This window comes from Labrenzia sp. THAF82, from assembly GCF_009363435.1.
GTDB classification, from domain to species: domain Bacteria; phylum Pseudomonadota; class Alphaproteobacteria; order Rhizobiales; family Stappiaceae; genus Roseibium; species Roseibium porphyridii.
The window spans coordinates 2637992-3560737 of sequence record NZ_CP045354.1 but is presented as its reverse complement, the minus strand read 5'-3'; the positions used below and the strand labels follow the sequence as shown (position 1 = coordinate 3560737).

845 protein-coding genes, 13 tRNA genes, 2 pseudogenes and 2 riboswitches (2 of these 862 only partly in view) are annotated in these 922746 nt (G+C 54.3%); of the genes and pseudogenes, 340 read left to right on the top strand and 520 right to left on the bottom strand.

The genetic code is table 11. The features are described from left to right. A protein-coding gene (locus FIV00_RS16620) for a hypothetical protein (RefSeq protein WP_152501787.1) crosses the window boundary here: on the top strand, nucleotides 1-99 show its 3' portion. The gene continues 87 nt to the left of window position 1, outside the view; only the last 99 of its 186 coding nucleotides appear in the window; its start codon lies beyond the left edge, outside the window; the stop codon is at nucleotides 97-99. A 268-nt stretch (nucleotides 100-367) separates the two neighbouring features. On the opposite strand, the gene FIV00_RS16615 is transcribed toward FIV00_RS16620, so the two are convergent. The 4 genes from FIV00_RS16615 to FIV00_RS16600 all read right to left on the bottom strand — a co-directional run bounded on the left by FIV00_RS16615 (nucleotide 368) and on the right by FIV00_RS16600 (nucleotide 3586). Then, the gene (locus FIV00_RS16615) at nucleotides 368-616 is read right to left on the bottom strand and encodes a hypothetical protein (protein ID WP_152501786.1); all 249 of its coding nucleotides are present in this window, start codon (nucleotides 614-616) and stop codon (nucleotides 368-370) included. A 286-nt stretch (nucleotides 617-902) separates the two neighbouring features. Beyond that, nucleotides 903-1232 carry a hypothetical protein gene (locus tag FIV00_RS16610; protein WP_152501785.1) on the bottom strand — a complete coding sequence of 110 codons (330 nt, stop codon included), beginning with the start codon at nucleotides 1230-1232 and terminating at the stop codon, nucleotides 903-905. Between the two features lie 97 nt (nucleotides 1233-1329). Continuing rightward, nucleotides 1330-2442 carry a hypothetical protein gene (locus FIV00_RS16605; RefSeq protein ID WP_152501784.1) on the bottom strand — a complete coding sequence of 371 codons (1113 nt, stop codon included), beginning with the start codon at nucleotides 2440-2442 and terminating at the stop codon, nucleotides 1330-1332. A 919-nt stretch (nucleotides 2443-3361) separates the two neighbouring features. Beyond that, nucleotides 3362-3586 carry a helix-turn-helix domain-containing protein gene (locus FIV00_RS16600; protein ID WP_152501783.1) on the bottom strand — a complete coding sequence of 75 codons (225 nt, stop codon included), beginning with the start codon at nucleotides 3584-3586 and terminating at the stop codon, nucleotides 3362-3364. Between the two features lie 85 nt (nucleotides 3587-3671). Here FIV00_RS16600 and FIV00_RS16595 point away from each other — a divergent pair, with 85 nt between their 5' ends. Both FIV00_RS16595 and FIV00_RS16590 read left to right on the top strand, forming a co-directional pair. Continuing rightward, entirely contained in the window at nucleotides 3672-4589 is a 918-nt protein-coding gene (locus FIV00_RS16595) for a hypothetical protein (RefSeq protein WP_152501782.1), read from the top strand. Nucleotides 4590-4926: 337 nt separating this feature from the next. Beyond that, nucleotides 4927-6864, top strand: coding sequence for an AAA family ATPase (locus tag FIV00_RS16590; RefSeq protein ID WP_173006020.1), 1938 nt, complete (start codon nucleotides 4927-4929; stop codon nucleotides 6862-6864). A gap of 258 nt (nucleotides 6865-7122) precedes the next feature. Here FIV00_RS16590 and FIV00_RS16585 read toward each other — a convergent pair whose 3' ends face one another. The 4 genes from FIV00_RS16585 to FIV00_RS16570 form a co-directional block, all read right to left on the bottom strand. Further along, a complete protein-coding gene (locus tag FIV00_RS16585) occupies nucleotides 7123-8544 on the bottom strand; it encodes a UvrD-helicase domain-containing protein (protein WP_152501780.1) in 1422 nt (473 codons plus the stop codon). After that, a complete protein-coding gene (locus FIV00_RS16580) occupies nucleotides 8531-10264 on the bottom strand; it encodes an ATP-dependent endonuclease (RefSeq protein WP_152501779.1) in 1734 nt (577 codons plus the stop codon). Before FIV00_RS16580 ends, FIV00_RS16585 begins: the two co-directional genes overlap by 14 nt. A gap of 292 nt (nucleotides 10265-10556) precedes the next feature. After that, on the bottom strand, nucleotides 10557-12650 hold the full coding sequence (locus tag FIV00_RS30115) for a DUF6538 domain-containing protein (RefSeq protein WP_209006584.1): 2094 nt from the start codon (nucleotides 12648-12650) through the stop codon (nucleotides 10557-10559). Between the two features lie 140 nt (nucleotides 12651-12790). Beyond that, nucleotides 12791-12864: transfer RNA gene (locus FIV00_RS16570), tRNA-Gln, on the bottom strand. Nucleotides 12865-13309: 445 nt separating this feature from the next. On the opposite strand from FIV00_RS16570, the gene FIV00_RS30110 reads away from it, so the two are divergent. The 5 genes from FIV00_RS30110 (at nucleotide 13310) to FIV00_RS16545 (ending at nucleotide 19011) form a co-directional block, all read left to right on the top strand. Further along, a complete protein-coding gene (locus FIV00_RS30110; protein ID WP_247649247.1) occupies nucleotides 13310-14878 on the top strand; it encodes a Ppx/GppA phosphatase family protein in 1569 nt (522 codons plus the stop codon). Continuing rightward, nucleotides 14875-15585: an RlmE family RNA methyltransferase gene (locus FIV00_RS16560; RefSeq protein WP_152501778.1), complete on the top strand. Its 711-nt coding sequence runs from the start codon at nucleotides 14875-14877 to the stop codon at nucleotides 15583-15585. The genes FIV00_RS30110 and FIV00_RS16560 overlap by 4 nt, the downstream gene beginning before the upstream one ends. Before the next feature lie 73 nt (nucleotides 15586-15658). Continuing rightward, complete coding sequence (locus FIV00_RS16555; RefSeq protein ID WP_152501777.1) at nucleotides 15659-16033, top strand: hypothetical protein; 375 nt, start codon at nucleotides 15659-15661, stop codon at nucleotides 16031-16033. Between the two features lie 134 nt (nucleotides 16034-16167). After that, on the top strand, nucleotides 16168-17670 hold the full coding sequence (guaB, locus tag FIV00_RS16550) for an IMP dehydrogenase (RefSeq protein ID WP_152501776.1): 1503 nt from the start codon (nucleotides 16168-16170) through the stop codon (nucleotides 17668-17670). Nucleotides 17671-17718: 48 nt separating this feature from the next. Continuing rightward, complete coding sequence (locus tag FIV00_RS16545; protein ID WP_152501775.1) at nucleotides 17719-19011, top strand: RsmB/NOP family class I SAM-dependent RNA methyltransferase; 1293 nt, start codon at nucleotides 17719-17721, stop codon at nucleotides 19009-19011. Between the two features lie 26 nt (nucleotides 19012-19037). Here the strand turns inward: FIV00_RS16545 and FIV00_RS16540 are convergent, their stop codons facing one another. Beyond that, nucleotides 19038-20201, bottom strand: coding sequence for a lipopolysaccharide assembly protein LapB (locus tag FIV00_RS16540; protein ID WP_152501774.1), 1164 nt, complete (start codon nucleotides 20199-20201; stop codon nucleotides 19038-19040). Nucleotides 20202-20461: 260 nt separating this feature from the next. Between FIV00_RS16540 and guaA the strand changes: the two genes are divergently transcribed. Both guaA and FIV00_RS16530 read left to right on the top strand, forming a co-directional pair. Further along, a complete protein-coding gene (gene guaA, locus FIV00_RS16535; protein ID WP_152501773.1) occupies nucleotides 20462-22036 on the top strand; it encodes a glutamine-hydrolyzing GMP synthase in 1575 nt (524 codons plus the stop codon). A 222-nt stretch (nucleotides 22037-22258) separates the two neighbouring features. Then, nucleotides 22259-22624, top strand: coding sequence for a hypothetical protein (locus FIV00_RS16530; protein WP_152501772.1), 366 nt, complete (start codon nucleotides 22259-22261; stop codon nucleotides 22622-22624). Here the strand turns inward: FIV00_RS16530 and FIV00_RS16525 are convergent. Next, entirely contained in the window at nucleotides 22621-22953 is a 333-nt protein-coding gene (locus tag FIV00_RS16525) for a TraR/DksA C4-type zinc finger protein (protein ID WP_209006582.1), read from the bottom strand. The genes FIV00_RS16530 and FIV00_RS16525 overlap by 4 nt on opposite strands. Nucleotides 22954-23015: 62 nt before the next feature. Continuing rightward, the gene (locus tag FIV00_RS16520) at nucleotides 23016-24029 is read right to left on the bottom strand and encodes a zinc-binding alcohol dehydrogenase family protein (RefSeq protein WP_152501770.1); all 1014 of its coding nucleotides are present in this window, start codon (nucleotides 24027-24029) and stop codon (nucleotides 23016-23018) included. Nucleotides 24030-24136: 107 nt separating this feature from the next. On the opposite strand from FIV00_RS16520, the gene FIV00_RS16515 reads away from it, so the two are divergent. Both FIV00_RS16515 and FIV00_RS16510 read left to right on the top strand, forming a co-directional pair. Next, entirely contained in the window at nucleotides 24137-24541 is a 405-nt protein-coding gene (locus FIV00_RS16515; protein ID WP_152501769.1) for a helix-turn-helix domain-containing protein, read from the top strand. A 172-nt stretch (nucleotides 24542-24713) separates the two neighbouring features. Then, a complete protein-coding gene (locus FIV00_RS16510) occupies nucleotides 24714-25091 on the top strand; it encodes a hypothetical protein (protein ID WP_209006581.1) in 378 nt (125 codons plus the stop codon). Nucleotides 25092-25102: 11 nt separating this feature from the next. Here the strand turns inward: FIV00_RS16510 and FIV00_RS16505 are convergent, their stop codons facing one another. Continuing rightward, nucleotides 25103-25738, bottom strand: coding sequence for a MarC family protein (locus FIV00_RS16505; protein WP_152501768.1), 636 nt, complete (start codon nucleotides 25736-25738; stop codon nucleotides 25103-25105). Between the two features lie 302 nt (nucleotides 25739-26040). Here FIV00_RS16505 and gyrA point away from each other — a divergent pair, with 302 nt between their 5' ends. Continuing rightward, on the top strand, nucleotides 26041-28782 hold the full coding sequence (gene gyrA, locus FIV00_RS16500; RefSeq protein ID WP_209007040.1) for a DNA gyrase subunit A: 2742 nt from the start codon (nucleotides 26041-26043) through the stop codon (nucleotides 28780-28782). Between the two features lie 93 nt (nucleotides 28783-28875). Here gyrA and FIV00_RS16495 read toward each other — a convergent pair whose 3' ends face one another. Further along, nucleotides 28876-29292, bottom strand: coding sequence for a phosphopantetheine adenylyltransferase (locus tag FIV00_RS16495; protein WP_152501766.1), 417 nt, complete (start codon nucleotides 29290-29292; stop codon nucleotides 28876-28878). A gap of 165 nt (nucleotides 29293-29457) precedes the next feature. On the opposite strand from FIV00_RS16495, the gene coaD reads away from it, so the two are divergent. The 5 genes from coaD (at nucleotide 29458) to tgt (ending at nucleotide 33488) form a co-directional block, all read left to right on the top strand. After that, a complete protein-coding gene (coaD, locus tag FIV00_RS16490) occupies nucleotides 29458-29964 on the top strand; it encodes a pantetheine-phosphate adenylyltransferase (RefSeq protein ID WP_152501765.1) in 507 nt (168 codons plus the stop codon). Nucleotides 29965-30009: 45 nt separating this feature from the next. Beyond that, on the top strand, nucleotides 30010-30537 hold the full coding sequence (locus FIV00_RS16485) for a peptidylprolyl isomerase (RefSeq protein ID WP_209007039.1): 528 nt from the start codon (nucleotides 30010-30012) through the stop codon (nucleotides 30535-30537). Nucleotides 30538-30580: 43 nt separating this feature from the next. After that, nucleotides 30581-31054, top strand: coding sequence for a peptidylprolyl isomerase (locus FIV00_RS16480; RefSeq protein WP_152501763.1), 474 nt, complete (start codon nucleotides 30581-30583; stop codon nucleotides 31052-31054). A gap of 201 nt (nucleotides 31055-31255) precedes the next feature. After that, nucleotides 31256-32329 (top strand): tRNA preQ1(34) S-adenosylmethionine ribosyltransferase-isomerase QueA, encoded by a 1074-nt coding sequence (queA, locus tag FIV00_RS16475; protein ID WP_152501762.1) that lies wholly within the window; start codon nucleotides 31256-31258, stop codon nucleotides 32327-32329. A gap of 7 nt (nucleotides 32330-32336) precedes the next feature. Further along, nucleotides 32337-33488 carry a tRNA guanosine(34) transglycosylase Tgt gene (gene tgt, locus FIV00_RS16470; RefSeq protein WP_152501761.1) on the top strand — a complete coding sequence of 384 codons (1152 nt, stop codon included), beginning with the start codon at nucleotides 32337-32339 and terminating at the stop codon, nucleotides 33486-33488. Between the two features lie 39 nt (nucleotides 33489-33527). Here tgt and FIV00_RS16465 read toward each other — a convergent pair whose 3' ends face one another. The 3 genes from FIV00_RS16465 to galU all read right to left on the bottom strand — a co-directional run bounded on the left by FIV00_RS16465 (nucleotide 33528) and on the right by galU (nucleotide 36449). After that, nucleotides 33528-33962 (bottom strand): DUF4864 domain-containing protein, encoded by a 435-nt coding sequence (locus tag FIV00_RS16465; RefSeq protein WP_152501760.1) that lies wholly within the window; start codon nucleotides 33960-33962, stop codon nucleotides 33528-33530. A gap of 183 nt (nucleotides 33963-34145) precedes the next feature. Then, nucleotides 34146-35450, bottom strand: coding sequence for a nucleotide sugar dehydrogenase (locus FIV00_RS16460; protein ID WP_152501759.1), 1305 nt, complete (start codon nucleotides 35448-35450; stop codon nucleotides 34146-34148). Between the two features lie 105 nt (nucleotides 35451-35555). Beyond that, a complete protein-coding gene (gene galU, locus FIV00_RS16455; RefSeq protein WP_152501758.1) occupies nucleotides 35556-36449 on the bottom strand; it encodes a UTP--glucose-1-phosphate uridylyltransferase GalU in 894 nt (297 codons plus the stop codon). A gap of 391 nt (nucleotides 36450-36840) precedes the next feature. Between galU and kdsA the strand changes: the two genes are divergently transcribed. Together kdsA and eno are read left to right on the top strand one after the other, a co-directional pair. Continuing rightward, nucleotides 36841-37689 (top strand): 3-deoxy-8-phosphooctulonate synthase, encoded by an 849-nt coding sequence (gene kdsA, locus FIV00_RS16450; RefSeq protein WP_152501757.1) that lies wholly within the window; start codon nucleotides 36841-36843, stop codon nucleotides 37687-37689. Nucleotides 37690-37834: 145 nt separating this feature from the next. Beyond that, on the top strand, nucleotides 37835-39109 hold the full coding sequence (gene eno, locus FIV00_RS16445) for a phosphopyruvate hydratase (RefSeq protein ID WP_152501756.1): 1275 nt from the start codon (nucleotides 37835-37837) through the stop codon (nucleotides 39107-39109). 74 nt (nucleotides 39110-39183) lie between these two features. Here the strand turns inward: eno and FIV00_RS16440 are convergent, their stop codons facing one another. The 4 genes from FIV00_RS16440 to FIV00_RS16425 all read right to left on the bottom strand — a co-directional run bounded on the left by FIV00_RS16440 (nucleotide 39184) and on the right by FIV00_RS16425 (nucleotide 44671). Continuing rightward, nucleotides 39184-39858, bottom strand: a complete 675-nt coding sequence (locus tag FIV00_RS16440) for a DsbA family oxidoreductase (RefSeq protein ID WP_152501755.1) — start codon at nucleotides 39856-39858, stop codon at nucleotides 39184-39186. A 94-nt stretch (nucleotides 39859-39952) separates the two neighbouring features. Continuing rightward, on the bottom strand, nucleotides 39953-41134 hold the full coding sequence (locus tag FIV00_RS16435; protein ID WP_209006580.1) for a hypothetical protein: 1182 nt from the start codon (nucleotides 41132-41134) through the stop codon (nucleotides 39953-39955). Between the two features lie 9 nt (nucleotides 41135-41143). After that, nucleotides 41144-42775, bottom strand: a complete 1632-nt coding sequence (locus tag FIV00_RS16430) for a class I adenylate-forming enzyme family protein (RefSeq protein ID WP_152501754.1) — start codon at nucleotides 42773-42775, stop codon at nucleotides 41144-41146. A 24-nt stretch (nucleotides 42776-42799) separates the two neighbouring features. After that, nucleotides 42800-44671, bottom strand: a complete 1872-nt coding sequence (locus tag FIV00_RS16425; RefSeq protein ID WP_152501753.1) for an extracellular solute-binding protein — start codon at nucleotides 44669-44671, stop codon at nucleotides 42800-42802. Between the two features lie 265 nt (nucleotides 44672-44936). Here FIV00_RS16425 and FIV00_RS16420 point away from each other — a divergent pair, with 265 nt between their 5' ends. Then, a complete protein-coding gene (locus FIV00_RS16420; RefSeq protein WP_152501752.1) occupies nucleotides 44937-45548 on the top strand; it encodes an invasion associated locus B family protein in 612 nt (203 codons plus the stop codon). A gap of 91 nt (nucleotides 45549-45639) precedes the next feature. On the opposite strand, the gene hspQ is transcribed toward FIV00_RS16420, so the two are convergent. The 3 genes from hspQ to FIV00_RS16405 form a co-directional block, all read right to left on the bottom strand. Continuing rightward, a complete protein-coding gene (gene hspQ, locus FIV00_RS16415; RefSeq protein WP_152501751.1) occupies nucleotides 45640-45963 on the bottom strand; it encodes a heat shock protein HspQ in 324 nt (107 codons plus the stop codon). Nucleotides 45964-46065: 102 nt separating this feature from the next. Continuing rightward, a complete protein-coding gene (locus FIV00_RS16410) occupies nucleotides 46066-47109 on the bottom strand; it encodes a CoA ester lyase (protein WP_152501750.1) in 1044 nt (347 codons plus the stop codon). Nucleotides 47110-47201: 92 nt separating this feature from the next. Continuing rightward, nucleotides 47202-48167 (bottom strand): lysophospholipid acyltransferase family protein, encoded by a 966-nt coding sequence (locus tag FIV00_RS16405; RefSeq protein WP_152501749.1) that lies wholly within the window; start codon nucleotides 48165-48167, stop codon nucleotides 47202-47204. A gap of 228 nt (nucleotides 48168-48395) precedes the next feature. On the opposite strand from FIV00_RS16405, the gene FIV00_RS16400 reads away from it, so the two are divergent. Together FIV00_RS16400 and FIV00_RS16395 are read left to right on the top strand one after the other, a co-directional pair. Then, on the top strand, nucleotides 48396-49346 hold the full coding sequence (locus tag FIV00_RS16400) for an AEC family transporter (protein WP_152501748.1): 951 nt from the start codon (nucleotides 48396-48398) through the stop codon (nucleotides 49344-49346). A gap of 18 nt (nucleotides 49347-49364) precedes the next feature. Beyond that, on the top strand, nucleotides 49365-49796 hold the full coding sequence (locus tag FIV00_RS16395; RefSeq protein WP_209006579.1) for a DUF1801 domain-containing protein: 432 nt from the start codon (nucleotides 49365-49367) through the stop codon (nucleotides 49794-49796). Between the two features lie 15 nt (nucleotides 49797-49811). Here FIV00_RS16395 and FIV00_RS16390 read toward each other — a convergent pair whose 3' ends face one another. After that, on the bottom strand, nucleotides 49812-51014 hold the full coding sequence (locus FIV00_RS16390) for a UbiH/UbiF family hydroxylase (protein ID WP_152501747.1): 1203 nt from the start codon (nucleotides 51012-51014) through the stop codon (nucleotides 49812-49814). A gap of 234 nt (nucleotides 51015-51248) precedes the next feature. Here FIV00_RS16390 and FIV00_RS16385 point away from each other — a divergent pair, with 234 nt between their 5' ends. From FIV00_RS16385 to FIV00_RS16325, 13 genes are all read left to right on the top strand, one after another. Next, on the top strand, nucleotides 51249-52169 hold the full coding sequence (locus FIV00_RS16385; protein WP_209006578.1) for a DUF2182 domain-containing protein: 921 nt from the start codon (nucleotides 51249-51251) through the stop codon (nucleotides 52167-52169). Between the two features lie 188 nt (nucleotides 52170-52357). Beyond that, entirely contained in the window at nucleotides 52358-53074 is a 717-nt protein-coding gene (locus FIV00_RS16380; RefSeq protein ID WP_152501746.1) for a phosphatidylcholine/phosphatidylserine synthase, read from the top strand. A 190-nt stretch (nucleotides 53075-53264) separates the two neighbouring features. Next, the gene (locus tag FIV00_RS16375) at nucleotides 53265-54242 is read left to right on the top strand and encodes a quinone oxidoreductase (protein WP_152501745.1); all 978 of its coding nucleotides are present in this window, start codon (nucleotides 53265-53267) and stop codon (nucleotides 54240-54242) included. Between the two features lie 66 nt (nucleotides 54243-54308). After that, nucleotides 54309-55208, top strand: a complete 900-nt coding sequence (locus FIV00_RS16370; protein ID WP_209006577.1) for a LysR family transcriptional regulator — start codon at nucleotides 54309-54311, stop codon at nucleotides 55206-55208. Between the two features lie 103 nt (nucleotides 55209-55311). Beyond that, nucleotides 55312-55662: a hydroxyisourate hydrolase gene (gene uraH / locus FIV00_RS16365; RefSeq protein WP_152501743.1), complete on the top strand. Its 351-nt coding sequence runs from the start codon at nucleotides 55312-55314 to the stop codon at nucleotides 55660-55662. Between the two features lie 3 nt (nucleotides 55663-55665). Next, nucleotides 55666-57150 (top strand): xanthine dehydrogenase small subunit, encoded by a 1485-nt coding sequence (gene xdhA, locus FIV00_RS16360; protein WP_152501742.1) that lies wholly within the window; start codon nucleotides 55666-55668, stop codon nucleotides 57148-57150. Further along, entirely contained in the window at nucleotides 57134-59470 is a 2337-nt protein-coding gene (xdhB, locus tag FIV00_RS16355; RefSeq protein ID WP_152501741.1) for a xanthine dehydrogenase molybdopterin binding subunit, read from the top strand. Before xdhA ends, xdhB begins: the two co-directional genes overlap by 17 nt. Continuing rightward, nucleotides 59470-60477, top strand: coding sequence for a xanthine dehydrogenase accessory protein XdhC (gene xdhC / locus FIV00_RS16350; protein WP_152501740.1), 1008 nt, complete (start codon nucleotides 59470-59472; stop codon nucleotides 60475-60477). Before xdhB ends, xdhC begins: the two co-directional genes overlap by 1 nt. 60 nt (nucleotides 60478-60537) lie before the next feature. Further along, nucleotides 60538-62085 (top strand): ABC transporter ATP-binding protein, encoded by a 1548-nt coding sequence (locus tag FIV00_RS16345; RefSeq protein ID WP_152504298.1) that lies wholly within the window; start codon nucleotides 60538-60540, stop codon nucleotides 62083-62085. Further along, on the top strand, nucleotides 62085-63173 hold the full coding sequence (locus tag FIV00_RS16340; RefSeq protein ID WP_152501739.1) for an ABC transporter permease: 1089 nt from the start codon (nucleotides 62085-62087) through the stop codon (nucleotides 63171-63173). The genes FIV00_RS16345 and FIV00_RS16340 overlap by 1 nt, the downstream gene beginning before the upstream one ends. Beyond that, nucleotides 63166-64080: an ABC transporter permease gene (locus tag FIV00_RS16335; RefSeq protein ID WP_152501738.1), complete on the top strand. Its 915-nt coding sequence runs from the start codon at nucleotides 63166-63168 to the stop codon at nucleotides 64078-64080. The genes FIV00_RS16340 and FIV00_RS16335 overlap by 8 nt, the downstream gene beginning before the upstream one ends. Nucleotides 64081-64177: 97 nt before the next feature. After that, entirely contained in the window at nucleotides 64178-65242 is a 1065-nt protein-coding gene (locus FIV00_RS16330; RefSeq protein WP_152501737.1) for a BMP family ABC transporter substrate-binding protein, read from the top strand. A gap of 142 nt (nucleotides 65243-65384) precedes the next feature. Then, a complete protein-coding gene (locus FIV00_RS16325; protein WP_152501736.1) occupies nucleotides 65385-66326 on the top strand; it encodes a patatin-like phospholipase family protein in 942 nt (313 codons plus the stop codon). A 20-nt stretch (nucleotides 66327-66346) separates the two neighbouring features. Here FIV00_RS16325 and FIV00_RS16320 read toward each other — a convergent pair whose 3' ends face one another. Together FIV00_RS16320 and FIV00_RS30300 are read right to left on the bottom strand one after the other, a co-directional pair. Continuing rightward, nucleotides 66347-67996, bottom strand: coding sequence for an alpha/beta-hydrolase family protein (locus tag FIV00_RS16320; RefSeq protein WP_152501735.1), 1650 nt, complete (start codon nucleotides 67994-67996; stop codon nucleotides 66347-66349). Nucleotides 67997-68720: 724 nt separating this feature from the next. Further along, nucleotides 68721-68867, bottom strand: coding sequence for a hypothetical protein (locus tag FIV00_RS30300; RefSeq protein WP_247649457.1), 147 nt, complete (start codon nucleotides 68865-68867; stop codon nucleotides 68721-68723). Between FIV00_RS30300 and FIV00_RS16315 the strand changes: the two genes are divergently transcribed. Next, complete coding sequence (locus FIV00_RS16315) at nucleotides 68826-69974, top strand: GGDEF domain-containing phosphodiesterase (RefSeq protein ID WP_247649423.1); 1149 nt, start codon at nucleotides 68826-68828, stop codon at nucleotides 69972-69974. The two genes, FIV00_RS30300 and FIV00_RS16315, sit on opposite strands and share 42 nt — an antisense overlap. Nucleotides 69975-70049: 75 nt before the next feature. Here the strand turns inward: FIV00_RS16315 and FIV00_RS16310 are convergent, their stop codons facing one another. The 16 genes from FIV00_RS16310 to FIV00_RS16235 all read right to left on the bottom strand — a co-directional run bounded on the left by FIV00_RS16310 (nucleotide 70050) and on the right by FIV00_RS16235 (nucleotide 85864). Further along, a complete protein-coding gene (locus tag FIV00_RS16310) occupies nucleotides 70050-70259 on the bottom strand; it encodes a hypothetical protein (RefSeq protein WP_152501733.1) in 210 nt (69 codons plus the stop codon). Continuing rightward, the gene (locus tag FIV00_RS16305) at nucleotides 70256-70726 is read right to left on the bottom strand and encodes a hypothetical protein (RefSeq protein ID WP_152501732.1); all 471 of its coding nucleotides are present in this window, start codon (nucleotides 70724-70726) and stop codon (nucleotides 70256-70258) included. The genes FIV00_RS16310 and FIV00_RS16305 overlap by 4 nt, the downstream gene beginning before the upstream one ends. Before the next feature lie 4 nt (nucleotides 70727-70730). After that, entirely contained in the window at nucleotides 70731-71969 is a 1239-nt protein-coding gene (locus FIV00_RS16300; RefSeq protein WP_173006018.1) for an agmatinase family protein, read from the bottom strand. Beyond that, nucleotides 71966-72811, bottom strand: a complete 846-nt coding sequence (locus FIV00_RS16295; protein ID WP_152501731.1) for an ATP-binding cassette domain-containing protein — start codon at nucleotides 72809-72811, stop codon at nucleotides 71966-71968. Before FIV00_RS16295 ends, FIV00_RS16300 begins: the two co-directional genes overlap by 4 nt. Further along, the gene (locus FIV00_RS16290) at nucleotides 72808-73629 is read right to left on the bottom strand and encodes an ABC transporter permease (protein WP_152501730.1); all 822 of its coding nucleotides are present in this window, start codon (nucleotides 73627-73629) and stop codon (nucleotides 72808-72810) included. The genes FIV00_RS16295 and FIV00_RS16290 overlap by 4 nt, the downstream gene beginning before the upstream one ends. Before the next feature lie 71 nt (nucleotides 73630-73700). Continuing rightward, on the bottom strand, nucleotides 73701-74768 hold the full coding sequence (locus FIV00_RS16285; RefSeq protein WP_152501729.1) for a putative urea ABC transporter substrate-binding protein: 1068 nt from the start codon (nucleotides 74766-74768) through the stop codon (nucleotides 73701-73703). 560 nt (nucleotides 74769-75328) lie between these two features. After that, a complete protein-coding gene (locus FIV00_RS16280; protein WP_152501728.1) occupies nucleotides 75329-75514 on the bottom strand; it encodes a hypothetical protein in 186 nt (61 codons plus the stop codon). A 34-nt stretch (nucleotides 75515-75548) separates the two neighbouring features. Next, the gene (locus FIV00_RS16275; protein WP_152501727.1) at nucleotides 75549-76157 is read right to left on the bottom strand and encodes a CoxG family protein; all 609 of its coding nucleotides are present in this window, start codon (nucleotides 76155-76157) and stop codon (nucleotides 75549-75551) included. A gap of 23 nt (nucleotides 76158-76180) precedes the next feature. Beyond that, entirely contained in the window at nucleotides 76181-77053 is an 873-nt protein-coding gene (locus FIV00_RS16270; protein ID WP_209006576.1) for an XdhC family protein, read from the bottom strand. 18 nt (nucleotides 77054-77071) lie between these two features. Next, nucleotides 77072-78271: a VWA domain-containing protein gene (locus FIV00_RS16265; protein ID WP_152501725.1), complete on the bottom strand. Its 1200-nt coding sequence runs from the start codon at nucleotides 78269-78271 to the stop codon at nucleotides 77072-77074. A gap of 3 nt (nucleotides 78272-78274) precedes the next feature. Next, entirely contained in the window at nucleotides 78275-79156 is an 882-nt protein-coding gene (locus FIV00_RS16260; protein WP_152501724.1) for a MoxR family ATPase, read from the bottom strand. A 156-nt stretch (nucleotides 79157-79312) separates the two neighbouring features. Further along, nucleotides 79313-81733: an aerobic carbon-monoxide dehydrogenase large subunit gene (locus FIV00_RS16255; RefSeq protein WP_152501723.1), complete on the bottom strand. Its 2421-nt coding sequence runs from the start codon at nucleotides 81731-81733 to the stop codon at nucleotides 79313-79315. Further along, nucleotides 81730-82239 (bottom strand): (2Fe-2S)-binding protein, encoded by a 510-nt coding sequence (locus FIV00_RS16250; protein ID WP_152501722.1) that lies wholly within the window; start codon nucleotides 82237-82239, stop codon nucleotides 81730-81732. Before FIV00_RS16250 ends, FIV00_RS16255 begins: the two co-directional genes overlap by 4 nt. A gap of 21 nt (nucleotides 82240-82260) precedes the next feature. Continuing rightward, on the bottom strand, nucleotides 82261-83127 hold the full coding sequence (locus FIV00_RS16245) for a xanthine dehydrogenase family protein subunit M (protein WP_152501721.1): 867 nt from the start codon (nucleotides 83125-83127) through the stop codon (nucleotides 82261-82263). Nucleotides 83128-83549: 422 nt separating this feature from the next. Continuing rightward, on the bottom strand, nucleotides 83550-84803 hold the full coding sequence (locus FIV00_RS16240; protein WP_152501720.1) for an MHYT domain-containing protein: 1254 nt from the start codon (nucleotides 84801-84803) through the stop codon (nucleotides 83550-83552). 134 nt (nucleotides 84804-84937) lie between these two features. Next, the gene (locus tag FIV00_RS16235; protein ID WP_152501719.1) at nucleotides 84938-85864 is read right to left on the bottom strand and encodes a LysR family transcriptional regulator; all 927 of its coding nucleotides are present in this window, start codon (nucleotides 85862-85864) and stop codon (nucleotides 84938-84940) included. A gap of 79 nt (nucleotides 85865-85943) precedes the next feature. Between FIV00_RS16235 and tcuA the strand changes: the two genes are divergently transcribed. Both tcuA and tcuB read left to right on the top strand, forming a co-directional pair. Beyond that, entirely contained in the window at nucleotides 85944-87329 is a 1386-nt protein-coding gene (gene tcuA, locus FIV00_RS16230; RefSeq protein WP_152501718.1) for an FAD-dependent tricarballylate dehydrogenase TcuA, read from the top strand. After that, a complete protein-coding gene (tcuB, locus tag FIV00_RS16225; RefSeq protein WP_152501717.1) occupies nucleotides 87319-88386 on the top strand; it encodes a tricarballylate utilization 4Fe-4S protein TcuB in 1068 nt (355 codons plus the stop codon). The genes tcuA and tcuB overlap by 11 nt, the downstream gene beginning before the upstream one ends. A gap of 9 nt (nucleotides 88387-88395) precedes the next feature. Here tcuB and FIV00_RS30105 read toward each other — a convergent pair whose 3' ends face one another. The 3 genes from FIV00_RS30105 to FIV00_RS16215 are packed head-to-tail and all read right to left on the bottom strand — an operon-like array spanning nucleotide 88396 to nucleotide 90442. Next, complete coding sequence (locus tag FIV00_RS30105) at nucleotides 88396-88797, bottom strand: sensor histidine kinase KdpD (protein ID WP_209006575.1); 402 nt, start codon at nucleotides 88795-88797, stop codon at nucleotides 88396-88398. Then, complete coding sequence (locus FIV00_RS16220) at nucleotides 88740-89774, bottom strand: sensor histidine kinase (protein ID WP_209006574.1); 1035 nt, start codon at nucleotides 89772-89774, stop codon at nucleotides 88740-88742. The genes FIV00_RS30105 and FIV00_RS16220 overlap by 58 nt, the downstream gene beginning before the upstream one ends. Next, nucleotides 89771-90442 (bottom strand): response regulator transcription factor, encoded by a 672-nt coding sequence (locus FIV00_RS16215; RefSeq protein WP_152501716.1) that lies wholly within the window; start codon nucleotides 90440-90442, stop codon nucleotides 89771-89773. Before FIV00_RS16215 ends, FIV00_RS16220 begins: the two co-directional genes overlap by 4 nt. Before the next feature lie 127 nt (nucleotides 90443-90569). Between FIV00_RS16215 and FIV00_RS16210 the strand changes: the two genes are divergently transcribed. From FIV00_RS16210 to FIV00_RS16185, 6 genes are all read left to right on the top strand, one after another. After that, nucleotides 90570-91676: a tricarboxylate transporter gene (locus FIV00_RS16210; RefSeq protein ID WP_209006573.1), complete on the top strand. Its 1107-nt coding sequence runs from the start codon at nucleotides 90570-90572 to the stop codon at nucleotides 91674-91676. 76 nt (nucleotides 91677-91752) lie between these two features. Then, nucleotides 91753-93780: a tripartite tricarboxylate transporter permease gene (locus FIV00_RS16205; RefSeq protein WP_152501715.1), complete on the top strand. Its 2028-nt coding sequence runs from the start codon at nucleotides 91753-91755 to the stop codon at nucleotides 93778-93780. Nucleotides 93781-93845: 65 nt separating this feature from the next. Continuing rightward, nucleotides 93846-94937, top strand: coding sequence for a 4-oxalomesaconate tautomerase (locus tag FIV00_RS16200; protein ID WP_152501714.1), 1092 nt, complete (start codon nucleotides 93846-93848; stop codon nucleotides 94935-94937). A 41-nt stretch (nucleotides 94938-94978) separates the two neighbouring features. Further along, the gene (locus FIV00_RS16195; RefSeq protein WP_152501713.1) at nucleotides 94979-95218 is read left to right on the top strand and encodes a hypothetical protein; all 240 of its coding nucleotides are present in this window, start codon (nucleotides 94979-94981) and stop codon (nucleotides 95216-95218) included. Then, a complete protein-coding gene (locus FIV00_RS16190; protein WP_152501712.1) occupies nucleotides 95215-96183 on the top strand; it encodes a D-2-hydroxyacid dehydrogenase family protein in 969 nt (322 codons plus the stop codon). The genes FIV00_RS16195 and FIV00_RS16190 overlap by 4 nt, the downstream gene beginning before the upstream one ends. Nucleotides 96184-96390: 207 nt before the next feature. Then, nucleotides 96391-96930: a GNAT family N-acetyltransferase gene (locus tag FIV00_RS16185; RefSeq protein WP_152501711.1), complete on the top strand. Its 540-nt coding sequence runs from the start codon at nucleotides 96391-96393 to the stop codon at nucleotides 96928-96930. Between the two features lie 139 nt (nucleotides 96931-97069). On the opposite strand, the gene FIV00_RS16180 is transcribed toward FIV00_RS16185, so the two are convergent. Then, entirely contained in the window at nucleotides 97070-98479 is a 1410-nt protein-coding gene (locus tag FIV00_RS16180; RefSeq protein ID WP_152501710.1) for a nucleotide sugar dehydrogenase, read from the bottom strand. Nucleotides 98480-99096: 617 nt separating this feature from the next. Between FIV00_RS16180 and FIV00_RS16175 the strand changes: the two genes are divergently transcribed. Both FIV00_RS16175 and FIV00_RS16170 read left to right on the top strand, forming a co-directional pair. Next, on the top strand, nucleotides 99097-99798 hold the full coding sequence (locus FIV00_RS16175; RefSeq protein WP_152501709.1) for a hypothetical protein: 702 nt from the start codon (nucleotides 99097-99099) through the stop codon (nucleotides 99796-99798). Between the two features lies 1 nt (nucleotide 99799). Then, on the top strand, nucleotides 99800-100372 hold the full coding sequence (locus FIV00_RS16170; protein WP_152501708.1) for an NUDIX hydrolase: 573 nt from the start codon (nucleotides 99800-99802) through the stop codon (nucleotides 100370-100372). A gap of 43 nt (nucleotides 100373-100415) precedes the next feature. Here FIV00_RS16170 and FIV00_RS16165 read toward each other — a convergent pair whose 3' ends face one another. From FIV00_RS16165 to FIV00_RS16115, 11 genes are all read right to left on the bottom strand, one after another. Further along, nucleotides 100416-101906 carry a sigma-54 dependent transcriptional regulator gene (locus tag FIV00_RS16165; RefSeq protein WP_152501707.1) on the bottom strand — a complete coding sequence of 497 codons (1491 nt, stop codon included), beginning with the start codon at nucleotides 101904-101906 and terminating at the stop codon, nucleotides 100416-100418. Nucleotides 101907-101943: 37 nt separating this feature from the next. Next, entirely contained in the window at nucleotides 101944-105441 is a 3498-nt protein-coding gene (locus tag FIV00_RS16160) for a PAS domain S-box protein (RefSeq protein ID WP_152501706.1), read from the bottom strand. A gap of 68 nt (nucleotides 105442-105509) precedes the next feature. Further along, a complete protein-coding gene (locus FIV00_RS16155) occupies nucleotides 105510-107474 on the bottom strand; it encodes a hypothetical protein (RefSeq protein ID WP_152501705.1) in 1965 nt (654 codons plus the stop codon). Between the two features lie 11 nt (nucleotides 107475-107485). Further along, nucleotides 107486-108994, bottom strand: coding sequence for an MBOAT family protein (locus FIV00_RS16150; protein ID WP_152501704.1), 1509 nt, complete (start codon nucleotides 108992-108994; stop codon nucleotides 107486-107488). A 3-nt stretch (nucleotides 108995-108997) separates the two neighbouring features. Continuing rightward, on the bottom strand, nucleotides 108998-110224 hold the full coding sequence (locus tag FIV00_RS16145; RefSeq protein WP_152501703.1) for an SEL1-like repeat protein: 1227 nt from the start codon (nucleotides 110222-110224) through the stop codon (nucleotides 108998-109000). After that, nucleotides 110221-110436: a hypothetical protein gene (locus FIV00_RS16140; RefSeq protein ID WP_152501702.1), complete on the bottom strand. Its 216-nt coding sequence runs from the start codon at nucleotides 110434-110436 to the stop codon at nucleotides 110221-110223. Before FIV00_RS16140 ends, FIV00_RS16145 begins: the two co-directional genes overlap by 4 nt. Further along, nucleotides 110429-111697 (bottom strand): hypothetical protein, encoded by a 1269-nt coding sequence (locus FIV00_RS16135; RefSeq protein WP_152501701.1) that lies wholly within the window; start codon nucleotides 111695-111697, stop codon nucleotides 110429-110431. The genes FIV00_RS16140 and FIV00_RS16135 overlap by 8 nt, the downstream gene beginning before the upstream one ends. A 165-nt stretch (nucleotides 111698-111862) precedes the next feature. Beyond that, nucleotides 111863-113473 carry a glycosyltransferase gene (locus FIV00_RS16130; RefSeq protein ID WP_152501700.1) on the bottom strand — a complete coding sequence of 537 codons (1611 nt, stop codon included), beginning with the start codon at nucleotides 113471-113473 and terminating at the stop codon, nucleotides 111863-111865. After that, nucleotides 113473-115062, bottom strand: coding sequence for an HlyD family efflux transporter periplasmic adaptor subunit (locus FIV00_RS16125; protein ID WP_152501699.1), 1590 nt, complete (start codon nucleotides 115060-115062; stop codon nucleotides 113473-113475). The genes FIV00_RS16130 and FIV00_RS16125 overlap by 1 nt, the downstream gene beginning before the upstream one ends. A gap of 275 nt (nucleotides 115063-115337) precedes the next feature. Next, on the bottom strand, nucleotides 115338-117233 hold the full coding sequence (locus FIV00_RS16120) for a DUF4114 domain-containing protein (RefSeq protein ID WP_209006572.1): 1896 nt from the start codon (nucleotides 117231-117233) through the stop codon (nucleotides 115338-115340). Between the two features lie 281 nt (nucleotides 117234-117514). After that, nucleotides 117515-117604, bottom strand: a tRNA-Ser gene (locus FIV00_RS16115). 756 nt (nucleotides 117605-118360) lie between these two features. On the opposite strand from FIV00_RS16115, the gene FIV00_RS16110 reads away from it, so the two are divergent. From FIV00_RS16110 to FIV00_RS16080, 7 genes are all read left to right on the top strand, one after another. Continuing rightward, nucleotides 118361-119479 (top strand): septal ring lytic transglycosylase RlpA family protein, encoded by a 1119-nt coding sequence (locus FIV00_RS16110; protein WP_209006571.1) that lies wholly within the window; start codon nucleotides 118361-118363, stop codon nucleotides 119477-119479. A 126-nt stretch (nucleotides 119480-119605) separates the two neighbouring features. Next, nucleotides 119606-120760, top strand: coding sequence for a D-alanyl-D-alanine carboxypeptidase family protein (locus tag FIV00_RS16105; protein WP_152501697.1), 1155 nt, complete (start codon nucleotides 119606-119608; stop codon nucleotides 120758-120760). Nucleotides 120761-120853: 93 nt separating this feature from the next. Continuing rightward, nucleotides 120854-121540, top strand: coding sequence for a dTMP kinase (tmk, locus tag FIV00_RS16100; protein ID WP_152501696.1), 687 nt, complete (start codon nucleotides 120854-120856; stop codon nucleotides 121538-121540). Further along, nucleotides 121540-122625, top strand: coding sequence for a DNA polymerase III subunit delta' (locus FIV00_RS16095; RefSeq protein ID WP_152501695.1), 1086 nt, complete (start codon nucleotides 121540-121542; stop codon nucleotides 122623-122625). Before tmk ends, FIV00_RS16095 begins: the two co-directional genes overlap by 1 nt. 132 nt (nucleotides 122626-122757) lie before the next feature. After that, complete coding sequence (locus FIV00_RS16090; protein WP_152501694.1) at nucleotides 122758-123564, top strand: TatD family hydrolase; 807 nt, start codon at nucleotides 122758-122760, stop codon at nucleotides 123562-123564. Further along, on the top strand, nucleotides 123561-124397 hold the full coding sequence (locus FIV00_RS16085; protein ID WP_152501693.1) for an MBL fold metallo-hydrolase: 837 nt from the start codon (nucleotides 123561-123563) through the stop codon (nucleotides 124395-124397). The genes FIV00_RS16090 and FIV00_RS16085 overlap by 4 nt, the downstream gene beginning before the upstream one ends. Beyond that, nucleotides 124387-124935, top strand: a complete 549-nt coding sequence (locus FIV00_RS16080) for a regulatory protein RecX (RefSeq protein WP_152501692.1) — start codon at nucleotides 124387-124389, stop codon at nucleotides 124933-124935. Before FIV00_RS16085 ends, FIV00_RS16080 begins: the two co-directional genes overlap by 11 nt. A gap of 465 nt (nucleotides 124936-125400) precedes the next feature. Here the strand turns inward: FIV00_RS16080 and FIV00_RS30100 are convergent, their stop codons facing one another. Further along, on the bottom strand, nucleotides 125401-125847 hold the full coding sequence (locus tag FIV00_RS30100; RefSeq protein ID WP_152501691.1) for a hypothetical protein: 447 nt from the start codon (nucleotides 125845-125847) through the stop codon (nucleotides 125401-125403). Between the two features lie 391 nt (nucleotides 125848-126238). Next, the gene (locus FIV00_RS16070; protein WP_152501690.1) at nucleotides 126239-126664 is read right to left on the bottom strand and encodes an Lrp/AsnC family transcriptional regulator; all 426 of its coding nucleotides are present in this window, start codon (nucleotides 126662-126664) and stop codon (nucleotides 126239-126241) included. Between the two features lie 127 nt (nucleotides 126665-126791). Here FIV00_RS16070 and ctlX point away from each other — a divergent pair, with 127 nt between their 5' ends. Next, nucleotides 126792-127730, top strand: coding sequence for a citrulline utilization hydrolase CtlX (gene ctlX / locus FIV00_RS16065; RefSeq protein ID WP_152501689.1), 939 nt, complete (start codon nucleotides 126792-126794; stop codon nucleotides 127728-127730). A 42-nt stretch (nucleotides 127731-127772) separates the two neighbouring features. Here ctlX and FIV00_RS16060 read toward each other — a convergent pair whose 3' ends face one another. Together FIV00_RS16060 and FIV00_RS16055 are read right to left on the bottom strand one after the other, a co-directional pair. Further along, entirely contained in the window at nucleotides 127773-128300 is a 528-nt protein-coding gene (locus tag FIV00_RS16060; RefSeq protein WP_152501688.1) for an invasion associated locus B family protein, read from the bottom strand. Nucleotides 128301-128350: 50 nt separating this feature from the next. Further along, nucleotides 128351-132328, bottom strand: a complete 3978-nt coding sequence (locus tag FIV00_RS16055) for an autotransporter domain-containing protein (RefSeq protein ID WP_152501687.1) — start codon at nucleotides 132326-132328, stop codon at nucleotides 128351-128353. A gap of 305 nt (nucleotides 132329-132633) precedes the next feature. Here FIV00_RS16055 and FIV00_RS16050 point away from each other — a divergent pair, with 305 nt between their 5' ends. Further along, complete coding sequence (locus FIV00_RS16050; protein ID WP_209006570.1) at nucleotides 132634-134355, top strand: helix-turn-helix domain-containing protein; 1722 nt, start codon at nucleotides 132634-132636, stop codon at nucleotides 134353-134355. Between the two features lie 114 nt (nucleotides 134356-134469). Here the strand turns inward: FIV00_RS16050 and arfB are convergent, their stop codons facing one another. The 3 genes from arfB to FIV00_RS30445 form a co-directional block, all read right to left on the bottom strand. Further along, nucleotides 134470-134931: an alternative ribosome rescue aminoacyl-tRNA hydrolase ArfB gene (arfB, locus tag FIV00_RS16045; RefSeq protein ID WP_152501685.1), complete on the bottom strand. Its 462-nt coding sequence runs from the start codon at nucleotides 134929-134931 to the stop codon at nucleotides 134470-134472. After that, on the bottom strand, nucleotides 134928-135608 hold the full coding sequence (rutR, locus tag FIV00_RS16040) for an HTH-type transcriptional regulator RutR (protein WP_152501684.1): 681 nt from the start codon (nucleotides 135606-135608) through the stop codon (nucleotides 134928-134930). Before rutR ends, arfB begins: the two co-directional genes overlap by 4 nt. A 203-nt stretch (nucleotides 135609-135811) precedes the next feature. Beyond that, entirely contained in the window at nucleotides 135812-135946 is a 135-nt protein-coding gene (locus tag FIV00_RS30445) for a hypothetical protein (RefSeq protein WP_256366661.1), read from the bottom strand. Between the two features lie 146 nt (nucleotides 135947-136092). On the opposite strand from FIV00_RS30445, the gene FIV00_RS16035 reads away from it, so the two are divergent. From FIV00_RS16035 to FIV00_RS15990, 11 genes are all read left to right on the top strand, one after another. Next, a complete protein-coding gene (locus FIV00_RS16035; protein ID WP_152501683.1) occupies nucleotides 136093-137439 on the top strand; it encodes an aspartate aminotransferase family protein in 1347 nt (448 codons plus the stop codon). A 48-nt stretch (nucleotides 137440-137487) separates the two neighbouring features. Further along, nucleotides 137488-138744 carry a Zn-dependent hydrolase gene (locus tag FIV00_RS16030; RefSeq protein ID WP_152501682.1) on the top strand — a complete coding sequence of 419 codons (1257 nt, stop codon included), beginning with the start codon at nucleotides 137488-137490 and terminating at the stop codon, nucleotides 138742-138744. Continuing rightward, a complete protein-coding gene (locus tag FIV00_RS16025) occupies nucleotides 138744-139523 on the top strand; it encodes an endo alpha-1,4 polygalactosaminidase (protein WP_152501681.1) in 780 nt (259 codons plus the stop codon). Before FIV00_RS16030 ends, FIV00_RS16025 begins: the two co-directional genes overlap by 1 nt. Nucleotides 139524-139579: 56 nt before the next feature. Next, nucleotides 139580-141037 carry a dihydropyrimidinase gene (gene hydA / locus FIV00_RS16020; RefSeq protein WP_152501680.1) on the top strand — a complete coding sequence of 486 codons (1458 nt, stop codon included), beginning with the start codon at nucleotides 139580-139582 and terminating at the stop codon, nucleotides 141035-141037. Between the two features lie 95 nt (nucleotides 141038-141132). Then, complete coding sequence (locus FIV00_RS16015; RefSeq protein WP_152501679.1) at nucleotides 141133-141972, top strand: ABC transporter ATP-binding protein; 840 nt, start codon at nucleotides 141133-141135, stop codon at nucleotides 141970-141972. Then, nucleotides 141962-142441: an N-acetyltransferase gene (locus tag FIV00_RS16010; RefSeq protein ID WP_152501678.1), complete on the top strand. Its 480-nt coding sequence runs from the start codon at nucleotides 141962-141964 to the stop codon at nucleotides 142439-142441. The genes FIV00_RS16015 and FIV00_RS16010 overlap by 11 nt, the downstream gene beginning before the upstream one ends. Then, nucleotides 142438-143361, top strand: coding sequence for an ABC transporter permease (locus tag FIV00_RS16005; protein WP_152501677.1), 924 nt, complete (start codon nucleotides 142438-142440; stop codon nucleotides 143359-143361). Before FIV00_RS16010 ends, FIV00_RS16005 begins: the two co-directional genes overlap by 4 nt. Next, the gene (locus tag FIV00_RS16000) at nucleotides 143358-144503 is read left to right on the top strand and encodes an ABC transporter permease (protein ID WP_152501676.1); all 1146 of its coding nucleotides are present in this window, start codon (nucleotides 143358-143360) and stop codon (nucleotides 144501-144503) included. Before FIV00_RS16005 ends, FIV00_RS16000 begins: the two co-directional genes overlap by 4 nt. Before the next feature lies 1 nt (nucleotide 144504). After that, nucleotides 144505-144741: a hypothetical protein gene (locus tag FIV00_RS29835; RefSeq protein WP_173006016.1), complete on the top strand. Its 237-nt coding sequence runs from the start codon at nucleotides 144505-144507 to the stop codon at nucleotides 144739-144741. Between the two features lie 27 nt (nucleotides 144742-144768). After that, nucleotides 144769-145596, top strand: coding sequence for a nucleoside triphosphate pyrophosphohydrolase (mazG, locus tag FIV00_RS15995; protein ID WP_152501675.1), 828 nt, complete (start codon nucleotides 144769-144771; stop codon nucleotides 145594-145596). A gap of 170 nt (nucleotides 145597-145766) precedes the next feature. Then, nucleotides 145767-146990, top strand: a complete 1224-nt coding sequence (locus tag FIV00_RS15990) for an MFS transporter (RefSeq protein WP_152501674.1) — start codon at nucleotides 145767-145769, stop codon at nucleotides 146988-146990. Nucleotides 146991-147047: 57 nt separating this feature from the next. Here the strand turns inward: FIV00_RS15990 and hflX are convergent, their stop codons facing one another. The 9 genes from hflX to dusB form a co-directional block, all read right to left on the bottom strand. Beyond that, nucleotides 147048-148484, bottom strand: coding sequence for a GTPase HflX (gene hflX, locus FIV00_RS15985; protein ID WP_371419535.1), 1437 nt, complete (start codon nucleotides 148482-148484; stop codon nucleotides 147048-147050). After that, nucleotides 148485-148742 carry an RNA chaperone Hfq gene (hfq, locus tag FIV00_RS15980; protein ID WP_173006241.1) on the bottom strand — a complete coding sequence of 86 codons (258 nt, stop codon included), beginning with the start codon at nucleotides 148740-148742 and terminating at the stop codon, nucleotides 148485-148487. Nucleotides 148743-148929: 187 nt separating this feature from the next. Then, the gene (locus FIV00_RS15975) at nucleotides 148930-149793 is read right to left on the bottom strand and encodes a D-amino-acid transaminase (protein WP_152501673.1); all 864 of its coding nucleotides are present in this window, start codon (nucleotides 149791-149793) and stop codon (nucleotides 148930-148932) included. 102 nt (nucleotides 149794-149895) lie between these two features. Further along, a complete protein-coding gene (gene trkA, locus FIV00_RS15970; protein WP_152501672.1) occupies nucleotides 149896-151272 on the bottom strand; it encodes a Trk system potassium transporter TrkA in 1377 nt (458 codons plus the stop codon). Between the two features lie 50 nt (nucleotides 151273-151322). Further along, nucleotides 151323-152690, bottom strand: a complete 1368-nt coding sequence (locus FIV00_RS15965) for a sigma-54 dependent transcriptional regulator (RefSeq protein ID WP_152501671.1) — start codon at nucleotides 152688-152690, stop codon at nucleotides 151323-151325. Continuing rightward, nucleotides 152680-154944: a PAS domain-containing sensor histidine kinase gene (locus tag FIV00_RS15960; protein ID WP_152501670.1), complete on the bottom strand. Its 2265-nt coding sequence runs from the start codon at nucleotides 154942-154944 to the stop codon at nucleotides 152680-152682. The genes FIV00_RS15965 and FIV00_RS15960 overlap by 11 nt, the downstream gene beginning before the upstream one ends. Before the next feature lie 343 nt (nucleotides 154945-155287). Beyond that, a complete protein-coding gene (gene ntrC / locus FIV00_RS15955) occupies nucleotides 155288-156727 on the bottom strand; it encodes a nitrogen regulation protein NR(I) (RefSeq protein ID WP_152501669.1) in 1440 nt (479 codons plus the stop codon). A 2-nt stretch (nucleotides 156728-156729) separates the two neighbouring features. Next, a complete protein-coding gene (locus FIV00_RS15950; RefSeq protein WP_152504293.1) occupies nucleotides 156730-157824 on the bottom strand; it encodes a nitrogen regulation protein NR(II) in 1095 nt (364 codons plus the stop codon). Between the two features lie 53 nt (nucleotides 157825-157877). Next, complete coding sequence (dusB, locus tag FIV00_RS15945; RefSeq protein ID WP_152501668.1) at nucleotides 157878-158882, bottom strand: tRNA dihydrouridine synthase DusB; 1005 nt, start codon at nucleotides 158880-158882, stop codon at nucleotides 157878-157880. Between the two features lie 172 nt (nucleotides 158883-159054). Here dusB and FIV00_RS15940 point away from each other — a divergent pair, with 172 nt between their 5' ends. The 4 genes from FIV00_RS15940 to FIV00_RS15925 all read left to right on the top strand — a co-directional run bounded on the left by FIV00_RS15940 (nucleotide 159055) and on the right by FIV00_RS15925 (nucleotide 162250). After that, a complete protein-coding gene (locus FIV00_RS15940; protein WP_152501667.1) occupies nucleotides 159055-160308 on the top strand; it encodes a bifunctional 2-C-methyl-D-erythritol 4-phosphate cytidylyltransferase/2-C-methyl-D-erythritol 2,4-cyclodiphosphate synthase in 1254 nt (417 codons plus the stop codon). A gap of 24 nt (nucleotides 160309-160332) precedes the next feature. Beyond that, nucleotides 160333-160842: a CinA family protein gene (locus FIV00_RS15935; protein WP_152501666.1), complete on the top strand. Its 510-nt coding sequence runs from the start codon at nucleotides 160333-160335 to the stop codon at nucleotides 160840-160842. A 396-nt stretch (nucleotides 160843-161238) separates the two neighbouring features. After that, nucleotides 161239-161715 carry a hypothetical protein gene (locus tag FIV00_RS15930; protein WP_152501665.1) on the top strand — a complete coding sequence of 159 codons (477 nt, stop codon included), beginning with the start codon at nucleotides 161239-161241 and terminating at the stop codon, nucleotides 161713-161715. A 100-nt stretch (nucleotides 161716-161815) separates the two neighbouring features. Continuing rightward, nucleotides 161816-162250, top strand: coding sequence for a hypothetical protein (locus FIV00_RS15925; RefSeq protein ID WP_152501664.1), 435 nt, complete (start codon nucleotides 161816-161818; stop codon nucleotides 162248-162250). A 6-nt stretch (nucleotides 162251-162256) separates the two neighbouring features. On the opposite strand, the gene FIV00_RS15920 is transcribed toward FIV00_RS15925, so the two are convergent. The 11 genes from FIV00_RS15920 to FIV00_RS15870 all read right to left on the bottom strand — a co-directional run bounded on the left by FIV00_RS15920 (nucleotide 162257) and on the right by FIV00_RS15870 (nucleotide 171294). Then, nucleotides 162257-162709: a type II toxin-antitoxin system RatA family toxin gene (locus tag FIV00_RS15920; protein WP_152501663.1), complete on the bottom strand. Its 453-nt coding sequence runs from the start codon at nucleotides 162707-162709 to the stop codon at nucleotides 162257-162259. A 30-nt stretch (nucleotides 162710-162739) separates the two neighbouring features. Beyond that, entirely contained in the window at nucleotides 162740-163714 is a 975-nt protein-coding gene (gene lipA, locus FIV00_RS15915; RefSeq protein WP_152501662.1) for a lipoyl synthase, read from the bottom strand. 56 nt (nucleotides 163715-163770) lie between these two features. Next, complete coding sequence (locus FIV00_RS15910; RefSeq protein ID WP_152501661.1) at nucleotides 163771-164193, bottom strand: thioesterase family protein; 423 nt, start codon at nucleotides 164191-164193, stop codon at nucleotides 163771-163773. A 222-nt stretch (nucleotides 164194-164415) separates the two neighbouring features. Next, the gene (locus FIV00_RS15905) at nucleotides 164416-164655 is read right to left on the bottom strand and encodes a GlsB/YeaQ/YmgE family stress response membrane protein (protein ID WP_152501660.1); all 240 of its coding nucleotides are present in this window, start codon (nucleotides 164653-164655) and stop codon (nucleotides 164416-164418) included. A 22-nt stretch (nucleotides 164656-164677) separates the two neighbouring features. Beyond that, entirely contained in the window at nucleotides 164678-164926 is a 249-nt protein-coding gene (locus FIV00_RS15900) for a GlsB/YeaQ/YmgE family stress response membrane protein (RefSeq protein ID WP_152501659.1), read from the bottom strand. A gap of 13 nt (nucleotides 164927-164939) precedes the next feature. Beyond that, complete coding sequence (locus FIV00_RS15895) at nucleotides 164940-165407, bottom strand: hypothetical protein (protein ID WP_152501658.1); 468 nt, start codon at nucleotides 165405-165407, stop codon at nucleotides 164940-164942. Between the two features lie 61 nt (nucleotides 165408-165468). Continuing rightward, nucleotides 165469-166917, bottom strand: a complete 1449-nt coding sequence (gene lpdA / locus FIV00_RS15890) for a dihydrolipoyl dehydrogenase (protein WP_152501657.1) — start codon at nucleotides 166915-166917, stop codon at nucleotides 165469-165471. A 72-nt stretch (nucleotides 166918-166989) separates the two neighbouring features. Continuing rightward, nucleotides 166990-168315, bottom strand: coding sequence for a pyruvate dehydrogenase complex dihydrolipoamide acetyltransferase (locus FIV00_RS15885; protein WP_152501656.1), 1326 nt, complete (start codon nucleotides 168313-168315; stop codon nucleotides 166990-166992). A 16-nt stretch (nucleotides 168316-168331) separates the two neighbouring features. Then, nucleotides 168332-169714: a pyruvate dehydrogenase complex E1 component subunit beta gene (locus FIV00_RS15880; RefSeq protein ID WP_152501655.1), complete on the bottom strand. Its 1383-nt coding sequence runs from the start codon at nucleotides 169712-169714 to the stop codon at nucleotides 168332-168334. Between the two features lie 14 nt (nucleotides 169715-169728). Then, nucleotides 169729-170778: a pyruvate dehydrogenase (acetyl-transferring) E1 component subunit alpha gene (gene pdhA / locus FIV00_RS15875; RefSeq protein ID WP_152501654.1), complete on the bottom strand. Its 1050-nt coding sequence runs from the start codon at nucleotides 170776-170778 to the stop codon at nucleotides 169729-169731. Nucleotides 170779-170952: 174 nt separating this feature from the next. Continuing rightward, nucleotides 170953-171294 carry a septum formation initiator family protein gene (locus FIV00_RS15870; RefSeq protein WP_152501653.1) on the bottom strand — a complete coding sequence of 114 codons (342 nt, stop codon included), beginning with the start codon at nucleotides 171292-171294 and terminating at the stop codon, nucleotides 170953-170955. Nucleotides 171295-171381: 87 nt separating this feature from the next. Between FIV00_RS15870 and FIV00_RS15865 the strand changes: the two genes are divergently transcribed. Further along, nucleotides 171382-172071: a protein-L-isoaspartate(D-aspartate) O-methyltransferase gene (locus FIV00_RS15865; protein ID WP_209006569.1), complete on the top strand. Its 690-nt coding sequence runs from the start codon at nucleotides 171382-171384 to the stop codon at nucleotides 172069-172071. Between the two features lie 4 nt (nucleotides 172072-172075). Here the strand turns inward: FIV00_RS15865 and mfd are convergent, their stop codons facing one another. Then, the gene (gene mfd, locus FIV00_RS15860) at nucleotides 172076-175561 is read right to left on the bottom strand and encodes a transcription-repair coupling factor (protein ID WP_152501652.1); all 3486 of its coding nucleotides are present in this window, start codon (nucleotides 175559-175561) and stop codon (nucleotides 172076-172078) included. A gap of 19 nt (nucleotides 175562-175580) precedes the next feature. After that, a complete protein-coding gene (locus FIV00_RS15855; protein ID WP_152501651.1) occupies nucleotides 175581-175907 on the bottom strand; it encodes a succinate dehydrogenase assembly factor 2 in 327 nt (108 codons plus the stop codon). Nucleotides 175908-176134: 227 nt separating this feature from the next. Here FIV00_RS15855 and recG point away from each other — a divergent pair, with 227 nt between their 5' ends. Next, on the top strand, nucleotides 176135-178237 hold the full coding sequence (gene recG / locus FIV00_RS15850) for an ATP-dependent DNA helicase RecG (protein ID WP_152501650.1): 2103 nt from the start codon (nucleotides 176135-176137) through the stop codon (nucleotides 178235-178237). Here recG and FIV00_RS15845 read toward each other — a convergent pair whose 3' ends face one another. Continuing rightward, a complete protein-coding gene (locus FIV00_RS15845) occupies nucleotides 178238-178975 on the bottom strand; it encodes a DUF502 domain-containing protein (protein WP_152501649.1) in 738 nt (245 codons plus the stop codon). A gap of 143 nt (nucleotides 178976-179118) precedes the next feature. On the opposite strand from FIV00_RS15845, the gene FIV00_RS15840 reads away from it, so the two are divergent. Continuing rightward, nucleotides 179119-179514, top strand: coding sequence for a YbaN family protein (locus FIV00_RS15840; RefSeq protein ID WP_209006566.1), 396 nt, complete (start codon nucleotides 179119-179121; stop codon nucleotides 179512-179514). Nucleotides 179515-179520: 6 nt separating this feature from the next. On the opposite strand, the gene FIV00_RS15835 is transcribed toward FIV00_RS15840, so the two are convergent. The 3 genes from FIV00_RS15835 to glmU form a co-directional block, all read right to left on the bottom strand. Next, on the bottom strand, nucleotides 179521-179958 hold the full coding sequence (locus tag FIV00_RS15835; RefSeq protein ID WP_152501647.1) for a GNAT family acetyltransferase: 438 nt from the start codon (nucleotides 179956-179958) through the stop codon (nucleotides 179521-179523). A 3-nt stretch (nucleotides 179959-179961) separates the two neighbouring features. Continuing rightward, a complete protein-coding gene (gene glmS / locus FIV00_RS15830; RefSeq protein ID WP_152501646.1) occupies nucleotides 179962-181788 on the bottom strand; it encodes a glutamine--fructose-6-phosphate transaminase (isomerizing) in 1827 nt (608 codons plus the stop codon). Nucleotides 181789-181908: 120 nt separating this feature from the next. Beyond that, nucleotides 181909-183264, bottom strand: coding sequence for a bifunctional UDP-N-acetylglucosamine diphosphorylase/glucosamine-1-phosphate N-acetyltransferase GlmU (glmU, locus tag FIV00_RS15825; RefSeq protein ID WP_152501645.1), 1356 nt, complete (start codon nucleotides 183262-183264; stop codon nucleotides 181909-181911). 182 nt (nucleotides 183265-183446) lie between these two features. Between glmU and FIV00_RS15820 the strand changes: the two genes are divergently transcribed. Further along, nucleotides 183447-184673 carry a hypothetical protein gene (locus FIV00_RS15820; protein WP_152501644.1) on the top strand — a complete coding sequence of 409 codons (1227 nt, stop codon included), beginning with the start codon at nucleotides 183447-183449 and terminating at the stop codon, nucleotides 184671-184673. Between the two features lie 101 nt (nucleotides 184674-184774). Here the strand turns inward: FIV00_RS15820 and FIV00_RS15815 are convergent, their stop codons facing one another. From FIV00_RS15815 to FIV00_RS15805, 3 genes are all read right to left on the bottom strand, one after another. Then, nucleotides 184775-185515 carry a cytochrome c biogenesis CcdA family protein gene (locus tag FIV00_RS15815; RefSeq protein ID WP_152501643.1) on the bottom strand — a complete coding sequence of 247 codons (741 nt, stop codon included), beginning with the start codon at nucleotides 185513-185515 and terminating at the stop codon, nucleotides 184775-184777. A gap of 130 nt (nucleotides 185516-185645) precedes the next feature. Then, on the bottom strand, nucleotides 185646-186596 hold the full coding sequence (locus FIV00_RS15810) for a TAXI family TRAP transporter solute-binding subunit (protein ID WP_209006565.1): 951 nt from the start codon (nucleotides 186594-186596) through the stop codon (nucleotides 185646-185648). A 292-nt stretch (nucleotides 186597-186888) separates the two neighbouring features. After that, nucleotides 186889-187182 (bottom strand): hypothetical protein, encoded by a 294-nt coding sequence (locus FIV00_RS15805; RefSeq protein WP_152501642.1) that lies wholly within the window; start codon nucleotides 187180-187182, stop codon nucleotides 186889-186891. A 371-nt stretch (nucleotides 187183-187553) separates the two neighbouring features. Here FIV00_RS15805 and FIV00_RS15800 point away from each other — a divergent pair. Further along, nucleotides 187554-187629, top strand: a tRNA-Lys gene (locus FIV00_RS15800). Between the two features lie 241 nt (nucleotides 187630-187870). Here FIV00_RS15800 and FIV00_RS15795 read toward each other — a convergent pair. The 6 genes from FIV00_RS15795 to tpiA form a co-directional block, all read right to left on the bottom strand. Next, nucleotides 187871-191020: an efflux RND transporter permease subunit gene (locus FIV00_RS15795; RefSeq protein WP_152501641.1), complete on the bottom strand. Its 3150-nt coding sequence runs from the start codon at nucleotides 191018-191020 to the stop codon at nucleotides 187871-187873. Then, nucleotides 191021-192184, bottom strand: coding sequence for an efflux RND transporter periplasmic adaptor subunit (locus tag FIV00_RS15790; RefSeq protein WP_152501640.1), 1164 nt, complete (start codon nucleotides 192182-192184; stop codon nucleotides 191021-191023). It lies immediately after the preceding gene. A gap of 182 nt (nucleotides 192185-192366) precedes the next feature. After that, nucleotides 192367-193200 (bottom strand): VOC family protein, encoded by an 834-nt coding sequence (locus tag FIV00_RS15785; protein ID WP_152501639.1) that lies wholly within the window; start codon nucleotides 193198-193200, stop codon nucleotides 192367-192369. A gap of 27 nt (nucleotides 193201-193227) precedes the next feature. Then, a complete protein-coding gene (locus FIV00_RS15780; protein WP_152501638.1) occupies nucleotides 193228-194856 on the bottom strand; it encodes a CTP synthase in 1629 nt (542 codons plus the stop codon). Nucleotides 194857-194988: 132 nt separating this feature from the next. After that, nucleotides 194989-195372 (bottom strand): preprotein translocase subunit SecG, encoded by a 384-nt coding sequence (secG, locus tag FIV00_RS15775; protein ID WP_152501637.1) that lies wholly within the window; start codon nucleotides 195370-195372, stop codon nucleotides 194989-194991. 110 nt (nucleotides 195373-195482) lie between these two features. Beyond that, nucleotides 195483-196241, bottom strand: a complete 759-nt coding sequence (gene tpiA / locus FIV00_RS15770; RefSeq protein ID WP_152501636.1) for a triose-phosphate isomerase — start codon at nucleotides 196239-196241, stop codon at nucleotides 195483-195485. A 226-nt stretch (nucleotides 196242-196467) separates the two neighbouring features. Here tpiA and FIV00_RS15765 point away from each other — a divergent pair, with 226 nt between their 5' ends. From FIV00_RS15765 to glp, 5 genes are read left to right on the top strand one after another with little or no spacing between them, the layout of a single operon-like run. Continuing rightward, nucleotides 196468-198366 carry a SurA N-terminal domain-containing protein gene (locus FIV00_RS15765; RefSeq protein ID WP_152501635.1) on the top strand — a complete coding sequence of 633 codons (1899 nt, stop codon included), beginning with the start codon at nucleotides 196468-196470 and terminating at the stop codon, nucleotides 198364-198366. A gap of 26 nt (nucleotides 198367-198392) precedes the next feature. After that, nucleotides 198393-199406, top strand: coding sequence for an anthranilate phosphoribosyltransferase (gene trpD / locus FIV00_RS15760; protein ID WP_152501634.1), 1014 nt, complete (start codon nucleotides 198393-198395; stop codon nucleotides 199404-199406). A 3-nt stretch (nucleotides 199407-199409) separates the two neighbouring features. Then, nucleotides 199410-200222, top strand: coding sequence for an indole-3-glycerol phosphate synthase TrpC (gene trpC / locus FIV00_RS15755; protein ID WP_152501633.1), 813 nt, complete (start codon nucleotides 199410-199412; stop codon nucleotides 200220-200222). A 7-nt stretch (nucleotides 200223-200229) separates the two neighbouring features. Then, nucleotides 200230-200742, top strand: a complete 513-nt coding sequence (moaC, locus tag FIV00_RS15750) for a cyclic pyranopterin monophosphate synthase MoaC (RefSeq protein WP_152501632.1) — start codon at nucleotides 200230-200232, stop codon at nucleotides 200740-200742. Next, the gene (gene glp / locus FIV00_RS15745; protein WP_152501631.1) at nucleotides 200742-201947 is read left to right on the top strand and encodes a gephyrin-like molybdotransferase Glp; all 1206 of its coding nucleotides are present in this window, start codon (nucleotides 200742-200744) and stop codon (nucleotides 201945-201947) included. Before moaC ends, glp begins: the two co-directional genes overlap by 1 nt. A 9-nt stretch (nucleotides 201948-201956) precedes the next feature. Here the strand turns inward: glp and FIV00_RS15740 are convergent, their stop codons facing one another. The 8 genes from FIV00_RS15740 to FIV00_RS15705 form a co-directional block, all read right to left on the bottom strand. After that, nucleotides 201957-203291 (bottom strand): HlyD family type I secretion periplasmic adaptor subunit, encoded by a 1335-nt coding sequence (locus tag FIV00_RS15740; protein ID WP_152501630.1) that lies wholly within the window; start codon nucleotides 203289-203291, stop codon nucleotides 201957-201959. A 3-nt stretch (nucleotides 203292-203294) separates the two neighbouring features. Next, the gene (locus FIV00_RS15735; RefSeq protein WP_152501629.1) at nucleotides 203295-205043 is read right to left on the bottom strand and encodes a type I secretion system permease/ATPase; all 1749 of its coding nucleotides are present in this window, start codon (nucleotides 205041-205043) and stop codon (nucleotides 203295-203297) included. Nucleotides 205044-205353: 310 nt separating this feature from the next. Beyond that, nucleotides 205354-206154, bottom strand: coding sequence for a xanthine dehydrogenase family protein subunit M (locus tag FIV00_RS15730; protein WP_152501628.1), 801 nt, complete (start codon nucleotides 206152-206154; stop codon nucleotides 205354-205356). Nucleotides 206155-206237: 83 nt separating this feature from the next. Continuing rightward, on the bottom strand, nucleotides 206238-208598 hold the full coding sequence (locus tag FIV00_RS15725; protein WP_152501627.1) for a xanthine dehydrogenase family protein molybdopterin-binding subunit: 2361 nt from the start codon (nucleotides 208596-208598) through the stop codon (nucleotides 206238-206240). Nucleotides 208599-208817: 219 nt separating this feature from the next. After that, the gene (locus FIV00_RS15720) at nucleotides 208818-209309 is read right to left on the bottom strand and encodes a (2Fe-2S)-binding protein (RefSeq protein ID WP_152501626.1); all 492 of its coding nucleotides are present in this window, start codon (nucleotides 209307-209309) and stop codon (nucleotides 208818-208820) included. Between the two features lie 124 nt (nucleotides 209310-209433). After that, nucleotides 209434-210141 (bottom strand): carbon monoxide dehydrogenase subunit G, encoded by a 708-nt coding sequence (locus FIV00_RS15715; protein ID WP_371419534.1) that lies wholly within the window; start codon nucleotides 210139-210141, stop codon nucleotides 209434-209436. A gap of 277 nt (nucleotides 210142-210418) precedes the next feature. Then, nucleotides 210419-212656, bottom strand: coding sequence for an EAL domain-containing protein (locus FIV00_RS15710; protein ID WP_209006564.1), 2238 nt, complete (start codon nucleotides 212654-212656; stop codon nucleotides 210419-210421). A 7-nt stretch (nucleotides 212657-212663) separates the two neighbouring features. Continuing rightward, nucleotides 212664-214310 carry a sensor histidine kinase gene (locus tag FIV00_RS15705; protein ID WP_209006563.1) on the bottom strand — a complete coding sequence of 549 codons (1647 nt, stop codon included), beginning with the start codon at nucleotides 214308-214310 and terminating at the stop codon, nucleotides 212664-212666. A gap of 738 nt (nucleotides 214311-215048) precedes the next feature. Between FIV00_RS15705 and FIV00_RS15700 the strand changes: the two genes are divergently transcribed. Beyond that, nucleotides 215049-215795 carry a FadR/GntR family transcriptional regulator gene (locus FIV00_RS15700; RefSeq protein ID WP_152501623.1) on the top strand — a complete coding sequence of 249 codons (747 nt, stop codon included), beginning with the start codon at nucleotides 215049-215051 and terminating at the stop codon, nucleotides 215793-215795. Nucleotides 215796-215870: 75 nt separating this feature from the next. On the opposite strand, the gene fumC is transcribed toward FIV00_RS15700, so the two are convergent. Together fumC and FIV00_RS15690 are read right to left on the bottom strand one after the other, a co-directional pair. Then, on the bottom strand, nucleotides 215871-217256 hold the full coding sequence (gene fumC, locus FIV00_RS15695) for a class II fumarate hydratase (protein ID WP_152501622.1): 1386 nt from the start codon (nucleotides 217254-217256) through the stop codon (nucleotides 215871-215873). Nucleotides 217257-217278: 22 nt separating this feature from the next. Continuing rightward, nucleotides 217279-218088, bottom strand: coding sequence for an alpha/beta hydrolase (locus tag FIV00_RS15690; RefSeq protein ID WP_152501621.1), 810 nt, complete (start codon nucleotides 218086-218088; stop codon nucleotides 217279-217281). A gap of 150 nt (nucleotides 218089-218238) precedes the next feature. On the opposite strand from FIV00_RS15690, the gene FIV00_RS15685 reads away from it, so the two are divergent. The 3 genes from FIV00_RS15685 (at nucleotide 218239) to lexA (ending at nucleotide 221561) form a co-directional block, all read left to right on the top strand. After that, nucleotides 218239-219819 (top strand): acyl-CoA synthetase, encoded by a 1581-nt coding sequence (locus FIV00_RS15685; protein WP_152501620.1) that lies wholly within the window; start codon nucleotides 218239-218241, stop codon nucleotides 219817-219819. Next, nucleotides 219816-220685, top strand: coding sequence for a hypothetical protein (locus FIV00_RS15680; protein ID WP_209006562.1), 870 nt, complete (start codon nucleotides 219816-219818; stop codon nucleotides 220683-220685). The genes FIV00_RS15685 and FIV00_RS15680 overlap by 4 nt, the downstream gene beginning before the upstream one ends. Before the next feature lie 156 nt (nucleotides 220686-220841). Continuing rightward, a complete protein-coding gene (lexA, locus tag FIV00_RS15675) occupies nucleotides 220842-221561 on the top strand; it encodes a transcriptional repressor LexA (RefSeq protein WP_152501619.1) in 720 nt (239 codons plus the stop codon). A 24-nt stretch (nucleotides 221562-221585) separates the two neighbouring features. Here the strand turns inward: lexA and FIV00_RS15670 are convergent, their stop codons facing one another. After that, the gene (locus tag FIV00_RS15670; RefSeq protein WP_247649421.1) at nucleotides 221586-223703 is read right to left on the bottom strand and encodes a ComEC/Rec2 family competence protein; all 2118 of its coding nucleotides are present in this window, start codon (nucleotides 223701-223703) and stop codon (nucleotides 221586-221588) included. A gap of 444 nt (nucleotides 223704-224147) precedes the next feature. On the opposite strand from FIV00_RS15670, the gene gltX reads away from it, so the two are divergent. The 3 genes from gltX to FIV00_RS15655 all read left to right on the top strand — a co-directional run bounded on the left by gltX (nucleotide 224148) and on the right by FIV00_RS15655 (nucleotide 229952). Continuing rightward, on the top strand, nucleotides 224148-225572 hold the full coding sequence (gene gltX / locus FIV00_RS15665; RefSeq protein ID WP_152501617.1) for a glutamate--tRNA ligase: 1425 nt from the start codon (nucleotides 224148-224150) through the stop codon (nucleotides 225570-225572). A gap of 236 nt (nucleotides 225573-225808) precedes the next feature. Further along, complete coding sequence (gene gltA / locus FIV00_RS15660; RefSeq protein ID WP_152501616.1) at nucleotides 225809-227101, top strand: citrate synthase; 1293 nt, start codon at nucleotides 225809-225811, stop codon at nucleotides 227099-227101. Between the two features lie 376 nt (nucleotides 227102-227477). Beyond that, nucleotides 227478-229952 (top strand): methyl-accepting chemotaxis protein, encoded by a 2475-nt coding sequence (locus FIV00_RS15655; protein ID WP_152501615.1) that lies wholly within the window; start codon nucleotides 227478-227480, stop codon nucleotides 229950-229952. A gap of 104 nt (nucleotides 229953-230056) precedes the next feature. On the opposite strand, the gene lpxB is transcribed toward FIV00_RS15655, so the two are convergent. The 14 genes from lpxB to rpsB form a co-directional block, all read right to left on the bottom strand. After that, on the bottom strand, nucleotides 230057-231235 hold the full coding sequence (gene lpxB, locus FIV00_RS15650; protein ID WP_152501614.1) for a lipid-A-disaccharide synthase: 1179 nt from the start codon (nucleotides 231233-231235) through the stop codon (nucleotides 230057-230059). Beyond that, nucleotides 231232-232116: an LpxI family protein gene (locus FIV00_RS15645; protein ID WP_152501613.1), complete on the bottom strand. Its 885-nt coding sequence runs from the start codon at nucleotides 232114-232116 to the stop codon at nucleotides 231232-231234. Before FIV00_RS15645 ends, lpxB begins: the two co-directional genes overlap by 4 nt. Before the next feature lie 4 nt (nucleotides 232117-232120). Continuing rightward, a complete protein-coding gene (gene lpxA / locus FIV00_RS15640) occupies nucleotides 232121-232918 on the bottom strand; it encodes an acyl-ACP--UDP-N-acetylglucosamine O-acyltransferase (RefSeq protein WP_152501612.1) in 798 nt (265 codons plus the stop codon). A 6-nt stretch (nucleotides 232919-232924) separates the two neighbouring features. Further along, entirely contained in the window at nucleotides 232925-233389 is a 465-nt protein-coding gene (gene fabZ / locus FIV00_RS15635; protein WP_152501611.1) for a 3-hydroxyacyl-ACP dehydratase FabZ, read from the bottom strand. Nucleotides 233390-233439: 50 nt separating this feature from the next. Then, nucleotides 233440-234477, bottom strand: coding sequence for a UDP-3-O-(3-hydroxymyristoyl)glucosamine N-acyltransferase (lpxD, locus tag FIV00_RS15630; RefSeq protein WP_152501610.1), 1038 nt, complete (start codon nucleotides 234475-234477; stop codon nucleotides 233440-233442). 79 nt (nucleotides 234478-234556) lie between these two features. After that, the gene (bamA, locus tag FIV00_RS15625) at nucleotides 234557-236938 is read right to left on the bottom strand and encodes an outer membrane protein assembly factor BamA (RefSeq protein WP_152501609.1); all 2382 of its coding nucleotides are present in this window, start codon (nucleotides 236936-236938) and stop codon (nucleotides 234557-234559) included. Nucleotides 236939-237100: 162 nt separating this feature from the next. Beyond that, a complete protein-coding gene (rseP, locus tag FIV00_RS15620) occupies nucleotides 237101-238243 on the bottom strand; it encodes an RIP metalloprotease RseP (RefSeq protein WP_152501608.1) in 1143 nt (380 codons plus the stop codon). A gap of 117 nt (nucleotides 238244-238360) precedes the next feature. Beyond that, on the bottom strand, nucleotides 238361-239566 hold the full coding sequence (gene dxr, locus FIV00_RS15615) for a 1-deoxy-D-xylulose-5-phosphate reductoisomerase (protein WP_152501607.1): 1206 nt from the start codon (nucleotides 239564-239566) through the stop codon (nucleotides 238361-238363). A 14-nt stretch (nucleotides 239567-239580) separates the two neighbouring features. Next, nucleotides 239581-240423 carry a phosphatidate cytidylyltransferase gene (locus tag FIV00_RS15610; protein WP_152501606.1) on the bottom strand — a complete coding sequence of 281 codons (843 nt, stop codon included), beginning with the start codon at nucleotides 240421-240423 and terminating at the stop codon, nucleotides 239581-239583. Nucleotides 240424-240438: 15 nt separating this feature from the next. Beyond that, nucleotides 240439-241125 carry an isoprenyl transferase gene (locus FIV00_RS15605; RefSeq protein ID WP_371419587.1) on the bottom strand — a complete coding sequence of 229 codons (687 nt, stop codon included), beginning with the start codon at nucleotides 241123-241125 and terminating at the stop codon, nucleotides 240439-240441. Between the two features lie 113 nt (nucleotides 241126-241238). After that, nucleotides 241239-241802: a ribosome recycling factor gene (gene frr, locus FIV00_RS15600; protein ID WP_152501604.1), complete on the bottom strand. Its 564-nt coding sequence runs from the start codon at nucleotides 241800-241802 to the stop codon at nucleotides 241239-241241. Between the two features lie 110 nt (nucleotides 241803-241912). Continuing rightward, complete coding sequence (pyrH, locus tag FIV00_RS15595; RefSeq protein WP_152501603.1) at nucleotides 241913-242632, bottom strand: UMP kinase; 720 nt, start codon at nucleotides 242630-242632, stop codon at nucleotides 241913-241915. A 70-nt stretch (nucleotides 242633-242702) separates the two neighbouring features. Then, nucleotides 242703-243620: a translation elongation factor Ts gene (tsf, locus tag FIV00_RS15590; RefSeq protein WP_152501602.1), complete on the bottom strand. Its 918-nt coding sequence runs from the start codon at nucleotides 243618-243620 to the stop codon at nucleotides 242703-242705. Between the two features lie 144 nt (nucleotides 243621-243764). Beyond that, nucleotides 243765-244622 carry a 30S ribosomal protein S2 gene (rpsB, locus tag FIV00_RS15585; RefSeq protein WP_152501601.1) on the bottom strand — a complete coding sequence of 286 codons (858 nt, stop codon included), beginning with the start codon at nucleotides 244620-244622 and terminating at the stop codon, nucleotides 243765-243767. A 323-nt stretch (nucleotides 244623-244945) separates the two neighbouring features. On the opposite strand from rpsB, the gene FIV00_RS15580 reads away from it, so the two are divergent. Next, nucleotides 244946-245353, top strand: coding sequence for a VOC family protein (locus tag FIV00_RS15580; protein WP_152501600.1), 408 nt, complete (start codon nucleotides 244946-244948; stop codon nucleotides 245351-245353). A gap of 55 nt (nucleotides 245354-245408) precedes the next feature. Continuing rightward, the gene (locus tag FIV00_RS15575; RefSeq protein ID WP_152501599.1) at nucleotides 245409-247088 is read left to right on the top strand and encodes a pentapeptide repeat-containing protein; all 1680 of its coding nucleotides are present in this window, start codon (nucleotides 245409-245411) and stop codon (nucleotides 247086-247088) included. Nucleotides 247089-247254: 166 nt separating this feature from the next. On the opposite strand, the gene FIV00_RS15570 is transcribed toward FIV00_RS15575, so the two are convergent. Next, on the bottom strand, nucleotides 247255-247935 hold the full coding sequence (locus FIV00_RS15570; RefSeq protein WP_152501598.1) for an isochorismatase family protein: 681 nt from the start codon (nucleotides 247933-247935) through the stop codon (nucleotides 247255-247257). A gap of 149 nt (nucleotides 247936-248084) precedes the next feature. Between FIV00_RS15570 and FIV00_RS15565 the strand changes: the two genes are divergently transcribed. After that, entirely contained in the window at nucleotides 248085-249017 is a 933-nt protein-coding gene (locus FIV00_RS15565) for a LysR family transcriptional regulator (protein ID WP_152501597.1), read from the top strand. A gap of 59 nt (nucleotides 249018-249076) precedes the next feature. Here the strand turns inward: FIV00_RS15565 and dnaE are convergent, their stop codons facing one another. From dnaE to FIV00_RS15385, 36 genes are all read right to left on the bottom strand, one after another. After that, complete coding sequence (dnaE, locus tag FIV00_RS15560; protein ID WP_152501596.1) at nucleotides 249077-252568, bottom strand: DNA polymerase III subunit alpha; 3492 nt, start codon at nucleotides 252566-252568, stop codon at nucleotides 249077-249079. A 502-nt stretch (nucleotides 252569-253070) separates the two neighbouring features. After that, the gene (locus FIV00_RS15555; RefSeq protein ID WP_152501595.1) at nucleotides 253071-253787 is read right to left on the bottom strand and encodes an ABC transporter ATP-binding protein; all 717 of its coding nucleotides are present in this window, start codon (nucleotides 253785-253787) and stop codon (nucleotides 253071-253073) included. 10 nt (nucleotides 253788-253797) lie between these two features. Further along, the gene (locus tag FIV00_RS15550) at nucleotides 253798-255102 is read right to left on the bottom strand and encodes a lipoprotein-releasing ABC transporter permease subunit (RefSeq protein WP_209006559.1); all 1305 of its coding nucleotides are present in this window, start codon (nucleotides 255100-255102) and stop codon (nucleotides 253798-253800) included. A gap of 100 nt (nucleotides 255103-255202) precedes the next feature. Then, a complete protein-coding gene (proS, locus tag FIV00_RS15545; protein ID WP_152501594.1) occupies nucleotides 255203-256531 on the bottom strand; it encodes a proline--tRNA ligase in 1329 nt (442 codons plus the stop codon). Between the two features lie 565 nt (nucleotides 256532-257096). Then, entirely contained in the window at nucleotides 257097-257387 is a 291-nt protein-coding gene (locus tag FIV00_RS15540; RefSeq protein WP_152501593.1) for a DUF1467 family protein, read from the bottom strand. 4 nt (nucleotides 257388-257391) lie between these two features. Continuing rightward, a complete protein-coding gene (mce, locus tag FIV00_RS15535; protein ID WP_152504287.1) occupies nucleotides 257392-257796 on the bottom strand; it encodes a methylmalonyl-CoA epimerase in 405 nt (134 codons plus the stop codon). A gap of 46 nt (nucleotides 257797-257842) precedes the next feature. Continuing rightward, entirely contained in the window at nucleotides 257843-259522 is a 1680-nt protein-coding gene (locus tag FIV00_RS15530) for a ribonuclease J (protein ID WP_152501592.1), read from the bottom strand. A 45-nt stretch (nucleotides 259523-259567) separates the two neighbouring features. Next, entirely contained in the window at nucleotides 259568-260338 is a 771-nt protein-coding gene (locus FIV00_RS15525) for a biotin--[acetyl-CoA-carboxylase] ligase (RefSeq protein WP_152501591.1), read from the bottom strand. 8 nt (nucleotides 260339-260346) lie between these two features. After that, complete coding sequence (nuoN, locus tag FIV00_RS15520) at nucleotides 260347-261786, bottom strand: NADH-quinone oxidoreductase subunit NuoN (protein WP_152501590.1); 1440 nt, start codon at nucleotides 261784-261786, stop codon at nucleotides 260347-260349. Nucleotides 261787-261809: 23 nt separating this feature from the next. Continuing rightward, nucleotides 261810-263339 (bottom strand): NADH-quinone oxidoreductase subunit M, encoded by a 1530-nt coding sequence (locus FIV00_RS15515; protein ID WP_152501589.1) that lies wholly within the window; start codon nucleotides 263337-263339, stop codon nucleotides 261810-261812. Then, nucleotides 263339-265348, bottom strand: coding sequence for an NADH-quinone oxidoreductase subunit L (gene nuoL, locus FIV00_RS15510; RefSeq protein ID WP_152501588.1), 2010 nt, complete (start codon nucleotides 265346-265348; stop codon nucleotides 263339-263341). The genes FIV00_RS15515 and nuoL overlap by 1 nt, the downstream gene beginning before the upstream one ends. Nucleotides 265349-265354: 6 nt before the next feature. After that, nucleotides 265355-265663, bottom strand: coding sequence for an NADH-quinone oxidoreductase subunit NuoK (gene nuoK / locus FIV00_RS15505; RefSeq protein ID WP_094070939.1), 309 nt, complete (start codon nucleotides 265661-265663; stop codon nucleotides 265355-265357). A gap of 96 nt (nucleotides 265664-265759) precedes the next feature. Then, nucleotides 265760-266374: an NADH-quinone oxidoreductase subunit J gene (locus tag FIV00_RS15500; RefSeq protein ID WP_152501587.1), complete on the bottom strand. Its 615-nt coding sequence runs from the start codon at nucleotides 266372-266374 to the stop codon at nucleotides 265760-265762. A 90-nt stretch (nucleotides 266375-266464) separates the two neighbouring features. Next, complete coding sequence (gene nuoI, locus FIV00_RS15495) at nucleotides 266465-266953, bottom strand: NADH-quinone oxidoreductase subunit NuoI (protein ID WP_152501586.1); 489 nt, start codon at nucleotides 266951-266953, stop codon at nucleotides 266465-266467. A 20-nt stretch (nucleotides 266954-266973) separates the two neighbouring features. After that, nucleotides 266974-267210, bottom strand: coding sequence for a hypothetical protein (locus FIV00_RS15490; protein ID WP_152501585.1), 237 nt, complete (start codon nucleotides 267208-267210; stop codon nucleotides 266974-266976). After that, nucleotides 267207-268265: an NADH-quinone oxidoreductase subunit NuoH gene (gene nuoH / locus FIV00_RS15485; RefSeq protein ID WP_152501584.1), complete on the bottom strand. Its 1059-nt coding sequence runs from the start codon at nucleotides 268263-268265 to the stop codon at nucleotides 267207-267209. The genes FIV00_RS15490 and nuoH overlap by 4 nt, the downstream gene beginning before the upstream one ends. A gap of 16 nt (nucleotides 268266-268281) precedes the next feature. Next, complete coding sequence (nuoG, locus tag FIV00_RS15480; RefSeq protein WP_152501583.1) at nucleotides 268282-270345, bottom strand: NADH-quinone oxidoreductase subunit NuoG; 2064 nt, start codon at nucleotides 270343-270345, stop codon at nucleotides 268282-268284. 26 nt (nucleotides 270346-270371) lie between these two features. Continuing rightward, the gene (gene nuoF / locus FIV00_RS15475) at nucleotides 270372-271673 is read right to left on the bottom strand and encodes an NADH-quinone oxidoreductase subunit NuoF (protein ID WP_152501582.1); all 1302 of its coding nucleotides are present in this window, start codon (nucleotides 271671-271673) and stop codon (nucleotides 270372-270374) included. 9 nt (nucleotides 271674-271682) lie between these two features. Beyond that, a complete protein-coding gene (locus tag FIV00_RS15470) occupies nucleotides 271683-272933 on the bottom strand; it encodes an NADH-quinone oxidoreductase subunit E (RefSeq protein ID WP_152501581.1) in 1251 nt (416 codons plus the stop codon). 14 nt (nucleotides 272934-272947) lie between these two features. Next, complete coding sequence (locus FIV00_RS15465; RefSeq protein WP_152501580.1) at nucleotides 272948-273943, bottom strand: FkbM family methyltransferase; 996 nt, start codon at nucleotides 273941-273943, stop codon at nucleotides 272948-272950. A gap of 3 nt (nucleotides 273944-273946) precedes the next feature. Further along, on the bottom strand, nucleotides 273947-275131 hold the full coding sequence (locus FIV00_RS15460) for an NADH-quinone oxidoreductase subunit D (RefSeq protein WP_152501579.1): 1185 nt from the start codon (nucleotides 275129-275131) through the stop codon (nucleotides 273947-273949). Then, nucleotides 275124-275567 (bottom strand): GFA family protein, encoded by a 444-nt coding sequence (locus FIV00_RS15455; protein ID WP_152501578.1) that lies wholly within the window; start codon nucleotides 275565-275567, stop codon nucleotides 275124-275126. Before FIV00_RS15455 ends, FIV00_RS15460 begins: the two co-directional genes overlap by 8 nt. Before the next feature lie 14 nt (nucleotides 275568-275581). After that, complete coding sequence (locus FIV00_RS15450; protein ID WP_152501577.1) at nucleotides 275582-276187, bottom strand: NADH-quinone oxidoreductase subunit C; 606 nt, start codon at nucleotides 276185-276187, stop codon at nucleotides 275582-275584. 92 nt (nucleotides 276188-276279) lie between these two features. Further along, nucleotides 276280-276858, bottom strand: coding sequence for an NADH-quinone oxidoreductase subunit B family protein (locus tag FIV00_RS15445; RefSeq protein WP_152501576.1), 579 nt, complete (start codon nucleotides 276856-276858; stop codon nucleotides 276280-276282). Further along, nucleotides 276849-277214 (bottom strand): NADH-quinone oxidoreductase subunit A, encoded by a 366-nt coding sequence (locus FIV00_RS15440; protein ID WP_152501575.1) that lies wholly within the window; start codon nucleotides 277212-277214, stop codon nucleotides 276849-276851. Before FIV00_RS15440 ends, FIV00_RS15445 begins: the two co-directional genes overlap by 10 nt. A gap of 510 nt (nucleotides 277215-277724) precedes the next feature. Beyond that, nucleotides 277725-277801, bottom strand: a tRNA-Asp gene (locus tag FIV00_RS15435). A gap of 59 nt (nucleotides 277802-277860) precedes the next feature. Continuing rightward, nucleotides 277861-277937 (bottom strand) — tRNA-Asp (locus FIV00_RS15430). Nucleotides 277938-278223: 286 nt separating this feature from the next. Continuing rightward, on the bottom strand, nucleotides 278224-279843 hold the full coding sequence (locus tag FIV00_RS15425) for a Na/Pi cotransporter family protein (RefSeq protein WP_247649246.1): 1620 nt from the start codon (nucleotides 279841-279843) through the stop codon (nucleotides 278224-278226). A gap of 375 nt (nucleotides 279844-280218) precedes the next feature. Continuing rightward, nucleotides 280219-280294: transfer RNA gene (locus FIV00_RS15420), tRNA-Val, on the bottom strand. A gap of 229 nt (nucleotides 280295-280523) precedes the next feature. After that, the gene (locus FIV00_RS15415) at nucleotides 280524-281180 is read right to left on the bottom strand and encodes a hypothetical protein (protein WP_152501573.1); all 657 of its coding nucleotides are present in this window, start codon (nucleotides 281178-281180) and stop codon (nucleotides 280524-280526) included. A 155-nt stretch (nucleotides 281181-281335) separates the two neighbouring features. Beyond that, the gene (locus FIV00_RS15410) at nucleotides 281336-281611 is read right to left on the bottom strand and encodes an HU family DNA-binding protein (protein WP_152501572.1); all 276 of its coding nucleotides are present in this window, start codon (nucleotides 281609-281611) and stop codon (nucleotides 281336-281338) included. Nucleotides 281612-281798: 187 nt separating this feature from the next. Beyond that, nucleotides 281799-284228, bottom strand: a complete 2430-nt coding sequence (gene lon / locus FIV00_RS15405) for an endopeptidase La (protein ID WP_152501571.1) — start codon at nucleotides 284226-284228, stop codon at nucleotides 281799-281801. Nucleotides 284229-284566: 338 nt separating this feature from the next. Beyond that, complete coding sequence (gene clpX / locus FIV00_RS15400; RefSeq protein WP_152501570.1) at nucleotides 284567-285832, bottom strand: ATP-dependent Clp protease ATP-binding subunit ClpX; 1266 nt, start codon at nucleotides 285830-285832, stop codon at nucleotides 284567-284569. A 232-nt stretch (nucleotides 285833-286064) separates the two neighbouring features. Beyond that, on the bottom strand, nucleotides 286065-286700 hold the full coding sequence (locus tag FIV00_RS15395) for an ATP-dependent Clp protease proteolytic subunit (RefSeq protein WP_152501569.1): 636 nt from the start codon (nucleotides 286698-286700) through the stop codon (nucleotides 286065-286067). 201 nt (nucleotides 286701-286901) lie between these two features. Continuing rightward, complete coding sequence (gene tig, locus FIV00_RS15390) at nucleotides 286902-288251, bottom strand: trigger factor (RefSeq protein WP_152501568.1); 1350 nt, start codon at nucleotides 288249-288251, stop codon at nucleotides 286902-286904. 330 nt (nucleotides 288252-288581) lie between these two features. After that, on the bottom strand, nucleotides 288582-289934 hold the full coding sequence (locus tag FIV00_RS15385) for an FAD-dependent oxidoreductase (RefSeq protein ID WP_209006558.1): 1353 nt from the start codon (nucleotides 289932-289934) through the stop codon (nucleotides 288582-288584). 205 nt (nucleotides 289935-290139) lie between these two features. Between FIV00_RS15385 and FIV00_RS15380 the strand changes: the two genes are divergently transcribed. Beyond that, nucleotides 290140-290952 (top strand): murein L,D-transpeptidase family protein, encoded by an 813-nt coding sequence (locus FIV00_RS15380; RefSeq protein WP_209006557.1) that lies wholly within the window; start codon nucleotides 290140-290142, stop codon nucleotides 290950-290952. Nucleotides 290953-291042: 90 nt separating this feature from the next. Here FIV00_RS15380 and FIV00_RS15375 read toward each other — a convergent pair. Next, nucleotides 291043-291127 (bottom strand) — tRNA-Leu (locus tag FIV00_RS15375). An 88-nt stretch (nucleotides 291128-291215) separates the two neighbouring features. After that, complete coding sequence (locus FIV00_RS15370; RefSeq protein ID WP_152501566.1) at nucleotides 291216-292751, bottom strand: NAD(P)H-hydrate dehydratase; 1536 nt, start codon at nucleotides 292749-292751, stop codon at nucleotides 291216-291218. A gap of 371 nt (nucleotides 292752-293122) precedes the next feature. On the opposite strand from FIV00_RS15370, the gene FIV00_RS15365 reads away from it, so the two are divergent. Further along, nucleotides 293123-293461 carry a P-II family nitrogen regulator gene (locus FIV00_RS15365; protein WP_152501565.1) on the top strand — a complete coding sequence of 113 codons (339 nt, stop codon included), beginning with the start codon at nucleotides 293123-293125 and terminating at the stop codon, nucleotides 293459-293461. A gap of 126 nt (nucleotides 293462-293587) precedes the next feature. After that, nucleotides 293588-294997, top strand: coding sequence for a type I glutamate--ammonia ligase (glnA, locus tag FIV00_RS15360; protein WP_152501564.1), 1410 nt, complete (start codon nucleotides 293588-293590; stop codon nucleotides 294995-294997). Between the two features lie 67 nt (nucleotides 294998-295064). On the opposite strand, the gene FIV00_RS15355 is transcribed toward glnA, so the two are convergent. Together FIV00_RS15355 and FIV00_RS15350 are read right to left on the bottom strand one after the other, a co-directional pair. Next, nucleotides 295065-296117: a P1 family peptidase gene (locus tag FIV00_RS15355; protein WP_152501563.1), complete on the bottom strand. Its 1053-nt coding sequence runs from the start codon at nucleotides 296115-296117 to the stop codon at nucleotides 295065-295067. 114 nt (nucleotides 296118-296231) lie between these two features. Continuing rightward, nucleotides 296232-296501: a tyrosyl-tRNA synthetase gene (locus tag FIV00_RS15350; protein WP_152501562.1), complete on the bottom strand. Its 270-nt coding sequence runs from the start codon at nucleotides 296499-296501 to the stop codon at nucleotides 296232-296234. Between the two features lie 521 nt (nucleotides 296502-297022). Here FIV00_RS15350 and tyrS point away from each other — a divergent pair. Continuing rightward, entirely contained in the window at nucleotides 297023-298276 is a 1254-nt protein-coding gene (gene tyrS, locus FIV00_RS15345; RefSeq protein WP_152501561.1) for a tyrosine--tRNA ligase, read from the top strand. 57 nt (nucleotides 298277-298333) lie between these two features. Here the strand turns inward: tyrS and FIV00_RS15340 are convergent, their stop codons facing one another. Beyond that, on the bottom strand, nucleotides 298334-301450 hold the full coding sequence (locus tag FIV00_RS15340; RefSeq protein ID WP_209006556.1) for an AsmA-like C-terminal domain-containing protein: 3117 nt from the start codon (nucleotides 301448-301450) through the stop codon (nucleotides 298334-298336). A 378-nt stretch (nucleotides 301451-301828) separates the two neighbouring features. Here FIV00_RS15340 and bcp point away from each other — a divergent pair, with 378 nt between their 5' ends. The 3 genes from bcp (at nucleotide 301829) to FIV00_RS15325 (ending at nucleotide 304583) form a co-directional block, all read left to right on the top strand. Next, nucleotides 301829-302296 carry a thioredoxin-dependent thiol peroxidase gene (gene bcp, locus FIV00_RS15335; RefSeq protein WP_152501560.1) on the top strand — a complete coding sequence of 156 codons (468 nt, stop codon included), beginning with the start codon at nucleotides 301829-301831 and terminating at the stop codon, nucleotides 302294-302296. 7 nt (nucleotides 302297-302303) lie between these two features. Then, the gene (locus FIV00_RS15330) at nucleotides 302304-303140 is read left to right on the top strand and encodes a ferritin-like domain-containing protein (protein ID WP_173006010.1); all 837 of its coding nucleotides are present in this window, start codon (nucleotides 302304-302306) and stop codon (nucleotides 303138-303140) included. 90 nt (nucleotides 303141-303230) lie between these two features. Beyond that, nucleotides 303231-304583 carry a M23 family metallopeptidase gene (locus tag FIV00_RS15325; protein WP_152501558.1) on the top strand — a complete coding sequence of 451 codons (1353 nt, stop codon included), beginning with the start codon at nucleotides 303231-303233 and terminating at the stop codon, nucleotides 304581-304583. A 47-nt stretch (nucleotides 304584-304630) separates the two neighbouring features. Here FIV00_RS15325 and prfB read toward each other — a convergent pair. The 3 genes from prfB to FIV00_RS15310 all read right to left on the bottom strand — a co-directional run bounded on the left by prfB (nucleotide 304631) and on the right by FIV00_RS15310 (nucleotide 309866). Then, nucleotides 304631-305762 (bottom strand): peptide chain release factor 2 gene (gene prfB, locus FIV00_RS15320; protein WP_152501557.1). Its coding sequence is split into 2 segments (ribosomal slippage): nucleotides 304631-305692 and nucleotides 305694-305762, totalling 1131 coding nucleotides; the frame shifts between segments, so codons are not numbered across the junction. 154 nt (nucleotides 305763-305916) lie between these two features. Further along, complete coding sequence (locus FIV00_RS15315) at nucleotides 305917-308388, bottom strand: penicillin-binding protein 1A (protein ID WP_209007030.1); 2472 nt, start codon at nucleotides 308386-308388, stop codon at nucleotides 305917-305919. A 188-nt stretch (nucleotides 308389-308576) separates the two neighbouring features. Continuing rightward, a complete protein-coding gene (locus tag FIV00_RS15310; RefSeq protein ID WP_247649245.1) occupies nucleotides 308577-309866 on the bottom strand; it encodes an N-acetylmuramoyl-L-alanine amidase in 1290 nt (429 codons plus the stop codon). A 675-nt stretch (nucleotides 309867-310541) separates the two neighbouring features. Here FIV00_RS15310 and FIV00_RS15305 point away from each other — a divergent pair. Further along, the gene (locus FIV00_RS15305) at nucleotides 310542-313433 is read left to right on the top strand and encodes a ribonuclease E/G (protein ID WP_152501555.1); all 2892 of its coding nucleotides are present in this window, start codon (nucleotides 310542-310544) and stop codon (nucleotides 313431-313433) included. Between the two features lie 66 nt (nucleotides 313434-313499). On the opposite strand, the gene FIV00_RS15300 is transcribed toward FIV00_RS15305, so the two are convergent. Next, nucleotides 313500-314663 carry a pyridoxal phosphate-dependent aminotransferase gene (locus tag FIV00_RS15300; RefSeq protein WP_209006555.1) on the bottom strand — a complete coding sequence of 388 codons (1164 nt, stop codon included), beginning with the start codon at nucleotides 314661-314663 and terminating at the stop codon, nucleotides 313500-313502. Between the two features lie 226 nt (nucleotides 314664-314889). On the opposite strand from FIV00_RS15300, the gene FIV00_RS15295 reads away from it, so the two are divergent. From FIV00_RS15295 to FIV00_RS15270, 6 genes are all read left to right on the top strand, one after another. Continuing rightward, nucleotides 314890-316305, top strand: coding sequence for a M48 family metalloprotease (locus FIV00_RS15295; RefSeq protein WP_247649244.1), 1416 nt, complete (start codon nucleotides 314890-314892; stop codon nucleotides 316303-316305). A gap of 62 nt (nucleotides 316306-316367) precedes the next feature. Next, complete coding sequence (locus tag FIV00_RS15290) at nucleotides 316368-317156, top strand: DsbA family protein (RefSeq protein ID WP_152501553.1); 789 nt, start codon at nucleotides 316368-316370, stop codon at nucleotides 317154-317156. 288 nt (nucleotides 317157-317444) lie between these two features. Then, nucleotides 317445-317927, top strand: coding sequence for an acetyl-CoA carboxylase biotin carboxyl carrier protein (accB, locus tag FIV00_RS15285; protein WP_152504283.1), 483 nt, complete (start codon nucleotides 317445-317447; stop codon nucleotides 317925-317927). Between the two features lie 15 nt (nucleotides 317928-317942). Then, a complete protein-coding gene (gene accC, locus FIV00_RS15280) occupies nucleotides 317943-319289 on the top strand; it encodes an acetyl-CoA carboxylase biotin carboxylase subunit (protein WP_152501552.1) in 1347 nt (448 codons plus the stop codon). A gap of 49 nt (nucleotides 319290-319338) precedes the next feature. After that, entirely contained in the window at nucleotides 319339-320007 is a 669-nt protein-coding gene (aat, locus tag FIV00_RS15275) for a leucyl/phenylalanyl-tRNA--protein transferase (protein WP_152501551.1), read from the top strand. Nucleotides 320008-320163: 156 nt separating this feature from the next. Continuing rightward, a complete protein-coding gene (locus tag FIV00_RS15270) occupies nucleotides 320164-321228 on the top strand; it encodes a hypothetical protein (RefSeq protein WP_152501550.1) in 1065 nt (354 codons plus the stop codon). An 80-nt stretch (nucleotides 321229-321308) separates the two neighbouring features. Here the strand turns inward: FIV00_RS15270 and FIV00_RS15265 are convergent, their stop codons facing one another. Both FIV00_RS15265 and FIV00_RS15260 read right to left on the bottom strand, forming a co-directional pair. Next, a complete protein-coding gene (locus FIV00_RS15265) occupies nucleotides 321309-321695 on the bottom strand; it encodes an NADH:ubiquinone oxidoreductase subunit NDUFA12 (protein WP_152501549.1) in 387 nt (128 codons plus the stop codon). A gap of 198 nt (nucleotides 321696-321893) precedes the next feature. Further along, nucleotides 321894-322619 carry a response regulator gene (locus tag FIV00_RS15260; RefSeq protein ID WP_209006554.1) on the bottom strand — a complete coding sequence of 242 codons (726 nt, stop codon included), beginning with the start codon at nucleotides 322617-322619 and terminating at the stop codon, nucleotides 321894-321896. Between the two features lie 637 nt (nucleotides 322620-323256). Between FIV00_RS15260 and FIV00_RS15255 the strand changes: the two genes are divergently transcribed. The 6 genes from FIV00_RS15255 (at nucleotide 323257) to FIV00_RS15230 (ending at nucleotide 333103) form a co-directional block, all read left to right on the top strand. Next, a complete protein-coding gene (locus tag FIV00_RS15255) occupies nucleotides 323257-326940 on the top strand; it encodes a vitamin B12-dependent ribonucleotide reductase (protein ID WP_152501548.1) in 3684 nt (1227 codons plus the stop codon). Between the two features lie 231 nt (nucleotides 326941-327171). Next, nucleotides 327172-328398 (top strand): nucleotidyltransferase, encoded by a 1227-nt coding sequence (locus tag FIV00_RS15250; RefSeq protein ID WP_209006553.1) that lies wholly within the window; start codon nucleotides 327172-327174, stop codon nucleotides 328396-328398. Nucleotides 328399-328484: 86 nt separating this feature from the next. Beyond that, entirely contained in the window at nucleotides 328485-330110 is a 1626-nt protein-coding gene (locus FIV00_RS15245; protein ID WP_247649420.1) for a ThiF family adenylyltransferase, read from the top strand. Nucleotides 330111-330157: 47 nt separating this feature from the next. Further along, a complete protein-coding gene (locus FIV00_RS15240; RefSeq protein ID WP_209006552.1) occupies nucleotides 330158-330574 on the top strand; it encodes a Mov34/MPN/PAD-1 family protein in 417 nt (138 codons plus the stop codon). 421 nt (nucleotides 330575-330995) lie between these two features. Then, the gene (locus FIV00_RS15235) at nucleotides 330996-332156 is read left to right on the top strand and encodes an SAVED domain-containing protein (RefSeq protein WP_152501546.1); all 1161 of its coding nucleotides are present in this window, start codon (nucleotides 330996-330998) and stop codon (nucleotides 332154-332156) included. Between the two features lie 515 nt (nucleotides 332157-332671). Then, complete coding sequence (locus tag FIV00_RS15230) at nucleotides 332672-333103, top strand: hypothetical protein (RefSeq protein WP_152501545.1); 432 nt, start codon at nucleotides 332672-332674, stop codon at nucleotides 333101-333103. Between the two features lie 189 nt (nucleotides 333104-333292). On the opposite strand, the gene FIV00_RS15225 is transcribed toward FIV00_RS15230, so the two are convergent. The 10 genes and pseudogenes from FIV00_RS15225 to FIV00_RS15185 all read right to left on the bottom strand — a co-directional run bounded on the left by FIV00_RS15225 (nucleotide 333293) and on the right by FIV00_RS15185 (nucleotide 349505). Beyond that, a complete protein-coding gene (locus tag FIV00_RS15225) occupies nucleotides 333293-336730 on the bottom strand; it encodes a YhaN family protein (protein WP_152501544.1) in 3438 nt (1145 codons plus the stop codon). Beyond that, the gene (locus FIV00_RS15220; RefSeq protein ID WP_152501543.1) at nucleotides 336727-337965 is read right to left on the bottom strand and encodes a DNA repair exonuclease; all 1239 of its coding nucleotides are present in this window, start codon (nucleotides 337963-337965) and stop codon (nucleotides 336727-336729) included. The genes FIV00_RS15225 and FIV00_RS15220 overlap by 4 nt, the downstream gene beginning before the upstream one ends. A gap of 119 nt (nucleotides 337966-338084) precedes the next feature. Then, on the bottom strand, nucleotides 338085-338966 hold the full coding sequence (locus FIV00_RS15215) for a hypothetical protein (RefSeq protein WP_247649456.1): 882 nt from the start codon (nucleotides 338964-338966) through the stop codon (nucleotides 338085-338087). A 180-nt stretch (nucleotides 338967-339146) separates the two neighbouring features. After that, a pseudogene (locus tag FIV00_RS30295) lies at nucleotides 339147-339254 on the bottom strand (DUF4236 domain-containing protein); the annotation flags it as partial. A gap of 408 nt (nucleotides 339255-339662) precedes the next feature. Next, the gene (locus FIV00_RS15210; RefSeq protein WP_152501541.1) at nucleotides 339663-343160 is read right to left on the bottom strand and encodes an SNF2-related protein; all 3498 of its coding nucleotides are present in this window, start codon (nucleotides 343158-343160) and stop codon (nucleotides 339663-339665) included. Between the two features lie 6 nt (nucleotides 343161-343166). After that, entirely contained in the window at nucleotides 343167-344504 is a 1338-nt protein-coding gene (locus FIV00_RS15205; protein ID WP_152501540.1) for an EH signature domain-containing protein, read from the bottom strand. Further along, complete coding sequence (locus FIV00_RS15200; RefSeq protein WP_152501539.1) at nucleotides 344501-345625, bottom strand: OmpA family protein; 1125 nt, start codon at nucleotides 345623-345625, stop codon at nucleotides 344501-344503. The genes FIV00_RS15205 and FIV00_RS15200 overlap by 4 nt, the downstream gene beginning before the upstream one ends. A gap of 3 nt (nucleotides 345626-345628) precedes the next feature. Beyond that, nucleotides 345629-347554, bottom strand: coding sequence for an anti-phage ZorAB system protein ZorA (zorA, locus tag FIV00_RS15195; protein ID WP_152501538.1), 1926 nt, complete (start codon nucleotides 347552-347554; stop codon nucleotides 345629-345631). A gap of 231 nt (nucleotides 347555-347785) precedes the next feature. Beyond that, a complete protein-coding gene (locus tag FIV00_RS15190; RefSeq protein WP_152501537.1) occupies nucleotides 347786-348583 on the bottom strand; it encodes an ion transporter in 798 nt (265 codons plus the stop codon). Between the two features lie 13 nt (nucleotides 348584-348596). Beyond that, complete coding sequence (locus FIV00_RS15185) at nucleotides 348597-349505, bottom strand: hypothetical protein (RefSeq protein ID WP_152501536.1); 909 nt, start codon at nucleotides 349503-349505, stop codon at nucleotides 348597-348599. A gap of 287 nt (nucleotides 349506-349792) precedes the next feature. Between FIV00_RS15185 and FIV00_RS15180 the strand changes: the two genes are divergently transcribed. Beyond that, a complete protein-coding gene (locus tag FIV00_RS15180; protein ID WP_152501535.1) occupies nucleotides 349793-352039 on the top strand; it encodes a hypothetical protein in 2247 nt (748 codons plus the stop codon). Between the two features lie 1203 nt (nucleotides 352040-353242). Next, nucleotides 353243-355180 carry an AAA family ATPase gene (locus FIV00_RS15175; RefSeq protein WP_209006551.1) on the top strand — a complete coding sequence of 646 codons (1938 nt, stop codon included), beginning with the start codon at nucleotides 353243-353245 and terminating at the stop codon, nucleotides 355178-355180. A 268-nt stretch (nucleotides 355181-355448) separates the two neighbouring features. Here the strand turns inward: FIV00_RS15175 and FIV00_RS15170 are convergent, their stop codons facing one another. Continuing rightward, nucleotides 355449-355757 (bottom strand): hypothetical protein, encoded by a 309-nt coding sequence (locus FIV00_RS15170; protein ID WP_152501533.1) that lies wholly within the window; start codon nucleotides 355755-355757, stop codon nucleotides 355449-355451. Nucleotides 355758-355786: 29 nt separating this feature from the next. Between FIV00_RS15170 and FIV00_RS15165 the strand changes: the two genes are divergently transcribed. From FIV00_RS15165 to FIV00_RS15140, 6 genes are all read left to right on the top strand, one after another. Next, nucleotides 355787-356461, top strand: coding sequence for a hypothetical protein (locus FIV00_RS15165; RefSeq protein WP_152501532.1), 675 nt, complete (start codon nucleotides 355787-355789; stop codon nucleotides 356459-356461). Nucleotides 356462-356479: 18 nt separating this feature from the next. Beyond that, nucleotides 356480-357094 carry a hypothetical protein gene (locus FIV00_RS15160; RefSeq protein ID WP_152501531.1) on the top strand — a complete coding sequence of 205 codons (615 nt, stop codon included), beginning with the start codon at nucleotides 356480-356482 and terminating at the stop codon, nucleotides 357092-357094. A 65-nt stretch (nucleotides 357095-357159) separates the two neighbouring features. After that, a complete protein-coding gene (locus FIV00_RS15155; protein ID WP_152501530.1) occupies nucleotides 357160-359328 on the top strand; it encodes a Mu transposase C-terminal domain-containing protein in 2169 nt (722 codons plus the stop codon). Between the two features lies 1 nt (nucleotide 359329). Then, the gene (locus FIV00_RS15150) at nucleotides 359330-360421 is read left to right on the top strand and encodes an ATP-binding protein (protein ID WP_173006006.1); all 1092 of its coding nucleotides are present in this window, start codon (nucleotides 359330-359332) and stop codon (nucleotides 360419-360421) included. Between the two features lie 2 nt (nucleotides 360422-360423). Beyond that, entirely contained in the window at nucleotides 360424-362292 is a 1869-nt protein-coding gene (locus tag FIV00_RS15145) for a TniQ family protein (RefSeq protein WP_152501528.1), read from the top strand. Then, nucleotides 362282-362530, top strand: coding sequence for a hypothetical protein (locus FIV00_RS15140; protein ID WP_152501527.1), 249 nt, complete (start codon nucleotides 362282-362284; stop codon nucleotides 362528-362530). The genes FIV00_RS15145 and FIV00_RS15140 overlap by 11 nt, the downstream gene beginning before the upstream one ends. Before the next feature lie 736 nt (nucleotides 362531-363266). On the opposite strand, the gene FIV00_RS15135 is transcribed toward FIV00_RS15140, so the two are convergent. Next, nucleotides 363267-364724, bottom strand: coding sequence for a peptide MFS transporter (locus FIV00_RS15135; protein ID WP_152501526.1), 1458 nt, complete (start codon nucleotides 364722-364724; stop codon nucleotides 363267-363269). Nucleotides 364725-365343: 619 nt separating this feature from the next. Continuing rightward, the gene (locus tag FIV00_RS15130) at nucleotides 365344-366234 is read right to left on the bottom strand and encodes an AraC family transcriptional regulator (RefSeq protein ID WP_152501525.1); all 891 of its coding nucleotides are present in this window, start codon (nucleotides 366232-366234) and stop codon (nucleotides 365344-365346) included. 173 nt (nucleotides 366235-366407) lie between these two features. On the opposite strand from FIV00_RS15130, the gene FIV00_RS15125 reads away from it, so the two are divergent. Next, entirely contained in the window at nucleotides 366408-367337 is a 930-nt protein-coding gene (locus tag FIV00_RS15125) for an SDR family oxidoreductase (protein ID WP_152501524.1), read from the top strand. Between the two features lie 70 nt (nucleotides 367338-367407). Here FIV00_RS15125 and FIV00_RS15120 read toward each other — a convergent pair whose 3' ends face one another. Genes FIV00_RS15120 through FIV00_RS15105 form a run of 4 tightly spaced genes read right to left on the bottom strand, consistent with a single transcriptional unit; the run spans nucleotide 367408 to nucleotide 370300 of the window. Further along, entirely contained in the window at nucleotides 367408-367683 is a 276-nt protein-coding gene (locus FIV00_RS15120) for a nitrate reductase (protein WP_152501523.1), read from the bottom strand. Beyond that, complete coding sequence (locus tag FIV00_RS15115) at nucleotides 367680-368669, bottom strand: GTP-binding protein (RefSeq protein ID WP_152501522.1); 990 nt, start codon at nucleotides 368667-368669, stop codon at nucleotides 367680-367682. The genes FIV00_RS15120 and FIV00_RS15115 overlap by 4 nt, the downstream gene beginning before the upstream one ends. After that, complete coding sequence (locus FIV00_RS15110; RefSeq protein WP_152501521.1) at nucleotides 368666-369820, bottom strand: GTP-binding protein; 1155 nt, start codon at nucleotides 369818-369820, stop codon at nucleotides 368666-368668. Before FIV00_RS15110 ends, FIV00_RS15115 begins: the two co-directional genes overlap by 4 nt. A 57-nt stretch (nucleotides 369821-369877) precedes the next feature. Next, entirely contained in the window at nucleotides 369878-370300 is a 423-nt protein-coding gene (locus FIV00_RS15105) for a nuclear transport factor 2 family protein (protein ID WP_173006004.1), read from the bottom strand. Nucleotides 370301-370626: 326 nt separating this feature from the next. Here FIV00_RS15105 and folE (FIV00_RS15100) point away from each other — a divergent pair, with 326 nt between their 5' ends. Continuing rightward, the gene (gene folE / locus FIV00_RS15100; RefSeq protein ID WP_152501519.1) at nucleotides 370627-371265 is read left to right on the top strand and encodes a GTP cyclohydrolase I FolE; all 639 of its coding nucleotides are present in this window, start codon (nucleotides 370627-370629) and stop codon (nucleotides 371263-371265) included. After that, a complete protein-coding gene (gene hisI, locus FIV00_RS15095) occupies nucleotides 371265-371741 on the top strand; it encodes a phosphoribosyl-AMP cyclohydrolase (RefSeq protein WP_152501518.1) in 477 nt (158 codons plus the stop codon). The genes folE (FIV00_RS15100) and hisI (FIV00_RS15095) overlap by 1 nt, the downstream gene beginning before the upstream one ends. A gap of 109 nt (nucleotides 371742-371850) precedes the next feature. On the opposite strand, the gene FIV00_RS15090 is transcribed toward hisI (FIV00_RS15095), so the two are convergent. Further along, complete coding sequence (locus tag FIV00_RS15090) at nucleotides 371851-372945, bottom strand: cyclic nucleotide-binding domain-containing protein (RefSeq protein WP_152501517.1); 1095 nt, start codon at nucleotides 372943-372945, stop codon at nucleotides 371851-371853. A gap of 187 nt (nucleotides 372946-373132) precedes the next feature. Here FIV00_RS15090 and FIV00_RS15085 point away from each other — a divergent pair, with 187 nt between their 5' ends. Further along, entirely contained in the window at nucleotides 373133-374662 is a 1530-nt protein-coding gene (locus tag FIV00_RS15085) for a radical SAM protein (RefSeq protein WP_152501516.1), read from the top strand. A 25-nt stretch (nucleotides 374663-374687) separates the two neighbouring features. Here the strand turns inward: FIV00_RS15085 and FIV00_RS15080 are convergent, their stop codons facing one another. From FIV00_RS15080 to FIV00_RS15060, 5 genes are all read right to left on the bottom strand, one after another. Continuing rightward, complete coding sequence (locus FIV00_RS15080) at nucleotides 374688-375731, bottom strand: glycosyltransferase family 1 protein (RefSeq protein WP_152501515.1); 1044 nt, start codon at nucleotides 375729-375731, stop codon at nucleotides 374688-374690. Beyond that, nucleotides 375728-376603 (bottom strand): UDP-2,3-diacylglucosamine diphosphatase, encoded by an 876-nt coding sequence (locus FIV00_RS15075; RefSeq protein WP_152501514.1) that lies wholly within the window; start codon nucleotides 376601-376603, stop codon nucleotides 375728-375730. The genes FIV00_RS15080 and FIV00_RS15075 overlap by 4 nt, the downstream gene beginning before the upstream one ends. Before the next feature lie 89 nt (nucleotides 376604-376692). Further along, nucleotides 376693-377436, bottom strand: coding sequence for a hypothetical protein (locus tag FIV00_RS15070; protein WP_152501513.1), 744 nt, complete (start codon nucleotides 377434-377436; stop codon nucleotides 376693-376695). Beyond that, the gene (locus tag FIV00_RS15065; protein WP_209006940.1) at nucleotides 377433-377951 is read right to left on the bottom strand and encodes an RNA polymerase sigma factor; all 519 of its coding nucleotides are present in this window, start codon (nucleotides 377949-377951) and stop codon (nucleotides 377433-377435) included. The genes FIV00_RS15070 and FIV00_RS15065 overlap by 4 nt, the downstream gene beginning before the upstream one ends. Nucleotides 377952-378003: 52 nt before the next feature. Beyond that, the gene (locus FIV00_RS15060; RefSeq protein WP_152501511.1) at nucleotides 378004-378447 is read right to left on the bottom strand and encodes a DUF4399 domain-containing protein; all 444 of its coding nucleotides are present in this window, start codon (nucleotides 378445-378447) and stop codon (nucleotides 378004-378006) included. Nucleotides 378448-378788: 341 nt separating this feature from the next. On the opposite strand from FIV00_RS15060, the gene FIV00_RS15055 reads away from it, so the two are divergent. Then, nucleotides 378789-380270: a YdiU family protein gene (locus FIV00_RS15055; RefSeq protein WP_152501510.1), complete on the top strand. Its 1482-nt coding sequence runs from the start codon at nucleotides 378789-378791 to the stop codon at nucleotides 380268-380270. Nucleotides 380271-380290: 20 nt separating this feature from the next. On the opposite strand, the gene FIV00_RS15050 is transcribed toward FIV00_RS15055, so the two are convergent. Next, the gene (locus FIV00_RS15050; RefSeq protein ID WP_152501509.1) at nucleotides 380291-380881 is read right to left on the bottom strand and encodes a TetR/AcrR family transcriptional regulator; all 591 of its coding nucleotides are present in this window, start codon (nucleotides 380879-380881) and stop codon (nucleotides 380291-380293) included. A 107-nt stretch (nucleotides 380882-380988) separates the two neighbouring features. Here FIV00_RS15050 and FIV00_RS29820 point away from each other — a divergent pair, with 107 nt between their 5' ends. From FIV00_RS29820 to FIV00_RS15035, 4 genes are all read left to right on the top strand, one after another. Beyond that, nucleotides 380989-381153 carry a hypothetical protein gene (locus tag FIV00_RS29820; protein WP_209006939.1) on the top strand — a complete coding sequence of 55 codons (165 nt, stop codon included), beginning with the start codon at nucleotides 380989-380991 and terminating at the stop codon, nucleotides 381151-381153. 54 nt (nucleotides 381154-381207) lie between these two features. Continuing rightward, nucleotides 381208-384621 (top strand): acyl-[ACP]--phospholipid O-acyltransferase, encoded by a 3414-nt coding sequence (locus tag FIV00_RS15045; RefSeq protein ID WP_173006002.1) that lies wholly within the window; start codon nucleotides 381208-381210, stop codon nucleotides 384619-384621. A 174-nt stretch (nucleotides 384622-384795) separates the two neighbouring features. After that, nucleotides 384796-385224, top strand: a complete 429-nt coding sequence (locus tag FIV00_RS15040; RefSeq protein ID WP_152501508.1) for an HIT family protein — start codon at nucleotides 384796-384798, stop codon at nucleotides 385222-385224. 167 nt (nucleotides 385225-385391) lie between these two features. Beyond that, a complete protein-coding gene (locus FIV00_RS15035) occupies nucleotides 385392-385757 on the top strand; it encodes a hypothetical protein (protein ID WP_152501507.1) in 366 nt (121 codons plus the stop codon). A gap of 29 nt (nucleotides 385758-385786) precedes the next feature. On the opposite strand, the gene FIV00_RS15030 is transcribed toward FIV00_RS15035, so the two are convergent. From FIV00_RS15030 to FIV00_RS15020, 3 genes are all read right to left on the bottom strand, one after another. Then, complete coding sequence (locus tag FIV00_RS15030; RefSeq protein ID WP_152501506.1) at nucleotides 385787-386437, bottom strand: glutathione S-transferase family protein; 651 nt, start codon at nucleotides 386435-386437, stop codon at nucleotides 385787-385789. Between the two features lie 97 nt (nucleotides 386438-386534). Then, the gene (locus FIV00_RS15025; RefSeq protein ID WP_247649419.1) at nucleotides 386535-386906 is read right to left on the bottom strand and encodes an AzlD domain-containing protein; all 372 of its coding nucleotides are present in this window, start codon (nucleotides 386904-386906) and stop codon (nucleotides 386535-386537) included. Further along, nucleotides 386906-387667, bottom strand: coding sequence for an AzlC family ABC transporter permease (locus FIV00_RS15020; protein ID WP_152501505.1), 762 nt, complete (start codon nucleotides 387665-387667; stop codon nucleotides 386906-386908). Before FIV00_RS15020 ends, FIV00_RS15025 begins: the two co-directional genes overlap by 1 nt. 166 nt (nucleotides 387668-387833) lie before the next feature. Here FIV00_RS15020 and FIV00_RS15015 point away from each other — a divergent pair, with 166 nt between their 5' ends. Then, entirely contained in the window at nucleotides 387834-388766 is a 933-nt protein-coding gene (locus FIV00_RS15015) for a formyltransferase family protein (RefSeq protein ID WP_152501504.1), read from the top strand. Nucleotides 388767-388868: 102 nt separating this feature from the next. Here the strand turns inward: FIV00_RS15015 and clpA are convergent, their stop codons facing one another. The 3 genes from clpA to FIV00_RS15000 form a co-directional block, all read right to left on the bottom strand. Beyond that, nucleotides 388869-391322 (bottom strand): ATP-dependent Clp protease ATP-binding subunit ClpA, encoded by a 2454-nt coding sequence (gene clpA, locus FIV00_RS15010; RefSeq protein ID WP_152501503.1) that lies wholly within the window; start codon nucleotides 391320-391322, stop codon nucleotides 388869-388871. Nucleotides 391323-391334: 12 nt separating this feature from the next. Then, nucleotides 391335-391667, bottom strand: a complete 333-nt coding sequence (gene clpS / locus FIV00_RS15005) for an ATP-dependent Clp protease adapter ClpS (protein WP_148587335.1) — start codon at nucleotides 391665-391667, stop codon at nucleotides 391335-391337. A gap of 406 nt (nucleotides 391668-392073) precedes the next feature. Further along, nucleotides 392074-392406 carry a phasin family protein gene (locus FIV00_RS15000; RefSeq protein WP_152501502.1) on the bottom strand — a complete coding sequence of 111 codons (333 nt, stop codon included), beginning with the start codon at nucleotides 392404-392406 and terminating at the stop codon, nucleotides 392074-392076. 587 nt (nucleotides 392407-392993) lie between these two features. Between FIV00_RS15000 and FIV00_RS14995 the strand changes: the two genes are divergently transcribed. Beyond that, entirely contained in the window at nucleotides 392994-394658 is a 1665-nt protein-coding gene (locus FIV00_RS14995) for a serine hydrolase (protein ID WP_152501501.1), read from the top strand. Between the two features lie 17 nt (nucleotides 394659-394675). Here the strand turns inward: FIV00_RS14995 and FIV00_RS14990 are convergent, their stop codons facing one another. The 3 genes from FIV00_RS14990 to FIV00_RS14980 form a co-directional block, all read right to left on the bottom strand. Next, nucleotides 394676-395383 (bottom strand): DnaJ domain-containing protein, encoded by a 708-nt coding sequence (locus FIV00_RS14990; RefSeq protein WP_152501500.1) that lies wholly within the window; start codon nucleotides 395381-395383, stop codon nucleotides 394676-394678. Nucleotides 395384-395517: 134 nt separating this feature from the next. After that, nucleotides 395518-396255, bottom strand: a complete 738-nt coding sequence (locus tag FIV00_RS14985; protein WP_209006938.1) for a VWA domain-containing protein — start codon at nucleotides 396253-396255, stop codon at nucleotides 395518-395520. Between the two features lie 117 nt (nucleotides 396256-396372). Next, nucleotides 396373-397002, bottom strand: coding sequence for a DUF2306 domain-containing protein (locus FIV00_RS14980; protein WP_209006937.1), 630 nt, complete (start codon nucleotides 397000-397002; stop codon nucleotides 396373-396375). An 81-nt stretch (nucleotides 397003-397083) separates the two neighbouring features. Here FIV00_RS14980 and FIV00_RS14975 point away from each other — a divergent pair, with 81 nt between their 5' ends. Continuing rightward, a complete protein-coding gene (locus tag FIV00_RS14975) occupies nucleotides 397084-397704 on the top strand; it encodes a TetR/AcrR family transcriptional regulator (RefSeq protein ID WP_152501499.1) in 621 nt (206 codons plus the stop codon). Nucleotides 397705-397712: 8 nt separating this feature from the next. Here the strand turns inward: FIV00_RS14975 and FIV00_RS14970 are convergent, their stop codons facing one another. Continuing rightward, nucleotides 397713-398147, bottom strand: a complete 435-nt coding sequence (locus FIV00_RS14970) for a DUF1489 family protein (protein WP_152501498.1) — start codon at nucleotides 398145-398147, stop codon at nucleotides 397713-397715. A 61-nt stretch (nucleotides 398148-398208) separates the two neighbouring features. Between FIV00_RS14970 and FIV00_RS14965 the strand changes: the two genes are divergently transcribed. The 3 genes from FIV00_RS14965 (at nucleotide 398209) to FIV00_RS14955 (ending at nucleotide 400992) form a co-directional block, all read left to right on the top strand. Continuing rightward, on the top strand, nucleotides 398209-399153 hold the full coding sequence (locus FIV00_RS14965; RefSeq protein ID WP_209006936.1) for an SDR family oxidoreductase: 945 nt from the start codon (nucleotides 398209-398211) through the stop codon (nucleotides 399151-399153). Nucleotides 399154-399260: 107 nt separating this feature from the next. Then, entirely contained in the window at nucleotides 399261-399815 is a 555-nt protein-coding gene (locus FIV00_RS14960) for a hypothetical protein (protein WP_152501497.1), read from the top strand. A gap of 454 nt (nucleotides 399816-400269) precedes the next feature. Next, nucleotides 400270-400992: a DUF599 domain-containing protein gene (locus tag FIV00_RS14955; RefSeq protein WP_152501496.1), complete on the top strand. Its 723-nt coding sequence runs from the start codon at nucleotides 400270-400272 to the stop codon at nucleotides 400990-400992. Here FIV00_RS14955 and FIV00_RS14950 read toward each other — a convergent pair. After that, on the bottom strand, nucleotides 400911-402158 hold the full coding sequence (locus FIV00_RS14950) for an adenylate/guanylate cyclase domain-containing protein (RefSeq protein WP_152501495.1): 1248 nt from the start codon (nucleotides 402156-402158) through the stop codon (nucleotides 400911-400913). The genes FIV00_RS14955 and FIV00_RS14950 overlap by 82 nt on opposite strands. 113 nt (nucleotides 402159-402271) lie before the next feature. Beyond that, the gene (locus tag FIV00_RS14945) at nucleotides 402272-403069 is read right to left on the bottom strand and encodes a YdcF family protein (protein WP_152501494.1); all 798 of its coding nucleotides are present in this window, start codon (nucleotides 403067-403069) and stop codon (nucleotides 402272-402274) included. A gap of 499 nt (nucleotides 403070-403568) precedes the next feature. On the opposite strand from FIV00_RS14945, the gene FIV00_RS14940 reads away from it, so the two are divergent. Further along, entirely contained in the window at nucleotides 403569-403973 is a 405-nt protein-coding gene (locus FIV00_RS14940; protein WP_152501493.1) for a Clp protease ClpP, read from the top strand. Between the two features lie 72 nt (nucleotides 403974-404045). Here FIV00_RS14940 and FIV00_RS14935 read toward each other — a convergent pair whose 3' ends face one another. From FIV00_RS14935 to FIV00_RS14875, 13 genes are all read right to left on the bottom strand, one after another. Further along, nucleotides 404046-404660, bottom strand: a complete 615-nt coding sequence (locus tag FIV00_RS14935) for an ATP-dependent Clp protease proteolytic subunit (RefSeq protein ID WP_152501492.1) — start codon at nucleotides 404658-404660, stop codon at nucleotides 404046-404048. 186 nt (nucleotides 404661-404846) lie between these two features. Continuing rightward, complete coding sequence (locus tag FIV00_RS14930; protein ID WP_247649388.1) at nucleotides 404847-405668, bottom strand: adenylate/guanylate cyclase domain-containing protein; 822 nt, start codon at nucleotides 405666-405668, stop codon at nucleotides 404847-404849. Between the two features lie 149 nt (nucleotides 405669-405817). Then, a complete protein-coding gene (locus FIV00_RS14925; protein ID WP_152501491.1) occupies nucleotides 405818-406222 on the bottom strand; it encodes an ACT domain-containing protein in 405 nt (134 codons plus the stop codon). Nucleotides 406223-406234: 12 nt separating this feature from the next. Beyond that, nucleotides 406235-406810: a GNAT family N-acetyltransferase gene (locus tag FIV00_RS14920; protein WP_152501490.1), complete on the bottom strand. Its 576-nt coding sequence runs from the start codon at nucleotides 406808-406810 to the stop codon at nucleotides 406235-406237. 119 nt (nucleotides 406811-406929) lie between these two features. Further along, complete coding sequence (locus tag FIV00_RS14915; protein WP_152501489.1) at nucleotides 406930-407619, bottom strand: SDR family NAD(P)-dependent oxidoreductase; 690 nt, start codon at nucleotides 407617-407619, stop codon at nucleotides 406930-406932. A gap of 92 nt (nucleotides 407620-407711) precedes the next feature. Continuing rightward, a complete protein-coding gene (locus FIV00_RS14910; protein WP_152501488.1) occupies nucleotides 407712-408401 on the bottom strand; it encodes a hypothetical protein in 690 nt (229 codons plus the stop codon). Nucleotides 408402-408839: 438 nt separating this feature from the next. Beyond that, nucleotides 408840-409223 (bottom strand): cupin domain-containing protein, encoded by a 384-nt coding sequence (locus FIV00_RS14905; RefSeq protein ID WP_152501487.1) that lies wholly within the window; start codon nucleotides 409221-409223, stop codon nucleotides 408840-408842. A gap of 22 nt (nucleotides 409224-409245) precedes the next feature. Beyond that, nucleotides 409246-410418, bottom strand: coding sequence for an isovaleryl-CoA dehydrogenase (locus FIV00_RS14900; RefSeq protein WP_152501486.1), 1173 nt, complete (start codon nucleotides 410416-410418; stop codon nucleotides 409246-409248). Between the two features lie 24 nt (nucleotides 410419-410442). After that, nucleotides 410443-410895: an N-acetyltransferase family protein gene (locus FIV00_RS14895; RefSeq protein WP_371419575.1), complete on the bottom strand. Its 453-nt coding sequence runs from the start codon at nucleotides 410893-410895 to the stop codon at nucleotides 410443-410445. 1 nt (nucleotide 410896) lies between these two features. After that, the gene (locus FIV00_RS14890; protein WP_152501485.1) at nucleotides 410897-411340 is read right to left on the bottom strand and encodes a PaaI family thioesterase; all 444 of its coding nucleotides are present in this window, start codon (nucleotides 411338-411340) and stop codon (nucleotides 410897-410899) included. Continuing rightward, nucleotides 411341-411742 carry a MerR family DNA-binding transcriptional regulator gene (locus tag FIV00_RS14885; protein WP_152501484.1) on the bottom strand — a complete coding sequence of 134 codons (402 nt, stop codon included), beginning with the start codon at nucleotides 411740-411742 and terminating at the stop codon, nucleotides 411341-411343. It lies immediately after the preceding gene. A gap of 89 nt (nucleotides 411743-411831) precedes the next feature. After that, the gene (locus tag FIV00_RS14880; RefSeq protein WP_152501483.1) at nucleotides 411832-412542 is read right to left on the bottom strand and encodes a GH25 family lysozyme; all 711 of its coding nucleotides are present in this window, start codon (nucleotides 412540-412542) and stop codon (nucleotides 411832-411834) included. A gap of 57 nt (nucleotides 412543-412599) precedes the next feature. Further along, the gene (locus tag FIV00_RS14875) at nucleotides 412600-413025 is read right to left on the bottom strand and encodes a VOC family protein (protein WP_152501482.1); all 426 of its coding nucleotides are present in this window, start codon (nucleotides 413023-413025) and stop codon (nucleotides 412600-412602) included. Between the two features lie 341 nt (nucleotides 413026-413366). On the opposite strand from FIV00_RS14875, the gene FIV00_RS14870 reads away from it, so the two are divergent. Then, the gene (locus FIV00_RS14870; protein ID WP_152501481.1) at nucleotides 413367-414179 is read left to right on the top strand and encodes a hypothetical protein; all 813 of its coding nucleotides are present in this window, start codon (nucleotides 413367-413369) and stop codon (nucleotides 414177-414179) included. Nucleotides 414180-414221: 42 nt separating this feature from the next. Here FIV00_RS14870 and FIV00_RS14865 read toward each other — a convergent pair whose 3' ends face one another. After that, nucleotides 414222-414647, bottom strand: coding sequence for an organic hydroperoxide resistance protein (locus tag FIV00_RS14865; RefSeq protein WP_152501480.1), 426 nt, complete (start codon nucleotides 414645-414647; stop codon nucleotides 414222-414224). A gap of 143 nt (nucleotides 414648-414790) precedes the next feature. On the opposite strand from FIV00_RS14865, the gene FIV00_RS30290 reads away from it, so the two are divergent. Further along, nucleotides 414791-415519 carry a MarR family winged helix-turn-helix transcriptional regulator gene (locus FIV00_RS30290; RefSeq protein ID WP_152501479.1) on the top strand — a complete coding sequence of 243 codons (729 nt, stop codon included), beginning with the start codon at nucleotides 414791-414793 and terminating at the stop codon, nucleotides 415517-415519. Nucleotides 415520-415548: 29 nt separating this feature from the next. On the opposite strand, the gene FIV00_RS14855 is transcribed toward FIV00_RS30290, so the two are convergent. Continuing rightward, nucleotides 415549-416154: a TetR/AcrR family transcriptional regulator gene (locus FIV00_RS14855; protein ID WP_173006001.1), complete on the bottom strand. Its 606-nt coding sequence runs from the start codon at nucleotides 416152-416154 to the stop codon at nucleotides 415549-415551. Between the two features lie 49 nt (nucleotides 416155-416203). Here FIV00_RS14855 and FIV00_RS14850 point away from each other — a divergent pair, with 49 nt between their 5' ends. Continuing rightward, complete coding sequence (locus tag FIV00_RS14850; RefSeq protein WP_152501477.1) at nucleotides 416204-416644, top strand: DUF1330 domain-containing protein; 441 nt, start codon at nucleotides 416204-416206, stop codon at nucleotides 416642-416644. A 75-nt stretch (nucleotides 416645-416719) separates the two neighbouring features. Here FIV00_RS14850 and mgtE (FIV00_RS14845) read toward each other — a convergent pair whose 3' ends face one another. The 12 genes from mgtE (FIV00_RS14845) to FIV00_RS14790 all read right to left on the bottom strand — a co-directional run bounded on the left by mgtE (FIV00_RS14845) (nucleotide 416720) and on the right by FIV00_RS14790 (nucleotide 427405). After that, a complete protein-coding gene (mgtE, locus tag FIV00_RS14845; RefSeq protein WP_152501476.1) occupies nucleotides 416720-418135 on the bottom strand; it encodes a magnesium transporter in 1416 nt (471 codons plus the stop codon). 180 nt (nucleotides 418136-418315) lie between these two features. Then, entirely contained in the window at nucleotides 418316-418639 is a 324-nt protein-coding gene (locus FIV00_RS14840; protein ID WP_152501475.1) for a hypothetical protein, read from the bottom strand. Nucleotides 418640-418694: 55 nt separating this feature from the next. Further along, the gene (locus tag FIV00_RS14835; protein WP_152501474.1) at nucleotides 418695-419273 is read right to left on the bottom strand and encodes a hypothetical protein; all 579 of its coding nucleotides are present in this window, start codon (nucleotides 419271-419273) and stop codon (nucleotides 418695-418697) included. A gap of 195 nt (nucleotides 419274-419468) precedes the next feature. Further along, complete coding sequence (locus tag FIV00_RS14830) at nucleotides 419469-419882, bottom strand: ankyrin repeat domain-containing protein (RefSeq protein ID WP_209006934.1); 414 nt, start codon at nucleotides 419880-419882, stop codon at nucleotides 419469-419471. 254 nt (nucleotides 419883-420136) lie between these two features. Beyond that, nucleotides 420137-420718, bottom strand: a complete 582-nt coding sequence (locus FIV00_RS14825; RefSeq protein WP_152501473.1) for a cupin domain-containing protein — start codon at nucleotides 420716-420718, stop codon at nucleotides 420137-420139. Beyond that, nucleotides 420718-422607 (bottom strand): TRAP transporter fused permease subunit, encoded by a 1890-nt coding sequence (locus tag FIV00_RS14820; protein WP_209006933.1) that lies wholly within the window; start codon nucleotides 422605-422607, stop codon nucleotides 420718-420720. Before FIV00_RS14820 ends, FIV00_RS14825 begins: the two co-directional genes overlap by 1 nt. A 51-nt stretch (nucleotides 422608-422658) precedes the next feature. Further along, the gene (locus FIV00_RS14815; protein WP_152501472.1) at nucleotides 422659-423591 is read right to left on the bottom strand and encodes a TAXI family TRAP transporter solute-binding subunit; all 933 of its coding nucleotides are present in this window, start codon (nucleotides 423589-423591) and stop codon (nucleotides 422659-422661) included. A gap of 1043 nt (nucleotides 423592-424634) precedes the next feature. Beyond that, nucleotides 424635-425144 carry a hypothetical protein gene (locus FIV00_RS14810; RefSeq protein WP_152501471.1) on the bottom strand — a complete coding sequence of 170 codons (510 nt, stop codon included), beginning with the start codon at nucleotides 425142-425144 and terminating at the stop codon, nucleotides 424635-424637. Continuing rightward, on the bottom strand, nucleotides 425137-425388 hold the full coding sequence (locus FIV00_RS14805; protein ID WP_152501470.1) for a hypothetical protein: 252 nt from the start codon (nucleotides 425386-425388) through the stop codon (nucleotides 425137-425139). The genes FIV00_RS14810 and FIV00_RS14805 overlap by 8 nt, the downstream gene beginning before the upstream one ends. Before the next feature lie 10 nt (nucleotides 425389-425398). Beyond that, on the bottom strand, nucleotides 425399-425674 hold the full coding sequence (locus tag FIV00_RS14800; protein ID WP_152501469.1) for a hypothetical protein: 276 nt from the start codon (nucleotides 425672-425674) through the stop codon (nucleotides 425399-425401). A gap of 842 nt (nucleotides 425675-426516) precedes the next feature. Beyond that, entirely contained in the window at nucleotides 426517-426753 is a 237-nt protein-coding gene (locus FIV00_RS14795; protein WP_152501468.1) for a hypothetical protein, read from the bottom strand. A 13-nt stretch (nucleotides 426754-426766) separates the two neighbouring features. Continuing rightward, nucleotides 426767-427405, bottom strand: a complete 639-nt coding sequence (locus tag FIV00_RS14790; protein ID WP_152501467.1) for a recombinase family protein — start codon at nucleotides 427403-427405, stop codon at nucleotides 426767-426769. 104 nt (nucleotides 427406-427509) lie between these two features. Here FIV00_RS14790 and FIV00_RS29815 point away from each other — a divergent pair, with 104 nt between their 5' ends. Next, entirely contained in the window at nucleotides 427510-427650 is a 141-nt protein-coding gene (locus FIV00_RS29815) for a hypothetical protein (RefSeq protein ID WP_173005998.1), read from the top strand. Nucleotides 427651-428582: 932 nt separating this feature from the next. Further along, complete coding sequence (locus FIV00_RS14785; RefSeq protein ID WP_152501466.1) at nucleotides 428583-428765, top strand: hypothetical protein; 183 nt, start codon at nucleotides 428583-428585, stop codon at nucleotides 428763-428765. Between the two features lie 18 nt (nucleotides 428766-428783). Here the strand turns inward: FIV00_RS14785 and FIV00_RS14780 are convergent, their stop codons facing one another. The 25 genes from FIV00_RS14780 to FIV00_RS14660 form a co-directional block, all read right to left on the bottom strand. After that, complete coding sequence (locus FIV00_RS14780) at nucleotides 428784-429143, bottom strand: hypothetical protein (RefSeq protein ID WP_152501465.1); 360 nt, start codon at nucleotides 429141-429143, stop codon at nucleotides 428784-428786. 126 nt (nucleotides 429144-429269) lie between these two features. After that, complete coding sequence (locus tag FIV00_RS14775; RefSeq protein ID WP_152501464.1) at nucleotides 429270-429515, bottom strand: hypothetical protein; 246 nt, start codon at nucleotides 429513-429515, stop codon at nucleotides 429270-429272. Next, complete coding sequence (locus tag FIV00_RS14770) at nucleotides 429515-430318, bottom strand: glycoside hydrolase family 108 protein (RefSeq protein WP_152501463.1); 804 nt, start codon at nucleotides 430316-430318, stop codon at nucleotides 429515-429517. Before FIV00_RS14770 ends, FIV00_RS14775 begins: the two co-directional genes overlap by 1 nt. A gap of 66 nt (nucleotides 430319-430384) precedes the next feature. Then, nucleotides 430385-432574, bottom strand: coding sequence for a tail fiber domain-containing protein (locus FIV00_RS14765; RefSeq protein ID WP_152501462.1), 2190 nt, complete (start codon nucleotides 432572-432574; stop codon nucleotides 430385-430387). Nucleotides 432575-432638: 64 nt separating this feature from the next. Further along, nucleotides 432639-434504, bottom strand: coding sequence for a hypothetical protein (locus FIV00_RS14760; RefSeq protein ID WP_152501461.1), 1866 nt, complete (start codon nucleotides 434502-434504; stop codon nucleotides 432639-432641). Between the two features lies 1 nt (nucleotide 434505). Next, the gene (locus FIV00_RS14755; RefSeq protein ID WP_152501460.1) at nucleotides 434506-434886 is read right to left on the bottom strand and encodes a hypothetical protein; all 381 of its coding nucleotides are present in this window, start codon (nucleotides 434884-434886) and stop codon (nucleotides 434506-434508) included. Beyond that, nucleotides 434886-435476 (bottom strand): hypothetical protein, encoded by a 591-nt coding sequence (locus tag FIV00_RS14750; protein WP_152501459.1) that lies wholly within the window; start codon nucleotides 435474-435476, stop codon nucleotides 434886-434888. Before FIV00_RS14750 ends, FIV00_RS14755 begins: the two co-directional genes overlap by 1 nt. Nucleotides 435477-435487: 11 nt before the next feature. Then, complete coding sequence (locus FIV00_RS14745) at nucleotides 435488-436180, bottom strand: hypothetical protein (protein ID WP_152501458.1); 693 nt, start codon at nucleotides 436178-436180, stop codon at nucleotides 435488-435490. Further along, nucleotides 436180-438078 (bottom strand): hypothetical protein, encoded by a 1899-nt coding sequence (locus FIV00_RS14740; protein ID WP_152501457.1) that lies wholly within the window; start codon nucleotides 438076-438078, stop codon nucleotides 436180-436182. Before FIV00_RS14740 ends, FIV00_RS14745 begins: the two co-directional genes overlap by 1 nt. Nucleotides 438079-438264: 186 nt before the next feature. Next, the gene (locus FIV00_RS14735) at nucleotides 438265-438594 is read right to left on the bottom strand and encodes a hypothetical protein (protein WP_152501456.1); all 330 of its coding nucleotides are present in this window, start codon (nucleotides 438592-438594) and stop codon (nucleotides 438265-438267) included. After that, on the bottom strand, nucleotides 438591-439016 hold the full coding sequence (locus FIV00_RS14730) for a phage tail tube protein (RefSeq protein ID WP_152501455.1): 426 nt from the start codon (nucleotides 439014-439016) through the stop codon (nucleotides 438591-438593). The genes FIV00_RS14735 and FIV00_RS14730 overlap by 4 nt, the downstream gene beginning before the upstream one ends. Before the next feature lie 3 nt (nucleotides 439017-439019). Further along, complete coding sequence (locus FIV00_RS14725; protein WP_173005997.1) at nucleotides 439020-439427, bottom strand: DUF3168 domain-containing protein; 408 nt, start codon at nucleotides 439425-439427, stop codon at nucleotides 439020-439022. Further along, nucleotides 439424-439858, bottom strand: a complete 435-nt coding sequence (locus tag FIV00_RS14720; protein WP_152501453.1) for an HK97-gp10 family putative phage morphogenesis protein — start codon at nucleotides 439856-439858, stop codon at nucleotides 439424-439426. Before FIV00_RS14720 ends, FIV00_RS14725 begins: the two co-directional genes overlap by 4 nt. Continuing rightward, the gene (locus FIV00_RS14715) at nucleotides 439858-440190 is read right to left on the bottom strand and encodes a phage head closure protein (protein ID WP_152501452.1); all 333 of its coding nucleotides are present in this window, start codon (nucleotides 440188-440190) and stop codon (nucleotides 439858-439860) included. Before FIV00_RS14715 ends, FIV00_RS14720 begins: the two co-directional genes overlap by 1 nt. Continuing rightward, nucleotides 440190-440741 (bottom strand): phage head-tail connector protein, encoded by a 552-nt coding sequence (locus FIV00_RS14710; protein WP_152501451.1) that lies wholly within the window; start codon nucleotides 440739-440741, stop codon nucleotides 440190-440192. The genes FIV00_RS14715 and FIV00_RS14710 overlap by 1 nt, the downstream gene beginning before the upstream one ends. After that, complete coding sequence (locus tag FIV00_RS14705; RefSeq protein WP_152501450.1) at nucleotides 440741-441052, bottom strand: hypothetical protein; 312 nt, start codon at nucleotides 441050-441052, stop codon at nucleotides 440741-440743. The genes FIV00_RS14710 and FIV00_RS14705 overlap by 1 nt, the downstream gene beginning before the upstream one ends. Nucleotides 441053-441120: 68 nt before the next feature. Beyond that, nucleotides 441121-442398 carry a phage major capsid protein gene (locus FIV00_RS14700; protein WP_152501449.1) on the bottom strand — a complete coding sequence of 426 codons (1278 nt, stop codon included), beginning with the start codon at nucleotides 442396-442398 and terminating at the stop codon, nucleotides 441121-441123. Nucleotides 442399-442451: 53 nt separating this feature from the next. Further along, complete coding sequence (locus FIV00_RS14695) at nucleotides 442452-443054, bottom strand: HK97 family phage prohead protease (protein ID WP_152501448.1); 603 nt, start codon at nucleotides 443052-443054, stop codon at nucleotides 442452-442454. Further along, nucleotides 443038-444291 carry a phage portal protein gene (locus FIV00_RS14690; RefSeq protein ID WP_247649387.1) on the bottom strand — a complete coding sequence of 418 codons (1254 nt, stop codon included), beginning with the start codon at nucleotides 444289-444291 and terminating at the stop codon, nucleotides 443038-443040. The genes FIV00_RS14695 and FIV00_RS14690 overlap by 17 nt, the downstream gene beginning before the upstream one ends. After that, nucleotides 444288-445934, bottom strand: a complete 1647-nt coding sequence (locus FIV00_RS14685) for a terminase large subunit (RefSeq protein WP_247649386.1) — start codon at nucleotides 445932-445934, stop codon at nucleotides 444288-444290. Before FIV00_RS14685 ends, FIV00_RS14690 begins: the two co-directional genes overlap by 4 nt. 68 nt (nucleotides 445935-446002) lie before the next feature. Further along, a complete protein-coding gene (locus FIV00_RS14680; protein ID WP_152501446.1) occupies nucleotides 446003-446503 on the bottom strand; it encodes a hypothetical protein in 501 nt (166 codons plus the stop codon). Between the two features lie 82 nt (nucleotides 446504-446585). Then, on the bottom strand, nucleotides 446586-446963 hold the full coding sequence (locus FIV00_RS14675) for an HNH endonuclease signature motif containing protein (RefSeq protein ID WP_152501445.1): 378 nt from the start codon (nucleotides 446961-446963) through the stop codon (nucleotides 446586-446588). A 145-nt stretch (nucleotides 446964-447108) separates the two neighbouring features. Beyond that, nucleotides 447109-447711 carry a transcription termination/antitermination NusG family protein gene (locus FIV00_RS14670; protein WP_152501444.1) on the bottom strand — a complete coding sequence of 201 codons (603 nt, stop codon included), beginning with the start codon at nucleotides 447709-447711 and terminating at the stop codon, nucleotides 447109-447111. Continuing rightward, on the bottom strand, nucleotides 447708-448964 hold the full coding sequence (locus tag FIV00_RS14665; protein WP_152501443.1) for a helix-turn-helix domain-containing protein: 1257 nt from the start codon (nucleotides 448962-448964) through the stop codon (nucleotides 447708-447710). The genes FIV00_RS14670 and FIV00_RS14665 overlap by 4 nt, the downstream gene beginning before the upstream one ends. Then, entirely contained in the window at nucleotides 448961-449230 is a 270-nt protein-coding gene (locus FIV00_RS14660) for a hypothetical protein (RefSeq protein WP_152501442.1), read from the bottom strand. Before FIV00_RS14660 ends, FIV00_RS14665 begins: the two co-directional genes overlap by 4 nt. Before the next feature lie 68 nt (nucleotides 449231-449298). Between FIV00_RS14660 and FIV00_RS14655 the strand changes: the two genes are divergently transcribed. Then, nucleotides 449299-450078, top strand: coding sequence for a hypothetical protein (locus FIV00_RS14655; protein ID WP_152501441.1), 780 nt, complete (start codon nucleotides 449299-449301; stop codon nucleotides 450076-450078). Here FIV00_RS14655 and FIV00_RS14650 read toward each other — a convergent pair. From FIV00_RS14650 to FIV00_RS14600, 11 genes are all read right to left on the bottom strand, one after another. After that, a complete protein-coding gene (locus FIV00_RS14650; protein WP_152501440.1) occupies nucleotides 450051-450374 on the bottom strand; it encodes a DUF4326 domain-containing protein in 324 nt (107 codons plus the stop codon). The two genes, FIV00_RS14655 and FIV00_RS14650, sit on opposite strands and share 28 nt — an antisense overlap. Nucleotides 450375-450522: 148 nt before the next feature. After that, nucleotides 450523-450780, bottom strand: coding sequence for a hypothetical protein (locus FIV00_RS14645; RefSeq protein ID WP_152501439.1), 258 nt, complete (start codon nucleotides 450778-450780; stop codon nucleotides 450523-450525). Then, nucleotides 450777-451928 (bottom strand): DUF5131 family protein, encoded by a 1152-nt coding sequence (locus FIV00_RS14640; RefSeq protein ID WP_152501438.1) that lies wholly within the window; start codon nucleotides 451926-451928, stop codon nucleotides 450777-450779. The genes FIV00_RS14645 and FIV00_RS14640 overlap by 4 nt, the downstream gene beginning before the upstream one ends. Beyond that, nucleotides 451928-452191: a GapR family DNA-binding domain-containing protein gene (locus FIV00_RS14635; protein ID WP_152501437.1), complete on the bottom strand. Its 264-nt coding sequence runs from the start codon at nucleotides 452189-452191 to the stop codon at nucleotides 451928-451930. The genes FIV00_RS14640 and FIV00_RS14635 overlap by 1 nt, the downstream gene beginning before the upstream one ends. Then, nucleotides 452188-452421, bottom strand: a complete 234-nt coding sequence (locus tag FIV00_RS14630; protein WP_152501436.1) for a hypothetical protein — start codon at nucleotides 452419-452421, stop codon at nucleotides 452188-452190. Before FIV00_RS14630 ends, FIV00_RS14635 begins: the two co-directional genes overlap by 4 nt. Further along, on the bottom strand, nucleotides 452421-453086 hold the full coding sequence (locus tag FIV00_RS14625; protein ID WP_209006932.1) for a hypothetical protein: 666 nt from the start codon (nucleotides 453084-453086) through the stop codon (nucleotides 452421-452423). The genes FIV00_RS14630 and FIV00_RS14625 overlap by 1 nt, the downstream gene beginning before the upstream one ends. Next, nucleotides 453079-453351, bottom strand: a complete 273-nt coding sequence (locus FIV00_RS14620; RefSeq protein ID WP_152501435.1) for a helix-turn-helix domain-containing protein — start codon at nucleotides 453349-453351, stop codon at nucleotides 453079-453081. Before FIV00_RS14620 ends, FIV00_RS14625 begins: the two co-directional genes overlap by 8 nt. Further along, nucleotides 453348-453725: a hypothetical protein gene (locus FIV00_RS14615; protein WP_152501434.1), complete on the bottom strand. Its 378-nt coding sequence runs from the start codon at nucleotides 453723-453725 to the stop codon at nucleotides 453348-453350. Before FIV00_RS14615 ends, FIV00_RS14620 begins: the two co-directional genes overlap by 4 nt. Further along, complete coding sequence (locus tag FIV00_RS14610; RefSeq protein WP_152501433.1) at nucleotides 453722-453937, bottom strand: hypothetical protein; 216 nt, start codon at nucleotides 453935-453937, stop codon at nucleotides 453722-453724. Before FIV00_RS14610 ends, FIV00_RS14615 begins: the two co-directional genes overlap by 4 nt. Continuing rightward, nucleotides 453921-454295, bottom strand: coding sequence for a hypothetical protein (locus FIV00_RS14605; RefSeq protein ID WP_152501432.1), 375 nt, complete (start codon nucleotides 454293-454295; stop codon nucleotides 453921-453923). Before FIV00_RS14605 ends, FIV00_RS14610 begins: the two co-directional genes overlap by 17 nt. Continuing rightward, nucleotides 454292-454540 (bottom strand): hypothetical protein, encoded by a 249-nt coding sequence (locus FIV00_RS14600; protein WP_152501431.1) that lies wholly within the window; start codon nucleotides 454538-454540, stop codon nucleotides 454292-454294. The genes FIV00_RS14605 and FIV00_RS14600 overlap by 4 nt, the downstream gene beginning before the upstream one ends. A gap of 71 nt (nucleotides 454541-454611) precedes the next feature. Here FIV00_RS14600 and FIV00_RS14595 point away from each other — a divergent pair, with 71 nt between their 5' ends. After that, complete coding sequence (locus FIV00_RS14595) at nucleotides 454612-455229, top strand: type VI secretion system-associated protein TagO (RefSeq protein WP_152501430.1); 618 nt, start codon at nucleotides 454612-454614, stop codon at nucleotides 455227-455229. A gap of 2 nt (nucleotides 455230-455231) precedes the next feature. On the opposite strand, the gene FIV00_RS14590 is transcribed toward FIV00_RS14595, so the two are convergent. Beyond that, nucleotides 455232-455609 (bottom strand): hypothetical protein, encoded by a 378-nt coding sequence (locus FIV00_RS14590; protein WP_152501429.1) that lies wholly within the window; start codon nucleotides 455607-455609, stop codon nucleotides 455232-455234. 128 nt (nucleotides 455610-455737) lie between these two features. Here FIV00_RS14590 and FIV00_RS14585 point away from each other — a divergent pair, with 128 nt between their 5' ends. Continuing rightward, nucleotides 455738-456613 (top strand): hypothetical protein, encoded by an 876-nt coding sequence (locus FIV00_RS14585; RefSeq protein WP_152501428.1) that lies wholly within the window; start codon nucleotides 455738-455740, stop codon nucleotides 456611-456613. A gap of 171 nt (nucleotides 456614-456784) precedes the next feature. Further along, nucleotides 456785-457057 (top strand): hypothetical protein, encoded by a 273-nt coding sequence (locus FIV00_RS14580; protein WP_152501427.1) that lies wholly within the window; start codon nucleotides 456785-456787, stop codon nucleotides 457055-457057. Between the two features lie 447 nt (nucleotides 457058-457504). On the opposite strand, the gene FIV00_RS14575 is transcribed toward FIV00_RS14580, so the two are convergent. After that, nucleotides 457505-458245, bottom strand: coding sequence for a hypothetical protein (locus FIV00_RS14575; protein WP_152501426.1), 741 nt, complete (start codon nucleotides 458243-458245; stop codon nucleotides 457505-457507). 264 nt (nucleotides 458246-458509) lie between these two features. Here FIV00_RS14575 and FIV00_RS14570 point away from each other — a divergent pair, with 264 nt between their 5' ends. From FIV00_RS14570 to FIV00_RS14555, 4 genes are read left to right on the top strand one after another with little or no spacing between them, the layout of a single operon-like run. Next, nucleotides 458510-458980 carry a hypothetical protein gene (locus FIV00_RS14570; RefSeq protein ID WP_152501425.1) on the top strand — a complete coding sequence of 157 codons (471 nt, stop codon included), beginning with the start codon at nucleotides 458510-458512 and terminating at the stop codon, nucleotides 458978-458980. Next, on the top strand, nucleotides 458964-459269 hold the full coding sequence (locus tag FIV00_RS14565) for a hypothetical protein (RefSeq protein ID WP_152501424.1): 306 nt from the start codon (nucleotides 458964-458966) through the stop codon (nucleotides 459267-459269). Before FIV00_RS14570 ends, FIV00_RS14565 begins: the two co-directional genes overlap by 17 nt. Next, entirely contained in the window at nucleotides 459269-459502 is a 234-nt protein-coding gene (locus FIV00_RS14560; RefSeq protein WP_152501423.1) for a hypothetical protein, read from the top strand. Before FIV00_RS14565 ends, FIV00_RS14560 begins: the two co-directional genes overlap by 1 nt. Before the next feature lies 1 nt (nucleotide 459503). After that, the gene (locus FIV00_RS14555) at nucleotides 459504-459719 is read left to right on the top strand and encodes a hypothetical protein (protein ID WP_152501422.1); all 216 of its coding nucleotides are present in this window, start codon (nucleotides 459504-459506) and stop codon (nucleotides 459717-459719) included. Here the strand turns inward: FIV00_RS14555 and FIV00_RS14550 are convergent. From FIV00_RS14550 to FIV00_RS14540, 3 genes are all read right to left on the bottom strand, one after another. Further along, on the bottom strand, nucleotides 459716-461095 hold the full coding sequence (locus FIV00_RS14550; protein ID WP_152501421.1) for an integrase: 1380 nt from the start codon (nucleotides 461093-461095) through the stop codon (nucleotides 459716-459718). The genes FIV00_RS14555 and FIV00_RS14550 overlap by 4 nt on opposite strands. Before the next feature lie 120 nt (nucleotides 461096-461215). Beyond that, nucleotides 461216-461302, bottom strand: a tRNA-Leu gene (locus tag FIV00_RS14545). A 130-nt stretch (nucleotides 461303-461432) separates the two neighbouring features. Then, complete coding sequence (locus FIV00_RS14540; RefSeq protein WP_152501420.1) at nucleotides 461433-461699, bottom strand: FliM/FliN family flagellar motor switch protein; 267 nt, start codon at nucleotides 461697-461699, stop codon at nucleotides 461433-461435. Nucleotides 461700-461795: 96 nt separating this feature from the next. Between FIV00_RS14540 and lipB the strand changes: the two genes are divergently transcribed. Next, nucleotides 461796-462497 carry a lipoyl(octanoyl) transferase LipB gene (gene lipB, locus FIV00_RS14535; protein ID WP_152501419.1) on the top strand — a complete coding sequence of 234 codons (702 nt, stop codon included), beginning with the start codon at nucleotides 461796-461798 and terminating at the stop codon, nucleotides 462495-462497. Between the two features lie 20 nt (nucleotides 462498-462517). On the opposite strand, the gene FIV00_RS14530 is transcribed toward lipB, so the two are convergent. From FIV00_RS14530 to FIV00_RS14515, 4 genes are all read right to left on the bottom strand, one after another. Continuing rightward, nucleotides 462518-463384 carry an NAD(P)-dependent oxidoreductase gene (locus FIV00_RS14530; protein WP_152501418.1) on the bottom strand — a complete coding sequence of 289 codons (867 nt, stop codon included), beginning with the start codon at nucleotides 463382-463384 and terminating at the stop codon, nucleotides 462518-462520. A gap of 12 nt (nucleotides 463385-463396) precedes the next feature. Further along, the gene (locus tag FIV00_RS14525; RefSeq protein WP_152501417.1) at nucleotides 463397-464251 is read right to left on the bottom strand and encodes a glycosyltransferase; all 855 of its coding nucleotides are present in this window, start codon (nucleotides 464249-464251) and stop codon (nucleotides 463397-463399) included. 8 nt (nucleotides 464252-464259) lie between these two features. Continuing rightward, nucleotides 464260-465480, bottom strand: a complete 1221-nt coding sequence (locus tag FIV00_RS14520) for an NAD-dependent epimerase/dehydratase family protein (RefSeq protein WP_152501416.1) — start codon at nucleotides 465478-465480, stop codon at nucleotides 464260-464262. A gap of 217 nt (nucleotides 465481-465697) precedes the next feature. Next, nucleotides 465698-465985, bottom strand: coding sequence for an acylphosphatase (locus FIV00_RS14515; RefSeq protein WP_152501415.1), 288 nt, complete (start codon nucleotides 465983-465985; stop codon nucleotides 465698-465700). Nucleotides 465986-466400: 415 nt separating this feature from the next. On the opposite strand from FIV00_RS14515, the gene FIV00_RS14510 reads away from it, so the two are divergent. Continuing rightward, nucleotides 466401-467945 carry a bifunctional diguanylate cyclase/phosphodiesterase gene (locus FIV00_RS14510; protein ID WP_173005993.1) on the top strand — a complete coding sequence of 515 codons (1545 nt, stop codon included), beginning with the start codon at nucleotides 466401-466403 and terminating at the stop codon, nucleotides 467943-467945. Between the two features lie 52 nt (nucleotides 467946-467997). Here FIV00_RS14510 and FIV00_RS14505 read toward each other — a convergent pair whose 3' ends face one another. The 3 genes from FIV00_RS14505 to FIV00_RS14495 all read right to left on the bottom strand — a co-directional run bounded on the left by FIV00_RS14505 (nucleotide 467998) and on the right by FIV00_RS14495 (nucleotide 472026). Next, nucleotides 467998-468903 carry a DMT family transporter gene (locus tag FIV00_RS14505; RefSeq protein WP_152501413.1) on the bottom strand — a complete coding sequence of 302 codons (906 nt, stop codon included), beginning with the start codon at nucleotides 468901-468903 and terminating at the stop codon, nucleotides 467998-468000. Nucleotides 468904-468985: 82 nt separating this feature from the next. Continuing rightward, a riboswitch (FMN riboswitch) is annotated at nucleotides 468986-469134 on the bottom strand. A 115-nt stretch (nucleotides 469135-469249) separates the two neighbouring features. After that, nucleotides 469250-469915, bottom strand: a complete 666-nt coding sequence (locus FIV00_RS14500; RefSeq protein ID WP_152501412.1) for an HAD family hydrolase — start codon at nucleotides 469913-469915, stop codon at nucleotides 469250-469252. A gap of 98 nt (nucleotides 469916-470013) precedes the next feature. Beyond that, a complete protein-coding gene (locus FIV00_RS14495; RefSeq protein ID WP_152501411.1) occupies nucleotides 470014-472026 on the bottom strand; it encodes an acetyl/propionyl/methylcrotonyl-CoA carboxylase subunit alpha in 2013 nt (670 codons plus the stop codon). A gap of 250 nt (nucleotides 472027-472276) precedes the next feature. On the opposite strand from FIV00_RS14495, the gene FIV00_RS14490 reads away from it, so the two are divergent. Then, nucleotides 472277-472747, top strand: coding sequence for a hypothetical protein (locus tag FIV00_RS14490; RefSeq protein WP_152501410.1), 471 nt, complete (start codon nucleotides 472277-472279; stop codon nucleotides 472745-472747). Nucleotides 472748-473082: 335 nt separating this feature from the next. Beyond that, nucleotides 473083-473394 (top strand): hypothetical protein, encoded by a 312-nt coding sequence (locus tag FIV00_RS14485; RefSeq protein ID WP_152501409.1) that lies wholly within the window; start codon nucleotides 473083-473085, stop codon nucleotides 473392-473394. 75 nt (nucleotides 473395-473469) lie between these two features. Here the strand turns inward: FIV00_RS14485 and FIV00_RS14480 are convergent, their stop codons facing one another. After that, nucleotides 473470-475002 carry an acyl-CoA carboxylase subunit beta gene (locus FIV00_RS14480; RefSeq protein ID WP_152501408.1) on the bottom strand — a complete coding sequence of 511 codons (1533 nt, stop codon included), beginning with the start codon at nucleotides 475000-475002 and terminating at the stop codon, nucleotides 473470-473472. A 271-nt stretch (nucleotides 475003-475273) separates the two neighbouring features. Between FIV00_RS14480 and FIV00_RS14475 the strand changes: the two genes are divergently transcribed. From FIV00_RS14475 to mgtE (FIV00_RS14450), 6 genes are all read left to right on the top strand, one after another. Continuing rightward, nucleotides 475274-476275 (top strand): hypothetical protein, encoded by a 1002-nt coding sequence (locus FIV00_RS14475; RefSeq protein WP_152501407.1) that lies wholly within the window; start codon nucleotides 475274-475276, stop codon nucleotides 476273-476275. A gap of 110 nt (nucleotides 476276-476385) precedes the next feature. Further along, nucleotides 476386-477810, top strand: coding sequence for a circularly permuted type 2 ATP-grasp protein (locus tag FIV00_RS14470; protein WP_152501406.1), 1425 nt, complete (start codon nucleotides 476386-476388; stop codon nucleotides 477808-477810). Next, nucleotides 477811-478761, top strand: a complete 951-nt coding sequence (locus tag FIV00_RS14465) for an alpha-E domain-containing protein (RefSeq protein ID WP_152501405.1) — start codon at nucleotides 477811-477813, stop codon at nucleotides 478759-478761. A 21-nt stretch (nucleotides 478762-478782) separates the two neighbouring features. Beyond that, entirely contained in the window at nucleotides 478783-479601 is an 819-nt protein-coding gene (locus tag FIV00_RS14460; RefSeq protein WP_152501404.1) for a transglutaminase family protein, read from the top strand. 68 nt (nucleotides 479602-479669) lie between these two features. Next, nucleotides 479670-480401 carry a proteasome-type protease gene (locus FIV00_RS14455; RefSeq protein ID WP_152501403.1) on the top strand — a complete coding sequence of 244 codons (732 nt, stop codon included), beginning with the start codon at nucleotides 479670-479672 and terminating at the stop codon, nucleotides 480399-480401. Nucleotides 480402-480476: 75 nt separating this feature from the next. Beyond that, a complete protein-coding gene (mgtE, locus tag FIV00_RS14450) occupies nucleotides 480477-481901 on the top strand; it encodes a magnesium transporter (protein ID WP_152501402.1) in 1425 nt (474 codons plus the stop codon). A gap of 4 nt (nucleotides 481902-481905) precedes the next feature. On the opposite strand, the gene FIV00_RS14445 is transcribed toward mgtE (FIV00_RS14450), so the two are convergent. Together FIV00_RS14445 and FIV00_RS14440 are read right to left on the bottom strand one after the other, a co-directional pair. Then, nucleotides 481906-482679: an ATP12 family chaperone protein gene (locus FIV00_RS14445; RefSeq protein ID WP_152501401.1), complete on the bottom strand. Its 774-nt coding sequence runs from the start codon at nucleotides 482677-482679 to the stop codon at nucleotides 481906-481908. Beyond that, entirely contained in the window at nucleotides 482679-483359 is a 681-nt protein-coding gene (locus tag FIV00_RS14440; protein WP_152501400.1) for an HAD-IA family hydrolase, read from the bottom strand. The genes FIV00_RS14445 and FIV00_RS14440 overlap by 1 nt, the downstream gene beginning before the upstream one ends. A gap of 417 nt (nucleotides 483360-483776) precedes the next feature. Between FIV00_RS14440 and FIV00_RS14435 the strand changes: the two genes are divergently transcribed. The 3 genes from FIV00_RS14435 to FIV00_RS14430 all read left to right on the top strand — a co-directional run bounded on the left by FIV00_RS14435 (nucleotide 483777) and on the right by FIV00_RS14430 (nucleotide 485802). Next, nucleotides 483777-485012, top strand: coding sequence for a DUF2778 domain-containing protein (locus FIV00_RS14435; protein WP_152501399.1), 1236 nt, complete (start codon nucleotides 483777-483779; stop codon nucleotides 485010-485012). A 73-nt stretch (nucleotides 485013-485085) separates the two neighbouring features. Beyond that, the gene (locus tag FIV00_RS29805) at nucleotides 485086-485256 is read left to right on the top strand and encodes a hypothetical protein (protein ID WP_173005992.1); all 171 of its coding nucleotides are present in this window, start codon (nucleotides 485086-485088) and stop codon (nucleotides 485254-485256) included. 54 nt (nucleotides 485257-485310) lie between these two features. Then, nucleotides 485311-485802: an ATP-binding protein gene (locus FIV00_RS14430; protein WP_152501398.1), complete on the top strand. Its 492-nt coding sequence runs from the start codon at nucleotides 485311-485313 to the stop codon at nucleotides 485800-485802. Between the two features lie 24 nt (nucleotides 485803-485826). Here the strand turns inward: FIV00_RS14430 and FIV00_RS14425 are convergent, their stop codons facing one another. From FIV00_RS14425 to FIV00_RS14400, 6 genes are all read right to left on the bottom strand, one after another. Then, nucleotides 485827-486846, bottom strand: coding sequence for an RluA family pseudouridine synthase (locus FIV00_RS14425; RefSeq protein WP_152501397.1), 1020 nt, complete (start codon nucleotides 486844-486846; stop codon nucleotides 485827-485829). A gap of 118 nt (nucleotides 486847-486964) precedes the next feature. Next, entirely contained in the window at nucleotides 486965-487348 is a 384-nt protein-coding gene (gene crcB / locus FIV00_RS14420) for a fluoride efflux transporter CrcB (protein ID WP_152501396.1), read from the bottom strand. Between the two features lie 143 nt (nucleotides 487349-487491). Beyond that, nucleotides 487492-488280 (bottom strand): sterol desaturase family protein, encoded by a 789-nt coding sequence (locus FIV00_RS14415; RefSeq protein ID WP_152501395.1) that lies wholly within the window; start codon nucleotides 488278-488280, stop codon nucleotides 487492-487494. Between the two features lie 57 nt (nucleotides 488281-488337). Then, entirely contained in the window at nucleotides 488338-489117 is a 780-nt protein-coding gene (locus FIV00_RS14410) for a sterol desaturase family protein (protein WP_152501394.1), read from the bottom strand. After that, nucleotides 489114-489896: a sterol desaturase family protein gene (locus FIV00_RS14405; protein WP_152501393.1), complete on the bottom strand. Its 783-nt coding sequence runs from the start codon at nucleotides 489894-489896 to the stop codon at nucleotides 489114-489116. The genes FIV00_RS14410 and FIV00_RS14405 overlap by 4 nt, the downstream gene beginning before the upstream one ends. 99 nt (nucleotides 489897-489995) lie before the next feature. After that, entirely contained in the window at nucleotides 489996-492386 is a 2391-nt protein-coding gene (locus FIV00_RS14400; RefSeq protein ID WP_152501392.1) for a patatin-like protein, read from the bottom strand. A gap of 480 nt (nucleotides 492387-492866) precedes the next feature. Between FIV00_RS14400 and FIV00_RS14395 the strand changes: the two are divergent. Beyond that, a pseudogene (locus FIV00_RS14395) lies at nucleotides 492867-493718 on the top strand (adenylate/guanylate cyclase domain-containing protein); the annotation flags it as partial. A 26-nt stretch (nucleotides 493719-493744) separates the two neighbouring features. Here the strand turns inward: FIV00_RS14395 and FIV00_RS14390 are convergent. The 47 genes from FIV00_RS14390 to FIV00_RS14160 form a co-directional block, all read right to left on the bottom strand. Further along, nucleotides 493745-495049 (bottom strand): replication-associated recombination protein A, encoded by a 1305-nt coding sequence (locus tag FIV00_RS14390; RefSeq protein WP_152501390.1) that lies wholly within the window; start codon nucleotides 495047-495049, stop codon nucleotides 493745-493747. Between the two features lie 8 nt (nucleotides 495050-495057). Continuing rightward, entirely contained in the window at nucleotides 495058-496518 is a 1461-nt protein-coding gene (locus tag FIV00_RS14385; protein WP_152501389.1) for a Do family serine endopeptidase, read from the bottom strand. 129 nt (nucleotides 496519-496647) lie between these two features. After that, nucleotides 496648-498825 carry a methyl-accepting chemotaxis protein gene (locus FIV00_RS14380; protein WP_209006931.1) on the bottom strand — a complete coding sequence of 726 codons (2178 nt, stop codon included), beginning with the start codon at nucleotides 498823-498825 and terminating at the stop codon, nucleotides 496648-496650. A 185-nt stretch (nucleotides 498826-499010) separates the two neighbouring features. Beyond that, a complete protein-coding gene (rplQ, locus tag FIV00_RS14375) occupies nucleotides 499011-499436 on the bottom strand; it encodes a 50S ribosomal protein L17 (protein ID WP_152501388.1) in 426 nt (141 codons plus the stop codon). 85 nt (nucleotides 499437-499521) lie between these two features. Then, entirely contained in the window at nucleotides 499522-500544 is a 1023-nt protein-coding gene (locus FIV00_RS14370) for a DNA-directed RNA polymerase subunit alpha (protein WP_152501387.1), read from the bottom strand. Between the two features lie 89 nt (nucleotides 500545-500633). Beyond that, entirely contained in the window at nucleotides 500634-501023 is a 390-nt protein-coding gene (gene rpsK / locus FIV00_RS14365; protein WP_006936427.1) for a 30S ribosomal protein S11, read from the bottom strand. 71 nt (nucleotides 501024-501094) lie between these two features. Beyond that, nucleotides 501095-501463, bottom strand: coding sequence for a 30S ribosomal protein S13 (gene rpsM, locus FIV00_RS14360; RefSeq protein ID WP_152501386.1), 369 nt, complete (start codon nucleotides 501461-501463; stop codon nucleotides 501095-501097). Between the two features lie 180 nt (nucleotides 501464-501643). Then, on the bottom strand, nucleotides 501644-502240 hold the full coding sequence (locus FIV00_RS14355; protein ID WP_152501385.1) for an adenylate kinase: 597 nt from the start codon (nucleotides 502238-502240) through the stop codon (nucleotides 501644-501646). Next, nucleotides 502237-503568 carry a preprotein translocase subunit SecY gene (gene secY, locus FIV00_RS14350; RefSeq protein WP_152501384.1) on the bottom strand — a complete coding sequence of 444 codons (1332 nt, stop codon included), beginning with the start codon at nucleotides 503566-503568 and terminating at the stop codon, nucleotides 502237-502239. The genes FIV00_RS14355 and secY overlap by 4 nt, the downstream gene beginning before the upstream one ends. 49 nt (nucleotides 503569-503617) lie before the next feature. Beyond that, nucleotides 503618-504085, bottom strand: coding sequence for a 50S ribosomal protein L15 (gene rplO, locus FIV00_RS14345; RefSeq protein ID WP_152501383.1), 468 nt, complete (start codon nucleotides 504083-504085; stop codon nucleotides 503618-503620). Between the two features lie 22 nt (nucleotides 504086-504107). Continuing rightward, nucleotides 504108-504305: a 50S ribosomal protein L30 gene (rpmD, locus tag FIV00_RS14340; protein WP_006936433.1), complete on the bottom strand. Its 198-nt coding sequence runs from the start codon at nucleotides 504303-504305 to the stop codon at nucleotides 504108-504110. A gap of 41 nt (nucleotides 504306-504346) precedes the next feature. Beyond that, the gene (gene rpsE, locus FIV00_RS14335; protein ID WP_152501382.1) at nucleotides 504347-504913 is read right to left on the bottom strand and encodes a 30S ribosomal protein S5; all 567 of its coding nucleotides are present in this window, start codon (nucleotides 504911-504913) and stop codon (nucleotides 504347-504349) included. A 41-nt stretch (nucleotides 504914-504954) separates the two neighbouring features. Next, nucleotides 504955-505317, bottom strand: a complete 363-nt coding sequence (gene rplR / locus FIV00_RS14330; protein WP_152501381.1) for a 50S ribosomal protein L18 — start codon at nucleotides 505315-505317, stop codon at nucleotides 504955-504957. Nucleotides 505318-505329: 12 nt separating this feature from the next. Continuing rightward, complete coding sequence (gene rplF, locus FIV00_RS14325; protein ID WP_152501380.1) at nucleotides 505330-505863, bottom strand: 50S ribosomal protein L6; 534 nt, start codon at nucleotides 505861-505863, stop codon at nucleotides 505330-505332. Between the two features lie 41 nt (nucleotides 505864-505904). Next, the gene (gene rpsH, locus FIV00_RS14320) at nucleotides 505905-506303 is read right to left on the bottom strand and encodes a 30S ribosomal protein S8 (protein WP_152501379.1); all 399 of its coding nucleotides are present in this window, start codon (nucleotides 506301-506303) and stop codon (nucleotides 505905-505907) included. Nucleotides 506304-506315: 12 nt separating this feature from the next. Beyond that, the gene (rpsN, locus tag FIV00_RS14315) at nucleotides 506316-506621 is read right to left on the bottom strand and encodes a 30S ribosomal protein S14 (protein ID WP_152501378.1); all 306 of its coding nucleotides are present in this window, start codon (nucleotides 506619-506621) and stop codon (nucleotides 506316-506318) included. 21 nt (nucleotides 506622-506642) lie between these two features. Further along, entirely contained in the window at nucleotides 506643-507200 is a 558-nt protein-coding gene (gene rplE, locus FIV00_RS14310; protein WP_152501377.1) for a 50S ribosomal protein L5, read from the bottom strand. Further along, on the bottom strand, nucleotides 507193-507510 hold the full coding sequence (gene rplX, locus FIV00_RS14305) for a 50S ribosomal protein L24 (protein WP_152501376.1): 318 nt from the start codon (nucleotides 507508-507510) through the stop codon (nucleotides 507193-507195). The genes rplE and rplX overlap by 8 nt, the downstream gene beginning before the upstream one ends. Beyond that, nucleotides 507510-507878 (bottom strand): 50S ribosomal protein L14, encoded by a 369-nt coding sequence (gene rplN, locus FIV00_RS14300; protein WP_008191626.1) that lies wholly within the window; start codon nucleotides 507876-507878, stop codon nucleotides 507510-507512. The genes rplX and rplN overlap by 1 nt, the downstream gene beginning before the upstream one ends. Nucleotides 507879-507945: 67 nt before the next feature. Continuing rightward, nucleotides 507946-508176, bottom strand: coding sequence for a 30S ribosomal protein S17 (gene rpsQ / locus FIV00_RS14295; RefSeq protein ID WP_152501375.1), 231 nt, complete (start codon nucleotides 508174-508176; stop codon nucleotides 507946-507948). 10 nt (nucleotides 508177-508186) lie between these two features. Then, nucleotides 508187-508387, bottom strand: coding sequence for a 50S ribosomal protein L29 (gene rpmC / locus FIV00_RS14290; RefSeq protein WP_152501374.1), 201 nt, complete (start codon nucleotides 508385-508387; stop codon nucleotides 508187-508189). A gap of 21 nt (nucleotides 508388-508408) precedes the next feature. Next, entirely contained in the window at nucleotides 508409-508822 is a 414-nt protein-coding gene (gene rplP, locus FIV00_RS14285; protein WP_055115933.1) for a 50S ribosomal protein L16, read from the bottom strand. Between the two features lie 47 nt (nucleotides 508823-508869). Then, nucleotides 508870-509598, bottom strand: coding sequence for a 30S ribosomal protein S3 (rpsC, locus tag FIV00_RS14280; protein ID WP_152501373.1), 729 nt, complete (start codon nucleotides 509596-509598; stop codon nucleotides 508870-508872). Then, nucleotides 509598-509978: a 50S ribosomal protein L22 gene (gene rplV, locus FIV00_RS14275; RefSeq protein WP_152501372.1), complete on the bottom strand. Its 381-nt coding sequence runs from the start codon at nucleotides 509976-509978 to the stop codon at nucleotides 509598-509600. Before rplV ends, rpsC begins: the two co-directional genes overlap by 1 nt. A gap of 2 nt (nucleotides 509979-509980) precedes the next feature. After that, nucleotides 509981-510259 (bottom strand): 30S ribosomal protein S19, encoded by a 279-nt coding sequence (gene rpsS / locus FIV00_RS14270; RefSeq protein ID WP_022998243.1) that lies wholly within the window; start codon nucleotides 510257-510259, stop codon nucleotides 509981-509983. 12 nt (nucleotides 510260-510271) lie between these two features. Continuing rightward, on the bottom strand, nucleotides 510272-511105 hold the full coding sequence (rplB, locus tag FIV00_RS14265) for a 50S ribosomal protein L2 (protein WP_152501371.1): 834 nt from the start codon (nucleotides 511103-511105) through the stop codon (nucleotides 510272-510274). A gap of 18 nt (nucleotides 511106-511123) precedes the next feature. After that, nucleotides 511124-511417: a 50S ribosomal protein L23 gene (locus FIV00_RS14260; protein WP_152501370.1), complete on the bottom strand. Its 294-nt coding sequence runs from the start codon at nucleotides 511415-511417 to the stop codon at nucleotides 511124-511126. Next, nucleotides 511414-512034: a 50S ribosomal protein L4 gene (gene rplD, locus FIV00_RS14255; protein ID WP_152501369.1), complete on the bottom strand. Its 621-nt coding sequence runs from the start codon at nucleotides 512032-512034 to the stop codon at nucleotides 511414-511416. The genes FIV00_RS14260 and rplD overlap by 4 nt, the downstream gene beginning before the upstream one ends. After that, nucleotides 512034-512744, bottom strand: a complete 711-nt coding sequence (rplC, locus tag FIV00_RS14250) for a 50S ribosomal protein L3 (RefSeq protein ID WP_152501368.1) — start codon at nucleotides 512742-512744, stop codon at nucleotides 512034-512036. The genes rplD and rplC overlap by 1 nt, the downstream gene beginning before the upstream one ends. A gap of 23 nt (nucleotides 512745-512767) precedes the next feature. Continuing rightward, the gene (gene rpsJ / locus FIV00_RS14245; RefSeq protein ID WP_006936455.1) at nucleotides 512768-513076 is read right to left on the bottom strand and encodes a 30S ribosomal protein S10; all 309 of its coding nucleotides are present in this window, start codon (nucleotides 513074-513076) and stop codon (nucleotides 512768-512770) included. A 72-nt stretch (nucleotides 513077-513148) separates the two neighbouring features. Then, nucleotides 513149-514339, bottom strand: coding sequence for an elongation factor Tu (gene tuf, locus FIV00_RS14240; RefSeq protein WP_152501357.1), 1191 nt, complete (start codon nucleotides 514337-514339; stop codon nucleotides 513149-513151). A gap of 46 nt (nucleotides 514340-514385) precedes the next feature. Next, the gene (gene fusA, locus FIV00_RS14235) at nucleotides 514386-516461 is read right to left on the bottom strand and encodes an elongation factor G (protein WP_152501367.1); all 2076 of its coding nucleotides are present in this window, start codon (nucleotides 516459-516461) and stop codon (nucleotides 514386-514388) included. Between the two features lie 25 nt (nucleotides 516462-516486). Next, nucleotides 516487-516957: a 30S ribosomal protein S7 gene (rpsG, locus tag FIV00_RS14230; protein ID WP_152501366.1), complete on the bottom strand. Its 471-nt coding sequence runs from the start codon at nucleotides 516955-516957 to the stop codon at nucleotides 516487-516489. A gap of 12 nt (nucleotides 516958-516969) precedes the next feature. Next, nucleotides 516970-517341 carry a 30S ribosomal protein S12 gene (gene rpsL / locus FIV00_RS14225; RefSeq protein WP_006936459.1) on the bottom strand — a complete coding sequence of 124 codons (372 nt, stop codon included), beginning with the start codon at nucleotides 517339-517341 and terminating at the stop codon, nucleotides 516970-516972. Between the two features lie 722 nt (nucleotides 517342-518063). Further along, nucleotides 518064-518357 (bottom strand): regulator, encoded by a 294-nt coding sequence (locus tag FIV00_RS14220; RefSeq protein WP_152501365.1) that lies wholly within the window; start codon nucleotides 518355-518357, stop codon nucleotides 518064-518066. Between the two features lie 76 nt (nucleotides 518358-518433). Then, nucleotides 518434-522633 (bottom strand): DNA-directed RNA polymerase subunit beta', encoded by a 4200-nt coding sequence (rpoC, locus tag FIV00_RS14215; protein ID WP_152501364.1) that lies wholly within the window; start codon nucleotides 522631-522633, stop codon nucleotides 518434-518436. 89 nt (nucleotides 522634-522722) lie between these two features. Then, nucleotides 522723-526862, bottom strand: a complete 4140-nt coding sequence (rpoB, locus tag FIV00_RS14210; protein WP_152501363.1) for a DNA-directed RNA polymerase subunit beta — start codon at nucleotides 526860-526862, stop codon at nucleotides 522723-522725. Between the two features lie 272 nt (nucleotides 526863-527134). Further along, a complete protein-coding gene (gene rplL, locus FIV00_RS14205) occupies nucleotides 527135-527515 on the bottom strand; it encodes a 50S ribosomal protein L7/L12 (protein WP_152501362.1) in 381 nt (126 codons plus the stop codon). A gap of 60 nt (nucleotides 527516-527575) precedes the next feature. After that, nucleotides 527576-528094, bottom strand: a complete 519-nt coding sequence (gene rplJ / locus FIV00_RS14200) for a 50S ribosomal protein L10 (protein WP_152501361.1) — start codon at nucleotides 528092-528094, stop codon at nucleotides 527576-527578. A gap of 324 nt (nucleotides 528095-528418) precedes the next feature. Further along, nucleotides 528419-529117, bottom strand: a complete 699-nt coding sequence (gene rplA / locus FIV00_RS14195) for a 50S ribosomal protein L1 (RefSeq protein ID WP_152501360.1) — start codon at nucleotides 529115-529117, stop codon at nucleotides 528419-528421. Between the two features lie 4 nt (nucleotides 529118-529121). Then, nucleotides 529122-529550: a 50S ribosomal protein L11 gene (gene rplK / locus FIV00_RS14190; protein ID WP_094071112.1), complete on the bottom strand. Its 429-nt coding sequence runs from the start codon at nucleotides 529548-529550 to the stop codon at nucleotides 529122-529124. Between the two features lie 179 nt (nucleotides 529551-529729). Next, nucleotides 529730-530260: a transcription termination/antitermination protein NusG gene (nusG, locus tag FIV00_RS14185; protein ID WP_152501359.1), complete on the bottom strand. Its 531-nt coding sequence runs from the start codon at nucleotides 530258-530260 to the stop codon at nucleotides 529730-529732. A 58-nt stretch (nucleotides 530261-530318) separates the two neighbouring features. Continuing rightward, nucleotides 530319-530516, bottom strand: a complete 198-nt coding sequence (gene secE, locus FIV00_RS14180) for a preprotein translocase subunit SecE (RefSeq protein ID WP_152501358.1) — start codon at nucleotides 530514-530516, stop codon at nucleotides 530319-530321. A 104-nt stretch (nucleotides 530517-530620) separates the two neighbouring features. Beyond that, nucleotides 530621-530696 (bottom strand) — tRNA-Trp (locus FIV00_RS14175). Between the two features lie 109 nt (nucleotides 530697-530805). Then, nucleotides 530806-531996, bottom strand: a complete 1191-nt coding sequence (gene tuf, locus FIV00_RS14170) for an elongation factor Tu (protein ID WP_152501357.1) — start codon at nucleotides 531994-531996, stop codon at nucleotides 530806-530808. 171 nt (nucleotides 531997-532167) lie between these two features. Next, nucleotides 532168-532241: transfer RNA gene (locus tag FIV00_RS14165), tRNA-Gly, on the bottom strand. A 22-nt stretch (nucleotides 532242-532263) separates the two neighbouring features. Then, a tRNA-Tyr gene (locus FIV00_RS14160) sits at nucleotides 532264-532348 on the bottom strand. Between the two features lie 422 nt (nucleotides 532349-532770). On the opposite strand from FIV00_RS14160, the gene FIV00_RS14155 reads away from it, so the two are divergent. From FIV00_RS14155 to FIV00_RS14145, 3 genes are all read left to right on the top strand, one after another. Next, entirely contained in the window at nucleotides 532771-533304 is a 534-nt protein-coding gene (locus FIV00_RS14155; RefSeq protein ID WP_209006930.1) for a MarR family winged helix-turn-helix transcriptional regulator, read from the top strand. Further along, nucleotides 533301-533804 (top strand): PaaI family thioesterase, encoded by a 504-nt coding sequence (locus FIV00_RS14150; RefSeq protein ID WP_152501356.1) that lies wholly within the window; start codon nucleotides 533301-533303, stop codon nucleotides 533802-533804. The genes FIV00_RS14155 and FIV00_RS14150 overlap by 4 nt, the downstream gene beginning before the upstream one ends. Before the next feature lie 75 nt (nucleotides 533805-533879). Further along, entirely contained in the window at nucleotides 533880-534701 is an 822-nt protein-coding gene (locus FIV00_RS14145) for an RNA methyltransferase (RefSeq protein WP_152501355.1), read from the top strand. Between the two features lie 173 nt (nucleotides 534702-534874). Here FIV00_RS14145 and FIV00_RS14140 read toward each other — a convergent pair whose 3' ends face one another. Then, on the bottom strand, nucleotides 534875-536053 hold the full coding sequence (locus FIV00_RS14140; protein ID WP_152501354.1) for an MFS transporter: 1179 nt from the start codon (nucleotides 536051-536053) through the stop codon (nucleotides 534875-534877). A 117-nt stretch (nucleotides 536054-536170) separates the two neighbouring features. Continuing rightward, complete coding sequence (locus FIV00_RS14135; RefSeq protein WP_152501353.1) at nucleotides 536171-537283, bottom strand: YHYH protein; 1113 nt, start codon at nucleotides 537281-537283, stop codon at nucleotides 536171-536173. A gap of 230 nt (nucleotides 537284-537513) precedes the next feature. On the opposite strand from FIV00_RS14135, the gene FIV00_RS14130 reads away from it, so the two are divergent. Further along, nucleotides 537514-537589, top strand: a tRNA-Thr gene (locus FIV00_RS14130). Between the two features lie 290 nt (nucleotides 537590-537879). On the opposite strand, the gene FIV00_RS14125 is transcribed toward FIV00_RS14130, so the two are convergent. From FIV00_RS14125 to FIV00_RS14105, 5 genes are all read right to left on the bottom strand, one after another. Continuing rightward, nucleotides 537880-538590, bottom strand: coding sequence for a hypothetical protein (locus FIV00_RS14125; protein ID WP_152501352.1), 711 nt, complete (start codon nucleotides 538588-538590; stop codon nucleotides 537880-537882). Between the two features lie 129 nt (nucleotides 538591-538719). Next, entirely contained in the window at nucleotides 538720-538923 is a 204-nt protein-coding gene (locus tag FIV00_RS14120) for a hypothetical protein (protein ID WP_152501351.1), read from the bottom strand. Between the two features lie 431 nt (nucleotides 538924-539354). Further along, nucleotides 539355-540617 (bottom strand): ABC transporter permease subunit, encoded by a 1263-nt coding sequence (locus FIV00_RS14115; RefSeq protein WP_152501350.1) that lies wholly within the window; start codon nucleotides 540615-540617, stop codon nucleotides 539355-539357. Continuing rightward, a complete protein-coding gene (locus tag FIV00_RS14110; protein ID WP_152501349.1) occupies nucleotides 540614-541420 on the bottom strand; it encodes a taurine ABC transporter ATP-binding protein in 807 nt (268 codons plus the stop codon). The genes FIV00_RS14115 and FIV00_RS14110 overlap by 4 nt, the downstream gene beginning before the upstream one ends. A gap of 84 nt (nucleotides 541421-541504) precedes the next feature. Then, nucleotides 541505-542506 (bottom strand): ABC transporter substrate-binding protein, encoded by a 1002-nt coding sequence (locus tag FIV00_RS14105; RefSeq protein ID WP_152501348.1) that lies wholly within the window; start codon nucleotides 542504-542506, stop codon nucleotides 541505-541507. A gap of 344 nt (nucleotides 542507-542850) precedes the next feature. Between FIV00_RS14105 and FIV00_RS14100 the strand changes: the two genes are divergently transcribed. The 7 genes from FIV00_RS14100 to FIV00_RS14070 all read left to right on the top strand — a co-directional run bounded on the left by FIV00_RS14100 (nucleotide 542851) and on the right by FIV00_RS14070 (nucleotide 554885). After that, nucleotides 542851-544203, top strand: a complete 1353-nt coding sequence (locus tag FIV00_RS14100; RefSeq protein WP_371419586.1) for an aspartate aminotransferase family protein — start codon at nucleotides 542851-542853, stop codon at nucleotides 544201-544203. 149 nt (nucleotides 544204-544352) lie between these two features. Continuing rightward, nucleotides 544353-545822 carry a PLP-dependent aminotransferase family protein gene (locus FIV00_RS14095; protein WP_152501346.1) on the top strand — a complete coding sequence of 490 codons (1470 nt, stop codon included), beginning with the start codon at nucleotides 544353-544355 and terminating at the stop codon, nucleotides 545820-545822. Nucleotides 545823-546061: 239 nt separating this feature from the next. Next, nucleotides 546062-546616, top strand: a complete 555-nt coding sequence (locus FIV00_RS14090) for a helix-turn-helix domain-containing protein (protein ID WP_152501345.1) — start codon at nucleotides 546062-546064, stop codon at nucleotides 546614-546616. 23 nt (nucleotides 546617-546639) lie between these two features. After that, nucleotides 546640-549081, top strand: coding sequence for an FAD-dependent oxidoreductase (locus FIV00_RS14085; RefSeq protein WP_152501344.1), 2442 nt, complete (start codon nucleotides 546640-546642; stop codon nucleotides 549079-549081). 107 nt (nucleotides 549082-549188) lie between these two features. Next, a complete protein-coding gene (locus FIV00_RS14080; RefSeq protein WP_247649385.1) occupies nucleotides 549189-551630 on the top strand; it encodes an FAD-dependent oxidoreductase in 2442 nt (813 codons plus the stop codon). Nucleotides 551631-551947: 317 nt separating this feature from the next. After that, nucleotides 551948-553726, top strand: a complete 1779-nt coding sequence (xsc, locus tag FIV00_RS14075; RefSeq protein WP_152501342.1) for a sulfoacetaldehyde acetyltransferase — start codon at nucleotides 551948-551950, stop codon at nucleotides 553724-553726. A gap of 19 nt (nucleotides 553727-553745) precedes the next feature. Then, entirely contained in the window at nucleotides 553746-554885 is a 1140-nt protein-coding gene (locus FIV00_RS14070; protein WP_152501341.1) for an acetate/propionate family kinase, read from the top strand. 64 nt (nucleotides 554886-554949) lie between these two features. On the opposite strand, the gene FIV00_RS14065 is transcribed toward FIV00_RS14070, so the two are convergent. The 5 genes from FIV00_RS14065 to cyoA all read right to left on the bottom strand — a co-directional run bounded on the left by FIV00_RS14065 (nucleotide 554950) and on the right by cyoA (nucleotide 561592). Further along, entirely contained in the window at nucleotides 554950-557052 is a 2103-nt protein-coding gene (locus FIV00_RS14065; protein ID WP_152501340.1) for a fused MFS/spermidine synthase, read from the bottom strand. Nucleotides 557053-557696: 644 nt separating this feature from the next. Then, the gene (gene cyoD / locus FIV00_RS14060; protein WP_152501339.1) at nucleotides 557697-558002 is read right to left on the bottom strand and encodes a cytochrome o ubiquinol oxidase subunit IV; all 306 of its coding nucleotides are present in this window, start codon (nucleotides 558000-558002) and stop codon (nucleotides 557697-557699) included. 10 nt (nucleotides 558003-558012) lie between these two features. Then, the gene (cyoC, locus tag FIV00_RS14055; protein ID WP_247649384.1) at nucleotides 558013-558621 is read right to left on the bottom strand and encodes a cytochrome o ubiquinol oxidase subunit III; all 609 of its coding nucleotides are present in this window, start codon (nucleotides 558619-558621) and stop codon (nucleotides 558013-558015) included. After that, nucleotides 558618-560660: a cytochrome o ubiquinol oxidase subunit I gene (gene cyoB, locus FIV00_RS14050; protein ID WP_152501338.1), complete on the bottom strand. Its 2043-nt coding sequence runs from the start codon at nucleotides 560658-560660 to the stop codon at nucleotides 558618-558620. Before cyoB ends, cyoC begins: the two co-directional genes overlap by 4 nt. After that, the gene (cyoA, locus tag FIV00_RS14045) at nucleotides 560660-561592 is read right to left on the bottom strand and encodes a ubiquinol oxidase subunit II (RefSeq protein ID WP_152501337.1); all 933 of its coding nucleotides are present in this window, start codon (nucleotides 561590-561592) and stop codon (nucleotides 560660-560662) included. Before cyoA ends, cyoB begins: the two co-directional genes overlap by 1 nt. A gap of 329 nt (nucleotides 561593-561921) precedes the next feature. Between cyoA and FIV00_RS14040 the strand changes: the two genes are divergently transcribed. From FIV00_RS14040 to FIV00_RS14010, 7 genes are all read left to right on the top strand, one after another. Beyond that, nucleotides 561922-562107, top strand: coding sequence for a DUF4089 domain-containing protein (locus FIV00_RS14040; RefSeq protein ID WP_152501336.1), 186 nt, complete (start codon nucleotides 561922-561924; stop codon nucleotides 562105-562107). Then, nucleotides 562104-563516, top strand: a complete 1413-nt coding sequence (locus FIV00_RS14035; protein ID WP_152501335.1) for an AtzE family amidohydrolase — start codon at nucleotides 562104-562106, stop codon at nucleotides 563514-563516. The genes FIV00_RS14040 and FIV00_RS14035 overlap by 4 nt, the downstream gene beginning before the upstream one ends. A gap of 144 nt (nucleotides 563517-563660) precedes the next feature. After that, nucleotides 563661-564443 carry a phosphonoacetaldehyde hydrolase gene (phnX, locus tag FIV00_RS14030; protein WP_152501334.1) on the top strand — a complete coding sequence of 261 codons (783 nt, stop codon included), beginning with the start codon at nucleotides 563661-563663 and terminating at the stop codon, nucleotides 564441-564443. Nucleotides 564444-564621: 178 nt separating this feature from the next. After that, nucleotides 564622-565440 (top strand): serine protease, encoded by an 819-nt coding sequence (locus tag FIV00_RS14025; RefSeq protein ID WP_152501333.1) that lies wholly within the window; start codon nucleotides 564622-564624, stop codon nucleotides 565438-565440. Nucleotides 565441-565553: 113 nt separating this feature from the next. Further along, nucleotides 565554-566366 (top strand): NAD kinase, encoded by an 813-nt coding sequence (locus FIV00_RS14020; RefSeq protein WP_152501332.1) that lies wholly within the window; start codon nucleotides 565554-565556, stop codon nucleotides 566364-566366. Between the two features lie 106 nt (nucleotides 566367-566472). Then, the gene (locus FIV00_RS14015) at nucleotides 566473-566997 is read left to right on the top strand and encodes an Hpt domain-containing protein (RefSeq protein WP_152501331.1); all 525 of its coding nucleotides are present in this window, start codon (nucleotides 566473-566475) and stop codon (nucleotides 566995-566997) included. Between the two features lie 71 nt (nucleotides 566998-567068). After that, nucleotides 567069-568805: a caspase family protein gene (locus FIV00_RS14010; protein WP_247649383.1), complete on the top strand. Its 1737-nt coding sequence runs from the start codon at nucleotides 567069-567071 to the stop codon at nucleotides 568803-568805. A gap of 15 nt (nucleotides 568806-568820) precedes the next feature. Here FIV00_RS14010 and FIV00_RS14005 read toward each other — a convergent pair whose 3' ends face one another. From FIV00_RS14005 to FIV00_RS13990, 4 genes are all read right to left on the bottom strand, one after another. Further along, the gene (locus FIV00_RS14005) at nucleotides 568821-569975 is read right to left on the bottom strand and encodes a DUF2336 domain-containing protein (RefSeq protein WP_152501329.1); all 1155 of its coding nucleotides are present in this window, start codon (nucleotides 569973-569975) and stop codon (nucleotides 568821-568823) included. A gap of 92 nt (nucleotides 569976-570067) precedes the next feature. Beyond that, nucleotides 570068-571378, bottom strand: a complete 1311-nt coding sequence (locus FIV00_RS14000; RefSeq protein ID WP_152501328.1) for a transglycosylase SLT domain-containing protein — start codon at nucleotides 571376-571378, stop codon at nucleotides 570068-570070. A 319-nt stretch (nucleotides 571379-571697) separates the two neighbouring features. Beyond that, nucleotides 571698-572300 carry a flavin reductase family protein gene (locus tag FIV00_RS13995; RefSeq protein ID WP_152501327.1) on the bottom strand — a complete coding sequence of 201 codons (603 nt, stop codon included), beginning with the start codon at nucleotides 572298-572300 and terminating at the stop codon, nucleotides 571698-571700. Nucleotides 572301-572304: 4 nt separating this feature from the next. Then, nucleotides 572305-572826 (bottom strand): nitroreductase, encoded by a 522-nt coding sequence (locus tag FIV00_RS13990; RefSeq protein WP_371419585.1) that lies wholly within the window; start codon nucleotides 572824-572826, stop codon nucleotides 572305-572307. A gap of 390 nt (nucleotides 572827-573216) precedes the next feature. Here FIV00_RS13990 and FIV00_RS13985 point away from each other — a divergent pair, with 390 nt between their 5' ends. Further along, nucleotides 573217-574308, top strand: coding sequence for a hypothetical protein (locus FIV00_RS13985; RefSeq protein WP_209006929.1), 1092 nt, complete (start codon nucleotides 573217-573219; stop codon nucleotides 574306-574308). Nucleotides 574309-574357: 49 nt separating this feature from the next. Here the strand turns inward: FIV00_RS13985 and FIV00_RS13980 are convergent, their stop codons facing one another. The 3 genes from FIV00_RS13980 to FIV00_RS13970 all read right to left on the bottom strand — a co-directional run bounded on the left by FIV00_RS13980 (nucleotide 574358) and on the right by FIV00_RS13970 (nucleotide 577972). Further along, the gene (locus tag FIV00_RS13980) at nucleotides 574358-575206 is read right to left on the bottom strand and encodes a lysophospholipid acyltransferase family protein (protein ID WP_152501325.1); all 849 of its coding nucleotides are present in this window, start codon (nucleotides 575204-575206) and stop codon (nucleotides 574358-574360) included. Between the two features lie 154 nt (nucleotides 575207-575360). Further along, nucleotides 575361-577331, bottom strand: a complete 1971-nt coding sequence (gene thrS / locus FIV00_RS13975) for a threonine--tRNA ligase (RefSeq protein ID WP_152501324.1) — start codon at nucleotides 577329-577331, stop codon at nucleotides 575361-575363. 185 nt (nucleotides 577332-577516) lie between these two features. Continuing rightward, complete coding sequence (locus FIV00_RS13970) at nucleotides 577517-577972, bottom strand: Lrp/AsnC family transcriptional regulator (RefSeq protein WP_152501323.1); 456 nt, start codon at nucleotides 577970-577972, stop codon at nucleotides 577517-577519. A 128-nt stretch (nucleotides 577973-578100) separates the two neighbouring features. Here FIV00_RS13970 and FIV00_RS13965 point away from each other — a divergent pair, with 128 nt between their 5' ends. Next, entirely contained in the window at nucleotides 578101-579000 is a 900-nt protein-coding gene (locus FIV00_RS13965; protein WP_152501322.1) for a DMT family transporter, read from the top strand. Between the two features lie 43 nt (nucleotides 579001-579043). Here FIV00_RS13965 and yidD read toward each other — a convergent pair whose 3' ends face one another. Together yidD and FIV00_RS13955 are read right to left on the bottom strand one after the other, a co-directional pair. Next, the gene (gene yidD / locus FIV00_RS13960; protein ID WP_152501321.1) at nucleotides 579044-579394 is read right to left on the bottom strand and encodes a membrane protein insertion efficiency factor YidD; all 351 of its coding nucleotides are present in this window, start codon (nucleotides 579392-579394) and stop codon (nucleotides 579044-579046) included. A gap of 20 nt (nucleotides 579395-579414) precedes the next feature. Beyond that, nucleotides 579415-579867 carry an iron-sulfur cluster assembly scaffold protein gene (locus FIV00_RS13955; RefSeq protein WP_152501320.1) on the bottom strand — a complete coding sequence of 151 codons (453 nt, stop codon included), beginning with the start codon at nucleotides 579865-579867 and terminating at the stop codon, nucleotides 579415-579417. A gap of 297 nt (nucleotides 579868-580164) precedes the next feature. Between FIV00_RS13955 and folE (FIV00_RS13950) the strand changes: the two genes are divergently transcribed. Together folE (FIV00_RS13950) and hisI (FIV00_RS13945) are read left to right on the top strand one after the other, a co-directional pair. Then, nucleotides 580165-580800, top strand: coding sequence for a GTP cyclohydrolase I FolE (folE, locus tag FIV00_RS13950; RefSeq protein ID WP_152501319.1), 636 nt, complete (start codon nucleotides 580165-580167; stop codon nucleotides 580798-580800). 43 nt (nucleotides 580801-580843) lie between these two features. Next, complete coding sequence (hisI, locus tag FIV00_RS13945) at nucleotides 580844-581299, top strand: phosphoribosyl-AMP cyclohydrolase (RefSeq protein ID WP_152501318.1); 456 nt, start codon at nucleotides 580844-580846, stop codon at nucleotides 581297-581299. Between the two features lie 50 nt (nucleotides 581300-581349). On the opposite strand, the gene FIV00_RS13940 is transcribed toward hisI (FIV00_RS13945), so the two are convergent. Next, on the bottom strand, nucleotides 581350-582648 hold the full coding sequence (locus FIV00_RS13940; protein WP_173005989.1) for a methyltransferase: 1299 nt from the start codon (nucleotides 582646-582648) through the stop codon (nucleotides 581350-581352). A 341-nt stretch (nucleotides 582649-582989) separates the two neighbouring features. Between FIV00_RS13940 and napF the strand changes: the two genes are divergently transcribed. Then, the gene (gene napF, locus FIV00_RS30565) at nucleotides 582990-583508 is read left to right on the top strand and encodes a ferredoxin-type protein NapF (RefSeq protein WP_152501316.1); all 519 of its coding nucleotides are present in this window, start codon (nucleotides 582990-582992) and stop codon (nucleotides 583506-583508) included. A gap of 125 nt (nucleotides 583509-583633) precedes the next feature. Here the strand turns inward: napF and FIV00_RS13930 are convergent, their stop codons facing one another. Together FIV00_RS13930 and FIV00_RS13925 are read right to left on the bottom strand one after the other, a co-directional pair. Next, the gene (locus tag FIV00_RS13930) at nucleotides 583634-584065 is read right to left on the bottom strand and encodes a CBS domain-containing protein (protein ID WP_152501315.1); all 432 of its coding nucleotides are present in this window, start codon (nucleotides 584063-584065) and stop codon (nucleotides 583634-583636) included. Nucleotides 584066-584164: 99 nt separating this feature from the next. After that, a complete protein-coding gene (locus FIV00_RS13925; protein ID WP_152501314.1) occupies nucleotides 584165-584953 on the bottom strand; it encodes a rhomboid family intramembrane serine protease in 789 nt (262 codons plus the stop codon). A 601-nt stretch (nucleotides 584954-585554) separates the two neighbouring features. On the opposite strand from FIV00_RS13925, the gene FIV00_RS13920 reads away from it, so the two are divergent. The 3 genes from FIV00_RS13920 to FIV00_RS13910 all read left to right on the top strand — a co-directional run bounded on the left by FIV00_RS13920 (nucleotide 585555) and on the right by FIV00_RS13910 (nucleotide 588204). After that, entirely contained in the window at nucleotides 585555-586199 is a 645-nt protein-coding gene (locus FIV00_RS13920; protein ID WP_152501313.1) for a PAS domain-containing protein, read from the top strand. A gap of 349 nt (nucleotides 586200-586548) precedes the next feature. Then, nucleotides 586549-587184 (top strand): PilZ domain-containing protein, encoded by a 636-nt coding sequence (locus FIV00_RS13915; RefSeq protein WP_152501312.1) that lies wholly within the window; start codon nucleotides 586549-586551, stop codon nucleotides 587182-587184. A gap of 405 nt (nucleotides 587185-587589) precedes the next feature. Next, nucleotides 587590-588204 (top strand): transglutaminase-like cysteine peptidase, encoded by a 615-nt coding sequence (locus FIV00_RS13910; RefSeq protein WP_173005988.1) that lies wholly within the window; start codon nucleotides 587590-587592, stop codon nucleotides 588202-588204. 207 nt (nucleotides 588205-588411) lie between these two features. Here the strand turns inward: FIV00_RS13910 and FIV00_RS13905 are convergent, their stop codons facing one another. Together FIV00_RS13905 and FIV00_RS13900 are read right to left on the bottom strand one after the other, a co-directional pair. Beyond that, a complete protein-coding gene (locus FIV00_RS13905) occupies nucleotides 588412-588939 on the bottom strand; it encodes a gamma carbonic anhydrase family protein (protein ID WP_152501311.1) in 528 nt (175 codons plus the stop codon). A 5-nt stretch (nucleotides 588940-588944) separates the two neighbouring features. After that, nucleotides 588945-589268 (bottom strand): hypothetical protein, encoded by a 324-nt coding sequence (locus FIV00_RS13900; protein ID WP_209006928.1) that lies wholly within the window; start codon nucleotides 589266-589268, stop codon nucleotides 588945-588947. A gap of 213 nt (nucleotides 589269-589481) precedes the next feature. On the opposite strand from FIV00_RS13900, the gene FIV00_RS13895 reads away from it, so the two are divergent. After that, nucleotides 589482-590171, top strand: coding sequence for a hypothetical protein (locus FIV00_RS13895; protein WP_152501309.1), 690 nt, complete (start codon nucleotides 589482-589484; stop codon nucleotides 590169-590171). An 87-nt stretch (nucleotides 590172-590258) separates the two neighbouring features. On the opposite strand, the gene FIV00_RS13890 is transcribed toward FIV00_RS13895, so the two are convergent. Then, on the bottom strand, nucleotides 590259-590474 hold the full coding sequence (locus tag FIV00_RS13890) for a DUF3126 family protein (RefSeq protein ID WP_152501308.1): 216 nt from the start codon (nucleotides 590472-590474) through the stop codon (nucleotides 590259-590261). 133 nt (nucleotides 590475-590607) lie between these two features. Further along, nucleotides 590608-591432: a serine O-acetyltransferase gene (gene cysE / locus FIV00_RS13885; RefSeq protein WP_152501307.1), complete on the bottom strand. Its 825-nt coding sequence runs from the start codon at nucleotides 591430-591432 to the stop codon at nucleotides 590608-590610. Nucleotides 591433-591611: 179 nt separating this feature from the next. Here cysE and FIV00_RS13880 point away from each other — a divergent pair, with 179 nt between their 5' ends. Next, complete coding sequence (locus tag FIV00_RS13880; RefSeq protein WP_152501306.1) at nucleotides 591612-592424, top strand: enoyl-CoA hydratase-related protein; 813 nt, start codon at nucleotides 591612-591614, stop codon at nucleotides 592422-592424. Nucleotides 592425-592507: 83 nt separating this feature from the next. Here the strand turns inward: FIV00_RS13880 and FIV00_RS13875 are convergent, their stop codons facing one another. After that, entirely contained in the window at nucleotides 592508-593392 is an 885-nt protein-coding gene (locus FIV00_RS13875; RefSeq protein ID WP_152501305.1) for an alpha/beta fold hydrolase, read from the bottom strand. A gap of 31 nt (nucleotides 593393-593423) precedes the next feature. Continuing rightward, nucleotides 593424-594179 carry an alpha/beta fold hydrolase gene (locus tag FIV00_RS13870; RefSeq protein ID WP_152501304.1) on the bottom strand — a complete coding sequence of 252 codons (756 nt, stop codon included), beginning with the start codon at nucleotides 594177-594179 and terminating at the stop codon, nucleotides 593424-593426. Nucleotides 594180-594395: 216 nt separating this feature from the next. Between FIV00_RS13870 and FIV00_RS13865 the strand changes: the two genes are divergently transcribed. The 5 genes from FIV00_RS13865 (at nucleotide 594396) to FIV00_RS13845 (ending at nucleotide 598163) form a co-directional block, all read left to right on the top strand. Further along, nucleotides 594396-594641, top strand: a complete 246-nt coding sequence (locus FIV00_RS13865) for a zinc-finger domain-containing protein (protein WP_152501303.1) — start codon at nucleotides 594396-594398, stop codon at nucleotides 594639-594641. A gap of 15 nt (nucleotides 594642-594656) precedes the next feature. Continuing rightward, nucleotides 594657-595859, top strand: a complete 1203-nt coding sequence (locus FIV00_RS13860) for an FAD-dependent monooxygenase (protein ID WP_152501302.1) — start codon at nucleotides 594657-594659, stop codon at nucleotides 595857-595859. 75 nt (nucleotides 595860-595934) lie between these two features. Next, on the top strand, nucleotides 595935-596678 hold the full coding sequence (locus FIV00_RS13855; RefSeq protein WP_152501301.1) for a competence/damage-inducible protein A: 744 nt from the start codon (nucleotides 595935-595937) through the stop codon (nucleotides 596676-596678). A gap of 15 nt (nucleotides 596679-596693) precedes the next feature. Then, nucleotides 596694-597203 carry a xanthine phosphoribosyltransferase gene (gene gpt, locus FIV00_RS13850; RefSeq protein WP_152501300.1) on the top strand — a complete coding sequence of 170 codons (510 nt, stop codon included), beginning with the start codon at nucleotides 596694-596696 and terminating at the stop codon, nucleotides 597201-597203. Between the two features lie 276 nt (nucleotides 597204-597479). Beyond that, nucleotides 597480-598163, top strand: a complete 684-nt coding sequence (locus FIV00_RS13845; protein ID WP_152501299.1) for a L,D-transpeptidase — start codon at nucleotides 597480-597482, stop codon at nucleotides 598161-598163. Nucleotides 598164-598184: 21 nt separating this feature from the next. Here the strand turns inward: FIV00_RS13845 and sfsA are convergent, their stop codons facing one another. Both sfsA and FIV00_RS13835 read right to left on the bottom strand, forming a co-directional pair. Then, nucleotides 598185-598889 carry a DNA/RNA nuclease SfsA gene (sfsA, locus tag FIV00_RS13840; protein ID WP_152501298.1) on the bottom strand — a complete coding sequence of 235 codons (705 nt, stop codon included), beginning with the start codon at nucleotides 598887-598889 and terminating at the stop codon, nucleotides 598185-598187. Between the two features lie 45 nt (nucleotides 598890-598934). Then, a complete protein-coding gene (locus FIV00_RS13835; protein WP_152504264.1) occupies nucleotides 598935-600359 on the bottom strand; it encodes a TrkH family potassium uptake protein in 1425 nt (474 codons plus the stop codon). Nucleotides 600360-600787: 428 nt separating this feature from the next. Here FIV00_RS13835 and FIV00_RS13830 point away from each other — a divergent pair, with 428 nt between their 5' ends. The 5 genes from FIV00_RS13830 (at nucleotide 600788) to phnE (FIV00_RS13810) (ending at nucleotide 606938) form a co-directional block, all read left to right on the top strand. Then, nucleotides 600788-602905 carry a bifunctional diguanylate cyclase/phosphodiesterase gene (locus tag FIV00_RS13830; protein ID WP_209006927.1) on the top strand — a complete coding sequence of 706 codons (2118 nt, stop codon included), beginning with the start codon at nucleotides 600788-600790 and terminating at the stop codon, nucleotides 602903-602905. Between the two features lie 369 nt (nucleotides 602906-603274). Continuing rightward, entirely contained in the window at nucleotides 603275-604096 is an 822-nt protein-coding gene (gene phnC, locus FIV00_RS13825; protein ID WP_152501296.1) for a phosphonate ABC transporter ATP-binding protein, read from the top strand. A gap of 92 nt (nucleotides 604097-604188) precedes the next feature. Then, entirely contained in the window at nucleotides 604189-605100 is a 912-nt protein-coding gene (phnD, locus tag FIV00_RS13820) for a phosphonate ABC transporter substrate-binding protein (RefSeq protein WP_152501295.1), read from the top strand. A gap of 60 nt (nucleotides 605101-605160) precedes the next feature. Next, complete coding sequence (gene phnE / locus FIV00_RS13815) at nucleotides 605161-606075, top strand: phosphonate ABC transporter, permease protein PhnE (RefSeq protein WP_152501294.1); 915 nt, start codon at nucleotides 605161-605163, stop codon at nucleotides 606073-606075. A 2-nt stretch (nucleotides 606076-606077) separates the two neighbouring features. Beyond that, nucleotides 606078-606938 (top strand): phosphonate ABC transporter, permease protein PhnE, encoded by an 861-nt coding sequence (phnE, locus tag FIV00_RS13810; RefSeq protein WP_152501293.1) that lies wholly within the window; start codon nucleotides 606078-606080, stop codon nucleotides 606936-606938. Between the two features lie 18 nt (nucleotides 606939-606956). Here phnE (FIV00_RS13810) and FIV00_RS13805 read toward each other — a convergent pair whose 3' ends face one another. From FIV00_RS13805 to FIV00_RS13760, 10 genes are all read right to left on the bottom strand, one after another. After that, complete coding sequence (locus tag FIV00_RS13805) at nucleotides 606957-607787, bottom strand: ABC transporter permease (RefSeq protein WP_152501292.1); 831 nt, start codon at nucleotides 607785-607787, stop codon at nucleotides 606957-606959. Continuing rightward, on the bottom strand, nucleotides 607780-608547 hold the full coding sequence (locus FIV00_RS13800) for an ABC transporter ATP-binding protein (protein ID WP_152501291.1): 768 nt from the start codon (nucleotides 608545-608547) through the stop codon (nucleotides 607780-607782). Before FIV00_RS13800 ends, FIV00_RS13805 begins: the two co-directional genes overlap by 8 nt. Nucleotides 608548-608610: 63 nt before the next feature. Next, a complete protein-coding gene (locus tag FIV00_RS13795; RefSeq protein ID WP_152501290.1) occupies nucleotides 608611-609621 on the bottom strand; it encodes an ABC transporter substrate-binding protein in 1011 nt (336 codons plus the stop codon). Between the two features lie 25 nt (nucleotides 609622-609646). Continuing rightward, on the bottom strand, nucleotides 609647-610315 hold the full coding sequence (locus FIV00_RS13790) for a GntR family transcriptional regulator (protein ID WP_152501289.1): 669 nt from the start codon (nucleotides 610313-610315) through the stop codon (nucleotides 609647-609649). A gap of 127 nt (nucleotides 610316-610442) precedes the next feature. Then, the gene (locus FIV00_RS13785; RefSeq protein ID WP_152501288.1) at nucleotides 610443-611618 is read right to left on the bottom strand and encodes an alpha-D-ribose 1-methylphosphonate 5-triphosphate diphosphatase; all 1176 of its coding nucleotides are present in this window, start codon (nucleotides 611616-611618) and stop codon (nucleotides 610443-610445) included. Between the two features lie 201 nt (nucleotides 611619-611819). Beyond that, entirely contained in the window at nucleotides 611820-612644 is an 825-nt protein-coding gene (locus tag FIV00_RS13780) for a phosphodiesterase (RefSeq protein ID WP_152501287.1), read from the bottom strand. A gap of 69 nt (nucleotides 612645-612713) precedes the next feature. Continuing rightward, entirely contained in the window at nucleotides 612714-613979 is a 1266-nt protein-coding gene (locus tag FIV00_RS13775) for an extracellular solute-binding protein (RefSeq protein WP_152501286.1), read from the bottom strand. Between the two features lie 132 nt (nucleotides 613980-614111). Next, nucleotides 614112-615047 (bottom strand): carbohydrate ABC transporter permease, encoded by a 936-nt coding sequence (locus FIV00_RS13770; protein WP_152501285.1) that lies wholly within the window; start codon nucleotides 615045-615047, stop codon nucleotides 614112-614114. After that, the gene (locus FIV00_RS13765; protein ID WP_152501284.1) at nucleotides 615044-615964 is read right to left on the bottom strand and encodes a carbohydrate ABC transporter permease; all 921 of its coding nucleotides are present in this window, start codon (nucleotides 615962-615964) and stop codon (nucleotides 615044-615046) included. Before FIV00_RS13765 ends, FIV00_RS13770 begins: the two co-directional genes overlap by 4 nt. Continuing rightward, nucleotides 615964-617118, bottom strand: a complete 1155-nt coding sequence (locus FIV00_RS13760; protein ID WP_152501283.1) for an ABC transporter ATP-binding protein — start codon at nucleotides 617116-617118, stop codon at nucleotides 615964-615966. The genes FIV00_RS13765 and FIV00_RS13760 overlap by 1 nt, the downstream gene beginning before the upstream one ends. A 116-nt stretch (nucleotides 617119-617234) precedes the next feature. On the opposite strand from FIV00_RS13760, the gene FIV00_RS13755 reads away from it, so the two are divergent. The 6 genes from FIV00_RS13755 to FIV00_RS13730 all read left to right on the top strand — a co-directional run bounded on the left by FIV00_RS13755 (nucleotide 617235) and on the right by FIV00_RS13730 (nucleotide 625331). Next, a complete protein-coding gene (locus FIV00_RS13755; protein WP_173005987.1) occupies nucleotides 617235-618125 on the top strand; it encodes a LysR family transcriptional regulator in 891 nt (296 codons plus the stop codon). A gap of 336 nt (nucleotides 618126-618461) precedes the next feature. Then, nucleotides 618462-619829, top strand: coding sequence for a TolC family outer membrane protein (locus FIV00_RS13750; RefSeq protein WP_152501281.1), 1368 nt, complete (start codon nucleotides 618462-618464; stop codon nucleotides 619827-619829). Between the two features lie 104 nt (nucleotides 619830-619933). Then, nucleotides 619934-622180 (top strand): type I secretion system permease/ATPase, encoded by a 2247-nt coding sequence (locus FIV00_RS13745; protein WP_209006926.1) that lies wholly within the window; start codon nucleotides 619934-619936, stop codon nucleotides 622178-622180. Then, nucleotides 622180-623493: an HlyD family type I secretion periplasmic adaptor subunit gene (locus tag FIV00_RS13740; RefSeq protein ID WP_152501280.1), complete on the top strand. Its 1314-nt coding sequence runs from the start codon at nucleotides 622180-622182 to the stop codon at nucleotides 623491-623493. The genes FIV00_RS13745 and FIV00_RS13740 overlap by 1 nt, the downstream gene beginning before the upstream one ends. A 30-nt stretch (nucleotides 623494-623523) precedes the next feature. Further along, entirely contained in the window at nucleotides 623524-624489 is a 966-nt protein-coding gene (locus FIV00_RS13735) for a transglutaminase-like cysteine peptidase (protein ID WP_152501279.1), read from the top strand. A gap of 104 nt (nucleotides 624490-624593) precedes the next feature. Then, nucleotides 624594-625331 carry a hypothetical protein gene (locus tag FIV00_RS13730; protein WP_152501278.1) on the top strand — a complete coding sequence of 246 codons (738 nt, stop codon included), beginning with the start codon at nucleotides 624594-624596 and terminating at the stop codon, nucleotides 625329-625331. Nucleotides 625332-625469: 138 nt separating this feature from the next. Here FIV00_RS13730 and FIV00_RS13725 read toward each other — a convergent pair whose 3' ends face one another. Together FIV00_RS13725 and FIV00_RS13720 are read right to left on the bottom strand one after the other, a co-directional pair. Continuing rightward, complete coding sequence (locus tag FIV00_RS13725) at nucleotides 625470-648371, bottom strand: DUF5801 repeats-in-toxin domain-containing protein (protein ID WP_152501277.1); 22902 nt, start codon at nucleotides 648369-648371, stop codon at nucleotides 625470-625472. 1060 nt (nucleotides 648372-649431) lie between these two features. Then, nucleotides 649432-649517 (bottom strand) — tRNA-Leu (locus FIV00_RS13720). Nucleotides 649518-649742: 225 nt separating this feature from the next. Here FIV00_RS13720 and map point away from each other — a divergent pair. The 3 genes from map to FIV00_RS13705 all read left to right on the top strand — a co-directional run bounded on the left by map (nucleotide 649743) and on the right by FIV00_RS13705 (nucleotide 653738). Next, entirely contained in the window at nucleotides 649743-650573 is an 831-nt protein-coding gene (gene map / locus FIV00_RS13715; protein ID WP_152501276.1) for a type I methionyl aminopeptidase, read from the top strand. A gap of 7 nt (nucleotides 650574-650580) precedes the next feature. Next, entirely contained in the window at nucleotides 650581-651279 is a 699-nt protein-coding gene (radC, locus tag FIV00_RS13710; protein WP_152501275.1) for a DNA repair protein RadC, read from the top strand. A gap of 179 nt (nucleotides 651280-651458) precedes the next feature. Next, nucleotides 651459-653738: a bifunctional diguanylate cyclase/phosphodiesterase gene (locus FIV00_RS13705; protein ID WP_152501274.1), complete on the top strand. Its 2280-nt coding sequence runs from the start codon at nucleotides 651459-651461 to the stop codon at nucleotides 653736-653738. Here the strand turns inward: FIV00_RS13705 and meaB (FIV00_RS13700) are convergent. Both meaB (FIV00_RS13700) and ppdK read right to left on the bottom strand, forming a co-directional pair. After that, the gene (gene meaB / locus FIV00_RS13700; RefSeq protein ID WP_152501273.1) at nucleotides 653735-654709 is read right to left on the bottom strand and encodes a methylmalonyl Co-A mutase-associated GTPase MeaB; all 975 of its coding nucleotides are present in this window, start codon (nucleotides 654707-654709) and stop codon (nucleotides 653735-653737) included. The two genes, FIV00_RS13705 and meaB (FIV00_RS13700), sit on opposite strands and share 4 nt — an antisense overlap. Nucleotides 654710-654749: 40 nt before the next feature. Beyond that, nucleotides 654750-657422, bottom strand: a complete 2673-nt coding sequence (gene ppdK / locus FIV00_RS13695; protein ID WP_152501272.1) for a pyruvate, phosphate dikinase — start codon at nucleotides 657420-657422, stop codon at nucleotides 654750-654752. Nucleotides 657423-657694: 272 nt separating this feature from the next. Between ppdK and FIV00_RS13690 the strand changes: the two genes are divergently transcribed. Continuing rightward, nucleotides 657695-659479, top strand: coding sequence for a tetratricopeptide repeat protein (locus FIV00_RS13690; protein ID WP_152501271.1), 1785 nt, complete (start codon nucleotides 657695-657697; stop codon nucleotides 659477-659479). A gap of 12 nt (nucleotides 659480-659491) precedes the next feature. Then, on the top strand, nucleotides 659492-660373 hold the full coding sequence (locus tag FIV00_RS13685) for a 4-(cytidine 5'-diphospho)-2-C-methyl-D-erythritol kinase (protein WP_209006925.1): 882 nt from the start codon (nucleotides 659492-659494) through the stop codon (nucleotides 660371-660373). Nucleotides 660374-660438: 65 nt separating this feature from the next. Here the strand turns inward: FIV00_RS13685 and FIV00_RS13680 are convergent, their stop codons facing one another. Further along, the gene (locus tag FIV00_RS13680; protein WP_371419574.1) at nucleotides 660439-661455 is read right to left on the bottom strand and encodes a polyprenyl synthetase family protein; all 1017 of its coding nucleotides are present in this window, start codon (nucleotides 661453-661455) and stop codon (nucleotides 660439-660441) included. Nucleotides 661456-661631: 176 nt separating this feature from the next. Between FIV00_RS13680 and FIV00_RS13675 the strand changes: the two genes are divergently transcribed. Together FIV00_RS13675 and FIV00_RS13670 are read left to right on the top strand one after the other, a co-directional pair. Further along, complete coding sequence (locus FIV00_RS13675; protein WP_152501269.1) at nucleotides 661632-661868, top strand: DUF2007 domain-containing protein; 237 nt, start codon at nucleotides 661632-661634, stop codon at nucleotides 661866-661868. A 1-nt stretch (nucleotide 661869) separates the two neighbouring features. Next, the gene (locus FIV00_RS13670; protein WP_152501268.1) at nucleotides 661870-662676 is read left to right on the top strand and encodes a tRNA1(Val) (adenine(37)-N6)-methyltransferase; all 807 of its coding nucleotides are present in this window, start codon (nucleotides 661870-661872) and stop codon (nucleotides 662674-662676) included. Between the two features lie 17 nt (nucleotides 662677-662693). Here FIV00_RS13670 and FIV00_RS13665 read toward each other — a convergent pair whose 3' ends face one another. Both FIV00_RS13665 and FIV00_RS13660 read right to left on the bottom strand, forming a co-directional pair. Next, on the bottom strand, nucleotides 662694-662966 hold the full coding sequence (locus tag FIV00_RS13665) for an usg protein (protein WP_152501267.1): 273 nt from the start codon (nucleotides 662964-662966) through the stop codon (nucleotides 662694-662696). Between the two features lie 150 nt (nucleotides 662967-663116). Beyond that, the gene (locus tag FIV00_RS13660; protein WP_152501266.1) at nucleotides 663117-663464 is read right to left on the bottom strand and encodes a cytochrome c; all 348 of its coding nucleotides are present in this window, start codon (nucleotides 663462-663464) and stop codon (nucleotides 663117-663119) included. A 189-nt stretch (nucleotides 663465-663653) separates the two neighbouring features. On the opposite strand from FIV00_RS13660, the gene FIV00_RS13655 reads away from it, so the two are divergent. Continuing rightward, entirely contained in the window at nucleotides 663654-664592 is a 939-nt protein-coding gene (locus tag FIV00_RS13655; RefSeq protein WP_152501265.1) for a MoxR family ATPase, read from the top strand. A 14-nt stretch (nucleotides 664593-664606) separates the two neighbouring features. After that, nucleotides 664607-665818, top strand: coding sequence for a VWA domain-containing protein (locus FIV00_RS13650; RefSeq protein ID WP_152501264.1), 1212 nt, complete (start codon nucleotides 664607-664609; stop codon nucleotides 665816-665818). 363 nt (nucleotides 665819-666181) lie between these two features. Here the strand turns inward: FIV00_RS13650 and FIV00_RS13645 are convergent, their stop codons facing one another. From FIV00_RS13645 to FIV00_RS13635, 3 genes are all read right to left on the bottom strand, one after another. Further along, a complete protein-coding gene (locus tag FIV00_RS13645) occupies nucleotides 666182-666487 on the bottom strand; it encodes a PepSY domain-containing protein (RefSeq protein WP_152501263.1) in 306 nt (101 codons plus the stop codon). A gap of 32 nt (nucleotides 666488-666519) precedes the next feature. Then, nucleotides 666520-667134, bottom strand: coding sequence for a sulfite oxidase heme-binding subunit YedZ (locus tag FIV00_RS13640; protein WP_152501262.1), 615 nt, complete (start codon nucleotides 667132-667134; stop codon nucleotides 666520-666522). Between the two features lie 267 nt (nucleotides 667135-667401). Then, the gene (locus tag FIV00_RS13635) at nucleotides 667402-667920 is read right to left on the bottom strand and encodes a L,D-transpeptidase (protein ID WP_152501261.1); all 519 of its coding nucleotides are present in this window, start codon (nucleotides 667918-667920) and stop codon (nucleotides 667402-667404) included. Between the two features lie 295 nt (nucleotides 667921-668215). On the opposite strand from FIV00_RS13635, the gene FIV00_RS13630 reads away from it, so the two are divergent. Next, nucleotides 668216-668827 (top strand): YceI family protein, encoded by a 612-nt coding sequence (locus FIV00_RS13630; protein ID WP_152501260.1) that lies wholly within the window; start codon nucleotides 668216-668218, stop codon nucleotides 668825-668827. Nucleotides 668828-668909: 82 nt separating this feature from the next. On the opposite strand, the gene FIV00_RS13625 is transcribed toward FIV00_RS13630, so the two are convergent. The 4 genes from FIV00_RS13625 to FIV00_RS13610 all read right to left on the bottom strand — a co-directional run bounded on the left by FIV00_RS13625 (nucleotide 668910) and on the right by FIV00_RS13610 (nucleotide 671667). Further along, nucleotides 668910-669314, bottom strand: coding sequence for a curlin (locus FIV00_RS13625; protein ID WP_152501259.1), 405 nt, complete (start codon nucleotides 669312-669314; stop codon nucleotides 668910-668912). Between the two features lie 27 nt (nucleotides 669315-669341). After that, nucleotides 669342-669734, bottom strand: coding sequence for a curli-like amyloid fiber formation chaperone CsgH (gene csgH / locus FIV00_RS13620; RefSeq protein WP_152501258.1), 393 nt, complete (start codon nucleotides 669732-669734; stop codon nucleotides 669342-669344). A gap of 72 nt (nucleotides 669735-669806) precedes the next feature. Continuing rightward, complete coding sequence (locus FIV00_RS13615; protein WP_152501257.1) at nucleotides 669807-670241, bottom strand: curlin; 435 nt, start codon at nucleotides 670239-670241, stop codon at nucleotides 669807-669809. A gap of 316 nt (nucleotides 670242-670557) precedes the next feature. Beyond that, nucleotides 670558-671667, bottom strand: a complete 1110-nt coding sequence (locus FIV00_RS13610; protein WP_152501256.1) for a branched-chain amino acid ABC transporter substrate-binding protein — start codon at nucleotides 671665-671667, stop codon at nucleotides 670558-670560. 205 nt (nucleotides 671668-671872) lie between these two features. On the opposite strand from FIV00_RS13610, the gene FIV00_RS13605 reads away from it, so the two are divergent. The 4 genes from FIV00_RS13605 to FIV00_RS30475 all read left to right on the top strand — a co-directional run bounded on the left by FIV00_RS13605 (nucleotide 671873) and on the right by FIV00_RS30475 (nucleotide 675645). Then, on the top strand, nucleotides 671873-672421 hold the full coding sequence (locus tag FIV00_RS13605) for a flavin reductase (protein ID WP_173005985.1): 549 nt from the start codon (nucleotides 671873-671875) through the stop codon (nucleotides 672419-672421). Nucleotides 672422-672474: 53 nt separating this feature from the next. Further along, nucleotides 672475-673479: a P1 family peptidase gene (locus FIV00_RS13600; protein ID WP_152501255.1), complete on the top strand. Its 1005-nt coding sequence runs from the start codon at nucleotides 672475-672477 to the stop codon at nucleotides 673477-673479. A gap of 71 nt (nucleotides 673480-673550) precedes the next feature. Then, nucleotides 673551-674069 (top strand): DUF3833 family protein, encoded by a 519-nt coding sequence (locus tag FIV00_RS13595; protein WP_152501254.1) that lies wholly within the window; start codon nucleotides 673551-673553, stop codon nucleotides 674067-674069. An 85-nt stretch (nucleotides 674070-674154) separates the two neighbouring features. Continuing rightward, nucleotides 674155-675645: a transglycosylase SLT domain-containing protein gene (locus tag FIV00_RS30475; protein ID WP_152501253.1), complete on the top strand. Its 1491-nt coding sequence runs from the start codon at nucleotides 674155-674157 to the stop codon at nucleotides 675643-675645. A gap of 30 nt (nucleotides 675646-675675) precedes the next feature. Here FIV00_RS30475 and FIV00_RS13585 read toward each other — a convergent pair whose 3' ends face one another. Next, on the bottom strand, nucleotides 675676-676257 hold the full coding sequence (locus tag FIV00_RS13585; RefSeq protein WP_152501252.1) for an NAD(P)H-dependent oxidoreductase: 582 nt from the start codon (nucleotides 676255-676257) through the stop codon (nucleotides 675676-675678). Nucleotides 676258-676375: 118 nt separating this feature from the next. Here FIV00_RS13585 and FIV00_RS13580 point away from each other — a divergent pair, with 118 nt between their 5' ends. After that, nucleotides 676376-676990 carry a TetR/AcrR family transcriptional regulator gene (locus FIV00_RS13580; RefSeq protein WP_152501251.1) on the top strand — a complete coding sequence of 205 codons (615 nt, stop codon included), beginning with the start codon at nucleotides 676376-676378 and terminating at the stop codon, nucleotides 676988-676990. A gap of 54 nt (nucleotides 676991-677044) precedes the next feature. Here the strand turns inward: FIV00_RS13580 and FIV00_RS13575 are convergent, their stop codons facing one another. Then, on the bottom strand, nucleotides 677045-677518 hold the full coding sequence (locus tag FIV00_RS13575; RefSeq protein ID WP_152501250.1) for a YcgN family cysteine cluster protein: 474 nt from the start codon (nucleotides 677516-677518) through the stop codon (nucleotides 677045-677047). A gap of 224 nt (nucleotides 677519-677742) precedes the next feature. Here FIV00_RS13575 and FIV00_RS13570 point away from each other — a divergent pair, with 224 nt between their 5' ends. Genes FIV00_RS13570 through FIV00_RS13560 form a run of 3 tightly spaced genes read left to right on the top strand, consistent with a single transcriptional unit; the run spans nucleotide 677743 to nucleotide 681214 of the window. Beyond that, nucleotides 677743-679941: a transglycosylase domain-containing protein gene (locus tag FIV00_RS13570; protein WP_371419573.1), complete on the top strand. Its 2199-nt coding sequence runs from the start codon at nucleotides 677743-677745 to the stop codon at nucleotides 679939-679941. Continuing rightward, entirely contained in the window at nucleotides 679938-680657 is a 720-nt protein-coding gene (locus FIV00_RS13565; protein ID WP_152501248.1) for a DUF1214 domain-containing protein, read from the top strand. Before FIV00_RS13570 ends, FIV00_RS13565 begins: the two co-directional genes overlap by 4 nt. Further along, nucleotides 680654-681214 (top strand): hypothetical protein, encoded by a 561-nt coding sequence (locus FIV00_RS13560; RefSeq protein WP_152501247.1) that lies wholly within the window; start codon nucleotides 680654-680656, stop codon nucleotides 681212-681214. The genes FIV00_RS13565 and FIV00_RS13560 overlap by 4 nt, the downstream gene beginning before the upstream one ends. Nucleotides 681215-681331: 117 nt before the next feature. Here FIV00_RS13560 and FIV00_RS13555 read toward each other — a convergent pair whose 3' ends face one another. Further along, on the bottom strand, nucleotides 681332-682192 hold the full coding sequence (locus FIV00_RS13555) for a hypothetical protein (protein WP_152501246.1): 861 nt from the start codon (nucleotides 682190-682192) through the stop codon (nucleotides 681332-681334). 64 nt (nucleotides 682193-682256) lie between these two features. Then, nucleotides 682257-682466, bottom strand: a complete 210-nt coding sequence (locus FIV00_RS30090; protein ID WP_152501245.1) for a hypothetical protein — start codon at nucleotides 682464-682466, stop codon at nucleotides 682257-682259. Nucleotides 682467-682660: 194 nt separating this feature from the next. Between FIV00_RS30090 and FIV00_RS13545 the strand changes: the two genes are divergently transcribed. Then, on the top strand, nucleotides 682661-683812 hold the full coding sequence (locus FIV00_RS13545) for a DUF2336 domain-containing protein (RefSeq protein ID WP_152501244.1): 1152 nt from the start codon (nucleotides 682661-682663) through the stop codon (nucleotides 683810-683812). Here the strand turns inward: FIV00_RS13545 and FIV00_RS13540 are convergent. From FIV00_RS13540 to FIV00_RS13530, 3 genes are read right to left on the bottom strand one after another with little or no spacing between them, the layout of a single operon-like run. After that, nucleotides 683809-684195: a DUF1491 family protein gene (locus FIV00_RS13540; protein ID WP_209006924.1), complete on the bottom strand. Its 387-nt coding sequence runs from the start codon at nucleotides 684193-684195 to the stop codon at nucleotides 683809-683811. The genes FIV00_RS13545 and FIV00_RS13540 overlap by 4 nt on opposite strands. A gap of 59 nt (nucleotides 684196-684254) precedes the next feature. Further along, nucleotides 684255-685019 (bottom strand): peptidoglycan-binding protein, encoded by a 765-nt coding sequence (locus FIV00_RS13535; protein ID WP_152501243.1) that lies wholly within the window; start codon nucleotides 685017-685019, stop codon nucleotides 684255-684257. Nucleotides 685020-685028: 9 nt separating this feature from the next. Next, nucleotides 685029-686720 carry a HAMP domain-containing histidine kinase gene (locus FIV00_RS13530; protein WP_152501242.1) on the bottom strand — a complete coding sequence of 564 codons (1692 nt, stop codon included), beginning with the start codon at nucleotides 686718-686720 and terminating at the stop codon, nucleotides 685029-685031. A gap of 389 nt (nucleotides 686721-687109) precedes the next feature. Between FIV00_RS13530 and FIV00_RS13525 the strand changes: the two genes are divergently transcribed. After that, on the top strand, nucleotides 687110-687550 hold the full coding sequence (locus FIV00_RS13525) for a DUF5330 domain-containing protein (RefSeq protein WP_152501241.1): 441 nt from the start codon (nucleotides 687110-687112) through the stop codon (nucleotides 687548-687550). 324 nt (nucleotides 687551-687874) lie between these two features. Further along, nucleotides 687875-688306 (top strand): SufE family protein, encoded by a 432-nt coding sequence (locus FIV00_RS13520; protein WP_152501240.1) that lies wholly within the window; start codon nucleotides 687875-687877, stop codon nucleotides 688304-688306. A gap of 99 nt (nucleotides 688307-688405) precedes the next feature. Here the strand turns inward: FIV00_RS13520 and FIV00_RS13515 are convergent, their stop codons facing one another. From FIV00_RS13515 to FIV00_RS13480, 8 genes are all read right to left on the bottom strand, one after another. Then, the gene (locus FIV00_RS13515; protein ID WP_152501239.1) at nucleotides 688406-688822 is read right to left on the bottom strand and encodes a MucR family transcriptional regulator; all 417 of its coding nucleotides are present in this window, start codon (nucleotides 688820-688822) and stop codon (nucleotides 688406-688408) included. Nucleotides 688823-689143: 321 nt separating this feature from the next. Continuing rightward, nucleotides 689144-689488, bottom strand: a complete 345-nt coding sequence (gene mnhG, locus FIV00_RS13510) for a monovalent cation/H(+) antiporter subunit G (protein WP_152501238.1) — start codon at nucleotides 689486-689488, stop codon at nucleotides 689144-689146. Continuing rightward, the gene (locus tag FIV00_RS13505) at nucleotides 689485-689841 is read right to left on the bottom strand and encodes a cation:proton antiporter (protein ID WP_152501237.1); all 357 of its coding nucleotides are present in this window, start codon (nucleotides 689839-689841) and stop codon (nucleotides 689485-689487) included. The genes mnhG and FIV00_RS13505 overlap by 4 nt, the downstream gene beginning before the upstream one ends. Further along, on the bottom strand, nucleotides 689838-690314 hold the full coding sequence (locus FIV00_RS13500) for a Na+/H+ antiporter subunit E (RefSeq protein WP_152501236.1): 477 nt from the start codon (nucleotides 690312-690314) through the stop codon (nucleotides 689838-689840). Before FIV00_RS13500 ends, FIV00_RS13505 begins: the two co-directional genes overlap by 4 nt. Continuing rightward, nucleotides 690311-691900, bottom strand: coding sequence for a Na+/H+ antiporter subunit D (locus FIV00_RS13495; protein ID WP_152501235.1), 1590 nt, complete (start codon nucleotides 691898-691900; stop codon nucleotides 690311-690313). Before FIV00_RS13495 ends, FIV00_RS13500 begins: the two co-directional genes overlap by 4 nt. Before the next feature lie 5 nt (nucleotides 691901-691905). Continuing rightward, nucleotides 691906-692283, bottom strand: a complete 378-nt coding sequence (locus FIV00_RS13490; RefSeq protein WP_152501234.1) for a Na+/H+ antiporter subunit C — start codon at nucleotides 692281-692283, stop codon at nucleotides 691906-691908. Then, nucleotides 692283-692702: a Na(+)/H(+) antiporter subunit B gene (locus tag FIV00_RS13485; RefSeq protein ID WP_152501233.1), complete on the bottom strand. Its 420-nt coding sequence runs from the start codon at nucleotides 692700-692702 to the stop codon at nucleotides 692283-692285. The genes FIV00_RS13490 and FIV00_RS13485 overlap by 1 nt, the downstream gene beginning before the upstream one ends. After that, nucleotides 692702-695086, bottom strand: coding sequence for a putative monovalent cation/H+ antiporter subunit A (locus FIV00_RS13480; protein ID WP_152501232.1), 2385 nt, complete (start codon nucleotides 695084-695086; stop codon nucleotides 692702-692704). The genes FIV00_RS13485 and FIV00_RS13480 overlap by 1 nt, the downstream gene beginning before the upstream one ends. Before the next feature lie 402 nt (nucleotides 695087-695488). Between FIV00_RS13480 and FIV00_RS13475 the strand changes: the two genes are divergently transcribed. Both FIV00_RS13475 and msrB read left to right on the top strand, forming a co-directional pair. Continuing rightward, nucleotides 695489-696466 (top strand): diguanylate cyclase domain-containing protein, encoded by a 978-nt coding sequence (locus tag FIV00_RS13475; protein WP_152501231.1) that lies wholly within the window; start codon nucleotides 695489-695491, stop codon nucleotides 696464-696466. 84 nt (nucleotides 696467-696550) lie between these two features. Next, on the top strand, nucleotides 696551-697015 hold the full coding sequence (gene msrB, locus FIV00_RS13470; protein ID WP_152501230.1) for a peptide-methionine (R)-S-oxide reductase MsrB: 465 nt from the start codon (nucleotides 696551-696553) through the stop codon (nucleotides 697013-697015). A 51-nt stretch (nucleotides 697016-697066) separates the two neighbouring features. Here the strand turns inward: msrB and FIV00_RS13465 are convergent, their stop codons facing one another. Beyond that, nucleotides 697067-697450, bottom strand: coding sequence for an MAPEG family protein (locus tag FIV00_RS13465; RefSeq protein ID WP_152501229.1), 384 nt, complete (start codon nucleotides 697448-697450; stop codon nucleotides 697067-697069). 133 nt (nucleotides 697451-697583) lie between these two features. Here FIV00_RS13465 and FIV00_RS13460 point away from each other — a divergent pair, with 133 nt between their 5' ends. Together FIV00_RS13460 and FIV00_RS13455 are read left to right on the top strand one after the other, a co-directional pair. Continuing rightward, nucleotides 697584-698396: a helix-turn-helix domain-containing protein gene (locus tag FIV00_RS13460; protein ID WP_152501228.1), complete on the top strand. Its 813-nt coding sequence runs from the start codon at nucleotides 697584-697586 to the stop codon at nucleotides 698394-698396. Between the two features lie 22 nt (nucleotides 698397-698418). Next, nucleotides 698419-699321 carry a hypothetical protein gene (locus tag FIV00_RS13455; RefSeq protein ID WP_152501227.1) on the top strand — a complete coding sequence of 301 codons (903 nt, stop codon included), beginning with the start codon at nucleotides 698419-698421 and terminating at the stop codon, nucleotides 699319-699321. 36 nt (nucleotides 699322-699357) lie between these two features. Here FIV00_RS13455 and FIV00_RS13450 read toward each other — a convergent pair whose 3' ends face one another. Further along, complete coding sequence (locus FIV00_RS13450) at nucleotides 699358-699774, bottom strand: helix-turn-helix domain-containing protein (protein ID WP_152501226.1); 417 nt, start codon at nucleotides 699772-699774, stop codon at nucleotides 699358-699360. 135 nt (nucleotides 699775-699909) lie between these two features. Between FIV00_RS13450 and FIV00_RS13445 the strand changes: the two genes are divergently transcribed. Then, nucleotides 699910-700776: an SDR family oxidoreductase gene (locus FIV00_RS13445; protein WP_152501225.1), complete on the top strand. Its 867-nt coding sequence runs from the start codon at nucleotides 699910-699912 to the stop codon at nucleotides 700774-700776. Between the two features lie 236 nt (nucleotides 700777-701012). Continuing rightward, nucleotides 701013-702254 carry an MFS transporter gene (locus FIV00_RS13440; protein ID WP_152501224.1) on the top strand — a complete coding sequence of 414 codons (1242 nt, stop codon included), beginning with the start codon at nucleotides 701013-701015 and terminating at the stop codon, nucleotides 702252-702254. On the opposite strand, the gene FIV00_RS13435 is transcribed toward FIV00_RS13440, so the two are convergent. The 4 genes from FIV00_RS13435 to FIV00_RS13420 form a co-directional block, all read right to left on the bottom strand. Continuing rightward, nucleotides 702214-703182, bottom strand: coding sequence for an iron ABC transporter permease (locus FIV00_RS13435; protein WP_152504259.1), 969 nt, complete (start codon nucleotides 703180-703182; stop codon nucleotides 702214-702216). The two genes, FIV00_RS13440 and FIV00_RS13435, sit on opposite strands and share 41 nt — an antisense overlap. 123 nt (nucleotides 703183-703305) lie before the next feature. Next, nucleotides 703306-704241 carry an ABC transporter substrate-binding protein gene (locus FIV00_RS13430; protein WP_152501223.1) on the bottom strand — a complete coding sequence of 312 codons (936 nt, stop codon included), beginning with the start codon at nucleotides 704239-704241 and terminating at the stop codon, nucleotides 703306-703308. A 16-nt stretch (nucleotides 704242-704257) separates the two neighbouring features. Further along, nucleotides 704258-705031 (bottom strand): ABC transporter ATP-binding protein, encoded by a 774-nt coding sequence (locus FIV00_RS13425; RefSeq protein ID WP_152501222.1) that lies wholly within the window; start codon nucleotides 705029-705031, stop codon nucleotides 704258-704260. After that, complete coding sequence (locus FIV00_RS13420; RefSeq protein WP_335343019.1) at nucleotides 705028-705438, bottom strand: DUF1636 domain-containing protein; 411 nt, start codon at nucleotides 705436-705438, stop codon at nucleotides 705028-705030. Before FIV00_RS13420 ends, FIV00_RS13425 begins: the two co-directional genes overlap by 4 nt. A gap of 350 nt (nucleotides 705439-705788) precedes the next feature. Next, a riboswitch (cobalamin riboswitch) is annotated at nucleotides 705789-705999 on the bottom strand. A 385-nt stretch (nucleotides 706000-706384) separates the two neighbouring features. Between FIV00_RS13420 and FIV00_RS13415 the strand changes: the two genes are divergently transcribed. The 4 genes from FIV00_RS13415 to FIV00_RS13400 all read left to right on the top strand — a co-directional run bounded on the left by FIV00_RS13415 (nucleotide 706385) and on the right by FIV00_RS13400 (nucleotide 712975). After that, nucleotides 706385-707758 carry a cytochrome ubiquinol oxidase subunit I gene (locus tag FIV00_RS13415; RefSeq protein ID WP_152501221.1) on the top strand — a complete coding sequence of 458 codons (1374 nt, stop codon included), beginning with the start codon at nucleotides 706385-706387 and terminating at the stop codon, nucleotides 707756-707758. A 5-nt stretch (nucleotides 707759-707763) separates the two neighbouring features. Continuing rightward, entirely contained in the window at nucleotides 707764-708774 is a 1011-nt protein-coding gene (locus FIV00_RS13410) for a cytochrome d ubiquinol oxidase subunit II (protein WP_152501220.1), read from the top strand. Nucleotides 708775-708924: 150 nt separating this feature from the next. Continuing rightward, nucleotides 708925-711009, top strand: a complete 2085-nt coding sequence (locus FIV00_RS13405) for a S9 family peptidase (protein ID WP_152504257.1) — start codon at nucleotides 708925-708927, stop codon at nucleotides 711007-711009. A 373-nt stretch (nucleotides 711010-711382) separates the two neighbouring features. Beyond that, nucleotides 711383-712975, top strand: a complete 1593-nt coding sequence (locus FIV00_RS13400; RefSeq protein ID WP_152501219.1) for an ABC transporter substrate-binding protein — start codon at nucleotides 711383-711385, stop codon at nucleotides 712973-712975. A gap of 1046 nt (nucleotides 712976-714021) precedes the next feature. Here FIV00_RS13400 and FIV00_RS13395 read toward each other — a convergent pair. Continuing rightward, the gene (locus FIV00_RS13395; RefSeq protein ID WP_152501218.1) at nucleotides 714022-714546 is read right to left on the bottom strand and encodes a hypothetical protein; all 525 of its coding nucleotides are present in this window, start codon (nucleotides 714544-714546) and stop codon (nucleotides 714022-714024) included. A gap of 385 nt (nucleotides 714547-714931) precedes the next feature. Here FIV00_RS13395 and FIV00_RS13390 point away from each other — a divergent pair, with 385 nt between their 5' ends. Both FIV00_RS13390 and FIV00_RS13385 read left to right on the top strand, forming a co-directional pair. Next, nucleotides 714932-715981: a hypothetical protein gene (locus tag FIV00_RS13390; RefSeq protein ID WP_152501217.1), complete on the top strand. Its 1050-nt coding sequence runs from the start codon at nucleotides 714932-714934 to the stop codon at nucleotides 715979-715981. A 199-nt stretch (nucleotides 715982-716180) separates the two neighbouring features. Then, a complete protein-coding gene (locus FIV00_RS13385; RefSeq protein WP_152501216.1) occupies nucleotides 716181-716564 on the top strand; it encodes a hypothetical protein in 384 nt (127 codons plus the stop codon). On the opposite strand, the gene FIV00_RS13380 is transcribed toward FIV00_RS13385, so the two are convergent. Further along, a complete protein-coding gene (locus FIV00_RS13380; protein ID WP_152501215.1) occupies nucleotides 716552-717478 on the bottom strand; it encodes a LysR family transcriptional regulator in 927 nt (308 codons plus the stop codon). The genes FIV00_RS13385 and FIV00_RS13380 overlap by 13 nt on opposite strands. Before the next feature lie 103 nt (nucleotides 717479-717581). Here FIV00_RS13380 and FIV00_RS13375 point away from each other — a divergent pair, with 103 nt between their 5' ends. Genes FIV00_RS13375 through FIV00_RS13365 form a run of 3 tightly spaced genes read left to right on the top strand, consistent with a single transcriptional unit; the run spans nucleotide 717582 to nucleotide 718509 of the window. Next, complete coding sequence (locus FIV00_RS13375; RefSeq protein WP_152501214.1) at nucleotides 717582-717893, top strand: putative quinol monooxygenase; 312 nt, start codon at nucleotides 717582-717584, stop codon at nucleotides 717891-717893. Between the two features lie 6 nt (nucleotides 717894-717899). After that, complete coding sequence (locus FIV00_RS13370; RefSeq protein ID WP_152501213.1) at nucleotides 717900-718160, top strand: DUF2798 domain-containing protein; 261 nt, start codon at nucleotides 717900-717902, stop codon at nucleotides 718158-718160. Next, nucleotides 718135-718509 carry a RidA family protein gene (locus FIV00_RS13365; protein WP_152501212.1) on the top strand — a complete coding sequence of 125 codons (375 nt, stop codon included), beginning with the start codon at nucleotides 718135-718137 and terminating at the stop codon, nucleotides 718507-718509. Before FIV00_RS13370 ends, FIV00_RS13365 begins: the two co-directional genes overlap by 26 nt. Before the next feature lie 20 nt (nucleotides 718510-718529). Here FIV00_RS13365 and FIV00_RS13360 read toward each other — a convergent pair whose 3' ends face one another. From FIV00_RS13360 to FIV00_RS13345, 4 genes are all read right to left on the bottom strand, one after another. Continuing rightward, nucleotides 718530-719024: a GNAT family N-acetyltransferase gene (locus FIV00_RS13360; RefSeq protein ID WP_152501211.1), complete on the bottom strand. Its 495-nt coding sequence runs from the start codon at nucleotides 719022-719024 to the stop codon at nucleotides 718530-718532. Between the two features lie 35 nt (nucleotides 719025-719059). Beyond that, the gene (locus tag FIV00_RS13355; RefSeq protein ID WP_152501210.1) at nucleotides 719060-719992 is read right to left on the bottom strand and encodes a cytochrome c; all 933 of its coding nucleotides are present in this window, start codon (nucleotides 719990-719992) and stop codon (nucleotides 719060-719062) included. A 47-nt stretch (nucleotides 719993-720039) separates the two neighbouring features. Continuing rightward, nucleotides 720040-720501 carry a cytochrome c gene (locus tag FIV00_RS13350; protein ID WP_152501209.1) on the bottom strand — a complete coding sequence of 154 codons (462 nt, stop codon included), beginning with the start codon at nucleotides 720499-720501 and terminating at the stop codon, nucleotides 720040-720042. Nucleotides 720502-720696: 195 nt separating this feature from the next. Continuing rightward, complete coding sequence (locus FIV00_RS13345) at nucleotides 720697-721299, bottom strand: superoxide dismutase (protein WP_152501208.1); 603 nt, start codon at nucleotides 721297-721299, stop codon at nucleotides 720697-720699. A 722-nt stretch (nucleotides 721300-722021) separates the two neighbouring features. Between FIV00_RS13345 and FIV00_RS13340 the strand changes: the two genes are divergently transcribed. Together FIV00_RS13340 and FIV00_RS13335 are read left to right on the top strand one after the other, a co-directional pair. Beyond that, nucleotides 722022-722402 (top strand): DUF1761 domain-containing protein, encoded by a 381-nt coding sequence (locus FIV00_RS13340; protein ID WP_209006923.1) that lies wholly within the window; start codon nucleotides 722022-722024, stop codon nucleotides 722400-722402. 242 nt (nucleotides 722403-722644) lie between these two features. Next, nucleotides 722645-723832 (top strand): YbfB/YjiJ family MFS transporter, encoded by a 1188-nt coding sequence (locus FIV00_RS13335; RefSeq protein ID WP_209006922.1) that lies wholly within the window; start codon nucleotides 722645-722647, stop codon nucleotides 723830-723832. Between the two features lie 50 nt (nucleotides 723833-723882). Here FIV00_RS13335 and FIV00_RS13330 read toward each other — a convergent pair whose 3' ends face one another. After that, complete coding sequence (locus tag FIV00_RS13330) at nucleotides 723883-724740, bottom strand: branched-chain amino acid aminotransferase (RefSeq protein ID WP_152501206.1); 858 nt, start codon at nucleotides 724738-724740, stop codon at nucleotides 723883-723885. A 305-nt stretch (nucleotides 724741-725045) separates the two neighbouring features. On the opposite strand from FIV00_RS13330, the gene FIV00_RS13325 reads away from it, so the two are divergent. After that, the gene (locus FIV00_RS13325) at nucleotides 725046-725477 is read left to right on the top strand and encodes a VOC family protein (protein WP_152501205.1); all 432 of its coding nucleotides are present in this window, start codon (nucleotides 725046-725048) and stop codon (nucleotides 725475-725477) included. A 107-nt stretch (nucleotides 725478-725584) separates the two neighbouring features. Beyond that, nucleotides 725585-726247, top strand: a complete 663-nt coding sequence (locus FIV00_RS13320) for a haloacid dehalogenase type II (RefSeq protein ID WP_152501204.1) — start codon at nucleotides 725585-725587, stop codon at nucleotides 726245-726247. A 71-nt stretch (nucleotides 726248-726318) separates the two neighbouring features. Here FIV00_RS13320 and FIV00_RS13315 read toward each other — a convergent pair whose 3' ends face one another. Next, nucleotides 726319-727059, bottom strand: coding sequence for an outer membrane protein (locus tag FIV00_RS13315; protein WP_152501203.1), 741 nt, complete (start codon nucleotides 727057-727059; stop codon nucleotides 726319-726321). 181 nt (nucleotides 727060-727240) lie between these two features. Between FIV00_RS13315 and FIV00_RS13310 the strand changes: the two genes are divergently transcribed. From FIV00_RS13310 to FIV00_RS13300, 3 genes are read left to right on the top strand one after another with little or no spacing between them, the layout of a single operon-like run. Beyond that, nucleotides 727241-727822 carry a DUF2975 domain-containing protein gene (locus FIV00_RS13310; RefSeq protein WP_152501202.1) on the top strand — a complete coding sequence of 194 codons (582 nt, stop codon included), beginning with the start codon at nucleotides 727241-727243 and terminating at the stop codon, nucleotides 727820-727822. A 22-nt stretch (nucleotides 727823-727844) separates the two neighbouring features. Beyond that, on the top strand, nucleotides 727845-728426 hold the full coding sequence (locus FIV00_RS13305; RefSeq protein WP_152501201.1) for a DUF2975 domain-containing protein: 582 nt from the start codon (nucleotides 727845-727847) through the stop codon (nucleotides 728424-728426). 23 nt (nucleotides 728427-728449) lie between these two features. Further along, on the top strand, nucleotides 728450-728671 hold the full coding sequence (locus tag FIV00_RS13300; protein ID WP_152501200.1) for a helix-turn-helix transcriptional regulator: 222 nt from the start codon (nucleotides 728450-728452) through the stop codon (nucleotides 728669-728671). Nucleotides 728672-728754: 83 nt separating this feature from the next. Here the strand turns inward: FIV00_RS13300 and scpA are convergent, their stop codons facing one another. Both scpA and FIV00_RS13290 read right to left on the bottom strand, forming a co-directional pair. Next, nucleotides 728755-730920 carry a methylmalonyl-CoA mutase gene (gene scpA / locus FIV00_RS13295; RefSeq protein ID WP_152501199.1) on the bottom strand — a complete coding sequence of 722 codons (2166 nt, stop codon included), beginning with the start codon at nucleotides 730918-730920 and terminating at the stop codon, nucleotides 728755-728757. Further along, on the bottom strand, nucleotides 730917-732929 hold the full coding sequence (locus tag FIV00_RS13290; RefSeq protein WP_152501198.1) for a methylmalonyl-CoA mutase family protein: 2013 nt from the start codon (nucleotides 732927-732929) through the stop codon (nucleotides 730917-730919). The genes scpA and FIV00_RS13290 overlap by 4 nt, the downstream gene beginning before the upstream one ends. Before the next feature lie 546 nt (nucleotides 732930-733475). On the opposite strand from FIV00_RS13290, the gene FIV00_RS30275 reads away from it, so the two are divergent. Further along, nucleotides 733476-734177, top strand: coding sequence for a helix-turn-helix transcriptional regulator (locus tag FIV00_RS30275; protein ID WP_152501197.1), 702 nt, complete (start codon nucleotides 733476-733478; stop codon nucleotides 734175-734177). 103 nt (nucleotides 734178-734280) lie between these two features. Here the strand turns inward: FIV00_RS30275 and FIV00_RS13280 are convergent, their stop codons facing one another. Next, on the bottom strand, nucleotides 734281-734688 hold the full coding sequence (locus tag FIV00_RS13280) for a DUF4332 domain-containing protein (RefSeq protein WP_152501196.1): 408 nt from the start codon (nucleotides 734686-734688) through the stop codon (nucleotides 734281-734283). A 46-nt stretch (nucleotides 734689-734734) separates the two neighbouring features. After that, nucleotides 734735-735127, bottom strand: a complete 393-nt coding sequence (locus FIV00_RS13275) for a DUF2780 domain-containing protein (protein ID WP_152501195.1) — start codon at nucleotides 735125-735127, stop codon at nucleotides 734735-734737. 221 nt (nucleotides 735128-735348) lie between these two features. Between FIV00_RS13275 and FIV00_RS13270 the strand changes: the two genes are divergently transcribed. From FIV00_RS13270 to FIV00_RS13250, 5 genes are all read left to right on the top strand, one after another. Then, on the top strand, nucleotides 735349-736860 hold the full coding sequence (locus FIV00_RS13270) for a helicase HerA-like domain-containing protein (RefSeq protein ID WP_247649416.1): 1512 nt from the start codon (nucleotides 735349-735351) through the stop codon (nucleotides 736858-736860). A 5-nt stretch (nucleotides 736861-736865) separates the two neighbouring features. After that, nucleotides 736866-737828 (top strand): cation transporter, encoded by a 963-nt coding sequence (locus tag FIV00_RS13265; RefSeq protein WP_152501193.1) that lies wholly within the window; start codon nucleotides 736866-736868, stop codon nucleotides 737826-737828. A 148-nt stretch (nucleotides 737829-737976) separates the two neighbouring features. After that, on the top strand, nucleotides 737977-739365 hold the full coding sequence (locus tag FIV00_RS13260; RefSeq protein ID WP_152501192.1) for a dipeptidase: 1389 nt from the start codon (nucleotides 737977-737979) through the stop codon (nucleotides 739363-739365). A 60-nt stretch (nucleotides 739366-739425) separates the two neighbouring features. Beyond that, on the top strand, nucleotides 739426-740007 hold the full coding sequence (locus FIV00_RS13255) for a TIGR00730 family Rossman fold protein (protein WP_152501191.1): 582 nt from the start codon (nucleotides 739426-739428) through the stop codon (nucleotides 740005-740007). 248 nt (nucleotides 740008-740255) lie between these two features. Then, the gene (locus FIV00_RS13250; RefSeq protein ID WP_209006921.1) at nucleotides 740256-740753 is read left to right on the top strand and encodes a DUF1131 family protein; all 498 of its coding nucleotides are present in this window, start codon (nucleotides 740256-740258) and stop codon (nucleotides 740751-740753) included. Between the two features lie 56 nt (nucleotides 740754-740809). Here FIV00_RS13250 and FIV00_RS13245 read toward each other — a convergent pair whose 3' ends face one another. Beyond that, the gene (locus tag FIV00_RS13245) at nucleotides 740810-741847 is read right to left on the bottom strand and encodes a phytanoyl-CoA dioxygenase family protein (RefSeq protein ID WP_152501189.1); all 1038 of its coding nucleotides are present in this window, start codon (nucleotides 741845-741847) and stop codon (nucleotides 740810-740812) included. A gap of 174 nt (nucleotides 741848-742021) precedes the next feature. Between FIV00_RS13245 and meaB (FIV00_RS13240) the strand changes: the two genes are divergently transcribed. Together meaB (FIV00_RS13240) and FIV00_RS13235 are read left to right on the top strand one after the other, a co-directional pair. Then, nucleotides 742022-743011, top strand: coding sequence for a methylmalonyl Co-A mutase-associated GTPase MeaB (meaB, locus tag FIV00_RS13240; RefSeq protein ID WP_152501188.1), 990 nt, complete (start codon nucleotides 742022-742024; stop codon nucleotides 743009-743011). 6 nt (nucleotides 743012-743017) lie between these two features. Next, on the top strand, nucleotides 743018-743632 hold the full coding sequence (locus tag FIV00_RS13235; protein ID WP_152501187.1) for a pyroglutamyl-peptidase I: 615 nt from the start codon (nucleotides 743018-743020) through the stop codon (nucleotides 743630-743632). A gap of 33 nt (nucleotides 743633-743665) precedes the next feature. On the opposite strand, the gene FIV00_RS13230 is transcribed toward FIV00_RS13235, so the two are convergent. Beyond that, nucleotides 743666-744253 carry a TetR/AcrR family transcriptional regulator gene (locus FIV00_RS13230; RefSeq protein WP_152501186.1) on the bottom strand — a complete coding sequence of 196 codons (588 nt, stop codon included), beginning with the start codon at nucleotides 744251-744253 and terminating at the stop codon, nucleotides 743666-743668. 215 nt (nucleotides 744254-744468) lie between these two features. On the opposite strand from FIV00_RS13230, the gene FIV00_RS13225 reads away from it, so the two are divergent. Both FIV00_RS13225 and FIV00_RS13220 read left to right on the top strand, forming a co-directional pair. Beyond that, nucleotides 744469-744942, top strand: coding sequence for a YHS domain-containing (seleno)protein (locus FIV00_RS13225; RefSeq protein ID WP_152501185.1), 474 nt, complete (start codon nucleotides 744469-744471; stop codon nucleotides 744940-744942). A gap of 174 nt (nucleotides 744943-745116) precedes the next feature. Continuing rightward, entirely contained in the window at nucleotides 745117-746487 is a 1371-nt protein-coding gene (locus tag FIV00_RS13220; protein WP_209006920.1) for a TIGR03808 family TAT-translocated repetitive protein, read from the top strand. Nucleotides 746488-746499: 12 nt separating this feature from the next. On the opposite strand, the gene FIV00_RS13215 is transcribed toward FIV00_RS13220, so the two are convergent. After that, nucleotides 746500-747300, bottom strand: a complete 801-nt coding sequence (locus tag FIV00_RS13215) for a dimethylarginine dimethylaminohydrolase family protein (RefSeq protein WP_152501184.1) — start codon at nucleotides 747298-747300, stop codon at nucleotides 746500-746502. A 12-nt stretch (nucleotides 747301-747312) separates the two neighbouring features. On the opposite strand from FIV00_RS13215, the gene FIV00_RS13210 reads away from it, so the two are divergent. Continuing rightward, a complete protein-coding gene (locus tag FIV00_RS13210) occupies nucleotides 747313-747762 on the top strand; it encodes a GNAT family N-acetyltransferase (RefSeq protein ID WP_209006919.1) in 450 nt (149 codons plus the stop codon). A 15-nt stretch (nucleotides 747763-747777) separates the two neighbouring features. Here FIV00_RS13210 and FIV00_RS13205 read toward each other — a convergent pair whose 3' ends face one another. Both FIV00_RS13205 and FIV00_RS13200 read right to left on the bottom strand, forming a co-directional pair. After that, nucleotides 747778-748806 carry an asparaginase gene (locus FIV00_RS13205; RefSeq protein ID WP_152501183.1) on the bottom strand — a complete coding sequence of 343 codons (1029 nt, stop codon included), beginning with the start codon at nucleotides 748804-748806 and terminating at the stop codon, nucleotides 747778-747780. Nucleotides 748807-748840: 34 nt separating this feature from the next. Then, complete coding sequence (locus FIV00_RS13200) at nucleotides 748841-750019, bottom strand: aminotransferase (protein ID WP_152501182.1); 1179 nt, start codon at nucleotides 750017-750019, stop codon at nucleotides 748841-748843. Nucleotides 750020-750197: 178 nt separating this feature from the next. Here FIV00_RS13200 and FIV00_RS13195 point away from each other — a divergent pair, with 178 nt between their 5' ends. From FIV00_RS13195 to FIV00_RS13180, 4 genes are all read left to right on the top strand, one after another. Then, complete coding sequence (locus FIV00_RS13195) at nucleotides 750198-751988, top strand: SPFH domain-containing protein (RefSeq protein ID WP_152501181.1); 1791 nt, start codon at nucleotides 750198-750200, stop codon at nucleotides 751986-751988. Nucleotides 751989-752135: 147 nt separating this feature from the next. Further along, the gene (locus FIV00_RS13190) at nucleotides 752136-752453 is read left to right on the top strand and encodes a hypothetical protein (protein WP_152501180.1); all 318 of its coding nucleotides are present in this window, start codon (nucleotides 752136-752138) and stop codon (nucleotides 752451-752453) included. A gap of 432 nt (nucleotides 752454-752885) precedes the next feature. Beyond that, the gene (locus FIV00_RS13185) at nucleotides 752886-754475 is read left to right on the top strand and encodes a SulP family inorganic anion transporter (protein WP_173005980.1); all 1590 of its coding nucleotides are present in this window, start codon (nucleotides 752886-752888) and stop codon (nucleotides 754473-754475) included. Nucleotides 754476-754668: 193 nt separating this feature from the next. Next, nucleotides 754669-756483, top strand: coding sequence for an adenylate/guanylate cyclase domain-containing protein (locus tag FIV00_RS13180; protein WP_152501178.1), 1815 nt, complete (start codon nucleotides 754669-754671; stop codon nucleotides 756481-756483). 45 nt (nucleotides 756484-756528) lie between these two features. Here the strand turns inward: FIV00_RS13180 and FIV00_RS13175 are convergent, their stop codons facing one another. The 3 genes from FIV00_RS13175 to FIV00_RS13165 all read right to left on the bottom strand — a co-directional run bounded on the left by FIV00_RS13175 (nucleotide 756529) and on the right by FIV00_RS13165 (nucleotide 761627). Then, complete coding sequence (locus tag FIV00_RS13175; protein WP_209006918.1) at nucleotides 756529-757104, bottom strand: MAPEG family protein; 576 nt, start codon at nucleotides 757102-757104, stop codon at nucleotides 756529-756531. Nucleotides 757105-757297: 193 nt separating this feature from the next. Next, nucleotides 757298-759508, bottom strand: coding sequence for a DNA/RNA non-specific endonuclease (locus tag FIV00_RS13170; RefSeq protein ID WP_152501177.1), 2211 nt, complete (start codon nucleotides 759506-759508; stop codon nucleotides 757298-757300). A gap of 19 nt (nucleotides 759509-759527) precedes the next feature. Further along, on the bottom strand, nucleotides 759528-761627 hold the full coding sequence (locus FIV00_RS13165; RefSeq protein WP_152501176.1) for a C1 family peptidase: 2100 nt from the start codon (nucleotides 761625-761627) through the stop codon (nucleotides 759528-759530). 289 nt (nucleotides 761628-761916) lie between these two features. Between FIV00_RS13165 and FIV00_RS13160 the strand changes: the two genes are divergently transcribed. Then, nucleotides 761917-762306 carry a DM13 domain-containing protein gene (locus FIV00_RS13160; protein ID WP_152501175.1) on the top strand — a complete coding sequence of 130 codons (390 nt, stop codon included), beginning with the start codon at nucleotides 761917-761919 and terminating at the stop codon, nucleotides 762304-762306. Nucleotides 762307-762364: 58 nt separating this feature from the next. Here the strand turns inward: FIV00_RS13160 and FIV00_RS13155 are convergent, their stop codons facing one another. Together FIV00_RS13155 and FIV00_RS13150 are read right to left on the bottom strand one after the other, a co-directional pair. Then, on the bottom strand, nucleotides 762365-762703 hold the full coding sequence (locus FIV00_RS13155; protein ID WP_152501174.1) for a hypothetical protein: 339 nt from the start codon (nucleotides 762701-762703) through the stop codon (nucleotides 762365-762367). A 271-nt stretch (nucleotides 762704-762974) separates the two neighbouring features. Further along, nucleotides 762975-764360, bottom strand: coding sequence for a homospermidine synthase (locus FIV00_RS13150; protein WP_152501173.1), 1386 nt, complete (start codon nucleotides 764358-764360; stop codon nucleotides 762975-762977). Here FIV00_RS13150 and FIV00_RS13145 point away from each other — a divergent pair. Beyond that, nucleotides 764293-764700, top strand: coding sequence for a hypothetical protein (locus FIV00_RS13145; RefSeq protein ID WP_173005816.1), 408 nt, complete (start codon nucleotides 764293-764295; stop codon nucleotides 764698-764700). The two genes, FIV00_RS13150 and FIV00_RS13145, sit on opposite strands and share 68 nt — an antisense overlap. Before the next feature lie 51 nt (nucleotides 764701-764751). Then, a complete protein-coding gene (locus tag FIV00_RS13140; RefSeq protein ID WP_152501171.1) occupies nucleotides 764752-765597 on the top strand; it encodes a hypothetical protein in 846 nt (281 codons plus the stop codon). Between the two features lie 135 nt (nucleotides 765598-765732). On the opposite strand, the gene FIV00_RS13135 is transcribed toward FIV00_RS13140, so the two are convergent. Then, nucleotides 765733-766863 carry a type III PLP-dependent enzyme gene (locus tag FIV00_RS13135; RefSeq protein ID WP_152501170.1) on the bottom strand — a complete coding sequence of 377 codons (1131 nt, stop codon included), beginning with the start codon at nucleotides 766861-766863 and terminating at the stop codon, nucleotides 765733-765735. 512 nt (nucleotides 766864-767375) lie between these two features. Next, the gene (locus tag FIV00_RS13130) at nucleotides 767376-768266 is read right to left on the bottom strand and encodes a LysR family transcriptional regulator (protein ID WP_152501169.1); all 891 of its coding nucleotides are present in this window, start codon (nucleotides 768264-768266) and stop codon (nucleotides 767376-767378) included. Between the two features lie 103 nt (nucleotides 768267-768369). Here FIV00_RS13130 and FIV00_RS13125 point away from each other — a divergent pair, with 103 nt between their 5' ends. The 3 genes from FIV00_RS13125 to FIV00_RS13115 all read left to right on the top strand — a co-directional run bounded on the left by FIV00_RS13125 (nucleotide 768370) and on the right by FIV00_RS13115 (nucleotide 769722). Further along, nucleotides 768370-768660 carry a putative quinol monooxygenase gene (locus tag FIV00_RS13125; RefSeq protein ID WP_152501168.1) on the top strand — a complete coding sequence of 97 codons (291 nt, stop codon included), beginning with the start codon at nucleotides 768370-768372 and terminating at the stop codon, nucleotides 768658-768660. Between the two features lie 122 nt (nucleotides 768661-768782). Further along, a complete protein-coding gene (locus tag FIV00_RS13120) occupies nucleotides 768783-769337 on the top strand; it encodes a thioredoxin family protein (RefSeq protein WP_152501167.1) in 555 nt (184 codons plus the stop codon). Nucleotides 769338-769341: 4 nt separating this feature from the next. Beyond that, nucleotides 769342-769722 carry a VOC family protein gene (locus FIV00_RS13115; protein WP_152501166.1) on the top strand — a complete coding sequence of 127 codons (381 nt, stop codon included), beginning with the start codon at nucleotides 769342-769344 and terminating at the stop codon, nucleotides 769720-769722. Nucleotides 769723-769752: 30 nt separating this feature from the next. Here the strand turns inward: FIV00_RS13115 and FIV00_RS13110 are convergent, their stop codons facing one another. Beyond that, a complete protein-coding gene (locus tag FIV00_RS13110; RefSeq protein ID WP_152501165.1) occupies nucleotides 769753-771405 on the bottom strand; it encodes a pyridoxamine 5'-phosphate oxidase family protein in 1653 nt (550 codons plus the stop codon). Nucleotides 771406-771472: 67 nt separating this feature from the next. Next, on the bottom strand, nucleotides 771473-772093 hold the full coding sequence (locus tag FIV00_RS13105) for a glutathione S-transferase (protein ID WP_152501164.1): 621 nt from the start codon (nucleotides 772091-772093) through the stop codon (nucleotides 771473-771475). A 166-nt stretch (nucleotides 772094-772259) separates the two neighbouring features. Between FIV00_RS13105 and FIV00_RS13100 the strand changes: the two genes are divergently transcribed. After that, a complete protein-coding gene (locus tag FIV00_RS13100; RefSeq protein WP_152501163.1) occupies nucleotides 772260-773156 on the top strand; it encodes a LysR family transcriptional regulator in 897 nt (298 codons plus the stop codon). Here the strand turns inward: FIV00_RS13100 and FIV00_RS13095 are convergent. Beyond that, nucleotides 773134-774837 (bottom strand): HAMP domain-containing sensor histidine kinase, encoded by a 1704-nt coding sequence (locus FIV00_RS13095; protein WP_247649382.1) that lies wholly within the window; start codon nucleotides 774835-774837, stop codon nucleotides 773134-773136. The genes FIV00_RS13100 and FIV00_RS13095 overlap by 23 nt on opposite strands. Further along, nucleotides 774773-775483, bottom strand: coding sequence for a response regulator transcription factor (locus tag FIV00_RS13090; RefSeq protein WP_152501162.1), 711 nt, complete (start codon nucleotides 775481-775483; stop codon nucleotides 774773-774775). Before FIV00_RS13090 ends, FIV00_RS13095 begins: the two co-directional genes overlap by 65 nt. Before the next feature lie 542 nt (nucleotides 775484-776025). Between FIV00_RS13090 and FIV00_RS13085 the strand changes: the two genes are divergently transcribed. Then, complete coding sequence (locus FIV00_RS13085; RefSeq protein ID WP_152501161.1) at nucleotides 776026-776610, top strand: YceI family protein; 585 nt, start codon at nucleotides 776026-776028, stop codon at nucleotides 776608-776610. A 20-nt stretch (nucleotides 776611-776630) separates the two neighbouring features. Here the strand turns inward: FIV00_RS13085 and FIV00_RS13080 are convergent, their stop codons facing one another. Continuing rightward, nucleotides 776631-777632, bottom strand: a complete 1002-nt coding sequence (locus tag FIV00_RS13080) for a hypothetical protein (protein WP_152501160.1) — start codon at nucleotides 777630-777632, stop codon at nucleotides 776631-776633. 173 nt (nucleotides 777633-777805) lie between these two features. Continuing rightward, nucleotides 777806-778774 carry an EF-hand domain-containing protein gene (locus FIV00_RS13075; protein WP_152501159.1) on the bottom strand — a complete coding sequence of 323 codons (969 nt, stop codon included), beginning with the start codon at nucleotides 778772-778774 and terminating at the stop codon, nucleotides 777806-777808. Between the two features lie 228 nt (nucleotides 778775-779002). Between FIV00_RS13075 and FIV00_RS13070 the strand changes: the two genes are divergently transcribed. Further along, complete coding sequence (locus FIV00_RS13070) at nucleotides 779003-779731, top strand: response regulator (RefSeq protein ID WP_152501158.1); 729 nt, start codon at nucleotides 779003-779005, stop codon at nucleotides 779729-779731. Continuing rightward, a complete protein-coding gene (locus tag FIV00_RS13065; protein WP_152501157.1) occupies nucleotides 779728-781176 on the top strand; it encodes an ATP-binding protein in 1449 nt (482 codons plus the stop codon). Before FIV00_RS13070 ends, FIV00_RS13065 begins: the two co-directional genes overlap by 4 nt. A 48-nt stretch (nucleotides 781177-781224) precedes the next feature. On the opposite strand, the gene FIV00_RS13060 is transcribed toward FIV00_RS13065, so the two are convergent. The 4 genes from FIV00_RS13060 to FIV00_RS13045 are packed head-to-tail and all read right to left on the bottom strand — an operon-like array spanning nucleotide 781225 to nucleotide 783252. After that, entirely contained in the window at nucleotides 781225-781647 is a 423-nt protein-coding gene (locus tag FIV00_RS13060; protein WP_152501156.1) for a cupin domain-containing protein, read from the bottom strand. 29 nt (nucleotides 781648-781676) lie between these two features. Continuing rightward, nucleotides 781677-782564, bottom strand: a complete 888-nt coding sequence (locus FIV00_RS13055; RefSeq protein ID WP_152501155.1) for a DMT family transporter — start codon at nucleotides 782562-782564, stop codon at nucleotides 781677-781679. 14 nt (nucleotides 782565-782578) lie between these two features. Next, complete coding sequence (locus FIV00_RS13050; RefSeq protein ID WP_152501154.1) at nucleotides 782579-782923, bottom strand: antibiotic biosynthesis monooxygenase; 345 nt, start codon at nucleotides 782921-782923, stop codon at nucleotides 782579-782581. Beyond that, entirely contained in the window at nucleotides 782920-783252 is a 333-nt protein-coding gene (locus FIV00_RS13045; RefSeq protein WP_152504251.1) for an NIPSNAP family protein, read from the bottom strand. The genes FIV00_RS13050 and FIV00_RS13045 overlap by 4 nt, the downstream gene beginning before the upstream one ends. Before the next feature lie 93 nt (nucleotides 783253-783345). Between FIV00_RS13045 and FIV00_RS13040 the strand changes: the two genes are divergently transcribed. Further along, nucleotides 783346-784035 (top strand): helix-turn-helix transcriptional regulator, encoded by a 690-nt coding sequence (locus FIV00_RS13040; RefSeq protein WP_152501153.1) that lies wholly within the window; start codon nucleotides 783346-783348, stop codon nucleotides 784033-784035. Nucleotides 784036-784199: 164 nt separating this feature from the next. Next, the gene (locus FIV00_RS13035) at nucleotides 784200-784841 is read left to right on the top strand and encodes a LysE family translocator (RefSeq protein WP_152501152.1); all 642 of its coding nucleotides are present in this window, start codon (nucleotides 784200-784202) and stop codon (nucleotides 784839-784841) included. Between the two features lie 114 nt (nucleotides 784842-784955). On the opposite strand, the gene FIV00_RS29790 is transcribed toward FIV00_RS13035, so the two are convergent. The 7 genes from FIV00_RS29790 to FIV00_RS13005 form a co-directional block, all read right to left on the bottom strand. Next, nucleotides 784956-785111 (bottom strand): hypothetical protein, encoded by a 156-nt coding sequence (locus FIV00_RS29790; protein ID WP_173005979.1) that lies wholly within the window; start codon nucleotides 785109-785111, stop codon nucleotides 784956-784958. A 436-nt stretch (nucleotides 785112-785547) separates the two neighbouring features. Further along, nucleotides 785548-789276 (bottom strand): methionine synthase, encoded by a 3729-nt coding sequence (gene metH, locus FIV00_RS13030; RefSeq protein WP_152501151.1) that lies wholly within the window; start codon nucleotides 789274-789276, stop codon nucleotides 785548-785550. A 146-nt stretch (nucleotides 789277-789422) separates the two neighbouring features. Further along, on the bottom strand, nucleotides 789423-790334 hold the full coding sequence (metF, locus tag FIV00_RS13025) for a methylenetetrahydrofolate reductase [NAD(P)H] (RefSeq protein ID WP_152501150.1): 912 nt from the start codon (nucleotides 790332-790334) through the stop codon (nucleotides 789423-789425). A 2-nt stretch (nucleotides 790335-790336) separates the two neighbouring features. Further along, complete coding sequence (locus FIV00_RS13020) at nucleotides 790337-791347, bottom strand: metalloregulator ArsR/SmtB family transcription factor (RefSeq protein WP_152501149.1); 1011 nt, start codon at nucleotides 791345-791347, stop codon at nucleotides 790337-790339. Between the two features lie 205 nt (nucleotides 791348-791552). After that, nucleotides 791553-792062, bottom strand: coding sequence for a fasciclin domain-containing protein (locus FIV00_RS13015; RefSeq protein ID WP_152501148.1), 510 nt, complete (start codon nucleotides 792060-792062; stop codon nucleotides 791553-791555). Nucleotides 792063-792298: 236 nt separating this feature from the next. Continuing rightward, entirely contained in the window at nucleotides 792299-792856 is a 558-nt protein-coding gene (locus FIV00_RS13010; protein ID WP_152501147.1) for a hypothetical protein, read from the bottom strand. Between the two features lie 106 nt (nucleotides 792857-792962). Further along, nucleotides 792963-793727 (bottom strand): sulfite exporter TauE/SafE family protein, encoded by a 765-nt coding sequence (locus FIV00_RS13005; protein WP_152501146.1) that lies wholly within the window; start codon nucleotides 793725-793727, stop codon nucleotides 792963-792965. A gap of 78 nt (nucleotides 793728-793805) precedes the next feature. On the opposite strand from FIV00_RS13005, the gene FIV00_RS13000 reads away from it, so the two are divergent. Continuing rightward, nucleotides 793806-794666: a LysR family transcriptional regulator gene (locus tag FIV00_RS13000; RefSeq protein ID WP_152501145.1), complete on the top strand. Its 861-nt coding sequence runs from the start codon at nucleotides 793806-793808 to the stop codon at nucleotides 794664-794666. 40 nt (nucleotides 794667-794706) lie between these two features. On the opposite strand, the gene FIV00_RS12995 is transcribed toward FIV00_RS13000, so the two are convergent. Continuing rightward, nucleotides 794707-795498, bottom strand: a complete 792-nt coding sequence (locus tag FIV00_RS12995) for a class I SAM-dependent methyltransferase (protein WP_247649381.1) — start codon at nucleotides 795496-795498, stop codon at nucleotides 794707-794709. A gap of 194 nt (nucleotides 795499-795692) precedes the next feature. Here FIV00_RS12995 and FIV00_RS12990 point away from each other — a divergent pair, with 194 nt between their 5' ends. Both FIV00_RS12990 and FIV00_RS12985 read left to right on the top strand, forming a co-directional pair. Beyond that, a complete protein-coding gene (locus tag FIV00_RS12990; RefSeq protein WP_152501144.1) occupies nucleotides 795693-796589 on the top strand; it encodes a DUF5996 family protein in 897 nt (298 codons plus the stop codon). 84 nt (nucleotides 796590-796673) lie between these two features. Then, nucleotides 796674-797336, top strand: coding sequence for an aspartate/glutamate racemase family protein (locus FIV00_RS12985; protein ID WP_152501143.1), 663 nt, complete (start codon nucleotides 796674-796676; stop codon nucleotides 797334-797336). Between the two features lie 29 nt (nucleotides 797337-797365). On the opposite strand, the gene FIV00_RS12980 is transcribed toward FIV00_RS12985, so the two are convergent. The 4 genes from FIV00_RS12980 to FIV00_RS12970 form a co-directional block, all read right to left on the bottom strand. Further along, nucleotides 797366-798115, bottom strand: coding sequence for a hypothetical protein (locus tag FIV00_RS12980; RefSeq protein WP_152501142.1), 750 nt, complete (start codon nucleotides 798113-798115; stop codon nucleotides 797366-797368). Continuing rightward, complete coding sequence (locus FIV00_RS30440) at nucleotides 798099-798227, bottom strand: hypothetical protein (protein ID WP_256366687.1); 129 nt, start codon at nucleotides 798225-798227, stop codon at nucleotides 798099-798101. Before FIV00_RS30440 ends, FIV00_RS12980 begins: the two co-directional genes overlap by 17 nt. A gap of 121 nt (nucleotides 798228-798348) precedes the next feature. Continuing rightward, complete coding sequence (locus FIV00_RS12975) at nucleotides 798349-799092, bottom strand: metallophosphoesterase (RefSeq protein ID WP_152501141.1); 744 nt, start codon at nucleotides 799090-799092, stop codon at nucleotides 798349-798351. Between the two features lie 164 nt (nucleotides 799093-799256). Next, a complete protein-coding gene (locus FIV00_RS12970) occupies nucleotides 799257-800147 on the bottom strand; it encodes an SRPBCC family protein (protein WP_152501140.1) in 891 nt (296 codons plus the stop codon). Between the two features lie 111 nt (nucleotides 800148-800258). Between FIV00_RS12970 and FIV00_RS12965 the strand changes: the two genes are divergently transcribed. Together FIV00_RS12965 and FIV00_RS12960 are read left to right on the top strand one after the other, a co-directional pair. Next, nucleotides 800259-801059, top strand: a complete 801-nt coding sequence (locus FIV00_RS12965) for a helix-turn-helix domain-containing protein (RefSeq protein WP_173005978.1) — start codon at nucleotides 800259-800261, stop codon at nucleotides 801057-801059. Nucleotides 801060-801399: 340 nt separating this feature from the next. After that, nucleotides 801400-801654 carry a phosphopantetheine-binding protein gene (locus FIV00_RS12960; protein ID WP_173005977.1) on the top strand — a complete coding sequence of 85 codons (255 nt, stop codon included), beginning with the start codon at nucleotides 801400-801402 and terminating at the stop codon, nucleotides 801652-801654. Nucleotides 801655-801745: 91 nt separating this feature from the next. Here the strand turns inward: FIV00_RS12960 and FIV00_RS12955 are convergent, their stop codons facing one another. The 11 genes from FIV00_RS12955 to FIV00_RS12905 form a co-directional block, all read right to left on the bottom strand. After that, nucleotides 801746-802423, bottom strand: coding sequence for a bifunctional 2-polyprenyl-6-hydroxyphenol methylase/3-demethylubiquinol 3-O-methyltransferase UbiG (locus tag FIV00_RS12955; protein WP_152501137.1), 678 nt, complete (start codon nucleotides 802421-802423; stop codon nucleotides 801746-801748). 9 nt (nucleotides 802424-802432) lie between these two features. Then, nucleotides 802433-802906, bottom strand: coding sequence for a pseudoazurin (locus FIV00_RS12950; RefSeq protein WP_152501136.1), 474 nt, complete (start codon nucleotides 802904-802906; stop codon nucleotides 802433-802435). Continuing rightward, entirely contained in the window at nucleotides 802890-803663 is a 774-nt protein-coding gene (locus tag FIV00_RS12945; RefSeq protein ID WP_152501135.1) for an ABC transporter ATP-binding protein, read from the bottom strand. The genes FIV00_RS12950 and FIV00_RS12945 overlap by 17 nt, the downstream gene beginning before the upstream one ends. Next, on the bottom strand, nucleotides 803660-804733 hold the full coding sequence (locus tag FIV00_RS12940; RefSeq protein WP_152501134.1) for an iron ABC transporter permease: 1074 nt from the start codon (nucleotides 804731-804733) through the stop codon (nucleotides 803660-803662). Before FIV00_RS12940 ends, FIV00_RS12945 begins: the two co-directional genes overlap by 4 nt. A gap of 64 nt (nucleotides 804734-804797) precedes the next feature. Further along, nucleotides 804798-805949: an ABC transporter substrate-binding protein gene (locus FIV00_RS12935; RefSeq protein ID WP_152501133.1), complete on the bottom strand. Its 1152-nt coding sequence runs from the start codon at nucleotides 805947-805949 to the stop codon at nucleotides 804798-804800. Nucleotides 805950-806219: 270 nt separating this feature from the next. Continuing rightward, on the bottom strand, nucleotides 806220-807095 hold the full coding sequence (locus FIV00_RS12930) for a hypothetical protein (protein WP_152501132.1): 876 nt from the start codon (nucleotides 807093-807095) through the stop codon (nucleotides 806220-806222). A 2-nt stretch (nucleotides 807096-807097) separates the two neighbouring features. Continuing rightward, complete coding sequence (locus FIV00_RS12925) at nucleotides 807098-808147, bottom strand: hypothetical protein (protein WP_152501131.1); 1050 nt, start codon at nucleotides 808145-808147, stop codon at nucleotides 807098-807100. Between the two features lie 113 nt (nucleotides 808148-808260). Beyond that, nucleotides 808261-808887 carry a hypothetical protein gene (locus tag FIV00_RS12920; RefSeq protein ID WP_152501130.1) on the bottom strand — a complete coding sequence of 209 codons (627 nt, stop codon included), beginning with the start codon at nucleotides 808885-808887 and terminating at the stop codon, nucleotides 808261-808263. Between the two features lie 25 nt (nucleotides 808888-808912). Next, entirely contained in the window at nucleotides 808913-811258 is a 2346-nt protein-coding gene (locus FIV00_RS12915) for a mechanosensitive ion channel family protein (protein ID WP_209006917.1), read from the bottom strand. 224 nt (nucleotides 811259-811482) lie between these two features. Beyond that, nucleotides 811483-812568, bottom strand: coding sequence for a DUF2336 domain-containing protein (locus FIV00_RS12910; RefSeq protein ID WP_152501128.1), 1086 nt, complete (start codon nucleotides 812566-812568; stop codon nucleotides 811483-811485). 543 nt (nucleotides 812569-813111) lie between these two features. Next, complete coding sequence (locus tag FIV00_RS12905; RefSeq protein WP_152501127.1) at nucleotides 813112-816633, bottom strand: indolepyruvate ferredoxin oxidoreductase family protein; 3522 nt, start codon at nucleotides 816631-816633, stop codon at nucleotides 813112-813114. A 147-nt stretch (nucleotides 816634-816780) separates the two neighbouring features. Here FIV00_RS12905 and FIV00_RS12900 point away from each other — a divergent pair, with 147 nt between their 5' ends. Together FIV00_RS12900 and FIV00_RS12895 are read left to right on the top strand one after the other, a co-directional pair. After that, nucleotides 816781-817260: an Lrp/AsnC family transcriptional regulator gene (locus tag FIV00_RS12900; RefSeq protein WP_152501126.1), complete on the top strand. Its 480-nt coding sequence runs from the start codon at nucleotides 816781-816783 to the stop codon at nucleotides 817258-817260. 211 nt (nucleotides 817261-817471) lie between these two features. After that, nucleotides 817472-817960 (top strand): GNAT family N-acetyltransferase, encoded by a 489-nt coding sequence (locus FIV00_RS12895; protein ID WP_152501125.1) that lies wholly within the window; start codon nucleotides 817472-817474, stop codon nucleotides 817958-817960. A 257-nt stretch (nucleotides 817961-818217) separates the two neighbouring features. On the opposite strand, the gene FIV00_RS12890 is transcribed toward FIV00_RS12895, so the two are convergent. The 11 genes from FIV00_RS12890 to FIV00_RS12840 form a co-directional block, all read right to left on the bottom strand. After that, nucleotides 818218-820065 (bottom strand): ABC transporter ATP-binding protein, encoded by a 1848-nt coding sequence (locus tag FIV00_RS12890; protein WP_152501124.1) that lies wholly within the window; start codon nucleotides 820063-820065, stop codon nucleotides 818218-818220. Between the two features lie 591 nt (nucleotides 820066-820656). Beyond that, nucleotides 820657-821679: a LacI family DNA-binding transcriptional regulator gene (locus FIV00_RS12885; protein WP_152501123.1), complete on the bottom strand. Its 1023-nt coding sequence runs from the start codon at nucleotides 821677-821679 to the stop codon at nucleotides 820657-820659. Further along, a complete protein-coding gene (locus tag FIV00_RS12880) occupies nucleotides 821672-823174 on the bottom strand; it encodes a glycerophosphodiester phosphodiesterase family protein (RefSeq protein WP_152501122.1) in 1503 nt (500 codons plus the stop codon). The genes FIV00_RS12885 and FIV00_RS12880 overlap by 8 nt, the downstream gene beginning before the upstream one ends. Next, a complete protein-coding gene (locus FIV00_RS12875) occupies nucleotides 823171-824229 on the bottom strand; it encodes an ABC transporter ATP-binding protein (protein ID WP_152501121.1) in 1059 nt (352 codons plus the stop codon). Before FIV00_RS12875 ends, FIV00_RS12880 begins: the two co-directional genes overlap by 4 nt. Beyond that, a complete protein-coding gene (locus FIV00_RS12870; protein WP_152501120.1) occupies nucleotides 824229-825059 on the bottom strand; it encodes a carbohydrate ABC transporter permease in 831 nt (276 codons plus the stop codon). Before FIV00_RS12870 ends, FIV00_RS12875 begins: the two co-directional genes overlap by 1 nt. Before the next feature lie 5 nt (nucleotides 825060-825064). Beyond that, nucleotides 825065-826366, bottom strand: a complete 1302-nt coding sequence (locus FIV00_RS12865) for a carbohydrate ABC transporter permease (protein ID WP_152501119.1) — start codon at nucleotides 826364-826366, stop codon at nucleotides 825065-825067. 68 nt (nucleotides 826367-826434) lie between these two features. Next, the gene (locus tag FIV00_RS12860; RefSeq protein ID WP_152501118.1) at nucleotides 826435-827802 is read right to left on the bottom strand and encodes an ABC transporter substrate-binding protein; all 1368 of its coding nucleotides are present in this window, start codon (nucleotides 827800-827802) and stop codon (nucleotides 826435-826437) included. Nucleotides 827803-828050: 248 nt separating this feature from the next. Next, nucleotides 828051-828329, bottom strand: a complete 279-nt coding sequence (locus FIV00_RS12855; RefSeq protein WP_152501117.1) for a PepSY domain-containing protein — start codon at nucleotides 828327-828329, stop codon at nucleotides 828051-828053. A 126-nt stretch (nucleotides 828330-828455) separates the two neighbouring features. After that, a complete protein-coding gene (locus FIV00_RS12850) occupies nucleotides 828456-828974 on the bottom strand; it encodes a LuxR C-terminal-related transcriptional regulator (protein ID WP_209006916.1) in 519 nt (172 codons plus the stop codon). Between the two features lie 185 nt (nucleotides 828975-829159). Then, on the bottom strand, nucleotides 829160-829462 hold the full coding sequence (locus FIV00_RS12845) for a PepSY domain-containing protein (RefSeq protein ID WP_173005975.1): 303 nt from the start codon (nucleotides 829460-829462) through the stop codon (nucleotides 829160-829162). A 203-nt stretch (nucleotides 829463-829665) separates the two neighbouring features. Further along, on the bottom strand, nucleotides 829666-830934 hold the full coding sequence (locus FIV00_RS12840; protein WP_152501115.1) for an FAD-binding oxidoreductase: 1269 nt from the start codon (nucleotides 830932-830934) through the stop codon (nucleotides 829666-829668). Nucleotides 830935-831042: 108 nt separating this feature from the next. Here FIV00_RS12840 and FIV00_RS12835 point away from each other — a divergent pair, with 108 nt between their 5' ends. The 4 genes from FIV00_RS12835 (at nucleotide 831043) to FIV00_RS12820 (ending at nucleotide 835422) form a co-directional block, all read left to right on the top strand. Beyond that, entirely contained in the window at nucleotides 831043-832017 is a 975-nt protein-coding gene (locus tag FIV00_RS12835) for a sodium:proton symporter (protein WP_173005974.1), read from the top strand. A 61-nt stretch (nucleotides 832018-832078) separates the two neighbouring features. After that, nucleotides 832079-832849, top strand: coding sequence for a DUF2259 domain-containing protein (locus FIV00_RS12830; RefSeq protein WP_152501114.1), 771 nt, complete (start codon nucleotides 832079-832081; stop codon nucleotides 832847-832849). Nucleotides 832850-832967: 118 nt separating this feature from the next. After that, on the top strand, nucleotides 832968-833639 hold the full coding sequence (gene rpe / locus FIV00_RS12825; protein WP_152501113.1) for a ribulose-phosphate 3-epimerase: 672 nt from the start codon (nucleotides 832968-832970) through the stop codon (nucleotides 833637-833639). A gap of 172 nt (nucleotides 833640-833811) precedes the next feature. Beyond that, nucleotides 833812-835422 (top strand): APC family permease, encoded by a 1611-nt coding sequence (locus FIV00_RS12820; RefSeq protein ID WP_152504247.1) that lies wholly within the window; start codon nucleotides 833812-833814, stop codon nucleotides 835420-835422. Between the two features lie 6 nt (nucleotides 835423-835428). Here the strand turns inward: FIV00_RS12820 and FIV00_RS12815 are convergent, their stop codons facing one another. After that, nucleotides 835429-835911, bottom strand: a complete 483-nt coding sequence (locus FIV00_RS12815; RefSeq protein WP_152501112.1) for an NUDIX hydrolase — start codon at nucleotides 835909-835911, stop codon at nucleotides 835429-835431. Nucleotides 835912-836064: 153 nt separating this feature from the next. On the opposite strand from FIV00_RS12815, the gene purB reads away from it, so the two are divergent. The 3 genes from purB (at nucleotide 836065) to FIV00_RS12800 (ending at nucleotide 838911) form a co-directional block, all read left to right on the top strand. Continuing rightward, nucleotides 836065-837393 (top strand): adenylosuccinate lyase, encoded by a 1329-nt coding sequence (purB, locus tag FIV00_RS12810; RefSeq protein WP_152501111.1) that lies wholly within the window; start codon nucleotides 836065-836067, stop codon nucleotides 837391-837393. A 187-nt stretch (nucleotides 837394-837580) separates the two neighbouring features. Next, a complete protein-coding gene (locus tag FIV00_RS12805) occupies nucleotides 837581-838177 on the top strand; it encodes a metallophosphoesterase (RefSeq protein ID WP_209006915.1) in 597 nt (198 codons plus the stop codon). A 179-nt stretch (nucleotides 838178-838356) separates the two neighbouring features. Then, on the top strand, nucleotides 838357-838911 hold the full coding sequence (locus tag FIV00_RS12800; protein WP_152501110.1) for an alpha/beta hydrolase: 555 nt from the start codon (nucleotides 838357-838359) through the stop codon (nucleotides 838909-838911). Nucleotides 838912-838919: 8 nt separating this feature from the next. Here FIV00_RS12800 and FIV00_RS12795 read toward each other — a convergent pair whose 3' ends face one another. Continuing rightward, a complete protein-coding gene (locus FIV00_RS12795; RefSeq protein WP_152501109.1) occupies nucleotides 838920-839723 on the bottom strand; it encodes an HpcH/HpaI aldolase/citrate lyase family protein in 804 nt (267 codons plus the stop codon). Nucleotides 839724-839890: 167 nt separating this feature from the next. Further along, a complete protein-coding gene (locus FIV00_RS12790) occupies nucleotides 839891-840214 on the bottom strand; it encodes a DUF1476 domain-containing protein (protein ID WP_152501108.1) in 324 nt (107 codons plus the stop codon). Nucleotides 840215-840524: 310 nt separating this feature from the next. Between FIV00_RS12790 and purC the strand changes: the two genes are divergently transcribed. From purC to FIV00_RS12765, 5 genes are all read left to right on the top strand, one after another. Next, entirely contained in the window at nucleotides 840525-841289 is a 765-nt protein-coding gene (purC, locus tag FIV00_RS12785) for a phosphoribosylaminoimidazolesuccinocarboxamide synthase (RefSeq protein ID WP_152501107.1), read from the top strand. A 139-nt stretch (nucleotides 841290-841428) separates the two neighbouring features. Continuing rightward, a complete protein-coding gene (gene purS, locus FIV00_RS12780; RefSeq protein WP_152499530.1) occupies nucleotides 841429-841668 on the top strand; it encodes a phosphoribosylformylglycinamidine synthase subunit PurS in 240 nt (79 codons plus the stop codon). 17 nt (nucleotides 841669-841685) lie between these two features. After that, on the top strand, nucleotides 841686-841793 hold the full coding sequence (locus FIV00_RS30270) for a phosphoribosylformylglycinamidine synthase-associated small membrane protein (RefSeq protein ID WP_152499531.1): 108 nt from the start codon (nucleotides 841686-841688) through the stop codon (nucleotides 841791-841793). Between the two features lie 16 nt (nucleotides 841794-841809). Continuing rightward, a complete protein-coding gene (gene purQ / locus FIV00_RS12770) occupies nucleotides 841810-842475 on the top strand; it encodes a phosphoribosylformylglycinamidine synthase subunit PurQ (protein WP_152501106.1) in 666 nt (221 codons plus the stop codon). Nucleotides 842476-842496: 21 nt separating this feature from the next. Beyond that, nucleotides 842497-842751: a DUF2164 domain-containing protein gene (locus tag FIV00_RS12765; protein WP_152501105.1), complete on the top strand. Its 255-nt coding sequence runs from the start codon at nucleotides 842497-842499 to the stop codon at nucleotides 842749-842751. A 6-nt stretch (nucleotides 842752-842757) separates the two neighbouring features. Here the strand turns inward: FIV00_RS12765 and FIV00_RS12760 are convergent, their stop codons facing one another. After that, on the bottom strand, nucleotides 842758-843561 hold the full coding sequence (locus tag FIV00_RS12760) for an AraC family transcriptional regulator (RefSeq protein ID WP_152501104.1): 804 nt from the start codon (nucleotides 843559-843561) through the stop codon (nucleotides 842758-842760). A gap of 110 nt (nucleotides 843562-843671) precedes the next feature. On the opposite strand from FIV00_RS12760, the gene FIV00_RS12755 reads away from it, so the two are divergent. After that, nucleotides 843672-844208: a peroxiredoxin-like family protein gene (locus FIV00_RS12755; protein ID WP_152501103.1), complete on the top strand. Its 537-nt coding sequence runs from the start codon at nucleotides 843672-843674 to the stop codon at nucleotides 844206-844208. A gap of 137 nt (nucleotides 844209-844345) precedes the next feature. Here the strand turns inward: FIV00_RS12755 and FIV00_RS30560 are convergent, their stop codons facing one another. Then, entirely contained in the window at nucleotides 844346-844576 is a 231-nt protein-coding gene (locus tag FIV00_RS30560) for a DUF1127 domain-containing protein (protein ID WP_152501102.1), read from the bottom strand. A gap of 102 nt (nucleotides 844577-844678) precedes the next feature. Between FIV00_RS30560 and FIV00_RS12745 the strand changes: the two genes are divergently transcribed. The 7 genes from FIV00_RS12745 to grxD all read left to right on the top strand — a co-directional run bounded on the left by FIV00_RS12745 (nucleotide 844679) and on the right by grxD (nucleotide 850467). After that, on the top strand, nucleotides 844679-846187 hold the full coding sequence (locus FIV00_RS12745) for a PLP-dependent aminotransferase family protein (protein WP_152501101.1): 1509 nt from the start codon (nucleotides 844679-844681) through the stop codon (nucleotides 846185-846187). Nucleotides 846188-846264: 77 nt separating this feature from the next. After that, a complete protein-coding gene (locus FIV00_RS12740; protein ID WP_152501100.1) occupies nucleotides 846265-846783 on the top strand; it encodes a hypothetical protein in 519 nt (172 codons plus the stop codon). A 7-nt stretch (nucleotides 846784-846790) separates the two neighbouring features. Then, nucleotides 846791-847237, top strand: a complete 447-nt coding sequence (locus FIV00_RS12735; RefSeq protein WP_152501099.1) for a hypothetical protein — start codon at nucleotides 846791-846793, stop codon at nucleotides 847235-847237. A 178-nt stretch (nucleotides 847238-847415) separates the two neighbouring features. Then, nucleotides 847416-849614, top strand: a complete 2199-nt coding sequence (gene purL / locus FIV00_RS12730) for a phosphoribosylformylglycinamidine synthase subunit PurL (protein ID WP_152501098.1) — start codon at nucleotides 847416-847418, stop codon at nucleotides 849612-849614. A 44-nt stretch (nucleotides 849615-849658) separates the two neighbouring features. Next, on the top strand, nucleotides 849659-849892 hold the full coding sequence (locus tag FIV00_RS12725; protein ID WP_152501097.1) for a BolA family protein: 234 nt from the start codon (nucleotides 849659-849661) through the stop codon (nucleotides 849890-849892). A 102-nt stretch (nucleotides 849893-849994) separates the two neighbouring features. Then, entirely contained in the window at nucleotides 849995-850126 is a 132-nt protein-coding gene (locus FIV00_RS30435; RefSeq protein ID WP_256366686.1) for a hypothetical protein, read from the top strand. 5 nt (nucleotides 850127-850131) lie between these two features. Continuing rightward, nucleotides 850132-850467, top strand: a complete 336-nt coding sequence (grxD, locus tag FIV00_RS12720) for a Grx4 family monothiol glutaredoxin (RefSeq protein ID WP_152501096.1) — start codon at nucleotides 850132-850134, stop codon at nucleotides 850465-850467. A gap of 74 nt (nucleotides 850468-850541) precedes the next feature. Here the strand turns inward: grxD and FIV00_RS12715 are convergent, their stop codons facing one another. Further along, nucleotides 850542-850991, bottom strand: coding sequence for a hypothetical protein (locus FIV00_RS12715; protein WP_152501095.1), 450 nt, complete (start codon nucleotides 850989-850991; stop codon nucleotides 850542-850544). A gap of 119 nt (nucleotides 850992-851110) precedes the next feature. Here FIV00_RS12715 and FIV00_RS12710 point away from each other — a divergent pair, with 119 nt between their 5' ends. From FIV00_RS12710 to FIV00_RS12690, 5 genes are all read left to right on the top strand, one after another. After that, nucleotides 851111-851533 (top strand): MarR family winged helix-turn-helix transcriptional regulator, encoded by a 423-nt coding sequence (locus tag FIV00_RS12710; protein WP_152501094.1) that lies wholly within the window; start codon nucleotides 851111-851113, stop codon nucleotides 851531-851533. Nucleotides 851534-851798: 265 nt separating this feature from the next. Then, complete coding sequence (locus tag FIV00_RS12705; RefSeq protein ID WP_152501093.1) at nucleotides 851799-852080, top strand: antitermination protein; 282 nt, start codon at nucleotides 851799-851801, stop codon at nucleotides 852078-852080. 278 nt (nucleotides 852081-852358) lie between these two features. Further along, nucleotides 852359-852604: a hypothetical protein gene (locus tag FIV00_RS12700; protein ID WP_152501092.1), complete on the top strand. Its 246-nt coding sequence runs from the start codon at nucleotides 852359-852361 to the stop codon at nucleotides 852602-852604. Nucleotides 852605-852636: 32 nt separating this feature from the next. After that, nucleotides 852637-853434, top strand: coding sequence for a hypothetical protein (locus tag FIV00_RS12695; RefSeq protein WP_152501091.1), 798 nt, complete (start codon nucleotides 852637-852639; stop codon nucleotides 853432-853434). Nucleotides 853435-853513: 79 nt separating this feature from the next. After that, nucleotides 853514-854665: a hypothetical protein gene (locus FIV00_RS12690; protein ID WP_152501090.1), complete on the top strand. Its 1152-nt coding sequence runs from the start codon at nucleotides 853514-853516 to the stop codon at nucleotides 854663-854665. 7 nt (nucleotides 854666-854672) lie between these two features. Here FIV00_RS12690 and FIV00_RS12685 read toward each other — a convergent pair whose 3' ends face one another. The 3 genes from FIV00_RS12685 to FIV00_RS12675 form a co-directional block, all read right to left on the bottom strand. Continuing rightward, nucleotides 854673-856244 (bottom strand): DUF427 domain-containing protein, encoded by a 1572-nt coding sequence (locus tag FIV00_RS12685; protein ID WP_152501089.1) that lies wholly within the window; start codon nucleotides 856242-856244, stop codon nucleotides 854673-854675. Between the two features lie 196 nt (nucleotides 856245-856440). Continuing rightward, on the bottom strand, nucleotides 856441-857589 hold the full coding sequence (locus tag FIV00_RS12680) for a methyl-accepting chemotaxis protein (RefSeq protein WP_152501088.1): 1149 nt from the start codon (nucleotides 857587-857589) through the stop codon (nucleotides 856441-856443). A gap of 48 nt (nucleotides 857590-857637) precedes the next feature. After that, complete coding sequence (locus FIV00_RS12675) at nucleotides 857638-858162, bottom strand: PAS domain-containing protein (RefSeq protein ID WP_152501087.1); 525 nt, start codon at nucleotides 858160-858162, stop codon at nucleotides 857638-857640. Between the two features lie 778 nt (nucleotides 858163-858940). Between FIV00_RS12675 and FIV00_RS30555 the strand changes: the two genes are divergently transcribed. From FIV00_RS30555 to FIV00_RS12655, 4 genes are all read left to right on the top strand, one after another. Continuing rightward, a complete protein-coding gene (locus tag FIV00_RS30555; protein WP_371419572.1) occupies nucleotides 858941-859288 on the top strand; it encodes an ArsR/SmtB family transcription factor in 348 nt (115 codons plus the stop codon). Then, nucleotides 859285-859701, top strand: a complete 417-nt coding sequence (locus FIV00_RS12665; RefSeq protein ID WP_152501085.1) for an SRPBCC domain-containing protein — start codon at nucleotides 859285-859287, stop codon at nucleotides 859699-859701. Before FIV00_RS30555 ends, FIV00_RS12665 begins: the two co-directional genes overlap by 4 nt. A 15-nt stretch (nucleotides 859702-859716) precedes the next feature. Beyond that, nucleotides 859717-860166 carry an SRPBCC domain-containing protein gene (locus FIV00_RS12660; protein WP_152501084.1) on the top strand — a complete coding sequence of 150 codons (450 nt, stop codon included), beginning with the start codon at nucleotides 859717-859719 and terminating at the stop codon, nucleotides 860164-860166. A gap of 98 nt (nucleotides 860167-860264) precedes the next feature. Then, the gene (locus tag FIV00_RS12655) at nucleotides 860265-860852 is read left to right on the top strand and encodes a hypothetical protein (RefSeq protein ID WP_152501083.1); all 588 of its coding nucleotides are present in this window, start codon (nucleotides 860265-860267) and stop codon (nucleotides 860850-860852) included. Between the two features lie 141 nt (nucleotides 860853-860993). On the opposite strand, the gene FIV00_RS12650 is transcribed toward FIV00_RS12655, so the two are convergent. The 3 genes from FIV00_RS12650 to FIV00_RS12640 form a co-directional block, all read right to left on the bottom strand. Next, complete coding sequence (locus tag FIV00_RS12650; protein ID WP_152501082.1) at nucleotides 860994-861428, bottom strand: RidA family protein; 435 nt, start codon at nucleotides 861426-861428, stop codon at nucleotides 860994-860996. 356 nt (nucleotides 861429-861784) lie between these two features. Beyond that, nucleotides 861785-863260 (bottom strand): aldehyde dehydrogenase family protein, encoded by a 1476-nt coding sequence (locus FIV00_RS12645; RefSeq protein WP_152501081.1) that lies wholly within the window; start codon nucleotides 863258-863260, stop codon nucleotides 861785-861787. After that, nucleotides 863257-864249, bottom strand: coding sequence for an NAD(P)-dependent oxidoreductase (locus FIV00_RS12640; RefSeq protein ID WP_152501080.1), 993 nt, complete (start codon nucleotides 864247-864249; stop codon nucleotides 863257-863259). The genes FIV00_RS12645 and FIV00_RS12640 overlap by 4 nt, the downstream gene beginning before the upstream one ends. A 114-nt stretch (nucleotides 864250-864363) precedes the next feature. On the opposite strand from FIV00_RS12640, the gene FIV00_RS12635 reads away from it, so the two are divergent. Continuing rightward, entirely contained in the window at nucleotides 864364-865236 is an 873-nt protein-coding gene (locus FIV00_RS12635; protein WP_152501079.1) for a LysR substrate-binding domain-containing protein, read from the top strand. Between the two features lie 10 nt (nucleotides 865237-865246). On the opposite strand, the gene ttcA is transcribed toward FIV00_RS12635, so the two are convergent. Together ttcA and FIV00_RS12625 are read right to left on the bottom strand one after the other, a co-directional pair. Continuing rightward, nucleotides 865247-866188, bottom strand: a complete 942-nt coding sequence (gene ttcA, locus FIV00_RS12630; RefSeq protein ID WP_152501078.1) for a tRNA 2-thiocytidine(32) synthetase TtcA — start codon at nucleotides 866186-866188, stop codon at nucleotides 865247-865249. A gap of 134 nt (nucleotides 866189-866322) precedes the next feature. After that, nucleotides 866323-866787: an ester cyclase gene (locus tag FIV00_RS12625; RefSeq protein WP_152501077.1), complete on the bottom strand. Its 465-nt coding sequence runs from the start codon at nucleotides 866785-866787 to the stop codon at nucleotides 866323-866325. 274 nt (nucleotides 866788-867061) lie between these two features. On the opposite strand from FIV00_RS12625, the gene FIV00_RS12620 reads away from it, so the two are divergent. Further along, complete coding sequence (locus tag FIV00_RS12620) at nucleotides 867062-867550, top strand: LysM peptidoglycan-binding domain-containing protein (RefSeq protein ID WP_152501076.1); 489 nt, start codon at nucleotides 867062-867064, stop codon at nucleotides 867548-867550. A 120-nt stretch (nucleotides 867551-867670) separates the two neighbouring features. On the opposite strand, the gene rpsD is transcribed toward FIV00_RS12620, so the two are convergent. Beyond that, nucleotides 867671-868288: a 30S ribosomal protein S4 gene (gene rpsD / locus FIV00_RS12615; RefSeq protein WP_152501075.1), complete on the bottom strand. Its 618-nt coding sequence runs from the start codon at nucleotides 868286-868288 to the stop codon at nucleotides 867671-867673. Nucleotides 868289-868766: 478 nt separating this feature from the next. Between rpsD and FIV00_RS12610 the strand changes: the two genes are divergently transcribed. After that, nucleotides 868767-870563 (top strand): EAL domain-containing protein, encoded by a 1797-nt coding sequence (locus FIV00_RS12610; RefSeq protein WP_152501074.1) that lies wholly within the window; start codon nucleotides 868767-868769, stop codon nucleotides 870561-870563. 71 nt (nucleotides 870564-870634) lie between these two features. Here FIV00_RS12610 and murI read toward each other — a convergent pair whose 3' ends face one another. The 3 genes from murI to FIV00_RS12595 all read right to left on the bottom strand — a co-directional run bounded on the left by murI (nucleotide 870635) and on the right by FIV00_RS12595 (nucleotide 873254). Continuing rightward, nucleotides 870635-871444, bottom strand: a complete 810-nt coding sequence (gene murI / locus FIV00_RS12605; protein ID WP_152501073.1) for a glutamate racemase — start codon at nucleotides 871442-871444, stop codon at nucleotides 870635-870637. Between the two features lie 14 nt (nucleotides 871445-871458). After that, on the bottom strand, nucleotides 871459-872271 hold the full coding sequence (locus FIV00_RS12600; RefSeq protein ID WP_152501072.1) for an RNA methyltransferase: 813 nt from the start codon (nucleotides 872269-872271) through the stop codon (nucleotides 871459-871461). Nucleotides 872272-872339: 68 nt separating this feature from the next. Continuing rightward, the gene (locus tag FIV00_RS12595) at nucleotides 872340-873254 is read right to left on the bottom strand and encodes a LysR family transcriptional regulator (RefSeq protein WP_152501071.1); all 915 of its coding nucleotides are present in this window, start codon (nucleotides 873252-873254) and stop codon (nucleotides 872340-872342) included. A gap of 92 nt (nucleotides 873255-873346) precedes the next feature. Between FIV00_RS12595 and FIV00_RS12590 the strand changes: the two genes are divergently transcribed. Continuing rightward, the gene (locus tag FIV00_RS12590) at nucleotides 873347-874426 is read left to right on the top strand and encodes an L-dopachrome tautomerase-related protein (protein ID WP_152501070.1); all 1080 of its coding nucleotides are present in this window, start codon (nucleotides 873347-873349) and stop codon (nucleotides 874424-874426) included. A 79-nt stretch (nucleotides 874427-874505) separates the two neighbouring features. After that, a complete protein-coding gene (locus FIV00_RS12585; RefSeq protein ID WP_152501069.1) occupies nucleotides 874506-874901 on the top strand; it encodes a VOC family protein in 396 nt (131 codons plus the stop codon). Between the two features lie 21 nt (nucleotides 874902-874922). Here FIV00_RS12585 and FIV00_RS12580 read toward each other — a convergent pair whose 3' ends face one another. Then, the gene (locus FIV00_RS12580; RefSeq protein WP_152501068.1) at nucleotides 874923-876095 is read right to left on the bottom strand and encodes an adenylate/guanylate cyclase domain-containing protein; all 1173 of its coding nucleotides are present in this window, start codon (nucleotides 876093-876095) and stop codon (nucleotides 874923-874925) included. A 134-nt stretch (nucleotides 876096-876229) separates the two neighbouring features. Between FIV00_RS12580 and FIV00_RS12575 the strand changes: the two genes are divergently transcribed. From FIV00_RS12575 to FIV00_RS12560, 4 genes are all read left to right on the top strand, one after another. After that, entirely contained in the window at nucleotides 876230-876652 is a 423-nt protein-coding gene (locus tag FIV00_RS12575) for a DUF2267 domain-containing protein (protein ID WP_152501067.1), read from the top strand. A gap of 122 nt (nucleotides 876653-876774) precedes the next feature. Then, the gene (locus FIV00_RS12570; RefSeq protein ID WP_152501066.1) at nucleotides 876775-877317 is read left to right on the top strand and encodes an STM3941 family protein; all 543 of its coding nucleotides are present in this window, start codon (nucleotides 876775-876777) and stop codon (nucleotides 877315-877317) included. Between the two features lie 186 nt (nucleotides 877318-877503). Further along, complete coding sequence (locus FIV00_RS12565; protein ID WP_371419584.1) at nucleotides 877504-879729, top strand: NADP-dependent isocitrate dehydrogenase; 2226 nt, start codon at nucleotides 877504-877506, stop codon at nucleotides 879727-879729. 81 nt (nucleotides 879730-879810) lie between these two features. Beyond that, nucleotides 879811-880506, top strand: coding sequence for a hypothetical protein (locus tag FIV00_RS12560; protein ID WP_152501064.1), 696 nt, complete (start codon nucleotides 879811-879813; stop codon nucleotides 880504-880506). Nucleotides 880507-880603: 97 nt separating this feature from the next. Here FIV00_RS12560 and FIV00_RS12555 read toward each other — a convergent pair whose 3' ends face one another. Beyond that, nucleotides 880604-881560 (bottom strand): AraC family transcriptional regulator, encoded by a 957-nt coding sequence (locus tag FIV00_RS12555; protein WP_152501063.1) that lies wholly within the window; start codon nucleotides 881558-881560, stop codon nucleotides 880604-880606. 180 nt (nucleotides 881561-881740) lie between these two features. On the opposite strand from FIV00_RS12555, the gene FIV00_RS12550 reads away from it, so the two are divergent. The 8 genes from FIV00_RS12550 to FIV00_RS12520 all read left to right on the top strand — a co-directional run bounded on the left by FIV00_RS12550 (nucleotide 881741) and on the right by FIV00_RS12520 (nucleotide 891509). Then, the gene (locus FIV00_RS12550; RefSeq protein WP_152501062.1) at nucleotides 881741-882112 is read left to right on the top strand and encodes a hypothetical protein; all 372 of its coding nucleotides are present in this window, start codon (nucleotides 881741-881743) and stop codon (nucleotides 882110-882112) included. Nucleotides 882113-882332: 220 nt separating this feature from the next. After that, a complete protein-coding gene (locus FIV00_RS12545; protein WP_152501061.1) occupies nucleotides 882333-882818 on the top strand; it encodes a YHS domain-containing (seleno)protein in 486 nt (161 codons plus the stop codon). 360 nt (nucleotides 882819-883178) lie between these two features. After that, complete coding sequence (locus FIV00_RS12540; protein ID WP_152501060.1) at nucleotides 883179-884375, top strand: RNA ligase RtcB family protein; 1197 nt, start codon at nucleotides 883179-883181, stop codon at nucleotides 884373-884375. Then, the gene (gene prfH, locus FIV00_RS12535; protein ID WP_152501059.1) at nucleotides 884372-885013 is read left to right on the top strand and encodes a peptide chain release factor H; all 642 of its coding nucleotides are present in this window, start codon (nucleotides 884372-884374) and stop codon (nucleotides 885011-885013) included. The genes FIV00_RS12540 and prfH overlap by 4 nt, the downstream gene beginning before the upstream one ends. Before the next feature lie 368 nt (nucleotides 885014-885381). Continuing rightward, on the top strand, nucleotides 885382-885528 hold the full coding sequence (locus FIV00_RS29785; protein WP_173005971.1) for a hypothetical protein: 147 nt from the start codon (nucleotides 885382-885384) through the stop codon (nucleotides 885526-885528). Between the two features lie 467 nt (nucleotides 885529-885995). Then, a complete protein-coding gene (locus FIV00_RS12530; RefSeq protein WP_152501058.1) occupies nucleotides 885996-886790 on the top strand; it encodes an ABC transporter substrate-binding protein in 795 nt (264 codons plus the stop codon). A 481-nt stretch (nucleotides 886791-887271) separates the two neighbouring features. Continuing rightward, nucleotides 887272-890148, top strand: coding sequence for an AAA family ATPase (locus FIV00_RS12525; RefSeq protein WP_152501057.1), 2877 nt, complete (start codon nucleotides 887272-887274; stop codon nucleotides 890146-890148). 131 nt (nucleotides 890149-890279) lie between these two features. Next, nucleotides 890280-891509: a hypothetical protein gene (locus FIV00_RS12520; RefSeq protein WP_152501056.1), complete on the top strand. Its 1230-nt coding sequence runs from the start codon at nucleotides 890280-890282 to the stop codon at nucleotides 891507-891509. Between the two features lie 89 nt (nucleotides 891510-891598). Here FIV00_RS12520 and FIV00_RS12515 read toward each other — a convergent pair whose 3' ends face one another. Continuing rightward, on the bottom strand, nucleotides 891599-893026 hold the full coding sequence (locus FIV00_RS12515) for an MFS transporter (protein ID WP_152501055.1): 1428 nt from the start codon (nucleotides 893024-893026) through the stop codon (nucleotides 891599-891601). Nucleotides 893027-893154: 128 nt separating this feature from the next. Here FIV00_RS12515 and FIV00_RS12510 point away from each other — a divergent pair, with 128 nt between their 5' ends. Further along, nucleotides 893155-893607: an Rrf2 family transcriptional regulator gene (locus FIV00_RS12510; RefSeq protein ID WP_152501054.1), complete on the top strand. Its 453-nt coding sequence runs from the start codon at nucleotides 893155-893157 to the stop codon at nucleotides 893605-893607. 199 nt (nucleotides 893608-893806) lie between these two features. Next, nucleotides 893807-895024, top strand: a complete 1218-nt coding sequence (locus FIV00_RS12505; RefSeq protein ID WP_152501053.1) for an NADP-dependent isocitrate dehydrogenase — start codon at nucleotides 893807-893809, stop codon at nucleotides 895022-895024. A gap of 91 nt (nucleotides 895025-895115) precedes the next feature. Here FIV00_RS12505 and FIV00_RS12500 read toward each other — a convergent pair whose 3' ends face one another. From FIV00_RS12500 to FIV00_RS12485, 4 genes are all read right to left on the bottom strand, one after another. Continuing rightward, nucleotides 895116-895472, bottom strand: a complete 357-nt coding sequence (locus tag FIV00_RS12500; RefSeq protein WP_152501052.1) for a hypothetical protein — start codon at nucleotides 895470-895472, stop codon at nucleotides 895116-895118. Between the two features lie 88 nt (nucleotides 895473-895560). Continuing rightward, complete coding sequence (locus tag FIV00_RS12495) at nucleotides 895561-897108, bottom strand: S8 family serine peptidase (RefSeq protein ID WP_152501051.1); 1548 nt, start codon at nucleotides 897106-897108, stop codon at nucleotides 895561-895563. Between the two features lie 551 nt (nucleotides 897109-897659). Further along, entirely contained in the window at nucleotides 897660-898376 is a 717-nt protein-coding gene (locus FIV00_RS12490; RefSeq protein ID WP_152501050.1) for an aspartate/glutamate racemase family protein, read from the bottom strand. Further along, the gene (locus FIV00_RS12485; protein ID WP_152501049.1) at nucleotides 898373-899065 is read right to left on the bottom strand and encodes a GntR family transcriptional regulator; all 693 of its coding nucleotides are present in this window, start codon (nucleotides 899063-899065) and stop codon (nucleotides 898373-898375) included. Before FIV00_RS12485 ends, FIV00_RS12490 begins: the two co-directional genes overlap by 4 nt. Nucleotides 899066-899217: 152 nt before the next feature. On the opposite strand from FIV00_RS12485, the gene FIV00_RS12480 reads away from it, so the two are divergent. Further along, complete coding sequence (locus FIV00_RS12480) at nucleotides 899218-900906, top strand: thiamine pyrophosphate-binding protein (protein WP_152501048.1); 1689 nt, start codon at nucleotides 899218-899220, stop codon at nucleotides 900904-900906. Here the strand turns inward: FIV00_RS12480 and FIV00_RS12475 are convergent. Further along, nucleotides 900903-901817, bottom strand: coding sequence for a LysR family transcriptional regulator (locus FIV00_RS12475; RefSeq protein WP_152501047.1), 915 nt, complete (start codon nucleotides 901815-901817; stop codon nucleotides 900903-900905). The two genes, FIV00_RS12480 and FIV00_RS12475, sit on opposite strands and share 4 nt — an antisense overlap. Nucleotides 901818-901926: 109 nt before the next feature. Between FIV00_RS12475 and FIV00_RS12470 the strand changes: the two genes are divergently transcribed. From FIV00_RS12470 to FIV00_RS12445, 6 genes are all read left to right on the top strand, one after another. Then, nucleotides 901927-903054, top strand: a complete 1128-nt coding sequence (locus tag FIV00_RS12470) for an enolase C-terminal domain-like protein (RefSeq protein WP_152501046.1) — start codon at nucleotides 901927-901929, stop codon at nucleotides 903052-903054. Next, entirely contained in the window at nucleotides 903051-904295 is a 1245-nt protein-coding gene (locus FIV00_RS12465; protein ID WP_152501045.1) for an FAD-binding oxidoreductase, read from the top strand. Before FIV00_RS12470 ends, FIV00_RS12465 begins: the two co-directional genes overlap by 4 nt. A 50-nt stretch (nucleotides 904296-904345) precedes the next feature. Then, complete coding sequence (locus FIV00_RS12460; RefSeq protein WP_152501044.1) at nucleotides 904346-905326, top strand: TRAP transporter substrate-binding protein; 981 nt, start codon at nucleotides 904346-904348, stop codon at nucleotides 905324-905326. Between the two features lie 139 nt (nucleotides 905327-905465). Then, the gene (locus FIV00_RS12455) at nucleotides 905466-905999 is read left to right on the top strand and encodes a TRAP transporter small permease (RefSeq protein ID WP_152501043.1); all 534 of its coding nucleotides are present in this window, start codon (nucleotides 905466-905468) and stop codon (nucleotides 905997-905999) included. Nucleotides 906000-906003: 4 nt separating this feature from the next. Then, entirely contained in the window at nucleotides 906004-907314 is a 1311-nt protein-coding gene (locus tag FIV00_RS12450) for a TRAP transporter large permease (RefSeq protein WP_152501042.1), read from the top strand. A 282-nt stretch (nucleotides 907315-907596) separates the two neighbouring features. Continuing rightward, complete coding sequence (locus tag FIV00_RS12445) at nucleotides 907597-908595, top strand: aldo/keto reductase (RefSeq protein WP_152501041.1); 999 nt, start codon at nucleotides 907597-907599, stop codon at nucleotides 908593-908595. 202 nt (nucleotides 908596-908797) lie between these two features. Here the strand turns inward: FIV00_RS12445 and FIV00_RS12440 are convergent, their stop codons facing one another. From FIV00_RS12440 to FIV00_RS12415, 6 genes are all read right to left on the bottom strand, one after another. After that, the gene (locus FIV00_RS12440; protein WP_152501040.1) at nucleotides 908798-910270 is read right to left on the bottom strand and encodes a hypothetical protein; all 1473 of its coding nucleotides are present in this window, start codon (nucleotides 910268-910270) and stop codon (nucleotides 908798-908800) included. A gap of 299 nt (nucleotides 910271-910569) precedes the next feature. Then, complete coding sequence (locus tag FIV00_RS12435; protein WP_152501039.1) at nucleotides 910570-911346, bottom strand: ABC transporter ATP-binding protein; 777 nt, start codon at nucleotides 911344-911346, stop codon at nucleotides 910570-910572. Further along, entirely contained in the window at nucleotides 911343-912242 is a 900-nt protein-coding gene (locus FIV00_RS12430; protein WP_152501038.1) for an ABC transporter ATP-binding protein, read from the bottom strand. The genes FIV00_RS12435 and FIV00_RS12430 overlap by 4 nt, the downstream gene beginning before the upstream one ends. Before the next feature lie 2 nt (nucleotides 912243-912244). Further along, on the bottom strand, nucleotides 912245-913171 hold the full coding sequence (locus FIV00_RS12425; RefSeq protein WP_152501037.1) for an ABC transporter permease: 927 nt from the start codon (nucleotides 913169-913171) through the stop codon (nucleotides 912245-912247). Further along, complete coding sequence (locus FIV00_RS12420) at nucleotides 913171-914232, bottom strand: ABC transporter permease (protein WP_152501036.1); 1062 nt, start codon at nucleotides 914230-914232, stop codon at nucleotides 913171-913173. Before FIV00_RS12420 ends, FIV00_RS12425 begins: the two co-directional genes overlap by 1 nt. A gap of 242 nt (nucleotides 914233-914474) precedes the next feature. Next, the gene (locus tag FIV00_RS12415) at nucleotides 914475-916073 is read right to left on the bottom strand and encodes an ABC transporter substrate-binding protein (RefSeq protein WP_173005970.1); all 1599 of its coding nucleotides are present in this window, start codon (nucleotides 916071-916073) and stop codon (nucleotides 914475-914477) included. Nucleotides 916074-916289: 216 nt separating this feature from the next. On the opposite strand from FIV00_RS12415, the gene FIV00_RS12410 reads away from it, so the two are divergent. Continuing rightward, on the top strand, nucleotides 916290-917228 hold the full coding sequence (locus tag FIV00_RS12410) for a LysR family transcriptional regulator (protein ID WP_173005969.1): 939 nt from the start codon (nucleotides 916290-916292) through the stop codon (nucleotides 917226-917228). Between the two features lie 77 nt (nucleotides 917229-917305). On the opposite strand, the gene FIV00_RS12405 is transcribed toward FIV00_RS12410, so the two are convergent. Continuing rightward, entirely contained in the window at nucleotides 917306-918025 is a 720-nt protein-coding gene (locus FIV00_RS12405) for an SDR family NAD(P)-dependent oxidoreductase (protein ID WP_247649380.1), read from the bottom strand. Between the two features lie 165 nt (nucleotides 918026-918190). Here FIV00_RS12405 and FIV00_RS12400 point away from each other — a divergent pair, with 165 nt between their 5' ends. After that, the gene (locus FIV00_RS12400) at nucleotides 918191-918886 is read left to right on the top strand and encodes a GntR family transcriptional regulator (RefSeq protein WP_173005967.1); all 696 of its coding nucleotides are present in this window, start codon (nucleotides 918191-918193) and stop codon (nucleotides 918884-918886) included. A 56-nt stretch (nucleotides 918887-918942) separates the two neighbouring features. On the opposite strand, the gene FIV00_RS12395 is transcribed toward FIV00_RS12400, so the two are convergent. From FIV00_RS12395 to FIV00_RS12385, 3 genes are all read right to left on the bottom strand, one after another. After that, nucleotides 918943-920715, bottom strand: a complete 1773-nt coding sequence (locus FIV00_RS12395; RefSeq protein WP_152501031.1) for a TRAP transporter fused permease subunit — start codon at nucleotides 920713-920715, stop codon at nucleotides 918943-918945. A gap of 55 nt (nucleotides 920716-920770) precedes the next feature. Further along, nucleotides 920771-921727, bottom strand: coding sequence for a TAXI family TRAP transporter solute-binding subunit (locus FIV00_RS12390; RefSeq protein WP_152501030.1), 957 nt, complete (start codon nucleotides 921725-921727; stop codon nucleotides 920771-920773). 476 nt (nucleotides 921728-922203) lie between these two features. Next, nucleotides 922204-922746 carry the 3' portion of a DMT family transporter gene (locus FIV00_RS12385; protein ID WP_209006912.1) on the bottom strand. Its footprint extends 351 nt past the window's final position, so 543 of the gene's 894 nt are visible here — the last part of the coding sequence; its start codon lies beyond the right edge, outside the window; its stop codon occupies nucleotides 922204-922206.

Sequence of the window (922746 nt, the reverse complement as noted above, 5' to 3'; positions counted from 1 at the left end):
GAGGGCGACGGTAAACCTTGGCGGTATGTTCTGGTACCGCACGATGCAGTCACCGAAAGCGCCACATTAAGTGGACTTTTGGCGATTTATTCAACCTGATCGCTGTTTTCGAAAATTTCGATTCAACCGATCACGCCGTTCCAGGGTGTAACGGGGGACGACGTACATGAAAGGGGAACGGCGTTATTCATCGATGACGTCATCTGATGACCGTCGCGACTGGAAATCCGATCCATACATGTGTCGTTCAACCAGGACATCAATTGCCCTCGTGGCCGCCCGCCGGACGATGCCGCACTGAACATGTCAGTCTGAGACCCGGTTTACGATCTCGTTGTTGTGAAGCTTTTCTATTTGCGTCGCCCTTTCACTTTTTCGGCGTCTCAACCGCTTGAACGAGGTTTCCGTTTTCGTCGAGGCCGACGCCGAGTTTGAGTTCGCGACGACGTGCAAAAAACGCTTCTTCATGTTCCCCCGGAAGGACCATTCGCTCGGTGAATTTGTCGAGCCATTGAACCGTTTCTTTGCCGCTCTCTGCCCCGGAGCTTGCCCGTTGCCTGGAGCTCGAAGGGGTAAGATTGACCTTGGGTTTTTCCGGAACTGGTTCATTGCCCATATGAAGAAATCTCCCCAGTTTTGCAGAGCGCCTTGCTCGATTGTGCTCTCGAAAGCTCGAGTTGCCAAGGCATGGGCTCAACACGCCAATGATCTGGCAGCCAAAGGCGACGAAAATGGTTGGGGAGGCGGCGGATAGCCTGCACGATTCAACCATCGAAAGCGCTACCATGAACGAACATAAGCCCTTCGTTCGACCCGAATGCAGATTCAGAAAAATGCGATTCACATGGGTACGGCGTTCCAGGTAGTAACGTGGGGACGAGCTACAAACTGTGGGAACGCCGTTATACTTCGGAATCGTTTTCGAAGTCCGGCTTGCGCTGAAATTCCCAGCCGTTCTCGTACCTCTCAACCAAGTCATCGATTGCCTTTTCCGTTGCCACTTTGTCGAACCCGCGCTCGACCAGTCTGTCGATAACGAGATCCAATATTTTGTTGAAGGTACTCCAGTTTCCGACTCGAGCGGTCTCCTGAACAATCAGATGAAATGTTGTTGTTGCGATATCATCACGCGAAGGGCGTCTGGCGTCCTTCTGCCGTTGGCGATATTCGCGCTGACGCTCGGCCTTCTTTGCCTGACGTTGTTTGAGTGAAGCGCGAGGCGGCATCATCATTCTTCCAAACATGGTGGATACAAGGAGGAGCGGAAGCGCGGAAATTATTTCCGCGGTGCTCCCAGCGAATAATCGATGAGCCAAAGGCTGCCGTGTTCTAGGCCGCATCTTCCTTGTCGGCAGTTGACGTCGCAACCTTCACTGCACCCCGCATCATGAAATCCGGCAACTTGAAATCGTGGCGGGCAATGGGCGCATCGCCGGAATGGTCCTTGCGCGTATCGTTGGAACTTGACGCAGGAGAGTCTGTCTCCTTTGTCGCTGCTCTTGCAGGCTTTTCTTTTTTCACCACCTGCTTCGAATTGTTTTTCTCATCAGCTTTTTTAAAGAGATCCTGGATCTGCGCGTCGCTCAGACCAAGGGCCCATTGGAGTTGCGGAATGGCTTTATCCTTGAGGAATTCCGGGGCGTCGGCCGACGAAACGTTTTCAAAGTACCTCAGTGACCACAATGTCGGCAGGACTTTGCTCCAGCCACCATCGTTCGTTGGCGTTTCAAGATTGAGGTGCCCCATCGCATTTTGCCGTTGTTCATCACGCTGAAAAGAGCCGATGGTGGTCTTAAGAATTTCGTAGGTTTCTTCAGCCTGAAGGCGAACATTCTCCCGTAGGAGCTTTTTCACCAGGGCGCGCCCGCGGAGCTTCGGCTCGTAGGCCTCGATCACAGACGTCAGAATGTGAAGCATGAGCTCCTTCAACCGTTCGGAGCGGTTTTTCACTTCATGAAAGGCGTACTTCTCGAAGCCCTTCATTCCGGGGATGTCCTCGACGGGCCTTTCCATGACGCCATCCGACTCGGCGTCGTTTCCCTTGAGGATCCGGGTGACGTCCTCGACGCGCAGCTTCCGTCCAGCCTCGAATTCGGCCAGGACCGCTTCGACGCAGCTTTTATCCGCATGAGCCATCTTGAAAAGAGCGGTAGGCAGGATGGCTGCGTTTATGCAGCGTTTCTTGAAAGCCTTCAGGCGACGGAGCGATCTGTAGTTTCGGGTGTGCCGGTCGGTATAGCCAAACTGACCTTCGAGCCAGGTTTCGCAGTCTTTGTCGTTTCCGACGACCTCGGCTACCTCATCGAAGCATTCTCCCAATTCGAACGCTCCTTCGGTGTCTCGCTTCTTGTGGTGCTCGATCTTGCTGTTTAAGGCTGTGAGCCTCTTGCGGGTGTCCTCATCCAAAGCATCGATGTCGAATGTTTGCGCCTCGTTCGCCAAATCTGCTCTCCTCATCTGATCATGTCACATGCACGCCAAGGTCGTGCCTCCAGATATTCGCTAGATGAGAAGGATGGTGCCTGCAACGAAATCCGGCTGGCGTCCTTAAGGGTTTGTAACGGGTGTAAATACATAAAAATCAATTTATTAAGAGGTTTCTCCGCCATCGCAGACGCATTATCTGAGGTCTGCGAATCCTTGCGCGCAATAAGGGTGAAAGGATTCGCTCAAGGATTCAATTTTTCCGGTGTCAACGATGAAAACGCCAGAGACGGGCGCGTCGGCAACGCACTGGTGGCAACGCCGCAAGGATTCGCAAGCAATTTATCGGTTTGGCAGCAAGGCACCGCGCGAATCCTTGAGATCATAAATATCAGTATCTGCGCCTACGTTTACGAATTTCAGGCCTTTTGTTTCAGATTGGGATTTCTTCCACCTTGCCGCACTTCAATACCTGCCTAAAATTGTTAGTCGCCAGCGCCCGCCATCTGGCCATGAGAGCCAGCCTTTTGGTGCTCGATGGTGCAGAGTTCCGTCGAAATCGGTGTCCGGATCACGCCGTGTGTTTATGAATTGCGAATCCAGGAAATTGAATCGCCTAACCGTTTCTTGAATCGAAAGAACGCAATTTGAAACGGATCAGGGCAACTTGGCGGTCAATCAAATCCGGTCAGTGACATTCGGCTAGACGTCCTAGCGTCGCCTTGACGTTACCAGCCGTGGCTGGGGGTCCGATTCAGGTTGAAAATTCATGCCACGCCGTTCCCGCATGAATCTCGAAACGAGCAAACTGAATCGCAAAAATGGATAGATGAATCGAAAGAGCGTAACTTGAGACAGGTCGTGTCGAGTTGCCGGTCATGCATCCCGCTTCAAGTCAGGTTTCGGGCAATGCGTCTTAGTCGTCCCCTGAGTTTTCCTAACCTTCTCGCAATCCAATTCCCCTTGCGCCATCCATGAGGAAGGTGATCCCCGCGTCTTCAAGGGATTTTTGGATGTCGCGCAATGTCCTATCGAATGGCACCGACTTTTCTTGTTCGAACGCGGCAATGGTCCGGCGCGCGCACTCAGCCTTGTCTGCCAAGTCATCCTGAGACCAGCCCAGCCAAGCCCGGGCCGCCCGGCATTGCTTCGGATTTATCATCAATTAACCGTAAATCGAATCAATTCTGTTCACTCGGGTCATTTTGTGCATTTTATCAGCATCCGAACAACTCGAAAGGAAGCCTATGCACAAGCAATTCCCAATTCCCACCACCAATCACGACGTTAAGAGTGCTTATGCACCTGAAACCGCACATCTCCCTATTGAACTCCGCGATGCGGTCGATGCCGCGTTGCAGGAGTGCTTCGACAAGAACTACTGCCCAGACGAACTCCTCGGAAACACTTTGACCCAGGTGAGGGGACCGCTCGACAGCCTGCCGAAGCGTCACGGGCTTTTACTCGAGAAAGCTATTGCGCACGCCTTCGCCGAAGCAGGTGACAGGTATGAGGTACAGACCCAGGTCGCGTTGACGGTTTCCAAGGAAGCGATGTCCCTGGTTGAGAGCAATCAACTCGACAAACTTGACAATCTGAACCTGCCAATCGGCGGGTCCCACGGAAAGCGCGTGGTCATCGACATCCTGGTCTTCGATCATCAAACCGGCGACTTGCATGTCATTTCGGTGAAGCGTGGGGGCGGCGCTCAGGGAGGGCGGGATGCACGAGACGCTCGCAAAGACCTGACCGCCGCCGGCTTGATGTTGAAGAACATGACGCTTCGAAAGGGACTTCCGGTGTTGTCCGTGAAAAAAGTCCTCGTCGACTGGTACGGCCGCTCCGGGATCGTTGCCCGGAAAAAGGTGACGCGCCAAACGGTCGATGCATATTTCGGACTACCGATCGCCAGCCGGGTCGAAGCGATGTCCGCGTATCTGGAGTCCAGCATCGCTGCTCGTATGGCTCCGCGCCTGCTGGCAGCGATTGGCAACACTTCCGCACCGGTGGACACCGAAAGGCAGGTGGAGAAAATCACCCCTTGCCCCGAAGGTCGCTTCGAGACATCCACTGAGGTCGCCAGCGCACGGCCTTCACTTGCCGAGTGTTTGTCCGTTCTTCCGCTTCGGCGCCAGGGCCGTCAGATGCAAAGCGTCGGAACCTAGACCGGTCACGTCGGGTCCAGAAACAGCAAATTGGGGCACGACAAGCGCGATTCACGCGAGAACGCAGTGACGCAAAAACGGGCCTGACACCGGACGAAACCGGAAAGGCCAACACCCGATCATCACCATGAATATTCACTCCCGCCTGGAAAACCTTCGGCGGAAACAGGAGAGTTTTGTCTGTGTTCGTCGAAAACCTGGAAGATCCAAAGGCAGCGGAACTGCTGCCGAGGGACATCGGTGCCGAGAGAACGTTGTCTCGCCGTTATCGCCTACGGGAGCACGCTTCCCGTTGACCCCAAAACCATCCGTTGTGGCTTTTCAAGAAAGTACCTGTATGTCCGACGTCCTACGCCACTATTTTCAGCAAAAGAAACCGGGATTCGAGCAGTTCCTTACGCAATGCATCGTCCGCCGTGCACTACGCTCGGTGCCGGAGATGAAGCTTTGGCACCCGCCAGTGATTGGTATTGTCGCCGGTGAAAAACCGCCGGTCGATGAAATTCAGGACGCACTGACTATTCTGCGTCTGCCGGATTTGGGGGTATTGAGAAACCGGCAATCGGACCCGCTACCGGTTTTTCTTGAGTGCAAACCGGCCGGCTCCAGAAAGTCCAGAGAGCTTGAAAAAACCGAACAGGAGTTCCTGTTTGCCTTAAAGGGCACGAAGGCCATCTTTGCGGTCGTGGAAGACGAAGAAGACCTGCCCAATCTATTTAGGAAAATTGCGGACGCGGTCGTTCATCTGGAAAAGCCGACGGCGCGACACATCCGAGCTGCTTTTTCTTACTGTGCCGGTGTCAATATCAGCCTGGAGGAGGCCGAGCAACTGACGGAGTTCAGCTTGTTCGACCTGACTATGGTCGGATCCAGGGGCAAGTCTTGGCGCAAGGTGTTGAACGCGATCGCGAGTGATCCGTGCAAAGCTGACAGCCGTCTGATCAATGAGGGGCTCTCTCTCGACACCCTTGCAGGGCTTGGTAAGGCCGGGGAGTGGGGTACGGAACTTGCCGCGGATCTGGAGGAGTGGCGGACCGGAAAGCTGCCCTGGTCGGATGTCAATCGCGGTGTGCTTCTGGCAGGACCTCCCGGAACCGGCAAAACCACGTACGCGAAGGCATTGGCGAAAAGTTGCGGCGTCGAGCTTGTGGCTTCTTCTCTTGCGCAGTGGCAAGCGGCCGGTCATCTGGGTGATCTCCTGAAGGCCATGCGGAAGACATTCGCGGAGGCTCGAAAGACGGCACCGTGCATCCTGTTTCTTGATGAGTTCGACTCCGTCGGAGATCGCAGGTTCGCCCAAGGCGACAATGCGCTCTATGTCGTCGAGAAGATCAACGGATTGCTCGAGTGTCTCGATGGCGTTGAAGGGCGGGAAGGCATCGTTGTCGTAGCAGCCTGCAATTATCCGGAGCTTGTTGATCCGGCTTTCCTGAGGCCTGGACGTCTGGAACAGACGATCCGTATATCCCTGCCCGATCGTCCGGCCCGTGAACAGATCCTGCGCTGGCATCTGAAAGGCGCAATGGACGGCGAAGACCTTTCAGCCATTGCGGGCCGTCTCGAAGGTCATTCGGGAGCGGACATTGAAAAGTTGGTGCGCGACGCCCGCCGGACGGCACGAAAGGAAAAGCGGGACCTACGACGTGATGATCTTGTGTCCAGACTTCCAGGCCGGATTGCCTTCAGCCAGGAGGATCTCAGACGTATTGCCGTCCATGAGGCAGGACATGCGATCGTCCAGGCCAAAGTCGGTGACGGTGAGATCCTTCGACTGAAGATCGAGCCGGACCTCGCAATGCAAGGAACACAGCGCCAGGTTGGTTATCTGGAAGTCAGAAAATCCGCGATCAAGGGCAGGACACGCCGCGATTATGAGGCCCAACTGATGGTGCATCTGGCGGGTCTCGCCGCGGAGGAACTTGTTTTCGGCGAGATAGCCGACGGGGGCGGTGGCTCCATGGGGTCTGACCTGGCGTTCGCCACGCAGATCGCAACGGAGATGGAAGCTAGCCTCGGTTTTGGCGACAGCCTTGTTCACCTTGTCCCGAGCGGATCGAAGCAGGTCCGCGAAGTCTTGTTTACCGATCAATCTCTGCGCCGACGTGTCGAGGCAACGCTCGACAAGGCCTATGAAGACGCCCGCGCAATCTTGGAGGAGAGCGAACCAGCACATCAAGCGCTCGTCGACGCCCTGATGCATAGGCACAAGCTTGAGGGCAGGGAGGTGCTGGAAACTATTTCCGGGGCTGATGTGAGTGTTCGGAGGGCCTTCTGAGGCGTGTGTCATTCGCCAGGCTCTCCGGCATTGAGGAATGACTGAAATGGGCCGTGAGCGGATAGTCGGGTTTCGCTCCGCAAAGTCACTCAAGCGGTCATTCTAGGTGAGCAAGCCTACGGTAGCTTTTTTGGCCAAAGATAATGAGGTGGAGAATCTTAATGCCGAAAGTGCTGCCTATTCCCGCTGTTGGATCGGATGTGATCCAGCAAGGTTGGAAAGATATAGGTCCCAGGTCGGCAGCAACCCCGTAAAAGTTTAAGACTGCATTTGGCTCGACCTAGAACACAGTACCAACTTGGCCGATCCGCGAGTCATTGCGACATAAAGGTTCTTTGCATTGAGGTCGTGGGCTTCAAGGATTACGCAGACATCGGCTTCCAGGCCTTTGAGCAGCAGAGTGCTGCCGACGGAGCGTTTCGCCAATGGCCGCCCGATAAGGCGGTTTTGTTCGCGAATTCGGACAGCTGCGTCGTAAAAGGTGTTCCCTTCGGTGCCGTCGCATTGCTCCAGCGCTTTCATACAGGCACGAAGAACGGCAGGGCGATGTAGCCTGACACCACCTTCCTTGTTGATCTCAATCAGCAAGTTGGCTGCTGACTTGGGGGTGGGGGCGGCACAGAAGGCGAGGGCCGCTTGTTCGGTGTCTGTCGGCGCTTTGCGTGCGGTGCCCCGTTGTAGTGATCCGACGCGAGTGATTAAGTCGGGTGCGCCGACATTGGTCATGACGTCACCCGCGAAAGCAGCGAGCTTGGAGAAGGCGTCGGCAGCAGTAATGTCGAAGCGCTTTGCGAAGTCGACGAAATCACGAAGATCGACGTTTTCAACAGTCACAGCACCAGGTGTGCGGCTTGCCATATCCCGTTGGCTTTGTGGGCTAGTGCTGCGTCCGATGATTAGGACGCGACCGTCTGCTGTCGGAGGTGCAGTGCGCGCTGCCAGCATTTGCCTCGCCATGTCCTCCGTCCCGTCCAGATGAACCCAGCTGACTTCTTCAGGTGCGGTCGTCAGGTCAATCGCTTCGCCGTTCAGGAGATTTTTGCGCACATCCAAAAGCCAGTGTCCGAAGTCTTCCTTGCCGGCGTTTATCCAACGCCATGGGGTTTCCAGTTCCCCGACAACGGGAAAATACTTGCATACGTTCTTGTCCCAATCGGCAAGTGGGTCACTGCCGAAGCCAAAGATTGCCTGCATGGGGTCGCCCAGAACACAGGTTGGCAGGGTTTGCGCCGCATTGGCGACAACCGCATGCTGGCGAATTGAGCAGTCCTGGTATTCATCGACAATCAGTCGGGCGTAACTGGCAGCGACCACGTCATTGACGTGCTCTGCTTTCAGAAGGTTGACGGCGGCGACACGGATGTTTGGGTAGTCAGTGCCGGCGTTCGCCAGTTTCAGAATATTCGGGTCATAAGCGCCCCGCTGTGGAAACATGGAGATAAGCCTCATTGCCCAACCGTCTAAGGTTGAAAGCCGATAGGCTTGGGATGGAACCCCTGCCTTGTCCAAACGTCCGCGAAGGGCCACAACGCCCGCGTTCGTGTGGGTCAGCACCAGGATCGGCTTCGGGCCGGTATGGCGGGTCAGGGCTTCGGCAATCAGATGAGTTTTTCCGCAGCCTGCCGGAGCGGTAACGGTACCCCGGTCTATCGCCAGCAAATCAATTTCAGGTTCCGGCATTGCCAGCCCACCCAAACACTGCCGCTACGGCGCTTCTGAAATCCGCATCCGCGTTCTGGAGGTCAGGGCCGATAATCTCCCGCGCCGCCTGTTCCATCCAGCCGAGCTGTTTGAACCAGCCCTTTTTGCGGATGCTGGAGGCGCTCGCTAGGACAGCCCGTGTTTGTGGGCTGTAGCCATTAATCAGGGCTTCGGTCTGGATGCCGGTCAGCGTTTCACCGTTTGTCGCTCGTGACTGAATGTGCCCGCCAATCACGTCCTCGCCATGCAGTTCGATGGCAAGATCAATCAGCTTGCCGACCGCATCGTCAGTCAGGCTCCTGAACAGTTCCGCCTCAAGGCAGCGATCATCGCGCCAGGTAAAGACAGCGCCGCCTCCGTCTACGAAGGCCTGATGGGTCTCTGCTTCCGGTTTCTGATCGTCATCTCTCAGAATGGCAATGCGATAGCCCAGTGATCTCACTGGTGTAGCACGACGATAAGCGTCGTTTGGTCCGCCACCTCCGGCATCGACGAGGGCAACACCGTGCGCCGCGATGGAAACCTGTCCCTGACCTTCGAAATACTGATCCAGCCCTCGAAGGAAGCCGACTTCGGTTGCACCCTCACAGACAACAAGAGACGTTGCCAGAAAAGCATCGGGGTACAAGCGAATGGTCCCCTGAACAGCACTGTCAGTGCCGACTTTGAGAATGTCATGATGATCGTCATGGCCGCGCATCACAAAGAGCTGATGGCCACCCAACTCCCGAAGTGCGACCGGGGAATGAGTTGTCAGGAAGGCCTGCAACGGCTCGTCTGCTTCCTTTGCGCCGAGTGAATCCAGTAACCGCATGATGCGGTGCGGTTCAAGACCATGCTCCAATTCATCGATCAAGATGATTGATGATGACTGAGCTGCCATTCGTTGCAGCCCGGCAATCAGCAACCGCGTGGACCCGTTCCCCAAGCCTTTAAGCGGAATGCCCGCTTCATTGTGCAGGGAGATGGTGCCGCCGGTCACCGATACCGAATGCGCGTCCAGCATAGCTTTAACCTCGTCGCCAACGGGGATGCCAAGATATTTGGCCGTGTCCGCCACAATTTTGAGTGCGTCGCCAAGCTGCTCCTTTGCGTCATCGCCGAAAGCGGCTCTTGCTTCCCGTGCCGCTTTGACGATTGCGGCCGAGGCGTCGGCACGCTCCTCGCTCAGACGATTGAGCACAGATCCCCGACGCCAACCGAGATTGAGATCAGCGAAGGCGCCAATACGGGTTGGCGCAAGGCGTGCCCTGTCCGCCCATGACAGGTTACGAGTCAATCCTTGAGCTTCAGCGCGTTCAGAGACCAATGACCAGGATGGCTCCAAATCGCCCTCAACTTTCAGGCGCAGCGTAAGGACTGTCTCAGCGTCCTTTTCAGGTTCGTCTGCAACAACACCAGTCTCATTGGTGAAGCCGCGCAGGAACATGCCGTAGCTGTCCATGCTCTTGAGCGCGTCGTCCAATGCACCCATAGTGAGCGTAATCTGAATGGGTGTATCAACATCAAGGTTGTGAAAGTCGGCGTCGGCCATCTGGAGGTTACGGCGTGCGCCCAGACAGTAGTCAATCGCGTTAAGTACGGTTGATTTTCCACTGTCACCAGGGCCGACAAGGCAGTTAATGCCGTTTGACGGCAGCCAGGAGAGGTTCTGAATGCCTCGGAAGTTCTCAATTTCTACTTTTCTGATCCGAGACATTTATCACTACTCTTCCCATCTTTTAGCGGCCTTATGGCGCGTCGATTCTAGCAACACTCAAAAGTAGTATCATCTTAAAATTGTGGTGGAAAAGCCTTCCCTTGCCCTCAACCGCCTATCGGAGTCTACCGTCACCCTTTCCAGCTGGGTTCCGTCCCGCCATCTACGGGCATTCAGCAGCTCCGCAACGAACGTCAGTTTTCAGGGTGCGCACCTGAGGTTCGAAACGTCCTCTTCGGGGACGCACAACAGTCAAAAAGTTTCCCAAAGATGACCGCCCAAGTTGGGATCGTCATTTTGTACGATTTCCTCGGCGTCCGCGTTTCTCATCGGGATCCTCAAACCAGGGCGCGGGCTCCCGAGCGTTTACGAAGCTGAGCAACCTTATAGGCTGCGGCTCCAGGTGTCCGGTCACCACCGGATATTTTGTGAGGAGATCCTTCAAGAGCGGAAGGCCTGCCGGGTTCGTGTAGCGAATGCCGGTTTCGCTGGCACCGTCACGGCCGTGAATGTCTTCGATCAGCTCCGGGGAGATGCCGTTCTGCTTCAGCGTATCCGCATGCCCGTGCCGAAGCGCATGAATGACACGGATCCAGCTCGGACCACCGTTGGCCGCGTTGCTGACAAAAAGAGGATTGAAATTTTTATAGAACCGATCTCCTGGATCACCTTTTTTCACGTAGGGATTAACGAGCTCGGGAAACAACGGGCGATATCCAAGTGACCGAATTTTTTCGACGTAGTCGCGGAAACGCAATCGCAACATCTCCTGTGGAACAGGAAGCATTCTTGTCGACTGATGGTTCTTTAGACCACGGATTTCATTTGTTTTGATTTCGATAGCCCACCCATCTGGTGTGCTTACGATTTCATCGACGAGCAATCCCGCTGCTTCGGCACGCCGCATTCCCAGATAGACCAGCAACATGGGCAAGAAATAGAGCGAATTATGCAGCGTTAGGGAACCGGTTTCATTTAGCTGGATTTCCGATCTGGCTCCCGAAAAAATTGGCATCGCGAACATTGCTTCTGTTTTGTCGGGTCCAGGTTTCGGAGTGAGCAACGCTATCTCCGACGCGCGAACTTTATTCGGTCGGATGCCATTCATTTCAAAGGAGATGATCTGGTGCCCTCGGCCTGCGAGGAAGTCACGGAATCCGTCGACGCTACCCAAATGTTTGCGGACCGTTTGTGCCTTAAAGCCAACCTTTGCGGCATCGTCATCGTCGGCTTCATCCAGCATCCTTTCGCCAACGGCCTTCAGCTCAATGAAACTCAGTGCTCGTAAACGGGAGCTTTGACCGTAATTTTTAGGGAGAAGGCTCAATAGGTCTCGGAAGGCGGCGAGATGTGCTTGCCTGATTTCACCTGTATGTTCAACGCCATGGAAGACCAGGACGTCCTGAAACAATCGAATCGCAACCCGGACGTCGTTCGCGGTCTCGCTCTTCCATTCCACGGCCTTGTTGCGCCTGTAGACCTTAAAGAGGTCGAGAAATTCCGAGACAGGTAGTCGTGCTTGGCGTCCGTCAGGCAATACTTCGTCTTCTGGCTCTGTCGGCTTGATAGACGGCGCGTTAGCTGACGGAACACTGTTCTCATCGGTCCGCGGATTATCGGAGGTCTCGGCGGATGATACATCTTGCAATGTGTTCAACCCACCGCTTCCTTGAGGGGCAACGTGTAAATCGGCTGCCTGGTCGCCTGTACCTTGCTCGGAGGATGCCACCTGGAGTAGGCGATAGCGTGATCCTGTGTTCAAAAGAACGTCGGCTTTCGCACGAAATACTTCCGAGCGGGAACGTTCCAGATTGAGTCGATTTATCTCAAGTCCGACTTCTGCCATTTCCTGCTTGAGCGGCACCTCGAACATACGCGAGCGAGCGAATTGGCGTTCCTGACGAAATGTTTCGGCGATCATTGGCACGAAGTCGTTTGGGACGTTGTTTTGCAGAAGAAATTGTCGCCCCTGGCATGCCTCATCAAACGACAGATCGATTGCTGTTCCAAACTCTTCCAGCAAACGGAAAGCCCAGCCGGTCATGAGATCGGCTTCCAGATGGGTTGGCTTATGAAGGTTTCCCGTCGCTTTTGCCGCGATGACGAGATCGTCCATCAGCTCGTTCATACGCTCGATTTCAGCCTTGAAAAGTGCGTTAAAAGCGTCCTGCCGTGTCGTCTTCAAATCCGGTCGAAACCTCATTTCCGCGAGCATCGTGTTCAGGCGCCTCGCCATGAATTTTGCCCGGTTGTGATCCGTTTGTCTCAGGCTGAATGACAGCTTCCGGTTAAGGTCTGATTGAGAAAGCGCCACCGGAAGGCGAGGGCGCCAGTACCAGATGTTTCCGCGACGCAGGAGATTTTGAACGTCGTGTCGACGAGCCATTGCCCATTTTCCTTTTGCCGGACGGTGCCTTTGGGCACCAGTTCCGGGGACCAGTTTTGGGCATCAGTTGGTCGAATCGACTGAGAGCACGGCTTTGTAATGCCGATTATCTCAATAATATCAATAACTTGAAAAGCAGTTGGCTGGGGAACCTGGATTCGAACCAGGACTAACGGAGTCAGAGTCCGTGGGTCTACCGTTAACCTATTCCCCATTCCGGCTCATTTTGTGAGCTTGGCGATTGTCCGAAGCAGAGCATTGTGCCACTTCGATCAAGTGAGCCGCATATACATCCATCATATTCTTTTTTGCAAGGCCCGTTTTTGACTTTTTTATGAATTCGTACAGACAGCGGTGCTGACACCGCTCCAGCTGGTTCCGGTCTCGGAAGTTCTTTTCCATCCGCGTTCAACCTGTTACAGTTTTTACAACGATAGATACGGTTGTGAGCTGCGCCCATGGAAACATGTAGGCTGCGGCGGCGGCCTGAAAGGCAAAAAGTGACTCAGTCAGGTCAGGAACCGCCCGATTCCGGGCGTGGTATCCCTGATGAGTCCGGGAACAGCGGAGCTTCTTCTGAGCTCCGGACCACGGGCAGAAGGCGCCGTAAGCGTCGTTCTGGCAGTGGTCCAAAAGGCTCTCCCGTCACACAGAACGGTGTGGCGGCTGCGTCTGTTGAAGGGACGGGTCAAAGCCCGACCCTTGTTGTCTCCGGATCCATCAGCACATCGCACAGCAAGCAGGCACAACCTTCGCCTGATGAAGAAGGTCTGTCGTCGACACAAAAACGGCGCAGAAAGCGCCGACGCGGGCGTGCAAAAAACCAACCAGAACTGGCTACCGGCACGCATCATCAACAGCGCACTCCTGACCTGAATTCTTCCTCGCAACCGCAAACGGGTGGGGAGGGAATCACCAGTCCAAAGGGAAAGAAAGCAGCAAGGCGGCGAGGCCGTAAACGCTGGCAAGCGCGCAACACTCAAGGTGTCGAGCAACGGACTACAGGTGCTGATCAGTCCGGTGACTTAGCTTCGCAAAGGTTCTCAGGTTCGAGCGAAGAAAGCCTGAAGCCACAATCGAAGCAAAGGCCCGAGACAAAATCCGATAATCGGGGCCCCTCTGCAAGTGGTGAGGTTCAAAGACCGAAAAGAACGCAAGGTTTTCGCCAAAAAACGCCTTATGGACAAAACAACAGTCCGCTTTATGCCGCACTGGACCTTGGCACCAACAATTGTCGTCTTCTGATTGCGAGGCCGGAAGAGCGTGGGTTTCGTGTTGTCGATGCCTATTCCAGGATTGTTCGACTGGGCGAAGGCGTCGACTCACAAAAGAGGCTAAGCGATGCGGCGATGGACCGGGCAATAGAAGCGCTCGCAAATTGTCATCGAAAACTCTCTGACCGCGGTGTGGCGCGCTCAAGGCTGATTGCGACGGAAGCGTGTCGGGCAGCTGAAAACGGGTCAGAGTTCATTGACCGGGTGAAAACGGAAACAGGCCTGGCCTTGGAAGTGGTCAACAGGGAAACAGAGGCACGACTGGCAGTTGCCGGATGCGCGTCGCTTGTCGACCACGAAGCAGATGGCGTCATTCTGTTTGATATCGGCGGCGGATCGTCCGAAATAGTCTGGCTGGATCTTCGCAACCGATGCGGCGCCCGCGGCTATGCGCTGACACGTTTCATTAGATCCTGGATTTCGCTACCAGTTGGAGTGGTAAATCTGGCGGAACGGCACGGCGGCGTTCATGTCACACCAGATATCTTCGAAGCGATGGTTGAAGACGCAGCAGACCACCTTGCCGCTTTCAGTCTTGCAAACAACCTTACTGAAGCAATCGCTTCCGGGCGGGTTCATATGCTTGGCACCTCTGGTACGGTGACGACGCTGGCAGGTGTCCATCTCGGGCTTAAGCGCTATGACCGGCGCCGGGTCGACGGAACGTGGCTCGACGACAGCGATGTTTCCAGAATGATTGATGAGCTTCGCGACATGCCTTATGAGGCGCGCATGGAGAACCCTTGCATCGGTGCGGATCGCGCTGATCTCGTGCTGGCAGGCTGTGCAATACTGGAAGCAATTCGGCGGCGTTGGACGTGTCCAAGGCTGAGAGTTGCCGACCGGGGTTTGCGTGAGGGGATCCTGACCGAGTTAATGGCGGCCGATGGAGTTTGGGCGCGTCGTAGATCGAGGTCGCGTTTCGATCGTGGCCGCCAAGGAAACAGAGTATGAGCCGTTCAAAAAAAGGATCTGGAGATCGCGGGCTCCACGTCAAGGTGAAAACCGCAGCTGGACGGCGGGAATCGTCCACGCGCTGGCTGGAGCGTCAATTGAATGATCCCTATGTGCGGCGCGCCAAGATCGACGGCTATAGATCCAGAGCAGCCTATAAGCTGATTGAAATCGACGACAAGCATAAGCTCCTTAAGCCAGGATACCGTGTGGTTGACCTTGGCTGTGCGCCTGGAGGTTGGTGTCAAGTTGCCGTTCAGCGGGTTCAATCAAGCATCGAGGCCCCAAAAGTGGTTGGGATCGATTACCTGGATATGGACCATGTCCGGGGTGCAACCTTCCTGAAGAAAGACTTTCTGGATGATGATGCACCGGACGTGCTGATGGAGGCTCTTGGGGGACAAAAACCCGATGTCGTCCTGTCTGACATGGCGGCTCCAACAACCGGTCATAAGCAAACCGATCACCTTCGGACAACTCATCTATTTGAGATCGCCGTTGATTTTGCACGTCAAAACCTGGTTCCAGGAGGATCATTTCTGGCGAAGGTATTCAGGGGCGGTACGGAAAACGCGCTCCTGCGGGATCTGAAACGGGATTTCAAAACCGTCGCACATCTGAAACCGCCGGCAAGCCGCAAGGAAAGCCCGGAACTATATGTAATTGCAAAAGGCTTTAGAGGTATAGAGCCTGGATCGAAGACCTAATGTGACTGTCAAGGAGATCAAACTTTGAAGCGTTGATTGGACGAACTTGACCATATCTCCGGGACCCTTTGCGATGACAAAGACAGAAGACTTCGAAAGGGCACTTCAAAAGTCATGGAGCCTTGAATCCAGCACTCTTTGGTCAGAGGAAACACCTACAGCTGGTCAATGTGGCGTAACAGCCCTTGTCGCGAATGACATTTTGAATGCTCTGATCGTCAAAACCCGCTTTGGACTGACTTGGCATTTTTACAACTTGATCGACGGGAAACGCTACGACTTTACAAAAGCTCAATTTGAGTATCCGATCGTTTACGATGACATTCCAGCCTCAAGGGAAGAGGCTCTGGCCGACACGAACGACCAGCAATATGGTTATTTGAGCAAAGCAGTCACTGCCGCCCTCGCGGCAGACCTCACTGGGGATAATTCCTCGGAATGCGTATGACCCTTTTCATTCTGTCACCTGCGTGTTATTGACCCGCGCCAACTTCTCCGGCACAGCCGAAGCGACTCAACAGATGCTGGCGTTCAATGAGAACGACCGGTGTTTCAGCTATTTTTCATAAAGGGGAATTGGCCATGGCATCATTCTTTGTCCCGTCTACCGGACAGCAAGCCCTGACATTTGACGATGTTTTGCTGATACCCGGCCACTCTGAAGTCATGCCTGGTGACGTTGACCTGAGAACGAAGGTCACGCGTGATCTGGAATTGAATATTCCGATTCTTTCGTCTGCAATGGACACAGTCACTGAAGGCCGGCTGGCAATCGCCATGGCGCAGGCCGGTGGCATCGGAGTCGTTCACCGCAACTTGTCACTTGATCAGCAGGCTGAAGAAGTCCGTATGGTCAAGAAATTCGAATCTGGAATGGTCGTAAATCCACTTGTGATCGGACCTGACGCGACATTGCAGGAAGCGTTGGATCTTATGAAGCGCTTCGGCATATCAGGTGTTCCGGTTGTCGAAAATGGGGGCTCTGGTGGACAGTCGACTGGCAAACTTGTCGGAATTCTGACCAACAGGGACGTTCGGTTCGCTTCAAATCCGAACCAGAAAATCCACGAACTGATGACGAGCGAAAACCTTGTCACTGTCAGCGACAATGTCAGCCAGGAAGACGCCAAACGCCTGTTGCACCAGAACAGGATTGAAAAACTTCTCGTTGTTGATGACGACCGCAATTGCATTGGGTTGATCACCGTCAAGGATATGGAAAAGGCGCAGCTCAACCCCAATGCGTCGAAGGACGATCAGGGTCGCTTGAGGGTCGCTGCGGCAACAAGTGTCGGGGAAGAAGGCTTCGCGCGTGCAGAACGACTGGTTGACGCAGGCGTTGATATGCTTGTGGTCGACACGGCTCACGGTCATTCCCAGAAGGTTCTGGATATGGTCGGGCAGGTCAAGAAACTGTCCAACTCCGTTCAGGTCCTCGCCGGCAATGTTGCTACATCGGAAGCAACGAGGGCATTGATCGACGCCGGTGCAGACGCTGTAAAAGTCGGGATTGGCCCAGGTTCAATCTGTACGACAAGAATTGTTGCTGGCGTTGGCGTTCCGCAATTGACCGCAATCATGGAATCCGTCGAAGAAGCCAGCAAACAGGGCGTGCCCGTCGTTGCGGATGGCGGCATCAAGTTCTCTGGGGACCTTGCGAAAGCCATCGCCGCCGGTGCAGGCTCTGTCATGGTCGGGTCGCTTCTGGCTGGCACTGAAGAAAGCCCAGGTGAAGTCTACTTGCATCAGGGCAGGTCCTATAAATCATATCGCGGAATGGGATCCGTGGGAGCAATGGCGCGAGGCTCCGCCGACCGTTACTTCCAGGCCGAAGTTCGAGACAGTCTCAAACTGGTACCTGAAGGAATTGAAGGCCAGGTGCCGTATAAGGGCATGCTCGGCAGCGTGTTGCATCAGTTGGCAGGCGGCTTGCGTGCCGCCATGGGTTATGTTGGTGGCAAGGACATTCTTGATTTCCAGGAAAAGGCCAGGTTCGTGCAGATTTCCGGAGCAGGATTACGGGAAAGCCACGCACATGATGTTACGATCACGCGGGAAAGCCCGAATTATCCTTCAAACGTCTGATCGAGTTTGGCAGCTCGATAAGCGCAGCAAGCAGTACAAGGGATTTGCATGAAAGACGGTGGACGCCTGGCGGCTGCAATTGAAGTTTTGCAGGAAGTCGAAACGCGGCATCGCCCCGTTCAAGCTGCACTAAGAGATTGGGGAACGGCCCATAGGTTCGCAGGGTCTGGAGACCGTACCGTAATAGGAAACCTGGTCTTTGATGCGCTGCGCAACAAGGCATCACTCAGCGCCGTCATGCAATCCGGCGACCCGAGAGGGCTTGTCCTGGCAACTTACGCCAGAAATTGGGAAAAAGGGCTCTTCGCTCTCGAAGAAGCACTCGCTCAGGACAGGCACGCTCCCGCGCCTTTGTCTGAACTTGAAAAGAAACAGCTTTCAGAAGACACACAACTAAGTTTATCGCCTGCGGAAGCTGCAGACGTTCCCGATTGGCTATGGTCTCGTTTCGAGACAAGCTTGGGCGAAAATGCCATTGCTGAAGGGAAAGCTTTGGCAAGGCGTGCACCAGTCGATCTTCGCGTCAACACATTGAAATCAAACCGCGACAAAGTTTTGAAGCGTCTGTCTCATACGGGTGCAAAGTCTTCGTCTTTGTCACCGGTTGGCATCCGAATTGAAGCAAAACCCGGTCTTGGTCGCATGCCACATGTCCAGGCTGAAGAGGGATATCAAAAAGGATGGTTTGAGCTTCAGGACGAGGCGAGCCAACTGGCTGCGCAATTGGCGAAGGCAGAACCAGGCGAACAGGTACTCGACTATTGCGCTGGTGGTGGTGGCAAGACGCTCGCCCTGGCTGCAAGCATGCAGAACAAGGGGCAACTCTATGCCTTTGATGCCGATCGACTTCGGCTCGCACCTATTCATGAACGGTTGAAGCGGGCAGGCATACACAATATCCAGGTCCGCGACCCTGCCAGTACGGATTTGAAAGACCTTGAAGCACAAATGGATCTTGTGTTCATCGATGCGCCTTGTACTGGAACAGGCGTTTGGCGCAGGCGACCTGACTCAAAGTGGCGATTGTCGGAAAGAGCGCTCGAAGACCGCATAAAAGATCAGCGGCATGTGCTTGATAACGCGAAGAAATACGTCAAAAACGGCGGTCGCTTGGTCTATGCAACGTGTTCTGTTCTTCGCGAGGAAAACCAATCTCAGTCGGAGTGGTTCCTGGAACAGAACCCCGAATTTCAGGCGTTGTCTGCGCTCGATATCTGGAAAGAGTTGTTGCCGGAAAAAGCCTTGCCGGATCACGTATCAGAAACCGGCTCTGTCATGCTGACACCGCACTCAACAGGTACCGACGGTTTTTTCATTTCGGTATTCAAAAAGCAAACCTAGTTTCGAGACTGGATTGACCTGGGAATTCAAGATCTGTCTTGTCGGTTGAGGCCAAGAACATTCGGTTTGTCTTCTACGTCCGGACGCAAAGGCTCATTGGATAGTAGAACAGTCGATGTCTCTGATTGGTGCTGCGCGGCGTCTAGACAGGTATCAACGCTTTCGTTCTCAAACTTGGTGTGAACTTTGGATCTTTCCGGTACCAGCTCACGATCCCTTTCTTCAGCGATCAATGACTCGATCAACTGTCGAACAGCTGGCTCTAACTCTTTCTGTGATGTTTGACCGGTCAAAACTTTTCTTGCTTCTGTTGCGTATTTCAACGAGGCAAGAACTGATCCCAATGCATTGAAAGGTTCCGCCGCGCTTGTGTCCTTGTCATGCGCAGCCAGTGCATAACGTAGTGCAGAAACGGGATCCCCGAGCTTTCGCGAAAGTATGCTCAGTTGCATCGTAGCCAGGAACGACTGTGGATCCAGTTGCAACGCGGCTTCCGATGCTTCTCTCGCATCTTCAAGCGCACCTTTGCCAGAAAGCGCATCGGAGAGCAGCGACAAAGGATAAGCATCGGTTTTAGACAGTTGGCTGGCGCGAACGGCTAGCTCGATGACTTCGTCATATCGCTTTCTGAGCAGAAGGATCTCCGATAGGCCGATCAGCGCCGGCGTATGCTCCGGATCAATCTTTAAGGCTTTGCGATAGGCTGCGATAGACGCAGGGACCTGATCGGTCTTGCCTTGTGTCTCCGCAAAGAGCGCAAGAACAGCTGGTGTTTCAGGCAACAATTCAACGAGACTTCTTGCAAGTCTCTCTGCCTCTGCCGCCCGGCCTTCTTTTAACAGCACCGTAGCAAGACCAAAAAGCGCATTTCGATTGTCAGGGGCTTGGTCAAGCACATCGCGGAAGTTCTGTTGGGCGTTTTCCAGATCTCCTTGCAAGAGCTGGCAACTTCCAAGGCTTCCACGCGCATTCAGATGTTCCGGTTCAGCAAACACAATTCTGCGCAGTTGCGATTGTGCTTCCTCCAGATATCCAGCCTGCAAAAGCGCTGAAGCCGTTCGATAGGCAATTTCAGTATCCTGTGGCGCAAGTTCCTGAGCCTTGAGATAAGACACAAGCGCCTTGTCCAGGTTTCCAGATTGTTCAAGAGCGACAGCGTCATCAAACGCTTTACGGGCAGCTGCGGTCATATGGGCCTGACATCCTTGTGCACCGTGTCACCGCCCGGCATTGGACAGTTCGGGCACGATCAAAGTCCAGACTAAGTAGCCAAAGGACAGGCGTCAAAACCGAAATTCAGCCGTACACAGCTTGTCGGATGACCTTGAACTCGACCAAAGATGAAAACTTCTGTGCAGTGGGCGACGGAGGCCTAAAAAATATTGTGAGGGAACATTCGCACCGCCAAAAACGGGTTCAATTTGGAGAAAAGACCGGATAGAAGCTGGCCATGACCCATCATCACGACCGCCTACTTATCATCGACTTCGGTTCACAGGTGACGCAACTTATTGCGCGGCGCCTTCGAGAACTCAGCGTATATTGCGAAATTCATCCTTATCAGAATGTAAGCGAGAGCTTTCTTGAGGAATTTCGACCTAAGGCAGTGATCTTCTCCGGCGGCCCGGACTCAGTCGTCAGGGAAGGGGCTCCCCGGCCACCAAGTGCGGTTTATGAGCTGGGTGTCCCGATCCTTGGAATCTGTTACGGCCAACAGGTCATGATGCAGGACCTCGGCGGCAGGGTAGAAGGTGGCAAGATTTCAGGCGGAGGTGGCACAGCTGAATTCGGTCGCGCCTTCGTCACCCCGATGGGCAATCCGCTTCCAATCCTGAAGGACTGGTTTGCCAGCGGCAAAGAACAGGTCTGGATGAGCCATGGAGATCACGTCAGTGAGCTGGCTCCGGGCTTTGAAGTGTTTGGCGTCTCAGCAAATGCGCCATTTGCCATAACGGCTGATCAGAGCCGGAACTTTTTTGCGGTCCAGTTTCATCCGGAGGTGCATCACACACCCAACGGCAAAACACTTTATGAGAACTTTGTTCGGCTTGCAGGATTCACCGGCGACTGGACGATGGGTGCTTACAAAGACGACGCCATAGACAAAATTCGTGAGCAGGTCGGCGACAAGAAGGTCATTTGCGGACTTTCTGGCGGAGTGGACAGTTCAGTGGCCGCGGTCCTCATTCACGAGGCGATCGGGGACCAACTGACATGCGTCTTTGTTGACCACGGCCTATTGCGTCTGAATGAAGCAGACGAAGTCGTTTCCATGTTCCGTGATCACTACAACATACCGCTTATCCACGCAGACGAAACCGAACTGTTCCTGGGAGAATTGGATGGCGTTTCCGATCCGGAAACAAAGCGGAAAATCATTGGCAAGCTGTTCATCGATGTATTCCAAAAACATGCCAATGAGATTGAGGGCGCAGAATATCTTGCCCAGGGCACTCTTTATCCCGATGTCATTGAAAGCGTGAGTTTCTCAGGCGGCCCCTCGGTCACGATCAAGTCCCACCACAATGTCGGTGGTTTGCCGGAAAAGATGGGCCTCAAACTCGTTGAGCCTTTGCGTGAACTTTTCAAGGACGAGGTGAGGGAACTCGGCCGGGAGCTTGGATTGCCAGACAGTTTTATCGGTCGTCATCCGTTCCCGGGACCAGGGCTCGCAATCCGTTGCCCTGGCGAAATTACGCGCGAAAAACTAGAAATCCTGCGGAAAGCCGACGCAGTCTACATTGATCAAATTAGAAAACACGGGCTCTACGACGAAATCTGGCAGGCTTTCGTTGCCATTTTGCCGGTTCGCACAGTCGGTGTTATGGGTGATGGGCGAACCTACGATTATGCCTGCGCGCTTCGGGCTGTAACTTCAGTCGACGGAATGACGGCAGACTATTACCCGTTTGAGCACGAATTCCTTGGTGAAACCGCAACGCGTATCATCAATGAAGTCCAGGGTATAAACCGCGTCACCTATGACATCACGTCAAAACCTCCCGGTACGATTGAGTGGGAGTAACGTGCTTCGGCATGACGGCTCTTTGAAACCCTTGGAAAACCAGAAAGCAATATCCTGGTGTCAAACTGCCAGAACAACGCTGATCAGATTGACCTGAGTCCCGATTGCTCAGCGTGCGCTGCTCTTTGCTGTGTTGTATTTGCGTTCGACCAATCCGAGTCCTTCGGAATAGACAAGGCTGCCGGTGAGGAGTGTCCCAACCTGGACACTCAGAACAGATGCATGATTTTCCAAAAAAGAACACAACTCGGCTTTGCCGGTTGCGTTACATACAACTGCTTTGGGGCAGGTCAGCGTGTCACTCAGGAAGTCTTTAATGGAAAAACCTGGCGGGAAAACGATCACTTGAAACAGCAGATGGGGGCAGCTCTTTCTGTGTTACGTCGCATCCACGAACAGCTCTCGTTGTTGCGCTCTTCAAAGATTCTTCCGCTTAGCAAAGAGGAACGCAGCTCAGTCGAGTTTCTGGAAAACGAGCTTTCTCGGAAAGAAAAATGGACCGAGGCAGACCTTCAACACTTTCCAATTGAGCAAAGAGAAAAAGAAATCCTATCATTCCTGAGCGGGCTTAGACGGCACGTCGTTTAACTGGCACATCTGATGCAAAATGCTGCAGCAGGGTCAACAGCAAGCCGACCGGGCGCAATGTCTTCTCCGCATTCAACGCAGTACCCGTAGTCTTTTGTGTCCAAACGGTGCAGTGCTGCCTCGATGCGTTGTATTTGCGCACGTCGCTGCCGTTCGGAAGCCTGGGCCATTGCTTGACCCTGAAGTGCATCCATACGCGAAAGTCGGCCAACTGATTGCTGATCCAGAGTAACTGGTGCGCGTGCCTCTTCTGAGATTTCGCTAAGTGCTTCCAGTTCCTCTTTCAGCGACAGCAATTTGTTGCGCACAGAGCTTTCATCTATCGGCATCGTCATCCTCCAGGTATGAGGATGACGAATACGAGTGTTTCGCGCAAGGCGCGGGAGCGTTCTCAGAATTCTTCGAGAACGATTTTCCCAACGGTCTTTTGACTTTCGACTTGTTGATGGGCTTGTCGCAAATTCTCGGCATTAATTGGCGAAACAACGTCAGATAAAGTGGTTCGGACACGTCCCTGATCGACAAGACCGGCAACTTCTGTCAGCAACCGTCCTTGTGCATCCATATCCGCCGTCTGAAACATCGACCGGGTAAACATGAATTCCCAATGGATCGAAACAGCCTTTTGCTTGAACGGCATGATGCTGAAATCCTGAGGGTCGTCTATCAGAAGGAACCGGCCTTGGGGCGCGATCGTTTCTGCAAGGTCTTGGAGGTGATGCTCGGTATGCGTCGTTGAAAAAACTAGGCCGGGTGGGTTCAGGCCCGCTTCTTCAAATTGGGGCGCAATTTTTCGGGAATGATCGAAGACATGATGTGCTCCCAGCTCTTTAACCCAGGATTGGCTTTCAGGCCGCGAAGCTGTCGCGATAACGGTCAGGTTAGTCAACTGGCGTGCAAGTTGGATTGCTATTGATCCGACACCGCCAGCACCACCTACAATAAGTAGACTTCCGGCACCATTGCCGACTTTGTCCTGCACTTTCAGGCGATCGAACAAAGCTTCCCATGCAGTAATTGTCGTTAGCGGCAAAGCCGCAGCCTCGGCGAAACTCAGGGATTTAGGCTTTCTTCCAACGATCCGCTCATCAACAAGATGAAACTCTGAATTTGTGCCGGGCCGAGTAATATCGCCCGCGTAATAGACTTCGTCGCCAGGGCGAAAACCCTCAACATCCGTACCGACTTCAACAACCACACCTGCAGCATCGTAGCCCAGCACAACCGGCTGACCGTTTTCAGACTGTCGCCTCATGCGCACTTTGGTGTCGACGGGATTTACTGCGATTGCCCTGACTTCGACCAAAAGATCGCGACCTTGGGCAACTGGTTTTGGCAGGTTGAATTCTTCCAGCGACCTTTGATCACTCGCTGGCAGCGAAGTTGTGTAACCGATAGCACGCATTTCGTAGTTCTCCATGTTTGCGTACCGGTCAAATTGGCCATAATCTTTCACCACGCAAGTATGTACAATTCAAACACATACTGACAAGAATGGTAGATAGACACACAATGGATACTGTAGAGATTCCGAAAAAGGATGAACTTAAGAACAGCTATGATTGTCACCCAGGGTGTGCGGTCGAGGCGGCTCTCAGTCTCATCGACGGAAAGTGGAAGGGCGTGATCCTTTTTCTGTTGCTTGATCGAAATGTCATGCGTTTCAACGCGTTCCAAAAGGCATTGCCGAACATCACGCAAAGAGTACTGACATCCCAACTGCGCAGCATGGAAGCAGATGGTTTGATCGACCGAACTGTCTACCCGGTGGTGCCTCCAAAGGTAGAATATCGCCTAACTGAACTCGGCCTGTCGCTTGAGCCTGTCGTCAAGTCACTCGCAGAGTGGGGCAACGGTCATAAAGAGCTTTGGCCATTGGGGTTCAAACGCGACAGTCATTTGCAAACCGTCAAATAGTCCCTGAAACATGCGGATTTGAAGAGTTTCAAAGGGTTTCTTTACCAAAGAAATTCGGATACACAGACACGACTTCCACTTCAGATTTGCCTATGACGCAATCTTTACTTTGTCTCCTTGAATGGCCGTTGCAAGGATGGCGGTCAAAGGTCTTCATTTGGAGTTCAAGAACATGAAAAACGGTTTGAGACGACTGTCTGGAACAGCACTCATACTCACATCCTTGATGATCGGCACTGCTGTAGCAGGTGAGGTAAAGATCGTCGGAGCTGAAGCCAGAAAGTCGGGCGATAGCTGGACGTTTTCGGTCACGCTGGAACATGGTGACACCGGTTGGGATCACTATGCCGATCTCTGGCAGGTTTTCACACCGGACGGTGACCTGTTGGGAGAACGTGTTCTCCATCATCCTCACGTGAATGAGCAACCCTTCACGAGATCATTGTCAGGTGTCAAAATCCCAGACGGTATCAATGAGGTTGTCATCAAGGCGAGAGACAGCGTCCACGGTGTGGCGGCTCAGGAGTTCAGGATCTCTCTCACTCAATGAACAGCCCGGGCTTATCCTTGAATGAAGGCAAGAATGCCGTCAGCAACGAATTGAACAGACAATGCGGCAAGCAACACTCCGAGCAGCCGGGTGATAACCAACTGTGCGGTATCACCCAACAGGCGTTCAATTTTGTCAGCCAGCAGGAAAGCGCCCATGCAGCTCAACAAGATAATGGCAATCACACCGCCAAGACCCGCATAAGTCAGCGTGTCTGGTGCCTGACTGGACAGCAGTATAATCGCAGATATCGCTGCCGGACCTGCAATAAGTGGAATGGCTAGCGGAAAAATTGCCAACTCGTGGATGGAACCTTGATGGGTCTCTGACTCTATCGCCTTTTCGGCAGTTTCCGATTTACGTTGCTGCCTCTTTCCAAATATCATCTCAATTGCGATCAGGAACAACAAGATGCCGCCCGCAACGCGAAACGCGGAAACAGAAATACCCAGTACATTAAGTACGGTCTGACCGGATGCGTAAAACACCAATAGAATTGCTGCTGCCGTAAGCGTCGCCCTGATGGCGACCCTGCGCCTGTCCGCCTGACTCATGCCGGCTGTAATCGCCAGGAACATCGGGGCCAAACCGACAGGGTCAATCGTGACGAACAACGTTGCAAAAGCGTTGATGTAATAGTCAATCATTTCCCATACCCCGGACAATCAATCTGGCCTGATTTGTGTCTTACTACAGGGGTTTCGACACTGCGACGACCCGCATCTGCAAATTCATTTTTCGACCCTGTGTATACTGTCTGCAAGTTATTGTTTTCATGATATTTTTGCGCAAGCGGAAATCGGCCATTTATTTGGTCCTGATGATTGAATCGGATATAAAAGACACAGCAATAACAATTAAATGAGTGTCTTCCTTGGCCGACCAGGACAACAGCACCCCTTCGGACGGATTTTCGTCCGATATCAAACCGATTTCCATTGTCGACGAAATGAAGAGCAGCTACCTCGATTACGCGATGAGCGTAATCGTATCGCGTGCACTTCCAGACGTCAGAGACGGTCTCAAACCGGTGCATCGGCGCATCCTGTATTCGATGCATGAGAATGGTTATGAGTGGAATAAGCCATACCGCAAGTCAGCGCGCGTGGTCGGTGACGTTATGGGTAAGTATCACCCACATGGCGACAGTGCGATTTACGACGCTCTGGTCCGAATGGCACAGAATTTTTCCCTGCGTCTTCCACTGATTGACGGACAGGGTAACTTCGGATCAATCGACGGCGATCCGGCCGCGGCTATGCGGTATACGGAATGCCGACTGGAAAAAGTCGCCCACAGGCTCCTTGACGATATCGACAAGGAAACCGTCGACTTCCAGGAAAACTATGACAATTCGGAAAGTGAACCGGTTGTTCTTCCGGCAAAATTCCCGAACCTTCTGGTCAACGGTGCCGGCGGTATTGCGGTCGGCATGGCAACGAACATTCCGCCACACAATCTGGGTGAAGTGATCGACGCTGCCATCGCAATCATGGAAAATCCGGCGATGCCGCTGGAAGAGTTGATGCAGATCGTTCCAGGTCCGGATTTTCCGACTGGTGGCATGATTCTTGGTCGGTCGGGTATCCGCAACGCCTACGAAAGTGGGCGCGGCTCTGTTGTCATGCGGGCGAAAGTGGATATCGAAGAGGTTCGCAAGGACCGCAACGCCTTGATCGTCACGGAAATTCCCTATCAGGTCAACAAATCGACCATGATCGAGAAAATTGCCGAACTTGTGCGCGACAAACGCATTGAAGGCATTTCCGATATCCGGGACGAGAGCGACCGCTCAGGTATGCGGGTCGTCATTGAACTCAAGCGAGATGCGGTCCCGGATGTTGTGCTGAACCAGCTCTATCGCTTCAGTCAGCTGCAAACGTCTTTCGGCGCCAATATGGTGGCACTTAATGGCGGCAAGCCGGAACAGATGAACCTGTCCGACATGCTACGTGCCTTCGTCGCTTTCCGCGAAGAAGTCATTCAGCGCAGGACCCGTTACCTGCTCAAAAAAGCACGCGATCGTGCGCATATCTTGGTCGGTCTGGGTATTGCCGTTGAAAACATCGATGAGGTCATCAAACTGATCCGAGCTGCTCCCGATCCCGCAACTGCTCGAGCGCAGTTGATGGAACGGAACTGGCCAGCGCGTGACGTTGAGGCGTTGATCCGCTTGATCGACGACCCGCGCCACATGGTTCAGGAAGATGGCACCTACAAACTGTCCGAAGAACAGGCAAGAGCCATTCTCGATCTCAGACTCCAGCGCCTGACGGCAATGGGCCGTGATGAAATCGAGGAGGAGCTGAACAAGATTGGTGCGGAAATTTCCGATTTTCTCGACATCCTGCGCTCTCGTGCGCGCATTCAGGACATTGTCAGAACGGAAATGCTCGAGATCAAGGAAGAATTCGCGACACCGCGAAGGACAGAGATTGTCGAAGGCGGTGCTGATTTCGACGACGAAGACCTGATCCAACGCGAAGATATGGTCGTGACCGTTTCACACGGCGGTTACATCAAGCGCGTTCCTTTGGCCACTTATCGCGCACAAAGACGCGGTGGCAAAGGCCGCTCCGGCATGGCAACCAAAGAAGAGGATTTCGTCACCCGTCTCTTTGTTGCAAACACCCATACGCCGGTGCTCTTTTTCTCGTCACGCGGCATTTGCTACAAGATGAAAGTCTGGCGTCTGCCTCTTGGCGGCCCGACCTCACGAGGCAAGGCACTCGTCAATATGCTGCCTCTCGAACAGGGCGAACAGATCACGTCGATACTGCCGTTGCCTGAAGACGAAGACAGCTGGGCAAATCTTGATGTCATGTTTGCGACGGTGCGCGGCACCGTCCGGCGCAACAAACTTTCTGACTTCGTCAACATCAATCGAAACGGCAAGATTGCCATGAAGCTGGAGGACGGTGACGGAATTGTCGGTGTGGACACATGTTCAGAACACGACGATGTCATGCTCACCACCAATTACGGCCAGTGTATCCGTTTCCCGGTTACCGACGTGCGCGTCTTTGCCGGCAGAAACTCAGTTGGTGTTCGTGGCATCAGACTTGCCGATGGTGACTGTGTCATTTCAATGCAGATCCTGCACCACATCGATGTCGATGCGGAAGAGCGCGCCGCCTATCTTAAATTGTCGCGTGCAATGCGCGGGGAAGCGGATGAAAATGTCAACGGAGCGGATGAGGACGGTGTTGTAGCCGGCGATCTGCCACAAGAACGATACGCTCAAATGAGCGCAGCCGAACAGATCATTCTGACCATTTCCGAAAACGGCTACGGCAAACGGACCTCGTCATTTGAATACCGGGTAACAGGCCGTGGCGGTAAGGGTATCACGGCGATGGCCGTCAACAACAGAAACGGTGGATTGATCGCATCCTTCCCGGTGGAGGATAGCCACCAGATAATGCTGGTCACCGATGGTGGGCAGTTGATCCGGTGTCCTGTCGACGGCATTCGCATCGCAGGCAGAGCCACGCAAGGTGTCATTGTCTTCAAGACCGCTGACGATGAGAAAGTCGTGGCTGTTGAGGGGATTTCGGAAGTCGATGACGAAGACGTCATCGACGAAGAAGGTGAGGGCGCTGAAAGCGGTGACAACACTGAAGACAGCGCGAACTCCAGTGATGCTGATGACAGTTCCTCAGAGCCGGACGGAACGCCTCCGGAAGGCTGATAGACCCAAACGACGCGCTTAAAACGACAACAGCGGCCAGGGTGGAACCTGAGCCGCTGTTTGCCGTTGGGGAGGGAGGTCTTGTGATAAGACTTAGTTTGCCGTGGGGTAACGTGCCAAAATTGTTTCGTTTACGGACGGGGTCTGTTTCTCAACGGTGACGAAAGAAACGTTGCGAACCTTGCTTGCGCCAGTCAAAGCTGCTGCGCAGTCTTCGGTCCAGGCACCCCATGCCTGTGTTTCACAGCCATTGGCTGTCTGAGAGATTGCTGCACGATCACCTTTGGTAGCCATCATGCCTTGTGTCGCCAGGCTGTTCAGATCCTGCGCCTGCGAGGCATTGCTCGGGTGCATTGTCATTACGCCCGCTGCGATCATTGTCAGCAACGCCAGCGTAAAGATTGCAACCATCTTGAAGTTGGCCACCGGATCAACGGCCTTGGCCTGAATGATAAATGACTTTGCCGCGGTCTGATCTGCGGTCCGGTCGATAGTTTCGTAGCTCCTCATTATCTTGGCTCCTGCTCACGCCATCTGTTTTCGATGACCTCACTTTGCCTCATGGAAGAAAAGACAGATGTGATGACCGTCACAAAATGTCAGTTGCCCGCAAAAATTCAAATGTACTGGGGCTTTGGCTTGTGAGTGGAGTATTGCCGGAGTATTGAAGAGGCCATGACTCGTATTGCGCTCTATCCCGGCTCGTTTGATCCGGTCACCAACGGCCACATGGATATTCTTCGTCAGTCACTCGTCTTGGCCGACAAGGTGGTGGTGGCGATCGGGATTCATCCCGGAAAAACACCGCTATTCTCATTTGAGGAACGCGTTGAACTGCTGCATACCTCTGCGAGAGCTGAATTCAGTCCCGGGGAAGCTGCCCGAGTTGAGGTAATTTCATTCTCAGATCTGGTGATCAACACGGCCAAAACACAAGGTGCCGCCTACCTTGTGCGCGGTCTCAGAGATGGAACGGACCTTGACTATGAAATGCAAATGGCCGGCATGAACGGCACACTTGAACCAGACATCAAGACGGTTTTTTTGCCTGCGTCTCCGAAAGTACGCCACATCACGGCCACGTTGGTACGTCAAATCGCAAAAATGGGCGGAGAAATATCCGCGTTTGTACCGGAGCCGGTTGCCGAGCCTCTCAGACAACGGGCGTTACCCGGTTCATGATTCAATTTCCTCTGACCTGAACCTTAGGAGTCTCCAGTGTCACGATTGTTTACTGTTTTCGCCGTACTGGCGTCATTTCTGATCCTTCCCGTTTTGGGTGCTCACGCAGCGGATCCCGAAAACACCCTTTACCTCGACTTGAAGGATGGACGGGTAACGATAGAACTTCGGCCCGACGTTGCGCCCAACCATGTGGAGCGCATCAAGCTATTGACCCGAGAGGGTTTCTACGACGGCATCGTCTTTCACCGGGTGATTGATGGTTTCATGGCCCAAACCGGTGATCCGACCGGAACCGGCAGAGGTGGATCTAACCTTCCTGACATTGCTGCCGAATTCAGCAATGCGTCCTTCAAACGCGGTACGCTTGGGATGGCTCGCGCAGCAGATCCGAACAGCGCCAACTCACAGTTTTTCATCATGTTCAACGATGGCGACTGGCTGAACGGACAATACACCGTGTTCGGTGAAGTGGTTGATGGCATGGATGTCATTGACAAGATCACCCGCGGCGAACCGCCTGCAAACCCGGACAAGATCATTAAGATGCAGGTTGCCGCAGACGCCGGCTAATCTGCTTAACAACGCCCTGTTTAGGACTCAAGGAGTGAATGAAATGGCAGAAATTGCAGATGCCGAAAACACATTGATCATGGAAACCAGCCAGGGTCAGGTCGTTATCGAATTGAAACCCGACCTTGCGCCGACGCATGTTGCCCGGATCAAGGAACTTGTCCGCGAAGGCTTTTACGACGGCATCGTGTTTCACCGGGTCATCGATGGCTTCATGGCCCAGACCGGTTGTCCGCAAGGAACAGGCACCGGCGGTTCCGGTCAAAAACTGAAGGCCGAGTTCAGCCAGGAAAAACACATCCGCGGCACTTGTTCCATGGCCCGTGCCATGGATCCCAATTCAGGCGATAGCCAGTTTTTCATCTGTTTCACCGATGCACCTTGGCTTGATGGTCAGTACACGGTTTGGGGCGTCGTAATCGACGGCATGGACAATGTCGACAAGATCAAACGCGGCGAACCAGTGGTCGATCCCGACAACATCGTGTCGTTGAAAGTCGCCGCCGACGCGGCTTGATACCAGAATTTGCAGTTTTTTTAGTGAAACGGCGCGGCAGAATATGCCGCGCCGTTTTAACTGGTGCCGGAATTGGGTTCCTTGTGTTGACCGGATCTCGATCGCCCTTTATGAGCCGCTGACCTGATCTTGTCCGGTTCACCTCAAGCGGTGCTGTGCACGTAATTCAGAAACTCAAGACTAGCGAACAATCTGAGCGTCATGCGCGTTGATACCTTTGATTTTGACCTCCCAAACGAGCGGATCGCATTGCGTCCGGCAAGGCCGCGGGATTCGGCACGTATGCTTGTTGTCAAACCCGATGAAAACCTCCCGCTATCCGATAAGGGCGTACGGGATCTGAGCAATATATTGAAGCCCGGCGATGCTCTTGTATTCAACGACACGCGCGTAATTCCTGCGCAACTTGAAGGGACACGATTGCGCGGTGACATCAGCGCTGGAGTGGGCGCAACCCTCCATATGCGGACTGCTTCAAACAGCTGGAAGGCTTTTGTCCGTCCGGCAAAGAAACTTCAAGTTGGCGACACCATCCTATTCGAAGGATTTGGGGCAAGATTGACTGCAGAAGTTGCGGAAAAAGCCGACGGTGGTGAAGTTCTTCTCGTTTTTGACAGAGACGGTCCCGCACTTGACGAGGCCATCGCGGCCGTAGGGCACATTCCTCTGCCACCTTACATCGCCCAAAAACGCGGAGAAGATGAACAGGATCGCAAAGACTACCAGACAATATTTGCCGAAAAGGACGGCGCTGTAGCAGCCCCAACCGCCGGTCTGCATTTTACGCCGGATCTTCTGGAAGCATTAACGCAGCAAGGTGTGGAACAGCACCGCGTGACGCTACATGTCGGTGCCGGAACGTTTCTGCCGGTGAAAGCAGAAGACACCAGCGACCACAAGATGCACGCCGAGTGGGGAGCGATCTCAGAACAAACTGCCAAAGCGCTGAGGGCTGTAAAAGCGCGGGGCAACAGAGTTGTCAGTGTCGGAACGACCTCATTGCGTATTCTGGAAAGCTCTGCCCAGATCACGGGTGAAATAACCGCGTTTGCCGGTGAGACCGCAATCTTCATTACTCCCGGTTATCACTTCCGCGCGATCGATGCTTTGATGACCAATTTCCATCTCCCGCGATCTACGTTGTTCATGCTTGTGTCGGCGTTTTCCGGGCTTGAGACAATGCGCACCGCATACCAACACGCGATTGAACAAAACTATCGCTTCTATAGCTATGGCGACGCCTCTTTGCTGTTTCCGCAGCAAGGCGCGGTTTAGGAACATCATGACCGAGCAGAACAAAAGGTTTGGTTTCAAGTTGATTTCATCCGACGGAATGGCGCGTCGGGGAGAAATTACAACACCACACGGCGTGGTCCGCACTCCTGCCTTTATGCCGGTGGGCACACAGGCGACGGTCAAGGCCATGTATCCCGAACAGGTGCGTGAAACCGGTGCGGATGTTGTCCTTGGAAACACCTACCACCTGATGCTTCGACCAACGGCCGAGCGGGTCGAAAAACTTGGCGGATTGCACAAGTTCATGAATTGGCCGCACACGATCCTAACCGACAGTGGCGGATTTCAGGTGATGTCTCTCGCTCAACTGCGCAAACTGGATGAAGACGGCGTCCGTTTTCAAAGTCATATCGATGGTTCCAAGCATCACTTGACACCGGAACGCTCGGTCGAGATTCAAGGCTTGCTTGGATCGGATATTCAGATGCAGCTTGATGAATGCATCAAACTTCCAAGCCCGAAAGAAGAGGTGCAGCGCGCCATGGAACTGTCGCTTAGGTGGGCAGAACGTTCCCGAAGGCAGTTTGAAGACATGAGCGGTCCCCAAAAAGGGCAAGGACTTTACGGAATCGTGCAAGGTGGCGATCAGCCGGACCTTCGGATCCGATCCGCACAGGAACTCGGGAAAATGCCCTTTGAAGGATACTCAGTCGGAGGGCTTGCCGTAGGAGAACCACAAGAAGTTATGTTGAGTATGCTCGACATCACGACACCCGTCATGCCGACTGACAAGCCTCGGTATCTCATGGGAGTGGGCACTCCTGATGACCTTCTTGAAAGTGTCAAGCGCGGTATTGATCAATTCGATTGCGTTATGCCAACGCGGGCTGGCCGACACGGCTTGGCCTATACCCGTTTCGGCAAGGTCAATCTAAAAAACGCGCGTCACCAGGACGATCCAAGGCCACTCGATGACGAGAGCAGTTGCCCAGCCTCCAGCATCTACAGCAGGGCCTATCTGCATCACCTGGTTCGATCGGGGGAAGGGCTCGCAGGTATGCTGTTGACCTGGAACAACATTGCTTACTACCAGCACCTCATGCAGGGCATGCGTGATGCCATCGAGGCGGGTCACTTTGACGACTTCTATTCAAGAACCAAGGAAGATTGGGCGCGGGGTGATATTCCCGCGCACTAAACCCGCCGTGATGACAACGACAACGCTGATCCTGCCGGATTAAGCAGAAATCCCGTCTGACTTGGTCAGGTAACAGCCTGATATGCGCCAGGAGCCATCGTCCTGTTTTTCGAAACTGTAGAGCGCAAGCCAGTTTTTACCCTTGGGTCCAGTAACGTAAACTTCCTGGGTTGGCCCCAGCTTCGTCATCTTGGATTGCCCAAAGGTAACGCTCTTGGGCCGGAACACCGGTTGGTATCCCTGACGCACCATTTCCATGAAAAACTCAGGCGTCTGGAATTGCTGCTGAAGAGAGTTAGTGGCGAAAGAGAAGGCCGCCTTGGCATTCCCGGAGGCAAAGGCTGTCATCTGGTTTTTGATGATTTTTTGGAAAACGCCACTGTCTGGCGCTTCCTCAGCCTGTGCGGCGCCCAGACATAAGAGAGCGCCAAGACCCGCAGCTGCCGCTGTCTTCCAGAAACGAGTTTGAGCCATGATCGGTGTCTCCTTTTCTGAACCCGATCAGTATACGGCGCAATTGTTTAACCAGATCGCAAAATGAGAGTAATCCCCGACGTCAACAGGCAGTCTTCTTTTGCCGAAAACGAAATAATAATAATAAAGACGTCAATAATTTCCTGTTTTTACTCGGTTGCGATTCTAAAAAAGCTTGAAAAATCAAAGGCGCCACAGCGTTACGTTGTCAGGCACAGTTTCGCGATCAAGAACAGCTGGTATGTCTGCAACAAGGCCCGTGCTGTTTTTCAAAACCGAGGTCGTCATCTGCCAGCCATCATGGCCTTGTAAAAATTGCGTATGCGGAACCGCAAGTACCACAACATGTGATTCTTGTAGCTGATCAAGATCGCTCAGGTCGATGCCATATTCTTCCCTGACCTGATCATGATCGGCGAGTGGATCATGTACGAGAACCTCAGCACCGAACTTCTCAAGCTCGCGTATCAGGTCCACGACCTTCGAATTTCGAGTGTCTGGAACGTCAGCTTTATAGGTAATTCCGAGAACCGCAATTTTCAGCGGCATCGGCTGACCGAGCTTCACGCTTTCCTGGATGACCTTCCCGGCAACAAATCCAGGCATCGCTTCATTGGTACCTCGGCCAGCCAGGATTACTTGCGGCGTCATACCGATTTCATGTGCCTTGTGGGTGAGGTAGTAGGGATCTACCCCGATACAGTGGCCACCGACCAATCCGGGTTGAAACGGTAGAAAATTCCATTTCGTCGCGGACCCGGCCAAAACATCTCGAGTGTCGATCCCTATTTGGTGAAACATCATCGATAGTTCGTTCATCAATGCGATGTTCAGATCGCGTTGAGTGTTTTCAATAACCTTGGACGCTTCCGCCACCTTGATAGAAGGGGCTTTGTGTATGCCGGCACTGACCACACTGCCATAGAGGTCTGCGAGGATTTCTATGGCTGTTTCAGAAGACGCGGAAACAATCTTGGTAATGTCAGAAAATCCGCGTTGGCCATCGCCCGGGTTTATTCGTTCGGGCGAATACCCGACTTCAAATCCATCATGCAAAGTTAGCTGTGACGCGTGTTCAAGCAGGGGCACGGCAACCTCTTCGGTTGCCCCGGGAAAAACCGTCGATTCAAAAACGACAATTGAGCCGCGCTTCATATTGCGACCGACAGTTTCAGCGGCACCTTTGAAAGGTGTCAGGTCCGGTCGTTTTGCGTCATCCACAGGCGTGGGAACCGCAACGATAAAAACATCGCAGTCTTTGAGTAATGCCTCATCTGAGGAAAAAGACAGGCAGTGCTGGTTGAGCTCTGCCGTCGAAACCGAAGCTGTGCTGTCGCTTCCAGCTTTCAACTCATCAAGTCTGCCTTGGCTGATGTCGTAGCCAAGAACATCGTAGCCTTTCCCAGCAAACGCGACAGCCACCGGTAAGCCGACATATCCAAGACCGATAACGGCTATCTTGAGCTGGGAAAGATTACGAGAAATCATGGAGGTTCCTGAAAAATGGAAGAGCCGAACCACCTGTTGGTGATCCGGCTCAGTCCTAATCCGTTCTTTGAAGTCTTTTCAAGCCCGCAGGCAATCTGGCCGCTTTTATTCAGCGGCCAGTGGCTGCCGGATCATTTCCTTCATGAATGGAACCAATTCTTCCGCAAGAGCAGGATCGTCCATTCCGAATGCGATGTTAGCTGACAGAAAGCCCGGTTTACTGCCGCAATCGTAGCTTCGGCCTTCGAACTTGAGCGATGCAAAGGACTGATTTTTCATCATGGAGAGCATACTGTCAGTCAGCTGAATCTCGCCGCCAGCGCCTTTGGTCTGGTTTGACAAAAGTTCAAAAATTTCGGGCTGTAGAATATATCTGCCAGTTATCATCAGGTTTGAAGGTGCGGTGCCCGGTGCAGGTTTTTCAACCATATTCGAAATCTTGCTGGCATTGTCGTTGATCTTTTCGGCAAGCTCGACAATCCCATATTGATGGGTCTGATCTTCCGGAACTTCCTCAACAGCGATCACATTGCCGCCTGTCTGGTCGTACAGATCAACCATCTGTCTGAGGCAACTGACCTGGGATTTGATAATCACATCTGGTAGCAGGATCGCAAATGGTTCATCGCCAATAATATCTCGGGCGCACCATATCGCGTGCCCAAGCCCAAGGGGCGCTTGCTGGCGGGTGAAACTTGTGGAACCAGGCTCAGGCCGGTGTTTCTCCAACAGGTCGAGCGCAGCATCCTTGTTCCTGGATCGGAGGGTGTCCTCAAGCTCGTATGCCATGTCGAAGTGATCCTCGATGACATGCTTGTTGCGCCCGGTCACAAAAACAATGTGCTCAATTCCAGCCGCTCTTGCTTCATCGACAACGTACTGGATGATTGGCCGGTCAACAATTGTGAGCATTTCCTTCGGCACGGCCTTGGTGGCCGGCAGAAATCTTGTCCCGAGACCGGCGACAGGGAGCACGGCCTTGCGAATTGGCTTCTTCATTTTTGCCTTCCAATGCTTTGCGTCAGCTGCTTTTGAAACGATGAGGCCTCTGTGCGGCCCCATTGTTCAAACTACGGATCTAAAATCGCTAACAAAGGGTTATCTTCTGAATGTCGATCTTTGCAGGAAAGAGAATATGACTGTACGAAACATTTGTCGATTTCATTTTTGTGCAACGCAATATTTTTGCCGGTTGTAGATTTGATCTCAAGCTTGGAAAGGGCGGGATCAGCGGGTGCCTATTCCGCCGGATCTTCCAAGACTTGGCTGGTGCGGACCGTGGTTGCAGCCGATGCAAAAGAAGGTTATGCAATGCCGGAATCCTGTCCGCGGCCAAAGTTGTATTAGACATGCGCGATCCGCGCCGTCTTGTGCTGAAAAGTGGTGATTGATGTCCGAGCCTAATCGTGAAGTATCTGTTGGAAACGTAACGTTCAGCAATTCAGCCCCGTTCAGTCTGATTGCCGGGCCGTGCGCTATGGAAAGCCGTGCTCATGCATTGGAATGCGCCGAGGCAATCAAAGACATTGCCGACCGCCTCGGCATCGGGTTGGTCTATAAGAGTTCCTTTGACAAAGCCAACAGGACCTCACTCTCAGGTGGAAGAGGTGTCGGATTGAGCGAAGCTCTCCCAATCTTTGCAGAGGTCAAAGAGAAGTTCGGGCTTCCCGTCATCACTGACGTTCATGCTGCCGAGCAATGCGCTCCCGTCGCCGAAGTGATCGACGTGCTTCAGATCCCGGCGTTCCTCTGCCGGCAAACAGATTTGCTGGTTGCCGCAGCAAAGACAGGTAAGGTCATCAACGTTAAGAAGGGACAATTCCTTGCACCCTGGGACATGAAAAACGTTCTGACCAAGGTCACAGGATCCGGCAATCCGAATGTTCTCTTGACTGAACGGGGCGCCAGTTTCGGATACAACACTCTCGTAACCGACATGAGAGCTCTGCCAATCATGGCGCAGACAGGGGCTCCGGTCGTGTTCGACGCCACTCATTCCGTGCAGCAACCAGGCGGGCAGGGAGCATCCACAGGTGGCGACAGGACAATGGTTCCTGTTCTTGCTCGTGCGGCGGTTGCCGTAGGTGTCGGCGGTTTGTTTATTGAGACACATCCAGATCCAGACAAAGCACCATCAGACGGACCGAATATGGTGCCGCTCAACAAGTTGGAAGCTTTGTTGAAACAGCTGCAGGCACTTGATGCCGTCGTGAAGTCACCGGCTGTTGCAGCCGAATAGTGTTTGGGCCGCGCCGAAAAGTGCGGCCTTTGTCTTTTTGGAGCTTTGCTCCGACCCCTAAGCCTTTCTACAGGCTATCAGCATTGCCGGTTCCAACACCTGACTCGGTATTAATTCAAGTCCATCCCGACGAGGAGCTCTATCCATGACCGCCATTATCGATGTTGTCGGCCGTCAGATCTTTGACAGCCGTGGCAACCCAACCGTAGAAGTTGATGTCTTCCTTGAAGACGGTTCTTTTGGCCGCGCAGCTGTGCCGTCCGGAGCCTCGACAGGCGCTCACGAAGCGGTGGAACTGCGAGACGGCGGAAGCCGTTTCATGGGAAAGGGCGTTCAAAAGGCGGTTGATGCAGTCAACGGTGAGATCTTTGAAACGATCGGTGGCCTGGAAGCAGAAGACCAGCTTCAGATCGATCAGGCCATGATCGACCTTGACGGGACACCGAACAAGGCGCGTCTTGGTGCAAATGCCATCCTCGGAGTGTCATTGGCGACGGCGCGCGCTGCTGCTCAAGCGTCGGGCCTGCCGCTTTATCGATACGTTGGCGGTACGTCTGCTCGCACTTTGCCTGTACCGATGATGAACATCATCAACGGCGGCGCACATGCCGACAATCCAATCGATTTCCAGGAATTCATGATCATGCCGGTCGGCGCTGAAAGTCTCAGCGACGCAGTGCGCATGGGTTCGGAAATTTTCCACACACTGAAAAAAGCCCTTAACGCTGCCGGCCACAACACAAATGTCGGTGACGAAGGAGGCTTTGCTCCAAATCTGGAATCGACAGACGCTGCAATCGGTTTCGTCATGAAGGCAATTGAAACTGCCGGGTACAAGCCAGGCGATGATGTCTATCTCGCCCTAGACGCAGCCTCGACAGAGTTTTTCAAGGATGGAAAATACGTCTTGGAAGGTGAGGGCAAGACACTCGCACCCGAAGAAATGGCCAAATATCTCGATGATCTCGTGTCTCGCTATCCGATCATCTCAATTGAAGACGGTTTGGCTGAAGATGACTGGGAAGGCTGGAAGGCGACGACAGATCTCGCCGGAAACAAGTGCCAGCTCGTGGGCGACGATCTTTTCGTGACCAACTCGGAGCGTTTGCGCAAAGGCATCGACATGGGTGTTGCGAATTCGATCCTGATCAAGGTCAATCAGATCGGAACCTTGTCTGAGACGCTTGATGCGGTCGAGACAGCACACAAGGCGGCTTACACTGCGGTCATGTCACACCGGTCTGGTGAAACAGAAGATTCGACCATCGCAGACTTGGCAGTGGCAACGAATTGCGGCCAGATCAAAACGGGCTCACTGGCTCGTTCTGACCGGTTGGCAAAATACAATCAGCTCATCCGTATCGAAGAAGAACTTGGTCTTCAGGCGCAATATGCAGGTCGTTCGATCCTGCGCGGCTAAAACTGTTCTGAACAGCAAAAATAATAAAGCCCCGCGTCATCGCGGGGCTTTTTTACGTCCAGCCGTAGCGTAGGTCAGTTTACGGATTCAGTTTCCGGAAACGTGCGTGTTTCCTCCGCATGTTTCAACGCTGCTGCAATGGTTTCAGCCTTTTCAGCACCAGCCAATACAAACCGCCCATCAATGATGAAACACGGCACCCCGGTAATCCCAGATTCTTGCGCCTTGCCAATTTGAGCAATGGTCTTGTCCAGATCGGAATCCGTTTCAAAAAGCTGCTCGACCAGGTCAGATTCCATGCCTGCCTCGTCTGAAATCCTGACGAGCGTCTCCGATTTCGTCAGGTCTTCTCCATCAAGGAAATAGGCTTTGAAAAGCCGCTCTACCACCTCGTCCTGAAGGTCATCTGCTCGAGACCACAGAATGAGACGGTGACAGTCCAGCGTGTTCGGCGACAGCTTGATGGCATCAAATGCGAAGTCAATTCCTTCCTCAAGTCCAGCTGCCTTGATCTGGCTGTAAAAGGCATTTGCCTGGTCCAGGCCGCCAAATTTGTCGCTAAGGTATTTTTGCCGGTCTTTTCCTGTCTTGGGAAGCGTGGCGTCGAGTTGAAACGGATGCCAGCGAACCAATACATCCAAATCCGGAACGGATCTGATCGCTGCCTCCAACCGTCTCTTGCCGATATAGCACCAGGGGCACATGACATCGGAGACCACATCGACGGTCAAAGGGGCAACATCGGTCATTCATCCATCCAACATGAGTGTCGTTCAACAAAGGCTAACGCCTGAAACGGATATGCCAACCCCAATTTCGGGGCAATCTTGTGGCAATCAAGGTTCAAAGAACAGTATGACTCAAGATCGAGTTAATGCGTTTTTGAAGCCTTTCAGTCCCTGCCTCGTTTTTCAGGACCGCCACCGGGCCGAAGTCCCTCACCAGACAAACCAAATCCTCGTCCCGGCTCGTGGCGTCAGCAACCGATAGCAGGGTTGCATTGATCTCTTCGAGATTGAAATCACTGGATACGGTCAAACCGAAGTTTTCAGGCTGAAGCCTCATTTCCCATAGATCGAGACCTCGAACGGCCAAAGCGTTGCTGCAGGATTCAAGATAGTTTGTGTAATACTCAACACCGAGGCCGCCGTGATTGACCTGTTGCCGCAACCAGACATGACTTTCAGCAAGCACCCGATCGGCAAGCCGGCGCCGTTTTCCGAACCGGATGGCAGCTTTCAATCTCCGACTCAGCGTTTCCTTTCGGTTTTCTCCGGCGAGCACATCAGAGGCACCGTTCCGAAACAGTAGCACAAAATCCTCTTCACGTTCGCAAACCGCCAAGACAGGCAAACCGGCAAACCGGGCATCTCTTCGAATTTGCTGCATATAGTCAATCGCATCATCAAAGGGAGCGTCTACAACAACCGCGTCAAAGGCGCGTTGAGACATGAATTCTACCGCCATATTGCCGTCAAAGGCTCCGACGACTTCAACCTTGTCGTCACTGGCGTCTTGCCATTCCAGAAAACGGCCGCTGAGACCTACCACCATAAGGCTGCTCGTTCCGCTGTGGTGCGGAGCGGTTCCAAACCCCGGAATACGGCCAAAAACCCTTCTTCGCAGCTGAGCCTCCTCAGACCGCAAGATTGCGCGCTGATGAATGCAGATCAACATAATCAACACGTCATCCGGCACGACCCGATCAATAATTGCAGTTGCCGGCAGATCATCGGGCAATACATCTTCACTGCCGGTCAGGACGTAAAAGGGAACTTCACACGGCAATTTGGAGATCTCGTTTAAAAGCCAGCTGAAAAACGGATCCCGTTCGGCTTCCTCAAGTTCGGAAATGTCGACAACGATGGCGGCCGGAAGTCCTGTCGGCAGGGTATTGCCGCGCGCAAACATGTCATGAAGGGAAACATCCAGATCTTCCGGATCGTCCCCGACATTGGTTCGCCTTGGACGTCGCCCCGCATACCAATAGGGACCACGCCAGGAAAGCGAAGTTTCAACGTCCATTCCCACTCCCTATGCCACAGCAGCCGGCAGCCGCTGCGTCCGCATTGTCAGCCGGTCCCTGCAAAGCGTTCCATCGGCATTTCGAGGCAAAGACTGCAAGATCAGTACACGATGGGGTATTTTGGCAAGGTCGACGCCTTCCGCATCAAGATATGCAAAAAAGGCACCCGCATCGGGCACGTTGCCCGGTTCTGGCACAAGGGCCGCATACATTCTCGCGCCAAGAATTCCGTCCTCAACGACGAAAGCGGCTGCTTCCCTGATGCCTGGATACCTTGAATAGATAACATCGATCGTCTCGAGATTTCCGGTTCCAAGCGCATACTGGCCCGGAATGCCAAAACCTGAGATGCCTCCATCGGTCAATTCGACCTTGATATTGGTATTCAGATAGCCGGTTCCTTCCCAACGCACACGTCGCTGTTCGCTGTTGATCGTGCGCCAACCTATTTCAGGAACCATCGCCCCTTTCACCAAAAGCGTGGGTGTCTGATCTTCCACTTCGTCATTGACCGAGACTTCCAGGAGGGCTGGCCCGCTTTCGCACCCGTTCGGCCCGCTATACTTTCCCAGCGCAGTCGCCTTCATTTTGGCAGAAGGCCCCCGGGCCTTGGCAACAAGTGCAAACTCATCTGCAACATGAAGGTCGACTAGCCTGCGACGCGCCACGAACGTAGTCGGATGCGGTGCGGCTATGTTCCAGGCTGCGAGTACCGACGTGTTGTTGTTTTCAAGCTTCCGGTCCAAAGTTTGCGCAAGTGGACCAGGTGTCATGACAACATCCGCGCCAACGTCATTCGCATGAGCGGCAAGGTTTGCCAGTGATGTCGGGTGATGCAAATGCAGTGTTCCACCGGTCTGCAGCCAGGGAACCAGACCGCCACCAAGTCCCGTCAATCCGCTGAGCGAATAGGGCACTAGGATGTTGCTTTCTTCCTTGATATGGGCTTCGTGGACAACCATCTGGCCTGCGGCCATCCAATGGTTGTGGCATCTGCTCACCGGAACATTTTCCTCGCCGCTACGGCTCCAGCAGATCGTGGCGGTATGGTCGGCCGGATCCGGACGTTCGCTGGACGAAAACTCCAGATCGTCTGCCATATCACGAAGCAACGGCCCGAGTTCAATCAGTCCATCGGGAACGTCTTTGCCAAGCCCGAATACAAAGCGCAGTGAAAAGAGGTCGGCGGCAACATCTCGCGCGGCGACGCCAACATCTCTGGTTTCCACACGGTCAGCCGCAATAAAGCCTTTCGCGCCAATTGAATTCAACGCCTCAAGTACATTCTTTTGGCGCCAATGCAGAGGCAATGGGGAAACGATAAGGTCAGCTCTGAGCGCTGCCAGAAGAGCAATCACCGTATCGACCGTATTAGGTGCCTGAACGCCGATGACATGGTCGGCGGACAGTCCGACTGTGCTGTAGAAAGCTGCCAGCCGGTCTATTTCACGATCGGCCTCCGCATAAGTCAGCGATCTGGGCCCACCGCCTGTCCAGTCTGCCCGATCTGGTGCATCCACAAGGGCAAGTCTGTCAGGGTGTTCTGAGGCAGTCTTTTTCAGGAGTTCGTCAAGCGGCACATCGGACCAGGCTCCGCTTTCATGGTACTCCTTTGCAAGGCTTTCTTGAGTGACTTTCATATTATCCTTCGTCCATAGGTCCGATCATTGAGCGGTGGCTGACCACCAAGTGTCGAATTCGTGTCCGTAAAGAGAGTGTGACTGCGGCGGGATGACTTTTTTCCAATGGGCAACCCAGTCGTCTGAAACGTGATACAGCGGAACGGCATAAGCTCCTGAAATGAGCACACGATCGAAGGCCCGAACGGCGTCGACAAAATGCTCGCGACTGCGTGCCCCGACGATTTCGTCGATCAAGGCATCAATTGCCGGCTCCCGAGCGCCCACGAAATTAAAGGAACCTTCCTGGTCCGCCGCTTTTGAAGACCAGCGTCCATATTGTTCGGCACCTGGTGACAGCGACGCCCTCCAGGTGTTGAAAACCATATCGAACTCACGCTTGGTGCGGCGGTCTTCAAACTGTGCCGGATCAACACTTCGAACAGTTGCTTCAATGCCCAGAAGTTCCAATGTGCGGATATAGGCGAGTGCAAGTTTTTCTTCGTCTTCGTTCTTTGCAAGGATCTCGAATGAAAGCGGCTTTCCGGTTTCCTTGTTCACGAGCTTCCGGTTTTCCAGGCTGTAACCAGCCTCGCCAAACGTTCCGAGCGCTTCACGCAGGACTTTCCTGTCACGACCTGAACCATCGGCATCTGCAGGCCTCCAAGTTCCAGCCATGACTTCCGGATCGACTGCGTCAGGGAAAGGCGCCAGCAATTCTTTTTCCCGGTCACTTGCGGGCCGTCCGATAGAGGAAAGATCGGAATTGTCCCAATACCCGGCGGTGCGCTGATAAAGCCCGTAATAGAGGTTTTCGTTCACCCACTTGAAATCGAAGAGCATGCTGAGCGCCTTGCGAACGTTTTTGTCCTTAAACTGCTCACGCCTGGTGTTAAATGCAATGCCTTGCATCTTGGCCGGGATACCGAATGGAATGGAAAGCTTTTCAACGTCACCGTTTTCGGCCGCAGGAAAGTCAAATCCGGTTGCCCACCGTGCCGGGTCCCGGAATTGAAGCGCATTCACAAGGCCTTTCTTGAAGGCTTCCTGAAGTGTCGTTTCATCCCGGAAGTACTCAACGCGGATTTCATCGAAATTGTCGAAACCGGCCTTAACGGGCAGATCCTTTGCCCAGTAGTCTGGGTTCTTTTCATAGACAACCAATCGACCCGCTTCGATCGTCTTGAAGGTATAGGGGCCGGACCCGATCGGCGGGTTGAGCGAGGACTTGTCAAAATTCTCGGCATCTGTGTGTTTTTTAGAGAAGATTGGCGCCAGAGCAATGAGCAGCGGCAATTCGCGATTGTCTCCATTTTCAAACACGAGCTTCAGCCGGTTAGGCGCAGTGACCTGCTTTTCCTTGATGGCTGCGTACCAGTTGCGATAAGGCGGCCGTCCCTTTTCTTCAATGACCTCGAGGGAAAAGATAATGTCATCAACGGTTAAAGGTGTACCGTCGGAGAACTTGGCATCCGGGTTCAACTCAAACTCGATCCATTCCCGGCTGTCGGGCATGCGAACGCGCTGTGCCACGAGCCCATAGAGTGAAAATGGTTCCGCATAGGAGCGAACGAGAAGGCTCTCCAGGATGTTGTTGCCGAACTGGCGTTCACGCATCCCTCTTGCCGTTGTCCAACCACCTTGAACAATGAACTGATTCATGCTGTCGAAGGTTCCCTGAACGCCAAGCGTTATGGAGCCGCCCTTGGGAGCATCTGGATTGGCGTAGGGAAACGGTTCATCCGGTCCAAGGGCAGGGGATCCGTGCATGGATATGCCATGAACCCACGGCACGTCTTTATCATCGGCAAAAGCTGTTGAGCCCGAAAATGGCACCGCCGAAAGGGAAAGCGCAAGCGCAGCCCCAAGGACACCGTTCTTCAGAAGTGAATGCACAGCACTATCAATAAAACGCATGACAACCGCCCGAGATACCGTTGATTCTCACCCTTTAGCCTAACACAAGGATTGTTGAGACGCGCCCGGCGCAAGAAATAAACACCAAGATATTCAGATTTGAATCCAGGACAGGGCCTACGTTGCAAATCGGCCACCCTCTTGCCCTAATTAAGTGCGTTACCATGTTTTCACGGATCAAATGTTCTATCGGGTCTTGCGGTTACATCCGGAATGGCTCAGAACAACGCGAAAGTTTCGCACACGCACGATTGAGGACGTTTCGATGAAGAGTGTTTTGAAAAGAGGATTGTTTGGATGCGCTGCAGGAGCGTTCCTGGCTGTGTCTTCTTTTGCAGGTGCTCCCGCAATCGCCCAGGAAGAAAATAGCCCTTGGACGAAGGCGTGTAACACCAATCCGAAGACGCAGAAGGAAATCTGCTTCATCTCGATTGAACTGCGCACCAACACAGGCCAATTCCTGAGCAACATTGCTATTCAGGAAACGGAAGGTGAAGCACGCAAGAAGCTGCTTGTCGCAGTTCCGACCGGTGTTCTAATCCAGCCAGGCTTGCGCATTCAAATTGACGACAGCAAGCCGGTGCAAGGCAAATACAGCATCTGTGCACCCAATGCCTGTTATGCTGAACTTGCCATTGATGACACATTCATCAACGCGATGAAGCAGGGCGGCGAAATGCGGGTTGCACCATACAACCAGCAGGCCAAGGAAATCGTCTTCAAGATGACGCTGATCGGCTTCACCAAAGTTTATGACGGTGACCCAATGAACATTGCAGAATTGCAAGAGCGTCAGGAAGAACTTCAAAGCGAATTGCAAAAGCGCGCTGACGAAGCCCGTCAGAAGCTGATCGACGCTCAAAAGGCCAGCGAATAGTCGCAAGTACTAGTTGCTGCACCAATGCAAAAAAGGCCGGAACAATCGTTCCGGCCTTTTTTCTTGTCATTACAAAATGACTTAAATCTGTTTAATGGATCTCGACACTTCGCGGCAAATAGGAACCGTCGGTCTGTTCCTCAAAAATCTCTTCCACCTGCGGATGCCGCACGGGCTCACCAGTCATGTCCGGCTCGAGATTTTGTTCGCTCACATAAGCGACGTATTCAGTTTCTTCGTTTTCTGCAAGCAGGTGATAAAACGGCTGGTCACGTTGCGGTCGCACATCCTCAGGAATGGCGTTCCACCATTCTTCCGTGTTGCTGAACGTTGGGTCGACATCGAAAATTACCCCCCTGAAGGGATAAATCCGGTGTCGAACGACCTGTCCAATTCTGAATTTTGCCGTCCGCATGGTTACTCGTCCGCCTACTGCATGCAATGCCGGGATACCGTGTCAGCAGCCTGCTTGCAAGCGTTGTCACATTAAACCTTAGACATCGAGCCTTGCGAAAGTCTAAAGGCCATAGATTTCAGCAAGCTCACTGTCCTTCGATGACACAAGTTTCGCCAAATCTACAATCACCTTTGCTTGTTTCCATGTGGCATCGTCTTGCATCTTACCATCGATCATGACCGCACCCGTGCCGTCAGGCATGGCGTCTAGAATTTTCTTTGCAAATGCGACCTCGGCCGGATCGGGAGAGAATACCTTCTTGGCAATATCAATCTGGGTCGGGTGAAGTGACCACGCGCCCAGACATCCCATCAGGAATGCATTTCGAAACTGGCTTTCACAAGCTTGAGCATCGGAGAAATCGCCGAAGGGTCCATAAAAGGGTTTCAAGCCATAAGACAGGCAGGCATCGACCATCTTGCCCACGGTGTAGTGCCAGAGGTCTTGCTGATAGGCTGTCCGTGCATTCCCCGTTTCATCAGGATCGGACAGAACCGCATAATCGGGATGCCCTCCGCCGACACGCGTTGTTTTCATGCCGCGTGAAGCCGCCAGATCTGCTGGCCCAAGGCTCATGCCATGCATTCTCGGACTGGCAGCGGCAATTGCCTCCACGTTTTTAACGCCTTCTGCTGTCTCCAGAATGGCGTGGATCATTATTGGCTTGTTAATTCCAGACTTGGCCTCAAGCTGTGCCAGCAGCTGGTCAAGGTAGTGGACGTCCCAGGGACCCTCTACCTTGGGCAGCATGACGACATCGAGCTTGTCGCCCACGGCAGGAACGATTTCCAGGAGGTCATCCAGAAACCAGGGGCTGTTCAGGCAATTGACGCGTGTCCACAATCCCGTTGAACCGAAGTCGTTTTCTTTCGCGAGCTGTATGAAGCCGTTGCGGGCATCGGTTTTTGCGTCTGCCGGGATGGCATCTTCCAGGTTCCCAAGAACGACATCGACCTTCTTGATCAGGTCGGGCACTTTCGCACGCATTTTCTCAATATGGGGCGGGACGAAATGAATCATCCGCTCAAGAGTGACTGGCAATTCCCTGAACGGCGACGGTGCACCAATCGCAAGAGGTTGATAAAATGCGCTCGGGGTCTTCATGTGTCTGCATCCTCCACCAGTATGGCTGATAGCTATAGCGTCAATGCTGCGCTGCAACCATCCCCCGAAAGGCGAAGGGCTCACCAACAAAATCAACCCGTATTGAGCTTGGCAACCGCGGCCTTGCGCGCCTGTTTTTGAGCAGAGGTCTTGCCAGGAGGGGCCCATTTCTTGTGGATCCACATCCATTGATCAGGGTATTCGCGGATCCATTCCTCAAAAACTGCGTGGATCTGTGCCGTCGCTGTCTCGATGTCTGCCTGCCGGTTGTCGGTAATCGGGACATGAATGGCCCTGCCTTCGACACGAAAATGCACGCCACTCTTTCGGATAACTCTTCCAAGTACGATTGGAACATTGCAGGAGCGTGCAAGCGATGCAGGAACAGGGTTGGCATAAGCCAATTGTCCGAAAAACGGCACTTGTATGCCTCTCGTTTCCCGCAGATCCCCCATCATGGCGACCACGCCACCTGACTTGAGCGTTGCAAGTATCTTGCGAGCCGTTTGGTGACTCTTGGAAAGAAGGCCGCCTTTATAGAGATCCTGCCGGAGCGCCTGCAGCGCCTTGTCAGCCTCCGGATTGCGCAATGCCTGATAAATTCCGGTAATCGAAAGCCCATTTTGAACAGCCGGCTGGACACAAAGCTCCCAGTTAGCGCTGTGAAGCGAGACAAACAAACATGCCTTGCCGCCCTTCAGCAGCTCTTGTGTCTCTTCGTCAGCATCTGCTTCAAACCGTTTTTCTTTGCGTAATAGCCGATCGATATGAAATGTTTCCGCCGCAACCCGACCAAGGTTTTCCCACATGCCTCGGACAGTTCTTTCGCGCTCTTCTGGCGCCATTTCAGGAAACGCTTTTTCCAGATGTCGAAGCGCACGCTTGTGCCTTGCATTCAAAGGCGCAAGCCGTCGCCAGAACGCACCCATAACGAAAGAAGCAACATCAACCGGAATGAGCCGAAACACCCAGATCGCGGCATGAAGGGCGATCCCTTCGACCCAATTCTGCATAGCTGTCAGTTTGGGATGATTGCGCTGTCTTTTCTTCCGTGACATTTCGGACAAGTGCTCTCGGTTTTTGCGCCTCTTTCCTTGGAAGAGGGCTTGTCCCAATCCGGTCCGCTTGAATGTGACCTTGCGATGTGGTTTCAGACCTGATTGGAATGCAGGACAACGTGTTGGCCCTTAAGTCACGCGTCCTAGCCAAGCCAGGCGCAAGATGCAAGCGCCTTCCGTTTATTGCCCGGTATGAACCGTCACAGTTTGTCGAAATCTGGAAGTTGAATGCAGGACGTCGTTACACTTGCCTTGCCGTTTTTCGGTCTGATTCTCCTTGGGTTCGGCGCAGGCAAGTTGCGCAACTTGCCCGAAGCAGGTTTGAGCTGGATGAACTTCTTCGTCGTCTATCTCGCCTTGCCGGCTTTGTTCTTTCGTCTTTTGTCAGAAACACCTTTTGAACAACTGGCAAACGTGTCTTTCGTTGCTGCCACAACATTTACAACATACATCGTCTTCGCAATCTCGTTCTGTATCGGCGTCTTGGCAACTCGCGGAAATATCGGCGAATCTACCATTCTCGGTATTGCCGGAGCGTACTCAAATGTCGGCTACATGGGACCGGGCCTGACACTCGCAGTACTTGGTGAGCAGGCAACCGTACCTACTGCCTTGATCCTGGCATTCGACAATGCGCTGATGTTCATCTTGGCGCCGCTCCTGATGGCGCTCGCCGGCACCGAGAACGACAGTTTCCTGGGAACGTTGAAACAAATCGGCACGCGTATTTTCACCCATCCGTTCATTCTGGCGACGATTGCCGGCGTCATGGCCGCAGCGTTTGAATTTCGGCCCCCTCAGGCTGTTGATACATTGTTGAGATACCTCAGCAATGCTGCTGCTCCCTGCGCTTTGTTCGCTATGGGTGTGAGTATTGCGCTTCGGCCGGTCGGCAGAATTCCGCTCGAATTGCCGGTCGTTCTGGCCATAAAACTGGTTTTGCATCCGGTTCTTATTTTCTTGCTTTTGAGTTTTCTTGGCGGCTTCGACCCGAGTTGGGTGGCGACCGCCGTTCTCATGTCGTGTTTGCCGCCTGCAACGAATGTCTTTGTGATTGCTCAACAATACGGAACCTATGTTCAAAGAGCCTCGAGTTTCGTACTGATTGGAACTGCAATTTCCATTGTGACCGTCACCTTCTTCATCTGGGCGATTACGACGGGACTTTTGCCAACCTGAACAGCCTGGAAAACTTCAATGAGCAAAATGCAAGACAACCCGGATGTGCTTTCCGTCATAGATGGTTACTCAGATGAGGTGAGGGCTGCAATTCTCAAACTGAGAACTCTCATTGTAGAAACAGCAAATACCAGCGATGCTGTCGGGACGCTTGAAGAAACGCTCAAATGGGGACAGCCCAGTTACCTGACAATTCGTCCAAAATCCGGAACAACGGTTCGTATCGACCGGGATACATCTGATGCAGGCGATTACGCGCTTTATGTCAACTGTCAGTCTTCACTTGTGTCGGAGTGGCGCGGCCTGTTTCCGGACATGACGTTCGGCGGAGATCGCAGTGTTCATTTTCGTCTGGATACCGCACTGCCGGAGGACGACGTTCGGCAGATGATCCTGATGGCACTCACTTACCATGCCAACAAGAACAAGCGAAAAACAGCTTTGTCGTGATCTGGTCGACTTCTGCTAACGGCCAAACCCGAAAGCAGATCCTGGCGCAAGCCCCTCGCGCATGAGCATTCGCCGAAATGGGCCTACACGTTCGGCCAGGTGCATACTTATGCTGCGTGCAGCCTGAACCGGCAGGAAATCGGTTAAAAGAGATCGGTTGAGCGCGTCAACCGCATTGGTACGCGAACGGATGTCGCTGGCACGCTTTGTATCATATGCCTTGAGTACGGCTTCGCGGCCTATGTCCTGATGTTTCATGCGCGCTGCCAGAAGGACACCGGAAAGGTCCAGGACATCCCGCAGTGACAGGTTTAGGCCCTGTGCACCGATCGGCGGGAAGACGTGCGCGGTTTCTCCGACAAGTGCCAGTCTGTCCTTGACCAAGGTCTGCGCAGTAAGTCCTGAAAGGGGAAAACTCTGTGGTTTCGACGCCAAGGAAAAACGTCCCAGAATGGAGTGCGCGCGACGCTCCAACTCAAACTCCAACTCATGATCTTCAAGTGAAAGCAGGGCTTCTGCACCTTCTGCCGTTTCGACGCACACGAGCGACGATTGTCTGCCGGGCAGTGGGACAAGCGTGAACGGACCTGTTGGCGTGTGAAATTCAGTTGAAATGTGCTGATGCGGCAAACGATGCTCAAGGTTTAGAACCACGGCTACCTGAGGATAGGACCATCGGCGAACGGGGATCCCGGCTGTTTCTCTGAGTACGGAGTTTCGCCCGTCTGCAGCAACGACCAGACGCGCTTCGATGGTTTGCCCGGACTTTGTGGTCAAAAGCGCAGTTTCATCGCCAAATTCGACCTGCGCAGCGCTGTCGTCCAGGTCGGCAACGTTGTTATGCGCGTCGCAGTGTTTCTCAAGTATTTTATTAAGTTCATGATTTAAAATATTGAAACCAAAAACTTCCATACCGAGTTCAGCGCTGTCAAACACGACTTCCGGCGCACGAATGAGCCGACCTGTATCGTCGATCATGCGCATCTTCTTAAGCTCGCAAGCCGTGTTGGCGAGTTCGTCCCAAACACCGATCTCCTGCAACAGCTCGATGGACCTTTGCCAAAGAGCTGTTGTGCGCCCATCCTTTATTGTTGATCTGGGAGCTACGAGAACACAGGAAAAACCGTTTTGCGCCAGTGTCAGCGCTGCAATTCGTCCTGACGGTCCACCTCCGACGATCGCTATGTCATAGATCTGGGACAATTTTGCTTTCGGCATAATCCAGGCTCACTTGATAGGGATTGGCTTAAGATCGATCGCAGAAAGGAGAAATTCAACGAGACGAAGTTACGCAGCCTGTTTGATACCGCGAACCCTGCTTTTAAGCATATGTTGCCATAGTGAGCGAAATCAAATGCTTCGCATCGCTGTCCTGCTAACTAATCTGATCACACAGGTGCCAAATCAGCAGGCTTGTTCAATAGCAGGCTTATCGGATTGAAGGAATTGACATTGCCATTGACCACGGCCAGCAACACTCAGATGGAAAGTGGATTTACGCGCGGCTGGCCAATGGTTTTGCTTTTCATCACGCTTTTGACGCTCTCCGGTTGGGCCTATCTTGTCGCCATGGTCGCCGACATGGTTCCTGTAATGGACATGACTGAAGCTGGTCCCGGCATGGGACTGCTGAACCAATTCAACCTGTTCAAGGGCCTGTCTGCAGACGCAAGAGCTGCACTTGCGGTCCTATGTCTTCCAGCTGGCGCTACATTCGGAATGCCTGGCCCGGCAATGGCAGCTACTGACGTTTTGAAGATCTTCGTGATGTGGGCCATGATGGCATTCGCAATGATGCTGCCGAGCGCAATTCCCATGTTGCGGGCCTATCACCTCAAGTTGGGCCAAGAGACAAACTCAAAGATCAATCCAGCCTCTGCCGTCATCAGTGCATCAATGGGCTATGTGTTTGTCTGGCTGGGCTATGCCGCGGTCGCAACGTCCGCCCAAGTGTTGCTTTTCAAGATAGGCGCGGTCAGCGACATGATGGCACCGGCAACGCTCGCACTGACAACAAGCGTCCTTTTTGCCGCGGGTCTTTACCAATTCACACCTGCCAAAAAAGCATGCCTCGCGCGTTGCTGGTATCCACGCTGGGTATTTGCTGAGACGAATACAGGAAACCGCGTTGCAACCGGCATGAAAGAAGGCGTCGTACAGGGCTGGGCATGTCTTGGCTGTTGCTGGGCGGTGATGACGGTTATGTTCGCGGTCGGACTTATGAACGTCATATGGATCGCATTGCTGGGTGCGGTCATGGCTCTGGAAAAGACATTCCCGAGCCGTATCTTTCCCAATCTTCTGGGTGTCTTCTTCCTGATGTGGGCAGGCTTCCTGACCACACTTATCCTCGTTGATGGCAATGCATTTTGAAACCGAAGCCTTTGATGACATCAAGATTGGCAAGGAAAGTGAGCTGGGGCTGTTTTTTCGGTTCACACTGTCATACGATTGCAATAAAGGTTTCCAACCGCTCCAGCGCAGTGACAGGTAATTCCAAAAATTGATCCAGTCCTACCGCTGTCAGCCTTATTCACCCTGGATTGGAGTGAGGACTTCGCGTGACGGACATTCCGACAGGTAAAGACAGAGCCGAACCGGCCCTGTTTCTGATTCATATCCTGACGGCGTCCGGTGCGCCCATTGCCCTTGTCGCGCTCTTGGCCGGAGCCCAGGGAAATTGGGCAGAAATGTTCGCCTGGCTAGGCTTGGCTTTCTTTATCGACGGAATCGACGGACCGCTCGCTCGCCGATTCAATATCGCTGAAAAGCTGCCCCGCTGGTCTGGCGCTTCCCTTGATTTTGTCATCGATTACGCGACTTACGTTTTTCTGCCCGCATTTGCGCTCTCCTGGAGCTTGATGTTGTCGCAGCCCTGGAACTGGATCTGCGGTGGATTGATCGTTTTCACGGGCGCGCTTTACTTCGCTGACAACGGAATGAAAACGCCGGATGGATCGTTCAAGGGATTCCCTGCTGGCTGGAACATGGTCATATTCGGCTTGATGGTTCTGTCGCCATCGGAAGGCTTCACCATTGGGTTCATCCTGCTTTGCTGTGCTTTGACATTCGCGCCGGTCCGTTTCGTTCATCCGGTGCGGGTGCGGCGCTGGCGTGTGCTGACGCTCCCGGTGACGCTCCTCTGGATGGGTCTGGCAGCGCTTGCCATTTTGGACAACATGACCTTGAACGCTCCCATGGCAATGCTTTTTACTGCTGCAAGCATTTACCTGTTCTTCGTTTCCGCAGTTCAGCAAGTGTTGGACCGGGTCGATTGAGCTATTCAGGATCGCTAATTCTCGATCTCTAATTCTTTGGTCCGATCACACATCTGACTGTCCAGCAAGGCGCTGGTTGGATGCAATGTGCCTAAGGTCTTTTCCGATACCAGCCCTGTCAGTAGAGTTCTTCAAAGACAACCGCCGCAATGCCACGTGAGCAGACCGGCCAGAACGCTGAGGTTCTAAAATGGTTCAAGCGATTTGCATTCATGAAACGGGTGGCCCCGAAGTCATGCGGTGGGAACATGTCGAAGTCGGAGAACCCGGACCTGGCGAAGCACGCATCAGACAAACTGCAATCGGCCTGAACTTTATCGATACCTATTTCCGGTCTGGTCTTTATCCGTCTCCTGATGGAACACCGTTCAGTCCGGGGAATGAAGGTGCAGGGGTCGTTCAAAGCGTTGGCGAAGGCGTAAACCATCTCCGCCCAGGTGATCGTGTGGCCTATGTCGGCCCGATAGGCGCTTATGCGCAAGAAAGAGTGCTGCCCGCAGACAAACTGGTTGTCCTGCCGGAGGGTATCGATGAGAAGACAGCTGCCGGAATGATGCTCAAGGGTATGACGGCCCAGTACCTTCTGCGCCAGACTTTCAAGGTCGACAGCAACACAGTACTTCTTTTTCACGCCGCTGCAGGTGGGGTTGGTCTCATCGCAGGGCAGTGGGCCGCCCACCTTGGCGCAACCGTCATTGGAACCGCAGGGTCAGATGAAAAGATCGCACTGGCCAAAGATCATGGCTATCAGCACATGATCAACTACCGCACCGAGAATTTTGTCGAACGTGTTCAGGAGATCACAAATGGAAAGGGCTGTGATGTTGTCTACGATTCTGTCGGCAAAGACACGTATCCCGGATCTCTTGACTGTTTGAAGTCTCGCGGACTTTGGGTCAGCTTTGGACAGTCTTCCGGCCCGATAACGGATTTCAACCTTGGTTTACTGGCACAAAAGGGCTCGCTTTTCGCAACACGGCCAACGCTCTTCAACTACATTGCAACCCGGGATGCCCTGGAGGCGACGGCAGGTGAGCTTTTCGAGGTCGTTCAAAAAGGCATCGTCAAGATAAACGTCAACCAGGAATACCGGCTCGCCGACGCTGTCCAGGCCCATCAGGATCTGGAAGGCAGGAAAACCACCGGGACCACGGTTCTGGTCCCCTGAGGCGTATCGGCAATCATGCGATCGGTAAGGGCACAAGATCTATCAAGGAACCTATACAGTCCGGCAATGCGCTACTTCCTGGCGGTCGCTGAAGCTGGTTCAATCCGAGCTGCGTCCCGGGAACTCAATGTCGCGTCTTCGGCAGTCAACCGACAAGTGCTCTGGCTTGAAGAAGCGCTAGGATTGCAGTTGTTCGACCGGGTCGGTCGACGATTGAAACTGTCTCAAGCAGGCGAAGTTCTCCTGGCCCACATTCGTCGAACATATTCGGACTTTGAAGGCACAGTTGCCGAACTTGATGCCCTGAAAGGATTGAGACGGGGAACTGTTTCGATCGCCAGCGTTGAAAGCGTCGCTGAAAAACTGCTGCCCGCGCTGATCAGCAGTTTCCGCAAGAGCTATCCAGGAATTCACGTAAACGTATCCGTGTCGTCTTCTCATGAGGCCGCCAGGAAAGTCGAGGCTGCAGAAGCAGACGTCGGGTTCACGTTTGATCCACCGGAAACCTCTGCACTTTCAGTTGCGTTCCAGCACGATCTTGGAATCGGCGCTTTGATGACGCCGGATCATCCACTTGCAAAGTCAAAGTCGCTCAGTTTGCAGGAGTGCCTGAAATATCCCGTTGCATTGCCTGCACAGGGGCTCTCCCTTAGAACGCGTATAGATCTTGTCAGAAACAGGATACCCGGCGCTTCCAGAACTTACGTTGAAGCCAATTCGCTGCGTCTGATGCGTGCTCTTGCGCGAGAGGAGCAGGTAATAGGGTTCCAAACACTGATCGGTTGCGAAGATGATCTATCGTCAGGGGTTCTGGTATTCAAACCATTGTCGGACGCACCGCTTCAGGCCGATCGCCTTTGTGTGATAACCTCTTCCTTGCGTGCGCTTGCCTTGGCGCCCGGTATGTTCTTCGATCACTCTGTGCTCACACTGAAGGATCATTTGCCCACTATTGATGCCAAATAGGCATCATAAAGCTCTCAAATGAGCGCTTTGGTTCGGCAAATTTTTAAGGCACATTTTTCTTGAAGGATTTTGCGGCATTTCACCGCAGACAGGAGAGGTATAGATGGGGCGCCTGACCACGCATGTTCTGGACACAGCTCTGGGCAAGCCAGCAAAAGGTTTGAAAATTGAACTTTGGACAGCGGAAGACACACCCCGCCATATCTCGACGCACGAAACCAACAATGACGGGCGGGTCGACGGCACAATTCTCGATGGCGCAGCCTTCAGGACTGGTTCTTATGAATTGCGGTTTCATGCAGGCGAATATCTGAAAGCTACGACCCAACAGCTTTCCGAACCGCTCTTCCTTGACATTATTCCAATCCGATTTGGTATGGCAGAACCCGATGGCCACTACCATGTGCCGCTTCTTTTGTCGCCGTTCGGCTATTCGACCTACAGAGGAAGCTGAACCATGCGTGACACCATTCGCTTCTTGAAAGGTGGACAAGTCGTCGAACTTTCCAATGTCGGGCCAAGCGAGACACTTTTGGACTATCTACGTCTGCGGCGCATGGAAACCGGCACCAAAGAGGGTTGCGGAGAAGGGGATTGTGGTGCCTGCACCGTGGCTCTCGGTCGGCTGCAGGGCGGACGCATTGTCTACCAACCCGTCAACAGCTGTATTCAGCTGCTGGGAATGATCGACGGTGCGGAGCTAGTTACCGTCGAAGACCTGATCGAAGACAAACGATTGCATCCGGTCCAAAGAGCCATGGTCGACTTGCATGGATCGCAATGCGGCTTCTGTACGCCCGGTTTTATCATGACGCTCTTCACGCTCTACCATGCGGAGGGGGAGCACAAGTCGCGCAAAACTGTTACGGAATGGCTGGCAGGAAATCTATGCCGCTGTACTGGGTATCGACCGATCATCGACGCTGCCCTTGAAGCTTGTTTCGAGGCGGCGGACGACGCGTTTACCTGGCGGTCTAAGCAAACACGCGAAAGTCTCCAGATGCTTGCTGACAGCCGCGATGTTTTCTTGGGCGACAGCAACAAGTTTTTTTCATCGCCTGCAACGCTTGACGGGCTCGCCGCACTGTTCGGCCAGCATCCGGATGCAACGCTTGTGTCCGGTGCGACCGACGTCGGCCTTTGGATAACCAAGCAGCTGCGTGACCTGAAGAAAATGATCTGGCTTGGACGGATTGAAGGTCTCGATCGGGTCGAGGAAAGCCCTTCAGGCGTTCTGATTGGAGCAACAGCCACCTATCAGGCGACTGAAAGTGCGATGAACGCCCTTTCACCAAATCTTGCCGAGCTCTGGAGAAGAATTGGCTCCAAACAAGTGCGCGCCTCCGGCACCGTTGGTGGAAACATTGCAAATGGATCTCCGATCGGCGACACCCCGCCTGCCTTGATAGCGCTCGGAACCACGCTGGAACTTCACTCTGCGGAAGGCTCGCGGGCACTGCCGTTGGAAGATTTCTTCATCGACTACGGCAAGCAGGACCGGCGGCCTGGAGAATTTGTAACAGGTCTCTTCGTACCGCGCCTTTCGGCCAATCAGGCATTCCGTTGCTACAAGATTTCCAAAAGGTTCGATCAGGACATCTCTTCTGTCATGGGAGCATTCAGATTTACGGTTGCTCCGGATGCCACGATCATTGAAGCACGCGTGGCCTATGGCGGGATGGCGGGCACGCCCAAAAGAGCGTTTGAAACTGAAGCCGCTCTTGTGGGAGTTACTCTTGAAGATCCGTCCACCTGGGGTACAGCAATGCAATCGCTATTGTCTGACTTTACGCCCCTGACCGACATGAGGGCCAGCTCTGAATATCGGATGGAGACCGCTAGAGCACTGCTGGCAAAGGCGCTCATGGAAGTCAGCGGCACTGCACCGGAAGACATTCGCGTTCTAGCAAGGCGGGAGGCTGGCCATGACCGCGCCGCTTGACCAGACCACCCATGAGCTGCCGCTGAAACAGGTTCGCAAGGCTTTACCGCATGACAGTGCCGAGAAGCACGTCTCAGGTACAGCCACTTATATCGACGACATGGCAGAACCTGTCGGAACGCTTCATGTCGTTCCGGGATGGGAAAGAAGAGCAACACGGGGCCGTATCCAGTCGATTGACCTGGAAGATGTTCGAAACGCACCCGGTGTTGTTGCCGTTTTGACGGCGGAGGATGTTCCTGGAACAAACGACTGCTCATCCGCATTCGGCGATGATCCCGTTCTCGCATCGGGTGAGGTCTTGTTCTTTGGGCAGGTCATTTTTGCCGTTGTGGCTGAAACACGGGAAGCTGCACGCAGAGCAGCACTTCTGGCCAAGATCGATATCTCGCCGATCACACCAATTCTGACGGTGGAAGATGCCGAAGACGCCGACACCACCGTCTTGCCGGACTATCAGTTTCGAAGAGGGTCCCCGGAAACAGGCATGACGGCGTCAACGTCGCTTCTGGACGGATCCATGCGCATTGGCGGCCAGGAACATTTCTATCTGGAAGGCCAGGTGGCGATGGCACAGCCACAAGAAGACGGTGGCATGCTGGTCTATTCATCCACGCAGCACCCGACCGAAATCCAGCACACGGTGGCCAAGGTTCTTGGCGTGCCGGATGCGCGTATCACCGCAGAGGTGCGCCGCATGGGTGGCGGCTTTGGTGGCAAGGAGTCTCAGGCCAATCAATGGGCGGCGCTCGCGTCAATCGCTGCTCAGAAAACCGGAAAGTCCTGCAAGCTTCGGCTTGACCGGGACGACGACATGATCATGACCGGGAAACGACACGATTTCCGGGTTGATTGGAAAGTCGGGCATGATGGCACCGGTAAGATCCGGGCCGTTGAAATGGAGTTTTTGTCCCGCTGTGGCTATTCGGTCGACCTGTCGCTCGGTATAAACGACCGCACACTGTTTCACGCGGATTCGAGCTACTTCTACCCCGACGCTCAGATCCGGTCACGCCGTCTCCGCACAGACACATGCTCCAATACGGCTTTTCGCGGCTTCGGCGGTCCACAAGGCATGCTGGCAGCGGAGCGCATGATCGATGCCATCGCGATCAGTGTCGGAAAAGATCCCTTGGAAATTCGAAAACTGAATTTCTACGACGGTGAGCACAACTTGACGCCTTTTGGCATGCCGGTTGAAGAATACGAGGTCATGCATGATCTCATTGCGCAGCTGGAAGAAAGCTCCAGTTACTGGGATCGTCGGGAAGCGATTACGGCATTCAATGCAGAAAACGCGGTCCTAAAGAAGGGCCTGGCACTGACGCCCGTCAAATTCGGCATTTCATTTACGCTCAAGCACCTCAACCAAGCCGGAGCCTTAGTGCATCTGTATACCGACGGTTCCATCCATCTGAACCATGGTGGCACGGAAATGGGTCAGGGCCTTCATCAAAAGGTGGCTCAGGTAGTTGCCGAAGAATTTGGTGTCACTCTCGATAAGGTTCATATCACGGCAACCAACACATCCAAGGTTCCCAACACCGGTCCAACGGCAGCGTCATCGGGAACGGATCTCAATGCAATGGCTGCAAAACTGGCGGCCAAAGAAATCAAGAACCGGCTCACCACGTTTCTGTGCGAACAACATCAGTGCGGTGAAGAAGCGATACATTTCGGAGACAACAAGGTTCTGATCGGCGAGCAAAGCTTTACATTGGCAGAGATCGCCAAGCAGGCACATATGGCGCGGATCCAGATGTCTCATGCGGGCTTTTATGCAACGCCCGGGATCACTTGGGACAGAGACAGCGCAACAGGCCGTCCATTCTACTATTTTGCCTTTGGTGGAGCATGTGCCGAAGTCACCATCGACACGATGACTGGTGAAATGACCGTGGACCGGGTCGATATTCTTCACGATGTCGGCCACTCTCTCAACCCGGCCATCGACCTAGGGCAGATTGAAGGTGGTTTCGTGCAGGGCATGGGATGGCTGACCACGGAGGAGCTGATCTGGGATGAGGCTGGTCGCCTTCGAACCCATGCACCATCCACCTACAAGATACCAACGGCTTCAGACATTCCAGAAGACTTTACAGTCAACCTCTATGAAGGGTCGGGCAATCCTCAGGCGACCGTATACCGTTCAAAAGCGGTTGGAGAACCGCCTGTAATGCTGGCAAATGCGGTTTTCTGTGCCATCACGGATGCGGTTGCCAGTCTCAATCCGGGAGAAGTGCCGACGCTCGATGCCCCCGCGACGCCGGAAGCGATCATGAAAGCCGTCCAGGACATGCGCCGGAGAAGGGCAACTTGATGAAAACCTGGGCACACATTGCCAGTTTGCTGAAAGAAGGCGATGCCTGTGCTCTCGTTACAGTGTCCCGTGTTGAAGGTTCCGCACCAAGGGAAGCAGGGGCAAGAATGGTTGTTGCTCCGGATATGAGGTTTTCAGGAACAATTGGTGGGGGCACACTCGAGTTCGAGACAATCCGCAATGCGGCCATGGCAGCTCGGGAAGGACTAGCCGTTTTCCGGCAGCAAAACGTTTCTCTCGGACCTGATCTGGGACAATGCTGCGGTGGCCGCGCACAGATCACGATTGAGGTTCTGACCAAAGAAAGCTTGAACTTGGCAGAAGAGCTTTCTTCACAAGAAGCCGTGCTCGGAACGTTTGCGACCTGCGCAACTCTGCATGACAAGATTGTTGGAGAACGGCGGATATCGAGCTCATCGCCTGAGTTTCCTTTTACCATTGAAACGGTCTCGGATGGCAGCCAGCAGCTTGTAGAGGTCTTTGGGCAGGCTCGACGTCCTGTTGTGCTCTTCGGCGCAGGCCACGTTGGAAAGGCTCTGGTGCTGGCGCTTGCTCCGCTGCCCTTCGACGTTTCATGGATTGACAGCCGTCCGGATCAATTCCCGGGCGCTGTTCCGCCAAATGTCCGCAAAATCTCCATGACTGATCCGGCAATGGCACTGGAAAATGCCAAGGATGGTGCGTTTGTGCTGGCAATGACGCACTCGCACGCGCTTGATGAAGAGATCATGGCACGTGCCTTGCTTCATCAACGTTTCGGTTATTGCGGTGTTATCGGATCCAGAACCAAGAAAATGCGGTTTCAGAAAAGGCTAAAATCCAGAGGGATCGCCCCGACGCTGATTTCGCACATGGTTTGCCCGATAGGCAGCTCGACCATCAGGTCCAAAGCACCCGCTATCATCGCTGCCGGTATCGCCGCAGACCTTTTGGAACGGGATGAGGCACTTCATCAACAGGCCGGTGCAGGCGGGGGGCTTGCACAAAATATACCACATGGTCAATAAAGCGGCATTCGCCTGGGGGACAGCGTGTCAGATAACAGCCTTTCACAGAATGGCAGCAACATGGTTCAGCAACCGAGATCCGGAAAGGACACTTTGCTGGACGCTCGTGGGCTTACCAAACGGTTCGGCGATATCCTTGCCAATGACCGCGTGGACCTTGTCATAAACAAGGGTGAAATCCACGCATTGCTCGGCGAAAACGGAGCCGGCAAATCGACACTCGTCAAGATGTTCTACGGGTCATTGGAACCTGACAGCGGAGACATTCTCTGGCAAGGATCTCCGGTCAACATCGGCAACCCGGCCGCGGCACGCGAACTGGGTATTGGCATGGTGTTCCAACACTTTTCGCTATTTGAAGCCCTGAGTGTCGTTGAAAACATTGCGCTCGCATTGCCGAACCCGGGTCGAATGACCGAACTTGCCAAGCGGATTGAAAGCGTGTCCCGGGATTATGGGCTGCCACTCAATCCGGCCGACATTGTTGCCGACCTTCCGGTCGGAATTCGTCAACGGATTGAGATCGTCCGCTGCCTTCTTCAGGAACCACAGCTCATTATCATGGATGAACCGACATCCGTGTTGACACCTCAAGAGGCTGACCAGCTTTTCTTGACGCTTGATCGTCTGGCAAACGAAGGCTGTGCGGTCCTTTACATCAGCCACCGCCTGGAGGAAGTAAAGCGCATCTGCCATCACGCGACTATTCTGCGCCACGGTCAGGTTGTGCGCGAGTGCGACCCAACAAAAGAAACACCTGCATCCCTTGCAAGCATGATGGTGGGCGCAGACGTTGCGTCGGTCAGCGCTAGCGAGCAGAAGCCACAAGTCGGTGACGTACGCTTGGGACTGAATGACCTATCCGCAAAGGCAGCAACACCTTTTGCCACGGCGCTCAACAGCATCTCTCTTGATTTAAGGGCAGGTGAGGTGGTTGCGATTGCCGGTGTTGCCGGAAACGGTCAGGGAGAACTCTTTGACGCGATTTCAGGTGAAATGCCGGTTGAAGCCTCGATGGTGCAGATCGATGGGCAGGCTTGCGGCAAAAAAAACATCACCTGGCGGCGGCGGCAGAACGCCGCCTTCGTCCCCGAAGAACGGCTGGGCCATGGCGCTGTCCCAGGAATGAAGTTGTCACAGAACATCGTTCTGACAAGGCATTCGACAGGAGACAAATTGGTTGGCAATGGTTTCGTCTCGAATGCCCAAGCCGGAGACATGGAAAAGCGGATCAAACAGCATTTCGATGTCCGTATGTCGCATGACGACCCCGAAGCGCGCTCTCTTTCCGGCGGCAACCTTCAGAAATTTGTAGTGGGTCGCGAGCTTGATCGCAAACCCGGTGTTCTTGTCGTCAATCAGCCTACATGGGGGGTGGACGCCGGAGCAGCCGCACTCATTCGACAGGCGCTTATCGATCTGGCCCGTGAGGGATCCGCTGTCCTCGTCATCAGCCAGGATCTTGATGAAATCTTTGAAATTGCGGATCGGATTGCTGTGATCTCCAGAGGCTTCTTGTCTGAAGCAGAACCGGCTGAGGACATGACCCGTGAGCGGGTCGGACTTCTGATGGCCGGTGGTGCAGAAACCCATGGGGAGGTGGCCTGATGCGTATTGAATTGGTCAAACGCAAAGAGCACAGCCAGATGATGGCAATGCTGTCACCACTCATCGCAGTGGCGTTGACTGCATTGGCCGCTGGAATCATTTTCTCAATTTCCGGCCACAACCCATTGGTTGGTCTCTATAAATTCTTTATTGAACCCTTGACCCAGCAATGGTCATTTGAGGCCACGATCGACAAGGCAACGCCACTTATCCTGATCGCCTGTGGACTTTCAGTCTGCTATCTGTCCAACAATTGGAACATCGGGGCAGAGGGGCAGTTCGTGATTGGAGCTCTGTTCGGCTCTATTCTGCCAGTGCTCTTTCCTTCGTTCGAGAATGCAGCAACCTTGCCGCTTATGCTCATATTCGGTGCTATAGGCGGGGCTCTTTGGGCACTTGTTCCAGCTCTCTTGAAAACGCGCTTCAATACGAACGAAATTCTCACCAGCCTGATGCTCGTTTATGTCGCGAGCCTGGTGCTTGACTATCTGGTGCGCGGACCCTGGCGTGATCCTGACGGGTATAACTTTCCTGAATCCAGGATTTTCTCCGACGCGGCGACGTTGCCAGAAGTCTTCGGTGGCGCCATGAGCCTGTCGGCACCGATCACCATCCTGATTGCCATCATCTTGGCAATTGTCCTGGCAAAAACGCTAAAGGGCTTTGAGATACGCGTCATGGGCGAAAGCCCGCGTGCGGGCAGTTTCGCGGGCTTTTCGGCCAAAGGATTGACACTTTTTTCCTTTGCTCTGGCCGGAGCACTCGCAGGTCTCGCTGGCACGATGGAAGTGTCGGGTGCCTTGAACCAGTTGCTACCGTCCATTTCACCCGGATATGGGTTTACGGCGATCATCGTCGCTTTTCTGGGCCGTTTGAATCCCATCGGGATCATCATTGCCGGATTTGTTTTGGCACTCTCCTATATCGGCGGAGAAGGCGTACAGTCTGCCATGGGAGTGACCAATGAAATAGCAAGCGTTATCCAGGGGTTGCTGTTGTTCTTCGTTCTTGCATGCGACACGCTCATTCTCTATCGGATCCGCTTCGTCTCCCGCCATGGTTCACAAGGGGAGGCGTCCCATGTTTGAAGCCGTTCTTCTGACAGTCATCACCGCCGCAACACCGCTTTTGATTGCTGCACTTGGTGAATTGGTCGTGGAAAGATCTGGTGTCCTCAATCTTGGCGTTGAAGGCATGATGATCATGGGAGCTGTCGTCGGGTTCGCCGTCGCAAACCAGACAGGTTCAGGTTTTCTGGGTGTGGTTGCGGCGGTTGGTGCCGGCATGGCCATGTCCGCGCTATTCGGCTTTCTGGTGCTTGTGCTGGTCACCAATCAGGTTGCGACAGGCCTGGCACTGACCATTCTCGGTATCGGGTTTTCAGGCATGATCGGTGAAGCTTTTATCGGCGTTCCGGGATTGAAAATACCGGAACTCTATATTCCGGTCCTTTCGGACATACCTTTTATCGGACCGGTCTTTTTTCAGCAGGACGCGATTGTCTATCTCAGTTTCGCACTGGTTGCGGCTGTTGCCTACTTCCTGTTTCGGACAAGGCTCGGCTTGGTTCTGCGTGCCGTTGGTGACAACCACGGCTCCGCCCATGCCCTTGGTTACTCCGTCATTCGCATCCGATTTGCCGCCGTGCTTTTCGGCGGTGCATGTGCGGGTCTTGCCGGAGCCTATATGTCGCTTGCCTACACACCGCAATGGGTTGAAAACATGACAGCGGGCAGGGGCTGGATAGCTTTGGCACTGGTTGTTTTCTCATCCTGGCTGCCCCTGCGTGTGGTCGTCGGCGCATATCTATTTGGAGCTGTGAGCGTGCTTAACCTTCACGCGCAGGCTGTTGAGCTGGACATCCCGTCCCAGCTACTTTCCAGCTTGCCTTATCTTGCGACTATTTTGGTGCTTGTGCTCATTTCCGCAAACCGCAGACTGACACTTGTGAACACCCCGGCTTGTCTGGGCAAACCATTCGTTCCAGACCGGTAGCTTCGCCTTCCGGTCTCAGGGATCCAACGCGATCGGAACCCGATTCAATCAACAAGATCGCAAAACAGAGAGATCAAACAAGAGGGGAATGAACCACATGAAGTCTCTATTGAAAGCAACCGTGGCAGCCCTTGCCTTTGCCGCAGCCGGCTCAGCGGCTCAAGCGGCCGACGTCAAGGCGTGCTTCATCTATGTCGGTCCAGTCGGTGATTTTGGCTGGTCCTACCAGCACGATCAGGGCCGGTTGGCCGTGGAAGAACACTTCGGAGACAAGGTCGAAACCGCGTATCTTGAAAGTGTGCCGGAAGGCCCTGATGCAGAACGCGCAATCGAGCGTTTCGCGCGGGAAGGCTGCAACGTCATCTTCACGACCTCCTTCGGCTACATGAACCCAACCATCAAAGTGGCCAAGAAATTCCCGGACGTGAAATTCGAGCACGCGACCGGCTACAAAACCGCCGACAACGTGGCGACCTACAATTCAAAGTTCCACCAGGGCCGCTACATCATTGGACAGATCGCCGCCAAGCAATCCAAGTCGGGTGTTGCAGGCTATATCGCTTCGTTCCCAATCCCTGAAGTCGTGTCTGGCATAAACGCGTTCCTGCTGGGTGCTCAGTCCGTCAATCCGGACTTCAAACTGAAAGTGGTTTGGGTGAACACCTGGTTTGACCCGGGCAAGGAAGCCGATGCGGCAAAAGCACTGATCGACCAGGGTGCCGATATCATCACCCAACACACAGATTCCACAGCTCCACTTCAAGTGGCTCAGGAACGCGGCGTGCACGGTTTCGGTCAGGCGTCCGACATGGTCAACTTCGCCAAGGATGCGCAATACACCGCCATCATCGATGACTGGGCACCTTACTACATTCACCGCGTGCAAGACGTTCTTGACGGCAAGTGGGAAAGCGGCAGCTCCTGGGAAGGTCTGGCGGAAGGGCACGTCGTAATGGCGCCTTACACAAACCTTCCAGCAGATGTCGTCGAAATGGCCAAAGCCACAGAGGCGAAAATCAAGGACGGTTGGGAACCATTTACAGGCCCAATCACCAAGCAGGATGGCAGCGTCGCAGCTGAGGACGGCGTCAGGCTGGACGACGGTGCGATCCTAGGCATGAACTGGTATGTCCAGGGTATCGACGACAAACTGCCTCAGTAAGATAACAGAGATCGGGCCGGAGGAGATCTTCCGGCCCGTTTTCAAAAAACAATTGACCTTCTCCGGTATCTCGGCACGCTGTTGCCGTAAGAATAGCGTCTGCTACGCACGTTCAGACAGCTAATAAGCAACCGGTGACCTCATGATCCAAAGACGAGATTTGATGCTAGCTGCCGTTTCGGCAGGAACCGGCACGCTAACGGGCATCAAGCCGGTCAAAGCGGACAGTTCGTCACAAATGGAAACCGAGACCAATCGAAAGACCGAAGGCTTTGCATTGGCTTTGGGCGGAGGTGCAGCCAAAGCTTTTGCCCATATTCCAATCCTAGAAGCGATGGATGAACTTGGCGTTCAACCCGTCGAGATTGCTGGTACATCCATGGGCGCGATCCTGGGTGGCTTTTATGCCAGCGGAATGAGCGGCAAGGAAGTCAGGGAAATCACAGTCGACCTTTTCACCCGCAAGACCCAGCTGTTTCAGAAACTGTTCTTGAACGACGGACGAACCTGGACTTCTTTGTTCAATGTCGTTCGCCCCGCCATCATTGATCCGATCGTGCTCTTCGAGACTGTGTTTCCTGCAGGACTTGCCTCAACCTTTTCGGATCTCCAATTTCCATTGAAGATCATCGCGACAGATTTCTATACCCAGTCTCAAGTCGTATTGAGCGAAGGCGAGTTGCTTCCGGCAATTGCTGCGTCCTCAGCATTGCCGATGTTGCTAACGCCCGTCGAAATCAATGGGAGAGTTCTGATAGATGGCGGGTTCGTAAACCCGACCCCATTTGATGTGTTGCAAACAGACGGTTATCACACCGTTGCAATAGACGTCACAGGCAGTGAGTTCGATCAAGGCAAGGGATTGCCGAGTGGCCTCGAGACCTGGATCGGGTCCTTTTCGATCACTCTTCACTCATTGGTCGCGGCAAAGTTGGCTTGTTCGAAGCCTGATGTGTTGATCGAGCCGCCGATAGGTCGATTCAAGACCATGGATTTTTTCAAGATCGAAGACTTGTTACAGGCAGCAGAACCAGCCAAAGAGGACTTCAAACGTGGATTGTCTGCGCTGCTCAATGCCCAATAAAAACATACAAGAAACCACCTTTAGAATGGGGCAGGGCGGCGAGAAAAGACTTCCTTGAGTTCTTCTGCCCGGCCTTGTGTCCAACCTTCCGGTTCGAGGACTGCGGCCCATCCGTCGATATAATCCGGGGCGACGTAGTAGTGGCCATATCTTTCGATATCGAGCGCAAACATGGAATCGAGCACCAACTGCAACATGGTGACAATCGGGAACCAGGAAAGCTTGTCTGAAACATCCGGGGCCCTCGGTTCCGCAAGCCAGGCAGGTGCGCGAATAGCGCTGTCAAAAGTGAAATTAACGATCGGATCGCTGCCGTAATTCAAGAACACTGCTCTGACCGGTCCCCAAGGCAGGTAGTCGCCCTCGAGGCCACCATACTGGTTCATGACACGGATCAATGAGCCGTTGCCATAGTTGGGCCGCCAGGCCGGGCTTCCGGGGTTTCGTTGATCTCTCACTTCAGCCCAGTATCTGGAAAAGAAGGGAGACCCTGCCCAGAATGCGCCCTGGATTGGGTCACCGAGCATATCCAGCAGAGGTAAGGTCGCCTGCGAATTGAAGGCTCCCTGACTAAGGCCGTGCACATAGAACTTGGGCCGCTGATCCTTGGGCAATGTTGTCCAGTGATCGTAAATGGCATTGAACAAGGCCCGAGCCTGATCAACGCCGTCATCTGGATGTGCAACAAGCGCCAGCATGCTGGAAAGGTAGGAATATTGAACGGCGACGGTGGCCACATTGCCGGCAAGCATGAAGTCCAAAGTGTCCTGGCCCCCAGGATCCATCCAACCAGTCCCGACCGGCACCATAACCACCAGCACCGCCCGCTCGAACCCTCCGACACGGATCATCTCCTCCAGTGCAAGCTTAGCGCGGTCTTCCGCAGTGTCGGCAGATCTGCGTCCAACATAAACCCGAATGGGATCGATGACGGGCCCTTTCTGAAACTCTGAGATCTCCTGGACCGTGGGTGCAGTAGCGATAAACTGTCGTCCACGTCGCCCGATTTCGTCCCATTTGATCAGCGAAGCAGAACTGCCGGTTTTCAAAGGGTCTTCGGGTTGAACAACATCTGGTTCCATCAAAATGTCGGCAGCAAGAAAAGACGCATCAGCAGCAATGAAGAGATTCCTGACCAAAGCTCCATCGACCAACGCCCACAAAAGCCAACCAACAATCCCGACTGACAACACCACACCTAGACGGCGCGGTACCATTCGTTCCAATTGCAAAGCGACAAAATAGCGAAGCGCGCCGGCCATCCGAAACAGCAGCCACAAGCCGAGGCCGATCATAGAGCCCACAAGAAAAATATAGACAGGTGCCGCACTTTCCAGGGGCATCATACCGACGGCCGCACGCGTCGCATCCTGCCAACTTGCTGCCTTGGCCAGAGAAAATGCGATGATGGCGAGGCTTGAAGCAAGTGCAGCCCAATTCCACCAAGCAGCCAATCTTCCGCCGAATTCCGGCAACTCCAGATAGCGCCACAAAGCGCGAACCAGGAGCACTGTTTCATACCCAAGAACCGCCGCGACACCACAAAGCGCAGCCTGAACCAATGGGTCTCTTGGCATCAGGGAAGGGGTCAGGGCTGCCCCAAAGAAACTGACAGCTAGCACCAGAGCAAAAGCTGACCATCCTGCCTTTGCTATCTCCCAGACTTTCATGCGTGCCGCTCCAAAAAATTATCAAGGAATTTTTCTTCTGATCAGATAACGAACGAAAATCTTATTTCAGTCAGGGCCTTGCAAGACGAGGAGGGAAAATCAGCTCGATTTTCAACCAAAAACTGTTAGGTTTCCAGGCTTGCAATTTAGACGGCTTTAACGGTTCTACTCTCTATTGATGCATCCGTGACGCTTGCGACTATTCTCCAATGCGCAACGCTAAACTTCAACAGCTGCCATCTATGCTGCATCGGGTATCGGGACCCTTCTAATGGTGAAAAGGCAGCAGAAGACAAGAAGCTCACAGACCCGCATTTTTAGATCGGGCTGAGCAAACTTTTGAGACCAACCGGGGGGCGCCGGTTAGTCCAACAATCGACTTTCAACCGGCGATATCAACCGCGCACTTCCGACTGATCGGAAATGCTCAATTGACCATGCGGATGAACCGAGCGGTATGTTTGCTTTTTTGGAACGTTGGGGCACTTGGCTGTGCCTTGTTGTTGCACTGCTATCGTTTTTGGCCAGTTTAGTGGCCACCTCGTCGACTTATCTCGTACTTGTTCTGTGTTTGGTTGTTCTTTGCCTGTTATTGTTCGTCCAAACCAAGAACAATCGTTTCCGCGATATCAGAGGGACGCTGGAGAGACCATCTGATCGCCCAAGCCCGCTCAATACCAGCGACCAGAACTTCGGACTGCTGAACCATCAACAGTTCATACGACTAGTTAAGATGGCCGAGTGTCGGTCGAATGCGGCCGAGACCCTTGCTGTCTTCAGGTTGAGGTTTGAAGCCGCGAACACAGAAATTCTGGTTGCGAAGAGACAGGTGGAAGACGCCATCCTGGCCACCGCTACAGAGCTGCTTCACCACTACGCTCTTGGGGCTGATCTTGAAACCCTTGTTGCGCGCTTGAAGGGAAACGACCTCGTGCTCGGCGTCGATCTTGCCGAAAACCAAGAGCAAGCTGCGATGGAGATCGCAAAGCAAATATCAGATCTTTTCCGCCAACCGCTCTTGACCGGTTCAGGATCTTTCAGAACAAATCTTGCGATTGGAGTGGCAATTGCCGATCCCGTCGATTGGAGGCCTGAACTCATACTCAAGAATGCGGAATTGGCGCTTGAAAATGCTTTTGTGAAAAAACAGTCCCGGGTTTCCCTATTCACACCTGCTATGCAGGCGAAATACCAGCGTCGGGAAAAGATCCATTCGTCTTTATCAAACGCCTTCGAAAACCACGAATTCATTCCTCATTTCCAACCTCAGTTCAATCTAAATACTGGCAAGATCATTGGCGTCGAAGCACTTGCAAGGTGGCAACACAATGAACTGGGCTGGATCAGCCCTTCCGAATTCATTTCAGCGGCTGAAAGCACTGGAGATATCATCAGACTGGGTCGCATTATTCTTGAAAAATCTTGCATGCAACTGCAGAGATTGCCTACTGATTTGACGTTGTCCGTAAACCTCACATTGTCTCAGATCCTGAACGAAGGTCTGCCCGAAATGATGCTTGAGTGCCTCACAGATGCAGGCATTGAGGCGCACCGTTTGAAGATCGAAGTTTCCGAAACGCAACTGCCTACAAAACTGGACAGTGTTTGGCGGTCACTTTCCGAAATTCAAGAATGTGGTATCGCCGTTTCGTTGGACGACTTTGGTTCAAAATTCGCCGCATTACGCCATTTGACTGAATTCGAGTGGGATGAAATCAAGATCGACGCGCGCTATGTGGATCGTGCATTCAACAATGAAAGACATGCTGAAACACTTCTTGCTGCCCTAAGCTTGATCGCCAAAATGAAGAGCAACACGGTAATAGAGGGGATCGAAACAGTAGAACGCCTCGACGCACTTGTCGAACTGGGTTGTGATCATGGCCAAGGCTACCTGTTCAGCGGCCCAATGGATATCGATCATCTGATCACACTGTTTTTTTCACGTGCTCGAGCGAAACAACTCGCGAGCGTTTAACTGCTACTTCCAATCTCATTTTTGACAATGATTAATGCCGCCGGTCACCTAAACGAAGTGTCGGCGGCATATTTTTCAAACCTGAGGTTTGCGAGCGAAGAACAAGTATAGCACGACGGCAAACACCGAAAGAACGGCACCGGCCAGCAATGCCATATGGAAGGGTGAGTCCAGTAAGTGGCGGACAAAACCGCTCATTCCATGGACATCGTTATGCGAACCGGGATGCGCAAACGCGGAAGACGCGAGCAGGCTGTAAATTAGTGCAGTCAATAGGTGCTTCATTCAGCAATATCTCCTTGCTTAAGGCGGTCAGTCAAAACTTCGATTAGGTCGACATCAGAGCGCTCGGTTAGCGATACATACGTGAAAGTCATCGTCTCTCGTGCCTGCACCATGGAACCGGGAAAAGGCATATAGGCCAACTCACGGGATGCGAAGGCAGGTGAGGCCGTCCCGATCTGCCAGTTGCTTTCAATTTTCGCGTCAACGAGGTGCTGCACCAGTCCGTCAGCACCCGGTCTGTGAAACGAAATGCCTGCAAGACGAAGGTAACTTGTCTTGTCTTCCGCAGAGCGGAACCCGTCAATGAAACTTGAGCTAAGCGCCTGCAATTCATCGACTTTGTCCGCGTCGGAAATACCGTGGACATGCGAATGCAGATGATCGTGACCGCCGTGATTGTGTCCATGCATGTGGGCATGCGCATGGTCGTGGTCATGATGATGAGAATGGGCGTGATCTGAACTCATTCGGTTACTCCACTTCCGGGCCAGCGGGGATGGACACGGGTTTGTCTATGATCGACCGGTGAGAGCCCATTTTGCCATGTGAAACCAATGTTCCGAGAACATCGACGATCACGCGTGTTGCGAGCAGTGCGGTGATATCTGAACAGTCGTAAGGCGGTGACACTTCGACGACTTCCAGGCCGCAGATACCTTCTTTGGCGACTAGTGACACAAGTTCAAGCGCTTCACGGGGCAGGAAGCCGCCCGGTTCAGGCCAACCCGTACCAGGCACGAAACCGCAGTCGACACTGTCGATGTCGAAGGAGATGTAAACGGCATCGGCATCTTTCCAGGCCAACTCCAGGGCACGTGCCGCTGTTTCGGCCAGACCAAGTTCTTCAACGTCACGCATCGTGAAAATGTTGGTATTGCGCTCGCGGGCAACCTCCACCCCTTCGCGCGGCACCTGCCAGCCACCAATGCCGATCTGAACGAGATTGACCGCCGGAACATTCACCAGATCCGTCGCATGGAACCACGGCGTTGTGTGCATGCGCTCGTCGAGGTCTTTTTCCTGAATATCTATATGTCGATCGAAATGAACGATGCCGATACGTTTGGAGGTACATTGCGCAATGCCGCGAACACACGGGAAACCGATGGAATGATCACCGCCGATCATGATTGGCAAAGCGCCCGAAGACGCAACATGTGAAACGGCCCGCGTTATCTGGTCGAACGTTTTTTCGATATTTGCAGGTATGGTGAAAATGTCGCCGACATCGCAAAGCGTCATCTGTTCGCGGAGGTCGACACCCATTTCATAGTTGTAGGGCGTGTAGAGTGCCGAAATCCGGCGCACACCTTGAGGCCCGAAACGGGTGCCCGGGCGATAAGTCGTCCCACCATCAAACGGAATACCAATGACGGCAGCATCATACGCGCCAACTTTCGTGACGTCTTCGATATAGGGCGCTTTGAGGAACGTATTGATGCCCGCATAGTGGGGCAATTCACCACGTGCAAAGGTTGGAATGGATTTGTCGGTAAGGCTGTCAGATCCGGTCAGCCCCATTCTGAGAGCCCACGCCTTTTCTTTTTCCCAGGCTGCGCTTGGCAAAGCGCCTTCTTTTTCCGCGGCCTTCCAACCACGCAACTGAAGCTTGTCGAAGTCCGGATGGTGTTGCCTTGTCGTGGGGTCTCGCCGGACCAGACCAGCTGCTCTTTGCAGTGTTGCCGGGACAGATCGATCAAACAGGCTCATGAGCGTTCCTCGTGTATTTTGGGTAGTTGGGCATTGGGAAATGGTTGTTTTTCCGGTCGACGGATCGCACCTGCGATATCTTCCGGCAGTTTTTCCGGCGAAGAATTCGGCGATGACAAAGGCAGGTCGTAAGTGATGGTTGCCCCATAGGCGTCCGGGGCCTGCGGGTCGTGGCGAACCTTGTCGAATACCAGCAGACGAGTGCCAAGTTTGAAGGCTTCATGGATGTCGTGCGTGACCATGAAGATGGTCATGCCAAGGTCTTTCCAAAGACCCAAAAGCAACTCGTGCATGTCGACGCGAATGCCTGGATCCAGCGCGCCGAAGGGTTCATCAAGCAACAAGATGTTGGGCTTCTTGATCAGCGCTTGCGCTATTGCCAACCGTTGCTGCATCCCTCCCGACAACTGCACGGGGTAGCGGTCTGCTGCTGCTTTCAGGCCAATTCGGTCCAGAATTTCATCTATGTCACCGATCGCTTGACGACGGGATTTTCCGAAAAGCCGACCTGACAACGGAGCAGCCGCGAATTCCGCGGCTAGGATAAGGTTCTCCGCAACGGTAAGATGGGAAAACACCGAATACTTTTGGAATACGATACCCCTGTCCGGCGTTGGTTCATCGGGGAGGGGTTCACCATCAAGGAGAATTTGACCGCGTGTCGGCAGCTCCTGCGACAACAGCATGCGCAAGAACGTAGATTTACCGCAGCCTGATGCGCCAACGATCGTGCAGAAAGATCCGTCTTTGACCAGAAGGTCGACCCGTTCCAGCACAGGTGTCCCGTCATATGATTTGGTAAGTCCCTGTACCGACAGCTTGGGCGTGGTGACCGTGCTCATAGCGCATCGCTCCCGAGATGGTTCCAGCGAAAAGCGCGTCGAGACAGCAAAAGAAGCAAGCGGTCGAGCAAAAATGCCAACAGAGTGATCCACACCACATAAGGGAGGATCACATCCATCGCCAGATATCTTCGGACGAGAAAAATCCGGTATCCGAGCCCAGTGGTCGACGCGATCGCCTCAGCCGAAATCAGAAAAATCCAGGCAGGCACCAGCCCCAATCGCAATGCCGTGATGAGTTTTGGCAAGACCTGAGGCAAAACCAACCGTGTCACCATCTGCCAGACGGATGCCCCAAGCGTTTCAGCCTTTATGATCATTTCCCTTGGAATGTCGAGAACGGCCTGCGCGGTCGAGCGCACCATGATCGGTGCCGTACCGATAACGATCAGCGCGATCTTCGAAACCTCTCCAAGCCCGAAGGTGATAAAGAGTATGGGCAGGATCGTAATCGGCGGAATAAGCGAAAATGTTGCGATATAGGGAGCCAGAGCGCTTCGAATGTGCGGTATGAACCCGATTGATATTCCAAGAACGAGCGCCAGCAGTGTTGAGACTGCCATGCCACTGCCCAATCGCCACAGGCTGTCAAACGTATCCACCCACAAGAGCAGGTCACCAGAACGTCTGTCAGGCACAGCTGCCATACGCCAGAACGCCTGACCCATGCTGTCCAGTGACGGCAGCAATTTGTCTGCAGGATTTTCAAGCCTGCGATAGTGGCTCGCGACAGCATAGACGAGTAAAGTCGCGATGAAGGGCACAAGCCCAAGGGCAAGGGCAGGGAGCCGAGAAGGCCGCCGGTTGATAATGCGCATGAAACGCCCCTCGTGATCCTGGAAAAAGGACCGGCACAAACGCACCGGTCCAAAAATGCGAAACCGGGAGCTTAGAGAGCGCCTTCAGCAGCCATGGCCATGAAACTTGGATCAAACCGGAGTTTCACATTGTTCTGGTCGCCATAGACAGAACCATCGGCAAAGGCGACGCCGACGAATTCAGGACTTGGCGCGCCTTCACCAAGAATGCCTTTGTCGAACAGAAACTCAGCGACGAATTTCATCGTGCTCGGGAGCTCCGCTGATTTCGTGAACTCGACTGCGTCAGTTGGCGTATAGAACATCTTGGTGGTGGCAAGCTGAGCATCATATCCGGCTAGATCCGTCCCTGAGGCTTCTGCCATGGCAGTGCGTGCCGCAACACCTTCGTCGCTGTCGGTCGACATGATCCCCATGAGCTCATACCAGGCACCGACAAGAGCCTTGCCGAAGTTGGGATTGTCCGCAAGCGTTTCGGAGTTCACCATCATCACATCAATGATCTCACCTGGAATACCGGAGCTGTCGAAAACCTTTGTGGCATTCGGTTGCGCTTCGATTTCAGACAGAAGTGGATTCCACGTGACCACGGACGTCACTTCAGGCGTTGCATAGGCTGCAATCATATCCGCGTCTGACGTGTTAACGACCGTCAGGTCCCTCTCACTAAGACCGACAGAGTCAAGAGCACGTGCAAGTAGGTAGTGAGAAACAGACAGCTCGACCAGATTGACCGTCTGTCCTTTGATCTCGGCAAGGTCAGTCTTGTCCTTCAGGATGATCCCATCATTCCCGTTGGAATAGTCACCAACAATCAGGGCTGTCGTATCAACACCGCCACCAGCAGGAATAGACAAGGCATCCATGTTGGTCATGGAGCAGCCGTCATATTCTCCGGCTGTGTACTGATTGATCGATTCCACGTAATCATTGATCTGAACAATCTCGACACTGATGTCGTATTTGTCCGCCCATTTTTTCATGATGCCACTGTCTTGAAGGTATCCCCAGGGCATCCAACCGACATAGATGGACCAGCAGACTTTAAAGTCGGTTTTCTCTTCCGCGTGCGCAGAAAAAGAAAGAGGCAGCGATAGTGCGGCTGCTAGGAGTGAAGCTCTAGCGAAGGATTTCAACATCTGTGCGCGTCTCCTTAATTTTCCCCCGACAGGGAAGTCCAATCGGGCGACCATCATTGAGGTTTGCGCACGTCCGGGAGCAGGTTCGCGCGCGCGAAACCTCGTGCAGTTGTCTCCCGGGCTTTTGTCCCGCCGTGTCACCGGATTATGTCGGCTGAAGAGCCAATTCATCCGGCTTGCACCTCTCGGTCCTGCGTCTTGTCAGACCGGATCCCTAGGCGCGCTGCACTAAGCAAAGAATTGCAAGGTTGGTGCCAGTCTCTAAATCAGAGATCATTTCTAATATTTTTCAATGACTTATAAAATGATCCGCTCAAAACGCTAAACGCTGAGGTCTAATGGAATGCGGAAATTGACTAAAAAAACGGCAGGCCTGAACAGTTCGCAGTCACATTCTCACGACCTGGTTTGCAACCAAAGCCGGTTTGATCACCTGGAGACTTGGAGAAGGGCACTGGTATTTACATTGGCTGGAAACCACATCTCAAATCCGAGGCTGCCGAACGAGCGCCGCTAAATGCGAAAGGCGCTCGCCAGCTGTTTTCGAGGTCAGTCCTCAATCAACCTGCAAAGGAACAAATCTGCAGAAGTGGCGCAAGATGCTGATCGACCAAGCCAATACAGCAAGAGTGAGCCACCAGCAGAAAGGCTGTCAGCAGCGATCCCGTCCCAAGTGCCATCAAAAGGGAGGGGTCTCGGGACAACTCCTGAAGACCGGTTTCCTCGCGAAGTTCGGCATTGGTCATCTCATTTCCTCCCGCTTACTGTCTTATCCTAGGCTCATTCGGCCACATCTGCGAGCTTGTCTTCATCGGCCTGCTGTTTCTTTTTGCCGCCAAACAAACCCCCAAGCCAACCCTTCTTTTCTTCACCGGAAGATGCGTCTTGCGAAGCGTCTCCATTGGCTTGATCTTGCTCGCTTGAAGAAACGGTCTCTGTTTCGGGACTTGGAGCTACTTGCTGTGCAAAGGATGCAAAGAATTCTCCGGCAAGTCTCTTTGCCGTTGAGTCGATCAGACGGGCACCGAGCTGAGCGAGCTTGCCACCCACTTTCGCATCGACATCGTAGTGCAGAATTGTTGCATTCGGCCCATCTTCTTCCAATCGAACAGTCGCGCCACCGCGCGCAAAACCCGCAACTCCTCCAGATCCTTCTCCGTCGATCTTGTAGCCGTTTGGCGGATCGAGATCGTTCAGGGTGACCTTTCCGCCAAACGTAGCCTTGACTGGCCCAACCTTGAGCTTGACCTTTGCTTCCAGTTCCGTGTCAGAGTGCTTGATCAGCTCTTCACAGCCTGGGATCGAAGCCTTGAGAACATCCGCGTCGTTGAGCGCTTCCCAGACCTTCTCACGCGGCGCTTCAATCCGCTGGCTATCTGTCATTTGCATGGATTCATCTCCAATTCCGGGTCTTAAACGTGTTGTATTCTGGACAGTCGCTGGTTTTTGCGGCGGACCATTAGCAGTTCGGCAAGGATCGAAAGGGCGATCTCTTCAGGAGTGATGGCGCCAAGGTCCAGGCCTGCCGGCCCCTTGATGCGCTCCAGAGCATCGGAGTTGATGCCCTGGTCTTTGAGTTTTGATTTCAGGGTATCGATTTTCCGGCGGCTTCCAACAAAACCCACATGCCGAGCATTCGTCTTGATGGCAGCATCCAGGGCGGCAAGATCGCCTCGGCCCTGTGTGGAGACAACGATATAGGTGTCTGCGCTGTTGGAAGTATTGACGTTGAAACCGTCATTCCTGCGCATTTCACCTGGAAAGCCTTCAAAATCTTCTAGCGGCCCGCAAATGGTGACATCAAATCCGATTGTGGGCCCTTGAATTGCGAGTGCCAGAGCAACTGGGCTGGCTCCGAAGATGGCAAGTTGTGGGCGAGGCAAAACCGGCTCTATAAAAATATCCATAGTGCCCTGGCTGGGGCACATGTTTTTGGCAAATTGAACACCTTCACGTTCTTCGCCGGGTTCAACACCCAGTTCAGACAAGAGATCGGCTGGTTGAATCGATATCAGCCTGGCCTCACCGTCAGCAAAAGCAGTTCTTGCGGCTTTGATTACAGCCGATTTTGCACAGCCACCACCGATCCATCCGCCGACAATCTCCCCCTCGCTGGAAATGACCGCTTTGGCACCTGCCTTTGCAGCCGTGACTGAAATGGTGCGAACAACGGTTGCCAGCACGAAAGGTTCGTTGCTGGTTTGCATCTGGTGGATCAGATCCACCAGATCACCCGTCAATTCGGCCGCGGCTCTTGAACCTGAAATGGTGCCTGTATGCTTCATCGGTGCATCTCCCATGGATCAAAGCCTGGCCAGGTAAGGTTCAAGCGCAGCAAGACTTTCAAGATTGTGTGCAGGTGCAAAGAGGTCGACATGCGGCAGTGCTGCCTGCATGCCACCCGCCGAGGGCTCGTAACCTTCCCAACCAATCAGTGGATTAAGCCATACAATCCGGCGACAACGGCGCCTGAGACGCGCCATTTCTTCTCCCAATACATCGGGCGCGCCAGTGTCGTATCCATCAGACAAAATCATTACGCAGGTACGCGAATGAATTACGCGCGCTGCGTGCCAGCGATTGAAATCAGCCAGAGCTTCGCCGATTTTGGTGCCACCACCCACGCCTTGCGCCATCAGCCCCAAGCGATCAAGTGCCCGACCGGCGTCCCGTTCTGAAAGCGCAGAAGAGACATGGACGAGACGGGTGTGAAACAGGAATGCTTCGGCTTCGCGAAAGTTGTCCAGAATGCCGTGCACAAAACGCGTAAAAACGCCTGTGTAGTTGTTCATGGAACCGGACGCGTCCAATAGGACCACAAGCCTGAGCTGTTGCTGACGCGGTCCTTTGCGGATCAGTTCGAGCGGCGTTCCGCCGTGGGCGATGGAATGACGGATGGTTCGGCGCAAGTCCAAGCGGCGCGCCTTTCGTTTCTGACGGTCTCTGCGCGTCAGCCGCACCCGCATGGAGCGCGCCAGTTTTTCAGCAAGCTCATGTGCCTGTTTCAACGCCTCGGGATCTTCAATCTTCCTGAAATCGATCTGTCCGAGATTTTCGGCGATGCTTGCGCCCTCCCGGCGACCGGAAGGTGTTTCACCGGTTTCTTCATCTTCTTCGCCTGGTTGACGTTCGACATTTCCAGCGATCGTGTCCTGCCGATTGCCCTGCGCATCAACCAACTCACGGATGGTTTTCATACCTTTGCGCGGGCTGGTTCCGCTGACTTTCACACCGGACTTCACGCCTTTGCCGACCCAATAGGCGTCAAACAGTTCGTCGAACTTTTTCCAGTCAGCCAAACGTCCGCAAAAAAGTGTTCTAAACGATGCCTTCAACCTGTCCTGTCGGTGTACGAGCGGCGTCTGAAGAAGACGCAAAGCATCGCTTGTCTCTGCCATTCCTACCTTGAAACCACTGTCGCGCAATGATCGAACAAAGCCTGCAAGCCGGGCACGCAGCACGGCTCCTATGTCTTCACGGGTTTCAAAATGAAGAGCGCTCATTACTCAAGCCACCTTGCCAAGCAGCCTGTCGGTAACCTCGACTGTCACCCGGGATTTGTCTTCGCGGGTTTTCAAGACACAGGTCAAAGTGTCGAAAACCAGTTCTCTGTTTTCGTGAAGATCTTTTGCCCCCAGTCCCAACAGCGCGGCAGCCCAGTCAATCGTTTCCGCGACCCCGGGAACCTTGACCAGATCCTCCTTGCGCAGTTTGCCCATAAGTTCTGCAATCTGAAGCGCCAAACTTGCATCGAGACCACTAACCCTTGAGAGCAGAATACGCGCTTCACGGTCGGGTGTCGGATAGTCGACATAGTGATAAAGACATCTGCGTCGTAAAGCATCGGACAGTTCGCGCGTTCCATTTGAGGTCAGCACAACACGCGGGATTGTGACGGCCTCAACTGTGCCAAGTTCAGGTATCGAGACCTGATAGTCCGAAAGAATTTCGAGAAGGAATGCTTCGAATTCCTCGTCAGCCCGGTCAATTTCATCAATCAACAGAACAGGCGCTTCAGCTTGCCTTATCGCTGACAGGAGAGGGCGCTCCAAAAGGTACTTTTCAGAAAAGACTGCTTCTTCAACGCTATTGGCGTCGTCGCCCGATCCCTCCCTTGCCTTGATCGCGAGGAGTTGTCGCTGGTAGTTCCATTCGTAAATGGCATCGGACCGGTCAAGACCTTCGTAACACTGCAGACGGATGAGATTTGTTTCCTCAAGACGTGCCAGTGCCTTGGCGACCTCCGTTTTGCCGACACCAGCTTCGCCTTCAAGGAGCAAGGGTCGGTTCAGCATTTCGGTCAGAACAAGAGCGGTCGCCAGTCCCTCATCGGCGACATATCCCGTTTTCGCCAATGCCTCTGCAATTTGGTCTTTGGTCTTGCTCATCCGGTTGCATTTCGTTCGAGTTGAAAAGATGAGGTGCAGCCTTCACCACCGGAAACCTTTCCCGGCAGCTAAATTCAACGGAGGTTCTCCTGGCAGCTTCCACGAGGTGGCCCCATGGGCCGCAATCTTGGAGAGCGGCCCATGGTTTGAACTGTCTCAACCGTGAGCGCCGAGATCCTTGGCAGCCTGCCAAATTCGCCATGCATCGTGCGGCATCTGGATATGAGTGCTCCCAAGGAACTGGAAGGCGTCATTCACGGCGTTCGAGAACGCCGGTACGCCGCCGACATTGGGGCTCTCACCCACGCCTTTTGCGCCAATTGGATGATGCGGGCTGGGCGTTACCGTATGGTCGGTTTCCCAGTGAGGCGTTTCAACAGCCGTTGGAATGAAGAAGTCCATGAAGGACGCCCCCATCACGTTGCCTGTTTCGTCGTAGCGGATCTCCTGACCCATTGCGATCGCGAAGGCTTCCGTCAAACCACCATGCACCTGACCCTCGATGATCATTGGATTGATACGCGTGCCGCAATCATCGAGCGCGTAGAAGCGCCGGGTCTTGGCGACACCTGTATCAACGTCGATGTCCATGACGCAGAAATAGGCACCGAATGGGTAGGTCATATTGGGCGGGTCATAGTAGCTGACCGCTTCAAGACCAGGTTCAATGCCTTGAGGGGGAGCATGATAGGCCGCCCAGGCGATTTCCTTCATGGACTTACGCGCTTGCGGGTTGCCCTTTACCTGAAAACCGTCGACGTCCCACTCCAGATCGTACTCGGACACCTCCAACATATGGGCCGCGATCATCTGAGCCTTGTTGCGGATTTTTCTTGCCGCAAGTGCAATTGCTGCACCGGCCACAGGTGTCGAGCGGGAACCGTAGGTACCAAGGCCATAAGGCGCAGTGTCCGTGTCACCTTCTTCGACCATGATATCATCGGCCGGAATGCCGATTTCAGTCGCGATGATCTGGGCCCAAGTTGTCTCATGCCCTTGACCCTGAGACTTGGTTCCCATCCTTGAAATCACAGAGCCGGTCGGATGGACACGGATTTCTGCGCTGTCGAACATGGCCACTCCGAGAATATCGCAGTTCTTGGAGGGGCCAGCGCCGACAATCTCAGTGAAGAAGGAAACGCCAATCCCCATGATTTCGCGGGTCTCGCCGCGATTGAACGCCTCTTGTTTGGCCTTTTGTTCTGCGCGCAGCTCCCGATAGCCGATTGTATCCATCGCCTTGTGCATGGCGGTGTGATAATCGCCGCTGTCATACTCCCAGCCGAGTGCTGACTGATAAGGAAACTGTTCGGGTTTGACAAAGTTCTTGATCCGCAGGTCTGCGGGATCCATGCCAAGCTTCTGGGCCAGAATATCCATGCCCCGTTCAATACAATAAGCAGCTTCCGTCACGCGGAACGAACACCGGTAGGCGACACCTCCTGGTGCCTTGTTGGTATAGACCCCATCGACCTCAAGATGGGCCGTTGGAAAGTCATAGGAACCTGTGACGATGTTGAAGAAGCCTGCTGGCCATTTGGACGGATCGGCACACGCATCGAACCCACCGTGATCGGCAAGAACATGTACTTTCAGACCGGTTACCGTGCCGTCGTTCTTCGCAGCGATTTCCGTTGTCATATGATAGTCACGGGCAAAGGACGTCGTGGAGAGGTTCTCCATCCGGTCTTCAACCCATTTGACCGGCACGCCGGTCACGATTGAGGCAACAATTGAGCAGATGTAGCCAGGATAAGCGCCAACCTTGTTGCCAAAACCACCGCCAATGTCCGGTGCAATTACGTGGATCTTGTGCTCAGGAATGGTGGACAGTAATGACGCGACCGTTCGAATGACGTGCGGTGCCTGGAACGTCCCCCAAACCGTCAGTTCGCCCTTCACTTTGTCCATGGAGGCAACGCACTGACAGGTTTCGAGCGGCGAGGGGTGAGTGCGGTGATAGGAAATCATTTCCTTCACCGTGACATCAGCCTCCGAGAAGGCACGTGATGTTTCGTCCTTGTCGCCGACTTCCCAGGTAAAGATATGGTTGTGATGTTTGCGGGGGCCGTGTGCGCCTTCCATCTTGCCGTCGAGATCCGGTCTCAGAACCGGCGCGTCTTCGTCCAGTGACTTGAACGGATCTGTCAGAACAGGAAGTTCTTCGTATTCCACTTCAACCAACTGAATGGCGTCATCCGCAATATAACGGTTTTCGGCCACCACAAAGGCGACTTCCTGGTTCTGATAAAGAACCTTGCCGTCCGCCAGCACCATCTGAACGTCACCAGCAAGCGTCGGCATCCAGGCGAGGTTGACGCCTTTGAGATCTTCGGCTGTCAGAACGGCAATGACGCCGGGCAGTTTTAGAGCCTCGGATGCGTCGATCTTGGTGACCTTTGCATGGGCATAGGGAGAGCGAACAAAGTCGCCAAACACCATGCCGGGCAGTTTCAGATCGTCCACATACTGGCCTTTGCCTTGTGTAAACCGGATGTCTTCAACGCGTTTGCGCTTGCAGCCCATGCCTTCCAGGGCCGCTTCACGCTGTTCCCGTGTCGGGGTCATGTCGTTCATTCTGCAGCCTCCTGAATATCAGTGCCGTTCAGCTTGGCCGCGGCGTACTGGATGGCCTTGACGATGTTCTGGTATCCGGTGCAACGGCACAGGTTGCCTGAAATTCCCATGCGGATTTCGTCTTCCGTCGGGTTGGGATTTTCCTTCAGCAGCGTGTGGGCACGCATGATCATACCCGGAGTGCAAAAACCACACTGCAGACCGTGCATCTGTCGGAACCCTTCCTGGAGCGCAGACAGCGTTCCATCCTGGTTGGCCATGCCTTCGATCGTGGTTAGCTCTGCACCATTCGCCTGGACGGCAAAAACGGTACAGGTCTTCACCGACATGCCGTTCATCTCGACAGTGCATGCTCCGCAATGGGATGTTTCACAGCCAATATGCGGCCCGGTCAGGTTCAGTTCTTCACGCAGAAAATGGATCAAAAGTGTGCGTGGCTCTACAAAGCGTTGCACCTTCTTGCCGTTTACGGTCAGGCTGACCGGGACCTGTTCAATCTCACTCATTAGTCTCTCCCGAAATCCTGATCAGCCCTGAGACCGGTCTGCTGCGCGTGCAAGCGCACGTTCCAGCATGACACCGGCCATTTTTGTCCGATATTCAGCAGGTCCACGGCCATCTGAGGCCGGTTCTGTAATGGCTTCTGCGGCAGCGACCGCCCGCTTGATTGTGTCACCGTCAAGCGATGAACCGGTCAGAATTTCGCCGGCCTCTTTCGCAAAAAGCGGTGTATCGGCAACATTGGTGAGCGCAACAGAGCAAGTGCTCACCGTCCCGCCTGACATTGTGAGAACAACCGCTGCGGCAGCTGTCGCATAGTCTCCAACTTTCCGCTTGAGTTTCTCATAGGCGTAGCCATGACCGGATGGGGGCACCGGAATACGGATGGCAGTCAGGATCTCTTCAGGTGCAAGAGCGGTGAAGTAAGCGGCCTCATAAAAATTCCGGGCCGAAACGTGTCTGTCGCCATCAGGACCTGTCAGAACGTAATCGGCATTGAGGCATTGCATCAGAGCCGGCATGTCGTTGCCAGGATCCCCGTTGGCGACATTGCCACCAAGCGTGCCAAGATACCTGATCTGCGGATCGGCAATCAGTTCAGACGTCTCGCGAATGATCGGCAGTTTCGCGGCGAGCAAATCCGAAGCAATCAGCTCGTTCTGTGTGGTCATGGCCCCGATAACGATTGTGTCGCCGTCTTCAGCCACGCCTTTCAGGTCGGCAATCCCGCCCAGATCGACAAGATGCTCAGGAGCGGCCATCCGTAGCTTCATCATGGGAATAAGGCTGTGCCCTCCCGACAACGGCCTTGCTTCATCTCCATGGCTAACCAGGATAGCAACTGCTTCGGCCACTGATGATGGCCGGTGATAGGTGAATTCACCAGGTATCACGTCCGTTTCCTCCCTCAATCGGTTCTGACAGAGAACCGAAGCCGGACACCTCAACGCGTCGCGAAGCGCTTGGTCCGGCCAGATCGTGCATCGCCTCCAGGAGTGGTGGCAGATTGTCACATGCTTGAAGGTTGGGAAAAGGTGCGCTGCACACTCAAGGCAACATGCATTAACAGCACCGGCTTATGCACTAATGGCGCAATCGCTTGCACGAAATGCGGCAATAATTCTTACGCATTTCATGAGTGCAACACCCCGAAGGACCGTGAAAACGAAGTAAAAACAATATACTAAATTAAGAAACAGCCTTCGTGGGAACGGTAGGAGGTTTGAGCCTACTTTCGTGCAAATCTGCACGAACGGCGAAGAATTCGAATGCATTTGCACTGCACAAGCGATATCCGCATCTGAAATATTTGGAGTTATTGCGCTACGGCTGTGTGTTCTGTTGCTGCTTCTGCCATTGCAGATAAGCGCGCCTTGACACGCCCCCACCGAGACCGACTAACGGGTACGGATTGTGCGTCTTCTCCATCCAGAACAAGCACTCCACCATCGCCCGAGCGTTTGTAACTCGCTACACGGCTGATGTTGACAATGTGGCTTCTATGGACCCGGTTGAAGGTCTTGGGATCGAGCTGCTGTTCCGCTTCGCTGATCGACAGGGGACAGAAGAATTCACGAGATCCGTCGTAAAGCCGCGTGTAGTGCGCATCCGCATGAATAGCATAGATTTCCTTGATACCGATCTGGCTCTTCTGGCCGTCTTTCTCAATCGGGATCGTCCGTTTTGCCAATGCGGACTGGGCACGCGCAGCAACTGTTGCAGCTTGCAGTCCTGCGGCGGTCTTTCGAACATGTTGCGAGGTCTGTATCTGAGGTTCTTCCGCAAACTGAGTGCGCGCAAAGGTGGTTTCGTCTGGCAGCTGCGCATCTGACGCTGCATCCACGACATCATTCGAAGGTTCCGAGCCCTGTGCTGGAACCAGGGCAAGCAGGAAGAGTCCAGATACAAGAAATGCAACGCAACACACGACAATCGCCAGAACACCAGGACTAAATGATGGACCTCCAACTCCTGTCGCTGTCTGCTTCAATTCATACGTCAGACCGGTCATCGCGGTGTAATGCATTGCGGAGATGGCAAGTGCGAGTACCGCCGCTGAAAAGACAATAGGTGGCCGGCGCCCGAGGCCGAATAGGAGCCACATCGCAAGGCCCGCTGCGTTAAACGCGACAAGAAAACTGGCAAGCACATAGGCCGGTTCATGAATCATGTTGAGCGACTCATGAAGGGCATACATACCCAGATAATGCATTGTGCAGATGCCGCTTCCCATCACAAAAGCAGCTAGTCCCAATCTGAGAGGTGTGAGCCGTGAATTGCTGGCAGCAAAGACAGCGATTCCAACCACGAGAACACAAACAAGGAACGAAAGCAGGGTTGGCAAAACAAGAAAGTCGACGGCTATCGGCAATCGTGCCGCAAGCATGCCCACAAAGTGCATGGACCAGATGGCCAAGGCGAGCGTAAGTGCCGCTCCGGCCAATAGAAACCGCCGGCGCGGGTCGACGGCGTTCCTGACTTGAACCGCCAGGCTTAGTCCGACAAAACTTCCCTGAAAGGCCATCACAAGGGATAGCGCCACGAGCCAGGGCTCGTGCGTCACCGGCATGTTGCTCCGAACCTCCCATTCCTTCCGGTGTTGAATCGCACCGGTCTCCTCATGGGGCATGATGATAGGCTAAAGCCACGGGTGCGGCAAATGGTCAAGGCCTTAACTTCAACCGCCTGTCACAGCCAAACACTTCAAACTGCAGGCTCATCAGGATTCTTCAACGTCGAGCGCAACAGGTTAATTAGAACCTCGGCAGGCTTGCTGATGGAAACACCGGCCCTGGTCAAAAGGCCGATCGTGCGCCTGACATCCAAATCTACAACCGATCTGAAGGTCAGGTCGCGGCTCATATGAGATTGCGTCGCTGTATTGGGCAACAACCCGATACCAAGACCACTCAAAACCAGTTCCATAGCAGTCGTTGACCGTCCCACCTCAAAGGTCCATTGCGCGGAAAGGCGTCGAACGGCCAAAGCTTCATCAATCAGCACGCGATTTCCCGTGCCGCGAGCTGGAAGGATGAGCCTTTCCTTTACAATGTCCTGCCATTGAATAGCTTCCTGTTCCGACAAATGATGGGTCGCGGGTAGGGCAAGCACAATTGTGTCATCGAGAAGAGGTTCAAAATACGTGTTCGGATCCAAGACACCAATGGAACAGACCCCAAAATCCGCATCACCATGAGAAACCGCTTCGGAAACGTCGTTGGTCGCCGCGTCGAGAAGGCGAATTCTTGGTGAAAAGCCCTGATCTTCAAACCTGCGAATAGCAGGCAGGACGAAACTAGGGATCACCGTCGGTATCGCGGCAACAGTGATCAACATGCTGCGCTGATATTCATAGGTGACACTTTCATCGCGCATGGCACGGGTGGTATCGGCCGCAGTCACCAGCATATCCGCGGCTCTTGCCTGCAGCCTTTTGGCAGCAAGAGTTGGCCGCACCATACGTGTCGTGCGTTCAAAAAGCACAGATCCGAGTGCCTTTTCCAGTTTTTGAACCCGTCGGGTGACAGCAGATTGTGAGAGGTTCAAACGATCAGCCGCGTTGTGGAATGAACCAGTTTCCAAAACCGCCAGAAAAGCTTCAAGATCGCTGAAGTCGAAATTAATGTGCATTATGCAATAGTTCTTTAAAAAGCATCATTGGTCAAATCAATAGAGTGTCTGGTAGAGGGGATCCGAGAGGACCCGGCACATGAGATCTGACATTGATATCGTTGTAATCGGCGGCGGCAACGCAGCTCTATGTGCTGCTATGACTGCAGCGGAATGCGGCGCAAGTGTTTGCATCCTTGAAACAGCACCGAAGCCTTATCGTGGCGGAAATTCCAGACACACGCGAAATTTTCGCTGCATGCACAAGGGCCCCCATGGACCTCTTGTCGACGATTATTCCGAAGACGAGTATTTCAGCGATCTATTGAAAGTCACAGCAGGCAAGACCGATGAAAATCTAGCGCGACTTGCCATCCGAACCTCTGAAGAATGCCTGACCTGGATGCAGGAACATGGTGTGCATTTTCAGCCTTCGCTTTCCGGAACGCTTTCACTCGGCCGGACCAATGCGTTTTTCATGGGTGGAGGCAAATCCCTCGTAAATGCCTACTACCGCAAGGCTGAAAGTTTGGGCGTGACCATTCTCTATGAAGCCCATGTCACACATCTAGAACTGGTTGATGACCGGATCGAACTTGTAAGTTTCGCCCACGAAGGAAAAGAAAAAAGGCTGGTGCCGAAAGCAGTAGTTGTCGCTTCCGGTGGGTTCCAGGCTGATACGGACTGGCTGACACGCGCCTGGGGCCCGCCAGCAAAAAACTTCCTGATCCGCGGAACTCCTTACAACCGGGGCGTCGTCCTTGCAGACCTTCTGGATCAGGGCGTCAGCTCCGTCGGCGACCCGACACAGTGCCATGCGGTCGCCATTGATGGCCGCGCACCCAAATTCGATGGAGGCATCGTGACCCGATTGGACTGTGTGCCGTTCTCTATCGTAGTCAACAAGCACGGGGAGCGGTTCTACGACGAAGGGGAAGACGTCTGGCCCAAACGTTACGCGATCTGGGGCCGGTTGATTGCTCAACAGCCTGATCAGGTCGGGTATGTCGTCATAGATGCCAAATCGCTGGAGCTCTTCATGCCGTCGGTTTTCCCGCCGATCAAAGCCGACAGCCTGGAAGAGCTTGCAGCAAAAATGGATCTGCCACCGAAAAAACTTTCAGACACGGTTGCCGAGTTCAACCTGGCCTGCGGCAACACGTCGAAGTTCCACCCGACCGAACTGGATGGTGTCGCAACCTCCGGCCTGCTGCCTGCCAAAACCAACTGGGCACGCCCGATAGATGAACCACCCTTCTATGGCTACAGCCTCAAGACCGGCGTGACCTTCACCTATCTCGGTTTGAAGGTGGATGAAAATGCACAGTGCAGCACTGGGCAGGGGCCTGTTCGCAATTTGTGGGCAGCTGGAGAAACCATGGCCGGCTCAATTCTCGGACAGGGCTACCTGGCAGGATTTGGCATGACCATTGGAACCGTCTTCGGCAGGATCGCGGGCAGGGAGGCAGCGAAATATGCAAACTGATTTCTTGCAGGAAGCTCGTCGTCAAGCCGAAATTTGCAACGCCTGCCGATATTGCGAAGGATATTGCTCCGTCTTTCCCGCACTTCACAGTGAACGGTTATTCAGTGACGGCGACCTCACCCAATTGGCCAATCTGTGTCACAATTGTCGCGGCTGTTACTACGCCTGTCAGTATACATCCCCGCACGAATTCGATCTAAATCTCCCCAAGGCCCTGGCAGAGGTACGTCAGGAGAGTTGGGAACACTTCGCGTGGCCTGAAGCGTTCGCGAAACGCTTCCAAAGCAGCGGTTTGATGATTGCCATTGCATCTGTTCTTTGCTTCTCCGTCTTCTTTCTGACCATTCGCACGCTCGGATCAGCAGGAGGTGAGGGGTTCTATGCAGTCCTGTCACATACGGCCATGGTCTCGATCTTTCTTCCTGCGTTCGTATTTCCTCTTTTCAGCCTCGCCATCAGCATGCGGCGATACTGGAGCGCAACGAACGGAGAACCTGTGAGGCTTTCGCATATCGTTGAGGCTTTTGGGTCTGCGGCCCGAATGAAAAACCTGGCAGGCGGTCATGGTGATGGATGCAATTTTGAAGACGAAGACAGGTTCAGCCAGTCCCGACGTCTTGCTCACCAGGCAGTCATGTACGGCTTTCTGCTTTGTTTCGCCTCAACTTCTGCCGCGACCATTCTGCACTACGCGTTTGATATGCCCGCACCGTATCCAATTTGGTCGTTACCAAAACTACTTGGATTGCCCGGTGGCATATTGATGGTCGCGGGATCTCTTTGGCTGATGGCATTAAAGTTGAAAGCAGACAAGAACCTGGGAGCGCCGTCCGCCTGGGGTGGAGAAATGGGTTTTGTCGCACTTCTATTGCTGGTCGCGTTGACTGGATTGTTGCTTTACGCACTGGGCAGCACAAGTCTGATGCCTTTGCTCCTTGCAATTCACTTGGGCTCTGTTCTGAGTTTTTTTCTTCTCACTCCGTATACGAAAATGGCGCATGGCTTCTATCGACTTGCCGCGCTGATCAGGGAGGCACAGCGCAAGCGCACAAATTGAAGAATTGAACTAGTGCTTACCGGTAAAGCCAGCCGGCAACGAAATCCGAGCTTTTAGACCCGGTTCGCCTGTTGTGAGTTCCAATGATCCGCCGTGGCGTTCAGCAACCCGAACAACAATTGGCAACCCAAGACCGCTGCCGTCACTATTTGCTGACACTTGCCCGAAACGTTGCAAAGCTGTTTGGATTTCTTCCTGGTTCAAACCTCGTCCGTCGTCCTCGACCGATATGGACACAGCAGCCTCATTGCTCTCGCAAGATACCGATATCCGGGAGAGCTTCGGCCCTCCATGCTTCAATGCGTTGTCAATCAGATTGGCAACGGCCTCACGTACCATCGTCCTGTCAGCTGTTATTTCCAGAACCTCATCACCCAGTGAAGCGTCAATTTCGATGCCACGATGCGGCACTGCTTGAAATTCCAAGACAAGTTCATTGAGCAGATCCCGCAGAGAGAGATTTCCTTCTCCGACGCCGGACTTATGGATTTTGCACGCTCATAGGTCAGAAGTTTTTGCGCAAGCTGGCTTGTCTCTTTTGCGGCCTTTACGAGATCGTCGGCGCGCTCTCGCATAGCAACTTCTGATCTTGCCGAGCGGACGGATTCGGCCAGCGCCAGCACACCGGCCAGGGGATTGCGAAGTTGATGAGCCGCATTTGAAATGAATTCACCTTGCGTTGCCATGGCTTCGGAAACCTGGCCAAGCAACCGGTTTAGCGTTCGCACTATGCCTTTCACTTCCGCTGGAACCGCGCGTTGGATCGCTTTCAAGTCATCGCCGGATCTAAGGTCAATTGCTTGCTGCAGATCGTTCAAGGGCCTCAGCCCGATCCTGACGCCGAACCAAACGATAAGTGCAAGAGACAGGATAATCGACGAAATCACGACGAGGGATCGCAATATCAGCGCGCGAACAAAGGTTGAGCGGATCCTGACATCCTGCCAGACGGTCGTTGTGAAGACCCCGCTAAATCCATCCACTTGCATATGGGTACGCATGCGATAACCACGGACTTCGCGACCCAGATACTCGCCGTTGAAGTATACCGCATTGAGGTCTCCGTCCGTCGCGGTTGGAATGCCTGCTGGTGGCGTCGCATATCCCGCAACAATGACACCGTCGGGTGCATAGACATGATAGTAAACGCGCCCGCCGGAGGTGTCGGCAAGGATCCTGCGCGTTTCGACCCCTAGCGCATCGCCGCTGGAAAGGGCGACGTCATTGGATACAGCAAGTGCGGCTGATTGCAGGCTTCTGTCGAACACGTCTCCAGCAGTTAGTCGTGCATTGTTCAGCTGCCAGAACCCCGCAGCACCGGCAACGAAGAGGAGGGGGATGAGAATGATTAGGGTCAGACGGATGCGAAGAGAGTACGACCTCTTCATGATGTGGCCCTGTTCAAGGAATAGCCGATACCTCTGTGAACGTGGATATTGACGCCGTGTGGGCTCAGCCTTTTGCGCAGGCGAGAGACATAGACTTCAATGACCTTTTCATCGGTTTCGCTGCCAGCTCCATATAGCTGATCGAGCAGGCTGGCCTTGGAGACAGTGCGGCCATTGGCGTTCAAGAGTGCGGCCAGCAGCGCAAGTTCTCTCCTTGGAACTTCCAGGACCTCACCCCCATCGAGAAGCTGCATCGAACCGATATCGAATTTGAGTGCGCCAACATCTTCAAGTTGCCGGGGTGCGGTGGCTTTGCGCCGGCCTAGCGCACGAATGCGTGCAGCGAGTTCTTCCATCTCGAATGGCTTGACGAGATAGTCATCCGCACCTGCGTCAAGTCCAAGAACCCGATCCTGCGTATCTGATCGCGCAGTCAACAGAATGACAGGACGAGGGTCGTCTCGTTCCCGGAGTTCAGCCAGAAGCTCAAGCCCGCTCTTGCCCGGCAAGTTGATATCAAGAATGATCAGGTCTCCATCTTCCTGTTTCAGGAAGAACTCGGCATCTTCTCCGTCATGGAGAATGTCCACAGAGTGCCCGGCATCCCGCAATTGGTAGGCTATGCCTTTGGCGAGGCTCACATTATCTTCGACCAGCGCGATCCGCATGTTTTTTCTTTTCGATGAAAGCTTGCTGCAAGCTTCGCAGGGAAATCTGGATGCATCAAGCCGCTTTTCGGGCGGTCTGAACGCGCAGCAGTTCAAACCAGATTGACTGCGCCATTGGGAGGAGAAAATGGTTCTAAATAAATTAGCGCGCAAGCTCGCGCTGAGTGTCATGTGCGCAGCCGGTACTATGGTTCCAGCGCAAGCGATTGCCGAAGGTCTTGATCTGGCGGGGAAAACCGTGGAATGGGTAATCCCGTTCTCAGAGACAGGTGGTTCGGCAAAATGGGCAAACTTCTATGCGCCCTTGTTGAGCGAAGCGCTGCCCGGTACTCCGACGGTCGTTGTCAAATTCATGCCTGGTGCCGGTTCCACCAAGGGAGCCAACTGGTTTCAGAACCAGAAATTCGGCGACAGCGAAGGCACTGTGATTTTCGGTTCCTCCGGCTCGACCCAGTTCCCGTATCTGCTCGGAGACCCTCGCGTTCGTTATGAGTACAAGGATTGGAACGTTGTTCTGGCGTCTGGAACCGGCGGTGTCGCCTATTTGCCGCCAGACCTTGCCGGAAAAATGAATGGAAACGATGCCAGTGCGCTTCGTGAAACAGACTTCATTTACGGCTCACAAGGAGCAACCCGGCTCGATCTTGTCCCCTTGCTAGCCTGGGAAATGCTCGGTTTGAACGTGGAGCCTGTCTTCGGCATCAAAGGCCGCGGCGATGGTCGTCTGATGTTCGAACGTGGTGAGGCGAATATCGACTACCAGACGTCTTCCTCCTATCTGAAAGGCGTTACACCGTTGGTCGAAGCCGGCACTGCTGTCCCGATGATGAGTTGGGGTGCGTTGGATGCAGAAGGCAACATTGTCCGTGATCCGACCTTCCCGGATATGCCGACATTCAAGGAAGTCTGTGAAGCAACTGAAGGATGTGAAACCTCGGGTGCCAAATGGGATGCCTGGAAAGCCTTCTTCATCGCCGGATTCCCGGCGCAAAAAATGGTGTTTCTTCCAAACGGCGCATCTCAGGAAGCGATCGACACCTATTCAAAAGCCTTTGAAACCGTCAAGGCACGTGGAGACTTTGCCGAAATATCGTCGGGTCGCCTCGGAAAATATCCGCAAATGACCGGTACAGAAGCCGACGGCGCACTGAAGAGTGCAACGGAAGTTCCAGGTAGCGCCAAGGAATTTGTGGTTGGCTGGTTGCAGGAGCGCTACGGCGTTTCGCTGAAATAGGCCGAACGGACTCTCGACCCGCCCGGGTTTGACCGGGCGGGCACTGCAAAACTTCTTTCAAATCAGAGACGATCCAGTGGACATTCTCGGTACCGCTATGCCTGCGCTCGCCCAGGCCTCAGCGATGATCTTTCAGCCAGCAGTTCTCGGATACCTCGTCCTCGGCGTGGTGATGGGATTGTGTATCGGTGTCTTTCCCGGGCTTGGAGGCATTGCAGGCTTGTCGCTACTGCTTCCCTTCATGTTCGGTATGGACCCAGTTCTTGGCCTTGCGTTGATGATTGGCATGGTCGCGGTTGTGCCGACATCCGATACGTTTGCCTCTGTACTCATGGGAATTCCCGGTTCTTCTGCGTCTCAGGCAACGGTCCTTGACGGCTTTCCGCTTGCGAAAAAGGGCGAAGCAGCACGCGCCTTATCTGCAGCCTTTGCATCGTCCCTGTTCGGTGGTCTGGTTGGCGCCGCGTTCCTCACGGTTTTCATTCTGGTTGCCAGACCTATCGTGCTTGAGTTTCGCACACCTGAACTGTTGATGATCACTTTGTTTGGTTTGTCGATGGTCGGAATTCTGGCCGGGCAGGTGGCTATCAAGGGCATCGTCGCCGCCGGCCTGGGCTTGATGGTCGGCACGATCGGCGAGGGCGATAGCGCCGGCGCCCTGCGCATGGCCACATATGACATGCCATATCTCACCGACGGGCTGAAACTCGTCATCGTTGGTCTCGGCATCTTCGCGATCCCCGAAATTGTTGCCCTTCTTCGTCAGGACCGCGCAATTTCCGAGCGCTCAATGCTCGGCGGCGGCTGGCTGCACGGCGTGCGTGACTGGTTTGCCAATATCTGGCTCAGTGTGCGCTGCTCACTTATCGGTGTCACGGTTGGCGTCATCCCGGGGCTCGGCGGTTCGGTGGTTGATTGGATCGCCTATGGCCACACCGTCCAGACGTCGAAAGACAAATCGAAATTCGGCAACGGAGACGTGCGCGGGGTCATCGGGCCGGAAAGCTCCAACAACGCCAAGGAAGGCGGCGGCCTGGTGCCGACCTTGCTCTTCGGTATACCCGGGTCGGGTTCAATGGCGGTTTTCATTGGCGCTGTAGCCCTGCTCGGGTCGGGTCAGATCGAGGTGGGCCCCTCGATGCTGAAGAACAATCTCGACGTCACATACGCGATTGTCTGGCTACTGGCCCTGGCGAACGTGGTCGGTACGGTCATCTGCATACTAGGCTCCGGTGGCATAGCGCGTTTGACCACCATTCCGTTCGCTTTGCTTGCCCCATTCCTGTTCATGATCATTTCATTCGCTGCCTTCCAGTCAGGTCAAAACCTGATGGATCTGGTCGCACTTTTCGCCATAGGTCTTCTCGGCATTCTGATGCGTCGGTTCGACTGGTCACGGCCGGCGTTCCTGATCGGCTTTGTGCTTTCCAATCCGGCGGAAACCTACGCCAACCAGGCAGTGCAGATTGCCAGTTCGCGGTTCCGCAAGGGATTTGCAGAAGGCATGGAATACATCTTCTCGCCAATCGTGATCATTCTCATCTTGGTGACGATCGTTTCTATTGTGGTCGGATTGCGCCAATCCAAGAATATCCGTGCAGAAGGCGATGTTGCGACCGGAACCAAGCGCGCACCGCTGGTCTTCCTTTTGGCCATCCTTGGCTATCTCGTATTTGCCTTTACCGATGCTTCGCTTATCCCGGACTATGCATCGGCCGACAGGGTCTTCCCGCAATTTGTCGGTCTCGTCTCAATTGTTGGCTGCCTCATACTGCTGTTTCAAATGCGTGGTGTGAGTGAAAGACACGCGCTCTTTTGCGACAGTGAGGCGGGCAATTCCGAAGACAACCGGCACGGGCTCTGGAGCACGTTGGCGTGGTTTGCCGGTCTCCTGATCCTGACCTCGCTCATCGGCTTCATTCTTGCGCTTGCCGTTTTCCTGGTTGCTTTCATCCACTATCGCGCAGGACGCAGCTTTGCTTACGCCGCCATCTACGGCGCTAGCGGCATAGCCTTCATGTGCGCCATGGCCTGGCTTTTGAACCGCGATTTCCCGCCAGGCCTATTGCAGTCCTTCGCAAAACTTCCTTGGCCACTGACGTGAAGACGACCAGTCGAAACTCCACCGCTACCGACCAACGTAGTTGACCTGATCAGGGAGACGGCCGAATGCTCCAGACATCCACACCTTTCATTTTCATGCGCGGCGGTTCTTCGCGCGGACCTTACCTCAAACGAAGCGACCTGCCGCAGGATCTGGATGTCCTGTCAAAGGTGCTGACCTCAATTCTTGGGTCCGGTCACCCCTTCAACATTGACGGTATAGGCGGTGGAACGGCTGTCACGACCAAGGTGGCCATGCTGTCGAAATCCGACGACGCGTGGGCAGATGTAGACTATTTCTTTGCACAGGTTGGGGTAGAAGAAGAATTGGTCGACTTCAAGCCTTCTTGCGGAAACATTCTGGTCGGTGTTGGCCCTGCGGCAATCGAAATGGGTCTTGTGATACCGACAGGTGACGTGACCGAGGTAAAGATCAGGGCCGTCAATACCGGAATGCTGGTCTCGGAAATCGTGCAAACGCCCGGTGGTGTCGTTGAGTATGACGGTGATGCCAGGATCGATGGCGTTCCAGGGACCGCAGCTCCGATCCAGCTTCAATTTATGAAAGTGGAAGGAAGCCTGACCGGGGCCTTGTTCCCGACAGGACATTCGATGGAGGTCATCAACGATATCCCGGTGACCTGCATGGACGTTGCCATGCCGATGGTGATTGGTCTCGCGCACGACTTCGGACTGACCGGCGAAGAAAGAGTGGAAGATATCGACAAAAACAGAAGCCTGTATGAGAAGATGGAAGCCATTAGGTTGATTGCTGGCGAGCGCATGGGTCTTGGGGATGTTCGAAAGTCCGTAACGCCGAAATTCGGATTGCTGTCGAAACCAAAACACGGCGGAACGGCATCTGTTCGCTACTTCATGCCCTGGAACTGCCACCCGACATTGGCTGTCACCGGATCCCAGTGTCTGGCATCCTGTTTGTTGGCTCCCGGCACAGTCGGCGAAGGGCTCCTCGAAAAACGTCCAGCCACGCCAGCGACATTGCAGCTTGAGCATCCGATGGGCAAAATGGAAGTGCTGATAGACTACGAAATCCAGCAGGGAAAGTTCACCGTCAAGTCGGCGGGTTTGCTCAGAACCGCCCGCAAACTCGCGACTGGTGAGGTGTTTGTGCCTGCAACTGTCTGGTCACGAAACTGACGGAATTGCCATTCATCGAATTCCACAAACGGGTGCTAAGCGTGAAAACCGAATACGATGCACATATCGAGGCCGCAATCCTTGCACTTCTGATCGCTCGTCAACAGATAGCCGATGAAATCAAGAACTACCCAACGCCTGTCGCCGGCTGCGACGTCCAATACAACGGCCTGTTGTCCAAACGGGCGCAGGTGACAAGGGCACTCGATGCCATGAACTCCGAGGTGTTTGTTCCCACCCCAAGAACGCTTGTTGCAGGAGGCGGCGCAGAAAATCGATGAAAGTACATATTCTGGATGACTGGTTTGACACGCTGCGCAGCTTGGCCTGCTTTGACAAGCTTCAAGGTCATGACGTCACGGTCTGGACCGATCATGTTGAAGACATATCAACCCTTTCTGACCGTCTTCAAGAGGCAGACTGTCTTGTGCTGTTTCGAGAGCGAACAAAAATTACCGCTGAGCTCCTCAACAAGCTGCCAAACTTGAAGCTGATTTCCCAGCGAAGCGTCTACCCACATATTGATGTTGCAGCCTGCACACAAAATAACGTCCTTCTTTGCTCCAACATGCATTCAGGTACACCGTCTTATGCCGCGGCGGAGCTGACACTCGCACTGATACTTTCAAGCTATCGGCAAATTCCGGAACAGGTTGCATCGATACGCGAAGGAAACTGGCAAATGGGTGTCGGTCGAACCCTGCGCGATCGCACGCTTGGTCTTTATGGGTATGGGCGCATAGCAAAAGCAGTTGCCACATATGCGCAAGCCATAGGTATGAACATTCAATGGTGGTCCTCTGAAGCTGGCAGAGAACGGGCAAGGGCAGACGGCGTTCAACTCGCAGAAAGTCGCGAACTCTTTTTTGCAACATCAGATATTGTAAGCCTGCATGTCCGGCTGAAACCCGAAACACGTGGGATCATCACCGAACAAGACCTGGCGGCGATGAAGCCACGTTCGTTGTTGGTCAATACATCCAGATCAGGCTTGATCGCGCCCGGTGAACTGGAGGCTGAGATCGCAAAAGGTCGTATCTTTGCGGCAGTTGACGTCTTCGACACAGAGCCAATGTCCGATGTCAAAAATCCGCTTTTGACCTCTCCAAATGTTTTGGCAACGCCGCATATTGGCTACGTCACCGAAGACGAATTCGATCTTCAGTTTTCTGATATCTTCGATCAGATCGTTGCTTATGCAGATAACAAGCCCATACACATGATCAATCCGGAAGTTATGGTCTGACGCAGAAAGCAAGACCTCACCGGATTCGCGATCCAATTCACAACCATTAACTTGGATCACCTACGGGCGACCTGGCTTAAGATATCCGATCTTGATTGCAGCGCTTAAAGACCTTAGGCACATCTCAATCCTTGTGGTCGCGACGGATATTGAATTTGAAGCAGGTCGACCAAAGCTAATTGTCATGACCCGGGCGGATAGGTTCCCATGGAGTTTTTTGAGAACGCGAGCGGCCGCGAAAGCGACATTTGCAAACTCTTCGGCAACGTTTTTGCAGAAGCAGAAGGTGCTGAAGAAGGAAAATTGATCCGGCAACTGTCGCGTGATCTCCTGCGGGAGACTGCCTCGGGTGATCTTCATACGTTCTATGCTATCGACAAAGAAAACGTCGTCGCAGCCATCATGTTCTCCCGGATGGTCTTCGACCAGGATGATCGCGATGTCTTCGTGCTCGGACCTGTCGCAGTTGCGACAGCACGCCAAGGTGAAGGGATTGGTCAAAGCCTCATAAACTTCGGATTGAAAGCGCTCGCGCAAGCCGGCGTCGAAGTTGCCTTGACCTACGGCGATCCGAAGTTTTATTCACGGGTTGGCTTTAAACCGATCACCGAGGAAGACGTGGCTGCGCCATTCAAGCTGCAATACCCATTCGGATGGCTCGGGCAATCCCTGACAGCGACACCTCTGACCTCCATCAAGGGATCATCCCGGTGTGTTACAGCGATGGGAAAACCTATTTATTGGTGAATTCCGGTCTTTGCACAGCGCCCCAGATCAATCGATCCACTTAGAACTTCAATGCCAGGCACTTGGCCTGGCAAAGAGTATCCGCTCCCTTTCTTAGGTGGGCGATGGGGCGAAAGGGAGCGGATGGGAGTGTGCGGTCCTACCAACCAATTCCAGTGTAATTGGAAGAGGCAGGGAGCGGAGCTGAAATACGGACGAGGTCCACAATCACTGCGTCTTCTTTTTTGGACTCCAACACACTCCGAAGACCTGGGATCTTCTGCGATACGATAATCGCATCAGCGTCTTCGACTGCTTCTGCGGCAGCCTCCTTCAAAAACTCCGGCAGGTCTTCAACGACATCCTTAAGGTGAGGGGCTGCGTATTGCATGTAGTCAAATTGTTGTTTGATGTGCGGTCCCGGCTGTATAGCGGGATCAAAAGCCGTAACTTCGACACCTCTATTCTTGAGTTCTGCAATGACCTCGAGTGTCGGACTTTCCCTTAGGTCGTCAGTGCCGGGCTTGAAGGCGACGCCCAGGATCGCGACCTTTTTCGCACCGCTTCTTTCTACAAGACCCACAGCCTGATCGATCTGTTTCTGGTTGGACGGCATCAATGCATCAATCATCGGCAAATCGACGCCAAGTTTATCGGCCAGGTGACTGACTGCCCGAACCTCCTTGGGCAGGCAGGAACCGCCGAAGGCAAATCCCGGCTTCAGGTAGTAAGGAGAAAGGTTGAGCTTCGTATCCTGAACGAAGATGTCCATGACCGCATGACTGTCGATGCCCATGGGTTTGCAAAGCCGGCCAACTTCGTTTGCAAAACACACTTTTGCAGCATGCCAGACGTTATCGACGTATTTTGCGAGTTCAGCGACTTCAACGGTCGTCACGATTGGGGATTTGTCGACTGGTTCGTAGATCTTCGACAGAACCTCCGCAGTCTTGGTATCCGTTACACCAATCACAGTTTTGGGCGGTTCATGAAAGTCTACGACTGCCGTACCTTCGCGCAAGAACTCCGGATTGAACCCAATTCCAAAATCGACGCCGGCAACCTTGCCCGAATGCCGTTCTATGATCGGCTTCATAATATCGAGCGTCGTACCGGGGGGAACCGAACACCGAAGAACCACAACATGAAACGCGGTTTTGTCTGCGAGTGCCTCACCGATGCCTTTTGCAACAGCCTCAATCGCTCGCGTATCGCAACCACCGTCCTTGCTGGTCGGTGTGCCAACGGAGACGAATGTAACATCCGTTTCGCGAACAGCTCTGTGCAGATTGGTGGTTGCAGAAAGCAGATCTTCGGAAACGCCACGGGTCAAGAGCTCGGACAGGCGGTCCTCATGAATAGGGCTGTTGCCCCAGGCAATTGAGTCAACTTTCTTCTGGTCAATATCGGCACCTACAACGCGGTGCCCGAGAGAGCTGAGACAGGCAAGGGAAACCGCACCGACATAGCCAAGACCAATGACGCTGATCGAAGCCTTCGGCTCTACAATGCTGAAGGGAAGCCTGTCGATTTTCTGGGCTGTATTGAGGTTGCCGATATACATGTTCATCTGTTTTCTCCTGGAAACATCGTTCTGGGATACAGAGAACAAGGACCGTGCCAATACGTATGAAATTGAATTATAATATATTTTACAGACACTTATTTAATTTAACGCTGAGTGGATAAGAGTTTGCAATTCCGAAAATCAAAAAAACGAATTCAAATTTGCGCAAATTGAAAAATCCGCCAGGTAGCTGCATGCAGGAGTTAGGGCTGCCCAAAATTTGGGTCCCGTTCTTGCCGAGCCATATGGGCGTATATTTATAATGAACATGGCAAGCGATCGCAGGCTTGGCAGGTTTTGCAAATTCAGATGTCTCAGTTGTCGTTTCGCAAAAACCAAACTGGCAAAGTCACCATCGTCTCAAAGGCATCATATCGTAAATATCTGTTTTATTTCACATTTTAGATATTTTCCAATTGAGGGAACAACTGGCGAAGTCTTTGCAATTGCTTCAACAAACCCTTTTCAAAGGAGAAGCAGATATGTTTCCGAAGCCAAATTTCGCCCCGGTCGGTCGTGTATCCGGACCCATCTCTCGCACTGTAAGCCAACTGAATAATGTCTTTCTTTTGGACTTGGACGTGTTGGTCCGCAACGATCAAGCGCATTTGGAACATGACTTGGCGAGTTATCTTGAAGACTTCGCAAAACTGCGTCCCTGCTATCTGCTGAGCCGGTCAAGCTACAACGATGTCCTGTTGCGCCTACCTGAAAGGCTCATCAGATCATTGACCGGAGTTTTTGCAAACTCCGGCTCTGAACTCTGGTCTCAGAACGAGATCATGATCAGGCATGAGCACGACTTTTCCGACGATCTTTTCGAATTCGTCGCGAAGGTTGTGCAGCAAAGCTCTTATCCAGCCAAGCGAACGCCAACAATCGAATGTGGTCCAGCATCACTCCGCATTTGCCTTGCCGGCACCAACAGCACCGCAAAACAAATCGAGGACTACAAGAAATGGGAGAATGAACACAATGAGCTCACGGTCATATTGGATGAGTTCAGTGCCCGTTTCCCGAGTTATGAAGTCTATCGGGATACAGACCACAGTCTTCTGATCATGCCGAGTTCCTTCAACAGCTCGATTGTTCGCAACCATATAATCAAACGGCACAAATCAGCGCGCCTGATTTCCTATCTCAAGCCCCGTTCGGTCAGCGGTTTTGCCCGGCCATTGCACAACGCTTTTTCCGAAGTAGACATTTGCACGGTCGTAGGCGGCCCCTGTGACGTCAGTCAGCTGTTGAGCTACGAAAAACGTTGTATGTCCGGACAAGAATACCTCTTTGATCTGCCGGCATCCATGCTCGAGGAGGCCTGAGATGCGTTCCTTACAGCCAAAAACCAGCGACCCGGTTGGATGGTCGGTACTGGACAGCCGAAAGGTCTTTGAAGCTGGTGACCGTCTTCGTGTGCTCCGCCAGACGATCAGTCTGCCGGACAGTCGCATAGTGGACGACTACTATCAGATCGATCTGCCTTCATTTGCCAGTATCTATGCCGTCACGGATCAAGATGAAGTGCTCATTCTTCAGCAATACAAACACGGGGTAGGGCAGACCTGTCTCACTCTTCCAGGTGGGCAAATTGATGCCTGTGAAGACCCCGAATTCTCGGCACGTCGGGAATTGCTTGAGGAAACCGGCTATGGTGGCGGCAAATGGGTCGCAGCCCCTACGATGGTGCTTCACGGCAATCAGAAAATTGCCAAATCGCATGTCTTTATCGCCAGTCACGTGATAAAATTGTGTGAGGCTAATTCGGGAGACCTCGAAACATCGACATTGCTCACTGTTCCACGCAAAGAAGTGAGACGGTCAATGCTGAGCGGAAAAACCCCCATCGCCTCACATGTCGCCGCAATCGGTCTGGCGGAAATGTATCTTGCCGATTAGCAATCAATGAAAACGAGGAAACTGACTGACTGCCAGCGAACAGTCAGTTCTCCATCGCATGGGTGATTGAAGCTTCATCGTCAGTTTCGATCGACTGTGTTTCTTCATCTTCCTGAGCTGCCCATATTTCCTTTTTCCGGTACAGCGTGGACGGACTGACCTCAAGCACACGAGCCGTTTTCGGCAAACTGCCGCCACAGGCATCAATGGTTGCTTCAATAAGTTGTCGTTCCAGAGTGTCGTAAGACTGCCCCAGCGAAAGTGTGATATTTGGCCAATCGCCAGCGACGCCACTTTCAGAAGCAAATGAACGGTTTAGCGATTCTGGTACTTGACGAGGAACGGCAACAGTTTCACGTGCGGTGTTCGGCACACGACCGGCCAAAGTCGACAGCATGTCGGTTTCGACGATCGGTCCTTCGTTCAAAACAACGAGATTTCGTATCGTGTTTTGCATTTCTCGAACATTTCCGGGCCAGGAATGCCCCAAGAGCATTTCTTCCGCTTCGACAGAAAAGCCTTCGAATGCCTTTTGTTCTTCTTTGCCGAACTGCAATAGGAAGTGGCGAGCGAGCTCCAAAATGTCAGCGCCTCTGGCACGCAGCGGAGGAAGACCAATCGGCAATACGTGCAGTCGGTAGTAAAGATCTTCACGAAAACGACCGGCTTCAACCTCTTCCAGTGGATCTCGGTTGGTGGCGCAGACAATGCGCACATCGATCTTCTTCAAGCTGTCACTACCGACTTTCTGCACCGTTCCGCTTTGCAGAAATCGGAGAAGTTTGGCCTGAAGGTTCAATTCAAGTTCACAGATTTCATCCAGAAACAGTGTTCCACCATCTGCTCGTGCAGCAGCACCATCCCTGTCCGAGGTGGCGCCGGTGAACGCCCCTTTGACGTGTCCGAATATCTCCGACTCGATAAGGTCTTTCGGAATTGCAGCGCAATTGAGCGGAACGAAGGGCTTTTTGACACGCGGACTGGATTTGTGAATGGCCTCGGCGCACACCTCTTTACCGGTTCCACTTTCACCCGTGATGAATACAGATGCATTCGAACGGGCGACACTCTCGATCATCTTGTAAACGGCCGTCATGGGAAGGGATGAGCCGACAAACCCGTGATTGGTTTTCTGGGTCGTCGGTTTCCGCACTTCTTCGACGACTTCGGTAAGCGTTTCACGTTCCAGCGCATTGCGCGTCGTTGTCACCAATCGTTCTTCGGCGACGGGTTTGACAAGAAAGTCGTAGGCACCGGCCTGCATGGCCTCGACCGCCGTCTTGATTGAGCCGGAACTCGTCACAACCACCACTGTGACAGGCAATTGTTCCTCACCAATCAAAGTCAGCACATCGTGCCCGCTCATATCCGGCAGTTGCAGATCAAGAAGGACAACGCTGATGCCCCCCTTGCGCAATCTGTCTATGGCATCCTGACCAGTTTCGACATGTAGCGTATCAATACCAGCCCGTGAAAGCTGGTGGCCATAGACAGTGGCCAGCGGGAGTGCATCTTCTACGATCAGAACTTTCAATTCACACTCCTCCGGGCGAACGGCACAAAATTGGCTCTCAAATGGATAAAGCGATGCCCATTTCGTCAGCTAAAGCTTTCACTTCCCCTAACGTTCTGTCACATGTCTCTTCCAGTTCGTCCAGCCTGGACATGGCCGCGATAGATTTGTTGTCTCTTGCAAGAGTGTTGATTGCCGCGGCCACATTTGTGAGTTCTCCCGCCCCAAAGGTGCCGGCAACGCTCTTGAGGGCGTGTGTCGCGCGTTCAAGTTTCTCCAGATCATTATTCTCAACCGCCAGTTTCGCAGCCTCGCGTCTCTTGGTCGTGTCCTCAATGAATTGGGTAAGAAGCTTCTTTTGTAGCTCTTCAGGCATGGTGCTCAGGATGTCCCGGGCTGCCGAAAGAGTGTTCTCTTGATTTCCTTGAAGGTCATCGGTTGACTGAATTTCACGCTGACCGACATTTGAGGCGATGCAGGCGAGCAGGTCTTCTTTCTCGACTGGTTTAGCCAGAAAATCCGTCATCCCGGCTGCAATAAACCGTTCACGATCACCTCTGAGAGAATAAGCGGTCAAGGCGACGATGGGTGTTGTCGCGTTTCGGCGACCGTTCTTGATCAGCTTGCTTGCTTCCAGACCATCCATCTCGGGCATCGAGATATCCATCAAGATGCAGTCATAGTCCCGTTTTTGTGCCGCCTGCACGGCTTCCTTGCCATTGTTGGCAATGTCGATGTCACATCCCGCATTTTCCAGCGTATGGCTAACAACAATCTGATTTGTCGCATTGTCTTCCGCCAGCAGGATGACCAATCCCTCCGGAAAGTCCGTTTCAGGATTTTCATGGGAAGGTTCGTCAACAGCCGTCTGATCATCGGCAAGTTCTATTGGAATGGCAAAGTGGAAAGTGCTGCCCGCTCCAGGCAAGCTTTCAACGGTCAATTCACCGTCCATCAATTGAGTAATCTGATTGCAGATCGCCAACCCCAAACCAGTACCACCCTGTTTTTTGGTGTAGCTGCTGTCGACCGTGACAAATTCTGCAAAGAGGCTTTCGTGTTTGTCTTTTGGAATTCCGATGCCTGTGTCTTTGACGGAAAAACGGAAAGTCGGACGACGCTCATCTTCTGAAGCAATTGCGACCGTTATCTCAACCGAACCTATTTCGGTAAACTTGATCGCATTCGAGACGAGGTTCAATACGACCTGCCGCAGGCGGCCCGCATCACCGACGACATGAACGGGTACGTTGTCCGGATAGTTCAGAAACAGTCCCAATCCCTTGTCCTGAGCAGTCGGCTTGAAAAGATCCATGACGCTCTTGACCAGAGTGTTCAGTCGGAAAGGGGCATGCTCAAGTTCCATGCGTCCGGCTTCCAGCTTGGAAAAGTCCAGAATATCGTTGATGAGCTCCAGCAGTGAGCGGCCGGATTCTCTTGCTGTTTTGACATAGGCCTTCTGCGACGGATCGAGATCGGTATCGCGCAACAAGCTCAGAATCCCGAGCACGCCGTTCATAGGTGTGCGGATCTCATGGCTCATCATGGCCAGGAACTTAGCCTTCGCCTCATTCGCAGCCTCGGCCTTTTCCTTGGCATCCCTCAAAGCGGCATCGGCAGCCTTTCGTTCGGTGATGTCACGAACATAGCCCAGGAACAAAGGACCTTCCGCTCCCTTGGTATGGCGGATGGCAAGTTCCACGATCATCTCGTTGCCTTCTTTGTGAAGCCCTTCAATTTCTATCCTTTTGCCAAGAACCGGTCCTTCGCCTGTCTCCAGGAAACGCTCAAGCCCAGTGTCGTGCATCTGTCGATATTTTTCAGGAATGATGTAATCGGACATTTTCTGGCCGATGATCTCGTTGGCAGACCATCCGAAAACGTCTTCGGCAGCCGGACTGAAATCCAGAACAATGCCTTCACCGTTCATGACAATCACACCATCAAACGAGGCATCTACCACGTTGCGCAAAAGGTCCTGACTGCGCCTCAGTTCTTCTTCGCGCTTTTTGAGCTCTGTGATGTCGACGCGGAATCCAACGAGACCGCCTTCGCTGGTTCGGGATTCAATCACGCGGAGCCAACGACCATCATCCAGGTGCTGTTCCATCGGCGCACCGGGGTTGCGATGGCGTTCCATGCGCAAGGCAACCCATTCTTCAAGGACGTGATCGGACACTTGATATTGGCCGCGTTTGGCGCCACCTCGGATAATGTCTTCGAACTTCTTGCCGATTTCGATCAGATCCGCGCTTCTGTTGTAGAACTCCTTGTATTTGCTGTTGCACAAAACAAGCCGATCGTCGGCATCGTAAAGAACGAAACCATCTGGCAGAGACTCGATTGCGTCGACGAGGCGCGTTTCAGCCTGCTTCAGCTTCTCAGCTGCAGCCTTTTGAGCAGTTAGATCTCTTAGGATCGCCGTATAGATGTCTGTCGAACCGGATCTGGACTTGGTAAGCGACAGCTCAACAGGCGTTTCGTAGCCGTCCATGCGTTTGCCAACCGATTCAAATCGCATTCCGGCGGCCGCAATCTCCAGAGGCCGAGTGCCCTTATTGCAGCATTCAAATGGAAGGTCTGAGTTTTCGGTATCGGGGAGAAGATCACAGATTTTCAGATCGACAAGTTCCGAAGGTGCCTTCGCCCCGAACATATCGCACGCCGCCGGATTCACACTTAGTATCTTTCCATCGGTTCCGATCGAAAGAACACCATCCAGCATGGTCTCCAAAATTGCACTGACCTGTGCTTCGCCGGCCTCTGCACGACGTGTAGCCGCGACTAGTGCTTCATTTTTCTCCCGCTCCGCGGTCGCCATATCAGATAGACGCTTGGTAGCTCGTTGTCGTTGATTGGAGAGCACAAGTGTCAACGCCACAGCTGCAACGAAGGCAACTGCAAGCATAAAGATCAGATTGTTGATTGACGTGAAACCAGTTCCGAAAAGAGCGCTCGCCGGTATGACGACTTCCTGCAAACCACGAATGTCACCAATTTCCCAATCCTGTTTCGGAGATTGAGGATGTGTGTTGTGACAGGCAACGCAGCTTCCTTCCATGCGCACTGCCGTGGCACTCCGGAAGACCGCTCCGTTGTCTCTTTGCTCGAGCCGTTGAAAGGGTTCACCCGGGTTTTCCTGTAACGCCTTGAGCGCCTCTCTTTCGAAATCGTCCAGCTGACGATCATTGCGCCAAGGCCACGGATAATCGGAGAGCATCCTGATTGTACTGTCCGAACCTTGACGGCTGAGTTCTTCCTCCAAGGCCAGTGTCATGGACACTGGGGCAGGTATCGTCAGTTCCTTGTCGTGATATTCATGGCTGACGCTGACATCAGATGAATAGAGTTTGTCGATGACTTCCCTGGAATAAAACGATCGGGTTGCCGTCAGTAGATCAGACTGTGCTTTCGCGGCTGCTGATAGGTCCGCTGTTCGCGTCTTTTGCCCGAAATCAACAGCGAGCACATAGGCCGCGATGGCGGAAGCGGATATGAAGATCAGAACCAGCCAGAATGTTGCATCTTGGCTCATCTGTTTAATCCAGGTGCGCATGGTTTTGGTCCTTCGCTCCGCCGTCTTCGGGCCCGCAACCTTGGAAGGGCCTTGGCTATCATGCCTGCTCATGGTTTATAAAAATTCGATTTCTTGAAAAATTCCTCTGGTGCAATTTCGCTATCGTTTCGCGCCTCAGCCTGTCGAAGTTGAAAGAGTGGATTTTCGGTTAGATAAGACTGCCAGTTCTCATAGGTGAATTGCCTTTCTCGCCGGCAGATGTCGGCACAAACGAATATGTCCATTGTCAGTTGAAACGGCTTATCGGGATCGAAAAGCGCAGCATAGGCGTAGAGAGCGTCGGCGGAACGCCATCCGGGCACTGGGCCACTCAGCGCCGCCTTGAACTTATCGGTCGCGAAATTTGCCCAACCGCCGGATGGAAACCATCGACCAGATCGCGGACCTTTGCCATCAAGGTCGCGTGGAGTGTCTGTACCGAATGACAACAAATAGTCGAGCCGGGCCCCAACGGAGCCAATGTCGGCTATCAGGTCTTGATCCGCAATTCGGCCAAGACTCAGCAAACTTATGCCGGCATGGCCCGTGTCTTCAAACCGCTGTTTTTTCAATTGCACCTCTTTCAGACCGTTCTCCTGATAGTAGGCGTCAGGCCAATAGCGCCATAACGCGCCATCCGAATTGAACTTCCAGGATTTCAGGAACCGCCTTGCAATCTGGCGAGCGTGCCAGCGAAGGGAACCATCGTCGCTACGATACAGAACCTCGGCGAAGGCAATTTGCCAGTTCCAGGGCGCGACGGATCCCGCAAACCGGAAACCGGCATCAGCGTCGATACGGTAAAGCCCGGCCTTCGCGTCAAATTGAGGTTCGAAATGATTGATCAGGCACATCGACATATCGGCTATCCGCTCAGCAACATGTTCAGGGCAGGTGGGCCCAAGGAGGTCACAGCTGGTCGAAAGAGCATTCGAAATCATGGCTTGATTGATCATGAGGCTGAGCCGTTCACCCGGCTTGGTCCCATAAATCGTTGAACTCCAGCCACACGAAGGATTGTCGGGGCCTGCGCGTCCGGCCTCACCATCGTTTGTAGCAAGGCTTAAGCGCATCGACTTGCGAGCCATCCCGGAAAACACGGAAGCGCCGGTCTTGGCATAAAGGGTCGCCAACGCTCTCAGTCGATAACTCTGGTTCCAGCTTTGCATGCCTTCAGCATCAGAGGAACACGCCTTCACTTCACCTGTTTGCGAAAGCAAGAGACCATTCAGCGCAAAATGAAAGTGTTTCGCTGCAGGTGAACCATCTATGACCGCGATGGTTTCACCTTTGCTCAAGTCGAACGTCTTGGGCAGCGTTACAAAGTCTGCATCAGGATTGGACATTTCTGGCAACCCGATTTCGCCCATTTTCAGCGAAATGCGGTAGATACCCTTTTGAGCATCTTCATCACAGTCTAGCCATGCCCAGAGATCGTCGCCCTTGAGACGTAGTCGACCAGGTTTGCAGCTTCCGAAGTCGACAAGCTCTTCCCGGTCGGACGTGGTTTCACCGCTTGAATTTCGACGATATCGGAAAAGTTTTGCCGCCTGATCACCTTGCTCTTCTAGGACAGCCACATCTCCTGTCCGAACCTGTAACAATCGGACAATAAAGCCGCGTTTCCAGGTTAGGACGACCCGACCGTCCTGCAGCAACTCTGTTTGCTTGTCACCGGTTTTCCATTTTCGAAGCGCAAATAGAGAGCCGTCTCTAGAAAGCCTCAGGCTGCCCAGTCTTGCTTCGCCGGTTACGGCTTTGATCCATGTGACGGGGGTCTTGTTCAGCATGACTGACGGTGCATCGTCGCCAGGCATTTTCTGAACAACCAATTGGTGACGACCTGCTTGTGAAACTTGCTCAAGACACTGGCCGGTCACGCCTCTTCTCGATACCTCCCCAGATTTAAGGTCAACACTTATCCCTTGCGCCGGGAGAACCAGTTGGTCGATTGCCTGCCTCTGATGAAGTTCTGCTGCCCAGGAAGGACAACAGAACACCAGGATCATCGGGAGCATTAAAACAATTCGCATGCCATGCTCCGTCAGAAGTTGAAGTAGATGAATTCGGTCATTTCAGCCAGGCGATAGGTCTGGATGAGGGCAACACCGAACAGAATGGAGACTGCGGCAGCCCACCTGGCGTTTGGTTGCCAACGAACCGGAAGAAACCCTTCGCTGCGCCGCTGAGCGGCAAACTTCTTGAGACCGAGAATAGGATTGTACTTTTCCGTGAATTCAATGGAATTCGGGAGCAGAAACACAATCGCTGCGAGACAGATCAAACCGGCCCAAATCGGTGCGGTTCCTGTCACCAGGCCTTCCCATAACTTCGGTTCGTAGACCGTCGACAATCCGGTCATGCCTTGAAGAATATTCGTAGCGCCTGCAAAGCTCTCGGCACGGAAGAATACCCAGGCAACGACGACGGCCAGCAGGGTGAGTGCACGGGACAGAAAGAGGCCTACCGACCGAGGCAGGACATTCGGAACATAGCCCTTTTCCGACAGCGCGGACCAACCATGATTGATCGCCAGGTAGGCACCATGCAGGCCGCCCCAGAAGACGAAAGTCCAACTGGCACCGTGCCACAGTCCGCCAAGCAGCATTGTGATCATCAAATTGCCGTAACGGCGCACCGGTCCTGAGCGGTTTCCGCCCAAGGGGATATAGAGATAGTCCCGCAGGAAATGGGAAAGCGTAATGTGCCACCGACGCCAGAAGTCGGAGATGCTGGTCGCTTTGTAGGGGGAGTTGAAATTCACCGGAAGGCGAATCCCGAACATTCTGGCAAGGCCCAAGGCCATGTCGCAATATCCGGAAAAATCGAAATAGAGCTGGAATGTATAGGCAAGTGCTCCAATCCAGGCCGCTTCGAAGGGTACTCCGCCAGTCGTCTCCGCCAAGTTGAAGACACCATTGGCGTAAGGTGCAATGCCGTCAGCAAGAACAATCTTCTTGAACAGTCCAATTGCGAACAGAGTTCCGCCAACTGCGAGGTTCAACACAAGTTTGTTGCGGAAAACCGGCAGCCTGAACTGCGGGATGGTTTCCTTCTGCATGACGATCGGTCCGGCGATCAACTGCGGAAAGAAGACGACGAACAGCATGTATCGCGGAAAATCGCATTCAGAGATTTCGCCCTTGTAGGTATCAACCAGAAAAGAAATTTGCTGGAAGGTGAAGAACGAAATCGCGAGTGGCAACGCAAGATGCAACAACGGAATGTCAGCACCGGACATCAGGTTCGCATTGCCGATAAAGAAGTCCGCATATTTGAACACTGCAATGAGCGCCAGATTGAAACAAATGCCGGCAACAAGAATGAACTTTTCGCGGATCTGCCTCAGGATGCGGTGAAATCCGAAGTTGATGACAACCGACCCCAAAAGAAGGGGCAGGTATATGGGTGTCCACCACGCGTAAAACACAAGTGAAGCGATGGTTAGCCACCAAATGATGCCGTTTTCCCAACCCCAATGCCGCAGCAAAAGGTAGCCGACAAGAACCGGTGGCATGAACAGATACATGAATTCCAATGAACTGAAGACCATGACTTAGCCCTCCGTCTTGTTCTGGTTTGGTTGGAAAGAACGCTCGATGACCGTAAGATTGGCCTCGTCTGTTTTTTGAAGTTCCTTCAAGAGGCGGGCGCTGCCCTGGTGTCCTCGGTCCGCGCCTTTGCCCGCAAGTTCCATGGCTTTGGTCCGGTCTTGCGGAACCAGTTGCCCAATGGCGTAAAGCCTGCCGAGTTCTTCCATTGCCCCTGGATGGCCGACTTCAACTCCGCGTTGGAAAAAGTCGACAGCTTCCTGTCTGGACAAACCGTGGACTTCCTTCAAATGCAGCCTGCCGAGTGCTGTAAGGGCTCCGCCGTGCTCTGCTTTTGCTGCTAGCCGCAACCATTTGAGAGCGTCCTGAACGTCGTCTGCATCCGCGTCGCCCGTCAGGATCATCAAACCCAAATCGTGCATTGCGCCAGCATCCCCGAGATCGGCTGATCTCAGGAACCAGTCTTTCGCAAGTGAAGGATCTGCAGGCAGAAATTCCCCGTCACGGAAAATGCGACCAAGCGTCTTGGCTGAACTTGCAGATCCGTCCCGGGCCTTCTTTTCCAGACCCTCAATTGCTCTGCTTGCCCAAAAGGCAGCTCTATCCGGGTCCGCAATAGTGCCATACCGACCGGTGAGCAAAATGCGGGCATAGTTGATCGTGGAGGACGGATATCCGTGAATGGCCGCTTTTTCGTAGTGATCAAAAGCTGCAGGCAGGTTCCGCTCTGTGCCAATGCCGCGCTCATAATGCTTGGCAAGTTGTACATGCGCCTTTGGGTAATCCCAGGCCAACGCCTTGTGGAACCACTGCAGTGCGATTTCCGCACAGCGCTCACCAGACGAGCGTTGAAACAGGCGTCCCAGTTCATAAGCGGTTTCGCCCCTGAAGCTGAAGGAATACCGAACTGCTTCCATAAAGATCAGCCGAGCCTGAGCGTGATCGGCTTCAACGCCCCAACCGTTTTTGTAAGCCCGGCCCAAATGATAGAGCGCAACAGGGTGCCCATCATTGGCAAGCTGTGTCAGCAGATCTGCTGCCGCGTTCCAGCGTCCAACCTTCTGCAGTCCACGCGCCTGTTTGATCATTTCTTCAATTGTCGGATCGATGCGTTCAGATCTGACAGTCTCCGGTACGATGTCCCCGGAAAGGGCAATTGCGCCTGAGACACCGAATACTGTACCAAGCAGCATCAATTTCCAGATCGACAGTCTTTTGGTGGTCCTGGTCATTTTTGCATCTCCGGATCAAACAGACGGTCAAAATTTCCGGTGCAGGACTGGCACGAAAGGGCATTCGATCTGTCGAAAAGCCATTCGACTTTTTCCGGCACCAGGTTGTCTTCGTCTTGACCGGTTGCGAGGAATGAAACGGTTGCCGCCCCGATCATGAAGCCGGCAAGACCGACCATCAGATCACTCATCAGGTTGAGCTTCTTACCCATTGGTCCGCCTCCAGATCCGGCAGGAATTGCCTTCCAGTAGCGTCAAGGTTCCTTCGCTGTGACTGTTTTTGACGTCATCGCCGGAAACAGGACACGCCAGGCCCTTGCGGCGAGCGATCGCTTTGGTTTGTTGGTCGTCGTTACTGTCCGTCAGTAGAACCAGTTCACCGACAATCTTGCGCGCGGGATCAGAACCGAAGTGATAAGCGTCGGTGAAATTGTTCAGCTCCCGCGTGAATGGAGCGTCGAAATCAAGGTCGACGACCATGGCCAGCTCAGACAACCGCTCCCGGAATTTATGGTTCGCCGTCGACAGTCCGAAATCGGAAATCCTGCGCTGCATTTCAGAAATGGTCGGAGGGATCAGAAAAATGAGTTCGACGTCATTTTCGTTACTCCAACGCGCGATTTCCTCAACCTTGTCCCAGAGATCGTCCGATTGCTTGAAGCGCCTCCAATCAGCGGCTCCGTTGGTACCAACCTGTTTGGCAAAAAGCTGAGGAAGATCACGATCAATGGTGATCTCCGGCCAGTATCTCGCCCAGTGCCCAAACCCGAGACCACCATGGCGATGGATTGCCGGCAGAACGAGCGTTCCGTTCGGTGTGGTGAGAACGCATTCGTCACAGAGCGCGGGATCCAGCAAAGCTTCAACACTCAGCATGTCACGCCCGGCAAACTCGGCAGCATTCGCACGTTGGACGGGCCAAAGCGAAATGTCGTTCAATGAAGCGAAGACAGAGGGATATCTGTTTTTCAGAAGCGTCCAGCCGGTTTTGGCGACAAACCAGTTCGTGTAGTAGGCGAACGGATCATTCGCTATTGAAATCGCTTCTGGAACACGGTTCATGCCGCCTTTGAAACGCGCATCCATACTGCGCAGCGGTAGGCTGACTATCAGGGTCTCAAGGTCAACGTTTTTACGCAGATAGTCGAAGGTGTCGTAGATTTCGTAGACGGTCGCACCGCCATAGGCAAAATTGTAGACATCGTTGCGTCCCAGCTCTTGCCAATAGCGGTCTTGCAGCGCACGGGCGCGACTGTCGCCGAGGACAACCGTTGAGGCCTTGATGCGCGGATACTCGATCATTTTGTAAAGGGGATAATGCGCCTTGACGCTGATTTCCCGCTTGTCGAGCCCCAGGTCGAACAGTCTGTTGTGATCATAGGCGTCAACAACCGCATTGAACGCAACGGGACCAAGGGCCACGATGCCGGTCAGTGCCAATGCTGCGGTGTAGACAATCGGTCTCAGTTTCATCTGAAGGCCTCCGAATTTTTTTGCTGCCACTACAGAAACAAAACTCGGGCCATTTACGAGTGAAACTAAAGATTATTATTATTCAGTATGTTATGGTCTTGTTTGCATTTTGCAGCCCTGATCCACTTTCGGAATTGAAAAGGGCTATTTGCATTTTGGAAAACTTCAGGACATTGGCCGACTTGATGAAAAGCCAAGCAGGTTTGTGACCATGCCGCTGCTTGGCGGCTCGATGAGCCCGGCCATCAGACAAACACCGACAAACAGCATGGTGACGTAGAGCAACGTCAGATAGCTTGCCATCAGGTTCTGCAGTCTGGCGACCAACCCGTCGCCTTCACCAGCCCGCTGGTCGCCCCGATTGGACCAGCGCTGCTTGGACAGGCGGAATATGCAATAAACCTTCACGGACGCATTGATGAGCTGGTTGAAATAGAGAATGAACGGATAGCTGAGATCCACCTTGCGCGCGTAGCCATAAAGGAAAAGCGACAGGAGCATGCGCGTGATGCAGATGAAGACCACATAGCCGAAAATATAGTAGGGGTCGTACAGAAACGAGGTGCAGATCGCCAGAACGGGACTGACCAGCATGGTCCACATGGATACCCGCTGGTCGAGCAGGCACCACCAAATGAAAAACGGCATCCTGTGCGGACCGAGTGCGAGGGCGCGCGCACCGTTGCGCAGCATGTTTCCCGACCAGCGGCGGAAGTTCTGCACCATCCGGTCCATGCCGGAACCTTCAATGACCTCAACGGTGTATCCCATCGCGTCCGGCACATAGAGCATGCGGCAACCTGACTGCAGCATGTAGTACCAGGTGCTCTTGTCATCGCCGGACAGAAATCTGAATTTGCCCCAGAGCCAATGCTCCAGATGGTCAGCTTCCAAAAGCCGGATGAACTTGAGTTTCAAAAGATGGTTGGCGCGAAAAACCGACATGCGGCCGGTCAAGGTTAAGACGCGGCCGGACAAAGAGTGTGACTGCATGGCCAGACGCCTTTGGGCAAAACGCATGGTCAGCCAATTGGCAATCCACTTCGGCCCGATGCAAAGCACTTCTTCGTCTGTCGTACAGGCTTGCAAATCTGGGTAGAGCTTGAACAGCGGCAGACAGGCGCCAACAGCATTTTTCGCGAGAATGAAATCTCCATCCATAAAGATGATCAGATCATCCTTCTCAACATCCCCGCGGCTCATCGCTCTCAAGACCAGACCGATGGCAAGACGCTTGCCAGGCTGGTTCTGTCTTACGATGTGAAGGGTCACATCAAGATCAGACCACTCCCTCTGCAAGAGCTCGGAGATCAGTTCCTCATCGAACCGATCTCCTGACCCGAGCCAGATGGTACCCGGAACGCCAGCGTCGCGAATTTCCCGGCAAATCGATCTGATGACCTTCTCGGTGATATCGCGATGTTCCTTGTAGGTCGTCATCATGAAATGAAGGTGCCGAGGCCGCCACCCGTCATCCCAGACCTTTCGACCGGCATCCCGCATGGAAGGATAGACAAAACGGCCATAGATCCAGGCCCTGACCGCGTGTGTGAACCACCAACCGTATCGCCAGATGCCGAGCAGGCCGATGACGAAGGTTATTTCCCGGGTTGCCGGACTGAAAAAGACATTTTCAAAGGTGGTCAGACCGATGAAACACAGTCCGAAATACAGCGTGATCTGAAAAATCGCGAAGGGCGTCCACTTCGCCCAGCCTTTGGGGCGATGTGTAATTTCATCGACATCATAAGGTCCCGTGATCTCGCGGCTGTCCATCAGATCGCCTCAAAGATCTGCTGCGCCGTGCGAAACACCAGGTTGTTTCGATACCGTTGAAAATAGACGGTCGCCGGCGTGCCGCTGGCGGGCAGGGCGCCGGAGACCGGGGCCAGGGTCACTTTTGCCGATCGAGCGTCGGGAGCCCGGAAACGATGCGTTTCCGTTACCTCATCAACGAAACCTGCGGTTCTGTCGATCGCAGCGACTTCCACAGAAATCCATCTGTTTTCGGTTGGCAGGAAGAGATTGGCGGGGCTGCCGATGCGAACCTGCGCCGCTTCTTCCTGTGTCAGAAATGCTGTGACGGTTTCCGCACCGGTTTCTTCCAATACCAGCAACGGCTCGCCTTGTTTGAGTATGTTCCCGGACGCAACCAGTGTCTCGACAACACGCCCATTGAAAGGAGCCAAGATTTTTTGATCGGTGTCTTTTCCAGCCAGCTCCGTTTCAAGATGCGCATAATGATCCTGAAGTGCCGTCAATCGCGCGACCTTCGCTTTCAATTCAGCAGTGCGCCCGGCAAAACTGTTTCCGGTAAACAGACGAACACTAGCGCCGCCATCAATCAGCTCCTTGAGTTCCTCAATGTGTATCTTCTTGCGCTCAAGGTCGGAAACGACCGATCTGACTTCCAGTTCCGCTGCCTCGACATCATCTGCGCGCACAAGACCTTTGGCGGCCAATCCCCGGACACGTTCCAACTTGAGCAACGCGTTGTCCCTTGCGAGCGCCAATCCGGAAAGTTGAGATTCCGCCTGGCGTACGTTGTTCCTGGCCACAAGCTCGTATCCCTTTGAGCGGCGCTCTTCTTCTTCGAGCATGACCGTCGTTTCGGCAAGTTCTGCACGGGTCTTGGCGAGATCGGACCTGACCCGCTGTAAATTGGCGTTGTGTCCCGTATCCGCCATTACGGCAATCAGAGCACCGGCAACGGCATGTGTGCCTTGACGATGGTTGAGTTCCAGGAGACGTCCATTGAATGGAGCGGAAATCTCCATACGTTGTGCGCTGATAACAGCCGACTGGATTTCAAGACGGAAAAGGGTAGCAAACGCATACACGCCGACATAACCGAAAACCACGGCGCCGAGCACAAGGTAAAAGCAGGACATGACAATCTGCCTGATCGGCCAGCGTCGAACGGGAATATCAGTTGCCGGATTTGGGTCTGGCTTGACAGGAACAGGTGTTACCGGCGTATCGATCCGTACGATTGTATCGGCAACATCGGTCATCTTGCCGCGAACCAGGTCTTCGACAAAATGCTGCATCAGAGCAGTTTCTCGGTCACCCAGCTCTGTAAATCGAAAGGCCAGCTGATTTGTGTCGTCGTGTCGGCGCACGACTTCTGCTTCGGCTTTCAGAGTTATGTTGAAGCCTTGAAACGGCAACGTACAAAAAAGAGTATGCTGGGAACCTATATCGGGCTGGTCCCCCGAAAGACCGGAGATCCGGCATCCACCAAGACCCCAATCAACAGCATCAACGGTCTGCTCGCCAAGTGTCACGCGCATCGGCGCCGTCACCCGGTAGTGCAGCCGTTGGCTGGGTCTTTCGTGAATAATCTCCAACTGAACAGTTCCCATTGGTTTTCCGATGACCGATAGAACGCAAAGAGGATGCCAAGTGACTGAACAGGAAGAACGAATTAATCTTGTGCATTAGAAAAGAGGCTTAAACTTCTGTTTTTGCGTGATTTTAATGATTTTTCTGAAATTTATGATCTTACTGGCTTTGCAAAACAGAAATATGTTTCGGCCGGAGGATCGGGTTTGGTTTTTCAATTTTGCAAATGAACAGGCCTTCTGAAAGGAAAGGAGACCGGATCGCATTTGCCAAAATGCGATCCGGTTCAATCATTTTAAAAGATGAAGCAATTGCTATCGAACAGTGACGTGACCGACTGATTGTCGATATTGTTCAATGTGCAAATGTCCTGATAGGTCCCGTTGTCCTGCAGATCCACCGAGAGGGTCGTGTCGCCATCCGTGCTGGTGGACTGTAGACGTGCCAGGAAGGTCTGGTCATCATCCTGACCGGCGAGGTGGCTGAAATCCAGAAAGTCGAGACCGATCGCAAAGTCCGTGATCACGTCAACGCCGACAAGGTCATAAGTCCGGAACACGAACGTGTCTGCACCATCACCTCCGGTCAGCGTGTCACTGCCTCTGAGCGATCGGATCTGGTCGTTGCCTGCACCAGCATCAATCGTGTTGACACCAGACGTTCCTTTCAGAATGTCGTTACCGCCACCTGACACAATATTGTCGATGAAGTTCAGGCTGTCGGTTCCGATCTCCTGTCCATGGGCTCGCTTATTGTGCAGCAGGATCGACAGATCGACGTCAAAGTCGGAATAGTCGACTGTATCATTGCCGCGACCACCATGGATGTAGTCATTGCCGGCATCACCGTAAAAGACATCGTCATCATGACCGCCGTAAAGTTTGTCGTCCTGATGCCCGCCTCGCAGTTCATCGTTTCCGGCACCGCCTTTCAGTGTGTCTTCACCATAGCCACCGATGAGCACGTCATCGCCGGATCCGCCAATCAGGCTGTCGTCGCCGGTCCCGCCATCAAGACTGTCATTTCCGGTACCGCCATTCAGATTGTCGTTTCCGGTTTCGCCATAGAGCGTGTCGTCTCCGTTGTTGCCGTTGAGGTCATCGTCATGCTGGCCTCCGTAGAGGACATCATCACCGGAGTTCCCGTAAAGGCTGTCATTGCCGGAACCGCCGTCAAGAGAATCGTTTCCGCTACCTCCGTGCAGGGAATCATGACCGTTGTTGCCATAGAGCTGATCATCGCCAGAGCGGCCATGAAGTTCGTCCGCTCCAGACCCGCCGTGCAGAACGTCATTGTCTGTCCGTTCAATCACGACCGGCTGGTCACCACCATTGCCTTCAGGGTCTGTCCCGCCGGTTTCCTGCTGATAATGCGCGTTGAGCAGCAAGGCGTTGGCCAAACCGATATCTACCGTAAAGACACTGTCATCGAAGTCACGGTCGCCACCATTGAAGAGATCTTCAAAGCCAAGTGTGATCGTGCCTTCGTCAGTCTTTAAAACACCCGTTGTGTGCAGGATGTTGTCCGGATTGAGCCCAACCGTGTCACCATGGGCGGCAGTATGGTAGGGATCATATTTAATAAGGGTCTGAGTGCCGTTTTGGTCAACGTGATAGAGCCGCGGACTGTTGCTGTTCAGCGTTGCCGCCGAGCCATCGGCATTTAGAAAATGCAGTGACCCGTTTTCCAGATCGAGCCCATTGTAGCCATTGTTGCGGCCATATCCGTTTGAAACGATGAAGAAGGCAATCTTATCGCCCGCTTGCACATTCAGAAATTCCCGGGATTGTCCCTGGATCAGGTTGCCGCCGCTGCCCTGCAAGGACGCGTTTGGCCAGACAAACTCGACATCGTAAATGGTTCCGTCGTCGGCCACCTTGTAATAGCCGAATGTGTTCCGGTAGCCGGCGGTTTCGCCTTCGAACACAACTGACACCGGATAATCACCGGTGATTTCCATACTGGTGACCTGAACCAGGTTCGGGCCGCCGGATCCATAGAGGATGTCGTTGCCGTTGTTGCCGTAGAGCGTATCGTCGCCGGTACCGCCCCAAATCTCGTCATTGCCGCCTTGGCCGGTCATGAGATCGTCGCCAAACCGTCCGGACATCACGTCCGAATGCCGTGTTCCATTCAGCACATCGTTTTCATTGGTCCCGATCATGGGACGCGTTGCGGGCAAACTTGCCATTTTTCTCTCCTTTGTCTGACTCGCCGAAGCGATGGTCACCAAAGGAGTTGCAGGCACCGGGCCAACCGGACGGAAACAAGAATTTCTATTTTAACAAGCAAAAACAGATAGATAGAGACCTGTAATTTTAACCTTGTTGACCAGATTCGCGAATTGGAAAATTCAATTTTCAATTTGGAAAAAGACGACGCACAAACCAGACGATCACTCGTCAGCAGTTTGAGTGCGTTTCAAACCCGACCGGAAAGGACAGGTGTTCAATTCGACATTTGTAAGAAGAATGGCGGTGAGGGTGGGATTCGAACCCACGGTACGCTCTCACGCACGGCGGTTTTCAAGACCGCTGCCTTAAACCACTCGGCCACCTCACCATTTGCAACTGCGATCCATACAGGATGTGCGATTGCTAACCCCGTTTCGTCGGAATTGAACGGAAAGTCAAGGCCGTGTTTAAGCTTGTGTTTGCTGAAAGCTGAAATTCGTGTGGAAGGACTGCGAAAGAGATTGGAGATCCTTGGCATGTTCCGGTCCCGTCGCTTTCAGGGGTAGGGGCAGGACGTGCGAGCGGCACCGGAACATAACCAAGATAGGGGCCGCCGGTCCGGTGTCGTGGGCAGGGTTTTGAACCGGCGGCCGAAGCTGGAGGTGGGGTCCAGCATTGCTGTGACAGGGCGGTCATCAGCAATGAGTGCAACCTAGGCGGATTTGACAGGGGTGGATGTGACGCACATCACAAACTGAGTGTTTGACGTTTTTTCCGTCACTGTGTTTATGAAGCAACACACTTAACCATCAGAAAAATCAAGATTTTTCCCATATATTACAATATGTTACAAAAAGACCGAAAAGGCCTTGCAACCCTCCGGACAATTTTGGCGGTGCAAAGGCGGTTTTCATGGCCAAAACTCCCTCGACTGAAGGTTTACTTTGAAGTAACACGTTTGAGGTTTAACAGGGCATTCGTGGGACGTGCAGCGGGGGCAGTGGGTCTTCACGGTGACTGATCGGTGAGATCAATCAAAATGCTTTAAAACCGGCACAGCTGATAAGCGCCGGGCTAAGCGCGTGAGCTGCGGGGCCGCCAGCGCGTCAGTGAGTAGGACGGCAGTATGCAAGGGATAGGCGAAATGACCTGCAAAACCGCGGGATCGTCTTTAGGGGTACCTGAAAAGGATGAACGTCCAGCCAGATCGATCTGGTCTCAGGTGTGCGCCGGGTTGGTAACCCTGGCAGCCGTGTCGGCTTTGGCCGCCTGCAGTTCTGCCCCGACCGAACAAAAAGCAAAATTCAGTCCTAAAAAATATGGCGTAAAAGCCAGCCCGCGTATGGTCGCACAAGGCAAGCCCGTACCGAAGGGCGGTGGACGCTATGTCGTCGGCAAGAAATACAAGATTGCCGGAAAATGGTACTACCCGAAAGAAGACCCTAACTATCGGAAAACCGGACTTGCCTCATGGTATGGCCCGACCTTCCACGGCCGCAAGACGGCCAATGGTGAAATCTTCGACCGGAATGCGCTTACGGCCGCTCACACAACAATGCCGCTTCCATCTTATGCACGCGTGACGAACGTCGCCAACGGGCGATCAATGATTGTTCGTGTCAACGACCGTGGACCTTTCCACGGAAACCGCGTGATTGACCTTTCTGAACGTGTTGCAACCATGCTCGACACCAAAACGTCCGGCGTTGGCAAGGTGAAGGTCGAATATGTTGGCCGCGCACCACTTCACGGTCAGGATGAAGAATACCTGATGGCAAGCTATCAAGGACCAGGTGCTGTACAGCCGGGTGCAACGCGCCCAGGCACATTGCTTGCACTTGCCGAACCTCAGGCGACACCGCCGGTCGTTTTCAACGGACGAGTTCCTGCACCGGGGCCAAGACCTTATCTCGCACCGACATCAGTCACTGCGTCACGCACGCTTTCGGCGCAACGCGTTGCCGTTGCCTTTGATCCTGCGATTGCGTTTGAATCCGGCAATCAGACAATCAAGGTTGCGTCCAACAACAGCTTCAAGCCAGTTGAATCCGCCTATTCACCGTCGGGTGCACCGGCAACAGGTACACTCGGTGTTTTGCGAGTACCCGCACCGGCACAGCCGACTGGCCTGGTCGGCGGCAGCGCAATCTCCTCATTTGCTGCAAACAAGCGGATTTCGGATGCGCACGCAGCACTGACGCATGTGTCAGGTCAAGGCCTGTCCATGCGGCAACTGGCAGCCAATTCCCGAAACGGAAACTAGCACGGACACCCGGCTGGTCCATCGCCAGCTGGTTTCCGCTCGAGACCGTTTTGCACATAAAGAGCAAGCGGACTCATGTGGCTTAGGTTCTGCAAGACCCATTTTCCAAAGTTGATACGCTTGCCCATGCGTGCACTCGTGCTTGCGTCGCTTGGAAGCCTGACTGGTTTTCCGAGTACTGCAAATGCGGCCGAAACCATCGTCACCAAAGCGCCGATGGCATTTTTGTTTGAGCCCGGGTCCGGAACAATCCTTTTTGCAAAAGAGCCGGACAAACCTTTTGCGCCTGGTGCGCTGGTCAAGGTCATGACCGCAGCGACAGTCTTCAAAGCTCTGAAAGACGACGAGCTCAAACTGGATCAATTGTGCAAGGTCAGCGAACATGCATGGCGCAGCGGGGGGGCTCCCTCCGGACGGGGCGCAACCATGTTCGCGGCAATCAAATCGGAAATCTCGGTAGAAGACCTTCTGAAAGGTCTTTTGGTCCACAATGGCAACGATTCGGCGATTATCCTGGCCGAGTGCCTGGATGGTTCCGAAGAGATTTTTGCAAAACGCATGACCGATCTGGCTCAAACGATCGGAATGACAAACAGCAAATTTGCCAATCCCACCGGTTATCCTGAAGTTCCGAGCCAGACCACGGTACGCGATCAAGCCCGGCTGGGAGAATACCTCGTTGAGGAACACGACGATCTTTACCCCATGTTTGCGATACCGGAATTCACATGGAACAAGATCTTTCAACGCAACAAGAACCCACTTCTGGGCGAAATTCGCAATCTCGACGGATTGGGCGGCGGCAACGATCCCAATGACGGCTTTTCCGGTCTTGGATCGGTGGACAGAAACGGCCGACGCGTGATTGCGTCCGTTGCAGGTCTGACTTCTGACAAGCACAGGCTTCAGACATTGAAAGAAGTCCTTGAAGGCGCCTGGGACTATTTCATCGTCAAAACCGTGTTTACCGCTGGTGAAACGATTGCCGACGGCCGTGTCCATGGCGGCGTGGAAAGCACTGTTCCGCTCGTTTCTACCAGAAATATCGATGTGCTTTTGCCAAATGGTGAAACACTCGAATATCGCATTCGTGTCGTCTACGAAGGTCCTTTGCAAGCACCCGTGGAGGAAGGCACCAAAGCAGGCGAAATCAGGGTTATCGGCAAAGACGGTATTGTATATCGCGCTCCTGTCGTGACCGGGCAGTCTGTTGCCGAAGGGACACTTTTCTCGCGTGCAATTGACGGATTGCAGGAGCTGCTGTTCGGCTGGATTGGATAAATTTCCAGGACCAGTCCACACACTTCAGATTAGCTGTTAAAAGACCACCGAAGAACTTTAAAGATCGACACAGTCTGCGGAGCCGGAGCCAAGGTGGCAGGACACTTTATTACATTCGAAGGCGGTGAGGGGGCTGGGAAGTCAACTCAGATTGCCCGCTTGAAGACCTTTCTGGAAAGCTGCGGAATAAAGGTTGTCGTGACCCGTGAACCTGGAGGGTCTCCAGGCGCAGAAAAAATCCGGGCGCTGCTGCTTTCCGGCGAAGCCAGAGAACTCGGCCCAAGGGGCGAAGCCATGCTTTTTGCAGCCGCCCGAGCAGACCACGTCGATACGACCATACGGCCTGCCTTGGAACAGGGAACCTGGGTACTGTGTGACCGGTACGCCGATTCAACGCGAGTCTATCAGGGTGAAGCCGGTGTTGATCCCGACTATCTCAAATTGTTGGAAACCGCCGCTGTTGCAGGCGTTTATCCGGAATTGACGATCCTGATCGATGTTCCTGCTGACGTCGGGCTCAAAAGGGTTGTTCAACGCTCTGAGACAGACGCCAGTGGCGGACCTGACCGGTTCGAGGGCGAAGCCCTCACGGTCCACGAACGCAGACGGCAGCTTTTTCTGGCACTGGCAAAGGAAGAAGACTACCGATTTGCTGTCATTGACGGTCAGCAAGATACTGACCAGGTGGAATCTTCCATCCGAAACGCCGTGCTGAATGCTTTTCAACAAGAACTCGAGCACACAGAAACCTTTGCCGACAAGGCAGAGGCAGCCTCCTGATGGCTCGTAGAAACGAACCGGTCGAGATACCGGAAGTTGATGCGATCTCCGGGTATCCATTGCCCCATGAAAGAGATCGACTCATCGGGCACTCCAGGACTGAAGCAGCGTTGCTTGAGGCCTACAGGTCCGAACGGTTGCACCATGCCTGGATCCTCGGCGGGCCAAAGGGGATCGGCAAGGCCACCCTGGCTTTTCGGTTTGCCCGTTTCGTCATCGCAAACCCGGACCGTTTCGGACCTTCGGTAACAGCTGCAAAAGATCTGTCTGTGTCAGAGGATAATCCTGTTTCCAGACAATTGTCGGCAGGCGGCCACCCGAACATCCTGCATTTGCGCAGGCCCTGGGATGAAAAAGGAAAACGGTTCAAATCCGACCTACCCGTCGATGAGGTCCGGAGAACCGTTTCATTCTTCGGAACCACCGCCTCTGCAAAATCATGGCGCATTTGTATTGTCGACGCCGCCGATGACATGAACATAAGTTCCGCCAACGCACTGCTGAAAATACTGGAAGAGCCACCCGCGCGGTGCCTGTTTCTGGTACTCAGTCATGCGCCGGGGCGTTTGCTGCCAACCATCCGTTCGCGTTGCCGCCGGCTGGATCTTGCAACACTGTCGCCAGAAGAAATCGGAAGCGGTTTGGCAGACCTTGCGCCTGACCTTGTTCCTTCAGGTAATGACCTGGCAGAGCTTGCTGAGGCTGCGGATGGAAGCCTGCGGTCGGCAATAACGCTTTTGTCCGGCGATGGTCTTGCGATTGCCAAGGGTATGAAGAAACTCGCCAACCAGGGTGCACAGGTTGATCTCGCCGCCGTTCACGCTTTGGCTGACGTTGTTGCAGCACGTGGCCAGGCAGATAACTGGGAAAGCTTCCAGCACATGGCCCAGGCCTGGCTTCATGAATGCATGCGCCGGGATGTCAGTTCCAGTGTTCGGAACGCATATGGATTTGTTGAGCTCAGCGAAAAAACAAACCAGGCGATCCGAGATGCAGATGCGCTCAATCTCGACCGAAAACAAGTCGTGCTGGACTTCTTTCTGTCCCTCAAAGCAGCATCCGGCCAAGGCAAGCCCTTTACGTAATGTCTTTTCTGACACCTGTCGTTGTCCGTGACCATTGCCAAATCTGCCTCTTGGGATCTTGTCTGTTTCCCTGTATCAAGGCCTGCTGAATCACTGTGTTGCGACTTTTAATACAACCATCTTGGAACTTTCATGCTTGTTGACAGCCATTGCCATCTCGACTTTCCCGACTTTGACGGCGAACGTTCCGAACTGATCGCACGAGCAAAGGCCGCTGGTGTCGAATTGATGGTCACAATCTGTACCCATGTGCGGAAATTTGATCAGGTGCGCGCCATTGCCGAGGAGTTCGACAATGTCTACTGCTCCGTCGGGACGCATCCGCACAATGCAGGCACAGAGCGCGATATACCGGTTGACGAAATTGTGAGCCTTGCTGCCCACCCTAAGGTGGTCGCGATCGGCGAAGCAGGTCTCGACTACTTCTATGACAAGGCGCCAAGAGAGGCCCAGGCCGAAGGGCTGCGCGTCCATATCGAAGCCTCTCGGCAAACAGGGTTGCCCTTGGTCATTCACGCAAGAGACGCTGATGAAGACATGGCCGCCATCTTGCGTGAAGAGATGGGAAAGGGGCCATTTTCCGCTCTTCTTCACTGCTTTTCGTCCGGGCGCGACCTTGCCCTCACCGGTATTGAACTCGGGCTTTACGTTTCCTTCTCCGGTATTTTGACATTTAAACGCTCAGAAGAGTTGCGCGATATCGCGCGCGACCTGCCTGCAAACCGTTTGCTTGTAGAAACCGACGCGCCTTATTTGGCACCGCAGCCCAGGCGCGGAAAGCGCAACGAGCCGGCCTATACCGCTATGACCGCAGCCGTTTTGGCCGAAACACGGGGTGTTTCCGAAGCTGAAATTGCGCGCCAAACGACTGAAAACTTCTTTCGTTTGTTCAAGAAGGTGCCAAATCCTGCAAAGCTCACCCAGGTAGCCGCCCAATGACGGTAACCGCGACCATTTTGGGATGTGGGTCATCTGGCGGCGTGCCACGCATCGGCAACGACTGGGGCGATTGCGACCCAGGTGAGCCGAGGAATCGACGTCTGCGCTGTGCAATCCTTGTGGAAAAGCGTGTGGACAACAAGTGCACAACCGTGTTGATTGATACTGGACCAGACCTGAGGCACCAGCTCTTGGCAGCTAATGTGCAGAACGTCGATGCGGTCCTATACACCCATGCTCATGCCGATCACGTACACGGAATTGACGATTTGCGCGGCTTCTGGGTCAAGAGCGGCAAGAAAACTAACGTTTACATGGACTTGGAAACCTATGGAAGAGTTCATTCTGCGTTTTCATATTGCTTCGAAACACCCAAGGGCTCTAATTACCCGCCTATCCTTGAGCATCAGCCAATTCAAATCGGGAAGCCTATCGAAGTCTCCGGCGCTGGGGGAACAATAAGCTTCGAACCGATTGAAGTCGTTCATGGTGAAATCAATGCACTGGGGTTCAAAACCTCCGGCCTTGCTTACGTTCCGGACGTTTCCGATATTCCGGAAAAGAGCGAGAAAGCACTGAAAGATCTGAACATTCTGGTTCTCGATTGCTTGCGACGACGACCACACCCTAGCCATTTCTGCCTTCAGGACTCACTTGAATGGACAAAGAGGTTGGCTCCCAAAAAAGCTGTTTTCACCAATCTTCACAATGACTTGGACTACAGAACGTTGTGCGATGAACTGCCGGCTGGCATAGAACCGGCCTATGATGGACTGCAGCTGGTTCTGGACGATGCCCACGACGAGTTTGCCTTGTCGAACTATGCAGGCTAAAGCGCGCTACAAGAAACCGACCGAAGAACGATTGAAGCGTTGGGCGCTTCATTACCTGGAGCGTTATGCATCATCTGCAGCCAATCTTCGCAGGGTTCTGCAACGCAAGGTCTCAAAAGCCTGTCGCAGCCTTGAGTTGGAGCCGCAAGACTACGAGCCAATGATTGACCGCGTTGTCTCATTGTGTGTCGAGACCGGCCTGATCAATGATCTTCATTACGCTGAGACAAAGGCAGCCAGCTTACGTCGGCGTGGAGGATCCAAACGCAAGATTGAAGCGCAACTGATCGCCAAGGGCGTTGACCGCGACATACTTCAGAACGTGCTTGAAAGTGATGATGAAGCCGAGCTTCAGGCAGCGATCGCATTTGCACGCCGGCGACGTCTTGGTCCGTTTCGCAAAGCCGCGGACCGTGATCAGCGCCGGGATAAGGATCTTGCTGCATTGTGCCGAGCCGGATTTGCTTTTGAAGTCGCACGACAGGTCATTGACGCACATCAAGAGATCGAACACGACCAGAGCGGTTTTTCTAACTGAACGCCATGCGGTGTTGAGACTAAGTGGTCGCTGACAACGGTAAGCCTTTGGTTTCAGGGTCATTCCTGCCTAAGTAAAAATGTTCCATAATATTGATTATGCGAATTTGATGTGTGGATGCTCCTCTGCGGTGCACGGGTTTGTCCATTCAAGAATGCGGCACTTCCCGCTTTGACGCTTGAGCTGGTGGATGCGACATCAGATAAGTTTTAATGAGTGAGCGAGACCAAAAAGCAAATTGAAGTTTTGCCTCTGGTCAACGGCGATGATGTCAGCGTTTCGACCGCGCCTATCTCATGAACATGTCAAACGGCATATCTTACACCTTCAAACAAATCCAGATCCAAAGTCACTCCCGGAGTTCGGCGTACCACATGTAGGCGTCACACGTACAATGCCATCACAGTGAGCCAGGACATCGCTTAGGTCGATCTGTAATCTGTCTGAAAATCCTGATGACAGTCTTTAGGTAATCTTGAAATCGACAACTTCTCGACCGCGTATGATGCATTGCGCGCTTCTGGATGAATATGAAGTCCCTGGTTGGTCCAGTTCAAAGCTTACCCGTATCGTTTGTCTGTATCCGCCACTGATGTTATGCACGGTCTGATTTCTGATGACCGGATACGGCATTCTTTTCCTGGCGAACTCGACACAAATTTCGTTGGCCAGACTTGCACTGATAGTGTCGCGTTTCTCCTGTTCCTTTTTGCGCTCCTTCTCCAGGTCTTCTGCAGTCTTGCGAGCGATTTTTGCCGTTGCCAGGCATTGTGAAAACTCAATTGTCCCCGGGACGAAGCCTGAATCGATACAAATCAACTCGTCCTTGCTTGGCCGGGATGAAGCTGAAGTATCGTCTGTTACGCACCCACCGAGTGCAAGAAATGGCAATAAACAAAAGACTTTTTTCATGTCCGCCTCGCAGAGGCTGTAGCAGCCTGAAGTGTTCTGAATTGTGACCAAGATGCCCTGCCAAGACAATGCAACTTCTAGGTGAGGTAAATGGATATCTTATTGGTATTTGTGTCAATGCCTTTCTTGTTCCGTCCAGCGCTTCGACTTAACGTGACGAGAAAAGTGATCATTGTTTTTGGTGGTCACTCACAAATGCGGCACTTCTCAATCCTTTCAAACTGGACAACGTGTGCGTTTAAAGGAGAACTAAACTCGACCCGAGTGAGTGTTTAAGAACCTCTCGACCAAACAAGCAATCTCGACAAATAAGGAGTTTGCTCAGGTCGTACCACCCCCTACTTGCGCCCTTTATGCTTCGCTCAATTTCAAGATAGTCGCCAGACGTACGTCACACGGAACTCAGCAGGATTGAAGTTTCGCTGTTCGTAATCCCGTCAACGCCTCTGACATCCCTGAGCACTCGGTCAAAGTCCGTGAGATTGATGGCGGTCAATTGGGCGACGAGATCCCACTTGCCATTGGTTGAATGAAGTTGTCGCAGTTCCGGAAGACCGCGCAACTTTCGAATGACGCTGGTTGTCGATTTGCCGGAAACTTCGATCATCATGATCGCATGCACGCCATCCGGGCCGTGGTCTTCTCTTGCGCGAATGGTGAAGCCCAGAACGGCACCGCTGTCCAACAGCCGGTCGAGCCGGTTTTGCACGGTCGCCCTGGAGACATTGAGGATCGCGGCAAGCTTGGCAACGGGTGCACGACCATCCTCTCTCAAGATCGCAATCAATTGGCGATCGAGTTCGTCAAAAACATGCATTGCATTTTGCTCGTTGATTGATAGCTATTTGCTCAAAGATACCAGACATAATGTATGGTTTGACTATAACTTTTGCAAATACCAAGGCATATCTTTGTGCCGGCACCCGAAGTCGCCGGAGAGCAAGATGCACAACAAATCGATACAAGCACCACAATCGGTGGTGATGATCAGATCTCATCACTTCACACCGAACACCCAGACAGCCAAAGACAATACGTTTCAAGGACAGGTCGCCAGCCACACAGCAGAACAAATCGCCTCGCGAGCGTATAGTGAAGTCACTCAAGCAGTCAGCGCGTTGTCAGATGCCGGTATCAAGGTCCATCTTTTTGAGGACAAAAGCACTGCGACACCGGATTCAGTCTTTCCGAACAACTGGTTTTCAACGCACTCGGGCGGCCATATTGCAGTCTATCCGATGTACTCACCCAACAGACGCTCAGAACGCCGGCACGACGTGTTGGAGCTGCTGAAACAAAGATTTCGGGTTCAGGACATCAGAGACTATTCCGGACTGGAACAAGACGACCTTTTTCTGGAAGGCACGGGAGCCATGGTCGTCGATCATCTTGAACGTGTCGCCTATGCGGCCCGGTCCAGACGAACCAGCGAAGTCTTGCTGGAGCGCTTTTGCGCGCACTTCGACTACGAGCCCATGGTATTTGACGCATTCGATTTGTCAGGAGCGCCGATCTATCACACCAACGTTCTGATGTGCATTGGAACCGGGTTTGCAATGATAGGCCTTGATTGCATCCCAGATAGAGTACGGCGACAAGAGGTTCTGGACCGTATTCACGCCGGACACCGCGATGTCATTGAACTCTCGCAACAGCAAATCGCCGATTTTGCGGGAAATGCTATTGAATTGTCCGGTTCAGATGGCCCTCTATTGGCGTTGTCTCAGCGAGCCCTGGCCTCGCTGAACTCACGCCAGAAAGCACCTCTTGAAGCTCATGTCTCGCTGTTGCCGCTCAACATTCCAACCATAGAGCTTGCCGGCGGCTCCGTCCGTTGCATGATTGCAGGCATTCATTTGAGTGAAAGACCGCAAGCGATTTGAACACCTGATCTATCGCGGTTCTCTTGTGCCTGATTGCAGCGTTTAACGGTCCATGAGTTCCAGAGACCCGGAGAAACCGGTCAATGAAAGTTCCATTTTTGCGCTTTGGTTCCCTGCACTGACAACCCCGATCCGCATCACCTGCCCCGACTTCATGTCTGCAATCATTTTGGAGGGCAGCGCAACCCGCACGTATGCGCCGTGTTTGTCGGCTGTCTTAAACGGGTATCGAGTTGTCGTGCCGTCATCAATCGAGACTGCTACCCCTGAGGTCAAGTCGAGACCATGAGGCAGCAACAACCCCATGGCCCAAGCCTCGCTATCTTTCACAATTGTAGCGCTGACAAGCCGTTTTCGCGATTGAGTTTCAAGAACAGTCTGAGACATGGTACAAAATTCAGGCGCCTGCCCGCTTTGATTGCCACAATTCACAATCCAGTCTGAACCGTTTTTTCCAGCCACTGCGTTGGCTTTCGATTGTGCCAAAGCAGGTGGCACACAAGCAATTGTCGCAGCAATCAAACTTGATGGCAGGAGAGCCCACGCTGACCGGTGGCTAAGCTGGTTCATGATTGAACTCCTTTTCAGATTGGAAAGACTGGATTGACGGCGAGGCCGCGTTAGAACTTCAGCGATGCTTTGATGAAACCTGCATGCTGGCGCGTACCAGGTGACAAACGACCCTGATAACCAAGTTCGAGTGCTGTGTTGCCGGCCGACAGCAGCATTACGCCGGCTTCCACATCGGCAAGAACGTTGTCCACGTCAGACGTGCTCTCAAAGCCTGGCGCGCCGGCCGGAGCACCTGCAAAATGGGCGGTCAGAGAGTTCTGGTCTTGCGAAGAAAGCGTGACACCGGCCTTGAGGCGCATGCGGGCTGTCCAGCCATTGGACAGTGCATGCTCGCTTCCGATTTCAATCGCGGGCGTGACCGAAAAATTCGTTTCTGCGGAGCTGTCCACACTGAGCGCTGTCGCAGAGTTGCCGGTCTCGGTGAAGCCGTCGCGGTCAAGATAGGCAAGATACAGATCCACCTGCGGCTTGGCGTAAAAACCGCTTTCTTCCAGCAAATAGGCAGCACGCATCTGGGCGCCTGCATAGGAGATGTCGTAGTCGCCTTTGTTGACCGCACGAAGACCGCCGAAGTTGACACTTCTGGTGGTTTCATAAGCGCCGATGCCGCCGGAAACAGCCCCTGCGATCAACAGAGCACCATGCTGGTACTTCAGCGTGCCCCCGAGATGAAAGCGGTCGCTCCGGGCACTGGCACTGGCGTTGCTGTCCAGGGTGCCCTGCTCGTATCCAAGCCCGAACCCGGCGTGCCAGTCTTTCCAGACCTGGTACTGCCCGCCAACGGAAACGCCTCCGACACGTTCCTCAAAGCCGATCCGGTCCGCTGTTTCGTCAACACTCAGAAGACGCCCCTGCGGGCGTAGCCAAAGGCAATCGCCCTCGCGTATGAACGCATGAGCCCCACCTTCAACGGGACACGAGAACAGACTGTTCGTAAAGTTAGCCGCGGAGAACAAAGAGGCCGTCTCGGTGTTGAGCGCGATCTCCGGAGAAAGCTGATTGAGGGCTGTTCTCATTTCCCCGACAGATCCCAAATTGAATAATCCCTGGATCACCGGGCCAGTCTCGCCGGTATCGCCGCTGTTGATCGCGTTGAGCGTGGTCAGTGTGTTTGTCTGGTTCGAGTTGAAAGTGCCGGCCTCGGCATTGAAGCTGAAGTTGAGCGCCACATCGTTCGCGTTCGGGTAGACCAGTTGAACCTCGGTCAGCGGATTGGTGAATGTCTGCATGGTGCCGAGCGCAAGCCCACTGTCGGTGACCCCTCCCCCTGCACTAACGATCGTAAAGAGACCGACAGGATCAGCGCCTGTCAGATTGAGATCGACGGTACCGGCCAGATCTGCCTTGCCGGTGACCGTTAAACGATCATTGGTGCTGCTTGCCCTGTCCACATCGACAACAAGAGATCCGTCGGCCGTCTGCACGAGATTGCCGTTGATGGTGACCGCTGCAATAGCCCCGCTGCCGCCTGTCGAAAAGACACCGCTGTTGGTAACAGCACCGTTGATCGTGCCCTTCGCATTGAGGGTGCCCCTGTTGGTCACCGCCCCATTCAACGTTCCGGTGGTCGTGAGTGTCGCGCCAGTCGCGTTGGTCAAGCCGTGGGTCACGGTCAGCGTCCCCGCATTGGAGAACATCGCGCCTGTGCTGTTGACGATCGTATCGGCCGACAGCAGCCGCCCTGCTCCAACCGAGACACCGGACGTGGCTGTGGAGGTGTTGGTCAGCACGCCGATGCCGGTCATGTCACCGCCTGCGACACCGAGCTGTCCGCTGCCCTGATTGGTGAGGTTGCCGCTCACCAGAACATCACCGTCAACGACATTGATGGTGCCGTCATTGAAGATCGAACCGGTTGTTGTTGAGGCAAATGTTGCTGTGCCGCCGGGGCCATTGAAGTTGATGACGCCATTGGCCAGATTGTTGATCGCTCCGGCATCGCTCACCGTGCCATTCGTGGCAACATCGATGAGAGAACTGTTATTCAGTGTATTGCCGGTGCCCTGAAGTGTCGCATTTTCACGAACTCGGATCGTGCCGCTGGAATTGGTGATGACGGCCGCGGCAAGCGTGTTGCCCGCGCCAATTGTCACCGTCCCCGCATTGGTCAGCGTGTTGATCGTCTCATCGCCCTCCAGCGCAAACGTTCCGCCAGTCACCTGAAGATCGGCTGTCGCCAGGAACGCACCGCCATCTGTGGACAGCGTTCCGCCGTTGACGGTGACGCTGGCAGACGAAAGTGTCCCAGTCCCATTTACATTCAGCTGTCCACCGCTGACAGTCGTGTTGCCGACAAGCGTTCCGCCTGTGATCTGGTTGAACACACCGCCCGAGACGACAAGCGCGCCGCCAATCGCCCCGGTGTTGGTTGTCGTGCCGTCGCTGTTGGAGGCGCCAGCGGTAATCGTTCCTGTGTTGGTGAAAGTGCCGCCGGTGCTGATCAGAGACGCAATCGTACCGGCATTCGATCCGGTGCCGGCACTGGTAACCGCCCCCGTCGTGCCCCCGGCCTGATTGGTGAAGCTTGCGTTATTGACAACAGCCCCGGCTAATGTGCCCTGGTTGACGAGCGTGCCCGACGTCACCGTCGTGCCGCCGGTATAGGTGTTGGTGCCGGTCAGCGTCAGCGTGCCCGCACCCGCCTTGGTCACGGTGCCGGAACCGGAGATGACGTCTGACAGGGTCACTGCATCCGAGCGGTTGAAGATCAGCGCCGCGTTGTTGGTGATGTCTCCGGCCACACTGCCGGTCGTGCCGCCGTTGCCGAGCTGCAAGGTCCCCGCAGTCACCGTCGTGCCGCCGGTGTAGGTGTTGGTGCCGGTCAGCGTCAGCGTGCCATCGCCGATTTTCTCCATCGGTCGCGCCCCGCCCGTTACAGATATCACACCTGATTGTGTTGCTGAGCCTGTCAGCACCTGTAGCTGGGTCGTGTTCGAATTGATGTCTATCGGCGCTGCACTGGTCACGCCGTCGGCGTAGTCGATCACCGAGCCGGTTGTGGTGATGGAAAAACTGCCATCGCCGCCCGCGGCCGTCGTTGCCAGGCTCAAGGTCCCTTCGGAGACGGTGACCGTGCCGTCAAACCCTGTATTGTCGCCGGAAAGCGTGAAAGTGCCCGTACCGCGCTTGTTGAGAATGCCGCCACCGCTGAAAGACCCTCCAAAGGTGGTGCTGGCATTGTTGCCACCAGTGGTCAGCGTATGCAGAGAACCATCAGGGTCCTCAACGTGGACCGTTCCGCCCGTCCCGGCGAGGGACCCGATTGTTTCGGATACGTCAAGGATCAATTCACCTCCATTCACAAGGACGGCATTGCTATCCAGGATCACCCCCTCACCTGGGGGGGGACTATTCAGACCGATGGTCAATGTTCCACCATTGACTGTCGTAGACCCGGTGTATGTATTTTCTGCTGCAAATTGATGGAGGTCGCCGGCATTGATAACAACACCGCCAGTGCCGGACATCACTCCGTAGAAAGTACTTCCAAAGCCGGCGAAAGTCAGCGTATTTGCATTCAGGACAAAGGAACCAACTCCTGAAATCCTGCTTACCGTTTCATCTGTCTGCAAACTGATGGTAGCCCCACTCCTTACCGTGAGACCATCTGTGTCACCGATGGCGTCGCCGTCGTCGTTGTTTAAGATCAAGGTTCCGGCTTGGACGATAACACTTGTACCGGAGAGTTTACCTGTCATTGTCAACGTTCCGGTTCCACCATCACCATTGACTAAAGTGATCCCATTTCCGCCATTCCTTCCTATGTTGCTGTCAATGAAGGCGGACCCGCTTCCCGTGACGTCAATAGTTGTAGGAGTGCCGTTCGCCTGCAGCAGCCCGGTGCCATCTAGTCTTCCATCACCGGCGAAATTGATGTCATCAAACGGCGTCAACGTGTTGATCGTTGTGGTCTGACCGTCGGCAATATCGATCTGCTGAGCCTGCACATCGGTTGCGGCAAAGGTGATAGTGCCCGCGGCGACAAGTGACGCGGACGCCAGAAGGTGTGAATTCAGAAGCCACATGGTTGGCGCACCACACGACCTTGAAACCGGGGTCCGGTTCCCACGAAAACCAAACTTGCGAAGTGTCACATCTATCCGTTTCGTCGTTACAAAATCAGCTAGACCTGCTGGAACGACATGCGCGTCGAAGCGCCGCCCCCCAGAGGTTCGGGAGTTGTTACAGGCGATCGGAAAGATTGGAACGTATCATCCGTATTTTGACGGATATGCGCTTGCATTTGTCCGATATGCGCGCGAATGTGCAAGCTGCCGGTCAGATCGAAGTTCAGAGGTTCATGAAGAGATATAAGCCGCGAACTGCGCTTGTGTTCGCCACACTATTCTTGATCTTCATAGCGACTGCTAAGTCAAAAGCTGAAGATCCCGGAAACACATGCGCGACCGGTTTTATCAATGGACTTGAAAACACTCTTTCGGAAAATCAAAGCGATCAACTGCGCTCACTGAATGCGGAATACTATATTGATCTCTCAAACTCGCTGGAGACCAGTGAGATTAGCCAAAAAGAGTTTTCCAAACTTCCCTGTGCCACGGCGCTACAAGCGCCTTTGCCCGGCCAAACCCTATGGCTCCGCTTTGCTGTAAACAACGACCATGAAACAAGAAAACACTGGCTGGTCGCATTTGCTGAAACCATTTTCGATGACGTAATTATTTATGAACAAACCCGAGACGACTTAGTCTTGATAGCTCGAGATGGCCGGACCGTTCCTCAATTGGAAAGAGCATCCCGTTCCATGAAGCCCGGTCTGCCTCTTGTTGTGGGGCCAGGCGAGAGAAAAGTGTTCTATCTTCGTGTTGCCGGAACCGTGGAACCGACTTTGAAACCGGTCATCATCACGCCGAACCTGTTTGCAGACTGGTCCACCGGCATGATGATATTGAATGCATTGTTTTTGAGCTACGTGTTATCAATCACGATCTTCAGCCTGATCATTTTTCGTCAGATAGAAACCCGTTTTTACAAATATTATTCGCTCTATCTCGTCAGTCAGTTTTTGTTCTCGTTTCTCTATGATGGGTGGCTTCATAAAATTCTGGGCATCACCCTGCCCGTGTCAGTGATCTCGCCGGTCATGTTCTTTTTCACCGGGGTCGCAGCCTTTGCAAATGTCCAATACTGTAGAATTTTGCTCGAGGTTGATGCCGGCCAGAGACGCCTGACGGTTTTGTTTTCCGTCTTGTCTGTGACCACCATTATCTCAACTGTTCTTGCGGTCCTGGATCCATGGACACTGGCAGTGCCATTGCATGTTATTTACTTCTTCTGCCCCTTGGTCCTGTTGATCGTCGCTCTGCGCAAGATCAGAGAAGGATTGCCACAGGCAAAGCCGATTGCTCTTTCGTTATTGTTCTTTACCAGCGGCCTTGTTGTCGCGGTCTACTTTTTCTCCTTCCCACTTGAAATTACCAACGCCACCTACGCCTACGAACTCATCATTCGCTACCCAATTTCCTGGGGCTATTACATTGCGATCATTGGGGAAACGACATTCATGCTAATTGCGATTTCTGTCATGGTCAAAACCATGCAGAGCCAGAAGCATGCTGCGATCATGGAAGCCAACCTATTGCGGAGCGATGTAACGGTGAAGGCTGAGGCACTTAAAGACACCGGTGCACGTATAGACGCATTGGAAACGATTTTGACGGAGGATCCGAACAACAATCTGCTGGCGCCGGCGGAGAAACGATTTCTCGAACAGGCTACTGATTGTGTTCAGGATCATATTAAAGACGAAAATTTCGGCGTCAAAGAACTGGCAGCCGCTCTGGCTACAAGTGAAAAGACACTGGGCAGGCGAATAAAGAAGGTGAACGGGCTGACATCGGCAGCCTTCATTCGATCCGTACGTTTAAATCAAGCTCGAGATCTGATCCTTATGCGTCAACACAACACAATAGCGGAAATCGCCCATGCATCCGGATTTTCGAGCGTCAGTTATTTTTCGAAAATGTATCGTCAGGCCTTCAATGAAACTCCCGGTGACGCGCTGAAAAATGCAACGGCCGATCCTCAAAAATGACCGTCGACCTGTCAGATCTTCTATTCGAGAGAATTGATTGAACAGCGCTTTGCTCCCGGTTGCATTGCGACCAATCGTGAAGAGGTGACGGAAGCGACGTGCAGACTGGCACACTTAGTCATCCTGCCGACCTGCACGCCCACGCATCTTCTTGATATTGCCCCGTTGTTTCTTTGCTTCCAGGCGACGCTTCTTGGAAGCCAGGGTGGGCCTGGTTGCCTTGCGCGGCTTTTGCCTTTCTGTCGACTTTCGCAACAACTCTAGCAGACGCTCCAAAGCGTCTTCTCGATTGCGTTCCCTGGTTCTGTATCTGTCGGCACGCAATACAATTTCGCCGTTCAAGGTCAACCGGCTCCCGGCCAACCTTGCAGCGCGCGATTTGATATCCTGCGGCAGTGTCTCGTTTCCAGCCAGGTTAAAGCGCAGCTGTACGGCGGTAGACACCTTGTTGACATTCTGGCCACCGGGCCCGGAGGCCCTGATGAAATCCTCCGACAGATCTTCTTTCGAAATAAAAAAGCGATCGGTCACGGAGATCCGCGAACTGTCGGGCAGATCTGAAGGCTCATCCGTCATTGGTTTTGATCGGCTGCCTCAGGCAAGGTCAACCCGACACCGTTCAGGATCAGCGTTGTAACTGCTTGAACCGTTTCCATATGAAATCCGGGGTCACTCAGGTCTTTGCCCGTTAGCGCTCTGATCTGGACGGAAAAATCCGCATAGTGTTGTGTGGTCGCCCATATGGTGAAAATCAGGTGAAGCGGATTGACCTGTTGCATCTTTCCGGCCGAAATCCAGTTTTCAATCACCTGGCTCTTTTCTTCCACGAGACGCTTCAGATCCGTTTCCAGTATCGGGAGGATTTGAGGCGCTCCCTGCATCACTTCGTTTGCAAAAAGACGCGACGCTTCTGGAAATCTCGCCGACATTTCAATTTTTTGCCGAATATAGTCTGCGAGCTCCGCAGCTGGTTCACCATCTGGCTTCAACGTCTTCAACGGCGCGAGCCACACTTCCAGAATATGCGCCAAAGTTGCCTTGTAGATCGCTTCCTTTGAAGAGAAATAATAGAGAAGATTGGATTTCGACATGCCCGCTTCCGCGGCAATTCGCTCTACGGTTCCCCCTGAAAATCCCTTTCGGGAAAACTCGGCAAGCGCGGCCTCCAGTATCAGTGTTCTGTTCTTTTCCTGAATGCGGCTCATGCCGCCCGGTTTAAGTGATGCCGTATCCTGACCGCTCAGACCTGTCATCAAATTCGTCCGTTTCAGCCCATGTGGGCGCCAATCTAGATGTCCAAAATGTAAGCTGATTCCCCTCATGGAAGCAGCCCGCCCGGACCTGTTGTTGCGCGTCGCATCGGCAGGTGACCACAAATTGGTCATGTCGATTGGATTTGCATCTTGACCATTTGGTCAAATCCCTCCTAGGGTAAATTGACCAGATGGTCAGAAGGCTAGTCGATCACCAAAGCGCCCGCAATGGGCAACTCTTGATCGTTCGGCAGCATCTGACCATCATGGTCGTGATCCGGCGACAAGCCGTGATTGGCGTGAGCCATCCAGAAAGAAGGATCGTCAGGAAGAGGCAAAAGCCCGCCCGAGGATCATGAGGGACAGTGTAGGGAGAGGATCTGATCGGCGTTGCATTGCCGCCAATGCTCCGTTGCTCATCATCCTTTCTTTTTGAGATCAACAGTCGACCTTGAGCGCAGCAAAAGGGTCGCAAGGAGGACGCATGTCATCACCGGCATCTCCGGCAGCATCGAGCCACGCTGCCACAAACAATCTTGAAGCATTCTGGATGCCGTTCACGGCAAATCGTCAGTTCAAGCAAACACCGCGCATGTTCGTTTCGGCCAAGGATATGCACTACACGACCGCAGAGGGGCGTCAGGTGCTTGACGGAACTGCAGGTCTTTGGTGCTGCAATGCGGGCCACTCGCGCCCAAAGGTCGTTGAGGCCGTGCAGCAACAAATCGCGACACTCGACTATGCGCCCGCCTTTCAGATGGGGCATCCGAAGGCATTTGAACTGGCAGCCAGACTGGCTGCATTGATGCCCTCTCCTCTTGATCATGTCTTTTTTACTAACTCCGGCTCGGAGAGCGTCGACACAGCACTGAAAATCGCGCTGGCCTACCAACGTTCCATTGGTCAGGGGACACGAACACGCCTGATCGGGCGTGAGCGCGGGTATCACGGTGTGGGTTTTGGCGGCATCTCAGTTGGCGGCATCGTCGCGAACCGCAAGACCTTCGGCACCATGCTGGCGGGGGTCGACCATATGCGGCACACGCACGACCCGGACCGCAATGCATTTTCCCGGGGGATGCCGGAAAATGGCGCAGAATATGTGGAAGATCTGATCCGCATCATCCAGCTACACGACCCGTCGACGATTGCGGCAGTGATCGTTGAACCCGTGGCCGGTTCAACAGGAGTTCTGATCCCCCCCAAAGGATATCTGGAACGGCTTCGCGAAATATGTACCCAGCACGGAATTCTGCTGATTTTCGACGAAGTTATCACAGGTTTCGGCAGACTTGGTTCGCCCTTTGCGACAGACTTCTTCGGCGTCACACCAGACTTGGTCACAACGGCCAAAGGACTGACATCAGGTGTTGTGCCCATGGGAGCGGTATTCTGCTCTTCCGATATCTACACCGCTTTCATGACCGGCCCGGAACACATGATCGAATTGTTCCACGGCTATACTTATTCCGCCCACCCAGTCGCTTGCGCAGCGGCTCTTGCGACCCTTGATACTTATGAAGAAGAAGGTCTTCTGACGCGCGCCGCCGAGCTTGCCCAACATTGGGAAGACGGTCTGCATGCCTTGAAAGACTGCCCGCATGTCATCGACATACGCAATCTCGGTCTGATCGGCGCAGTTGAACTGGAACCGATTGCCGGAGAACCGACCAAAAGAGCATTCTCGGCCTTCCTGAAGGCCTATGACGACGGTATCCTGATCCGCACCACGGGCGATATCATTGCCCTGTCACCACCGTTGATCATCTCCAAGGACCAGATAGACGAATTGTTCAGCAAATTGCGCAGTGTTTTGAATGCGATAGATTGAACAAAAGCTTGTCAACGAGACACCGACACCTTTCTAGGAGACACGCAAATGGCCGCTCCAGGCGAAAACTTGAAGATCAATCCGGACAGGCTCTGGGACAGCCTGATGGAAATGGCAAAGATCGGCCCGGGTGTCGCTGGCGGAAACAACCGGCAAACCCTGACTGATGAGGATTCAGAAGGCCGTAAATTGTTTCAAAAATGGTGCGAAGAGGCCGGACTTTCGATGGCCGTTGATACTATGGGCAACATGTTCATGACCCGGCCGGGAACGGATCCCGATGCTCTGCCGGTCTATGTCGGGTCTCATCTCGATACCCAGCCAACAGGCGGTAAATACGATGGGATCCTCGGAGTTCTAGGCGGGTTGGAACTTGTGCGCACGATGAATGACCTTGGTCTGAAGACCAAACATCCGATTGTCGTGACCAACTGGACCAATGAAGAAGGCACGCGTTTTGCCCCAGCCATGCTGGCTTCCGGTGTATTTGCCGGTGTTCACACACAGAACTGGGCTTATGATCGCGAAGACGCCGAAGGCAAGAAGTTTGGTGATGAACTGAAGCGCATCGGCTGGGTGGGCGACGAAGAAGTTGGCGCTCGCAAGGACAAGATGCACGCCATGTTCGAGCTTCACATTGAACAGGGGCCCATCCTGGAAGCTGAAGGCAAGGACATTGGCGTTGTGACACACGGTCAGGGGCTCTCCTGGACGCAAGTGACCGTGACCGGAAAAGACAGCCACACCGGTTCGACGCCGATGCCAATGCGCAAGAATGCAGGGCTTGCCATGGCGCGCATTCTGGAACTGGTTGACGAAATTGCCTGGTCGCACGCCCCTCATGCTGTTGGCGCGGCTGGACACATCGACGTCTACCCGAACTCGCGAAACGTGATCCCCGGCAAAACCGTCTTCACCATAGACTTCCGGTCGCCCGACATTGCCGTTATCAAGGACATGGAAGACCGGCTGAAAATCGGTGGCAAGAAAATCTGCGACGAAATGGGACTTGAAGTCGAATTCGAAAAAGTCGGCGGTTTTGATCCGGTAGAGTTCGACCAGGGCTGCGTCGACGCGGTCAGAAATGCTGCCGAACGGCTTGGCTACTCCCACCAGAATATCATTTCCGGCGCGGGACATGATGCGTGTTGGATCAACAAAGTCGCCCCGACAGCAATGATCATGTGTCCGTGTGTCGACGGCCTGTCGCACAACGAGGCAGAAGAAATCTCCAAAGACTGGGCGAAAGCCGGTGCGGATGTTCTTTTCCATGCCGTGGTGGAAACGGCGGAGATCGTCGAATAATGCGATTTTTTGGAAAAGCGATGGCATTGGCAGGCAGCGTTTTCATGCTGTCCCTGCCCGCCTTCGCTTTTTCCGCCGGCGACAGCTGGGATTGGCAGTTAACGGAACCGGCTGAGCTCAATAGGCCCGTCAAGGTGCTGGATCTGCATCCGTCTATCGTATCGCCCGAAGACTTGGCCGCTCTGAAATCCAAAGGCATCAAGACGATTTGCTATGTCAGTGTGGGTACACTTGAAAGAACATCACCCGACAGGGCAAATTTTCCGTCAGAAATCATCGGCAACACTTATGACGACTGGCCCGATGAACGCTTTCTCGACATTCGCCGCCTCGATGTCCTGTTACCGCTCATGGCAGCCCGTTTCGAAAGTTGCAAGTCGATGGGGTTCGATGCAATTGAGCCAGACAACATGGATGTCCATGACAATGACAGCGGCTTCCCGATCACAGAGCAGCACGCGGTCGCCTATATTCGCTTGCTTGCCGGCACGGCGCGCGGTCTCGGTTTGAAGATCGGACAGAAGAATGTACCGGACCTGACCGAGAAACTGATTGACGTGCTCGACTTTGCCATTGCGGAAAGCTGTTATCAGGACCGAACCTGCAAGGCTTACAGCGCCTATAATGACGCAGGCAAGGCCATCTTTGATGCGGAATACATCGACAAGCCGATACACTTCACCAAAGCGTGCACCATCGCTGAAAAATACGGGATCTCGATGATCCTCAAAGACCGGGACCTGACGGCTCCCGCGCTTTGGTGCCCTGAACCCAATTGAATGATCAACCGGGCAAATCTGCCGGTGAAACTGATGTGAACGAAAGGGAAACGACGATGGCAAGCAAAGTGATCAAAGGTGGCACTGTTGTCACTGCTGACCTGTCCTACGAAGCCGACGTGAAGATCGAAGACGGCCGTATTGTTGAAATCGGCCCGAACCTTTCAGGTGACGAAACCCTGGACGCGACCGGTTGCTACATCATGCCGGGCGGCATTGATCCGCACACGCATCTGGAAATGCCTTTCATGGGCACATTCTCATCTGACAATTTCGACAGCGGGACCCGTGCAGCCCTATCCGGCGGCACGACAATGGTCGTTGACTTTGCCTTGCCTTCACCCGGTCAGTCGCTGCTCGAAGCGCTGCAGATGTGGGACAACAAGTCCACAATGGCGCATTGCGACTATTCCTTCCATATGGCCATCACTTGGTGGGGTGAGCAGGTCTTTAACGACATGCAGGAAGTGGTCCAGAAAAAGGGCATCAACACGTTCAAACACTTCATGGCGTATAAAGGCGCCCTAATGGTGAATGACGATGAGATGTTCGCCTCCTTCCAGCGCTGCGCTGAACTTGGCGCTTTGCCCCTGGTCCACGCTGAGAACGGCGACGTTGTCGCAACGCTTCAACAAAAGCTGCTGGCAGAAGGTCACAATGGCCCCGAAGGCCATGCACACTCTCGCCCACCGGAAGTTGAAGGGGAAGCAACCAACCGCGCTATTATGATCGCCGATATGGCAGGTGTCCCTGTTTACATCGTCCACACCTCGTCCGAACAGGCACATGAAGCAATCCGTCGGGCAAGGCAGAATGGCATTCGCGCTTATGGCGAACCTTTGATCCAGCACCTGACACTCGATGACAGCGAATATTATCATCATGATTGGGACCATTCCGCCCGCCGCGTGATGTCTCCGCCGTTCCGCGACAAGAAGCACCAGGACAGTCTGTGGGCAGGCCTGGCCTCGGGTTCCCTTCAGGTGGTCGCGACGGACCACTGTGCTTTCACAACCGACCAGAAGCGTACTGGCGTGGGGGATTTCACGAAGATCCCCAACGGCACCGGCGGTTTGGAAGACCGCATGCCAATGCTCTGGACTTACGGAGTTGGAACCGGTCGGTTGACGCCAAACGAATTTGTCGCGGTTACTTCAACCAATATTGCAAAGATCCTGAATATCTATCCGAAAAAAGGAGCTGTTTTGGTTGGAGCGGACGCCGACCTTGTGGTCTGGGATCCGCAAAAGGAAAAGACAATCACAGCTACCAACCAGCAGTCAGCCATCGACTACAACGTCTTTGAAGGCAAGGCTGTCAAAGGGCTTCCTCGATACACACTGACACGTGGACGTGTCGCGGTCGAAGACGGCACCGTCAATCACAAACAGGGCCATGGTGAGTTTGTCGCCCGTGAACCGTTCCAGGCTGTGAACAAAGCACTTTCGACGTGGAAAGAACTGACAGCTCCGCGCAAAGTGGAACGCACAGGCATTCCGGCCAGCGGTGTCTGACTGAAGATATTCCCTCCCCGTCTGGGGAGGGAACCGTGCCAAGGGAGGGCCCGTTTGTCGGCCAGTTTTCCAATGGCTCGATAGCGAGGAAATGAATGACTGCTCTTGCCAGCGCAAAGGACACCGAAACGGTGGAACAGACGACCAGCGCCAGCCCGAAACGCGTTATCGACATCGACAATCTGTCGCTGACGTTCGAAACCAATGACGGACCGGTTCACGCCCTTTCCGACATCGACCTCAAGATCGACGAAGGTGATTTCGTTTCGTTTATCGGCCCGTCCGGTTGCGGCAAGACCACGCTGTTGCGCGTGATCGCCGATCTGGAACGGCCAACGGCCGGATCAATAACAGTCAACGGCGTCTCACCGGAGAAGGCCCGCCTGAACCGTGCTTATGGCTATGTATTTCAAGCCGCAGCTCTTTATCCCTGGCGCACGATCGCCAAGAATGTCGCCCTGCCCCTTGAAATCATGGGACTGCCCAAAACCGAGCAGCAGGAGCGGATCGCCCGGAACATGGATCTTGTGAACCTGTCCGGGTTTGAAAAGAAATATCCCTGGCAGCTCTCCGGCGGCATGCAGCAACGCGCCTCCATTGCACGTGCGCTGGCCGTTGAACCGGATCTGCTTCTCATGGACGAGCCATTCGGTGCCCTGGATGAGATCGTTCGCGACCATTTAAATGAACAGCTGCTCCAATTGTGGGCAAAAACCAACAAGACCGTCGTTTTCGTGACCCACTCAATTCCGGAGGCCGTTTTCCTCTCGACCAAAATCGTTGTGCTCTGCCCTCGCCCGGGCCGCATCTATGACGTTATCGACAGCGATTTGCCGCGCGAGAGAAACTTGGACATTCGCGAAACACCGGAATTCCTGAAGATCGCCCACAGGGTACGTGACGGCCTTCGTGCCGGTCATTCTTATGAAGACTGAAGCGACCATGGTAATTGAGATCAAAAGCGCGGTCGAAGAAGACATGATAGCTTGCGGCAACATTTTGAACGATTGGATTGACGAAACGCCATGGATGCCGCGCGTCCACCCACACGATGATGTTGTGCGGCACTATGTTGATTTTGTGTATTCAAACCGCTGTGTGTTGGTTGCAAAAGACAGCGACGGATTTGTTCAGGGCTTCTCAGCAACAAGTAGCGATGGTTTCGTCACAGGGCTGTATGTCGCAAAAAGTGCCCGCAAAGACGGATTGGGCAGCCGGCTACTTGATAACGTGAAACAAGATTTTTCCGATGGTGTCAGCTTGTGGACCTTCGTTGCCAATACTGATGCACAAAAGTTTTATTCAATGCGTGGCTTCCACGAGGTTCGCCGAACTGATGGCGACAACGAAGAGAACCTTCCGGACATACTATTTTCTTGGAAGCCATCCGGGGAGCATCAATGACAGACACTTCTCTCCCCGGAAATCGCAGCACCAACCCTTTTTCTGGCCTGATGTCCGGAACGGTCGGACCCGTTATCGTGGTCGTCTCTGCCATTCTAGCGATCTGGTACATAGCTGCCGTTGCACTCAACACGCCCTTTCAGCAGGAAATCTATGAGCGTGCGAGCCAGACCGATGTTCCTGTCAGCCAGCTGATAACCGACACACTTGCCCAGGAACGCCCAGTTCTGCCGGCACCTCATCAGGTTGTCATAGAGATCTGGAAAACAACGGTTGAGAAGAAGATCACATCAAAACGCTCGCTGATCTATCACAGCGGCATTACGCTTTCTTCGACCTTGATGGGATTTCTTATCGGAACAACGCTCGGCATTCTGCTGGCGATCGGCATTGTTCATTCTCGCGTACTCGACAAATCCCTAATGCCGTGGATCATATCCTCGCAAACCATCCCGATCCTGGCCATCGCGCCGATGATCATCGTCGTTCTGAATGCGGTCGGGATTTCCGGATTGCTGCCGAAGGCCCTTATCTCAACTTATCTCTCCTTCTTTCCGGTTGCCGTCGGCATGGTAAAGGGATTGCGGTCGCCTGAAGTGATCCACATGGATTTGATGCACACCTATTCCGCCACCCGCGTTCAGGCATTCTGGAAGCTCCGCCTTCCCTATGCAGTGCCGTTTCTATTCACCTCCATGAAGATCGGCATGGCCGCTTCACTGGTTGGAGCGATTGTCGGTGAATTGCCAACTGGCGCCGTTGCAGGACTGGGGGCAAGACTTCTAGCAGGCTCCTACTATGGCCAAACTGTTCAGATCTGGTCCGCATTGCTCATGGCAGCCTTCCTTGCCGGGTCTCTTGTCGCGCTGATAGGCGTTTTGGAAAAACACACCCTCAAACGTATGGGCATGGCAAGATGAGTGCACAAGCAGCTGCCAAACGCAGATTAGACATGCCGGCCCTTCTTGCCTGGTTTGTTGTGCTGATGGTGATTGTCGGGCTTTTCAGCCCAATCTTCGGGCCTGACTACGGCATCATGGACGTGCCGAGATTGGCAGCTTGTCTGGTGATCCTAGCCATTGCAGGTGTCCGGTATGAACTTGGTTTCATGCGCAACTGGATCGGGGATCTCATACTCGGGCTTGTTGCTGCCGCGTCGGCCTGGCTGTTGGTTTCAACTGTGTCGCAGCATGTCGGAGAAGCGAAACTGGGTTTCTGGGCACTGGCAATTGCGACCTGGGCAGCCTCCTGGCTCTTTGTCGAGAGACTGGCAATCTGGAAAAGCCGTTCGCAGACTATGGCCCGCATCGTGAATTTGGCGATACCGGCCATATTCGGCATCACGATACTTGTTCTTTGGCAACTGGTGGTGACCGGTGCAGGTGTGCCGAAAGTACTGTTGCCTGCCCCTTCTGAAATCTGGGTGCGGCTCATCAATTCTGTCCCGACGTTATGGGCTGATTTCCAGCAGACTTTCCTTAAAGCGGTTCTGGCAGGCTACATAATTGGCTGCGGTTCGGCATTTCTGATTGCAATCCTTGTTGACCGGGTACCGTTTCTGAGAAGAGGCCTTCTGCCCATCGGCAATCTGGTATCCGCTTTGCCCATCATCGGCGTTGCACCGATCATGGTAATGTGGTTCGGCTTCGATTGGCCATCCAAGGCGGCGGTCGTCATCATCATGACGTTCTTTCCAATGTTGGTGAACACTGTTTCGGGCCTTGCCGCGTCAGATGCCATGCAGCGCGATTTGATGCGTACATATGCCTCCAGCTATTGGCAAACGCTCTTCAAGTTGCGCCTGCCCATGGCCATGCCGTTCATCTTCAATGCGTTGAAAATCAATTCGACCCTGGCTCTGATCGGAGCCATTGTTGCTGAATTCTTTGGCACTCCAATCGTCGGCATGGGGTTCCGGATCTCAACGGAAGTCGGTCGCATGAACGTCGATATGGTGTGGGCGGAAATTGCTGTTGCCGCTCTTGCAGGATCCTTGTTCTACGGCGCTGTGGCGCTGGTGGAGCGGGCCGTCACATTCTGGCACCCGTCCATAAGGAGTTGAATTGCCTGAGTTTTCGTTGCTCGAAGTCATCATAACAGCAATAGTTGTTGCGGTAATTCTTGCGACCTTTCTACTTTCTGACCTGCTGGAACTATATTCAGACCACCGAGAGAGACGTGCGCCTTATGATGGCTTCAAGGGGCACTCCAGACCAATGCGGATTTTCATGATTTTCGTCGGCATACTGGCCTTTGTCGGTGCAGTGTTTATGATTTGTGTGGGAATTTTCTCCACCTAAGACTTTTCACCTAAACTTGGAATGCCAATGACACCCAGCCGCAACATTGCCCGCCTCATCGAAATCATGGCGGCCTTGAGAACGCCCGTAACAGGTTGTCCCTGGGACCTGGAACAAAACTTTTCGACAATTGCTCCCTATACACTCGAAGAAGCTTACGAAGTTGCAGATGCAATCGCAAAAAATGATCTGCTGGAACTGCGAGAAGAGCTTGGCGATCTGTTGCTCCAGGTGGTCTATCACGCGCGCATGGCCGAGGAAGGCGAGCACTTTGATTTCGGCGATGTCGTTGAAGGCATAACCAAAAAACTGATCCGTCGCCATCCTCATGTTTTCGGCGATGAAAACGGTGAAAAGGCGGAACACGTCAAAGGTATCTGGGAGCGGATCAAAGCCGAAGAGCGGGCTGAAAAACGGGCCGAACGCAAAGCTCTCGGACTTTCTGAGCCGAGCAAAGGCTATCTTGACGATGTACCGACCGCCTTCCCTGCTCTTCAGGAAGCCGACAAACTGCAGCGCCGGGCGTCAAAGGTCGGTTTCGACTGGAATGATACCAGGCTCGTACTCGAGAAGATCCGGGAAGAAACACACGAATTAGATGCAGAACTTGCCAAAGGAGACCCGGACAAAGACCGCATGAGTGACGAACTTGGCGACACTCTGTTTGCACTCGCCAACCTCGCCCGCCACCTCGACATTGATCCAGAGGAAGCTTTGCGCCGAACGAACAGAAAATTCCGAACCCGGTTTGCTGCCATTGAAGACGAAGCCAGTCGGACCGACACAACGCTTCAGGACATGACACTCGAAGACATGGAAGCAGCTTGGCAAGCAGCAAAAAAGAGACAGTCATGAATTTCAGAACTCCTGGAGGTCTCCTGCCCAGCTTGGCGAGCCTGGTTCTTGAACTTCAAGTTGCTTTTTTCCGTGCCAACGGCGAGATACCCTTCAATTGTAAGACGTGATTTTCGATCCGGAGCTTGTGACAATTGGCCGTCATTGCATCTTCAGTGGAAAGACGAACTTTGTCTTTGCTGGCCGGGCAAACAAGTCTGGCACAAACAGCCTGGACAATGGCGAGCCCGTCGATTGTAATCACGTTTCTGGCCGTATCAGTCGGAATGCCAGTCTTTTTGGTTGGTGCCCTCGTGTCTGTTCGACAACTTGCCAGCTCGCTGACCGACATCTTTCTTTTTGAGAGAATTGCCAAGGTTAAAAATCGAAAGTTGGCGCTGTCTCTGTGTGACATGATCTTAGCGCTCTGTTTTGGCGCTACGATTGTCTCTGTGCTTTTCGGAACCCAGACCCAGACAAGTATCGTTTTTGTTGTCTGCATTTTCACAATGGGGGTCGCCGACGAATTTCAGCATTTGCTGATGACTGACTTTCTGGCAGACAACTTGCAATCAAAATCGCGCTTGTTGCTTCAATACACGCAGATGGCGATCGGTGGCGGATTTGGCGTTGCCTTGGCTTGGATCGCGCATGAGCTCACACTGGAATTGCCACCCCTTAGTCGGCACTCCATTGTGGTTACGATCGGCATCGCCTGTTTCGCTCTATCAGCGCTTGCAATATTGGCCGTGGAAGACAGTGCTCCAACTAACGCAGCGCGGCCATCGGCAACACGGTCTCCGCTTAGATTGGTCAGAAACTACTATCTCAACGTGCTGGCCATGATGAAACAATCATGGTTTCGCCAGTATGTGGTCATCACGACAGTTTTTTCAGCTGTGATACTCGCCGTTCCGTTCTTCGCCCTTATTGCTGCAGAGACCCACCACACAACGAGCAAGGGGCTGACGGCAATGGTCACCTCCTATGCCTTGGGCTACATCGTGGCAGGCCCGCTTTGGGGTACCTTGAACAACGTTTCGCACCGGTTGGTAATGATAACCTGTTCACTTCTGGTCGGCTTTTGCGGGTCAATCCTGGCGACACTGCATATGTTGAACCTGCAACACGATTTGAGAATACATGCCATCGCAATCTTCGTTGTCACTGTGGCAGTCCGCGGAATAATAGCGGTCTTGCAAGTCTATTTTATGGAAATTGCGCCAAAGGGTCAGCGCGTCAAAGGAATTGCGGTAGCAAGATCGTTTGGCAGACTTACAATGATTTGCCTTTCAGCGCTTTTGGCAGCAGTTGCCCACCTGCAGGAAACCGTTTGGGCAATCTTCTTCATTGCCTTTGTGAGCTTCGCGACGGCCACAATTAGCTACTTCTTCGCCAGGAAATTCGAAAAATAACTTTGACTCGACGCTCAAAATCAAGCGGTCTTCCTCACAAGTACCTTTTTGGAAGCGTCAGTCTTCGGAGCTCTTGTCCAACCGGCCAGCGAGATCGACCAGATACTCTGAAAACAAGTCCCGGAATGGCCCGCGTTGTTTGTCGGAAACACGCACCTCCGCCGTCACGAAGTCTTCCGCATCTGAGCGTTCCAGCACTTCAGACATCTGGTAAAGCTTTGCCAGAAGCGCGCCTTCCGCAACCGGTATCTGAATGGAGAAGATATCGTCGTGCATTGCCATGAACGCGTCGATGCGGTCAGACAAGCCATCGATACCCTCACCTGTCAAAGCCGACAGAGAAACAGGCCCATCATGGCCAGCATCGTCGAGCAATTTTTCCCGAAGCGCAGGATCAAGGCAGTCGATCTTGTTCCATACTTCAACGATCGGTGCGCCGCTTTGGGCGTCAACCCCGAGATCGTTCAAGGTCTTTTTGACATCCTCAGCCTGCGCATCTGTATCCGGGTGCGAAATATCGCGAACATGTAGAATCAGGTCGGCCTCCAGCACCTCTTCCAGTGTCGCCCGGAAAGCAGCAACAAGGTGGGTCGGCAAATCGGAAATGAAGCCAACCGTATCCGACAGGATAACTTCCCTGCCATGTGGCAGCTTTATCTTGCGCAACGTCGGGTCAAGAGTTGCAAACAAGAGATCTTTGGCAAAGACATCTGCCTCGGTCAACCGATTGAAAAGTGTTGACTTTCCGGCGTTGGTGTAACCGACAAGTGCCACAACAGGCTGCGGTATCTTCTTGCGTTTCTTACGATGGAGATCGCGTGTTCGTCGCACGCTTTCCAACTGCTTCTGCAGCGCAATGATGCGCTCTTGTATCTGGCGACGGTCTGCCTCGATCTGCGTTTCACCAGGCCCCCCCATAAAGCCGGCACCGCCCCGTTGCCGCTCGAGGTGGGTCCAGGACCTGACCAATCGGCTCTTCTGCCAGGTGAGATGCGCAAGATCGACCTGCAACTTACCTTCCTTGGTCCGTGCTCGGTCGCCAAAAATCTCAAGAATGAGTCCGGTGCGGTCAATCACCTTTGTCTTAAGGCGTCGTTCCAGATTTCGTTGCTGAACAGGCGTCAATGGATGGTCAATGACGACAAGGTCGAGGTCTTCGCTGGCAACAATACCCGCAAGTTCGGCCACCTTGCCTTCGCCAAAGAGCGTCGCTGGTTTGGGATTGTTGACCCGAACTACGCCTGAGTGAACGATGTCGAGGTTAATGGCAGCGCTTAGGCCAACAGCTTCTTCAAGCCGTGCCTCAGGGCTTCTATTTCCACGCAGTTCGCCGGAACCCTCCCCCCGCAATTGGAGGACAGGCTCTAGGATGATCGCACGAAAAGGCTGAGGCAGGCGATCTACCCCAGTGTCTTTCACGCGAAGTGATTTCTGGCCCGGCTCTTCAGTACCGTTAGACTTTGAAAAATCGTCTGCCCGAGACTTCGGTTTCAATCAGCTTGCCTTTTCAGCGTTTTCCTCTGCCTGATCGAACAACTGAACAGGCCCGTTTGGCATAATTGTGGAAATCGCGTGCTTGTAGACAAGCTGAGAATGCCCGTCGCGACGAAGCAGGACACAGAAATTGTCAAACCAGGTTACGACGCCCTGCAATTTTACACCGTTGATCAGGAAAATTGTCAGAGGAGTTTTTTGCTTGCGAACGTGATTGAGGAAAGTGTCTTGGAGATTTTGTGCGCGCTCAGCCATCAGTCTTTTTATCCTATTTGTCCCGGATGCGGCCGAGCATCCGGCGTTCCACAGCAGCTTACCGTCAAAAGACGTTCAAGTTCAAACGCTAAGGTTTGACAACCGCTCGCTTTTTGCATTGCCCACCAGAAGAGCTGTCTGCCCCAGCTCTATATTGTTTCGAATTCGCCGCCCAACAAGGCCAATCGAATCATACCGCCTGCAAATCAGTAGCAGTATGGAACAATTCGCGCAATCGGGTTGCAACAGATCCAGGATGGCCATTTCCGATAATCCGGCCGTCCAGACGTGTCACTGGCATCACCACAGTAGTCGCCGCGGTGACGAATGCCTCCTTGGCCTCAAATGCCTCTTCAAGACTAAATGGTCTTTCTTCAAAGGTCATCCCGTCCTTTTGAACGAGTTCCAGCACAACGGCGCGAGTAATACCACGCAATATGCCGCTTTCCGCCGGCCGGGTAACCAGAACGCCCTCTTTGGTGACAATCCAGGCATTGGTCGACCCGCCTTCGGTCACATTGCCATCCTTGTCGATATACCAGGCTTCTTTGCCACCGTGTTCCTTGGCATTTTGTTTGGCCAGAACATTAGGAAGCAATGCAACGGTCTTGATGTCCACTCTCGGCCAACGGTTTTCAGGGTAGCTAACGACGCCAATCCCCTCCTCCGCCGCGGCTTGTGCAGCCGCAGGGTCGCTGGAGCGAGCAGTTACCACAATGGACGGCGCCACATCTTCGGATGGGAAAACATGATCACGCCGGGCCACGCCGCGTGTCACCTGAATATAGACAAGACCGTTGCGCACCTTGTTGCGTCTGACGACCTGATGAAGCACAAATTTGACAGCGCTGCGCGCCATTGGCCAATCTATGCGCAATTCGTTTAAGGAACGGTCAAGCCGGTCAAGATGGCGAGGAACGTCGACAATCTTGCCTTGCCAAACTTCGCAGACCTCATATACGCCATCAGCGAACTGGTACCCTCGATCCTCCACATGGACTGCGGCATCCGCATGACGGACATATTGACCGTTGACATAGGCAATTCGGCTCATGCTTCCTCCGTAAGGGGCCAGGATCAAATCAAACCAATCGGTATCGAGGTCATTTTTGACCTTTCGGTCAGGCAAATGCAAGGCTAGAAAATCGGCAAACGATCAGAAGAAGTCGAGACTGACGCGGAACATTTGCTCCACCTGACGAACCCTGTTGGCAACCGCAAAGATCACGATGCGATCCTGTGCCTGAATCTGCAGATCACCATTGGGTGTCAGAACCTTACCCTCGCGGAAAACGGCCCCGACACGAATACCTGACGGCAGATCAATCACCCTCAGAGGCTTGCCGACAAGTGGTGAAGTGTCCAGCGCTTCCGCCTCAACGATCTCGGCAGCACCGTTTTGCAGAGAGTGAACGCCCCTGATCCGGCCTCGGCGAACATGCTGCAGAATGCGCGAGATCGTCACCGCTCTAGGATTGATGAACGCGTCGATACCGAGCGCATTCGCAAAGGCGGGATAGCTCGGGTTGTTCAACAAGGACAAAGAGCGCTTGCAGCCGAGCTTCTTCGCCATCACCGACGACAGAATGTTGACTTCGTCTTCGTTGGTCAGAGCGACCATCGTGTCGGCATCGCCGGCGTCCGCTTCATTGAGGATCGTTTGATCGAGAGCGCTGCCGTGAAGAATGACAGATCTCTTAAGGTCATCCGCCACGGTAATCGCACGTTCACGCGAAGCCTCGATAAGCTTGATTTTCGTTCCGGACTGACGCTGCTCAAGAGCCTTGGCAACATAAAGGCCGATATTGCCGCCTCCGGCGATAATCACCTTGGCCGCTTCCGGCTCTTCATGTCCGAAAATGCTGAGTGTACGCCTGACCTGATCTCTGCGGGCGACCACATAGGCGAGATCACCGGTCAAGATAGAGTCACTGCTCTTTGGTACGAACAGCCGATTGTTTCGGTAAAGGCCGACTACAACGGCTCCCAAATCGGGAAACAGCTCGGTGAGCTGGCGCAGCGGCGTGTCGATTACCGGGCAATCGTCTTCGCACATGATCCCGACAACAACCACCTGATCATCGGCGAACCGAACAGTTTCAACCGCCCCCGGCAATGCCAGGCGGCGCAGCACCATTTCGCCAACTTCAATCTCTGGCGAAATGATCACGTCGATCGGCATGTTGTCGCGCGAAAAGAGATTGCGCCAACGACCCTGCAGATAGGACTGTGCGCGGATCCGGGCCACCTTGGTCGGCACATTGAACAGGGAATGCGCCACCTGGCAGGCCACCATGTTGACCTCGTCATAGAGCGTGACGGCGACAATCATGTCGGCTTCTTCAGCGCCGGCCTGTGCAAGAACATCCGGGTGCGCACCATGACCGACAAAGCCGCGCACATCCAGTTGATCGCCAATCGCATTGATCAGCTCTGGTGCGGAGTCGATCACGGACACATCGTTTTGTTCGGCGGCCAATCGTTCGGCGATGCCGTACCCGACCTGACCTGCGCCGCAAATCACGATTTTCATGGAAAGAACCCTTCCCCACTCTGCTGACTAGTTCCGATGTTCACCGGGTGTCAGGTCATACCCAGGGTCTTCAGTTTCCGGTGAAGCGCAGACCGTTCCATACCGACAAATTCTGCAGTCCGCGAGATGTTCCCGTCAAATCTCTTGATTTGCGCCTGTAGATATTCACGCTCGAAAATCTCGCGCGCTTCGCGCAACGGAACGGACATGAGATGTTCTCCGGTGCCGGAACTCGGCAGGCTCGGCAAGGTTTCTCCGATTTCAGCCGGCAACAAATCCGCCGTGATTGTGCTGTCGGGGTCACCGCGGCTCAGGATCATCAGTCGCTCAACATTGTTGCGTAGCTGACGGACATTGCCCGGCCAGTCATGCGTCTGAAGAACCGCCATTGCATCATCGCCGATCGGCCGGAGCGGAATGCCCGAAGCACCTGATATTTGCTCCATGAAATGATGCACGAGAACCGGGATGTCCTCACGCCGCTCGGCAAGCCCTGGAACCTTGAGAGGAACAACACTCAAACGGTGATAAAGATCCTGTCTGAAAAGCCCTGAAGCTATATGCTCTTCAAGGTTCTTCGACGTTGAAGACAGTATCCGGATATCAACCTGAACTTTCTGAGTTCCGCCGACACGCGAAAAGCTCTGCTCGACAAGCACCCTCAGGATCTTGCCCTGGGTTTCGGCCGGCATGTCTGCAACCTCATCAAGGTACAATGTGCCGCCATGGGCTTCCTCTAGTGCACCGATCTTGCGCAGATTTCCGTTTTCGTCCTCGATACCGAACAGCTCTTCTTCCATTCGAGCTGGCGTAATGGTGGCCGCGTTGAGAACCACAAACGGGCTTTTGACCCGGGGCGACAAATCATGGATCATCCGCGCCGCACGCTCCTTGCCAGCTCCCGAAGGGCCGACGATCAGAATACGGCTATTGGTACCGGCAATTTTCTGGACGGTCTGTCTGAGACCATGAGCGGCAGAAGAGTTTCCAATGATATCACTGGTTTCGCCGCTTCGCTGCTTGAGGTCGCGAATCTCACGCTTGAGACTTGAAGCTTCCAGGGCGCGTTCGACGATGTGAACCAGACGATCAGCTTTGAACGGCTTTTCGATGTAGTCATAAGCGCCGCGCTTGATTGCCGATACAGCCGTTTCGATGTTGCCATGACCCGATATGATGACAACGGGCATGTCCGGGTCGGTTTCCTTGAAAAGATCCAAGAGCGCCAAGCCATCCAGTCGGCTTCCCTGAAGCCAGATGTCCAGAATAACGAGCGACGGTTTACGCTCTTTTACCGCAGCGAGTGCGCTGTCTGAATCATGCGCAGTTCTTGTGCCGTAACCATCATCATCCAGTATACCGGCAATCATCTCTCGAATGTCGGTTTCATCGTCTATAACCAAAATATCATGTGCCATGAGCAGTCACTGCTTCTTGTTGTTGCTCGGGTTCCGGCTCGATCTCGGCCTTGGCGGCCAAAGTCAGGCGAACAAGAGTTCCCGTGTCTGAAGGATCGTTTTTGGGCGCGTCAAGCAATTCAATTCCGCCCCCGTGGTCTTCCAAAATTTTCCGCACGATCGCGAGACCCAAACCAGTCCCTTTCTCACGCGTCGTCATATATGGTTCCAGCAAGCGGCTGCGATTTTCCTCAGGCAAGCCCACGCCATTGTCGATCACATCAATGACGATGCGGCCCGACTGGTCCGGCCCTTCTCCTGAAAGACGAACCTTGACAGTGCCCTTTGGTGCATCCTCACCTTCGCGGGCTGAAACGGCTTCGGTGGCGTTCTTCACAACATTAGTCAATGCCTGGCCGATAAGCCTCGCGTCGAAGACCGCCTTGACCGGCGTGTCCGGAACATCCGCAGTCACGCTGATTTCCGGATTGGCAACAGACTGCATGAATGCAGCATCTCTTACGGCTTCCCGGAGATCTCCCGAAGACTTGTTAGGCTTGCGCATACGGGCAAAGGACGAGAATTCATCAACCATCTGACCGATATCGCCCACCTGCCGGACAATCGTGTCAATGCATTGGTCGAAAACCTGACGATCTTCTTCAATGCGTTTGCCATATCGTCTCCGGATGCGTTCCGCAGACAGCTGAATTGGCGTTAGAGGGTTTTTGATTTCATGCGCAATTCTTCGGGCGACATCCGCCCAGGCTGAATTGCGCTGGGCCGACACAAGATCCGTAATGTCATCCAGGGTAACAACAAATCCGTGTTCGCGTCGGGTTGATTGTTCGGTCGTAATGCGAACGTTAATTGTCCTCAGCCGTCCGCCACGCGCGATTTCGATCTGTCTCTCAGGCAGGCGGTCACCATCATTTTCCAAGAGCTCCCGGATGCACTCATTCAATTCAGGAACAACCTCCATCAAGGGCTTGTTCAGAATCTGGATCTCATCAAGCTGCAGAAGCTCCAATGCTGACCGGTTGATCAACATGATTGACGCTTCATCGTCTATCCCGATCACACCCGTAGAGACCCCTGACAACACCGCCTCATTAAATCTCCGGCGCCGGTCAATCTGTTCATTGGCAGCAAGCAAAGCATCGCGTTGACCGAGCAACTGCCCGGTCATCTTGTTGAATGTCGTTCCAAGATTTGCGAGGTCTCCGCCCGATTTTTCCGTTCGGACCTTCACTGCAAGATTGCCCTTGGCAACTTCGTCGGCCGCCGAAATCAACGTTCTGATTGGCGACACAAGCCGGTTGGCAAAACCAAAGCCTATCCAGATGGCTGACAAGAGAAGAACCAGTGCCACACCGAGATAGACAAGAGCAAAGGCGACTTGCACCCCGAACCTGCTGCTCTCCATCTGTTGGTATTGAGAGGCCCCTGTCTCTGCCAGACGCAAATATTCAACAACACGCGGATCGATGGCGCGCACGGCGTAGAGATAGAAGTTGTCGTATGCAGACAGTTTCATGATGCCGCCGACGATATTGGAACTTCCTGGTGCAATCAGGATCGGATCACCGGACTTTGCCTTGAAAAAACTGTCAGCCGGCGGCAGTGGAACATCGGCATTTGGATCCAGCACAACACGCGTGACAACCTTACCTTCGCTGTCGAGGATAAACGCGGCCAGAATCCCACGCAGAGATACTTGCGTCGCGAAAAACTGATCAAAACGCGTCGGTTCGAAGTCGTAGACAGCTTTGGCACGATCAATGTCGTTGGTCATGGCGATCAGATCGCCGCGCAACACGCGCGCATGTTCCTGCAGATAGGCCTGCGCAACCGTAAGGGCATTGTCGATAATCTGGCGGGTGCGCTCCTCAAACCAGCGATCGAGACCCCGATCCAGCGTAATGGCGGCCAATATTGCCATAAGAATAGCTGGAACCGCTGCAACGACGCTGAAAAGAGCAACGACCCGCACATGAAGACGGGCAGCCGCACGACCGCGCCGTCGCGCCTGCCATAGCTTCAGAATTTCAACGGAAATGACGCCAAGCAGAACTGCAGCTAATGCGCCATTGATCGTCATTGCAGTGACAATGACTTCCCGAGTCGGGTCGATGGTTGTCAGCCCCATCAGAATGGCAAATGTCACGCCAATCGAAATCAGGGCGACAACCATGATCGCGAGGCCTGCGCGGCGCCAGAGTTTACCTGCCGCACTCGACTGCGCTGCCGATCGCTGTTCCGCTTCCAGTATCATTAAGCCTCAGCACAGCGGCCGTGAAATATCGACCGCATTCAATATCGTTTTATGCGGCAAACTTATCACACAATGTTGCGAAATTGCGACAGGGCGGCAGCATCACCGAAAAAATGCGGTGGAAGATTTCTTAAATAGACTTAAGATATTGTTATATTTATATTTTTTCAATATCAAGTCTTTGTCAAACGCTTGATCGAAACCCCTTCTAGCTGCCCGGTACGGCTTCGGAACAGATTCAGGCGTTCACATCTGTTCCCACGCCTGGCTTGTTGGCGCAGGAACTTGGTCTTTCGTCATCAATTTGTCGACTGGTACCTCAGCGACAAACGCTCAGCAACAGTCAACGAACCGAGCGCATAACCTGAATGTCCAGATCGCGGATCTTTTTCCTCAAGGTGTTCCGGTTCACGCCGAGGAGTTCCGCTGCCTTGATCTGATTGCCGCGCGTCGCCGCCAGTGCTGCACTGATGAGTGGATACTCAACTTCCCGCAAGATACGATGATAGAGCCCTGGAGGTGGCAAAGCCTCTCCAAAAGTATCGAAGTAGCCTGCAAGGTAGCGTTCAACCGATCCACCGAGATTGATGTTCTCAGTCGTTTCTTCTTCAACCGAAGCAACCGAAGGCTGGCTAAGCTCCTGTTCAAGCAGATTTTCGCTGATCACATCCTGCGGATAAAGTGCTGCCAGCCGACGGACAAGATTTTCAAGTTCTCGAACGTTCCCCGGCCAACGATACCGGCGCAGAAGGTTGAGTGCCTCTTGGTCAATCTGTTTTGCTGGCAACCCTTCCTTTTCAACCAGTGAGAAGAAGTGCCTGACAAGATCGGGAATGTCTTCGATCCGTTCACGAAGAGGTGGCAACCTGATCGGCACCACGTTGAGGCGGAAATAGAGATCTTCCCGGAAAAGCCCCTGATTGATCAGATGCCTTAGATCCTTGTTCGTTGCAGCTATAATGCGGACGTCCGTCTTGATGGGCGTACGACCACCGACCGTCGTATATTCGCCTTGCTGCAGAACCCTCAACAGGCGGGTCTGGGCCTCCATGGGCATGTCGCCAATTTCATCAAGAAAGAGCGTGCCACCGTCTGCCTGCTCGAACCGGCCGGAGCTGCGATTCTGGGCACCTGTGAACGCCCCCTTTTCGTGACCAAAGAGTTCGGCCTCGATCAAGTCTCTCGGAATGGCGGCCATGTTGATTGCAACAAATGGCCCATTTCGTCTTTTGCCATAGTCATGAAGGGCGCGCGCAACCAGTTCCTTGCCCGTTCCAGATTCGCCGTTGATCATGACCGTCAGATCGGTCTGCATAAGGCGCGCCAGAACGCGGTAGATCTCCTGCATTGCCGGAGAACGACCAACAAGCGGCATTCCCTCACCAGCATCATCCAGGTCCAGGGACGGCCGCTTTTTCGGCTCCTCCATGGCGCGTTGAACAATGCTGGTCAGTTCCTTGAGGTCAAATGGCTTGGGAAGGTATTCATAAGCGCCTTTCTCAGACGCCTTGATTGCTGTCATGAATGTGTTCTGGGCGCTCATGACAAGAACAGGCAACTCGGGACGCATTTTTTTCATGCGCGGAAGCACATCAAAAATATTTTCATCCGGCATCACAACGTCGGTGATAACCAGATCTCCGTCGCCTGAAGAAACCCAACGCCACAAGGTTGAAGCGTTGGAGGTCAGCCTGACAGTGTACCCGGCCCTTGAAAGGGCCTGATTGAGGACTGTGCGAATGGCCGCGTCGTCGTCTGCAACTAGGATCGTGCCGGTCGGCATGGTCAGCTATTCCCTTCGTTCGGCTTTTGGGAGTGGGAGGCTCCTTCGCCGGAAAAAGCGGGCATGAGGATTCGGAAGACTGTTTTGTGGCGCTGGCTGTCGCATTCGATCACACCGCCGTGGTCGCCGATGATCTTGGCAACAAGCGCAAGCCCTAGTCCGGATCCATTGGTTTTGGTCGTAATGAATGGTTCGAAAAGGTGCGGCAGCAGGTCGTCTGGAACACCTGGACCATTGTCCTGAACGCAAAATTCAAGCGGCAGGCTGACCCTTTCATCCGTTCCAGGCACAGACAACCGGACACCGGGTCTGAAAGCCGTTGAAACACGGATTTCTCCGTCGGGGTCATCGCCAATAGCTTCACTGGCGTTCTTGATGAGGTTCAAAAACACCTGAATGAGCTGATCCTTGTTGGCATAAACAGGTGGCAACGACGGGTCGTAGATCTCAACGATACGCTTGTCTCTCGCAAAACCGCTGTCGGACAGACGCTTTACATGGTCCAGAACCACGTGAATGTTGACGGGTTCGCGCTCGATCGGACGTTCATCGGAAAAGACTTCCATCCTGTCGACGAGTTTCACGATCCGGTCTGTTTCGTCCATGATCAGCCTGGCAAGTGCCCGATCCTCACTTGGAACGGATTGTTCCATCAACTGAGCAGCGCCGCGTATGCCGGAAAGTGGGTTCTTTATCTCATGCGCGAGCATGGCTGCGAGACCCGTGACTGTGCGCGCGGCTCCGCGCGACGTCAGCTGGCGGTCGATCTTTTCAGCCATCGTGCGTTCCTGAAACATCAGCACTACAGCACCCGGTCTATCGGAGACCGGAGCGGCATTGATGTCCACGACCTTCGGCGCGCCAATGCGAGGTGAACCAATGTCGACCTTGTACTCATTGACCGGTGCCGCGCGCTCTCGCACCTGGTCGATGAGTGTCAGGAGGGGGCTGCCGAAAGGCACAAAATCACTGATCGGATGTCGGCGCAGTACCGAGACGCTTGATCGCATAAAAATTTCTGCGGCCATGTTTGCCGACTCGATCACCCCGTCCGGGGCCACAAGCAGAACAGGATGCGGCAATGCATCCAGTATCATCGGTCCATCGCTGGCCAGCGCGGCTGTTCGTCCCGTTTCAGACTTGAGATCACTCACGCAGCTGTCCGTTCATTTGCTGAAGAGATCCAGTCATGGGCAATGCGGGTCACTTCTTTGGGATTTTGGGATGTCATCAAGTTTGCTTTGAGCGCAGCAGGCATCGGTATCGCCCCTTGCGTTTCGGATTGTTCCAGGTACCAGCCGACATGTTTTCGGGCGATACGAACACCCTTACGTTCGCCATAGTGGCTCAGAATGCTCTCGTAATGCTCGATCACCAGATCCGCGAGGTCATTCCCCTCCGGCTCGGACAGATGTTCGCCAGTCGCAAGAAAATGCCCGACGAAACCCGGAAGCCATGGTCTTCCATATGCGCCTCGCCCGATCATGACAGCATCCGCCCCAGATGCTTCAAGCATGTTCAGTGCGTCGGTGTTGCTCTTACAGTCACCGTTGGCGACCAATGGAACGGAAATAGCCGCCTTCACCCTCGAAATAATCGACCAGTTTGCAGCACCTTTGTAGAACTGGTTCCGGGTTCGACCATGAACCGTGATGAGTTTCACTCCGGCAGCTTCTGCGCGTCGGGCGAGCTCAGGTGCATTGATTGACTGTTCGTCCCAACCGAGTCGCATTTTCAAGGTCACAGGAACATCAACAGCCGCAACGGTCGCATCAATAAGCGTCAGTGCGTGATCAAGATCGCGCATGAGCGCTGAGCCTGAGTAGCCAGATGTGACCTTCTTGGCCGGACACCCCATGTTTATATCGATTACATCGGCACCAAGATCGGCAATGACCTTGGCCGCCTCACCCATCCAGCGTGCTTCGCGTCCGGCAAGCTGGACAACATGCAAGCCCTGGTCATGGGCCTCGGCACGCATCTGCGTTTCCGCATCCCCCTTAACAAAGGACTCGCTGGCGACCATTTCACTGACCACCATGCCGGCACCAAAGCGCGCCGCGATCCGCCGAAACGGCAGATCGGTTACGCCGGACATTGGCGCGAGCACCGCCCTGTTCGGCACTTCATGCTTGCCAACCTTTAGTGTCTTCATCGCAGGTAACACGCGATTCTCATTTTTTGCTTAATGCCTGTGCACTTTCTTATCTGCCTATATTGTAGACAATTAATGCAATGCAACAAGACATAATTTGCGGTCTAAACAGGTTCTTAGTTAAAGACGGCCTGTCAGTTTGAATTTTTTGGAAAGCCTGGAGAAAGCGATCATGGCAAAATCCGCGGCAGCCCTGATCGTTGCCGCTGGGCGTGGAACGCGCCTGGCAGACGCAACCGACGACCGGCCGAAGCAGTATAAGCTCCTCGCGAACAGTCCTGTTCTGAGCCATACACTGAACGCTTTGGGAAATCATCCACGGATCACACATATTGTGACCGTCATTCATCCTGACGATACAGATCTCTATTCAGAAGCATTTGCCGAGATCGAGCAGCCTATCCAAAAAAAGGTTGGCGCGGCTGTTTTTGGTGGCGCAACCCGACAAACATCGGTTTTCGAGGGATTGAAGGCACTGGAAAGCGTGCCTTGTGACTACGTCCTCATTCACGATGCGGCACGTCCCTTTGTCGACACGGGAACCATTGACCGAGTGCTGGAAAGGCTTGACCAGGGCGCGGAGGGAGCACTGGCTGCGGTACCTGTTGCTGACACGCTCAAAAAAGCAGACCAATCCAGCGGCAACCTGGAAACGATTGACAGAACCGGCTTATGGGCAGCACAGACACCTCAGGGATTTCCGCTGCAAAGTATCCTAGCAGCACACATGCGCGCGAACGAAGCTGAACAAACGGCTTTTACGGACGACACAGGTCTTGCGGAATGGAATGGCATGACCATTTCACTTTCAGATGGCGATCCAGCCAACTTTAAGATCACAACCGGCGCAGACCTCAAGCGCGCTGAAAAACAGGCAACCTATTTTAAGATGAAAGCTGAAACTGCCGCACCCCGACCTCTTAGCGAATTGGCGGACGTGAGAGTCGGTATAGGCTATGACGTCCATGCTTTTGAGGACGGTGAAGCAGTCATCCTTGGCGGCTTTTCCATACCGCATTCCAAGCGCCTGAAAGGACATTCAGACGCCGATGTTGCACTTCATGCCGTTACCGACGCGACGCTCGGCGCAATTGGAGACGGTGACATCGGTCAACACTTTCCACCCAGTGACCCTGAATGGAAAGGCGCATCTTCAGATCAATTCCAGCAACACGCCATCAAGAGACTGGCTGCCCTTGGTGGCCGCATTGCTCATATTGACCTCACGATAGTTTGCGAGGAACCGAAGATCGGCCCCCACCGAGAAGAAGTTCGTGCATCTGTTGCGCGTATTTGCGAGCTCCCGCTTTCGCGTGTCTCGGTTAAGGCGACGACCTCCGAGAAACTGGGGTTTACCGGCCGAAAGGAAGGTATTGCAGCGCTTGCAAGTGTTACAGTTCGCCTCCCTCTGAAAGACGATGAGTAATAGTTCAGCCTGATGATAACTCCAATGAGCAGCCCTGCACCACGCAATCTGGACGATCTCATTCCCCTGGCAACCGAAGTCTTGGACGCAATGAAAGCCAAGGGTTTGATGCTTGCAACAGCGGAATCGTGCACCGGCGGCTTGATCAGCGGTGTTCTGACAGAAATCCCCGGATCTTCGGCCGTCGTTGACCGTTCTTTCGTCACTTATTCGAATGAAGCCAAGTCAGATATGCTGGGTGTTTCACCTGGGCTCATTCAAAGTGTCGGGGCCGTCAGCAAGGATGTTGCAATGGCAATGGCAGAAGGCGCATTGAAGAACTCAAATGCGGATATCACCGTCTCCGTAACAGGTATTGCAGGTCCGGGCGGCGGAAGTGAAGACAAGCCGGTCGGGACAGTTCATGTAGCTGTTGCAGTTAGGGGAAAGACAACACAACACATGCATTGCTGGTTTGCAGACCGCGGCCGTCAGTCGATCAGACTTGAAACCGTACAGACCGCCCTAACCTCTGTTCTCAATGCGGCCACTTAGGTAATGCTTTTAAGGCAGGACTAATTCCAGACAGACAGAACGCAACACAACAGATTTGATTCAGGTTGTTGTGTTCTTCCTCGTATCCAGTTTTACAAAAAGTACAAAAGTTTTCCTGACCAAAGCCAAAGACCAGCTTCAAAGCCGTCTGCTGGCGATGGAAGAAGGTTTCACATGGAAGCGGCCATAAAGCAAAAGCTCCAGTTTTCACCATGAATAGTGAGCCGAACACTTGCCTTCAAATCCAAGAACCCGGTTTTTCTCTGAGGTCCTCGGACCATTAAATTTTTAATCAACTTCAATTACCAGTAGCAACTTGTTTTACAAACACTTCTCATATGGTCACGCTCGGGAAGAACCAAGACGCGATCCATTTCGCGAAACGGGAATGAGTAAATGACTGTCGCACGGATGCTTCTTGCAGCAGGAACACTGCTTGCAGGTGGAGCAATTGCAAAAGCGGAGAGCGAACAACTGGCCGTCGGAGACACCTATATTGTGTCTCGGGACGACTATAGTGCGTTTCGTGGGTCCCACCGCATCTACAGCAGGATGTCGGACGGACTGGTTCAGGTTGAGTATTGCGGTCGCAAGTACTGGGTTCGCTACGCGACCGTGGCGTGGACCGAGCTCGAAGTGGAACAAAACTACACCGTTCGAGTTGAGTACAACTGGGGCAAAGGCTGGCGACCGATTTGTGCGCATCCCGAAGAACAAGTCACGTTGGAAGGGCTTGGAATTTACGACGATCCCAGAGTGATCGTTCAAAACGACGGGTCGACAGTGAAATCGGTGAACAGATTTGCTGCAATCAGAGAGTCTTTCCGCCCGACAACGGTCGAGGACGCTGCAAACACGTTGCGAGGCAATTAATCCAAAAACGAGCCGCCAAAGGTAAGGCTCGGGTAACAACAATACATGTAGACTTAGACATTGCAGGCAATAAGGGGGCCGAGCAAAAAGGACCAACCGCATGAAACGCGCCCTTGCGTTCCTGACGTTATCAACGATATCCGCTGTCTACATGGCGGGCGCTGCGCATGCGCAGGGCGATTTCTATATCCGTTCCAACTATTCGAACGGTGGGTTCAACGGATCTCACGAAATCCTCACTCTACCCAAAAAGGGCTATCACGAAGCTCGCTATTGCGACCGCACATTCTGGGTGTCTTCCGGGACGGTTGTCTGGACGGAAGAAGAAGTTGCAGCGGGCCGAAGTCTGATAGTTGAAGAAAATATTGGCGCTGAAAGACGTGTGGTTTGTTCGGACTATTCCGCGTTTGCAACTCTTGACGATCTTGGTTTGAAGAAGCGAGAAATCGAACAGATCAGGCGCAGAAACGAACCGCTCGACATGAAATCGAGTCGTCTGCGTACAATCAGGGATGCATTCAGCCAGTTCAAATAGGCCTAGTCAGGCGCCGTAGACCTGATCCGCCCGCGCTTCAAACGCGCTGGAAAACTTGCGGAATGCCTTGTCGAACATCACGCCCATGAGCGACCCCAGCGTGCGGCTGCGGAACTCGTATGAGATAAAGAACCCAACCTTGCTCTTGCCCTCACCTGTGTCCTCAAAGGTCCACTTGTTCTCCAGGTGCTTGAACGGTCCATCCAGATACTCCACCAGTATTGTCCGGTCTTCAGGGCGAAGTTCGACACGGCTGGTGAATGTTTCCTTGAACAGTTTGTAGGCAACAGTCATATCGGCGACCAGAACCGTGTTGCCATTTTCAAGTTCCTTGCGGCCGCGCACGTGCAGTCCCTGGCAGAGCGGTACGAACTGCGGGTACTTTTCGACATCTGCTACGAGGCGGAACATATCATCCGCCTTGTGATTGACCGTGTGGTTGGAAGTAAAACTCGGCATGCGGCTCAACAGATCCAGTTCTGGTCCGGCTCAGTGGCCGAGCTTCGCTTTTCGCGTAGCCCTGAGGTCGGCGAAATCCTCGCCCGCATGGTGGGAAGACCGCGTCAAAGGCGTTGCTGACACTTTCAGGAAACCCTTGGCATAGGCAATTCGCTCATAGCCCTTGAATTCCTCCGGCGTGACAAAAGACATCACTGGGTGGTGTTTTTTTGAAGGCTGCAGATATTGTCCGATTGTCAGGAAATCAACATCTGCTGCGCGCAGATCGTCCATAAGCTGGAGGACTTCATTTCTCTCTTCGCCCAGTCCAACCATGATGCCTGATTTCGTGAACATCTCTGCATCTAGTTCTTTCACTTTCTGCAGTAGACGAATGGAGTGGAAGTAGCGCGCGCCCGGCCGCACCTTCAAATACTTGGACGGGACAGTCTCCAGATTGTGATTGAACACATCGGGTTTCGCATCTACCACAATTTCCGCGGCACCCTCTTTTCTCAGAAAGTCCGGCGTCAGAACCTCGACTGTCGTTGTCGGAGAGGTTTTGCGGATTGCGTTGATAACGTCGGCAAAATGCCGAGCTCCACCGTCCTCAAGATCATCACGGTCAACTGACGTGATGACGACATGCTCCAGTCCCATGGTCGCAACCGCATCTGCGACGCCCTGTGGTTCTTTGGGGTCGACCGGACCGGGCATTCCCGTGCGCACGTTACAGAAGGCGCATGCCCGCGTGCACGTATCGCCGAGAATCATGAAACTTGCATGCTTTTTGGACCAGCATTCACCGATATTCGGACAACCGGCCTCTTCGCACACGGTCACCAGATTGTTGTCGCGCACGACATTCTGGGTCTCGCGGTAAACCGGCGAGGTCGGTGCCTTGACGCGAATCCATTTTGGTTTGCGTTGGACCGGATTATCGGGACGATGAGCCTTCTCCGGATGACGCGGTCGCGCATCGGATTTTTCATTCGGGCGATTTAGCGTGTCAACGATCGTAACCATGGGCTTTAAGTGTCGTTTTTCCCTTGAAAGGTCAATACGGAAAGCTGTTGAGCCAGCTATGTGTTTAGCGCAGGACTGCGGAGTTTCTCCAGCTTTTGCCGCGCTTCCTCCGTGAGCGGATGGGATTTTCGCGTCGATTCATTCATCTGAACAATTACCGTGACCGCCTTTGCCACAGGACTGCCATCCTGGAATACCGATTGAAAAAGACGGAACGAGTTGCGCCCGATATCCAGGACAGATGTTCCAATTTCCACTTCGCCTGGCCAATTCACTTCCGAAAGGAAATCAAGCTCAAGGCGAGCAATGACGAATGATGCCCCTGCATCTGTAAGCGCCTGGCCAAAAATGACTTCCACCCTTCCCGTTTCCAGAAACGTGGCAAAGACAGCATTGTTGATGTGACCTTGCCGATCTGTATCCGCGTATCGAAGTTTATCAATCGCGCGAAGGGGAAAATCACTGATCGTTGGGATCATCAATCTGGTATTCCTCGGACTTTACAACATGCTTGCGCACATATGAATGTCTGAGCCCTGCTCCGTCTTTGCTGCAGTATCAGCACATCAGTCTCATTTTATTCATCGGCATACGTTCAACCGATGCCTCATTTTATCATCGCCAGTTGTTACCATTCCCAGGCTCGACGAAACGGGTTCAACATCGAGAACGACACGAACTTTCCGTTCCAACTTGTCAAATCAGCTGCGTATTTTGCGCCACAAAAACAGAAACAGGATCGAGCCGAGAACAGCAATGATCAGCCGGTCGAGAATGCCACCCGTCAAATTGAGGTTTAAAATCGACGCAAGCTCACCACCGATCAACGCACCTATAAGGCCAACGACGAGGCTTCCGAGAAATCCACCACGGCTGTTGAGCACCCGGTGTGCGACGGCACCCGCGATCAGACCGATAATGATAGTGATGATCCATCCCATCGCGGGTCTCCCACTTCCCTGGCTAAGCGATCAGGCGCGCAAGCAACACGACGACGACGGCGCCGATCGCTGCGACAACGATCTCGTTGACCAGTGTGTTTCCCAGATTGATGTTGATGCCGGCTACCTTGAACAGGAATCCGCCGACAAATGCGCCGATCAATCCCGTAATCAGATAGCGGATCAATCCACCGCCACCCACGACGATACTTGCCAGCCAACCGGCAAGAATACCGATAGCAACCCAGATCAAAATTGCTTTCATATCCATTTTGCGAACTCGCCTATTTTTGGTTTCCGTCAGAACCGTGCTCGGCCCGATCAATAACAGCAGTGTATCCAATCGAACTATCATCACAACTTGCCGATATCACATCAACACCCACGTGCCTGAAGAAGCTGCTTGGTTTTGAAAATTCCAATCCGAACACGAGCCCATCATGAAGTACGAGTTTGCCTGAAACCTTCCGGTCTCCCGCTTGTAGTTTCACGTTTATGAAATGGTCGCCAACCGCGTATTTTCCCGTCAAACGGGAAAGGCGATCTTCAGCATAGTAGCGGAAACACGGAATACGGCCGTCAGACTGTCGTTCGACGAAAAACTGCTCATCAAGCTGTTTCTTTGCCAGCGCTGATTGATCATCAGGCAGTATCGCCAGAGCAGCCCATATCGTCTTCTCTTCATGAGGCTTAAGAGACCAGCTTCCCTCACGAAACAAAAACCTCAATCCGTCAGAAAGATAGGCAAGCATATCAGCCTCATCGCCCGCATCAATAAGGCTCCGGCCGTTTGCCCGACCGGAGCGTTCTCGGTCAAGCGTTGAGAACTTTGCCGTATGCGTCGAGCACAGCTTCCTTCATCATTTCCGACAGTGTCGGATGCGGGAAAATCGTGTGCATCAACTCTTCTTCGGTCGTCTCAAGGTTCATTGCAACAATGAAGCCCTGAATAAGCTCCGTCACTTCGGCTCCACACATGTGTGCGCCCAGAAGCTCACCGGTTTTCTTGTCGAAGATGACCTTGATCAAGCCATTGTCTTCGCCAAGGGCGATCGCCTTACCGTTCGCATTGAACATATAACGACCGACGCGGATGTCGCGGCCCTGCTCCTTGGCCTTGGCTTCAGTCAGTCCGACAGAAGCGACCTGCGGGTTGCAGTAAGTACAGCCAGGGATTTTGCGGTGATCCATCGGGTGGACACCTGGGACGCCGGCAATCTTTTCAATGCAGATTACACCTTCATGTTCTGCTTTGTGTGCCAGCATGGGCGGACCGGCAACGTCACCGATGGCATAGATGCCCGGAACACTGGTCCGGCCATATTCATCAATGACAACACAGCCGCGATCGGTTTTTACGCCAAGTGCCTCAAGGCCGATATTCTCGATATTGCCCTGAACCCCGACCGCCGAGATCAGATGATCTGCCGTGATCTGGCTGACTTTTCCGTCCTTGGTTTCAACATGCGCGGTGATGGAGTTCGCTGCTTTGTCGACTTTCGTGACCTTGGCTTCGGTAATGATTTTCAGCCCGCGCTTTTCCAAAGCCTTGCGGGCGAATTTCGAGATTTCCTCGTCCTCAACCGGCATCACGTTGGCCATCAGTTCGACAACCGTCACATCAACGCCCATCGACAGATAGAAAGAGGCGAACTCGATGCCAATCGCGCCAGATCCCATGACAACAAGCGATTTTGGCATCTTGGCTGGCTTCATTGCCTCGAAATAGGTCCAGATCAGTTTTCCATCCGGCTCGATACCAGGCAGTGCCCGCGGGCGGGCGCCGGTCGAAACGATGATATGCTTGGCGGTATAGGTGCCCTCGCCCTTAACGCCCTTGGGCACCGGATGCTGAGGTTCAACGGCGGGCTTGGAAGACTTCCCGACAACAATTTGCCCCGGCTTTGCCAACTTGGCTTCGCCCCAGATTACATCGATCTTGTTTTTCTTCATCAGAAAGCCGACGCCGCCGTTCAAACGCGCCGAAACACCGCGCGAACGTGCAACAACGTCCTTCACGTCTGCTTTCATTGAACCTTCAAGCGTCAAGCCAAAGCTCTTGGCATGATTGGCATGATCGAGAATTTCTGCCGACCGCAGCAAGGCCTTGGTCGGGATGCAACCCCAGTTGAGGCAGATGCCGCCAAGATGTTCCCGTTCAACGATTGCGGTCTTCAATCCCAGTTGGGCGGACCGTATGGCAGTGACGTAACCACCTGGCCCGGAGCCGATGATGATGACGTCGTAGTTGGTATCAGCCATGGTGTTTTCCCCGGCAAATGAAACTTCATTTGAAAAACGGCGCGGCGTTGCCGCCGCGCCGGAGCTGAGGTCTTAAACCAGCATGCTCATTGGATTTTCGATGTAGCCTTTAAATGCGGCCAGCAGCTCCGCACCGAGCGCACCGTCCACGCAACGGTGGTCGGTGGAGAGTGTCACGCTCATCACGGTGGCAACAGCAAGTTCACCGTCCTTGACGACAGGGCGTTTTTCACCGGCGCCAACTGCAAGAATAGTGGCGTGCGGCGGGTTCACGACCGCAGAAAAGTTCTTTACGCCCATCATGCCCATGTTGGACACAGCAGTCGTTCCGCCCTGATATTCTTCAGGCTTCAGCTTGCGTTCCTTCGCCCGCTTGCCGAGATCCTTCATCTGATTGGAGATGACGGAAAGCGATTTCTCTTCTGCACTGCGGATGATCGGCGTAATCAGACCGCCGGGAATGGACACGGCGACGCCCACATCGGCATGCTTGTGCATGACCATGTTGTCATCTGTCCAGGACACATTTGCGTCCGGAACGTCACGAAGAGCCAAGGCAAGCGCTTTGATGGTCATATCGTTGACCGAAAGCTTGTAGGCCGGCTTGCCGTCCTTGTCTTTTGCAGCAGAACCATTGAGCTGCGCGCGCAATGCCAACAGAGCATCCAGTTCCACGTCGACAGACACATAGAAGTGCGGAATCGTCTGTTTGGATTCCGTAAGACGCTTCGCGATTGTCTTGCGCATGCCATCATGCGGCACCAACTCGTAACTGTCTTCATCGAAGAGTTTCAGCACCTGATCGGCGGAAGGTCCGCTTGCCGGAGCTGCAGCAGCAGCCTTGGGAGCTTCTGCGGCAGGAGCAACCTTGCCTGTCCCGGCTTCAAGAGCAGTCTCAATATCGCGTTTTACAATCCGGCCGTGGGGACCGGTTCCCTTCAAAGCGTTGAGATCAAGCGAATTCAGTTTGGCAAGCCGCCTCGCGAGCGGCGAAGCAAACAGGCGCGTTCCGTCAGAAGCCACCGGAGCTGGCCCCGCAGGAGCTGCAACAGCAGGCGCCGCAGTGGCTGGAGCGGTGTCTGCCGCCGGTGCCGGTTCGGCAGCTGAGGCTGCCGGAGCTGCTGCACCAGAGGTATCGATAGAACTTGCGTCTTCGCCCTCTTCCAGCAAAACAGCGATCAGTTCGTTGACCTTGACCCCTTGGGAGCCCTCAGCAACAAGGATTTTGCCGACTGTTCCTTCATCAACGGCTTCCACTTCCATGGTTGCCTTGTCGGTTTCGATTTCTGCGATCACATCGCCCGCCGAAACCTGATCGCCTTCCTTGACCAGCCATTTGGCCAGGTTGCCCTCTTCCATGGTCGGAGAGAGGGCCGGCATGGTGATATTAATTGGCATGTCCGTCTCCCCCGCCTCAGGCTGTGTAGGTCACGGCTTTCACCGCTTCGATAACTTCAGAAACAGTCGGCAATGCGAGTTTTTCCAGGTTTGCGGCATAAGGCATCGGAACGTCCTTGCCAGTCACCCGGGTTATGGGCGCATCGAGATAGTCGAAGGCCTGTTCCTGAACCTGATAAGCAATTTCCGACGACACTGAGCACATCGGGAAAGCTTCCTCGATGGTCACCACACGCCCCGTTTTGCGAACTGACGCAAGAACTGTGTCGATGTCCAGAGGGCGGATTGTACGCAGATTGATGACTTCGGCTGAAATGCCCATTCCGGCCAATTCTTCAGCAGCCTTGAGCGTGTAGGTCATGCCGATGCCCCAGGAAACCAGGGTCACGTCGGTTCCGCCACGTTCCACCTTGGCCTTGCCAATCGGAAGTACAAAGTCGTCAACATCCGGGATTTCAAACGAATGACCATAAAGGATTTCGTTTTCCAGGAAGATGACCGGGTTGGGATCACGGATCGCAGCCTTCAAAAGACCTTTTGCATCCGCAGCCGAATAAGGCTGAATGACTTTCAGCCCGGGAACATGCGCATACCAGGAGGCATAGTCCTGCGAGTGCTGCGCGCCAACACGCGCCGCAGCGCCATTGGGTCCGCGGAAAACAATCGGGGCACCCATTTGGCCACCCGACATGTACAGCGTTTTGGCAGCAGAGTTGATGATCTGATCAATACCCTGCATGGCGAAGTTGAACGTCATGAATTCAACGATGGGCTTCAACCCTGCCATTGCAGCCCCAACGCCGAGACCGGCAAAGCCGTGCTCTGTGATAGGAGTATCGATAACGCGCTTTTCTGAAAACTCATCCAGCAAGCCTTGCGTGATCTTGTAAGCACCCTGGTATTCGGCCACCTCTTCACCCATGACAAAGACGTCCGGATCCCGGCGCATTTCCTCTGCCATGGCATCGCGCAGTGCTTCACGCACCGTTGATGATTTCATCGGCGTTCCCGCAGGAACCTCCGGATCCTCGACGACTTCAGCCACCGGCGCTTGCGGCGCAGCGGCAACAGCCGGTGCACTCGGAGCTTCTGCAGCAGCAGGAGCCGCAGCAGGAGCAGGTGAAGCCGCAGCAGCGTCGATCGCGCTGGCATCCTCACCTTCGCCAAGCAAAACGGCGATTTTCTCGTTGACCTTTACGTTGTCGGTCCCTTCGGCAACAAGGATCTTGCCAAGCGTTCCTTCATCGACGGCTTCCACTTCCATGGTTGCCTTGTCTGTTTCGATTTCCGCGATGACGTCGCCCGCGGACACAGTGTCGCCTTCGGCCTTGAGCCATTTGGCGAGCTTACCCTCTTCCATTGTCGGCGAGAGCGCCGGCATCAAAATGTCGATCGGCATGTTTTCCCCCGGCGTTAAAGCAGAATGTCAGTGTAGAGTTCAGACGCATCCGGTTCCGGATCAGTCTGAGCAAATTCAGCAGCTTCGGCGACCCTTGCCCGGACATCCTTATCGATGCCTTTGAGGTCGTCCTCGCTTGCCCACTTGTTTTCCAGGAGGCGCGCACGAACCTGCTCGATCGGATCGTGTTCAGTCCGCATTTTCTGCACTTCGTCCTTGGAGCGGTATTTCGCCGGATCGGACATCGAGTGACCACGATAGCGATACGTGATCATTTCCAGGATGAAGGGACCCTTGCCTTCGCGGCACCAGGTCAGCGCTTTTTCGGAGGCAGCCTTGACTGCGCGAACATCCATGCCGTCGACCTGTTCGCCCGGGATCCCGAAGGAAGCACCACGCTGGGAAAGGTCGGTCATTGCAGATGCGCGTGCGACGCTCGTGCCCATGCCATATTTGTTGTTTTCGATCACGTAAACAACAGGGAGCTTCCAAAGCTCGGCCATATTGAAGCTTTCATAGACCTGCCCCTGGTTGGAAGCGCCGTCACCGAAGAAAGCCATCGCAACATTGCCGTTGCCCCGGTATTTGTTGGCAAAACCAAGACCTGTTCCAAGCGACACCTGAGCGCCGACAATCCCGTGTCCTCCATAGAAATGCTTTTCCTTGGAGAACATGTGCATGGAACCGCCCTTGCCTTTCGACAAGCCGCCGCGGCGCCCGGTAAGCTCCGCCATCACGCCCTTGGGGTCGAGGTCCATGGCCAGCATGTGCCCGTGGTCGCGGTACCCGGTGATCATCTGATCGCCGTCTTTCTTGGCCATCTGCATACCAACGACGACAGCTTCCTGCCCGATATACAAATGGCAGAACCCGCCGATGAAGCCCATGCCATATAGCTGACCGGCTTTTTCTTCGAATCGGCGAATGAGTAGCATTTCGCGGTAGGCGTGGAGTTCATCGTCTTTGTCGAACTCGGCGATCGCAGGCTTCGCTTTTTTAGCGGAGCTGCGGGTCCGGCTTGTGCTCTTTGAGCTAGCGGAAGTGGTCTTTCTTGCTGCGGCCATAACCCTCTTCTCGGCGTGACGTTTCCCCTAAGACAGGTAGGAGCAACTTATCCGCTCCCTTCTGTCAATCCAATCCATCGTTTTCTGATTCTTGAATTGATTTAAATGTCTGCTTTGGATGGTGAAATTAGCGTTTAACTGAAAATTGATTAACTCTGAACAATAAACTTGTTTTCAGTTCATATCGTATCTATGCCCAGGACGAAGCACAACCAACTCGGTTTCGTGAACCAAATTGAGATTGAGGCGTGCGCGCTCATCAAGCATATCAGGATCAAGGCTCTCGGGCCTCAGCAGACTGACCCTTGCCACAAGTTCCTGCCGCTCTGCGGATAATTCAGCCAACTCAGCCTCAAGTTCAGAAACCTGCCGCTCGATCATTGCTCTGCCAACCACGCCGAGTTCACCGCTCATGGCATGAAAACCAAAATAGCCAAGCGCTGCGATTGCGATCGCAGGCGTAATAAGGCGGCGAATAAAGGATTGCTTACGCTGACGGGTAGCTGCTCGGGGCACTCTTTGGACCTTAACGCTTCAACTCTGGTCTCTTTGTCAGAGTACTATGAGGCGTTAGGTTTAATAGAGTCTTGAGACGCGACAAAAATGCTCGTCTTCGTTGTGAACGACTGGACCACACACATGGACCCCTTTGCCGCAGAACGTCACCAAATGGTTCTCGTCCAATTGGAAAGGCGCGGTCTGAAAGATGCCAGAGTGCTGGAGGCAATGCGGTTTGTCCCCAGACACCTCTTTGTGCCAGATGAGCAGCGATACGACGCTTACTGGGATGGTCCATTGTCAATCGGACACGGCCAAACCATTTCCCAACCTTACATCGTTGCGCTAATGGCAGAAGCCTTGCAGTTGAGAAAGTGTAGCGTTTGCCTGGACGTCGGAACCGGATCCGGTTATGCGGCAGCCGTTTTGTCCAAGCTCTGCGCCCATGTCGTCAGTATCGAGCGCTTTTCCCAACTCGCAGAGACGGCGAGAAACAATCTCGTCACCGCTGGATTTGAAAATGTTGACGTTATCTGTGGTGACGGCAGCCTGGGCTATCGTGCGAAAGCACCTTATGACGCAATTACAGTTGCTGCCGGAGCCCCTTTTGTTCCCCAAGAGCTCAAGGAGCAACTGAAGCCTGGAGGACGTTTGGTGATTCCAGTTGGTTCCTCCCGAAGTCTTCAGGATCTAATCGTTATCCGCCGCGATTCTGTTGGAACCTATGAATCCGAAAACTTCGGCAAGGTCGCATTTGTTCCCTTTGTCGGTGCACAGGCCTGGCCAGAGCACTAAAGGTTTAGGCCGCAGCCAGACGCGCCAATTTCGTTAGCACAGTCGCTGTCCCCTTCAGACGGGTGTCCGTGTTTTCCCATTCCCGCGTGAGTACAATTTTCTGGTCGGGACGTATTTTGGCCAGCACGCCCTGTTCTGCAATGTAAGACACAAGACCTGGCGGATTTGCGAATTCAGAATTGCGGAAACTGACAACTATGCCTTTCGGACCCGCATCGACTTTCTCGACATTGGCCTTACGGCAAAGCCCTTTGATGAACACGATCTTGAGAAGATGTTGAACTTCGTCCGGCAACGGTCCGAACCGATCAATCATTTCAGCGCCAAACGCATCAATTTCTTCCGCCTCAGTCACGTCACCAAGCCTGCGATAGAGCTGCAGACGCAGCTGAAGGTCGGCGACATAGTCCTCGGGAATGAGAACTGGTGTACCAATGTTGATCTGCGGCGACCATTGTTCATCACCGAAGTCAGCACCACCATCTTTCAACTGCGCAACAGCTTCCTCCAACATCTGCTGGTAGAGCTCAAACCCAACTTCCTTGATATGACCAGATTGCTCTTCACCCAACAGGTTCCCTGCTCCGCGAATGTCCAGATCGTGGCTGGCCAATTGGAACCCGGCCCCAAGCGTCTCCAGAGACTGAAGCACCTTGAGCCGCCGCTCCGCAGTCGCGGTCAGTGTCTTGTTTGCCGGCACAGTGAAAAGCGCATAGGCTCGTGTTTTGGATCTGCCAACGCGGCCGCGCAGCTGGTAAAGCTGTGAGAGACCGAACATGTCGGCTCTGTGCACGATCAAGGTATTTGCAGTTGGAATGTCGAGGCCAGATTCCACAATCGTTGTCGACAGAAGCACATTGTATTTGCCCTCATAAAAGGCATTCATGACGTCTTCCAGTTCGCCAGGCGGCATTTGACCGTGGGCGACCGCGACCTTCAACTCCGGCACCTGCTCTTCCATGAAGGCCATGCGCTCAGCAAGGTCAGACAATCGCGGACAGACATAAAAGCTCTGACCGCCCCGATAGTGCTCACGCAACAGGGCTTCGCGAACCACGAGCGGGTCAAAGGGCGAAACGAATGTTCTCACCGCCAGTCGATCAACAGGCGGTGTTGCAATGAGGGATAGTTCCCGAACACCGGTCAAGGCAAGTTGCAATGTCCTCGGAATTGGCGTCGCAGACAACGTCAGAACGTGGACATCCGATTTCAGCTCTTTCAGGCGCTCCTTGTGCTTCACGCCGAAATGCTGCTCTTCGTCGATGACAAGCAAACCGAGATCGCGGAATTGAACGGATTTACCGAGCAGCGCATGCGTTCCGACAACGATATCTATCGAACCATCTGTCAGACCCTTCTTGGTCTGTGTCAGTTGCCGGGTTGGCACGAGTCGTGACGCATGAGCGACATTGATCGGGAGTCCATGAAAGCGATCCGAGAAGGTCTTGAAGTGTTGGCGGGCCAGCAATGTGGTCGGCACCACAACTGCAACCTGTCGCCCTGACATGGCCGCGATGAAGGCTGCTCGCAGCGCGACCTCAGTTTTGCCGAACCCAACATCCCCGCAGACAAGCCGGTCCATCGGACGGCCAGAAGAAAGATCCTCGAACACGGCGTCGATTGCCGTCATCTGGTCATCTGTTTCTTCGTAAGGAAAGCGCGTAGCAAATTCGTCGTAGACACCTTCCGGCGTCTCCACAACAGGTGCAGTCTTCAAGGCACGCTGCGCGGCCGTCTTAATCAATCCATCGGCAATTTCGAGTATGCGTTTCTTGAGTTTAGCCTTACGGGCCTGCCAGGCTCCTCCACCCAATTTGTCCAGTTGTGCTTCCTGGTCCTCCGAGCCGTATCGAGACAACAGTTCGATGTTTTCAACCGGCAAATAGAGTTTGTCTCCTCCCGCATATTTCAGCTCGAGACAATCATGTGGAGCGCCAACGGCTTCTATGGTCTTCAGACCGATAAAACGGCCGATGCCATGCTCAACGTGAACGACCAAGTCCCCTTCCGACAGGCCGGTTGCTTCTGTTATGACGTTGGCGCCCTTGGCTTTGCGACGCGATTTACGCACCAGCCGGTCGCCGAGAATGTCTTGCTCGCCGATAAAGGCGATGTCCTGAAGTTCAAATCCATGTTCGATACCAAGGACGCAAAGCGCTGAAGTCTTTGCCTGCAGGGTTTTCGTCTGTTCGAAGGTATCGACTTCCTGAACCGAGCCCAGTCCATGGTCGGCCAGAATCTGCCCCAGACGGTCACGAGAGCCATCTGACCAGCAGGCAATAACCGTACGTTTTCCCGATGCCTGCAGTTCCCGCACATGAGCTGTGAGGGCATCGAAGATGTTTACATCTCCTGCGGCCCGCTCTGCGGCAAAACTGCGTCCTTGCCTGCCACCAAGCGCAACGACTGTTTTCCCGCTTCCCGGCGGTGGTGTAAATGCATCCAGCGCTGCACTCGCCCTGTCAGCGATGGCAGCAGTCCAGTCTTTTTCTGAAATGTAAAGGCGGTTCGGTTCGATGGGCATATAAGGTACAGTGCCTGCGCCAGCGCCCATCTCGCGAGCCTCCTGGCGCGCCCTGTAATGCTCGTTGATCTGCTCGGCGCGTTCGCGAACCGCATCAGCACTGTTGGTGTCGAGAACGATAGGAGCATCGCCGACATAGTCGAAAATCGTTTCGAGACGGTCGTGGAACAGCGGTAACCAGTGTTCCATCCCAGCATAGCGCCTGCCGTCGCTGATCGACTGGTAGAGGACATCTTCGCGACTGGCTGCGCCAAAGCTTGCCAAATATGACTTTCTGAATCGCGAAATTGCCTCGTCCGACAAAACAACCTCGCTCATAGGCACAAGGTCAAGGCGCTTCAGTTGTCTTGATGTCCGTTGTGTTTCGGCATTGAAAGATCGGATTGACTCAAGCGTGTCCCCGAAGAAATCAAGACGAACAGGCTCTTCCGAACCAGGAGCAAACAAATCGACAATTCCGCCGCGGACAGCATATTCACCCGTTTCCCGCACTGTGGGTGTGCGCGAAAATCCGTTCATTTCCAGCCAATTGGAGATCGCGGACATGTCGACCTGATTGCCCGGCGCCATCGAAAAAGTCTGGTCGGCCATGAACGACCGTTCCGGCACACGCTGGAGAGCGGCATTGAGCGTTGTGAGCAGGATCGTTTTCTGTCCGGCCTGGATACCACGGGCAAGCTGACCCAATGCAAGCAAACGCCGCGCACTGATAGCTGTATTTGGTGAGACCCGATCGTAAGGCAGACAATCCCATGCCGGCAGCTGAACGATATTCGCAGAAGGATCGAAAAATGCGAGCGCTTCACTGACCATCGCCATGCGAGTTGCATCACGCGCAACAAAAACAAGCGAAAGTCCTTCCGCTTCACACTCGGAAAGCAGCTTTGCAAGCGCATAGCTTTCAGCGCCGTCAGGTACACCGGCCAACGTGACATTGGCCTGGTCTTTCAGAAGGCTGTCAAACACAGCAATTGTCCTTAGAAGTCTATTTCGAGAAACCGGCCGGACCGGCTTTTTCATGGTAAGCGATTATCCGACGATAAAGCGGCCCATCCCACTCCTGAGGCAGAGGTTTGCGGCCGGTCATCCACGCATAGAGGTCTTGATCATGTGCCGTGAGCAGATGCTCCAATTCCTGCATTTCTTTTTCGTCGAGACTGTCTATCTCGGCGTCTGCAAAGCCTCCGAGCAACAAGTCCATCTCTTTCATACCACGGTGCCAACAACGGAAGAGAACCTTCTTGCGGCGGGAATCTCTAGCTGCGCCTTTCGGGATGCTCTGAGATCCGGGAGTTCTGGATGCGTCTGTCATGGCTAGCTTTCAAGATAATGATCCGTTCTGCGGACATTGGAGTGTCGCAGATCTATTGGATCGCACCGGGCTGAAAAAATTGGTCGCGGATATATAACCCCGGTAGTGGGACTTGTCAGCGCCCGAGTTCTCAGAATGTTCTATTTGTTGCGAAACTGTCTCTCTTCATGCCAGAACAGTATCAGGTCGCGAAAGGACCGATTGTAAAAAGGTATGTGACCAGCAAGATGCGCCCACCGGTTCTCGACCCATTGTTTGCCCCGGTTTCCACACTGCCCGGCATCGGACCGAAAATCGCAAAACTCTTATCCGGACTGGTCAGATCACAGCCAGACCGCGATGCCACCGTTGCCGATCTCCTGTTTCATATTCCTCACAGCTTGATCGACAGACGTCACAGACCGGGCATCGCCTATTCTGAAAATGGAGATATTGTCACGCTTGACGTGACAATCGGCAGGCACGCAGCACCGCCCCGCCATTCCAAGGCACCCTACAAGATCACTGCGTTTGACGAGACCGGTCAAATCAGTTTCGTTTTCTTTCACCCCCGAAGAGACTGGTTGGAAAAGAACTATCCCGAAGGCGAAAGGCGGGTCGTTTCCGGAAAGGTCGAGTGGTTCCACGACAAGCCACAAATGGTGCACCCCGACTATTCTCTGGCTCCTGAAGAAGCCGAACAGATGCCCCCTATTGAGCCGGTCTACCCGTTAACAGCCGGGGTCGCGGCAAAAACGCTTCAAAAGGCGATGAAGGCTGCGACCGGCAAGGTGCCTCATCTGCCAGAGTGGTTGGACGAAGCTTACTTGCAAAAAAATGGTTGGCCGGGTTTTACCGAGGCGCTCAGGGTACTTCACGCACCTGAAGAGCGGCAGGACCTGGACCCCCACTCAGCCTATATGGAACGCCTTGCCTATGATGAACTTCTGGCGAGCCAGCTCGCGCTCGCCATGGTTCGTAAGCATATGCGCACACTTGGTGGTGTTTCACGCGCACCTGAGGGAAGATTGCAGACCGCGGTCATTGGATCTCTGCCCTTCCGACTGACCGGCAGCCAAGTACAGGCTATCAAAGAAATCAACGATGATCTCGCAGAACCCGTGCGAATGCTTCGTCTCCTCCAAGGCGATGTCGGTTCCGGCAAGACGGTCGTGGCGCTGGCAACGCTTGCTCAGGTTATCGAAACGGGCGCACAAGGCGCTCTTATGGCGCCAACTGAAATATTGGCTCGGCAGCATTTCAGTTCCATGGCTCCCTTGTGTGAAAAGGCCGGTATCCGACTTACACTGATGACGGGCAAGGACAGCCAAAAGGAAAGACGTTTGAGGCAGGAACAGCTGGACCGGGGAGAAATCGATCTTGTAGTCGGCACTCATGCCCTTTTCCAGGGAAACGTCACTTTCAAGGATCTTGGAATGGTGGTGGTTGATGAACAGCACCGCTTTGGAGTTCATCAGCGGCTTGCCCTGTCGGCGAAGGGGCAAGGCGTCGATGTTCTCGTCATGACCGCGACACCTATCCCGCGAACGCTCGTCCTCACAGGTTTCGGAGATATGGATGTCTCGAGGTTGACGGACAAACCTGCAGGTCGAAAACCGATAAAAACCGTGTCTGTTTCTCTGGACCGCCTTGACGAAATCATAGGACGCGTCGGAGCAGCTGTCTCCGAGGGACAAAAAGTCTACTGGGTTTGCCCACTGGTTGAGGAATCGGAGAAAATTGACTTGGCAGCCGTTGAGGACAGACATCGTGTTCTGGAACATTTTCTGAACCAAAGGGTTTCGCTGGTACACGGCCGCATGACTGCGGATGAGAAAGACGCTGCGATGGCCGATTTCAAATCCGGCAAGACCAAAATTCTTGTGGCAACCACCGTCATCGAGGTCGGGGTCGATGTCCCCGACGCCACCATCATTGTTATTGAGCATGCTGAGCGTTTCGGGCTTGCCCAATTGCACCAGCTCAGAGGACGTGTCGGTCGCGGAGACAAGGCTTCTTCATGTGTGCTGCTCTATAAAGGTCCGCTTGGTGAAACTGCAGGGGCACGTCTCAACATCATGCGGGAAACGAACGATGGTTTTCTCATCGCGGAAGAAGATCTGAAGCTGCGCGGAGGCGGAGAAATCCTTGGAACAAGGCAGTCCGGCACACCTGGCTTCCGAATTGCCAGGGCCGATGAGCATGCGGATCTGATGGAAGTCGCCCGAGACGACGCGAGACTTATCCTGGAAATGGATCCTGAGCTTGAAAACACGCGCGGCCAAGCTCTGAGAGCCCTGCTCTATCTGTTCGGACGGGACGCCGCAATCAGGCTGTTGCGTGCCGGATAGTCAAGCGTCCTCTCGTTCCCTAATCTGCTTCAGCTTTTCAGGGTCCGCTATGACGTCTTCCAGAATTTCAGGATAGTCCGGGCTGACAAGACCAGCCGAAATCACCAGTTTGGCGGCCTCTTCGACACTCATGGACAATTCGACAATATCTTCTTTCGGGACGAAAAGCAGAAAACCAGACGTCGGATTCGGCGTTGTTGGCAAAAACACCGACATCGTGTCGGCCTTGCCTTTCAACCGTCTTTCGACTTCTCCCTTGGTTTCCGTGGAAATAAACGCAATCGCCCAAAGCCCCTTACGTGGATATTCAATCAAGGCTGCCTTGGTAAAACTGTTGCCACGCTCATCAAGTACTGTCTCAAAAATCTGCTTTAAGCCACTGTAAATATTACGAACGAGCGGCATTCTTCCAAGTAGGCTCTCGCCAACCGAGATCAAACTGCGTCCGAGAAAATTTGCCGCGAGAAAGCCAACAATCGTCAAAACAAAAATCGCGACGATTAGGCCGAATCCTGGAACAGGGAACGGCAGATACGTCTCAGGATTATAAATCCGGGGCACAAACGGCTTTACCCAGCCGTCGACCCATTTGATAAAGGTCCATGTCAGCCATAGCGTGATGCCAATCGGCCCGGTAATGACCAAGCCTGTCAGAAAGTAGTTTCGCAGGCGAGTTGCCGCACCGGGTCTGTGACCTATCTTGTGCGGATCATCTGAATTATCTTTATGCCTGGTCATGAATAAAAACCGACTGACTTTCCTTTTGTGCTCGTCATTCCGTGTGACGTGACTTAGATAAGCATCATTATCGCAAGGCGGTATGCTTCGCTTGATTTATTTTTCGGCGATATACCCCAAAATTGCCGAATTCGGAGGCAGCGTTGCGGCGAGCCACGTTCAAACTGTTGGGAACCGGCTGTGTTGGGCTCGGAATTGTCGGTGCATTTCTACCGCTCCTTCCAAGCACGATCTTCTTCATTCTGGCAGCAGCCTGTTTCGCACGGTCGTCTCCCGCGCTTGAAACCAGGATCTTAAATCACCCGGTGTTCGGACCACCGGTCGTTGCCTGGCGAGAACACGGCGCCATTGGTCGTAAATCCAAGGCAATTGCGGTAGCAGGCATGACATTCGGCTATGGAATGTTTTTCTATACGGCCCAACCATCTGCCTGGCTGGCTGTCCTGGTCGGCCTCTTCATGATCGGATGCGCAACTTATGTGCTGAGCCGACCTTCGGACCCAAAGCCTCGTCAGGTCAAAGAGCAACCAGAAACTTGAACGGCATCAGTTGTCCGGAATGAGCCGTTTTCCGAGCGGAACTGCCTGATCTTCCGCATATCCAAGTTTTTCATAAAACTGCAGAACCTGCTCGTTTCCACGACGTACAAACAGGTTAATTTTGGGACATCCGAGCTCTTGAAGAAATGTCTCGCAGTGATCCATCAGCAATTTGCCGAGACCGGACGATTGATGGTCAGGGTCCACGCTTAGATAGTAGATTGAACCTCGGTGACCGTCGTAGCTGGCCATAACCGAACCAATGAGCTGATTTCCCAAGAGCAAAACAAAAAATGCCCCGTTCTTGTCAGTCAGCTTTCGATCGATATCTTTGTTTGGATCATTCCAGGCCCTCGTCAAACCGCACTTTTCCCAAAGGCCGATGACATCGTGCCGAAAGCTTTCCTCAAAATGCCTGATGCTTGGTTCCAGAGATGAAGTCATTGGCTATTCCACTGTCACCGATTTGGCGAGGTTTCGAGGCTGATCGACATCCGTACCCATGAAAACCGCAGTGTGGTAGGCAATGAGCTGTACCGGCAAGGCATATATGATCGGCGCAACAATATCCGACATATCCGGCAGAACGACGGTATTTTGCGCTGCATTCCCGCATTCTCGTGCGCCGCGCTGGTCTGTAATGAGCACAATGTTACCACCGCGCGCGGCAACTTCCTGCATATTGGAAACAGTCTTTTCGTAAATTCCATCATATGGAGCAATAACGAAGACAGGCATGTTCTCATCGATTAACGCGATGGGCCCGTGCTTCAACTCACCCGCCGCATAACCTTCCGCGTGGATATAGGAAAGTTCCTTGAGTTTGAGCGCGCCCTCCAAAGCAAGCGGGAAATTTGTTGCCCGTCCGAGATAAAGCGCATTGTTGGCTTTCGAAAGAGGTTGCGAGAGCCTTTCAATATCGGCTTCCAATCCAAGTGCCTTCAGCGCAAGGCTCGGTACTTCCGTCAGCTCTGCAACGAGTGAACGTTCGCTTTCAAGTGAAAGCACCCCGCGTTCCCGGCCAGCCTGAAGCGCAAGCGCAGCAAGAACAGCAAGTTGGCACGTGAAAGCCTTTGTTGACGCCACGCCAATTTCCGGGCCTGCGATTGTTGGAAAGACCATGTCAGCTTCGCGCGCGATCGTGCTTTCTGGAACATTGACGATGGCCCCGATTGCAGCCCCGTGCTCTTTGCAATACCTCAGCGAAGCAAGTGTGTCGGCCGTTTCCCCGGACTGCGAGATGAAAAGCGCTGTATCCCGCTCTCCGACAGGAGTTTCCCGGTACCGAAACTCGCTTGCTATATCGATTTCGACTGGAAGACGCGCGTATTTCTCAAACCAGTATTTGGCAACAAGGCCAGCCAGATATGCGGTTCCGCAAGCTGTCACGATCAACCTGGAAAGGTCTTTGAATTTGAGTGCTTGCGCGCCATCAACTCTCGCTGTCTTTGCAGAATAATCAAAGTACCGAGACAGTGTATGACCAAGCACTTCTGGCTGTTCGTGAATTTCCTTGGCCATAAAATGCTTGTAGTTGCCCTTGTCCATCAGGCTGGACGTCACTGAAGACCTGGATTCAGGGCGAATTACTTTGTTGTTGTCCTGGTCAAAGATCTCGGCACCCGAACGGGTCACAACAGCCCAATCACCCTCTTCCAGATAAGTGATGCGGTCCGTGAAAGGCGAAAGCGCGATCGCGTCAGAGCCTAAAAACATTTCTCCTTCACCATGACCAATGGCCAATGGCGACCCCTTGCGCGCACCAATCAGCAAGTTCTCCTCGCCTTCAAAAAGAAGGGCGAGAGCGAAGGCTCCCTTCAATCTAGGCAGCACGTGGGCTACGGCTTCTTTGGGAGACATCCCTTCAGCCAGTGCAATATTGAGGAGATGGGCGACAACTTCCGTGTCTGTCTCAGTATCCAGAATGGCTCCGGCGGCAACAATTTCGTCCCGTAAATCGAGATAGTTTTCAATAATGCCGTTGTGAACAACCGAGACAGCGCCAGCCTGATGCGGATGGGCATTTGACACCGTGGGCGCTCCATGCGTTGCCCATCGCGTGTGCCCTATCCCGGATGTCCCAGAAAGCGGCGCATTTTCGAGGGAATTTTCCAAATTGCGCAGTTTGCCTTCCGCACGACGGCGCACGATCTTTCCTTCGACCAGCGTTGCCACGCCGGCAGAGTCATAGCCACGATATTCCAGCCTTTTCAGGGAATCTATGATCCGGGGAGCTGCTTCAATATCGCCCAGAATGCCGACAATGCCACACATGAGAAATGCCTTAAAAACCTGATTTGTCTGATTGCATTGCTTTAGACGACTGAGCCTCAGGGACTGAAATCAAACCCTGTTTCAGAACGTGACAAGCAATTGCCTAAAGCCAGAAAACCATCAGGATTTTGCATCCTTGGCTGCCTGCAATTCTTCACGAAGCTTTTTCGCCCGTCCGGGTTTTTCGGTTTGCTTCGACCGGCCAAAGACAAGCGAATCTCTCGAAACATCGTCGGTGATCACGCTTCCAGCTGACACAAAAGCGCCGTTGCCGAGCTTGACAGGAGCAACAAGCGTTGAGTTGGATCCGACAAAACTTCCGGCACCAATCTCTGTTCTGTGCTTGAGGTAACCATCGTAGTTACAAGTTATTGTTCCCGCGCCTATATTGGATTTTGATCCAACACTGGCATCGCCGATGTAACTGAGATGGTTGGCCTTTGCGCCGGAACCGAATGTAGCGTTCTTCACCTCAACAAAATTCCCGACACGCGTATCTGTTCCAAGCACAGCACCTGGACGCAAGCGGGCATAAGGCCCAACGATACTGTCAGCTCCGACAGTGGCCCCTTCTAGATGGCTGAATGCTCGGATTTTTGCCCCTTTCGCCACTTTCACCCCAGTTGCAAAAACGACATTCTGTTCGACAATGACCCCGGTTTCGAGATCAGTGTCGTGCGAAAAGAACACTGTGTGAGGTGCAAGAAGCGTGCAGCCTTTCTCGAGCGCTTCCTTGCGCATTCGTTTCTGGAAATCGGCTTCGCAAGATGCAAGCTGAAGACGCGTGTTGATCCCTTGGGTTTCGGTCTCTGAACCGGTGACCGCCACGACTTTCAAACCGCGCGTATTTGCAAATTCAACCGCATCTGTGAGGTAAAACTCGTTCTTTGCGTTATTATTTCCGATCGCCTGTAGCAGCGACAAGGCATGCTTGCCTGCAAAACCCATTATTCCTGAGTTACAGACTGTGATCTTGCGTTCTTCTTCACTCGCGTCCTTTTCCTCGCGAATGGCGATCAGTTGCCCGTCTTTGATGAGCAAACGGCCATATCCAAACGGATTTGCAGATCTGAACCCCAGAACGGCGACATCAGCACCTAATTGCAAAGCCTGACGAACCTTCATGATTGTCGAAGCGGTCACCAGAGGCGTGTCCCCGAAAACCACGACGACATCATCGGCTTCGATTTCCAATGCAGGTTTAGCCGACAAAACAGCATGCGCCGTTCCAAGCCTTTCATGCTGGACATAACAACGAGCTGTTGATGCTAGTCGATAAACGAGCTCTTCAAGCTGTGGCATATCAGGGCCGGTGACCACTGAAATTCTGTCAGAACCGGCTTGTTGCAACGTTTTTAAGACATGCCCAACCATCGGCAGGCCACCGATTTCATGCATCACCTTTGGCAAATCAGACTTCATGCGTGTGCCAAGGCCGGCGGCAAGGACAATTGAGAGGCAGCTGCGCGTTGTCATGGAAGTCCCATTTTTGAAGGCATGTGACGATCAGGTGGAATCGGTCTTTATATGCCCCGATCCACAGAACATTGAAAGATCTGACTTAAGCACCATTTCCGTTTGCTGTCCGTTAACCATAATTAGCACCTGATACGTTATTCTCAGTGAGATTCGTTATTCGCGATCGGGAAACCGGGTAATTGGCAAAGCCTCAGGAACAAAAAACATTCAAGGATACCATCCGTGAAACCTTCACGCCTTCGCGCGTCGGGCTGCTTTCCTGGGCATTCATTGCGGTTATCATGGGAACAATTGGAGTTGCCTCCTATCAGTTCGGTGGTGACACTCCTAATCGATCCTCAGGATCGCTGGTAACGTCCGGCCTGGTGCTCCCACCCGCAGGCGATATCGAGACAACTGCGTCGATCCCCACATCTGGGCGCATTCCGGTGGAAATCCTCCAGGTGCCGCCAAACAGGCTGGATTTTGATGCGGTTAATCTGAATCAAAGCCAAATTGAAGTTCTTCAACGCGAAATTGTCGGCCTTCGCCGGAGGCTCAGCGCGTTGACCGAACAGAATATGGCGTATTCTCAGCGAATAGCGGCTCTGGAGAAGCAGGTGGCGGTTGCAAAGCTTTCCGACGCTGCCCAATCAAAAGCACAAGGCGACGCAAGCATTGAACCTGTACCGGGTGTCGTCATCACGAGGGCGAAACCTGACCTGCAAAGCACAACGGACTCTCAGGCAGCGGTCCCAGGCAAACCGAGCTTCGCCGTGGGGTCAAAGCCTGAAAAAGAAATACTGACCGGCAACAATCGGGAAAACACGCAGAAAAACGTCCCACCTCGCCGAATTGCAATTCACACACCCCAAGGCACCCCGACCGGCGATCCAGTCGCAAATGTCGAAAACCAGGAGCCTGTTCGGATCGTGCAATTGCCGGAAGTTGAACCCGGTCCAATCGTGACCGGTTCAATACCAACCCAGGCAATAGATACCCTGCCTGAACAAACAACGCCTCCAGCTGCTCCATTTGATGCCAATCCGACACAAACCCGCGCCAAACCCACAATCATATCTCCGTCGAGCGCAGCAGGAAGATTGCGTGGAGGTGGTGAAAACCAGATCAAACGCAGTGATTTCGGTGCGGTGATCGGTCACTACAGCAGCATCGCTGCTGCCGCGAAAGCCTGGGCCGACTTTAAAGAGCAGAACGAAGAACGCATGAGAGATCTACGCCCACTTCTCACGAACAGGCAAGTCGCTGAAGGCGGTGTCGCCCTTCTTGTCGGACCTTTTGGAAATGCCGCCGATGCAGCTGTCGCCTGCCTACATTTGCTGGACGTAACAAGCTTGTGCCACCCTGCCCTTTATGCCGGTGAGCCTTTGATTGCAGCAGCCGAATTCAGGGACACTGCGTTCTAGGAACAAGTCGTTTCTTGAACGGAACGTGGTGAACCGAGATCGGCAGCGCCCAAACTTGGTTTCTCGACCCACCCGTCACAATTCCAAGAGTTGCTTTTGTCTTATCCGATGTACTGAAACGCTGGAAATGTCTCCAGTAGCCAATATGAGAATACGGCCATTTGTCCGGTCAAAAACAGCACCCCGGTTAATACAAGCACACCACCCATGGCTTTTTCCACCGCCCCCATATGCTTGCGGAAGCGTTTCATGAAATTGAGGAACGGGCCTGCGAAAAGGGCTGCGATCAGGAACGGAACGCCCAGTCCGACTGCATAAGCACTCAAAAGAAGCGCTCCCTGACCGACGGTATCCTCAGTGCCCGCCACAAACAGGATAGCGGCAAGGATCGGACCGACGCACGGCGTCCAGCCAAATCCGAAAGCTAGCCCGATGACATAAGCACCTAACGGGCCCGCGGGCTTTCTATCAACGTGCACTCTTGCTTCTCGATACAGAAGACCGATCCGAAACACCCCAAGAAAGTGAAGACCCATGATGATGATTGCGACGCCCGCGATGTATCCGAGGTAGTCAAGATAGGCCCGGATAAACTGACCAAGAAAACTTGCTGTTGCGCCTAACAGTACAAATACGGTCGAAAATCCGAGCACAAAAATCAACGCGCTGAAAAAAACTCGGCGGGTCGCACTATGCTTGTCCTCATCTTCACCTGTGAGCTCTTCAAGCGAAACTCCGGCAAGAAAACCGAGATAGGGAGGCACGAGAGGCAGCACACATGGAGAGACGAATGACAGGACACCTGCCAATGCGGCGCCAACTATTGTCACATCCTGGATCATCTAGGTTTCCGGCTTAGATTGCATTGAGTTCCGACCGCAGCCGGGTTGTTTTATCTTCAAACCTGTTTAACTGGAGAGGCGGTTTGCAAAAAGACAAAAGCCACTCACCTTTTAGCGAGGTGACCGCTTCTCAATCGGCTGATGTCGATTCTGACGGCAATAAGCCCTGTTCCTGGAAGAAGTGCAATGCGCCAGGATGTAGCGGCGCTGCTTCGCCAAAATCGGTCATATCGTTCGCACTCAGTGCCCCAAGCGCCGGGTGAAGATCCTTGAAACCATCAAAGTTCTCGTAGACCGCTTTCACAAGAGTTCTGACGATTTTTTCCGGCATCTTCGCCGATGTCGTAAAAGTCGCAACAACACCGAACGAGTCGATTGCTTTTTCATTGCCATAGGTTTCGGCGGGAATGACGGCCCTTTTGTAATAGGGTGACTGTTGAAGCAGGGCTTCGACTGCAGAACTCTCGATACCGAGCAGCCTGACACCGCAAAGCTGCTGTGTTTCTTCAATCAACGCCGCCGGATGACCAATTAACATGAAATATGCATCAATTGAGCCTGTGCAAAGCGCGTCGGCTAATTGCGATGTCCTCAGATTTGAGAGGTTTCCTTGGTCTTCCTCTGCCCAACCTATCCGACGAACAATTGCGGACCAGGAAGCAGCCGAACCGGAACCGCTGCTACCTATATTAATCCGAGCCCCTTTCAAGTCATCGAACTGCCTATAGTCTGAATTTCGCTTCACAACGATGGTGGCAACTTCGGGATGTAACGAGAAAACGGTCCGAAGATCCTCGAACGGTTCGGAAGAAGCAAAGACGGAAGTCCCGTGATAGGCGTGGTGCGCCCAATCCGACTGTACATAGCCAAAATCAAGGTTCCCTTCCCTCAACTGATCAATGTTGGAGATTGAACCAAGCGTGGTTTCAGCCGAGCACCTAACACCATGATCATGACGACTCAGATTGACGATCCTGCAGGTCGCTCCACCAGAAGGGTAATATACGCCGGTTACTCCGGCGGTGCCGATCGTGACGAAAGATTGTTCAGCGCCCGAAGCCGGGCTATTGGCCGTGGTCAAGGCAGCTGCGATTGTGACAACGGCTAGACAAGAAGATAAAAAACCGCTTCTTGACCCTGGTTTTGTAGAAACAGAATAGATGAACCCAACTCCTCGGCAAGCTCGCACCTTTTGTTTGGCAACGAATACCAAACCAAATGATTTCTGACCAGTTCAGCTTGTCTGGTGAGGTTGGACTAAAGCACTTTACGATATTCAACAAAAAAGGCGCTCAAGCGCCTCATTGTAACCCAGCATTTCCCTTAAGGAACATGCTCCGGCCCCCAACCCAAGGCCGGTCACATTCGTACGTCTAGTTTGCCTTCCCTCCATTAATGACTTCGAACAGCTGCCCTTCCAGAGTCTCCTGATCTGCACCGTCTCTCAAACCCTGGCGCCACTGATCGAGGATCAATCGCAAACCAAGCGTTTCACGGCTATGGGGGAGATCCCCGACGAAAGACGCGAAAAATGCATCCAGCTGTTGTCTGTCTATCAAGCCTTGATCAATCAGTCCGTGAATCAAGGTCATCGTTGCAGCGATGTGCCCTTTCACGAAATCGAACTCCACCGAGCTCGTGTGTGTGTCCATAGTTGTTGATTGCATGTAACCTCTCAAGTGCTCAAAGACGTTACCCCACAAAGCTTTATTGCGCCACCTGACAGTTTTTGCAGGAGAATGATCATTATTTTCTTAAATTTGAATCTACTTGATTAGCATTTAAATTGTATTTGAAATGATTGTATGTATTTGCAATTTTACATCACTATTAGTTTTTGTTTTTATTTAAAAACTCTTTCCCGTTTGAGTTCTCATGAGCGTTTATTCGCCGTTCAAACAGCATTCGCTATGTTTTTTTCGAGGCTGTTGAAAAAATCAAAATTGCCTCTTGCAATGTCCTCTTTGTCGGCCTAAACACACGCCACCAACGCGGCGGCGACGAACGCAGACGCTGTTGTTGCACCGGAAATTGGTGAGAGCCGATAGCTCAGCTGGTAGAGCAACTGACTTTTAATCAGTAGGTCCAGGGTTCGAACCCCTGTCGGCTCACCAATATTTCCAACGACTTAGCAAGCTCCGCCAAAATACAAATGGATTTTTGCCAGCGCGATGCGTCAACGCTGACGCGCTGCTTTTTTGTGTTTCCTGAATACACTTGCAAGTCTGTCGGCCCTTCAATGCTGAGCCGGTTCTGATCTCGCTCAAGCCCCCTTAAGAAACGAACCAATTGCTTGGTTGGTTCCATGTATTGGCGCTTAAGACTTCGATAAGCAAGAAAGCTGAAAATCCGGACCTATCCGACCGGATTTTCCTTCTGAATGTGCGTTTCGCCTCCCAAGAGGCTTTTCACCTTCTCACGGAGCGTCTGCAGGCTCACATAAAGAATTGGGATCAAGAGAACACCAATCGAGGTTGCAAACAGCATTCCGCCAAACACCGCAAACCCGATGGCTTTCTGGCTTGCCGCACCGGCACTTGAAGCCGTCATCAACGGCACAACACCCAGCAGGAACGACAGAGCGGTCATCATGACGGCGCGAAAGCGCAAATGCGCCGCCTCAACAGCCGCATCGCGAATACCTTTACCGCTGTCACGTTGTTCCATTGCGAATTCGACAATCAGAATCGCATTCTTGGCCCCCATCCCCACAAGCATGATCATTCCGATCTGCGTATAGAGGTTGACGTCTCCGCCCGTCACAAAAACCGCAACCAGGGCACCAAGAATTGCAAATGAGACCGACATCAAAATGGCGACCGGCATCGTCCAGCTCTCGTACTGAGCAACCAGGAACAAATAGGTGAAAAGTACCGACAACATGAGAATGAACATCACAATGTTGCCAGACCCTAGCTGCTGGAGTGCGGTGCCCGTCCATTCATAGGTATATCCGGGTGGCAAGGCTTCCTGAGCAGCGGTCTGAACCTCGTTGATGACCACGCCCGTCGATGCACCGGGAGCCGGATCAGCCATCACGGCAGCAGAGCGGAACATATTGTAGCGCGTCAGGATCTGAGGGCCGAGGACGTTCTGCGTTGTCAGGATGCTGCGCATTGGCACCATCGTTCCTTCGTCGGTGCGCACATAAAGCGCGCCGATATCTTCAACACGGTCTCGAAACTGACCCTCAGCCTGGATCATGACCTTGTAAACGCGGCCAAAGATATTGAAGTCGTTGATATAGTAGGATCCAAGATAAGCCTGCAACGTCGTAAAGACATCGGAGACGTTGATACCGAGGGTCTTGGCCTTCTGCCGATCAAGGTCAACGAACACTTGTGGCACGTTCGCCCTGAAGGTTGAATATGCGCGCGCGATGTCCGCACTTTGGTTGGCCGAGTAGACCATAGAACCCACTGCAGACGCGAGATCCTGAGGAGTTCCGTCCGCGGTCTGCTGCAACATCATCTGGACACCGCCGGTCGTACCTAGGCCTGGAATGGGAGGCGGATTGAAGGCGATGATGTTTGCGCCTGGGATCGTCGAAAACTCTGCCCAGAATTTTCCAAGGATTGCATCGATCTTGAGATCCGGCTGTTGCCGGTCTTCCCAGTTGCTCATCGTTGCAATGACGAGCGCTGCATTCGAAGAGGTCGCGCCGTTCAGGATAGAAAACCCGTTCACGATCACGACGTTTTCAACTCCAGGGGTGTTTGATGTCAGCTCAACAACACGCTCAGTAACGCTCTCGGTGCGTTGGAGCGAAGCACCGTCCGGCAGCTGCACATCGACCATGAGGTACCCCTGGTCTTCCGATGGCAGAAAACCTTGAGGCAATGTTCCGCCGAGCGTGACAATAACCGCTATCACACCGGCAACAATCGCAACGCCGACAAATGCAACACGCACAAGCCTGCGTACGATTGCGGTATAACCATCTCTGATCGATGTAATGCCTCGGTCGAACATTCCCATGATGCCGCGCGGCGGACCAGAACGGGCTTTGAGGATAAGGCCGCAAAGCGCAGGAGACAGGGTCAAGGCGTTGATCGACGAGATCACGACAGACACGGAAATCGTAACCGCAAACTGCGAATAGAGCCGACCTGTAATTCCGGGCATGAAGATTGTAGGCACGAAAACAGCTAGCAGAACCAAGGTGGTGGCAATCACCGGACTGGTGATCTGTTCCATGGCCTTTGCTGTTGCTTCCTTGGGCGGCAATCCTTCATCTGCAATGATACGTTCCACGTTCTCCACGACAACGATCGCATCATCAACAACGATACCAATCGCGAGAACCAGAGCGAACAGCGAAATGGTATTGAGTGACATGCCGAGCGCAAGCAGCACCGCAAACGTTCCGATCAGCGAAACCGGGATGGCAACAGTGGGAATGATCGTCGCCCGCCAATTGCCAAGGAACACAAATACGACCGAGACAACCAGCAGGAAGGTCAGAAAGAGTGTCGCGATCACGTCATCCAGGGATGCCTGGACAAAGTCGGTCGTGTTGAACGGCACGCCATAGGCCATGTCGGGAGGAAATGTTTCAGACAGACTATCCAGCCGTTTCAAGACATCTTCGGCCACCTGCAAAGCGTTAGCGCCCGGTGCCTGATAGATTGCAAGAACGGTGGACGGCTGTCCGTTGAATTCACCGGAGGCATTATAGAATTGCGCTCCGAGTTCGACACGAGCGACATCACCAATCGTGACAGTGGCCCCGTCGTCGCCGGTTCGAAGCACAATCTCTTCAAACTCTTCAGGTGTCGACAATCGGCCCTTGGCCTTGATTGTGTACTGAAACTGCTGCCCATCAGGAACCGGTGGCGCTCCGATCTGACCCGCGGCAACCTGAATGTTCTGGTCACGAACCGCGTTGATAAAATCTGTCGGTGTCATGCCAAGGCTTGTCAGCTTGTCTGGATCGAGCCAGATCCGCATACCGTAGGCAAAGTCTGTCATGACATCTGCGCGGCCAACGCCTTGGACGCGCGCAAGCGCATCCTTCAGGTTGATCGAGGCATAGTTTGACAGAAAAACTTCGTCATATGTGCCTTTCGGCGAATACAACGTAACAACCAGCAACATGTTTGTGCTGGCCTTCTGAACCGTCACGCCATTGGCTGTAACTTCGCTCGGCAGCTGGCTGGTCGCCTGGCTCACACGGTTCTGAGTATTGACTGTCGCAATGTCCGGGTCCGTTCCGACATTGAATGTCACGTTCAAGGAATAGTTGCCGCTGTCGTTGCTGGTCGACTGCATGTAAATCATGTCGTCGACGCCATTGACCTGCCCCTCGATCGGCGCAGCTACCGTTTCTTCAAGAACTTCAGCGTTCGCTCCAGTATAAGTCGCCGATACGTTGACGACTGGCGGCGTAATATTCGGAAACTGTTCAACAGGAAGCGCCAGATAACCCAGGATCCCGGCGATCGTAATCACAATTGAAATAACCAGCGCAAATTTTGGCCGGTAGATGAAAAATTTTGAAAACATTTAGCTTTGCTCCGCCGGCTTGGCTGCAAGGTCGGGGGTTACCTCGACACCGGGCCTGACTTTCTGCAAGCCTTCGATGATAACCTCATCACCTTCCGCCAGTCCTTTGGTCACCACAAAATTTGTTTCGATTTGCTGCCCGAGCTCTACATATTTTTGCTCGACCTTCTTGTCGGAGGTAACGGCAAGCGCAAAAGCACCTTGCTGATCGCGCTGAATGGCGGCCTGCGGAACAACTAGCGCGGTTTCCGTTTTGGGAGCTTCAAGCACAACGGTGACATAGGTTCCTGCCAACAGGCGCACGTCCTCGTTCTGGAATTGGCCTCTGAACGATATAGTCCCGGTGGTTGGGTCTACCTGATTGTCGATATAGACAATCTTGCCCTTCTCTCCGTATGTCTCCCCATTAGGGAGAACCAGACTTATGTCTGGCGACTCATCCGGGCTGATGTCTGCCGGTTTGATGCCATGTGTTTTCACCGCGTCCAGATACTGCGCTTCTGACACCGAAAAATTCACATAGACGGGCGCGAGCCGGATGAGCTTTGCGAGCGGCTGCGTTGTCGGACCAACGACTTCGCCGACGCTATATGTCGATTTGCCGATCTGGCCGGGAAACGGCGCGGAAACATTCGTATAGCTCAAATTGAGTTCGGCCTGCTGAAGAGCGGATTGAGCAGCCTCAACTGAAGCTTCGGCTTGCTGCTTTTGCGCAAGTGTTGCCTCATAAGCGGCCTCAGAAACGTGCCCCTTCTCCAACAAGTCCTTGTCACGCTTTTCATCCGCAGCCTTCAGGGCCGAATCGGCTTTGGCGCTCGCCACGTCGGCCTTGGCCTTTGTCAGCTCCGCTTCGTATTGCGCTTTTTCGATTGTGAACAACAGATCGTCCTGTTTCACGACAGAGCCGTCCGGGACTGATTTGTCTTCCAGAAATCCGCTGACACGCGCAATCAGGTCGACCTGATCGACGGCCGCGATTTGTCCAACAAAACGCGCGCTTTCGCGTACATCCTGCGATGTTACCTTTGCAACAGTGACTGCGGGTGGTGGTGCCGCAGGTGCTTCCGTCTGCTGAGAGCTGTCCGAGCAACCTGCCAGAAAAATGGCAGTGACTCCGGCAATAGCAATTGAACGGTGAAAAGAGGAAAAATGAAAAATGGCCATTCATGAAGCTCCGCTGTCAGACCCTTGAGGCCGAGGCGCACGATCGAACTTCACTATAAAAGGACTTGTTGATTCAACAAGAGATTATTCTGGTCGCGCCTGTTCACGCACACGATAAATTGCGTCAGGTTTTCAACTCGGTGAGTTGTCTTTGAAAGCTGCGGACTAGACTTCAGTCGGCACTACTTATGCTCTTTGGCCGGCTTTAGCACAATCGTGAGACCGAAGAGTTCATTGGCGGGAACGATCCTGGTCGCATCAAGGCAGTCACATTCAAACTCCAATGCAACCAAAAGCGGCAGATCACCGACAACGGCATTGGCGGCGGCTTCTCCGACAAGCGATTTGTATCCTGCGGGGCTGATCACAAACACCTTTCCCCGAGGCGTCTCCAACTCCAATCCAAGACTGGTGGCCCGCATCTCGCGTTGCCCAGCAAAAGCGCCCAGAAATTCATGATGATCCGACGGATCTTCGGCAAGCATATAAACAGTTTGCACTGTGCGCGCGCCGTTTGCATGCGTCTGAAAATCTTGTTTCCAGAAGTTCTCGGGGTATTTGTTGAAACACGTAAAATAGCCGATCTGTGGAGAGAGCGGATTGTTCAAGATCGTCAAGTCGAAGGCGACAGATGCTGTGGACCCGTCTTTCAGATGAGCTGTGCGTTCAAAAGAAAACGGTTCATAGAGGTCGAGACCTGACTTCAAGAACGCATCACGGTCTTCCGCAGCACCCTTGCTTTCCAGGACCAGCATGCTGGCCCCTTCTCTTTGCGACAGAAAGTCCCGATTGAAAGCGCCAAATGAAAAGTGTTTTACTGCTGGCTCCTCAATAAGGCTCGCGTCAGCCACACTCAACAACTCGATAAAGAAGCCATCAACCTGAATCAGCCGATTTGCCGTACCCCAAGGGTGTCGGTTCTCGGGCGTCACCGTAAAACCAAGCTCGGCATAAGCACGACCGGCTGCATCAAGATCTTTTACTGCGACGACGATATGATCAAGACCGCGCACCATGGCCATTCCTTCGGGTTGAACGTTCAATCAGACCAGACGACTCTGCTGAACCGCAGCACCGACAAACGAAGCAAAAAGCGGATGAGGTTCGAAGGGTCTAGACTTGAGCTCCGGGTGGTATTGCACACCGATGAACCAAGGATGATCATCAATTTCAACGGTCTCCGGCAACACCCCGTCCGGGGATGTCCCGGCAAAGATCAGACCGCAGTCTTCAAGGCGCTCGCGGTAGCCGATATTGACCTCATAGCGATGACGATGACGCTCTGAAATCACGGTCGTTTCATAAATCTCAGCAATTTTCGATCCCGCCTTCAATGCGGCAGGATAAGCACCAAGTCGCATCGTGCCACCCAGGTCACCATCGGCAACGCGGGTCTCCTTTTCGTTGCCCTTGGTCCATTCCGTCATCAAACCAACGACCGGTTCCTTTGCTGGTCCGAATTCAGTGGAATTGGCGTTCTTAATTCCGGCAAGGTTGCGAGCGGCTTCCAAAACGGCCATCTGCATCCCGAAACAGATACCGAAATAAGGGATGTTTCTAGTCCGGGCGTAGTTGGCGGCCGCAATCTTGCCTTCAGCGCCGCGTTCGCCGAAGCCACCGGGCACCAGAATGCCGTGGACACCTTCCAGATAGGGACTTGGGTCCTCTTTCTCGAAAATCTCCGATTCGATCCATTCAAGTTCCACTTTGACACGATTGGCTATTCCACCGTGAACAAGAGCTTCAATCAGCGATTTGTAAGCGTCTTTCAGAACGGTGTATTTGCCGACGATCGCTATTTTGACCTCGCCCTCAGGGTTTGCGACGGCTTCCGAGATACCTTCCCAACGATCAAGCACTGGAGCCGGAGCACCTTTCAGGCCAAAGGCCGCCAGCACTTCACTGTCGAGCCCCTCTTTATGATACGCGATTGGAACATCGTAGATCGACTTGACGTCATAGGCTGGAATGACCGCGCTTTCCCGCACGTTACAGAACAAGGAGAGTTTTCGCTTCTCTGTCTCGGGAATGGGCCGATCACAGCGAATCATCAAGATGTCCGGCTGAATGCCGATTGAACGCAATTCCTTCACCGAGTGCTGAGTCGGCTTGGTTTTCATTTCGCCGGCACTCGGTATGTAAGGCATCAAAGTCAGGTGAACATAGACAACGTCCCCGCGTGGCAGGTCGTTGCCGAGCTGTCGGATTGCTTCAAAGAACGGCAATCCCTCGATGTCTCCAACGGTGCCGCCAATCTCCACGAGAACGAAGTCGTAGTCTTCGTTGCCGGTCACAACGAAGTTCTTGATGGCATCGGTAACATGCGGGATCACCTGTACCGTGCCGCCCAGATAGTCACCGCGACGTTCCTTGGCAATGATATCCTGATAAATGCGCCCGGTGGTAATGTTATCCTGCTGATTGGCCGGACGCCCGGTAAAGCGTTCATAGTGACCGAGATCGAGATCCGTCTCCGCGCCGTCATCAGTCACGAAGCATTCTCCGTGCTGGTACGGACTCATCGTTCCCGGATCAACGTTGAGATAAGGGTCGAGTTTACGAAGACGTACCTTGTATCCACGGGCCTGAAGCAATGCGCCCAGTGCCGCTGATGCAAGACCTTTTCCAAGCGAGGAAACCACGCCGCCAGTGATGAAGATGTATCGCGCCATGGATCAATACCATATCCTTGCCGAGGGCGCTTTGGCCACTCGGGAGTTGCGTTCTTAACACATAAAAATGCCCTGCGAGATCAGCCGCAGGGCATCTGTTGGATGAAAGGCCGTTGAGCCTTCAGAACCGCCTTATTGCGCGGTCGGCACCTGTGGGCCTGAGGGTGGGCTTAGACCCTGAAGATCATCAAGAATACCGCCTGATCCATTTTGGGTATCCCCATCTTGAACAGCTGGTGCACCATCGATCGCAGCCGGAGCGGCATCCAGGATTGACGCCGGGCTGTCTTCGTTTTTTGCAATCAGGCTAAGCGCCAGGGACGTTGCGAAAAACGCCACCGCCAGGATTGCAGTTGCCCTGGTCAGTATGTTCGCCGTGCCGCGGCTTGACATCAGGCCGCCACCGCCGCCACCGCCGCCAATACCAAGCGCTCCGCCTTCCGAGCGCTGAAGGAGGACAACAAGCACCAGGGCCAGGACGACCATAAGGTGTATTACGATGACTACGGTTTCCATCGAGTGCCATTCTGTATTGAATTCAAGTTTGGCGGCCTTCTACACCAGACCGAGGTGGCTTTCCACCCTTCAATTGCGTCTTGAACACAGAAGCGTCAAGACCTTGCCGATCACGAATAGGCAGCCAGGATACCCAACAAGTCATCGGCCTTAAGGCTGGCTCCCCCTACAAGCGCCCCATTTACATTGTCGACAGACATGAGTTCTCTTGCGTTTGCCGGTTTGACTGAACCGCCATAAAGCAGGCGCATCGCCTGTCCTTCGCTTCCCAGTCGTCCTTCCAAATTGACCCGCATTGCCTTGTGCATTTCTGCCACATCCGCAGCAGTCGGCGTCAATCCGGTACCGATCGCCCAGACCGGTTCATAGGCGACGACAGTGTTTTCAGCTGTCGCACCGTCCGGAATGGATGCATTCAGCTGGCCTTCGACAATCGATACCGCGTTCCCGGCTTTCCGTTCAGCCTCTGTTTCTCCCACGCAAATGATTGCAATCAGACCGGCACGCCAAGCCGCCTGTGCTTTGGCATTTACGATTGCGTCGCTTTCACCATGATCCGTGCGGCGCTCCGAGTGCCCGACAATCACAGCGCTCGCGCCTGCATCGGCCAGCATTTCAGCAGAAATGTCTCCGGTATGGGCGCCAGAAGCAGCGGTGTGGCAATCCTGCCCGCCGATTGCGAGCGGCCCTTTACCGGCTTTCTCGGCCAACAGGGCGGTGAGCGTCGAAGGGGCGCAAATCATCGCGTCAACGGTGTCGGCAACCTCGTCGGAGATACCAACCACCATCTTGTAGAACTCGGCCTGACTGGCCTTCAGGCCATTCATTTTCCAGTTTCCGGCCACCAGCGGCTTGATCGCTGCGCTCATAGTGTTTTTCTCCCAAGGCATGTCAAGAATTTGCCGCCTATAGAGCAGAAGCATCCCAATGTTGCAATCCACACCTGCCCAGCAAAATCAAATCTGCGTTGAAGTTACGCGTCACCGCCTTGCGGCGGCGACATGACCTCATTATGATCCGCCCGCTCCGGCTGAAGCCGGTCCCATAATCAGCCTGCTGTTCGGCTGCTGGAATGACAAGAATACGGGAGACGTCATGCTCGACGCGCTGCGCAAGGGCGCTGGCACATGGATTGCCAAAATATTCATCGCCTTGCTGATCTTTAGCTTCGCCATCTGGGGTGTAACCGACTTCTTGCAGGGCTTCGGCCAAAACACTGCGGCAAGAGTTGGTGACACGGAAGTCTCCCTCCTCGATTTCGATCGCACATACCGTCAGGATCTCAACCGTTTCGGTCAACAGCTTGGCCGTCCGCTGACACCCAGCGAGGGAGCTGCACTTGGCATCCCGCAGCAGTCTCTCGGCAGGTTGGTCGCGGAAGCTGCGATGAACAATGCAGCGAATGAATTGAAGTTGAGCGTATCGGACGAGCGCCTAGCGACAATCATTCAGTCTGATCCGGCGTTCCAAAGCTCAAGCGGACGCTATGATCGCACCCGATTGCAACAAGTGCTTCAAAGCAACGGGTATACAGAAGACGAATATGTCGTCCAGCGCCGTCATATTGCGGAACGCAGCCAACTCGCCGAAGGCATCGCTGGAAGCATGAAGGCACCAGTTGCCTACCTGGAGGCGTTGAACGCTTACCAGAGCGAAAGCCGCAACGCTGAGTATCTTTTGATCACGGCCGACTATATCGGAGAGATTGAGGACCCCGCTGACGGGGATCTCTCAACCTACTTTGAAGACAACAAGGCGAATTTCAAAGCACCGGAATATCGTGAAATCAAGATGCTCGAACTGACCCCCGAGGCTCTTTCCAGACCGGGCGACATTGTCGAAGAAGATGCTCTTGCCGAGTATGAGCGCCGGAAAGAAGACTTTTCGCAGCCCGAACGCCGACGGGTCAGGCAAATGTCGTTCCCTTCTCAGGAAGCAGCTGAGGAAGCAGCAGCTGAACTGCAAGGCGGCAAGACCTTTGACGATCTCATGACTGAGCGCAATCTGACGAACAACGATGTTTCCCTTGGTGAAATGGCCAGAGCTGACTTTCTGGACGAAACGCTCGGCGATACTGCCTTTTCTCTTGCAGAAGGAGAAACGAGTGGCGCAGTCGACGGTCGGTTCTCGACAGTTGTGCTGAACGTTGAAGAAATTCTGCCGGAAGACGTGCAGCCCTTCGAAGAAGTTCGTGACACCATTGTCACAGAGCTGGCATCAGAACAGGCTGAGCGTGAAATTCTGGACCTCCTAGATGAAATCGAAGATGCCCGCGCAGGTGGCGCACTGCTAGACGAAGTCGGAGAGCGTTTCTCGCTTCAGGTGAAGTCTCCTGAAGCCTTCGATGCCAGTGGCCTGTCCATGTCAGGTTCAACAGTGGAGTTGACCGAAACTGACGGCCTCGTGTCCGGTGCATTCGACAGTGACATCGGCATTGAAAACGACGTCATCCAGCTCGGAAACCAGGGTTTCCTTTGGTACGAAGTCACAAAGGTTATTCCTGCGCGCGATAGAACGCTTGATGAAGTCCGAGAAGACGCCATTGCCAGCTGGAAACGGGATGAGATGGCAAAGCGGCTTGGTGAAGCTGCCGATGCGTCTCTCGCGAAGGCTGAAAGCGGAACACCTCTGGCAAACCTTGCCACGGAAATGGGGCTTGAGGTCAAGACAGCAGATGACCTCAGACGAAACAACCCGTTGGGAGATCTGGGGCAGGAAGCAATCACGGCTGTGTTCAATGGACCAGAAGGAAGTGCTGCAACCACAGCTTCGGCGGATGGCAATAGCCGGGTGGTCTTGAAAGTCACGGCAACGTCTCGCCCGGAGCTTGAGGCCGATTCACCGGAAGCTGCAGCACTCGGTTCTCAGCTGTCGCAGCAGATCCAGGAAACGCTGTTAGGTCAGTTCATCTCCGATCAGGAAAGAAAGTCGGGCGTTGAAATCAACAATGTCGGAATTTCCCAGGTGATCGGACTGACGCAGCAGCAGCACTGACTTTCGGCACTGGCGGATTTGACGACATGACCAATTTCAAGGACATCATCGCAAGTGTGGCTGACGGCGAAACACTGAGCCCAAAAGACGCACGCGAGGCCTTTGAAGTCATCCTCTCCGGATCCGCCACACCTTCCCAATTGGGTGGTTTCCTGATGGCACTCCGCGTACGCGGTGAAAGCATTGCCGAAGTTACAGGTGCGGTTGCGACGATGCGCGCCAAGATGCTGCCCGTCAATGCGCCAGACAATGCCATAGATATCGTTGGCACAGGTGGTGACAGTTCCGGAAGTTACAACATCTCAACGTGCACGGCGATTGTTGTGGCCGGTTGCGGCGTGCCGGTTGCCAAGCACGGGAACCGGTCCCTTTCCTCCAAGTCCGGTGCTGCCGAAGCGCTTTCAGAACTCGGCGTGAATATCGACATTGCGCCTGAACAGATCTCAGAGTGCATTCGCAAGGCTGGCATAGGCTTCATGTTCGCGCCGCTTCATCATGCAGCGATGAAACATGTGGGTCCTACCCGCATGGAACTTGGAACAAGAACGATCTTCAACTTGCTTGGTCCTTTGTCGAACCCCGCGGGCGTCAATCGCCAAATGGTCGGTGTATTTGCGCACAAATGGGTTGAACCTGTCGCACAGTCCCTGAACGAACTCGGCTCGGAAAAGGCATGGGTCGTTCACGGCTCGGACGGGATGGACGAGATCACCACCACCGGCAAGACGTTTGTCAGTGAACTCAAGGCGGGAAGTGTCCGGTCTTTTGAGATTTCTCCGGAAGATGCAGGTTTGCCAATCGCAAGAATGGAAGATCTCAAAGGTGGTCTGCCAGCCGAAAATGCCAGGGCTCTACGCGAGGTGCTGGCGGGTGCAAAAAATGCATATCGCGACATAGTTCTTTTTAATGCTGCTGCCTCCCTGATAGTTGCTGACAAGGTCGATGATCTCAAACAGGGTGCCGATATGGCAGCAGAATCCATCGACAGCGGCACAGCGGCCGACACACTTGAAAAGCTGGTTGCTGCTTCAAACGGGTAAATCATGGCCGATATCCTGCAAAAAATTGAAGCCTACAAACGCGAAGAAATCGCAGCAGCCAAGGCCCATGTCTCCCTGGCTGACCTGAAGGCACGCTGCGCTGACATCGAGGCCCCGCGGGGCTTTTTGAAGGCGATCGAAACCAGGCACTCGGCTGGCGACTATGCCCTGATTGCAGAAATAAAGAAGGCCAGTCCCTCCAAGGGTCTCATTCGTGCCGACTTTGATCCGCCAGCACTTGCGAAAGCATATGAAGACGGCGGGGCAGCCTGCCTGTCAGTTCTGACTGACACCCCGTCATTTCAGGGAAAACCGGAATTCTTGACTGCTGCGCGCTCGGCTGTTTCCCTGCCCGCGCTGCGCAAGGACTTTTTGTACGACACCTACCAGGTCCACGAAGCCCGGGCCTGGGGCGGTGATTGTATCCTAGTCATTCTGGCGTCGGTCGATGACGAAACGGCAAAAGCGCTCGAAGACACAGCATTCGAACTTGGCATGGATGTTCTTCTTGAAGTGCACAATGCCGAGGAGTTGGAACGAGCGCTCAAGCTTACTTCTCGTCTGGTCGGTATCAACAACCGAAACCTCAAGACTTTCGAAACAAAACTTGAAACCAGCGAGGCTCTGGCACCACAGGTGCCGGACGACCGGATCGTGGTTGGCGAATCCGGGTTGTTCACTTCTGATGATCTCGCCCGAATGAACAAGGTAGCGATTTCGACTTTCCTGATCGGCGAAAGCCTGATGCGCCAGGATGATGTGACCCAAGCGACAAAAGACCTCCTCCAACGTTCACCCCTGTCAAAAGCGGTTTGATCCGGCCATGAGCAGTCACGACCCGAAACTGACGCACCTGGACGAGGCCGGTGCAGCCAACATGGTGGATGTCTCGACCAAGGAAAGCACCCACAGAATTGCCGTGGCGCGCGGAAGCGTGACCATGCGCGCCGAAACGCTCGCACTCATTCGATCTGGCAATGCCAAAAAAGGTGATGTGATCGGCACAGCGCGTGTCGCCGGGATCATGGCTGCGAAAAAGACTCACGATCTCGTGCCGCTTTGTCATCCCCTGATGTTGTCCAAAGTTGCTGTTGATATCGAAGTCGATGAAGAACTGCCCGGTCTTCTTGTGACAGCGACAACAAAAGTCAGCGGACAAACCGGCGTCGAGATGGAAGCTCTGACCGCTTGCTCGGTTACCTGCCTGACCATTTACGACATGGCCAAGGCAGTCGACCGGGGAATGGTAATTGGAGATATCAGATTGGTGGAAAAGGCCGGTGGCAAGTCGGGTCATTGGACGCTGGAAAAAGACGGCAGCGAAGGTGGCACCTGATGAGCCTCATGCCCGTCTCGGAGGCCCTTGAAAACCTACTCGAAGGTGTCGAACCAAGAGAAACTGTTCAGACTCCACTCGATCAGGCAAACGGTCGTTTTCTTGCCGAGCCTCTTGTCTCCACGCGAAATCAGCCCCCCTTTGCCGCTTCCGCCATGGATGGATACGCCGTCCGTCACAGCGACCTCTCCAGCGACAAGACCGTCCTTGAGGTGATTGGGGAAGCGCCTGCTGGACACGGTTTCACCGGAAATGTGCAGAGCGGCCAGGCCGTGCGGATTTTTACCGGTGCACCGGTTCCTGAAGGAACCGACACCATTCTCATTCAGGAAAATGCGGAAAGAACAGGCAACAGAATTACTGTGCTTGAACTGCCGCAGAAATCGGCCTTCGTTCGGCCAGCAGGCCTCGATTTTTCCAAGGGTGAGGTCTTGTTGTCTCCTCCTTTGTGCCTCACATACCGGCACCTTGCGCTGGCAGCAGCGATGAACCACGAGAAGGTGCCTGTCATCCGCAAACCCGTTGTCGCGATACTGGCAACAGGTGATGAACTGGTGCGCCCGGGTCAGGATCCTGGCCCGGATCAGATCATCGCTTCAAATCACGCTGGCATCGCCGCACTGGTCGAAGATTGCGGCGGCTCACCCCTTGATCTCGGCATTTCACGAGACGACCCGATTGAACTGGCAACACATGTACGCAGGGCACTGGACGCCAAGGCGGACATTCTCGTCACTCTTGGCGGAGCATCGGTCGGTGACCATGATTTGGTTCAGGATGTCCTAGGCCAGGAAGGCATGGATTTGGCCTTCTGGCGCATCGCCATGCGACCAGGAAAACCCTTGATGGCCGGGCGCCTCGGCAAGACAAAAGTCCTCGGGCTCCCTGGCAATCCTGTCTCCAGCCTGGTGTGTGGACTTTTGTTCCTGAAACCGTTGTTGCAGGCCATGCTTGGTCAAAATCCGAACCAAACCAGGCCGCAACAGGCTATACTTGGCGCAGACCTGCCAGAGAATGACCGAAGGCAGGACTATGTCCGCGCAGCTTTGTCTGAAGACGAAAATGGCCGCGCGGTTGCCACACCTTTTTCAAAACAAGACAGTTCCATGTTGAACCTGCTCGCACAATCCGGTGCATTGATTGTCCGGCCACCGCACGCTTTGGGCGAGACAGCCGGCACAATGGTTCCAATCTTGAAACTCTGAAACGTCGGATCAGCGTTCGCGCATCGCGTGGGCGATCTGGTCTGTAATCGGTTTCACCAGATAGCTCAGCACAGTCCGATCCCCTGTTTGCAGGAAAGTTTCAACCGGCATTCCCGGAACCAGCGTCTGGGTACCGAGCTTATCCAGTTCCTTGTCGTCAATCACCATCCTTGCAACGTAGTAGCTGTTGCCTGTGCGCTCATCCTCTGTCAGGTCAGCAGACACTGTCAGAAGCTCCGCATTCAGCTCGGGCGTGGTTCTCTGGTCAAAGCTCGGAAAGCGTACTCTTGCACTTTGTCCCGGTGCCATCTGGTCAATATCAACAGGGCGAACCTGCGCTTCAACCAGCAACTGATCTTCCCTCGGCACGATCTGCATGACGGTCTCGCCCGGCGCGATCACGCCGCCGATTGTATGGACTGACAGCTGATGTACAAAGCCGTTGATAGGCGCCATGATTGCAACGCGGGTGAGTTCGTCCTCAGCGGCGATCTTCTGCTCTTCCAGCTGTGCAATGCGCGAACGTACTTCCTGAAGCTGCTCCAGAACCTCGGCACGATAGGATTCCTCAATTTGCAGGATCTGGATGCGGCGCTCACTGATTGATTCCTTAGTTCGCGCGATCTGCGCGATCAGGTCTCCGTATTCGCCTGCAAGACGGGCCTTTTCCCTTCGAAGCGCTGTAACGCGGCTCTTGGAGACGAGTTGCTTGTTCAAAAGGCCGTCAAGGTCCCCGAGTTCCTCATCAATCAGCTCAATTTCAGAATCCTTGGCCGTGACCTGGGCTTGCAAGCCCTGGGTCTGCTTGTTGAATTGCCGGATCTGCTCCTCAAGCTGGTTTTTCCTGCCTTCCTTTGAATTCTGCCTTGCCTGTAGAAGCAGCTGCTGTCCGCGCTCAATATCGCCGACCTTGTCCTTGCGATCCTCCGGCCAGTCGATTGTGGTTTTGTCGTCTCGCTCAGCCTCAAGGCGAAGCTCCTGCGCCGTCAATTCCGTCAGCTGTTTGGTGATCACCGCCAGATTGGCGCGGGTAACGGTATCGTCCAGCCTGAGAAGAAGTTCTCCAGCCTCGACCATGTCGCCATCCTTGACCGTGATCTGACGAACAATACCACCCTCACGATGCTGGACCTGTTTGGTATTGCTCTCAACCACAATGGTTCCTGAAGAAACAACGGCGCCGGATATCTCGGTAAAAGTAGCCCAGGCTCCGATGCCCCCCACCACGAAGATCGCAACGAACAAGGCAAACAGCAGATGATTGCGAACTGTTTTGCGCAACATGTCATCCGCATTGCCTGACAGGGCGTTTCCGGTCGTTTGATTGATTTTCTGATTAGCCATTGATCACCGTCCCGGAGCCATACCGGTCTGCACGCGCGGAACCGGTTGCACAACTTGTCTAAGTACGTCTTCCTTGGGGCCGAAGCCGACCATCTTGCCTTCCTTGAGGCACAAAATCTTATCGACCGTCGCGATGGCACTCGGTCGATGCGCGATAACAACCACAATCGAGCCCTTGTCACGCATCGCCTTGATGGCATTGGTCAAAGCGCCCTCACCTTCAGCGTCGAGATTGGAATTCGGCTCGTCGAGCACCACAAGGAACGGGTTTCCGTAAAGCGCCCGCGCAAGCGCAATGCGTTGTCTTTGTCCGGCAGAAAGCAACCGTCCGCTGCGCCCGATGACGGTGTTATAGCCTTCTGGCAGGCTCACGATCAGATCATGCACATCTGCCAGTTTGGCTGCTTCGATAATCTTTTCAGACGAAGCCTCGGCACCAAAGCGCGCGATGTTATCTGCGATCGTTCCATCAAAAAGCTGGAGATCCTGTGGCAGATAGCCGATGAAATCGCCTCGTTTCGCACTCGGCCATTGACCAAGTTCTGAACCGTCAAAGCGGATGACGCCTTTGAGGGATGGCGTCGCCCCGACAAGAGCGCGTGCAAATGTCGATTTGCCCGAGCCTGAAGGCCCGATGATTCCAAGTCCGTCACCTGCGGACAGTTCAAGTGAAACATTTTGGACAAACGGCATGGCTTCACCAAACGGGCCGCAGAAGACCTGTTCTGCCGTGAGTTTTTGCGTCGGAATCGGCAAATCCATCTTTTCAGGTTCGTCATCTGCAATCAGCAAGACTTCCCGCAGGCGTTTCAACGCCTGTCTGCTTGCGACAAACCCACGCCATTGAGCAACCGCCTGTTCAATCGGCGACAACGCACGGGACGTCATGATTGAGGCCGCAATCATGACACCTGGGGTGATTTCCTGTTGAATCGCAAGCCAGGCTCCGACACCCAATATCGCAGACTGCAGAACAAACCTAATCGTCTTGATCGCCGTTCCGAAAACACCTGTTCGATCCGCAGCACGGCGCTGTGTCGACAGATATTCGTTGTTCTGATCATCCCATTTCGATGTCAGAGCGCTCTGCATTCCCATCGCTGTGACAACTTCGGAGTTCCGCTGACCGATCTCGACCTCAGCCGACCGCTTTCCAGCCTGACCGGCAGCCTCCTCCGAAGGGCCGCGTGACATAAGCTCGTTCAAGCCAATCAAAATGGTGATGATCAGCGCACCGGCAGCGCCCACGATACCCAGAAGAGGGTGAAACAGAAAAACGATGCCAAGATAAAGTGGCAGCCAGGGAATATCGAAGATAGCAGCCGGACCCGGACCGGACAGAAACTGTCGAACGGTATCCAAATCTTGAACAGGGCGAAGTTTGGCGGCCTTTTTTCCAAGCCTGACAGGCAGTGAATTGGAAACTCTGTAGACAATCCCGCTCAGGCGCGCGTCGACCCTTTGGCCTAGACGAGACAGGATACGGCTCCGAACGCCCTCTAGGAGGCCATAAAAGAGGTAGAGCACAATGGCCAGAACCCCGATGACGACGAGCGTCGGGACGGAACCGCTTGCCAGCACCCGGTCATACACCTGAAGCATGAACACCGGCCCGGTGAGCATCAAGATATTTATGACGAAACTGACGATCGCAACGCCCCAGAAGGCGGATTTGACGGGACGAAATGCCTTTGTTACCGGATTGTTCCGGCCAACCACCGCTTTCGCGTTGTTTTGTTTTACGCCCACCATTTAGCCCTCGGAACCGTTGCTTTTGATCAGGAATTCACATTCAAGCACCGTCATGAACCACCTTGCCGACAAGTCTTGCAAGGCAGGACGTAACCACAACCGGATTGCCAGAATCTAAAGCCCTCTTGAGACGAATTATGTCTCAACAATATTGGCATCCGGATGGCACGAATAAGGTGTTCCATATCACACAATGTTTTTCGGCTCCGCAAATAAAGCGAAGTTAACTTTCTCTAAAAATTTAAATATTTGTAACTAGGCCCGACTGTATTAAAGCCGGGCCCCGTAAAGTAGTCATAAAACTATTCGTTCACTGTGCTTTATTTACGGCTTTTTTGGCCATGACGGTCACGAGGTTTGCTCGGTAGTTTGCGGATCCGTGGAGGTCTGAGAGCATATCTCCTGGTTCGGGTGCAATTCCGGCAACTGCGTCCGATGACCAGTTGCCGGCCAGGGCCGCTTCCATGTCGCTCATCCGGAAGACGCCGTTCTGCCCGGCGCCCGTCACCGCCACCTTTACCGATCCGTCTGCGCCCTTGGCCACAAACACGCCCGCCATGGCATAGCGCGAGGCAGGGTTCGGGTATTTGGCATAAGCCGACTTTGCCGCCAGCGGGAAGGCCACCGACACGACCACCTCATCCTCATCCAGCGCCGTATCGAACATGCCGGTGAAGAACTCCCCAGCCGCAATGGTCCGCTTGCTGGTCGTCACCGCCGCACCAAGCCCGAGCAAGGCCGCCGGATAGTCCGCCGCCGGGTCGTTGTTGGCAATCGAACCGCCAAGCGTTCCCATGTGACGGACCGCCGGATCGCCGATGCCTCCGGCAAGGGCCGCAAGACCGGGCAGCTTCTGCCGCACAAGATCCGATGCAGCCACCTCCGCATGGGTCGTTGCCGCCCCGATCACGATGGTGCCCTCGCCTTCGCAAATGCCCTGCATCTCCGCAATCTTCGTCACGTCAACAAGGTCCGACGGCGCCGCAAGACGCTGCTTCATCGTCGGCAAAAGCGTCTGACCGCCACCCAGGATCTTGCCGTCCTCTGCCGCCGCCATCTTCTCGGCAGCCTCCGACACGGAACCGGCACGGTGATAGGTTGTCTCATACATGTTGGGTCTCCCCCAAATCTCAAGTGTCCAATGACATCAGGTCCAATGCGGGCGGCCACACCGCCCGCGCATCGTCTCAAATCCTATTCGGCTGCCTGCCTCAGGCCAGCCTGGCACAGCGTCCACACCTTCTCCGGAGAGGCCGGCATCGACAGGGCATTGCTGCCAATCGCATCCGTGATCGCATTGATCACCGCAGGCGGAGACCCGATCGCTCCGGCCTCCCCGCAGCCCTTCATGCCGAGCGGATTGCCGGGGCACGCCGTCACATGGGTCGACAGCTGATAGGACGGAACATCATCCGCACGCGGCATCGTGTAGTCCATGTAGGAGGCCGTCAGAAGCTGACCGCTCTCGTCATAGGCCGCATTCTCAAGCAGCGCCTGGCCAATGCCTTGCGTGATGCCGCCATGCACCTGACCTTCCACGATCATCGGATTGATGATGTTGCCGAAGTCGTCCGCAGCCACAAAGCTCACAACCTCCGTCTGGCCCGTCTCCGGATCCACCTCGACCTCGCACACATAGGTCCCGGCCGGGAAGGTGAAGTTGGTCGGGTCGTAGAACGCCCCCTCCTTCAGCCCCGGCTCCATGCCCTCTGGCAGGTTGTGCGCCGTATAGGCCGCAAGCGCCACCTCCGTGAAGCTCAGCTTCTTGTCCGTCCCGGCCACTTTCAGCTCGCCGCCCTCGATCTGGATGTCCCCTTCCGAGGCCTCCATCAGGTGGGCCGCGATCTTCTTCGCCTTCGCCTCGACCTTGTCCAGCGCCTTCACAACAGCCGACATGCCGACCGCGCCCGAGCGGGACCCGTAGGTGCCCATGCCGAACTGGACCTTGTCCGTATCCCCGTGCACGATCGCAACCGCATCGCTGTCCAGACCGAACCGCTCGCTGATCAGCTGCGCGAAGGTCGTCTCATGGCCCTGGCCATGACTGTGAGAACCGGTCAGAACCTCGACCGTCCCCACCGGGTTCACACGAACCTCGGCAGATTCCCAAAGACCGACACCGGCACCAAGAGACCCGACCGCCGCTGACGGCGCAATCCCGCAGGCTTCGATGTAACAGGACAGGCCGATCCCGCGCAGCTTGCCCCGCGCGGCCGCTTCCGCCTTGCGCGCGGCAAACCCGTCATAATCGGCCGCCTTCAGCGCCGCATCCAGCGTCGCATCATAATCGCCCGCGTCGTAGCACATGATCACCGGCGTCTGATGCGGGAACGAGCGAATGAAGTTCTTGCGGCGGAACTCTGCCGGCGACAAGCCAACCTCGCGCGCCGCAGTCTCCATGATCCGCTCAAGCAGATAGGTCGCCTCAGGACGTCCGGCACCGCGATAGGCATCCACCGGCGTCGTGTTGGTATAGACCGTTTTCACATTCGCATGGATCGCAGGGATGTCGTATTGCCCCGACAACAGCGTTGCATAGAGATAGGTCGGGACCGACGACGAGAACAGCGACATGTAGGCGCCCAGATTGGCAACCGTCTTCACCCGAAGCCCGATGATCTTGTTGTCCGCATCCAGCGCAAGCTCGGCTTCCGAGCGGTGATCGCGGCCATGGGCATCCGTCAGGAACGCTTCCGTGCGGTCCGATACCCATTTCACAGGCCGGCCGACGCGCTTCGACGCCCAAAGGCACACCATCTCTTCCGGATAGATATAGATCTTCGAGCCGAAGCCGCCGCCCACATCCGGTGCAATCACCCGCAGCTTGTGTTCCGGCGCAATGTTATAGAACGCCGACAGGACCAGACGCGCAACATGCGGATTCTGGGACGTCGTATAGAGCGTATAATGCTCCTCGGCAGCATCATAGCCGGCAAGCGCGGCCCGCGGCTCCATCGCGTTCGGAACAAGGCGGTTGTTGTGGATCTCCATCCGCGTCACATGCGCAGCACGGCCAAACGCCTCGTCGGTCGCTCCCGCATCCCCGATCTCCCAGTCGTAGATCAGATTGCCTTCCGCTTCCGGATGGATCTGCGGCGCGCCCGCCTCAAGGGCTGCAAGCGGATCGACAACCGCAGGAAGCTCCTCATAATCGACAACCACGGCATCGGCAGCATCCCGCGCCTCGGCCTGCGTGTCCGCAATCACGACCGCAACAGCCTGACCGACATGGCGCACAATCTCAGGCTCAAGCGCCCGCCAGCCGCCCATCTTCATCGGCGTGCCGTCCTTGGAATGGATCATCCACCCGCAGATCAGATTGCCAACACCGTCGCCCACAAGCTGATCGCCCGTCAGAACCGCATCAACACCCGGCATCGAAAGAGCCGCACTGGCATCGATCCCCGTGACCTTCGCATGGGCATGCGGCGAGCGCACAAAGGCCGCATAGCCCATGCCCGGCATCGCCATGTCATCCGTATAACGGCCACGGCCCGTGATGAAGCGCTTGTCCTCCTTGCGCAGAGCCCGGGCGCCAATCCCTTCAACTGCCATCGTCTCTCTCCCAAATACTGCTCCGGATCAAAAAAACTCCGGATGGTCTCCTCCGACCGGTCTGCCCGGCCCGTTTCGTCTCAAAGGTCGGCTTCGAACCGCTGCTGCCGGCTCCCTCCGGCAGATCAACTGCGTCCCACCTGACCCTCATCAGGCCCTTGCGCGAACAACACACGCGCATCAGACCCTTAAATCCGTCATGTCCTTAAAACCGGGCCCTCACTCGGCCGCCTGCGCCATGCCCGCCATCTGGTCGGACGCCGCCTTGATCGCCTTGACGATGTTCTGATAACCGGTGCAACGGCAGATGTTGCCTTCCAGCTCGTGCCGGATCGTTGCCTCATCAAGATTGCCCGCACCGTGACGGTTGATCATGTCAACCGCACTCATGATCATCCCAGGTGTGCAAAATCCGCACTGAAGACCGTGATGCTCCCGGAACGCTGCCTGCACAGGATGAAGCGCATCCGCACTGCCAATCCCCTCAAGCGTCACCACCTCACTGCCATCCGCCTGGGCCGCAAGCATCGTGCAGGACTTCACCGCCTTGCCGTCAACATGCACAACACACGCCCCGCATTGCGACGTGTCACAGCCAACATGCGTTCCCGTCAGCCCCCGAACATCCCGGATCAAAGACACAAGCAACGTCCGGTCCTCGACCTCGGACGAAACGGTCTTCCCGTTCAATACCAAAGATACTTTCGACATAAATCTCTCTCCCTCATGGAACCTCTCGAGCCAAAGCCCAAATAGCCGGTTTAACACCGTGTTCTGTGGGTCCTGACAGCAAACGCCACCAGAACCGGATCATTCCAAATCTGTCGCCAAAGGGTCAACTGGCAAGCGCAAGAACAACAATCAGCGCCCCAAGCAGCAAAAGACCCCACACCATCGGTCCGCCAAACGCATTCCGACCCGCAGCATCCTCCAAATTCTCCTCTGCCTTGTGAAGACCCTCCTCAACCTTGTGCTCCGCCTCGCCAATCGCATGAAGAACCTCGCCCGGCGCCTCTTCAAGCGCGATCCGCTTCGCCTCCTCGGCAACACCTTCATCAAGATCAGCCGCAAGACCCGTATCCGAAGACACCTCGGACACCGCCGCCGCTGAGCCCCCAACCTGCTCGGTAAACCGGGAGAAAAACTCCTCCGCCATCTTGCGCGCCGTGGAATCAATCAAACGGCTGCCAAGCTGAGCCAACTTGCCGCCAACCTGAGCCTTCGCCTCGTAACTCAAAACCGTCGCATCGCCATCTTCAACCAGACGAATGTCCGCAGACCCCTTGGCAAACCCGGCAACTCCTCCCTTGCCCTCGCCAACAATCGTGTAACTCTCAGGCGAAACAACATTCTCAAACGTCACAGAACCTTTGAACTTCGCCTTGACAGGACCAATCTTCGACGTAACTGACGCCGTCAGCTCATCAGCCGAAACCCGCTCAAGAACTTCACAACCAGGTATGCACAAACGCAAAACATCAGCGTCATTCAACGCAGACCAAACAACCAAACGGGAGGCTGGGATCCTATGAGAACCGCTCATATCCATATGATTTCTCCTCAAGTTATGCGTTGTTACTGCGATGAGTGCTTATGGAACGTTGCGCGAAGCGACAACGAAGCAAGCTCTTGCATTGTTGGTATCAGAGCGTGTTTCACCCTGACTTTCAATCGCTTATGTCGAAAATCTTGAACAACAGTCGCTCACATGCCCATACCGTTACGGCTGTGGTTGACGCATTGGCACGGCATCAACTGCTTCAAAACAAAAATCTCGGAGCGGAAATACAAGCTGCGAGCAACCCTGAAATCGAGCCTCACTATTGAAATGTGCCGCCAGAGACAGAAGATTGCCGAATGAACTTCAATAAATCGTCACTGCTTTGAGGCTTTGAATAAAGAAAGCCTTGCAGGTAGTCACAGTCGAGTTCCTGCATGATTTTGCGCTGCCCGGTCGTTTCGACGCCTTCTGCAGTCACTTCCAAGTTCATTGCCTTTGCGACAGCAATGATTGACTTCACCACTGCCAGAGCGTCAGCATCCTGATCCATATTGGAGATAAAACTTCGGTCTATCTTGATGCCGTCGACGGGCAGTTTGCGCAAATAGCTGAACGAGGAATACCCTGTTCCGAAATCATCAATAACGACCTTGGCTCCCTTGTTTCGCAGCCACGTCAAAAGTGACAGGGTAACCTGGTCGTTGCTTAAAAAGAGGCCTTCGGTAACTTCGAAGACCAATCGATGCAACTGCAAATCCGCAGCCGAGGCAGCGTCCTCAATGTCCTTGTAAATTCGGTTTGTTTGAACCTGCTTGGGCGACAAATTGACGTTCAGGCGAATATCATCTCCGGCCACGGACAGTTTCCGGAATTCGGAAAATGCCGACTTGAACATCCAGGCACCGATTTCAGTGATCGAACCACTGGCCTCAGCTGCTTCAATCATCCGAGCGGTGTTCAGGAAATTGCCTGCCGGTGTCTTGAAGCGCATCAACGCTTCGAATGACGCGATGCTGTCATCCCCGGCGCGCATGATTGGCTGATAATGAAGATGGAATTCTGTCTGATTGGCACTGCCTGTCAGCATGGATGCCAGTCGCAAACGCTCAAAGGCAGCTTCCTGCATCAACGGATGAAAAACGGAATGATTGGTCATGCCTTTCTGGCGGACATCGTTGAGTGCAATCGAGGCAAAGCGCACCAATTCTTCGGCACCGTGAGCACTGTCTTCGCTTGAGGCAAACCCAAGACGCATGCGCAGATTGATCTGGTTGTCGTCCAGAGTGATGGGTTCCTGAAACGCATCCTCCACCCGCGTCACAATGCTCTGGATGTCATTGGCCTCACCACCTTTAAGAAGGACAAGGAACTCGTCCTTCTCCTTGCGCGCGATCGTCAGGGCATCGGGGAAAATCTGTGACAGCCGATGGCCGGTCCGTTTCAAAACCCCACCTGCCCTTTCATCGCCGATGCCATCCACAACCACCCGAAAACGCTGGATGTCACAATGAACCACGAGAAGCGGTATTTGATTGGAGGCATGTCGTTGAAAGGTCTCAATGAACCCGGAAAACGTTGAAAGTCCGGTGACGCGGTCGACAAAGGCCAAATTCCGGATATGCTCCAGCAACCCGGTTTTCTCGTAACCGAGTGCGACGTTGGAGACAAAGAGCTGCATAAGCTCTGTCCCGACACTCTCTTCAAGCTCAACATCGCTCATGGCAAGGTAGAGCGCACCGGTCATACCGTTGCGCGTGATGAGGGGCATCGCAAGACCATTCGGTCCTGAGACGGGTTCTCGTGTCTCGATACATGAATTGACTGCTCCGCGGACGGCATCTTCCCCGAGGACTTCTATTGGAAGATCCGTTTTTTCCTGAAGTCCACCTGTCGCAGCGAGAACCCGTATGTTGGATCTGTCAGCGTTTTTTTGGTCCGGCAAAGTATCTTGACCGCAGAGCAGCAAATCGACCGGATGGTCCAGAAGGTCGGTCAACTGGTGCAAGACAGCTGTTGCAAATTCACTCAGCGCGTTTTTCTGAACAATTTCAGCAAAATGACCGTTTAGCTGTTTGAGTTTGCGCCTATTGGTTTCAAGCGACATAACCAGCTTGTAGCCACGCAAGGCCGTGATGATTGCTGTAAGCAATTTTGTCCGAGACAACTCTGCCTTTTCTGCATAGCCATCGATATCGAATTTCATGATCACATCGGTTTGCGGCGCGTAACCGGGCTGGCCCGTCCGAAGGATCAGACGCGTGAAGTGATTTCCAAGTTCAGACCGAATCCAGCTGACCAATCCAAGCCCGGCAGTGTCGCTTTCCATAACGACGTCAACAAGCGCAACAGCGATATCATCGCTGGTTTTGAGTATTTCCTGTGCCTCCTGTGCCGAAAGAGCATGCAGCAACTCAAATGAGCGCCCCTCGAAGACGCACCCTGCGACGGCAATCTTCGTCACCTCGTGTACATCGGGATCATCGTCAACGATGAGAATCTTCCAGGGAGCCTTGGTACTCTTGATGGCTTCAGGTTTCGAAGGAGCAAGAAAATCCATCACCATCTCACTGCGCCTTGCTTCTGGCAGGTTGCTTGGTATCGGCAGGAGCGACGACCGGGAATTCGATCGTAAACTCGGTTCCCGACCCCACCTTGGATACGACCGAGATCGTCCCGTTAAGGGCTTCCGTCACCAGTTGATAGCAAATGGCCATTCCCAACCCGGATCCACCTTTGCCGAACTTGGTTGTAAAGAATGGCTCGAAAACCTTTTTCAGGTTCTTTTCAGGTATCCCGACACCATCGTCTTTGCATTTGAAAACAATCTTCATCTGGCTTGGTTCACCACCGGAAATCGGCGGGACGGTTTCCAAACGCGAAGACAGTCTGACAACCCCTTCTGTACGATCCTCGTATCCATGCTTCAGGGCGTTTTCGACCAGATTGGAAACCAGCTGGCTGACGGCACCAGGGTAACTGTCGATCACGCCATCTGCATTCAGGTCAAGTTGGACCTCAAACGGCGTCTTCTTCAAAGTCGGCTGAAGCGTGGCAAGCGTTTCGCGAATGATGTGATCAAAACTGAAGGCGCGTTTCTTTTCACTTTGCCTGTCAACGGCGACCTGTCGAAAGTTGCCGACCAGGTCGCGCGCTCGCCCGAGCGTCTTATCAATGATGTCCGCCGTATCGGAAATTCGACCAATTTCTTTTTCAAGAGCCTCTTTGCTCAGGCTCTGTTGGTCAAGTTCGGTGGTCAGGAGCCGGGTTGAATCCTTGATTGTCGTGGCCGCCATAAGCGCGTTGCCAAGCGGAGTATTCAATTCATGCGAAACCCCGGCGACAAGCGCCCCGAGTGCTGCCAGATTATCGGCCTGAATCAATTCTTCCTGAACGAGTTTCAGCTGCTCCGTGCGATGGGCCACCAAGTCTTCGAGATTGGTTTGATATTCTTGAATTTTTTGCAAATCCATGTGTCGCCGTTGAACCATCGACTGGAGGCTTGCGGAGAGAATTCCAATCTCGTCTGCCCGGCCCGGCATAAGTTCTGCCTTTGGCGGGTCTTCGATCAATCGCGGTGTCGACAGATAGTTGACGATGTCTGACAAGGGTTGACCGATCAGCCGTTTGAAAACTGTTCGGATCACGATTGCCAGCAGCAAAATATAGACAACGATCGCTGTAACAATGAAACCCACAGTCGAAGCAATTTCGTAGGAAATCGTGTTTCGGTCGATCAGGATAAAGACCTGCCCGATTGCATCCTTGTGCAGAATTGTGCTGGGTGAATTTAGGGTGTAGCTGAGAGCTTCTTCTGCGCGCGGGCCAGTCAACGGCTCACCGAAATTTCCTGTGTCGGGTGTTTCAACCCATACTTTTTCGATGACTTCAAGACTCTCCAGGCCACGTATCAACTGAAGGGTCGCATCTGCATTGACCGTCCAGATTGCGCGCTCAAAGGGACGTTTCGTTGCTTGAAAAAAGGCTTCCGTGACGCGGATCGCGCGTGCGTGCGACGAATCCCAGGTAATCTTTGTCAAGATGCCGATGAACAGCACCCCCAGAAGAGCAAACAATCCAAGCGTATAAAAAATGAAAGTGCGAGACAGACTTGCGCGGCCCATCTCCTTGGGAGTGTATGGCAACGTCGAACTGCCGCTCAAACTCAAAATGCCCACCTCGACTATCGGAACTGGTGTCTGCTCAATCGACAAAGGTCAGCCAACACCTAACGTCGATTATCCTCTTCAAAAGGAGTAAGAAACCCAGCCCGTTTTCCCGTCACATGATGTTTGATCCCGATCGCATCCCGTCCGGCCAGGCCGAAAACGCCACTGAAACGATCGTAAACAGACACAAGCACCGAAATTTCACCCTGGGCAATTTTCCTAAATATTCTATAAAAATCAATTGTAAATAAAAACAGCCCACACTTTGGTACGATGAATTCGAATCAATATTAGTATTTGCAAGAATTCTTTTGGATACCTCAAGTGAACTTCTCGGCTTTTGACTTTCTTAAAGCTTCACATCGCGATTTCTGCTGATCCGCCGAGTTTAAGTTGACGTGATTGCCGCACTTCGAGAGGCAATGAATTTGAGTGCCTTCAGTTCCAAAAAACTTGTTGGATATTGAGCAGCCAAAATCATTTTTCTTTAGTGGGCTTTTGCTGCAACCCACCACAAATCAACATGCAATTATCGACGAAATGGACCAAAATTGTCGATTATCAATGAAAAATCTGTCCTACAATCAGGTTATTTTACAATGCCGCACCGCAAACAACACAGCAATACGTAAGTTATCGGTGAATTTTATTTTTTGAAGCCATATCACTCCTTGATATTTCTAGTTTTTCTCGCAAATCCCCTGTAAAACAGAATTTGAAGACGTCGGTTGCCAAGCATGTTCTACTTCCGGTTCCGGCGCCGCGACCACCTGAGTTGATAAAATGAACAAAGCAACCCATCATTCTTTCGCCTTACCTGACAAGGCTCTGGCTTCCCTGCCGACTGGTGCGGTGAAGGACACGGTGGAACATCTGGGAAAGCGGATTGCGCGTGGTTACTATAAAACCGGTGCTGTCCTGCCCAAGGAAGATGAGCTGGTCGATTCTCTTGGCGTTTCAAGGACCGTCGTGAGAGAAGCCATCAAGGTTCTATGTGGCAAAGGCTTGGTTCGAACGGCACGTCGCTACGGGTCAAGGGTTTGTCCATTCGAGGACTGGAACCTGTTGGATCCCGATGTAATCCGATGGCACGACCCTGAAAGCCCGTTGACCGCGCGCATCTTTGCAGAAGCAACGGAACTGCGACTCATTTTCGAACCTGAAGCGGCAGCCCTGGCAGCTGAGCATGCCAGTCCAGAACAACGGGCAAGGATACTGGCAGCTGCGCAAAGCCTGACGCAAATGAACGATGAAACAAACGTCATCGGTGCAGACTACGCCTTTCACGCGACCATCCTGCAGGCCAGCGGCAACATGATGCTCGCTCAGCTGCAAAATCTGATCTATGCCGTCTTGATTTTTTCCTATTCGGCAGGTCGCAAGGTTGAACGCAAAGAACATGTTTCCGTGCATGACCACGTTGGAGTTGCGGAAGCAATCAAGTCTGGCCAGACAGAGCTTTCGCGGGCACGCATGCGTGACATGCTCATGCAGAACAAATTGACTGCCGAGAGATTTATCTCCGCGTGACGTCTGGCAACAGGACCAGACCGTCAGCTCTTGTCCTTCCGCTAAAACTCATTACGAAAATCTGCTAAAAACCGCCTATAACGAAGGGCCGAGCATCTTCGCCGGGTCGACAACACTGTCGAATTCCTCCTCAAGCACAAAGCCCAGCGCCAAACAGGCTTCCTTCAAAGTGATGTCATTTTCAAAGGCATGGTGAGCCGCGTGGCTTGCCTTGTCATAGCCGATGACAGGGCTCAACGCTGTCACCAGCATCAAGGACTGATCAAGGTATTCACGAATACGCTTTTCATTTGGCTCAAGGCCTTCAACAAGGAAACTTGAGAAGTTGGAACAACCATCCCCCATGATCCGAATTGATTGCAATATGGCGCTGATCATCAGCGGCTTATAGACATTCATTTCCAAATAGCCACTTGCACCACCAATCCCGGTGGCGACGTCATTTGCCATGACTTGGGCCGAAATCATGGCCAGGGCCTCGCACTGTGTCGGATTGACTTTCCCGGGCATTATGGATGAGCCCGGTTCATTGGCCGGAATGATCAACTCGTATAAACCGCAGCGCGGACCGCAAGAAAGCAGTCGAATGTCATTTGCAATTTTGAACAGCGACACTGCCAGCGTGCGAAGAGCACCGCTCAGCATAACCAATGCATCGTGACTGCCTTGAACCGCAAACTTGTTCGGCGCGGTGTAGAAAGGGAGTCCTGTCAATTCGGCAATCTTGGAAGCTGACCCGACAGCGAAGTCTGGATGGGTATTGATCCCCGTCCCGACAGCAGTTCCGCCCAGCGCAAGCCCATAGACGTCCTTGAGTGCAAATTCTATGCGCTCGGTATCCTGCTTTAACAATTCTGCGTAACCTGAAAACTCCTGACCAAGCGTCAAGGGCGTTGCATCCTGCATGTGCGTACGCCCAATTTTAATAATTTCATCCCAAGCCACTGACTTGGCCTTAAGGCTGTCGTAGAGGTGTTTCACGCCCGGCAGCAATCGTTGTTTCACTTGTAAAGCGGCCGCAATGTGCATCGCAGCCGGAAAGGAGTCATTTGATGACTGGGACATGTTGACGTGATCGTTGGGGTGAACCGGGTCCTTTGTCCCCAAAACTCCACCTGCAATGGCAATGGCGCGATTGGAAATGACTTCATTCACGTTCATGTTTGTCTGGGTGCCACTGCCAGTCATCCAGACATGCAAGGGAAAGTGGACATCCAGCTTTCCTTCTGTCACTTCGTCCGCGGCTTGGACGATGAGGTCTGCCAGATCTTCGCGCAGAAGTCCGAGATCCATGTTGGTCAGCGCAGCCGCCTTTTTTAAGTACCCATAGGCGTGCACCAACTCGATTGGCATGAGGTCGGTTCCAATCGAAAAATACTCTATGGAGCGCTGTGTCTGTGCACCCCAATATTTGTCTTCCGGGACATCGATTTCCCCAAGACTGTCGCTTTCTCTGCGCATTCGGTATTCCCCGCTTCCCAAGTCAGTCCTTCAAAAGAGCTGATACCAATCCGCTATCCGGATTAATCAGGTCTTCAATCACGTCGAAATGGTGCCGCCCCGGTTCAACATGGCAAGTTGCTGTTGGCCAGGCCTGAGCCAGTAGCTTAGATTGACGTACAAATTCAGGGCGTTCGTCTTCTCCAACCCACGCGACGACAGGACATTCCCTTAAGGGTCTTACGAGAGCCGGACTTTCTCTTTCTGCGTCACCTTCCGACAAATCGAAAGATGCATTCATCGCGGTCTTCCTCAGCGGGCGAAGGTCATGAAGTCCGCTGATAGAGACCACTTTCTCAATTCTTCCAAGGGTATCTGCAGAAAGCGGAGTGTCTGGACAAAGCATCCGTGTCACCAGATGACCGCCGGCCGAATGACCGACAAGACGTATGGGCCCATCCAAACGGCCGCCGGCAGTCTTGATGGCATCACCAATCTGCAAGGTGATCTCTTCGATCCTCACCAAAGGTGCCAGGTCATATGACGGCAGACAAACGGCCCAGTTCTGGTTCAGGCAACCTTCAGCAAGATGCGACCAGCTGGATTTGTCGAAACGCAGCCAATAGCCACCATGAACCAAAACCACCAAACCGCGCGAGGGGCCATCGGGACTGAAAACATCAAGCCTCTGGCGTTCACTGTCACCATAAGGCACATCGATATCTTGAATGGGCCAGGAATCCCGAAATTGGTTGGCGTCCTTTGCCCAGCGCGGCGGATAGGTGGCTGCATCTTGAATATGCGCAGCATTGGCATACGCATCGTCCCAGTCGAAGGTCTCTTGTTCGTTCATTTCCTGCTCAAGGTATCTTTTTGCGAAACACAGCTCGCATCCTCGCATGGATTTTTGCGTGTGGGGAACGTTTCATTGCTTGCTTGTCAAACTCATGACGCTCAGCCTAGGTTTCGGAACGCTGCGGGTAGGATAAAGGGAACTTAGCCAATGATAGAGCGTTGCTCGAACCGCGTCGCCAATCTGGCGCACTTCTTGAGCAAAAACGCGGCTCGGTGGCCCAATCGCGCTGCAATCATCTGGGAAGACAAAACCTGGACCTGGCAGGAACTCGACAAACGCGTTTCAGCGCTCGCGGCGGCACTAAGCAGCAGATTCGGCATCACCAAGGGAGACAGCCTTCTCGTTCAGGCACAAAACTCCAATCAGATGACCGAAATCATGCTCGCAGCCTTTCGCCTCGGAGCGATCTGGGTACCCTGCAACTTTCGACAAGCCCCTGCAGAGACGGCCTACACGTGCGAAAAGTCCAAAGCCAAGCTGATGCTCTGTGATGCAGAGTTTGAAGAACAAGCACAAACCGTCAAGGCTGCAAATCCGAAGTTACGCGGCATTGTCAGCATCGGCGAAAGCGCTTTTGGCGTTTCCTATGAAACCTTGCTAGCTGACCATATGGGCAGTCAAACTCCGAATGCGCCCGTCGACTACGATGATCCCTGCTGGCTGTTCTTCACATCCGGATCCACCGGCCGGCCGAAAGCAGTGGTCCTGTCTCATGGCCAGATCGGCTTCGTAGCTGTCAACTACATGGCGGACCTCATGCCGGGAACAAGCGAAGAAGATGCATCACTCGTGATAGCGCCACTCTCGCATGGCGCAGGTCTCCAGCAAATTGCACAGCTTTCTGCAGGGGCGACACATGTCCTGATGCCAAGAACGGGGTTTAACCCCGCTGTCGCTTTCGAACTGATCGAAAGGCACAAGGTCAGCAACATGTTCACGGTTCCCACTATTGTGAAGCGACTGGTCGAAGACCCTGCCGTCGATCGATACAATCACTCGAGCCTTCGCCACGTGATTTATGCCGGTGCTCCGATGTACCGAGAAGATCAAAAGCTGGCACTCGAGAAGCTTGGCTCCGTTCTGGTCCAGTACTACGGCCTGGGTGAAGTAACAGGCAACATAACCGTCTTGCGCCCACAAGATCACGTACAAGAAGATGGACCTGGGGCGCGAATTGGCACCTGTGGAACCGAGCGGACCGGAATTGAAGTTTCGATACAGGATGATACTGGCGCCATGTTGCCACCCGGAGAAACTGGCGAAGTCTGCGTCATCGGGGCAGCAGTCTGCGCTGGTTATCTAGAAGACGATGCCGCCAACCACAGCTCGTTTCGGCATGGGTGGTTTCGGACTGGGGATATCGGCCATATGGACAAAGACCGGTATCTCTATCTGACCGGCCGCGCATCGGACATGTATATTTCTGGCGGGTCAAACGTTTACCCGAAGGAAGTTGAAGAAGTGCTGTTGACGCACCCTTCCTTGTCTGAGGTTGCAATTCTTGGCGTACCTGATCCTCAATGGGGAGAAGTCGGACTGGCGGTGTGCGTGGCATCAACGAAAGCTGAACCAGACACGGCCGAATTGAGCGACTTTCTTGCCGGAAAGGTCGCCCGATACAAGATGCCTCATCGATACTTGTTCATTGAATCAATGCCGACCAGTGCCTACGGCAAGATCACAAAAAAACTTGTTCGCGAGTTTTTGAGCGAAAAGGGTTTGACATGAGACGCGACGCGCCCCGGACACTTGATGATATCAAGCACCCTGGACCAAAGGCTTCTCAACGCAGACCATGGCTCCCATGCCATGCCGAACCGGTTGCACTCACCCTGACCAATGGCGGAAGTCTGCTGCAGGAGCTTGGCCAATGGATTGACGCGTCAGGCTATCAATCCGCCGTGCTTGACCTCAGCGGCTTGGCGCTAAACGCATTTGACTATGTAATGCCTGATTGCGCGTTCGATGATCGGCACGCCGCCTGGTATAGCGACACCCGAGTTTCAGAAGGGGCAACACTTGTCGAAGCCGTTGCTGTTCTTGGTCGCAGGGACGGCCAATGGTTTGCGCACATTCACGCCTACTGGCAGGAAAATGGAAACGCTCATCTCGCACACCTCCTCCCGGAAAGCGTATCGCTTGCGGGGAATTCGGACCTGAACGGCTTTGGCTTAAATGGAGCTGGGTTCGAGGCCGAATACGATCCTGAAACAGAGTTTACGCTGTTCCGGGTAAAGCCATCTCAGAGCACCGACACGCCCGCCCCACCAACCAACGCTCTGATCACGACCTTGGCACCTTTTGAGGATCTTCACGACAGTATTTGCGGCCTCGCATCGAAGATTGAGGCCAACACCTTCAAGGTTGTTGGTCTGGGCAGTCTCGCAGGTGCAGAATTCAGATCGTCGCCACCCATGAAAGGCCTCATCTCTGAAATCCTGTTGCGCTCAGGAAGCGGGCGCCAACTCCATGACGGCCAACAGGTTCAGATACGCGGCGTCGACCTCAACGGAAATCTCCATCAAGGTGCCTTGCAACCCGGTAAATGCCCGACCCTCGTAACATGTGAATTGCTGCTAATTTCCGCGGACTGAGTCCAATCCCCAAGATGCAAGCTGCTCCTGCTCTCTTTTGGCCAGGGTCAACGGCAACAGAACAGTAAGAGAACATTTACCCTTGCAGAACACAATAGGAACAGCTAGGGTGTTCTCGATTTGTACCAGCCCGATTCTTGGTCAGGGGTAACCGTTATGTTGACGCGCAAGCAGTACGAACTGCTCATGTTCATTCATGAAAGACTGAAGGAAACTGGCGTCCCACCGTCCTTCGATGAAATGAAGGACGCTCTGGACCTGCGTTCCAAGTCTGGTATCCATCGACTCATTACGGCCCTTGAGGAACGCGGCTTTATTCGTCGCTTGCCAAACAGGGCACGTGCAATGGAAGTCGTCCGCCTTCCCGACTCAATTGCTCCTGGCCTGGGGGCTCCACGACCACGTGGAAGTTTCTCACCCGAAGTCATCGAGGGCTCACTTGGCAAGGATGTAGCTTCCAAGTCTCCCCCATCCTCATCTGTCCCCGATGCTGCCGGCGCAGAAATCCCGGTAATGGGCCGGATCGCAGCTGGTGTTCCGATCGAGGCAATTCAGACCCACAGTCATTCAATTACCGTCCCACAGGAACTCCTCGGCAAGGGAGAACACTACGCGCTGGAAGTGCGCGGTGACTCCATGATTGAAGCCGGCATTCTTGATGGGGACACGGTCCTTATCCGTCGGACAGATTCAGCTGACAGTGGCGACATAGTCGTTGCTCTGGTGGACGATGAGGAAGCAACACTGAAACGGCTTCGCAAAAAAGGTGCGTCCATTGCGCTCGAAGCTGCAAATCCAGCCTATGAAACACGCATTTTCGGACCGGGGCGTGTTCGTGTTCAAGGGCGTCTTGTTGCTTTGTTTCGCCAGTACTAGATCAGCAGGTCGTTCCTAACGGATTCACTTGCTTTTTGATGTCAGAATTGCGCGCGTCATTTCTCCCGGATGGTGCCAGGGTCTCGGCGTCTCTGGTATAGCGAAACGTATTTTAGAGATGACTGTGGTGACGGTTTGAGCGCCAAATTTGCCGAGCTCGTCGTTTTTTTGACGACCAGTTTCAGTGATAAGCTTCTGTCCTCTTGGCACAGTATCGGCGCCCGCGTTTGGCTGCACTGACAGCCAGATGGACACCGCCCCTCGCCTGCTTCTCGTTTCTGCATCAATGACAATCGCTGCAGGGCAATCATCTGGAACGATTAGATCGGTCACGATCAAATCGGCGAATTGACAATCCTGATACAGAGCTTCCGTTTGTCTGGGGAACGCTATTGAAACAGACGTTTCGGCGCGTTGACCGTTTACGAACATAAGAACTGGTGCATGTGCTTTGATCACACATCCAGCCTGATCACAGCTCCGTTGAGACGATTTCATCTTGCGCGATTTAATCGTGGAATTGGATACTCCTTCCTTCTGAAGCCAGAGCTCTGACGCAAAAGAAGATCGGGTACTTGATAAGTTTAGCTGACCGTCGTCGTCGCGAGCTGCAACTCGCGAACCGGAGGATGCGATTTGAACATCAGGGGGTCGTGACTGGAAAATTAAGAGCATTGCAACGACACATGGCACTACCGACAGCAAGCGCAAACGTCCGGGCACCAGAAGAACCAGAAACAGCGCACTCATCAAAAACAAAGTAGGCAACGCAGAGAGGTTACCGATGGTCCCGGTATCACCTCCCAAAGCTGCCGTAAATTCTGAAATGTCCAGCAACCAGGAAATGCCAAGAGACATTATGGCGAGGGGCAACGCGGCCAGTCCGAATGGCATCAAGATGAGTGCCAGAACACCCATTGGCATCACCAGCAACGAAAAAACAGGCATTCCGAGCATGTTGCCGACGACACCATAGGGGGCAATCCGGCCAAAATGATGCGCACCGACAATCCCCGTTGCGAGACCGGCGACGACAGCCGTAACAAGCAAACCGAATGACCACTTTCCCAATGAGCCAAAGACCCTAGGCAACAGTGCAGTATGAGTCTCTTTCTTCCAGCTGCCTTTGTTTCGGCTGCGCCAAAGCTCATATACGGCGACCAGACAAATCACGGCGGAGAAGGACATTTGGAAACCGGGAAAGAACAAACGCTCTGGTGAAACAAGCAGAAGCAGAAACCCGGCAAGGGCAACGCTTCTAAGCGTCAAACCACGCCGGCCGACCAAAACGCCAAGAAAGACCAGTCCAATCATCACAAACGAGCGTTGAGTGGCTACGGCAGCACCAGATATGAGCAAGTAGCCAACTGCAGCGCAAAGCGCTGTAGCCGCCGCCCACTTGTGAATGGGCCATCTGAGTGCAAGCGGCTGAAACAGCGAAAGCAACAACAAAACAGCTCCGAATGCACCACCTGCGAAAAGAGCCATATGCAGACCGGAAATTGCCAGAATGTGAGCCAATCCCGCGGCACGAAGCGCTTCCTCTTGCGCTTCTGTTATGCCGCTTCGATCCCCAACAAGGAGAGCGACGACAAGGGCAGTTTCCGGCCCCTGTCCCAAAACAGTTCTGACCTTGTTCGCAATGCGTTCGCGCAGATTCTGAACCAGCGCCCTTGCTTGAACCATCCGCGGCGTTGTGTCAGCTTCCAGAACCCTGGAGGGCCCATAGCCAAACCCCGTTGCGCCAATCTGGGAAAAGTAAGCTCGATAAGAAAAGTCATAGCCACCAGGCAGCACAGGTCCTGCCGGAGGAAAGAGCCGCCCTCGCAATTCCACGAGTTGCCCTGGTCTGGCAATGTCGTCCACCGGCACCCGCACCCGGACCTTTTTTGGAAATCCCAAGTCCGATCGCGGCCGGTCGTCGACGGTTTCAACTTGCAGCAGCAATCGGGTCCCACGCGCATTGACTTGCCTCTCAAGAACAAACCCCGTCAGCGTGACATTCATCATCTCAGCGAGTTTTGGTGCCTCGACGGCGGCCGTCCTGACGCTGGCAACTGCCAACCCGCAAAGGAGAGCCAGCAGAAGCAGAACAAATCTGCTCAAAGCCCCGCGCCGGGAAACTCGGAAAGCAGCTCCCACCGCAAAAATCGTAAGTGCGGTAAGCAAGATCCAATTGGGTTCAGAAGGCAGTACCCTGTGGACCGCAATTCCCGCCGAAAATGCGAAGCAGCACCATAGCAGCCCCTGATCTTCCCAGATGCGGTTCTGCACGGTGCCAGGTGCTCTTGGCGTGAGCTGCGCCAAAACAGCCCAGGCAGACTGTGACCTGTTTTTCCGCCAGCCTCCGGAACGGAGGTTTTCATTTTCGAGTAAATCGGTTTGGGATACGGAATAGGAAACCGCTGAATCGCGGCTCTGTTTATTCTCGGGCGGTGTTTGCTGCTGCACCACCTGCTGGTCCCTTCATCACTTTAAGAAACGGGCAAGAGCCTATTTTGCCTTGCCAACGCCTGTGCTAAGACCGCGCCACCTTCAAAGGCGCGACCTGCGCCATTATCTTGACAGAGACTTTTAATTAGCACCATGGCACAAGACATCGTCACGCGTTTTGCTCCTTCACCAACCGGCTTTCTACACATCGGCGGCGCTCGCACGGCGTTGTTCAACTGGCTGTTTGCCAAGCATTTTGGCGGAAAGATGCTGCTACGCATCGAGGATACCGACCGAGCCCGTTCCACGGATGAAGCCGTTGATGCCTTGATTGACGGACTTGGATGGTTGGGCCTCGACTGGGATGGAGATCCTATTTCGCAGTTTTCACGGGTTGGCCGTCACGGTGAAGTCGTTGAGCAGATGATCGAGAACGGTACAGCTTATCGCTGCTATTGTTCTCCAGAAGAAGTTGATGCCATGCGGGAAAAAGCGCGGGCTGAAGGTCGTCCACCCCGCTACGATGGCACCTGGCGTGATCGTGATCCGTCAGAAGCGCCTAAGGACATCGCACCTGTCATTCGCCTCAAGGCACCACAGTCAGGCGAGACCGTTGTCGAAGATCAGGTCCAGGGCCGTGTCGTCATTCCCAACAAGGATTTGGACGACTTTGTCATTATGCGTTCTGATGGCACACCAACATATATGCTGGCCGTCGTCGTCGACGATCATGATATGGGCATCACGCATATTATCCGCGGTGTCGATCATCTGACCAATGCCGCCAGGCAGACCCTGATTTTCCAAGCACTCGATTGGGCAGTCCCGGCTATGGCGCATATTCCGCTAATTCATGGACCGGATGGTGCAAAACTATCTAAACGCCATGGAGCAACCGGAGCCGAAGCCTATCGTGCGATGGGTTACCTCCCGCAGGCGATGCGCAACTACCTTGCACGTCTTGGATGGAGCCACGGCGACGAAGAAATCATGTCGCTCGACGACATGATAAAATGGTTTGGCTTGGACGCCGTTGGCCAGTCTGCAGCCCGTTTCGACTTCAAGAAACTTGAAAACCTCAATGGGCACTATATGCGCGCAACGCCGGACCAGGAGTTGCTGGAACACTGGAAAACCTATCTTCAGCATGCTGAAGACGGCGCATCGGTTTTGCAGTGGTTGGCGTCATCCAACAACGAAAGCGTGGCGCTCGCGGCTCTGCCTGGGCTAAAGGAACGCGCCAAAACGCTTGTCGAACTTACGTCGAGCGCCTCCTATCTCTGGCGTCAGCGCCCTCTTGATCTTGACGAAAAGGCGTTAAAGATCCTCAGCGATGAAGCAAAGACCATCTTGAAAGACCTTCATGGTGTTTTGATGGAAGCCGGCGACTGGAGCGCTGAGTCACTGGAGACCTCTGTCAAAGCCTACGCAGAGCGTAAGGAATTGAAGCTTGGTAAAGTTGCACAGCCGCTGCGTGCCGCCCTCACAGGTCGTGGGACTTCTCCGGGAATTTATGATGTCCTGGTCGCACTGGGCCGAGAGGAATCCTTGGCTCGAATTCAGGATCAGGCGGTCTAATTGACGCACTAATACGGATTGGGGCCGCTTAAACGGGTTGAACGGCGGCTCCAGCAATCCCGGCAAATTGGCCTTTGACGAAAGGGTTATGCCGGCCAACTTGCGGCAGTGCAGTAAATGGGCTACGCAGGACGCGAAAATTTCTCCAGTGCCGCTCGGCAGCAGGAACCGATCCCGTCGGTTCGCTTGCCAATCACTAGGGCTGCACATCCGGACAACGCAAAGGGGTTTTCTGTATGGCCGACAACAACGCCAAGCTCAACGTCGGTGGCAATAGCCACGATTTCGGCGTCCTTGACGGATCCATCGGGCCGTCGGTAGTGAACATCGCGTCCTTGTACAAGGACACAGGCATGTTCACCTACGACCCGGGCTTCACTTCAACCGCATCTTGCGAGTCAAAAATCACCTATATCGACGGTGATGAAGGCACGTTGCTCTACCGGGGCTATCCGATCGAGCAGCTCGCTGACCACGGCGACTTTCTGGAGTCCTGCTATCTTCTGCTCTACGGCGAACTGCCGACCAAGGCACAGAAGGATGACTTCGTTCAACGTGTGACCTACCACACGATGATCCATGAACAGATGAACCGCTTTTTCTCAGGTTTCCGCCGAGACGCGCACCCCATGGCAATCATGGTTGGAACCGTCGGTGCATTGTCAGCGTTTTATCACGACTCTACAGACATCACCGATCCGCACCAGCGCATGGTGGCCTCTTTGCGCATGATCGCCAAGATGCCGACAATTGCGGCAATGGCCCACAAATACCACGTGGGACAACCATTTGTTTATCCGCGTAACGATCTCGGATATTCGGCAAACTTCCTGCATATGTGCTTCGCCGTGCCTTGTGAAGAATACAAGGTGAATCCGGTTCTTGCCCGGGCAATGGACCGGATCTTTATCCTTCACGCGGATCATGAGCAGAACGCATCGACTTCAACCGTGCGCCTCGCCGGGTCTTCAGGTGCCAATCCGTTTGCGTGTATTGCTGCAGGTATTGCCTGCCTTTGGGGCCCTGCCCACGGTGGCGCGAATGAAGCCGCGCTCAACATGCTTTCCGAAATCGGATCCGTTGACCGTATTCCCGAATTCGTGGCGCGCGCGAAAGACAAAAATGATCCATTCCGACTGATGGGCTTTGGTCACCGTGTCTACAAGAACTATGATCCACGGGCACGGATCATGCAGAAGACAACCCATGAAGTTCTCGGCGAATTGGGCATCAAGGACGACCCGCTGCTCGATGTAGCCATGGAACTGGAAAAAATCGCGTTGAACGACGAATACTTCGTCGAAAAGAAGCTCTATCCGAATATCGATTTCTATTCCGGAATTACGCTTCGCGCGCTCGGCTTCCCGACAAACATGTTCACGGTGCTCTTTGCGCTTGCGCGCACCGTTGGCTGGATCGCCCAGTGGAAGGAAATGGTGGAAGACCCGTCCCAGCGTATTGGCCGTCCGCGTCAGCTCTATACGGGCGCAACTAAACGCGATTACCTGCCAATCGATCAACGTCGTTAAGGCGATCTAAGAATCACTGTTGTGCCAACGCACAATTCAGGCCTTCAAACAGGGTGTTTCCGGGAACCGGAAACACCCATTTTTTTAAACTTCTCCCAAAGGAAAGAAGCTGCACTCAAGAAATAGATTTTCCCAGGAGAATGTTGTGACAAGTAAAAATTTCAATCGGCAGATTTTCACGGCCGATACTCAAGCGATATTCCTTCTCAATTCAAAATCTGAAAACAGAAGCCAGTTGTTTAAGGGGAATTTTCTTATACTAATTTATTAGTAGAATTGAATACTGTAATACAAATAGTATTAATTTATACTCAAGGTAGTATTTTCGGTTATTTATTCCCATTTACAAATAATAAGGAAACACTGAATAGGTTTCTTGAAAGTAAGTTTGCGCAATTCGCGCTGGGGACTTCAAGGGGTTGAAATGCATTTCCTGAAATTCGCTTCCGATCTTAAATTTGGCATCAAAGTTGGCGGTAGTTTTGCCGCAGTTATTGCACTGACCGGGATTGTGGGCGGTGTGGGCGCATATAGTGTGATGACCCTCTCCGAAAGGATGGAAGTTGCCAAACAATCAACATCCACAATTGCACAACTTCAAAACCTTGCTTCAAAACGCGAGAATTTTCTGTCCACCCAGGATATTCAATCGGCAGAAGCAACGCTTCTTGATATTGGAGCGCTCAGCGAGAATTTGCAGATCCTCGAGGGGCAATTGAAGGGCGATCCGCAGGCCCAGATTCCCGTGGCGGAAGCCGCATCCGCGGTGACAAAGTTTAAGGACGCCTTTGAAAAGGTGGTCGGGCTGACCCAAACCCAGGGTGAAAAGCAGTCCCAACTGGACGGTGCTGTTGAACATCTTGAAAAGACAGCGTCACAGATCCTCGGCAAGGCGCTGATGGCACGTGACGGCGTCAGTATGGACGAAAGCAACGCCCGCAAGACACTGGTTTTGGCGAACAAGGTTGGCCAGGCCGCAGCAGGCTTTCAGGAAGAAGCGCTGACTTTGCAGAACCTGTTCAATGCAGCTGCCAACAACGCCAAACAACTGGCAGAGATTTCAGAGCGGGTCTCTGCAATGGTCCCAACGGCCAAGGAAATGGCAGCCAACAGTTTTGACGGCGTTGACCCTTCCAAGTTTCAGGACCTTGCTGCCAGAACCGAAGAGATCAAGCAAACACTTGGGGAACTCTCCGAAACCAAGGACTACATAAAGATATTTGACCTGACGGATGCCGCCAAAGAGGGTTTTGGACAGCTTGTCGCGAGTGTGAAGGAAATCCGAACCCAAGCAAATGTTGCGATCGACAACGTTTATGCCCAGGCGGACGAAATCAACAAGCGCTTTTATGTGGCCGACAGTGTTGCCGACACCGTCATGCAAATTGAGGCAGATGCCAACGCAGTCAAGGCAGCGGCTTTCTATTTCCTGCTGACGCCAAATGAGACCACTCAAGCATCGGTAACCGATGGAATTGCCGGACTGACCAAGCTCGCCTCGCGTCTTGAAAAAAGCGCCAAGGACTTCCCGTCAATCGCTGACCAGATCCCGGTTGTCAAAACGTCAGTGGAGACCTTCGGGTCAAGCTTCACCGAGTTGGCGATGAACCAGTTTCAACTCGCCGATCAGATCGCGACGTTGAAAGAACACTCGCACACCGTTCAAACGCAGATTTCAACGATTTCAGCGGATCAGAGCGCTGCGGCACAAGCATCCAGCACGAGCGCCTTGGGCGTAATCAGTTTGGCGCTTCTGGCAGCGGTTCTTGCTGGAGTTGGCATGGCAATCGCGTTGAATTTCGCGGTCACAAGGCCACTTCGTCGTACCACCATGACCATGTCCAGACTTGCGGAAGGCGACACGGATGTCGAAATCGACGGCACCACACGTGGCGACGAAATTGGCGATATGACACGTACATTGCAGGTCTTCCGTGACAATGCCGTAGAGCGTGTCCGATTGCAGTCGGAGACAGAACAGGAGCAGCACCTTCGTGCAGAACGGCAAGCTCGGGTTGAAGAGCTTATTTCCGGGTTTCGGGATAAAGCTACGGAAGTGCTCGGATCCGTTGCTGATACCGCACAGACGCTTGACGGCACAGCGCAAGATCTCAGTTCGATTGCAGGCCAAAACTCCAGTCTTGCCGACAGCACCTACGGCGTGACCGATGAAGCAACTCAGAATGTGCAAACGGTTGCCAGCGCCGCTGAAGAACTCGCAGCTTCGATTTCGGAAATCTCCCGCCAGGTCAATCAGACGACCGAGGTCGTCAACCGGGCGACAGAAGGCACCCAGATAACAAATGAAAAGGTTCAGGGACTGTCTACAGCAGCAACCAAGATCGGTGAAGTTGTCAGCCTCATTCAGGCAATCGCTGAGCAGACCAATCTGCTCGCACTCAATGCAACCATTGAAGCTGCACGTGCTGGAGAGGCCGGAAAGGGATTTGCGGTTGTCGCAGCAGAGGTGAAAGAACTCGCAACACAGACCTCAAAGGCGACTGAGGAAATCAGCTCGCAGATTTCCGAAATTCAGAACGCCACTAAAGACGCCGTTACTGCTATCGCTGAAATTACGGAAACCATGGACGAGGTCAATGAATACACGTCCACAATCGCCACCGCAGTCGAACAGCAAGGCGCTGCCACCAACGAGATTTCGGTCAACGTTCAGCGGGCAGCCGAAGGTACGGGTTCAGTGAAGACAAACATGTCCGATCTGTCACAGGCAGTTGCGCAAACGAGTCAGAATGCAAATCTCGTTCTCGGTGCATCGAGTGAGCTGTCCAACAAGACCGATGTCCTGAAGCAGGAAGTCGGACATTTCCTCGACAACGTCGCCAACGCCTGACCCAACGAGGCTCTGCAGCAAGAGCCAGCCTCAACAACAGCCCGGGCTATTTGTCCGGGTCTCTTTTTGTTTGAAAATCAGGCGGGCGGTCGCAAACCAGTCAGTCACGTACTCATTGCACTGACAACGACATCAGCCGCCGCAGCGCTTTGGCTATACCCTTCAGGAAGACGCATTGCATCGTCCAGACGTGCAAGATCGGCGATCTGGGCCTTACGGCCCTCTCCGTCTCGTAAAAGCACACACAAATGCTGTGCCAGGACGCGTGGCTGAACCTCATCATCCAGAAACTCTGGAATGGCCTTTTTCTTTAAAATGATATTTGGCAACACGAAGGAATCAACACTTGAGAATTTGAAAATTCGGTTGAGGTCCTTGAGGCGCCTGAAGAACCAGTCAACTTTGTAGGCAACCACCATAGGTACGCCTGCAAGTGCAAGCTCAAGCGAGACCGTGCCAGAAGCAGCCAGTGCCGCATGTCCTTTTCGGAATGCGGCCTTCTTCGCGTCAAGTCCTGTCACGATCTCAGGTTTGACCGGCCAATCAGCAACGCCTTCCCGGATCCTTTCTTCCAAATGAGAAACTGCCGGAAGAACGATCTTCAGATCGGGGAATTCCTGCTTTACCAGTGCAGCCGTCTTGCCAAAGTCTTGCAGCAACCTGTCTATTTCGCTGCCTCGACTACCTGGAAGCACCAGCAACACCCTGCCCGGCCGATCGAGATCTTCACGCTCACCATCTGAAGGGCGAAGCTCATTGGCATTTTCGCTCAATGGATGGCCAACGTAGTGTGTAGTCGGTCCGCCCAACTTCTCGTGAGCTTCAGGTTCAAACGGCAAGAGCGCGAGGAGTTCATCCACATAAACGCTCATTTTCTTGGCCCGTCCGGGCCGCCAGGCCCACACAGAAGGCGAAACATAACCAACTATCGGGATATGAGGGGCACATTTTCTCACGCGCTTGGCAACACTGTGAGTGAATTCAGGGCTATCGATGATCACCAGAACATCGGGATCTGCTGCAATCACGGCATCGACAGTCTGATAGACCCTTTTCACGATCAACGGCAGACGCGCCAGGACCGCCGTCAACCCCATCACCGACACGTCGCTCATATTGAAAAAGCTGGTCAATCCAAGCGACGTCATGCGTTCACCGCCAACGCCGCAATATCGCACTCCCGTTCCAAGTTTGGCATTCAACGCTTTCATCAGCTCTGAACCGAGCTGATCGCCGGACTCCTCACCAGCAACAAGGCAGACGGTTGGCATGGTGCCTGTCATGGATCGGGAATCTCGCCGCATTGGACACCATCGAACCCAACAAGGAAGACACCTTCGGTATCCGCCTTTTTCAGCGTGTCATCCTTTTCCGCAATCAACGCTCCTTCAGCCTCAACAGCGATGCCGGAAAGGCCAGCAGCGGCGGCCAATTCGATCGTTCTTGGTCCAACTGTTGGCAGATCGACACGAAGATCCTGGCCGGGTTTTGCAGATTTGACCAGAACTCCGGACTGACCACGACCTCTGATCCGACCGTTGCGTTTCAAGTCTGCACAACGCTCAAGCATTGCGTCTGTACCCTCGGCGCCCTCAAGCGCCACAACGCGCCCACCGACAGCGACAGCCGCCTGTCCGACATCCAGTTCACCAAGTTTACGCGTGGCTGTCAGCGCGAGTTCTAGATCACGCCAATCACTATCTGTTGGCTGCCGGTTACCAAGGACACCGCTCGCCGCAAGCAGCTGTGGTGCCACATCTTTGATACCCACGACGCGATACCCCTCAACTTCAAACAGACGGATAACCTTTGTCAAAAGGCTGTCATCACCACCCGCAAGAGCACGAATAATCGTCGGCAAACGCTTCAAGGTTCCGAAATCGCCGAGAATTGACGTGAAGTCCGGCCTCTTGGAAACGCCTCCGATCAACAGAATTTCTCTGCATCCATTGGACTTGAGAAATTTGTATAAACGTCCGATCTCGCCCCAGCCCAGTTCAGCTTGTGCGCGATCACGGGTTTTTTGGTCGGCCTCGCCTTTGATGGCAACAATTCGGAACTCACGTCCTGCCTTTTGAAGCGCATCGGCTATCTGGCAAGGCAGGCTTCCGTTCCCGGCAATCAGAGCCAATCTTGCTGCGTGCTGGTTGGCTCCTCCACTCATTGGATCAGTCATCGCTGCGCGGTGTACAGAACCGGCGATCTTCCTTTTCCAGGATGAAATCTGTGACGACCTTGACCAATGGCTGATCGGGTTGTCCTGCAGCAAGCGCCTCCGCCCGGCTGCGTAGCGTCCCTTCGTCGCTCTCAAACAACTCTCGATAAGCCGCCCTCAGCGCGTGGATCTGTTCGCGCGGAAAACCCTTACGCTTCAGTCCAATGAGGTTCAGTCCCGCAAGTCGGGCACGATCACCGATCACAGAGCCGAATGGAATGACATCAAACTCGACACCCGTCATGCCGCCAACGATGGCGCCGGTCCCGATCCGTGACCATTGCCGAATTGCGCTCAGCCCTCCCAGGATCACGTGATCCGCCAGTTCCACGTGCCCCGCGAGGGTGGCATTATTTGCCAGGATCGCGTAATCGCCGACCAAACAGTCGTGCCCAACGTGTGTTCCCATCATGAAAAGGCAATTGTTTCCGACACGCGTGACACCACCGCCACCTTCCGTACCGGGGCTCATGGTCGCGTGTTCGCGGATCTGGTTGTTGGCACCTATTTCCAGATAGGTAATTTCACCGGAAAATTTCAGATCCTGAGGCTTGTGCCCGATGCTGGCAAACGGGAAGATATGCGAGTTCGGACCAACGCTCGTATGCCCCGTCACAACGACGTGCGACTCGAGTGTCACGCCTTCAGCAAGTTTCACGTTCGGGCCAACCGTTGAATAAGGGCCGATACGAACACCCTCGCCGATTACGGCACCGTCTTCGACGATAGCCGTCGGATGAATTTCAGTCATATATCCTCACGCATCTACCAGCATTGCACTGACTTCTGCTTCTGCCACTTTTTTACCGTCGACCATGGCCACGGCATCGAATTTCCAGATGTTCGAACGCTGCTTGATTTTCTTCACGTGAAAATGGACCTGATCACCAGGCTCGACTGGCTTGCGAAACTTGGCCTTGTCGATCGTCATGAAATAAACCAGCTGCGGCGGCGCATCGTCTCCGCGTGCATGTACACACAGGGCTCCTGCCGTTTGTGCCATCGCTTCGATCAGAAGCACACCGGGAAAGACCGGCCGTTCTGGGAAATGACCAGAGAAATGCGGTTCGTTGATGGTAACGTTCTTGATACCCGTTCCGCTGTTGTCACCGTCCATATCGACGATTTTGTCAATCAGCAGAAAGGGATAACGATGCGGCAGCAGTTTCATGATCCTCATGATGTCTGCGCTGACAAGTGTTTTGTTTTCCGCGTTTTCCATAATAGCCCCTCGGCGCTTCAATGCCGCAAAGTCCTTGATGATTTTACCGTTTACGATCCACTGCCGCGCTCTGCAAGTTTTCTGACAGCAGCCACTTCGCGGAACCATTGTTTGACGGGTTTGGCAGGTGTTCCGCCATACCGCCCACCGGGCGCAAGATCTTCGCTAACGACGCTGACCGCAGCAACCTGAGCTCCCATGCCGATCCTTACATGGCCACGAACACCAGTCTGACCGCCAATTGCGACGAAGTCTTCCAGTGTGCAGCTCCCCGACAGACCAACCTGGGAAACAAGAACGCAGTGGCGCCCGACCACTACGTTGTGTCCAATCTGTACCTGATTGTCGATTTTGGTACCTTCGCCGATCATTGTGTCGCGATTTGCACCGCGATCTATCGTCGTACAGGCACCGACTTCGACATCGTCTTGAATAATGACACGGCCCACCTGAGGAACCTTCAGATGCCCCTGCGGGCCCATGGCATAGCCGAAACCATCCTGACCGCAACACACACCGGGATGCAAATAAACGCGATTTCCCAATACAGAGTGCTGGACAGTCGCATTCGGGCCTATCACACAGTCTCGGCCAATTTTTACGTCGCTGCCAATGACCGCGTTGGCCCTGATCACGGTTCCAGAGCCTATTTCAACACCCTTACCGATAACGGCGCCTGGCTCTATGGTGACCCCATCTTCCAGAGATGCCTCCGGGTCGACAAAGGCGCGATCAGAGATGAAGACCTTGGTTCGGTCGGCCGGAATCATCGCGTCGGGAAAAAGTTTGGCCAGCACCATTGCCCAGGATCGATAGGGATCAGCGCAAACAAGAACAGCAACGCCTTCCGGAACCTTGCCCTTGTGGCGCTTGCCAACAAGACAGGCAGCAGCGCTGGTTGTCTCCAGCTGCTTCAAATAAGCGGTATTGTCGAAAAACACCAAACTTCCGGGCGTGGCATCCTCAAGTGGCGCGACGCCGGTGACTTCGAGTGTTTCACTGCCCACTTCAATTTCGGCCTTTGCCCAGGTCGCGATATCACCCAGCGAAACGGTTTCTGGAGCACTGAAAAACTTTGGCTCGGACATCATCTTATCCTTGTTGCCAGCCAACAAAAACGGCCGCCGATAAGATCGGCGGCCGATATCTAACCTAATTGACCGCGATTTAGAAGCGCGTACCACCACTCAGGCGGAATACCTGGGTTTTATCCGCATCGTCTTTCGCTATTGGATAAGCGAAGTCGGCACGGAGCGGGCCAAATGGTGACTGCCAGCGGATACCCGCACCGACGGATGCGCGAACCGAGAACTCGTTGGAGTCGATCCGGCCACCGTTGTTTTCAACCAAATTCACAAGATCGCTGTCGGCATCCCAAAGCGAACCTGCATCGGCAAAGACGGCACCGGACAGGCCGAACTCTTTCGGAAGCACCGGGAACGGGAACCTGGTTTCGGCTGTCGCTGCGAAGAAGAAGCGACCACCAATGGAGTCTTCTGTCGTCGCATCGCGTGGGCCGATACCCTGGTTCTCAAAGCCGCGAACCAGTGTGCCGCCGAGCATGAACTGTTCGGACACGCGCAGACGCTCACTGCCGATCGCCATGATGTTACCACCACGAATGGAGAGGCTACCAACCAGACCATAGTCAGCCAGGATTTCCTTGTAGGCGCGAGCCTGTGCTTCGGTGCGGATGTAGTAGCTGTCGCCACCAAGACCTGCGAATTCCTGACCAAAGGAAGCATAAACACCATCGGTCGGATCAATAAGGCGGTCCAGGGTGTTGTAACGCAACTCGTAGCCGACCAGCGATGTCAGGTAGGTACCGAGTGAGTCACAGACAGCGAGCGACAAATTAGCCGTGTTACAGTTGTTGATGTTGGTCGACTGGTTGTCCGGGTCCGAGTTCTTCTCCTGGAAGATACTGTAGAACAGCCGAACCGTCAGCTCTTCTTCACGCAGTGGCAGCGTAAAGCCAAAACCACCACCGGTCTTCTTCTGGTCGAAGGAACGGTAGTCGTTGGCATCATCCACTTTTCGGTAAAGATCCAGATCCAGTGCGACACGCCGACCCATGAAGAAAGGTTCGACAAAACGGAACTCATAAGACTGCGTGTCCGTACCACCACCTACGGCGATCTTCACAAACTGACCGCGGCCAAGGAAGTTTTTCTCAGTCAGCGAGATGTCGCCAACCACGCCATCAACTGTAGAGTAACCGACACCGAAGGAGATCTCACCCGTCGGCTTTTCTTCAACACGGACGTTGACGATCACGCGATCGGCTGCACTGCCCTGTTGGGTCGTGATGGACACACGCTCAAAGAAGCCGAGGTTCTTCAACCGGCGCTCCGCCTTGTCGACAAGAGCTCTATTGAAAGCATCACCTTCTGCGATATCGAATTCGCGACGGATGACAAACTCACGCGTCCGGTCGTTGCCGATGATGTTGATACGCTCAACATACGCACGAGGACCTTCTTCGATGTAGTAGATCAGCGAAATCGTGTTGTTGTCGTAATCACGTGCACCACGCGGACGAACGCGAGCAAAGGCATAACCTTCTTCGGAAACACGCAATGTGATGTCTTCAACCGTCTGCTCGACACGCAGTGAATTGAAGGTTTGACCGCTGCGCGTACGAACGAGACGGCGCAGCTCTTCAGGGTCGACATCTGAAATCGTCGAAACGATTTCAACATCGCCGATTTCGTATTTCTCACCCTCATCGACCGTAAAGGTGACATAGAAAATGTTCTGCTCACGGTCCAGATCCGCACTTACCGAAACGATCCGGAAGTCAGCATAACCCTTCTTGTTGTAGTACTGACGCAGCAACTCCTCGTCCGCAGCGAGGCGATCAGGGTCATAGGTGTCAGTGCTGCGCAACCAGCTCAGAAGACCGCTTTCACGGGTCCTGATAACATCACGCAAGCGACCGTCGCTGAAAGACTGGTTTCCGATGAAACTGATCCGTTCAACACCGGTCTTTGCGCCTTCGTTGATTTCAAACACGAGATCAACACGGTTCTGGCCACGATCAATGATCTGAGGATCGACGGAAGCGCCATACCGACCGGAGCGGCGATAGGCTTCCAGAATGTTCTGCACGTCGGCCTGAACCTTGGCGCGAGAAAGCATCGAACGCGGCTGCGAACGAACGGCTGTTGCCAGCGCATCGTCCTTGATTTTCCGGTTACCCTCGAAGGAAACACGATTGATAATCGGGTTTTCCGTGACGGTTACAACAACCAGGCTGCCACGCGGGGTGATCTCAACGGTGGCAAACAAACCAGTCGCGTACAGTGCCTTCAATGACTCATCGACATCGAAAGCGCTGTAGTTGCGCCCGGGAACGATGGTCATGTAACTGATAACGGTTTCATCCTCGACACGGGTGTTACCCCGAACGTCGATGCTCCGGGCAACCGCTGCCTGAGCTTCTGAAACAAACAACTTCAACCCTGTGGATTGCGGCAAAACTGACCCAATCGACAGTACGGCAACCGCAAACAGAACGGCCCGTGTAAGTTTCTGCAATCGCTGCATTATTGCGCTATGCCTTTTTTTAAATACCCCTTTCCGGAATCCACATCACCCCTGTAGATTCTCGGAACCGACGAACGTTTTATAGGTTTTTCCCGATAACGCAACAGCCCTTCCCGCCTGAAAGCGATTTAGTCTGAAGACGTTGCGTCAATGTCACGGCAATCAGGAATTGGTGGTTACAAGCCGCATGATATCCTTCCATGTAACGAAGACCATCAGCATAAGTACCAAGCCTAAACCGATTCTGAATCCCACATCCTGAACCCTTTCGCTCAGCGGCTTTCCGCGCAAGGCTTCCGCGGCGTAAAAGACCAGGTGCCCACCGTCGAGAATTGGCACCGGAGCCAGATTGATGAGCCCAATGCTGACGGAAAGAACCGCGGTAAGTGAGATCAAGGGCAAGATACCAAGATCGGCAACCTGTCCGGAAATCTGAGCCACTCGGATTGGTCCGCCAAGCTGATCGGCAGACTGGCGCTGCGTGATGACGCCCCAGATGTAACTGACTGTACCTTCCATGATCCGGTAGGTTTCACGCGTGCCTTCCGCGATAGCACCCAACGGACTGTACTTGATCCGCACCAAATATTCCGGGTTTGCGGTGCCTCGCAGGCCAATATCGCCCGCCACCTGGCGTTCACCGAAGAAGACTTCTTTCTCCCGTGCATCAGGCGTGACCGTCAACGTGACCGGTTTGCCGTAACGATCGACTTCAAAGACCAGAGGAGTATTGGCGTTCATGAGCACGATCTGGCGCAATTCTCCGAAAGTCTCGATTTTTCGGCCATCGATTTCAGTGATCATATCGCCGGCCTGAAGCCCGGCACGCGCTGCAGCCCGATCCGGAAAAACTTCTTCGATCAAGGGCTGTGTCCCCTGTTTGCCGATCGCCATGAACAGAGCCCCGAAGATAACGATGGCAAGAATGAAATTGGCAATCGGACCGGCAGCAACAATTGCGGCCCGCTGCCACACAGGCTTTGCTATGAACGCCGTTTTTCGCTCTTCCTCACTCAATTGTGCAATCAGTTCACGATTTGGAACGCTTGCGGCATTTTCATCGCCTGCAAACTTCACATAGCCACCCAGAGGGATCATGCAGAGCTTCCATCTGGTACCCTTTTGGTCGGTTCGGCCAAAAATCTCCCGTCCGAAGCCAACAGAAAACGCGTCAACCTTGACGTTGCACCAGCGGGCAACTGCGAAGTGGCCGAGTTCGTGAAAGAACACCACAACAGTCAGCACAAACAAGAAGGGAATGATCGTTCCGACCAAGAGTGAATACGCGGAAAAAAGTAAGTCCATCAAGGGTTCCGATCCTGCACGGCTGCAAATGCGTCAGTGCACTGTACTAAAAGGAAAATTACGGCGTGTTAATGGTCGAAGAAAATTTTCCGCAGCTATGATTGAGCCAGTTTTGGCCTAGTTACTCCGGGCGTCGACCCATTCTCTCGTCCGTTTCCGGGCAGCGTCATCCAACAGAAGCACATCTTGAACGCAAGATGCAGACGTCAGGGCTCCCTCTGCGTTCAACTTTTCAAGAACAGCTTCAATAGCAGCAGGAATATCAAGAAATCCGATTTGCCCCAACATGAATGCTTCCACCGCAACTTCATCGGCCGCATTCAAAGCTGCCGGTGCACCGCCTCCGGCCTTCATTGCTTCAAGCGCCAGGCGCAGGGCAAGAAATCTCTCCAAATCCGGCTCTTCAAAACTCAGTGTTCCAAGAGCAGCAAGGTCGAGCCTTTTTACCGGAACGTCCATCCGTTTTGGATAGGCAAGACAATGGGCGATAGGTGTGCGCATGTCCGGGCTACCAAGCTGAGCAAGAAGCGACCCATCCTTGTACTGAACAAGCCCGTGTACGGCCGACTGCGGGTGTACCAACACACCCAACTGCTCGTACTGAACCGGAAAAAGATGCGAAGCTTCAATAACTTCAAACCCTTTGTTCATCATGGTTGCACTGTCAATTGTAATGCGGGCACCCATTTCCCAATTTGGGTGCTTCAACGCTTGAGCCGGCGTTACGGTTTTCATCTCTTCCATCGAAAAGGTCCTGAATGGACCACCCGATGCCGTCAAAATGACCTTTTCGATCAGATCGACCTGCGCGGTTTCAAAAACCTGAAAGATGGCATTGTGTTCGCTGTCGACAGGGAGCAGCTCAGCGTTGTTTTCCCGAATACGGGCCATGAAGAGATCGCCAGCACAGACAAGGCATTCCTTGTTTGCAAGCGCAATCCTGCGTCCCGGTTTGATTGCCGCCATTGTTGGCTCAAGTCCGGCTGCACCAACGACCGCACCGACCACTAGGTCAGCTGGGCGGTCAACCGCTTCCAAAACTGCCTCAGATCCTGCAGAGGCATCGATGCCACTGCCATGCAACGCCTCGACCAGAGCATCATATTTGCGGCCATCGGCAAGAACCGCAGAGCGCGCATTGAGCCGCTTTGCCAAATCGCTCAACGCGGCCGCGTTGCGGTTGGCCACCAGAGCCACGACCTCAAACTGCGTCGGGTTTCTCTCGATAATATCCGCAAGACTTTGACCGACTGATCCTGTCGCGCCCAGGACAATAATACGGATCGGCGCAGCACTTTTTGCTGCTTCAGTATTGGCCGACATCTAGTTCCTCACGCTCAACCAAATCCAAATCCCGAAATTGGGTCCGCGAGCGTACCTCCGCTAACCAGTCCCGCGATTACGGCAAAGATCGCTGCCGCAACCAATCCATCGATGCGGTCCATGATGCCACCATGCCCAGGGATGAGCCGACTGGAATCTTTCACGTCAAACCGTCTTTTGATCGCAGATTCAAGCAGGTCGCCTGCTTGCGAAACCACGGAAAGCATGGCTGCCAAAAGGCACCAGAGCACAAGGTCACTCTCACCGGCCCAATAGACAACGCCGACCCCAAAAAGGCAGGCGAACACCAGACCGCCAATTGCGCCCGACCATGTTTTCTTAGGTGAAACCCTCTGCCACAACTTGGGTCCACCAAGAGCTCTTCCTGTGAAATAGGCAAAGATATCTGTCGCCCAAACTACGAAAAGCAGGAAAAACGCGAACAGAAGACCAACGGTTCCTTCACGAAGGACGAGAAGCGAAAACAGGGACAGGCCACTATAAAGCACGCCCTCCCCAGCCCACCTGCCATCTTTTGAAAAACCGTTCGCGCCAAAAACAACCAGCGCTGCGATCAAAATCAGCCCCAGCCCTGTGGTCGCCAGATCGAAATACACCAGAACCGACAATCCAGTCAGGCTTGCAAAACCGATCAACGCAGGCACCGAACGATGCTTTGCACCTGTGATCGAAAACCACTCCCACAAAAACAGCGTGGCCGCGAGCAACATCAGGGCAAAAAAGGCGATGCCCCCCAAATAGGTAATGAAGAGAACAAGCGGTCCAAGAACAAGTGCCGATGCCAGTCGAAGCCCAAGATCGGAGAGTTTTTTCCCGGAGGTTTCAGGATTTGCCATGTTGCACGCCAGACGTCACAGCGACGCCTTGGCGTCAAGTCCGCCATAGCGGCGTTGGCGGCTGCCAAAGCAGGCAAGAGCTTTGTCGAAATCGGCTTCCGAGAACTCTGGCCAATTCTTGTCACAAAAATAAAATTCAGAATAGGCGGCCTGCCAAAGCAGAAAATTTGAAAGACGCATTTCGCCGCTGGTTCGAATAATGAGATCGGGATCCGGCAAGCCTGCGGTGTCCATAGCCTCCGTCAGAGCGGTCTCCGAAATGTCACCCGCCTGAAGCTCTCCTTTAGCAACTTTTTCGGCAAGGCTCTGTGCAGCCCTGACGATTTCCGCTCTGGATCCATAGTTGAAGGCAACCACCAGATTGAGACCGGTGTTTTCTTTCGTCAGGTCCTCTGCCTCATTCAAAAGTGCAAGAATGCCTGGCTCGAGATCCGCACGATTGCCAATGATGCGTATGCGAACGTTGGACTTGTGCAACTCGCTCAAATCTCGCTGAACAAATCGGCGTAGCAGTCCCATCAGGAAAGACACTTCCGCCTCGGGCCGACTCCAGTTTTCTGAAGAAAAACTGTAGATCGTCACCACTTCGATGCCGACCCGTCCCGAGTGACGAATAACGCTGCGCAAGGTTTCCAGACCCTGCCTGTGTCCTTCGGTTCGAGGCAGGCTTCTCGCAGTCGCCCATCGCCCGTTGCCGTCCATGATGAACGCAACATGGCGAGGCAGATTTCCGCTGGAACCATCCGCTGAAACAGTGTGCGGAGTATGGTCCGGACTGACGCTCATGGGAGTCCTCACCTCACAGGTCAGGCCAATCAGACCTGAGAGATTTCCTGTTCTTTCTTTTCAAGCATCGCATCCACTTCACCGATCATCGTATCGGTCAGCTTTTGCACTTCATCCGATGCTGCGCGGCTGTCATCTTGAGAGATTTCGCCGTCTTTTTCAGCTTTTTTCGCGTCGTCCATACCGTCCCGGCGCACATGGCGGATCGCCACCTTGGCATTTTCAGCGTATTTGTGTGCGACCTTGATCAGTTCCTGGCGTCGCTCCTGATTGAGCTCGGGAATTGGCAAACGCAGCAACTGGCCGTCGACAACAGGATTGAGCCCAAGGTTCGATTCACGAATTGCCTTTTCAACAGCGGCAACCATGCTCTTGTCCCAGACCTGAACTGCGACCATGCGCGGTTCCGGCACAGAAACGGTTGCGACCTGGTTGAGCGGCATCGCCTGGCCATAGGCGTCAACGGAGATCGGGTCCATCATGGAAGCAGATGCGCGGCCGGTTCTAAGGCCAGCGAATTCGGTCTTCAGCACCGAAAGAGCTCCTTGCATGCGGCGCTTCAAATCATCCAGATCGACACCTTCTACCGACATTTTGTCCTCACTATTGTTTTCATCTTGGCTGAATAGAGTCTCGGCGCGCGTCAACATGGCATAAACGCGCTGAAACACAAGAGCTTGGCTCGGGAAAGAGATTAAATCTTTCAGTCACCCACGACTGTGTAGGTGCCGGTCTCCTGAAGCACGCTGACCAGTGCCCCAGGTGAGTGAATGGAAAATACGATCACTGGAATGGAATTGTCGCGTGCTAGCGCGATCGCAGTCGTATCCATAACCTTCAGATTGCGCGAAATGACCTCTTCGTAGCCAAGCGTTTCATAACGCTCCGCGTCAGGATTGACCTTGGGATCTTCCGAATAGACACCATCAACCTGCGTCCCCTTCAGGAAGGCGTCGCATTTCATTTCCGCAGCTCGCAGTGCGGCGCCACTGTCGGTGGTAAAAAACGGGTTGCCCGTGCCGCCGGCAAACACAATAACATCGCCATCTTCCATGTAGCGATCCGCCACACGCTGGGAAAACGTCTCGCAGATGGATGGAACGGCAACAGCCGACAGAACACGCGCATTCACTTTTAGGCGGCGCAGGGCATCGGCCAGAGTCAGGCTGTTCATGATCGTTGCAAGCATGCCCATGTGGTCACCCGTTACACGGTTTCCACCTTTTGCGGCAACCGCGACACCGCGGAAGATGTTTCCGCCACCGACAACAACACCAACCTGTGCCCCGAGAGCCACCGCATCAGCAATTTCCTTGGCGATCCTTTGCACAATGGCCGGGTCAATTCCAAAAGCCTGGGAGCCCATAAGCGCTTCACCGGAGAGTTTCAGAAGGATCCGTTTCCAACGCAAAGAATTCGTCATGGGTGCCCCCGTCTAGAAAATTGTCTTCCTAAAAAAAAAGCGCCGGTCTTGCCGGCGCTTTTTCTTGAGCTTACTGCCCGGTGGCTGCCGCCACCTCTGCGGCAAAGTCTTGCTCTTCTTTCTCAATCCCTTCGCCGAGTGCGAAGCGGACGAAGCCGGAAAGCTTGACGTCAGTGCCGAGTTCTTTTGCAAGCGCCTCAACAGCCTGCTCAACCGTTTGATCCGGGTTGATGACGAAGGCTTGTTTCACGAGGGTAACTTCCTCGTAGAATTTGCGCAAACGGCCTTCCACCATTTTTTCAATGATGTTTTCAGGCTTGCCCGATTCACGCGCCTGCTCGGAGAAAACCGTTCTTTCGCGCTCGACAACAGCCTGGTCCAGCTCGTCCGTGCTCAAAGCCAGCGGGCTTGTTGCAGCGACATGCATCGCAATCTGGCGGCCAAGTGCATTCAGCTTTGCCTTGTCACCGGAAGATTCCAGCGCAACAAGAACACCGATCTTGCCCAGACCTTCAGCAACCTGGCCATGCACATAAGTGGACACCGTGCCTTCGTTCACGCTCAGAACAGCTGAACGACGCAAAGTCATGTTCTCACCGATCGTCGCGATCGCATCAGTAACGGAATCTGCAACAGATTTACCGTCAAGATCCGCAGCACCAAGTGCTTCGACCGAACCGTCTGTGCCGATTGCAACCTTGGCGACCTTGGAGACTAGCTCCTGGAAGCCTTCGTTGCGGGCGACAAAGTCGGTTTCGGAGTTAAGTTCGATCACTGCTGCCTTGTTGCCGTCAGCAGCAACGCCGACCAGGCCTTCAGCGGCCACACGGCCGGCCTTCTTGGCCGCCTTGGCCAGACCCTTGGTGCGAAGCCAGTCAACAGCCGCTTCCATGTCACCGCCTGATTCAGTCAGAGCGGTCTTGCAGTCCATCATGCCAGCGCCGGATTTCTCACGGAGCTCTTTTACCATCGCAGCGGTAATGCTCATCGATTGCCTCGTGGATGGGGGTTTCAGATAAGATGCGGTTTAGCCGATGGCCTGCCGCGCCTTTATGACGGGACCGCAAAAAATTGCGGACCGTCTTGCGAATTCAACAAGTTTTCGCCGCGATAACCCGCGGCGAAACGCTGTTTAAGCTTCAGCAGCAGCCTTTTCAGTTGCAGCTGCTTCTTCTGCCGGTGCGGTTTCAGCCGGAGCTTCTTCCGCTGGTGCGGCCTCAGCTGGAGCTTCTTCAGCTGCAAGAACTTCCTCAACCGGAGCTTCTTCGGCTTCGCCGATATCCATACCGGAAGCACCCTGTGCACGGGAGATACCGTCGATAGCTGCGCGGGCGATCAGATCGCAATAAAGCGAAATCGCACGACCTGCATCGTCGTTGCCCGGCACCGGATAGGTGATACCATCCGGGCTGGAATTGGAATCGAGGATCGCGGCAACCGGAATACCCAGACGACGGGCTTCCTGGATGGCAATGGACTCGCGGTTGGTATCGATTACGAAAATCAGATCCGGGATACCACCCATATCCTTGATACCGCCAAGGTTCCGCTCAAGCTTCTCGCGCTCGCGGTCCATGAACAAACGTTCTTTCTTAGTCAAAGCGTTTGCGGCGTCGGAAGAAAGTGTTTCTTCCAGCTTGCGCAGGCGCTGAATGGACTGAGAAATCGTTTTCCAGTTGGTCAGCATACCGCCGAGCCAACGTGCATTCACGAAGTACTGTGCGGAATTGCGCGCAGAAGAAGCAACTGCTTCCTGTGCCTGGCGCTTGGTGCCGACAATCAGAACACGGCCGCCGCCAGCAACTGTGTCAGACACAGCTTTCAGAGCCTGGTGGAGAAGCGGAACGGTCTGAGACAGATCCATGATATGAACATCATTGCGCACACCAAAGATGTACTGACCCATGCGCGGGTTCCAACGGTGTTTCTGGTGACCAAAGTGCACACCTGCTTCAAGCAGCTGGCGCATGGTGAAATCGGGCAAAGACATGGCCCTTAAACTCCTGAGTTTTCCGGTTTAACCTCCGCAAGAGGGTTTGGGCCGAAGGAAACTTTCCCTCAACCACCGGATGGACACCGATAAGCTCGGTTTCCGCCCCTTGCGTGTGGAATGGGCGCCTTATAGTTGGGAAGAAATTTTATTTCAAGGCCTAAGCACCGGATTTCTTTGGCTTCAAGGCAATGATTGTGCAATTTCAAACTCGACCTGACCAAGCACTTGGATAGATTACGAACCCAGGTCGCAAACCTTGACCTGCAAAAGAGCTATTTTAACAAGATTTTTGAACCAATCTGACGAGTGGAAGGGTTCTCTTGACAACACAAGGCATAAACCATCTGGGCCTGACGGTTCTGGACCTCACCAACACGACCGAGTTTTTCACGGAAGCACTCGGTTGGTCACTGCTGGCCAAAGACGACAGCTATCCACGCACTACTGTTTCTGACGGCACATGCCGCTTGACACTTTGGCAGGCAGATACTTCCAAACACGTGATTTCATTTGATCGCAAATCCAATATCGGCTTGCATCACGTTGCCTTCGAAGTGCCGACTAGGGAAAGTCTGTTTGACCTTGCTGACAAAATTCGCAATTGGCCCGGCGTCGACGTTGAATTCGAGCCGGAGTTGCTTTCAGGCGGACCGCGCATGCATATGATGTGCCTTGAGCCGGGAGGTATTCGTGTCGAAATCATTTGGCCTGCGAGCCAAGCGCTCTGATGAATAGCAAGCCAAGCGCTTTTCTGTCTCATCTGGACCGTTCCGGAGTACGCCCATGGATGAAAATGAAGACACAGCAGGAATGGCGGCGACCGAAACAGAACGTCTGAACCGAAAGACCCATTCCTTCAGTTTCGGCATCTTGTTTTTTCTGTTCGGAATCGCTGCCGGTTTCTTTCTGGCCTTTTCGGGCTTTGACCTGTTTGAAGTCTATTTCACGCACGTGCTAGCCGGATTCGTTGTTCTCGTGACCCTGATTGTTCTGACGGGTCTTGGCCTTTACGTGTTCCGCGGCAAGTTGATGGCAAGCTTGTTCGGCATTGCGGAATCCCGGCTCGACATGTTTGCCGAACCCTTGTCCCGCGTTACCCAGAAAGCCATTGACAGAGATCCTGAAGGCGCAACTCATGCGGCCCGCGAACTGGTCCAGTTGACACTGGCCAGATATAGCTGGATCACGGCCCGCCGGTGGATCATCGCTTCGCTGACTGGTCTGATTGCTTCGTTGGCAGCCCTCGCCGGCACGGCGCTCCTTTTCAGGCAAAATGAATTGATTGCCAGTCAGAATGTCCGCATTGAGGAACAGACTGCACTGCTGAACCAGCAAGTCGAGCTTGCAGAAGCTGCCCGAAACGCAGCGATTGCCGTTGAAATCACCCGGATTGCCGCTCTGCTTGGCGACGTGATGGACAAGGTTGCGGCACAGCCGGAAAGCGCAAACGCTTCAACGGGTGATGTTGCCGCTGACAAGATACCGATTGTTGATCCGGCCAAAGATCTCAATCAAAGCCTCATCATGCGTATCGTTGCATCTTCGCAAGCCTCCAAGCCATACAGATATCTGGACGCCGGAGACGACTTCGGCAGCGTACAAAGCGCGATAAAGGACGCCATGCAGCGGCGGCGTGAAGAACTCCCGAAATCGTTTGCGCGTATGGCCCGCTTAGGGAACTGGCAAGACGCTCCCGAAGCACGAGCTTTGGTTGCGCGCAGTTACAGCCCCGAACGTGGTCAGCTTCTGGACACGCTTGTGCGCTCTGGTATCAGGTCATTTGAATTCCTGAACTTTTATGGACTTGATCTTTCGCACGCCGCATTACGCGATTTCTTCTTTGGTCCCTTCAGTTTTCAAAATGGCAAGATGGCGTATGCCGATCTCGCAAGGAGCCATTTCACAGAAGTTGATTTTCAGGGAGCAAATCTTGAAAACGCGATCTTGCGCGAAGCACGCATTGAATCCGCGCGGTTTTCTTCGCTGCTGCCGGAACTTGCTCTTCCCCCAGTCGTTTCAACTTCTGAAATTCTGTCTTCCCGCCTGAGCGGTATTGATCTCACCGACGCATTCCTGCAATTCGTCTGGTTCGAAAACGCTCGGCTCACAGCTGCAAACTTCAACCGGGCAACGCTCATGGGAACAGACTTCAGCGGGGCGGATCTGAGCGGGTCGACCTTCAAAGACGCAGTCCTTGGACACGCAGAGTTTAACGGGGCAATCCTTGCCTCGGTCGATTTCGATGGAGCCTATGTTTTTTCCGAAGACTTCCTCGACCAAATTGGCGAAAAAGCTTACCCGGGAAGTTTCAAACGAACCCGTTTTGTTCAAGAAGCCTCGTCAATCGAAGCGGTCATGGAGACCTATTCCACTTTTTCACAGCTGGAGCCTGAAGACTTCAAACAATTGCTCGGATCCGACAACGTTTGGCGTATCAAACGCGTAGAACCGTTTGAGCAATAGACCTTTTTGATCCTTGAGACGAAACTGTGCTGCTGCGCATCAGACCCAACAGTTTCAACAAAAATCTGGACCGTTTGAGATCGGCTGAACCGGAAGGACCGTTTCGAAAAGACTGCCGCCGAGACAATTTTATAAAACTCGTGCCTCGGCGGCGTCAGATCTGGTGTTACAGCGCCATTGGGATCGGTGGATTGCCGGTAAGCCCGACACCTTCGCGGACTTCAGTCGCATTTGCAGCCGTTCCAAGGAAATTGTTCATGGCGGCTTGATATTGACCCATATGCTCGCTGAGCAACCGCCCGATATGCTGCCCGTTCACTTGCGTGTTGGCCGATAGTTCAGCAAGAACGGCGACCCACGTTGTCACAATCGCACCAGCCGCCGCCAGTCGGGTCATCGTGACCTGCTGTATGAAGGGGTTGAAGTCAGCACTTGCGTCCATCACCACGTAAGTCTCATACCCCTCGCGCAAGGCCGCGATTGCTGGGAATGCGGCGCAAACCTCCGTTGCAAGTCCGGAGATGACCAATTTCTTCCTCCCAGTTGCACGGACGGCTTCCCGAGAGGCCTCATCGTTCCAGAAATTGACAAATGGCCGGTCTATCACGTCAACCTCCGGAAACAACGCCTTTAACTCAGGCATGGTCGGGCCATTCGGGCCCTGTGGCCAACTCGTTCCCATTACAACAGGAATGTTCATTGCCTTGGCTGTTTTCGCATGACCAAGAATGTTGTTCTTGAGCAGCATTGGGTCAATCGAGGACAGAAACTGCATGAGCCCGACCTGATGATCGATCATGAGGAAAACGCAATTGTCAGGGGTGAGCTCGGATGTTGGAAGGGTCATTCACTAATTCCTGCGTTTTGAAGTGTGAAAGGCCAGAAAGTTGACCACACTTCGGTTGAGACAGAGCCAGGCAAACAGCGCATTGCGCGTTGAGGCCCGAGCTCAAAACGCGATATAGACAATTGCATCAATGCGACTAGCAGCAACAAATGCATCTCAATAGTGATGAAAATGGAATGATCATCGAAGACCTTATTGACGCGCGGATACTGGTCGAGCTGCATAACCGATTGAGTTTTGCAGAAGCCGCCAAAGCGCTCGGCATACCGCCGGCTACGGTTAGCCGCCGCATTATGCGCATGGAAGACAGGGCCGGTTTGCGTCTTTTTGACCGAACCACACGATCCGTATGCCCAACGGAAGCCGGGTCATTGGCTGTAAATCACGCACAGAGAATGATCTCGGAAGTAGAGGCAGTAGAAACGTCATTGTCGTCTATGCGCGATGCTCCCGTCGGCACTATCAGGATCACAACGCCAACGATCTTCGGACAAGCTCTTCTGAGCCCGATTGTCAGTAAATTCCTTGCCCAATTCCCGGCCTGCGACCTTCATATTGACCTCGCCGACGGTCATATAAACCTGGCGGAAGAAGGCTATGATGCTGCAATACGGGTCGGACCGATTGTTGACGATACGCTTGTTGCTAGAAATCTCGGAACAGTACGTGCAGGACTCTATCGGCGTAGTGGAGCACCGGATCTAGACCTGAAAGATCTCAGCGACTTGCCCGTGGCGCTCCTTCACAGAGGCATGAAACCCGAACCCACACTGCAACTTCGTTCCGCCGATGGCGAAAGCCGATCCTTCGCCGTAAAACCACGCCTCATTTGTATGAACCCGTGGTTGTTACTAGAGGCTGCTTTGGCGAGTGATGTCATCGTCGTTTTGCCTGAATTGATTGCAGCGCCAGCTCTTCGAACCAACCAACTCTCCAGAGTGGCTCCTGATTGGTTTGCGCGCCACGTCCCGGTGCATCTGGTCTATCAGCCCCAGCGGCTGATGCGCCCTGCTGTAAGGGCCTTTGTCGACCTCGCAGCCGACCAAATTCCGAAATTGATCGAAAGTGTGGAAATCGACTAGAGCACAGACTGGTGTTCAACGGTTTCGCCCAGACTGTCCAATTGTTTCAAGCGTCGCGATCACGCCATCTGTACGTCCATTACACCTGGAACAGCCTTGAGCGCGCCTGCGATTTCCGGGGACAATCTGAACCTTCCGGGAAGCTTGACTTCCACTTCACGTGCCCCGTTTTCCAGAAGCACGATGACTGTCACGTCCCCTTCCCCGCGGACCTTCAGTTGATTGGCAAGGCTTCGGATCGGACGTTCGTCACGAACAAAGACACGCATGCTTTTTTGAAGACGTGCGGCCACCTTGTCGATCGGATCAACCTGTTCAACCCGCAACGAAGGTTCATCGTCACGCATGTCTGCGCCAACCAGAACCACAACGGATCTGCCGGATTGAAGGACATCGCGGAATTGTTCCAGCTTTTCCCTGAACAGCAAGGCTTCGTATTGACCTGTCGCATCTGACAAACGCGCGATCCCCATGCGTGTGCCGGTCTTGGTTTTACGCTCCTGCATTGAGACGACCGTCCCTGCAAGTCTTCCCGCCGAGGCGCCTTTCTTGACTGCTTCAGCAAATTGCGTCCAAGGCTGAACCCTCATTTTCTCAAGGATTGGTGCGTATTCGTCGATCGGATGTGCTGAAAGGTAGAACCCAATGGCGGAGTGCTCCCGCTGAAGCTTTTCCTCGTTGGTCCATCCATGCACTTCGTCCAGTTGCAACGGCTCTTCGCTGTCGCTGGCGCCGAACAGTTCATCCTGGCCGAGCGTCTTGTTTTCCTCCGTTCGTTGCGCCAAGCCCATGACTCGATCCAGCCCTTCGAAAACCTTTGCCCGGTTCCGCTCCAACTCATCGAAAGCACCAGCGGCAACCAGGTTTTCTAATGTCCGTTTGTTGAGTGCTCGCGGTGAAATTCGTCTGGCAAAATCGCCGACACTCTTGAACGGCGCGTCGCCACGCGCCTCCACAATGTGTTCAACAGCTTGCTCGCCGACGCCCTTGATCGCGCCCATCGCATAGAGGATTTTGCCATCGGCAACATCGAAAAAGACTTGTGAGCGGTTAATGGACGGCTGCACAATTTCGATACCCATGCGGCGCGCTTCCTGGCGGAAGTCTCCGAGCTTGTCTGTGTTGCCCATGTCAAGTGTCATGGAAGCCGCCATGAACTCGACGGGATGGTTCGCCTTCAACCAGGCTGTATGGTAGGAGACCAGCGCATAGGCCGCAGCGTGGGATTTGTTAAATCCGTAGTTCGCGAACTTCGCCACCAGATCGAATATTGTTCCGGCCTGTGACTTGTTGATGCCACGTTCGACAGCACCATCGACAAAACGCGCACGCTGAACCTCCATTTCGGCAGCAATTTTCTTGCCCATTGCCCGCCGTAGAAGGTCCGCTTCGCCGAGCGAGTACCCGGAAAGCACCTGTGCAATCTGCATCACCTGCTCTTGGTAGACGATGATGCCATTGGTTTCCATCAGGATCGGTTCTAGCAACGGATGCAAGCAGTCCGGGTCTTGCTCGCCGTGTTTCACCGCGTTGTAGACCGGAATGTTCTCCATCGGTCCCGGCCGGTAAAGCGCCACCAGCGCAATAATGTCTTCAAAGCGGTCTGGCTTCATACCGGCGATTGCGCGGCGCATGCCCTGACTTTCCAGCTGGAACACACCGAAGGTTTCGCCTCGGGCGAGCATTTCATAGGTCTTGATGTCGTCGATAGGCAAACCGGCGACATCGACATTGACCCCACGACGCTCAATCAACTCCACCGCAGTGTCGATGACAGTAAGTGTTTTCAGACCCAGGAAATCGAATTTTACGAGACCGGCATCTTCAACCATTTTCATATTGAACTGAGCAACCGGCATATCGGAACGCGGATCACGATAAAGCGGCACCAGCTTTTCAAGGGGTCTGTCGCCAATCACCACACCAGCCGCATGCGTTGAGGCATGGCGGTAAAGCCCTTCAAGCTTCTGCGCCATGCCAAGCAAGCGCTCGACAATCTCCTCTTCCTTTGCTGCTTCGCGAAGGCGCGGTTCATCCTCGATCGCTTGGGCGAGCGTTACCGGGTTGGCCGGGTTGGCAGGCACAAGCTTACATAGCCTGTCTACCTGACCGTATGGCATCTGCAGCACCCTGCCGACGTCCCGCAAGACCGCACGCGCCTGCAGCGAACCAAAGGTGATGATCTGAGCCACTTGCTTGCGGCCATACTTTTCCTGAACGTAGCGGATGACCTCTTCACGGCGCGTCTGGCAAAAGTCGATGTCAAAGTCCGGCATCGAAACACGTTCCGGATTGAGGAACCGTTCAAAGAGCAGCGAAAAGCGCATCGGATCGAGATCGGTGATCGTCAACGACCAGGCAACGAGCGAACCAGCTCCTGACCCACGACCCGGGCCAACGGGAATGTCATTGCCTTTGGCCCATTTGATGAAGTCGGCAACGATAAGGAAATAGCCGGGAAACTTCATACGTTCGATGATACCGGTCTCATAATCGAGCCGGTCCCAATAGTCCTTCTCCTCAAGACCCGGAGCAAGACCGTGAGCATCAAGCCGTGCCTGCAGTCCTTCCCGAGCCTGCTTTTTGAGCTCTTCCGCTTCTGCATGTTCTGCTTCTTCCGGGTCAGCATCCGCACCGGCAAATCGCGGCAGGATCGGGTCCCGTTTCATCGGCCGGAAACTGCAACGACGAGCAATTTCAACAGTCGATGAGAGCGCTTCAGGCAGATCGGCAAACAGTGCGCACATTTCTGCGCGGCTTTTGAAATAGTGTTCAGGTGTCAGGCGTCTGCGGTCATCCTCAATAAGCACGCGCCCTTCGGATATGCAGATCAGCGCATCGTGCGCTTCATAATCTTCGCGCTTCGGGAAAAAAGCTTCGTTTGTTGCGACCAGAGGCAAATCCAGCTCGTAGGCTAGATCCAGAAACGCATCTTCGGTCTTGCGCTCGACATCCATGCCATGCCGCTGCAACTCCACATAACAGCGTCCGGGAAAGCCGTCTGAGATCTGCCGCAAACGCGATTTTGCCAAATCCTTGCGACCCGCGAGAAGCGCGGCTCCAATCGGACCATAAGCACCGCCTGTGAGGGCAATGACATCCTCAGACTTTGAAAGGAGGTACTCTAGCGACACATGCGGTCGCAATCCGGTTTCCGTATCCAGAAAGGCCCGCGACGACAATTCCATGAGATTGCCGTATCCGGTCTCCGTCATTGCAATCAGAACCAGATCCGCAAGGGCTGGCTCTCCGCGGCGACCGCTCTCAAGCCCGTCTTCAAATGCAATTGACAATTGGCAGGCAGTAATCGGCTGAATACCGGCTCCCCATGCCTTCGAGGAGAACTCTTGCGCGCCAAAGAGATTGTTGGTGTCTGCAACAGCCATTGCCGGCTGTTCGTCTGCCTTTGCAAGATCCAAAAGCTTCTTGATGGGCAGAGCCCCTTCAAGAAGGGACAATGCGGAATGAACCCTCAAATGTACAAACCCAGGGCCTGAAGCTGCTCCAACACCCGCTTTGGCGCCACCAGTTGAGGTTTCGGAATTCGTCATTGATGCACTCGCACGCCCGTTCAGAATCAGCACACAAGTGAAACGCTTTGCGAGGGCTCTGTCGAGCCATCAACCCGGTTGTTACCGTTGTTCTTTCTATTGGCGAAAGGCGCAAACCTCAGCCGGACACCACCGTCCGCAATCCTGATATTCTTCGACAAAGCGCACAGCAGCGCTCAGTTACCGGCCTCAACCTGCGGAGAAAAGTACTTCACCCCAAACAGCAAGTGTCGTGCAGAAGCAAACAAGCGAACCAAAAGCTGCAAAGTCACGAGCGATATAGAACATTTCATTCTCCAGACCTGACCTAACGTTGATGAGATCATGTTCTATTTTTGTTCCTTTTGCAAGCCCTTTTTGTTCCTCTTGTCAGTAGGCAAATCAAATTCGATGAAAACCTGAGGTTTTTGCTTTGTTCCAGGCACAGTAAAGCAATGCCGATTGCCTCAATTCGGCATCGTGTCCTGAAAAATCATCTCTAAAGTTGGAAGACTTGACCCGGCTAAAGGTCTTTGACCTGGCCATCCGCAAGTGTGATAGCGCGATCCATGCGACCAGCCAGTTCAAGATTGTGCGTGGCAAAGAGCGTCGCGACACCTGAAGCACGTACCAGTGCGGAAAGCGCTTCGAAAACATAACTGGCTGTTTTGGGATCAAGGTTCCCGGTCGGTTCATCGAGAAGGAGAATGCGCGGAGCATTCGCCACCGCCCGCGCGACTGCAACGCGCTGTTGTTCCCCGCCTGAGAGTTCCGACGGCCGGTGACTGCCTCGGTCGCCCAACCTCATGTATTTGAGCAACTCGTCGGCTCTATTGGCAGCCTCCTTGCGCGGCAAGCCACGGATCATTTGCGGCATCATCACATTTTCAACGGCGGTGAATTCCGGCAACAGATGATGAAACTGGTAGACGAAACCAATGTCATTTCGTCGGATCGTGGTGCGCTCCGCGTCAGAGAGTTCGGAGCAATTGACGGGACCGAGAAATACATCACCCTCATCCGGGCGCTCCAAGAGACCCGCGATATGCAAAAGTGTCGATTTACCGGTTCCTGAAGCCGCGACGAGAGCTACCATTTCTCCGGGCTCAATCCGAAGATTAGCTCCCCGAAGGATGTGCAATTGCCGATCGCCTTCATCAAAGCTGCGCGTAATGCCGGACAGTTCAAGCGCGGCCGGAGCAGTGCCTGGCGTCTGACGCGGATCGACAGCCATGTTCATCTCCCCGCTCCTACTCATACCTGAGCGCTTCAACCGGATCGAGGCGCGCGGCACGCCATGCCGGATAAACCGTTGCCAACAAGGACAGGAGCAACGCCATCAACAGGACGGTGGTCGTCTCTCCACTATCGATTTCAGCAGGTAGTTTCGACAGGAAATAGAGCTCGGGCGAGAACAGTTCGGTGGTTGTCAGCCAAGATACGAATTGGCGGATGCTTTCAATGTTCAGACAGACAACCAGCCCGAGAACAAATCCTGCTAGAGTTCCCACGCAGCCGATACTTGCTCCCGTGATCAGAAAGATACGCATGATGGCGCCACGTGAAGCACCCATTGTGCGCAAGATTGCAATATCCTTGCCCTTGTCTTTCACCAGCATGATCATTCCTGAAATGATGTTCAGTGCAGCGACCAGAACGATCAGTGTCAGGATGATGAACATCACGTTGCGCTCAACTTCCAGGGCAGAGAAGAAGGTTATGTTGCGCTGCCGCCAGTCCGTCACGAAGGTTGGACGGTCTGCGGCCTCTTCGATTGCTGCCTTCATTGTTCCGACCCGGTCCGGATCAAGAACATAAATCTCAATGCCTGTCGCCTTGGTGTCCATGTTGAAATAGGCCTGAGCCTCGTTCAACGGCATGAACAAGAACGTCGCGTCGTATTCACTCATTCCGATTTCAAAGATCGCTGAAACCGGATAGGCCTTGACCCGTGGCGTTACACCCATGGGGGTCACGCTGCCACGAGGCGAGATAATGGTGACATTGTCACCGACTGTAATTCCGAGCTGTTGCGCCATACGCGAGCCGATGGCAACGCCCTCACCCTCGTCAAATCCATCCAGGGTTCCGCTTCGAACCGTGTTTGCGATCAGCGGGACACGTCTCAGATCACTTTCGTAGATACCCCGAACCAGCGCACCGAAATTTCCGGCCGGTCCAGAGACGAGTGCCTGGCCTTCGGTAAAGGGAATGGCACTGACAACTTCAGGCACGCCCTCAAGACGTGAAGCAACTGCATCATAGTCCGTCAACGGAAGGTCGATCGGCTGGACCAGCATATGTCCATTGATACCGAGGATTTTGCCCAGGAGTTCGGTGCGAAATCCGTTCATCACTGCCATGACGATGATCAGCGTCGCCACACCAAGCATGATGCCCGCGAAGGAAAAGCCGGCAATCACGGAAATAAAGGTTTCCCGGCGCCGCGACCGCAAGTAGCGGCCGGCGATCATCCATTCAAATGGGGAAAAGGGGCGCGTTGGGGCGGCTTGTTTTTCGTCACGCTCAATGTCCGCAGTGTCTGCCGCTGTCATTGTCCATCCACTTCAGCAACGCCCCAGAGCAATCAAAATAGCCCGTCTGGCCGCAGCGAACCGCGACCGAATCCCCATCACGGAGGATCACCGGACTTGATCAGTCCGTCAATGCCGCCGTCAGCTTGTTCATGGCCGCTTCAGGGGAAAGCATCTCCTTTTCCCCAGTTGCGCGGTCCTTGACCTCCAAAAGACCGTCTTTCAGGCCACGCGGACCAGCGACCACCTGATACGGCAAACCGATCAAATCCATAGTTGCGAACTTCGCACCAGCGCGTGTGTCCCGATCATCGTAGAGAACTTCAATACCGGCTGCTTCAAGCTTGGCATAGAGATCCTCCGACGTCGTATCCGTCAGTGAATCACCCGGCTTGAGGTTAACCAACCCGACATGAAACGGCGCGACGGACTTCGGCCAGATGATTCCGTTCTCGTCATGATTGGCCTCGATCAAGGCGCCAAGAAGGCGGGAAACACCGACGCCATAGGATCCCATATGCACAGGAACCTCTGTCCCTTCTGCCGTGGCAACCTTGGCCCCCATCGCTTCAGAATACTTGGTGCCAAAATAGAAGATGTGACCGACTTCAATCCCGCGTGCTGACACTTTCGCATCGTCGGGCAACGCATCGAAAGCAGTCGCGTCATGCATTTCATCGGTCGCAGCATAGGGTGTCGTCCAGCCGGTTACCAATGACGTGAGGTCTGAATAGAAGTCCGTATCTTCTGAAGGGATCGGCATTTCAAGCAGTGACTTGTCGCAGAAAACCTCGCTCTCGCCGGTATCTGCCAAAATGATGAACTCGTGGCTCATATCGCCACCGATTGGACCCGTGTCGGCTTTCATAGGGATCGCTTTTAGGCCCATGCGGTCGAAGGTGCGCAAGTAGGCGACGAACATGCGGTTATAGGCGTGCCGGGCTCCTTCCTTGTCCAGATCAAACGAATAGGCATCTTTCATCAAGAATTCGCGGCCGCGCATCACGCCAAATCGCGGACGAACCTCGTCACGGAACTTCCATTGAATATGGTAGAGGTTCAGCGGCAAATCCTTGTAGGAACGAACATAGCCGCGGAAAATATCGGTGATCATTTCCTCATTGGTCGGCCCGAAAAGCATATCCCGCTCGTGCCGGTCGGTGATGCGCAGCATTTCCTTGCCATAAGCATCATACCGCCCGCTTTCGCGCCACAGATCAGCTGACTGGATAGTCGGCATCAACAGTTGAACCGCACCAGCCCGGGCCTGTTCTTCTTCAACAATTCGCTCAATCTTGCGCAAAACCTTGTGCCCGAGCGGCAGCCAGGAATAGATCCCTGCGGATTGCTGTCGAATCATGCCCGCGCGCAACATCAGCCTGTGGGACACGATTTCTGCTTCCTTGGGCGTTTCCTTCAGGATGGGCAGGAAATAACGGGAAAGACGCATGAAGGTTCTCTCAGTTTCTGGCAGTGCCTGTTTGGTGCGCAGTCAAAGCGCATGCGGAAGGCAAAAACAAGCCCTTTACTTAAGCACTGCCGGCTTTCGCATTTTTTCGCCCGAAAATCATCAAAATTGACAGAATACCAGCAGTTTTGCCGGCTTAGTTTTACGCCTTGCAAATCCTGACCAAATGTTCAAATTCAAGGTTCGAAATTAGACAAGCAAAAATTTTCATCTCCGCACGACAAATAGGTGACAAACTGCAAACAATGAGCTACGTTCCGTTCCCATAACAAAAAGATGCCTCGGCAGAAATGCTAAGAAGCTCAAGGACATCGCGGTCTGAGTCTTGGGAGGAAGGACTCTAAGGCGCGCCATTTGGTACGCAGCCGCCCAACCAGGTTGTTATCCCAACCGGTAAGGGAAAAGGGTCAGTTTAGACGCGGAACTTTTTTAAGGCAGAGCTTAGCTCTGCCTTTTTTCTTTTATTCGGGCTGTTTTCAACTTTTCAGCAGCCAAGGTTTTGTCATCAAATTGCCCGCCTTCAATTCTGGTAGAACTAAGGCGACGGTCAGCTGCCCGGCTGACTGTAGTTCGCTCCTGGTGGCTTGAAGAACGGAATATCGTCCAATCCGAAACCCTGCGCCCGCAATGAGACGTACGCCGAAAATACAAGAGTGGTGATAATAGTCGTCAGAACGATCACCTTGAAGAACTTCGGTTTGTCCGGGGCACTCGGCTCAGAACCTGGAATGACTTCCCCTGCTTCTTCCTGCGTACGGTGCAGTCCAAAAGGAAGGATTGCAAACAGAATGATCCACCACAGCATGAAAAACACTGCCATGCCAAATGCCACGGACATCGCCTTACGCCTCTTCCAGCTCAGTTAAAGTTCCGAGGAAGTCCTTTGGATGCAGAAACAACACTGGCTTCCCGTGGGCTCCAATCTTCGGCTCACCATCACCCAATACTCGGGCCCCGTCCGCCAGCAACTTGTCGCGCGCTGCAATGATATCATCCACCTCGTAGCAAACGTGGTGAATTCCGCCAGAAGCGTTCTTTTCCAGAAATTTTGCAATCGGAGAATTGTCGCCGAGCGGTTCAAGCAGTTCGATCTTCGTGTTGGGCAGGTTGATGAAAACCGTGCTGACACCATGATCGGGCTGTTCTTCTTTTGCCGAAACTTCTGCACCCAGCGTGTCCCGATAAACCGCAGTTGCAGCGTCAATATCCGAAACCGCGATGGCGACATGGTTGAGCCGACCAATCATTCGAATTCCTTCCCAAATAGAAACGGCCATGTGCGGCCGTCCGTAATTATAGTTGGGTCACCACCACCTTGCAGAGCGTCTTTTTGCCCCACACATCCAGGATCTGCGCGCGCGCTGCCTTCCGAGCGGCTTCGCCCACCAGGTCCTTGTCTTTGCGCCTTCCCTTCGGAATGCTCGTCACCGCTCCAACAATCGCCTTGGTAACAATGTCCTCCATTGGCTCCCCGTCGTCGTCCGTGTCCGGCAACCCGAGAAGAGTGACATGCGGGTCATCAAGGAGATCGCCGCCTCGGTTCACCACCAACGCAACGACGGCAGCACCAGCGTAAGACAGCTTGCGTCTTTCACGCACACCGGTGACTTCCGGATCATCAAGTATGGCACCATCCTTCACCAGGATGCCGAAGGGTGCTTCGTCGATCACCGCAGCCTTTCCTGCAACAAGGCGAATGATGTCCCCGTTCTTGCCACGCACAACTTCCGGAACGCCTTGTTCCTTCGCAAATGCGGCATGCGCAGCAAGATGCAACGGTTCACCGTGAACGGGAAGCACGACTTTCGGCTTGATCACCTTATAGAGTTGCTCAAGCTCACCACGGCGCGGATGTCCCGAAACATGCACAAGCGCATCTCTGTCTGTGACAATCTCCACGTCCTTGTCGGCAAGATTATTCAATACCTCACCGACAGCCTTCTCGTTTCCAGGTATCGTACGTGAAGAGAAAATCACCATGTCCCCCTTCGACAAGGCAATGTTGCGATGATCGCCTGAGGCAATCCGGGCAAGTGCGGCCCGGCTTTCGCCCTGCGAACCGGTGCAAAGAAGCACGGCCTTTTCGCGTGGCAGATAGCCGTAGGCTTCCTCGTCATGAAAAGGTTTCAGGCCATCCAGATAGCCAAGTTCACCTGCAACATCGATCACCCTGTGCATGGATCGTCCGACAACGACGACATCGCGATCGTTAGCGGCGGCGGCTTCTGCAACCGCTCGAATTCGGGCAACGTTCGACGCGAATGTCGTGACCGCAATTCGCTTATCGGCCTCTGCCATCACTTTCTTCAATTCTTCGGCAACATCGGCTTCGCTCGGGCTGACACCATCCCGGACCGCATTTGTACTGTCACAGACCAGCGCCATGACGCCCTCGCGTCCAAGCTCTGCCAACCGGTTCATGTCGATCGGAAGTCCTACGCCGGGCGTCGGATCTATTTTCCAATCGCCTGTATGCAGAACGAGGCCGGCTGGAGTTCGGATCGCCAGGGCACACGGCTCAGGGATTGAGTGTGCCATGGCAACGAATTCAACGTCGAACGGTCCGATCTTGTGCCGCTCGCCTTGCTTGACGACGGTAACCGGAACATCTTCCTCAAGCGTCTCGCTTTCCGATTTGGCGGCAAGCAGCCCCGCGGTGAAGGCCGTCGCATAGACTGGCACCTTCAAATAAGGCCAAAGGTGCAAGATAGCGCCGTAGTGATCTTCGTGTGCGTGGGTGATCACCATACCGGCAATGTTATCGACCTCGTCCTCCAGGAATTTGATATCTGGAACAACGACGTCAATTCCAGGCAATTCAGGCCCGGCGAAACTGACACCGCAGTCGACTATCAGCCATGTCCGGTCGCCGTCGGGACCGAAGCCGTAAAGGCCGAGATTCATTCCGATTTCGCCGACACCACCAAGTGGTAGAAAGACGATTTCATTTTCATTCAATTTGGCCGAAGCCATTGAGTGCTCCTTCAGAACTTGTTGCCGGCTGATGTGTTTCGGCTCTCAGCCAGGTAAAAACACATCACCCGCAAAGATGGTGCGCTGGCGACCGTCGTCCTGGCGAAGCACCAGATGACCGCGCGCATCCAAATCGGCAAAAATGCCGGTAATTTCTTCCTGGCCAAGCTTGACCGTTATGCGATTGCCCAGATGCGCTGCGCGCTTCAACCACGCCCTGCGAATGGTTTCAAAACCGCCAGGCTGCTGCCACTGCACCAATTGATCCGCCATGGTGCTCGTTAACGCTTCAAACAGTCTTTCAGCGGACACCTGGAACCCGAGACTACGCAAATCCGTCGCCTGATAGAGCGACAGCGGTGGATGGGAAACACAGTTCACACCGAACCCCAGAACGACGGCCTGTCGGCCATCGTTTAGTGTTTCCGCCTCCAGCAGAATGCCGGAAAGTTTTGCCCCCTCGACCAAAAGGTCATTTGGCCATTTCAGTTTTACCAGTTGCAGCGTACCGGCAGCTTTGTCAACGGCTTCCGCAAGGGCAACCGCTGCAGCCAGCGGCAATTCACCTATCCTTGCCGCAGGTTCGGGGTTGACCAGCAGAAGGCTGGCAAAAAGGTTCCCGACCGGTGATGCCCAATCCCGTCCGCGTCGGCCCCTGCCTTCCGTCTGGATATCTGATCTGATCCAAAGATTTCCCGGGTTTCCATCACGAGCCCGTTCAAAACAAAGATTGTTCGTCGACCCGACGCTTTCATGGGCCTCAAAGCGAAAATCCGGCGCACCTGGCGCCGGATGTTCCATTCCCGAAATGCTCATGTGTGTAATCAGAACAGTGACTGTGCGGCAGCACTTGCTGCATTGACGACCTGACCTGGAGCCAGCCAGAAGAAGATCACGAAAATGCTGGAAAGACCGAGCACCACGCGAAGTTCCATCGGCATGGCCTCAAAGCGTTCTACGGGTTCATCGAAGAACATGACCTTGACGATACGAAGGTAATAGTAGGCACCGACAACCGACATAAGGACGCCGATGATTGCCAACGGATAGAGCCCTGCTTCAACAGCGGCCACGAAGACATACCACTTGCCGAAAAATCCGACGAGCGGAGGAATGCCTGCCAGTGAGAACATCAGCAAGGCCAGCAAGATCGCCATTGGAAGATTGGTCTGGGAAAGACCTGAAAGATCGTCGATTTCTTCAACCATGCCGTCCTTGCGCCTCATGGACAAGATGCAGGCAAAAACGCCGAGCGTCATTCCCAGATAGGCAACCATGTAGAAGATCACGCCCTCAACTCCGGTCTGCGTACCGGCTGCCAGACCCACGAGCGCATAGCCCATATGACCTATTGAGGAATATGCCATCAGCCGTTTCAGGTTGCGTTGTCCGATCGCAGCGAATGCCCCAAGCGCCATGGAAGCAATCGACACGAAGACGATCACTTGTTGCCAATCGCTGGTGACCGGATGGAAAGCCTCGATCACGATCCGCACCAACATACCCATGGCGGCAACCTTAGGAGCTGCTGCAAGGAACGCGGTGACAGGGGTCGGAGCACCTTCATAAACGTCCGGCGTCCACATGTGAAACGGAACGGCAGAAATCTTGAAGGCGAGCCCTGCAAGAATAAACGTCAGACCGATGACAAGACCGATGGATGCACCTTCATGGGTCAGAGTTTCCGCTATACCGACAAATGAAACTTGCCCCGTGAAGCCGTAAACCAGAGACATACCGTAAAGCAGCATGCCGGAAGACAAGGCACCAAGAACGAAATACTTAAGACCGGCTTCCGTGGAGCGGACGCTGTCTCGGTTGATCGCGGCCACCACATACAGTGACAAACTCTGGAGCTCGAGACCGAGATAAAGCGCGATCATGTCGTTGGCAGACAGCATCAGCATCATGCCGAGCGTCGCCATGACGATCAGGATCGGATACTCGAAATGGTCGAACGACTGACTTTTGGCATAGGCCCAGGACATCGCGATAGCAAAGAACGAACCCGCCATAACGAGCAGCTTGAGCAGATGCGCGAACTCATCCAGAACGAATGAACCCCCGAAGGTTTCTCCGAAGGAAGGCACCAGCAATAGGACCAGGAAGGCACCGCCCAGCAGGCCCATGGCACCGCCGAATATGGCGTAGCTGACACCTTTGCCACCAAAGGCACCGATCATCAAAAGCACCATTGCTCCGAGGGCCAGGATGATCTCCGGTAGAACCGGCATGAGATCTGGCAGTTGGGTCACGTCTGACATAGCTCTGTCTCGTCCTCGAAACCTTAGTGGGCAACCGCAGCGGCCGCGGCGTGCTGTGTGACGCCGGCAGCGTCAAGTGCAGCGCTATACTGATTGATGAGATTGTCGACCGCTCCCTGGGTAACATCCAGGATTGCCATCGGGTAGAAGCCGAAGAAAATCGTCAGGACAACCATCGGGATCAGGATCGCCTTTTCCCGAAGGTTGAGATCGAGCATCGACTTGAGGCTCTCCTTCTCCAGCGCGCCGAACACAACGCGTCGATAAAGGTAAAGTGCGTAGGCCGCAGACAGGATCACACCCGTTGTGGCAAACAGTGCCACCCAGGTGTTGACCTGGAAGGCCCCCATCAAGGTCAGGATCTCTCCGACAAAGCCCGATGTTCCGGGAAGGCCAACATTGGCCATCGTGAAGATCAGGAAAGCGACCGCATATTTCGGCATCCGATTGACCAGCCCGCCATAGGCCGAGATCTCACGCGTGTGCATACGGTCGTAGATCACGCCAACGCACAGGAAGAGCGCGCCGGAGACGATGCCATGCGATAACATCTGGAAGATGCCGCCTTGAACGCCCTGCTCTGTCATCGTGAAAATACCCATGGTCACGTAGCCCATATGAGCAACCGACGAATAGGCAATCAGCTTCTTGATGTCTTCCTGGGCGAGAGCCACCAGCGATGTATAGATGATCGCGACCACCGAAAGCGTGTAGATCATCGGCGCAAACATGTCCGAAGCTATCGGGAACATGGGCAGCGAAAAGCGCAGGAAGCCGTAACCGCCAAGTTTTAGCAGAATACCCGCCAGGATCACGGATCCGGCTGTCGGAGCCTCCACGTGCGCATCGGGCAACCAGGTGTGCACCGGCCACATCGGCATCTTCACGGCAAAGCTTGCAAAGAATGCCAGCCAGAGCCAAGTCTGCATATGCGCAGGGAACTTGGATGTTGCAAGCAGCTCCTCAATATTTGACGTGCCGGCCGTCCAGTACATCGCCATGATCGCGATCAGCATCAGGACAGAACCGAGCAATGTGTAGAGGAAGAATTTATACGAAGCGTAGACCCTGCGCGCGCCTCCCCAGACACCGATGATCAGGAACATCGGGATAAGACCGGCTTCGAAGAAGACGTAGAATACCACCAGATCCAGCGCACAGAATACGCCGATCATAAGTGTTTCCAGCACCAGAAAAGCGATCATGTATTCCTTGACGCGCTTCTGAATGCTCTCCCAGGAAGCCAGAACACAGAATGGCATCAGGAAGGTGGTCAAGATTACGAACAGCACGGAAATGCCGTCGACGCCCATCCGATAGTTGATGCCACCGCCCAACCAGTCGCGGTGTTCCACGAACTGGAAGCCCGGATTGTCGTAGTCGAAATTCGCCCAGATGAAGAGAGACAGCAGGAAGGTGACACCTGTCGTCACCAGAGCGACCATGCGGATGTTCTTCTTGCTGCCCTCATCGTCGCCAGAAACAAGCAGGATGAAGAGCACGCCAAGCAGCGGCAAGAATGTTGTGAGTGACAGAATTGGCCAGTCAATCATTAGTGTGCACCCCCGCCGGTGCCAGCACCGGTGAACATCGACCAGGTGATCAGTGCAGCCACCCCGATCAGCATCGCAAATGCATAGTGATAGAGATATCCGGTCTGCAGTCTGACGACCCATGCGGTCACGTTCTGGACTCGGGAGGCAACACCGTTCGGGCCAAACCCGTCAATTACAGTGCCATCGCCCTTCTTCCAAAGAACACGGCCAAGCCACATTGCAGGACGGACAAAGAGGAAATCATAAAGCTCGTCGAAGTACCACTTGTTCAGCAGAAACTTGTAGAGACCGGTATGGCGTTCTGCCAGTTGCTTCGGCATCTCCGGCTTGCGGATATAGAACTGGTAGGCAACCAGTAAGCCAAGCACCATCATCACGAATGGAGAGACCCGCACCCAGGCAGGCACTTCATGCATGGCATGCAGGACATGGCTGTCGGCAAAGGCTGGCAGCGAACCATCCCAGAAGGCGTTGTAAGCCTCTTCCGAATAGAAGAACGAGCCGTAGAAGACCATCCCGGCAAGAACGGCGCCAATCGACAGGACGAACAGCGGAACAGTCATTACCAGCGGCGACTCATGCACATGCTTCATCACGTCCACAGGCGCACGCGGCTTGCCATGGAAAGTCATGAATGTCAGGCGCCAGGAATAGAACGATGTGAGCGCCGCAGCGATCACCGTCAGCCAAAAGCCGTATAGCGCCATCGGATTGGCGTGCTCTCCGCCAGATGCTGCAAACGCAGCTTCGATAATCCCGTCTTTGGAGACAAATCCGGCAAATCCCAGATGGGTGAACGGAATTCCGACACCCGTGAGCGCCAGCGTTCCGATCATCATCGTCCAATAGGTAATTGGAATGTGTTTCCGAAGGCCACCCATCTTGCGCATATCCTGCTCGTCGCTGACGGCGTGGATTACCGAACCCGCGCACAGGAACAAAAGCGCCTTGAAGAAGGCGTGCGTGAACAGATGGAAGATCCCGATGGAATAAGCGCCGACCCCAAGCGCAACGAACATGTAACCAAGCTGCGAACAGGTCGAATAGGCAATCACGCGTTTGATATCGTTCTGAACAAGACCAATCGTTGCCGCAAAGAAAGCCGTCGTCGCGCCGAAGAACACAATTACCGTCAACGCTGTGTCGGACAGCTCCATCAGCGGAGACAGACGCGCCACCATGAAGACACCTGCCGTCACCATGGTCGCGGCGTGAATAAGCGCGGAAACCGGTGTCGGGCCTTCCATCGCATCCGGCAACCATGTGTGAAGCAGAAACTGCGCGGACTTGCCCATCGCACCCATGAAGAGCAGCAGGCAGATGACCGTCATCGCTGATTGCGCATCAAGGTGATAACCAAGGAACGGCATCACTTCGCCTTGCTCCTCGATAAAGGACGGCGCGTCATTGAAAATCGTGGTGAAGTCGATGCTCTGGAAAACGTAGAAGACGCCGAAGATGCCAAGCGCAAATCCGAAATCACCGACACGGTTGACGACGAAAGCCTTGATGGCCGCGGCATTGGCCGACGGTTTTTTGTACCAGAACCCGATCAAAAGATAAGACGCAAGACCCACGCCTTCCCAACCGAAGAACATCTGCAGCAGATTGTCCGCGGTCACCAATGACAGCATGGTGAAGGTGAATAGCGACAAGTAGGCGAAAAACCGAGGCCGATGCGGATCGTGATGCATGTAGCCGATGGAATAGACGTGCACCAGCGCCGAGACCGTGGTCACCACCACCAACATCACCGCAGTCAGCGTGTCCACCCTGATGGACCAGGAAACCTTCAAATCGCCGGTATTGATCCAGCGGAAAAGCTCGACGATTTCCAGTTGCGCCCCGCCAAGCCAGAAGCCGAAAAAGACGATCCACGACAGCAATGCCGCGATAATAAGAAAACCGCTCGTAATGTACTCGCTGGCTTTAGCTCCGATTGTGCGGCCAAAGAGGCCGGCAATCAGAAAGCCGAGCAGCGGCAGGAACAGAATTGCGGAATACATCGGTTCCTAACCTTTCATCACGTTGACGTCTTCCACGGCGATGGAGCCGCGGTTCCGGTGGAAGACCACCAGGATCGCCAGACCGATTGCCGCTTCTGCAGCGGCCACGGTGAGAACCAGCATGGTGAAAACCTGTCCCATCATGTCGCCGAGGAACGACGAAAAGGCAACAAAGTTGATGTTCACCGACAGCAACAACAGCTCGATGGACATCAAGATGACAATCACGTTTTTCCTGTTCAGGAAGATCCCGAAAATCCCGATTGTGAACAGGATCGCCGCGACCGACAAATAGTGCGACAGACCGATTTCCATGGGCGCCTCGCCGTGCTCCCCTCGTTTACCCCAACCAGAAACCGCACGGAGGAGCGTGTCGGTCACCGGACATTCTCTTGTGACGCGAACTACGCGTCAGATGCCTTTGCCAGGCTCAACTTTCCGAACCTCAATGGCTGTTTCGCGGTTCCGCGCAACCTGGTCCGGAATGCTCTGGCGTTTGACATTTGGCTTGTGACGCAGTGTCAGAACGATTGCTCCGATCATTGCCACAAGCAGCACCAGGCCCGCGACCTGGAAGAAATAGATGTATTTCGTGTAAAGCACCGAGCCGAGCGCTTCGATGTTGCTCATTTGGCTCAGATCCGGTGTCGGTTCGGATCCCTGCCCCAAAATTTCAGGAGCAATGATCCAGGCGCCCACACCCATCAGAAGCTCAACCATCAGGACAAGACCGACCAGCGCACCAACAGGCAAATACTGCAGAAAACCCTGACGCAACTCGACAAAGTCCACATCGAGCATCATCACGACAAAGAGGAACAGAACTGCGACTGCACCGACATAGACAACCACCAGCAGCAACGCCAGATATTCAGCGCCCAGCAAGATGAACAGACCCGCAGAATTCACAAAGGCCAGGATCAGAAACAGAACCGACGTCACCGGGTTGCGGGACGCGATCACCATGAATGCTGACGCCACCGTGACGCCGGCAAACAGGTAGAAAAAGAGGGCTTTCAGGATCATTTCAAAGACCTGCCTGTGGTGTGGCCTTTCGGCCGGAAGTGCGGGGCCCGGCCGGATTGCCAGGCGAAAATCGTTATGTGCGGTTAGCTCCTAGCGGTAAGGAGCGTCCATTTCAATGTTGCGTGCGATTTCGCGCTCCCAACGATCCCCATTTGCGAGCAGCTTTTCCTTGTCATAGTAGAGCTCTTCGCGGGTTTCCGTTGCGAATTCGAAATTCGGTCCTTCGACGATTGCATCCACCGGACAGGCTTCCTGGCAGAAGCCGCAATAGATGCACTTGACCATGTCGATGTCGTAACGCGTCGTCCGGCGCGTTCCGTCGTTGCGACGCGGGCCCGCTTCGATCGTAATGGCCTGCGCCGGGCAGATCGCCTCACAGAGTTTGCAGGCAATACACCGTTCCTCGCCATTCGGATAACGGCGAAGGGCGTGCTCCCCGCGGAAACGCGGGCTGACGGGCCCTTTCTCGAAAGGGTAATTGATCGTCGGCTTCGGCTTGAAGAAGTAGCGCATCGCCAGAATGAAGGCAGACACGAACTCCTGCAGAAACAGCGATTTGACGGATTGACTGAGTCCCATCGCTTTTTGCCTCTCTTTCCTCAACCTGCCAGCGCGCTGGCGGCCCAATAACCGATGATCGGGAAGCCGATCACCGGAACTCCAAATATCAGAGCGCCCAGAAGCGCCTTGTGCTTTGCGACGGCGCCACCGTCGCCGCCCGCCTGTCTGTTTTTCGTCTCGCTCGCCTGAAGAATACCCTTCAGGATCTTCCAATCGAGCCAGCCGATGTAAAGTCCAACAGCTGCACCGACAAGGCCGGCTATCGAGATACTCACGCTGCGCCCGGCGCCCAGCCCATGACCATCAGAACAGCGGCGACAACCACGACCATCGCCAAAGACAGCGGCAGGAACACTTTCCAGCCCAGGCGCATCAACTGGTCATAGCGGTAACGCGGCACCATTGCCTTCACCATGGCGAACATGAAGAAGCCCAGCAGACACTTCAAAATAAACCAGACGACGCCGGGTACCCATGTGAATGGCGCGAAATCAAACGGCGGAAGCCAGCCCCCCATAAAGAAGATGGTCATCAGTGCGCACATCAGGCAGATCGCGACATACTCACCAAGCATGAACATCATGTACGGGGTCGAGCCATATTCGACCATGAAACCCGCAACAAGTTCTGATTCTGCTTCGGCCAGATCGAATGGAGGCCTGTTGGTTTCAGCAAGGGCTGAGATAAAGAAGACCACGAACATCGGGAACAGCGGCAGCCAATACCAATTCAGGAAAGACAGCCAAGGCACGCCCAGCATGGTCGCCAGGCCAGTCTCCTGTGCGTGGACGATGCCAGAAAGGTTCAGCGTTCCGGCACACAACAGGACAGTAACAATGACGAAGCCGATCGACACTTCATATGAGACCATTTGCGCCGCGGAGCGCAGTGCAGACAGGAACGGATACTTGGAGTTGGAAGCCCAACCGCCGATGATGACGCCATAAACCTCAAGTGAAGATACGGCAAAGACGAAAAGCACTCCGACATTGATGTTGGCGACGACCCAGCCGTCGGCCACCGGTATTACCGACCATGCGGCGAGTGCCAGAAGCACAGAAACAAGCGGAGCCAGCAGAAACAGGATCTTGTTCGATGCCGCCGGAATAACCGGCTCCTTCAGCACAAACTTGAGAAGATCGGCGAAACTCTGAAACAGTCCCCAGGGTCCGACAACATTCGGTCCACGGCGGATCTGCACGGCTGCCCAGATTTTCCGGTCCGCGTAAAGAACATAGGCGACAATCACCAGAAGCACGACCATCAGCAGAACGCTCTGGAATGCCATCCAGAGGAACGGCCAACCATAGGTCGTCATGAACTCAGCCATATCGGTCCCCTGCCCCTTATTCTGCTGCTTCTGCCGCGCGCGTTTTTGCGAGCGACGAACACTCGGCCATCACCTTGGAGGCACGCGCGATCGGGTTAGTCAGATAAAAGTCCCGGACCTGATTGGCAAATCCGGCACCATCCATTTTGGCCTTGGCGTTGGCCAGTTTCTGAAGATCGGTTGCATTGCCTTCTTCAATCGAGTCGATGCTTGCCATATGCGGCACCGCCTCAAACAATTTCGCACGCAACTCGCTCAGTGAATCGAACTCAAGCGTCTGCCCAAGATGCCCGGACAAGGCTCGAAGTATCGCCCAATCCTCACGGGCATCTCCGGGAGGAAATGCCGCTCTGTCGGCGAGTTGAACACGACCCTCGGTATTCACATAGATCGCGGATTTCTCGGTGTAGGCTGCGCCAGGAAGGATCACATCGGCACGATGCGCTCCGCGGTCGCCGTGTGTGCCCTGATAGACCACAAATGCACCTTCAGGAACGTCCACTTCGTCAACACCCAGCAGGAACAAAACATCCAGTGCGCCCTGCTCAAGCATTCCACCAGTGTCTTTGCCGCCTTCTCCTGGCACAAAACCAAGATCAAGAGCGCCAACCTGTGAGGCTTCAGTGTGCAATATGTTGAGGCCGTTCCAGCCATCTTTGATCACGCCGAGCGACTTTGCAGCTGCAACGATGTTGGCAAAGACGGCATCACCGTCCGGCCGATTGAGAGCACCTTGCCCAACTATGAAAATCGGACGTTCGGCATTTGCCGGCGCATGATCGACGAATTGCTTCAGGCTGTCAGGGCCTGCACCAAGGTAGGTTACCGGATAGGTCAGATCAGCGTTTTCTCCGATCAATCCTATATTGACGTTACCCTGGGACCACCGCTTGCGGATACGGGCATTCAGAACCGGTGCTTCCTGACGCGGATTGGTACCGATCAGCATGATTGCATCAGCTTCTTCAATCCCCTTGATCGTGGAATTGAAAATGTAGCTGGCACGTCCGTTCTTCGGATGCAAAGGCGATCCCGGGAAACGGCTGTCGATGTTGGCAACACCGAGCTTTTCCATCAGGCTCTTGAGCGCAAACATGTCTTCAACGCCTGCCAACTGCCCGGCCAGAGATCCAATCCTGTCTGCGGATGTTGCCTTCACTTTTTCCGCAATGATCTGGAAAGCTTCATTCCAGGAAACCGCCTGCAGCTTGCCGTCAACCTTGGCATATGGCCTGTCGAGACGTTGTGTTTTCAGTCCGTCCCAGATGTAGCGCGCCTTGTCGGAGATCCACTCTTCGTTGATCTCTTCATTCAGCCGCGGCATCACTCGCATGACCTCCTTGCCACGGGTGTCGACCCGAATGGCGGAGCCCACAGCATCCATCACGTCGACACTTTCCGTCTTGGTCAGCTCCCACGGACGTGCATGGAACTCGTATGGTTTGTGGGTGAGCGCACCCACCGGACAAAGGTCTGCAACGTTGCCCTGCATCTCCGACGACAGCGCGGCCTCGAGATACGTGGTGATTTCGGCGTCCTCGCCGCGGCCAATAAGCCCCATATCGGTTACGCCGCACACTTCCGTCGTGTAACGAACGCAGCGTGTGCAGTGGATGCACCGGGTCATGATCGTCTTGATCAGCGGCCCGATTTCCTTGTTTTCAACCGCACGTTTGTTTTCATGGAAACGGGAGCCATCGACCCCGTAGGCCATCGCCTGGTCCTGCAGGTCACACTCACCGCCCTGGTCGCAGATCGGGCAATCGAGCGGGTGATTGATGAGGAGAAACTCCATCACCCCTTCGCGGGCCTTCTTGACCATTTCGGATTTGGTGTCGACCACAGGTGGTTCGCCGTTCGGACCGGGGCGCAGATCCTTCACGCCCATGGCACAGGATGCCGTCGGCTTGGGAGGACCACCCTTCACTTCCACAAGGCACATGCGGCAGTTGCCCGCGATCGACAAGCGATCATGGTAACAAAAGCGCGGAACCTCGGCGCCCGCCTCTTCACAGGCCTGAAGCAGCGTATAGTCCGCCGGGACTTCCACTTCTTTGCCGTCGATGATGAGCTTCGTCATCCGTTGCTCTCCAAATCCCGTTCCGCTTACTCAGCCGCCACCATGGTCGAAGAGGACTTCGACTTGGCGACATAGTCATCGATGCGCTGTTCGATGACCGGCCGGAAATTCTTGATCAAACCCTGGATCGGCCAGGCGGCCGCATCTCCGAGGGCGCAAATGGTGTGGCCTTCGACCTGCTTGGTCACCTTGAACAGCATGTCGATTTCCTCATAAGAGGATTCGCCTTTGACCATGCGTTCCATGACGCGCCACATCCAACCCGTTCCTTCTCGGCACGGGGTACACTGTCCGCAGCTCTCGTGCTTGTAGAAGTAGGAAAGCCTTGCGATCGCCTTGATGATGTCAGTGGACTTGTCCATGACAATCACCGCAGCCGTGCCCAGACCCGATCCCATGCCACGCAAGGTGTCGAAATCCATGGGCGCTTCCTTGATCTGTTCGGCCGTGCAGCAGGGTACCGAAGACCCACCCGGAATGACCGCCAACAGATTTTCCCAACCGCCCTGAATGCCACCGCAGTGCTTGTCGATCATTTCGTCAAAAGGAACACCAAGTTCCTCTTCGAATGTCGCAGGTTTGTTGACGTGGCCGGAGACACAGAAAAGCTTCGTGCCGGTGTTGTTCGGACGTCCAAGCGCCGAGAACCAGGCCGCACCGCGACGCAGGATTGTCGGGGCAACTGCGATCGATTCAACGTTGTTTACCGTTGTCGGGCAGCCATAAAGCCCGACATTGGCCGGAAACGGCGGCTTCAGCCTCGGCTGGCCCTTTTTGCCCTCAAGGCTCTCAAGCAGAGCAGTCTCTTCACCGCAAATATAGGCTCCGGCGCCATGGTGAACGTAGATATCGAAATCGTAGCCGTTCTTGTTGTTCTTGCCGATCAGGCCATCGTCATATGCCTGATCGATCGCAGCCTGCAGACGTTCGCGTTCCCGGATGAACTCGCCGCGCACATAAATGTATGCAGCAATGGCCCCCATCGCGAACCCGGCGACAAGGCAGCCCTCAACGAGGGTATGCGGATCATGCCGGAGAATTTCGCGGTCCTTGCAGGTTCCCGGCTCCGATTCGTCTGCATTGACTACAAGGTAAGCTGGACGTCCGTCGGTCTCCTTTGGCATGAAGGACCACTTCAAGCCCGTCGGAAAACCCGCACCGCCGCGGCCGCGAAGGCCCGAATCCTTCATTTCCTGAACGATCCAGTCACGGCCCTTGTCCAGCAGTGCTTTGGTGTTATCCCATTGGCCACGCTTTTTCGCGCCTTGCAGACCCCAGTCATGCAGACCGTAGATATTGGTGAAGATCCGATCCTGATCTTTCAGCATCTCGACCCCCTAGTCTTCGCTCTTGGAGGAGGCCACATCACCGGCTTCCACGCGCTTGGAAAATTCTGTGTCTTCGCCGGACGCCAGGACCTTGGCCTGCTCAATCCAGCCGTCGCGTTCGATGCGACCTTTGAACTTCAACCTGCTATCCACCCACGCGACTTCCGCAGGGCCCCAGTTCGCGACCTGGTCAAAATGGAAGAAACCGAGTTCATGAAGCGTTGCTTCCAGTTTCGGTCCAACACCCTTCAATTTCTTCAAATCATCGGGTTTTCCACCACGCGCTTCGGCCAGTGTTTCCGGCGCCTTTTCCTCAACTGAGGCCGCAGCTTTTTCCGCCTTTGGTTTGACGGCAGACTCTGGTGCAGCCGCCTTCTTGGCTGGCTTGTCTGCCTTGTTGGCGTCTTTGGTATCGGCTTTCTGTGCAGCGGGAGCCTCTGATTTCTTAGCCTCAGCTGCTGGCGCCGGTGCATCTGCCTTTTTCTCCGCTTTCGCCGCGAATGCTGCCCTCACCTTGGCAACAGCATCCTCTGCCGGAGTCGGCACGCCATCATAGTCGTTTCCACCGACATTGATGGAAGCTCCGGCAAAGTCATGCGATGCCTTTTCAGCCCCGTCAACGACATGAGCAACGGGCAACGCGCCCTGGCTGGTGTCGTCGATCTCGGTAAGGGACGTCTGGCCACCTTCGGCCATTGCGAAGCGTCGCCCGTTCTGGGGACCCGGTGTGACTTCATTGCCTTCGGAGATATCATCGAGCAACTTGTTGAAACTGTCGGGCGTCAGGTCCTCATAGGTGTCCTTGAAGATCTGTACCATTGGGGCGTTGACGCAGGCACCGAGACACTCGACTTCTTCCCACGAGAACATGCCGTCTTCTGAGATCTCGTGCATATGTTTGGCAATGCGCGACTTGCAGATCTTGACAAGGTCTTCCGAACCGCGCAGCTGGCAAGGTGTTGTGCCGCAAACCTGAATATGGGCTTTCTTTCCGACCGGCTGCAGCTGGAACATCGTGTAGAATGTCGCAACTTCCAGGACACGGATCTTGGGCATGTCCAGCAACTCGGCAATATAGCGGATTGCCGGCTCACTCACCCAACCGTCGTTTTGTTCCTGCGCGCGCCACAAGACCGGAATGACCGCGGAGGCCTGACGTCCGGCCGGATAGCGGTCGATCAGCTTATGGGCCCACGCGAGATTTTTCTCAGTGAACACGAAGCTTTCTGGTTGTTCCGCGGCAAGTCGGCGAACTGCCATGGTGTTATCCCCGTTTACTGCGCGACTGCCACACCGCCATCTCTGGTCTGCGTCTGACCGGCCACAAGGCCGGCAAGACGATCCACCCAGAATCGGCTTTGTGTCGCGAAAAAATCATAACCTTTGCGGCGGTCGGGTTTCAGGCCGTCAAGCTCCAAAACCGCGCCCAGTTCGAAGTAACGATCAGCATTGTAGCCAAACAGCCGCATGCCACATTCTTCGGAAAGGTACTTCGAAACCGAATGACTCCTATCGGCGCCATGGTCTTCATAGATGATCAGAACATCTTTTTGCAGAAGATTGCTTGCTCCCTTCAGAGCTTCAATCTCGCTTCCTTCAACGTCGAGTTTCAAGATTATGTTCGAGTGATCCTCAAGCCCGGCTTCTTCGATAATCTTGTCCAGAGTTATCGTCTCGACATCACCGAGCGCGCGCCCTGAAACCTGCTGATCGACCAGCGATCTAGCCTCATGTTTGCGGCCGAAGAAGTTCAGGACTTCTCCATCCTTGTCGAACACCGCCCGGTTGATGCAAATGAACCGGTTGTCGTTCAGAACCGCGTTCTCGCGCAGCCTTTTGAAATTCACCGGGTCGAGTTCCACCGCGGCAGTCTGGCGTTTGCCGAACCGTCTGCTGGTTACCTTTGCCGACCAATAACCGTAGTTCGCACCGCAATCGATGAAGGCGTAGTCAAGATCAACAAAAGTCAGCAGAAGCGCCTCGATTTCCTCCTCATAGAGGCTCAAGGGCTGCAACAAGCGGCTCCAATAAGCATCTCCATAGGGGAATGAGAATTCTAGGTCCTCGTCCATCACGAGGCAGATGTCTTTTTGACTGGGCAGAGCTTTGCTGATCAGTTTGGCCACATAGGAAATTCCACGACTGTTTACTGGCGCAAGCGCTCTAGCCGCAATGCTCATGGCAGTGAGGCCGGCGCGCTCAACAGGCGATGCGTTTGAAATCGCACCGGTGCGCCAATCAACAACAATGGGGTTTCCAACCGAGGTCATGATCTAGCGGTCGACCTCGCCAAAAACGATGTCCATGGAACCGAGAACCGCAGAAACGTCGGCAAGCATATGACCCTTGCAAAGGAAATCCATCGCTTGCAGATGCGCATAACCTGGCGCCTTGATCTTGCAGCGATAAGGTTTGTTTGTGCCGTCAGAGACCAGATAAACGCCAAATTCGCCTTTGGGTGCTTCCACCGCTGCATAAACCTCACCGGCGGGAACGTGGTAACCCTCGGTGTAGAGCTTGAAGTGGTGTATGAGCGCTTCCATCGACCGCTTCATTTCACCCCGTTTCGGAGGAACGATCTTGCCATCGATTGATGACGCGGGCCCTGTCTCAACAGTCAGCTTCTCAAGACACTGCTTCATGATGCGAACCGACTGCCGCATTTCTTCCATCCGGATCAAATAGCGGTCATAACAATCGCCGTTCTTTCCAATGGGAATGTCGAAGTCGAGTTCGGAATAGCACTCATATGGCTGAGATTTGCGAAGGTCCCAAGGAGCGCCCGATCCCCGGACCATGACACCGGAAAAGCCCCAGGCCCACGCATCATCCAGATCGACAACACCGATGTCGACGTTCCGTTGCTTGAAAATACGGTTGTCCGTCAACAGTCCTTCAATGTCATCACAGGTTTGCAAAAACGGATCGCAAAAGTCCCAGATATCATCCAGAAGATCCCTTGGCAGGTCCTGGTGAACTCCCCCCGGACGCACATAGGCTGCGTGCATGCGGGCACCACAGGCGCGCTCATAGAACACCATCAATTCTTCGCGCGGCTCAAACCCCCAAAGCGGCGGTGTCAGAGCACCGACATCGAGAGCCTGCGTCGTGATATTCAAAAGGTGAGACAATAACCGTCCGATTTCCGAATAAAGCACCCGGATAAGCTGGCCGCGCTTTGGAACCTCGATGCCAAGCAACTTCTCGACGCCCAAAGCAAAGGCGTGCTCCTGGTTCATCGGCGCCACGTAGTCGAGACGGTCGAAATAAGGAACGGCCTGCAGATAGGTCTTTTGCTCGATCAGCTTTTCGGTACCCCGGTGAAGAAGACCGATATGCGGATCAACGCGTGTCACCACCTCACCGTCCAGCTCCAGGACCAGACGCAAAACGCCGTGGGCCGCCGGGTGCTGGGGCCCGAAATTGATGTTGAAGTTACGGACCTGAGCCTCAGCCATTTTGAGGTTCCTGCATTTGCTGCGTGTAATACGCAAAAACTTCAGGGCCGGTCATTTTGCGCGTCTCGTTTGCAAACGCGTAGTTGGCCGGCTGTTCGTCCACGAAAATCTCCGTGGTGAATTTGAATTGCGACGGATCGTCAAAGGCCTGAGCGGAAAGGCTGGCGTGAGAGCCGTCAGCCATGCGCCAAATCAATGTCGAGCCGCATTTCGAGCAAAAAACCCGCTCGCCGTAGTCTGAAGCTTTATAGACGCTGAGAGCGTCCTCACCTTCAATTTGAATGCTGCTCATGGGGCCGCAGCCAACAGCCATGAATGTCCCGCCTGTCCAGCGCCGGCACATGCCGCAATGACACACACCCATTTCGCCGTTGTCAGGCTGCGCACTGAACCGTACTGCGCCGCAAAGACATCCACCAGAAAGCCGCTCGCTCATCCCTGCCCTGCCGATCAGTTGGTTGTCGCCTTCTCATCGCCAGGCAGTACGTAGTCCGTACCCTCCCAAGGCGAGAGAAAGTCGAAGGAACGCATTTCCTGGTTCAGTCGAACAGGCTCGTAGACGACACGTTTCTTCTGGTCGTCATAGCGAACTTCCACAAAACCGGTTACCGGGAAATCCTTGCGCAGCGGATGTCCGTCAAAGCCGTAGTCAGTGAGGATGCGCCGCAGGTCCGGATGACCTGAAAACAGGATCCCGTACATATCGTAAGCTTCGCGCTCGAACCACTCCGCGCCCGGAAAGAGCGGCGTCAGTGAGGCGACAGCTGTCGTCTCATCGGTCGCGATTTTCACGCGGATACGCTGGTTCTGAACAGGTGACAGGAAGTGATATACAACATCGAAGCGTTTTTCACGCTCCGGATAATCAACGCCGCAAATGTCGGTCAAATTGACGAATTTGCAAGACGCATTGTCACGCAGAAAGCGCACCACATCCAGAATGTCGGTCGCGTTCACGCTCAGCGTTAATTCACCGAATTCTGCTTTCCAGGACACGAGAGACTCGCCAAGGCCAAGCTCGACGTGCTCAGCGAGTTCCTTCAAAGTCTCGTCCATGGTGTTTGACCTCACTCCCTCGGAGCCTTCCATTTAACGCGCCGGCAAGCGCCTATCCTTTGAATTCGCCGCAAACTCAGGCGTTAAAACCCTTATCTTTCGATGGTTCCCGTACGACGAATTTTCTTTTGCAGCAGCATCACGCCGTATAGCAGCGCTTCCGCCGTCGGCGGGCACCCGGGAACGTAGATGTCTACCGGCACGACCCGGTCACATCCTCGAACCACCGAATAGGAATAGTGATAGTAGCCACCGCCGTTTGCGCATGATCCCATCGAAATCACATAACGTGGCTCAGGCATCTGATCGTAGACCTTGCGAAGCGCAGGAGCCATCTTGTTGGTCAGCGTTCCGGCCACGATCATAACGTCTGACTGACGCGGGGAAGCTCGCGGGGCAAATCCGAAACGCTCCGCATCATAGCGCGGCATGGACATCTGCATCATTTCAACAGCACAGCACGCGAGACCAAAGGTCATCCACATCAAAGAGCCCGTGCGGGCCCATTGAATTAGGTTGTCCGTCGAAGTCACAAGAAAGCCTTTGTCGGCCAGCTCGTTGTTGACCTCAAGGAAAAACGCGTCGTCCTCTCCGATAGGCTTACCGGTGTTCGGATCAATGATGCCTTTGGATTTGGGAGCGACGATCGGATCGGTAGTGCTCAATCCCATTCCAGCGCTCCTTTTTTCCATTCGTAGATAAAGCCAACAGTCAGGACGCCAAGAAAGACCATCATGGACCAAAACCCGTACCAGCCGAGGTCGCCGAATACGACCGCCCATGGAAACAGGAAGGCAACTTCAAGATCGAAGATGATGAAGAGAATCGAGACCAGATAGAAACGCACGTCGAATTTCATACGTGCATCGTCGAATGCGTTGAAACCGCACTCGTAGGCCGACAGCTTTTCCGGATCCGGGTTTTTATAGGCCAATAAAAACGGTGAAATCAGCAAGGCAAGGCCGATCACCAGTGCAATGCCGATGAACACGACGATCGGGACATATTCCCGCAAGAGTTCTTCCATGTCTTTCGCGTCCTTGCATATGGAGGCGGATCGAGAGGCGATCCGGAGCCGGGGCTGCACCTCTTAGCCTCATAGAGCCGGCTGGTCGCGCAGAACCCGTCGGCTTTATGAAACCAACATGCGAGCGCACGCTTAACTTACGGCTTGGTGCAACGCAAGACCCCTACCGGGTCAAACTCTTGCCACATATGAGCCAATTTCCAAACGACCCCTGCCAACTCCTTTATTTTAGCCAGTTTGTGCAATCGCAAAATCTTTACACAGGCTGCGCGGGATTATGACGCACCCGAGCCGGAATTCCACCCCTTGAGTAGAATCGCCATTCAAAAACAAGGGAAGACCCAAAACAGTAACAAATTGAAGAGGCTGACGCTGTCGAATACTTTTACGCGAACCTACGCGCACCATTCAGACCCAAGCGACAAGAATCTGGTCGTGCCTGGTTGGCCGCATGTGCGGTCACACCATTCGGCATTTGAGATTTAAGGGAACAAGTTCGGGAACCGTGAGTGGCGCGAGTGACGGGGCTCGAACCCGCGACCTCCGGCGTGACAGGCCGGCACTCTAACCAACTGAGCTACACCCGCACAATCACGGTATATTTGCGCCGCTTCTTTCAAGATACAATTTGCATCTTAGTGAGAAGTGGCGCGAGTGACGGGGCTCGAACCCGCGACCTCCGGCGTGACAGGCCGGCACTCTAACCAACTGAGCTACACCCGCTTCGCGCGGCAACGCAGTGTTGCCGTGAAGTGGCGCTGATGTACGGCGGCTGGAAAGCGAAGTCAAGCGCACTGACGCATCCAAATTGCCTTTTTTGACAAAGCCGCAGACAACTCGGTTTTTCCGCTTCTAAGTTGCCGCTCTTCAATGTGGATAACTCACCCCCGACCAACAAGTCTGCAATGCAAAAAAGCGAAACCGGCAAACTGATTTTGTGACACGGTGCCTTCAGTGTTTTGAACAAACCCATTGTGCGAATTGGCGCAGTCTTTTCAATAAGGTGGCATTATTGTGCTGGCACAAGGCGGCTGTCCATCAATTGCCCTTCCAGTGCCAGTATCGGTACCGCCACGGTGGCGTAGAGCGAATTGATTTCCTTGAGACTGCGTACGACTTCCATATGCACGTTGCTTGAATCAATGCTTTCCGGTGTTCTCGATTTCAACCGGTCCAGATGCCGGTCATGACATTCCCGTTCCAATTGCCGCATCCTGTCTTTCTCGGCGATCAGTTCTCGTGCTGAAGCAACATCACCGGAGACAAGTACATTGAGCGCCAACTGCATGTTGGCCAACACACGATCATGCATGTTTTCAAGTTCGACTTGCCCATCTCTGGAAAAACTGATCCCCCTTTCCTGGAGCTCAACCGCACGCTCCAGAAGGTTTTTTGACACCAGATCGCCAGCCCTCTCCAGATTGATCGCAAAACTTGCCAGCTCCATGCTCCGTTCGGCCTCTTCAGACGTCAACTCACCGCGGTTTACCTCGGCAATATAGAGCTTGATGTCGGAGTGGATCCTGTTGACGTTCTCATCTATTGCCTGAAGGCGATTGATTTCCTTTTGATCGCCGTTTTCAAGCATCGCCATCACCGGACGGGTCATAAGCTCAACCAGTTCCCCCATTCGCAGGAGCTCCCGGGTCGCACTTGCAAGTGCCAGTCTGGGGACATGTACGACCCGTTGATCCAGAGCACTTTTGACTAGGGTGTCGCTGGTGTCGGATCCCCGCTCTCTTGCGGGCATCAACCGCGCGGCTAGTCTCGCGACGGGTCCGGTCAAAGGTAGACAGGTCAATACCAGCAGCAGATTGAACAAGATATGCACCGCCACGACTTGTTGCGCAGGAACGCTGCTTAACGTCTCCAATGGAAGAGGAATGGATGTGACCAACGTCAACGCAATCAAAGCGCCACCTGCCCTGAAGATCAAATTCCCGAGTGGTAGCTGCCGGGCCTTTTGATCCATGCCCCGTGTCAGCCAGAGCGCAACAAACCCTGCCCCGATATTCGCGCCTAAAACCATCGGCACAGCAGCCTCCAATGGCAGGCCTGCATTTTGCACGAAGGCTGCAATCATCAATACGGCTGCCACACTGGAATGAATTAGAAAAGCGAGCACCGCTCCAAGCACCAGTGCTGTTGACGCATCGCCAGCCAGATAACCGGCAATATGCGGCATGAACTGAGCTTCTTTCAAAGGTGCCGTCGATTCCCCGATCATCTGAAGCGAGATCAGCACGAGTGCAATGCCGATCAGGATCCGTCCTGCCTGTTTCGTCGTTCGCGACTCAAGTTTCAGGAACAACCACCCTCCTGCTGCCAGCAACAGCGGCACCAGCCAGCTAAGGTCGAACACAAGGATCTGTACGAGGAGAGACGAGCCGAGATCGGCGCCAAGCAGGACTGCAAGCCCTGCAGCCGTTGAAAGGATGCCAGAGGTTGCAAAGCTCGCAGCCAGCACGGCTACCGCCGTAGCACTTTGCAGCAGAACCGCCACCGCCATGCCGGACATTGCGCCGGTCACCCGTCCGGAGGCGGCTTTGTTGATGGTGCGTTTGAGCGCGGGACCTGACACCCGTTCAAAACCGGTCCTCACCATGCGAACTGCATAGAGGAGGAGCATAACTGATCCCAATATCTTGATAAAAAGGACAATCGCCATCTCATTAAACTTCTAATTCTTCGATGCTTTTTTTATTAGCCGGTGAAATTTATAAGAACCAAACACGGCGAAAAACAAGCAAAAAAGTGCACTCAGTGCTCATTTAATAGTGAAGTTAGTCCATGGATTGCAGCCAAGTCCTTGAAGCTGCACCAAGAAATTCAAACGAACTCCATCCATCTTTTTGCAATTACTGTTTCATAGGATCAGACCTGTTCGCGAAAGAACAGACGATGCCGTGCCGACCGGAAAAAACTCACTGAACAGAAACGAAGGAAGACCGGGACGCATAGCGTCCCCAGCAAAAGCCAAAGTCTTTGAATTTAGGAAAGAAAATGGTGGGCGATGAGAGACTCGAACTCCCGACATCTTCGGTGTAAACGAAGCGCTCTACCAACTGAGCTAATCGCCCTCAACGAGGTGAGACGCCTTTTAGGTTGTCGCCACTTTCTTGGCAAGTCCTATTTCCAAGAAAATAGCATTCCTAACCATACTTGTGGATGACGGCTTCAAACCAGCTTTGTCGAGCCTGAGCAAACACAACACCAGCAGAGGCATCCTTCCACCTGACAAAGCCAGCAATATGGAGCGTCTTGAACTCTGATAGGCCCTGTGTTCGAACGGAACGACCTGAAGACCGGTTATCGAAACCGGTACGCAAACTGCAGCATATCCGTCAGACCGCGCTGAGGATTGTCACCGGCAAGGCCATTACGATTGAAAAACTGGACAAGCCGGGCGATTCCCTGTTGATCGTTCGGCCCTCTTGGTGGGGGTTGATCCATCAGTTTGGCGGCAATGATCCACGACATTGTTCGCCTGAGTCTCTTTTGATTTGCAGAAAATTCCGGGTTGCTCGCTGCCCGCTCAAACAAACCTCCCCACGCCTGATTGACTGCGTCGTTGATTGCCTCAACACGAATGAACCCTGCCTTGTTAGGGCTGCGCGCTTTGTTCAGCAAATGATCAATGTTGTAGCCCGCAAGGTCGGTGCTGGTGGCTTTGATGCCGTAAACCTGATTCACGAAAGCCAGCCATGCCTTTTGATAGGAAGAGTAGCCCGCCCGCACCCAGACACTTGCGTTTTCGTCCGGGTTTCCAGGCCTACGGACGATGGCCACATTTTTCAGGCTTCTACGCCCTGCCCGTTCTGGTTCAATGCCATCATCATAATCATCAAGAAAGACAAGGCGTCCCAACCATTCCGGGTGCTCCACCTGGACCTGGACAAGCGGGTCGCGAACCCAGGCGTCAAATAATGCGCGTTGCCGGCGGCTAATCAGCGCTTGAAGTGTCATGGCTCTCTCCTTGCAAGGAGTTCTGCATCGCCAGGGAAAAGATAAATCTAAATATGTAATTCAAAGAGAAGCACTCATAGATTGCTATTATAGACACAAAAAACCCCGGTCCTGCAATCGCAAGCCCGGGGTCAATTGAAAACGGTCTGGAACGATTAAGAGTTCACAGCGTCTTTCAGGCCTTTACCAGCCTTGAACTTCGGCGTCTTAGAAGCCGGGATCTGGATCGTTTCGCCAGTCCGCGGGTTCCGGCCTTCGGTTGCAGCACGGGCAGAAACCGTGAAGTTACCAAAGCCGATGATGCGGACCTCGTCACCGCTTTTCAGCGTTTCTGTGACTGCATCAAAAGTTGCGTCAACTGCTTCGCCTGCCTGCGCTTTGGTGAGGCCAGTCTTTTCTGCAACAGCTGCGATCAGATCGTTCTTATTCATAGCAGATACCTTTCTAAGAAACGGCAGAGTGCCGACGATTCCTGTCAGCGCCGTTGCGCGAAATTCGTGCGAATTGACGCGAAACGCAAGTGGTTTTTTCGCAGAAAACAGCCATTTCTACCGATTTTTCAAAAGAAAAGCCCCGGTTGACCCGGGGCTTGACGTTTTGTGCGGTGCAAATTGGCTCTTAGTGAGCCAAAATTCCAGACCCGTCTTCTTCTTTTTCACTCGCCTTGGTTGCGGCATTTGCGGCTGCTTCATCCCATTCGATGGGCTCCGGGAGACGGATCAGAGCATTTTTCAGCACCTCTTCCATTCCGGATACCGGGATGATTTCAAGCGAATTCTTGACCGAGTCCGGAATGTCAGCCAGGTCCTTGGCATTGTCTTCCGGGATCATGACAAGCTTGATGCCACCGCGCAGCGCAGCGAGCAGTTTTTCCTTCAGGCCACCGATCGGCAGTATCCGTCCGCGAAGCGTAATCTCGCCGGTCATGGCAACATCGCGGCGAACCGGAATTCCGGTCATTGTGGAAATCACGGCTGTTGCCATCGCGATGCCTGCAGAAGGACCGTCCTTCGGCGTCGCACCTTCAGGCACGTGAACGTGAATATCCTTCTTGTCGAAGGTCGGTGGTTCAATGCCGAAATCGATCGCGCGGGAGCGAACATAGGACGCAGCCGCTGAAATCGATTCTTTCATCACGTCCTTCAGATTGCCGGTTACGGTCATCTTGCCCTTACCCGGCATCATCACGCCTTCGATGGTAAGAAGTTCGCCGCCGACTTCCGTCCACGCTAGACCGGTGACAACACCAACCTGGTCTTCCAGTTCGGCTTCACCATACCGGAACCGCGGAACGCCGAGATATTCTTCGACCACTTCCGGCGTAACGGTAATGCTTTCCTTGTCGCTCATCAGGATATCCTTGACCGCCTTACGGGCCAGGGTCGCCATTTCGCGCTCAAGGTTTCGCACACCCGCTTCCCGGGTATAGCGACGCACGACGAACTGCAGCGCATCGTCCTCGATGGAGAACTCACCATCCCTCAGGCCGTGATCTTTTTCCGCCTTTGGAATGAGGTGACGGCGGCAGATTTCCACCTTCTCTTCTTCGGTGTAACCAGCAATACGGATGATCTCCATACGATCCATCAACGGACCGGGGATATTCAGCGTATTGGCCGTGGTCACGAACATTACGTCGGAAAGATCGTATTCAACCTCGAGGTAGTGATCCATGAACGAAGAGTTTTGCTCCGGATCAAGAACTTCGAGCAAAGCTGAAGACGGGTCGCCCCGGAAGTCCATGCCCATCTTGTCGATCTCGTCGAGAAGGAAAAGCGGATTGGACTTCTTCGCCTTTTTCATCGACTGGATGACCTTGCCGGGCATCGAGCCGATATAGGTGCGACGGTGACCCCGGATTTCGGCTTCATCACGCACGCCGCCGAGCGACATTCGAACGAATTCACGTCCCGTGGCCTTGGCTATGGACTTGCCTAGTGACGTTTTACCGACGCCGGGAGGACCGACGAGGCACAAGATCGGGCCGCGCAACTTGTTGGCCCGGCTCTGTACCGCAAGATATTCGACGATCCGCTCTTTAACCTTGTCGAGACCGTAATGGTCGGTGTCGAGCACCTTCTCGGCCAGCGCCAGATCGTGTTTGACCTTGGACTTCTTGTTCCAGGGAATGCCGATCAGCCAGTCGAGATAGTTGCGCACGACGGTCGCTTCAGCGGACATTGGGCTCATCTGCTTGAGCTTCTTGATCTCAGCAGCAGCCCGCTCACGTGCTTCTTTGGTGAGCTTCGTCTTCTTGATCTTTTCCTCAAGTTCAGCAATTTCGTCGCGGCCGTCTTCGCTGTCGCCAAGTTCCTTCTGAATGGCCTTCATCTGCTCATTCAGGTAGTACTCGCGCTGCGTTTTCTCCATCTGCCGCTTGACGCGCGAACGAATGCGTTTTTCAACCTGAAGAACGGAAATTTCGCTTTCCATCATGCCAAGAACGCGCTCAAGACGCTCTGCGACGGAAACAACGCCGAGAATTTCCTGCTTTTCAGGGATCTTGATAGCCAGATGCGACGCAATGGTATCGGCCAACTTGGAATAATCGTCGATCTGATTGACCGCACCGAGCACTTCCGGCGAAACCTTCTTATTCAGTTTCACATAATTTTCGAACTCGGAAACGACTGAGCGTGCGAGAGCTTCGACCTCGATGTTCTCGCCATCGCGCTCGGGAAGAACTGTAGCGGTCGCTTCAAAATAGTCCGTGCGATCAGAATAGTCTCCAATCTGCGCACGAGCACCGCCTTCCACGAGCACCTTGACGGTGTTGTCAGGCAGTTTCAGCAATTGAAGCACGGTTGCGAGCGTACCGACATTGTAGATCTGATCCGGATTCGGATCGTCATCAGCTGCATTCATCTGGGTCGCCAGCAGAATGTGCTTGTCGGTGGTCATCACTTCTTCGAGCGCCTTGATCGACTTCTCGCGGCCGACAAACAGCGGCACGATCATATGCGGGAAGACGACAATGTCGCGCAGGGGCAGGACTGGATAGACAGCCGTGCTGTCCGGATCTGTGGCGCGGATTTCTGCGTCGCTCATTTTTTTTCCTTTCTCAGCGTGTCCGGGCCCCACTCATTAAAAGGCAGCCAGAACACTGGAAAACAGCTTTCGGATCCTGGAAGAACCGAGTGGCCTGACCTCGGCACCCCAGATGGGCGCACCGACAGTCCGCACGAGCCGTTCTTTAGGCCTATTAGGTGGACACCAGACCTGCTGGTGTCAAGGTAATCACGCGTCCTTGTGAAGCCTTGTCTGTTGACGACTCACACCTGCGGTGGAAAACGCGTCACATCAGTGGCTTCAGCTGGAAAATGCAAAATGCCGCTCTTATGGAGCGGCATTTATTCACGCTTATTTTCAACTGTCAGTCAAAGGTCTCAGGCGCTTGACGCCGAGCTTTCCTCACGGTCCTCGTAAATATAGAGGGGCCGCGCCTCTCCCTTCACGACTTCCGGCGAAATCACGACTTCCTTGACGCCTTTCAGGCCAGGCAGCTCGTACATCGTATCCAGCAGGATCGATTCAAGGATCGACCGAAGGCCACGCGCGCCAGTCTTGCGTTCGATTGCCTTACGCGCAATTGCCTTGAGCGCGTCTTCGTGGAAGGAAAGCTCTACCTGTTCCATTTCGAACAGACGCTGATACTGCTTGACCAGAGCATTCTTAGGCTCCGTCAGAATTGTCACCAGCGCATCTTCGTCCAGATCTTCCAGCGTCGCGATCACCGGCAAACGACCGACGAATTCCGGAATGAGACCGAATTTCAGCAGGTCTTCAGGTTCCAGCTCGGCAAAGAGCTCACCGATACGACGGTCTTCAGGTGCGTGAACCTGCGCCTGGAAACCTATCGACGACTGGGTGCCCCTGTCGGAAATAATCTTGTCGAGACCAGCGAACGCACCACCGCAGATGAACAGGATGTTGGTGGTGTCCACTTGCAGGAATTCCTGCTGCGGATGCTTTCGCCCGCCTTGCGGTGGAACGGAAGCGACCGTGCCTTCCATGATCTTCAAGAGCGCCTGCTGAACACCTTCTCCCGACACGTCACGCGTGATCGAAGGGTTGTCGGCTTTCCGGCTGATCTTGTCGACTTCATCGATATAGACAATGCCACGCTGCGCACGCTCAACATTGTAGTCAGCGGACTGCAGCAACTTCAGAATGATGTTTTCAACATCTTCACCGACATAACCGGCTTCTGTAAGTGTCGTCGCATCCGCCATGGTGAAGGGCACGTCCAGAATGCGGGCTAGTGTTTGCGCTAGCAGAGTTTTGCCGCACCCGGTCGGACCAACCAGAAGGATGTTCGATTTCGCCAGCTCCACATCGTTGCTTTTCGATGCGTGATTCAGGCGCTTGTAGTGATTGTGAACGGCGACCGATAGTACCTTCTTGGCACTACCCTGTCCGATGACATAGTCATCCAGAACGTCGCGGATCTCTTGAGGGGTCGGGATCCCGTCCCGAGACTTCACCAGCGAGGATTTGTTCTCCTCACGGATGATATCCATGCACAGCTCGACACATTCATCGCAAATGAAAACAGTCGGGCCGGCGATCAGCTTGCGAACCTCATGCTGGCTCTTGCCGCAGAAGGAGCAGTAAAGCGTATTCTTGGAATCGCTGCCGCTGGCCTTGGTCATGTAGTCAACCTCGCGTTTGTGGGGCGTTTCCCCTTTTCAGCCGGTTTGGCCCATCCGGACCCACCGGTACCGAAGAGACACCGAAGCGCCGCTTCTCTAGGTCCGATGTCACCATGCTTCGCCATTAAAAATCAATATAGGTTTAAGGCGAAGATGAAAACCCGGCATCAATTGGGGTTTTCCCGGTCTCAATCAAAGAAATTCAATCTTTGCTTAAGACCAGGTAAGCCCGTTATTCGGTCTCTTCGCCACCAAGACCTGTACGGTCAGTGATGACATTATCTACGATGCCGAATTCCTTAGCCTTTTCAGCAGTCATGAAGTTGTCACGCTCAAGCGCTTCTTCAACCTGATCAAGGCTTTGTCCGGTGTGCTTCACGTAGATTTCATTCAGCCGGCGCTTCATAGCCAGGATTTCCTGTGCATGAAGCATGATATCCGCCGCCTGCCCACGGAAACCGCCCGATGGCTGATGAACCATCACACGGGCATTGGGCAGAATTGAGCGCATGTCCTTGTGTCCGGCTGCCAACAGCAAAGACCCCATAGAGGCCGCCTGGCCAATGCAAAGGGTCGATACCGCCGGTCGGATAAACTGCATTGTGTCGTAAATCGCAAGACCAGATGTCACCAGACCGCCCGGTGAGTTGATGTAGATTGCGATTTCCTTGCTCGGATTCTCCGCTTCCAGATAAAGAAGCTGCGCGCTGACCAGGGTTGCCATGTGATCCTCGACCGGACCGGTCAGGAAGATGATGCGCTCCTTGAGCAGGCGCGAGAAGATATCGAAGGCCCGCTCGCCCCGGTTTGTCTGCTCGACAACCATCGGCACGAGTGTGTTCATGTAGATATCGACAGGATCCTTCATACCTCATCCATATGCTTGAGATGATGCCGGGATGATTCCCTGGCTTGAAACAGGCCTTGAAGCGCATCGATTCAGGGCCTGACTCGAAAAAAGCGACATCCCGTATATATGAGATGTCGCCCTCAACGCAAAGTCATGACAGATGCGGCATGAAAGCAAAGTTAAAACCACTGCCGCATCTGGGGATATGGGGGAAAAAGCTTACGCGTCTTCCTCGTCGTCGGCGACCAGCTTTTCGAGCTCTTCCTTGGTCACCGTCTTGTCGCTTACCTTGGCAAGCTCCAGCATGTAGTCGACGACTTTTTCTTCGTAGATCGGCGCACGAAGGCTTGCCAGGGCCTGCTGGTTGTTCTTGTAGAACTCGAACACCTGCTGTTCTTGACCCGGGAACTGGCGCACACGGTCATAAAGCGCACGCTGCAGCTCTTCGTCAGTAACCTGAATGCCGTTCTTCTCACCAATCTCGGACAGGACCAGGCCAAGGCGCACGCGGCGCTCGGCGATTTTGCGGTATTCCGCCTTCGCCTCTTCTTCCGTGGTGTCCTCGTCTTCGAAGGTCTTTTCGTTGCGCTTCATGTCTTCTTCGACCTGGCGCCAGACAACATCGAATTCACTGTCGAGCAGTTTTTCGGGAAGCTCGAAAGAATAATGCTCGTCGAGCTTGTCGAGAAGCTGACGCTTTACGCGCTGACGGGTCATCTGGCCGAACTGACCTTCAATCTGACCACGAACAATCTCTTTCAGATTTTCAAGTGATTCGAGACCAAGTCCCTTGGCAAACTCATCGTCGATGGTTGCTTCACCAGGCGCTGCAACTTCCTTGACAACGACATCGAAAGCAGCTGCCTTGCCGGCAAGGTGAGCCGCCGGGTAGTCCTCCGGGAAGGACACTTCAACGACTTTTTCGTCGCCTGCCTTGGCACCGACCAGCTGATCTTCAAAGCCAGGAATGAATTGACCGGAGCCCAGCACCAGCTGACCGTTCTCGTCAGCACCGCCTTCAAACGGCTCACCGTCGATCTTGCCGAGGTAAGACATAGTCACCCGGTCGCCATTTTCCGCAGCACCGTCCTTGGTATCGAACGGTGTGTTGTTCTTGGCGATTTCAGCAACTTGTTCGTCGACTTCACCTTGTTCGATCTCAACGACCGGGCGCTCGATTTCAATGCCGGCGAAATCGACAATGTCGAAATCAGGCAGAACGTCGTAGGTCATCTTGAAGGAAAGATCGGCGTCTCCAGCCATGATCTTTTCAGCATCTTCTTCCGGAAGATCAATTTCCGGTGTCAATGCCGGGCGCTCGGAGCGCTCCTCAACGGCCTTCTGCGTGGTTTCCTGAATGGTGTTGGACAGAATTTCTGCCATGGCCTGACGGCCATACATTTTCTTCAGGTGTCCAAGCGGCACTTTGCCCGGACGAAAGCCCTTGATGTTGGCCTTGGATTTCAGGTCGGCCATGTAGTCTTCGAGCTTGGCGGCAAGATCACCAGCCGGAATGTCGATTTTCAGCTCACGCTTGAGGCCCTCAGAGAGGGTTTCGGTTACCTGCATGGGTTTAGTCGTCCTCAATCCCGAGCGGCAATCCGCCCCGGAGGTTTTGTTTTAAAATTCCGTGTGCCGCGCTGCCGGTACTCCCCTTTTTCCGGAAGCGTTCAAACAGCAGCGCATCGCCTTGAACGGAGTCCGAGACGCACGATGGGAGCGCGATACTGCTTGGGGTCCGAAGTGTCAAGGGGAGACGGGGAAATCGCAGCGATAAGACATGCGGAAAGTTGTTCTAAAACCAAGAACGGTCCCGATCGCGATTCCACCAGAAAACAATTGGCTTCTTGAAACATCTTTCACCCTTGGGCCGAGATTCCTCAGTCGATGAAATTTTCCTCAGTCCGCCAAATCCTCGTCAATTGATTTTGCGGCGCGCAAACCGCTCATGTAAGCGCCATGCGTAGTCCCGTGATACGCAAAATTCGTATGTTCGCCTGCGAATAAAAGCGTATCGGCGACAGGCTCTTGAAGGCCCTCGAAATCCTGCGGTGAACTGCCCAGTTTCGAATAGGAATAGGCGCCGCCGGTCCAAAGGTCTTCTGACCACCTGGTTGCAATATGCGCAACAGGTTCCGGCGCACCGGGTCCGAACATTGCACGGATGGCTGCCATGCAGTCGGCCACCATTTCAGCGTCGGAAAGCTTTTCAACTTCCAGAGCATAAGCGCCAACACTGACGCCTAAAAGTATGTTTTCGTTACTGAAAGTCCGGTAGTTCAGGAAGTAGTTCCATCGCCCTCTTGGTTCGCTCATATAGCCGAAATATTGGATGTCCAACGGCCAAAATGGAGCATCGAACTTAAGTGCGAGCTTTGTTACGTTTCCAAAGCCAAGATTGGCGATATGCGAGCGGAGCTTTTTTGGCAGAGGTGGATCGAAATCAATTCGTTGCTGCTTGAGCATACCAAGTGGAACGGTACAAATGACAAAATCCGCTTCGAATTTTCCACCTGCGCTCAACACAGTTGCTCCCTCGCCTTTCTCATATTCGACAGCTTCAACCGGAGTATTGAAGCGTATGTCCAATCCGCCCGACAGAGCGCTGGGAATTTTGTCATAGCCTTCCGGGAGGATGACGTCATCGCCTTCGAGGACGTCATCTTCGTCAAAATAGTAGGCTGACAATGTCTCCAAGGCGCCTCCGGTCGAGAACTCCGTATAGGCACTCGCCATCCAGTTCAAAACTGGATCTGCCAGGCGGTTATCAGGCAAGGAACGAAGAGCAGCTTCAAGCGATTGCCCAGTGCCGACTTGTGCGTCGACCTGCTCATAAAGCTCCGTAAGGTCTTCATATGCATCATATATTCGCTGACGGGATTGCCGTTCTCCCGTTCGGGAATAGACCTCGAAACTGTCATCCCGGGTCACAAAGATCGGTGCATCAATCCTGGCCGCGAGACCAGATATCGGGTTCTTCTGCGGGCCATGTATCCAACCAGCGCCAACTTCAAAGGGGGCTCCCAAGCGCCAATCCGTTCTGATCCGGCCACCGACGGTATCTGTAGCCTCCAGAACGACGACGGAATATCCAAGTTCCGTGAGCCTGCCAGCCGCCGCAAGGCCGGCAATTCCCGCCCCGATCACAATCACATCGAAACTCGTCTGAACAGCCGACGCATAGCGCGGCAGCAGGGTGGACGTTGCCATCACGGAGCTGGCTGAAAGCTTCAACACGTGCCGTCTGTTCATCCGTAGCTTCATAAAGGCCTTGCCACTCTGATCGTTGCGCCCTGGATGCTTGCAAGTGCCTGCAACGCCAATTCGGCCGCAATTTATCGGAATTTTCAAGCAGGTTCAGCCGCGTGACTGGACATCTCACCTTAACTTTCACAAGTTTGGCAATTCAACCTTCCCTCGCCACAGCCTTCAGCATTCGGCGTTTTGGAGACATTGCGTGAAGCAAAATACGCAAAGACACATTTTCCTGCTGCTCTCCGGGCTCATTTTGATCTTTGTGTTCTCACTGTTGGCGACCTCCGTTTTTGCGCAACACAAATTGCCAACTTCTGAACGCTTGGAGAACGTTGCGGCAAGAGTGCTGCCGAGGCTTGAAAAAGAGTTTGCCGAAAAGGGTTTGAGACTAGGTTCACCCGTATTTATCCGGGTTTTCAAGGCATCCAGCGAGCTTGAACTCTGGGCGGCGACCATAAATGGATTCAAGCGCTTCAAGACCTATCCAATTTGCAACTTTTCAGGTGAGCTGGGACCGAAGCTGAAGGAAGGTGACAGGCAAAGCCCTGAAGGTTTCTACAAGGTCACACGCGGGCTCATGAACCCGAACAGTCACTATCACCTTTCCTTCAATTTGGGTTTTCCCAACGCCTATGACCGCGCTCTTGGCCGGACCGGAAGCTTCCTGATGATCCACGGGAGCTGTGTCTCAATTGGCTGCTATGCGATGACGGATGCAGGCATTGAAGAGATCTATTTGGCTGCGAATGAAGCCTTCAAAAACGGACAGGAAGCCTTTGACGTACATGTGTTTCCTTTTCGAATGACCGATGAAAATCATTCCCAGCAAACCTCCTCTGAGTGGTCTGATTTCTGGCAAAACTTGAAAGAGGGACACGACGCCTTTGAAAAGACAGGCATGCCACCGTCAATCGAAGTTGCCAATCAGCGTTATGTCATTGTGAAAACACCAAATTTTGGTGAGGTAGCCAATCACCTGTTCCGCCAAAAGCCACAGCAGAACGAGGTCGATTGAGCAGGTCGCAATATTCGGGTGTGTTTGATGGTGCTCTCTCGAACAACGCTTTATCAAGTCAGGCTGAAGGACCGGAAACGCGTAGAATATTGGTGCGGATGGAGGGACTTGAACCCCCACGCCTTGCGGCACCAGAACCTAAATCTGGCGTGTCTGCCAATTTCACCACATCCGCACTGCAGAGCCTTTGTCGCTCTGCCGATGAAGCGGGGCTTCTATAGCACCACTGACTTTTCCGTCAAAGGAAAAACGAGGCTGCGGCCCTACCCCTCACCGAATTTGTCCACAAGCGCTCGCAGCACCTCTTTGAGAGCCGGGGCAAGGTCTTCAGCTATCAGTCCGGGCCCAACGATATTTCCTGCTTCTCCATGGAACCACACCGCCTGGCAGGCGGCCTCAAAGCCGGAAACACCTTGAGCAAGCAATCCGGTCGTGATGCCGGCAAGAACGTCGCCGGATCCAGCCGTCGCCAGCCAGGGCGGTGCATTGTGGTTGATCGCGGCACGGCCATCAGGTGAAGCGATGACGGTATCGGGCCCCTTCAATATGAGTGTGGCGCCGGAAAGCCTGGCTGCCAATCGTGCACGCGCGAGTTTGTCACCCTCGACCTGCGGGAAAATCCTTGCGAACTCGCCCTCATGTGGTGTCAGAACAACCGGTGCATCACATAGTTTGACCAGGGAAAAAAGATGTTCGGGAGTTTCAGAAAAACTGGTCAAGGCGTCTGCATCTAGTACGGTCGCTCGACTGGCGCGAAGAATGGCCTCTACCGAAGAGCGAGTCCCAGCACCAATACCGAACCCGGGACCGATTAGAACAGAAGAATATCGCTCATCTGACAGCAAATCCTGGACAGCCTTTTCGCCAGCCAGTTTTTTCAGCATGACAGCGGTCAAGTGGCAGGCGTTGACCATCATTGCATCCGGGGGTGATGCGAGCGTTACAAGCCCGGCCCCGGCGCGCAGTGCTGCAGCAGCGCCCAGTCTGGCGGCCCCTGTTGAAGAAACAGAGCCGCTGAAGACAACTGCGTGGCCCTTGGTGTATTTATGCCCCTGCTGGCTCGCCATCGGCCAGGCATGTCGCCAAAGTGCAGGCGCATTTTCGAAGGTTTGTGGCCTGATATCGCCAAACACGTCCGGCCGGATCCCGATCTGTGCCACGACAACTGCGCCACAGAGTTCCCGACCAGGAAAAAGCAAATGACCAGGCTTTTCGCAAAAGAACGTAACCGTTCTTTGTGCCCTGACCGCTGATCCCAGTTTCTGGCCACTGGCGCCATTGACACCAGAGGGAAGATCGATGGCCAATACCGGTTTGCCGCTATCATTCACAGCGTCGACAATTTGCTTGATCTCACCCTCGAGAGGCCGGTCTAGACCGGCACCGAATAGACCGTCGATGATCAGGTCCACGCTGTCCAGAAGCATGGGCAGGCGTTTTTGTCCTTCTTGGCCTTCACCGATGCGTTCGGCAGGCAACCCCATCCTCTCAAAGGCCAGGCGTGCATCGCCCTTAAGCCGATCAGCCGGGCTGATCAGAAGAACGTCGATGCCATATCCCATGGCGGCAAGGCATCGTGCCGCAATGAAACCGTCACCTCCATTGTTTCCAGGGCCACAAAGAATAAGAATTCGCGCACCTGCTGATACCAATTCCACGGCTGCACGCACCACCGCCTGCCCGGCCTGCTCCATCAATTCGATACCGGCAATGCCACCCTCGATAGTCAGTCTGTCAGCCCGGCCCATTTCTGTGGGAGACAGCAAGAAGGTGTATGGTGAGTGCCAGTCTGTTGTCATTGGTTCGAACCTCAATATCCTGCAGGGGCACCTTTGCAAGGGATGGTCAGTTTTGTCGAGATCCAACCTTTTGATGATGGAAGCAGCACAATTTCCGCCTATTAATTAGGCGAGTTGCCTAGTAAGTAGTCATCTACATGTTGGGCTGCGTGTGTTATTCGAAACTGCACTGCTTGAATTGCTGATTTTTTTGGCGGAATTCTAGGCCCTTCAAAAATTTGCAGGTGACCAACTTCGGTTGGCACACATCATGCTTTGTTGCGGTCAACGGTCCCTCCGGGCCCGTAGGGTCGACTTGTCTCTACGAGAACCGGACAACTAACGACCAGCCGAGCACTCACGGCCTGACAAGTGGAGAGAGACACAAGGTGATGAAAAAGATCGAAGCGATCATCAAGCCCTTCAAACTGGACGAGGTTAAGGAAGCTCTGCAGGAAGTTGGCCTTCAGGGCATCACCGTGACCGAGGCCAAGGGTTTTGGTCGCCAGAAGGGCCACACCGAACTTTATCGCGGCGCTGAGTATGTCGTGGATTTTCTCCCCAAGGTGAAAGTCGAGATCGTACTCGGCGATGACATGGTCGAGAAAGCCGTTGATGCGATCCGGTCCGCCGCGCAAACAGGTCGCATTGGTGACGGCAAGATTTTCGTGTCTAACATCGAAGAAGCTGTTCGCATCAGGACCGGTGAGTCCGGCACCGACGCGATCTAACCCACCTAATTCCGGCATTTGCCGGCTATCCGAATTCCGGTCCAGCGTCTGAAAGAGCTCTATCTGAACCTCAGCAGGGCCGGAACATTACCCAACCGTTCACATGATAATTAAGGGATGGACACTATGACCACTGCCGCTGAAGTCCTGAAGGAGATTCAGGAAAAGGACGTGAAATTCGTCGATCTGCGCTTTACCGACCCCCGTGGTAAAATGCAGCACGTCACGATGGATGTTGCTCTTGTTGATGAAGACATGTTTGCCGAAGGCGTTGCCTTCGACGGATCGTCCATTGCCGGCTGGAAAGCCATCAACGAGTCCGACATGATGCTGATCCTGGATCCGGAATCAGCTCACATCGATCCGTTCTTCGCACAGTCCACCATGGCTATCTTCTGCGACATCGTCGACCCGATCACCGGTGAAGGCTATAACCGCGACCCGCGCATGACTGCCAAAAAGGCAGAAGCATACGTCAAGTCCGGCGGTTTCGGTGACACGATCTACGTTGGTCCGGAAGCTGAATTCTTCATGTTCGACGATGTTCGTTTCAACGCTGATCCTTATAACACTGGCTTTATTCTGGACAGCACGGAACTGCCGTCCAACATGGGTTCCGAATACGAGACAGGAAACCTTGGCCACCGTCCGCGCACCAAGGGTGGCTACTTCCCGGTTCCGCCGGTTGACAGCGCGCAGGATATCCGTTCCGAAATGCTGTCCGTAATGGGCGAAATGGGTGTGCCTACTGAGAAGCATCACCACGAAGTGGCTGCAGCTCAGCACGAACTCGGCATGAAATTCGACGCTCTGACAAGCTGCGCCGACAACATGCAGGTCTACAAATACGTCGTCCATCAGGTTGCCCATGCCTACGGCAAGTCCGCCACCTTCATGCCTAAGCCGGTATTCGGCGACAACGGCACCGGCATGCACTGTCACCTGTCAATCTGGAAAGATGGCGAGCCGACATTTGCTGGCAACCAGTATGCGGATCTATCCGAAACCTGCCTCTACTTCATCGGCGGCATCCTGAAGCATGCCAAGGCACTCAACGCCTTCACCAACCCGTCCACCAACTCCTACAAGCGTCTGGTTCCGGGTTATGAGGCTCCTGTTCTCCTTGCATATTCCTCGCGCAACCGGTCTGCATCTTGCCGTATTCCGTTCACGGCGTCTCCGAAGGCCAAGCGCGTCGAAGTCCGGTTCCCGGATCCGACTGCCAACCCGTACCTGTGCTTCTCCGCGCTGCTGATGGCAGGCCTCGACGGTATCAAGAACAAGATCCATCCTGGCGATGCCATGGATAAGAACCTCTACGATCTTCCGCCGGAAGAGCTTGCAGAAATCCCGACAGTTTGCGGCTCGCTGCGTGAAGCGCTTGAAGCTGTCGATGCTGACCGTGAGTTCCTGAAAGCCGGCGGTGTGTTCGACGACGACCAGATCGACGCCTACATCGAACTGAAGATGGAAGAAGTCGAGCGTTACGAAATGACGCCGCATCCGGTCGAGTTCGACCTGTACTACTCCGTCTAATCGGATCGTAGCTTGCTACATCGAAAACCCCGGCGGCAACTCCGGGGTTTTCTGTTGGGTTCGTTCCCTAAAGCTGGTTCGACGTGTCTTGAAGCCAATCGGTCAGCGACGGCCTCTGATGCCGTTCTCTGCCTGTTGTCGAAGGCGAAGCGATCATCGCATTCAAGACGGCTTCTTGAGTAGTTTCCGCAGCGGCTCTGAAGAGGATATCGATCCGGTCTTCGTTCAAGCACCGTCGGTCGACAAAATCATTTTCTTCCTGATGAAGAACATTTTGTGCAGTGGAAAACGCCAGCGCTATATCACCACTGCCATTTCCATAAAATGCACCAAGACGGGCAAGTCCCGCCCCTGCCCGCTTCGCAATGCGTTTCAACTGTCGGCTCTCAAGTGGAACGTCGCTCGCAAGGACCACAATAACCGAGCCACGCTCTTCAGAGGTTTGTGTATCCTTGGGGTCCGGACGGCGACCATCCGGCAAGACCAGGTCGCCCGCGCGCCCGAAATTGGCAAGCACCAATGCCCCCAGCACAAAACGGCCACTATCTAGTTCGAACGTTCTGGAAGCCGATCCAATGCCGCCTTTGAAACCGAATGCACTCATGCCGGTACCTGCGCCAACACTGCCTTGCTCGACTTCAGACGACGCCGCTTCGAGAGCCGCAATTGCATCAACTTCGGCAAGAGGCATGGCTTGAATATCGTTCAGAAACCCGTCATTGCATTCCAGAACCACAGGATTGACCGTACTTGTCGTGCGACCCACCTCTGGATTTTTCAGGATTGCCTGTCGGATCAACGCGTTGACGCCAGCGCCGATGGCGAATGTATTTGTTAGGAGAATTGGCGTCTCAAGTGTCCCAAGCTCATCAACCTGAATCAGTCCGGCACTCTTTCCAAAACCATTTATTATTTCGACACCCGCATTGAGCTTTTCCTGGAAGATGTTCCCTGGATGCGGGACCAAAGCAGTGAAGCCTGTATTCACATCGCCGTTTCGCATTGTCTTGTGCCCAACGGAAACGCCGTTGACATCAGAAATCGAATTTGTGGCCCCCGGCTCCAGCGAGCCACAGAGCAGGCCAAAACGGCGTGAGGGTGAAAGTTGATGAGATGACATGGAACACCGGCCAAGATTCGCGGGTCCCGTATTTGAAGGTGAAATGACACACTTCACAATACGAAAAAGCCTCCCGGAGGAGGCAATTCGCTAGCGATTGGATCTTGAAAGATCTTAGTAGCAAACTTGACGATGACCAACGACAACGTAACGGCCATAGTAAGCATCCCAGCGTGTAATTGGACGGTAGCTGCAGCGAACCGGCGGCTGATAGCGCGGACGTGCCTGGGAGGCGATAATAGCGCCAGCAGCAAGGCCGAAGATCGCTCCGGCAGCGACGGCTCCGGCACGGTTTTTTGCATGAGCTTCGCTCGGTGTCATGGAAACGGCAGCAGTTGCGACGGTGGCAACAGTAACGGCGGCGATTGCGAACTTACGAAACATGTCAGGTCCTCTCTTTTGATCCTGGCGCAATTCGCTGCGCCGATGAGAAGAACATAGACTTGCCGCAATTGTTCGGCTGTGACTGCCATCACGTTGGGTTACTTTCATATGATTAGCCGCGGCTTTGTTACATTTTATGATGTAAATCACAAAAGAGAGGTGATTCAATATGTGGGCTATTCTTGCAGTATCCATTCAAATGCTAACCGGTCCGAATGTTTGGCCAGTAAGTGATGAAGGTACTTTCGAAACCGAGGCTGAGTGCCAGGCTGTGCTGAATGAATTGGTGCCTCGAACACTGAGCGAAGAATTGCGTATCGCCTGGGAAGAAGGTCAATTGAAGTATGTATGTCTGAAAGTTCGCCCGGTAGGACGCACTCCAAACTGAACTTTTTCGGTCAAGCTGCAACAACACCCCCTTTTCCTATGTGCTGCAATTTACAACTCCGGCAGCACGCGCTAGAGCACGTCCAACAGGGCCCTTGATGGCGCAGAAGACGACTACGGACGGACAGACAGGCATGAGCGAGTTCAAATCGGACTTTCTAAACGTTCTTTCAGAACGCGATTTTATTCACCAGATATCCGACCCAGACGGGCTCGACACACTCTGCGCCAAGGAGACCGTAACCGCTTATATCGGTTTTGATTGCACGGCACCGAGCCTTCACGCCGGATCGCTGGTGCCAATCATGATGCTCCACTGGTTTCAGAAAACCGGGCACCGTCCAATCGCCTTGATGGGCGGCGGCACAACCCGTGTCGGCGATCCATCCGGCAAGGACGAAACCCGCCGAATGCTGACGGAAGAAGACATTGAAGAAAACAAGGCTGGTATCAGGAAGGTATTCGAAAAGCTTCTGACCTTTGGAAACGGTCCGACTGATGCGCTCATGCTGGACAATGCCGATTGGCTCTTGAAACTGAACTATGTCGACTTCCTGAGGGACATCGGCAGGCATTTCTCGGTCAATCAGATGATCCAACGTGACTCGGTCCGTCTTCGACTTGAGCGTGAACAACATCTGTCCTTCCTGGAATTCAACTACATGCTCTTGCAGGGCTATGACTATCTGGAGCTTTTCCGCAGGACCGGGTGTCGGCTGCAGATGGGCGGCTCGGATCAATGGGGCAACATCCTTTCCGGAACCGACCTTGTGCGACGCCTCGGCGAGGCGGATGCCTATGCCCTGACATCCCCGTTGTTGACCACTGCCTCAGGTGCCAAAATGGGCAAGACCGCAGCTGGAGCTGTCTGGCTGAATGAGGAGCAGCTTTCCGCCTATGACTATTGGCAGTATTGGCGCAATACGGAAGATGCGGATGTCGAGCGTTTTTTGAAACTCTTCACAGTCCTGCCAATGGACGAGGTCGCAAGGCTGGCCGCACTCGAGGGTGCCGATGTCAACGAAGCCAAGAAGATCCTCGCTACAGAGGCAACAGCTCTGATCCATGGCCGTGACAAGGCAGAGCTTGCCGCAGAAACTGCACGCAAGGCCTTCGAAGAAGGTCAGTCTGCGGAGGGTTTGCCTACTGTAGAGATTTCCAAAGCTGATCTTGAAGCGGGTCTGGGGGTGTTGTCCGCATTTGTTACCGCCGGACTGTGCGCTTCTAACGGCGACGTCCGTCGCAATATCAAGGGCGGTGCGGTCAAGATCAACGACAAGGGTGAGCAAAATGACCGCCGGCAACTGTCTCTCGACGATGTCACCGACGAGGGAATTGTCAAACTGTCACTTGGTAAGAAAAAGCACGTGCTCTTGAAGCCGGTCTGAACAATAGCAAAGACCCATACAAAGGCCGGCTCATGTTGATCGGCCTTTTTTTGATGCTCAATTGGCCTGGAATTCAAACATCTTGCGAAAGATACCGGGCGCGATCGCTGAGATCGGATTGACTGACAGGACCGGATCGGAAACAGATCCGGACAGTTTGTAGGTGACGCCAATCAGCCCTTCACCGGAATTGCCACCGAGTGCAAACCCAAGCAGCGGTATTTTGGCAAAGAAATTGTTCAACGCATAAATCGGTACGAATGTCCCGGTCAGGTTGAGTGTCTGCTGATCAAGATCAACGGTGCCGCTGACCGTGCCGCCGAGCGCGGTCCCCTGCAGGGCTCCTCGGGTAATTGTCATCAAGTCGCCGTCGCGCGTGAAACTGATATCGAGTGTATCGAAACTCGCCGTTCCATCAACCTCCCGCCGATTGGTAACCGAACCGTCCGGGTTTAACCCATTTCGATCACGCTCCCGAATGCGTTTGATCGCCGGGTCTTCGGTAATTTTCAGGCTTCGAACATTGAAGTCACCGACCCAACTGTCTTCATCGGCCATGGCAACATTCACGGTGCCATTGCCGCCCTGCATACGCTCGTAAAGATCCAGGAAGCGAAGTGTTGCTCCGGTATCGGCAAAGTTTCCGTTGGCAGTCTGCGATCCGTTCTGCGGTGTCACAGAGAATTCAAAACCGGAGTTTCCGTTCATCAGTCCGCCCAGATCAGCCGACACCAATCCTTTGCTTCCGGTCTCGATCTGCCCGGCAAAGCCTGAGATACTTTGACCGTTGAAGCCTGTGACGCGATCAATCGTAGCGGAGATTCTCGCGCCATCTTCGAAGTCACCCGCTCCCTTACTTCCACCGGGACTACGAATGCTGCGAATGAGTCCACGACCGTCGAACGCAGCACCCGCAAAAATGATGTCGTACCGACCACCAGAAGCGCGCTGTATGTCGACTTCCACATCATCTCCCGGTCGCAACTGAAAAGTATCAAACGACGCAGTAACGAGGTCTCCATCTGCCGACAGGTTCATATTCCCGGTGACGTTGACACCTTCAGACGTAAGCTTGAAGTTTTCGATTTTGCGAGAAGTTTCCGTCTCCACGAGCCTGAACGAGGCGGTTGCCGGAACGCCATTGGCCTTATGCCATCCAAGTGCCAGCAAGCGCACGTCCGTAGGTTTCAGGTCGATCACAAAGTCCTGTGCGTCCTCTGCCCGGGTGACATTCAGCGTCATGGGTCCGTCCAGAAACGCTGTCAGATCAATTCCTTTGTCTTTCAATTGGGCGGCAGTGGTGGAGACGATCACGTCTTGTTTGCCGGCAACTCCGTTTTCGCCAAGGGGAACGACGAGGTCGATATCGGCCTGCAGGCCGTCCAGCTTGCCCCTCCCCGTTATCGCGACCTGCTGCTTGTTCGCATCAATTGACACATCTGCATCTGCAACGGTGTGCCCCAATATCGGGTTTTTATCGGTGAAATTCTCCAACTCGCCCGTAGCTCGCCAATCGAGATCGACAATATCGACGGGTTTTCCAAGCGGAAAAGTTGCCGTTACGTCGAGTTCGCCCTGACCGCTGACACCATCGTTTTTCAATCCGGCACGTTCAAGCACTCTAAAGGGAGCGCTATCGACAACCTCGCCCAGATCCTTGGCCTCGCCTTGCAGCTTCGTCGTAATCTGGGCAAGCTTTCCGTGTCGGAGGGGCAAGTTGAAAATATTGAAGACACCCTCTGGCAAAACAATTTCGCCGCCATCGGGGGTCGTCGCAAAGCCATCGGTTGCTGAAACAGTGAGCGTTTCGTCCTGAACGGTCAGCGTCCCCGCAAGCCCCTTTATCTCTGGAACTTCTCCAATGGGCGTGACGGACCCACCGGAAAAAGTCATGTCAAGACGCATGTCGTCGCCGGACCAACCTGGGTCCGGATCACGATGGTTGAATGCAGGTGGACGGATGGCGCCGGTATAGGAGACCTTTTCAATTTTCCCGCCGGTTATTCTGTCGATGATCCAGCGCCGCGCAGGTGGAACGAGTGTTATTGGCCAAAGCTGTTTGGCCACGGCGATTGGGATCTGCTCGCCCTCAGCGGCAAGTGCCAGATAAGGCCCCTTAGAGGTTATCTCGAGAACGGCCACGCCATGAACAACCGCCTTTCCGGAACGCGCGGTAAAGCGATCTATCGACAAAAGCCGGTCTTGCGGGTCAAAGCGCGCTCTCACCTGAACCCCATCAAGCATATGAGGCACTTCGCGAATGTCGGCCGAACCGAATTGAGGATGCTCCGCATCCAGCTTGATGCCCCATTCGCGCCCGCCACCGAGACCGGGCTCCAACGCACCGGTGAAAAAGATTCGACTATTGCCTCGAATGATATGAGATTTTGTTATTTCAATAGGTTGGCCGGACTTTTTAAACAGAAGTGATAAAGCTGCATCATCAAATGCAACCAATGTCCTTCCCATTTGAAACCAGCCATTTCGGACCCGCGCGACCGCGTTTGCTGAAAGAAACTCTCCTTCCGCATCCAATCGACTTTCAATTTTGGCCGAAGCCGGTAACCCGAAGCCCTTGCCGTATTGCGGTGTGGCATTGGGTCCAAGGAGTTCTGCGAGAGTGATACCGTTGACCACAACGCCTATGCTCTTCTCTGCTCCCCCCTCGGGGGCGCTGCGTGCAAGTTCCATCCGCCAGGTGGAAACACCACCCGATACCTTTGCAAAAGCGCGGATCGCACGGTTACTTCCCCTGAACACATTGGCGTCAATGCCTGTGAACTTTCGCTTGGTCGCCCCGGACAGTTCAACCGATGCATCCGTGACACTGACAAACTTCAGCGCTCTGCGCGCGAACTGATCATCGACAACGTCGCTAACCCGATCAACCGCCTCCATAAGAGGACCGATTTCCGGTATCTTTGCCGGACCGCCTTTCAGCTCGATTTCGACGTGCGGTTGATCGAGAATCAGGGAAGAGAAATGGACTTTGCCCGAGAACAGCGCATCCCTGTTAAGCGGCGCGGTCAGTTTGGGAAGGCGTAGTGTGACAGCCGAGGGGCCACTGATACTGGCCTCTGCACCTTCAAGGATAATGTTGATGCCGTCACGCGCGGTGAAATCAAGGCTCGCACCGTCGACGGAAAGCGTGACCGGACCACGTGTCCCTTGCATTGCCAACAGGCTTCCCAGCATAGGCACGCGAACTGGCCCAGACGCAAACACGGCGATAGTCGCCGCAACCAAGCAGACGAGAAGGAAAGCGACGAAGTAACGTAGTCGCTTCCGTTTGGGCCTGGCTTTACCCGGCTCTTTCAGCTCTGTCGCTCCGCCTTTGGTTGGCAACTCCACAAATCCATTCTAAAGCCTGTGCGTATCAGTCAGGCGATCCAGTGTTTCCTGGAACAAGATCTGGCTTGCTCCCGCGCAGCATTGAACGAGTCGCCGAGCGACCTATGATACTGCGAACTCTTTGACAAAAGCGACAGCCGCGATCCCGCGAACTGGCGGATTCGGGCATTAACGCACAAACTTTGACGGAAGGAAGGCAATATGGGTGATTTGACCATTGGCGATGCAGCACCTGACTTTGATCTGGAGAGCGATGGTGGCGGTCGGGTCTCACTAAGTTCCCTGAAAGGGAAACCCGTGGTGGTCTATTTTTATCCCAAGGACAACACACCAGGCTGCACAAAGGAGGCAATTGCCTTCTCTGAAAACATGGAAGCCTTCAAGAACCTCGGAATAACCATCATCGGAATTTCACCCGATTCCGCCAAGAAACACGACAACTTCATTGCCAAACACAACCTCGCGGTCAGACTTGGGGCCGATACCGATACACAAACAGCAGAAAGTTTTGGTGTCTGGGTGGAGAAATCCATGTATGGCAAGAAATACATGGGTGTAGAGCGAGCCACGTTTTTGATAGACGCAGAGGGAAAAATCGCTCAAATCTGGCGGAAAGTGAAAGTGCCCGGGCATGCCGAGGCCGTTCTTGAAGCAGCAGGCACACTCTAAGGTAAGCATGCCGACTACGGAAAAACCAGACATCCCTGAAAGCCTCGTAGCCGGTGCGCGTGCGATTGTCGCAGCTCAAGAGACAAGCGAAAAGGTTCGGCTCGCTTACGGCGTGTCCAAAGCCTGGTTTCAAAGAAGCCTGGCTTTGGGGTCGCTTTCAAAGGACGGTGACATGCCGGAACGGCCAGGCCGTCCGCCGAACCCAACACTCCTGGCGCCGCGCGACATGCCCAAGCGAAGCCTTACCGGCAAGGCCGGCAGACTGGCGCTCATCCATTCGCTTGCACATATCGAGTTGAATGCCGTTGATTTGACCTGGGACCTTATCGGGCGCTTTGCTTATGTACGACTACCCAGATCCTATTATGACGACTGGGTCCGTGTCGGACTGGAGGAAGCAAAGCATTTTGCAATGCTCCAAGACAGGCTGTCACGATTGGATGCCACCTACGGCGACCTGCCTGCGCACGATGGTCTCTGGCAGGCAGCGCAAGACACCGGACACGACCTGGCTGCCAGATTGGCGATCATTCCCCTTGTTCTGGAGGCCCGGGGTCTCGATATCACACCTCCAATGATCGAAAAGGCCCGTCAGATTGGTGACGAAGACACTGCGAAGTGCCTGGATATCATCTACCGGGACGAAAAGAATCACGTTGCATTTGGAGCGAAATGGTTCCGATTCTTATGCGATCGACAGGGAATCAGAGCTGAACCGGCATTCCATGCTTATGTTCGGCGACACTTCCGCGGAGCTCTGAAACCACCTTTTAACGATCGTGCGCGCTCGGAAGCTGGCCTAACCCCTGGGTTTTACAAGCCATTGGCGCCTCTTGTCGGGTAATTTCACCCCCTTTGAAGACGATTTATTAACCTTACCAAATTCTAATCACACTCAGTTCTTTTGCAGAATGCAGGCAGTGACTGAGTGACCATGCAACAGCGCCGAGAAAAGACGCGGACATACCCAAACCAAAGGGCAGCAGCCCATCATGCGCCCTTGGGGAAAAACGCCAAGACAACCACATATACGGTGCGTCCCGCTCACCTTGTCTGCGGCGCTATCGCCTGTGTAACAGCCACGCTCGCAGTGGTTGGGACAGTCGGTTACTATCTTCTGCGCAACGACATGATGGCGGAAGCAAGCGCTGAGCGCACTGAACTTGTCCTTGAGTACCAGGATCACATCGATCGCCTGCGTGCCGAAATTGAAAACCTGAACAGCCGGCAGATGGTTGATCGGGAATCGGTTGAAATTCAGGTCATGGACGTGCTGCGCAGGCAGCAGGATCTCAATCAGCGTCATGCTATTGTTGCTGATCTTGTTGCGCGGGCTGAAAATGCAGGCATCTATCTCAGCAGTGACAAACCGCTGCCGCCTCAAAAGCCCAGTCTGGACGGCCGTGGCCTTGCAGCAGCTGATACGCATGACAAATCTGCGATCGGTGGCGAAAGTGAACTGATCGATGAGCCGGTAAAGGCACTTGGTCTTCGCGACGGTACGAGCAGGAGTGTCGACCCACTCACAATCCTGCAACAACCGGTCGATGGCGCCAACGCCGAGCTGCTCGACGAAAAAAAAAACTCTGAGAAGCAAACTGCTCTCGATGCGGTGAAGGCTGACATCTCGGCGATGGATGTCGAAAGCACTGCAGCGATTGATGCGATCACGGTCGCGACTGAAGGTCGGATCAACGATATTCTCGACATCACCCGGAAGATAGCACCTTCCGTAAACACAGCGTTGCGCAAAAAGACATCCGTCGGCGGCCCATTCCTGCCCATAACCGATGAGAACTTCCCACAAAGAATAGAACGTGCCAGCAATGCCTTAGACGCGTTGCGGCGAATAAAATTCACTGCACTACGGCTCCCCGTCAAACGTCCGATTAAAAACGGGTCAGTTTCCAGCAGCTATGGACCTCGTGTCGATCCTTTCCTTGGCCGACTTGCAATGCACACCGGTACAGACTTCAAGGCACCCTATGGTTCCCGCGTCTATTCGACGGCGCCGGGAACGATCCTGAGCGCCAAATGGCAAGGTGGATACGGCAAAATGGTGGAGATCCGACACGCTAACGGGTTCGTGACCCGTTATGCGCATCTCAGCCGCATTCGCGTCTCTGAGGGCGATCATGTGCTGGCGGGCGACCTGATTGGAAATATCGGTTCTACAGGTCGATCAACAGGCCCTCATCTGCACTATGAGATTCGCCGCAATGAAAAGCCCAACAATCCGGCCTCGTTCCTGGCTGCAGGCGAAAAATTGACGGCACTGTCGCTCTAAGCAAAACGGGGCCACTGGGGCCCCGACTGTTTCAATAGTTTTCGGGACTATTCGACGTCCTCGACCTCAACCGGTTCTCCTCCGAAGACTCGCTGCGCCAACGCCGCTTCCATAAAGCAGTCAAGGTCTCCATCCAGGACATCACCCGGTGAAGTGCTTTCAACACCGGTGCGAAGATCCTTCACAAGCTGATAGGGTTGAAGCACGTAGGATCTGATCTGGTGACCCCAACCAATGTCGGTCTTGGACGCAGCTTCAGCGCTGGCAGCTTCCTCGCGTTTTTTCAGCTCTGCCTCATAGAGGCGCGCCTTAAGCATGCCCCAAGCCGTTGCCCGGTTCTTGTGCTGTGAACGCTCTGACTGGCATTGAACGACAATTCCGGTCGGCTGGTGCGTAATGCGCACGGCTGAATCCGTTGTGTTGACATGCTGTCCGCCTGCACCGGAAGCCCGGTAGGTGTCGATACGGCAATCGCTTTCGTTAACGTCAATTTCGATGGAATCATCGATCACCGGATAGACCCAAGCGCTCGAAAAGCTTGTGTGCCGACGCGCGTTGCTGTCATAGGGCGAGATTCGAACCAGCCGGTGAACACCAGATTCCGTCTTCATCCAACCGTAGGCATTCTCTCCCTTGATGAGGAGTGTCGCGGATTTGATGCCGGCTTCTTCACCATCATGGTATTCAAGTATTTCTACCTTGAAACCGTGTTTTTCAGCCCAACGTCTGTACATCCTGAGCAACATGGACGCCCAGTCCTGGCTTTCCGTGCCACCTGCCCCGGAATTGATCTCCAGATAGGTATCGTTGGCATCGGCTTCACCGGACAGCAATGATTGCAGCTGCAGCTCGTTGACCTTGTCTTTCAGGCCACGAAGCGCCTCTTCGGCATCTTCAACAACAGACTTGTCGTCTTCCATCTCGCCGAGTTCGATGAACTCGACATTGTCGGCCAAGTCCTGCTCTAGTCCCTTGACACCGTTGATGCCGTCGTCGAGCTGCTGCCGTTCCCGCATGAGCTTCTGAGCCCGGCTCGGTTCGTTCCACAGCTCTGGATCTTCGGAAAGAGCGTTCAGTTCCTCCAGGCGGACAAGTGCATTGTCCCAGTCAAAGATGCCTCCTCAGCAGGCTTATGGCCTGCTTGATTTCATCGACGATCGCTTCCATTTCGGCGCGCATCGGGTACCTCGCGTCAATTTATGTGAAGCGGCCCGGTCTCGACGAGGAGACACGGGCCGGGAATTGGAGCGGGACATTACCTGTGAGACCAGCTGCTGTAAACCGGGCTGACTGGTCTCCATTGTCCCATCGCGACCAAAGGAGCTTTGGTCAGTTAGTAGAGGCCGCCTGTGCCGCCTGCAACCGCGTCGAGCGCCTCTTGTGAAACATTGGCCGGGACCCCCATGGAGTCCTGGAAATCGATCACGGAGAAGCTGTCGTTTGGCGCCATGCCCGGTTTGAAGGCTTCCAGAATCGCTCCAGGTGTTCCTGCAGCTGCGCTCAGTCCGGTCCTGCGATTGATAGCAATCAACTGCAGGCCCTTGGGCACTCTGAATTCCACTGGCGGTTTGTCGGCAAGCGCCTTTTTGACGAAGTCCGTGAAGATCGGCGCAGAAACCTGACCACCGGTCGCGCCACGGCCCATCGGTTTCGGATTGTCAAAGCCTACAAAGACGCCGACTGCGAGGTCAGGCGTGAAGCCCATGAACCAGGCATCTTTTTCGTCGTTTGTGGTGCCCGTTTTTCCGGCAACAGGGCGACCGACAGCACGTACGGAGGTTGCTGTACCCCGCTGAACGACGCCTTCCATCATGGACGTTATCTGGAAGGCCGTCATCGGGTCCAGAACCTGCTCACGATTGTCTATAAGAGACGGCTCTCCCTGTCCTTCCCAGTTGTCCTGGGTACAGCCATCACAGATCCGGCTGTCATGTTTATAGATGGTACGACCGTACCGGTCCTGAATCCGGTCGATCAGGGTTGGACGCACTTTCCGGCCACCATTTGCAATCGTTGCGTAGGCCGTGGTCAGACGCAGCACGGTGGTTTCACCGGCGCCAAGTGACATCGACAGAACGGGAAGCATGTTGTCATAGATGCCGAAACGCTTGGCGTATTCAGCAACGAGGGGCATACCCATATCTTGCGCCAAACGCACGGTCATGACGTTTCTGGACAGTTCAATACCCGTACGCAATGTAGATGGGCCGTAGAATTTTCCGCCATAGTTTTGAGGCCGCCATGTGCCGAGCCCCGGTCCCTGACTGATTTCCAGAGGCGCGTCCATGATCACGGACGACGGCGTGTAGCCATTGTCGAGCGCAGCAGCGTAAAGGAACGGCTTGAACGAGGATCCAGGCTGGCGGTAGGCCTGTGTCGCCCTGTTAAATTCACTTTGTGCGAAACTGAACCCGCCAACCATCGCGAGAACACGGCCCGTATACGGGTCCATGGCCACAAGCGCGCCGGAGACCTTGGGGATCTGACGAAGTTCAAAGGTTCCCGGCGCAACCGGGCTTTCCTGCACGTAGACGACATCTCCAGGTGTCAGCACATCCGAAACAGCGGACGGCGCACGACCGGAGACCCGTGCCCATTTCATTGTATCAAGGAAAAGCTGTCCGATTTGGCGTTCTTCATCAAGACTGCCGCTTACCAACCGTTTCGGCTGAACGCCGACACGCGCTTCGTCGCCGCCGGCCTCCAATACGACAGCCAGCTGCCATTCCGGGATGTCGCTCAAGGGTTCCACTTTGGCCAGGTCGACGCCCCAATCAGCGCCAAGGTCAATCTTGTCGACCGGGCCACCCCAACTGCCGCGTTTGCGGTCAAAGTCGATCAGGCCATCCATGAGGGATTTGCGCGCCATTTTCTGAAGTTCGGGATCCAAAGTGGATCTGACCGAAAGCCCGCCTTCATAAAGACGCTTGTCCCCGAAAATTTCGGCGACTTCACGCCGGACTTCTTCGGTGAAATACTCGGCGGCAAACAGGAAAGACCCGCGTTCGCGAGGCTTGACGACGATCGATTTCTTCTTGGCCTCTTCGCCTTCCGCTGTCGAAATATAGCCATCAGCCATCATACGATCGAGCACATAATTACGACGGGCGATGGCCGCTTCGGTTTTGCGATACGGATGATAGTTGCTGGGCCCCTTCGGAAGCGCGGCCATATATGCGATCTCTTCCAAATTGAGCTCGTGCACGGATTTGTCGAAATAGATCAATGAAGCGGCAGCTACGCCATAGGCTCCAAACCCGAAATAGATTTCGTTGAGATAGAGCTCGAGAATCTCGTCCTTGGTAAAGGCCTGTTCGATGCGCAGCGAAAGGATTGCTTCCTTGACTTTGCGCTCGTAGGCAGCTGAGCGGCGGCGGCGTTCTTCGCTGACCAGGTCTGACAACAGAAAGTTCTTCGCGACCTGCTGCGTGATGGTGGAGGCCCCTTCCGGGCGCCGCCCAGAACCGTAGTTTTGAACGAAGCGCACACCGGCACGGGCTATGCCCTCAGGGTCAACACCGATGTGAGAATAGAAATTCTTGTCTTCCGCGGCGATAAAAGCCTGTTTCACACGGTCTGGAATGGCCTGGATCGGCAAGAACATGCGGCGCTGCGTGGCGTATTCAGCCATGAGACTACCGTCCGCTGCGTGAACGCGAGTCATCACCGGCGGCTCGTAGTTCTGCAACGCCGTATAGTCGGGCAGATCTTCCGAGAGTGTCTCCAGGTACATCCAGACACCTGCCGCTATCAACAGCGCAAATACTGCGCCGATCCCGAAAAGATAGCCAAAAAACTTCACCAAGAATTTCATACTGCGGGCTCGTCTTTCCCCGTCATTAACGCGTCAGGCTTTTTAACACGGAAACATTAATACAGCACCCTTTGGCGCCGATTGTCACAAACACTTGTCAGCCTTCCTCGTGCACCAATATGGCGATGCTGAGGCAATCGCCTGACAAGACCTTCAATTTTCGAGACAATTCAGGCCTTTTACTGAGATGGCGTCACGTGTTGCCGGGCCAATCTCGGCCGGAAAAAACCGTGAATTGCCTCGCTCATTGCGCCGGCCATGCGCTCACGCCACTCTTCGGAAATCAGGAGCTTTTCGTCATGTTCGTTCGAGAGATAGCCCAGCTCCACCAGAACTGACGGCACATCATGCGCTTTCAACACCCGAAAACCCGCAGATCTGTGCGGGTTGTTGATCAATCGAACAGCGCTTTTGAGCTCGCTCACAAGCGTTCTGGCGAAATAGACCGAAAAAGACCTGGTCTCGCGCCGAGCCAGATCCAGCAGGATATCGGTCACCTCGGTCGGCTCCTCCTGCAATTCCACCCCCGCGATCACGTCGGACATGTTTTCAATTTCTGCCAGATCCTCTGCAAGTTGGTCAGATGCCTTGTCAGAAAGTGTGTAAACCGTCGCTCCCCGCGCGTATTTCCGGCCTCTCCTGACCGAATCAGCGTGAATGGAAATGAACAGGTCCGCTTCGAGGTCGTGTCCGATCTGAACCCTCTTTGCCAGCGGAATAAACGTATCTTCCTCGCGCGTCATGTGCACAGTGTAAAGACCGCTCTCATCCAGTTTTGCCTTAAGAAGTTTGGCGAAATCCAAAACGATGGCCTTCTCCAGCGTACCGGCAACGCCCGTGGCACCGGTGTCGATGCCACCGTGGCCCGGGTCCAGAACAATGAGAGGTTTGTCGCTGTCCTTTGCGGCCGCCAATCGGTCGGTCTTGGTATCTGTTTTCTTGTCGGCCGTGGACCGGTTTGGGCGAGAAGCTTCTACGAATGTCGAGAAATCTTCGGCTGACGCGCTAACCAGATCCACGACAAGTCGTGCCGGTTGGTCGTCAATTGCGGGTAAGAAGAAGGTCTTGTCCACACTCACCGGGCCGGTCAGGTCCAACACAATCCGGGATTTGCCGACAGCGAACAAGCCGAATCGCCAATCGGATACGAGACCTCGACCACTCTCTCCGGCATCCTCGGGTACCTTGAAGACAACCTCAGGGAGATCGATGATCAGTCGATAAGGATTGCGCAAACCGGAAATTGTCGGCGTCACCTGCTGGTCCATGTCCAGAACGATTCGCGTTCTAGCGTCATCGCCTGCCACTCTGGCGCCCAAAACAGTTGGTTTTTCGGCTTCCGCGTGTGCTGGCATCAATAGCGCACTGAAACCAAACAGCAAAAGACAGAAAACAAAGCCAGCGAGCGTCAGCAGCTGACCCATGGCGTTCGGCATGATGCCAACCAGTGGTTTTGTCCAGTGTTTCACTTCAATTATTCCGGCCATTTTGCTTGCAATTTGCCTGCACACGGGCCCCAGCCAGCCCTGTCATACGCGATCCGAAGCTCAAGGAAAATGCCTTATGCATTTCACATTGCTTGCAAAGCGAAGCAGCGGATCGTAAAAGTACCTTACGGATTTCGGTTCAAGACCGATACCTTCCCTGGTGACGAACAAGGGTATCTATCCACAACGTCATCACCCGCCAGGACATGGAAATGGCAGAACAGAGGCCGTTCTACCAGTCAAAAGTTCCACTTGGCAGTTTGCGGATAAGGTATTGGCACATCTTTGAAACCGCCCCGCCTCGCAATGTGATGCCCATAACCAATGGCAGATTTTCCGGCGAGGCCGCGGCGGCTCTTCTAGACGAACACAGTCCGGAACCGGTGCAGACAGAGCGTTCACGCCAAGCTGTAAACCGGAAAAGGTACAACGACTTAACTAAAGGGCTTGCGTTGCCCCGAAGGACCCGCGCGATGCACATGGAGAACAACATACAGCAAGGCCCCGCATTTGCGGCCGCTTGTGTTGATGACCCGACCGCGCCGGGCGCAAACGCCCTTTCTCATCTTATCAAAACAAATACGGCAGCCATCCTCCTTTCGGGCGATGCGCGTTTTGCACACGCGCCCATGAGCGCTGCCGTGGAGAAGTTTCATAATGGCAAACAAAATGCTGATCGACGCGGGCCACCCGGAAGAGACCCGGGTCGTCGTCGTGCGTGGCAATCGGGTTGAAGAATTCGACTTTGAAGCGGCAAACAGAAAGCAGCTTCGCGGGAATATTTACTTAGCAAAGGTTACAAGGGTCGAACCCTCGCTTCAGGCGGCCTTCGTGGAATATGGCGGAAACCGTCATGGTTTCCTCGCTTTCAGTGAAATTCACCCGGACTACTACCAAATTCCCGTTGCGGACCGTGAGGCGTTGCTTGCAGCCGAGGCTGCCGAGCGCCAGCGCGATGACGCAGAAAACGAAGAAAAGCCAAAACGCCGGCGCAAATCCCGCGCAGCCAAGAACGAGGCGAGCGAGACGGTCGCCAGTGAAAAGGTGGAAGCCGAAGCCGAAGGTGCTGCTGAAGGCCCGCTGAGCGCAGCGGAAGACGGCGAACCGGTTGAAGAGAGTGTGAGCCAGTCTCCTGAGGGAGACGAAGAGCTGACGGCTGATGCCTCCGGACAGGAAGAAAATTCGGACGAAGCATCTGCAACAGATGGAAGCGAAACAGCTTCTGAGGAAATTTCGGCCAAGGCACCGCAGGAAGTGACTGACGGCGACGCAGCTGAAAGTGAAGCTTCCGAGGCAGGTACTGCAGAGGACGACGCTGAGGAAACCGACGAAGACGTTTCCGACGAAGTGGAAACGGACGAAGAAGAAGACAAAAGACCGGCTCGCGCCAGAAGCCGCCGCGGTCGCCGTCGCCGCAATGACGACGATGATGATGCCGATTCGGAAGAAGACGCAGTTGAATCCGTTGGCGCTGAAGATGCCATGGAAGAGGTCCCTGAGCGGTCTGTTCCGGTACGCAAACAGTACAAGATCCAGGAAGTCATCAAGCGCCGCCAGATCATACTGGTTCAGGTCGTCAAGGAGGAGCGCGGCAACAAAGGCGCGGCCCTGACCACTTACCTGTCTTTGGCAGGCCGCTATTCGGTTCTCATGCCCAACACGGCACGTGGTGGCGGCATCTCTCGCAAGATCACACAGCCAACCGACCGCAAGCGCCTGAAAAAGATTGCGTCTGAACTCGATGTGCCGGAAGGCATGGGTGTCATCTTGCGCACGGCTGGCGCGAGCAGAACCAAGGCTGAGATCAAGCGCGACTTTGAATATCTCATGCGGCTTTGGGAAAATGTTCGAGAGCTGACGCTGAAGTCTAGTGCGCCGAGTCTCGTCTACGAGGAAGGCAGTCTCGTAAAACGCTCAATTCGCGATCTATACAACAAGGACATAAACGAAGTCCTTGTCTCGGGTGACGAGGGTTACCGGGAAGCCAAGGATTTCATGCGCATGCTCATGCCGAGCCATGCAAAGAATGTTCAGCCATATCGCGACCCCTCACCGCTTTTCATCCGTTACGGCGTGGAACCGCAACTTGACGCGATGTTCTCACCACAGGTCACGCTGAAATCGGGGGGGTACATCGTCATCAACCAGACCGAAGCTCTGGTATCCATCGATGTGAACTCAGGCAAGTCCACGCGCGAACATAATATCGAAGACACGGCTCTCCAGACCAACCTGGAAGCCGCTGAAGAGGTAACTCGCCAGCTCAGGCTCAGGGATCTCGCCGGTCTGGTGGTTATCGACTTCATCGATATGGAGGAGTCGAAGAACAACCGTGCCGTTGAACGCAAGCTGAAAGATTGTTTGAAGAACGATCGGGCGCGCATCCAAGTTGGGCGCATCTCGCATTTCGGTCTGCTGGAAATGTCCCGTCAACGGATCCGGACGGGTGTTCTGGAAAGTTCGACAACGCCCTGCCCGCATTGTCAGGGTACCGGTATGATCCGGTCCGTGGAATCGGTTGCCCTTCACGTTCTTAGGTCCATCGAGGACAACCTTCTCAAGGGTGCGTCACACAACCTGATCATTCGCACGACCACGCAGGTCGCGCTCTATATTTTGAACCAGAAACGCTCCAACCTCTTTGATTTGGAGACCCGGTTCGGGGTCGAAATAGAGGTGCACGCTGACGACATGGTCAATGGGCAACTCTACGTGCTTGAGCGTGGGGCACCGGTTGACAGGGATCGAATTCCAGCGCCGGCACCTATCGTTCAGCCCGATACCGTCGAGATCATCGACGAGACGACGGAACAGCCGGTCGTTGAAGAACAGGCCCAGGACGAAGACGGCGACGGCCGTCGTCGCAGACGCCGGCGCAAGCGCCGCAGAGGCGGTTCCGATCAGCAGTCTGACGAAAACGAAGTTCGCCAAACCTCGGGAGAAGGTGACGAGCAAACTGAAGACGATGATGCGTCTCAGGAGGCACGATCCGAAGACGGTGACGGTGATGATGAGCCACGTCGCAAACGCCGTCGCGGTCGTCGCGGGGGACGCAGAGGTCGCCGCAACGGCGACGATGTGCGCGCCGATGGCGAAGAAGATGAGAGCACGGAAGCTCAGAACATCGCGAACGGCGAAGCGCAGGACGGGTTTGACGCTCAGGAAGGCTCAGAGACGGAAGAAGCCTCTGAGGACGTCGCTGAGGTCGCAAGCAGCGATGACAGCGATGCAACGCCCGCAGAAGTGGCTGAAACCGATACGGTGGTCGAGGCAACTGAAGAAAGCGTTGCCGAAGTAACAGAAGACACACCGGAAGCCGATGGTGCTGTTGCAGCCGAAGCGGTCGAAACACTCATCTCGGAAGAGACAATCGTGGTGGAAACACCAACCTCCGAGCAGCCTGTTGCTGCTGATGCACCTGAAGAGGACGCAGAAGTGAAACCCTCAGCTCCCGCTGAGCCGGTGGTCACAAGCGAAACGTCGCAGGAGGAAAAGGAAGACAAACCAAAGCGCGTCGGCTGGTGGCAGCGTGGAAGATCGTTCTTCTGATCCTAAATCATAGAAACAGTTATTAGGCGGCCAATTTGGCCGCCTTTTCTTTGTGCGCACTTGGGACTAACCGAGAAAACCTGAAAGCCTTTCCAGAGCAGATTTCATGTCCTCATGGGCACCTGCAAAAGAAAACCGCAGAAATTCGTGCCCGTGGACGGGGTCGAAATCGACACCGGGTGTCGCTGCGACCCCTGCTTCATGGAGGATACGCTTGGCAAATTCGAGACTGTTTGAACTGAAACGGCTTATGTCGGCGTAGATGTAAAATGCGCCGTCGACTGGCAACAGTTTATCGAAACCGATCGCAGGCAGTCCCTCCAGCAACAAGGTCCGATTGGCTGCATAACTTGCCTTGACTGCTTCAAGCTCCTGAACCGCACCAAGTGCGGATGTTGCCGCGATCTGGGAGAGTTCTGGTGGAGAAATATAAAGGCTTTGTGCAATGCGTTCGGTCGGTCGAACGAGTTGCTCCGGCAAGACCATCCAGCCGATCCGCCAACCTGTCATACAATAGTATTTTGAAAAGCTATTGATAATTATAACCTTTTTCGACGTTTGCAGAGCGGTTTTCTGCTCACCGGCATAGTCGAGGCCATGGTAGATCTCATCGGAGATGAACCAAATCCCCTCATCGTCACAGTAATGGATGAGGGTGTCGAGCGCTTCAGCACTCATCATGGTGCCCGTTGGATTGGCGGGGCTGGCGACCAGAACACCTCTGATGGGACCTTCGCGCCTGGCCGCTTCCAGATGCTCAGGCGTCAGGCACCAACGGGTATCTGAACCGACCTCCACTTCGACGGGGATCAATCCGAGCGCCTTCAAGATATTCCGATAAGCCGGGTATCCCGGTGCGGTCAGTACAATACGGTCCCCTGGATCGAACGCTGCCAGGAATGCCAGATTGAAACCAGCGGAAGAACCGGTAGTCGCCATGATACGCTCCGCCGGTACATTCACCCCATAAGTGTGTCTGTAGTGGTCAGAGAGCGCAGTCCTCAACGGCTTGATGCCGAGCGCTTCGGTATAACCGAGGCGGCCATGCTTCAACGCCTCTGTAGCTGCTGAAAGTGCAGCTTTAGGCGCTGGTGCGGAAGGTTGACCAACTTCCATATGAACGATTGATCGCCCCTGGGCTTCCAGTTTGGCTGCCTCGGACAGAACGTCCATGGCGATAAACGGGGCAACCTCACTTCGCTTGGAAGGCGAAAAAACTGGTGTGTTCATAGGGGTAGCGTTTCCGGTCCTGCTTCGAAGGCAACCGGTATCGCGGATTTTATGAAGTGATGCAACGCATCCATCGGAATTGGCGCGGCAGACAGTCACAATCCTTACTTATTTGTCATTCGGCTTTTCTTGACCCTGACGCGACACCTCCATACCTTCGCCACACAAATATGTGCGTGGAATGGGTGTGCTGCCCCAAGACACATCAAAGAGCGAGAAGACCTTCGTGCCCGTTCAAGCTTTGTCGACGTTGAAGTCCGGTAGTCGATTGATGAAAAAAGCCGTTGCCATCGCCTGCTCGGCTTCAATCTTTTTGCCGATGGCTATTGTCCCCGCACAGGCACAACGCGGAAAACTGCCGCTGGTTCGTGATGCAGAAGTGGAAGCGCTTTTGAAGGACTATGCAAAGCCTATCTACAAGGTGGCTGGCATTTCCAATTCAGAACCACAGATCATTCTCGTCAACGACAAGAGTTTCAACGCCTTCGTTCCCGATTCCCGGCGCATGTTCATCAATATCGGCGTCATCATGGAAGCAGAAGCGCCAGGCGAAGTTATCGGCGTTATAGCGCATGAAACAGGTCACATCGCCGGCCGACATCTCGTCCGACTGAGATCCGCAGCCGCGAACGCCCAAATCGTTTCCGTGATCGGCATGATACTGGGCGCTGGAGCAGCCGCTGCCGGCGCGGCAGCCGGATCAGGGGATGCTGCTTCAGGAGGTGCTGCAGCTGCTCTTGGAGCTGGCTCAGTCGGCAGACGAACGTTGCTGAGCTATCAACGCGGTGAAGAAGCTGCGGCCGACAGAGCTGCACTCAGATACCTCAACGCAACAGGACAGAGCGCCCGCGGCATGTTGAAAACCTTTCAACGCATGTCGGAACAGCAAATGTTCTCAAGGAAATTTGCCGACCCATATGCGCAGAGCCATCCTATGGCGCAAGAGCGTTTCAACGGCCTTTTGAACGAGGCTCAAAAATCCAAGTACTTCAACCAGCCGGAAGATTATGTGTTGCAGTACAGGCATGACCAGGCGCGTGCCAAACTCTATGCCTTTACCAGTCACCCATCGGCAACGCTCAGGGCTTACCCCAGAAGCGACAAAAGCCCGGCTGCACAATACGCCAGAGCGATTGCGGCCATGAAAAGCCGCGGCAAAGGTGCTGTCAAAGAGATCGATGCCTTGATCCGCACACAACCCAACAATCCCTATTATTACGAATTGAAGGGACAGGCTCTTCTGGAGGGCGGCGACCCCAAGCGCGCCATTGCACCGTTCCGAAAAGCGCTTTCCTTCAAACCCAACGAACCACAGTTTCTCGTTTGGCTTGGCTACGCGCTTGTCGGTGCAAATGAGCAGTCCTATCTGCCTGAGGCCGAGAAGATTTTGAAACGAGCCATTCAAATGGACGAAAACTCAGGCATTGCCTACAGCCAGCTTGCCATTGCGCATGGCCGTCAGGGCGAACGCGCTGAGGCAGATTTGGCCACCGCAAAGGGGTTGATGGTTCGCGGAGACTTCGAGGCAGCCAAGCGCTATGCGGCGCGTGCTCAAAAAAGTTTGAAGCGCGGATCGCCGGCATGGCTTCAAGCGGACGATATTGTAGCGTACAAGACACCCAAACTACCGCGAAACCGCTGACCTGTGACACGCAAGGCGGAGAGACCGGCCAAGATCCGGATCTACCGTCAAAGGAGCCCTGAATGACCCAAGTATTCCAATTCTCCCGGCGCCTGTGCCCGCCTGTGCTGCTGAGGATCTTTTCCGCAAGCGCGCTGTGTCTTGCACTTGTCGCAGGGTCGGCGACAGCTCAGGACATTGACCGCGGCGAGATTGAAAAGATCGTCCGCGAATATATCTTGCAGAACCCGGAGATCATCGCGGAAGCGCTGACCGAATTGGATCGACGTGAACGGGAAGCTGCAGAGACTGCACGCTTGCAGGCCCTCAATGACAGCGCCGACATTCTGTTCAATTCCACTCGTCAGGTTGTCATGGGCAATCCAGAAGGTTCGGTGACGCTGGTCGAATTCTTCGATTACAATTGCGGCTACTGCAAGCGCGCATATGGCGACATGATGAAATTGATCGAGGGCGACCCGGACCTGAAGGTCGTGTTGAAGGAATTCCCCGTTCTCGGTCAGGGGTCCGTTGAAGCAGCGCAGGTTGCAGTCGCGGTCAATTCCGTTGCCCCGGGCAAATATGCTGAATTCCACGAATCCCTGCTTCTTAGCCGTGGTCAGGCAAATCGGGCAAGCGCACTCAAGGCTGCTCTGGAAACCGGCATCGAGGAAGACAAGCTGCTCGCAGCCATGGAAACCGACGAAGCCGGGCTGACAATTGAAGAAGTCTATACAATCGCCAATCGCCTGGGCCTTACCGGAACACCCTCTTATGTTGTCGGCAACGAGGTCGTAATGGGCGCTGTTGGATATGATCAATTGCGCAACAAACTGGACGCGATGAAGAACTGTGGTCAGACGACCTGCTAAAAAACCTTCATCCGACACGACTTTTCCTCGATTTCGATGATCCGTCGGGGTTTTCCTGTTACTATTGAATGCCTATAAGGGTCGTAATCCGCTTTCTGAACGGAAGTGGGATACGACCTCAAATGCTTTGATAATGCGGGGCTAATTGCACAGAACGAACCGGAGTTGACGGAATTCAAATCCCCGAAAACCGGCAAGATCGAGCCAGCCACCAGCCAAGGTGGAGCTGACAGCGGCCGGTATATGTTTGTGCCAATTGCGGACCGAGTACGAGAGCCAAACCACATGATGCGTAACGATAACAAGAAATTCGACACTGCCCTGATCCGGGATCTCGCAGTTTTACTCGACGAGACCAATCTTTCCGAGATCGAGCTGGAACAGGGCGACACCCGCATTCGCGTCGCCCGTCAAATGTCAATCAACGCCCCGATCAACATGGCTGCCGCTCCTGCTGTTGCACCTGTCGCCGCAGCAGCACCAGCCGCAGCGCCGGCTACAGCTTCCGCGCCAGCTGCTGATACGACAGCCAGTGCCGGTTCAACGGTAACATCTCCAATGGTCGGAACAGCTTATCTGTCTCCAGAACCGGGAGCTGCCGCATTTATTCAGGTCGGCGACAAGGTGACAGAGGGTCAAACGATCCTGATCATCGAAGCCATGAAGACCATGAACCACATTCCCTCCACCAAAACCGGTGTCGTCAAGGAAATCCTTGTGGAAGATGCTCAGCCGGTGGAATTCGGCGAACCGCTCATTATCGTCGAATAAGGAGCCTCTTTGGCTATGTTCTCGAAAATCCTAATTGCCAACCGAGGCGAAATCGCCCTGCGCATTCTGCGTGCATGCAAAGAGCTTGGCATTCCAACCGTCGCCGTTCACTCCACCGCAGACGCTGATGCAATGCATGTGCGCCTCGCCGATGAAAGTGTTTGCATCGGACCTCCGGCGGCACGTGAGAGCTATCTCAACATTCCGCAGCTTCTGGCCGCCTGTGAAATTACCGGGGCCGATGCAGTTCATCCTGGATATGGTTTTCTTTCGGAAAACGCACGGTTTGCGGAAATTCTCGAAGCACACAATATCGAGTTTATCGGTCCGACCGCCGAACACATCCGCATCATGGGAGATAAGATCCAGGCCAAGCAAACGGCCAAGGATTTGGGTATTCCTGTTGTTCCTGGATCTGACGGGGCAGTTACATCTTCCGATGACGCCCATGCGATTGCCCGTGAAATCGGCTACCCGGTGCTGGTCAAGGCCGCTTCGGGCGGCGGTGGTCGCGGCATGAAAGTCGCCAAATCCGAGGCCGATTTGGACACTGCCCTTTCAACCGCGCGGAGCGAGGCAGCCGCCGCTTTTGGCGACGACGCCCTCTATATGGAAAAGTATCTCGGAAAACCGAGGCATATTGAGATCCAGGTATTGGGTGACGGGAAAGGAAATGCGGTCCATCTTGGAGAACGCGACTGTTCGCTCCAGCGCCGGCATCAAAAGGTTCTTGAAGAAGCGCCTTCGCCGAGCCTCAATGCCGAACAGCGCAGCCAGATTGGCGAAATTGTTGCCAATGCTATGCGCAAGCTCAAGTATCGCGGCGTTGGCACAGTCGAATTCCTCTATGAAAACGGCGAATTCTATTTCATTGAAATGAACACGCGCCTTCAGGTGGAGCATCCGGTGACCGAAATGATCACCGGCATCGATCTGGTGAACGAACAGATCCGGATTGCCGCTGGCGGCTCGCTTGACATGACCCAGGAAGATATCAGCTTTGAGGGGCACGCAATCGAGTGCCGTATCAACGCCGAAGACCCGGTCAACTTCACGCCGTCTCCAGGGACAATTACCTATTATCATCCGCCCGGCGGCTTGGGCGTTCGCGTCGATTCTGGTGTCTATCAGGGCTACAAGATCCCGCCTTATTACGACAGTTTGATTGGCAAGCTGATCGTACACGGTCGCAATCGTGTCGAGTGCATGATGCGTCTGCGTCGGTGTCTGGATGAATTTGTCGTTGACGAAATCAAGTCGACTATTCCGCTTTTCCGCGATTTGGTGGACAATCAGGACATAGCCAACGGTCAGTACGACATTCACTGGCTCGAGAAGCACCTGGAGAATAAGTCCAGCTGACCGACCAGGCGGCGAGCCAACATCGCCGCCACAGGGACAGTGAGGCCTTATGGCAGGTTACAAAGACGACATCGTTATGGAAATTACGCCGCAGGTACTGCTGAAGGCCTATGCCTGCGGTCTGTTTCCCATGGCTGAATCAGCCGACGATCCCGGCCTGTTCTGGCTTGAGCCGGAACGGCGCGGTGTCTTGCCGCTGGACAATTTCCATCTTCCCAAACGCTTGCGCAGAACCATTCGAAACGACGTTTTCGAAATTCGTGTCAGTACGGATTTCCAGGGCATTATCGACGGCTGTGCAACACCTCAGCCAAACCGCGACAAGACCTGGATCAATCGCGAAATTCGAAGGCTTTACGGCGAGCTTTTCGACATGGGGTATTGCCACACGGTCGAGGCCTGGCAGGACGGTCAACTTGTTGGCGGGCTCTATGGTGTGAGCCTGAACGGCGCTTTTTTCGGCGAAAGCATGTTTACCTTCAAGTCTGATGCTTCGAAGGTCTGTCTTGCGCATTTGGTCGCCCGTCTGATTGTTGGCGGCTACTCCCTGCTCGACACGCAATTTGTGACCGATCATCTGAACAAGTTTGGTACTCAGGAAGTTTCACAGGCCGACTACAATCAACGCCTTGCTGACGCTCTCAAACTTGAGACCGACTATTACGCCTTGTCTCCTCAAGCTTCCGGAGAAGACGTCTTGAGTGTGCTGGACGCCTAGAAATACACTCTAACAACCAACGCCAAGCGTAAATGGTGCCCGGTCTGCCGTCTGCCAGATGCGCAGCAACTCTGGCGCGTATACAGGTTGCAATTGCCGTAACCACCTATCTTTGCTAGCATTCCGTTACGTAACAAAGAAAAGTCAGGATGCTGCATGGCTGGGGATGTCAAAGACAAGACAGACGCTCGACTGGTGCGTGAGCAGGCAGTCCACAAACGCAAGGAGTTGGGCGACGAGGCTTTTTCACATGGGTCGCCTCCTCCAGCGCCTACGACGCCACCTTCCTTGAAGCCGGACAAACTATCATCGTCATCAGCGCCCAAGTCCGGGACGGCCGCCCACTTGAGTACGGAGCTTCAAAAAGCCAAGCAGACCATGACGGATTTTGCCGCCTCCGTCTGGAACAGCGGGGCCACGGACCCGAGCAACACAATCCTGGATCCGAAGTTCAACAAGGATCTGGAAACCCTGCGCGGCTTGCATTCGTTTTTGATTCGCGAAGCGACATCACTGCCGGAGGACTTTTCTCTCGGCATTCTCAATCACCTGCAAGCCGGCAAGCAAGGCGACCAAGGCCGCGCCCCGACGGACGCTGAGTGGCAGGCGATTGAGCAGAAAACCCAGGCTCTCTTCAGTCAACTGTCAGACGCCAATCGCAAAAGGTTCCTGGCATCTCAGATGCCGAATTTTCTGCCCAAGCTCGCTGTCTGGCTGGTTGTTGCTTCGATCGGCTCGATGATCATGTCCGTGGTCTTGTCTGAGGTTCCCTTGTTCGGCGCTGGAATGAACGGTGCAGCGATGGTCCTCTTCTTCCTTGTCTGGCTGATGTCCCTGGGAGCAATCGGTTCTGCTGCCTTTATCGGTTTCAATGCCATTTCGGTCACAAGCGACATCACGTTCGATATTTCAGATTCGCGTCTGATCGTTCAAAGGATCGTTCTGGGAGCACTATTTGCCCTGTTTTTCACCCTGCCATTCGGGTTTCATGAATTCCTGAGTTTCGTGAAAAGCCTGAGTTCGGCGGCATTGAACAAGACAACAGTCCCCACGAAATCGGAGCTCGCCTTCACCAACCAATCCATGCTGCTGATCATGCCGTTCGTACTGGGCTACAGCACGTCTCTGGTCATTCTGGTCCTGAACAGGTTGATCTCTTCCGCAAGCACATTGTTTGGTGCGCAGCAGGCATCTGCAAAGGCAAGTCAGAAACCGGGCTGAACGGCTGGCTTGCCCTTCAGGCCAACAAAACGAAAAAGGCCCCGCTCTTCAGCGGGGCCTTTCAATTGGTTCAGAAGGCCTTAGTTGCCAGGTGTCCAGGCTTCATAGTCACCGGTCACCTCAGGCCGCTTTTCAGGCGTCAGGATCGAACCGTGCGGTCGATAGGCTTCTGGTGTTCCCGTTCCGTTGGCGCGATGCGTCTGCTGCCAATGCTTCGGGTGATAGGTTTCATCGGACGGCGGGGTATCGACCCGATGGTGCATCCAGCCGTGCCAGCCCGGCGGTATCGTTGAAGCTTCTGCCAGACCGTTATAGATCACCCAGCGCTTCTTGCCCGCGCGTTCCTTGTAATACTTGTTGCCGAATTCGTCTTCGCCGACAAACTCGCCCTTGCGCCAGGTGAAGAAACGGGTGCCCATTGTCTGGCCGTTCCACCATGTGAAAAGTTCAAGCAGGAGAGTTTTCATGGCCCTTTGGGGTCCCTCAAAGTCAATTCGCACGCATTCCGCACAGCTATACTCGCACAACTGACGGATTTCGGCGGACTATGGCGGCAACGCCCGCATCTGTCCATAGGTCGCAGATACAAAATATCGGCATTCGCACCGTTGCGGCCATCATGCCGCAGATGCCGGATCAATCAATTGTGGACCTTGCGCACATCGTCAGTGGGGTTTGAAACCCTTGAGACCGGTAAAGCCTGCCGTGCGGATGTGTTTTGCAGCTGCCGAGAACTTCTTTTTGATATCCTTGTCCTTGCTGACGGCACGTTTCTTGACACCGGCGAAGATCGGTTTGGGCTCTTCTTTCTTCTCAAAAGCCTCTTCAACGGCGTCTTCCACTTCAGCCCGCTTCTTTACAGCGGTCCGGTGATGCAGTCTGGCCCCCGCCAATGACTGCATTTTCTCTGCCTGCTCATCCATCGTCTTCTGGATGCCATAGATATTGTAAAAACCCGAGTGCTCGAGAATCATCGGACGGTCGTCATTCAACAGCCAATGCAGCCGCTTGAAGAGTGTCGACGGTGAAACCGGCTTCACCAGCACATGATGCGCGCCAGCTCTCAATGCCTTGTCCACCAGCGGACGCGTTCCGTGAGCCGTGATAAAGAGAATCGGCACATAGCAGAGCGGTTCCATGTGGCGATGACGGACGAGCCGCAAAAACTGATACCCGGATGTCGGTGCCATCCGCCAGTCGGTGAGAATCACATTGGGCGGCTCTGCGAGACTTGCCTCGAGCGCCTCATCGACCGAATCAAACACGCGTACGCGTGACACTTTGAAACTGAGGAGAATCGATCGGAGAATCGTTTGCATCGGCTTGCTGTCTTCCACGACAACAGCGTCGATATCCTCCATTGCGAGCCCGAAAGCGGCATGATGCTTCATATTGTGCGGGTCCCTATCCCTGTCCTACCCACACTAAAGCAGACGCGGCTTAAACCCGGTTGAAGGTGACGCGCGCCATTTACTTCAAATTTTCATAAAATCGCACGCACACTCATCCACAGCTTCGTAGGTCGAGCGCTACCGGCACTTCTTCGCCGGGAAAGCAAGCGCTTTTTCCCTTGGGTTTGCGCGCTCCCCACTCCCCTCCCCAATATCCACATGGACACACAAGATTTTGCGTTTGTATGTTTTTTGAGCACTAGCTGTTGTCACTCACGCCTTGACCTTAAGATTTCATTTACCTTAGATTTCCTATTATTGCGATGTGCGTAGTCGGGAGCTTTTCCAGGCAACCCGGTCATCCAAAACCACCAGTAGCCGCGTTTGCATCTCAGGTTTTTTTCCAAAACCGGGGAACGGGATTTTGTGTGCCTGATCCTTGGCGCATATCGTGACAAAGCTGTTGATGAACACTATATGTAGTGGATCGTTAATCTCTATACGCTACATACAGACATAGACCTAGTGTAGGCAGGACAACATCCGGTGTAAGAGGCAGGCGAAACGCCAAAACCGGATGAAATGCGGGACAAGGCTGGTTTCAGGAACCGGCAAGGGATTAAAGGGGTAACTGAGAATGCGGATCGAGCGGCGCTACACCAAGGAAGGCCAATCGCCTTACGCCGGCATAGAATTTCGGACAGCTAACAGTGAGATCCGCAATCCGGACGGATCGGTGGTATTCCGTCTGGAAAACATCCAGGTACCGGCCCAGTTCTCCCAGGTTGCCTCCGACATCCTGGCGCAGAAATATTTCCGCAAGGCTGGTGTACCTGCCAAACTGAAGCCTGTTGAAGAGAACACTGTCCCGTCCTGGCTGTGGCGTCATGAGGCCGACGAAACCGCCCTTGAAAAAATCGACGAAGACGACCGCTACGGTTCTGAAATCGACGGACGCCAGGTGTTCGACCGTCTTGCCGGAACCTGGACCTATTGGGGCTGGAAAGGCGGCTATTTCGACAAGGAATCAGACGCGCAGGCTTTCTACGATGAGCTGCGCTACATGCTGGCCACCCAGAAGGTCGCACCGAACTCTCCTCAGTGGTTCAACACCGGCCTGCATTGGGCTTATGGCATCGACGGACCGAGCCAGGGCCACTTCTATGTCGATTTCCAGACTGGCCGCCTGACCAAATCCAAAACCGCCTATGAGCATCCGCAGCCCCATGCGTGCTTCATTCAGTCGGTTGGTGACGACCTTGTGAATGACGGCGGCATCATGGATCTGTGGGTCCGCGAAGCACGCCTCTTCAAATACGGCTCCGGCACAGGCTCCAACTTCTCGCATGTCCGCGCAGCCGGCGAAAAGCTGTCTGGCGGCGGCAAGTCTTCCGGCCTGATGAGCTTCCTGAAAATCGGCGACCGTGCAGCAGGCGCAATCAAGTCCGGCGGCACGACACGCCGCGCAGCCAAAATGGTTGTTGTGGATGTCGATCATCCCGACATTGAGGAATACGTCAACTGGAAGGTTCGCGAAGAACAGAAGGTGGCTGCCCTCGTCACCGGATCCAAAATCTGCCAGAAGCACCTTTCCGCCATCATGCGCGCCTGCGTCAATTGTGAAGCAGACAACGGTGACTGCTTCGATCCGGCCAAGAACCCGGCCCTGAAGCGCGAGATCCGCGCTGCAAAGAAAATGATGGTGCCGGAAAACTATATCCAGCGCGTCATCCAGTTCGCACGCCAGGGCTTCACCAAGGTCGAGTTTCCGACCTACAACACCGACTGGGACTCAGAAGCCTATCTGACCGTTGCCGGCCAGAACTCGAACAATTCCGTCCGCGTGACCGACGGCTTCCTGAACGCTGTGATCGAAGAAGGCGAATGGGATCTGACCGCTCGCAAATCCGGCGGCGTTCTGAAGACCGTCAAAGCCAAGGAACTTTGGGAACAGATCGGTTACGCCGCCTGGGCGTCCGCTGATCCGGGCCTGCAGTATCACACAACCATCAATGACTGGCACACCTGCCTGGCTGATGGCGAGATCCGCGCCTCCAACCCGTGCTCGGAATATATGTTCCTGGATGACACGGCCTGTAACCTGGCATCCCTGAACCTGATGCAGTTCCGGCAGGAAGATGGTTCATTCGCCATCGACAACTACGAACACGCCGTACGGCTGTGGACCATCGTCCTCGAAGTATCCGTGTTGATGGCTCAGTTTCCGTCAAAGGAAATCGCGGAGCTCTCCTATAAATTCCGCACGCTTGGACTTGGGTATGCCAACATTGGCGGCCTGCTGATGACGTCCGGCATCCCCTATGACAGTGTCGAGGGCCGCGCGATTTGCGGTGCGCTTACCGCTGTCATGACCGGGGTTTCCTACGCGACTTCAGCCGAAATGGCCGGTGAGCTCGGCTCTTTCCCGGGATATAAGAAAAACGCCAAGCACATGCTCAAGGTGATGCGCAACCATCGCCGTGCGGCCTATGGCGAAGCCGAAGGCTATGAAGGTCTTCAGACCAACCCGGTCCCGCTCGACCATGCCTCCTGTCCGGAGCCGATCCTGATCGACCGTGCCAAGAAGGCCTGGGATCGCGCGTTGGAACTTGGCGAGCAAAACGGCTACCGCAACGCCCAGTCGACGGTGATTGCACCGACCGGGACCATCGGTCTCGTGATGGACTGCGACACCACCGGCATCGAACCGGACTTCGCGCTTGTGAAATTCAAGAAGCTCGCCGGTGGCGGCTACTTCAAGATTATCAACCGCGCCGTTCCCGAAGCATTGCGTGCACTCGGCTACTCCGAAAGCGAAATCGGCGAGATCGAAGCCTATGCTGTTGGACATGGCACGATCGATCAGGCACCGGGCATCAATCCCTCATCCCTGAAAACCAAAGGTTTCAGCGACGAAAGCCTCACAAAACTGAAAGACGGCATGAAGTCGGCCTTCGACATCAAGTTCGTTTTCAATCGCTGGACGCTCGGCGACGACCAATTGAAGACGCTTGGCGTCTCCGACGAACAGCTTGAAGATCCGGAATTCGATCTGCTGACCTTCCTCGGCTTTTCCAAGGCCGACATTGAAGCCGCCAACACGCATGTTTGCGGTGCCATGACGCTCGAAGGCGCTCCCTTCCTGAAGGAAGAGCACTATCCGGTGTTTGACTGTGCCAACCCGTGTGGCCGCATCGGCAAGCGCTTCCTGTCGGTGGAAAGCCACATCCGCATGATGGCGGCAGCTCAACCCTTCATCTCCGGCGCGATCTCCAAGACGATCAACATGCCGAACGATGCAACGGTCGAAGACTGCATGGAAGCTTACATGCTGTCCTGGAAGCTGGCTCTGAAAGCCAACGCGCTTTATCGCGACGGTTCCAAGCTGTCTCAGCCCCTCAACTCGCAGCTTCTGTCAGACGATGAAGACGAGCAGGAAGATGCCATCGAGGAACTCGCCGCCAAGCCGCAGGCCGCCAAGGCCGAAATGGTTGCAGAGCGGATTGTCGAGCGGATCGTTGAGCGCGTTGTCCGTGAGCAGGAAAAGCTGCCTGCCCGTCGCAAGGGCTACACCCAGAAGGCCAAGATCGGCGGACACACCGTGTTCCTGCGGACCGGTGAATATGACGACGGCCGTCTTGGTGAGATCTTCCTGGACATGAACAAGGAAGGCTCCGCTCTTCGGGCCTTCATCAACAACTTCGCAATCTCCGTTTCGCTCGGCCTGCAATACGGCGTGCCGCTTGAGGAGTATGTCGACGCCTTTACCTTCACCAAGTTCGAGCCGGCCGGCATGGTTCAGGGCAACGATGCGATCAAGAACGCAACGTCTATCCTGGACTACGTGTTCCGCGAACTGGCCGTTTCCTATCTCGGCCGTCACGACCTTGCCCATGTCCCGCCGGAAGCCTTCAGCGGTCCGGTTGACGCAGGCGCGGTCAAGAACATGGATAAGGGCGACCCGGGCGTCGTGTCGCACGGTCTTGTCCGTGGTCAGACGGAACGCTTCCGCCTTGTCTCCGGCTCAGAACCGGCAGGCGAAATCACCGAAACGGTGAAAGTGGAGCTCGCGGGAACCGTCGCTGCGCAGGCATCGGCTGTGGCAACTGCCTTTGCCCGCGGCGGTGAAAGTGTTGCAGCGGCAGTTGAGGTCACTACGGCCCCCGCCCCTCAGGTCAGCACTGCGGCACAGCAGATCGCCCAGGCCCGTATGAAAGGCTATGAAGGCGAAAGCTGCGCCGAATGCGGCAACTTCACCATGGTGCGCAACGGCACCTGCCTGAAATGCGACACATGCGGCAGCACAAGCGGCTGCAGCTAAGCGCTTAGCCGGGAGTTCGCCCAGTGTCCGTGACGGCATAGGATGGACTATTTAGGCCAATAAATGGCTCAAAGACGAAAAAGGCGTCGCGGAGTTGAGAGGGCCAAAACTGGCTTCAGACCAACTCCGCTACCAAGAAGTCCCGGGCACTGAAAAGTGCCCGGAAATTGCTAACAAGAACAAACCAAGAAACAAACGCATAAGGTGTAAAAACTACGAGGTGTCCTAATCATGAATGTGCACGTGAATTCCATCGAGAACTTCCTTAAAGCACTTGTGAAAGAGCTTGAGGTTCCTGACAACAGATATGAGCAGGCCCAGACGAGTTACACTTCACTTGGGGAATGGCTTCACCGCCCTGAAAGCACGGTCCGGAAGTACGATCCGCAGGTCTACTGCCAGGGTTCGTTCCGGTTGGGTACTGCGATTCGCCCACATACTGACGAAGAAGAGTATGACGTCGACTCTGTCGTAGAGCTTCGTTCTCTGAACAAACGTGACAAGACCCAGCAAGAACTTAAGGCGATGCTCGGCGTCGAGATCAGGGCCTATCACAATGCCAAGGGCATGGTGAAACCTGTCCGTGAAGGCAATCGCTGCTGGGTTCTGGAATATGCAGACGGTGCCCAGTTCCATATGGACGTGGTTCCAGCTGTTCCAAACACAGAGCAACAGAAAACCCTGCTCGAAGCCAAGAGGCTCGACACGCGTTGGGTATCGACTGCGATTTCCATCACGGACAGGCGGGAGCAAAACTATCGGATAATCTCGGCGGACTGGCCCAGATCCAATCCGAAAGGCTATTCATATTGGTTCGCATCCAGACAGGCGGTAGTGTTCGAACGCCGCAAGCGGGCAGTTTTGGAAGAAATGCAGAAGCATGGCTTCCGCGCAAGTGTGGAGGAATTGCCGGACTTCAAAGTGAAGACACCGCTTCAGTCGGCAATCATGATACTGAAGCGACACCGGGACAACATGTTTGCGCGTAACATGGATCTCCGTCCAATCTCGATCATCATTACCACGCTCTCAGCACACTCGTATGATAATCAGGACACTATATCTGGCGCGCTGTTCACAATCCTTGACCGAATGGATCAGTTCATCGTTCATGACGGCGAGAAGTATATAATCGCAAACCCCACCGACCCGTTCGAAAACTTCGCTGACAAGTGGGAACATGAACCGAAGAGGGCCGATGCGTTTTTCCAATGGCTGCGCCAGGCTCGTGCCGACTTCAGAGCGGCGGCGCAGGCAACGAACTATAAGGGCATGGCCGATGCCGTCTATCAAAGGATGGGATACCGAGCTGCAACCAGCGCGGTTGACCGGCTCACCGGAGGGTCACGCCTACTGCGTGCTGCAACTGGTTTATCTGCGGCAGGCGCAGGCACTGTTGGTGCACCTAGCTTCGCCAATGCCGATAGACGACCGACGAAGCCTCAGGGCTATGCATGATCTGGTGGTGGCAAAATCAGAAAAGGGCAAGAGCCGAGCGGGCGGCATTCACCTCCCTTCATGAGGAAAATGATTGGTTGACGAGCGTGCGCGTCAAGCACCTCGCCAATTTTCAGCTCTGCATGGATGTGGAGATCCTGCATGGCGGGGAAAACTTTACGTTGGCGGTGATCTACCCCACCACATTCCCTGATACCCCGCCGATCGTTATGCCCCATGGCGAAATTCTGCTTTCCGACCATCAGTATGGTCCGGGTGGGGAGCTTTGTCTTCAGTGGCGTCCGGACAATTGGGACCCGGCTGTCACCGGGGCAATGATGGTGGAAAGCGCTTACAGCCTGATTGCTGCTGAGCGCAGTTCCGATGGCGAGGTCGCCGCAGTTCCCTCGGAACATCGTTCATCGCTTGGAGCGGAACTGCGCTTCGAGAGCTGGCGCTTGATAGTCCCAGAGGGTACATGGGAGCCACTCGAAAGGCAGCTCCCCGAGGCGGTGTTGGAGATATCCCTGACGATTACTGCGCGCAGGTCCCATCGGGTGGCTCACCTGAGATCAATCGGTGCACAAGGCAACGAGGTTTGGCTCTCCCCGCAACCCGCACCGAGTGCGCCAGGAATACGGACTGGCTACATATTGCGGACGGCACAAGACATGAGCGTGCTAGCGCTTCATGGAGGCGGTGAATTCAAAGACCTCGCCGAATGCGTTCCAGAACTCTCCTCCCTTTTTGAAAGGTCGGATTGGCCGTTCCTTATCGTTCTCGAAAAAAGCGGACGTAAGACCGCTTTTGACATAGTACGCAGCAATAACGGCTATCCATTTCTAGTTCCTTACCGGATCGTTGAGGAGGAAGGCCTGGCCCAACGATCCGCTTCGAATCGTGAATCAGTATCCATGAACCGCGTCGCGATCGTTGGCTGCGGCTCCATCGGCTCGAAGGTCGCCACCTCACTCGCTCGTGCTGGTGTCAGGAAATTCCTCCTCGTCGACGAAGATATCTTCCTGGCTGGCAACCTGGTGCGGAACGAGCTCGACGCTTGGGCGATCGGTTGGCACAAAGTGGACGCTTTAGCCGACAGAGTCGGCCAGATAGCCACCGACACTGAAATCGAAACGCGGCGCGTCGCTCTTGGTAGCCAGACCTCTGCCCTTGCAATGGAATCTACGCTTGAATCGATTGGCGAATGCGATCTCATCGTCGACGCCACCGCAAACCCGACATCGTTCAATTTGTGCGCCGGCGCTGCAAAGCGGCACGGCAAGCCGATGATCTGGGCAGAGGTTTTCGGTGGTGGGATCGGCGGGATCATCGCTAGAGCGCGGCCTAACACGGATCCCTATCCGTTGGCGGCAAGGAATCAGATCACGACGTGGTGCGACGAACATGGGATTCCATGGCAGACGGAGACCGGAAACCCGTACGAGATTAGCGGAGACGACAAGCCGCCATTCATCGCTGACGATGCCGATATCTCTGTTGTTGCCGCCCATGCAACGCGGTTTGCCCTCGACATCCTTCAAGGCGGAAAAACGTCATTTCCCCATTCCGCCTATGCGATCGGCTTAAAGAAAGCTTGGATCTTCGAAGCACCCTTCGACACTTGGCCAATCGACCTGCAACCAATGGGTCCTTGGGAAGAGCCGGTGGCGGCGCATTGCGAAGAAGATATCAGAACACTGATGTCTGATCTCATCGACGAGGAATCTTCGTGACTGTGCAGTTGGTCCTTCCTCGGGCGATCGTGGATAGGATGAAGAACATGCTGGCTCGTGCCGCCGACAGGGAGATTGGGGGCATCCTGATGGCACGACAAATCACACCCGGACAATTCGAGATCGTCGACTTCTCCGTCGATGAGCTGACGGGCGAACGGGCGCATTTCGTCAGGGATCACGTCTTTCACAACACGTTCCTAGACGCGTTCTTTGAAAGGACCGGTTACGACTACGAGAAATACAACTACATCGGCGAATGGCATTCTCATCCCCGGCTTCCAATCTTTCCGAGCCTCACCGATCTGGAATCCATGGAGGATCTCGTGAATGGAGAGCGCCAGATCCCGTTCGCTGTCCTGCTCATCGTCAGGTCTGACGCGCCACAGGAGTTCCTCGCGATCGCAACTTTCCACCAAAGTGGAGGAATTCCCGAGCCGGTACGGATCAAATCGGAGTTCTAGAGGTCAACTTGTTTCGACAAACGAAAGTCTCGGCGTTTCTGCGTATTCGCCAAACTCCTACCCAAACCGAGAGGGTCGGTGGAGGAACTCGCCCTGGACTTGCCGCCCTCATCACTGAACTCGGTGGAAAATTGATCATCGGAGCAACTATCCGTGGCAACTACTTGTTCAAACTGGATCATCGACATGACTCTCTTGAAATATAACGAGCAATTTCTATCGAGTTCAGCGAACAGTGCATATGAACCGGATACTGACGAACGGGACAGCGGCATGTGGATTGTCGACCGGACAGTACCATGGACATCCGTGTGCCTGCGCAATCGCAAGTTTTGGCACATTGGCAGTATTGGGCGCACTAAAAGTGCGCCTGAGTCTAATTTTTCTAGAGAGGCAACTCCGCGGAGTATGGAGATGCCGAATGCCTAAACGCAGAGGGAACACTCGAGACACCACGAAGATGGTCGTGTGGGGTCGCGCCGGTGGTCGCTGTCAGTACAGAAACTGTAATGAGCGGCTGGATGGAGACCTTGTTTCGGGAAATCTTGCACGAAACAAAAGTTATGTCGCGCATATTGTTGCCGCTGATCCTGGTGGGGAACGCGGCGATCCGGTACTCTCCTTTGAATTGGCTGATGATCCGGAAAACCTGATGCTAATGTGCGATGCCCATCATCGCGAAATTGATGATACAGAAAAACTCAATATCTACACGGTCGAAATACTGAGAGAAATGAAGCGCGAGCATGAGATGCGCGTGGATCAACTTCTTTCAATTAGGACGGCAAAGAAGTCTAAGATTCTCCAAGTCAGCGCACCAATCGGTGAAAATGAGACGGCAGTATCCTTCGACGATTGCACTTATGCCGTCACGTCGGAGTCGATCCTTGCCGACCGCGTTCCTGTTGAAATCAAGATCCGTGGCATGCGCCACAAGGACACCGATCCGGATTACTATAATACTGAAATAAGCAATCTGAGATCTCGCTTTGACCGAGAAATCCGGGGGCAATATGAGGACGGATTGATTGAACACCTCTCTGTTTTTGGGTTAGCTCCGATCCCAATTCTTATGGAACTGGGCCGCTTGATCTCGGACATTTCTGATGCAACCGTTTTCATGCGTCACCGGGAACCGAAACCTCAGTGGGCGTGGCCCAACGATGGGCCCAGCCTATCGTTTTCAAGATCCAAAGGACCCGCAGAAAGTAACAAGGTTGCACTGAAACTCTCGGTATCCGCTGACATCAATGATGAGCGTGTCAATCAGGTGCTCGGCGACGATGTTTCCATCTGGGAAATTCGAAGCAACCGTTTTGGTACGGGAGTACTGCGAAACCATAGCGATTTGACTGGGTATCGCCTACTCGTTGGCCGCGTATTCGATGAAATACGGGAACAACATGGGAAAGAGGCCGAACTCTCAGTTTTTCCGGCCATACCGATAGCATGCGCCATCGAATTTGGACGCGTTTGGCAACCAAAGGCGCATCCTGGTTTTCGAATTTTTGACGAAACCCAGGCTAAGGGTTTTATCAAAAGGCATGAGATAGGCACAATGTTGTCGACATCTTCGAGATAACCGAGCCTATTGTTTCCGCGAAAGCTCTCTAAAAACATCCGTATTTCGACAGGTAACATACCGAAAAGCAGAGGAATTACCGATTGACGAGTCACTACGACACAATTTTCAAGCAATGCATGAGTGACCCGCGCAGCAACTTTGTCCAGCAAGTCACCAGACTACCAAAAGGTCACCCAATGCCCAACGACGCTGGATGGTTCACAGCGCGGACCGTAGATTACATTTCAAAGATCTCAAAAAGCCAATACGTTCACGTAGAAATACAGACTAAATCCGACAAAACAATGCACTGGAGGATGGCTAATTACTTCATACTTCTAAATCACAAGATACACGGATGGAATAATGACAACATTTCCATAATACAATTTCTTGTTTACATCGGCCCGGGTAAAAATACTATGCTGAAGGATAACCCTCGCTTGGGACGACCATATTTTTACAAGACGGTCGACCTGTCGAAGTACGAAGGCGAACATCTATTCAGATCAGATTTCTATGGAGATCGTATATTGGCGCTTCTTACAGCAGGCGTCACGAAAGAAATGTGGCTGAAAACACTCGATGAAGTTTGTGGCTTGCGACAAAACGCGCAACAATTAGAAGCGCTATTCTTCGTCTACCATCTATCAGCCTTGAGAGGCATGCAGGAAATGATCGAACATCAGTTAAAAGAAATGGGAATCTATGAGGCTCTTAGAACGACACCGTTGACAGAAAAAGCCGCGGAACAAAATTCAATCGGAACGATCATCGAACTCTTGTCCGATTTTTATATTGATAACGGAGACGAAGAGCTGAATGATGAAGAAACTGAAATACTGATGAACATCGATTTCAAAAAGGTAAAATCGATATATAAGTCTATCACACGAGACAATGCTCCTCGCTCTATAATTGTAGCTGGGGCTGTTTTACAGCAGGGGACATCAATACAAAGGTGAGTCATGTTTCTGAATGACAGTTCTTGGGGAACAATCTGAGAAAGCTGTCCTTGAAAACAATTGTCCTCGGTCTGGCAGCCAGTCCACTTACGATGGTCCGATCATTGATATGGGACAGGAATGTTTTATCGATCGGTGGTTCCTGAAAAAATAACCCGCTACCGGTCTGACAAACAGCTGATATGGCCATCAAAGCTCATGCACCGAAACGCCATTGACACAAACCTCTTTGGCTAGTTCCACGACATGGCGATGGTGTGTCAAATAGATCGCCTGGCCAGTCCGGCCGATCTTTTCCATGACCTTGCAGGCAGACCGAGTTCTGTCCTCGTCAAAAGTCTCAAAAACATCGTCGCAGAAAAATGGCAGGCACACTCCTTGAGTGGCGAGCTGCTCGTAGGCAGCTGCCCGAAGAGCGAGGAAGAGTTGAAAGCGTGTTCCCTTTGACAGATCATTTGCTTGTTTTGCTGTGCCGGAAGCATCGATAGCAAGCAAGATTTCCGAAGAGCCCTCCGGTCGTGTCTCTAGTCGGTTGTAAGCTCCGTTGGTAAGTTCTGCGAACGCCTTCTCGGTTGCATCCATCATGCCGCTGCGATGTCTGTCCCGGTATCGGCGAATGGCTTCTTCTGCCAAGTGCAGCCCGAAAGTCGTTTCGAGATAAGATAACGCGGCCTCTTCAATTTCAAATTCCAGAGTAGTCTTCCTTTCTACCAAGCTTGCGATGTCGGCTTCTCCTGTCACCGCGGAGAGATCCTTTTGCGCGGAGGTGCGCTGTTCGATCGAACTTTCAAGGCGCTTGTCGACGGACCCCAGATCGTCATTGAGCGCCATCAGCGACGCATCCAGGTCGACGAGGGTCTTACCTTTGAGCTTCTCCCTCGCGGCTTCAATGTCGGGCATCGAAAGCTCCGAGCGAACGGAGTTGCAGAGGTCCAACAAACGCGCTCTTTTATCGATTACGTTTTGAGCTTCTCCGCTCGCTTTGCGCAGGTCTTGCAGCGTGTCCGTTGGAACGTGTTGCGGAAATATCGCAGCCAAATCTGCCGCTTTTCTGCTGATGTTTTCGAGGGCTTTCTCGGTCTTGCTCAGAGCATCTTTCGCGGTCTGGATGTTTTTGGACAGGGTCCTGAATGTTTGCTCCGCTTCGCTGGCCGCCCGGGACATTTTCTGAAGGGCTTTAAAGATTTCTAGCGGGGACAAGGAAACGTCGACACCCAAGGGTTCTGCCAGAAGTGCCACTTCTCGCCCAAAATCCTGTTGGTCTTTCTCCATCGACACGACTTGGCGCTCCATACCAACCCGGCGGCCTTCCATTTCCCGCAACTCTCGAAGAGGCTCGAGCGACTGGATCACCACGTTCTCAGTGAGAGCAGATCCAAAGAATTCAGAGATCATCGTGGACCAGGTTTTCTGATGTCCTTCATGGCGGTTTTGCAGGTTGCTCATGGCCTGGCGTTGGCGCACGAGCTCGGCTTTCAATCCCTTGCAAACTTCGAATGCTGCCTTGCGCTTTTCGTCACGAGTAAGCTCTTCGGCCCGACGTGTACGCGCCTCAACAATCAAGGCGTCGAAGTCCTCGGTCGCAAGTCCCATTGCTTTTTGCAGCTCTGCGATTGCACGCTGGGCGTCCGAGAGTGTCGTCTGGTGTTCCTTCTCAAGGCGTTTGCTATTTGTGTCGGCCTGGATAGCTGCTTCGAGCTTTCTAACCCACACTGAAAATACCTCTGTGCTGAGCGAGGTGCTTAAGCCGCAGCGGCTGGCGTATCCGTCCACGGTTTCGCGGACTTCGGCCAGCTCTTCGTCCAGCTTGGCAAGATGTTCCTTAGCAGAGGACAGCTTGGTTTCAACTTCACTTTGCCTTTGCTCTTCGGCTCTTAGCCGGCCGAGTTCGGTCGTATGATCCAGTCGTGTTTCCGATAGTTGATCGACCTTCTGCATGGCTGTTTCGAAGGCGATGGCAGACGTGAGGTCAAGAGTAGATTTATGGGCGGACCACAGCTGATTGCGTTCCTCCTTTGCGGTTTGCGCTGTGGCGTCATCTACAACACCTGCACCTGATTTGAGAGCGGAAACACGGTGTTCCAAGGCTCTTAGGTCGGCCTTTAGATCTTCGCAGCGGTCGGCGAGTTTGGAGCGTTTGTCCTGAAGGGTCCGATACTTCGCTGACAGCTCTTCGGCTTCAACAGAAGAGATTGTTGCCAGCGGAATCGCATCAAATACCTGCCCAGAAACCGTTAGCGCGGTCAAAGCGTCCTCACGGGCATTCGTTGCAGAGCGAACAGCCTGGCGGGCCGAGGCATAACGTGGCGAAAGGCTGTCGATTGAATAGCGTGTTAGGATCGGGCTCACGAGGACAACGGTTGGATTATCGCTTTGGATTTCAGCCAAATCCTGTTCCGCGATCCCAACACGCTCCTGTAGATCTTCGATTTCAGTTTCGAGTTTGGTGATGTCGCGGGAGGAGGTTCGAAGATTGTCTCGGGCTGCTTCCAATTGGCCAATCTGACCGGGCGAAAGCACCAACGCCTTCAGGTCAATGGTTTCGGGTGCATCTAGGTTCGTTGCTGCCCGGCTCATGTCTTGCTGAATTTCAGCCAGAGTTCTGCGGCGCTTGTCGAGATCGATGTCTGCTGTCGCAAACCGGCTGCGAAGTTCGTCAAGCCTCTCCAGATCAATCATGAGCGACAGGTGTTCTGGATGGCGTTCCAATTGAACCAGCTGATCGCGTAACTGGGTGATCTCCTGGCCAATCCGGTCTTTGTCTGCGAGGAGCCTGGTTTGCTCCGTCAGAAGCGTCACCAGCTCCTCTGGATTGACGTCCAAGAGTTTCGGAAAGTCTGCGTAATCTGTCAGCTCCGCCTCGAGAGTGTCGATCTCGGCGAGCTTCGGCAATGCTGCTTTAAAGGCCTCCAAATCTGCCTTTGTGGTCAGCAAAGTTTTTCGCTCCTCGCGCGCGCTTGCCTCTTCGACTTGCGCAACTTCCAAGGCCTGTTTCAGTTTCTTGTAGGCACTGACTGGAACGTCAGTTTCCCTGATTTCTTGCTCGACATCTGCAAGCTGTCGCTTCAGCTGTGCCATCTCGGTCGAAGTGGCTCTTTTGCGGTAGATCCCGTCGGCCTTGGCTCGGAACTGGTCAAGGACGGCTGTGAGGTCGCTGACACCGGCAGCTGCGGAAAACAAAAGCCGGCCGATGTCGCCTTTACTGTTGACAATCTCTTCGCCGCCTTTTTCGATCGTTTCGTCATCAAGACAAAGCAGGTGCCGGTAGTCTGTTTCTGACAGACCTCCCAAGTGAGCAGCTAGTGTAACTTCCGGCAAGGGCGTGTCATTGGCATCGCGGAGAGACGGATCTCGGGTCGACAACCTAGTGAGCGGGACCTGATTGCCATCGACGTCCAAGACGCCTGATACCCGCAGGTTCTTGCGTTGATGAAGAAAGTCGTACCTGTCCTGGTGTGGAAATCCGTAGAGCAGGCGCAAGAATGCTTCCATGGTGGTCGTCTTGCCGGCCTCATTCGGTCCGTAGATCACATGGAAATCGGATGTACTGGATTTGGCGCCGAAGTCGTAGGACTTGCCGGTGAAGTGACCGAAGAAATCGAGAGTGAGCTTTTCAAGCCGCATCATTCGCTTGCGCCTTTCATGGCAGCAAGTATGCTCTCAGCGCCGGCATGGGACAGTGAACGCACAAGCTGTTCGACAGCTTCTTCATCAGGCAACAGCCGAGCTCTTCGGGCAGTTGGAATCTCGTTGGCCAGATTTTCCAATAAGTCGCGCATGGTTGCAGCGATGGCAGGCTCTTCGCGGATCTCTGCCATCAGTGTTTCAAGCTCACCGACGGCGGATCTGTTGTCGGTGCTATCTGCTTCCCCGGAAAAGTCGAATTTGATCTTTTCGATCCAAAGCCGATTGGTGCTGCGAGCAATTTCTGAGATCACCTCTATCCAGGCATTTTGGTCACGCAACACCTGCCATTTGAGGTCTGCTCGTCCTGCAACTGTGAGCCGGACAAGTCCGGCATCTGCTGCAAGGTCTTCTGCTGCCTCTTGCAACTGCTGGCGAACATGACTGCGAACCTCGTCATCCGTTCTGCAACCGCCAATGTCGATCTTGAGTCCCAAAAAATCAGCAACTGATGTCGGGACCTCGGAGATCGAAATGGTCTTATCTTCGATCGTTAGCAAAGTGGCGGATTTTGGTCCGGCTTCACCGATGTCACGTCCTTGAGGAATGCCCGGCATTACAATCCAGGGAGCATCGGAGTGGACTTGGCGCTTATGCACATGGCCAAGCGCCCAGTAATCAAACCCCATAGAAGACATCTCTGCAACGGAACAGGGGGCATAGCTATCGTGCCCATGACTACCGGCAAGGGATGTATGGAGCATGGCGATGTTGATCGAGTCAGGTTCCGGCGAACCGAACTTCGGCAACAGGCTATCCGGTGCTTGGCGACCACTGAAACTCACGCCATGGACCCAGATATTCGTCGCTCCCAATTGATGTCGGCCGCCACGACCGTCGAAGACATGCACATTGTCGGGGAGACTGACTTCGCCAGTCAGTGGGTTTTCTGCGTCGTGGTTACCCTTGATATAGAAGACAGCAATATCGGCTTGCTTTAGTCGATCCAACTGACCGGTTAAGAATGCAGCTGTCTTCGCGCTTCGCTCAACTCCGTCAAAGAGATCACCTGCTATCAGGATCGCTGAGATACCTTCCGCCAACCCTAAGTCGATGAGCCGAGAAAATGCTGTCCTGGTGGCTGTTTGAACAATGTTTTTTAGATTCTCATCTCGTAGCGCGAGCGACTTAAGTGGCGAATCAAGATGAACATCAGCTGTATGTAAGATCTTGATCAAACGCAGTTTCCCATAACAAAAACCTCAAAACTCAATCCCTGATACCCAGCTACGCACTCGATCTATCAAACTCACTTGCTCTCTGGATCGGGATATCGAATTCCGATTCTACAACCAATTCAAACGCTCCCAGACAACGCATTCTGGTATCCCTTTAGTGCCAGTGAGAAGGCTTCTGCGGCTCGCACACCTGACACTTGATATTCTTCAGTTACGCCATTTCTGGACTCGAAAACCAGTCGACCATATTCACAAACAGGGATCTGGTAGTTGTCCTTGAAACGACGATCCGGACTACCGTCTTTGTTCACCTTTGCCCAAGTGTGACCGACCACGTCTGAATCCGGCGGCACCCTCTCTTCTTCCACGAAACTTGTTGCCATCGCTGTGACCTGCAAATCCCGAATGTCTATCAACGCAAAAGCCCCGTCAGACCGGGCCATTAAAACCAATCCAGGATAAAGCAGAATGTCTTCACCGTTGACGTTTTCGAACCTCATTGCGTTTCCGTCGAATTGGATGAGGTCATTGGAGGCAAAATCAAATGTGACCGGGTATCGATTGATCGTCCGCGTTGCCATTGTACGCTCGACTACGCGGTTTGCTTCCCTGTCGGACGTGATGTCCCATTTGGCGGAACACAATTTCAACGAACTGAAGGCTCTGACCAGCGCAGCATATGCGCGCTGAGCGGCATCAGTTGTTTCAAAGGAGATCCCTATTTTTGTGTTTTCTGACCATTCTTCGAGACGCTCAACCTCGGATTTCGTAATCGGAACCTTGTCTTCCAGCTCGGCAATGCGTTTCTTAAAGAACCATCTGAACAGGCTCCCCTTCTTCCTATTCAGTTCCTTTTCTTGAGATGCTAACTCCTCTTTGGCGTCTCTGAGATCGCTCTGAACCTGATCTCGCTGGTTTCGCGCTGTCGCAATCATTTCACGCAGTTCCGTTAGGGAACCGCTCGTCAACACCTCGACTGACGCACTGGCGATTTCACGCATTCCTGTTTCCGGAACATAAACCTGAGCATTGTCGGACCGGTTCCGGGGAACAGAAGGTGCTGTTTTGTTTTCTTGAGGAATTAAAGAGGGAGCTGCTTCTGAGGGCGCGGATAACCTAGTTCGATATGAAATTCCACTCCCAGGAATGCCTACCGTTGCGTGAACACCGCTACCACCAACATTTAACGTGGCTCCGGGAACCCCGATGCTAGTGCTGATACCGGTTTTACCGACATTGATACGAACACCTGGAAAAAGTTGAAATGATTGCCTAAATCGCAATGCCATAATATGCCTCCCTGCGCCTAAATCACCCTGCCTTCAACAGGAAGAAGTTTCAACCAAGAGACGAAACTTAGTTCTCATCGCCATTTGCTCTTGATGATCAAGAACCGATGGATTGAGCCCGGTAATCCAAGTTTCCGAATTGACGAAAGCGCCCTGGTTGAGAGAGGCCCTCGTGAAAAAGAATTATCGGAAACAACGCATAGGAAGTAGACCACAGCAATTGACCCGAAGCTCAGAAGCCCCACCACCGGCTGCAAACGGGTGCACGCAATTGATCAGGTTGCTGCTTTGTTTGCCTCGGCAATATCAGCACTATCCGAACGTGTACCTATGCTCGAGAGAGCAAAACTAAAGTGCATTTTCACAGAACAGGTTAATTCCTTCATAAGATCTGAATAGCAACTTGTTTCAGACAATATGCTTCGGCCAAAGCGCTAACCTGTGCCGGTCAACTAGAATGACACTGTTCTCCCGAGCTAGCCTCTGCGCTTGTTTGTCAAACCCCTGTGCATTCGTCAGGACGACACACTGGTGCCCTTTACTGATATCGTAGCGGGTCACTGAATGCAGAACCTCCCTGACAGGGTTCTCACCCATCAGCTTGTCGTGGTTGTCCGTATATTTACATTGAACCAGCACAACATCGCCTCGCTCACGGTGAACAAGATGCGTATCCAGACCGCCATCACCCACTCTTGGAGACTCTGCCGCTCGCCAAACACCTTGATCATTAGCTATCCGGCCGCTCCACCTCTCGAATTCCTTCCAGTCCAGCCTGTCGATCTCCTTCAGATCAAACTCTCTTGCTGTCATTCCAGCAATCAGGCTTTCCTGATCAGCCTCAGCATCCTCGCACGGCATCAGCACATCCCGGAACAGCTTCCTCTTAACGATCATGATGTTGTTCAGAATGCAGTCAAACGTCGCTTCCTGATGTTCCGGATGCACAGCAAGCGGAATATGAACCGTGCAATCCATTGCCTGACCAATCCGGTAGATCCGGTCATTGCATTGTTCCTCGATCGCCGGGTTCCACCAGCGCGAAAGATGGATGATGTGCGTTGCGGCTGTCATTGTGATACCGACACCCGCCGACTTCGGCGACAGGATGCGGATATCGAACTTTCCGTCGCCCCGGGTCCTCTGAAAATCATCCACGATCATTCCACGGCGGTGAGGCGTGGTCTGACCGTTCAGAATCGGAACATCATCAAGTCCGTAGCGCTCTCGTAGCAACATCCGCAGCAAATGCTGCATCTCGTGCGTTTCCAGGAAGAGGAGAACCTTCTCACCCCGATCCCTGATTTCATCCATAATCTCAACAGCCGTTTTGATCCGGGCTGAATTCGCAATCATCGTTTCGAGCGCGTCCGGCTGATTATGAAGGAGCTGAAGGTTTCCGGGATAAAGCGACACGGACCTCAACTGATGCAGGATCTTGAGCGCACGCCCGTGCACATGGTTCTTAAGCTTGAAGAAGACTGTGTCGTAGGCCATGGCCTGCAACTCCGGCATTTCAGCCGGATACAGGCGGTAGTTCTTCAAGGGCAGGTTCTTGACGGTATCGCCCTTCATTCTGCGGATACCCACCGGAGGAGCTCCGGCATCAGCTGAATAACTCGCCTCGAAGATCTCGCCGTGCAGGCGCCTGTACTCCTCTTCGCCCGCATCCTTGAAGCGATCCATGAAGTCGCGAAGGCTTCCAAGGCATCCCGGAGCAATCGTGTCCATTATCGCCCAAAGTTCCGCGATCGTGTTCTCAACTGGCGTTCCGGTCAGGCCCACCACGAAATCTGCCTTCAGGGACTGAGCCGCCCGATGCGCCAGCGTGGTCACGTTCTTCACATTCTGGATTTCATCAAACACCACAGTTGCGAAATCGACCTTCGCGAACTCAACCTGGTTCTGGGCGAGCGTCTGATAGGTGGTCAGAACCCAGCAAAGCTTGTCGTTGTCATGATGACCGTCTAGACCGAGGTCCAGATAGGTCGTTCCGTCTCCGGCCTCACATTTCAGCCTTTGCAAGCCCGGTCCGTAAGCATCAATCCGCGTTCCGAGAGCAAACATGCCCTGCATATGTTGCTCGACTTCCGAACCCCAGTTTTTCAGGAGCGTGGTCGGAGCAACAACCAGGATCGGTTTCTTCTCAGCACCGGAGCGCGCCTTCCGCAGGTTTTCCTGAAGCCATGCCATAAACGCGATGGTCTGAAGCGTTTTGCCGAGGCCCTGATCATCCGCGTTCAAAACACCGGGTAACCCGGAGCAATAAGCGTCAATCTGCCAGGAGAAGGAAACCTCCTGATGGTCCATCAGATCCGTCTTGACGCTGGCGGGCAGAGCCCCCCCGATGTAATCCGGCCGGCCGGTCAACTCCCGGCGGAACTTTAGTTCATCGAAATTGTCCTTAATAAGGAGAACCTCCTGCCCGGCAGGAGCTCCCGAACTGGGGACCGGCCCCCCGGCATTATCCTCTGAACCACCTTCAGGCTCATCAGCCCCTTCGCCGAGCTTCGGTCCCGGCTTAACCATTCCCATCAACTGACTGAGGACAGCTTTAACGTTGTCTGTAGCCGGGATCGACTGACCTTTATGCTGAACGGTTTTCTTACCCTCAGCCATCGCCTGGTCGATTTTTCGCTCAAGCTCCTCAACCTCATCCGGCGGCAGAGTTATGAAAGAGGATCCGAGATAGATCCCGAACTCTTCAGGCTCCCAGCTGTTCGGCTGGCGTTTCACCCACGGAACGACAGGGGGCTCCCAGAGCCCCAGCTCGGTAACCCGGTCGGAAAACTCCTTGGTCTCGACAATGATAGAAGACAGGATCTGCTCGAGTTGCTCCTGCTGCAAATCATCAGAGAGCTGATCACGCCCTTCTGACAGAAGTCGCTCGCGATAAATCTCCGCAATCGCCATGGACGGGTTGGTCGCAAACGCCTCGCGAACCTCAGGCTCGGCGGTCTCCAATCGGCGAACATGGTCGATCGCCGGAAAGAGCACTTCGTCGATCAGAATGTACTCACCGCTTTCAAGCAGGTATGTCCTCTTTGCGGACGGCGCGGAAAAGAACCCCCTCGACGGATCACTTTCAAAAATCAGGCGCTCTTCCCTCGTCAGCAGGCCCTGACGCTCGCTCACCGGAGATTTCCCCTCTTCAGGGACCTTCGCAAACAGAACCGGCTTGATGTGATAGCCACGCTCGTTCTTGAAGGTCACGTCAAAAGAGACAGCTCCGGCCGTCTTCACCTTGAACTTCGAAAGCGCAGTATCGAGCTTCACGGCCACACTATCTAGACTATTGTTGTCCAGATCAGCTGACAGGGCGCTCAAACCATCATCATGCGGATCCCGGTCATGACCCTCGCGGGTCACCAAGTCGAGAATGCTGGCCACTAAATCCATTTGTCTTACGACAGCTGCCCCCTTGTCACCTTTGTGACGGTCCAAGACGGACAGAATCTCGAAAATCGGATCCGGAATAACAAACTCTTCGCCCCTGCGGGTCAGGAACACGCCGTTCCGTCCGGTGCGAACCTCCCGGCCGCCCTTCGTCCACTTGGCAACGATCCTCAGATCACCGGACCTGAGACTTCCACGTTGCTCCAGATGAAACGCCAGAGAGGGGTTCAGCGGTAGCCCCAGAGCCTTCAACGTGTTGTTGCTTAGCCTAGCAAGGGCCTTGTGGTAGAGAATGAGACTCTTTTCAGTTTCCACCACCTGCATGGGCATCTCATCCGCCAGGCGGGAAATTTCAGCATGTGCGAGCGCGCCGGATGCACCGGCGCGGACAGACCAGTCACGGAGATCTCGCTCTTCCACCTTCTTCGTGAACGGCAGCAGCCCTTTACGGGTTTCCAGGAAGTAAAGGACGACCCTGTTATCTTCTTTACTGATATCAGTTCGAAACATAGATCGTTACCACCTGTTACGCCGCATGTAGTCTTCTGTTTTCCGCATCCAGTTGTCGTACTGGTCGTGCCTGTGCGCCTCGCCCTCATCGGAAAGCGGGTTGGCATAGATTTCATTGCGTTCGTAGAACTTGCTCCTCAGACGCGGCGCGTTATCCGCATCCGGGTCAAAGATCCTGACACTGAAGTTGTGAGTCCCCTCAACAATCGTGAGATCACCCACCTTCATGATGAAGAAGCACTTCTCTCCTTCATGGAAATTCAGGTTTCCGTGAGACAGAAACGCCTTGTCCTCATGGTCGCGCGCCAGATCTCGGGCGATGTCCGCACCATGGTCATTCAAAACAACCCATGCATCATCAATCCACTCGCGCTCGTCGATCCCGGTCCAGAACCGTCGCCGCGGCTCCCACATATGACTGTCCTCAAACCGGTCGATAATGTCGAAAAAGATCTTCAGGGACTTGCTGGTCATCCAGCGATAGACAATCTCGAGCGCCCGGTCGGAAACCCCGGCCCACTCGGCAGGCGATACCCGAGGGTCCCCGAATGTCCCGATCAAAAACTTCTCAACATCTTCCCTGATCCCGGATCCGCGCTCATCAGCGAGCGGCAAGACGAGCGCGTCGATACCGGCTGCACGCGTTACCTCCGCCTTAGTCGTTGAATTCGGGTGTAGCCAGTTCATAACCCGCTCAAAAGCGGACCTGTCCAGATCGACAAGATCAGGCCTAATCTCCAGCAGAAATGCATCAAAGACGTTTTCAAAAAGTCCGGTCGCATGCGGTGAGCGAATGCCCCACGATTTCATCAGATCATAAGGCTTGTCACTCTCGGCCAATGCCTGGCCGATCACCTCCGGCGCTTCATCCGGATCAAAGAGAGAAAGATTTTCGATGAGCTCAGGCCGAACAGGAAACCCCTTCACAGGCTTATTCTTGAGAACGGTCCGCAGCCTCGTCAGATTTTCACCGACCATATCGAATGTCTCGACATAAACCTCGAGCGCGGCGAGGCAGTAAGTTCTGTGATCCGTCTCCGCAAGCGTGCTAAGGAGCACATCAGCTACACTCGACCACCTCGGATTATCAATCTCATCAGAGGTGAAGAACGAGCGGAAAAGATCGGATGCCTTGTGCCATGGGAAACGCGACCAGTCGTCACGGGCAAGGCGATCCTCAAATCCAATAAGCCTGCTCTCAAGATCGGTGGGATCCGATTTACCGACCGCAAAGCCGTACTTCTTCTGAAGAGCGTCCACCGCCCGATTCAGGAGAACCGTTGTACCGGTGAAATCCATCCGCTTAGGGCGATAGGACGCTGACAGGACCTCAGACAACTTCATTGAACACCCTCCTGTTGCTCAACTGCGCGTCGAACCGCCTGTTTCAGCTTCTCCACTTCCTCGACGTTCTTTGGAGTCGTCATGATGAAACGAATATCAATCCGGCGATTTGCACGTTTCGATTGGCCATCCGTTCCGAACGCGACAGGACGGGTTTCCCCATAGCCAGAAACAGATAAAACCTGCGGACCGGGACCGGGTGCTTCGATCTCATTGTTGATGAGATAGTTTGCGTTCAGAAAACCCTCCAGCACCGGACGATGCCGAACCATCACATCATAAGTGGATGTCGCGCGTTGCGTTGAAAGAACGAAATTATCCGGAACCGAACCGTCTATGTCGGTGTGCCCCTCTATCTGCACAGCCTCAATGACAGATGAATTTGGATTGCAATCGTTAGATATCCCCGAATTCGGCCCGAGCGTAAAACAAACCAACTCCTCGGACAAAATTTCGGCGATCTTTCGCATGTTGTCCTGTGATCCTGCGTTTGCAATGTGCTCCGCGGAAGCAAAGCGAACAGAATCCTCACCGAAGCGAACGACACCGCTCACCTCATCGACAATCACCCGGATGTTTGCAGCCTCAAGACGCCTTTGCAGCCGATCCAGCAGCTGCCGCCGATCCTCGGAGATACCACTCAGCGCCAGCGCAAGTTCATCCGGCTCCTGCAATTTCAGCAAACGATCAACTTCAGCCTGAAGACGAAGCAGCTCCTTTCGGAGTTTTTCAATCATTTCCTCCAGATCAGCTATTTTCTCCTTCTGATCCTTATTTTCCTTTTTCAGATCGTCATAGAGGATTTTCAGATTCGCCAGTTCGCGAAGCAAGTCGGAATTCTTTTTTCGCGCGGCACTCAGTCGGGCTGACAAGTCCACATTCTCTTTCTCAACCCCTTCAAGCAGGAGGATCTTTGCAGAAAGCTCTTCGTTCTTGTTGGTAAGCCATTCGATCTGCTTCTCCAGCGTTTCGATGCGCGGGATGTCCTCTCTGGCCGACTTTGCGAAGAAGGCCATAACAATCATAACAATGAACAGAATGGAGATCATCAGGTCTGTCATGGAGACAAAGACCGATTCCTCCTCCTCCTCACGGTGCAAGCGTCGGGAAGTCAGTGCCATCGATTATCCCCCCTGACGGGCGGGCTGGAACTCGTTGATACCGTCCATTACCTCCCGAATTTTCTGGATGCCCTCACCGAACTTGTCTGAAACCTCCTTGGAATAGCGAGAGATCTGTTCCTGAGACTGTGCAAGTCCCGCTGCGATCTCTTCAAACGCCGCCCCCATCCGCTCATCCAGATCATCAGCCGTATCAACAATCTCTTTGAACTCCTTGATTGAGTCCTGCATCGCCTCCATGGACGCGGTTACAGCCGAGTTGGATGCATCCATTAGCGAAAGACTGCCCTCAAGAGAGTTGCGAATGGCATTGTTGATACGCTCGATTCGCTCAACGCTGTCAGCAAGCGGTTTCGCAACAACCTCAAGCGACTTCGTGGAGTTTGTGACGCTCTCGGTCGCTTTCTCATGGGAAAACGCTGCCTGCCCGATAGCGCTCGCGTGCCTCTCAAGCTCCCGGTTCGAAGATTCAAGGCGCGATGCCATCGTCCTGATCGGCTCTACAAGAGAAGCATCAAGGCTCCCCTGAAACTCGGAGAGCCCCTTAAGGAAATCGCCTGACACACCTGCAAGACCTTCAGTGATCTCCGTTCCGGCCGCAGTTACCCTCCTATTGGCCTCAGCACCCATCTCATCCACCGCCTCGGTGGCTCGGATGCCAACTTCCGTGCCCGCAACAACAATCGCCTCCGACAACCCTGAAGCCGCCTTTGCAATATTCTCGGCTGCCTCATTCATCTGGGCGGTGTTGTCACGGGTGTTACTCTCAATAGCCTCAAGAAGATCCGAAATCGCACGCTGCGACGCTACAAGATTCTGTTCCCGCGCTACTTGCGCCGCCTCCTGATCGACTTCGAATTGGCGACGCGCTGTTTCAATGACCGTATTCAGGTTCTCAATGCCCTTGGACATCTCTTCACCGATAGCGCTTCCGGAAGTGGTCAGCTTGTCTGCCACATCGACCAAGGTACGGTTGATCGTAGATAGTGTGCGGGACATCTCATCGAGACTTTCGTTTAGTTTGGCGTTCAGGGCCTCGCTAAGCTCAGTGACCATTCCACCCACTTCAGCGCCCGCCGAGTTACCGACCTTGTCCAGCACTGGGGCAAGATCCCGGGTCAGTGTCACACTCACAGCTTCACCGATCTGAGCACCAAGATCGTTACCGAACACTTTGAGCAGCGAAGTTTGCTCGCGGATTTCTCTGAGTTGGTCAGCAGCGATCTTTTCCGGCGTGTTAAACTGAACTCTAAACTCAATGGCATCGCAAAGCTTGGTAATGCACTCTTCAAGAGATGCCGATTGCCGCCGGTAAAGGACGGTGAAGAGAATGGATGCAAACAATCCACTGAGCGACATGATGAACTTAGACTTGGCCGCATCGAGGAACACCTTCATTGCGGCATCATCAAATGTCTTCAATCCATTAATAGCCGCGATGATACCCAGAAACGTAAGTAGCAGGCTCACGGAAACAAAAATACCGGGCACGTAGCGCCAGGTACCGTGATCGAACCCCAAATCGTGGGAGTTGAAAAAGAAATTTGGGCGAACTGTGTTTCCGACTTCTGGTTCTTCATCCTCCACATCCGGCATCACCAGTGTTTCGGCAAACTCCTCCCAGGCGCGACGCACCCGCCTGTCAAAGTCATTAGTGCCGCCGGCAGCAATGGTCGTGTCCAAATCATTGAAATTTTTTGCGAATTCCCTCTGATCCTTAAGCTTTTCGACCTCATTGGAAACTCGGTTGATCGCACGCTTCTTCTGACCGTTTTGCTGAATATATCTTAAGGCCAGATACAAGAACGCCAGCAACAAAGTGATTACCACAATGCCGACGCTTTCTTCACTCGCTACGACGTTCGACGAGTAGAGAATAAAGTCTTTTACGATTTTCCCTGACTCAAGAATGTACTGCCAAAAGTCCACGTTTTACCTTTCAATTATTTCTCAATTGCGCAGACCAAAATAAACTGGAATACGAAAGCAGTTTCCTTCCGTTTCCATCACCGGTTCTTTCATTTGATCCCTCAACAAAACTTGTATGCTGACTGTTCCCTGTATTGCCGAGTATCGGGGAGATGCTCGCCAAATTGTTCGTAATTTCGATCTAGTGAGCTGGACCGCGCCACTTGGTGCCAATCAAAACGCGTTATCATTCTATGTATCCTCGGAGGAAATTCTCTCGACGCTGTTTGCAGTCCGCTGCATCTGAAGCGCATCAGAAAATGCGGCAGCAAGAATGCCCGTTGGCATCGCGATCAGGCCAATACCCGTGATCGCGGTTACTCCGGCGAAAAACTGTCCTAGGGCGGTTGTTGGATAGACGTCACCATAGCCAACTGTGGTCAACGTCGCGATCGACCACCACATTGTTCTGGGAATACTTCCAAAAGTATCCGGCTGTGCCTGCCCCTCAATCATGTAAAGTACTGTCGAGGAAACAAGTAGAAGCATAGCGGCCACACCTACGCTCATAATCAATTCATAGCGTCGAGAGTGCAGTGCCGTAGTGATTGCATCAAATGCACGCGAAAATCGCCCAAGCCTCGCAACTCGGAGAATCCGCAGAAGGCGAAAAAGACGTAAGAGGAATGCTTCCGTTCCAAGAAAGGTAAGCAGCAAAGGTGAAACGGAAAGCAGATCGATGATCGCCGCAGGAGTAACTGCATACCTTAACCGACCAAGGAAGCCTTGATATCTAGCATCTTCTCCTGCGACCCAAAGCCGGACAACGTACTCGAGAATAAAAATTGAGGTGAAAAGTAGCTCTGCTATACTAAACGCCCACTCTCGCCCACTATGTATAGTGGGCTCACTTTCAATCACGGCTGTCGCTGTGGCCGCTAGAATTACAACGCTTATTATCCTATTGACCGGAGACAAGCCGGGATGCGGCCATGCAGTCGGCTCCAGCAACTGATAAATTCGCGCCCGTACAGAACTAAGCCTAAACATTGAGTGGGCCGCACTAGGCCGTGAGCGCTTGAGCTAGCGTATACTCGTGAATGAGCTTGGGACCCTGGCCTGCATCGCGGAGCTCGATGGCTCGCATAATTTTCAATCCCTCATGGCTGTGCCGCCAATCTCTTGAAGCCTCGGCAGCAACCGCCAGATAACTCGTATTTTTGCAAACCGTTTTCTTTGTCAATCCACCCCGCTCTTCAATCATGCCTGAAACTACTTTCCGCGGTCCTAAGGTGAATTTGCCCGTCAAAACGAACATTTGACCATCAAATGCAATTTGTCTGAAGTCATCCAAGGCCCCCTGAAGAACTCCTGTGTTGCCAAACGTAGGAAGCCCAGTATCGGATGCGCTGTCGCCGACAAGGTGTGCTATCCATTCACAAATGTCGTCGGACTCTTCTGGAGTGATCTGGCCATCCGCAATCGCGTTTTGCGCTGCTGATTTGAGGTTCCTAACCCTGCTGTCGCGTTGAATTCTTGGGTAGGAATCCAATCTCCGGAGCAGAGTTTCAACCTCTTCGAGCGAGATATGGTTGTCGCAGGCAATTCCGGCGCAAAACCCATACATCTCGTTGATTTCGTCGTTCTCAGATTCAAGCTGAAACTCTCTGGAACGAATATCGACGATATCTTGAACAATTGCAAAAATCTCTCGAGGCTCATTTTGCCAAATGGCAAGGTCCTCGATGAGCTCTTTCGCATCGTCGTCCTTGAGGAGTGCAAGGAAATTTTCCGCTTCCACCTTAAGAGGAGAAAACTCCGCAGTCTCAACGTGTTTACTGGCAAGCACACCCTTGAGAAATCCAAGCCAATAGGCCATCGCTTTTCGGTTGTTGGAACAGTTATGAATACGCCCGAGAGCAGCACTACCATGTTCCAACTCGTTGCCAATTCCTTTTGATATGCCACCCATCAGCCTCTCCTTGCACCGGCATCAAAGCACAACTTAACAGGCATGCAATCACAAGGCGAGTAATAGCGCGCAGTTCCATGGACATTTCTATCGCAGCTTAACGATGAGAAACGCAGCAAAGATCGAACTCATAAGTTCAGCCTGAAAATCAAATCCAGGTCGACGTTGCTGCTCTTATTTTGGTTCGACAGGCGCAGGGCGTTTTTCACAGAGTTTCCTGACCAAAGCCTTTCTTCCCACTACGACTCTCGTTAGGTCGACCAACCCTGCCAGCTGGAAGATAGTCAATGAAATCAGATCGCTCTGTCCTCACCCCTAAAATGGTCGAAGCTTACTGCGACAAGCGCCTTGCGGCTGAGTTTTCAGCAGACGAGCTAACGGTCATTCGAGCGCATTTGATCGACCTTCTGGAAAGGAACGAATTTCCAACGTATCGTGGCAGCCGTTTGGATGTCCGGGTGCTCGCAAATACTCTATGCTTGGATCCTCTCCGCCTGATGGCAAAGAGATCTAACCTCCAACCAATTTTCGATGCTGTTACACGGTCGATTAGCGAAACTGCGCTGCGTCCGGAAGCAATCAGGAAGAACAGTCACACCGAGTTTTCAGGCTGCCAATCTAAATCTAGACTTAACGCCGATCGACGCAAACAGAGGGGCAAGCGACCGCGGCCAGTCGTCGAGTTTCCAGAGCCGTTGGAGTCGGTCTGGAGCGAACCCGCAAGTTTTGGCGCTGCACTTCGACTGCATGCCAAGCGTCATGGTGAGTCAATCTACCACCTTTACGATGCCCTCGTTCGAACAGACGACGGCATTAAGCGTAGCACTTTCGTCGGGTGGGGACGCAGAAACACGGTACCAACGTCAAAAATCAGCCAGGATATCTTGAGCCGCATCGAACGACGATATCGTCTCGCTGAGGGATACTTTTCCAAAACTGCCAGAGCCAAGGCCGCACCAACAACGAGCTGTGAGTTGGACGAAATGAACCCGGCTGAACGCCGTCGACTGGTTTGGCACCTGCCGGACGATTTCAGACGAAGGCCACGCACCGAACAGGATGAGATCCTGGCTTGGGTTCGCGAAGTGATTATCAGCGGATCTACGGAGTATCGCCGCTATCAGGCAGCGGCAATTCGACAACGATATGCAGTCCGTTTCAAACTTGGCTCGGGTTCACAAAGAAAGGTCTCTGGTAGCCGGTTGTCGGATACCTCGTATGTTGTGGACGCACCAAAATGTCTGAATGACGAAATGGCCGAAATCTTGCGCTTCAAGACAGCAACTTTCGCAGCGTTTGGCCAACAACGAAATGGTGTATGGGGCGCTGAGACAGCTGCACAAAAGGTCGAGCACTTTGGGCTATTCTTCGGGGCTTTCACTGCTCCCGTGGACAGCGAAGTGCAAGGTTTTGGAGTTGACCCTGAGTCTCTGACGTTCGGCATGATGATCTTCCCGCAAGTCTGGGACTGGTACTTACAATGGCGTGAGCGTCGTCGAGGATTTTTCACGGCTTGGGAAATCGACATGCTGACCCTGGCGTCCGCATTGTGCCGGGAAGAAACTGGTTGGCTGCGACAATCGGAGCAAATATCAGGCGACCTTCGCGAAGTCGAAGGCTTGATTTCAAAATCGGACATCTCTGATGTTCAATCTGACTGGTCAGCTGCGTGTGACCGGCTGGTAAAACATGCACGAACCAGAAAGAAAGAAATCGAGCGGGTCGTAAGAATACATCGCGACCCCTTTGAGCCAATCATGACAGTTCTTGAGGCTCCGAGCCCCGTGGGCGAGTATCGAAAGATCACCGAAGAAATACTGCACCGGATGCCTGATGAGAAGCGTCATCCCAAGGCGGCAGCAGAAGCGGTTAGAGCTTTCCTTCTCTTACGCATTGGATTGCATACAGGTCTGCGGCAGAAAAATTTAAGAGAACTTTTGCTTTGCAAACCTGGCACCCAACCAACATCCGAAAGAAACCTGGAAAACGCAAAACGAGGCGAACTTCGCTGGAGCGCTCGCGACGGAGGGTGGGAGATACTCATCCCGTCAGTTGCATTTAAGAACGCTCACTCCTCTTTCTTTGGATCAAAGCCTTTCCGATTAATCCTGCCTGATCTCGGGCGGCTTTACGAACTAATCGACGCCTGGAATGATCGGCACCGATCGCGGCTGATAGGGCCCGCTCAGGATCCCGGCACATTTTTCGTGAAAACGGCAAAGATTACGAGCGCGAATGCTGAATACTCGCAAAACACATTTTTCGAAGCTTGGCGAACCGTGATCCAGCGCTATGGAATTTACAATCCGTGGACCGGGCGAGGCGCGATAAAGGGCTTGCTGCCTCACGGACCACATAACGTGCGCGACGTGCTTGCGACACATATTCTCAAACAGACAGGGTCCTACGAACAAGCCAGTTACGCCATTCAGGATACTCCTGAAGTCGTGGCAAAGCATTACGGCCGTTTTCTCCCGCAGGATAAAGCAGAAATCGCGGCGAGAATTCTCAACAAGGTATGGGATGCAGCGTAGCGAAAAGCCTGCGCAACCGCATTTCAGCATAGATCAAATTTGGCTTTCAATGCTGCTCATCGTGCAATCCTAACGTCAATCGAGGTGATGCCGGTTTGGGCTCAATCCAATGCGGTGCATAGCCCGAATTGAGCAACTGGTTTCTGATTTCGGACATTTCCCGCCATATGTGAAAATTTTTTTTTGATCAAACAATTCTCCGTTTTTGACCGTCCAAGTCACACCACTCTATTCGTGTCCAACGAAACATCGAGATGTCCAGAGTTGAAACGGCCCCAGGATTTCGCCTGCGATTTCGAAGAACTCAATCCCTCAAGCAAAAGGACTCAGCCGCGACGTCAACGTCGCAAGCTGGCGGAAATGTCGCCCTCATTCGGGACCAACGTGTAGGCAGTCAGGGCAAATTTTAGTTCAAAAAGAAAGCCCAGGCCTCGCCAAAACCCATAGGGCATTTACACTTAATTAAGGGATAATTACTCAATAGGTAAAAATATCAGTGACAAAAGAGGAAAATACAAACGCTACTCGAACCAGTGAAACTTGGTCCAGCGGTGACAGCCGAAAGTAGACATACGATCTAAGTCGCAGCTTTATCAAGTTTTCCAATCAGATCAGAATCTACACAACTCCACTGCTGCGTTCTTTGACCTAATGTTTCAAAAATCTTAGGTCCAGAGTCCGTAGATATTCTCACCAGAACATCTCAAACACTACCGAACTTACGGCTGCCTTAGTCGTGAGAACCCCTCCCTACATCCAAAATATCGAGAACATCGTGCCTTCCTCACTTTCTTCGGGACTGTTCGTCCCAGGCCTAGAGACATCCACATTGGTAAATATCGCTCGCGATATAGTCGCACTGCAAGAGAGCGCGCCTCCATTTGATCCTCGCGACGCAGATCGCCCAACCCTGCATGATTGGAGCAAAACGCTTGTGGCGTTTCCAGGCATAATTGCGAGGTCAGAAACAGGGACGTTCCTAGAGCCCCTTTTTTGGATTTCACAAGATCTGTGCTGGGCTGTCACCGCGACCGGACAAGTTCGGCTGGGTCGTCAGATCTGCGACGATCGTCGCTGATCTCAAACGGTCCGGCGCTTACAGCTCCGGATCCAAAAACAACACCGCCCTTCAATTTATGAGCATCCCCGATGCGCCGGCATCCCCATCGGCAGCAACGCGATGCCCTACATTCGAGCAATCAGATGAAAAAGCGACAACTCGCTGATGACCCCTCACCTTCCATTGGAAAACTTGTTGCCAGAATGGCAGTCAGGAAAGCACTACGCACCGTGCCGGAAATTCGTTTCCGTACGGCATATGTCCTCGGCTTCAAATTGCCAGAGCTACGCGACAAACAATTCTTTGAAACGGCGTTGAAGAATGAATTGGCATGCCACTTTACGAATAAAGGGCCTCGGCATTTTGGGCCAGACTTCTTCTATTTTCTCGGACGCGCTGACAGACCAAAGAACCGCCGACGCGGCGCTGATGAAGCGTCTCAGTTACTGGAAGAACTGGACGAAAATCAACGAATGATTGGAGTTTCAACGCCCGAAAACCCAATGACGTCGCAGTTTAAAGAAATTGCTGAAGCGATCATTGAAGCCCCAATTGAAAGCCGCTTCATCAAAGCAGCACTTCATATCGCACACGATATACATATTTGCGATAAGACCGCGGAACGGTTGTTGTCCTACACCCTTTCAGAGCTCACACTCGCTTTTCGCGGAAATCGTCCCTTGAATGCAGCGCTGCGTTTCCTGGAGGGTTTGCGCGGAGCCAGCACATTGGCCCAACAGGAACAGAATGGCTCAGCTGACGTCCGTGATTTGTCGCAGTCCCATGGCTACGGAAAGGCGAAGGTATGGGGCCTTGAGCTGGCACAAGATTTCCGTGACTTGAAGGCCGGGACAATACAGTGGTCAGACGTCGATCGCGGAATTCTGCTTCGCGGAGACACGGGAACCGGCAAGACAACTTTTGCTAAATCATTGGCCAAGTCATGCGGCGCTGTACTCGTTGAGTGTTCACTAACAAAGTCTCAAGCCCTGGGACATCTGGGTGACATGCTCCGGGGTCTCAACAAGGCCTTCAAAGATGCTCGGTCAAAAGCGCCCTCAATATTGTTTTTCGATGAATTCGATAGCATCGGAAACAGGGAAACGCTTTCGCGTCATGCCCCGGAGTATGCAACACAGGTGATCAACGGCGTTCTCGACCTAATGGACGGTCTTGAAAGCCGCGAGAGTGTTGTGATCGTCGCAGCCTGTAATCGTATCGATACGATCGACTCCGCTTTTCTGAGACCAGGCCGCCTTGAACGTGTTGTCGAACTACCCCTGCCTGATCTTGAGGCTCGAAAAGGCATATTCACCCAACATCTTCAGGCCCGGTTGCCAGACGAGGATCTTCAAGATGTCGCTGAACTAACTGACGGTTGGTCTGGTGCGAAGTTGGAAGGATTGGCTCGAGAATGCCGGCGTGCGGCAAGACGCTCCGGTAAGACTTTGGACAGCCGACTTGTCCGCGCCGTGTGGATGACCAAGTTCGATCAGGTGCCTGCCGAAACGTTGGAAAGATCTGCGGTTCACGAAGCGGGCCACGTGGTTGCAGCCTTTGAAATGATTGGGGTCGTTCCTACACAAGCTGCTCTAAGGAAATACCAGCCAATCGATCGCAGCGATGATGCCGGCAGTGGCGGACACGTTATGCTGCCTGAACGAAATCTCGGATCTCGCGTTCAGTCAGACTATCTCGATGAAATAGCCGTGCTGCTTGCCGGTCAGGTCGCCGAAACGCTTCTTTTGGGTGAGCCATCAGATGGGGCCGGTTTGGCGCGTGGATCAGATTTGGAGCGTGCAACTTACCTTGCTGCATGTCTAATTGCGTCGTCGGGATTGGGTCGGCATTTGACATTCCGTTCTGAAATCTCAGTTCCAGCGATCCGCCGGTTGATTGACAGTGACAGAGCATTTGAGCGCGATTGCGATCAGATTTTGCAATCCCAGAAACGGCGATCGACAGCTCTGCTGCGAACTAAGAAACGACAGCTTAGAGCGATTTCGGACAGCCTCCTGCGGTCAAATATCCTTTCCGCTGAACAGATTTCAGAGATTTTGATTTCTAATCAAGTTCGTTGAAAATTTTCATTATTATCAATTAGGTAACGAAGAAATGCAGTCTGGAATTTTTGAGCTCGACTCACGGAAAAAGTGCCAGTATTCGATTCAACCCCGAGGCGCCGGCCGTTCCATCCTGGGCGGTGCGTGTCTCGAATTCGGCTTCAACCATCAGCTTCCGCTGACAGGAATAAGGAGGTAGCCGACCATGACCATGACTTTCATGCAGAACAATTCGGCTCTCCGCGAAGCCGCACAAGATCTCCCGATATACAACGCTTGAGTTGGGTCACCAACTGCCTGCGCGATGTCTGAATAGTGATATCCGTTGCGGTGGTATCCCAGTCACTGTCTCGTCGTGACCGCAAGGGTCCTGTCGAACAGTTTCAATTGCTGATGTCGGGAGACGATCTCTCTTCTTTGTCGTTTTGACCGGCACAGCACTCTCTTCAAGCGATTGATTTTCGAACCCGCCGACGCGCGGGAACAGGAGACCTGTGCCATGTGGAATGAACTGAACCTTCTCCGCTCGTATGTCCGCCAGGGCAACACCGATGCCGGTGGTTCCGTCTGCCGAATAGCTGCCGTGAACAGTCACGTCAGAACCAAGCAGAACAGGAGACCACCATGTCCAATGACAACTCGGAATACTACAAGGCACCGCGTGCCTCTCGCGCTTCGCGCACTGTCACTCTGAAATCCACGTTTTCGTCCCGCGGATTTCTTTGGAACCACACCAGCCTTCGCTGGGCTGGATACGAAAGTACCCTCGAAAGGGACTTTCTGACGATCTTGAACGTCCGCAGTGACGTCAAGCTCTGGCAAGAGCAACCCGAGCCCGTGACCTATGTCGATGATCAGGGAAAGCGCCGCAAGCACACGTTCGACGTGTCGGTTCACCTTTTCAATGGTGTGACCGTTGCATGCGACGTCAAACCCCAAAAACGACTGGTTCGCAGTGGGATTGAAGAGGTTCACCGCCTCATCCGCCGCCAACATCCGGACTACGCGGACAAGTTCTTGATCCGCACCGATCGGCACATCTCTCGCGTTCTCGTTCGAAACGCCGAGCTGTTCCTCCGAGCACGAACACTCCGGGATGAGGAAAGCATTGAGGAGCTGCGCCAGCATCTTATCTCGATGCATGGCGTGTACCGCTTGGCTTCACTCGTCGCCCTTCTGAACGATCAAGCGGCCGGCTTCAACGCCGTACTCAACCTCATTGATAGCCGGGAATTGAAGCCGATCACACGCGGCAGCATCAACGACAACATCGAACTCGAAATCTGCAAAGCAGTCTAACAGGAAAGGAAATTGAAAATGGCCAAGTTTGACAAAGACTGCGGCGGCAGCTTTCAGGGTTCCGAATCTGAGACCAGGATCTGCCTCGACGAGCATGCGAAGATCACGCTCAGAGGACAGCCGCATGTCACAGTGTCGTCCAACCAGAAAGCTTGCGTGCTTCGCCGTGTCGACCGCCCACGGGTTTACGCGAAGTTCACGAATGCTGAACTGGGTGATTTGATCGCAAGGGGCCTTCTTGTCCAGGAAGATAAACCGCTTTCCCCTTTCGAACTTCGTCTCAAATACGAACACGAAATCCAAATCTGGCAACTTCCAGAAAAAGTCGCCAATCGCGTCGATTTCAGAAGATTCATTTGCCTTGAATTTCTTGCGTTCGAAGCCGCTGGCATCACTTCTCGAAGTGATGCCTCCATGGCCGTCGTGATCAGCCACATCCACGCGCATTGGCTGAAAGTAAATTCGAAACAACGCGGTGGCCACAAGCGCTTTTGCTCATCGCGAAATCTTCAGAAATTCCGCTGCCCACACCCCAGCACCGTTCGTCGTTGGCTCCGCAAATTTGAAGCCGGTGACTTCAAAGCCATGGCTCTCTGCCCGCCGGCACACAAACGCATCATCTGGAACCGGTGAAAGCCGCGCTGGAAAAGCACCAGTCCCGCCTGGAACCGAAACCCAAAAGGAAAAGGAAACCGATCATGACCGAACTCAACAGCACTCAGAACACGCCTTCAGTACCGGGCGCCGAAAGTCGAATCCGCTTCGCACCTGACACAAGAATTACGATCAAGGGTGTTTCTTACACCCAGGTCTTTTCCGACGAAGAAGCGTGCGTGTTGCGCCGCCTTGATACTCCGGAAGTCCATGAGAAGTTCACTTTTGTTGAACTTCTCGACCTTGTTGCACATGGCCTTCTTACTGAAGAACCGGGAGCATTTTCACCGACCGTGGCACGCCTCAAAGTTGGACCAAACATCAAACTTTCAGATCTGAAACCGGAGGTCGCCGAACTGGTCAGGTTCCGCCAGTTCATCTGCGACGAGTTTCTCAAGATGGAGACAGAGGGACAAACCTCGCGCAGCGACGCAGCAATGGTGCAAACGATCAAAGTCCTTTTTGGACAGTGGTTCACCATGCTTGTGCAACGGGCGCCAGGCGCCCGGTTTAGTAGTCAGCAGACACAGGGAACCTTCAAAATCCCAAAGCCCAGCACCGTGCGCCGTTGGCTTCAGAAGTACGAAGCCGCAGACTTCAATGTGATGGCGCTATGTCCCTTGAAGCACAAATGTGGCAACCGGACGGACCGCCTTCACCCCGACGTTAGGGACCTCCTTCGCAGCAGTGCCAGGGAATATGCCAGCCTCCTGAAACCGACGATGGTGAAGGTCTATGAAGATTTCGTCGAACACTTCGACGCGTTGAACGAAGCACGCGCCCAAAAAGGGTTGCCAGCCCTTCCCAAGCCAAGCATCAGGGCCATGCGCACGGAAATTCGCAATCTCGCCCCTTATCACGTCGATGCCGGTCGCAATGGTGAGGCCTTCGCGGCGAAAAAATATGCGTATATCCAGGGAAAGAACAATCCTGAGTGGCCTCTGCAAGTGGTCGAAATGGACGAGTGGAAGGTCTCTCTCCAGACCCTCTTGAAGGGCACTGGCATCTGGGAAAAACTCGGACTTTCGACCCGTGAGGATCTCAAGAAAGACCTCGGACGCATGCAGCTTTCAGCCGCAATTGACGTCCGGACAAAGTGCATTCTGGCAATGCAGCTGGCGCCCACCGCGACGACCGACCTCGCCATTTCTACCTTGAAAATGGCCATGTCCGACAAGAGTGATTTCGCCAATGCTGCCGGTTGCGAAACACCCTGGGACATGGCAGGTCGCATCCAGACAGTAAGAGTGGACAACGGACCGGCTTATACCGCCGGTGCATTTAGCACTGCCGCGATCGATGCCGGTGTTGCCGTCGACTACACCGTTGCCGGTGCACCGTATCTGCGTGGATCCATCGAGCGTGTGTTCAGCACCATCCATACCAAACTTATCTCAGGATTTGACGGACGCACGTTCAGCAACGTTGTCGAGAAAGGTGACTACGACGCAGGTGCGCGCGCATCTCTTACGATCGAAGAACTCGCCCGGGCGCTCGTCCGCTGGGTGGTTGATGTCTACCACAACACACCTCACGAAGGTTTGGGTGGACAGACACCACGAAATTGCTGGCTTTCCCTTCGGAAGAAGGTCGGGGTTCCGCTCGCTCCCAATGAAGATGCTATGCGCGCATGCTTCGGGATTACCGTTGAACGCCGCCTTCGGAGTGAAGGGATCCAGCTTTACTCCAACAAGTACCAGTCCACCGAGCTTCAGAGCATCCGTCGGGAATATCGAACCGGACAACTGAGAGTACGCTTCGATCCAGACGATATCGGGCACATCTCCGTGGATACGCCTAAGGGTTGGCTCAAGGTTCCTTGCACGACGAAGGAGATGCACGGAACGTCCCTCGAAGCGCATGTCGCCAGTCGGCAACGCCTGTTGGCACAGTATGGAGAAGAGGCTGCCCAGTCAGAAGCGCTCGTCAAGACGGCACTCGCGGATCTTCGCCGTCTCTCGGACGAGAGCCGCAAGAACCGGAGCATTGCCTCCCCAGTCTTCACGGCTGACAACCTCGCCAAACTTGACGCCCATTTTTCAGACGACCGTCTGAGGGTCGATGAAGACTTCGAGGGCGACATCCTTGGGCTCGATGAACCCAATGAAACTGCCCAGACCAAACACGATCCAGACAGCCCAATTACCCACATCCAGGACGCTCCGCTGTTCCTGGGCGACGACGATGACGATGACTACATTTTGGAGGACTAACATGACATCTTCGAATTACCATACCCCCGCCCCTGAAGCACAATCGCCTGGCCCGAATGCGCCTGGCCGACGGCAGAGATCGGCTGAGATCACGAAGCTTGAGGCAGAACTTCAGCACACCTATTTCCCTCAGAAAAGTGACGAAGACCTTCTCGACAGGCTGAACGACCTTCTCGACACCTTTGAAAATTATACCGACGCTGTCGAAGCAACGGGATTGAGCCATGTGGGGAGATTGAAAGAAGGCCGCGCGCTCGCCATCGTCGGCGCATCCGGTGTCGGCAAATCAAGATCCCTTGAACGCGCCTTTGAATCTCTCGGAATGAATGATCGCAAAAGCCCGTTTCGGATTATTTCGATCAAAGCGCCATCCCCGTGCACCTTGAAGCAACTGGGGACCTCTGTCCTTCATGCGCTAGGCTATCCGGTTCAACGTGATATGCGGGAAAATGTTGTTTGGCGCAAGGTGCGAGACCAGCTCAAGATCCACGGCATTCGCTTCCTGCATCTTGATGAGCTGCAACACCTTACCCAGCTTGAGAACCCCAAGGATTCCATCAAGGTCTGTGACACCTTGAAGGGGCTCATGCAAGACGAAGATTGGCCGGTTTGGTTGGTTTTGTCCGGAATGCCCAACCTGGCGGCCGTGATTGAAAGCGACTTTCAATTGCGCCGTCGCTGCACATTCGTCCGCCTTGATCTGATGACACCGTGCGCAAATGATCTTCAGACAGTCCAGCGGATCATCAAAAACTATTGCAAGAAGGCGAAACTTGAACACCAGAATCTTCCGATGAACGAACTTTGCAGTCGCCTCATGCACGGCGCAGAGGGAAGAACCGGATATCTGATTGAAATCGTCCAGGACGCTCTTTGCAAGGCGTTGAAAGCTCAACGAAACATGCCCCTCATGGGCGACTTCGAACTTACTTTTGAGGCCAGAACCGGCTGTCGCCCCGAACACAATGTTTTTGCCGAAGACGTCGAATGGCAGAATATTGACGTCCGAAACACTCTTTTCCCCGAAGACAAAGAAGAGGACGAAGTACCGCAGCCGAAAAAACGCCGTCTCAAGATCGTTCGGGGGGCCTGAGCATGGAACTGGACCCCATCTACATTCCCTGTATCTATCCTGACGAAACCGTCGCCAGCTACGTGTCACGCGTCGCGAGTAAGGCCGGCTACACTGCCCGGGACTTTTGTCTCGACATGAAGCTGAGTTTCCAGGCTCTTTGCGATGGCAAGCCGGAAACGCTCGCCCGTTTCTCTAAGCTTGTCGGTTTCGAAAGCGACCGGTTCCCGGCAGCAATCTTCAAACGCACCGGCGACCGTCGGTTCGAATTTAAGCAAGAACCGTTTTCCAGACATTCGCTTCGTCGAGCGACAGTGAGAGTCTGTCCCCATTGCATTCAGGAAGACCTCGAGCGAGACGTTGACCATAAAACGGTCAGGCCATACGGGCGCTGGTCTTGGAATATCGGCTCCATTCGAACCTGCTTGAAACACAACACGCCCTTGGTCATGGCTGCGAACGAGCACCATCCGCAGAAGGTGCATGATTTTTCGCGGCTCCTCCAACCATTCGTGGAGGACATCAACCGACACGTTCTTGCTGCACAGTACCGTGAACCTTCAAGCCTCGAGATCTACCTGGAAAAACGGATCAACGGAGATCAGCCCGAGAACTTGCTGTCATCCCTTCACGCTCACGCTTATGCCGCTGCCCGGGCCTGCGAAATCATTGGCGCGACAAAGCTTTATGGCGCAATAATCGTCGCAGAGAGTTTGTCTGAAGACCAGTGGTATGAAGCTGGTCAGGTAGGCTTTGACATCGCCATTCAAGGGGTAGATGGAATTCGCGACTACCTCGATCATTTGCACCATAAGTTTTCGAGCACAAGCCAAAACTGGAGCCCCAGACAAATTTACGGCCGTTTGTACGAATGGCTTGCTCACGAAACTGATGACACAGCTTATGACAATCTCAGGAAGATTATCACCGAGCATGCATTTGAAACGTTGCCCATGGGACCAAACGACGAGATCTTCGGTCGGCGCCCGGCAAAACGTATCGTGCATTCCATCCGTTCCGCTCATCAGGAAACCGGTGCCCATCCAAAACGACTGAAAAAAATTCTCCACGCGGTCGGGCTCATTGACCAAAGCCAACTCGGACAGACCGACGAACGCATTTTTTTCAATGCTGACGATGCTAAATTCTATCTCGACCGTGTCGAACAGAGCATGTCGATGAACCAGGTCAGGGCCTACATCAACGCTCCACGCCCCGTTGACAGGGTGCTATTCGAAGCAGGCATCCTGAAGCCATGGCTCATCGGCGGAACAGATATTTTCAAGGATCATGCTTTCGCGAAGTGCGACTTGGACGAGTTCCTGTTGAACCTGGCAGCAGGCGCAAAACCTGTGACGAACGACGAGATTCACTTGGTTCCAATTCTCAAGGCGCAGAAACTGGCCAATTGCTCAACCTTGAAAGTGGTGCAACTGATCTTGGAACGTCGTGTTCGTACGCTCCGTACTGATCCCAAAGAAACGGGCTTTCTCTCCATCCTTGTCGATCCTGAGGAAGTGAAATCGCTCGTCCGGGGCAAAGACCATGCTGGGTATTCTCTGAGGCAGGTTGAAAAGAAACTCAAAACCTCAACCAATGTGGTCAAGGCACTCGTGGAACTGGGTTACCTTGAGGCTGAAACGGCGATCAATCCGGTCAAGCGATGTCGGCAGACCATCGTGAAGCGCGAAATCTTGGACGCTTTCATGAACAAGTTTGAGACCGCCAGTTCGCTGTCAAGACGATTGGGTATCCACCTCCAGACGCTGATGAAGCATCTCAGGTGTTCGGGGGTCGAACCAGAGTTCGCCGTTGAGGACGTTCACGCGACAATCTACGATCGAGAAATCGCGTCAAAGAAAGCGCAGGAGCTTTCCAAACATGAGCAATAAGAAGAGTCCTGACAAGCTCCAGAATGTCGACGTCAGTTCGACCCCGGCCCTTCGGAACAGGTCCTCTGCTGAGTCTTCCGGTGCCACGAACCTCTGGCTGGATGAATTCACTGAACGGATGACACATCCAGGGCCAGAAGAAGAAGAGTTCTTTGAGCGCCGCCGGCAGCTCAAGTTGGGAGCAGGCATCGATGAAAATGGAAACTTGGTAACATCGAATTCAAAGCCCAAGGAATAAGCGAACCATACTGACGGAAACGCCTACAGCAGCCGAAATTTGTATGTCCGGCTGGTTCGAACTTCAGTCGCCTTCAGCCTGATTTAGATACTCAGCGCTGCGGAAATTTTCGATCCTCGTTCGCATCAACATCTGGATGGAACGCGCCTCCCCTTCGGGAGGTATTTTTTTGCCTGACGTCAGCTTTCCAGGCGTTTCGACCGAAATTGAGCAACACTTTGCTTTCATTTGATTACTTCTTTGACCGAATTTCCGGATTGACTGAGCCAAATTGAGAAATAAAGATGTTTATTTTCAATGCCTTACATATTACGTGCGCCATACTATGCTGGCAGGGACACCCAGGCCGGTTTCACCACCGGCCAAGCGCGGCTCCCGGCGCCCAGACAAAGAAACCCGCCCATCGGAGACGATTGGGCGGGTTTTTCTATTTCCGTGGGTGCTGATGACGGCCCTGGGGCCGCAAACGGACTGGCGGGTCTTGTCAGCAAAGACATGGAACAGTTCGTTCCAGCAGAGAACGTCTACCGTAACTTTCGGCAGGAGTTCGCGCTCGCCGATTATGCGGTTCTTGTTGAGCAGAAAGAGTTCCAGGACGGCTCTGCCAGCGGCAAGCCAATGCGCGCCAAGGCGCCCGTTTCGGCGATCTGGAGGAAGCGTGGCGGAAGGTGGCTGCAGCGTTATTCACAGGAGATCGACACCAGTTTGCAGGACTGGCAGGACTTGCGGACATGGCTCACGCGTCCCCTTCGGTGTCGTCCGTTGCATTGCGCCATCGGGCAATCACCGGCAGCAGTGCAATTAGCAACAGACCGGTGCCCAGGGCGAGCAGGCCATAGTCGAGAAACGCCGCCTGGCTAGTCGTGACTTTGCCGGCCGGGCCCGTATCCTCTGGAACCGCCGCGAGCTTCGCAAGAAGGCCACTGCCGTAGTTTCCAAGCGCGTGCGTCATGAACCACATGCCCATGGCAAAGCCCATCAACTCACGGGTCGCGAGGCGGCTTACCATGGAAAGTCCGATTGGCTCAACGAGAAGCTCCGCAACACTGAAGAGCAAAAAGAAAACTATCAGCCACAGGGGCGATACCAGCCCGCCAGCACCCGCAGGCGCCGACGCAAGCGTGCAATAGGCCGCACCGAGCAGCAGAAGTCCGACAGCGAACCTGACGCTTTCGGACGGTGTTATGTCACGCCCCGCGAGCCGGAACCACAGGATCGACATCAGTGGCGCACCGATGATGACGATGAGCGAATTGAGCGACAGGAAAGAACTCGACGGGATTTCGAAGCCCATGACAGTCCGATCGACCCCCTGGGCTATGAAGAGCAGTATCGTATCGGCATCCTGGTTGTAGACAGCCCAGAAAACGACGCCAAAGGTAAAGAGCATCAGCATCACAAGCGCACGCTGCCGGCTTTCTGCATCCAGCCGCAGAACCGTGAAAAGGAAAAAACCGAAAACCGCGGCGCAGACGACAGCGATGATCTCGCCGGCCGCGAAGGCATGAAACAGCAGCAGGTAGCTGAGCACGACCACAGCGATCGTGCCGACCGCAAGCCACAAAATATTTTGGAGTCCGGCAAAGTCTGCCCGCATCAGCGGCCGGTTAGCGGGTGCGGCGCCGACTATGCGAAACACGTGACCGCCCGTCAGCAGCGCAGCGAAAGCAAGCAATTTGCCGAGCCCGGCAACGAGGAAGGCCGTGTGGTAGCCGAAATCGCGCGACAGAAGTCCCGCGCAAAGTGCCGCGCCGCCAGCACCGATATTGATGCCCATGTACAAAAGCGTGTAGCCGCTGTCGCGCCGAGGATCGTCCTTTTCGTAAAGCAGGCCCAACAGGCTGGAAACGCTGGGCTTGTAATAGCCATTGCCGACCAGCAACGCGGCGAGGCCGACAAAGGCGGCTGCCTTCAATCCGGTGGCGAGAAGCAGGCTGCCGCCGGCCATGATGGCAAGACCGATGAGTGTCGCCGTGCGAAAGCCGAGCAACCGGTCAGCGATGATGCCACCGGCAAAAGTCGTCGAATAGATCAGCGCCGTATAGGTGCCATAAAGCAGCGACGCCTCGACCTCGGAAAAGCCAATCCTGCCGACAGCATAGGGAACGAGGAGAAATACGGCCGTATAAAAGCCGTAGCGCTCACACAGTTCAACGACGAAGAGAAGGAGAAAGCCTTTGGGCTGCGGCGTCATGGCGGCGGGACTCGGCGGGCGTGCGCATTTCGGCTCCGTGAGTCGGGACGAAAGTACCGACCGTCGAACAGGCCCTTTATAGGTGTGCAACGCGATTCCGCAAAGCGCCTTCTTCCGATCTGCTGTCCGGGCCCTGAAACGTCAAGCCGGTCTGCCCTTTTGGGCTTTGAGGTCACTGACCTGGAACAGACGAAGAAAAACCTGGAGAACGCAGGTGCGGTGATCATCCGGGATATTGCAATTGTGGCAGATACTCGCCGCCTTATCGCGAGTGATCCGGAGGGGTGAGAATTGTTTGTTCAGGAAGCCAGACAAGCGTAAAGGCGTAATTTGGCAATGGCTGATGTGTCTCGCATCCAGGCCATACATTCCATCCGCAACGTCCACTTCCCGCCTTCAATTTACCTTCGCTACTCCCTTAGCGAACGGTAGCTTTAAGGATCGGGTGGAAATCCTGCGAGCGTCCGAATTGGTGGCGCCAAGCAGCCGCATATGCTTCCCCTCATTCGTCACTATGGGGAAGGAGCCGACCATTGCAGCGCAATCAGTCGATGACAACGTTGATGGTCTAGAATTGAGAGCAAACCTCAACGCACAGTGAAAAAAGCTCCTCTGCCTGTTACAGCACCCCCTCCGGGAGTTGTGCTTCTTGGCTCCAGCGTTTGGGAGATTGGCCATACATGCGTTTGAACTCCCGGCTGAATTGCGAGGTACTGACGTAGCCGGCTTCCCAGGCCGCTTCACTCACATTCATCCCACCGGCGATCTTCATTGCCGCGTGGTTCAAACGCATGGATTTTGCGAATTGGATCGGTGACAGAGTGGTCGCTTGTTTGAACTTGCGATGGAATACGGCCCGGCTCATGCCCGCGTGCGCCGCCATGTCGTCAATGGTGACCGGTTCGTTCAAGTGTGCTGACAGGAACTGGATAGTTCGGGCAATCTCGTTGCCAACGCCAAAGGCCCCGCGCGCGGAGGCCCCGGCTTCACCTTTCAAGACAGCATAGTAGAACTCGCGCAGCCGACTGTCTCCGAGGACCGCTGTATCGGTGGGGTCATCGCCCAGTTGCACGAGCCTGTGCAGAGCGTCGGTGAAGGCTGCATCCCACCGCGCAAATGTCAAACCCGACTGGGGCGTGCTTCGTCCCGATTTCCGTATAGGTACGGCGCTTTCCAGCTCAATGGACAGCTCGGTCATCACCCGCGTGTCGAGGGAAACAATAACGCCGAGCAGTGGGTTGTCCGGTGCCGCTGTGGGCGTCCCTGCTTCAACGGGCATCGACATGGGGCAACAAAGGTATCGCTCACTGTCATAGATGTAGCGTCGGCCATCGAGAATGGCTTCCTTGGCTCCGCCAACTATGGCAACCACGGTCGGTTCATAAACCGCAGGGGCACAAGCCACAGGTTCGGTAACCCGAAAGAGCTGCACTCCCTGGACGCCGGTCGGAACCATTCCGGCACCCGGCAACCTTCGGTCGATGATTTGTCTGATCTGATCTCTGCTCATGCCCGCAACCTGCCCCGAAAAGCGACGTTCCTCAACACCATCGATACAATCAGGCAATTAATCGCGACCAATTCGCCTGTTTTCAATTAACTTTGAGAGTTATCTCTCATTTCAACTTTGTGGAAACACCTCCCGAAATGCCCTGCCATCGCAGGAAGAAATGCGAGTTGAAAATGAGATTTGGACCAAAAGGATGGACGCCGGAACGTCTCGGCTCCCTGAAAGGAAAAACCTACGTCATCACAGGGGCAAACGGGGGCACAGGTTTCGAAGCGGCGCGGATACTGCTCTCCAAAGGCGCACGTGTGGTAATGATGAACCGCAGCGCTGAGAAGTCAGCCGTCGCGATCGAAAGATTGAAACAGGAATTCGGGCCGCAAACCGACGTCAGTTTTGTTCGTATGGACCTTGCTGTACTGGCAAGCGTTCGGGACGCTGCGGCAGAGCTTCTGCAAACCGTTCCCCAAATAGATGCCCTCATATGCAACGCCGCCATCGCGCAGATCGCCACGCAGCAACTCACCGTGGACGGCTTCGAAAGCCAGCTCGGCGTGAACCACTACGGCCATTTCCTGTTGTGTGGGCTGCTCTTCAAACGGATCGAGGAAGCATCAGGCAGGATCGTTGTCGTCGGCAGCAATGGCTACAAGATGGGCGAAAAACGCATCCGGTTCGAAGATCCGAATTTTAACAATAATTATTCGGCTTGGAACGCCTACGCCCAAAGCAAACTGGCGCAAATGATCTTTGCCTATGAACTTCAGCGTCGGGTGAAAAAAGCAGGAAAGACCGTTCAGGTTCAGGTGTGTCACCCTGGCGCGTCGCGAACCGGTTTGATCCGTGACACGGCCGACCTGAAGACCCGAGTTTTGGCCATTCTGCTTCTGGCATTTGCGCAATCTGCCGAGAAAGGGTCCTGGCCGGAGGTCATGTGTGGCACCGAGGAAGGATTGGAGGAAAAGAAATACTACGGCCCGACAAGGTTTGAAATGGTCGGCCCTGTCGGTGAGTGCCCGCTGGAGGCATTCACCCTGGAACAGGAACAGGCAACAAGGCTTTGGGCTCTCTCTGAGCAGAAGACAGATTTGAGCTGGTCACCTTAGACATTTCAAAGCTGCGGCCCTTACACAAACCTTCCGTCGATCGCATGCCAAAGGGCCGTATGTATCCCGATTACACCTTGGTACCTGTGGCTTCAGCGACCGCTGACTTGGTAACCTCGGTCATCGTGGAGTGCAGGCGAAACTTCACAATGGGTTTGTCGGGTTCAAGAACACCGATTACCGTTTCAATATCCGGACACCCTTCATCCCGGCAGGCCAATTCCGCCACGGTAATCGGCGTATCGTCCGGCAAACTCAACAGTTCACGGACCCAGCCCTTTATCTCAGAGGATTTGACTTTCAAGCGGCTGAATTTTGGTGCGAATGGATTGTCGAACTTGGTCATTCAGCCGCAACCCCCTCTTGAACGAAGCAATTCCGGAAACCCTCTTCAAAGGCATCACGCGGGAGATCGCGGCCTATGAAGACAAGTCGGGTCGTGCGCTTTTCTCCAGCCTTCCAAGGGCGCTGGTGATCACCCTCCAGCAGCATGTGAACACCCTGCATTACGAAGCGATCATCGTCATCCGCAAATGCGATGATCCCCTTCATGCGCAACATGTCAGGACCATGGTTCTGGGCAATCGATTGTATCCAGGGAAAGAACCTTTCCGGATCGAGCGGCGCATCACTGAGCAACGAGAAACTCGCAACATGGTCGTCGTGGTCATGATCATGAAAGTGCTTCAGAAATTCCGGCTCGATTTCGAGCACACGGTCAAGATCGAAGGCACTCCGTCCCAAGATGTTGTCAAGGTCGACCTGACACCTTTCGCTGCGATGAATAACGGCAGTCGGGTTGATCCTGCGGATCCTCTTTTCCACTTCGCCGAGCCCCTCCTCGCCGACCAGATCAACCTTGTTCAAGAGCACAATATCAGCAAAGGCCAGCTGTTCCTGGGCTTCATGCGCCTTGTCGATCTCGTCGAGGAGATGTTTGGCGTCAACCACGGTTACGATCGCATCAAGCTTGGTCTTTGACTGCACGTCTTCATCAACGAAAAAGGTTTGAGCAACCGGAGCCGGATCGGCCAATCCGGTTGTTTCGATCAGGATCGCATCAAAGTGATTTCGTCGTTTCATCAAGCCTTCAATGATCCGGATGAGGTCGCCGCGAACCGTGCAGCAGATACATCCGTTGTTCATTTCAAAGACTTCTTCATCCGCATCGACAACAAGATCATTGTCGATTCCGACATCGCCGAATTCATTGACAATAACCGCGTATCGCTTTCCATGATTTTCCGAAAGAATGCGGTTGAGCAGAGTGGTTTTTCCAGCCCCGAGATAACCGGTAAGTACGGTAACAGGCGTCTTGTCCAATGTGTTCATTGTGACCTCCGAGAAGTGCTGGTGAGGTTGGAAAAAGTGCGGGAGACAGGGCCCAAAATGGCTGCTCCGGCGACTTTGAGTGACTTCGTGAACGAAAAGGGAGTGGTGTTGGTCACCGCCGCAAACAAATCGCGCACCGGTCCGGGATCTATACCGTTGGTAATGAAGACAAGTCGTGTCCGGCGGTCTTCGTCGGGCCACGCGCCAAGACGCACAGGTTCGGAAACAACATGTTGAACTGCGTGAACAATCAACGGTTTTTCGGGGGTATCACTGGTGGCGACGATCCCCTTGACACGCAAGAGCCTCTGGCCTGCGGAGTTCTGAAGAAGGTCGAAAAACTGGTCCAGATTTGACTTCGGCAATGGATCATCGCGCACAATGCTGAATGTCCGAATACCTGAACCGTGCCTGAGATTGACGGTATCCGATCCCGATGCATCGCCATGACCGTCTTCCAGTGCCAACGCGGCCTCGAGAGCCAGCCAACCGGCAACATCTTCTCCTCGCTCGACGGCCGTATAAGGCCTTGGAGAAAACAAGGTTGAAAGATCGACCGACTGGCGATCAACAATGTCGGCACTTGGGTTCAGCGCTCGCAATTCACCAAAAAGCCCGGAACACTCTGTTGAGGTCTTCAGCTCTTCAACCAGGTCGGTTTTGGTAAGGACGATCCGGTCAGCAAAGGCAATCTGTTTGAACGCCTCGAAATGGTTTTCAATTGTGCTGGCACCGGTGACGGTATCAAAGAGGGTAACCACACCGGCGAGGTAAAATTCAGGACCCGTAGCTTTGTTACTGGCTGAAAATGCGTTGACGAGCGGAGCTGGATCCCCGAGCCCGCTCATCTCCACAATCACCCGCGAGAACCCACCCGTCAGGCCGGAAGAGGCCGCACTTTGGAGATCTTCGAGGGTTTGACGAATGTCTGTCGTGTCCGAGCAGCATAAGCAGCCGGTGGAGACCTGACTGATTGTTGTCTCGCCTTGACGGACCAGGAGGTGGTCGACTGGAATGTCGCCGAACTCGTTGATGATCACCGCCGTGTCCTCAACTGCAGGATCATTTAAGAACGCGTTCAGCAGGGTTGATTTGCCGGAGCCCAGAAAACCACTCAACAAGAAAACAGGAATTCGGTCGGGAAGCGTCATGAAATGCTGGTCACTTGCGCTGATTGGGGTGAAAGGATCTGTATTTGCCGTGTCAGTTCAAACACAGCGTGAAGAGTGATGACCGGTTATCAGCCAACGCGTACCAAACTCCTCGAATGTAAAAAGAAATCTGGCAGGCACCTTTTCCACACCGCTTTTCCGGGGGAAGACAAAACAATAGATACCGCCAATCAAGACCGTACTGTTTTGTTGATCAATCCGGACTTCATCGCGCTTGATCTCGCAACTCGGCACTCCGTCGGACAGAAAAAACTCAAAGTATCGACGGCGGTCGTCTTCTGAAAAGACGATCTCGTTGGAAAGCGTCGGCACAAGAACTGCGTCAGGTGCGTAGAGCTTCAAGATCCCTTCGATTTGTCCTGCAGCAACAGCTTCCGTCCAGTTCACCAACGTCGAACGCGCACCGCGATAGCGGGGTCCCTGAAGTTGTTGAGCGCGTTCAGCTAGGTTTCGCTTCAATTCCAACTCCCGAATTCGTCCTGATCCTGAGGCTCTTGGCATTGCTGTCGTGCAGTCGTTAGCCCGCTCTCCTATCAAAGCGGCAGACGCCTGATCCGCAGACCCATTCCAATTGTCATATGTTATGTTATATCGTACCAAGTCAGATTCAAGGAAGCGGGAAATTTCTTTTCTTGAAGCAAATGATTGCTTTCAAATTCTGGAGCGAATGACAGCGCTGACGATGTCGTCAGAGATTTCGAAAGTCACGCGAATGCGCGGTTCAAATATCGTGCAGTCATGTCGCACTTAAGCCTGCAAAATCAACGAACGAGGTTTTAAAAACAATGACTTACGCTGCGAGCGTTGCGGCCATGGCAGAGCATCGCAAAGAGCACGGGCTGCGCCCCTCTCGTGAAGACGCCGAGGCGGCTGTACGTGTTTTGCTGGAATGGAGTGGGGATAATCCGGACCGTGAAGGCTTGGTGGATACGCCTGCCCGCGTTGTGCGCGCCTATGAAGAGTTTTTCGAAGGATACACGGTCGACCCTGCGGACCTGCTCGCTCGAACGTTTGAAGAGACCAATGATTACGATGATTTGATCGTGCTCAGGAACATGCGGATGGAATCGCATTGCGAACACCACGTTGTTCCGATCATCGGCAAAGTGCACGTTGCCTATCTTCCAGCAAATCGTGTTGTCGGCATCAGCAAGATCGCACGCGTTGTCGAGGTTTATGCAAAACGTCTTCAAATCCAGGAAACCCTGACTTCTCAGATTGCCGACACCATTCAGGAAGTTCTTCAGCCGAGAGGAGTTGCCGTGGTGATCGAAGCGGCTCACATGTGCATGACAACGCGTGGTGTCAGAAAACCCGGCGTATCGATGTTGACCAGGAAACTCCTGGGAGAATTTCAAACAGATCCTGAATTGCGCAGAGATTTCCTGTCCTCTGTTTCTGTGTCGACAGGAGGAATGGGATAATGTCTGATGTGCAACCATTCGCGAGCCGCGTCTCCGTTGAGCAAGTCGAAGAGGGCAAATTTCTTGCTCCCAAGTTTGACGAGAACGGCCTTCTTTCCGTCGTCACGACCGATGCAGAAACCGGTGACGTTCTGATGATGGGGGTGATGAACGAAGAAGCCTTGCTGAATACCGTCAACACCGGTGAAGCCCACTATTGGAGCCGCAGCCGCAAGTGTCTTTGGCACAAGGGTGCGACCAGCGGGCTCATCCAGAAAGTCGTTGAAATGAGGATCGATGACGACCAGGACGCGGTCTGGTTACGAGTTGCTGTCGAAGGCGGTGCCAGCTGTCACGTTGGGTACCGCTCCTGTTTCTATCGTGCTGTTCCGACTAAGGTTGAGAATGGGCCAATTGAACTCAACTTCACGGAAACAGAGAAAGCCTTTGATCCGACTGAGGTTTATGGCGACGCACCCAATCCGACCCAGTTGTGAAGAAGGTTCATACGCAAGCGCCCAGTGGGTTTCGGCCCACCGGACTTGCTGCGTCTCGTGCGTATAGGTGTATTCGGTTTTGTCTTCTGCCGGGTATTTTCAGTAAATATCAGATCGCGACCATCAGCGCGGCCAGAACGCCAAACCAGTAGTGCATCAAAATCACGCCTGCGAGGTTCTTCTGATAGAGATAGACATACCCGAAAATGATGCTGGCGAAGAATGTTATGACGACGGCATCCACGCCGAATGTCAGGTGAAGCGAAGCAAATATCGTGCTGGTCAAGAGAACCGCACGGTGCCCCTTGGTATCGGCCAGGAACTTCTGGAACAGTCCCTGCATCAGCCCCCTTGATCCGATTTCCTGAAACACCGTGTGAAACAGGTATTGCGTCAAAAAGAGCAGATCAACCCTGACGCCGCCGGTGACTGGCGCTTGGACCTGCTTGAAGAAAAGCAGGTAAATTCCGATCGGAATCGACAAAACCACGCAGATACCAAAGGACTGTGCAAGTGACTTCGCCAGCCCCTCCCGGCGCAACCCGAGTTGAGCCGGTGGTATCTTCATGGCCTTGATGATGATCAGGCAGGGAATCGCAAAAAGCAGGATCGTCTGCCAGGAAAATCCGGGATCATAGACATCCTTCACGTAGCGCTCGGCAACGAGATAGAAAAGCGAAGTTGAGATCAGAAACAGCGCAATGGTGAAAACCAGAAAGTAACCGAACTGGTTCTGCAGGGTCTTGGCTGCGAGTTGTTCACGCAGCGCGGCCAGCATTTCGTCACTCAAGCTACGTGCCCGTTTGACAACGACGCCAGCCAGCGCACCCTTCAACTCACCTGTCACCATCGCACCGTCAGGCAGGGCTCTTAAGGCATCGACTGGGATCTTGATAAGTTTGCAAGGCGATTCCGCAACCACCGAGGCGGATCTGGGCGCACCGTCCAGGAAGGCAAGTTCTCCGACACATTCACCGGTCCTGACCATATTCAGCTTTATGTCGCCGCCGCCCGGATCTCGCCTGACTGCGCGTGCCTCACCTTCAATCAGCAAATAAAGATCTGAGGTCTCTTCACCCTCTCGCACAATAAACTGGTGCTCAGGAACGTCGATTGTCTTTGAGACCGAACAGATGCCCGCAAGGATGGCTTCGTTCAGATGCGCAAAAGCATCGTGTTTCCTGAAGTGTTCGATCATTTCCATGAAATGGCGGTCGACTGCGTTTATGTGTGAAAACAGATCATTTAAACCCGGATCGTTAGCATCAAGGTGTTCATAAAATGCTACTTACCCTTTGAACGGGAAGACTATTCCACGCCGATATGCAAGGTTTGCCCGCAAACTTGCCACAAGAGGAAAACCAGCCAGAAGAGTGGCATTCGGAGACAGCATGCAAGCAGGCCGCAAGAGCCGAATTCTGATCGTCAACGCTTACTTCGACCCTTGGAGATCGGCAACGCCGACGCGCTTGTTCGTGCCGCGGGCAATGGCACCCTATTACCTGGCAGGATATTTCAACCCCGCCCTCGCCGAAGTCCGCGTATGGGACGAGGTGTATCACGGTGCACTGCTTGATCGACGTCAGTTCGAATGGCCGGATATGGTGATCTTCACGGGCCTGACAGCTGCGTTCGACAGAGCACGGCAACTCTTGGCCTATTGCAGGCATTTCAATCCGAACGTTGTCGGCGTCATTGGTGGTCCGATTGCGCGGGCTCTTCCCGCAATCTGTGACAGGGTCTTTGACTATTCCTGCCAGGGCGATGTTGAAGAAATTACCGAAGTCATCGAGGCCGTTCTTTCCAGAGATCACGTTTCTGACGCGTCCGCCCTCAGATTTGACCTGACATCGCCGAGCATGGGGATCGCCTATCTGGAAACGACAAAGAACTGTAACTTTGCCTGTTCCTTTTGCTCCCTTTCCGGAGAAGGCCGCGCCTATACAGCTCATTCCGAGCACTCGATCGACAGCCAGCTGGACGCAATCGGCAAGGCTGTCTGTGTCATGGTTCTCGACAATAACTTTTACGGTAACAATCGTGGCAGCTTTGAGTGGCGGGTTAAGAAAATCGGCGACAGATGGCGCCGGGGACAATTCCGAGGATGGGGAGCCCTTGTCACCGGAGACTTTTTCAAACGTCCAGAAAATCTCAAACTCATGGCTGAAAACGGCTGCAAGGGCATTTTTTCGGGCGTCGAGACGTTGGACCCTGCCCTTCTTCGGACCTTCAACAAGAAACAAAGTCTTTCTTCCGACCCGCTGACCTTAACCGAAGCTTGCGCGGAAAACGGTATTTTCTTCGACTACGGCATGATCATCGACTTTGCACATCAGACTGTCGCAGAAGTCGACGACCAATTGTCCGGTCTTCTGGCGGACCACCGAGTGCCTCTTCCGGGACTTTTGTCCATGACCATCCCGATTGCAGGAACTCCATATTTCGACAAGGCAGCACGAGAAGGCCGTATGATGCCGAATGTCCTGCTCAGCGACATGGACGGTCAAAAACTTGTCGAGTGGCCAAAAGAGCCCGTTGAGAAAGTCGTGCCTTTTCTGAGGGACCTTTTGAAATTTCGTGGCCGCAAGAGAGCCTTGACGCGCCACACGCTCGCCCATGCCTGGCATTGGCGTAAGCACTTTGATCTTGAACAAACGATACTTGCTGCAGTCCGGCCATTACACCGGTTCGGTTGGAATGCAGGCATCGGCAGCCCCCGCCAAATGTATCAATCCTTTAAAGAGCCGCCACTGACCTACAGCGCTATGACAGATCAGCTCAGGTCCGCCTACCAGCCACAACATCGCCTCCCCAGCCGCTTTGAAAGTGATTTCGAACCGCTGCAGGTGACGGACGAAAACGGTGAGCTAACGGATCAGTTCCAGTCAGCCCGCGTCGCACCCTCGTCGATTGCGGTCTAGTATCAGCAATATCGCATCATGGATGTCAGGCAGCTTTTCTGGATTTGGCAGCCGAATGGACACCGTCTGCAGCCTGAATATTCGCCAAAAACTGATCGGTGCATTTGGACCAGCTCTGTTCAAGAGCCACCTGACGGCAGGTCTTCCTTGATATCTTGAGCGCCTGGAGCGCGGCCTCTTTCAAATCGTCAGAAAGAACGCCGCCTTCACTTTTCCCGATCACATCAACCGGGCCCATCACGGGATAGGCGGCAACGGGTGTGCCGCATGCCAGGGCCTCAAGCAGAACGAGCCCAAATGTGTCTGTCCTGGAAGGAAAGACAAAGACATCTGCGCCGGAGTAATGTCGCGCGAGGTTCTCACCGTTCATTGCACCGGTGAAAAGAACGTCTGGATAGGCCTTCTTGAGGCTTGCCAACTGTGGGCCATCGCCAACCACAACCTTTGAACCCGGCAACTCAAGGTCAAGGAATGCCTTGATATTTTTTTCAACTGCAACTCGCCCGACATTCAAGAAGATGGGTCGTGGCAGTTCGACCGGAAAAACCGAACCCTCATGCGGCGTGAACAGATCTGTATCCACCCCGCGCGCCCACCGCATCAGGTTCTTGAATTTTCGCTTGTGAAGGCTCTCTTCCAGAAGCGATGTAGCGACCATGCAGCCTGACCCTGAATTGTGAAACCGGCGAAACCAGGCATAAAAGGGTGTCGTCGGAATCGGCAGCCTGGCAGCGACATATTCAGGGAACCGCGTGTGATAGCTTGTTGTGAAGGGCAGTCTGTCGCGATTGCAAACGCTTGCGGCAAGCAAGCCAAGTGGCCCTTCCGTAGCGATATGCACATGTTCGCAACCGAAATCCCTCAGCATTTGCCGAACCCTGCGCCTTGTTGTCAGCGAAAGGCGAATTTCCGGATAGGTCGGGCACGGAATTGTTCTGAACCCTTTTGAGGTCATGAACTCGACACGCACACCGCGTCGCTCAAGCTCGCGTGCCGTGTATTCAAGCGTCCTGACAACACCGTTGATTTGCGGATACCAGGCATCGGTTACAAAAAGCACTGACTTCATGCAGCAACAATCGTCTCTGTGTCTTTGATTGGCCGAGGGTCAATCTGTTCAGCACCTTGCCAGCGGATCACCTCGAGCGAACCATCCAGATTTTCACCGATCGCGGTGCAGCTCTCCACCCAATCACCTGTGTTGAGATAGTGAATACCGTTCACCTCCCTGTCCGAGGCATGATGAATATGACCGCAAATGATGCCGTCGAGATCCCGTTTGTCTATCTCGGCAGAAATCGTGTCTTCGAATTTGCCAATAAGATTGACGAATTGCTTCACATGCTGCTTTGCGAATGCCCCCAGAGACCAATAGTTCAAGCCTAGCCGCCGCCTAAAGATATTCAGCCAGGTGTTGAGCGCCAAAGCGGTGACATAAAAACGATCTCCAAGAAAAGCCAGCCACTTGGCATTTTGCATAACAACATCAAACTGGTCGCCATGAATGATCAGATATCTCCGCCCGCCGGCAGTGAGGTGCTCAATGCTGTCGGCAAACCGAACGCAGCCAAATCTGGTTCTATTATGCCTTCTCAGGAATTCATCATGATTTCCAGGAATATATATGAGTTCAACGCCGCGGCGACCGCGCTCCAGGATCTGGTTCATGACGTCTTGATGAGACGCAGGCCAGAAGCGTTTTTTCCGAAGGCGCCAGCCATCGATAATGTCACCGACCAGGTAGATCCTCTGTGCCTCGTGATGCTTCAGGAAGTCAAGAAGCAACTCTGCCTGACAACCACGTGTGCCCAAATGAATATCGGATAAAAAAAGTGACCTGAGATGCCTGACGTGAACTTCGCCGGAATGGATCGTCTCGCGAATGACAACTGCTCCTGATTCTAACTGATATCTGGAGTATTTTCCCGAAACAAAAAGCATGCAACCCGGCAAGGACCATGTCCATCGAGGATCAATTGGTACTTCCAAAAACAGCGCTCATTGCATAGCCATGAGCGCGACTTTCGGCTTCAAAGAAAGGCTTTGAGCTGCAGAGCAAGCTGCTCGGTCTCTGTCAGGTCTTTCCCACCCACAAGGATGTAGCGAAAGGATCCATCGTGCCAGGCGGTGGTCGCCAGACCATGAAACATTTCAGACTTGGCAACATCAGGGTCTCCTGCCCCGGTTCCCGTCGTTATGCACAGCGCAAAAGGCCGTCCATCGTCGGCTTGATAGACAATCTGGATCAAGGGCTCGTCGTCGAGACCAAGCACCTGCACGCGAGCCAGACTGAGCAAGGCTGGAGCATCAAGGCCTTGCTGCTCCAAGGGGCGCCCGAGCGTATCGACAGCCGCATCGAGTTGTCGCTCAAGCGTTTCAGCGGATGCGGTGGTGAGCCTCACCGTTTCAGCAACATAGAGTGACTGGTATTGCGCGATGCGGCTTCTCCAATCTTCTGGAGCCGGCTGGCCGAACCACATCGCACCACTTCCTAAAAGCGCGCCCAACACCAATACGGCTGCCAATTTGGACCATTGCAACGAGCTCGCCTTCGCCTGAGGAGCGAAGGGTGCAGCGCGCTTCAGGTCCATAAGCACATGGTCGCCAGGCAGGGCTTTCATGGCGTCTCGAACCGGTGCAGCAACCGGATCCAGATCCATCACGCGCGTTTCCAGATCCTGATCGATGCGCATGGTTTGCTCGATCTCTGCAGTCCGCTTCTCATCAAGTCGGCCATCCAGAAAGGCCAGCAATTCCTGATCCGAATAGGTCATCGCTTCTCCTTCCTTTGGTCCTGGTTCGGTGTTTGGGCAAATTTTTGCAGGGCTTTGCGTGCAGCATGCAAACGGCTCATGATCGTACCGATCGGAACATCCAGGATCGTCGCGGCTTCCGAATAGGTGAATTCCTGCACAAAGACCAATTCCACTGCACTGCGCTGAGCGTCAGGCAAAGCCATCACCCGCTCGATGATTTCCTTGGCAAAAAGATTGTGTTCGACACTGGGGGCAATATCAGGGATCAGATCCGCGTCCACTGTCGCAAAGACTTTGTTTTGCCGTGTCGCGCGACTGCGCAGCTCATTCAGCCAGATAGAACGACAGATCTGCAAACACCAGCCTTCGAAACTTCCAGAAAATCGAAACTGATCAGCCTTTTCCACCGCACGCAAACAGGTGGATTGCGCAAGGTCGTTGGTCATGTCGATGTCACCGGTCAGGCTCAACGCAAACCGCCAGATTGACGGCAGCGCATTCGGCAACAGGTCCCTGACTTCTTTTGGCTTCATCTGTTCCCCCAACATGCCGGCGGTTGCGGTACCGCCGGCCGGTTGGTGATCCTTACTCGACAGTGATCTTGATGACGTCAGAGAAGACTGGCGGATTGTGCGGAATGTGATTGAGATCGCCAAGAACGAGCTGCAATGTGTGTTCACCCGGTGCAAGTTCCAGCGTCGTTTCGGTCTGACCGCCGCCATAGTGAATATGGTTCTCGTCAGCTGGAATGCTGTAGACGAATTCGTCTTCGCCATCTTCGCCTTGACCGATCGGAGCCCGGTTAATCAGCAGATGATGGTGCCCTGTGTTGTCCTTTTCGACACCGGCCGGCGCAACACCCATGCCCGACAGCCCGAAAACGACTTTAACAGGACCCTTCACCGTGGCTCCGTCATCAATGTTGACAAAGTAGACCTTTGCGTCCGGACTGGACGGGGTCTCTCCCGCAAATGCCGGGGTATAAGCCAGGCTCAAGGCAATGGCGGCGGATGCAAATACAGTTTTCATGGCGCTTCTCCCTTTGAAAATTCACACCACGTAGACACGCGGCATTCGAAAATATTCATTGTGCGTCGAAAAAAAATTGAACACCAAATGACATCGCGCCTTGGAGCCTATCAACTCCTCCTGCGTGAGCCAATGCACGGGCGGCTCTGACGCGGCTTAAGTCTCCAAACATGCCAGCATGTTTCATTCGTCGTCTTGCAGACATACGCGCCAATTGGCCTCTGTTTCTCGCCTCATCCGACATAGTGCGCGCTTCATTCGATCTCTGCTCTCGGAATCGGTCCTAGTCTGCCTATATGCTTGAGTAAGAGTTCCCGCCGTTTTCTGGACAACAGGCAATCATGACTGCAAATCCGCCGCTATTCCACTTTGACAACTCCTATGCCCGTGAACTTGAAGGGTTTTATGTGGCCTGGGAAGGCGCACAAGTCCCCTCACCCAAACTGGTTTTGTTCAACAACAGACTGGCAGCCGAACTCGGCCTCAACTCCGACGAGCTGATGGGTGCCGAAGGGGCCGCTATTTTTGCCGGAACCAACAGTCCCGAAGGTGCCAGCCCCTTGGCTCAGGTTTATGCAGGTCATCAGTTTGGCGGGTTCTCTCCTCAACTGGGTGACGGCCGCGCGCTGCTTCTGGGAGAGTTGGTCGACCGCGAAGGCATAAGGCGGGACATTCAGTTGAAAGGCTCCGGTCCGACACCCTTCTCGCGTGGCGGTGACGGCAAGGCCGTCATCGGTCCGGTATTGCGGGAATACATTATGGGCGAAGCGATGCATGCGCTCGGTATTCCAACGACCCGCGCCCTCGCAGCGGTGACCACCGGCGAAACGATATTCCGTGATGGTCCCAAACCGGGCGCTGTTCTCACACGCGTGGCAGCCAGCCATTTGCGTGTTGGCACGTTTCAGTTTTTTGCTGCAAGAGGCGAAACCGATAAGGTTCGCCAGCTCGCTGACTATGCGATTTCCCGGCACGACCCGGACCTTATGGATGCAGAGGACAAGTACCTGAACCTATTCAGGCGCGTCGTCGAGCGGCAAGCCCACCTGATCGCACACTGGGTTTTGGTCGGGTTCGTGCACGGCGTCATGAATACGGACAACACAACGATTTCAGGTGAAACCATCGATTACGGCCCCTGTGCCTTTATCGATGCCTATGATCCCGCAGCGGTTTTCAGCTCTATTGACCATGGTGGCCGCTACGCCTTTGGCAGGCAACCAGTCATAGCCCAGTGGAACCTTGCCCGGCTGGCAGAAGCGCTTCTGGCGCTGATCGAGCCTGATGACCTGGACAAAGCTGTTACGCTTGCAGCAGACGAACTCGCACGCTTTCCAGAAATATATGGCCAATTCTGGCTGTCGGGCATGCGATCCAAGCTCGGATTGTCCAAGGAAGCGGAAGGTGACCAGGACCTGATTGAAGACCTGCTAAACCTGATGAAGGATCAAGCCGTCGACTACACATTATTCTTCCGCCGGTTGGCAGAGACTGCCGAGGAGAATGAAGACGAAGCAGCGGCGCTTTTTGAAAACACCGGCGCATTTGTTTCATGGCGCGACAGATGGCTGAACCGATTGCAGTCAGAGGGTACTGACACTGCCGGCCTCAAAGACCGGATGAATGCCGTCAATCCTATCTATATTGCTCGCAACCACATGGTCGAAGAGGCGCTCTCGGAAGCGGAGGACGGCAATTACGACCAGGTTGAACGATTGCTTGACCTTCTCTCAAAACCATATGAGGAGCGTCCGGGTTTTGAAGCCTATGCGTTGTCCGCACCTGAAGATTTTGGTCCCTACCAAACCTTTTGCGGCACGTAGTCTTTGGAGTGGTGCGCCAGTCACCGTCCAGACAATCGCTCCACCAGATACATCATTTCTCGGTCTATCTCTTCTCCACTGAGGCCGACAAATCGAGCCTCCAGGCTAATGGTGACGAGACCATGAACTGCGGCAAAGCAGGTACGGGTTCTTGCCGCCAGAAAATTATCCTCAAGATCCGGATTAAGTGCCTTAAGCGGGACAGCGATGAATTCCAGCAGTGAGATATTTTCCTGAATATGCTCCTCCGGAACCGCCTTGTCCTCCGGCAGCTGGTGGGCGAAAAGCGTCGTCCATAGATTTCGGTTTGCGCGCGCAAAATCAAGGTAGGTCTGAGCCAGCACCTTCATTTGAACCACCGGATCATCCGCTTGGTCGATCGCTTCCGACATCTTCTCTCGGATGCGTCCGAGTGTAACGGAATTGACGGCGAGCAGAAGTTCGTCCTGATCGCCAAAGTGTTTGTAGACCGAGCCAACAGAATAGCCGGCTTCGGCGGCGATCTTTCTTATGTTCACGGCATCCAGACCTCCGGCTTCGACCGCGCTGATGGCTGCCTCCAAAACCCGGCGATGCGTCTCCTCGCTCTTCGCTTTCTGCAATCCGGCCAATACACAACCTTTCCATAAAAGTGAACGGAGTTCATTTTTTTCTTGACTTAACTGAGTCTCTGTGGCTTTGTCAAATAATGAACGATGTTCACTTTTATGGAGGCGTTATGTTCGAGCCGTTGATATCGCAACAGAGAGCACTTTTCGCAGCAAGTTTTCAGGTCGCTCTGACCCTGACCGACTGCAATGAAGCTGAAAAATTTCACAATCGGTTGGAACACGCGAAACCCGAGAAACTGAAGATTGGCATCAATCAGCCTGAGCAATCCTAACCGACGTTCGTTCAAGTGGAGCGCACTGCAAGCAGTCCCCCGCAGGAGAAGATAATGCAAAAACCATTGATGACATCCCGGCGGTTTGCGCCGCTTTTTTGGACCCAGTTTGTTGCAGCGTTCAACGACAATTTCCTCAAAAACGCACTCGTGTTTCTGATCCTGTTCAATGTCGCCGGCTCTTCCGCAGACAACTCCGGTGCCCTCATTGCCTTGGCCGGCGCGGTCTTTATCGCTCCGTTTCTGGCGTTCTCCGCGATTGGCGGTGCATTGGCCGACAGATTTGACAAGGCCAGGATCGCTCGGCTTACCAAGTTGGTGGAAATCGGCGGTGCAGCACTTGCTGTCACGGGCATGGCCCTGAGCTCACTTCCAATCCTCTTTTCAGCTCTTTTCGTTTTCGGCGCAATGTCCGCCCTCTTCAGTCCCGTTAAATACGGGCTTTTGCCTGATCACCTTCCATCGAACGAACTGCCACGCGCCAACGCCTGGATAGAGGCCGGCACTTTTCTGGCCATTCTCGGTGGAACCATTTCAGCTGGCCTCGTCTTTGCCACAGGGGCACCTGTCATGTTGTTCGCACCGGTCATGATCGCTTTGGCCGTTGCCTGCTATGGATTGAGCCGCCTGATACCCGCAGCACCGGCAGCAGCTCCTGATCTCAAGATCGACTGGAACGTCGCCACGTCTACCTGGCGTGTACTTGCGGACCTTGTCGCCGACAAGCGCCTTGTCCGCGTCGCGCTCATGAATGCCTGGTTCTGGCTGATCGGCGCCATGATACTGGCCATCCTGCCGCTGATGGTAAAGTCCTTGCTTGGCGGCGGCGAAGTTGCAGTCACCTATTTTCTAGCCGTATTTGCCGTGTCCATCGGTATTGGTTCAGCCATCGCCGCCTGGCTGCTAGCCGGACGCGTTGTCCTGTTGCCGGTTCCGGTCGGCACCTTTCTGCTGGCCATTTTTTGCCTGGACACGGCTCTCACCTTGAATGGCGTGTCTCATTCTATGCCTGCCGCAACACTGGGTGAATTCATTGCACGCGACGGAGTCCTGCGCCTGACCATCGATATGGCAGGCCTTGCCATCTCTGGAGCCTTCCTCGCAGTTCCAACCTTCACCGCATTGCAGACCTGGTCTGATGCTGACTGCCGGGCGCGCAGAATTGCTGGTACCAATGCGCTGGGTGCAGCGATCATGACGCTTGGCGGCCTGGCGCTTGCCGGTGCACAGTATCTCGGCGCTTCTGTGCCGGCGATCCTTGTCTTCCTGTCTGCGCTTAACCTGGTCGTTGCAATCGCAATGCTGGTCTTCCTGCCGACCAATCCGATGCGGGACGCGGTTTCGATACTTTATCGTTCGATCTTCCGCGTGGAGATCTCCGGCCTGGAGAACCTTGAAAAAGCTGGTCCGGCTCCAGTTCTAGCCCTCAATCACGTCAGCCTTCTCGATGCCGGACTTGCATTGACCTTAAGCGACAGAACGCCAACGTTTGCAATCGATTATGACATTGCCAAGCGCTGGTGGGTGCGTCCGTTCCTGCGCCTCGCCAACGCATTGCCGATCAACCCGTCAAAGCCGATGGCAACGCGGGCCCTGATCAGAACCGTTCAATCGGGCGAACCGCTCGTGATTTTTCCCGAGGGCCGTCTGACGGTCACCGGCTCCCTGATGAAAGTCTATGACGGCGCGGCAATGGTTGCTGACAAGACCGGGGCGATGATTGTGCCCATCCGCATCGAAGGCCTTGAAAAAACTCCGTTCTCGTATCTGAGACCCTACCAAATCCGCAAACGACTGTTTCCGAAAGTAAAGGTGACGATTATGGAACCGAAACGCCTAGAACTGTCCGAAGACCTGAAGGGCCGCAAGCGCCGCGCAGCAGCGGGTGCTGAACTTTACCAGGTCATGTCAGGTCTGATGTTCGAAACCAGCCTGTCACAAGACAGCACGATCCTCGACCGGGTCATCGAGACGGCCAAGGAGCGCGGATATTCGCAACTTGCTGTCGAAGACCCGCTGAGCGGCAAGCTCAACTACGGCAAACTTCTGACGGGCGTCTCCGTTCTGGCGCGCAAGATTGCAAAGCTGACACCCGGTGAAACCACACTCGGCATCATGCTGCCCAATGCCAACGGTTCTGCGGTGACCTTTCTTGCCGCTCAATCGGCCAGCAAGGTTCCGGCAATGATCAACTTCACCGCCGGACCGAGCAACGTACTGTCAGCCTGCCGGACAGCCAACGTCAAAACCGTTCTCTGCTCGCGTACGTTTGTCGCTCAGGCGCGGCTCGACAACCTCGTTGAGCAGCTATCGCCGCATGTCCGCTTCATCTGGCTTGACGAAGTCAGGAAGGAAATCACGCTCCTCGACAAAGTCAGAGGTCTCGTCACAAAGACCCGACCTTTGGTTGCGCGTCATGCCAGCGATACAGCCGTTATCCTGTTCACATCCGGGTCGGAGGGAGAACCGAAAGGTGTTGTCCTGACGCACAGAAACATTCTGGCAAATGCGACACAGGCTGCCGCTCGAATTGACTTCACCCCATCCGACAAGGTTTTCAATGTTTTGCCGATGTTTCACTCATTCGGCCTGACAGCTGGAACAATTCTGCCCCTGATTTCAGGAGTACCTGCATATCTTTACCCGTCTCCCCTGCACTATCGCATCATTCCCGAACTCATCTACGGCTCCAATGCAACAATTCTCTTTGGGACCGACACGTTCTTGAACGGATATGCCCGGACAGCCCATGCTTATGACTTCCGTTCGCTGCGCTATTGCTTTGCAGGCGCAGAGCCAGTCAAGCCGTCGACAAGAGAGACCTACCTAGAACGTTTCGGATTGCGTGTTCTTGAAGGTTATGGCGTAACGGAAACCGCACCCGTCATTGCGATCAACACGCCCATGTTCAACAAACCGGGCACGGTCGGCAAGCTGATGCCGGGAATGACAGCTAAACTGGAGCCCGTACCCGGCGTTGAAAGTGGCGGCCGACTGCTCGTATCCGGTCCGAACGTTATGGTCGGATACCTGAAATCCGAAAATCCAGGTGTAATAGAACCGCTCGTTGACGGATGGCACGACACCGGTGACATCGTTGACATCGATCAGGACGGTTTCATCACCATCAAGGGACGCGCAAAACGCTTTGCCAAAATCGGCGGAGAAATGGTCTCACTCGCCGCCGTTGAAGCGCTGGCTGGAAAGATCTGGCCCGACCATCTGTCAGCTGTTGCGGCAATCAAGGATCCCCGCAAAGGAGAGAAACTGATACTGGTCACTGAAAACCCCGACGCGACACGATCCGCGTTCGTTGAAGCCGCCAAATCAAACGGAGCTCAGGATCTGATGATACCGGCAGAAGTTCGTGTCGTGCCGAGTGTTCCGGTTCTGGGCTCTGGTAAACTGGATTTTGCCGGTGTCTCAAAGCTCGTTGCGGATGGTTCCGGCGAGTCCAAAGCCGCCTGATAGATCCAGCATCCCGTCTAATGACGGGATGCAATCCTTTAATCAGAAGGTCGCTCTTACTTCCTGGAAATTCAGATCATTTCACCCTTGCTCCCATCCGGTTGGACCGACTAGTCTCGCTGCTGCCTGCTCCAAGGTTGGAGCATTGTTGACGATTTGAGGAATGAGATGGCTATGCCCACACCCGCGTATGACGACCAGAACGTCTTTGCAAAGATCCTTCGAGGTGAATTGCCAAGTCACAAGGTCTATGAGGATGACAAGACGCTGGTGATCATGGACATCATGCCACGCGGCGACGGCCATATTCTGGTGATCCCGAAGAACCCGTCACGCAACATCTTCGACATCGCTGAAGATGACTTGAACGCTGTTATGGCAACGGTTCAAAAGATGGCACGCATTGTAATCACGGCATTTGCTGCGGATGGAACCACAATCCAGCAGTTTTCCGAACCGGCAGGCGGTCAGGTAATCTTTCACACACATGTTCATGTAATTCCGCGTTTCGAAGGCGTCTCACTGAGACCCCACACAGGCGATATGGCGGACAATGACGTTCTTGCTGCTCAGGCTGAGAAAATCCGGGAAGCGCTCTCCTGATTGCCCCTCCAGCCAACGGAGCGCCATCGGAGTTCGCCCGCCTTTTCACATTTCAGCGCAAAGAGGTTCTGCCTCTTCTCAACAAGGATGGTACCTATGTGCCCTCCTGGGCGGGAATTCAAACACCGCCCCAGTACAGGCTAGCATACGAGTATGCAGCCAAGCACATGAAGGAACATGGCTTGTGCGACGGCCGGACACCGCCAGTCTGGACTTTTGAAACCCAGGAGGACGATCTTGAGCTGCTGGCGGCAAGCCTCCTTTCAGAGCACGAGTTTAATCAATTTGAATACGTGACTTTGGAGCTGTTTGTTCCGGAGAACCGGCTCCTGCGTTCTTCCTACGGCCATTGGTGTGAGCTTCTATTTCAATCCATAGAGACGGGACGGATCGAGGATGACGGCTCCTGGCTCTGTTTGAACGGGCAGCAAGACGATCACTCACCAGGTTCCGTCCAGATACTAATCCCTCACATCAGGAAAGAGTGGATCAGAAAAGTCGAACCATTGGAAATCAACCCGGGTATGTACTAGCGGCCTCGTTTCTGCCGATCAGAAATCGATCAGTCCACGCCCGCCTGGACCGCTGCATCTTCCTGTTCTTTGGCGAGGTTTTGATCCTCCTGCAACACTTTGACGGGTGCGGGACGCTCAAAATAGCGTTGCGTGAAACTCTTGAATTCATCGAATTCAGGAACAATACCGAACATCATTCCCCAGCGCAGCCCCACTGCCCAAAGCACATCAACCGCCGTCATGCGTTCGCCAAGAACATATGGGCCTTTCGCGAGTTGCGCCCTCATATTTTCCATCACGGTATCGAAACTGCCATAGGGTGACATGACTTGTGGCGGTTCTTCCCGTTTGAGCGCACGATCCACCAGGGCGGGCTCAAAACAAGAGGCCATGTGAACGAACCATCGTAGGTACGGACCACGGCGGGGGTCATCGAGAGCGGGGGTTAATCCCTTTTCAGGGAACAAATCGGCCGCATAGATATAGATGGCAACCTGTTCTGTAATTACTGCATCACCACTGCGCAATGCAGGCACTTTCCCGGAGGGGTTCACAGCCAGGTATCTGGGTTGCCGGTTCTCACCAAGTTTGAAGTTCAATACATTCAACTTGTAAGGTGCACCCAATTCCTCAAGGAGCACACGCACCCCGGTCGCCCGTGTCTGCGGTGCATAGAAGAGTTCCACTTGGTTGGTCATTCCGGTGTTCTCCTTCTTGCTGCAACACGGAGTGTGTTCAACTCATCGTATCAAGCTCCCTGAACAGCTACAGCAAAAAAGTCCGCAATACCGTCAACTACAAGAGATCGAGAGAAGTCCACCCAATGAGCAAAAAGGCCTCTGCCGCCAAAACGCCAATGACAACGCGTTGACGAGATCCAAGAAAGGCGGCAAATCCGAAGGCTGTTGCGGCAAGGCGTAACCACATGGGTGTTTCAGCGAGAACGCCTTGCGGAAAGAGGATCAGTTTGGAGATGAGCCCCGCAACGAGCGCCGTTGCAACACACCTTACCCAAATCAGAAGCTCACCGTCTTCACGCAGGCGTCCACCAGCAAAAACACCCAGCCAACGCCACACATCTGTTGCCAGCCAGCCGGCGACCAGGATCATGAGAAAGGGCCACCACCAGGTATCCGCATAAGCCCCGCTGCGCATGAGACCATCCATCACGACAGCCCCCGCCGCCAAATACGTGTAACCAGATACGCCAGCGTGCCACCCGCCAATCCGGTCCAAAGGAGATCAAGCCCAGGCAGGGAAATAAAAAAGACCGGCCCAAGCACCAGACCAGCCACCATGGCCGCCTTGTCCGCATTCAGTCTTGCAGCCCCCCAGAGCGAGCACAGAAAATAAACGGGGGTCAAAAGAAACAAGGCCCCGGCCACAACGTCCGGAAGCCGCTCGACCAGCAAATAGGCAATGCCCGTCAATACAAAGACAAAGGTGGAAATCGAACTGCCGAAGCCCACAAAAAAGGGCAGCCTTGCCTCCCTCGGCAGGTCCGGCAGGTGTTTCATGGCATAGACCCAGGCCGTGACCGCAACGAAGTGTGAGGCAATCAGAAGCTGCCAGTTCCTGGTTTTTCCTTGAACTTTGATGATCGGCATCAACGCCATTGTCATGGGCATCAGCCGCACGGAAGCAAGCGCTACGGCAATGCCCGCCGGGATAAGACCCATTCCGGAAGACAAGGCACCGGTCAAGACCACCACGGACGGCAACGCCCAGATAAAGCCAGTCATTGCAAGGGTTTCAAGCAATGTGAGGCCGGTCTCGCGAGCCAGTCCGGCATATCCGACAAATGCTGCCGTCAATATGAACGCAGGTATCGAGATTGCTGCACGTGCACCGCGAGCAAACCATTTCTTCGAAGAAATGACTTCCCTGTTTTCAGGTGGGTTTTCAGAAGCGCCGTTTGGCGAGGACATGAACGTAGACCAAAACGAAAATCGTAAGGAGACCTTATTTTCTGATCCTGTTCCTGCGAAATGTCAACGCGGTGCCACAACAGGTTCTGTTCAATATTGACATGTTCTTGATGAGCAATTTCTCTGGTTCAACCAATGGCAACCGACCTCAACTGGACAGCGCTTTATGTCAGACCTCTCAAAAGACATCTGGTTAAATCGGTGGCTAAAAGGATTGCGTCTTGCCGATCACGTCTACAACGACGAATCCATTCGATGGGGCGAATTTATAGAACCGAGCGTTGATTCAAGACCTCGCCCTGCTAGCGACACTCTGCGCATCGCCGTGATCGCAAGCCTTCCAGTTGGGTTTTTGACGCTCAAGACACTGCTCGCCTTCGCACACCATTTTCCCGCAAAATTATACATCTCATGCCTGTTGACAGATGATCCTCTAAACCAGGATGCCCGGATCAGTGCACGCAAGCGCATATGGCACCTTTATCCCGAAGACATGCAACGTGAGCTTGAAAGCGCGACCGTTAGAACAGCCCTGTCGGCAGGTATTCCCGTTTATACAGGCGACATAAAGCAGGATTGGTTTCGCGAAACACTACGGGACTTTAAACCCCATGCAGTTTTGTGCTGTGGCTTCGGACAGCTGATCGACAAACCGTTCCTCCGCATTCCGGACCTTGGTGTTTATAACTTTCACCCGTCCGACCTTGCGAGCGGGCATGGCGCCGGTCCGGCACCGCATGAGGATGTAAAGCAAAGAAACGCAGACACGACACGCTGGACAGTCCATCTAATGAACGAGGAAATCGATGCCGGCCACATCGTCGGCAGCTCTCCTCCTATCAACATTCGTCGAAGCAACGGAAAGTTTGCGGACAATCCCATAGATTTTTACAGCAAGCTCACGGACGGGCTCGATCACCTAGTTTTTCATACGACAAAAAGTCTTGTTGCGTGGCATGCGCGCGGACAGACAAAACCTATGGACTCGATCGATTTCGAGAAGCTGTTTACGTCAGAAATCAAGGCCCGCATGATGCTGCCGATCGCCGACTTCGCGGAGGCTGTTTTCCCGGACCCGACATTGTTTGCCGACGTTTAGCAAACACGACATCCAACAGTCCGCACATTCTAGGCTCGACAGCCTTTACTCAAAAAGAAAGCCCCGGCAATACCGGGGCTTTCTAAGCTTGGAACGGACCGATCAATCCGCCAGCGGCACCTTGGGCACCAGGCTCTTCTTGGAGGAACCGCCTTTGCCGGACGACGATGCTTTGCTGTCCTTGCCGGATGCTGCCGATTTCGCCGGTGCTTTCCGCTTGCGCTTAGGGCGCGGCTTGGGCTCGGTCTTGGCTTTGGTTTTCGGTGGTGTCGCCCGCTCCTCAACGCTTTCAAGAAGGAGACCCTTCCCGTCTTCCGAAACCGACACTTTGACCATGCCGCCTTTTTTCAACTTGCCGAACAGCACCTCATCGGCAAGCGGTCGCTTGATATGCTCCTGGATAATCCGGCCGAGAGGCCGAGCCCCCATTCGATCATCATACCCTTTCGTCGCCAGCCATTTCACGGCCTCATCGGTCAACTCGAACGTCACGTTTCGATCAGCAAGCTGGACTTCCAGCTGCATGACGAACTTCTCGACGACTTTGTAGACGACCTCGATCGGCAAGTTGCCAAACGGAATGATCGCGTCCAGACGATTGCGGAACTCTGGCGTGAACAGCTTGTTGATCGCCTCTGTGTCGTCACCTTCACGTTTCACGCGATTGAAGCCGACAGGCATCTTGGCCATGTCCGCAGCGCCAGCATTCGTCGTCATGATCAAGATGACATTGCGGAAATCGACCTGTTTGCCGTTGTGGTCGGTCAATTTGCCGTGGTCCATGACCTGCAGCAGGATGTTGAACAGATCCGGGTGGGCCTTCTCGATCTCGTCAAGCAGCAGCACGCAATGCGGATGCTGATCGACGCCATCGGTCAACAGGCCACCCTGATCAAATCCGACATAGCCCGGAGGTGCGCCGATCAGGCGCGACACCGTGTGCCGCTCCATATACTCCGACATATCAAAACGGATCAGCTCTACCCCGAGCGATGAAGCCAACTGACGGGCAACTTCCGTCTTGCCGACACCGGTCGGTCCGGAGAACAGGTAACTGCCGATCGGCTTGTCAGGCTCGCGAAGCCCCGCTCTGGCCAGCTTGATCGCCGAGGCCAGGGTTTCAATCGCATTGTCCTGGCCGTAGACAACACGTTTCAGGTCCTTGCCGAGGTTCTCAAGAACCTCAGCGTCATCCTTGGAAACCGACTTCGGCGGGATCCTGGCCATTGTGGCAATGGTGTTTTCGATTTCCTTCACACCAATGGTCTTACGCCGCCGCGCTTCCGGCACCAGCATTTGAGACGCACCGGTCTCGTCCAGAACATCGATGGCCTTGTCTGGAAGCTTGCGGTCAGAAATGTATTTCGCTGACAGCTCAACAGCTGTCTTGATGGCATCGTTGGTGTAGCGAACCTTATGGAAGTCTTCGAAATAGGGCTTCAGTCCGCGAAGGATATCGATTGCATCGGGAATCGACGGCTCGTTGACATCGATCTTCTGGAATCGCCGCACAAGTGCCCGGTCCTTTTCGAAAAACTGGCGATACTCCTTGTAGGTCGTGGACCCAATGCAACGGATTGCTCCCGACGCAAGCGCCGGTTTGAGAAGATTGGAGGCATCCATGGCGCCACCGGATGTGGCACCTGCCCCAATCACGGTATGGATCTCGTCAATGAACATGACGGCACCCGGGTAGTCCTCGATCTCCTTGACCACCTGCTTCAGACGTTCCTCGAAATCGCCGCGATAGCGCGTTCCGGCAAGAAGCGAGCCCATATCCAGCGAAAAGATGGTGGCGTCCTTTAGAACATCAGGCACGTCACCATTGACGATACGGTGGGCCAATCCTTCCGCGATCGCAGTTTTGCCAACACCTGGGTCTCCGACAAACAGCGGATTGTTCTTTGACCGCCGGCACAAAATCTGGATTGTGCGCTGAATTTCGCTGTCTCGTCCAATCAATGGATCGATTTTGCCACCAGTCGCCTTGTCATTAAGATTGACACAATAAGCTTCAAGCGCATCGGTCTTTTGACTTGATTTCTTGTCCGCCTCCGCGCCTGGCAAGACGTCTTCTTCTTCCGCACCTTCCACGGGTCTGGCTTCGGACATACCAGGGCGTTTCGCGATACCGTGTGAAATATAATTCACCGCATCGTAACGCGTCATATCCTGGTCTTGCAGGAAGTAAGCAGCGTGGCTTTCCCTCTCAGCAAAAATCGCGACCAGCACATTCGCGCCCGTAACTTCTTCACGCCCAGAAGACTGCACATGAATCACGGCACGTTGAATGACGCGCTGAAAACCAGCGGTCGGCTTGGAATCATCGTCACTGTCCGTGACCAGATTATCGAGTTCGGTTTCGATATATTCCAGGAGGTTCCTGCGGATTGTATCCAGGTCAACATTGCAGGCCCGCATTACGGCCGCAGCATCCTGGTCATCGAGCAACGCCAGAAGGAGATGCTCGAGTGTCGCATATTCCTGCTGGCGTTCGTTCGCGAACGCCAGAGCCTGGTGAAGGGCTTTTTCAAGACTGCGTGAGAAGGAAGGCACGTGCGTTGGTCCTCACTTTTTTTCCATGACGCATTGCAAAGGATGTTGGTGCTTTCGCGCAAAATCCATCACCTGTGTCACTTTTGTTTCCGCGACTTCGTAAGAAAATATCCCGCATTCTCCGACGCCGTGGTGGTGAACATGAAGCATGATGCGAGTCGCTTCTTCGCGGTTTTTTTGGAAGAAGTTCTCCACAACGTGAATGACAAACTCCATCGGCGTGTAGTCGTCATTCAGCAGCAGCACACGATACAGATTTGGCCGCTTGGTAACCGTTTTCGTCCGGGTGACAACGACCGTTCCGGCATCGCCACCGTCATTGTCATAATCAGAGCCTGCCGACATTGCCCAGTCTATCGCCTTATTCACTCCGGCCATCACTCATTTCATACTAGCGGGCAGAAGCTAACTCTGGAAAGCCTGCCCGTAACCCAAACCGCAGCTCCGAAAAACGTCCGCGGTCGCTTTGCTTCTACGGTAATCCTGCCGCGCAAGCCGTCCTTGCGCAATGGTCGATTTCATCAACAAACCGGTGAACTGCACAAATCGGCATAAAGTGCAGCCGGTATTGCTGAATGTAGGTCTCTCAAAAGAGATTAAAAGATGGGGAGGTAGCGCATTTCCAATCCGTGAAGACGATGTGTTCGACACCGGCAAAAGACTGGGCAAAACTGTGCATATACGAAAAAACCCGGCTCAAATAAGCCGGGTTTCGATCAATTCACTGCCCTTTAGCGGCAGAAATTGGAAATTACTTTGCCAACTTGCTCATCACGCCTTCGTAAGGCTTGTAAGCGTCTTTGGACATGTCAGTGAACATTTCACCGAGCTTGGTCATTTCACCGACGAAGCCTTCGTAAGCGCTCTTGGCGTAGTCAGCCTGAGCTTCAAAAGCCTTGTCCAGAGATTTGGAGGACACGAGCTTCTCGACTGCAGCAGTACCTTCATCGAAGGACTTTTTCTGATAGTCAGCGACTTCGGCTGCAATTGCCTGCATGCCTTTGCTCATCGTGCCGAACGACTCCATGGCCATGTCCATGTTGTCTTTGCTCATCTTCTGGATCTCATCGAAGTTATTCATCATCTAACTGCCCTCATCCGGCGAACCGGTCTTTGTGGCCTCGTGGTTGCTCCATTCGGCAGCCGGCGCGCTAATCGCGTTACCTAATGAAACTTCACATAATGCACTGCACAAAAAGTGTCAAGGTGATTTTGCATCGCAACAACAACCATTACGAGAAATTAATAACGTTATAAAACCGAAAGGCACGTACCCGCGACAGTCAAAATAGCAGCCAAATAGAAAATCCACTGCAGCGAATGCCCCAGCGGCACTTCAAGTTATTCCTTCAACATTTTCACCATAAAACAACATGACCCAAAAAAGAAACAATTCATTAAGAAAAATTACTTGGTAATTTCAAAAATTATCTTCACTAACGATATAAAAATCAAATAACATTCGATTAACTATTGATTAACTCTAATCAAAATCAATTTTTTTAAGTGTTTTTTGCGCAAACTATTTACACATTCGTAACCGTGTTTCCATCAAATACACACGTAGTCGACGGGGTAGCCGGATTGAATCGCACGGGGGTTCATGATCCAGTCCAGGCAACTTCAAACACTGGCCGCGTGACCCTGAATGGGATAGTTATTGTGTTTGGTATGCGTTTTCTTCGCAATGCGAGAATGGTTGCCCGTGCAGGCAAGATTTTGGTCCTAGGCGCTCTCTTGCTGAGTGTTCCGTCTACGGCGATGGCCAACCCGAAATATGCCGGCATCGTTGTCGACGCAAAAACCGGCAAGACCCTTTATGCATCTTCCGCAGATGCCTATCGCTACCCAGCTTCGCTGACAAAGATCATGACCCTTTACGTGGTCTTTGAAGAGCTCGAGGCAGGTCGGCTTTCGCTCGATTCCAAATTGACCGTATCCAAATATGCCGCTGGTCGCCCACCTTCGAAGATAGGCGTCAAGGCAGGCCGCACGATCAGGGTCAAGGATGCCATTCTGGCGCTCGTAACCAAGTCAGCCAATGATGTTGCAACAGTTGTGGCGGAAAACATCGGCGGTTCTGAGAAGAAGTTCGCGCAACGCATGACCAGGACTGCGCGTCAGCTCGGCATGTCCAAAACGACCTTCCGCAACCCACACGGTCTGCCAAACTCCAAACAGCGCACAACCGCAAGAGACATGGCACGGCTTGGTCGGGCAATTCAGGAGCGCTTTCCGCAGTATTACGGCTACTTCAAAACCCGGTCATACAAATACAAAGGCCGGACCTACGGCAATCACAACAAGCTGCTTGGTCGGGTCAAGGGCGTAGACGGCATTAAGACAGGCTACATTCGCGCGTCCGGTTTCAATCTGGTCACTTCTGTCAATCGCGACGGACGCCACATTGTTGCAGTTGTCATGGGTGGCAGGTCTGGAAAGTCCAGAAACGCCCATATGACCAATCTCATCAGCCGTTATCTGCGCAAAGCCAGCCGCGGACCAAAAACCGTGCCTGCGATCGCAAAGAGCAATGTTCAACCGACATTCGTTGCCGCGAATTTGAAAAATCCGCCGTTGCCGGTTTCTAAGCCCGGCAGCAAACCTGCGCCTGCGACCGGTGCTCCGATGGTGCTTGCGTTTTCAGCGCCCAAACAGGCTGGTGTCGTCCCTGCCCCGCAGCCGGCAACCGTGCCCGGTTTTGGTGAAGCAGTGCCGTTGCCGCCGCGCCTCGTGAAGCAGCGTTTCGACAGCACCTTCGCAGTTGCAACCGCGCTGCCTCCTATTCCGCCGGAAAGCCCGGACGGATCGTTGAGCACGAATTCCATCTCGAAAACTGCACTGCTTCAGGCCGCTCAAGCCCGTTCAGGTGGAACGTCGCAACAGCAACTGGCCCTTTCGAATGCTCCGGCAACCCGGTCCGTTCAAGTAGAAACAATCCAGCTGGACACCGTGCCTGTCGCAACGATCAGTGCAAAACAGGCAATCGAACAGCAGCCGGACACACAAGTAGCTGCGCTTGCGCCAGTCGAGCCTGAAACAGCCGACGATACAGTGACTGTGGCAACCAGCGACAGCAAGGATATCGAGCCAGGCTGGCAGGTCCAGATTGCAGCGACAGAAACCGAAGGCCAGGCAATTCGTATGTTGAAGAACGCCAAGGCCAAAACCGGTAGCGCCCTGCGTGGCCGCTCACCGTATACCGAACCGGTCGAATCCGGCGGACAAACCCTCTATCGAGCAAGGTTTGTCGGCTTCGACAACAAAACTGCAGCCAAAAGAGCCTGCAGAACACTGAAAAAAGCAAAATATGCTTGCTTCGCCATCTATCAGTAACCGCGTAACGGATGCCGTCAATGTCTTCTGAGAAGCGTGTCTTTAGCCTCGTTGATTTTCGCCGCGAGGAAACCGGATCCTCCCTGGTCGGGATGAACCCGCATCATAAGCCTTCGGTGCGCGGCTCGAATTTCCGCGTCCCCGGCTTCGGGCGTAAGCCCCAGGATCTGGTAGGCCTCCTCATCTGTCATGGGGCCCGCGCTCGGCGAGCTTCCCTGCCGCTCTGTTCCATCCGTCTGGAAGTGTTCACGCCATCCGGCAAGCCGGCGGTCGAGATAAGCTTCGACTAACTTCTGACTTTGTTCATCCTGGCCAGATTCGCGCCAGAATGTTTCAAGTTCCTGCTCGTTGAGATCATCAAGCCCGCGGCCCTGAAAGCCGCCGGCCAAAACCGTCCCGGTCATGGCTCCGCTGTCGTGATCCAACTCCATTTCAACCATTGCCGTTCGCACACGCGACCTTTGCCCGGAAGACTTCTGCGGTTTGTAGCCACCAGAAAGACCCGGAAAGACATGTTGTCGAAGCAACATCACGCCAAGCCCAAATGCTGGTAGCGCAAACGCAAAGCGTCCCGTAACGGCAAAGAATCCTGCAAGTGCTATCATGAAGACCCCAGCGAATGTACGCAGTTGCCTGGCAAGCGCGGCTGGGTTGGCGTGCACAAAGTTCCTGGCCAGCGTCAAAACGGCGACGAGAAGGACAATTCCGATCAGTAGGTAGAACATTCGGTCCCTTGGGACTGGATTGACAGATAAAGGATCGGGCAGCTCCAAACTGCCACGAACTTCCTGCCATCAAAATGGGGCATTCCAAAGCACTTTTGAAGGAACGCTCTTAGGTAGCCTCTTGCAGATTCGGGTCACGACTTTGGAGGAAGCTGTTGCAGAAGCAGCCGCGCACCCTGCCCGCCCCTTTTTTCCAACGCGTGAAGCGCCGATCGACCACCGCTTGCAAAAACTGCAACCGCCTTCAAAAGCTCTGCCAATTGTCGGGCTGCTCCAGCATCGAATGGGCAATAGGCCCCCTTTGTCAGGCGCGCCATTTCACGAAAAGCTTTTTCCGCTACTGGATCACGACCTTCCTGAAACAGAAACATCGGCACCCCGAGCAGGCCAAGTTGACCCGCCTTGTCGCACAGCAAATCGACATCTTCTTCCATACAGTCTCCGACATAGACCAGCGCCGCTATCTTTTCCCTGTCGGCCGCTTCAAGCGCGGCCGTCAGAACCTTGCGGATCTGCGTGCGCCCGCCCTGACATGAAATTCGGCTCATCGCACGAGCCAAATCATCGCTGGAATTAAACCATCGCGATGCCCGGCATTCGCCAAATCCTCGAAAAAAGACAAGCTTGATGTTCAGCCCACCAATGCTCCCGGCTTCCTGAAACATTTCTGCCTGAATGTGACAGGCCTGATCCCAGGTCGGCTGCCGGCTCATCGTCGCATCAAGCGCAAAAATCAAACGACCGTCGCTTCCTGGCTGCGGTTTGATGCTTCGCGCCTTTTCCAGGAATGCCGAGACATCAGCATCCGCTGACGGAAGTTCTGATTTTTGCCGGACAAGCGCTTCTTTCATGCGGTCGTCGGTCTTACCCATGCTTGCCTAGTCCTTGTGACTTTCTCTGACATTCAACTTGGGACGCTCGAGGGACTTTGGCAAGTTCAGGTGCTCACGGGAGCTGAGTGCAGGGACCAAAATATTCGTAGAGGCAGTTCACGTGGTTCGATGCTTCAAGAAATGAGCCCGGCGAAGATAGAACTCCACCAAAAGGGCATTCGGTACCCAGCACGCCCAACTTATGATGGGGTACGCAATGGCAAAGTCTGCACCTAAGGCCATCGAAGACCCCAGATAGACCCTTAAGGTGACGGCGGCAAAAGTAAGCGCCGCGGACCGAAGCATCCAGCGTTTGTGCCGAGCAATCTGACGATTCACCGCAAAATAGAAGGCTGCACCCGTGGTACCCAGCCAAACGACTGCCAGCGTGGCAAACCCAACCGTGGCAAAGGCGCCGGTGGTCGTATGGAATGCAAGCTGAAGACCCGCAAGGCCCGAGACAAGGATTGCTCCCACGTAGACCCGTCCACTCCAACGGTGCAGAGCAGGCCAGCGTGACCGCAAGACGGACATGAATTGAAACGGCATCAGGGCCAGTGCAACCGGCGCGACCCCGATATGTGCGTAAAGTGCCAGGGCGTTACCGCTGAGATTATGGGCAACGAATTCCATTCCCTGTTGAACTCCCAGCGGTATGAAGCGGTAAGACACGATTGCAACCAAGACCGAAGATACCGTCGCCAGCCAAAAGCCGGAGCTGTTCGCAAGCCTTGAAATTCGTTCCATGTCGTTCCCCTCCTCATAACTTGACACTGTCAAAATAAGATCGAACTTGACAGTGTCAAGCCAATCACGGATGAAGCCTTCATGACGAATGCCTCCAAAAGCCGCCCGAGGGACGGAACGCTTCGCACCAAGTTGGTTGATGCAGGCGTCGAATTGTTGAGAGACCGAGGGCCCGATGGTTTGTCCTTGAGGGAATGCGCGGCAATGGCTGGTGTTTCGCATTCAGCGCCAGGCTATCACTTCAAAAACCTGATGGGGCTTTCAACGGCCATCGCAGCCAGAGGATATCGTCTTTTTTGCGATGCCATGCTTGCAAGAAGAGACAAGGCGGGCCCTGCGCCTTTTGAGCGTCTGTCTGCGATCTGTCACGGCTACCTGGACTACGCAGCGGGACATCCGGAATTGTTTCTGTTCATCTTCTCGGGGCAGAAATTCAATGAGAACGACCAGGACTTCTGTGAGGCCTCTTCCAAGGCATACAGTATCTTGCGGGAAACGTGTGCACCCTTGGTGCCTGCCGGAACTGAGATCGAAGAAACCGAGATCCTGGTCTGGTCGCTCGTTCACGGCTACGCGCATTTGGCCATGACCCGAAAAAAGGACAACCCGAAGCTGGGGCGCGGCTGGCCTGAACTGGACGCCTTGCTCTCACATCTGCGCAACGCACTTTCCGCCCAATCCGCTGACAACGCCCGCAATTGAGCCTGTCGTTAGAGGAGACAAAGCTCTGTCAGGTCGCGACGCATTGCGTCCGGCATCGCCACCGCCTCGCCTGCAAGCCGGATATCACCGGGAGCTTCATCCATCTTCAGATACCGCCAACCCTGAAACGGGCGCTTGGGCCGGTATTGGGTCAATATCAAACGGGGTTCCAGCACAAGATTGCACCGTTTGATACCCGCATCATCGGTAAACGGGCGAATGTCCAACAGGTGTTGGCGCGCTTGGATCTTCCCCTTGATGACCCAGAAGAGCGACCCGCCGTCCAGCAACTCATCCTTTCGGGTCGGCACCATGCGTGTTGTGTGTGTCGTCACCTCTTCCGCACCAGCAAGGCGAGCCTGCTCGACACGGTAGTCGATCCAGGCCTGAAGAGATTCTGCGCTGTCTGCTCCCACACACAATTTGACAAGATGCAAGGTCATAGACCTGACCTAGCAGGCCTGCCGGTTCCGTCAAGCTGACTTCTGGAAACGGCGGTGGATTTTGCACAGCAAGAGTGACGTAACGCTTGCGGTAGACGCCCAACAGGGGTCTCATAGACGTATGGAAGTGTTTCTCACAGGCGGGACCGGCAGCATTGGTTCGGCAGTCCTTAAGCGACTTCTCGACGAGAACGCCCGGATTGTCGGCCTCGCCAGATCAGACGCGTCGGCTGAAAAACTACGTGCTCTGGGGGCCAATGCCTACCCCGGTGACCTGCGCTCTCCAGAAAGCTGGGTGAGCCGCGCTGCCGCCTGTGACGCGGTGGTGCACACCGGCGCAACTTTTTCTGCAGACATGGGCCGTGTCGACAGGCAATCAATGTTGGCATTGAAAAAGGCCGCGCAGCACCGTCAGCAACCACTCAAGGTGATCTACACCGGCGGTGTCTGGCTGTTTCCGCAAACGACGTCAAGGAACGTGATCACGGAAAAAACTCCATTTTCGCCTTTGCCTGCCTTTCGCTATATGACCGAGACAATCAGGACCTTGTCACACGGCACAGACATGAACCTTGCCGTGGTGCATCCGGCGCTGGTGTGCAGCCGGAACTTCGGACCTATCGCAGAGATGACCGATGCCTTGAAGAAGGGCCAACCGTTTAAAACAAGAGCTACGCGCGATACGCTGTGGCCACTGGTCGAAGTCAACGATCTTGCAGATTTCTACGCGCGCGTTCTGCAACAGTCCCGTTTCAGAATGTCCCTGATTGCCAGCTGCATTGCCGGGATCTCGGTCGGTCACCTTGCATCGCACATTTCCGCAAGACACGGCGCGCCGTTGGAAATCGACACAACACAAGCCCCCGAAGAGACAGATCCGGAAACCGACTGGAGCGCGGGTTATGCCTTGTCACAGAAAGTGGACGTCAGTCACGCCCGTCGCACCACCGGATGGCAGCCCGAGCATTCCACCATCGAAGATCTGGTTGTCACACTGTCAAAATGAACACTGACAATTCCGTATAATGACGGTAGCGATTTTCTCAATTCGAACAAAGACTTTCTAAAGTTTCCCGACTTAGATTTAAGCCAAGGGCAACTTGGGGCATTTCATTGATCCGTTCATTATTCACAGGTTTGGCGTATCTTCTTTTGACGGTTTCACTTGCTGCCAGCGATTGGCCGCTTGGCACATTTGAAGTTCGCAATACGGCCGGGTTTGTTCAGGAAGGCGACGTGCGCAGGACGATCGACGTCGATCGAAATGCCGGTACAGCCGAGATTGCCGGTACTGAAGGCGATGGCCTGAGTGTGAAGATCGGCGGGACCCGGATACACCTTTTCCGGATCGAAGACGGCCTTGCGTCGATAGAATGGGATGCAAGCGGAACCAATTTGCTCCATGGCGTCGATATTCAGGCGCTTCTCGGTAAGGAGACGCCTCAAAACGTTCCGGGTTGGGGTGCCAGCCTTGCCTGGCCCGGTGCCGGTTCGGTCCAGATGGTGCTGCTGCCACTTCGGCAAAACGCCTATACTGGATTTCTGATCAGCCGGCCGGCAGGTCGGATCGTTGTGCGTCAAATGGAATTCAGAAAGGTCTCCGGTCCATCCAATCGCCCAGGATCGACAGGATCAGCTGATAGGCGTCGCGCGGATATTTCCGGCTAGAAAAACAAAAAGGCGCAGCTCCCGGCTGCGCCTTTGTTCTGAACACGTCCAGCTGTTCTTATTGAGCAACAGCGACGGCTTGTTTGGCACTTTCCACATCATTGAACAAAAGAACCATCGTCAACGCGACGCCAACGACAGCGACAGTCCAAAGAGTGACGCTCCAACAAGATTTCTGCACGTTTTCGTCCATCAAATCCCTACACTTTGTTATTCGGCACCGGGTCCCACCGACCTCAAATGTGGCGCCATTGGGGCGATGAGGTAAACGATCCCTTACCCTTTCGCAAGCGCAAAAAAGGAGCAACTGGTATCGCTTTTTTGCAGGGCTTAAATCCTTTCAGTTTTTCAGCACCTTATGGTTTCCCACAGTGTTCCTTAGTGCTGTTGGATAAACTCTGTTATGACAATTTAAAGCCGGAGTTCACCCGCCGGCATCGTCAAAAGGTTCGTGATGCAGTCCCTCTCATATCTGGATATCGCCGCAGCCGTCTGGTTTCTGTTTGCTTGGTTCGGCTTCAATTTATTGATTGACGTCAGTCCCTTAAGACAAAAAACTCTGTCAAGCGCAATGGACGACTTTCGACGTGGCTGGATGATCTCCATGTGCATGCGCGAAGTCCGCATCATGGACACCTCCATCATGGCCGGCCTCCAGCAAGGCACTGCCTTTTTTGCCTCAACGGCGCTTTTGGCAATGGGGGGCTGTTTTGCACTGCTCGACGCGACAGAGCGGATACTTCAAATTGCGGGGGACCTGGCGATACCAGGTGCAGACAGCCGAGCCTTATGGGAAATCAAGGTTCTTGGCCTGATGCTGATTTTCGCCTATGCCTTCTTCAAGTTCGGCTGGGCCTATCGGCTTTTCAACTATGCGAGCATCATTATGGGTGCCGTTCCGGACCTCGGACAAGCTGAAGACCAAGCGGTTCGAAAAATGGCAATGCAGGCCGGCGAACTAAACGTACTCGCCGGACGCCATTTCAACCGAGGTCAACGCGCTTTTTTCTTCGCAATCGGATTTCTTGGCTGGTTTGCCGGCCCCTACGTTTTTGCAGGGGCCACGCTTGCAGTACTGATCGTGCTCACACGGCGTCAGTTTGCTTCAAGAGCACGCTCAGCCGTGTTTTCAGGGCAATATCCAAACCTTGGATCACCCGTCAAATCCGGAGAATAGACCGATACCGGGTCGTCGAAACCCTTCACCTGATACCGTCCATAAAGACCTGAACGGCAGCCCATGATGTCGGAAAGAGCGTCGGAAACCAGCACTTGACGCTCAAGGTCTTTCGCCAGTTCGGCAATACGCGCCGCCAGGTTGACGACCGGTCCCACCACAGTGAAATCAAGCCGTGTTTCGCTGCCGACATTGCCATAGAATACATCGCCGGCATGCAACGCGATCCCAACGCTCATGTCCGGGGTCGCAGCGCATGTTCTCGCGCTGTTGATCGTTTCGATCCGCTGCAGTGTCTCTCGCGCTGCAAGCAAGGCCCGCTTGGCGGCATCGCGCGCCTCATCATCAGTTTCATAGGGGAAGATGGCCATCACTTCATCGCCGATGAACTTCAGCACTTCGCCGCCATGGGCTTCCACAGCTGCCGTCATTGCACCGAAATACTTGTTCAAAAACAAGATGACTTTGTCGGCAGGCAAGGTGTTGGACATCCGGGTAAACCCGCGAATGTCGGCAAAGCTTACAACTGCTTTGATCCACTCGCCCTCGCCTCGGCGTGTCGTTCCGTCGAGAACGCGTGAACCGGCGCGCGGGCCAACATAAGTCTCCAGTACAGTTTCCGCCGTGCGTTTCAGGGTTTTGAGCTCACACACCAGGGCCAGCGGCCGCACGAGCGACTCAAAAACACTGATATGAGAACTTGCAAACCCACCGGGCGTCTTGGTTGCGAAGGTAGCAACCTTTACAGAGCCATCCGAAAACGGCAGCGGCAGCGCAATATAGTCGGTGTAACCTTCATCCCGCAGTTCAACCGTGACCGGAAACTCCACGGCAATCGAAGGTTCTTTCTCGATCCGGACACGCACTGCAGCGCTCGTTTCGTGAACACGCTTGATCGGACTGGAATGGTAGTCCTCTTCCGAGCTGTTGTCAGACGTATAGAGCCTGAGCTCCCGCGTTGCATCACTTGCCCAAATGGATGCTTCTGCACGCACGTTCGGGTGCACGACCCAGATACCTGTTGTCGCCCTGTCGACCGGCACATTGCCGCGACGCAGGCGTTCAGCAAGCTCTGAAACGATTTCCAAAGTATCATTCAAATGCGAAGCGTCGCTGTAGAGCCACTGTACAACGTCTGCCGCGACGATCGGCGCTTCGAGGACCATGAGCCCACGTCCTTTCAAATCCCTGAGTTCATTCAATATATGGTGCGACGCAACCGTCTGTAAAAGAGGTTGAACCCAAAAATGAGATGTAAGTTAAAAGTGATTTGCCGCCTTCAGGGTTGTGGGAAAAATTCCGTGCTCCGCCCGATCGCCCAATAGACCGCCAATCCGAGCCATTCTCTAAACGCGATGTCGAATCGACGCAGCCCCTTTGAAGCGCCATCGAATCCCAACCCTCTGTCCACTTCCCCCCTGGTTCTATAGTCCACAGGATAAGCCGTCAGCCCTGTCCACCCGGCCTTCTTAAAGACCCCCATGGACCTGGGCATGTGATAGGCGGAGGTGACGAGCAGCCACCTTTGGCCCGGCTGCGGATCCACAATCTCCTTGCTCAAGGTTGCGTTTTCCCAGGTATTGCGCGACTCGTCCTCCAGCACAACGCGCTCCGGTGAAATTCCAAAATCGGCAAAGAGACGTCCTGCCCCCTCGGCCTCCGTCGCCTGCGAAGAAATAATGACGCCCTGACCGCCGGTGTGCACGACGATTGCGTCAGGCAACAATCTTGCAAGCCGCGCAGTGATCGTTATGCGTTCAGCCGACATGGTCAAAGCAGTGTCTCCTCGAACACCGGTCACGACGGTATCGACCGCGCCACCGAGAACGATAATGCCATCAAATCCACTGATCTCTGCGGGACGAGGAAACCGGTCTTCCAGTGGCTGGATCAACCAGTTGGCTGCTGGAGAAAATCCACAAATAATCAGGCCAATAAGCCCGGTCCAAGTCATCAGCTTTGCGATACGCCGACGATTGGTGAATGCCATTATCACCAAGCCAAACAGAATCAGCGCGATCAGAAAGTTCGAAGGCTGAATGAAAAACTGACCGATTTTCGAAACGTAGAAGAACATCCGCCCTCCAAGGAAACCATTTTGTTGCAGAACAACGGCTGACGTCATCCAACAAGTCAAGACAGAGCTTCAAACTCGCTCTGATCGCAACAGGAAGGTGAATGTCCATGCTGCGAGACAGCCCAAAAGCCACAACAAAATCAGATCACATTCATCTCTGGATGCGGCTGTCATTGCAGCTGGAAATTTGCGGAAAGTTGCGTCCTTATAGACAACTCGTTTGTTGCCTCTTACCTCCATCTGCCGCCACAACTCATTGCCAGTCGCAAAGCTGGTAGAGGCATTTGAACTGTAAAAAGACTGACACACAAACTCGACATTCTGCGCCGAGCCAGGAGCCCATTTGCCGAAATTACTTCCAACGAATGCCAGCACGATTCAGCAGAGTTTCATTGGAATTTTTCGCAAAGGGAATAATCGTGATCGGAGTCACAGGGTTTTGAAATCAATTGAGGCAATCTCTAGGCATCAATTCGAAGGCTTAATCGAGGATAGCCAGATGACACTCTATATGAAACTTGGTGGACGTAAGGCAGTCATGCAGGCAATGCCGCGTCTGAAGCAACGTCTGGAACAGGATGAATGCTTCGATCTCTCCGGTTTCCGTGAAGAGTTCGAGCGTTCCGATGACCTGACAGAATTCCTGATTTTCCTGTCAGGAGGTGCGCCGTTCTATGATGGAAAGCCCGTGTGCGAGCTGCTCTCGCCAATCTGCACCTGCTCCGACCTCTACGCCCGGTTCGTCGATCACCTGGTCGGCGCATTCTTTGGCGGCAAAGCCGGCACGGGAGACGAAACTGAATTTCGGAGACTGCTGGACCGCTTGCGTCCGCAGGTTCTCAGCCCGAAACCCGTTGCTCCGGTGCTGGTCTATTCGGTCGAACCGGAAACGCTGAGCGCTTAAGGCGCACTTACAAAACAAAACGCCGGTGGAACCATCCACCGGCGTCCTGAGAAAGTTTCCTTCAGAGCTTGATCAGCCCAGCTCGTCCACGCTGGTCACGACCTTTCCGACAAGACCGTAGTCAATGCCCTCTTCCGGGCTCATCCAGTAGTCGCGATCCGTGTCCTTTTCGATCCGGTCGATCGGCTGGCCAGTTGCATCAGCGAAGATCTTGTTCAATCGATCACGCATCTTGATGATTTCCTTGGCCTGGATCTCGATATCCGTTGCCATGCCGCCGGCACCACCGGACGGTTGATGCAGGAGGAAGCGCGTGTTCGGAGTACAAAACCGCTTGTCCTTCGGCACGGACACGTAAATCAGGGCACCTGCGCTGGCGACCCAGCCCATTCCCAGTATCCGCACCTCAGGTGCTACAAACTTGATGGTGTCATGGATCATGTCGCCCGATTCAACGTGGCCGCCAGGCGAAGAAACAATCACCGTAATCGGATCGTTCGAGACCTGTGCAAGGGCAAGCAAACGGGAACAGACGTCGCGGGCCATTTCCTGTGTCACCGGGCCGGTGATCAGAACTGTGCGCGCTTCGAACAGATGCTTGTCGACTTGGATCGACTGCTGGCTCTTGGCTTTGTCCTCGTCATCATCGTCGAGGCGTGCAGGCACCGTGGTCGAATAGTTTTTCATGCGCAGGATTAAGCTCCCTTGGCTGTTGGGCCGGTTGAACCGGCGTTTTCAACGGACGATGGCCACAAGTCCATCATCCCGGCATTAAGTCATGTGTATGCGAAGTCTGGGGCACTCGCAAATGATGTGATCCTCAATAACGTGAAAAGAGTTATCAGAAAGGCAACGGCGGACCAGATCGATGCCTCAGTCTCCACGTGGAAGTTGGCTGTCAATCGCCTTTTCCCTGCGTCCGACAACGAAGTGCCAGACAAGCATGACTGCAAAGGGCAAGGATGGCCAGACGAACCATAGTGTGGACAACCCCGACGTCAGAAGATTGAGAATGAAGAAAAACCCGATCATGAACACACAGCTGCGCACTTTTCTCGGTTGCGCGCGCAACCAGCGCCGTGCCTGCTCGAAACCGTTGGCAACGGCTTGCGTATCCTTGTCCCAATTGGGTCTATCCGATGTTGAACCGGGACTGTCGGCCTCGTCTGCGTTTTGAGCAGTCGTTCTTTCCTGCGGCGCGTTACGTCCTCCCATTCGAACAGAATAGGTTTCGACGGGATCAGCGACGTTCTTGACTTGTTGTGGGCCAAGCGGTTCAAAGCCGAGCGCCATTTTTGTTTTGACCTGATCGTAAACCGACTGCGACAGCATTATCCCGCCCGTGGGCGCAATTTCCTGAAGGCGCGCAGCGACATTCACTCCGTCCCCATAGATGTCATCGCCCTCGACCATGATATCGCCGAGATTGATGCCGATCCTGAATTCCATTTTGTTCAAGTCGGGCAGTTCGGAATTGCGGTGCAAAAGTTCGTTCTGGATGTCGACCGCGCATTGAACGGCTTCCAGAACCGAAGTGAACTCGATGATGACGGCGTCACCCCAGGTATTAACAATCCGGCCGTTGTGGCGCCCTGTCATGGATGACATAACAGACCTATAGGCCTTCAGCCGATCCAACGTGCCATCCTCATCACGCGCCATCAGCTTCGAATATTGCGCAACGTCTGCGCACATGATCGCCGCCAGACGCCGCTTCACCCGTTGCATCATCTTACCCCTGATTGCTCAAGCTTAGGAATGGTAAGCCGAAGGTCAAATTGCAAGGGAAAATCCACTCAGGCTCCAAATGACCGGCCATTGGCCGCAGCCAACACTGGTCCAGTCTATTCACCGCCAGCAAGATCCCTCAAGACTTCCAATGCATCTTGAGCGCGTTCTGCCGGGACAAAAACATGATCATGGAAATAGGCGGCAACGACATTGGCCGGAATGGCTTTTTCTGCCAGGGCCGCAGAAACGGCAGCTGTCAGTCCAACAGCTTCCAGCGACGAATGAACCGTCAGCGTGATCCTCCGGTACCACTCAGCATCGGCCAATCCGAGCTCGCGAGCACGTTCAACGGGAAGAATCGCCGTCGTCCCTTCCGTTTCGGAAAAAAGCCCTATTGGCTCATATTGTGCGAGATCCCCTGGTGCCCTGGCTTCAAATGTACAGAAAACATAGGGCTCAGGATCGAGCATCGGACGCATGTGCGAAATCAACTCACTCAATTCGGTCTCGCCTGGCATGTCGCCTCCAGTTCAAGTTAAACAAAGCCGCAACAGAGGTCGGCGCGGGCTACGTCGGGCGACTTCTTTAAAACCACAGCGGCGGAAAACGGATGCAATTCCAACAAAGCCCTCGCCCCATTGCAGAGGCTTGTCAGCCTCTATCGGGCAAGCATCCAGATAGTGTGCTCCCTTGCTTCTGGCATAAATTGACGCTGCCGTTATGAGTTGGAACATCAAACCGCTGTTCCGGAAACCCTTTCGAACAAAAAAGCATGTCAATGCATAGGTTTTTCCAATCTGGTCAGGCGTGTCCTCTTCAAGAGGGCGAGTGGTCCGGCTCAACTGGAACCGAACATAGTTTTCGCGAGGTCCTACCGCGACCCAGCAAATCGCCGGTTTGTCGTGATAACCCAACAGCCCGGGTTCAGATCCAGTCGAGACCCTGTTGTGGAAGGCATCTCGACGTTCTTCGCGTGCCATGGCTTGCCAGTCTTTCGCTCGTAAGAGCGGCCACATACACCAGCAACCGGAGTTGGCTCCTTTTTCCGGTCCGAACAACTCGACGAGGTCGTCCCAGCGGTCTGGCGTTAGCGGGCGAAATTCCATCTCATTGATCACCTTTATTGCAATCGGTTGAATCGCAAGAAGAACATGACATGCGCAGCACCTGCAACGTTCATAGACTTTTTGAATTTAATTTGACTAACGCTCGAAAAACAAACGATTTACCAGGGAATTCTCTCGCCCCGGTAGTCAAAAAAACCGCCATTTGCCTGAGGTTTGAGCGTTCTCAGAACCGTCAGGATCTTCACGGCAGCCTCATGGGGAGTTTGAACGTCAAGACCCGATTTCGCAAATCCGTCGGTCAATGGCGTTTTTACCGTACCAGGGTGCAAGGCAACGCATATGGCGTCCGGCGCTTTGCGCGAGATTTCAATCGCAACCGTTTTGACGAGTTGATTAAGAGCCGCTTTTGAAGCCCGATAGGCATACCAGCCGCCCAGTTGATTGCCGCCAATAGAGCCAACACGGGCCGACAAAGTTGCAAATACTGACCGCCCCGACCGTGGCAGAAGAGGCAAGAAATGCTTCATTACAAGTGCGGGGCCAATAGCATTGACCGCATAAGCTTCCGCCAGATGCGTCGGATCGATTTCTCGCATACTTTTTTCAGGTCGATTGCCAGACACAGTCAGGGCACCGGTTGCGTCGACAATCAGTCGAATATCACCCTTCTGATCTTTCACCCAATCGGCTGCAGATTTGATAGACGTTTGGTCAAGCAGATCCAATCTTGGCGTGTTCACTCTGTTTAATCCAAGGACAGCGTCATACTGCTGCTCGTCGCAAAGTTTCGTTTGGAGCGCCGAACCGATCCCTCCTCTGGATCCGATGACAACAGCGATCTGTTTCATTTTTGGCCTCTCGTTTTTCGCCCAAAAGACCTACGAAAAAAGATCTTGGAAGGATTTGTCGCCGCATACAGAAGCTGTGACCAAGCATAAGATTAGACACCCCGGCGCCCAAACTGCGTGGGTTTGCTGTAGCTCCGTTGAGTACCGTATTGGGAGTGGCTGTTTGTGGCCGTATACGTTTGCCCCGCAGCTACTTGCGGTTTAGGCAGTTTTGGGGCTCCAGGACTCAGATTTCTCTGTATGCCGCAAACACCGACATAGACAAATGCGATGCGCCAAACAAAGTACCAGATGTATTCGAGCGGGCTGGCAACAAATTGCTTCAATGTAAATGTTTCTGGCTTCGCTGGATCATACTTGAGATCAACATATTTGCTGCGTTTCAAAGTTGTGTAGGTCGTATAGGAGACACGCTTTGTTCTTGTAAATATTTCACCGTCCGGCCCTGGAAATGAGAACGTTGCAAGATAGCTTGGTGTTCTCATTGAAACAGAGTCTTGAGCTTTAACGAGACTGTCGACTTTGCCAGTAACCTCTACACCCCAGAAAACTATCGGAATTCTTTTTTGCATATTGCCCGTGCCGCCAACCAAACCAGCTCCGGCAATACCAATTCCAAAGAGAAACACACCAATGGAAGCTAATTTTCCGACAAGTGTATTTGCTTTCCCCTCTTCTTCAGTGGGAAAACCTATTGAAATTCTTCTGTAAATTCCTCTGCCACCAAAGAATAGAAGCCCACTACCAGCAACGACTTGCCCTACGAACATGAGAACGAACAATGCGAAGACGCCCGGCCCCGGTAGTTAGACATCGGACTTTTCGATGATATTGCCAACCAATTCAGTCCGAGGATCCAAACCGATACCGTTGAGCATCAAATACATCACTACGCCCTGAATCAGTTTCGACATTCCTTGAAACAACAGAAGCAGGCCTAAAACGACCCCAATTAGACCGGCAAACAAGTCTAGGCTGTAGCGTAATAGTCGATCCATAGTGCACCCCTGCAATTGAGATGCTACCCATACGCAAAATTCAATTAAAAGAGACTGAATTAAAGAACTGCAATCATAACGATTATCGACAGATCGGCCGCTACACCGTTGAAATCAAGCGACCATTGGGCGCACTTGTTACTCGTGAAGTCTGCAGAAGGAAACGACCTGCCTAATATTCAAAAGTATGCCCGACCGATAATCCAACCACCCGCAAAATACTCAAATTGTGGGCTGCCATGCCCCATCGACAAATTCTGCTTCATCGTCTCCCGGCCAGGGTGGCATCGAAATACAAATGAACTTCAAAGAAACCGAACCAGTCGCGCGGTACTGAAAGGCCGTCCCGGAGGGAATATCAATCGATACGCCCGGCTCCAGATCGACAACAATCTCCGTTGCACCGGATTTTCGCCAGATCTGTCCCTGTCCCTCAAGAATGTGCCAGAATTCGCTGACTGTGTTGTGCTTGGTCGCCCTGTTTATTTGACCGGCAGGGACCGTCGAGTGGATCATATTGCCGGTCGGGCCATCCATGATAAAGCGGATATCGGCTCCAGCAGGAGACTTGGCATCCGCCGTGACCGGCAACCGTGTACATTTCATTGATCCACTCCTTGACGAAGCCTCAGGTCGTTTTGTTGAAGATCTCGCGGCCAATCAACATGCGGCGGATTTCAGAAGTTCCAGCTCCGATTTCATAAAGTTTCGCATCGCGCAACAAGCGGCCGGTCGGATATTCGTTGATATACCCGTTTCCACCAAGCAATTGGATGGCATCCAGCGCAATTTTCGTCGCATTTTCAGCAGCATAAAGGATTGCACCAGCAGCGTCTTCGCGCGTTGTTTCGCCGCGGTCACAGGCCTTGGCAACCGCATAAACATATGACTTTGTGGCGTTCATGGTCACATACATATCCGCGACCTTGCCCTGAACGAGCTGGAACGTCCCGATCGGTTGCCCGAACTGCTCTCGTTCATGAACATATGGGATAACGACATCCATTGCGGCCTGCATGATACCGACTGCGCCAGCGGCCAGGACAGCGCGTTCGTAGTCAAGGCCAGACATCAGGACATTGACGCCCTTTCCGACTTCTCCCAGCACGTTTTCTTCTGGCACCTCACAATCCTGAAACACCAATTCTCCGGTTTCAGAGCCACGCATGCCCAGCTTGTCAAGTTTTTGGGCGACCGAAAAGCCCGGGAATTCTTTTTCGACCAGAAAAGCTGTGATGCCCTTCGGACCGGCATTTGCATCCGTCTTGGCATAGATGATCATTGTTTCGGCCGAAGGCCCGTTTGTGATCCACATCTTGGATCCATTGAGGATGTATTTGTCGCCCTTCTTGTCAGCGCGCAATTTCATGGACACCACGTCTGAGCCGGCCCCCGGCTCCGACATTGCCAGTGCCCCCAGATGCTCACCAGTGACAAGTTTCTCCAGATACCGCTTTTTTTGGTCGTCGCGCCCCCAACGTCGCAGCTGGTTCACACAAAGGTTGGAATGCGCTCCATAGCTCAGGCCGATCGAGGCGGAAGCCCGACTGACTTCTTCCATTGCGATGCAGTGCTCAAGGTACCCGAGCCCCGAACCACCCCATTCCTCTTCGACCGTTATACCGTGCAGGCCAAGCTCTCCCATCTCCGGCCAGATCTCTCGCGGAAACCAGTCTTCGCGATCTATCTTTTCAGCCATCGGTGCAATGCGATCCTGGCTATAGGAACGGACAGTATCCCGCAGCATGTCGGCAGTTTCGCCCAAGTCGAAGTTAAATCCCGGAAAGTCGTTACGGATCATTGTTTTACCTCCCTGGCTCCCGATCTATCGAGAGCGGTCATAACGGACGAAATCGCTCAGGTCGCCAATACGATCGTAGAGGAGACGCGCGCGTTCATTGTGATCATGTGTGTGCCAATAGACATTGCCGCTTGCTCGCGGCTCGGCATCCGCTGCCGCATAGACTGCTTCAATCAGCTTACGGCCAGCTCCGCTTCCACGAAGCGTGGGAGCGACGAAAAGATCTTCCAGGTAGCAAGTCATCTGCGACGACCATGTGCTGTCATGGAAAAGATAGTGAACTAGGCCAACCATTGTGTCGCCTTCAAAGGCCACCAATGCTCTGTGGCCATTTTCGGAAAGTAACCGTTCAAGCAGGTCGTCGGTCACCTTCGGAGCAAGGTCTTGCTGATAGAATTCAAGATAGGCCAGCCAAAGTGCACGCCAGGCGGATTTATCCGCGGGCTGAAGCGGCCTGATCGTCAGGGTGTGCATCATATCAGTCTTTCACGCCCGAGACGCTCATCAAGGTGAAAAGACCCGTGGCGACATGCACCTGTGTGCCGTCGTCCAGCCCGTAGACATCGGATCGCGCAATTGTCAGGGTTCTCCCCGGCTTGATCACTCGGCCTCTGGCGAGCAGCACCGGTTGGTCCGCAGGATTCAGCAGATTGATCTTGTACTCGCTCGTCAGAACACCCGCTTCAGGCGGAAAAAGCGTCAAGGCCGCATACCCTGCCGCACTGTCTGCAATCGACGATGTCGCGCCAGCGTGGAAATAGCCGTGCTGTTGCGTCAGATCAGGCCCAAGGTCCAACTCAAGATCGACACCACCCGGCGCAAGATGAACAAGCCTTGCACCGATAAACGCCATGAAATTCTGAGCGCTGAAACTGTCGCGAACTCGGGTTTCCCAATTGGGATCTCGTGGTCTCAGGTCCATTCAGGCGTCCTCCGATGCCGCACCGGCACCAAGTTCGCTTATCCTTGTGCGAGCCCCGGCTTCCACCTCGTCCAGCTCCAACAGGGTCAACTCGATGTCGCGCTGCTTTTCCAGCAGCTCTTCGCGCCGCGCTTCAATCTTGTCCAGAAGCAATCGCAGCTGTCCGGTCTCACCCGGCGCACTGGCATACATCTCGATCATCTCCCGGATTTCATTCAGCGAAAATCCGAGGCGTTTTCCACGCAGGATCAATTTGATGCGGGTTCGATCGCCAGGCGTATAAAGTCGTTGCCGTCCGCGCCTGGTGGGTGACACCAGGCCTTGCGCCTCGTAAAAACGCAAAGTTCGGGTGGTTATGTCGAATTCCTGGGTCAGTTGCGTAATCGTGAAATAGCGCTGCATGGCTGCTCCTCGTTGGAGCGCACAGTTCAGCCTTTTTACGTTAAAGTCAACATATCTATTTTATGATATATTTTTCATATAGATAACAACTAGGTCTTTAGGTCTTCAAGTGTCAATTCGCTGTTCAGGACATTCAAATCAACATCCCCGGATATCCCCTCAACAGACCCTCTGTTGTGGAACTGCCAGATCGTCCAATCCTGCGTATAGGCTGGTGAGTGCCAGATGGATCGCGTCCACAGCCGGCGATTAAGGCCCTGCCCTTTCAGATAGGTGCGGTAGAAGTCCTCCGGCGCATAAAAGAGCACCTGCTTTCCAACGACCGCTTCCACCGCGTTTGCAAAATCACTGACTTCACGAAGCACTTCTTCAACGGGCGGGCGCCGGGCACAATTCCCGGTAAACTCCAAATCCACCATCGGAGCGAGCATATCCGGCGCTTCCGGCAAGACACTCAAGAAGTTGTCCGCCTGCTCCTTGCCCGGTTTGCAAAGACTGAAAAAGTGATATCCGCCTCTTTCAAGCCCCGCAGCCCCAGCTGCCGCCCAGTTCCTGGCAAATGCGCTGTCCTTGAAGTCACCACCCTCGCTTGCCTTGATATAAGCAAAGGCGATATTATCGTCCGCGACCTTTGTCCACTCTATGGCTCCCTGATGGTGGGACACGTCAATGCCGCGCACTGGGAAGTCATCCTGATCCGGTTCCCAATTCATGAAGAAAAACGCTGCTCCGACAATCGAAATAACACCGCCGACCACAACGTAGAACAACGTGCGCAAAATCGCTTGCAAGAATTTCATTTCATTATCCGGTTGGTTCGATCACGCATGTGCACCAATACGCTTGAGACCCTAATTTCATGCTAAGAAATTTGGCCAGAGCGGAGCGCTTGCCAATTCAAGAACATTCCCGTCCGGATCACGGAAATAGAGACTGTGGCCACCTGCAGGCCAGGTGACCTCACTTATGATAAGCGTGCCTGTTTCCTGCAAATAACGGCGCCAGGCGTCCATTTCGTCCGAAGCAATCTTGAAAGCGAAATGACCATGGCCGCTGGTGTCGTGACCTGGCACGGTCCCGCCCCTGGTTTCAACATCATCACCAGTGTGACCCCGGTGAAACACCAACAGTGTCTGAGCCGGGCCTGCGTCATAGGCATAAAGCCGCTCGCCGGCAACCATTCGCTTCAATCCAAGAACTTCGGAATAAAAGGCATGTGCCGCATCCATGTCGTCAACGTAGACTGCTGTCTCCAAAATTCCAGCTATCGCGGGTCTCTTCATCAACAACCACCCTTCCGGGACATTTAACACTGCACATTTCGACAGTAGAAATATTGACAGATAACAAGTATATTCAACCCAAAAACAACCGCAAGATGCAATTCACAAGAAAAAATAAACAATCAAATAAGATTATGTAACGAAATTCAATTGCAATTCACACAGCGTGCGTGACAAACTTTACTTAAACGGGACGGAATCAAGGGCAAGTTGCTCTTGCTTTGAATTCAAAAACATCGGGTCTGATATCCTTGTCGATCAGAAAACAAGTCAACTTCTTCACAATACTCTTCACCGGCATCAGCATATTAATAGCTTGGATAGCAACAGCACATGCGGCAATGACCGTTACCGTGCAAGGACCTGAATCTCCCGCCGACAAGCGATATGAATACGACCACGCAGTCATCGAACTGGCCTTGACCAAAACTCGGGCAAAATACGGTGACTTCAAAATCCAATACACGCCCGTCGGTCAAAACTCGAAGCGGGCCCTGATCGATGCTTCAAACAACAAATACGCAAATTTCATCATCAAGTTTTCAATGAACAATGATTTGCCGGACAGCCTGACCGCAATCCCCTTTCCCGTGGATCTTGGCGTCGTTGGGTATCGTGTCGCCTTTGTGTCCGAGAAAACCAAGTCGGCGCTTTCGAAAGTCAGGACGCTAGAAGACCTCAAGGAATTTGAGGTTCTTCAAGGGCTAGGCTGGCTCGATACACGAATTCTGGAACATCACGGCTTCCAGGTCAGGACAGGCGCGGAATACGAGGCCATGTTTTCAATGGTCGCGCTGGGTCGCTCGGATCTGTTTTTGCGCGGTGCAAATGAACTCCTCAACGAATGGCAGTCCCATCTCGAAATAGACGGCCTCGCGTATGATGAGGCTGTTTCTATCTACTATCCGCTGCCACGTTTTCTCGTGACATCAAGCGAAAACGAGGAACTGATCGCTCGGATACAGGAGGGATTGCATCTTGCTCACGAGGACGGGTCGTTGCTCAAACTCTGGGACCAAAAGTACCGGGCCAGCGTTGATTTCGCCAAGTTGGACAAACGCAGGATCTTCCGATTGAGCAACCCCTTTATCGAAGGGCTCGACCCGTCCTGGCAAAAGTTTGTGTACCAGGTCGGGCCAGACCTTACCCAATAGCTGTTTTTGAGCGCGCTTTTTGAGTGCGTGAACCACGCACCGTCAGACGACCGTCAGCTTGACATCGATATTGTTGCGGGTGGCGTTGGAATAGGGGCAAACCTGGTGCGCCTTCGCAACCAGATCTTCGGCAGCTTGCCGCTCCAGACCGGGCAGCGATACTTCCAATGCAACTTCAAGACCAAATCCGCCTTCTGAACGCGGACCTATACCCACCGTTGAGGTGATTGCGGTTTCGGCAGGGATCGCAATCTTGTCCTGCCCGCCGACAAACTTCATCGCGCCGATGAAACATGCGGCGTAGCCTGCGGCAAAAAGTTCTTCAGGATTGTTTCCCGCCCCCCCTGCACCGCCAAGCTCCTTCGGTGTTGCAAGCTTGACTTCGAAGGACCCGTTCAATGTCTTCGCGGATCCGTCACGTCCGCCTGTCGCCTGCGCTTTGGTTTCATAGAGAACTTCCACTGTCATCTGCTCGTACCTTTGATTAGCAAGACTTGAATATTAATATCGCAAACGTTTTAATCGTGCACGATATAATTTATGCACATATAGGCAATGACACATGTCGTCAACAGCTTGCGATCATATCGCGCACGATTTATAAACCGCACATGAACGAAACGACCGACCAGATGTCTCTTCTGGATGCAATCGGAATGACTGCAGCTGAAGAGACCAAAAAACCAAAAAAGAAAGCGCCTTCTTCCAAGAAAAAAGCGCAACCGAAAAACGCCAAAGAATCAAAAAAGAAACGCGAAGACATCGCGGAAAAGTCTGCAGGGCCTCAGCAGGAAAACAGCGAGAGCTCCCCGGCCCGCGACCTGCAAGAAACGGCCGGAAGCAACGGCCTGCCGCACACTTCTGACGAACCGACTCCTGTCGCAAACGATCCCATCAGAAGCGACCCAATCACGCTCGACAAATACATTTGCTTCGCGCTCTATTCGGCCAATCACGCCATGCACGGCGTCTACAAGTCACTGCTGAAGGAAATCGGACTTACATATCCGCAGTTTCTTGCAATGACGGTGCTCTGGGAAACCAACAATGTACCGGTCGGAGCCATCACAGCTAAACTTCAGCTTGACACCAACACGCTGACCCCGCTGCTGAAACGGCTTGAAGCCATGGGACTGGTCACCCGGACACGCAACGTCAAGGACGAACGTCAGGTCATTCTGAAATTGACGCGCAAGGGACGCGCTCTTGAGAAAAAAACCGAACATTTCGGTTCGTGCATTTTCGCGTCAACAGGCTTGAATCTTGAAGAAATAACAGATCTTCAGTCCAGGGTCATGAGGCTACGAGACAACTTGCGCGGCAATGACACAAGCTCCTGACATCTTTCAGGAAGTCTGCTCTCGGAATATCAGACAGGCTTTGTTGTCGGGCGCAACAAGGCCTGACAAATCGTTCGTATCAGAACGTCTTGAGCAACTCCCCTTTGCCAACCGCAATCCTGCGTCAGCAGTCCCCACATCTGAACACTGAAAGACGCCCACAAATACTCTGAGGCTTCCTTGGCGGACCAGGTCGGTTGCAAAGCCCTGTCTTGTTCCAGGGTTCGCGTGAGTTCAAGCAGCCATTCGCGCAGTTCCGACATCCGGTCCTCCCACGCAAGAGAAGCGTCTTCGTCGGTCGCTCTGAGGCGTATCAGATCGGTCGCAACGGGAAATATTTCCTGAACAAACTGGATCCAGACACTGATGGTTGCCTTCAGGCGTTCTTCAGGGTCCGCTGTCTTGAACGCAGAAAACAATTTCGCTTCGATATCAAGCCGCTCGTCAGCCCTGCGCACCAATGCCAGGATCAACCCACCTCTTGAGCCGAAGTGGTCGTAGACGGATTGACGGCTGATGTCTGAAGCCTTCGCTATTTCAGCAACCGAGACCTCTGCCCCCCTTTCTGAAATCAGAGTCCAGGCGCTGTCGAGAATTTCAGTGCGGGTTCTCTGCACCCTAGATTGACTTGACACGTGTAAAGTTTCCTGCAATTTGACACATGTAAAGTTATGGAGATTGCACATGAACGTCAACCAACAGGTAACTCAATTCACGTCCTGGTATGGATCGGGCAGCGACGGTGCTTGCCCAACCGAAAACCAATGGTCTCAACTCCTGGATAGGCCAGCCGATCACCCCGTCACCCTGATCAACTTCTTCAAATTACGGCCCAAAGCCAAATATTCCGAGGGCCAAACCGGGTCGACCGGTCAGGAGGCCTTTTCAGACTATGCTTCTGTCAGCATGCCGGCCATGGAGCGAGCTGGCGGGAACTTCCTATACGTTGGCCCCTATCAGGGAATGTTCATGGGTGAAGACGAAGACTGGGACCTGATCGCCATCGGGTCCTATCCGAACCTCGATGCGTTGATCGCGCTCTATTCCGACGAAACCTATCGCGGCGCATTTCACCACCGCACGGCCGCCTGCGAACGCCAGAAAGTCCTGGTATGCGGTGACTGAGAGAGAAAGGCTGCGCTCGAACGAACGCAGCCTTTTCTGCCGATCGCAACCCCGATTAAACAGCATGACTGAAGGCTAAAGCGGCAGCCCGAACCACAGCGCTGCAATCCCGAGAAAAGCAAAGAAGCCAACAACGTCCGTCACGGTGGTGACGAAAACGCTCGATGCAATTGCCGGGTCGACATTCATCCGGTCGAGTACAATCGGGATCAACAGGCCGGAAAGTCCGGCAAACAACATGTTTATGATGATTGCGCCGGCGATCACGATCCCCAGACCTGGACTGGCAAACCAGAGCCAGGCTGTGATGCCGATAAGCACAGCCAATGCCAATCCATTGACTGCGCTCACAAGGATTTCACGATTGAGAACGCGAAGAAGATTTCGGGCGCTGAGCTCCTGAGTGGCAATACCGCGCACCGCAACGGTCATGGTCTGCGTTCCGGCATTCCCACCCATGGATGCCACAATGGGCATCAGAACGGCAAGAGCAACCATGGCCTCGATCGTCTCTTCAAACAGTGCGATCACCACAGATGCCAGAACCGCGGTTCCAAGATTGACAACCAGCCAGGCGAGACGCGAGCGCGCAATGGTGACCACATCATCTGAGATTTCCTCATCGCCAACGCCCGCCAACGCTCGAAGGTCTTCTTCTGCCTCCTCCTGAATGACGTCGACAATGTCATCAACCGTCAGCACGCCGACCAGTCGGTCATTTTCATCCACCACTGCCGAGGAAACTAGATTGTAGCGCTCGAACCGCCTGGCAACTTCCTCCTGATCCTCGGTCGCAAGAACCGCCTGGCGACTCTCTTCCATGATCTCCGTCACCTTCCGCGCCCGCTTGGTCCGCAGGATCTTGTCCAGGTGAACTGACCCAAGCATTTTGAACGCCGGATCAACGACATAGATTTCATAAAAGCTGTCTGGAAGGTCCCGGGCTTCGCGCATGTAGTCGATGGTCTGACCGACGGTCCAGAACTGCGCCACCGCGATGAATTCGCTCTGCATGCGCCGTCCGGCACTGTCTTCGGGATAATCAAGCGCCTTTTTCAGCTGGGCTCTGTCGGCGTATGGCAGCTCTTCCAGAATTGCCGCCTGGTCGTCCTCATCGAGGTCTTCCAGAATGTAGACGGCATCGTCTGAATCGAGATCTTCCAGACCTTCCGCGATAACCTCGTGCGGCAGGTCTTCCAACACTTGCAGGCGCACGGCCTCGTCGGTCTCGGTCAGTGCCGTATAGTCGAATTCATCTCCGAGCAGTTGAATGAATTCCGCACGGTCATCGCCGTTCAGCGTCTCAAGCAGGTCGCCTGTATCGGCCTCGTGCAAGTCGCCTGCAAGCTGTCTCAGGCCATACGTATCATGCGCCTTGATGGCGGCTTCGACAGCAACGATGAAGTCAGGATTGAGGCGTTCTTCCTCGTCGCGAACGGGAATGACAGGATCGGGCGTGGTTCGAACGTCAAGCTCAGCTGCTTCACTCATCCGGCGCCTCCCACTCCTCAGACGAACTGCCCGCAACGCCCAGCGCCGCACTGTCGTCAAGAACTAGCGTCAGACGGCACAAAGCGCTACCGCAAAAACTCAGCCGGTCCACAGACTTGGATAGAACTTCCCAGGCCGCTCGGCGAGAAAAGACATTTTCAGCAGCAGGTCTTAACAGCCTTAAAAGCCACGGCAGTTCTTGCCTCTCGCAACCTCTCTGAGGGTCTCCAGATAACCTCGCGCCCTTGTCGGCAAAATGTCTTCATCATCTGAAATACAACGCTCTGCCCGACTGAATGCGCGTCGCGCCCTTTCCGTTTTCAAACACACACGCCCTTCAGCCAGAACTTCCTGCTCCACATACCAGAGTTGCTGACACGTCATCGCACCGAAACGCCCTGGATTGGTCGAGAGGCTTTGAGCAATCGCTGTTGATCCTTCCGCGAGGCCTGTCAGCAAGATCAGCCAAAGTGTCAGAGATCGCCGCATCCGCTTTGAGTGCATTTAAGCTTCTTCTTTCAAAGACAATGGACCTGGGAAGGTGGTTGGACACCCAAGCTTAGTTTTCATCGCATTCGGACGGACGGGTATCCATTGTCCACTCCCCAACCGGCAGCGCTTTCAAACTCGTTCGAAAGGTCTTGTTATTCAGCTCGCCTTTGCCGGTCAGCAAATTGACATCGCAAATGCCGTTACTGTCCGGATCAAGCGTATCGTAATAGGTATAGGTGTATCCGGCGACCAGAAACCGACCCTTGCGATAGGCTATGGTCAGGATCTGTTCCCAACGATTGCGCCCTATTGAAATGTTTTCCGAATAGACCTTGAGAGCACCTTTCTCGGTCGCCTCGATCCAGGGTTCTTGGCCGATACCACCCCGCCAGACAATGTCCTTTGCATAGACGTTTTGTGTCCAACCGTCTCCCGCATCCGTAAATATGTAGAGATCAGCTCCCTCTTCACTGTCTGCCAGCACCGCCTTGTAGCGATAGATGTCGCCGTCAACGGGAGCGGTCACCATGCCTGAAACGGCGCTGGGTGCTATCGTCTTTGTCTCGGCACCAACATGCTTGGAGAAGGCTAATGAGGAAACAGCAACAATAAGAGAAAGAACTGTTCCAGAAACAGATTTGAACATAACGGCCTCCTAAAAAAGTGTTTTTAAGTGACCTTGACGGCCCAGTGAAGAGAGAAGCTCGACACGAGCAAGCCTGTCACCAAAACCGGGCAAGAATGTAGCTGCGATGGTCATTCGCCACAATGCGTCTTTGAAGGCAGACAACCCGTTCACATTGACGGCAAAGCGCGGCATCGCATCAGGACCAAAACCTTGTCACTCCTGGTAGGCAGGCTTGGCTCCGGCTTTTCGCCTCAGCAAGGCTCTAAACTCACTGCCGAGATCATTTGCGATATCCTGTGGTGATTGGCCGAATTCCGAGACCAACGAGACACCTGCGCCTGCATTGAGAAGCAGCTCAACCGCAACAATGTTTCTCTTATGCAAGGCGATATGGAGCGGCGTCTCCGACATGTCTCCGACCGCATTGACGTCAGCGCCTGCCTCAATCAGCCTTTCAATGCCATAGTTGTTGCCACGTCGAGCCAACACATGAAGAGGCGTATCCCCATCGGCATCGCGGCTATCGACCGTCACGGGCGCAACGCCAAGCTCGGCGGGGAAAAGCGTATCGGAACATGACGCCAGGATTTCATCCAGCGACTGCCTCCGTTTCAATTTCTTGCCCACAGAACACACCTCATTGTCATGGCCCTTCTTATGCCATAAGCGGGCAATCCTTTTCACAACGTGAATCTTGTGATCGCATTTCTATCGAACTGACGCGTGTTTTTGAGCTCGCCCTTGCCGGTCTTTCGCCGCAGGACTGCACTCCGGTGGAGGTCTCAGCTTGCTCAATTGCGTTGACCCGCACAAATGTCGTTCAGGGGAACTTCTGAGCGTAAGTTGGCACTGCACAGAGGAAAGCCGCCCCATTCATGCCGTCAGCGTGGCGGAATACCCTTTCCTTCACCGGCCTTTGTGACGCCATCGATCAGAATGAACATGATCGTACACGGCTCCGTGCCGCGGTTCGCCCAGGCGTGATTGGTTCCACGTTGTACAACCACATCACCGGCCTTGAGATGAACATCCTCTTTTTCTTCATCCATCAACATCCAGATCTCACCGGACAGAACGATCCCATAGTCCACTGAATCGGTGCGGTGCATCCATGGATGACGCCCTCCTTGCACGACATTGGCACCCGCCCCCATCTCCGCAAAGGCAGCAGCACCATCCTCGCTAGAGAGCTTTGCCATCACCTCAGGGTCTTCCGGCATGAATTCGACACAGCGAAAAACCGTGCCATCCTTGGGAGGATGCAAAATGAACGGTCCCGTGCATGTCTCGGTCCGTCCGTCATATTCGGCCGGGGTCTGATCGGTCAGCCAGAAATTTGTGAGACGTACACCCGGGCGGTTTGGCCGCTCAAGGACCTGGGTTGCGATCTCATCGCTCTCGACAATGGCGGTGCCGTTGGCATCATGTCCGGTGACAACGCGCCGAAACTCTCTGTGCTGCATCAGGTTCTCTTTGGATTTGAGGTTGCAGATTGAGTGCGGTCTATTGCGACAACCGCAAGGAACAATAGAATTCCGATGACTGCGCTGAGCCACCCCTGGAACAAAAGGCAGAGTCCTGCAGCAGCGGCCAAAGCGCGAGCTGATGCTGACAATGGCCGGCTGAGTGTTCCAATGATGGCAACCGCAATAGCGAAGGTGCCGATTGCAGCAGTGACGACTGCGGCTGCATTGGCAACCAAGGACGCGTTCATCAAAAGCCCGGGGCCATAAACAAACGCAAACGGCAGAACAAAGGAGGTCGCCGCGTAGCTTGCCGCAGTCCAGCCAACCTTGTTGACATCTGCTCCGGCAATGCCTCCTGCCACATAGGAAGCAAGGGCCACAGGCGGTGTAATGGTTGAGATGCATCCATAGTAAAACACAAAGAAATGCGCTGTTAGGACGGGCACGCCCAGTTTCACAAGGGCTGGCGCGACAACTGTTGCCAGGATCAGGTAAGCCGCCGTGGTCGGCAACCCCATCCCGAGAATGATGGACGTCACCATGGTGAAGAACAACGCCAGAAGAAGATAACCGCCGGAAGCCAGATCGATCAGCGTGGCGATCTTCGATCCAAGCCCTGTCACACCAAGGACACCGGCAATGATCCCCGCGGCTGCACAGGCGGCTGAAATAGTGACCACCGAGCGTGCGCCTTCGGAAATGGAAGTGACGATTTTCCAGGCAAATTCCATGTCGATTTTACGATTGCGAACGACGTCACCGACAATCAGGACCAGCATCGCCCAGAGAGAGGCCATGAACGGCGAATAACCCATCAGCATCATCGTGATCAGTGTGCCAAAGGCCGCTATGAACGGCGCTCCCTTCAGCAACGCCCTCGATAGCGGCTCTTCGCTTGTTGTTGTGCTCGTGTTCGGCGCGATCCCGGATTTTACTGCCTGCAGGTGAACGACCACGAAGGCTGATCCAAAGAACAAAAGTGCCGGCAAGATCGCAGCTGCCATCACAGAGGTGTATGGCACGCCCACGATCTCGGCCATGATGAACGCCGCCGCTCCCATCACCGGTGGCATGATCTGCCCCCCTGTAGAGGCAACAGCTTCGATCGAGGCAGCCTGATGAGGCGCATAGCCTTCGCGCTTCATGATCGGGATCGTCACGGTTCCCGTAACCGCAACATTGCCCGCAGCCGACCCGCTGACCATGCCGATAAGCGTCGAGAACAAAACAGCAGCTTTGGCGGACGCAGCTCGAAGGCCGCGCGTGCTGCGCACCGACAATTGAAAGAAGAAGTCGCCCGCGCCAAAATTCGACAGGAGCGCCCCAAATATCGTGAAGACGATGATATAGGTCGCGGCCACACCGACCGGAATACCATAAATACCGGCAGTATCTGTCGTCAGGACTACAACGATCCGTTCCAACGTTGAGCCACGTCCTTCCAGCACTCCCGGTAAATAAGGCGCGGCAAAAGGGTAGAGAAAGAAAACGAATGTGATTGCGGCCAGGATCAGCCCGATCCCGCGCCGGGCAGCCTCAAAGACGATGATAAGCAGCACCACACCGGCAGCAAAATCGGTGTCGGTGGTTATTCCACCACTGAACGCAATCGCTTTCCAGCGCATCAACATCCAAACGCTTGCCCCGACCGCCGCAGCAACCAACAGGACGGTCAAGACGGCATTGACCTTTGTTCCTGCCAGTTTCTGGCTCGCCGGTTTGATGACGAACAACAGTGAAAGCGCAAGCATCACATGCGTCACGCGCATCGGCATGGTCGAGATTGCAATCACGCCCGACACGACGAGTAGATGATAAGCGCCAAGCGCAAAGCCAGCGGCAAAGACGCCGTTTTGCACGGTCAAATAGCGGGATAGCCAAGTCAAAGCTGGATCCTGACCGGTTGGGGGCGCATCCCCCCAACCATCGGTGGGTGACTACTTGCTGTCGAAATACGCCTTGGCGCCCGGATGCAGCGGGATCGCCAAGTTCAACGACATCGCCGGATCGATCTGACGCGCGTTGGCGTTTTCTGCTTTCAGTTCATCAAGGTTCTCGAAAATTGCCGAGGTCACTGCCTGAACGGTCGCAGCATCCATGTCATTGGGGGCAATCAGCATGTTGTTCACCCCGATCACAGTGCCAGGCTCAGCTGTGCCATAAACATCGGCTGGCACTTCAACAGCAACAAATGCTCCATTTGCTTCAAGCGCCTTGTCCAGCATTCCTTCAGAGAAAGAAATGAACCGGAGATCTGCGCCAGCTGTTGCCTGCATCACCGCGCCTGCCGGAAATCCGGAAAGTGCCAGCGTGGCATCCACCGTGCCATCGGTGAGCTGGCTGAAACCGTCAGAATAGGAGACGAAGCTGGGCGTGATGTCATCGATGGACATGCCATGCAGAGGGAACAGAAAGTTCACAAATCCTAGCGTCCCGCCACCGGCCGGACCAACTGCAACGCGCTTGCCCTTCAGGTCCTCAAGCGTCTGGATGTCGCTGTCGGCAAGTACCATCATGTGCAACACGGACGGATGGAGTGCAGCCACGGCGCCAATATCTATCGGTCCAGCCGCCTTGTAAGGTCCAGCCCCTTTTGTCGCAAGCACCGCAAGATTGTTGTTCGTGATAGCAATTTCGACCTCACCCGAAGCGATCAGATTGGGGTTCTGCACCGAACCGCCGGTCACGATCGGAACCATCGAAATCCCCTCGCCCGCATGCTTGTTGACGACATTGGAGATGCTTTGTCCCATGGGGTAAAACGCGCCACCCAGCGACGCAGTGCCAATGCGCAACTCTTCCGCAACCGCTGCAGAACTGATCAGCGAAACCGCGGCAACAGCCACGAATGTCTTCAGTGATTTGATCATGAAATCCTCCCTGGTACCGAAACCATTATTACGGTATTTTAGCAAGTAATTCAAAAAAATCGATATTATAATCTTTTTTCATAAAAAGAAGGTTTTCAGATCATTCTGGCTTCCGAACATTCACGCCAATGCGTGCAAATCAAATTGGGTACTCGTGCCGCAGATTGGTTGAGAGAGATGGCATGTTTTCAAGGCATGACCGAGAACACAGAAGTTTCCGCTGAGATCCCATCAATCGGCGGTTCCGAGAAACCTGCTCGCACGCTGGCGTCATTCAAAACCTTGTTCACTCCATCGCAACGGCTGTGCTTCACCAACCGTCACACATTGACTGGCAAATGTCTGAACAATGCTTTTGAGAGACCCGGTCTGAAAATGGCGTGCGCCTTGCCTGCAACCGGCACAAAAACCAAAAAGGCGCCCCGAAGGACGCCTATTCATCAATCAGTAGTCTGATTGTCTTTGGTGCGGTCGAGAAGACTCGAATAAAACAAAAAGCGCTTTAATTTCAATGACCGCACCAGACAGACAGGAGAGATGTTATGTCTTTTGTTATGTCTTTTGTTATGTCATCGCTTAAAATCAAAAGTCTTGCATACCCTTTCACATACCTAACGATTTTGTTTCTCACTGCATGCTCGACGGCAACGACAGAAAAAACAAACGACATCCCACCTGAATTTCAGGACGGTAAACCGCTCGACCTGACAAAACTTGGTCAGCAATAGGACGTGCTGCACTTTATCGGCTAGCCTTAAGGTATGAGCCGGAATCAGAGCTTTGACCCTATATCCATTGCATGGGCGCGGGAGAATTGCAGGAGCATAGAATTGCACTGCATTTCCTGCGCCTATGTCGAGGATGTCGGCTTTGAGGGATTTGAAGATTGGGAAAAGGTCATAGACCTTCCAAAGCGTCGGCCACATTGGCGGTGCCCACGTTGCGGAATGTCAGTGATCGAAGCGCGACCCGTCTATCCCTACCGAAACCATAGAGAGCTGTATTTGGGCCTCACCAAAAAAAGCGAATAGTGAGCACGTTCTCTATTCACCTTCAGCTTCGCACTCAAATCTGGGATTAGTTGGCCGCTCCAACTCTCGTAGCATAACTTGATCAGCGCGTAATATGTCGCCTACCTGATCAAACAACACGGAACACATCCCCCAAAGCGCAATAGTTTGTGGTCGACTAAACCGGCCAACCCTCAAGTACCTCGAAGGCATGAAGTTAGGATCAGCTAACTTCAAAACTTCAAAGTCAAGCGCTTCCATTTCAAGCCCCAACTCCTGAGCCCGTTTTGCAATGTCGGTAAGACTGTGACCCAGCCTTCTTAGATCTTTTGCTGCGCAACCTTTATGAACTAAAAAGGATTTCAAAAAGAGTTCAATCGCGTGATAATACGCAAAGTTAACCGGCCCATCCGGGTGTGTAACCTTAAGTTCGGCGATCTCAAGCGCGACCGCCGAAGCCCAATATGAATGGGCGAAATTGTACCATCCTAGTGCGCTTGCTCCGTCAATCTTATTCAACTGACCGATCCGCTCCTTATTCATCTTTCATTTTTTCAACAAGATCCGCCCGAACATAAGTAAAGACACCGCTGCTCGGCACCGAAGGAAAAACATCATAGCCGTCCTCACCGTAGCACCTTGATACGGATATTTCCTTCGGTGCCGTTGCGCATTCCTCACAAAACTCCACACCGTCCAAGACGGAGGCCTCGCAATATTTGCAGGTGCCGGTTATCTTGGAATGTCCAGATTCCACTTTTTCGTAGTCTTTCAACGAAATCGGCACGGTCCGCTCCTCAGCTGGCAATTTTCATAAGAAGAGGAATGGCCTGAAAAAGTGTTCCCAGGCCGACAAACACCAGACCCCAACCCGTCAATTTTGAAGTCGATAAGAGGCTCTGAACCATTGGTGACTTTAGATTCACGTCGTCACTCTCATCGGCCCATTTCGCAACGCCAACATTCAGCGCCTCACCCTTCGACATAAATGAACCAATAGAAGCGACGGCAGCTCCGCACAACGTTGTAATGAGACCAGTTAACGTGAACCAGTCAGCAGCATTTTCAGACATCTTCACCTCCTCAGCACTGTTCCGATTTTTGAAACTCGCCACACCTGTCGTCGTGACATTTGTCAATCGTTTGCGGAAAGCGCCGACAAAGCCCGGTCTGATGTCTCTGACCGTTTTCACACACCCAGAAGCTTCCGGTATTTGGGAGATAGAAATGACAGTTTCCGCATTCCTCTTTCACGGCCTCGCCTCCTATTGAGTGATTGTTGAATTTCAAAGCGATTTGCAGGATAGGCAGGCCGCTACACCTGCTAGACACCCCTCGGGTTCAGCTCCTCCGGCTTATCTGACCGGCGCTGGGGTCGCTGTCATGCAAGACCTTGGTAATGAGGATTCCGCACCACGTGGCCTTTGTAGATTGGCGCCTCATATCGCTTTCAAGCACTCGCTGCGTGTCTTGAGCTTTCCACGCCGCTATCCTGCAAATCGCTCCTTATGAGTCACTAACTATTTTGTCGAACCGCTGCAATCGGCAACGCCAACCGAATAACCCGTAATGAGGCTTGTACCCGTAGCGCTCAGAGAAAAGCGGGCGACACCAAGGTGCTTTCAAAAGCAGTATCCAAGGGCCAAAGCGCAGGGCGGCACTCCCATGCTCGCCAAACAGACCAGGGAGATAATAGATCTGCATGTCCGCTCCCTATGAGTCACGCTTAAATTCGAGTATCTGCGCACCAGTGCCGAGCGACATGCTCTTTTCGGCTTGGCAGCAGCCAGCTTTCTGACACTCCCAGAGGGCGCACGTCAGAACCTCAGGACGAAGGCAGGGTTTCTCATGACGTCGGCCAAACCGACGCCAGACCACCTCATTCCAATCAACCGCTTTCATCCTGATCGGCTCCTTATGAGTCACAAACTTTTATTGGATCTGGTATCGAGTACCGCGCAGCGAAATCAGCCATCGCCTTGATATGGGCATCTCTGATTGCGCGAGCTTCTGCTTGAACCGCCTTCGATGCGCGGTGAGCTGCTGCTGTAGCAGATTGATCGTCGCTCTTAAGGTGCCTGCGCAGATCCGCTTCAAGGTTTTCCTGCATACTCAGATAGGTCTTTTCAGCTTCGTCAGACAGCCAACGCATTGAAATCGCTCCTCTATGTTCGCTTCATTTTTCCGGCGTCTTGAAGCTCAGCAGCCCAATTGCGGCGAAGCGTTTGATTAGTGATCCCATACTTCTTTGCAATGGCGTTCATACTCATTGCCGGATCTGCACAGTCAGCGATGATAGCCTCGGCTTTGTTCGGCTCTTTGGTCTCCCAAAGCTCTCGCTTGGTGATCGCGCCAACCTGTTTTCCCGCTGCCTTAGCCGCGGCAACTCCGCGTTTTGTCCGCTCTGAGGCAAGCTCGCTTTCCATCTGTGCAAACACTGCCTGCATTCGAAAAAACATGCGCCCATTGGCACTTGTCAGGTCAATCGGTTGATACAGGCAGACCAATTCAATTTTCCGCTCTTCCAGCCAGGTCACGAACTGCTCAAGCTCGACTAGATTTCTGCCAAGTCTGTCAAACCGGGTCACTACCAATGTGTCGCCAGGAGCAAGGCTCTTTCGCAGCCACTCAAATTGGCGACGCTTCATATTCTTGCCCGACTGCTTTTCTTTGAAAATGTATGTGCAGCCGTGTTTTTCCAACGCCTGAATCTGATGACGCAAGTCTTGATCGTCAGTGCTGACGCGAGCGTATCCGTAGACCCGCGTTTCATATGGATATTCGCCCAATAGACAAACTTTCACACAATTTCTGAAGTGTTTTTACCTTTAATTGTTGACGTAGATAGAGTCAAGTGTTAAGAATTAATTAATGACATAGTTTTGAGTCAAAGTCTGAGGCTTAGAAAATGGCCGATCAGCAAGTGATCTGGGCGGAAAAGCAGTACGCCCTAGAGATTGCGAGATTGAAGAAAATGCGGCTGCTTCTTGATGAGCAAATCGCCGCTTTGATCGAGCTTCAGAAACAGCTCAAACAATCACAAGGATGAGGCCCGTCATGAGGATTGAAAGATCATCGCCGCAGCGCACCAGGAAACCATTCCGTTGCCCCAAGGCAATCCTTAGCCACCCCGCTGTTGAGGCGTGTGAAGACGGTGACGCTGAAGGATTTGATTACAAATATCACGTCTGGCTCAAAGAGGGTTTTGAGTACAGCAACGGACGGATGGCGGGCGGTAGAACCGGAAACTTTCAGACCGTGAAGGACTTCCTTTTCGCTGCTCCAAGGCAAGTACCAAATTGAGGCCCCTGACCGATGGCAAAGCAAAGAAAACATCAGGTGATATTGACGCTCAGCTTCGACAAACCGGTTAGCGCTGCTATCGCAAAATCTGAAGCTCGGAACCAGTTCAAAGGCGGCGAGTACTTCATTGCCCAAATGGATCCTAGTGACGCGGGACTGTTCAAAGTTATAGGCGTCAAATCCGCCCCACTCAATTCCGAACAATGAGGCCCGTCATGAGGATTGAAAGATCATCGCCGCAGCGCACCAGGAAACCATTCCGTTGCCCCAAGGCAATCCTTAGCCACCCCGCTGTTGAGGCGTGTGAAGACGGTGACGCTGAAGGATTTGATTACAAATATCACGTCTGGCTCAAAGAGGGTTTTGAGTACAGCAACGGACGGATGGCGGGCGGTAGAACCGGAAACTTTCAGACCGTGAAGGACTTCCTTTTCGCTGCTCCAAGGCAAGTACCAAATTGAGGCCCCTGACCGATGGCAAAGCAAAGAAAACATCAGGTGATATTGACGCTCAGCTTCGACAAACCGGTTAGCGCTGCTATCGCAAAATCTGAAGCTCGGAACCAGTTCAAAGGCGGCGAGTACTTCATTGCCCAAATGGATCCTAGTGACGCGGGACTGTTCAAAGTTATAGGCGTCAAATCCGCCCCACTCAATTCCGAACAATGAGGCCCCTGACATGACTTGGGACAGCAGATACAGGCGACTCGAAGAGGGCGAAATAATCAGGGCAACCGACGAATGCCTGACCGATGATGAATGGCAGGAAGACGGAGGCCAGTGTGCAGGCAAAAAAGCACCAGACCCTCTCTACACCTCACACCGTCAATATCGCCGCCTGAAAGACTGGCGAGACATTTAACCAGGAAGGCCCCTTGATTTAGGGACCATTGCCCAAAGACTGCTTGATTTCGGCCGCCAATCGCGTCGGCATAGTTTCTAACTTTGCGGTCAGTTTCTCGATGGCATCCACCAACCGACTTTCAACTTCCTTCAAATGATCGACAGACGCATATTCACGCGCCACGGATAACTTGTAATCAGTGAAGTCCGCACGAAGCACCTTCACTTCCTGCAACACCTCTTCTTTGACACGGCTGATACGGTCGTGAAGTTTATTCTCTGCGTCCCGCTGTTGCCGTGCCTGAGCCCTGTCTCGGGCCAGAACTCCGCCTACGGCGGCGACAGCTGTTAGCGCTATCCCAATGAGCCAAACGTCGCCAGAATCCACACCGCTCATTGACAGCCCGCGTCCTTAGCGCACTGACTGTTGTGAGCCGCGACTTGCCGAGCAAAAGGCAAGTCGTTCTTCAGGACATGTTTTCGTGTGGATGCGTTTGGTGTGAGTTTGGAATAACCAGTACCATCACTCACATTCCCCGTCGTCTCGCACGCTACCACCAAGAAGGCCGCACAGCTCAGGAATATCCATGTCGCTAATTTCTGCATCTGTCTCAGCCCTTTCTTTGAGCTGGTTTATTGTGGTTTGAAGGGTTTTGCGCCGCTCGTAAGAGATGCCATCAAAACGACCTTTCCAATAGACACCGCTCGTGAGAACCAGACCCGCAATCACGCTGATCGCAAGTAGCTGGAGCTTGCCAAGGCCGAACATCAGTCAGAGTCCTTGAAGTGCTGCACGGCCAGATACGCCCCAACCAGTGCGGCGATGACAAATGCAATTGCGAATGCCCATTGGATAGGTCCCGTTCCGCTCAGGATTGCACCAAGGCCAGAGAAGGCACCTAGACCCTTCGTGATCGCGTCGGGCGTCTTCCAGGCTTTCCAACCGCTTTTGTCTTCTGGCTTGGCCTTCGGAACCGGAACAATCTCTTCGCTGTCATAGTCGGTGACCGGGTAGTCCATCACAAACTGCTTCGACTTCATGCGAACATCAGAAACTCTGCGTGACCAACCGTTCTTATATCGTCTCCAGACCCGGAGACGCTTCATGAAGGCCAAGCGGCGGTCACAGATTTCGTCAATGATCTCGGACGAGGACTTCCCGCAAGTTGCCACTGCCTTTACTGTGGCGGGTCCAATCACACCATCGGCAATCGCCCCAACGACTCGCTGCAACTCCTTGGACGCCCTCCCCGGCCCCGAATTCACCGAATAGTCATAGATGCAATAGTCAACACCCATTGGAAGGTCATCACCGCGCACGGTGTCCCAGTATTGGGCCTTGTAGATGCGAATCGCCTCGTCTCGTGTGAGGTTCTTCATATCGTCCGCCTCAACATGCCCCGAACGGTTGGCAATTAGAGTTGGAGCTGCGATGCCGTAGTTCGTGCCGATGAGACGGCCAACACCGGCCTTGCCACTTGACCAGTTCCCCGGATCGTGACGGTCACCAGAGTACCCGCCTTCATGGGCAAGTAGCAGCGGTTTCACCCGCTCGAATGTAGCAAGTGCCATGTTTCACCTATTCCGGCATGTCTTTACCGGTTCTCTAGTGTGGGTGGGTAGTAACTGCAGTAGAGGTCAGTGCGCTGGACGGTCATCAGTCTCTAGAGCAGCAAGCTTGAGCGCCAGAAGCTCTGTGTAGGAAACAAAAAACGAGCCGCCCTCTTCGCGGACCAGACCATATTCAAGAGCGTCCAGGCCAAAACTGGCGAACGCCTCCATGACGGCCTGTGCGCTGACACCGAAGTGGGTCTTGCCGTCATCATCTATCCATCGGTAAGACCTGAAAGAAATCTTCTTTGCAGCAGCAATTACAGCAGATTGTTCGCCCAATGGCCGCGCATCGAAGTCTTTAAGCCGCTCGTCAGATGTTTGGATCGTACCATTCGTTGCATAAACAGCGGTCCAAAGCCGATTGGAGGACCCGCAACTCATTTCATTGGAAAACACAGGACGCATATAGCTGGTGGTTATGTCGACGGTTGGATGGTCGACACCTGATGAGTCCTTGGCAAGAAGGCGCATGATGGTCGAGTTCAGCGTCGTATCACCAGCAAGGATTTTGTATCCGCCGACGATACCAGCACCAGGGCCCGAGGTATCGGCCGAGTAGACAACATGCCCCCCGACAACCGTATCACCTGCGACCCAACTGCTTCCTCCGCGAGCTGAATAGACAGTGTGCACATACTCCGCCATGCCAAGCGCAGGCCCGTCTTGGTAGACAATGACGTTGCTCTGCGCGACCGGAATCGCATTGTTCTGCACACTGTTGTTTGTGTAGAGGACACGGATCAGGGCATTGTTGTCGCCGCCGATGATTGTAGCGGCGGCAGAGCCCGTCAGATCGAACGTGTTTGCAATGAGAGATAAATCTTTCGCCCCGGACACGACACCTTCAAGATAGATTGGCGAGAAACCATCCAACCCCGGCTGCTGAAATGTGTTGCCTACAAAGGAAATATTTGTCGTGGCTGCATCGCCGTCTATTCTGATAGACCCTTGGTGCGTTGGACCGAACACGTTTCCAGTAAAAGCAATGTTTTTGATGCCGATAGTTTCCGGTGTCATGTAGACGCAGTGATTTGGCTGATTACCCTCGCCACCTTCATTTAGACCGCCCATGACATTACCGGATATTGCGCTATTCCGGCTGCCGTCGTTGATCCGCATTGTATAGACATAGTCACTCAGATTGCAGATGTTGCCACTGATTGCACCATCGACAAGCACACCTCGAAAAATGCACCCCCCCAGATCTCCGAGATTCCCGGACACAACGACGCTGCGGATGTTCTGAGGATTTTCCGTGCCTTCATTCGTGACCCAATTGTCGCAATCATGAAACAGGTTATTGGTAATCACGTAAGACCGACCAGCGGTGATTGTCGTATCATTACCGGCGCCGTTCGGTGTCCAGCTTGCAGGCCAATCTAGTACAACCCCGAATGTGGCCGTCGAGAACTGACAATCCTTCACATGCAAGCCACGCCCGATCATCTTGATGCATGTCGAAAAATTGACTATGGAGACGCCGATCACGCGATGGTCCCGATCCGAAGAAGAGCCCGCCGAACGGTCGAAATGAATCGCCTCTGCAGTGATCTGCGCAGCCGAGTAAATATAGATATTTTCGAATATGGTTCCCGTTGATGTGCAATTGAGCGCGATGCCAATGCTGGGATTATCGACCAAGATTGCACCTTGCCGAACAGCAAACCCTTGCAGCGTTGTCAGTGCCGCAGAAAAGATCTTTGACTTGCTAACTGCGACTTGAATTGTGTCGGTGATCCGATAGATACCGCCGGTCAGATCGATGAAACGGCCAGATGTGATGCAGTCCTGAAGTGCTACCGTGTCATCGTTAACCCCATCCCCAATCGCACCATACATCTTTGGCGTGGTGATGCGCTCATCTATTTCCCACCAACCACCATTTGTGGCGTCCGTGCCGCCGTCAGTGAGATATCTATCAGCAGACCTGAATTTACCAGGGTGACTCGGCTCGGCGTCGACTCTCTTGTACAAAGCCCCGCCACCATCACCAGCCGCAGTGTAACCGTGAGTTAGTACGGAAAGTACGCTCGAACGAACTTCATTATTCTCAACGTCAACCTTTGAGTTGTAGCGGTCAAGCGTCCCCGTCTCGACGGATTTTAGATAGGCTCTCAATTGAGACTTTAAGGGCTTGTGTGGACCCGACCCACTATCCCCCTGTGTGATATGATCACGCAATATTACGTCGATGTCATAGTTAGAAGTAGACATTGCCACATCCGTTAAATTGTGGAGGAACTCGTCTCAGCTATCGAAAGCTCAACATGACCAGCAGTTAACTGGTCGTGCGATCGATCGCCGGATTTGGCTCATAGGGGGATTGCAGCCCCGACGCCGTTACGGCCTTGACTTGGAACTGGTACCTTGTTGTAGCCGCAAGTGGGATATCGATTGCCGTTACACCCGGCTCCATGGTCGCGTATGCATAGTTGCCGTAAGTCTGAGGAATATCTTCGTTGTCCACACGATAGCGAACGACATGGTAATTGGCATTTGACTGACCTGAGATCGAGCACGTCGCAGTCGCATCGGTCACCGATACCGCAAGCGTCGGCGCATCCGGCGTCAGATCATTGTCAGGGTCGGGCTGCACTTCGGGCGGCGCAACACCTTCCGTCGTTTCGTCATAGGTGACTTCGGCCTGCGTCAGTGCGATCGCGGCGAACTCGACACCATTAACAACCCCTTCCTGATCAAAGGTCATGACAGGGTCGCCGACTATTTCAAAGCTGCTGTCTATGTCGCCATAGCGAACGCTGATATAGCGTTCGCCGAGGATCGCAAGACCGTAGATATTCGTGCGCACTTCCAGGCTGGTCGGCGTGTTGATCCGCCCCGCACCGATCTTTTGCAGGTGACGGCATTGGCCGTGATCTGCGGCCATGATGAAATCGAGCGACTTAACTTTGCGGCCAAGCTCCGCAAAACTGGCGTGCTCATATTCGATCGCGTCTTGCTCGATATAGCCATGCGCGGGTGACAGGTACCGGCTTTTGATCACCGTCGCCTGATCGGCCTCATACTTGCCTTCGGTACGTTTGAGCTTCGTGATGTGGTCGCCGGTCAACGTGACCGTCGGCTCGATCCACCCACCAAGCGCAAGGCCGATCTTGCCGTTTGATGTCAGAACCAGGCGCGTGTCACAACTTTCGAACATGCGCTGCAAGGTGGCTGCTGGCGTCTCCCCGTAATTGTTCCAGCCGTGCAGTTCCCACTGCGCCCGCGTCGTCGCTTCCGGCCCATCAACTTGAACATCCGCAAGGTTGGCTTGCGCCTTGAACCCGTAAGTTTCGTGATCATCGTCTATGAACTCGACGGGGATGTTGTGACCATTTTCGAGTGGCCCCGCTGTCAGCTGATCGCGGATGACAAGCGCCGCGTTCGCAGAATAGGCGGTTGAGGCATCGCGCGGATCATAGACCGTTGAATATTCGGCGACCGCACTGATTTCAGTCCGAATGCCATTCGGGATCATGTTGAACGTATTGTTGTCGCACAGGAACCGCGCCAGGATCATTGCGGTTCCCAACCCGCGCCAGTCGCTGTCAACTTCGCCGCCGAATTCGCTGGTCAGCTCTGAAAACGCCGTCTGGCTGTCTGTGCCAAGCCGATAAGCAAATTTGGCTTTGCCTGAATATTGCGACGTGGTGACATTCAGGCTGCCATCAACTTGAACTTCCGATCCGTCAATGTACCAGTTGGTAATGGCATTGACCGGACCATCGGCAACAGCAACAACCATCGACATGTTGTTGCCGCTCTGCCCCGGAAAAACTGTTGTGTTGGCCTTGACTGACTGGAAGACCAGATGACCACCGCCCCGCAACTTGCCCCAGCCTTTGCGCCGATACCCGACGGCCGCGCGCGATATCTGGGTTTGAGACGACGGCAGAGCGGCAGGCGCAACACTTGGCTGAGACGTACGCCCGAAGGCCAAAGAGGCAACGCCAAGCCCGAGTGACACCAGCGTGCCAACACCGCCTATCGCCGTGATGAACCCGCCAATGGCAAAGCCGATAGACGCACCAGTCGCATAAGCCCCACCTGCCGCCAATCCGGCAAGAGACAGCGCGCCGCCGACACCGGCCGCAGCAGAAAGGCCGCCGACAAAAGCGCCGACAGCAGCAACAACAGGAGGCATTCTAGAAAGTCCAGGCTCTCAAAAGGCGCGCGCTGCGCACAGGGAATTTGCCTTGTGGTCCGAGCACCCACCAAAGGCCGCTTTTCATGATCGCGCCGACCGCCACACCATCAATCGCAACGCACCCGACATCGCCATCACGTGGCGCACGTGTGCGTTTCATACCTGCGCGCTTCAATCCCTTGTCCATGATTTGCGGAACCCCGCCACATTCTTCGACGAAAGACAACGCCTCGGCTTCGGACTGGTACCGCCCGCGCCATTCCGCAACGGGATCAATTCCCGTTTGCGCCCAGACCCAACCACCTGGGAAAGCGCAACAGTCATTGCGGACATAGTCGCAAGGGGCTGCTTGCGCGAAATAGTCGTCAAGTGTTGTCACTAGACCAGCTGAATTGTCTTGCCGCGCGCCAGGATCGGCACATAGTTGAACATCTTGTCATTCGATGACGGATAACGACCCTTTTGGTCGGCCTGCGTGTAACGTCCGAATCCGGCTTCCGATCGTTGACTGAAGAGACTTTCCACCATCAGGTTCAAAGTGTAGTTCGGCTGACCTTGCGCCGTTGCGCCTTCCTGATCAGATTGAACACCGCGCATGACGTAAATCTGCGAAAGCACGGCCGGACCAACCAGCGTCAGATCATCGGCCGTCAGCAGCATGAAATGCTCGATGATATAGCGGCCGAACACTTCCGCCTTTTCATCCCAGATCATTTCTTCGATCTCGCCAGGCAGACCCCGGATCTGAAACAATCCGGTTTCATTTTCCGCCTTGCCCGAGAATGAGAAATCCGGCGCTGTCAGCTGACCACGCAAACCCTGATAGGTGTTGTCATCATGCAGCTTGCGATCGACATTGCCGTTCCAGATGTAAAGCGTTTCGCTGGCAAACCTGACCTCCCAAGCACGCGCCGCACGGGCTTTCTGCGTGGCCAAAACCGCAATCTGCTCTTCGTTGTAAATACCCATCCGCTACACCGTCAGCTGATCGTCGGGGATGTGTCTTCGATGAACTCAATCGTCGGGAACGCCCACTGATTGAATTGCCAGGAAACAGACAAAACGGACGGATCAATCAACCGGCATTTGACGGCCGGAAAGACGAAATCGACTTCATCACGCGGCAAAACGTCAGTTCGCAACTCCGGTGCAATCAGGAGCGTGGCTTCACTGTCTGTCTGGTCGTCGACGACCGATCGAACCTGATATTGATGCAAGCCAATAGAAAACACGTGACCGGTCTGGATTGTCCCGCACGCAATTTTGGTAACCGTCAACTGTGCAGCGCCAGCAGCAGCAAAGGTTTTGACAACCACATGCGTACCGGATGACAGCCATTCCGAACCATCGGAAAACGTCGCGTCATCAGAAAACGGGACGTCTTCCGGCTCCGACGCCTTGGGATAGAACCCGTTGTGATAGTAAGGCACCATGACCGGCAGCGCCCGGCCAAGCACCTGGCCTTCAATGGCGATGAAACTGTCGCGGTACCTGTGAACCGGCGTTTCCACGAACCGCGGTTTCCAGATCCCGAAACCCGGCACACCGCCATTGTTCAACCGGCCTGACAGCGACAGCTGATTGCCGCCTGCCGATTGTGGCGTCAAACCACGATCGAAATGCCGCGCTGGCAGAAGACAGCGTGGCCAATCCAGATACGTCGTCAGCGTCATCAGGTGCCCTTATTCACTTGATTGCGCTGCTGGTACGATGAGAAGTTTCGCGACATGTCATTCGCGGCCATAGCATAGCCGGTTGCCGCTGCTTGCTGAGCCTTGCCATCGACGATGACGTCAAACATGTCGGACGGCACCACCTTGACGATGGTTGTTGTCGACCCGCCAGCCTTTGACATCGGCACGACATTCGCCGGCCCCTTGATCAGCTCCGGTCCGGCCTCCCCAGCAATGCCGTATTTGCCCGCGCCCAGATGACCGCCATCAGCAAAGAACCCGCCAAACAGCTTTCCGACACCACCAAGCAGCCCGCCGCCACCGCCGCCGAACTTCCCGGCAAGAGGACCCTGACCAAAAAAGGCTGCTTGCGCACTGGCTTCGATCAGCGTTGAAAGAAAACGGTCGAGCGCTGCGTTACCTGTATTTATCTGACTGGTGATCGTTCCAAAGGCCGTCATTGCCTGCCCTTGAAAGAACTGCGTCGCCTCCGTCAGCGCGCGCTGCGAACTTTCCGCACTTTCGATTTCGGTTACGAGAGCACGAATCTGTTCTTTCTGCGCATCGGTCGCACCAGCACCAGCGCGCGCAATTTCGTTCATCAACCGTTGCTCTACAGCGGTCCGCCCTATCGCGTCCCTTTCAAGCTCCAATGCCGCAATGAGGCGCTTTACGGAATCCGCTTGCCGGTCCTCGACATTGCGGCCACTTCCACCTGTCGGAACCACAGTGAAATTGCGTACAGCGGGTTTGCGTCCCGGTACGCGCGGCGGCCTCTCCGTAGCCTCGCCGTCTTTTTGGTCGACGGGTAAAAGCGAAGGGTCAACGTTCGCAAGACCTGCAGGGCTGGTCTTCAGCGCGTTCACTTTACTGATCAGCTTGTCGAGCTTTTCCTCCGCCTCCGCAGTGTCAAAACCAATCTTCTCGTTGTGAGGGATTTTGTCTTTAAGGATGTCAACGTTGTGCTGCAGCCCTTGAAGCGCGGACTCTGCAGCGCCCGCATCTCGCAAAACATCGATAGACGCTTTGACCTCAGCTTCACGACCTATGTTTTCGACACGATTTAGCCACTGAACAAAATCTGAGTTTTGGACCAGCGCAACGAGGTCAGAAATTCCCCGAGTCGCAGATAGAATGGCGCTCTTTGCGTTGATTTCAAAGTTTCGCCAGAGACCTGCAAAAGCATCGTCAATTCGCTCAGCTTCGCGGACAATGCTTTCATCCAAGACACCGCCTGCGTCGTCAGCCTTCTGCATAAGGATATCAAGCCCTACCGCTCCGTTTTTCAACCCATTGACGAAGCCTGCACCCTCGGTATCGAACGCCTTAAAAGCAAGCAAGAGCTGCTCTTGCTCCGAGCCCGCCCTATTAATCAGATCTGCGTAGTCTCTCAGTATTTCGATCTGAGAACGCATTGACCCGTCTTGATTGCGAAGCGCAAGGTTGTTCTGCCGCAAGATTTCGAACAGCTCTCCGCTGCCATTGGCGGCCTGTGCAACACGCCTGGCGAATCTTTGCAAGGCGGTATCGGTTTGATTGACGCCAACGCCCGTCAACTCTAAACCGTATCGCAGACGCTGAAGCGCGTCAGTCGTCAGATTTACTTTGTCCGCAACCTTGCCGAGCTTCGACGCTTCACCAACAACATCCCGAACGATGCCAGGCAAACTTGCAATTCCACCACCGATCAACACACCGGAAAAACCGCCAGCGAATGCGGCTGCAAGTCCACGAGCGCTGTTGGCGGCTGCTTTCATGTCGCGGTTAAACGAACGCAAGGGCTTTCTCGCGTTGTTAAAGGACTTCTTGGACGATCGCTCAATCTGATTGATCTTACGCAGAACATCCTTGTTCTGCGCCTCCATCAAAAGCACCAGTTTTTCAGTATTGTCTGCCATATCTTGCCTTTAGCCGTTCAACTTCGGCCCGCTCTTCTTCGGTAAAGCTGGATGTACCAACATCACTGTGCAGCTCATTGTGCCCTTCAATCGCCAGGAAGAACTCCACCAGGCTTGACGACCAGAAATCGATAGGGCGCCAACCAAGGGCAACTGACGTTTTGTACCAGCGCCGAAGCGGAAAGCTTACGAGCGGCTCTCCACCTCGGCTTCCGCGTTTCCCCCCAGATCCGGGACAATCGCGGATTGAACGGCTTCTTGGATTTTCGGAAACTCAGCGGCGCCCACCTGGCCGTTCCAGGCCTTTTCCGGGTCACCTTCAATCGAAAGAGACACGAGACCGGCTTTAAGAGTTGACCCATGGCATCCGCCAATCTGCCTCATCAACTCAACAAGCCCCAGACCGCCCGTTACCTGCTCAAGCTGATCAAGGTTTTCCATGGTGGCGCACAAGATAAGTTTCTCACCCGCCACCGTCACAGCGACTTCGCCACGCGATTTGTTCGGCTTCCTCATGTTTCAGCCGTGAACGTAATTGCGCCAGTCATGGTGATCTCGCAAGAAAATTCCATGGTTCCTTCGACTTCACCGGAAAATTCAAAGCTGCCGATCAGCGCCGCACCTTCAAACATCCCCCAGCCTGGCACGACAACCTGAATATTCTGTGCGGATTGCTGGCGCGTCGCATTCATCAGGAGCAAATTTTGCACATCTTCGGAACTCTCACCTGACCCGGAAAACGTGACTGTTTGGATGCCATAGTCGCCGGAATAAGTGACGGTGTTTCCCGGAGACGCACAGTCCGGCGTCGTGGTGTCCACGATATTGTTGTTGATTGTGAAATTGCGGGCACGGAACCCGCAGCCATTGGTGAACGCTTCCGTTGGCGTCGCACCATCTCCGATTTTCAGGAGCAGCAAACGACCTTTGCTAGCCATGATTCAAGCCTCTCGACAATAGATCCGAAGGGTTGTGACGCCGTGCCGGGTTTTCCCGTCCGGATCGTCCAGAATGCGTCCGCTTTCAACGAACACGTGACACGACACCAGACCGGAAACGGTCAGCGCCGTATTGTGAAGAGCGCCATGAATGGCGCCCATAATCTCTTTGATTTGCTTCTGCCCACGCGACCGCGACCACGTATGCAGGTTCAGGATTTCCTGCGATCCATCCGCACAGCTGACGTCATCTTGCAGCGATTGCCCGTCTTCACCGATCTGCACATACGGGAAATCGTTTGCCTTAGGACGCTCGATCCGGTGATCGACAATCTTCACCACATGGGGAAGCGCAGCGGCCACAAGTGCGGCATATACCGCCTGTTGTAGCGGCCAGACGTAACTTGTCACGACTTCAGCGCGTCCTTGACCGCCTTGTTCACGGCTCGGCGCATGCGCCCGCCGACGCGTTTTTTCAACAAACGAAGCAGCGGCAGCATGTGCGGCTGCGCGGCTGTGTCCACCGTACCGAATTCAAGAAAGTGCCAGATCCAGTCCGCGAAGATCCCCCACGCACTGACGACCTTGGAACCGGCCTTGACGGCCCCGAGGGAAAACGAACGCGTCGCGCCAACTTCAGTATCAGTTACACGTTTCGCATTGATAGAGTCGCGATAGTCCCCTGTTCGCACAGGGGCAACACCTTGAGCAAAGGCAACGAATTCGTGCGCTGACTTTTCCTGCATCTTGTCCAATTCACGATCGACATTCGGAGCAACCTGCCGAATGCGCTTCATGGACTTGTTCAATCCGCGCACATTCATTGAAATGCCGTCAGCCATCAGGTTGCGACCCCGCGCTCGACCACGAATTCAAGGTCTTTTTTCCGCTGATCGGGATTTGTGACAGAACGGATGTTGTAAGGCTCACCATCAATCAACACGCGCGCATCAGAGGCAAAACCGATGACATCGGAAGAATAGCGCACATTTAAAGTGCCCCCGACCGGCGCTTCGATCCGCCCGCCTTGCACCTTCTCACGCCCGAACTCTGGAAAGAACGCACCCCAGACAGTCACGTCACCGCCCCAGGTGACGTCAAACCCACCGCCACCGTCTGACACTTCCGCCGCCACCTGAAACGTCACGCGCTCGTTTCGCCTCGCAATGCGCATCAGACGCCACGCCGATAGTTTACAAGAAGGTTTTCCCAGCCTGTCAGGCCGCCCATTTTTCCTGCCTCGCGATGCTCAAACCGCGTTGCAATTTGCTCGTAAAGCGCAAGGCGCACGTCAAGAGGCAATTCCGCGTACCCGGCCTGAAGACGGGCAGTCACACGAGACCCGGTTTCTATGCTTGGCCAAGAAGCCCCGACAGGTAGTCGAATTTCGGCGTCCAGGCCATTCAAACGCAGCTCGTAGGCTGCGGCATCGAGCGTTTGCGAAACACCGTCTGGATCGACATAGGAAATCGACTGAACGGCGTCCGATGCAAGCGGCCCAACAGGCAACCGGCAAAGATCGCCCCAATCATCACAGAGCACATCGACTGTGCGTTGCTGCAGATAGATGTTGCAGTAGCTTTCCGCCGCACGCGTGACCTCCGAGATCAGGTCTTGAATAAGCGCGTCTTCGTCGCTTGCATCTTCACGCAACCGAGCTTTGACATCACTTAGACTTACAACCAAGCCACTGGCCGCAGTTATCACGGTCGGCGCATACCACATTAGCTGCGCGTCTCCGGAGCGGCTGACTGGACGGCCTGCTCATTGCCAGTAGGCACAGACTTCAACTTCAATGCATGGATTTCGGCTTGAAGCGATCCGACAGTTTTCTTCAACGCGTCCCGCTCTGCGGTCGCCTTTTTGAGCTGCTCTTTCACAGCTACAAGGCTATCGTCGCGTTTGGTTGTCTTTTCAGCCAAACCCGCCTCAACCAATCGCTTGGCTTCTTTTGCGTTGAAACGGTCTGTCTTGTCGCCAATGGACAACGAGAAGTTTTTACCTGCCATTGGGGTCAACATTTTGAGCCAGGGCATTCGGGTCTCCTTTTCGGTTCACAGAGCAGGCGCTCAAAAGAGCGCCTGCCTTCGAAAACCGAAAGTCCTTAGACTGCAGCCATCGTGAGTTTTTTGACGGCATCAGCATCGCCAAGCTCACCGTCGAAACGGATCAAACCCGCAATGCCTACCTGCGGCCAAAAACGCTCGCGAAGTACTCCGACAACCGGCGCACCCACCTTCCGAACGTAGTACTTGCCAAAGTCGCCGAATATCAGCGGCACGTTGCTCGCGCCGAGGTCAGCCATGTGCTGATTGATCGAATAAGAACGACCATTTAAAAGATCCGGCGTACCCGCGCGGACATCGCCTTTTTGCCAAAGATAGTTTCCTTGGCCGTCCTTCAACTTGCGCACCGCTTCGAGCGTATTGTCATTCAGCATGTAACGCACTTTTGGCGCCCGGCGGTAAGCAGGATCAACGGAATGCTCAAGGCTGATGATCTCATCAAAAGTCAGGGCACTCGTTGCTGCAGCCGTCAGGCCAGCACCCGCCGCCGTAACGATACCGTTTGGCGCATTGCTGCCGCTTCCGGTTGTCAGTTGCCGGTTGGCAATACGACCAAGCCGCTCACCAAGCAAATCACCAAGCAGGTTCTCCATGTTGAAAATGGAGTCCATGTCCAATTCCCAAGACCACTTGATAAACGGCGTATTGAACGAATAGGCATTCAGCACTTTCCGGCCGAAGGTCACGTCCCCGCTGTTGTCATCGGCAACGTCATTGCCTTCAGTACGGGCCGCCGCTTCATTCGCCGTATCGTCCACTGTCGGCATCGGAATCGGATTGCCCGAGCCGGTCACCATTTCTGTAGCAACCGCTTCGTCATACATCGGTCCCCACATTTTCATTGTGCGGATAATGACGTTCGCAAGCTCTTCCGGAACGGTGAAGCCACCGGCGGCATCTGAGGAACCAACCTGTGTGCGCGCCTCAAACTTTGTCATGCCTTGACGCAAGACCTGGCGTTCTTCCGAAGTTAGATCCGACGGCGCGACACCACAAACCACTTTCGCGAATGCGCTGCGATAGGTGACTTCAGCGCCTTCATCCGGAGTGTCGACCCCGTTGCCGCTGACATCTGTAAGTGGCCGTTCACGCTCGCGCCGTTCCTGCAACCGCGCTTCTTTGTCGGCCAACTCTTCCTCTCGCTCGAGAAGACCTTCAATCCTGTCGTGTTCAGCCATTGCGGCGTCGTGCTGCTCTTCCAGCTCTTTCGCCCGCGCCTCATCGGTTTCATTGGTGATCTGGTCGAGACGTTCGCGCGCCTCGGCAACAAGCTGCGATTGTTTTTCGCGCAGCTCGACAATGCGATTACTCGGCATGATGCCTTCTCCATTTTCACAAGTTTTGGAAATTGGGCCTTCAGGCGCGCGCCCTAGGCTTTACTCCGGACTTTCATGTCCAGGTCCATTTTCATGCGCAAACGACGCTGCGCCGCGCTGAAATTCTGTTGCTTGCGTTCGCTGCGCGCAGCTTCAAGAGAGCGCATTGCGACACTGGTTCCGTCATAGGCGGGCATTGACACGATCGATACTTCAAAGAGATCAACGTCAAGGATCGTACGTTTCGGCACTTCTCCGGTTTCGTCCCATTCCTGCTTTGTCACCCGAAATCCAAAAGACATCCCGGAAATGTCCCCGCGCTCGATCAGCGTTTTGACATCGCGGCCGTCTGACGTGTCCGGCAGGTCAATTTCAACGGAAAGACCTTTGCTGTCCTCTTCAAGCCGCAAGGTGGAAGATGACTTGCGGCCTAGGACGCGCCCCATGTCATGGTCAAAAAACGCTCTGACGTCATGCTCTTTGATGGAACGATCAAAAGCTCCAGGCGCAACCGTCTCAATGAACCAGCCACCTATGTCGGCCTCTTCATTGAAGACCGCCGCATACCCGGCAACGGTCATTTTTCCATCATCATCAGCACGGGACTCAACAGCTCGAACCACGCACCGCGTTTCGGTTTCAGGCTTCCCCGTCATTGTCACCCTCGTTTTCTGAAGAAAGGTTTTGATCTTTTCCGGCGGACGTCCCAAGCGGTACCGTAGCGCCCTGGATATGCAGCAGATCCGCTGCCGCGTCGTTCACTTTCGGCAAGCCGCGCTGCTCCCTCGCCTCGTTTGGCGTATGAACACTGCCTTGGACACCGCGCACCAGACCTTCCATCAGGCTTTTGAAATCGCCACGCAGCAATCCGTCGAGATCGTGACGCACAAACCGTTTGCCATTCATCCGGCCGAACAATTTCAGGTTCAATTCACCCTCAAGTGCCGTGCACCATTGCGCCACGAGGTGCTTGACCAGATGCAAGTCATTTTGCTCGACATTCGAGAAGGTGGCGCGGCTGAGGTCCTGTAGGAAATTGGGCGGCATCTGATAGACGCGAGCAATTTCTTGAACCTGAAACAGACGCGCTTCGGTCATTTGCCCCTTTTCGGGATCGAAACCGATCTGACTGATCTTGTATCCCGGCGGCATCTGGAACATCGGTTTTCCGCTCTCGCGAGCAACATCAATGGCGCGTTTGATGTCATCAATGGCGCGGCGCATTGTTTCTGCGTTGGCCGGCATTGGTCCTTCGACTGCGAGGGGCGGAATTCCGCCACCGGCAAAGAAGTTTGACCCGTAATCATTCATTGAAAGGGCAAGCTGAATTGCCCTTTCGCCAAGCGCGATAGGGCCGCGATGCTGGACGCCGTTCGGCTTCAACATGAACGGTATGTCGATGACGTCGCTGGCCGGATACCGCCGCCCATCAAAGAAGTAGAAGAGCTTCAAGCCCTCGCGGCGCACACTGACCTGCGTCGGGTCCATCGGCCAGAGAGCTTCGACGGCGCTTCCGCTTCGCTCGATCCAAAGAAGGCCACGGCCACCGGTAAAAACCTGCTCCCAAAGATAACGCCGCAATTTCGACGTATCCATTTCATCATTCGGGTTTTCTTCCAAGATCGTCTGCAGCTTACCGCTGAGACGTTTAGGCCCGCTTTCGTCGCGCTTGAACACCTGCAACGGAACCGTTGCAAGCGTGCGAGACAGAAACAAAACTGCCGCCTGAACAGCTGGCACTTTGAGTGCGGTTTCGATCGTGACATGCGGAACACCGCCGCCCGACAGACCAAAGAACTCAAGGAAGTTTTCCGAGCTGACTTTGACGGTCGGATTTTCGATCGTCGCCGCACGCTTTTCTCGCCTGCGTCCAAGTCCGAATAATTTCATCATGCCACCAGGGAAAAGTCCGGGTCATCCCACGGACAGGATGCGGAAGACCCGGCCGCGACCGGGCCGACTTCCATCAGTTTGACTGCGTTGAAAAGAGCGACCAGCGGGTCAATCTTGGCTTTGCCTGCCGTCTCTTTGGTGATCAAAACCGCATTGCCGCGCTGCTCGGCGCGCGCATTGCCGACACTCCATGACAAGAGCCCCTGACCGCCATGCCAAAGCGTGCCGTCTTTCAACTTGCGCTCAATACCCCAGACCGCCGAGGAAAGCCGGTAACCCTGACTGACACCGGTAACAAGGTCGCCGCCGATGCCGCACCGCGCCAGCTCATCAACAAGGGCCGCAACGCCCATCGGATCGAGGCCAACACCATACTTTTCTGGAAGCAAGCCACTTTCAAGGACCCGCTGGCAGATCTCCGAAACACCCTCAATGTCGCTGGTCGCGTCATCGCAAAAGGTCAGTTCCTTGGCGTTTTCAAAATCGGTGAGCGATTGTGCAACTTCCTTGCGGATCAAAAGCACATCGCGCTGCGCCCAGGCATGAGCCCAGCAAAGCCAATTCTGCGTTTCCTTGTGGCGCCCGAGCACAGCCAGGCCGAGCAGATCGTCGAGCCCGCCGCCATCGATACCAATTGTGACGACTTCGGATTTCTCCAACAGGATATCCAAGTCAGCCAATTCGGGCAGCTTCTGCTTTGCCCAATAGTGCGACCCGCGCCAACCGCCAAGAGACTGACCGATTTCAACGTTCAGGTGCTGTGAGGCAAACAGGAGAAGCGCCGCCATTCCTTTGGCTTCTGCCTTGGTCAGCTCATCGCGCAGAAACCTTTCATCGACAGACCGGTTGAGATTTGGGTTGACCATCCCCCAGGTCTTCGGGTCACGCCAGCCGTTGTCATTGGCAACTTCAAACGGCAACTCATAGAGAATTGGAAGCAATGGCAGATCAAGCTCGCCGTCACGAACCTGCCGGGCAATGTCCAACTCTTCTTTGAAAACACCGGCGGGTGGCGCTTTGCTCTGCGTCGTGATCTGCAGCAAAAAACCATCTGGTCGAGCTGCAAGTGATCCCCTGATTTCAACGAAGACATCTGCCGCCTTGGACTTCATTGCGAACACGTGTGTTTCGTCGATCAGAATGAAAGTCGCTTTGGAGCCGGTAATAACATCCGCTTCCGCTGCCTTGATGATGATGACCGCGTTGGAGACCCGGTGCGTAATTGTCTTCTGGTGGGTCTGCGGATGGAACACCTTGTCCAGTTCAGGATCGAGACGAATGATTCCGATTGCCTGCTTGTAAGCGATTTCCGCAATCTTCTTTGTCGGCGCGATCAGCAACAACTCCGCTTCTGGCCTGATGTTCAAGATTGCTGCCGTGACCATGATGGCAGCCGCGATCGAGGACTTACCGTTTTTCTTTGGCACCAACAGGAAGAACTCGCGCAACATGCGACGCCGCGTTTTGACGTCGAAAGATCCGAAGATTGCCCGGACAAGAGAAAACACCCATTCATCACAAACATCGCCGTAAGTGGGCGTGCCGATGATGTCAGGAACCCGCAGCCGCTTGAAGACACGCAGCGCACGTTCCGCCTCATCGGTGAAAAGTGGTAGGTCCGGAATCAGCGGCTCGCGGCTCACAATCCGCTTTTTCCAATCCGGGCATGCGGTCGACCACGAACCCGGATCTTTGATCTGCGCAGCGGCGTTCAATTCACGGCACCCCGAAACGCCAGGTCCGCGCCCCAATCGCCGCCGTCTGACATGGCGCGCTCCGCATCTGCCTGCGCCTGTTCTTTCTTGCCAAGTTTGCGCGGCGCATCGTCGTCGCTGTCATCGGCAGGTGGCTCCGTCTGCATGGCTCGAAGATCCGCGTCGAGTTTCATCATGTCGTTGCGATCAAGCAGTTTCTCAAATTCCTTGAAGGCTCCAACATTGCCGGACATACCCAGCTCCCAAAGCTTCATGGCCTTGGCCGCTGTCATCATGTCGCGCTGGAACTCACGCAGTTTGAGCACCTGAAAATAATTCCGGCGCATGGTCGGCTGTGAGATCCCAACGGCCCGTGCAATCCGCTCATTGCTCCAACCGAAGGTGAGCAACATCTTGATTTTATTCTCTATTTCCGCCGACTTTTGGTGCTTCGGGCGACCGGCCTTTTTCGGTGCTGTCACCAACGGGTTGCCGAACAGGTCAAAATCTTGGTCCATCGGAAAAAAATCTCCGCGTGACAGCATCACCGGTAGAACGTCGGGGGTTGATCCAGAGATTGACCCACCCCCTGCCTATCCGTCAGGCGATCCCGGTTGCGCGACGCTTTCTTGCTTCTGCTGTTTTCTGCTGATGGTGCGCGTGGCAAAGCAACTCGATGTTGCTGCGATCGAACGGCGCACCGCCGTCTTTCAGCTCTTTGATGTGATCGGCAATGACACGGTTTGTTGACCCGCAACGCTCACACTTGCTGCCGCGCTCACGCTTCACATCAGCCGCAAACTCTTTCCATTCCCTCGACCGGTAGATACTGGTCGTCACTTTCGGCATCGACCGAACACGCGACGGAACACCACTAATCAAGGGCTTAAGGTTTGTGAGTTTTGCCATCCATCCAGACACGAAAAAGGCCCGCAACGCTGCGAGCCGCATTTGAAGTGATTTCGACGCTTTCGCCATATGAACCCATCGCGCCGACACGGCACCTGATCGTCAGGCGGCTTATGTGTGACTGGGTCCTGCGTCCAGGTCGCATGTTTGGTGTAGCAGCTCTGGCCGCCCAAGCCCTGGAGATCCACGTGGATTTGTCCTGCGATAAAAATGGTCAAACAAGATCGAGCTTGTCAACCGGCACAGTGACAACGGTTGTTCCTCCAAACGCATCAACTGCAACTTTTGCTTCACCGCGCTTGTCGTTCAATTCTTCAATCACACCGTGCTTGAAATTCATTGCGCCTGAGACGATGACGACACCGCTGCCAATCTCAAACCCATGACCAACAACACTTATTTTGCCCAACTGCGCCTGCTGCGCTGCCTCAGCAATCAACGCGATCTGCTTGCGCGGCACATAGTGCGGCGCCTTGTCTTCACGGTAAGAGAGGATGCATTCAACACCGTCGCAGGTGCGAATTGCGGCTGTGGATATCAGGTCACGCCGCGCCAGTCCGACAAAGACATAACGTGCAAACATGGGCCGTGAATTGTCGATTTCGCATTTGCTGCGACCCGCCTTGCGCGTATCCGGCACCATCGGCAGATAGGCAACCAGGCCCTTTGCCCGCAGCCCCAACGCCGCCCGCTCTTCACATCGCGGGTTGGTCTGGATCGCCAGCCAGTCAAGCGGCGCATGCAGCAGCAACGACCGAAGCAAACCGAAATCCTGTTCCAGCGCCTTGTTGCCGATATTCGGAGCACCTTTGCTCATTCCGCCGCCTGCCTTTCTGAGATGGATGCATGCTGATTTTCGAAACGCGCCATTGCTGCCCGCACTGCGTCACTCGCGCTGTCATAGGTGTCGGCCTCGCACGGCGAATCCGGTAGCCACACCCAATCCGGGCAATCGCGATCCTCGCCAAACCACGGCCAGCCACGCTCGGCATGCAAGCCCTTCCAGGCGCTCCACAGCTCCGACCCTTTGCCCACCTGGCCGAACAGATCCGCCAGGGGCGCCAAGGCTGGGTCTTCGGTCGTGCCGTGTTTTTTGCGAATAGCGCGCTCATGCAGCGTGTTCACACGTGGCCACCCGCAGCTGACCAGCTTCTGCCGCATCAGCTCGGCGGGCTGGTAGATCCCATCGGCGACCATCCGCTCTTCCGCACTGGTGAACCTCGGCGCTGGACCGTACGGCTCGCGCATCAGGTCGGCAAAGCGGATAGCGCCCCACATCTTGCCGAAAGGCGCGGCAACTCTCTGCGCTGCCTGCTCTCCTGCCAAATCGAAATCAGCAGGGATATCTTTCCAGAGTTTTTGAGACAGATAGGTTGTCGGTGCGGGCACATGGTCCTTTCCCTGACTTTTCAAAAGCTTCAACCAGACCTCACGCTTGGCGATGGCTTGATCCTGTTCTTCTGCGCTCAGCTGCTCAAAGACGGATCGTGCCCGCTGCTTGGGCATGCCGTGCAACTGCGGCCAGTCTTTCACCAGCTTCCAAAACAGCTTTTCAACCTTTTTCGAAGATCGAGCTTCAAAATCTCTCTCTCCGCGCGCCTGCGCGTTTCCTGGTTGAGTTACTGGTTCTCTTACAGGGTTAGTGTCCAAATTCTGGACACGGGAATCGTCGTTTTTTGGACACGGCTTTTCGTCATTTTTGGACACGGGTTCGGCGTCATTTCCGTGTCCAGTTTCTGGACACGGCAACGGCCCCGCATCCCTTTTGTCATCATCATGTTTCTGTGGCGTGAAGCCGTCCTCGAAAGCCAACAGATAACGCGTGTTTTCCTGCTTGAATGTCCTGCTGTTGCGCGACTGAATGCGCCGGATCAACCCGCGTTCCTCAAGCAACTTAAGGTGATTGTTCAGGCTTGCGCGGCTCATCTCACAATCGTGTGCAAGAAGTGCTTGAGAAGGGAAACACCCGAATTCCCTGTTATGCCGGTCTGCAAGATGCCAAAGGACGACTTTGGTTGCTGGCTTCAATCCCCGCTGCTCGACCGCCCAATTGGTTGCTTTATGGCTCATTCAGCGCCCTCCAACTGGAAATCGCACCCCAGCTCGACGGACATCAGCCCGCCGATGCCCTCGGCGCGGATTAATCCCGCGTTTCGCAGCTCCCAGAGCGAGGCAACGGTCGCAAACCGGTCAAGCCTGGCCTTGTCGCAAACCAGCTGTGTCGGCACGCAGAACCCGCCCTGATGATGGACGCTGGCGAGCACAGTCAGCACGGCCCGCGCCGCATCGCCGCGCACGGGCTGCATAAGTGCCCAATCAAGTGCAAAATCGCTCACGCCGCAGCCCTCCCCTTGCCTGCAACCGGCGAACACGTCAGGTTGCGTATGGAACGGGGGACAACTGCATGATCAAAAAACTTGACCCGGACACCTTCGCCAAGGGCATCATGGTCCTTGCAATTTTCGGAGGCGGGATTCTTGTCGGCGCAGCATTCGGCGGAATCGAGCCCTTTCGCCAATGGATAAGCGCTCTGAGCGGGTGGTATGCAGGAGGAGCTGCTCTTTGGATCGGCCTCACACAGATCAGGCCGCTGCTTGAACAGATTAGTATTTCCAGTCGCGAAGAAGCAAGACAGTCCCTTGGAGAACTTACACAACTTGAAACGAGCTTGGAATTTACCGTTCTTAATGTGACGCGGGCGACTGACCCACTCACCAACACAGATCAAATAATTGGGGCGTCTCTGCAAATTGACGGCACCCAAGACCTCATGCACAACACACTCATTGCAAAGAAAAATGCGCTCCAGGACACCATTGTGCAGGCAAAAATAGACTTGAAGACCGCTCAAATTCCACCGGTACATTTCAAGGTATTTAATGGGCGTCGAAAGGAGATTTTGCGCGCCCTGAGCGAATTGTCGAACTCTGCGAGACGCATGGAGGACTTCAGCACAAAGGTAATATCGAACTACTCCTTTCATGCAGAGTTGCCGGACCTCGCAATCGCCAACAAAAAGTTTGTTGAAGCAATGAATTCTAGAGCTGGGCTTGAAAGGCAGAGCAATTTGCAAAACAGGCTCGACAATTTGAGCATCATGATAGGACGCACTCAATCTGAGATACGAAGCGTGATTGAGAATACCGCCGAAAAACATCACATCTCCCCATCAGCTGACGACTGACCCGCACAGCGGTTCGCGTATTTCAAAAGCACATCGGCATGGCAGGGCGCACCGGGGGCACACCAGCAGGCAAGATCTTTGTCGGTCAGCTCATGCACCGGCAGCGTGGGAATCGTGAGCAGCTCGAAACACTGACACACGTCCTCCGCGTCCATCGGCACACCAGGCGCACCGGGCATGTCATCACCGATCCTGAACGGATTGCCCCACTTGGTGGACCGGTCCACCTTCACCGCCTCCGGCGCCTCACACCGCCAGGGCTTGTTTCGCGTCATTTGAATGCGTTTTGGGGTCATAAGCCTTGCACCAGTTCAACGATTGCGATGCCAGCCCAGGCGATAATGAGTGCGGACAACGCGAGTGACAGACGCTTCGGCTCGCCGCGACGCACAAACAAGCACCCCAAAATCAAGCCCAAAGTAAACGCGTGAAAAGCAAGTGCGATCATTCCGACACCACGCCATAGGTGTCTTCCGAACCATCTATGTAGATGACTTTCGCAATCGGCTTGCCGTTCGGCCCGATGAATTTCGCTTCTGCCACAACGCTGCAATCGACTATCGAAAGCTCCAAAGTCGCAAGAACCAGTTCATTGGGGGAGAACTCAACCCGAGCGCGCGTAATGCCAGGGATCTCAACACCTTGAACGTCAAAAACCTGCGTTGTGCGCCCTGTACCGCCTGAAACAATTTTGACTTTCATGACCGCACCTCCGGAAACCCGTCATGCGTCACGCCGTCGAGCGTTCGCCCGGCAGCACCCTTGCCAACCTTCTGAAACGCAAAGTGCTCTAGTCCTTCGGCAACAAAGCCGAGGCCATCATCCCAGGTCGGGTCGGTATCCCAATCGCTTGGAAACAGAATGTGATGATCTTCACACTGACCGTTTTGCGCTCTCCAGCAGGGGCCGTGCGCCGGTTCCCATGGCAGGTAAGACCCCCACTGCTTGAACAAAAACGGCACCTCAGCCGCTGCGCATTTGTCGCGCAGGTCCCGCACCCATTGCGGGTGCATGGGCCGTGCCTTCCGCCCGCTCTCGCCACCGGCAATCACCCAATGCAAACCGTCAGCAAAAGGTGCTTTTCGGAACTGCTTGCAAGCGCCGCCTGGCCAACTCGCTTGCTTCGAAACGCGTCCATAGTTTGGGCAGCGCGTGAACCCGTGCGGATGACCGCAAACACACTTTGCAGGATGCCCGGCACGATACCCAAGCAAGAACTCATGCAGGTTGACCGGCCCCAACAACGGCTCAGCCGACAAGAACCGCACGGCCGCAGGCGTATCCAGCAGATACGGAATCCGCGTGTCGGCAGTCACCTGATCCTCAACAGAGACCCCAAACCACACATTCGGCAAGGGCCACTGTGCAGCCCCAGCATCCTCATACGCGCGATTTCCGACAAGCCAGCCCCCTGCATCCCCAAGGCGTTCCCATTGCAACGCCTCATCTGTGAAAGCGGACACATACTTTTTCATCCGCTCCGGCCGCTTGGTCAGCACCTGAAACGTATGCTGCGGGCACAGCGCCATAACGGCGAAGATCTTGTCGATCCAGTCATCCGGAACGTTTTCATGAAAAAGGTCCGCATGCGCACAGACAAAAATCATGCGCGGCTTGCGCCATCTGAGCGGCTGGTCAAGCCAGTCATCATTGAACCGAACCTTGCCGTTGAACTGCACCACACCAGCCGCACTTTTCTTCGTCAGGCCCACCCGTGAGGGATGGTTTTTCAGCCGCGTTGCCGCCAGCTCGGCCGCATAGCAAAAGCGGCACCCCTCCGACATCAACGAACACCCGGTGATCGGGTTCCACGTCGCATCCGTCCATTCGATCTTGGAGTGATCAGCCATCACGAATCCCCCTTGTCCGGCGCCATGCCGAGCGCGTGTACGTAAAGGTCAAAGACGGCGTCTTCCGCTTCGCGTTTGTGCGGCTCTTTCCGCCGCCAGGAGACAACGCGTTTCAGAATCTGCTTGTCGAAGCCTGCCGATTTCACTTCGGCGTAGATGTCTTTCAGGTCGTCGTTGAGGGCCTTCTTTTCTTCCTCAACACGCTCGATGCGCTCGACAAACGCCTGCAACTGTTCGGCCGCAACGCCGCCCGGATCGCTCATTGCAAATGACCTCCGTCTTTTCCGTCGCTGTTGGTCTGAGCCGACGCCTCATAGGCTTCCTGCATCGCCTCGAACGCCTCGGACAAAAGCACCCCGTTTGTCTCAGCAGCGATACCCGCCGCGCCCAGCAACAAGAGCGCCGTTTCTTCCGGGTCCTGCCCGGCAAAGCACCCAGCGGCATAAATCAACGCTGCCAAGCGGGTTGAATAGTCATCGCCCTGCGCGCTCATCACGCCACCCTTTCTTGAAAACGGAAATTGTCGTTGCGCTCGCCCAAGGGCTTTGCCACTGGCAGACCCGCAAAGGGGGATGATCCCAACGGCCAGAAACGCGGCACTTGGCTTTCCTGCGCTTCAGCAAAGTGGAAGCGGTACCAGCCGCAGCTGTCTTTCTCTGCGTGGTCGGTGCCCGGTATCCATTGCAGGCGCGGTACCGGCACGAAGTCGGTCAGGTAGCCGTTGATCAGCGGCGCGGCACGCTCTGTGAAAAGCCAGTTGCCGTAAAACAACAGCCAGGTCGGCGCCATCTTTGCCCACCGGCAAATCAGCTCTTTCAGGATCGCGAAGGTCCAGGGCGGATTGGCGATGATCGCATCGGCCCCGTTCAGGTCCGAGAAAGAAAGATCACGCCCGTCGCGCTGGATCACATGGCCCTGGACGCCCGGCAAATCCGGGTCAACCTTGCGTGTCATTTTCGGCTCAAGGTCATACCGGCCAAGGCAGGTCAACCCCGCCCGCGCAAGCGGCCCCACCAAGTGACCCCAGCCCCAGCACGGATCGATAAAGCTGCTGATCCGCTCCCACCTCAAAAATGGGATCAACGGCGGCACGGCACGCGGATCAATCGTGCAATAAAGGTCCTTGTCGACCCTTGGACGGCTGGAGCGTTTACCCATCGGCCAACGCCTCCATTCGGCTTGTTTCATGGGTGTATTCCCGTGAAACATCCTGAACAAAGCGCAACGGGTCGAGCCGATAGAGCTTGCAAAGGATCAACACTGTTTCCGCGCTGGCATAGATATCAGGATGAGCGCGCTCTGCCCGGCTGATCGTCGCAATGCTGATACCCGTGAGCGCATGAACCGCCCGCATGTTCAGGCCGCGTTTTTCACGCTCACGCAGCAGGGCTTCACCCAGCTTTTCCCGGTCCAGCCGCATCATGCCGCTTTGCTCCTACCATCCACGCGCCGCCGCGCGTCTTCAATTGAGATTGGCGCAGCCCCTGCCCCCAGCCCGCGCCCTGCCCCGGACACCGATCCGGGGTCAAAGTCGGCCGTAGGGTCCACCACCAGCACGGGCTGTCCGTGCTTTTGGGCCAACTTCAACCCGTTCCAGGCGGCAAGCCGTGCTTGCGTGTCCTTGCTGGAAAACCCGCCTGCCAATGCCGCTGACGCTGTTGTCAGCGGCAATCCGGTGTCAGCGCTAATCATTTCGGCAATCGCGGCAAAGGAAACCGGCGCGCCCTTGCCGCGCAGCCGGTGCTGCCCCCGCGCCCAGGAGTAAACGCGCAGCGTCTTGCGGATCTCGGCGCTCATCGGATCGCGCCCCGCTGCAAACGCACCACCGGCAGGCCGTTGACCATGTCGGAGCGCACGCCGTATTCAATCGCAAAGCCCGGATCGCGCGGCGCAGCTTCAATCACTTCTGTTGAAACGATCATCTGCCGCGCCATCCAGAATTTGCGGATTGTGTCAGCGGCCTTCACCGCCTGACGGTAGGCGGGCACCTCTTCACTCGTCACCGGCATCGGCATCCGCCTCCAATTCACTCAAAAAACTGATGTCGCGGCGCAACTCGCGCATCGCCTGTTCGACGGCCAGAAAGTTGGTCTTGATCCGCTCCAAAAGATCGGGATAGGCAACGCCCTTGCGCATGCGCGCACGCGACAAACCGCGCCTGCGTGCAAGCACGCGCGCATAGTTTTGACCAACGCCGTATTTGGCTGCGATGTAGCTTTCGCTAGCGCCGCTCATATAGTCGCGCAACACCGCGTCCTGCTTCTCGCGGGCCAGCTTTCGCGGAATCGGGTTGCCCGGCTTGGGGCGCGGCAGCGTCCGGCCCACAAGACTGCCCGTCACAGGAAAGGAAGGATCTGCGAGGCTCATGAGGGTGTCGCCCTTTTCGCTTCGGCCAGTTCCGCCAAAAGGTCGGCGGCCATGGTCACGTCGTTGCTGTCGTCGATGAAGGTTCGGGCGGTCTGAAGCGCGGACTTGGTGTCAAAGACGTCGTCGGACATCTGACCAAGAGTGACACTCGCCTTGGCCGCACTGGTCTTTTGCGCCGCAATGCCGCGCAGGCGGCCCGCCAAAAGCACCAACTGCTCACCGCTGCACTTGTCCAGAAGGCTCATACCGCAACCCTCCGCTCGACTTTTGCGAGTGGATTTGCTCTAGTGCATCCACGTGACGGAGATTGCGATTGATGAAATTTGTATCTGCGCTGCTCGCCGCCGTTTGCGCGCTTTCCGGCCCTGCTATGGCAGCCGATGACTTGGCTTCCTGTGTCGAAATCCGAAGCGACAAACACCGCCTTGTCTGCTACGACCGGATCGCTGGCTACAAAGCGGCTGGTAAAGGCGCCACGACGGAGAAAAATGAGAACTGGCGCGAAAACTGGACACGGGAAATGGACACGTCCAAGTTCGACGACAGCCCCAAAGTGACGCTCATCAACACATCGAGAGAACCCTTTCAGGCTCTGATTGGACAAGCACGTGTCTCGCTGGTCATCCAGTGCGAAGAAAACACGACAATGCTCGCATTCCACATGGGTGGCCAAACGGTCAGTGACCGCAGCGCGCCTGTAGAAATCCGGTTTGACAAAGACCCGGCAGACGCCATCACAATGGAACGGTCTGCCGATTTTGAGTTTTTGGCCTTGTTTGGATACGCGAGGTCCAAAAGAATGCTCGACCGCATGATGGCGGCTGACACGATGCTTATGCGTTACATCGGCCGCCGTGGCGCCATGACTGGAGAATTTGACGTGACCGGCCTGGAAGAAGCCATCAAACCCTTGCGGGAAGCCTGCAACTGGTAGGTTCATTCCGCCGCCTCCCCGTTACTGACATGGTCTTGCAACGCTTTGGCCTGGCGCATGATTTCTTCAGTGATTGCAAGCAGCCCGTCCCCGTGCACGCGCACGAAGCGCCCACCGGCCAGCTCGCACAAGCGCTCTAGCATTGGCGCCACCTCGCCGCGCTCGGCGCAGTCGATCACCAGGTCCGCGAAGACATCCACCGGCATGAACGTGTCTCCGTGCCGCTCGTTGCCGGTGTTGCCGTAGTCAGAAAGCGTTTTGGAGTGAACACGCGTGACCGTCGCGGAATAGTCCTGACCACCACACATTTGCACTGTGCGCTGCGTGGCGATTTTCAAGCCGCGCCGATCAGTGTCGGTTGTGCGCCGACCGATGCTCATAGACCTACCCCCGAATTTTTACCGGTTTTCGGGGATGACAGATCGGTTTCCGCCAAAGATGATGAAATCAAAAGACATGGCGCAACTTCATCGACGCCGTATTGTTTTACTAACCGCAAGGTTTCTTGATGGATGAACTTCCGAATGGCCGTCGCTTTCTTGGTGACAATGTCACCACCGCTAACAAGACGTTCGTGCAATCGTCCGTCCTGGACAGCCACCCGCCCGAAATGATAGGGCGACATACGCTCGCCGCATCGCTGCTTGAGCGCCAAGAATGTTTCGATGGGTTGGATCAACTCATGGGGCATGAGCGAGATAATGCACGCTTATGCGTGCATGTCTATAATAATGAACGCTTTTACGTACGTGCTATCACGCACGAAGAACTCTATAAATCCAGCATGAGTGCACGCCCAATAGATAGAATTGCCGCTGCCATTCTGCTGAGTGGCAAGAGCAACCGAAGCATTTCCAAGTCCGCAAGGCTCGGTGTAAACGCTGTTTCTCAGCTGTTTACGTTAGAACGCATGCCCGGCCAAAAGGGACTTGCGCAACTATGCGACGCACTTTCCATAGACGCTGGGTGGGTATTGACTGGAAAACCGGCCAATCCCAAAATCGACGAAATCCTTGCGATAGCCGATGCACTCTCTTTTGAAGAAAAACGAACGTTTTTGAAGTCGCTGTCTCAAGGCGATCAGCTTAGCATCGACGAAATGAAAAAGCTTGCGAGCGACGCACGTGTTTCGTTCGAAGCGCTTCAGAACTGGATTCTCGGCTCGACGAACGGCAGCGCAACGCCCGAAACCGTCGCAGCATTTGACGAACTGGCTTCAATTGCAAATGGCAATGAACTGGATACCGAGCTGCTTATGGCATCTCTCGAAGAGGCGTACGAGATAGAACGGCAAGTATATGGAAAGCTCGGACCAGCCAGCACCCGTGCAAAACTTGTGAAAAAGATTTACGCGCTAAAATTAGCCGACACTTCTGATAGTTAAAAACACCAATAGGGGCACAACCTTTACGATATCAAAGGTTGTAATTTATGTATTCTGCGTTTCAACCGCAAATTGATCTTTACAGCCCATTAACTTTATCCTTTAAATGACTGAACGGCAGTTCACATGCTGCAAAAATCAAATAAACGTTTGTGCACCTTGGGGCGATACATGGCGAATTCTAAAGACCGCGAGAAACTTCTTAGGTTCGCCAAGGAACTCTATTCCGACGTTGCTCCGTTGACTGAGCATCAACAGCTGCAGCTGTTTCTGGATGAATGCGCGGAGTACAACTTGACGGTCTTTCTGGGCTCATTCGTGTGTCACAACCTCTTTGGCCACAGCCAGCCGGAAACCTTGACCGGTGAAGACATTGAGCTTTTCATGAAACATGCTGATTTCTTCCTGCAGGCCGCCATGCTGCAACAAAACATGATGCCATGAGAAACAACGCAACCAGACTAGATTTGACCTACTTGTCGACTGTCGACGATCCAATTGTGAAGGATCTGATTTCCGATTGCATTCGAAGCGACTTCGTAATCGACGAAAAGCTAGGCCGCTATTCCGAACACTTGGTTTGGCTGGACGGAAACCCGTTAACGCTGGACTCGCCAAAGATACTGTTTGGAGGCAGCGAAACACTAGCATCAACCGAATTTGGCTTTGACTGGCCGAAAACGCCGGTTTCTCCTGGCTCTGTGTTTAGCGACACCTATCGGCGACTAACCGCCGAAGGATACCGGGATTGCATCAACTATACGCAAGTAGTTGTCGAGCACATCGAGTGCCGTGACGCGATGGCAACAGACAACAGGCCTGTTTCTTATTCTCGCGCAGTCTTTCCGATAACAAATGGACAAGGGGCTTGGTTCATGGGCGTCTACGCCTTCAACTCTCAAGCGGCCCGATATCCAAGGGCCTTTGAAGGAGCTGGACGATCCCGGCAGGGTCACAGCCCAAGAAACACAAATCTTCATATGCCTTATTTGCCGGTGGCGACTTCCATTTGAGGCCACCGCCATAACAAGCCGGATAACCCCAGCGTAGAAAGAGTGCTTTCTGAAAGGCATGATGCCGTGCCATCCAGCCATACGTGTAGACTGGCGCCCATTTAGTATTGGCAATTACCAGGCACAAGCGAACCAAGTAGGCAGCGAGGTTGTTTTCACGCCACCGCTCCGCAACATACGTGTCACCAACATACGCAATCTGCCCGGTTATCCCTTTGGCAAACGACACCGCGTCATCTGCCAGCACAACGGGCTCCCCCGCTTCGGTTCTATAAGCACGCTCCCAAAACTCGCGAATATATCGGTCCAGATCCCACCCTGCGATTTCGTCACAGCGGATCGCGGAGGTGGCGACTACCTCCCCAGAGTCTGAGCGACAGGTAATCCCCTGGAACATGGAAGGCGGCAGAGTGTTGATTGACCGGTGGAAGTATTCACCGACATAACCCTTGTCCGATAGATCGACACTTGCGTGATACTTGCGCACTTCGTCATGCAACTCAATGTGCGCAACCCCAAAGGATCGCAATTTCTCTTCGAGCTGTGCGCCAGCTTTCATTAAATCAATAATTGAAAATTGTACGCCCGCCAAAACAACGCCCCTGTCGAACATTTTCAACACCAATCTAGCTAGTTTCACCAATATTGCGCGGCAATTTTAGGCCCTTTGCGACATTGGCTTCAACTTTTTTGCGTTCATTTACTTGATTTGCACGCTTATGCGTGCAAATATCATGTGAATTGAACGTAAAGGCCCAGATTGGCAATGACTCCACAACAGCCCTTAGTTTCTGTCGTCAGGGAAATACAATCCCTGAGTGCGAGCCAAGGTGCAAGCGAGTTGGTAGCGTTTCCGGCGGAAACACAATCAGGAGACGCAGCCATGACCGCCAGCATTCAAAACACAGCATCATCCCTGAAGGTCTTGCTGAATGGCTTGAAATGGTTTTGCGAGGCGACGCACGAACCGATTGAGAAGCGCGTCGAGTACCTCGAAATACTGGCTGACAGTTCACACAAGTGCTTCGCCAGCGTAGCCGCGCAGATCCGGTTTTACCAATCCGCCAAAAGCCCGACCCGTGCTCTGATCGTTACCCATGAGGACGGCAGGCAGGAATATGTGCACGGCCAGCAGGTGGAAACGCTGGTTCTGGCCCAGCCGGACAAGGCAGAGGACGCCGTCGTTTACGGCAAACCGGAAGCCCTGAAGGCCATCCGCGCGGCCCTTGCCGCAAACGGCCACACAGTCACCGGCCCGGCCAACATTCACGATCTTTCAGCGCAGGTGGCCGAAGCCGCCGTTGCAAGCATTGACCCACCTGACAAGGACAAGGCCCATGGAAACGCTACTTGAGATCATCCGCACCCTTGCACCCTGGCTGTGGACTGTGATCGGCCTTTGCCTGATTGTCCTTGTGGCCACCATGATATGCGCCCGAGCCGCCGCCCTGAAAGCTGCTGACAGCGAATTCGGCAACTGGCCGGACAAGACCCCTTCCAAAAAACCCAGAACCTCCCCCGCACCCGCAGGTTCAACAATGCAGCGCCTCTTGGCTGGCGTCGCATCGCGGGTGTCACTCGGCCTGGCCGTCGGCATCGTCGCCGGCCAGGCCCTTTTCTGGCTTTTCCCGAGGGGGTTTTGATGGCTATTCTCAGGGACGGCCGCTACCCGCAACCGGTCAAGAAACGTGAGACCGACGAAAGCTCCGATCATCGGCGAACAGCACGTTTTATAACTGCTGGCTATCTTGCAAGCATGAAAGCGGAAATCACTTGGCTGGAGACCAGCGGGCACACGAAGGAAGCCGCAGACGCGGAAGCCACATACAACGCCACACTGAACACGTTCAAAATCCGTCTGATGAATGGTGGATAGGATGGCGCGGCGCTGGAAACCAGGCGACAAGATCACGCCGGGCGTTCTGAATGACTGCCTCGATACGATGGCAAAGATCATCAACCTGCCCGGCGGCGAGAAATATGTGCCGATGTATCAGCGCCTGGAACGAGAGCTGCAAGCCCTGGAAGAGCGCCAAGACGCCTTGACGCGTATTCGTGCCCGCGCCCGTGGGCTTGAGCAACACGCGTCTTAGGCGTCTGCGCTGATCAGATCCAGCAGGTTTGAATCGTAAGGCAGCTCTATCCGCTTCAGCAGCTCAAGACGAAGCGCCAAATCACCCCCCTCGCCATATTCCGGCCGGTTGATGGAATGCCCCATCAACAGCCGCCGCATTTCCGGGTCGACATGCGCTGATTTCAGCCTGTCTTCAAACGAATGCCGAACCGAATAGACAATGTGCTTATCGGATGGCAACAAACTGCGCCGCCGCAAATGCTTCATCATGGTGGCCGAAAAGACGTTTTCCTTGTCCCGATACTTCGGAAAGCCCTGCGGCGCGCATTCCATGGCCTTCAAGGCAATGCCAACCAGGGGGATGCGCCGGACGCTGGATTCGGTCTTGATTTCACGCGACACGTCAAAATCGACGACTATGTGCGGAATGGCATCTTTGAGAAAGATCCGCGCCGGGTCGATGTTGCACAGCTCCGATGGGCGGCACCCGGTTTCGATGCAGGTCAGAAAGATGATCAGAGCTTGCGGGTTAAGTGCCCGGAACTTGCCTTTCTCGGCTCTATAGCTCTCTGCCTTCAGAAGCCGATCCCGAATCCAGCTGACAGGAAACGGCGGCGGCGTATCCCGAAGCCGCTTCGGGTCCTGAAACGACAAGCCGTCAAACGGGTTCGGCCGCTTGCGTTCGCCCAGCCTGGCGAACACCTCGCGGTAGATCCGGCGCAGGTTGCCGACATCCCGGTTGCCGGAATTACCGGACAGCCGCTTGTCGCCGCCCTTGCCGGTGATCCGGCCCTGCCACCAATCATAGAACTTCAGCGCATCGTCATCGGTGATCGAATCAAGTGTCTTGTCATCGACAATTTTTATGAAATTGTTGACGGCCCGCAGCTTCACCTTTTTGTACTGTTTGATCTGGTTAGCACTCTTGCCGGACAGCTCTTCAGCCGCGCAATGCTCTATGAAAATGTCATAGGCTTTCGAAAGCTTGACCTTCGGCGTCACGGCACCGCCAAGAACGGCTTCCGTATCAGCTGACAGCTGCGCCCCATCCTTGGACTTCAGGGCAACGATACGGCTGACAATTTCATCAAGCGGTGCATCCTGCACCAGATCGTCCAGACGTTTATAGGCGTGGCCAAGTGCCTTAGCCCGCATGCGCGCAGCTTCATAGCGCTGCTCAGCCTGTTCAGTACCGCCAGCAGCAAGCGAGGCCCAATGAAGATTGTCGGCCTCTTCCATGGCATCACGGCGAATCCTGGCCACATCCAGCGACGATGTGCCGAGCGCCACCTGAATCACACCCCGATCGTCAAGATGCGCGACGCGTTTCGGCACGCGCCGGAAGTAGCGCCATCGCCCTCTGAAGAGCTGCAGATAGCGATCATCTTTGGCCATGTCAGACACCCAAAAAACAAAATGTTATGTCTTATGTTATGTCTTTTCAAGAAAAAGTGCGAAAACTTAAAAGGCGCCCCGAAGGACGCCTTTAAAATCAAACCCTTAACGGTTTGTCTTTGGTGCGGTCGAGAAGACTCGAACTTCCACGGGTTTTACCCCACAGCGACCTCAACGCTGCGCGTCTACCAATTCCGCCACGACCGCATATTCGATTGTTTTCGGCGCCTGTCAGCGTCGAGGCGCTCCATGTAGCAAAAGGGCTTTGGGGGCGCAAGGGCCGAAGTGACATTAATTCACAAGGGCATGGAAATATTCTTGAGGCCCGTCCGGAAGCCTAGAGCGGACCGTCGGTCCTCATGGGACGGACTTCAGGCGGACGCATCAGAACCTCGGTGATGGAGATCCCGATCCTTTCGCCCAAAAGCACCACCTGCCCCTTGGCGACAAGCGTGTTGTTGGCGTAAATCTTGACGTCGTCATCTTCTGCAACGTCGAGATCGATGACCGCGCCACGGCCCATGCGCAACAGCTGATGGACAGGCATCTCGGACTCGCCGAGAACAACAGATATATCGACTTTGATCTCATCAAAGGTGGTCATCAGACACATCGATCCTTAAATAGGGCGAACGCCGCCAGCGCTTAACCATACCACGGCACGGCCAGCCAGCTCAAAAAACAAAGAAGTGTCATCCACATGTCACCTGCCGACCGCGACAGCCTCGCATTGAAATTTCTGCCAGAATCGGGCTCAGCACCCGTCGAATGGACAATCTCGGACAAGCTCGTCGACTACGAGACCGCGCTCGCCGCGATGAACGAACGCGTTGAGAGAATCATTTCAGGCGACGCACCCGAACAAGTATGGCTGCTGGAACACCCCCCGCTTTACACTGCCGGAACCAGCGCGGACGACAGCGATCTCGTTTCTCCCGATCGGTTTCCTGTTTACCGCACCGGCCGTGGTGGCCAGCACACATATCACGGGCCCGGCCAACGGGTTGCCTATGTCATGTTGGACCTGAAAAGACGTCAACAGGACGTCAGAGCCTTTGTCGCGGCCTTGGAAGCCTGGCTGATCAACAGCCTGTGGCACTATCATATTCGCGGCGAGCGGCGCGAAGACCGGGTCGGCGTTTGGGTGCGCCGGCCAGACCGTGGCGCGCAGGTCGAGGACAAGATCGCAGCCATTGGTATTCGCGTGCGAAAATGGGTGACCTTTCACGGCATCAGCTTCAACGTCGAACCGGACCTGGAGCACTTTTCCGGCATCATTCCCTGCGGCGTGGAGGAGCATGGCGTCACCAGCCTAGTAGACCTGGGTATTCCCGTCGGCCTTGCAGAAAATGACAGCGTGTTGCGGGCGGAATTTGAAAAGATCTTCGGTGACACCAGATAGCCGTGCAGCCTTGAAAACCTTCAGTTGAGCGATCCGATAAACGCCTGAAGGCGCTCCTTGCCGCCCGGTGCCCATCCGAGCGCTTTCAGCTTGCCAGGCTCCATCACGCCAACGGGTCCGTCAGCGCGCTGCGGCAACGCTGCCCCACTTAATCCCCTGTGCTCGGCATAGAGTTTGATGAGGTCCTGACGGTCGAGCAGAAGATCGGAAACATTGAAAACTTCAAAGGGCGCATTTCTTTGAGACGCATTGTCAAGAATTCTGGCAACCGCATCAGCAAGATCTTCACCATGGACCTCCGTCCCAAGCCTTGGTTCGATGCTTTCGCCACGTTCAAACGCAGCGAACAGATCAGACCATTTATGTTCTTGGGTTCCAGGCGCCGTCCCGTAGATGCCGGTCGCTCGCAAGGATGTACCCTTGAAACGGTCATCGCACAAAGACTGAAGTGCCTGTTCACATACCAGTTTCACTTGGCCATACAATGTGTTCGGTTCTGTCTCCGCCGTTTCGCCGAGCACGGCCCAATTGTTGACCTCGGAGTAAACGGCCCTGCTTGACAAGAACACAAAATGAGCAACTCCAGCAGCCTTAGATCTTTCCATCAGGCGCACGGTTCCTTCCGCATTGCGTTCGATGAAACCGTGCGGATCGTCTCCCTCGCCGTCCCTGTACTTGCCGGGTATATGCGACAAGGCGCAATGGATCAGCACATCGGCTTGGGGAACGTCAACTTGCGTGTCTGAAAGGTTCCAGGACTGGTAACCTGCTTTTAGCCAGTCAAGCGGCTGGCGACCCAGCGCTGTCAGCTGGTGCCCATCACGGTGAAGGCGATCAGCGATAAAACGGCCTACCAGACCGCTTCCACCGGTTATCAGAACGTGCATTCAAACAGCCTGTCAGGTTGCAAGGACCGCAGGCCCCGGCAAACACCCGATGTCTTCCGGCATTCCCGTCCCGCTCGCAAAGGCCTGCCACAAATCAACAAGCGGACGCAACAACTCAGCCTTGGGATGATCAGTTTGCCACGGTTTTTCATACTGGTAGTGCAGAACGTGAATTTGGTTCCAATCCCACAGTTCTGGCAGATTGAACCAGACATATTGCAGCATATTGTAAAACACAGGCAGGCCGTGCCAGTCGGGAAAATAGCTTTCCAGGAAAGTCTGGTCAGTCCGCCGCCAAAACACGTCCGGCTGATCCAGCGCAGTTGCCATTGCAGAAAAGGTCGCATCGCTCGGTCTGGCCGTGAAAACACCGCTGTTGAGACGATGAAAATCTGCAAGGCCTTCATAGACATTCGGCGCTGCGCAAAACTCAGGATACTCAAACAGCTTGTCACAGTTCTTCAGAACCAACGCGTCGGCATCAATGAAGACGACCCTTTCATAGTCGCGCAGTTGCCAGAGCCGCAGTTTGACGAAGTTGTCCAGCGGCGTATGAAAAAGTGGTTTGCCGCCTTTTGAAAATGGTGCTGCCTTGTGCAACCTCCCTCTTTCGTGGCGTTCATTGAAGGCTGCTGAGGTTGCAAGCCTTTCACAGCGACCAAACCTTGGCATGAAGCTTTCAAGCGCGGTGAGATCAGCTTCCTCGACACCCGGTGTATGAAGCACCACCAGGTCGGCTTCTGTCCCGGTTCTTCGAAGCGAGCGCAACAGGGCTGTCGCTCCCAGAACATAGTCCTGATTGGTCACCAATGTGACATAGGCAACTCTGGCTGAGGGCGCTCGATCGAACGCAGGAGCACTGTCCATCGGTACAATCAGGAAACGGACTTCAGCCGAGGATGCTCAGGATCATGCTCGATTTCATCGGCAATTTCCTTCGTCCAGGCCGAGACGGCAGGCACTCGGCTCCGGTCAACCCGGTAAGCGTAGGCTTTGGCGACATCAACGACTTCACCAAGCAGCCCCTCTTCTAGGGTAATCGGATCGAGGCCCAACTCGAGAAACTGCTTGTTCTCGACAACAAGATCGTTTTCTGCCGCTTCCTTGCGTGGATTGGGCAGATAGGCAACCTTGGCGCCTGTTTGACGCGAAATCATTTCAGCAAGATCACGCACACGGTGGGTCTCGGTCATCTGGTTGAAAACCTTCACCCGGTCGCCGCGTATGGGCGGGTTCTTGAGGGCCAGTTCGATGCAACGCACTGAATCTTGTATGTGAATGAAGGCCCTTGTCTGTCCGCCCGTCCCATGAACCGTGAGCGGATAACCAATAGCGGCCTGGATCAGAAACCTGTTCAGGACAGTGCCGTAGTCACCATCGTAGTCGAACCGGTTGATCAGCTGTTTGTGGCGCAATGTCTGCTGCGTGTGAGTGCCCCAGACGATCCCCTGATGCAGATCGGTGATCCTCATCCCATCGTTCTTTGCATAGAACTGGAAGAGCAGCTGATCCAGACACTTGGTCATGTGATAGATGGAGCCCGGATTTGCCGGATAGAGGATTTCCTGGTTTGCCTTGTGTCCTGCAAGGGTGTCCACATCAACGGAAAGATACCCTTCAGGGATGGCAGCTCCCACGTTGGAATAGCCGTAAACCCCCATCGTGCCGAGATGAATGAGATGTGCGTCCAGTCCCAGCTCCACCATGGCGTTGAGCAGGTGATGAGTGGCGTTGACGTTGTTGTTGACGGTGTAATTCTTGTGCTGATCAGATTTCATCGAATAGGGCGCGGCGCGTTGTTCGGCGAAATGGATGATTGCATCAGGCCGATTGTCCGCAAGCCAGCCCTTGAAGACCTCATAGTCTTCGGCAATATCTATCAGATGAAAATTGATGGTGTTGCCGGTTTCCTGTTTCCAGATGCGCGTTCGTTCCTGAATGGAATCCATTGGCGTCAATGACTGTACGCCCAACTCCGCATCGATCCAGCGCCGGCTGAGATTGTCGACAATGTGAACCTCATGGCCCTTGTCCGACAAATGCAAAGATGTAGGCCAGCCGACAAAACCGTCACCGCCAAGTATCGCAATTTTCACAAGTCATCTCCCCGAGTTACACAATTTGGCACAGGCGTGCTTCACTCAAATTGTGCTATATGAGTGACCAGATCATTGCGATGATTCCGTGACAATTCAACGATGATTTTTCAGATTGATACACAATACCGCAGCCTGAAGCGTTTCTCGTTTTTGGCTGGTCTGGACGAACGCCGAAAGCGGTTCCGGGTGACATGCGCAATAGGTTCAGCTGTGGTTAGGCAGTGTCACGCATTTCAAAGTCGCCACTACAGGGGCTGACAGGCTCAAGATCCTTCACGGAACGAACGCGCGCAAATGACGGACCTTTCCAAATCGCATCCATCATATCGACGACCATATCCGAAGGACCTGAGAAAACGGCTTCCACAGAGCCTGTTTTCAAGTTTCGAACCCAACCGGAAAGCTGACGTCGCTCAGCCTCGGCTGCACACCATGCCCGATAGCCGACACCTTGCACCCTTCCCTCGACCAGTACATGAACGGTCAGTGGATCACTCGTCATTCAAACCTCATCTCATCCGCACTTGAATGAAGCACAATCATGCCGGTGGTTCCACTGAAGGATCGCGGTCTTCAGGCACAATCCAAAGGCGTCGATTGGGAAGCGAGCGATTGAAACAGGTTTAATTGAATGAAAGTGCCCACCACTTTAAATTGAACAAAGGTTGTATCTAGTTCAACCTAAACAAATAATTCATCATAACTCGTACAATAAAAACAAATAAAACAGAAAACTTGATCAATTTGTAATTTCAAACAACACAACTAATAATTTAGTAACATTTGCCAATAAGATTTACAGCGCAGTAATTCTAGTCGAGTCCTTCCAAATGCCGTTCAAATCACGTGCCTTCGCGTCAAAAAAACGCATAAGACTGTTGCCGGAAGTTGCGATAACACTTGTTGGACTTGCAGCAATGACCCTCGTTCTTGCGGAGTTGGATGCATTCGAGCGGATCTATGATTTTTCACGCGCACATGAAAACTACGAACTGGATGAGATTTTAACAGCGCTATTTGCATCTCCAGTAATCTTGCTGGTCTTCGCTTTCCGACGCGTACGAGACCTGAAAAAGGAAATCAGACGACGGGTAACTGCAGAAGCCGAGTTGAGGCATCTTGCTCAGACAGATCTGCTGACCGGACTGCCGAACCGTCATTTCTTCTTCGACACGCTCCGGAAACATTTGAATTCACAATCAAGATCGAACCTACCGATTGCCCTCATTCAAGTGGATCTGGATCGTTTCAAGCAGGTCAATGACAGGTTGGGACCTGCTTTCGGTGATTACATCCTCAAACAAATCGCGCAGCTGCTTGCTGAAAACGCTTCGAAGGACTGGCTTGTCGCGCGCATCGGCGGAGATGAATTTGTAGTCGCGGCAGACGTGGCACAAGAAGCCGACGCCCAGGCGATCGCCAAAAGGCTTGCAACAATCTTCAATAGATCCTTCATTCACCAAAATACCGAATGCACGATTGGTGTCAGCATTGGTGTGGCCGTTCACGACAGCGCTTCGCTCACCAATAACACTGATCCTGAAACCCTGCTCATGAACGCCGATATCGCGCTCCATAGAGCCAAAGTCGGCGGACGAAACCGGATCGAAGTGTTTGAACCCACTTTCCGTTCCGACTTCGAAAGGAACACGGTCCTCTCCAACGATCTTCTGCGCGCCATCGCACGGAAGGAGTTCTTTCCCGTCTACCAACCGCTGGTAGACTCTTCGACGCAAAAAATCGTTGGCGCAGAAGCCCTCGTGCGCTGGAAACATCCAACGCGCGGTGTGCTTCCACCTGCCATGTTCATGGAGCTGGCGCAAACTCTTGGTGTGCTTGCCGATATCGATCAGGCCATGTTCGAAGAAGCAGTAAAGAAGAGAAAGATCTGGGAACGAATGCTGCAAAACCCGCCGCGCATTTCGGTCAATATCTCTGCGGAGCGCCTCAAGTCGCCAAGTTTCCTAAGCACAGTTCAAGCCGCCGGTGTTCAACCGAATACGATCATCTTCGAGATAAGCGAGGCGGTGACGTTCGAAGAGCTTGACGATGTTTCGAAATACAATCTTGATGCCCTGGAGGGACTTGGCGTTGAAGTTGAGATTGATGATTTCGGGTCTGGCCGCGCATCGATCCTGAGCCTTTTGGAAATGAAACCACGCCGACTGAAAATCGACAGAAACCTGACGGCACCCGTTGTTGAGTCCGAGCAGGCACGAAGCCTTGTCGCGAGCATTCTCGATATCGCTCACACCCTTTCCATAGAAGTGGTCGCAGAGGGTGTTGAAACCAGTCAGCACGCGGAAATTCTCAGAGAACAAGGCTGTTCACTGCTTCAAGGATACTATTTTTCCCGCCCGATCGAGGAAACCGCCTTTGAAGAGCTGCTCCAATCGGACCAGGCCCGCAGTGCGAACTGGCCAACACAAGGACTGGGCCATCGCCCAGCCGCGGCAGGTTAAAACCGCTTCATTCTCAAAGACACTCATTTGGCACTTATGAACGTGCCTAGCCTCAAGCCGTTCGGGATATGGCCGTGCTTCGCTTTTGTTCATCCAGCATGACAAGTAGCGATGCCCCCACAATGACCAGTGCACCCGGCCAGAAAGCCCCGGAAGGCGCAAACCCAAAAGCCAGGAACCCAACGGCAATGTTGAGTGGCAGTTTCAAATGGTCAAAGGGCTGCACAAACGTTGCGTCGGCATTTTTATAGGCGAGCGTCAGCAGGTAGTTGGCAACGACTGTCAGGACGCCAGCGCCGATCAGCAACCAAAGGGCATTGCCTGAAGGCACAATTCCGCCATCACCAAGAGCAAGCAGAGCATTGACCGGTGTCAGCAACAGCAGCAGATAAACCGTAATGGAATCTGCTCTTTCGGTCGCTGTCAGCTTTTTGGTCACGAGAGATGTACCAGCCCAGAAGGCTGCGGCAGCAACAGGCAGGACAGCCCCCCAATGAAACGCCTCAGTCCACGGCTGGAGGATAATCATACCGCCTGAAAAACCGGCAACGGTCGCAAGCCAGCGAACAACGCCCACTTTCTCGGAGAAAAACAGCTTCGCGCCGATGATAACGAAAAACGGAGACGTCATAACAAGAGCAATCGCTTGCCAGATTTCCACTCTTGCAAGGCCCGCCACCCACAACTGGATGCCGACGACAGCCAGTGCGGCCCGCAACAGATGCCAACCGAGTTGACGCGTTTTCAGGGAAGACAGGCCCCGCCGGAGAACCCATGGCAAGGCGATGAGCAATCCAAGGGCATATTGCCAGAAGGCCGCCGAAGTTGACGGGACGCCCAATTGCATTGTCGAGGCCTGCAGAGCCCCATTGACCAAGGCAAAGCATGCCCCCGCGCCGACCATCGCAAGCGCGGCAAACAAGGGGCCTGAGAAGGCTCCGCGAGAAGGTGAAGTCATTTCGTTTGATCCTGTCCGGTTCGTCCATTCCAGAACAGTCTCAAAAGACACGCGTCCGCACGCCTTGCTGTTAGACCCGCGTCCAAGTTCTCTCTCATCCGGACTGTAACCGTCGGCTCCGGCTTCTCACCGGATCTGCTGACCCTTGAAACAAACGTTGCAAGGCGCTCGCGGGCTCCAGGTTTCCCTGATACCGCCGGTGGGGAATTGCACCCCGCCCCGAGAACTGTTCTCTGCACCACTGTCTAACGGGTGCGCTTGTCCTTGGCAACGTTTTCGTGGTCAAAATTTCAGTGTTACTGAAAAGCTGTGAACCTTCCGTTCTGGTCTAGCGGCAATGAGAGTTTCACGCTCGGGAGAAATTGCTCTCAAGATACTGGACAATCTCAGAAGGCTGACGAGCAATCAGTACCGGGTCTTCCTTGTGGAGCTCATCATGGCTGCCGTAGCCCCAAAGAACTCCGATGCTTTCGACACCATTCGCCTTTGCACCAATCAGATCGTGTTCGCGGTCACCGATCATGACGACTTGCGTTGACGTAATGCCCTCTTCGTCGAGAATGTAAGAGATAAGGTCGGCTTTTGCCGAACGTTTGCCGTCAAGTTCTGAACCGTACACCTTGCCGAAATACGGCATCAGTTCGAAATGTTCGACGATCTTGCCGGCATAAGCGTGAGGTTTGGACGTGCAGACATGCAACTCAAATCCCAATGACCGCAAATCACTCAAAGTCTGAGGTATCCCCTCGATCAAGGTATTCTCGTAGAGACCAACGTCGGTGAAACGCTCTCTATAAAAGGCAACGGCCCGGTCCAACTCGGCCTTGTCATCGGTGTCCAGAAGAATGCGGAAACTGTCCCAGAGCGAGGGCCCGATACACCAATGAAGATCTTTTGCGTCCGGAACCTTCGATGACATCTTATCAAGAGCATGCTGGATTGAACGGGTAATGCCCTCAAAAGGGTCAGTAAGCGTGCCATCCAGATCAAACAAAACGGTTGTAACGGACATCCGGTTTTCCTGTTAGAGAATCAATACGGCCCATGACGAAGACATCATGGGCCGCAGCACTAGCGTTTGTCCGCTCACAGTGTCAATCAAACCTCAAATCACGAGAACTCCATGATCACCGCGTCTACTGCAAGGCTGTCACCTGGTGCTGCCTTGATGGCAGAAACCGTGCAGTCCCGCTCTGCTCTCAGGACATTCTCCATTTTCATGGCTTCGACAACGGCAAGCTGTTCACCAGCCTTCACCTCCTGCCCTTCGTCAACGGCAATCGATACGACGAGCCCCGGCATTGGGCACAACAACATCTTGGATGTGTCCGGCGGCAGCTTTTCAGGCATCAGTTCGTCAAGTTCGGCAACCCTTGGGGTCATAACTTTCGCAACGACCGAATACCCTTGCCAGTCGAGTCGATAGCCACCAGTTACCTTGCGGATCTGCACTGTCACCGGCTGATCGCCGACTTTGCCTGACCAAAGCGGGTCACCGGGTGCCCAATCCGATTCAACATTCATCACAGGACCATCGCCGACGGCAACATCGAGTTCGACTGGTGTCCCAGGATAACCTGCAGCAAGACGTATCGGCACATAAGTCTTGTCGAGCCGAACAACCCAGTCCTCCCGAATAGCGCCAGAATGAGGACGCAAGCGGCCTGGCAAATGGTCCAGACGTTCGCCTTCCAAGGCTCCCATGGAAAGGGCAACTGCCGCCAGCACAGAATAGGCTGCTTCATCTGGAACGGCAGGTGAGAAACCGTCCGGGTATTCGTCGGCAATAAAACTTGTTGCCAATTCCCCGGAACGCCAACGCGGATGGTTCATCAACGCGGTCAGGAATGGAACGTTGTGCTGGATCCCATCGACATAAAACGCATCAAGCGCTGTGCTCATAGCATCGATTGCCTGCTCACGAGTCGGAGCGTGGGTGATCAGCTTGGCAATCATGGGATCGTAGAACATGGAGATCTCCGACCCTTCGACAACGCCGGTGTCGTTCCGGATCGTCACACCGTCCGAAGAGGCCTCTTCTGGTGGCTGATAACGGACCAGACGTCCGATCGACGGCAGAAAGTTCCGATATGGATCTTCGGCATAGATCCGGCTTTCGACCGACCAGCCGTTCAACTTCACATCATCCTGTGCGAGCGACAGTTTTTCACCCGCTGCAACGCGGATCATCTGCTCGACCAGGTCAACGCCCGTGATCAGTTCTGTGACCGGGTGCTCCACCTGAAGACGGGTGTTCATCTCCAGAAAGTAAAAACTCTTGTCCTGACCGGCAACGAACTCGACCGTTCCTGCACTGTCGTAATCGACGGCATTCGCAAGTGCGACGGCTTGCTCGCCCATCTTGCGACGCGTTTCCTCATCCAGCAGCGGCGACGGAGCTTCTTCAATGACTTTCTGATTGCGGCGCTGGATCGAGCATTCGCGCTCTCCCAGGTAAATCGCGTTTCCGTGCTTGTCACCAAGCACCTGAATTTCAATGTGACGCGGGTTTTCGATGAACTTTTCGATAAAGACGCGATCATCGCCGAATGACGATGCGGCTTCGGACTTGGAACGGGTGTAACCGTCCCTGGCCTCTTCCGCATTCCAAGCGATACGCATTCCTTTGCCGCCGCCGCCGGCGGAGGCCTTGATCATCACCGGGTAGCCGATCTCACCTGCTATCTCAACGGCCTGATCTGCAGATTCAATGACACCCAGATACCCGGGAACCGTGCTGACCTTGGCATCGTTTGCGAACTTTTTGGACTCGATCTTGTCGCCCATCGCCTCGATTGCACGCGAGTTCGGCCCGATCCAGACGATCCCTTCTTTGGCCAGCGCTGCTGGAAAGCTCGCACGTTCGGACAAAAACCCATAGCCAGGGTGAACCGCCTCGGCACCGGTTTCCTTGCATGCGGAGATGATCCTGTCGGCCACCAGATAGGATTCAGCAGCTGCCGCCGGTCCGATATGAACAGCCTCGTCAGCCATCTCTACATGCAACGCGTCCCGGTCCGCGTCTGAATAGACAGCGACCGTCTTGATGCCCATGCGACGTGCCGTCTTGATAACCCGGCAAGCGATCTCGCCCCGGTTGGCGACAAGAATTTTCGAGAACATTGAATTCCACCCAGCTGGATCGTTTCCAGAGTTGTAGGCTGGCCCACTGCCCTGCGCAACTTATCCAAAGGGCGAGAGGAGTATTGCGGACACCTTGCTACGCACTCCCTCTGGCAGCTGAGCTACAAACGGGATGCACTTGACCGAAATGTGATGCATTTCTGCCAGTTCCGGCAGAAGTTTGCGAACGGTCTTTATCTCAATCTTAAGAAAACTACTGCAGTAAATACTGATGCTTGGAGGAGAACTCATGGCAAAGCTTTTTGCTTTTGCACTTGTTGCAGTCAGTTTGTTGTCTCACACCGCGAACGCAGAAACGTTCGCCAAGTGGAGCCGAGGCGACGTCGACGGATTCACCCGTTACTGGACCACAAACAATGTTGGTGCGAATTTCGTCATCTGGTGCCATCCGGACCGCAAGGTCAACGGAACTGTTCTCCACATCGAGATTGATGGACAAACTCCGGCGCCAAGTAGCCACATCAAACTGATTATTGACCAGGAAATTCTTGATCTGCCCGTGAACAAACAAGGCTATATCGGCAGCGACTGCGCAACCTGCTCTGACAGTTTCAGCTATGTCTGGCACCGCTTGCGCGCGGCAACCACATTGGCTGTCAAATTCGAAGACAATCGGTATGCAGGATTTTCGCTCAAAGGTGTCAAACAGATCCTCCCGGGCCCTGTCTGTCCGACAGACTTCGGGAAAATACATTCCTGAGCAATTTCCGGATATCAGTCCTTTAACGTTAGTTTTCTAACACATGCGATTCAGGCACACAGGCGAACCACCAATTGAGCCTGTGACTTGAGACTGCCTCCCCCCGGTCAAGTACGGGCAGCTCCCTAAGCTTTCGACTCTCCAAAAAGGCAAGCTCACAAAATTTGGGGGCTAAGCTGTCTTTAAGTGTCCGACGTCACATCTCCGCACCACAGATTGGTACAGACTTCGCTAAGTTCTTACCTTAGGGTAAGGTCAAGAGTCTCACTTTGAACTATTGCTAGTCGCCGGATTTCAAACTCAACAAAGTTCACCGGCATCGCAAGGAGATATCGATGCACAAAGGCAAACTCTTTAGCGCTACGCTCGCTCTTGCCGGTTTTTGCATGGCTACTGCCGCCGAGGCACGCCCGGACCTTCGTCAAATGACCTGCGCACAAGCACAGAACATGGTAGTCCGGCACGGTGCCGTCGTCTTCACGACAGGCCAGCACACCTATTCCATGTTTGTTTCCAACAGAAGCTATTGCGATTGGAACCAGGAACTGTTCGTGCAGTACGGCCCGACACGCGACAACCGCAAATGCCCTGTGGCTTATCAGTGTAAAGAACCTCTGTTCGGACGCGGCTTTAACCGCTGGAACTGATCTCCAGTAGCAGACACCAAAAAGGGCCGAAAAATCGGCCCTTTTTCATCTGGAAACCAAGCATTTCGGTTCTTCTCAAAGCGGAATGTTGTCGTGCTTCTTCCACGGCATTTCGACATTCTTCGACCGCAGCAAGGCAAGCGCTTTGGCAACCCTGCGCCGCGTTGAATGAGGTCGGATGACGTCGTCAATATAACCGCGTTCCGCAGCAACAAACGGGTTTGCAAACCTGTCTTCATAGTCCTTGGTGCGCTGGGCAATCTTGTCAGCATCGCCAAGTTCGGATCGATACAGGATCTCAACCGCACCTTTTGCTCCCATGACGGCAATTTCGGCTGATGGCCAGGCATAATTGATGTCGCCACCGATATGCTTGGAACTCATGACGTCATATGCACCACCGTAGGCCTTGCGCGTAATCACGGTCACTTTCGGCACAGTTGCTTCCGTGTAGGCAAACAGCAATTTCGCACCGTGCTTGATGAGGCCACCATATTCCTGCGACGTCCCTGGCAAGAAGCCGGGCACATCGACAAAGGTTACGATCGGAATACCGAAACAGTCGCAAAAACGCACAAATCTTGCGGCCTTGCGGCTGGCATCGGAATCCAGAACCCCAGCGAGCACCATCGGCTGGTTGGCTATGATGCCGACTGTCCGCCCCTCGATCCGGCCGAGCCCGGTGATGATGTTCCCTGCAAAACTGCCTTGCAGCTCGTAGAAGTCGCCCTCATCAACTGTTTTAAGAACGAGTTCCTTCATGTCGTAAGGCTTGTTCGGATTGTCCGGAATTAGCGTATCCAGGCTGTTGTCGATACGATCCGGGTCGTCGTAGTTCGTCAGTTCAGGCAAATCGGCCTGATTGTTCATCGGCAGAAAGTCGATGAGACGCCGCATTTCATCCAGGGCCTCGACATCATTGTCGAACGCCCCGTCCGCGATGGAAGACTTTGTCGTGTGGATCGACGCGCCACCAAGTTCTTCTGCGGTCACTGTCTCGTTGGTAACCGTCTTCACAACATCGGGCCCGGTAACGAACATATAGGACGTGTCTCTGACCATGAAGATAAAGTCGGTCATGGCCGGACAATAAACGTCACCACCGGCGCAAGGACCCATGATCAACGAAATCTGCGGAATAACACCCGAGGCCAGCACATTACGTTTGAACACCTCACCGTATCCGCCCAGCGCAGCGACACCTTCCTGAATACGGGCACCACCAGCATCGAAAAGACCAATGACAGGCGCGCGATTTTGAAGCGCCATATCCTGCAGCTTGGTGATTTTTTCAGCGTGTGCTTCCGACAAGGAGCCACCAAAAACCGTGAAATCCTTTGAAAACACATAGACTGTTCGGCCGTTGACTGTGCCCCAACCGGTCACAACGCCATCGCCGGGTATGTGCTGTTCTTCCATGCCGAAATCGGTGCACCGATGCTGCTTGAACATGTCAAACTCTTCAAACGAGCCTTCGTCCAACAGGATCTCGATCCGCTCACGCGCCGTCAGCTTGCCTTTTGAGTGCTGCGCGTCGATGCGACGCTGCCCGCCACCAAGCCGGGCAGTTTCCCGGCGGGTTTCCAATTCGGCCAGAACTTCTTTCATCCGGTCCTCCCAAGATACGTCAGCTGAGGCTCTAACATGCCCCCCAGTCGCAGCATAGTCAGCACATGGGATTATGGGGAAGTACGCCTACACCTCATACAAAACGGCAAAAATATGATTTGCGACACATCCCCTAACGTTATTTCATACTAAATTCGGTGATTGTGAACGGGCTCCTTTTGAGCTGAGTCCGGGCACTGAAGGGATTTTGCCCTGCAATAAAAATGCATTTTTATGGCTTAATACTGCAAGCCGGCTGGGAGCATTTGCGATGACTTTATACAGTCCCGAAACAACATGGATTGCCATTTTAGGCGGCGGTTTCTCTGGTTCGATACTCGCTGGAGGAAGTGTTTTTCAGTTCGATCTCTGGAATATGGGATCGAAGAAATTACCCATACAGGTTCTGGTGACCGGCAAGCGCGCCGGCTTGATGGCGGAAGCCGGTACCGCCATGGCGGTTCTTCTTGTCACGGGCTGCAGAACGGCAAGAGAGATGGACGGCATTACATCTTCCGGGCTCGACTGGGAACTGTCCTTTGGCGGTGATGCGGATGCGGTTGTCAAATCCGGCGCAAGTGTTTTCAAGGAAGTCATGAAAGCTGCGGGCAAGCAAACCGGTGAATGGGCGTTGCATGAATCAGGAAAACGCCTTGCCCAATACATTGTTGGCGACCTCGGCGTTGTTCAGCAGGGACGACAATTCAATCTTCTGCCCACACCAATATCTGCCTCCATCGGTGCCGGGATCTTTTATGAATGGCAGAAACTACACGTGCTAGACGGTGAAATAGGTTGGAACTATATTTCGCCGGAATATTCGGTCGAGAACCGATCCGGCAACGTTTACATGCGAATGAAGAACATCCCGGTCAAAGACGGCACAACAATTCATCTTGGCTTTGGCGTGGACGAATGGGGGATCGACGGCAACATCAAGTGGACACCAACGTCTTCCGGGCCACGGATCGGTCGCAGCAGACTGCATATTGACTGTGCAGTCTATGGCGGAGAGCTCTATCAGAGCTTCAACCGCAATGAACAGCCCGGCATCAACCTCAGTCAGCTGCAGCCCGCAGGACGCAGCGAAGCTGGCATGCTGACAGTCTCCAACACCAAGGAAGTCGCGAAAAACGGTAAGCTCACCATCTACCCGCGTATCTTCAAATTCACGAACTATCCCTACTGGTCAGCAGACGACACCATGACCGTGCATGTTGACGGCAAGGGACGGTTTACAAAGGTGGATGGAACGACTTCCTTTAGAGACTAATGCGTAAGATTGCCTAAAGAGTGAGCAAGAGCGCCGCCAGTTTGTACTTTGACAGCCTTCAGAAATTTGCAATGATTGCTTAACAACGAAGCACACGCAAAGGGGAGGCAATGGCGGACGCTCGCACTTTCTTCAATGAAATGCTCGACGAGACCGGGAACTCGCGCACTCCGTATGCCAGGCTCTCAAAATGGCTTGAAGACAAGCCCGCCAACTTCCTTTCCAAAAAGAGCCGAGATGCAGAAACGATCTTCAGACGTCTCGGCATTACCTTTGCGGTCTATGGTGCCGAAGAGGCAACCGAACGCCTGATTCCCTTCGATCCGATCCCCCGAGTGATATCGGCCGGGGAATGGCGCCGCTTGTCAGCCGGTATTGACCAGCGTGTGCGGGCGCTGAATGCGTTCATGCATGATATTTATCACCGGCAGGAAATCTTGAGGGCCGGCAGAATACCTGCCGATCTGATTTTGCAGAACGAGGCTTTTCTCCCGGAAATGGCCGGGTTCACACCTGCACGCAAAGTTTATGCGCATATCATCGGTACCGACCTCGTAAGGGTGTCTGAGAACGAGTTCTATGTTCTTGAAGACAATACCCGCACCCCTTCCGGTGTCTCCTACATGATGGAGAACCGGGAAACCATGATGCGCCTGTTTCCAGAGCTCTTCCAGATGCATCGCGTCGCCCCGGTCGAGCAATATCCCGAAAGCCTTCGCCTCACCTTGGAAAGCGTTGCTCCGGACCTGTCCAAATCAACCCAGACCGTGGTCGTCCTGACGCCCGGCATTTATAACTCTGCCTATTTCGAGCACGCCTTTTTGGCCGACTCAATGGGCGTTGAACTGGTTGAAGGCCGGGATCTATTTGTCGACGCAGGCAAAGTATTCATGCGTACGACGCGTCAACCGAAACAGGTCGATGTCATTTACCGGCGCATTGACGATGCGTTTCTGGACCCCCTCACCTTCAATCCGGACAGCATGCTTGGCGTGCCGGGATTGTTTGACGCCTATCGTGCCGGCAACGTCACGATCTGCAACGCGCCTGGAACGGGTATCGCGGATGACAAGGCGATCTATGCCTATGTCCCCGACATCATCGAGTTCTATACAGGTCAAAAACCCATACTGAACAACGTGCCGACCTGGAACTGTTCCCGCCCTGACGATCTTGCCTATGTCTTGGACAACCTTGAAGAGATTGTGGTGAAGGAAGTCCACGGATCTGGTGGCTACGGAATGCTGATAGGTCCAACTGCGTCGAAGCGGGAAATTGCTGAATTCCGAAAGGTACTGGAATCCAATCCATCCAACTATATCGCACAGCCTACCTTGGCCCTGTCGGCCTGTCCGACACACGTGGCATCGGGTGTTGCCCCGCGCCACGTAGACCTTCGCCCGTTTGTCCTGATCGGAGACCGGGTTCGCATTACGCCTGGCGGCCTGACCCGAGTTGCGCTGAAAAGGGGATCGCTCGTCGTGAACTCCAGCCAGGGCGGCGGCACCAAAGACACCTGGGTACTTGAGGACTAGATGCTCGGAAGAACCGCCTCTTCGCTGTTTTGGATGTCGCGCTATCAGGAGCGCGCCCTGAACGTCACGCGCCTGCTGGAAGTAGGCTACCGCGGCGCCATCATGTCTCACATGGGTCAGGAGCACGGCACCCACTGGACTTTTGCGCTGACTTGTGCCGGTTGTGAAAGCGGTTTTCAAGCCAAATACGACGAACTGGCTCTTCGCAATGTCACCAATTACCTGATCTTTTCCAAAGACAATCCGGCAAGTGTCAGAAACAGTCTGGAGCATGCGCGTAACAATGCCCGCGCGGTGCGCACCAGTATCACAACTGAGCTTTGGGAGGCGATCAACACAACCTGGATCGAGTTTGCCGAAGTCAATCCACAATCGATCACACAGGAAAAACTTCCAGATTTCCTGGCCTGGGTCATCCAACGCGAACATCTTTGCCGCGGAGCGTTTCTGAACACCGTCCTGCGGGACGACGGTTATTGCTTCAGCCAGATGGGCAATTTTGTGGAACGCGCCGACAATACGGCCCGCATCTTGAACACACAGTATTGGGTGCTTCTGCCCGACAACGACATAATCGAAGACGGTTCCACGGACCGTTTCCAATGGTCAGCGATCCTCAGGGCGCTTTCCGGTCGCAGAAGTTATCGTTTCGCCTATTCAAATGCCCACCTGAAGGCGTTCAACATCGCAGAGTTTCTTGTGCTCAGGAAAGAGATGCCGCGGTCTCTTGCGCACTGCTATGACTGGATCAGCGATACTGCGGAAGACCTTGAACAATTCTATGGCTCAAGCGAGCCGAGCCTTCAACTTGCCACAGACATCGCAAAAGAACTGAGGCAAAAGCAAATGCGGGAAATCTATCAGGAAGGCCTCCATGAATTCCTCACAGACTTCATCGGCAAGAACAATCAGTTCGCCCAACAGCTTTCCGAAGACTACAATTTTGCCTGACCTGAGCCCCGGACCGACCCCATGAGACTGACTGTCCGACACACGACTCGATACCGCTACGACACGCCGCTGGCCAATGCCATGCAGCAACTCAGGCTGACACCGGAAGATGGACCGTCACAGACGATCGTGGAATGGTCCATCGATGCTCCCGGCATTGAGCGTGCCACCACTTACAAGGACGCCTTCGAGAACCGTGTGCATATGGTCTCCAGAAGCGAGCTGGTTGAAACGGTTGAGATTACGGCGTCGGGCACCGTCGACACAGTCGACACCAACGGCGTCATCGGTCACGAACCAGATGCCGGCGCTCCGACCCGCCTCTATACGCGCGTGACACCGCTGACCCAGACAAATCAGGCGATCCGCAAGCTCGCGACACTTGCCGAAAGCCACGACAAGATCGCCGGCTTTCACGCGCTGATGCATGCCATACGAGACAAGGTGGACTATAAGATCGGCGTGACCGAGACTCACGCCTCCGCCACGGCTGCTTTGGCCGCTGGCGAAGGGGTCTGCCAGGATCATGCGCATATCTTCATAGCTGCCGCCCGCTCGATCGGCATTCCAGCCAGATACGTGTCGGGATATTTGCTACTGGAAGAAGAACAGGCTTCGGAGGCGCACCATGCGTGGGCGGAGGTTCTGATCAATGGATTGGGATGGACCGGATTCGACATATCCAATGCCATGTGTCCGACCGACCGCTACGTTCGCCTGACGACCGGGCTCGATTCTCGCTCCGCAGCCCCCATCAAAGGACTTCGTTTCGGCGGTCTTGAGGAAAACCTTCAAGTAGAAGTGGATGTCGCACAGGCTGCTTTGCAACAGCAGCAATAGCTGTCATAAGGCAAAGACTTGAGCCGAGCCTTCGACGCCCGGCATTGAAGCATGGGCGGGGCTTTGAAATGACCTATTGTGTCGGGTTGAAATTGGACCGGGGGTTGCTGTTCGCAGCGGACACGCGGACCAATGCCGGTGTCGACAACATTGCCACGTTCAAGAAACTGCACACTTGGGAAGAACCCAACGAACGCGTCATCACGTTGTTGTCGGCTGGCAATCTGGCCATTACCCAGGCCGTCGTTTCACTGTTGAGCGAACACATCACGTCTGTTGAAGACGACCGTGCCACGCTCATGACGGCCAAGACGATGTTTCAGGTTGCACGCCTGGTCGGCAGTGCCGTGCGTGAAGTCAAGGAAATCGATGGCGAAGCGCTGGCGACCAGTGCTGAAAGCTTTTTTGTCACCTTCATCCTTGGTGGACAGATCAGGGGTGAAGAGCCGCGCATGTTCCAGGTCTATGCTGCCGGAAACTTTATCGAAGTCTCCGAGGACACGCCGTTTTTGCAGATCGGCGAGCATAAGTATGGAAAGCCCATTCTTGACCGGGTGACCCGTTCGGACATGCGCCTGGGTGAAGCGGCAAAGCTGGTCCTCCTGTCTTTCGATTCGACCTTGCGGTCCAACCTGTCTGTCGGCATGCCGATCGACATGCTTCTGTACAATACCGATACCTTCTCAACCGAGCGTCAGGTTCGGATCGAACAGAATGACCCATATTTCCGGAAGCTTTCACAAAGCTGGTCGGACAAGTTACGGGAAGCATTCGGCGATATCGATGAGTTTGAGGTCTAGCCTCACTACAGCCTGTCAGGCTGACGTCACAAATCCGCAGTAGATGCGAACCGGACAACTCCGGAGTTCACGTCCATGAGCAATGCCAGCGCCACATCGGATCTCAAACCTGTTTCCTGGACAAGGGAACCGGCTCAAGAGCCGCTTGAGGAAAACGACGGCGCCCTGAGAGCGGTGCGTGACATGATCAGAGCCGGCGAGCGAAATCAACTGGTGGATCTCCTGAAGAAATGGGACCCACTCGACGTAATGCAGCTGCTGGTTCGCCTCCGGCTGAAACACGCCCGAAAACTCTTTCAATGGCTGCCGGCCAATCCCTCAATCAAGGTCGTTGCAGAGCTGCGTCCTGAGTTTCGCTCCATATTGATGGAGGAAAGCACGCTTGAGCAGTTTCGCGACATTCTTGCCGGGCTTGACCCGGAAGACGCGGTGGAAATTCTCAACGAATTTCCCGATGACGCTGCTGAACAGCTGATCGCACGATTGCCCGACATCGAAGATATCGGGACGCGCGGATCTTATGCCGACGACACGGCCGGGCGTGTGATGGCGAGGAAATTTGTTGCTCTGCCCGAGGAGTGCACCGCAGGCGATGCCGTCGCCCAGATGCAAGCAGAAGCAAGCAGAATACGAAAAGTGTTCACGGTTTATGTCACAGACGCCAAAGGCCGTCTGACCGGAACTGTGGAGGTTGGCAAGCTTTTGCTGGCACCCAACGACACGCAGCTCAAGAAAATCATGAACAAGGACGTGATCGCCGTTTCGACCGACACGGACCAGGAGGAAGTCCTCCGACTTGCGCGCAAACGCGACATGCGCACCGTTCCAGTGGTGTCCGGGGATGGACAACTGATTGGCCGTATCACGCCGAAACAGCTGACCCGGATTGCAGCGGATGAAGCCAACGAGGACATGCTGCTCATGAGTGGTGTTTCTGGCGAAGCCCGCTCGGATGATACCGTTTTTAGGATCGTCAAGGGCCGCCTGCCCTGGCTTCTTGCCGGATTAGTTGGCGCGAGCGTAGCGGCAACCGTTGTCGGCTCGTATGAAGATCAACTCGCGGAAGCGGCCATTCTTGCAGCTTTTATCCCCGTGACCATGTCCATGGCCGGAAATGCCGGTCTTCAGGCATCGGCAGTTGCCGTCCAAGGCATCGCCACCGGAGCACTCTGGTCCGGCGACATCTTCTTTCGCCTCATGAAAGAACTTGTCGCAGCGCTTTTCAACGGCGCCATTGCCGGAACGTTGCTCGGCTGTCTTGTCCTGGGCGCATCAATGATTGTTCCACTTGAAGAACCGATGCGGCTAGCGCTCGCCACATCGCTTTCGCTTTTGTGCGTAACCACACTTGCTGCAATGGTCGGCGCGACAGTTCCGATTGTGCTCGACAAGATCGGCATCGATCCCGCCATGGCAATCGGTGTCTTCATCACCTCATCGAATGATGTTCTGGGGGTGTTGATCTTCTTTCTTATGGCAACGACATTCTATTTGGGCTGAGAATTCAGCCTTCGGTAAGGACCAAAACGGCAGCGTCAAACTCTGCTCGTTTGTATGCCCGGATTTGCGCAGCTTCCGCGTCCTCTCCCCAGCGCTCAATGTTGAAGTCTTCTTCCACATGCGCTGCGGTCCAGGCGCTTTCTGCATCGAGTTGCCCCTCTTTCAGCGCAAGTGCCAGCAATGCGGATCCTGTTACACTGGTGATGGTGTGTAGTGCGGCAAGCTGTAAGGGTGTTACGGCGGCAATGTGATTGCGATATGCCGCAAGCAGATCATCAGCTTGCGGGGCGTGAATAATACCTTCAATCAAGACAAACCTACCGCCCAGAAGACCTCCTGCCCAGTCCACGACCGGATCCCAGACAGCCCTCTGAGTTTCTACAAGGCTTTCGGGATCGTCTGCCCGATAACAGAGCGCATCATTGCCCGCAAATCGGGTGATATCATCAGCAACTTCCCCAAACCGGACACTCACTGCGTCTTGCGCCGAATTGGCAATTCGCGTCAGCGGCATGTTCGCGGGATTGATTTCCTTTTCCTGGGCGTTCCATTCAGCGGCAACAGCCGCGCCAAGGGCATTTGACGGCAAGACGAGTGTTTCTCGCCCCGGTGTTTTGACCGGGCGGCCATCGAGGTGAATTTCAAATCCGTTATCACCCGCTATGTGTTTTGCGTCTTTGTAAAACCGCTTGGGCAACTCGCGCTTGGAGAGTTCACGTGCACGCTGCTCAGGGTCTTTGGTCGCCTCTTCCTGCAAGGTCTCAAGAAAGTCTCGCATCACATTGTTTCCTTGTGAATTTTCATAACATTTGACACGGCGGATTCGAGGTCTTCGAAGCTCTGGATTATTTGATCTGCGCCCTCTTTGACGAGGCGGGAATGATCGTGATAACCCCAGGTGACGCCAATGGCATGCGCGCCGGCAGACTTGGCCATGGTCATGTCAAATCCGGTATCTCCAAGCATGACGGTGTTTTCAGGCTCAACTCCTGTTTCAGAAATAGCTCGAAGCACCATGTCCGGATGCGGTTTTGACGGAGATGTGTCCGCAGTCTGGATCGTCACAAACCGTCCGTGAAGGTCATGACTGTCAAACATATGCCGAACGCCCCTCATCGCCTTGCCTGTGGCAATACCGAGCAAAATATCTTCACGCGCATGAAGCTGATCAATCACCTTGCGGGCTCCGGGATATAGCGGATCAAGATCCAGCCCCTGGCGGCGCCTTGAAACTTTCGACTCTCTATAAGCGGCTGCCATGTCGGGAACCTTGTCCGCATGTGTCTTGCCGACCAGATCCAGAAACGCCTCTTCAAGCGATCGCCCGACAATTGACAAGGCCGTCTTTCGATCGGGCATGGGAAGGTCAACTGCAGCGAAGCCTACCTGTAGTCCATGAAAGATGGTGTTTTGACTGTCCACCAGGGTGCCGTCGACATCAAAAAGGATCAGATACATAAGGTCCCAGAACGAAGGGTTGCCGGTTCCGCAGCGAACCGGAAATCGAAGATAGATAACCTCCCCCGCATGTGCAGCGTTTTGGCTTTTGGGTCAAGAGCTGCACAGGTGCTCAATCCAGCCTGGCAAAAATACTGATCGGCAAAAGCTGCCCTAGCACCCTTCCTTTTAACTTCTTGCTTTGGATATCGCAGAATTTAGCCAGGCGCCTGAAAATTGCCTCTTTATCTTGGTTATCGCACACCCAGTCGCGCTTAACCTTCAGTTAACCACGTTTCTAAACGCCCTGATTACCATGAACGGCAATAATCGTCAGCGCGGGTGGGCATGATTATTTGGGGCAGATTTGTCACCAAAGAACACGGATTTTGGGACGCAGTTTGATAGAGCTGCGCGAACGAGAGTGGTTTTGTCTGAATGCCTCGGAACAAACAACGCATCAGCGGCGGTGGGCGCCTGACACCTTTCGCAAATCAGCGGGTATCATTGACCGTACTTGGCGGAGCAACGCTGCTGTTTGCCGGTTTTGCTGCAGTTGTCGCAATTTTGAACTCGACCGCGGCACCCACTCAATTTTCCAGATTCCTTGACTTCGTTGGCGTCCCGACCTCCACGCAACATTCAAGTTATGGCGCTTTGACAAATGGCGCTCAGCGCCCAGCCTCAAAGACTTCAGATCGGACAACTGTCGGAGTTGCTCTGACGGCGAAGGCTAGAACGAGCCCTGTATCGACAGCAATGGCCGCTTTCGATGTCGCTGCCGCACGTGAAGCGTCCGCAAAAAAAGCCGCCAAGAAAGCATTGGCTGCAAAGCTCGCGCACATGAAGCTGGCACGCAGTCTTCTGGCCGCTCAAAAGGCGTCTCAACTGGCAGAAGCTTTGCCTGAACCGACTGTTTTAGTCGCAGCGGACCAAAGCGTTGGCACTCTGGCAAGGGCTTCGGTAACTGCAAGCGCCAAGACACCCGTCAGCGTCGTCGCCTCGCTTGCCGCACCTTCTCATTTCAAGCCTGGAGCAATCCTGCCTCCTGCTCCAACAGTAAAGCCTGATCCGCCGCGACGCGCGAAGCCGGCTTCTCGCACGCCAGCAAACGAAAGCGTGAAACCGCGCAATGGTGCACCCGCCCTTGCATATGCGGCACCTGGCAATCCCGAGAATGAAGAAGCAGGCGTTTTCAGCGGGATAGGTAAACTATTCAACGGCTCAAGGGGTGGTTTGCCTGGTCGTGGAAGCGGCATCGCCGTTTACGATATCAGCGCCGCAACGGTTCATATGCCCGATGGCACCAAGCTCGAAGCTCATTCTGGAATTGGCCATCGCATGGACAATCCCAAATACGCCTATGTAAAGAACCTTGGACCGACACCCCCGAATGTCTACAAGTTGCGCATGCGGGAACGACGTTTTCACGGTGTTGAGGCAATCCGCATGCTGCCGCTCGACAAGGCGGCCATGAAAGGCCGGGACGGTATGCTGACCCATACTCGCCTTCTGAGGAACAGCATCGGGTCTCATGGCTGTGTCGCCTTCAAGGATTACAACAAGTTTCTGCGAGCCTATAAGAGCGGTAAGGTCAAAACTCTGATCGTTGTTCCATCCATGAACAAGCTGCCGACCTATATGGCGAAACTTCAGAGGCAAAGCGGCGCTTGAGATCTCTTGCGAGTGTCTTTCCGATTGGCTATGCCCTAGGGGATAGCCACTCCCGTCTGGCCAGGAGCCTCCCGTGACAAAAATACTTGCGCTGTTTTTGATCCTGATTGCTGCAATCCAGGTGATAAAGCCGCTCGGCTGGCCCGGTCTCAAAAAGCGTTCCGATGCCTGGAAACTGGTTGCCGGTGTTGTGGCAGTCACGGTGGCATCCGTTATTTTGAGCGCATTGTTTCAGGGGCTCTGATCCGAAAACGGCAGTCAGGAAGTCAATACGCTTTGAGGAACGCTGGGACAGCCCATGCCTGTTGAAACAACGCTGCACATGCTCTGCGGAAAGATAGCTTCCGGAAAATCAACCTTCGCAAAAACCTTGTCGGCCAATCCGAAGACAGTTCTGATCAGCGAGGATCTCTGGCTGTCGGGTCTTTACGAAGGCGAGCTGGTCAACATTGCCGACTATGTACGGTGTTCCGGACGTTTGAAGCAGACAATCGCGCCCCATATCGTCGAGCTTCTCAAGTCAGGCCTTTCTGTCGTGCTCGATTTTCCGGCCAATACCCGGGAACAGAGACTGTGGATGAGACATCTGTTCGAAGCGGCAGGCTGTCATCACAAGTTGTACTATTTCGACGTTCCTGATCAAGTCTGCAAGACACGCCTGAAGGCGCGCAACGCATCGGGAACGCACGAGTTTTCGGTAAGTGAAGACGTCTTCGACAAGGTCACCAACTACTTCCAGCCTCCGCAGCCAGACGAGGACTTTGAGTTGGAAATTCACCCGGCAGGGTGAGACTCTTGGCCCACCTAGCTTCTGTCAGCGCTTGATAGTGCTTTCGTCCGGATCGTCTGCTTCCGGATCGTAGTCCGTTGCATCAAAACCCAAAAGGTTCCAGGTTTGTTGCATATGGGGCGGCAATGGCGCAGATACGTCAATCGTACCGTGCCCGGAAGGATGCGGAATGACGATCCTGCGGGCCAACAGGTGAAGCCGGTTCTGGATACCGCCGGGCAGTTCCCAGTTCTCGATGTTGAAATACTTGTCGTCACCAATGATCGGATGACCGATGTGAGCAGCATGTGCCCGCAGCTGATGGGTTCGACCTGTCACAGGCTTCATGGTGACCCAGGAAAGCTTCTGCGCCGATTGCTCAAACACGGAATAGAGCGACACCGCATGTTGGGCGTCATCTTCTCCCTGCCGAACGACCTGCATGCGTTCCTCACCTTCACTGCGCGCCAGGAAAGTTGAGATGCGGCCCTGACGCGGCTTTGGTACACCGGCCAGCATGGTCCAATAGATCTTGCGGGTGTTCCGATGCCGGAAGGCCTTCGTAAGCTCCTGTGCCGCTTGACGTGTGCGAGCCACAAGAATAATCCCTGAAGTTTCCCGGTCCAAACGGTGCACAAGCCGCGGCTTGTTGCCTTTGCGGTCCGTGAAGGCGTCCAGCATACCATCCAGGTGCCGTTTCAGACCGGAGCCACCTTGAACGGCCAGGCCAGCCGGTTTGTTGAGGACCATGACCTGATTGTCCTCAAAAAGAAGCATGTCCTCGATGGCCTTGCGATCATCTGCGATCAGCTTCGTCGACTTCGGCTTTGCGTTCTTCTTGTCGTTGGCAGGCAATTCGACACCAAGTGGTGGAATGCGAACGGTTTGGCCTTTGGCTATTCGCGTACTGGCTTCCGCACGCTTGCCGTCGAGACGCACCTGACCGGTGCGCAGCAGCTTTTGCAGGCGGCCAAAGCCCAGTCCCGGATAATGGGATTTGAACCAACGGTCGAGGCGCATGCCCGCTTCATCTGCGGTCACTTGTTTTTGTTCAATTGCGGACATTTTGTTCTCAAGGTCAGCGGCGTGCTTTCAGAGCCCGCGCGGTCTCGTCCTTCAGCAAGCGGACGAAAATTCGTTCCGGTGCGTATAGGCGGAATCGGCACCAAAAGGAAGAAAAACCTTAGGATCCGAATTGGCGCATGAACATCAGACCGGCGAAGACAGCACCAATGGAAAGGGCAACAGAGCCGAGGATGTAGACAAGTGCCAGGAGAGTGTCTCCCCGTTCCCAAAGGACTGAGGTATCAAGGGAAAAGGCAGAAAACGTTGTAAAGCCGCCAAGAACGCCTGTTGCGAAGAAGTACCGAAGCGTTTGGATATTGGCGGTATCGTGCTTGACCAACCATCCAATGAGGAGCCCCATTGCCAGCGATCCGACAACATTTACGGTCAGGGTGCCGACAGGAAAACCCGGTCCGAAGAGACGCAGCGTCAGGAGCGACACGAGGTGGCGTCCTCCCGCCCCAAGTCCGCCGCCGAGCATAACCAGAAGAAGATGTTTCAATTCTTTTGCCCCAGCGAACGTGTCTTTCCTGCCTTGCCTTAACTGGCAGAGAACGGTTTTCTTGCGTTTAGCACATAAATGCCCGGACCTGAATGAGCCCGTACGCGTCAATGCCGCTGGACTCTGGGTCGTCAAACAATCAGCTATTCGCCCGGGGTTACCGGTTTTTGCTCGCCTTCCTGCCCAAGCCTTTCAAAAATCTTGACCTGATCATCATATTTGGGGTCGATGGTTCCGCAGACCCGGTCCCAGAAAGAAAAGAAATTGGCGAAATTGTATTTGAAGCGAGAATGATGCTGATCGTGGAAGGTGACGCAAACCATCGGCGATGGCATGCGGGACATGGGTGATGCCCAAAATTCGAAACCCGAGTGGCCGATCGTACCGTTGAAGTGATCCCAAAGCCTGTGAACGATCAGAACAGGTATCGGGATCGGCAGAAAGATGACAGCCCACAAATAGTAACTCTGCATGACGAAGGCATCGACCAGGTCATCGGAATAGGTGCTCCAGACCGTCGGGGCGACCGAACGGTGATGTTCGGCGTGGAAACGGTAGAGCCACTTGGTATGCATCAGCCTGTGGCCCCAATAGAACCAGGTGTCAAATGCGATAATGGAGACGACGAACATCAAGATAGCGGACCACCAGGTCAGCTCCAGCGGAGCGACCAGCGTCCAGCCTTTCATTGACAGGAAAATTCCGCCGGCAAGGCACCCAGCAGTCACGGTCAGAGAAGAGACGCTGGCGCGAATTTCCTTCCACATGCGTTTCTCACCGCGCCGGTTCTGTTGAATCCGACGCTCCGGGTGACGGTTCTGGATTTGAACCAGCACCCAGCCAGTGGCGAAATACAAAAACACATTGATGGCATAACAAGCCGCGTAGATCGGCAGAAATTCAAGCAAAACTGTCAACGCTTGATCGAGCATATCGTCTATTTCATCCAGTTTGTCGGTTGGCTGACACAGCTGATCTAGTGTGCGGGCTTACCCGGTTGCCTTGACTTTGGTTTCTTCAGTATCCGGGATCTCTCCGGTTTCTTCCATCGAGCGCACAAGCTCATCGTATTTCGGATGAACTGTTCCACACACGCGATCCCAGAATGAAAAGAAGTTACCGTAGTTATAGTGAAACTGCGAATGATGCAGATCATGGAAGGTCGTACAAATCAGTGGTGACGGGTAGCGCGATGATTTGGACGCAAAATACTCGAAACCGGAATGTCCGACCATGCCCGAAATCTGGTCGAAAAGGCGCAGCGTAAAAACACTCAGTGCCGGAACCGGCAGCACGAGCCACACAATGAAATAGAAGAAATGCTCAATGAGCGTGTCCACGAATGTGGAGCTATCATTGCTCCAGGCTGTTGGGGCTATCGAGCGATGGTGTGGGACGTGGAATTTATAGAGCGCAGGAACATGCAACAGCCTGTGCCCCCAGTAAAACCACGCATCGAACAGCACGAAACAGACGGCAAACATCAGCGGGAACGACCACCAGGAAAGCGCCAGGGGCTCAAACAGGGTCCAACCCTGTGTCTGGGCAAAGTATCCGGCAGACATCAAGACAGAGGACGTTGCAAGCGCCTTCATCGAGGAGCGAATTTCTTCTGCCTGGCGTTTCAATCCGTCGCGGTGTTTTTGAATTCGTCTATCGGGGTAACGGGCGTTGATCGCCATTAAGGCGAAACCAGTCGCAAAGTAGACAGCCACCATAACCGCGTAGATGACTGCAAAAACGGTGATGTACTCAAGCAGGAGCGTCATTGGGATTGATCCTGCTTGCCGGCATAAAGCGCCTCGAACCCTTCAACTCGCTCATCGTAGGTCGGATGAATAGTTCCGCACATCCGATCCCAGAACGAGAAGTAGTTGGCGTAATTGTAGACAAAATACTGATGATGCTGATCGTGATAGAGCGTGCATAGCAGCGGCCAGGGCTTGCGGGCGCTCGGGCTTGCGAAATGCTCATATCCGCAATGGCCAATAGCTGCAGACACCTGATCGAACAACCGATGGCCCAGGAAGACAAGCGGTGGCATCGGCACGACGAGAAGCACCAGTGCATAGTAGGAATGGGCAAAAAGCGTGTCGACGCTGGAACCTGCGTCATTTGACCAGACCGTAGGCGTCACGGTCATATGGTGCGGCTTGTGGAACCGATAGAAAAGCTTTGTATGAAGGATCCGATGGCCCCAGTAGAACCAGGTGTCGTGCAGCATCAGAGAAAGTACAAAGAACAACGGTACAGACCACCAGGACAGGGCCACCGGCGCAAAAAGCGTCCATCCGCGCATCTGGAAATAAAGACCGATGGAAAGACAGCAACTGGTTATCAGAAGCTGGACTGTCGACGACTTGATATCGCGGATCGCGTCATGGGTCGGCTGACGTTTTTGAATCTTGCGGTCGGGATGCCTGCTGTTGAGCGCCGTCATAGCAAGACCCGTCGCGAACAGCACAACAAGGCTCGCCAGATACAATCCGGCAAACATCGCCACCAGCGCGCCAATCCCAGTTCCAAACGTGTCTGTTACGAAGCTCATAAAAAATATCCATCCGTGAGGCCTTCGCTATAGCAGTGCGTAGCGAAAGTTGAAACGCCGCGTCAAGAAAACACGGACAGATTTTATGGACAGATACGCCTAGACTTCCTCTTCAACATGCGCAAAGTCGGGATAAATGGATCTGACCAAAGCGTCGATACGGTCAATTTCATCAGGTATTTCAGTGAGTTTCCCGCGCTCTTCTTCCAAAACGGCCAAAAAGATACGCGCGCGAGCCTGATTGACCTGCGGCTGCGGCAAAGTGCCCTCATGAGCAGCGGACAAGACAATGCTCACCAGCCTGTCGGCGGCGTTCAAGCGCCCCCACAGATAATCATGTTCCCGCCAGCCTCTATTGAAGAAGGCACCAAAGGTATTGAGTTGCTTGCCTTTCAGGTCAAACCCTTGCGTGAAAAGGCTTGTCGCGTCCCGCGGGCTGATCCGGTCGACCAATATCTCAGTGACTTCGGAAAAATCGTTTCTTTGCAGGACCGGAAATGTAATGAGGTCATAGAACGCAAAGCCAATATAGGCTCGCATCAGGGTCGCATGCCGTTCCTTGTCGAGCAGCTCAAGTGCCGTTTCAGCAAACAATTCATCCTGTAACCGGTCGAGATCAGCAAGTCCCATCATGCCGATCAGGCTGTCCAGGAGAGTTGCGACATGATCGCCTGCAGTGGATGCACCAACTGAAACGTCCTGAACGAATTCCCGCGTTATTGACTGGCTTCTGCCACCAAAAAATCGACGGGTCCAGCGCCAGCCCAAATGGTCGATTTGCTCATATAGCAAACCTTTCAGGCGATCGAGCGCGGCTGTATCTGGCGGCGGCAACCCGCTGTCGGGCTCATAGTGGTAAAACCCGTTGAGCTTGCGAATGACGAAACGTAACCGCCTCACCCGATAATCAACGTCAAGACCACGCAGCAGTCCAACAATCTCCGGGTCGGTGCGGCCAAGTACATCCTTGCTGTTTTTCGTGAGATCCGTGAAGTGGTTTGCAAACAGGCCCAGCATGGCCTCTTCCTGCGCCCGTGCGCCCTCGTCTTCACTCAACAGCGCTGCAAGACCCGCAATCCGCTCGGCAAGAGCATGAAGTTTCAGCGACTGATAGTTCAGGAAAGCAAAGCCTGCCTGCTGGAAGGCAGCTACTGTCGCATCCTGGCGGCACTTGGCCAGCAACGCAGCGCTCACCTTGCGCCGCTTTGGCAGCAGTCCCGAAACCGCCTGCTCCACCATGGGTCCCGCTGCATCGATCAGCTGTGATAGCCACCGGCTTCGCCTGTTGTTCTGTTCCAGTTCACGCAGGTCATCTCCAATCGGCTCATTTCGAGGAATATGCGCAAGCGATGCCAGAATAACCCGAAAAAATCCCGGCAACTCGACAGGACCGCTGCCCGCTTCTTGCGGTTCCACCGGTGCTGGATCGACATAAATCAAACGCCGAGCAACTTCGCGCGCGGCCGGCCGTCTCTGAATAACGTCAATCACGGGAGCAAATGGTTTGTTCATCACAACACTGCCGTCGACGAAGCAGTGATTGCCGAAAGTTTCGGATCTAAGATCGAGGCCCTGGGCCAGAAACGAATCTCGATTGTTCCAGGCCAGCTCCTTCCTTGAAAGCACCCTTTCCATCTCCGCAACTGTCGCCGGAGGAAAGGCTCCCGGGAAAGAAGAGGTTGCGCGTGCAGCAAAGACAATGTCCGGGATGTTATCTGTGTCGAATTGACTGTCGACAAAACCTGGTGCCCGGTGAACTGCATGAAAGTTTAAGATTCGGCGATGATCCCACTCTTCCACAAAAGCGGGGTCATCCAGATGGATCCGGCGCTTCATGCCGTTGTAATCTGTAATGGTGACGAATAGGTCGAGTGTTTGCCCGCGTGGTATCAGCGACCGGCCAGTGCTTTCCCCGTTTTCCATTTTTCGGCATGCATCCAGCATCCAGCCGATAAAGCGTTCGCCCGAAAACGGCGGCGAAAACCAGCGCGACTGCATGAATTGGCGCAGTTTCTCGCGTGTCTCTGCACTCTCGATCTGTTTGTTCAGTCTAGAAGAGATGAGACGGTCCAAAACCGGTGAAACCGAAAGCTTCAGATAGCGTGAAAGACCGGACTGGGGCCTTGCCAGCCGCGTAACGTCAGCATTTTGAAGCCACATCTCACTATGGCTGTCGAGCGGCAGGTCGTGGGCGATGGCGCGCGCCAGCATGATACCGTTGACACCACCAGCCGAAGCGCCTGCGATTGCATCAACAACAACTCTGATGTCGGCAACAGAAGAAATCAGATCAAGAAGGTCACGAAATGCGGTTTGAACCGGAGGCAGTTCTGAAGGTTGGTTCTCGGCAGTCTTGCCAGCATTGCGATCCAACCGGAAGTTCGAAGCACGTACCAGGTTCAAAACTTCACGGCTCACGCCGTGCATATAGATGGCCAGGGACACGCCCCCATAGAGCACAAGCGCCAATCTGAGTTCGATTTCCTTCATGGGCTGCCGCCGGCTTCCGGTTTGGGACTCAACGAACCATTCGCGAGTCTAACACAGTAAAAGGTTTCAAATGTTTATGTGGCGATCGCACCGCCATACCGAAGAGCTGCCCCATTACAATGTGATCATGCCTTCTCACGTCTGGGCGTTCCGTGCGTGATCAAGATTTGACATCGCTTCGTATACTGGAAAGTTGCACTGCACTTTTTCGCGCGAGCTGAAGTCCTCTTGCGCTAAGATAAAGCATCCGTCGAAGGTGATTCTTGGGCGGGAGGCTAAACGGCATCAACAGAGACTTCCGTCCACTCGATCAAAATGGCACTCAGCTTGGAAAAAGAAACGCAGCCCTCGTCCGGCATCAAGAACGAAAGAGAGGACGCTCCCCTTCGCTCATTCGAAGAGGAAAACAAGGATCTGCGTGCTGAACTGGAAGACCTTCGCGTTCTTTATGAAGCGACGATCGAACATAGCGAGGCTATTGAAGATCAGCTTTCCGAGCAGTCGGAAAAACTTGAGGATCTCTCCAGGCAGCTGGCAAAATATTTGTCTCCACAGGTCTATCAGTCCATCTTCGAGGGCCGACAGGAAGTCAAGATTGCCTCCACTCGCAAGAAACTGACTGTCTTTTTCTCGGACATCGCAGACTTTACCGAGACCGCCGACCGATTGGAGAGCGAAGAGCTCACAAGCGTCCTCAATCAATACCTGACCGAGATGTCCAGGATTGCGTTGAAGCATGGCGCGACGATCGACAAATATGTCGGCGATGCCATCGTTATCTTCTTCGGTGATCCGGAAACACGTGGTGTGACGGAAGACGCGCTCGCCTGCGTGAAAATGGCAATTGAGATGCGCGAACGCATGTCCGAGCTGCAGGACGTCTGGCGGCAGGCAGGAATATCCAATCCGCTCAAATGCCGGATGGGCATCCATACCGACTATTGCACTGTCGGCAACTTCGGCAGTGATGATCGACTGGACTATACGATCATAGGCAGAGGCGTGAACATCGCATCGAGACTGGAAGCCCTGTCTGACCCTGGCTCGATCCTGATATCCTTTGAAACCTACTCGCAGGTGAAACAGCATGTCGCCTGCACCGGAAACGGCGACGTCACGGTCAAAGGCATCGCCTACCCCGTGAACACTTTCCAGGTAGTGGGATTGAAAGACAAATCGTCTGATACGCTCGGCGCAGATCTATCGAAAGTGTCTGAAAAGCTGAATGAGCTCGCATTTGATCTGCCGGAAGAGTTGGAAGCCGGCGAGCGGGAACAACTGATCAAATCTCTGCAAAGCGCATTGGATCGGCTTAAGTCGCCTGGCGACTGAACCGGCCCGCCGCAAAGTTCGGCATTTCAGCTACGTTCTTTTCTCAGCTTGTCCCAATACTCCAACCGCTTTTTGAGCTCACGTTCAAATCCACGTTGCGGCGGGTCGTAGTAGGTCTCACGACCCAGGTTTTCTGGAAAATAGTCCTGGCCGGAAAACCCGTCAGGGGCATCGTGGTCATAGCTGTACCCTGCTCCGTAGCCTTCTTCCTTCATCAGCTTTGTGGGTGCATTGAGGATATGTTTGGGCGGAAGCAGCGAACCGCTGGACTTGGCTGAACGCATTGCAGCTTTGTACGCGACATAAGCGCCGTTCGACTTAGGTGCCGTCGCCAGGTAAATGACCGCCTGTGCGAGGGCCAGCTCGCCTTCGGGAGACCCCAGCATCTGATAGGCGTCGCGAGCCGCATTCGCCTGTACCAGCGCATTGGGGTCTGCAAGACCGATGTCCTCTACAGCCATGCGGATCAAACGTCGGGCGAGATACATGGGATCTTCGCCACCATCGAGCATGCGGCAGAACCAGTAAAGCGAGGCGTCCGGATCGGAACCGCGTACCGACTTGTGGAGTGCCGAGATGAGGTTGTAGTGACCATCCGCGCTCTTGTCATAGATTGGAGCGCGCCTCTGCACGATCTGCTGCAAGCGCTCTGCGTCGAAAACTTCATCTATGTCGGCAGCCCGCCAGACATCTTCAGCAAGGGTCAGTGCGGAACGGCCATCACCATCCGCCATGCGGATAAGCACTTGTCGTGCTTCGGCATCAAGCGGCAGAGCCCGTTCTTCAGTCTCCTCCGCCCTGAGCAGAAGTTTTTCAATTGCATCGCCTGACAGGGACTGAAACGTCATGACATGCGAGCGCGACAGAAGCGCTGCATTCAATTCAAATGACGGGTTCTCGGTGGTGGCTCCGACCAGTGTGATCGTGCCGTCTTCCATGACAGGCAGAAAACTGTCCTGTTGGGCACGATTGAAACGATGGATCTCGTCCACGAACAAAAGCGTGGCGCGTCCGCCCATGCGCCGCGCCCTCGCAGCCTCGAAGACTTTCTTCAGTTCAGAAACGCCGGAGAAAATGGCTGAGATCTGCTCAAACGCCAGATCTGTCTCATTGGCCAAAAGGCGCGCGATTGTGGTTTTGCCAGTCCCTGGCGGCCCCCAGAAAATCAGTGATCCAAGCGTGCGCGTCTTTAGCATCCTGGACAATGTGCCCTCAGGGCCCAGCAAGTGATCCTGGCCAACAACATCAGCCAGCTTTGCCGGACGCATTCTGTCGGCCAAAGGCCGAGGGCCGGACTGTGCCAGACCCGAAGCTTCGAACAGATCGCTCAAAGGGACGTCTACCTCAAGATAAGCTGGGACACCTTGCCATCGCGTTCGATCTCAAGCCGCCAGACACGCGGAGGTGTCTTGGTCACCGTTTCAAGCATCCTGGTGCTTTCGACAACCTGCTCATTGATACCACGCACGACATCGCCGGGACGCAAGCCCACCTGATTTGCCGTGCTGCCGCGCCGCACCGCTGTGATCACAACGCCTTCAAATACCCCTTCCAAACCGATTTCTGTCGATACGGCCGGAGAAAGGTTCATGACTGTTGCCCCTTCGAACGGCGAAAATTCAACAAGCTCTCGCGTATCCCGCGGCACTGTCTCCGGGGCCGGCACCAGGGAAATGGGCAATGCAATTTCCTTGCCGTCACGGATGATCTTGAACTCAGTGTCATCGCCGATCATCTTGGTCGCAAACCGATAGCCGAAGGAGTTCGGATCGGTTACTTCCTTGCCGCCGATAGCAACAACGAGATCACTCACTTTCAGCCCGGCATCCTGTGCAGGCGACCCGTCGAAAACGGCGGTCACCAAAACCCCGCGCGGACGATCGAGTGAGAGTGCTTCTGCAATCTCTGAATTGACCAGCTGTACGGTCGCGCCGAGCCAGGGCCTTTGGACCTTGCCTCCCTGGTCAGCCGCCCGCGCTACAAACCGCGCCATATGGGCGGGGATGGCAAAACCAATGCCGTTGGAACCACCAGAACGAGAGAAAATCGCCGTGTTGATCCCGACGAGTTTCCCCTCCATGTCCACGAGTGCTCCGCCGGAGTTGCCCGGATTGATCGCGGCGTCCGTCTGAATGAAAAACTGGAAATCAGTGACACCAACCTGTGTCCGGGCCGTCGCGGAAACAATGCCCTGGGTCACAGTCTGACCGACACCGAACGGATTGCCAATGGCAAGCACAATGTCTCCGACCTCGAGACTGTCGGACTCTGCAAAAGTCGTATGATCAAACGGCCCCTCGCCCTTGATCTTCAATACGGCAAGATCGGTTCGCTCATCCAGCAAAACGATTTCTGCATCAAACTCACGCCTGTCACTCAGCGCGACACGGACTTCATCCGCATCTTTGATGACGTGATGATTGGTGATGACGGTGCCGTCTTGGCTGATGATCACGCCGGAGCCAAGGGAGGATTCCACCCGCTCGCGCGGACGGTCAAAGCCACCGCCTCCTGGCTGGCCGAAAAATCGCCTGAAGAAAGGATCATCAAAAAACGGCGATACTCGTTGCCGCTGCACGACCTTGCGACTGGCATAGACGTTGACGACGGCCGGAGCGACGTTTTTCACAATCGGCGCGAAGGACAGCTTTATTTGTGTTTCGCTTTGAGGAACCAGCCTGAGGTCGGCGGGTGTTGGCTGTGCTGTCTGGGCAAATGCGTTTGCCGACCAAAGGCCCAAAACCCCCGTCAGAACTAAGCACAGCAGTTTTGTCGTTTTACCGGTTTGTGCCAGGCGCATGCCATGCCCTCGTTTCGAATCTCAAAAGGTTGAATGCCGATACATGGCAGATAGGGTGGAATGGAGGCAAATACAAAAGCAAAAAGCCGCCGGAAATCCGGCGGCTTTCGATCAAAATACAGTGTTTGATCAGGCAGAGCGGACCTGATCGAGGAAGCTGCGGACTTCGGTGTCCAGCTGCTCAGCCTCCGATGCCATATCTCCAGCTTCATCCGTGAAGTTCTGAGCGGCCATGTTGGTGTCGTTGGAAAGTGAGGCAACGTTCCGAATGTCCTCAACCACCTTGGATGTTCCACCAGCTGCACGTTGCGTATTCTCCGCAATGCCCTGCGTCGCATAGCTTTGCTCAGTCACCGCAGCGGCAACTTCACTGACCGATTGCGTGATATCATCAATCGTTTTTTGGATGTCACCGATTGCTCCAACCGCATCATCCGTCGCTCCGCGGATCGCATCAATCTGCTGCTGGATTTCACCAGTCGCCTTGCCTGTCTGTGCGGCAAGGTCCTTGACTTCGGATGCAACCACCGCAAAGCCCTTGCCCGCTTCACCGGCACGTGCCGCTTCGATGGTCGCATTCAGAGCCAGCAAGTTGGTTTGGTCTGCAATGTCGGAGATAAGCGTGACCACTTCACCGATCCGGTTAGCTGCTTCAGCAAGCGACTTGACGGTCTCGTTGGTTGTTTCCGCACGCTTTGTCGCTTCAGCTGCCACGCCAGACGAACGTTCAATCAGCGTTGAGATCTCCTGAATCGAACTGGAAAGCTGATCGGAAGCAGCTGCAATCGACTCCACTTCGGCAAGCGTACCTTCAGACATCTCCGCAGCATTGGTGGAGGTTTCACCAGCACTATCTGTCATGCTGCGCATGTTGTTAGCGCTTTCACGCAGCTTCGATGCAGACCGCGCGACCTTGTCGACCACCGTGCCGACAGTCGCTTCGAAATCACCAGCAAGGCTTGCCAGCATTTCCTGCCGTTGTGCTGCTTGGCGTTGCGCTTCGTCGGCCTCTTCTGCAGCCCTGCGCTCATTTTCATCTGCAGCGTTCTGGCGGATTTGCAGAACGGCACGGCCGATATCGCCAATTTCGTCCTTGCGTTTCGCTGCCTTGATTTCAGCGCCAAGATCACCTGAGGCAATTGCATTGAGCGCGCCGACCAGTGTGGTCAACGGTCCGGTGATCGAGCGAGAGAAGAACAGTGCGATGACAGCGGCAACCGCAATGGTCCCCAAGGACCAGATAAACATCTGATCGCGCATGTTGGTAACTGCCGAAAGCGTCTCTTCAACGCTCTTTTCAGCAACAATCGCCCAGTTCTGTCCTTGGAAGGAGAGCGGGCGTGCGACCATGAGGTCTGCAACACCATCAGCACCGATAACGATATCCGCTGCTTCCGCACCGTTTGCTGCTTCGCGTGCCGGAGCAGCGTCTACAGTTGCGGTCAAAGCGGTCTGTGAACCGGCAAGTGGCATGTCACTGAGAACCAGACCATCTTGATCGATGACGTAAACTTGGCCTGTTTCACCAAGATCCTCACGTCCCGCAACGACTTTGTTCAAAAACTTGGTGTTCAAACGGACAACAGCCACACCATTCAGGCTAACGGAACCAAAGGAATTCATATAGACCGGAGACGCAAGGAACAGCGTTCCCTCACCACCACTAGGGCCGTAAGCTTCAAACCCTGTCGCAGCGACCTTGCCTTCTTCCAGCTCTTTTGCAGCATTGAAGACAGCTTCAAGACCGGTTCCGTCGGCAGCACTTCCTTCACCAAGCTTTGAGAGGAATTCATCCCCTTTGGTGACAGAGTAAAGAACAAGGCCTGCAGGATCTATCAGATAGACATCTGCGTATCCGCCGTTTTTCCAGACATTATAAAAGGCCGGATGCGCTTCCGAGTGGCGCCAGGCGTACATGGTCTTTTGCTCGGCACCTGTCAGCTGAGCACGTTCTTCAGGTGACTGTGGAGCGTGGAAAAGGCTCAGAATTTCTGCCTTTTCCTTGTCTAGGTTCATGGTCGCATTGCCCAGATTGCTGATCGGGTCAGCCACGCTGGAGGCAAGATTGACAATTTCCGCCTCGACGGTATCCAGCTTTGCGTCAAGCAGTGCCGACCTGGCCGTGATGACCATACCAAGCTCAGCTTCGGCTGCTTTCTGCAAGCCGTCTTTGCCCGTCATGTAACCAATCACACCGACCGCCGCACAGGCAGCGACCGTGATCACGATCATCAAAGCAGGAATAACAAAGGAAAGACGAAGAGAAGGCCCAGCCTTCTTCGATCCCGATTTCTTGTTGCCGATCACAATAATTCTCCCCAGCCCCGAATCCATCTCCAGGAGGCTGGGAAAAGATAGGCTCGAGTTTCTTAAATCATTGATAATCGGCAATCATACTATTTCCAGGCAGCAGAAAAGTATTTGAAGATGTTTCTTTTAAACAAAAAGGCGGGCCAATGCCCGCCTTTCAGTATTCGCTATGAAAACCGAACTTACGCTGCGTTTTCAGCCGCTTCTTCTGCTTCAACACGAGCGCGATCGTCTGCGCCACGCGCTTCCGGATCCCGGTCGACGAGCTCGATGACTGCCATCGGAGCATTGTCACCATAGCGGAAACCGGCTTTCAGAACGCGGGAATACCCCCCGTTGCGTTCCTTGTAACGCTCGCCAAGCGTGTCAAACAGCTTGGCAACCATGGCTGTATCGCGGATCTGCGAGATAGCCTGGCGGCGTGCATGAAGATCACCGCGTTTGCCCAAAGTGATGAGCTTGTCGATGATCGGCTTCATTTCTTTGGCCTTGGGCAGGGTCGTGACGATCTGCTCGTGCTTGATCAGCGACGCTGCCATGTTTGCGAACATAGCCTTGCGGTGGCTAGAAGTCCGATTGAGCTTGCGGCCGGCTTTACCGTGGCGCATGGCCCTCTCCTTTTTCTATCGGGAAGTCTGCTCTGTTTCCTTCAAGAGCACTTGCCCGGTGGTTCCCTAAAGGACGCATGCGTCCTTAATACTGATGGTCTTCGTAGCGCTTGGCGAGATCATCGATGTTCTCAGGCGGCCAGTTGGCGACTTCCATGCCGAGATGGAGGCCCATCTGAGCGAGAACTTCTTTGATTTCGTTGAGCGACTTGCGGCCGAAATTCGGCGTCCGCAGCATTTCCGCTTCGGTCTTCTGAATGAGATCGCCAATATACACGATATTGTCGTTCTTCAGGCAGTTTGCAGACCGGACAGACAGTTCCAGCTCGTCGACTTTCTTCAAAAGCGCCGGGTTGAAAGCCAGTTCCGGAACAGTGTCCTCGGCGACTTCGCGTTGCGGCTCTTCGAAATTGACGAAGATGGAAAGCTGATCCTGCAGAATGCGCGCTGCGAAAGCCACGGCATCATCCGGCTTGACGGAACCATCGGTTTCAATGGTCAGGGTCAGCTTGTCATAGTCAAGAACCTGGCCTTCACGGGTGTTTTCCACCTTGTAGGAGACCTTCTTGACCGGTGAGTAAAGACTGTCGACCGGAATCAACCCGATCGGAGCATCTTCCGGCCGGTTGCGATCAGAAGAATGGTAGCCTTTACCGGTGTTGACGGTGAATTCCATGCGGATTTCAGCGCCTTCGTCGAGTGTGCAGAGAACCAGTTCCGGGTTGAGCACTTCCACGTCGCCGACTGTCTGGATATCACCGGCCGTCACAACACCTGGTCCCTGCTTGCGCACAACCATGCGCTTGGGTCCTTCGCCTTCCATGCGAATGGCGATTTCCTTGATGTTGAGCACGATGTCGGTGACATCTTCCCGGACACCCGGGATCGACGAGAACTCATGCAGAACGCCGTCGATCTGAACCGCTGTTACCGCCGCCCCTTGCAGGGAGGACAGAAGAATGCGGCGCAGGGCGTTGCCCAGTGTCAAACCGTAGCCACGCTCGAGCGGCTCGGCAACAACTGTTGCCAAGAAGCGCGGGTCATCACCCGGCTTGATCTCGAGTTTGGTCGGCTTGATCAGTTCCTGCCAATTTTTTTGAATGGTCACGTTTGCGTCCCTTCGGCTATCCCGCCCGGCTCTGCGGCCAGGCTATTCTTTGCCATTTGGAGAAACAGGTACCTAAGACTGAATAAGCCTTAGACGCGGCGGCGCTTGCGCGGACGACAGCCGTTGTGCGGTATCGGCGTCACGTCGCGGATGGACGTGATCAGGAAACCGGCGGCCTGCAGTGCCCGAAGCGCAGATTCACGGCCGGAACCCGGACCGCGCACTTCAACTTCGAGAGTGCGCATGCCGTGTTCGGCAGCTTTCTTCGCAGCATCTTCAGCAGCAACCTGAGCCGCATACGGCGTGGACTTACGAGAGCCCTTGAAGCCAAGCGCACCAGCGGAAGACCAGGAAATTGCATTGCCCTGAGCGTCCGTGATCGTGATCATCGTGTTGTTGAATGTCGAATTCACATGCGCAACGCCAGACGAAATGTTCTTGCGTTCGCGGCGACGCACGCGCGTCGTGTCTTTAGCCATTTTGTTATCCTTGTTTTGATCTCGTCACTGCCGTAATGCCGGCAGCTCCACCACCAATCGCGGAATGATGATTATTTCTTCTTACCTGCGATCGGTTTCGCCGGACCCTTGCGAGTACGTGCGTTAGTATGCGTCCGCTGACCACGAACCGGCAGGCCGCGGCGGTGACGCAGGCCGCGGTAGCAGCCAAGATCCATCAAACGCTTGATGTTCATTGCCGTATCACGGCGAAGATCACCCTCAACCATATAGTCACGGTCGATGGTTTCGCGGATCTGCAGAACTTCTGCGTCGGAAAGCTCGTTCACACGGCGGGAAGCGTCGATGTTGTTCTTTTCAACGATTTCCTGGGCAAATTTCTTGCCAATGCCGTGAATGTATTGAAGCGCGATGACAACGCGCTTGTTCGTCGGGATGTTAACGCCAGCAATACGTGCCACGTTGGTCTCCATGTTATGCGGCAGAACCGGAGTTTCTGCCCGCAGTGGGTAGTGCCCGCGTCCGGTGGAGTCCGGCCCTTGCGGGTGTGAAAATGCCGGGATGGTCCCGGCACAGAGAATGCCGGTCCCACATCCATGGAACCGGCTTAACTGTAAGGTAGAGCGCGTCGTTTACCGGCTCTAAACCCTTTCGTCAAGACCTTGAAGTACGGAATCTATAGACCCTGCAACTTCTTCAATGGATTGCATTCCATCGATGACATGAAGCAGGCCGGTCTTCTCGTAATAAGGGACAACAACTGCGGTATCGCGGTTATATGCTTCGAGCCTTTGCTTGAAGACGATCGGGTCGTCATCCTTGCGAACCGGCTCACCGGCTGCTTTGGCATCTTCAGCCCGCTTCACGATACGATCAACGAGTTTGGTCTGGTCGACGCGCAGCTCAACGACGGCATCTACTTTGTAGCTACCGGCCTCGAGCATTTCGTCCAGTGCCTCAGCCTGGGCAACGGTGCGCGGGAAGCCGTCAAGAATGAAACCATTCTTTGCATCGTCTTCTGCGATCCGGTCGCGGATAATACCGACGACGATCTCATCAGAGACGAGCCCGCCGGAATCCATCACTTCCTTGGCTTTGAGGCCGACCGGGGTCTGGGCGGCAACGGCGGCCCGTAGCATGTCTCCCGTGGAGAGCTGCGGAATGCCGTATTTTTCAACAAGCCGAATGGCCTGCGTTCCCTTCCCCGCTCCTGGCGGTCCTACCAGAATTAGCCTCATCGACGTTTCCCCCTGAGTTTCGCTTTTTTCACGAGCCCCTCGTACTGGTGTGCAAGCAAGTGGCCCTGGATCTGCGATACGGTATCCATTGTCACGCTAACCACAATTAGCAAAGAGGTGCCCCCGAAGTAAAACGGAACGCCAGTGGCCGATATTAGGAATTCGGGTAATAGACAAACGACGGTAATGTAAAGCGCACCGACAACTGTAATGCGCGTCAGCACATGGTCGATATATTGCGCAGTGCGTTCACCAGGACGAATGCCAGGGATGAAACCGCCGTGTTTCTTCAGATTGTCGGCCGTATCACTCGGGTTGAACACGATCGCCGTATAGAAGAAACAGAAGAAAATGATCATGGCAGCATAGAACACCATGAACAGCGGCTGCCCGTGTCCAAGTGCCGCTGTGATGTATGTCAGCCACTCGTTGCCGCTACCTTGCCCAAAACCGGAAAGCGTTGCCGGTACGAGCAGAAGTGACGACGCGAAGATCGGCGGAATGACACCAGCGGTGTTCAGCTTCAATGGCAGGAACGAGGTGTTGCCCTCGAACATGCGGTTGCCCATCTGCCGCTTCGGATATTGGATCAGAAGACGACGCTGCGCACGCTCCATGAACACGATGAACGCGATAACCACAACAGCGAGGATGATGACTGCCAGAATGATACCGGTTGCCAGGGAGCCCTGACGACCAAGTTCAAGCGTCTGAACCACTGCTGAAGGCAGACCGGCGACAATGCCGGCAAAGATGATCAGCGAAATACCATTGCCGATGCCGCGCGACGTGATCTGTTCGCCAAGCCACATCAGGAACATGGTGCCGCCGACAAGCGTGATTACGGTGGATGCACGGAAGAACCAGCCCGGATCGGTAACCACATTGGTTGCGCCTTCAAGCCCGACAGCAATGCCGTAGGCCTGGAACGCCGCCAGAATGACGGTACCGTACCTGGTGTACTGGTTGATGACCTTGCGGCCCTGTTCGCCTTCCTTTTTCAGCTGCTCAAGGGTCGGAACGACCGTCGTCATCAGCTGCATGATAATGGAGGCGGAAATATACGGCATGATGCCGAGGGCGAAGATCGCCATCCGCTCGACCGCACCACCGGCGAACATGTTGAACATGCCGATAATGCCTTGCTGCGCCTGATCAAAGGCCTGCGCAAAGGCTTCCGGATTGATGCCGGGCATCGGAATGTAAGTGCCCAGTCGATAAACCAAAAGCGCCCCTAGCGTGAACCAGATGCGCTTTTTGAGTTCTTCAGCCTTGGCGAAAGCTGAGAAATTTAGATTTGACGCCAGTTGCTCGGCGGCCGATGCCATGCCCTACTCCGGTCAGATGCTTGCCCAAAAATGGGAAAAGCCCAGGCTGTTAAGCCTGAGCTCCCTGAACGGCAATCTTGCCGCCCGCTTTTTCGATTGCAGCCACAGCACCCTTGGAGGCACCAGCCACTTCAAATGTCACTGCAGCAGTGAGTTCACCGTTTGCAACGATGCGCACGCCATCACGGATCCGTTTGACGACGCCGGCAGCCTTCAGGGCTTCAACCGTCACGGTTTCGGATGCATTCAATTTGCCGGCATCAATCGCCTTCTGAACACGGCCGACGGACACAGTATTGAAGTCCTTGGCAAAAATGTTCGTGAAGCCGCGTTTCGGCAAACGGCGGTGAAGCGGCATCTGACCGCCTTCAAAGCCTTTGATAGCGACGCCGGAACGGGACTTCTGACCTTTGACACCACGGCCACCGGTCTTGCCCTTGCCAGAACCGATACCGCGTCCAACGCGGGTGCGCTCTGGTGTTGCGCCTTCGTTATCACGAAGTTCGTTGAGCTTCATGTTCTCTCTCCTCACCCCGTTCTTACGCGTTGTCTTCGACGACGCGAACGAGATGCTGGACCTTATTGATCATGCCGCGCACTTCCGGAGTATCCTTCAGCGTGGAACGGCGGTGCATCTTGTTCAGGCCAAGACCGACAAGCGTCGCGCGCTGGTCCTTAGGACGGCGCAGCGGGCTGCCGATCTGTTCGACCGTAACAGTCTTTTCGGTGTTCGCCATGGAACCTACCCTCTTTCAGCTGGGGACCCGAGCCGCTAAGGTCAAGCCTCAGCGGCAGCCGGAGCCGCCTCATCGTTGTTGTCACGACGCCGCGACTGCAGCACAGAGACCTTCAGGCCTCGGCGAGCTGCGACGGAGCGCGGGCTGTCTTCTTTGGTCAGTGCAGCGAATGTTGCACGAACCATGTTGTAAGGGTTGGATGTTCCCAGCGACTTTGCCACAACGTCCTGAACGCCAAGCGTTTCAAAGACGGCACGCATTGGACCACCTGCAATGATACCCGTACCAGCCGGAGCTGCACGCAGCAGAACCTTGCCCGCACCGTGACGGCCTTCCACATCGTGGTGAAGGGTCCGGCCTTCGCGAAGCGGCACACGGATCATTGTGCGCTTTGCAGCTTCAGTTGCTTTCCGGATGGCTTCCGGCACTTCACGTGCCTTGCCATGACCGAAGCCGACACGGCCCTTCTGATCACCAACCACTACCAGAGCGGCGAAGCCGAAACGGCGGCCACCCTTGACCACTTTGGCAACGCGGTTGATGTGAACGAGCTTGTCGACGAATTCGCTGTCTCGCTCGTCGCGATCGCGATTTTCATGTCTCGCCATTTTATACGTCTTCCGTTCTTAAGAGCGCCAACGGGCGCTGGTCAGAATTCAAGTCCACCTTCGCGGGCTGCATCAGCAAGCGCTTTGACGCGCCCATGATACATGTACCCACCTCGGTCGAACACGACCTGCTTGATGCCAGCGGCAACTGCGCGCTCGGCTACAAGCTTGCCGACAGCAGCAGCTGCTGCAACATCGGCGCCCGTTTTCAGGCTGCCCTTGAGATCTGTTTCGATCGTTGAAGCAGAGGCAATCGTGTGCCCCTTCGCATCGTCAATGATCTGGGCGTAGATCTGCTTCGACGAGCGGAAGATGGAAAGGCGCGGACGTCCGCCGGCGGCTTTCCTGATCGAACGACGCACGCGATCGCGGCGGCGCTCGAAAGCTTGTTTGCTGTTCGCCATGATCCAGGTCCGTTACTTCTTCTTGCCTTCTTTGCGGACGATAAATTCGTCTGCATAACGTACGCCTTTGCCTTTATACGGCTCCGGCGGGCGGAATTCACGGATTTCGGCTGCCACCTGGCCGACACGTTGCTTGTCGGTTCCGGTGATGCTGATTTCCGTCGGTTTCGGGCACTTAATATCGATGCCTTCCGGGATCGGATAGACGACGTCATGCGAGAAACCGAGCGCCAGCTGAAGGTTTTGACCCTGGACCTGTGCACGGTAACCGACACCAGTAATCGCGAGGTCCTTTTTGAAACCATCGGTTACACCGGTAATCAGGTTCGACACCATGGTACGGCTCATACCCCACATGGAGCGAGCCGGCTTGGTGTTGTTACGCGGATCGATTTTGATCCCGTCATCCGTCATTTCGGCCAGAACAAGATCATTCAGCAAGAAAGACTTTTCGCCTTTCGGGCCTTTGATCGTAACCGTCTGACCGTCGATCGATGCCGTTACCCCGCTTGGCACGGGGACTGGCTTTTTGCCAATACGAGACATATGACCAACCTTGTCGTTGTTTTAACAGTGAGAATGCCGCCTCAGAAGACGCGGCAAAGAACCTCACCACCTACATTTTCTTCCCGCGCCTGATGGTCGCTCATGACACCACGTGGCGTCGAAATGATCGACACACCCAGGCCATTAGAGACATGCGGGATGTTTTTCACCGAGGAGTAAACGCGGCGGCCCGGCTTGGACACACGTTCAATCGTGCGAATAACCGGTTCACCGTCGAAATACTTCAATTCGATTTCCAACTCGGACTTACCGCCCTCATAGTCAACCGAAGTGTAGCCACGGATGTAACCCTCTTTTGCGAGCACATCAAGTACGTGTGCACGCAATTTGGATTTTGGTGAACTGACCTTGCTCTTGCGGCGCAATTGCGCGTTGCGGATGCGGGTCAGCATATCCCCCAACGGATCAGAAATTGCCATCGGAGTTTCTCCTTACCAGCTCGACTTGACCAGGCCCGGGATTTTACCCAGAGAACCCAGTTCACGAAGCGCAATACGCGACATCTTCAGCTTGCGGTAAAAACCGCGCGGACGGCCGGACACTTCGCAGCGATTGCGAACACGGTTCGGCGCGGAATTCCGCGGCAGTTTTGCCAGCTTCAGGCGGGCGTTGTAACGCTCTTCCAGGGACAGGCTTTCATCTTTGGCCATTGCCTTCAGAGCGGTGCGCTTCTCAGCGTATTTCTTGACAAGCTTCTCGCGGCGCTTGTTTTTCTCGATTGCGCTTTTCTTCGCCATCGTCGTTCCCTTCCTTGCCCGTTACTTCGTGAACGGGAAGTTGAACGCGCGCAGAAGCTCGCGCGCCTCGTCATCCGTCGATGCCGTTGTGCAAACGATCACGTCCATGCCCCAGATCTGGTCGACCTTGTCGTACTCGATTTCCGGGAACACGATGTGTTCTTTGATGCCCATGGCATAGTTGCCGCGACCGTCGAAGCTTTTCGGGTTCAGACCACGGAAGTCACGAACGCGCGGCAGCGCGATGGTGATCAGACGGTCCATGAACTCGTACATCTGCTGGCGGCGCAGGGTCACCTTGGCACCAAGTGGCATGCCTTCACGAACCTTGAAGGTTGCGATGGATTTCTTAGCCTTGGTGATGACCGGCTTCTGACCGGCGATTGCTGCCAGGTCTTCTGCTGCGATGCGCGCTTTCTTGGAATCGCCAACCGCCTCACCGACACCGATGTTCAGGACGATCTTTTCCAGCTGCGGAACCTGCATAACGTTCTTATACTGGAACTGTTCCAGAAGCTGCTTGCGCACGACTTCATCGTAATGCGTCCGAAGACGCGGCACATTAGTGGACTCAGCCATCGATCAGGTCTCCCGAACGCTTGGCCACACGAACCTTGGTGCCATCGTCCTGCACTTTGAAGCCGACGCGAGTCGCCTTGCCGTCCTTAGGATCGACCAGGGAGACGTTGGAGAGATGGATCGGTGCTTCCTTAGCAACGATGCCAGCTTCCTGGGTCTGGGTCTGCTTCTGGTGGCGGCGAACCATGTTGATGCCACGGACCAGGGCCTTGTTATCGGCGGTCAGCATCTGGATGACTTCGCCGGACTTACCCTTGTCACGGCCGGTCAGTACAACCACCGTGTCGCCTTTTTTAATTTTCGCAGCCATCAGAGCACCTCCGGCGCGAGCGAAATGATTTTCATATGGTTTTTTGCACGGAGTTCGCGCGGCACCGGACCAAAGATACGGGTGCCGACCGGCTCCTTATTGTTGTTGACCAGCACGGCCGCATTGCGGTCGAACCGGATCACGCTGCCATCGGGACGGCGGATATCCTTTGCCGTGCGCACGACGACAGCCTTCATCACGTCGCCCTTCTTAACGCGGCCCCGCGGAATAGCCTCTTTGACGGAGACGACGATAATGTCGCCGACCTGGGCATATTTACGCTTGGAGCCGCCGAGCACTTTGATGCACATGACACGACGCGCACCGGAATTATCGGCGACGTCGAGGTTTGTTTGCATCTGAATCATGACTGGCTGCCTTGTTCTTCTATTGGCGCTCGGTTAAGCGCCTGATGCTCACTTGATCGGAGCGTGGTCACTGAGTGACCACAGTCCAACGTTTGTTTTTCGAGATCGGCGCGCACTCTTCGATCTGAACAGAGTCGCCAATCTTGTATTGATTGCTTTCGTCGTGTGCGCGGTACTTTTTAGTCCGGCGCACAGTCTTCTTCAGCAGCGGGTGTGTGAAGCGACGCTCCACGTTCACCGTCACCGTCTTGTCATTGGCGTCGCCGACAACGGTGCCCTGCAGGATACGCTTTGGCATTGCCGTCTCCTTAAGCGTTCGCCGTCACGCGCTTTTCGCGCATGATCGTCTGGATACGCGCGATGTCGCGGCGGATCTGCCGGACGCGCGCTGTGTTTTCAAGCTGACCCGTTGCCTTCTGAAAACGCAGATTGAACTGCTCTTTCTTCAGACCTTCGAGTTCCGTGCGGAGCTCATCAACGGTTTTCGCCCGTACTTCGGTCGCCTTCATGGCATTAACTCCTCGACTGCCTTACTCGCCGATACGCTGAACGAAACGGCATTTGATCGGCAGTTTGGCAGCAGCAAGACGCATCGCTTCACGCGCAATGTCTTCCGGCACACCGTCAATTTCGAACATGATCCGGCCAGGCTTGACGCGGCAAGCCCAGTAATCCGGAGAACCCTTACCCTTACCCATGCGGACTTCAGCAGGCTTCGAAGAAACCGGAACGTCCGGGAAGATACGGATCCAAACACGACCCGCACGTTTCATGTGGCGGGTCATAGCACGACGGGCCGCTTCGATCTGACGTGCAGTAACACGCTCTGGCTCCAAAGCCTTCAGACCGAATGCGCCGAAGTTGAGGTCGGTGCCTCCCTTCGACAAGCCGTGAATGCGGCCTTTGTGCTGCTTGCGGAACTTTGTGCGCTTCGGTTGCAGCATCGTTCTTCTCTCGTCTTTCTTATCTTACGAGCGGCAGGCAGCTTGAATTAAGCTGCGCGCTCGCGGCCCCGATCCCGGCGTCCGCCGCGATCACCCTGGTTTCCGTCTGTCACAGCGCTCGCACGGCGTTCAGACGCCATAGGATCGTGTTCCAGAATTTCACCCTTGAAGATCCAGACCTTCACACCGCACACGCCGTAAGCCGTGTGAGCGCTGGCAACACCGTAATCGATGTCAGCACGCAGAGTGTGGAGCGGCACGCGGCCTTCACGGTACCATTCGATACGAGCGATTTCTGCGCCACCGAGACGTCCGCCGCAGTTGATCCGGATGCCCTGAGCGCCGAGACGCATGGCGGACTGAACAGCCCGCTTCATGGCGCGGCGGAAGGCAACACGGCGTTCCAGCTGCTGAGCGATCGAAGCGGCAACAAGGGTCGCGTCGATTTCCGGCTTGCGAACTTCAACAATGTTGATGTGCACTTCCGAATTGGTGATGTCGGCAATCTTCTTGCGAAGACGCTCGATATCGGCACCCTTTTTACCGATAACCACACCCGGACGACCGGAGTGAATGGAAACACGGCATTTTTTGTGCGGGCGCTCGATAACCACTTTGGAAACAGCCGCCTGCTTGAGCTCCTTCAACAGGAACTCACGGATGCGGAAATCCTCATGAAGAAGATCGCCATATTCGTTCTTGTTCGCGAACCAGCGGGAATCCCAGGTGCGGTTGATCCCAAGGCGCATGCCGATCGGATTTACTTTATGTCCCATCAGGCAGTCTCCTCAACTTCGCGCACAACGATGGTCAGGTTCGAGAAAGGCTTCTCGATCCGGCCGACGCGTCCGCGTGCACGGGCCTGGAAGCGCTTGATGACAAATGCCTTGCCAACATGAGCCTCGGCAACCACTAGGTTGTCGATGTCCAGGTCATGATTGTTTTCCGCGTTTGCAACGGCAGACATCAGAGTTTTCTTGACGTCCTGCGCAATGCGCTTGCGGGAGAATGTCAGATCCGCAATGGCGGAGCCGACCTTTTTGCCGCGGATAGCAGCCGCAACGAGGTTCAGCTTGCGCGGAGAAATGCGCAGCATGCGGGTCATTGCCCGAGCCTCGTTGTCAGCGAGCGTCCGCTCACGCTTCGGCTTGCCCATCGTTACTTCCTCTTTGCCTTCTTGTCGGCGCCGTGTCCGTAGTAGGTCCGGCTCGGCGAAAATTCACCGAACTTGTGACCAATCATCTCTTCAGACACCAGCACCGGAACGTGCTTTTGACCGTTGTAGACGCCGAAGGTCAAACCGACGAACTGCGGCAGGATCGTTGAGCGGCGGCTCCAGGTCTTGATGACCTCGTTCCGGCCGGATTCGCGAACCTTGTCAGCTTTCTTCAGCAGATACCCGTCGACAAACGGACCTTTCCAGATCGAACGTGCCACGATCCTTGTCCTTTACTTCTTACGCGCGTGACGGCTGCGGACGATAAACTTATCGGTCTGCTTGTTACGCCGGGTGCGCTTACCTTTGGTCGGTTTACCCCAAGGAGTAACCGGATGACGACCGCCTGAGGTCCGGCCTTCACCACCACCGTGTGGGTGATCGATCGGGTTCATGGCAACACCACGCGTATGCGGACGAATGCCAAGCCAGCGGGAACGGCCTGCTTTGCCGAGGTTTACGTTGGCATGGTCCGGGTTGGACACAGCGCCAATCGTAGCCATGCATGTGCCGAGCACACGGCGCTGCTCGCCAGACATAAGGCGCAGCGTTGTGTAGCCCTGGTCACGGCCAACGATCTGAACGAACGCACCGGCGGAGCGGGCGATCTGGGCACCTTTGCCCGGCTTCAGTTCGATGTTGTGTACGATCGTACCAACCGGGATACGCGACAGCGGTGCTGCGTTGCCCGGCTTGACGTCGACGTTTTCACCAGCAGAAACAGTGTCGCCAACGGCCAGACGCTGAGGCGCCAGGATGTAGCTCAACTCACCGTCTTCGTAGCGGATAAGAGCGATGAATGCGGTCCGGTTCGGATCGTATTCCAGACGCTCGACCGTTGCCGGTACGTCCCACTTGCGGCGCTTGAAGTCCACAAGACGGTAGGACCGTTTGTGACCGCCACCGCGGTTCGGTGACGTCAGGCGACCGGTGTTGTTACGACCACCCTTCTTGGACAGGCCTTCGGTCAAAGTCTTGACCGGCTTGCCTTTCCACAGACCAGAGCGGTCAACCTGTACAAGCTGACGGCGGCCTGGGGACGTCGGGTTGAATGTCTTAAGTGCCATTTTTCTTAAGTCCCCGTCTTAGAGCCCGGTGGTCACGTCGATTGCGTGACCTTCCTGCAGCGTAACGACGGCCTTCTTGAAGTCAGACTGCCGGCCAAGACGTCCGCGGAAGCGCTTGACCTTGCCCTTACGGACGAGAGTGTTCACTGCCGTGACCTTGACACCGAACAGCGCTTCGACTGCGGCCTTGATTTCCGGCTTCGTTGCATCGTTGGCAACTTTGAAGACAACCTTGTTCTCTTCAGAAGCCATCGTCGACTTTTCGGTGATTACCGGGCCGACGATCTTGTCGTAGTGAGGAAGTTTGCTCATTTGAAGCGCTCCTCAAGTGCAGACACCGCAGCCTTGGTCAACACCAGAGTGTTGGCACGCAGGATGTCGTAAACGTTGATGCCCTGAACCGGCAGCACATCCAAATGAGGAATGTTGCGTGAGGCCAGTGCAAAGTTGTTGTCGACTTCAGCACCGTCGATAACAAGAGCGCTCGTCAGGCCAAGCTTGTTCAGCTGGTCCTTGAGGGCCTTGGTCTTGGCTTCGGCAGCCTTGGCGTCTTCAACAACGACAATGCTCTCAGTTTTGGCTTTTGCCGACAGGGCATGCTTCAAACCGAGCACACGAACCTTTTTCGGCAATTCGTGGCTGTGGTCGCGAACGACCGGGCCGAAGGCCTTGCCACCACCGCGGAACTGCGGAGCCTTCTTGTTACCGTGGCGCGCACCGCCGGAGCCTTTCTGACGGACGAATTTCTTCGTCGAGCCGGAAATCTCTGCGCGCTTCAGCGCCTTGTGGGTGCCGGTCTGGCGTTTCGCCAGCTGCCAACGCACCACACGGTGGATCAAATCGGTGCGCGGCTCGAGACCGAAGATCTCGTCAGACACCGTGATCGAACCGGCCGCCCCACCTGCGAGGGTCTTGACCTGGAGTTCCATCACTCACTCTCCTTCCCGGCAGCTTCAGTCGCTTCGGTTGCTTTGAAAGCACCCGGAACCGGAACATTTTCCGGCAGCGCCTTTTTGACCGCGTCGCGGACCAGGATCCAACCGCCCTTGGCGCCCGGAACAGAACCCTCGACCATGATCAAGCCACGCTCAACATCAGTGCGCACAACCTTCAGGTTCTGCGTGGTCACGCGGGCATCGCCCATATGACCGGCCATTTTCTTGCCCTTGAACACGCGGCCCGGATCCTGACACTGACCGGTAGAACCGTGTGAGCGGTGCGAGATCGAGTTACCGTGTGTTGCACGGCCACCACCGAAGTTGTGACGCTTCATCGCACCGGCAAAACCTTTACCGATGGAAGTGCCGGTCACATCAACGAACTGGCCTTCAACATAGTGATTGGCAGTCAGCTCAGCGCCAACGTCGATCATGTTGTCCGCGGAAACGCGGAATTCAGCGACAGTCCGCTTCGGCTCGACTTTGGCGACGGCAAAATGACCGCGCAGAGCCTTCGGCGTGTTCTTAACCTTACGGGTACCAGCGCCAAGTTGCAGCGCAGTGTAACCATTCTTTTCTTCAGTCCGGTGGGCTACCACCTGGCAGTTTTCCAGCCGCAAAACCGTGACCGGAACATGCTCGCCTGCATCGTTGTAGATGCGGGTCATGCCCACTTTCTGAGCGATCACTCCAGAACGCATGGATGTGTCCCCTTCGACCCGGCTTAAAGCTTGATCTCGACGTCGACACCAGCGGCAAGGTCGAGCTTCATCAGCGCGTCCACCGTCTGGGGCGTCGGATCAACGATGTCGAGGAGGCGCTTATGTGTACGCATCTCGAACTGATCGCGGCTTTTCTTATCGATGTGCGGTCCGCGAAGCACAGTGTACTTCTCGATCCGCGTCGGCAGCGGTACGGGACCCCGTACCTGAGCACCGGTCCGCTTGGCCGTATTGACGATCTCCTTAGTGGAGGCGTCCAGAATACGGTGGTCAAACGCCTTGAGGCGGATCCGGATATTCTGACCGTTCATTGTTATTGTTCCCAATAAGACTGCGGACCTGCCCGCGTTTCGGTTTGAAGCGCCGGCAGGCCCGGCTGTCGACTATTCGATGATTGAAGCGACGACGCCTGCGCCGACGGTACGGCCACCTTCGCGGATCGCGAAGCGCAGGCCTTCTTCCATGGCGATCGGCACGATCAGCTCAACGTCAACGGAAACGTTGTCGCCAGGCATAACCATTTCAGTGCCTTCCGGAAGGGAAACAACACCGGTCACGTCAGTCGTACGGAAGTAGAACTGAGGACGGTAGTTGGTGAAGAACGGCGTATGACGGCCACCCTCTTCCTTCGTCAGAATGTAGGCCTCTGCCTTGAACTTCGTGTGCGGGGTAACAGAACCCGGCTTACAAAGAACCTGGCCACGCTCAACGTCTTCACGGCCAACACCGCGGATCAGAGCACCGATGTTGTCGCCGGCTTCACCGCTGTCCAGCAGCTTGCGGAACATTTCAACGCCGGTAACCGTCGTCTTCTGGGTGTCTTTGATGCCGACGATCTCGACTTCTTCACCCACGTTGATCACACCGCGCTCAACACGACCGGTCACAACAGTACCGCGGCCGGAGATCGAGAACACGTCTTCGATCGGCATCAGGAACGGCTGATCCTTCGGACGCTCTGGCGTCGGGATGTATTCGTCAACCTGATTCATCAGCTCACGGATCGCGTCACGGCCAATCGCCGCATCGCGGTTCTCAACAGCTGCAAGCGCGGAACCCTTGACGATCGGAATGTCGTCGCCCGGGAACTCGTAAGAAGACAGAAGCTCACGGATTTCCATCTCGACAAGCTCAAGAAGCTCTTCGTCGTCGACCTGGTCAACCTTGTTCATGAAAACAACAAGAGCCGGAACGCCAACCTGACGGGCAAGCAGAATGTGCTCGCGGGTCTGCGGCATCGGGCCGTCTGCGGAAGACACAACCAGGATACCGCCATCCATCTGAGCAGCACCGGTGATCATGTTCTTCACGTAATCGGCGTGACCAGGGCAGTCAACGTGGGCGTAGTGACGGGCGTCCGTCTCATACTCAACGTGAGCCGTGGAGATCGTGATACCGCGAGCCTTCTCTTCAGGCGCACCGTCAATCTCGTCATAAGCTTTTGCTTCGGCACCACCTGCTTCTGCAAGCGTCATGGTGATCGCAGCGGTCAGCGTCGTCTTGCCATGGTCAACGTGGCCAATCGTGCCAATGTTAACGTGCGGCTTGTTGCGCTCAAATTTTTCCTTCGCCATCGGATTACTCCGTTTCTCTATTTCTTTTGACGTTAAGAGGCTGGGATCAGGCGTATTTCGCCTGAACCTCTTCGGCGACAGCCTGCGGCACCTGCTCGTAGTGATCGAACACCATCGAGTATTGGGCGCGGCCTTGAGACATGGAACGCAAGTTGTTCACATAGCCAAACATATTGGCCAGCGGAACCATTGCGGTGATGACTGTGACAACGCCCCTGTTCTCCGTACCCGCGATCTGGCCGCGGCGGGAGTTCAGGTCACCTATCACATCACCCATGTAGTCTTCCGGGGTAACAACCTCGACTTTCATGATCGGCTCGAGCAATTTCGGGCCGGCCTTCTGGATCGCTTCGCGGAAGCCGGCACGGCCGGCGATTTCGAATGCGAGCACTGAGGAGTCAACGTCGTGGTATGCACCGTCGGTGAGAGTTGCCTTGATGTCGAGCATCGGGAAGCCTGCCAGCGGACCGGAAGACATCACGCTCTCAATACCTTTGGTAACACCCGGGATGTATTCCTTCGGAACGTTACCGCCGACGACGGAGCTCTCGAAGACATAACCTTCATTCGGCTCGGACGGCTCAATGGTGAGCTTGATGCGAGCGAACTGGCCGGAACCACCGGACTGCTTCTTGTGGGTGTAATCCACATCAGCCTGTTTGGTGATGGTTTCACGGTAAGCAACCTGCGGAGCACCGATGTTGGCTTCAACCTTGAATTCGCGCTTCATGCGATCAACGATGATGTCCAGGTGCAACTCGCCCATACCGGCGATGATTGTCTGACCGGATTCTTCGTCAGTCTTGACGCGGAAGGACGGGTCCTCAGCTGCCAGGCGGTTCAGGGCAAGGCCCATTTTTTCCTGGTCGCCTTTGGTTTTCGGCTCAACCGCGATCTCGATGACCGGCTCAGGGAACTCCATACGCTCCAGGATCACCGGCTTCAGCGGATCACAAAGCGTGTCGCCTGTCGTGGTGTCCTTAAGACCTGCAATCGCCACGATGTCGCCTGCATAGGCCACATCAATGTCGTCACGGGAGTTGGAGTGCATCTGCATCATCCGGCCGACGCGCTCACGCTTGTCCTTGACCGTATTGAGCAAAGACGTGCCCTTGTTCAGAACGCCAGAGTAGATGCGGCAGAACGTCAAGGAACCGACAAACGGATCGTTTGCAATCTTGAACGCCAGCAGACCAAGCGGCTCTTCATCAGATGATTTGCGCTCGACTTCTTCTTCGTTCTTGGGATCGATGCCTTTAATCGCAGGCACTTCCACCGGGCTCGGAAGAAAATCGACAACAGCATCGAGAAGCGGCTGAACGCCTTTGTTCTTGAACGCGGAACCGCAGAATACCGGAACGAATTCGTTGCTGATGGTACCCTTGCGGATAAGCTCTTTGATCTTATCGATGGATGGCTCTTCGCCTTCCAGATAAGCTTCCATCGCTTCTTCTTCGATCTCGACAACGGTCTCGACCAAAGCATCCCGTGCCTCTTGTGCGCGATCAGCAAGATCGGCTGGAATATCGACAACATCCCAAGCAGCACCGAGATTTTCCGACTGCCAGATGAGTGCCTTCATTTCCAGAAGATCAACAACACCTGCGAAATCGCTTTCAGCTCCAACCGGAAGCTGCATAACAAGCGGTGTGCAGCCGAGGCGCTTTCTGATCATTTCGACACAACGATCGAAATCAGCACCAAGCTTGTCCATCTTGTTGACGAAGATCATCCGCGGGACGTTGTACTTGTCGGCCTGACGCCAAACAGTCTCTGTCTGCGGCTCAACGCCAGCATTTGCGTCCAGAAGAGCGACAGCACCGTCGAGAACACGCAAGGAACGTTCGACCTCAATGGTGAAGTCAACGTGTCCTGGGGTGTCGATGATGTTCAGGCGCTTATCGTTCCAGAATGCAGTGGTCGCAGCGGACGTGATCGTGATGCCACGCTCCTGCTCCTGCTCCATCCAGTCCATGGTGGCTGCGCCATCATGAACTTCGCCGATCTTATGGCTCTTACCTGTGTAGTAGAGGATCCGCTCGGTAGTTGTGGTCTTACCGGCATCGATGTGTGCCATGATGCCGAAGTTGCGGTAGTCCTCGATTTTATGCGTGCGCGACATAGCGTCAGCCCTTCGAAGTCACAAATTACCAGCGATAGTGCGAGAACGCGCGGTTGGCATCAGCCATCCGGTGCGTGTCTTCACGCTTCTTAACTGCGGTACCACGGTTGTTTGCAGCATCGAGCAACTCGCCAGAAAGACGATCAACCATTGTCGTTTCGTTGCGATTGCGTGCTGCGGTGATCAACCAGCGAATTGCCAGTGCCTGGCGGCGGTCAGAACGAACTTCAACCGGAACCTGGTAGGTCGCACCACCAACACGGCGGGAACGGACTTCCACTTGCGGCATAACGTTCTCAAGAGCAGCATGAAACACTTCAATCGGGTTCTCACGAGTCTTGTTCTCAACCACATCAAACGCACCGTAAACAATGCGTTCTGCAGTGGACTTTTTGCCGTCATACATGATCGAGTTCATGAACTTGGTGACGACGATATCCCCGAACTTCGGATCCGGGTTGATTTCGCGTTTTTCTGCGCGGTGACGACGGGACATCTGATGTGCTCCTTACTTCGGCCGCTTGGCGCCGTATTTCGAACGACGCTGCTTACGATCCTTGACGCCCTGGGTATCGAGCACACCACGGATGATGTGATAACGAACACCCGGCAAATCCTTCACGCGGCCGCCGCGGATCATCACCACCGAGTGCTCTTGAAGGTTGTGACCTTCACCCGGGATGTAGCCAATGACTTCGAAGCCGTTGGTCAGGCGGATTTTGGCCACCTTACGCAGAGCCGAGTTCGGCTTCTTCGGCGTCGTCGTGTAAACGCGGGTGCAAACACCACGCTTCTGGGGGCAGGCCTCCATGGCCGGCACCTTGTTCCGCTTCGGCGGATCTTTCCGCGGCTTGCGGATCAACTGGTTGATGGTCGGCATTCTTTGCCCTTTACCTTGTCCATCCAAAAATTCTTTAGCAATTGCAGTTCTCACAGCCCTGCAGACAACCGGCGCAAACCGTTAGCCATGCAGAATTGCACCAGCGCGCTCAGAACTGAGCGGCCGGCGCTGCGAAAAACCAGAGGACCACAAGTTGCCTCGCGGTCATGCAATCGACGCGTATTCGCCTATGTAACCCGGCAGCGTTTAAGAGGATTGGGTCCTGCGCCTTGGTTAGCGCTGGACGGGTTCACTCTTACCGCCTGCCCTTGGGATGCGCGGAAACTACTCATATGCACCCATTGCGTCAAGTGCTTTGTCGAAAAAACCGCGGCTTTGCGCATTACCGATAGGCAATGCGAATTTGTGACATGATTTCCGTCGGATACGGCAAATGAGCGACACTATTCACGCGCCGTTTTGTAATTTTATTTCGCAGTCAACTTTCCGGCTAACGAAGCAAGGGGATCTATTCCCCATTGAAGCGGCATGACCGCGATTCCCGGCGCGACTCTTCTGACGATCGGATCCAACGAAGAGCCTTGTTCCTTCTCATGAATCACTTCTCCAAACCGAACGGGAAGAATTCGATGCATTGCCAATGACGCCCGCTTCAATCGGCCTTGCAGAACTTTCAATCCTGCTGAGTGTTGGAGTTCCCCCTCACCTGTACTCCAGGAAACGTACATTGCGATACCGGTCCAAACTGCGTAAGCACCGTGTCAGGCTGAAAAGGTCACAATCGCAACATTGCCTGAAAGTGCATCCTGGTAGGCGCCTTCATAGACCGGATCATCGGGTTCACCATCCATGACGCCGATCTGCTCCAACTCAGCTTCCGCAAACCCCTGCGAAGACAAGGACTCAAGTGTTCTTCTCACGGCATCATCATCATCCGGCGCAGTGAGCAGCGCGTGGATGGTAATGGCGTCCTCCGGCAACGCTTCCTCGTTCTCCCATACCCGACCGATGACGATATAGACGACCGGATCCATTTCAACTTCATTGTCATTCATAGCTAACTTCCGCCTGTGTCCTGATACAAGAAAGGCCGCCCGGAGGCGGCCTTTCGAATTGTCATGGGAGCTCCGCTTACTCGGCCGCCCCGGTCATGTCTTCCAGGAGGCCTTCCGCTGCGCTGTCCGAAGACTGCTGGCGTTGCGCTTCCTGGATCAGGTCGTCGCGATGGGTTGCAATCTTGCGGATCCGCTTCATTACCCCGCCGGTACCAGCCGGGATGAGACGTCCCACGATCACGTTTTCCTTCAGACCGACCAGTGGATCGGTTTTGCCGTTGACCGCTGCATCTGTGAGGACGCGGGTCGTCTCCTGGAAGGAGGCGGCAGAGAAGAACGAACGTGTCTGCAACGAAGCCTTGGTGATGCCGAGCAACACCGGCGCGCCCTTGGCAGGCTCTCTGGCTTCGTCGATTGCCTTGCGGTTCGCTTCCTCGAAGTCAAGCTTGTCAACCTGCTCACCAGAGAAGAATTCGGTATCACCGGCATCGGTGATCTCGATCTTCTGAAGCATCTGACGAACAATGACTTCGATGTGCTTGTCGTTGATCGTCACACCCTGCAACCGGTAGACTTCCTGGATCTCATTGACGAGGTATGCAGCAAGTGCTTCCACGCCTTTAACAGCCAGAATGTCATGGGGTGCCGGGTTACCGTCCAGAATGTACTCGCCCTTTTCAATGGCGTCGCCTTCCTGCAGATGGAAGTGCTTGCCTTTCGGAATGAGGTATTCGACCGGATCGACACCCTCTTCAGCCGGCTCGATGATGATGCGACGCTTGTTCTTGTAGTCGCGACCGAACCGGATCGTGCCATCGATCTCAGCGATGATAGCGTGATCCTTCGGACGGCGTGCTTCGAACAGTTCAGCAACACGCGGCAGACCACCGGTGATGTCCTTGGTCTTCGCGCTTTCAAGCGGAATACGCGCCAGAACGTCACCAGCTTTGACAGTTGCACCCGGCTGAACGGACAGAACCGCATCCACCGACAACATCAACCGTGCATCGGAACCGCGGTCGGTCTTGGAAACCGCCCCTTTGTCGTCCTTGATCACGATTGCCGGTTTCAGGTCGGCACCACGCTGGGACGAACGCCAGTCAATGACGACACGCTTGGTGATACCGGTCGCCTCGTCGGCAGTTTCCTGCACGGACGCACCATCGACCAGGTCTTCAAAGTCAACGACACCGTCAACTTCAGCAAGCATCGGACGGGTGTACGGATCCCATTCTGCAATCCGCTGACCGCGCTTGACCTTGTCGCCATCATCGACATGAAGCTTGGAACCGTAAGCCACACGGTGCACGGCGCGTTCGTTGTCGTCGCTGTCAATGACAACGATGGACATGTTGCGCACCATGGCAATCAGGTTGCCATCAGAGTCCCGGTTGACCGAACGGTTCCGGATCTTGATCGTGCCGTCGACATTGGATTCGATGAACGAGCTGTCAACAACCTGTGCGGTACCACCGATGTGGAAGGTACGCATGGTCAGCTGGGTACCCGGCTCACCGATGGACTGCGCAGCGATAACGCCGACTGCCTCACCCATGTTAACTGGAGTACCGCGAGCAAGGTCACGTCCGTAGCAGGTCGCGCAAACGCCTGTTTCGGTTTCACAGGTCAGAACCGAACGGATCTTCACCTGCTGCACCTTGGCAGCCTCGATTGCTTCAACGTCCTTTTCGTCGATCAGCGAGCCCTTCGCCACCAGAACTTCACCAGTCTGGTTGTTGACCACGTCTTCTGCCGTTGTACGGCCTAGGACGCGCATCCCCAGAGAAGCGATGACGTTACCGGCATCCACGATCGGCGCAACGGTGATGCCACGTTCAGAACCACAATCCTGTTCAAGAATAATGGAGTCCTGGGCAACATCCACGAGACGACGTGTCAGGTAACCGGAGTTCGCAGTCTTCAAGGCCGTGTCGGCAAGACCCTTACGGGCACCGTGGGTGGAGTTGAAGTACTCCAGAACCGACAAGCCTTCTTTGAAGTTCGAGATAATCGGGTTTTCGATGATGGAGCCGTCCGGCTTGGCCATGAGACCACGCATGCCGGCCAGCTGTTTCATCTGCTGAGGCGAACCACGCGCACCGGAGTGCGACATCATGTAAACCGAATTCATCGGTTCCTGGCGACCAGATTCCTCATCGATCTGAACGGCCTTAATACGGGCCATCATTTCATCGGCAATCTTGTCGGTGCATTTCGCCCAGGCGTCGACAACCTTGTTGTACTTCTCGCCCTGAGTGATCAGGCCGTCATTGTACTGCTGCTCATATTCGGTCGCGAGCGATGAGGTCTCGGCCACCAGCTTCTGCTTGGTGTCCGGGATGACCATGTCGTCCATGCCGAAGGAAATGCCGGCGTTACAAGCGTTCTTGAAGCCAAGCTCCATGATGCGGTCACAGAAGATAACCGTCTCCTTCTGACCGCACGCACGGTAAACCGTGTCGATCATCTTGGAGATGTCCTTCTTGGTCATCAGCTTGTTACAGGCATCGAACGGCACTTCGTGGTGTTTCGGCAGCAACTCCGCAACCAGCATTCGGCCAGGCGTCGTCTCAAAGATCTCCGACGTCGGATTGCCTTCCGCGTCAATGGACTTGAAGCGTCCCTTGATTTTGGAATGCAATGTGATGACATTGTTGGCCAGCGCGTGATGGATCTCGCCGATATCGCCGAAGGCCATGCCTTCGCCCGGCTCACCTTCTGCCATGATCGACAGATAGTAGAGACCCAGAACAATATCCTGCGACGGCACGATGATCGGGCCACCGTTTGCCGGGTGCAGAATGTTGTTCGTGGACATCATCAGCGTCCGGGCTTCCAGCTGAGCTTCGAGCGACAGCGGCACGTGAACGGCCATCTGGTCACCGTCGAAGTCGGCGTTGAACGCGGAACACACCAGCGGGTGCAACTGGATCGCCTTGCCTTCAATCAGCGTCGGTTCGAAGGCCTGGATGCCAAGACGGTGCAACGTTGGTGCGCGGTTCAGAAGAACCGGGTGCTCACGAATGACCTCGTCAAGAATGTCCCAGACTTCCGGACGCTCCTTCTCAACCAGCTTCTTGGCTTGCTTGACCGTTGAGGAGAAGCCCTTTGCATCGAGGCGCGAATAGATGAACGGCTTGAAGAGCTCAAGCGCCATCTTCTTCGGCAGACCACATTGATGCAGCTTCAGTTCGGGACCAACGGTGATGACCGAACGACCGGAATAGTCGACGCGCTTACCAAGCAGGTTCTGACGGAAGCGGCCCTGCTTGCCTTTCAGCATGTCGGACAGCGACTTCAAAGGACGCTTGTTGGCACCAGTGATCACACGGCCACGACGGCCGTTGTCGAACAGGGCATCTACAGATTCCTGAAGCATGCGTTTTTCGTTCCGGATGATGATATCCGGTGCACGCAGTTCCATCAGGCGGCGCAGACGGTTGTTACGGTTGATCACACGACGATACAGATCGTTGAGATCAGACGTCGCAAACCGGCCGCCGTCCAGCGGCACAAGCGGACGCAGATCCGGCGGGATCACCGGAACAACAGTCATGATCATCCACTCCGGGCGGTTGCCCGACTCCATGAATGCTTCAATGACCTTCAAACGCTTGGCCAGTTTTTTCGGCTTCAGTTCGGTCGTCGCTTCCGCGATTTCCTGACGAAGCTTCTCGCTCTCGCGTTCCAGATCCATGCTCATCAGGATCTCGCGGATCGCTTCAGCACCGATCATTGCCGTGAAGGCGTCTTCGCCATACTCGTCCTGAGCGGCAATGAAGTCTTCTTCAGACAGCAGCTGATGTTGCTTGAGCGGTGTCAGGCCCGGCTCCAGAACAACGTAGTTCTCGAAATAAAGAACGCGCTCCAGATCCTTCAGCGTCATGTCCAGCAGAAGACCGATGCGGCTTGGCAACGACTTCAGGAACCAGATATGCGCAACCGGCGCAGCCAGTTCAATGTGGCCCATACGCTCACGGCGAACGCGGGAAAGGGTGACTTCAACACCACATTTCTCACAGATAACGCCTTTGTATTTCATGCGCTTATATTTGCCGCAAAGACATTCGTAGTCTTTGATCGGGCCAAAAATACGCGCACAGAACAGACCGTCGCGCTCAGGCTTGAACGTGCGGTAGTTGATCGTCTCCGGCTTTTTGATTTCGCCGAAGGACCAAGACAAGATCTTTTCCGGGCTCGCGAGCGAAATCCGGATATTGTCAAAGGTCTGTGTGGGAGCCTGCTGATTAAACAGGTTCATGACCTCATGATTCATGGTCCGTCTCCTTCGATGCACGGTCGGGGTAGAGGGTCACTCGCCTCTCCCCGTCACCGGCATGAGTCAATTGGGGTCCGTTGCCGGGGTTACTCTGCGGCGTCCGCAGCTTCTTCCTCGGCAATCGCGGGTGCATCGGTACGCTGAAGTTCAACGTTGAGACCCAGGGACCGCATTTCCTTCACAAGCACGTTGAAGCTTTCCGGAATGCCCGCCTCGAATGTGTCGTCGCCGCGTACGATGGCCTCGTAGACCTTCGTTCGGCCGGCCACGTCATCCGACTTGACGGTGAGCATTTCCTGCAGCGTGTAGGCTGCACCATAAGCTTCAAGCGCCCAGACCTCCATTTCCCCGAAGCGCTGGCCACCAAACTGCGCCTTACCACCCAACGGCTGCTGGGTAACGAGCGAGTATGGACCAATCGAACGGGCGTGGATCTTGTCGTCGACCAGGTGATGGAGCTTCAACATGTAGATGTAGCCCACGGTAACCTGACGATCGAACTCTTCCCCGGTCCGGCCATCATAAAGGGTCGACTGACCGGACTGTTTGTAGCCCGCGATGTTCAACGCATCGACAACATCCGGCTCGCGTGCACCATCAAAGACTGGCGTCGCAATCGGAACACCCTTCTTAAGCTGATTCGCCAGACGAACGATGCCATCGTCATCGAATTCCTTGACGTCATCGCCTTTGAGGTTGTCGCCATAGATTTCGATCACCTTGCCACGCAGGTTCTCGATCTCACCGGTCTTGCGGTACTCATCGTACATTTCGCCGATGCGAAGCCCCATGCCACGGCAAGCCCAACCCATGTGGGTTTCCAGGATCTGGCCGACGTTCATGCGCGAAGGCACGCCAAGCGGGTTCAACACGATGTCGACATGCGTGCCGTCTTCCAGGAACGGCATGTCTTCACACGGGTTGATCTTGGAGACCACACCCTTGTTGCCGTGGCGGCCGGCCATTTTGTCGCCCGGCTGAAGCTTGCGCTTAACGGCAACGAAGACCTTGACCATCTTCATGACGCCCGGCGGCAGTTCGTCACCGCGCTGCAGTTTCTCGACCTTGTCGATGAAACGCTGCTCGAGACGCTTGCGGCTGTCGTCATACTGACCGCGCAGAGCTTCGATCTCGGACATGAACTTCTCGTCGTCAGTAGCGAATTGCCACCACTGCGAGCGTGGGAAGTCGTTGAGAACATCCCCGGTCAGAACACCGTCTTTCCTGAAGCCTTTTGGTCCGGCGACAGCGGTCTTGTCCATCAGCATCTCGGCCAGACGGCCATAGACGTTACGGTCAAGAATAGCCTGTTCGTCGTCACGGTCTTTTGCGAGGCGTTCGATTTCTTCGCGCTCGATCGCCATCGCACGTTCGTCTTTTTCAACGCCATGGCGGTTGAAAACACGAACTTCAACGACCGTACCGGACACGCCCGGCGGCAGACGAAGAGACGTGTCACGAACGTCCGAAGCCTTTTCACCGAAGATGGCACGCAGAAGCTTTTCTTCCGGTGTCATCGGGCTTTCGCCCTTCGGCGTGATCTTGCCGACGAGGATGTCACCCGGGTTCAGCTCAGCACCGATATAGACGATACCAGCCTCATCGAGGTTCTTCAGCGCTTCTTCCGAAACGTTCGGGATGTCGCGTGTGATTTCTTCCGGGCCAAGCTTGGTGTCACGCGCCATCACTTCGAATTCCTCGAGGTGGATGGAGGTGAAGACATCGTCGGAAACGATGCGCTCGGAAAGGAGGATGGAATCCTCGAAGTTGTAACCGTTCCAGGGCATGAACGCGACAAGTACGTTCCGGCCGAGCGCCAGATCACCGAGGTCCGTGGAAGGACCATCTGCGATAATGTCACCCTTGTGCACCCGATCACCCACACGGACCAGCGGACGCTGGTTGATACAGGTGTTCTGGTTGGAACGCTGGAACTTCTGCAGCCGGTAGATATCGACGCCGGACTTGCCGGGGTCGAGGTCTTCGGTTGCCCGGATAACGATACGTGTTGCGTCGACCTGGTCGACGACACCTGCACGGCGCGCACCAATGGCAGCACCGGAATCGCGAGCCACAATCGGTTCCATGCCGGTGCCGACAAACGGAGCTTCCGCCCGCACAAGCGGCACAGCCTGACGCTGCATGTTCGAGCCCATCAGAGCGCGGTTGGCGTCATCGTTCTCAAGGAACGGGATCAGCGCCGCTGCAACGGAGACCAGCTGCTTGGGCGAAACGTCCATGAGGTCGACCTTGTCGGACGGAACCATCATGTTTTCACCGGCGTGACGACAAGTGATCAGCTCTTCGGTGAAACGACCGTCGCCGTCCATCACGGCGTTGGACTGTGCCACGTAGTGCTTGGCTTCTTCCATCGCCGAAAGGTAGACAACGTCGTTGGAAACAACACCGTCTTTCACTTTGCGGTACGGGCTTTCGATGAAACCGTACTTGTTGACGCGTGCGAAGGTTGCCAGCGAGTTGATCAGACCGATGTTCGGGCCTTCCGGCGTCTCAATCGGGCAGATGCGGCCATAGTGTGTCGGGTGAACGTCGCGGACTTCGAAGCCGGCGCGCTCACGGGTCAGGCCGCCCGGGCCAAGTGCCGAAAGACGGCGCTTATGGGTGACTTCCGAGAGCGGGTTGGTCTGGTCCATGAACTGCGACAGCTGCGAAGAGCCGAAGAATTCGCGAACAGCAGCAGCAGCTGGTTTCGCGTTGATCAGATCCTGCGGCATGACTGTGTCGATTTCGACAGAGCTCATGCGCTCCTTGATCGCGCGTTCCATGCGCAGAAGACCAACACGGTACTGGTTTTCCATCAGCTCGCCAACGGAACGGACACGACGGTTGCCAAGGTTATCGATGTCGTCGATATCGCCCTTGCCGTCACGCAGCTCCAGAAGAACGCGGATGACTTCCAGAATATCTTCCTTGCGCAGAACCCGAACCGTATCTTCGCACTCAACGTCAAGACGCATGTTCATCTTCACGCGGCCAACAGCCGAGAGATCGTAACGCTCATCATCGAAGAACAGCGACTGGAACATCGCTTCTGCGGTGTCGATGGTGGGCGGTTCGCCCGGACGCATCACACGGTAGATGTCGAACAGCGCATCCTCGCGGGATTCGTTCTTGTCGACTGCCAGTGTGTTTCGGATGTACGGCCCCGTGTTGACGTGGTCGATGTCGAGCATCGTCAGCTCGTGGTAACCGCGCTCTACGAGTTCTTCCAGCAACTTGCCGGTGATTTCGTCACCAGCTTCAGCGTAGATCTCGCCGGACTGGCCGTCGACAATGTCTTCGGCAAGATATTGACCATGCAGATCTTCGTCAGTGATCTTGAGGGCGGTAACGCCCTTTTCACCGAGCTGACGGATTGTACGGGCAGTGATCTTGCGGCCACCTTCAACAACCACATCGCCGCTATCGGCGTCGATCAGGTCGTAAGATGCCTTGGTGCCCTTGAGACGGTTGCCGTCGAACGGCATACGCCAGGAACCATCCTTCTGACGGGTGTAGTCGATCCGATTGTAGAAGGTGTTCAGGATCTCTTCGCCATCAAGGCCGAGTGCCATCAGCAGCGAGGTAACCGGGATCTTGCGGCGACGGTCGATACGCGCGTGCACAATGTCCTTGGCATCGAATTCGATGTCGAGCCAGGAACCGCGATACGGGATCACGCGTGCAGCAAACAGCAACTTGCCGGAGGAATGGGTTTTTCCCTTGTCGTGATCGAAGAAGACACCCGGAGACCGGTGCATCTGGGACACGATCACGCGTTCCGTACCGTTGACGATAAAGGTGCCGTTGTCGGTCATGAACGGCATGTCGCCCATGTAGACATCCTGCTCCTTGATGTCTTTGACGGACTTTGCACCAGTATCTTCATCAACGTCGAATACGATGAGGCGCAGGGTCACCTTCAGCGGCGCAGCGAAGGTCATGTCGCGCTGACGGCACTCGTCAACGTCGTATTTCGGAGCTTCGAACTCGTAGGAAACAAATTCCAGCAGTGAGGTGCCGGCAAAATCGGAAATTGGAAATACGGACTGGAAGACCGCTTCTAGGCCTTCAATCTTGCGGCCACCGCCAGGCATCTCGTCGACCTGCAGGAACTGGTCATAAGATGCTTTTTGAACCTCGATGAGATTGGGCATAGCCGCGACATCGCGGATCGATCCGAAGTATTTACGGACCTTTTTGCGACCGTTGAACGTTTGGGTCATTGTCGCTCCTCATATGGGCCGGGTAACGGCTTCCCGAAACGCCCCTTGTCCAATCGGGCATCTGCCCGGGCGCTTCGGAAAACCGTCGCCCCTTTTGAGATCCACTTGCCTCAAGCCAGACAAGCCGATCAGTCGTAGGGGTCTAGAGCTTTGCCACGATCATTCGAACACAGCAGGCCCTAGTGGGACGTACGCCCCGGAACCGGGTCAGACCCGCCGGGGCAAAAAACGGTCCCGGGAAAACCCGGAACCGCGAAAGGCAATAGCCTTTATTACTTCAGCTCGACAGAAGCGCCTGCTTCTTCCAGCTTTTTCTTCAGCTCTTCAGCTTCGTCCTTGGCAACGCCTTCCTTGACAGCCTTCGGAGCGGACTCGACGAGTTCCTTAGCTTCCTTCAGACCCAGGCCGGTGATGGCACGGACTTCTTTGATGACGTTGATTTTCTTGTCGCCGGCAGAAGCCAGAACAACGTCAAATTCAGTTTTCTCTTCAGCAGCAGCACCTGCATCAGCAGCACCACCAGCAGCAGCAGCAACTGCAACCGGAGCAGCAGCAGAAACGCCCCACTTTTCTTCCAGAAGCTTGGAAAGTTCAGCAGCTTCCATAACAGTCAGTGTGGACAGTTCTTCAACGAGCTTTTCAAGATCAGCCATTTTTCAGTACCTTAAAGTTCGAACCAGTATTGGTTTCTTCGAGACAGTGTTTTGGTCGCCTTATGCGGCCTCGTCCTTCGTGGCATACGCATTGAAGACACGAGCGAGCTGCCCGGCCGGTGCGTTGACAACCTGAGCAATCCGGGATGCTGGTGTCTGGATCATGCCAACCAGTTTCGCGCGCAGCTCATCGAGCGACGGCATGGTTGCCAGTGATTTGACCCCATCCGGGTTCAAGTTGGTCGTGCCAAGAGCACCGCCAAGAATTGCAAACTGATCGTTTGCCTTGGCGAAATCGACGGCTGCTTTCGGTGCGGCTACCGGATCCTCGGAATAAACGAGAACGGTAGGGCCCTGAAACAGGTCGGAGATGTGCTCAAGGTCAGTGCCTTTGAGGGCGAGTTTCACAAGGCGGTTTTTTGCGACTTTTACAGAGCCGCCGGCTTCACGCACAGACGCCCGCAATGCGGTCATCTGAGCAACCGAAAGACCTGCATAGTGCGCGACAACAACGACGCCGGTGTCAGCCAGCTCATCGTTGAGAGATGTCACGAACTCGTGCTTTTCCGCTCTTTCCACTTGCCTTCTCCATTTGGTGGCGCGTTTCGCCACCGGTTTACCTTTGCCGCTCGGCTGACGGTCCCGAACCCGGAACCGTCTGATCGAACGGCGCTCAGGGTCCTGTCCCCTCACCTTTGCGTTGCAACAACGCTCGGCAAGGTCTGGTTCGAACCAAGTTTCCGCCGGTTCGGCGGGGAATTCGGTTCTCACCCATCTATGCAGGCCAATATGCTTAAGCCGGTTTCCCGGCACCTGCAGTCTCGGACAGGGCAATCCGGCGGCGAACCGCCGGATCTATTCGATCTTGCGATCGAAATTTCACTTCAATCCGGCAGACCCGGATTATTCGCCGGCAACGCTTGCCAGATCGATCTTCACGCCCGGGCCCATTGTCGAGGACACCGCAATACGCTTCAGATAAGAACCTTTTGCACCTGACGGCTTGGCCTTCTGAACGGCATCCACCAGAGCCTTGACGTTCTGGGAGATGGCCTCTTCGGAGAAGGACACTTTGCCAACACCTGCGTGCACGATACCGGCCTTTTCAACACGGAACTGCACAGCGCCACCTTTGGCGTCGTTGACAGCCGCGGTAACGTCCGGCGTCACGGTGCCGACTTTCGGGTTCGGCATCAGACCGCGCGGGCCGAGAACCTTACCAAGACGGCCGACAAGCGGCATCATGTCAGGGGTCGCAATGCAGCGGTCGAAATCGATCTTGCCGCCCTGGACTTCCTGAACCAGCTCTTCAGCGCCAACAATGTCTGCGCCTGCAGCTTTTGCTTCGTCAGCCTTGTCGCCACGCGCAAAAACAGCAACCTTGACGTTCTTGCCTGTTCCGTTCGGCAGAACGCACACGCCGCGAACCATCTGGTCAGCATGGCGCGGGTCAACACCGAGATTGATCGCAACTTCGACGGTCTCGTCGAATTTGGTCTTGGACCGACCCTTGACCAGGCTAACGGCCTCGCCGAGCGGGTAGAGCTTGTTCCGGTCGATGCCTTCACGCGCTTCTTTGGTACGCTTTCCAACCTTCGCCATGATCTTACCCCTTTACCTCAAGGCCCATGGAACGGGCGGAGCCTTCAACCATCAGCATTGCTGCATCGACGTCGTTGGCGTTCAGGTCCTTCATCTTGGCTTCTGCGATTTCCTTGACCTGATCGCGGGTCACGGAACCGACAGTGCCGCGTCCTGGGGTCTGGGACCCCTTCTGCAGCTTGGCAGCCTTCTTCAGGAAGAAGCTGACGGGAGCCGTCTTGACTTCGAACGTGAAGGACTTGTCAGAGTAATATGTAATCACGGTCGGGCACGGAGCACCCTTTTCAACATCCTGAGTCTGCGCGTTGAACGCCTTGCAGAATTCCATGATGTTCAGACCACGCTGACCGAGCGCCGGACCAATGGGCGGCGACGGAGTAGCGGAACCTGCCGGCACCTGAAGCTTCAGGAAGCCTTCAATTTTTTTCGCCATTTTTCTCTCCTGTCATGTGCAACCGAACGGCAATCCGGCTGCATGGGAGTTGGTGGTCCGGCCCTTTGTCATTGCCCGGCGAAGAGCAATGGAACCTTCCACCTATTTTATCCCGGAACGTTCGCCAAATTCGACGATTACCACCGGGCACTCACGCCCTCCTGCCGGAGGGCAACCAGTCAGAGCTTGTCGACCTGACCGAATTCCAGTTCAACGGGCGTTGCACGACCGAAGATGGACACTGCCACCTTGAGACGCGCGCGCTCGTCATCAACTTCTTCGACAAGACCGGAGAACGACGCAAACGGCCCATCGGACACACGCACCTGCTCGCCAACTTCAAAGCTGATAGAGGGCTTGGGACGATCAACGCCCTCCTGCACCTGATTGATGATCCGCAAAGCTTCTTTTTCCGGAATCGGCATCGGCTTTTGGTCCGCGCCCAGGAAACCGGTAACTTTCGGAGTGTCCTTGATGAGGTGGAATGCCTCGTTGGTCATTTCCATCTTTACAAGCACATAGCCCGGGAAAAACTTGCGCTCGGCATCGACCTTGCGGCCCCGACGCACTTCCACGACCTTTTCCATTGGAACGAGGATTTCCTCAAACAGATCGGTGAGACCTTTCTGCTCGGCCTTCTCGCGAATGGAATCGGCGACCTTCTTCTCGAAATTGGAATAGGCGTGCACAATGTACCAGCGCTTGGCCATGGTTCTTCAGTTCCGTTTCTTGTTCTTGTCTGCAAACCGGACGGCCGGTCTTACTCAATTAGCCGCCGACACCCAGCAAAAAGCCGATCCCCAGGCTCATCAACTGGTCCGCGATGAGGAAGAAGATCGAGGCGATCATCACCATGACAAACACCATGGCAGTGGTCACAGCGGTCTCGCGGCGCGTCGGCCAAGTCACCTTGGACGTCTCGGCGCGCACTTCCTGGATAAATTTAAAGGGATTGGTCTTCGCCATTCCGATTCCGGTCTGTTAAATACGAGTGGGCGCGCGGAAAATCTCCGCGCGCCTCACTCGAGGAAACTCTTTAAGCCCTCGAGGCCGATTAATCAAGAGCAAATTGGCAGGGGCAGCAGGGTTCGAACCCGCGACCTACGGTTTTGGAGACCGTCGCTCTACCAGCTGAGCTATACCCCTTCATTGGAACCGCCTGCGCGATCCCTGCTCCTGATACCCTCTGAGGCCGCTCACAGCAACACTTAAGAGGGCAAACCGCCGGGCACAAGCCCGGCGGTCCAAATTCATCTTATTCGATGATTGAAGCGACGACGCCTGCGCCGACGGTACGGCCACCTTCGCGGATCGCGAAGCGCAGGCCTTCTTCCATGGCGATCGGCACGATCAGCTCAACGTCAACGGAAACGTTGTCGCCAGGCATAACCATTTCAGTGCCTTCCGGAAGGGAAACAACACCGGTCACATCAGTCGTACGGAAGTAGAACTGAGGACGGTAGTTGGTGAAGAACGGCGTATGACGGCCACCCTCTTCCTTCGTCAGAATGTAGGCCTCTGCCTTGAACTTCGTGTGCGGGGTAACAGAACCCGGCTTACAAAGAACCTGGCCACGCTCAACGTCTTCACGGCCAACACCGCGGATCAGAGCACCGATGTTGTCGCCGGCTTCACCGCTGTCCAGCAGCTTGCGGAACATTTCAACGCCGGTAACCGTCGTCTTCTGGGTGTCCTTGATGCCGACGATCTCGACTTCTTCACCCACGTTGATCACACCGCGCTCAACACGACCGGTCACAACAGTACCGCGGCCGGAGATCGAGAACACGTCTTCGATCGGCATCAGGAACGGCTGATCCTTCGGACGCTCTGGCGTTGGGATGTATTCGTCAACCTGATTCATCAGCTCACGGATCGCGTCACGGCCAATCGCCGCATCGCGGTTCTCAACAGCTGCAAGCGCGGAACCCTTGACGATCGGAATGTCGTCGCCCGGGAACTCGTAAGAAGACAGAAGCTCACGGATTTCCATCTCGACAAGCTCAAGAAGCTCTTCGTCGTCGACCTGGTCAACCTTGTTCATGAAAACAACAAGAGCCGGAACGCCAACCTGACGGGCAAGCAGAATGTGCTCGCGGGTCTGCGGCATCGGGCCGTCTGCGGAAGACACAACCAGGATACCGCCATCCATCTGAGCAGCACCGGTAATCATGTTCTTCACGTAATCGGCGTGACCAGGGCAGTCAACGTGGGCGTAGTGACGGGCGTCCGTCTCATACTCAACGTGAGCCGTGGAGATCGTGATACCGCGAGCCTTCTCTTCAGGCGCACCGTCAATCTCGTCATAAGCTTTTGCTTCGGCACCACCTGCTTCTGCAAGCGTCATGGTGATCGCAGCGGTCAGCGTCGTCTTGCCATGGTCAACGTGGCCAATCGTGCCAATGTTAACGTGCGGCTTGTTGCGCTCAAATTTTTCCTTCGCCATCGGCGTCGCTCTCTGTCCAATACTCGGTTCATCGATAAAGGCTCGAGTCGGGCCGCATTCCGGCGCCTTGGACAGATCCGCGTGCGACGAACTACTTCCCGTAGAACTTTTCTGTCAGGATTTCCGGGCGAAAGAGCCTTCCGTCCCGGACACTCCGATCAGCACCCATGATGGAGCGGGTGAAGGGAATCGAACCCTCGTCGTCAGCTTGGAAGGCTGCTGCTCTACCATTGAGCTACACCCGCACAACGAGAGAAACAGAAACGATGGTGGAGGAGGTTGGATTCGAACCAACGTAGGCATAGCCAACGGATTTACAGTCCGTCCCCTTTAGCCACTCGGGCACTCCTCCATCTCGTCCTGCTTCACGCCGAAGCGATCAGGATGGCTTGACCGGAGAGCCCACCCGAAGGGGCGAGCAATCCCGTGGCGCGTGTTATGCAGATGAGGACCTGCCCTGTCAACGCCGATTTTGCAAAGAAATGAACAAAATCAGGATGACGCGCGAAACAGTTGCCTCACGCGCAGTCCATCGGCCTAGCCACCTATCCAAAAAGTGTGCCTCAGCTTGGCCATTTTGTCACGATTTGCCTTTGGTTTTCACGCTCTTGCGCTCCTGCAGGCTCTCCCCCTGTGGACAACTGCGGAGCGTCAGGCAGTGGGGCGCATATGGCAGCAAAGGTGGTTTTCAACGATTTCAATGCGCCTCTGGTAGACGCGAGGTGATCAAAATAGGAGTTGCAGCGCACAAACGGTTTGTTGTAGCTACAACAAATGACTGATCCGCTTGACGACATAGACCTGATGCATATGGGCCGGATGTGCTTCGGCCACGCAGCAAGGCGCACCGCAAATCTGCTGACCCGGCATTATAATCGACACTTGGCGGCACTCGGTTTGGAACTCACCCAGGCACAATTGCTGGCGGCGATTGCCGAGGGCTCCGCCGCATCTGCGTCGGAAATTGCAAGATTTCTCGGGATTGATCGCTCCACGCTTGCCCGAAACCTGAAACCGCTCGAAACCGCAGGCCTGATTACAAGGCAGGATAAGGGTGGACGCCGAGTTCTACCGGTTCTCACGTCCGCGGGTAGGCGCAAGGTGATCGAGATCCATCAAACGTGGCTCAAGGCCCAAGCCGAGATCAGCGACCTTCTAGGCCCTGACGGTGCTCAAGCCGTGCGCAGCCAAATGTCCGCGCTGCGCAAGGCCGTTCACATCCTTAGCGGTGAAATGGACACCGACGCGCAGAACCGTGCTGGACAGCCCCCGCAAACAACTTCTTCAAAATCGGGACAACAATCATGAGTGACTCTGAGTCTTTTACTGAAAACGGAAAAACACATGAGCTCGGCGCCCTGCCCAAAAAGGCCTTTCATGAGATGACCGGCCTCGACATTTTCGAGCGCATGATGGCCGGAGACCTTCCCGCGCCACCGATCATGGTGCACTCCAATATCCGTATGAAGGAATTCTCTGAAGGGCGCGCTGTTTTCACCGGCCAACCGGCGAAAGAATTCCTCAATCCCCTAGGCACTGTTCATGGCGGCTGGATTTCCACGCTGATTGACACAGCCCTTTCCTGCGCGGTCCACACGACGCTGCAGCCCGGCGAGTTTTATACGACCACATCGCTCAACGTGAACATGGTGCGTCCACTCCAAGCCCATAGCGGCGAGGTCATATGCGAAGGCCGCATCGTTCACCGCGGTTCACGACTGGCAACGTCCGAAGGCGACCTGCGCGATGCAAGCGGCAAACTGATCGCCCATGGCACGGTCAGTTGCATGATCATGAAACCATCCTGAACAACGGCTTTCTGTCTGTTGAAGAGCCGAAAGCCACCTCTTTCCCTTTGGGCTATTTGACGCTAGAGCTGCGCTATGACGGAAAACACCAAATCATCGCGCTTCAAATCGGGTAGAGGCAAGCCGGGCAGTCCCTTTAGAAAGGGGTCGGGCAAACCTGCCCCGCGCCGCCCAGGCCTACCGCCGGAAGGTCCCGTGCTGCTCTATGGTCTCCACACAGTGGAAGCGGCATTTGCCAACAAGGACCGCAAGCGGTTGAAGCTCTTTGCGACGGAAAACGCACAACGCCGCCTGGAGGAACGCGGCGTCAAGATCGATGTGACGGTGGAAACTATGATGCCACGCGCACTCGATCGCATGGTCACCAAGGATGCCGTCCACCAGGGCATGATCTTGGAGGCCGATCCCCTGCCCGCCTATGGAGCGGAGCACCTCAAAGGTGCGCGGCTGATTCTGGCACTCGATCAGGTCACCGACCCTCATAATGTCGGCGCGATCTTAAGGTCGGCGGTTGCGCTTGACGCCGATGCGGTCGTTACCACCGAACGCCATGCCCCCGAAGAAGGCTCTGTTCTTGCCAAATCCGCCTCCGGCGCGCTGGACATGATCAAGCATGTCAGGGTGAAGAACATGGCCCGCTTCGTTGCAGAAATGCAGGATCAGGGATTTTCCTGCGTTGCTTTGGACAGCGACGGCCCGGCGAGCCTGGAAGAGACGCCCTTTACCGACAAGACCGTTCTGGTTCTGGGATCGGAGGGCAAAGGCGTGCGCCAGGGTGTGCGTGAAGCCTGTGGCCTGACAGCACGTCTCGATATGCCGGGAGAAATCCGCTCCCTGAACGTCTCCAACGCAGCCGTGCTGTCGCTATACGTCGCGCGCATGAAGATGGGTCTCTAGGCAACAAGCCTTGAATGCTGTCTGCCCAAGAAGGTGTCCGGTCTATCACCAGCTAGTCCTGCTTCGACGCTGAAGCGAAGGCAAGGCAGCCTTCGCCTCTTTCAAAGTTTTCAGGAAACGCCGGCTTCGACGGTTGGCCCCCTCAATCCTTCTCAACACCGCGCAAATGAAATTCATTCTGCGATGTCAGCCGCACCGCTCGCACCACGGTGTCCGCGCCAGTTGCCGGCGCGCGTCAGGAAGGGAGCAAGGATCAGGCTCAGGAAAAGTGTCGGCGCGAGCACCATAAGACCGGTGCGAATGCCGTAGGCATCGGCAACCGGACCAATCGTCAACGGCCCGAGCAGAAATCCCAACAACGCGATAAAGGAGAGAATGGCAACATTCGAGGCCGCGCTTGTTCCCGGGGCTGCTGACGCGGCAGAGACACCCAACGGAAACGCAAGCGCAGCACCAATACCAAGAATACCAAGCCCCAGAAGCGCTACCGGTACGCCCGGCGCTACCCAGATGATACCCAGGCCAACCAGACCGACCGACGCAAGGATCTGGCCTAGCCTGCCAGGCTCTGCCACTTGGCGAAGCCTGTCACCCAGGAGACGCGTTGACGCAAGACAGAGAGAAAAGACGGAAATACCGAGACCGGCCAGACCCGGGCTCGCAGCAAACGCATCTCGCAGGAACACTGCCGCCCAGTCCGCAATGGCGCCTTCGACGATTGTTGTGCCGAACGTAAAAACACAGACGCCAAGCAACAAAGGGTGCGGCATTCGAAAACCAACCGCATGATCCTCCGCGCTGGCTGGCGCTTCGGCAACCGGCATCTTAAGCGTCGATGGCAACACCAGCGCTTCAACCACAAGGGCAATCGCCAGTCCGGCGATCAACGGCGACCACCCCAGGCCTGCAACCGCCGACCCGATCAGCGTTCCGGTCAACAATCCGAAACTCCAACACCCGTGGGCAACGCTCATGACCTTGCCGCCAGTGTCCTTTTCATATTCGTCGGCAAGTACGTTCAGACCCAATTCCAATAGGGATAGGGAACTGCCCATGCAGGCAAGTGCTGCCATCAAGAGCCATTGTGACGTCGCCATGAACGGCAAAAGCATGACAAGCAGAAATACCGGATAAAGCACCAGCGTAATCCGCCGAGCACCCAGCCAGTTGGCAATACGTCCGGCAAAAAGCAGCGTTGTCAGCGTCCCGATCGGAGCACCAATCAGAGCGAAGGCAAGCTCGCTGTTGCTAAGACCCAGTGTCGTCTGAATGCCAGGAATATGCGGCAACCACGCACCAAGCGCGATTGGCTGTAGAAAAAAGATCAGGCAGATGCGCTGTGCCCGCGTCATGTAATCCCTGTTCGAAGAAGACTGGTCGCACCACGATAACCTTTACCCGGCGCGACTCATTTTGGGTTGTCGATGAACAGCATTACACGAATTTCGCCGGGTTCGGCAGGTATCCGCTTATCGTCCTGTTCCGGGGGGACCTTTTCGAGTCTGCGCCGGTCCTTCGTAAGGGGCAAATGTTTTGAGCTCGGATACATTGAATCCGCCAGGGCACCCGGATGCGATATAGTCGAAATAGATCGCCCGGCCGCGAATAGCCCTGCTTTTGTCTGCTTCGAAAAAGAGGCCGTAGCAGGCATTGTTACAATAAAAGAGGCTTCCCTCCTCGGCCCCGACCCGCCGCGCTGTACCGTTTGTCTGGAGCACCTGTTCGCCCTGGAGCATACCCGTCATGACGTGACAGACATCGCCGCCATATGAGTTCCGGCTGCTGTCCTTGATGGCAAATCGGATGGGAATGCCGGTGATTTCCTTGCCGGTACGATCCACGCGGTGAAGCCAACGGTCGCGCGCAAAATTCTGCGGGCGTCCGGAAAGACAATTGAGCACATCCCAATCGGAAGTGGTCTTTACGTTGTAAAAGTAATCTCCGGTCTCGTCTTTCATGCCACGGCAGGTATCAAGAGCATTCTCAACCCCATTCGCTTTGTCGAACCATCCAAGCGCCAGGATCGGAAACCCGTCCATCGCATAGCCGATCGGTTTCTTGTCCACCTCGACCCATGTTTTGCCGAGGTCCTCAATCAGGCATTTGGGTGCAATGTGGTAATGATAGTCGTCTCCTCTTCCCGCGTGGCCGCCACAGACATCCAGTTCGCCAGCCTCAAAAGCGCTGGGGCGCTTGCCGGTCGACCGATTCACCGGCCCCTGCGTGCTCGGATCAAAGATCGGAACACCATTGACGGCAACACCCACCGGACCTGCCTCTGTTTTTGTCGGCCGGTTTGACAATTGCGGCGTCAAAAGGATTTCGAACTCATAATTGTGCTCGGACGGAAATTGCTGATTGGTGGCAATGATTCCCCTCATGATCGGATCGTTGACGTTTGGCAGCCCTTTAGATGAAAACCGCGCCTTGCCGCCTGAACAGGTCAGCGTCTCAACCTCCTTGGTGTAGCAGGCCTCGTCGCATTTGCAGGTCTTGATATCGTGAGCTTTTGATGTTGGCGAAAAGCCGAGTGACGCAAAGACGATTGCAGCGGTCAAACCCATTGGTTTTGCAAAATTCATTTGTGCATTCCCGATAAAGCCCACGACATTTGGCATAACACAGCACCCGGACAGACCGCAGAGTGAATTTGTAATAGACTGTAACCGGCCCTGAAACAGATTTATCCACAGTCTCGGAGCAAATATCTCTGCTTTTCTAGGGCGTTAGAAAGCTTTTTGAGGCCTTGAATTGAATTTTTGCCACAAGGGCATGGACAAGCGCCGCCAATCTGGTAGAAGCCATTCCCGGCGCCGGTATAGCTCAGTTGGTAGAGCACGTGATTTGTAATCTCGGGGTCGCGGGTTCGAATCCTGCTGCCGGCACCAGTTTTCCCTCTAAAGCAAATCTGTTTGATACGGTGCCAGCGCCCACGTACTCCATCGTGGTGTGCCGAAGCCGAGGTTGTCCTACTTCCGTGCGACGGTTCGCCAGAAAACAATCAGCATTCTTGAGTGTAACTTCGTGCACAAACTAATTCTTCGTTGCAGGCACGTTGTTGCAACTCACATGGCCAGAATTTTTTGCTGGTGTACCGAACACGTTCGGCTTCAAAATCCTCGACGTAACGACTACTCGGCACTGGAAACTTCTAAGGTCTTGTGTTCGGTCGGCTCAACTAACGCCTCAGGAACTGTTCAATTGGGATAAAGATTGAGCTTCCCGGTGACATGATCGCAGCGGCGGGTTGTGTCGCCAAAACGATTTCGGCACCTTCCGGATTCTCAAAGGTGCATGGCAGCGAGCCATGACTATTTGAGACAGTTACTTCGTACACATCCACAAGAACCACATAGTTTCGTAGTTCTTCAAAGTCGGAAACAACTATGTAAGGCTGACCACTCCCTCTTTTGAAGTGAATGGTGTTTCCATCTACATCGAGTGGCATCCCGTGCACAAACTCATGTGTCATTCGCCTTGAGGCCTGACCATTCTTCAAAAGCAACTTACTCTGAGCATCATTCATCGATGGATCGTTGTGATGTTGCTTCAGTTTTTCCAGAAGGTATTCCTCTACGAGTTTCAAGGCGTTTTCAGCAACGATTCCTTGCTGCGTTTTGTAGTTTCCATCGACATTATTTGGCTTCCGTCGCGGATTTGTTAGCGCGCGAAGTTCCTCTCTGCTCAATACCCTGGCTTTGTTTTGCAATTTTGATCGGAGCAAAGCCTGACTGCGAGATTGCACCCTTTGCAAAAGTTGATGTCGGGCGAAGCTTGCAGCTCTGTTGCGACGAGAATTAGGGTTTCGACTTCCTGTTTGTGCGCCACGAACCATGAAAAACTCAAAATATTTTTGTTTGCGAGAAACGATAAAATGGAAAACATTCAAATAACGTCTTTGACTAAGTAAATCGTGTTTGCGGCCAGGACACAATAACTATCAACTTCTTATTTGTTGTTATTTTGTATGCCGCTCGTGGCTGAAAATCGTCTCCTCCGAGCAATCGCTTCGACCTAATCAAAGCAAATAGAAGAAGAGCGGGCCTTGGGCAGGTTCAACGGAATGGACTTCAACGCGAACCTCGTGCTCGGAGCCTGTTTGGCGAAGTTTTTTTCCGGCAACGATTTCCGCAGCAGACTGGGCATTTTCCGCGCGAATGATTTTCTGGCTGCCGGACACTCTCGTACCGTTGTGCAAAAGATATGTACGGAACAGTCGCAACCAGCCCTCCCTGAAAACCCAAAAGGTCGGCCATCGTGGGTTATGGAGTCTTGATCAAAATCAAAAGATGAGTATGCCCTGTGCGAAAACGAGTGACGCCTCCTTCAGGAACTTGTTCTTCTAAATGACGGCTACATGCCTAACTCTTGAAATCTATACTTAAAATGGGATTAGACGCTCTTTTTGAAACCAGTGCATATGACACTCAGAGACCTGGATAAACAAAACAAAAACGCCTCCCGAAACTTCGCGTCAGCGTTCGTTCAACCGAATGAAAATGTCAATGATTCGAGATGTGCTTGGCCAGTAAAGATGCAGTGATCAAACGCTGCCTCAATACCGAATCGATGTGGCTGCAACGTAGCTGAACGTACGGCAGCACCAACCAGATGTGATTGGAGCTGCCGCAGATTTCATTCGTGTTTCCTTTGTCAGGACCGGCCTTTCCACGGCACCAGAATTCGTTCGGCAAAACGCATCAGAATATCAATGCTGTAGCCGACAATGCCAATGAGGATGATCCCCATGATGACAATGTCCGTCAGCTGGAACTTGGACGCTGCGATGATCATCATACCCGCGCCCTTTTGAGCCGCGACAAGTTCAGCCGCAACCACCGTTCCCCAACAAACGCCCATGGCAACGCGCGCACCGGTGAAGATTTCCGGTAGGGAATTGGGCACGATGACATATTGCAGGATCTGCCGTTTGCTGGCCCCGAGGGAATACGCGGCATGAACCTTGGTGATGTTCACGCCAGAGACCCCCGCCCTTGCCGCAATTGTCATGATCCAGAGAGCTGCCAGGAACAGCAGTACGATCTTGCCGGTTTCCCAGATGCCGAACCAGATGATGACCAGTGGGATCAGAGCAAGCGGTGGCACAGGTCGCATGAATTCGACGATCGGATCGAACCAGCCGCGCACCCAACTGGACAAGCCCATCGCATAACCAAGCGGAATGCCGATAAGCGACCCAAGCAGGAAGCCCGCAACCACGCGCAAGAGCGACCAGCCAAGGTGCTCCCACAAGGTAAAGTTCTGATAGCCTTGAGAAGCAATCTCCGCAAACCGGACGACCACCGCTTCAGGTGCCGGCATCCAGATGGGTTCCATCTGCAAGCCCTTGCTTGGCTGGAAGCTTAGTGAGCCTTTCGGCGTCATGGTGACGGTGCCGTTTTCAACACTAACACTTTGACCAGCCGATATCGGTTGACCGTCGACAGCAGTTACTTCCGCGCCCTCACCGTCATTCCGCGTGACTTTCAGAAGAACAGACCGCCAGGCACCAACGGTGCCAGAATCGTTCTGGGCAAACCCGTCGGAGGCCGCGACCTCCGGCTTGTCGGCTTTCACACCAGGCTCGTGAACGATCACATCGACCGTGGCATCAGCAGATTTTCCGCTAGCGTCCGTGGCCGTATAGGTAAAGGACGTCTCTCCTACAAACGGGCCTGGAACGTGAACCGGCACCCATTTGGAGCCGGTGAAGGCACCCCAGATGAAGAAGATCACCACAATTGAAATCACGGACGCGGCCCTGTTGGGCGTGATCGCACTTTCATCACCGAAGGTAACGGTTTTCAGGCTCGTGAAGTCCTGTCCCCGTTGCAGCTTGCCGCTGAGATACCGGACGAGGAAAAAACTGGCCAGAAACAGGCCGGCGTAAATTAGGAAGACAACGGATCCGGTCATGCTGCTGTCTCCGATCTGCCCATGATTTCTTCTTCCATTTCCCAGATCATCGACAGGATTTCTTCCCGTTTTTCAGCAAAGCCTTCGCTTTTCTTGACCTCGCGCAAATCCATGTTCACGCCACGATCAGCGAAAGGAAGTCGGTATTCCTTGTGAATGCGTCCCGGCCTTGGGGCCATCACCAACAGGCGTTCCCCAAGCAGCAGCGCCTCTTCAACCGAGTGTGTGATCAGAATGACGGTCTTGCCTGTTTCTTTCCAAAGCTTCAGCACGAGACCTTGCATTTTTTCACGCGTCAGCGCGTCGAGAGCGCCAAGCGGTTCATCCATCAATATGACGTCAGGATCGTTCGCAAGGCATCTGGCGAGCGCAACACGCTGTTGCATGCCGCCGGAAAGTTCATAAACTGCCTTTTCCTTGAAGTCCTGAAGCCCAACCGTTTCCAAAAGGTGATCGACGATCTCGTCGCGCTGCTTTTTCGGCATCGACTTCATTCGCGGGCCGAAATCCACGTTCTTGCGGACGCTCATCCACTCAAACAAAGCGCCCTTTTGGAACACCATTCCCCGTTCGGCATCCGGCCCGGTCACCACGTGACCGTTCATGCGAACCTGACCGTCCGTCGGAGCGAGAAACCCGGCCAATATGTTCAACAAGGTTGTCTTGCCGCAGCCCGATGGTCCGAGAACCGACATGATTTCGCCCGTCTTCAGCTCAATGGAGACATCCTTGAGCGCCTGGACGTGCGTTCCGTTGGGCAAATCGAAACGCATGGAAATATTTTCAATATGAAGGCCATCCATAGCCGACCATCTCCTGCAGCCTGATTGAGATAAAAGAAATGGAGCGGCGACGAGCGCCGCCCCATTCAATGCAGGATACGCCAATCAGTTGGATTGTGCCGCGGCCAGATAGCTGGAATCGACCGTATCAGCATAAGTGTCCAGAGCGACCGGGATCGATCCGGCTTCCTTGAACACGTTTGCAACACCGAGCATGAAGTTCTGGACGTTGCCGTCAAGCCACTTGGCACTCAGCTTGTCTTCCATTGTCGGGAAGGTAAAGGTCGCCAGAGACTCTTCCGCCGCTGCCTCATCCATACCAGCGTCTTTTGCGATGACCTTCAGCATTTCAGCCTTCTTGTCACCGGCATTCCACATGGCGTTGGCTTCTTCGGTCACCGCGAGGAACTTGGTCAAAAGCTCGCTCTCTTCAGCCGCAAAGTTTGCCGGTGTGCTGATGCCGTCAAAAACAAGAATGCCGAGTTCTTCTTTTTCAGCACCCGTCAGAAGCACGTTGCCGTGTTCCTTCATGCGGCGCAGCGCACCGCCCCAGCCGCAAACCATGTCCAGGTTGCCCTGAGCGAATGCGGCTGCTCCGTCGGCCGGCGCCATGTCAACGATTTCCATCGTCGTGATGTCAACATCGAAATGCTTCATCTGCTCCAGAAAGCCGAAATGGGCGGCCGTTCCGATCGGAACGCCGACTTTCTTGCCTTCCAGTTCCTTGGCGTTTTCTTTTTCGATCTCGAGCGTTTCTGCGACGACACAGTTGTCGTTTTCAGAGTAGCTCACAGCGATATCTGCCAAGATCAGATCCTGTCCGGCGGAAGTCGCAACCACGAAAGGAGGCACACCCTGGCTGACGGCAATTTGCACGTCGCCGGACGCCATAGCTGCCGACATTGCCGTACCAGCGTCAAAGGACACCCATTTGACAGGCATCCCGAGTGCTTCGTCATACATACCGGTCGCCTTGGCGTACTGGAAAGGCATTGGCCATTCCAGGAAGTAAGCGACGGTCAGTTCTTCAGATTGTGCAGTTGCCGGTAGGCCACTCATGAATGCCAGTGCAGCAGCCGCGCTCAACAGTTTAGTTTTGTAGGTCATTTTATCTTCCCACTGTTCCCTCGTTATTATGCAGGCATGCAGGTGTTCCTGTCTTTTGCCGTCTCCCAGTTTGTACGGCTGGCCTGCGTTTGAAAATGGTTACGACAGAACCGCACGGTTACAATAGAAACACTCAACTGGAACTAAAGCTATTCCCGATCTGGCCCTATATGTCGCCGCTGGGTGCATGTTGTCTGGACTGGAAATTGACGTTCCTGCTTGAAAACTGAGCAATTGCCTAGATTTAGGCTGGCAGAACTCTCAATTGAATTCACTCTTCAGTCGCGCATGAAGCTGACGCACGAAAGGATATGGCCGTGAATATTGCAGCATCCCCGAACGACATGAGCGAAATCATTGAAGCCGACCGCAGCCATGTCTGGCATCACCTCTTTCAACACAAGTCCCTGGAAACGACCGACCCGAAGATCATGGTCGAAGGCAAGGGCATGCGGCTGTGGGATGCGACCGGTAAGGAGCATCTGGATGCTGTCTCGGGCGGCGTGTGGACGGTGAATGTCGGCTATGGACGCGTCTCTATTGCTGACGCCATTCGTGATCAGCTCATCAAGCTCAACTATTTCGCCAATTCCGCCGGCTCCATTCCAGGAGCGCTCTTTTCCGAGCGTCTCATCTCCAAGATGCCGGGCATGAGCCGCGTTTACTTCACCAATTCTGGCACTGAAGCCAACGAAAAGGCATTCAAGATCGTGCGTCAGATCGCTCACAAGCGATACGGCGGCAAAAAGCACAAGATCCTCTACCGGGAGCGTGACTACCATGGCTCGTCCATCACGACGATTTCTGCCGGTGGCCAACCGGAGCGTAATGCGCAATACGGTCCCTATACGCCCGGTTTTGTTTCCGTTCCCCACTGCTGCGAATATCGCGCTCAATGGGACGTTGAGGAATATGGCGAACGTGCGGCCGACGCCATTGAGGAAGTGATCCTGCGTGAGGGGCCGGATACTGTCGGTGCACTTTGCCTGGAACCAGTCACCGCAGGCGGCGGTGTAATCACCCCTCCCAAGGGATATTGGGACCGTGTTCAGGAAATTTGCCGGAAATACGATATCCTGCTTCACATCGATGAAGTGGTCTGCGGCGTTGGAAGAACAGGAAAATGGTTCGGCTACCAGCACTACGGCATCAAGCCGGACTTTGTCACGATGGCAAAGGGTGTGGCGTCAGGTTATGCCGCAATTGCCTGCATGGTCACCACTGAACAGGTTTTCGACCTCTTCAAGGACGACACAAGCGATCCCTTGAACCACTTCCGCGACATTTCCACTTTTGGCGGCTGCACTGCCGGTCCGGCGGCAGCCCTTGAAAACATGAAGATCATCGAGGACGAAAGTCTCCTCGACAACACAACCGCAATGGGTGAGCGGCTGATGGCCAATCTCCACGGACTGATGGACAAGCACTCCGTGATCGGCGATGTGCGCGGCATTGGTCTTTTCTGCGGTGCTGAACTGGTCAAGGATCGCGATACGAAGGAACCGGCGGAAGAAAAACTCATGCAGGCAATCGTTGCCGATTGCATGAAGCAAGGCGTCATCATCGGTGTCACCAACCGCGCCCTGCCAGGCCTCAACAACACCATTTGTCTGTCTCCGGCTCTGATTGCGACGTCAGACGATATCGACCAGATTACGGACGCGATCGACGGCGCACTGACACGGGTCTTCGGATAACAACTCGCTGCGAACAGCGATAACTCCCTGAAACTGAAAAGCGTGGTTGCCCCGAAACAACCACGCTCTTTTTTTGCGCGAATTTCAATTGCCAAACGACCCGATGAACCATCTAATAGGTCCAGACATTCCAAAAATTAGGTCCAGGCATGGCAATACCGGCGGAGACATTCTTCCTTCGACCCGACACTGAAACCTCGCTGCAGCAACAAATACAGCAGCTCGTGGTCGAAGCCATTCTGTCCGGTCGTTGCCTGCCGGGCGAACGGATGCCGTCAAGCCGCAAACTTGCCGAGCATCTTGGTGTCGCCAGGATAACGGTCACGATTGCCTATACAGAACTCGTCTCCAACGAATATCTGATTTCAAAAGGCCGATCCGGCTATTACGTCGCGCAAAACGCTCCAAGCAGGCCGAAATTCAATTTGCCGGACCAGTCGGAAAACACGGGCATCGACTGGTCACGCACGCTTGGCCAGCGGTTCCTGGCACATGTGCCCGTCATGCGTCCGCAAAACTGGCGTGACTACAAATATCCCTTCATCTATGGCCAGTCCGATCCGCGTCTCTTCGATCACCACAACTGGCGAAACTGTGCACTGAAGGCTGTCGGCCGCAAGGATTTCGACATTCTGGCGACCGACTATTACGAGCGCGACGACCCTATGCTGGTCGAGTTTATCCTGCGCCAGATCCTGCCGAGACGCGGGATCACCGCGCGCCCGGAAGAGATCCTGATTACAATGGGCGCACAACATGCGCTTTGGATCACCGCGCAGATACTGCTAACCCAGCGCCGTACGGCTGTAATAGAAAACCCCTGTTACCCTGGCCTGCGGCAAATCCTCAATCAGACCAGATGCAACACGATCTCCATTGACGTCGATAACGCCGGCCTGCCACCTGAAAAGCTTCCAGATAGTCTGGACGTGGTTTTCACCACGCCGAGCCATCATTGCCCCACAAACGCAACAATGCCGGTATCCCGTCGTCACAGGCTCCTGGAGCTGGCCGCCGAAGGTGAGTTTGTTGTCGTTGAAGACGATTATGAATTCGAGATTTCGTTTCTCAAATCCCCTTCCCCGGCTCTCAAGTCCCTCGATCCGACAGGCTGTGTGATTTATGTGGGTTCGTTCTCCAAGTCGCTTTTTCCCGGACTGCGGCTCGGATACATCGTTGCCTCAGAACCTTTCATCCGTGAAGCACGCGCGCTGCGGTCGCTTGTATTGCGCCACCCGCCTGGCCTCATTCAGCGTACCGCGGCCTATTTTCTGTCCCTTGGTCACTATGACGCCCAGATCGCGCGCATGGGGCGCATCTATCGGAAACGGCGCTCGATCATGGAGCAAAGCATCAGTGAAGAACGACTTTCACTCACAACGCAGGGAACCTTCGGCGGATCGTCCTTTTGGATGAAGGCACCAGACGGCATCGACAGCACAAAACTTGCTATGAGCCTCAGACAGGATGGGGTTCTTATTGAACCCGGCAGCGCCTTTTTCGCGACCGATGAAGAAGACCCTGGGCACTATCGCCTGGCCTATTCTTCCATTGCCTCGGCGCGTATTCCCGATGGCATTTCCCTTATCGGCAAAAAAATCAGGGAAGCCCGCCGTTAGCCGGCTTGCTCTTTTCAGCGCGCAAATCAGCTGACCCGCATTTCACACCTTAGATTTTTCCAGTCACAACAACGGTTGCCGAACGCGAAATTCGCACCGAATTCAACACGTTTGAGTTCCTTTCAGCGAAGCGAATTGGCGGCACGACAAAGAATCTTTCTGCGGCGTGAAATTTTTGTTGATTTTTTCATATTGTCGCATGAAATTATCGGTGAAATTTTCACAAGCAGGTCTTCAGAATGGAACATAGCAGTCTGGGCGAGGACATCCGAGCTCTTCGAACGGCCCGAAAAATGACGCTTGAAGACCTGGCCAACAGATTGGGCAGATCTGTCGGCTGGCTGTCGCAGGTAGAGCGTGACATTTCAACACCCAGAATGTCCGACCTGCGGGAGATCGCGGACGCTTTCGGAGTGCAGGTTTCATTGTTCTTCGGAAGCACCGATGGTCCGGAAAACGAGAGTGGCAAAGTCGTCAGGGCGAAGGCCCGCCGAGTAATTGGCGAACGCGACGCCGGACTTCTCGAGACGCTGATTTCGCCCGATCTGACCGACAATTTCGAGATGATCCACTCCACCTTTCAGCCTGGCTCGTCGCGCGACAAACCCATTCAGCGCCCCACGCAGGAAGTCGCCTATCTCATCTCCGGAAAACTGGATATCTGGCTCGATGATGAACCTTTCACCGTGGCGGCAGGAGACAGCTTTCGCATCCGCAATGCGGCCTATCGCTGGAGCAATCCCTACTCCGAGCCCGCAATCGCCATTTGGGTGATTTCCCCACCCGTTTATTGACGCATTCCAAGAAGGAATACTGAATGTCCGTACCCTCTACAGCCCGAGTTGTAATCATCGGCGGCGGTGTCGTTGGTGTTGCCACGCTGTATCACCTTGCCAAGAACGGCTGGTCCGACTGCATTCTGCTGGAAAAGAATGAACTGACCGCAGGTTCAACCTGGCATGCCGCAGGAAACTGTCCGAACTTCGCGATGAACTACGGCATCATGAACATGCAGCGCTACAGTTTGAAGCTGTATCGCGGCCTGGCCGATGAGGTTGACTATCCGATCAACTATCATGTGACCGGGGCAATTCGCCTGGCGCACAGCGACGAGCGCATGATGGAATTCGAGCACGCGGTCGGTATGGCACGGCAGATGGGTCTAAAAATGGACATCTGCACACCAGAGGAATTGCAGCAACATTACCCATTCATGGAGACCCATGACCTTGCAGGTGGCCTTTGGGATGCACTCGACGGCGATATCGATCCTGCCCAGGTTACACAGGCACTCGCAAAGGGCGCACGTGCCCATGGCGCTAAGATCACGCGTTTCACGCCGGCAACGGGCGTTAGTCGGGAAAATGGTGAATGGATCGTCCACACGGACAAGGGCGACATTCGCTGCGAATATGTGGTCAATGCTGCCGGCTACTATGCAAAGCGCGTTGGGGAATGGTTCCTGCCGTTTGGTGGACGCCCTGTCCCGGCAGCAGTGATGAGCCACCAGTATTTCCTGACCGAACCGGTGCCGGAAGTTGAAGCCTGGACGAAGGAAAACGGCCGAAAACTGCCCATGATCCGGGATGTCGACAGCTCTTATTATCTGCGCCAGGAAACAGTCGGCTTCAACCTCGGGCCTTACGAACGTAACTGCCAGGCCGCCTGGGTAACGCCAGACGATCAGATGCCCGAAGATTTCAGCTTTCAGCTTTATCCTGACGATCTGGACCGTCTCGAATGGTACATCGAGGACGCGATGGCCCGCGTACCGCTTTTGGGAACCCAAGGGGTCAGCCGAAACATCAACGGACCGATCCCTTATGCGCCGGATGGCTTGCCGATGATTGGCCCGATGCCGGGCGTCCCGAACGCATTTGAAGCGCATTCCTTCACCTTTGGCATCGCTCAGGGCGGAGGAGCTGGCAAAGTCGCCGCCGAATGGATCATGCACGGCCATACCGAATGGGACATGTGGTGCGTCGATCCGCGTCGCTATACCGATTACACCGACGACCAATATTGTGTCGACAAGGCCAAGGAAGTGTACGGCCACGAATATGCGATGCACTTTCCGCACCACAGATGGCCTGCAGCACCAGACCGGAAAGTGTCCCCCAACCACACCAAGGTTCTTGAATTGGGTGGCCAGATGGGCACCTTCAACGGCTGGGAGCGAGCAAACTGGTTTGCAGAAGCTGGAGACGACATCGGCGAAGAAGCCACCCAGACCTGGAATCGTTCCGGGCCTTGGGAACAGCGCGTGCGTGCAGAGTGTGAAGCCGTCAGAGACGGTGTCGGCGTTCTCGATCTGCCAGGCTTCAGCCGCTTTGCTCTGAACGGCGAAGGTGCCGCGGAATATTTGCGCAACAAGATTGCCGGCGCGCTTCCAAAAGCCGGCCGCATGACACTCGGCTATTTCCCCGACAACCGTGGCCGCGTCCTGACCGAAATGTCGATCATCAGACACGGCGAAGACGACTTCACGCTGATTACCGCAGCCCCAGCCCAATGGCACGACTTCGCCGTACTGAAGGACGGACTGCCAGAAGGTCTCAGCCTCAAGGATCGCACACGTGAAGTGACAACGCTTATTGTAAGCGGCCCCAAATCCCGCGAGCTTTTTGCCAAACTGACGGATGCGGACCTGTCCACGGGCTGGCTAACCCACCAATATACGGAAGTTGCCGGAAAACCGGCTCTTCTCGTTCGCGTTTCCTTTGCAGGAGAACTCGGTTGGGAGGTGCACGCAAGTTTCGACGACATGCCCGTCATCTACGATGCCGTTTTGAAACAAGGCGCAACGCCATTCGGCATGTTCGCACTGAATTCTCTGCGGCTGGAAAAGGGGTATCGCGCCTGGAAAGTAGATCTTTCCTCCGACTACACACTGCTCGAAAGCGGTCTTGGACGCTTCGTCAAACTTCAAAAGCTGCAGGACTATCCAGGGAAATCCGCTCTTCAAACGGAAGCAGAACAAGGACCGAAAAAGGGATTTGTAACACTCACCGTTGATGCCGACGCGTGCGATGCTCCCTATATGGCCTGCATTTTCAAGGACGGCGAGCTGGTCGGCGAAGTCACGTCCGGCGGATGGGGATACAGGATCAATGCCTCCATCGCGCTCGGCGTGGTCAAGGCAACCCTGGCGGAACCTGGAACGGAACTTGAAGTAGAGATCTACGGCAAACGCCACAAGGCTGTCGTGCAGCCCGATCAGCCGCTTTGGGATCCCGAGAACGAACGACTGAGGGCTTGAGGACAAGCCCTTGGTTTTCAATTTCAAATTCGTCCTTTGGACATAGCCATCAACACTCGGTCTGACGGAGACATCTCCTCAGGTCTTGAAATCGGAAAGAGCTCATCGTGACACCTCCATCAAAGGCTCGCGTCGTCATTATCGGCGGTGGCGTCATCGGATGTTCCGTCGCCTACCATCTTGTCAAACAAGGCTGGACCGATGTCGTTCTGTTGGAACGCAAGCAGCTGACATCAGGCACGACCTGGCATGCGGCCGGCCTGATCGCGCAGTTGCGGGCGACAGAAAACATGACCCGGCTCGCCAAATACAGCCAGGAACTCTATGGAAAGCTGGAGGCCGAAACGGAGGTTGCTACCGGGTTCCGGCGCTGCGGGTCGATCACGGTCGCGCTCACCGAGGAACGCAAGGAAGAGATCTACCGGCAAGCGTCCATGGCGCGGGCCTTTGGCGTGGAAGTGGAGGAAATATCCCCCTCTGAAGTCAAATCCAGATACGAGTATCTGAACACCGACGGCGTGGTGGCCGGTGTTTATCTGCCTCTTGATGGTCAGGGCGATCCGGCCAATATCGCACTCGCGCTGGCCAAGGGTGCCAGAATGGGTGGTGCCAAGGTCATGGAACGGGTCAAGGTGACCGGCCTGCAGAAAGCCGGACGAAGAGTGACGGGTGTCGAGTGGCAATCAACAGACGGCACCGGTGTCATTGAATGCGATCACGTGGTCAATTGTGGCGGCATGTGGGGCCATGAACTGGGACGCATGGCCGGTGTGAACGTTCCGCTTCATGCTTGTGAACACTTCTATATCGTCACCGACAACGTTTCCGGGCTCCCTCATATGCCTGTCCTTCGGGTTCCGGACGAATGCGCCTATTACAAGGAAGATGCGGGAAAAATCCTCCTTGGCGCTTTTGAGCCCAATGCCAAGCCCTGGGCCATGAACGGCATTCCCGAAGACTTCGAGTTCGACCAGCTGCCGGAAGACTTCGACCACTTCGAGCCGATCCTAGAGGCTGCTGTGAACCGGTTGCCGATTTTGGCTGAAGTTGGCATTCATACCTTCTTCAATGGCCCGGAAAGCTTCACACCGGACGATGCATACCACCTTGGCCTGGCGCCGGAGATGGACAACGTTTGGGTTGCGGCAGGTTTCAATTCGATCGGAATTCAGTCCGCTGGCGGCGCTGGAATGGCGCTGGCGGAATGGATGAACACGGGCGAAAAGCCCTTCGACCTCGGCGATGTCGACATTTCACGCATGCAGCCCTTTCAGGGAAACCGCACATATCTTTATGAACGGTCGAAGGAAACACTTGGCCTACTCTATGCGGACCACTTCCCTTACCGGCAGAAAGCCACCGCTCGCGGCATCAGGCGGTCCCCTTTGCATGAGCACCTCAAGGCATCGGGTGCTGTTTTCGGCGAGTTCGCAGGGTGGGAACGCGCCAATTGGTTCGCCGATGAAGGTCAGGAACGAGAATACCGATACACCTGGAAACGCCAGAACTGGTTTGAAAACTCCAAACGCGAACACATGGCGATCCGGGAAAATGTCGGCGTCTACGACATGTCGTCCTTCGGCAAAATTCGCATTGAAGGCCCGGACGCCGAAACATTCCTGAACTATGTCGCCGGTGGTGACTATTCGGTACCGGTTGGCAAAATCGTTTATACGCAATTGCTCAACAAGCAAGGCGGCATTGAAGCGGATGTGACGGTCACGCGTCTTTCCGAAACCGTCTATCTCGTGGTCACACCAGCGGCCACGCGACTGGCCGACGAGACCTGGTTACGCCGCCATGTTGGCGACTACCGCGTGGTTATCACCGATGTCACATCGGGCGAGGCTGTTCTGGCCGTGATGGGGCCAAACTCCCGGAAATTGCTGGAAGCTGTCTCGCCGAACGACTTCTCGAACGCAACCAATCCGTTCGGCACCGCACAGGACATAGAGATCGGCATGGGTTTGGCGAGGGCCCACCGGGTCACTTATGTCGGTGAGCTGGGATGGGAGCTTTATGTTTCCTCCGACATGGCGGCACATGTCTTTGAAACGCTTCAAGAAGCCGGCCAGGAACTTGGCGCGAAACTGTGTGGGCTTCACATGATGGATTCCTGCCGGATCGAAAAGGGCTTCCGCCACTTCGGCCACGACATCACCTGTGAAAATCACATTCTGGAAGCTGGTTTGGGTTTTGCGGTCAAACGGGACAAACCCGACTTTATCGGTCGTGAAGCTGTTTTGCGCAAACGCGAGGAAGGGTTGCAACGGCGGCTCGTGCAGTTCCGCCTGAAAGACCCAGAGCCCCTGCTCTATCACGCTGAACCGATATTGCGAAACGGAGAAGTTGTTGGTTTCCTGAGCAGCGGGAACTATGGCCATACCCTCGGTAGTGCCATGGGGCTTGGCTACGTGCCATGCCCGGGCGAAAGCCCCGATCAGCTTCTCAGCTCGTCTTTTGAAATCGAGGTCGCTGGCGTGCGCTGTGAAGCAGAAGCATCACTGAAACCTTTTTACGACCCGAAATCCGAGCGCGTTAAAGTCTGACGCAATTCAGCAATCTGTTCCGTCTCTTCAAGTGCGTTATAGGTCAAAACATTGGCACTGATGCAAGTGAAAAGACGGGGCAGATGAAGAGGTTTCCGGCAACGGACAGCGTTAAATCCCCAGTCTGTGCCTGATCGGAACGACCCGCTTGCAAGAAACCTCCAGCCAATGGGGTTTCAAACGCTTGTGAAACATCCTATTGGCTATATGAAGTCCGCCAAACTGGCCCTAAGAGGGCATCAGGAAGTCGAGTTAAATCCTCTCCGAAACGCCGTAATGACGGCATCGGTCTTTCTGATTTCACTGGAGTATTCGTCTTGAAAATGACCACCGAAGAAGCATTCGTGAAGGTGCTTCAAGCGCACGGAATCGAGCATGCGTTCGGAATTATCGGCTCAGCTTTCATGCCGATTTCCGATCTGTTTCCAAAGGCAGGCATCAAGTTCTGGGATTGTGCCCATGAGGGCTCGGGCGGGATGATGGCCGACGGCTACACCCGGGCAACCGGCAAAGTCAGCATGATGATTGCGCAAAATGGGCCCGGGATTACGAACTTCGTGACCGCCGTCAAAACGGCTTACTGGAACCACACACCTCTGCTTCTGGTCACCCCCCAGGCAGCCAACAAGACGCTGGGTCAAGGTGGGTTCCAGGAAGTAGAGCAAATGGCGCTCTTCAAGGACATGGTGGCCTATCAGGAAGAAGTTCGTGACCCGTCACGCATGATGGAAGTACTGAACCGCGTGATCATGCAGGCCAAGCGTGCCAGTGCACCGGCACAGATCAACATCCCGCGCGATTTCTGGACCCAGGTCATTGATGCCCAGGTGCCCGCCATTGTCGATTTCGAACGCCCAGGCGGCGGCGAAGACGCAATTTCCCAGGCAGCCGACCTTTTGAGCACCGCCAAATTTCCCGTGATACTGAACGGTGCAGGCGTTGTTCTTGCAGGCGCAATTCCAGCGTCCATGGCACTGGCCGAAAAGCTCGACGCGGCAGTGTGCTGCGGCTATCAGCACAATGATGCGTTCCCAGGTTCGCACCGCCTGTTTGCGGGCCCTCTCGGCTACAATGGCTCCAAGGCAGGCATGGAGCTTATCGCCAAGGCGGACGTCGTCCTTGCGCTTGGTACTCGCTTGAACCCGTTCTCGACTCTGCCCGGATACGGCATGGACTATTGGCCGAAAGACGCCAAGATCATCCAGGTCGACATCAATCCAAACCGGATCGGCCTGACCAAAACCGTATCGGTCGGCATTGTTGGCGATGCAAGGAAAGTTGCCGATGCAATCCTGGACAAACTGTCACCGAACGCCGGAAACAACGGCCGGGACGATCGTGTTCATACGATCTCGCAAACCAAATCCCGTTGGGCACAGCAGCTTTCGTCCATGGATCATGAAGACGACGATGAAGGCACGTCCTGGAACCAGCGTGCCCGCGCTGCAAAGCCAGATTGGCTGAGCCCGCGCAAGGCCTGGCGTGCTATTCAAGCCGCTCTTCCGAAGGAAGCGATCATCAGCTCGGATATAGGCAACAACTGCGCGATTGGCAATGCCTATCCAAGCTTTGAGCAGGGCCGGAAATATCTCGCACCTGGCCTGTTCGGACCTTGCGGTTACGGATTGCCGGCAATCATCGGTGCAAAAATCGGTTGCCCCGACACGCCGGTCGTCGGTTTTGCCGGCGATGGTGCCTTTGGTATTGCCGTGACGGAGTTGACAGCTATCGGTCGTAAAGAATGGCCGGCGATCACCATGGTCGTCTTCCGCAACTACCAGTGGGGCGCTGAAAAGCGCAACTCGACACTCTGGTACGACGACAATTTTATCGGAACGGAACTCGATGAAGACGTCAGCTATGCCGCTATCGCAAAAGCCTGCGGTCTTGAAGGCGTTCAGGCGCGCAGCATGGATGAAGTAAGAGAGCTTCTGGACAGTGCTATCGATCGTCAGATGAACGATGGCAAAACCACCTTGATTGAGGTTCTGATCAATCAGGAGCTTGGAGAACCTTTCCGGCGCGACGCAATGAAGAAACCAGTCGAAGTCGCGGGCATATCGGCCTCTGACATGCGGCCGCAGAAGGTTAGCTGACCGGAGAAACGCAAAGAAAATGGGTGATATCCTCGTCCTGAATTCCGGATCGTCCTCGATCAAGTTTGTGCTGTTCGGAGCTGATTTCACAAAGAAGCTCCGCGGCAGCGCGGTCGAAATCGGCGGTGCTTCGGCGCTGAGCATTGGCGATCAGCAGGACAAGATCTCCTTGCCGGACCACGTCACGGCACTCGATGAAATATTCCGTGCCCTGAAAAGGCACGGAATTGACTTTGCTGGCCTTACGGCGGCAGCGCACAGAGTGGTTCATGGCGGTCGTAACCTTAAAGAATCGCAACGGGTTTCCGATGAGGTTCTTGCGGAAATCGAGCGCTGTATTCCTCTCGCACCGCTGCACAATCCGCACAACCTGGCAGCAATACACGCGGTTGCAGAGCTTGCGCCCGACCTGCCTCAATGCGTCAGCTTCGACACCGCCTTTCACGCCACCAACCCTGAAGTTGCGTTGCGTTACGCCCTGCCTGATAGTGAGGACGAAAAAGGACAGCGTCGATTTGGCTTTCACGGCACGTCTTATGAAAGCCTGTCGCTGTGCCTTCCGGAGATTTCAGGGCAACCGTTGCCAAAAAGACTGCTCGCTCTTCACCTCGGCAATGGTGCAAGCCTTTGCGCGATTAAGGACGGGAAATCCGTTGCTACCACCATGGGTTATTCCCCCCTTGAAGGACTGACCATGGGTACGAGAACAGGGTCGATTGATGCGAATCTGGTTCTGGCCATGGCTTCAGATCTTGGCGTCGAGAGGACAACACAAATCCTGAACAAGGAAAGCGGCCTTTTAGGTCTTTCCGGATCTAGTGATATGCGCAAACTGCAGTCGCTGGGTACTGAGCGTGCGCAATTCGCCGTGGAGCATTTCTGTTACTGGGCTGTCCGCCATGCTGGCTCGATGATCGCAGCGATGGGCGGCCTTGACGGCATCGCATTCACCGGTGGGATCGGTGAGAATGACGCAAAAGTCCGCGCAAACATCCTTGAAAAACTGTCATGGCTCGGCGTTCAGCTCGATGAAGCTGCCAATCTTCAAGGCTCTGCCAAACTGCACAGAGATGGTTCCAAAGTTGCGGCGTGGATCGTCGAGGCCGAAGAAGAACGTATGATTGCCCACCACGCTCAGAAGATCATGTCCGCCACATAGCCTTTGCCAAACAGATGGCAATCCAAGGACGCAATTGCGCGGCGGGCTGAGCAGAACAGTTTTGCTAACTGGTGTTCCAATACTTTCGGAAGAGTGCGCTCAAGATGTTGGAATAATCATCTGTCCAGGCGCTTGTGTCTCCTGAAGATACGGACTTCCAATCTGGATCGGCGGCCAGATCTCCCAGCGCTTCAGGTGCCCTGGCCAGAACTGCGACATGTGTCGGATAAACGTGATCCTTGGTTGCCAAGCGGTCATTGTTCTTGAATTTCGCGACGCGAAGAGACCAGCCTTCTATCTCCGCAATGGCGGCGACAACGCTCGCCAGTTCGATCTTGCGGTTCTCGATATGCATGACCAGCAGGCCATCCTCGGAAATCTTGGAAAAATAGAGCTGGAGCGCCTCCCGTGTCAGCAAATGCATCGGGATGGCGTTTGAGGAAAATGCGTCGATCAGGACATAGTCGAAACGCCCATTGGGTTCGCGCGCCAGCGTCTGCCGGGCGTCTCCGAGCACCATCCGCGTATCAGGTGCGCAGTCGGACACAAACTGGAAATATCGTGGATCTGATGCAACCTTTATAACCGATGGGTCGATCTCAAAGACTGCCCACTTTTCTTCAGGCCGTCGGTGACAAAGAAAACTGCCTGTTCCCAGCCCGATGATTGCTCCCTCGTTGATGTGCCCGCCCATTCTATTCTGGATGGATTTAAGAGCGGCAGCCATCTCTCCTGTCTCGTGATAGTAAGTCAGTGCTTCCGGCCCGGCGTCGTCCGTGTCTTCAACGCGCATTGCGCCGTGAACGGTTGTGCCGTGAACCATGATCCTGTGTGCACCATCATCTGAGTGTCTTACCTTCGTGATACCGAAAAATGAGCGATGGGATACCAATTCATCGTACGTCCCAAATTGGAGTGCAGTCACTGCAGCTGCCGCAAAAAGCACTGGAACTGCCGCGAGCCGCGCCTTCATCTGCAAGACAGCTACAGACACCAAGAGAAACAAGAGCAAATAGCCCCGTGAGGCGACGTCATTTAACCCTGAGCTCAATTCAAGAGCACCCAGCTGATAAATGCCAAATGCCAGAACCACTCCCGATGAGATGGTGAGAATGGTCCTTGCTCGAAAACTCTGGCCTTGAAGCAAGACCACAAGAACGGTCAAGAACCACAAAAGCGGATACTCAGCCACCCAACCGAATATTTGAGGCGCGATCAGCCCCGAGAACAGCCCGCCGAGGACACCTCCGCAAGAAATCCAAAGGTAGAATTCGGTCAGATGATTTGCGCCGGGACGAAGTTTGTAGAGCAGCGCATGACAGTAAAGGGCTGCAGCAAAAAATCCGATCAGATTGAAGCCAAGCGAAGCGAAGACGCGCAGGCTGGCTCCCATCAGCAAGCTGCTCGCGATCAGAATGGCCACCCAGGGCAACAGCCTTGCTAAAAATTCGACCCGGACCACCTGACGTGTACTGAAAGCAAGCACAAAGGTTAGAAGGAATAGAGCGAGTGGAACAACCCAAAGAAACGGAGCAGACGCAATATCGACAGTGATATGTGCGGTAATAGCAATCGTCAGCGCCGAGGGTATGGCTGACAGCCCAAGAAACGTCAGCCGACTGGACCAGGCGAGTGGTTTATCCATTTCCCACCTGGTTTCATGAGCCGAGGACCGGGACCGTGCCGGATTGGCTTGCATGGGAAAATACAACGCAAGTGCTCCACAGCCTATGATGGATACTGCCAGGACCAGATATCCCGAGGACCAAAGCATCGACTGGGTGTTCAGCGAAAAAACCGGTTCAATTGCCAATATGTAAAGGAACAAGGACAAGAAACTGCCGATGTTACTCGCTCCATACAGGAAATAGGGATCTTCGGCATGCGAATGACCGGATCGCGCAAACCAGGCCTGAAGCAATGGGGCATTTGCAGAAACGGCAAAAAACGGCACGCCTATGGACGACGCGAACAATCCCAATATCCAAAGTTCCTGATGTTCGTTCGGTGGCGAAATCCAGCTCTGCGATAGTCCCAGAGGCAGATACACGAACGCAAACACAAGCACGCACCCATGTACAAAAACAGCTTTTTGAAACGACAGGAACTTCATCAACAGGTGCGCATAGGTGTAAGCGAGTAGCAAGACGCCTTGAAAAAAGACCATAGCGACCGACCACACCCCCGGCGAGCCACCGAGTTTTGGAACAACAAGTTTTGTGAAGTAGGGCTGCACAGAAAAGAGCAGAAAAGCGCTCAAAAAAATCGTCGTTGCAAATGCCGGCAAAATCGAATTTCGCAACAACGCATTCGAACTCTGACGATAAAATTGATACTTAGCATTTGAATAAAACACTAGTAATACCTCTCCGCAGAAGAAGAGATTTACTAGGAATTTGAAGTGTAAAGAAAAGCTGAAGTGATTTTGGTCAGCGGGAGGAAGCCATGGCCGAAAAGCAGATCAGAGACAAAGTCAAAAAAGGTTTCAAATAATTGATATTTAAATCATTTTTAAGTGCCCACCTCGGTTTTCAAGTTTGTCGCATACGACAATTCTGACGATCATCTATTAACCTTGCTCGCATTTTTCCTTGATTTCATTCAAATAAATACTTGAAAAACATACCATGAATTTCGAGAAATACGAATTTAATTCTATTAAAATTGAATTCAATTGAAATGTATTGTAACATTACTCTAAATTACATGAGTAATGACTTGATACCTTTGAAAGGTAGAGATAGCGGCTAAAAAACAGTCGATAAGCGATTCAAGCCGCCCAAGCGCAGGTGATTTCCACCATTCAGCCTTTCACATCATCCTGTGGTGCAAGTCGGTCATGATCCAAAGGCTGCCACCTACCATGATGATGATCAGCACCGATGCGAAGGCCAGGAAAAACAGATTTTCGGCGGGTGTGGATTTGAAATTCAGGTGAAGGAAGAAAACCAGATGCACCATCACCTGCAGTACCGCAGCAATCGCGATTACCACATAGACCGCAGGGCCAGCCAGAATCCCGCCCCAAACGACCGCAAAGGGAATAGCGGTCAAAACAACTGCCAGAACAAAGCCGATTAGGTAAGTGGTCAAACTGCGTTCAGCCGCGGGGGTCATTTTGTTTTCCTCACATCACGCCGGGCAGATAGACGACCGAGAAAATCCCGATCCAGACAATATCAAGGAAGTGCCAGAAAAGACCAAGGCGAACGAGCCGAGATCGCACCGGCAAAGTCAGCCCCTTGATCAGTACCTGACCAATCATTACGCAGATTCCGAGTGCCCCGAAGGCAACGTGAAGTCCGTGTGTCCCAACAAGAGTAAAAAACGCAGACAGGAAGCCACTAACCTCTGGTCCCGCTCCTTTTTCGAGCATTCCCTGAAATTCAACTAATTCCATGGTCAAAAAACAGACGCCGAGCAGCAGTGTGATGATCAGCCAGAATACAACGCGCCCGGACCGACCGAGCGTCATGGCAATGGTCGCGAACCCGAAAGTGAGGCTAGAAAACAGCAAAAGCGCCGTTTCACCCGCTGTATGGGAAAGATCAAACACGTCTTGGGAGGTGGGGCCAGCTGCCGAGTTATTCGCCAGCACCGCATACGTGGCAAACAGAAGCGCGAAAATGACGGCATCTGTCATCAAATAGATCCAGAACCCGAATTCTCGCGCTTCAAGTGAAGTCTTTTCTTCCTCTTCCAACAAAAGAGTGTTGCCAGCAGAAAGATCGGTCACATCACCCTCCCCGGCAGCGCTTCACCCGACGCTTCTCCCAACGGCACAAAGTCTCGCATATCGTGTAGATCCGCCGATGATATCTGTGCGAGCCGGGCTCTCTCGATTTTCGCGACGTCTGCTGCCGACAGAACGAAGTCGGAATTGTCGTCGCAGGCCCTTATGCCGACACACACAAGCGAAAGCACAAAACAAAGCGCCACCAGCCACCAGATATACCAGACGAAGGCAAACCCCAGCCCGAACGCCAAAGCGCCGAGAATGGGTCCCAGCGGCGTGCTTTTCGGCATCACAATGGCTTGGTACTGCGCAGATGGAGCATAAGCAGTGCCACGAATCTTCATATCGTGAAAAGCATCAATGTCGCGCACATCAGGGATAATCGCAAAGTTATAGGGCGCTGGCGGTGAAGAGGTGGCCCATTCCAGCGTTCTGCCATTCCAGGGATCACCGGTGATGTCCCGTGAAGACCCCCAGTTCCTTGCGGATACGATCAGCTGTATGGCGATGCAGGCAATTCCGATCATAACGCAAATTGCACCAAGCGCTGCGACAACAAGATAAGGTTGCCAGTTCGGGTCGGCATAGTGCTCCATGCGTCGGCTCATACCCATGAAGCCGAGTACATAAAGTGGCATGAAAGCGAGATAGAAGCCGACAAGCCAGAACCAGAAAGACCGGATCCCCCACTTGCGGTCAAGCTTGAAACCGAATGCTTTCGGGAACCAATAGTTCAGACCGGCGAAATAGCCGAACAGGGCCCCCGGGATCAGCATGTTGTGAAAATGAGCAACCAGAAAGGTTGAATTGTGCATCAGGTAGTCGGCCGGAGGCAGAGCCAGGAGCACGCCTGTAACGCCGCCTATAACAAACGTCACCATGAAGCCGATTGTGAACACCATGGAGGGATGAAACTCGATCCGTCCCCGGAACATGGTGAAAAGCCAGTCGAAGATTTTGACCCCGGTTGGCACCGCAATGATCATCGTGGCGATCCCGAAGACCGCGTTGACATTGGCCGAGGATCCCATCGTGAAAAAATGATGCAGCCAAACGGTAAAGGACAAAAGCGCAATACACGCAGTTGCATAGACGAGCGACGGGTAGCCGAAAAGGCGTTTGCGGGAAAACGTCGCCACCACCTCGGAGAAAATACCAAATGCCGGAAGGATGAGAATATAAACCTCCGGATGCCCCCAGATCCAAAGCAGGTTGGCATACATCATCATGTTGCCGCCGTCGCCATTGGTGAAGAAGTGGAAACCGAGCGTCCGATCCAGCGTCAGCTGCGCAGCAACCACCGTCAGGGCCGGAAAGGCAAAGGCAATCAGGATCGAAATGCAGAGCGTTGTCCAGGTGAACATGGGCATCCGCATGAACGTCATGCCGGGACAGCGGTTCTTGACGATCGTGACAATGAAGTTGATGCCTGACAGCGTGCTGCCGACACCACTGACAATCAGCGCCCAAAGCCAGTAGTCCACCCCGACGCCTGGGCTGTATTCAATGCCTGCATAAGGCGGGTACCCTGTCCAGCCCGCCTGCGAGAACTTGCCAACAACCAGCGAGACCAGCACAAGTGCGGCACCTGCCGCAGTCATCCACAAACTGACGGAGTTCAAAAACGGAAAGGCGACATCCCGCGCCCCGATCTGTTGCGGAACGATGATGTTGATCAACCCTGTCAGGAAGGGCATCGCCACGAAAAAGATCATGATGGTGCCATGAGACGAGAAAATCTGTTCAAAATGCTCAGGCGGCAAATAACCTTCGCTATTGAGCGCGATGGCCTGCTGTGCCCGCATCATCAGCGCGTCGACAAAGCCGCGTACCAGCATCACAAGCGCCAGAACGACATACATGATACCGATCTTCTTGTGATCGACGCTTGTTAGCCAGTCAGTCCATAGAACTTTCCAGGCGCGCAGATAAGTGATCAGCAGAAAGACCGCAACGCCGCCCGCAACGGTTACAAATGCGCCGCCCATGGCAACCCAGGAATAAAACGGCAGAGCCTCAATGGTCAGACGCCCGAGCATCAAGAAGCCCCCTCTTCCTTGCTGCCATCGTGATGATGGGGTGTGCTCACCGGTGCATATTTCTTCATGATTGTTCTGAAAAGGTCGGTCTCGTAGGAGCTGAAGTAACTCACGGGATCGGCAATGCTTTGCTTATGCAACTCTGCATAAACACCCGCATCAAGCGCTTTGCCCATGTCGGACGCCTTTCCCTGCCATGCCTGGAAATCCGCCTCGCTCAATGCGTGAGCCTTGAAGTGTTGATCAGAGAACCCGTCACCGGAATACATGGTATTTCGGCCCATGAAGACGCCGGGACCATCTGCCATGAGATTGATTTCGGAGCGCATGCCCGCCATCGCGTAGATCTGTCCACCAAGGGCAGGTATCATCAGCGAGTTCATTACGGTGTCGGACGTGATTTCAATGGATACAGGCCTGTCAGCTGGAAACGCCAGTTCATTGACACTTGCCAGACCAAGCTCGGGGTAGAGAAACAGCCATTTCCAATCGAGCGCAATCGCCTGCACCTTGAAGGCCGGTTTGTCGGAAACAAGGGCTTTGTACGGATCAAGCTTATGTGTTGATGTCCAGACAAGTGTACCCAGTGCAACGATGATAACCGCGGGCACAAGCCAGACAACGGTTTCGATCTTCCAGGACCCTTCCCAATTCGGAGTGTAGGTGGAGGTCTCGTTCGATCCACGGTATCGCCATGCGAAATAAAGCGTTAGCAAGATCGCCGGAATTGCAACAATCATCATCAGCCCAAAGGCGGTGAAAAGCAGATCCCGTTCTGCGAGTGCGACTGGTCCTTTGGGTGAGAGCACAGGTGCATCAGACAATGTGCAACCATTCAGCAACAGCAATAAAAAGATCGATATGATCGAAAATCGTGCGCTCACAAAACGCGAGTCGCCGCTTCGCACCCAGCCGGGAATCACTTCAATCATTGCTCCTCCTAAAGAGGATGAAGAAATCAATGCAAAGTTTTGAGCCTACTAAATAAAACGATTGACCGGCTCAATCAAAATTGCCCCAAATACGCCTGTTCCCGCAAGAGAACCAATTGCGCCTCACAAAGCCTAGCCGACAGGAGTTCCCAATAAAAGGGTACCACTCTCAAAAAGTGAGGGCGCAAATGACCCAAAGCCTGTCTTCATACGCAATAGGAATTTCAAAAGACACTTTCTTTCACTTGTTCATCCAATCTCCGCTGGACAGAACAAGGCAGTCTTTGAATGATGCACCCTGTATTTGTTGACAGGATCGGGACTGTACCATGTCGAAGCCATTTCAAGCCGATGACCACGTTGCTCACATGGAGCAAACCCTTGACCTTACGATTGAGGTTGATTGGCGTCCCGTCGTTAAAATGCACATAACTGCAATTGAAAAAGCTGCACAGTCCGTTCTGGAGTTTCCTCTGGAAGATGACATCGAAGCGGCACCGGTGTTTCGTCCATGAGTGTTGACCCTCAAGCCTTGCGTTCCTGGTCGGCAGCCCAGATTGCTGCTGAGGTATCAGCCGGCAACATCAAGGCTCTTGAAGTTGCCCATACCGCACTAGAGGACCTTGATGTCCTGAACCCCAAGATAAACGCATTCACGGATACCACGCCGGAACGCGCGCTTGCCGAGGCCAGAAACGTTGATGACGCCATTCAGTCCGGCGCAGATTTGCCGCTCGCGGGTGTACCCTACGCCGTCAAAAATCTATACGACATCAAAGGCATAACCACACGAGCCGGCGCAAAAATTACGCAAGAAAATTCACCCGCAAGCGCGGACGCAACGCTCGTCAACAAACTTCAATCTGCTGGCGCCGTCCTCGTTGGGGCAACGCATATGGGAGAGTATGCCTACGATTTCACCGGTGAAAATGCGCATGATGGCAACTGCGTGAACCCGCACAACACCGCCCACATGACAGGAGGCTCATCTTCAGGGTCCGCAGCTGCAACGGCATCGGGCATCGTTCCGTTCGCGATGGGTTCAGACACGAATGGGTCCATTCGGGTGCCTGCCTCCTTTTGTGGCCTCTTCGGACTGAAACCTACGTATGGAAGGTTGAGCCGGGCCGGAACTTATCCGTTTGTCGGAAGTTTCGATCACCTCGGCCCCCTCACCCGCTCTGCCGAAGATCTCGCTCTGATATTTGATGTGCTTCAGGGACTCGATCGGGCCGACCCTGCGCAGTCGAACCACCCGGAAATCGAAACGCATCAACGATTGAACGAAAACGTCGACCAGCTGAGAGTAGCTGTGGCGGGAGGTTACTTTCGTGAAAATCTCCTGCCTGCTGCGCTCGACGCTGTTGATCTGGTCGCCAAAGCCTTGGGGGCAAGCCACGAAATCGACATTCCAGAGACAGCCAGGGCACGGGCGGCAGCATATGTAATCACTGCCGCGGAAGGATCGACACTACATTTCAATCGGATCCGCGAACGACCACAGGATTTTGACCCGGAGACACGGGACCGATTTCTGGCAGGTACAATGGTGCCTGCGATCTGGGTTCAACAGGCTCAACGTTTTCGCAGCTGGTTCCGCGACTTGATGCGTGGTCTGTTTGACAAAATTGACATTCTGATAGCGCCAGCAACACCTTTTCAAGCGCTTCCTTCAGGTACAAAGACCTTCACACTCAACGGTGAAACGGTTCCTGCGCGCCCTAACATCGGTATCTTTACCCAGCCAATTTCCTTCATCGGCCTTCCGGCAGTCACTGTGCCAGTTTGGCTGAATGGGGAAGACCTGCCCATCGGCGTTCAGATAATTGCGCCTGCCTGGCGGGAAGACCTGGCGTTGAGGGTTGCGCACCATTTGGAGCAGATCGGCACGGTTCGAGCCCCGATTGCTGATCTGGGCGTATGATGGGTCCTGGAAACCTAAGGCTGCTTCCGTCGCAGCAACGACATATGAGACGACTAATAAGACTGGTGGCAGCAACGCGGAAAAGTATCGTTGGCAACCATTGGCGGCTGAACCATTTCCGCCCCATGCAGCGCAGGAAAAGACATGAGCAAATTCAAAGCCGTTGTATTCGATTGGGCCGGCACAATGATCGATTTCGGTTCCTTTGCTCCAATGGGTGTTTTCATCAAGGCATTTGACCATTTTGGGATAACCGCATCAGTCGAACAGGCACGTGAACCCATGGGCCAACCCAAGTGGGATCACATTCGCTCAATGATGGATGATCCTGACATAGCCTCACAGTGGAAAACCAGGTTCGGCCAAGTACCAACTGATGCTGATGTCGACAGGGTCTATGAAGTTTTTGTCCCGATGAACGAAGAGGTCGTGGCAGATTACGCAGATCTCGTCCCCGGCGCTGCCGACGTCGTGAAGGCTCTTCGCAAGAAGGGCATCAAGATAGGCTCAACCACAGGCTACACGCGCTCAATTATGGAACGGGTTCTTCCCGTGGCAGCCGGCCAAGGTTATGAACCAGACAATCTGGTGTGCTCTGATGACCTAACTGAAGGAAGACCGGGTCCACTGGGCATGTATCAGTGTTTCCTTGATCTTGTGGTCTATCCGCCAGCTGCGGTCATAAAGGTGGACGATACCGTACCTGGCATAGCTGAAGGTGTTTCAGCCGGATGCGTAACGGTCGGGCTTGCTTTGTCTGGAAACTATGTGGGAAAGACCCCGGACCAGCTAGCCAACTTGGCAGATGCCGACGTTGAGGCCTTAAGACGCTCTGCAACTGAAAAACTGAAGGCCGCCGGCGCGGACCATGTGATTGATACTGTTGCGGACTTGCCGGATTTGATTGAAGCCCTTGAACGCGAATGAATGCCCGGGCCCTTCCGGCGGGACGAGGCCTATCCTGCTCGCGCCTCTTGGCGGCAGCACAGCCAGGCCCTGAGCGAGGGGTCGCAATCGCAAGATGCTTCTGAAAAAGGAACCGCGCGGTTTGAATTCAAGTCCCGTTAAGGCGTCTTGTCCAAGATGTCCTCGAACAGGATCTATCATGACAAGACTTTTCGTGCGGATTTTCACCGCGCTTCACAATCCGTGCCGGCTCATTCGATTTGCATCTGCCCCTTTGGCTGCCATCTGCCTTGCCGTGCCAGTTGCACTTGCACAAACGGAACAAAGGCTGGAGGTTGTCGACAGCACGGAAGACCCCTGGCCTTCCATAGGGCGGGTCAATGTTGCCGGACACAGAACCACCTCCATGTGCACAGGTACCTTGATTGCACCCAACATCGTCCTCACGGCCGCACATTGCTTTTACAACAAGCGAACGCTCAAGCTCTTTCCTACCAAAGACGTATTGTTCATCGCGGGTGTACGCCGGGATCAATTTGCAGCGAGGTTGGAGGCTGCTTGCCTCATAACTGCAAAAGACTATCAGCCCAAGAAACAGCCACGGCTGCGCGATGTTCGAAATGATATCGGCCTCATCGTGCTGAAACAAAAGAGCGACCTTCGCCCGATAGCCCCTCTTGAGATCGCCGACGCGAAAACACTTTCAAAAGAAACACGCTTTCAATCCGCTGGGTATCGTCGAAGCCGACGGTATCTGCCAACGTTGGTGAAAGACTGCAAAGTCCTTGGAACAAGAGAGGATAGTTGGGTTACCAATTGCCCTTCAGAAAGTGGCGCATCTGGTGGACCCTTCCTTGTGGAAACAGCAAACGGTCCAAGGGTTGCGGGCGTCATGTCAGCAAAACTCAACGAGGAACGGTCCGTTATCGTCCCTTTTCTGGAGTGGCAGGACCTTCTAAAAAATCCAAGCTGTTCAGCCGATCCGACCGTAAAGTCTTCAAATGAAAGCCGGAACTGAGAAATTTTTCGCTACCGCTTCTGAAAAAGCCGGGTAAGGTGAAGTCCGATTTCCGCCTGACACGATTTCGCAAAGCGGGTTTACGCCACCTTGACGCTTAGTATTTTGGGCCGATGAACCATTCCTCACATCCTCCTCAGACTGCCGGCCACAAGCCTGTTTCATTGGCAAAGCTTGGCTTTGTCGCCAGCGACACCGAGGAAGCACAACAGGCACAGGAAGATCTTTCAGCACGCTACGGCGGCGTACCGGCGCAAGATGCGGACGTCATAGTCGCCCTTGGCGGCGACGGCCTGATGCTGCAAACGCTGCACGAGCATATGGGCAGCGGCAAACCTATCTACGGTATGAACCGGGGCTCAGTCGGTTTTCTGATGAATGAATACCGCGAAGATCAACTGCTTGAACGGCTCTCGAAAGCTGACGTGACAACCATCCGTCCGCTGGAAATGACGGCAACAGCCAACGATGGCACGATCCACAAGGCCCAGGCGATCAACGAAGTGTCCCTGCTCCGGCAGACTTCTCAGGCAGCTCGCCTGAAGGTCTCCGTAGACAGTCGAATGCGTCTGGAAGAACTGATCTGCGACGGCATTCTGGTTGCAACACCGGCAGGCAGCACTGCCTATAACCTGTCCGCACACGGGCCGATCCTGCCGATAACCGCTCAACTTCTGGCCTTGACCCCGATCAGTGCCTTTCGACCGCGCCGCTGGCGTGGAGCGCTTTTGCCCAACCGGGCGCGGGTTGACATCGAGATCCTGGACCCCAAAAAGAGGCCCGTCAGCGCCTCGGCGGATCATACCGAAATCCGGCACGTCACCCATGTGTCTGTGTGCGAGTCGACAGAAGCCGAAGGCGTGATCATGTTCGATTCCGATCACGGCTGGGACGAGCGTATTCTGACGGAAATGTTCCGCTATTGACCGGAATTCTCCTGCATTGCGCCGGAACGGCAACCGACTGTTAAGTATGAATGCCCATACTTGCGCGTATTATTTTGCTGACATGGCGATAAGGATCAACGCTGCAATGGCCAAAGACGCCAAAGACCAGAATTACGAGATCGTGTCGCCGCCGACGGACCTGCGCAGCAAGGTTCGGGAACTATCTCCGCGCGAGGCCAAAAAGTTTGACCCGGTCAAGGCAGCAGAAGCTGCATTGAACCGTCTTTCCTCTCACTTTGGCGGATGGATGGACAATGAGACCGTGGCGCTGAACAGCGCCTGGGACAATGTTCAGGCCAACGGGCTTTCGGAAGATACCATCGAGCCACTTTTCCAAGCTGCTCACAACATCAAGGGCCAAGCCCTGACCCTCGGCTTTCCGCTCGTCGGTCAAGTTGCCGCCGGTTTTTGCCACCTGATTGAAAACGTCCCCTCGCCTGACGCCTTGCCGACTGAACTTGCCGGACGTTATGTCGAGGCAATCCGGGCAATGGTCATGGAAGGCGCTAAAGACGCTGACAACAAGACCGGCGTAGCGCTCCTGGAAACACTTCAAAGTGTCACCGACGCCTATCTCGCACATTTCCCGCCGAAGACAGACGAAGATTGATTACCGAGACGCTCTAGTTTGACACAATTCTGCTCGCCCAATAGGCTTCAGAGGCTATGGGAGGGGCGGTTTTGAAGCACTTTCTGACAATATTTTTTTATTTTGTTTTGTTCCTTGGAGCCGCTCTCGCTGAGCGGCGTGTGGCCTTGGTTATTGGAAATTCTGACTATCAGAACGTACCTCGGCTACAGAACCCCAAGAACGATGCAGATGGCATGACCAGAAAGCTTTCAAGTCTCGGCTTTGAAGTCACCACCGGCGTTGATCTTAGCCTTACTGAGATGCGAACAACCATTCATTCCTTTGTAAAGAACCTAAAGGGAGCAGATCTAGCTTTGTTTTTTTATGCTGGGCATGGCTTGCAGGTGAACGGTTCCAACTATCTTGTGCCAATCGACGCCCGGCTCGGTTCTTATCTTGATCTTGAATTCGAGGCGATGCCAGCCAACCTGATCCTGAGTGCAATGGAACGTAGTGCCAATGTAAACCTAGTTTTTCTTGATGCCTGCCGAGATAACCCTCTTGCGGAAAACCTTGCTCGCTCAATGGGCACACGATCCGGGTCAGTCGGCAAAGGTTTGGCAAAAATTGGGTCTGGTGTGGGCACGTTGATTTCCTTCGCAACCCAGCCTGGGAACGTTGCACTGGATGGTCGTGGCGCCAATAGTCCCTTTACGAGTTCGTTGTTGAAGCATCTTGGCACGCCCGGGCTTGATATCACGCGTGAACTCGTTCTAGTTCGCCGCGATGTGCTGGCCGCAACAAACGGCAAACAGGTGCCATGGGAGAACTCTTCTCTCACTGGCGAAGTCATTTTGAGACAACAAGATCCGCAAATTCCAAATGAACCCAAAGTGGATCCACAAATTGAACTGGCCTTTTGGAATTCGATCAAAGACAGCAAATCCGCTGCGTATTTCAAGTCTTATCTGAAGCGATATCCCGAGGGCCAATTTGCAGAGATCGCAAATCTTCGTATTCAAGAAATCAAAGACCAAAAAGCAAACGAAATCAGAGCACACGACAACCAAAAAGACGCAATAGAAGTCGCTTATTGGCAATCTATTCAAAATGCCCTCGAACCAGCGATGTTTGAGAGCTACCTCAGTAAGTACCCCGAGGGTGTCTATGCGCATTTAGCGAGATTAAAAATCGCCGCGCTTAAGAAACAGAACATCGCACTTTCACAAGAGAAGGCGCAAAACACTCCGTCGCCCGGTTCAGGTCCCGCAGAACCGTTGTCGCCTGCTGCACCTATTGAAAGCACACAGCAAGTTGCAAGCCTTCCGGCAATGAATGCACCCCAAGCGCCACAAATCGAGTTTTCAGAGAAGCAGACGGACACCAAAGAATTGGCAAGAGCCATGCAGACCGAGTTGAATCGTCTTGGGTGCTCTGTCGGTCAGATAGACGGAATTTGGGGCAAACGCAGCAAAAACGCACTTAAGACCTATACGAAGGAAGCAGGATTCGAGTTTTCCTCTTTGGATCCAAGTCCCGAATCTTTGGAAAAACTAACTCAGTCAAAAGGCCGTGTTTGCCCACTGGTGTGCGGACGTTCGCAGGAACTAATGAATGGCAAGTGCGTTGCTGTAAAAGAGCCAGCTGGTAACAAACCCGCGATAAGGCAAAATGTGAAACCGGCAAAGTCAGCAAGCAGCTGCCCCAACGACCCTACAGCCGATTCATTTCGCTATCGTGCTAAGCGACAACCAGGAAGTGACAGCCGCTACTACACGCATCCATGCGGGCGAAGCGCCCACTGCACTTCGCAAGCCAATCTTCCAAGAAAGTGTTTCTGGCAATAGAAACAAATTGGCGAATCAGGCGGCAGCAGTGATGGCCAAACCGCTGTTCTTGACCAGCAACCTTGCTTCGAGCCTCGCCACATCAATCGCGAACCGACGCAGGAATGCCGTCACGTCTTCATCAGCGCCGAGCGATCCGTCCTGCATTTCGGCAAGAAGTGTTTCGGTCAGCATCCGCGCTTCATCAAGAGCGAGATCGTAGGTGAAATCGGCCTCGGCCTTGCGCGCGATGTCGATGGCCAGCAAGAACGCACTGTGAGATCTGAGCGGAAGTCCAGCCTTGCGAAGCATGGCCTGCAATGCGGAGCGGCGAACGGTCATCAGCAGCTTGCACAGCCTTGGCAGGGGAACCTGCCCCAAATTAGCCAGCGCCGCCGCAAAGAACCTTAGACGACCACAGCAGACTGATCGTAGCAAAAGTCTGGTGGTCAGTTTTTCATTCACGCGCAGATGCTCGACAAACTCCGGCAGGTCTTCAACGCCAGCTTCAAGCGCAAGCCGCAGCACAACCTTGTCTTCTGCGTCGCTCAAGAAGGTATGCCGTTGGTTCTCGGGCACCCTTTCAAGCACGATCGGATGATCATCCAGGTTCTCCGCAAGACGCATCAAGAGCTCATAACGCATCGCCAGAGGCAGATCGCGGGTTCGCAGAAGTTGATCGCAAATGTCCGGCCGGTCTTCAAAACGTTGGGCAAGCCGCAGGAGGGATGATTGAAGAACATGAGCGTTGGCGTTTTGAAGCAATGAGCGGCACGCCGGCTCACTGCCGACTTCGCAGATTGCTGCGCTGATGCTGGCAGACAAGTCGTGCCGCGACGCGATAGCGCACTGAACGGCATCGCTGCCTTCGGCAAGAAGATCGACAAGCTCCGCCTCAGAAAGGATTGGAGATGATTTCAATATGGGAATTGCAACTTCGTCGACATCGCTGGCCAGGCAGCGAATAACGTGGCCAGGTGCATGCTCGCTTGACGCAAGTATGTTCGCGATCGCCTTGCGAACTGAGCGGCTGGGGTCATCCAGTAAAATGGTCAGCGCGGCAGCCATGCTGGTCCGCTCCTGACTGCCCTCTTCGGCGTCCAGATATCGCTGCGCAAACTCTTGCGCGGCCTGAATGTCCAGGGTGCATTCATTGTCATCGTTCAGCTGCAGAATGTCGTGTACGGTCATAGCGGTAAAACAATCTTCCCAAGTGTCAGATACATCCTGACATCAAAGGCTTAACGATCGGTTCACCATAATTTTGACAATAACCGGCGCGTTCACGCCGGTGGCAGAAGGTCTTTTTGTTCTTCTTCGGCCTTAAGCCTCAGAAAACGGGTCAAATCGAGTGGCCCGCCCTGGTCGGCCAAGGCCAGCTCCTGGGCCGCAACCTGATTCGATGTGCCTGACAACGCGCTAAAGCGCGCTGCTTCCTCAACAGCCGCAAATGCGGACGCAAATCTTGGATTGACCCCGGCTTGTTTGGAAGCTTCATCGTTTCGGAACAAGGCTTCAAAAGGGTTCAAGGTCTCGGCAGCCTGGAAGGCCGATAAGACCCGTGTATTGGCCGCTTCTCCGTTTGACGGGTTTAGAGAGGCCTCTTTTGGATCCTGTGGTGCCTGCCTCGTGCCTGCTGCCGCAACGACCTGTTCCTGCAAGAAAACAGCACTTGGTGAGGACTGGCTCGTTTCACCTGTCAGGCTTTCTGGTATCGACAACTTCGCCTTTGCAAGCTCCACCGGATTGTTCTCGGGGAGTGATGGTATGCCCTGATCACTCGCAGCAAGCTGAGGTGTCAATTGTGGCTTTCCACGCATTGCGAAAGCCGCTGCCGGGTCTCCGGCCAACTGATCTATTTGTTGCGGGTCGAAGGGAGAAGGATTTTGGACAGGCTTCGCATTTGGCAGGGTCGCAACCTGCGTCAATGCCCCGGATGTTCTCAGGTTTTTCTTCCCACTCACCTCTGCAATCATCGTCACGGCATCATGCTTCGATACGATGACCTCGTACACTTCCTGCATCGACCGTGCCGTACCGTTTCGATTGTAGAAGATCGGCTTGTTGGCTCTGGCCTGAGCGGAAAAGACCGAATCCGCACGCGTGTTCGGATTGGCGTTGGTTGCATCAATAAGCTTGCTCGCACCATGCGCACCCAGGAAGTGCGCCATGTAGAGTTCACCGTCCGTAGGTGCCCGGCCGATTTTTCGCTCCAGATACTCAGAATTCTTCTGCGTCAATGCTCCGGCCATCATCGACGAGATTTCCGGATCCTTCCTCAGATCCAGAATTTCACGGCGCATGTTGGCATCGCTAACGTAGTACTTCCCGCTTTTCGAGCGCTTGATATGTTCAGAATAGTTTTCCAGCCCGTGCTTGGGGCCGGCTTCCTTCATTGTTTCCAGCCAGGTGGATTCAATGAACTGAAACAGACCTGTCGCGCTCGAAGTCTTGGCCTTCGCAGACGGATTGAAGGACGACTCTCTCGCAGCCGTCTTTACCAGATAGTCGAATGACGTACCTGTTGAAGTACTCGCAGACTGAAACGCAAGCTCGATCCGAGACGCGACCGAGGTAGTGTCAGCAATATGCATGACCCTGTCTCCTCGACGGAACTGATTTATTACTTTGTTAACTTTCGCGCCGAAAAGGTTAACAAAACCTTAACAAGTCACAGTCAAGTGTCTGTGTGACTTCCGACTTCGGCATTTTCTGAAAAAGTTGAGCTGTTCTGCTGAATATGGCGTCCGGAAATGTGGAAATTCAGCAAAAACCACGGATTTTCTTTGGATATCGACGACAAGTCTTCGACTCAACCAAATGTCTGATAGCTCCCATTTGTATGAGTCGGCAACCGGAAATGAAAAAGGCGCCGGAGCAGCCGACGCCATTTCCCAGCAAGAGACACAAATGTCAGGACTTGGGACGGCCCATCTCAAAAACCTGTTCTATGACCGCGTAGTCCATATAGCCGAGCCGCGAAAGCGGCTTGTAACGCGTCACATCAACCCGCCCGTCAACAATGATGTTGTCGTCGATATGAACACCAACGACCTGACCAAAAACCACCCAGCTGTCGGCCTCCTTGCCATCAAGTCCCTTCATCTGCAGTGTCTGCAGGTGCTTGCATTCCAGCGCGGTTACCGCTTTGGCCACTCTAGGCGGTCGGACCAGACGTGAAGGCGCCATTTCAAGGCCGGTCAGATCGAATTCCGAAGTCTCGTGCGGAACAGCCGCCGAGGACAGGTTCATTTCGTCCTTCAGGTCCCAGCTCGCCATGTTGCAGACGAACTCACCGGTGCTATCGACGTTTGCGACGCTGTCCTTGTAGCCCGATGACGAAAACAAGACGATAGGTGGCCGGTCACATACACAATTGAAGAAGCTGTAAGGTGCCAGATTGGTCCGGCCATCGCTGTCTTGTGATGAAATCCAGCCAATCGGCCGGGGGGCAACAATTGCCTTGAATGGATTGTGTGGCAGGCCGTGATCGTTTTTCTCAGTGTCGTAATACATGTGTTCAGTCAGCTTGTGTCCAGTTGGAGATCAGTTGTGAAAGGTCGGGGCGCTGACGCTCAACAGGAGGCTGCGTCGCCGTACCGATGTGCACGAAGCCGGCAAAACGCTCATTTTCACCGGCACCCAAATACCGGCTTGCCTCTTCGTCAAAGGCAAACCATTCAGTCAGCCATTGCGAAACATATCCTGATGCGGCGGCAGCCGTGACAAGGTTCATGCACACAGCACCAGCCGAAAGTTGCTGCTCCCAAATGGGTATCTTGGGATGCTCGGCCGCAGTGCTGACAACGCCGATGACGCGCGGTGCTCTTTGGAACCGTGTCAGTTCTTTCTGGCGCTGTTCGTCATCAAGTGGTCCGTTCAGGCTCTCACAGCGAGCAGCCAGCCAGGCTCCGATTGTTTCACTCTGCTCGCTCGGGTAAAGCACGAAGCGCCATGGGCTCAGTTTGCCGTGATCCGGAACGCGAGCGGCGATTGTCAAAATGTCCCGGATCTGGTCATCGTCTGGTCCGGGAGAAGACATCGTGACAGAAGGGTGAGACCGTCTTTGCCGCAGAAACGAGAGTGTTTCCGGCGACCTTGTGTCTTGATTGGGCATGAACTTATCCTGTTGAGATAGTTTCATTTGCAACTATCAACTAATTGATTAGCCGCAAAAGTCAACTTCTATCTGAAACGTCTTGAATTCGCCCGAATTTAAGTCCCATTAGGGACCGAAATTCAATCCGGGTTGTTGAATAAAAATTTGGTGTTTTTTGCCGGCGCTGTTGGGGCAATGAAACCGACCGATCTCCTTTGCTTCGACAAATATCGTCTGAAGCGCGGAAGCTCTGATCCCGACCGACAACCGCGATTGGAATTAAATGCAAAAGACTGGTAAAACACGTCGAGTCAAAAAGATAATGAAACGGGCATGTTAAAAACACCTATTGTCTCAGGCGGGTACGGTTTGAACAAACCTGTAGCAGCGGCAGCGCAAGCACTGCTTGTTTGCATGGCGCTCCTGTTTGTGAGCAGCACCGCTTTTGCGCAGACCTTGGAAGCTCCCATGCCCCCGGCCAAGAAGCCGGACCCCAACGCTCCCGTTGAAAACCCGATCATCAATCTGCTCGACCGCGAACCTGAGCCACTGTTTTCAGACGTACTGCTTCCAAGCCCATATGCCCCGACAAGATCTTCAGCGACAGACGTCGCAAGCGGTCTTCAGGAAGGCGCACTTTACCTGATGGCAAAGCTGACCGCTGACGCAAAGCCGCTCTATGATGGGCTGATCTGGCGCATTTATTCCGAGACCACCAATACGGATGGACGGCTGCAACTTGTGGCAACGCACAAGGGTGGCGACGCGGAATTTCGCCTGGAGCCGGGCTCGTACCTCATCCACACTGCTTACGGCTATGCCCAATCCACCAACAGGATCATGATTGGCAAGGAAGTCCAGTCAAAGATGGTGACGCTGAATGCCGGTGGCATCAAATTCGGAGCGACCCTCAAAGACGGTCAGACGATTGATGGCAAACCCGTTTCTTTCGACGTCTATGGATTGGAATTCGATGAGCGCGGTGAGCGAGACCTCATTGTCAGCAATGTGACACCCGGTTCAATTGTCCGTTTGAATGCCGACACGTATCATGTTGTAAGCCGGTACGGCGACGTCAATGCTGTGGTTCGAGCCGATGTCCAGGTGCTCCCTGGAAAACTGACCGAAGCGACGATCTTCCACAAGGCCGCGGGCATTACACTGAAGCTCGTCAACGAACGCGGTGGTGAAGCAATTGCCAACACCACCTGGTCCGTATTGAGCCCGGGCGGCGATGTCGTCGTTGAAGCCACCGGGGCTTTTCCCGACTTTGTTTTGGCGGCTGGTGAATATGAGGCACTCGCGCGCAACAACGGCCGGACATATCTTCATACATTTGAAGTAACCCCGGGCGAAGATCGAGAAGTCGAAGTGGTGACATCCGTGAGTGAATTGTCATCTCAGCAAGCCACGATCAACAACTGACCTTCAAAGCCGACATTATTGTAGGACGGTCAACCGAGTCGCGTCATTTTCAATCGCGTCGACCGAGCAGTTTGCCAGAACTGTCGCCAGGTCCCATCTCCATCACCTTGGTCTGAAGAAAATCCATGACTTCCTTCTGATCCTTGAAACCCGACAAGGTTTCGTAGGAGATTGGATTTCCAGCCCGCGCTGTAATCACCGTCCCTAGAATGCGCCTGAATTCACGCACCAGCAATGACAGGCGCAAGGTCAGCGAGTACTTGCTGACCAGATGAAACAGCCAGGAATTCTGCCCCTCAAAATAGAGAGGCAGGACAGTCGCCCGCGATGAGCGGATCATCTTTGCCGTAAAGGTTTTCCAGGGCAGCTCTTCTGCACGACCGAACGGTTTGGCTGCGGTCGCGACGCCACCACCGGGGAACACGATGATTGTCGTGCCTTCCTGAAGCAGCCGCAGCGCTTCCTTTCGGGTTTGCATGTTGGTCTTCAAGGCCTGCTTGGTCTCTTCAAAATCAACAGGCAGAGAAAACGGACGGACTTCAGGAACCTTCAGCAACTCATTGTTGATCAGGATCTTGAAAGGACGGTCCAGCTGTTCTGCAAGCGCCAGAATAGCCAGTCCATCACCAATGCCATAGGGATGGTTCGCAATCAGGACCAAAGGACCTTCGGGAAGGTTCTTCGGAGGCCATTCGCCATCCGTAACGGCAACATCCAGATTGATCAGCCCGAGCAAATCGCTCCAGATGTAGTCGGATGTGCCGACCATGGTGTGCTTCCACACTTCATAAAGATCGACAAGCTTGCGACGTCCCGACAATCCCTCAATGGCACGGATTGTCCACCGCTTCAGTGGCGGGTGCTCGGGATTTGCGTAACTGAATTCAGCGTAGTTCACGGCCGTTGTCTTGAACCTGATGAAACTCTGGTAAATCAGAAACCCAATACCAGAAGCTCCGTTTCAACAATGTGACAGCACATTGCCCCAGGGGATACCCCAGCGTAAGGGCAATGTGCAAGCTGTTAGAATCTCCTACTCAGGAGACGACGCACTAGCGAAGATCGGGCGGTGTTGCTTCCTCGACAAAGGCCGCGACAGCCTCCTCCAGCCCCATGGCCTTCTGGTCCTTGGAACCCAGGCGGCGAATATTCACCGTTTTTTCTTCCGCTTCACGCATACCACAAACAATAATCACCGGAACTTTGGCAAGCGAGTGTTCGCGAACCTTGTAGTTGATCTTCTCATTGCGGAAGTCTGTTTCAACTTTCAGACCCTTCGACTTCAGAAGATCGGCAACTTCCTGTCCGTAAGCATCGGCCTCTGAGGTAATGGTCGCAACCACGATCTGCAAGGGCGCAAACCAGAGCGGAAAGTGCCCGGCATAGTTCTCGATCAGGATACCAAGGAAGCGTTCCATAGATCCGCAGATCGCTCTGTGGATCATGACCGGAGTTTTCTTCTCACCGTTATTGTCGACATAGAACGCACCGAAACGCTCCGGCAGATTGAAGTCCACCTGTGTGGTGCCACATTGCCATTCACGACCGATCGCATCTCGCAAGGTGTATTCGAACTTCGGACCGTAGAAAGCGCCCTCACCCGGAAGAATGTCGGTTTTCACCCGTCCTTCGGACTCCGCCTCGATCCGCTTCAGCACATCGGCCATGATCGTTTCGGCATGATCCCAGGCTTCATCGGTGCCGACACGTTTTTCTGGACGGGTCGACAATTTGACAACAATCTCGTCAAATCCGAAGTCCTTATAAACCGAGAGAATAAGATCGTTGATCTTCATACACTCGTCGGCCATCTGCTCTTCGGTGCAGAAAACGTGGGCATCGTCTTGCGTGAACCCGCGAACGCGCATCAGCCCATGCAGTGCACCTGACGGTTCGTAGCGGTGAACCACACCAAATTCAGCAAGGCGCAACGGCAGATCACGATAGCTTTTCAAGCCGTGTTTGAAGATTTGCACGTGCCCCGGGCAGTTCATCGGCTTCAAGGCAAAGACACGGTTGTCCTCAGCTTCAGGGTCAGCGCACTGCACGGAGAACATGTTTTCTTTGTACCAGGTCCAGTGGCCTGAAGTTTCCCAAAGCGAAGTGTGCAGAACCTGCGGTGCATTCACTTCCTTATACGTGTCTCGCAGCACACGGCGTTTATAGGCAATCAGGTTCTGGAACATGTCCCAGCCGTTCGGATGCCAGAAAACGACGCCAGGCCCCTCTTCCTGGAAATGAAACAGATCCATTTCACGTCCGAGCTTCCGGTGATCGCGCTTTTCCGCTTCTTCCAGCATACGAAGGTAGCCTTTCAGCTCCTTTTCGTTATGCCAGGCCGTTGCGTAGATCCTGGACAACATTTCGTTGTTGGAGTCGCCGCGCCAATATGCTCCGGCAACCTTCATCAGTTTAAACGCATCGCCAATCTGCCTTGTTGAGGCCATATGCGGGCCACGGCACAGATCCAGCCATTGCCCCTGCTTGTAGATCCGGATTTCCTGATCTTCAGGAATGGCATCGATCAGCTCGACCTTGTAGTGTTCGCCTTTGGCGGCAAAAAAGGTTTTGGCTTCTTCGCGGCTCCAGATTTCCTTGGTGAACTGGGCACCACGGCCGATGATCTCACGCATCTTTTTTTCGATAACAGGCAACTCGTCCGGATGGAAAGGCCAGTCTTCGTCAGTATCCGGATTGACGCGTTTGAAATCGTAATAGAAGCCGTTCTCGATGACCGGACCGATGGTCACCTGTGTACCGGGCCACAACTCCTGAACAGCCTCGGCCATGACGTGTGCTGCATCATGCCGGATTAGCTCGAGCGCACGCGGGTCGTCGCGGGTTACGATTTCAATCTGATGGTTGGCATCGATCGGATCTGAAAGATCTTTCAGTTCCCCGTCCAACGTCATTGCAACTGCCTTCTTGGCAAGCGACTTGGAAATGCCCTCGGCGATTGCCAGACCAGTGGTGCCAGCTTCATATTCGCGCACGGAATTGTCGGGGAAAGTCAGTTGGATCATCTTTTTTCTCCTGCTCACTCCTGCAGACAATGCAGGTAAGCTTCACAAAGGTATTTGGACCGCCTGCTGATAGGGGATTCAATCCGGATCGGCAACCCTTTACCCCTTAAAGCTGGCTAATCGGCTGCTTTGGGTCGTCAACCGGTTCCATCGTTGCTGGTTTCAGATGGACGGCATCGTTGGCTCTAACTTTCGCAGTCTATAACCAAAGGCGGCGGTCGCCGCCGGATCGGCTGAGATTTCACGATAGACGTGCTGGTTTCCGCCTTGTCCGAGATTTTGTCGAGGATGCCATCAAGGTCCTCGATGCTTGGAACCGCGAGACGCGCAACAAAACAGTCTTCCCCCGTCACCTTGTCGCATTCGCAAAACTCGGGGATGTCCTGAATGAGCTGTTGCACGATATGCAATTTTCCCGGCAACGGCCGGATCCGCACGATTGCCTGGAGACTGTAGCCCAGCGCCTTAAGATCGATCTCTGCAGAAAAACCGCGCACGATGCCACGATCTTGTAAGCGGCGGATCCTTTCCGAAACGCCCGGTGAAGACAGCCCCGCATGTGCAGCGAGATCCTTCAACGACATACGCGCATCGGAAATCAGCGCTTCAACGATCTTTCTATCCGCGGCATCCAATTTCATCTTCTTCACCATTTTTATCGAATTATCTTACTTAATAAGGTTCATAGTACAAAAAGTCTAATTTTAATTATGTAATTCGTCCAAACACTTTGTCACCCTTGGAAACATCGGAACCCAAGGAGGCTAAATTGGACAAGACACTTCGCGGTGCTGCCGAAATGACGGCGGCCATGACCATTCTCGGAACGATCGGCCTGTTCGTTGTCCTGTCAGGAGAAGGCGCAATTGATGTCGTCTTCTGGCGCTGCGCCTTTGGCGCTCTCGCATTGCTGGTCATTTGTTCGGCCCAAGGCCTGTTGCGAGGCCAGCTGACACTCAAGACGCTTTTGATGGCCGCACTTGGTGGTTTCGCGATCGTCGTCAATTGGGCGATGTTGTTCAGTGCGTATGGCGAAGCATCTATCGGGGTCGCAACCGCCGTTTACAACACTCAGCCATTCATTTTGGTGGGCTTTGGAGCCCTGTTCCTGAAGGAACGCATTTCTTCGGTTAAACTTGGCTGGCTTGCGTTCGCGTTCCTTGGGGTTTTGTTGATCATTCAAGCCAAACCCGCAACAGCTGACTATATCGGTTCCAATTATGCACTTGGAATTGCCCTGGCCTTGTCGGCAGCATTTTTCTGGGCAGTAGCCGCACTTCTCACGAAAAAACTGACTGGCACACCACCGCAGCTGATCGCCCTTATCCAGGTCTGTGTAGGTATCTTGATGCTTGCCCCGTTTGTAAGCTGGTCGGCGCTACCGCAGACCGGGACATCCTGGGCAGCGCTTGCAACTCTTGGCATTGTCCATACCGGTATCATGTATGTGTTGATGTATGGCGCTGTCCAGAAATTGCCGACCTATCTACAAGGCGCGTTTTCATTCATCTATCCAGTTGTCGCGATCCTGGTCGACTACGTCGCTTTCGGCCATCAGTTGCATGTCCCGCAGCTGATTGGCGCCGCTGTTATTGTTCTTTCCGCCATGGGACTGACCTTTGGCTGGAAACTGTCACTTGGCCGAAGAAAAGGCCAATGTGTGTCCTGAGCAAGCAGATATGAATGAAAGTCAATCCAGACGATCATCGCGTTCAATCAAGTCGATGATCGTCTGGAATATGCTGACCGGTCCACCGGCCATATCGCCAGGGACACCACCATCGCGCATCTTTGGGCAAGGCATCCGGGATTGGATCAAATCCGGATGCACCCCAGGGATTGCATCTGAGAATGCGCGACAATCCGACCCAACCGCCTGCCCAGAAGCCAAATCGCCTGATTGACTGCTCGGTGTAATCCGAACATGTCGGCGCGTATCGGCACGATCGCCCCATGACAAGGGAAAGAGAGTGTCGGTAGATCCAGATCAAACCGATAGCAACGCGACCAGGCACCGTGAGGGGTCGCGCAGTTTCTTTATCTGGTGAGATTGGCGAACACATGAAGGTGCATGTGATTGCCCTTAAGCAACCACACTGTCCTGACCGACCTTAGCCTCGATCTGATCGAGGGCGTCGACCACCGCATCAAACGTCAAGAGCGTTGAAGTGTGGCGAGCCTTATATTCGCGCACGGGCTCAAGAAACTTTAGGTCCTCAAAACGCCCAGTCGGCGCTTCGCCACCCTCTTTAAGCATGGCGCGCATGGTGTCACGGACATCGCGCAATTCATCAGCGCTGGCTCCTACAACGTGACGGGCCATGATCGAAGATGATGCCTGTCCAAGTGCGCAGGCTTTGACGTCGTGGGCAAAATCCGTCACCACGCCATCTTCAACACAAAGATCCACAACAACGGTCGACCCACAAAGTTTTGAATGGGCCTTGGCGGTGGCGTGAGGATGCTCAAGACGGCCAATCCGCGGGATGTTGCCTGCGAATTCCAGGATCTTAGCGTTATAAATGTCGTCCAGCATTCTCGCCTCTTCGTGAAAGCCAGTGATCGCGTGCCACATTGATGGCATGGTGCTTTCATATATATAGATCAGTCGCCACGGCAATTTCGCAAGGGGCAGAGTGGTCGCAGTTGGCAATTAGGCGTGACGGATGCACGTTCGATACCGACTAAACCCGCTCAGAAACTGTGCGTTCGCTTATTGTGTGGAGTATGATAATGGACCCGGCTTCAATAGAAAATAGAGGGCCGTCCCTTTGATCTGTGCACAGGCAAGCGCCGTATGACGAGTGAAACGGGTAATTTTGCGAGGATCCCCATGGATGCTGTCCTCAAGCCGGTTGAAAAACCGTTTGAAAGAAAAACGCCGGATCAATTGCACCGGCCAAATCGTGAGGAAGTAGAAGCGGCAGTACGAACCATTCTTGCCTGGACCGGGGATGACCCAGACCGAGAAGGTCTGGTAGACACCCCCAAACGGGTCGCCAAGGCACTGAGCCAGCTTTACAGCGGGTATTTTGAAGATCCTGCCGAGCATCTTGAGCGTACTTTCGAGGATGTCGGCGGATATAAGGATATTGTGCTTGTGAGGGGCATTCCCTTCCATTCGCATTGCGAACATCACATGCTGCCGTTTATCGGCGAGGCGCATATTGCCTATTATCCAGCCGAAGGTGTTGTTGGCCTTTCGAAGCTTGCTCGCGTTGTCGACATTTTTGCAAAACGTCTGCAAACACAGGAAAACTTGACGGCGCAGATTGCATCGGTCATTGACGATGCCCTGGCGCCGCGGGGACTGGCCGTGTTGCTGGAAGCTGAACACCAATGCATGACCATGCGCGGTGTCCAGAAACAAGGCGTCTCAACGATTACCACCCAGTTTACCGGAGTTTTCCAGGACGATCCGGCCGAGCAGGCCAAATTCATGTCTCTGGTACGCGGCAAAGGCATTTGACACCAAGGCCCTTGCCGGAAGATTTCTGACAAGGGCTTTTCTCATGACTGACATCGTTTTTTCCGAACGTGGCGACAAGGAAACGGTCGAAACGGGCGATCTTCTGATGCCCAAATACGACGCCGACGGACTTATCGTCGCCGTGGTGACTGACCACGTGTCCGGCGAAGTTCTCATGGTCGGGTATATGAATGCAGAAGCGCTCCGACGAACGATTGAAACCGGCGAAGCCTGGTATTGGAGCCGCTCGCGCAAAGGCTTCTGGAAAAAGGGCGAAACATCGGGCCAGGTGCAAACGGTTCATGAGATTCTGACCGATTGCGATCAGGATGCCCTGGTTCTGAAAGTCTCGGTCGCCGGCAATGGCGCAACCTGTCACGTTGGTTATCGCTCATGCTTTTTCCGGAAGGTGACCAGCCCGGCATCGGGTACGGCTCGGTTGGAGCGCGTTGAATCAGAACGCGTTTATGATCCAAGTGAAGTTTACGGCAAGCACTGACAATGTGTCGCAAAAAGTGGGGGCAGATACTTGCCAGTTTTCAGAGAAGCCTACGGATCCTTGAAAACATGAAAAACCAGCCCCTCAACGCCTTTGCCGAATTCCTTGCGCAAGACTGAAGTCTCCTCTGGTCCGTATCTCAGGCCAACAGCCTCAACAGTTCGTCGGATATGCTCAGAATTGTGGGCGTAACGTCCGCTCGCGTTCAGCTGGAACGCCTCTTTATCTGTTTCCAGCATTTCGACGCTCGCCACCAAAACGCCTCCCGGCTTCAGAGCCTTGTCGAGCGCTTCAAAAAACGGCGTCAGATCGCCGAGATAACAGAGTGTGTCAACGCAGACGCATAAATCAAAGTGAGTTGGCAGATCTGCGTTCAAAAATGCAATCAACTCTCCCTCAACGAGAAAGTCATATGCATTGCGCTGAGCTGCCTTCTGCAACATACCAGGAGACAGATCCACACCCGTCAGCCGACCACTCACATCGCGTATCAACGGACCGCACAAGCCGGTCCCGCAACCGAGATCTGCAACGTCTGGAAACGGTGCACCAGACCGCTCTGCAAGAAGCTTTACGGCATTGGCCACCCTTTGGGGCGTGTTGTACTCAAGTATTTCAAGCACTTCGTCGAAGCTGTCTGAAAAGCTGTCAAAATGCGATTTGACATAATCTTCCGGAACCTGCGCCAGTTTCTCGCCACGCGCAGCGGCCAGGTGGAACTTGAGCGAAGTGTCGTCCGGGTTTTGGTCAACGAGTTTTTCCAAATGTTCGGTGGCACGATCTCCGTGACCGAGCTCGTGTAAAAACCGCACGGCCCTGACCGCGTGAAATGGTGTTTCAACACCAAGCGTCAGGCCTGTGTCCAACGCTTCAGCCGCTTCATCGAGCTTCCCTGCCCGTCCCGCTGCAAGACCATAGATGCGCCAGGCGTCTCCTTTGTTCGGGTAACGGTCTTTCAAATCGGCAAGTCTTCTCAGAAGCTCGTCGCTGCGACCCGCTTCTCCGGCCAAAATTCCAAGGTTGTGCCACGCGTCCTTTTGGTCCGAATCCAGTTCCACAGCCAAAATATATTCAGCAAACGCTTCCTCTCTGCGGCCAATCAGTTTGAGAATGTTACCGAGATTGTTCCGGGCAAACGCGTTGTTCTCGTTAATGTGCAACGAATGCCTTATGAGGGATAGAGCGTCTTCCGGGTCGTCTTTCTTGAACAGCAAGAGCCCGAGGTAGTGAAGTCCGTCAGGATGATCCGGATTTGCAGCGAGAACATCCTTGTAGGCGGCCAAGGCCGCTTCCCCATTTCCTTGCCGGTGTGCTTCCAGACCTTCTGCAAATCTCTCTTCGATATCCAATGACCTGTCCCCCATCAGCCAATGACTCTCGACCGTCAGCTCTTGACCTGCTTAACCTTAAGGAAGCCCGTAGTCTTTCGCTAGATGTTCATTCAATTCCGAACTCCCGCCTTGGAACAAGACCTCAGGAAAAAGTCTAATCAGAATATTCATTCAACATCCATACAGTATAGTGACATGAGTATTTTTCCGCACGTCGGAATACTGATCAATCATCGTATTTCACCTGACGTCTTGCGTATTAGTCCGAATATTTTCCAATGCCGTTTTTGCCTACACTTATCGAGACCAAGAAATTCGAATGGCTACGTCGGTCGAAAACCTGATCACGGGAGGGGATCATGTCTGTCGAGCGAAATTTTCCAGCGGCGCATGTGCAGCTTCGAGATGTTTCCAGCTCACCGGAAGACCGGCTCATCAGGCCACCCTGGACGAGTGAAACGTCAATTCAGAATCATTGCACTGGATGCGATGCGTGCGTTCATGCCTGCCCGCAACTGATCTTGCGGCCTGACAAGGACAACAAGCCATTCGTAGATTTCGATGCAGGAGAATGTACATTTTGTGAGAAGTGCGCACTCGCCTGCGAAGAACCGGTCTTTGACCTTGCCAAAACTGCACCTTGGAAACACAAGTCGGTCGTGGCTTCGAGTTGTCTTCAGAACAATGGCGTAAGTTGCCAGCTGTGCAGCGACGTTTGCCCGGTTTCGGCGTTCAGGATTGAGACAGCCGGGGCTCGAAAAGGTCATGTTGTGGTAGATACGGAACTGTGCACGGGTTGCGGCTCATGTGTCAGCACTTGCCCATTGGGTGCTGTTTCTTTGAGGGAGCTGCCGGCAGCTGATCCTGTAGCGGCCTGAAGCGCATCAACTTCAACTACAATATTCTGGCCAGCTCACAGTGGATTGGCGGCAACCCTGCCTCGCCAGTAATTGCCGCAGCAGCGTTCGATTGAGGACACGGCGCGATGAAAGGGCGCTGTTGCCTATGCCATCGTGATGTAGCTGCGCATTTGCTCAGCTTCCAGCTCAACTTGGGCAATCTTGTATTTGACGACATCACCGATTGAGATCACCCCCGTCAGCTTGCCGTCCTTGACAACCGGCATATGACGAAAGCGGCCTTGTGTCATCCGTGCCATCACTTCGTTGACACTGTTGTCTTCAGTGCATGTGACAACCTCTTTCGTCATCACTGCGGTAACTGGAACATTCAGCGAAGACGGGCCTTTGGTTCCAATCGTCCGAACAATGTCGCGTTCAGAAATGATGCCCTCTATTTCCTTGTCGCCATTGCAAACAACCACAGCACCAATCTTATATTTTGCCAGGGTTTCACAAATTTCGCTCAGAAGCGCTTCGCTCCGCGCGGTAATTGTATCGTGGCCTTTCCCACTCAATATTGCGGCAACGGTCATTTAAAAACCTCCCATGGCATCAATGCCCCGTAACAGGCGGGGTACACGCATCATTGCAAAAAAAACAGTCCGCGCAAACCGTTGTGATGCCGCAGTTGGTCAGGAAGATCGACGTTGTGGGACCGGGTCGAAAAACGGAAACAGGGCAAGACCGGCGAGGAAACCACCAATGTGGGCCTGCCAGGCAACACTTGCAGGCTGCCCCGCCACGGGTCCGCTCATTATGCCGAAGAATAGGTTCAAACCGAACCACACCGCAACAAAAACGAGGACCTGTTGATTGCGGAAGCATTCGGCAAGCGGCTGGGCCGGGACAAAATATGCTGCCTGATCTGACCGACGGAATGCACCAAGCGGGCCACCCAGTTCAAATACGAACCGGATTGCGGCTGCCATCTGACCTGACACGGCAGCCGAGGCTCCGATCATGGGTGCTGATTCTCCCCAGTGCGTGGCCAGATGAGCAAAAGCGCCCCCGACCGAACACACGGCAGAAAACGCCAAGAATCGTCCAATTCCAAACCGTCGGGCCACTGCGCTGCCGAAAATCGCCATCCAGAGAAGATTGAAGATGATGTGCATGGCGCTGCCGTGCAGCAACGAATAGGTTATGAAACTCCAGAAACTGGACACCATCTCCAGAAATGAAAGGCTGGAAAGGGCTGTGAATTTCACCGGCCAAAACGCAAAGAGATAAAGGATCCAATTGTCCCAATTGACTGGCAACACAATTGTACGCAGCAGATGAATGACAATCATCGCGCCGGCGAGCCAGATGATGATATTGGGCAAATTGAACACCGGCGGCTCGGAGGGACGGTTCTGCCTCTGATCCTGCTCAGCTTTCTCGCGACGGGCGCGCTCTTCGTCAAATCGATATACGTTCATCAACCTTCAGCCTTTCCATCTCTCTTCTAAGCCAGAACAACAACAAAACAAGTGCAGCATTCATCTGCGCGCCCTGCATTGTGTGACATGGTGAATTCCAGAGAGAGATCGGAAGCGACTTTCGCTCCTGTCAGAAGCTGCCGCAGAAAAACAAAGCGCCGGCTGTCGCAGACGACAACCGACGCTTCGTAACGCCCCCCTGAAGCCGGTCGCGTCCCCACAACGCTCCGTCAAGGACTATGGTTCACTTCGCCGGCGCAATTAATCCGAAGTGGCATTTTCAGCTCTTTTCTTCGGTTCGCTGCCAAGTGTTCTGACAACAGGCTCCTCCCACCCGTCATCACCGTGAACTGATCGTTAAGCTGCCAGCCCGCACCTCGAAAAACAAGCTTTACCGATCATTAACCTTAATTTCTGCCATCGGCGATGCCGACGGCCGGAAATTGGCCGACCTAACGACACCCAATCGCCTCTCAACTTGGCATGCGCCCTGCTTCGTAGGGAGCAAACACTCACAGGGAAACGAAAAACGTCCCGTTTTGAAACAAGAGCTGTCTTGAGACGAAACAACGGGACCAAATCGGCATAGAGGCGATACCAGATGAAACACGGCGTGACGCAAACTCTTTATTCGTATTGGGACAACCTGCGCGGCGCCCGCCCTGCCCCGAACCGCAGCGAAGTTGATCCCGGTGAAATTCGCGGGCTGTTGGGCGACACATTTATTCTAGAAACAAACGGTCCTAGGGACGTGCGGTATCGTCTGGCCGGCACCCGATTGTGTTCTGCGCATTGCCGTGAGCTGAAAGGGCGCAACTTTCTGCGAGGCTGGAACGACAAGGACCGGGAAGCCTTGGAAAGCCTGATTGCGGCGATCACAGAAGACGCCGCAGCAGCCGTTATCGGCATAAACGGACACACTGAACGCGATCAAATTCTCCAGATGGAAATGCTGCTGGTGCCATTGAATGTGCCCGGCGAGGGACGCATTCGAATTCTTGGCAGCTGTACTCCGATGGAAAAACCTTATTGGATCGGTCTGCACCCGATCCTGAAACAATCCATCAGCAGCCTGCGCCTGGTGTGGCCGGATGAGCGTCCCTATTTCGTCGATGCACCGGCTGCTCTCAATCCGATCGTTCCGCGCTTTACCGCTGAAGGCATGTCCATGCCGACACCGCCCTTGCCCAAGGGTGCCGAAAAGAAAGTCGGTCATCTGACTGTCTATTCGGGCGGAAAGTCCTGACCAAACTGAATGCCGCCGGTCCATCAAATCGCCACCGGCGGCAGTTGCCTTTGAAATTCGGCAAGACCTATCCGCGCTGACCGTTTCCCATGTTCTTTGCGACTCGCCGTGCCTGAGACTTGTTCATCCACGATGGAAATGACTGTCAAAGCTCGTTTTACGCGAAATTTTGCCCCAAACTGCCAAATGAAAACAATTTAGTCACTCCTAGCCCTAGATCTGCGCGTCTTGTGGGGTACACTCTTACACATCGTTAACCCCAGCTGCCTAAAGTGATTCAAACACGTCTTTTGAATCGCATCCCTGGCCGGGGAAACGCGATTTGCGCGCGGATTTGGATAGAGCAGGCATGACCGCCGGATTGGCAACAGCTACAGAAGGAAGCAAATCGCTTCAAGTCACTGATCGCCGGCGACATCAACGGGTTCAGGTAAACATTCTTGGCCGGTTTATGCTCGAGGATCGACGCGAGTATCCGTGTCAGGTCATTGATATGTCCCCGGGCGGTCTTGCCATGATTACGCCGGTGACCGGCCAGGTCGGTGAGCGCGTCGTTGCATATCTCGATCATTTGAGCCGTGTCGAAGGTCGCATTTCCCGACTGATCGACGGCGGATTTGCGGTCGAGTTGCGAAACACTGTCCGAAAACGCGACAAGATTGCCAACGTCTTGACCTGGCTTGCCAACAGAGACGAATTGAACCTTCCCGAAGATCGTCGCCACGATCGGTTCGTTCCCAAGAACCCAATGACAAAGATGATTCTCCCGGACGGCTCCGAGCATGTCTGCCGCATTATCGACGTTTCTTTGTCGGGTGCGGCGATTGCCACTGATATTCTGCCGGAAATGGGTGATGGCATCACGCTTGGCAAAATGTACGCGCGCGTGGTTCGCAAGATCGAAGGTGGAATCGCGGTTGAGTTCGCGGCGGTTCAAAGCCGTGAACTGCTCGAACATCACATCTCGGCTCCCGAAGAGAACTGATCCTCCAAATCTTCTTTGCAAGTCATTGAGACCGCGCTCATTTGAGCGCGGTTTTTTGCTCTTCGGCCAAAGCCTGGTCGTTTGTTGCAAGTTTTTTTGACTTTTTTTGGGGTCGTGGATCGCGCCGTTGGCGCTGCTTTCAACTCTCGTGGCACTGTTTTGCCGCCGGCCGCTTGAAAGAAAGCTCCCTGCTGCTGCAACCAAAAACATCTCTTTCACAATGACTTGCAGGACTTAGATACAATTTTAGCTAATTTTGAATCAAGTTTTATTTAAATAAAGCTCAAATAATAATAAAAACAAACTCAAACAATCATCAAATACATTTAGCTTTTTACTTTGACAATTTTCTCGAAGTAAAAAGCATTGGGTCATCGTTGCGTCAGCCTTGGGGAGGGCGTTACGATGAAATTACTTCGGAATATCTTGTTCACCTCTACTTTGTTGATGAGCGCATTTGCAGCTGGGACCTCTGCAAACGCTGATCCCGGCCGGTTCATGGACATGAAGAAGTCCGTGAAAGCGCCGATCGGACACAAACAGTTTTGTCAGGACAATGGCTGGGCCTGTCCTCGTGAAAGCTATGACCCTGTCGTCGTACAGCTCAATGAAGAGCTCTGGCAGCAACTCATTGCCGTCAACGCCGAGGTCAACCGCAGAGTGAAACCGATGACGGACAACGATCTCTTCGGCAAGGAAGAGCATTGGTCCTATCCGGTCAACGGTTACGGAGACTGCGAAGAATACGTTCTGGAAAAGCAACGCGTGCTGATGGAGGCCGGTTGGCCCAAGAGCGCTCTTCTGATCACGGTCGCGAAAGACGTTCAGAACTCTGGTCATGCTGTCCTGACGGTCCGGACGGATCATGGGGACATGATCCTCGACAATCAGATCGAAGCGGTGTTGCCCTGGTACTCGACGCCTTATCGCTACATCAAACGTCAGTCCGCCAGCTCACCTGTAGCCTGGACAGGCATAGCGGATACGCGTGTGACAACTGTCAGCAGCGTCTCCAGGTAACACGGTCAGCCCTGCAACAGCAGGAGACCGCAAGGATTGGGATTGGCGCTGCATTTGACGTTGCGCCTACTTGGACGATCCGGTCGCGTCCCCACCCTCCCCATCCCTACCACGACCGGATCCAGGGAACCGGCCCGCCCCCCGCAGGCCGGTTCCCGTTCCTTTTACGGTCGGGATAAAGATGTACCGGAAACCAGAAACCGTGAATCAGGTCTCGGAAAGGCCCGCCTTGAACCGTTGCCAATTGCGGACATAGCCTTCAGCGGACTTGGTTATGTCCGCAGCTGCTTCCGGTGGAAGTTCGCGAACGACTTTCCCCGGAATTCCAACCACGAGCGAGTTGTCAGGGATCACCTTGCCCTCACCTATGAGAGCATTCGCTCCTATGATGCAATTGGACCCGATGACGGCACCATTCAGTACAGTGGCTCCCATACCGATCAGGGAATTGTCCTTGATCGTGCAGCCATGCAGGATCGCATTGTGGCCGATAGTACAGTCAGCTCCAACTGTCAGCGGGAACCCCATATCCGTATGGAAAACGCACCCGTCCTGCACGTTTGATCTTTCACCAACGCTGATCGGCTCATTGTCGCCGCGCAAGATGGCGCCGAACCAGACGCTCGCCTCTTCTGAAAGACGAATGTCCCCAATCAGGACTGCACTTGGAGCCACCCAATAAGCTTCGCTTTCAGGAAAACTGGGAACACGTCCTTCGAGTGCGTAGAGGGTCATCAGTCTTAGAACCCAGCCACAATGAGCGCGACATTCATCACCATCACACCCGAACAGACACTCCACATGCCTGCAATCGTTGACGAAGCCACAAGCCAGCCCAGTGGACGTTTCTCAATTCTGCGTCCGCGGATGGCGTTTCGCATGATGATGAAGGGTCCGGCAAACACACAAAGAGTAATGCCGGTCAGAAAGCTCAAAAACCCTTCTCCGCCGAAGTTGAACTTCGGGGGCTCTTTGGTGACAAGCTGGTAAAGACTGCCGAGGACTCCTGCCGCCACAAAGCCGGCACTCGCGATGTATCCAACGAGAAGTAGGTCCAACAACACGCCCATTAACCCCTTGTTAACCTTCCAGGCAGGAAAGTGATTAAGAAATACTAAACGGTCAAGTGCAAACACCGTGCCGGAAAGCCGAATGGGCGAAAACCCTGAAAATCGGCCGGCCATGCCGGTCCCTCACCATTCCTATTGCGGGACAATTGTTTCGCTTCGGGACATTGTGTGCCAGATCAGTGCAATGCGCCTCGCGGAGTTGGGCCGTTGATCCCAGTTACGCTGCCAGAGCCCATTGGCAACCGCTCACGCATATTCACCTACCTGTCTGTGGCCATTTGTCTTTTGGCTGCAGCCTATATCTTTGAACGTGTCCGCTTTTGGGCAGATCACTTGCATATGATGGGAAGCATTCCTGCTGAACCGATCCAGATAGCCATTGGACCAACCGGGTTCGTAGTCCCTCCTGATTACGTGATCAGTCAACGCAGAAACCTGCTCGAACAGCCTTCGTCGTCCAATTATGTCCGGCTTGCAATGACATGGCCCGGTCTGGGGCCGCATACCAGCGGAAGCAGCCTCTTGGGTGACGAGATGATCCGGATCGAGCTTGAACACAATCCAGGCCGCGAAAGTCTGCGTGCGCGACTGGATCCGTTTTACAGACGACTTGCGCGGGGTGGTGAACTGTCCGGCCCAGGAGGCCTCAAACTTCTCAACCTGTCCCGCCTAGGTGGCAAGCGGTCAGACATGATCGTCTATGACCCTTCAAAACAAAACGGATTTATCGCCAGATGCCGCCAGCAAAGCTCAACTTCGAAGGCCACCTGCCACCGCGCGGTACAGTTCTCCTCCGGGCTTGACCTGCGGTATTCGTTTGACAGGTCTCTCTTGTCAGACTGGCGACGTCTTGACCGAGCCGTGCTTTTGAAAATCGATAGCTTCAAAGCCCGATAACCGATAGCAACCGGCGCATTGAAACAAAAAAGGCGACAATCCCTCAGGATGCCGCCTTTTGACAGGTCGTGTTCTGATCAAGCGATCTCAGACATCTTCCAGGTCGATTTCCAGGATCGCCATCTGGAAATTCCAGCTCAGGTCCTCATCTTCATCGTCCCTGAAAATCACGCCGATGAACTCCTCGCCGATATAGACTTCAGCGCTATCGTCCTTTCGCGGACGTGCACGAACCTGAAGGCTTGCCAGTTCAAATTTCGATTGCAGATAAGCTTCAATCTTGCGGATTTCGTCGGGCTTCACAGGGCTCTCCTGTTGGTACTTTGGAAAAAATATCTGGCGCGGACCCTACAGGACAGGGCGGAAATACAAAAGGAATTCCGCCCGCTATCCCCGTCTTCCTGATCGAAGAATGCCAAAAAATGAACACCCTTTATCAAGAGCCCTCGCTCAGCAACTGATTCATGCTGCGGGCTGGCTCGGGACACCCGGCTTTACCGACAATCTTGGCCGGCACACCCGCGACAGTGGTATTCGGTGGCACGTCTGACAGGACGACGGATCCCGACGCGATACGCGAGCAGTGACCTATCTCCAGGTTGCCGAGGACTTTGGCCCCTGCTCCCAAAAGAACGCCGTGGCGAATTTTGGGATGACGATCGCCGCCTTCTTTTCCTGTACCGCCGAGCGTAACACCCTGCAAAATAGAGACATCATCTCCGATCACTGCAGTGCCACCAACAACGATGCCAGTGCCATGGTCGATGAAAATCCCGCGTCCGACCGGAACTGCCGGATGAATGTCAATCTGAAAGACTTCTGATGCGCGACTTTGCAGATAAAGAGCAAAATCCCGACGCCCCTTGCGCCACAGCCAGTTGGCAAGTCTGTGTGTCTGCAGCCCGTGAAAGCCCTTGAAATAGAGCACGGGCTCCAGATAGCGGAAACATGCAGGATCGCGATCGAACACCGCAACGATATCCACCCGGAAGATCTTGGCGAGTTCCGGTTCGTCCGCGAGCGCTTCCAGATAGGTCTGCCGAATGAGGGAAGCAGAAACGATATCCCGACCAAGCCGGTCGCCAAGCCGGTGAAGAACAGCCTCTTCCAGGCTGTCATGATTTAGAACGGTCTCATACACAAAGGACGATAGAGCGGGCTCCGCTGTAACCATCGCCTGAGCTTCGTCTCGCAATTGCTGCCAGACCGGATCGTGGGTCGGAACTTGTTTCAAGCCGGACTTGCTGATCGGTGCCGACATGGCCTGTCTCCTTTTCAAGCCGTCATTACGGTGCCTTGCGGCTGAAGTTCTAAAATAGGACTGACGACTGATATTCCCAAATGAAACTTCCTGATATCAGATATGAAACCCTTTTATGAACCTGGAATTAATTCAATTTCCGGTCACCGGTTCGATCTGCCATGTCTATTGGAGTGCCAATGCCAGACAATTCCGCAAAACCAACTCAATCCGACAATCCGCTTTTGGTTGTGCGCGGGCACGTTGCTGAACTCCTCATAAACGCACCCGACCGCAAGAACGCACTTCCCCTGGCGGCCTGGAGCAGGATCCCCGAGCTATTGGCAGAACTTGCCGAAAGTCCCGACATTCGGGTGTGCGTCGTCAAAGGTGCAGGTGGAAGAGATTTTTGTGCCGGCGCAGATATTTCGGAATTCGAGGCCATCAGGTCAACGCCAGAGGCCGCCAAACACTACGACAACATCAACGTGGCAGCCTTTAAAGCATTGAAGGCGCTGGATATTCCCGTTGTCGCAGCGATCGAAGGGCCGTGTCTGGGCGGCGGCCTGGGCGTTGCCCTCGCCTGTGATCTTCGTTTGGCATCGCGCTCTGCTTTTTTTGGCATTCCCGCAGCCAAGTTGGGCCTGGCCTATCCGCCGGAAGCGCTGGGAGATCTTCTTGAAGCCATATCTGCATCCAACGCCAAGCAATTGCTTTTCACCGGTGAACGCATATCCGCTGAAAGAGCGCTCCAGATCGGCCTGATCAATGAAATGGTTGAAGATGGAAGTCTTGATGAACGCATCTCGAAGCTGACGGACAGTTTGTGTGCCAATGCCCCTTTGTCGCTAAAGGCCGCCAAAGGCGCGATTGCCTTGCTCAATCGTCCGGAGGAAACGCGTGACCTTCAAACTGCACTCCAAGACGCACAAACATGCATCGACAGTGCCGACTACAAAGAGGGATACCGCGCATTCCTGGAAAAGCGCGCACCAGTGTTCAAGGGGGTCTAGAGCAAGCCAGAACGCTTTGATGCTGTCTGAATCACTTTGGAAGAAACTCCTGCCAAGGTGATGATTTCATTTGCTTCTGGAAATCAAACAGGCTCGGCATCAGCCTTCAGCGTCAATAGGAAATCCTCAACGGCGGACGCAAAGACGTCGTTCTTGTCTCCTGCAACCATATGGCCTGCATCGCGGATGTCAGAGAATTGAGCATGAGGCACAAGAGCCTGAAATTCTTGGACGTGTTCCATGGAGACAAGCTCTGAATTCTGCCCCCTGATCAACAGCACAGGCAGCAAAAGGTTGCCCGCCGCCGTCAAAAAGTCTTCCTGGGTCGCAGCCACTTCGTCAGGTGTCTGCCCCTGTTTCGATTTCAGGAAGGCCGGGTCCCAATGCCACCGGTAGCGGCCGTCATCATGAAGCCGAAGGTTCTTTGAAAGCCCCGACAAATCCTTGGGTCTTGAGCGGTTTGGAAGATATCTTGCTATCGCATCCGCAGCTTCTTCGACGCTGGCAAACCCCTGTTCAACTCGGTCTCCCATGAACCCGATGATCTTGCTGACACCGCCCATATCAATACGGGGTGTAATGTCGACCAGAACAAGTGCCGCCAACCCTCCTGGATTTACCTGCCCCTCGGAGAGCATGCCTGCAAACCCTCCCAAAGATGCTCCGACCACAACTGGCTTGGCGTGGTGTTTGTCTTGGATTTGCGACGTAACCGCAGCCAGATCCTTTGCAAAGTCAGCGAACGCATAATTTCCGCTGCCGACCCAGCTGCTTTCCCCGTGGCCACGTTGATCGATTGAATAGACAGGGTGGCCAAGCCCGGCAATGCGTTCTGAAGCTGCGTCCCAGGAATGACGGGTCTGCCCGCCGCCATGCAACATGACTACGGGCACTTGGCCCTCGCCGTAAAAATCGGCAACCAGCTTGTTGCCTTCTGCGCCTTGGAACTCGACCCGTTTCGAACTCATTTGATCTCTCTGATTGCCTGTCTCCAGCCGGTCAGGCCTCTACGTTGTGCAAGAAAGCAAGGACACCCTGTTTGTGTACCTTATCTCCGACAGCGACCATGTGATCGCGTCCCGGTATCTCAAGGACATCGGAATGGGGAATGAGTGCGGCCAGTTTCTGGGGCGATCCGGCGATCTCATCTTCCGTTCCTACGGCAACCAGCACGGGCCGTTCAATTCGTGAAACATCTTCTTCGCTGATTTTCTGACGCGACGAACGCATGCAGGCCGCCAACGCCCGTCGGTCGGATCCTGTTTGCTCGGCAAAGGCCCGGAAAGCGCGGCCGGAGCGATCAACGATGTCCTGTATCCGGTCCGTCTCCAATGCCGATGCAATTGGCTCCGGGTCGCCGACACCGGCGATCATCCCGTATCCCAACCCACTGAACACCGCACGCCGGACCCTCTTGGGATGATTAAGTGTCAGAAACGCCGAGATGCGTGCTCCCATCGAGTATCCCATGACATCCGTTTGCGCGATCCCGAGATGATCGAGCAAACGTCTTGCATCTTCGGCCATCACCGGAGCTCCGTAGGCGCTGGGGTCATAAAATTTCTGGCTCTCTCCATGGCCCCGGTTGTCGAGCGCAATCACACGACGTCCGTCTTTCACAAGCAGATCCACCCAACCTGGATACTTCCAGTTGACATGTTTGTTGGAGGCAAACCCGTGAATCAGGAGAATGGGATCGCCTTCTCCCTCATCCAAATAGGAAATCCGGACGCCGTCATACTCGAACTTTGGCATAAAAGAAATAACCCTTACGTAAACGGAATATGCATTTATCGACCAGATTAAGGTGTTTGGCCTTGGTTGGCAAAGCCGAATTGCGGCCGACAGCAGAAGGACAACATGACGCCGTGGATCGCGGCGACGTGCCACTACCCTTTTGCATTGCGAATGGATATGGTTCGCAAAACTTGATATCCGGCGCGAAGCTCGGAAACGAAAAGGAAAGTGACAATGGCGGATCAGGTCGTCCCGCATTTCCAGAACACCAGTGGACATGATTCCGTTGCGATTGGTGCACGCGAATTCATGTGCATCGGCGCAAATCCTCCCTTTGATCATCCTCATGTCTTTCTGGATATGGGCAGCGAAAACGAGGTGGTTTGCCCCTACTGCTCAACGCTTTACAAGTTTGACAGTACATTGCAGGCCAGAGAGTCTTCCCCATCAGATTGCAGCTGGACACCAGCCGCCGCCTAACGTCAAAGCGCCTAGATGAGCACCCATAACGACGCGTCCCATCCGGTCATGATTGCAGGAGCCGGAATCGGCGGCCTCACCGCCGCTCTCGCCCTGAGGCAAAACGGGCACAGCGTTATCGTTATGGAAAAGGCACGCGAGCTTTCCGAAGTCGGCGCCGGGTTGCAACTCTCACCCAATGCCTGCTCCGTATTGGACAGACTTGATGTTCTCAGTTCTTTGAAAGCCACGGCGTACGCGCCAGAAAACTTGAGGCTCTGGTCTGGAGAAACCGGTCGGCAGTTGGCCAGAGTGAGGCTGGGCACCTATCTCGAACAACGCCATGGCCAACCCTTCTGGGTTATTCACCGGGCAGACCTCCAACGTGCTCTTTTGGAGAAAGTGCATCAAACGCCTGGTATCGATCTGCGGCTTGGAGCTGAGATTCTCGATCTGTCGCCTTCCCCTTACGGGCATCTCGTCTGCATCTATCAGACAGACGAGATCAATGGGAACCTGGACTGCAAGGCACTCATCGGTGCCGATGGCGTATGGTCGAAGACCCGCAAACTCGTTCCGGCGCACCAAAACGCGCACTTTAGCGGTCAAGTCGCCTACCGGGCCACTATTCCGCTCGACAAGTTGCCAGCTCGCTGGTCTGGCGATTCCGGCCTGTGGCTGCACAAGAACTCTCATCTCGTCCACTACCCGATCCGCGGCGGACGCGAACTCAATATCGTCGCACTTGCCGAAGAAGCCTGGCAGGACGAAACCTGGTCCGCCAGGGAAGAAAAAGAAACCGTACTTCGGGTTTTCAAGAATTGGCCGGCAGACGTCAGGAACCTCCTGAAGGCTTCTGAAACCTGGCTGAAGTGGGCGCTGTGCAGCGTTGATGCCTCAGGACCCTGGACCCATGGCCATCTGGCCCTGATGGGTGATGCCGCACATGCGATGCTGCCCTATATGGCTCAGGGTGCAGGCATGGCTATCGAAGACGCGGCGATTTTGGCCAAACACCTGCCCGCAGACGTGGAAAATGTGCCCGCGGCGCTCAGAGCTTTTGAAAGGGAACGGAAACCGCGCGTCAAAAGGGTTCAGGAAACAGCGTCAGGCAACGCAAGGACTTTTCATCTATCCGGCATACCCGCATTTGCCCGCGACACCTTCCTCAGATGGTCGAAGCCAGAGGCTTTGGCGGCCCGATATGATGACATTTATGGCTGGACACCCGAGCGATAACGAAGGCTTTTGCTTGAGCCTGACTACAAGCTGGGCTAAAGCCAATCCCCATTCATGTGTCAGGGAGTGCTCAAGATGACCGGCCAGCAGGCAGATGACGTTGTAACCGCTGCGTTTCTGGTCATCGGGGATGAGATCCTGTCCGGTCGAACCAAGGACAAGAATATCGGCTTCGTTGCCGACTATATGACGTCGATTGGTATAGACCTGAAAGAAGCCCGCATCGTTCCGGACGAAACTGACGAAATCGTCAACGCTATCAATGCATTGCGTGCCAAATACACGTATGTCTTCACTTCAGGAGGCATCGGCCCAACCCATGACGACATAACCGCTGAGAGCATCGCCAAAGCTTTTGGAGTTCCGTTGAACCTTGATCCGCGAGCGGTCGCTCTGCTTGAAAGCCACTATGCACCGGGTCAGTTCACACCAGCCCGTCAGCGCATGGCGCGCATTCCGGAAGGCGCGGAACTGATAGAAAACAAGGTTTCCAAGGCACCCGGTTTCAAAATCGGAAATGTGCATGTAATGGCCGGAGTTCCGTCGATCATGCAGGCCATGATGGACGCAATCGCACCGACATTGACGACAGGCAAGAAAATGATGTCGGAAACGGTCTCCGCGGACATGCCTGAAAGCCGCATCGCGGAGCGATTGTCGGCCATTCAGGATGCTCATCCGCAAACTTTGATCGGTTCCTACCCCAAGGCCTCTGAAGGCAAATTTACCACACAGATCGTTATCCGCTCACGTGATGAAGACGTCCTGCTGGCCGCGACCAAAGATGTGGCCCAGGCAGTTGCCGAACTTTCGGGATAATCTGAAGGACAAGACATGGAAAACCCTGCACAAAACAAAGCATTCCCGGTCTCCTGGGACATGTTTCACAGAGATTCCCGCGCACTGGCCTGGCGGCTCTCCAGCGAAGGTGAATGGAAGGCGATTGTCTGCATCACCCGCGGTGGACTGGTCCCCGCCGGGATCGTTGCGCGCGAGCTCGGAATTCGGACAATCGAGACAGTCTGCATCGCCTCTTATCACGACTATGACAACCAAGGTCAGCTGCAGGTCATCAAACCGATCGATCCGAAGGTGGTTGATCTTGAAGAAGGTGAAGGCAGCGGCGTCCTTGTCATCGATGATCTCGTTGATACGGGCAAGACACTGAAGGTCGTGCGTGAAATGCTTCCCAAGGCGCACTACGCGACCGTCTATGCCAAGCCTGTTGGCGTGCCCATGGTCGACACCTTCATCACTGAAGTGTCCCAGGACACCTGGATCTACTTCCCTTGGGACATGGGCTGGCAGTTCCAACCGCCGCTCTCCAAGGATACAGCGGGCTGATCGCGGCCCAAAAGACACACTCTGAGAAGATGAACACATTTGCGCTGCTTCTCACCGGAAGGTGATGCCAGCGCCACTATTCCGCCTGAAAAATCTTCATAACGCTGCATGCGGCCGGTCAGACGAAACATCTGGCCGGTCGTTCTGCATCTGACAACGTCACAAAGACAGGCTACGCCCCGAGTGGTTTCAAGTTCCTGTCAACGCGATGGGTCAGTCAGCCGAACGCTGCTCTCAGACCAAACTGATTTGGTCGTATATTTTTTGGGATCTGGAATGCTGAATCGACGCCTGTTTCTCGCCTCTGCCACGGCTGCCCTGGTCGCCGGATGCTCTTCTGGCAGCCGGACAGGCAGATTGCCTCTGCAGTCTTCACCCTCAGACACACTTCCCCAGGCAGGTCGACGCATTCCGCCGGAATATTTGCAGATGTACCGGGCTATGCCTCAGGAGCGGTTTCCTATTCCCGCAGTCGATCTCAGCAAGATAGACCCGGCCTACTATAGACGCCTTGTCGACTATTCCTCGCCGGAACCGGCAGGAACAATAGTTGTCGATACGCCAAACCGTTTTTTGTACCTGACCATGGAAAACGGCAAGGCCATGCGATATGGCGTTGGCATTGGGCGGGCGGGCTTTTCCTGGGGAGGCAGAGCTCGAATCCAATACAAAAGAGAATGGCCTACCTGGACGCCTCCAGCGGAAATGATTGCTCGGGAACCGGAACTCGAGGAGTTCCGCAATGGCATGCAGCCCGGACTGGAGAACCCCCTTGGTGCAAGAGCGCTTTACATTTTTGAAGGCAACAAAGATACGCTCTACCGCTTGCACGGCACCTCGGAAACCTGGTCAATTGGCAAGGCTGTGTCCTCAGGATGCGTTCGGCTGCTCCAACAGGACGTCATAGATCTCTACAACCGCGTACCCGATGGGACACCTATCGTTGTCCGCCAGGCTTGAGCGGATCTCGCCGGGCCTTGCTCAAATTTCGATTTTAACCGGCTTGACTGCATCAATGCCGTCCAGGCAAACGTCGCAACCGATCGCGTAGGCCTCGACACCGGCATTGCTGGCAGCCTCAAACGCTGCCGCGTAGGTCGGGTCGATATCGGCGGCTAGGTTTAAACGATCACAGTCCGGACGTTGCACGAGAAAAACCATCGCCGCCTTGTGACCTTCAGCAACCATGTCGGCAAGTTCTGCAAGGTGCTTGGCACCTCTGGCAGTGACACTGTCCGGAAACTCGGCAAGCCCTGGCTTGCGCATCAGATGAACGTTTTTGACCTCGACATAGGTCTTTGATCCATCTTCGGCTTCTAGAAGCAAGTCAATCCTTGATTTCTTGCCGTATTTCACTTCCCTACGCAGGGTTTTGAAACCGGTCAAAGCGTCAATGCGGCCGTCTTCAAGGGCCTCCTCAACCAATTTGTTGGGATGTGACGTGTTGATGCCGACCAAGGCACCGTCTGCCTCGATAACTTCCCAGGAAAATTTGAGCTTGCGCTTGGGATTGTCAGAAAGCGACAGCCAGACTTTGGAACCAGGTTCCTTCAGTCCAAGCATCGAGCCGGGATTGGCACAATGCGCTGTCACCTCACCGCCATCGTCATCCAGAATGACATCTGCCAAAAAACGCTTGTACCGTTTGACAAGTCGACCGCTGACCAAGGGGGCGGAAAATTTCATCCCGTAAGTTCCTTAAATGTCTGGAAGCAACGCGCTTCTGACGGGTCACTTGGACCAGAAATCCGGATCAAGAAGAACGAGAACCGTGAAGAGTTCAAGACGCCCCAGCAACATGGCAAATGACAGCAGCCACTTGGCTCCATCCGGCAGCGGCGCAAAATGCCCGGCTGGGCCAATCACCGGCCCCAAACCCGGGCCGACATTGCCGACAGATGTTGCCGCGGCTGATACTGCTGTCACCAGATCAAGATCAAAGAACGACAAGGCGACGGTGATGATGCCGACCGAGCCCATATAGACAACAAGAAAGGCCAGAACCGAAAACGAGAGCTCCGGTGTCAGTCGCGTACCGCCATATTCTTCCGACATGATCCTGTGAGGTCGAACCATACGGCGCAAATGTGCCCGCACAGTGCCAAAGAACACCAGAAAGCGGAACATCTTGATCCCACCGGTGGTCGATCCCGTGCAACCACCGACAAACATCAAGAGCAGCGCAATCCCGACAACTGGCGCACCCCATTGCGAGAAGTCACCAAGGGCATAGCCAGTGCCGGTCACGATTGAAACGACGTTAAACGTGGCTCTGAGCAACGCTTCATCGAACGGAAAACGCATGTTGACGCCGAGATAAACGGTAAGCGTCAACGAGACCACCGCAAGAAACCCGAGCAATGCCCTTACCTGCGGGTCACGCCAGAGCTGTAGCGGATGGCCACGCAAAGCCTGAATGATCAGAACAAACGGCAAGGCACCGATCACCATGAAGACGATAGCAACCCACCCTGACGCCGGGTTGGTGAAATAGCCGAAGGACTGATCGTGTGTCGAATAGCCACCCGTTGCAATTGTGGTGAGCGCGTGATTGAAGGCATCGAAGAGCTCCATTCCGGTTGCAAGGTATGAAACGATGCAAAGGAATGTGAGGAACAGATAGGCAAGTCCGAGCAAGCGGATCAGTTCTACGGATCGGCTTACGATTTTCTCGGATCTGTCGGAATTCTCGCTCTGAAACAGCTGCATTCCACCAATCCGGAGGAACGGCAAAAGAACGATTGCCATAACGATGATGCCGACCCCGCCCATCCACTGCATGATGGAGCGCCAGACAAGAAGACCGGGCGGCAGGCCATCCAGCCCCGTCAGAACCGTGGATCCGGTTGTCGTAAATCCGGAAACAGCCTCAAAAACCGCGTCGGCATAGCCAATGCCGAGCCACAGGAAAGGCAGAGCCCCAAAGGCTGGCAGTGTAGACCAGGCCAAAGTCGTCAGAATGAAGGTCTGGCGGGTATCGAGGCCCTGTCTGAGCGACCCGCCGACGGCTAATGACAGCAGCATGCCAACCATGCCAGTCAACAGCGCAGAAAATACAAATGCCTGCCAATCGGCGTTTTTCTGAGCAACGTCCACAATGGCCGGGATGAGCATGGCGGTTGCCAGACCGACATAGAGAAACCCGAGAACATTCAATACTGGTCTGAGAGAAATCAAAAAATGGTCTTCCCGAAAACCGCTGGACTGGGCGGCAACTGCCTCGTGATAACACACAGACTGTCCGTCCTAACCCCTTTCGCGCAATTTTCCAATGGCCGGAAAAAAACGTAACCGGAAAGATCCACGCCTACGGACGCGCGCTTTCGATCCGTGATGCCTTCGAAGTGCTGGTTTCCTGTGCCTCCTCAAAGAGTGATCACTTATTCCCGATATCGGCCAGTTTATGCAGTCCCGTTCAGAATTTCGTAGCTATTGAGGCATACTTTTGCGTGCTTGAAGCCAGAAAACTCTTTATGCGGGAATTATTACAAGGGATTGCGGAAATAAGCAGACTGGGTCCACGTTCAATTGTCCTTCGGATCAGCATCGTACTGGTAATACCAGTCCTTTGCAGCGTGGGTCTGGTGGCTGGATTGAGTTATTTCGAACTCACCAGAACATCAACACTGATCGCGACCGACCGGATAGAACGCACCGCTCGAGAAGCAGTTGCCATTTTGGACCTTGGCACTTCCAGTTTGTTCCACCCTGTGTTTGACGACGCAGGCAACCCGATCTCATTGAGGGTCATTCAGGACCCGGCGACCGCACAACTGGGTTCAGACAGGGATCTGAGTCAACTCCTTGGCACCATCAGCCACTCTATCCAGGGGTCCGCAAACCTCTTCAGATGGTCTGAGAAAACAATGGAATTCACGCACTTCGCAGAGGATATCTCCGATGCGAAGAGTGAAACGACAAGATCCGCAGTCATCGATTTGCGCAATTCTGCCTATTCCAATCTTGTCGCAGGACAATCCTTCCAAGGCAAAATTCCGCTTCAGGGCCGTGAAAGACTGGCCTATGCAATTCCGATCCTGAATTCCGACGACAGCATTCAGGGCGCGTTTGCGGTCGATGTCGGACCCGTTGATGCGCTGACGAAAGCGGAAAACAGGCTTAAGACCAGGATAATGTCCGCCGTCATCATCGTGCTGACAGGAACGGCGCTGATTGGCGGCCTTTTGCTTCGACTTGAGTTGCGGCCCTTAAGCGTTCTTGCCGGAACAGCAGAAGAGATTGCCAACGGCAAACAACCCGACAAGATCCCCTACTCCGACCGTCAGGACGAAATCGGCGACCTGGCGCATGGACTTGAACGTGTGACGGATCTCCAGGACAAGCTTCACAAGCTCGCCTATATCGATCCTGTGACAACTGCCGGAAACCGGGCGCGTTATTTTGCAGATCTCAACGCAGCGCTTCAGCAAGCGCGAACAGGTGCTTACTCCGCTTCTTTGATTCACCTGGATTTCAATGGGTTTTCCAAGATCAACGATGCTTTTGGGCAGCAGGTCGGTAACCGGGTCCTGCTGCAAGCCTATGCGCGTCTTACCAACATCTTTGGACCGAGCGCACAGATCGCCCGTATCTCCGCTGATGACTTTTGTATTTTGCTGCCCTTCGACAGCAAGGGCGCAATTGCCGAAGACTACGCCAAGCAGGCCATCGACATGCTTTCAGCCCCATTCCTGCTGGAAGAGGGCGATATTCGTGTCGAACCGAGCATCGGTATTGCACTTCTGCCATCGGACGCAATCGACGCAGAAACAGCCCATAGGGTCGCAGGTCTTGCACTTCGCTCCGCCAAGGAGGGCGATGCGCCAAAATACAAGTTCTTTAGCGCGCCCTTGAACGAACGGCTCCAGGCAGAAATGCTGACGGAGACACTATTGCGGGCCGCGCTCAAAACCCACCAGCTTCAGCTTTTTTATCAGCCGCAGGTCTGCCCCCAGCAAGGCAAACTGATCGGACTGGAGGCCCTGATCCGCTGGCCCCACGAGACGCGCGGCTTTATTCCGCCAAATGAATTCATTCCGATCGCGGAAAAGACAGGGCTTATTCTCGAGTTGGGCCAATATGTTCTTAATGAAGCCTGCAAACAGGCGGCTCATTGGACACACTCCGGCTTCGATTTCCGCCAGATCTCTGTCAACGTGTCACCATTGCAATTCCGCCAGACAAATTTCGCCAAGACGGTCAAACGAACTCTCCAAACCTATGGGGTACCGGCAAACCATCTGTGTCTGGAGGTCACCGAGAATGTCTTTGTCGACACCAGCGAAAAGCTCGTTTTGAATATCTTGTCGGAACTGCAGAAAATTGGAGTTCAGCTGTCTCTCGATGACTTCGGGTCTGGATACTCCTCACTGACCTATCTCCATCGTTTGCCGTTCCAGGAGTTGAAAATTGATAGAGCTTTTCTGACCCATGCCGATCGGCACGAGCAGAAGGAACAACTCTTCCAGGCAATTGTCGGGCTCGGACGCAGCCTGGGCCTCAGAATTATTGCCGAGGGGGCCGAAACGGCTGGCGAATATGCGCTGACAGCCGCACATCGGTGTGACGGAATTCAGGGATATTTCTGTTCCGCAGCTGTACCAGCCGGTGATATCCAAGCCAGAATCAGTGCCTTCCAGCGATCGCTTGGCCACAAGCCCGAAGCAACAATAGAAACCTCAGCAACAGCGCGTCCAGCCTAGATAACGTCAACGGGCCAGAGACCTGAACCAATGCAAAGCGCAGCCAAGTGGTACGTCGTGAATGTCCCAAGCCGCAATTTGGTTGCGGATCGCAGCTGCAGGTTCCGGCGATTGGCTTATCACGGAACTGCGCTCGCCGAATAATATGACGCTTTTATGTAGAAGTCTGTGATTTTTGACGTACTCAATTATTCTAAAATGAGTATATCCAAAAAAATTTTGATTTTTTCATTATATTCATTTGATTTATTATTTAACCGGGAAACAAAATCTGAGATACATATTTGATTTTTCATAAAACTATTACCGTTTAGACATCTAAATCGCTAGATTTATTGCTAGTTGGCACTCCGTTTTCCGGAGGGGTCAATGTTACTGGTTGAACAGCTTTCCAAACAGTTTGGGGACATGACCGCGGTCGATGCGGTGTCTCTCGTTATTCCAAAGGGCCAGATGGTCGGCGTTATTGGTCGTTCAGGCGCTGGTAAATCCACGCTGCTGCGGATGATCAATCGGCTGACCGATCCAAGCCAGGGGGCAATTGTCTACGAAAATCAGAATGTCACGGCCTTGCGTGGCCGGGAGCTCCGGCTCTGGAGAGCATCCTGTGCAATGATTTTCCAGCAATTCAATCTCATCGAGCGTATGGATGTCCTGACCAATGTCATGGTGGGCCGGATAGCCCGCACTGGCCTCCTGCGTTCGATGACGCGCTCATTTACCGAAGAAGACCGTGTTCGTGCCATAGAAGCACTGGACCGGCTGGATTTGGTTCCTCAAGCCCTGCAGCGCGCAGGGACATTGTCTGGCGGACAGCAGCAAAGAGTTGCGATTGCCAAGGCTCTTGTTCAGAACCCGCGCATCATGCTCGCAGATGAGCCCATCGCCTCGCTCGATCCGGCGAATGCGACACGTGTCATGGATGCGCTTCGGGAAATCAATCGGGCCGATGGTCTTACTGTTCTGGTCAATCTGCACACACTCGACACGGCGCGCGCCTATTGCGACCGCATTATCGCAATGCGAGCTGGACAAGTGCGGTTTGACGGCGCTCCGGAAGCATTGACCAGTGAAAAAGTCAGAGAAATTTACGGTACCGGCGAACTTGCCGCTGACTTCAACGAAGCCGTGACTTCGACGTCGATTTCTTCCGGCTCACATCACCAGAAAATCAAAGCCGTCGGAACCTGAAATCCGCGGAGGTGAAGCATCGCTTTCGCAAACTCGAAACGGCAGATGCCGTGTCAACCGCCGGAAATCCCGGCATCAAAGGAGCCACTACGATGAAGGCCATCTTCGCTGCAGCAGTTTCTGCTGTCGTCCTCGCAGCCTCCCCGGCAATGTCGGAAAGCTGGAAAGATCAGTACAAGACCATCAAGTTCGGCATTCTGTCCGGCGAAAATGAAAAAGACAGGATCGCGCGCTACACCCCGTTCGAAAAGTATCTTGAAAACGAGCTTGGCGTGGAAGTCGAAATCTTCACCGCAGGGTCCTACGACGGGGTGATCCAGGCTATTGCCGCTGACCAGATCGAATTCGCTTTTTTTGGCTCGTCCTCGTATGCGGCAGCCTATACCGAAACCGATAGCGGTGTTGTTCCGCTGGTCTCCCGGCTTCAGAAAGATGGCTCCACAGGCTACTACTCAGTGGTCGCGGTTCGCTGCGACAGCGGCATTGAAACGCTGGAAGACCTGAAAGGCAAAACCCTGGCCTTTGCCGACCCGGATTCCACATCTGGCTACGCCGTTCCCTACTTCAATCTGGCAAAGCAAGGCTTTGACCCGAAAACCTATTTTGGTGCCATCCCATTTTCCGGTGCGCATGAAACTGGGGTCCTGGGCGTCTACAACAAACAGTATGATGCAGCCGCCACCTACATCACCAACGAAACCAATGGCATTCCACAGCGTATGGTCACCAAGGGTATGATTGAAGATGGCTCGATTTGTACCATTTGGAAATCTCCGGAAATCACTTCCGGCCCATTGGCTGCGCGCGCCAATCTGCCCCAAGGCCTGATCGCCGACATGCGCAAGGCGGTCATGGACATTCCGGAAAATGACACTCTGGCTTTCATTGAGATGACCGGTGGAGAAGACTCTACCCAGGAAGGCTGGATTGAAGTCGATCACGATCGCTACCAGTGGATTGTCGATATGCGCGACTGGCTGAAGAAACAGCGTCGTGGCGGCTGATCGTCACGATTGGAGGGGTGTCATGGCACCCCTCCACCCGACAAACCGGACCACTTCGTCATGACCACAGCATCCCCCGCCATTCAGCGGTTCGAGCTTGATTACGCCGCCGCACGCAAGTCGGCCCGACGCCTGAACATGATATCGACAGTGCTTTTCGCACTCTGTTGCATCGTAACTGCCTGGACGGGCGGTTTCTTTGACATGACGGATGTCACACTTGCCAACGGCGACAGAGTGTCGATGTGGAAAATCTGGGCCGGACTACCGCGTCTCGGTGAATATCTCTACAAAACGCTGCCTGTGCTGCATTGGGAAACCCTGTGGGGCGATGTGGGCAATTGGTTCTGGCGCTGGAAAGTTTGGCTCCAATTGCTGATTGAAACCGTGCTGATCGCCTATATGGCGACGCTTCTTGGCGTCGTGGGTGCGTTCCTGCTCAGTTTTCCGGCAAGTCGCAATCTTGCACCAAACAGGATCATTCTTAACATCACCCGCCGTTACTTGGAGATCGTCCGCACAGTTCCTGATCTGGTCTGGGCACTGATTTTCGTTTTCTGCTTCGGCGTCGGCCCACTTGCCGGTGTTCTGGCGATCGGCCTTCACGCAACAGGTGCGCTCGGCAAGCTTTATTCCGAAGCCAACGAAAACGCAGACATGCGAGCAGTTGAAGGCATTAAAGCCTCTGGAGGGTCCTGGTTCGACCAGGTCCGCTACGGCATCGTTCCCCAGGTCATTCCGAACATCATCAGCTACACGCTGCTGCGTTTTGAGATCAATGTGCGCTCCTCCTCAATCATCGGATTTGTCGGAGCGGGCGGTCTGGGTCAGGAGATACGGGTTGCCATGTCGCTTCAGGAATACACCGATCTCTCGGCATTGTTTCTCATCATTTTTACAACAGTGATCGTCATCGACATGTTGAGCGAAAAGATCCGTCACCGGATCATCGGCCTGACCGGAAAAGGGGTTTGATCGTGAGCGACACATCTTCTGGTCTGCGAAGAGCCAGGTCTTTGGTACCTGATGCCTTCGTATCGCCTCGCCGAACCAAACTCTTGCGCATCTTGGGTACATCCGTCTTTGTCTTGCTGACAGGCTGGTGCCTGTGGGCGTTCGATTTCTCGCCCATGCGGTTGGTGGAAGGCGCAACCCGTTTCGGAAGTGTGGCTTCCTTCATGTTCCCCCCTCACGTCTGGCAGAGCTGGACCGAATGGCAGGAGATCCTCAAGGGTCTTGGTGAGACTGTTGCAATGGCCTTCATGGGCACATTGCTTGGAGCCATCATCGCATTTCCACTTGCGTTTCTGGGAGCCAGGAACATCATGCCGGTGTCCTGGTTCCGTCTTGGCATACGGCGCGGCTTTGACGCGCTCAGAGCAGTTGAACAATTGATCCTGGCTCTTGTGTTCATCCGCGCCTTCGGCCTAGGCCCGCTGGCCGGCATTTTGGCGATTGCCGTCTCGGAGATCGGGACGTTCTCAAAACTCTTTGCTGAGGCCATTGAAAACACATCGAAAAAGCCCGTCGATGGGGTGAAAGCCTCCGGCGCTGGTAAGCTTCAGACGGTTCGCTTCGCGGTATTGCCCCAAGCCCTCCCCGTCATCTTGTCGATAATTCTCTATAATTTTGAATCCAACACCCGGTCAGGAACGATCCTCGGCATTGTCGGTGCCGGCGGTATCGGGTTCCTATTGGCAGACAGGATCAGCGCCTATCGTTGGCCCGAGGCCTGGACCATCATCTTCCTGATCGTTTTCATGGTTTACCTGATCGACGGATTTTCAGGCTTCCTGCGCAAACACATCATCGGGAAGGATGACCGAACAAGATCCTGAACCTGCTTGGTCTCGCCCCTACACGCGCCAACCGAGCAACCGTCTTTCCAGAATGCCAATCCCTGCACTGACGATGACGCCAAGCAGCGAAAGAATGACGACACCGACAAAAAGACGCTCAAGATCGTAAAGCGATCCGGCCTCCAGGATGTAAGCACCAATGCCGTATTCAGCACCCAACATTTCAGCGGCAACCAACAATATGATTGCAATTGCAAGACTGATCCTGAGACCGGACAAAATACCGGGCATCGCTCCGGGCAAGACGATCTTGCGAACGATCGACAGCCAGGACAGCCCGAAACTCTGCCCCATGCGAATAAGGGTGCGATCAACATTGTCGACGGCACCATAGGTCGCCACGACGGTCGGCGTGAACGTCCCGAACGCAATCAAGGCGTATTTGGACCCTTCACCTATTCCGAACCAGATGACAAAGAGCGGCAAAAGGGCGATTTTCGGGATTGGAAACAACGCGGCAACCAGTGGCACGAGGCTGGATCGCATAACCGAAAACAACCCGATCAGAACACCAATACAAATGCCCAGCAAGACGCCGAACGCCGCGCCGATCACCAGGCGGCTTAAGGACGGCAAAAGATGTTTGAACAGCAAGCCGCTGGAATAGAGCTCACCAAAGGTTTCCAGAACGTCGGATGGCCGCGGCAACGTCAGCGCGGAAATCCAGCCTGTTCTTGTGCCCCATTCGGCAATTGCGATCAGAAAAACAAAAACCAGCACACCGATCCAGCGACGGTTTTTTGGAGCGAAGCCGCCCCCTCGAAAGGCCACAGGCCGTTTTTCGGCACTGCTAGACCCTTTGGTTTCGTTCAATTGGATCTCAGACATCCATCAGCTCCGCATCCGCGGCCCGCGCTTCTTCACGCATTAGACGCCAGAGATACCTTTGCGGTTCATCGAGCTCCGGGTCACCGAACTCCCGTGCCGGCAAAGGCTTTTCGATTTCAACGATTTCCTGAATTTGCCCCGGCCGCCTGGAGAGAACGACAACCTTGTGCCCAAGACGGACTGCCTCGGCGAGATTATGCGTTACATAAACGGCGGTGAACGGCTGTCGAGACCAAAGGTCAACAAGATCGTCCATCAGGAGCTCGCGCGTTTGACTGTCCAACGCGGAAAGCGGCTCATCCATCAGCATCACCGCTGGATTGACGGCAAGTGCACGTGCAATAGCAACGCGTTGCTTCATGCCCCCTGAAAGTTGCTTGGGCAATGCCTTGGCAAAATCAGTCAGTTTTGTTCGTGCCAGGACATCCTCAATGATCTCGCGTGCCGCCGTGCCTCGAATTCCATGGTCCTCCAGAACAAGCGAAACGTTCCCGGCAACGGAGCGCCAGGGCAACAGTGCGAAGTCCTGAAAGATGTATGTCAACGGATTCAGGCACCCTTCAGGGGCCTGTCCAAGCTGAACAACTCTGCCGGAACGAGGCCTCTCCAGTCCGCCGATGAAACGAAGCAAGGTCGATTTTCCGCAACCGGACGGACCGACAATACAAACGATTTGCCCTGCGGGAATATCGAGAGTGACATCCCGCAGAACTTCAAAGTCATCATAGTGATGGCTTATGCCTTCAAGGCGTATATCCATGAACTGCCCGTATCAAAACCTTGGCTATAGGGATTTCTTCGCTACGACGAACGAATTGGCCCATTAGCCGCCAATGGTTTCGACGTAGGAAGTGTCCACGAGTTGGTCGATCGTGATGTCCTTGTCGACAAGGCCTTCTGACTGGAACCAGCTGAGCTGATCTTGTACCGAAGCGAGATTCAAAGCGGCCCCTTTGTTCAATCGCATCGTTCCATTGATGATGGAGGGAGCAGCCTTTTCCCGCGGACGGTCCGTGTAGACGTATTTATGGATCAGGTCGATCATCTCGTCCTGGCTTGCCGTACCGTCGATCATGGCTGCGGCATAGTCGTCGACACCTCTCGAAAAGCCGGAAAGGAAGTCTTTCGTCAGTGCTTTTTCATTTGCGGCGTTATCCGCGGACGTAAAGACGGTCGTGACCTGGTAGTCAGGCAGATAATCAGAGACGTCGCCAACAATATGCCAGGCACCGGCCTTTGCCAGGGGTTTGGCGATGTGCGGTACGATTGACCAGCCATCAACCTGACCGGATTTCATGGCTCCGATGATCGCACCGACTTTTTGCAACGGTGTAAAGGAGAGCGAAATGCCTTCCTTCTCGGCCATTTTCGCACCCATATAGTGGAATGATGAGCCCGCCTGTGTAACTGCATATTTCTTGCCGTCGAGGTCCTTCAGGCTCTTGGTTCCGGCCTGATAGGCCGCATCGGAGATCAGGAATTTCTGTCCGTCGATGCCCTTTTCTTCACTAAGCGCCCCGCCGATCACCTTGATCGCTCCCTTGTCGGCGAGACTGATCAAGCCACCGGAGATCGCGGTAACCGCATAGTCGACATCGCCCGAGGCAATTGCGACAGCCATTGGCTGCGCTGCCTGGAAGAATTGAAATTCAACGTCCAGCCCCGCGTCGGCAAAATAACCGCGCTCAAAGGCGATAAAGCTGCCGGAGTGAGAGGTGAAGCGCAAAGCGCCAACCTTGATCTTCCTATTTGACGCCAATGCGGGTGCGGATAGTCCAGCAGCCGTTGCCGCGCCGATCAGGCCAAGTGTTTGGCGGCGATTGAATTTGGTCATTTTTGTTTCCTCCCTGGTGTCATTCTTAAGTCGTTTTGAGTGCTGCACGGATATCTTCTTCCAACGTTGTCAGTGCCAATTCATCGTTGCGGGCAAGGATAGCCTCACGCAGTATCTGGTGACGTTTTTCGCGTGCGGCAAAGTCTATTTGTCCCTCCCGCAACAAAGCGAGCAGATATCGCCGCGACTGGTTGTAAAACTTGTTGGCGGTTTCAATCAGGCGGCGGGACCCGCAAGCCGAAAGAAGCGCAGCGGACAAAGCTCTGGAGGCTTCGTCCCAATCCAGAGCGATCGCATCGTTAGGTGTTTCCTGAACAGCAACATCGGCCCGGTGCAAACCGTGGAATGCAGCGACCACTTGCGACTCCCAGGCAACACTTTCGCTTTGCAGAGACCGCTTCAATCCGAGCCGCTCGGTCTCAATCCGCATGAGCAATATGTCTTTTAGATCGTCTTCCGTTGCCGAAGTCACCCGAAATCCGCGCTGATTGGTTGCCTCGACCATTCCTTCTGCGGTCAGGATCCTCAAGGTCTCGCGCATCGAATGGTTTGAGCCGCCGTAGCGCTGTCTCAGCGCTTCGATTTTCAGCTTTTCATCAGGTCGCAGGACACCGAAGGAAATATCTCTCCGGATCGCCGAAGATAACATGGCGACAATTGTCTCATCCGTGCCTCCCCGATCGCCGAAAAGCATTTTATGTCCTGATTTTAAAAATATTGGATATTTATGTGTTTCATCGATTATTTTGTCAATGACGAAGCCGCATGCCGGCGCACCTACCAAACTCGGTTCTCAAACCAGATCCTTCGTGCAGCTGGTCTTAATGCACACGCCGCCCACAAAGCCAGGCGCGCTTTACAAAAGGGTGGCCGTCATGCAACCCAACATGAAGAAGATCTGCCCGCTTTCCTTGAGAAATCTCGCCCCGATCAGGCAACCCGGCGACTTGAGCTGGCGTCTTTGTGACCAGGCGTATCGCGGACGGCAGATCAACTCCAAAGGCCTCGGTTCGTGCCATCATGAATGCACAGTCCAGAAGCGAGCGCGGCACATAATCCGATGCCAGAATATCAACGAGGTTTTCAGCCATGAGATCGCTGACGGCGACATTCCCAGATTGAGACCCGCCTCGAATGACATTCGGCGCACCTCCAACAACATGCATGCCATGTTTTCTTGCCTTGCGCGCAGCGTCCAGCGTGCAGGGAAACTCGGAAATCGAGATCCCTTCGTTGATCGCTTCGTCAATATGTTCAAGTTCGGTGTCGTCGTGACTAAGCAAAGGCAGCTTGTGCGCATGTGCCAAGGCAACGACTTCCGGGCGGACTTTCGCGCTGATCTCGTCTGAAAAGTTCAAGAGCTCCTGAGTAACGCGTTCCGCCTCATGACGCGGCTCGCCGGTGTCTGCCATTCGGCGCTTGATGTAACCGTCGATGTTCTTGCTTTGGCGGCGCCCCGGAAGGTGTTCCATCACCGAAACCATTCGAACAATGTTCTTGCCGATATTTTCTTCGGTTAGACGGGTGGTTTCAGCGTCGGTAATCTCACAGCGAAGATGTACCAGATGCTCCGCCCTCAGCATTCCAGCACTTTGTGCCTTTTCCAGTGCGTCAATCATCGGTGCCAGGATTTCACGCCGTTCCGGGTTCTTGATAGTCGCTCCAACGCACAGACTGTCAAATACGGTGGTGATACCGCTGCCGATGATTTGAGCATCATGCGCCATTGCGGCCCTGAATGGGTCCCAGCGCACATGCGCACGCGGAAAGACATGCTTCTCAAAGTGGTCTGTGTGGATGTCCACGAGACCCGGCACAAGGTAGTCGCCGCCAAGATCTTCGCCAGCCTGAGGGATTGCGCCGGTATCAACAGAAACGATAGCGCCTCCCGACAACGAAACGTGACCTAAGACAACCTCATCACCAAGCACCAGCCTGGCGTTTTTCAGGACAACTATCTCGCTCCCCGACGGAATGCGTTTATCGGCGAATGTCATGAGACCTCCTCTGGGTGCGTCCCGGTGAAAAAGACTGGTTCTTCAATGAACAGGCAGGAATCAAAAGCCTTTTTGAAAAAACGAAACAGCCTTCTACTCCTGTTCCCCGTTGGAATTGTGACAGCCTTCAGACACGAACATGACAATTGGGGAAATGAAACAGAAGGCTGCAACAACAACAACAACAGTGCCGAAGATTTGTCAGCGTACCATCGTCAGTCGGTTCCAATCTGCATAATCGGGCGAACCTTCACGCCGGACCGCGCCTTGGTAACCGTATTCAATCATGTGGACCATAACGCTGATCTCGTCGACCAGAACAACAGCGTAGCTCTCGGGTAAGTCAGATGCGCTCAGATTTCCCTGGTTAGCGAAGTCAGGCCAGCCGGCATGATTGGTCCCTCGCGGAGCGCTGAACGGGACGCCGCACAGAGATCCTGACAGCGGCAAATGGCAATGGCCGTGAAAAATATGCCTGACCTTGTCGCGATGCTTTTTGACCAGTGCTGCAAAGGCCTCGTGATCCTGCAACATTATCTTGTCCATTGGCGCAATGCCGATTGGAACCGGATTATGATGCATGAACAGAAAGACCGGTCCGGAAGCTGCTTTTAGTTGCCCGTCCAGCCAGTCGCGCCGCGTTTCGCAGTAATAGCCTGCATGCGAGCCCGGCCCCCAGGTATCGAGCACAATTCCGGTTCCGAGCGGCAGGTCGAAGACAGACTGGACAAACCCGTTCTCGTCGACCCGTTCAGGAAACACGGACAGAAACACATCTCTCTCATCATGATTTCCGATACATAGTTGCACCGGGACTGAAACACATGACAGCGTCTCTTTGAGCCGGACATAATCTGTGCGGTCTCCCCAGTCTGAAAGATCCCCCGTTATGATAAGCGCATCGGCGTCCAGGTGCTGGGTGAGCGCGTGATCAAGCGCTTTTCTAAAATTTTCGTTGGGGTCCCGGCCACCGATCGTGTTTCCAGGTGTGGTCAAATGAATGTCAGTGAGCTGAATGAGTTTCACTGCGTTCTCCATTGATTAAATGACAAAAAACGCCGCTCGGTTTCGGGCGGCGTTTCCATGAAGCGATGCTTAGTTGCCTTCAGGCAGCAGATCCTTGACCTCTTCAGCCATTTCTTCCTGCAACTCACTCATGTCGTCGAATTCACCCGTCACGACACCTTCAAGACCGTCATAGATCACCTGCGTAATCGCCAGACCGTTGTCGCCCGGATAGGCCTGCCAATCGCGCAGCAACGGCAGTTGGCGTACTGCGGTCTCCTTGTTCGGATTTTCCTTGTAGAAACCCGCAAGGATCACTTCGTTGGCAGCCTTGTTGGGCGGCATATAGCCGGTGGTACGAGCAACTTCAGCAGCGCCCTGACCGGATGTGATGAACTTCAACCACTTCCAGGCTGCCTGCAGCTCATTGGGATCGGTGCTGGTGGACACGAGCATGGCCGCATTCCCGCCTGCTGGCAGACCCTTCGGGCCGGTAGCCTCAAATCCAGGAAACTCGTTGGTCTTCAGCTCAAAGTCACCTTTGGATCTTTCCACGGCACCCAATGCCGACGTAGACCAGTACATCATTCCGATTTCACCGGCCGAAAAAGAGGCAAGCGCTGCTTTCCATTCGATGTTCTGCATGTCGCAGCCACGGAAAAGGGACTTCATTGTTTCGAGCGATTGCAAGCCCTCATCCGATGCGATCTGAAATTCACCGTTGTCCATGGTCGGTTTGTCCTGCGACCACATCAACGCCTGCAGGAACCAGTTGCCGGTGATGTTCCAACCCCAAAACATTGGATTTTTGACACCGGCTTCGCGCAGCTTGCCGCAAGTCGCGACAACTTCCTCCCAGGTCTTGGGCAGCTGCTCAGCGGATGTAATCCCTGCCTTGGCCATCACATCCATGTTGTAGTAGCCGACCGGCAGCGAGACCGAAAACGGCAGACCATGCACGTTGCCGTCAAAGGTACCGAGCTTGAGCATCGCGTCGTGATAACCGTCCTTGGCAAAGTCTTCCTCGGCCTCGATGAAAGGCTCCAGTGACTTGGCGATCCCTTTTTCAACGAGGATTGCCTGCCGGTTTAGACCCTGCATCGTGACGTCCGGCAACGTGTCTGCAACGGCTTCACGCAGGATCGTATTGGTGCCGTCTTCATAAGACTCGTAGGAAGCGCGAATTTTGACTTCAATATTGGGATACTTCTCGTTGAAAAGCGGAAGGATCTTTTCGTATGTCACGTCGAACAGATGCGAATAGGGATACGCAAATTCGATCGTGATTTTTTCGTCTTGAGCCTGCGCCGAACTTGCGGCCAGCACAAAAGCAATTGCAGTGAGACACTTTTTCATGAAATTCTCCGTGGTGTTGCCACGGGTGCGGCTTGGTCGCCAAACTGTCCGCACCCGGTTTATCCCTCAAGGGATCTGGTAACGGGGCCGCTGCTCCGCGGTGGCCCCGCCTGGTATTCAAGTGACTGTTTCCTACTTCATCCCGCTCAAAGTGATGCCTTCGATGAAGCGGCGCTGAGCAATCAGGAAAGCCAAGATCAACGGCGTGACGATAATTGTGGCAGTCGCCATCATCGGCCCGAAATTGTCGCCGTCGGCGTCACCTTTGAATTCACGCAGACCGAGCGGTGGCGTGAACAGACTGCGGTCCCCGGTAATGACGATGCGCGGCCAGAAATAGTCGTTCCAATGCGCCACCACCGAGAAAATCGCGAAGGCCAGGAGCGCAGGGACAGCTGTAGGCAGCATCACGTTCCAGATGATGGAAAATTCACTCATTCCGTCCATGCGCGCTGCGTCAATCAAGTCATCAGGAACGGTCATGAAGAACTGGCGCATCAGGAAGATGCCAAAGACCGAGATGGTCCAGGGAATGATCAGTGCCGCATAGGAATTGGTTAGTCCCAGCTTCGCCAACATGATGTAGAGCGGCAAAGCGATGGCATGAACCGGGATAAGAAGGCAGAAAAGCACCAGTCCGAAAACCGCTTCCCGCCCCCAAAAACGCAGTTTCGCAAGCGCATAGGCACAGGGCAGCGCAACCAGAACCTGAATAAAGAAGATTGATGCGGTGACGACAATCCCGTTGAAGAGATACCGGAGAAGTGGGGCCTTCTCAAAAGCGGTCGTGTAATTGTAGATGACCGGCGTCACCATGCAGTCGGCAACGGCGTTGCCAAGCTTGATGCAATAGTCATCGCGGAAGAGATCCTGCGACCCGAAAAAACCGCCGGTATTTTGCATGATCTCGGCAGGACTTTTGAGGCTGTAACTCACCATCACGTAGAAAGGCAGCAAAACGATCAGGCTGCCCAGGATCAAGACCGCGTGTTTCAATGCTTCACCGGAAGACAAACGGTAAGTTGTTGCACTGAAAGCCGAATTTGCCGCGTGTGCTGTCTCGCTCATGTGTAGTGCACCCTTCTTTCCACGAGCCAACGCTGGAGTACCGTCAAAAACATGACAAATGCCAGGAACACGACGGTGATCGCTGCCCCAATACCCATCAGGTTTTGCTGGATGGCCTTTTCATAGATTGCGAACATCATCACGTAGACGGATTTCGATGGTCCCCCGCCCTGCGGGTAAAACGCCTCGACAGTGTCAAACACCTGGAACGAACGGATGAAGGATATCGTGACGACAAATACCGTTGTCGGCCCCAGCATCGGCCAGGTCACCAGGCGAAACCTGTCCCAGGCCGATCGCGCGCCATCCATTTCCGCCGCATGATAAAGCTCGCGTGGAACCGAGGTCAGGCCGGCAAGGTAAAGCACCATGTTGAAGCCGAAGCCCTGCCAGACGCCGATAAAGGCAACCGTCCAGATGGCGTAATCCCGATCTGTGAGCCACAACGGAAAACCACGCTCGCAGCCGCGCGCGAACCAGCTCCAGGCTTCAAGCAAAGATCCGCATCCGCGCTCAAGCGTGGCATTGACTATGCCAATCGTCGGATGGAATGCGAATTCCCAGACAATTGCCATGGCAATCAGAGCTGCCATTACCGGCAGAAAATAAACAGTCTTGTAGAAGTCGCCAAAGCGCCCGACTGAGTTGATGAGCAATGCCGCGCCCAACCCCAAACCGACTGACAAGGGCACCACAACAAAGACGTAGCGAAAAGTGGCCCCGAACATCTTTTCGTAGGTGGAGCGAGTGAAAATCTTCTCGTAGTTTTCCAACCCGACGAAGTCCGCACCGGGATTGCCCAGACTGTAGCTGGTAAAACTCAAGGCACCGGCCACCAGAATGGGTAACAGCAGAATGACGACCATCAAGAACAAGGCCGGTCCGACAAACCAAAAATGCGCCTTGCTGGTTTGCATCACGCAACCTCCGCCACGTGTGAGGTGGTTGCCGCCAGGTCGAGGCGTTTTCCGTTTTTGCCAAAAACCATTGCACAACCGTCCAATCGTCTGACATGCAGTTCGTCGCCGATAGAAATGGCGTTGCCTTCGTTCGGCTGAACCCTGGCCACCAGACGGTAAGCCCCATCAAGCACGGACATGTGGAGGTAAATATCCGCGCCAAGATTTTCGCGGTGAACCACTCTGCCGCTCAGGGATTCTGCGTCTCCCCTCTTGCAAACTGACAGATGCTCTGGCCTCAGGCCTATTGTCACCGAGCCGACCACACCGTTCTCGGCCCCCCTTGCAAGAACCATATCTCCGCAACGGGCGTGACCGGCATCATCCAGAGTGCCCGGCAGGAGATTGATTTTTGGCGCCCCGACAAACTCGGCGACGCGAATGTCCTGCGGATTGTTGTAGATCTCGTCCGGCGCTCCGAGCTGCAGGATCTTGCCGTCCATCATCACCGCCATCCGGTCCGACATGGTCAATGCTTCGGCCTGGTCGTGAGTGACATAGACAAAGGTGGTTTTGAGAGATCGATGCAATTCGGCTAGCTCAGAGCGCATGTGAATGCGCAACGCAGCATCGAGGTTTGAAAGAGGCTCGTCCATCAGGAACGCCGCCGGTTTGCGCACCATTGCCCGGCCGAGTGCCGCCCGCTGGCGCTGACCTCCGGAAAGTTGTCCCGGCTTTCTGTCGAGCAAATGATCGATCTTCAGAACCTTTGCAGTTTCCCGCACCTGTTCCAAGATCGCCCCATATGATCTGCGGGCGATCAAGGGCCCAACAACAGGCATACGTTTCAACGCCGAAAGATCCCGCAACTTGAGCGGCGTCATCATGTTCTGCGCCACCGTCAGATGCGGGTAGAGTGCATAGGACTGGAAGACCATCGCCAGGTTCCGGTTGGCCGGTCGAACGCCATTGACCGGCTTTCCGCCAATTTTCACGATCCCGGTTGTCGGGGCTTCGAGCCCGGCAATGATGCGAAGAAGCGTGGACTTGCCGCAGCCGGACGGGCCGACAAGCGTCAGAAACTCGCCGTCCGCAATGTCAAGATTGATACCTTCGAGGACCTTCGTGTCGCCAAAGCTTTTCTCAATCGCCGATAAGGAGATCGCCGTCATTTAAGTGCTCCCGTTTCCAAGGAGACACTAGTGAGGCCGATTGAAGTGTCTGTGACGTAATATTAGCGTCGCTAATGCGGGTTACGGTTTGGCAAAGTCATCTTTACGGAACTGTCATGACAGCCTCGCCAAGCCCTTATCAGATCAAGGCCTTTACCTTCGCTGCCCGTGAGCGAAGCATCTCCAATGCGGCAGAGGCACTCGGTGTCACGCAATCGTCAGTCACCCAACATATTTCCAAGTTGGAAATGCTTATGGGAACGCAGCTTTTCATACGCCGCAGAAGCGGACTTGAACTCACAAGGGCCGGAAGAGAGCTCTTTGCGGTGTCGGACCGCCTTGCGACCATGGAGCAGCTCGTCAGTGAGAAGATAAGCGACTACAGCGCCCTCACCGACGGACACATCCGCCTGATCGCCAACGCTCCGCGCCCCGCAATGCCTATCATTGCCCAATATGGAAGGCTCCATCCCAAAGTTCAGATCGATTTCACGCTCTACAACTGGACGACGGCCATGACTCTGCTGGGTGAACGGCAAGTCGACATCGCCATCGTTACAGAGCCTGACGAAGGCCAGTCTATTGTAACCCACGAATTACGGCGTTCCAGATATATGGCCCACATACAGAAAGACCATCCTTTGGCCGGTCGCCAAAAAATCTCGCTCGCTGATCTTCAGCGCGAGACTTTGGTTTTGCCCGAAGACGGCTCCCTCACGCAGAAGATCACCCGCTCAAAACTGCGCGACCATGGCCTGGAGTTCCCCAGGATATTGCGCACGACAACCTTTCCAATGGTGAAGGAGGCGATCCTTCATGGGCTCGGCATCGGGCTGCTTTTAGAGAAAAGCCTTTATCCTTCCGAGTATATTGTCGCCGTTCCGGTAGAAGAGATGCCGGAAGAATACCGCGACTGTCTTGCCATTCCGGCAGACAAGCGTGAGCTCAGACTCATTCAAAGCTTCCTCGACGCCGCGATCGAAGTACGAGCCAGCAACATGATCTGACGGTCCACGCCAGACCGAAAGAAACCACCCGACACTTCCCTAAAGTACGGCATCCAAATTGCTCTGCGGGGTCTCCTGATTCGAGACTCTGGAGCTTCGTTTTGCGAAAAATTACGGCTCAATTTTGAGTACGCAGTGACCGCCTCATGGGAAGAGGCGTCGAAATTATAGTTAACCCAGCGTTAATTTTGGCGTTAAAATGGCAGTTAAGCACAATTTCGTTGCACATTGGCAACACTGGCAACTATTAGTATTGGCAGGGTTGCAACAGTCCTTTGGAATGTATGCAACGTATAATAATGTGCTGACATCTTTAATTTAGTGGCGTCGTGGGCAATGCGTATTATTCCGGCACTCTTGATGAGTGTGTGCTTGGTAGATTTTTCGTTCGCTGCCGACCTCCGGCAAGTCGTTCAGGAGGCGGTTTCGACCAGCCCTGACGTGCTTGAGAGCGCGGCGAACAGACGTGCTCGAAATTTCGAATACCGCAGATCGCAGGGAGCGTTCTTGCCGACAGTCGGCGTTTCTGCCGAACTTGGACCGGAAAGACTGGACCGCCCCAATTCATTCACCGCGAATGAAAACGACGAGTGGCGATTTTCCAAAGAGTTCACGGTAACAGTCGAGCAGCTGATTTTTGACGGACTGACCTCTGTAAATGAAGTCTACCGCCAAAGCGCACGCGTCGATGGAGCAGCCCTGCGCGTCATGGAGCGCTCAGAAGCAACCGCTCTTGATGCTGTAGAATCTTACGTAGACGTTCTGCGCCACACCGCGATCCTTTCAAAGGCTCGCATGAATGTTGCAAAACATCGCCGCATCTACTCCGATGTTCAGCAACGCTTTGAAGGTGGGGAAACTGGCGCTGCCGATCTCTCGCAGGCAAGAGAACGTGTTGCAGCAGCTGAAGTGATCGTCAGTGAAGTTCGCAAGTCTCTGCTCGATACCGTCGCCAAATATGAACGCGTCGTTGGCAAGAAACCTGCCTCTCTTGCACCGGTCAAGCCGGCGAGCCTGCCACCCGGTTCCGTAACCCGGCTGGTTGACAGCGCAGTTCAGACGCACCCCACTGTTCGTGCAGCGATTGCCGACGCGGATGCGGCCAAATACGAATACGAGTCCACCAAGGGCAATTTCCTTCCCGAAATCTCTCTTCGCGGTCAAGCGACCGTAGGCGATGACATTGGCGGGATTGAGGGGCGCAACAACGAATACTCCGGTAAGGTTGTTTTCTCCTGGAACATCTTCAACGGCGGCCGTGACGCTGCTTTGACCAATGAATACGGTGAACGTCTTACTGAAACCCAGATCCGGGTGGATCGTGTCCGCCGGGAGCTCAAAGAAGGCATAGAACGCTCCTACGCCTCTGTAAGCACAACCACGGAACGCATTAAGGCCTTGCGCGAACAGCTTGCAGCCAACCGTCAGGTGGTTGAAGGGTATCGCCAGGAATACGATATCGGCCAAAGGACTCTGCTTGATGTCCTGAACGCTGAGAACGCACTCTTCAACAGTGAAATAGAGTTGATTTCCGCCCGCGCGATCTACGCTTTCTCGACGTATCAACTGCGTGCCACGACGGGTGACCTCTTGGCCTATTTGAGTGTGTCGCCTCCTCCGGAAGCAATCGATGGTCAGCGCGACAACAGGTCGATTTTCCCGCAGAATGCTAACTTCGGTATCGAGCCATTACGTAAATTCTAACACTTGTCGGGCAGATTTTGTTTGCCGGGTCCCGGCGAACAACAATGCATCTAAGTGCACCGCGTTTGCGTCAACTCGCTGTCAGCGAGCTATCGCCTGCTTGAATGTCAGGCGATACTAACGACATATGCGGTGACAAAGCCAACGAGCCAGTGCCCGATATGCTGCAGCAAGACACCGACCAGAAGACCCCGGAAGCGGTCTCACAGTCTCCGAAAAAGCCAGACCAGCTTGCCGAGGCCCTGAAGTATATTGCGCGCGTCCACGGTTATCATGTCACAGATTCTGTGATCTGGAACGGGCTGCCAAAAACGCAAGACACTCTTTCAATTGGCATTTTAAGCCGAGCCGCTGCGAATTGCGGCCTCAAGATCTTGCCCGACAAAAAAGATCTGGACGCTATTCCGCTGGCCGCCCTGCCCTGCATTGTGGCAACCAAACACTCAGAAATGCTGGTCCTGACGGCCGTCGATTTTGAACGCGGCACCGTTGAGCTTGCATCTGCTGAATACGCAACAGGAACCCTGCGCCGGTCACTGGATGATTTTTTGAACGACTACAGCGGGTACGCAATTTTCGTTCAGCCGTCTGTCGATAAAACCGGTGTAAGCGAACGCGCGCTTGGTGGACAGGGACATTGGTTCTGGAGCACGATTTCGTCCTACTGGCGTGACTATGCTCATGTCGCGCTTGCGGCGCTGCTCATCAATCTCCTGGCTCTCGCCTCACCGCTCTTCACAATGAACGTCTATGACCGCGTCGTTCCGAATTTTGCAATCCCCACGCTTTGGGCGTTGGCCATCGGCGTTATTCTCACCCTCATATTCGACTTCATTTTGAAAGTCGCACGGGGACAGATCATCAATGTCGCCGGCAAACAGGCCGACAATGAATTGGCAAGCAAAGTCTTCGCCCACGCGCTTGCCATTGATTTTGAAAAAAGACCCGTCAGCTCAGGTCAATTCGCAAACCACATTCGTGAATTCGAAACCGTCAGGGAATTCATCACGTCTTCCTCGCTGGTGTCGATCATCGACGTGTTCTTCATCGGCATCTTTGTTGCCGTGCTGTTCTTGCTTGTTGGTCCAATCGCGATCGTTCCCTTGATCGCAATTCCCATCGTTCTGGGCATCAGCCTTCTGGTGCAGGCTCCTTTGTCCGGTGCAATTGAGAAATCTCACAATGAGAGCGCAATAAGGCATTCAATCCTGGTGGAAAGCATTGCGAACCTTGATACGGTGCGGGCTCTCAATGCAGAGGGCCGCATGCAGACCAAGTGGGAGCGATCCGTCGCTGCCAGCAGCGCCGCCATCATGACAGGCCGTTTCTGGGCACTGATTGCGCAGTCCGGTACGGGTCTTGTGCAAGCGTCCGTGTCAATCGGTATCATTGTCTGGGGCGTCTATCTCATTTCCAGCGGCGACATCACAATGGGTGCTCTGATCGCAGCCATGATGCTTTCGGGCCGTGTTCTGGCGCCGCTCGCCAATGTCGCCAACACCTTGACCCGTCTGAGACAGACCATGCATTCGTTCAAGATCCTGAACGAAATCATGCAGACCGAGACGGAACGCAAGCCCGGCAGAACCTATATTAACAAACGCATCGCCTCAGGTTCAGTTGAATTCAAAGGCGTCAGCTTCCGCTATCCGGAAGCAGAAGACGACAGCCTGAAAAACATCTCTTTCAAAATTGCGCCAGGTGAAACCGTCGGATTGATCGGTCGGGTCGGCTCCGGAAAGAGCACGATCGGGCGCCTAACTTCCGGGCTCTATTATCCCTCCAACGGTGCGGTACTGATAGACGGCACCGATACCCGGCAGTTCGATCCCGCGGATCTGAGGTCCAATGTCGGCTTCCTTTCACAGGACAATGTGCTTTTCAGTGGCACGGTCCGCGAGAATATCAGCGCAGGAGACCCGTTTGCAGATGACGATGCGCTGATCCAGGCCGCCAGAACCGCCGGCGTTGAAGAATTTGTTGCGCAGAACCCGCTCGGCTACGACCTCCAGGTTGGAGAAGGCGGCAGGTTCTTGTCTGGCGGGCAAAAACAGGCCGTCGCATTGGCGAGAATTCTTTTGCGCAAACCACGGGTATTGTTTCTGGATGAACCCTCCAGTCATCTGGATCTCGCATCGGAGCGCCGGTTGATCGCACGTCTCAACGAGAACAAAAGCGCCGACACAACCGTGATCATCAGCACGCATCGCATGAGCCTTGTCGAACTGACGGATCGTCTGATTACGCTTGACTACGGCAAACTAGCGCTGGATGGGCCCCGCCAGGATGTCTTGAAGAAACTTCAGGAGCTGGGAGCCGTGAACAATCAGAACACGCGGGGGACAGTATAATGGCCTCCGGCGATTGGAACTACGCAAACGATATTCGGGACATCATCCAGACACGTCCACCAAGATATACGACCAATGTCATTCGCATCGGTCTGGTGCTTTTCGTGGTCGCGCTTCTCTGGGCCTATTTCGCCTCGATTGAAGAGGTCACAAGAGGCGATGGCCGTGTCATCCCCTCCAGACAGATCCAGGTCGTGCAGGCGCCGGACACCGGCATCGTGGAGAAGATATTTGTCCGCGAAGGCGACATCGTTGAACAGGGGCAGGCGCTGATTGAAATAGACGATACGACATTCTCCTCTCAACTTGGCGAAATCAGACAACGCCGATGGGCCCTGATGGCGCGCATTGCCAGACTTGACTCAGAAGCGGACCAGCTTCCGCTGGAGTTCCCTGAACTCCTGACCAAGGCGGTTCCGGAACTGATTGAGGAAGAAGAGAACGTCTACCGCGACAAGAAGATAAGCCTGGACAACGAACTGAGCGTTTTGCGCAATCAGGCTTCGCAGAAAGAGCAAGAATATCAGGAACTGTTGGCAACGGAAACCAAGCTGGATTCCGTAATCGAGATCCTCAAGCGGGAAGTTGAAATCAACCAACGGCTTTTTGAGCGCAAGGTGCTTCCCGAAATTGAGTTCCTGCGCCTTCAGCGGCAATTGAAGGAAAGCGAAGGCGAACTCGCCGTCACCAAGGCATCCGTGCAGCGCGCCCTTGCCGCCAAGGAAGAAGCCAAGGAGCGCTCACGCAACGCGACCTCGACATTCGTATCGGAGGCGCGCCAGCAGCTGGCAGAGGCGCGTGGTGAGCTCGCGGTGATCAACGAAAGCATGAAAGGCGCTGCCGATCGCGTGCGCCGGACGGAACTTGTCTCCCCTGTCAAAGGCATTGTGAACAAGCTGAACATCACGACAATCGGTGCAGTCGTGCAACCGGCTGCAGATCTGGTGGAAATTGTTCCCCTAGAAGACACGCTTTTAATTGAAGCGCAGATCCGCCCGAAAGACGTTGCATTTTTACATCCTGGCCAGAAGGCTCAGGTCAAGATCACCGCTTACGATTTCTCAGTTTATGGCGGACTTGAGGGATTCCTGGAACGTATCAGTGCAGATACCACGGAAGATGAAGAAGGTAATCGCTTCTTCCGGGTTATGATTAGAACAGATAAAAATTATCTTGGTTCAGATACTGATCCTTTACCAATAATACCAGGAATGGTGGCATCCATAGATATATTAACCGGTGAGAAAACGGTTCTGGATTACATCTTAAAGCCGATCAAAAAGGTACGGGACGAAGCACTCAGGGAGCGCTGACGTCTCGACATATAACGAGGCGATCGGCAGATGGAACAGAGTGCAACCGCGTCGGCAGTGCCGGCAGCGAACAGGAAAGTTGTGCCCAAAACCTGGCAAGCGCTCATATGCGCAATTGCTCTGCAAACGGCTGGTTCTGCCGCGAAAGCGGAAGAGACACTGCCGGGCGTTGACGATGTTCAGGTCATTCTTCAAGCATCCCTGCTTGATACGGCACGTGCATCGGCAAAACCCGCCGCATTGCATTTCTCACCGATTTCAACGACACCGACGGCAAAGCCAGTCGAGTTGCAGAAAGTGCGAATTGGCCCTCTCGCCAAGCCGCAGGTTTCAGCATCGGCTGTAAAGACTTCGGCTGTGACAGTCCAAAAACCCCTTAAACGCACGGCCTTGAAACCGACGCGCCTGTTCGGGTCTCTTGGAAAGTCAGTTGCGCTCAGTCCTGTTAGCAAACGTTGGCAGCGCGCCCTGGGGGAGCTGAACGCCGATCAAAAAGGAACTGCCGGCAGCCGTCACAGTTTTCGCACCTATACCGCCATCCTGGATCAGGTGAAATCCAAGCGCCGCGGCCTGCAGATCCCGAAGGTGAACTACATGGTCAATCGGCTCCTTGCTTATCGCGAGGACCACAGGCTGTGGAAGGCAGGCGAATACTGGGCCAGCCCCGTTGAAAGTCTGAACAAACGTGCGGGCGATTGCGAGGATTACGCAATCCTGAAATACGCCCTGCTGCGAGACCTCGGCGTAAAGGACGAAGACATGCGTGTCGTCGTTCTGCGCGATACGGCTGCACGACAATATCATGCTGTTCTGTCAGTCAAGCATGAGGGCAAATGGCTCATTCTCGACAACCGGTTCTCGCGTGTGCGCTTTGAACGTGATCTCCCGCATTATCAAGCGCTCTACTCGGTCAATGCTGCCGGTGAATGGTCACACAATCCGAAGGCCGGTAAGCCTGTCCGCCTTGCGGCAAGATTGAAATCGGCAAACAAATAGGATCCTTCTTCGGTCGGCGTAGAGCTGCCGGATCCATGGGAAACCCTGCTGGCTCAAGCGATTTGCTCTCCCCAAACCCGGGGAGAGCGTGATATAGCCAGTTTATGGTAGACCAAATCAAAAGCACCGCGATTCGAAAGCCGTCCAAGCTTTCGTCCGCCCTTTGCCTAGGCATTGGCGGCTGCCTTGTTGGTGCGCTGATTGCCGGCAGTGGCGTCTACCTGGCCGCTTCTCAGGAAAAACAGGTTTCCCGGCAAATAACCGCTCTTCAAGCCGAACGCAGCCAGCTACTGGAGGCGCTCAGCGAAGCAAGGCTCACAGCCCCTCGCCTCCGGTTGGAAGAACTGGCGTCTTTGCCGCTGCTTTCTGAATATCTCGAGATTGCAAAAGAACAGCCGGATAGCCTGGATGCCCGGGACTTGAAGGACTATCTTCAAACCGTTCTGGATGCCGCCGGTGAAGAGACAGGCTTCGGTCGAATTACCCTGGAGTCCTCTGACGGCGACGAACTGCTTGTTTCTGAAAGCTTTGCTGCCGGTTCGGAGATTGCGGCAACACCTAAGCTGGAAGCCGCTGTCCCCGGATTTGACGACCCGGAAACAACAATCGGCCGCATCGCCGGCTACCTTCCGGAAAATACCCTGAACATCCTGCTTCCGGACAGTACAAACGGTACCGACGTCACAGCCAGCACGCCGTCTGAAACCGATGGCCTTGCGAACCAGCTCGGCGCGCCAAACACAACACGCATCTTTGCAATTATTGCAGGCCTCGCGACAATCTTGCTAAGCCTATTCGGAGCAGTGCTTCTTCGAAAAAACCAAAGAAGTACGTCCGCTTAAAAAGCTCCACACAACGAAACATCTTTGAAAAGCCCGAAGCGTTTTCGCTCGCGCGAACGCAGACCATTGATGATTCTTAGGAAACAAAAAGGCGGACCAAATGGCCCGCCTTTTTTCAAAGATCGTAGTTCGGATCGATTAGGCGACCGTAATTGACGATTCTGTATCGGAAGCATCCAAAACAACCCTGATGGACTCGCCAATCGACACATTTTCAAGTGTCGCAGCGTCCTGCCAGCTATTGCCTCCCCCATTGGTATCGACCTGCAGCGTCGCATCTCCACCACCTGCATCAACGGCGCGAACATCACCTGAGATTACTGTCTCATCGACGGTGCCACCTCCAAATGCGAGGCCTAGCAGCGCCGAAATATCGAGTCTGTCGCCGTCGCCGCTGAAGTCATAGTCGGTGATCAGGTCAGCGTCAGCCAGGGAGTCCAGAACAAACGTATCTGCGCCCCCGTTACCAGTCAGGGTATCTGCCCCAAGACCGCCAGCAATGAGGTCCTCACCCTCGGTTCCCAGAATGGTGTCATCACCCCTGAGGCCGTTCAGTATTACCGGACCAATGCCGACGTTAGACAAGCCCGACAAGTCGATCGTATTCGGGTTGCCATTTTGATTGGTTCCGTTGATCGCATGGCTGCCGGTGTCAATTCTCTCCACATTGTTTGGATCAAAATCATCAACGGTGATGTCGCCGGTCAGCAAGAGCGTGTCGGTGTCTCCACCTCCATCGATGAGTGTACCGATCTCATTCCCCTCGAGGACGAATGTGTCATTGCCACTGTTACCGTTCAAAATATCAGCGCCAGCACCACCATTTATGGTGTCTGCTCCGGTACCACCGTTGACTGTATCGACCCCTTCACCACCGTTCAGTGTATCATCACCGCCGCCACCGTTCAGTGTATCATCGCCGTTTTCACCATTTAGAGTATCGTTCTGTTCGGTTCCCCATACAGTATCGATGCCTCGACCAGCGTTCACAACTACGCCTGCGGCGATCGCTGCTCCCAGATTGTTAACGGACGTCATGCCCCGCAGATCAATCGTCCGGTTGGAACTGTTGCCACCATCACCATTGATCGCATGGCCATTGGTCTGAATGCGTTCGACATTGGTTGGATCGAAGTCCTGTACCGTAATGTCACTGGTCAGCTCAATCGTGTCGGTGTCACCACCCCCATTGATCGTCGTTCCAATTTCGTTTCCGTTGAGCAAGATGCGATCGTCACCAGCATTGCCGTTCAGCGTGTCAGAACCAGTGCCACCGTCAATCGTGTCATTGCCGGTTCCACCGTTGATCTCATCATTATCCGCACCGCCGTTCAGTATGTCATTGCCGCCGCCGCCGTTCAGAGTATCGTTGCCGTTGTCACCATTGAGTGTATCGTCCTCTTCGGTTCCCCAAACAGTGTCTGTTCCTCTTCCCGCATTGACGGTCACGCCTATTGACGTCGCGCCGTTAATGTCAACAGAAGTCATGCCTCGCAGATCAATCGTCCTGTTGGAACTGTTGCCACCATCACCATTGATCGCATGGCCATTGGTCTGAATGCGTTCGACATTGGTTGGATCGAAGTCCTGCACCGTAATGTCACTGGTCAGCTCAATCGTATCGGTATCACCACCCCCATTGATCGTCGTTCCAATTTCGTTTCCGTCGAGCAGGATGCGATCGTCACCAGCATTGCCGTTCAGCGTGTCAGAACCAGTGCCACCGTCAATCGTGTCATTGCCGGTTCCACCGTTGATCTCATCATTCCCGGAACCGCCGTTCAGCTCATCATCACCGCCTTCACCATTCAGGGTGTCGTTGCCGTTCTCACCATTGAGCGTATCGTTCTGGTTGGTTCCCCAGACAGTGTCTGTCCCTCTACCAGCGTTGACCGTAACTCCAGTTGCAATAGTCGAACCGGATCCGTCTACCGAAGTTAGACCCCGCAGATCAATCGTCCGGTTGGAACTGTTGCCACCATCACCATTGATCGCATGGCCATTGGTCTGAATGCGTTCGACATTGGTTGGATCGAAGTCCTGCACCGTAATGTCACTGGTCAGCTCAATCGTATCGGTGTCACCACCTCCATTGATCGTCGTTCCAATTTCGTTTCCGTCGAGCAGGATGCGATCGTCACCAGCATTGCCGTTCAGCGTGTCAGAACCAGTGCCACCGTCAATCGTGTCATTACCGGTTCCACCGTTGATCTCATCATTCCCGGAACCGCCGTTCAGCTCATCATCACCGCCTTCACCATTCAGGGTGTCGTTGCCGTTCTCACCATTGAGCGTATCGTTCTGGTTGGTTCCCCAGACAGTGTCTGTCCCTCTACCAGCGTTGACCGTAACTCCAGTTGCAATAGTCGAACCGGATCCGTCTACCGAAGTTAGACCCCGCAGATCAATCGTCCGGTTGGAACTGTTGCCACCATCACCATTGATCGCATGGCCATTGGTCTGAATGCGTTCGACATTGGTTGGATCGAAGTCCTGCACCGTAATGTCACTGGTCAGCTCAATCGTATCGGTGTCACCACCTCCATTGATCGTCGTTCCAATTTCGTTTCCGTCGAGCAGGATGCGATCGTCACCAGCATTGCCGTTCAGCGTGTCAGAACCAGTGCCACCGTCAATCGTGTCGTCACCATTGCCGCCGTTGATAGTATCGTCGCCACCTTCACCCAAGAGAATATCGTCTCCGTTGGATCCGGTAATAGTATCGTTACTGCCGCGTCCCAGAACCAAATAAGTTTCCGATGTCACCCCGCCTGCCGCAGTTGCAACATCGAGCGTGTCAGCATTTGGCGTACCAACAAGAACTCTGTCAAAAGGCATGAACGTGTCATTAACTGTGACGCCTTTGACGATTGTTTCGAAATCATAAACATCGAACGAGAGTCCACCAGCACTCACGGTACCGTTAAATCCGGCACCAGGTGTGAGAGCATCGATCTGTGCGATCAGGGCAGCATCTGCAGCTTGATCAAGTGTCAGGGCGATCCGAAGAGTGTCGGTACCACTGCCTCCGCGATATGTGACGTGATCACCTGAGATCTGAGATGTCGTGACCGTGTCATTCCCGCCTTGACCGTCAACGGTGAGTCCGTCAACAAGCTGAATATCGCGGAAATCCAGGTCATTTGCGGAATTAGTTCCCCTTACGATCACACCTGAATTGCCATTTGCATCAATTACCTCAATGCCGCTGCTTGCAGCATCGAAGTCACCGAGAATACCGATACGCGCATTGTTCGAGATGGCCGCAATCGTGTCGGTGTCACCGGAAGAACCGCTATCCTGGTAGGTGTCATACCCATGGCCCGTCCCGGAAACCTGATAGGTATCAGAGCCTTCCGCGCCGTCGAGCGTGTCATTGCCCGAGTTGCCACGGATCGTGTCATCACTTGCAGAGCCCGTGATCGTGTCGTTTCCGCCCTGACCATCAATGAACGAGATATCCGTCAGCGAGATGTTGCTGAAGTCAAGATCGTTGGCATTGTTGTCACCGCGGATAAGAACACCAGAGAAACCAGTCCCTGTGATCGCCTCAATGCCGCTGCTTGCAGCATCGAAGTCACCAAGAAGACCGATACGTGCGTTGTTCGAGATGGCCGCAATCGTGTCGGTGTCACCGGAAGAACCGCTGTCCTGATAGGTGTCATACCCATGACCCGTGCCGGAAACCTGATACGTATCAGAGCCTTCCGCGCCGTCGAGCGTGTCATTGCCCGAGTTGCCACGGATCGTGTCATCACTTGCAGAGCCCGTGATCGTGTCGTTTCCGCCCTGACCATCAATGAACGAGATATCCGTCAGCGAGATGTTGCTGAAGTCAAGATCGTTGGCATTGTTGTCGCCGCGGATAAGAACACCGGAGAAACCAGTCCCTGTGATCGCCTCAATGCCGCTGCTTGCAGCATCGAAGTCACCAAGAAGACCGATACGCGCGTTGTTCGAGATGGCCGCAATCGTGTCGGTGTCACCGGAAGAACCGCTGTCCTGATAGGTGTCATACCCATGACCCGTGCCGGAAACCTGATACGTATCAGAGCCTTCCGCGCCGTCGAGCGTGTCATTGCCCGAGTTGCCACGGATCGTGTCGTCACTTGCAGAGCCGGTGATCGTGTCGTTGCCGCCCTGACCATCAATGAATGAGATATCCGTCAGCGAGATGTTGCTGAAGTCAAGATCGTTGGCATTGTTGTCGCCGCGGATAAGAACACCGGAGAAACCAGTCCCTGTGATCGCCTCAATGCCGCTGCTTGCAGCATCGAAGTCACCAAGAAGACCGATACGCGCGTTGTTCGAGATGGCCGCAATCGTGTCGGTGTCACCGGAAGAACCGCTGTCCTGATAGGTATCATACCCATGACCCGTGCCGGAAACCTGATACGTATCAGAGCCTTCCGCGCCGTCGAGCGTGTCATTGCCCGAGTTGCCACGGATCGTGTCGTCACTTGCAGAGCCTGTGATCGTGTCGTTGCCGCCCTGACCATCAATGAACGAGATATCCGTCAGCGAGATGTTGCTGAAGTCAAGATCGTTGGCATTGTTGTCACCGCGGATAAGAACACCGGAGAAACCAGTCCCTGTGATCGCCTCAATGCCGCTGCTTGCAGCATCGAAGTCACCAAGAAGACCGATACGCGCATTGTTCGAGATGGCCGCAATCGTGTCGGTGTCACCGGAAGAACCGCTGTCCTGATAGGTGTCATACCCATGACCCGTGCCGGAAACCTGATAAGTATCAGAGCCTTCCCCACCGTCGAGCGTGTCATTGCCCGAATTGCCACGAATGATGTTTGCACCCGCGTTTCCGTTGATGATGTTAGCAGAACCGTTGCCAATTACGTCGAACGGCGCGTCACCAAGCAACGTTATTGTCGTCACAGATCCGCCCAATGTGAAGACGTTGCCTGTGTCGTCGCTTTGGCCTTCGATCCGAAGATTGTCCTTTGTAACTGTAAGGCTTTCACCTGTCACAGTGCCCGCCAGGTTGATGCGATACGAGTCTAGAGCATCGGCATGGGCCGCCTGGAGAGTGGCATAGGTGTTGACGAGATCATCGTTCTGATCGAACAGGTGGACCGGCTGGGTCAGATCGAACGTAATGTTGGTGAACTGCAGGAATTCGACATTGACCTCAGCGATGTCGGTTCCGTCGCTGCCAACAGTGTCCACAATGGTTACTGTTCCGTCGGTGGCAATGGTGATCAGATAGTTTTCCCGAGGACCATTGGCCACGTAGGTGTCGGTATCGTCGCCACCATCAAAGTGATCATCACCTACGCCGGAAATGAAAGTGTCATCGCCAGCGTTGCCGGAGAAGTCGATCCCAACCTCGGAGGTAGCTCCACTTGTGGTCATACCCGAAGCATCAACCAGATCGTTGTCGGCGCTTCCCTCGACCGTGATTGTGTTCACGTTGATACCGGAACCGGCAAAATCGCCAGCAATATCCAGCGTTCCCGCACCCACAGAGAAATCTACAACAACTTCTTCAACGTCGCTAACGAGTGAAGTCGCTGACCCATCGAAAACGCTGAAGCCACCTCCGGGAATCGGTGCTCTGAGTTCAATCGTCTGGCTTGCAGACGTTGCATTGATCTGAAGCGTATCGTCACCGGTCGCAGATTGAGCGCCGCCATCGATAATGTCGGAGCCATCGCCAACATTGTAGATGATCAGGTCGTCGCCATCACCGGCGTTGACCGTATCGCCGTCAGCCCCACCGAAAATGATGTCATTGCCGTCACCACCATTCAGCGCATCGGCACCGCCACCTCCATTCAGGAGGTCTGCACCATCGGTGCCTGTAATGGTATCGCCGACAGGCGTGCCATTCACGATCGACTGCAGAACAACACCGTTGAACGGGAACAGCGGATGCCCTGCAGAGACACTCACTGCCGTCGTGTTGGTGAGTTGAACAGCCGAAAGGTCGACGGAACCATCGGCTCCCACCAAGTTGAAGGTGCCTGGACGTCCGATAACATCGGCGGGATTCGCATCGGAGTTGCCGATTGTGGGATCGATATAGGTGCCATATCCCCAGCCGGCGGCGATTGTTCCGGTTATATCGATCAGCGACAGCCCGGAAAGATCGTTGAACCCATGAACATAAATGCCGACTTTATCGAATGTGCCATTTATCTCGACACCGTCGATGACAACGATCCCGATCGGGTCGTTGACGTCATAGTCGTCCTGTTCGAAGCCAGCGATCTGGATCGCCGTGTCGGCGTCGCCTGTCGTGTTGTTGATCGTCACATCCTGGATCGTCGCATCGCCGCGATATTCGAACAGAACGATGTCGCCATCGCCATTGCTCGTACCATCACCATTGTCGGTGAAGGTAGAATCCTGGACGGTAACCTTGCCAACCCCATCCGAGCGACCGTTTACGAATACACCGTGATGGTCGTTGCCCTCGAAGGCTGAATTCAGGATCTCGATATGACCGACCGTGACAGTGCCGGTCGCGGACACGCCGTTTGTGCCGCCCGTGAAACCGATCCCGTCGATCGTAACGGTCCCAGTTCCAAGGTCGCCGACAATTGCAATTCCTGAGCCGCTCGGCGGATCAATGATCACGCTCGCTGCGCCGCCGCTACCTACCAGAGTGATCGCAACGTCGACCTCGACGGCCTCCAGGTAGGTACCTGGTGCAATCACGATGGTGTCACCGGCAACAGCTGCATCAACTGCCGCCTGAATGCTGGCAAAACCACCATTGCCGACCAGCAGGAAGCGGCCTGTCGCGTCTCCGACCGGATCGGTACCCTGGACAATTTCGACGCCAACGAGAACATCCGTTCCTTCACCGAACAGCGTAGCGTCAATCTGCCAGCCAGGCAGCGTTGAACCCGGATCAGGATCCAGATCTGCCACTGCCATGATGTTAGCAGCTGTTAGAACGCCGTTGTAAACTGCGGTATCGGTTCCATCGGTTGCCGCCGGGACAAAATCGTCACCGACGAGGAAATCGTTTCCTACTCCACCTTCAAGGTCATCGTCACCGCCGCGACCACGAATGAAATCGTTACCATCGGTACCCGTAATTTCCTGTCCAACCGGATCCTGACCCGGCTTGTCACCTTGCAACTCAACATGAATGCCGTTCGTTGCAGGCAAGATCAAGTTGAACCCTGACGCATCAACAACTGCGCCTTCAACACCATCGATATTGAAGACAGGGCCCCAGATGCTGGTTGCTCCGGACAGATCAAGGCCATCAATTTGCAAACCTGCAACTTCACCGAAGTTGAATATGCCGACAGGATTCTTGTGATACTCGCCCGTGACAGTGACATCAGTGAACAACACAGCACCGATGTCCGGCTCGTTAGCAGGAACAGGATTCGCGCTACCAGGCCCATTCAAGCCGCCAACGATTTCCACCGCGTTGTCGGGTCGGCCAGCTTCACCGACAACACCTGATGTACCTTCGAAGGTCACGGTGTCAAAAATCGCATCGCCGTCAAAGCCGAACAGCTTGATATGCGCAGTATTACCCGTTCCGGTGCCGTTCGACGAGAAACTGGAAAGGCTCACAATAAGCGCTTCCATAGTCGGCGTGCCGGACGGATTCCCCCCGTCGGTGGCAAATATACCTCTGTTCACAAAGCCTGAGATGTCGCCGTTGGTAAAGGTTAGAGTGCCAATATCCGCACCCGCCTCGACAACGATACCGGTGTTTCCGGTTCCAGCACCGTTCAGGTCGACATTGTCGAGTGTGACGTTACCGTTGCCGCTTGTGATTGTTGCAGCATTGCCGGAAGCCGCATCAACCGAAACGATGCCGATACCGACAAAGTTCAGAGCTTTGTCGATTACCAGGTTCTCAGCATAGCTACCTTCGAAGATCTCAACTCTGTCGCCATCACCCGTGCTGGCCGCGTCAATCGCCTCCTGGATCGTGGCATAAGACCCGAGAAGCACATTCGAGCTTCCGTCAAACACCAGAACGTTCGCTGTCAGATCAATGTCAACGCCATCACCGCCGAAGTCGATCCCTTCGATACCATAGAGCGACTCCTTGATGCCGCTGGTGGTGTTTTCGATCGTCCAGCTGCCGTCAGCAGCTCTTTCGATTACGTGATCTGCAGCAACGCCATCATAAACGGCAACGTCATTTTCGCCACGCACCGCGATGCGGTTGGCATCTACGCTTAGGTCGGTTCCATTCCCAAACAGTACGTCCTGCGAGTCCCCACCCTTCAGCGTGTCATCACCACCCTGGCCGATGAGCACATCGACGCCGTCCGAACCAGTAATTGTGTCACCAGCAACACCACCCAGTATGACGAGTGGATCACTTGGATCAGCGGATTCATTGCCTGTGTTACCTGCATCAAAGTCGATGCTGGTATTCAGGTTTCGCAAATTGAAGTCTGTGTCGACCCCATCGAAAACGTTGTCCTGGATCCCGGTGATATTGGAGTCACTGCCAACACCAATGCTGATACCAGAGCCGGAGTTGGAAATGGTGTTTCCAGAGACATCGCTTGTGGCGTCATCATAGGAATCCAGGTTCATCGCGGTGCGAACCGCATCAAAGTCATTATTGATAATTTTCAGCGAGCTGCTGGTGCCGTCGGACCAAACGCCAGACGTCCAGTTCGCCGTGGAGTATTTTCCGGTTGCATCGCCGCCGAAACTGTTTTCCTCAATCGTGATATTACCGGTCGCACCCGTTTGCAGATAAATCCCCCGGTCTGCATTCACGTCATTTGGCGCATTTGCACCAGTGGACGAGAAGATGCTGTTTTCAACCGTGACATCTGCGCCGCCGCTGACAGTCACACCATAGAAGGCGGTGCTGCTGTCGGTGGTGTTGGAGATCTCGATGCCGTCAATCACGACACTACCGCTCGTCGCAGTAACGGTGATTTCACCTTCGATCACGGACTCACTGGTGCGCGCGACACTGTCCCAGGCACGGCCATTGTTCGCGCCCTGGATCGTCAGGGCATGCGGGATGGTCACATCTTCGCTGAAAGTTACCCCGTCGCGCAGCTGGACCGTCTGACCCGCACTCGACGCGGCAACCGCTGCCTGGATCGTCTCGAAGGTGCCCAGTAGTGTCGTGCCATCCGTGTCGAACAGCTGGACGTCGTGGGCCAGGTTGATGGTCGCATCGCCAAAGGTGACAATCTCGATCTCGGACAGCGTGTCGCTGCCGTGGTCACCGTCGCTGTTGTCGGTGTCTTCGACCCCGGTCACGTCCGTGACAAAGCCATTGGCATCCTTGGTGACGGTCAGATCGTAGCCGTCCCGGTCACCAGAATATTCAACCGTGTCGCCAACACCCGCAGTCTCACCGGTTTCGCCACCGGTGAAGGTGTCGTCACCTTCCGTCGCAATGAAGGTATCGTCGCCGCCATTGGCGCGCAGATCGTCCTTGCCGCTCGTGCCGGTGATTTCGTCATTGCCGCTGCCTGTTTCAACCTTCAGCGTGTCCGGGCTGGAGTTGTTGGTTGAGGTGAGATCAAACTCAATGTCAGTGCCAACGTTGTTCAGTACGAAGTCATTGATGACATTCGCAAAGTCGTTGTTCGTGATGCTGGTGAGTTCGCTGTCACCAAGAATTGTGTCAATACGAACACCATAGGCGACCCGCGTCAGCGTATTGCCCGATATCACCGAAGATCCGTCGTCGTTAAACGTTGCCAGGATGACAGCGTAGGTCACGGAAGAGAAGTCGTTGTTGGTGATAACAAACTCAGCGCCCGTAGACGACGAGCTGATGGCATAGTTCCAGTTGCTGCCGTAGTGGCCGGCTTTGCTGCCGCCAAAGCTGCTTTCATCGACGGTAATCGTGCCATCAGCGCCGGAAATCACGTTAATCGCGCGATCCCCATTTGAATTGGCGGTTGTTGATGGCGAATCGAAGATGGTGTTTTCCACGGTGACATTTGCATCGCCCTCGATGCTGATAGCCGTGAAACTGACACCCGTGCCGCTATTGTTCTCAATTGTCACGCCATCGATGACAACAGTGCCACTTGGCGCAGAGACCGTCATTTCCCCGTCAATGACAGCCTCGTTGGAGCGGCTGCCATCGTCCCAGGCTTTTCCGGTATTCGGACCCAAAATCGAGACAGCATGACCAACGGACACGTCCTCTGCGTAGGTGCCTTCGCTCAGCCGGATGACATCATCTGTCGTGTTGCGTCCGGCAGAGGCATCCACCGCGTCCTGAATGGTTCCAAAGGTTGCCACGAGATTTCCAGCGGCGTCGAACAATTGCACCGGAGCGGTGAGGTCCAAATCGCCATCGGCAAACGAAAACACTTCGATTTCGGACACGCTGTCCGTGCCCGTGTTGTTGGAACCGTTGTCTGCTACTTGAGAAATGTCGATTACAAAGCCATTGGCGTCCTTCACGAGTGTGAGTGTGTAGGTATCCAGATTGCCAGAAAGCACAATCGTGTCACCGACGGTCTCACCTGTTTCACCGCCAGTGAATGTGTCATCTCCAACGCCGGACTTGAACGTATCGTCGCCACCGTTGCCGTTGAAATCGATCCCGACTTTGGAATCCGGGTCGGTGCCCGTCATCGCGCTGGCGTCAACTATGTCCGCATCATCTCCGCCTTCGACGGTTATGGTGTTCACGTTGATACCTGAGTTCACGAAGTCGTTGGTAACATTCAGCGTGCCACTGCCGGCCGAGAAATCAACGGAGACTTCCTCGACATCATCAACATCTACCGTTTCACCATTGGACGTTACAGTGAAACCATCGTTATCGTCACCAGGAGCATCGAGCGTAATGGTCTGACCTGCTGCAGTGGAGAACACATTCAATGTGTCCCCAACCACTGAGTTGGCACCGCCATCAATCTCATCATTGCCGTCGCCGACACGCCAGATAATGGTGTCATCGCCTGCACCGCCCAATACGATGTCATCCCCAAGGCCGCCATCAAGCGTATCATTGCCTGGGTTATGCACAAACGTGGCGCCATGATCGCCAATCAGGACGTCGTCTTCCGAACCACCTGTCAACGTGTCACTGGCGTGGAAACCGATGAGGAGTGCGCGCTCTCCGTTCGGAGCAACCAGATTGTCAACACCGTTATGGCCGCGTACGAGCGTATAAGTGCCTTCGGTAAACTGCAGTTTTTCAACCTGGAACAGCCTTGTTACACCGTCGCCGTCGGCACGGGTATCCGTTACTCTTGTCTCGCCACCGCCGTAAGTCTGGAAGTAGTAATCAAGCACTGAGCCAGTGAAGACAGCCGTATCGGTATCGTCACCACCACGCAGAATGTCCGTGCCAGCGCCGCCTTTGAGCGTGTCGTCTCCTGCACCACCGATCAGTTCGTTGTTTTCATCACCACCAATTAGAATGTCGGCCTCGGAGCCGCCGGTTGCGTCATCAATGCCGGCAACGCTGTCAACACCGACGACAGGCCCCTGCCCGGTGCGATCGGTAGACGTATCCGCTGCCACTGTCTGGCTATCGATCGTCTCGGAATCGTCGGAAAGATTGACAAAGACACCTGTTGTCAATGCCGAATAGTCGATCGAGGAGATCGTACCTGCAGCATCAACCCGAACGGTAAAGCTGCTGTCGGCACTCACATCACCATCGGAATCGGTCGCATTAAAGGCAAAGGTCAAGTCAATGTAGTGTTCGGTGACACCTGCTGGTGTGTCGAACGGCGCCGCATGATCAAGTGGCTGCAATAGCTCGAAATCATAGCTGCCCGCCGTATCACCGTCCGAGAGCGTGACAGTAAACACCGCGTTTGCCAGATCCGTTGCATCTGTTGGTGCTACATCGGTAGGCTCTGGCAGAGAGTAGCCAATAAGAACAGTGCCGAAGAGAATAAATTCAACATCGTTGCCATTGGAGGTCAGCGTCGCAGTAGACAGAGTCCCCCCTGGTTCCGTAACCGTGACGTTGGTTTCTGCCGTCGCCGAGGCAAAGGATACGGAGCGGTCAGCGGATCCGGCGCCGTCAGTCGGGTTCGCATCATCAACACCCCAGTCTACACCAAGGGAAACACCCGTCAGTGCCGTTGTGCCATCCTCAAAAACCGTCTCCATTGAAGGAGCAGTGATTGCAACACCGTCGTCCGAAATCCGAATATACGCGCCGGCGCTATCCGTATCGCCGTCACCATCAGTGACCGTGAAGTCAATGCGCAGAGCAATGACGTCTTCGGCACCTGATTCACCCACATCTGGATGATCGAACCCAACGAACTGCTCATAGGTGTAACTGCCATCAGGCTGAACAATGATCTGGAAGACCGGTGTTCCGGATGTTTCCGTCACGCCATTGATCGTAATGACGCCAGTACCGGCGTCAGTTATTGACGTAGAGGTAACAAGTTCACCACCCACGCTCAATTCAGCGCGCTGAGAGCCAGCTGGCTCTTCCTGGTCAAACCGGTTCACATAAACGCCGCGTGATCCCATTGTCGCTTCGGTGACCGTTGCGCCATCAACGCCAGGGTCGAACTGAAGTGTTCCGGCTATCAGCGTATTGAGCTGCGTAGCCTCGTCTCCGGCGATGTGAGATCCCGCCCAAAGAGCGTCTGGACCATCGTCTTCCACAAAGATCAGCGCACTGGACTCATCCGTATCGCCATCTCCGTCTGTAACGGTGAAGTTCAAACGAAGCGCGATCGGATCGTCTACACCTGTTTCATCAGCATCAGGATGATCAAACGCAACTTCCTGCACATAGGTGTAGTTGCCGTCCGGCTGGACAACAAGCGTGAACGCAGTCGCTCCAGTGCTCGCGATTATTCCGGTCACGGTAATCACACCACTTGGATCAGTGGTTGTGTCAGTCGTGATGGGCTCGCCGCCGCTTGTCAGATCGATGCGGCGGTCTGAACCCGTTTCTTCAACATCAAGCGCACGCAGGTTGTCGTTGTTGCGCGCGAAGAAGCTGACATCAGTGACAGTTGCTCCATCTGCGCCACCATCAAACTGCAACTGGCCCGAGATTGTATCGCCAAGTTGTGTCGCTTCATCCAGACCAATGTTGGAACCACTGCGGAATGCAGTCGGACCGTCGTCGTCGAAGGTAACATCGGCACCAATCGACACCTCTTTGGACACCTCATCACCATCAGCATCGGTAATAGTCAGAACTGCCGAAAGCTTACCTGCAAGGTCAATGTGTTCATCGGAACTTGTTGTGTCCGGGTGTTTCAGCGATTGATACTGAACGATGCTGACACGGCCTCGGAGATCGATGTGGATAGCAAATACCGCCTCACCCGATGCAATCCGGCCAATCACAAGCCCATCTTCCGGTGACAGTGTGATCGCTTCATCTTCTGTTGTGAAGAGCCCTGAGTCCGCATCATCAATACGAAGCTCAAGTTCACGTGTTGCGGTTTCATCCGTACCGACATTCACGTCATAATCGACGACATCAAACCGTGCGTAGATCTCACCAATGAGATCCGCATCGGATCCAGTATTGGTGACACCCGTAAAGAGCGCGACAACATTCGGATTATACTGGCCTGTCGTCTCGTTGAAGACATTGTCGCTGTGATCACCATACGTCTCATCAATGCGAACGTAGTCGTCTACCCAGATATCCGGCTCAGGCACGTCATCCGTAACACTGACAAGAAACTGCCCGGCAAGACCAATGGTATCGCCATCACCGTCAGTCGCTTCGATAACGGCTCCAAAATCAATCTCATCCAAAGAGCCAGCACCTGCGACAAGCTCGGCGTCTTCACCATTACCTGCCACGTGATCGAGCTGATCATGCAGTCGTAAGATGTAGTCCCCGCCAGCATTCAATTGAAGGCTGATTACCGGACGGTCGGCAAAGGGGTTAAAGACGTCGTTGCCGTTGTCGACATATCCGACAAGTAAAGTGGCTCCCCCAACTGTGCTAACCGTAAATGAGAGCGCTTCACCATTTGAACTCAGTCCAAGCGCTTCCATTGTCGTTGCTGCGTCCGCGGCGAAAGCAAAACCATCGCTGGCTGCGGCCCCATCTGCTCCAAACGAAACGGTGCTTGCAATCGAACCGCTGGCAAATGCCGGGCCAATGAAGTCAAAACCTCCGGTAGTCGATCCGTCTGTGTCACCATCGGCAGGGTTGTTGCCTTGCGACTGCAGATTAAAAATGTCGTCTTCGTCGACCGTAATGCTGACCACATCTGACGTGATCGGCACGTCATCGATGATTTCGATCTGGAAGCGGCTTGCAGAGATTGCAATTGTGTCGCCGTCCGCATCTTCGGCCCGCAGAAGCGAGGAGAAGTCCAGCGTCAGCGTTTCTTCATCAGCAGGCGTTGCAGGATCAGACGCTGTGCCGTGGTCAATCTGGCCTTCAAGCGTGAAGGTGTAAGTGCCGTCTGCCAGGACCACCAGCGTGAAGACGGATTCCGTGCCTGCTGTTGCCGCAAGCGTGTAGCCGCTTGTTGCATCCCCGGTCAGTTCATACTCGACCGCAACACCGGCAGAGGTCAGATTGTGCGTGGTGGCAAGAGCCACCGCATCGCCAACCATGCTGAACTCGGCAAGACCTGCACCCGCATCAGGGTCCGCATCCGCACCAACCGACACAAGCGACTGAAGACTGCCCGTCGCAACTTCTGTTGTCCGGTCATTGTTTGCCGGACGACCGCTGCCGGCAAGCGTGTCACCATCGTTGCCATCGGCATCGAACGCATCATCGTTGCCACCGGTAAGATGCTCTTCCTCAACCGTGCCGACAACCGCGTCCGCGGTCGTCTCGACCGGAACATCATCGATGATGTTGATCTCAAAGCGATCGTCGGAAATGCCGATCACATCGCCGTCCCCGTCCTCTGCCCGAAGGATCGAGGAGAAGTCCAGCGTCAGCGTTTCTTCAAGAGAAGGTGTCGCAGGATCAGATGCGGTGCTGTGGTCAATCTGACCGAGCAGCGTGAACGTGTAGCTGCCATCCGCATTCACCAACAGCGTGAAGACGGATTCCGAGCCGGCTGTTGCCGTCAGCGTGTAACCGATCGTTGCATTGCCGGCGACCGCATAGGTCACCGCAGCGCCTGCAGAGGTCAGGTTGTGAGCAGTCTGCAGCGCTGCAACATTGCTGATCAGGCTGAACTCGGCAAGACCGGCACCAATGTCGGGATCATCATCCGCGCCAACAGAAACAAGCGACTGGAGGTTGCCGGAAACAGCAGGTCCGACGATATCAAGCTCGCCATCCGTGCCACCATCCGTATCACCATCATTGCCTTCGGCATCGACAGTGTCCTCATTGCCGTCCGTCAGTCCCTCTTCTTCAACCGTACCAACAACAGCTGCTGCCGTTGTCTCGATCGGCACGTCATCGATGATTTCGATCTGGAAGCGGCTTGCAGAGATTGCAATTGTGTCGCCGTCCGCATCTTCGGCCCGCAGAAGCGAGGAGAAGTCCAGCGTCAGCGTTTCTTCATCAGCAGGCGTTGCAGGATCAGACGCTGTGCCGTGGTCAATCTGGCCTTCAAGCGTGAAGGTGTAAGTGCCGTCTGCCAGGACCACCAGCGTGAAGACGGATTCCGTGCCTGCTGTTGCCGCAAGCGTGTAGCCGCTTGTTGCATCCCCGGTCAGTTCATACTCGACCGCAACACCGGCAGAGGTCAGATTGTGCGTGGTGGCAAGAGCCACCGCATCGCCAACCATGCTGAACTCGGCAAGACCTGCACCCGCATCAGGGTCCGCATCCGCACCAACCGACACAAGCGACTGAAGACTGCCCGTCGCAACTTCTGTTGTCCGGTCATTGTTTGCCGGACGACCGCTGCCGGCAAGCGTGTCACCATCGTTGCCATCGGCATCGAACGCATCATCGTTGCCACCGGTAAGATGCTCTTCCTCAACCGTGCCGACAACCGCGTCCGCGGTCGTCTCGACCGGAACATCATCGATGATGTTGATCTCAAAGCGATCGTCGGAAATGCCGATCACATCGCCGTCCCCGTCCTCTGCCCGAAGGATCGAGGAGAAGTCCAGCGTCAGCGTTTCTTCAAGAGAAGGTGTCGCAGGATCAGATGCGGTGCTGTGGTCAATCTGACCGAGCAGCGTGAACGTGTAGCTGCCATCCGCATTCACCAACAGCGTGAAGACGGATTCCGAGCCGGCTGTTGCCGTCAGCGTGTAACCGATCGTTGCATTGCCGGCGACCGCATAGGTCACCGCAGCGCCTGCAGAGGTCAGGTTGTGAGCAGTCTGCAGCGCTGCAACATTGCTGATCAGGCTGAACTCGGCAAGACCGGCACCAATGTCGGGATCATCATCCGCGCCAACAGAAACAAGCGACTGGAGGTTGCCGGAAACAGCAGGTCCGACGATATCAAGCTCGCCATCCGTGCCACCATCCGTATCACCATCATTGCCTTCGGCATCGACAGTGTCCTCATTGCCGTCCGTCAGTCCCTCTTCTTCAACCGTACCAACAACAGCTGCTGCCGTTGTCTCGATCGGCACGTCATCGATGATTTCGATCTGGAAGCGGCTTGCAGAGATTGCAATTGTGTCGCCGTCCGCATCTTCGGCCCGCAGAAGCGAGGAGAAGTCCAGCGTCAGCGTTTCTTCATCAGCAGGCGTTGCAGGATCAGACGCTGTGCCGTGGTCAATCTGGCCTTCAAGCGTGAAGGTGTAAGTGCCGTCTGCCAGGACCACCAGCGTGAAGACGGATTCCGTGCCTGCTGTTGCCGCAAGCGTGTAGCCGCTTGTTGCATCCCCGGTCAGTTCATACTCGACCGCAACACCGGCAGAGGTCAGATTGTGCGTGGTGGCAAGAGCCACCGCATCGCCAACCATGCTGAACTCGGCAAGACCTGCACCCGCATCAGGGTCCGCATCCGCACCAACCGACACAAGCGACTGAAGACTGCCCGTCGCAACTTCTGTTGTCCGGTCATTGTTTGCCGGACGACCGCTGCCGGCAAGCGTGTCACCATCGTTGCCATCGGCATCGAACGCATCATCGTTGCCACCGGTAAGATGCTCTTCCTCAACCGTGCCGACAACCGCGTCCGCGGTCGTCTCGACCGGAACATCATCGATGATGTTGATCTCAAAGCGATCGTCGGAAATGCCGATCACATCGCCGTCCCCGTCCTCTGCCCGAAGGATCGAGGAGAAGTCCAGCGTCAGCGTTTCTTCAAGAGAAGGTGTCGCAGGATCAGATGCGGTGCTGTGGTCAATCTGACCGAGCAGCGTGAACGTGTAGCTGCCATCCGCATTCACCAACAGCGTGAAGACGGAATCCGAGCCGGCTGTTGCCGTCAGCGTGTAACCGATCGTTGCATTGCCAGCGACCGCATAGGTCACCGCAACGCCTGCAGAGGTCAGGTTGTGAGCCGCCTGAAGCGCTGCAACATTGCTGATCAGGCTGAACTCGGCAAGATCAGCACCAATGTCGGGATCATCATCCGCGCCAACAGAAACAAGCGACTGGAGGTTGCCGGAAACAGCAGGTCCGACGATATCAAGCTCGCCATCCGTGCCACCATCCGTATCACCATCATTGCCTTCGGCATCGACAGTGTCCTCATTGCCGTCCGTCAGTCCCTCTTCTTCAACCGTACCTGCAATCGTTGTCGCGGTTTCAATTGGTGCATCGTCATCAACGATGACACGGAAGGTGCTGGAAATGATGTCGCCATCGCCGTCTTGAGCGGTAAAGCCGAATTCCAGGCGAATGTTGTCTTCCTTGCTGTCGGCACCACCAAGGTCATGGTCCAAGGTGTCGAACAACTCAAAACTGTAAGCACCCGCACCTTCGTCCGTCAGGCTGACACGAAAGACGACCGCGTCGGCCGGGGTGGTGGCATCGCCGTTCAAAGCAGCAAAAGTGGCGTCTATGCCCGTATAGGCGAGCAGAATCGTACCATCGGCATTCAGGACAAATTTCACGTCGTTGCCATCGGACGTCAGGCCACCGTCAAGCGGCGTCGTGCCTCGTGTCGCGGTGACATCCGGTGCACCGGTACCATCTGTCGAGAAAATCACCGAGCGGTCGCCGTCCGCACCAGGAGTGTCCTGGACATAAAGATTGCCGGTCAGTTCGTCACTGACCGCGTCGTCGTCGGCACTGTCGGCACCCCAGGAGATGTTCAGGCTCGTACCGGAATCAGTCGGCACGCCATCAAAGTCTCCCGGATTATCTGGGTAGGACTCGCCAGGATTACCGCCTGCAAGGCCCTCTTCGTCCACCTGCGTTGTCGCGATATCTCCGGTAAACTCCGGTGCATCGTCATCAACGATGACACGGAAAGTACTGGAAATGATGTCGCCATCGCCGTCTTGAGCGGTAAAGCCGAATTCCAGGCGAATGTTGTCTTCCTTGCTGTCGGCACCACCAAGGTCATGGTCCAAGGTGTCGAACAACTCAAAACTGTAAGCACCCGCACCTTCGTCCGTCAGGCTGACACGAAAGACGACCGCGTCGGTCGGGGTGATGGCATCGCCGCTCAAAGCAGCAAAAGTGGCGTCTGCGCCCGTATAGGCAAGCAGGATCGTACCGTCGGCATTCAGGACAAATTTCACGTCGTTGCCATCGGACGTCAGGCCACCGTCAAGCGGCGTCGTGCCTCGTGTCGCGGTGACATCCGGTGCACCTGTACCATCTGTCGAGAAAATCACCGAGCGGTCGCCGTCCGCACCAGGCGTGTCCTGGACATAAAGATTGCCGGTCAGTTCATCAGTGACCGCGTCGTCGTCGGCACTGTCGGCACCCCAGGAGATGTTCAGGCTCGTGCCGGATTCAGTCGGCACACCATCAAAGTCTCCAGGATTATCAGGGTAGGACTCGCCAGGATTACCACCTGCAAGGCCCTCTTCGTCTACCTGCGTTGTCGCGATAGCTCCGGTAAACTCCGGTGCATCGTCATCAACGATGACACGGAAGGTACTGGTAATCGCGTCACTATCACTGTCCAGAGCCGTGAAATCGAACTCAAGACGAATGTTGTCTTCTTTGCTGTCCGCGCCACCAAGGTCATGATCCAGTGTGCCCAGCAGTTCAAAGCTGTAAGCGCCTGTGCCCTCGTCCGTCAGGCTGACGCGGAAGACAACTGCGCTATCCGGGGATGCCGCGGCGCCGTTCAAAGCAGCAAATGTCGCATTAGCACCCGTATAGGCCAGCAGGATTGTGCCGCCATCATTCAGGACAAACTTAACTTCATTTCCTTCTGAAGTCAGTCCGCCATCAAGAGGCGCCGTGCCGCGGGTTGCGGTCACGCTGGGCGCACCAGAGCTGTCCGTTGTGAAGACCACGGACCGGTCACCCATGCCGCCAGGTGTGTCCTGAACGAAAAGATCTCCGGTCTTCTCATCGGTGACCGCGTCGCCGTCACCGTCGTCAGCGCCCCAGGAGATATTCAGGTCAGCGCCCGATACGGTTTCTTCGCCCTCGAAGTCACCTGGATTGTCGGGATAAGACTCACCTGGATTGCCGCCTAGTAGTCCTTCTTCATCCACCTGCGTTGTCGCAACACTGCCATCGAAAACGAGAACATCGTCATCAACACCAACGGCGAATGTGGACGGCGTGACGTCACCGTCACCGTCTGTGACGTCATATTTGAACGTCAGGACAAGGCCATTCTCATCCTGTCCTTCAGGATGATCGAGCGCGTCTTGCAGTTCAAACTTGAACGAGCCGCTATCCCTATCAAAAAGTTCAACGGTGAATACATCGCGCCCGCCGGCCGTCGCCGTCAAAATATCCGCAGTGCTGTTGAGGCTGTAGGTAATTTCTTCGCCGTGGGAGGTCAGTCCGCGGCTTGTCAGAGCAGCGATCGCATCCGCTGCAAATGTAACAGCTCTGTCGCCCGCACCCGTTGAAGACCCACCATCTTCATCCCTGTTGCCATCATCCGCACCCCAGGAGATTTCCAGATCTCCATAGACAGTTGTGGCATCACCGTCGCCATCAAGGTCTGTATTTGTCTGGGGGGCGTCGTCTCCGGTTGCGTCGTTGTTGTTGCCGACGGCAAGGTCGTCTTCATCAACAACCGCATTTACCTGTGTCGATGCATCTGCATCTATGTTCAGGCTCCAGGAGCGTAGTTCGCCACCGTCCTGTGCCGGGGTACTATCAACGATCTCAAGTGTCCAAGTCCCAGACTGTTCAAAGCCATCCAGACTGGAAAGCGCGTCTTCAGTCGGCCGCCATACACCAGAAAAGGGCTGTGACGCTGCACTGAAGCTTTGCGCGGCCTCATCATCGAGAGTGATTACACCGTTTGCAACCCCACCGTCTTCATTGAAAACCAAGGCAATCCGAGTGCCGTCAGGTGCAATCAATGTGATTTGAAGGTCTTCAAAAAACGTATGCAGGATATCAATTGAGATATCCAAATCTTGAATGGCTCCAACGTCTGCAATTTCAATCGTCGACGTAATGGTCGCGCTGGATCCGGTTGCCGGAATTGGAATATTGATGTCGCCGGACTCGAAGGTACCGACTGCACGGCCGTCAAAGTCAAAAAGTGTTGCATCTCCGACAACCGCAACGTCATCATCCACTGCAACGGAAAAGGACGATGTTGAAGTGTCGCCGTCACTGTCAGTTGCAACAAATTCAAATTCCAGGACAAGGTCGTTCTCATCCCTGCCTTCGGGATGATCCAGTGCGTCTTGCAGATCGAATTTGAACGAACCGTTGTCCCTATCAAAAAGTTCGACTGTGAAAACAACGCGGTCTCCGGCTGTCGCCGTCAATAAATCGTTTTCAGGTTCATTCAGGCTATAGGAAACGACTTCCCCGTTAGAGGTCAGTCCGGCAGCTTCAAGACCGGCAATCGCATCAGCGGAGAACGTAATCGCGCGGTCGCCATTGCCGATCGACGTGCCACCGTCTTCGACGCTGTTGGCATTGTCCGCCCCCCAAGAAATCGCAAGGTCGCCGTAGACCGTGGTTGGATCCGTATCCGCATCCAACGTTGCATCGGTGACGGTATCCGCATCACCAGTTTGTCTATCAGCGTTGCCATCGGTCAAATCACCATTGGCACGCAAAAGATCATCTTCATCAACGATCGCATTGACAGGTGAACTCGACTCGATTTCAAGCGACCAGGAACGCAGCTCACCACCATCTTCGGCCAAGAAATCGTCAAAAATTTCCAGCGTCCAAGTGCCGGCCTGTTCCAGCCCGTCCAGACCGGAGAGCGCATCCTCAGTCGGCCGCCATACACCTGCATAGGGCGCGAATGCGGTGTCGAAACTCAGCGAGGCTTCGTCATCAAGCGTGATGACACCATCTGCGCCGCCTCGCCCTCCCTGATCGAAAATCAGTGCAATCCGCGTTCCATCAGGTGCAATCAGCGTTATTTCCAGATCAGACAGAAACGAATGCTGGATATCCAAAGATACATTGACATCTTGGATGGTTCCAGTCGCCGCAATGTCGATCGTGGAAGTAACAGTGACTTCATTACCATCACCACCGACTGGTATCGCAACATTCACTTCACCAGAATCGAAAGTCTGGGTGATAATGGAATCCAACACTTCCGGTTCACCGATAACCGGTGCATCGTCGTCCACCGTCACCTGGAAGGTCGAGGAAGCTGTATCGCCGTCGCCATCCGTCGCGGTATATGCGAACTCCAGAACGATATCGTCTTCGGTATCGGCTGCCGGGTGGTCAAGATTGTCGACAACAGTAAAGACATAGCTGCCGCTGTCGGCATCGGACAGTGTTGCAAAAAACACGACACCGGCGTCGGAAGTGGCCGTCGGTTCTGTGGCTCCCGTGTATCCAACCAGCGTTCCGTCGGTCAGGATTGCGACCGTGACCGCCAGACCATTGGATGTCAGACCGGTTAGTCCGGGCTGGCTTGCATCAAAGGCAACAGACCGGTCGCCAAGACCGCCGCCATCGGTTGGATTGGCATCATCAGCACCCCAATCAATGGCGAGATCGCCTGTCGACGTGAGCGCCGCGCCGGGAAGGTCGCCATCATAGCCGCTATCGACGTTGCCGTCGGCCAGGCCTTCTTCGTCAACGGATGTTGCGTCGGCATCACCAATCGTCAGAACATCGTCGGTGATGTTGACAGTAAACTCGGATGTCGCGCTGTCAGGAGAGAAATTGTCTCCGTCCGTCGCGATAAAGCCGAAGGTCAATGGAAGCACATTGTCTTCACCGACCGCAACGTGATCCAGATTGCCGAAAAGCTCAAAAATGTAGTTGCCACCGGCATTGCCATTCGGCAGCGTGATGATGTCGAGGGTCACCGTGAAAACGACTTCGGTGGTGCCCGTCTTCGTGGCTGTCAGGGTTTGTCCGCCATCACCCTCGGCATTGTCGGTGATGGTGAAGGTCAGCGGTGAGCCATCGGAGGTGACATCCGTCGGCAAATTGGAGAGGTCAAATTCCAAGCTGAGGTCTGTTCCGGCATTATCGCCAAAATCGAGATCCAGGCTTCCCGTGAACGAAAGTGGCGTGTCGCCTTCAAAGAGATCAGCCTCGGCCAGATCCCCCACATCGGGCGTACCGATTTCCGGAACCGTGTCCACTTCTCCGTCGATGAATTCGTTGTCAGGGCCGCCGTCGCCACCCGGGCCGCCGCCGTCAAGCAGGTCACCGAAACCAAGACCGTCGCCCAGAGCACCGATCTGAGTGTCTTCGAAATTCTGTCCCGAGCCCTGCGGTCCACCGAGTGCAGTTGCCAGATTGCTGGTTTCGCCGGCAGCAGTCTGGATCTCGTCGGCAGTCTGTGGGTTCGCAGCCGTTACAAAATCGTCAATGGAAATCGTTTCGCCATCGAAGACGATACCGACCTGCGACGCGCCGTCTCCGTCGAAGAAGCCCTGCACGATGATCATTCCACCATCGGCGAAAATCATCTGGAGATCGTCACCGATTCGGATGAACGAAATGTCCTCGTTCAGGATTTGCCGGAAGTCAACAAGTTGCCCTGACTGTCGAAGCGAAACGACACTTTGCTGTGCCGATGGCCGGGAAAGAACAAGGGGATCAGAGGGGTTTCCTCCTCCACCGTCTCCTCCTGAAGTCGCGTCATTAGAGAGCTGTGCAATCCGAACAAATTCATTCATAGCGAAACACTCGGTACTTTTTCATAAAACCCACTGAGGAATGTTTACAGTTTTTTCACCCTATATAAAACCCAAAGTTTTATTAACTTTATTAAAGGTAAACGCCGTCACTGAGGTGATTGTCCGCAACGTAAATCGCAACGCAACCTATAGATGAAGGAAGGTAGAACTGCCGGAATTCCTTAATGCGTCAAACCGTGAAAAGAAAATGCAACCGACTACAATCGCAATAGTTTAGTCTAAATTATTATACTATAAAAGATATCAAAAAATTTGCGTGTTTGAATACTAATTAAGAAAAAAATATAATGTATTCGGAAATAATTGACAGATATTCTTTACAATTGAGAAAAACGAAAAAATGTTCACATGGTTAATACGTAATCATTTTCATCAAGTTTGAAAAACTACTGGAAACAAGAACCGTTGGAGCCTGACATCATTCACAACCCTGAGGCGCGTTTGTCCTTTGCTAGATTGACGCTTTTTCTCAATGCAAAGCGCTCTTTCCGGTCTTTTAAATTAGGATCTTGCGGGAAACTTAGCCGCCCTCCGTCCGGCGACTTCAAAAACGAAATTAAGGCCCTGTTTTAATTGACATTTTTAGACATCTTCACTCTTGAGCACCTCGGAGAAATCGCTTTCTCCTGTCTCGCTATTTGCATTGGAAAAGGATTGGCTATTGAGCCGGCCAGAAACTGGAGGTTGAGCTCTGTTTCCCACCCACCTCGCCAAGAAGCACTGGTAGATCCAAGTCGGGACGCTAAGGGAAGCCAGTCGGTTTGAAGATGTTGTCAAGCGCACTTGAACTCAATGCCGGAAGCTCTTCCAAGTGACCAGAGAACGGAAGACAGACGCAAACGCCCTGATCACCTATCGGCAGCACAGTAAGGACTTTTGAACTGATCGCGACAAAATAGCATCGCAGGTCGCAGTGTTCATCTCGGAAGCAAACAGCAAGAATGCGTTTGTCCTCCAGAGCGCCGACGCTTTCGCAGACAAAACTCAAGTGACTTTGACATCGCCAAGTTGATGCTATGTCAAAGTTCAGAAACCTGTTTGGTGCGGACGGCGGGACTTGAACCCGCATGGCCTAGGGCCGACAGATTTTAAGTCTGTTGTGTATACCAATTCCACCACGCCCGCTCTTCCCCCTCACCTAACGACCTTCTTTGAAAATCGCAAGCGAGCGCGATCAGAATTCCTGCGCGGAGATGACCGTATCCCCGCAAGGTTGATTTTACGTGATCAAAAACTGGAAATTGCCCGCTCGGGACTGTATGTGAACAGATACAAAACCTATTGCAATAAGCGCCGGAAGGCCGGGTCGGCACGAACCCAGCGCGAGACAATCAAAAAGACGGACAGTCCATGGTCAGCTACATTGATGCCGCAGAAGCACCTTTGAAAAATACAGGTCAAGTGCGTCTTTACGGACCAGAGGATTTCGAAGGAATGATGCGCGCCGGACAACTGACGGCGACTTGTCTCGACGCGCTTGCCGACATCGTGAAGCCGGGTGTGACAACCCAGGCAATCGACGACTTCGTGTATCAGTTCGGCATGGACAACGACGCCATTCCGGCAACGCTGAATTATCGCGGCTACACTAAATCCAGCTGTACATCGATCAATCACGTTGTCTGCCACGGCATTCCCAACAACAAGGCCCTGCGCGAAGGCGACATCGTCAATATCGACGTGACCTTGATCCTGGACGGGTGGCACGGCGATTCCAGCCGCATGTATCCGGTCGGTCAGTTGAAGCGCGCATCCGAGCGGCTGATCGACGTGACTTATGAATCGCTGATGCGCGGTATCGAGGCCGCCAAACCCGGCAACACAACAGGGGACATCGGCGCTGCAATCCAGACCTATGTGGAAGCCCAGCGTTGCTCGGTCGTCCGTGACTTTTGCGGGCACGGCCTCGGGCTGCTTTTCCACGACACGCCAAACATCCTGCACTACGGTCGCCCAGGTGAAGGCGTGGAACTGAAGCCGGGCATGATTTTCACAATCGAGCCAATGGTCAATCTCGGCCGGCCGCATGTGAAGGTCTTGAGCGATGGATGGACCGCTGTGACGCGTGACCGTTCGCTGTCGGCACAATTCGAGCACTCGATCGGCATAACGCCGGATGGCTGCCAGATTTTCACGACATCACCCAAGGGTCTTCACAAACCCGGTCGCCCGGCGGCTTAAGATCGCAATGAACGAAGCCAAGTCCGGCAGCGCAACCGCCAGCCACAAAGGCCATCGCCAACGATTGCGCGACCGGTTTCGAAAGACTGGCGAGCAAGGTCTTGCCGACTATGAGCTTCTTGAATTCCTATTGTTCTCCGCGCTACCCCGCCAGGACACCAAGCCAATTGCCAAGGCACTGCTGCAACGGTTCGGGTCGTTTTCGGCCGCACTTGCCGCGCCACGGGAGCGGCTCAAGGAGATCAATGGTCTTTCCGATGTCAGCGTAGACACATTGAAAGCCGTTCATGCAGCTATTGTGCGCTACCACAAGGCAGAGCTGGACGAGCGGCGCTTGTTGGATTCATGGTCGAAAGTAATCGACTATCTGCAAGTGTCCATGGAACACTCAACGGTAGAAGAATTCCGAGTTCTGTTCCTCGACAAGAAAAACGGCCTTATTGCCGATGAGGTCCAGCAGACCGGTACCGTCGACCACACCCCGGTTTATCCGCGTGAAGTGATCCGTCGGGCTCTTGAACACTCCGCAACGGCCCTCATTCTCGTTCACAATCACCCTTCAGGCGATCCGACCCCTTCCCGTGCAGACATCCAGATGACCCAAAAAATCATCGATATCGCAAAACCGCTTGGCGTCGAAGTTCACGATCACATCATTGTTGGCCTGAGAAACAATGTCAGTATGCGCGGGCTGCAATTGATCTGATTTGCGCCGACAAGATGCATAAACGCGGTTACGCCGGATCACTGCCGGCAACTATCACCAAGCGTTATTTCCGTCACTACTTGGCTAAGCATCCGTATTTACGCGTTTTTTACCAAGTCATAAGGGACTTTCCTTAACCTGATTTGGCAATACTCGGCCTGAAACAACCGGGCCCTTGTATGCAAAACTCGACCAAAAATTCTGGCGGACGCATTGCCAACGCGATCATCGTACCGATGGTCGCGGTGGTCTTGACATCCGTTCTTGGGATTTTCGGGCTGATGCACTGGTCCGCGAGGTTGTCGGACCGGACTGCCGAACAATCTCAGGAGCGGCTGATAAACGGCGCGCTCGAGCTGACCAGAAACTACCTTGTCAAACAACAGACCGGTGTCGTCATCTGGGACGACGCTTATCACGAGGTCAACCAGGATGACCCGGACGAGAGCTGGATCTTCAACAATGTGATGCACTGGCTGTTCCAGAACCACCGCTTCACAAAGGGTGTCCTGATCAACCGGGACTTCGAAGTTCAGCAGATCTACGCCCAGAACTACACCAGCAAGTGGATGACCCCGGAAGTCTTGCACAGCCTGAAGCCGTCCATTGCCAAGGTACGTGCGAGATACATTACTTCTTTTCGCAAAACACCCTCCGGCCTTTTCAGTTTTGTACCCAAGAGCAGCGATGCCAGGCGATCGATTGCCGAAACCGGCATTGTCTCGCTTCAGGGTGAGCCGCATCTGTTCAGCGCCGCAGCTGTCATGCAACAGATCCAATCGATCTCGCCGATGCGCAGACCGCCTTCGGTTCTGGTCAGCCTTGTTCCCCTGCGCGGCGAAAAACTCAAGGGCATTGCGGAAATGTCCCGGCTGGACGGCTTCGTCCTGGCCAATATTCAGGCCCCTCGCCCGGGTGTCGGCCAATATTTGCTGAGATCGCCTCGCGGTGACGATGTCGGCGTCCTTGCCTGGCAGTCAGCTCAGCCAGGTACGCAGATGATGCGCCGGATCAACCCTTTCCTGGCGCTGGCTGCATTCATGATCGCGGCTGTGGTGATAGCGGTCACCATGTTTACCCGGCAGATGACCAAGCGCCTTGCACGAAGCGAGGCTAACGCAGTTCACACCTCACGTCACGATGCCCTTTCTGGCTTGCCGAACCGTGCCAGATTTCACGCTCTGCTGTCTGACATCCTCGAGGAAAGTATCCTGAACGGCTCAAATACAGCTGTTGTCTATATCGACCTTGACCACTTCAAGGACATCAACGACACGCTTGGCCATTCGGCCGGAGATAAGGTCATCATGGCCGTTGCCAAGCGCCTCCGCCATGTCATTCCCGAAAGTGGGATCGTTGCACGTATCAGCGGCGACGAATTCGCGATGGTTCTCAAGGATTGTGAAAGCGAAGAATGGCTGGAATACATTCTTGATCAGGTCCATGACGAGATTGGACGCCCGATCATGATCGGACGCCGCGAGATATTCGCCAGCATGTCGATGGGGGCCGCTATTGCCCCTCGTGACGGAAACGACCCGGACGAACTGCTGCGCAAGGCTGATATCGCGCTTTATGACGCCAAGGAAAACGGCCGCAGCCGCCGCTCGTTCTTTGAACCCTCTATGGAACAACAGGTGCAGTCAAAGGACGAAATGTCCCGCGAGCTGCGCCTTGCCCTGAAGAACGACAAGCTTGACCTAGCCTACCAGCCTCAGTCGGACACGACCGCGAAGCGCATTGTTTCTGTCGAAGCGCTCGCGCGCTGGACACGGGAAGATGGAACAGTCGTTTCTCCGGCACAGTTTATCCCTGTTGCCGAAGAGACCGGTCTCATCAATGATCTGGGCATCTGGGTTCTGAACAAGGCCTGCGCCAAGGCGCATGACTGGCCAGGGATCGTTGTGTCAGTCAACGTCTCACCAAACCAGTTCAAGCATCCGCGCTTCGTTGAAAAAGTCATGGCGATCCTGGCAGCCAACAATCTGCCTCCGCAGCGACTTGAGATCGAAGTGACCGAAACGGTTTTCGCCGGGCGAAACGATAGCGTTTTGAAGGCGCTGCGCCGCCTTAAGAACCTCGGCGTCAAAGTTGCGCTCGACGATTTCGGGTCGGGTTATTCAAGCTTGAGTTATCTTCGCCGGTTCCCGTTCGACACCCTGAAAATCGACAGGGACTTTGTTTCCGACATGAACGGCAATGCGGAAGCTGAGGCTATTCTCGTCTCGATCATTCAGCTTGGCAAAGCGCTTGGCATGACAATCGTCGCCGAGGGTATTGAAACGGCGCAGCAGATCCGTTTTCTCCAGGATCACGACTGCCACAGAATGCAAGGCTATTTCATTTCGCGGCCGCTTTCGGGTGCTGCTCTGTCAAAATTCCTGGAAGACTTTCAGGGAACTGACAGCAACGACTATGAAACCGATCTCAATTACCAGCCCAGAGCCTTGGGCAGCTAACGTCCTGGATTACAGCTCGAGTTGAGACGTTCCTTGATCTCAGACGACAAGATCCAAAAGCTCAAGAAAGGAGCGGTTTCAGCTCTTGAGAGCAGATCTTGACCTATGGTTCGTGTCAGGAGTGCCACGCCGGACTGACCAAATTCAGTGCGAACCATGTCTTGAAACCACGCCTGGTGTTGACGTCTGCGACGCTGATTTAGCCGCTCTTCGCTCTCAAGGTGCTGTCTATGCAGCCCCATCTGGTTCACCAGCTCTGCAATTCCCTCGCCCGTTTGGGCCGAAACCTGTTGCACGGGAACTTGCCAGCCTTCGCTGCCAATACTGCTTAAAGAGAGTGCGCCGGCAACGTCCGAGGCCGCCCGCCGTGCCAATGGCCCCATGTCTGACTTGGTCACCGCCACCACATCGGGGAGTTCCATGATACCCGCTTTCATGAATTGCAGACTGTCGCCGGAACCAGGCTGAATGCAAAGAACAACCGTGTCGGCGGCCTGTTTCAGATCGCCCTCGGATTGGCCGATACCAACGGTTTCAACAATTACCCTGTCGCAGACGGCCCTTAGCAAGGCAATGGCCGCAACCGAGTGATCCGACAAGCCGCCTAGCCTGTCTCTCGCAGCCATGGAGCGGACAAAAACCTTGTCATCTTCAGGATCGGTCTTCAGTCGGGTTCTGTCACCCAAGAGGGCACCGCCCGTAATGATCGAGGACGGATCAATGGCGAGTACGGCGACGCGCAATCCCTCCTTACGAAAGGATTTGATCAAAGCATCTGTAAGGCTCGATTTTCCAACACCAGGTGGGCCTGTAAGGCCGATAACCTGTGCCTGGGGTTCTGAACAGACGCTGTCCAGGAAAACTGCGGTTTCCCGTGCGCCTGCACCGGTTTCAAGGCGTGTCAGCATACGCGCAAGGGTGCGTTTGCCACCCTTGCGCAGCTGATCCAACGAGGGGAACGGCTCACTCACCTTTTCCTCGCCATGTTTGTTGCAAGCGGGACAGTCGCATTCAGTCCGACGATTGCTTCTTCAGCGCCGATTGTGCTGCGGCCAGTCGGGCGATGGGCACGCGGAATGGAGAGCACGACACATATTCAAGTCCGGCACCTTCACAGAAGTCGATTGAGGCAGGGTCGCCGCCGTGCTCACCGCAGATGCCAAGTTTGATATCCGGCCGCGTTGCACGCCCGCGTTCCGTCGCGATCGAAATCAGTTCGCCCACACCCTCCTGATCGAGGGAAACGAATGGATCCTGTTCCAGAATGCCTTTCGCCTGATAGGTGCCAAGGAATGACGCAGCATCATCCCGAGAAATCCCGAATGTAGTCTGTGTCAGGTCGTTGGTTCCAAAAGAGAAGAACTCTGCTGATTGAGCAATTTCAGCGGCCCGCAAGGCTGCACGCGGCAGCTCGATCATCGTACCCACATGGTAGGTAAGTTCAGCACCAGTTTCTTCCATAACGGCCTTCGCCATGGCTTCGATCCGGCCTTTGACGAGATCCAGCTCCGCCTTGACCCCAACCAGCGGCACCATGATTTCAGGCACCACCGGCGCACCGGTTTCCTTGGCTGCAAGGACGGCAGCTTCGAAGATCGCGCGAGCCTGCATTTCGGCAATCTCAGGATAGGACACCAGAAGACGACATCCGCGATGACCGAGCATCGGATTGAATTCTTCCAGAGCCAAGGCCCGGTCCCGCAGCAGTTCCGGATCGGCTCCCATGGCTGTCGCGACTTCCGCCAGTTCTTCATCGGACTTCGGCAAGAACTCGTGCAAAGGCGGATCAAGCAAACGAATTGTCACGGGCAAGCCGTGCATGATCTCAAAGAGATCAGCGAAATCCTTTCGCTGCATTGGCAAAAGCTTGGCAAGTGCTGCCCGGCGTCCATCCTCCGACCCGGCGAGGATCATTTCACGCACCGAGATGATCCGCTCACCTTCAAAGAACATATGCTCGGTGCGGCACAGTCCAATTCCTTCAGCACCAAAGTCGCGGGCAACCTTGGCATCCTGAGGTGTTTCCGCGTTGGTACGCACCTTCATGCGGCGGCCTCTGTCGGCCCAGCTCATCAATGTCCCGAAGTCGCCTGAAAGGACTGGCTGAAGCATCTTCACTTCACCGGAAAGCACCTGTCCGGTGGCGCCATCGATTGTGATCGTGTCGCCCTCTTTCAATTGGCGTCCAGCGCAATTGATGACACCGTTCCGATAGTCAATTCTCAAGGCTCCGGCACCGGCGACACATGGCTTGCCCATTCCGCGCGCAACAACAGCAGCGTGGCTGGTCATGCCGCCACGGCTTGTCAGAATACCTTCCGCTGCATGCATGCCGTGAATGTCTTCAGGGCTGGTTTCAACGCGCACCAGAATGACCTTTCGGCCGTCTCCTTTGGCCTTTTCCGCTTCATCTGAGGTGAAGACGATCGCTCCGGAGGCCGCCCCCGGCGAGGCAGGCAAGCCAGTGGTGACAATATCGCGTTCCGCATCCGGGTCGATGGTCGGGTGAAGCAGCTGATCAAGGGCGCCGGGCTCCACACGGCCGATCGCCTCTTCTTCACTTAAGACGCCCTCTTCAACCATGTCCACGGCAATCTTCAGGGCTGCTTTTGCGGTGCGCTTCCCGTTCCGGGTCTGCAACATCCAAAGCTTGCCCTTCTCGATAGTGAACTCCAGGTCCTGCATATCCTTGTAGTGCTGTTCAAGCCGGTCGCAGTAGGACTGGAACTCTGCGAATGCCTCCGGCATCAGCATTTCAAGCGACGGGTTGGAGGACCCTGCTTCTATCCTGGCCTTCTCAGTGATGTCCTGCGGTGTCCTGATACCAGCGACGACATCCTCGCCTTGAGCATTGACCAAGAACTCGCCGTAAAGAGCCTTTTCACCAGTGGACGGATTGCGGGTAAAGGCAACACCGGTGGCCGACCCTTCTCCCATGTTTCCGAATACCATGGCCTGTACATTCACCGCCGTTCCCCAGGAGGCCGGAAGGTCATGCAGCCGACGATAGGTCACAGCGCGCGGCACCATCCAAGAGCTGAAGACGGCCCCGACAGCGCCCCACAATTGTTCGCGCGGGTCCTGAGGGAACGGCTTGCCGAGTTCCTCTTCTACAAGGTCCTTGTATTTAGCAATGATCGACAGCCAACCGTCAGCATCGACATCCGTGTCGAGTTCAAGTTCGTTCTGTTCCTTGTGCGTTTCAAGAATTTCTTCAAATTCGTGGTGGTCCAGCCCTAACACCACGTCTGAGTACATTTGAATGAAACGACGATAGCTGTCATAGGCAAACCGGCGGTCATCGGCTTCCTTTGCAAGTGCTTCGACGGTTTCGTCGTTCAGACCAAGATTAAGGACCGTGTCCATCATTCCCGGCATGGACACTCTGGCACCGGATCGCACCGACAACAGCAGCGGTCGCTCCGTATCCCCAAAATTCCGGCCTGTTGCCACACCGACTTTGTCAACGGCTTCAAACAGCTGTGCGCCCAGCTCATCTGGATAGGATTTGTCGTGGTCGTAATACCAAGTGCAGACTTCAGTCGTGATAGTGAAGCCGGGTGGAACTGGCAAACCGAGGCTGCTCATTTCAGCAAGGTTTGCGCCCTTGCCACCAAGCAGGTTGCGCATTTCGGCTGCGCCTTCTGCCTCTCCGTTGCCAAAGCTGTAGACCCACTTGGCCATATTCACTCTCCTAACCGATGCCGGCGACAAACGCCTCCGTCATATTGCACTGCACATACCTGCAACGGCAAAGGATTGGCTTCAAGCCCTTTCTCCCGGAAACCGGGCTCTATCACCCATTGGGCTTAAGCTTTCCGACGATGTGCAAATTCAAATGGATTTAAACCGTCAGAAAGTTATCCATCTGCCTTGCCGCATAGCCTTAAAGACGCCATTGTCAAAGGCAATAAGCAAGATTCCTAACTGTCGGTGAAGATGGAGTGCGAGGAAGTATGACCCAAGCGACCGGTGCCGTTGCCAATGTGGACCGAAAGCCCCTTAAGCTGAGGCTCCTTGCGCTGGTCAGTGCAATCGCCCTTTTGCCGGCAGCCGCGATGGCGGAAACCACGGCCGAACCTGAGAGCTACGGCACCCCAACAGGCCTGCCCTTCAATCTTTCGGGAAGCTACCTTTCCGGACGTCTTGCCGGGTTTGGCAAGGACTACGCACAGGCTGCCGCCTTCTATGAGGAAACTCTCGCGGCCGATCCCAACAACACGATGCTGTTGGAGCGAACATTCCTTTTGAAACTGGCAAACGGCGACGTCGAACAGGCTGTCGATTTCGCAGAAGAGCTTGAAAAGGCCGGTCTGGAGAATTTTCTCGCGCAGCTTGCCATCGGCGCTCAGAGACTGATCGATGGCAGCTATACAAACGCGGATATTGCTCTGGCCAAAGGGCGGAACGGTCCTCTGGCGCAGCTTTCTATCGGTATATCGCGAGCCTGGGCACTTTACGGCAACGGCAAGATTGACGAAGCCGTTGAAACCATCGACAACCTGAGCGGTCCGGAGTGGTTCGAGGTTTTCAAGGCAACCCATAAAGCACATCTGCTATTTGCGGCTGGCAAGAATGCAGATGCACTCGAAGCCATTGAGGGAGCCTACGCAATCGATCAGGGCGCTATTCGCGTCATCGATGCCTATGCCAGGATACTTGCCGCCAACGGCCGGCAGAAAGATGCGATCGACGTTCTCGATCAATACGACCAGCAGTTCCGAGGTCACCCAAAACTGGCGGATACACGTGAAACCCTGATGAGCGGTGAAGTCATTCCGCCCATGGTGACGGATCCGGCCCAGGGCATGGCCGAGATTCTGTACGGCCTGGGTGCTGTCATTGGTCGTGATGGCGGCGAGGAACTGTCGACATCCTATCTCCAGCTCGCGCTTCATCTGGACCCTGAGGCCGAATTCGCGGCCATTGCACTCGGCAATGTTTTTGAACGCATGGAGCAACCAGACCGCGCAATCAAAGCCTTGATGATGGTGCCCGAAGACAGCGTTCTGAAACGGGAAGCGGAAATTCAGGTCGGTATGAATTTCAACGCCTTGGACAAGCTCGACGAAGCGCGCGCCCATCTCGAAGTGCTCATTGAACAAGACCCGTCTGATCTTGAGGCGGTCATTGCACTCGGCAATATCCTGCGATCTCACGAGATCTATGACGAAGCCGAGACCACATATACACAAGGACTTGATACAATTGTCGAACTGGAAGACCGGCATTGGATCATTCTGTATTTCCGCGGCATTGCGCGCGAGAGACTGGACAAATGGGACCTTGCAGAAGCTGATTTCCGCAAGGCATTGGAGTTGAATGAAAACCAGCCTCTGGTTCTGAATTATCTCGGGTATTCGCTGGTCGACCAGGGTCTGAAGCTCGACGAAGCGCTCGAAATGATCAAGACGGCAGTCGAATTGCGACCAACCGACGGTTACATCGTGGACAGTCTAGGCTGGGTCTTTTTCCGTCTCGGCCGTTACGAAGAGGCTGTGAAGGAACTGGAGCGCGCAATTGAACTCCGACCGGCTGATCCCGTGATCAACGACCATCTTGGCGACGCCTATTGGATGGTCGGCCGTCGCAACGAAGCCAGGTTCCAGTGGAACCATGCCAGAGACCTCGGGCCTGAGGAAGATGAGCTGCCGAAGATCCTCGACAAGATCGCCAATGGCCTGAAGGACGTTCCGGTAACCGATGCAGCCAACGCCGAAACGAAAAACAACGGCGGCTGACCGGAGGTTTCAATGGCCCTCGGCTCAGCGTCGATGCCTCGTGTAGAATTGGCTCGGGCCAAAGTAAATCTGGCCCTCCACATTACCGGGCAGCGTGAAGACGGGTATCATCTCCTTCATTCGCTTGCTGTGTTTCCCCAAATTGGCGACCGTATCGCACTTGAGGCTGATGACCGGCTCAACCTGGTTCTGGATGGTCCTTTTTCGCGTGAACTTGAGGGGCCATCGGACAAAAATCTGATCCTGAAAGCGGTGAAGGCCTTTGCCGAAAGGGCCTCAATTGCGGTTCCCGCGGTCCGTCTGACGCTCACCAAGCGCCTCCCGGTGGCATCTGGCATAGGAGGCGGTTCGAGTGACGCTGCGACCACGTTGCGCCTGTTGGAGGACTTTTCCGGTGTCTATCTAAGCGAAGAGACGCTGCAGGGCCTTGCACTCTCGCTCGGCGCAGATGTGCCCGTGTGTCTCTTTCCCGAACCTCAGATCATGAGGGGGATCGGCGACGAGCTTTCACAGGGACCGTCACTGCCGAATTGCTCGATTGTGCTGGTTAATCCAAAGAAAAGCGTGTCGACACCGGAAGTCTTCAAGGCCATGACGGAACGTGACAATGCCGCAATGCCGTTGGTGCCTGAGACATTCGAGACGCTTGGTGAACTGACTTCTTATTTGTCGAGCTGCCGCAACGACATGCAGGACGCGGCAATCACCGTCTGTCCGGAAATCGGTGACGTGCTGCGTGCACTGGATAGCAATGAATTGGTTGAGTTCGCTCGTATGTCCGGTTCCGGCGCGACCTGTTTCGGTTTGTGCGAAACACGCGGTGCTATCGAAATCGAACGAAGCTTGCGGTCAGACCACCCGGATTGGTGGATTGCGTCAGGCCCATTGAAATAAGCGGTCAAAACACATTAAAAAATAATCATAACCGCTTAAATTTAATGGAAATCTTTCCAAGAAAACTAGCTCACACGTGAGATGCAGAACGCCACTGCATCAGCCAGCGCATCATTGTGCGCCCCGCCGGGCAACGCCTCCAATGCCTTGAGTGCATTGTCTCCATAGGTCCTGGCACGGTCAACGGTTTCGCTCAATGCGTCGTATTTCTTCAAAAGTCCGATGGCTTCTTCAAGATCGCCGTCAGCGACATCTTCACCTTCCAGACACCGCTTCCAAAACACTCGATCGGCATCGCTGCCACGGGCAATTGCCAGGACAACCGGTAAGGTGATCTTGCCTTCCCTGAAATCATCGCCAACATCCTTGCCAAGGTCCGCCGAAGATCCGCCATAGTCGAGCGCGTCATCGACCAGCTGGAAGGCATAACCCAATTCCATGCCGTAGGTCCGGGCCGCGAGTTTCATGCCCTCGTTCTGATCGGCGATTACCGGACCCACTTCGGCGGCAGCGGCAAAAAGCGCGGCCGTCTTTGCTTCGATAACCCGAAGATAATCCTGCTCGGTTGTGGTGATGTTCTTGGCAGCACCAAGCTGCAGGACTTCTCCTTCTGCGATCACCGCGGAGGCAGAGGACAGAATACGCAGAGCTTCAAGCGATCCGACATCGACCATCATCTTGAAAGCCTGACCCAGCAGGTAATCCCCGACAAGAACGCTCGCCTGATTGCCCCAAAGCTTGCGGGCAGCAAGCTTTCCACGACGCATGTCGCTCTCGTCAACGACATCGTCATGCAACAATGTCGCCGTGTGCATGAATTCCACACTGGCAGCCAAGGTCACATGACCATCGCCCTCGTAGCCGAACATTTCTGCGCAGGCGAGTGTCAGCATCGGGCGCAAACGCTTACCGCCAGATGAAATGAGATGTTTTGCAATCTCCGGAATCAGCTCCACATTGGACCCGGCCTTGGACAGGATCAACTCATTGACCTGGCCCATGCCGGGCGCCACGAGATCAACAAGCCCCTGTATGCTCGGACGACGCGGTTGATTGTCAGAATAGGTTGCGACAACGGCCACTAACGGCACTCCCCTGAATATTTGAGCGGACAATATGGTGCGATTGCGTCCGGGGCAAGACGCCATTCCGATGACAAACTGTTGAAATAGCGCAAACAGCAGGTTTTGCTGTACTCCGACCGACAATAGTGCACAAAGGCAATCTCAGGAGCTTTGCTGCTAACGCCGGATAACATATGGAAGAACTTATCAGAACAAACGATCCCGTCCTCATTTCCTTTCTTGAATCGATCCTGGAAGAGGCCGGCATCAAGCATTTTGTCGCAGATGGCAACATGAGCATTCTTGAGGGGTCATTGGCCATGATCCCCCGACGGGTGTTGGTAGACAGCGATCAGATCGGCAAAGCCCGCATGCTGGTGCGCGATGCCGGTCTGGAACATGAACTCCGGCCGGAGACCGGATCGTCCTGACATGTCGATACCCAACGCATCGCAAGAACGGGAAGAAACGACGCGAGACGCGTTTTTGGGCGGTAAAGTCCATGTGCATCAGCCGCGCCGCGGCCGTCATCGCGCGGGCCTTGATGCAGTCTACCTTGCAGCAGCTCTACCCGACACAACAAAAGGCCATGTCGTCGACCTCGGCGCAGGCGTAGGAACTGCAGGTTTCTGCGCCGCTGCGAGACTATTCGACATCAATGTCACATTGGTCGAGCTGGATGCTGCGATCCTTCCTCTGGCACGAGAGGGGCTCAAGGACCCGGCCAATAGCGGATTTGCCAATCGGGTGACCTTGCTTGAGGCAGACATTACGGCAAAAGGCAGTCTGCGACATGAGGCAGGTCTCAAGCCATCGATGGCCGATCATGTGATCATGAACCCGCCCTACTACGAAGCTGATCGATTTCGAGCTTCTCCGAGCATGGCAAGGGCCGGCGCGCATATGCTGGATGAGCGAGGCTTGGCCCCTTGGGCGAAGACAGCCAGCGACATCGTCAAGGATGGCGGTAGCCTGACGGTCATCTTTCGTGCGGACGGTCTTCAAGACCTTCTTGGCGCGCTCAAAGGCCGCTTTGGTTCCGTCGACGTAATTCCCTTGCGACCGCGCCAGGAAGCGCCGGCCACCCGGATCCTGGTGCGGGCCGTCAAGGCCAGCAAAGCCTCATTGCAGCTATTGCCAGGCTTCGTTCTTCACGAAGACGATGGTTCGGGCTTCACACCTCAGTCGCAAACCATCATGCGCGACGGCCTCGGCCTGGGTCTGCCCGCACGCAAGTAGCTCCAATCGCCATATTGTCAGTGAACGACGAATTCACCCCCGGCATACCGGAAATCGACCGGAACGATCAGGTTTTGGTGGGCAACACGAACGGAATGAATTCGGCCCTCTATTTCATCTTCCCAAAACTTCAAGAACCGGTTGAGTTCGGGAAACTTGGGCGCCAGGTCTTCGGTCTGCCAAAGAAAGCTTTGAAGAAGCTTCGGGTGGTCGGGCATCCTGTAAAGGATCTCCGCCGTCAGCAGGCCGTAGCCGATGATCCGTTTTTCAAAGTCAGAGCTGGTTTCCATGCCAATCCTTTCTTCACTGCAAAGAAAGAGTGTCACGGATTCTCGCCCAACCAAATCCGACCAAAGAACAATTCTTGTTTACAAACAGTATTTTAGCAGCAAAAAGATGTGACTGCTAGCAAGTCACAGCCAGCTGATATCAGGCCGGTTTCAATTGCTTTGGATCGAGGTCAGGTAGCCCAAAAACGCGTCGATGTCATCCGGCTCGAAGGCAAATTCGGGCATATTGTCGTGCGCTGTTACAATCCCCTCAGCAAGAGGTTCTTCCAGGCTTTCCAACGGATAGAGCGATGAAAGCGTCCTGAAAGCCGGAGCACCCGGCTGGGCGCTTGTGTCATCCTTGCCAACGGCATGACAGGCGGCACAATGAATTTCGGCAAGTTCCTGTCCGGTAGCCAGGCTGACCGGATCTGACGGATAGTCTCCGTCCGAAGCATGTCCCGAACTTGCAGCGGCAACGAGAACTGCTGACAAGACAAGCGATTTCAAGCGCTGCATGGGCGTCTCCCTCTCTGGAATCAGTCGGTCATTTATAGAGCCCGTAAACACGAAAAAACATTAGGAGACGGACGTACAAACGCATCCTTGCTGAAGTTCTGGACCGGTACTAAAGCACAAGGCCGGGGCATGTTCTTAGTTGGCGAGTGCATATATAACCAGAAGATCGACCAGCTTGCCGGAGGATTTATGAGCCCGACTCCCCTTCCCGACTCCATTGACGCAACGCTAAATCTGATGGACCAGGCAGGTTATGTAGCCGACAGGTCTCTGGCCACGGTGCTTCATCTTGCCTTGCGCATGAAGCGTCCGCTCTTTCTGGAAGGCGAAGCCGGTGTCGGAAAGACCGAGATCGCCAAAGTCCTGTCAGCCACCCTTGGGCGCGACCTCATCCGCCTTCAGTGTTATGAAGGACTGGATATTTCCTCTGCGGTTTATGAATGGAACTACCCGGCTCAGATGGTAGAGATCCGGGTTGCGGAAGCCGCAGGTGACGCAGAACACAGTGAGCTTTCCAAATCCATTTTCGACGAACGGTTTTTGATCAAGCGCCCCGTTTTGCAAGCGCTTGAACCGTCTCTTACCGGCGCGCCGGTTTTTCTGATTGACGAACTCGACCGCGCAGACGAAGCCTTTGAGGCCTTTCTTCTGGAAGTTCTGGCCGATAATCAGGTTACCATTCCCGAACTTGGCACCGTGAAGGCAAAAGAACCGCCGATTGTCATCATCACAACCAACCGGACCAGAGAAATCCACGACGCCCTCAAAAGGCGTTGCCTTTATCACTGGGTCGATTATCCCGACGCTGAACGCGAACTTGAGATTGTTCGGCGCAAAGTACCGGGAGCTGCGGAACGATTGGCACTGGAAGTGGTTGCATTCGTTCAAAAGCTGCGCGCTGAAGAAGACCTTTTCAAACAACCAGGTGTTGCCGAAACGCTCGACTGGGCCAGTGCTTTGTCAGAACTAAATGAAATTGCACTGGATCCCGACTTAGCTTCAGACACGCTTGGCGTGCTCTTGAAATACCAGGACGATATTGAGCGCGTGAGAGGTTCAAAAATCCGACAGATGGTCGACGAGATCCGAAAAGAAGCCCCGCATCAGCAAAGCGTGCCAGCGCTGTAGGAGGCAGGGTCCAGATGGAAAGCCCCGACCTCCGTTCGAGAATTACTGACAATATCGTCTATTTCGCTCGCACCTTGCGGAAGGCCGGCGTACCTGTCGGGCCTGCGTCCGTGGTTGACGCGGTCGCAGCAGTGGAGGTGTCCGGCATTGAAAATCGCGACGACCTTTACTGGACCCTCCATTCCGTCTTCGTTCGAAAGCGCGAACACCGGGTTCTGTTTGACGAGGCATTTCGCATCTATTGGCAGAGCCGCGGTCTGATTGAAAAGATGCTCGCGATCCTTTCGCCTGTTGCGCCACCGCGCGGTCAACCGGAAAAACCCAAGGCAGGTCAAACGAGAGTTTCCCAGGCATTTGAAGCTGCAAAGGAAAGAACTGCAGAACAAGCCGTGCCGGAAATCGAAGTGGATGCCAAATTCACCGTTTCCGGCAAAGAGCTTCTGCAAAAGAAGGACTTTGCGCAAATGACGGCAGCGGAAATAGAGGATGCGAAGCAATCCTTGCGCTCCATGTCGATGCCGATGGACAAGATCCGGCTCAGAAGGCTGCAACCGGCAGCAAAAGGCGTGATCGATCCAAGACGCACCTTGCGCGCGTCCATGCGCGCAGGCGGCGACATGATCGATCTGAAATATCGGAAACCAGCCGAAAAGCGCCCGCCTTTGGTTGCCCTTTGCGACATTTCCGGGTCCATGAGCCAATACTCCCGGCTTTTGTTGCATTTCATGCACGGCATTACGGCAGAGAGACGGGACGTTCATACATTTCTGTTCGGCACACGCCTGACCAACGTGACACGGCAACTGCGCATGAAAGACCCTGACGAAGCTCTGGAGGCCTGTTCTGACGGTGTCGAAGATTGGTCCGGAGGGACACGGATTGCATCGGCACTGCATGACTTCAATCGCCATTGGTCCCGCCGTGTGCTGTCAGGCAAGCCAACAGTTTTGTTGATTACGGACGGGCTTGAACGCGATACCGACGAAGATCTTGAACGGGAAATTGACCGCTTGCACCGGTCGTGTCGTCGACTGGTCTGGCTCAATCCACTGCTTCGATATGAAGGTTTTGAGGCAAAGGCCAAGGGCATCCGCGTGATGCTTCCCCATGTCGACGAGTTTCGTGCGGTTCATTCACTCGATGCCGTGGCTGATTTGGTTTCGGCGCTTTCCGGAAAGGGCGGCAGAGCCTTCAGGACGGACCCTAAACACTGGCTTGCTTCTTAAGGAGGCAGCTCTTTGAAATCCAGGTCTTTGCTTTAAATGGAGACCACTATTGTCGCAGTATCCGACATTTATTCTGATCGCTTTGGCATCATGCGGGACAGCGCTTGGTATCGAGCGAAATTGACGGAAGAACCTGGTGAATTGACAGCGGTCGATCTCAGGCTTTCGTAAAAGGCCCGCCCCAACTGGTTAAGCAAGGCTGAGCTTGAAGAAGCTCTGGCCAAAGAAGCCGCCGATCTTTTCGCCTACCTTGTGTTGTTCTGTCGCGGCAGGGGCAAATCGCATCCAGGATGCAGTGGATGCAAAGTGGCTGAAACATCTCCCGCAAACGCAACGCTGAAGAGTTGAGGTAGATCTCAGAATTCAGTCTTCCTTGCGGTAGATGATTGTACCGCGTTGATTGATCAATAGGATTTCGCCGGAAACGGGATGCAGGTAGACTTCGACACGTTTGCCATCAGGTGAAGTGCCATAGACTTCCCAGCAGCCACCGTCCTCCTTCATGCGCCGGACTTTCCAGCCGTCGCCTGCGAGCTTCTCTGTGACCTGGTTCTCGGAAAGCCAGGCAGCCTTGTCTGTTGGCTCACACTCAAACATGCCCGTTGCAGCGGCGGGTGCGGAAAGCAGTGCAGTAAACATCGAATAGGCTACGTGTAGCGTATAGTTCATGTTCTTGTCCTCTGCGGTGCGCCAGCGAATTTTCAAGCAGTGATGGTTTTCGAACCCGTTCCCGGATTGAAGTGCCGGTAAATTCGGTATGCCTCAAGGGCGGCCAACGGGACAAAATGCACGAGCGCAGGACCGAAATTGTTGTGAACAAACATCCAGTGCACCAGAGTGGCGATTGCCGCCGGATAAACAAACCTCTGCAACGGTTTCCATTTTGACCCGAGCCAGCGAACAGATGCATCGTTCGAGGTCACGGCCAGTGGCAAGAAGATCAAAAATGCCAGCCATCCCGTCCAGATTCCCAGTGCCCAAAAGTCTCCGAGAACAGCTTTGATCGATCCCATGTCGACCAGATAGAGAACCGTGTGAAGGGCTGCATAGGCAAATGCTGCGACACCAAAATACCGACGTCTGCGCGCCATCCAGAACCAGAATCCGGCCTTCGGAAAGAGCAGCCTGAATGGTGTGATAACCATTGCAATAATCATGAACCTGGCTGCAAATTCGCCGGTTGGATGCAAGAGAAATTCAGTTGAGGCGCGCCCGTCTTCTGACGTCGCTCCACCGGCAAGAGCGGCAATCATCGGGAACGAAGGCAGCGCCAGCAAAACCCATAGAAAATAGCGACTGTCCAGAATGCGTTTCATGTGTCCGCCTGCCCCTGCGTCCGTTTCAATTTGTCATGAACGCAAACATAGCGATGAAGTGTCTGGCAAATTTGTCGCGGTAGCCTGGAAAGTGTCGCAAAATGTATCAGGCCAGATGCATCGGTCGGTAAATCCCACCAACACCGATTTTGGGGCTGTCGGTGTCGGCAGGATCTTTGCTTGGGTCGGAGGAGACCCGCAAGTCACCTTATATTCAAAAAATTGAAACTAAATGCGGCAAGCTGTCCCAGCATTTCAGAATCGAGGTTACGGCATTGCCACAACGGGCGTCCTGACCCCGACCCGCTGGAACAGGTCCTGGATGTCATGATTGGCCATTCGGATACAGCCATAGGAGACAGCGCGCCCGATGGAACCGGGTCGATTGGTTCCGTGTATGGCGTAATTTCCGTTTGAGAGCGTCATCGCCGCAACGCCCATCGGATTGTTTGACGCTCCTCCCCTGATCACCGCCGGCAAATGGGGAAAGTCCCTGCGAACTTCAGGAGAAGGCGACCAGTCCGGCTTGACATACTTGGCCGTGATATGGGCCTGTCCGGTCCAGGCCTTCCTGTGTTTTCCAACGGCTACTTTGTATCGGATCGCCCGGTTTCCCCGCAGCACCAGGTAGAGGCGTTTTTCGGAATTCCTGATGACAATCGTCCCTGGCTGGAACCTGTGATCGGAAAACCCGACAAGCTCTGCAGCACTCAGTGGCGATGAAACCGACAGTGCGGCCAAAGCCAAGGCCGTAAGCAAAAATCTGGAAAGACAGGTGCGACGCATTACCAACCCCGTGTTTTCAGGGAAGATATCGCGTCATTCGTGCTGGAAGAATACCGCGAGCGCCACTTTCTTACCGAAAGGTTAATGCGCTTCTTGGGCGCTCTTTCGCGCAATCACAGTCAATTCAGTCGCTGCATTGTGACTTTAAAGTCAAGTGACTTAGCGCACAATACCGATCGGTAGAAAATGACTAGGTTGATGAGGCGGCTCACCAAGGAGCCATCCACCAACGGATCTCGCGGAACACGATCCCGCGAACTCACTCATGCCCATGAGCTGAACAGGGACAATATCGATGACGTTTCTACAATCAACATTCTCAAATTTTTCGCAGAAAACCGCAAGATTTCTTGCCGCTGCCGCATGTGCTGGCGGTCTCCTGTCGGCCTCGCTTCCAGCACATGCAGGGCCACTCACAGGAACCTACACCCTTTCGCCATCTCAAATCGAAACTGGTTTTTCCGTCCGCGTTCTCGGTCGTGGCCCTGTGACCGGCGCCTTCACCAATGTCTCTGGGAAAATGATCCTCAATCAAAACCGGCCGGAAAAAAGCCGCGTCGAGGTGACGGTGGACCTGAGCAGCGTGACAACCAATAACAACAAGGTGACCGGATTTCTGAAAAGCTCGGCAATGTTCGACGTCGCCAAACACCCAATCGCGAAGTTTCAGAGCACCCGTGTCAGGATTACCGGTCAGAACACGGCAGAGGTTGATGGCGTCCTGGTCATGCGTGGCAAACAAAAGCGCACGACGCTATCCGTGACGATCAATCCGAACTCCAAGGGACGGGTCGCGTTCGAAGTCTCAGGCGCCTTTTTCCGGAGCCTTTATGGTATGGATGCCGGGCTCCCAATTTACGCAGACAGGGTGAACCTCAACATCAAGGGAACCGGTCGACGCAGTTGATAAAATCTCGTGTTGCATGAAAGAGGCACGTCAGCTGGCAAAGCTGCGTGCCTCTTCATCTGTCGGGTCAGGGCGTAGCGCGCTACCATCCGAACTGGAAGGTCGTTCCCGTCTGACCATGCCCATTTTGAACAATATGGCCGTTTGTGTTTCGACCGAACTGAAACAAACCGTAGGCGTTGTTGTTTCCGTTCTGCTTGAGAGATCCGTTGTGGCCGTTTCCTTCCTGGAACACTATGCCCTGATTGCCAAATCCATTTTGCAGAATACCAGCAGCATTGCCGATACCATTCTGCTTGATCCCGCCCTGTTTGCTCAGATCGTTGGCGATCGCTGCCGCGACGAGACCAGCGCGCATCAATGTTTGCTGATCACCGTTTTGCGGATTAAGTGTGAAAGAAAAGCCTCCCCCGGCAAGAGCCGGGCTTGCTGCGATACCGCTGAACAAGGCAGCAGCGGCGATGGTACGAACAATGGTGCGGGTCATGGGTAAATTTCCTGGATTTGAAGTGTGTTAGATGCGGTCCCCGATACGGGTCTTGCAATCAAAGGTCTCGCTGCCAATCTGGTATTGAAAACGCGCGTCATAGACGCCGTCCTTGCCAAGCATGACACGACCTGTCTCGGCCCGGCCGTCCGGTCCGATCTCAAAGGCGCCACCCTGGCTGGTGGAGGTCGTGCCACCAGAGCCACCGCCATTTATGGTCAAGCGATACTGGCCGGTTTCCCCAGGATGTCCTGTCGCGATACCGGTCAACATGACGGAGTTGCCACCGGTCTTGGTGTCGATTCCACAAGTGGTGCGATTGGAGTTTTCGTAGGCTTGCGACGCGTCGGTCGCGTAGTGAATACCGCCAATGCCAGCGATCAGAACAGCAAGGCTCAAGGCTTTGAGGTTGGATTTCATGATGTCCTCCTGTTTGCTCTTTCAGCGGCCGGATCAACCGGCCAGCCAAAAGTCTCGGGAAGTGTTCGGATCTTACGGACAGGTCTGAACGAACGCAGCGACATTGCCGGAACCGGCCTGATTAACAGAGGCATCACAGCCATGGCCGACCTGCACACCTGCCGCAATATTGCCGTTCCCATCCTGGGTCATCACCGCATTGTGGTCGGTACCGAACTGACCGACACCGGCAGAGTTGCCAAAGCCGTTCTGCCAGGTGTCGGCGAAGTTGTGGGCACCTGTCTGGCCGATTGCAGTGGTGTTGTGATTGCCGAATTGGTTGTTGATGGTTTCGTTGGCATGGCCGTCCTGAAAAATACCGATCAGGTTGTTAAAACCGTTCTGGTTGCCGCCAGCTACATGACCGAATCCAAACTGTTCGATATTGATGCCATTCGCATTGGCAGGCAGGATTGCAGTGGAAAGAAAAACCGCTGCGGTGGCGCTGAGAACAACTTTGCGAAACATCTGGACTTCCTCTCGTCGGTGCGGCCTCGCCGCGTGTTGAAGACAATTGGAAGGTAGATTGCAGGCACGGAACTCGCCCTGAATGTGGCGTTCAGATTGGGTTCATGGTGGTGTTCAAATTCGGGCAGCCCTCATTGTGGACCCGGCAGAGGTCATCAGTCACCGCGAGCAAAGCCCAGCAAACCTGCAAGAAAGTGCAGGAAATTGAGTTTGGTCAGCCCGCTCGGCTTACGGAATTGAACGCTAAAAAACTCGCTCATATCAAAGCCAACAGCCGAACTGGTCTTTTGGCGCTTTCGAATATCGGCACTTCGACCTATCTTGACCGGAGCTGTGGAGCTCCGTCTTGCCATTCATACCAGACATAGGCCGGCACGTTCGCATCACCGTTTTCGTCAAACCGAACGGTTCCAAGAACGGTCTCGAACGCACCGTTTTCAAGAGAGCTTGCAACTGCCTCAAACGTCGGGTCGGCAGCCTGTTCCATAGCCTGTGCCCAGGCTTGAAGCGCTGCGTAAGTCGTCAGGACGTAGCGATCGGCAGATAGACCGGCTTCTTCCAGATCGGCGACCACATCTTTGGATGCCTCAATCTCCCTTGGAATCTCGGGATAGGTAAGCAGTGTCCCTTCTCCTGAAGGACCAGCGACCGACCAGAATTCTTCGGTCATGAGGGCATCTCCACCGATCAACTGGGCATCTAGACCCTGGCGGGCCATTTCGAGCCCGATCAGACCGGCCTCCGGATGATAACCACCGAGATAGACCACATCGACATTCTCCAAACTGAGTTGGGTGACGAGATTGCGATAGTCGTCCTCGCCAGCATCGAAGCCCAAGGCAATACTCTCCGACACGCCACGATCATTCATCACGGCTTTCACCGCATCGGTCAGGCCTTTGCCATAGGCCGTCTTGTCATGAAGAATAGCAATACGACTGGATGCAAACTCTGAGGCCAGCAATTGGCCTGCAACAAGGGCTTGCGTGTCATCGCGAGGTGCGAGCCGGAAAATGCCGGAACTAGGCCGTGCCTCGGTAAACCGCGGCAAGGTGGTTGCCGGGGAGATCTGGACAATCCCCGCATCGGCATAGACTGCACTTGCAGCAATTGAAGCGCCGAAACAAAAATGACCGGCGACGAAAACTGCGCCCTTGCCGATAAGTTGATTGGCAACGGCGACGGCCTGTTCGTCGTTGCAGCCGTCATCGGCAACTTCCAGCACAAGCTGTTCACCCCTGACACCACCCGCTGCATTGATATCAGCAACGGCCTTCGCTGCCCCAGCCTGCATCTGCGCGCCAAAGGCCCTGAACTGGCCGTCCATCGGGCCGGCAATTGCAACAGTCATGTCCGCAACAGCCGGGCTGGAAATTAGGCTGCAGGCAACTAGTCCAAGGCTTGCAACAAGCTGCTGATAGGTCATGTATCGTCCCAACGGTCCTGTATTGATCTGTCTATCCGTAACCCCATGTTGCAGGGAGCTCAATTGGCAGGTGCCGAGTTTGCCACTCCCGCAGCGGTTCGAATTGGCTCCCTGTCGCAAAGGAATTGCATTTCACACCCTAGGCAGAGGTTTTGAAGAAGCATAGACTTTTGCCTTCAGGGTCATATCTTTCGATTCCCAATCCATGGCCCCAAGGAGCCACGCCATCACACCATCATCCTCCGATATGAGCGACCAGGCCGACCTCACGCTGGACAAGCAGAGTTTTCGCGAAGCCATGAGCCGTATCGCCGCTGCAGTGCATGTCGTTACCACGGATGGCGCTGGCGGTCGCATGGGAGCAACCGTTTCAGCAGCTTGTTCAGTCAGCGATGAACCGCCAAGCATATTGATCTGCCTGAACAGGCAGACCCGCATCCACGGCGCAGTTTTGAAAAACAGATGTTTTTGCCTCAACACACTAAGCGACGATCACGAGCACATTTCAGACGTCTTTGCCGGTCGTGACAAACTGGAGATGCCGGATCGGTTCGCCAGAGGTGACTGGACCAATCTTGCCACCGGGTGCCCTGCCCTCGACAGCGCGCGTCTCAGCGTCGACTGCGAAGTATTCTCGGTAACCGAAATGGGAACACACTCGATTATCGTTGGAACCGTCGCAGATCTGCGAATGACCGACCCAGGCAAATCTCTTCTGTATGTGCGCAGAGGCTACAAAAGCCTAGACACCTGAAATCATTGGGATCAAACTCTTTCAACCCACCATACAACGGGGACAGTCGCCCAATGGCCGGTATGCGCAATCTGATCACCGATGTTCCGGGACTGAAAGTTGGAAATGCTTCAGACCAGGAGCTCAAATCCGGAGCAACCGTACTGGTTCCGGACGAAGCGGCCGTAACATCCGTTGCGATACATGGTGGAGCTCCGGGAACGCGGGAAATCGCATTGCTGGAACCTGAACAGACCGTTGAAAAGATCGATGCGATCGTTCTTGCTGGCGGCTCTGCGTTCGGATTGGACGCAGGCGCGGGTGTTCAGGGCCGTCTCGCGGAACTGGGATATGGCTTTGAAATCGGCCCGGTTCGTGTCCCGATCGTACCAACAGCGATCCTGTTTGACCTGTTAAATGGCGGCGACAAAAGCTGGGGCCAGGCGGCGCCATACAGAGATCTCGGACGATCTGCACTTGACGACATTTCGTATGATTTCGTTCTCGGCTCCGTCGGTGCGGGCACTGGTGCCACGACAGCCAATCTCAAGGGCGGGCTCGGATCAGCGTCGCAAAAACTGGACAATGGCGTCACCATAGGTGCGATCGTTGCCGTGAATGCACTCGGTCGCGCAACCATTGGCGACAGCCCCCACTTCTGGGCCGCCCCATTTGAAGTCGGTCACGAGTTCGGCGGCAAAGGCATGGCTCATCCCCTTCCGAACGACAGCACGGCTGTTCGAACGAAACTTGATGCCCTGAAGGCCGGTGCCAACACGACGATTGCGGCCGTTGCAACAGATGCGATCCTCACCAAGGGCGAAGCCAAGCGGCTTGCAGTCATGGCCCATGACGGACTGGCGCGCGCGCTCTGGCCAGCGCACACCCCCCTGGACGGAGATCTGGTATTTGCCATGTCGACAGGCCAGCAGCGTTTGGAAAACGGCCTGGAAGATATGGTGCAACTGGGTGCGGCAGCAGCATCCTGTCTGGCCCGCGCGATTGCGAGGGGTATCTATAACGCAACCCCTGCTTCAGACGACCCGGTCCCAACCTGGCAACAGCGTTTTGGTGGCTAGCCTACAAATCCAGTTCATCTTCGCGTCCGTAGGACTTTGTGCAAGTTCAAAGAAGCACAAGGCGCTGACACATGATCCAAAGCTGGAAAAAACTGGCACTCGTTTTTCTTGTTTCTCTGTTCGCGGCCACTGCTCCGGCCCTTGCCAAACCGCTGATCCTAGAAGAATTCTTCCGGGGTAAAACGGTTGGAGAGGGTGTCTTTGAAAGCAAGATAGCAGGGGTCTATCGACCCTTTAAGGTCTATCTGACCGGGACCTGGAACCCGAGAACATTCACGCTTCGTCTTCGCGAAGACTTCGTCTACGAAGACGGTGAGCGCGATACCAAGACCTGGTTTTTCCAGAAAGTCGCAGAGGATCGGTATATTGGCCAACGCGCCGATGTGCTGAGCCCAACCAACGTCGTCACCGGCGAAGACGGGTCTCTTCGGTTTTCATACATTGCCGAGCTTGAAACAGAAAATGGCCCCATCAAGCTCCGCTTTGACGACACGCTGACCCAGATCGACAAACGCACGGTTCGCAACACCGCAAAGGTGATGAAAGCGGGCATCACGATCGGCACGGTTGATCTCACCTTCAAGAGATAGCCCCCCGTTCTTGAGCTGATCTTCTTGATCAAAAGCTACACTTGAGGCTTTACTTAAGGTTCAGTTTGGGGAACCGGGGCTTCAAATGAAACTTTCCAGCAGACTTGTCCGCATCTATAGGCATGCGTTCTTGGTTTTAATCATCGCCGTATCCAGCGTTATTTTCTATTCAGAACAGGGATTTAGCACAGATACAGAGCTCGCTGAAAACCTGGAAGACGTCCTGCGGCAGCCTTTCGAAGGCGACTTTGATGATCTTGTCGAGCGCGGATACCTGCGTGTACTCGTGCCGTTCTCCAAAACAGGTTTCTTTATCGACAAGGGTGTAAGACGCGGCAGTTCGGCCGATCTGATGATCGAGTTCGAAAAACACCTGGCAACGACCCATGGTGACAAGGTCAAGGACTTCGAAGTCGTTCTGATCCCCACGCAACGGACAAATTTGTTTAAGGACCTGTCTGACGCCCGTGGTGACATTGCACTTGGCAATCTGACGATAACTGAAGACAGGGAAAAGCTTGTCACCTTCTCAGCTCCACTCCTCAAGGACGTGGAAGAAGTGCCTGTCACAGCTGACAGCGTCCCTGACATTCTTTCAGTCGACGACCTGTCCGGGAAAACAATCTATGTCCGCAAATCAGCTTCCTATTCCCAAAGCCTCGACGCGCTGAACCGAAGACTTGCCCGTGAGGGCAAAAAAACGATGGACCTCGTTTATGCGGACGAGCGCCTGGAAGACGAGGATCTGATGGAGATGGTCGCCGCCGGCGGCATTCCCATGGTGATCGTCGACCGGCACAAGGCCGAGCTTTGGCTCGATGTGCTCGATGGGCTCAAGCTTCACCCTGAGGCTGCAGTCCGAAAGGATGGGGAGATCGCAATCGCTGTTCGAAAGAACGCCCCGGCCCTGCTGCAGGAAGTCGACGGTTTTGTTCCCACCGTCAAGAAAGGCACTTTGCTGGGAAACATCATTTTCAAACGGTATTTGCAGGAAGCGACTTACCTGAAGGAAATGCGCAAAGCGGATTATGATGAAAAGCTCGCCAGGTTCCGCGCCTTCTTCCAGAAATATGGCAAGGAATACGAGATCGACTGGTTGCTGATTGCTGCACAGAGCTATCAGGAGTCAAAATTCGACCCGGCAGCTAGAAGCAGCGCGGGTGCGGTTGGCCTGATGCAGATCAAGCCAACCACCGCTGAAGGAAACCCAATTAACATCCGCGGCATCGCTTCCGATACGGAAAAAAACGTGCATGCCGGCGTCAAGTACCTGCGGTATCTGGCAGATTCCTATTTTCCGAAGCTTGCACCCGACCCGGCAAGTCAGACCTTTTTCGCATTGGCGGCCTACAACGCCGGACCAAGCCGTTTCGCAAAATTGCGCGAGAAGGCTAAAATGCAGGGCTACGACCCGGACAAGTGGTTCGGCAATGTAGAGTGGATCGTTGCCTCTGAAATCGGCCGGCAACCTGTCGACTATGTCGGTAACATCTACCAGTACTACGTTGTCTTTTTCAATGAGCACCAACGCCGCAAATCCGAGGCCGAACTCAAATCAACCAAATCTGCGCAATAGCAATTCGATAGTGCATCGGTTTGGATGGTCTCAGGCAGCTTTGCGCCCTAGACCTGCTGCGCGTTCAATCATCTTCGCACGGCCCTCATCGGTCGATCCCTTGATCTGGGAAAACATGTGATACCCCTTGGGCTTCAATCCACAGAAACCCAGAATTTGTTTTTCCGTCTGTTTGCGGGATCCCGAACCATAGACCAGGCGGTAGAACCAGTTTGGTGTGTCCGAAGTGACCAGCACTTGAGAAGTACGGCCGGCCAGCAGTTTGTCCGGCAAAGCCTTGCCTTTCACATACTGGAATGCCTTTCCTGGCAACAACACCCGGTCGAACAAACCCTTCAGCTTCGCTGGATGACCGCCCCACCACAATGGGTGTGCGACCACCATATGCTGACACCAGACGATGTCTTGCCAGATTGCCTCAAGATCCGGCTCAAGCGGAGGTGTCTTGGCGAAACTCGACGTGCCCAGATCAGGATCGAAGGCCATCTTGGACAAGTGCCTTAACCTGACCTCGTGCCCCCTCGCCTCTGCTTCATCTGCATATGCGCTGGCAAGAGAACCACAGAACGACCCAAATTCGGGATGCCCGTCCAATACAAGAATTCGTGTCATGACCAAGTCCAATCGAGAGATACGTGAATCGTCATAAAATTGACCGTGGTCAACTTTTGACATCGCTAAACTTGCAGGTCAAGATATTTTTTGACCGCGGTCAATTTATTGAGGTTTCATGACGCGCAAACCACAACAACGCAGCATTGCCACAAAGGCCCGCGTTCTGGATGCCGCCCGGACACTGAGCAAAAGACATGGGCTGGAACAGGTGACAGCTGAAGCCGTTGCACAAGAGGCAGGTGTTGCAAAGGGGACTGTCTTTTCTCACTTTGGTGACATGGACGGTCTGTTGTCCTATGTACTTTTGGATCGCCTAAAAGCGCTCTCCGAACAGGAAAACGAACAGGACCCGAAGCAGGAGATATCGGACCCGGTCGGCTTGCTGATGCAGCGCATTATGGCAATGATCACCGTCATCACGGACAGTCCGACTATTCTCCGATTGTTTTTGGACAATATTGGCGTGACCAAGCCCAATTGCGCTGCAGAATTCGTTGAAACTCTCGACAGACTTGATGCGGGTCTCGCGATGTTTCTGCAGCACTGGCAGCAAACAGCCTCCATGACCCCCAAACTGCGCACCGACAGAACACCAGAGGAAATGACCGATGGGCTGATCGCCTTCATGATCCATGGTGCGATCTTGTTGAAAAGTCATCAGATTACGGATCTAACCTCGCTGGAAGGAAGGCTTCGCCGTCACGTCGAAGCATTTCTGCTTGAAGGTTGATCGGGTCGGAATTGATGCCGATTTCTTTTAAGACCCAATAAACGCTCAGGAGCGTTAGGCCGGCAGATCACCTGGCCAGGTCACCACATGGTTTTCATACTCTTCCAGTGCCATGCCGTCTTCCGGAACCGTGCGGCCCTTAGAAGACACACCTGCCTCATGCACCGTCTCCGCATTGCCTGAAACTAAGGGATGCCACCAGTAAAGGTCCTCCCCTTCTGAAACCAGACGATAGGCACAAGTTGGTGGCAACCAGGTGAGCGTTTTGACTTCCGCCGGTGTCAACTGAATGCAGTCGGGAACAGTCGCAGCGCGGTTATCGTAGTCCTTGCAACGGCATGTATCGCCATCAAGCAGGGTACAGGCAACTCGGGTCCAGACAATTTCACCCGTGTCCCAGTCTTCCAATTTATTGAGGCAGCAGCGCGCGCAACCGTCGCAAAGGGATTCCCACTCGCTCTTGCTCATGTCTTCAAGCGACTTGGTCTTCCAGAATGGCAAATTGCCGTGTTCACGATCGGATGTCATGTGGTCCTGCCCAATTGCCCTGGCGACTGCCGGAGCCGCGTGCGCTTAGCATGCTAGCTTCCACTGGGCAAGCATTGCGGATTTTGCAGCATTTATCCGCAAGCTTTTTCAATGAATGATCAATAAACAAGGAGCATTCTTTCATCATGCTCATCACTGGTTTTCACGAGGCGAAAAAACCGGTAATTTGAAACACTCAGTTTGACCCGGAGATTCAGGGCCGCGTGACGGACAAGCCGCACCCACAGGAAACCGAAGCTACGAAGCCGCCGAGAAAGCGTCACCGTATCCGCAGGTTCTTTCTTGCAATCGATGCAATCGTCGACACCGCTTTGTGGCGTAGCGGTGCGGCGATCCGGCGAACGGTTGAAGGCTATGATGCGTTCTTGCGCCGCTTTCGAGCGAAGGGCATCTGGCGCGGTCTGGCAGAACTTTCATCCGACGGGCTGACCTTCGGCCTGATCGGCTTCATCGTTGTACTTGCCTTTGCACAGCCGGCATTCGAAGCGACCCGCTACGCGGACTGGAAGACAACGGACGACTTTGCGGTGACGTTCCTGGATCGCTTCGGGAACGAAATTGGCCGTCGCGGTATCGTGCTCAATGACAGTGTGCCACTTGAGGAAATTCCCGATTCCCTCATCAAGGCAACGCTGTCGACAGAAGATCGGCGCTTCTTTTTCCATTTCGGCATCGATTTTGTCGGCACATTCAGAGCCATGGTCGAAAACGCGCGCGCAGGCGGCGTTGTCCAGGGTGGCTCGACACTGACACAGCAGCTTGCCAAAAACCTGTTCCTGACCAATGAGCGCAGTCTGAGCCGAAAGATCAAGGAAGCCTATCTGGCGCTTTGGCTCGAGGCGAACCTGACCAAGCAGGAAATTCTGAAACTCTATCTTGACCGGGCCTATATGGGTGGTGGCGTGTTTGGCGTAACCGCGGCCGCAGAGTTCTATTTCAACAAGAACGTAAGGGAACTGACACTCGCTGAAAGCGCGATGCTGGCCGGCCTTTATAAAGCGCCCGGCAAATACGCCCCACACATAAACCTGCCTGCGGCCCGCGCGCGTGCCAATGAAGTGCTCACCAATATGGTTCAGGCATCGCTTTTGACTGAAGGTCAGGTGATCGGTGCAAGACGCAACCCGGCGCTCGCGGTCGATCGCTCACAGGACCAATTGCCCGAGTATTTCCTCGACTGGGCTCTGGATGAGGTCAAGAAGCTTGCACGACGCAATCCCGCGCTTGCCCGCGACCGCATCGTGACGGTGCGCACCACCCTTGATCCAGCCCTGCAACGCCAGGCAGATCTCGCTGTGGAAACCATCCTCAGGGAAAACGGCAAACTGCGCGATGCAGGCGAAGCTGCCCTCGTGTCGATGATCCCGGACGGTGCCGTCGTTGCCATGGTTGGCGGCAGATCATATGGCGAAAGTCAGTTCAACAGGGCGGTCAATGCCCTGCGCCAACCCGGTTCATCTTTCAAGCCTTTCGTCTATATGACGGCCTTCATGAACGGCTATGAGCCAACCAGCATCGTGCCGGACCGTCCGGTCTGGATCGGCAACTGGTCACCCAAAAACTACAACAGAAGCTACAGAGGACCGGTCAGTCTGAAACTGGCCCTGACAAAGTCGATCAACACCATTCCGGTGCGACTGTCGCTCGATTTCGGCCGTGAAAAAATAATCGAAACCGCTTACGCCATGGGTCTGACACATGAGCTTGAGAACTCGATTTCATTGCCGATCGGTTCGTCTGAAGTCTCCGTTGTGGACATGGCCGCTTCCTACGCAACATTTGCAAATGGCGGCTTCAAGGCACCGGCGTATGCAATCCTTGAAGTGAAGAACAGTGACGGTATCGTTCTTTATCAGCGCGAACACGATGAACCGGACACCATCCGCGTGCTGCCGGAGGACAAGGTTCATCAGATGAACGATATCCTGGTCAATGTGGTTGAGGCAGGTACCGCCCGCAGGGCCAGGATCGATGGGGTTGTCGCCGCTGGCAAAACGGGCACCACCAATGCTTACCGCGACGCTTGGTTTGTCGGCTATACAGGCAATTTCGCAACCGCCGTCTGGTACGGCAATGACGACTTTTCCTCCACCCGGCGCGTAACGGGTGGCAGCCTGCCAGCAATGACCTGGCAGCTTTACAACGACTATGCTCACAAAGGCATTGAACTTGCCCGGATGCCCGGGGTCGACGCAGAAAACCTGCCGAGACTTGCCAGAGCGCAGCCGACAAAACTTGCGGCAACACAAGTCGTCAAATCTCAGCCACGTGTATTGAAACGGCGCACACAGCAGCTTCTTGAGCAAATTGGCGCTGATATGCGCACGCTCCTGGAACAAAAAAGCGCCAAGGCATCCGTTCCTGAAAACTCCAACCCGACCGACGTCGCGGCAGCTCAATGACCGACCAGTCCCTGTCGCACTCAACTCACGGCCCTGAAAATGGCCCGGCCGACGGTTCATCTTATAGTGAGGCGGCCTGGTATGGGGAAAAACTGCCCCGTGCAATCCGGCCTTATCGAAGCCATCCCGTGCGTAAACTGGCGACCATTGCGCTGGTTGTGGTTCTGGCCTCACTTCTGGGCATCAGCACGGCCTATTTGCTGATTGAGCGCGAACAACCCCTCAACGCTGTGACCATCGGGCCCTGGCATGCTTATCCAAAGGCAGGCACGGCCGACGCCGACCCTTATTCGGTTGCCATATACACACGCGGCGCCGTCATTCCACTCGCCAATGGCGAAGGCCTTGCGCTTGTGGCACGCGAAGACAGCGCAGGACATCAACTCGATCCGACCTGTATCTATAGGATTGCGGGCCAAACACCCTCAGCACGTCTTTGGACGCTAACCGCTCTGGATGGCAAAGGTCACCTGGTTGAAACCCTGCCGGGCCGTGGAAACCTTGTGAGTTCTGACCTGCTTCGGGCTCAGGACGGATCCTTCCAGATAACCGCTGCCAGAAATCCACATTCGGGCAACTGGCTTCCGCTTGCCGCGGCTGCCAAGGCCAGCGACGGTCTGCGGTTTGTGCTCAGACTGTATGACGCACCGGTGACGACAGGTGCTGCACTGGATGGTGTCAGCATGCCACTGATCGAAAGGACCGGTTGTCCGTGACACTTTCGCCCCGCTTCAATCTCACCGTTGGACTGCTGGCGATACTCTGTCTGGCGGCAATCATCCACATTCTCGTGGTGCTCAGCATTCCGCACAATGTGCAGCACAGTGCCTACGACAACGTGGCCGCCTATGGTCCTGACCGACAGTTCAATCTGCTACCTGACATTCAACCGGGTAAAGAAGCCTTACCGGATCTCGACCCGGCGATGAAGCACGCGACCTGCCGCTTTCAATTGGACAACGGCCCGGTTCTCTTTGACGCCAGCATCCCGGTTTCCTTTTGGTCCATTGGCCTCTTCAACGCGGCCGGAGAAGCTGTTTACAGTCTCAACAACCGCACAGCAGGTGCTGAACGCCTGTCGATGCTGGTCCTGACCACCGAACAGCTTTCCATCTTGCGCGAGAACCCGCCGGAAAACCTTGAAGACCTGATTGTGATAGAAACAGAAGAACCCATCAGCGGGTTCGCTCTCCTGCGCGCTTATGTCCCTCACGGTTCACGTGCCGTGGATGTAGACCGGGCCCTCAAGGCTGCGAACTGCACCGGGATTTGATCAGCTTTGCCATCAACAAATCGCGTGGCCTGCAAAGCAGATCATAAACGATTTGACTTCGAAACCTGCGGTTCGAAATCCGCTTACGCCCCACATAAGGCCAACATCAAGATTGCGCTATTTTTGTACCGGTGCGCGCTCCGTGCTCCATCCTGTAAAGATCCTTGACCGTTTCACTGTTTGATCCTGGACGCGGCGTTTGCTCAAGTCGCAACCGCTTTCCGCAATCCTGACCTGCCCTTCCAGTTCACGAATTGCGTTATTCACTTTCCAGACGCGATCTCTCGTGGGTGTTTCGATCTCCAGTCCGTCGAGCGCCTTCTTATACGCAATGATGCGATAGCGCAGCGCCTGACCAACCCATTTGATCATGACCCGGTTTTCCCACACGCGCGCCTTCGCACCGTCGTAGGTTTCTTCGGTGGTAACCGGCTTGCTCTTCAAAACCCGAAGGCGTTCGTTGTCGGCCTTTTGCACCCTCAAGGCGACTTCGCAGAACGGCATCACAAGCTCCGCATCGCCTTTCGCATCCGCCGCGATCTTGTCGTAACGGGCATCTGAAGACTGAAACTTGTCGGAGCGCAGGTAAATCAAATAAAGATCCGGCGGAACACGGCCTTCTGTCTCAGGCAGAACTCTGGTTCGCGAAAGCTCAACCATAGTGCCGCCGATCCAATCCTTGGTCCAGGGAGGTCTGATCAGTGTCCAGCCGCGTTTGCGCAGCAGCTTCTCATCATTTGTGTAGTTGAATTTTGAAACCGGGTCGCCCCGCAGCCTGGCAGCTTCGTTGCCGACAGCAGGCATCAGGTCGTCATGAACAACCGACGGTCTGGCGCGATCAAAGTCTCCGGTCGGGCGCGTGCATCCTGCAAGCACAGCTACAAGCAGCAAGGTGGCCAAAAAGGCCTTTTGCTGTGTCCCTCGCCTCCTTGCCAAAGATGGCGTGGAGCCGGACTGAGCCGCTTCACCAATGCCCATCGGGCGTTTCTCCAGACCACGAAACCAGAAATCGGTATCAATGCGGCTGGAAAGGCTTGGACCGTCAGTCCTTGTCGGAACCAGCTGGTCCGGCCGCTTTACCGATGGTCGTGATTCGCGCGGCAAGATCAAGGTCGTGACGCTCGTAACGGACACCTGGGAAGAGGATAACCTCACCAAATGTCTCACAGCGCACCGAGCTGTGTTGATTGGAGCGCTGACCCACACGTGAAGTGGGCCTGTGCGCGGATGCGAAGTCCAACAAAGTGCCCATCGTCTCCTCCTTCGGTTCCAGTTGCCAAAAGCCGGTGTATTACCGACCGACAACGGTCAAACGGGCGACGCATTACTTCCTGCAGACTCATTAAGGAGCCGTCAGGGTTAACAGGATGCTAACGCTTTTCGTGCAATTTGAAGGAGACAAGTTCTTCCGGTCGTCCGGTCTTTTGTATTTTGTAGTCGGGTGTCATGCGCCAAAGCCAACGTTTCAATCAGACCAAACAGTTTCCTTCTTTTGGCCGAAAACCGAGTGGCGGCTCTGCTGCTGACGGTGGTGTGTTGCTCGCAGCGACAGAGCTCTTTGTCGCCAGAAGTCGCCATGATATTGAAGAACAAGAGATTTTTTCAGAACTGGCCCGCAATCTGATATCTGCGACAAGTACAGAAGACCGTCGCAGAATTGCCTCGCTACTTGCTCCGCACGCTGAAACACCAGACGATCTTTTGCAACATCTGGCCCGTCACAGTGACCACCTGACCGCCTATCCAGCGCTTCGTTACAGCGCGCGCCTTTCTGTGGATCTCCTTCAGAAAACCGCTTTCTCAGGTCCAGACACATTAAGACAGGCAATTGCAAACCGTGCGTCATTACCCGAATCGATTGTCACCTCATTGTGCGAAAACGCCGGATCGAGCGTTATCAGGATCCTACTTGATCGGAACGACGTTCTCCTCACTCAGAGACAAAAGTCTGTCCTGAACAACCGGCGGGAAATCGTTGCGGACCTGAGTGCGGAAATGGCCCACCAGGACGCACTGAACCCCGAAGCTCTCATGGGGCAATTTTTGCAATTGCCGGCGAAGCTGAAATCAAAGGCAATTGCAGCCGCCGAAATGACCAGCCTCGTCAGCCAGGCTCAGGCCCCGCGAAAGTCTCGAGACACTCGCACCGACGCGGCACGGCTCCAGCTTTGCGATGCACTGGTTCAAGAAGCACTGACCCAGAACAGACCGCGTTTTGCAGACTTGCTTTCTCAGGGACTTGGCTTGCCCCTCGCCACCTGTGATCAGCTGATGCAGGCCGATCAGGCAGATGGCTTGGCAGTCGCGTTAAAAGCCCTGGGAACAAGCAAATTACAGTTGGCGACGGTACTGATCCGCCTGTACGGAGAAGCTGCGTCCCTGGAGACCATTCGCCTTCTGCTGCGATTGCATCAAACAATCAGCTCAGGCGCGTCGGAAGTGCTAGTCAGCCAGTGGGTCCTGAGTGACCAGCCTGAGTTTACCAGCGCTGCACGGCACGCACCCCTTTACGAAGCCGGCAAGAAACATCAATCTGTCGGCGAAAAGGGACTGCCATTTCAGGAAAACAGCTTGGAACAAAAAAGTTCCGGCAACTAGATCCGAAAAAAGCTGTCCGCCGGATTAGGCTCCTCCTGCCCTTCCTCTGCCAAGGGCAACTCAATCTTTCCGTCTCGCGCTTCGATATCGACCAGCCAGTAGTCAGGATCCATGCGCGCTTCACTCTTCAACCGAGCCTCAATTGTTTCGCGATCCGTTTTTTCAAAACGCCGCTCAAACAGCCTGCTTTCGGGCCGGTCCTCGAACATGGATTGCGGTGCAGGGGCATAAAAGTCAAAACTTCCATCGAGACGATCCACACAGATAAAGACCGCACCTGCTTCAGGCGCACCTCGCTTGGAGACGGCCGCAAAGCCTCCGTCGCCAAAAATCTGACGAACCAAGGCACTGACAAAAAAGTCGGAGGTGACGCGCATCTGCATGGGCGGGATCCAATCGCGTAGAAGGTTCCCTGTCTTAGCAGATATATAATCCAGGTAAATCAGCCGGAAAGTTTACGCCCGCTGATCATTTCGAGCCGTTCGATCACTTTTGCCCCAGGCTCCCCGGTGATTGGCAAACCGCGATCGAGTTCAAAACGCTTGATCGCTGTTGTCGTGTTGAGACCCATAAGCCCGTCGGCCTTAAGAGGTCCATAGCCAAGGTCCGAAAGCGCTTTTTGCACTTTCAACAGCTTCGGGTCGGCGTCGATCCCCGGATCTGACGATTGTTCAGGCGCGCTGGCGAGAGTTCCGGAAAACCCGGGCTTTTTCCGCGGCACCGGCGTCTGGGCTTCAAACGGCGCGTCCCCATGCATGAGGACAAGAGCCAGAAGAGCCTCGTTTGCCTGTCCGGTTTCAACCTGCCCGACCTTACGCTCATACGACCGGATTGCGCGTTCTGTCGCGGGCCCGTTTATGCCGTCCAAAGGACCTTCATAAAGGCCAATTTTGCGCAATGAGATTTGAACATCCAACACCAGCTTGGAAATTTCCTGGATCTTGAGATCACCGGTCCGGCCGTCAGGTTCCGGCAGCTGCATATCGTCCGGAAGGTCACGTGTCGCAAAGAACGGAGCCGGGTGACGTCCCGGCTGCAGCCCGAGAGCATTGGCCACGATCAGACATGCGGTCAATCCCATGACCACCGTCCCGCCTGCCGCAACTGGGTTGTCGAGAGCGACATGACCGGCCCTTGCCATGATCGAATCGTTGTCTTTCAACTCCGACGCCTTCCTAGGCTTTGCAGATTTTGCGTTTCGAGCCATCTCCGCCTCCTAAGCCATCTTCGCCAATGGCCGCGTTTCGGCGTGTTCAGTATCGGTTGAAACATCCTTGAACGGCGCAACGCGGGCCGGCAAACGAATGCAAACGCTTTCGCCGTGTCCCAGCATCGTTTGGACTTTCAGGCAGGCATTGGTGCGCTCGAGAAGATCTCCGGCGAATGCCAGGACCGGTTTGCTGTCTTCAGAGCTCCACTGCAGGCTCGACTTTCGGTCCTTGACGGAAAACAGCAGTTCAAACCCGGCAAGACTGCAGTTGGCCTCGACAAGAATTTTTGCCCCCGAACCGCTTGTCGCAATCATGTCCAGCAACACGAAACACAGTGCCTTGCGCACCAGCGCTCCATCGACAAAAACAAGCGGCAGATTTTGACCCCAGATTGTTTCAATCTGCACTCCCTGACGATCCGCAGCCGATCCAATCCTTTCAAGGCAGAATTCCAATGCTGCCGCGATGTCGGTCTTTGCGAAGACCGGTTCGAGGTTTTCGCCTTGCCCCACCATTAGGTCTGAAAGGTCCGCCAATGCGGAAAGGCCGATCTGACTGGATCTTTTGATATCTCTGGCAGCATCTTCGAAACGGTATCGGTCAGATGCAAGGTCGATATGTTCCAGGTCAGCTGCGCGAGACAAAACATTTTCAAGTGCTGTTCGAACGCCCCGACCAGCCGTCTCGTTTATTTCCGCCGAGATACGCTCAAGCCTGGATTTCGCCCCTTCAGAGAGAGGTTGCGAAAGTGACGAAACCGGCAGCTCCTCCGCCGCGCGCAGGCTCAGCAGAAGGGATCCGTTTTCCTTTGTGTCCAGGCCTGTTTCCTGAACTGGCGGACGCAGTTTCAGCGTTAGATTTCGATACTCCGCCTGCCCCGTTTCGCCAGGACTGGAGGCACCGACGCGCAAGCGAACATCAAACGGTGTCGCCTCGCCTTCATTTCGAGCCTCGGATAGTTTGGTCAGATAGAGCGGCCGGTCCGCCACATGAAGTCTTGAAAACAACCAGCTGTCAGAATTGAACCCTGCCGAAATGCCGAGCAATTCCTTGACCGGCCCACCCATGACTGAAAGCCCTCCGTCGGGTTTCAATTCGCAAAAGACTTCAGACACCGATTGGTTGATTAGCTGTCGACGCCCTTCCGAAGCCTTCATCAAAGACCTGGCGTGCTTCCGGTCCGCCGAAATACGAATAGCAAGCAAACCGACATATAGAATTGCCGCAACACTCGCCAAAAGCGTGACGCCAGTCGGCAAAGGAGCAACTTCCGCCAGTGTTGCAGGAGCAACAGAGACAGCAATCAACAAGCCCGCGCAAAGCAACGTTACGGAATAGGCCGTCTTACGGCTGGTTGAAAACGCAGCTTCAACAGGTGGAACGAGTAGCCAGAGAAACGCAAATGATGCACTACCGCCTGTCAGAACGCAGATGGCGGCGACAAATCCGGCGAACAAGCTGGCAGACAATCCGATCGTCCGGTCAAGCGCACCCGAACGAGACAAGTAAAGAGCAAGCGGCCATTGGCTGAGCAACCATGACAGCATCAACGTCACAACAACATGGGGAGGTCCAGCAAGTGCCAGGTGCAATGGCAAGACAACGAGAGCGGACGTTCCCGCAACTGTCGCACTGATTAGAAAAGATCGGTGCAAGGGAGCCAAAAAAACATCGTCAGCCGCGGAGGGATGAATCATACCTTCCAGACGAGCCGTCCAATGCTCCCAAAAAACACTCAGCAAATTCAGAAGGTTACGCACTCTTTACTACCATAAACCAGACACGGACCTAATCACCCGCAACGCTTGTAGGACCATTGTCGGCCGGAGCACTTAAGGAACGATAAAGGATGAATTCATATCGCCCAAAATTTTCGAAAAAACCGGCTGCAAACAGCGGCTTGTGCAAGAAAAGATAAAATTTGAATCAAAATCTCAGAAAACTCGACTTAAATACCTGTTTTATTTTATGAAAATTGACCTTTCCGATTCAACCCGACATTCTCAAGTCGTTGCTAAGGTGACCTCATAACAAGCGCGTCGGCAGCAAAAAAGATGCGCAAACCGAACTAACTATGGGTAGCGACATGTTCTTTTTGATGAGAACAGCCTTTTGGCTCACCTTGGTGCTGGTCCTGATTCCTCTCGGATCAGATGAAAACAGTACACAGGTGGATACTGTAAATCCTGTTTCGGCCTATCTGGCGGCGCAGGCGACCGTTTCCGACATCGGTAGCTTTTGCAGCCGCAATCCGGATGCGTGTGAAACCGGTGGCGACGCACTTTCGGCCATTGGCAGCCGTGCGCGCGATGGTGCGCGTATTGTCTACCAGTTTTTGGACCAGCAAGTGGCGAACGACTCCGGTCGAGAAACCATCGTTACAGGGTCGACTGCCACCCCGAATTCAACAACGCCGCAGCGGCCAGTAGTTGTTTCTTCGACAAGCCAACCGGTGTTTGAGGCCCTGACACGCCTGGACACAGAAATTGGGCCGGTGCCGCGTCCAAAGCCACGCTCAGGCGCCTGACCTGGAGCGAACAGCTGTTTCGAATTCTCTCAACTTCCAGAATCTTGCAAGCAGCTGACTATCCCCGCTTGAGCGATGCCTTTCCAATCGGCATCGCAAAAACGGCTTTACTTCAGCGGCTCCGTGCTGCTGCGCCGCAGATGAATAGCTGCCCATTTCATCTGCGGCGATTTTCTTTTTCACGATTTTGCTCTGCCGCTTTCCTTCATGCACAAATACCAGGCCAAAAGCATCCGCCCGCAGTTGGCTCTGTCCATATCTCCGGTTTGTACTTTCTCTCACAAAGGCTATATGACACGGGAAAGACCAACAAAGACCGGTGCCATGACCACAAGTTTCAGCGATATCCTGGAAACCTTCGACTTTCTGGACGACTGGGAAGACCGCTACAAGTACCTGATCGATCTGGGAAAGGAACTTCCGGAGCTCACCGACGCCGAACGCACAGACAGATTCAAGGTCCGGGGTTGCGTGTCGCAGGTCTGGCTCATCACTGCGATTGAAAAAAACGACGCAGGAGCCCCGGTCCTGACGTTCCGGGGTGATAGCGACGCCTTGATCGTGCAAGGACTTGTCGCAGTGGTGACCGCGCTCTTCAATGGCAAAACTGCGCAGGAAATCTTGAATACAGATGTTCAGGGTGTTTTCGCGCAGCTCGGACTGCAAGAACACTTGACCCCGCAGCGCTCAAACGGATTGAAATCAATGGTTGGGCGCATCCGTTCCGATGCAGAGCAGGCACTCGCTGCCGCTTAGTGCGCATCTTCTGGGTTGATCATCGCCCCAAAGCCGGATCAACAAAAAAGAGCTGCCACAAGGGCAGCTCTAAATGGATTGGCAGAAAGCCAGATCGAATTATTTCGAGCGCTTACGCTGCTGACCAAGACCCATTTTCTTGGCAAGTTCAGAACGTGCTGCGGCATAGTTCGGCGCAACCATCGGATAGTCGGCGCCAAGGTCCCACTTCTCCCGGTACTCTTCCGGTGTCATGTTGTAGTGGGTGCGCAAGTGTCTCTTGAGAGACTTGAACTTCTTGCCATCCTCGAGACAGATAATGTAGTCCGGCATAACCGACTTCTTGATCGGCACTGCTGGCTTCAGCGGCTCGGGCTCTGGTTCGTTCGAAGCTGTCGCAGTTTTCTGCAAGGCACCGTATACTTCGTTGATCAGGCCCGGCAAATCTGTGGAAGCAACCGTGTTGTTGCTCACATAAGCCGATACGATGTCTGCTGTAAGATCAATGAGATTTGCATCCACCGGACTATCAGTCATTTTTCACCCGTTCTCTACTGAATTTCAAAATTTTACTGCGTTATAAACCTGCAAAAATGGGCGCCGCAAGTGTCTTGGGAATATCAGTTACTTACGAACCTAGAAATCGGGAACGATTCTACTTTGCAGGTGATTGTCACCGCCTTATATCGCCGGAGTCCTGATCAGACAACCCCACTAGTCAAATAAAAGTCGACTAAAGGCAATAAAAATAAAATTCTACAAATATTGACCGTTTCCTATGCACCTAGTTTAACAATGGTCCAAAAGTATAGTCGAGTGAACTGACTTTGATCAGCTAATATCACAACGCAAACACACTTATCCCTTTGGCCGCATGATTTCGGCCAATGCATCCACTTTTGTATCGGCACAGGGGCGATATCCCGCCGCATACGCAGCTTTGGCCAACAAGTGGGCAGAAATAGGGGCAGTCAACAAGAAGAACACAACACCGGCGATGGCTCGGGTCACGACAGCCAGGTCGCCAGCATCAACGGCAAGCGCAAGCAGCATCACACCCGAGCCGAGAGTGCCCGCTTTGGAGGCTGCATGAGTGCGCATATAAACGTCTTTCAGGCGCAAAAGACCAATTGACGCAACAAGGGCAAACGACGCGCCGACGATCAGCATCAACCCGGTCACAATTTCCACAACAGCGGTCATTGTCCAGCCTTCCTGCGTTCTATGCTCTCTTCTACTTCTTCCATGATCGTCTCATCGCCTGCCAGCCCCCGGTTCAAGACGAAACGCGCAAAGGCGACAGTTGCGAGAAAACCAACGAGCCCAAGCGTGATGGCAATGTCGATATAAAGATAGAAGCCGGTCAAAACACCAATTGCGGCGATGAACCCGATGCCGACTGCAACAAGCATGTCCAGGGCAACCACACGATCCGGAAGGCTGGGCCCCTTGACCGTGCGGATAACGATCACAACGAAGGATATCGTCAGCAATCCGAGCGCGATATGCACCGAAAATTCCAGAAATTGCGACGAGAAGTTTTCAAGCGAGCTCATCTGAACACCTCCAGAATCTTGCGCTCGAAGCCATTCTTGATGTCATCGATCGTCGCCTGCGGATCAGGAACATCGATGCAGTGGATATAAAGCACTTGCCTGTCGTCAGAAACGTCGACAGAGAGCGTACCCGGCGTCAAAGTAATGAGGTTCGCAAGCATCGTGATTTCAAAATCGCGATCGACTGTCAGCGGCAATGCGATGATGCCGGGCTGCAATTCGATACGCGGTCGCAGCACGATCGTGGCAACACGCCAGGCAGACTGGACCAGTTCTGAGACAAACAGCAACGCCAGCCCGATCCCTTTGATGATTTTTTCAAAATATCCGGCGGTCCCGACCTGTTCGCGAATGAGATAAAGCGCACCGAACCCGAGAATAAATCCGAAGATCAGATTGACCTCAGAAAAGCTTCCTGAGACGGCACCCCACGCAAGTGCAAGCAGGATGTTTATGAGAAAGAGACCAGTCATCCCTCACCTCCAAAGACTGAGCGGACATAGCCGAGCGGATCGACGACACCGCTGGCGCCTTGTGTCGATAGTTCCAGCATCCATTCTGGCTGCAAGCCGAAATAGATGATGAGCGCGGTCAAAATTCCCAGCGGCAGCCAAACAGCCGCGCCGGTCAACTGAGACGTATCAGCAACGACTGACGGTGCGGTTTGCCCATCGGGCGTTCCTTCCGGCCCACCACGCCAGAATGCAAAGATCCAAACGCGGCCCATGGCAAGCGTTGTCAGGAAACCGCTGATCAATATGGCTGCTCCCAGCCAGGCGCGCCCATCCTGGAAGGCAGCATCGACCAAAATCACTTTCGGCCAGAAGCCGGAAAACGGCGGCAGTCCGGAAACGGCAAAGACAAGCACAAGGAAAACGCCCGCAAAGGCCACGTTTTTCTGGTAGAGGCCGCCAAGTTTGCGCAGATCATAGGAACCTCCCATCAGGTTCATGATACCCGACGCCATATATAGGGCTGTCATGACGATGATTGAATGGACCGCGTAAAAGATCGCCCCGGAGACAGCCAGAACAGACCCGACCGCCACTCCGGCAAGCATGGAGCCGATCCCCGCGATCACCAGATAGCCCAGCAAGCGGCGTACTTCGCTTTGCGCGAGCGCTCCAATTGCGCCCGTTAGAAGCGTCACGATTGCCACCCATCCGATAACATCGGCCATAAAAATGCGCGACTCTGGCAGGATCAGGACAAATACACGGATCAGCGCGTAGACCCCAACCTTTGTCAGAAGCCCAGCAAAGACGGCCGAGACCACAATGTTCGGCGTATGGTACGAGGCCGGAAGCCAGAAATTGACCGGAAAGGCAGCCGCCTTCATTGCGAAGGCAAGGAAGTAGAGCGCAGCAACCGTCGCAAGTGTCCCCGATGCCGGGTTCTCCAGCTCTGCCACCTTGATGGCGATATCAGCCATATTCAGCGTGCCGAAGATCCCATAGAGCAGCCCTGTCGCGATCAGGAACAGGTTTGTTCCGACCAGATTGAGAACACCGTATTTGACGGCACCATCAAGCTGAATTCGGTCATTTCCGAGCACAAGAAGTCCGTAGGAGGAAATCAGCAGAACCTCGAACCAGACATAAAGGTTGAAGATATCAGCGGTCAGGAACGCGCCACTGACACCCGTCATCAACAACAAGAGGAAGGGATAAAACCCGTAACGCCGGCCGGTGTTGTCGACGGTGGACGCTCCATAGACGCCAGCACAAAACGCGACAATCGCACCGATGAGCGTCAGCGTCGCGCCCAAGGCATCAGCGGTCAGCGCAATACCGAATGGTGGCAACCAACTGCCCATGACCATGGTTATGACCCCATGATCCAGCACCCTTATCAAGAGCCCGAGTGAGGCAAGCACCAGCAAACCAAGCAAGGCAATGCCCATCTTTGCCTGTATGTCTGTGTTCTTGCGCAACATCAGGCACACGGCACCACCCAGCATGGTGATCAGGATCGGAGCGATCACCAGCCAATCGCCCGACGCAACGGGCGCGGTTGCCATGGCTTCTGAATAGTCAACGGAAACGGATGAACCAGCCATAAAGCTCAGTACCCTTGCGGCGGAGTTTGATCGTTTTCAGGTTCGGCGACGCGCATCCGGTTCACTTCATCCGTCCCCAGTTCCTGGTAGGCCCGAAATGCCAACACCAGAAGGAATGCAAAGAACGAAAAGGAGATGACGATAGCAGTCAGCACGAGTGCTTGCGGCAGCGGATTGGCTGTAGCAACTTCCGGAACATAGAGATGCTCCGGAATGAGAGGCGGAACCTCGCGGGTCAGGCGTCCGTTTGTAAAAATAAGCATATTGACCGCATTGCCCAGGATCGCGATGCCGAGCAACATGCGCACCAGTTGCTTCGACAGCATCAGGTAGACGGCCACCGCAAAAAACAGTCCGATCAGGATCGCAACACCTGTTTCCATCAGTCGGTCTCCCTTTCTTCAAGAGCAAGGGCAATGGACCCGATCGCACCAACCACGACCAGATAGACGCCGATGTCGAAGACAAGCGGTGTGGACAAGGGAACCTCAACTCCAAAGAGATCGAAGATCAGCCACTGACTGGTCATGAAGGCCTGGTTCTTGAAAAAAGACAGCGTGCCCGCCAGCGCTCCGATAAAGAGACCAAATCCGGCAACACTCATCGGATGAAACACAATGGCACGGCGCACAGATGCAACGCCGCAAGCGATACCGAAGATTGCCAATGCCGAGGCAGCGATCAGCCCACCGATGAACCCTCCCCCCGGCTCATTGTGGCCGCGCAGCAGCACGAAGATCGAGAAAAGAACCATGAGCGCAGTCAGGTAAGGTGCAATTGTGCGGAAAATTATCGTGCGCATCAGCGTGCCTCCGCTTTCTGGGTCTGCACAACGTCCGGTTCGCTTCCTTCCGAGTCCGGTTCAGGCTTGGTGCGAACGCGGATCAGAGCGAGCACACAAAGCCCTGCAAGCACAACCACGGCAATCTCACCAAGGGTATCAACACCGCGGAAATCCACCAGGATAACGTTGACGATGTTGCGCCCATGGGCGATCGAGCGGCTGTACTCGGTAAAGAATTCCGACAGTCGGCTGTCAAACGGCTGCTGGGTAATGGCAAGCAATGTCAGCGTCAGCCCGAGCCCCACCGCAGCAGCGATAACACCCGTGCCGAGAGCTGCGGGAGCTGTGCGATGATCTCGCGGTGAAAGATTGAGCCGCGTCATGACCAGAGCAAGAATGACGACGGACAGTGTTTCCACCATGAATTGGGTAAACGACAGATCGGGTGCGCCGAACATCATGAAGATCAGCGCGACTGCGAACCCTTGGATGCCAAGCGAGACGATTGCGGTCAGGCGCGTCTTGGCAATCAGAACCGCGATCAGTCCCAGGATCGCAATGAAGAATATGCCCCATTCATAGAAGCGATATTCGGGCATCTTCGGCATGGCCGGCAGGCTGTTCGTCAGAAAACCCGGCAAAAGCACCGCCAGCGCCGTGAACCCGAAGGTCAGCATCATGTAAGTGTGCATTTTCCCGGTTTGCAGGTGACGCGTTATCCATGCCGAGAAGCCAACAACACCTGAAACGAATTGATCAAACCCTTTATCTGGGCCCCAGCCGATCGCCGCCAGAATACCTGCGATAATTGCACGCAAGCGGTCGAGCTGAGTGAACAGAGCAATACCGAGGCCGATCGTGATCACTGACAGGATCAGCGGCGCGTTGATCTTGGTCGGCCACAAGTGCAGATCGATGCTTTTGAATTCACCCAGCAAAGACGAGAGCGTCGGGCCAACGAATAGCACGCCTGTTGTGTGCGCAATCAACGCCAACCCGAGACCGGTCACCGACAAGAAAACCGGTCCGGCGAACAGGAGGACGGGTCCTTCGTGCGCATGTTTCGGGGTGTCGACCTTGGGCCCGAAAAATGGCTTGATGGCAACGGCAGCAGCGATCACCAGCATTAGCGAATTGCCGACTACGGCCGTCACGGTGATCGGCAGCCCCAGTTCCAGCCAGCCCCAGGTTCCGTAGTAAAGCACTTCCTTTGCAATAAAACCGATAAACGGCGGCAAGCCGGCCATGGAAAGTGCGGCAAGGCATGCTGCCACAAAGGTTATCGGCATCGCCGAGCGCAACCCGCCGAGCTTGGTGATATCTCGCGTTCCAGCTTCATGATCGATGGTGCCCGCCACCATGAAAAGCGCACCTTTGAACAACGAATGCGCGAGCAGATAGAGCACTGCTCCTTCAAGGGCTTTTTCGTGGCTCGTGCCGGTTAACATGACAAGAAGACCGAGTGATGCAACGGTCGTATAGGCCAACATCAGCTTCAGGTCCGTCATGCGGACCGCAAGGATCGTACCGACCAGAAGCGTTATCCCACCGAAGAGCGGCAGAACCGTTGTCCAAAGCGCGGTATCTCCGAGCAGTGGATGAACCCGCATCAGCAGGTAGACACCGGCCTTGACCATCGTCGCGGAGTGCAGATACGCCGAAACCGGCGTCGGTGCTTCCATGGCGTTGGGTAGCCAGAAATGGAACGGAAACTGCGCCGACTTCGTAAAGGCTCCACCGAGAACGAGCAGGAAAATCGGAACATACAGGCCGCTGTCCTTGATAATGTCGGGCGACGACAACAGTACCGACATCTCGATTTCGCCGGTCGCATTGATGATCACGATAAAGCCTGCCAGGAGCACAAGCCCGCCCCCGCCGGTCACCACAAGCGCCTGAACAGCGGCGCGTCGAGACGCCGCTCTCAAGTGATCGAACCCGATCAGGAGGAACGACGTGATTGAGGTTAGCTCCCAGAAAATGAACAACGAAATCAAGTTGTTGCAAAGCACCAGCCCGAGCATCGCGCCCATGAACATAAACAGGAAAGAAAAGAAGCGCCCCTGCTGAGGGTGCCCTTTCAGATACCCGCCCGCATAAAGGATGATGAACGTGCCGATGCCAGAAATCAGCAGAGCGAACAGCGTCGACAACCCGTCAACATAGACAGAGAAATTCACCCCGTAACTGGGAGCCCAGGCCATGGAGGCAACAAATGTCTGGCCTTCGGAAACGGGTCCAATGAACCCGGCGAAGTGCAGAAAGATCAACCCCGGAACAATTGCCAGTGGCCAGGCTGCATTGTGTTTGAACCAGCGCGTCAGGATCGGGGCAACCACGGCGGCCGCAAATGGCGCCAGAACGGCGTAAAGTGTGGTGTCGTCGATCGCTGCTGGCGTCATGGTGATCTTTCATCACAAACTAAATCGGCGGGACATATGACTTCGAATCAATTCCCAGTCCGCAAGATAATAGCGGTCAGGAAGAGTTATGACATGTCTTAGGCAAGCGATACTGCGTTTCAAGCGTTCCAGATACGATTTTCACGTGTTTAGAGGCGTATTTTTTCGTTTAGTTGCCAACCAAGCTGGTAGTTCTACCGTAAAAGCCTAACTGGGAGACCAGCCGCTTAAGCCAAATTGACAGGTCACAGGACGCGAAAGCATGGTGCCCGGTGTCGATGAACGGAGCCAATTCTCTATCCGATAGTGTGAGGTGCGCAAGAAACTGTTCAGAACACTTGATTTCGAAGTCTGAATACCGTTCAGTTCTAAATTGCCACCAGAATTCTGAGCGAGGCAACAATGGCGCTAGACGACAACAAAGGTCTTTCGTCGGCAACGGATTTGATCCGACCGTCCAACCTCGACTTTGAAGCACTTTTAAAACTCAGCAACGATGCCCTGGTTGTCCTGACATCGGATGGCACTCCAGTTTTCATTTCGCCTGCAGCAGAGCGTCTTTTTGGCTGGAGCGCGGAAAAGCTCCCGGAGCAATTGCGTGACATTGTCTATGTCGATGCTTCGAACAGTGATGCTGAATTGCTCCATCATATCCTGTCAGGCACCGCAGGGTTTGCCGCGCCCTTGCCTCTTGCAAGCCTTCAACTTCGCACTGCTTTCGGGCCACTTGTCTGGACTGAAGTCAGCAGCCACATCCTTCGAGACGAGAGTGGCACACCAGAGGCCTATGCCGTCTTTTTCAGGAACATCGCCAGGCAAAAGGAACTGGAGAGCCAACTCGAAGCCGCTTCGCAAACCGATCCGCTGACCGGCCTGTTCAACCGACGGGCATTTGAGGACAGCCTCCAGCGAGAATGGGCCATAGCGCTGCGCGAACAGACCCACACCAGTCTGATCAAGGTGTCCCTCGACCGGTTTGACGCAATCGCGGAGCACTATGGTTCCGATGCTGCGGAGACTTGCCTGGCGAAGGTAGCCAACACCCTGAAAGAAACTGCCAGAAGGCCTGCCGATGTTGCCGCACGCACGGCCACTTCGGAGTTTTCATTGCTCTTACCAAGAACACATGAGATGGGTGTTGAGACGATCAGCGCATATATCCACCAGGCGATCCAAGACCTTGGCATACCGAACGCCGACAACAAGGCGGGCAATGGCATTGTTACCGCATCGGTGGGGGCCGCATGCACTGTTCCTGAACAGACAGGAGTTTCGGAAAGTTCTGAATACATTCTGGCCGCAGCGGAAAGCTGCGTTTTCCAGGCCCGCCAAGAAGGCGGAAACCGCGTCAAGACGGTGATGAATTACCTAACAAAATAGTGTCGCTTAGCAATCTTCAGATGACTTGCCGAGGCCAACTTCGGCCCCTATTTTCGTGGCAAAGGCAACGGTGGGAAACGGGAAATGAGCGACAGGACTACGCGACAAGATGTACCAAAGGTGAGAAAAACCACCGCGGAATGGATGGACCAGCTGACGCCGGAACAGTTTTATGTCACGCGGCAATCCGGGACGGAACGCCCGTTCACCGGTCCACATTGGGACAACAAGCTGATCGGCCGGTACGATTGCATCTGCTGCGATGCCCCGCTGTTCATGTCAGATACCAAATTCGATGCAGGCTGCGGTTGGCCAAGCTTCTTTGAAGCCGTTCACACAGATGCTATCCGTGAACTTGAGGATCGTTCGCACGGCATGGTTCGAACGGAAATCCGTTGCGCACAATGCGACGCTCACCTTGGTCATGTTTTCCCCGATGGCCCGCCTCCAACAGGTTTGAGATATTGCCTCAATGGACATGCCATGAATTTCATCCATGGTGGCAGGCCTCCATCGGCCGTTTCCGAAGAAGAAACAGAAAGCAGCTGACAGGTTCCTTGCAATTGACGGAAATCGAGCGCCTGCGGCGCTCGAGGATCGTCAGCCGATAACTGCCAGTCCCATGATCACATTGCCTCCAAGCCCGGCGATATATGCTAGTGACCTCAGGAAGGGGATGCCGCTGATGTAAAGCGGCAAATAGGCGAGACGCGCCAAGAAGAAGAGGCTCGCCCCGAAAGTCGCCTGATCAACATCGGCTCCGGGCACAATCAGAGCCAAAACTCCAAGCGTCAGAAAGAAGGGCAGATTTTCCTTCAGATTGGAAAGGGCGCGGTCTGCTCTGCCTGCAATTTTACCACGCTCCGGCATCTCGTCCCGTCCGCCAACGATTTGCGAAATGGTGACATAAGGCAGCAAAAACAAAGCGCTGAAGTAAATCTGTGCCAGATAAAGCAGGAGAACAGCCAAGATCCATGTCGTCATTACGACCTCCGGAGTTCGTGTATTGCGTGGGATCTCTGGCAAACCTAAATTTTCTTCAATCCGCAGCAATTCCCTTGGAGGGAATATTCGGATGCGACCCAACAATGGCACTTGCTACCTGGCGGTATGATCAATGAATGTGCAAAGCCCAGCTTTTGGCAATTCACTCAAATCCTTGCGTCGTGAACGTGGCCTGTCACAAGTCGAGTTTGCCGGACGGATCGGCTCCACACAGCGTCATGTCTCCTTTCTTGAAACCGGACGTGCACACCCCAGCCGCTACATGATCCAACGGATCGAACGCGAGCTTGCCCTGCCCGTTGGACGCAGTCAGATCCTCTATGAAACCGCTGGTTTTTCGAGCCCTTACAAGTGCCGCGCGGAAAATTCGCCCGATGTTGTTGAGGCACTGGACCTCATTGAAACCCGTCTTCTTGCCAATTGGCCGTTTCCGGCTTTCGTGCTGGACAAACGCTGGACCATCCTGCGCTCCAACACGGCTGGAAAACTGTTCCTGGCTGGCCTGACGGAGTTACAAAACCAGCCTGCCAATCTGTTCAAGATCTTCCTGTCGCCCGCCTTTCGGGAAAGGGTTTTAAATTGGAAGGAAGCAGCGCCGATCTTCGCCGCCAGACTCTACCGTGAAGCCGCAGAGGATCCGGCGCTCGCCGATCTTCTTGAAGAGGCTCATGCCAGCGGCATCCTTGATGGATTGGACGAAACCTTTCGCGAAGATGTTCCAGTATTTGTCCCTGTCGAATTCATGGGGCCAGACGGAAGTCGACTTCGTGTGACATCCTTGTTGGGTCAGCTCGCATCGGTTCAGGATGCGGTCATTGAAGGCATGACCATAGAAATGATGGTTCCGATGGACGAGACCACTCAAAACTGCCTTCTGGCGGCAGGCACTCCGGCCGCAGTTGCTGGGTCAACTGCGGCGGAATGAATAACAAGAGAGTAATTGATTAATGCAGCAACTTATTGCTTCTTTCGCATTTTTGATGATTTCGGCGGGATTTTACGCTTCTCCCGTGAGTGCCGGCACGGTATCAGCCTTGCCCGAGGCCGTTTGGAACGGACAACAGACAAAGCCTGATCGCGGATTGCCCGATGGTGAATTTGCGCTCCATACGACACCCGACGGCCAATCAATCGCGGCCTGGTATGGATCCCCCACCGATCGATATCGCCACAACATCCTGGGCGACGCTATCGAAGCCGGAGCCTTGCACGTCGCTTTTCGCGACGGGCGGAAATACTCTCTCATCCTTCCAAGGGCGCAAGTTTTCGAGGACCGTACACCCCGGATTGTCGACTTGGACGGAGATGGCCAGCCTGAGATCATCACCATCAAGTCATATCAAAATGGCGGTGGCAGCGTCGCGATTTACGGCGTTCGAGGCAATGCGCTGGTGGAACTGGCAAACAATGAACCGATTGGCCGCGCCAACAGGTGGCTGAACATTGCCGGCATTGCAGATTACGCCGGAACCGGCTCGCAACAAATTGCCTATGTCGAGACACCCCACATTGGGGGAACACTCTACCTTCTGGAATGGCAGGGCAAAGAACTCACGCCGATTGCATCACTTCCTGGCTTCTCCAACCACAAGATCGGATCTCGGCACCAGGATCTCTCCGCTGACATTTCATGGACAGGAGACAGCAGACCGGAACTGGTCGTTCCGTCAGACAATCTGCGCCAATTGCGCGTCGTGGGAATTGAGAGTGGCCAGCTGAAGGAATTCAGCAAGATAGAGCTTTCTGCTCCAGTCCTGAAGCGTTTCGAACTTGAAAAAGGCGCGGGGCCGGACTGTGTGGGGTTCGATCTGGAGTCCGGCCAGGATGTCATCTTGTGCCCTCCGCGTTAGCCTGAGTAACGCATTCAGTCCAGCATTCCAGGTTCATCACGCTTCAGCCTTTTGAGCTGCAAGTATGCGCCCGATATTCACTTCTATCCAATCGGCAAAGTCGCGTACCTTAAGCGCGACTTCGCGCCCGATAGGTGTCAGGCTGTAGTCGACATGAGGTGGTACGACAGGATGGGAATACCGGTTGACGAAACCGTCGGCTTCAAGTGTCTGCAACGTTTGCGCCAGCATCTTTTCGCTGACGCCCCCCACTTTGCGCCGGAGCTCGGAGAACCGATGCTTCTGATCCAGCAGCGCAATCAACACCAACACACCCCAGCGGCTTGTCAGATGTTTCAGGATCTCACGCGAAGGACATTTCTGATTGAAAAGCTCCCCTTGCCGCAGCATCGCTGACAATGGTTTTGATGCTTCCGCATTCGTCTTGGTTGTGCCATCCGACTGATCTGTCATGCTTTTTCCCAAAATCCTGGTTCTGGCATTGAGCCGGCTTAAAACTAACCTTTTTGTATGTACTAACAAAAAGTAAGTACAAGGTCTACATGGAAAGCATCCGAACCAACATCGGTCGTTTGAAGGAGAAACACAATGATCGCAGTCACGGGTGCCAATGGCCAATTGGGACGCCTTGTCCTGAAACACCTTGCCAAACAAACCAGCGAGCAAGTTCGTGCATTGGTTCGAACACCTGCAAAGGGACAAGACATTGCTTCAGAGCAAATCTCCGTAGTGAAGGGAGACTATGACGATCCGGCGAGTCTTGCCGCCGCACTTTCAGGTGTTGAACGTCTTGTGGTTATCTCAGGGTCCGAAGTGGGCAAACGTGTTCCACAGCATGCGGCAATCATCGATGCAGCAAAAGCTGCCGGAGTGCAGTTCATTGTCTATACAAGCTTGCTGAACGTCCCCCAATCCAGTTTGATTTTGGGCGCAGAACACATTGAAACGGAAAAGCTGCTTGTAGAAAGCGGAATCGCCCACGCCATCTTGCGGAACGGCTGGTATCTTGAAAACTTCGCCGGAACTGTTGCCGCTGCGCTTGCCCACGGAGCCGTTATAGGTGCGAGTGGCGACGGCAAGTTTTCTGCTGCCGGACGAGAGGATTATGCCGAAGCTGCTGCCAAGGTGGTTGCCGGCACGGATCTTTCAACGCGTTCGTTTGATCTTGGTGGAACACCCGCGTTCACCCGTCGCGAGTTTGCCGAAGAGCTCTCCCGGCTATCCGGGCGCACCATTGCGTATAACAATCTGGACGAAACGGCTTACGCCGAAATACTTGTCCAGGCTGGCCTGCCGGAAGGACTTGCGAAAGCCTTGGCTGACGCGGATCGCGGCGCTGAGGCCGGCGAACTCGAAACGGCCTCAACAGACCTTGAAAAGCTTATAGGTCGCCCCGCCAAAACACTGCGGAGCTTTATCGAAGAAGCCTTGGCCACGTCCGAAAGGACAGTCTGATCCGGCTCTAAGAGGCTTTCCGATCAGGAGGCCCCTTTTGGGCAATTTAAAAACATCCTGCAATCCGTTGATAACGAAGCGGCTGCCAGTCTTTATGGCAGCGCTTCCCCTGCCTCAACGACTGACTATCCCAAGTCATTCATTCAAATCCCTGACCAATTTCATGAGCAAATTGAATTGGATTGTGCTGTGTAAAGCTGATAGCCCGGAACCTCATCACCGGAGCCTTCGACAAAGTGTCCAGATCAGCGACCCCTGATACTTATTCTCAGGACGGGCCCTACGCCTGGTTCCGGCTGGCGATCTGCATTCTGCTTGGAACTCTGGGCGGAGCTGGAATGTGGGCAGTCGTTATCGTGCTGCCCGCAGTTCAGAACGATTTCGGCATCGACCGGGCCGACGCGGCCCTGCCCTACACCGCAACCATGCTCGGATTTGCTGCCGGAAATTACATTCTCGGCAGATTTGTTGACCGTTACGGGATCGTGCTCCCGGTTATCGTTTCGGCTGTTTTCCTAAGTTCCGGATTTGCACTGGCCGCGCTCGCACCGAATGTATGGCTTTTCACTGTCGCTCAAGGGCTCTTGATCGGCCTTGGAACCTCGGCAACATTCGGCCCCTTGATTGCCGATATCTCACACTGGTTCTTAAAGCGGCGTGGTTTTGCCGTTGGTTGCGCTGCCTGCGGAAACTACCTGGCCGGCGTGCTTTGGCCCTCGATCATCCAATGGAGCCTTGGATTTACCGATTGGCGTGACACCTACCTGCTCATTGCTGCGATCTGCGTTGCCACCATGGTGCCACTGGCATTCATCCTGCGGCGTCCCCCACCTGAAAATGCCTTGTCGGCAACACCCTTGCACGCTGCCCGTTTCGGTGGACAGACCACAGGCCTGTCACCCGCCGCTCTCCAAACCCTGTTGGTGATTGCCGGTATTGCGTGTTGTGTCGCCATGTCGATGCCGCAGGTTCACATCGTGGCCTATTGCGTGGATCTCGGATATGGCGTTGCGCCCGGCGCTGACATGATAGCTCTTATGACAGGCGCAGGTGTGATCAGTCGGTTGGCCTCAGGCCTGATCGCCGACAAGATCGGCGGCATAAAAACACTTTTGCTCGGCTCGGTCGGACAGTGCCTTTCTCTGTTGTTGTTTATACCTTTTGACGGGCTGGCGTCGCTCTATCTCGTGTCCTTGATCTTCGGACTTTCACAAGGTGGCATCGTGCCGAGCTATGCCGTCATCGTGCGCGAATACCTGCCGGCAAGAGAAGCGGGACAACGTGTTGGCCTCGTAGTCATTTCGACCATCCTGGGAATGGCCCTTGGCGGCTGGCTCTCGGGCCTGATTTACGATTTGACCGGGTCATATGAAGCCGCGTTCCTCAACGGCATTGCCTGGAACCTCTTGAACATGGCCATTGCCATTTTCATCCTCTTCAGCGGTGGCCGCCGGTCTTCGCTCGCAGCAGGAGAATAAAGAACACTCCGCCGATCAATCCGGTCACAATCCCGATGGGCATATCCTCCGGGGCCATCAAGGTGCGCGCTGCAACATCCGCCCAGATCAGGAAAATAGCTCCAAGAAGCAAGGACGCAGGCAAGACACGCGTATAACTGCCCCCAACCAGGAACCGTGCAATATGTGGGATCATCAGACCGACAAATCCGATGATCCCGGAAAAAGCCACCATGACACCTGTGATAAGTGCGCCGACGACAAACACGGTGAAACGGAAACGGGTCACCGGGATACCAAGCGTTGCCGCAGTCTCATCACCAATGGTCATGGCATTGAGATCCGCAGCCCTGAGCATGAGATAGGGAACCGTCAGAAGTAGAATGCTGAGCGGAAACAGGAGATGAAGCCATTGGGCTAGCCCAAGACCTCCCAGCATCCAGAAAACAACTATATGCGTCGCTTTCGGATCTCCCAGAAAAATCAGCACATTGGCAAGCGACATGATGATGAAGGAGACAGCCACCCCGGCAAGCACAAGCTTGTCGGCGCTGGTGGCAACCGCAAAACGCGTAACCCCGAGGACCACGAGCGTGGCAATAAGCGCTCCGGCGAACGCCATCAGCGGAACGGTAAGCAACCCAAGGAAAAGCCCAGTGTGAAGCAGAGCAAGGATAGCGCCTGCGGCACCGCCCGATGATATCCCGAGAAGATGTGGATCAGCGAGCGGATTGCGTGTTACGGACTGCAGCGCAGCACCGACCACGGCCAGCCCAGCGCCGACAAAACCCGCAAGCAGAACCCTTGGAAACCGGATTTCCCAGACAATTGCCTCCCGGCCGCTCGACCAAGTCACGTCGAACAGACCTGGAACCAATTTGTTCGCAACAACACCAAGCACCGTTCCGGCCGGAACTGGAACAGCTCCGACCGAAACCGCGATAACCATAGAAAGGCAAAGGGCCGCGAAGCCAAGCAGAACCAGCCCGAGAAAACGCCAGCGCTTCCTTAGATCCGGTTCTTTTGTTGCCTCATTTAGGGATTGGCTATGGTGCGATCGCTGTAGCAAGGATCACTCGCCCCAAAATGCGTTGGCGAGCTTCTTCACGGCCTTGATGTTGCGCGGACCCGGTGTTGCCTCAACATACTCCAGTGTCACGAACCGGTCATTCTTGACCGCATCAATTTCGGCCAATGCGGGATTGTTTTTCATGAAATCGCGCTTCTGCTCAGCCGTGACCTTTCCGTAATTGACGATGACAATCATTTCCGGATCTGCCTCGACGACCGCCTCCCAGTCGACCGTTGCCCAGCTTTTCTCAAAGCTGTCCAGAACATTGATGCCCCCTGCAGCTTCGATCAGCGCAGTCGGCATGGCATATCGACCTGCCGTAAAGGGTTTGTCCTCACCACTGTCATAAACGAAAACGCGCAGCGGCTTTTCGCCGGCATTCAAATTGGATGTAAATGCGTCCAGCTCGGCCTTGTAGCCGGCCACCAGATCATAGGCTGCATCTTCCACGCCGAAGATTTTTCCAAGATTGATAAGGTCGTTGTACATGTCTCCCATGGAGACCTTTGGCTTTTCACCGATGTGAATGCAAGATTCCGTCAGTTCGTAGACTTTGATGCCAAATGGCTCCAGCGTCTCAGGCGTGACCTCGCCGCCAACCTTCATGCCGTAGTTCCAGCCTGCGAAATAAAAATCGGCATCTGCTCCAATCAGCACCTCTTTGGTCGGATATTTGGCGGAAAGCTCCGGCATTTCGGCAACTCCCTCGCGCATTTCCTCATCCAGCGTTTTCCAGCCTGAGATACCAGTGTAACCGACCATATGATCTCGAAGACCAAGAGCGAGCATCATTTCCGTGAGGTTCACATCGTTGGAAACCGCCGCTTTCGGCGGCTCGGAGAAAACAACCTCCCGGTCACAGCTCTGCACTGTGGTTTCTGCAAATGCAGAACCGGCCATAACGGTCACGACGAGACTAAGCGCAATACGTTTCATGATACGAGTTCCGTTTTCAAAGGTGAAAGGTGAGATATTGTTCGTGACTTTGACTAAGCCGCTCCTGTCGGACAAAGACGGAGTAAGCTTGTTCGATATGCGTTGGCGTCAGAACCTCTTCCGGAGTTCCAAAACCAAGTGATCTGCCTTTGTGCAAAAGCAGCACCTGATCACACACGCGGCCTGCCAGGTTGAGATCATGCAGACTGGTGACGATTGTGATGTTGAGGCTGCTGATCAGCGTCACGATTTCCAGTTGATGACGAATATCTAGGTGATTGGTCGGCTCATCAAGAATGAGAAGCTGCGGTTTTTGAGCCAGCGCGCGGGCCACCATAACTCGCTGGCGTTCGCCGCCTGAAAGGGTCCCGAGTGAACGTGCAGACAAGTCGTTGAGGCCCATACGCTCCAGGGCCTCATCGACAATTTCGGTATCCCGCCTACCGCCTCTGGCAAACCCCGAGCCGTGTGGGCGGCGCCCGAGTTCGACAATCTCACGAACGGAAAGTGCGAAATCTCCGGGTTGCTCTTGCAGGACCGCGGCAACTTTTTGCGCCGTTTCCCTTGCCGACATGGACCAGATGTCTTCGCCGTCGAGACGAACGGTCCCGGTAACCGGCTTGTGAAACCGATAGAGCAGCCGGAGCAGAGTGGATTTTCCAGCACCGTTGGCACCGGCGACCCCCAACACCTTGCCGGCAGGAACGTCAAAACTGACGCCGCTCAAAAGTGAATGTCCCCTGCCTGGCGACCATCCGACATCCTGAACACTGAGAACTGCACCGCTCATGAGGCTGCAGTCTCCTCAGCCTGGGTCAGGATCATCGCAGATGGAATGCGTGCGAGTGTGGTTTTCCGAAGTTTGCCCGGTCGCACCGTCGAAGAGCACCAACCATCTGTGAGGTCCTGATACTGCCGCGCAAAGGCAATAAGGTCCTCAATATCGGTCTCAGGGTCTATATCGCCAAACAGATAGGTCGCCTTGCCACTGGCTCGATAAGCAACCGTACAGGGCCTGTCGCAGCCGGCCATGCAGGCAATGCCGGACACTTCAAAATCGTCACCCACTATCGGTGTCGCAAGACGCATTGCGTCCTGAAGTTTCTTGATCAGCTCGAAACCCGGCCGGCAGCTGGTGCCCTTGTAGCGGCAGGATGTGCAGACAAAGATCTTGTGTTTGTCACCTTGCATCATCATTCTCCGCCACACTTTTCCCGAAACTGCCTGGTTCGTTCCCTTCCTGGGGACGCAAAATAACTTGCGGAGTACGGTCAGGTATAAAGTTCTGTAATGTTATTACATTACGAATCGGTTTTTTGGCAAGCCCCACAGGACGAGCGTTCGGCCGCATGGCTCGCGCGGCGCGTTCACTTAACGGGTCTGTAGCCTTCAGGAAGACAGGATCAATGGAATTGGTAGTCGTGTTGCTCCGGTTCATATCGCCCTCCGCGATGGCGCGGGGCGTTCAAGAACCGAATGTCAATTTGTGTCAGCAAAAATAGCCGATATGCCATGCCACTCGCTCCTCCAGGACACCCCGCCCGGGTTGAAGTTGAAAATGCAATGGCAGGTCTCCTGACTTACGGGTCGTCGCTTGCCTGATCCTTCCCGGGAAACCCAGTGGCGCTTTCAGGTTTGCTCGCCGTTCACAGTTGCGGGGGCAGTCACGGATTTGGTGCCTTCTGGCTACGCCTCACCGTGTTCCCTTTTAATCCCGATCCGGTCTCGGATTCGGAAACCATTGAAAACTGATTGCCGCAATTTTGTAGTTGAGTCAATCAAGCCATTCACCCTAGGGGAAATAGTTGGACACCCTAAATCAACATTTTGGTTGGGAAAACAAACGAACAGGACACCGAAGCCGCCTGCTCCAGTTTCAACGGTCGAGCGAGCAGTAAGTCGTCATCGCGGAAATTTTGAACCTGGAAGTTCCACGGGTCTTTCCGCGCGAGGTGCTCAGCAATGGCATTTTGGACATTTTTTAGGAACGAGCCCGCCCAACATGTATTGCAGTCGATGAGGCAACGTGACCGAGTGACCGGTTGCCGCAGGGCATGGCGCCGCAGGCAAGCCAATTTCGATTGTAGCCGATAAGTAGAATTCCATATTCAGCAGCAAGAGTTGACAGCTTGAAAGGTGTCACATGGAAGAACTGCTGTTAAGCCGGATCCAGTTTGCCGCGAATATCTCGTTTCACATCCTGTTTCCGACAATCACCATCGCCCTCGGTTGGGTGTTGCTGTTTTTCAAGCTTCGTTTCAATGCAACCGCTGACGACCGCTGGATGGCGGCCTACCGGTTCTGGGTAAAGGTGTTCGCGTTGTCCTTCGGCCTTGGTGTCGTTAGTGGCATTACGATGAGCTTTCAGTTCGGAACAAACTGGCCCGGCTTCATGGAAACGGTCGGAAATGTCGCCGGGCCGCTCCTGGCTTATGAGGTGTTGACTGCCTTTTTCCTGGAAGCTGCGTTTCTCGGCATCATGCTGTTCGGATCGCGCCGGGTCCCCAACTGGCTGCATACATTGGCAACCTTCCTGGTTGCATTCGGAACCACAGTCAGCGCGTTCTGGATCCTGGTTCTGAATTCCTGGATGCACACTCCGACCGGGTTTGAGCTGAGAGACGGTGTGGTCCACGCAACTGACTGGATGGCGATCGTCTTCAACCCATCGATGCCGTACCGTCTGGCGCATATGCTGCTGGCGAGTGGTCTGACCGTGGCATTCCTGATTACCGGGGTCTCCGCTTATCGACGCCTGATCGGCGACACGTCAAAAGGTGTGCGGCTTTCTTTCAAAACAGGCATCTGGATGGCGGCCATTCTTATCCCGGTGCAAATCTATGCAGGAGATCTGCATGGTCTGAACACCCTCGAACATCAGCCACAAAAAGTTGCGGCGATGGAAGGCAACTGGACCACGGGATCAAATGTTCCGCTACTGCTGTTCGCCCTTCCCGATGAAGAAGCGCGAGAGAACCGCTTTGAACTGGCTGTCCCGAATGGTGCGTCCTTGATCCTGAAACACGATCCGGACGGTGTCGTTCCCGGATTGAACGATTTTTACGCGGCAGATGGATCGCCCTTGCACCCGCCCGTTGCACCGGTCTTCTGGTCTTTCCGCGTGATGGTCGGAACTGGAATGCTGATGCTGTTGGCAAGCTGGGGAACGCTGGTCGCCCTGCGCCGCAGTGGCGGAATTGACAAGCTTAATCCCTGGATACTGCGAGGTCTCGTGGCAATGACCTTCTCGGGCTGGATCGCAACGCTGGCTGGCTGGTACACGACGGAAATCGGACGGCAACCCTGGTTGGTTCAGGGGGTACTGACCACAGAAGCAGCGGTTGCCGACGTGCCCGCAGGCATGGTTGCCTCGACCCTTGCGGCCTATCTCGCTGTCTACGCTGTGTTACTGGCCGCCTATATCACCGTGATCTTCCGCCTCGCCCGAAAATCCACAAACACCGACGCACGCCCTCATTCAGGGGCGGCGCAGGTCTCGCTCGTGCCCGCGGAGTAATCAAAATGACCCTTTTCGGAGATCCCGCAACCTGGCTTCCACTCGCCTTTGCCGCACTGATGGGTCTGTCAATCCTGGTCTATGTCATTCTTGACGGCTTTGATCTTGGCGTCGGCATCTTGTTTCCCTTGGCAACTGATGCGGAGAAGGACCGAATGGTCGCCGCTATCGGGCCCTTCTGGGATGCCAATGAAACCTGGCTTGTTCTGGCCGTCGGATTGCTGCTTGTTGCCTTTCCCGCCGCACACGGAACGATATTGACCGCGCTCTATCTGCCGGTCGCGATCATGCTGATTGGCTTAATTTTGAGGGGCGTTGCGTTCGAATTCAGGGCCAAGACCACCGGCACTCAAAAAGCGCGCTGGAACCTGGCCTTTTTCCTGGGCTCCCTGTCCGCTTCCCTTTCGCAGGGCTATATGCTCGGCATCTACATTATGGGCCTGGAACAGAGCGCAACGACCGTTGCCTTCGGATTGCTGACCGCGGTCTGCCTGACCGCAGGTTACGGACTGATCGGAGCAAGCTGGCTGATCATCAAAACCGAAGGCGACCTGCAGACAAGAGCTGTCAATTGGGCTCGCCGAAACCTCTGGGGTGTGATCCTCGGACTGGGTGCCGTTTCTTTGGCAAGTCCCCTTGTCAGCAGCAGGATTTTTGAGAAGTGGTTCTCCTTTCCCTCCATCATCCTGCTGGCTCCGTTGCCACTCATGTCCGCGCTCCTCCTGTTCGTATTGTGGACTGCACTGAAACACCTGCCCGACAGCAAGGATAGATGGAGCTGGGTTCCCTTCTCCGTAACGGCGACGCTGTTCACGCTCGCCTTTTCAGGGCTCGCATACTCGTTTTATCCTTACGTGGTCCCGGAAAAACTCACCCTTTACGAGAGCGCCAGCGCTCCGGAGAGCCTCTTTATCATTTTGCTGGGGGCAATCTTCGTGCTGCCCGTGATCATCGGCTACACGATCTTGGCCTACACGGTGTTCCGCGGCAAAGCGACGGAGCTGACTTACGATTGATCTGGCGTTTCCGGTGTCGGTGGCTTTGGCTAAGGTCTTTGCAGTTTTGACAGTGCTCAGCGCCTGCAGGGCCAAGACCATGCGGGAAACAATGACTTTTTCAAAGGCGTCGACCTTGCCTTCATCATGGAAAAAACCTACCTCGGAACCATGAAACAGGATGCTTTTCCCCCGCGCGCCGAAGCGCGCCCCGAAACCCTCGTGACACACGGGATCTCCCGCCAGGACGACTATGGCTGGCTTCGAGCCGATAACTGGCAAGAAGTCATGCGCGATCCGTCCGTCCTTGATGCGGACATTCGCGCCTATCTGGAAGCTGAAAACGCCTTTCAGGAAAGTCAGATGGCCGCTACCAAAGAGCTGCAGGAAACGCTCTTTGGTGAAATGCGAGGCCGGATCAAGGAAGACGACAGCTCCGTCCCATCGCCCGACGGGCCATATGCCTATGCTCTGAAATATGAGACCGGTGGACAGCAACCCATCTTTTTCCGCACACCTCGTGACGGCGGCAAGGAAACCGTTTTGCTGCACGGCGACAAGGAAGCTGAGGGAAAGGCCTATTTCAAGATTGGCACAGCCAGCCAGTCACCCGATCACAAGCTCCTGGCCTGGGCCTACGATGACAAGGGTTCGGAATACTATTCAATGCAGCTCCGTGACATCGAGAGCGGCAAGGATCTTGACTATCGCATCGAGGACACCGGCGGCGGCGGCGTCTTTTGCGCAGACAGCAAATTTGTCTTCTACATCCGGCTGGATGACAATCATCGGCCCTCCAAGCTTTTCCGCCACGAGATCGGCACCGATCCGGCCAACGATGTTCTGGTCTACGAAGAAAAGGACAGCGGTTTCTTCATGGGAGTGGGCAAGACCCAGTCCGGCGACACGATCCTTATCGACATCCATGACCATGAAACGTCAGAAGTCTGGATGATCCCGGCGAACAGGCCGGAAACACCTCCAGTCCTGATTGCCCCGCGCGATACAGGTGTCGAATATTCCGTCGATGACCATGGCAACACGCTCTACATCCTGACGAACCTTGGAGATGCGGAAGACTTCAAGATCGTAACAGCTCCCAAGGCGACGCCGGGCCGCGAGTTCTGGACAGACCTTGTGCCCCACAAGCCCGGCTGTCTCGTGCTCTCTCACTGTGTCTACAAGACCTTCATGACACGGCTGGAACGAGAAGATGGCCTTCCTCGCATTGTCATCCGCCGTTTGACCGACAATATTGAACACTCGATCGCATTCGACGAAGAAGCGTATTCATTGGGCGCTGGTGGCGGCTACGAGTTCGATACGACGACCATTCGCTTCACCTATTCTTCCATGACCACGCCTTCGCAGACCTTCGACTACAATGTCGAAACCCGTGAAAGGGTCCTGCGCAAGGAACAGGAAGTGCCATCCGGCCACACCGCCTCTGACTACGTGACTAGACGTCTGATGGCACCGGCAGAAGATGGAGAAACGGTTCCCGTCTCGATTTTGTATCGCAAGGACACAAAACTTGACGGTTCTGCCCCGCTGCTTCTTTACGGCTACGGCTCCTACGGCATCAGCATACCGGCAAGTTTCAACACGAATTGTCTTTCGCTGGTTGACCGCGGCTTCGTTTATGCCATTGCCCACATGCGTGGCGGCAAGGAAAAGGGGTTCCGCTGGTACAAGGAAGGCCGCCGGGAGAAGAAAAAGAACACCTTCACGGACTTCATCGCGGCAGCGGATCATCTCGTTTCGGAGAAGTTCTCTGGCTATGACCGTATCATTGCCCACGGCGGATCTGCTGGCGGGATGCTGATGGGCGCCGTTGCCAACCTGGCTCCTGAGAAATTCGGCGGCATTATTGCCGAGGTCCCATTTGTCGACGTTCTGGCAACGATGCTTGACGACACGCTGCCTCTGACACCGCCGGAATGGCCGGAATGGGGCAATCCGATTACGGACAAATCGGCCTACGAATACATCGCCTCCTATTCTCCCTACGACAATGTTTCGGCAAAGGACTATCCTGCAATCCTGGCGGTTGCCGGCCTCACCGACCCGCGTGTCACCTATTGGGAGCCCGCAAAATGGGTCGCCAAACTGCGTGCCGTTAAAACCGACGACAGCCTCCTGATGCTCAAAACCAACATGGAGGCGGGTCACGGCGGGGCGTCAGGTCGCTTTGACCGGCTCAAGGAAGTTGCACTGGTTCAGGCCTTTGCGCTGATGGTGGCCGGAAAGGCCTAGACCTGATTTAAGACCGCAAGTTTTCTGAATATCAAAAACGCCCGACCTTCCATGGTTGGGCGTTTATTTGGGTTGGTCAATTTGTCTGAAAAAACGAAGAGTTCCTCGGTAGTCGCCGCAACTGCCGAATAGAAGAGGATCGTCGTTAGGGTCCCCTTTGTTTGGCTCGGTCGAAGCGCCAACGAAAGTTAGCCTGTTCTGCAAAACGCAGAACAAAAGTACGTCGGCGGCAGTGGCTGAGGAAACCTGGATTTTCCTATCACGAAAAGTTTAAATGAACACCGGACACGCATGCGGGTCCGGTGTTTCTTTTGTCCTGAAATGACTTAGGTTGTTTCGATAATCAGACCAAACAACAGTTGATGGGGATGTCATGACAAAGTCATTACGCCAAACTGGCCGTTTCGCAGCCGGTTTAACGCTCGCCGCTGCCCTGCTTTCTTCCGTTTCTCTTGCAAGCGCTGCAGAGCTCAAGTGGTCTTCGCCGACCGACCCGCAGACCATGGATCCTCACGCGGTTAACTCCGCGCCTGTGCTCGGCTTCTTGAACAATGTTTATGAGGGTCTGGTCCGTCGCGACAAGGACATGGCAATCGAGGGTTCCCTCGCTGAAAGCTGGGAACCGCTTGGCGGCGACGGTTGGCGCTTCAACCTGCGCAAGGACGTCAAGTTCCATGACGGTGCAGATTTCACTGCGGAAGACGTTCTCTTTTCCTATGAGCGCGCTTCTTCCGAAGAGGCCGACACCAGTTCGTGGTTCGCACCGGTCAAAGAAGTCAAGATTGTTGACGACCACACCATCGACTTTCTGACGCATGCACCAAACCCGATATTCCCCGATTCCATTGCGAATTTCATGATCCTGGACAAGGGTTGGGCAGAGGCCAATGGCGCTGAACGGCCAGCCAAGGACAGCGAAACCTACGCTACATTGAACGCAAACGGCACCGGCCCATTCAAGCTGGCCTCTCGCGAGCCCGGTGTTCAAACCGTGCTTGAGCCCAACGAGGGCTGGTGGGACGAAAAGAAACACAACCTCACAAAGGCAACCTTTATTCCGATTGCCAACCCAGCGACCGCGGTCGCCGGTCTTCTGAGCGGGCAGGTCGATCTGATCAATCCGGTGCCTGTGCAGGACGTCGGACGCATCGAAGGCCAGGATGGCCTGACGCTTCACCAGGGCATTGAAGCCAGGGTGATCATGCTTGGTTTTGCCCACGGCCATGATGCTCTGAAGTACTCGAACGAGACCTCCGACAAGAACCCCTTTCAGGATGTGAAGGTCCGCGAAGCAGTTCAAAAGGCAATCAGCGCGGAAGCGCTTGTCGACAAGATCATGCGCGGCAATGCCGAGGTTGCCAGCCAGTTGGTCAGCCCCCAGATGAAGGGCTTCAGCGAAGCAGCAAGCGAACGCATCGGATATGATCCGGACGGCGCCAAGGCCCTGCTGAACGAAGCGGGTTACCCGGACGGGTTCTCCTTTGGCCTGATGTGCCCGAATGACCGGTACATCAATGACGAAGCACTCTGCAAGGCAATGGCGGCAATGCTGACACAGGCCGGTATGAAAGCCGACCTCAAGGCCATGCCCGTTCGAAACTACTGGCCGGAGCTTAGGGCCGGCAATTTCGACATGTACCTTCTGGGTTGGTCACCGGGAACCTTCGACGCGGAACATCCGGTCCGTTTCCTCGTCACCACAAAAAATGACGAGAAAAAACTCGGCAGCTGGAACTTCGGTGGTTACTCCAACGAACGCGTCGATGAACTTCTCCCTCAGATTCAGAAAGAAATCGATGCAGACAAACGTCAGGCAATGCTGGATGAAGTGGCCACGATGATCCGCGATGATGTCGTCTATGTCCCGCTTCATGTACAGCCGCTGCTCTGGGGATCGAAATCCAATATCGACCTGACCCAGCGTGCCGACAACTTCCTCATGCTCCGTTGGATCAACGTAAACTAGGTCCTAAAAACCCGCATACCTGAAAGCCGGCGCGATGCGTCGGCTTTTTTTTGTTGATCTCACCAAACCAATTCTATCTGCTGCTTCTTTAACAAGACCAAGAGGTACACCTTACCTACTGATCTTTTTCTAAGGATCAGCCCCATAAAATTTCTCTGCAAATAAACTGAAATCCGGTTCAAGTTCCTGAATAGGAGTTCGTCGATGACAGACAGGAATTCCGATCCGGCAATGAGCAATACTCGTCGAAATGATCTTGCTCACATTTCACACAATCCTAAAAAGCGAGGCGACTTGGAGTGATCTATAGACTATTTATCTCATTACTCAGCGCACTAACAGTCACCTTAGCAGTAAACTCGACCACGGTAAGAGCAGAAATAATGCCTCTTAACGGCGAGCAAAACCTCGCAGTAATAGCTTACTTCATGCCGGAAAATTACTCAGGTAACTCAGAGTTCGAACAGTGCGCTCGCCTTTGGAGAGTTAACAAAAACGCTGATTTTTGCGAAGAATACTATTCAGAAATCGTCGCATTTGCAGAAGAGCGAGCCGGATCCTTGAGTAAAGGATTACTTTTTCGGATGATCGACTTCTATCTCGGCAGCATTGACAGGCTCGACGCTAGCTGCAGAGTTTACTCTACAGAAGAAAATCTTATACGTTGTGGTCAAGAACGCGCAAAGCTCAGAAAGAAATTACTGAAGGATTTCATAAATGACTCTAGATCTCAGACTCGTGGCCAAGATTAGACTTTGTCACGACACAGGCAGCCGCCTCCTGACTTCAAGACACGAATGACGTCCCTTATCACTCACTGATGGCCGACGCAGAACTTGCCGCGCGTTGACCTGTAGGAGCCGTCCCAGCTTCGAATACTACGCATCGCTGAGCTAGAAACACCCGTCTATCGTCATCAACCCCCCTATTCAGAAGCTCGAGTTCAGCCTTCAGTTGATCGGCATGGGTATTGTATGGTGTGGAACCCTAAGCATTCTGCCGCCAAGCAGGACGAATAGAGACGATCACTGCATTGATAATAAAAACTAGTCTATGAAGGCATGCACAAAGAGTTTCTGGCCGGGTAAGACGTAGTGTTGACTATAACCTTTGCCGGAAATGTAGGCGTTTCCACTTTCCAGGCCTTCAATAATTTTCCTAGAGGGAATGCCGGAGCGGCCTGCACAAGAAAAGACCGCCATGATCATGCTCTCTCCAATCGATCCAGCTGAGGTCACAGGTGTTTTTCGCCAATTGGAAAACACAACAGGACCACGACCTTGAGTGAGATTTGACCTGCTTTGTGTTATGGATTCGAAGAATTTAGGGCCTTCCTCCTCGATTTTCCGAGCCGTTTCATCAGTGATCCCTATCGTGGTTACGCCGCAACGGTCAGGTATGAGAGCATCGAGTATCCCAATTCGGACATTTCGCATAGCGAAGCCTTCTGGCTCGATTGCAGCTGGAAGAACGGCCAAAAACCTCTCCGTAACGTCTATCTTGGTTCGCCATGCGTCGAGGCGGAAAACCAACAAACAAGCAAGCAAACAAACACCAGTGAGGCTTTTCATTGGATACCAACCTGAAACAGTCTTTGGGAGCAAAAGCTTTAGATTTTCGAAGAAGTTCTCATTTTTCAAACGTAGTGAAGCTTAAAACTTCTTCTCTGTGTGCATTCAGCACCTTTTGTGCAATTTGCGTGTTTTTAGGAGATTAGCGATGATGCCTTAAGTTGAGCCTATGCTCACTTTTCTTAAGAGACAGCTACCGCGTAGTGGAAGCTTTCCGGAAATTACTCAAACAACACGGCAAATATTTAATACGAAAACCAAAATATTACATCGGGTTCATGAATAACTATTAATATTGAATAGTAGAAAAAACCTCCCCACGTCAAAAGTGCGCAATCAAATTAGTCATTTTTTGATCAATGCAGCACTTCTGGAGAGGAACACTATGACTACTCATATTGGATCACGTAATACTGCCTTGTTTGACATGACAACGCTGCTGGACAAGCAGCTCGATGCTTTGAAGGCGACAACAAGCCAGAAAGATGCTGGGGGTCCGCCCGGTGCAGATTTTCAAACGGACGCAACAGAGGCAGAGGTCACCGGGACAGGACAGCCGGACCACGCCCTGCCCTTCCTGAACCTCGACCCTTATGCCCTCAACGGGAAAGACAACCTTCCGGTCGGCGACCTGCAGGAAGGACCACAGGGCGGGATCACTTCGGAAGTCCAGTCTGCGAATGGTGCCGGAGAGCAGCAGCTCGGCTTCGGCCTTGAAATGATGAACCACACGTTCCGCACCTCGGACGGAACGCTAGACATCATGGCCCTCGCCGAGGAGCGTGCGACCGAAATCAAGTCAGGTTTTTACAATGGCCAGGAGGTTGCCGTTGAATACCAGAGCGGGCTGATGCAGGCGTTCGAAGGGAACTTCTACGACAACCAGTTCCGACAGCTCTATATGGAAATGGCCTCCGAGGTTGGCACCACAATTCAGGCAGAAACCTTCGATGAACACGGCAACCAGGTTCTGACAGCCTTTGGTCAGGAACAGATGCTGGAGGTTTATGGCGAAGCGTTCGACTACGGGATCGCAGAATTCGAAATGATTTTCGAATTCGCTATTGACATTCAGTTGACCGATTTCGGCAGGTACGAGATGTCACTTTCGGTCATGTTCGAAGGTGAAATCATCTACCTGAACGGCGCTGAGCGGGCCTATCTTTTCGAGTATGAAACGCCATTCCCGTTCTACTTTTCCAGCCTTGACGAGATTGAAATCGGTGCGCTTCCACAGGGCTTTTATGACGAAATCGCCCGTTTTGCGGCTGGCATGGGTGACGCCTGGGATGCAGTCGGAACGGTCAGTGACCACCTGGAAGCGGTTTTACTGCAGCTGCAGGAAGATGGGCATTATCAGCAATGGGATGACATTGACCAGGGCCTGGAAAATCCATTCGATTTCAACCTGCCCAACGTAGATCCGTTCGCATAACAGATCACCTCGGCATTTACAGGCGCAGCCCTTTAGCGTTCCAGAAACAGATTGACCGATTGCCCTTCGCTCTTTTGAGTGAAGGGCTTCGCCTTTCGTGACTTGATTTTGACCCAGTCTTCGGCTCAAGTGAGCCCTGTTGCAAATCAGTCTTTTGATGCCCGAATGGGCCGATTCCGACATATCACTGGAGCCTGCCATGTCCCGCAAAGTCCGCCGTTTTCAGAGCGCTGTTAGCGCATCCAAAACCGGTCTTCGCGCAACGGTCATTGCAGCAGCTCTTGGTCTTGCCGCATGTCAAAACCAGTTCCAGACGCCTTCAGATCTGCTTTTTGCTCCGACCTTCTCCAAGGACCTTGGCAATATTCCTTACACCTACAACACACCTTACGACTGCCGGTCGTTCACGGGCAGTGGCTGGAAAGGCATCGCCAGCGGACGCGTGATCAGTTTCGACAGGCGCTATCAGATCTCACAGGCCGGATGTTTTAAAACAGAGCAGGAATGCCAAGCATGGCTGTTTTACATGCGTGACTATATCGACGTTCCGCGCTTCATGCGCTGCAACACCTACACGGCTTGATTGACCCCGCTTTCGGGCAATTCTCCCTGAAAGATGAGCCGCTCTGCCATATAGGTTTCCATGAAGTCGCGCAGGCATTTGGCTCTGGCACTTAAAAGACGACCTGTGGGCCACACAGCGTAAGCCTCACGTGTCTGGCCGCACCAGCGCGGCAGAACGAATTTCAACTGGCCTGCCAGAATATTCCCGGACGTTTCGGTGACGGGCAGCAGTGCAATACCGTGTCCGCCGGCGGACAACTGACAGGCCAGTCCGATATCGTCCACAGCTACATTTATTGCCGGATAATGAGCTGCTTTCTCCTGCGTATCCATGTTCTGGAGCTGCCAATGAGGCAGCGAAGGCACCCAGATCAGTTTGTGGGACTGCAGCTCTTCCGGTCTCTCCGGAGCACCTGCTTTGGCCAGATAGTCCGGCGCAGCCACCAGCATGGTTGCAACACGACCGACATGTTTCTGATAGAGACGCTGATCGGTCTGTGGTCCGAACCGAAGTGCCAGATCAATACGGTTCTCCAAAAGGTCCTGATTTTCATTGCTCAGTTGCAGTGTGAGCTGGATATCAGGGTAGGTCTTCAAGAATGACGACCACATGGGTTCCAGCATGCCGACGGAGATGTTGGTTGGTGCCGCCACGCGCAGTGGCCCTCTCATTTCATTGAGATCCGCACTCAACCCTCGCAATGAAGTCTCAGCCTGCTGGAGGAGATCAGCGAATGCCTCGAAATACACCTCCCCCTCGGATGTAAGCGCAAACTTTCGAGCGGACCGGTGAACGAGCTGCGCACCGATCCCTTCCTCCAATTTGCGTAAGCGCCGGGTCACGGTCGCCGGCGGGACACCCAGCTGTTTGGCTGCAGCCGACAGGCTACGGTTTTGAGCGATGCGAATAAAAAGCGCGAGATCGTCAAGCATGATTTCATTTTCGAAAATTGAAGTCTCATCATTCGATATAGATTTAAATAAATGAAATCAATACATCAGTCCGCAGTCACACCAATCAACAATGGAGAGTGCAATGTCGAACTATTTCGTAAGCGCAGGCATCGAGCTTCAGGAAGGAGCTGACCTGAAAGAAGCTGAAAACGGACTGCGGCTTCTTGTGGAGCAGACCCAGAGCGAGCCCGGCTGCATCCTGTTTGAAATCCGTCAGAACCTGGAACAACCGCAGAAGTTCACTTTGTGGGAATGCTGGACGAACCGGCAAGCACTACAGGACCACTTTGAAATGCCACACACGAAAGCCTATCTGGCGCGAAACCTGACAGAAGTGAACTATATCGAAGAGCTTGGCGAAATCGGGTCGAATGCTCGGCCGGACACAGCTTGAGTGCCGATGAAACACCGTTTGATTGCTGCAATCCTGATGTCATTCGGCCTGTCGCTTCTCATGTCCTGCTGGGTGACACTCATCAATCTGGGTTGGTCAGACAGCTTTGTAGCTCAATGGATGGCAGCGTTTCGGCTCGCCTGGCCGCCGGCAGCCATCCTTGCTTTCCTTCTTGGCCCACCCGCTCAAATACTGGCCGGTTACCTGGCAAATCGGCTTCCCAAGTTCAAAGGATCGAAAAATGACACTGACCCGCAAAAACTTTGAAAAACTTGGCCTGCCGGTTGGCCCCTACTCACACGTCGTCAGACACCGGGATACGCTTTTCACCTCCGGTTTTACGGCCTTCGGCACCGATCGGCAAAAAGGCTCGGCGAGTGAACAAACCTATGCCGTGCTTGAACAATTGGAATTTATCGCAGAGCAGTTTGGCAGATCACTTGCCGACCTCATCAAGGTTACGGTTTTCGTGACTGACCCGGCTGACATTCCCGGCATAAGAGCCGCGCTTTCGGCCCGATACAAGGACGCGGTTCCAGCAAGCGCGCTTGTGATGGTTTCAGGATTGTTCGCGCCGGAACTGAAGGTGGAAATCGAAGCGACCATTGCGGCTTAACACTGCCCGGATGCACTGCTTCAACGCACCGAAAGGTCTTTCTTGAAAAAGATCGTTTCTTCGATCGGAGTAGCATAGTAGGCGGGCACTTCAACAAAGCCCGCAGCCTTGTAGAGCTTGATGGCGCCAGACATGGACGGCAATGTATCCAGTAGCATTTCGCTGTACCCAGCCGTAACGGCGGCATCAAGCACGCGCTCGACCAAACCCGCTCCAACACCGCGTCCCCGCCCTTTCGGCAGAACATAGAGCCGCTTCATCTCACAGGCGCCGTTTTCATCAAAAGCCCTCAGGCCGACACAGCCAAGGATCGCATTCGTCTCGTCTTTTGCCAGGAAAAGAGCACCCTTCGGAGGTGCATACTTGCCCGGCATACCAGCAAGTTCTTCTTCAAAACCCTGGTAGGACAAGTCGATATTTAGCCAGTCGACATAGGCTCGGAAGAGATCCTTGACGGTGTCCAGATCCCGCGCACTCTCCACGGGCGATATTGTGATACTGCTCTGTAATGTCATGAGATTGGCTGATGGCGTCCACTTGATGGTTTTGGTCAGTTTGCCGGTTCAGCGACGACTGGAATTGCTTTCAGATAGGCCGCAATCGCATTTCTGTCACTTGCTGGAAGGCGGGCCATGTTTTCCTGCACATGCACCATTTCACCACCCACGGAATCATATTCCGGTGTGAAACCGCTTTCCAGATAGTAAGCAATGTCAGCAGCGCTCCAGCTGCCGAACCCTCCTGGCGTCGGTGTGATGTCCGGAATTCGCCCTTCTCCAGTGGGAGCAGGCGCACCGCCAAGCCAGTCAGACAAAATGAGTCCGCCGGCAAAATCGCGTGGTGTGTGGCACTCACCGCAGTGGCCTGGCCCTTCAACGAGATAGCGACCGCGGTCCCATAGCTCAGCATCGATTTCGCCATCGCCACTCGGCTGCGAAACGACGGGAGCCGGATCCAGGAACATACGTTTCCACAACCCGAGGCCCCGGCGAATATTGAAAGGAAAGCCGAGCTCATGCGGCGCAGCTTTGCCGTCAATGGACGGGACCGTTGCCAGGAACGCGTAAAGATCACCAAGGTCTTCCGGCGTCATACGCGCGTAAGAAGTATATGGAAAGGCCGGATAGAAATTCTGACCGTCAGGTGACGTTCCATGCGTCATTGCATTTGCGAAATCAATCAGAGACCAGCCACCGATCCCGTCGGCCTCGCTCGACGAAATGTTCGGAGCAACGAACACGCCGAAGGGCGTTTCGAGTCGCAAGCCGCCGCCAAGGTTCAAGAGATCGTCGCCCTTTGCTCCCTTCTCGGCATGGCAGGAAGCGCAGCCACCTGCCCAGAAGACAAGCTCACCCTTCGCGGGATCGCCTTCTTTTAGCGCGGACGCCTCTTCCGCACTCATTCGTGTGGGCGCAGAGAGGCCCCAACCGATGGCGGCGGCAATCCCCGCCAGAACAACAATTACAAGGATTGCCTTTTTCATCGGGCCTCTCCCGAAAAGACCAAAGAGAATCTCCGGATCGCGCCCGGTCAGTTCTTCTTACGGTACGTCTCGTGGCAGGATTTGCAAGTTGCAAGAACCGGCCCCATGGCTCCTTTGAATGCGTCAAGATCCGCCGGACCGTCTTTTCCTGAAGCCGCAGCGGCCTTTTCAGTTGCAGCCTGAAACTTTGCAAGCTCGGCGGCAAACCCGTCCGGATCTTCCCAGATCGCCGCAGCTGCCCCGGTGTCGCCCTGATCGGAACCCGCAGGATAATAGTCACCAAATGTCAGAGAAGCGGCTCTTACGGTGGCGATTGCTGCTTTTCCAGCAGCAGGAACATAGTCGATTTCGGCTTTCATCATGCCGCCGCCCAAACCGGCAGCTGCACCAACAGACGACATAATTGCCTTGCGGGTTTCAATGGGGTCGTCGGATGCCTGCGCGGCAATGCTGACTGCACCAAGACCTAAAACCAATCCGGCCACGGCCATTTTCCTGACAATGCGCATATTTTTCTCCCTCTCGCGTCATGAGTTCGATGGCATTTCATACCTTGCTGAGTACAGCGCAAGATCGGAGCACTATCAAAATCACGCTCCTGTGATCACCTGCCTATTTTGTAACAAAGTGTCGCTCTTTGCATGACACAACAAAAAACCCCGGTCGCGAGACCGGGGCTTCGTATTCACATCGATACGACGATGTTACCTGGTGGCTGCTTCGTAAAGCTCCAGCACATAGTCCCAGTCGATCATGCTGTCGACAAATGCTTCCAGATATTTCGGTCGCGCATTGCGATAATCGATGTAATAGGAGTGCTCCCACACATCGCAGCCGAGGATCGGTGTTGCACCGTGAACCAGCGGGTTCTCGCCGTTAGGTGTCTTCATGATCTCAAGCTTGCCGTCTTTCACGGCAACCCAAGCCCAACCGGAACCGAACTGACCGACGCCAGCGGCAATGAAATCAGCGCGGAACTTGTCGAACCCGCCCAAATCACTGTCAATTGCGGAAGCAAGTGCACCCGGCAAGGAAGAGCCGCCGCCGTTTTTCTTCATCCACTTCCAGAAATGGATGTGATTGTAGTGCTGACCAGCGTTGTTGAAGAGCGGTGCGTTTTTGCCGTAGCTCTCCTTCACGATGTCTTCAAGAGACTTGCCTTCCAGACCACTGCCGGCAAGCAGCTCGTTGCCCTTGGTAACGTAGGCCTGGTGGTGTTTGTCATGATGAAATTCCAGGGTTTCAGCAGACATGTAAGGTGCCAGGGCATCATATGCATATGGCAGGTCGGGCAATTCGAATGACATGACAAACTCCTCAAAAGGTCAGTGACCGGCGGTCCGGGCAACCGCCAGAAGAACCGCTTCGAGCGGCAAAATAGGATTGCAATGAGCTGTCGGCAAGCGTGTAACGCAAAATAAAAAAAAATTTTCTTGTTTTTTTATTCTGACCTCTCTTCGGATCCAGTGCTTCTGGAAACATGTCTTTGTGTGATCCGCAGCACGGCAAGTGTTGCTCAATCTGATAAGGTCATAAAAGTTATTAGACCGGAGGCCAAACAACAAGGAGAGAGTTATGGCGTTAAAAAACACTTACTCGATTGCTCTTATTGTTTCGGCAACAATCATTATTGCTGCATTATTTCCAAAATATACTGAAGAAAGTGATTGGAGTTCGCTTGACCAGTGCTACAACAACTATAAAAACTGCTGTAATCAAGAACAGAGCCAACGCCCGGAATTCTGTACGCTCCATGGCTAAGCAGCATTCAGACCTCCGGCTTTTTCAGTAAACAGTTTCCTGTCGTGCCGCCGACAGCCTGATTTCACGACCTCAAATCTTCACGGGTCCTGAACGGTCTCAGTTCGCAGGCACTTCAAGCCAGACCGCTAAACTCAATCACGTCAATCAACCATTAAGTTGACTGATTGGATATCGCCTGCTAATTCACCTCTACGGTTGAATGAAAGTGTTGCTCGCGGGTTCCTGAATGTCTGGCAACCCGTCGGACTGTGGTAAGGAGGCGATAGTGGAAGTTGAAAACGTAAACTGGATTGCAGTTGGTGCTGGCACCGTCGTCGCTTTCTTGTTCGGATGGCTGGTTTATTCCCCGTTGCTCTTTGCGAAAGCCTGGGCCCAAGGTTCCGGTGTCGAACTCAACAAAGACAGTAAGCCTCCGATGAGCGCCATGATGCTTCAGATAATCGGGCTGTTCTTTTTGGCGACCGTGATTGGCATCACCGCTACCCTAAATGCGCTGTTCGCGGCTATTCTTGCCATTCTGGCCGCTGCCGCATTGACGATTTCAAATGGTGCCTTCTGCAAAAAGAGCTTTGCTGCTCTTGCCATAGACGCCGGCTACATTGTGGGAGCGGGAGTTCTGATGATCCTTGCGCAGGTTCTTCTTTGAAACAATCTGGTCCGCAAACGCGACTCAGCAGAAGTCCTGTTTCAGGCTGCCCTAAGAGAAGACCAACCCCGACAGCGCAACAAATTGGCCTGGATCTCGATCCAGTTCCGGACCCGGCAAAGCAATCGAAACGCGCTTGAATTTCCAACGAGCCGAGTGACATGGCAAATCGAGAGTGGCAAAGACCCTTCCATTCGCGCTAAATGGCACTGACTGGAAATACCGGAAGCCGCGAGACCGGAATGAAAGCCCTCTCCCGCGATCCGGCCAAACTTGCAATCGGCGGCCTTTGCGCGCTTGCCGCTGCTATGGGTATCGGCCGGTTCGTTTACACGCCAATCCTGCCTTTCATGACCGAAGGCTTGAATCTGCCAGCCGATGAAGCAGGTCTGATCGCGGCTGCAAATTTTCTTGGCTATCTTTCTGGAGCTCTTGCTGGCGCGTCACGTTTTTTGTCAGGCAGCCCTCGCATGTGGTTCCTTGGCGGATTGCTTGTCAGCGCGCTGACAAGCGCTGCAATGGCTCTGACAACTGCTCTCTTTGCTTTTTTGGCAATCCGTTTCCTGAGCGGTGTAGCCAGCGCATTTGTTCTCGTTTTTTCAACAACCCTGATCCTTGAACGCCTCAACGCCGCAGGCCGCGGAGGCCTCTCTGCGCTGCATTTTGCCGGTGTCGGCTGCGGCATCGCCTTTTCAGCAATACTGGTAGCATCCCTCGCGCATGCAGGGACTGATTGGCGTGGCTTGTGGCTGGCGAGTGGCGCTGCAACCTTTGTTCTTCTGGTATTGGCAGCGTATCTTGTACCGGGCAAAGACACTTCGCTCTTAAATCCATCCAACGAGGCCTCCACCAGCGCCGTAAATAGCTACGAGACAACAATAAGTTATCTGGAACCCGGCCTTGTTCGATTGATCCTTGCCTACGGACTGTTTGGCTTCGGCTATGTCATAACCGCAACATTTGTCTCCACGATTGCGCGAACGACCCCTGCCCTGCAGCCAGCCGAGCCTTTTGTCTGGCTGACCGTTGGCCTATTTGCGGTGCCGTCGATCTATATCTGGAACAAAGTTGCCAATTCTCTGGGGGCAAGGCGCGCCTTTGCTTTGGCAAGTGTCATCGAAGCAGCCGGTGTCGCCCTCACTGTGATTGGGCAGACCCCATCAGTATTCCTGCTGGGTGCAGGTCTTCTTGGGGGCACCTTCATGGGCATGACTGCGCTTGGCTTGATGGAAGGCCGGCGCCTGGCAAGTGCGGGTGGCCCTGAAGCGATCCGAAGGATGTTGGCCATCCTGACGGCCAGTTTCGGAATTGGCCAGGTGATCGGCCCGTGGTTTGCAGGCTACCTGCACAACCTCACGGGCTCGTTTGATGGCGCATCGCTGGCAGCAGCAGCAGCCCTGCTTGTTGCGGCAGCGCTTGCGGTAAGGTAGCCGCAAGGCTCTGTTCTTCAGGTCAAGACAGGCTAACGTGTCTCTTGAGATCAGGAATGCGAGAAGTCCCAGTAAAGGTCGCGTGCACGAGCTGCAATTGGACCTGGCTGCAGGTCTCTCTTCTCGATGCGCTTCACCGGGGTGACCTTGTTATAGTTCCCGGTCGAAAAAATCTCGTCCGCTTCGAGAAAATCCTGATAGCCCATTGTGCGCTCAAACACATCAAAGCCTGCAGATCTGAGCAGCTGAATGACACGCTGGCGCGTGATGCCGTTCAGAAAAGTTCCGTTCGGAGCCGGTGTGTGAACCTTGCCGTCTTTTGCCATAAAGATATTGGCAGACGTCAACTCAGCGACATTGCCGAGCATATCCCTTACAACAGCATTGTCGAAGCCGCGTTCCTTGGCCTCAACCATAGCCCTGGCATTGTTGGGATATAGGCATCCGGCCTTGGCATTGACCGGCATACATTCCATTGTCGGCCGACGATAAGGCGACAGCGTGATGCTCATCGCGGTATCCTTGGGAGCCATTGGCGCGTCGAACAGACAAAGGCAAAAACGTGTGCTGTTCGGATCCCCGGTGATGACACCGGGTCCGTCGTGTTCCGACCAATACATCGGCTTCACATAAATCTGCTGATCGCCTTTGAATTTGGCGCAACCTTCCTTTGTGAGCTCAACCATGTCACCGACTTTCATGGTTGGCTTGATGCCTAGTGCCAGGGCAGAATCGTTGACGCGCAAGCAATGCAGATCAATATCGGGCATGACGCCATCAAAGAAACGGGCCCCATCGAAAACACTAGACCCCAACCAGGAAGCATGGGTTCGCGGCCCCATGATTGGCGGATTGCCTTCGTGCCAAGTCCCGTCGATCCAGGTCCATGTGTCACTCCACCCGCTCATGTTTCCTCCAGTTTTTCTTCCTGTCGCCAGCTGTCTTGCAAACCGACACAACACCGCGCACATTCCAAGGTCAATAGCTTACCGCATGATTGAAAAAAGTCGCTTTCTTTATTCCTCAAAGGCTCGTTTTTTGAGACAAAAACCTCCAAAGTACGTACTCAAAACGGAATTTTCTTCCTTCAGATCCTTCTTCTGAAATTTGAAAACCACCGGCGGCTGCCGCCACACTATTGTTGTCGAGACGTTGACACAGTAACGACAATGTTCTCTATTTGTTCTTACGTATCAAAAAGGAGATCTGTAACATGGAACAACGTATTTCAATGACGACCCTCGCGGTTCCCGATGTCGGAGCTGCCCGTCAATTCTTTGAAAGTGGTCTCGGCTGGAAGGTCAACGCCGCCCCCTCACCTGAGGTCGTTTTCTTTCAGGTCATCGGAGGCGTGTTTGCGCTCTATTCCCGTGAAGCACTCGCCAAGGAAATCGACCGCCCGGTAACCGAAAATCCAACCGGCGCGATTACCCTTGCCTGGAACGCACGCTCTGAAAAAGACGTCGATGAGATGTTTGCCAAGGCGGTAAAGGCTGGGGCAAACCCGGTCAAAACACCCGAAAAGGCCTTTTGGGGTGGGTACAGCTCTTATGTCGAAGTGCCCGGTGGTCATCTGTTGGAAATCGCGCACAATCCTTTCTGGACAATAGCACCGGATGGGGCGGTAGAACTTCCAACCGAGTAATCTGGCTTGAGCCTATGCCACTTTTGTCGCATATCAGCGTGCTTGACGCACGGTCCGCCAGAGGCTTCTCTGCCGCGGTTCATTTTTAAGGCGATGGAGATCCGGGTATGGCACATGCCGCTTTTGTGTTTGACGCATATGGCACTCTATTTGACGTGCATGCAGCTGTGCGCAAACACGCATCGAAACTCGGGCCTGACGCTCAGAAACTTTCATCGCTATGGCGTGAAAAGCAGCTCGAATATTCCTGGGTGCGCGCGCTCATGGGTCAATACAAAGACTTCTGGGAATTGACACAACAGGGACTGGACACGGCCTTTGCGCTTGTTCCCTCAGCCGACAGGTCCCTTCGAGACGATCTGTTGAGCGCTTATTGGGAATTGGACTGCTATCCTGAAGTTCCGCAAGTCCTGACCGATCTGAAAGCGACAGGCGCAAAGATCGCTATCCTTTCGAACGGGTCGCCTGCAATGCTGGAGGCGGCAGCGAAGGCCTCTGGGTTGAGCGACCTCTTCGACGAAATCTTCTCGGTAGACGATCTGAAGACATTCAAGACCGATCCGCAGGTTTATGAAATGGTCACGACCCAGTTCAGGATCTATCCTGAAGAGGTCTCCTTTCAGTCGTCCAACCGTTGGGATGTTGCCGGCGCAACCGCATTCGGTTTTCGCACTGTCTGGATGAACAGGACAGGCATGCCGGACGAATATCTAGATCTTGCCCCGAAGGCCGTCCTTGCGGATCTGACCGGATTGTCGGCCCTAAGCTGATTGGCAGGCAACCAAGAAAAACACCGGCAGGGTTTGGCTGCCGGTGGTTTCATTTGGCTGGTATTGCGGGATCAGAACGAGCGGGACAAGCCGATCATGAACCGATGATTTCCGGACGCACGCTTGACGCTCGTGCCACCATAATTTGCCTTGTCGTCAACTATGCCTGTCACGCTGTAGTCGGCACGAAGTCGCCATTTGTCTTGCACGGCAACTTCAAGGCCTGCACCCAGCACGGGACCAAGGGAAACGGATGAACGTTCCTTTCCATTGGCTTCCAGACTGTGTTCCGTCGCGGCCAAGCCAACGCTGACATAAGGCATGAAGTTCCTGATTGGCAGGCCTGCTCGTGCCTTGGCACTGGCGGTCCACTTTGCGCCGGTTTTGACACTACCCAAAGCTGGATGCCGAACCGTCTCGCGTCCACCGAGATAGGTGGCCCCGCCCTCAACGCCGAGTACAAATCGCGACACTTGCCAATTGTAGCCGCCAAAAAGACCAAAGGCAGCATCCAGACGTGAAGCATCCTTCGTTCTCCCATTTGCCTTGACCTCGGTCACCGTTTGTGACGGCCCAGCCTCAAAACCCAAATAGGGCCCTGCCCAAATGGACGTTGGGGCGGGCACAGGATCGAAACCAGGTGCCTCGAAGTCGTCGAGATCGGCTGCACGGGCTCCCGAGACGAGCAGGATCAGGACAACACATAAAATGACGGGTTCTATCAGCCAGTGGCAGCGCAGTTTCCGCAGGACCGCGGAACGCCGTAATTTGGCCGGAACGAAAAAAACATAATTGGCAAAAGAACTTACCATCGAGGATCTCGCTTGAGTTTTGAGTCTTACCTCGCTTCACAACTTTCATTTCTTATTGCAAAACGATAATTTTAAAATTGTTTGCATTAATTTTTTTGTCAATAGCAATATCAAAATAATTGCATTTCACCGACTGGCGCTGTAGACACACCACCAAGTGAGTTACCTACTGGAGCAACCAATGAACTCTCAGGAATGGGCAGAAAGAGAAAAACGGCTAACGAGAATTCGAAGGCTGTCCGCGTTCATGAAATGGGCGGTCACCCTGGTTCTTGCCCTTATGGTATTGCTTGGCGCCGTCATTCTCTTTGAGGTCGCCATGCCGAGCAATCTGTTGATCGACCCCAATGAAACGATCGACATTGCAGAAGTCGAACGTAAGATTGGCGAAATTCCATACGGTCAACGTTTGGGAATTGCAGTGCTATTTTGGGTGGCTATTGCCTGTCTTTCCTTGTCGATCTGGAACATTCGACAGGTCTTCAAACGCTTCCAGATGATGGAATTCTTCTCTCCCAAAACGCTTGCCAACGTCATTTCCATTGGTGTCTGGCTGATCATTTTTGCGGTTTTTGACCTGATCAGCGATCCGATTGGTTCCGTGATCCTGACCTATGATCTTCCCCCTGGTGAACGCTCCCTGGAGGTCTCGCTCGATGGCGCTGAGATTTTCTGTTTCATCTTGGGTGCTCTCATGCTGCTGTTCGGCTGGATCCTGCGCGAGGCGGCACTGATTGCCGACGAGAACCGGCAGTTCGTCTGATGCGCGGCTGGAGATCAATCAGATGACCAGAGCTGGATCAACTGGCGAGCCTTTACGCCTACAACGCATTCGGTTTCTCGCAGGGTCCTTGAAATGGGGCGTTTCGGTCTGCGTGTTCGGCCTGGCGATTGTCGCCCTTATTAGCGTTGCCTCCCTGCTGGTTCCCTCATTCGGAACACTGTTAGGCCTCGCAACCGTTTCTATCGATGAAACAGAACGGTTGCTTGCTGAGATGCCAATTGGAATGCGGTTAGCTCTGACAACACTGGTTGTGGTCACGCTCACACTTTTGTTTGGCGCGCTCTGGAGTTTACGAAACCTGTGTCTGCAGTTTCAAAATCTGGAGTTCTTTTCTTCAAAGACATCAGAAGCCATCGTAGTGCTTGGTATCTGGCTCATTTCGTATGCGCTTTTTGACGTGGCCAGTGAACCTGTCGCCTGGCTGATCCTCACGCTGGACTTCGCCGAAGGCGAAAGGATTGTTGACGTCACCGTTGATGGTGAGGAAATATTTTGCATGATTCTCGGAGCGCTCCTGCTCCTGTTCGGATGGATCATGCGCGAGGCCGCTCTGCTTGCAGAAGAAAACAGACAAATAATATAGCAACGGTGCACCGGGAACCCATCATGCCAATCATCATTGAACTGGATGTCATGCTCGCCCGTCGCAAGATGCGTTCAAAGGAGTTGGCCGAGCGCATTGGAATTACGGAACAGAATGTCTCGCTGCTCAAATCCGGCAAAGTAAAGGGTGTGCGGTTTGAAACGCTTGAAAAAATCTGCGAAGTGCTGGACTGCCAGCCCGGCGACATTCTGATCTATGAGCCTGACCCTGAAAGCGGAACTTGAGCGCATTTTGAGGAGACCTCAAAAATGCATGTTTCAGCTGCCCGGTCCTGCCTGGGCAGCAAAACCGTCATACATCCGTGATGCTATTCGGCAGCTTCTGCCGATCCGTATCCCAACTGCTCATTCAGCTTACCGATCAGGCCAACCGCAGCTTCGGCGATAACCGTTCCCGGCGGGAAGATCGCAGCTGCGCCAGCTTCATAAAGGGCATCATAATCCTGCGGCGGGACAACGCCGCCAACTACGATGATGATGTCTTCTCGCCCTTCTTGTGCAAGTGCGGATTTCAGAGCTGGAACCAGCGTCAGATGACCTGCCGCGAGCGATGAAACGCCGACGACATGAACGTCGTTTTCAACAGCCTGACGGGCGGCCTCTTCGGGCGTCTGGAACAAGGGACCGATATCGACATCAAAACCAAGGTCGGCGAAGGCCGAAGCGATCACCTTCTGTCCACGGTCGTGGCCGTCCTGGCCCATCTTTGCGACAAGTATACGCGGGCGACGGCCGTCATTGTCCTCAAAGGTTTCAACCAGCTTTTGCACCTTGTCCATGGTTCCGGACATCTCGCCTGCCTCCCGTTTGTAGACCCCGGCAATAGACTTGATTTCGGCCTTGTGTCTGTCAAAAACCTTTTCCATGGCGAGGGAGATTTCGCCGACTGTTGCCATCGCACGCGCGGCCTTGACGGAAAGGTCCAGCAGGTTGCCATCGCCGGTTTCTGCGCACTTGGTAAGGGCTTCAAGAGCAGCCTGTGTCTCAGTCTCGTTCCGTTCCTCGCGCAGCCGCCTCAGTTTGTCGATCTGGGCGGCCCTGACTTGGGCATTGTCGACCTTCAGGACATCGATCGGGGGTTCGTTTTCAGGTTTGAATTTATTGACACCGACAACTGTCTGAGTACCGCTATCGATCCGTGCCTGCGTTTTGGCTGCGGCCTCCTCGATGCGTAGTTTCGGAATGCCCTTCTCAATCGCCTTTGCCATTCCGCCAAGTTCTTCCACTTCGCGGATATGAGCCATTGCTTTCTCGGCCAGATCGGCCGTCAGCTTTTCAACGTAAAAGGAACCGCCCCACGGGTCGATCACCTTGGTCGTCCCGCTTTCCTGTTGCAGGAATAACTGTGTGTTGCGGGCAATGCGTGCCGAAAAGTCAGTCGGCAGCGCCAAGGCTTCATCCAACGCGTTGGTGTGCAGGGACTGGGTGTGTCCTTGTGTTGCCGCCATCGCTTCAACGCATGTGCGAACCACATTGTTGAACACGTCCTGAGCTGTCAGCGACCAACCCGATGTCTGCGAATGGGTGCGCAGGGACAAAGACTTCGGGTTTTTCGGTTGGAAGTTTTCTTCCATTAGTGTCGCCCAGATAAGGCGTGCAGCCCTCAGCTTGGCAACTTCCATGAAGAAGTTCATGCCAATCGCCCAGAAGAACGATAGCCTCGGCGCGAAACGGTCAATATCCATGCCTGCGGCCACCCCGGCACGGGCATATTCGATTCCATCGGCAATCGTATAGGCAAGTTCCAGATCCGCCGTCGCACCCGCTTCCTGCATATGATAGCCGGAGATGGAGATCGAGTTGAACCGCGGCATGTTCTGCGAGGTGTAGCTGAAAATATCCGAGATGATCCGCATCGAATGCTGCGGAGGATAGATATAGGTGTTGCGGACCATGAACTCCTTCAGAATATCGTTCTGAATGGTGCCTGAAAGATCCTGTTGCGCGACACCCTGCTCTTCGGCAGCCACGATATAAAGCGCCAGAACGGGCAGAACTGCCCCATTCATGGTCATGGACACGCTCATCTTGTCCAGCGGAATTCCAGAGAAGAGCGTACGCATATCATAAATGGAATCGATGGCCACACCGGCCATGCCGACATCGCCCGAAACACGGGGATGATCGCTGTTATATCCCCTGTGAGTGGCGAGATCGAACGCGACCGACAACCCTTTTTGACCCGCCGCAAGATTGCGCCTGTAAAAAGCATTGGAATCTTCTGCCGTTGAAAAGCCTGCGTATTGGCGCACAGTCCAGGGCTGCTGGACATACATTGTCGGATATGGTCCGCGCAGATATGGCGCTAAACCCGGCCAGGTATCTATGTGCTTGAGGCCCTCGGCGTCCACTGCTTCGAAAACCGGTGGCACGTCGATGTCTTCTGGCGTTTTCCAAGCCGTTTGGCCAGCCTTTTCAACATTCGGCAACACGTTGTGGAACGGTTTGTCGGAATAATTCGGGATCCTGCTCATCCCCGGACCTCCAGATCTGTCAACGCGGTGTCGGCGGCCTTGGTGAGACGCCCATGCGCTGTTTCAAGCAAGGCAAGCAGATCGCAACCAGCATAAAGATATGTATCTATGCCAGCTTCAGTGTAGCTCTTTTCCCGCTCGCCGGGTTTACCAGCCAGATAAAGATGTGTCGCGCCAGCTTCCTTGAGCCCAACAGCGACGGCTTCTGCCTCTGCCTCATAGACCGCATCCGATGATACCAGACATGCCAGAGGTGCGCCGCTTTGCTTGAAAGACGCAATCAGTTGTTCGCGCGTTTCAAAGACCTGCGGGCCAACAGACTCTATTCCGCCAGCGGCAAAGGCATTCGCGGTCCAGGTCGCTCGTGCCGTAAACTGTGCGAGGCTTCCAAGGCTCGCCAAAAACACTTTAGGCGGAGCTGCGTTCTGCGCTTCATAGTCTTCAGCGTCTGAGCGTAGACGCTCAAAAGGTTCTGCGATCCGTCCCGTTTCCAATGTTCTGAGCGAAGTGTCGCGTGGCACAAGATCGAGACGCATTCCAAGCTTGCGAAGAGAGTGCCCCTGCAACGCCAGAGCTTTCACAGCATTCAGCCGCTCGCCGGTTCCCGGTTCCGGCAATTCCTGTGGAGGTGCCTCCAAGTCTGCTATGTCCTGAGATGTGGCCTGAAGAACCTCGACAGCCTTCTCTGAGAGATCCGGAAACTCGCTGACACCGGTAATTGGCCTCTTTCTCCGCGCGACTTTCGCCTGCAAATCTGTTCTCGCAGCTTCAATCTTGTCGTGCACAAAACCAGATCGAATTGCGTTGACAAGTCCGCCAGCAGCCTCGATTTCCTGGAATAGTTTCCAGGCCACTTCGCACAGATTATCCGTTCTGCCTTCAATCGCACCCGATCCCGCTGATGGGTCCATGACTTTTGAAAGGCTGCTCTCTTCAAGCAAGATCGACTGGGTGTTGCGTGCAATTCTGCGCGCAAATGCGTCAGGCAAGCCCACTGCGAGCGTGTGTGGCAGCACACAGATGCTGTCTGCACCGCCAACACCGGCAGCAAAGGCTGCAACGGTATTTCTTAGCAAGTTGACCCAGGGATCCCTTCGCGTGAGCATTCGGAAAGACGTGCACATGTGCAGCTGCATCGGGCTTTGTGGCAACTCGGCACCCTCCAGAACACAGGCCCAGAGCGCGCGGATGGCGCGAGCTTTCGCAATGGTTCCGAATTGATCGGCTTCGGCAACCAGGCTCATTGAGATGCGGTTCGGCCAGCCCTCGGGAGGGAGTTGCGTGTCTTCCAGCATCCGAAGATGTGCAGCCGCGGAAGCCAGAACAAGTGCCAGCTCTTGAGCTGGAGTTGCCCCGGCCTCATGCCAGACCCGTCCGTCCGCCTTCATCAGGCGAGCCGGGCTGCCCAGCTCGTGCGCAGATCCGACAGCGTCACGGAAATGCCGAAACACATTTTCCATATCGTCAAGCGCAACGCCGTTCTCTGCAATCCAGCTATAGGGATCGAACCCGGCTGTGATGTTCACAGTCGCTGGATCAAGTCCCTGCTTTTCCAGATGGGCGAACAACGCTGCAAGAACCTGTATGTTCTCCCGACCGGCGTCGAACCTGAGACTGATCAGGTCCAGTTGAACGTCCTTCAGCAGCGTTTCAATGGATGAAAGACCTTCCACATGAATGCCGCTTCCATAAGCGCTCGGTGCTCCGAAGAAAATAAGATCAAGACCGCTCGCGCCACCGTTGAGGTCATCGAGGATCTGCAGGTTGGCTTGGGAAGGGTCTGGTATGTCAATCCTTTGGACGACCGCCCAGTCAGCATTGCCTGCGCGCAACAATTTCGCTGCCGTATCAGAACGCCGTGGATAGAGCGGCGCCGTGTCAAAACCGTCTTCAGTCTGCCCAAACAGCCGGTCTCTTGACTGCCCCTTAAGTGCCTTGTCGACGGATGCCCACCAGTCGTTTTCATCGGCGCTGTAAAAGCTGTCGGGTCCAGTGAAACTGTTCGGCATTTCAAACTCTCCCTGACCGGCTACCCGCTTGAATGGTCCGGTCGCTGGTCTCGTTTTAGTCGCACCCAACAAGGCTTGGCAACTCAGCAGAAAGGGTAGGTTCGCAGCTGCAACAAGCTGTCGACAGGCGACCCAGCGTGCATAAGTGCGAACACGAGAAGAAAGTTTGCTGCCTTTCCATCAATAGTTCCGGTTGCCGGCAGCAAGTTTTTTAGAAGTTCTGAATCGATCTTTCGTCGCTTCAGATCGACATCTTTCAAGCCAGGCAACATAAATTGCATCGATGCATAGTAACTTGCCAATTTTTTGGCGGAATAAGCAAACTTTGCCAGTTTTCCCTATTGGTACGAACAACAATTGTATTGTAGCGTAATGGTGCCGACGCATGGGAAGTTCTACCCTTATAATAAGTGCGCGGCATTCGGGTTCAGTCCTCTTCTCGACAGGGTTTAGGCAGAACGCGTTACTAACCCATCGGCGGACGAAATCGGCTTGCGCCCTTCGTTCGCATAAAAAGCGGCGCAAAAGCCGCAAAGGATGTGCACAATGCTTGATCAGACGGAATTAAAGAGCAAACTGAGAGCAATTTCTGAAGCCAACGCAGCGCACCACGTGCTCGACATTCTTGAGTCAAATCTGCGCCGCATGGGGGCGACCCACATTTTGATTACCGGTCTGCCAATGCCAAATCGGCCGATCGACAATCTGGTGCAGCGCTTCCGTTGGCCCGATCAGCGCAATGACGGCATTGAAAGCACTTCGCTTTCAGCCAATGACAGCGCATTGATGCTGGGTCTCGGCTCAAACAGGGCTCGCGTCTGGACCATCACCGCCGGCGATATGGAACATTCCGATCTACTCGCATCCGCAGGTGAAGGCAGCCAGATTGTCGTTGTTCCCGTAACCGAGCTTTATCCGTTCCAAGCCTTTGTCTTTGCAAGCGGTCCTTCGCTTCAGGTCAACAAGTATGACCTTGCAAATCTGGAAGTCCTTGCTGCTGCAGCCTTCTCAAGGTTGCGCGAACTCGGTGTCGTTTCCGGACAGCGTCCGGGAGCTCTTTCGACGCGCGAACGCAGGGTGTTGGAACTGACGGCCTATGGCAAAACGGCCGGTGAAATCGCCGACGTTCTGGATATCTCACAACGCACCGTTCATGCCCACCTGCAAAACGCAAGCGTGAAACTGAACGCCTCCAACAAGACACACACCGTTGTCGAGGCACTGCGCTACGGGCAGATCAGCGTTTAGAATTCTGTGATCAAACCAGCGAAGCTGGGCACGATTACACAGCGAAAAAGGCGCGCAATTTGCGCGCCTTTCTCTTTTTTAATCAGTTCACTATCGCGATTTCTTAATAGCTCATCATAGGTGGCAGTTCTTTCGCCTGCTCCACCCACTTGGTAACCTGTGTTTCACTCGGGACCTGGCGCACGAGTTTCTTGTCCTCGTTGACCTCTTGCATTTTGGCCGCAAGATTGGCTGCATTGCGGTGCTTGAGTTCCTTCACCGTATCGACGCCAGCGGCCTCCAGAAGTTCAGAATACTCTTCCCCAACACCGCTGATACGCATCAGATCGGCCATGTTGGCCCATTTCAAAATGCGCTTGCCTTCAATGCCTGTCTCGTCTTCGAGCGCCTTGCGGCCCTTCGGGTCCTTGGCACGCTCAAGATAAGCTTCGGTCGTCTTGATGCCGAGCTCACCAAGCTTGGCGGCATATGTCGGGCCGATGCCCTCGATTTCGTCGATGGAATAAGCCATCCGCACAGTACTCCCTAAATCAACCGGCAACCGAACCCTGGGACAGTCATAGGATTTGGCTCAGCCCCGGAATTTGTGAAACCACGTCATCCACAACATCGTCCCCCGCTTTTTCCTTAGCATAGGAAATGAGTTCTTTGGCAACACTTTGAACGCCATCCATATCCAGACCGGCACTATTCAACTCATTGAGTGCTGCCATGGCGCCCATGCCACCGCCCATCATGCTGCCGAGACCACCCAGGAGCCCCCCACCGCCGCCATTTTCTTCGCGCGCTTCGACCAGGGCCTGGGCACCGGGGAGAGCATCAAAAATGAGCTGCATCTTGTCTTCAGGGCCTTCCTTGTTCAGGAAGCCGAGAATTATGCCGACAGCATTGGTCGCCAGGCCTTCGTCGATTCCTGCTGCGGCCATGATGCGATTGATGAGCTCTTCCATGTCGTTCTCCTAAAACGTTTCCTGCACCCCGGACTTCCAGGTGCGAGTCAGACACCTCTATACAGGTCCGAAATTGGTTCCGTCGATGGGATAACACATCGCGTGCGCGCATTTTTGAAAAGGCTTTGCTAGGCTGGCACAAATCATTCGGATTCGAAGGGGGTCGGTGAGACGTGAAGGCAAAGGACAGTATCTTTATCGGTTCAAGCGGCAAGAACGAAATGCTGGCTCTGAAACTTGCAAACCGACACGGCCTGATCGCCGGCGCTACCGGTACCGGGAAAACCGTTTCCCTGCAGATTCTGGCAGAAGGTTTTTCAAAGGCCGGCGTGCCCGTGTTTTGTGCCGATATCAAAGGCGACCTGTCCGGTCTTGCCGCCGAAGGTGTGTCAAAGGACTTCCTGGAAAAGCGCGCCAAGGAAGTCGGATTGGGCAAAAGTTACGAATACAAGGCTTTTCCGTCCGTCTTTTGGGATTTGCTGGGCGAACAGGGTCACCCGATCCGCACGACCGTTTCTGAAATTGGGCCGCTGCTACTGGCCCGCCTTCTGGAACTCAACGACACGCAGGAAGGTGTGCTCAACGTCCTGTTCGAAATTGCTGACGACGAAGGCATGTTGCTCCTGGATCTGAAGGATCTGCGCGCGATGCTTGCCCATGTTGCAGAAAGGGCATCGGAACTTTCTACCGTTTACGGCAATGTTTCCAAGTCGTCCGTCGGCGCCATTCAGCGCCGCCTCCTGGTTCTTGAACGCCAGGGCGGCGAAAATTTCTTCGGGGAACCCGCGCTCGACATCCGTGACTTCATCCGCACGGCTCCAGACGGACGTGGCATCGTCAACATACTGGCGGCTGACAAGCTGATGACATCCCCTCGCCTATACGGCGTTTTTCTCTTGTGGCTGCTGTCTGAACTGTTTGAGGAATTGCCGGAAGTCAGCGACCCGGAAAAGCCGAAGCTTGTCTTCTTCTTCGACGAAGCCCACCTGCTTTTCAGTGACGCCCCCAAAGCTCTTGTTGAAAAAGTCGAGCAGGTCGTGAGGTTGATACGCTCAAAGGGTGTCGGCGTCTATTTCGTCACGCAGAACCCCCTCGACATTCCCGAAACAGTGTTGGCTCAGCTTGGCAACCGTGTGCAGCACGCCCTTCGAGCCTTTACACCAAGAGATCAGAAAGCCGTCAGGGCAGCGGCAGAAACCTTCCGGCCAAACCCGGACCTCGACACGGAACGGGTCATCACTGAACTCGGCGTCGGCGAGGCTTTGGTCTCAACGCTGGAAGGCAAGGGCATTCCGTCAATCGTACAGCGCACGCTCATACGGCCCCCCTCATCACGCCTTGGCCCGATCAAAAAGGGCGAACGTCGATCCTTGATCCAGTCCAGTCCGATATTCGGTCTTTATGAACGCACCAGGGACAGAACGTCAGCTTACGAAATCCTCATGGGCCGGGCAGAAGAAGAGCAGCGACAGGAGCAGCGCCGCCGCGACAAGGAAGACAGCTACGCCAAAAAACATGGCGAGCCCCGCCGGTCCCGATCCGGATTTCAACTGCCTGACTTTGGCCGCGATGACAGGCCGCGCAAGGACAGTCGGCAACGCAGCAGTCGGCGCCGCAGTCAGCGCGATACCGTGCTGGAAGCAGGGCTCAAGTCTGCGGCAAGAAGCCTGGGCACCTCACTCGGAAAAGCTCTGGTGAGAGGACTTCTCGGTTCTCTCAAGCGTGGCAACTGACACAAATGCCTGCCAAGTCATCTTCGCCGAATGACGTTGAGCGTCGAGCGCTTGGCATTTCCAAATGGTCCAATCTCTTCATGGCAGCAGCCGGGATCTTGACCGCATGGTTGTCAAGATCGGACGCCATGCTCGTGGACGGTCTTTATTCTGCAGTCAATTTTGTCTCGGCCATTGCTGCGGCGCGGATTGGCGCAAGGGTCGGATTGCCGCCAACGCGGAGCCGTCCCTGGGGACAGGACTTCGACGAGGTTCTTTATGTAACCTTTCGAAGTCTGATCCTGATTGGCGTGCTGGTCTTTGCTGCCATCATCTCTTGCACCAAGATCTGGACCTTCTTCAGCGGTGGATCGGTTCCCGAACTCGTCTTTGGACCGATTGCCATATACGCAGTTGTCATCGTCGCGATCTGCCTGGGGCTGGCTTACAACTTTCATCGCGCCTACCGCATAACCGGCCGTCGCAGCGAAATACTGCGCACAGAAGCACGGGCTGCCCTCATTGACGGCGCTTTGAGTGTTGGTTCCGGGGCAGCGCTTTTATCTCTACCGTTCCTCGAAGAGACCCCGCTGGCTCCATACGTCCCGATCGGCGACGCAGTCATCGTCCTGGTTCTGATCCTCGCCATCGTCTGGCAACCGCTCTCTACCTTTCGCAAAACCCTGGCTGATCTCGCAGGGGTCAGTGCACCAAGCGGCACTCACACCAAAGCCACCCGTACTGCCCGTGACCTGGCGAGTGAATATGGTTTTCACTTTCACCGTGCTGCCGTACTTCAGGCTGGACGCATGCACTTTGTGGCCGTCTACCTAGATCCGAAGCGAGCTGTGCTTGCCCATGAGATCGATGCGTATAGAGACAAGCTGTCCGCAAGGCTGGAAGACAGGATTGGTCCCACGCGCGTGGAAGTCATACTGACTGCGAACGATCTTCTGGAGAAGAAGGCGGCAAACAGCCGAACACGCTGATCGCAATCTTGCAAGAATTCGGCACAAGCCGGCTTCTCAATGGAATATCCAATTGCGCTGACCGCTCGGTTGTGGCCTGTTAGGCGTTTCTGTAGGAGCCTGAGTCCCTCGGGCTTTGTGCAATCTGTTCCAATATCGGGGATCCGTTATGAGTTCCATCGACAAGGTTCTGGCGCGCATTGACGCCAACCTAGACACCAGTCTTGACCGTCTCTTCGACCTGCTGAAGATCAAGAGCATCTCCACCGATCCTGAGTTCAAGGCGCCATGCCGCCACGCCGCAGAATGGTTGGCGAAGGAGCTGACGGAAATCGGCATCGAAGCGTCTGTGCGGGATACGGCGGGACATCCCATGGTCGTCGGCCACAAGAAATCCGGAAAGCCAGGGCCGCACGTACTCTTTTACGGGCACTACGACGTGCAACCGGTGGACCCGCTCGAGCTTTGGAAGAATGACCCGTTTGAGCCCAGCATCGAAACCAAGGATGATGGAACCAAGATCATTGTTGCTCGAGGTTCCTCTGACGACAAAGGTCAGTTGATGACCTTCGTTGAAGCCGCACGTGCATTTATCGCCGAAACAGGCGACTTGCCCGTTGATGTGACCATCTTGTTCGAAGGTGAAGAAGAATCCGGCTCTCCCTCTCTTCAACCCTTCCTGCAGTCACACAAGGACGAACTGTCTTGCGACCTCGCCCTCGTCTGCGACACAGGAATGTGGGACGCTGAGACACCGGCCATTGCAGTCATGCTGCGTGGCATGGTTGGGGATGAGATCATCGTCAGGGCCGCCAGCCGGGATCTCCATTCGGGCATGTATGGCGGTTCCGCACAGAACCCCAACCACATTGTGGCCGATGTTATTGCAGGTCTTCATGATGCAAACGGCAAGGTTACCCTGCCCGACTTCTATGACGGCGTCATCGAAATGCCGGAAAATGTAAAAGAACTCTGGGAAACACTCGGTTTCTCGGTCGAGGAATTCCTCGGCGATGTCGGTCTGAAATATCCACGTGGAGAAAACGATCGAACACCGCTGGAGCATCTTTGGACACGGCCAACCGTTGAAGTGAACGGCATGTGGGGCGGCTATCAGGGAGCCGGCTCGAAAACCGTGATCCCGGCGGAAGCGCACGCCAAGTTCACTTTCCGCCTTGTCGGTGATCAGGACCCGGACAAGGTTCAGGAATCATTCCGGGCCTATGTGCGTTCAAAAATCCCTGAAGACTGCAGTGTTGAGTTCATTGCGAAAGACGGCAGCCCGGCCCTCAGGCTTGATTTCGACATGCCCGCCCTGGAAAAAGGCAAACGAGCGCTGCACGACGAATGGGGCAAGGACACAGCCCTCATCGGCATGGGTGGGTCAATCCCGATCGTCGGCGACTTTAAACGCATGTTGGGCATGGACACGCTGATGATCGGTTTTGGACTGGAAGACGATCAAATCCATTCCCCGAACGAGAAATACAATCTCACCAGCTTCCACAAGGGCATTCGCTCGTGGGCGCGTGTCCTCGATGAATTGTCGAAAGATTGAAAACCTGATCAACGGCCGATCCGATGGTCGGCTCGGCCCAGTGTCATGGAGAAGGCATTCATGAAATCCATCTGCGTTTTTTGCGGCTCCAGCTATGGCGCTCAGGAGGCCTACGGCCTTTCTGCCAAGGAGACCGGTCGCGTGATTGCGGAAAACGGCTATCGGTTGGTCTATGGCGGGGCCAAGGTCGGTCTGATGGGAACAGTCGCGGATGCCGCCCTGGAAGCAGGCGGTGAGGTAATTGGCGTATTGCCGCGCTCGCTGCAGGAGAAGGAAATCGGCCACGAGGGTTTGAACGAGTTATACCTTGTCGGCTCCATGCATGAGCGCAAGGCACTCATGGCTGATTTGTCGGACGCGTTCATCGCCCTCCCCGGCGGCGTCGGCACTCTGGAAGAAATCTTTGAGGTCTGGACCTGGGGACAACTTGGCTATCACCAAAAGCCCTGCGGATTTTTGAATATTGAAGGATACTACGATCAGCTGGTTGCGTTCCTTGATCATCAGACCCAGGAAGCTTTCACGAAAAAGGCGATGCGCGACATGGTTCAGATCTCCGACTCGCCGTTGGACCTGATCGGGAAATTCGAGAATTATAGTCCTCCATCAACCCCTAAGTGGATCAAGAGGGACGAAACCTGACCAACCGCCTTGCCTGATACCGCCGAGCCGCTACGGAAAGCGATACGAACTGTCCACAGGGGTGCGACCGGTCTTTGCAAACAAGACGTTAGTTGCTAAGTCCTCTGTCATTCTCGCGCACTATTGTGCTGCAACACCCTGTTCGAGATGGTTTTATGCGTTTCAGTGCCGTCGCTTTTGCATGTCTATTTGCTCTTATTGGAACCGCTTGTTCCCCGACTGCCGACCTCGACGGGACTTCCGGGCGCTTGGTTCGCACCTCGGATCTGACCCTTGTTCAGATTACGGAAGACAGCGTTGGCGGTATCACACCCGAAACTGCTTATGGCTCAAAGTCGATCGAAAGCGCCTTGCCGGGATTCACGACGGAAGGCATTCAGACCGCCGTTGAGAACAACACCGAATGGGCACTGGCCGCATTCAACAGTGATGGTTTTCAGGTCCTTCAGGTTTTCAAGGGCAACAACGGCAAGATCCGCACCGTGCATGGCGTCACGCACCATTTGCAGGGCCCCAATGGCGAGCGCATCGGCATGACCTTTTCTGAAGTGGGTACTGCTCGTTCCGACTGCCGGGTCGGCAAAAATCTTTGGCGTGGCATGGCCATTTGCAAGTCACGCGGACATCCGAACGTTCAACTGGTCTATGCGATTCCCGGCTACCAGGGCCCTTTCGACCAACTGCCCCCATCCAAGGATTTGTTTGACGCTGAAATGCAGCGAATCCTTTGGACGCCCAAGAGCTGACAACCGCGTGGATGCCAATTGCCGCGGCCTAGTTGGCAATCATTCGCGCAGCCGCTTCAAACATGTGGCTCCGATTTCACCATGACTTCGCCGACAGGCCGCCAGACGTTGCGCATCTTGAGTGCCTTTTCGGCCGTGTCCGCCAGATCCATCAAAATCGGCATACCCCGCTCTTGAATGAACGGAAGGGACTTTACGTCACCACCTGTCCAGGGAAGAAATGGATTTCGGCGCATATGCCAATGGATCTCAGAGCGAACCGTCGGCTTGTCGGAAGGCGTACGACCGTGAAAAGCAAAGGTATCGGCGACCACAAGCGTGTTCTCAGGAACCGCCATCTTGACCGGTTGCGGCAGGCCAAGGTCTGATAGTTCTTCCCGCTTGATCCGGAACGAGCCACTCGCGTGGTGTGACCGTGGATCCTTTGCCGCTGTCAACGAACACTCGTATTCCCAGTCGAGACGGTCTTTGGTTAGCTTGTGCGAGCCTGGCACAAAGAAAAAGGGACCATCCTCTTCACCAACGTCTTGAAGAAAGAGCCAGGCTTTTGAGGTGGCATGGAACGTGTCGGCATGTGCATCTGACTGAGGGTCTTTCTTCTTCACCTTTTGCGGCTCAACCAGCACAGTCTGAATAAAACTGAGCGGATGTCCGCCTTGCGAGGCCGCGTAGCGGATCATGTTAAGCGCGCGCGAGTCGCGTACGGCTTGTGCCAGCGCCGGGTTTTTGCTCAGAAGCGACGGCGGCAGCATGGTCATCCGCGTTACCGCCTGCCCTTGCCGCATTTCGCGTGCTTCCAGCGCCTGATTGAATACTTCTTCCTTTAGCTGAGCGTAGACCTCGGCAGGTAGGAAATCATGTACGAGAAAGTAGCCGTTTTCGTCGAAAAAAGTGTGCTCTTCCGGAGCAACAAGTCGTGCAAGACGAGCCCTGCGAGCCGCAGCCATGTTTGCAGCCAGTTTCACCCGCTTTTTATGCAGCCCCCAGGTATTCAGGCGTTCACTGCCAAGCAGCGGGTTTTTCCGAGGCGACTTGTCAGTCCCTGCCAGCCCAAGAACCCATAGCGGAGCTTTCAAATAAGAAAGGGGTGTCATGCTGTACCTGAAAAATCGTTGATCGAATTCGATGTTATTAACACGGCATCAGGTGAAACTGCCAAGTTAGAATGAGTTTCCAGCCGGATTTTGATCACACCTTGCCGATGAAGCGTCATGGTTCTCCCTTTTGCGGCAGTGACCTTTGCCTTTACCTGCGCTAAGCGTTGAACCATGGCACAGACATTCGACCCTTCTCGCCTTCTGCAGGATCTAAAAAACGGCAAACGTGCCGCACTCGCCCGCGCGATCACTTTAGTGGAATCAAAGAAGGCAGATCATCGACACCTGGCGCATCAGCTCATTCAGGATCTTTTGCCCCTGACAGGCAGGGCCATAAGGGTTGGCATAACCGGTGTCCCCGGGGTCGGAAAATCAACAACGATAGACACGCTCGGATCCAATCTGACGCATGCTGGTCACAGGGTCGCCGTTCTGGCGGTTGATCCCTCTTCCACCCGTACTGGGGGATCGATCCTTGGCGACAAGACACGGATGGCACGTCTCGCGGTAGACGAAAATGCCTTCATTCGCCCGTCACCATCCGCCGGAACGCTCGGAGGCGTTGCCGCCAAAACACGGGAAACGATGCTTCTTTGTGAAGCGGCAGGCTTTGACGTCATTCTGGTTGAAACCGTTGGCATCGGCCAATCGGAAACCACTGTTGCGGATATGGTCGATTTCTTTTTGGTTCTGATGCTGCCAGGCGCCGGGGATGAACTTCAGGGTATCAAAAAGGGTGTCCTTGAGATCGCGGACATGATTGCCGTCAACAAGGCTGAAGGCGAAGGTGCTCTTAGAGCCCGGTCGGCAGCTTCGGACTATCGGGCTGCTCTGCACATTCTTGCACCGAAGTCCCCCAACTGGTCTCCGCCTGTCGTCACAATCTCGGGCCTTGCGAATGAAGGCTTGCGAGAATTGTGGCAGCAAGTCCTTCACTATCGAGACAAGATGCAAGCAACTGGTGAATGGAACGACAAGCGCAGCCGGCAACAGGTTGCCTGGATGTGGGATATGCTGCAGCAGCGCATGATGGAGGCGCTCAAGACCAATTCGAAAACTGCAGGCCGCCTGAATCATCTGGAAGAGAGTGTGAGGGCTGGAAAAACGTCCGTCTCTCTTGCTGTGGATGAGTTGGCGGGTTTGATCGGTCTGGAGAATTAAGAGCCAATGTGCAGAGCGAACAAAACAATCCTTGTGACCGGCTTTTCGCCCTTTCCCGGAAGCCCTGTCAATCCGACGGAAATGTTGATGCACCGACTGCCAAAACGGCTGGGTCGAAAACATCGCGGTGTGTCCTTTGTCTTTGAGGTCTTGCCGACCAGCTGGGCAGGACGCGAAATGGAGACGGCTCGACTGCGCCGATCTGTAAAGCCTGATGCGATCATTCATTTCGGCGTTGATGGCACACGCCGCACAATCAACATTGAAACACGGGCCGTGAACCAGGCCGTGCGAGTGCGCCCGGACGCCGTCGGAGTTAGCCCCAGGCAACCGGAACTTCAGGCTAACGGCGAAAGATCGCGAAGCTCGACACTGCCAGCACGTGCCTTGCTTGAGGCGGCCAGAAGCAGTGGTGCACCGGTTAGGCTGTCCAACAACGCCGGTACTTACCTTTGCAACGCAACCCTTTGGGATTCCATCGGCTCAGGCATTCCAAGCATCTTCATCCACGTGCCAACGCTTCCCAAAGGCAAGATTGACACGCGCCCTTCCCTCCCATGTGTTGAGGATGCAGCGGTTCGTATTCTGCAAGAGACCGCAAGGCGTTTGCAAAGCAGCTGACACGGATCTGCGATTGTCGTCGCAGCCACGGACCTAGCGCCCCTCCTGGTCAAGCAGTCGCTCGACCTGACGGATACAGTCGCCGGCCATTTGCCCTGCCAGACCAGCACGGCCCAGAACTCTCAGACCAAAATAGATCGACAGAATTCCGCGTGCTGTTTCTCTTGCAGCTGCTTCGCTCAAGCGCTGGTCATCTATCAGAGCATGAAAAAAAGCGTTCTCCAGACGATGGACCATGGCCTGCAGTTTTGCTTCCGCTTCCTCGTCCTCAGCCGCCTTGTCGACAAGCGCATTGCACAAAAAGCATCCCAGTCGATCGCCGTTCCGCCGGACTTCTTCAGCAACTTTGCCAAACAGTCCCAGGATGCGGGCACGACCTGATCCCTGATTTGGATCTGTCAGAAAGGCAGCTGTCCCGCTGATGACCTTGTCGTTGTATCTTTCAAGTGCAGCAAGGTAGATGGACTGCTTGTCTTGAAAGGCCTTGTAAAAAGATCCCTTCGTGATCTCCATCGCCGCAAGAAGTTCAGACAAGGAGGCCTGTTCATAGCCGACTTGCCAAAACAGCCCCATGGCCTTGTCCATCGCCTCATCGGCATCAAATTCGCGCGGTCTCGCCATTCTACCTCCAAGATGGGTCACTCACAGACCTGTCACGTGCGATCACGGCCTTGTGTTTTGTACCAATTGGTTCCTAATACTATATCAAACATACCGAACAGAGACAAATATCCACGCGTTGTTAGGAACCAATTAGTTCCTAATTAGTGAGTTACAACCTTCTTTCGTTCGGCTGCTTGTTCAACACACGAACACTTACGTGGGAGAATTCTGAAATGTTCAAAAACCTGATCCGCGGCACAGCAGCTACGCTCGTTGTCTTTGCTGGACTTGTTTCCGGTGCCTTGGCCGCCGGAGCCGATGTCAACGCGACGATTACCGGCCTCGCACTTCGCGGTGTCGACCCGGTCTCTTATTTCACCAACGGCGCTCCTCAGGCCGGCGATTTCCAGATTACCGAAGTACATAACGGCGCAACCTATCGCTTTACTTCGGAAGAAAACCGCGACCTTTTCAAGGCTGACCCAGCCAAATACCTTCCGCAGTACGGTGGCTTCTGTGCCTTTGGTACGGCAATGGGCGTAAAAGTCGATGGCGATCCCGACCTTTGGAAGATCGTTGATGGCAAGCTCTACCTGAACCTTTCCCAGTCCATCCAGGAACGCTGGAACAAGGACATCCCGGGCCACATCACGAACGCCGACACCAACTGGACAGACATCAAAGACGTCTCCCCAAGCGATCTGTGATCCCCTCTTGTCACACTAGGATCGCTTGAAACACCGGCCGGGCGCACCTCCCGGCCGGTTTTTCTTGTTCAACGTCATCACCAGAGCAGGTTCCGGCACGCCCTTTGCTGAGTTCAGGTCAAACCCTGACATTGCCTCCCATTGTGGGACGCTTGAAAGCAATTGGCCCGTTAGATGACACGAGACTTAGCAAAACTGAGCCGCCGCACGTTTCTTGCCGGGACAGCACTGTGCCTTTCTGGGACAGCTGCCACCGCGCAAATGAAAGTTGCCGACCTCAGGGGATCCATCGATTCCGCGGATCTTGGGCTGCTTCCAAATGCTGCCGACGATCAGACTGCTCAGTTTCAAAATGCTGTTAACAGGGCGGTGGAACGCGGACGCGCGCTCTTTTTGCCTGCAGGAACCTATCCAGTCGCCAATCTTCGCCTTCCCTCCGGCACACTGATTGTCGGTGTCCCTGGGCGAACGCGTCTTGTCTATCAGGGCGGGGGCGGCCAGTTGGTGCGCGCCGAAGGCGTTACGAATATCGGTCTCACCGGCATAACTTTCGACGGCGCGAACCGCTCGATCGGTGATTTCACGGAAGGCTTGCTGCATTTCATCGGCGTGCGCAATCTGGTGATCGACAACTGCGAAATCGCGGGCTCAGCCAAAATGGGTGCCGTCTTGGACCGGTGTTCCGGGCGGGTTGAAAACTGCCGGATTTCGGGCGCAGCGGAAGCCGGCTTGCGTTCCAACGAGGCTGCCGGCCTGGCCATAACCGGAAACACTGTTACCGACTGTGCCAATGGCGGGATCTGGGTCCATCGCTGGCGTGAGGGCGAAGACGGAACAATCGTCTCCGGAAATCGGGTTGAACGCATCAGCGCCAGATATGGCGGTACCGGCCAGTTCGGCAACGGTATCAATGTATTTCGCGCCCACGGTGTGATGATCGCCAACAACCGGGTCGCGGATTGCGCGTTCTCAGCAATCCGGTCGAACACCGGCTCGAACGTTCAAATCATCGGCAATTCATGCCTACGGTCCGGCGAGACCGCGATCTATTCGGAATTCGGATTTCAGGGTGCTGTGATTTCCAACAATATCGTGGACGGTGGCACGACTGGCATCTCCATTGCCAATTTCATGGATGGCGGACGTATGGCGGTTTGTTCCGGCAATCTCATTCGCAACATTTCCGAAACCGGTCCCTACCCGCCGGAAGTCGCCGGCTTTGGTATCGGTATTGCCGCAGAAGCGGATACGGCCTTGACCGGGAACATTATTGAAGGCGCACCAAAGTTTGGAATGATGCTCGGATGGGGTCCTTATATGCGCAACGTGACAGCCTCACAAAACGTTCTCAAAGACTGCGGAACGGGTATTGCCGTGACAGTCGTTGATGGCGCAGGGCCTGCGGTCATCACCGGCAACATCGTCCAGGGTTCGAAACGAGGCGGCATCAACGGATTTCGCTGGCTGGAACGCGCCACGGGCGAATTGAACAACAATTCCGAGTTTTCGAACCTGACGGTCAACGGCAATCAGGTCGCCGCTTGAAAGCGTTAACGTTTAGCTACGCGCAAATCGCAAGGACAGACAGGATAATCCTCCGTCGACCTTGCGCGCTTCATGTGTTGGCAGGACCACAGTTTTAAAGCCAGCTTTCTCGATCGCTGCCAGCGTTCCCGGGTATCCCTCGGGCACAAGAACAACATCGTTCACCCGGATCACATTGGCAGCATAGTCCTCGCCTTCAGGCACAATCACGACCTGCCTACCGTCGAAAAACCCGCTCTCGGCCATGACACGTGTTGCAAGGATCACGCCGTCGCCAAGTGTGGAACAAGCCGTCTTGAAATGAAGAACTCCCTGGGGAGTTTCGCAAACTGCTGCGCGATACCCCCAATCACCCAGCAATTTCGCAAAGGCGTCAGCGCCATCCCTGTCGGTCCGTGCTGAAAGACCTATCAGGATAGTGTCGTCAAGCATCAGTACGTCGCCACCATCCACATGGCCATTGCCTGGCAGCACCTCCACCTTTTCAAAATGACTTTCCAGCGCGGCACGGATCTCCTTGCCTTCACCCAACCGGCTCTGTGTTCCAGGCCGCAGCTGGATGGCGGCATTTGGCAGACAAAATGCGGGATCTTCGACAAAACAGCTGTCCGGAAAGGCCTCAAGCGCCGGTAAAACATCGACACTCAGGCCTGCCTCTTGCAGAGCCTTGACATAGAGCTCATGCTCTTCGCGAAATTTTTCACCGCTCGGGTCACCGCTATCGACCGCCCGGATACCGTTGGCAACACTGTTGGCAGGCGTTCGGGTAATCGCATGTGTAAACTGAAATGACAGGCCGGGGCGGTGCGTCATAACGGATCTCCAATGAACAATACTTCTGCCATCACAGCCATTCGAAAGGCTGAATTGCAAGACGCAGCAGCCCTGAAAACGTGCATTGAAAGGGCCTATGCACCAGTAAGAATAAAGCTCAGCGATCTGCCGGATGTTTCTGCCGGAATTGATGAGGACATCGCCGACAACGAAGTGTTCATCGCAGAGACCGACAACCGCATAGCAGGCTGTGCAATTCTTTCCGTCAACGGACGCATCTCTCATTTGACCAACATTGCCGTTGATCCCGATTTCAAGGGACAAGGCGTTGGCAAGGCGTTGATTGGCGCTGTGGAAGACGCGGCGAGAACGAAAAAAATCCTCGCAATCCACCTTACGACCCACGTTGCAATGCCGGAAAATGTCGCGCTCTACAACCGATTAGGCTGGCAAGAGACACAAAGAGCCGGCAACAAGGTCCTGATGGAAAAGAAACTTTAAAGGCTCTAACACCAGTTAGGGCAACGCAGTTTTTAGGGCGCTCAATAACTCGTCTGTCGGCTTCATATGTCCCGCCTGTACGCCCCTGCGTGTCAAAATGGGCGGATTGACGAGACTGTCCAGAAGCGCCGCCTCTTCCTCGTTGAGTTCAAGTACGGCTTCCAGAATGGTGGCCATGATGACCTCTGCGGCCCGTGTTGCTCCGTCGTCGCATTTGAGCGCTATGCCGAAGCCAAGCTCAGGCACCGAGCCGCAAAAAACTCCTTCCGCTCCGGTTTTAACCAGGACGCGTCCGCGAAAGCCTTCCATGACCTTGGTACAGAAGCGATCGGCACCGGCCACCATATAGGGCTCATTGATGCAAGCGTTGTAGATCCGCTCGGCAGCCTCGGCTCGAAGTGGCTCAAGTCCCTCACCTGTTCCAAAGGATGCAAATGCGCGTGCAAGCCCTGTCAAAGGTGAGGCATAGGTCGGAATGGAACACCCGTCCGTGCCGCAAACGTCCTCGGAAAGAGTGGCACCTGTAAGCTGTTCCATCACCAGGCGGACTTCGCGCTGAACGGGATGACCAGGCTCGACATAGCCACGCGTGTCGACACCCATGACCTTTGCAAGACCCAGAAAACCGGCATGCTTGCCAGAACAATTGTTGTGCAGTCCGGTTGGTGTTTCGTCGGTCAGGATCAGTTTTGCCGCATCTTCCATACGCTGCGGCCATTGCGGCCCGCATTCCAGATCGTCTTCGGTAAGGCCTGCCTTCATCAGCATAACCTTGGCCGAGCTGGCGTGCACTTCTTCCCCGCTGTGCGAGGCGCAGGCTAGCGCCAGCTCCGCATCGCTGAGGTCCAGTGCGTCAGCGGCACCGGATTCAACAAGCGGGATTGCCTGAAGGGCCTTTATCGCGGATCTTGGAAAAACCTTCGCATCGACATCCCCAATGCTGCACACGATGTTGCCGGAGGCATCTGAAATCGCGACACAGCCACGATGCAGGCTCTCGGTGAGATTGCCGCGTGTGACATCGACCAGTACCGGATTGTCCATAAAGTTTCTCATCTTGAAAACATGTCTTTTCAGGCTAGGCAGATTCGGTTTGTACTGCAGTCAAAAAAGTTCTTAGCCGCATGAGCGCTTCGTCGATCACCGCATCCCGCTTGCAAAAGCAAAACCGGATGAAGCCGGTCGGAGCTTCACTGCCATAAAAGGCGGACACGGGAACGGCTGCAACACCTGCGCGCTTGACCAGTGTTTCACAGACTTCCACATCCGTCGCCCCGAGACCGAGATTGCTGACATCACAGGTCAGGAAATAAGTGGCCGCGCATGGCAGAACCGAAAATCCGAGGTCGCTGAGGCCCCTGGCCATCCGATCCCGTTTTTCGGACAGGTCTCCCACCAGACCTTCAAAGTAGGCATCATCTTTGCCAAGGCCAAACGCAACGGCTTTTTGCAGGTTCGGCGGAGTTGTGAACGTGACCCATTGATGGGCCTTCGCAATCGGGTCGATCAATGGCGCTGGTCCGGTGATATATCCCACCTTCCAGCCGGTCAGAGAAAAGGTCTTGCCGGCGGAGCCGACACGCAGCGTGCGCTCGCGCATACCGTCAAAAGCCATCAACGGCCTGTGTGCCGCCCCATCAAAAACAAGATGCTCGTAAACTTCGTCGCATATGGCGTAGGCATCATGTTCTTTGCAAAGGTCTGCCACCAGCTGAAGTTCCTCGTCGGAAAAAACCTTCGCTGTCGGGTTCATGGGATTGTTGATCAGGATAGCTTTTGTCTTTTCGGAAAAAGCGTCGCGTAGAGCCGCCTCGTTCAACGACCAATCCGGAGGCGTCACCCTCACCCGAACAGGAACTCCGCCCGCTTGCCTGACCAGCGGCAGATAACAATCATAGAGCGGTTCGATCAGCACAACTTCATCGCCAGGCGAGACCAGTGCGAAGATGCAGTCCGCCAAGGCTTCCGTCGCACCGGAAGTCACAATAACTTCACTCCCGGCGTCGATATCGAGGTCGTAGAACCTTTTGTTGGCTGCAGCCACGGCTTGACGCAATTCAGGAAGACCCAACATCGGTGGGTACTGGTTGGGGCCATCAACAAGCGCTTGAGCTGCCTTTTGACGGATGTCTTCAGGCCCATCGACATCAGGAAACCCTTGACCAAGGTTCACCGCCTCATGGGCCATGGCAAGCCGGGACATGGTCTCGAAAACGGTAGTATCGATACCGGTGAAGACAGGATTGGTGGGCTTCATATTTCCTCCCGCAGATCCGGCGTTTCTACTGTGCACCAGTCTCCCCGTCGAGCCCTTTGTCATCCCTCGGCTCATGCTTTGCCGCAATGAACACTGGATTGATGGAAGCATGGTTTGACTCCGGCCTAACCACGGCATCTGATACCCGGCATTAAGAAGTCGCTGCGGGAGACGGTCTATGCTGAGCGTGATCATTGGAATTCTGGCCATTGTAATCGGAGCTGCCGCGTTCATGCGCCGGACCGGAGCACCCGTTGGTAGTCACCGTCTCTTGAGGTTCGTCAGCAGCCGTGCCGTGGGTGTCGTCATGATACTGATCGGCGCATTCATGCTGATGTCGACGTCCTTTATTCTTGTCGACGCAAACGGCGTCGGACACTTGAAACGGATTTACGCCTTCAAGGAATTGCCTGAAGGCCGCATCATCGCGCTGGATGGAGAAAAGGGCCCGCAGGCGCAGATCCTTGGTCCCGGATTTCATTTCATACCGCTGGTCCGCGTTCTTTATGACTTCGAAGAGTGGGACGTTGTGACCATTCCTGAAGGCTATTACGGACAGCTTACGGCCCTCGACGGAAGCGCCATGCCGACGGGCATGTTCATGGCTCCGGCCATTCCCGATGCTGAAGTCGGGGATATGCTCAAGGCAGATAGCTTCCTGACGAAAGGGGGAATCCGCGGACCGCAGGAAACGGTTTTGAAGCCTGGGCAATATCGCCTCAACCGCTACCTGTTTGATATTCGCCTGGATGAGAACACCGACGCGACCATTATTCCGGCGGGTCATGTCGGCGTTGTAAAATCCAATGTCAGTCAACCCGGCATCAACTGTGTCGAAGAGGAAGTCTCTGCGTCTGCTGTCTCGCGCGAAGCTCTCACAGTTCCTCTCGTCCCACGTGGCTGTGTCGGTATCTGGAAAGACCCACTCTTTCCGGGCGCTTACTACCTCAACCGTCAGGCCTATGAAGTCACGCTTGTCGACACCCGTGTTCAGACCTGGGAATACAAGGGCGGATACACGAAGCGGATCATTGATCTTTCCGTCGATCAGCAAGGCAATATCCAACAAAACGAGCGCTCCGTTCAGGAACGGATCCCTGAGGAAGCCGCGGACCGGGCTGTCTTCGTCAAGGTAGAAGGATGGGACATCCCGCTTGAACTCAGAGCTTTGGTTCAGGTCGACCCTTCCAACGCTCCTGTCGTTGTCGGATCGGTCGGTGGTCTGGGAGAAATTGAAAACCGGATCCTGACGCCGGCCATTCGCTCGATCGTGCGCAATGTCGCTGGCGCTTCCATCAGGGTCCCGGACAAAAATGCGGACGGAACCGCAACAGAGCCGCAAACTTATACCCTCCGGCCGACGCGCGTGCTGGACCTGATCGAAAACCGGGATGCTCTTGAACAGACCATCGAGCAGCAGATCAAGGTGGAAGGCAACAAGGCCGGCGTCGACATCAGGGAGATTCGCCTTGGTGAACCAGCAATCCCGCCGGAACTGCTGGTGTCACGCCTGCGCGTTCAGCTCGCCGATCAGTTGTCGACCGCATATGAGCGCGAGACCGACGCCCAGCAGAAACGCATTGAGACCGAACAGGCCCGCTCCACGGCAGATGAGCAACCAAGACTTGTGGAAGCCCAAATTGCCGTTCAGGTCGCAAACCAGCGTGAGCAGGAACGTGCTGCGCTTGGCCGGGCTGAACGGCAATATCTGGAAGAACTTGCCAGAGGCCAGCGGGCTCAGGTGGATGTGCTCGGCCAGGACCGTGTTGCACTGCTGCAAGCACTTGAAAAACTGCTGACGTCTCTGGAACGCAAGCCTGAACTTGTTGGGCTGGTTGGCAAGCTTGTCCCGAATACGGTTGTAGGCGGCGACAGCGGCTTTGCAGGTGCAGCAGCCCTTCTCGGCGCCAGTCTGGGCGGAGTTCAGGGGCAGACTTCAAATCCCGGCCGTCCTGCAGCCCAGCAATAACTCAGAACAAGGCACGCCTTTAAGATGGGCCGTTGCAAAGTTATTGAGACCACCAAACCTGTGTTGCAAGTCTGGGATCCGTTTTGATTGTTACGCTTAGACCGGACTGTCTGAAAGCTGACAAAGACTGGAAATTTCGGAGAAGAAATGAATTCCTTGAAAGCACTTTTGGCGATCATCCTGATTCTGGGCTCTATTAAGGCAGTGTCCTCGCAGGAGGTCAGCCAAAGCGAATTTGTTTATGTGTCGGAGCTGGCAAGTTCTGGATATGAACCCTTTGCGGTCAGCAGTACCGCATCGGCCAGTTTCGGCATGAAAAAGGGAGCCACGATGTATCTCTGCTTCCTTGCCGACAACGACGCGCGTTCCCTGAAACGCCGCGAGGTCATTCGAAAAACCTTCGAGGACGAAAACGCGCCCAGAATTCTGCCAAGCATTCCCGTTGTTTGTGTTCTTGCTCAATAGCATCGAGATTTCAGAATCAATTCAGGCTTGGATGCCTTGGTTTGCCCTAGGATTTGTCGCAACAGTTGCGAATACCCTTGAAGCACTTCAAAGAATTGACATGAAGACTGGAAATCCAGTGTTCATCTGAGGCAAGCTCGGCGGAATTTGAAAGAGTTTCAAAGACCACTGCTTTTGGGCGCGATCAAGATTTTATAGGTCTACAGAAGCACTTACCTCAAAGATATCGACTGGCACTTGGGGCAATTGAGGGTGAAACCTTGTGACCGGATCTTGCAAGGGGTGGACAACTGCATGGCTGCTATCCGCTCACAGTCTTGCTGCATTGCGGAAAATCGACTACAACGCCCTAAATTGATTTAGGTCAATAGTCTTGCCGTTTCCGGCCTGGGCGGACCTTCACCAGCAAACATATACAAAGTGGAGCATGTCTTGACCGCACGTGCCGAGGCCGTTGCGCCTGTGAAATCGACAAAACTCGATGCTTCGCGCATCAAGACCGAGCTGCTTGCGGGACTGACCGTCGCACTGGCTTTGGTTCCTGAAGCCGTGGCTTTTGCCTTCGTTGCCGGCGTCAATCCGCTGGTCGGCCTCTACGCCGCCTTTTTCGTCGGATTGATCACTGCCTGCATCGGCGGCCGTCCCGGCATGATCTCCGGTGCAACCGGCGCACTTGCCGTCGTCATGGTTTCGCTGGTCGCCCAGCACGGTGTGGAATACCTGTTCGCCACCGTCGTCCTGATGGGTATCCTTCAAATTGGTGTCGGTCTGCTGAAATGGGGCAAATTCATTCGAATGGTGCCGCACCCGGTTATGCTCGGCTTTGTCAATGGGCTGGCGATCGTGATTTTCCTGGCGCAGCTCGGGCAATTCAAGGTTCCGGACGGTGCTGGAGGCCTGACATGGATGACCGGTTCGCAGCTCTATCTCATGTTTGGTTTGATCGCCCTGACGATGGCCGTGATCTGGCTCTTGCCGAAGGTCACAACGGCGTTCCCGGCGCCCCTTGCCGGCATTCTGGTTGTCTCTGCACTGGTGCTCGGCTTCAATCTGGACACGCGCTCTGTCGGCGATCTTGCCTCCATTTCAGGCGGCCTGCCGGAGTTTCACATTCCGCTGGTGCCGCTGAACCTGGAAACGCTGCAGATCATTCTGCCTTACGCCGTCATTCTGGCGGCAATCGGCCTGATTGAATCGCTGCTGACACTGAACCTCGTCGCGGACCTGACGAACACGAAAGGCGGTGCCTCCAAGGAATGCCTTGCCCAGGGTACGGCAAACGTTGTTACGGGATTCTTTGGCGGTATGGGTGGCTGTGCCATGATCGGCCAGTCGATGATCAACGTGAAGTCCGGTGCCCGCACCCGCATCTCCGGTATTGCAGCTGCCCTTTTCCTGCTGTCATTCATCGTTGTCGCATCTCAGTTGATTGAGCAAATTCCCGTCGCTGCCCTGGTGGGTGTGATGTTCATGGTGGTGATCGGCACGTTTGCTTGGGCCAGCTTGAAGATCGTCCATAAGATCCCTCTGACAGACGCGCTGGTGATGGTCATCGTAACCGGCGTAACGGTCTATGCCGACCTTGCGGTCGCCGTTGTCGTTGGCGTAATCATCTCAGCTCTTGCCTATGCCTGGAACGCAGCCAGCCGCATCAGCGCGCGCATTGGTAAGAGCAAGGAAGGCTGGAAGGTCTATCGCCTGTCAGGGCCCCTCTTCTTTGGCTCCACGACCGGCTTTGTTGACCTCTTCAATCCGCAGAACGACCCTGACGATGTGGTTGTCGACTTCATCGACAGCCGCGTGGTCGATCACTCGGGACTGGAAGCGATCGACGCATTGGCCTCAAAATACGAGGCCGTCGGCAAGCGCCTTCATCTCAGGCACCTGTCACCGGATTGCCAACGTCTGCTCGACAAGGCGGGCAACCTTGTTGAAGTCTCCGTCCTGGAAGATCCCGATTACGAGATTGCGGTTGACTACGGGCATACGTTCGATGAACCCGAACCGGCCAAAACAACCTGATGCATTAGATGCAACAATCGAATTGCGTTTGAGACCCGCGGAACCATTCTGCGGGTCTTTTCTTTGATGACCCGCTTTTTGCCCATCGGTAAACCGCACCCAGGCCCGTATTTGAAATTGACTGCCCAATCGCGTTCACTTGTCGTCGGCAATCTGCGAAAAAGACGATGGACGCACGGAATCGGGGCAAATTGTGTCGCAGCGCAGAAAACTCTTCATCACACCGACTTTGGCAACAGTGATCGGTTCGTTCGTTCTGATAACAGCGGCCGCAATCCTGATCATCCAGGCCATGACGTCTTCCAAAGTGGTGCGCCAACTTGGCGGTGAGCTTGTCGACATAGGCATGGATTCTGCAGAAGTCGCCTTTGTTGAACAGCTTTATGCCGTGACCGTAACCGCTGAGTATTCAAAGGTCTCGGCAGAGCGGAACGAGCTTTCCTTCGACAAACCGGAATTGCCGATCGCCTACCTCTACGGTGCACTGGCACCACTGGAACAGGTGTCCTTCATGGTTCTGGTCGACCCAACGGGAAAAGGAGTTGATGTCGACAGAGGCGATGCTGACGGGACGCTGCTTGGCGGTGAAGTCGATCTTGCAGCAGAGATTCCCATCCTTACGCCCATGATCGAACGCGCCGCGAAACAAAAGGAGGCTTTCTGGAGCGAAGCCATTTACATGCCAAACCGGGAGCACACCTATTTCGTGTTCACCCAGCCGCTATACAAGGAAGGACGCCATATTGGCACGATGCTCATCGGCACTTCGCTGGAGAGAATTTCCGAGATTTCCTGGTACATCTCGACCGATGACATCACGGTTTTCCTGTTGAGGGAAGACACGCACGAAGTCATCGCGCATCCGGACTTGCACAAGAAATTCGATGACCTCAGCAACGAAACGCCTCTCCTTCATGTCAGACACGTTCCAGACGATTTCCTGAAACACTTCGAGGAGATGCCGAAACTGGACAACGCTTCGTTCGACATCGCCGACGACCTGGACCTGCATGTCGGCTACGACGATGATGGCATCAAACGCTTTGTCATCATCGAAGACAAGAACGACAATCTTCAAGGACTGCCCGTTCGTATCGGTGTTCACTTCCCCGCCCAGTTTCTCGATCAGCCCCTGCACCAGCTGGTGACCGCCGTCGCAGTTGGAACCGGATTGTTGATGCTGTCACTACTGGGGGCTGTCGTTTTGGCCAAGCGCATTGCGCTTCCCATGCGGCGCGCTTCCGGCGCCGCGAAAGACGTAGCAAATCTCAATTTGAATGCAGTCGAACCACTGCCTGCCAGCGTCATCAAGGAACTGGATGACCTTTCGAAAGGGTTCAACGCCATGGTCGGCGGCTTGAAGGCCTTTAATCGCTACGTTCCCAAGACGCTGGTACGGAAACTTTTAAGCGAAGGACGTGCGGAAGCGCCACCGGAAGAACGTGAGCTTGCAGTACTGTTCACCGACATTGCGGGTTTCACGTCCGCCTCAGAAGGCATGTCGGCGAGTGAAACGGCAGAATTCGTCAATCATCACCTGTCGCTCCTCGGCGAAGAAATCACCCGGCAGGATGGCACGATCGACAAGTATATCGGCGACAGTGTCATGGCGTTCTGGGGAGCGCCGGAACGATTGGACAATCCTGCCGAACCTGCTGTACGCGCGGCTCTGGGTATGGTCGGAGCCATTCGCAAAGACAACGAGGCCCGCGCAATGCGGGGCGAACAGCCCGTTCGTGTGCGGATTGGTCTTCATCTTGGACCACTGGTTGTCGGCGATATCGGGGCATCCGAGCGTGTCAACTACACAGTTATTGGCGACACGGTGAACGCAGCCTCGCGGCTGGAAAGCCTTGGCAAGGAAATTGATCCACAAGCGGATGTGATCATTCTTGCGTCCGAAGAAATCACCAAGAGACTTGGTGATGATGTCACCCTGGAGCCCATCGGCTCCCGCAAGATAAAGGGAAGATCAGAGCCCTTGGTCGTGGTCCGCGTGTTGGCTTAGAAACACCCTGCTCTGATCCAATGTGACTTCAAACGGAATGGCAGTTCAGTAAGTCATCATCACTGCAACGATCAGGTAAGTGGCCAGTCCATAAAGGCTCAAGAGACTGACACTCATGAAAAGCCCCCTCAAGCCGTCTCGACCGGTCAGATAACACCAACTATGGCCACAGCGTCCAACGGCAAAGCCTAAAATCCAGACCCAACAGGCCGCAAGTGGCGGGCTCACCAAGCAGAATATCGCCGCCAAAAGCGCAAAATAGACTGTGTTTTCCGTCGCATTGCGATGCGCATTGTGATGACGCTCGAGCTCCTGCCAACCGACTTGCGGAACATCTTCGCGCGCATTGGCACTCGCCTCCCACTCTTCAGGCGTTGCATGCAGCCCGAAACGAACTCTGGTCAGCTCTGTCGCTGTCATCAACCAAGTATGATTGGCCAGCAGAAGCGCTGCGCTGAAGACAAATGCAGAAAGCAAACCGGTTGACGGCAGCCCGATTTCAACAGGCTGAACGCCAAATGCGAAGAAGTTCAGGACAAGCGCGAAAGAAATGAGGACGAACGGATACCCCAGTATGAACATTCGAGCACGCTGTTGACGCGCTTCCGATACACCACTCATCTGAATTCCGCCCCTATCGACTGCAGCCGGCAAATCACCTGTCAAAATGCCGAGAAGATCCTGACTTAGGCACTAACCACGCCTGCGTCCAGTCATCGGCGCAGTATCAACTGAACACGCCAAGCAAAAGTCGATGGATATCTGAACTGAAAACAATTGAGGCTCAACGAAGCACGTCTGGATGCGAACAAAATCAGCCAATTCCGGCGTCTGCGCAGACCGCCTCACCCGCCCCCGTTCCAGCCTGATCGGCTGCATGAAGCACCTTGTCGAACTTGACGACAGCAAGGACTTTTTCCAGATCTTTCAAGGATATCTGCCGAGCCTTCCATTTCTGGGTGAGCTGGAATTCGAATGCGACATCGCTCAAGTCCTGCTCAAGTTGAAAGGCGAAGGCCTGCAACTCCCCTTCCGCATTGGCAACCGCAACCTTCCAGTAGGACTGCGGGATGCGTACCTTCGTGACACCATCATCATCCACACCGGTGAAAATCGGGTCCTCGGCCTTGAGAACGGGCCCCGCCAAAACACAGAGCTTTTCCGTCTTTGCCTGCTTGAAGATGTGATTTTCAAGTTGACCCCATTCACCGCCCTCTCGAGATCGGTTGAACCCCTTGACCTGCGGCGTACAGTTCGTGGAGTGGAACGTGTCTCCGTTTGCGAGTTGAACCTCCTCGTATGTCCGGCCCCACACCACGGCGTTGCGCCGGACCACATGGCCTTTGTCAAAAGCTTTCCGGTCTTTGTTAAAGAACCTGTCCGGCAGTTGATGGTCACCGGGTATCCTCGGGTCGGCAAACCACTTCTCGCGATCATTGTCGGACGTGAAGCCGTTTAGGGCCTTCCGATTGTATTTGCGTCCAGGTTCGGGTTTCAGGCTGGATTTACGCGTGTCGACATTGGCCGCGGTGACAAGTGGCATACGTCGAAACTTGTCCATAATTATCGAAAAATGATAATACTTCAGAAAGTTAGACCCATCGTCAAGCTTTGAAACCCGGTCCAGATCGGTCACCTTTGGCACGGGAACATCGAGGCCGATGAAAGACGGGTCATAGCCTGGTCGATTGGTATAGTCGTCATCATGCTTGGGCTCGACCATGCGCTCGATGGCCGGCGCCGCCAGCGGCTGTCCGGCAGGTATTGCAGCCGAAGCCTGCGCACTGACCATAGACGCTGCACCAACCTGGATGTCTATCGTGATCGGGATGGTCCAACGGCTCGAGCCGCCGGGGTCTCCAGTCTGCACAGGAGCCTGGATCGCACTTCCAGAGTTGTCTTGTGACAGAGCAACCGCTGCGCTTTCTGCTGTTCCATCTGCCTGTCTCCAGTCAGACAACCACGGATTTGGGTCTTCGATGTTGCTAAGCGCGTCCTCTCCGAACTCAAGACCGGCTCCCACGACCTTGTCATCTCGAGACAGTTCATAGGTTGGAACCGCAAAGTTCGCATCCTTGTATCGCCCTGCAAAATGGAGCGCGACGATGTCTCCGGTGATGACGTCCAGAACGAGGCTGCCTGATGCGCCACCAAGCGAACTTGCATCATGAGTTACGCTATTGACCCGGTCACCGTAACTGAGGATTTCACGGCGGCTTTTCAGGAAACCGGGCAACAACCTCTTGACGTCGTAGATGCCCTTGAAGACCCGGTTCTGTACCGCTGCATCGTTACGCGGATCAAAAGCCGGATAACCGATCAAGGTGATCTCGCGACCCTCAAGATCCTCAGGCTCCTGCATCGACAAAAGCAAGGGCTCGACGCCGTCTGGAGCTTCTTCCAGCTGCAATAACGCCATGTCCCAGTGCGGGTGGATCATCCGTATGCCGGTTATTTTTGCAAACGCACTTTCCGTCGATCCTGCTTCCTGTTTGTAATCGATCCCAGCAGTTTGACCCGGGCGGAATGCCAGTCCTCTTTCACCCAGCCCTGTTGCAAACAGTTCAGCGACGTGTCGGTTGGTCATGATCAGATCATCGGCAACCAGAAAGCCTGTTCCACCATAAGGAAGATATGGATGGTCCGGCAGTTCGATGCGTCCGGCAGCAGGCAAGGTCTTGAGAATATGACGCCTGGTCGTCTCGTTCGTATTGAAATGCACCCAGTCCTTGTGCTGGACGTTGTAGGCGTCATTGGTCACGACAATGGCCGGACGTTTGTCAGGCACGATAATCGCCTCAATCAGAAAGGCTTCTTCTCGGTCGAGGTCTTGGCCGCGGGCCAGTTTCTCAACGGCGGCATGGGCTTTTGCCCGCTCATCGTCGGCGCCGGCAGGGCCTTCATCCATGCCACCACCCATGCGAAGCGTCTCTTCGGGCTGGTCAGCCAGTTCGGCGAGATCTCCGCTAGATAGCAATGTTTCGAGATAATTCTTTAAATCGGGATTTTTCTTTGAAATGGGCATGTCGAGCTCTCCCTTTGCTCTAAAAAGAATGGGTGGCCAAATCCTTGATGATAACTTTCGGTTCAGCGCCGAGAATGCGCCTCAGCATCTCAGTGTTTATCGCGATGTCGTTGTCGAATGATCCGTGACGGACGGGAATTTCAGCGAGGCCGTTCGTGGTTTCGCGGTCCTCAAGAACGCTGAAGGAAGCGTTGATGCGCTTTAATTGCGCAACCCAATCTTCTGCGGATTTCCTGGTAACCCCTGCAAAAATATCCTTCTCAAAGGCTTCCTTGAACCTGTCTTTCAAGGCCCATTCCAGACCCAGCAGCGGCGTCTTGTGGTCATCCTCAAGCGCCCGGCTGACCAGATAGAGAATGGATTTACCGTAGAGCTGTTCCTTTCCGACGAAATCAGCCCGCTCCAACTCGTCATTCAAGAGGTCGACATGAAGGCCTCCATCCGCGATGACGTGTTTCTCGGTGGTGTGTCCATAGTAGCGACCTGCAAAAGCAATGGTGCATGCAGGAGCCCAAAGCGTCACCGTTCTGACGGGCGGCTTTTTCTTGTCGCCAAGTTTTCGCTGTCTGAGGTCTTCCAGGAAGTGGCCGAGCCAGATCGACCCAGCGGAGTGTCCAACCATATGCAGCTCAAGGTCAGGAAAGTCGTTCAGGAGGGCGCGCACATGTTTGCTGACCTGGCGGATCGCGCCCTCGCCGAGTGCTGCAGAAGCGGCGTTCTGCTTCATCTGGCCCCAGACCGCCCGGCCCACCAATTGACGGGCCGCAAGTTCGAATGTCCTGTCCCGCTTCTCCTTCAAGACATCGAACAGCCCTTCGCTTCCGGCACGTCCCGGCCCTTCCGAGAGGTCTGTGGCAAACCGCCTGAAGTGATCTTCGCCGATGAACTTCAGGCTTTCAGCCAGCCCCGTTTTCCAGACGAAGAACACGGGAGCAATCCCGTTGGCCTCAAAACAGGGCCCAAGCTTTTGCGCATGCCTGATCGCTCGGTCTTCCCCGGTCAGGCCGCCATGAGCAAAAAAGACGAGTTTGCGCGCCTTATTGTCCTCCAGCAGCTGCCTGACGTTTTTGAACACAACGGTCAGTCCGTCATGCGCGTCGGCTGCTTCTGGCAATCGGCGCAAAAGCCGACCGTCATTGCCGCTCACAACCGAGTGACGATAGGTCTTTGCCTCGCTCCATCTAGTGACTGTTTCCAGACCGGTCTCAGATGAACTGCCGCTTGTCTGTTCAGACACCGGAAGGTTGGCAAGTGGGGCACTGGGTTTGACGACAGCGACCTGATCAACCTCAACCGGCGCACCGACGACCGCGACCCATGCATCAAAACCATTGTCCACCCAATCCTTGTAGGGCAGCAGTCCAAAGCCCTTGTAACCCCAGTCCGGCCCCCAGGAATTCTGTACGATGAAGCCGTAACGGTTGTAGCCAACCAGCGCAAAGGCATGACCGCCAGTCGTCTTGTCGCTGGTTCGTTGAATGACCGCCTTCTGCAACGAAGCGCACTTTTTGAGGCTCCAACCGTCATGAACCTTGGCGGAGGCATAGATTGCGTGGGTTTCAACGATTGCAGCCTGCATGTCTGCTATCGAGCGCGAATCCACGCGGTAATATGCGCCCAGTGGACGTTCGATGGCGTCAATTTCCCAACCGTCCTTGGGCGGCACAAACTTGTTGTCGTCATAGGGAAACAGGTCTTTCTTGCAGACACCATGTTTGTGCCAGCCTTTCATGGCTCCTCGGCAACTCGACCCGCTGTAGTCTTCGCCGTCCCACTCGTCGTAGAGTTTGGCATTGTTGTAGAGCATACGCTCACTCACCAGGTGAGGCTTTTCCGCAGCTCTGCCACGCTCGGTTTCCACAAGGTAGCGTTCCCAGAAGACATAGTTGATCACAGCCGCCAGGCCGAACCCGGTGCACGCCCCTTCCGAGCCCTGGTTCAATATGTATCCATCTTCGAGAAATCTCGGCAGAAATTGATCCGCCAGATCTTCCGGCGGATATTGTGGTGGCAGGAACGTTAAAGGCGGACGATAGGGACGATCCCTGAAATCAACCCGGTCGGGTCTTACATCGAGGCCGCGAAGTGTTCCAGAAAATGAATGCTTGACCGATGCCATTACCGATCACCGAAAGTAGTGTAAAAACAAATAAGCTACTTGAGCAGACTAGATCACCTCAAAGACAATCAGCAACCTTTGATAAATAAAATCTCAAAATACAATCGTTTCCTCAACGTCAGGTAGAGCTGAGACCCAAGCCATATCACCTGATCCTCGCCCTGATGTGACGTTGGTTGACCAAATGGGGCCTTCAATCGAAAAGCCCGAAGCGCCACCTCATCAAACAGCGGCGGGAACATCCATCTGCGCCGACAAAACTCGCACTTGATGAAAAGGAACATGTCCCATGTTGAACCGTCGGCACTTCTTGTCACTGTCAGCCGGCCTGGCAGTGGCCACGGCCACCACATCTCTTCCCGCTCTTGCACAGGACCGCACCAGATCCGGACGCTTTAAGGGAAAGAGCCGTCATGTGACAACGGGGCACGCGGAGCTGTCCGGCAGCCGCGTCGTCTTGCAGAGGGATTTTACCTTTGATGGTGCCCCGGACGCCCGCATTGGACTTGGACGGAACGGGCGATACGATCCAGATACGGATCTCGGCGCGTTGAAGAAGTTGAAGGGTCAGCAATCCTACCGGTTGCGCGGTGGTATCGACGTCTCCAAATACAACGAAGTCTACGTATGGTGTCGCAAATTCAACGTTCCGCTCGGTGTTGCGAAACTTGGCGGTTAAGGCGGTCAGCGGAAGTGTTTCCCATTTCACCGGGAACACTTCCGCAAAAAGCCTGACATTAGCGTGCTCGGTCCTTCGAAGCTGGTGCTGGTACGGAAGCATTGCGACTGAAAACCACAAAGGCCGCCTGTGCCGCAAGGATCGCGGCGACAACTGAAGCCAGACCAATTCCAAGGTCTACAGTTTCAGAAAACGGCAATCGGAATGCGAAGTCGAAAATCTCGATGAAGCTCGCGGTGAAGGCAATGAAAAGACCGCCCGCAATCAGAAGCACACCTCCGTCTCCAGACCGGTTTTCCGACTGAAAAGACTTCGACGCAAGGAAATAACCGAGGACAGCTGCCGAGAAGACAACGGTCGTCAGCAGCAAAATCCCCAAGGTAACGAACATACTCATGGCCCAACCTCTCAACGTTTTGTTGGTGCCGTTCTTTCCGCCTACTTCGAGTTGGAAATCCCGACAGAAAAGATCGTATGGCGCCAGACAAGATAGATCTGCGCCGCGCGGCAGTTGGGAACCAATTGTGGCAATTTCCGGTTTGGAGAAGTTATTTGGTCTGCCGCAAATCATTAAATTTACGAAAGAAATCTGACCCGTTCCTCCATCCCCGACAAGCAGACGAGGTACCCGCGCGCGACAGGAACCCCGCAATCCACCCCAAGACTTTCTATCGAACCAGAATATTCCGGAACTGCCACGGGTCGTTCGGATCAATATCTTCGGGAAAGAAACCCGGTCTGTTATCGAGCGGCGTCCAGTCGGTGTAGTACCCTTTGACTGGACCAAGGTAGGGAAGCTGGATTTCGAGGCATCGCTTGTAGTCCATCTCATCGGTTTCAACGATACCGGACTGCGGATTTTCCAGAGCCCAGACCATGCCGGCAATCACCGCAGACGTAACCTGCAAACCGGTAGCATTCTGGTTAGGCGCCAGTTTACGCGTCTCCTCTACCGACAGCTGGGAACCGTACCAATAGGCGTTTTTCTTGTGCCCATACAGCAAAACGCCAAGCTCATCGATCCCATCCTGAAGTTCATTCACTTCAAGGACATGCAGTTTGTCCTGGATCTTGCCCGATGCACCAAACAGCTCATGGAGCGACAACACCGCATCATTTGCAGGGTGATAGGCATAGTGACAGGTTGGCCGGTAGCTGACCCTTTTGCCGTTCTCGAGCGTGAAATAGTCGGCAATCGAAATGGACTCGTTGTGTGTCACCAGGTAGCCGAACTGTGCTCCTGGCGTAGGGCACCAGGTTCTCACCCTCGTATTGGCACCCGGTTGTTCCAGATAGATGGCCGCATTGCAGCCCTTCTTGTGGCTTTTGGCGTTTTTCGGCTTCCAGGTCTCATGCGTTCCCCAGCCGAGTTCCGCCGGCTGAAACCCTTCTGACAGGAACCCTTCTACAGACCAGGTGTTCCAGAATGTGTTCGCCGGCTTCGGTTGCTTTGCGCGTTGCGTGTCGCGTTCGGCGATGTGAATGCCTTTGACCCCGGTCTTTTTCATCAATTTCGCCCAGTCTTTCTTCGACTTGGGTTCCTTGAATTTCACGCCGGTTTCAGTAGCCACATCGACAAGAGCCTTTTTGACGAGCCAGGACACCATCCCCGGGTTTGCACCACAGCAGGAAACGGCGGTCGTTCCGCCAGGTTTCTTTTTCTTTTCCCGGCGCACGGTTTCGCGCAAGGCATAGTTGGTGCGATCAGCTGCCGTCGCAGTGTCGTCGAAATAAAAACCCGGCCACGGCTCAACAACCGTGTCGAGGTAGAGCACCCCAAGCTTGCGGCACAGCTTCATAAGATCGAGCGATGAGGTATCGACGGACAGGTTGACCAAAAATCCCTGTCCCTCGCCTTCGCTCAGCAACGGTGTCAGAACATCTTTGTAGTTCTTCGGTGTCAGTGCCGTCTTCTGAAACTTGTAGCCACGATCTGTTACAAGTTTGGCGTCTGTATCCACCGGGTCAATCACCGTGAGCCGGGTCTTGTCGAATTTGAAATGCCGCTCGATCAAGGGCAGCGTTCCCTTGCCGATCGAGCCTAACCCTATCATCACCACAGGGCCTGTGATGGTTGCATGTACCGGCCAGCTTTTGGTGGCCGCCGCCTCCCGTGGGGAAACTTTATTAGCAACTGTCTTTCGAGGCGCAGCTTTGGTTGCGGACGGTTTTCTTGCAGCTGTTTTCTTCGCTTCAGCCGGTTTTGCGGCAGCTTGCTTGGTGTTTGCGGGCTTTGCCGCAGCCGGCCTGGTGCGTCCCGACTTGGCTGCAGCTGGTCTGGTATTTGTTGGTTTGGCAGCAGACGGCTTGGTCGCCGCTGGCTTTGCGCTGGCTGGTTTCGCAGTCCGTGATTGTACGGTTGCTGTTTTTGCTGCGGCAGGCTTAGTGGACTGAGGTTTTCTGGCAGCTGCCACTTTTGCAACGCTCTCTTTTGTCGCTGCAGCTTTGGCTGTACCGGTTGCCTTTGATGAAGCGGTCCGCGCTTTTGCAGCCCTAGTTGCCGTTGCAGCCTTTGTCGCGGCTGGTTTTGCCACTGCAGGCTTGGTTGCAGCTGGCTTGGCGGCTGCAGGCTTTTTCTGTGCACTCGACTTGGCAGTATTTGACTTCGCCTGCGCAGGCTGCCTGGCAGCGGTCGTACCGGCGGCACTTGCACGTGTTCCGGAAGCTTTGCTCGCTGCTGTCTTTGGTGATGCGGGCTTTGCTGCAGCAGGCTTTCGGCCAGCACCAGTCTTCGAGGCACTTGTTTTGGAAGCGTTAGGCTTGCTTGCACCGCCTGCCTTAGAACCAGAAGCAGCTTTTGTGCCCGGTGCTTTCGGCGCAGCTGCGGCTTTCCTGGTTGTGGCTGGCTTCGCAGCTGCAGCCTTCGCACCGGCAGCTTTGGATGACGGCGCTTTTGATGCAGCAGTTGGTTTTGCTGAAGCCTGTCTGGCAGGTTGCTTTGCAGCCACCGTCTTTGCGCTTTGCTTGGCACTGGAGGCTTTGGCTACTGCAGGTTTGCGCGCAGCGGGTTTATTTGTAGCCGACTTGTCGGTAGCTGTTTTGGTTGACCGAGTTTTTGCTGCAACCGTGCGCCGCGCAGCAGGTTTGGCGGCAGTTTTGGCAGTCCGGCTTTTCGGGGCGCCGCCTTTGGTATCATCGGTCATTATTCAAAACTCCAAATTTCTACGTTTCGTCACAGCGTTGTGTCAGCAACATCAGACGAGAAAGTGGCAAAGAAGCGCACTGATTGCACCTTTCTCAAGACTTGACGGTTTTTCCCTGAAATTTCAAGTCTTAAACGCATCTTTTTAGGCAAGCACGGCCCACGCCGACCGGTATGGCTGACGAGAACGCGGGTCATGTACATTTGATGGGAAACAGCGCGGCCTCCTCTGCGGCGATAGATGGAGAGACCGTGCTGTTGAAGAAATGCGCTGCTGAAGTCAGTCAGATAACAAAGGACGCAAGCGGTGCGAAACCGTTAAAGCCGACTGAGGAATATGTCGTGGTATAGGCTCCGCAGGCTTCGATCAGGACCTTGTCGCCAATGGAAAGGCTGACCGGCAGCTCATAGGGGTCTTTTTCGTAGAGAACATCAACGCTGTCACAGGTCGGACCTGCAAGAACGCAAGGCGTGGTCCGGTCACCGTCACGCGGGGTCCGGATTGGATACCGGATGGCCTCGTCCATAGTCTCGGCCAGACCGTGGAACTTGCCGATGTCCAGATAGACCCAGCGAATTTCGTCCTGTGCCGACTTTCGCGAAATCAGAACAACTTCTGCCTCGATCATACCGGCATTGCCGACCATGCCCCTGCCCGGTTCAATGATTGTCGAAGGCAGACGGTTGCCAAAGTGTTTTGTCAGCGCATGAAAGATGGCATCGCCATAGCTTGGAACGCCGGGAACATCCTTCAGGTAACGGGTGGGAAAACCGCCACCCATATTGACCATCTTTAGCTCGACACCACGATGCGCCATTTCCCCAAAGACCCCTGCCGCCATGGCGAGAGCGAAATCCCATGCGCTGAGGTTCGCTTGCTGGGAACCGACATGGAAGGAGACACCATGGGCCTGAAGACCGAGCCTGTGTGCATGTTCGAGCACGTCCGGGGCCATCTCAGGGTCGCAGCCGAACTTGCGGGACAATGGCCACTCAGCTCCCGCTCCGTCGCACAGGACGCGGCAGAACACTTTTGAGCCCGGGGCAACGCGGGCGATTTTTTCCACTTCTTCGACGCAGTCAACGGCAAAGAGCCGGACACCGTGTTGGTAAGCGCGCGCAATGTCCTTCTCCTTCTTGATGGTGTTGCCGTAGGAAATACGGTCAGATGCAGCACCTGTTGCCAGGACCATTTCAATCTCGCCGACAGACGCACAGTCAAAAGACGATCCGAGGCTTTCCAGCAACGACAGAATTTCCGGTGCAGGGTTGGCCTTGACCGCGTAGTAGACAGAGGTGTCGGGCAATGACTTGGCAAAGGCCTGAAAGTTTTCCCGCACGATATCAAGGTCAACAACCACACAAGGTCCGTCGTCTTCGCGTCGTCGCAGAAAATCGCGGATGCGCTCACTCATTGGGGGCTCCCCTTTCAATCAAGGCTGCAGAAACGCGCATTCTTCCAGCGCACCGCAGGTTCACGTCGCAGGGTGCTGCGTGACGCACCGGGCCTCCTCCGGGATGGAACCGGAGGCCGGGTTGGACGCAGCGACGGTTGGGCAGCGCAACTGAAAACAGTGCATTGCTTTCCCGCGTCGGGAATGCCGTTGATTGGATCGGAAGTACCGAGCCGCACGTCGGGCAATGATGTAACAAGTGCCTCTTCAGTGACACCGGAGATTGGAAACCCCGGCCGAGACCAAAAAAGCCCTCTTACGTCGTTGCTTTAAGCCGTCCGGATCTTGTCTGCCCCGCCCCTTGGCGGTTTTCCTGGCAGTGACCCCTTAAGAGATGTCCTGTTTCAGCATCCCATGAACGGCCTCGGGCACGTGCGAATTTGGGCGGGGCGTATATGCGCCCGTTTGCTTTTCAGCGCAAGCGGAAATTTGAAATTCCAGAAAAAAGATTGCGCTTTCGTTTCCCGCTTGCCCTAGTCAAAGGTCTTGAAGCAGGTCGCAAGATACTCAGCAAAGACTTTCACCCGGTGAGGCTGCGAACGCCCGGGAGGAAAGAGCATTTGAAGCGGTTGCTTTGGTGTTTTGTGCTCTGGCAACAGTCGGACAAGCCTGCCGGATCGGATGTCACTCATAACGTCAAACTCAGACTTCAGCATGATGCCACGGCCCTCCAGACCCCATTGGCGCACGAGAGCTCCGTCATTGGCTATGAGCGAGCCATCGACACGCACCGACTGCTTTCCATCTCCAGAGATGAACTTCCAGACATTGTCTGTCGATTGACCGAAACGCATGAGGATGCACGCATGTTGCTGCAGATCACGCGGTGTCTCCGGTGCCCCATTTCTTGCAATATAGGATGGTGACGCGCAAACAAGCCTCGGCTTTGCCGGCAGTGCGCGGACGCGCAATGTGCTGTCTCCGATTTCACCAAACCGGACCGCCAGATCAATGCCGAGACCTACGATATCTGCATATCCGTCTGAAAGATGCAGGTCGATGGATATGCCGGGATGCTCTGCCTGAAAGGCGGCGATAGCTTCTGAAACAAGTGTCCGGCCGAGGTCGAGCGGTGCACTCAAACGGATAAGTCCGGAAAGGTTTTGAGCTCCCAGTCTTATGCGGCCATCAAGATCGGCCGCTTCGTCCAGAAGTTGGCGCGCGCCAAGCATGAGCGTGCGGCCTTCTTCGGTCAGACTTAAGGAGCGTGTTGTTCTGTTGAGCAAGGCGACGCCGTAATGCGTTTCCAATGCGGAAAGACGCTCCGATACGGTCGTTGGCGACAAGCCAGTTTGTCTTGCCGCCGCGGCAAGGCTGCCATTCTCAACGATCTTCACGAACAGGGCGATGTTATCGAGTAGCATTATTCGGCATTTCCGGATTATGAAATCGAGAAATGCCTCTTTATCCGTAAATGTCAAGTGATTAGGTTGTCGATACCGACGAACACCAAACAGGAGATCAACAGTGTCCCGACTGACAATTGTCGCCAATATCAAGGCAAACCCGGATCAAATTGACCTGGTGAAAGCCGAGTTGCTGAAACTGATCGAAATTACCCGCGCCGAAGCGGGTTGCATCAACTACGACCTGCATCAGGACAACGAAAATCCCGCACATTTTCTCTTTTACGAGAACTGGGAAAGCCGTGAGCTGTGGCAGACACACATGAATGCGCCGCATCTTGCCGCCTACATGAAGGCAACAGAAGGCGCGGTTGCCGATTTCACGCTCAACGAAATGACCGTGATCGGCTAAAGCCGAAATGACGTCTTGTACAGGGATAACCAGAAGCGCGCGGCCTCTGGTCCCTGTGCAGGCCAACGTGTCTTCAAGTGGAAATTTCTGTGCTATGTACCTGCGATCTAATGGAGGACTTCATGGCTGCGCTTTCTCCCCCGGTTTGCGATTTCAATTGGCCTGCCCCGACATTCGAGTTGCCGGGCACTGATGGCAAAACATATCGGCTCGATGACCTGAAGGGTGAAAATGGCACGCTTGTCATGTTCATTTGCAACCATTGTCCATTCGTGCTCGCGATACTCGACAAGATCGTGCGCGATACTCAGGACCTAAAGGCACTAGGCATCGGGATTGCCGCAATCTGTTCAAACGATCCCGTCGCCTATCCGCAAGACAATTTCGCTAACATGAAAAGGCTCGCGGAAACTCGAGCCTTTCCCTTCCCGTATCTGCACGATGAGAGCCAAGCCATTGCCCAGGCTTATGGTGCGGTTTGCACACCCGACTTTTTCGGTTTCGACAAAAGCCTTGGGCTGCAATATCGCGGTCGTCTGGACGCAACACGCATGAATGTCGCGGACATCGACATGCGACGAGACCTTTTTGAAGCAATGAAACAGGTCGCTGAAACTGGAACTGGTCCGCTTGAGCAGATCCCCTCGATTGGTTGCTCCATCAAATGGAAACACTAACGCCATGCAGATCGAAAAGCTCGACCACGTCAACTTGAGAACGAAGCAACTCCAGACAATGGTTGCCTGGTACGAAAACGTTCTGGGACTGAAGTCCGGTTCCCGGCCCGATTTCCCCTTTCCTGGGGCCTGGCTCTATGCGGGCAGTCAGGCGGTCATTCACCTTGTTGAAATTGAAGGCGATCTTGCGGTTGGCTCCGAAAAGGAGCTGAAACTGGAGCATTTCGCATTTACCGCAACAGGCCTTGCCGAATTCGAACAACGCCTAAAGGAAAGCGGTGAAGAATACCGCCGCTCTGGACCACCAGGCCTTGATCTGGTCGCCTTCAATCTTTGGGACCCGGACGGCAACCACATTCACGTGGACTTTGTCTCCAACGGTTAAGCCGCCCAAGAACTCTCAAGGCTTCCGATGTCAAAAGGCTTCTGTGTGGATCAGCGCTTCAGGCACTCCCATAAGTTCGAGTTCAGCCTGGATCCCGGCCAGAAAGACAGCTGGCCCGCAGAGCAGATAATGGGCGTCACTTCGGGCTACAAGCGACTTCAAAGCCGCGCCTGAAATACGCCCTTCAACATCGTAGTCGCGCCCCTGTTCGTCACCATCCTTCGGCCTGCTGTAAAACGTCAACGTCGAAACGTTGCTGCTCTCCGTGGAAATCTGCTCGACATCGCGTTTGAACGGATGATGTGCGCCATCGCGAGCCCCGTGAACGAACCAGACTGCTCGGTTGTCGCCGCTAACTGCCAGCGACTGCACCATGCTGAGCATAGGAGTGATACCGATCCCGGCACTCACCAGAACAACTGGCTTGCTATCATCAGGCAGTAAAAAATCACCTGCGGGTTTCCGGCTTTCAAGGATGGTTCCCGGTTGCAAGGCATCATGCAGGAACCGTGAAGCTAGGCCGTTGCTCTCCCGTTTCACAGATATTCGATAGTGCCTGCCGTTCGACGAATTCGACAGCGAGTAAGTTCGCTGGACCTTTTCGTCAAAGCCCGGGATTCTCAGTTCAATGGGAAGATGTTGACCGGCTTTAAAGGGCTCAAGAGTGCCACCATCGCGTGCCTCAAACAGGAACGACACAACGTCTTCGCTTTCCCGGTGTTTTTCAATCAATCGCAAAGATCGGGCATTTTCCGCTTCCGCCTGCCAACGAAGCCTCAAAGCCGCAGTCGTCTCAACAACATCCTCGATGTCCAGAGTGACAAGTTGGCGGGCCCCGGCAAAACGGCGTACTTCGTCGGATTCGAAATCAATCGTTGCACGCCCTGTCAATTGCAACAGGCTCCCGCTTGCGAAATCCAGAAACAGAAAGCCCGCGCGACCGTCCTGAACGATGTTGCCAAGCGTGTTGTAAAACCTGTTTCCCGCATAATCGGGGAAGCGGATTGTCCGGTCGCCGAGCACCTCCACAAAACCTTTTTCGCCGCCCCGGTGGGAAGCATCCATCCCAAAGGCCGGATCTTCGCCGTCGCCCTGGTATCCCGTCGCAATAAAAAACGTGTCGGAGGTCCTGATCCAGTCGATTTGCGACGATGTCAGACCCTCTCCGCGCTGAACCTTGGTCTCTAGCGGACCTTCGTGCCACCAGTAAGACCGCTCACGGATGTATTGCGGACAATTGCCGAATGACTGACCAACAACGAAGTTCAGATGCCCTGCCTTGTCTCCGACAACACGTCCATTGACCCTATTGCGGCGACGGGTGGCCAACTCAATACCCAGAATTCCGATATCTGTTCCTGCTTTGAGGGTATCTGCCAGCGGATCCCCAGGAGATGGCAAGGCATCAATATCAAGTCGAGTTGCCTCCGGTGACGCGACGAACCCTGTGCCGCCCTCCAGAACACTCGCCCAGGGGCGGCCTTGCCGGTCTCTTGCGGAGACTATCAAAAACGGTTGAGCTTCAAAGAATTCGCGGTGCTGGTCGGGCATATGGTTCCGAATGGCCCCTTTGGCCCAGCGCTCGATATCACGCTCCCCCATATGTTCCTGTACCTGCTGCTCGCCCTTGTGAAAGGGAGACCGTCCGGTGTCGGCGGCAATGCCGATATCAGTCTTAAGCATCCAATTATCTCCCTCACTTTGAACAAAGGACCGGTCACCCAGTTGAGAGTGACCGGAAGTCCTGCTGTCAGGCAGCCAGGCCAACCTTGGTTGCTGGCATCGCCACGAAACCCGGCAGGTTTTCAATGCGCTTCAGGAGCGCTCTAACGGCGGGGTAAGGATCGAGAGACACGTTGCCTTCCGGAGCATGTGCCACGTAACTGTACATCGCCACATCGGCAATTGTCGGACGGTTGCCGACAAGCCAGTCACGACCAGCCAGTTGGTTCTCCAGGAAGCTGAGCGCCTGTGCGGACACTTCTTTTGCGCGCTCAGGATCAAGCGGCACACCGAAGACGGTGATCAGACGCGCCGCACAAGGCCCTGCAGCCAATTCGCCAGCGGCAAACGACAGGAATTTTTGAATTTCGGCTTCCTCGACCGCATCAGTCGGCAACCATTCGGGTGCGTATTTGCGAGCGAGATAAACAAGGATTGAATTTGAATCGGCAAGCACAGCATCGCCATCCTCAATGACCGGGACCTTACCGACCGGATTGAGCTTCAAAAATGGTTCCTGTTTGTGCTCGCCACCTGCCAGATCAACATCAACCAGCTCATGCTTGATGCCTGTCAGATTGCAGAACAGCTCAACCCGATGGCAGTGCCCGGACAATGGAAAGCGGTGAATTTTGATAGAATTGGACATGATCATACCCTTGCGATCTTGAACCTCCTGCGGTTGCCGACCTTGATGCCGGGCCGCTGATCGCAATATGCCAATTCTCCTATATGGAAATAATCCTCAATCTTGTTCAATAATTATGTACAAAGTGGCGACAATAATACCTGTCGCTCCAATCAAGAGGCAGATCATGGACAAGATTGAAACGATTAGAGCTTTTGTGGCGGTGGCTCAGGAGGGCTCGTTTACGGCCGCAGGTCGCCGCCTCGGGCTATCGACAAAACTGGTCAGCAAATATGTTCGACATCTGGAGGGCCAACTCAGGACCCAGCTCTTCAATCGGACCACACGCAGCGTTTCGCTGACCGATGTCGGAACGGCCTATCTGGAGCGAAGCCGCCCGATCCTGGAGCAGATCGATGATCTGGACTCCCTCGTCAGCGAACGCCAGAGCGCCCTAGCCGGCCCGATCCGGCTCACCGCACCAACAGGCTTCGGAAGCACCAAGTTGACGGAAGCGCTGGTGCCTTTCCTGAACACGCATCCTGAAGTCGAGCTCGATATGTATTTGACGGACAACCGAGTGGCGGTGGTTGAAGAAGGGCTGGATCTGGCAATTCGCATCAGCACTCTCCGGGACTCCACTCTGATCGCGCGAAAACTGTCAGATATGCCCCTGGTCATGTGCGCCTCGCCGAATTACCTGGAACAACATGGCCGGCCCCAACATCCGAAAGCCCTGCAAACGCATGTCTGTCTGGTCGACAACAACCAACAGGACCTGAACACCTGGCGTTTTTACACCAACGGCCAGGAACAGACCGTCCGGCTAAGTGGTGCTGTCAGGGCCAATGCCCCCAGAGCACTGGCCGCGCTGGCAATTGGAGGTTTGGGGATAACACGCGCTCCGCTCTATGCAGTCGAAGAGGCGTTTCAGGAGGGGAAGCTGGAAAGAGTGCTGCCTGACTTTGCGACGGAGAATTTCGGGGTGTATGCCCTCTACCCGCCCAACAGGCACCTGACACGCAGAGTGCGTGCATTGATAGATCATCTTGCAGGCGAGTTCAGCTCTCGTTGGACGATTTGATTGGGCGTGCCCTTGGCGGAAACCAGATTTCGAAACACGCCCCTTGCACTTGTGGGCCAAGACGTATCGTTGCGCCATGCGCCTTGAGAAGGGCCTGAACAATCCCGAGGCCCATACCGGTGCCCCCGCTGTCGCGCCGGGTTGTGAAGAACAGGTCGAAAACCTGTTCGGCGTTCCCTGACGAAATACCCTTCCCATTGTCGCTGACACTTACCTTGAGCCCATTCCCCACAGCTTGCGGTGTGACAACCACACGATCCGCACTATGCTGACGGGCATTGTCAATAAGATTTGAGAAAACGATCCGGGCGTTTTCCGCAGACATGGGCAGGTCTGCGTTTCCTTCGCAATCAATCGCGAAACCTTCGGTTTTTGACTGTATCTCGGCGAGAACCATCTGAAGACGCGAGTCTCCTCCAATCTCGACACTGTCGGCGCGTGCCAGGTCTCGGAGCCTGTTCAACAACAAAGATGCACGCTCGGTATCGCGGAGAATATTCTTCAGGAACCTCTTTCGATCTTCGTCGCTCAGACCATCGCTGTCTGCCAGCAGTTCCGCTGCACCCTGGATGGCCGTCAACGGAGACTTCAGTTCGTGGGTGACATGATTGGCGAAAGTGTTGATGTAGTCATTGCGATCAAACAGCTTGCGCGACATGTCGAGCATGCTTTCAGATAAAGCATGGATTTCCCGGTTACCGTGGATTTTCAACGGCTTCAGTGCTTCGCGATCTCCCGTGCCGATCCTCAGCGAACGGTGTGTCAGCGCCTTGATCGGGCCTGAAATTGCGCGCGCAAAAATATAGCCGACAACAAAGGTTGCTCCGAGAATGAAAACCGACACCCAGAACACGGTTTCGCGTTTCCAGAACATTTCCTTCAATATGTTGCTCGGTGTTCGCGAGGCGTAGACAACACCTGCGACCCTATCGTTCACGACAATCGGCAGTGCGATAAAAACACGAACGCTTGTGCCGCGACTGATGGAATAGATCGGCTGTGGATTTTCAACGGCGCGCTCTCTGAGAACACTGGCATAATTCCCTTCCAAGGCCGATCGCACCTCGGCGACATGCGCAAGGGACTGGCCAAGTTCATCCCGGCCGGCAATGACGGTTCCATGGACGTCCAGAACACGAAATCCGGCAAGCGTCAGTTTTTGAGTGTTCTCAAGAATTGGCCCCAGTTCCGTTCCCACAAGTGCTGTCCTTGAATGCACTTCTGCCTGCGGTGCCAGTGGCTTGGGACGTCTTGGCAGCACCCGCGTCTTGTTCAGGTCAAGGAGCGGCAATTGAGGTGTCCAGTTGCCACCCGGCTGACGAGCGGATGCACCTTTATCGTAGGAAGAGGTACCCGAGCGCTCAACCACCGGGCCCAGTGGCAAATCGGCGCCACCAACTTGTTCCAGACGCTGTGCCGCCACGGACGCAATGGCCGCCGATTGCGCGATCAATTCGGCTTCTGTGGTCTGGACGAGCTGGTTTTCATAGACCCTGAAAAACGCAATGCCGGCAAAAGGCACAAGCAACATGATGCAGAGAACGACTGCCACCACCAAAAAAAGCGGTGGGCGCCATTTGTCTCTGAAGGCACGCGATAGCAGCATTGACGGATGCTTATCCGGGCCGAGCGGAGCAGTTGCCGAGGCGAAATCCGACCCCGTGAACGGTTTCAATCGCATCTGAGCACCCGGCGTCGTTCAGTTTGGCCCTGATGTTTCGAATGTGACTGTCGATCGTCCGGTCCGAGACGTGAATATTGTCCTTGTAGGCACTTTCCAGAATACGCTCGCGGGTAAAAACGATCTTGGGTCGGCTCAACAACGCTGCCAGAATATCGAACTCAATGGCTGTGAGGCTGACGTTGGCTTCGCTCACTGTAACCAGGCGTTTATCCTTTTCCAGCAGGACAATGCCGTGCGACAGCGACGTCTCCAGCAATTCAGGTTCCTGAGTTGTAACTCCGTAGCGCTTTAAAATGGCACCTACCCTGGCAATCAATTCGCGTGGGCTGAAAGGTTTGGTGACATAGTCATCGGCACCGAGTTCCAGCCCAACAATCCGGTCTATTTCATCATCGCGCGCGGAAAGAAACAGGATCGGCACATCCGTGCTCCGCCGCAAGTGTCGACAGACCTCCAGCCCGTCCATTTCAGGCAGACCGATATCCAGGACAATCAGCGCAGGGTCCAGAAGGCTGGTCTTGTCAATCGCCTCCTTGCCGTCAGCTGCCGTCTCGAATGCATAGGAAGCTTTTTGAAGCGCGAAACAGATCACTTCACGAATATTGGGGTCATCGTCGACGACAAGAATGGTTTTGCTGGGCAAAATTGACTTCCCGAAAAAGATATTTCCGCAATAGGCAGCAGAACAATTACAAATAACTGAGGCAAGATCAGGTTTCCAGCCACCAGCCGTCTCGGCGCAGGCTGCGTGGGAGTGTTTTGTCTATAGCCTGGTCGTTTTGAAAAACCGGACAGACGGCCGACGGGGTAAGGTTGCCACCGCGCGATCGCCAACCTGGCCGGCGAACATAAGGTCGTTCGATTGAAAATGGGGCAAATGAAGTGGTCTTTGAAGCTGGATGTCTCATGGGTCCAGATTGGCGACTTAAACTGCAGGCCCCACTGAGAGGATGTGCAGATTTTGCGCATTTGTCACCAATCGGGCAATGTTGGGCAAATTCGCCAAGCACACGCCATGATTTGTCGGCCCAGGGCCCCGATGTAACAGATCGCAAGTCTGTAAACGCTACCCGGTATTTTCTGCTCGAGCCCTCACCACAAGTGAGCGTTCCTTTGGCATTGTCGTGATGACAAAACGCGCTAGCTCTCTTTGGAACCGAAGGCCGGAGCCCTTGAGAGGACGCAATGACGAGACTGCTAGGAAGCCTGTTTGCCCTTTCGATCGCTGCAACACCTGCTCTTGCAGAGCCGCATCGCTATGAGCTCGACCCGGAGCACACGACAATCGTCTTCATGGTCGATCATCTGGGCTATGCCGACACGCTTGGCGTGTTCTTGGATTTCGCGGGCGGCTTCAGCTACGACATGGAGACGCAGACGCTCACTGACGTAGAAATCACCGTCAATACCAAGAGCGTTGAATCGTTCAATGAAGCCCGGGACGATCACGTTCGGAACAAGGACTTTTTGAACGTGGAAAAGTTCCCGGTCATGACATTTACCGCATCCGAAGGTACCCCCACCAGCGATACCACCGGCACCGTTGAGGGCGAGCTTGAACTGCTTGGGCAAAAACATCCGCTAAAACTTGAGGTGACCCTCAACAAGGCAGCGAACTACCCGTTTGGGCACAGCCGCTTCACGCTAGGCATTAGCGCTCGCGGAACGGTCATCCGCAGCCAATATGGAATGAACTATGCGGTCGACAACGGATTTGTTGGCGACGAAGTCAATCTGATCATCGAGACAGAAGCCATGCGAATGGAATGAGCGACTGACCGGTCAAGCGGTCAAATCGCCTTGTCCATCAGCGGCTTCAAAAGAGGATGAATATTCGGGCTTTCCTCGCGGATGAACCGCAGCAGGGATTTCTCGTTTTCGTGCAAGACGCCGTCCTGGCCTATTCGCGTCACCAGCCAGGAAGCCTCTTCTTCCGTAACGATTTCGTTCCGCGCGATTTCCTCTTCAATCGCAGCGCCTCGCTCGGCATATGCCGACGGCTTGCTCTCATGTGCATCGAGCTCACCGCCAAGGCCTCCGCCAATCATTTTCTTGAAAAAACCGCCAAGCCCGCCGTCAAAACCACCCGGCGTCTCAAGCCAGTTTTCACGGGCAAGAGCAACATCCCGGGAAGGTGGTGTGAAACCGGACATGGCCATCATGTAGTTGGCAACGGCTTTCACGAAGAGTTCTGACCAAGCCGGGGCATTGTCAGCTTCAACGGTCGCGTCGTTCAACTCGAACAGGATTTCAGCTTCAGCCCTGGATATGGCCGAGCCGCGGCTGCCGGATCCTGCATAAAGCACTCTGCGCAACAGCTCGACCTCGGCATCTCCGATAACACCCGGTCTCAATTGCTCTCCTGAACGCGTAGCACCATTGCCGGTCAAGACACTGTCTTTGACCGTGTTTAGTGCAAACAATTCAAGACTTTCAGGGACTTCACGCGCCTTCTCAAGCACATGCAATACGGCATCCAGTTCGGTTGCTGAACACACCTTGCCGTCTGCGGTGATTTGACCGATCAACCAATCGGCATTGTCATTTGAGACGTAACCCTGAGGACTGGCCTGATTGACGAGAATGTCGGCAACCGCTTCGGGAAAGAGCACAAACCATGCCTCGCAAAGATCGGGCGATGCGTTGTTCAGGTGAAAGAGTGAAGCACCTTCTTCCAGCGACACGGCCATATCGCCGTAGATGTATCTGCGCAACGTGACGACATCGTCTTCACTGACGCGTCTTTCCGCAATCTTTGCCGCAACGAAGTCGTTCAATCCTGGCTTGGCCATGGTGATCTCCCAATTCTGACGCGCGCACTATCACGGCAAAATCTTGAGATTCACGTAACACGGGCGAAAACAGTCAAAAGGGGGAGCCGCAATGGCGGCTCCCCCTCTGTCCCCCCGCGGGTGTGGGTAGGAAGTGCGGGGAAATGCTGTCAGGCCATTTGACCAGAAGCCTCTTATCCTCGCTGCTGTTTGCCGTGACCCCGACCTTTACCCTTCATTTTCTTGCCGCCTTTGAAGTCGGCTTTGGTGATCACGCCATCTTTGTTTCGGTCGGCGCGATCCATCAGTCGGTCAAGGCGCTTTCCATGCTCTTCGGCTGTGACACCGAGACTTCCGTCGGCATCAGCGCGCTGGAACATGTCGACGATGCGGTTCTCATTGACTGACATCCACATCGGACCAAAGTCTTCCAGCGTGAACGATCCGCTCCCGTTTGTGTCGGCAAGCGAAAACAATTCAGCACGCTGTGCATCGAAGTCTTCTCGGGTTACGGAACCATCGCCATCCGTGTCAAAGAGGCTCAGGAACATCCGACCGGGACCGCCCCGTCCGTGTCCGCCACGGCGTCCGCCGCGTTCACCGCGCTCGGCCCGTTGGCCGCCTTCGCCGGCATTCTGTCCCCGCTGACCGCGGACACGTTCAACCGTGCCGTTTCCATCGCGATCAAGCCGATTGAAAAGACGGTTGGCGGCTGCATCGTATTCTGCCTGTGTCACCGTACCGTCGCCGTCCGTATCCAGGAACTGGAACGCACGAACCATGCGATCATTCGACCGGGTCAGGAATTCTGCCTTGAATTCTTCGAGGCTGATTTCGCCGCTTCCATCGGTATCCGCTGCCGCGAAGTTCTCAGACCGGACTTCGGCGATCTCTTCAGCTGTAATGACGCCATCCTTGTCCACGTCAAAACGCTCAAACAGGCGTTCGGCACGTCGCTCACCCCCGCGATGACCCCGGCCCCAGCCGCGACCGCTTCGCTCACCCTTATGGGCCATGCGCTCGGCGACCGGCTGTTGAATTTCTTTGCCCCCGTCCCCCGATGCAGGGCCACTCTGGGCAGACGCAGACATGCCGGCGGTCAGCGCGGTGCCCGCGACGCTCGCAGCCAGGGCGGCAATTGCAATCTTCTTGAACGGTTTCATTCCAACAACTCCTTGTTCGTTGATGAGCCGAACGTAGGAAGCAATTGTCGCAGGAATACCCTTCTGGGCGGCTCGAAGTGTCGCCAAGTGTCCCGTTTGGCCCCTGCGACACACTTTGATACAAACTCGCCTCGCACGTGGGTGCGCTTGTTATTATTTAGGCTTTAGACACAATGAAGTGGCGGATGGACACCAAGTACAGAACCCGCTGCCAAGACGGAGACAAACGTGAGCGACCCGAGCCCGCATATTCTGGTGGTGGACGACCACCGCGACATTCGTGAAACGCTGGCCCGCTATCTGATCAAGAACGGCATGCGCGCAACGAGTGCGGAAAATGCTGCTCACGCGCGCAAGGCATTGAAAGCGGCATCAATTGACCTCGTCGTTCTGGACATCATGATGCCCGGCGAAGACGGGCTGTCACTGTGCCGGCACCTTGTGGAAACAGGGTCCTTGCCGGTGATCCTGCTGACAGCCATGGCCGACGACACGGATCGGGTCATTGGTCTGGAAATAGGCGCAGACGACTATGTCACCAAGCCGTTCAACCCTCGCGAACTTCTTGCCCGGATCCGGGCCGTGCTCAGGCGAACGTCGCTCGTTCCAAAGGAGCGCGATCCGATTGAACAGGAATTGCTGTCCTTCGACGGTTGGGCGCTCAACGTGTCCCGCCGTGAGCTGATGGACCCTGAGGGCGTGGCCGTTGCACTTTCAAGCGGTGAATTTCAGCTGCTCTGCGCGTTCTTGAAACGGCCGAAAATGGTGCTCAATCGCGACCAGTTGCTCGACCTCACCACGGGACGCACACCGGCAGTCTTCGACAGGTCCATCGACAACCAGGTGTCGCGTCTGCGCAGGAAAATAGAAACAGATCCGAAAGACCCGAAGCTGATCAAGACAGTCTGGGGCGGCGGCTATATGTTTACCGCCGAAGTCAAAGACGGAACCGCATGAGCGCTCCTCAACTCATAAAGACAACGCTCTATCGGCTATGGCCCAAATCAATTGCGGCGCAATTGATTGTACTGCTTCTGGCAGCCATCGTTGCTGCACAGGCGCTCAGCGTCTGGATTTTCCATGATGAGCGCCGCATCACCATGGTTGCCGCTGCACGGGACAATCTTCTGTCGAGAGCGATCTCGATCGCAACGCTGCTTGAAGAAACACCTGAAGAGCTGCAACAGAAAATCCTGGATGCCAGCAGCAGCCGGTATGCCATTTTCTGGATCGGGGACACTCCGCTCGCTCCAAAGCCCGGTGCATCGCGGTTCGAACAGCGCTTGCAAGGCTACATCAGCAACAGGCTCGGGCACGATTATGTCGCGCATATCAACATACACGCGGACGAAAAGCGGGGACCGCGCGACCGTGCAAGGAATGACGACAGAAACCCAAGCTGGCGCGATGTTCCAAAAGGCGAAAGGCCCCCCAATCTCAAGCGGATCATGAACAAGCCTGAAGATCTTTCGCTTTCCATTCAGCAAGCCGATGGACGCTGGCTGAATGTCGCGACCAGTTATCGCCCTCCCAAGGGGGCAATCATACCGCTTTTGGTACAACTTGGCCTGACCGCTCTGGCCGCCGTTTTGATCATAGGGTTCGCGGTTCGCCGCGTTACGAGACCGCTGAAGGATCTGGCCGTATCAGCCGAGAAACTTGGCCGAGGTGAAGATCTCGAAGCGCTCCATCCCACAGGGCCGAAGGAAGTGCGTGCTCTCACCAGCTCTTTCAATGACATGCAGGATCGACTGACGCGCTTTGTCAAAGACCGGACCCGCATGCTGGCGGCCATCAGTCACGATCTCAGAACTCCCATCACATCGCTTCGGATCAGGGCCGAGTTTATCGATGATGACGAGAACCGGGAAAAGATGATCGAGACACTGGAAGAAATGGCGGCGATGACGGAGGCCACGCTGCGCTTTGCCAGGGACGAGGCCAATGCAGAACCCGCTGAGAGGGCAGATCTTGGTGCAATGCTGGAGGCTCTGGCTAGTGACCAGGAAGATATGGGCAATGACTGCAGCGTGAAGACCGACGGGACCATCATCCTGTCTTGCCGGCCCGTTGCAATGAAACGCGCGCTTAGGAACCTGATCGAAAACGCAATTCGTTACGGGGAAGCGGTAACAGTCAAAGCTGAGCAAAGCGGCAGCGATGTGATTGTTTCCATTCGCGACAAAGGACCCGGAATTCCGGAAGACAGGCTTAAGGATGTCTTCGAACCGTTTGTCAGGCTTGAAGAATCCCGAAGCGAGGAAACCGGAGGCATCGGCCTCGGCCTTGCCATCACCCGCTCGATCATCCACGCCCATGGCGGGACGATCAACTTGCGCAACCACCCCGAAGGCGGGCTGGTTGCCGAATTGCGGTTGCCTTTGGGAGAATTGAGAAACTGACTAGGCCAAAATCCGCAGATTCAGCACGACCTTAAACCAGGGTTGCCATTACCGCCGCGCTTCTATCCCGCCTGCGTATGTAGCGTCGTCGACTGCTTCCAGCCACTCGGCGACAGAACCGTCCAACTCTTCCTGAATGGCCAGATGTACCATCGTGGTGTTTGGTCCGGCTCCGTGCCAGTGCTTCACACCTGGTGGGATCCAGACGACGTCGCCCGGCAGTATCGACAGCTTTTCCTGTCCCCAGACATGGACGAACCCGGCACCTTCCAGAATGTGCAAGGTCTGTCCAAGCGGGTGGGTGTGCCAGTGGGTGCGCGCCTTCGGTTCAAACGTGACCCTTAGTGCCCGGACCCGTGCCGGTGCAGGTGCTTCTATCACCGGATCCTGCCAGACAGAGCCGGTAAAATACTCTGGATTGGCACGTTTGGTCGGCCGGGACCCGGCCTCAAAAACGGTTAGGACACTCATGACACCTCCTTACCTGGCGGCGGTACACTTCAAACGTTTCGCCTCTTCGGCCAGTTGATCAGAACCACCCCGAGAATGGCAAGGCAGATTCCGACAAAGGTCTCAATATCAAGCGTCTCAGATAGAAACACGACCCCCAGAAAGACCCCAACGCCGGATCGCAGGTAGGCCTGACTGGCCGTTCCCATGGCTCCGAGTGTCGACAGAAGACGGAAATAGATCAGAAATGCCAGAGCCGTGCAGGCCGTGCCGAGGAAAATCGCAGCGCCAATGCCCATCAGGCTGGGCGCAAGTTGCCAGGGACTGTCCACAATCAGACTTGCAGGAACAAGCACCAGTGCTGAACATAGAAGTGTCCCGCAGGCCGGAACGATAGGGTGCATACCGGCAAACAGTCTGCCGCGAAGAGCTGCAAATCCGTATAGCACCGCACTCAGGAGAACGGCCAGTTGCGGCAATAGATTCTGCCCCAAATCATCCAGCGCGCCTGTGCCAACAATGAGCACGATGCCCGCAAATCCAAGAAGTGCACCAGCCAATTGTCTGGCACCCGGCCGGTTTCCGCTTTGCAGCAACACAAACGAAAAGGCAAAGACCCAGAGCGGCGATGTTGAGTTCAAGACACTGGAAACCGCGGTACCGGCATATTGTTGCCCCCAGGCAAGCAACATCCACGGGCCGGTGCTGTTGACCAGCGACTGAACCATGAACAAGCGCCAACTACGTGCATCCAAAGGCAATCGGATGCCCCAAAAGGCCATTATTGCCAACAAGATGACCGACGCGAGAGCAACGCGAATGGAAATCAACGTCGTTGGCGGGATCGTTGGCAGCGCAAGAGCAATCCACATATAGGATGAGCCCCACAACAGGGCGAGACACCCCAAAAGGGTGTATTCAAGAGCGCGACTTTGCATGAGAGTATTTTGTTCTAGCCGAGGAGCGCACGGCTGTCGTCCGGTGCTTCGGACCGTTCTTCCATGCCGTAGTCCCGCAGGACATGTGCGACCCGAAGCCGGTAGTCTTTGAAGTAACTCCCCCTGCCCACTGCCTGTGCCTTGCGGTGTTGCGTCAACTGACGCCATTCGTTCAAGGCGGCTTCATCACGAAAGTAGGAAAGGGACAAAAGCTTTTCGGGATTGGTCAGGCTCTGAAACCGCTCAACAGAGAGGAAACCGTCAATCTGTTCAACAAGTGGGCGCATTTCGGCCGCCACGTCCAGATAAGCCTGCTGTTTGTCCGCATGCGGGATTACTTCGAAAATCACGACAATCACTTTTTTGCTCCCTCGACGGCATGCGGTGCGGACGCCAGTTTCAGAAAGGTACGGTCTTCCCGCAAGATGAATTTTTCCGATTGGGCGAAAGCGTAGTTTTCCTGTCCCAGCGGATCGGCAGCGAGCCGGGCTCGATAAGCTTCGTAAGCCGCCAGGTTTTCGATAGAATAAACACCGTATGCAAGCGTTGACGAGCCTTCATGCGGCGCATAGTAGCCGATCAGATCAGCGCCACATCTGGGAATCGCCTGCCCCCAATTGCGTGCATAGGTATCAAAAGCTGTCCGCTTTGTCGGATCGATATGATAGCGGATGAAACATGTGATCATCATGAAGTCCTTTCCGGTGGTCGGTGGACCGGCTTTGTGCCATGTTGCATGACATCAATGCTTCGATGGAGATCGAACCATGAGGGGAAAATCGTGAAAGAAGGTCCAGACATTGCCCGCATTGGCGCACTGATAGGTGATCCCGCGCGTGCCAACATGCTGGGCGCACTCTTGAGCGGCAAGGCACTGACCGCCACGGAACTGGCAGCAGAAGCCGGTGTCACCGGTCAAACCGCAAGTTCCCACCTTAAAAAGCTGATGGAGGGTGGCTTGCTCTTGCAGGCCAAGCAAGGCAGGCACCGCTATTTCACGCTTGCCGGTCCTGAAGTCGGCGCTGTACTCGAAGCTGTGATGGGACTGGCCGCACGCAAGGGCCACTTGCGCACACGTACCGGACCAAAGGATCCGGCAATGCGAGCTGCAAGAGTTTGTTACGACCATCTGGCGGGCGATATGGCCGTGCGCATCTTCGACAGCCTGCATTCGCGTGACTTTCTGGCTATTACCGGTGCAAAGGGCGGCTTTGGTCTGACCGAAAACGGAAGCAGTTTTGTCAGGGAGATCGGGATCGATCTCGACGCCTTGACCGCAAGTCGGCGGCCGCTCTGCAGAGTGTGCCTCGATTGGAGTGAGCGCCGAAACCATCTTGCCGGCAGTCTGGGCGCTGCCTTGTTGACCCACTTCATTGAGAAGGACTGGCTGCGTCGAGACCGAAACAGCCGAACAGTGCGGTTCTCGCCAAAGGGGCAAGCCGAGATTAGGCAGCTTTTCCCGGTGGACTAGACTTTTCAGGTCGTCAGCAAACTTGCCTCAGACCCAATCGACAAGATGGGGTCAATTCAGCCAATCACCCGGAAATGAGGCGGCACAGTTCGATCCAGCTCGAAACATTGCCTGCAATTGACCTCTTATGGTGTTCAGGTCGAACACCAAAAGGGAAGACAGTCGTGGAACAGATCTCTATCTACCTGCCAGGAATTCTGCTCGCCTATTCGGCGTTTTTACTGGCAATTGCCAGCCCGGGCCCAAACATTCTCGCAGTTCTTGGAACATCCATGAGCACTGGCAGAAAGTCGGGCGTGTCATTGGCACTCGGTGTCGCAGCAGGATCTTTCACTTGGGCTGTCCTGACGGTGCTCGGACTATCCGCATTGCTCGCCGCCTACGCTTCTGCTCTGACGGTTATCAAAATATTCGGCGGAGCATACCTGCTCTGGCTCGCTTACAAGTCTCTGAAATCTGCAGCATCACGCCATGACCTTGAGACCCGAGAACTCGAAGGCGGCAAACGCACGCCCAGCGGATATTTCATACGCGGCTACATCATTCAGATGATGAACCCCAAAGCGGCATTGGCCTGGATCGCGATCATATCACTTGGTCTGAAAGCCGATGCACCTTTCTGGGTCGGCGCAGTGATTGTTATCGGAACCTTCATCATGTCCGCGGCGATACACACTCTTTATGCGCTGGCTTTTTCCAGCTCGACCATGATTTCCGTCTACAGCAAAGCTCGGCGCACGATACAGCTGCTGCTTGGTGGCTTCTTTGCCTTTGCAGGATTGAAGCTCCTGCTCAGCCGTAACTGAGCGTGCGTGCGACAACAAAAAACCCGGCAAAAGCCGGGTTTTGTCTAAGAGGTCGCGACGTTCGGGGCATAAGAACGCCGTGCGGTATTTTGTTATTCTTGGGGCCCGATCGGGTTAGGCCCGTTTTCTGGAGGCTCTGAAAACCTCCTGAACATTTGGCAGGGCTTCGCGCCATGAACGGTAGAGACGTGACGGCAACCACGGAAGGCGGTCCCGGTTATAGTCCTGGCGATGCCGAACCAACATGATTTTGGCCGTGTGCACGTTCATTATTCTTCTCCTTCTGCAGCTCGTTCAGTTTCGAAGCAGCTGCGTGATGAAATGAATAGTAGGTGCACACCGTGCACATTTCAAGAGTGCACTATGTGCATTTTCATTAAAAAAACGTCATTTTCTCAAGGATATTTAATTTACACGCAAAAATAACAGGCAAGTTGTAGTGGGCAGCTCGAATGTCTCGGATGTTGCCAGCACGTTTGCAAATTACAAGGAATTGGCAGGTCTGCGACGCGAAGGTCACTAGTAGACCCGCTTTATAGAAACAGGCGGCAGAGTTCATGGCCGGTCTTTATGCGGCCAGAAGCACAAATTCGAACGACTGCACTTCAAGACACGCACTGACATTAAAAAAGCGGACCTGTAGGCCCGCTTTTTTCCTTTAAACTGTCCGTATCCAAATTGGCTGAAGAATTGACCTTCAACCGTTCTATTCAGCCGCTTCCATCCGAGCCGGATCGTAGTTCAGGATCGGAGCCAGCCAGCGCTCGGCGTAGGCAACATCCCACAACTTGCGTTCGGCATAGTCTTCCACCTGGTCCTTTTCGATCTTGCCAACACCAAAATAGTGGCTGTCAGCATGGCTGAAATAGAGCCCGGAAACAGACGATCCCGGCAACATCGCACGGCTTTCGGTGAGCTGTATCCCGGTCAACCGTTCCGCATCAAGCAGTCTGAACAAAGTGTCCTTTTCAGTGTGATCTGGCTGAGCAGGATAGCCTGCGGCAGGACGAATACCCTGATATTTTTCGCCGATGATATCCTCAACCTGCAGGGTCTCATCCGCTGCATATCCCCACAAGTCCGTGCGCACGATCTGATGAAGCTTTTCTGCAAACGCTTCGGCCAGCCGGTCCGCCAGAGCCTGCGAAAGGATCTTGTTGTAGTCATCCCCTTCCTTTGCATACCGGGCAGCCAGGTCATCCTCGCCATGGCCTGCGGTGACGGCAAAACCGCCAACCCAGTCCTTGATCCCGCTATCCAGCGGAGCGACGAAGTCACTAAGCGCCACGTTTGCGCGTCCACCAGCCGAGCGAGCCATCTGCTGACGCAGCGTATGAAAAGTGGCGAGCGTCTCAGTGCGGCCTTCGTCTGTAAACACTCGGACATCATCGCCAACCGCATTGGCTGGCCATAAGGAAGCAACTCCACGTGCTGTCAGAAGTTTCTTCTCAACGATTTCGTCAAGCATCCGCCGAGCATCATCGTAAAGCGCTTTGGCCGCCGGACCGTAACGGTTGTCTGTCAGCACAGCCGGGTACCGGCCCTTGATTTCCCACGTTGCGAAAAAGGGTGTCCAGTCAATAAGCGGAACGAGCTCTTCCAAGGGGAAATCGTCAAAGACTGTTGACCCCGGTTTCTTGGGCTCAACAGGCGGCTTGCCGGCAAAATCGGACTGAAAGGCATTCTTGCGCGCATCTGCAAGCGAAGTGCGCTTCTGACCACCGCGCCCGGCTGCGTGTTTCTCAGCTATGTCTGCATATTCGGCACGTACATTCGCAAAATAAGGCTCACGCCCGCCCTCGCTCATCAGCTTGGAGGCCACGCCAACGGCACGGCCAGCATCGGTAACGTAGATCGCCTGCCCCCGCTCGTAATTCGGATGGATTTTTACAGCCGTGTGGATCTTGGAAGTGGTGGCACCACCAATCAGAAGCGGAACGTCCAGCCCTTCGCGCTCCAACTCGGCCGCAACGTGACACATTTCGTCGAGCGACGGCGTGATCAGACCAGACAGTCCGACCATGTCGACTTTTTCGGCTTTGGCTGTTTCCAGGATCTTGGCGGCAGACACCATGACCCCCAGATCAATCACCTCAAAATTGTTGCACTGGAGTACGACGCCGACAATGTTCTTGCCGATGTCATGCACATCACCCTTGACCGTTGCCATCAGGATCTTGCCGGCGGAAGAATGCCCTGTAAGGCCTTGCTCTTCCTTTTCCTTCTCCATGAAGGGCATCAGGTAAGCGACCGCTTTTTTCATCACGCGAGCGGATTTGACGACCTGCGGCAAGAACATTTGCCCGGATCCGAAAAGATCGCCGACCACGTTCATACCGTCCATCAACGGACCTTCAATAACGTGAAGCGGACGATCGAATGCTTGTCTGGCTTCTTCAGTGTCTTCGACGACATAGTCGGAAATGCCGTGAACCAGCGCGTGTTCGAGGCGCTTGGCAACACCCCAGGTGCGCCAGGTCAGATCGGCTTCTTTCCGCTTGCCACCCTCACCTTTCCAACGCTCTGCTGCTTCCAGCATACGGTCCGTGGCATCGTCCCGTCGGTTCAGCACAACGTCTTCGCAAAGCTCCCGCAGCTCGCTTTCCAGATCGTTGTAAACCGCCAGCTGCCCGGCATTGACAATGCCCATATCCATGCCGCGCTTGATGGCGTGGTAGAGGAAGACCGAATGCATTGCTTCACGCACGGCCTCGTTGCCCCTAAAGGAAAAGGACAGATTGGATACCCCACCCGACACATGCGCATGAGCCAGGTTTTCGCGGATCCAGCCAGTCGCCTCAATGAAATCGACACCGTAGTTGTTGTGCTCTTCGATACCAGTCGCAACGGCGAAGATATTCGGATCGAAGACAATGTCTTCCGGCGGAAAACCGACTTTCTCAGTCAACACTTTGTAGGACCGGGCACAAATCTCGGTCTTGCGTTCGAACGTGTCGGCCTGACCATCCTCGTCAAATGCCATCACCACCACGGCTGCTCCGTAGCGCCGGACAAGCTTCGCCTGCTCGATGAAAGCCTCTTCGCCTTCTTTCAGCGAGATGGAATTGACAACGCCTTTGCCTTGAATGCATTTCAAGCCAGCCTCGATCACGGTCCACTTGGAGCTGTCGATCATAATCGGCACTTTGGCGATATCCGGTTCGGCCGCAACGAGGTTCAGGAACGTGACCATGGCTTCCTCGGAATCCAGCAGCCCCTCATCCATGTTGATGTCGATGATCTGAGCGCCATTTTCCACTTGCTGGCGCGCCACGTCGAGTGCCGTGGCATAGTCGCCTTCCTTGATCAGCTTCCGGAAGCGCGCAGAGCCTGTCACATTGGTGCGTTCGCCCACATTGACGAAATTGGTTTCCTTTGTGACGACAAAGGGCTCAAGACCCGACAGGCGCATATGCCGATCTATTTCTGGAATTGCACGCGGTGCCTTGTCAGCAACGGCTTCGGCAATCGCGCGAATATGCGCCGGTGTGGTGCCGCAACAGCCCCCAACCAGGTTGACAAGGCCCGCCGATGCGAACTCCTCGATCAACCCTGCCATATGTTCGGGGCTCTCGTCGTATTCACCGAACTCATTTGGCAGACCTGCATTCGGATAAGCGCATACCAGGGTATCGGCAACCCGTCCCAGCTCATCCACATGCGCGCGCATTTCCTTGGCGCCAAGGGCACAGTTCAAACCAATCGCGAGCGGCTGCGTATGCCGGACCGAATTCCAGAACGCTTCAGGTGTCTGACCCGACAACGTACGGCCGGAAAGATCGGTAATCGTACCGGAGACGATCACTGGAAGTTTTTGACCTGTTTCCTCAAAAACCTCATCAATGCCGAAAAGAGCCGCCTTTGCATTCAACGTATCGAAAATGGTTTCGACAAGCAGAAGATCAGCACCACCGGCGATAAGGCCTCGAGCTGCTTCTGCATATGCGATCCGCAAATCATCAAAAGATACAGCGCGGTAGCCGGGGTTGTTAACGTCCGGGGAGATTGATGCGGTCCGGTTGGTCGGCCCAAGGGCTCCTGCAACGAAACACGGCCGAGACGGATCATTTGCCATAACCTGGTCGCAGGCTTCGCGTGCAAGTCTTGCACTTTCAAAATTCAGTTCGTAGGCCAGTTCCTCCATCCCGTAATCAGCCTGGGCAATGGTCGTGGAGGAAAAGGTGTTCGTCTCGACGATGTCAGCACCGGCTTCCAGATAGTCTATATGGATCTGCCGGATTGCTTCGGGTTGCGTGAGGCTGAGCAGGTCATTGTTGCCTTTGACGTCACTCGGCCAGTCCGCAAAACGTGACCCTCGATAAGCGGCCTCGTCCAGTTTGAGCAGCTGGATCTCCGTTCCCATTGCACCGTCCAACACAAGAATGCGGGACTTTGCAAGGTCGTTGAGGCGCTCAAAGGCATCGGAGGTTTTCACTGTTTTTCCTTCCGGAGGATCTGCTTTTCAAGCGCGGCGACGTGTTTTGGGGTCAGCTTGCGCTTATCAATTTTAAACGTAACGCGGGCCGCGAAGTTTGCGGCCTCGCCATTGAGAGTTTCTCGAACGCTGCGACCGGTTTCCGGTCAGGCAGCCAGACCTTTTTGCTCGCTCTGGCCCATACCCAGCATGTGACAGATGGCATAGGTCAGATCGGCACGGTTCATTGTATAGAAGTGGAAATCATTGATGCCGCGATCGACCAGGTCCATGGCCTGCTCACAAGCAACCGAAACTCCGACCAGTTTGCGTGTCTCAGGATCGTTGCTCAGACCGGCAAAGCGGCGTGCAAGCCATTGCGGAATGGACGTGCCACACTTGGCCGAAAACACCATGGTCTGTTCAAAATTATGGATCGGCAGGATGCCGGGGATTACGGGAATGTTGATGCCGGCTGCCGCAATCCGGTCCAGATAAGCATCGAACACGTCATTGTCGAAGAAGTACTGGGTGATGATCCGGTCAGCGCCCGCATCGACCTTGCGTTTCAGATTGTCGATTTCGGTCTGCCAGCTTCCGCTTTCCGGATGCTTTTCCGGATAACCGGAAACCGAGATGTCGAAATTGGCAATTTTCTTGATCCCCGAAACAAGGTCGGAAGCATAAGGATAACCGTTGTTGTGAGGTGTATAGCGCGTGCCTATGCCCTCAAGAGGATCACCGCGCAGCGCGACCAGATGACGAACGCCCAGATCCCAGTAGTCTTTGACGATCCCGTCAATTTCTTCTTGTGACGCACCGACACAGGTCAGGTGTGCGGCTGGCGCAAGGTCGGTTTCCTTCAAAATACGTTCAACTGTCTTGTGTGTCCGCTCACGGGTTGATCCACCTGCCCCGTAGGTCACGGACACAAAAGAAGGATGAAGCGGCGCCAGACGCTGCACCGTATTCCAAAGCGTTTCCGCCATCTTGTCGGACTTTGGCGGGAAAAATTCAAAGGACGCCGTAATTGGCGTTGGCGCGGCCTGATGGGACCTGCGGTTGGAAACGGAATTCATAATCAAGCAACCTCTCGGGAAGAATTCGGAGCCGGCAGATCCGTAACGACACGGCGGTCGCGGGCCAGCCAAAGAGTAACAGTCAGGTTTGTTTCGCTGTCGTCGCCGGGAACGAGGTCAGTCACCTGCTCCAGGTCGAGATCAAGAGCTTCCAGCCAACGCTCCATTTGGTCTTGCGCAAAACCAAGCCGCCGGTGGGCATGGTTCTCACGCAGAAACTCCAATTCGTGCGGGGCGAAATCGATTACGATGAGCCGACCACCCGGACGCAACGCCCGAGCCGCCTCGCTCAGAGCCCTGGCCGGATCGTCCAAGAAGTGCAGCACCTGATGAATGGCCACGACATCGAATGAGCGCGGCGGCACGTTCAGCGCGTAAACATCGCCGTGGCGAACCTGCGCGTTGACCAGACCGGCTTTCGCAAGATTGGCGCGCGCAACGGCAAGCATGTCATGGGATGCATCAATGCCGAGCGCAGAGACATATTGATCGGAAAAGAGCTCAAGCAAGCGGCCTGTTCCGGTTCCAAGGTCAAGAAAGGTCTGGAAGGGTGTTTCGCCGAGCGCTTTGCGCATCGCAGCTTCCACATCGTCTTCTGACACATGCAAAGAACGTTCCCGATCCCAGGTCAATGCCCGTGCTGCGAAGTAAGCCGCAGCTTCTTCGGCCTTGGCCTTGCGAATAGCCTGGAAACGCTCTTGATCAGCGGCAAGGACCGGATCGTCCTTTGAGATGCGCGCAACGAGCCCGCGCACGAGTTCTCCCTCCGGTCCATCGGCCAGGCGATAATAGACCCAGGATCCTTCCGGGTAGCGTTTGATGAGATCGGCTTCAGCAAGCAGCTTCAGGTGCCGGGAGATGCGAGGCTGGCTTTGCCCAAGGATTGCTGTCGCATCCTTCACGGTGAGTTCACTTTCCGCCAGAAGCGCCACAAGACGCAAACGCGTTGCCTCTCCCACGGCCCTCAAAGCGGCCAGGGTATCGTCTACGGAAAGTGTCTGCTCGTCGGTCATGCTCAGGTACTGCTCATCAAGCATCAATGTCGATATAAAGATATCTTTATATCAATTAGATGAAAGATGCAAGCACGAGGAACATTTGCGACATGGTTTGGTCAAAATGCGTCGACCCCGCAAGACCGAAACGCGTAGTCGGCTTCCAGAACGCAAAAAGGCCCGCAGAAACTGCGGACCTTTCGTGGCAGGAATGCCAGATTTCTTAGTGGCAGGCAGGCCTGTCACCCGGCAGCAGCACTTTGTCGATGACGTGGATCACGCCGTTCTCGGCTTGAATGTCGGCGATGATAACATTTGCTGACGCTCCGCTGCCGTCTGCGATTTGAACACCGTCACCCGAGCGCGTGATGCAGGTGCGCTCGCTGGTCAAAAGCGGCTTGAAATAGTTTGAACCAACCGGAATGTTGCTCGAAGTCAGCTTACGGTCGTCAACGTGATAAAGCAGGACGTTGGTCAGCTGATCCTTGTTTTCCGGCTTCAGAAGGGTCTCCACCGTGCCTTCGGGAAGTGCAGCAAATGCGTCATTGACGGGGGCAAATACCGTGAACGGGCCTGGTCCCTGCAAAGCGTCCTGTAGTCCAGCGGCTTGAACAGCAGCAACCAAAGTACTGAAGCGCTCATCGCCTCCGGCGATATCTACGATTGTCTTTGCGTTTGAAGTACCTGCAAAAAGACACAATGATGCTGCTAGCGCGAGAACGCTCTTTTTCATGGACTCTACTCCTGATTTGTCGAATTACAGAGCTGAGTACGGCGCGAATATTGAGTCAGATCAGCTGGTATTTTATAAAAAAAAGAAAAACTATTTTCGATTTATTCCGAAAGCAGTCCGGAAGAGTTGAACGATCGCACAGCGAACGCACTAGGCGAAACTCGAGGCAAAGGCATTTAGAATTGGAAAAGTAGTTTTGGCGGGCTCAAACCCATCATGCCGCTTGTTTTTGGCGCTTACATCATCGCACCCAGCGATTTTTCGGTAAAAACACGGATGTAGTCTCCGGGTGAAGATCCTGCCCAAAGCACCCAGAGACGAAATGGATCGTCGGGATCGATCCAGACATAGTCACCTGGTTCCAATCCCCTGAGATCAGTGCTGATGTAATTCACGGAGTTGTTTGCCAGGAAATCAGTCGCGTCCAGGGTATCTGGGAGCGCTGCAATTCCAAGAATTGGGGCATCAAAATCCACATACCCCTCGTGAACGCCGGACAAGCTGTCAAAAAAGACATAGTGGCTCGCGACCGTTGTTCCTTGCGGGATCATGCCGCGATCACCACCGATATCGACCCTGATCGGCTCGCTCAAAAGTATGTTCTGATCCTCGTCGAATGCATAAAGATGATCTGTATTGAAGTTGTCATGTCCAACCGAAAACGGAACCGACGTATCGAGCAACTTGAATTCGCCATTTCCATTTTGGCGCAGAACTTCGCCGTTGATCACAGTGGCAACTGCAGGCGACGACACAACAAAACCGACACAAAGAACTGCTAGCAGACGAGACATCCCACCCCCAGATGGATAAACGAAGCAAGAGAAGTATGTCGCGCGACGGCATCAACTGACACTAACGGATTGGTGATCGCATTCTCACGACCAGATGCAGTGCCGATCAGACCGCTCCCGTCAACAGCCCTGCTCCCCCAAAGACCAGGAGGTTCAGACCGGCAAGGGCAAGCAGGCCAAAAGCCACGCGCACGAACAGGCGCTGCGGTACCCTGTCATGCAGCGCAAAGCCTGCCCAGATACCCATCAGCGTAAAAGGGACGAGAGCGGCGGACGACAAAAGACCAGAAACCGAAAACAACCCAAGTGAAGCATACCCACCTGCCTTTGCAAGATTGAGGATGAAGAAGAACATCGCATTTGTTCCGACAAACGCTGACTTGCCCAACCCCAGGCTGAGGAACGTTCCTTTTATCGGCGGACCGCCCGCATGCGCCACAAATCCGGCGAACCCCGACACAAGGCTTGCAATGAAGATTTTCACGGCGCCCAAACGGCCATGTTTGCCCGCAACTGTTTTGTCTCCAAAGACCTGGCGTACCACAAACCAGAGCGCCAACAGCCCGATGCCGATCTTTAACAGGTTGGGATCGAGGCTTGAAAACCCGATCATTCCGAGACCTATCCCGATGCCGGCACCCGGAAGAAGAGCCATAATCGTTCGCGCCTTCCAGGAGGCACGAAAACGCCAGACCGAAACAATGTCAATCAAGAGAAGAACCGGGAGCAACAGCGTTGCCGCCGATTGCGGTGGCATGGTCAAGGCGACGAGTGGGACACCGAGTATGCCCAGACCACCCGCAAATCCACTTTTGGAGATGCCGGTCAGAAAAACAGCCAGTGCGGCGAGGAGATAGGCTTCAAACGTCATGAGCTGCAATCTAGCGCTCAAAACAATGCGAAAAGAAACGATTTTACATGCTACTAAAAATCTGATTTTGTGATTTTAATGTCTCTTGATCTCCGCCATATAGAAAGCTTTGTCGCAGTTGCCGACACGCGCAGCTTCTCGTCAGCTGCAGAAAGAACCGGCACGGTACAGTCGGCTGTGAGTGCTCACATTCGTCTCCTGGAGCAGAGACTATCCCGAAAACTGGTAGAGCGCGGACGCGGCAAACCCGTCAGCCTCACACATGATGGAAACGCCTTTCTGATAAAGGCGCGCCGCCTTTTGGTACTGGCCGATGAAGCCATGGAAGGATCCTCAATCAGTGGAACAGCTTCGCCCATCCGGCTTGGCACCACAATGACGTTCGCCTTGTCAGCGCTGCCGCCTGCCCTGGCCAGATTTGCAATGGCGGCACCGGACAACCCGGTAACTGTTACGACAGCGCGCAGTCACGACCTTCGGGATCTCCTCGACAACGGCAGCATCGACATTGCTCTGGTTCTGGATCAAGGACCACATACCGGACGCATTGAGACCGTGCCCGTACCACTCGTGTGGACCGCCGTTCCATCCTTTGCATATGAGAGTTCAAGACCGCTGCCACTCGCATTCCTGAATGACGCGCGCGATCTGCGCCGTCACGCTCTCACCGCGCTAGACACTGAGCCGGAAAGACAGACCGAATTGCAATTCCATGCCGACCCGGTTGGCCTCAGAGCTGTATTGCTTGCCGGTCTGGCTGCAACAATTCTGCCGCGCCCGGCCTTGTCCGAGAAACTGATCGACATTGGACCGCGTTTCAAGCTTCCCCAGCTCGGTGCAGTTCCCGTCTCAATCTACGTGGCCGCAAAGCAAGAGCGTGAAGCGGTGCGCACGCTGGTGGAAGAGCTACATCGTCAGATTGATCGTAACCCCCGCTAGAGCGAGGCATTTTCTGCTATGCCTGGAAAAAGCATTTGCATCAGGCTGATGCTGTTACAACAAAGATAGATGCAGTGAGGTGCACATGTTCCCTGCCGCTTCTGTCAATCAACACCTTCCGCAAAAGCGGTTCGATCTGCGGTCGAAGATCCGGATCTTCTCGAACGATCTTTCCCAATGCTCCAACCCTGAGAAGAACGTCCATCGTTTCCTCAATACCACCGCAAGAGACAGGCACTTTGTGAGGGGTGATAGCAATATCGTGAAATCCGGCACCTTTCAGTATCTTTCGAATAAAGACAGGCTCTGAAAAGCTGAACGGCGTTTGATCGACCCTGGCAAGCATTCCCGAAGCTTCAAGAGGCAGCAGATCCAACTCATTGTCCTGAAGCTCAGCCCAGCAACAAAATCCCAGCTTTCCCTCAGGCTTGAGCATTTTCTGAAAGTTGGCAAAGGCGGCAGCAGGATCTTCAAATGCCATGATACCGAAACGCGAAAAGACCGCATCAAAGCTTCCATTTGGCAAGGAGACGGTCTGTGCATCTGCTTCAATCAACTTGATCTGGTGAAAGGATTGCGTCCGTTCCTTCGCAATAGCCAAGAAGGTTCGGGACACATCAACACCGACAACCTGCCCGGTCTGTCCAACTCTTTCAACAAGTTGCAAAAGGCTTTGCCCCGTGCCGCACCCAACATCGAGGACATGGCCACCAGCGTGTAGTGCCAAGGCTGCCATAGCTTGAAGTCCAAGGGGTGAAAGCTGCCGGTCGGTCAACGGATAGACCTGTGCCCAGGCTTCTTCATGAAGAGTTTTTTTCTTGACGCCTTCCATCCTGTTTTTTCCCCCACAAAAAAAGCAGGCGCAACCTCTGCCTTGGGAGAAATCAGCAGAAGAACACCCCGTTTTGGCGATTGGGGAGCAAAACGGTCGCTTGCGCCAAAGCGCTGGTCTGGACCCCAATCCAGTTCAGACTAGATGGCTTGAGAGCACCGACAATAAGGCATTCCATTCGGAGAACTGCTTCCATGAGCTCATTGCCGCCACTTCCCTACAATAACTGGGCTGACACCAAGGACACGCTGCATTTGTTTCTGCAAATGATTGGAAAAGTGCGGCTGAAGGCGCATCCGAAACTGAACCACTGGTGGCACGTCACGCTATATCCTCACGTGCGCGGCCTGACAACCGGACGGATCCCTTATGGCGATAGCGGTTTTGAGATCCTTTATGACATGCTCGACCACAAGGTCCTCATCGGCAGAAACGATGGCGTGCAAAAGTCGTTTTCGGTTTCCGGGCTGACAGTGGCAGCCTTCTATGAGGCACTGTTCTCGCGTTTGGACGATCTTGAGGTCCCTGTAAAAATCGTCAGCAAGCCTTATGACAACAAATCGACTGTCCCCTTCCCCGAAGACCATGCTCCCCGCGCATATGACCGGCAAGCTGTTTCGGATTTCTGGCGCGCGCTGTGCCGGATCTCAAGCACGTTCGAAACCTACAGGACCAGTTTCGTCGGCAAGCAAACACCTGTTCAGCTTTATTGGCACTCGTTCGATCTTGTCGTGACGCGCTTCTCAGGACGTGCACACCCGCTTGAAGGTGGAACACAGGCCGACAAGGAAGCTTATTCTCATGAGGTCATATCGATTGGTTTCTGGCCGGGCGATGACAGTTTTCAGGAACCGGCACTCTACGGCTATGCCTATCCGGAACCGGCGGAGATGAACCAGATTGCGCTTCAACCCGGCAGCGCCTTTTGGGCGGAAAAAAACGGCGGGGCTCTCGCCATATTGAAATACGAAGACGCACGAAATGCCGACGATCCTGCGAAGGAGATCTTGTCCTTCCTTAATAGCCTTTATGAAGGCGCAGCCGTGAAAGCTGACTGGCCCTTGGCGGATCTGAAGCACCGGTCGTTTTGACAGGAAGGCAGACAGGTCACATTTTCGTCTCTGACTTGAATTCGGTTTCAACTGCGCAAAGCGGAACAGGAAGGATCGGCCAACATGCATATCGGATTGATCGGAGGGATTGGACCGGCGGCAACCGACTTCTATTACCGAAAACTCATTGGAGCTGCTGCTGCGATCAAAAAGGACCTGGAGCTGACGATCGTTCATGCGGACACTTCAACGCTGCTGGCGAACCTGATCGGAAACAATGAAGCTGCGCAATGCGCCATCTATGCAACCTTGACGGATCGCCTCGCCGCTGCAGGAGCACAAAACGTCGTGGTGACATCAATTGCAGGTCATTTCTGTATTGACCGATTCACCGAAATATCTGCTCTGCCGGTGATTGACCTGACAAAGGTTCTTTCAAGCTGGTTGCAGGAAAATGGTATGCAGACAGTTGGCATACTTGGAACCGAAACTGTCATGAGTTCGGCCATGTATGGGAAACTCGCACCTGTGGACGTACGAGCGCCGGGTGGCGACAGTCTGCACCAGGTTCACGAAGCTTACATCACCCTTGCCCGAACCGGCCAGCCGACTGATGCCTTGCACAAGGTCTTTCTGGAAGCCGGCAAGAGACTAATTTCCGATGGCGCTGAAGCTGTTTTGTTGGGCGGCACGGATCTGAATGCCATCATGAGCCCCGAAACGTCTCCGTTTCCGCTTGTCGATTGTGCGAGCATTCATATCGAGGAGATCGCACGCTTCATATAGACTGTCGCTCAAGGTGCTGAAACGGCCTGTCACGGAGCACCAGCGACCAGTTCTTGAAAACCGGTCAGCGCTTTTTCAAGTCCAGCTGCTTCACAATCAGGGCACCACAAGCCTTTCGCTTCCTTGATAAAAAGCTCTTTCTTGCGTCCACCGCATTTTTTGCAGGCCATCCCGTTGATGGAGCACTCCGGCAGATCCAAAAGCTGATCGAGGAACCAGGGGAATGACGCGGCAACCTTGGCCAGCTCGACCGAAGGAAACTCCTGCCCCTGAACATCGAGACTCTTCAATTTCGGCAGGCGGGCAACTGGTCCAAGATCCAATGAACGCCCTTCGACAGCGACAAGGCTCAAATGCTCCAGTGGCAGCCCTTCCAGAAAACTCAGAGTTTCAACTTTTTGCCGCGAAGAATTTCCGCCTTCGATGGAAAGGCTATGCAGTTTTGGAAGGTTTCGAACAGCCGACCCGTTTTCCAGCAATCCGTTTTCCCGAAGATCAAGCTTCTCAAGACCCGTCGCGACTTCTATGCCATCCAGCGATTTGAGTTTGTTGGAATGCCAGATCCTTAACTCCTTCAGCGAAGGCGGCAAAGGCACATTTGTCAGGTCAGGTGCGGACAGCCAGCGCAGTCCCAAAAACGCCAGCGGCAGCTGATCCATGCCCTTGAGGCGCTTCATGTCGGCTTTGCGGATCGTGTTGACTGAAAGAGAGGACCCCTCCGGCATCCGCTGCAGGAGATCAGGAACATCCAGGCGCTCAGCATCAAATGTCCTGTTCATGGTCAACTTCTTTCCCGGATCTGGTGCTGATGACAATCAGTGCGCTCTTCAAAGAAACGCCAAAACGCTCCTTGAAGCCAAAACTGTCCGGATCGCAATTGTCAGTCAACATGGAGGCTGCTTTCCGACCGATGAAAGGCCTTTCTGCGTCATCCCAGAGTTAACGTATTGTTTTCAGTGACGAATAAAACCGAACCAAACGTTGTTGGAGATCGAGGTTCATCACGACGACATCAAGACCCGATCCAGCCAGTCGACAGGGCATCGGCCCATTCGTTCCGTCCCTTTTGCTTTGCCATCTCGACCATACGCCGATTGTCATAGGGAACTGAGCGAAACGTGACGAGCCAGTCGCCGCCAGGCTTTTCCGCAATTGCATAAGATGCATTTGGTGAACCGGTTTGCATCTGATGATAAACCGGCGTGTCATCGTCGTAGCCCGGGCAGCCAACGCTTCCTGGATTGAGTACCAGCCGCCCGTCCCGCAATCGAACGTATCTTGGGATATGCGTGTGGCCACAAAGCAGAAGTTTGGCATCGATACCAGAAGCTTCCGCCTCGATCTCATCGATCGTGGCAGATCTGACACGGCCGTCCGCCTCAACCCTTTCCAGCCAGTAACTGACATCGCTGGCAGGTGTTCCGTGACAAAGCAGCACTTCATCAAACAAGGTGAGCGAAGACGGCAGTGCCTTCAGCCAGTCAAGATGGTGCTTTGCCAGCTGTTCATAGGCTGCCCTGTCGGAAGCCCCCATCTCCGACGGGTCTTGTTCAATCAACCATCTGTCGTGGTTGCCACGGATCGAAGGATACATGCGCTCCATCAGAAGCTCGATCGTCCTGCGGGCGTCCAGTGGCCCGCTCAGATGATCACCAAGATTGACCACCGTGGAAATTCCCAGGGCATCGATGTCGGAAAGAACCGCTTCCAGAGCATCCGAGTTTCCATGAATATCGGCAATGGCGGCAAATCTCATGTATCGAACCTGTTCACATAATGATCCGCAGTCAACCCGATCAGAGCCTTTTGAGTTCATTCCAGCTGAGCACAAACCAAAAGAGAGCGTCTTCAAGAATGCAAGAATGCCGAGGATCGGCAAGGCGACACATTCATCGCCTTGCTGACAGGGGCAACCTCATGTCACGCCCGGGCTTCCCGCTCCATTCGCGCAGCCCAGGCATCGGCGAGATCAGCCAAGACCGCCTTGAATTGCCGTTTGGCCATGGTCTTGAACAAGGTTTGAACCAGGAAATTGCCTTTGGGTTCTGCCTCGATATTGATCGCGAATTCCGAACCGTTTCCATTGCTCTCGACAACCCATTCCCCATGCAGATCGGAAATCGGGTAAGGATAATCATCGGCTTCCGTGTGGATCCGGAACCCAAAGCCCCGACCGGCTTCAAAATAGTCGCAGGTTTCGAGCCAGTTTTCTCCTTTCGGGCCATAACAGCGGCGCTGCATTCCGATGCCATCTCCTTCAACCACCTCGACCTTAGAGATATTGTCGGCGACATCCGCATAACCGGGGTGATCGCTCATGACCCGCCAGACGATATCCTGTGATGCATCCACTTTGCGGCTGACCTTGGCCAGTATTTTTCCGCCGGACATTGTCACCGAAGCCTGACTGAGAGGCGCTAAAATTTTTCGCGCACCCAGATACTGCCCGACCGCAAAAAATGTAACAAATGCGGCCACTACAGCAACAAGGATCGCGCCTGTGTCGGTAAAGAGCGATCCGGCAAATACAAGCAAAAAAGCGCTACCAAGAACCCAACCCGAATCCAAAAAACTGATCAAGGTCACCTGTGCTTTTGTAGTAAAACGGTCCGTGGCCAAGAAGATCAGATCAACGCCAAAGAGTATCAAGCCGACACCCAGAATACGCAGCGTCCAGCTTTGCCATGCCGCTTCGTTGGCAAACAGCAATTCCGCAAACTGCCCTGCAGCGATTAGAAGAGCCGCACCCGTCAGCAACGAAAATGCGGCATTCATTCCGAGGAAGGCCCGCGCCGTTTTCGAATGTTCCATTGTGTAACCTCTCGTCAGTTAGGGGTGGCCCTGAACTTGACGATCTGAGACATCAACTCAATTACGTCGTAGGTAATCGACCTTGGCATGCGATGCGTGCACAATCGCGCCATGCAACATAATCTGAACATCTCCGATCCGGCGTTTCCCGGATTTTTGAAATCCTGGAGGCAGCGCCGCAGACTCAGCCAGCTGGAGCTCTCGCTTCAATCCGGAATGTCACAACGGCACATCAGCTTTCTTGAAACCGGCCGCTCCAACCCAAGCCGGTTCGCCATCGCACAATTGGCTGAAGCGCTCGAAATGCCTGCCGCTGAGGTCGACGCGATGCTTCTGTCTGCCGGGTTTGCAGCAAGGTCTTCACTCCACGGGTGGGACGGTGAAACACAGAAAGCCGTCGATGCCTCTATCGATCATGTCCTGAGAGGTCACGCTCCCTTCCCTGCGGTCTCGATCGACCGGATCTGGAACCTCGTTAAGGCCAATGAGCCTGCAAAGAGGTTCTTTTCCATGGCAGGTGCGCGCGGTGATCCGAACCTCTTGCGTGAAATCCTGTCACCGGGACAGCTGCGCAACTGCATTTCGAACTGGGAAGATACCTCGAGAGCCCTGATAAGAATGCTGGAATTGGAGGTGGCAAGACGGCCACATGACAAGGAAGCGCAGGCACTCCTGAAAGAACTCGCGGCACTGGAAGGTGTCGCGGGGCTGTTGGAGGGTCCGCGCCCAGCGACAAATGCTCCGGTTTTGACAATCAGGTTCAATTTCGAAAACGTTGAACTTGAGATGTTCTCACTGATCGCGACCATAGGCATGAGCGCTGATGCCGCACTCGATGACCTGCGACTGGAGACCTTGTTGCCTGCAAACGACAAGACACGCGACTGGTTTTATTCCCATTTCTTCTCGTGAAATCTGCCTTGCCCAGCGCACAGAGCGGCAGCCAGCATTGCACGTACATAGGGATTGTTGGAATCCGGTACTGTGGGATCTTCAGCTGAGCCTAGCTGGGATGTTGAAGACAACTTTCCAGCCTCTGATCACAAGCCTATCCCCTAAATATTTTGCGTGACACAAGTTCCAATGCCATTCTTCATTCTGGCCGGTTTCATGGGGTTTCAGGCGGCGACTGGAAAGAAAAAGCAACCCAAGTTCGCGTCACGGTTCAATTTTTAGGTGTAGGACCTTGCGTAAGGTCATCGGAGGAACTAAGCGGTGCACTCCTTTCCGTAAAGTTCCCATGTCGATTCCAATGACTGATATTGAAGCGCGCACCAAAACAGTTGTCGCCAAGACACTAAATATCGCCGAATGGATTATCTCCTCCAACTCGACACTGGCAAAACTGGGAGCCGACAGCCTTGACGCAATCGGCATTGTGATGGCCGTCGAAAGAGAGTTCGGCTGTGTTCTTGAGGATGACGTGTTCAGTCCGCGAGATCAGGAAAAGGCCCAATTGACCTTCAGGGACTTTGTGAGAACCATTGAGCAATCAGTGGCGAAATAGCTGCATTCAGAACGCTCAGTGATATCAGTGCACCGAGTTGCTGATCGGCAGAACAGCAAAATCCTTCGTTACGACCTGCAGCCAAACTCTCTTATAACCGCCTCATCCGAAACATCAGTTTCCAATTTGCGTAGCAATCGAGCCGTTCAACGTCGCTTTGAAAATAGTCGTTCGGTCCTTCCAACGGGACCAAGGCCGATGCCAGAAACCGGCTAACGGCGACGTCAAAGCCGTGAGCCCGGAAAGCACCTGCAATGTCTGCAACACCATGATCGGGCACATTGATATTTGAAAAGGCCTGGATTCTTGGCCTCCAAGAAGCCCACAATGGACTGTCCTTGTGGCAACAGGTGACGGCATAGTAATTGCTGCCCGGTTTCAGGACACTGGCAATCTGCTCCGCATGCCTGGCAAGATCTTCAATCAGATAGATGACTTCATGGCTGAAGGCCAAATCAAATATTTCACCGAGTTCGGCCAGATCCGAAGTGGCACGGTAGTCAATCGGTCGCCCGTCTTTCCGAGCTTCAGCGATATCGACAGCCTTTTGGGCAAGGTCGACACCAACACCCGACGCGAAAGGCCGTTGATCATACAGCAGCCGCAAGAAACCGCCCTGGTTGCAGCCGAAGTCCAGAACCTTCTGCCCGCTTAGATCCTGCTCATCGATCGCAGAGATCATTTCCCGCCAGATCCAGGTATGTTCAGCTGTCATGCCGCTTTCTTCAAGCGGCTCACGTGTCCACGTATTGATCAGTTGAGTGACCATGGTTACCGGTTATGCCTCCAGCTCTTTCAATAGAGAACGAAAGACCTTTCGGGCACTGCCCGGGTGCCTCACCTTCTTGGCAGCCTTTAAGTTGGATAAGTCCTGGCCAACAACGATCAGACCGACCATGCCCCACTCGTAATGCGGCACACAGATATGGCCGTAAATTCCAGGAACATTGAATTCGATTGTCAGTCTTTCATCGATCGCGCCGTTCCAGGGCTCGGCCCCGTCCGGAATCATGCCGCGTTTTGATGCCGAGTTGTGCCCGGCATCCGTCGGAACGAAAGTGACACTGTCACCTGTGTTTATGTGCAGGATCGCAGGTTCAAAGACATTCGGATTGCCCGGATCACCGCAGTCGGCATTTAGCATCAAGATGCCATGCGACGTTCCGTCAGCCTTGGGCGCAGGACACGCCAATGCCGGACCGACGCCTGCCAGTGCGGTCAGCGAAAGGACAAAATTACGACGGGTAAGCATGAACGACGATCTCCTCTCTGGGACCGGTAGTGGTTTCAATGGCGACCCCATAGATGTCTGCAATGGATTGCTTTCGCAGCACTTCAGCAGGACTGCCTTGTGCCAGGATCCGCCCTTTGCCCAGCAGAATGAGATTGTCGGCAAAACGCGCTGCCAGGTTCAGGTCATGAAGGGCGACAATTCCAATCGCATTTCTGGCAATAACCGCTGACCTGATCTGCCGCAGCACTTCCAGTTGGTGTCGAAGATCAAGCGCAGATGTCGGTTCATCGAAGAGATAAACATCCGAGTTCCGGATCAATGCCTGGGCCACAGAGACCATTTGAGACTGCCCACCGGACAGTTCACTCACATAAGCCTCCGCGAGGTGGCCGATGCCGGCCGCTTCAAGCGCAGTCCCGACAGCGATCATGTCCGCCTCGCTGACGCGCCAGCCTTGCAATTGTTTGTGAGCCATCATGACAACGTCGAAAACGGTCAATGCAGCGTTTGCCGTGAAAAACTGCGGCATGAAGCAGACGCGTTTGAGCCGTGCTCGCGTGGACAGCGAAGTCAGATCGGTTTCGCCGAGCTGCACCTTGCCGGTTTCAACTGATAGCAATCCGGCAATCAGACGAAACAGGGTCGATTTGCCGGAAGCGTTAGGTCCGATAAGGGCTGTCAATTGGCCGCTTTTTACCGGTCCGACATCGATCTGATTGAAGATTTGCCGAGATCCATAAGAAAAGCTCAGGCCTTCAGCAGACAGCCCACTCATTGCCAATGCCTTTTGCGTTGACCAAGGATCAAAAGAATGAAGAACGGGATTCCGATGAGAGACGTGATCATGCCGATCGGATAGACAATTCCGGGCGAAATCGCTTTGGACGCAATGGATGTGCCGGAGAGAATGAGCGCTCCGCACAGGGCAGACAAAGGCAGGAAGCCACGCTGGTCTTCACCGACGATCATCCTGGCAATGTGAGGTCCGACGAGACCGACAAAGGCAATTGCACCGACAAAAGACACGGCAACGGCCGACAGCAGTGAAACACCTGCCAAAACACCGATCCGCAAAAGGCTGACATTCACGCCAAGTGCTGCCGCCTTGTCTTCGCCCATGCGAAGTGCGGTCAAAGCCCATGAGCGGTACATGAACCATGGAAGGATTAACGCCAAAACGAGGAAGCAAACCCCCACTTTCGCCCACGTGGCACGCGCCAGGGACCCCAACTGCCAGAAAATCAGTTGGGCCAACTGAATTTCAGATGCGCCATATTGTAGAAACGCAAGGAGGGCATTGAAGGTGAAGAGCATCGCGATCCCGACAAGGATCATCGCCTCGGGCGACACCCCGCGCAATCGCGTAAAAAGAAAGAGCGCACCTGAGGTCAGCATTGCGAACACAAATGCATTCACCGAAACAAACAATCCGCCGATACCTGGGATGACCGACCACCCAAGCACAATTGCCAGAGCTGCGCCAAACCCCGCCGCAGAGCTGAGACCGAGCGTGAAGGGATCGGCAAGCGGATTGTTCAAAATCGTCTGCATTTCGGCGCCGGCAACGCCAAGCATCGCTCCGACCGCTACGGCCATGATCGCCACGGGAAGTCGCAATTGCCAGATAATGACGTCTTCTTTGGGTGTTGCGATCGAACGGTCAAAGATGACTTCGGCGGTTCGCCAAATTGAGAGATTTGCCGGTCCCGTGGTCACGTCGACAATCACCAGTACGGCAAGCACGGCGAAGGCAAGCAGAACCAAGGCAACACGCTGCATGGACCGGCGTTTATAGCCGCGCACCAGCAACAACGCCTCGCTGGAAGGCGGAGTAATTTCAGACATGAGACACCTGATAAATCAGGCCCTGCGGTATGGTTCACCGCAGAGCCCGAGGACTTTTAAGGTCCTAGTTTTTGAGAGAAATCCAGAACTGGCCTGACAGGTCATACGGCAGGAACCGGTCGTGCAATTCCTTGAATGTCGCCTCAGGGTCCAGGTCTTCAAAGTCTTCCGGGTGCAGCCACTTGGCCAGAACCTGAATCGCAATGAAATGGTAAGGCGAGTTGTAGAACTGGTGATAGACCGAATGGAATCGGCCCTCTTTCACCGCGCGCAAATCGGCAAAGCCAGGGCGAGCCGCAAGCGCTGCAAGCCGGTCGCTGTTGACTTCCGGATCACCTTCGTAACCGAGCAGCGTTGAGGTGACTTCCGGTTTCGCTTCTTTCCAGTTCGCACCGGTCCCGAAAACTACATCCGGATCAGCTTCGATGATCCCTTCCAGGTTCAGTTCAACCGAATAGGCATTTGCGAGCGTTGAAGCATGGTTCTTACCCCCGGCGAGTTCCACGAAACGCCCGTAGTTGTAAGGACCAAAGGACCAGCAGCAAAAGTCAGTCTGCCAACCGGCGGCATTTTCAACAACGACCAGGGGCCGATCTTCAGCGGGTATCGTGTCGACGATATTGGTCACTTTCCGCATCTGTGCGATGTAGAAATCGATGAATTCGGCGGCTTTTTTCTCTTCGCCGAAAATTCGGCCAAGGATCAGCATCGAAGGAATGGCATTTTCCGTCGCATTCCGCCGAAAGTCGATGAAGGCAACCTGAACGCCGGCATTGCCGAGTTTTTCGATCAGACCGGTCTCTTCGGCCTTGAACAGGTTGCCCACGTCGAGAAGCACCAGGTCGGTTTCAGCTTCCAGAACTGCTTCAATGCTGAACTCGCCGGCATAAGGATTGCCGAAGTCAATCATGCGCGCGGCGTCTTCAGGGAAGACAGCTTCGTATTTGCGGAAGGCATCCGGGTCGTATTGAACCAGATCGTTTTTCCAGCCAACGATTTTTTCGAAAGGATTGCCATCGATCAGGGGAGCGATCCCGTACATCATCCGGCCTTCGCCAAGTATGATTTTGTCCGGCAATTCAGGGAGGGTGACTTCGCGTCCCGCGATGTCGGTGAACGTCAAGGCTTCAGCTTGTGCATCGGTTGCTGGCGAAAGAAAAAGAACGCTGGCTGCAATAGCTCCAAGGAAGCCGCACATTTGTGTCTTGATAGACATGGCGGTCTCCGTATGGATTGTGTACGGGTTCTGGGTATCTGAAGCTTAGAAGAAAGTCGACTCAAAAAGTCATATTTTTCTCATTTCACATTTGAAACAGAAACGAATGTTACCAGCTATCGCGCCCAACTCGCGTAGATTATTGAAATAATAGAGATAATACTCTCATAGCCAGCTGCACAGGGAAGCATCGCCTTCGCTTTTCGAAGTCACTAAGCAAGATAGAGCGATCAGATAAACGGAATTCGAGTGATCCGGTTCGCGATGACATTAGGTCGTTTCAACCCGGTCAACTGGCGCAAGCATATGATTGAACTGGCCCTCCTGAACACAGCCGGGCAACTCGGTCAAAGGAGTAAGTTCAGTGCCGGTCAGCTCTTGCTCGTAAAGTCTCTGGATGTCGCTGGTGTCGACCGTCTGGCCATGAACCACTGATGCCAGTTTGGTCTGAAAGGCTTTCAGGCCACCCATTGAGGAAAAATGCCAGCCTGCATCCTTCATAATTCGCACAGGACGGCTGATGCCCGTCAGGTTGTTATTGCGCACACGCAGGAATGGCTGGGTCAGAAAATCAGGAACGAAAGCTTTCTTGGTCATGCGCGCCTTGGTTCGGCGCAGTTGCTGCGGCGTGGTGAAATACTTCTTTTCAATCAATCTCGACCCGAGCAACCAGGTCTTTCCCGGCACGATCCGGTTGAGATGGTGCTTGTGCAAACTCTGCTCGAAAACCAGCAACCTGTTCCTGAAGAGCTGTTGCTCCAACACCCGTGCCAGCACGTCAGAGCGTACAATTTCATCAACATCAGATAGCAGGATAAGATCGTCGCCGGAAAGCTGTTCCAGCGCCCGGGCGATGCAATTGCGTTGAAAGTTTTCACGCTCCCAGTCCTTTTTCCGCCGGTTCTTGTAGACACCAAGTGCCGGTGGAAGTTCTTCCGGAAAAGAGATTTGGAGGTCGATGATCTTATCCGCCCAAGGCGCAAACCGGTCCCTGTTCTCGGCGAAATAATAAGGCTTTTCTCCACCACGCTGAGTCTGGTTTGCTTCCACCAGAACAAAGCAGTCGACGTGTTCACCCATTTCCCGAAGGCGGATTTCGAGAAGATCGAATTCGTTGTGAAAGACGAAGCAGTCAAAAAGTTTCATGTTCAAATGCTCTTCCACAGTCTGAACTTGGCCCGCATCGCCTTTTCCTGAAGGAACCGTTTGGCTTTGAATACCGGATCCAGCGTGAGATCACTCGACGGATATTTTCCGGAAAGAAAAACATCGTCAAAACGTGCCATTACCGGCTCCGGCCGATACCGCTCAACAGATTGCCTCGCCACATCTCCGTCTTCCGCAGACGGTGAAAAGTCAACCAGGAGACGAACCAGCTCACGGCGTGTCCGATAGATCCATTCTTTCCTGGGGCTCATGGCAACATGGTTCTGATCCATGCCCCCTGCCCAGCTGAAGACAGGCTTGCCGAACATCAGAAACTCCGCAATTGCCAACCCAAAGCTCTCGCCGATTTTCTTGGCGTTCAACCCGGCATCACAAGTCGCAATGAAGCGCGCCTTTTCGATAGGTTCGACAATCGGCGGCAGGAAGATCACCCGCGGGTGCTCGATAAAAGCATCGGTGTTCACAAAGAGAAAATGCAAATTGGACCGCTGCTGCAGCGCTTCTCTCACTGCCAGATGTGCAAATTCGAGATTGAACTGATCGAAGCCGCCATACCGGCCAACCACAAAAGCATCACGATCAAGACCCAGCTCAGCTCGCATGTCGCCAGTCGCTTCCGGCAGATCCACAATGTGAGGTACAGACGGCGCCTTGCCGCCCGTCATCCAATCACTCATCCAGTCGGAGACGTAAGCATAAACGTCGCCATGAGGATCGAAGTGACGAAAGACGGCATGAACACCCGACCGCTCCGCGGCTACATTCAGCTGGTCCGTCCTCCCGTCGCGAATGTAATAACAAAAATTCAAGGAATAGGATTCTGTGAAGCGCAACGGATCCTGGTCAATAGGCATTGCAACCAGACGCAGTTCCTTGCTGAATTTTTCAACAACGGCAGGTGCGCTCTTGGCCTCACTATGGAAGACAACCGCTTCATGGCCGAGACACTTCTGAACCCCGCGAGCATAATCAAAAAGTGCCACACTCATGCCGCGCTCGTTGAGGGCGCCCGCCTGAAATCCAATTTGCATACCGTTTCCAAGACAATTCGAGTGCGGGACCGATATCGGATTTCAGCTACAAGGTCCATGTGCCAGATACTGAAATCGGCAGCCATATGGCGTTGTCGCGCACGAGCTGCTTCTTACTGGATTGAAAACGGCAGCTGAACCTTGGCCGAGCCACCACCATTTTCATCATTCACGGTCAAAACCAGCACATAGTCTCCCGCTGGTGCGCCGCTGACATTCAGTGTCAGATTGGCCATGTACTCCGAGTTCGGCACATGGCTCTTGAAGTCGAATTTGCCAAACCCTTTTTGACCGGCAAGCACTTTTCCGTCCGGTGACGTCAGGTCGAAGTCGACTGTCAAAAGAGAGGTGTAAAACCCGTCAACGGCTTTCCAGTCAAATCCTATCGGTTCCAGGTAGACCAGCAACGTTTCGCCAACGGGAAAACTGTTGTCAGGTCTCGGCGTAAAAATGCCATAACCGTCCGCAGGCGCCGTGACGAAGGTCGCAGTCGGGATCGACAAAGGGGCCTGTTTCCAGACTTCGAAAATCGCCTCACGCATCAGCGCGACCGCTTCTGCTCCTTTGTCCTCGCTCAAGGCAGCCTCGGCTTGCGCAGCCTTGTCCTGAACAGGCCCGGCAAAGGCAAAGCCCGTCGATGCAAAAAGCAATGTTGTGTAAACCAGCGCTCGTATCAGCATGTTTTCCCCGATCCTGGAACCCGCAAGCTGAAGCATAGCATTGCTATCGCGCTTCAGCACGCGTGTTCAGTCCAAGGAGCCGTTGCTAGAGCTGATCCTCCGCCCCCTGGCCATCCTCTCCGGCTACCAGGTCGTCAAAAGTGGTGTGGGCAGCGCCGCCCGCAAGCGCGGCCTGCGCCGCCGCCTTGGCAGTTTCGGGCGAAATCTGTCCGTTTTCTTCTTCGCCTGAACCGGCGACACGAACCGTGACCTGACGATGCGCGAATTTGATACCGTTTTGCTCGAACAGGTCCCTGAGCCCGGCATAGACGACCTTGCGAAGTTCGAACTGCTTGCCGGGTTTGGTGGTGAATTTCACACGCGCGATCATCGCGGAATCTTCCATGGATAGGATGCCTTGCGACTTCAGCGGCGCCAGGAACATCGGACCGTAATACTCGTCGTCCAGAAGTTCCTTGCCGAAGTTCTTGATGATCTTGCGCATCTTGTCGACATCGGTGTCATAGGTAACCCGAAATGCAAGCTTCATCACGGCCCAGTCGCGCGAGAAGTTTTCCACCTGCTGGATTTCACCAAAGGGAACCGTCGTCAGCGCACCACGGTGGTGACGAAGCTGCATCGAGCGGATCGAGATCTTTTCAACCACACCTTTGGCACTGCCGATATCAATGTATTCGCCTTTCCGGAACGCGTCGTCGATCAGGTAGAACGCACCTGAGAATATGTCCCGGATCAGGGTCTGAGCGCCAAAGCCAATGGCAAGACCGACAACACCGGCACCTGCAAAGAGCGGCGCGATGTTTACACCGAGTTCCGCCAACACCACCATGGCCGCAATCACCACGATTGTAATCAGCAGGAAGTTGCGGAAGATCGGCAACAGTGTCGCGATCCGGCTTTCTCCCGCGCCGCCGACTTCAGCTTCCTCATCCTTGTCTGCAGGGGACTCCTTGGCGATCTGACGGTCTATGACGATCTTGACAGCTTCGTAAGCCATGTAGCCGAGGAACATCACGAGCAGGACCTCAACGAAAGATCCGATCAGCGAGCCGCTGCCGGCAAGAGGCACACCCCACATGTTGGCCAGAAGATCCAAAGAGCCGAACAGCACCAGGATTGCTGCACCACGGTCGAAAAGGTTCCGGAACGGGGTGCGCAGTGCTTCGCGTTCCGCCGCTTCAGCCCTCGCCTGAGCCAGCGCGCTTTCCGGATCATCTTCGGTGCCTTCGCTTTCCTCAGCGCGCTTGATGTCTTCCGCAATCTTGGCCTGCGCGTCCGCTGTATCAAGGCGGGGCAACAACAGTCGATCAATGATCAGGATCAGGATGCCGTAGGCAATGGCTGCAAGCAGCAGCACCTGAAGCGGGGCTCCTACAAGGCCCGTCGCATCCGGCAGGTCCAGCAGAATTCGAACGGCCGAGATTGCCCAAGCCACGATGAAATAGAATATCGCGACATAGTGCCAGACATTCCCCAGAACCCGCCGCCACAAGGACGTTGTGCTTTCATCCTCGCCTCGGATCAGTCTGCCAATGACCTTGCGGTACACAAGCGCAATCCCGATAAGGATGATCATTGAAAGTGCCGAGGCCCCGATCAGTGCGATCTTGTGCGCATCTTCATTCAGCCCGAGCCGCTCCATCCAGAGACAGAAGGCAACGGCCGTAAGCGAAACACCTGAACCGATCAGGAGCAAACGGTAAAGGCCCCCGGCTTCCTTGTCGGACAGCGCCAACAATCGATGGCTGGCCGCGTCCGGAACCAAAAGGTTGAGCCAGATTATCTTGAGGGCCATAAAGACGGAAATGACACCGAAGGCCACCATTGCCGTTTCATTAGCGGATTCAAGTCCGCTGCCTATTGCCAGGAACACCATGGCTGCGACAGCAAAAAACAGCACGACACCGACGATCATCAGTATGGCACGCAGATAGAGGTAGATGATCTTGTCGGACCGGGAATAGACATCGGCCCGGTACATGCCCGCAAATTGTCTGCGGCCCCAACGCGCAAGCAGAAAGGACGCCGCTTGCCCCAGTACAACCGCGATAACAATGTCAATCAGAGCAACCGGGATCCAGCTCAAACCCTGGCCTTCGCCTTCTGCCCGCAAGGTAGCCAACATTGTCTGATGAATAACCGGAATTTCACCTAGGATCGTCTTGAATACATCACGTGCCGCGACCGCTTCATCGGCAAACTCGTCGATGTTGGCCAGAACACCCTCGCCTTCGCTATGCTCGGCCGCTTCGCGCGCGGCAGCAGTATCGGTGGCCTCTGTGCCGTCTTCCGACGTCTCTGCCGTGTCAGCATCCTTTGACGCGGACATGGAAGAAATGACACCGGTGATGCCCTGGGCGTGCGAAGCTGAAACGCCGAGGCCGCCGGCAAAACCCGTAATCAGGATCGCAGCCAGAACGAAAACGGCCAACGTTAGAGGATGTCTTTTCAAGTTGAATTGAAAAGACGGATGGGAAAAAGAACGCATTTCAGCCCCGTAACGATTCATAAAAGTAAACAGCCCCTGTTAAGCACGGTTCCGTGATTAATAAAAGAAACCAAGTGTAACAAGTTGTTCCCGCAGCAATAGATAAGGGCCCGGTTCCAAGGAACCGGGCCCTCCAGTGCTGTCAAGGTACTGGATATATCTACGATTCAGTGCAGGACGTTCAAATTCCAATGCGCCATCTTGCGTTTGGCCTCTGCAATGGTCATGCGCTCGAACAGAGACATTGCATCGCTGCGCGATTCAGGTGTCAGGCGGTGCCGCCACGGGCCAATGCTCAAAAGCGAACTTATGGTGATAGAGGAAAATCCAGAGGCTTTGGCCAGGATCACGAAGGGTTCAGGATCGGGACGCACCATCCAGTGACTGACTTCCTCAACGCCGCACCTGACCAGCCAGGCGAATGTCGCCACCACTTCGGCAAACCGGTCTTCTGAGGCAAACCGGCGCAAGGCCGCCTCGTTGACCATGCCGCGTTTTGCCAGCATCAGCACACGGCTGCGAGCGGTTTCGAAATCATAGCGTCCAAGCCAATACTGGTTGGACATACGCTGTGCGGCAATATCTGCGGCTTCGTCCAGACGCTCAGCATCCTTACCCCGGCCGGCCGCATTCAGCTTTTTTCTGACTTCCTCACTGGCCACCGAAATCAGGTTGGAGATATGGTTTTCAGCAAGGTCCGCGCGCTCACTCAGAGACAATTGCAATGTCGCGTCCGAAGTCGCATCGCTGATCAGTGCATTGATGGCCGCATTTGAAAGGCTTGCCCCATCGTTGCTGGCAACCTTCCGCTTAACCTTCAAGTCCCCTTTTTCCACCAGCACATCTGTAAGAGACTCTGTCAGAACTTCTCTTTGCGCCATGGCAAAAAGGTGCGCGTTGCCACGTTTCTCAGCGATCTTGATCAGATCGGTATCGCGCAGGACCGTAGATCTCACCAGAATGGGTTCGGCAACTTCAATGTCATCATCTGCAAGGCGGCGGATCGTTTCCTCCGGACCGCGCCTCAGGCTCGACATCTGCTCAGCGACGTATCGCCGAACCTCGGACTCCACCATGTCAACCAGTCGCAACAGCACCGAGTCATAGATATCGACCTGCTCGTCGGAACAGCGGTCCGACGTTAATGCGAACAAGGTCGCAACGTGCCGCGCCAGCTCCGCTCGACGGGCGCTGCCAGCTTCACCAGTCAGCTCCGAAAAGTTCACCAGTTCTGTTTTCAACGCTTCTGTCATACTTCGATACCAATTCTCAAATTTTTGCCGATTTGGCGTTGGTAGCGAAGATGACGTCGAGATTTAAAGAAGTGCAAAACACACATTTCGAGAATGTAATTGTCTTTTTGTAAAACCTTGCACGAATTCAATTTAGATTTTACGGAACGCCTGTAAATCACTGAGAAAAATGAACTTACCCATTTCAACTTGCCCAAAATCCGGAAAATCAAGGCATAAAAATAGTCGAAAAATACTGCGAAAAAAATGAGACCGACTTGGGATTTTACGCAATTCAGGGTTCAGGGCCGCCTGATGATTTAACCCACACGTGAAGAAGCCATTCGCTCCAAAGCAGCTGGCACCAGAGCAAACCCTTCTCGCCCGCACGACCGCTCGGGGCACAAACAAATTGATCGACTGGGGCTTGGGATTGCAGGCAACCGCACGCGTTCGAGCGGGTGATTGCCAGCAGGCTATCGCTGAACGGTTGTTCCCAAGCTCAAACGTTCACGCCTGAAACCGGCGCGGCTAGCCAGTCTCACAATCGGCCTCAACATCCAATTATTCTGCAGCGGCCAGAAATTCTTTAGCATTGTCGGCCTTGTCGCTGCCGCCATCTCCGGATTTATTCAGCTGTTCCAGCAATTGCTGACGCTTTTCAGTGGCCTTTTGGAAGTTTGCTTCCTTCACCGCTCCGAATCCACGAACAAGGTCAGGGACACGGGCGATTTCCACCAAAAGCCCGTAATTGCCGTCCGGCAACTTGTTCAGGATGTCTGCGATATCGTTTTCATATTGTGCGATCAAAGCACGCTCGGCGCGGCGTTCGTGCGTACGGCCAAACGGATCATACCATTTGCCACGCATGGCCTTGAATTTGGCAAGCACCCCGAAAACACCAAAAACCCATGGACCAAAAGCGATCTTTTCCGGCCTGCCGGTCTTGGGGTCCTTGCGGTGCGCCAGAAATGGCGGTGCCAGATGAACCTTCAGTTTCTTCGGGTTTTCAAAACGCTGCGCAATCTTGTCCTTGAAAGCCGGATCGGAATAAAGACGCGCGACTTCATACTCGTCCTTGTAGGCCATCACCTTGTAAAGCAGGTCGGCAATTGTCTGGGACAGGCGCAGGGTGCCGGGACCATGGGCTTCATCAGCTGTCTTTACCTTGTCCATCAATGCAAGGTAATGCGCTGCATATGCGCTATCCTGATAGGCCGTCAGCTCCGCCGCATTGAACGCGATCTTCTCGTCCAGGGTGAACTGCCTTGGCTTGTGCTCAGATGGCAGTGCTTTCAAAAGCTGCTCCGCATCAGCAGCCAGCACACGCCCTGCCCGGAAAGCCTTGATGTTGTTGGCAACGGCCGCCCCGTTCAATTCCAGGGCCGTTTCCAGCGCATAGTCCGAAATCGGCAAGGCACCGCTCTGATAGGCCATTCCGACAAGAAGCATGTTGGCGTAGATGGCATCGCCCAGCAGCTTCTCGGCCACATCTGCAGCATTCAGCGGGAGATACTTTCCGGACGCTTCGCGCAGCGCAGTATCCATGCGCTGTTCGTCGAACGAAAGCGTCTGTTTCAAAACGAATTCGGCTGTCGGCGCGACCTTGGTATTTGCAACCGTCAGGGTCTGGCCGCGATGTGCCAGTGCAAGCTGATCTGCATTGGTCGCAACCACCATGTCGCTTGCAACCAGAAGGTCCAGGCTCGCAGCAGGAACACGGGGCCCTTCAATGGATCTGTCGCTGGCAGCAAAACGAACATGAGATGTCACCGGCCCACCCTTTTGGGCAAGCCCCGTCATATCAAGTGTCGAGGCTTGTTTGCCATCGACATGCGCTGCCATGGCAAGCACTGCGCTGATCGTCGTTACGCCCATGCCGCCAATGCCGGCAACGAGAGTGTTGTGAGTGCGCTCCAGTGAAGCAAGCTCTGGCTGCGGGAGAGTATTCACCAGGGCATCGATATCGACATCTGCCTTTTTGGGCTTTTTCAGCGCAGCCCCGTCAACTTCCACAAAGGAAGGACAAAATCCTTTAATGCAGGAGAAATCCTTGTTGCAGCTTGACTGGTTGATGACCCTCTTTTCGCCGAACGGCGTTGCCAGTGGCTCCACCGACAGGCAGTTCGACTGGACGGAGCAATCGCCACAGCCTTCACAGACACGGTCATTGATGAAAAGGCGCTTGTCCGGATCCGGAAACTGACCACGCTTGCGCCTGCGGCGTTTCTCAGCAGCGCAAGTCTGATCATAAACAATCACGGACACGCCCGGAAAAGTCTGCAGCTCTTCCTGAACATCCATAAGCTCGTCCCGATGGTGCACCTTCGTACCCGGGGCAATTGGTGTCCAGGAGCCATAGTTCTCCGGATTTTCCGAAACCACCGCGATCCGCTCGACGCCTTCCGCTTCAAGCTGGCGCGTAATCTGCGGCACGGTCAACTGACCGTCGACTTTCTGACCACCCGTCATAGCGACAGCGTCATTATAAAGGATCTTGTAGGTAATCGGCACATTCGAGGCGAGTGCCTGGCGGATAGCCAGAATGCCGGAATGGAAATAGGTACCGTCACCCACATTAGCAAAGACATGGCTATCGCCTGAGAAGGGTTGCTGACCGACCCATAGAACGCCCTCACCGCCCATTGCGATCTGGCCTTCCGTTGTCCGACCGGCCATCTCCGTCATCGCGTGACATCCAATGCCTGGCAACGACCGGGACCCTTCAGGTGTTTTGGTGGATGTTGAGTGCGGGCAGCCGGAACAAAAATATGGGATGCGGGCCGCTCGCTCCGCATGGCCTTGTGCCCACATGGCCTGGCGGGTCATCCGGCTGGCAACGGCGCTCATTTCTTCGCTGACAACATCGCCGGGTAACCACTTCATCAAGCCTTCGATGAGCTCTGCAACGGACAGTTCCAGAACATCAGACAAGAAGGGCGACCCGTCAGGACGTCGCTTGCCCCAGATCTCCGGACGGCTCATTTCCGGCCAGTGATAGGAAATTTCCTTGATCTGGCTTTCCATAAAGGCGCGCTTGTGTTCGACGATCAACAGCCGTTCCGCACCGCGCGCAAATTCTCTGAGACCAAGAGGTTCAAGCGGCCAGGTCATCGCAACCTTGTAGACCGCAAGCCCCATCGACTTTGCCATTGCTTCGGTTATGCCCATCAGATCCAGTGCCTGAAGCAAGTCGCGATAGGCTTTACCGGAGGCGACAATTCCAAGTTTCACCTGACGGGTGCTGCCGAAGGTGATCCTGTCGAGGCCATTTGTGCGAACGTAGTTCTGGGCGGCCGGGATCCTGAGATCGCGCACCAGGCGTTCTGTTTCAAGCCGGTTGCCAAGCATCAGGTCGCGGTTCTGGCGATAGTCCTTCCGTGGATCGCCGTCGAGCGGGCGCACCAGTCTCAGCCGGTCCGAAGAAACGTTGATCGTCGCAGACGCATCCATTGTGTCAGCAACGCAGATCAGTGCAGTCCACAGGCTGGTGAAGCGTGACATTTCCAGCCCGTGAAGACCGTAGTCGAGAACGTCCTGGATATCGGCCGGATTGAGAACGGGAATTTCTGCATGTTCAAAATAGAACTCGCTTTGCGCGGGCAGAATGGAAGACTTTGCCAGATGATCGTCTCCGGCCAGCGCAAGCACACCACCATTCCTGTCCGTACCGGACGCGTTGGCCTGACGCAGAACGTCTCCTGCCCTGTCCACACCTGGGGCCTTGCCGTACCAGATCCCGAATACACCGTCATAGTCGGTCGCACGCCCGACGCCACCTTCGCCGCGCAGTTTCTGGCTGCCCCAAACAGCCGTCGCACCAAGCTCCTCATTCACACCGGGCTTAAAAACGACATCTGAAGATTTGAGGTGGCGGTCGGCCCGCATCAATTCGGTGTCGTAGCCCGCCAGCGGCGACCCACGATACCCGGAAATGAAGCCGCCGGTTTTCATACCGGCCTGTTGATCAAGACGTGCACGATCAAGTGCCAATCGGACGAGCGCCTGTATGCCGGTCAGATACACCCGACCTTGCGTCGCGACGTATTTGTCCTCGAGCGTCACGGTTGGCATATGCACATTCATCCAGTTTCCTCCTAACCAACAGTATGGGGGCTAGCCTCTCCCCGGCAACCTCATCTGCAGATAAATATCATCCTTTTCTCGGGCAATTTCTGTGCTATCGTCACGGCCAATCACCCCGGGGCAGCATAAAATTTCCTAAAATGGCCGATGACTGACAAATATCTTCTCGACCCGTCCGACATTCGTGTTCTTCGTGTCCTGCAGAGGGACGCCTCACTCTCCATTGCGGAAGTCGCAAAGGAATCGGGCATGAGCCAGACCCCATGCTGGCGACGGATCAAACGCCTCAAGGAACAGGGCATAATCCGTCAGATAACTGCGATTATTGACCGGGAATCGGTTGGCCTCAACTTTGTCGCCTACTCCTTCGTCAAACTTGCGGTGCCAAGCCGGGAAAACATGGAAACTTTCGACAAGCTGGTGCACCACTGGCCGGAAGTTGTCACCTGCGAGCGCATCACAGGCGCAGTTGACTACCTGATCAAGGTCGTGACCGATGACATCAAAACCTACGATAATTTTCTGCGATTGAAACTGTTGGACAACACTCTGGTTTCGGATGTGCAGTCCCGCATTGTGGTCAACACGGTGAAAGACACCGTTGCGTTGCCTCTGCGCGAAAACTGACCGCGAAAAGTGGTACGGTAGTGTCTCTACCCATGAAGAGAGACACCTGCACCACAACATGCCGAAAACCTTCGGCACCACTGAACTTCGATTGGTTGTCGAACTGAAGGCAACCCCTTGGTTTTGATCTGTGAGCGCCAGGTGGGCTGTTCCACGTTATGGTCAGCTCCTAACCTGAATCATCTTCCGCAAGATCTGTTATTCTGGCCCGATGAATGCGGCCAATCCCTACAGTTTTAAAAAAGTAACGTTAGATGACCTCGCCTTGCTGAAGGCATGGCGTTCAGCGCCTCATGTCCTCGAATGGTGGGACGCTGGTGAAGGCTACAACGAAGCGGACCTCGCTGATCCGCAAGTGGCACGCTGGATCGTTTCAATCGCAGAGCACCCCTTTGCCTTTATGCAGGACTACACGGTACACGGGTGGGACACGCACCATTTCTCCGATCTTCCAAAGGGGTCGCGTGGGATCGACCAGTTTATCGGTGATCCGGATATGATCGGTGTTGGTCATGGCCAAGGATTTATCAGCGCACGCATGCAAATGCTTTTTGACGCCGGAGCACCCGTGATCGCGACCGATCCGCACCCTGACAACAAGAGAGCAATTGCTGTTTACAAGAAACTCGGGTTCGAAGCTGCCGGACCACCTCAGGAAACCCGGTGGGGCCTGATATTGCCAATGCTAGCGAAAACCTGACCCCAAGCTGGTCTGTACCGGATTGACTGTGTCGTGGCCACAGGACCCGATAGCAACGTGTGATTGGTTTTCGGGTGAAATCACAAAATAGCAAAAGCGAATGGGAAAGGAAACGAAGAACCCCTGCCCAGGTTTCGGTCAGCGAGCTGGTGGAAAGCCATAGGTCATCTGACAGAAACAACTCCCATCTCGTGAAGATCTGGTCACCTTCACGAGATGGATAAGCTCCAGGTCAGACCCCTGATCTGCGACAGGCCTTATGCCACAGCGGCAGGGTCCAGGAAGCCGCCGGACTGTCTGTTCCAGAGCTGGGCATAGACCCCGCCCCTTTCCAGCAGCGACTTGTGCGAGCCCTCTTCGATGATCCGGCCCTGATCCATGATGATCAGCCGATCCATCGCCGCAATCGTCGACAGGCGGTGGGCAATGGCAATCACCGTCTTGCCTTTCATGAGATCAAACAGGCTTTCCTGAATAGCAGCCTCGACCTCGGAATCGAGTGCCGACGTCGCTTCATCCAGAACCAGTATCGGGGCATCCTTCAGAAGTACCCGGGCGATGGCAATCCGCTGACGCTGGCCACCTGACAGTTTGACACCCCGCTCGCCGACGTGCGCGTCAAGCCCGCGCCGTCCTCCAAGGTCCTGAAGGTCGGGTATGAAGGACATGGCATGCGCTTTTTGTGCGGCCTGCAAGGCTTGCTCCCGGCTCGCGCCGGACCGGCCATAGACGATGTTGTCGAGGACCGAACGGTGCAACAACGATGTGTCCTGGGTCACCATGCCGATCTGGGCCCGTAGGCTGTCCTGAGTAACCGCACCGATGTCTTGATCATCGATCAGAATACGCCCACCCTCAAGGTCATAAAAGCGCAACAACAGATTGACCAGGGTCGATTTTCCGGCACCGGACCGTCCGACCAGACCCACTTTCTCACCGGGTTCAATCTGCAGTGACAGGTCCTCAATAACCCCTTTGTCCTTTCCATAGTGGAACCGGATGCCTTCAAAGGCGATCTTGCCCTTGGAAACCGTCAATGGCTGAGCGCCCTTGCGATCCACCAGCGTGTGAGGCTTGGAAATCGTATCCATGCCTTCCTGAACCGTCCCGACATTTTCAAAGATGTCGGTAGTGATCCACATGATCCAGGCAGACATGTTGACGATGCGCACCGAGAGCGTGATGGCCAGTGTCAGCGACCCGACAGAGACGAGACCATTCTGCCAGAGGCTTATGCCAAGCGCACTCAACGAGGCAATGAACACGCCATTGACGATCCAAAGCAGAGTGACCATTTGCGTCAGCGGCCGAAGGATATCGTAAAACTTCCTTGTATGATCCTCCAGCGCATCACGCGTATAGGCTTCCTCTTTGCGGCCAGCCGCAAACAGTTTGACAGTCAGGATGTTGGTATAGCTGTCGACGATCCGACCGGTCAGGCTGGAGCGGGCTTCCGACATGATGGCCGAACGCTCCTTGATCTGCGGCACGAAATACACCAGCAGCGCCACATAAATGACAATCCAGCCGACAAGCGGCAGGATCAGCCACGCATCCACACCGGCAAACAGGTAGATTGCTGCGGTGACATAGATCAGCACGAACCAGATCGCATCGATTAGTGACACGACGGAGCCGCGCAAAGAGGGGCCGGTCTGAATGATCTTGTTCGCAATCCGCCCGGCAAAGTCGTTGTTGAAGTAGGACAGTGACTGCCCCAGAACGTGTTTGTGGGTCTGCCAGCGAACGAGGTTGGTCATCGCAGGCTCAATGATCTGGAACTTGATCATCGTGTGACCCGCCCCAAACAACGGACGCAAAAGCACAACCACCACCAGCATCCAGATCAGTTCAGAACCGTGTTCGGTGAGAAGTTGATCGGGACTGGTTGTATTCAGATAGTCAATGATCCGCCCCAGATAGTCGAAGAGGGCCACTTCGATGATCGAAACGACGAAACCAAACGCCATGAGCCAGACCAACGGTTTCCAGATCTGGCGGACAAAATGCCAGTAAAACGCGCTCAGATCGGAAGGCGGCGGCGTTCCGTCATGGTGCTTGAAGGGAGAGACGATATTTTCAAGATAAGAGAAGACCGTATTCATCGGTCCGCGCTCCATTGCAAGTTCGAGATTTTTGAAAAAATCGTACCGGCACGGAGACGCTCTTCAGAGTTTCGGGTCGCGGGCGGTACGGATGAATTGCTGATACCGACACGGGAACCGAACTTGGTCTGTGTGTCGGTCTATTTAGGACCGAGTAGACGCATTCTGACCTCTTGAACTCTGATTGCTCTGTTTCGCGATTTTGCCCGCACACGCGCTGGTGCGCACACGATGCAACGTAGCTACCCTAGCGGCTGCCTTCGACAGTTCAAGTTGAAAATGGCGTTCGAAGTCTCAGGCTTCTATACACGTGTGAATTGCGCCACACTCACGAAACAACACTAAACTGTACCGCCTTCAGACTTGCCAAATATTGCTTTTGCGCAACCTCACATGCTTCAAACCGCGGCTTCGCCCTGTCCAAACAGAATCACCAAAAGCACTCAATGCTCACGCGTTCATGCCGATTTTGACAAACTAAAAGAACTGAAGAAGCTTTGCCTCTCCAAAGGCAGCACCCGGCCCCTGCCCATAGCTACCAACACTGTAAGCGCTAACTAATGTGTGATGCGGTGCAGCTTCAGGTACACACTAGGAGATTGGAATTGTCGTACCGCGTTGAACGAGCGACACGCTCTGGGAAATCACCTGTGGTGGCGCATCAGGATTTTCCATCCGCGTCAAAAGCAGGTCCAACGCGACGTCACTGAGTTCAGCCCGACTTTGATGGAATGTTGTCAGCTCATATGATTTCCAGGCAGCTTGTGGAATATCGTCATAACCGACAATCTGCAGGTTTTCGGGAATCTTGAGGTCATGTTTCAAGCGAAGCCCATCTAGCACTCCAAGCGCTAGATAGTCTGCAGTGCAGAATACGCCGTCAATCTCACTGGAGTGTTCAAAGACAAAACTCGAGGCCTCCAAACCACCTTGATAAGTCTGTGTGCCCCGGGCAATTCGCACAACCGGAATACCGCTTGAATTTGCCGCTCGCTCAAAGGAATGCGCACGTCCGATGACCGAGTAAGACGATTTTTCAGGCGTCACCACCGCAAGGCTCTTACAGCCGCAATTGACAAGATGTTCAAAAGCCAGTCTGCCACCGGTTTCGAAATCCGTTAGAACGCGATCCACAGGAGCGCCTGGATCGCGTTTGTTAACGACAACCAAAGGAACACCATTGTCCAAACACTCCTGACATATTGATTGCGAAGGTGTGTCGGATGTCACGATCACACCAGCGACACTGTATTGAAGCAGCGATCCGATCAGATCGGCGACATCGGTTCCAGGATCGCCACGCAGGAGAATGGGCCGGAAGCCCCGCCGCAGAAGCCCTTTGGAGAGCAGATCGATTTGTTCAGCACGGAAAGGATTGTCGAGATCGGACGCGACAAGACCGACTAGGTCCGATTTTTGTTTATGCAGGGACCTCGCGAGCACATTGACGCGATAACCGAGCGTTGTTGCAGCTTGGATCACCTTCTTGCGCGTCTCTTCAGAGACACTGGCACCATCCGTAAAGGCGCGGGAAACCGCAGAGCGGGACACTCCGGCCAATTTAGCAACATCAAATGAGTTGACCTGTCTTTTAGGGCCAACCGGATCAGACATGTTCCTGGTCTTTCTGGTTGTGGGTCATTAGACGGCGGACCAAAAACGGGTCGTCTACATTCAGCATGTCAGGTTTGAGGCTCAAGAGCCTCGCTATTACGTCCGCCTCTGATCCATGATGTGCAATCATCACCTTCTTGCCACGCTTCTGTACAGTCTCAATCTCCTTCGCATTTGCGTTTCGAGCATTGAATTCGATCACGTCTGCATCAAAGCCCGATAGGCATTCAATGAGTGTTGGAAAGTCCTCGCGGCGCGCCATCAAACGTGCTTCGGGTATGTCGGAGCATAAAACCTCAAGCCAGTCCTGATTGAACGACCAAAAGAAAACACGATCTGCGGGCAATCGTGCGAGAACCGTTTTAGCTGTTTTGACTGGATCTGCGTCCTTCAGTTCCACATAAAGGCCCCCGTCGTGAAGGCCTGCGAGATCCAGGATCTGGTCGAGCTCGGGAATTTTATCGGCACAATAAAATGTGTCGAACCAGGATCCGGCACTCAGGTGGGCGATGTCTGCAAAATACTTGTCTTTCAAATTTCCAATGCCGGACGTGGTTCGTTCGAGACTTGCATCATGAAGCACCATCAGGTGCCCATCGGCCGTCTCCCGAACATCAATCTCGACATACTCAAATCCGGCAGCCCAGGCTGCACGGGCAGATGAAAGTGTATTTTCAGGCGCAATTTTGTTAGCGCCGCGATGACAGACAATTTCCAGAGTAAATGGCCCTTTTTTTGGGGCGCAAAACACCATTTCCGGTTGATTTGAACAAATCCCGAGAACCGGTAAATCGATGAGCGCCTTCATGACACTTCTACGCTCTTCATGCCAGGTTACCACGGCCAGGTTCCGCCGTTTGGCTTCTTCGAAGAAAACATCGTCAAGAAGCTGGTCCGGTCGATCTCCGGCACTTTCCCAACACGGGTGAACAATGTCTGCGCCACAGGCGTCAACAAGTGCGAAAGGGTCTTGACCGACCTGAACAAGAAGCGAGACGGGATAAGGGCAATCTGTTTCGATCAGGTGTCGAGCGAAGGATACGGTGTTCGCGCCCACAATCACGCGATCATTTTTTGATGCGAGTAGCATTTCAATGGCAACTTTAGCTGCATCCGAGTCCTTCGCATCAAGATAAATTCCGGCACCACAAACACTGGCCAGTTCAACAACCGCGGAAAACCTTGACACTTCACGATGGCTCTTTGCCGTGAGTTCTTGCAGCGTGTCAGCAGTCAGTTCGCTGACACGCCGTGCATTTCCATCGTCGTCGCGAAATGTTTCATCATGAAAGGCAATAGGTACACGGTCTGAAGTCAGCCGAATATCGACTTCCCACATCTGAGCGCCCAGCTCATGTGCGAGTTGAAACGCTTTTAACGTATTGTCAAAAGCGTAGGCACTGGCTCCTCTATGCGCGATCGAGAGTGGTGTGGACCTCTGGTCGTGGATCCAGCTTTTCTTGACGCGGGTCAGCGATATCTCATTTTGTGTCAAAGACGTTCACCACTCGGCCCAAAGGCAAGAATCTGCTCTCGCGAGATGCCCCAGGTAACTTCGTCTCCGAGCTTTATATCCCCGCCGCGGGATTGAATGGATCTCAGGATGGCCCCGTTTGCGAGGGTGACATCGAAAAGATCTTCACGCCCTTGGGTTTCTACGAAACTCACCTTACCGGTGACCTTCAAATCATTTTGCGGCTGGAAGAACTCCGGCCTGATACCGAGGCGAAGTTGCGTTCCGTCGGAAGGAGCTGTGATATTGGAGGGAAGAGGTAATCCGACTTCGGAGTTTGCAAGCCGGACCTCTCCGTCTTTCGCGATGCCATCCAGAAACGCAATCGGCGGATTGCCGAGGAATCCGGCCACAAAATCGGAAGCCGGGTTGTCATACATTTCCTTCGGCTTGCACACTTGGACAATGTCGCCCTTATTCATCAGCGCGATCCGGTCGCACATGGACATCGCTTCGACCTGATCGTGTGTGACCAAAACTGCAGTTATTCCGGTTTGTTGCTGTATACGGCGAATTTCTGACCGCATTTCCAGACGCAACTTGGCATCCAGATTCGCAAGGGGTTCATCCAGGAGGAGAATGTCCGGCTTCCTCACCAATGCACGAGCAAGGGCCACACGTTGTTGTTGGCCGCCGGAAAGCTGGGAGGGCTTGCGTTGCAGCAATTCCTCGATATGCACAAGGGCGGCGATTTCACGGACCTTCCGTTCAATCTCGGTTCGCGGTTCTTTGCGAACTTTTAGCGGAAAGGCGATGTTCGCATGAACGTCCATATGCGGATAAAGCGCATAGTTCTGAAAGACGACGCCAACGTTCCGCTCTTGAGGTGGCCGCTTGGAAACATCCTTGTCACCGAACTGCAGTCGGCCGGCATTCATTCGATGGATACCGCAGATCGAGAACAACGTTGTGGACTTACCGCAACCGGATGGACCTAAGAGCGCCAGCATCTCACCGCTTTCAATTTCAAGGGACATGTCCTTGATGACGGTCGTGTCGCCGAATGTCTTCGTGAAATTTTTGATCGAGATACGCATCAGCCCTTCGTGCCTCCGCCATAGATGTTCATGAGTTTATTTTGGAAAATCAGATAGATGATCACCACCGGCAGGGCATAAAACAGACCAACCGCGGAGATGAGATTGAAGTCGGAATTTGCGTTGGTATCGAGCAACAACGTGGCTAGATAAGTGGAAAGAACCTGCGCTTCAGTGCCCGGATTGAGCACCATCGGCAGCACAAATTCGGACCAGCCCGACAAAAACGAGAATATCAGGATTGCCATCAAACCCGGTTGAACTTGAGGCAGGATGAGTTTCCACCAGACTGTGAAGCGGCTCGCGCCGTCCTGCACACCTGCCATTTCGATCTCCCACGGTACGGTGTCGTAGAAGCCTTTCATGACCCAGATACCGAAGGGAAGTTCCAGTGCAGTCTTGACGATGATGACACCGATCAATGTGTTGTAGAGCCCGAGGATCTGCAGGATCAGGAAGATTGCAATGATCAGAGTGACTGTTGGAAAGGCGTGCAACACGATCAGACTTCCGAGGAAAAAGCCTCGTGCCGGAAAACTCAGCCTTGAAAGCGCATAACCGGCCATCACTGAAATTGCGGTTACAACGGCTGCAGTACTTGCGGCAAAGATGAACGTGTTCAGTGTGACCCCGTAAATCCCCCAACTTCCGTCATCCAAATCAGTCCACAAGAACCGGAAATGGTTCAGCGTGAACGCATTTGGGACAAGTGTGCCTGGGACTTTGGTGGTGAACGTGTCCACAACCAGAAATGTCAACATGATCAGAAGAGGTAGTGAGAAGATGAAAAGGACCAATAGAACCGGCCAATTTCTGAAATTGTGTTTCATGGCCGTTACCCTTCAATTCGAGGCTTCGTAAGCAAATTTTTGAAGTTGAATAGCCGCAGATAGAACAGGCTGGCCAACACGCCTATTGTCACCAGAAGGAGCGCATAGGTTGCACCCAGGCCGTATTGCAGATTGCCGCCATAGTTGTTGAGTGCCGTATGGAAAGCAGCGAGCGCCCAAACTTCTGTCGATCCACCAGGGCCGCCATCCGTAGAGAGGTAGATATATTCAAACGAGGTCAGCAGCGACATTGTCTGGTAGGATGTGATGAACAGGATCGGCCAGCGCAATTGCGGCAGGATGATGTGCCAAACCTGTTGCCATCGGCTCGCACCATCAACCTCGGACGCATAGAGCATTGAGGCAGGGATTGCCCGTATTGCAGAAGAAAAGACAATCATCCCCATGGATGCGCCGACGAATCCATTGATCAAGACGACAGTCACCCAAGCGTGGTACTCAGTATCCAGCATCCAGTTCTTCGACGGAAAACCGAATCCGGAGAGAACCGTCGAGACAAAGCCTGTGTCCCAGGTGAACCAGCGCCACAGAACAATGTAAAGCACGGGCGGCAGAATGCGTGGCAGAAACCAGATTGCCCGGAATGTGGTTGCCTGTGCCGCGGGAAGATAAAAGGTTGTGACAGCCAGAAACAGGCCGAAGATTACATTAAACGCAAGCGTGAATGTGACATAGATGCCGGTGTTCTTGGCATATTGCCATGTCGAATCGAGCGAAAGCAGCAAATCGAAATTTGCGGTTGTCCAAGTCCAACCCGTATAAGCAATTTCGGTAATGAGCGGCCTATCTGATTTCGGAATACCCGCTTCATTCAACGCTGTTTCAAAGGCTTCTCGCGATTGATACCGTTGATTGAGTATTGAGCGCTTAAACAGATCGGCCGCGGCTTTGCGGTCTCTTGTCTTTCGGATGGGATTGCTATTGAGGTTTTTCAGCGCCCGCTCTACGTCGCGGCGTTTGGTGAAAACTTCACCCGCATGGTTTTTCGACAGTTCTTCGGCAACGGCCTGACCGTGGACTCCGGCAAGAGCTGCGAGCCCCTTCTCGTCGATCCGGTATCCCGCGCTTTCAATCTGGTTGCGTGTCACCTCCGGCAGACCTGCATCAACCAACGCTCGAAGGCTGCTGGCGTTCAGGACGTAGCTTCCTCCCTTCACGCCTGTGGCCGTACTCATGTTGGTGAAAGCAAATATGCCCGTCAGGACAACCGGTACCAAAAAAAACAATAGAACGACTATCAAGGCTGGCGACAAAAACGCCAGACCAAGCCAGCTCGAGCGTTGCATGAATTACACTCCTTAGAGATCGAAAGGGACAGTGGCTGCCCCTTTCATCCCTTCCCGTTCAGTCAGGACTATCGAATGATCAATTCATCGCCGAGTGTGGCCTTCATCTGAACTTCGACTTCCTCAACAGCTTCCGCTGGAGATTTTGTACCGGTCCATGCCGCCTCAAGACCCTTGAACAACGCTTCGGAGTAAGCACCGTAATTCACATGGTTCGGCTGCGCATTTGCATGACCAAGGAGACGTTTGGTTGCCTCATCTGCCCAACGATTGTTGGCATAGAGTTCGATGTTGGATTGCTGCTTGGCAATGCCGAGATGGTTCGACTGAATGGCATGCAGGGAATTGATGCGCGGCTCGGAAGCAATTTTCACAAGGTTCGCCGAGATTTCTTCGACATCATCATTCGCGTTGTCGGTAATCAGGTAGACCAACGGATGCGTGATGGTGTTTGGGCGACCGACTTCGTTACCTGCCGGTATGAGTGAAAACTCTATTGTGTTCCAGAAATCCTGGTTTCCTTCCTGTGCATAGCGCCCAAAGTGCCAGGTGCCGCCATGCCAAGTCGCTGCCTTGCCGTTGGCAACCTCCTTGTACCATTGTCCCCAATCGGTGCCGAGATGGTTTTTACGGGTCACATCAGCTGCAACTGCATCAGCGAAGAATTGATAGAATTCTTCCATGGCTTTCTTGTCTAAGACCAGTTTGCCCGTCTCTTCATCAATCAGCTCTCCGCCAAAGGACTGATAGAACTGCGCATAGTCCGGGCCATTGGAAGGACGCGGATAGAAGCCATAGCCCTTTTCGACAACTTCCATGTCGACGGCCTTTTTGGCGTCTTCCAGGATGTTTTGAAGAGTGTATTCGCCGGATTCGACCTTCGCTGGCAGCGCCGCGATCTCTTCGTCGCTGTAACCTATCTTCTTCATGGTCTCTTTCCAGAAGAAGAAGGGCCGGCTTTCTGCATCCTGCGGCAAGCCCCACTGAACATCGTCAAACGCCGCTATTTCCAGGAGGTTTGGGTAGATGTCGTTCAACGGCCACGCATCGAGGTCAAGGTATTCCTCAACCGGTACGATATAGCCAGCTTCAGACCAGGGAGCGATATCAAGGTGGGACGTGACGACGATGTTTGGAGCCGTGCCCGCTTCTGCTGCAAGAGTGACGGCCTGTTTGAATTCCTGCCAGTTGCCGAACTGTCCCTTGGACTCAACGGTGATGTTGAGTTCTTCCCCTTCGATCGCCGCTTCCCGCTCTAGAATGTCTGCAGCCATCTCGATGGCTTCCCAGCGATATGCATCACTGTCATTGGACCCGCCAGCCCAAACAGTTATCGTAACGTCTTTCGCAACGGCTGCGCCCGATAGAGCTGTGGCCGCCAGTGTGAGTACAGCAGCCGCAGTGGACTGGCGCAGTTTTGAAACAAGAATAGTCATCTGAGTCTCGCCTGAAACCTTGGAGCTGCCATTGTCCGGGCTTGCTCCGTGTTGAACTTGCACACGTGTGCAAAGCGCAATCTAGTGAGCTCAAGTAACGACTGTATGACAATATTCGACTTTGAAATTGGAGACCGAAAACCTTATCGTTTTAGAGGTTAGGAAAGACATGCCCGAGGCACGGCAGCAGCGCTCAAGGGCCGCGCAAAACAACACACTACGCTCGCGCGCCCCCCAGCTCAGCTCCCTCAGTCGTCATCTTCAACGCGGGTCACCAGTCCTGACTTTGGATCGATCTTCATTTCAAGCCGGTCACCTTCCAGTGTGACTTCTGCCTTGATGCGGTCGTCCTTGACTTCGATTTCCCGGATTTCGTAGCCGTTGATCTCCAGGCTTTTGGCGATGTCGGAAACTGAAAGACCGATCTTGTCACCCTGGCGGATGTCGGCCAGTGCAGCATTGCTCATGCAAATAGCCGCAGCAGATGCCAGAACGCCCATTTTCAGTGTGGGATTTGCGATGTTCATTTCGTCGCTCCGTTTGTCAATTGGCCCCGGACCTTCGGGATTGACAGACGAAATGGGAACTGGGCCGGAAATACCTAATTAAACTTCGGTCATGAAGGGTCCCGATCCGCTCGATCCACCCATCGACTAAGCCGACGCTTTCTCCGGAACGAGTGCGCCGTGAAGCAATTCATCGATGAAGAGCGATAAAAGCTGCGGCCGGCCACTCACGCCTGCCTTACGGTAGATGGCATTGCATTGCGCTTTGACGGTTCCTTCCGCTGTTTTGCGCATGGAGGCAATTTCAGCAATCGAAAACCCTTTCAGTGCAAACAGCGCCACGTCACATTCTGACGGCGTCAGACCCCACGTTTCAAAATGTTCTTCCATCAGGTTGGCAAATGCACCGGAGGCGGCTTTGATCTGCTGTTCCAGTCTTTTTTGGCGTGTCATGGCTTTTCTGATCTCAAATCCGGACGCCACCAGGCCTGCAACGAGAGCGGCAATGACCAGGTTTTCCAGAAGGTCGTTTTCAATCAACCCACCTGGCATCTCCCCCCAGAGGAAGTCTGCAGCTTCTTCGATGACCAGATAAACAACGCAGAGCGACTGTAGCCCGAACAGCATCCAGGGCCAGGCGGTTTTCCAACTGGAGAAAGGCGGCATTCAGTTCCTCACAAGGTTCCCGGTCAGAGCGGCGAGCAGATCTCCGACCAGTGTCCTAAGGTGCGCGCTATGCCCCGTCAAACCGGCAGAGACATGTTTCCTCAGTAGTTGAAACAGAGAAAATGCAAGCGAGCCCCGGCCGACCGGTGGGTTGGTCGAGCCGACCGGGGCAGGCGCAGGATTGATCAGTCCTCGTCTTCGTCTTTGTCAGTCTCTTCCAGTTCCATTTCCAGAATGAGGCCCGACTCACCGTCAACAACAACTTCGATCTCCTGGCCGTCTCTTGAGACCTCGGCTTCAACTTCACCGTTTTCGATCTCTATTTCTTCAACGACGTATCCCTCGTCCGTTAGGGCCGCGCGTATGTCCTCTTCTGTCGTTCCGACCTTGTCTCCAACGGTGACGGCGGCAATAGCGCCGCCTGTAGGCAGTGCAAAGCTGGCGGTGACGATGACAGCGAATAGGACGGATTTTGAATGCCAGGACATGATGCAAGTTCCTTTGATTGAAGAAAGAAAGGGTCTGATTGGATCGGGGTAAAGCAACCGACGCTGTGCCCGTCGGCTGGCCCTGATCTGGCCTCGAAAGCGTTTCAACACCATTGCTCAAAGGCTTATAAACCGGCCTATCAACCAAGGTTTATGGCTTTGTTGCGCAGGATTAGGATTGGTTTAGTGGCAAGAATTCGGGCTTATTCGGCAAATCTGCTTGCGGAAAGTCCAGACGGATCCAGAAAAGGTGTCTTGCCCACGATCATGTAGGCCAGAAGCCGCCCGGTAACTGGACCAAGGGTAAAGCCGTCATGTGCGTGGCCGAAATTGAGCCACAGACCCGGTGTGTGTGGAGACGCGCCGACAATCGGCAGGGAGTCAGGCAAGCACGGCCTGCTTCCAAGCCAGGGCTTTTCCAGAAGCTCCTTGCCCAGCGGAACAAGTTCTTCGGCGCGCCGTCTGGCGCGTTTTATGATAGCCGGGTTGGCCGGTGCATCCCGCGGCGCCAGCTCAACCCCTGTTGTCAAACGAATGCCATTGTCCGTCGGTGTCAGGGCAAATCCGTTTTCAACGTCCACCACCGGCCTGGATAGGCCTGCTCCATGCGCGGGCCGGTAGTGCATGTGATAGCCGCGTTTTGCCACCAGTGGATAGTCTTCACCAAGCCGGCTGAGGACATCCTGGGACCAGGCACCAAGGGCAACAACGACGTTGGCCGTCGATATCATTCCCCGTTCAACCTCCAGATTCCAGGCACCGCTTTGGCGCTTGAGAGCTCTCGCGTCTCCTCTGAAATACCTTCCGCCTTCATGCACGAAGCCACGCCAGAAAGCATCGAGAACAGCGCCCGGACTGGACACGGAACAACTGTCCGTCCAATGCAGACCTCTAAGGCCATGTGCCTTTAGACCCGGCTCAAGAGCTGCCATGTCCCCGGCTGCAAGTTCATCAAAGGCGACGCCGAAGACACGCGCATAGTGGCGTTCGTTTTCGCTTTTCTGGAACGAAGCATCGCTTCTGAAAAGATGCAGCCAACCGCTATGCCGGTAAAACCGGTCGGCATTGGTCGTCGCCGCGATATCCAGATGTTCCTGAACCGCCAACGCTCTCAGCGGCGCCATGACCCGGGAATAGGTTTCCATGCCCCGTCCACTGCTGGCCAGCCGATAGCGTTGCAGCCAGGGTGCCAGTCGGATCAAGGTGGCCGGGTCATAGGATATCGCTGTCGATTGTCCAAAAAGGATCGACAGCAGCTGCAGTGCCCTGTTCGGTATGGCGTGAGGCACGAAGCCATTGCATTGCACGATGCCGGCATTGCCGAAGGACGCTTCTTCCCCCGGATGCCGACGATCGATCAAGGCAACATCCAGACCAAGTCGTCTCAAATGCAGTGCTGTCGAGACACCGACGATCCCGGCACCAAGTACAACGACATCAAAGGTCTGGAGTTGTCCTGCCTGCTTTGTCATTTTTGTCCCGGCAACACCCGCGCACAACCTTGCGGCTGGTGTTGAAACGCCGGATCCTTTAAGAGGCAAAGACTGCCTGCCCACACACGTTTCAGGAGACAACCTAAAATGATTCGACCGCTGGGGGCAGCTTTGGCATGGATTGGCCGCCATGGATCGGCAGCTCTCACTGTAACCATTTTCATTGGCATGGCCCTGCCAGCGCTTTCCGCCACCTTGCGTCCCTATCTCGGGTTTGCGGTCTTCAGTCTGTTGACGCTCGCCTTTTTGCGAGTTGATCAACAGGCCATTCGCCAACGGCTTCGCAAACCGGCCCTTTTGCTGCTTGCGCTGGTTTGGATGATGCTTGGCGCACCGCTTTTGACCTATGCCTTTATCGAGTTTTCAGGCCTCAAGGAACACGGCTCCGACGTTGCTCTTGCTCTCTACATCGCCACTGCCGCTCCGCCGGTTATGGCTGCACCGGCCTTCATTTATCTTCTCGGTCTCGACGGAACGCTCAGTCTCGCATTGTCGGTCGCCGCATTGATTGTCACGCCGCTTACCGCCCCCTTTATTGGCGAACTCATGCTCGGGCCATCCCTGCCCTTGAGCGTCGGAGGGTTGGCAACGCAGCTCTCATTGCTGCTTGTGGGCGCTTTTGCGCTTTCGCTGTTGTTTCGAAAAATTGCCGGCAAGGAGCGCCTCGCGAGATCCGCCAATCATATCAGCGGCTTGAATGTACTGCTGATGCTCTTTTTCGCGATCGCGGCAATGGACGGTGTCGCTCAGAGTTTCATTGAAAGGCCCTTGTTCACCTTAGGCATCACTGCCCTCACCTTCTGTCTGGCCATTGTTCAAATCGCACTTACGCTGCTGTTGTTTTCTCCTGCAAGCCGGGAAGACGCCTACGCCATTGCCCATACCTGCGGCACGCGAAACATGGGTCTGATGGTGGCTGCCTTCGGCGGTACCCTGCCGGAGTTCACATTTCTCTGGTTCGCGGTCGGCCAATTCCCGATCTACATGCTGCCTTTGATGATGAAACCGTTTGTCCGCGTGTTTTGCCGGCAGAACGCCAAAACTGTGACGCAGCAGACCTGACAGCTGCGTCCGTTATCCTTATTTCCGAACACACACAGTGTTGAGACGTAAGGAGAATGTCGTGTCCAACCGCAACTGGTTCAGAATTTCGCCCCCGGGCAAGGCTCGCCATTTTCTGGTGGCACTTCTCGCATGGCTTTTCGTCGCACCGGCCGCATCGGCAGGTGATACCGCGGATTTTCAACTCCTTGGTTTTTCCAAGAACGGCGACTTTTTTGCCTTTGAACAATACGGTTTTCAGGACGGATCAGGCTTTCCCTATTCGGAGATATTCGTGGTCGATGTCATCGGCGACAGCTGGGTGAAACCCTCGCCTTTTCGGCTGCGGGACGATGTCGACATTGATCTTGGCAACGCTGCGGATGCCGCTCTCAACGAGACGCGCGCAAAAAACCGGGCAGCCGCACAGCAACTTCTGAAAACACAAGGCATTGCGGGCAAGGGCAGAACCGTCGGCTTCAATCCCCGCACGGAACTGAATTCCGACCCACACAACATGCTCGTCGCACCGCGTGAGTTTCATGCTTCCAACGAAAACGCCATTCGCCTGACCCTTACAGAATATCCGCTGCCCTCCGGCGAATGCGCTTCCTATGGTGCTGAAACCAAGGGGTTCCGCCTGGAGATGCTCCATAACGGCGTTGCCCGTACCTTGAACAATGACGCGAGTGTTCCAAAGAGCCGCAAATGCCCACTCGGCTACCGCATCGAACGGATTGTCACGCATTTTCCGGATGAAGCACCGCCGGTCTTCGCGATCCTTATTCAGATGGATAGCCTCGGCTTTGAGGGTCCGGACAGAAGATACCTGGCGATTACCGGACGTCTTTGAGCGTCTAAACCGATTGAGCAACGGCACCTGTCTTGCTCAAGCGCAACAGAAGTGCTAGCGCGGCATCAAAGACTATTTCCGGCCAAGTGACCCCGCTTGGCCCGATTGGGAGACCAAAATGCCGCGCGACATCAAAATCGCCCCTTCAATCCTTGCTTCCGACTTTTCCAAGCTTGGCCAGGAGGTCCGCGACGTGGTCGAGGCAGGAGCCGACTGGATCCACCTTGACGTTATGGACGGCCATTTCGTTCCCAACATCACCTTTGGTCCGGATGTCATCGCCAAATTGCGGCCTCACACGGACAAGGTCTTCGACACCCACTTGATGATTGAACCGTGTGATCCTTATCTGGAAGCCTTCGCCAAGGCAGGCTCCGATATTATCACTGTACATGCGGAAGCAACCAAGCACCTGGACCGGTCCCTTCAGGCCATCCGTGGTCTTGGCAAGAAAGCTGGCGTGTCTTTGAACCCGGCAACACCGGAGAGCGTTCTGGAATATGTGCTAGACCGGCTGGATCTGATTTTGGTCATGACGGTCAACCCGGGTTTCGGCGGGCAGAAATTCATCGGATCCCAGGTCGAAAAAACCCAACGTATCAAGGAAATGATCGGAGACCGGCCAATCGATCTTGAAATCGATGGAGGCGTCACGCCGGAAACAGCACCGCTGGTTGCTGCTGCTGGCGCAAATGTTCTTGTAGCCGGTTCCGCAGTGTTCAAAGGCGGTTCAATTGAGAGCTATTCGCAGAATATTTCTGCGATCAGAACGGCAGCGAAAAACGCCTGAGCCGTATTGAGCTTTTTGGAACCAGTTCTGGCTGAGAAAAAGTTGCTGGTAGAGCGGCATCCCTGCTCGCCAAAATAGTTCCCTATAACTTGCGTCAACCGTCTATCCGTTACGGCAACTCCTCGGCTAAGGTCCTTCAAGGCCTAAGATTGGGGGAATCGTCTTGGCGCATATGCAACGCAGCATTGGCCTGCTCGGTCTTACCTTTGTCGCGATCAGCGGAATTTTGGGGTCCGGTTGGCTCTTCGCGCCGCTGCTGGCTGCACAGGCTGCAGGGCCATCTGCCCTGATCGCCTGGTTGATCGGCGGAATTTCCATGCTGTTGCTGGCTGCAACATTTGCCGAAATCGCGACAATTCTGCCAGTCGCCGGCGGAATTGGCCGGGTGCCGCACTTTTCGCATGGTTCTGTCGTTTCCATGACCATGGGGTGGACGGCATGGGTTGGATACAACACCGCAGCGGCCATCGAAGTGGAAGCCGTTCTGAGATATTCCAAGGGCATGGCTCCCTGGCTCTATGCGCCCGACAGCAACCTGTCGGCGGTCGGTCTTGCCGTCGCCTGTCTGCTTCTGCTGATCTTCACGGTCGTGAATGCATTCGGCGTCAGATTTTTTGCCAGGGTCAACACGGCACTGACCTGGGTCAAGATCATCGTCCCGCTGTCTCTTGCTGCGGTCATTCTCACCTCCGAGTTCCGCATTTCCAATTTCAGCGAATATGGAGGTTTTGCACCAGAGGGCCTCAAAGGCATCTTATCCGCCATCTCCACAGGTGGCGTCATTTTTGCGCTGATCGGTTTTCGCCATGTCATTGATTTGGCGGGCGAGGCCAAAAACCCCAAAGTGAACATTCCACTGGCACTTGTTCTCAGTCTGATGATTTGTTTGATCATCTATGGAGGACTGCAGCTGGCCTTTCTTGGGGCACTGGACCATTCACAATTGCAAAAGGGCTGGCCGGAACTTCATTTCTCGGGCGAATTGGGTCCGCTGGCGGCCTTGGCCACGGCGATCGGTGCTCTTTGGGTTGTCAGCATCCTGGATACAAGCGCCCGCATATCAAGCTTTGCCTCCGCCCTTGTCTCAGTCGGATCCAATGCAAGGCTGGGCCTAGCCATGGCTCAGAACGGACTGTTCCCAAAATTCATGGAAACACTGTCGAACCGCGGAGTGCCTCTCTTTTCCCTGCTGGTGAACTTTGCCGTGGCGTCCCTGTTTTTTGTCGCTTTGCCGTTCAAGGAAATCTTGGCGCTCAATACGTCATCAATCGTCTTTTCCTTCGTGGTCGGACCGGTGGCTGTGCTGGCATTTCGCCGCTTGCTTCCTGAAGCACCCAGAGCCTTTGTTCTGCCCGCTGCACCGATCACAAGCTGTATGGCTTTCATCATCGCCAGCCTGATCATCTATTGGAGTGGCTGGGACACGATGCTGCATCTCAGCATTTGCCTTCTCTTGGGGCTTATCCTTTTGGTTTATCGAGGCAGCAAACTTGGATTTGAAACTCTGGACTGGCGTGAAGCACGGTGGCTGGTGCCCTTCATCATCGGGCTGTTCACTCTGTCCTATCTCGGCTCTTTCGGGGGTGGCACCGGCGTTATACCGGTCGGGCCAGACATTGTTGCCGTGAGCCTGCTTTCCGGGGCGGTCTTCGTTTATGCTTTTCGGTCGCGGCTCAACAAGGAAAAGTTCGACTATTACATCGCAGAGGAAGAGTTGGACGAATTCTCCGAATATGACGACCCCGAAGACGGACCTGCCGAGCGTTCGGAGTTCAGGTTCTGATCCAAATCAGCTGAATAAGCGGCCTGACTTGCGTGCGTCCTCCGGCTTCACCAGCCTTTCCCTCAATCCGGTGGGATAAAGCTCCAACTGTTTGGCATCCAGTTCGTCCAGAGTGATCCATTTGGCGGTCGCGACGGTCTCATCGCTCTCTTCAAACGCAATCGTATCTTTCCTGTAGTAGCTGTTGTCCACAAAATGAGCGTGGCACAGAAAAGCAATCTCGTGGCCGAGCACACCGTGATGCTCGTAGATATTTTCCATCACAAAATAGCTGTCGAGAAGGTCGATCCTGGCGCCAAGCTCTTCCAGGAACTCTCGCTGGAGCGCATCCCGCCAAGGTTCGCCGAATTCGACTGTCCCGCCGAGTGGGCGCATCCCCTTGACGCGCCCGGCATCGTCATGGACATCGAACATCAGCAATGCGTCATCCTGCCAGATAAGTGCGAGCGCCTTCACGGATATGGCGTTAGCCGGTCGCCAGATCGCCATCTCGTTCTCCTCAGTCCCGATTGCAGCCTTTCAGAACGGTAAAATCCATATTGTCCCCCGGCCTGCAAGCAAAATCCGGTCGTCTCCATTGAAGGGGCCGCCCCCCTCTGCTATTCCGGCGCCATATTTCTTGAAAATGAGGTCCTGCCAGCGATGATCCCGCGCTACTCCCGCCCCGACATGGTGTCCATCTGGTCGCCGGAATCGAAATTCCGGATCTGGTTCGAGATCGAAGCCCATGCGTGCGATGCCTTGGCTGACCTGGGCGTGATCCCCAAGGAAGCTGCCAAGACCATTTGGGAAAAGGGCGGCAACGCCACGTTCGACATTGATCGGATTGATGAGATCGAGCGCGAAACGAAACACGACGTTATCGCCTTTTTGACCCACCTGGCCGAAATCGTCGGCCCGGATGCACGCTTTGTGCACCAGGGAATGACTTCGTCCGACGTTCTGGACACCTGCTTCAATGTTCAGCTGGTCAAGGCCACAGACATCTTGCTGGACGACATGGACGCACTGCTTGAAGCGCTCAAGCGCCGTGCCATGGAACACAAGGAAACCGTCTGTATTGGCCGCTCTCACGGCATCCACGCCGAGCCGGTCACCTTCGGCCTGAAGATGGCGGAAGCCTATGCCGAATTCGACCGCTGCAAGACACGTCTTGAAGCAGCTCGCGAGGAAATCGCCACATGCGCCATCTCAGGCGCTGTCGGAACATTCGCAAATATCGATCCAAGCGTCGAAGAGCACGTTGCCGAGGCGATGGGCTTGAAGGCTGAACCTGTTTCGACGCAGGTTATCCCGCGTGACCGGCATGCCATGTATTTCGCGACGCTCGGCGTTATCGCGTCCTCGATTGAACGTGTTGCGACCGAAATCCGCCACCTGCAGAGAACCGAAGTGCTGGAAGCTGAGGAGTTCTTCTCCAAAGGCCAGAAGGGCTCATCGGCAATGCCGCACAAACGCAACCCGGTTCTGACCGAGAATCTGACCGGCCTGGCCAGACTTGTACGCGGCTATTCCATTCCAGCCATGGAAAACGTTGCCCTTTGGCACGAGCGCGACATCTCGCATTCCTCTGTTGAACGCATGATCGGTCCAGACGCGACGATTACGCTAGATTTCGCATTGGCCCGCCTCACCGGAGTTATCGACAAGCTGATGGTTTACCCGGAGCGCATGATTGGGAACATGGACCGTCTGGGCGGACTTGTTCACTCCCAGCGTATTCTGCTCGCACTGACCCAAGCCGGTTCTTCCCGTGAGGACGCATACCGCCTTGTTCAGCGCAACGCGATGAAAGTCTGGGACAGCTACCAGGTCGCCGGGGCCGCTTCGATCGATTTCCTGAGCGAACTCCTGAGCGATGAAGACGTGCGCGGCTATTTGTCAGAAGAGCAAATCCGCGACCGCTTCGACCTTGGCTACCACACCAAGAATGTCGACGTCATTTTCGAACGGGTGTTTGGCGAAGCGTAAGCCAGACAGGGGTGTTGGAACCTCACCGGGCCATGTCCACAAAGAAGGTCATGGCTTGCGCTTTTCAAGACCAGGGTCTTTTTAACACCACTCAAAATCGGATCGGCCTTTGCGCAGCCCGGGCAGCACCGGGTGCAGTGACCGGGCCGTCATTTAAGGTGGTTCACAAGACCCGCGGAGCGACGAGATGAAAATCGCCGTAGTCTCAGACATTCATGGCAATGTCCTGGCACTGGAAGCCGTCCTCGCAGACATCAAAAAGGAAGCGCCTGATTGCGTCGTCAATCTTGGCGACTGCCTTGCCGGCCCCCTGTGGCCGGAAGAGACAGCCGTCATTCTTCGCGAAACCGCGTGGCCGACCGTTCGCGGCAACCATGATCGTTTCATTCTGGATGACCCGGTTGAGAAAATGGGGCCGACTGACCGATTTGCCGCTGAACGGCTCACCACCCAAAGCCTTGATTGGCTCCGAACAACGTCCCCGACGATCAGACTGACCGACGAGGTTCTTTTGGTCCACGGAACGCCGGAAGATGACGATCGCTATCTCACGGAAAAGAACGAAGGACCGAAAGGTCATCAACCGGATGAAAAAACCTTGCTGGTGGAACTGAATGGTGAGCAGGCGCAGGTCGTCTGTACCGGTCACAGTCACATTCCGCGCATCATCTCCCTGCAGTCGTCAGGACAGACACTGCTTAATCCCGGCACCGTCGGGTTCCCGTCTTTCGATAGTCAGCACCCGCGCTACCTCGCAGGAGAAGTTGGCGACAGGCGCGCGTAATATGCGTTGATGACCAGAAACGCCAAGGGTTGGACATTCCAACAGAAATACCTAGCCTATGACAGTGACACCGCTGCGCGGGAAGCTGAAAAATACGGCAGATCCGGGTGGGCACAAGCCTTTCAGCAAGGTTATTTCGGCCCACTTTCGTAGCAGCAATTTGGCGATCAGGACGATCCATGAAAATTTCAGAAACCGATATTCTGCTCATTCCAGGTTATGGCAAAACGCTCCCCGGACACTGGCTGTTGCGTTGGCGGGACAAGATGCCGACCGCACGTTTAGTCAAGCAGGCCGAGTTGCACACGCCGAGCAAAAAAGAGTGGCTGGATACGTTGGTAAGTGAAATTGACGCTGCGAAAAAGCCAGTCGTGCTCGTTGCGCATTCGCTAGGTTGTATCCTTGTGGCCCACGGTGCACATGTCCTGAAGGACAAGATCAAGGGCGCTTATCTTGTGGCTCCGTCGGATTGGGACCGTAAGGGCCTGGTGGATGAATTTGATGGCGGCGACTTCAAACCGATCCCGTCAGATCCCCTGCCCTTTGCGACGCATCTGGTAGCAAGCCGGAATGATCCATATTGCGACTACGAGCGGGCGCAGCATTTTTCCGAAGCCTGGGGCACCACTTTTCAAGATGCCGGTGAAGCCGGTCATATCAACCTGGAAAGCGGCCATGGCCCCTGGCCTGAAGGCATGATGTCCTTCGCCCATTTCATGAAAAAACTCGGCTAGGTTACTTCTCAATAACCGAAATCATCCGAGCTGGCAGAAACATATTCTCTGACTTCATCGAGCGCGGTGCTTGCACCTTCGCCGACAAAAGTTCGGTCGATACCGTGCGAAATGAGCCGGAAGCCCTGATCTACGGCTTCCTCCACCTTTTCCGCACTCAAACAAAAGATACCGGCAATCTTGCCGGCATCGCGTGCCTTGCGTGCAATCTCGGCGCAGGCATCGGCTGTCTCATCACCGTTCGGATCGAGAGCTGCGCCTTTTGACAAGGACAATGACAGATCGCTCGGTCCGACGAAAATTCCATCAAGTTCTTCAGCTGAAAGAATGTCGTCCAATGCGTCGATTGCTTCGAGTGTCTCGATCATAGCAAGCGATACAATGTTTGAATTGGCAGTTTGCAGATACTCATCAGAAGACTGGCCAGAGAGTGCAGCCGCGCGATAAGGCGACCAACTGCGATCGCCAACCGGTGGGTATTTGATCGACCGGGCGAAGTCGACGGCTTCAGCGCGCGAGTTGATCATCGGTGCGATGACACATTCAGCGCCCATATCCACCAGCCGGCCCGCCAATGCGTTATCACCAACGGGAATGCGCGCTATCCGGTGCGCACCACCCAGCGCAATGGCTGCCAGGGCGTCACACGCAACGCCAAAATCATACATCCCGTGCTGAAGATCAAGCGTCACCGCCGGGTAACCGGCCCTTGCAAACATTTCAGTGAGCATTGGCGCAGCCAGCACGGACCAAGCGGTAATCACCGGATTTCCGGAACGCAGTTTTTCAGCAAGCGATGTAGCTTCAGTCACGGGTGGCCTCCTCTTTGGCAACCATCAAAGCCACGCCTCCCTCGGCATGCAAGTGCACCAAGTGCAAAGACCCGAACTGTCGTAGTTTTTATTCCGCTTTAAACAGAAAAAGCGCCCGCCCGTGTCGGGCAGACGCTCAAGATCGATTGCAGGCTTTCGCGAAGGACTTAACCTTCGTTCTGGATCTGCTCAATTGCCTGATGCATCAACTCGTCCATGGTGCGGCGAATCTGATGATCGGACTGTTCGACATTGTTGCTGTCGAAATCACCGCGGATTTTGCGGAACACGTCTTCGTCGCCCGGCTCGTCAAAATCTGCACGAACAACTTCCTTGGCGTATTCCTCTGCTTTTTCGCCTTCGTACCCGAAGAGACCTGCCGCCCACAGACCCAGCAACTTGTTGCGCCGGGCGGTTGCTTTGAACCGCAGCTCCTCGTCATGCGCAAACTTGCTTTCAAAACCCTGCTCGCGCTTGTCGAATGTGTTCATATTCATCGTCTCCTGAACTGCGCTTATGCTCTTCTACCCATATGGGGTTGATTTGGTCTCTTGCATATCCCCGTAGGGCGAGCAAATCAACGCAGTACCTTTACGCCTGCGTCAAAAGCATAACAGCCCTGAGCTGAGGGCGAAAAACATAAGATTGTACTTTTCGCCCTCTTCGGGTAAGTTCCGCGCCGCAAAAAAGGGATTGCGGCCGGCGACACCAGCCGGTTGACGGGAATCGTCCCGGCAAGATGATGGACCCGGTTCGCTGGTCCCCTTTCCGATGGAAATTCAAGAAGATACGGAATCGCTCATGAACCGCCGCCGGCGCATTTATGAAGGAAAAGGCAAGATTCTCTATGAAGGTCCGGAACCGGGAACACTGGTTCAGCACTTCAAGGACGACGCCACGGCCTTCAACAACAAGAAACACGAGATTGTTGACGGCAAAGGCGTGCTCAACAACCGTATTTCCGAATTCATCTTCAATCATCTGAATGCCATTGGCATTCCGACACACTTCATTCGCCGCATGAACATGCGCGAGCAGTTGATCCGTGAAGTGGAAATCATTCCGCTGGAAGTGGTTGTTCGCAACGTAGCTGCCGGTTCGATCGCCAAGCGCCTTGGTCTTGAAGAAGGCACCCAACTGCCGCGGTCCATCATCGAATTCTACTACAAGAATGACGAGTTGGACGATCCGATGGTCGCCGAAGAGCATGTCACCGCATTTGGCTGGGCAACTCCACAGGAACTGGATGACATGATGGCGCTCGCCATCCGGGTCAACGACTTCCTGTCCGGTCTCTTCCTGGGGGTCGGCATTCGTCTTGTGGATTTCAAGATCGAATGCGGGCGGCTGTTCGAAGGTGACATGATGCGGATTGTCGTCGCAGACGAGATTTCTCCCGACAGCTGCCGTCTCTGGGATATCGAGACCAACGATAAGATGGACAAGGACCGCTTCCGCCGCGACCTGGGCGGAATGCTGGAAGCCTACCAGGAAGTCGCCAAGCGCCTCGGCATCATGCTTGGCAATGAACGCCCGGTCGGCTCCGGCCCGACCCTGGTTCAGTAAAGACAACGACTATCCCCCGCCATTTTCAAGAATGGCGGGGGTTTTTCGTTTCAGTACCCTTCTTCCCTTTAAGATCCTCTCAAGCTGGTGTAAGCAGCCTCGCAAGCGGACTTGCCAGATCTGACGGAGACAGAAACTCATGAAAGCACGCGTGATCGTCACCTTGAAAAACGGTGTTCTCGATCCTCAGGGAAAAGCTATCGAAGGTGCTCTTGGGGGCCTTGGATTTGACGACGTCGGCTCCGTGCGTCAAGGCAAGGTCTTTGACGTTGAGCTGAGCGGATCCGACGAGGACGCTGCCAAGGCGGAGCTGGAACAAATGTGTGAAAAGCTTCTTGCCAACACCGTTATTGAGAACTACGCGATCGAGATCGCCTGAAGCCTGAGCTGTTGCCCATGGATGAAGACACGCGCAAGGCCATAATGTTCATGGCCGTAAAAGCTGCCATCTTCATCCTGGTGCCAGCTCTTGCTGCCATCATCGCCGTTCTTGTCCTGCTCTAGATATCGGGATTGCCAAATGAAATCCGCCGTTATTGTTTTTCCGGGCTCCAACCGCGACCGCGACATGTTTCACGCGCTGGAGCTGATAACCGGTTCGCGTCCGCAGCATGTCTGGCACACCGAGAGCACGCTGCCCGATGTTGACCTCGTGGTCGTTCCCGGCGGCTTTTCTTATGGGGACTACTTGCGCTCCGGTGCAATCGCCGCCCGCTCCCCCATCCTGAAAGACCTGGTTGCCAAAGCCAACAGCGGCGTTGCCGTCCTTGGCGTGTGCAATGGCTTTCAGATCCTGACAGAAGCAGGCCTGCTGCCTGGCGCGTTGATGCGCAATGCTGGTCTCACCTTCGTCTGCAAGGACGTTTTGATGGAAACGGTCAACAACGCGACTCGCTTCTCGTCCAAGTTCCAGAAAGGACAGGTCTGGCGTTGCCCTGTCGCCCATCATGACGGCAACTATTTTGCTGACGAGGAAACACTGTGCGCAATTGAAGACAACAATCAGGTCGTCTTCCGATATGCCGAAGGAACAAACCCCAACGGGTCGATCAACAACATTGCAGGCATCACCAATGCGGCCGGCAATGTGCTCGGAATGATGCCGCATCCCGAAAACCTGGTAGAGCCCTTGCACGGTGGGTTGGACGGGCGTCTGTTGTTCGAAAGTCTTCTGACAGCAGCCTGATCTGAAAGCAGGGAGACCGGTATGAGCGATCTGGAACTGGACAATGACACCAGGTCGCGCCTTGCGGACCTGATAAGGGACTATCTCAACGACGAGCTCGACACGGATATAGGCAACATGGATGCCGATCAGCTGGTCGGCTTTCTTGTCCCGACGCTCGGCGCTCACTTCTACAATCAGGGCCTCAAAGATGCCCAAGCGCTCTTTGCCCGCAAGGCGGACGATGTGACCGATGAGCTTTATGCCATGGAAAAGCCCGTCAAGGACCGCGACTAAGCGCTCTTAGGCCGCCTGACTGCGACGCTGTTTGGGCGGATAGCCGAAGCGGCGGGAAAATGCCCTGGAAAACGCAGCCGGGCTGGCAAAGCCGCACATGTTGGCAACGGACTTGACCTGACGCCCTGCTTCAAGTTCCGCTCTGGCGATATCCAGCCTCCAGGTAGCCAGGTACCCCATTGGTGTGGCACCCACCAGTTCCTTGAATGTGACGGCGAACTGCGTCCTGGACATTCCAGCGGTTTCCGCCAGCTTCTCGAGCGTCCAGCCTTCACCTGGCGCCTCATGAATTGCCACGAGCGCCGAGGCAATGCGTGGATGTGCAAGTCCGTTCAAGAGACCCGTATCGGCTTTGCCCTGCTCCATTGCGTGGCGCAACAGCCTGATCACCACAACTTCACACAGACGCTCAAACGCAGCTTGCCCCCCGCAGCGAGGTAAAGTTGCCTCCTCAATCAGCGGCATGACCACAGCCGTCAGATAGGGTTCTTCGCTCAGTGGTACGGAAATAATGTCCGGCAGGGCGTTGATCAGCTGCTTTCCAACACCTGAAATCGCAATATTCGCGGCCACCAGAGGGGTTTCGCCGACACGGGCAGTCAGTTCCGCAGGCTCACAGGGTTCATTTTCCACCAATGGACTGAAGACAAGACGCAACGAGCGATCCTTGCTTACAAAGATCTTGAAATTGGCGCTTTGCTCTTCGGAGCCACCGACAAGCGCATTGCTGACCTGAACCCGAAGTCTGTCGATCAACGAAGACAGCCGATCAAGTTTGCCATTGAAAGAGGTGCGATAAGGAACAGCCATTTCCGTACTCTTGATCAACTTTTCGGAATGTTTTCTTTTCAATCGTTCACTATGTTTACGGCATCCAAGGGCAGATGTGAAGTCTTGCCCCTACCCTAAGAGAGGTGAGAATGCTCATTCCACGCCAGTCCGTTCCGGAGTTGAAAGTAGAAACACTGACTTCCGGCCCCTTCGATCTCGCGGCAGACGGTTCAGAATTCGCGACACTTGTCGTGTTCTATCGTGGCCTGCACTGCCCGATCTGCGCCACCTATTTGAAAGAGCTCGGCCGCCTGACACCCGAATTCGCTCAAAAGGGTGTGAAAACCATCGCCATTTCTTCTGACACCGAAGAGCGCGCGCAGCAGATGGCCGACAAGGTCGGCACGCCAGATCTGCGGTTCGGCTACGGACTGTCGCTGTCCGTTGCCAATGAATGGGGACTTTATATCTCCACAAGCCGGGGCAAAACCTCAATTGGCATTGAAGAACCCGCACTCTTCTCCGAGCCGGGCGTATTCCTTGTGAAGCCTGACAACACTCTCTATTTCGCATCGGTTCAGACGATGCCGTTCGTCAGACCGCATTTCCAGGAAATGGTCGGCGCACTCGACTTCGTTCAAAAGAACGACTACCCGGCACGCGGCGAGTACACCGGCGCGGTCTGACACTCAGATCTTTGACAAAAAAATGCCGGACACGTGGGCTGCACCGTGTCCGGCATTTTTGCAGATACCTTGGGTTCGGGACCATATCGTGACCGCCGGGGGCAGCGACCATCGGGTCTCGATCTCAGCACCTGCAACTAGCGTGGAAAACGCTCGCTATCCCAAAAGGGCCTGCCAGCCTCCGCGCGGACCGCTTCCCGGCTGAGGCCCAGATCCACCAACGCCGAATCTGGAAGATCTTGAAGTTGCTGACGCGTCCGGTAGCTTTCAAACCAGAGTGACAATCTGGTTTTCACAGCCTTTGCAATTCCCCTTCCAAACGACTGCCAAACGATTGGTCGTCCATAAATTGTCTCTATTGAACTCATTTGACACCTCTTAAGGGTAACAATTCCACTTAATTCTTGTATTGTAGCGCTACAATCATATGAATTGACTCCTTTTGAGATGCAATATAGAAAATTGTCACCATGACAAATTGGCATCCTCAAATCCCAGATGGCCGTGGCCCTCTCTACATCCGCCTTGCAGACAAGATTGCAGACGACATTGCGACTGGTGTGCTGGGTGCCGGCGCTAAACTGCCGCCACAAAGAGACCTTGCCTATGATCTGGGCGTGACCGTTGGCACCATCGGTCGCGCATACGCTACAATACGGCAGCGAGGACTGGTTAGCGGAGAAGTCGGTCGAGGCACTTTTGTGCTCGGCAGTGGTCCTTCAGAGATCCTCGTGGAAAACACCAAACCCGATCTGTCTGCCGACGACGGGCGCCCAAGTTCTCCCGCACCGTCGTCGCAGGGTGCATCCTGGGTGCAATCTGCTATGGCAGCCCCAATCGATACAGCCTTCGCAGGAACGCGCATTACGGTTCCTGCACCTGAAACAATTCGCTTCGATAGCACGTCAGCACCGGAAGTCGGTCAGGCGGACACCATTCAGCGGCTGACCACCGGCATCGCCAAAGACAAGCCTTATGAAATTGCGAGCTATACACGCTCGGTGCCGGACAGTTGGCGTCAGGCAGGCTGCCTTTGGCTTGCCCGCGGCGGCTGGCAGCCCCCGGAAGGCAGCATTGTCCCGACGACAGGTGCACAAGCTGCAATCATGGCTATCATCGCGGCAACCACCGCCCCCGGTGACCAGGTGGTGTTTGAGGACCTGACCTACAGTTCCATCGCGCGCGGTTCCGCTCTGTCCGGTAGGCCGTCTGTTCAAGTTGCACGCGATGACGAAGGCCCTATCCCGGATGACCTCGCACGTGTGTGTGCTCAAAAGCATCCCAAAGTCATCTTCTTGATGCCAACGATGCACAATCCAACCACTGCACTGATGAGAGATGACCGGCGGCAGGAAATTGTCGCCATTGCCCGCCAGTTCAATCTCTGGATCATTGAGGATGAAGTCTACGGCTCATTGCGGGAAGCCTCGCAAAGCCCCCTCGCCGCTCTTGCGCCGGAGCGCACGTTCCATGTGGGCTCCTTGTCGAAATCTGTCACTGCAGGTGTCCGAGGCGGTTGGGTCTCCAGTCCACTCTCTCATGCCCAGCGGATCTACACAGCCCACAAGATGCTGACTGGCGGTATCTCCTTTCTGCTTGCAGAGTTGTCATCTCGTCTCGTCCTGTCCGGAGCCGCCGATGACTTCCGCAAGAAAGTCTTGGCCGAGATTGCTGCCCGCCACGCACTGGTGCATCAGTATCTTGGATCATATGGCCTTCAAGGAGGCGCTGATGCGCCGTTTTTCTGGCTCAAGCTGCCCGAACCCTGGCTCTCCGGAACCTTCAAGACAGCGGCAGCGGCCGCTGGTGTGCTGATCGACGATGAAGACGAGTTCAAGTCCGGTCGCTCAGGTCAGGTTTATCACCGCGCCAGGGTCGGTTTCACCAATCCTTTGACGCGCAAGGAAACGGAGGCCGGGCTCTCGTCGCTGCAGAACCTCCTTGAGGACAACGGTGCATGCTACGATAGCTTCGAGTAGGTTCAGGCCGGGTTGATGAAGGCGGCCGGGACCGTTGCAGCCCTATCCACTCAGGTGCTCAACAAGAAGGGACAGCAGTGACACGGTCAGGATCATCTCACCGGTGGGCGGTTTTTGCCGTTGTCTCTGCTGCAGTTTACTGCGCCAGCGTTTTTGCTGCTGTTTATCGTCACAACCAGACTGTTCTGGCAAAGGCGGGTTTTGCTGAAATCACCGGTGGCGGGTTCATATACAACTACCGGGTTGCCGACATTCGCAGCGGGATCACCGTGGGGATTGTCAAACCGCTCCCGCCCGGGACACGCCTTCTGGCTGAATTTGAGGACCCTGCGGGCGGAACGATCGAATTGGAACAGACGGTTACCGCTGCAAAGCGGAACTACAAGTTCGAAACACCGTCTCTTACGGACGTGGCTGCGGACCACGAATATCTCGCAGTCCTTACGGTGATTGACGGAACCACAGGTGCGGAAATCGAACGGCACCAAACGTCTTTGAAAAGCAGCGTTGCGCCAAGGTCCATGCCTTCCAGACCGCTCACAATCGGGCCCGGATATCACCGGAACCCGGACACGAATTCACTCCAAGACGGATAGGACAAGCGTGACCGACAGTGCTCTTCTCATTCTGATCGTACCGGGTTTTTTCCTGTGCTTCGGGCTTCTCTGGTCGCTTATTGTCTTTCTGATCAGCCGGCTTGGTGGGTGGTCACGCCTGTCCCGGCTCTATCCGGGCAATCGGCCCCCGCCAGGGCATAGCTGGCGTTGGGGCAGCGCAAGTTTCGGTCTGTTTGCAAGCTACCGAAACTGTCTGGACATCACGCTCTCGAATGCGGGCATTTATCTGCGGCCGGTCATCTTCTTCAGAATAGGCCATACCCCGATCCTGATCCCCTGGCACGCCATTGCCAGCGCACGGCGCAGCGATCTGCTGATTACCAAGGCCATCCGGCTTGAGATCAAGGATCCCGAAACAGGTGCTACCCGCAAGCTGAGCTTTTACGGCTCAAACCTCGCCAATGCGATCGAGAGCGGCCTTGGCATGGCCTGACGGTCTGGAGACACGATTTTTGTGCCAAAGACTGCCTTGCCGGGGATCAATCAGGCTATCCTCCACAAAGTTTTGCGCGCACTCTCCCCATTTCCTGGACAATCTGCTAAACGGCGGCATCAACGCCTGCCCGCGTCCTTGCGGCCCAGATTCTGCGGTCCCAAAATACTGGAACGTCATGATCCCGAACGACATCAAGATCACGCCCGACCTGATTGCTTCCCACGGCCTGAAACCGGATGAGTATGAGCGCATCCTGGAATTGATTGGCCGGGAACCGAGCTTCACCGAACTCGGCATCTTTTCCGCCATGTGGAACGAGCATTGCTCTTACAAATCCTCCAAGAAATGGCTGAAGACACTGCCGACGGATGGACCGCGCGTTCTTCAAGGTCCGGGAGAAAATGCCGGTGTCGTCGATATTGGCGACGGCCAGGCCGTGGTCTTCAAGATGGAAAGCCACAACCACCCGTCCTACATCGAACCTTATCAGGGGGCCGCGACAGGCGTCGGTGGTATCTTGCGGGACGTTTTCACCATGGGAGCGCGCCCTGTTGCAGCCATGAACGCCTTGCGTTTCGGTGAACCCGATCATCCGCGTACAAAGCACCTGGTGTCAGGTGTTGTCTCGGGCGTCGGCGGCTACGGCAACTCGTTCGGCGTTCCAACAGTTGGTGGCGAGGTCGAATTCCACGCCCGTTACAACGGCAATTGCCTGGTAAATGCTTTTGCTGCGGGTCTTGCCAGATCTGACGCGATTTTTCTCGCAAAGGCCGAAGGTGTCGGTCTTCCCGTCGTTTATCTTGGTGCCAAGACCGGCCGTGACGGCGTTGGCGGTGCAACAATGGCGTCTGCTGAATTCGACGATACCATTGATGAAAAGCGCCCAACTGTTCAGGTCGGTGATCCTTTCACGGAAAAATGCCTGCTGGAAGCCTGTCTGGAGCTGATGGAGACAGGTGCCGTCATTGCCATTCAGGATATGGGTGCTGCTGGCTTGACCTGCTCCGCAGTTGAAATGGGCGCCAGTGGCGACCTTGGCATCGAACTTGACCTCGACAAGGTTCCCGTACGCGAAGAGCGCATGAGCGCCTACGAGATGATGCTGTCTGAGAGCCAGGAGCGCATGCTCATGGTACTGAGGCCCGAAAAGGAGCATGAAGCCGAAGCCATTTTCAGGAAATGGGGATTGGACTTTGCCATTGTCGGCATCACCACCGACACGCTCCGCTTCGTGGTCAAACATCAAGGTGACGTGGTGGCTGACCTGCCCATCAAGAAACTGGGCGATGAAGCGCCGGAATACGACCGCCCTTGGGTCGAACCGAAGAAACGACCCGTTTTGAATGCGTCCGACATTGCAGAACCGGAAGACTATGCAAAAGCGCTGACCACTTTGGTCGGCAACGCCAACGGGTCTTCACGTCGCTGGGTCTATGAGCAATACGATACGCTGATCCAGGGCAACACGGCCGAAACGCCTGGTGGCGATGCCGGTGTCATTCGCGTTGAGGGATCACGCAAGGGTCTTACTTTCTCGGTCGATGTTACCCCACGCTATTGCGAAGCCGACCCCTTTGAAGGTGGTAAGCAGGCCGTCGCGGAGGTTTGGCGCAATCTGACTGCCGTCGGGTCCGAGCCGCTTGCCGCAACCGACAATCTCAATTTCGGCAACCCGGAAAAGCCTGAAATCATGGGGCAGTTCGTCGGCTGCATCAAAGGCATTGGCGAAGCATGCCGAGAACTGGATTTTCCCATCGTTTCCGGCAACGTCTCTCTCTATAACGAAACGCACGGCGAAGCGATATTGCCGACCCCCGCCATTGGCGGCGTCGGACTGTTGCCGGACGTCACCGTGCGCGCCGGTGCAGCCTTTGCCGAGGAAGGTGATGCAATCCTTGTCGTAGGTGGGCCTGGCACTCATCTGGGTGCCTCACAATATCTTGCCGATGTTCTGGGCCGCGAAGAAGGAGCACCTCCTCCAGTTGACCTGGCTGCGGAAAAGCGGCGCGGAACGATTGTTCGTCAACTCATCGGTGCAGCTCGGCTATCCGGAGTTCATGATATTTCTTCCGGCGGCCTGGGTGTTGCCCTTGCAGAAATGGCAATTGCAGGTGGACTTGGCGCAAATGTCAGGATCGATGGCCCAGCCCATGCGGCCCTTTTCGGCGAAGATCAGGGACGCTATGTGCTGACGGTTGCGCCAGACAAGGTCGAAGCTGTGCTTGAAGACATTATTGATGCCGGTATTGAGGTTCAGCAAATCGGGAAAACTGGTGGTGATGATTTGACTGTTGAGGGTGTTCTCACCATATCCGTTGCAAACTTGAAAAAAGCACACGAAGATTGGTTCCCCGATTACATGGCGACAGCTTAATATTGCCTGAGTTTCAGGAACCAATACAAAAGGACTGATGCACGATGCCGATGAACGCAAATGAGATCGAAACACTGATCAAAGAGGCATTGCCCGATGCTCAGGTTGAGATCCGGGATTTGGCTGGCGACGGCGATCACTACGCCGCAAATGTTGTCTCTGAATCGTTTAGAGGCAAAAGCCGCGTTCAACAGCATCAACTGGTGTACGAGGCCCTAAAGGGCAACATGGGCGGCGCGCTGCACGCTCTTGCCCTGCAGACAAAGGCCCCGGACTAGGTTTGATGGCAAACCGATCGGAACGATTGCCGCTTAATTGGTTTGCCCCTTGAATTTACCGCCTGTCGACGACAGATAGACGGCAAAGTGGACGGAGAAAGAATGATCTGGCTTCTTCTCGCAACCGCTCTTCTGGCGATGCTGATCATGGAAGTTCGTATCTGGAGAGCCGTGACTGGATTGATTTATCGCACCGGCCGTCAACTGGTCGCGCCGGCGAAACAAAAGGACTGACGAATATGAGCATCCAGGATTGGATCAAGAACGAAGTCGACACCAACGATGTTGTTGTCTTCATGAAGGGTACACCGAATTTTCCGCAATGTGGTTTTTCCGGCCAGGTTGTTCAGATCCTTGACTATGTCGGTGCCCCGTACAAAGGCATCAATGTTCTTGAAGACGACGAACTGCGTCAGGGTGTGAAGGACTTCACCAATTGGCCGACCATTCCGCAGCTCTACGTCAAAGGCGAGTTTGTTGGTGGTTGCGACATCATTCGCGAAATGTTCCAGAACCAGGAACTGCAAGGCCTCTTCACCGACAAGGGTATTGAGACCACTCAGCAGACGGCATAAGCTGAATCAGTTTCTGATGAACTGACCTTAAGGGACGGATTTTCCGTCCCTTTTTTGTTTTTCCCCTGACTTACTCAAACACCTTTGACGGTTCGCCGCAGCGGTATCCAAACCCAAAAGCTCAACAGGACCGCCGACCCTGAAACAATCGTCATGAGCGTGCCGGGGAAAAACCGAACAAAGCCGGGAATGTCCACGAACAGCAAGTAACCTATGTCGGCCATACCACCGACCAGCGCAGTGACCCAGATGGCCGTGAGGTTGCCACGCCATATGAACCATGATCCAAGAATTGTGACCAACCCGAACCAAAGCAGGTTCCAGCCATGCTGGTTGAGTATCCCCTCAACAGCCGGGTGATAACTGGAACGTAACAGGCCCGATTGAACCGCATCGGCGATCGCGGCAAATCCTTGAGATGCATCCGTGGTGAGCACGACAACACCTGCAAATGCGTGTACAAGACCCCAGACGATCCAAAGGACCGCAGCCAACTTCAGTAAAATTCGTTGTGTCTCAGTCATGATCCTACGCCTTGCAACAACAGCCCGAGCCAAATGTGTCGCCTTGGCATCTGTGGGCAACCCCTCAATTAAGTTGACATTATCAACTATAATTAGTGGACTTAGTCAACAAATTACGTATGCCTGATATCGAAATTGCAAATCTCACGGACCGGTTCATGCGCCGCATTCACCTGTCACTGAATGCACGCTCATCTGAGTTTGATCGTCATCAGCTGGGCCCTGCGGGAGGTGTTCTGCTTCTCACACTGGCCGAGATGGAACCTGTGCGGCTGCATGAACTGGTTGCCCGAATGAACCGGGACAAGTCGCAAATGACGCGCGCGGTCAAGGTTCTGGAAGCCAAGGGACTAATCGACCGAGTTCCGGACCAGAGCGACGCCCGCGCAAGCGTCCTTTCCTTGACGTCCCAGGGCCAGGAAGCGGTTGCCGAACTGCAGCAGGCGGTTGCCGACACGCTTGCAGACATTCTGGAGCCGCTCTCCAAGAGCGAGCAGGAGCAGCTACGCGCACTCTTGAAGAAAATCCAATCTCCGCTCTAGGGAAATGAAGACTTCCCGGGCCACCGACCTAAGTCGGCTCGACTTCGCGTTTGGCGATAAACCGCGAAAAATCACACGTTATCCAACGCAAACCCGAATCGAATTTGGCCAAATTTGGCCGATTGTTCGGCAAATGTTAGCGAATCACCTAAGCTGAACGTCAGGTGAATGGGGATTTCAGTGAGAGTACAGGTGTGTTCCGCCATTTTCCGACCATATCGCAGGGCCTGCCGAAACGGTGGGCCGGGAAATGGGACCGGGGATTATGAACAAGTTTGGCTTTGCAACCACCACCACTTTCGCGCTGGCTCTGGCCGGGCTTGGCTTTAGCTTGTCGGGTGGGTCGATCACCGACAGCGAGCTGCGGCGTGTCGACTGCCAGGCAATCACCATGTTCACTCCCACCCAAAACAAAAGCGCCGAAGAACTCTGCGCAAATTACGGTGGTGTTGCCCAGAACGACGCGGAGCCTAGCAAGCAAGGCTTGGTAATTCTGGTACGCAACCAACCAATGGGCGGCTTCCACGGCGAGAAAACCGTCCGCTGAACCGGAAAAAAGATCTTTTTTATTCTGTAGTCTCAGTCAGGAAATCACTCTCCATACAATCTGGATAGTTGGCCAACGGTGCTTTGATGAGCTGTTCAAACCGGTTCTCAACGCCGATCGCCTTTGACAGATCAAGCGCTCTCCACGAATTGCCTTCTACAATTCAGCCGTGCACTTTCGAAAAACAATTCAACCATTGACAGCACTTCATGCTGGAAACATAGTTAATTTTGTTAAGTGTAAATTTTAATTGACGCTACCAGAAGGGGAATTCTCTGATGCACAAGACAATTAGAACAACGAAGCCACTTACAAAGGTCAAAACCGCAGCGCCCGCCTCCATGGGTGGTGGGGTCGCGCCGGTTACTCTCAAACCGCTTTCGCGCAGCAGCATGGGCGGCGGTATCGCGCCTGTAGTGAAGCCATCTGCAAAGGCATCGATCGGAGGGGGCTTGGCACCTGTTAAAGTCAAAATGAGTTCCCGAAGCTCAATGGGTGGCGGTGTCGCACCTGTGCGTATCTGATTGAACGGATCCTCCGGCGAATGGACAAAACCATGACTGTTTCCACCACTGTCGGAGGATCTGTCCCGGAAACAGAAAGCGAGGCAGTGCTCCGCTTTACGAAGGCTTTCGCATCAGCGCCGGATATCCGGCGAGCGGAAAAGAGCGCAGCAGGCACCATGCCTGCAGCGGCCTTTCAATACTGCCAAGCCATGCGGGAAGCTTCCTCCTTTGGATGGTATGTTTATCCTCCAAAGGACATCCACCTTCTTTTCGATGGAAAAGAGAGCTTCTTTTACGAAGACGATCAATGGTATCCGGTTAAATCAACCAACTTCGAGGATGAGGATTTCAGGCAACATTGGGAGGAGAATGCTCCTGAGGACCTGCGTGATCTGGACCCGCCTTATCTATCTGAACTCTTCGTTCCCGGCTCGATTCAGATTTGGTCTGGCTATTTTGTCAGTTCTCGAGCTGGCTGGAGTACGCTCATCAGACCTCCGGTCAACTATGACACGCGCAGCGCTTTTGTCTGCTATGAAGGCCTTGTCGAGACCGATCTCTTTCAACCCTGTCCGCTTTTCATCAACATCAAGCTCCTGACGACGGGGCAAGAAATCTACATTCCGCATTTCAAGCCGTTGTTTCAAGTCCAGCCAATTGAGCGAGCCTGCTACCAGGACGCCGCGCTCAAGACAGAAATTCAGGAAACTCTCGGCAGACCCGATCAACCCTTCGACTGGAATGGTTTTCGTGGAACCGTTCGCGACATGACACAGCGTGACAGTCATCGTCCTGGTGGATATGGCGCTGCGACGCGCCGTCGCAAGAAGGCAGGCACTGAGGAATGAAACGCGAATTTGAGTCGAATGGCCTCGCTTCAAGCCACGCATTCTCTTGCAAAGCTCGCTTCGACAGATGTCGGCAAAAGTGAACTCCACCGAAACCAGGCGCACAGTCGGGGCAGCCCTGTTTTCTGCGGCTGGATCCATCCCCCTCCATATTGCTCCTTTGCTCATCGCAACTCTGCTTGCCACGCGCTCCATTTCGAATGCCGAAGCAGGAAGCGTGGTGAGTTGTATCATGGCGGGTCAGATCGTAGCCGCGTTCCTGGCCGCAAGAATACGATATGAAATGCTCGCGCGACCTGCATTGGCTTTCGTCTTTTGCGTATATGCTGCAGCGCTTTTCCTGTCCCTATGGGTGAGCGCGCCTCTCATGTTTGCTCTTTGCTGGTTCGCGATCGGACTGGCATGTGGCTTCCTGATGCAATTCGGCATCATGACAGCTGCCCAATCCAATATGAAACTCCAGGCCTTTGCGTGGCGGCTTTCTTTCGCACTTTTTATTTCCGGCCTGATCGCACTTTGCTTTCCCCTGTTTGAGACGGATCAGACCTACCGACTTCTGATCACATTGTTCGGGCTGGGCCTGATAGCAGTGTTTCTAAGTGGTCTGGTGCTTTGGCGGAAAGTTCCAACGCATAGTGCAAACAATGCACCGCCAGCAAAGGGACACCTGTCAGGACTGGACGGCTTTGGCTTGGCTTTGCTGTTTTTATTCTTTTGCGGGCAAATCGGCTTCTTATCCAACACCGCCCATTTCACAGCGAGCAACGATCTCAGTTTGGACAATACGTCGTTGGCCATAGGCTTCTCAAAAACTACGATTGCACTCGTGATCCTTTGGGTTGCCATGCGCGGCACCCGACACGGAAGTTGGTTTCAAATTCTCTTTTCGGCAGCGCTCGCGTCTTCAGGGATCCTGATCGCAACTCAACAGAGTTTCATCTTCATTGTATTCAGTTTTGTTGCATTCGAATTGTTTTTGAACCTGTTGTCCGCCTCATTCATGGCTGCCTTGTCGGAAAAGTTTTCAAGCAAAGCAAAGGCGTTGCTATTGATCGCTACTTTGTCCGGAACGCTGATCGGTCCACCCCTATTCGGACATCTGATTGACAACAATCAGGGCATCTTGCCGATGCTGCTTGCGGCCCTGGCCGCTTTTCTACCATTGCTCTGGCTCGCCTATTTGAGAGGCTTTGATCGCACACTCCAACGCGGTACGCCAAAATTGGACTAAACTTAAGCTACGAAGCAGTCTCGGCCGGGCAGACACTAACGGCGAAGGCTTCGACGGGGTCTGCAACATTGTGCAATTCAACAGCGCCCAATGGCGTTGCTCCACAATCGGCCTCCTCGGCAACATCTTTTGACGCGATGATGGGATGGCCGACAACCTTGCCATGATCGCCAAGCCGGGCCGCAATGTTGGCCGCGCTTCCAATCACGGTGAAGTCCAGGCGTTCTTTTGAGCCTACATTTCCATAGGTGACTTCACCAAAGGCAATGCCGATGGCACATGTCAGGGGAATGCCGTTGCCGTCTTCTTCGGGGACGGCCAAACGTTGCACGATCTGATCTGCACTGGCCACTGCCTGTCGACAGGCCTTGTCGCGATCCCCACCTGCGGGAAAAATAGCAAGAACCGCATCGCCAATGAACTTCAGAACTTCGCCTTCATGCTCGTTGACAATTTCGGTCGTCACTTCGAAGAACCTGTTCAACTCGGACAAGTAAGCATCGCGCCCGAGTTCGGTTTCCAGCCGCGTCGAATGACGCAGGTCGCAGAACAGGATCGATGCGTCGATAACTTCGCCATCGCCACGGCGAATTTCCCCGCCCAGAACACGTGCGCCGGTTCTCTTGCCAAGATAGGTTTCCAGGATCGTTGTCGCATTCGACGTGAGGGCAAAGACCTCAAACAAGCGGCTGATGAGCGCAGAGCACTCGAAAATCAATCCCAGATTGGCTGTCGTAAAACCATTCGGATGGTCAGAGGCCAACGTCAACACGTTGATCCGACCATCGGAGAAGGGCAACGGCATCGCGACATAGTCGGTAACACCCTGCTCTCTCAAATCATCCATGATCGGAAAGTTGAATTCGTCTGGGTTGGTATCGAGTTTCTGCCTCACGCCGCCCAACCCGTCTGCCACATGCTGCAGCGGACTGTTCTTGAAAATCGGACTTTCCAGAAGCTCGTACGAAGGATAGCGGCTGGTAACCTCGTCCGTGTCCCGCTGCCAGATCGAATTCTGGCCAGCGATCATCGGATGAAGGGACCAGATCAACACGGTCATCCGGCAAACGGCGACACCGTCCTCGACAAGCTTTTTGCCCAAAGCTGAAATGAGCTCCTCAGCCGTCCGTGCCGTCCATGCCTCGCGCAGCAGCCAATCGACAATCGGCCCGGAAATATTGCCCCCAAAGGGTGTGTCCAGTTGCTTGCCGTCATATTCAATGCGAGAGGCAACACCGGGCATGAACGCATGAAACCCGTCAACGGCCTGCCCTTCAGGCAAGGCGGTCGGGTAATGCCAGGCGCCATTTTCAATCGTCTCACCTGACACTTGAACATCGCTGTATGAGGCCGTGCCTTTGAGCGGACAGAATGTCCGGTGATCAGGTGCCGGTTTCAGATCTGCGCGAATGTCGTCCTTAGGAAAATAAACCACGGGAGGAAGCCGGGTTTCATACATGACACGGGCCCTGGTGGATCTTGCCAGAACGACGTTGTTCCGCCAGGCAGTCACCTCGCCGGTGAGCGGCTCCACCAAGACACCATAATCGTTTGCCGTTCGTTGCGCGCGCACTGTCATCTCAAAGAAATAGGCATCCCGGCGGGAACTGTCCAGAACGTTCCACGGGTGCTCCAGCCCACACCAACAAGGTTTCCAGGCAAATCATCTGCCGAAAGAGCTTGCCCGATCACACAAGGCACCTTGAATGCAAGAACCGCAAACCGGTTGCTTATCCGATCTGCGGTTCTGAATGCCTTGATAAGACTGGACCGCGTCAGATGACCTGACGCACCTCGCTCAAAAAACCGTCCACTTCATGGCGAAGCATCTCACCCTGCTCCGACAATCCTGAGGCAGCATGCAAGACATGATTGGCCTCGGTTTTCGTCGACCCGGCCATGTTGGTGATCATGCCGATGTTGGAACTTACTTCGTTCGTACCAGCCGACGCCTGCTCGATGTTACGAGCGATCTCCGCCGTCGCAGCGCCCTGCTCTTCAACTGCCGCAGAGATTGCAGATGCAATTTCGCTGACTTTGGAAATGGTTGTACCGATCGACCCAATAAACTCAACTGCCTGCGAACTTGCCGATTGAATGGACTTGATCTGCGCACCGATCTCGTCCGTTGCCTTGGCCGTTTCGCTGGCCAGTTCCTTGACTTCGGATGCAACAACGGCAAAGCCTTTGCCCATTTCGCCGGCCCGAGCTGCTTCGATCGTCGCATTGAGCGCCAAGAGATTGGTCTGATTTGCGATGTCGGTGATAAGCGAAACAACTTCGCCGATCTTGTCGGAAGATTCAGCCAGCATTTTGATATCGTGGTTGGCTTTCTCCACCTCATTTACGGCTTCGCCGGCAATTTGCGCCGAATAGCTGACCTGTTGGTTGATCTCGCTTACCGACTGCGTCATCTGCTCGGTAGCTGCCGCGACGGAACTGACATTGGACGACGCATTGGCGGCAGACGATGCCACTGCCGTTGCTTGCTCGTCCATCGAAGTAGAGGACTGATCCATTGACCTGGCGCTATCTTCAAGCTCGCCCGAAGCCGTCGTGACCGATTCAACCACTGTTGCCATTTTTGTTTCGAAGTTCTCCACCACCCCGGTAAAAGAACCGACGCGTTCCTCCATGGCCTGCATGGCAATATTGATCGACTCGCTGGCAACACCGAATGCACCTGTCATGCCTTTGGTCGAAATTCGCCGGAAGTATTTGTTTTCGGAAACATATTCCAGAGAAGCCTTGGTTTCACGCACATAAGCGTCAGACCTGTCGATCAACCGATTGATCGCATGAAGCAGCCTGCCGGCATCGCCTTTTTCGGAAATATTCAGGATGCGGCGCTCGAAATCACCGTCTGCAACGGCTTCCACGACTTCAAGCGCTTTCTTGACCGCTGATCTGTTGTCGCCAATCATTTTTTCCAACCTTCAAAACTGACAAATGACATTCGAGAATTGGCCAATTCAAAGACCGGCAATGAACTCGTCATAGGGTACGCCTCGTTCCTGCAGGATGCCGGCCACCATTTCCTTCGAGGAATGGAGGCCGTCTTTTCTGTTGGCGTGACGGCGCTCTTCGGCAACCAAATCGGCATAAAGAGGAGCGACAACTCCCTCCAGAATATTTCTGTCCGGGACCCGCCTGTTCGAGTGATATCCGACAACGTCTCCGTTGTTGTCGACGCTCGGCGTCACATGGGCGAGAACCCAGTAGTGGTCGCCGTTCTTGCAGCGGTTGACCACGTAAGCAAAAATCTCGCGTCGATCCTGGATATGTCCCCACAAGAGATCAAAAACGCAACGCGGCATGTCCGGATGACGAATGATGTTGTGCGGTTCGCCGAGGCATTCTTTCTCGGTGTATCCGGCAATTCTGAGAAACACATCATTGCAATAGGTGATCCGGCCTTTGAGATCCGTTTTACTGACGATGATTTCATCATCACCGAAAAACTGCTCGACACCGGTAACAATTACATCCTTGGCCATACATCAATCTCCCTTGCAGGCAATAGTCCTAAAGACTTCCTCCAAAGATCACCTGATGAGTTGCTTTTTGAAAAACGACAGGGAAACGAAATGAAATTTTGGCAACGTTATCCGGCCCACAAAGAGACAGAATAACTTACCAAAACTTCCCAAAATTTTCCCACCCCCAGGAAATCTAGAGATATGACCTAGAGGCAAAAATCTTGCTGAGATGTTAAATGAGCACCGAGTTTTGGCATTTCACGACAAATTTTCCGCAAAATGCCAAGTAAAACCACCAGAGATAATGATCTAAAATGTATTTCAATGCAAACGTGCATAAGTGAATGTACTTAAGTTTGCCGCGAATACACAACCAGGAATTAAACTTAGAGTTCTTTACAGTAAGCCTTTAAGTTGTATTGACAGCAATTACTCATAGGAAGCTGGTCGGTTAACCCACCGGCACCGCGCCGCAGCCGTGTCACTGTTGGTGTTTGCGAATACCAGGAAGATGATCTCTTGGACCGCGTGACGATGCGGTGGCCAATACTCGATCCGGATGAAGCCCCACTCTGGCAAGTCTCGTTTCGGCACTCCTGAGCGCAAGGCCCAGGAAACGCCTTTCAGGATACAACATTCGTGAACTCGAGGTGTGCCACGAGTTTTCAAGGACCATTTGGTTGGATCAAGTGCCACTCAAAGTCAGAGAGCTGCATCTCACTTTCAGGGAAACTCATCCCGGTTTGATTGACCCGGATTGAAAGTCACTCTTGACATTTAAGTATATACTAAAATAATGAATGGCATGCCTCCACAAAAAGCAACATCAGACGTTTTTCATGCCATAGCGGATCCCAATCGCAGGGCCCTGCTTGGATTTCTCGCGCATGAATCGAGACCTGTCGGAGATTGTGTTGAGGAACTCGGGATTACGTACTCGGCAGTTTCGCAACATCTAAGTGTACTGCGTGAAGTCGGACTGGTTGAGAGCAAAACTCATGGCAGAAAACGGCTCTACCGCTCACGATTTGAGCCATTGCAAACAGTTCACGACTGGACGGCCCTCTACCGGCCGTATTGGCAAAATCGCCTCAAGGGCCTTGGCGAGTATTTAAACCGACAAGAGGGTGACGGGCAGGAATGAGCCAGATCCTCAATCTGAATCTTGAAGAATTCTACCCACACCCCCTGGAACGTGTGTGGCAGGCACTGACTGATCCTGCTGCAATTTCCGAATGGCTGATGCCATGTGATTTTCAGCCTGTTGTTGGTCATAAGTTTACCATTCGCGGCAACGCCACTGAGAACTGGCGCGGCTTCACTCATTGTGAAGTACTCACACTCGAGGCACCCACATTGATGGAGTGGCTATGGGAAAGCACTGACATTGAAGAACCTACGCGTGTTTCATTCGAACTTCAGTCTTTCCAAGGCGGCACCAAACTCTCACTGCGTCATACCGGAACGACAACTCGCAAAGACATCGAAAGCCTGTCCTCGGGATGGCCTCAAAAACTTCGCCAACTCAAAGAGTTACTTTTCAATCTTGAATGCTAGGAGGCATCAGAAACTATGGCTGGATACAAAAGAATTGTCGAAGTCGATGTGCCTGCCAGTGCCATCTATGCAGCGATAACCAGCGGCGTTGTAAACTGGTGGACGACTGGCTCTGGCGATGCTTCGGAAGTGGGGATGGTTTTTTCCACTCGCTTCGGAGAAACATACAACCACATCAAGGTCGCCAAGTTGGTACCCAATGAATGCATCGAGTGGGACATTTTAGAACACTATCATGCAAACGATACCTTGAAGCGGGACGACGAATGGACCGGAACAAGGATATTGTGGAATTTGATAGAACTGGACGAAAACAGAACGCGACTTGAGTTTACTCATGAAGGGCTCATTGAAAGCATGGAATGCTGGGATATCTGCGAAGCAGGATGGAATTTTTTCCTTCTGGAAAGCTTGAAACCCTATCTTGAAAAAGGTGAAGGGCAACCGTTCCAGCACGAACAATGAGGAACTCCTGCATTCTTCCCAAAGATGAGCTTTAGCAGAGCTTAATTGGTGGAGTTATCAATCGCACATTAAGGAGCGCACCGCTTGGTATCGTGTCCATGGATGGTTATTCGCTAAATACATCAATTGATGGAGCACTGCAGTCTCGCGATCTGGTACTGCGCATCACAGGTGATTTACGACTTGAGTGGGGTAAGGACCCGGTTCGTGAAGCGCGATCGCTTGCCGATATTACAGAAATCAGGCTCTGGGCGGAAAAGCCGAAGATCGCTGACCCCGCGGGACGGGCTTTGATCAGGTTTGCTGACGGCAAGACAATAAAAGTCAGCGGAGCCTCTGTGACCGGTGCTCCAGATAGGGTCCGGGCACGGACATATCTCGAATTCCTGCGTCACCTGCATCGCTGTCTGGATACCAGGCAAAAAACAGAAATCCGGTTTTTGCGAGGGTTTGCAAAGGGGTCTCCAGTCAAAGGATGGACGGTATTCGCTGTGTGCGCTGCCGTCGATTTAGCACTCTTTGTTTTCCTCTGGACGAACATGCGCGCCGACGCGCAATGGTTCGTGCGTCCCGGTCTCATCATCTTTGGGCTGCTTGGTCTCGCAGCCGCGGCAAGCATTGGACAGGCCACATATGGACGAAGATACGATCCCGCTAGGCTCCCGCGTGACCTTACCCCGCTGTGACTTTTTGGCTTCCTTCGATTTGGATTGAAACCGTTACCGTCGGCATCTTAAAGACGCATTTCGCTCAGGCGTAACACTGTTCCAAAGAGTGTTCATCCTTCAGCTATACCTGGCGGTCGAACAGTGCGCTTTGCATTTGAGTTATTGGTGCTTTTCCAACGCGGCATCTGGCATGACAAAGCGGCTTACAGGGATTTCAGCAATGGCGGTTATCTCAACAAGCAATCTTGCGTCATAAAGCGATGAGATTTCCAAAGTTGTTGTGACAGGATAAGGCGCGTCAAAGAAACGTGACCTTATTTCAGCACAGCGCATGAAGGCTTGAATATCTGACGTAAATTGCTGGAGTGAAACAATGTCGCTCATTCGTCCACCCATAGCGTCCAGAACACAGGAGATGTTTTTCAAGACCTGAGCAACTTGAGCCGCCATGTCCCCCTCACCGACAACCTCACCATCTGGTCCGAGCGAAACTTGCCCCTTTAAGTAGATCGTTTTTCCTTCTCCAACGATCACAGCCTGAGAAAAGGCACCAAAAGGGCTCCAGAGATCTGAAGGATCAAAACTTTTTGCCATGTCGCTGCCTCACCGTCGGGAGTTGCACCGGTCTGAACACTCAAGACCCGTTCACGGGCTTGAAGCCTGCTAACGGAACTTTACACAATATACTCTTTTTGAGCAAAAGTTAATTCTCTTTTGATCGTCATCCAATTTGGGTTCATTGACTGAACCCGGCCTTGCAGGCATTGATACCTTGCCTCCGACCAAGAACCAAAGTTGAGCTTTGGCGTGTGGATATGGGTCAGGAATTGGCAAAGCACTGAAGTGCGCACTGCCAACTCTTCGCGACTGAATGATGTTTCATCTCATCCAAGACTTGTCGACGTATCGTTTTAAGCGTTCAAAATGCCGCGCCCGAGTTCTTGCACTGGTCAAATTCGCGAAAAATTGGATGTGTTCGCCTGATCAAATGACCACACCCACGCAGTCGTGATGGCCTTCACCTCCAGAAAATCCTCAAGGCCAAACTCGCCATATTCGCGACCATTCCCCGACTGTTTGTAGCCACCGAAAGGCACATCCCAATCCGGACTGCCACCATTGATGTAAACGCTTCCCGCCCTCAACTTTCGCGCAACCCGGTTCGCGCGGTCCTGATCGCCGGTTTGCAGATAGGCGGCAAGACCGTATGGCGTGTCGTTTGCCATGGCGATCCCCTCTTCCTCGGTTTGAAAGGGGATCATGACCAGAACCGGGCCGAAGACTTCGGTCCGGGCAATGGCCATTGAATTGGTTACGTCAGCGAAAACGGTTGGCTTGACAAAAAAGCCCCTGTCGAACCCGTCCGGTTTGCCGGGACCTCCAGCAACAAGTCTGGCGCCGTCGGCAATGGCACGTTCAATATGACCCTGGATTTTTTCATACTGCAGACCGCTGATGACGGGCCCGATATGCGCTCCTTCCCGTGCCGGGTCACCGACCCTGGTCTGACCGGCAAACTCCGCTGCAAGGTCTACGGCCAGATCGTAGACCTTTGCCTCTACCAGCAACCTGGTCGGCGCATCACAGGATTGGCCCGAATTTAGGAAGCAGCTCTCCAGTGAGTATCGGATAGCGGATTCCAGATCCGCATCGGCAAAAAGCAGATTTGCCGATTTGCCGCCAAGTTCGAGCGCAACACGTTTGACAGTGGGAGCTGCGTTCTGCGCGACAGAAACCCCTGCCCGTGTCGAACCGGTAAAGGACATCATATCAATGTCCGGATGTGCCGACATCGCCGCACCGACAGTTGGGCCATCGCCGTTGATCAGGTTGAAAACACCGGCAGGACAGCCTGCTTCATCAAGCATTTCAGCAAAAAGCAGCGCGGAAAGAGGCGCTATTTCACTTGGCTTCAGAACCATGGTGCATCCCGCGGCAAGCGCTGGAGCAACTTTTGCGGCGATCTGATTGATTGGCCAGTTCCAGGGTGTGATCAGACCGCAAACCCCGACAGGCTCGTGCACAATCAAGCTTCCTCCACGCGGCGACGGTCTCTCGAAACGGTGAGATTTCAATGCTTCCAGTGTTGCCATCAAATGGCCAATACCGGCTGGCGTCTGCTGTTCGCGTGCGAAGGTTTGGGGAGCCCCCATTTCCAGCCGGATCGCTGCGTCCATTTCAGGTGTTCGCCGCTTGTAGACCTCGATGATCCGTTCGATGAGCGCCGCGCGTTCGTCAATGGACGTTTCAGCCCAGCCAGGAAACGCATCCTTTGCCGCCGAGACAGCCTTGTCGACATCGGCTGCCGTGCCCATCGAGATTATTCCAACCGTTTCTTCGTTTGCAGGATTGACCACGTCCATTTGATCAGGACCAAGCGGCTCAACCCACCTTCCGCCGATATAGAATTGGCGCTTTTCAATCATCCGTCCGCACCTTCCCGTTCATCGCAAATGCAGACATCTTGCGTAGGCTTTACCTCGTATCCAGGCTCTTCCGGTTCGTCGTCAATCATCTCGGGTGGAAATCCGTTAGCAAGGACCTCAAGTCCGGTCGCCTCTTCCAGCCTTTTGATAATATTGGGTGAAAGCTCACGCTCTCCGTATCGGCCAATCGCATCGGCGAAGATGTGGTTCAGCAAGGGCGACACTTCCAAGGGCACATCGTGACTTTGAGCCAAGTTCTGGAACAGTCCAATGTCCTTGGCAACCAGGTCCATGGTGAAGGAAATGTCTCGAGAGCCATTGAGGATCACCTGGCTTTCCGTCTCGTGAACGAAGGAGTTACCGGACGAGATCCGAATGGCCTCGTATGACGTGTTCAAGTCCATTCCGGCAGCTTTGCAGGTCACCAGCGCTTCCGCCAATGAGACGAGGTTCGCCGTCGCCAGGTAGTTTGTGACCACTTTCAAGACGGAAGCCGAGCCGATATCACCTGTATGAAGAACCCGCCGACCGAGCACCGTCAGAAAAGGCAAGGCCCTTTCGAACGTCTCGCGGCTACATCCCGCAAAGATTGAAATGTTCCCGGTGGCAGCACGATGACAGCCACCGGAGACCGGACATTCGATCGCTTCGCCGCCTGCGGCGATGACACGTCCTGCCAGGCGTCTTGTCTCATCGGCATCTGTGGTGGACATTTCCGCCCAGATCTTGCCTGGCCCCATGCCTTCCAGAAGGCCTTCTGGCCCTTCGACAACCGATGCACAGGCCGATGGAGTCGGCAGACAGGTGATGACAACGTCGCATCTACCGGCCATTTCCTTGGGCGTGGCGGCCCTGTTCGCTCCCAGAGATACGAACTTTTCGACAAGGAGCGGATTGAGATCATGAACATCCAGCTGATAACCATTGCGCAAGATGCTTCCGGCCAGTTTTCCGCCGACATTTCCTAGACCAATAAAACCGACACGCATGAAAGGTGCCCTTTCGGCAATCGTTTGAACATGCCTTCAGTTTGTCGCTCGAGTTTGGAAAAGAGAAACGATATAATTTAGGTTGATTGCATCGATTTTTTTATGAGTTGGAAAATGCTGTCAGTCCCGAACCTCCAATGGCTCAGAAGTTTTGAAGCCGCAAGCCGCAACGGCAGCTTCACGGCTGCCGGAGAAGAACTTGGCCTGACCCAGGCTGCCATCAGCACTCACATCAGGGCCCTGGAACAGCAGCTTGGACATCAGCTCCTTATTCGCAGCACACGGAAAGTGGACCTGACGGCCAGCGGCAAGGCTTATCTGCCTTCTGTCCGCAAGGCATTGACAGACCTCGCCGTTTCAACAACAGGGCTCTTTGGAACAACCGCTCCGGGCTCGGTCACAATTCGAGCACCTATTTCCGAGGCCGTTCTCATCATTGCGCCGGCTCTCGCCTCGTTTCAAAACGAGTACCCCGAGATTGAGATCAGGTTGCTGTCTGCCATCTGGGCGGACACCGTTCTTGAAACCGGAATTGATATCGAAATCCGCTTGGGGACAGGAAACTGGCCAGGCGCTCACGCGGAGGCGCTTGGCCTGGAGGTCATGGTTCCTGTCTGTCACCCGGACCTTGCAGTAAACCTGCATTCGGCCGCAGACCTGGCAGAATACCCGTTGATCCACATTCTTGGATTTGAAAACCATTGGGCCAGATTTTTTGACGCACAGGGAATATCTATGCCTGGAGATCGAGGCATCACCGTCGACACCTCGCTTTCTGCCGTAGAATGGGCCGCAGCAAAGGGAGGTGTCGCACTGCTCTTGGGGCGCGTTGCGAGGCAGCTGGCCTCAAGCGGACGCCTTGCCATTCCCTTTGACACAGCCATTCCCGCGCTGCAGACCCACTATCTGCTTCACCGGGAAGGATCTTCAATGCGAAAACCTTCAGCACAAAGAGTTGAAACATGGCTCAGAGAGCTGTTCCAATAGTGCGATCAAGTCATTCTGCCGCAAACAGCTTTGCCGTCATTGCAAGGCTGGCCCCACAGGGTTCTTCGGCCTCGCCGCCTTGCGCGTCCCCTGCTCCATCGGCAGGGCGAAGATTGACGAAGTCATAGATCGACCTGTCCATAAGATGCGACGGGCGTGTGTGCGCAAGTGCCCTTGCCATCACTCCCAAGCGCCCGGGTGTCTGCTTTTCCCATCCCTGAAGCATGCGTTTCACTTCTTCACGTTGCAACCCGTCCTGAGAGCCACAGAGATTGCAGGGTATGATCGGGAACTCCATCCGCGCAGAGAACTTGGCGATGTCGCTTTCTGCCGCATATGCCAGCGGGCGCAGCACAAGTAGATCGCCCTCATCATTGATCAGCTTCGGCGGCATCGATGCAAGCCGGCCACCGTGAAAGAGGTTCATGAAAAACGTTTCAAGGATGTCTTCCCTGTGATGCCCCAGAACAATCGCCTCGCATCCTTGCTCTCTCGCAACCCGATACAAGATCCCCCGCCTAAGGCGGGAGCACAGCGAGCAGTAGGTTCGGTTTTCAGGGATCTTGTCTGTGACGATGGAATAAGTGTCTTCGCGAATGATGAGATGTTCGATGCCGTTTTCCTCAAAGAACCTTGGCAGAACATCGGCAGGAAAGCCCGGCTGGGCCTGATCCAGATTGCAGGCCAGAAGATCCACGGGCAAAAGGCCGCGCCATTTCAACTCAATCAGGACCGCCAGAAGTGTGTAACTGTCTTTGCCGCCGGACAAGCAGACAAGCCATTTCGGGCGCTTTTCCTGCGAGGCCTCAGCGGGCAGCATTCCAAAATCGCTGATCGCTTCGCGCGCTTGACGAAGCAGGCGCTTGCGCAGTTTTTTAAAGTCAACACTGGAAGGCACGTTGCGCAGGAGCGCCGGAACGCCTGTATCCGTGTCGTTTGCAATATCATTCATGCGAGCAGCCTGGAAAACATCGTTGTTTCGGCTGACATAGCGGATTGTTACGGCAAGGCCAAGAAAAAGCGCCCGAAGGCTCTTGCCATCAAGAGAAGGTTCTCAACTGTCTTTTGCCTTCGCGCGCGTGCTGTTTAAACGCCGATGCGCTCTCCACAAAGGCATTCACCGAATGTGTTTTCAGGCAGCAGGCCCAGCTGTCCAAAAAGGCTCATGAAATCAAAGTGATTGTAGGCCTCAATGATTTGCCCGTTTGCGACTTTGATGAAAATGGTTCCAGTCGTCTGCACCTTCATGTCCGTGCCCCGCTTTGTTGCTTTCAAAACACAGAGCAACGCGAGCCAGTCACCTTGTTCCATATCCATGGTGACTGAAATTTCGACATTGCCAACCAGCTTGAGCAAGGAACGGTGGAATTCCTTGAAGCCCTCTGGGCCAATTCTCGCGTGATCAGCGAAACGCGCATCATCATCTCGAACATATGTGCCAAGCCCTCTCGCAGGTCCGTCAGATACAAAGAGCTCTTCGATAGCGCCCTCATCTTCCTGCGCCCAGACGCGTTCAAACCAGGACTTAACAACCTCCAATTTTTCACTCATGATTTTCCCCCTCCATAAACCGTCAAAAGATGCACGGCTGAGTTGCGCCTATGGTTTTAACCCAAACACAAGAATTTGGCTAACTTTCGAAAATTTCAATCTCTGGTTTCCTGTCAATCTGAGGCAGACAACGGAATGTGCCGATCGGCGCTGCAATGCAGGATTGAACCAAAGGTTGTAACTTTCATTTACCCGCGAAAGCGTTGTAGTGTGATGAGTGCTTGCTGGGGGGTGACACATAGGTCCTGAGGTTACTCAGGAGGAGGGTATTGTTTTGACTGTTACGCTCGACATTCAGCAGCCTCAACCATTTGATCTTGTAGGCTCCAAAATCATGATCGCCGGAAACGCTGCAGCGTTTGAGGGCACCTTGAGTATCCGTGTCTCTGAAGGACACGATGAGTATTCATCCTTCACAACGGTTGGCGCGCTTGGTCTGAGGCAATTTCAGGGATCCATTGATATCCCGGACACCAACAGTTTCCAGCTGAACCGTTTGTTCCTGACACTTGCCGACGACACCGGGAACGAAAACGGCCCCTCAGTCGTTATTCCGGTCCTTTTCGGGCCGAAGATAATGCCGGGTTACGGAGGATGGCAGCCCTATACTGTAAAGCCCGGTGATACGCTGACAAAAATTGCCCAGGATCAATACGGCAACTCCAATTTTCAGCCGATTTTCGAGGCCAACCAGCACATCTTGAGCGATCCCAACCTGATTTTTCCGGGTCAGCTGTTACGCATTCCACGAAACGACATCTAAGCCGATATCAGTTGATACACTTCGTATTCAGACGCGCAGTATTGACGATCTCCAAACACAAAAAGGCCCGCCGGTTTGGCGGGCCTTTCAAATTTTCCGAAATCGAATATTCGACGACTGTTAGCGCGAATAGAATTCGACGACCAGGTTCGGTTCCATCTGTACCGGGTAAGGCACATCGGAAAAACCGGGGATCCGGTTGTAGGTAGCAGTCATCTTGTTGTGGTCTGCATCAACGTAATCCGGCACATCGCGTTCTGCGGACTGGATAGCTTCCAGAACCAGTGCGAGTTGCTTGGATTTTTCGCGAACTTCGATCACATCACCCGGGCGCAGCTGGTAGCTCGGGATATTGACGCGCTTGCCATTGACCTTGATATGACCGTGGTTGATGAACTGACGAGCAGCAAAAACAGTCGGGACGAATTTGGCGCGGTAGATGATTGCATCAAGACGGCGCTCCAGAAGGCCGATCAGGTTTTCGGAAGTATCGCCCTTGAGACGTGATGCTTCGCTGTAGACCTTGCGGAACTGCTTCTCGGAAATGTTGCCGTAATAGCCTTTCAGCTTCTGCTTTGCGCGGAGCTGAACACCGAAGTCAGACAGTTTGCCTTTGCGGCGCTGTCCGTGTTGACCCGGGCCGTATTCACGTTTGTTTGCCGGGCTCTTCGGACGACCCCAGATGTTTTCGCCCATCCGGCGGTCGATTTTGTACTTAACGCTGTGGCGCTTTGACATCGCGGTTTCCTTTGAATTCGCGTTGTTGTTCTAAAAAGGAAACGCGCCCTCCTTTATCTTCACACAACGCAAAGCGCTCTGCTCCGATCGACAGGGACCCGGCTAGACGGCGCCGGCCGGAATACCCACGGGTGCGTAGTGCCGGAAGGCAAAACCCGCCGGACCGCGCGGATGTACAGGCAGGTCCCTGGAATGTCAATGTGCGACGGGTCAAACTCGTTCAAAAAGACCCTAAACCCAAGAATTTGTGGGACAATCAGGCGTATATCGAACCGGCAATTGACGACAAACTGCGATTTTCGACCGACCGCCCATAAAACAGGCAAATTAATGCATACATTTAGAAAATCTTAATTGCAGTTTTTCACTATACAATCAACGTTACAACCCTTGGGAATAATATCAGTAACGCACGGTCCTAACTTCCTCGAAACTTAACGTACGTTTGGGAAGTTGGACCTTGAGTATAGGATCTCGGATGTCAGCGAATCGCCATTCAGTTCAACAGGCTGATCTGGAAAGCACAGACGTGCTTTTCCGGACGCGTGATGAAATGCTGAGTGTTCTGGACTTCGCTTTGCAACCGATCGCGGATATCGGAACCGGCGTCGTTTACGGCTATGAGGCTCAAGTTCGAAACGCCGAATTCGGCCATGCTCCCTCACCTGGAGACCTGATCAGGCAAGCCCATGCGCTCGGGTTTCTGGCCCAGTTGGAAACCGAACTCTTCCGCAAGGCGCTCCTGCGCTTTCAAGACCTTAGAATAGCGCAGGGAACCAAGCTTTACTTCAAGCTGGACGGCCGCAATCTTGGTGAGGAAGGCGACCCTCGTCTGGGCCTGGGTGAGATCGTGTCCGAGCTCGGTCTCAGCACCAATCAGATCTGCCTGGAGTTTTCCGAACGCCATCAGGAAGCTTTTACCGACCTTGCACATCACGCATTGAATGATCTGCGCCAGCTCGGGTTCCTCATCACACTCGACGATTTCGGCCGGGGCTCTTCCGAGTTGCGCCTGCTGCACGACATGTCGCCTGACTATGTAAAGATCGATCGCTTTTTCCTAAACGACATCGACAGTGACGCCCGCAGGAAGCTGTTTGTTACAACCGTGGCAAATCTTGCGCATGTTCTGGGCTCTCGAGTGATCGCGGAAGGCGTGGAAACTGAACAGGAATTCAAGGCTTGCCGGGAAGCGGGCTGCGATCTCATCCAGGGCCAGTTCGTCGCCAAACCTTTTCAAAAGGCTGCGCACGCGAAATTGTTCTATGAACATGTCCGGGCCCCTGGCATCGGCCGCAAACGGCGGGAGGAACAAGACAGGATCCGTAATGAGCTCCTGAACTTGCCGACCATACAATTCAACGCTTCGATGAATGAACTGCTCGACATGGTCGTGCACAATCAGGACTCCAGCGTCATCCCTGTTCTTGATGCCAACAACGAACCGCGGGGTCTTATCCATGAGCGGGATCTGAAAGCCTATCTGTATTCAGGTGGACCGGATGACGACGACGCCAAGGCGGCGCTCGACTTTCCCTTGCGCTCATTTGTGCGCGCCTGCCCCATTGCCGATATTGACAGCAACGCCGACATGCTTCTGGTGACCTTTGCCTCGTCGATCAATTCAGATGGGATCATCATCACTGAAAATTTCCGCTATTGCGGGTTCCTTTCGGCAACATCTCTTCTGAAAATCATACATGCCAAGCGTTTGCAGGAAGCTCAGGATCAAAACCCGCTGACGCGGCTGCCGGGAAATGGTGCAATCACCAAGTTCATCTCGGATTGCGCGCGCAAGAGCACACACGATCGGCACTTGTGCTACATGGATTTCGACAATTTCAAACCCTTCAACGATACTTACGGCTATCGTCAGGGCGACAGGGCAATTATCCTTTTCGGAGAGTTGGTGCAGCGCCACGTATCCGGAACAGACACGTTTCATGGCCATCTCGGCGGCGACGATTTCTTCGCAGGCTTCATGAACGCGGATCAGACCGATGTCGCGGCACGTATGCTGGCGCTCAAACGAGCCTTCCAGGTAGATGTTGAAAGCTTTTATGACGCTGAACACCGCGCGCAAGGTTTTATGGTGGCGCAGGACCGCTTCGGCACCACTCGCCAATTCCCCTTGTTGCAATGTTCGATTTCAATCCTGACCCTTCCAAAGGGTTTAAGGATCCCACCCAACAAGCTGAATACCGAGATTATCGCTCTGAAACGTGCGGCCAAGCGGTCCGACGACGGTCTGGCAGTCAAGTTTCTGGCGGCCTGAATCTCAAGGCGACCCACCTGCCATCTTTCGACTCATTGCCGAAGACATGCCCAAAATTTGACTTTACCAGCTCAGTCAAAAGCAGGAGACCCGCCTTTCAGCAAGGTCAGTCCAAACCCGGCAAGAAGCCGTTCCAAGGCTGGATTATCAGGCTGCGACGTGAAGATCGCTCGGTCTTGAATGCGGCCAGCTGAACGCGGGTGTGCATCACCCACGACCCGCATCAGTTGCCGTGCAATGGCTTCTGCCGGGTCAAGCCAGTCCACGGGCCAGGGGGCAATCTTGCGAAATCTGTTCGCAAGAAATGGATAATGCGTGCAGGCCAGCACAATGATGTCTGTGCGCTTGCCATCGCGTTCAAGAAAGCAGTCTTCAATTTCTGTCAGAAGGTCGCCATCGCCGACGGTGTCACCACGCAGATGCCTTTCAGCGAACTCGGCAAGAAGATCGGAACCAACCAGGCGTACGTGGCACTGGCTGGCAAAACTGTCGATCAGGCTTCTTGTATAGGTTCGGCGGACCGTGCCGGGTGTCGCCAGAACGGAAATGAGACCTGAAGACGTCTGCTCCGCCGCTGGTTTGATCGCCGGAACCGTGCCGACGAAGGGCACGTCCGGATGGGCGCTGCGAAGATCGCCGCCGGCAAGCGTGAAAGCCGTGTTGCAGGCAATGACCACCGCTTTTGGCTGATACGCCTCAATCAGCCTTTCAAAAAGAGCAAGGAGGCGGGCTTTGAGCTCTGGTTCGGGCCAACGGCCAATGGGAAACGCGGCATCGTCTGCGACGTAGAGCAAGGGCTCATCTGGCAACAGATACCGCGCCTCGCGCAGGACCGTGAGCCCACCAAGACCTGAATCGAATATCAGAACCGGCCTCGTCACGCCCGCAAAGCCCCCTACTCCTCGTTGCCAGTGTCTCCGCGCTCCTTGCGCGGTCGGGTCTGACGTCCTTCGAGCGAGGCAATCACCCCGCGCAATGCACGAACTTCCTGTTCAGTCAGTTCTGCTTTCTGAAATATGTTCCGCAAAGTTCGCACCATGTGAGGACGACGCTCGGGTGGACGAAAGAAAGTGGCCGTGTCCAATGCACCTTCAAGATGCTCAAAGAACCTGAGAATGTTGTCTTTCGTTGCCGGCGGATGTTCCTCTTCGGACAGGAGAAACGGCAGCGCACCCGATGTTGCTGTCTTACGCCATTCGTAGGCGCAGACCAGCACAGCCTGTGCGATATTCAAGGATGCAAAGTCGGGGTCGACCGGCAAAGTGACAATTTCGTCCGCCAGGGCTATTTCCTCGTTGTTCAAGCCCCATCGTTCGCGTCCGAAAAGATAGCCGGTAGCGTGCCCCTGGTCCCCAAGTGACACGGACTTTTGCGCCGCTTCGTCCGGTCCGCGCACTGGCTTGGGCACTTCGCGCGATCGCGCCGTTGTCGCATAGACAAATCGCAGGTCTGCGATCGCGGCTTCGACACTCTCGAACACCTGAACCTTTTCGATGACATGGTCAGCTCGGCTCGCGGCAGCCCGTGCCTTTTCGCTCGGCCATCCGTCACGCGGATTTACGATCCGCAGATCCACAAGACCGAAATTCGCCATGGCCCTTGCAGCCGTTCCGATGTTCTCACCAAGCTGCGGCTCACAAAGGATTACCGCGGGCGGTTTTGCGGTCACCGCCCTGGCTTCTTCTCTGATATTTGCGTTCTTGCTCATACTGCGGGGATGTAACCGAACCGGATCGACTTGGAAAGACTGGCCACTCGCTTCCTCAGGTTTGGAGACTATTCATTCGTCCTCGCACAGAAGTCTCCTGCGCCAAGACGGAATGCCTCCTTCGTGAACTCGTAGAACGACTTGATCTTCCGTCCAGCCCGCCCTTCAGCTGCATAGACGAACGATATTGGCGCATCGGGTGCATCTAGACACCCTGGCATCACTTCCACAAGACGGCCGCTCTCAAGCTCCTCCTTGACAGCAAGGCGCGATTTGACAGCAAGTCCGAGACCTTCAAGCGCGCCGCTTGTCAGCATGTCGGAGTTGGACACAAAAATGCTGCGCGATACAGACATGCGCCGTTTTCGGCCCCTGATGTCCTTGACGTCATGCTGGGTCTGCCAGGGAAGGCAAACCCAAGGCTTGTCGCGAAGCTCTTCAATCGACGTTGGTTCGCCATGATCAGCGAGAAAACCGGGAGAGGCACAGACGATCCGGTCATTGTCGCTCAGCTTTCGCGCGATAAGAGCGCTGTCGGACAGCTTTCCAACCCTGATCGCGCAGTCCTGCCCTTCTTCAACCAGAGAAACAAAGCGGTCGACGGCCAGGAATTCCAGCGTGAGGTCTGGATGTTGTTTTCGAAACACCGCCAATTGAGGCAAGACGAATCGAGACAGGATCCATGGCGACAATGTCACCCTCAAATGGCCACGTAGGTGAGGCGTTCTGCTACCGACTTCGATCTCTGCCTGCTGCAGGTCTTCCAAGATGGCCTCGACCCGTTCAAGAAAAACCTGGCCCTCGTCTGTCAGTCGGAAATTACGGCTGTTGCGGTGAAAGAGTGTGACGTTCAGGGCGCTCTCCAACTTGACAATCCGATGACTGACCGTGGCGGCCGACAGCCCCTGCTCCACAGCTGCGGAGGTTATCCCGCCACACTTGGCAACGGTCACGAACGTCTGAAGATCGGGCACACTATACATTTGATTTTTTCGAATTCTGGTTTCGCTTTTTGGACAGTTTTTCAGAAAAAATAAAACATTTAAACCCTCTGCATCCACATGAGGAGGACATTATGAAAAAGCTACTCGCCGCCGCAGGCATTGCGGCCAGCCTCGCCGTTCCAGCAAGTGCGGAAGGTCTTGAGACCTATTTGAGCTTTGAAAAGTCAATGCCGCCGGGAAACCTGGCCATTGGCCCCGACGGACGCATGTTCATGTCAGTGCATGAATTTTATGGACCGGAGTTGCGCGTGGTAGAAGTCTTCAGCGACGGCAGCACCAAACCTTATCCGACTGAGGATTGGGCCCGAGCCCCGAAAGAAGACGGCAACGGGCTGAACGGCGTTCTGGGTCTTCGAGCCGACCGCAACGGTATTTTGTGGATGCTGGACGGACAGGGGGAAAACCGGACCGGACGTATCGTTGGGTGGGACACAAATACTGAAACGCTGCACGCCATTCACTATATCGGAGCGCCGGTATCTCGCCCCTCGTCATTCCTGAACGATCTTGCGGTCGATCGTGACCACGAGGCGATTTACATCTCCGACACCGGTGATGGGGCGAACTCGGCATTGATCGTTGTAGATCTTGAAACAGGGCGCGCACGCCGTGTCCTGGAAGGATCGAAATTCACCACTCCTGAAGACACACCTATGATCATTGATGGCCGCGAAATTCTTCTGGGCGGCAATCCAGCAAAGATCGGGGTCAATCCAATCACGATCGATCCGACCAACACCTGGGTCTATTTCGCACCGATGACAGCCAGTGCAATGTACCGTGTCCAAACGAAGGATCTTCTTGACGAAAGTCTGAGTGAAGATGAACTGGTCGCGCGGGTGGAGCGCTATGGCGATAAGCCGATTTCCGACGGTTCGACCGTCGACACAGGCGGCAATGTCTATATCACCGCAATGACCGACAATGCGATCGGCGTCACCAAGTCGGACGGCAGTTACGAAGAGCTTTTTCAGTCCGATGAGGACCTGCCCTGGCCCGACGGTTTTTCAATCGGCGCTGACGGATATGTCTATGCAACCATTAACGAATTGCACCGCTCTCCAGTCTTGAACGGTGGTCAAGATGCCTCGCTCGGCACCTACAGGATCGTCAGGTTTCCAGCGCTGAGCACTGCCGTAAGCGGACGATAGTTTAGTTCGGCATTCTGTTTTCCCATCAAAGAAACCGGCGTGCGCTCTTCGGAGAGCGCGCGCCTCATGGAGATTATCAATGGCAAAGATGGTTCATACCTGCATCAGGGTTCTGGACGACGCCAGGTCAGCAGACTGGTATAAACGAGCATTCGACCTCGAAATCGCAGACCAACTGGATTTCGATGCGTTTCGCTTGACCTACCTGAAAAACGAGACGACCGGGTTCGAACTGGAACTCACCTTGAACAAGGACCGCAAAACTCCTTACGACCTCGGCGACGGCTATGGGCATCTTGCCGTTACGGTTGCAGATCTAGACCATGACCATTCCCGACTAAAAATGCTTGGCATCGAAGTCGGCGATATCGTCGACTTTGCGCCGGCAGGTGAACGTGTTGCGCGCTTCTTCTTTGCAACGGATCCGGATGGCTACAAAATTGAGGTGATTGAAAGCGGCGGACGATTTCAGTAGGCAGCTCAACGCTATGAGTTGCTAATGCGCGAGCATATGACGAACGGGAACAATCACTTGTGTTCGTTCAAATCCTTTCAGCTCGAAGGTCGGTGCGCCGATGGTTGAGATCCCGCTCAGCTCGGCGACTTTTTCAGACACGACCGTCTGGCCATTGACCAGAATGGCGGAGGAAAGGATCCGCGCAGCAAGGTTGACCGTCGGGCCAATTGCCGTGAAATCAAGCCTGTCCGAAGCACCGATATTGCCATATTGCAGCGGCCCCAGATGCACAGCTGCCCGGAAGGGCGGCACGGCATCAGAAAACACCGGTTTCTCGCCGCCTCCCGAGGCCTCCCTGAGTGCCTCAAGCGCAGCCTCGCAAGCTGAACGGTCGTCGAGTTTCTCGGAGATTGGAAAGATTGCAAGCAGACCGTCTCCCATGAACTTCAAGACTTCGCCCCCACGCGCAACGATTGGTGGCACCAGACAATCATAGAAGCGGTTAAGCCGGGCAAGCACTTCGGCCGCTGAGGCGGAATTTGAGAACTTCGTGAAGGCGACAAGGTCTGCAAACACCACACAGGCTGTAATCTCTTCAAGGTCGCCCCGGTGCACCCGGCCGGAGAGGATCTTGTACCCGCTGTCGCGGCCGACATAGGCGGACAGAAGATTGGCTGCATTGAGCCGCAGCATGTAGGTTTCCGTGAGACGCGCCAACGGCAGGCGGATCTTCTCAAGCGCCGCTATCATGTCGTCGTCAAATCCACCGTCGGCTTTTGTCGCCCAGCTTACCAGGTGTGTTTCGCCCGTCGTGAAAAAGAGCGGTTGGACCACATAATCCGTTATTCCCTCCCCTCGGAATTCCTTGAGGATCAGAAAGTCGTCCGGACACTCGGGATCACATAGTTTCCGACGCAGCATCTTGCCTGTCTTCAAAACTGTTGGCAGAGGATTGTTTAAATATTCAGCACCATCGAATGCCGTCATGTCGGCATCAGATTGGTCGACGCCCTCACCCTTCAACCATCGAAACCGGCGGCCCTGAAGATTGGGGTGAAGTGTATAGATGAACAGAGCAAAACGTTCCAAAGGCAGACCGGCTTCAAGAAGGCCGTCGCAAATACCACCGACAATCGCTCTTGCATCCGCGCTTGGCCGGGCACCGTCCAGCATCCACAAAAACAGGTCATCAAGCTTGCCGCTATCGATCATATTGCGCCTTCATGCTCCACCATCTCGCGAATATCATAACTCATCCATCGAAACGTTCTGACCTTGCCTCTGTCGGTAGAAAGGCCCCATTGAGACCAGAACGATCCCGTCTCAATCTTCGCTCAGGTTCAGCCATGCCCATGCCGCAAACCTATTTTCATGCATCACGTGATTTCGATGCCTTTATCAAAGATGTTCGTGACACCTGCATGCTGCAGACACACCATCAGGCCTATCATACGCTAAGGGCAGTGTTGCACACATTTCGCTCGCATCTGACCGTCCGCGATGCGCTCCGATTTTCTGACATTCTGCCAGCCGTGACGCGTGCAATCTTCCTTGAAAACTGGGACCCATTGGAACCACCCGCACCATTTCCGGACCGTCCGGTATTGATCATGGAAATGAAGTCCGTACGGCAGGATCACAATCTTGCGCCTGACAGCGCCATAGAAGACGTTGCTGCAGCACTTAGAAGGTCTTCCATTGACACAAAGGACCTTGAACGTGTTCTGGCTATCTTGCCCGAAGGTGCGACGGAGTTCTGGAAGGCGTGACACACGCCAGGTCTTCTGACCCAAAAGAATGCGGTTAGGAAGGGCTCACACACGCGCTTGAAGCACCAGCAGGTCGGCTGTTAAATTCTGACGCTCTTTCTTGAACTTCAAGGCAAACGCACGTGCAGATTGACCCGAGCCAGCACATTTCCTTTCAAAGGTCTGTTGGAAAATCCTTGCTCATCCTGTCCTTGTGTCTGCCCTTCGTCATGATCGGCCTGTTTGTGGCAACCGGGGCCTTCGATGCACCTGGCAGTCAAGGCGACGGATTGATTGTTGGCCTCCTGTGCGTAGCCTTTTTCGGGTTTCTAGGGATCTACGGCACCATCCGTCTGATCAAGAACCCACGGCAGGCGATCGAAATCGGGCCGGAGGGCATCACCGACACCAGGATCTCCGATAGGACCATTCCGTGGTCCAAGATCACCGAGATCACGACCTGGAGCAGCCGCGGCTCGTCGATGATCATGCTGGAACTGGAGCCGGAATTCGAGAAGAGCCTGAACCAGTCGAAGTTTTACAGGGCCTACAAGTTCGCAAATCGCCTCGTCGGGGCGAAAGGTCACTGCCTCAATCCTGTCGGATACAAAGTCAGTTTCAGCGATTTCAGCAACATCATAGCCGAATACGCAACTGCGCATCATTCTCCGGCAATGGAGGACTGACTCCCTGCTCCGTTTTTGCCCCAATTGCCTTTTCGCAGCCGTTTGTTAGAACTCCCCCGAACATCCCCTGCCTTCTCCCTCCGTAGGGCTGGCAATTGATTGCGTACAATTGTATACGCTACACGAAATTCACTCTGGAACGGCGATCCGCCGGTCCGTCAGATCGCACTTCAAACACTGGGAAATGTGAGAGAAATGGCCGATATCATCTATACCAAGGTCGACGAAGCGCCCGAACTGGCAAGCGCCTCATTCCTGCCCATCATCCGCGCCTTCACCAAAGCCGCTGGATTGACCATCGGCACAAGGGACATTTCGCTGGCCGGTCGTATCCTTGCCAATTTCCCTGAATATCTGACCGACGAGCAGAAACAGTCCGACGCACTTGCCGAACTCGGTGAAATGGTCAAGCAACCGGACGCGAATGTCATCAAACTGCCAAACATTTCAGCGTCTCAACCGCAGTTGAACGCAGCGGTCAAGGAACTGCAGGATCAGGGTTACAAACTGCCTGACTATCCAGCGGATCCCCAGAATGATGAAGAAAAATCGGTCAAGGCACGCTATGACGCCATCAAGGGGTCTGCAGTGAACCCGGTTTTGCGCGAGGGCAATTCCGATCGTCGCGCCCCGAAGGCCGTCAAGGAATATGCCAAGAAAAACCCGCACCGCATGGGCGAGTGGCTGCCTTCTTCAAAGACCCATGTGGCAACGATGGGCCAAGATGACTTCCGGTCCAACGAAAAGTCCGTAACCATTGCTGCCGCTTCCGCTGGCACCGCGAAGATTGAATTCGTTGGCAAGGATGGCGCGACGACAACGCTGAAGGGCGATTGGCCACTTGAAGAAGGCGACGTCATCGACGCCACCTACATGAGTGCAAAAGCGCTTTCAGCTTTTCTCGAAAAGGAAATTCAGGATTCCAAGGACCAGGGTGTCCTTTTCTCTCTGCACATGAAGGCAACGATGATGAAGGTCTCCGACCCGATCATCTTCGGCCATTGTGTCAAAGCCTTCCTGAAAGACGTTTTTGACAAGCATGCTGCAACCTTTGCCGATCTCAGCGTCAATCCTGACCTCGGCATCGGCGATCTGGAAGCAAAAGTTGCGACCCTTCCCGCGGACAAGGCGGCAGAAATCCAGGCCGACATCAAGTCAGCCCTTAGCAACGGTCCGGACATGTACATGGTGAACTCAGACAAGGGCATCACCAACCTGCATGTTTCTTCCGACGTCATCATCGACGCTTCCATGCCGGCCCTGATCCGCGCAGGTGGCAAGGGCTGGGGTCCGGACGGCAATGAGCATGACGCCAAATGCGTGATCCCGGACAGCTCTTATGCCGGCGTTTACTCCGCTGTCATCGACTTCTGCCGGGAAAACGGCGCACTCGATCCGGCCAAGATGGGTACTGTTCCAAATGTCGGTCTGATGGCCCAAAAGGCCGAAGAATACGGCTCCCATCCACAAACATTCAAGGCACCTGCAGACGGAACGATCCGGGTGGTTGATGCCGCAGGCACACCCCTGATCGAACATGGTGTTGAAGAAGGTGATATCTGGCGGGCCTGCCGCACCAAGGACGCACCGATCCGTGATTGGGTCAAGCTTGGCGTCACGCGTTCGCGCCTGTCTGGCATGCCTGGCGTGTTCTGGCTGGACAAGTCCCGTGCACATGACGCGGAACTGATCAAGAAGGTCGAGGCATATCTCCCGGATCACGACACATCCGGTCTGGATCTGAAAGTCATGGCACCGACAGAGGCCGCCAAATACTCGACCGAGCGCATCGCCCGCGGCGAAGACACCATTGCCATCACCGGCAACGTCCTGCGCGACTACCTGACCGATCTCTACCCGATCCTTGAAGTCGGCACTTCGGCAAAAATGCTGTCGATTGTCCCGCTGATGAACGGCGGTGGCCTGTTTGAGACCGGCGCCGGCGGGTCAGCTCCAAAGCACGTTCAACAGTTGCAGGAAGAAAATTATCTGCGTTGGGATTCGCTCGGTGAATTCTGTGCCCTCGGGGCTTCTCTGGAGCACCTTGCCAACGCCAAGGGCAATGACAAGGCCCAGGTTCTTGCAGATGCCCTGGACAAGGCGATTGAAGGCCTGCTCGACAATGACAAGTCCCCGGCCCGTCGTGTCGGCGGCCTCGACAACCGCGGCAGCCATTTCTACATCGCGCTTTATTGGGCAAAAGCACTCAGCGACCAGGATCAGGATGCAGACCTGAAATCACATTTTGCACCGATTGCAGCCGCACTTTCCGACGGGGAAGCGACAATCGTCAGCGAACTCAATGGCGTTCAGGGTAGCCCGGCCGACACTGGCGGCTACTATCATGCGCCCCAGGCGAAAGTCGATGCGGTCATGCGCCCGAGCGCAACGCTGAATGGCATCATTGGTTAACCGCATACTTAAACCTGTGTTTGAAAGGGCGGCCTGGGCCGCCCTTTTTTGTTTCAAACTCAAACACTTCCGGATCAACCAATGAATGATAAGCAGGGTGCGTTTTCGAAAACCGTGACCAACGGTGCTGACGAGGAATTCGTCCTGCATACAGTATCGGACGACCCGAAGCATTTGCACTGGTGGGCCGAGACCTGTTTCATGTTTCATGCTTTGAGCAAGGGTGACAGATCAAATCTGCAAGGTTGCATCAACCTTCTGGCAGAGGACAAAACCCCTGTGTTCATGACGGGTGTGACATCCGTGACAAACGAACTTTATACGCGTCTGTCCTATCTGGGCTACACCGAAGAGGATCCGGATGGTGTCCCTGAGAACCTGAAAGAGATCCTGAAAGCCCATACGCTCACCGACTATGGCATCAAGTTTCTGCCCGATTTCTATGATGCACAATCCGCTCAGATGGACCATCTCGGTGGCGATATCGAACCGATCCGCGATTTCACCGTGACGTTTTCTCCCCTTTGGGACCACCACGAAACGTTTTCTATCGAAACGCTAATGATGCTGCGCCACTTCTTCTCAGATCCCAAACATGCGCTTGAAAGCAATTTCACGGAAGGTTCTGGGCGGCTGTTCGAACTGTATTCGCAATTGGGTGTCATAGAGTTCGTGGAAAAGGGAACGCTGGTGACCCCAACATTCCTGGGCGCAGTCAACGTTCCGTTTCTGTTGGATATTCTGCTTTTCCAGAAGGGTGGAACACGAACTCACTAGGCACGGCAAACGAGTTTCGATCGTATGAGATAAGCGCATTTGGTGCTCTCGGTTGCAGCAAGCGCAGGCTTTGATCACCGGCCAAGGTGTGCCTCTGTCATGCCTGACCTAGGGAAGTCGCGTCGCCAACACGCCGCATTTGACCTGGCGTCTGGTTGAACTGACGTTTGAAGGCGCGGTTGAAGGCGGCTTCTGAGCTGTAGCCGATATTCTCCGCAATATCGATAAGTGGCAGATCCGTTTCCCGAATATCCCGACGCGCCTTTTCCATACGCCAATGCGTGACATAGGCGAGCGGTGTCATCCCGACGAGATCTGTAAAGCGCTCGGCAAACACAGTGCGCGACATGCCGGCCTCGCGAGCGAGCGTTTCAACCGTCCAGGGTTGCTCGGGTGCCAGATGGATCTGGGACATAGAGCGTCCGAGCCTTGGATTGAGGACGGCTGCGAGGCACCCTGCCCTGTCCCCCTGTTGATCGACGAATGTGCGCACCACCTGAATGAAGATGATCTCCGTCAGCCTGTGCACGATGGCATCTGAACCTGGCAGGGTCGCGCGGACTTCACTGGCAACGAAACGCATCACCGTTTCCAGCCAGAATGCGTTCATTGTCTCGGTATTGGGGACATGGATAACCTCAGGCAAAGCCTCCAGGATCGGGTGCACGGATCCGTCCTCAAACTCAAAATGTCCGCAAAACAGCTTGCAGCTTTGTTCTTCTTCGGGCCCGCCGAAATAGAGCGCTCCTTCGCCTGAATACCCGGTTTCCTGAAGAACCTGGTCTACGGTTGTTGCCTCCCTTCCAAGTTCATCGCAAAGGACATGTGCTGCACCATGCGGAATGACGACGAGGTCCCCGGTAGCAAGATAGATGGGACTAGAATGCCCTTCGACCTGGAGCCAGCAGGCGCCACGCATCGCCATATGGAACCGAGCAACGTTGCCAAAGGCTGGCACCTGAACTGCCCAGGGCGGTGAAAAGTTGGTGTGAAAATAGATCGACCCGCGCAGCTTCAGCGCGTGCAGGATCTGGCTAAGTGCATCGTGTCTCATGGCTTTCCGTCATCAGGCTTGTTCAAATCTTGTATTGCAGCTTTCAGGCAAAAGTCGCAAGCCTCCCGGACGCTCGATCAATTTTCGAGGATTTTCGCGCATGGATCAATCGGCCCACCCGGATCATCTTAAGTCTCGAGAGGTATCCGCCTCTATCCAGTCTTTAATCAGGAGCTTGATATGAACATTCGCTTTGTCACCAAATCCATCCATGCCTATTTGGACTATCCGGTCGCACTTGGCCTCATTGCGTTGCCAATGGCACTCAATCTGGGCCAGTCCAATCCCCTTGCCTTCTGGCTTTCAGTCGTCACCGGTGTCGCGGCGTTGATCCTCACCCTGTTGACCGATCACGAGACAGGTCTGATCCGGGTCCTGCCCTATTCGTTCCATTTGATCGTTGATTTTGCGGTAGGTGTCGTCTTCCTGGCGGCGCCGCTCGTCCTTGGCTTCAAGGGCATCGATCTTGCCTATTACATCGTCAACGCCATTGCGGTTCTGACCGTGGTCTCTCTTCACAAACCGGATGTTGCCGAACCTCAGGCTGCGTGAATGCGCTCGACGCAGCGACCTGCTTGCAATCCTGCCCACATCTTTGAGCGAAAGACACCGGTTTACAGCCGGTGTTTTCTATTTAAGCGACCCGCCGGACGATCTGCAAATTTTGAGGGATCTTTGCGCATGGATCAATCAGCAGTCCGAACGCAAAGTGATCCTGGCCATAACGCAAATCGGCCACCAACTCTCAAACCCATAGTCAGGAGAATATAAAATGTCCTTGTCCAAGACACTTGTTGCAGCAGCGCTTCTGAGCGTTGCCAATCTGTCCAGCCCCGCGTTTTCGGCAGACGAGTACAACACATCCAGTGGTCTGACAGCCGCCGGAGCCCCACTGGGAATGCATGGTGTCGATCCTGCCGCATTCGTCAGTCTTGGCAACCGGATCGATGGCGCGGCCCGTCATACAGCCGTTCATGATGACGTTGCCTATTACTTCTCTTCAAAGGAAACCATGGACAAATTCACAGCCGACCCGGCCGCGTATCTTCCGCAAAACGGTGGTTTCTGTACTTTCGGCGTTTCGGTCGGCAAGAAATTCGACGGCGACCCTCAGTTTGCCGCGGTTGTTGACGACAAGCTGTATCTCTTCCTGAATGAGGAGATCTTTCGCGAATTCCAGAAGGATGAAGCAGGTACCATCGCCAAAGCCGCTCAGAACTGGGAAAAGATCCGCTCAACCGCTGCCAACGAGCTATAAGCTTCGTTAAAAAGCCCTCCAATCAAGCAGATCAGGTGCGCCGCAAGCGCGCCTGATCTTCGTTTTACCGGAGCTATCAGACAGCCTTGTCTTCGTTGCTCACTCGCCACACCATTTGGACAATTGTCAGTCCACAAACGTCTTTGGTTGCAATGTTCCGGACCAATGCCTATGTGTCTGCCACCGCAACAAGCGGCACCAATTGTTATTTGAAAACGGGACTCCGGACATGATGACCATGCACCGCACGCCCAAAAGGGCGGCAATCCTTCGCTAAACCGCGATAGCGGTGCGTCGGAGGAAACCAGGGCAAGCAATCCTTGCACCTGACGTTTATCCTGTTTTCAAAAAGGTTCCCAAATGGGCACTTCTACAAAAGAACGCTCCGAGCGAGCTGATCGCACGGCGTTTATTCATCGTTTCTATTCCGACCGTTGCTGGATTGAAGGCACAGCTGAAGACCAGCTCGAGCAAGTGGCTGCAATGCGAGGCGTTCTCAGTATTGCAGCCTTCCCGGATCTTCATCCGGGCAAATACGGCCCTGTCGGCAGCGCAATACTGGCTGACCGGATCTATCCACAGCTGATCGGCAACGACATTGGCTGCGGGATGAGCCTGTTTGCGCTCGATTTGCCGGCTCGCAAGCTTCGTCTGGACAAGGCAGCGCAAAAACTCCGCATGCTGGAAGGCAGCTGGCAAGGCGCAAGCGCGGCACGCCTGAAGGCCTTGGACCTGCCGGAAAACTTGCATGCTCAAGCCCTTGGAACAATCGGCGGCGGAAACCACTTCTGTGAATTGCAGGTCGTTGACGCCAACGCTGATAGTACCGCACTTGAAACGTTCGGGCTCAAGAAGGGAGATCTCACGCTTCTGGTTCATTCAGGGTCACGCTCCCTGGGTACGGCTGTGTTCAGCACCGTGCTCGACCGATTTGCCGGACTGGATCCTGATAGTACTGAAGGCCATGTCTATTGGCAGGACCATTGTCAGGCCATTCGTTGGGCCAGCCTGAACCGAACCCTTATCGCAGAACGAGCTGCCGAGGCTCTGCGCTGCGAGCTGACATTGGTCACCGACGCGCCCCACAACATGATTGAAATTTGGGACGGCGCTTTTCTGCATCGCAAGGGGGCTGCAAAGGCCGATATTCCTTTAGTTCCCCTGGCTGGTTCCAGGGACGCGTTGAGCTATCTGCTTGTCACCAAGAGCGATAAACCGGATGCACTTGCTTCTCTGGCTCACGGAGCCGGGCGGAAATATGATCGCCGGTCCATGATAGGCCGTGCGGGCGCAACACGTTCCGAACGAAACGAGCTTGCTCGGACCTCCTTTGGCGGACTTGTTGTTTGTGAAGACAGACAGCTCCTGATCGAGGAAGCACCGAATGCCTACAAGGATCCGACGCGTGTTCTAGAGGAGCTTGTCAACGCGGGGCTTGCTACGAACGTTGCTTCCCTCAAACCGCTTCTGACTTTCAAGAAAGCGGCTAGACAGGCGCAATCAATTGCCCGCCAGGACAAGAAACGCCGTTTGCTGGATCGAAGGAGCAGACGATGACCACACATCCACAAAGCAGATTGCTGGTCACAAGCGGGGACGGTCCGCGCGAATGCAGAAGAGCTGTGTCTCACATTCTTCGCCAGATCGAAAGGGAAGCGAAAAAGGCCGGCATTCGGTTCCAAGCCGAAATTGCGGGTGAAGCAGACAACGAGGATCCAAGTTCAGCTCTTGTCACCTTGACGGGAGCAGCCTCTGGGACACTCTCCTTGAGTTGGACGGGTACTGTGCAATGGACCTGCAAAAGCCCGTTTCGTCCTCATCATAAACGGCAGAACTGGTTTGTCGGTGTTTTTGCGGTTGGAACCGCAACACGGCCTGTTCCGGACCTTGAGGCCTCAGCGCTGAAAACCGAAACGTTTCGCTCGGGCGGTCCCGGTGGTCAGCACCAGAACACAACTGACAGCGGGGTCCGGATCACCCACTTGCCGACCGGACTAACCGCCACATCGACAGATGAACGCTCACAGCACAGAAACCGGCAAGTTGCTCTGGAGAGGCTGAAGTCAAAGCTGTTTCTGAAACGCGAAGAAGGTATCGCGCGGGAAAAGTCTGCCCAAAACCAACTCCATAAACAATTGGAACGGGGCAATCCTTGCAGAATGTTCAAAGGTGAACGGTTTACCGAACGCCGTTGAAAAACAAAGGAGAACAGTCATGCGGTCCCTGATGCTTTGTTGGTAATCGGTTGGCAGAATGCCAACCAAGCAATCGAGCGCCATGCGGCGCATGGCTCGTTCAAGTCGGTCTTTGTTTGAACGGGCGAACTCTCACTTCGAAACATGGCCTCTTTGTTTGGCTGATTTCGAGCTTCTTTTATTAAAACTTTCGATATTTAGGGTATTTTGAACAATGACTTGAAGGAAGCATAGCGCAAGGTAATCTTCAGCAACTACCAAATACATCGAGAGACATTCCAATGCCTTTTACTAAGTTGGGTACGTTAATCGCTGGAGTTGTATTTTTCCTTGGATGCATTCAAATAGCAGTTGCTGCCGGGGTTGCAATGGGAGCTATTGTTGAACCGCGTCCCGGTCTGTTTCTCGGACAGGCCACCACGGAACAGGCAATCGATAGCGGTATCATGAAAATCCTGGCCGCCGTCGCTTTCGGTGTCATCACCGAGATCAGTCGGTCGGTGGAAAAAAAATAACATCGCAGCGGACAGCGTTGACTGCGAGATATCGTGCACTTGGCCTCTATGACCAAAACCTGCGGTTGGAGGCAACGCGTTGAAGCGCCCGTCCGATCTCGCTTGTCTGCCGACAATCGAAAAGGCTGCTTCCAGCAGACAAAATTGCATGTGTTTGGCGCTTTAGAGACTGACAATCCAAAGGTTTGAGAAGCCGCACGATCAAATAATGCACTTGTTTCCTGAGCAAAGCATGAAGTGACCGTGAAACTGAGAACGCATTTTCAACATACTAAAATTGACACTTTTCCTAATAAATTAAATAAATTCCGAGCGAAATTCGCTAAACAATTAACAATATACCTTTTTACTAAGAATTTACCCAAGGTAAAATACAAATTGATTTGTTAATTGGCACGACTTTAACTTGCTTGCAGAGCTAATGAAGTCTTCGTGCAGCGCGGCATTCGACAAGAGGTCCAAGGGAAATGCTGTTTCTTTTGAAACGCGGTAAAATTCAATTGCAGATTTCCAGAATTGCAGCTTTCGCTGCCATCTTCGTAGGCCTCATGCTCCCAGGGTCCAACCAACCGGCGAACGCTGAGACCAACGATCTGGTAGTCACAGGATTTCAAGCACCGCCTTACCTCTATTCTGGCGAGGATGGTCAGGCTGCAGGGCTTCTGGTCGACCTGCTTCAAAATGCGTCCGAGACTTCCGGTGTCGGTGTTGAATTCGTGGTGACCAATTGGCCCCGCGCCCAGCTTGCCACACAGCAAGGACGGGCGGACCTGATTTTCCCTGTCGTTCACACGCCCGAGCGTGAGGAGTGGCTCGCCTATCCGCAAGAACCCATTGTCCAATTCGAAATGGCAATCTTTGCACGCAAGGATTCTGGCCTCGCATTCACCGGAAAAGCCGCAGAGCTTCACGGTCTGACAATCGGAAAGATCGCAAAGGGTCGAATGCATCCCAATTTCCGCGCTCTTGAGGAAAGCGGAAAGGCGAAGATTGAACAGCGAGACACCGTCGTACAGCTGTTGATGGCCACTCATCACGGCCGCATCGATGCTTTTGTCGCGCCGCGCATAATGACACTTTGGACAGCCGACCGAATTGGCATGAAGACAGTCGCTCCATTCGAAGATCCGATCGGGGTGGCCGACATTTATCTCGCGTTTTCCAAAGAGAGCTCAAAAGAAGCGATGTGGGATCGTTTGCGCCAGAACCTTCCATCTTTGAACAGCAAAATCGACCTGTTCTTGGCCTCGCTACAGCAGTGAAATGCTTCGAACAACAAGACAGTCTTAAATCTGGGTTGTGCCCATTTGAATGGCTGAAAGACTGACTGAGTCTATCGCCTTCAGCATTTATGAACTTATCCGTATTGTAAAAATTACGCATTACCCTGCAAGGATTTAATGTTCGAGCGGGAAATACCTTTCAACGCAAAAAATAACACTGTTAGTTTCCTGGTAATCCTTGTGAATAAATCTGGGCGCAACAACTCTAAATTGCTAATGTCGAGACAATGCCCGATATTGCTGAAGATCGCGGTATCGACAATCCCAGGTGGAAGCCAAATTGCCTGCGTCAAGAAAGTCCGGAAAAAACAAAGGCAAGGCTCAATCCAGCCCCACGCCTGACGAAAAGCCCTCCCCCACATCAGGCACAATACCCTTGCGGTCAGAGTTGAGTGTGGTTGTTTTCGGGATCAATACAGCCGGGTCAACACACGCGCCCCTGCCCGATGCAACATATGACATGCTTTTCGCGAAGCTGGGAACCATCTGTGCGGTCACCGCTTCCGAGTTCGGCGGCAAACTGGTCAATTTGCCAAACGGACAAAAGCTACTGGTGTTCGGTGTGCCGGTTTTGAAGGAACTGGATGCTGAACGCGCAGTGCTCGCGGCACAAAAGATTCTCAGAATTTTCAAAAACGACGACAGCACCTTTCAGGCGCAACTGCGCTGTGGAATTGCCAGTGGTGTCGGTTTTGTCGTCCCCAGCGAAGGACCTAGCCTGTCGCCGCAGGATGTCTCAGGCAAAGTCTTTGATGAGGCCTCGCTTCTGGAAAAAAACGCGTGCGGCAACACCCTGCTTGTGTCCGGCAACACTCGCTCGCTGTTCCGAAGCAATTTCGAATACAGGCAAGTGCAATTGTCAGACGGTGCGGGTATTGCCTTTGAGGTCCTGCAAAGCATTGCACCGCCTTCCACCACCTTGCCAAATGCGCGTGATAAATCGCTTTCTGCCTTTGCAGGCAGAACGAACGAGTTGAAAACACTGCGCCTCAACTGGAGCGCGGTGAAAGATGACAAGCCCCAACTGATCCTGATTGAAGGCGACCCAGGCATAGGCAAGTCCCGCCTGATACACACTTTTCTGCAAAAAGCGGGATCCGACCAGGCGTTGGTTCTGAATTTCAGCGGTTCAGTGCATCACAGGCGAACACCGTTTTTTCCTGTCGCTCAAGGCCTCTACAGTTTTCTGGGCCTTAAGGGGCTGCAGAGCCCGAGCCTGATCGGCAGCGTTGTCCAAACACTTCTTGTGGACCTGAAGCTTGACACACCACGCAACAACGCAAACCTGCGAGCGATCCTGAAAAGCGGCGGGCTCGACAGCCACCCACCGCAAGAAAAAATCTCCGCCGAAGCACCGCTGCAGACCCTGAAAGACTGCTTTCACCAGCTGTCCCAGATTCATCCGGTTGTTTTGGTGTTTGAAGATGCGCACTGGATGGACAGCAGCTCGCTTGAGTTGATCGCATATCTGGCAGAAACACTGACAAAGAGCCGTGTTCTCACTCTTGTCAGCACACGGCCAGGTCCGGGTGCGAGTGAACTCGCAGACCTTGCAGACAGCACTTGCCGAATGCAGCAGCTGACCCGGGAGCAGACCCGCTTCCTGGCCAGTCAATTGCGGCCACGCGACATGACTGACGCTCACTATGAGCATGTTGTACGGAAATCAGACGGGATTCCGCTGTTTCTGGAAGAGCTGATGAACATTGCAATTGATCGTGGAGGCGACTTCTTCGAAGAGCGCAGGGAAACGCTTATTCCCGCTTCCTTGCGAGAAACCCTGGCAGCGCGGATCTCGCACCTGGGCAACGACAAAGACCTGCTTTTGATGGCATCGGCCATTGGCGGAAAGTTCGACCAGAAGCTTTTGACAGATATCGCCGGCCTCCCCGGCAAAGCAGTCAAGAAGCATCTTGCCGCCTTCCAAAAATCCGGCCTGATTTTTCCCAGAGAAGACGAAGAAAAGAACCAATACGAATTCAAGCACGGCCTTGTTCAGGATCTGGCTTACCAGTCAATTGGACCAAAAGTCAGAAAAGAGTTTCATGCCAGGATCGCCTCGGCCCTAACGCGCGACCCGGAGAACCAGCCCGAGGCGGCCGCCGAAGTCATCGCACATCACTTTGAACAAGCAGGAAACGTTGCTGCGTCTTTGGACTATCTTGAGATCGCAGGCCTGCAGGCCGTGCGCCTTGCAGCGCATAAAGACGCTGGAAAACACTTCAGAAAAGCGCTCGAACTTGCACGCGGGATCGAAAGTCATCAGAAACGCGACAGCACCATCAGCCGCTTTCTGCTGCTGCTGGGGCCGCAGATGATCACCAATCACGGGTTTGCATCTGAAGAGGTCCAGGAAGTCTATTCCAAAGCCCGCACACTCAAGAAACCTCAAGACAGGTCATCTGAAAACCTTCAGATGATCTGGGGCCTTTGGGGTGCCCATATGGTCAAGGCCGACATCACATTTGCGCAGGAGCTTAGCGCTGATTTCCTGGAAATCGCATTACAGCTTCAGACAGCGCTCGAGCTTGCCGCAGGTCACTACATGACCGGTGTCGGCGCGTTTTATGTGGGAGATCTTCAAGGTGCCGAGAAGGCCTTTCTGGCAGCCGTATCAGATGCCGAGCGTGCCGACTTTGAAGACATGGTCACCAACTACAGCCTGGACCTTGGCATTTTGGCCAGGTCCTACCTTTGCTGGTGCTATGCCCTCACCGATCAGCCCAGAAAGTTGCAGGCAGTTTCTGAAGAACTTGAACAGATGGCGTCGGACTCTGATCATGCTTTCTGTCAGGCTTTCTCAAGTTGTTTTCTGGCCACCGCCAACAATTTTTGCGGCAAGAGTGCAGATGCCCAGCGGCATGCCCTTAAAGCGATGGAACTGTGCGGGAACCAGGATTTCGCTCAACAGGCGGCTCAGGCGGCAATCAACCTTGGCCGTGCCCGGTTCAATTCCGGCGACACAAGCGCGTTGCCGCTCATGGAAAAGGGGCTGGAAGATTATCTCTCGACAGGTGCAATCCTCGCACGACCCTATGCGGAGGCCTGGATCGCAGAAGCTCTTCTTGAAAAAAATGATGCCAAGGGGGCATTGGTCAAACTCAATGATGTCAGACGGTTTACCGAGACGACCGGAGAAGCCTATTTCGATGCGGAACTGATGCGTCTGTCAGCCGTCGCGACCACACAATTGCATTCCGCAGAACATCCCCAGGTCCGAAAACTACTTGAGGAGTCGGTTGCCAAGGCACAGCAGACTGGCGCCGAGCTGCATTTGAACACGTCAATCGCTCTGTTGCGAGCCCAGCCTGCTCTCAAAAAACCCGATAAAATCTGAGATTGCAGCCCAGTCACGGTTTTTAAACCAATAAGTGCAAGTATGCCATCATGCATTCTATGAGGGAGCGCGCCTTTCCCCACCCATGAAAGGGGCCCGGAAGGCGCCAGGAATTCTGACGGGGCAAGCAAATGCTGAAAGAGATTGGCACACAAAGCGGTCTGCATATTGGTGGCGAACCAATTGCTGATATCGGTCAGCTTCAGAGCGACCTGACCAACCTGGCGCAAAACGAAGACAAACACCTTCTTAAGAGCAACCTGACGAGCGAAATCCTCGCAGCGACACTTGCGTCATCCCAACCTGTCGCCTTCGACGATCTGCAACACTTCTGGGAAAATATCCTGTTTCGCCTGGGTGCAATCTCTGCAATGACGTCTTTGACGGCTGGTGTTTTTGATGGCGACTATTACGATCCGACGCTCGGCCCGGAGCCAAGACTTGGAACGAGTGGGGCGACCAGAGTTTCTCAGTACTGGCAATTCCTGGATCCCGGCAAAAACGAAGCGGCCTGGCAGCAGACGACCGGCTTCAACCCTGCTGAGGTGGTCAAACCGGTTGACGGCCATTCCCTGCCCTTTCGTGGCGAGTGCGCCGGTGCATTCCAGTTGACCGTTTTCTGGGGCCTTCTGGACGGTCTCGGCACCCGAACCTTCACCAAACTTGCCGATCAGTTCGGAACTATGTTGGTGGGCCCGTGGACCGATAACCCGGCGACCGATTTCATGGCTCAGAACGCGTCCCTACAGGATCCGCCGATCCCAGGCGACTATATGTATTTCAAGAACAAGGACGACTATCTGAAATGGGCGCCCAATGGTTTCTGGCAGGGCCTGAACGCCATGTATATGGGCAAGGACAGTCTTGGCACACGGCACTATTCCGGCATGGGTGCCAGTTGGCTGAGCGAGCAGAACCTGCGCAGTTCCCTGGTAAACGCCTACTATCACGATTGCTATCCGCACACGATCGCTTGCCCCAACGAGGAGGTCCGGTTCACGATCCGGCGCCTTTTGCAAATCCCCTCAAGCTTTGAGAAGGCTGTTGCCATACCTGAAAGAAGCAGCACACCGCCAAGTGGATCAGCGCCGACAGTGGCGACACTTCAGGCAAACGGTTACCGCTCGCTGGCGGCAAGCATCTTTGAAAACCCGCGGACAACGCTGGAAGAATGCGCAAGTCTCTTCGGCTTTGCCGTGGGCAACGTGCACCAACACATCGGCTCTGGTCTGGAGAACCCGCCTTCTCGCGTCCGAGTTCCGGGAGCGACGATCATCATCGACTATCATGACCCGGAAGCCCGCCGTCATGACCCCAAGTCAATTGTTGAAGTGACCGTTACACTTGAAAAGAACCGCTGATACGCCCGAGGCCTGACAGCTTCTGGCCAACGTGCACGGCCTGCTCCCCTCCCACCCGGCAGGCCGTGCACATTTTTCATTTCCAGCCTTCAGGGTGTCCGATCACTCTGCCTTTCTAGATAGAAGAAAAACGAAAGCGCTACGAGCACTCCGAAAAATATCATCGGATACAGCAGGGTGAGACTGGCTGCGCTCGAATAACCAGCAGGCGACTTTTCAAGTGCCTGAAAGAATATCTGTCCCTGAAGCGCAATGCCGACAGCCATTCCCAATTGCTGAAACGCCTGAAGCACACCTGATCCCGCACCCGCATCCACGCCCGACACGCGTGAGAGAACCCTTTGAAAAAGCGCCGGTATCAGCACACCCGTGCCCAACCCGACAACAAGAAGCGGGAGCCCCAGCCAAAAGCCAGCTGTGGCGGCCAAGCCGTAGCTGGCGACCAGCCAAAGCAGGGTGACACCCACCAGAACGACACTCGAACCGGTCAGGACGCGCAACTCCTGTGCTCTTGCGCCCAAACGCCCTGTGAGTGTTGAAGCCAGCATAACGCCCATGGGATGCGGTGCCAGTATCAGGCCGGCGAAAAGCGGCGTTAGTCCGAGACCGGTCTGGAGATAGATCGACATCACGAAAAACATTCCGGCGAGCGCGGAGAAACAAATCGAGACATACGCCACGCCCAGGACAAAAAGCCGGTCCCGGCAAATGGAAACCGGCAACAACTCCGGCAGGCCGCTTTCGCAATTTCTCACTTGCAGCCGGTAAAAGAAGACACCGCCGCACAGACCCAGCGCCATCAAGGCAAAACACCAAAGGGGCCATCCGAACTGCCGGCCCTCGACAAGCGGAAAGAGCACCAGCGTAACCGCCAGGAGAAAAAGCGCGGTTCCAGCCCAATCCGGATCAACACGCCTGCCGGCCTGGAGAGTTGGAAGAAATCGGAGAGCACCAAGAATCGAAACTAGGCCTACTGGAAGGTTCATCAGGAATATCGGTCGCCAGCTCAGATCAAACATGTCCAAAGTGACGATGAGACCGCCAACAAGCGGTCCGGCAACGGCGCCGAGTGCGGAAACCGACCCGAATAGCCCAATTGCCTTTCCCTTTTCCGCGTCGTTGAACATGACATGCACGATCGCAAGGACCTGCGGCACCATCGCGGCTGCGCAAAGCCCTTGAACAGCCCGGCTTATGATCAGGAAATGTATGTCTGGAGCCAACCCACAGGCCAGCGAACTGCCAGTAAACCCTGCAACGCCCCAAAGAAAGACCTTGTCACGACCGACAACATCTCCAAACCGGCCAAATGGCAACAGCCCGGCGGCAAAGGTCAGAATGTAGACTACGACGACCCATTCAAGTTGGGTGTCGGTCGCATTGAGCTCTGAACGAATTGCAGGGAGCGCCAGATTGACGATCGTCATGTCGAGAATGTTCATGAACATTGCCAGATACAACGCGTAAACCGCCATCCAGCGGTGATTTCGCCGCATATTGGTGCCTGCAAGCGACATGATTTGAAACTCCGAGAAAGGGATCTAATTCGTTACTTAATAAGTTCCATGAAATCGCTCGTCAATCTCATGTGCTTTTTATTGTCACATGAGCTTTCACGCGTTAGGCTTTCAAAAAAGGGAGTGTCATGCGAACCGACAGCCGCCTGCCCCGCGTCTTGCACGTGCTTTTGCATCTTGAACAAACCGAGGAACCGGTAACATCGGAAGCGATCAGCCGGATGCTCAACACCAATCCGTCGCTCGTCCGGCGCACCATGGCCGGATTGCGTGAAGCAGGTTTCGTGAACTCCACCAAAGGCCATGGCGGTGGTTGGGAGCTGACAAAGAGTTTGGATGAAATCACCTTGGCAGACGTATACGCAGCCCTGGGCTCACCCCAACTCTTTGCTGTTGGCCAATCAAATGATGCCCCTACCTGTCTTTTGGAACGTTCAGCAAACGAGGCGACGTCAAAGGCGCTTCATGCAGCGAAAGTAGCCTTTCAACAGCAACTTGGTAGTGTCGCTGTGGCCGATCTCGTTCGCCCACACGCGGAAAAAATCCGAAAGCACCAAAAGCAAGCCAAATTGATCGATTAATTCTCTGGTACTTGAACAGACCGGATTCCATCTGGTGACGGCAAAGGAACTGAATTCACGGCCTTTTTCGAAATGCTGTCTTGCTGCAGTCGCAACTATTGTATACAAGCGCACACAATAGAATTCCGGTACAACTCATATCATTGAGAATGCCTGCTTCTGACACTCAGATTTCACGGAACAGCGAGGCCGAACACCCATGGCAAAGATCAAAGTCAACAATCCCGTTGTTGAACTCGATGGCGATGAAATGACCCGCATCATTTGGGCCTTCATCAAAGACAAGCTGATCCATCCCTATCTGGACATTGATCTTCTCTATTACGACCTCTCGATTCAGAAACGCGATGAGACCGATGACCAGATCACTGTCGATGCCGCCAATGCCATCAAGGAGCACGGCGTCGGTGTCAAATGTGCCACCATCACACCGGACGAGGCACGGGTGGAGGAATTTGACCTTAAGCGCATGTATCGTTCACCCAACGGCACCATCCGCAACATCCTGGGTGGGGTGATTTTCCGTGAGCCGATCATCATGCAGAACGTACCGCGCCTGGTTCCCGGCTGGACGCAGCCCATCATCGTCGGTCGTCACGCATTTGGAGACCAGTATCGCGCAACAGATTTTCGCTTCCCCGGTAAGGGCAAACTGACCATTACCTTCACGGGCGAAGATGGCGAGGTCATCGAGCACGAGGTCTACGATGCTCCCTCCTCCGGCGTCGCCATGGCCATGTACAATCTTGACGACAGCATCCGGGATTTTGCCCGAGCATCCTTGAACTATGCGCTTCAGCGCAAGGTACCTTGTTACCTCTCCACCAAAAACACCATCCTCAAAGCGTATGACGGCCAATTCAAGGATCTCTTCCAGGAGATCTATGAAGCTGAATTCAAGGACAAATTCGCCGATGCAGGTATCTGGTACGAGCATCGTCTGATCGACGATATGGTTGCCAGTGCACTCAAGTGGTCGGGCGGGTATGTCTGGGCCTGTAAAAACTATGACGGCGACGTGCAATCCGACACTGTTGCTCAAGGGTTCGGTTCGCTCGGCCTGATGACTTCGGTTCTGATGAGCCCGGACGGCAAAACGGTGGAAGCAGAAGCTGCCCACGGCACAGTCACCCGTCACTACCGACAGCACCAGCAGGGCGAAAGCACATCGACGAATTCTATCGCGTCGATCTTTGCCTGGACGCGTGGACTTGCTCATCGGGCCAAATTGGACGGCAATGACAAGCTTGCCCGATTTGCCAAGACACTGGAAGGCGTCTGCATCAAAACGGTGGAGTCGGGCTATATGACCAAGGATCTGGCACTTCTGGTCGGCCCCGATCAGGGCTGGATGACCACCACGGGTTTCCTCGACAAAATAGATGAGAACCTTGCCCGAGCGATGAGCGAGCGCTGACCTGGCAAACGCTTACCCAACGCGAACCGGCCCCCGCCCCGCCATTCAAGGCTGCAGGACGGAGGCCGGAGCCCCACCGGTGACTGGCAGATCAGGGAAAGAGGCTCGGTTTCGGCGGCACGATGACATCGGCAACAAACGATTGAGCATCGTCGGGAATTCTGGTCGCATGAGCTGCAACACCGGCTTGCGTTGCGCCGACTTCAAGGCCGAACACGTCAGCAAAATGTGCGCGCGATCCTTCAACCGACAACGTGGTACCGTCGTCGCCGACCACTCGAAATCCGAGCGCCTCCAAAGCTTTGCGTGCCTCTCCTACTGTTTCCGCCGGCAGTCTATACCGCTCGATTGTCGCCGCGGTCAGCGATTCCGTCGCATCGAGGATCGATGAGCCGTCGCTTTGTTTCAAAACGACTTGCGCACCGAATATCTCGGTCTCATCCGCCATCGGCCATGCCCTTTAAGTTTCTACCGCGAGAACAACAGGACATGCGCCTGTCAGCGCATGTCCATTCTTTATCGAATTGTCGCCAGCTTTAGCGTGAACGCAAGGTATCAATCATGTCACTGATGAATTCCTTTGAGAACTCCGGCATCGCGCCGGAAGATACCATCGCCAGCTGCTGCTCTTTGGTACCGCTGAAGAAGGTTGCCGCAACGTCCCCCATTGTGTTGATGTAGGCCCATTTGGCATCCGCAAGTCCGGACCCTGTAGCAAGGTCCGGGCCGTTGGTCGCCGTATGTCCCATTTGGGTTGTGCCCTTCTTCACGTCCCTTGCGCTTTTCTTCAGCTTGTCTTTGACTTCAGCCGGGGTCAGGGTCGGATCCTTCTCCAGCATAAGCGCGCAGATGCCCGCGATTTGAGGACAGGCAGCCGAAGTTCCCGAGAAAAGGCCCCAACCGTCAGAATTTGAACCTGTCGACGGTGCAATGCCATCCAGTGAGGCACTTGCCTGCACCGGCAGCATCAGGCTCGGTGCCTTCGCCCCGCCAATATTCACGCTCTTGCCCGTCAATCCACAAAGATCCGGCACCTGGCGTCCTGGATACCAGGAAGAATTGAAGCTGGACGCATAGCTGGAAGCTTCCAGATCGTTCTCGTCAGGTAGGTTTACATGAACACCGCCGACAGAAATCACATCGGGGTGGCTTCCTGGAAATCCGTAGTGACCATTTCCGGCCGAGAAACAGACCACAACGCCCTGAGAAACTGCATTGGCAACAGCTGCCTCCAAAGGCTTCAGCCAATTGGGAATGGAAGAGCCCGGCGTGTCTGCGCTGTAGCCCCAACTGTTGGTCAGAATCTGGGGTTTGGGATTGGAGTTGAGCGCAGCGTTGATGGCACCGACTGTGTCGTTGCCCATCTTGATCATGCGCAAGCGACAATCAGGTGCGCAGGCAAACACATTTGCGCTTTCACCCGTGCCGTGCCCATTCGCATCATCCGCCGGGTCGCTCGCACCAGGTGCCAGAAGCGTTGACAGAAGACGATACCCGCGAGAGCTGAAAAACGCATGCCGGTAATGACCGGTGTCCAGCATTCCGACGACGACATTTTTGCCTGTCACGCCAAGACGGTGAACGTGAGAGGCCCGCAGCACGACGCTAACCCCATCAGGCACCATCATGTAAGGATAGGCGTTGGCATGAACGGAGGCGAGCGGCGGAATTGGATGCGGGGCGAAATAGGTTGGCGGCCTTGCAATGACCGCTCCTTCAATCAGCTGCTTGAACTCGTCTGGCGCGTTCATGAGCGCTTCGGACGGATCTTCGCTGGTCGCCATGAACTCGATCGTCGTATCCGGCCTGATCTCCGTCTTCTGCTTGGTCAGTTTCGCGCCGAAAAACTCCTTGAAGAGTTTCGCCGTTCCACCGATCGAAATCGTGGTATTGCTCGACGCCTCCTCAAAGACGTGAAAGCCGGCCCGGCTCAAGGCACGTTTTGAATCTCTGATATCCGAAGGGTCGGAGTTGAACTGCTGCACGTTATCGCTGGTAATAGCTTCCTCTGCGTCAAATAAAGATGTTGGGCCAAGTGAACGCGGCGACACAGTAGCGACAACTTCATATTCGTTATTACTCATAATAAACTCCATAAAACGGTCATTATTTACATTAAAAATACCACCTGAACGCGACGGCACAGGAGGAACAACTAATAACAATAACAGACAAATATACTTGAGATAACGAATAAAAGTATTTCGCTAGAAGCAAAACTTCTAGCTGTGTAGACCTTATTTAAATATTATACGATTGATACACAACGCAAATACACGCATTGGTGAAAAATATTCAGATAAATTTTTAATGAAAATGAAAAATTATTTATGCCCAGAGCGATATTAGTAACAAAAGCACAACCAATTCAATCGAAAAATTTATAAAACCAAAAAATGATCTCCGTAAAGACTGAAACTATTTGATCAAAAAAAGCGCATCTGGAATGGCTCTGCCAAGGAATTTGACTTTAAGAACGCCCTATTTGGCAAATTACTCAACGGGTCAATGACAGTCAGCCAAGCCGCAATCGGAGCGCATGATCAATCATCTTCGCAATGCCAAAGAACAAACTTTTTGATCTGGCTGTTCATGCAATCACACACCGGCAACCGCATCGTTGAACCCGCGCTGCCTAAATTGGAAAGCGTCGCGGAGACAGCCCCGATTGAAACCATTCGACAAAGCTGATCATCGACCAGACGGGCAAGTCGGTTGCCTTTGCAATATCGTCCGCGTAGGGGCACATATTTGTACATTCAAGGACGATGCCCCCAAGGTCGGGATGAGTGTCCTTCAAAGCCAATGCAGCCTGAACGTTGTCATTGCGCGCCGCGTCGACATTCAAGGTGAGTTCATTGTCCAGGATCGCACGCGTGAATTCGCTCAATCCTTCAGTCGTACCGATCGGTGTCTCGGAAGGCACTCCAGCAGCGTCCAGATGGGCTTGTGTAAGTGTCGAACCGGAAATGGTCAGGACACCGGCACGCTTGCCGGTTGGCATAAGTCGATTGACCATGGATACCTGCTGCAAGGAAGAGGTGACAACAGGAACCGGAACGGCTTTGGAAAGCTCATCTTGAACAAGAGACAGAAACCCGCAATTCGTGGTGATGCCGTCCACACCGTCAGCCACAAGCTCCCGCGCCGCATCGATAAAGGCATCGATGAGCCCACCTGCCTGCTGACGGACCACGCGCTCAGGCGAAGCGCCGCGCACCACCTTGTAAAGGACAGGAAACGGCCAGCTTTGCGCGTTGCCCATATCTCCCGGGATACGCGGAAAGCGCGCCTCGAGCATCAAGATGCCCACGGATGCTCCATAAACAGTCTTGCCGCCTATTGCGATCATGCTGCGTCCTCCGAACTCAGGATATGTCCGGTTAGCGCATCCGTGCGGTCCAGATAGATGTTTGAAATCCCCTTACTGACCGCATCGTTGATCTGATCCATTCGCAAGGAAATATGGTCGCGCATAGCTATAGTCGCCCCCGTGACATCGCGGGCAAGCAGCGCACTCATGACATTGCGGTGCCCAGCCTTTGTCGTCTTGAGCCTGCCTTCATCAAGTTGGACCCATCGCAGGTAGCGGATCTTCTCATTCAGCGCCTTTAACTGAGCAACCAACAGAGGATTTCCTGAAAGTTCCGCAATCTTCACATGAAACGCTTCGTCGCGCTCACACGCTTCGGCAACGGTCAGTCCGGCCACCTTGAGGCCTTTGGCGCTCAGCCAGTCTGCCAGCTCCTTGAGGTCGGCATCGCTTGCGCGCTCGCAGGCCCGTTCTACCGCAGCCACTTCCAGTACTTCGCGCAGATCGTACAAGTCATGCACACCTTCAGCATCGAGCCTCCGGCAGAAGAACCCTTCCCCCGGTCGTGCATCGATCAGGCCTTCGGCGACAAGCCGGTTAAAAGCTTCACGCAGTGGGGTCCTCGATACGCCTAGATCCTTGGACAAGGCACTTTCGTTCAACCTGTCGCCGGGGCGCAGGGCAAAGCCCACAACCATCGACTTAATCTGATCATAGGTCTCCGACATGGCATCCTTTGTCTTGGGTTCGGCTTAGTCTTCGGTCAGCGCAGTTCAGCTCGACAAAATCCGAGGCTTGTTTTGGGTGGTGACACATTCGGGGCTTGATTGCAATATTCAAGCCTGTATACAGATATGTATTCAGACTTGGAGCAAACCTGATGAGCAATCAACTGACCGGCGCAGAAGCCATGGTGCGCATGCTTGAAGCCCACGGTGTAACCGAGATTTTCGGTCTGTGCGGCGACACCACACTGCCCTTCTATGATGCGTTGGCCCGGCTCAATCATGGTATCAACCACCTTTTGACCCGCGACGAGCGTCACGCTGCCTACATGGCCGACGGCTATGCACGCGTCACAGGAAAACCTGGTGTCTGTGAAGGCCCATCTGGCGGCGGCGCAACCTATATTCTGCCCGGCGTCGTCGAAGCGAACGAAAGCTCTGTCCCGATCCTTGCGATTACAACCGACGTGGCCACCACAAGCCGCGGCCGTTATCCATTGACCGAACTTGACCAGGTGGCCCTCTTCGGGCCACTCGCCAAATGGAACACGTCGCTGGACGACGCAACACGCTTGCCCGCGCAAGTGCGTGCAGCCTTCCGCGCGATGACCACGGGCACACCAGGGGCAACTCATCTGGCTCTTCCATTCGACACGCAAAAAGCGCCGGTGGACGAAACCGAGATTTGGGCCGATCCACGCCACCGAACGTTTCCAGCCGAGCGCGCCGCTCCTGACCCGGAGGCAATTGAAGAGGCTGCGCGTTTGCTGGCCGGCGCACAAAACGCCATCATCATTTGCGGCGGTGGCCCGGTTCTGTCGGGGGCTGAAGATGCCTTGGCAAATGTTGCCCGAATGCTTCAAGCACCGGTAGCCACGACGGTGTCGGGCCAGGGCAGCATCGCCGAGACCGATCCACTTGCGCTTGGTGTAGTCGGTTCCAATGGGGGCAATCCAGCCACTCGGGCTGCCGTCGACGCAGCCGATGTGATCTTGTTCGTAGGTTGCCGAGCCGGGTCGGTGACAACCGAGCGCTGGCGCTCGCCGGGCCAGGACAAGACCATCCTTCACATTGATAGCGATCCGATGGTGATCGGCGCAAACTATCAAACGGCCGTTGCCATCAATGCCGATGCCCGATTGGCGCTCAACGCGCTGGCTGCAGAACTTGCCGCTTTGCCAGGCGTTGCAACGCAGAACGGTGTGGCACGCGCTGCAGCTGCCTGGAGTGCAAAAACTTCCGAATTCGATTTGCTCGCAGCATCAACGGATCGACCGATCCGCCCCGAAGCCGTCATCGCCGCGCTGATGGACATTCTGGAAGACGATGCAACAATCGTGGCCGATCCCGGCACGCCTTGTCCCTATTTCAGTGCTCACTACCGATGGCGCAAACCTGGCCGTCATTTCATCACCAACAGGGCGCATGGAGCCCTTGGTTATGCACTCGCAGCTTCCATGGGTGCACATGTGGGCCGACCGGGCGTAAAAACCATTGCGGCAATGGGTGACGGCAGTTTCGGTTTCTCCTGCGGCGAGTTCGAAACCATGGTCCGCTACCGGATGCCGATCACGTCCATTGTCTTTTCAAATTCAACCTATGGCTGGATCAAGGCGGGGCAGAACGCAGGTTTCGGTCGCAGGTTCTATAACGTCGATTTCAACCGAACGGACCATGCGGCTGTCGCAAGTGCCTTTGGGGTCAAAAGCTGGCGCGTTGAGGATCCGGCTGACTTGAAGAAAATCCTCACGGAAGCTGTCAACCATGACGGCCCGACACTGGTCGATGTGATTTCCCAGCCCCTTCACGAAGCTGCCGCTCCGGTTTCCGAATGGGTGGCCTAGACACCGTTCCGATGGGTCTTGGCAGCAAAGGCCGCCAGACTGTCCCGCAGTTGCGCCAGAAACGTCTGCGCAACCGGTGTCAGTGGACGATTGCGCGAGGTGATGAGGGCCAGGTCGAGCATGATTGCTGGTTCAAAGGGCCGCGTGACGTAACCAGGCTCCTTGTCGAAATGCACCGTGAAGGGATCGATCAGGGCCACTCCCATCCCCTGCTTGACGAAACTCAGGAGGTTTTCCGACAAGTGGGTATGAATTTGCGGCCGCCAACCGGCGTTGCGGCTTTCAAAAGCTTCCCGCGTGCGCCGATGGGTCATGTGCTCCGGCCCCATGACGATAAACGGCTGACTGTCCAGCAATTCCGGCGTGAGCCGGGGGTACCGCGCAAGCTCGTGGTCCTTCGGCAAAACGGCGAGGGTTTCGAAGTGAAACACCTCCCGCGCAAGCGTGTCGTGATAGACAGGCATTTCACAAACGCCAATCTCGAACAATCCGGCCATGACCCATTCCTGGATCTTGGACGAATACTGAGACTGGAACGAAATGAGCAAATCAGGCCGCGTCTCGGCAAACCGGGCGATTTCACCGGGCATGAATCCAAACGACAAAAGATGTGGTGCCGCCACCTGAAGCTGGCCCGCCTGCTTGTTTTGCAGGTCGTGGATCGCCTGTCCGACATGATCAAGGCCGCGAACCACCGTGTCGACTTCGCGAAACAGAACATCGGCAACCGGCGTTGGTTGGAGACGGCCCTTGGTCCGTTCAAAGAGCTTCAAACGGGTTTGGCGCTCCAATTGGGCAAGCAGATTGGAAATACCCGGTTGGGAGATGCCCAACTGCTCGGCAGCGCCTGTCACCGTCCCGGTTTCAAAGATGGCGTGAAATGCCTGAAGTTGTCGAAATCTCAAAGCCATACGCGCATCCTTTTGCGCTCATGTATCACAAAAAATGATGGAGCATCAAAGTCTTTGTATTTGAAATGATGATTATCAGGCGTCACTGTCGCTATCGAAGGGGAACTTGATGGATCTTGATCAGAAGATCACGGCGATGAAGCTTTGGCATCTGTCGCTTCCAGTCCTGTCGCGCCGCGACCATGGGATCGGAACGGTGGAAGGTGCCTGTGAGATCATTGTCGTATCCCTCACGAGCGAAGGGGGGCACGTTGGCTGGGGCGAAGCATCCCCCTGGTCGGTCTTCACCGGCTCACCCGAAGCAAGCTTTGCAGCACTCGACCGATATATACGTCCGCTGGTCGTGGGAAGAAGAATTGGCGACCGGGCCGCAATTATGGGCGATGCCGCACGCGCCGTCGCGCACGCAACAGAAGCAAAAACGGCTGTTGATACAGCCTTGCTTGACCTGACAGGACAAATTCTCAACACCCCGGCCTGGGCACTATTGGGCGGCAAGTGCCGCGACACGATTCCTTTGTCGGTTTCAATCGCTGACCCGGACTTCGACAACGACCGGCGCCTGTTGGACCGATTGGTGGAAGACGGTGTCGGCATCGTGAAACTGAAGGCCGGCTTTAAGGATCATGCCTTTGACACCATGCGGCTCAACGCCCTTGCCAAGGACTACCCGACACTGAGTGTCAGGGTCGATTTCAATCAAGGCCTGTCGATCGATGAAGCTCCCTCCCGTGTCGCAGATATTGCCGAATTTGAGCCGGACTTCATCGAACAGCCGGTGCGTCACACTCAATTTGCGATGATGGCGCGGCTGCGCGAGATGCTGAAAGTGCCGCTTTTGGCGGACGAATCCGTCTTTGGCCCCGAAGACATGACGCGGGCCATCCAGGAAGGCATTTGTGATGGCGTCTCAATTAAGGCGATGAAGGCCGGAAGTTTGTCCCGGGCACAGGAAGTAGCAAAAATGGCGGCAGCCAATGGGCTGTCAGCCTATGGCGGCGACATGTTCGAGGCTGGACTGGCTCACCTTGCCGGTACACACATGATTGCCGCGACACCGGAAATCACGCTTGGCTGCGAATTCTACCAGGCTCGGTATTTTCTGAAGCAGGACATCCTCGAAACGCCATTCCCGGTTAAGGATGGGCAGGTCATCGTACCGAATGATCCGGGCCTTGGCATAAAACCGGACATCGACCGCCTGAACCACGCTGCCGTGACCAAGGTGGCTGCATGACCAAAACAATCGCCATTGTAGGTGCCGGAATTGTTGGCGTTTCAACCGCGATCTGGATGCAGCGTGAGGGACACAAAGTCATCCTGATCGACAAGGCAGCTCCCGGAGAAGGAGCCAGCCACGGCAATGGGGGTGTACTCGCCTCCTGTTCAATGGTGCCGGTTACAGTCCCGGGCTTGCTGCGCAAAGCACCGCGAATGCTGTTTTCGCCCGATATGCCGCTGTTCCTGAAATGGGCATATCTGCCAAAGCTCCTGCCATGGCTGACCAAATACCTGTCCCATGCCAACGAACGGGATGTGAAACGGATCGCCAAGGCGGTGGGCGAGATCGTCGGCGATAGCCTCGCCGAACATCAGGCTCTCGCAGCCGGAACCGGCGCGGAGCACTTTATCGTGCCCGCGGACTACCTCTTTCTCTACCGGGACCGAGCGCACTATGAAGAAGATGCTTTCGGCTGGTCAATCAGGGCCGACTGTGGCTTTGAGTGGGAAGAGCTGGAGGGTCCCGCCCTTGCTGACTATGACAGTGGCTATTCGCCCGACATAGAGTTTGCTGCCAAGCTCACAAATCATGGCCGCATCACGGATCCCGGCAGATACGTCAAGGCTCTTGCAGCTCACGCGGTCGCCAACGGCGCAGAATTCATTCAGGCGGAGGTGCACCGGATCAACCGGAATGGAGACGGTCCGCCTTCGCTGGAGACAAGCAGTGGGCCGATCGAAGCGGACGACATTCTGATTGCGACCGGAGCCTGGTCGAAACCATTGGCAGATCAACTTGGTCTCAATGTTCCCCTGGAAAGCGAACGCGGATACCATCTGGAACTTTGGGAGCCTAATTTCATGCCGCGCTCACCTGTGATGGTCGCCAGCGGCAAGTTCGTCATCACGCCCATGGAGGGGCGGATCAGATTGGCAGGTGTTGTCGAATTCGGCGGCCTGGAAGCATCACCTTCCAAAGCGCCCATCGAATTGTTGAAACGCAATATCCGTGCGGCAATGCCTGGTCTTACATGGAAAAGGGAGGTGGAATGGATGGGGCATCGCCCTGCCCCTTCGGATTCCATTCCGGCAATCGGCCCCGTACCAGGTGTCAAAGGTGCCTGGCTCGGCTTCGGACATCATCATATCGGTTTGACAGGAGGACCAAAAACCGGCCGTCTTTTGGCGCAAATGATCTCGGCAAAAAAAACAAATCTCGATCTTTCGCCATTTTCCGCTGCACGGTTCCAACAATAAGCACAGCAAGCAGGAACCGGCTGCAAACCCAACCAGAAGGGAGCACTAAAATGAAATTATTGACAAAGGTACTCACGACGACAGCATTGGTCGCTGCAAGCACACTGCCGGCGTTGGCTGCAGAAAAATGGGATATGCCGATGGCATATTCGGCAAGCAACTTCCACTCCGCAACCGGCGCTGAATTTGCCAAATGCGTGACTACCGGCACCGGTGGTGAAATCGAAATTGTGACGCACCCGTCCGGGTCACTATTCCCCGGCGCGCAGATCAAGCGCGCGATCCAGACCGGTCAGGTTCCGATCGGCGAACGTCTGCTTTCCGGCCACCAGAACGAAAACGCTCTATTCGGCTTTGATTCAATCCCGTTCCTCGCCACCTCGTTCGACGACAGCGAAAAGCTCTGGAAAGCTGCAAAGCCAACCATTGAAAAAGTTCTGGCCGACCAGAACCTGACGCTTCTCTATGCCGTGCCGTGGCCACCGCAGGGCCTTTACTTCAAGAACGAAGTCAACTCGGTCGCAGATATGAAAGGCATCAAGTTCCGCAGCTACAACAACGCGACATCACGGCTTGCCGAATTGACAGGCATGTTGCCGGTCACGATCGAGGCAGCTGAAATCAGTCAGGCATTCGCTACTGGCGTTGCGGATTCCATGGTCTCATCCGGTTCCACAGGTTATGACCGTAAGGTATGGGAATCCCTGAACTATTTCTATGAAGTGGATGCCTGGTTGCCACGCAACTACGTGATGGTCAATTCAGGGGTTTGGGACGGTGTTTCGGATCAGAACAAGAATGTCATCCGCGCTTGTGCACAAATGGCCGAATATGCGGGCAACTGGCGTTCGAAAGAGTATACCGGTTTCACGTTGCAAGGCTTGCGCGACGGCGGCATGACGGTTGGACCGGCTTCTGACCAAATGGTTGGCGAATTGAAGGACATCGGTGTCACCATGACCAACGAATGGCTGGAAGCTGCCGGAGATGACGGCGCAGCCATCGTCGAATCCTTCAAATCGATGCAGTAACGCCACCTAGCGGACGGCCCGACTGGCCGTCCGCTGTTCCTGAAAATGCCTCTTCGGACAACCTCTGAGAGCCCGGGCACCTGCCGGGGTCTTGGCGGGTGTTCGTGGAAGGTTATGAAAAGAACCTATTGGGGACGTTATGACAGCGCTCAGGAAACTTCGGACCGGTCTCGACTTTCTCTATCTAGCATCCGGCGTGCTCGCCGCCTTATGCCTTATTGCGATCCTCGTCCTGATCGTCCTGCAGATGCTTGCCCGCTGGATTGGCGAAGTGGCGCCGGGCATTCCGGAATATGCAGGTTACTTCATGGCGGCAGCCTCTTTCCTGGCTTTCGCAAACGCTCTCAACCGCGGCAGCCATATCCGCGTCTCGATCCTCTTGAACGCGGTTCCGCCGACTGTTGCGCGATGGATCGACGTGTGGTGCTTCGCAATCGGCGCGCTGGTGATGTGGTATTTCGTCTGGTTCGGTTGGCGGTTCGTCAATTTCTCCATCATGATCAACGACATCAGCCAGGGTCAGGACCGCACTCCCCTATGGATCCCGCAATCCTTCATGCTGGCCGGTGCAATTATCATGGCGATAGCCCTGACCGATCATCTCATTCATCTGCTGTTTGACGGCAAACACCGGATCAAGCGCGATCTGGTCGACCAGAGTTTCGGGGAGTAAGGCCATGGAAGACTTCTCGATCATCATCCTGTTTATCTTCGTACTTCTCCTGCTTCTGGGCAGCGGTGTCTGGATCGGTCTGGCGCTTATGGGCGTTGCCTGGGTCGGCATGGAGCTCTTCACCACCCGCCCCGTGGGTGACGTGATGCTGACCACGATCTGGTCTTCGTCCTCAAGCTGGACGCTGACCGCCTTGCCGCTCTTTATCTGGATGGGTGAAATCCTTTACCGAACGCGGCTATCTGAAGACATGTTCCGTGGCTTGAGCCCCTGGATGGCAGGACTGCCCGGTGGCCTTGTGCACACCAACATTGTCGGTTGCACTGTCTTTGCCGCGGTATCGGGGTCCAGCGCAGCCACGTTGACGACTGTCGGCAAGATGTCGATCCCCGAACTCAGAAAACGCAATTATCCCGAGAACATGGTGATTGGCACGCTTGCCGGTGCAGCTACGCTGGGGCTGATGATCCCACCCTCGCTGACACTGATCGTCTACGGCGTAACGATCAACGAATCCATCTCAAAACTCTTCTTTGCAGGCATTTTGCCGGGTCTCGTGCTCGCCTCCATGTTCATGGCTTACGTGGCGATCATGTCGAAGGTGTCGAAAAACTGGGATCCGGCACCGGAACCCAAGATGAGTTTTGCGAAAAGAATTCAGAATTCCCGCTTTCTGATCCCGGTCATCCTGCTCATACTTCTGGTGATCGGGTCCATGTACCTGGGCTTTGCCACAGCGACAGAGGCAGCGGCCTTCGGCGTTATCGGCAGCCTGCTCCTGGCCGCCAGCCAAGGGTCGCTGAGCTGGAAGACCTTTGCCGAAAGCCTGATGGGGGCAACCAGAACATCGGCGATGATCGCCCTGATCCTGGCCGGTGCCGCCTTCCTGTCACTGTCCATGGGTTTCACGGGCTTGCCGCGCGGCCTGGCCGACCTGATCGCACAAATGGAACTGTCCCGGTTCGAACTTTTGATGGCGCTTCTGGTCTTCTACATCATCCTGGGAATGTTCCTCGATGGCATTTCCTCAGTGGTGCTGACCATGGCCGTGGTCGAGACCATGGTCCGCCAGGCCGGGATTGATCTGATCTGGTTCGGTATTTTCATTGTCGTGGTGGTCGAAATGGCTCAGATCACACCGCCGATCGGGTTCAATCTGTTCGTCCTTCAGGGCATGACACATCACGAGATGGGTTTCATCGCCCGGGCCAGTATCCCGATGTTCCTGATCATGGTCCTGATGGTCTTCGTTTTGATCGCCTTCCCGGAAATTGCCACCTGGCTTCCAGCAAACATCCGTCAGGGGCCTGGCTGATCCCGATTGCGCCAAGTGCTGGCTAAAGAGAAAGGCCACCCGCATCAGCAGGTGGCCTTTGCTTTTGACGATAGTCGCTAGCCGTTGATTTCCTGATGGAGGAACCTGGCAAACCATCTCTTTGGGAGCCCTAGTTCGCTGGCGTCAGCATGTTCCCAACAGCTTATTGCGTGATCGGCGGCTTCACTGAAAAAACTCTGCCCTTGGACTTCAACGCCTTTGGGCACTAAAACAATGAATTCCGAAAGAACTCTCCAACTTCCCCAACACTCAGAGGGACATATGCAAAAACGCAAACTGGGTGCCGACGGTCCTGAGGTCGGCGCGATTGGCTATGGCGCCATGTCCTTTTCCGACATGTATGGACCAACCAACGAGGCCGAGAGCCATGCTGTGCTGGATGCATGTCGCGAGTTGGGTGTTACGCATTTGGATACGGCAAATATTTACGGCATGGGGAAATCGGAAAACGCAATCGGAACCTACCTGAAGGCCAATCCCTCAGCGCGGGACGAGTTTGTCATCGCGACAAAGGCCACAATAACCAGAGATCCAGACGGCAATCGCGTCTTCGACAATTCCGCAGAGCACCTTGAAGCTGAACTTGACAAGTCGTTGCAACGGCTCGGGGTCGACTGCGTTGATCTGTTTTACGCGCATCGTCGCGACACGCGCTTCACTCCGGAAGAAACGGCAACGAACCTTGGAAGGTTGGTTGAAAAGGGCAAGACCCGGGCGATCGGCCTTTCGGAAATCGCGCCTTCGACACTGCGCCGCGCCATGAAAGCCTTTCCAGTCGCAGCAGTCCAATCGGAATACTCGCTCTCCACGCGGTTCCCCGATCTTGGGCTTGTGCAGGCTTGCGCCGAACTTGGTGTTGCCATGGTGGCCTTCTCGCCTGTCGGCCGTTCGCTCCTGACCGACAATCCGATCTCGCGCGAAGCGCTTGCGAACTTGCCCTTTCTCGGCGGGAACCCACGTTTTATGGAACCGAACCTGACCGAGAACCTGCGTCTTACCGAAGGCTTCCGAAAGCTTGCAGCTGAAATGGGTACGACCGCTGCAGGGCTGGCCAATGCGTGGCTGCTCAGCCGCGGGCCTCATGTGATCCCAATTCCGGGCACCCGCTCGGTGAGCCACTTGCGCGAATGCATCTCCGGAGCAGATCTGGTCCTTTCAGATGCGGATCTTGAACGCATCGAAGCCGTTCTGCCTGTGGGCTGGGCACATGGTGACCGGTATTCAGTTGACCAGTGGAACGGGCCTGAACGCTACTGTTGATGCATCCGGGTAGAACGACACGTCGGCAGATTGCCGGTTTTCAAGGGTTGCACTTGGATTCAAGCCGTTGGCCGAAGCCCAGTGCCCCTGTTAAGCCCAGCACTGATATTCGGAAAGTCCTTCAGTTCTTTCGCCTTTGCTTCTTCTCAAAGGCCTCGTTTGCGGATCTGGCGAACTGGACGCCAAAGCCAGACCCGAAAACTTACTTCCCATCAAAGCGGTAAAGAATGTCGCCGCCCATGCTCAACTCAGCGCCTGGAAAAACCGTGTACCCTTCACAAAGATGGTCGAGCCGGATCATGACATCACGGTAGAACCAGAGCCGATCCGTTGGTGGCAAAAACTTGTTCGCCAACTCCACTGCTTGCGTCACATCTCCCTTAGCAAGCAGCAGTTCCAGGAAAATGGTTCGATCGACGCCCAGAGGCAGATCGTCTTTGTCACTTCGAAGAGCCGACGCTGCCGCAGTCCATGCCTCCCAATCGAAATCGGGCGGCAATGCTGAAGGTCGCGATGGAAGACCAGTATCAGTTTCGATCAGATAGGCGACCATAGCCTGCCGCGCAATCATCCAATTCAAGGTGGTTTGCGCCGTATCCGCATAGTGGCGGACAGTTTTTCCCAAGCTAAATCCTGTCATCTGCTGGTTCAGGTTTTCATCGCCCAATTCCTCGGACAAACGCCCGTAAAGATAGACCCAGGCAGGATCGAGTTCAGTTCTTGGCTTCAGACGTCCGGCTTCGATTTCAGCAAGAAAGTCACGCGATGCATCAGCAATCGGGCCCTCGGCCCCTGTCTGATTGAAAAGAATGCTCAGCCACGCCATTCCCCCCATCTGGAAAGAAGCTCGCAGTATTTCATGATAGCGCGCACGGCGTTGACGGCTTTCCTCATCGTCTCCGGGAACAGGAACCGGAGCAATTTGATTGTTAACCGAAGCAAGATAGATCGAAAGCTTGTCCGGTCCCGCCATCTTCGCCAGGTTTTGTTCCTGGTGCCGCTCAAGCAAAGCATCATAAGCTGACAAGTCCTGGCGCGAACCCAGGACCATGGCAGCAACACCCAATTCTCCGGCCGCTTCCGCGTTTCGGGCCAATGTCAATTTGAAGTCATCGCTTTGGTCGACAACCCAATTGTGAATGCCAAGTCCATTGAAATACCGGGCGTCAAAGCCTTTGACCAGGTCAGGGCTGCTCCGCACTGCCGCCAGCAGTTCGAGGAAGGTTGCGCCAGCATCCGCCAGCAGAATTTGCCGCATAACGATGGGCGAGAAATCAGCAAAGATCTCGACAGCTGGTCGGTCATCCGTTTTCAAGCCTTCAACCACGCCCAGTTTTGAGATCGCAAAGGCTAACCGTACGTCCTTCAGGCCATGAGCCTGGCGTTGAGTACCGCCCTGAACGCGATCCATCAGGTCCAGACCAGAAGCAAAGTCCAGGTCGTCGTAGCGCAGCTTCAAATAGCTGGCTGCAGTTCCAAAATGCCGTTGTGAAAACCTTTTGGCCTGTGGGCGGTCTGAAATGATGCGATCGGCAAGGTCAAGTATGGTAGCCCGGTGCGGACCACACAAAGGCCGATCGCTTCCGCTCTGGTGCTCCTCTCCATAGACAGCACTGGTACCGATAACGAAACACACAAATGCGCCCGTCATGGCAATCTTCCGACTTATCGACATCGTACAAGTCCTCCGTTTTGCCCACGACCTGCGTTTATGTCTTTGAATAGAAATTCATTTTTCCGATAGTAATGGTCTTTCGAGTATCTTTCCGTTCGAAGCTGGCACGTCGTCCGCGACGCGCTAAACGCCTAGCATACCATCTTACAACTGATATAACCGCTGGCGAATGGATTTCGTCCGCTGGTTGCCGGAAAAAGCGCTATCGGGACCTATGCACTTTACGAAACTTCGTAGCGATGAGCGGTACCTTGCGAACTGGTGGCGATACATCATCGGGCGGGTCTCAACCGCCCTTACTATGCAAATTCCTTGAACCCTGCCAAAGCCTTGCGATCGTAGCCATGCGATGCGGTCCAGAGCTGGCGCGTATACTCATGCTTGAGATTACCCGTGCGCATCTGGTCCTCACTCATCTCCTCCACAACCTCGCCGCGGTTCATCACGGCAATCCGGCTGCAGAGGTGCCCGACGACAGCAAGGTCGTGGCTGACCATCACATAGGTCAGGCCATGCGCCTTCCGAAGTGCAGATAAAAGGTTCAAAATTTCAGCCTGAACAGACACGTCCAGCGCACTCGTCGGCTCATCAAGCAGGATGACTCGTGGCTCAAGAATGAGCGCGCGCGCAATGGCGACGCGCTGCCGTTGACCGCCAGAAAGTTGATGGGGGTAGCGAAACCGGTATTCCGGGCCAAGGCCGACTTCGGCGAGGATCTTCAGGACCCGTTCTTCGCGATTGTCCAATCCGTGGATGACCAGCGGCTCACTTAATGTGGCGTCCACGGTTCTGCGTGGATGAAGCGAACCATAGGGGTCCTGGAACACCATCTGCATGTGTTTGCGGGAGGCAGGTGTTCGTTTGTGGGCAATAGGCTGCCCGTCAATTCTGATGGTCCCGGTCCAGTGGGAATAGATACCGACCATGGCTCTGAGTACGGTCGACTTCCCGGAACCCGATTCACCGACCAGACCAAAGCTCTCCCCCTCCGCGACCGAAAGATTGAAGTTCTTGACCGCTTGGATCTGATTTTTGCCCGAACCGAAAGAAATGCTGAAGTCGCTGATTTCGATCATTGCTCGAACACCCCGCTGGCATCGCTTGGCTGCGTGAGCCAGGCCGGGTCCCGTTCAAGAACAGGAAGATCGTCGTGACGACCGTCGAGCCTCGGCAGGCAATTGAGAAGCCCTCTCGTATAGGGATGCTGCGCTTGGTCGAGATGCTTGGCGTCCAGCGTTTCCATGATGCGTCCGCCATACATGACAAGCACCCGGTCACAGAAGCTGGAAACAAGCTGCAAGTCGTGACTGATGAGCACGAGACCCATGCCGCGTTCACGCACCATGTCGTCGAGAAGGGAGAGCACCTGCATTTGCACCGTCACGTCCAGCGCAGAAGTCGGTTCGTCAGCAATCATCACGTCCGGATTGGTTATCAGCATCATCGCAATCATGATGCGTTGGCCCATCCCGCCCGACACCTGATGCGGATAAAGGGAGTAAACCTTTTCCGGCTCGCGGATGCGAACCGTGTCGAGCATTGAAAGTGCACGCTTTTTTGCCTCCGCCCGGGGGATGTTTTCATGCCGTCGGCAGGACTCGGCAATCTGCGCACCAACGGTCAGAACCGGGTTCAGTGAATATTTGGGGTCCTGCATGATCATGGAAATGCGCGAACCGCGAATGTTTCGCATTGTCTTTCCGTTCGCCTGCATCAGATCCATGCCGCTGAACATCAGTTTTTCCGCATCAATTCGCCCATTGCCGGCTGTCAGGCGCAGCAGCGCCCGTCCGGTTTGCGACTTGCCAGATCCGGACTCGCCAACAATTCCAAGCCGTTCCCGGCCAAGGTCGAAGCTGACACCGCGAACAGCGTGAACGAGACCTTTGGAGGTTGAAAAGCGCACGTGAAGGTCACGAACGGACAAGAGCGGTTCTTCGCGCAAAGGCTCCTTTTTGAAGCTTCCGTTCATGGTCAGTGCCCCCCTGAACTGCGCGGGTCGAGAACGTCGCGCAGACCATCACCCAGCAGGTTAAAGCCGAGCGAGACAACAAGTATGGCGATGCCGGGAATGGTCGGCACCCACCATTGATCCAGGAGATAATCGCGGCCAGAGGCGATCATCGCCCCCCATTCGGCAAGCGGCGGCTGCGCACCGAGACCCAGAAAGCCGAGCCCTGCGGCGGTCAGGATGATCCCGGCCATGTCCAGCGTCAAACGCACGATTGTAGAAGACATGCACATTGGCATGATATGGGCCAGCAAAACCCTTATGCGCGACGCACCCATGATTTGCGCTGCAAGGATATATTCGGAGTTGCGCAGCGTCAGTGTTTCAGCCCTTGCAAGGCGCGCATAAGGCGACCAGGTCGTCAAGGCAATGGCAAGTACCGCATTCTCCAGTCCGGGGCCAAGAACGGCGACAAATGCCAACGCAAGTATCAGTCTGGGAAACGCCAGAAAAATATCGGTGATCCGCATCAAAGTCGCGTCGACAACACCGCCGAACAACCCGGCCGTCGTACCGATGATAAGGCCGATGGGCATCACGATGATCGACACGAGAAAGATGATGTAGAGCGTCACCCGCGAGCCCCAGACAATCCTGTCGTAGATATCGCGTCCGAGTTCGTCGGTACCAAACCAATGCTCGGCGCTCGGCGGCGCAAGGCGATTGGAAAGCTCCTGCGTCGTTCCGTCACCGGATGTCAGCAGTGGTGCGAAAAGCGCGACGAGACAGAGAAAGAGCACGATGAAGAAGCCAAGCATCGCGATCGGGTTGGATTTGAAAGAGAGCCAACTGATATAGGCGCGCTGACAACGGGCCTGGAAAGCATTGTCCGGCGAGTCTGCCAGCAACCAGGACACAACGGAACTTGAGGTTTGCGTGTGCTCCGACATTACTTCGCCCTCGGATCGACAATGCGATAAAGCATGTCAGACAGCATGTTAATGAAAACGAAGGAAATACCGACGACGAGCGTCCCGCCTATCACGGCGTTCATGTCTGCATTGAACAGCGAATTGGTGATGTATTGACCAATACCAGGCCAGGCAAATACGGTCTCCGTCAGAACGGAACCTTCGAGAAGGCTGGCATAGGTCAGTCCGATGATGGTGATCAGCTGAACCATCACGTTCCGGAAGGCGTGGTACCAGATCACCGTCCCCTCGCCGAGCCCCTTCACGCGCGCTGTCAGAACATATTCCTGATTGAGCTGATCCAGCATGAAAGACCGCGTCATGCGGGCAATATAGGCCAGTGAATAGATTGCCAGCATAGAAGCCGGCAGGATGACGTGGGACAGTGCATTTTGAAACACATCCCATTCCCCGGCAATCGCTGCGTCGATCATGATGACACCTGTCACCGGATCGACGATACCGTCATAGAAGAAATCAATACGGCCAGGACCGGCCACCCAGTCCAGCTTGGCATAAAAGACCAACAACGCGACCATGCCGAGCCAGAAAATCGGGATGGAGTGGCCTAGAAGACCTATGACCCGAACGCAGTGGTCGATGAGCGTGCCTTGGCGCACAGCGGCAAAAACACCGGCAGGTATGCCGATAATCACGCCGACAACCGTTGCAATCGTGGCCAGTTCCAGCGTCGCGGGGAAAAACCGCTTGATGTCTTCCAGAACAGGCTGTCCTGTCATCACCGAGTTGCCGAAATCGCCGCGCAGGATGTCACCCAGGAATATCAGGTATTGCTGCCAGATCGGCTTGTCGAGGCCGAGCTGCAGGAACATCGCGTCATAGACTTCCTTCGACGCTCTGTCTCCGACAATGGCGACAACAGGGTCATTGGGCATGATACGCCCTATGACGAAGGTGACGGCGGTCAGCCCGATGAAAGTCAGGGCCAACATGAGAATACCGCCGCCGATTTTTCGGGCGACATTCAGATAGGGTTTGAAATCCACCGCAGGGCGCGGGGTCGCGGCGCTGTCAGTCATTCAAAAGCGCCTTTTGAAACTGGGTCCAGAGCCCCTGTCGCCCGGTGTTTCCCGGCACGGTGCGTCTTGGCTGCACGGGTTTGAAATGAAGACGAATAGATGGTGGAGTGACAAGCAAGTCGGCCGATCCTTGAACAAGTAAAATCGCGCTCCCATGCTGCAAAAAACGCGGGAGCGCGCATCTCATACCGTCGATGGTCCGCACATCTTTTGTCAGATGCACGGAACCATCAGACCAGATCTTACTTGGTCACTGTTTTGTAGTACGCCTGATCAGAGGTCACGCCATTGACGAAGCCTTTGACATTTGCACGCTGGCCAAATGTGCCGATAGCCTGGAACATGATGGTGAACGGAGAATCCTCCTGAACCATCTTCTGCAGTTTGGCATAGGTGGCTTCGCGCTTGGCCGGATCGGATTCGGCCGCCGCCTGATCGGTCAATTCGGTCAAACCTTCAGCAGGCCAGGCGTTTCGCCATGTCAGCTTGCCGGTCAGCTTGGCTTCGAAGTCGTTGTTCGGGTTGTGAGCAAATGCATCGGCATTGGAATGCGGATCAGAGTAATCCGGGCCCCAGCGCGCAACGATCAACTCATGTTTGCGTGCACGGTATTTCGGCCAGAGCGTTGCACCGTCGGACAAGATGATTTCCGAGTCGATGCCGAGTTCCTTCAGGCTTGCCTGAACACTTTGGGCGACTTCCGTGAACGGTGATTTGTTCAGCGTATCGATGGTGATCTTGGTATCGGCATCAAGACCAGCATCTGCAATCAGCGCCTTTGCCTTGTCCATGTTCTGGCTGTACGGCGTGTCCGTGGCCGCAGCCCACATGCCTGACGGCCAGAAGTTCTGATGGATCTTGTACTGTCCATCGAGGAACGAACCGACCATGCCGTCATAATCGACCATGTATTTCAGCGCCTCACGAACTTCCGGTTTCGACAGAACCGGATGCTCCATGTTGGACGCCAGATACATCAGATAACCCTTGGGGTAGCTCTCGGCAGAAACATCGTCATTGCCGGCAAGTCCCTTGAGCTGGTCAGCTGTCAATTCCATCGCTGCGTCAACGTCACCCTTTTCAAGCAGGAGGCGTTGCGCGGAAGGCTCCGCCACGTGGCGAATGACGACGCGGTTCATCGCAGGTTTGCCCTGCCGATAGTCGTCAAAGGCTTCCAGCATGACGACTTCGTTGGCTTTCCAGTTCTTCAACATGAAAGGACCGGACCCAGCGGAATTGTCTTTCAGCCATGCATAGCCCATGTCACCGTCGACTTCGTGTTTCTGGACCTCTTTCATGTCGACAATGGAAGCGACGCTGGAGGACAACAGGTTCAGCACGAGCGCGGGTGACAATTCAGCGAGAATGTTGATCTCAACGGTACCATCATCGACGGCAACGACTGCCTCGTCGACATTGTCTGCAGTCCAACCGATCTGTTTGATGATGAAGGCCGGCGTCTTGTCCAGCTTCACGGCCCGGCTCAGCGAATAGGCAACATCAGCCGCGGTGACAGGGTTGCCCGAATGGAACGTCAGGCCCGGGCGCAGCTTGACGGTGATTTTCTTGCCGTCTTCGGAAAATTCATAGGATTCTGCGATGCCGCCAACAAGTTTTGTCAGGTCATCCGGCTCGAACAGAAACAGTCGCTCATAGATGTTTGCGACAATCCGGCTGCCGGTGAATTCAAAGCATTCGGCGGGATCAAGCGTAATCGCATCTGCGGTGTTGCGGGCAATCACAAACGTGTCTGCTGGTGTTTCTGCAATTGCCGGAAAGGCAACTGAAGTCGCCAGGATTGCGGCAAGTGACAGGCCTTTCAATGGAGCTGTAAATTTCACGATCATTCCCCCTCTGGAACAATTCGAATGGGTCGGAGCCGGTATAAACCGGCGGGATCGTGTGCGGTGTCGCTTCGTTGAATGAGCAAGTTATCCGCACCTGAAGCAAAAGCTTATATCGATTGCTTGAATTCAACCAACAGCCTTGTTATGCAAATTTTGCATAGTTTCACGTACTGCTTATTTATTCGGCAGTGTCTCAGAAGGAAAAACGAGGTGGACACCAATTGGCTGGCCGACTTTCTGGTTCTGAGCAAACGCGGAAACTTCTCCCAAGCAGCCGACGAGCGCAACATCACCCAATCCGCCTTCAGCAGACGGATCAAAGCCCTCGAAACCTGGCTTGGCACGGAACTTTTCGACCGAAGCAGCTACCCTGTTTCGCTCACCCCAGAAGGTGAAATCTTTCACGCTTCGGCACAAAATGTACTGCGGGAACTGGAACTCAACCGCGTTGAATTCCAAAGACGAAATTCCGCGACAACACCGGACATTCGCCTTGCGGCCTCAACGTCGCTGGCGCTCAGCTTCGTGCCGGAGTGGCTTCATCAAATCAAGCAGGGCTGTGGTTCGTTTTCCGTTTCAATAGACAGCTACGATTTCTATGAAATGGTGGAATTGCTCGGTGATCGAAAGATGGATCTGCTGGTGCTCTATTTTAAGCCAGAGGTCCCGGCATTTTTTGAGCATCAGGAATTCGATTCAATCAAACTTGGCGATGACACTATGCATCTTTGTACTGCCGTTGATGCAAAGGGACGTCCCGCCTTCGACGTCGACAAGCCGCCAAGCACCGGTCTTGAATATATTGGCTACGGCCAAACCGGTTACTTCTCCAAAGTCGAAGACCTTCTGTTTTCATCGATGACCGCGCAGGATCCGGACTTCGTGTGCACCTCGCAAAGCGGCACGTGCGAGTTCATGAAACGGCTTGCCCACCTCGACCAGAAGATGCTTTGGCTGCCTGCCTGCAGCGCTTATGAAGACGTTCAGGCAGGGAGGCTGGCATTGGCAGGGGAAGGTCGATACGACACCAACCTGGAAATTTGGGTCTTCAAGAAACGCGACGCACCCTCTCCGCTCGTGCAGAAAATCTGGTCGCATTTGAAATCAAATCCCTGTACCGGCCATCTTGAAAATTACCGGTTGAGCTGACACAGGCACAGTCCACTCAGATTTCACTAATGGACTATTGTTGTTGTTCGGCACACTTCGCTCGAGCTATTGCCCAGCTATCTTCCAATTGAACGCACAGTGCTGGCGCCGCCATCAACGGCAAGAACTTGACCATTGACGAAGCTTGCCTCATCGGAGGCAAGCATTGCGGCAACAGCCGCGACTTCTTCCAGATACGCGACCCTGTCACTGGGTGTTGCGGCAATCCAACCATCACGTGACTTCGGATCGGGCATCATGCCGCCATCCACAGCGCCTGGTGCCAATACGTTGACGCGAATACGATGTTTGGCAAGTTCTGCGGCCATCACGCGCGCCAATGATGCAACCGCGCCCTTCGAAGCGGCATAGGCGCTTCGCCCCGTCACGCCGATCTGTCCATGGATTGACGTAATGAAGACGATCCTCCCGCCGTTTTCCATCATGTGGATGCTGGCCTGTTGCGCCACTCGAAACGCACCGAGCAGATTGGTGTTGAGGTGGCATTCGAAATCTTCTTCAGTGAGATCACTGAACCTTGCCGCCCTGATCATACCAGCGGCATGGACCAGGACATCCAAACCGCCCATGTGCTCGACAGCGTGTCTGATCGCGCGATCAACCGATGGCCTTTGGGTAACATCGACCTTGACGAACTCAGCCATACATGTGGCCGGAGCGTGTTGGTCCAGACAAACGACTTGGTCGCCTCGTTCACACAAGGATCGCACAATAGCACTGCCGAGCGCACCGGAACCGCCGGTCACAATGGATCTTAAAGGTCTGAAACTAGGCATCCCGATCATGCATCAGTTTGAACCACTCCTGCCCACCGCAAATTTGCCTGCATATAAATCATATTATGATTACATATCGCATATTATTGAATTGTTGCAATGGCCAAACCCGTATCCTAGGCTGACGATACAGTTTGATTGGTTGGATGTGGGAGGTAAGTGAAAGTGCAAAAACAAGGCTCAGTCATCGCTGCCCTGTCCAATCAGTTACGTCTCGACATCTCTCTCGGGGTAATACAGCCTGGCGTAAAACTGAACATTGAAGGGCTGAAGCGCACCTACTCAGTGTCGCATCCATCAGTCCGCGAAGCATTGTCTCTTCTCGTTGGTGAGGGATATGTAAGCTTCGAAGAATCCAAGGGCTTTCGCGTTCTGAATCCTTCGCGAGACGAGCTCCAGGACAGTATCCGGGTCAGGGCCGAACTCGAAGTCTTGGCGCTGGAGTGGGCCATAAAGCGGTCGACCGTGGACTGGCGCTCTGAAGTCGTTGCCACCCACTACGCTTTGTCTGAAGTTGAGCGACAAATGCCGACCGATCCCATGAATGCGGCTCTGGAGTGGGATGAACGCAACAAGACCTTTCACATGGCCATCGCTGGCAATTGTGGGTCACCGAAACTGATTGAGCTGATCTCTGTGCAATATGATCAAAGCCGTCGCTACAGGTTGATGGCACATGCCAATGATCGCAGCGAAGTGTCGAGACGTCGCTGGGTTGAAAAAAGCGCGAATGAGCATAACGAACTGAAAGACGCTGTTTTGTCCGGGGACACAAAGACCGGCCAGAACCTCTTGCGTGGCCACATCACCAAAGCAGCTCTTCATGTGATCTCAGACGCCCGATTGGCGGATGAAGCCTGAGCGAAGCGAGGCCAGCAGACGTTGCACTCAAGTCAACTGGCCAAGCCTGCAATTTCTCACGCCAACAAGCGAATAAAGAAGATGCCAAGCCCCGCAACCAGCAGGATTGCTCTGATCGCAATGTTGAATTTTGAGATAATCGCGAAGGACAAACACCCAAGGCCGATGCCCATTTGAACCAGTGCGCCCAGTGCGCCGCCCATATTCAGCTTCAAGGCAATGATCTCGGGGTTTGCGATCATTCCAAGAGGAATGAAATAGAGGCCAATACCCAAGGCCATCGCGCTGGCTGCAACCTTCAGCCAGTTTTCGCCGATCATCCCGGACGCAATGAAGACCGCGCCACAAACAGGTGGTGTGATGGTCGACAAGAGCGCAAACCAGAAGACAAAAAGGTGGGCTTGCAACGGTTCAAGCCCGAGATCGATCAGTGCGGGTCCGGCAACTGAAACACAAATGACATAGGCGGCGGTCGTCGGCACTTCCATGCCCAGAAGCAGGCACGCAAGGGCAGTCAGCAAAAGCGACGGCCACAAAAGCCCGCCGGAACCTGACACGATGAAGGAGGTGAGCTTCACGCCAAGCCCGGTGATACCAAGCACACCGATGACGATGGCAGCGCAAATGATGATGGAGCCGATCATAGCGATTTGTCGGCCCGCATTGATACAGGCATTGCCAAGCCGCTCTGTGCCCAGTTTGAGATCGAGCCCGGTCTTACCGTTAAAGAGAAGAGCAAACAAACCTGCAAAAATCGCGAGGGCAGCCGAATATTGCGGCGTGAATTTCAGAGCGAACATCGAAATCAGCAACACGGCAAAAGGCACGGCGAAGAAACACGACGTGATGAAGATGTCACGCCGACTGGGGCGTTCATCATCCGGGATGCCCTTCAGATCGTAGCGCGTGGCATAGGCGTCGATGCCGACCCACACGGCAAAGAAGAAGAGGATCGCGGGCAAGAGCGCCGCAAACATGATGTCGGTGTATGGCACACCGGTCAGCTCAACCATCACAAATGCGCCCGCTCCCATGAGCGGAGGCATGATTTGGCCACCTGAAGAAGCTACGGCCTCGACGGCGGCTGCCAGTCGCTTCGGATAGCCCAGCTTGGTCATCGCCGGCAAAGTGACGGCACCGGTTGAAGCGACATTTGCCGACGCTGATCCGGAAATTGATCCAAAAAGTGCCGAAGACAGTACCGACACTTTAGCAGCACCACCTTTCAGACGTCCGGCGGCACCAGCTGCAAGGTTCATGAACCCCTGCCCGGCTTCGCCGGCATTCAGAACCGCACCGAAAATCACAAAAACCGAAACAACGCCAACGGAAACGCCGGTAAGACTGCCCCAAAGCCCGCCTTCGGCGATGGTGAGCGTGCCGAGGAAACTCGGCAGCGGTGTGCCGGAATGACCAAACTGTCCGGGTATGTGATTGCCAAAAAGACCATAGGCAAGCATCAGTGCGGCAACCGTTGGCAATGGCCAGCCGATCATGCGTCGTGCCGCCTCAAGCACGAGGCCAAGCAGAAGGAAAGCCATGATTTTCTGACCGGTTCCTTCAAGGAAGCCGTATTGGTTTTTCAGATCCTGATGGTTCAATGCGATCCAGACACAACACCCGATACCCAGGACGGTCAGAACGGCTCCCAAGGAGACTTCAAATCTTGACTGGGCGGAATAAAGAAACACCCACGGCAGGATCAAAGCCAGGTGCAGTGGCCTGGCGACGAGATTTGGAACCAGGCCATAGAAAATCAGGCCCAGGTGAGCAACAATCATCAACAGTCCGAGTGCAGCCCAGACGAGATGTGAACGAGTATATGTCATGAGAGGATGTGCTTCGAAGCCACGCCCGGCAAGGAGACCGGGCGCGCTCTTTCACTTAACGATGGGCGTCGGTCAACGGTGCACCGACCTCTTCGTAGTAGCGAATGGCACCAGGATGAATTTCCGTGGTGATGTTTGAGATCATGTCCGGGCTGATGCCATTCCACCACGCTGCCGCACTGCCCAATTCGCTCTTCTGTTCCCAGAAGGTCTTTGTGAGGAGATAGGCGGTATCGTCGCTCATCGCGGTGGTTGTGTAGGCAACAACAGGCAAGGACGTTGTTGAAATATCCGCATCCTGACCGGCGTAAGTTCCAGCCGGTATGGTCAAAGGCGTTCGCTTGGTTGCTGCGACTTGCTCGTCGCTCAATGACAGAACACGCACGCCGGTTGAAGCGGCTGCCTCAATCACATTGGGAGCCGGGTAAGAGCCGGCGGTCACAAACCCGTCAATTTGCCCGTTTTTCAAAGCCGAAACTGCATTGGAAAGCTCGGAATCTGCAAGCGTGACTTTGCCTTCGAGGCCAAAGAGACCGAGGTATTTTTCACCTTCACGCGCGCCAAAAGACCCGCTTCCGAGCAGGATTGTCTTTCCTTCCAGGTCTTCAAAGGTCTCAACTCCGCTATCAGCCGACATGACAAAATGCATGGTCAGAGACGGAATTGGGAAGAGAGCGCGGATAGTCTCAAACGACGGGTCGCCCTTCCCCTCGAACATGGCTTTGCCGCCTTGTGCGAGACCGACCAGAGCTGGGGGTGTGGTGAACACATAGTCGCCACCGCGAGCACGAACCTCCATGACATTTTGAACAGAGCCCTGGCTCTCTTCAACTGTCACGACAACTCCACCATCGGTACCCGCTTGCATCGCCTCCGCGATCTGAACGCCCATCTGGTAATAGGATGAAGTGGTTTTCGCGGACTTGTAGGTAATACGTTCTTGTGCAGACACCGACGTTGCAAGCGTGGCTGCAACAGATGCCAATGCCAACGACTTTAGCAGGTTCTTCATTGTTCTCCCTCCCAGAGAATATCAGTAGCCAAGTATTGTTGATGTTTCTGACTGCAACAAAGCATCATATGAGATAGATATCAATCATAATATGAAATTGACTACAGCCCGTCAGAATCTTCAATATACATCATAAGTGAAACAGCAGTTGCAGCATTTTATTGGGGCCGAGTGCGGGAATTGACGCCACTAAAACGCACAAGCAGCGAAGTCTCCTTTGACACATTAGGACACGTCAACGGTCGGAACTCGGGCTCTTCCGGAAAATTGATAACCGGCGCTCCCGGTGCAATTCACAGAACCTGCCTCAGATCCGGTTCGTGACCGCTCGTAAGAAAGATTTCTGCCGAGTCGACACAATTGCATTGGGCGCTCTCTCTGAAACAGTCGAGCAACCGAGTGTTTTGCGAGTATTTACGGCAGATTGAACTTGCATCGAAAACCTGAGGACTGACGGCATTGGTCCCTTTGCCATTTCACCTTGCTGCGGCCTCCAGTTTCCGGCGTCCGTCTTTCAGAGCGACGACAAATGTCGCCACGATGATCAAGGCTGCAGCGGCATAAAATGCAGGAGCAGGCAGGATATCGAAGAACAGTGCGTCCGCGATGACGGCAAAAACAAGTGACAGGTATTCAAACGCGGCCAGCTTGGAAACCTCGCTGTATTGATAGCTGAGGGTCATCATGATGTGCGCAATACCACCCGCAAATCCCGTGCAAACCAAAAGCCCAAGCTGGTTCCAGGTCGGAGTTGTCCACCCCAGTGGCAGGGTTGCAAGACCGGCAATGGTGCAGGTCAGCGCGAAATAGAATGCGATCGCACCTGCGTTTTCAGTCAACGCCAGACTTCTGATTTGAACCTTTGCGCCAGCTGTCAGCACCGCCATTGCCAAGGCAAGGCCGACGCCGAGCAGATAAGCGTTGTCCAGGTCGGCAGCAGAAGCCGTTGGAAGAACGAGAACAAGCACTCCGACAAAGCCGAACAGAACGCCGAACCAGCGCACACTGCTGACAACCTC

Bases quoted from the DNA above. Each gene is read 5' to 3' on its own strand.
- cyoB (WP_152501338.1), bottom strand. From the start codon at position 560,660: ATGCTCGGGCGTCTGACCATTGAGGCTCTGCCGTTTTATTCCTGGGTT.
- FIV00_RS13970 (WP_152501323.1), bottom strand. From the start codon at position 577,972: ATGAAATTGGATGCCGCGGATAGAAAGATCGTTGAAGCGCTGATTTCC.
- FIV00_RS12985 (WP_152501143.1), top strand. From the start codon at position 796,674: ATGCATATCGGATTGATCGGAGGGATTGGACCGGCGGCAACCGACTTC.
- secG (WP_152501637.1), bottom strand. From the start codon at position 195,372: ATGGAAACCGTAGTCATCGTAATACACCTTATGGTCGTCCTGGCCCTG.
- lpxD (WP_152501610.1), bottom strand. From the start codon at position 234,477: ATGTCCGAGCCAAAGTTTTTCAGTGCTCCAGAAACCGTTTCGCTGGGT.
- FIV00_RS16150 (WP_152501704.1), bottom strand. From the start codon at position 108,994: ATGGTCTTCAGTTCATTGGAATTCATGTATCTGTTCATGCCACCGGTT.
- FIV00_RS15155 (WP_152501530.1), top strand. From the start codon at position 357,160: ATGACCGAACTCAACAGCACTCAGAACACGCCTTCAGTACCGGGCGCC.
- FIV00_RS13110 (WP_152501165.1), bottom strand. From the start codon at position 771,405: ATGCTTAAGACTGATATCGGCATTGCCGCCGACACCGGACGGTCTCCC.
- FIV00_RS14690 (WP_247649387.1), bottom strand. From the start codon at position 444,291: ATGATGAAATTATTCGGACTTGGACGCAGGCGAGAAAAGCGTGCGGCG.
- FIV00_RS14985 (WP_209006938.1), bottom strand. From the start codon at position 396,255: ATGGGTAAGACCGACGACCGCATGAAAGAAGCGCTTGTCCGGCAAAAA.
- FIV00_RS15070 (WP_152501513.1), bottom strand. From the start codon at position 377,436: ATGACCTATTCGGATCAGGAATTGCTGGCCTTTCTGGATGGCCGACTT.
- FIV00_RS16265 (WP_152501725.1), bottom strand. From the start codon at position 78,271: ATGAGCGCTCTTCATTTTGAAACCCGTGAAGACATAGGAGCCGTGCTG.
- FIV00_RS16505 (WP_152501768.1), bottom strand. From the start codon at position 25,738: ATGATTGACTATTACATCAACGCTTTTGCAACGTTGTTCGTCACGATT.
- FIV00_RS13930 (WP_152501315.1), bottom strand. From the start codon at position 584,065: ATGACCGTTGCCGCAATATTGAGTGGGAAAGGCCACGATACAATTACC.
- FIV00_RS13190 (WP_152501180.1), top strand. From the start codon at position 752,136: ATGAATTCCTTGAAAGCACTTTTGGCGATCATCCTGATTCTGGGCTCT.
- FIV00_RS15740 (WP_152501630.1), bottom strand. From the start codon at position 203,291: ATGGCTAATCAGAAAATCAATCAAACGACCGGAAACGCCCTGTCAGGC.
- FIV00_RS13345 (WP_152501208.1), bottom strand. From the start codon at position 721,299: ATGTCATTCGAATTGCCCGACCTGCCATATGCATATGATGCCCTGGCA.
- FIV00_RS14560 (WP_152501423.1), top strand. From the start codon at position 459,269: ATGGCTATTCTCAGGGACGGCCGCTACCCGCAACCGGTCAAGAAACGT.
- tpiA (WP_152501636.1), bottom strand. From the start codon at position 196,241: ATGAGCGCAGCGATCAAGCCGCTGGTGGCCGGAAACTGGAAAATGAAT.
- FIV00_RS16055 (WP_152501687.1), bottom strand. From the start codon at position 132,328: ATGTGGCTTCTGAATTCACACCTTCTGGCGTCCGCGTCACTTGTCGCC.
- clpX (WP_152501570.1), bottom strand. From the start codon at position 285,832: ATGACCAAGGCCAGCGGCAGCGATTCCAAGAATACGCTTTACTGCTCC.
- FIV00_RS14590 (WP_152501429.1), bottom strand. From the start codon at position 455,609: ATGAGCATCGGTCGGCGCACAACCGACACTGATCGGCGCGGCTTGAAA.
- FIV00_RS15035 (WP_152501507.1), top strand. From the start codon at position 385,392: ATGAAGGAACATGGCTTGTGCGACGGCCGGACACCGCCAGTCTGGACT.
- FIV00_RS12745 (WP_152501101.1), top strand. From the start codon at position 844,679: ATGACAAATTGGCATCCTCAAATCCCAGATGGCCGTGGCCCTCTCTAC.
- FIV00_RS14620 (WP_152501435.1), bottom strand. From the start codon at position 453,351: ATGATGCGGCTGGACCGGGAAAAGCTGGGTGAAGCCCTGCTGCGTGAG.
- FIV00_RS12540 (WP_152501060.1), top strand. From the start codon at position 883,179: ATGGGCACTTCTACAAAAGAACGCTCCGAGCGAGCTGATCGCACGGCG.
- FIV00_RS16520 (WP_152501770.1), bottom strand. From the start codon at position 24,029: ATGCGTGCTATCGGTTACACAACTTCGCTGCCAGCGAGTGATCAAAGG.
- FIV00_RS12495 (WP_152501051.1), bottom strand. From the start codon at position 897,108: ATGAGTAATAACGAATATGAAGTTGTCGCTACTGTGTCGCCGCGTTCA.
- meaB (WP_152501188.1), top strand. From the start codon at position 742,022: ATGGCACAGACATTCGACCCTTCTCGCCTTCTGCAGGATCTAAAAAAC.
- FIV00_RS13410 (WP_152501220.1), top strand. From the start codon at position 707,764: ATGACCCTTTTCGGAGATCCCGCAACCTGGCTTCCACTCGCCTTTGCC.
- FIV00_RS12610 (WP_152501074.1), top strand. From the start codon at position 868,767: ATGTCAGCGAATCGCCATTCAGTTCAACAGGCTGATCTGGAAAGCACA.
- FIV00_RS14525 (WP_152501417.1), bottom strand. From the start codon at position 464,251: ATGGACAGTGCTCCTGCGTTCGATCGAGCGCCCTCAGCCAGAGTTGCC.
- FIV00_RS15530 (WP_152501592.1), bottom strand. From the start codon at position 259,522: ATGGCTTCGGCCAAATTGAATGAAAATGAAATCGTCTTTCTACCACTT.
- FIV00_RS13245 (WP_152501189.1), bottom strand. From the start codon at position 741,847: ATGACACCCCTTTCTTATTTGAAAGCTCCGCTATGGGTTCTTGGGCTG.
- FIV00_RS14145 (WP_152501355.1), top strand. From the start codon at position 533,880: ATGACGGAAAACACCAAATCATCGCGCTTCAAATCGGGTAGAGGCAAG.
- FIV00_RS13270 (WP_247649416.1), top strand. From the start codon at position 735,349: ATGCTGGCTCTGAAACTTGCAAACCGACACGGCCTGATCGCCGGCGCT.
- FIV00_RS15370 (WP_152501566.1), bottom strand. From the start codon at position 292,751: ATGACAACAGACTGGCACTCACCATACACCTTCTTGCTGTCTCCCACA.
- fabZ (WP_152501611.1), bottom strand. From the start codon at position 233,389: ATGGAAAACGCGGAAAACAAAACACTTGTCAGCGCAGACATCATGAGG.
- FIV00_RS14645 (WP_152501439.1), bottom strand. From the start codon at position 450,780: ATGAAAGTCAAAATTGTTTCAGGCGGTACAGGGCGCACAACGCAGGTT.
- FIV00_RS12950 (WP_152501136.1), bottom strand. From the start codon at position 802,906: ATGCTTACCCGTCGTAATTTTGTCCTTTCGCTGACCGCACTGGCAGGC.
- FIV00_RS14980 (WP_209006937.1), bottom strand. From the start codon at position 397,002: ATGGAACGAATTTCAAGGCTTGCGAACAGCTCCGGCTTTTGGCTGGCG.
- FIV00_RS16235 (WP_152501719.1), bottom strand. From the start codon at position 85,864: ATGCACATTAATTTCGACTTCAGCGATCTTGAAGCTTTTCTGGCGGTT.
- FIV00_RS15250 (WP_209006553.1), top strand. From the start codon at position 327,172: ATGAATGTGCACGTGAATTCCATCGAGAACTTCCTTAAAGCACTTGTG.
- moaC (WP_152501632.1), top strand. From the start codon at position 200,230: ATGAGCAGTCACGACCCGAAACTGACGCACCTGGACGAGGCCGGTGCA.
- guaA (WP_152501773.1), top strand. From the start codon at position 20,462: ATGACCCATCATCACGACCGCCTACTTATCATCGACTTCGGTTCACAG.
- FIV00_RS12675 (WP_152501087.1), bottom strand. From the start codon at position 858,162: ATGGCCAAGGATGTAATTGTTACCGGTGTCGAGCAGTTTTTCGGTGAT.
- FIV00_RS15410 (WP_152501572.1), bottom strand. From the start codon at position 281,611: ATGAATAAGAACGATCTGATCGCAGCTGTTGCAGAAAAGACTGGCCTC.
- FIV00_RS13690 (WP_152501271.1), top strand. From the start codon at position 657,695: ATGACCCAAGCGACCGGTGCCGTTGCCAATGTGGACCGAAAGCCCCTT.
- FIV00_RS15555 (WP_152501595.1), bottom strand. From the start codon at position 253,787: ATGAACATGGCTGTCGATCCGCGTCAGACGCCAGGCACTGCTCCGGCC.
- rplE (WP_152501377.1), bottom strand. From the start codon at position 507,200: ATGGCTGAGTCCACTAATGTGCCGCGTCTTCGGACGCATTACGATGAA.
- FIV00_RS16035 (WP_152501683.1), top strand. From the start codon at position 136,093: ATGTCATCACCGGCATCTCCGGCAGCATCGAGCCACGCTGCCACAAAC.
- FIV00_RS15270 (WP_152501550.1), top strand. From the start codon at position 320,164: ATGGCTGGGGATGTCAAAGACAAGACAGACGCTCGACTGGTGCGTGAG.
- FIV00_RS16170 (WP_152501708.1), top strand. From the start codon at position 99,800: ATGCGTTCCTTACAGCCAAAAACCAGCGACCCGGTTGGATGGTCGGTA.
- purS (WP_152499530.1), top strand. From the start codon at position 841,429: ATGAAAGCACGCGTGATCGTCACCTTGAAAAACGGTGTTCTCGATCCT.
- FIV00_RS14405 (WP_152501393.1), bottom strand. From the start codon at position 489,896: ATGAGCTTCGTAACAGACACGTTTGGAACTGGGATTGGCGCGCTGGTG.
- FIV00_RS15720 (WP_152501626.1), bottom strand. From the start codon at position 209,309: ATGTCGAAAGTATCTTTGGTATTGAACGGGAAGACCGTTTCGTCCGAG.
- FIV00_RS15125 (WP_152501524.1), top strand. From the start codon at position 366,408: ATGAGATTTGGACCAAAAGGATGGACGCCGGAACGTCTCGGCTCCCTG.
- nuoI (WP_152501586.1), bottom strand. From the start codon at position 266,953: ATGGGACTCAGTCAATCCGTCAAATCGCTGTTTCTGCAGGAGTTCGTG.
- FIV00_RS16430 (WP_152501754.1), bottom strand. From the start codon at position 42,775: ATGAAAGTCACTCAAGAAAGCCTTGCAAAGGAGTACCATGAAAGCGGA.
- FIV00_RS13355 (WP_152501210.1), bottom strand. From the start codon at position 719,992: ATGAAAAAGGCAATCCTTGTAATTGTTGTTCTGGCGGGGATTGCCGCC.
- FIV00_RS13760 (WP_152501283.1), bottom strand. From the start codon at position 617,118: ATGACGGCGATCTCCTTATCGGCGATTGAGAAAAGCTTTGGCGACACG.
- FIV00_RS14065 (WP_152501340.1), bottom strand. From the start codon at position 557,052: ATGGTCTTTTTTCAAGGCGTCTTGCTACTCGCTTACACCTATGCGCAC.
- FIV00_RS13315 (WP_152501203.1), bottom strand. From the start codon at position 727,059: ATGGTAAGTTCTTTTGCCAATTATGTTTTTTTCGTTCCGGCCAAATTA.
- FIV00_RS12585 (WP_152501069.1), top strand. From the start codon at position 874,506: ATGGCAAAGATGGTTCATACCTGCATCAGGGTTCTGGACGACGCCAGG.
- FIV00_RS13650 (WP_152501264.1), top strand. From the start codon at position 664,607: ATGGAAAGCCCCGACCTCCGTTCGAGAATTACTGACAATATCGTCTAT.
- FIV00_RS13645 (WP_152501263.1), bottom strand. From the start codon at position 666,487: ATGAACTATACGCTACACGTAGCCTATTCGATGTTTACTGCACTGCTT.
- FIV00_RS16390 (WP_152501747.1), bottom strand. From the start codon at position 51,014: ATGCCGAAAGCAAAATTGTCCCAGATCTATGACATAGCGATCGTCGGA.
- coaD (WP_152501765.1), top strand. From the start codon at position 29,458: ATGACTCGTATTGCGCTCTATCCCGGCTCGTTTGATCCGGTCACCAAC.
- FIV00_RS14085 (WP_152501344.1), top strand. From the start codon at position 546,640: ATGTCCGTACCCTCTACAGCCCGAGTTGTAATCATCGGCGGCGGTGTC.
- FIV00_RS16530 (WP_152501772.1), top strand. From the start codon at position 22,259: ATGATTTTCCAAAAAAGAACACAACTCGGCTTTGCCGGTTGCGTTACA.
- FIV00_RS13405 (WP_152504257.1), top strand. From the start codon at position 708,925: ATGAAACAGGATGCTTTTCCCCCGCGCGCCGAAGCGCGCCCCGAAACC.
- FIV00_RS12480 (WP_152501048.1), top strand. From the start codon at position 899,218: ATGAGCAATCAACTGACCGGCGCAGAAGCCATGGTGCGCATGCTTGAA.
- FIV00_RS15000 (WP_152501502.1), bottom strand. From the start codon at position 392,406: ATGATGAATAACTTCGATGAGATCCAGAAGATGAGCAAAGACAACATG.
- frr (WP_152501604.1), bottom strand. From the start codon at position 241,802: ATGTCGGTAGAAGGTGTCGATCTGGATGATTTGAAGCGCCGCATGCAA.
- FIV00_RS13095 (WP_247649382.1), bottom strand. From the start codon at position 774,837: ATGCGATTGAAACCGTTCACGGGGTCGGATTTCGCCTCGGCAACTGCT.
- FIV00_RS16600 (WP_152501783.1), bottom strand. From the start codon at position 3,586: ATGATAAATCCGAAGCAATGCCGGGCGGCCCGGGCTTGGCTGGGCTGG.
- FIV00_RS14945 (WP_152501494.1), bottom strand. From the start codon at position 403,069: ATGTTCTTCTACGTTTCGAAAATCGGTCAGTTTTTCATTCAGCCTTCG.
- FIV00_RS12465 (WP_152501045.1), top strand. From the start codon at position 903,051: ATGACCAAAACAATCGCCATTGTAGGTGCCGGAATTGTTGGCGTTTCA.
- FIV00_RS14020 (WP_152501332.1), top strand. From the start codon at position 565,554: ATGAACCATTCCTCACATCCTCCTCAGACTGCCGGCCACAAGCCTGTT.
- FIV00_RS13420 (WP_335343019.1), bottom strand. From the start codon at position 705,438: ATGATGATGCAAGGTGACAAACACAAGATCTTTGTCTGCACATCCTGC.
- FIV00_RS13465 (WP_152501229.1), bottom strand. From the start codon at position 697,450: ATGACGACATGGATCTTGGCTGTTCTCCTGCTTTATCTGGCACAGATT.
- FIV00_RS12710 (WP_152501094.1), top strand. From the start codon at position 851,111: ATGCCTGATATCGAAATTGCAAATCTCACGGACCGGTTCATGCGCCGC.
- FIV00_RS14735 (WP_152501456.1), bottom strand. From the start codon at position 438,594: ATGAGGAAGCCGAACAAATCGCGTGGCGAAGTCGCTGTGACGGTGGCG.
- accC (WP_152501552.1), top strand. From the start codon at position 317,943: ATGTTCTCGAAAATCCTAATTGCCAACCGAGGCGAAATCGCCCTGCGC.
- FIV00_RS16240 (WP_152501720.1), bottom strand. From the start codon at position 84,803: ATGCCGGTGACGCACGAGCCCTGGCTCGTGGCGCTATCCCTTGTGATG.
- FIV00_RS14610 (WP_152501433.1), bottom strand. From the start codon at position 453,937: ATGCCGGTGACGAGTGAAGAGGTGCCCGCCTACCGTCAGGCGGTGAAG.
- FIV00_RS13675 (WP_152501269.1), top strand. From the start codon at position 661,632: ATGGAAGAACTTATCAGAACAAACGATCCCGTCCTCATTTCCTTTCTT.
- rpsD (WP_152501075.1), bottom strand. From the start codon at position 868,288: ATGTCAAAGCGCCACAGCGTTAAGTACAAAATCGACCGCCGGATGGGC.
- FIV00_RS13605 (WP_173005985.1), top strand. From the start codon at position 671,873: ATGGCCCCAAGGAGCCACGCCATCACACCATCATCCTCCGATATGAGC.
- phnX (WP_152501334.1), top strand. From the start codon at position 563,661: ATGAGCAAATTCAAAGCCGTTGTATTCGATTGGGCCGGCACAATGATC.
- trkA (WP_152501672.1), bottom strand. From the start codon at position 151,272: ATGAAAATCGTGATTTGCGGCGCAGGTCAGGTCGGGTACGGCATCGCC.
- FIV00_RS12990 (WP_152501144.1), top strand. From the start codon at position 795,693: ATGAGCTCATTGCCGCCACTTCCCTACAATAACTGGGCTGACACCAAG.
- FIV00_RS13290 (WP_152501198.1), bottom strand. From the start codon at position 732,929: ATGCCGAACAGTTTCACTGGACCCGACAGCTTTTACAGCGCCGATGAA.
- FIV00_RS14780 (WP_152501465.1), bottom strand. From the start codon at position 429,143: ATGAGCGGTGTGGATTCTGGCGACGTTTGGCTCATTGGGATAGCGCTA.
- FIV00_RS12930 (WP_152501132.1), bottom strand. From the start codon at position 807,095: ATGAAACTTTTTGACTGCTTCGTCTTTCACAACGAATTCGATCTTCTC.
- FIV00_RS16120 (WP_209006572.1), bottom strand. From the start codon at position 117,233: ATGGCAAGTTTGCCCGCAACGCGTCCCATGATCGGGACCAATGAAAAC.
- FIV00_RS13120 (WP_152501167.1), top strand. From the start codon at position 768,783: ATGGCTGCGCTTTCTCCCCCGGTTTGCGATTTCAATTGGCCTGCCCCG.
- FIV00_RS16140 (WP_152501702.1), bottom strand. From the start codon at position 110,436: ATGGGTAAGAAGCTCAACCTGATGAGTGATCTGATGGTCGGTCTTGCC.
- FIV00_RS12835 (WP_173005974.1), top strand. From the start codon at position 831,043: ATGATTCGACCGCTGGGGGCAGCTTTGGCATGGATTGGCCGCCATGGA.
- FIV00_RS13450 (WP_152501226.1), bottom strand. From the start codon at position 699,774: ATGACAGATCAGTCGGATGGCACAACCAAGACGAATGCGGAAGCATCA.
- FIV00_RS12865 (WP_152501119.1), bottom strand. From the start codon at position 826,366: ATGCAACGCTCGAGCTGGCTTGGTCTGGCGTTTTTGTCGCCAGCCTTG.
- FIV00_RS13745 (WP_209006926.1), top strand. From the start codon at position 619,934: ATGTCAGGCGATACTAACGACATATGCGGTGACAAAGCCAACGAGCCA.
- FIV00_RS13155 (WP_152501174.1), bottom strand. From the start codon at position 762,703: ATGAGTATGTTCGTTACCTTGGGGATTTTGCTGCTGACGACCGTTGTC.
- FIV00_RS15190 (WP_152501537.1), bottom strand. From the start codon at position 348,583: ATGTTTAGGCTTAGTTCTGTACGGGCGCGAATTTATCAGTTGCTGGAG.
- FIV00_RS13320 (WP_152501204.1), top strand. From the start codon at position 725,585: ATGGCACATGCCGCTTTTGTGTTTGACGCATATGGCACTCTATTTGAC.
- FIV00_RS12520 (WP_152501056.1), top strand. From the start codon at position 890,280: ATGCTGAAAGAGATTGGCACACAAAGCGGTCTGCATATTGGTGGCGAA.
- FIV00_RS16460 (WP_152501759.1), bottom strand. From the start codon at position 35,450: ATGATTTCTCGTAATCTTTCCCAGCTCAAGATAGCCGTTATCGGTCTT.
- FIV00_RS16215 (WP_152501716.1), bottom strand. From the start codon at position 90,442: ATGCGGATCGCGCTGGTCGAAGATAATGTGAGCCTCGCCAAAGGCATA.
- clpS (WP_148587335.1), bottom strand. From the start codon at position 391,667: ATGTCGGCAGGCTCTGATTATGACAATGACGGTGGCGATGCCGGAACG.
- FIV00_RS16185 (WP_152501711.1), top strand. From the start codon at position 96,391: ATGGAGTTTTTTGAGAACGCGAGCGGCCGCGAAAGCGACATTTGCAAA.
- lipA (WP_152501662.1), bottom strand. From the start codon at position 163,714: ATGGTTACGATCGTTGACACGCTAAATCGCCCGAATGAAAAATCCGAT.
- rplK (WP_094071112.1), bottom strand. From the start codon at position 529,550: ATGGCGAAAAAAATTGAAGGCTTCCTGAAGCTTCAGGTGCCGGCAGGT.
- FIV00_RS13990 (WP_371419585.1), bottom strand. From the start codon at position 572,826: ATGTCTTCTCCCGGACCAGACGATGACCAGATCCGGGACATTTTGACA.
- FIV00_RS14775 (WP_152501464.1), bottom strand. From the start codon at position 429,515: ATGTTCGGCCTTGGCAAGCTCCAGCTACTTGCGATCAGCGTGATTGCG.
- FIV00_RS12840 (WP_152501115.1), bottom strand. From the start codon at position 830,934: ATGACAAAGCAGGCAGGACAACTCCAGACCTTTGATGTCGTTGTACTT.
- lpdA (WP_152501657.1), bottom strand. From the start codon at position 166,917: ATGGCTGATACCAACTACGACGTCATCATCATCGGCTCCGGGCCAGGT.
- FIV00_RS13105 (WP_152501164.1), bottom strand. From the start codon at position 772,093: ATGTCCAATTCTATCAAAATTCACCGCTTTCCATTGTCCGGGCACTGC.
- csgH (WP_152501258.1), bottom strand. From the start codon at position 669,734: ATGAAATCCAACCTCAAAGCCTTGAGCCTTGCTGTTCTGATCGCTGGC.
- FIV00_RS13565 (WP_152501248.1), top strand. From the start codon at position 679,938: ATGACCGACCAGTCCCTGTCGCACTCAACTCACGGCCCTGAAAATGGC.
- FIV00_RS15165 (WP_152501532.1), top strand. From the start codon at position 355,787: ATGTCCAATGACAACTCGGAATACTACAAGGCACCGCGTGCCTCTCGC.
- FIV00_RS13430 (WP_152501223.1), bottom strand. From the start codon at position 704,241: ATGAAACGTATTGCGCTTAGTCTCGTCGTGACCGTTATGGCCGGTTCT.
- FIV00_RS14705 (WP_152501450.1), bottom strand. From the start codon at position 441,052: ATGCCCTGGCTCAAAATGTTGACCCCAATGGCAGGTAAAAACTTCTCG.
- FIV00_RS12875 (WP_152501121.1), bottom strand. From the start codon at position 824,229: ATGCGTATCTCGATCAAAAATTTCACGAAGACATTCGGCGACACGACC.
- FIV00_RS15690 (WP_152501621.1), bottom strand. From the start codon at position 218,088: ATGAACGAACAAGAGACCTTCGACTGGGACGATGCGTATGCCAATGCT.
- FIV00_RS15815 (WP_152501643.1), bottom strand. From the start codon at position 185,515: ATGATCCAGGATGTGACAATAGTTGGCGCCGCATTGGCAGGTGTCCTG.
- FIV00_RS16510 (WP_209006581.1), top strand. From the start codon at position 24,714: ATGAAAAACGGTTTGAGACGACTGTCTGGAACAGCACTCATACTCACA.
- phnD (WP_152501295.1), top strand. From the start codon at position 604,189: ATGAAGGCCATCTTCGCTGCAGCAGTTTCTGCTGTCGTCCTCGCAGCC.
- FIV00_RS14260 (WP_152501370.1), bottom strand. From the start codon at position 511,417: ATGAGCAAACTTCCTCACTACGACAAGATCGTCGGCCCGGTAATCACC.
- FIV00_RS14470 (WP_152501406.1), top strand. From the start codon at position 476,386: ATGGCGGACGCTCGCACTTTCTTCAATGAAATGCTCGACGAGACCGGG.
- FIV00_RS13330 (WP_152501206.1), bottom strand. From the start codon at position 724,740: ATGAGCGGGTGGAGTGACACATGGACCTGGATCGACGGGACTTGGCAC.
- guaB (WP_152501776.1), top strand. From the start codon at position 16,168: ATGGCATCATTCTTTGTCCCGTCTACCGGACAGCAAGCCCTGACATTT.
- FIV00_RS14920 (WP_152501490.1), bottom strand. From the start codon at position 406,810: ATGGAATTTCGCCCGCTAACGCCAGACCGCTGGGACGACCTCGTCGAG.
- FIV00_RS14950 (WP_152501495.1), bottom strand. From the start codon at position 402,158: ATGGTCCTCGAAGCGCCGATCGTCGCGGCAGACGTTGTACAGTGGCTC.
- folE (WP_152501319.1), top strand. From the start codon at position 580,165: ATGGATGCTGTCCTCAAGCCGGTTGAAAAACCGTTTGAAAGAAAAACG.
- FIV00_RS15460 (WP_152501579.1), bottom strand. From the start codon at position 275,131: ATGGCTGAGGCTCAGGTCCGTAACTTCAACATCAATTTCGGGCCCCAG.
- FIV00_RS12945 (WP_152501135.1), bottom strand. From the start codon at position 803,663: ATGAGTGGGCTGTCTGCTGAAGGCCTGAGCTTTTCTTATGGATCTCGG.
- FIV00_RS15135 (WP_152501526.1), bottom strand. From the start codon at position 364,724: ATGACGCCGCAGCCCAAAGGCTTTCTCCTTCTCTTCGTCGTTGAACTG.
- FIV00_RS13485 (WP_152501233.1), bottom strand. From the start codon at position 692,702: ATGCGCACGATAATTTTCCGCACAATTGCACCTTACCTGACTGCGCTC.
- FIV00_RS13115 (WP_152501166.1), top strand. From the start codon at position 769,342: ATGCAGATCGAAAAGCTCGACCACGTCAACTTGAGAACGAAGCAACTC.
- FIV00_RS13305 (WP_152501201.1), top strand. From the start codon at position 727,845: ATGACCAGAGCTGGATCAACTGGCGAGCCTTTACGCCTACAACGCATT.
- FIV00_RS13045 (WP_152504251.1), bottom strand. From the start codon at position 783,252: ATGATCACATGTTTCATCCGCTATCATATCGATCCGACAAAGCGGACA.
- FIV00_RS16260 (WP_152501724.1), bottom strand. From the start codon at position 79,156: ATGAGCAAGACCAAAGACCAAATTGCAGAGGCATTGGCGAAAACGGGA.
- FIV00_RS12850 (WP_209006916.1), bottom strand. From the start codon at position 828,974: ATGCCGCCTTTCTCCAGTTGGAAAACCGCCTGGCCCTGGATGCTGTTC.
- fumC (WP_152501622.1), bottom strand. From the start codon at position 217,256: ATGCGCAGAGAAAGCGACAGTCTTGGGGAAATCGATGTCCCGGAAGAC.
- FIV00_RS13195 (WP_152501181.1), top strand. From the start codon at position 750,198: ATGCTGAGCGTGATCATTGGAATTCTGGCCATTGTAATCGGAGCTGCC.
- FIV00_RS15355 (WP_152501563.1), bottom strand. From the start codon at position 296,117: ATGTCATCTCATCAACTTTCACCCTCACGCCGTTTTGGCCTGCTCTGT.
- FIV00_RS16540 (WP_152501774.1), bottom strand. From the start codon at position 20,201: ATGACCGCAGCTGCCCGTAAAGCGTTTGATGACGCTGTCGCTCTTGAA.
- FIV00_RS12470 (WP_152501046.1), top strand. From the start codon at position 901,927: ATGGATCTTGATCAGAAGATCACGGCGATGAAGCTTTGGCATCTGTCG.
- rpsG (WP_152501366.1), bottom strand. From the start codon at position 516,957: ATGTCCCGTCGTCACCGCGCAGAAAAACGCGAAATCAACCCGGATCCG.
- rpsQ (WP_152501375.1), bottom strand. From the start codon at position 508,176: ATGCCAAAGCGTATCCTGCAGGGCACCGTTGTCGGCGACGCCAATGAC.
- FIV00_RS12425 (WP_152501037.1), bottom strand. From the start codon at position 913,171: ATGTCGGAGCACACGCAAACCTCAAGTTCCGTTGTGTCCTGGTTGCTG.
- FIV00_RS12860 (WP_152501118.1), bottom strand. From the start codon at position 827,802: ATGACTATTCTTGTTTCAAAACTGCGCCAGTCCACTGCGGCTGCTGTA.
- FIV00_RS14015 (WP_152501331.1), top strand. From the start codon at position 566,473: ATGGCCAAAGACGCCAAAGACCAGAATTACGAGATCGTGTCGCCGCCG.
- rpsK (WP_006936427.1), bottom strand. From the start codon at position 501,023: ATGGCTAAAGACACGACGCGCGTGCGTCGCCGCGAACGCAAGAACATT.
- rplN (WP_008191626.1), bottom strand. From the start codon at position 507,878: ATGATTCAGATGCAAACAAACCTCGACGTCGCCGATAATTCCGGTGCG.
- FIV00_RS12955 (WP_152501137.1), bottom strand. From the start codon at position 802,423: ATGGTCACTCAACTGATCAATACGTGGACACGTGAGCCGCTTGAAGAA.
- FIV00_RS14115 (WP_152501350.1), bottom strand. From the start codon at position 540,617: ATGACCGGATCCGTTGTCTTCCTAATTTACGCCGGCCTGTTTCTGGCC.
- FIV00_RS15075 (WP_152501514.1), bottom strand. From the start codon at position 376,603: ATGCTTTTTGTTTCGGGAAAATACTCCAGATATCAGTTAGAATCAGGA.
- FIV00_RS13175 (WP_209006918.1), bottom strand. From the start codon at position 757,104: ATGAGTGGTGTATCGGAAGCGCGTCAACAGCGTGCTCGAATGTTCATA.
- FIV00_RS13995 (WP_152501327.1), bottom strand. From the start codon at position 572,300: ATGTATTACGACACTGAGAAAAACGATCACGGCCTGCCACACAATCCA.
- FIV00_RS12555 (WP_152501063.1), bottom strand. From the start codon at position 881,560: ATGAGACACGATGCACTTAGCCAGATCCTGCACGCGCTGAAGCTGCGC.
- rpoB (WP_152501363.1), bottom strand. From the start codon at position 526,862: ATGACCCAAACGTTCAACGGTCGCAAAAAGGTCCGTAAATACTTCGGA.
- FIV00_RS14505 (WP_152501413.1), bottom strand. From the start codon at position 468,903: ATGACTTCACCTTCTCGCGGAGCCTTCTCAGGCCCCTTGTTTGCCGCG.
- FIV00_RS14670 (WP_152501444.1), bottom strand. From the start codon at position 447,711: ATGAGCAAAGGTGCTCCGAATATCGGCAACAAGGCGCTGGAACAGGAT.
- FIV00_RS13135 (WP_152501170.1), bottom strand. From the start codon at position 766,863: ATGAGTGAGCGCATCCGCGATTTTCTGCGACGACGCGAAGACGACGGA.
- FIV00_RS13260 (WP_152501192.1), top strand. From the start codon at position 737,977: ATGAGTTCCATCGACAAGGTTCTGGCGCGCATTGACGCCAACCTAGAC.
- FIV00_RS15645 (WP_152501613.1), bottom strand. From the start codon at position 232,116: ATGAGTGGAGGAGCCAACCAGCACGCAGCAAGATTGGCTCTGATTGCC.
- FIV00_RS15120 (WP_152501523.1), bottom strand. From the start codon at position 367,683: ATGACCAAGTTCGACAATCCATTCGCACCAAAATTCAGCCGCTTGAAA.
- FIV00_RS15575 (WP_152501599.1), top strand. From the start codon at position 245,409: ATGGATGAAAATGAAGACACAGCAGGAATGGCGGCGACCGAAACAGAA.
- FIV00_RS13735 (WP_152501279.1), top strand. From the start codon at position 623,524: ATGGAACAGAGTGCAACCGCGTCGGCAGTGCCGGCAGCGAACAGGAAA.
- FIV00_RS12805 (WP_209006915.1), top strand. From the start codon at position 837,581: ATGAAAATCGCCGTAGTCTCAGACATTCATGGCAATGTCCTGGCACTG.
- FIV00_RS13020 (WP_152501149.1), bottom strand. From the start codon at position 791,347: ATGACCGACGAGCAGACACTTTCCGTAGACGATACCCTGGCCGCTTTG.
- FIV00_RS13480 (WP_152501232.1), bottom strand. From the start codon at position 695,086: ATGACGCCAGCAGCGATCGACGACACCACACTTTACGCCGTTCTGGCG.
- FIV00_RS15205 (WP_152501540.1), bottom strand. From the start codon at position 344,504: ATGAAGTTGTCTGAGGTCCTGTCAGCGTCCTATCGCCCTAAGCGGATG.
- FIV00_RS15150 (WP_173006006.1), top strand. From the start codon at position 359,330: ATGACATCTTCGAATTACCATACCCCCGCCCCTGAAGCACAATCGCCT.
- FIV00_RS13595 (WP_152501254.1), top strand. From the start codon at position 673,551: ATGATCCAAAGCTGGAAAAAACTGGCACTCGTTTTTCTTGTTTCTCTG.
- FIV00_RS16330 (WP_152501737.1), top strand. From the start codon at position 64,178: ATGAAGTCTCTATTGAAAGCAACCGTGGCAGCCCTTGCCTTTGCCGCA.
- glp (WP_152501631.1), top strand. From the start codon at position 200,742: ATGAGCCTCATGCCCGTCTCGGAGGCCCTTGAAAACCTACTCGAAGGT.
- FIV00_RS15700 (WP_152501623.1), top strand. From the start codon at position 215,049: ATGAACAAAGCAACCCATCATTCTTTCGCCTTACCTGACAAGGCTCTG.
- FIV00_RS14220 (WP_152501365.1), bottom strand. From the start codon at position 518,357: ATGAATGACAATGAAGTTGAAATGGATCCGGTCGTCTATATCGTCATC.
- FIV00_RS14025 (WP_152501333.1), top strand. From the start codon at position 564,622: ATGACAAGACTTTTCGTGCGGATTTTCACCGCGCTTCACAATCCGTGC.
- FIV00_RS15455 (WP_152501578.1), bottom strand. From the start codon at position 275,567: ATGAGCGAGCGGCTTTCTGGTGGATGTCTTTGCGGCGCAGTACGGTTC.
- FIV00_RS14105 (WP_152501348.1), bottom strand. From the start codon at position 542,506: ATGACCTACAAAACTAAACTGTTGAGCGCGGCTGCTGCACTGGCATTC.
- lpxB (WP_152501614.1), bottom strand. From the start codon at position 231,235: ATGACAGGCACCATGCCAACCGTCTGCCTTGTTGCTGGTGAGGAGTCC.
- rutR (WP_152501684.1), bottom strand. From the start codon at position 135,608: ATGACAGGTCTGAGCGGTCAGGATACGGCATCACTTAAACCGGGCGGC.
- FIV00_RS15225 (WP_152501544.1), bottom strand. From the start codon at position 336,730: ATGATGCGGCTTGAAAAGCTCACTCTCGATTTCTTCGGTCACTTCACC.
- rpsH (WP_152501379.1), bottom strand. From the start codon at position 506,303: ATGGCAATTTCTGATCCGTTGGGGGATATGCTGACCCGCATCCGCAAC.
- FIV00_RS15940 (WP_152501667.1), top strand. From the start codon at position 159,055: ATGGCAAAATCCGCGGCAGCCCTGATCGTTGCCGCTGGGCGTGGAACG.
- FIV00_RS16465 (WP_152501760.1), bottom strand. From the start codon at position 33,962: ATGGCTCAAACTCGTTTCTGGAAGACAGCGGCAGCTGCGGGTCTTGGC.
- FIV00_RS15175 (WP_209006551.1), top strand. From the start codon at position 353,243: ATGAAAAAGCGACAACTCGCTGATGACCCCTCACCTTCCATTGGAAAA.
- FIV00_RS13220 (WP_209006920.1), top strand. From the start codon at position 745,117: ATGACACGAGACTTAGCAAAACTGAGCCGCCGCACGTTTCTTGCCGGG.
- mnhG (WP_152501238.1), bottom strand. From the start codon at position 689,488: ATGACCGCTGTTGTGGAAATTGTGACCGGGTTGATGCTGATCGTCGGC.
- FIV00_RS12580 (WP_152501068.1), bottom strand. From the start codon at position 876,095: ATGATCGATAGCGGCAAGCTTGATGACCTGTTTTTGTGGATGCTGGAC.
- rplB (WP_152501371.1), bottom strand. From the start codon at position 511,105: ATGGCACTTAAGACATTCAACCCGACGTCCCCAGGCCGCCGTCAGCTT.
- FIV00_RS16180 (WP_152501710.1), bottom strand. From the start codon at position 98,479: ATGAACATGTATATCGGCAACCTCAATACAGCCCAGAAAATCGACAGG.
- FIV00_RS13505 (WP_152501237.1), bottom strand. From the start codon at position 689,841: ATGAGCTCGCTTGAAAACTTCTCGTCGCAATTTCTGGAATTTTCGGTG.
- FIV00_RS13205 (WP_152501183.1), bottom strand. From the start codon at position 748,806: ATGGACAATCCGGTACTGGTCGATGTCACACGCGGCAATCTCACCGAG.
- FIV00_RS14785 (WP_152501466.1), top strand. From the start codon at position 428,583: ATGACTTGGGACAGCAGATACAGGCGACTCGAAGAGGGCGAAATAATC.
- FIV00_RS13085 (WP_152501161.1), top strand. From the start codon at position 776,026: ATGACGAGACTGCTAGGAAGCCTGTTTGCCCTTTCGATCGCTGCAACA.
- proS (WP_152501594.1), bottom strand. From the start codon at position 256,531: ATGCGTCTTTCCCGTTATTTCCTGCCCATCCTGAAGGAAACGCCCAAG.
- FIV00_RS12910 (WP_152501128.1), bottom strand. From the start codon at position 812,568: ATGACAGAAGCGTTGAAAACAGAACTGGTGAACTTTTCGGAGCTGACT.
- FIV00_RS13880 (WP_152501306.1), top strand. From the start codon at position 591,612: ATGCCAGACAATTCCGCAAAACCAACTCAATCCGACAATCCGCTTTTG.
- msrB (WP_152501230.1), top strand. From the start codon at position 696,551: ATGAGCGACAGGACTACGCGACAAGATGTACCAAAGGTGAGAAAAACC.
- FIV00_RS12820 (WP_152504247.1), top strand. From the start codon at position 833,812: ATGCAACGCAGCATTGGCCTGCTCGGTCTTACCTTTGTCGCGATCAGC.
- FIV00_RS13235 (WP_152501187.1), top strand. From the start codon at position 743,018: ATGTGCAGAGCGAACAAAACAATCCTTGTGACCGGCTTTTCGCCCTTT.
- radC (WP_152501275.1), top strand. From the start codon at position 650,581: ATGAACGAAGCCAAGTCCGGCAGCGCAACCGCCAGCCACAAAGGCCAT.
- FIV00_RS15385 (WP_209006558.1), bottom strand. From the start codon at position 289,934: ATGAACAGACGGCACGTGTTGAAGCTTTCAGCCAGCTCCGTGATGGCA.
- FIV00_RS12870 (WP_152501120.1), bottom strand. From the start codon at position 825,059: ATGAAACACAATTTCAGAAATTGGCCGGTTCTATTGGTCCTTTTCATC.
- ttcA (WP_152501078.1), bottom strand. From the start codon at position 866,188: ATGAATGATATTGCAAACGACACGGATACAGGCGTTCCGGCGCTCCTG.
- FIV00_RS13130 (WP_152501169.1), bottom strand. From the start codon at position 768,266: ATGCTACTCGATAACATCGCCCTGTTCGTGAAGATCGTTGAGAATGGC.
- accB (WP_152504283.1), top strand. From the start codon at position 317,445: ATGCGTAACGATAACAAGAAATTCGACACTGCCCTGATCCGGGATCTC.
- FIV00_RS12695 (WP_152501091.1), top strand. From the start codon at position 852,637: ATGACTGTTTCCACCACTGTCGGAGGATCTGTCCCGGAAACAGAAAGC.
- FIV00_RS12395 (WP_152501031.1), bottom strand. From the start codon at position 920,715: ATGACATATACTCGTTCACATCTCGTCTGGGCTGCACTCGGACTGTTG.
- bamA (WP_152501609.1), bottom strand. From the start codon at position 236,938: ATGCAGCGATTGCAGAAACTTACACGGGCCGTTCTGTTTGCGGTTGCC.
- FIV00_RS16030 (WP_152501682.1), top strand. From the start codon at position 137,488: ATGGCCGCTCCAGGCGAAAACTTGAAGATCAATCCGGACAGGCTCTGG.
- FIV00_RS15450 (WP_152501577.1), bottom strand. From the start codon at position 276,187: ATGGACGAGACTTTGAAGGAACTCGCTGAGCACGTCGAGCTTGGCCTT.
- FIV00_RS16320 (WP_152501735.1), bottom strand. From the start codon at position 67,996: ATGAAAGTCTGGGAGATAGCAAAGGCAGGATGGTCAGCTTTTGCTCTG.
- purC (WP_152501107.1), top strand. From the start codon at position 840,525: ATGAACCGCCGCCGGCGCATTTATGAAGGAAAAGGCAAGATTCTCTAT.
- eno (WP_152501756.1), top strand. From the start codon at position 37,835: ATGACCGCCATTATCGATGTTGTCGGCCGTCAGATCTTTGACAGCCGT.
- FIV00_RS14760 (WP_152501461.1), bottom strand. From the start codon at position 434,504: ATGCCTCCTGTTGTTGCTGCTGTCGGCGCTTTTGTCGGCGGCCTTTCT.
- FIV00_RS12700 (WP_152501092.1), top strand. From the start codon at position 852,359: ATGCACAAGACAATTAGAACAACGAAGCCACTTACAAAGGTCAAAACC.
- FIV00_RS16480 (WP_152501763.1), top strand. From the start codon at position 30,581: ATGGCAGAAATTGCAGATGCCGAAAACACATTGATCATGGAAACCAGC.
- lpxA (WP_152501612.1), bottom strand. From the start codon at position 232,918: ATGACTGAAATTCATCCGACGGCTATCGTCGAAGACGGTGCCGTAATC.
- FIV00_RS16125 (WP_152501699.1), bottom strand. From the start codon at position 115,062: ATGGGAACTGTTCAGTTGGAGATTATTCACGAAAGACCCAGCCAACGG.
- FIV00_RS14800 (WP_152501469.1), bottom strand. From the start codon at position 425,674: ATGTCTGAAAATGCTGCTGACTGGTTCACGTTAACTGGTCTCATTACA.
- hspQ (WP_152501751.1), bottom strand. From the start codon at position 45,963: ATGCGGACGGCAAAATTCAGAATTGGACAGGTCGTTCGACACCGGATT.
- FIV00_RS14955 (WP_152501496.1), top strand. From the start codon at position 400,270: ATGCAGTCCCTCTCATATCTGGATATCGCCGCAGCCGTCTGGTTTCTG.
- FIV00_RS13500 (WP_152501236.1), bottom strand. From the start codon at position 690,314: ATGACTGGTCTCTTTCTCATAAACATCCTGCTTGCACTTGCGTGGGGT.
- FIV00_RS16295 (WP_152501731.1), bottom strand. From the start codon at position 72,811: ATGAGCACGGTCACCACGCCCAAGCTGTCGGTACAGGGACTTACCAAA.
- FIV00_RS16010 (WP_152501678.1), top strand. From the start codon at position 141,962: ATGAAGACTGAAGCGACCATGGTAATTGAGATCAAAAGCGCGGTCGAA.
- FIV00_RS15185 (WP_152501536.1), bottom strand. From the start codon at position 349,505: ATGGGTGGCATATCAAAAGGAATTGGCAACGAGTTGGAACATGGTAGT.
- FIV00_RS15715 (WP_371419534.1), bottom strand. From the start codon at position 210,141: ATGAGCGGTTCTCATAGGATCCCAGCCTCCCGTTTGGTTGTTTGGTCT.
- FIV00_RS13795 (WP_152501290.1), bottom strand. From the start codon at position 609,621: ATGACCAAATTCAATCGCCGCCAAACACTTGGCCTGATCGGCGCGGCA.
- FIV00_RS30270 (WP_152499531.1), top strand. From the start codon at position 841,686: ATGGATGAAGACACGCGCAAGGCCATAATGTTCATGGCCGTAAAAGCT.
- lexA (WP_152501619.1), top strand. From the start codon at position 220,842: ATGTTGACGCGCAAGCAGTACGAACTGCTCATGTTCATTCATGAAAGA.
- rpsB (WP_152501601.1), bottom strand. From the start codon at position 244,622: ATGTCTTTGCCCGATTTCACCATGCGCCAGCTGCTTGAAGCAGGTGTG.
- rplQ (WP_152501388.1), bottom strand. From the start codon at position 499,436: ATGCGCCACGGTAAAGCCGGCCGCAAGCTCAATCGGACTTCTAGCCAC.
- FIV00_RS15565 (WP_152501597.1), top strand. From the start codon at position 248,085: ATGCATCTCAATAGTGATGAAAATGGAATGATCATCGAAGACCTTATT.
- FIV00_RS12515 (WP_152501055.1), bottom strand. From the start codon at position 893,026: ATGTCGCTTGCAGGCACCAATATGCGGCGAAATCACCGCTGGATGGCG.
- tyrS (WP_152501561.1), top strand. From the start codon at position 297,023: ATGAGCGAGTTCAAATCGGACTTTCTAAACGTTCTTTCAGAACGCGAT.
- FIV00_RS14925 (WP_152501491.1), bottom strand. From the start codon at position 406,222: ATGCCAGGCGAGACCGAATTGAGTGAGTTGATTTCGCACATGCGTCCG.
- FIV00_RS16200 (WP_152501714.1), top strand. From the start codon at position 93,846: ATGCTCCAGACATCCACACCTTTCATTTTCATGCGCGGCGGTTCTTCG.
- FIV00_RS12390 (WP_152501030.1), bottom strand. From the start codon at position 921,727: ATGAAGAACCTGCTAAAGTCGTTGGCATTGGCATCTGTTGCAGCCACG.
- FIV00_RS16310 (WP_152501733.1), bottom strand. From the start codon at position 70,259: ATGAAGCACCTATTGACTGCACTAATTTACAGCCTGCTCGCGTCTTCC.
- FIV00_RS16300 (WP_173006018.1), bottom strand. From the start codon at position 71,969: ATGAGCCTGTTTGATCGATCTGTCCCGGCAACACTGCAAAGAGCAGCT.
- FIV00_RS13300 (WP_152501200.1), top strand. From the start codon at position 728,450: ATGCCAATCATCATTGAACTGGATGTCATGCTCGCCCGTCGCAAGATG.
- FIV00_RS15855 (WP_152501651.1), bottom strand. From the start codon at position 175,907: ATGACAGACGCATCCAGAACTCCCGGATCTCAGAGCATCCCGAAAGGC.
- FIV00_RS12845 (WP_173005975.1), bottom strand. From the start codon at position 829,462: ATGTCCTGGCATTCAAAATCCGTCCTATTCGCTGTCATCGTCACCGCC.
- FIV00_RS12625 (WP_152501077.1), bottom strand. From the start codon at position 866,787: ATGAGTGAAAAATTGGAGGTTGTTAAGTCCTGGTTTGAACGCGTCTGG.
- nuoN (WP_152501590.1), bottom strand. From the start codon at position 261,786: ATGTCAGACGTGACCCAACTGCCAGATCTCATGCCGGTTCTACCGGAG.
- FIV00_RS14490 (WP_152501410.1), top strand. From the start codon at position 472,277: ATGGCAAAGCTTTTTGCTTTTGCACTTGTTGCAGTCAGTTTGTTGTCT.
- FIV00_RS13335 (WP_209006922.1), top strand. From the start codon at position 722,645: ATGAAAGCCCTCTCCCGCGATCCGGCCAAACTTGCAATCGGCGGCCTT.
- FIV00_RS30100 (WP_152501691.1), bottom strand. From the start codon at position 125,847: ATGAAAAAAGTCTTTTGTTTATTGCCATTTCTTGCACTCGGTGGGTGC.
- FIV00_RS16105 (WP_152501697.1), top strand. From the start codon at position 119,606: ATGCGTGCACTCGTGCTTGCGTCGCTTGGAAGCCTGACTGGTTTTCCG.
- rplL (WP_152501362.1), bottom strand. From the start codon at position 527,515: ATGGCTGATCTTGAAAAGCTCGTTGAAGAACTGTCCACACTGACTGTT.
- prfH (WP_152501059.1), top strand. From the start codon at position 884,372: ATGACCACACATCCACAAAGCAGATTGCTGGTCACAAGCGGGGACGGT.
- FIV00_RS15210 (WP_152501541.1), bottom strand. From the start codon at position 343,160: ATGTTTCGAACTGATATCAGTAAAGAAGATAACAGGGTCGTCCTTTAC.
- FIV00_RS12790 (WP_152501108.1), bottom strand. From the start codon at position 840,214: ATGAACACATTCGACAAGCGCGAGCAGGGTTTTGAAAGCAAGTTTGCG.
- FIV00_RS15255 (WP_152501548.1), top strand. From the start codon at position 323,257: ATGCGGATCGAGCGGCGCTACACCAAGGAAGGCCAATCGCCTTACGCC.
- FIV00_RS16545 (WP_152501775.1), top strand. From the start codon at position 17,719: ATGAAAGACGGTGGACGCCTGGCGGCTGCAATTGAAGTTTTGCAGGAA.
- FIV00_RS12635 (WP_152501079.1), top strand. From the start codon at position 864,364: ATGCTGTCAGTCCCGAACCTCCAATGGCTCAGAAGTTTTGAAGCCGCA.
- FIV00_RS14415 (WP_152501395.1), bottom strand. From the start codon at position 488,280: ATGCTCGATCAAGCGTTGACAGTTTTGCTTGAATTTCTGCCGATCTAC.
- FIV00_RS15795 (WP_152501641.1), bottom strand. From the start codon at position 191,020: ATGTTTTCAAAATTTTTCATCTACCGGCCAAAATTTGCGCTGGTTATT.
- gpt (WP_152501300.1), top strand. From the start codon at position 596,694: ATGGAAAACCCTGCACAAAACAAAGCATTCCCGGTCTCCTGGGACATG.
- FIV00_RS13800 (WP_152501291.1), bottom strand. From the start codon at position 608,547: ATGGATATACGCCTTGAAGGCATAAGCCATCACTATGATGACTTTGAA.
- FIV00_RS13660 (WP_152501266.1), bottom strand. From the start codon at position 663,464: ATGCAGCGCTTGAAATCGCTTGTCTTGTCAGCAGTTCTCGTTGCCGCT.
- FIV00_RS14480 (WP_152501408.1), bottom strand. From the start codon at position 475,002: ATGAAAGAAGTTCTGGCCGAATTGGAAACCCGCCGGGAAACTGCCCGG.
- FIV00_RS14895 (WP_371419575.1), bottom strand. From the start codon at position 410,895: ATGATGCACACCCTGACGATCAGGCCGCTTCAGCCCGCGGATAAATCC.
- FIV00_RS16135 (WP_152501701.1), bottom strand. From the start codon at position 111,697: ATGAAACTGAGACCGATTGTCTACACCGCAGCATTGGCACTGACCGGC.
- FIV00_RS13705 (WP_152501274.1), top strand. From the start codon at position 651,459: ATGCAAAACTCGACCAAAAATTCTGGCGGACGCATTGCCAACGCGATC.
- FIV00_RS16160 (WP_152501706.1), bottom strand. From the start codon at position 105,441: ATGCGCACCTGGATTAAACAGATGAGCCAAGATGCAACATTCTGGCTG.
- FIV00_RS13170 (WP_152501177.1), bottom strand. From the start codon at position 759,508: ATGCCCATTTCAAAGAAAAATCCCGATTTAAAGAATTATCTCGAAACA.
- FIV00_RS15325 (WP_152501558.1), top strand. From the start codon at position 303,231: ATGCAACAGCGCCGAGAAAAGACGCGGACATACCCAAACCAAAGGGCA.
- FIV00_RS14885 (WP_152501484.1), bottom strand. From the start codon at position 411,742: ATGCAGCGCTATTTCACGATTACGCAACTGACCCAGGAATTCGACATA.
- FIV00_RS13640 (WP_152501262.1), bottom strand. From the start codon at position 667,134: ATGAAACGCATTCTGGACAGTCGCTATTTTCTATGGGTTTTGCTGGCG.
- FIV00_RS16095 (WP_152501695.1), top strand. From the start codon at position 121,540: ATGGCTCGTAGAAACGAACCGGTCGAGATACCGGAAGTTGATGCGATC.
- FIV00_RS12445 (WP_152501041.1), top strand. From the start codon at position 907,597: ATGCAAAAACGCAAACTGGGTGCCGACGGTCCTGAGGTCGGCGCGATT.
- rplX (WP_152501376.1), bottom strand. From the start codon at position 507,510: ATGGCTGCGAAAATTAAAAAAGGCGACACGGTGGTTGTACTGACCGGC.
- FIV00_RS13010 (WP_152501147.1), bottom strand. From the start codon at position 792,856: ATGTCTCGTCTGCTAGCAGTTCTTTGTGTCGGTTTTGTTGTGTCGTCG.
- FIV00_RS14865 (WP_152501480.1), bottom strand. From the start codon at position 414,647: ATGACAGTGGAAGTTCTCTATGAAACCAAAGCGCAGGCGACAGGCGGA.
- FIV00_RS15445 (WP_152501576.1), bottom strand. From the start codon at position 276,858: ATGGGATTGAGCACTACCGATCCGATCGTCGCTCCCAAATCCAAAGGC.
- FIV00_RS15550 (WP_209006559.1), bottom strand. From the start codon at position 255,102: ATGACAGCGGCAGACACTGCGGACATTGAGCGTGACGAAAAACAAGCC.
- FIV00_RS13860 (WP_152501302.1), top strand. From the start codon at position 594,657: ATGAGCACCCATAACGACGCGTCCCATCCGGTCATGATTGCAGGAGCC.
- FIV00_RS16615 (WP_152501786.1), bottom strand. From the start codon at position 616: ATGGGCAATGAACCAGTTCCGGAAAAACCCAAGGTCAATCTTACCCCT.
- FIV00_RS15845 (WP_152501649.1), bottom strand. From the start codon at position 178,975: ATGACCAGGCATAAAGATAATTCAGATGATCCGCACAAGATAGGTCAC.
- FIV00_RS15735 (WP_152501629.1), bottom strand. From the start codon at position 205,043: ATGGTGGGCGTAAAACAAAACAACGCGAAAGCGGTGGTTGGCCGGAAC.
- FIV00_RS16285 (WP_152501729.1), bottom strand. From the start codon at position 74,768: ATGTTGAAATCCTTCGCTAGAGCTTCACTCCTAGCAGCCGCACTATCG.
- FIV00_RS13855 (WP_152501301.1), top strand. From the start codon at position 595,935: ATGACCGGCCAGCAGGCAGATGACGTTGTAACCGCTGCGTTTCTGGTC.
- FIV00_RS14435 (WP_152501399.1), top strand. From the start codon at position 483,777: ATGCCTCGGAACAAACAACGCATCAGCGGCGGTGGGCGCCTGACACCT.
- FIV00_RS13265 (WP_152501193.1), top strand. From the start codon at position 736,866: ATGCCTGCCAAGTCATCTTCGCCGAATGACGTTGAGCGTCGAGCGCTT.
- FIV00_RS14840 (WP_152501475.1), bottom strand. From the start codon at position 418,639: ATGCACTCAAAGCGGATGCGGCGATCTCTGACACTTTGGCTGATCTTG.
- dxr (WP_152501607.1), bottom strand. From the start codon at position 239,566: ATGTCGGCCAATACTGAAGCAGCAAAAAGTGCTGCGCCGATCCGTATT.
- map (WP_152501276.1), top strand. From the start codon at position 649,743: ATGGTCAGCTACATTGATGCCGCAGAAGCACCTTTGAAAAATACAGGT.
- FIV00_RS15465 (WP_152501580.1), bottom strand. From the start codon at position 273,943: ATGACCTCGGTTGGAAACCCCATTGTTGTTGATTGGCGCACCGGTGCG.
- mgtE (WP_152501476.1), bottom strand. From the start codon at position 418,135: ATGAGTGAAGCAGCTGAGCTTGACGTTCGAACCACGCCCGATCCTGTC.
- FIV00_RS15140 (WP_152501527.1), top strand. From the start codon at position 362,282: ATGAGCAATAAGAAGAGTCCTGACAAGCTCCAGAATGTCGACGTCAGT.
- rseP (WP_152501608.1), bottom strand. From the start codon at position 238,243: ATGGACTTACTTTTTTCCGCGTATTCACTCTTGGTCGGAACGATCATT.
- FIV00_RS16005 (WP_152501677.1), top strand. From the start codon at position 142,438: ATGACAGACACTTCTCTCCCCGGAAATCGCAGCACCAACCCTTTTTCT.
- FIV00_RS15605 (WP_371419587.1), bottom strand. From the start codon at position 241,125: ATGGACGGCAACGGGCGATGGGCGACTGCGAGAAGCCTGCCTCGAACC.
- trpD (WP_152501634.1), top strand. From the start codon at position 198,393: ATGACCAATTTCAAGGACATCATCGCAAGTGTGGCTGACGGCGAAACA.
- nuoG (WP_152501583.1), bottom strand. From the start codon at position 270,345: ATGACGAAGCTCATCATCGACGGCAAAGAAGTGGAAGTCCCGGCGGAC.
- phnE (WP_152501294.1), top strand. From the start codon at position 605,161: ATGACCACAGCATCCCCCGCCATTCAGCGGTTCGAGCTTGATTACGCC.
- rplA (WP_152501360.1), bottom strand. From the start codon at position 529,117: ATGGCGAAGGTTGGAAAGCGTACCAAAGAAGCGCGTGAAGGCATCGAC.
- FIV00_RS15110 (WP_152501521.1), bottom strand. From the start codon at position 369,820: ATGACGCTTCCCGACCGAATTCCTGTTTTCTTGTTGAGTGGTTTTCTG.
- FIV00_RS16345 (WP_152504298.1), top strand. From the start codon at position 60,538: ATGGTTCAGCAACCGAGATCCGGAAAGGACACTTTGCTGGACGCTCGT.
- FIV00_RS15500 (WP_152501587.1), bottom strand. From the start codon at position 266,374: ATGATCCTGAAAGCCCTCTTTTTCTACCTGTTTGCCGGCGTCACGGTG.
- rplD (WP_152501369.1), bottom strand. From the start codon at position 512,034: ATGGAACTCCAGGTCAAGACCCTCGCAGGTGGGGCGGCCGGTTCGATC.
- FIV00_RS15765 (WP_152501635.1), top strand. From the start codon at position 196,468: ATGCTCGACGCGCTGCGCAAGGGCGCTGGCACATGGATTGCCAAAATA.
- FIV00_RS14460 (WP_152501404.1), top strand. From the start codon at position 478,783: ATGAGACTGACTGTCCGACACACGACTCGATACCGCTACGACACGCCG.
- FIV00_RS12890 (WP_152501124.1), bottom strand. From the start codon at position 820,065: ATGAATACGGTCTTCTCTTATCTTGAAAATATCGTCTCTCCCTTCAAG.
- FIV00_RS16110 (WP_209006571.1), top strand. From the start codon at position 118,361: ATGACCTGCAAAACCGCGGGATCGTCTTTAGGGGTACCTGAAAAGGAT.
- FIV00_RS14510 (WP_173005993.1), top strand. From the start codon at position 466,401: ATGACCCTCGTTCTTGCGGAGTTGGATGCATTCGAGCGGATCTATGAT.
- FIV00_RS12650 (WP_152501082.1), bottom strand. From the start codon at position 861,428: ATGGCAAAAAGTTTTGATCCTTCAGATCTCTGGAGCCCTTTTGGTGCC.
- FIV00_RS13060 (WP_152501156.1), bottom strand. From the start codon at position 781,647: ATGAGTGTCCTAACCGTTTTTGAGGCCGGGTCCCGGCCGACCAAACGT.
- FIV00_RS13845 (WP_152501299.1), top strand. From the start codon at position 597,480: ATGCTGAATCGACGCCTGTTTCTCGCCTCTGCCACGGCTGCCCTGGTC.
- FIV00_RS16060 (WP_152501688.1), bottom strand. From the start codon at position 128,300: ATGAACCAGCTTAGCCACCGGTCAGCGTGGGCTCTCCTGCCATCAAGT.
- FIV00_RS14715 (WP_152501452.1), bottom strand. From the start codon at position 440,190: ATGCGCATTGCGAGGCGAAACGAGCGCGTGACGTTTCAGGTGGCGGCG.
- FIV00_RS15680 (WP_209006562.1), top strand. From the start codon at position 219,816: ATGAGACGCGACGCGCCCCGGACACTTGATGATATCAAGCACCCTGGA.
- FIV00_RS16155 (WP_152501705.1), bottom strand. From the start codon at position 107,474: ATGCGAATTGTTTTAATGCTCCCGATGATCCTGGTGTTCTGTTGTCCT.
- FIV00_RS13670 (WP_152501268.1), top strand. From the start codon at position 661,870: ATGTCGATACCCAACGCATCGCAAGAACGGGAAGAAACGACGCGAGAC.
- galU (WP_152501758.1), bottom strand. From the start codon at position 36,449: ATGAAGAAGCCAATTCGCAAGGCCGTGCTCCCTGTCGCCGGTCTCGGG.
- FIV00_RS13390 (WP_152501217.1), top strand. From the start codon at position 714,932: ATGACTACTCATATTGGATCACGTAATACTGCCTTGTTTGACATGACA.
- FIV00_RS14990 (WP_152501500.1), bottom strand. From the start codon at position 395,383: ATGTTCTACCTACTGATCGGAATTGTCCTTCTCGTCGCCGTTTTGACG.
- FIV00_RS12500 (WP_152501052.1), bottom strand. From the start codon at position 895,472: ATGGCGGATGAGACCGAGATATTCGGTGCGCAAGTCGTTTTGAAACAA.
- purL (WP_152501098.1), top strand. From the start codon at position 847,416: ATGATCCCGAACGACATCAAGATCACGCCCGACCTGATTGCTTCCCAC.
- FIV00_RS15045 (WP_173006002.1), top strand. From the start codon at position 381,208: ATGCAAAAACCATTGATGACATCCCGGCGGTTTGCGCCGCTTTTTTGG.
- FIV00_RS16610 (WP_152501785.1), bottom strand. From the start codon at position 1,232: ATGATGATGCCGCCTCGCGCTTCACTCAAACAACGTCAGGCAAAGAAG.
- FIV00_RS14870 (WP_152501481.1), top strand. From the start codon at position 413,367: ATGACCGTTACCGTGCAAGGACCTGAATCTCCCGCCGACAAGCGATAT.
- FIV00_RS13530 (WP_152501242.1), bottom strand. From the start codon at position 686,720: ATGATTCATCCCTCCGCGGCTGACGATGTTTTTTTGGCTCCCTTGCAC.
- FIV00_RS13490 (WP_152501234.1), bottom strand. From the start codon at position 692,283: ATGGAAACAGGTGTTGCGATCCTGATCGGACTGTTTTTTGCGGTGGCC.
- mazG (WP_152501675.1), top strand. From the start codon at position 144,769: ATGACACCCAGCCGCAACATTGCCCGCCTCATCGAAATCATGGCGGCC.
- rplC (WP_152501368.1), bottom strand. From the start codon at position 512,744: ATGCGTTCTGGAGTGATCGCTCAGAAAGTGGGCATGACCCGCATCTAC.
- tsf (WP_152501602.1), bottom strand. From the start codon at position 243,620: ATGAGCATTACCGCTGCGATGGTAAAAGAGCTCCGTGAGAAATCCGGC.
- FIV00_RS16015 (WP_152501679.1), top strand. From the start codon at position 141,133: ATGACTGCTCTTGCCAGCGCAAAGGACACCGAAACGGTGGAACAGACG.
- FIV00_RS14995 (WP_152501501.1), top strand. From the start codon at position 392,994: ATGCGTTTTCTTCGCAATGCGAGAATGGTTGCCCGTGCAGGCAAGATT.
- queA (WP_152501762.1), top strand. From the start codon at position 31,256: ATGCGCGTTGATACCTTTGATTTTGACCTCCCAAACGAGCGGATCGCA.
- FIV00_RS13555 (WP_152501246.1), bottom strand. From the start codon at position 682,192: ATGGGCATTGGTGAAGCGGCTCAGTCCGGCTCCACGCCATCTTTGGCA.
- FIV00_RS12405 (WP_247649380.1), bottom strand. From the start codon at position 918,025: ATGCCTAGTTTCAGACCTTTAAGATCCATTGTGACCGGCGGTTCCGGT.
- FIV00_RS16130 (WP_152501700.1), bottom strand. From the start codon at position 113,473: ATGGACAGCCGCGAGATCACGGGACCTTATGATGTCGATGAAATTACA.
- FIV00_RS12935 (WP_152501133.1), bottom strand. From the start codon at position 805,949: ATGTCTATCAAGACACAAATGTGCGGCTTCCTTGGAGCTATTGCAGCC.
- rplV (WP_152501372.1), bottom strand. From the start codon at position 509,978: ATGGGCAAGCCGAAGCGTGAGCGGACGCTCGCTGACAACGAGGCTCGG.
- FIV00_RS14475 (WP_152501407.1), top strand. From the start codon at position 475,274: ATGACTTTATACAGTCCCGAAACAACATGGATTGCCATTTTAGGCGGC.
- FIV00_RS13100 (WP_152501163.1), top strand. From the start codon at position 772,260: ATGGACAAGATTGAAACGATTAGAGCTTTTGTGGCGGTGGCTCAGGAG.
- FIV00_RS30115 (WP_209006584.1), bottom strand. From the start codon at position 12,650: ATGGCTCGTCGACACGACGTTCAAAATCTCCTGCGTCGCGGAAACATC.
- FIV00_RS12940 (WP_152501134.1), bottom strand. From the start codon at position 804,733: ATGTCTGAAATTACTCCGCCTTCCAGCGAGGCGTTGTTGCTGGTGCGC.
- FIV00_RS14485 (WP_152501409.1), top strand. From the start codon at position 473,083: ATGCACAAAGGCAAACTCTTTAGCGCTACGCTCGCTCTTGCCGGTTTT.
- FIV00_RS12885 (WP_152501123.1), bottom strand. From the start codon at position 821,679: ATGTCTGATCCGGTTGGCCCTAAAAGACAGGTCAACTCATTTGATGTT.
- FIV00_RS13740 (WP_152501280.1), top strand. From the start codon at position 622,180: ATGGCCTCCGGCGATTGGAACTACGCAAACGATATTCGGGACATCATC.
- FIV00_RS13525 (WP_152501241.1), top strand. From the start codon at position 687,110: ATGTTCTTTTTGATGAGAACAGCCTTTTGGCTCACCTTGGTGCTGGTC.
- FIV00_RS15790 (WP_152501640.1), bottom strand. From the start codon at position 192,184: ATGGCCATTTTTCATTTTTCCTCTTTTCACCGTTCAATTGCTATTGCC.
- FIV00_RS15470 (WP_152501581.1), bottom strand. From the start codon at position 272,933: ATGGCAGTTCGCCGACTTGCCGCGGAACAACCAGAAAGCTTCGTGTTC.
- folE (WP_152501519.1), top strand. From the start codon at position 370,627: ATGACTTACGCTGCGAGCGTTGCGGCCATGGCAGAGCATCGCAAAGAG.
- FIV00_RS12595 (WP_152501071.1), bottom strand. From the start codon at position 873,254: ATGTATAGTGTGCCCGATCTTCAGACGTTCGTGACCGTTGCCAAGTGT.
- arfB (WP_152501685.1), bottom strand. From the start codon at position 134,931: ATGACGGATGAGCCTTCAGATCTGCCCGACAGTTCGCGGATCTCCGTG.
- FIV00_RS14680 (WP_152501446.1), bottom strand. From the start codon at position 446,503: ATGGACCAAGATTTTGACCTGTTCGGCAACCCGTTGGTGACAGCACCG.
- rpoC (WP_152501364.1), bottom strand. From the start codon at position 522,633: ATGAATCATGAGGTCATGAACCTGTTTAATCAGCAGGCTCCCACACAG.
- yidD (WP_152501321.1), bottom strand. From the start codon at position 579,394: ATGTGTTCGCCAATCTCACCAGATAAAGAAACTGCGCGACCCCTCACG.
- FIV00_RS14810 (WP_152501471.1), bottom strand. From the start codon at position 425,144: ATGAATAAGGAGCGGATCGGTCAGTTGAATAAGATTGACGGAGCAAGC.
- pyrH (WP_152501603.1), bottom strand. From the start codon at position 242,632: ATGACGAATTCTTTGCGTTGGAAACGGATCCTTCTGAAACTCTCCGGT.
- FIV00_RS15200 (WP_152501539.1), bottom strand. From the start codon at position 345,625: ATGGCACTGACTTCCCGACGCTTGCACCGTGAGGAGGAGGAGGAATCG.
- FIV00_RS15905 (WP_152501660.1), bottom strand. From the start codon at position 164,655: ATGGGATGGATCATCACTATCATTATCGGTCTGATCGCGGGTGCCGTC.
- FIV00_RS13775 (WP_152501286.1), bottom strand. From the start codon at position 613,979: ATGAAAAAGTGTCTCACTGCAATTGCTTTTGTGCTGGCCGCAAGTTCG.
- nuoF (WP_152501582.1), bottom strand. From the start codon at position 271,673: ATGCTGAAAGATCAGGATCGGATCTTCACCAATATCTACGGTCTGCAT.
- xdhB (WP_152501741.1), top strand. From the start codon at position 57,134: ATGACCGCGCCGCTTGACCAGACCACCCATGAGCTGCCGCTGAAACAG.
- FIV00_RS13055 (WP_152501155.1), bottom strand. From the start codon at position 782,564: ATGCAAAGTCGCGCTCTTGAATACACCCTTTTGGGGTGTCTCGCCCTG.
- FIV00_RS13610 (WP_152501256.1), bottom strand. From the start codon at position 671,667: ATGACCTATCAGCAGCTTGTTGCAAGCCTTGGACTAGTTGCCTGCAGC.
- FIV00_RS15785 (WP_152501639.1), bottom strand. From the start codon at position 193,200: ATGGTGCGCGGTCTTGATCATATCGTCGTCGCAGTAAAAGATCTTGAT.
- FIV00_RS12975 (WP_152501141.1), bottom strand. From the start codon at position 799,092: ATGAGATTTGCCGCCATTGCCGATATTCATGGAAACTCGGATGCTCTG.
- FIV00_RS15885 (WP_152501656.1), bottom strand. From the start codon at position 168,315: ATGCCAATTAATATCACCATGCCGGCCCTCTCTCCGACCATGGAAGAG.
- FIV00_RS15055 (WP_152501510.1), top strand. From the start codon at position 378,789: ATGACTGCAAATCCGCCGCTATTCCACTTTGACAACTCCTATGCCCGT.
- FIV00_RS14150 (WP_152501356.1), top strand. From the start codon at position 533,301: ATGAGTGACTCTGAGTCTTTTACTGAAAACGGAAAAACACATGAGCTC.
- FIV00_RS12970 (WP_152501140.1), bottom strand. From the start codon at position 800,147: ATGGAACATTCGAAAACGGCGCGGGCCTTCCTCGGAATGAATGCCGCA.
- FIV00_RS30290 (WP_152501479.1), top strand. From the start codon at position 414,791: ATGAACGAAACGACCGACCAGATGTCTCTTCTGGATGCAATCGGAATG.
- FIV00_RS13655 (WP_152501265.1), top strand. From the start codon at position 663,654: ATGAGCCCGACTCCCCTTCCCGACTCCATTGACGCAACGCTAAATCTG.
- FIV00_RS12905 (WP_152501127.1), bottom strand. From the start codon at position 816,633: ATGAATGTGCATATGCCAACCGTGACGCTCGAGGACAAATACGTCGCG.
- thrS (WP_152501324.1), bottom strand. From the start codon at position 577,331: ATGATCCAACTGACTTTCCCCGACAATTCCGTGCGCGAATATGAAGCT.
- FIV00_RS15300 (WP_209006555.1), bottom strand. From the start codon at position 314,663: ATGAACACACCAGTTTTTTCGCCTTCCAAGCGAAGTGAGGTTGCCCCG.
- sfsA (WP_152501298.1), bottom strand. From the start codon at position 598,889: ATGAAATTTTCCGCCCCCTTGGTCAGCGGTCGACTTGTCAAACGGTAC.
- FIV00_RS14100 (WP_371419586.1), top strand. From the start codon at position 542,851: ATGAGCGAAATCATTGAAGCCGACCGCAGCCATGTCTGGCATCACCTC.
- FIV00_RS14465 (WP_152501405.1), top strand. From the start codon at position 477,811: ATGCTCGGAAGAACCGCCTCTTCGCTGTTTTGGATGTCGCGCTATCAG.
- FIV00_RS15365 (WP_152501565.1), top strand. From the start codon at position 293,123: ATGAAAAAGATCGAAGCGATCATCAAGCCCTTCAAACTGGACGAGGTT.
- FIV00_RS15395 (WP_152501569.1), bottom strand. From the start codon at position 286,700: ATGAAGGATCCTGTCGATATCTACATGAACACACTCGTGCCGATGGTT.
- FIV00_RS13370 (WP_152501213.1), top strand. From the start codon at position 717,900: ATGAAACACCGTTTGATTGCTGCAATCCTGATGTCATTCGGCCTGTCG.
- FIV00_RS12665 (WP_152501085.1), top strand. From the start codon at position 859,285: ATGAGCCAGATCCTCAATCTGAATCTTGAAGAATTCTACCCACACCCC.
- FIV00_RS29820 (WP_209006939.1), top strand. From the start codon at position 380,989: ATGTTCGAGCCGTTGATATCGCAACAGAGAGCACTTTTCGCAGCAAGT.
- tgt (WP_152501761.1), top strand. From the start codon at position 32,337: ATGACCGAGCAGAACAAAAGGTTTGGTTTCAAGTTGATTTCATCCGAC.
- FIV00_RS14615 (WP_152501434.1), bottom strand. From the start codon at position 453,725: ATGAGCGCCGAGATCCGCAAGACGCTGCGCGTTTACTCCTGGGCGCGG.
- FIV00_RS14035 (WP_152501335.1), top strand. From the start codon at position 562,104: ATGAGTGTTGACCCTCAAGCCTTGCGTTCCTGGTCGGCAGCCCAGATT.
- FIV00_RS16290 (WP_152501730.1), bottom strand. From the start codon at position 73,629: ATGCGCATTATCAACCGGCGGCCTTCTCGGCTCCCTGCCCTTGCCCTT.
- FIV00_RS14635 (WP_152501437.1), bottom strand. From the start codon at position 452,191: ATGAGCGATCCGGGCGGCGTTGCGGCCGAACAGTTGCAGGCGTTTGTC.
- FIV00_RS14905 (WP_152501487.1), bottom strand. From the start codon at position 409,223: ATGAAATGTACACGGTTGCCGGTCACGGCGGATGCCAAGTCTCCTGCT.
- FIV00_RS15685 (WP_152501620.1), top strand. From the start codon at position 218,239: ATGATAGAGCGTTGCTCGAACCGCGTCGCCAATCTGGCGCACTTCTTG.
- FIV00_RS16375 (WP_152501745.1), top strand. From the start codon at position 53,265: ATGGTTCAAGCGATTTGCATTCATGAAACGGGTGGCCCCGAAGTCATG.
- FIV00_RS13520 (WP_152501240.1), top strand. From the start codon at position 687,875: ATGACCACAAGTTTCAGCGATATCCTGGAAACCTTCGACTTTCTGGAC.
- FIV00_RS15780 (WP_152501638.1), bottom strand. From the start codon at position 194,856: ATGGCGCGATACATCTTCATCACTGGCGGCGTGGTTTCCTCGCTTGGA.
- gltX (WP_152501617.1), top strand. From the start codon at position 224,148: ATGGCACAAGACATCGTCACGCGTTTTGCTCCTTCACCAACCGGCTTT.
- FIV00_RS14890 (WP_152501485.1), bottom strand. From the start codon at position 411,340: ATGGACCTGAGACCACGAGATCCCAATTGGGAAACCCGAGTTCGCGAC.
- FIV00_RS15525 (WP_152501591.1), bottom strand. From the start codon at position 260,338: ATGAGCATTTCGGGAATGGAACATCCGGCGCCAGGTGCGCCGGATTTT.
- FIV00_RS16425 (WP_152501753.1), bottom strand. From the start codon at position 44,671: ATGCGTTTTATTGATAGTGCTGTGCATTCACTTCTGAAGAACGGTGTC.
- FIV00_RS16555 (WP_152501777.1), top strand. From the start codon at position 15,659: ATGACAAAGACAGAAGACTTCGAAAGGGCACTTCAAAAGTCATGGAGC.
- FIV00_RS13400 (WP_152501219.1), top strand. From the start codon at position 711,383: ATGACAAAGTCATTACGCCAAACTGGCCGTTTCGCAGCCGGTTTAACG.
- FIV00_RS13375 (WP_152501214.1), top strand. From the start codon at position 717,582: ATGTCGAACTATTTCGTAAGCGCAGGCATCGAGCTTCAGGAAGGAGCT.
- FIV00_RS16410 (WP_152501750.1), bottom strand. From the start codon at position 47,109: ATGAAGACCCCGAGCGCATTTTATCAACCTCTTGCGATTGGTGCACCG.
- FIV00_RS13905 (WP_152501311.1), bottom strand. From the start codon at position 588,939: ATGACCCTCTACGCACTCGAAGGACGTGTTCCCAGTTTTCCTGAAAGC.
- rpmD (WP_006936433.1), bottom strand. From the start codon at position 504,305: ATGGCGAACACCGAAAAGACTGTTACGGTCGAACAGATCGGCAGCCCG.
- FIV00_RS13630 (WP_152501260.1), top strand. From the start codon at position 668,216: ATGACGTTTCTACAATCAACATTCTCAAATTTTTCGCAGAAAACCGCA.
- FIV00_RS14880 (WP_152501483.1), bottom strand. From the start codon at position 412,542: ATGAAATTCTTGCAAGCGATTTTGCGCACGTTGTTCTACGTTGTGGTC.
- xdhA (WP_152501742.1), top strand. From the start codon at position 55,666: ATGCGTGACACCATTCGCTTCTTGAAAGGTGGACAAGTCGTCGAACTT.
- FIV00_RS15235 (WP_152501546.1), top strand. From the start codon at position 330,996: ATGCCTAAACGCAGAGGGAACACTCGAGACACCACGAAGATGGTCGTG.
- ntrC (WP_152501669.1), bottom strand. From the start codon at position 156,727: ATGCCGACCGGCACGATCCTAGTTGCAGACGACGACGCGGCCATTCGC.
- FIV00_RS13585 (WP_152501252.1), bottom strand. From the start codon at position 676,257: ATGACACGAATTCTTGTATTGGACGGGCATCCCGAATTTGGGTCGTTC.
- FIV00_RS15730 (WP_152501628.1), bottom strand. From the start codon at position 206,154: ATGTATGAGACAACCTATCACCGTGCCGGTTCCGTGTCGGAGGCTGCC.
- FIV00_RS14540 (WP_152501420.1), bottom strand. From the start codon at position 461,699: ATGACCACCTTTGATGAGATCAAAGTCGATATATCTGTTGTTCTCGGC.
- FIV00_RS14430 (WP_152501398.1), top strand. From the start codon at position 485,311: ATGCCTGTTGAAACAACGCTGCACATGCTCTGCGGAAAGATAGCTTCC.
- FIV00_RS12435 (WP_152501039.1), bottom strand. From the start codon at position 911,346: ATGATCGAAATCAGCGACTTCAGCATTTCTTTCGGTTCGGGCAAAAAT.
- FIV00_RS16595 (WP_152501782.1), top strand. From the start codon at position 3,672: ATGCACAAGCAATTCCCAATTCCCACCACCAATCACGACGTTAAGAGT.
- FIV00_RS15425 (WP_247649246.1), bottom strand. From the start codon at position 279,843: ATGCTCCTCCTCTATGCAGTTCGCATGGTGAGGACCGGTTTTGAACGG.
- FIV00_RS14000 (WP_152501328.1), bottom strand. From the start codon at position 571,378: ATGCATATTGCTGACACTACCTCGGTCGCGTCTCGGATCGAGCTTGCG.
- FIV00_RS13080 (WP_152501160.1), bottom strand. From the start codon at position 777,632: ATGGCCAAGCCAGGATTGAACGACTTCGTTGCGGCAAAGATTGCGGAA.
- FIV00_RS14720 (WP_152501453.1), bottom strand. From the start codon at position 439,858: ATGGCTGACGGCATTTCAATGAATGTGCGCGGATTGAACAAGTCCATG.
- FIV00_RS12430 (WP_152501038.1), bottom strand. From the start codon at position 912,242: ATGAACGGAAGCTTCAAAAAGGAGCCTTTGCGCGAAGAACCGCTCTTG.
- hisI (WP_152501318.1), top strand. From the start codon at position 580,844: ATGACTGACATCGTTTTTTCCGAACGTGGCGACAAGGAAACGGTCGAA.
- FIV00_RS12600 (WP_152501072.1), bottom strand. From the start codon at position 872,271: ATGAGCAAGAACGCAAATATCAGAGAAGAAGCCAGGGCGGTGACCGCA.
- FIV00_RS13635 (WP_152501261.1), bottom strand. From the start codon at position 667,920: ATGCGTCGCACCTGTCTTTCCAGATTTTTGCTTACGGCCTTGGCTTTG.
- FIV00_RS16335 (WP_152501738.1), top strand. From the start codon at position 63,166: ATGTTTGAAGCCGTTCTTCTGACAGTCATCACCGCCGCAACACCGCTT.
- FIV00_RS15090 (WP_152501517.1), bottom strand. From the start codon at position 372,945: ATGGAAATGATCGAACACTTCAGGAAACACGATGCTTTTGCGCATCTG.
- FIV00_RS14875 (WP_152501482.1), bottom strand. From the start codon at position 413,025: ATGAAGAGACCCGCGATAGCTGGAATTTTGGAGACAGCAGTCTACGTT.
- FIV00_RS12815 (WP_152501112.1), bottom strand. From the start codon at position 835,911: ATGGCGATCTGGCGACCGGCTAACGCCATATCCGTGAAGGCGCTCGCA.
- FIV00_RS14630 (WP_152501436.1), bottom strand. From the start codon at position 452,421: ATGAGCGCGCAGGGCGATGACTATTCAACCCGCTTGGCAGCGTTGATT.
- FIV00_RS16270 (WP_209006576.1), bottom strand. From the start codon at position 77,053: ATGAAGCATACAGGCACCATTTCAGGTTCAAGAGCCGCGGCCGAATTG.
- rpe (WP_152501113.1), top strand. From the start codon at position 832,968: ATGCCGCGCGACATCAAAATCGCCCCTTCAATCCTTGCTTCCGACTTT.
- FIV00_RS15305 (WP_152501555.1), top strand. From the start codon at position 310,542: ATGGCAAACAAAATGCTGATCGACGCGGGCCACCCGGAAGAGACCCGG.
- kdsA (WP_152501757.1), top strand. From the start codon at position 36,841: ATGTCCGAGCCTAATCGTGAAGTATCTGTTGGAAACGTAACGTTCAGC.
- FIV00_RS30440 (WP_256366687.1), bottom strand. From the start codon at position 798,227: ATGTTGACTGACAATTGCGATCCGGACAGTTTTGGCTTCAAGGAGCGT.
- FIV00_RS12760 (WP_152501104.1), bottom strand. From the start codon at position 843,561: ATGGCTGTTCCTTATCGCACCTCTTTCAATGGCAAACTTGATCGGCTG.
- FIV00_RS14730 (WP_152501455.1), bottom strand. From the start codon at position 439,016: ATGGCTAGCAAAGGTCGTTTGCTGCTCCTGAAAATCGGAGATGGTGCG.
- metF (WP_152501150.1), bottom strand. From the start codon at position 790,334: ATGAATTCCGTTTCCAACCGCAGGTCCCATCAGGCCGCGCCAACGCCA.
- FIV00_RS12490 (WP_152501050.1), bottom strand. From the start codon at position 898,376: ATGATCGCAATAGGCGGCAAGACTGTTTATGGAGCATCCGTGGGCATC.
- fusA (WP_152501367.1), bottom strand. From the start codon at position 516,461: ATGTCGCGCACGCATAAAATCGAGGACTACCGCAACTTCGGCATCATG.
- FIV00_RS13210 (WP_209006919.1), top strand. From the start codon at position 747,313: ATGAACAATACTTCTGCCATCACAGCCATTCGAAAGGCTGAATTGCAA.
- FIV00_RS13770 (WP_152501285.1), bottom strand. From the start codon at position 615,047: ATGAGCGAGACAGCACACGCGGCAAATTCGGCTTTCAGTGCAACAACT.
- uraH (WP_152501743.1), top strand. From the start codon at position 55,312: ATGGGGCGCCTGACCACGCATGTTCTGGACACAGCTCTGGGCAAGCCA.
- FIV00_RS16395 (WP_209006579.1), top strand. From the start codon at position 49,365: ATGAGCAAAATGCAAGACAACCCGGATGTGCTTTCCGTCATAGATGGT.
- FIV00_RS12725 (WP_152501097.1), top strand. From the start codon at position 849,659: ATGCCGATGAACGCAAATGAGATCGAAACACTGATCAAAGAGGCATTG.
- rpmC (WP_152501374.1), bottom strand. From the start codon at position 508,387: ATGAAGGCGACCGAAGTACGGGCGAAAACCGTTGATGAGCTCCGCACG.
- tuf (WP_152501357.1), bottom strand. From the start codon at position 531,996: ATGGCGAAGGAAAAATTTGAGCGCAACAAGCCGCACGTTAACATTGGC.
- FIV00_RS12645 (WP_152501081.1), bottom strand. From the start codon at position 863,260: ATGATTGAAAAGCGCCAATTCTATATCGGCGGAAGGTGGGTTGAGCCG.
- FIV00_RS16370 (WP_209006577.1), top strand. From the start codon at position 54,309: ATGCGCTACTTCCTGGCGGTCGCTGAAGCTGGTTCAATCCGAGCTGCG.
- FIV00_RS15960 (WP_152501670.1), bottom strand. From the start codon at position 154,944: ATGATACTGGAAGCGGAACAGCGATCGGCAGCGCAGTCGAGTGCGGCA.
- FIV00_RS13325 (WP_152501205.1), top strand. From the start codon at position 725,046: ATGGAACAACGTATTTCAATGACGACCCTCGCGGTTCCCGATGTCGGA.
- FIV00_RS15880 (WP_152501655.1), bottom strand. From the start codon at position 169,714: ATGCCGATCGACATTTTGATGCCGGCGCTCTCGCCGACAATGGAAGAG.
- FIV00_RS13165 (WP_152501176.1), bottom strand. From the start codon at position 761,627: ATGGCATCGGTCAAGCATTCATTTTCTGGAACACTTCGCGGCCTCGAT.
- FIV00_RS14040 (WP_152501336.1), top strand. From the start codon at position 561,922: ATGTCGAAGCCATTTCAAGCCGATGACCACGTTGCTCACATGGAGCAA.
- FIV00_RS13255 (WP_152501191.1), top strand. From the start codon at position 739,426: ATGAAATCCATCTGCGTTTTTTGCGGCTCCAGCTATGGCGCTCAGGAG.
- FIV00_RS14605 (WP_152501432.1), bottom strand. From the start codon at position 454,295: ATGAGCCTCGCAGATCCTTCCTTTCCTGTGACGGGCAGTCTTGTGGGC.
- FIV00_RS16590 (WP_173006020.1), top strand. From the start codon at position 4,927: ATGTCCGACGTCCTACGCCACTATTTTCAGCAAAAGAAACCGGGATTC.
- FIV00_RS15265 (WP_152501549.1), bottom strand. From the start codon at position 321,695: ATGAAAACTCTCCTGCTTGAACTTTTCACATGGTGGAACGGCCAGACA.
- gltA (WP_152501616.1), top strand. From the start codon at position 225,809: ATGGCCGACAACAACGCCAAGCTCAACGTCGGTGGCAATAGCCACGAT.
- glmU (WP_152501645.1), bottom strand. From the start codon at position 183,264: ATGACAACGCGCAGCTGCCTCTCAATTGTCCTTGCCGCCGGCCTTGGC.
- FIV00_RS14815 (WP_152501472.1), bottom strand. From the start codon at position 423,591: ATGATCAAATCACTGAAGACATTCGTGGCTGTTGCCGCGGTTTCGCTG.
- FIV00_RS14675 (WP_152501445.1), bottom strand. From the start codon at position 446,963: ATGGCGAAAGCGTCGAAATCACTTCAAATGCGGCTCGCAGCGTTGCGG.
- FIV00_RS14385 (WP_152501389.1), bottom strand. From the start codon at position 496,518: ATGCGCCTGGCACAAACCGGTAAAACGACAAAACTGCTGTGCTTAGTT.
- FIV00_RS12925 (WP_152501131.1), bottom strand. From the start codon at position 808,147: ATGCAAATTGGATTTCAGGCGGGCGCCCTCAACGAGCGCGGCATGAGT.
- FIV00_RS13535 (WP_152501243.1), bottom strand. From the start codon at position 685,019: ATGGCTCGAAACGCAAAATCTGCAAAGCCTAGGAAGGCGTCGGAGTTG.
- glmS (WP_152501646.1), bottom strand. From the start codon at position 181,788: ATGTGTGGCATTGTCGGCATTCTGGGCGATATTGAAGCAGCTCCCCGG.
- FIV00_RS15900 (WP_152501659.1), bottom strand. From the start codon at position 164,926: ATGGATATGAAAGCAATTTTGATCTGGGTTGCTATCGGTATTCTTGCC.
- FIV00_RS15920 (WP_152501663.1), bottom strand. From the start codon at position 162,709: ATGCCGAGTTTTACTTCCAACCACACGGTCAATCACAAGGCGGATGAT.
- FIV00_RS12525 (WP_152501057.1), top strand. From the start codon at position 887,272: ATGCTTTTCGCGAAGCTGGGAACCATCTGTGCGGTCACCGCTTCCGAG.
- FIV00_RS12510 (WP_152501054.1), top strand. From the start codon at position 893,155: ATGCGAACCGACAGCCGCCTGCCCCGCGTCTTGCACGTGCTTTTGCAT.
- FIV00_RS15950 (WP_152504293.1), bottom strand. From the start codon at position 157,824: ATGATACTGGATGCATTGCCGCATCCTGTTCTGCTTGTGGCCCCGGAC.
- aat (WP_152501551.1), top strand. From the start codon at position 319,339: ATGGCAGGTTACAAAGACGACATCGTTATGGAAATTACGCCGCAGGTA.
- FIV00_RS15925 (WP_152501664.1), top strand. From the start codon at position 161,816: ATGAAACGCGCCCTTGCGTTCCTGACGTTATCAACGATATCCGCTGTC.
- FIV00_RS15060 (WP_152501511.1), bottom strand. From the start codon at position 378,447: ATGAAAACTGTATTTGCATCCGCCGCCATTGCCTTGAGCCTGGCTTAT.
- FIV00_RS14940 (WP_152501493.1), top strand. From the start codon at position 403,569: ATGACACTCTATATGAAACTTGGTGGACGTAAGGCAGTCATGCAGGCA.
- FIV00_RS13805 (WP_152501292.1), bottom strand. From the start codon at position 607,787: ATGTCTGAGATCCAATTGAACGAAACCAAAGGGTCTAGCAGTGCCGAA.
- FIV00_RS13955 (WP_152501320.1), bottom strand. From the start codon at position 579,867: ATGCTGGACGACATTTATAACGCTAAGATCCTGGAATTCGCAGGCAAC.
- FIV00_RS13385 (WP_152501216.1), top strand. From the start codon at position 716,181: ATGTCCCGCAAAGTCCGCCGTTTTCAGAGCGCTGTTAGCGCATCCAAA.
- FIV00_RS15895 (WP_152501658.1), bottom strand. From the start codon at position 165,407: ATGCTTGCCTATCTTTCTGACGGATTGAGGTTTTTGTTTCGTGAGGGA.
- FIV00_RS15570 (WP_152501598.1), bottom strand. From the start codon at position 247,935: ATGACCCTTCCAACATCCGAGCTCACCCCTGACAATTGCGTTTTCCTC.
- FIV00_RS13545 (WP_152501244.1), top strand. From the start codon at position 682,661: ATGCGCCAAAGCCAACGTTTCAATCAGACCAAACAGTTTCCTTCTTTT.
- rpsN (WP_152501378.1), bottom strand. From the start codon at position 506,621: ATGGCGAAGAAAAGCGCAATCGAGAAAAACAAGCGCCGCGAGAAGCTT.
- FIV00_RS16495 (WP_152501766.1), bottom strand. From the start codon at position 29,292: ATGAGGAGCTACGAAACTATCGACCGGACCGCAGATCAGACCGCGGCA.
- glnA (WP_152501564.1), top strand. From the start codon at position 293,588: ATGACCACTGCCGCTGAAGTCCTGAAGGAGATTCAGGAAAAGGACGTG.
- FIV00_RS12960 (WP_173005977.1), top strand. From the start codon at position 801,400: ATGACTGATATTGAAGCGCGCACCAAAACAGTTGTCGCCAAGACACTA.
- FIV00_RS14550 (WP_152501421.1), bottom strand. From the start codon at position 461,095: ATGGCCAAAGATGATCGCTATCTGCAGCTCTTCAGAGGGCGATGGCGC.
- FIV00_RS12550 (WP_152501062.1), top strand. From the start codon at position 881,741: ATGAACATTCGCTTTGTCACCAAATCCATCCATGCCTATTTGGACTAT.
- FIV00_RS16400 (WP_152501748.1), top strand. From the start codon at position 48,396: ATGCAGGACGTCGTTACACTTGCCTTGCCGTTTTTCGGTCTGATTCTC.
- FIV00_RS12755 (WP_152501103.1), top strand. From the start codon at position 843,672: ATGCTCATTCCACGCCAGTCCGTTCCGGAGTTGAAAGTAGAAACACTG.
- nuoL (WP_152501588.1), bottom strand. From the start codon at position 265,348: ATGTATTCCGCAATTCTGTTCCTGCCGCTGCTCGGCTTTCTGATTGCC.
- FIV00_RS14700 (WP_152501449.1), bottom strand. From the start codon at position 442,398: ATGCCGAGTAATCGCATTGTCGAGCTGCGCGAAAAACAATCGCAGCTT.
- FIV00_RS12560 (WP_152501064.1), top strand. From the start codon at position 879,811: ATGAATGATAAGCAGGGTGCGTTTTCGAAAACCGTGACCAACGGTGCT.
- FIV00_RS14110 (WP_152501349.1), bottom strand. From the start codon at position 541,420: ATGGATGGCCTTCATATTGAAAATATTTCCATGCGTTTCGATTTGCCC.
- mgtE (WP_152501402.1), top strand. From the start codon at position 480,477: ATGAGCAATGCCAGCGCCACATCGGATCTCAAACCTGTTTCCTGGACA.
- FIV00_RS13515 (WP_152501239.1), bottom strand. From the start codon at position 688,822: ATGACTGATAGTCCGGTGGATGCAAATCTCATTGATCTTACAGCAGAC.
- FIV00_RS14580 (WP_152501427.1), top strand. From the start codon at position 456,785: ATGGCGAATTCTAAAGACCGCGAGAAACTTCTTAGGTTCGCCAAGGAA.
- secE (WP_152501358.1), bottom strand. From the start codon at position 530,516: ATGGCGAAGACCAATCCCTTTAAATTTATCCAGGAAGTGCGCGCCGAG.
- FIV00_RS12545 (WP_152501061.1), top strand. From the start codon at position 882,333: ATGTCCTTGTCCAAGACACTTGTTGCAGCAGCGCTTCTGAGCGTTGCC.
- FIV00_RS14970 (WP_152501498.1), bottom strand. From the start codon at position 398,147: ATGACCTTGCATCTTGTCAAATTGTGTGTGGGAGCAGACAGCGCAGAA.
- FIV00_RS14835 (WP_152501474.1), bottom strand. From the start codon at position 419,273: ATGTTCAAATCTGTTTCTGGAACAGTTCTTTCTCTTATTGTTGCTGTT.
- FIV00_RS13215 (WP_152501184.1), bottom strand. From the start codon at position 747,300: ATGACGCACCGCCCCGGCCTGTCATTTCAGTTTACACATGCGATTACC.
- cyoA (WP_152501337.1), bottom strand. From the start codon at position 561,592: ATGATTGAAGTGATTCCCGGCTGGGTGCGAAGCGGCGACTCGCGTTTT.
- FIV00_RS16210 (WP_209006573.1), top strand. From the start codon at position 90,570: ATGGTTCTAAATAAATTAGCGCGCAAGCTCGCGCTGAGTGTCATGTGC.
- FIV00_RS13785 (WP_152501288.1), bottom strand. From the start codon at position 611,618: ATGACATTCGCCGATAAACGCATTCCGTCGGGGAGCGAGATAGTTGTC.
- FIV00_RS15965 (WP_152501671.1), bottom strand. From the start codon at position 152,690: ATGGCACATGATATTTTGGTTATAGACGATGAAACCGACATTCGAGAG.
- FIV00_RS13280 (WP_152501196.1), bottom strand. From the start codon at position 734,688: ATGGCTTATTCCATCGACGAAATCGAGGGCATCGGCCCGACATATGCC.
- FIV00_RS14655 (WP_152501441.1), top strand. From the start codon at position 449,299: ATGATCAAAAAACTTGACCCGGACACCTTCGCCAAGGGCATCATGGTC.
- rpsC (WP_152501373.1), bottom strand. From the start codon at position 509,598: ATGGGACATAAAGTAAATCCGATCGGCATGCGCCTTGGGATCAACCGC.
- FIV00_RS14400 (WP_152501392.1), bottom strand. From the start codon at position 492,386: ATGAAGGAAATCGAACTCAGATTGGCGCTTGTGCTCTATGGGGGCGTG.
- FIV00_RS13600 (WP_152501255.1), top strand. From the start codon at position 672,475: ATGGCCGGTATGCGCAATCTGATCACCGATGTTCCGGGACTGAAAGTT.
- FIV00_RS12855 (WP_152501117.1), bottom strand. From the start codon at position 828,329: ATGAACATCGCAAATCCCACACTGAAAATGGGCGTTCTGGCATCTGCT.
- pdhA (WP_152501654.1), bottom strand. From the start codon at position 170,778: ATGGCCGCAGCAAGAAAGACCACTTCCGCTAGCTCAAAGAGCACAAGC.
- FIV00_RS13870 (WP_152501304.1), bottom strand. From the start codon at position 594,179: ATGCCAAAGTTCGAGTATGACGGCGTCCGGATTTCCTATTTGGATGAG.
- FIV00_RS16435 (WP_209006580.1), bottom strand. From the start codon at position 41,134: ATGGACGTTGAAACTTCGCTTTCCTGGCGTGGTCCCTATTGGTATGCG.
- mce (WP_152504287.1), bottom strand. From the start codon at position 257,796: ATGATTGGTCGGCTCAACCATGTCGCCATCGCGGTTTCGGATATTGAC.
- FIV00_RS13075 (WP_152501159.1), bottom strand. From the start codon at position 778,774: ATGAAACCGTTCAAGAAGATTGCAATTGCCGCCCTGGCTGCGAGCGTC.
- FIV00_RS16000 (WP_152501676.1), top strand. From the start codon at position 143,358: ATGAGTGCACAAGCAGCTGCCAAACGCAGATTAGACATGCCGGCCCTT.
- FIV00_RS12680 (WP_152501088.1), bottom strand. From the start codon at position 857,589: ATGATTGGCGACAACAGATCAGCGGTCAAGAAAGCGCTTGAAGTCGTG.
- FIV00_RS12440 (WP_152501040.1), bottom strand. From the start codon at position 910,270: ATGTCGATAAGTCGGAAGATTGCCATGACGGGCGCATTTGTGTGTTTC.
- FIV00_RS14090 (WP_152501345.1), top strand. From the start codon at position 546,062: ATGGAACATAGCAGTCTGGGCGAGGACATCCGAGCTCTTCGAACGGCC.
- FIV00_RS12455 (WP_152501043.1), top strand. From the start codon at position 905,466: ATGACAGCGCTCAGGAAACTTCGGACCGGTCTCGACTTTCTCTATCTA.
- FIV00_RS12705 (WP_152501093.1), top strand. From the start codon at position 851,799: ATGAACAAGTTTGGCTTTGCAACCACCACCACTTTCGCGCTGGCTCTG.
- FIV00_RS13750 (WP_152501281.1), top strand. From the start codon at position 618,462: ATGCGTATTATTCCGGCACTCTTGATGAGTGTGTGCTTGGTAGATTTT.
- FIV00_RS16420 (WP_152501752.1), top strand. From the start codon at position 44,937: ATGAAGAGTGTTTTGAAAAGAGGATTGTTTGGATGCGCTGCAGGAGCG.
- FIV00_RS14930 (WP_247649388.1), bottom strand. From the start codon at position 405,668: ATGTGCGCAGACGTTGCGCAATATTCGAAGCTGATGGCGCGTGATGAG.
- lon (WP_152501571.1), bottom strand. From the start codon at position 284,228: ATGAGCGACGCAGAAATCCGCGCCACAGATCCGGACAGCACGGCTGTC.
- secY (WP_152501384.1), bottom strand. From the start codon at position 503,568: ATGGCATCGGCCGCCGAGCAACTGGCGTCAAATCTAAATTTCTCAGCT.
- FIV00_RS14665 (WP_152501443.1), bottom strand. From the start codon at position 448,964: ATGAGCCATAAAGCAACCAATTGGGCGGTCGAGCAGCGGGGATTGAAG.
- scpA (WP_152501199.1), bottom strand. From the start codon at position 730,920: ATGAGCAGGATCCCGAATTATTCCGACAAACCGTTCCACAACGTGTTG.
- FIV00_RS29815 (WP_173005998.1), top strand. From the start codon at position 427,510: ATGGCCGATCAGCAAGTGATCTGGGCGGAAAAGCAGTACGCCCTAGAG.
- FIV00_RS15330 (WP_173006010.1), top strand. From the start codon at position 302,304: ATGCCGACTACGGAAAAACCAGACATCCCTGAAAGCCTCGTAGCCGGT.
- FIV00_RS14825 (WP_152501473.1), bottom strand. From the start codon at position 420,718: ATGCAGCACAGAGAGTTTCGGCGCGTTGTCACCGGACATGATGCCAAC.
- FIV00_RS12505 (WP_152501053.1), top strand. From the start codon at position 893,807: ATGGCAAAGATCAAAGTCAACAATCCCGTTGTTGAACTCGATGGCGAT.
- FIV00_RS30435 (WP_256366686.1), top strand. From the start codon at position 849,995: ATGATCTGGCTTCTTCTCGCAACCGCTCTTCTGGCGATGCTGATCATG.
- FIV00_RS16220 (WP_209006574.1), bottom strand. From the start codon at position 89,774: ATGAAGAGGTCGTACTCTCTTCGCATCCGTCTGACCCTAATCATTCTC.
- FIV00_RS13160 (WP_152501175.1), top strand. From the start codon at position 761,917: ATGTTGAACCGTCGGCACTTCTTGTCACTGTCAGCCGGCCTGGCAGTG.
- FIV00_RS15240 (WP_209006552.1), top strand. From the start codon at position 330,158: ATGCTGGCTCGTGCCGCCGACAGGGAGATTGGGGGCATCCTGATGGCA.
- FIV00_RS14640 (WP_152501438.1), bottom strand. From the start codon at position 451,928: ATGGCTGATCACTCCAAGATCGAATGGACGGATGCGACGTGGAACCCG.
- FIV00_RS13200 (WP_152501182.1), bottom strand. From the start codon at position 750,019: ATGAAGCCCACCAATCCTGTCTTCACCGGTATCGATACTACCGTTTTC.
- FIV00_RS16070 (WP_152501690.1), bottom strand. From the start codon at position 126,664: ATGCATGTTTTTGACGAACTCGATCGCCAATTGATTGCGATCTTGAGA.
- FIV00_RS14005 (WP_152501329.1), bottom strand. From the start codon at position 569,975: ATGACCGTACACGACATTCTGCAGCTGAACGATGACAATGAATGCACC.
- FIV00_RS30090 (WP_152501245.1), bottom strand. From the start codon at position 682,466: ATGGGCACTTTGTTGGACTTCGCATCCGCGCACAGGCCCACTTCACGT.
- FIV00_RS16255 (WP_152501723.1), bottom strand. From the start codon at position 81,733: ATGAACGACATGACCCCGACACGGGAACAGCGTGAAGCGGCCCTGGAA.
- recG (WP_152501650.1), top strand. From the start codon at position 176,135: ATGCGCCCACCGGTTCTCGACCCATTGTTTGCCCCGGTTTCCACACTG.
- FIV00_RS15080 (WP_152501515.1), bottom strand. From the start codon at position 375,731: ATGAAGTCAGTGCTTTTTGTAACCGATGCCTGGTATCCGCAAATCAAC.
- FIV00_RS14740 (WP_152501457.1), bottom strand. From the start codon at position 438,078: ATGGCAGACAATACTGAAAAACTGGTGCTTTTGATGGAGGCGCAGAAC.
- phnC (WP_152501296.1), top strand. From the start codon at position 603,275: ATGTTACTGGTTGAACAGCTTTCCAAACAGTTTGGGGACATGACCGCG.
- FIV00_RS13875 (WP_152501305.1), bottom strand. From the start codon at position 593,392: ATGAGTTCGAAACGGGTCGAGTTCCAAGGCGCAGAAGGCAACAAGCTG.
- nusG (WP_152501359.1), bottom strand. From the start codon at position 530,260: ATGGCCAAGCGCTGGTACATTGTGCACGCCTATTCCAATTTCGAGAAG.
- nuoH (WP_152501584.1), bottom strand. From the start codon at position 268,265: ATGGCTGAGTTCATGACGACCTATGGTTGGCCGTTCCTCTGGATGGCA.
- FIV00_RS14935 (WP_152501492.1), bottom strand. From the start codon at position 404,660: ATGAAAAACTATTCGACCACGGTGCCTGCACGCCTCGACGATGATGAC.
- tig (WP_152501568.1), bottom strand. From the start codon at position 288,251: ATGCAGGTAACCGAAACCCTCTCTGAGGGCCTCAAGCGTGAGCTGAAA.
- FIV00_RS12965 (WP_173005978.1), top strand. From the start codon at position 800,259: ATGCAACATAATCTGAACATCTCCGATCCGGCGTTTCCCGGATTTTTG.
- nuoK (WP_094070939.1), bottom strand. From the start codon at position 265,663: ATGGAAATCGGTCTGTCGCACTATTTGTCGGTCGCGGCGATCCTGTTC.
- tcuB (WP_152501717.1), top strand. From the start codon at position 87,319: ATGCAAACTGATTTCTTGCAGGAAGCTCGTCGTCAAGCCGAAATTTGC.
- FIV00_RS13580 (WP_152501251.1), top strand. From the start codon at position 676,376: ATGACGCGCAAACCACAACAACGCAGCATTGCCACAAAGGCCCGCGTT.
- FIV00_RS14850 (WP_152501477.1), top strand. From the start codon at position 416,204: ATGAACGTCAACCAACAGGTAACTCAATTCACGTCCTGGTATGGATCG.
- FIV00_RS15025 (WP_247649419.1), bottom strand. From the start codon at position 386,906: ATGGATGGTCTCATGCGCAGCGGGGCTTATGCGGATACCTGGTGGTGG.
- FIV00_RS16085 (WP_152501693.1), top strand. From the start codon at position 123,561: ATGACGGTAACCGCGACCATTTTGGGATGTGGGTCATCTGGCGGCGTG.
- FIV00_RS13360 (WP_152501211.1), bottom strand. From the start codon at position 719,024: ATGACATTACAGAGCAGTATCACAATATCGCCCGTGGAGAGTGCGCGG.
- FIV00_RS30555 (WP_371419572.1), top strand. From the start codon at position 858,941: ATGAATGGCATGCCTCCACAAAAAGCAACATCAGACGTTTTTCATGCC.
- FIV00_RS12530 (WP_152501058.1), top strand. From the start codon at position 885,996: ATGCTGTTTCTTTTGAAACGCGGTAAAATTCAATTGCAGATTTCCAGA.
- FIV00_RS12715 (WP_152501095.1), bottom strand. From the start codon at position 850,991: ATGACTGAGACACAACGAATTTTACTGAAGTTGGCTGCGGTCCTTTGG.
- FIV00_RS16325 (WP_152501736.1), top strand. From the start codon at position 65,385: ATGATCCAAAGACGAGATTTGATGCTAGCTGCCGTTTCGGCAGGAACC.
- FIV00_RS13910 (WP_173005988.1), top strand. From the start codon at position 587,590: ATGAAATTACTTCGGAATATCTTGTTCACCTCTACTTTGTTGATGAGC.
- FIV00_RS13865 (WP_152501303.1), top strand. From the start codon at position 594,396: ATGGCGGATCAGGTCGTCCCGCATTTCCAGAACACCAGTGGACATGAT.
- grxD (WP_152501096.1), top strand. From the start codon at position 850,132: ATGAGCATCCAGGATTGGATCAAGAACGAAGTCGACACCAACGATGTT.
- FIV00_RS15610 (WP_152501606.1), bottom strand. From the start codon at position 240,423: ATGGCAAATCCTGAAACCTCCGGGAAAAAACTCTCCGATCTTGGGCTT.
- FIV00_RS14140 (WP_152501354.1), bottom strand. From the start codon at position 536,053: ATGACGCGGGCACAGCGCATCTGCCTGATCTTTTTTCTACAGCCAATC.
- FIV00_RS15180 (WP_152501535.1), top strand. From the start codon at position 349,793: ATGAAATCAGATCGCTCTGTCCTCACCCCTAAAATGGTCGAAGCTTAC.
- FIV00_RS13435 (WP_152504259.1), bottom strand. From the start codon at position 703,182: ATGGTTATCGCGGTTTCGGTCGGAGCTGTTCCAGTTCCGGCCGGAACG.
- hydA (WP_152501680.1), top strand. From the start codon at position 139,580: ATGGCAAGCAAAGTGATCAAAGGTGGCACTGTTGTCACTGCTGACCTG.
- FIV00_RS14410 (WP_152501394.1), bottom strand. From the start codon at position 489,117: ATGACGCTCCTGCTTGAGTACATCACCGTTTTTGCAGTCATCTACGCG.
- FIV00_RS14795 (WP_152501468.1), bottom strand. From the start codon at position 426,753: ATGCGTTGGCTGTCTGACGAAGCTGAAAAGACCTATCTGAGTATGCAG.
- cyoD (WP_152501339.1), bottom strand. From the start codon at position 558,002: ATGACCCCCGCGGCTGAACGCAGTTTGACCACTTACCTAATCGGCTTT.
- FIV00_RS13350 (WP_152501209.1), bottom strand. From the start codon at position 720,501: ATGCGCATTGTCAGGAAAATGGCCGTGGCCGGATTGGTTTTAGGTCTT.
- FIV00_RS13365 (WP_152501212.1), top strand. From the start codon at position 718,135: ATGACACTGACCCGCAAAAACTTTGAAAAACTTGGCCTGCCGGTTGGC.
- purB (WP_152501111.1), top strand. From the start codon at position 836,065: ATGATCCCGCGCTACTCCCGCCCCGACATGGTGTCCATCTGGTCGCCG.
- FIV00_RS16515 (WP_152501769.1), top strand. From the start codon at position 24,137: ATGGATACTGTAGAGATTCCGAAAAAGGATGAACTTAAGAACAGCTAT.
- FIV00_RS12450 (WP_152501042.1), top strand. From the start codon at position 906,004: ATGGAAGACTTCTCGATCATCATCCTGTTTATCTTCGTACTTCTCCTG.
- FIV00_RS14750 (WP_152501459.1), bottom strand. From the start codon at position 435,476: ATGGGTATTTACAACGAAGAGCAGATTGCGGTTTTGGCCACGCAGAAA.
- FIV00_RS13985 (WP_209006929.1), top strand. From the start codon at position 573,217: ATGTTAAAAACACCTATTGTCTCAGGCGGGTACGGTTTGAACAAACCT.
- FIV00_RS12575 (WP_152501067.1), top strand. From the start codon at position 876,230: ATGCCCATGCCGCAAACCTATTTTCATGCATCACGTGATTTCGATGCC.
- FIV00_RS13575 (WP_152501250.1), bottom strand. From the start codon at position 677,518: ATGACATCCGATCGTGAACACGGCAATTTGCCATTCTGGAAGACCAAG.
- FIV00_RS12640 (WP_152501080.1), bottom strand. From the start codon at position 864,249: ATGCGTGTCGGTTTTATTGGTCTAGGAAATGTCGGCGGAAAACTGGCC.
- FIV00_RS14425 (WP_152501397.1), bottom strand. From the start codon at position 486,846: ATGTCCGCAATTGAACAAAAACAAGTGACCGCAGATGAAGCGGGCATG.
- FIV00_RS15440 (WP_152501575.1), bottom strand. From the start codon at position 277,214: ATGGAAGAACTCTTGCGGGAATATGTCCCGATCGTCGTGTTCATCGGC.
- ctlX (WP_152501689.1), top strand. From the start codon at position 126,792: ATGCACAACAAATCGATACAAGCACCACAATCGGTGGTGATGATCAGA.
- FIV00_RS14585 (WP_152501428.1), top strand. From the start codon at position 455,738: ATGGATGAACTTCCGAATGGCCGTCGCTTTCTTGGTGACAATGTCACC.
- cysE (WP_152501307.1), bottom strand. From the start codon at position 591,432: ATGTCGGCACCGATCAGCAAGTCCGGCTTGAAACAAGTTCCGACCCAC.
- purQ (WP_152501106.1), top strand. From the start codon at position 841,810: ATGAAATCCGCCGTTATTGTTTTTCCGGGCTCCAACCGCGACCGCGAC.
- FIV00_RS14455 (WP_152501403.1), top strand. From the start codon at position 479,670: ATGACCTATTGTGTCGGGTTGAAATTGGACCGGGGGTTGCTGTTCGCA.
- FIV00_RS14710 (WP_152501451.1), bottom strand. From the start codon at position 440,741: ATGTGGTATGCGCCGACCGTGATAACTGCGGCCAGTGGCTTGGTTGTA.
- FIV00_RS14570 (WP_152501425.1), top strand. From the start codon at position 458,510: ATGACCGCCAGCATTCAAAACACAGCATCATCCCTGAAGGTCTTGCTG.
- rplR (WP_152501381.1), bottom strand. From the start codon at position 505,317: ATGGCGAACAGCAAACAAGCTTTCGAGCGCCGCCGCGATCGCGTGCGT.
- FIV00_RS12800 (WP_152501110.1), top strand. From the start codon at position 838,357: ATGAAAATTTCAGAAACCGATATTCTGCTCATTCCAGGTTATGGCAAA.
- FIV00_RS13000 (WP_152501145.1), top strand. From the start codon at position 793,806: ATGTCTCTTGATCTCCGCCATATAGAAAGCTTTGTCGCAGTTGCCGAC.
- FIV00_RS14515 (WP_152501415.1), bottom strand. From the start codon at position 465,985: ATGACGAGTGATCCACTGACCGTTCATGTACTGGTCGAGGGAAGGGTG.
- FIV00_RS14495 (WP_152501411.1), bottom strand. From the start codon at position 472,026: ATGTTCTCGAAAATTCTTGTCGCCAACCGGGGCGAGATCGCTTGCCGG.
- FIV00_RS16190 (WP_152501712.1), top strand. From the start codon at position 95,215: ATGAAAGTACATATTCTGGATGACTGGTTTGACACGCTGCGCAGCTTG.
- FIV00_RS15145 (WP_152501528.1), top strand. From the start codon at position 360,424: ATGGAACTGGACCCCATCTACATTCCCTGTATCTATCCTGACGAAACC.
- rplP (WP_055115933.1), bottom strand. From the start codon at position 508,822: ATGCTGCAACCGAAGCGCACAAAGTTCCGCAAGCAGCACAAAGGCCGC.
- tcuA (WP_152501718.1), top strand. From the start codon at position 85,944: ATGAGATCTGACATTGATATCGTTGTAATCGGCGGCGGCAACGCAGCT.
- FIV00_RS16560 (WP_152501778.1), top strand. From the start codon at position 14,875: ATGAGCCGTTCAAAAAAAGGATCTGGAGATCGCGGGCTCCACGTCAAG.
- FIV00_RS14500 (WP_152501412.1), bottom strand. From the start codon at position 469,915: ATGTCCGTTACAACCGTTTTGTTTGATCTGGATGGCACGCTTACTGAC.
- FIV00_RS16080 (WP_152501692.1), top strand. From the start codon at position 124,387: ATGCAGGCTAAAGCGCGCTACAAGAAACCGACCGAAGAACGATTGAAG.
- FIV00_RS13425 (WP_152501222.1), bottom strand. From the start codon at position 705,031: ATGAGCGGTGCAGTTCTCAGTGTTCAGGATGTCGGATGGTCGCCAGGC.
- FIV00_RS12485 (WP_152501049.1), bottom strand. From the start codon at position 899,065: ATGTCGGAGACCTATGATCAGATTAAGTCGATGGTTGTGGGCTTTGCC.
- FIV00_RS14070 (WP_152501341.1), top strand. From the start codon at position 553,746: ATGGGTGATATCCTCGTCCTGAATTCCGGATCGTCCTCGATCAAGTTT.
- FIV00_RS13380 (WP_152501215.1), bottom strand. From the start codon at position 717,478: ATGCTTGACGATCTCGCGCTTTTTATTCGCATCGCTCAAAACCGTAGC.
- FIV00_RS12475 (WP_152501047.1), bottom strand. From the start codon at position 901,817: ATGGCTTTGAGATTTCGACAACTTCAGGCATTTCACGCCATCTTTGAA.
- FIV00_RS13475 (WP_152501231.1), top strand. From the start codon at position 695,489: ATGGCGCTAGACGACAACAAAGGTCTTTCGTCGGCAACGGATTTGATC.
- FIV00_RS14695 (WP_152501448.1), bottom strand. From the start codon at position 443,054: ATGACGGGGAAGCCTGAAACCGAAACGCGGTGCGTGGTTCGAGCTGTT.
- FIV00_RS14765 (WP_152501462.1), bottom strand. From the start codon at position 432,574: ATGTCTACTTCTAACTATGACATCGACGTAATATTGCGTGATCATATC.
- FIV00_RS15340 (WP_209006556.1), bottom strand. From the start codon at position 301,450: ATGCAAGGGACACGTGGTCCGGTCACGCTTTCCGTCGACGGTGCGAGC.
- FIV00_RS15835 (WP_152501647.1), bottom strand. From the start codon at position 179,958: ATGACTTCATCTCTGGAACCAAGCATCAGGCATTTTGAGGAAAGCTTT.
- FIV00_RS14565 (WP_152501424.1), top strand. From the start codon at position 458,964: ATGGAAACGCTACTTGAGATCATCCGCACCCTTGCACCCTGGCTGTGG.
- FIV00_RS15710 (WP_209006564.1), bottom strand. From the start codon at position 212,656: ATGGATTTTCTTGCTCCTTCGAAACCTGAAGCCATCAAGAGTACCAAG.
- FIV00_RS15020 (WP_152501505.1), bottom strand. From the start codon at position 387,667: ATGTCCTCGCCAAACGGCGCTTCTGAAAACCCACCTGAAAACAGGGAA.
- FIV00_RS16585 (WP_152501780.1), bottom strand. From the start codon at position 8,544: ATGCCGGAACCTGAAATTGATTTGCTGGCGATAGACCGGGGTACCGTT.
- FIV00_RS14900 (WP_152501486.1), bottom strand. From the start codon at position 410,418: ATGATCCGTAACGACTTTCCGGGATTTAACTTCGACTTGGGCGAAACT.
- hisI (WP_152501518.1), top strand. From the start codon at position 371,265: ATGTCTGATGTGCAACCATTCGCGAGCCGCGTCTCCGTTGAGCAAGTC.
- FIV00_RS14530 (WP_152501418.1), bottom strand. From the start codon at position 463,384: ATGCACGTTCTGATAACCGGTGGAAGCGGTCTGGTAGGCCGTTTTATC.
- FIV00_RS13920 (WP_152501313.1), top strand. From the start codon at position 585,555: ATGAAACACGGCGTGACGCAAACTCTTTATTCGTATTGGGACAACCTG.
- FIV00_RS30475 (WP_152501253.1), top strand. From the start codon at position 674,155: ATGAAACTTTCCAGCAGACTTGTCCGCATCTATAGGCATGCGTTCTTG.
- FIV00_RS16525 (WP_209006582.1), bottom strand. From the start codon at position 22,953: ATGCCGATAGATGAAAGCTCTGTGCGCAACAAATTGCTGTCGCTGAAA.
- FIV00_RS14095 (WP_152501346.1), top strand. From the start codon at position 544,353: ATGGCAATACCGGCGGAGACATTCTTCCTTCGACCCGACACTGAAACC.
- FIV00_RS15065 (WP_209006940.1), bottom strand. From the start codon at position 377,951: ATGAAGCCAAAAGAAGTCAGGGACCTGTTGCCGAATGCGCTGCCGTCA.
- ppdK (WP_152501272.1), bottom strand. From the start codon at position 657,422: ATGGCCAAGTGGGTCTACAGCTTTGGCAACGGAGAGGCAGAAGGCGCA.
- lipB (WP_152501419.1), top strand. From the start codon at position 461,796: ATGTCACCTGCCGACCGCGACAGCCTCGCATTGAAATTTCTGCCAGAA.
- FIV00_RS14595 (WP_152501430.1), top strand. From the start codon at position 454,612: ATGAAATTTGTATCTGCGCTGCTCGCCGCCGTTTGCGCGCTTTCCGGC.
- FIV00_RS16145 (WP_152501703.1), bottom strand. From the start codon at position 110,224: ATGACCAGGACCACCAAAAGACTGTCGATCTGGAAATTGATGCTGCTT.
- FIV00_RS13730 (WP_152501278.1), top strand. From the start codon at position 624,594: ATGGTAGACCAAATCAAAAGCACCGCGATTCGAAAGCCGTCCAAGCTT.
- FIV00_RS12900 (WP_152501126.1), top strand. From the start codon at position 816,781: ATGACTGACAAATATCTTCTCGACCCGTCCGACATTCGTGTTCTTCGT.
- tuf (WP_152501357.1), bottom strand. From the start codon at position 514,339: ATGGCGAAGGAAAAATTTGAGCGCAACAAGCCGCACGTTAACATTGGC.
- rpsL (WP_006936459.1), bottom strand. From the start codon at position 517,341: ATGCCGACCATCAACCAGTTGATCCGCAAGCCGCGGAAAGATCCGCCG.
- FIV00_RS14915 (WP_152501489.1), bottom strand. From the start codon at position 407,619: ATGAAACAGATCGCTGTTGTCATCGGATCCAGAGGAGGGATCGGTTCG.
- FIV00_RS16275 (WP_152501727.1), bottom strand. From the start codon at position 76,157: ATGCAAATGACAGATAGCCAGCGGATTGAAGCGCCGCGTGAGAAGGTC.
- FIV00_RS15910 (WP_152501661.1), bottom strand. From the start codon at position 164,193: ATGATCCCAACGATCAGTGATTTTCCCCTTCGCGCGATTGATAAACTT.
- FIV00_RS16440 (WP_152501755.1), bottom strand. From the start codon at position 39,858: ATGACCGATGTTGCCCCTTTGACCGTCGATGTGGTCTCCGATGTCATG.
- FIV00_RS13790 (WP_152501289.1), bottom strand. From the start codon at position 610,315: ATGCTTTTCGGCGATCGGGGAGGCACGGATGAGACAATTGTCGCCATG.
- FIV00_RS15040 (WP_152501508.1), top strand. From the start codon at position 384,796: ATGCCCACACCCGCGTATGACGACCAGAACGTCTTTGCAAAGATCCTT.
- FIV00_RS13225 (WP_152501185.1), top strand. From the start codon at position 744,469: ATGTTCAAAAACCTGATCCGCGGCACAGCAGCTACGCTCGTTGTCTTT.
- rpsE (WP_152501382.1), bottom strand. From the start codon at position 504,913: ATGGCGAGACATGAAAATCGCGATCGCGACGAGCGAGACAGCGAATTC.
- FIV00_RS15115 (WP_152501522.1), bottom strand. From the start codon at position 368,669: ATGAACACATTGGACAAGACGCCTGTTACCGTACTTACCGGTTATCTC.
- FIV00_RS30275 (WP_152501197.1), top strand. From the start codon at position 733,476: ATGCTTGATCAGACGGAATTAAAGAGCAAACTGAGAGCAATTTCTGAA.
- FIV00_RS14650 (WP_152501440.1), bottom strand. From the start codon at position 450,374: ATGACCCCAAAACGCATTCAAATGACGCGAAACAAGCCCTGGCGGTGT.
- FIV00_RS14155 (WP_209006930.1), top strand. From the start codon at position 532,771: ATGACTGATCCGCTTGACGACATAGACCTGATGCATATGGGCCGGATG.
- FIV00_RS13685 (WP_209006925.1), top strand. From the start codon at position 659,492: ATGGCCCTCGGCTCAGCGTCGATGCCTCGTGTAGAATTGGCTCGGGCC.
- FIV00_RS12895 (WP_152501125.1), top strand. From the start codon at position 817,472: ATGAATGCGGCCAATCCCTACAGTTTTAAAAAAGTAACGTTAGATGAC.
- FIV00_RS16090 (WP_152501694.1), top strand. From the start codon at position 122,758: ATGCTTGTTGACAGCCATTGCCATCTCGACTTTCCCGACTTTGACGGC.
- xdhC (WP_152501740.1), top strand. From the start codon at position 59,470: ATGAAAACCTGGGCACACATTGCCAGTTTGCTGAAAGAAGGCGATGCC.
- FIV00_RS14600 (WP_152501431.1), bottom strand. From the start codon at position 454,540: ATGAGCCTTCTGGACAAGTGCAGCGGTGAGCAGTTGGTGCTTTTGGCG.
- FIV00_RS16305 (WP_152501732.1), bottom strand. From the start codon at position 70,726: ATGAGTTCAGATCACGCCCATTCTCATCATCATGACCACGACCATGCG.
- rplO (WP_152501383.1), bottom strand. From the start codon at position 504,085: ATGAAGCTCAACGAACTTCGTGATAACGAAGGCGCAACACCAGAGCGC.
- FIV00_RS15805 (WP_152501642.1), bottom strand. From the start codon at position 187,182: ATGCAATCAACAACTATGGACACACACACGAGCTCGGTGGAGTTCGAT.
- FIV00_RS15130 (WP_152501525.1), bottom strand. From the start codon at position 366,234: ATGAGCAGAGATCAGATCAGACAAATCATCGACCGAAGGTTGCCGGGT.
- FIV00_RS14135 (WP_152501353.1), bottom strand. From the start codon at position 537,283: ATGAATTTTGCAAAACCAATGGGTTTGACCGCTGCAATCGTCTTTGCG.
- rplF (WP_152501380.1), bottom strand. From the start codon at position 505,863: ATGTCTCGTATTGGCAAAAAGCCAGTCCCCGTGCCAAGCGGGGTAACG.
- FIV00_RS12685 (WP_152501089.1), bottom strand. From the start codon at position 856,244: ATGACAGTGCGCGCGCAACGAACGGCAAACGATTATGGTGTCTTGGTG.
- FIV00_RS15935 (WP_152501666.1), top strand. From the start codon at position 160,333: ATGAGCAGCCCTGCACCACGCAATCTGGACGATCTCATTCCCCTGGCA.
- napF (WP_152501316.1), top strand. From the start codon at position 582,990: ATGTCTGTCGAGCGAAATTTTCCAGCGGCGCATGTGCAGCTTCGAGAT.
- FIV00_RS13005 (WP_152501146.1), bottom strand. From the start codon at position 793,727: ATGACGTTTGAAGCCTATCTCCTCGCCGCACTGGCTGTTTTTCTGACC.
- FIV00_RS15260 (WP_209006554.1), bottom strand. From the start codon at position 322,619: ATGAAGCATCATGCCGCTTTCGGGCTCGCAATGGAGGATATCGACGCT.
- FIV00_RS15290 (WP_152501553.1), top strand. From the start codon at position 316,368: ATGACCCAAGTATTCCAATTCTCCCGGCGCCTGTGCCCGCCTGTGCTG.
- FIV00_RS13495 (WP_152501235.1), bottom strand. From the start codon at position 691,900: ATGGCTGGTTCATCCGTTTCCGTTGACTATTCAGAAGCCATGGCAACC.
- FIV00_RS13395 (WP_152501218.1), bottom strand. From the start codon at position 714,546: ATGAAAAGCCTCACTGGTGTTTGTTTGCTTGCTTGTTTGTTGGTTTTC.
- FIV00_RS12765 (WP_152501105.1), top strand. From the start codon at position 842,497: ATGAGCGATCTGGAACTGGACAATGACACCAGGTCGCGCCTTGCGGAC.
- FIV00_RS30560 (WP_152501102.1), bottom strand. From the start codon at position 844,576: ATGAGTTCAATAGAGACAATTTATGGACGACCAATCGTTTGGCAGTCG.
- FIV00_RS13915 (WP_152501312.1), top strand. From the start codon at position 586,549: ATGACCGCCGGATTGGCAACAGCTACAGAAGGAAGCAAATCGCTTCAA.
- FIV00_RS12655 (WP_152501083.1), top strand. From the start codon at position 860,265: ATGGATGGTTATTCGCTAAATACATCAATTGATGGAGCACTGCAGTCT.
- FIV00_RS29785 (WP_173005971.1), top strand. From the start codon at position 885,382: ATGGGAGCTATTGTTGAACCGCGTCCCGGTCTGTTTCTCGGACAGGCC.
- FIV00_RS13625 (WP_152501259.1), bottom strand. From the start codon at position 669,314: ATGACCCGCACCATTGTTCGTACCATCGCCGCTGCTGCCTTGTTCAGC.
- dusB (WP_152501668.1), bottom strand. From the start codon at position 158,882: ATGAAGACACTAAAGGTTGGCAAGCATGAAGTGCCGAACAGGGCGGTG.
- FIV00_RS13065 (WP_152501157.1), top strand. From the start codon at position 779,728: ATGAGCGCTCCTCAACTCATAAAGACAACGCTCTATCGGCTATGGCCC.
- FIV00_RS14555 (WP_152501422.1), top strand. From the start codon at position 459,504: ATGGCGCGGCGCTGGAAACCAGGCGACAAGATCACGCCGGGCGTTCTG.
- FIV00_RS14975 (WP_152501499.1), top strand. From the start codon at position 397,084: ATGACGAATGCCTCCAAAAGCCGCCCGAGGGACGGAACGCTTCGCACC.
- FIV00_RS15975 (WP_152501673.1), bottom strand. From the start codon at position 149,793: ATGAGCCGAATTGCCTATGTCAACGGTCAATATGTCCGTCATGCGGAT.
- FIV00_RS16280 (WP_152501728.1), bottom strand. From the start codon at position 75,514: ATGACCAATGCCGAACTTCGCGAGGAAACCGGTCTTCAGGAGTTGTCC.
- FIV00_RS13455 (WP_152501227.1), top strand. From the start codon at position 698,419: ATGCAGCAACTTATTGCTTCTTTCGCATTTTTGATGATTTCGGCGGGA.
- FIV00_RS16580 (WP_152501779.1), bottom strand. From the start codon at position 10,264: ATGTCTCGGATCAGAAAAGTAGAAATTGAGAACTTCCGAGGCATTCAG.
- FIV00_RS12995 (WP_247649381.1), bottom strand. From the start codon at position 795,498: ATGGAAGGCGTCAAGAAAAAAACTCTTCATGAAGAAGCCTGGGCACAG.
- FIV00_RS14745 (WP_152501458.1), bottom strand. From the start codon at position 436,180: ATGACGCTGACGACGTATCTGGATTGGCCACGCTGTCTTCTGCCAGCG.
- FIV00_RS14355 (WP_152501385.1), bottom strand. From the start codon at position 502,240: ATGAGGCTAATTCTGGTAGGACCGCCAGGAGCGGGGAAGGGAACGCAG.
- FIV00_RS13665 (WP_152501267.1), bottom strand. From the start codon at position 662,966: ATGGAAACCAGCTCTGACTTTGAAAAACGGATCATCGGCTACGGCCTG.
- FIV00_RS29790 (WP_173005979.1), bottom strand. From the start codon at position 785,111: ATGAACGTGCACACGGCCAAAATCATGTTGGTTCGGCATCGCCAGGAC.
- FIV00_RS14445 (WP_152501401.1), bottom strand. From the start codon at position 482,679: ATGCGAGACTTTCTTGAGACCTTGCAGGAAGAGGCGACCAAAGACCCT.
- FIV00_RS12590 (WP_152501070.1), top strand. From the start codon at position 873,347: ATGAAAAAGCTACTCGCCGCCGCAGGCATTGCGGCCAGCCTCGCCGTT.
- FIV00_RS16025 (WP_152501681.1), top strand. From the start codon at position 138,744: ATGCGATTTTTTGGAAAAGCGATGGCATTGGCAGGCAGCGTTTTCATG.
- FIV00_RS12460 (WP_152501044.1), top strand. From the start codon at position 904,346: ATGAAATTATTGACAAAGGTACTCACGACGACAGCATTGGTCGCTGCA.
- FIV00_RS12420 (WP_152501036.1), bottom strand. From the start codon at position 914,232: ATGACTGACAGCGCCGCGACCCCGCGCCCTGCGGTGGATTTCAAACCC.
- FIV00_RS13150 (WP_152501173.1), bottom strand. From the start codon at position 764,360: ATGATAGGGTTAGGCTCGATCGGCAAGGGAACGCTGCCCTTGATCGAG.
- FIV00_RS13615 (WP_152501257.1), bottom strand. From the start codon at position 670,241: ATGTTTCGCAAAGTTGTTCTCAGCGCCACCGCAGCGGTTTTTCTTTCC.
- FIV00_RS15160 (WP_152501531.1), top strand. From the start codon at position 356,480: ATGGCCAAGTTTGACAAAGACTGCGGCGGCAGCTTTCAGGGTTCCGAA.
- FIV00_RS13015 (WP_152501148.1), bottom strand. From the start codon at position 792,062: ATGAAAAAGAGCGTTCTCGCGCTAGCAGCATCATTGTGTCTTTTTGCA.
- FIV00_RS13460 (WP_152501228.1), top strand. From the start codon at position 697,584: ATGAATGTGCAAAGCCCAGCTTTTGGCAATTCACTCAAATCCTTGCGT.
- dnaE (WP_152501596.1), bottom strand. From the start codon at position 252,568: ATGACGAATTCCGAAACCTCAACTGGTGGCGCCAAAGCGGGTGTTGGA.
- FIV00_RS15350 (WP_152501562.1), bottom strand. From the start codon at position 296,501: ATGTTTCGTAAGTTCGCAATCGCCGCCGTTACTGTTGCCACCGTCGCA.
- FIV00_RS14770 (WP_152501463.1), bottom strand. From the start codon at position 430,318: ATGGCACTTGCTACATTCGAGCGGGTGAAACCGCTGCTACTTGCCCAT.
- FIV00_RS12660 (WP_152501084.1), top strand. From the start codon at position 859,717: ATGGCTGGATACAAAAGAATTGTCGAAGTCGATGTGCCTGCCAGTGCC.
- FIV00_RS15415 (WP_152501573.1), bottom strand. From the start codon at position 281,180: ATGACACTTCAAGCGCTGATTAGCCGCCGGCAACGCGCATTATTTGAC.
- FIV00_RS16250 (WP_152501722.1), bottom strand. From the start codon at position 82,239: ATGAGTGAGATTGAACAGGTCCCGGTCAGCCTGACCGTAAACGGCAAG.
- FIV00_RS14625 (WP_209006932.1), bottom strand. From the start codon at position 453,086: ATGGGTAAACGCTCCAGCCGTCCAAGGGTCGACAAGGACCTTTATTGC.
- FIV00_RS15540 (WP_152501593.1), bottom strand. From the start codon at position 257,387: ATGTCCGTGGCATTTGGCATGGCAGTGTTTTTCATGCTGTGGTGGATC.
- FIV00_RS15215 (WP_247649456.1), bottom strand. From the start codon at position 338,966: ATGCGTGAAATCGCCAGTGCGTCAGTCGAGGTGTTGACGAGCGGTTCC.
- FIV00_RS13925 (WP_152501314.1), bottom strand. From the start codon at position 584,953: ATGAACGTATATCGATTTGACGAAGAGCGCGCCCGTCGCGAGAAAGCT.
- trpC (WP_152501633.1), top strand. From the start codon at position 199,410: ATGGCCGATATCCTGCAAAAAATTGAAGCCTACAAACGCGAAGAAATC.
- FIV00_RS12980 (WP_152501142.1), bottom strand. From the start codon at position 798,115: ATGAACAGGACATTTGATGCTGAGCGCCTGGATGTTCCTGATCTCCTG.
- FIV00_RS16340 (WP_152501739.1), top strand. From the start codon at position 62,085: ATGCGTATTGAATTGGTCAAACGCAAAGAGCACAGCCAGATGATGGCA.
- FIV00_RS13310 (WP_152501202.1), top strand. From the start codon at position 727,241: ATGAACTCTCAGGAATGGGCAGAAAGAGAAAAACGGCTAACGAGAATT.
- bcp (WP_152501560.1), top strand. From the start codon at position 301,829: ATGGGTGATTTGACCATTGGCGATGCAGCACCTGACTTTGATCTGGAG.
- FIV00_RS15515 (WP_152501589.1), bottom strand. From the start codon at position 263,339: ATGATTGACTGGCCAATTCTGTCACTCACAACATTCTTGCCGCTGCTT.
- FIV00_RS15015 (WP_152501504.1), top strand. From the start codon at position 387,834: ATGTCAGACCTCTCAAAAGACATCTGGTTAAATCGGTGGCTAAAAGGA.
- FIV00_RS16405 (WP_152501749.1), bottom strand. From the start codon at position 48,167: ATGTCACGGAAGAAAAGACAGCGCAATCATCCCAAACTGACAGCTATG.
- gyrA (WP_209007040.1), top strand. From the start codon at position 26,041: ATGAAGAGCAGCTACCTCGATTACGCGATGAGCGTAATCGTATCGCGT.
- FIV00_RS13445 (WP_152501225.1), top strand. From the start codon at position 699,910: ATGATCGCAGTCACGGGTGCCAATGGCCAATTGGGACGCCTTGTCCTG.
- rpsJ (WP_006936455.1), bottom strand. From the start codon at position 513,076: ATGAACGGTCAGAATATCCGGATCCGCCTCAAGGCGTTTGACCACCGT.
- FIV00_RS15085 (WP_152501516.1), top strand. From the start codon at position 373,133: ATGCAAGCAGGCCGCAAGAGCCGAATTCTGATCGTCAACGCTTACTTC.
- FIV00_RS15930 (WP_152501665.1), top strand. From the start codon at position 161,239: ATGACTGTCGCACGGATGCTTCTTGCAGCAGGAACACTGCTTGCAGGT.
- FIV00_RS13540 (WP_209006924.1), bottom strand. From the start codon at position 684,195: ATGCAGATGCGCGTCACCTCCGACTTTTTTGTCAGTGCCTTGGTTCGT.
- FIV00_RS13755 (WP_173005987.1), top strand. From the start codon at position 617,235: ATGACAGCCTCGCCAAGCCCTTATCAGATCAAGGCCTTTACCTTCGCT.
- FIV00_RS13765 (WP_152501284.1), bottom strand. From the start codon at position 615,964: ATGCAAACCAGCAAGGCGCATTTTTGGTTTGTCGGACCGGCCTTGTTC.
- FIV00_RS14440 (WP_152501400.1), bottom strand. From the start codon at position 483,359: ATGTATCTGATCCTTTTTGATGTCGACGGCACCCTGGTGGACAGTCAA.
- FIV00_RS13230 (WP_152501186.1), bottom strand. From the start codon at position 744,253: ATGGCGAGACCGCGCGAATTTGATGCCGATGAGGCGATGGACAAGGCC.
- FIV00_RS13275 (WP_152501195.1), bottom strand. From the start codon at position 735,127: ATGGAAGAGCTCATCAATCGCATCATGGCCGCAGCAGGAATCGACGAA.
- FIV00_RS15865 (WP_209006569.1), top strand. From the start codon at position 171,382: ATGCTCGTCTTCGTTGTGAACGACTGGACCACACACATGGACCCCTTT.
- FIV00_RS15725 (WP_152501627.1), bottom strand. From the start codon at position 208,598: ATGGCAGTTGAAGGGATTGGCGCCCGGGCTCTGCGCAAGGAGGACAAG.
- FIV00_RS13415 (WP_152501221.1), top strand. From the start codon at position 706,385: ATGGAAGAACTGCTGTTAAGCCGGATCCAGTTTGCCGCGAATATCTCG.
- FIV00_RS15030 (WP_152501506.1), bottom strand. From the start codon at position 386,437: ATGACCAACCAAGTGGAACTCTTCTATGCACCGCAGACACGGGCGACC.
- FIV00_RS13725 (WP_152501277.1), bottom strand. From the start codon at position 648,371: ATGAATGAATTTGTTCGGATTGCACAGCTCTCTAATGACGCGACTTCA.